The sequence below is a fragment of the Streptomyces sp. NBC_00289 genome, from assembly GCF_041435115.1.
In the GTDB taxonomy this organism is placed as follows: domain Bacteria; phylum Actinomycetota; class Actinomycetes; order Streptomycetales; family Streptomycetaceae; genus Streptomyces.
Genome location: NZ_CP108046.1, coordinates 2298437 through 3221182, shown reverse-complemented (window position 1 = coordinate 3221182; position 922746 = coordinate 2298437). Strand labels below are relative to the sequence as shown.

The following is a 922746-nucleotide window of genomic DNA, read 5'->3' as shown; positions in this document are numbered from 1 at the left end:
CGAGCTCGCCCTCGCCGAGCTGGCCCAGTCTGCTGCGGCCACTCCCAGCAAGCATGTGCCCGCTTCGGTCCGTCCGATGCTGGGTTCCGTATCGGTGGCCGGCGTGCCACCGGAACGGGTGACCATCAAGGCGCCCGCGGAAGCGGTCGACGTGGTCGCCGCGTGAAGTTCGCGCGGGTGTGAAGAAAGCCGACAGGGCGCTCTACGGCCCCTGAGCACGTGTGTGAGGCCCCGGCCGGGGCTTTTCCGGGGAGACCCGGAGGAGTGCGGTCGGGGTTTTCTGCTGCCCGGGCGCCGCTCCGGACCCCACGAGCGCTCCCTTGGCCCGTTTGCCGGCCGGGGATGCCGCGGTCATGGTGGAGGGGCGGGCGTCCGCGGCGGCCGAATCGGTCGGCGGTGCGGGCGTCCCTGACGGCCGGTGCGGATGGTGCGCCCGTGTGCCGTTGGTGCGCCCTCCCAGCGGATGAGCGTGGCGTTCTAGCGTCGGGCTGGAGGTGACGGCCATGTCGGTGCGGGTGGTGCGCTGGGCGGCCGCGCTGGGGCTCGGGGCGCTGTGGTGGTGGGCTGTGCTGCGGCTCGCGCTGGTGCCCGACGCGGGGGTGCTGGAAGGGGCCGTCGCGGCCGGGGGATGGGGGCTGAGCCTGCTGCCGGTGCACTGTGTGCCGAAGACGCGGGCCGCGGGAGCCGTCGACGCGCGGCGGTGGGGCGAGGCGTGGCGGGCGGCGGCCCGGCCTACCACGGCATGGCCACACCGCCGTTCGGACGCAGGATCTGGCCCGTCATGAAGGACGAGGCGTCGGAGGCCAGGTACAGCACGGTCTGCGCGACGTCCTCCGGTTCGCCGACCCGGCCCAGGGGAGACATCCGGGCCATGAGCGACTCGGTGCGCGCCTGGGCCTCGCCCTCGTGGCGGTCGGTCATGGGTGTGCGGATCCAGCCCGGCGCGACCGCGTTGACGCGAATGCCGTGCCGGCCGACCTCGGTCGCCAGCGTCCTCGTGAGCTGGACGACGGCTGCCTTGGCCACGCCGTAGCAGAGGAGGCCGGCGCCGCCGGTGTCGACCGCGCCCGAGGCCATGGTGACGATGCTGCCCCGGGTGTCGTGGGCGAGCATCAGCCGGGCGGCCTCCTGGCAGGCGTACAGAACACCCCTGAAGTTGACGCTCCAGACCCTTTCCAGGTCCTCGTCCCGGGTGTCCAGGACCGGGCTACTGTGCATGATCCCGGCGACCGCGGCCATGACATCCAGGCGGCCGCAGGATTCGACGGCCTGCTTGAGCCGTGTGCGGTCGGTGACGTCGAGGTGGTGGGTGTGGGCGGTGCCACCCTGCGCCTTGACCAGCGTGGCCGTCTCGTGCAGGCCCTGCGGGTCGCGGTCGGCGCAGTGCACGGTGGCACCGGCTTCGGCGAGCAGCACCGCCGAGGCGCGGCCGATGCCGCCTGCGGCGCCGGTGACGAATGCGGTGCGTCCGGTGAGGTCGTACGCGCTCACGGCCATGAGGGGACGGTACGAGGATTTCTGACGGCCCGTCAATTAGTTGTACGGCGGGGAGTTCTCCGGGATGCGGCGGGGCTGGGCGCCGGGCCCGCCTGACAGCCGGGGCACCAGTAGGTGGGGCGCTCGCGGGAGCCGTCGCCCTGATCGGCCAGGCGGACGGAGGTCTGGCAGCGCAGACAGGGGCGGGGCGCGCGGCCGTACACGAACAGGTCCTGGCCGCGGCGGCCGGTCGTGGTGCGGATCAGGCGGTCCCGGTTGGTCTCCAGCAGCTTCTTGGCGAGCGCGGGCAGCGCGGCGGCGCGGTCCGCGGGCAGGGCGCCGACGGGCAGCCACGGGGTGACGCCGAGCAGGAAGCAGAGCTCGCACTTGTACACGTTGCCGATACCGGCGAGGTTGCGCTGGTCGAGCAGGGCCTCGCCGAGGGGGCGGGCGGGGTCGGCGAGCAGGTTGGCCAGGGCCTGGTCCGGATTCCAGTCCGGGCCCAGGAGGTCGGGGCCGAGGTGTCCGACGGCGCGGATCTCTTCGGTGGTGCGCAGGAGTTCGAGTACCGGCAGGCGGTAGCCGACGGCCGTGCGGTCGGCGTTGCCCAGGATCGCGCGGATCTGGTGGGCCGGGCCGCCCACCCAGCGCTGGCCGTCTGCGAACACCTTCCAGGAGCCGTCCATCCGCAGATGCGAGTGGAGGGTCAGGCCCCCTTCGATACGGGTGAGGAGGTGTTTGCCGCGGGCGGTGACGTCCAGGACCGTACGGCCGGTGAGGTCGGCCGTGGCGAACTTCGGCACGCGGAGGTCGCTACGGGTCAGCACCTTGCCGGCGAGCGCTTCGTGCAGCCGCTTGGCCGCCTGCCAGACCGTGTCTCCTTCGGGCATGGGTCAAGGGTGGCACGGGGTGGGCGGGGAGTGCGGCGGCCGGCGGGGGCCGGAGCGCGTGGGCCGCCGGCTGTGGGTGAGGGCGCGTGACGAGTCGGTGCGGGGCGGGGTCATGCGGGGCGGGGTCATGCGCGTAGGCGCAGGCCGCGCGGGTTCGCGATGAAACCTGCTCCCTCCAGCAGGGTGCCGATGGGGGAGGTCAGGGCGGAGGCACCGTTGACGCGTTCCACCGTGACCGTGCCGAGGGAACCCGCGCGGGCGGCCGCGGCGAGTGCCTCCGCCGCGGCGCGCAGGCGGGGGTCGTCGGTGGGCGTGCCGTCCGGGTCGGAGGGCCAGGCCAGCAGTGTCTTGCCGCCGCGCTCCATGTAGAGCGCGAGCTCGCCCTCGACGAGGACCACCAGAGCACCCGCCTTCCGGCCGGCCTTGTGTCCCGCGCCGGTCGGCGGCTCCGGCCAGGGGAGGGCCGCGCCGTACGCGTTCGCGGGGTCGGCCGCGGCGAGGACCACGGCTTGAGCGGTGGCCGGAGCACGGGTGCGTCCGCCGAAGCCGTGGGCGAAGCCGGGACCACCTCGAGACCCGAAGCCGTCGATGACAGCCGGGCTGTCGCCGGGGCCCGGGGGCTCCACGGGGCCGAGTTCCGCGGTCCAGTCGACGTCCGATGAGAAGTCGAAGGGGTCGGCGGAGTCCGGGGTGCCGGTCGGGGTGCCCGCCCGGGTGGTGGCCGTGGCGGTGGGTGAACCGAAGCCGCCGGTGGCGCCGGTCCAGCCGCTGGAGGAGTCGCCGGGGCCGGGGAGAGGTTCGCTGCGATCGCGGGCGTTCGCCACAGCGCGGAGTCGGTCCACCGCCCCGTCCATCGCGAACTGTGCGGCACCGAGACCCTCGACCACATACCCACGTCGTGCCTGGCCGCTGTCCTCGAAGGCGGACAGGATGCGGTAGACCGCCGAGAAGCCGCCCTCGACACCTTCAGCGGCTACGGCTCCCCGGGTCACCACGCCGTGCCGGTCGAGCAGCGTACGGGCCAGCGCGTGGGCGCGCACGGTGGGATCGGCCTCGCGCTGGGGCAGCAGCGACCACCGGCCCGCGACGGTCGGCGGACCACCGCGGGAGGCGGGGCGTGCGGCGGCCGTAAGAGAGCCGTAGCGTCCGCGCGGGACCGCGCGCTTGGCGCGGTGGGCGGTGGAGCCCGCGGTACGGCCCGAGCCGAGCAGGGCCCGCATCGGGGTGAGCGTGTCGTTCGTGAGCCGCCCGGACCAGGCCAGATCCCAGACGGTGTCGGCCAGTTGGGGATCGGTGGCGTCGGGGTGGGTGGTGGCGCGGACCTGGTCGGCGATCTGACGGAAGAACAGGCCGTAACCGCCGGAGAGGGCATCGAGGACGGACTGGTGGAGCGCCGTCAGCTCCAGCGGGTGCGGTGGCGGCAGGAGCAGGGGCGCCGCGTCCGCCAGGTACAGGGAGATCCAGCCGTCCTTCCCGGGCAGCGCGCCCGCTCCGGCCCACAACACCTCACCGGCGGCGGTGAGTTCGTCGAGCATCGCGGGCGTGTACGGCGTCACGCGGGACGGCAGGACGAGCTTCTCCAGAGCGGACGCGGGCACGGACGCGCCCTGCAACTGCTCCACCGCGCGCACCAGGCCGTCCGTTCCCCGCAGTCCGTGGCCCTTGCCGAGGTGCTGCCACTGGGGGAGGAACTGGGCGAGCGCGGCCGGCGGCACCGGCTCCAGTTCGTGGCGCAGGGCGGCGAGGGAACGACGGCGCAGCCGGCGCAGGACCGTCGCGTCGCACCACTCCTGGCCGATCCCGGCCGGGTGGAACTCGCCCTGTACGACACGGCCGCCCGCGGCGAGGCGCTGCAGCGCGCCCTCGGTGACCGCCACGCCCAGGCCGAAGCGGGTCGCGGCGGAGGTCGACGTGAACGGGCCGTGGGTGCGGGCGTAGCGTGCGAGGAGGTCGCCCAGCGGGTCCTTGACGGGTTCCATGAAGGCTTCCGGGACACCGACCGGCAGTGCCGTCCCCAGGGCGTCGCGCAGGCGGCCGGCGTCCTCGATGGCCGCCCAGTGGTCCGCGCCGCCGATGCGGACCGGGATCGCGCGGCGGGCCGCGGCCAGCTCCCGCGCCCACTGCGGCTCGGCGCCCCGCTCGACCAGTTCGGCGTCGGTGAGGGGGCCGAGCAGCCTCAGCAGGTCGGCGACTCCTTCGGCGTCCTTGACGCGGCGGTCCTCGGTGAGCCACTGCAGCTCACGCTCCAGCTCGGTCAGCACCTCGGCGTCGAGCAGCTCGCGCAGCTCCGCCTGGCCGAGCAGCTCGGCCAGCAGCCGTGAGTCCAGCGAGAGGGCGGCGGCGCGGCGCTCGGCGAGCGGTGAGTCTCCCTCGTACAGGAACTGGGCGACGTAACCGAAGAGGAGGGAGCGGGCGAAGGGGGACGGCTCGGGAGTGGTGACCTCGACGAGACGCACCTTGCGGGACTCGAGATCCCCCATCAACTCGACGAGACCGGGCACGTCGAAGACGTCCTGGAGGCACTCGCGGACGGCCTCCAGGACAATCGGGAAGGAACCGAACTCGCTCGCCACCTGAAGGAGTTGGGACGCGCGCTGGCGCTGCTGCCACAGCGGGGTGCGCTTGCCGGGGCTGCGGCGCGGCAGCAGCAGCGCGCGGGCGGCGCACTCGCGGAAGCGGGAGGCGAAGAGCGCGGAACTGCCCACCTGGTCGGTGACGACCTGGTTGACCTCGCCCTTGTCGAAGACGACGTCGGCGGCGCCGACCGGTGCCTGATCGGCGTCGTACTCGGTGCCGGCCCTCATCGGCTCCTGGTCGAGGAGGTCGAGGCTCATCAGGTCCGCGTCGGGCAGACGCAGCACGATGCCGTCGTCGGCGTGCATGACCTGCGCGTCCATGCCGTACCGCTCGGAGAGCTTGGCGCCCAGGGCCAGTGCCCACGGGGCGTGCACCTGGGCGCCGAAGGGGGAGTGCACGACGACCCGCCAGTCACCGAGCTCGTCGCGGAAGCGCTCCACGACGATCGTGCGGTCGTCCGGGACGTGGCCGCAGGCCTCGCGCTGTTCGCGGAGGTAGGACAGGACATTGTCCGCGGCCCAGGCGTCCAGGCCCGCGGCGAGGAGACGGAGGCGGGCGTCCTCCTGGGACAGGGAACCGACCTCGCGCAGGAACGCCCCCACCGCGCGGCCCAGTTCGAGCGGGCGGCCCAGTTGGTCGCCCTTCCAGAACGGGAGCCTGCCCGGCACGCCCGGGGCGGGGGAGACGAGGACGCGGTCGCGGGTGATGTCCTCGATGCGCCACGAACTGGTGCCGAGGGTGAAGACGTCGCCCACGCGGGACTCGTAGACCATCTCCTCGTCCAGCTCGCCGACCCGGCCGCCGCCCTTCGTGGGGTCGGATCCGGCGAGGAACACCCCGAAGAGCCCCCGGTCGGGGATCGTGCCGCCGGAGGTGACGGCGAGGCGCTGGGCGCCGGGGCGGCCGGTGACCGTGCCGGTGACGCGGTCCCACACCACGCGCGGGCGCAGCTCCGCGAAGGCGTCCGACGGATAGCGGCCCGCGAGCATGTCGAGGACCGCCGTGAACGCCGATTCCGGCAGCGAGGCGAAGGGGGCGGCGCGGCGGACCACGGCCAGCAGGTCGTCGACCTGCCAGGAATCCAGGGCCGTCATCGCGACGATCTGCTGGGCCAGGACGTCCAGAGGGTTGGCGGGCACCTTCAGGGACTCGATGGAGCCGGTGCGCATCCGCTCGGTGACGACGGCGGCCTGGACGAGGTCACCGCGGTACTTCGGGAACACGACGCCGGTGGAGACGGCGCCGACCTGGTGGCCCGCGCGGCCGACGCGCTGCAGGCCGGAGGCGACCGACGGCGGGGACTCGACCTGGACGACGAGATCCACGGCACCCATGTCGATACCCAGCTCGAGGCTCGAGGTGGCGACCACGGCGGGCAGGCGGCCTGCCTTGAGGTCCTCCTCGACCAGGGCCCGCTGCTCCTTGGACACCGAGCCGTGGTGGGCCCGGGCGATGACCGGGGGCGCGCCCTGGGCGGCACCGGAGCCACCCATGAGCTCGGCGGGCGAGTGGTGTTCGTCCAGGGGCTCGCCGGTGGCCCGCTCGTAGGCGATCTCGTTGAGACGGTTGCACAGCCGCTCCGCGAGGCGGCGCGAGTTGGCGAACACGATCGTGGAGCGGTGAGCCTGGACGAGGTCCGCGATCCGCTCCTCGACATGCGGCCAGATCGAGGGCCGCTCCGCGCCCTCGGAGCCCTCGGCGACCGGGGAGCCGCCGAGTTCGCCCAGGTCCTCCACCGGGACGACGACCGACAGGTCGAACTCCTTGCCGGACTTCGGCTGGACGATCTCCACCTTGCGGTGGGGGGAGAGATAGCGGGCGACCTCGTCGACCGGGCGGACGGTCGCGGAGAGGCCGATGCGCCGGGCCGGCTTCGGCAGGAGCTCGTCGAGCCGCTCCAGGGAGAGCGCCAGGTGCGCGCCGCGCTTGGTGCCCGCCACCGCGTGCACCTCGTCGAGGATCACCGTGTCGATGCCCGTGAGCGCCTCGCGCGTGGCCGACGTCAGCATCAGGAACAGGGACTCCGGGGTGGTGATCAGGATGTCCGGAGGGCGGGTGGCGAGGGCGCGGCGCTCGGCCGGGGGAGTGTCGCCGGAGCGGATGCCGACCTTGACCTCGGGCTCGGGCAGGCCCAGGCGCATCGACTCCTGGCGGATGCCGGTCAGCGGACTGCGGAGGTTGCGCTCGACGTCCACGGCCAGGGCCTTGAGCGGCGAGACGTACAGCACGCGGCAGCGCTTCCTGGGATCGGCCGGCGGGGGTGTCGAGGCCAGCTGGTCGAGGGCGGCGAGGAAGGCGGCCAGCGTCTTGCCGGAACCGGTGGGGGCGACCACCAGCACGTCCGAGCCCTCACCGATGGCCTGCCACGCGCCCGCCTGGGCCGCGGTGGGCGCGGAGAAGGCCCCCGTGAACCAGCCGCGGGTCGCGGGGGAGAAGCCGTCGAGGGCTGGGTGTGTGGAGCTGGGCATGCGTCCATCCTGCACCCAGCCACTGACAATGGCTCTGAGCTGCGGTGATGAGTCGGCCTTCCGGACGCCGACGTCCCGTGCATGGTGCCCGGCAGGCGTGCCGGAGAGCGGGTGGCGGAGAATTGACGACATGACGGGGTTGGGCACGGAGCGGGCGCGGCACTGGCAGTACGCGGAGCTGCCCGGTGTCGATCTGCTGCGGGCCCGGTACGTCCGCAAGACGTTCGTGCGTCACACGCACGAGAACTTCGTGATCGCCGCCATCGCCGACGGTGTCGAGGTCTTCCACCACCGGGGCGCCGACCAGTACGCCGGGGCGGGAGCGCTCGCACTCGTCAACCCGGACACTCCGCACACGGGCCGGGCCGGTGTGCCCGAGGGCTGGCGGTACGGAGCCGTGTACCCCTCGCCGGAGGTGGTGGCCGAGATCGCGGCCGAGACCACCGCGATCCGGGGCACCCCGGGATTCGTCCGGCCGGTACTCGACGATCCGTACACGGTGCGTCTGGTGCACCAGGTGCTGCGGGCCGCCGACGAGGGCAACGCCCTGGCGGCCGACACGCTCCTGCGGATAGCCGTGACCAGGCTGCTCCGACTCAACGGCGGCCCTCTTCCCCGCCGGGACGTACGGACCTCCGGGGCCCGGACGGCGGCACGCGCGCGTGCCGTACTGGAGGAGCGGATGGCCGCGCCGCCTGCCCTGGAGACGCTCGCCGCCGATCTGGGGACAGGACCGTTCGCCCTGTTGCGGGCCTTCCGGGACGCGTACGGCATGCCACCACACGCCTGGCTGACGGATGCCCGGGTACGGCGGGCGAGGCGGCTGCTGGACGCGGGGACGACGCCGGCGGAGGCCGCCGTCACCGTGGGGTTCACCGACCAGCCGCACCTCAACCGCCACTTCTCCCGGATCGTCGGCGTGCCTCCGGGGTCCTATCAGCGCGAGCGCAAGAACGTACAAGACGCGCGCGGCCGACTCCTCCTACCGTCGGACGAGTGGCAGAACAGACAGCTCTCGCAGACGCACGCGCCGACGACGGAGGACGACCGGACGCGGCCGTCGTACGCGACGCCCTCGGAGTCGGAGTCGCCGTAGGGCTGTCCGGGTTCGCCTTCGGGGTGACCTCGGCGGGCAGCGGGCTCACGCTGCTGCAGACCTGCGCGCTCAGCCTCCTGGTGTTCACCGGCGCCTCCCAGTTCGCCCTGGTGGGAGCGCTCGCGGCCGGCGGCAGTCCGCTCACGGCGGCCGCGGGCGCCTTCTTCCTGGGCGTGCGCAACGCCTTCTACGGGCTGCGCCTGTCACAGTTGCTGGCCCTCCCGCGCGCGGTGCGCCCGTTCGCCGCCCAGTGGGTCATCGACGAGACGACGGCGGTCGCGCTGGCACAGCCCGACCGGCGTGGCACGCGGATCGGGTTCGCCGTGACGGGACTCAGCCTGTACGTGCTGTGGAACCTCACCACGCTGCTCGGTGCCCTGGGCGCCGAAGCCATCGGGGACACGGCCACATGGGGTCTGGACGCGGCCGGGCCCGCCGTCTTCCTGGCACTGCTCGCGCCGATGCTGAAAACCGTCACCGAGCGGGCTGTCGCCGGCCTCGCCGTTGTGCTGGGGCTCGGTCTGCTGCCCGTCCTGCCCGCAGGAGTGCCCGTCCTGGTGGCCGCTCTCGCGGCACCGGCCGTCCTGTGGGCCCAGGGTCGCCGGGCGAGCGGGACACGGACATCGTCCGGCGACGCCTCCGACGGAGGGCAGCGAGAACCACACCACGGGCAACCGGACGAACACCGGGAACAACAGCAGGACGTGCCGGAGGCGGAGCACGCGGAAGACGTGAAGGACGTGGACGAGATGGACGGCGTGGACGGCGCGGACCACAGGGATCACGTCGACCACGCGGACGACGCACAGGGGGAAGACCGTTGAACACCTGGATCGCCATCGGCGCGACCGCCCTCGGTTGCTACGCCGTCAAACTCGCCGGACTGCTCGTGCCCGCGGGTGCCCTCGAGCGGCCTCTCGTCAGACGGCTCGCCGCGCTGCTGCCCGTCGCCCTGCTCGCCGCACTCACGGCCCAGCAGACCTTCGCCGACGGCCGGACACTGGTGCTCGACGCACGGGCCGCGGGGCTCGCCGCGGCGGCCGTGGCGCTGCTGCTGCGTGCCCCCTTCCTGGTCGTCGTCGCGGCCGCGGTGGCGGTCACAGCCGGCCTGCGGGCCCTCACGGGCTGACTCGTCGGACCGAGCCGGCCCGCTCCGGCCGGTTCTCCACCCGGGCGGTCAGCCGAGGAAGCGGCCGTGCGCCCGCAGGGTGCGCAGGGCGTCGATCGTCACCATGGGGCGTGCTTCCAAGGAGGTGCCCGGCGCCCACTGGCGCCAGCGGACCGGCCAGCCGCCGTCCTCCTGCTGCTCGCTCGCGAGGTGGTCCAGCGAGCGCGCCATCTCCTCGTCCGTGAACCACGCGCGCGCGAGAGAGCCGGGCCGGCGCGCGTAGTCGTGCGGGAAGTGGTGCTCGCCGGGGGCGTAGCCCGGCGCGACCGGATACGCGTCGAGGCGGTCAGGTTCCAGGGCCGCGAGACGGTGCTCGCGCACCAGCCGGCCGAGACGGTCGGCGACCGCCTCCGCGCGCGGGCGGTCGGGAGCGGAGTCGAGGAAGGCCACGGCGGCCTCGACCTCGTACGGGTGGGACTCCTCCAGGCGCTCGATGGCCTGCCAGCAGAAGTCCGTGGCGCGGAAGAGCCAGGCGTGCCAGACCTCGTTGCGGTGCAGCAGGCCGACCACCGGCCCGGTGGCCAGAAGATCGCTCGGCGGGTCGTCCACGATCGGAAGGAAGGGCGCCATCGGATACCCGCGCTGGCTCGGATGGATGGCCGGCAACGCGCCGTCCGGCGTGGACACGGAGGTCAGATACCGGCACACACGGTCCACCCGCTGTCCGCCACAGCGCCCGACGGCGTCCAGGATCCGCAGGGCGTGCGCGGTGTGCAGCGGCTGGCTGACCGGGCCGCGCAGGTCCGGCTCCAGCGCGTGGCCGTACCCGCCGTCCTCGTTGCGGTAGGCGTCCAGCGCGGTCTCCACCGGATCGGCGCTCGCGTTCAGGAAGTGATACGCGAACAGCCGCTGCTCGAGCACGCGCGCGGTGAGCCAGACGAAGTGCTCGGCGTGGGAGAGCGGGGAGCGCGCCGGGGGCGTCTGGGGGAGTGGGGAAGCTCCAGTTTCGGCCATGCGTCAGACCGTAGGACGGAAAGCGGTCTCGGCAAGGGGTCCCGGGTCAGGCCCACTCTCAGGGGCGGGATACTGGACGCATGCGGTTGACGGTCTTCTGGCAGCGGATGGCGGAGCACTTCGGTCCGGGGTACGCCGACACCTTCGCGCGCGACCACGTGATGACGGATCTGGGCGGGCGCACGGTGCACGAGGCGTTGGACGCCGGCTGGGAGGCCAAGGACGTGTGGCGGGTGGTCTGCGCGGCCATGAACGTTCCGGGTGAAAAGCGCTGACCGGTAACGAAGATCGCAGGACGGGAACTGATTGTCGGTCGCGTGGGCGAGACTTGCACCGTGGCACCCACTGACGACGCCGGGCAGACAGCCCCACCCGCATCCCCGTTCGGTACGACGCCGCCCACCCGGCCCCCGGCCGACGGCGCCGCCGGGCCCAACGCCCGCATGCCGCGCTGGCTGCCGCGCGCCATGGTGCTCGCGCTCGCCCTCATCGCCGTCTTCCAGCTGGGCAGTTGGGCCTTCCACCAGCTCACCAGCCTGCTGATCAACATCCTCATCGCGTTCTTCCTGGCCCTCGCCATCGAGCCCGCGGTGAGCTGGATGGCCTCGCGCGGCATGCGCCGGGGACTCGCCACCGGCCTCGTCTTCCTTGCTGTGATGATCGCTGCCGCGGGCTTCGTCACCCTGCTCGGCTCCATGCTCGCCGGCCAGATCATCAAGATCGTCGAGGAGTTCCCGAACTATCTCGACTCCGTCATCAATTGGATCAACACGCACTTTCACACCGAGCTGAGACGGGTCGACATCCAGGAGGGGCTGCTCCGCTCCGACTGGCTGCGCAACTACGTGCGGAACAGCGCCACCGGCGTCCTGGACGTGTCCACCCAGGTTCTCGGGGGGCTCTTCCAACTGTTGACCATCACGCTGTTCTCGTTCTACTTCGCCGCGGACGGTCCGCGGTTGCGCCGGGCGGTCTGCTCCGTCCTGCCGCCCGCGAAGCAGGTCGAGGTACTGCGCGCGTGGGAGATCGCCGTCGACAAGACCGGCGGTTACCTGTACTCGCGCGGCCTGATGGCGCTCGTCTCCGGAGTGGCGCACTACATCCTGCTGCAGGCCCTGGGTGTGCCCTACGCGCCCGTGCTCGCCGTCTGGGTGGGTCTGGTCTCCCAGTTCATCCCGACCATCGGCACGTATCTCGCGGGCGCCCTGCCCATGCTGATCGCCTTCACCGTCGACCCCTGGTACGCGCTCTGGGTGCTGATCTTCGTCGTGATCTACCAGCAGTTCGAGAACTACGTGCTGCAGCCCAAGCTCACCTCGAAGACCGTCGACATCCACCCCGCGGTCGCCTTCGGCTCGGTCATCGCGGGCACCGCCCTCCTCGGCGCGGTGGGCGCGCTGGTCGCCATCCCGGCGGTCGCCACGCTGCAGGCGTTCCTCGGGGCTTACGTGAAGCGGTACGAGGTCACCGACGATCCCCGCGTCCACGGACACCGCAGACGCGCGTCAGGTCCCGGCCCGCTCGCCCGCGCGCGACGGCTGTGGGAACGCAGAGCGGGGGCGCAGGACGCCGAAGCGGGCTCCCGGCCCGGGCCGGAGGACCCGGAGGCGGGCTCCCGGCGCGGGACCGAGGACCCCGAGGACGACTGACTTCTGACTAGGGGCGGGGCGACGGGGGATGCGCGGATCGCGACCTGTTCACGGATGGTCGGTGCGCAACCGGTCCTTGTGAAGGCGGCCTTTCCCCATGCGGCCTTTCCCCCTGCAGTCTTTCCGGATGCGGTCCTCGTGGATGCAGCCCCTGCGTGAGTCGGGCACGCGCTGGTGGACACGTGCGGGTGGTGAGCATGCGCGGGTGGTGGGCACGCGGCGGGTGGCGGGCACGCGCGGGTGGTGGGCGATGCGCGAGTGAGTGGTGCGCCTGTGGTCAGTACGTGAGCACGGCCCAGACTCCGGCTCCGACGACGGCGGCCACGTAACACCCGACCGCGGCTGCCACGATCCGCCGTCGGACCGTCTCGGTCCAGGACGTGCGGGACAGCAGCCAGGCCAGCACGGGCAGGACCAGCACGGCGTGCAGGCTGACCCCGTGCAGCGGCTTGAGCGCGGCGGTCGAACGGTACGCCGCCTCCTGGTGGCCGGTGCGGGTGAGCACGACACCGCGCGCGATCATCGCGGCGCCCGAGGCCAGCGCGACGAGCAGGATCGCGAACCCGGACCGCACCGCGAGCGCCATCCCCTCGGGTCCCGTCGGACGGTTCCGGAACGACGCGACGGCGAGCAGGGTGAGCAGTGCCACGAGGACGCCGCCGCCCACCGCGAGCGTCATGGACACCACCGTGTCGAAGGGTGTCTCCATGTCGAGGTGCGAGGGCACCCCGCGCCAGGCCTGCAGGGTGATGCCGCCGACCTCCACGACACAGTCGGCGGCGAACACGGTGAGCAGCAGGGCACGGAGCCTCGGCTCGATCCGCAGAGAGGACGTGACCCAGGTGACGGCGATCAGTGTCACCCCGAAGGAGAGCCCGAACGTCACCGGTTTGCGCCAGGAGACGGGCCCGTCCCAGGGACCACCGTCGACCGCGAACACCAGAAGATGCGCGAGGCCGGAGAGGATCAGGACCAGGCCGGTCGCGTGGCAGAGCCGCGACACGGCCGGCCGGCGCGGTGTGGTCGGTTCCGTGGGGCGGTCTGTCGCGGCAGGGGTGTGTGTGGTTCGCCCGGTCGTCGCGGTCCTCTCGTTCTCCATGGTCAGAGCGTCGCCGAAACGCCTGGTGCCGTCGTCGTCCGGTCGGAGTCACCCGCTGTACGCCGCGGGGAGTAGCGGGGCGACAGCCGGTGGGGCGTGGGGAATCCGGCTCGTTGTCGGATGGCGGACGTAGTCTCGGAGGTGCCGCGTGGTGCGCTTGACACGAAAATCGAACATCCATTCTTATGGAGGCTCCGGCAAGGCTCCCGGTGGGCGTTTCGCCACGGTTTCGCCGGAGCTGCGCCCGAGTTATCCACAGGCCGGACGGGCGTCGGGGCCCATTGTCAGTGGCAGGCGTTAGCGTCTTTGACGTGAAGCGATCGACTCAAGCAAATCGGGTGGAACCCATGGCAGGAACCGACCGCGAGAAGGCCCTGGACGCCGCGCTCGCACAAATTGAACGGCAGTTCGGCAAGGGCGCCGTGATGCGTCTCGGTGAGCGGCCGAACGAGCCCATCGAGGTCATCCCCACCGGGTCGACCGCACTCGACGTCGCCCTCGGTGTCGGCGGCCTGCCGCGCGGCCGTGTGGTGGAGGTGTACGGCCCGGAGTCCTCCGGTAAGACGACACTGACGCTGCACGCGGTGGCGAACGCCCAGAAGGCCGGCGGCCAGGTGGCCTTCATCGACGCGGAGCACGCCCTCGACCCCGAGTACGCGAAGAAGCTCGGCGTCGACATCGACAACCTGATCCTGTCCCAGCCGGACAACGGCGAACAGGCCCTGGAGATCGTGGACATGCTGGTCCGCTCCGGTGCCCTGGACCTCATCGTCATCGACTCCGTCGCCGCGCTCGTCCCGCGGGCGGAGATCGAGGGCGAGATGGGCGACAGCCACGTCGGTCTGCAGGCCCGTCTGATGAGCCAGGCGCTGCGGAAGATCACCAGTGCGCTCAACCAGTCCAAGACCACGGCGATCTTCATCAACCAGCTCCGCGAGAAGATCGGCGTGATGTTCGGCTCCCCGGAGACCACCACCGGTGGCCGGGCGCTGAAGTTCTACGCCTCGGTCCGACTCGACATCCGCCGCATCGAGACGCTGAAGGACGGCACGGACGCGGTCGGCAACCGCACCCGCGTCAAGGTCGTCAAGAACAAGGTCGCCCCGCCCTTCAAGCAGGCCGAGTTCGACATCCTCTACGGGCAGGGCATCAGCCGCGAGGGCGGCCTGATCGACATGGGCGTGGAGAACGGCTTCGTCCGCAAGGCGGGCGCCTGGTACACGTACGAGGGCGACCAGCTCGGCCAGGGCAAGGAGAACGCGCGCAACTTCCTGAAGGACAACCCCGACCTGGCCAACGAGATCGAGAAGAAGATCAAGGAGAAGCTGGGCGTCGGCGTACGGCCCCAGGATCCGGCCGCGGAGCCGGGCACCGACGCCGCGGTCTCCACCCCCGCGGACGACGCCGTGAAGACGGTGCCGGCCCCGGCGGCGGCCAAGACGGCCAAGACCAAGGCCGCGGCGGCCAAGAGCTGATCCGTGACACGGCGAACCGACTGGGCCGAGTACACCGCCTACCCGGGTGCCCCGCAGGAGCGGGGGAGCGAAGAGCGCGGGGGCTTCGCCCGGGACGGCGGCGGTGGGCCCGACGGCGGCTCGAGCCGCGGTGAAGCGGCGGACCGCCGCCCGGAGGAAGACGCCGGACGGCACCACGGTGACGAAGCCTCCGGCCTGTACCCCGAGGAGGGGGCGGGCAGTGGCGATCGGCTCCGTGGGGACCGTAGGTCACGCGGCGAGGGCGGCCCACGTGGTGGGCGGGGGCGTCGGCGACGTGACTTCGGGGAACCGTCCGGTGAGGACGGAGGCCCCTCCTCCTCGTCGAGGGCCGAGAAGGGGGAGCCCCCAGGGGACCCGGTCGAGCGGGCACGGGCGATCTGCCTGCGCCTGCTCACCGGGACCCCGCGCACGCGGAAGCAACTCGCGGACGCGCTGCGCAAGCGGGAGATTCCGGAGGACGCGGCCGAAGAAGTGCTGTCGCGGTTCGAGGAGGTCGGCCTGATCAACGACGGGGCCTTCGCGGAAGCCTGGGTGGAGTCCCGGCACCACGGCCGGGGACTGGCCAGGCGCGCGCTGGCACAGGAACTGCGGACCAAAGGTGTCGACTCCACGCTGATCGACGTGGCCGTCTCGCAGCTCGACTCCGAACAGGAGGAGGCGACGGCGCGAGAGCTCGTCGCCCGCAAGCTGCGCTCCACCCGGGGCCTCGACCGTGACAAGAGGCTGCGCCGCCTCGCCGGCATGCTCGCCCGCAAGGGCTACTCCGAGGGCTTGGCCCTGCGCGTGGTCCGGCAGGCACTGGAGCAGGAGGGCGAGGACACGGAGCACCTCGGGGACGGCGGGTTCTGACTCGGCTACGACGCCACCGGCAGCCCCGCCGCCTTCCACGCCTGGAAGCCGCCGACCAGGTCGGTGGCCCGATGCAGCCCCAACTGGTGCAGGGACGCGGCGGCGAGGCTGGAGGCGTATCCCTCGTTGCAGATCACGACGACGCGCAGGTCGTGGCTCGTCGCCTCGGGAGCGCGGTGGCTGCCCCGCGGGTCGAGGCGCCATTCCAGCTCGTTGCGCTCGACGACGAGGGCGCCGGGAACGAGGCCGTCGCGCTCACGCAGGGCCGCGTAGCGGATGTCGACGAGGAGCGCCTCACCGCGCTGAGCGGCCGCGTACGCCTCCCCCGGCTCGATCCGCTCGTAGCCCGCGCGCACCCGGTCCAGCAAGTCGTCGATCCCCGACGGCGGTTCGCCCACGCCGCTCGCCGCCACCGGAGGTTCACCTCCACCGCCGACCGCCGCCGCCGGGCCGCCGGTGGCGCCCGCCGTCTCTGCGTCAGTCGCCGCCACCGGGCGTCCGTTCCTCTGGCTCACTACCGTCACCTGGTCGTCGCGGCCGCTTGCCGGCACGCGCTGCTCGCCCGGTCCGCTCGCTGTTGTCGCCGGTCGTCGGCTCGCGCCGCTCACTGCCAGTCCTCCGGGCGTTCGACCTGCTCCAGGCGCAGGATCGGGCCGCTGCGGCTGTAGCGGCGGATCTGCGGCAGGGGTGGGTAGTAGGCGTGGACGGAGACGGCGTGGCGGTCGGGGGACTCGTTGAGCACCTCGTGCACGTGGTGCCGGCCGAAGGCGCGCCCCTTGCCGGGCGGCAGTCGGCGTTCGCGGTCCACGCCGTCGCTGAGCTCCAGGGTCTTCCAGCCGTCGGCGGGCAGCCGGGCGGCGAGCGAGTTCTCCTTGAGCTCACCCGTCGCGGTGATGAAGGCGCCGACCGACTCGGCGTGGTCGTGCCAGCCGGTGCCCGTGCCGGGGGGCCAGCCGATCAGCCAGGCCTCGCTGCCGCCGGGCCCCTCCAGCCGTACCCAGGTGCGGCCCTCGGGGTCGAGCGGGAGTGAGGAGACGAGTTCGGTGTCGGCGGCCGTACGCCGTACGAAGTCGAGGAGGTCGGCCTGGGTCGGCGCGGAAACCGCGACGGACACAGCGGGGGATGAAGACACGGGCACCGTCCTGAGGAGCGTTCGCGAGCACGCGCGGCAGCAGGAAAGCGGCGCGCGGGCCAAGAAAAGGAGAGGGATGCGAATTCAGCAGGACGGGCGACACACGCAGCCCGCATAGCGGACGAGGTCCATATGGACCCTCCGCCACAGGCGCACACAGGTGTCGGTCACGATCCGGAGTACACCATGGTGGCGGAAACCGGTCAACTCACCGTCACTATGTGGACAGTCCGGTGACGGTGAGTAGGGCGGTTCAGTGGGAACCGGCGGTAGCCTCCGCCCCGGTCATGGCCGGTCCGCCGAGGGTGGCCTCCGCCGCCGCGTACAGATCGGCCGGGCGTACGCCGGTGAGCGCCGTGACGAGGTGACCGTCGGGCCGGACGAGCAGGACGGTGTGCGGGGCGGCTCCGGGGTAGGTCTCGGCGACCAGCAGTTCGGCGGGGTGCGGCAGGGCTGTGACGGCTGCCGCGAGCCGGGGCATGATGCCGGCGGTCACCCAGTGCTTGCGCTCCCACACGCCGGTGCCCGGCGCGATCAGCACCACGAGCAGCGCGCCGCGGCCGAGCCGGTCCCGCAGCGGTACGAAGGAGCCGTCCTCCGCCGTGACCCGCACGTCCGTGACCGGGGCGCCGGGCAGGGTGTCCACGGGGGTCTCACCCTCGAGGTCTTGGGGTGCGAGCGGCGAGTCGGCGTACGCCCCCGGCGTGCCCAGGACGCCGCGCCCCAGGTGACCGTCCGCGAACAGCGCGTCGTTGCCCTTGGCGGAGCCGCGGACGTACGACAGGGGGCCTCCACTGCCCCGCAGCACGGGCAGCGCCTGGTCGGCGGCGCGCAGCCGCCCGGCGACGATCGCGCGGCGCTCCGCCTGGTAACTGTCGAGGAGTGCCTCGTGCGGCCCGTGGTGCCAGGTCAGGGCCAGTTTCCAGGCGAGGTTGTCGGCGTCCCGCAGCCCTTCGTCGAGCCCCTGGGTGCCGAGCGCACCGAGCAGATGGGCCGCGTCCCCGGCCAGAAAGACCCGGCCCACGCGCCAGCGCCGGGCCAGCCGGTGGTGCACGGTGTGCACGCCGGTGTCGAGGAGTTCGTACGGCGGTGTGGTCCCCCCGCTCCAGCCCGCCAGCGTCTCCCGGATGCGGGACACCAGCAGCTCGGGCGTGACCAGGTCCTTGCCCGGCGGCAGCAGCCAGTCCAGGCGCCACACGCCGTCGGGCAGCGGGCGCCCGGTGACCTCCCCGGCCGACGGGCCTGCTGTCCGCCACGGCGGCATCCGGTGGAGCAAGGCCTCGCCGGGCCAGGGGAGCTCCGTGCGCAGGGCGGCGACGGCGTGGCGCTCCACCGCCGTACGGCCCGGGAAGCGGATGTCCTGGAGCTTGCGCACGGTCGAGCGCGGGCCGTCGCAGCCGACCAGATAACTACCGCGCCACCAGGTGCCGTTGGGGCCGCGGGTGTGGGCGGTGACGCCCGAGGGCTCCTGCTCGACCGCGTCGAGCCGGCTGTTCACGGCGACCTTGACGAGCCGCTCGGCGGCCAGCGCCCCGCGCAGGATCCCGGTCAGCACGTGCTGGGCGATGTGCAGGGGCGCGGGGTCGGTGTGCGGGGAGGTGACGGGGTCGGTGTGCGGTGCGCCCGGGTCCGTGACGTCGAACGTGATCTCGCGCATCACCTGTTTGCGGCGCATCGACCGCCATCCGGCCCAGCGGGAGCCGGCCTCCGCGAGTGACACGCCCGTCAGCCGCTCGACGAGGGCGGCGGTGTCCTCGCGCAGGACGACGGTTCGGGCCGGGCGGGGTTCGTCCTTGCCCGGGCCCTCGTCGAGGACGACGCACGGCACCTCCTGGCGTGCCAGCGCGAGGGCGAGCGTGAGCCCGACGGGCCCCGCCCCGACGACGATCACCGGGTCCACGGCGCGGCGCCCCCTGCCCGCGGTGACGTCCGGTGGGACGTGGGTGAACAGGAAGTTGGAGCAGGGTGCACGATCACAGAACGTATGCAACCCATTGCCGCTGCTTGCGTCAAGCGACGGAGGCAGTGGCGATCATGCCACTGCCTCCGTGTCTCATGTCACTTGACTGATCATCAGATCCCGCCGCCGGCACCGGACCCGAAGCCGCCGCGCACCGCCGCGGGGTTGACTTCCACCGTGTCCTCGCTGAGGACCGCGCCCGTGCTCTTCTTGCTGCGCCGCAGCCGCGCCTCGAGCCAGCTGGCGAAGCTGGTGAGGATGAAGTTCAGGATGATGAAGATGATCCCCACCACGATGAAGCTGGGGACGACGTTGGCGTAGTTGGCCGCCAGCGTGCTGCGCTCGTTGAGCAACTCGGGATAGGCGAGCATCACGCCGCCCAGCGCGGTGTCCTTCACGATGACGACGAGCTGGCTCACGATGGCCGGCAGCATGGCCGTGACGGCCTGCGGCAGCAGGATGCTGCTCATCGTCTGGCCCTTGCGCAGCCCGACCGCCATCGCGGCCTCCGACTGTCCCTTGGGCAGGGAGAGGATGCCGGCGCGGACGATCTCGGCCAGGACCGAGGCGTTGTAGAGGACCAGGCCGGTGACGACCGCGTAGAGCGGCCGGTCCTCGCTGCTGACGTCCGTGGAGCGGACGTAGAGCTCGTTGGCGAAGAGCATCAGCAGCAGCACCGGGATCGAGCGGAAGAACTCGACGATTGTGCCCGCCGTGCCCCTCACCCAGCGGTGGTCGGAGAGGCGCGCGATGCCGAAGACCGCGCCCAGCGGCAGGGCGATCACCATGGAGATCGCCGCGGCCTTCAGCGTGTTGACGAGGCCCGGCAGCAGATAGGTCGTCCAGGCCTGCGAGGTGGTGAAGGGCTCCCACAGGGCCCACTTCAGCTGGCCCTTGTCGTCCATGGTCTGCCAGATCCACCACAGGAACAGGGCGAACAGGACGGCGAAGCCCAGCGAGAAGAGCACATAGCGCCGCTTGGCGCGGGGGCCGGGAGTGTCGTAGAGAACGGAGCTCATCGCTTCACCGCCAGTCGCTTGCTCAGCCAGCCGAGGAGCAGCCCGGTCGGCAGAGTCAGTACCACGAACCCGAAGGCGAAGACCGCGCCGATGGCGAGCGTCTGGGCCTCGTTCTCGATCATCTTCTTCATCAGGGTGGCTGCCTCGGCGACACCGATCGCGGCCGCCACGGTGGTGTTCTTGGTCAGCGCGATCAGGACGTTGGCCAGCGGGCCGATGACCGCGCGGAAGGCCTGCGGCAGGATGATCAGCCGCAGCACCTGGCTGAAGCTCAGCCCGATGGCGCGTGCCGCCTCGGCCTGCCCGACGGGCACGGTGTTGATGCCGGAGCGGACCGCCTCGCACACGAAGGCGGAGGTGTAGCCGACGAGGCCGAGCACCGCCAGGCGGAAGCCCTGCACCTTGAAGTCGTCGGCCGCGCCCATCGTGACGCCGAAGATGTCGGCCAGACCGAGCGAGGAGAAGACGATGATGACGGTCAGGGGGATGTTCCGGACGATGTTCACATAGGCGGTGCCGAACCCGCGCAGGAGCGGGACCGGGCTGACCCGCATCGCGGCCAGCAGGGTGCCCCAGACCAGGGAGCCGAGGGCGGAGAGGGCGGTGAGTTTCACCGTCATCCAGAACGCCCCGAGGACGTCGTAACCATCAAGAAAGTCGAACACGATCTCCCGCGCTTCCGGGTGTGTGGCGTACGTGGAGGGCATGGGGCGCCGCCGCCCCGATCGCGACGGGCGGCAGCGCCCCATGGAATCCTGCGCTTGCTTGGCCGGAGCCCCGCGCTACGGGACGATGTTGCCGATCTTCGGCGCGGGCTCGCTCTTGTAGTTCGCCGGGCCGAAGTTCGTGTCGACCGCCTTCTGCCACGCGCCGTCGCTGACCATCTTCTCGAGGGCGGCGTTGATCTTGTTCACGGTCGCGGTGTCGCCCTTCTTGACGCCGACGCCGTAGTTCTCGTTGCTCAGCTTGAGACCGGCGAGCTTGAACTGACCCTTGTACTTGTCCTGCGCGGCGAAGCCCGCGAGGATCGAGTCGTCCGTGGTCACCGCGTCGACGGCGCCGCTCTGCAGGGCGGCGATGCACTCCGAGTAGCCGCTGTACTCCTTCAGCTGGGCCTTCGGGGCGATCTTGTCGTGGATGTTCTGCGCCGAGGTGGAACCGGTCACGGAACACAGCTTCTTGCCGTTGAGGTCCGTGGCCTTGGTGATGTCCGAGTCTTTCTTGACCAGCAGGTCCTGGTGGGCCAGCAGGTAGGGGCCGGCGAAGTCGACCTTCTGCTTGCGCTCGTCGTTGATCGAGTAGGTGGCCGCGATGAACTTCACGTCGCCGCGGGCGAGCGCGTTCTCACGGTCGGCGCTCTTGGTCTCGACGAACTCGATCTGGTCGGGCTTGTAGCCGAGCTGCTTGGCCACGTAGGTCGCCACGTCCACGTCGAAGCCGGCGAAGGACCCGTCCGGCTGCTTCAGGCCGAGGCCCGGCTGGTCGAACTTGATGCCGACCTTGATCTTGCCGCCACCGCTGGAGCCCGAGTCGGAGTCCTTGCTGTCGTCGCCACCGCACGCGGTCGCGGACAGGGCGAGGGCGAACACGGCGGCGGAGACGGCGGTGACCTTGCGGAGCTTCATGTTGAACATCCTTTGGGTGATGAAGGGATGCGGGCCGTCGGAGACGGAAGGGGCGGACGGTCAGTGGTGAAGGATCTTCGAGAGGAAGTCCTTCGCACGGTCGCTGCGCGGATTGCTGAAGAACTGGTCCGGCACAGCCTCTTCGACGATGCGACCGTCAGCCATGAACACCACTCGGTTCGCAGCCGATCGGGCGAAACCCATCTCATGGGTGACGACGATCATGGTCATGCCGTCACGGGCGAGCTGCTGCATGACCTCCAGCACCTCGTTGATCATCTCCGGGTCGAGCGCCGAGGTCGGCTCGTCGAAGAGCATGACCTTGGGATCCATGGCGAGCGCCCGCGCGATGGCGACGCGCTGCTGCTGGCCGCCGGAGAGCTGTGCCGGGTACTTGTCGGCCTGCGTGCCCACGCCGACCCGGTCGAGCAGGGCGCGGGCCTTCTCCTCGGCTTTGCTCTTGTCGGTCCTGCGGACCTTGATCTGGCCCAGCATCACGTTCTCCAGCACGGTCTTGTGCGCGAAGAGGTTGAAGGACTGGAAGACCATTCCGACGTCGGCGCGCAGCCTGGCCAGCGCCTTGCCCTCCTGGGGCAGCGGCTTGCCGTCGATCGTGATCGTGCCCGAGTCGGTCGTCTCGAGACGGTTGATGGTGCGGCACAGGGTGGACTTCCCGGACCCGGAGGGCCCGATGACCACGACGACCTCGCCGCGGGAGATCGTCAGATCGATGTCCTGGAGTACGTGCAACGCGCCGAAGTGCTTGTTGACGCTCTTCAGGACGACCAGTTCGCCGGTCGCGGCCATGTCTTCCTTGGCCACCGATACTTCGGTCATCGCTCTAGGGCTCCGTCCTCCTCGGTTGCGGAGGACACTAGTGATCCCGTCGGACCAGCGTCATTACATCTGAGGGGAATCTGAGCATCACGATCCGATAGCAATCGGACACGTGTTGTAGCACTTGTTGCCGGGCCGCGTATCGGCCGGGTAACGGAAGTCCGGCGCGACCGGAACCCACTTGACTCGTCGGCGTCCATCAGCGTGACTGCCTTGGTGCACGCGCGCGTGCTCGCGAGGTATACCCATGACCAGGGTACGACCGATGAACCGAAGGGGGCCGGGATGAGACTCCTCCTCGTTGAGGACGACAACCACGTCGCCGCCGCTCTGTCCGCGGTCCTGGCGCGGCACGGGTTCGAGGTCACGCACGCCCGCAGCGGCGAGGAGGCGCTTCAGGCGCTGGTACCGGAGGGCGCCGGCTTCGGTGTCGTCCTCCTCGACCTGGGCCTGCCCGACCAGGACGGCTACGAGGTCTGCGGCAAGATCCGCAAGCGCACCAGCATCCCGGTGATCATGGTCACGGCGCGCTCCGACGTCCGCTCCCGCATCCACGGCCTCAACCTCGGCGCCGACGACTACGTCGTGAAGCCGTACGACACGGGAGAACTGCTCGCCCGCATCCACGCCGTCAGCCGGCGCACCGTCCACGAGGACGCCGGAGCGGGCGGGGACACGGCGCTGCGCCTCGGTCCCGTCACGATCGAGCTGCCCACCCGCCAGGTCAGCGTGGACGGTGCGGTGGTCCAGCTGACCCGCAAGGAGTTCGACCTGCTGGCCCTGCTCGCCCAGCGACCCGGCGTGGTCTTCCGCCGGGAACAGATCATCAGTGAGGTGTGGCGGACCAGCTGGGAGGGGACCGGGCGCACCCTGGAGGTGCACGTCGCGTCCCTGCGCGCCAAGCTGCGCATGCCGGCCCTGATCGAGACCGTGCGCGGCGTCGGCTACCGGCTCGTCGCCCCGGCGGCGTAGCGGGTACGGGTGCGCACACGTCTTCTCCCGCTGCTCATAGTCCTGATGGCGGCCATGCTGCTCGCCCTCGGCGTCCCGCTCGCGGTCAGCGTGGCCGCCGCCCAGCAGCAGAAGGTGGTCGTCGACCGGATCGACGACACGGCGTTCTTCGCGGCCCTCGCCCAGTTCGTCGACGACACGCAGAGCGGCACCGAACGCCTGAAGACCCTCAGCAACGAACTCTCCAGCTACTACGAGGTCTACGGCATTCGCGTCGGTGTCTTCTACACCGGCGACACCCCCATGGCCAACGCGCCGGCCACCTGGTTCCTCCCCAGAACGGGCGAGGTGCGCGACGCCTTCAAGGAGGCGCTGCTCAGCCGCCGCAGCCAGGACCCGAAGCAGGTGTGGCCCTGGCAGCGCAACCGTCTCGTCGTCGCCTCGCCGGTCATCAGGGACGGCGACGTCATCGCGGTCGTCGTGACCGACTCGCCCACCGGGCCGATGCGTTCACGTACCCTGCGCGGCTGGCTGGTCGTCGGCGCCGGCGAGATCGCCGCGATGCTGCTGGCCGTCGGGGCAGCCCTGCGGCTGACCGGCTGGGTGCTCAGGCCCGTGCGCGTCCTCGACGCCACCACCCACGACATCGCCACCGGACGGCTCAAGTCCCGGGTCGCCGCCGCCGGCGGACCGCCGGAACTCCGGCGCCTGGCCCGGTCGTTCAACGAGATGGCGGACAACGTCGAGGACGTGCTGGAGCAGCAGCGCGCCTTCGTCGCCGACGCCTCCCACCAGCTGCGCAACCCGCTCTCGGCGCTGCTGCTGCGCATCGAACTGCTCGCCCTCGAACTGCCTGAGGATAATGAGGAGATCGCCTCGGTCCGCACCGAGGGCAAGCGACTGGCGGAGGTTCTGGACGACCTGCTCGATCTGGCGCTGGCCGAGCACACCGAGGCGAACCTCAGGGTCACCGACATCGGCGCGCTGACCGCCGAGCGCGTCGCCGCCTGGTCGCCGACCGCCGCGGCCAAGGGGGTCCGGTTGGTGGGCACCTGCCCGCCGACCACAGCCTGGGCCGACCCGGTCACCCTGTCCAGCGCCCTGGACGCGGTGATCGACAACGCGGTGAAGTTCACGCCGGAGGACGAGAAGGTCGAGGTCGTGGTCGCCTCGCAGGGCGGCACCTCGACCGTGGTGGTCACCGACAACGGCCCGGGTCTGACCGACGACGAGCTCGCCCGGGTCGGCGACCGCTTCTGGCGCAGCGGCCGCCACCAGAACATCAAGGGCTCCGGCCTGGGCCTGGCCATCTCCCGGTCTCTGCTGGCGGCGGGCGGCGGCTCGATCTCCTACGACCACCACGAGCCGCGGGGGCTGCGGGTGACGGTGGCGGTGCCCAGGTCGAGGCCGTGACGCCGCCCGGCGGGCACGGGCCGCGGCCGGGGCGCCGTCGCTACGGCTTGACCGACCGGTAGTAGCGCCGGGCGCCCTCGTGCAGCGAGAGCGGGGCGGTGTAGATCGCCGTGCGCAGGTCCACCAGCTGTGCCGAGTGGACGTGGGCGCCGATGCCGTCGCGGCTCTTGATCACCGTCCGGGTGATCCACTCGGTGAGCCGGGGATCCATGTCCTTGCGGGTCATCAGCAGGTTGGACACGGCCATCGTCGGCACCGTCTCGCCGTTCTGGACGGTGGGGTACGCCGACTCCGGCATGTTGGTGGCGCGGTAGTAGTGGGTGGCGGCGCCCTCGGTGTGCACCTTCGCGACGAGGTCGGCGTCGATCGGCACGAACCGGAAGGCGGTGGTCTCGGCGAGGGTCCTCAGGCCCTCCGTCGGCAGCCCACCCGACCAGAAGAACGCGTCGATCCCGTGCCCCACCAGCTTGGGACCGGTGTCGATGCCCTGCGACGAGGGCGTGATGTCCTTCTCCGGGTCGATGCCCGCCGCGCGCAGCACCCGCTCGGCGATCAGCCGTACGCCCGAGTCCCGCAGCCCTATGGACACCCGCTTGCCCCGCAGATCGGAGACGGAGTGGATGTCCGAGCCCGGCGGGATGACGAGCTGCACGTAGTCGTCGTACAGGCGGGCCACACCGCGCAGCCGGTCGGCGGCCGCCGGGTGACTCAGCTCGTACGTCTCCACCGCGTCGGCCGCGGCGATCGTGAAGTCGGCCTCGCCGTTCGCCACGCGCTTGACGTTCGCCTGTGACCCCTCGCTCGGCACCAGCTTCAGTTTCAGGTCCGGCATGTCCTTGGCGAGCTCCGTCTTCAGCCGCTCGCCGTACTCCTGGTAGACCCCGGCTTCCGATCCCGTGCTGAACTTGATCGTCCCGCTCGGCGGATCCTCGCCGAGCGGCAGCAGCCACCACAGCAGCAGGCCGAGCACGACGACGCCGGCGGCCGCGCCCTGCAGGGCCCGGCGCCTGCCGATACGGGGGAACACCTTGGACATGCGCGCGATCCTGCCAGCCCGCGGGCGGTGCTGGCCAGGCCGGGCTCGCAGGGGGCGCTGTCAGTGGTGATCGCTAGAGTCGCGGCATGAGTTCATCGCCCGCCGACCTGGTCCGTGAATTCCACCTCGCCACCGGGCTCGACGCCCGGAGCACGCCGACGGAGGTCTCCCCGGGACTCGCCGCCCACCGGGGCGAACTGCTCGCCGAGGAGGCCGCGGAGGTCGCCGAGGTGGCGGTCACCGGCCCGCTCGACCGACTCGCGCACGAACTGGCCGACGTCGTCTACGTCGCCTACGGCACGGCTCTGGTGCACGGCATCGACCTCGACGCGGTACTCGCCGAGATCCACCGCTCCAACATGACCAAGCTCGGGCCCGACGGCCGCGTGGCCCGGCGGACGGACGGCAAGATCCTCAAGGGCGAGCACTACCGGGCGCCGGACGTGTCCGCGGTGCTGCGCCGCCAGGGGTGGGCCCCTGACGGCGCCTGACGTGCGGGACGTGACGGCGTCCGCTGTGGCTGTGGCGTCCGCTGCCTGGGACTTGCGGCCGCGTTCGCCTGCGGCCTCACGCCTGTGGTGTGCCGCCGCTCGCGAGCTTCCACTCCCGGTTCAGCGCACCCAGCGGGATGCTCCGCTGGAACACCGGCGTGCCGAAGACGGACAGCTGGAGACGCAGGGTTCCACTCAGGTCCACGCCCCCGTACACGGCCCAGGCGGCGTCGGCGGAGTCTGTCGTCACCCTGCCCGAGGCATCGGCACGGACGTACGGTGCCAGGTCGGCGGTGACGCCCACGGCGCCGTACAGACCGACGGAGGCCTCCGCGCCGAGTGCCGCCTTCACCTTTCCGGCGGCGGTCACGGAGGTCCGCACCGGCGTGCTTGTCATGTCCGCGCTGCTGACCGGGGTCCAGCCCCGATCGGGGCCGAAGGTCCCGCCCGCGGCGAAGTCGCCCTTGAGGTCCTGCTCGACGTCGACGGTGACGGTGCCGTCGGCGCTGACCTGGAAGTAGCAGGTCAGGTCGAGGTTCACGACGACGGGGAGCGGGCCGACCTGGAGTACCGGGTCGGCGTGCAACTTGGCGAACGGGATCCGCAGCGGGGTTGTGGTCGAGGCGGCCGCGCGTCCCTTCAGGGCCCAGCCGGAGGTCCAGTCGCCGGACACGCCCAGGTAGGCCGAGTCGGGTGCGGCGCCGGTGCCCTGGCCGCCGTACCGGAAGTCGACCTGCGGGGCGACCTGGACGTAGCCGGACACGGACGCGTCGGCCGACGCGGGGGCGCCCGGGGCGGTGGCGACGTCGGCCCGTACGTCGAGCCGCAGGCTGCCCAGCGGCACCTCGGCTCCCTCGGGTCCGACGTGGACGTCACCCGCCTTCGTCCAGGAGACGTCGACGTCGGGCAGCAGTGTGTCGACGTCGAAGGCGGCGGGATCGACCGGCACCGTTCCGCGCGCGGTGTCGTCGCCGAGCAGGGCGTCCAGGGTGGCGGGCGCGGTCTGCACCTCCGTGCCGGCGTCGGTCTCGCCGACCACCTTGGTCACCTTGGCGAGCAGTCCGCGCGGGGCACCGGGTGCGGGGGTGCTGGCGATGACGTCGCCGACGGCCGCTGGACGCGGGGTCCGGGTGGCGCCGGGGGTCGGCGACGAACTCGCCCCGGATTCCGGCGAGATGACCGCACGCCGGGTCTTGCTGTCGTACGAGCTGACGGAAAGCGTCGTCGGACGGGCTCGGCCGCCGGAGCCGCCGGGGCTCGCGGTGGCGGTCGCGGTGCCGGCGGAGGCAGCCGCGACGGTGAGCGGGCGGTCAGTGGCCTCGGGTGCCTGACTGGTACGGGTCCGGCTGGGCTCCGAGGCGGGGCGGTGGGCCTGCGCCGCGGGCGAGGAACAGCCCGCCGCGAGGAGGAGGGCGGTCACGGACAGGGCGGGCAGCAGGGCACGCGTGTGCCCCTTGCGTCTGCGCAAGGTCGGTCCTGAGGGTGGGGGGTGACAGGGAGATACCCGCGAGTAGTACCGGCGAGTAACTGCGCATGAGCATGCCAGTAGTCGCGCAGCGGGGTTTCACGTTCCGGTCACATCCCGATGTGACGTGGAGCACGGTCGCACCCGCTTGGCCGCCGCACCCCCGGAGGGCGCCGGCCGAGCCGAGCCGCCCGGCCGACGTGTCGGCCCGCCCTCGCGCCGCTGCCGGACTGTCCTCGTGCCGCTGCCGTCCCGCCCTCGCTGCCGCACCGTCCTCGCGCCGCCCGCTGACGCCCTGGGTTTCGCGCCGAGGCCTCGGCCCGGTACCGGAACCCCTCAGTCCCGCACCGACGCTCCCTCCGTTGCCCCTTCCGATGCTCCCTCCGACGCCCCCTCCGGCGTTTCCCGCCGCACCTTCGACTGCGGCCGTTCGCGGGCGGCGCGGCCCGTCCACCAGGTCGCGACGGGTTCCGTGTAGCGCGCGGTCAGCGGGCCCACGACGACCAGGATCAGGACGTACGCGGTGGCCAGCGGTCCCAGCGACGGCTCGATGCCCGCGCTCACCGCCAGGCCGGCGATGACGATCGAGAACTCGCCGCGCGCCACCAGGGCGCCACCCGTGCGCCAGCGGCCCTTGGCGGAGATGCCGGCGCGGCGGGCCGCCCAGTAGCCGGTGGCGATCTTCGTCGCGGCGGTGACGACGGCCAGCGCCAGGGCGGGCAGCAGCACGGGAGGGATGCTCGCCGGGTCGGTGTGCAGCCCGAAGAAGACGAAGAAGACGGCGGCGAACAGGTCGCGCAACGGGCTGAGCAGGGTGTGCGCCCCCTCCGCGACCTCCCCGGACAGGGCGATGCCCACCAGGAAGGCGCCCACCGCGGCGGACACCTGCAACTGCTGCGCCACGCCCGCCACCAGGATCGTCAGACCCAGCACCACGAGCAGCAGCTTCTCGGGGTCGTCGCTGGAGACGAACCGGGAGATCACCCGTCCGTAGCGCACGGCCACGAACAGGACCAGCCCGGCCGCGCCCAGCGCGATCGCCAGCGTCACGCTGCCGGCGAGCAGCCCGGCCCCCGCCACCAGCGCCGTCACGATCGGCAGGTACACCGCCATCGCCAGGTCCTCCAGCACGAGGACGCTGAGGATCACCGGGGTCTCCCGGTTGCCGACCCGGCCCAGGTCGCCGAGGACCTTGGCGATGACGCCCGACGACGAGATCCAGGTGACGCCGGCGAGGACGACGGCGGCCACCGGACCCCAGCCGAGCAGCAGCGCCGCCGCCGCGCCCGGCAGGGCGTTGAGCGCGCCGTCGACCAGGCCCGCCGGATAGTGCGACTTGAGGTTGGTGACCAGGTCGCCGGCCGAGTACTCGAGGCCGAGCATCAGCAGCAGCAGGATGACGCCGATCTCGGCGCCGGTCGCGACGAACTCCTCGCTCGCGCCGAGCGGCAGCAGGCCGCCCTCGCCGAAGGCGAGCCCGGCCAGCAGGTACAGCGGGATGGGCGACAGCCGGAAGCGGCCGGCGAACCGCCCCAGCAGGCCGAGGCCGAGGATGATGGAACCGAACTCGATCAACAGGACCGCGGAGTGCACCCGTTCACTCCCGCCCGAGTATCGACGCGGCCGCGTCGACGCCCTCGCGGGTGCCGATGACGATGAGCGTGTCACCGCCCGCGAGCCGGAAGTCCGGCGTCGGAGACGGGATCGCCTCGGCCCGCCGCAGCACCGCCACGACGGACGCGCCGGTCTCGGTGCGCAGCCGGGTGTCGCCCAGGACCCGTCCGTTCCAGCGCGAGGAGGCGGCGACCTCGATCCGTTCCGCGACCAGTCCCAGGTCCGAGGTGTAGAGCAGGCTCGCGCTGTGGTGCGACGGCTTCAGCGCGTCGATCAGCGTGCCCGCCTCGGCGCCGGTCAGCCGCAGTGACTGGGCGCAGGAGTCGGGGTCGTCGGCCCGGTACACGCTCACCGTGCGAGCGCCGTCGCGGTGGGCCACCACGGACAGATGGCGGTCCTCCCTGGTCACGAGGTCGTACTGGACCCCGATGCCCGGCAGCGGCGTCGCCCTCAGGCGTGGAACGGACACGTTTCTTCTCCTGTTCGTCGGCGTGCTCGGTGATCCAGTGCCGCAACAGGCAACGTTCGCCCCGTCGCGCAAACGTTGCCTGCCGCGGCACTAGGTGCCAACCTCGAATGCTGTCATCCGCCCGTACGGTGGCGACATGGGTGTTGTGACGGATATACGCGGCCGGCGGCGGACCACGAGGCTGGCTCCGGCGGTGTCGTCGCGCGGTGAGGCAGGGAGGAACGTGTCGCTGTTCTGGCGGATCTTCTCGCTCAACGCCGCCGGCCTGGTGCTCGCCGCCGCGCTGCTCCTGGGACCGGTCACCGTGTCGACGCCTGTCCTGCCGGCCGAGGCACTGGTCGTGGTCGTCGGCCTCGCGGTCCTGCTGGCCGGGAACGCGCTCGTCCTGCGGATCGGACTCGCATCCTTGCGGCGGCTGGGCGGGGCCATGGCCGCCGCGGACCTACTGCGCCCCGGACCCCGCGCGGTGGTCGCCGGGCCGGCGGAGGCCGCCGAACTGATCATGACGTTCAACACGATGCTCGACCGCCTGGAGGCGGAGCGCGCCACCGGAGCGGCCCGCGCGCTGTCCGCCCAGGAGCGCGAACGCCACCGCATCGCACGCGAGCTCCACGACGAGGTCGGCCAGACCCTGACCGCCGTCCTCCTCCAGCTCAGGAGGGTCGCCGACCGGGCGCCCGACGGACTGCGCGCCGAGGTCGGCCAGGCGCAGGAGGCCACCCGCGCGGGCCTCGACGAGATCCGCCGCATCGCCCGCCGACTGCGGCCCGGCGTCCTGGACGAACTGGGTCTGGCCAGCGCCCTGCGCTCCCTCGCGACCGAGTTCACCGCGCATGGTCTGACGGTGCGCCACCACATCGTCGGCGGCCTGCCACCCCTCACCGAGGAGACGGAACTCGTGGTCTACCGGGTGGCCCAGGAGGGCCTCACCAACACGGCACGGCACGCCGCGGCCGACCGCGCCGAAGTCCGGCTGCGGCCGGTCGCCGACGGCGTCGAACTCCTCGTACGCGACAACGGAAAAGGCATCGACGCGATGCCGGTAGGCGCCGGAATCAGCGGCATGCGCGAGCGTGCCCTGCTGATAGGAGCCGTGCTCGCCGTGGAATCCCGCCCCGGCCGGGGCACCGACATACGCCTGCGCATACCGGCCACCGTCCCGGGGGACCGCTGATGCCGACCGTGTCCGGCGGTGCGCCCGGGCCGGCTCCCGCGCCGGTCCGTGTCCTGCTCGCCGACGACCACACCCTCGTACGCCGGGGAGTACGCCTCATCCTGGAGAGCGAGCCCGACCTCACCGTGGTCGCCGAGGCCGGCGACGGGGCGGAGGCGGTCGAGCGGGCCCGCGCGGGAGACGTCGACCTGGCCGTCCTGGACATCGCCATGCCCCGTACCACCGGTCTCCAGGCGGCCCGCGAACTCTCCCGCCGCCTGCCCGGCCTGCGCATCCTGATCCTGACGATGTACGACAACGAGCAGTACTTCTTCGAGGCCCTCAAGGCCGGCGCGAGCGGCTACGTCCTGAAGTCGGTCGCCGACCGCGACCTGGTCGAGGCGTGCCGGGCCGCCGTACGCGACGAGCCGTTCGTCTACCCGGGTGCCGAACGGGCCCTCGTCCGTTCCTACCTGGACCGCCTGCACCGGGGCGACGGCCTCCCGGAGCGGGCCGTCACCGAGCGCGAGGAGGAGATCCTCAAACTCGTCGCCGAGGGCCACACCACGAAGGAGATCGGGGAGCTCCTCTTCATCAGCGCCAAGACGGTCGAACGCCACCGCGCCAACCTGCTGCACAAGCTGGGCATGCGCGACCGCCTGGAACTGACTCGCTACGCGATCCGCGCCGGCCTGATCGATCCCTGAGGCCGGGGGGTCGGCGGCCGGCGGTTGGCGGCCTGCGGGGACGGGAGTCCTGTCGGTCCCCCCCGGCGTGCCTGCCGGGCGTCCTCCGGAGGAATTGTGGTGACGGGGCGCACACCGTCAAGTCGGGTGACCCGGCGCACGCCCACGAGTTCAAGAGCGGCCGGCGGCGAGCACCTGCCGGGCTGCCCGGTCCTCGCGGTGCCGCAGAGCCGTCCATTCACTGCGCGGCTTTTCGTTTGCCGCCAGCCAGTGCTGCTGTGCGGCGGCGAGCCGGGCGTAGGCCCGCTCCAGATAGCCGGTGCGCTCCTTGCACTCCACGTCGGCGCGGACCGAGGGATGCGTGGTGACATCCGTGCCGGGAGGCAGGCTGCCGGCGAGCTTCCCGGGGGTCTCGGCGGTGATTCCGGCGCGTGCCATGCAGGCTCGCCAGCGTGTGTTGACGGCGCGGAAGGCTGGATCCTTGTCCAGTTCCCGCAGCGAGTCCCGCTCTCCCTGGTCGAGCTGCACGCGGAGGGCAAGGTTCCGGATCCGGCCGCCGTCACCCAGCAACCGGGTCTGCGCCTCGGCGAGACAGCCCGTCGCGGGCCGGGACACCCGAAGCACCTTGTTGTGCGCGGATATCTTCCGGTCGGGATCGCCGTAGAGCGCGCGGTCGAAGCCCTTGCCCTGGGGCCGCTCCGAGGGCTGCGGCTCACGCGCGCCGGCCTCGTCCGGCCGGTCGAGGGTCTCGATGCCGAACAGGGCGGGGCCCGTACCGGAGTCGTCCTCAGGAGCCGCGGGGGCGGGCGTGTAGCGGAAGCCGCGGTCTGCCATGCAGGACGCCACCAGCTGCCCTTCCGCCTTGTGGACGCGCCGGGAGGCGTCGCTCGGGGTGTGGAGCAGACCGTTGAGCGGGAGCCGGGCCCGCAGCGCGGCGAGCGCCGGCTCGGGCCGGGCGGATGCCTTCGGGGAGGACGGGGTGCGGTCGCTCATCGTCCAGGCGGCCGTCGCGATGAGTGCGAGCGGTATGAGGACCAGCAGAGCGATGCCCGCGTTCCGGCGCGGTCCGATCGGTGGCATGGGCGTCCTTTCCTTCCGTGGTCCCTGGTCCGTGGTCCTGACCGTGACCGAGGTGAGCCGGAAAGCCGGAAGCGGAGCGGCACCAACGCTCCCGGCTTGCGGCCCGCGTGGTCGCTCAGTAGCAGTCGATGCTGGTGGTGCCGCGCAGTCGCAGCGAGCTGGCCCGGTTCTGCAGGCTGCTCGGGAGGTAGTCGACCTGGGAGCCGGGGTTGACGCAGAAGATGAAGCCCTCCCAGTCGCTGCCGACCCCGGTGTAGTAGTGGCTCTCGTATCCGCCGGTGCTGGAGTTGCTGGCGGAGTCCACGTTGTTGTGCACGGTCTGCCCGCCGCCGTTGCGGCCGGTGAGCTGGTTGAAGGTGTCGTTGCGGAAGTCGGTGTCGGTGTCGAAGTAGGAGTGGCGAGCCGAGTCGTTGATGCCCAGGTAGAAGACGCAGTGGTTGCCCGAGCCGCAGTTGTCGCCGGCGGAGGCCGGGGCCGCTCCCAGCAGCAGTCCTGCCGTGGCGGCCGTCGCGGCCAGACCGCTCACCAACGCGAGTCTTGTGCGTGTGCGCATGATTCCTCCGTTGTTCGTGGAGGGCTGTGGTAGCCCCGTGTGGGTCTGCGAAGACGGCCCTGAGTGCCTCGTGGCGACGGCGGGCCGGCGCCGCGTTTCCCGAACGGATCTTTGCCGAGCGCCGCCGGTGCGTGGATAGCACCGCGTGCCAGGTGCTTAGCGGAGGGTGCCAGGTTGTCCGTGCAGGAACTCCCGGCGGTATTCGGTGGGGGTGGTCCCGTACGCGGTGCGGAACGCCCGGGTGAAGTCGGCGGGCCGGGGGAAGCCCCAGCAGGCGGCTATCGCGTGCACGGGCCGCGTGGCCAGGTGCGGGTCGGCGAGGTCGCGCCGCGCGCGGCTGAGGCGCTGACGGCGGATGTAGGCGGTGACCGTGGCGCCGTGCGCGTGCATGTGGAAGAGGCGGTGCAGTGTCCGCAGCGAAATGTGGTGAGCGGCCGCCACGGTGGCGGGCGACAGTTCGGCGTCGCCCAGCTTCCGGCGCATGAAGTCCTGGATCTCCAGGAACTGCGTGTGCTGGCCGGCCACGGCAGGCACCTGACCCGCCGCATCGATGTGGTGCGCCAGCCATGCGGTGACCAGGTCGGCGAGGACGCCGCCCAGCCTGTGGCCGTCGGCGGGCCGACAGGGACTGGTGTCGCTGGTCAGATGGGTGAGGAAGCCGGCGAGCAGACCTCCGAGGCCTTCTCGTCCCGACATCGGGGCGGCCAGTAACCGTTCCACCCGGTTCGACGGCAGCGGCACCATGGCTCGGGGGATCCGTGCCATCACGGAGGCCGCCGTGCCCGGCTGGACCTCCATCACGACCTGGTAGGGACGGCAGGTGGAATACACGACCAGATCGCCCGCTCCGAGCGCTGATCCGCCCCGCTCCTGGAAGGTGACCCGCTGTCCGCGCAGGATGTGCCCGACCGCGTACATCTCGGGGTCGGACTGCCGGATCTCCTGTGGTGTCCCTTGTGACCTCATGGACGTGCAGGTCAGGGCGGTCACCTGCACCCCGCCCAGGTCCGCGGCCTGCAGCGAGGCCCGGAACTCGGTCGGGTGGTCGATGCCGAACTCATTGGGTATCAGCGCGCTCGCCGTGATCTCACGCCAGGCCGCCACCCGCTTCGACACCGGCAGGTCCTGGCTGTCGAACACCTTCTCCAACATCGAGCCCATCCCCCTGTCGGTGTCCGGTGTGGAACTTTCACGGCGGTCAGCTTCGACGGGACGTCGGCCAGTGGCCATGAGCCGACGGCAAGTGAGCTGTTCCTGGGACGAACAGGCACCTGACCTGCGAAGACAGGGTCGTCGATGACGCGACACCGGGACGGGGGAGACGGCTGCCGACTCGCTTGTGACCGAAGGTGCGATCACGTCGGCCGACCCCGAAGCACGGACACCGGTCGGCGATCGGGCCGACGCGGCCCGAGCAGTGAGTGCCCGCGTCACCGGTGCGGGTGGGGCCGAGGTGACGGGCGGCGTCGGGACCGAGGACATCTGAGTGCTTCGGGAACCGCCTACGCTTGTCCTATGACCAGCAGCAGCGGCCGGAGCCTCGCAGTGGACGTTCAAGCATCCAAAACCTATGAAGTTCGTACCTACGGGTGCCAGATGAACGTCCACGACTCCGAGCGATTGTCCGGTCTGCTCGAAGACGCCGGTTATGTCCGTGCACCCGAGGGCGCCGACGGCGACGCCGACGTGGTCGTCTTCAACACCTGCGCCGTACGGGAGAACGCCGACAACCGGCTCTACGGCAACCTCGGCCGCCTCGCGCCGATGAAGACGAAGCGCCCCGGGATGCAGATCGCGGTCGGTGGCTGTCTCGCGCAGAAGGACCGCGACACCATCGTGAAGCGTGCGCCCTGGGTGGACGTCGTCTTCGGCACGCACAACATCGGCAAGCTGCCGGTCCTCCTGGAGCGCGCCCGCGTCCAGGAAGAGGCGCAGGTCGAGATCGCCGAGTCGCTGGAGGCCTTCCCGTCCACCCTGCCGACGCGGCGCGAGAGCGCGTACGCGGCCTGGGTCTCCATCTCCGTCGGCTGCAACAACACCTGCACCTTCTGCATCGTCCCGGCGCTGCGCGGCAAGGAGAAGGACCGCCGTACCGGCGACATCCTCGCCGAGATCGAGGCGCTGGTCGGAGAGGGCGTCTCGGAGATCACGCTGCTCGGCCAGAACGTCAACGCGTACGGCTCCGACATCGGCGACCGCGAGGCCTTCAGCAAGCTGCTCCGCGCCTGCGGCACCATCGACGGCCTGGAGCGTGTCCGCTTCACCTCCCCGCACCCGCGCGACTTCACGGACGACGTGATCGCGGCCATGGCGGAGACCCCGAACGTGATGCCGCAACTGCACATGCCCCTGCAGTCCGGCTCGGACCCGGTCCTGAAGGCGATGCGCCGTTCGTACCGCCAGGACCGCTACCTCGGGATCATCGAGAAGGTGCGCGCCGCCATCCCGCACGCGGCGATCACCACCGACATCATCGTGGGCTTCCCCGGTGAGACGGAGGAGGACTTCGAGCAGACGCTGCACGTCGTCCGCGAGGCCCGGTTCGCGCAGGCCTTCACGTTCCAGTACTCCAAGCGCCCCGGCACCCCGGCCGCCACCATGGACGACCAGATCCCCAAGGAGGTCGTGCAGGCGCGCTACGAGCGTCTTGTCGCCGTCCAGGAGGAGATCTCCTGGGACGAGAACAAGAAGCAGGTCGGCCGCACGCTCGAGCTCATGGTCGCCGAGGGCGAGGGCCGCAAGGACGGCGCCACCCACCGCCTCTCCGGTCGCGCCCCCGACAACCGCCTCGTCCACTTCACCAAGCCGGACGAGCAGGTCCGCCCCGGCGACGTGGTCACGGTCGAGATCACGTACGCCGCCCCGCACCACCTCCTCGCCGAGGGCCGGACGCTGGGCGTCCGCCGCACGCGCGCGGGAGACGCCTGGGAGAAGCGGAACGCGGCCGAGGCCGCGAAGCCGGTGGGCGTGATGCTCGGCCTGCCGAAGATCGGAGCGCCGGCTCCGCTGCCGGTGGCGACGGGAAGCGGCTGCGGCTGCGACTGACCGCCTGACCGTTCACCGACGGTCGTAGGGGGTACGGCGTCGTCCGCCGGCGAGCGAACGCGGGGCGCAGGTGGGGCGAGGGTGTGTGGAACACGGGACGTGTGACGTGGTGATCGCGCCCCCGTGCCCCGCGTGCCCCGTGCCACCGGTGGCCGAGTGGGCCGTACGGAGCCAGCCGGCACTGCCTTAGTCGCGCGCGCCCTCCCGCGTCGGCCGCGCGTGCCCCGTGCTGCCCGTGGCGGGCCCCGCGGGGGTTACCCTGCCGATCATGCTTGTCGCCGCCGCAGTCTGCCCTTGTCCGCCGCTTCTCGTGCCCGCGGTCGCCGCGGGAGCCGCGTCCGAGCTGGACGCGGCGCGTGCCGCCTGCTCGGACGCGCTGGGGGTGCTCGCCGCCGCCCGGCCCGACCGCCTCGTGGTCGTCGGACCCGCCGAGCAGAGCGGGCGCGGGGCGCACCCGGCGGGAACGCGGGGCTCGTTCCGCGGCTTCGGCGTGGCGCTGGACGTACGGCTGGGCGCGGACGAGGTCCCTGACCGGCTGGACGACGTGCGGCCGGGTGCCGGCGGCGACGACCCGAAGCCCGCGCGCGTGCTTCCGCCCTCACTCGCCGTCGCCGCCTGGCTGCTTCAGCAGGTCGGGTGGGCCGACGCGCCGATCGAGGGGCTCGGTGTGGGGGAACCTCTCGCCGCCGATCGGTGTATTCAAGTCGGAAGGGAGATCGCCGGGCGGGCCGATCGCCTGGCGCTGCTCGTGATGGGCGACGCCAGTGCGTGCCGGACACTCAAGGCGCCGGGGTATCTCGACGAGCGGGCGGCACCCTTCGACGCGGAGGTCGCGCGTGCGCTGGGGTCGGCGGACGTGGCTGCCCTCCGGGCGCTGGACGCCGAGCTGGCGTACGAGCTGAAGGCGTCGGGCCGGGCGCCGTGGCAGGTGCTGGCGGGTGCGGCCGAGGGCGCGGACCTCGGCGGGGCCCTCTTGTACGAGGACGCGCCGTACGGCGTGGGATACGTGGTCGCGACCTGGTCGTAAAGACGTCCTGCCCGGCACTGGACCTGCGGTCACAACCGACACGCGTGACGCGGCGGGCGCTGCCCGGCCTCGGAGCTGCGGCCTGTCCGGCGCCGGAGCTGAGGTCAGAACCGCCACGCGCGGCGCGGCGGGCGCTGCCCGGCCTCGGAGCTGCGGCCTGTCCGGCGCCGGAGCTGAGGTCAGAACCGCCGCGCGGCGCGGCGGGCGCCGTCCGTGACACGCGCAACGCCGGTGAAACGGCGGACGGCCGGGAACCGTCAGGCTCCGCGGCCGTCCGCCGATGGTGCACCGTGCCGATCAGGAAGCCGGCGGTGCGGTCGGCGGCGTGGTGCCGCTGCCCGGCCCTCCGGTGCCGTCCTTGCGCGCGAGTCGGTCCATGGCGCCCTTGGCCTTGCCCGTGCCCGTCTCGATCTTGCCGCTGTACTTGCCCTTGGTCTTCTCGTCGACGACCTTCGCGGCCTTGTCGAGACCATGCGTGATCTTGTGCCCATGCTGCTGGGCGAGGCCGGAGACCTTGCCCTTGGCCGGGGCGAGCCTGGCCTTGAAACTGTCCATGAGACCCATCGTTCACCTTTCCACGCGGGGAGTTACTTGGTGCGAGCGCTCTCACCGGCCTCGCTGTCGGCCACTTCCTCGGCGGACTGCTGCTTGGGAATGTCGACGCCGTCGCCGCCGGCCTCGTCGGTCTCCGACACGGCCGACTGCTCCGCGGTCCCGGTCTCGGACGGCTTCTGCTCCTCGGCCGTGCCCTCCTCGGCCGCCGGTGCGGACTCGGCCCGAGCCTCCGCTCCCTGCGTCTCCTCCGTAGCCTTCGACCTCCGGAGAAGTCGTGCGAAAACGCCCATTATCCACTCCATACGTTACTTGTGCGGGCGAAATCCCGCGTCGTCCGGTGCGTCCGTTTGCGCCGCCGGGTCGCCGCCCCTGTGAATCGGCAGCGAGAACCTCGGAACTGGGAACGACCTCGGGGGCGAGTCGTCACGTAACCCGTTCGAGACCACGGGGTGAGGTTTGCGAGACTGGGGCCGTGAGCAGCGCACCCCCCGCCCCCCGCGTCATCGCCGTCGTCGGACCGACCGCAGCCGGAAAGTCCGATCTGGGCGTTTTTCTGGCTCAGCGGCTCGGCGGCGAGGTCGTCAACGCCGACTCCATGCAGCTCTACCGAGGGATGGACATCGGCACCGCCAAGCTGACGCCCGAGGAGCGCGGCGGCATCCCGCACCACCTCCTGGACATCTGGGACGTGTCCGTCACGGCGTCCGTCGCCGAGTACCAGCGGCTCGCCCGGGAGCGGATCGACGCACTGCTCGCCGAGGGGCGCTGGCCGATTCTCGTCGGCGGCTCCGGCCTCTACGTCCGCGGTGCCGTCGACAACCTGGAGTTCCCCGGCACCGACCCCGAGATCAGGGGCCGGCTCGAGGAGGAACTCACGCTGCGTGGCTCCGGAGCACTGCACGCGCGTCTGGCCGCCGCCGATCCCGAGGCCGCGCGGGCCATCCTGCCCAGCAACGGCCGCCGTATCGTCCGGGCCCTCGAGGTGATCGAGATCACCGGCAAGCCCTTCACCGCCAACCTCCCCGGTCACGACTCCGTCTACGACACCCTCCAGATCGGTGTCGACGTGACCCGGCCCGAACTCGACGAGCGCATCGCGCGCCGGGTCGACCGGATGTGGGACGCCGGACTCGTGGACGAGGTCAGCGCGCTCGCGGCGCAGGGGTTGCGCGAGGGGCGTACCGCCTCGCGCGCGCTCGGCTACCAGCAGGTGCTCGCGGCGCTCGCGGGGGAGTGCACCCTCGAGGACGCGCGGGTCGAAACCGTACGGGCCACCAAACGCTTCGCGCGCCGTCAGGATTCGTGGTTCAGGCGCGATCCGCGGGTGCACTGGTTGAGTGGGGCTGCGGCGGATCTCACAGAACTTCCTCAGCTCGCACTGACGTTGGTCGAACGACCGGTCACAGCCTGATCACGTCATGGCATCGGGACGCTCAGGCCGTCATCCGGCCCTCCGGTGCCGTGCCATCATCGAGCTTCGATCGACCAGGTGGAGTCCAAGTTGGGAGGGCGCGTGGCGATGGAGGCCGGCCCTCGCGACACCGCACAAGGCACCGGGCATCTCACCACCGGCAGTGGTGAAGCGGAGCAGGGCGACGACCGTCTGAGCCCCGACGGGCCCGACGACACGCAGGTCGGTGTGACCGCCGACGGTCCCGAGCCCGAGGAGATGTTCGCGGGCGGCCCCGAGGTCGAGGTCGAACTGCGTCCGCAGCGCCGTCTGCGCATCTGGCAGCTCGCGCCCATCGTGGCCCTGGCCGCGGTCGGCTCCCTGATGTTCGCCTTCCCGCTGGCCTTCGACTTCGGTGACAGCGGGGCCGTGATCGCCATGCTGGGTCTGCTGATCTGCTCGTGCGCCGCCGGCTGGGGCATGACGGCCGCCCGCCGGGTGGGCCACACCTGGCCCGGTCTCCCGCAGCGCGGTTCCGGTCGGCGCGCGGACTGGCGCATCGTCGGCGCGTACGCCGTGATGGTCGCCGCGGTGGTCGTGCTCGCCGTCTGGCGAGTGGCCCGCCTGCGCTGAGGCGCTCGCCGCCCGCCCTGTCGTACCCACGTCGTACGATCGAGGAATGAGCACGCGGATCGCCTTCCTCAAGGGTCACGGCACGGAGAACGACTTCGTGATCGTGCCGGACCCGGACAACGTCATCGAGCTCCCGCCGTCCGCCGTGGCCGCCCTGTGCGACCGCCGCGCGGGCATCGGCGGTGACGGCCTGCTGCACGTGGTGAGGTCCGCGGCACACCCCGAGGCCGCACACCTGGCGGCCGAGGCGGAGTGGTTCATGGACTACCGCAACGGTGACGGTTCGATCGCGGAGATGTGCGGCAACGGCGTGCGGGTGTTCGCGCGCTATCTCCAGCGCGCCGGTCACGCCGGTGAAGGAGACCTCGCGGTGGCCACGCGCGGGGGCGTGAAGACCGTGCACATCGCGAAGCCCGCACCCGGCGGCGGCTCCGCCGACGGCGACATCACCGTCGGCATGGGCAGGGCGCTGCTCCCCGAAGGGGACGTCACGGTGAGTGTCGGCGAGCGCAGCTGGCCCGCGCGGAACGTGAACATGGGCAACCCCCACGCGGTCGCCTTCGTCTCCGACCTCGGACACGCGGGCGACCTGTACTCCCCGCCGCCCGTCGGCCCCGCCTCCGCCTACCCGGACGGGGTGAACGTCGAGTTCGTGGTCGACCGCGGCCCTCGGCACGTCGCCCTGCGTGTGCACGAGCGCGGCTCGGGCGAGACCCGCTCGTGCGGCACGGGCGCGTGTGCCGTGGCCGTGGCCGCGGCCCGCAGGGACGGCGCCGACCCGGCCGTCACCGGCGCACCGGCGACGTACACCGTCGATGTGCTCGGCGGCACACTGGTGATCACCGAACGGCCGGACGGGGAGATCGAGATGACCGGTCCCGCGGTGATCGTCGCCGAGGGTGAGATCGACGCGGCGTGGCTGGACCGCGCCGCACGCTGAGGTGATCACTTGTCACACACCGTGAAACCGTAAACCTGGAAACGGTCGCTCGAATGGGTGATCCGTTTCACGCTCGGCGAGAGGCGGTCAGCCGCACGTGGTGGGCTCGGTAGCATCAAGCACCGGCCCGGACGGGGGACCGATGCCAGCCCTGGAGCCATGTCCGCCCTGGGGCACCCCGTTCGCCGGTCGACGCAGCCGGAGGTGCCCATGAGTGCGGAGGCCACAAATCCCGCGAGCCCAGGCCCTGTCGCCCCGACAGTGCCCCGCAGGAAGGCCCGCCCCCGGATCGACCTGCGCCGCCTGGGCCGGGCCGCACTGCTCGGCCCGGCCGCCCGCGACCGGCTGCCCGACGCCATCGGCCACGTCGCCGAGGCCCACCGCGCCCACTACCCCGAAGCGGACCTGGAAGCCCTGCGCCGGGCCTACCTGCTGGCCGAGTCCTCCCACCGGGGGCAGATGCGCAAGAGCGGTGAGCCGTACATCACCCACCCGCTCGCCGTGACCCTCATCCTCGCCGAACTCGGCGCGGAGACAACGACGCTGACGGCCTCTCTGCTCCACGACACCGTCGAGGACACCGACGTGACGCTGGATCAGGTCGGCGAGGAGTTCGGCGCCGAGGTCCGCTACATCGTCGACGGCGTCACCAAGCTGGAGAAGGTCGACTACGGTGCCGCCGCCGAGCCCGAGACCTTCCGCAAGATGCTCGTCGCCACCGGCAACGACGTCCGCGTGATGTCGATCAAACTCGCCGACCGGCTGCACAACATGCGCACCCTCGGGGTGATGCGCCCCGAGAAACAGGCCCGGATCGCGAAGGTGACCCGCGACGTCCTCATCCCGCTCGCCGAACGGCTCGGCGTACAGGCGCTCAAGACCGAGCTGGAAGACCTGGTCTTCGCGATCCTGCTCCCTGAGGAGTACAAGCACACGCGGGAGTTGATCGTCGACAACTCGGCCCGCGCGGACGACCCGCTCGCCGAGGTCGCCGACGAGGTGCGGGGCGTCCTGCGCGACGCCGACATCCAGGCCGAAGTCCTCATCCGCCCCCGCCACTTCGTCTCCGTGCACCGGGTGGCCCGTAAGCGCGGCCGGCTGCGCGGCTCCGACTTCGGACGACTGCTGGTGCTGGTGAACGAGGACGCGGACTGTTACGGCGTACTCGGTGAACTGCACACCTGTCTGAAGCCCGTCGTCTCGGAGTTCAAGGACTTCATCGCCGTCCCCAAGTACAACCTGTACCAGTCGCTGCACACCGCCGTGGCCCGTGCGGACGGCCAGGTCGTCGAAGTCCTCATCCGCACCCACCAGATGCACAAGGTCGCCGAGGCCGGCGTCATCGCGCTCGGCAATCCCTACGCGCCTTCCGCGGAGGACCAGGCCGCGACCGACGACGAGCGTGTCGACCCCACCCGCCCCGGCTGGCTCTCCCGCCTCCTCGACTGGCAGGAGGCCGCGCCCGACCCGGACACCTTCTGGTCCACCCTGCGCGAGGACCTCGCCCAGGACCGGGAGATCACCGTCTACCGGCCCGACGGCGGCAGGCTGGGCCTGCCGGCGGGTGCGACGTGCGTGGACGCCGCGTACGCGCAGTACGGCGAGGACGCCCACGCGTGCATCGGCGCCCGCGTCAACGGGCGCCTGGCGACCCTCAGCACCGTCCTGAAGGACGGCGACACCGTCCAGCTCCTCATGGGGCAGGACCCGGCCTCCGAGCCCTCCAGGGAGTGGCTGGAGCACGCGCACACACCGGCCGCCCGGATCGCCATCCAGCGATGGCTCTCGACGCACCCGGCGCCCGTCGCGGCCCAGAACGCGCCGGCCCCCGCGCCGCAGACGGAGGCACCGCCCAGGCCCGTCGGTGACGGCTCCCTCGGGCCCTCCGGAGCCGCGAACGCCGTCGTCGACCAGCCAGGCGCGACCGTGCGACTGGCCGGTTGTTGCACGCCCGTCCCGCCCGACGAGATCACCGGGTTCTCCGTGCGCGGGGGAGTGGTGACCGTCCACCGCCTCGAGTGCCCCGGAGTGGAGAGCATGAAGAGCGCGGGGCGTGCGGAGGTCGGCGTGCGCTGGGGCGACACCACGGCGTGCCGGGTGACTCTGTTCGCTGAATCGTTCGGCCGCCCCCATCTGCTCGCGGATCTCACCGAGGCGATGGCCCACGAGGGGGCCGAGATCATCTCGGCGACCGTGGAGCCCCCCAGCCGACAACGCGTACGGCACACGTACACCGTGCAGATCCCGGACGCGGCCGCGCTCCCCGCCCTCATGCGGGCGATGCGTGACGTGCCGGGCGTGTACGACGTGAGCCGGGCACAGCCCCAGCTGCAGCCGCCGGTCGACTGACGGACGCGCGGGGCTGCTCGGCGTCCGTACCGCCTCCGTACTGACGCCCCCTGTCGGGTCGGTGCGCGACTGCGCGGCCCGCGCGCGGTCGTTCGGTCCCGGGCTCGCACGCCCTGTCGGGTTCGCACGGCAGGTGACCGACCCGCCCGCCGCCGGACCCACCCGTTCGGGTGGGCTGGGCGCGCGTCGTCGCCGTACCGCATGCGCGCGCTGGTAGCGGTGGTCCATGCTGCTCACCCCCCGCACCCGGGCCCGCCGCCCCCGACGGCCGAAGGCGGCCGCGCTGCTCGCCTCGGCCGTCTCCGTATGCCTCCTCGCCGCGAGCGCCCCCGCCGCTCCGCTCGGCGTCGGTGACCGTCTCTTCCCGCAGTTGGGCAACCCCGGCTACGACGTGGCTTCGTACGACCTCGACTTCACCTATCCCGGTACCAATGACAAGCCCCTCCGGGCCGTCACCACGATCGACGCCTGGACGACCACCTCGCTGGACCGCGTCAACCTCGACTTCGCGCACGGAGACGTCGAGTCGGTCGAGGTCGACGGTGAAGCCGCCGCGTTCGCCAGTGCCGGGGAGGACCTCGTCGTCACCCCCGAGAAGCCGCTGCCCAGGGGCACCTGGATGCGGATCACGGTCCGGCACACCAGCGACCCCGTGTCCGCCGAGGGCCGCGACGGCGGCTGGGTGCGGACCGCGGACGGCCTCGCCATGGCCAACCAGGCGGACGTCGCCCACCTGGTGTTCCCGTGCAACGACCACCCCTCCGACAAGGCGATGTTCACCATCCGGGTCACCGTGCCCGACGGCTACACCGCGGTCGCCAACGGCCTGCCGACCGGCGTCGACCGCGCCGGCCGGGCGACCACGTGGACGTACCGCACCCAGCACCCCATGGCCACCGAACTCGCCCAGGTGTCCATCGGCCGCTCCGCCGTGGTGCACCGCACCGGCCCGCACAACCTGCCTGTACGGGACGTCGTGCCGGCCGAGGACCGCACCGCGCTCGAACCCTGGCTGCGGAAGACGCCCGACCAGATCGCCTGGATGGAGAGCAAGGTCGGGCCCTATCCCTTCGAGACGTACGGCGTGCTCATGGCCGAGGCGTCCACCGGCTTCGAGCTGGAGACACAGACCCTCTCCCTCTTCGAGAAGGGGATGTTCACCGAGCCCGCCTACCCCAAGTGGTACGTCGAGTCGATCATGGTGCACGAGCTGTCCCACCAGTGGTTCGGCGACAGCGTCAGCCCGCGCACCTGGTCGGACCTGTGGCTCAACGAAGGGCACGCCACCTGGTACGAGGCCCTGTACGCGGAGGAGAAGGCGAACAAGCCGATGGAGGCGCGGATGAAGGCGGCGTACAGCGCCTCCGACAGCTGGCGCGCGGCCGGCGGACCGCCGGCGGCACCCAAGGCCCCCAAGCCCGGCCAGAAGATCGGCATCTTCCGTGCGAACGTCTACGACGGCGCCGCCCTGGCCCTGTACGCCCTGCGCCAGGAGATCGGCCGCCCGGCCTTCGAGCACCTGGAACAGGCGTGGGTGAGCGGTCACCGCGACGGTGTCGCCAGCACCGCGGACTTCGTGCGGCTCGCCTCCCGGGTCTCCGGACGCGAGCTCGGAGACTTCTTCGAGGCCTGGCTGTACGGCAAGAAGACCCCGCCGATGCCCGGTCACCCGGACTGGAAGCCGGGCGCACCCGTGAAGGCCGCGGCCAAGCCGGCACCGCGGTCCGCGGCGAACTCGGCGGGGAAGCCGGCGGCGAAATAAGGCGGTGACGAGACGGGCCGTCCCGTGCGACCATCGTCAGGTCGGCGCGGCAGGACACCGCACGGGACAAGGGAATCTCCCGGGGCACTCGTGCGTTGAGAACAGAGACGGACCAGGTCAGAAGCTCGGCTTCCGCCCCGCGGCCGCCGCCGTACACGCCATCCCCAACGACGTAAGGACCCAATGACCTCCTCTTCATCCCCTTCCCAGGACAGTCAGCGCCTCGCGCACGCCTACCCCGACGGTCTTCGGGCCGATGCCCTGATGGAAGAGGACGTCGCCTGGAGCCACGAGATCGACGGAGAGCGGGACGGCGACCAGTTCGACCGCTCCGAGCGCGCGGCCCTGCGCCGCGTGGCAGGCCTCTCCACCGAACTCGAGGACGTCACCGAGGTCGAGTACCGTCAGCTCCGCCTGGAGCGGGTCGTGCTCGTCGGCGTCTGGACCTCGGGAACCGTGCAGGACGCGGACAACTCCCTCGCGGAGCTCGCCGCCCTCGCGGAGACAGCGGGCGCGGTCGTGCTCGACGGCGTGACCCAGCGCCGCGACAAGCCCGACGCCGCCACCTACATCGGTTCCGGCAAGGCCAACGAACTGCGGGACATCGTCATCGAATCGGGCGCGGACACCGTCATCTGCGACGGTGAGCTCAGTCCGGGCCAGCTCATCCACCTCGAAGACGTCGTCAAGGTCAAGGTCATCGACCGTACGGCCCTGATCCTGGACATCTTCGCCCAGCACGCCAAGTCCCGGGAGGGCAAGGCGCAGGTCGCGCTCGCGCAGATGCAGTACATGCTGCCGAGGCTGCGCGGCTGGGGTCAGTCGCTGTCCCGACAGATGGGCGGCGGCAAGGGCGGCGGCCTCGCCACCCGTGGTCCCGGTGAGACCAAGATCGAGACGGACCGGCGTCGGATCCGCGAGAAGATGGCGAAGATGCGCCGGGAGATCGCGGACATGAAGACCGGCCGCGAGATCAAGCGCCAGGAACGTCGGCGCCACAAGGTGCCGTCCGTCGCCATCGCGGGCTACACCAACGCCGGTAAGTCCTCCCTGCTCAACCGCCTCACGGGCGCGGGCGTCCTGGTCGAGAACGCCCTGTTCGCCACTCTCGACCCGACCGTGCGCCGGGCCGAGACCCCCAGCGGACGGCTGTACACGCTGACCGACACGGTCGGCTTCGTGCGGCACCTTCCGCACCACCTGGTCGAGGCGTTCCGCTCCACCATGGAGGAGGTCGGCGACGCCGACCTGATCCTGCACGTGGTGGACGGCTCGCACCCCGTGCCGGAGGAGCAGCTGGCCGCCGTGCGCGAGGTGATCAGGGACGTCGGCGCCACCGGCGTACCCGAGATCGTCGTGATCAACAAGGCGGACGCGGCCGACCCGCTGACACTCCAGCGGCTGATGCGGAACGAGAAGCGGTCGATCGCGGTCTCGGCCCGCACCGGACTCGGCATCACCGAGCTGCTCGCGCTGATCGACAACGAGCTGCCCAGGCCCTCGGTCGAGATCGAGGCACTTGTGCCGTACACCCACGGCAAGCTCGTCGCCCGTGCCCACACCGAGGGTGAGGTGATCTCCGAGGAGCACACGCCGGAGGGAACCCTGCTCAAGGCGCGGGTGCACGAGGAGCTGGCGGCGGATCTCGCGCCGTACGTTCCCGCGCCGCTCGGCTGAGTCGCGCCAGGACGAGCCCGCCCGGCGTTCCGCAACACGCCCGAAGGCCCGCCCCCTGCCTGAAGCAGGAGGCGGGCCTTCGGCGTGCGTCCGCGGCCACCGGCCGCCGTACGTCTCACTCGCTCATGACGTCGTCCACGACATGGACGGTCACTGGCCGGCGAACTTCTCGCTCACGGAGTCGTACACGCCCTCGGCCACGTCACCCAGCCGCGGTCCGGCCAGCCAGCCCGAAGTCACCGGGCCTATCGAGGTGTTGGAGACGAGCGCCGGCTTGCCGTTCGAGCCCGTCGCGACCCAGCCGCCGCCGGACGCACCGCCGGTCATGCTGCACCCGATGCGGTACATCGTCGGGGCCGACGCGGTGATCGACAGCCGGCCCGGCCGGTCCGTGCACTGGTACAGCTTCTGCCCGTCGTAGGGCGCCGCGGCCGGATACCCGGTGGCCGTGATGCTTGGCACCTTCGGAACGGCCGGGGCCTTGAAGTCGACCGGTAGCGCCGACCCGACCGTCTCCTCCAGCGACTTGCCGCCGCTGCCCTCCTCGGGCGTCACATGGATGACCGCGAAGTCGTACGGGGCGCCGTCGCCGCCCGTCGCACCGCCCTGCTCGATCCACTGCTGCGAGGTCTGCGCCCAGTCGCCCCACCAGACGCCGTACGGAGCGACCTCCTCCTTGGGGACGTTCTGCAACTGCTCGGCCGTTTCACCCTTGTCGTTGTACGAGGGCACGAACGCGATGTTGCGATACCAGCCGCCCTTCTTTCCGGCGTGGACGCAGTGGCCCGCCGTCCAGACCAGGTTGGACTTGCCGGGATGGGCCGGGTCCTGGACGACCGTCGCCGAGCACACCATCGTGCCTTCGGGGGAGTCGAAGAACACCTTGCCCGCCTCGGCTGCGTTGGCGTGGTACGCGGGCGGCACGGACTTCGCGTCGACCGACGCGGGCGTCGGGTCGGTCACGCCCTGGTCATCGGCGAGGTCGCCGGGGTCGACCACCTTGTCCGGGTCGTCGGCGCCACGCATCCGATCCGGGTCCCACAGGCCCTCGATGATCGGATTGACGTAGTCCTGGGCCTCACGCAGCCAGTCGTCCCTGTCCCAGTTCTTCCAGGCGCCGTCCTTCCACTTGTCGACGTCGATCCCGTGCTCTTTGAGCTTTTCCTTGATGTTGTCCGGGATTTTGATCTTGCCGTCGCCGTTCGACGAGGCGGAGGCGGAGGTCTGTCCGTCGGCCTGCGAGTCGCCCGAATCGCAGGCGGTGGCCGTGAGCGCGAGGGCCGAAGCGAGCGCGACAGTGGCCAGCACGGGGGAAGTCCTGCGGCGCGCCCCCTCCCGGCGACTCTCCCCCCGAGCGGTGAACGACGGCCGTATGGATCCCATGGTCTGACTCCCCCTGAGGTGCCTTGAAGTGCTGTGATCTGCTGTGACGTACGTTGACGGGCCGGGGCGTGCTCAACGCGAGTTCCGCTGTCTGAACTCGGTTCCGAGCCGGTGATGTTGCCTGCTCGGGCGGCCCCGCGCGATCAGCGCGGGTACCCGAACGGCATCACACACTATGCGCTCCCTGTGGGGGACTTCGGACAGGGCGGCAACGGTTCGGCTACAGGCTGTCCGACCTGGCCGTGTGGGTCCCGGCCCCCCGCCGTACCAGCGGTCTCGCCGGCACCGGTGATTGCCCTCCGGCTCGCCGGGAACCCGGTCGAACTATGCACGAGCAACCGCTGGGAGCGATCCCGGAGACCCGCGAGCCCCACCGGAGACTGCTGCTGACCGGGTGGTTCAGCTTCCCGCGCGGAGAGGCGACCGCCGGGGACGTGCTGGCCCTGGAACGGGTCCGGGACGTGCTCGGGCATGCGGGCATCGCCCACGACGTCGCCTGGAGCCCCGGGTTCCGCCCCGAGGCCCTGCACCTGGAGGACGTGCGGCCCGGGGACTACTCCCACCTCGTGTTCGTGTGCGGTCCGGTGCACGGCGAGCAGATCGAGGAACTGCACCGAAGGTTCGCGCACTGCGTACGGATCGCGGTCGGGACGTCCGTCATCGCGCCGGGCAGCCCCGCCGTGACCGGGTTCCACCGCGTCCTGGCGCGGGACGCCTCGGACACCGAGCCCGGCCGGGACCTGGCGGCCCGCGCGCCCGCACCGCCCCAGCGGCCAGTCGTCGGCGTCGTGCTCACGCACGGTCAGCACGAGCACGGCCCGCAGCGCCGACACGTTCGGGTCGCCGAGGAGGTCACCTCGTGGCTGGCCGGGAAGGATTGCGCCTGCCTGCAGCTCGACACGCGGCTCGACACCCGCGACTGGCGCCTGTGCGCGACGCCGGCCCAGCTCGAGTCCGTGCTCACCCGGCTGGACCTCGTCGTCACGGACGGGCTGGACGGGCTGGTCCTGGCGCTGCGCGCGGGCGTTCCGGCGCTGGCCGTCGACCCGGTGGCGGGCGGGGCGAACGTGACCGCGCAGGCGCGCGCCTGCGACTGGCCCGCGCTCGTGCCCGCCGAGCAACTGGATGGGCGCCTGCTGGAACGCTGGTGGCACTGGTGCCTGACCACCGGCTCCGTCACCGCGCGCCAGATCGCCGCCGAGTTCCGCGAGGGCGTCGTCCGGGACGGCGCCGACCGCCTCGTCGAGGCCCTGCAGACGCGGGTCGTGGACCGGGCCGGCTGACCCGGGGTTACGGGTTACGGGGTGCGGGGTCACGGGTGCGGGGCGCCGGGCACCGGGCGCGGGGTTCGGGCGGCGAGCAGGTTCTTCTCGCCGGCCGGTCGCAGCCGTGGGTGGACGCGACTTACGAACCGGAGGGCCTGGGTACGGCGGTGGTGCGGTCGTCGGTCATGCCGGACCTCGGTCGGTCTCCCCCAGCAGGCGGGCTGCCCGCTCCACATGCGGGGGCAGCGGGCGGCGGGCGCGCGACGCGGCGGGCAGGCGGACGAGCGCTTCGCGGAGGGCGCGGCGGGCGGCGTGGTCGCGGCGGGCGTCGGCGGCCAGGGCGCGGGTGCGGGCGAGCGCGTGCGGCACGGGGCGGCGCAGCCATGAGGTGAGCAGTTCGTTGCGGCGTACGACGGCCGGGCGGTCGGAGCGCGGGCTGGGCGCCGGGTGATGGTGGGCGACCACCTCGGGGGAGTGGGCGACGCCCCAGCCGCGCGCGGCCAGGTCGTAGGCGAGCAGGGTCTCCTCGGCGCCGAAGAACAGCAGCGGGTGGAAGCCGCCCGCGTCGAGGTAGGCGGTACGTCGCGTCATCGCGGCGCAGGCCAGGAAGCCCAGGACCTGGACGCCGGGCAGGTCGTCGGCGGGGCCGAGGGGCGAGGCGGCGAGGACGTCGTTGAGGGGGTCGGCTGTCTCCTCCGGTCCGACGAGGGTGCGGGCGGCGAGCAGGCCGAGCCGCGGATGGCTGTCGAGGAGCCCGGCGGCGGTGGCCAGGGCCCCGGGCGCCCACCAGGAGTCGTCGTCGCTGAAGGCGACGTACGGCGTGTCGAGGGCACGGAGGCCGTGGGTGCGGGCGAGCGCGCCGCGGTTGGAGGGCAGCGCCAGCACGCGCACCCGGGGGAAGTCCCGGACGAGCATGGCGCGGGTGTCGTCGGTGGAGGCGTTGTCGGCCACGACGATCTGCGGCCGCTCCGGAAGGTCCAGCAGATGACGGAGGGTCACGGCCAGACGGGCGGAGCGGTTACGGGTCGCGATGACAACACCTATGGCTGAGCGTTCTGTTGAAGCGTCCACGGGCGGCCCCGGGGAAGGGGCGGTGTGAGGGAAGGGGCGGGGGTGGAACGGGGTGCGGAGGGGGGAGTGGGAGGGATCAGGGGGAGTGGGTGGGGGTGGAGTGGGCGTGGAGGTGGATGCTGGGCGGCTCTGGGCAACGGGTGTCTGCCTGCCCGGGCTGCTGTGTCGGCCGGCAGGTGTGGGGCCGCCGTCGTCGGTCACCGTGCACCGGCCGGGCAGGCGTCAGGCATCGGCAGTGAGCGCACCGCCGCCAGCACGTCGCGCGGAGTGATCCGGAGCAGGCCCGGGTCCGGTCGCGATCCGTGGGGGTCGCCTTCGCCGTCCGGGCCCGGGTGCCACAGGGCGCGGTGGCGGGGGCACTCCGGCGGACCCCAACGGCTCGGCGGTACCGGGCCGAAGAGGGTGACCGAAGGGGTGGCGTAGGCGACGGCAAGGTGTGCCACACCGGTGTCGCCGCTGATCACCGCCCGCGCCTCGGCGACGAGCGCGGACAACCCCGCGAAGGGCAGGCCGCCGACGAGAAGGTCACTCTTCGGCAGCCCCGCCCGTTCCGCGAGCGAGGCCACCAGTTCGTCCTCTCCCGCTCCTCCGGTGACGACCACCCGGTGGCCCCGTTCGCGCAGGGCCGTCGCGACATCCCCGAAGCGGTCGGCCGGCCAGCGGCGCGAGGGGGCCGCGGCTCCCGGGTGCAGTACGACGGCACCGGGAGCCGGGGACGCCTCGGACGGACCGGGCAGCAGCAGGTCGGCAGGGTCGGCGGGGATGCCGTAGGAGGCCAGCAGCCGGCACCAGCGGTCCCGCTCGTGTTCCTCGGCACGCCACTGCGGGCCCTCGATCTCCGGTGTCTCCGGGTGGCCGAAGGCGAGCAGTCGCTTCGGACGCAGGTCACTCAACAGCCGGTGGCTTGACGGGCCGTTGCCGTGCAGGTCCACGGCGACGTCCGGCGGCGGGCCGTCCCAGTCCAGGGTGCGCGGTACGGCGCGGCCCGGGGCGGAGGCGGGCAGCAACCTGTCCACGGCGCCCGTCGCCGCGGCCACCGGGGCCAGTTCCGCGGGCGCGGCCAGCACCAGCTCGTGCCCCGGGAACGCCCGGCGCAGCGCGCGCAGCGCGGGTACACCGGCCAGCATGTCCCCGAGGCCCAGCGCCCGCAGCACCAGGATGCGCAGTGGCGCGGCGGACCCGCTCATGCCGCGTCCTCCGCGTCTGCCGCAGCCCGTGCCATCAGTGCCGTGGACGACCGTCCGTCGAGGTACGGCAGGAGCACGGCCTGCCCGCCCCACTCCTCGAGCAGCACCGCCTCGGGCAGTTCCGCGCCGGTGCAGTCGCCGCCCTTGCCCCACATGTCGGGGCGCAGGTCGGCGATGAGGCGTTCCGGCGTGTCCTCGTCGAACACGGCCACGGCGTCGACGCAGTCCGGGGCGCGCAGCACGCGGCCCCGGTCGGCCGACGGACCGACCGGCCGGCCCGCACCCTTGCGGCGCTGTACCGGCGCGTCCGAGTCGACGCAGACGACCAGGCAGTCACCGATCCCGCGGGCGGCCTGGAGCAGCCCGACGCGCCCGGCGTCCAGCAGAAGGGGTGCTTTGCCGGCCATGTGACCGTCACCTCCCGTTCCCGTTCCCGTTCCCGTTCCCGTTTCCGTTCTCGCGGCCGGTCTCGGCCCTGTCCGCGTTCTCGTTTCCGTTCACCCGTTGCCTGCCTTGCTGCAGGCCGGCTGCTGTGCGCCACTCCCTCGGCCCGCTCGGCCCGCTCGGCCCGCTCGGCTGCTGGTGGCCGACCGTGAGCCGCTCTCCCTGCTCACCCGGCAGCTCAGGCCTTGCCATCGGCCACTCGCGGGGTTCGGCAGGCTGCTCATCGCCGGCGCTCCGCCGCGGGTCGGGCCGGCCGTAGCCCGGGTCGGTGTGGCGGTCATCGCGTCGTGCGTCGAGGTGCCGGTCGTAGCTCTGGTCGAGGTGCCGGTCGTAGGCCTCATCGACCTCTCGGCCGTAGCCCGCATCGAGCCGCCCGCCGTAGTCGGCATCGACCTGCTCGCCGTAGCCCGCGTTTCCCCGCTCGTCGTAGCCCGGGTCGATGAAGCGGCGATTCGGGCCGTCGGCCGGCGGCGTGACGTCGTCTCCCCGCCTCTCCAGCACAGCGCGCACCGCGCTGAGCAGGTCGGGGGCGACATGATCCGCGGCGGCCGTCTCTTCCGGTCGGGTGGCGGCGTTTGGTACGAGGATGCCGTGGGCGCCGGCCCGGCGGGCGGCCTCGACGTCGGCGCCGATGTCGCCGATGACGACCAGGTCGGCCGGGTCCACACACAGCCGCCCGGCCGCCCACAGCACGAGACCGGGTGCGGGCTTGCGGCAGTGGCAGCCGTCGCCGGGCCCGTGGGGGCAGACGGCCCACACGTCGAAGGGGCCCAGAGTCTCGTCGACGCGCGCGTTGACGCGGCGCACGTCCGCCGCGCTGATCAGGCCGCGAGCCACGCCGGACTGGTTGCTGACGACGCCGGTGCGGATGCCGCGGGCACGCAGCAGGCCGAGTGCCTCCCGGGCTCCTTCGACCGGGCGGACCCGCTCGGGGTCGCCGTTGTAGGGAACGTCGTGCACGAGGGTGCCGTCGCGGTCGAACAGCACGGCTCCGACCCGGTTCACCGCGCCGCCTCCGCCCATGGCCGAGCGCCCCGGTGCCGCAACCGGCCGTTCAGCCGGTGCCAGACGGCGGCGGGCGGGATGAGCGCGCTGGTGACGACCATCGTGGCGACCTCGTGGCGGGTGCGCGGTCCGGGCGCGATGCGGGTCCACGCGAACTCGCCGGTTCCCGCGAGCCAGCCGAGCGCGGCGGCCGCGGCGGCCCGACGGTGTCGTACGGCGGCGAGGGCGCAGGCCGCCGCTCCCGTGGCTGTCAGCGCGACGTGCGCACGGAAGCGACCGCGTGGCGCCACCGCCTTCTCCCACCAGTCGGCTCCGTGGAGTTGCCGCATCAGCGCGTCGTCGGCGTTGCCGCGCTGGGCGCGCAGGGACACCCAGCGGTCGGCGGGCCGCACGGGGTGGCGGGTGGTACGGCGGCCCTGGCGGATGCGCCAGTCGGCGTTCAGCACACGCAGCGCGATGTCGGCGTCCTCGCGGAAGGCTCGCCGGAAACGTTCGTCGAAGCCGCCGACCTGCTTGAGGGCGTCGGTGCGGTACGCCATGTCGGCGGTGATCCACCGCGCCCGGGCGAGGCCGGCGGTACCGCGCTCCCAGTCGGTGGCGCGCCGCTCACCGGGCAACGGTACGGCGATCACGCCCTGCACGGCGCCGGTGTCGGGGGTGGCCTCGGTCAGGTCCCGCGCGAGCTGGTCGCACCAGTGCGGCCCGACCTGGACGTCGTCGTCGAGAAAGACGACCCAGGGTGAGGTCACCGCACGCCAACCGGTGTTGCGGGCGGCAGCCGGCCCGCGTCCCGCGCTGGTCAGCACGGTGGTGCTGCCCCGCAGATCGCCGAGAACGGCGAGTCCGTGCTCCAACGCGCCGAGTTCGGGCTCGGGCCGGTCGTCGACAAGGACGATCTCGCGCGGCCGCGGGCCCGTGGCCGCGGCGAGGGCGGCGAGACAGTCGGCGAGCGTGTCGCGGGCCAGGGTGGGAATCACGACGGCGTAGTCGGTCATGCGTGTTCCCTCCCGCCGCCGAACGCCGTCCCCCTGCGCACCGCGTACGTCCCGAATGCCAGAAGGCTGAGGGGCGCGGAGCCGAGATACTCCAGCGCGTCGCGCGGATCGTCGACCATCGGTCGCCCGGCGGAGTCGAGGCTGGTGTTCACTGTGAGCCCTTCGTAGGCCAGGCCGGGGGAGTGGAGCAGCGCCCGCGTCGCGAGTGTGTCGAGTCGGCCCTCATGGGAGCGGCCCGTGAGATGCGAGAGGTCCTCGCCGCGGCCGTCGAGGACGGCGTGTCTGGGTGCGGGGAGGCAGGCCCGGCCGAGCAGGCCTGCGCCGCGCCCACATGGTGGGGAGGGAAGACGACCTTGGCCGGGTCGACTCCGGGCAGGGCCGCCTCGGCCAGTAACTCGTGGGAACTGCGCGCGTACTCCTGCGGCAGCGCGGCCCCAGGATCGGACAGAGCCGTCTCCGCCGCGGGCCGGGCCGGCGCCGGCTCGAACGCGTATGCGACGGCGTCCAGCTCCCCGGCCGCACTTCGGCGCACCAATGGGCGGAGCGTTCCGGCAGCTCCCACGCGGGGAACGGAACCGGGCACTTGTCGTGCTTACGCCGGCTGAAACCCTCCTCCGCAGCGGCGACGGTCCTGCCGTCTTCGATCGGTGCGGCGGCCAGTTCGTGGAACGCGGCGTTGGTTCGGAGGAAGGGCATGGGGCCGCTCCAGGCTGTCCGGTGGGTGGGCTCCGGTCCCCTGGGTGCCGCACCACAGTCGTCTCAAACATGTGAAAGGAGCTCAATAAAGACATGTGCGATTCCATCACCGTTCGTAGTTGTTCGGGTGGTCGCCGGCCCACATCTGAGCGAGCCAGCCGACCGTGTCCGTCAGGCCCTCGGTCCAGTTCACTCGCGGCGCCACTGCCGGCCGAGCCGCTGTCGCGCCGGCCCGGCAGCGGGGCGCCGTAGGCCAGGGGCGCCGACCGGACCATCGACGAATCCGATGCGCGAGCCCATCCCGGCAGGCGCTGTTTCGGCCACGGCAATGATCTTGCGGTAGCCCGTAACTCGTTGAGCGGTCCGGGGTTGGTAGCCGTGGGGGCTGAAGGTGTCCGGTCCCTTGTGCTCAGATCCCCTCGGGGCGTCGAGGCTGCTCATGGGATGTCGTGTTCGAACTGGGCGAGGCGCGAGAAACCCCTCGTTCGTGGACAGCGGGAGGACGGGGAACCGTGGCCGTGACCGACTCTTCGTCCGAAGGAGCCCCTGAGGCCGGGACCTCGTCCAAGGGAACCCCTGAGACCGGGACCTCCGAGGCCGTGGCCCCCAAGGGCGTCGGAGTGTCCGAGGTCGCACGGACGCGTGAAGGCACGCTGATGTCCGTGGCCGTACAGGAGCCCGACGCGGTGCCGGCACCCGCCGTAGAAGTGTCGGTAATGCGCGGTGCCGTGGCGGCACGCTCCCCACGGCAGCAAATCCCACGGCAGGGAATGCCACGGCCGGGAATGCCGGGGCGGCAACCGGCCCGCGAGCCGGCGGCGCGCACCTACGCACGCGCCCTGCCGATCGTGCCCGTACGCGCACGCGGGCTGACCATCGAGGGCGCGGACGGCCGTCGTTACCTGGACTGTCTCTCCGGTGCGGGCACCTTGGCACTCGGCCACAACCATCCCGTGGTCCTGGAAGCGATCCGCAGGGTCCTCGATTCGGGAGCACCTCTGCACGTACCCGACCTGGCAACACCTGTCCAGGACGCCTTCACCGCCGAGCTGTTTCACACCCTGCCGCCAGGCCTCGCCGACCATGCACGCGTGCAGTTCTGCGGTCCGGCCGGAAGCGACGCGATGAGGGCCGCGTTCAAGCTCGTACGGGCCGCGACCGGACGCACCGGCATCCTCACCTACACGGACGCCCACCACGAGATGACGGTCGGAGCGCTCCGCTCCTCCCGGCCCGACGCCGAGCCCCACCTCGCGCGTCTGCTCTCTCCGTACGACCACCGCTGCCCCTTCGGTGTCGCCGGCGTTCATGACGCCGAACGTGCGGCCCACTGGACCGAGGCCCTCCTCAACGACCCCGAACCGCACCCGCCACTTCCTGCCGGATGGGTCGTCGACCCCGTCCGCAGCGAGGACGGTGTGTTTCCCGCGCCCGACGAGTGGATGCGGCTCATGCGTCGCATCACGGCTGCCCGATCCATCCCGCTGATCGCCGACGAGGTTGAGACGGGGGTCGGGCGCACGGGCGCCTTCTGGGCGGTGGACCACAGCGACGTCACGCCCGACGTGATGGTCCTGTCCAAGGCCATCGGCGGCAGCCTCCCCCTCTCCGTAGTGGTCTACCGCGACGAGTTGGACGTACAGCAGCCCGATGCCCAAGCAGACACCTTCCGCGGCAACCAACTCGCCATGGCCGCCGGCACCGCCACCCTGGCCTACGTCCGCGAAAACCACCTTGCCGAAAGAGCGGCGACTCTGGGCTTCCGTATGCTCGCCCGACTGCGCGACCTGGCAACGGAGTTCCCGCACATCGGGGCCGTGCGGGGACGCGGACTGATGATCGGGGTCGAGCTGGTAGATCCCGAAGGGGATCGCAAGCCTGGCGCACCGAGGGGCGTCGACGTTCCTGGAACCCTGGTCGGCCCAGCCCCAGTCCCGGGGCCGGCCCACGTCCGTAACGGAACACCGGAACCGGCTCCGATGCCGGACCTCCCGCACTCCTCCCGGCCGACCGCTCCCGAACTGGCGGCCGCGGTCCAGCGGGAGTGCCTGCGCCGCGGCCTGATCGTCGAAGTCGGCGGCCCTCGCGCGAACGTCGTACGGCTGCTCCCACCGCTGACCATCAGTGACGAGCAGGCGACCGCAGTGCTCGACCGTCTGTCCGACGCGGTGGCCGCGGTGGCCCGCAGCCGTACCCGTGAGGGCCGAACGCATCACCCGCAGCGACGGCCCAGATCGCACAACGACGCAGCCGAACGCGCGGGCTAGCCCCACGACCAGCCACGCGATTGCCCGCCCACAAGCCCACGGCGGCCGCGCCTCCCAAAGCCCGTACCCCGTAGGCGGCTTCGCCCCTCTCCAGGTTGTCCGTCGCAGGCCCCCCTCGCGTTCCGGCGACCACCACCGCACACGCAGGCCACCGACACACCATCCGGCACCCCCACTCGACACCACCCGTGCCCCCGTTCAGAGCCACTCCGGAACCACCCGAAACCTCACTCGGACCCATCCCTCGAACCACCCCCAGAAGTTCTCGAAACCGGAAACCCCTACTCGAACCCCTCCCTCCCATCACCGCAGAACCACCCCGGAACCACCCCCGAGGACCTCAGCCTTGAACGCCATCCCCACATCCGCCGGCCCCTCGCCCACACCGGCTCCACGCCACTCCCACGCGGCGGAGCCCCGACGGCGACAGGCCATCGACGCCGCACAGTCCCGGCAGCGACCGGCCATCCTGGAAGAGACCGCCTCGGACTCACCAAGCGGAGCGGCCCCCACCCACGGAGAATCGCCTGACGTCGGACGGTTTCCCGGCCTCACGCCGGACTTCCTGGAGCACCCGGACGTACACACCGCAGCCGAGGCCGCCGCCGTGGAGAACCTGCTGCGCTGCTGGGTACGCGAAGCCGGCCTCCCCTCCCCCGACAACGGGCCCCTTCGCATCCCGCTCCCTGCCAGCGGCACCTCCTTGCTTGTCCCCGTCCACTACTGGTCCCAGACCGGATGGCACCGCTTCGGCCTCCCGAGCCTGGCCGATGCCCCTGCACAGTCCCCGCCCGCCGATGCCGTCACGATCGCGGCACTCCTTGCGAGGGAGGCGCGCGGAAGGCCGAACCCGGTGGACGCGCCCGCAGTGCCCGACAGCGCTGACCTCGTGGCACGTGTGGCCGACTCCGTCCGTCGAACCGCCACGTTCATCTGCGCATACCGGAAGCGCCCCGCCGAACAGCCCGATCTCTTCCTCTCCGCCGAACAGGCACTCGTACTCGGACATCCGCTGCACCCGACCCCGAAGAGCCGAGAGGGTCTCACCGAGTCCGAAGCACGTCGGTACTCACCCGAGTTGGGCGGCTCGTTCGTTCTGCACTGGTTGGCGGTCGCCCCTGCTGTTCTCGCCACCGACTCGGCCTGGACCGAACGCGGGCGTCCGGTCGCCGCTCCCCAGCTCACGGCAGGCCTGGCGAAGTCCCCACTGCCGTTGCCCGACGGCTACACCGCCTTGCCGGTCCACCCCTGGCAGATGGCCGAGGTCCGGCACCGCCCCGAGATCGCGACTCTGCTCGACGCCGGACTTCTCCGCGATCTCGGTGTCCAGGGCTCTGCCTGGCACCCCACCTCCTCCGTACGTACTGTTCACAGGTCCGGCGCTCCCGCCATGCTCAAGCTGTCCCTGGGGCTGCGCATCACCAACTCCCGTCGTGAGAACCTCCGCAAGGAACTCCACCGTGGCGTCGAGGTGCACCGACTCCTGCGCGGCGGTCTCTCCCAGCAGTGGCAGGCCGCGCACCCCGGGTTCGACATCGTGCGCGACCCGGCCTGGCTCGCCGTCGACGGACCGGACGGCGACCCCGTGCCTGGCCTCGACGTGGTGATCCGCCACAACCCGTTCAGCCCTTCCACCGACGTCTCGTGCATCGCAGGACTCGTCTCCCCTCGACCGCATGACCGGCCGAGCGCCGTAGGGCGCCCATCGGTGGCGGACCAGCAGGCTCCACGCACCCGTCTTGCCGAGGTCGTCACCAACCTCGCCGACCGGACCGGCCGCCCACTTGCGGCCGTCGCCGCCGAGTGGTTCCTGCGTTACCTGGAACGGGTCGTTCGCCCGGTGCTGTGGCTGGACGCGGAGGCAGGCATCGCCCTGGAGGCCCACCAGCAGAACACCCTGGTGCTGCTGGACGCCGCCGGCTGGCCCACAGGTGGCCGCTACCGTGACAACCAGGGTTACTACTTCCGCGAGTCCCGGCGTGCGGAACTGGACGCCCGACTGCCCGGCATCGGCCAGCACAGCGACACCTTCGTCTCCGACGAGGTGACGGACGAGCGTTTCGCGTACTACCTCGCCATCAACAACGTCTTCGGACTCATCGGAGCGTTCGGCTCGCAGCGTCTGGCCGACGAACAACTGCTGCTGGCCGCCTTCCGGCGCTTCCTCGACGACGTCGCCTCCGGCCCCGCCCGGCTGCGCACCTCACTGCCCGCCCAGCTGCTCGACTCACCCGTCCTGCGCAGTAAGGCGAACCTGCTGACCCGCCTGCACGGCCTCGACGAACTCGTCGGCCCGGTCGACAGCCAGTCCGTCTACGTCACCATCGCCAACCCCATCCACTCCTGACGGCCTCCGGAACCACCACCTCTTTCCCGCCACCACCGACGGGTTCGCCTGACCACCACCCACCTACCTCCTTCCACCTCTGACCTGTTCCTTGACCATCCCCGCGTCCTTCGCCCTGGGGACCATGACCACCTCACCTTCTGAAAGGAGCGTCGCCGTGCCTCCCAACGACGCGAGCAACGGCGCCGGGACCGCCCCGATCACCCACAGCACAGCCACCGCCACCGCCACTGGCGAGAGTCTCGCCGGATCGGTCCTCGACGCGGGCTCCGACAGCGAGGACACCCTCGAGCTGCGCCTGCCGGACGAGCTCATCGCGCTCCTGGAAGAGGAGCGAGCCGAGCTCGACAGGACCCAGGGCCGCCTCAAGAGCACGGCATCGCCGGCCGTCGGTCCCTCTGCCGGTGACGACCTTCTCGACGGCGTGGCCGGCTGGGGACCGACCGACACCCCTGCCGGTGTGTTCCAACTCGTCCCTGTGCGTGTCGAACGGGATCTCGCTCTCGTCAGCCGGTGGATGAACGACCCCGCCGTCGCGGCGTTCTGGGACCTGGCGGGCGCTCAGTCCGTGGCGGAGCACCACATGCAGAACCAGATCGACGGAGACGGACGCAGCGTCCCGTGCATCGGAATGCTGGCGGGCAACCCCATGAGCTACTGGGAGATCTATCGGGCTGACCTGGACCCACTGGCCCGCCACTATCCCGCCCGACCTCACGACACGGGTATCCACCTCCTCCTCGGTGGTGTCGCAGACCGCGGCCGAGGGCTCGGCAGCACACTCCTGAGAGCCGTGGCCGATCTCGTCCTGGACAAACGGCCCGCCTGCGCCCGCGTCGTCGCGGAGCCCGACCTTCGCAACATGCCCTCCATCGCCTCCTTCCTCGCTGCCGGCTTCCGCTTCTCCGCCGAGATCGACCTGCCCGCCAAGCAGGCCGCCCTCGTGGTCCGCGACCGGTCCCTCCGTCATCTGCTGTAGCGCCATGTCATCGCGTCATCACTTTTGGTACACCGCTCGAGCCGATCCGGTTCCCATGCGCGCCGAGCCGTTTTCGCACCGACCCCGGCCCCGTGCAACCGACCGTGAACCTGCCCCGATCCGACCCCCGACGAATCGACTCTCCCCACGGACGCCCCGAACAAGCGCAGACGCGAAGGCAGCCCCCGAAACCCCGCCAGATTGATCCCGACCCGAACCTGACCCACCACGAACCCGACCGGGGCCCACCACAAACCCGACCGGGGGCCCAGCACGATCCCAACCGGACCCGCCCCGATCCCAAGCAATCCCATTCCACTCCCAAGCGAAGCCGTCCCGATCCCAAGCGAGCCGATGCGAGCCCCGACCGAAGGACGCGCGTCTTGATCCGTCCCCTGCCCCTCGCCTTGATCACCCGTTTGTCAGTGCCGGGCCGTAGGGTGGTCGGGCTATGACGAAGTCCTCACTCCCTGAACTCCTGCACGCTGCCGTCACTGCCGTCGGCGGTACGGAGCGCCCCGGCCAGGTGACCATGGCCGAAGCCGTCGCCGAGGCGATCGACGACGGTGCCCATCTGCTCGTGCAGGCCGGCACCGGCACCGGAAAGTCACTGGGCTATCTGGTGCCCGCACTCGCGCACGGGGAGCGCGTCGTCATCGCGACCGCAACCCTGGCGCTGCAGCGCCAGCTCGTGGAGCGGGACCTTCCGCGCACGGTCGACGCACTGCATCCGCTGCTGCGCCGGCGCCCGGAGTTCGCCATGCTCAAGGGCAGGTCGAACTACCTGTGTCTGCACCGTCTGCATGAGGGCGTTCCGCAGGACGAGGAGGAGGGGCTCTTCGACCAGTTCGAGGCGGCCGCTCCGACCAGCAAACTGGGCCAGGACCTGCTCCGGCTGCGCGACTGGTCGGACGAGACGGAGAACGGCGACCGGGACGACCTCACGCCGGGTGTCTCGGACCGAGCCTGGGCTCAGGTGTCGGTCTCCTCACGAGAATGTCTGGGCGCCACCAAGTGCGCGTACGGCGCGGAGTGCTTCGCGGAGATGGCCCGTGAGCGGGCCAAGCTCGCCGAGGTCGTCGTCACCAACCACGCGCTCCTCGCGATCGACGCCATCGAGGGTGCGCCGGTCCTTCCGCAGCACGAGGTGCTGATCGTCGACGAGGCCCACGAGCTGGTCTCGCGGGTCACCGGAGTCGCCACCGGCGAGCTCACCCCCGGGCAGGTCAACCGCGCGGTGCGCCGCGCCGCCAAACTCGCCAACGAGAAGGCGGCGGACCAGCTCCAGACCGCCGCCGAGGGCTTCGAGCGGCTGATGGAACTGGCCCTGCCGGGTCGGCTGGAAGAGATCCCCGAAGACCTGGGCTACGCCCTCATGGCGCTGCGCGACGCGGCGCGCACGGTCATCTCAGCGATCGGCGCGACCCGTGACAAGTCCGTGCAGGACGAGGACGCGGTCCGCAAGCAGGCACTTGCCTCCGTGGAGAGCGTGCACGACGTGGCGGAGCGGATCACGAACGGCTCCGAGTGGGACGTCGTCTGGTACGAGCGTCACGACCGCTTCGGTGCCTCCCTGCGCGTGGCCCCCATGTCCGTGTCGGGCCTGCTGAGAGAGAAGCTGTTCGCGGACCGCTCCGTCGTCCTGACCTCGGCGACCCTCAAGCTGGGCGGTGACTTCAACGGCGTGGGCGCCTCCCTGGGGCTCGCTCCGGAGGGCACTGAGGGGGAAGACCTTCCGCAGTGGAAGGGCGTCGACGTGGGCTCGCCCTTCGACTACCCCAAGCAGGGCATCCTGTACGTCGCCAAGCACCTTGCGCGACCCGCACGGGACGGCGACCGCGGGGACATGCTCGACGAGCTCACGGAGTTGATCCAGGCGGCCGGCGGCCGCACCCTGGGGCTCTTCTCCTCGATGCGGGCAGCTCAGCTCGCCGCGGAGGAACTGCGCTCCCGCATTCCCGAGTTCCCGATCCTCCTCCAGGGCGAGGAGACCCTCGGCGAGCTGATCAAGAACTTCGCGGCCGACCCGAAGACCTGCCTTTTCGGCACGCTGTCGCTCTGGCAGGGCGTCGACGTGCCGGGTTCCAGCTGTCAGCTGGTGGTCATGGACAAGATCCCGTTCCCGCGCCCGGACGACCCTTTGATGAGTGCGCGCCAGAAAGCGGTGGAGGACGCCGGGGGTAACGGCTTCATGGCGGTCGCCGCGACCCACGCCGCACTGCTCATGGCCCAGGGAGCCGGCCGCCTGGTCCGCGCGACGGGGGACCGGGGTGTGGTCGCCGTACTGGACCAGCGACTGGCCACGGCCCGATACGGGAGCTATCTGAAGGCGTCACTGCCCGGCTTTTGGTACACCACCGACCGTAACCAGGTCCGTAAGTCGCTGGCCGCGATCGACGCCGTAGCGAAGGTGGCGGAAGAGGCCGACGCGGAGTGATCGCAAGGAGAGGATGATCGGGTTTTCCCTGTCCCATGCACGGCGACAGGGAAACCGCGATGCGATGTGCCCAGGACGGAAAGGCCCCGGCCGAAGGTATCGGTGCGCCAACCACAGCTGCCCATGTACCAGCGGCGGCCACCTGCGCACGGCTCCGTGGACCCCCGAGAGGCTGCCCCGCACAGCACAGGGCCCCGGAACCGGCGCAGGGGTCCCGGGGCCCGGTCAGAGGGCGGGGGGCCGGTTCGGCCCGCCCGCCATAGCCGTCACACGCGCCGCAGTACTGCCACCACCTTGCCGAGAATGGTCGCGTCGTCGCCCTGGATCGGCTCGTAGGCGGAGTTGTGCGGGAGGAGCCATACGTGGCCGTCCTCCCGCTTGAAGCGCTTGACGGTGGCCTCGCCGTCGAGCATCGCGGCGACGATGTCGCCGTTCTCGGCGACTGGCTGACGGCGAACCGTGACCCAGTCTCCGTCGCAGATCGCGGCCTCGATCATCGAGTCACCGACGACCTTCAGGACGAACAGCTCCCCGTCGCCGACCAGCTGTCGGGGCAGGGGGAAGACGTCCTCGACCGATTCCTCGGCCAGGATCGGTCCACCGGCGGCGATGCGGCCGACCAGGGGAACGTAGGACGCGGCCGGCTTGCCCGCGGTGTCGGTGGGCTGCACCGAGGCGCCCTGGTCAGAGCCTCGCACCTCGTAGGCGCGCGGCCGGTGCGGGTCACGGCGCAGGAAGCCCTTGCGCTCCAGTGCCATCAGCTGGTGTGCGACCGACGATGTACTGGACAGGCCGACCGCCTGACCGATCTCGCGCATCGACGGCGGGTAGCCGCGCCGCTGCACTGAGTCCCTGATGACCTCGATCACCCGGCGCTGTCGGTCGGTCAGTCCGGAGCTGTCCGCCCGGATGCCTGGAGGTCGTCCAGGCAGGGAGCGCTTTTGCCCCTCGGGATTCGCGGCTTCGTTCATCGCATGCACCGGCTCGAGTCGGCCCTGGGAGCGGTCCTGGGCAGTGATGGTGGCACTGTCTGCGGTGGTGGTCACGTCGGCCCCTCTCGATGGTCTCCCTGCTGGACAACGGTAGTTGCTTTCGAAAGGTTGCGCCAAACACACGTTCGAGTGAAAAACCGTGAAGTGTCTGACTTGATCACGTGTCTGGGTGTATGGCTAACGCGGTGCCTGGCGGACGAAGAGATCCATCGTTGTACTCTTCACCGCCGGGGCGACGATCTCGTGGGCTGCTGCCTCAGTCTGCCATCCGGCATCCCGTCAACCGGGAACCGACCCCCGTTTGTGCGGGAGTCCCACGTCACCTCCCTGCGGCGCCCACGGTATCTCCGCATGCGCCGCAGCGGTACGGCTGCGGCGCATCCGTGTCCGGCGTGGCGGTGCGTTCGCGGGGCACATGCCAGTACATGCGCGACACGCGCTGACGGCCTGGATGTATAAGCCAATCCCCACATCTAGTGGTTGGATTGCGGCAGCGGCCCAGAAGTTGTGGTCCCCAGGGTCTTCCAGCCCTCGGCGATCGCCTATGCTTGGGGCTGCTTCGAGGGGCCCGAGGGGCCTCCTGAGGCTATTGAGTCTGCTGTGAGGAGGGTTGGAAGCTGATGCACTGCCCCTTCTGCAGGCACCCCGACAGCCGTGTCGTCGACAGTCGTACGACCGACGACGGCACGTCGATCCGCAGGCGCCGCCAGTGCCCTGACTGCTCCCGTCGTTTCACGACCGTGGAGACGTGCTCGCTCATGGTGGTGAAGCGGTCCGGAGTCACCGAGCCCTTCAGTCGCACCAAGGTCATCAACGGCGTGCGCAAGGCATGTCAGGGACGACCTGTCACGGAGGACGCGCTCGCCCAGCTCGGCCAGCGGGTCGAGGAGGCGGTGCGGGCCACCGGAAGCGCCGAGCTGACCACCCACGACGTGGGGCTGGCCATACTCGGCCCGTTGCAGGAACTCGACCTCGTCGCCTATCTGCGATTCGCGTCCGTCTACCGGGCGTTCGACTCGTTGGAGGACTTCGAGGCCGCGATCGTGGAACTCAGGGAACAGACGGGACTCCCCGCCGCGGACGACGAGGACCGCGCGGACACTACCGACGGCAAGGGCGCTGTCGCGGGGAGCCAGGAAGACGACCGCGGGTGCGGAGGGACTGCTCAGGTCCCCGTGCCCGCCCACGCCGCCGACTGACCGGCGGGCAGGGACCGGACGGCGACTCCGGATCCGGCCGGACGGTGGCGACCAAAGACCTGTTGCGGGCGGTAGCGAGTGGGTGCCCGCAACACCAGACAGAACATCGTGCCACGGGAACATCAGGGCACTTCAGGGCGTTTTAGCCCGTACAGGGAGGCGGCATGACAGAGACGGCGAGTGGTCCGGCACGGAGTTCCCGCGCCAAGGGCACCAAGGCGAGCAAGGGACTGCGTGTCGAGCGCATCCACACCACTCCCGGCGTGCACCCGTACGACGAGGTTGCGTGGGAGCGCCGTGACGTCGTCATGACCAACTGGCGCGACGGCTCGGTCAACTTCGAGCAGCGCGGCGTCGAGTTCCCCGACTTCTGGTCGGTGAACGCGGTCAACATCGTCACCAGCAAGTACTTCCGGGGCGCCGTGGGCACCCCGCAGCGCGAGGTGAGCCTCAGGCAGCTCATCGACCGCATCGTGAAGACGTACCGGAAGGCGGGCGAGGACTACAAGTACTTCGCCTCGCCCGCCGATGCCGAGATCTTCGAGCACGAGCTGGCGTACGCCCTCCTGCACCAGATCTTCAGCTTCAACAGCCCCGTGTGGTTCAACGTCGGCACCCCGCAGCCCCAGCAGGTCTCCGCCTGCTTCATCCTGTCCGTCGACGACTCCATGGAGTCGATCCTCGACTGGTACAAGGAAGAGGGCATGATCTTCAAGGGCGGCTCCGGCGCCGGCCTGAACCTCTCCCGCATCCGCTCCTCCAAGGAGCTGCTGTCCTCCGGCGGCAACGCCTCGGGCCCCGTGTCCTTCATGCGTGGCGCCGACGCCTCCGCGGGCACCATCAAGTCGGGTGGCGCCACGCGCCGCGCCGCCAAGATGGTCATCCTCGACGTCGACCACCCCGACATCGAGGGCTTCATCGAGACCAAGGTGAAGGAAGAGGAGAAGATCCGCGCCCTGCGTGACGCGGGCTTCGACATGGACCTGGGCGGCGACGACATCACGTCCGTCCAGTACCAGAACGCCAACAACTCGGTCCGCGTGAACGACACGTTCATGAAGGCCGTCGAGCAGGGTGGCAAGTTCGGCCTGACGTCGCGCATGACGGGTGAGGTCATCGAGGAGGTCGACGCCAAGTCGCTCTTCCGCAAGATGGCCGAGGCCGCCTGGGCCTGCGCCGACCCCGGTATCCAGTACGACGACACCATCAACCACTGGCACACGTGCCCGGAGTCCGGCCGTATCAACGGCTCGAACCCGTGCAGCGAGTACATGCACCTGGACAACACGTCCTGCAACCTCGCCTCGCTGAACCTGATGAAGTTCCTCAAGGACGACGGCAAGGGCCACCAGTCCTTCGAGGTCGAGCGCTTCGCCAAGGTCGTCGAGCTCGTCATCACGGCGATGGACATCTCCATCTGCTTCGCGGACTTCCCGACCCAGAAGATCGGCGAGAACACGCGCGCGTTCCGTCAGCTCGGCATCGGCTACGCGAACCTCGGCGCCCTGCTGATGGCGACCGGCCACGCGTACGACTCCGACGGCGGCCGTGCCCTCGCCGGGTCCATCACCTCCCTGATGACCGGCACGTCGTACCGCCGCTCCGCCGAACTCGCCGCGGTCGTGGGGGCGTATGACGGGTATGCTCGCAACGCGCAGCCGCACCTGCGTGTCATGAAGCAGCACGCCGACGAGAACACCAAGGCCGTCCGCATGGACGACCTGGACACGCCGATCTGGGCCGCCGCCACGGAGGCCTGGCAGGACGTTCTCCACCTCGGCGAGAAGAACGGTTTCCGCAACGCGCAGGCGTCGGTCATCGCCCCGACCGGCACCATCGGTCTCGCGATGTCCTGCGACACCACCGGCCTCGAGCCCGACCTCGCCCTGGTCAAGTTCAAGAAGCTGGTCGGCGGCGGCTCGATGCAGATCGTCAACGGCACCGTCCCGCAGGCCCTGCGCCGCCTGGGTTACCAGGAGGAGCAGATCGAGGCGGTCGTCGCGCACATCGCCGAGAACGGCAACGTCGTGGACGCCCCGGGTCTCAAGCCGGAGCACTACGAGGTCTTCGACTGCGCCATGGGCGAGCGTTCCATCTCCGCGATGGGCCACGTCCGCATGATGGCCGCGATCCAGCCGTGGATCTCCGGTGCCCTCTCCAAGACGGTCAACATGCCGGAGTCGGCGACCGTCGAAGAGGTCGAGGAGATCTACTTCGAGGCCTGGAAGATGGGCGTCAAGGCGCTCGCGATCTACCGCGACAACTGCAAGGTCGGCCAGCCCCTCTCCGCCAAGACCAAGGACAAGGGCACGGCGGAGAAGGACGCGGTCACGGCGAAGGCCGAGGCGACCATCCGCGAGACGGTCGAGAAGGTCGTCGAGTACCGCCCGGTCCGCAAGCGCCTCCCCAAGGGCCGGCCCGGCATCACGACCTCGTTCACGGTCGGCGGCGCCGAGGGCTACATGACGGCCAACTCCTACCCGGACGACGGTCTCGGCGAGGTCTTCCTGAAGATGTCCAAGCAGGGCTCGACTCTCGCGGGCATGATGGACGCCTTCTCGATCGCCGTCTCGGTGGGTCTGCAGTACGGCGTGCCGCTGGAGACGTACGTCTCGAAGTTCACGAACATGCGCTTCGAGCCGGCCGGCATGACGGACGACCCGGACGTGCGGATGGCCCAGTCGATCGTCGACTACATCTTCCGCCGCCTGGCGCTCGACTTCCTGCCCTTCGAGACGCGCTCCGCGCTCGGTATCCACTCCGCCGAGGAGCGCCAGCGTCACCTGGAGACCGGCTCGTACGAGCAGTCCCTCGACGACGAGGTCGACGTGGAGGGCCTTGCCCAGTCGGCGCCGCGAGCCCAGGAGCTGAAGGCCGTCTCCACCCCGAAGGCGGAGATCGAGGCGGTCAAGCCCGTCCCGCAGCAGGCCCACACCAGCGCTGAGCTGGTGGAGATGCAGCTGGGCATCCAGGCCGACGCCCCGCTGTGCTTCTCCTGCGGTACGAAGATGCAGCGAGCCGGCTCCTGCTACATCTGCGAGGGCTGCGGCTCGACCAGCGGCTGCAGCTGATTTCGGGCAGGGACACGTCCCTGCCGACACGTAGGCCCTGAGAGGAGGGGCGCCGGCTGTCCGCCGGCGCCCCTCCTCGCCGTAACCGGTGGGGGGCCTTCGCCGCCTGTCCGGCGGAGACGGACCTGCGCGGACACAGTCCCGCCCTCACGGCGTCAGGTCAGGGCTGCGGCGCCTGACCCATGGTCCGCGTGAAGGTCGCGGGGTCGTCGTCGAAGCCGTGGATACCGGGGTGGAAATCCCAGGTGCCGGCACCCTCGCGCACGAACTCGCCGATCGTCGTCGCCGTGGACCCGAGGACGCTGCCGAAATCGTCCTCGGCGAGCACGGTGTAGCCCTCACGGATCCGCAGGCCGGGATTGATCACGCCGACGAACGTCCGGTGCGCGGAGCGCTGCTGGATGACCACGCCGACCACCACGCGCGCGTACCGGGCGTCGAGCCGGTCCAGCTCCAGCGTCATGACCTCGTCCCAGCCGAAGCCCTTGCCGTCCTTGCTGTCGCGGTTGAGATAGATGGTGCCGTCGGGGGAGCGGCTGTCGAAGTGCACCACATAGGCGGGATCGCCGTACGGGGCGCTCGCCAGGTAGGTCGCGGCGACGATGTCCAGATCAGTGGGCGGCTGCCCCGCCGGACTCGGATCCCACTTGACCGAGACCTCGACCTTACGAATCCCCTTGTTGATGCCGTGCACCATACGATTCCCTTCCCCGTCTCCCCAGGTGCCCCCTCGACCTGAACTGCCGGTTGGGCAAGGCCGGTTGCCCATCCTGCCACGCGCGCTGGGGGGCGTGCGGAAGAGCTCTCCCCCGGAGAGTGACCGGCGCCACGCTCCGTGGCCTTACCATGGCGCGGTGCTGGTCAAGTGGATTCGCTGCACCGTGGTGGACCGCCGCGGCTTCGAGCGGGGGCAGCGAAAGTGGGCGGGGCTTCTGGGAGAGCCGGGGTTCAGGGGACAGGGCGGAGGCTGGAGCCGGGGGCGGCCGGGAGTGGCGCACGTCTTCGCGTTCTGGGAGAGCCGTGCCTTCTACGACTCCTTCATGGCCCGCTCCCATGACCGGCTGGCGACGGCCCAGTCGGGCACTTTCAGGAACGCCCAGGTCAAGCTCTTCGACTACCGCTTCGACGTGAAGACCGGCTTCGAGCCGCGCTTCACCGACGCCGACCTGGTACGGGTCGCCCACTGCCGCGTGCACGAGGAACGTGCGGAGCACTTCACGCTGATGCAGGAAAAGGTGTGGAACCCCGCGATGGCCGGCTCGCCGGGCATGATCCGCGGGCTGTTCGGCGAGGCTCCCGGAAGCGAGTTCATGGTGCTGTCGATGTGGAGATCCGCGGCCGAGCACGGCAAGTACCGCGCCGAGCGCGTGGAGCGGCTGGCTCTGCGGGCCCAGATAGAGGCGGACGTCGCAGCCCTCACAGGCGACATCGTGGAGCTGGAACCGAGCTGGACGGTGTGATGTCGGGACTGGTCATCACGGTTTCTGATGTGACCCAGGGTGCAGATGGTGTGTGACCTACGCCGTATGGAGCCCGTACAGGTGCTCGGCAGGCCGTCGGCCGATCTAGGGTTTGGGCATGGCACGACCACGGCGCATCGTCCTTGTCCGGCACGGGGAGTCAACGGGCAATGTTGATGACACCGTCTACGAACGCGAGCCCGACCACGCGCTGGCCCTGACCGACCGGGGCTGGCAGCAGGCCGAGGAGACGGGCAAACGCCTGCGTGAGGTGCTCGGCCGCGAACGCGTCAGCGTGTACGTGTCCCCGTACCGCCGCACGCACGAGACCTTGCGCGCCTTCCACCTGGACCCCGAGCTCATACGGGTGCGCGAGGAGCCGCGGCTGCGCGAGCAGGACTGGGGAAACTGGCAGGACCGCGACGACGTCCGGCTCCAGAAGGCGTACCGCGACGCCTACGGACACTTCTTCTACCGCTTCGCCCAGGGCGAGTCCGGAGCCGACGTGTACGACCGGGTCGGCGGTTTCCTGGAGAGCCTCTACCGAAGCTTCGAGGCACCCGACCACCCGCCGAACGTTCTGCTGGTCACCCATGGTCTGGCCATGAGGCTGTTCTGCATGCGCTGGTTCCACTGGACGGTGGCGGAGTTCGAGTCGCTGTCCAACCCGGGGAACGCGGAGATGCGGATGCTCGTTCTCGGGGACGACGGCAAATACGTGATTGACCCCCCTTTCGAACGCTGGCGAGATCCGGAACCGTACGGGATCACCGGATAGAGTGGCAGGGCGATGACAGCCGACTCCTCACCCGACGGGCGCCTGGACCGCGCCCTGGCCAGCCTCTGCGGACTGACCGTGGGGGACGCGCTGGGCTCGCAGTTCTTCGTCCCGGCCCACTACCCGATGCTCAAGCAGCGCGAGCTGCCGCCAGGCCCCTGGCAGTGGACGGACGACACGGAGATGGCCTGCTCCGTGGTTGCCGTACTGGCCGCTCACCACCGGATCGACCAGGATGCGCTGGCCCGCTCCTTCGCCGAGCACCACGACTTCGACCGCGGCTACGGTCCCGCGGTCAACCGTCTGCTGCGTCTGGTCCGGGAGGGCGGCGACTGGCGCGAACTCGCCGCCGAGCTCTTCAACGGACAAGGGTCCTGGGGCAACGGCGCGGCGATGCGTATCGCTCCGCTGGGCGCCTGGTACGCGGACGATCCGGAGCAGGCGACGCACCAGGCGGAGATCTCGGCGTACCCCACCCACCAGCATCGTGAGGCCGTGGTCGGCGCCATGGCCGTTGCGGCGGCCGCCGCACTGGCTGCCGCCCCCGGCGGCCCGCCCACCCCTGAGGCGTTTCTCGACGGGGTCGTCGCACTCGTCCCCAAGAGTGCCGTCGGGGCCGGTCTGCGACGGGCCCGCGACATGCTCGACTACGGCGACGCCGGCACGGTCGCGGCCGTACTGGGCTGCGGACGGCGTACGAGTGCCCATGACACCGTGCCCTTCGCGCTCTGGTCGGCCGCGCGGGCCCTGCGGGATTACGAGCAGGCCTTCTGGACCACCGCTCAGGTCGGCGGCGACGTGGACACGACCTGCGCGATCGTGGGCGGCGTCCTCGCCGGAGGGAAGGCGGGAACTCCACCGGCCGCGTGGGTGCGGCGGACGGAAGCGCTCCCGGACTGGGTGCCCGCAAGCGGCTGACCGGGCGCTGGGTTCTGGAGATGCAGTGCGCGGTGATCGGGGCTGTGCACTGGTGGGCTTTGTTTGCCGGCGCCTGGCGCTCCGTCCGAGGTTGTCCTGGCCGGCGCCTGCGTCGTGTCAGTGTGCCGCGGGGTCCGGTGTGCGCTTCACGGGAACTCTCTGTGCATGATGGGAACTCTGCGTGACGGCGCGGCCGTTGTCATGACATCCGCTGTGTGAGGCGTGGACGTGTGCGGACTCGTACGGCAGCGGACATGCGAGGGCGAGGGCTGAGGCAACGGCGGTGGAGGTGGTCATGGTGGTTGTGCTGTTTCTGGTGTTGGCGTCGGCCGTTGCGGCTGCTCTGGTCGTACGGCCTGTTCCGCTCCCACCGGTCGGGGCCTGGTATGCGCCCCGACCGGCGTTGTTCACGATGGAGCGAGTGCCGACGAGCCTCCGAAGCAGGGCGGGTCGCCTTCCACGCGGCCATGGGGCCGGCTCAGCCGAGGCCGGCCCCCGGTGTCCCGGCGAGGGACTCCAGGTCGCTCTTGCGGACACGGATCACCAACCAGGCCGTGGCCAGGGCGAGTACGGCCATTGCGGCGGCCGCGACGAAGCCCGTCGAGATGCCTTGGGCGAGCACCTCGTGTCCCCACGAGCCGGGCAGTTGATGGGTCTTGGCGAACTCCGCCTTCTGTTCCGGCGACCCGTCGGCGAGGAAGTTCGGCAGTTGCTTCTCCGCCTCGTTCTTGCTGGCCGAGCCGAACACCGTCGTGAGGATGGACAGACCGAGCGAGCCGCCCACCTGTTGCATGGCGTTGAGCAGCCCGGACGCAGCGCCCGCCTCGTGCGGGGCGACACCGGAAACCGCGGTGAGAGTGAGCGTGACGAAGTTCAGGCCCATGCCGAAGCCGAACACCAGCATCGGGCCGAGCACTCCGCCGACGTACGAGCTGTCGGAGCTGATGAGGGCCTGCCAGCCCAGCCCGATCGTCGCGAGTGCCGAACCCACGAGCATGAAGGGCTTGGGCCCCAGTACCGGGAGGAACCGCTGGGACAGGCCGGCACCCAGCGCGATGACGACGGTCACCGGCAGGAAGGCGAGACCGGCCTTGATCGGGCTGTATCCCAACACGTTCTGCACGAAGAGCACGATGTAGAAGAACATCCCGAACATCGCGGCGGCGAGACTCAGCATGATCACGTACGTGCCGGAGCGATTGCGGTCGGTGAACATCCGCAGCGGGGTGATCGGCTCCTTGGCGCGCGACTCGACGAAAACGAAGGCCAGCAGCAGAACCACGGCGGCGGCGAAGGAGCCGATCGTCAGCGTGTCCCGCCATCCCTCGTCCGCCGCGCGGATGAAACCGTAGACCAGGGAGGCCATGCCCGCTGTCGAGGTCAGTGCACCCGCGATGTCGAAGCGTCCGGAGTGACGTTCGGACTCGTTGATGTACAGCGGCGCGAGCAGGGCGATCGCCACGCCGATCGGCACGTTGACGAAGAGCACCCATCGCCAGTCGAGCCACTCCGTGAGCATGCCGCCCGCGAGCAGGCCGATGGCGCCGCCACCGGCGGAGACCGCGGCGAAGACACCGAAGGCCCGGTTCCGTTCCGGGCCCTCGGGAAACGTGGTGGTGATCAGTGCCAGGGAGGTGGGCGACGCGATCGCGCCACCCACGCCCTGGAGTACGCGCGCGGCCAGCAACTGCCAGGGCTCCTGTGCGAGTCCGCCGAGCAGCGACGCGAAGGTGAAGAGGAGGATGCCGGTCATGAAGACCCGGCGGCGGCCGAGGATGTCTCCGGCCCGGCCGCCCAGGAGCAGCAGGCCGCCGAAGGTGAGCGTGTAGGCGCTGACGACCCACGTGAGGTCGGTGGTGCTGAACTTGAGAGCGTCTTGAATGTGCGGAAGGGCGATGTTCACAATCGTCGCGTCGAGTACCACCATGAGTTGGCAGGCCGCGATGACGGTGAGCGCGATGCCGGGGCGTCCCTCCCGGCGTGCCGCACCCGGTTTCTGGTCCTTCGTCAACTGAGAGGTCGTCACTTTGGGTCCCCCACAAGTGCTTTAGTGAACGATCACGTTCACTGTTGCGTCAACCGTAGTGAGTCCCCAGTAGTGAACGCAAGCGTTCACTTGCCTTCCCGTCGCGTGGCATGTCCCCCGTTGCTGTCGCGCGACGCCCCCTCGTCCATCGAAATCCCCGCTCCCCTGCCCGCTGGAGACAGTCAGATGGTTACCTCGCGCTGGACGGCCGCCCCCGTCCGGACGGCCTCCCTTCGTCGGCGTGGCGCCGTGCTCGAACAGGCCATCCTCGATGCCGCGTTGGAGCAACTCAGTACGGTCGGCTGGAACGGCCTCACCATGGAAGGTGTCGCGGCCGGCGCGCAGACGGGCAAGGCCGCGGTCTACCGTCGTTGGCCTTCGAAGGAGGATCTGGTCGCCGACGCCCTCCAGGCCGGGCTCCCGAGCTTCGAGGAGGCGCCCGACCTTGGTGGCGTGCGCGAGGATCTGTTTGCGCTTTGCCGCCAGGCACGTGACGCGATGTTCTCGCGCCCCGGTTCAGCATTGCGCGCAGTGATTCACGAATGCGATCACAGGCAGGCGGAGCGCTTTCATGGCGTGATCTTCGAAGGGGTCGTGGAGCCGACCATCAGGCTGCTCCGTGAGGTAATCACCCGGGGAATAGTGCGGGGAGAGGTCCGCCCGGATGCGGCGAACGCATACGTCTTCGATGCGATCCCGGCCATGATGATGTACCGCTCCAAGATGTGCGCGAGCGAATGGAACGACAAGGATCTTGAAGAGATGCTCGACCAACTGATGCTTCCGCTGCTGCGGCCGAGCGCTGGGTGATCGTCGGCGGTCTCGGTCCTGACGGTGCTCGGGGAAACCGGGTGTCGCAGGGTGATCCGGGCGGCGTAGGCTGAGCACGCCATGCCGTACGAACCACCTACTCACACCGTCGAGCGCTCCCTGCGCGCCACGACCGGGGCCAAGGTCATCGCAGGTGTCGACGAGGTGGGGCGCGGCGCGTGGGCCGGCCCCGTCACCGTCTGCGCGGCGATCACCGGGCTGCGTCGTCCCCCCGAAGGCCTGACCGACTCCAAACTGCTCACCGTGAAGCGGCGCACCGAACTCGCTCCGATCCTGCGGAAGTGGGTCACGTCGTACGCCCTGGGACACGCTTCCCCGGAGGAGATCGACAACCTCGGAATGACAGCCGCGCTGCGGCTCGCCGCGGTGCGCGCCCTGGAGGACCTGCCGGTCCGCCCCGACGCGGTCATCCTTGACGGGAAGCACAACTACCTCGGAGTGCCGTGGCAGGTCCGTACGGTCATCAAGGGTGACCAGTCCTGCGTGGCCGTGGCGGCGGCTTCGGTGATCGCGAAGGTTCAGCGCGACAAAATGATGGCCGAACTGGGTGTCGACCATGCAGACTTCGATTTTGCAGCCAACGCCGGGTATCCGTCGCCCGTGCACAAGGCAGCACTGGAGGTACGGGGCCCCACTCCGTTCCACCGGTTGTCGTGGGCGTATCTTGATGCGCTGCCTCAGTGGCGGCACCTGAAGAAGGCCCGCAGCTGGGCGGACGGAAGCGTTCCGGAGATCGAGGGGCAGCTCGGCTTCGATTTCTGACGATTCCGCTCGCACTCATGTGCCACCCGCTGACGCGAGCCGCACCGACGTTTGATAAACATCAGCTCATGCCTCTCATTCCCGAGGAGCCTCAGATTCACGAGAGTGCCCAGGGTCCCCGCGCCACTTCGGCCAGCAGCCGTACCGCGCCGACCCCCCGCCCCGTACCCGGCCCCCGACCCGCGGCTCCGCCGCGCCCCGGTCGTCCGGGCCCCGTGCGGCCAGCGCCGCCGGTGCAACGTGCGCCGCGCGACATGGCCGCGACGACGCCCGGACCGGCTGGTCCGGGCGCCCCCTCCGCCTCCGCTCAGGTGCCGGCGACGCCGCAGCTCCAGTTGATCCCGGCCTCGGTCGAGGGCGCTCTGGACGCTGCCGAGGAAGCCGTCGACCTGCTGCTGGAGTCCGGCCGCGCCCCCGGAGAGGTGCTGGTGATCACCACCGGCGAACCTCATCCGTGGGCCACCCACGAACTGTCCTTCGGTGAAGCCTCCTACTGGGCTCAGCACGACGCGGGCGACGACGTGTTCTACGCGGAGGCCACCAAGGCGTCCCGTGCCGCGTCCCGCCCCGTGGTCGTGGTCGCGGTCAACAGTGGTGACCGTGCCGCCACCGCCACCGCTCTGCCGCTGGCTCACACCAGGGCTGGTGCCCTGCTGATCGTCTGCGGCGACCCGCAGCAGATCAACGCGGTGCTCGGTGCGAGCGTCTGAGTCTGGTTCCAGGGCCTACGAGCGACTTCGGTAGGCGCTGAAAGGTGCCGCCTGCGGCGGTGCCCGGGTAGGCAGTTGGGGTTCCGCCGTGCGAGTAGTCGCACGGCGGCCTTTGCTGCCTGCGGGCGCGACCCGGAGACCGGCGTGAGCAGGCCGGTGGTCTGCCTCGGCCGTCCCCACCCCCCCTCGAAGTCAGGGTGACGACGCTCTGCGCATGCGCTGCCCAGGGGTAGTACGGCGGACGCTTCGTCGTGCGACCGGGTGGTGTCCGTAGAAGCCCGTTCAGCGCTGAAGGGGGTGGCCGATGGCCGTATGCGGACCGTGAAGCGTCGTAATGGACCGGGCGGGCCCGGCCTTGGTGCGAGCCTTCTGCGAATCACACGGCCTTGCACGGAACGCCGCCCGTGAGCGGCGCTCCGTCGGCTTCAGCGGGCGGCCGCCCGGCGTAGAACCTCCGAGGCGGCGCCGCCGGTGCGCGGCAGCGGAGGCGGCGCCTCGGACAGGGCGAAGGGCTCCGGCTTCGAGTCCGAGTTCGGCCGGCGCCCGCCGCGTCCCTCGCCCAGGACCTGCCAGCCGTCCCGGGTCAGCGTGATGTATGCGCCGCAGCGCAGCCCGTGGAGGGTGCAGGCATCACGCAGCCCCCACATCCACGCGCCGTCCTCCTCGGTCCAACGTGCGTCGCCGTCGCGGCAGTAGAGCAGCACGGCGGTGCGCACCGGAGTGCGGCGCCGCAGGTCGTGCGGGATCACTCGGCGTAGTTGGTCGAGCAGCACGTTGCGGAACATCCAGCCGTCGGCCGGGGCCGAACGACGGGTGAACGAGGCGCTCGCGCACAGCCGCTCGTCCGGATCGAGCACCGCCACGATCGCCGTAGCCGGTTTGGGTCGGTGCCGTGAGTGCAGTCCGCTGACGACCTCACGAGGATTGCGCAGCAGAGGGATTCCGGCGGCGGCCCACTCGGCGGGTTCGAGCATGCGGGACAGGGGGTTGGCGGATGCGGTGGACAGAACGGCAGACGACGAGGTCGATGCCGCGGAGGACGGAGCGAATCCGAAGGTCACGGTCCTCCCTTCGGCTACGCGCCCACACTGCGGGCGAGGTCGGAATCGGGGGAACGCACGCCGCAGCAGAGCCCTACCGGACCACGGACGAGCCGTGCGGGGAGCGGAGTTCAATTCTTCCTGTCGAACTGGGTTGCGGCAACGAGCAATTGGGCCCACCGACCCCTATGCGGTCGTTCGAGGCTTATATCCCTACCCAGTGTGTCGGCGGACGACGCATGGGACCCGGGCACCGCACCCTTCCACGCCGCCAAGGAGCCTGCGACGTGTCGAACAAGCTCAGCTCCTCACAGCCAGGACCAGCGGCAACACCCCCTGTGCACCGGACTGCAGGAGAAGGCGGCCGGCTACCGCGAGGGTCCATCCGGTCTCGGTCAGGTCGTCGACGAGCAGGACGGGGCCGTCGGCCGCGTGGAGGGCTTCCTGCAGCGACGGGGGGACGACGAGCGCCCCGCTCAGAGCTCGGAGGCGCTGGGCACTGTTGGAGCGGGGCACGGACAGGGCGTCCGCCTGATCCGTGTAGGCGAGTGAGCCGAACAGCGGGATGCGGCCGACCGAGGAGATCCTGTTCCCGAGCGACTCGATCAACTCTGGCCTGGTCCGTGAGGGCATGGTGACCACTCCGGCGGGGCGGGCCAGTGCGTCCGGCGTGCGCGATGCCCAACCGCCGGGCGCCGTGGCCCAGTCCGACAGCACGGTCACGACGGCGCTCGCCACATCGTCGGGCACGGGCGCATCAGGGGTCTGGGGCGAGAGCAGGGGGCGCAGCCGGTTGCCCCAGCCGATGTCCGAAAGCCGGCCGAGCGCCCGGCCCGGGGTGGCCTGCTCGCCGGGCGGGATGCGGCCTTTGAGGCTGACGCCGACGGCCGGAAGCCCGGTCGGCCACATTTTGCGGGGCTCCACCACCACTCCCGCGCGGGCGAGCGAACCACCGGCGGTGTCCAGGGCGCGAGGGGAGACCTCGGCTGTGAAACGCGCCCCCGCGCAGTTGTCGCAACGGCCACAGGGAGCAGCCTGCTCGTCGTCCAGTTGCCGCCGCAGGAACTCCATGCGGCAGCCGGTGGTGGTGGCGTAGTCGCGCATGGCCTGCTGCTCCGACGCCCGCTGTTTGGCGACCCACGCGTACCGCTCCGCGTCGTACGACCACGGGACACCGGTCGAGATCCAGCCGCCCTTGACCCGGTGGACGGCACCATCCACGTCGAGAACCTTGAGCATGGTCTCCAAACGGGTGCGGTTGAGCTCTACGAGCGGCTCCAGCGCCTGTAGTGACAGGGGCCGGTCAGCTCGCGCGAGGACGTCGAGGGTGCGGCGGACGGCGTCTTCGGGCGGAAACGCCACGGAGGCGAAGTAGGCCCAGATCGCTTCGTCCTCGCGCCCAGGCAAAAGCAGTACCTCGGCGTGTTCCACCCCGCGTCCGGCACGACCGACCTGCTGGTAGTAGGCGATGGGGGAGGAGGGCGAGCCGAGATGGACCACGAATCCCAGGTCGGGCTTGTCGAACCCCATCCCGAGCGCCGAGGTGGCCACCAGCGCTTTCACCCGGTTCGCGAGCAGGGCCTCTTCGGCCTGCTGTCGTTCGGCGTTCTCCGTCTTGCCCGTGTACGAGGTGACGATGTGCCCGCACTGCCGCAGAAAGGCGGTCACTTCCTCGGCGGCTGCGACGGTGAGGGTGTAGATGATTCCGGAACCAGGCAGGTCGGCCAGGTGATCGGCGAGCCACGCCAGCCGGTGGGCCGCGTCGGGCAACGGCAGGACGCTCAGGCTGAGGCTTTCGCGGTCCAGCGGGCCCCGCAGCACCAACGCGTCCGAACCGGTTCCCGTACCCAGCTGCTCGGCCACGTCCGCGGTGACCCGCGCGTTGGCCGTGGCGGTCGTGGCCAGCACCGGGACACCCGCCGGCAGCTCCGCGAGCATGGTGCGCAGCCGCCGGTAGTCGGGGCGGAAGTCATGACCCCAGTCGGAGATGCAATGGGCCTCGTCGACGACGAGAAGTCCGGTGGCGCCGGCCAGTTCGGGCAGCACGTTGTCACGGAAGTCCGGGTTGTTGAGCCGCTCGGGGCTCACGAGCAGGACATCGACCGTGCCCGCGGTCACCTCGGCCTGGATGGTCTGCCATTCCTCCGGGTTGGACGAGTTGATGGTGCGGGCGTGGATTCCGGCGCGGGCGGCCGCCTCGACCTGGTTGCGCATGAGCGCGAGCAGCGGGGAGACGATGACGGTCGGTCCGGCGCCGTGCTCCCGCAGCAGGGCGGTCGCCACGAAGTACACCGCGGACTTGCCCCAGCCCGTGCGCTGCACCACGAGCGCCCGGCGCTTGTCGGCGACCAGCGCCTCGATGGCCCGCCACTGGTCCTCGCGCAGTCGCGCCGACCCGGTGGCGTCCCCGACGAGTCGGGCCAGTACCGCGTCTGCCGTCGTGCGCAGTTCCGCCTTGTTGCTGTCCGTCATGCCTCCATACAACAGGACGCCACTGACAGGCGGAGAGCCGTCGGGCGACGACTTCCCGTTCTCGATGACCTGGTGACGTGTTCCTGATCGAAGTTATCCACAGGGTGAAACGAGAATTCGTGATTCGCGAGATCGTCAGTGCATGACGAATCACAGCGAAACGACTGGATCCCCTGAATCCTCCGAATCTCCGGAATCCTTCGACATCTCCGGCAGCGCTTTCGAACTGTCCGACAGCGATGCGGTCGGTGACATCGGCAACATCAGCGAGATCGAAACGCGGTGCCACGAAAGTGCGGGGGAGCGAGATCGAGGCGCACGAGGGGCCCCCGACCACACCGGCGCGGTCGACAGGCGCGCCGATGGCGACGAGCACGTCGAGTGCCTGACATACGACGCCCACGGAGGCGAGCACCAGATCACGCTACGGACTCCGGCAGAACTGGCCGACGCCCTGCCGTATCTGCTCGGATACCGGCCCGAGGACAGCATCGTTCTGGTCGCCCTGCACGACCGGAGCGGACGTGGCCGGTTCGGCGGCCGGGCCCAGACCTCCGGTAGTGACCTGTGGATAACCTCGCTGACCTGCGTGCTTTCTGCGGTGCTGATTGTGTGAAAGTTGTTGAGATGGCTGGCGAATGGATAGGGTCTCCTGGTGACCGAGACCATCGTGCTGGAGCTTCCGGGGATGCCGGAACCCTCTGTGCTGCGCCGGGTTGAGGTCGATGGGAAGTGCCTGGTCAGCCGCGGTGTGTCGGTGTTGTTCGTGTATGACGCGGCGGATCGCGGGATGCGTAATCTCGCGGTGGTGGCCGTCACTGATGCGGGCGTCGCGGTTCAGGAAGCGGCCACCGCCTTCGGGTTGACCCCGCAGTACGTGTCGATGCTTCGCGGGCGGGCCCGCCGGGATGGCTCGGCCGGCCTGGTCAAGCCGATGGGGCGGCGCCCGAAGCTGTCTCCGCGTCAAGTGGAGCAGGCCCGGCGGTGGGCCGGTCAGGGATGGTCTCAGGAACAGATCGCGGCGCGGTTGGGCATCCACCGCTCCCAGATCAGCCTGCTGCTCGCCAGGCATGGCGCGATAGCGCCACAACCTGAACTCCAGCTGCCTGCCGAGGGAGCGGAGCAGCCCGGGCCGGCCGGGGACGCTGCTCCAGAGCTGGAGGGTGTGCGGGCTGGGCAGGTCCGCTCGCGGTATGCAGGGGCGATGCTGGGGCATGCGTTCCTGGCCCGCTCCGGAGTGCCGGATACCTTCGCCTCGTTGCGGACGACCTCGTCGCGCGAGGCTGATGACGCCGCGTTGTTGTGCGCGGTGACGTTGGCGTTCGGGCTGGGGATCTCCTCGCTCGAAGGGGCGAAACTGCTGGACCGGCGGGAGGCCGGCGCGCTGGCGGGCCTGGCCCGCCTCCCGGAGTTGCGCACGCTGCGCCCGCAGCTGGCGGCGATCGCCGATGCGTGCGATCCCCTGGCGGTGCAGCGGCAGCTGGCCGCGGCGATGCTGGCCGTGGACGCGCCCGCGCTGGGCGTGTACTACGTGGACGATCACTTCGTGCCCTATGCCGGGGCCCGCCCGGTGGGCCGGGGCTGGAACAACAAACGCAAGCAGGCCCAGAAGGGCCACGGTGACACGCTCGTCACCGACTACCGGGGCCGCGCGGTGGCGTTCCTCACCGGCGAGCCCTCGGGGCTGACCCGGACCCTGCCCGAGGCACTGGAACAACTGCGGGCCATCACCGGCCCCGCGGCGAAACTGATGCTCGGCTTCGACCGCGGCGGCGCCTACGCGAGCGTGTTCAACGTCTGCCGGTCCTTCGAGACCGACTGGATCACCTACCGGCGCGGCAAACTGAAGATCTCCCTCATCAAGCCCACCGCCCACCCCTACCCTTCCCCCGGAGCCGGAGCCGGAGCCGGAGCCGGAGCCGGAGCCGGAGCCGGAGCCGGAGCCGGAGCCGGAGCCGGAGCCGGAGCCGGAGCCGGAGCCGGAGCCGAAGCCGAAGCCGAAGCCGGATCGGGCGAGGTGGTGTATCTGGCGGATGAGCTGGTGGAGTTCGACGGCTACGGAGTGTGCCGGCAGCTTTCCCTGTTCGAGGACGGGGTGCTGCGACTGCAGGTGCTGACCAGTGACATGACCGCGGGCGCCGCGTCGCTGCTTGCCTGGCTGCGCTCGCGCTGGCGGATCGAGAACGCCATCAAGGACCTGGCCCGCCTGCACGGCATCGACTGGCTGTGCGACTACCGCATGACCGAAACCGATGACACCACACCGGTCGACAACCCCGCCCGCGCCGCCGCCCTGCAGACCGTCCGCGACCGGGAAAAGGACCTCGCCGCCGCCGAACGCCGCCTGGCCCGCCTCATCGAGTCCCCGCTCCGCCCCGTCGCGAAGATCAACCAGCAGATCCCCGCCGCCCGCACCGACGTGGACGAGGCCAAAAAGGCCCTGACCACCGCCAAGACCGAGCTGAAGCAGATCTCGGTCAAGATCCCCGCCAACCAGCTCCACCCCGGCCGGCAGCGTGCCCTGCCCGCGACCGGGCGGCGCACCCTCCAGATGGTGCTGCGGATGCTGGCCTACAACACCGAACTCTGGCTCGCCGACCGCCTCAACAACTACCTGCGCGACAACAACGAGTACCGGACCCTGACCCGCAGCCTCTTCCACCTCCACGGCACCCTCGACTACCAGCCGAAGAAGATCACCGTCACCCTCGACCCACCCGGCAGCCCCCGCCTGACCCACGCCCTGACCCTGCTGATCGACGAAATCAACCAGACCCCACCCCACCTCCCCGGCGACCCCCGCCCGATCACCTACCACCTCACCCCGACTCAACAGTGATCAAGAACCCGATTCCGGAGGTCTGGGGCCCGGCTCGGCATTCCGTCGAACGAGGACGACTGGGCTTCGGTAGCCCGCCAGCTTGCCCACGGGTTGATCACGGGCAGTGAGCGGCGGGGCGCCAAGCCCGAGCAGATGGTCGCCTACCTCTGCCAGGAGCCGGGGAAAGGTGAGTCCGGCCGAGAGGTCATGACCCGGCTCGCCTCTCTCGCCGGCATGCTGCGCACGGAGTGCGGCCGCCTCGACGTGCCCGTCATCGAGGCGTTGTGCATCTCCGACGGCCGCTTCTGGTCGTACTGCTGCCCGAGCGAGGGATGCTGTCCGCCCGAGGGGCTGCCGATGGGCCTGCCCGGGACCTCCGTGCTGGCCGCGGCGGCGACCTACGCGGGAATTCAGGTCCGGGGCACTCTCCGCGAGCTTCGGGCCAGGCTGCAGCCCTGGGAAACCGCCGCGGCGCTGGAGCAGGAGGCTGTCCTGGACACCATCAGCAGGCGCATGGTCCCCCGGATGCTGGACGAGAAGAACCGGGCGCAGGTGGCCGAGGAGACCGTACGGCTCGCCCAACGGGTCATGACGCGTTTCGCCGAAGCGCCACCCGCATCGGGCGCTCTTCAGGGGGACTTCCGTGACGACCAACTGCTCGGACATGGCGAAGCCGCCACCCTGATCCTCGGCCTGCAGGACCGCACGACTCGAGATCGCGCCGCCGAGTGGATGGAAGCCGACGAAGCCGGCCCGGCTCTGCGACTCTGGCGAGCCCTGGCCCGCCGCTGCGTCGGCCCGTACGGGGAACACGCCGCGGCGCCCCTCACACTGGCCGGCTGGGTGGCCTGGTCGAGCGCCGACGGCATCGAGGCCCGGGAGGCCTTGGCCATGGCCCTGGGCGCGGACTCCGGCTATCTCTTCGCCCGACTCCTGCACCAGGCATGCAATGAGGGCCTCGATCCGGAGTCGATCCGTCGATGCCTGCGCGCCGAACGGCAACGGCGTGCCAAGGCGGAACGCGAAGCGGCGGGCGGCGAGCAACAGGCCATGATCCTCCCCGTCCAGGTGCAGCACGACACGACGCCAGCGGACATGACGGAACAGGACGAGCTGCAACGGACGGACGAAGCGAAGCCGTCCCCAGCACCGGCCAAGGCGCCCCGCCGTCGACGGCGGACACGCCCCGCCACTCGCTCGGTCAGCGGCCGCGGCACTGCGGACGTCGGGGTGACGCGGCCGGGCGAGCGACAGCGCGCAACGAACGGATCGCGGCCTCGCATCCCGGCAGCGCGTGGTTCCCGACCCGGATCGCGAGGTGCGGCGGGCGCGACTCCGTGCCGGCCGGGGAAGGACGCCCCGGAGGGGCGAGGCACCCACGCCGGCAACGTGAGTCCCGGGGGCGACGCCGATGAGGAGAGGCCGTGATCGACGGCGTGACCCGGCCGGCCGTCTCTCGGCGGGCGGCCGCTGGTCGGGGGGAGGCAAGTGAGCCATCGCCTGGCCTACGAGGAGCCATCCCCTGGATGCGCCATGGCCGGGCATGCGGGAAGCCATCGCGCGGCTTGGGGTGAGGGCCGCCGGCGTCGCGGGGCCGGCATCGGTGGCGTCTTCCCTGCTCATCGCCGCCGTTCGGTCGGCTTTCCCGGCCGCGGGCGTGACCCACGAGACGTCCGCCCCGTTCACCTGAGTGGCGGAACGCCTGAACGGACCACGCCGCCGACCGCCCTTGTCCCTCAGGAGCTACGTACCCGGCGTCAATGCCGCACGAAGTGATCAGAGAGCAGAGGAAGCCGCCCCTTGCACCAGCCGACTCCGCCCTCAGCCAGCGACGACGACGGTTCTGCCGCCGACGCAGTCGCACCACCCGGGAGCGGCCCGACCAGCGCTCCGCCCCAGCCGTCCCGCTCGGACCTGTACGGCCAGAGCCGCCCACTCCCACCGGCGGCTGACGGCCGCCCGGCAGCGCCGGTGGGACCTCACCCTCCTTCGCCCACGAACGCAGCGAGTCCACTCCGATCCGCCTCCTCGCTCATGCCTGAGCCGGGAAGCCGCGAGCGCTCCTCCTCGCCCACCGATCAGCGCCGAACCCTTGCCCTGCCGTCCTCGGAGGCGTGGCCACCACCTCTGCCTGTGAGCCGTCCGTACGGGTCTTCCTCGCCGACCGTGGAAGGCCGCCCCGCATCGGCTGGCCCGCTGATTCCTCACCGTTCGACCGACCTGCCCCCCACCCACACGGCCATCGTCTGCGTCGGGCTCCCGGGCCTCGCCATCTCGACGGAGCAGGGGCAACTGACCGGCCAGGGACTGGAGGGGTTCTACCGCGCCGGGCGACGCCTCCTGTCCCGCTGCCAGGTCCGCGTCGCCGGGCACGAACCGCTCGCGGTCCAGGCCCGTTCGACCGCGGCCGACCGCGCGCGCTTCGTGGGCACCCTGCGCGTCTCTCCCGGCGCCGGCCCGGACCCGGACGTCGTGGTCGAGCGAACACGTCACGCGGACGGCATCGAACGCATTAGGTTGCAGAGCACGGCTCACCGCTCACTCCGCCTGCCGGTCGAAGTGTCGCTGGGCACGGACCTGGCCGACCTGAGTGAGATCGCGTCCGGCCGCGCGGGAGCAGAACTGCCCGCCATGGTCCGTGGCTCCGGGCTGTGCTGGACCTCCTCCAGAGGAAGCGCCTCCGTCACGGCCGACCCGCCGCCGGCCGACGCGCTGGCCTCCGCAGGACTTCTGCGATGGGAGTTCGAGCTGCCTCCTGGCGGCTCGGTGAGCGTCGAGCTTCGGGTGCGTCCGGACGGTGCGGGGCCGGCCCGGGCCGCGGGGAAAGCGGCGACGAGTCCCCTCGCTGCGGCTGAGGCGACGGGCGATCAGCCGGCAGTCCAGGCGCTGCTGCGCACGAGCATCAAGGATCTCCAGGCGCTGCTCCTGCGCGACCCGGCACATCCTGCTGACATGTATCTCGCGGCAGGAGTGCCTTGGCGCTGCGGCTTGGCCCCGGCCGAGGCGCTGGCCGCAGCCCGCATGACGCTGCCACTGGGTACCCGGCTGGCTGTGGGCACGTTGCGTACCCTCGCGCGGACGCAATACCCCGATGACGCACCGCGGTCCGGAATGATTCCTGGGCCGCGACGGGACGCGGGCGTGCATCTGCCGGCCAGCTGTACGGGCACTGAGGCCACCCTGCTCTTTCCCGTGCTGCTGGCGGAGGCCCGCCGGTGGGGGCTCCCCGAGCAGGACATGGAGGAGTTGCTGCCGGCGGCCGAGCGTTGCCTGGCCTGGCTGCGGACGACGCTGGGGGAGGGGACATACCTGGGTGACCCGCAACCCGGAGGCCTCGCCCGCTGCGAATTCCAGGCCCAGGCGTACCGGGCGGCGCTCCTCGGAGCAGACCTGCTCGACGCGTGCGGCAGGCCCGGCGGCACCGGACTGAGGCAGTGGGCCGACACACTGCGGACGGCGTTCCGGAACGAGTTCTGGATCGACGACCGTGGCGGCGGCCGACCCGCTGCCGCCCGCGCTCCGGACGGACGTCTCGTGCCGCAGCTCGGTGCCGCCGCCGTCCACCTGCTCGACACCGGCCTGATGGGCGGAGGCAGGCAGGCGCCCGGCCTGCTCGACAAGGTGCAGACCGAACAGCTTGCGCGGCTGCTCGGGAGCCCGGCCATGGACTCCGGCTGGGGCCTGCGCGGACTAGGGGCCAAGGAGGCCGGGTACAACCCGTTCGGCCATCGCAGCGGCGCCGTGCGGGTGCACGAGACGGCGATCGGCGTGACAGGACTGGCCGCCGCCGGCTACGAGAAGGAAGCCGGAGCACTGCTGCGGGGCCTGCTGGCGGCGGCCGAGGCTTTCGGCCACCGACTTCCCGAGATGTACGCGGGAGAGCAGCGCTCCGACGGAAGCGCCCCCGTGCCACACCCCGCGGCATGCCGCCCTTCGGCCACGGCCGCGGCCGCGGGTGTCCTGCTCCTGACCACCCTCGCCGGCATTCGCCCCGACGCACCCGCCGGGACGGTCACACTGCGGCCGGTGAGCAGCGCGCCCGTGGGGGAGATCGGGCTGACCGGGCTGCGCGTGGCGGGCGCCCCCTTCTCCGTACGGGTCAGTCGGCTCGGTCTCTCTCTCGTTGAGGAGGCTGCCGAGGGGCTGCAACTGGGGGCGTGACCTCGTAGAACGTGGTAGGGGACGACGGGCCGGGGGCAAGCGCGCGGCTGCCGTCGGACCGAGCGACCCAGGGGCCGATGCGGTCGGCGAAGGGAGTGTTTATCGTCAGGCAGACGACTATGATCGCGACATGCCCTACGACCCGTCAGCCTTCCCGCCCTTCGCCGTCACCGTGGACCTGGTCGTGCTGACCGTGCGCCGCCATGCCCTGTGCGCGTTGGCGGTGCGCAGGGGTGAGCCGCCGTTCCAGGGGCGCTGGGCGCTTCCCGGCGGCTTCGTGCGGGAAGACGAGGATCTGGCGCAGGCCGCGGCGCGCGAGCTGGCCGAGGAGACCGGGCTGCGGGCTCACGACCCGTCCGTCCCCGCCCAGGACAACGGCGCTCACCTGGAACAGCTCGCCACCTACGGCGACCCGAAGCGTGATCCCCGGATGCGTGTGGTCAGCGTCGCCCACCTCGCACTCGCCCCCGATCTGCCCGCGCCGCGGGCGGGCGGCGACGCGAGCAACGCACGCTGGGCGCCCGTTGAGGAGTTGCTGCAGCAGGGCGGTTACGGTCGCGACGGCGAACCGGTCGCGCCGCTGGCCTTCGATCACCACCAGATCCTGGCGGACGGCGTGGAGCGTGCTCGGTCCAAGATCGAGTACTCGTCTCTGGCCACCGCGTTCTGCCCACCCGAGTTCACCGTCGGCGAGCTGCGTCGCGTCTACGAGGCGGTGTGGGGCGTGGCGCTCGACCCGCGCAACTTCCACCGCAAGGTCACGGGCACACCCGGCTTCCTCGTCCCTACCGGCGGGACGACCACGCGCCAGGGCGGACGCCCGGCCCAGCTCTTCCGGGCCGGCGGCGCCACGCTGCTCAACCCCCCGATGCTTCGCCCCGAAGTGTGACACCTCGGCGAATGGAGCGGGGCGGCCGGCGGACCGGGGACCCAGGACTCGGATGCGGTACCCGGCGCCTTCTCGTGAGCATCGGAGAAGGGGGCCGGTCGGGGTAATCTCCGGTTGCGCAGCTGGCCATGCTATGCCCATGAAACGGGACATAGGGCGCTATCTTGCTCTAGATGATCCAGGCCTTCGGACTGACCAGCAACCCCCGCAAGGACCTCCCGCCCGCTGTCGACGACGTCTCCTTCGAAGCGCGCGCAGGCCGTGTCACCGCGCTGCTCGGAGCGTCCGGTGCCGGCAAGTCGACAGTGCTCAGACTCATGCTCGAGCTGCAACAGGGTCGTGGCATCACCTACTTCCGAGGCCGCCCGCTGCGCCGCATCGCACACCCGTCGCGAGAGGTCGGCGTGTTGCTGGGGGACGTGCCGGGTCACCCCGCGCGCACGGTCCGCGGTCACCTGCGCATGCTGTGCGCCGCGGCAGGCGTCCCCGTCCGGCGTGCCGACGAGGTCCTCGAGGTGGTCGACCTCGCCGGTCTGGCCGACGAACCGCTGGGCACACTGGCGCGCGGCATGGACCGCCGCCTCGGCCTGGCCTGTGCGCTGCTGCCAGACCCTCACACCCTCGTCCTCGACAACCCCACCGACGGACTCTCCGTAAGTGAAAGCCGTCGGCTGCACAGCATGCTGAGCGCGCACGCGGCCCGCGGCGGCACAGCGCTGTTCACCACAGCCGATCCGAAGGAGGCGGCGCGCACCGCCGATCGTGTGGTCACTCTCGAGCGGGGACGGCTCGTCGCCGACCAGGAGGTCGCGCACTTCGCCCGCACCCGGCTGCGCCCCCGCGTCGCCGTCCGCAGCCCGCACGCCGCCCGCCTCGCGGCCCACCTCACCAAGGAGGCCCGTACCGCCCGGCGCTCAATCGAGGTCGTGCGCGAGGAGGGCAACCGTCTGAGTGTGTACGGCAGTACCTGTGCCGAGGTCGGGGAGACCGCCTTCCGGCACGACATCCTCGTCCACCAACTCGCCGACGAGACCGGCGACATGGGGCCGAGCGCGAATGAGCTCCCCGTGGCCCCTTCAGGTGTTCTCGAGAAGACCCGGTCGGACAGCACGGCCCGGGAATCCGCTGGGATCCTCGCGACCGGCGAAGCCGGACCGCCCGCCGAAACGGATGAGAGGCCGACCTGCCCGCCCGGCGCCGCCCGCCCGACCGCAGCCCTCCCGACCCTTACAGCGACCGAGGTCGCGTCCCCCCTCCCGCCGCCCATTTCCGTCCGCGCCGCTCCCAGCCCGCTGCGCCCGCTGCGCTACGAACTGCGCCGCGCCACCGGCATCGGCACCGGGTTCCTCACCGGCGCGGCCGTCCTCGTCACCTCCGTCCTCACCGCCGTACTCCTGGCCCGTACCGGTCACACGCCGCAGCCGCGCCTGCTGACCGCGTGGCCGAGGGAACTCCCTCTGCCGCCCGCGGCCCTCGGTGCTGGGCTGCTCGGGGCGCTCGCCTTCGGTGATGAGTTCCGCCATCCAGCGCTGGCGGCGGACCGCGGCACTGTGCCCCGCCGACTGGGGCTGCTCTCCGCGAAACTCGTCGTCACCGCCGCCACCGCGCTGCTGCTGGCGTTTCTCACGGTGGGCTGCGACGCCGAAATGCTCTATCTCGTCTACGGACGGGAGCTCACGGAAGTTCCGGCTGACTGGTTGGCACTGAGCGCGAGTTGGATCGGGCTCGTGGTCGGCTGCGCCTGGGCCGGTGTACTGGCCGCGGGTATCTTCCGGTCCACCACGGCAGGGCTCGCCGCGGTGGTCGCCGTACCGGTCGTCGTCGTACCCGTCGTACAAAAGGTCTTGGAGGGGCCGTCCGTGCGGACGGCGGCCGGATTTCCCGTGCGGCTGCGCGAGGTGTTGCTGTTGCAGTGGCCTTTCGGTGGAGAGCGCTATGTCGCTGCCGCCGCTCGCGTGCTCGTTCAACCTGTGGGCGGTGCGCTGACGTTGTCGGTGACGGCGCTGCTCTGCGCATATCTGCTCGCGACCCTGCGCGGCAGGGCCCGATGACGACAGTCCGCACTGTTCCGATCCGGGCCTGCGCACAACTCCCCGGGGAAAGCCCATTTCTTTCCGATAAGGCGTCAATTGCGACGGGGTGAGCGATCACCCTTTCGTGTGCTTTTCACCAAAGACCTCAAGGGAGTTGGAACCGACGCCGACAAATGATCCGTGAGTACCCTTGCGCACACCATGATGACCGCCGCCCGCTCCGCAGACTCCGGTCTCGCCGGCCCGGGCGAACTCGACCGTTACCCCTATGCCGAGGCGCCCTCTGCCGCCCGCGTCGGGGCCTCCGTCTGGGACGGCGCGGACCAGGAGCTCGGCCGTGTCGGCCGGCGGGCCGCCGGCAGCCGCGGACGGGGGCTGCACGGCCAACTCGTCCAGCAGTTGGGGCAGATGATCGTCGCCGGCGATCTGGGCGCCGACCGCCCGCTGGTGCCGGAGGAGATCGGCCAGCGTTTCGAGGTCTCCCGCACCGTCGTCCGCGAGTCTCTGCGGGTCCTGGAGGCCAAGGGCCTGGTCAGTGCCCGCCCCAATGTCGGCACGCGCGTACGGCCCGTCAGCGACTGGAACCTCCTCGACCCGGACATCATCGAATGGCGGGCCTTCGGACCACAGCGCGACAACCAGCGCCGCGAGCTGAGTGAGCTGCGCTGGACGATCGAGCCGCTTGCCGCGCGCCTGGCCGCCGGCCATGGACGTGCGGACGTCCAGCAGCGGCTCGTCGACATGGTGGAGATCATGGGGCACGCGATGGGGCAGGGCGACTCGCTCACCTTTTCCCGCGCCGACGCCGAGTTCCACTCCCTGCTCATCCAGGTCGCGGGCAACCGGATGCTGGAGCACCTGTCGGGGATCGTCTCGGCGGCCCTTCAGGTCTCGGGCGGTCCGGTCGCCGGCTGTGACCGACCGACCGAGGCGTCGCTGACGCACCACGGCAGAATCGTCGACGCCCTCGGTGCCGGTGACGGCACAGCGGCCGAGTCGGCCATGCGGCAACTGCTCACCGTCCATCCCGAGGTGGAGCGTGTTGTGCCCGCGCCGCGCGAGCACTGACCGCGCATCGTCGGCGACGCGGCCGGGAGTGTCTCCTCCTCCCGTGGCACCGCTCGGTCGGCGTAACCTCTCCCGTCGGACCCCGCAGGATCCCCAGGGATCCTGCGGGGTCCGACGGTGCGACGAGGCGCTCTGCCTGTCGCAGCGCCCCCACTCGGGGCCGCGAGTGACCCCTTGTGTCCACGTCTGACCACTTTTGATCGTTTGTGGGGTGTGACTCGGGCCACGCAGATTGGGCGTAACGCTCTTGGGAACAGTGCGATGACCTAAGAGGTGACAGCCGCGGAGGGAATACGGACGCCGTTCAAGGCGCTGTGCATCTTCCCGGCCCTGCCCGCACCGTCGGCCCATCCCAAGCCGGTGGTCGGCTCCTGTCCGCGATGGACGGGGCCGGAAGCCGTTTTCCAACGTTCCGAGAGGTTGTTCGTGTCGGCCAGCACATCCCGTACGCTCCCGCCGGAGATCGCCGAGTCCGTCTCTGTCATGGCGCTCATTGAGCGGGGAAAGGCTGAGGGGCAGATCGCCGGCGATGACGTGCGTCGGGCCTTCGAAGCTGACCAGATTCCGGCCACTCAGTGGAAGAACGTACTGCGCAGCCTCAACCAGATCCTCGAGGAAGAGGGTGTGACGCTGATGGTCAGTGCCGCGGAGCCCAAGCGCACCCGAAAGAGCGTCGCAGCGAAGAGTCCGGCCAAGCGCACCGCCACCAAGACGGTCGCGGCGAAGACGGTGACCACCAAGAAGGCCACCGCCACCGCCACGCCCGCGGCGCCCGCTGACGAGACCTCCGTTGAGGACGAGGCGCCTGCTCAGAAGGCCGCCGCCAAGAAGACGACGACCGCCAAGAAGGCGGTCGCGAAGAAGACCGTCGCCAAGAAGACGGCGGCCAAGAAGACGACCGGCAAGAAGGATGACGCCGAGGCTGGCGACGACGAGGCGGTCGAGGAGACCGCCGGTGCCGCCAAGCCCGGTGAAGAGGAGGAGGAGAGCGGCGAGAACAAGGGCTTCGTCCTCTCCGACGACGACGAGGACGACGCGCCCGCTCAGCAGGTCGCCGTCGCCGGCGCCACCGCCGACCCGGTCAAGGACTACCTCAAGCAGATCGGCAAGGTCCCCCTGCTCAACGCCGAGCAGGAGGTCGAACTCGCCAAGCGCATCGAGGCGGGCCTGTTCGCCGAGGACAAGCTGGCCAACGCCGACAAGCTGGCGCCGAAGCTCAAGCGCGAGCTGGAGATCATCGCCGAGGACGGGCGCCGCGCCAAGAACCACCTCCTGGAGGCCAACCTCCGTCTGGTGGTCTCCCTGGCCAAGCGTTACACCGGCCGCGGCATGCTCTTCCTGGACCTCATCCAGGAGGGCAACCTCGGTCTGATCCGCGCGGTCGAGAAGTTCGACTACACCAAGGGCTACAAGTTCTCCACGTACGCCACCTGGTGGATCCGTCAGGCGATCACACGCGCCATGGCCGACCAGGCCCGCACCATCCGTATCCCGGTGCACATGGTCGAGGTCATCAACAAGCTCGCGCGCGTGCAGCGCCAGATGCTCCAGGACCTAGGTCGCGAGCCCACCCCGGAGGAACTGGCCAAGGAACTCGACATGACCCCGGAAAAGGTCATCGAGGTCCAGAAGTACGGCCGTGAGCCCATTTCGCTGCACACCCCGCTCGGCGAGGACGGCGACAGCGAGTTCGGTGACCTCATCGAGGACTCCGAGGCGGTCGTGCCGGCCGACGCGGTCAGCTTCACGCTCCTTCAGGAGCAGCTGCACTCGGTCCTCGACACGCTGTCCGAGCGCGAGGCCGGTGTCGTCTCCATGCGTTTCGGTCTCACCGACGGTCAGCCGAAGACCCTCGACGAGATCGGCAAGGTGTACGGCGTCACGCGTGAGCGCATCCGCCAGATCGAGTCCAAGACCATGTCGAAGCTGCGTCACCCCTCGCGTTCGCAGGTGCTGCGCGACTACCTCGACTAGGTCGCGGTCGTACGACCCGGAAGGCCCGGTTCCCGACAGGGAGCCGGGCCTTCGTGCTGCGGGTCACGGTGCTCTGCATGACTCTGGGTTTCCAACTGTCACCCCGGAGTGAGGAGCATGTATGCGTCGCCGTATTTCCCGGGCGTTGTCCCGGCCGCTGATTCTGGCGGCCGCGGCAGCCGCGATACCGCTGGTGTCCACCGTCCCGGCCGCAGCTGACAACGTGGTCGTCGGTGGTTTTCCCGTCGACGTGTCCGAGAGTCCATGGACGGTGGCGCTGTCCAGCCGTGACCGGTTCGGAGGTACCAGGGCGGGGCAGTTCTGCGGCGGTGTGGCCGTCGGCACCACCACCGTGCTGACCGCGGCTCACTGTCTGGCCGAGGACGTCCTTGGGGCGTCCCCGGACAGGGTGCGCGATTTCAAGATCATCGCGGGTCGGACCGACCTGCAGTCGGATCAGGGGCAGGAGATCGCCGTACGCGAGACCTGGGTGAATCCCGACTACGACGGTGCCAGCAACGCCGGCGACTTCGCCGTGCTCACCCTGGCGGCGCCCCTTCCGCGGAGTTCGGTCATCGCCATGGCGGGCGCCGGTGACCCCGCCTACAAGCCGGGTACCGATGCCACCGTCTATGGCTGGGGTGACATCACAGGTGTCGGCGACTATGCGCACAGTCTGCGAGGAGCCCGGGTGCATGTGCTGTCCGACGCGCTCTGCGAAGAGGCGTATCCCGGCCGCAGCGACGGCACGTATCTCGCTGGCGCCATGGTGTGCGCGGGGGAGGCCGAGGGTGGCAGGGACGCATGCCAGGGGGACAGCGGAGGTCCGCTTGTCGCCCGCGGAAAGTTGATCGGTCTCGTGTCCTGGGGGAGCGGCTGCGGGCGAGCGGGTAGCCCAGGCGTCTACACGCGCGTCTCGGACGCCGTGAGCAAGCTGGGCTGGGGTGACGCGGCAAGGGGCGCCGCGAGGGCGCCTGAGCCCCACTGAGGCACGTTCAGCGGGTATGAGTACGGGCAGCTGCCCCTGGGGTCAGGGGCAGCCGCCCGTTCACCGGCCTGTGCCGGGGCTGGCTCGTCGTAAGTGCGAAGTGTCAGCGCTCTTCTTCTGTTGTGGCTGATGCGGGAACGGACGTGAGCCGCTCCGTCTCGTCCTGTATCTCGGAGGCGATCTTCTTGAGTTCCGGCTCGAACTTGCGGCCGTGGTGGGCGCAAAAGAGCAGCTCTCCGCCGCTGAGCAGGACGACGCGCAGGTATGCCTGGGCGCCGCAGCGGTCGCAGCGATCGGCGGCCGTCAACGGGCTCGCGGGGGTCAGAACAGTAGTCACGTCGCCTCTTCTCTAGCTCGACGAGCTGTCGTACCAGGGTCAACATCCAACCAGCCCCAAAACGTTCCCGCTCGTGGCTTCTCCTCGAAAAAAATCTGCGAGGCGGCTGTCTGCTGCCGGTTGGCGGCGAATGTGCCGTATTACATGTCTGTGTGTCTTACGGGTTCGCGCTGTCTGGCAGGGTCGGGGTCCTCCCGGCTGGCTTGCCGGTTGTTGATGAGGACGTGCCCGGAGCCTAAATGGTTCATGCCCCGAAGGGAACGTGATATGTACTTCACTCCATCGAGGGATCGAACGCGTATACGACTCTGGACTAGTGTGAGTGCAGACGAGGGTGGCGTTACAACGGCTCTACCAGGCCTCTGTACCCTCTGAGCCGTAACCCAAGCCGCGCCCTTACCCAGAAGGGCCCCACCTGAAATTCAGCGAGGAGCGAACCGCGTGACCGCCGAGACGTCAGTGCCGTCCACAGCTCTGCTGGCAGGAGCAGACCGGGACGGTTCCAACTACACCGCGCGGCACCTGCTCGTCCTCGAGGGGCTCGAGGCCGTACGCAAGCGCCCGGGCATGTACATCGGGTCGACCGACAGCCGTGGCCTGATGCACTGCCTGTGGGAGATCATCGACAACTCCGTGGACGAGGCCCTCGGGGGCCACGGCGACCACATCGAGGTGATCCTCCACGACGACGCCTCGGTGGAGGTGCGGGACAACGGCCGGGGCATCCCGGTCGACGTCGAGCCCAAGACCGGTCTGTCCGGCGTCGAGGTCGTCATGACCAAGCTGCACGCCGGCGGCAAGTTCGGCGGCGGCTCGTACGCGGCCTCCGGTGGCCTGCACGGCGTCGGCGCATCTGTGGTGAACGCCCTTTCCGCCCGGCTGGACGTCGAGGTGGACCGTAGCGGCCACACCCACGCCATCAGCTTCCGGCGGGGCGTTCCCGGTGCCTTCGCCGGTGCCGGTCCGGACGCCGGGTTCGAGGCGAAGAGCGGCCTGCGCAAGACCAAGAAGATCGCCAGGACCCGTACCGGCACGCGTGTGCGCTACTGGGCCGACCGCCAGATCTTCCTCAAGGACGCCAAGCTCGCGCTGGAGACGCTGCACCAGCGCGCCCGGCAGACGGCGTTCCTGGTGCCCGGCCTGACCATCGTCGTCCGCGACGAGTACGGTCTCGGCGAAGGGGGAAGCAAGGGCGAGGAGTCCTTCCGCTTCGACGGCGGCATCAGCGAGTTCTGCGAGTACCTCGCGAGTGACAAGGCCGTCTGTGACGTCCTCCGCTTCTCCGGGCAGGGCTCCTTCAAGGAGACGGTGCCGGTCCTGGACGACCACGGCCAGATGACGCCCACCGAGGTCACACGCGAACTTGCAGTCGACGTTGCCCTGCGCTGGGGCACTGGTTACGACACCGTGCTCAAGTCGTTCGTCAACATCATCGCCACGCCCAAGGGCGGTACCCACGTCGCCGGGTACGAGCAGGCCATCGTCAAGACGATGAACGAGGTGCTGCGGGCCAAGAAGCTGCTGCGCGTGGCCGAGGACGACATCGTCAAGGACGACGCTCTCGAGGGCCTCACCGCAGTCGTCACCGTGCGCCTCGCCGAGCCGCAGTTCGAGGGCCAGACCAAGGAGGTCCTCGGTACCTCGGCGGCGCGGCGGATCGTCTTCAACGTGGTCTCCAAGGAGCTCAAGGCCTTCCTGACCTCGACGAAGCGGGACACGGCGGCTCAGGCCCGGGTCGTCATGGAGAAGGCCGTCGCCGCGGCCCGCACGCGCATCGCCGCCCGCCAGCACAAGGACGCCCAGCGCCGGAAGACGGCCCTGGAGTCCTCGTCGCTGCCCGCCAAGCTCGCCGACTGCCGCAGTGACGACGTCGACCGCAGCGAGCTGTTCATCGTCGAGGGAGACTCCGCGCTCGGCACGGCGAAGCTCGCCCGGAACTCCGAGTTCCAGGCACTGCTGCCGATCCGGGGCAAGATCCTCAACGTCCAGAAGTCGTCCGTGACGGACATGCTCAAGAACGCCGAATGCGGCGCGATCATCCAGGTCATAGGGGCCGGATCCGGCCGGACGTTCGATATCGACGCGGCCCGCTACGGCAAGATCATCATGATGACCGACGCCGATGTGGACGGCTCCCACATTCGGACCCTCCTTCTGACGCTGTTCCACCGCTACATGCGACCCATGGTCGAGGCGGGCCGGGTCTTCGCCGCGGTCCCCCCGCTGCACCGCATCGAGCTCGTCCAGCCGAAGAAGGGCCAGGACAAGTACGTCTACACGTACTCCGACCGTGAGCTGCGGGACAGACTTCTGGAGTTCCAGAGCAAGGGTGTGCGGTACAAGGACTCCATCCAGCGTTACAAGGGCCTCGGTGAGATGGACGCCGACCAGCTGGCCGAGACGACCATGGACCCGCGTCACCGCACCCTCCGCCGGATCAACCTCTCCGACCTGGACTCGGCCGAGCAGGTCTTCGATCTACTGATGGGCAACGACGTGGCGCCTCGCAAGGAGTTCATCTCCAGCTCGGCGGCGACGCTGGATCGGTCGCGTATCGACGCGTAGCGGTACTGCCCGCGGTCGAGCGGCCGTGCCTGGCCGGGGGTCGGAAGGGCGGGGAGGCTGGGCCCGGCCGGCCCGGCATCTGTCCAGCTTTGAATGTTCCCCAGGCCGGGCTGGATCTCGGCCGGGATCGGTCCAGCAGCCTGCGGCAGGGACGTTTGCGGCTCGAGTGTGCGGCTCGACCTGCCCGGCCAGGAAGGTGTCTCCACCCGCGGGTGGAGACACCACCTGCTGGGAGTTCCACCCACGATCCACCCCGGCTCCGATCTCCTGGCCTGCGTATTTCCGTAGCTTCGAAGGCGTCGGCAGCACTCGCTGTCGGCACTCACCTTCTTCGCTCACGGAGGCTTCGATGTCCGGGCTCGTCAACGCGTTGGTCATCGTGGCCGTTGTCGCCCTGGTGATCGTGCGGCAATTTCGCACCAGCCGGCTCGACAGCGGCAGGCCCTGGTGGCTCGTTCCCGCGATCCTGGCAGTCGCGGCGCTGCGTGAGCCGGGCCTGCTCGACGCACACCATCGCACCGGCTCCGCGCTTCTGCTCGGCGCCGAGCTGCTCATCGGCCTGGCCACCGGCGTCGGCTGGGCCTGGACCACTCGCATATGGGTGGAGGCGGACAGCGGTGTGTGGAGCAGGAGCACCAAGACCAGCGTCGCCGTGTGGGTCGTCGGTATCGGTCTCCGTGTCGGCCTTTTCGCGCTCGGCGCCATGCTCGGAATTCGTCAGGACAGCTCGGCCCTCCTGCTCGCTCTTGCGGGGACGCTGTTCGTCCGCTCCGGGATCATGGTCTGGCGGGCCCAGTCGCTGGAGCGGCCTGCGGTACCGGGCGCGGCGTACCGTGACGGCACGGCGCGGCCCGCGTGGAAGGAGCGTGTGTGACGGACAACGCCTGGACACGCTGGCCCTCACCGGAAGCGCTGAGGCGCACCGGCATCTCCCGGGCCCGGCTCATACTCGGCCGGGTGGCGCGGTTGCTGGCCGTCGGCATCCTCCTGTGGGGCGTCTTCAACAGCGATGAAGGCCGTGGCTGGGGCGCGGTAGGAGCAGCAGCCGGCGTCCTCCTCTCCGCCTTCGCCGGTTGGGCCTTCTTCCGGGCCACGCTGGCCCACCGGCTCTGGCCGTCCTTGGCGCTCCTCGCCCTGTTGCTGGGCATCGCGGTCGCTGCCCAGGCCACCGGCTTCAGGGTTCCCGCCCTCGTCATCTGGTGCGCCTGCGCCATAGCCTCTTTGGAGCGACTGCCCATGGCAGCCGCTGTGCCCGTGACCTCCGTCGCCCTCGCCGCCTACGCAGCGGTCAATGACGATGTCTGGCTGACCACCACGGCGACGACGGCGGGACTGGCCCTGGCCGGATATGTCCTACGGCTGGACGCCGAAGCCCGCGGTAACGCTCAGCGACTGCTCGCCCAGGAGCGGGCCGCGCGCGCGGCCGAGACGGAGTCGGCGGCCCTCGCCGAGCGGGCCCGTATAGCGCGGGAGATTCACGACGTACTGGCGCACAGCCTGTCTGCGCAGCTTGTGCACCTGGAGGCGGCCCGCCTGCTGATCGAGCGGGGAGCCGGCCGGGAGCAGATCCTGGAACGGGTCGTGGCAGCAAGGGGCATGGCACGCGACGGCCTGTCCGAGACCCGGCAGGCGCTGTCGGCGCTGCGCGGGGAGCTGACACCGCTGGAGGATTTCCTCACCCAGCTCGTCAGCGCGGCCGAAGACGCCGAGGTCACCATTGCGGGTGAGCGCAGACCGCTGTCGGCCGAGGCGTCGCAGGCTGTGCGCAGAGTCGCTCAGGAGGCTCTGACGAACGCCCGCAAACACGCTCCCGGCGCCAAGGTGCGGCTACGGCTTGTCTATGGCGAGGGCCAAGTCGCCCTTGTCGTGCGGGACACGGGTGGTTTGCCCGGCGAGCTCACAGGCACGGGCGCCGGGTACGGTCTGCTGGGCATGCGGGAGCGCGCCGAACTGCTGGGCGGCTCGTTGGTCGCAGGGCCGGAGGAGGAGGGGTTCGTGGTGAGGTTGCAGGTGCCCGTATGACGCAGGAGCCGGCCAGGAAGCCCGCGCGGGTCGTGGTCGCGGACGATCAGACCGTCGTCCGTGAGGGCATCGTGATGTTGCTGGGTCTGTTGCCCGGAATCGAGGTCGTCGGCGCCGCCGGGGACGGGAACGAAGCGGTGGAGCTGGTCGCCGAACTTGCCCCCGACGTCGTGCTGATGGACCTGCGGATGCCCCGGTGCGACGGAGTGGAGGCGACCCGGCGGATCAGGACCGGGCATCCTGCCACGCAGGTCGTGGTGCTCACGACGTTCGCCGACGACGAGTCGCTGTTCCCCGCGTTGAAGGCGGGGGCGCGCGGCTATCTCACCAAGGACGCCGGGGGTGACGAGATCGTACGGGCCGTGGAGAGCGTGCTGTCCGGGGACGCGGGGCTGTCGCCCAGCATCCAACGGCGGCTGCTGGAGCGGCTGTCCGAGCCGGAGCCTCCGTCGACGGTGCCCGCCGCGGCTCCGGACGGACTCACCACGCGGGAGACCGAGGTGCTGGTACTGATCGCCGAAGGCCTGAGCAATCAGGAGATCGCCCGTCGGCTGCACGTCTCCACGGCGACCGTGAAGACCCACATCAACAACCTGTTCGCGAAGACGGGCCTCAAGGACCGTGCTCAGGCGGTCCGTTATGCGTATGCGAAGGGTCTTGTGCGGCTCTCGACGGATTGAGTCACCTGATGGGGTGAAGAGCGGGGGGAAGAAGTGTCGGGGATCTTCCCGTTCTGTCCATCCTTGGGCATGCAGTCAAGTAACGGCTTTCCCCGCGGAGACGCGGGTGGTGCCGAGAGTTCGGCCGAGACCCACACAGGTCATGACCAGGCCCCCGCCGAGGCGTCCGGCAGCGTGCGGTACGACGACCCGTGGTACGACGCACTCGCCTCCGGGTGGGGTGAGTCGGACGCGGCGGCGGGCGCGTCCGCCGCCGTCCCGGCGAGTCGGGCGGGTGGGGCACGGGAGGCTGCCGCGGCCGACGTGTACCTCGAAGTGCAGCGCAGCGTCGCTTTCCAGGAGGTGCGCAGCCGCTACCGCAGGTTCGTGGTCCCGGCCGTGGCCGGGTTCCTCGTCTGGTACCTGGCCTACGTGGTGACCGCCACGACCGCGCCGGGGTTGATGGCGCGGCCGGTGGCCGGCGCGGTGAACGTGGCGATGCTCGCGGGGCTCGGGCAGTTCCTCTCCACGTTCCTGCTGACCTGGGCGTACGCCAGGCACGCGAGGTTGCGCAGGGACCGAGCCGCGCTCGAAGTGCGCTGGGAAACGCAGGAACTGACGCGTGGTGTGCGGGGCGGTGCGCTGTGAGGGGCGACCATCAGACGCTGGCATTGCTGCTGTTCAGCGCTTTCGTCGCGGTCACCCTGGCCATCACGACGTGGGTGAGCCGCCACCGGCACGGTTCGGCGGAGGAGTTCTACGCGGGCGGCCGTCTCTTCTCGCCGGTGGAGAACGGTTTTGCCATCGCGGGTGACTACATGTCGGCCGCCTCCTTCCTGGGGATCTCCGGCCTCATCGCTCTCTTCGGCTACGACGGGCTGCTGTACTCGGTGGGCTTTCTGGTGGCGTGGCTGGTGGTGCTCTTCCTCGTCGCCGAACTGGTGCGCAACTGCGGGCGGTTCACGCTGGCCGACGTGGTCGCGGCGCGAATGAGCGAACGGCCCGTACGAATCGCGGCGGGAACTTCCTCGGTCACCGTGTCCGTTCTGTATCTGGTGGCGCAGATGGTGGGCGCGGGCAGTCTGGTCGCGCTGCTGCTCGGCGGCACCGGTGAGGCGGCGCAGACCTGGACCGTCATCGGCGTCGGCGCGCTCATGGTGATCTATGTGTCGTTGGGTGGGATGCGGGCCACCACCTGGATCCAGATCGTCAAGGCGGTCCTGCTGCTCGGCGGCACCGTCGCGCTGACCGTGCTGGTCCTGGTGCGTTTCCACGGCGACTTCGACCAGTTGCTGCTCACGGCGGCGGAGCGCAGTGGCCACGGCGACGCGTTCCTGGCACCCGGACTGAAGTACGGCGGGGACTGGACGGCCCGCTTCGACTTCATCAGCCTGGGTCTCGCGCTGGTGCTGGGCACGGCTGGACTGCCGCACATCCTGTCCCGCTTCTACACCGTGCCCACTGCGCGCGCCGCGCGCAGTTCGGTCGTCTGGTCGATCGGCCTGATCGGCGGGTTCTACCTGATGACGATCGTCCTCGGCTTCGGAGCCGCGGCGATCGTGGGCCCGGAGGCCGTACGAGGCTCGAACGCGGCCGGCAACACGGCCGTCCCGCTGCTGGCCCTCAACCTGGGAGGCGGTGCCGAGTCCACGGGAGGAACGGTTCTCTTCGCGATCGTCGCCGCCATCGCGTTCGCAACGATCCTCGCAGTGGTCGCCGGGATCACGCTCGCATCGTCGGCGTCCGTCGCCCACGATCTCTACGCGTCTTTGCGACGTAGGCATGCCGAACCGCGCAGCGAGGTCGCTGTGGCACGCGCTGCCGCGGTCGGTATCGGCGTGGTCGCGATCGCCCTCGGCCTGCTGGCGCGCGATCTCAACGTCGCGTTCCTGGTGGGCCTCGCGTTCGCAGTCGCCGCGTCCGCCAATCTGCCGGTCCTGCTCTACTCACTGTTCTGGCGCGGCTTCACCACCCGAGGCGCCGTGTGGGCCGTCTACGGCGGTCTGATCCCGGCGCTGGTACTCGTGCTGCTGTCTCCCGTGGTGTCGGGGAGCCCGGAGTCGCTGTTCCCCGCCGTCGACTTCCAGTACTTCCCGCTGCAGAACCCCGGACTCGTCTCGATCCCGCTGGGCTTCCTGGCGGGCTGGCTCGGCACCGTCACCTCTGCGGAGCTGCCCGACGAGGCCAAGCACGCGGAGACCGAGGTGCGCTCGCTGACGGGGGCGGGGGCTGTCTAGAGGCGGCGCCCTGACGGTCGTACGGCCAAGGCTGCCGTAGTCCCGCCAGGCGGTGCGGCTACGGCGTCACCCAGGCGTAACGGTGTTCGGGGCGGCCGGTGTCGCCGTACTTGAGGGTGAGGCGGAGGCGGCCGGCCTGTTCCAGGTGGCGGAGGTAGCGCTGGGCCGTGGAGCGACTCAGGCCCGTCTCGGCGGCGACCTCGTGTGCGGAGAGCGGATGGGCCGCGCCGTGCAGAACGCGGCAGATCAAGTCCGTGGTCGGCTCCGAGTGGCCGCTCGGCAGCCCCGGTGAGGGAGGCGCCGGTGTGGTGCGCAGGGCGCTGAAGATCCGGTCCACCTGCTCCTGGCCGGCGATGCCGCGGCCGCCGCCGACCCGGTCGACGGTGCGGCGCAGGGCGGCGTACGAGTCGAGGCGAGTGCGCAGCGCCGCGAAGGTGAACGGCTTGACGAGGTAGTGCAGGGCGCCGAGACGCATGGCGGTCTGCACGGTCGTCACGTCGCCCGCCGCCGTGATCATGATGACGTCGGTGCCGTGGCCCTGTTCCCGCATGCGGTGGACGAGTTCGAGGCCCGTCCCGTCGGGCAGGTAGTGGTCGAGCAGTACCAGGTCGATGGTTCCGCGCTGCACCGCGGCCAGCGCCTGGGCAGCACTGTGCGCACGGGCGGCAACCCGGAAGCCGGGAACCTTCCCCACGTACTTGGCGTTGATCTCGGCGACACGGAAGTCGTCGTCCACGACCAGGACGTCAATCATCGGGCCTCTTTCCGTCAAGGCCTGACAGGCGTTAAGCCCGTGTTTCGGCTTCGCTGTTGTAGCGCGAGCAAAAGGAGCACAACAGGCCGTTGCAAGCAAAAGAACGGCATGTGCTCAGAAGACTGCTGCTGTGGCACACGCCACTTCTACCGTCCGGCCATGAGCGCAGACATCAGCCCCGCCATCGAGTTGCGAGGCGCCAGCAAGACGTTCCGGACCCCGTCAGGGGGTTTGCACACGGCTGTCAGAGGACTGGATCTCAGCGTCGGACGTGGCGAGTTCGTGGCGGTCGTCGGCCCTACGGGCTGTGGCAAGTCCACTACGTTGACCCTGGTCAGCGGGCTTGAAGAGCCCACCGAAGGTGAGGTGCTGGTCGCCGGGGAAGCGGTCCGCGGCGTTGGCGACAAGGTCGGCTTCGTCTTCCAGCAGGACGCCACGTTTCCCTGGCGCACGGTCCTGTCCAACGTCATGGCGGGCCCGCGCTTCCGCGGCGTGCCCAAGGCGGAGGCGAAGCGCAAGGCGCGCGACTGGCTGGCCCGGGTGGGCCTGACCGACTTCGAGGATCGTTACCCGCACCAGCTCTCCGGCGGCCAGCGCAAGCGCGTCGCACTCGCCGCGACCTTCGTCAACGACCCCGAGATCCTGTTGATGGACGAGCCCTTCTCCGCACTCGACGTGCAGACCCGCGCCCTGATGTCGGACGAACTGCTCGAACTGTGGGAGGGCACGCGCGCCTCCGTCGTCTTCGTCACCCATGACCTGGAGGAGTCCATCGCGCTGGCCGACAAGGTCGTCGTGATGACCGCCGGGCCGGCCACCGTGAAGCAGGTCTTCGACATCGACCTGCCGCGGCCGCGGAAGGTGGAAGCCGTCCGCCTGGAGTCGCGGTTCATCGAGATCTACCGTGAGATCTGGGAGTCCCTCGGTGAAGAGGTCCGCATCACGCGGGAGCGGGGTGCGGCCAATGTCGCCTGACCTCCTGCCCGAGGCCGCGGTCACACTGCCCCTCACCGAGCACGGCCACAAGACGGACCGCGCCCATTCACGCGCGCGTGCCGCACGCAGACGCAAGATCGTCGTCGCTGCCGCCCGCGTGATCCTTCTGGTCGGCGTTCTCGGCCTGTGGGAGGTGTGCGCCCGGACGAAGGTCATCGACCCCTTCAACTTCTCGATGCCCTCGAAGATCTGGGACCAGATCTACACCTGGGTGACGCACGGCACCGCGCTCGGCTCCCTGGGCGAACAGGTCTGGTACACGCTGTACGAGGCGCTGCTGGGCTGGGTCTTCGGGGTGGTCGCCGGCGTGGTCTTCGGTATTGCGCTGGGGCGGATCACCTTGCTCGCCGACGTCCTTGGTCCATACATCAAGGTGCTCAACTCCATACCCAGGATCGTCCTCGCTCCGATCTTCGTGATCTGGTTCGGGCTCGGACCGGCCTCCAAGGTGGCCTCAGCCGTCGTCCTGGTGTTCTTCCCGGTGTTCTTCAACGCCTTCCAGGGGGCCCGCGAAGTCGACCGCAACCTCGTCGCGAACGCCCGGATCCTGGGTGCGAGTGACCGCAGGGTGACCCTTCAGGTCGTCATCCCGTCTGCCACCTCGTGGATCTTCACCAGCCTCCACGTCAGCTTCGGCTTCGCCCTCATCGGAGCCATCGTCGGCGAGTACATCGGCGCGACCAAGGGCATCGGCCTGCTCGTCGCACAGTCGCAGGGCACCTTCAACGCGGCCGGTGTGTACGCCGCGATGGTCATCCTCGCCGTCGTCGCGCTCCTCGCCGAAGGACTGCTGACCTTCGGCGAGCGCCGCATCTTCCGCTGGAAGCCGTCGGACTCCGACAGCTGAACCGGCCCCCTCGTCTCGCCTCTCCACCTCCCAGCACCGCACACTCACAAGGACGTGAACCGCATGCGCAAGACCGCCAGATACGCCGCGCTGGCCGCCGCCGGGCTGCTCGCCCTCTCCTCGCTCACCGCCTGCGCCAACGACGCGGCGAGTACCGCCTCCTCCGGCTCCGGCGGCAAGGGCGACGGCAAGGGCGAGAAGGTCAAGATCATGGTCGGCGGCCTGGACAAGGTCATCTACCTGCCGGCGATGCTCACGCAGCGGCTCGGATACTTCGACGCCGAGGGTCTCGAGGTGGAGCTGCTGAGCGAGCCCGCGGGGGTCCAGGCCGAGACGGCACTCGTCTCCGGGCAGGTGCAGGGCGCCGTCGGCTTCTACGACCACACGCTCGACCTGCAGGTCAAGGGCAAGGCCGTGGAATCCGTCGTGCAGTTCTCGCGCGCGCCCGGCGAGGTGGAGATCGTCTCCACCAAGGCGGCGGACGACATCACGTCACCCAAGGACTTCAAGGGCAAGAAGCTCGGCGTCACCGGCCTCGGTTCCTCGACGGACTTCCTCACCAAGTACCTCGCCGTGAAGAACGGCGTCAAGGTCAGCGAGTTCACGCCGGTCGCCGTCGGCGCGGGACCGACCTTCATCTCGGCACTCCAGCAGGGCGCGATCGCCGGAGGCATGACCACCGATCCGACCGTCGCCACGATCCTGGACAAGAAGGCGGGCAAGGTCCTCCTCGACATGCGCACCCCGCAGGGCTCGGAGGAGGCGCTCGGTGGGCCGTACCCCTCATCGAGCCTGTACATGCAGACGAGCTGGGTCAACAGTCACAAGGACACGGTCCAGAAGTTGGCCAATGCATTCGTCAAGACGCTCAAGTGGATGTCCACACACAGCGCGAGCGAGATCGCCGACACGATGCCGGCCGACTACTCGCAGGGCAACAAGATGCTGTACGCGGTGGCCATCAAGAGCACGCTCCCGATGTTCACCCGGGACGGCGTCATGCCCGCGGACGGACCCGAGACCGTCGAGAAGGTGCTCAAGGCGTTCAACCCCAACATCCAGAACGCGACGGTGGACCTGAGCAAGACGTACACGACCGAGTTCGTGAAGAAGGCCGCAGGCTGACATCTCCGCCCCCATCGTCCGTATGTGAGGAGGGCACGGCCGCCTTCCCTCGCCCCCACGGGCTGTGCCTCAGGCGCGGGTCGCCCACACGTAACGGTGTTCCGGGCGGCCCGCGTCGCCGTACCTGAGCGTGAGCCGGGCTCGGCCCGTGCGCTCCAGGAGCTTCAGATAGCGCTGCGCGGTCTGGCGGCTCACGCCCGTCCGCTCGGCGATCTCCTGGGCGGACAGGGGACCTGCCGCGTTCATCAGTGACTGCCGGACGAGCTCCGCCGTGGTGGGGGAGTGCCCTTTGGGCAGCTGGGGTTCGGACGGTGCGGACAGGGCGCCGAAGATCCGGTCCACCTCGGCCTGTTCGGCCTCACCGCCGCCGTCGAGGGTCCGCCGCAGTTTCGCGTACGCCTCCAGCCTGGCGCGCAGCCCCGCGAAGGCGAACGGCTTGACCAGGTACTGCAGGGCGCCCTGCCGCATCGCCGCCTGCACGGTCGTCACGTCCCGGGCCGCCGTCACCATGATCACGTCCGTCTGGTGCCCGCGCCGGCGCATCTCCTGGACGACCGCCAGCCCCGTCTCGTCCGGCAGGTAGTGGTCCATGAGGACCAGGTCCAGCCGCGGGAGCGTCTCCAGTTGACGCAGCGCCTCCGCCGCGCTGTGCGCCTCACCGGCCACATGGAAGCCCGGCACCTTCTCGACGTAGGCGGCGTTGACCCGCGCGACCCTGGTGTCGTCGTCCACGACGAGGACCTCGATCATCACGACTCCTCCTGGGGCACGCGCGGGGCGGACGGTGCGGTGAGGACCGGTTCCAGGTCGGATCCGGCCAGCGCCTCGGGCAGTACGACGGTGAACTCCGCGCCACCGCCCGCCGCCTCGCCGACGGACGCGCTGCCGCCCTGCCGTTCGGCGAACCTGCGCACCAGGGACAGCCCGATACCGCGCTCACGGTGTGCGGGCGGCTTCTTCGTGGACCAGCCCTCGGTGAAAATCAACTCGTGGTGCTCCACCGGGATGCCCGGTCCCGTGTCCCGCACCCGCAGGACAGCGGTACGACCCTCCGTGCGCAGCTCGACCTCCACGCGCGCGTGCGCGGTGCCCGCGACCGCGTCCAGAGCGTTGTCCACCAGGTTGCCGACGACCGTGACGAGGCCTCGGGGGTCGACCAGGCGGTCCGGGAGCCGGGTCCGGTCGGAGACCCACAGCGCGACTCCGCGCTCGGCGGCCACGGTCGCCTTGCCGACGAGCAGGGCGGCGAGCAGCGGGTCCTGGATCTTCTCGGTGACCTGTTCCGCGGTCGCGCGGTGGTCACCGACCACTTCTCCGACGAACTCCACGGCGTCGTCGAACATCTCCAGCTCCAGCAGCCCGAGAAGCGTGTGCATGCGGTTGGCGTGTTCGTGGTCCTGGGCGCGCAGGGCGTCGATCAGGCCCCGCGTGGAGTCGAGTTCCCGGCCGAGCTGTTCCAGTTCGGTGCGGTCGCGCAGGGTGGCCACGGCGCCGCCGTCGTCGGTGGGCATGCGGTTGGCGACCAGGACGCGCTGGCCGCGGACGGTGAGCAGGTCGGTGCCCGTCACCCGGCCGGCCAGGACATCGGCCGTACGTCCCGCACCGAGCGCGTCGTCGGGGGACCGGCCCACGACCTCGTTCCCGATGCCGAGCAAGCGCTGCGCCTCGTCGTTGAGGAGGCGGATCCGGCCGGTGCGGTCCAGGGCGACGACGCCCTCCCGTATGCCGTGCAGCATGGCCTCGCGCTCCGCGAGCAGCCCCGAGATGTCCGAGAAGGCCAGGTCGCGGGTCTGCCGCTGGACTCGTCGGGAGATGAGCCAGGCGGCGAGTGCGCCGACGGCCAGGGCGCCACCGGCGTAGGCGAACAGCCCCGGGATCGCGTGGATCAGCCGGGCCCGCACGCTGTCGTACGCGATGCCCACGGAGACCGCGCCGACGATGTCGCCCTCGCTGTCGCGCAGGGGCACCTTGCCACGCGCGGAACGGCCCAGGGTGCCGCTGTCGATCTCCATGACCTCGTGGCCGGCGATGGCCTGGCGCGGGTCGGTCGACACCTTCCTGCCGATCTCCCTGGGCTCGGTGTGCGACCAGCGGATGCCCCGCAGGTCCATCACCACGATGTACTCGGCGTCGGTGGCGAGGCGGATCCGTTCCGCCTCCTTCTGGACGGGTCCCGCGGCCGTCGGGGGTGTGTCCTGGACCTCTTCCGCGATCTGCGGCTGGGCGGCGGTCGTCTGCGCGATGGAGAGCGCGCGGCGCATCGCCTGGTCGTCCAGTTGCTGACTGAGCGGCGCGAGGAACAAACCGGTCGCGAGCACCGCGACTCCCGCGGCGATCGCCAGCTGCATTAGGAGCACCTGCGAGAACACCCGCCGGGGCAGACCGAGGCGCAGGCGGCGTGCGGGGGGAGTGGGGCTCATACCCATGACGGTACGTGGATGAGCGGAAAATGCCGTAGAGAGGTCTGCTCTGGATGTCTTGATCAAGAGTGTGAGGCCCTGATCAATTGATCAATGTCAGGGCAGGGCGCCACGCGCGTGCCGCCGGACGACGGGCTCGTGTGCCTCACCCAGCCCTTGCACGGCCCCGCTCAGCCCGCGAGCGCCGTCGTCAGCTCGCGCACCTCCACCACGTCCATGCGCGCGGGCGAGCCGAGAGCCGAGGTCCCGCAGCTCTCCGGGCGGGGCGGCACGGAGGCGCCCTGGGCCACGACGACGCGCCAGTGGCGTCCGTCGGTGTGAGCGACGGTCACCTCCCAGTGCGGAGCCGTGCCATCGATCCGGGCAACGGTGAGGGCGCCCGCCGCGTACTCGCCCACCGAGGTACGCACCGCCAGCTCGGCCGCCTGGCCGGGCCGTTCCCAGGAGGAGTTGCCGCGGCATCCCTCCACGACGACCCGCCCCTCCTGGACGCCGTGCAGGATCTCCTGGACGTCAGGGGCACCGACCCGACCGTAGGCGTAGCCGTGCGGCAGGACGAGCAGCGTCGGTGAGAAGCGATGACCACCCAGATGGGTGACCTCCCAGGTGCCGTCGGCCCCGGAGGCGGCCAGCTCGGCCGCGAGGGGCCGGCCGAGGAGTGCGCAGCAGCGGTCGCGCTTGCCGTTGGTGCACACGAGCGCGAGAGGACTGCCCGCATGGGGCCGGCCCTGGAGAACCGCGTCGAAGCCGCGATGGTCTCCCGCGCCGAGTGCGGCGAAGTCGAGGTCCAGCAGCCGCCGGGGGTCGCGGGTGGTGGCTCCGTGCAGCCAGGAGTTTCCCGGCCGGGTGTGAGCCGCGTACACCTGACGCGAGGTGACCCTGCCGCTGTCGGCGTGCCGCCCGGGCCGGCGGATGAGCGCGACGCGTACGCCCGTACCCTCGGCGGCCGCTTCCAGGGCGCGGCCCACCAACGGGTCCAAGTGGCTCGAAGTGAGCGCCCTGGCGCCCCACGGACCGGGCTGCTCCAGGAGCAGCCAGGCCCTCGCGGTGGGCGCGGTTCCCGAAAGGGGCTCGTCGAGGCCCTGGGAGACGGTTGAGCACGTACTCACAGAGGTGAGCCTAACCTGACTTGGGTCACGGTGGCTTCCGGCCGTGGGGATTCCTACCCCGGCAGTGGCTGCGGCGGCCGTGGACCCACATAGTGACCGCTCGGGCGCATGCGCAGCGGGCGTTCTCCGTACTCCTCCAGGGCGTGGGCGATCCAGCCTGCCGTCCGGGCCACCGTGAAGATCGTTTCGCCGGCCGTGGAGGCCATGCCGGAGGACGCCGTGAACACGGCGAGGGCCAGGTCGACGTTGGCGTGCAACGGAGTGTGCCGGGCGGTGGTGGCCACGATGTCTCGGGCCGCGGCGAGGGCGGGCGCCGCTTGGGGGATCTCCTCCAGGAGTCCGAACAGGGCACGCGCGCGCGGGTCCTCGCCGGGATACAGCCGGTGGCCCAGTCCGGGAATGCGGCGTCCCGCGCGCAGTTCGTCCGCGATGACGGGCGCGGCGCTGCCCTGGTCGAGCACGTCCAGCAGCAGCCGGTGGGCGAGCCCGCTGGCCGCGCCGTGCAGGGGGCCCTCGATCACACCGAGCCCGGCGGAGACGGCCGCGTAGGCGTGCGCCCGGGCCGACGCGGCGACGCGCACGGCCAGGGTCGAGGCGGCGAGGTCGTGGTCGACGAGGAGGGCCAGCGCCGTGTCCAGGACACGCAGCGAGGCCTCGTTGGCGGGCGTCCCGCTGAGCCGGGTCCACAGCCGGTGGGCCATGGGGCCGGCGTCGCGGTGGCCGCGACCGACCGGTGGCAGCGCGGCGACGAGCGTGGGGATGAGCGTGCGCGCGGTGCCGAGCACGGCCTCCTCGGACAGGTCGAAACGCAGCGGGTCCGCGGCCGACGCGGCGATCGCCGCGACCCGCAACCGGTCGGTCGGGGTGGTGTGTTCGGGGAGTGCCTCCACGGCGCGCCGGGCGGCCGTGACCGAGGCGCGGGGGGCGGTGAAGGCCAGTCCGGGGCGCAACCGTCCTGTCCACAGCCACTCGGCGACCTCTTCGTAGGAGTACCGGGCAGCCAGTTCGGCCGCGTCGACGCCCCGGAAGTAGTACCGGTCCGTGTCGATGAGAGTGAGGCGGGTGCGTACGGACAGCTCACCGCCGGTGCTCGAACTCCCGCCGCTCTCCCGCTTGTTGCGCCGGGCGAGCACCTCGACCTCTCCGGCGTCGAAGGTGCTGCCCCGGCCGCCGGGAACGCGCCGGCTGCTCAGTTGGCCGCGGCTCACGTACGCGTACACCGTCTCGGGTTTCACGCCGAGGAGTTCCGCGGCCTCCTTGGTGCTCAGTCGCCGCTCTGTGTTGCCGGGGACCGGCTCTTGATCGCGCATGGTGGTCACCGTATCCACATCCTGACGCATTGATCCAATCAATATTGACAGACAACCAGTCAAGCATGGACAGTCAAATCAAGTTCAAGGAGGAAGTCATGTCCGTCAACAGATCCGCAGCCACAGTCGTCGAGGTGCCGCGGGGGCTCGCGGGTGTCGTGGTCGCCGACACGGAGATCGGCGACGTCCGGGGGTTCGAGGGCTTCTACCACTACCGCCAGTACTCGGCCGTCGAACTGGCGCGAACCCGCGCGTTCGAGGACGTGTGGCACCTCCTGGTCCACGGGGACCTGCCGGACCCCCGACGCTCCGCCGCCTTTGCCGCGGAAACCGCCGCGCTGCGTCGGGTGCCCGACGAGGTGTGGGGGGCTCTGCCGGCCATAGCGGCGGCCAGTGCGCCCTCCGGCCCGCTGGCCGGTATGCGTACGGCGCTGTCGCTGCTCGGCGCGGCGAAGGGCTTCCGCCCGGTCTACGACATCGACGCGGACGAGCGGCGACAGGACACCCTCGCGGCGGCCGCCGCCGTGCCGACCCTGCTCACGGCACTCCACCGGCTGGGCCGCGGTCTCGACCCGGTGGAGCCGCGTGACGATCTGCCCTACGCGGCGAACTACCTGTACATGCTCACGGGTGCGGAGCCTGAGGCGCGGCGGGCCCGGGCGGTCGAGCAGTACCTGATCACCACCATTGATCACGGATTCAACGCATCAACGTTCACCGGGCGCGTCATCGCTTCGACGGGGGCGGACGTGGCGGCCTGTCTCGTGGGGGCGGTGGGCGCGCTTTCGGGGCCGCTGCACGGCGGTGCGCCGAGCCGGGCACTGGACACCCTGGACGCGATCGGCACTCCCGACCGCATCGACCCCTGGATCCGCGAGCGTGTCCTGGCCGGCGACCGGGTGATGGGCTTCGGCCATGCGATCTACCGCACGGAGGACCCTCGATCCCGGATGCTGCGTGAGGTCGCCCAGAGCTTCGGCGGTCCGCGCGTCGAGTTCGCCGTCGAGGTGGAGCGTCACGTCGAGGCGATACTCGCGGAACTCAAACCGGGCCGGGAGTTGCACACGAACGTCGAGTACTACGCGGGCGTGGTCATGGAACTGTGCGGTCTGCCGCGCGCCATGTTCACTCCCACGTTCGCGGCGGCGCGGGTGGTGGGCTGGAGCGCGAACATTCTGGAACAGGCGGCGGACCCGAAGATCATCCGGCCGGTGGCGCGGTATGTGGGGCCGCGGGCGCCGGTGGCGGTGCCGGCGGCGTGACAAAGGCCGGCCCGGACGCACCGAGCCGGCCCCTGGGGCGTGCGGTCAGGCGTCGGGGATGTCGGCCTTGGCCCTGACCAGGGTCTCGCGGGTGATCACGACGATCCGCTCGTAGTCGCCCCGTGAGGCGTCCTGGGGAAGCTCCGCGTCCAGTGAGTCCGTGACATCCGTCCCGATGACGGCGAACCTTCCGTCGGACAACTCGAAGATGTCCGGGCAATTGGCTCCGCCTGCGCTGCCCCGGTCGCGTGGAGATGCACCAAGGCGACGGATGATCTGACTCACTGTTGTTTTTCCTTTGATCTCACGGTCCAAAGGCAAGACGCGCTGCAGTCGCGCCCGCCCGATACACCCTCGAGGCTGCTCCGACCAGTGAAGCGGGGTGATTGGTGCCCAGTGGTCAACCTGGCGCGGGTGTCGCAGCAGTTAAGCCTGTGAGATCAGGGAAAACAGCAGGTTTGCCACTTCGTTATCACTCGATTGGCTTCGCCCGTGTGAGGGTTGGTGAAACAAGGGCAAAGTTGACGCATCGGCATACTCGACGCCATTGGTGTCCGGGCTACTCGGCAGGCGGTTCCCCCACCACCCACCACTCGTCTATTTCGGCCTCCTCCAGTTGGCGCAGGAGGTCGTCGACCAGGTGTCCGAGCCGGGCCTCGTCCGAGTCGTCGGCGATGGTCGCCCGCTGGTGCTGACCTGCGTACCAGTACTCCCTGACGACGGGGTTCTGCAGCAGTCCCCGTACGAATCCGAAGAACTCCTCCCGGCTGATGTTGCCGACCCGGTAAGCGAAGACCTGGTTCGTGTACAAGGCATTGGCGAAGAGGAACTGGCGTCGCCTTTCGGGTGACACCGGCCCCTCGAACACGTCGAGCACCTCTGCGAGTTCGGGATTGTCGATCGCCTTGCTCAGCAGTTCCCAGTGGAGGCGCTGCTGGGTGGCGAGATTGGCGTGGTGGCGGGTTTGCGTGACCTGCTCGAGGTGGTCGAGTCGGATGCGCAGCGAATCGAATGTGCGGCGCTGTACGGCCAGGCTGACGAGAGCTCCCGCCAGCAGGCCGAGACCTGCGGCCGTGGCGGTACCGAGCCCTCGTATCACGGACTTTTGTGTGGCCATGTCAACCCCCGAATCAGGCGGCCGTCCGCCGGTCGTCGGGTGCGGGTCGACTGATGGGGACCGGCGAGCGGTGGGCGGCGCTTGCCGTCTCCCATGGTGCCGAGCGGCTCTGATCGGCAGGGAGGCGGAGAGGAGGCGCACGGAGGGAAGCGAGGGTCGCACACTCCGGCGCCTGCACAACGTCTGCCCCGCAAAGGCTGCTAACAATCGTTCACTTCGCGGAGATTCTTCCGGCTCGTATCCTGTGTCGGCATTCAATCTTCGTACGTGTGCCGGACCGCGAGCCGGTGCACGCGTGGGCGTGAGAGGTCGCACGTTGAGTCAGTCGAGTCCGCATTCGAGCGCCAGCCCTGTCTTCAGGCCGTCTCAGCGGCAGATTCCGGTCGTCGTCCTCGCCGGATTTCTCGGTTCCGGCAAGACCACGCTCCTCAACCACCTCCTCCACCGCAGCGGTGGCAGCCGTATCGGTGCCGTCGTCAACGACTTCGGTGCCATCGAGATCGATGCGATGGCCGTGGCAGGCGCGCTCGGCGACTCCACGGTCTCCCTCGGCAACGGGTGCCTGTGCTGTGCCGTCGACGCCAGTGAGCTCGACGTCTACCTCGAGCGGCTCGCCCGGCCCGCCGCCGGTGTCGACGTGATCGTCATCGAGGCCAGCGGTCTCGCGGAGCCCCAGGAACTCGTGCGCATGGTGCTCGCCAGCGAGCATCCGGGCATCGTGTACGGCGGTCTCGTCGAGGTCGTCGACGCGGCCGAGTTCGACGACACCCGGGCCCGGCATCCCGAGGTCGACCGGCACCTCGCCCTGGCCGACCTCGTCGTCGTCAACAAGCTCGACCGGGCGCCGGAGGCCGACCGGGTCCTCGGGCTCGTGCGGTCCCTCACCGACCGCGCCGCCGTCGTCCCCGCCACCTACGGTCGTATCGACCCCGAGTTCCTCTTCGACTGCAGGCCGAGCGAGGAGCGCGTCGGGCAGCTGTCCTTCGACGATCTGCACCAGCACACCGAGCACACGGGCCATACCGGTCACCTGCACACCGCCTACGACAGCCTGTCCTTCACTTCCGAGGTTCCGCTCGACCCGCGCCGGCTGATGCGGTTCCTCGACAGCAGGCCCGAAGGGCTGTACCGGATCAAGGGGCACGTCGACTTCGGCCCCCACGACCCGGGCAACCGGTACGACGTGCACGCCGTCGGCCGGTTCCTGCGCTTCTACCCGCAGCCCTGGACGCCCGGCGGGGAACGCCTCACGCAGCTCGTGCTCATCGGCTCCGCCCTCGACGTGCCCGCACTCGGCAAGGAGCTCGAGGCCTGCAAACTCGAGGCCCGCGAAGACGACGCCCCGCACGCCGACGAGCACGGCATGTGGGGCGTCCTGCGCTACGTACAAGATCCCGAGGACGACAATCCCGAACCCCTGGATTCCGAAGCCCCGGATCCAGATGAGGACGGGCCCGTCTAGAGCGGCCCCGCCACCACCGACACCGTCTTCGCCAGGGACACGCCCGAGCCGTCGCGGCGCGGGTCGATCTCCGGCAGTTCGGCCGGGGTGCCGTTCTTCTGGGCGGCGCGCGCCGGAACGGGGCCCGCCCAGGCCAGGGACAGGCAGTCCTCGCCCTTCAGGAACCGCTGGCAGCGGACCCCGCCGGTGGCGCGTCCCTTGCGCGGGTACTGGTCGAACGGGGTCAGCTTCGCCGTCGTCTGGACGGAGTCGTCCAGGGTGCCGCGCGAACCGGCGACGGTGAACACCACCGCGTCCGCGGCCGGGTCGATCGCGGTGAACGAGATGACCTTGGCGCCCTCGGTGAGCTTCACGCCCGCCATACCGCCCGCCGCACGGCCCTGCGGCCGTACCTGCGCGGCCTGGAACCGCAGGAGTTGCGCGTCGTCCGTGATGAAGACCAGGTCCTCCTCGCCGGTGCGGAGCTCGGTCGCGCCGACGATGCGGTCGCCCTCCTTGAGGGTGATGACCTCCAGCTCGTCCTTGTTGGACGGGTAGTCGGGGACCACGCGCTTGACGACGCCCTGTGCCGTGCCGAGCGCCAGCCCCTGGGACGACTCGTCGAGCGTGGTCAGGCAGACCACCGTCTCGTTGCCCTCCAGGGACACGAACTCGGCAAGCGGCGCGCCGCCCGCGAGGTTCGGTGCCGCCGCGGTGTCCGGGAGCTGCGGCAGGTCCACGACGTTCAGGCGCAGCAGGCGACCGCCCGAGGTCACCACGCCGACCTCGCCGCGTGCCGTCGCGGACACCGCCGAGACGATCACGTCGTGCTTGGTGCGCTTGCCGTCGGCGTCCTCGGGGAAGGGCTCGCCGTTCGCCGTACGGGCCAGCAGTCCCGTCGAGGACAGGAGCACCCGGCACGGGTCGTCGGCCACCTGGAGGGGGACGGCCGACACGGTGGTGCCCGCCGACTCGAGCAAGATCGTGCGCCGGTCGGTGCCGAACTTCTTGGCCACGACGGCCAGTTCGGCGGAGACCAGCTTGCGCAGCTCGCTGTCCGAGTCGAGGATCCGGGTCAGCTCCGCGATCTCCGCGTTCAGCCGCTCCTTCTCCGACTCCAGCTCGATCCGGTCGAACCTGGTGAGCCGGCGCAGCGGCGTGTCCAGGATGTACTGCGTCTGGATCTCCGACAGGGAGAAGCGCTCGATCAGGCGTTCCTTCGCCTGTGCGGAGTTGTCGCTGGAGCGGATGAGGCGGATCACCTCGTCGATGTCCAGCAGTGCGGTGAGCAGACCCTCGACCAGGTGCAGACGGTCGCGCTTCTTGCCGCGGCGGAACTCGGAGCGGCGGCGCACGACGTTGAAGCGGTGGTCGAGATAGACCTCCAGAAGCTCCTTGAGGCCCAGCGTGAGGGGCTGGCCGTCGACCAGCGCCACGTTGTTCACGCCGAACGACTCCTCCATCGGCGTGAGCTTGTAGAGCTGCTCCAGGACCGCCTCCGGCACGAAGCCGTTCTTGATCTCGATGACCAGGCGCAGGCCGTGCGCGCGGTCGGTGAGGTCCTTGACGTCGGCGATGCCCTGGATCTTCTTCGCGCCGACCAGGTCCTTGATCTTGGCGATGACCTTCTCCGGGCCGACCGTGAAGGGCAGCTCGGTGACGACGAGACCCTTGCGGCGGGCCGTCACCGTCTCCACCGACACGGTCGCGCGGATCTTGAAGGTGCCACGGCCGGTCTCGTAGGCGTCACGGATGCCGGAGAGGCCGACGATCCGGCCGCCGGTGGGCAGGTCGGGGCCCGGGACGAGCCTCATCAGGGCGTCGAGATCGGCGTTCGGGTAGCGGATCAGGTGGCGGGCGGCCGCGATGACCTCGGCGAGGTTGTGCGGCGGCATGTTGGTGGCCATGCCGACCGCGATGCCCGACGCGCCGTTCACCAGGAGGTTCGGGAAGGCGGCCGGCAGGGCCAACGGCTCCCGTTCCTGGCCGTCGTAGTTGGGCGCGAAGTCGACCGTGTCCTCGTCGATGGACTCCGTCATCAGGCTCGCGGGCTCGGCGGCCCGGCACTCGGTGTACCGCATGGCGGCCGGCGGGTCGTCGTTGCCCAGGGAGCCGAAGTTGCCGTGGCCGTCGACCAGGGGGACGCGCATCGAGAAGGGCTGGGCCATGCGCACCAGGGCGTCGTAGATCGACGCGTCGCCGTGCGGGTGCAGCTTGCCCATGACCTCGCCGACGACACGTGCGCACTTCACGTATCCGCGGTCGGGGCGCAGCCCCATCTCGTTCATCTGGTAGACGATGCGGCGGTGCACCGGCTTGAGGCCGTCGCGGGCGTCAGGCAGGGCGCGGGAGTAGATGACCGAGTACGCGTACTCGAGGAAGGAGCCCTGCATCTCGTCGACGACGTCGATGTCGAGGATCTTCTCCTCGTACGAGTCGTCGGGCGGCGGGGTCTTCGTGCTGCGGCGGGCCATCGCTGCCGGCTCCTTGCTCAAGCGTGAACGGGATCTGACGCGGACCATTGTGGACCGCGGCACTGACAACGCGGACCAGGACCCGACGTCGGCCCCTCGGCCCGGCGTTCACAGGTGCCGCTCTCTTCGGAACAGGTGCCGCGTGCGGCACGACTGCCCGCAGGCTACGCGATCCGCTGTCGGCGTACGTCGCCCGGGAACTTCGCCGACCCTCCCCACGCTTGCATACAGTGGCAGGACAGCAGGAAAAACGCGGTATTCGACGACCGCGTCCGCGATCGAAGGGACGACATGCCCATGGGTCACACGGCCACAGCGCAGGCAGGCTCCGGCGGCCTGACAGCGACAGAGCACCGCCTGGCCAACGGCCTGCGCGTGGTGCTCTCCGAGGACCACCTGACCCCGGTCGCGGCGGTGTGCCTCTGGTACGACGTCGGCTCGCGCCACGAGGTCAAGAGCCGTACCGGTCTGGCTCACCTTTTCGAGCACTTGATGTTCCAGGGCTCCGGCCAGGTGAAGGGCAACGGCCACTTCGAGCTCGTCCAGGGCGCGGGCGGCTCGCTCAACGGCACCACCAGCTTCGAGCGCACCAACTACTTCGAGACCATGCCCACCCACCAGCTGGAGCTCGCCCTCTGGCTGGAGGCCGACCGTATGGGCTCCCTGCTGGCGGCCCTGGACGACGAGTCCATGGAGAACCAGCGGGACGTCGTGAAGAACGAGCGCCGCCAGCGCTACGACAACGTCCCCTACGGAACGGCGTTCGAGAAGCTCACCGCTCTCGCCTACCCGGAGGGCCACCCCTACCACCACACGCCGATCGGCTCCATGGCCGACCTGGACGCGGCCACCCTGGAGGACGCCCGCGCGTTCTTCCGTACCTACTACGCACCGAACAACGCCGTTCTGTCGGTGGTCGGCGACATCGACCCGGAGCAGACGCTCGCCTGGATCGAGAAGTACTTCGGTTCCATCGACGCCCACGACGGAAAGCCCGCCCCGCGCGACGGCACGCTGCCCGAGATCATCGGCGAGCAGCTGCGCGAGGTCGTCGAGGAGGAGGTCCCGGCGCGCGCGCTGATGGCCGCCTACCGGCTGCCGAACGACGGCACGCGCGCGTGCGACGCGGCCGACCTGGCGCTGACCGTCCTCGGCGGCGGCGAGTCCTCCCGCCTCTACAACCGGCTCGTACGACGCGACCGTACGGCCGTGGCGGCCGGCTTCGGCCTGCTGCGGCTGGCGGGTGCGCCCTCCCTGGGCTGGCTGGACGTGAAGACCTCCGGTGACGTCGAGGTGCCGGTCATCGAGACCGCCATCGACGAGGAGCTCGCCCGGTTCGCCGAGGAGGGCCCCACAGCCGAGGAAATGGAGCGCGCCCAGGCCCAGTTGGAGCGCGAGTGGCTGGACCGGCTCGGTACGGTCGCGGGCCGCGCCGACGAACTGTGCCGCTACGCCGTCCTGTTCGGTGACCCGCAGCTCGCCCTCACCGCCGTCCAGCGCGTGCTGGACGTGACGGCCGAGGAGGTCCAGGAGGTCGCCAAGGCCCGGCTGCGCCCCGACAACCGGGCCGTGCTGGTCTACGAGCCCACCGAGGGCACCGAGAACCCCGCCGACGAGGACGAGAACGAGGAGGCGGCCAAGTGACCGAGCTCGCCACGATGGACTTCCACCCCCAGCCGCAGGCCGGCGAGGCGCGGCCGTGGGCGTTCCCGGCTCCCGAGCGCGGGACGCTCGACAACGGCCTGACCGTCCTGCGCTGCCACCGCCCCGGCCAGCAGGTCGTCGCCGTCGAGGTGCTCCTGGACGCGCCCCTGGAGGCCGAGCCGGCCGGGCTCGACGGTGTGGCCACGATCATGGCCCGGGCCTTCTCGGAAGGCACCGACAAGCTCTCCGCCGAGGAGTTCGCCGCCGAGCTGGAGCGCAGCGGCGCCACCCTCGACGCGCACGCCGACCACCCCGGCGTCCGCCTGAGCCTCGAAGTACCGGTCTCCCGTCTGCCCAAGGCGCTGGACCTGCTCGCCGACGCCCTCAGGGCACCCGCGTTCGCGGACAGCGAGGTCGAACGCCTCGTCCGCAACCGGCTCGACGAGATCCCGCACGAGCTGGCCAACCCGTCCCGCCGCGCCGCCAAGGAGCTCTCCAAGGAGCTGTTCCCGGCGACCTTGCGCATGTCGCGCCCGCGCCAGGGCTCCGAGGAGACGGTCACCGCGATCGACTCCGCGGCCGTACGCGCCTTCTACGAGAAGCACGTCCGGCCGGCCACCGCGACCGCCGTGGTCGTCGGTGACCTCACCGGCGTCGACCTCGACGCACTGCTCGGCGAGACCCTCGGCGTCTGGACCGGCTCCACGGCCGAGCCGCGGCCCGTGCCGCCCGTGACCGCCGACGACACCGGCCGGGTCGTCATCGTGGACCGCCCCGGTGCCGTCCAGACGCAGCTGCTCATCGGCCGCGTCGGCCCCGACCGGCACGACCGCGTGTGGCCCGCGCGGGTGCTCGGCACGTACTGCCTCGGTGGCACCCTCACCTCCCGCCTGGACCGCGTCCTGCGCGAGGAGAAGGGCTACACCTACGGCGTGCGGGCGTTCGGGCAGGTCCTGCGGTCCACGCCGGACGGCACGGGCGCCGCGATGCTCGCCATCAGCGGCTCCGTGGACACCCCGAACACGGGTCCCGCCCTGGCGGACCTGTGGGCGGTGCTCCGTACCCTGGCCGAGGGCGGGCTCACGGACGCGGAGCGCGATGTCGCCGTGCAGAACCTGGTCGGTGTGGCGCCGCTGAAGTACGAGACCGCGGCGGCCGTGGCGGGCACGCTGGCCGACCAGGTCGAGCAGCACCTGCCCGACGACTACCAGGCGACGCTGTATCAGCAGCTCGCCGCGACCGGCACCGTGGAGGCCACCGCGGCGGTCGTGAGCGCCTTCCCGGTGGACCGTCTGGTCATCGTCCTCGTCGGTGACGCGGCTCAGATCAAGGAGCCCGTGGAAGCCCTCGGCATCGGCGAAGTCACCGTGGTCTCCGCCGAGTAGGGCACCGGGCGGCCGGACGCGCCTGTGAGGCCCTGGTGACTGAGGAGTCATCAGGGCCTCCGTATGTCCGAATTGAGGGAGAGGTTGCCTGTCTGCCCTGTGGCGTGCGCTACAAAAAGCCTGATCCGTTTGAGGATTGAAAGCGGCCCCGTTTAGCGTCATGCCGGCTGTCCGTCAGGCACCGCGCCGCATCCGCGGCACCGGGCAGTCATCGCCGAGTCCCCGTACGGCGCGAGCCAGGGGAGCCGGGGACCCACATCGAGAGTCCCTGGGGTGAATCGGACGCCCGCGCGCCAGCGAGGGGGTCCGTAGGAGACCTTCCTGCTCCGAACCCGTCAGCTAACCCGGTAGGCGAGAAGGAAGGAAAGGAACAGCCACCACATGGCGTTCACCCGCGCCACCGGGAAGCACCGCCGTCCCAGCCGAGTGCACCGCACCACCGTCCGCGCGGCGGGCGTCGCCGCGCTCGCCACCACCGGTGTCGTCGGCACCCTCGCCGCTCCGGCGCTCGCCGCGGAGCCCTCCGTCGAGCAGACCGGCCTCACCCCGGTCATCACCATCGGCGACACGCTCGCCGCCAAGATCGACGCTCAGGCAGTGGCCCAGGAGCAGGCCGCCGAGGACACCGCGCGCAGGGAGGCCGCCGAGGCGGCCGCGCGCAGGGAGGCCGCCGCCGCGGCGGAGAAGGCCCGCGAGGCCAAGGCGCGTGCCGCTCGCGAAGCCGAGCGCAAGCGTCTCAACACCTTCGTGCTCCCCGTCACCGGCTCCTACGTCTCCACCGGCTACCAGGCCAGCAGCGGACTGTGGTCCTCCGGCAGCCACACCGGCATCGACTTCCACGCCGCGAGCGGCACGTCCGTGCACGCGGTCGGTTCCGGCACGGTCGTCGAGGCCGGCTGGGGCGGCTCCTACGGCAACAACATCGTGATCAAGATGCACGACGGGACGTACACCCAGTACGGCCACCTGTCGTCCATCGGCGTCTCGGTGGGCCAGACGGTCACTCCCGGCCAGCAGATCGGCCTCTCCGGCTCGACCGGCAACGTCACCGGCCCGCACCTGCACTTCGAGGCCCGTACGACCGCCGAGTACGGCTCGGACATCGATCCGCTCGCCTACCTGCGCTCGCACGGCGTGAGCGTCTGACACGCGCCGCCGCGCAGGTCGGACCGCCGTCCGCCGAGCATTCCGGCCCCGCCCGCCGTGAAGGTCTGACGGCAGGCCGCACTTCCCGAAGCCCCGGCTCTCCAGCCGGGGTTTTCGGCGTTTCAGACCCCCCACTGTCCAAAAAATATCCATGGATTCCGGTCCGCCGTCGGAAATTCCCGCTCATTGCAATAGAGTCACTGAACACACGTCAATCGTCGACGTTTCACGGGGATTAAGGCGGAGGTCGGTCATGCGTATTCCGGCGCACTCGGTGTGCACGGCGATCCGGGACGACATCGTCGCGGGTGTCTACGAGCGCGGCAGCCGCCTCACCGAGGAACTGCTCGCCCGTCGCTACGGCGTCTCCCGCGTCCCCGTCCGCGAAGCCCTGCGCACGCTGGAGGCCGAGGGCTTCGTGGTGACCCGGCGGCACGCGGGCGCGTGCGTCGCGGAGCCCACCGAGCAGGAGGGCGCCGACCTCCTCGAGATGCGCATGCTCCTGGAGCCGCTCGGCGCCTCACGCGCCGCCCAGCGGCGTACCGAGGCCCACCTCAAGGTGCTGCGCGGCCTGGTGCGGCTGGGCCAGGAGCGGGCCAGGCGGGGCAACAGCGAGGACCTGCGCTCCCTGGGCGGCTGGTTCCACGAGACGCTCGCCCAGGCCTCCGGCAGCCCGGCGATGACTTCGATGCTGACCCAGTTGCGCCACAAGATCGCCTGGATGTTCCTGGTGGACGCGCCCGCCGACCCGGTGGACTCCTGGGCGGAGCACGGCGCGATCGTGGACGCCGTGGCGCGCGGTGACAGTGAGCGCGCGCGGGCGGTCACGGCGCTGCACACGGAGCGGGCGACGGCCGCGCACCGGTTGCGTTTCGGAGGGGGCGCTGACCGCCCGGACCGTGTGAGGAACTCGCAACCTCCCGTAAACATGTCGGGCCTGCGGCATTAACACAGGCGCCGTATACAAAGAGGTGCTATTCGGCGGTCGATATTTCCGCTGCCCGTTTTCTCGCGTGCCGGTGAATTCCGCGCTCGCGCCATTCGCATGTCCGCGGTGGCGATTTCGCCTATGCCCGCGGTAAATACATCCGGCGGCCCGTAAAAACAGCGCGGCCGCGTCGACCGGAAAGGCCGACGCGGCTGCGCGGTGTGGTGCGGAGGCGCTCAGACGGTCTCGGGGAGCTCCTCGAGACCCTCGGCCACCAGCTTCGCGAGGCGGTCGAGCGCGGCGTCCGCGCCCTCGGCGTCGGAGGCGAGGACGATCTCCTCGCCGCCCTGGGCGCCCAGGCCCAGGACAGCCAGCATGGAGGCCGCGTTGACGGGGTTGCCGTCGGCCTTGGCGATCGTCACGGGGATACCTGCGGCCGTGGTGGCCCGGACGAAGATGGAGGCGGGGCGGGCGTGGAGGCCCTCCGCCCAGCCGACGTTGACGCGGCGCTCAGCCATGTGATGCTGCCCTTCAGTACTCAGGGTTGTCTAGACCAGTTTCCCATATCGTGAAGCATGCCCGGAGCGGGCGTTGTCCCGCTCCTCGGCGACGTCGGACCGCGGCCTCGGTCCGACGTACGTCCTCCACAGACTGCCTCGCGCCGTTGTCGTACGCGAGCCGTACTCTGGGGCCCATGCAGACCTCGCCGGACCGGCACGAGTATCCCGCTCACTGGGAAGCCGACGTGGTGCTGCGCGACGGCGGTACCGCGCGCATCCGGCCCATCACCGTTGATGACGCCGATCGCCTGGTCAGCTTCTACGAGCAGGTCTCGGACGAGTCGAAGTACTACCGCTTCTTCGCGCCCTACCCTCGCCTGTCCGCCAAGGACGTCCACCGCTTCACGCACCACGACTTCGTGGACCGGGTGGGACTCGCGGCCACCATCGGCGGCGAGTTCATCGCCACCGTACGCTACGACCGCATCGGGGCCGATGGCATGGCCGCCTCGGCTCCCGCCGACGAGGCCGAGGTCGCCTTCCTGGTGCAGGACGCCCACCAGGGTCGCGGCGTCGCCTCCACCCTCCTCGAGCATGTCGCGGCCGTGGCGCGCGAACGCGGCATCCGCCGCTTCACCGCCGAAGTGCTGCCCGCCAACACCAAGATGATCAAGGTCTTCACGGACGCCGGGTACACCCAGAAGCGCAGCTTCGAGGACGGTGTCGTCCACCTGGAGTTCGACCTCGAACCCACCGACCGCTCGCTCGCCGTGCAACGCGCGCGGGAGCAGCGCGCCGAGGCACGGTCGGTCCGCCGGCTGCTGGCGCCCGGCTCCGTCGCCGTCGTCGGGACCGGTCGCGCCCCCGGTGGAGTGGGCCGGAGCGTTCTCGACAACATCAGGGACGCCGGGTTCACCGGCAGCCTGTACGCCGTGAACAAGGCCTTCCCCGAGGAGCAGAAGGAGATCGACGGGGTCCCCGCGTACCGCTCGGTGGGCGACATCGACGGACCTGTCGACGTCGTGGTCCTCGCGGTGCCGGCCGAGCACGTGCCCGAGGCCGTCGCCGAATGCGGCGCGCACGGGGTGCAGGGACTCGTCGTGCTCTCCGCCGGATACGCCGAGAGCGGCCCCGAGGGGCGTGAGCGCCAGCGCGAACTCGTCCGGCACGCACGCGCGTACGGCATGCGGATCATCGGGCCGAACGCCTTCGGGATCATCAACACGTCCCCGGAGACACGGCTGAACGCGTCCCTGGCTCCCGAGATGCCGCGGCCTGGGCGGATCGGACTGTTCGCGCAGTCCGGGGCCATCGGTATCGCGTTGCTGTCCCGGCTGCACCGGCGCGGGGGCGGTGTCACCGGGAACACCGGCGTGTCCACCTTCGTGTCCTCCGGCAACCGGGCCGACGTCTCCGGCAACGACGTACTCCAGTACTGGTACGACGACCCGGACACCGATGTCGCCCTCATGTACCTGGAGTCCATCGGCAATCCCCGCAAGTTCACGCGCCTCGCACGGCGGACGGCGGCGGCGAAACCGCTGGTCGTGGTGCAGGGAGCCGGATCCGCCCCGCAGGGGCACGCCGTCCGCGCGACGCGGCTGCCGCACACGACGGTCTCCGCGCTGCTCCGGCAGGCCGGGGTGATCCGTGTGGAGACGATCACGGAACTGGTGGACACGGGACTGCTGCTGGCACGGCAGCCGCTGCCCAAGGGGCCGAGGGTGGCGATCCTCGGGAACTCCGAGTCGCTGGGGCTGCTGACGTACGACGCGTGTCTCTCCGAGGGTCTGCGGCCGTTGACCCCGCTGGACCTGACGACGGGCGCGTCCCCGGGCGACTTCCGGTCGGCGTTGTCGCGCGCGCTGGCCGACGACGCGTGCGACGCGGTGGCCGTGACGGCGATTCCGGCGGTCGGGGAGGGGTCCGCAGGGGACGCCGCCCTGGCCGAGGCCCTGCGGGCGGCCGCCGACGAGGTGCCCGGGAAGCCGGTGCTGGTGGTCCATGTCGAACTCGGCGGCCTCGCCGAGGCGCTGTCGGCCGCGGCGAGCACCGCACCGCAGGCGGGTACGGCGGCCCCCGGCGCGCCGGGCGGTACCCCTGCTCCGCGTCCACCCTCGGCCCCCGCCGAGCAGCAGGCCATCCGCCGTCCCACGGAACCACCGCCCGCCGGGGGAACGACACCCGCGGGAGCCGCGCGGCCCCCCGCCGTGGGAACGACACCCGCGCGAGCCGCGCGGCCCCCCGCCGGGGGAACGGCACCCGTGCAAGCTCCGAAGGCACCCGTGCAAGCCGCGACATCACCCGTGCAAGCCGCGACGGCACCCGTGCAAGCCGCGACGGCAACCGTACAAGAGGACGCCTCCCGATCCTGCTCCCGCCTCATCCCGGCCTACCCCGCCGCCGAACGCGCGGTCAGGGCACTCGCCGAAGCCGTGCGGTACGCGCAGTGGCGGCGGGAGGCCGCCGAGCCCGGCCGGGTGCCGGAGTACGAGGACATCGACGAGAAGGGCGCCGCCGAGCTGATCGGCGGGCTGCTCGCGCGCGGGCAGGGGCTCACCCTCGGCCCCGAGGAGACCTGCGACCTGCTCGGCACCTACGGCGTCCAGGTGCACCGCGCCCTGCCCGCGCCGACCCCCGAGGGCGCCGCCGAAGCCGCCCGCGCCCTCGGCTATCCGGTGGCCCTCAAGGCCACCGCCCCGCATCTGCGCCACCGCGCCGACCTGGGCGGCGTACGCCTCGACCTCGCGGACGAGGAGCAACTGCGCCGCGCCTACGCCGAGTTGACCGAGTTGTTCGGGACACCGGAGGAGCTGCGTCCGGTCGTCCAGGGGATGGCCCCGCGCGGGGTGGACACGGTGGTACGGGCCGTCATCGACCCGGCGGCCGGAGCGGTGCTGTCGTTCGGGCTCGCCGGCGCCGCCTCCCAGCTGCTCGGGGACATGGCGCACCGGCTGGTTCCGGTCACCGACCGGGAGGCCACCTCGCTGGTGCGGTCGATCCGGACGGCCCCGCTCCTGTTCGGCTGGCGCGGCTCGACGCCGGTCGACACCCCCGCGCTGGAGGAGCTGCTGCTGCGGGTGTCGCGGCTGGTCGACGACCACCCGGAGGTCGTCGCGGTCACCCTGGAGCCGGTCGTCGTCGCCCCACGCGGCCTGAGCGTGCTCGGCGCCTCCGTGCGCCTGGCGCCGCCGCCCGCCCGCGACGACCTGGGCCCACGCACACTTCCGGTCTACTGATCGAACCGCCGCAAGACCGCTGACCGATCCGCCGAGCGCCCGCCGAGTGACCGTCCACACGATCCACCGAGCGACGTTTCCTGTGTACGGAGCGGTGCCTCGCAGTCAGTGCGCCACCGTAGGATGGACGTCATGGCCAAGACCAGTACGACGACCCAGGGGCTGCGTGCGGCGATCGAGCGCAGCGGCTACTACCCGGCCCTCGTGGCCGAGGCGGTGGAGGCCGCCGTGGGCGGCGAGCCCGTCCGGTCGTACCTGGTCCACCAGGAGACGACGTTCGACCAGAACGAGGTGCGCCGGCACGTGACCGTGCTCGTCCTCACCGGCAACCGCTTCATCGTCAGCCACACCGACGAGCAGGCCGCGGACAGCACCTCCCCGACGCCGTATGCCACCACGTCCACGGAGTCGGTGAAGATCGGCCGGATTTCGTCGGTCGTGGTCAGCCGCGTGGTCGCCAACCCGGAGTCCTACGCGCCGGGCACGCTGCCCCGCGAGATCGTGCTGACCATCGGCTGGGGCGCCGTCTCCCGCATCGACCTCGAGCCGGCCGCCTGCGGTGACCCCAACTGCGAGGCCGATCACGGCTACACGGGCAGCTCGACGGCCGACGACCTCAGCCTGCGGGTCAGCGAGGCAGGGGACGGCCCGGAGACGGTGCGCCAGGCGCTCACCTTCGCCCAGGCCATCTCCGAAGCGACCGCGGACGTCACCCGCTGATGGCGCAGCCCACCGCCTGGGGCCCGCTCCCGGAACCCCTCGCCGTCGACTCCGCGCCCGTCCCGGAGTACGGCTCCGGTTCGCTCGCGGACCTGCTGCCCACGCTGGCCGCGGGCATGGCCGTACCGGGGATGACCGCCTCGATCACCGAGCTGACCCCCACCGACCGGAACTGCGTCTTCCTGATCGACGGCCTCGGCTGGGAGCAGCTGCGGGCCCATCCGGACGAGGCCCCCTTCATGACCTCGCTCCTCGGCAGCTCGCGCGGAAACACCGGGCGCCCCCTGACCACCGGCTACCCGGCGACCACCGCGACCTCCCTCGCCTCCGTCGGCACCGGCCTGCCCCCCGGCGCCCACGGTCTGCCCGGGTACACCGTGCGCAACCCGGAGACCGGCGCGCTGATGAACCAGCTGCGCTGGCAGCCGTGGACGTCACCCGGCGCCTGGCAGCCGTACCCCACCGTCTTCCAGCTGGCCGACGCGGCCGGTGTGCACGCCGCCCAGGTGTCCTCGCCCACCTTCCAGAACACCCCGCTGACCAAGGTCGCGCTCAGTGGCGGAACGTTTCACGGGCGGCTGACCGGCGAGGAGCGCATGGACCTCGCGGCCGAACAACTGGCCGTCGGCGACCGCTCCCTGGTCTACACGTACTACGCCGAACTCGACGGGGCCGGCCACCGCTTCGGCGTCGACTCGGACTCCTGGCGCGGCCAGCTCATGTGTGTCGACCGCCTCGTCCAGCGGCTGGCCGAGCAGCTGCCGCCGCGCACCGCGCTCTACGTCACCGCCGACCACGGCATGATCGACGTCCCCTTCGACGAGCAGCACCGCATCGACTTCGACGAGGACTGGGAACTGCGCGCCGGAGTCGCCCTGCTGGGCGGCGAGGGCCGCGCCCGCCACGTCTACGCGGTCCCGGGCGCCGAGAACGACGTCCTGACCTGCTGGCGCGAGGTCCTCGGCGAGCAGTTCTGGGTGGCCTCGCGGGACGAGGCGATCGCGGCCGGCTGGTTCGGGCAGCCCGATCGCTTCGACGCGCGGGTGTACGACCGTATCGGCGACGTGGTGGCCGCCGCGCGGGACGACGTCCTGATCATCGCCTCCGAGCGGGAGCCCAAGGAGTCGGCGATGGTCGGCAACCACGGCTCGATGACCCCTGCCGAGCAGTTGGTCCCGCTGCTCGAAGTACGCTCCTGACGTTCCACCCCGTTCCAGCCACCGCCCTCCCATGCCGAAAGGTGCTCAACCTCCCATGCCCGAGCTGGTGTTCTTCTCCGGAACCATGGACTGCGGGAAGTCCACCCTGGCTCTGCAGATCGAGCACAACCGCTCGGCACGCGGCCTCGTGGGCATGATCTTCACCCGCGACGACCGCGCCGGCGAGGGGAAGCTGTCCTCACGCCTCGGCCTGGTGACGGACGCGGTCGAGGTCGAGGACGGACAGGACCTGTACGGCTACCTCGTCGACCACCTGTCGCAGGGCGGGCGCGCCGACTACGTGATCGCGGACGAGGCGCAGTTCCTCGCGCCGGAGCAGATCGACCAGCTCGCGCGCCTGGTCGACGACCTGGGCCTGGAGGTCTACGCCTTCGGCATCACGACCGACTTCCGCTCCAAGCTGTTCCCCGGCTCGCAGCGGCTCGTGGAACTGGCCGACCGTGTCGAGGTCCTCCAGGTCGAGGCCCTGTGCTGGTGCGGCGCCCGCGCCACGCACAACGCCCGCACGACCGGCGGCGAGATGGTGGTCGAGGGTGAGCAGGTGGTCGTCGGCGACGTCGACCAGGCGGATGCCGTCGGCTACGAGGTGCTGTGCCGACGGCATCACCGCCGCCGTATGACGGCCGCGACGGCACGGGCGGCGGCGCTGTCGCCGGATGTGCTGCCGGTGCCGTCGGTCTGAGCTCGCGTGCCCGGGCGGGCCGGTCCTGGCCCGCGCGGACGGCGGCCAGAGGTCAGCGCGGGTTCTGCAGCAGCGAGAACCTGGCTCCTTCGGGATCGGCCACCTCGGCCACGCGCCCGTGTGCGCTGTCCCGGGGCGGCTTGAGGACATGCCCGCCCAGGTCCACCAGCCGTCCGGCCGCCTCGTCGACGTCGGCCACTTCGAAGTACGTCATCCAGTGCGGACCCCGGTCGCGGGGCAGGGCGTCGCCCACGCCGTGGAGTCCGGCGACCGGGCGGCCCCCGATGCGCAGGGTCACGTAGTCCACGTCGGCGGAGGCCACCGCTTCCTCCGAGTAACCGAACACCGCCTCGTAGAACTTGGCGACGCCCGCCGTCTCGAAGGTCACCAGTTCGTTCCAGGCGGGAGCGCCGGGGACGCCCGTGATGGTCATGCCCAGCCGGGCGAGCGGCTGCCAGACGCCGAAGACGGCGCCGGACGGGTCGGAGCAGATGGCCAGGCGCCCGTCCTCGGCGGCGTCCAGCGGGCCCACGCCGAGCGTGCCGCCGCACAGCCGGACCGTTTCAGCGGTCAGGTCCACGTCGTCCGAGGCGAGGTACGGGGTCCAGGCGATGGGCAGATGCCGGTCGGGCGGCAGCTGGCCGATGCCCGCCACCTCGTGGCCGTCCAGCAGCGCCCGCACGTAGGGACCCAGCTGCTGGGGGCCGGGCTGGAACTCCCAGCCGAACAGCGCGCCGTAGAAGTCCTGGGTCGCTGCCAGCCCGTGCACCATCAGACTCACCCAGCAGGGTGTGCCGGGCGCGTACCGAGCGTGCGTGTCGCCGTTCCGGCCGGCCGACCCACGTGCTTCGGTCATCGCCACTCTCTCTCTTCTCGGCCCCTCGCGGTGGCCGCGTTGCGTCCGTTGTGCGGACCCTGTGCCGATGCTCGCACCGCGCGTGGTGCGAGGCGCTCCGGGCGCGCCGCACGGGTGCGGGGCCCGATACCGGAGGATGCCCGGTGTGCGGCTTCTCGTCCGTTTCGGTGCGGTTGCCGACGGATGTCGATCGGCTGTACAGCATGTGCCCGATCCCGTACGCCTCGTGATCGGAGCTGTCCGGCCGAGCAGAGTAGCCGGACCTGGACGATGCGGCCACCCCGTGCGCAAGGATGGTGACCATGAACGCCATCATCTCCGCATCGCAACTCGAGAGCGACCTGGCGGGTGAGAACCCGCCGGTCCTGCTCGACGTCCGCTGGCAGCTCAGCGTCGCCAAGGCGGCCGGTGAACCGCCCTTCGACGGCCGGGCCGCCTACGAGGCCGGGCACCTTCCCGGCGCGGTCTTCGTCGACCTGGACAGGGAACTCGCGGCCGCTCCCGGCGCCGGCGGTCGCCATCCGCTGCCCGACGTCGCGGAGTTCGGCGCCGCCATGCGCGGGGCGGGTGTCTCCTCCGGGAGGCCGGTGATCGTGTACGACGGCGGACAGGGTTGGGCGGCTGCCCGCGCGTGGTGGCTGCTGCGCTGGACGGGTCACCCGGACGTGCGGGTGCTCGACGGCGGCTTGACGTCCTGGAAGGGGGCGCTGGAGACGGCGACGCCGAAGCCTTCGGCGGAGGGTGACTTCGAACCCGCGCCCGGAGCCGTGCGGTTGCTCGACGCGGACGGGGCCGCGGCGCTGGCGCGGTCCGGCGTGTTGTTCGACGCGCGAGCGGGGGAGCGGTACCGGGGTGAGGTGGAGCCGATCGACCGGGTCGGCGGCCACATTCCGGGCGCCGTGTCCGCGCCCACGACACAGAACGTGGGAACGGACGGGCGTTTCCTGCCCGCGGAGGACCTGGCCGCACGCTTCAGGGAACTCGGAGCCTCCGACGGGACGGATGTCGGCGTGTACTGCGGTTCCGGGGTCTCCGGTGCCCACGAGGTGCTGGCGCTCGCGGTGGCGGGCATCCCGGCCGCGCTGTACGTGGGTTCGTGGTCCCAGTGGTCGTCGGACCCCGAGCGGCCGGTGGCCGTGGGCGCCGATCCGCAGTAGGAGCGGGGCGACCAGCTGACGCACGGGTGAGGGCCCACTGCCGACCGGCAGTGGGCCCTCACCCGTCGAAGCGACTACTCCTGCTTCTTGCGCCGGGTCCCGAACACGATCTCGTCCCAGCTCGGGACCGCCGCGCGGCGGCCCGGCCGGACGCCGTCCGCCTCGGCCTGGCGGTCCGTCGCGCCGACGAGGCGGTCGCGATGGCTGCCGACGGAACGGGGCATGAGGACGTCCGCGTAGGCGGAACCGGCACCGGCCGAGGCCGCGGGAGCCGGGGGTTCCTCCGCCTCCGGCTCGGGATCGGGCTCCTCCTCCACGGGAGGCTCCACCGGCCGCTCGGGCACCACCAGGTCGCCCCGGAAGCTGGGCACCGCCTCCAGCAGGCTGGTCAGCGAGTCCCGTTCGCTCGCGCTTTCCTCGACGGGCTCCGGCGACGGCAGGACGGGACGGTCCAGTGCCCGGTCGAGGGCGCGGTCCAGCGGACGGTCACGCGGCAGTCGGGCGATGCGCGGTACGAACGGAAAGCTGGGCTCGGGCGCGGCGAGGTCCTCGGACTCGCCGATGAGCGAGCGCGCCTCCTCGTCGACGGCCTGGACGAGCCGCCGGGGCGGGTCGTACGTCCAGCTCGCCGAGTGCGGTTCGCCGGCCACCAGGTAGACGAGCAGGACCTCCCAGGTGCCGTCGTCGCGGCGCCACGAGTCCCACTGGACGGTGTCCTTCTCGGCACCGCGCAGCAGCAGACGCTCCTGGACGGCCTCGCCGAGCTGGGGTCCGGCGTTCTCGCCGGGCCGGCGGACGGGGGTCTTGCGGGCTCGTTCGGCCATGAAGGCACGCTCGGCCAGCACGGGGCCCTCGAAGCGCCGTACGCGATCGACGGGGATACCGGCGAGTTGGGCGACCTCTTCCGCGGTCGCACCCGCACGTATCCGCGCCTGGATGTCTCGGGGGCGGAGATGGCTCTCCACCTCGATCTCGATCTGGCCGAGGCGGGGACGGTCGCCGCGTACGGCGGCGCGCAGACGCTCGTCAATCGGAAGCGTGTACTCCGTGCTGTCCGCAGCCTTCAGCACCAGCCGTGTGCCGTCATTCGAGACGGCCACGACACGCAGTTCGGGCATGGGGACCTCCCGGGTGGTGCCTGCCGACGTCACGTGCGTCGCTGCTTCCGCTAGTCGAGTGTGGCCTGCCCGGGTGCAGCCTGCCACAACCTTGCCGAGTTGCCCGGCGTGTCGGGCACGGGCCCAGGCACGCCGTTATGGCACGGTTACCTATTCGCAACGCTAAGTGACCAACTCCGTCACCCTGTGCAACTGGCCCCCTCCTGGCGGTCCTTGGTGGCCACGGACGCCCTGGCGGGAGACCTGACCCAGGGCTCGCAACAGTACTCCATTCGGACCACCTGCGTGGATTGGCACGCCGCCGAACTTCTTGCAAGGGACGGGACTTGGCCGTCCCTCCGGCGGATTCCGAGATCTTGAAAGTGGCGTACCTCACGGAATCGCCGGAAACGGAACCAATCGTTTCGTCCGTCCCTCCCCGAAGGCCGGTCCCGCCTTCTCAGGCGTCACAACGGCTCCTTCCGCTACGGCCCCAGCACCCTGCGCAGGTAGTCGTTCTGGAAACGCCGGTCCGGGTCGAGTCGGTCCCGCAGCGCGGTGAACTCGCCGAAACGGGGGTAGACCCCGGCGAAGTACTCGGCGTCACGCGTGTGCACCTTGCCCCAGTGCGGCCGACCCTCGTGCGCGGTGAAGACGCGCTCGGCGGCGGTGAAGTACGCCTGATAGGGGGTGCCCTTGAACATGTGGACGGCGATGTAGGCACTGTCCCGGCCCGAGGCGGTGGACAGCGTGATGTCGTCGGCCGGAGCGGTGCGCACCTCGACCGGGAAGCTGACCCGGAGCCCGGAGCGGTCGACCATGGTCCTCAACTCGCGCAGCGCCCCGGTTACGGCCTTGCGCGGGAGGGCGTACTCCATCTCCACGAAGCGCACCCGGCGCGGTGAGGTGAACACCTTGTAGGGGATGTCCGTGTACGTCCGCGCGGACAGGGCCTTGCTGGAGACCCGGGCGATCGTCGGAACGGTGGCCGGCGCCGCGCGGCCGACCAACTGGGCGACCTGGAAGACGCCGTTGGAGAGGAGCTCGTCCTCGATCCAGCCCGCGACCGGGCTGACCGGCTTCTCCGGACCGGCGCTGCGGTTGTTGCGCTTGGTGTTGGTGCTGCCGGTGTGCGGGAACCAGTAGAACTCGAAGTGCTCGTTCTCGGCCCACAGTTCGTCGAAGTCCGCCAGGACCCGGTCGAAGGGCATCGGCTCCTCGCGGGCCGTGAGCAGGAAGACCGGCTCCACGGCGAACGTGATGGCGGTGATGATGCCGAGCGCCCCGAGGCCGATCCGGGCGGCCGCGAAGACCTCCGGGTTCTCCTTCTCGGAGCAGTTGAGCACCGATCCGTCGGCGGTGACCAGTTCGAGCGCCCTGATCTGGGCGGCGATCGACGCCGAATCGCGGCCGGTCCCGTGGGTGCCGGTGCTGGTGGCCCCCGAGACCGTCTGTTCCATGATGTCGCCCATGTTGGTGAGCGACAGGCCCTCGCGCGCGAGAGCCATGTTGAGCCTCTTGAGCGGGGTTCCGGCCTCGACCGTGACGGTCCCGGCTTCCCGGTCAATGTTGCGTATCCCGGTCAACAGTTGAGGCCGGATCAACACACCGTCGGTGGCGGCGATGGACGTGAAGGAATGCCCGGTACCGACGGCCTTCACCGTCAGACCGTCCTCGGCGGCTTTGCGTACGGCCGCGGAGAGCTCCTCGACCGAGGCGGGCGTGACCTCCCGCGCGGGGCGGGCGGCGACATTGCCTCCCCAGTTACGCCACGTGCCGTTCTTCCCGCTCGCTGTGCTGCTCAACGGTGCCTCCCCGACGCGGAGCCGGCCTGTTGAGCCGGCGGTACCCGAGGAAACCGACCGCGACCGCGACGGCACCGGACACCGCCGGAACCCCGTACCCGGCACGCGCGCCGGCCGCGTCGATGACCCAGCCGGCCACGGAGGAGCCGAGCGCGACCCCGACCGCGAGCCCCGTGCTCACCCAGGTCATGCCCTCGGTCAGTTGCGCGCGTGGTACGTGCTTTTCGATGAGAGACATCGTCGTGATCATCGTGGGAGCGATGGACAGACCCGCAACGAACAGCGCCACGGCCAGGAACGGCAAGTTTCCGACCAGTAGGAGGGGGATCATACTCACGGCCATCGCGCATATGCCCAGCAGCCAGCGAGGTTCCGGCGCCCCCTTGAAGTGCAGCAGCCCGAACACGATTCCCGCCGAGCAGGAGCCAGCCGCGTACAGGGCGAGCACGATGCTCGCGGCGCCCTTGTGCCCCTGCTCGTCGGCGAAGGCGACGGTGACCACGTCGACCGCTCCGAAGATCGCGCCGGTCGCCACGAAGGTGGCCACCAGGACCTGCAGACCGGCGGCGCGCAGCGCGGAGCCGCCGTCGCGGTGGTCACGCGGATGCGGGGCGGGTTCGGTGGCGCGCTGCGCGGTCAGCCAGAAGACACCGACGGCCAGGAAACAGGCCGCGAGCAGGGGGCCGGCCTCGGGGAACCAGGCCGTCGACAGCCCGATGGAGATGATCGGCCCGAAGATGAAGCAGACCTCGTCCACCACGGACTCCAGGGAGTACGCGGTGTGCAGCTGCGGGGTCCCCCGGTACACCGCCGCCCAGCGGGCACGGACCATCGCCCCGAGGCTGGGTACGGAGCCGATGCCGGCGGCGCAGACGAACAGCACCCAGTCCGGCCACTCGTAGTGCGCGGCGAGCAGCAGCCCGGCCGACGACAGGAGGGCGACGAGCGTCGCCGGGCGCAGGACGCGCCGCTGCCCGTGCAGATCCACCAGCCGGGAGATCTGCGGGCCGACCGCCGCCGCCGCGAGCGCGATGGTGGCGGACAGGGCGCCCGCCAGTCCGTACCGTCCGGTCAGCTGGGACACCATCGTGACCACGCCGATGCCCATCATCGACAGCGGCATCCGGCCGACGAGGCCCGCGGCGGAGAAGGCCGTGGAGCCTGGGGCGGCGAACAGGGCGCGGTACGGGCTGGGCACGGGGGGTCTCCGGTCGGGCGGGGGGGGGAAGGCTCGCTGGTGTGGCGTGAACGCGCCGGTAAGGCGTGAAGGTGGCCGATACAGCTTACGAATAAGGTGACCCTAACGCACCCCCGCGGACAGCCCGGGTTCGCTGTCCGCCCCCCTCCCCGCAGGTCCGGTCGCCACCCCGGCCGACCCACCGTTTCCCGGCTGTCGGTGCCGGGTGGCAGGATCGACTCATGCGAGACGCGCTCGATGCCACCCCCTACGACGCCCTGCTCCTGCTCTCGTTCGGCGGCCCGGAGGGGCCGGACGACGTGGTCCCGTTCCTGGAGAACGTGACGCGCGGGCGCGGCATCCCCAAGGAACGCCTCAAGGAAGTCGGACAGCACTACTTCCTCTTCGGCGGGGTCAGCCCGATCAACGACCAGAACCGCGCCCTGCTGGACGGCCTGCGCAAGGACTTCGCGGACCACGGACTGGACCTGCCGGTCTACTGGGGCAACCGCAACTGGGCCCCCTACCTGACGGACACCCTGCGCGAGATGGTCGCCGACGGCCGCCGCCGCATCCTGGTCCTCGCCACCAGCGCCTACGCCTCCTACTCCGGCTGCCGCCAGTACCGCGAGAACCTCGCGGACTCGCTCGCCGCGCTGGAGGCGGAGGGCCTGGAACTGCCGAAGGTCGACAAGCTGCGGCACTACTTCAACCACGAGGGCTTCCTGGAGCCCATGATCGAGGGTGTGCTGCGCTCCCTGGCGGACCTCCCCGAGGACGTCCGGGACGGCGCCCACATCGCCTTCTCGACCCACTCGATCCCGCTCGCCTCCGCGGACACCTCCGGCCCGGTCGAGGGGCACGGTGACGGCGGCGCCTACGTGAAGCAGCACCTCGACGTCGCGCGGCTGATCGCCGACGCCGTGCGCGAGCGCACCGGCGTCGACCACCCGTGGCAGCTCGTCTACCAGTCGCGCTCCGGAGCCCCGCACATCCCGTGGCTCGAGCCCGACATCTGCGACCACCTCGGGGAGCGGCACGCCGCCGGGGCGCCGGCCGTCGTCATGGCCCCCATCGGCTTCGTCTCCGACCACATGGAGGTCCTCTACGACCTCGACACGGAGGCCGCCGCCAAGGCGGAGGAGCTGGGACTGCCGGTGCGTCGCTCGGCCACCGTCGGCGCGGACCCGCGGTTCGCCGCCGCGATCCGCGACCTCGTCCTGGAACGCGCCGCCGTCGAGCGCGGACAGGCGGTCACCCCCTGCGCCCTGGGCGCGCTCGGCGCGAGCCACACCCTCTGCCCCGTGGGCTGCTGTCCGGCCCGCGCCCCCCGGCCCGCCGCCGCGGGCGCCGACAGCCCCTACGCGTGAGGAACCCCGTGAGCGACCCCCTGCACCCGGAACTGCTGAAGCTCGCCCAGGAGGCCGCGCGCCGCGCCGGCGAGCTGCTGCGGGACGGCCGCCCGGCCGACCTCGCGGTCGCCGCCACCAAGTCCAGCCCGATCGACGTGGTCACCGAGATGGACATCGCGGCGGAGAAGCTGATCACGGACCTGATCTCCGAGCACCGCCCGGACGACGGCTTCCTCGGCGAGGAGGGCGCCTCCAGCGCGGGCACGAGCGGTGTCCGCTGGGTGATCGACCCGCTCGACGGCACGGTCAACTACCTGTACGACCTGCCCACTTGGGCCGTCTCCATCGCCGCCGAGCAGGACGGCGAGACCGTCGTCGGGGTCGTCGCGGCCCCGATGCGCGGCGAGACGTACCACGCCGTCCGAGGCGGCGGGGCCTGGGCCACCGGGGCCTGGGAGGGCGAACGCGAGCTCGCCTGCCGTCCCGCGCCGCCCCTGGACCAGGCGCTGGTCTCGACCGGCTTCAACTACGTCCTGGAGGTCCGCGCCCACCAGGCCGAGGTGGCCCGGAAGCTGATCCCGCTCCTGCGTGACATCCGGCGCAGCGGCTCGGCCGCGGTCGACCTCTGCGACGTCGCCGCGGGCCGCCTCGACGGCTACTACGAGCGCGGCCTCAACGCCTGGGACCTCGCGGCGGGGGACCTGATCGCCCGGGAGGCCGGCGCGCTGACCGGTGGACGCCCCGGAGAGCGCCCCGCACGGGACCTCGCGGTCGCGGCCACCCCAGGAGTCTTCGAGCCCCTCCAGCGCCTCCTGGAGGACTTCGGCGCCTGGCACGACTGACCGTCGGCTCGTTCACCCACGCCGGAGGCGCGGAACGGATGAAAACGGCAGAACCCCGGCGCTGGATTCGCCGGGGTCCTGCCGTCCTGCCCTAAGAGCTGAACAGACGCTAGAACGACGCGCCGACCTCCACACCGTGCTCGGCGGCGAGGCGGCGCAGGTCGTCGAGCTCGCCCTGTTCCACCTCGACGAGGAAGTCGTCGCCCTCGTCACGAGCCCGCGTCAGGTCGAACTCGGTCGCCCTTATGCGCTGCCGAAGTCCTGCGGTGAATGCGTCCATGCTGCGCCCCCTCGTCCTGGGTCGTGGGTCGATGGCACGGGGGTGTGCCGTTCGGAAGGGGCGATCACGTCTCCACAGGGTGCCCAGCACACTGCCCGTCGTGCTGGGCGGCGACGGTGCCGGCCACCCACGCCCACTCTGCGGAAAGCGGATCGCCGCGTACCGCACGGTGGTGCGGTACATGCAGAGCGTGATCGCGGGGTGTAAAGCCGTCCTCCCCCCGCTCCCCTCCACGGAAACCTCAACCCTGCGAGAAAATCTGGCATTCCCGGGCCTCACACCCGTCCTTCATGGACCGCTCACCGCCTTACAGCCGACTTATGGCCGAAAAGGGCAGGATGGACGCCAACACACTCACCGAAACCCCTGCCCGCGCATGCCCCAGAGGCGCTACGCGGGTGGACACAGGAAGGAAGCGACGTGCGCGTACTCGTCGTCGAGGACGAGCAGCTGCTCGCCGATGCGGTGGCCACCGGACTGCGCCGGGAGGCCATGGCCGTCGACGTCGTGTACGACGGCGCGGCCGCCCTGGAGCGCATCGGCGTCAACGACTACGACGTGGTCGTCCTCGACCGTGACCTCCCGCTCGTGCACGGCGACGACGTCTGCCGCAAGATCGTCGAACTCGGCATGCCCACACGCGTGTTGATGCTCACGGCGTCCGGTGACGTCAGCGACCGGGTCGAGGGACTGGAGATCGGTGCCGACGACTATCTGCCCAAGCCGTTCGCGTTCAGCGAGCTGACGGCACGCGTGCGTGCCCTGGGCCGGCGCACCAGCGTGCCGCTGCCGCCGGTCCTGGAGCGCGCCGGCATCAAGCTCGACCCCAACCGCCGCGAGGTCTTCCGCGACGGCAAGGAGGTCCAGCTCGCGCCGAAGGAGTTCGCCGTCCTGGAGGTGCTGATGCGCAGCGAGGGCGCGGTCGTCTCGGCGGAGCAGCTGCTGGAGAAGGCGTGGGACGAGAACACCGACCCGTTCACGAACGTCGTGCGGGTGACCGTCATGACGCTGCGCCGCAAGCTGGGCGAGCCCGCGGTGATCGTCACGGTGCCCGGCTCCGGCTACCGGATCTGAGCCCGATGGCTGCCACCCCCGCGCCCCCGCAGGCGCCGCCGAAACCCACCTGGGACCCCCGCAGGCCGATGGCCCAGCCGCTGCCGTGGCTGCGCCCGACGATCCGCATAAGGCTCACGCTGCTGTACGGCGGCATGTTCCTGATCGCCGGCATCCTGCTGCTGTCGATCATCTATCTGCTGGCCGCGCAGGCGCTGAACGTGGGCAGCGACCTGCCCTTCAAGGTCACCGAGGGAAGCGTCACCAGCAAGATCTGCGACCTGCCCACCAAGGCCCAGCCCGACGTGTTCAACAGTGCGATGAGCGACTGCGTCAACGAGCAGCGTCAGCACGCCCTGGACAACCTGCTCAGCCGCTCCCTGCTGGCCCTGCTGGGCCTCGCGATCATCGCGTTCGCCTTCGGTTACGCGATGGCCGGCCGGGTCCTGTCGCCGCTCGGCCGGATCACCCGCACCGCGCGTGCGGTGGCCGGCTCGGACCTGTCCCGCCGTATCGAGCTGGACGGCCCGGACGACGAGCTGAAGGAACTGGCCGACACCTTCGACGACATGCTGGAGCGACTGCAGCGCGCCTTCACCGCTCAGCAGCGCTTCGTCGGCAACGCCTCGCACGAGCTCAGAACCCCACTGGCGATCAACCGCACACTGCTCGAGGTGCACCTGTCCGACCCGGGCGCGCCGATGGAGCTCCAGCAGCTCGGCAAGACGCTGCTGGCCACCAACGAGCGCAGCGAGCAGCTCGTCGAGGGACTGCTGCTGCTGGCCCGCAGCGACAACCAGATCGTCGAGCGCAAGCCGGTGGACCTCGCCGAGGTCGCCGAGCAGGCCGTCGACCAGGTGCACGCCGAGGCCGTGGCCAAGGGCGTGGAGATCCGCGGAGAACAGAAGTCCGCGGTGGTGCAGGGCAACGGCGTGCTGCTGGAACGCATCGCGCTGAACCTCGTTCAGAACGCGGTGCGCTACAACGTGCCCGACAATGGCTGGGTCGAGGTGCACACGGAGATCCAGCACGGCCAGGCGGTCCTGCTGGTGTCCAACACAGGGCCGGTCGTGCCGGCGTACGAGATCGACAACCTCTTCGAGCCGTTCAGGCGGCTGCGTACGGAGCGCACCGGCAGCGACAAGGGTGTGGGCCTCGGACTGTCCATCGTCCGGTCAGTGGCCCGGGCGCACGGCGGGCACATCTCGGCGCAGCCGCGCGAGGGAGGTGGGCTGGTGATGCGAGTCACCCTGCCTGTCTGAGAGCATGTCCCGACACACAGGGATGTTCGCTTTGCGCGGAATTTTCTGGGCGCCGAAGTGGCTCTCCTGTGTGTCATCGATCACAAGGGCGAATTTCCGGCCATCTACTCTCGGTGATCATGCAACCTGCCGGAAAGCCGGGATAATCCGGGTTTTCGGGGGTCCTGATCACGGGAAGTACACGGTGAGACGCCTTTGTAGAGCGGCATGGGGACCGTGTACGGTCCCGTTCGCCATCCAAGCCGATCACTCTTGAGGGGTCCGGTTGGGTGTCGATTGAGTAACAGACCTTGATGTGAGGCAAAATCTCCGCCTCGGGTCGGGCACAAGTCCGGCCTCTCACGCGTTACGTGCGCTGGAGACACTGCAGACACCCAGAGGGGGAGAGCGACATGGCAACGGATTACGACACCCCACGCAAGACCGACGACGACGTCGATTCTGACAGCCTTGAAGAACTGAAGGCCAGGCGGAACGACAAGTCGACATCCGCCGTGGACGTCGACGAGTTCGAGGCCGCGGAAGGCCTCGAACTGCCCGGCGCGGACCTCTCGAACGAAGAGCTGGCCGTCCGGGTATTGCCCAAGCAGCAGGACGAGTTCACTTGCATGAGCTGCTTCCTGGTGCACCACCGCAGCCAGCTGGCCCGGGAGAAGAACGGTCAGCCGATCTGCCGCGACTGCGACTGAGGACGGGTCGGCCGTGACTGGCTCGACCCCACCTCGGAAGCGCCGCTTTCCTCTCCGGAAGGCGGACCCAGGGCCGTACGGCGGTCCTCACGGCGCGCGTGACGACGAGCGGGGCTCATCCGATTCCGGATCGGCCTCGCTCGAACCGACGGTTGCCCGGGGTGACCTCCCGGCGCCGGCGGAGGTTCCCGTGCCCGTCGCCCGGCGACGGGCGGCGGGGATCGGGAACAAGGCCAGGGAAGGCGTCCGCAAGGGCGGCAGCCGCGCCAGGGCGGGACTGGCGTACCTTGCCGACCGGATCATCGAGATCGCCCCGCGGGTCCCCGTACGGGACCTCGAGACGCTCCGCGGACAGTTCCCGGGTCTCGGAGCCGAGCAGCTCGCCGACAAGCTCGTGGCGGGCGCGGCGAACGCCACCTCCACGGTCGGAGCCGGGATCGGTGCGGCGGCGATGCTGCCCGTGCCTCCGGCGATGCCCACGGAGCTGGCCGCCGAGATCACCGGTGTGGCCGCGATCGAGCTCAAGCTGATCGCCGAGCTCCACGAGGTCTACGGCGTACGGCCGCCGGGAAACCTGAAGCAGCGCAGCACCGCCTATCTGACCTCGTGGTCGGGCGAGCGCGGTATCGACGTGGTCAGACCGTCGACCGTGAGCACGGCGCTGAACGGCCACATGAAGCGCGAGCTGCGACAGCAGATCATGAAGCGGACGGTGCGGAACCTGCCGAACCTGATGCCCTTCATGATCGGCGCCGCCGTCGGGGCGGTCATGAACCGCCGGGACACCCGGAAACTCGCCGCGCGAATCCGCGAGGACCTACGGAAGTTCCAGGTGCCGTGGGACGCGCTGCCCGCGTTGCCGCCCCTCGAGGAGCCCGCGGACCCGCTGACGATGGGCGAGATCACCAAGGAACTCGGGCGTGGCCACACGGACCTCGGGCGCGATCACAAGGAACCCGGGCGCTGAAACGGCCGACCCCGCCACCCGCGGAAACGGCCGCTGAAAGCCGTATGAAAGCCGACACCGAAAGCTGGGGCCGAGGCCTGAAGCCGCTCGTCCGGAAGCCGTGCTCTCACCCGCGGGGCGACGCCCCGCGCGAATGTTCTAGGCCGCCGTCCGGGCCTGCTCCAGCGCCTCCGCCAGCCGTTCCGGCTCCCGCGTCGACAGATACAGGTACGGCGTCGGATCGTCCGGGTCGGTGACCTGCACGCGCAGGGCGCGGGGAATGTAGGCGCGCAGCAGCAGGAAGGCCCGGGTGTCGGCCTTGTAGGTGCGCCAGGCGCGGGCCTCCTCCTGGTCCAGGACCTCGGCCTCGCCCAGGGCCGTCACCGGGATCTTCGCCTCGCCCGCGATCAGCAGCCCGCCCACGACCCGGATGCGCAGCGAGCCGTACGCGCTGGCGACGACCGCCGCGGCCGCGGTGCCGCCGACCAGGCCGCCGAGCATCGGCAGGGTGCCGAAGGGCAGCAGGATCAGCGCCATCGAAACCCCGACCAGGAAGGAGATCAGCCACCAGGAGCGGGGGGCGGTGAGGCGTTCTTCGTACGGGGCGGCGGAGGGCTGCATGCGGCCAAGCTTGGCACGGTGTCCGGTTGGTGCCGACGCGCGGGTAAGGTCTGCGGCTGTGAGTGGTACTTCCGCAGCTCTTCAGCCTCCCGCCGACGCCGTGAAGCCGGTGCGGCACCCCGACGCTCCCGCGCCCGGTGAACTTCTCGGTGCGCACTACAGCCGGTGTTTCGGCTGCGGGGGCGAGCAGCCCCACGGGCTGCACCTGGAGGCGCGGGCCGGCGAGGGTGTGTCCCTCACCGCCGAGTTCACCGTGCGGCCCGCCCACCAGGGCGCTCCCGGTCTGGCGCACGGAGGTGTGCTCGCCAGCGCCCTCGACGAGACCCTCGGCTCACTGAACTGGCTGCTGCGGACGATCGCCGTGACCGGGCGGCTGGAGACCGACTTCGTACGGCCCGTGCCCGTCGGCACCGTGCTGTACCTGGAGGCCGAGGTCACCGCGGTGGCCAGGCGGAAGATCTACTCGTCCGCCACCGGACGCATCGGAGGCCCCGACGGGCCCGTCGCCGTCCGGGCCGACGCCCTCTTCGTCGAGGTGAAGGTCGACCACTTCACCGAGAACGGCCGTCAGGAAGAGATCCAGGCCGCCCTGAGCGACCCCGACCAGGTGCGGCGTGCCCGGGCCTTCGAGGTGAACCCGTGAGCCGTGACCCGGTGCAGGTCCTGATCCGGCGCGTCGATCCCGACGTACCGCTTCCGACGTACGCGCATCCCGGCGACGCGGGAGCCGATCTGCGCACCACCGAGAGCCGTGAACTGAAGCCGGGCGAGCGGGCCGTGCTGCCCACGGGGGTGTCTGTCGCGCTCCCGGAGGGGTACGCGGCCTTCGTGCACCCTCGATCCGGCCTCGCCGCCCGCTGCGGTGTCGCCCTCGTGAATGCCCCGGGGACGGTTGATGCCGGGTACCGTGGGGAGATCAAGGTGATCGTGGTGAATCTCGACCCGCGCGAGTCGGTGCGGTTCGAGCGCTTCGACCGGATTGCCCAACTGGTCGTCCAGCAGGTCGAGAGGGTCCGCTTCCAGGAGGTCGCGGAACTTCCCGATTCGGCACGGGCCGAGGGGGGCTTCGGGTCCACCGGAGGTCATGCCGCGGTGGGCGGCGCAAGCGGCACAAGTGGCCCTGCCGCCGTGGGCGGTGGGGCGGGTGGGAATCGATACGCTTCGGTCGTATCCGACCGGGAAGGACAGTGACGTGTTCGGACGTCGCAAGAAGAAGGGTGCCGCCGAGGACGCGGCCGGCGAGGCCGAGCAGGTCGTCGACAGCGTCGGCGCTGAGGCGGACGAAGAGGGCGAGCGCGAGCGCGTGCGGCTCGAGCCGGAGCCGCGGCCCGACGGGCCATGGGACGGCACCGAGGTCCGCGACCCGGCCGAGGGCCGGGTGGACCTGGGCGGCATGTTCGTACCGGGCGTCGACGGCATGGAGCTGCGGGTCGAGGTCGCGGGCGACGCGATCGTCGCGGCCACCGTCGTGCTGCGCGACAGCGCCATCCAGCTGCAGGCCTTCGCCGCTCCCAAGCGCGAGGGCATCTGGGGCGAGGTGCGCGAGGAGATCGGCTCCGGCATCACCCAGCAGGGCGGCATCGTCGACGAGGTCGAGGGTCCGCTGGGCTGGGAGCTCAGGGCTCAGGTGCCGGTGCAGTTGCCGGACGGCACGGGCGGCTTCCAGGTCGTGCGGTTCGTCGGCGTGGACGGTCCCCGCTGGTTCCTGCGCGGTGTGATCTCCGGTCAGGGCGCGGTGCAGCCGCAGGCCGCCGGGCTGCTCGAGCAGATCTTCCGGGACACGGTCGTGGTTCGCGGCGAGGGCCCGATGGCGCCTCGCGACCCGATCGTCCTGAAGCTGCCGAACGACGCGCAGATGGTGCCGGAGGGCGTCCAGCAGGACGACGGCACCTCCCGCTTCTCCGGCGGCATGGGCCAGCTGCAGCGTGGACCGGAGATCACCGAGGTCCGCTAGACAGTCGCGAAGAGGGCCGCACCCCACCGGGGTGCGGCCCTCTTCTGTGCCGTACGACAAGGCCCCATCACGGGACCGACGCGAACCGAACCGTTGAACAGCCGGGCGCCGGACGGTGATACTGGCGCCCCGCCGACGGGGGAGTGCGTATGAGCCAGGTGGTCACCGAGACCATGGTGCGGGTCGAGAACGTCCACAAGGCGTACGGCCACGGAGCCGCCGCCGTGCACGCCCTGCGCGGAGTCTCCTTCGAGGTCGCGCCCGGCGAACTCGTCGCTCTCAAGGGGCGGTCGGGGTCCGGGAAGACCACGCTTCTCAACATCGTCGGCGGACTCGACGCTCCCGACGAGGGGCGCGTCGCCGTCGACGGGCTCGACCTCGCCGCACTGGGCGAGAACGGGCTGCTGGAGCTGCGCCGGGACCGTATCGGCTTCGTCTTCCAGTCGTTCGGGCTCATCCCGATCCTCACGGCCGCCGAGAACGTCGGTGTCCCGCTGCGGCTGCGCCGGGCCGACCCGCGCGAGCGGGAGCAACGCGTCGAACTGCTGCTGGCCCTGGTCGGACTCGCCGACCACGCCGGACAACGGCCCGGCGAGCTGTCCGGCGGCCAGCAGCAGCGCGTCGCCATCGCCCGCGCCCTCGCCAACGACCCCGCCCTGCTCATCGCCGACGAGCCGACCGGCCAGCTCGACGCGGAGACCGGGCACGCCGTGATGGAACTCCTGCGCGCGGTCGTCAGCAGCGCGCCCTCCGCCACTCCCGGCCTCGCCGCCCCGGGCGGGCCCCCGGCCGTGCTGGTGGCCACGCACGACGCGACCCTGCTCGACCTCGCCGACCGGGTGCTGGAGCTGGGCGACGGGAAGATCGTCCAGCACTGACCGCCCCGGCGTCAGGGTTGCGTCAAAGGCGGGCCCGAAGCCGCCTTCCGGCCCGATCGCGGCGATCGTCCGCCGTAAGGTCGACGCTGCGCGGGCAGCGGAGACCGGAAGACAATGAGGCCATGGGACGCGGCAAGCTTCGGATCTACGTCGGTGCGGCACCCGGCGTCGGCAAGACGTACGCGATGCTGTCCGAGGCGCACCGGCGGGTCGAGCGGGGCACCGACTGCGTCGTCGCCGTCGTGGAGCACCACGGGCGGCCACGCACCGAGGTGATGCTGCACGGTCTGGAACAGATCCCCCGCCAGGAGGTGGACTACCGCGACACCGTCTTCACCGAGATGGACGTGCGCGCCGTCCTCGCCCGGCGGCCCGAGGTCGCTCTCGTGGACGAACTCGCCCACACCAACATCCCCGGCTCGGGCAACGCCAAGCGCTGGCAGGACGTGGAGGAGCTGCTGGCCGCCGGCGTCGACGTGGTGTCGACGGTGAACATCCAGCACCTGGAGTCGCTCGGCGACATCGTCGAGTCCATCACGGGCGTACGCCAGCAGGAGACCCTGCCCGACGAGGTGGTCCGGCGGGCCGACCAGATCGAACTGGTCGACATGTCGCCACAGGCACTGCGCCGCCGCATGGCCCACGGCAACGTCTACAGGGCGGACAAGGTCGACGCGGCCCTCTCCAACTACTTCCGGCCGGGGAACCTCACCGCCCTGCGCGAACTGGCGCTGCTGTGGGTGGCCGACCGGGTCGACGAGTACCTGAAGCAGTACCGCAGCGAGCACCGGGTGTCGAAGATCTGGGGCTCGCGCGAGCGGATCGTCGTCGGGCTGACCGGCGGCCCGGAGGGCCGGACACTGATCCGCCGGGCCGCACGGCTGGCCGAGAAGGGCGCGGGCGGGGAGGTGCTGGCCGTCTACATAGCTCGCAGCGACGGGCTGACCTCGGCCTCGCCCAAGGAGCTGGCCCTGCAGCGCACCCTGGTCGAGGACCTGGGCGGCACCTTCCACCACGTGGTCGGCGACGACATACCGGCCGCGCTGCTGGACTTCGCGCGCGGGGTCAACGCCACCCAGATCATCCTCGGCTCCTCGCGCCGCAAGACCTGGCAGTACGTCTTCGGGCCCGGCGTCGGCGCCACGGTCGCCCGGGAGTCGGGCCCCGACCTCGACGTGCACATCGTCACCCACGACGAGGTCGCCAAGGGACGCGGACTGCCCGTCGCCCGGGGCGCCCGGCTCGGGCGGTCCCGGGTCGTCTGGGGCTGGCTGGTCGGAGTCGTCGGGCCGGTGATTCTCGCCGTACTGCTGAGCACCGTCCACCTCGGCCTCGCCAACGACATGCTGCTCTTCCTGACGCTGACGGTCGCGGCGGCCCTGCTCGGCGGGCTCTTCCCCGCACTGGCCTCGGCGGCCGTCGGCTCGCTGCTGCTGAACTACTTCTACACACCGCCCCTGCACCACTGGACCATCGCCGACCCCAAGAACATCGTCGGCATCGCGATCTTCGTCGCCGTCGGGGTGTCGGTCGCCTCCGTCGTCGACCTCGCGGCCCGCCGCACCCACCAGGCGGCCCGGCTGCGCGCCGAGTCGGAGATCCTCTCCTTCCTCGCCGGCAACGTGCTGCGCGGCGAGACCGGCCTCGAGGAACTGCTGGAACGCGTCCGCGAGACCTTCGGCATGGAGTCGGCGGCTCTGCTGGAGCGGGAGAGCGACGTCGCCCCGTGGACCTGCGCGGGCCGGGCGGGCCTGGGGCGGCCGGTGGACCGGCCGGAGGACGCGGACGTCGACATGCCGGTCGGGGACCACATGGCCCTCGCGCTGACCGGCCGGGTGCTGCCCGCGGAGGACCGCCGGGTGCTGGCCGCCTTCGCCGCCCAGTCCGCCGTCGTGCTGGACCGCAGACGGCTCCAGGAGGAGGCGGACCGGGCCGGCACGCTGGCCGAGGGCAACCGCATCCGTACGGCCCTGCTGGCCGCCGTGAGCCATGACCTGCGCACACCGCTGGCCGGCATCAAGGCGGCCGTCTCCAGCCTGCGCTCCGACGACGTCGCGTGGTCCGAGGAGGACCGGGCGGAGCTGCTGGAGGGCATCGAGCACGGCGCCGACCGCCTCGACCACCTGGTGGGCAACCTGCTCGACATGTCCCGGCTGCAGACCGGCACGGTCACCCCGCTGATCCGCGAGATCGACCTCGACGAGGTGGTGCCGATGGCGCTCGGCGGGGTGCCCGAGGACAGCGTCGAGCTCGACGTTCCGGAGGCCCTGCCCATGGTCGCCGTGGACGCCGGACTGCTGGAGCGGGCGGCGGCCAACCTGGTGGAGAACGCCGTGAAGTACAGCCCGCCCGGCGACACCGTCCTGGTGTCCGCCAGCGCCATCGCCGACCGGGTCGAGGTGCGGGTGGTCGACCGTGGGCCGGGCGTCCCCGACGAGGCCAAGGAACGCATCTTCGAGCCCTTCCAGCGCTACGGCGACGCCCCGCGCGGAGCGGGTGTGGGCCTCGGCCTCGCGGTCGCACGCGGTTTCACCGAGGCGATGGGCGGCACCCTCACCGCCGAGGACACACCCGGCGGCGGCCTCACCATGGTGCTCACGCTCCGCGCGGCGGGATCGCGCCCGGAGCTCCAGCACGCCGTGACACCGGAAAGGCGGACCACATGACGCGGGTGCTCGTGATCGACGACGAGCCGCAGATCGTGCGTGCCCTCGTGATCAACCTCAAGGCCCGCAGGTACGAGGTCGACGCGGCCCACGACGGTGCCACCGCCCTCCGGCTCGCCGCCGCCCGCCACCCCGACGTGGTCGTCCTCGACCTCGGACTGCCCGACATGGACGGCGTGGAGGTGATCAGGGGCCTGCGCGGCTGGACCCGGGTGCCGATTCTGGTGCTGTCCGCCCGGCACACCTCCGACGAGAAGGTCGAGGCGCTGGACGCCGGCGCAGACGACTACGTGACCAAGCCCTTCGGCATGGACGAACTGCTGGCCCGGCTGCGGGCCGCCGTCCGTCGGGCCGAACCCACCGGGGGTGGCGAGGAGGACGTGCTGGTGGAAACGGAGGGCTTCACCGTCGACCTGGCCGCGAAGAAGGTCAACCGGGACGGGAGGGACGTCCGGCTGACCCCGACCGAGTGGCACCTGCTGGAGGTGCTGGTGCGCAACGCCGGCCGCCTGGTCGGCCAGAAGCAGCTGTTGCAGGAGGTGTGGGGTCCGTCGTACGGGACGGAGACGAACTACCTGCGCGTCTACATGGCCCAGCTGCGGCGCAAGCTCGAGGCGGACCCCTCGCATCCGAAGCACTTCATCACGGAGCCGGGCATGGGGTACCGGTTCGAGAAGTGAGCCACCGCGCGGGCGAGGACCGGTTCGGGCGTCGGTACGGCGGGTACGAAGCTGTCGGCGTGTCCCGGTACGCTTCAGATATGAGTGCTGTTCCGCGTTCCGAGAAGCCGGTGGGCCGGTTCCGGCGCATGCTCGACCGGCTCTCCTCGTCGCAGGAGGACCTGGAGTCCGAAGAGCTGCGCGAGGACGCCGAGACCGCGGGCTGCACACGCATCGGCGACTGTCATGACCGCCAGGTCGTGACGGTTACTGGTACCTTGCGCACGGTCACCCTGCGGCCGCGTGCCGGAGTCCCGGCCCTGGAGGCCGAGCTGTTCGACGGCTCCGCCGCCCTGGACGTGGTGTGGCTCGGCAGACGCTCCATCGTGGGCATAGAGCCCGGGCGCAAGCTGATCGCATCGGGCCGGATCTCGATGAGCCGCGGCCGCCGTGTGCTGTTCAACCCGAAATACGAACTGAGACCCCTCGGACGGGAGTAGCCGGTGACGTCGCTCGACAAGCCGACCGAAGACACCGAAGACGCCCGGCAGCGAGACGCCCGGGCGGTCACCGAGGCCGCGCTGTTCGAGGCGTTCGGCGGCGTGCGGGGCATGGTCGAGACGGTCCTGCCGGGGCTGCTCTTCGTCACCATCTTCACGATCAACAAGGACCTGCACTGGTCGGCCATCGCCGCGCTGGCCGTGTCGCTCGCCCTGGTCGTGGTCCGGCTGGTCAAGAAGGACACCGTCAAGCACGCCTTCAGCGGTGTCTTCGGTGTCGCCTTCGGTGTCGTCTTCGCGATGATGACCGGCAACGCCAAGGACTTCTACCTGCCCGGCATGCTCTACACGCTGGGCCTGGCGCTGGCGTACATCGTCACGACCCTGTGCGGGGTCCCGCTGATCGGAGTGATCCTCGGCCCCGTCTTCAAGGAGAACCTCTCCTGGCGCAAGCGGAACCCGGGTCGCAAGAAGGCGTACGCGAAGGCCAGTTGGGCGTGGGGTCTGATCCTGCTCGCCAAGTGCGCGATCCTCTTCCCGCTGTACTGGTGGGCGAACACCGCTCAGCTGGGCTGGGTCCTGATCGCCCTGAAGATCCCGCCCTTCCTGCTCGCGGTCTGGCTCACCTGGGTGTTCCTGGCGAAGGCGCCCGCTCCCATCGACGTCTTCGCCGAGATGGAGGCGAAGGAGAAGGCCGAGCGGGAGCGGAAGATCGCCGGCGAGGAGCCCGAGACGGCGGGCGGGCGGCACCGGCGGGACGGGTAGCGCGGCGGAGCCCGTGGGGCTGGTCCGGTCCGTGTGCTGGTGCAGTCGGTGTGGCTGGTGACGGCGGAGGGCGCCCCGACTTCTCGGGGCGCCCTCCGCCGTCGTCACATCAGGTGGCTCGACGCTGTCGCGGCCGTCCCGGGCTGTCAGCCCGCCGTGTCCTGCCGGCGTACCGACAGCAGGTCCTCCAGTTGCTCCTCGCGGGCCTGCGCGGCCACGAACAGCAGCTCGTCCCCGGCCTCCAGGGAGTCCTCCCGGGACGGGGTGAGCACGCGGGTGCCGCGGATGATGGTGACCAGCGAGGTGTCCTCCGGCCACTCGACGTCGCCGACCTGGGTGCCGGCCAGGGCCGACTCCTCGGGCAGGGTCAGCTCGACCAGGTTGGCGTCACCGTGGCTGAAGCGCAGCAGGCGGACCAGGTCGCCGACGCTGACCGCCTCCTCGACCAGGGCCGACATCAGACGCGGGGTGGAGACGGCGACGTCCACGCCCCAGGCCTCGTTGAACAGCCACTCGTTCTTCGGGTTGTTGACGCGGGCGACGACGCGCGGGACGCCGTACTCCGTCTTCGCCAGCAGGGAGACGACCAGGTTGACCTTGTCGTCGCCGGTCGCGGCGATCACGACGTTGCAGCGCTGGAGCGCGGCCTCGTCGAGGGAGGTGATCTCGCAGGCGTCGGCGAGCAGCCACTCGGCCTGCGGGACGCGTTCGACCGAGATGGCGGTCGGCGCCTTGTCGATGAGAAGGACCTCGTGGCCGTTCTCCAGCAGTTCGCCCGCGATCGAGCGGCCGACCGCACCGGCACCGGCAATGGCGACCCTCATCAGTGACCGCTCTCCTCTTCGGGACCCTGGGCGAACGCCGCCTCGACCTTGTCGACCTCGTCGGTGCGCATCATCACGTGCACCAGGTCACCCTCCTGCAGCACGGTCTGCGAGCTGGGCAGGATGGCCTCGCCGAGCCGGGTCAGGAACGCCACCCGGACGCCCGTCTCCTCCTGCAGCCTGCTGATCCTGTGCCCGACCCAGGCCGCGGAGGTGTGCACCTCGGCGAGCTGCACACCGCCGGTGGGATCGCGCCACTCCGGCTCGGCACCCGAGGGCAGCAGCCGGCGGAGCATCTGGTCGGCCGTCCAGCGGACGGTGGCCACGGTGGGGATGCCCAGGCGCTGGTAGACCTCGGCCCGCCGGGGGTCGTAGATCCGGGCCGCGACGTTCTCGATGCCGAACATCTCGCGGGCCACGCGCGCGGCGATGATGTTCGAGTTGTCACCGCTGGACACGGCGGCGAAGGCGCCGGCCTCCTCGATGCCCGCTTCGCGCAGGGTGTCCTGGTCGAAGCCGACGCCGGTGACGCGGCGGCCCCCGAACCCGGAGCCGAGTCGTCGGAAGGCGGTGGGGTCGTGGTCGACCACGGCGACCGTGTGCCCCTGTTGCTCCAGGGTCTGGGCTAGAGCGGAACCCACTCTTCCGCAGCCCATGATGACGATGTGCACGACCGTCCTTCCGGTGTGAATAGGTACTGCTCAGCCACATCAGGGTCTCAGACCGACGCCCAAGCTACACACGCGCGTAGGACGACGGCACCCCCGTGCACGGTTGCCCCCGGGACGCGTGCGGTCAGCGGCGACTGATGCTGCGGACGCTGACAAGAGTCAGGATTCCGAGGCCGACGAGGGCGGCTGCGGCGCCGATGAGTTCTGCGGTCGTGTGCATGGAACCTCCGAAGGCGGCAACGGCCGGGAATACGGGCGGGTTTAGTCATATAGGCATGGGTATCGAGCGCCCTGCGGAATCCGCAGCCGGGCCACCCCCGATTTCACTCGGAGGGCAGATGTGGGGTGGCGGGTGGGCGACCGCCCGTTCGAACGCATACGATCCTCTGTTGTGTCCAAACTGACCGACGTGCCCAAACGGATTCTGATCGGGCGCGCACTGCGCAGTGATCGGCTCGGGGAAACGCTCCTGCCGAAGCGCATCGCACTCCCCGTCTTCGCCTCCGACCCGCTGTCCTCCGTGGCGTACGCGCCCGGCGAGGTGCTGCTGGTCCTGTCCATCGCGGGTGTGTCGGCCTACCACTTCAGCCCGTGGATCGCCCTCGCGGTCGTCGTGCTGATGTTCACGGTGGTCGCCTCGTACCGCCAGAACGTCCACGCCTACCCGAGCGGTGGCGGCGACTACGAGGTGGCGACGACCAACCTCGGCCCCCGGGCGGGCCTCACGGTCGCCAGCGCCCTGCTCGTCGACTACGTCCTCACCGTCGCCGTCTCCATCGCCTCCGGCATCGAGAACCTCGGCTCCGCGATCCCCTTCGTGGTCGAGCACAAGGTGCCGTGCGCTATCGCGGTGATCGTGCTGCTCACGCTGATGAACCTGCGCGGGGTCAAGGAGTCGGGCTCACTGTTCGCGATTCCGACGTACGTCTTCGTCGCCGGCGTCTTCATCATGATCGCGTGGGGCGCGTTCCGCGGGCTCGTCCTCGGCGACACCATGCATGCGCCGACCGCGTCGTACGAGATCAAGGCCGAACACGAGGGCCTCGCCGGTTTCGCCCTGGTCTTCCTGATGCTGCGTGCCTTCTCCTCCGGCTGTGCCGCGCTCACCGGGGTCGAGGCGATCTCCAACGGCGTCCCGGCCTTCCGCAAGCCCAAGTCGAAGAACGCGGCGACCACGCTCGCGGCGATGGGCCTGCTCGCCGTCACCATGTTCTGCGGCATCATCGCGCTGGCCATGACGACCAAGGTCCGGATGGCCGAGAACCCCGCCGCCGACCTGCTGCACAACGGCGTCGCGGTCGGCTCCGGCTACGTCCAGAACCCGGTGATCTCCCAGGTCGCGGAAGCCGTCTTCGGCAAGGACAGCTTCCTGTTCATCGTCCTCGCCGCGGCCACGGCGCTGGTGCTGTTCCTGGCCGCCAACACCGCGTACAACGGCTTCCCGCTGCTCGGCTCGATCCTCGCCCAGGACCGCTACCTCCCGCGCCAGCTGCACACCCGCGGCGACCGTCTCGCCTTCTCCAACGGCATCGTGCTGCTCGCCGGCGCGGCCGGACTCCTGGTGTGGATCTACGGCGCCGACTCGACCCGGCTGATCCAGCTCTACATCGTCGGCGTGTTCGTGTCCTTCACGCTCAGCCAGACCGGCATGGTCCGCCACTGGAACCGCCACCTGGCGGCCGAGAAGGACCAGGCCAAGCGCCGCCACATGATCCGCTCCCGCGCGATCAACACCTTCGGCGCCTTCTTCACCGGCCTGGTGCTGGTCGTCGTCCTGCTCACCAAGTTCACCCATGGCGCCTGGGTGGCGCTGCTTGGCATGTGCATCTTCTACGCGACGATGACGGCGATCCGTAAGCACTACGACCGGGTGGCCGAGGAACTCGTCGCTCCGGAGGGCCCGAGCGACGACACCCTCCGGCCGTCCCGCGTCCACTCGGTCGTCCTGATCTCCAAGATCCACCGCCCGGCGCTGCGCGCCCTCGCCTACGCCAAGCTGATGCGCTCCGACTCGCTGGAAGCGCTCAGCGTCAACGTCGACCCGGCGGAGACCAAGGCACTGCGCGCGGAGTGGGAGCGGCGGGGAATCACCGTGCCGCTGAAGGTCCTCGACTCGCCGTACCGCGAGATCACGCGGCCGATCATCGAGTACGTCAAGGGGCTGCGCAAGGAGTCGCCGCGTGACGTGGTGTCCGTGATCATCCCCGAGTACGTGGTCGGCCACTGGTACGAGCATCTGCTGCACAACCAGAGCGCGTTGCGGCTCAAGGGACGGCTGCTGTTCACGCCGGGGGTCATGGTGACCTCGGTGCCCTACCAGCTGCAGTCCTCCGAGGTGGCCCGGAAGCGCGCCCGCAAGCGGCAGGAGTGGAACGCGCCGGGCGCGGTGCGGCGCGGACCCGCCCAGGAGCGGCCGAAGGAGTCCTCGCCCAGCTCGAAGAGCTGAGCGCGGTGGCCGGCGCGTAGACTGGTGGGCTGTTGTCCGCCCGTTCCCCTTTCGATGTTGTGGAGTCACCCCGCCATGCAGGCAGAACCGAAGAACTCGCTGGTGGGACCGACGGAGGGACGGGCGGAGACTCCACCGGTGGAATCACCGGCGACATCGCTGGTGGGGGAGGAGTACGAGGTCGAGATCGGCCCGGTCGCCCACGGCGGACACTGCATCGCCCGTACGTCCGAGGGGCAGGTCCTCTTCGTCCGGCACGCGCTGCCCGGTGAGCGGGTCGTCGCCCGTGTCACCGAGGGTGAGGAGGGGGCGCGGTTCCTGCGGGCGGACGCCGTCGAGATCCTGGACGCCTCGAAGGACCGCATCCCCGCTCCCTGTCCGTACGCCGGCCCCGGCCGCTGCGGAGGCTGCGACTGGCAGCACGCCAAGCCGGGCGCCCAGCGCCGGCTCAAGGGCGAGGTCGTCGCCGAGCAGCTTCGGCGGCTCGCGGGCCTCACCCCCGAGGAGGCCGGCTGGGACGGCACGGTGCTCCCGGCCGAGGGCGACAAACTGCCGGCCGGCCAGGTGCCCCAGTGGCGGACCCGCGTGCAGTACGCGGTGGACGCGGACGGCAACGCCGGACTGCGCCGCCACCGCTCGCACGAGGTCGAGCCGATCGAGCACTGCATGATCGCGGCGCCCGGCGTCAGCGAGCTGGGCATCGAGGACCGCGACTGGTCCGGGATGGAGTCCGTCGACGCGATCGCCGCGACCGGCTCCCAGGACCGCATGGTGATCCTGGAGCCCCGCCCCGGCGCCCGCCTGCCCCTGGTGGAGCTCGACAGGCCCGTCTCCGTCATGCGTGTCGAGGAGCACGACGGCGGCATCCACCGCGTCCACGGCCGTGCGTTCGTCCGCGAGCGCGCCGACGGCCGCACCCACCGCGTCGGCAGCGGCGGCTTCTGGCAGGTCCACCCGCAGGCGGCCGACACCCTCGTCAAGGCCGTCATGCAGGGCCTGCTGCCGCGCAAGGGCGACATGGCACTCGACCTGTACTGCGGCGTCGGCCTCTTCGCCGGCGCCCTCGCCGACCGCCTCGGCGACAAGGGCGCGGTCCTCGGCATCGAGTCCGGCAAGCGCGCGGTGGAGGACGCCCGGCACAACCTCGCCGCCTTCGACCGGGTACGGATCGAGCAGGGCAAGGTCGAGGCCGTACTCCCGCGCACCGGGATCACCGAGGTCGACCTGATCGTCCTCGACCCGCCCCGGTCGGGCGCGGGCAAGAAGACGGTCGAGCACCTGTCGTCGCTGGGCGCCCGGAAGATCGCGTACGTCGCGTGCGATCCGGCCGCGCTGGCGCGGGACCTGGGGTACTTCCGGGACGGGGGGTACCGGGTGCGGACGTTGCGGGCGTTCGATCTGTTTCCGATGACGCATCATGTCGAGTGCGTGGCGGTGCTGGAGCCGGTCGCAAAGGGTGCCTGACCTGCGGATTGCGCTTTGGATGGTTCGCTCGACCTGTTTTGCCGCCCGGACCGGACGCCATCTTTTCGATGACGTACGGACCGCGCCGTAGGCGTACGTGGACGACCGTGGCAGCCCGGGGTGTGAAACACCCCGGGCTGCTCCGTGCTGTCGCCCTCCGGCCGGTCAGTCGGTCAGGCGGTGGGTGCCGAGGCGGCTGACCATCTCGGGGTCGCGGTGGTCGAAGAAGAGGGACGTGCCGGTGTCCAGGGTGGCGATGGACGCCATCTGTTCGTCGGTCAGCTCGAAGTCGAAGACGTCGATGTTCTCCGCCATGCGCTCGGCGCGGACCGACTTCGGGATCGTGACGACGTCGCGCTGGACGAGCCAGCGCAGGACGACCTGTGCCACGGACTTGCCGTGCCGCTCACCGATCTCGCTCAGGAGCGGGTGGGTGAACAGGTTGTTCCTGCCTTCGGCGAACCCGCCCCAGGACTGGATCTGCACCCCGTGCTTACGCATCAGTTCCTGGTCGGCGGTGCGCTGGAAGAACGGGTGGGTCTCGATCTGGTTGACTGCGGGCGTGATCTCGTTGTTGGCGAGGAGGTCGACGAGCCGGTCGGGGTGGAAGTTGGCGACGCCGATCGCCTTGACGCGGCCCTCGCGGTGAAGGGCTTCCATGGCACGCCACTGCCCGTAGACGTCGCCGAAGGGCTGGTGCATCAGGTACAGGTCGAGGTGGTCCAGGCCGAGTTTGCGCAGCGAGGTGTCGAACGCCCGCTTGGTGTTCTCCTCGGCGGGCGCGTCCTGGACCCACAGCTTGGTGGTGACGAACAGCTCCTCGCGCGGGATGCCGCTGCTCCTGATGGCGCGGCCGACGGCCTCCTCGTTGCCGTAGGCGGCGGCGGTGTCGAGCAGCCGGTAGCCGGCGGCGAGGGCGTCGACGACGGCCTGCTCGGTCTGCTCCGGCGGGATCTGGTAGACGCCGAAGCCGAGGACGGGCATCTCGACGCCGTTGTTGAGGGTGACGGTCTGCATAGGGACTGGTCCTTGTCGTGCTCGTGGGAGGTCAGAAGGTGACGAGGGCCTTCAGTACGCGGCGGTCGGCCATGGCCCGGTAGGCGTCCGGGATCTCGTCGGGGGAGAAGGCCCGGTCGAAGACGCGGCCCGGTTCGATGGTGCCGCCCAGGACGTCCGGCATCAGCTCCTCGATGTAGGCACGGGCCGGACTGGCGCCGCCGGTGAGCGTGATGTTCCGCATGATCATGGACGGGCCGACGGGGCCCTCCTCGTACTGCGGGACGCCCAGCCGGCTGACGACACCGCCGTCGACGACCGCTGCCAGGGCGGTCACCAGCGTCTGGCGGGTGCCGACGGCCTCGATCACCTTGTCGACGCCGTCGCCTCGGGTCAGCTCGCGCACGCGGGCGACGCCTTCCTCACCGCGCTCGGCGACCACGTCGGTGGCGCCGAAGTCGCGGCCGAGGTCGGTACGCGCGGTGTGCCGGCCCATCAGGACGATCCGTTCCGCACCCAGTCGCCTGGCTGCGATCACCGCGCACAGGCCGACCGCGCCGTCCCCGATCACCAGCACCGAGTCACCGCGGCCGACACCGGCGGTGACGGCGCCGTGGTGGCCCGTGCCCATCACGTCCGACAGGGTCAGCAGCGAGGGCAGCAGCGGCGAGTCCGCGCCGACCGGCAGCTTCACCAGGGTGCCGTCGGCCTGGGGGACGCGCACCGCCTCGCCCTGGCCGCCGTCCACGCCGTCGAAGCCGTACCGGCCACCGTGCCGGCACGAGATGTGCAGGCCCCTGGCGCAGTAGTCGCAGGTGTTGTCGCAGTACGTGAACGGGGCGACGACCAGGTCCCCGGTCCTGACGCCGCTGACGCCGGAACCGGTCTCCTCGACCACGCCGAGGAACTCGTGTCCCATCGGCCGGCCGGTGTCGACGGCGGGCATGGACCCGTACGGCCACAGGTCGCTGCCGCACACGCACGACAGCACGGTGCGGACGACGGCGTCGGTGGGCTGCTGGATCTTCGGGTCGGGCCGGTTCTCCATCCGGACGTCGCCGGCGCCGTACATCACTGCTGCGCGCATGGAAGGTGCTCCTGTACTGAAGCGGTCCGCCCGCCGGGCCTGGCGGAGGGAGTGGTTCTGGTGAAGGGGACTCGGCCGGCTCAGCGTTCGAGCATCTCGCGTTGGGCTTCGGTGTGGGTATCCCCCGCGGCGGGAGGCAGGCCGCTGAGTTCGCCGATCTGTTCGGCGGTCAGCCGGATGCCGTCGGCGGCGGTGTTCTCCTCGACCCGGTGCACGCGCTTGGTGCCGGGAATCGGCGCGATGTCGTCGCCCTGGGCGAGCAGCCAGGCCAGCGCGACCTGGGCGGGTGTGGCGCCGGCCGCGGCCGCGATGGCCTTGACCTCGTCGGCCAGTCGCAGGTTGTGCTCGAAGTTCTCGCCGGTGAAGCGCGGGTTGTCGCGGCGGAAGTCGGATTCGTCGAACTGGTCGGCGGAGCGGATCGTGCCGGTGAGGAACCCGCGGCCGAGCGGCGAGAAGGGCACCAGGCCGATGTTGAGTTCCCGCAGCACCGGAAGCACCCGCTCCTCCACACCCCGGGTCCACAGCGAGTACTCCGACTGCACGGCCGTGACCGGGTGCACGGCGTGGGCGCGGCGGATGGTGTCCGGGCCGGCCTCGGACAGACCGAACGCGCGAACCTTCCCCTCGGCGACCAGCTCGCCGACAGCGCCGGCCGTCTCCTCGATCGGCGTGTTCGGGTCGACGCGGTGCTGGTAGTAGAGGTCGATGTGGTCGGTACCCAGTCGCCGCAGCGAGCCTTCGACGGCCGTGCGGATGTTGGCCGGGCTGCTGTCGAGGTTCCACGGCCCCTCGCCCGCGTGCGAGACCAGACCGAACTTCGTCGCCAGCACCACCTGGTCACGTCGGTCCTTCAGGGCGCGGCCGAGCAGTTCCTCGTTGGTGTAGTGGCCGTAGATCTCGGCGGTGTCGATCAGGGTGACGCCCAGCTCCAGCGCCCGGTGCAGGGTGCGAACGGATTCCGCGTCGTCGGTCCCGGAGCCGGTGTAGCCATGGGACATTCCCATCACGCCGAGGCCGATCCGGGAGACGTCCAGATCGCGCAACTTGATGTACTCCACTGTCCGTTCCTTCCGTCTTTGGGTATGTGCCCAGTCGGTCCGTGCTGTCGCCAGTTCCGTGCGGGTACCGCACCCGTTCGGGCGTCGCCTGTCGTCCGTACCTGTCAATGAAGAAGTGGTGACGTCGTCCACCGTGCCGTCCCGCGCGCCCCACAGGCAGGCCGGGCTCTTCCCGGGGTGTTCAGCGGGGGGTATGACAGGGCCCCCCTCGCGGATACCGCCCTGGTGGCAGCGTTGCGACACTGGTCCCATGGCACCGGAGCAGCACATCAGCGGCGACGAACTGGCGCGCTTCCTGCGCGCCCGCCGCACCCAGACCAGCCCGGAGAGCGCCGGCCTCACCCCCGGACCAGGCATACGCCGCACTCCCGGCCTGCGCCGTGAGGAGCTCGCCACGCTCGCCGGGTCAGCATCGACTACTACACCCGGCTCGAACGCGGCAAGGAGACCCGGCCCAGCCCCGGCGTCATCGACGCCCTCGCCCGTGCCCTGCGCCTCGACGACGACGAACACCGTCACCTGCGCGAGCTGGCCGTCCGGGCCGCCCACTACGCCCCCGAACCGCCTCCCCCGCCCAGCCGTACGGTCCGCCCGCACCTGAAGCTGCTGCTGGAGACGATGCGGCCGAACCCCGCCTACGTCGTCAGCCGCAGCATGGACCTGCTCGCCTGGAACCCCGCAGGCCTCGCCCTGTACGCCGGCATCGCCGACTGGCCCGCCAGGCAGCGCAACATCGCCCGCTACCTCTTCCTCCACCCCACCGCCCGCGAGCTGTTCCCCGACTGGGACACCCAGGTCCGCGGTTGCGTCGCGCGCCTGCGTGCCGAAGCCGGCAACAACCCGGACGCCCCCGATCTCACCAGCCTTGTGGGTGAACTCCTGCTCAAGAGCCCCGACTTCGCCAAACTCTGGGACCGCTACGAGGTCATCGGACGCAAGAAGGTCCAGAAGACCTTCCATCACCCGCAGGTCGGCGTCCTCACCCTGAGCGGCCAGAGCATGCAGCTGGAGGGCACCCCGGGCCAACGCCTCGGCGCGTACACCGCCGAGCCCGGCACCCCGGACCACGACGCCATGCTGCTGCTCGACATGACCGCACCCGAACCCGGCACGCGGCAGGACGCGCGGGACGAGAGTGAGGCACAGGGCGGGCGGGACGCGCAGGAGGCGCGGGACGTGCAGTGAGCGCAGGACGAGCGGCAGCGACCCACGGCGTCCTGACCGGACCCGTGCGGGGCCGGGCCGACCCGGCCCCGCCTCGGCCGTTGTCGCTCAGCGGCTCCGCGCCGCGCCGTGTTCAGCCGTTCGGCCTGGGGACCGGTACGCCGGCCATGGATGCGATGGTCCCGGTGGATTCGGTTCGGGGACCGAGCCATTCGCACAGCAGGATGGTGGCGTCGTCCTGCAGTCGCTCGTGGTGGTGGCGCAGGTGGGCGCGGGTGAGGCGGCGCAGGGTCTCGGGGACGGAGAGGCCGTCGGAGTGGTGGCGGACGAGGAAGTCGGTGAAGCGGGCGAGGCCGAACTCCTCACCGCGGGGGGTGCGGGCTTCGGTGATGCCGTCGGTGTAAAGCACGATGCGGTCACCGGGCTGGAGCTGCTCGCGGCACATGGTGGTGGGCAGGCCGAGGTCGGTGCCCATGGGATGCGCGGGCGGGCAGTGCAGGAGGGTGGTCCAGCGGCCGTCGCGAATCACGATGGGTGGATGGTGGCCGCGGTTGACCCAGGTCAGCAGGCCGGTGGAGGTGTCGAGGTCGGCGAGGATGCCGGTGACGTAACGTGACCGGCCGAACTGTTCGAGCAGGACCCGCTCGATGGCGTCGCCGAGATCGTCCAGTGCCGTTCCCTGCCGGCGGTGGTTGCGGCAGGCGCCGACGGCGAGGTTGGCGGTGAGGCCCGCCGAGGTGTCGTGTCCCATGGCGTCGAAGATCGACAGGTGGACGACGTTCGCGGCGGTGGCGTAGTCGTAGGCGTCGCCGCTGACCTCGTACGCCGGTTCCATCACAGCGCCGATGATCACCCTGCCGTCGGCGTAGGAGCGGGGCGGCATGAGCGTCCACTGCATCTCCGCGGCGACGTTCATCGGCTGCTTGCGGGTGAGGCGGGCGTGGGAGTCGCTGGTGTCCCGGCTGCCGACGACCAGGATCGCGACCAGGGAGGCCAGGGTCAGCATGTCCGGCATGACGTCCTCGCCCTCTTCGGCGGACGTCATGTACAGCACACCGAGGCGTTCGGTGCCGTCCAGGAGCGGTATCCACCACGCGTGGGTGCCGTCGCCGGCGTCGGCGCCAGCCACGACCTGCCCGTACTGGTAGGCGCGGCCGGCGACGGTGCCCTCCACGGAGATCTCCGCCCTGCCCTCGGGCGCCTCCTCAGCGGCGTCGAGCCCCTTGCCGGTGAGCAGCCGCAGCACGTCCCGCTGCAGGTCGCCCAGGTAGATGAGGACATCACCGAAGCCCGCCACCGCCGCGTGCTCCGCCACCCGCGACGGCAAGCTCTCGAACGACATGGTGTGGCTCTCGTTGAGCAGCCGCGTCAGCATGTGCCGCATCACGCAGTCCCGCTGGGTCACGGGCGACCTCCGTACGGCTCGCGCGTCCCGAACTCGTTGCCTTCACTCCGTCTACCCCAGCCGTCCCCGACGACTCGGCCGGTTCGGCGGTCCGTGGCCTTCTCGTCGTCGCGATGGTTCGCCGGTGGTTCGCGAGGGTCGCGCCGGGGTTACTCCGGGCCTTCGGCGCTCTGGCGCCGCTGACGTTTGCGGCGCGGTCGGCGCGGTTACCCGGGCGATTCCGTCAGCGCAGACGCCACCAGCAGAAACGGAATGGCCATGGCCAGCATGAAGGTGTCCGACCACATCCTCCAACGGCTGCGCGAATGGGAGGTGGAGCACGTTTTCGCCTACGCCGGTGACGGCATCAACGGCCTGCTGGCGGCGTGGGGGCGTGCCGACAACCACCCGAAGTTCGTGCAGGCGCGGCACGAGGAGATGGCGGCCTTCCAGGCCGTGGGGTACGCCAAGTTCTCGGGCAAGGTGGGCGTCTGCGCGGCCACGTCGGGGCCGGGCGCGATCCATCTGCTCAACGGGCTCTACGACGCGAAACTCGACCACGTTCCCGTCGTCGCCCTGGTCGGGCAGACCAACCGCAGTGCGATGGGCGGCTCGTATCAGCAGGAGGTCGACCTGCAGAGCCTCTACAAGGACGTCGCCTCGGAGTTCTGCGAGACGGCGACGGTGCCCGAGCAGCTGCCCAACCTCATCGACCGGGCGATGCGTACCGCGTACGCCAAGCGGACCGTCACCGCGATCATCCTGCCCGCGGACGTGCAGGAACTCGACTACAGCCCGCCGAAGCACGCGTTCAAGATGGTGCCCTCCAGCCTGGGCCTGAGCCAGTACGCGCCGGTGCCCGCCGAGGAGGACATCGAGCGCGCGGCCGAGGTGCTCAACGCGGGCGAGAAGGTCGCCGTGCTCATCGGGCAGGGCGCCCGGAGCGCTCGCGCCGAGGTGGAGCAGGTGGCCGACGTCCTCGGAGCCGGTGTCGCCAAGGCGCTGCTCGGCAAGGACGTACTGCCCGACGACCTGCCCTATGTCACCGGCTCCATCGGGCTGCTCGGCACGCGTCCCTCCTACGAGCTGATGCAGGGCTGCGACACCCTGCTGATGATCGGCTCCAGTTTCCCGTACACGCAGTTCATGCCCGAACTCGACCAGGCCCGCGCGGTGCAGATCGACATCGACCCGCACATGATCGGCCTGCGCTACCCCTTCGAGGTCAACCTCGTCGGCGACGCCCGCGCGACGTTGCAGCGGCTGCTGCCGCTTCTGCACCGCCAGAAGAAGCGCGCCTGGCGGGAGAAGATCGAAAAGGACGTCGGCCGCTGGTGGGAGGTCATGCAGCGGCGCGCCGCCGTGGACGCGGACCCGATCAACCCGGAGTACGTGGTGCACGCCCTGGACGGCCGGCTTCCCGACGACGCCATTCTCAGCGCCGACTCCGGTTCCGCCGCGAACTGGTACGCCCGCCATCTGCGGCTGCGCGGCCGGATGCGCGGGTCGCTGTCCGGCACGCTGGCGACGATGGGGCCGGGCGTGCCGTACGCCATCGGCGCGAAGTTCGCCCATCCCGACCGTCCGGCCATCGCCCTCGTCGGTGACGGGGCGATGCAGATGAACGGCATGATGGAGATGGTCACGGCCGCCAAGTACTGGCGGGAGTGGTCCGATCCCCGGCTGGTGGTGGCCGTGCTGAACAACTGCGACCTCAACCAGGTCACCTGGGAGATGCGGGCCATGTCGGGCGCCCCGCAGTTCGAGGAGTCGCAGCACATCCCGGACCTGCCGTACGCGGAGATCGCCCAGCGCATGGGCCTGGACGGCGTACGGGTGGAGAAACCCGAACAGGTCGAGGCGGCCTGGGACCGGGCGCTCGCGGCCGACCGGCCCTTCGTCATCGACTTCCGCACCGACCCGGCCGTGCCGCCGATCCCGCCGCACGCCGACCTGGACCAGATCGAGGCGGCCGCGTCCTCGATCCTGCACGGCGACAGCGACCGGGGTTCCATGGTCAAGCAGGGCTTCAAGGCCAAGGTGCAGGAGATGCTGCCCGGCAGCCGGCATCGCCGCGACCGGCCCGGTGCGGGAGCGGGGGACAGCGCCGACGGGAACCAGTGAGCGGCGCGGCCCCCGCAGTGCTCCGCGACGGTCCGGCCGTGGAGCACGTGGTGTGGCCGCCTACCGCGTGCCCACCGACCTGCCGGGTGGTGACGCCACCCTGACCTGGGACGCCACCACCCTCGTCCTGGTCGAGGTCACCGCGGGCGGCCGGACGGGCCTCGGCTGGACCTACGGCTCGCCCGCCACCACCCCCGTCGTCGCGGGCGAACTCGCTTCGGTGGTCGAGGGACGCGACGCCTTCGACGTGCCCGCCGCCAACGACGCCATGAGCCGCGCGGGGTCAGTGCTTGCCGCGTCCCGTCGGGGTGAGCCGCCGCAGCACCGTGTAGCCGGCTGCCGCGACGCCGGTGGCCGCGGCGGCCCGGCCCAGCCGGTGTCGGGTCGCCCACCACTCGGGGCTGGAACCGTGGGCCCGGTCGTCGAAGACGCCGTGCGCGCCGTAGTCCTTCGTCTCGTCCGCCGGCTCGAAGAGGTTGCCGTGGCCCCCGGGCGGCGGGAGGGCGTCCGTCTGCTGTGAGCCGAAGCCGGTACGGGCCAGATAGTGGTCGAGCAGCCCGGGTACGACGGCGTTCGCCATCACCGTCAGCGCGGTGGAGGCGCCGACCCGGTACTCGCGCCGCCGCGGATGGTCGGCCGCGTACAGCACCGCGCGAGCGGCGACCTCCGGCTGGTAGATCGGCGGTACCGGCTGTGCGTGCCTGGGCAGATACGTCCGCAGCCAGCTGAACTGCGGTGTGTTGACCGCCGGCATCTGGACCATCGTGACCCGCACACCGGGCCTGTCGTGCAGCAGCTCGCAGCGCAGCGACTCGGTGAAGCCCCGGATCGCGTGCTTGGCGCCGCAGTACGCGCTCTGCAGCGGGATGCCCCGGTAGGCGAGGGCGGAGCCGACCTGCACGATGGTGCCGCGGTCACGTGGCCCCATACGGGTCAGGGCGGCCCGGGTACCGTGCACGTATCCCAGGTACGTCGACCTGGTGGTCTGCAGGAACTCCTCGGGCGAGACGTCGGTGAACCTGCCGAAGGCGGACGTGAAGGCGTTGTTCACCCACACGTCGATCGGCCCCAGTTCCTCCTCGGCGCGGCGGGCGGCCTCCTCCACCTGCTCCGGCTCCGCCATGTCGGTGACGACGGGCAGGGCTTGCCCGCCCGCCGCGCGTACCTCCGCCGCTGCCGCCTCCAGCCCCGCGCCGCCGCGGGCCAGCAGAGCGACCCGCGCGCCGCGCGCGGCGAACATCGCGGCCGTGGCCCGGCCGATCCCGGCACTGGCCCCGGTCACCACGACCGTCTGCTGCTTCCTCGTCACGGGCTTCATGAGCTTCATGGGGTTCACGGGCTTCATGGGCTTCATGGGCGCCTCTCGTCGTTCGTGCCGGTGTCAGGTACCTCGCTCGCGGTGGGAGAAAACAAGGCCCGCACGGGTTGGTCGGACCTCAGGCGTGGTGCGACGGGATTTCCCGCCGCCGAGCCGTTCTGTGCTGTGCCGTCGGGCCGGAAGGTCACCGACTCGCCGGAGAAGTGGGCGTCGATTCCGGTCGCCGTGGTGGTGACGGAGCGCGGGCGCGGGCCCTCGGGGATGTTCCGCAGAACTCACATGGGCTCAAAGGGGCTGGGGCGTACGACTGTTGCCGTGCAGGCGGGTGACGGTCGCGGCGGCGGACTCGCTGTCGACTCCCGCGGCGATCAGGGCCGCGGTGGCGGCGCGCGTGCCGTCGTCGGTCCACATCCCGGAGTTGACGCAATCCAGAAGTGCCCGCAGGTGCGCTTCGAGGGTTCTGCTCAGAGATCCGGGCGGGACGGTGCTGTGGAAGACGCCCTCCTGACGGCCGGCGGCGAGAATCCCGGCGACCGTGTCGCGGGCCGGGGCGAGCAGTTCGCTCACCCGGTCGTCGCCGAGGCCCCGGCGGGCGAGGCCGATCAGCGTGCGGTAGCGGTCGCCGACCGGCCACAGGGTGAGGACGAAGCGTGCCAGGGCACTCGCGGAGTCGGGGGCCGGTGTGCCGGTGTCGGCGATCGCCAGTCGTACGGCTTCCGCAGCGTCCGCGGTGAGTCCCTCGACGAGCGCGGCCCGGTCGGCGAAATGGACGTAGACGGTACGACGTGCCACCCCGGCGGCCTCGGCGATGCCGGCGAGGCTGCGGTCGGGGTCGCGGCCCAGTTCCCGCCGGGCCGCTTCCAGGATGCGGGCGCGGGTGACGCGGGCGCCGTGGCGGTGGGGCGGGGCCTTGGCCGGTCGGCCGGTCATATCGGTGGTTCCTCCCTGCTGCAGGGACTCCGGACATCTCACCGGCGATATTTGCACAGTGACGGGCAATAAACTAGGCTGCACATCAATGGGCAATTAACTCGTCCCGCTAGGAGCCCGCAATGCCCTTCCTCGCCACCACACCCGTCGACAAGATGACCGGGCCGTACGCACGCCGCTGGTGGGCCCTGCTCGTCCTGTGCCTGAGTCTGCTGATCGTGGTCATGGCGAACACCTCGCTGATCGTGGCCGCCCCCGACATGACGAAGGACCTGGGCCTCGGCAGCAGTGACCTGCAGTGGGTCATCGACGGCTACACCGTCCCGTACGCCGCGCTGATGCTTGTGCTGGGTTCGATCGGTGACAAGTACAGCCGCCGTGGCGCCCTCGTCACCGGTCTGGTGATCTTCGCGGGCGGCTCGGTGATGGGCAGCCTGGTCGACCAGACGTCCCTGGTCATAGCGGCTCGCGCGATCATGGGTGTCGGCGCCGCCGTCGTGATGCCGGCCACGCTGTCCCTGCTCGTCGCGATCTTCCCCAGGCGTGAGCGGGCCCGCGCCATCACCGCCTGGACGGCCACCTCCGGTCTCGCCATCGCCGTCGGCCCACTGGTGGCCGGCTGGCTGCTGAAGGACCACGCCTGGGGCTCGACCTTCCTGATCAACGTCCCCATCGCCCTGGTCGCCGTCATCGGCGCGCTGGCCCTGATCCCGCCGTCCAAGGCGCAGGGCATGGGCCGTATCGACGTCGTCGGCGGACTCCTGTCGATCGTCTCCGTCGGCTCCCTGGTCTACGCGACCATCGAGGGTCCCCACTTCGGCTGGGGCGTCGGCCCGGTCACCGCGGCGATCGTCGCGGGCGTGGGTCTGACCGCCTTCGTGGCCTGGGAGTTGCGCCACCCGCACCCCATGCTCGACGTGCGCAAGTTCGCGCTGCGCCCCTTCAGCGGCTCGATGCTCGCGGTGCTGTTCTTCTTCTTCGGCACCTTCGGCGCGATCTACTACGCAACCCAGTTCCTCCAGTTCGTCCTGAGCTACGACGCGCTGGAGACGGGCGTACGACTGCTGCCGCTGGCCGGAGCCGTGTTCGTGGGCGCCGCCGTCACGGGGCGGCTGACCCCGAAGCTGGGCATGAAGGCGATGGTCGCGGGCGGCATGGTGATCGGCACGGTGGGAGTCCTGCTGCTCGTCCCCGTCGACCAGGGCTCGACGTACACCGACTTCCTGCCGACGCTGCTGCTGCTGGGCTTCGCGATCGGCCTGAGCGTGTCCCCGGCCACCGACACCATCATGGGGTCCTTCCCGGAGAACGAACTGGGCGTCGGCGGCGGCGCCAACGACACCTCGCTGGAGCTCGGCGGCTCCCTCGGCATCGCGATCCTCGGCTCACTCCTCGGCACCGCCTACCGCGACAAGCTGACGGACCTGGTCGGCGGTCATCTCCCGGCCGCCGCGCTGGACACCGCCAAGGACTCGGTGGGCGGCGGCCTGGCGGTCGCCGAGCAGATCGCGAAGACCCCCTCGGCCGGCCCTCGGCAGGCACAGGTCCTCGTCGACGCCGTGCACGAGTCCTTCGCCCACGCCGTCGCCCAGACCAGCCTCGTCGGCGGCATCATCATGGCCGCCGGAACCATGATCGTCATCGCGGTCCTGCCCGGCTGGCGGGTCGGCCGCAAGGGTCGGCCGGAGGAGCCGGCGGCCTCGGAGGGCCGGGACGAGGAGTACGCCGACTCGACGCGGTGATCCCGGACCGGCCTGAGCGGCCCTCGCCGGTCGAACTGGCCAGGGCCGACTGGCTCGGGCCGACTGGCTCGGGCCGACTGGCTCGGGCCGACTGGCTCGGGCCGACTGGCTCGGGCAGGCCGGGACGGCCCGGGGCGTTCGGCGGGTGTCGGGCCACCTCCCGGGCGCGTCGTCCGGCGGGACGGCCCGCATCCGCGTCGACGCCAGGCCGATGCCGGCCGGCGACGGGCCGTGGGCGGTCGGGGACACCGCCGGCCGGGGCGCTGAACGTGACCGTGCGCGCGGAGGCGCCCGTCGAACGCCTCCAGCACATGCCGGGCCGCGACGCCTCGTCGGTGGCGGCGGGCGCGGCGGTCACCGTCCCGGCCGCGTCCGGGCACCGCCCCACGCATGACACAGGCCGCGCGGACGAACGCCCTGTCGGGAGTCCGTCCGCGCGGCCTGTCCGTGCCGGTCTTTGGCTATTGGGTGGGCGGCCGGCCGCCGGCTGCCAGTCGTGAGGCTGTCTGCGGCTTACGGCTTACGGCTTGCCGTCTGCGGCTTACGGCTTACGGCTTACCGTCTGCGGTCTGCGGTCTGCGGTCTGCGGTCTGCGGTCTGCGGTCTGCCGTCCGTCGGCGTGCTGCTTCTGGTCGTACGGCCGCTGCACGCCTCGCCGTCAGCTTGTTGCGCGTACCGCCTCGCGGATGAGGTCGGCGACCCGCTGGGGCTGGGACACCGCCACCGCGTGCGAGGCTCCCTCGAGTTCGACGATCGTGGCGCCCGCGCGCTTGGCGCCGAAGCGCTCGACCTCGGGGTTGATCGCCTGGTCGGCGCCGGCCACCAGTGCCCAGGACGGCTTCGTCTGCCACGCGGCCGCCGAGGCCGTCTCCGCGAACGCGGCGGCGGCCAGCGGACGCTGCGCCGCCGCCAGGACCTTGGTGACGGAGGCCGGCACGTCCGCGGCGAAGATCTCCGGATACGCCTCGGCCTTGATGGTGACCTCCACCGCGGGCTCCGTGCCCTCGCTGGGGTAGGTCCACTCCTTGAGGTTGCTGACGAGCTGCGACAGGGGGAAGCGCCCCTGCAGCTCGCCGAGGCTTTCGCCCTCCTCGAGGACATAGGCGGCGATGTAGACGAGCCCCACGACGTTCTGCGTGGTGCCGGCCACCGTGATCAGCGCACCGCCGTAGGAGTGGCCGACCAGCACGACCGGACCGTCGATCTGGGAGGCGACGGAGGCGATGTACGCGGCGTCCGACACCAGGCCCCGCAGCGGGTTGGGCGGTGCGAGCACGGGGATGCCGTGGTTCTGCAGCTCGGCGATGACTCCGGACCAGCTGCCGGCGTCGGCGAAGGCGCCGTGCACGAGAAGGACGGTGGGGGTGGTGGGCATGTCGGGTCTTCTCCCTGTGGGTGAGGCCGTGAAGGGCGGGGCGGGATGGGTCAGTTGCCGTGGAGCGCCGTGCGCAGGGTGCTGACGGCCAGCGTGATCGCGGCTTCGGCGGCGTGCGTCTCGCGCAGGGCGTTGAGCATCACGAAGTCGTGGATGATGCCCTGGAAGCGGACGGCGGTGACGGGGACGCCGGCCGTGCGCAGCTTGTTGGCGTACGCCTCGCCCTCGTCGCGCAGCACGTCGGCCTCGCCCGTGATGACCAGCGCCGGGGGCAGGCCGGTGAGCTGTTCGGTGGTGGCGCGCAGCGGGGACGCGGTGATCTGCGCCCGCTCGGCCTCGTCGGTCGTGTACTGGTCCCAGAACCACTGCATGCCGTCGCGGCGCAGGAAGTAGCCCTCCGCGAACTGGTGGTAGGAGCCGGTGTCGAAGTTCGCGTCCGTGACCGGGTAGAACAGCACCTGCTGGACCAGCGGGACGTCGCCGCGCTCCTTGGCCATCAGCGTCAGCGCGGCGGCCATGTTGCCGCCGACGGAGTCGCCGGCCACCGCCAGCCGCGAGCTGTCCAGGTTCTTGCCGGCGCCCTGCTCGACGACCCACCGCGCGACCGCGTAGTTCTGCTCGATGGCGACCGGGTAACGGACCTCCGGCGAGAGGTCGTACTCCGGGAAGACCACGGCGGCGCCCGCGCCGACCGCGAGTTCGCGCACCAGGCGGTCGTGCGTGTGCGCGTTGCCGAACACCCAGCCCGCACCGTGGATGTAGAAGATCACCGGCAGGCTGCCCTCGGCACCGGCGGGACGTACGATGCGGGCCCGGACGCTGCCCGTCGGACCGCCCTCGACCGTGATCCATTCCTCGTCGATCCGCGGCTTCTCGATGTCGCCGGACTGCACCTCGTCGACCGCCTTGCGGCCCTCCGCGGGCGCCAGGTCGAAGAGGTAGGGCGGGTTGGCGGTCGCCTCGGCGAAGGCGGCTGCCGCCGGCTCCAGGACGGGCTTGACCGGCTCGACGGTGTCGGACATCTGATGCTCCTGAGTTTCGTTGCTGCGCCGTGGCTTGATGTGACGTCGCTTGACGCGCTGTTGCTTCTCGCGCCGTGTGGCATGGCTGACGCGCCTGGGGCGAGGGATGAATGTGCCGCGGCGCTTCGTGCGACACGCTAAAGCGGTACGGCGGAAGGGAGTTGCCCACGAGTGCACGGGCGTCGACCTCACAGCGCACGAAGGGCGCCACAGTGCGCTTGCGCTGTCGTGCGGGTGCGGGTGCGGGTGCGTAGGTGCGTAGGTGCGTAGGTGCGTGGTGCGTAGGGTGCGCGACTCCGGCCGGGTCACCCGGCGCGGCGCGGCCGTGCTCCCCGGCCGGCCGTGTCCCGCCACTCGCTGGGGGACATGCCGTACGCGGCCCGGAACACCCGGCTGAAGTGCGTGGCGCTCAGGAAGCCCCAGCGGCCGGCGACCGCCGCGATCGTCTGCCGGTCCCGGACCCGGTACAGCAGGTCGCGCCGGCACTCCTCCAGGCGGCGACGCTGGATCCACCGGCCGACCGTGGTGCCCTCGTCCTGGAACAGCCGGTGCAGGTAGCGCACCGAGATGTGCTGGGCCGCCGCGATCGCCTCGGGGGACAGGTCCGGGTCGGCCAGATGCAGGTCGATGTACCGCTGGATGCGCGACACCAGCGGTGAGTGGACGCGGGGGGTGCCTGTCGCGTCCTTGCCCAGGTGGCCGGTGGCCAGGGTGGCCAGGAGGTTCACGGCGTTCCAGGCGAGCAGCTCGGCGACCGGCGGCCGGGACGAGGAGACGGTGTCGGCGAGTTCGGACAGGAACGGCGACAGCAGTGTGCCCAGCCGGGAGGACCGGCCGACCGGGGCCGCCATGACCCGCCGCAGGTCGCGTTCCTCGAGCCCCAGCGCCTCGCGCGGGACCAGGAAGACCTTCAGACGGACGTGCTCGGGGGCGTCGAGCGCCGGCGGCCGGTCCGCGTCGTAGAAGCAGATGTCCCCGGGGCCGACGGTGACCTCCCGGAGCCGCCGCACGTCGGTCGCAGGAGTGGCGGGGGCGGGGGTGGTGCTGCCCCGGACGCCGACGAAGAGGTACTCGCCCGGGCCGGGTACGACGAACCGGTGGGCCGCCGGCTCGGGCTGCCCGGCTCCGCCGGCAGGGGCGGGCAGCCGCGTCGGTGCCCGGTCGGTGACGACGATGTCGAGGCCCATGGGCATCCGGCACACCTGTTCCTGCCACACCATCTGTCCTCGCTTCCAGGCCGGCTGAAGAAACCGTCCTTCACTTCGGGTGGAGCCTAAGAAGGAGGAAGTGCAAAAGAAGTGACGGGCGAGTGACAGTCCAGACCGAGACGGGCGGTCAGGTGTGCTTCGTGCGGGTGTCGTCGTGGTCGGAGAGGTGTTGCCACGCGGCATGCCGTTCGGCCGGGGAGTCGTGTGCCGCGCCGAGTTCGGCGGCGAACACGCGCAGCAGGTCGTGCGTGGCGTAGTGGCCCGGCGTGTGTTCGGTGACGAGGTGGGCGTCGGCGAGTTCCTCGAGGACCAGCCGTGCCGTGCGGGCCGGGACGGCGGCGAGGGCCGCCGCCGCGGCCGCGGTGAGGTCGGGGCCCGGGTGCGGTGACAGCAACCGGAACAGCCGGGCGCTCTCGGGCCGCAGACGCCGGTAGGAGCAGGTGAAGGCGGTGCGTACGTCGGCCGCCCCGTCCGGGTCCGCGAACGCGTCGAGGCTGTTTCGCCCGGCACGCAGCGCGGTGGCGATGGCCGCGAGCGGAAAGTCCGGCCGGGTGACGGCGCGGGCGGCCACTCCGGCCAGGGCCAGCGGCAGCCGGCCGCAACGCGCGACGATCTCGTCCACCGCCTCCGGTTCGGCGGCCAGGCGCCGGTGGCCCACGCGCACGGCCAGCAGGGCCCGCGCGTCCTCCGCCGACGGCAGGTCCAGGCGCAGCGGGAGGGCACCGGAGGCGACCAGACCGGACAGGCCGTTGCGGCTGGTGACCAGTGTCAGGCAGCCGGGCGACGCGGGCAGCAGTGGCCTGACCTGCTCGGTGTCGAGGGCGTCGTCCAGCAGGAGGAGCAGCCGTCGGCCCGGCAGCAGGCTGCGGTACAGGCCGGCGAGGGCACCGCGGTCCGCCGGTATCCGCCGTGGCGCCACGCCGAGCGCGGCGAGCATCGCGCGCAGGGCGTCCTCCGGCCGCAGCGGCGCCCGGGACGGCGCGGACCCCCGCAGGTCGACGTAGAGCTGACCGTCCGGAAAGCGGTCGGCGACCTCGTGCGCCCAGCGGACCGCGAGCGCGGACTTCCCGATCCCCGGCATCCCGCTGATCAGGACCGTCGCGGGTGCCCCGGTGCGGTGCGGCGTCGTCGTTCCGGTGTGGTCCGGTCTGGTCCCGGTGCCGTCCGTCGTCGTTCCGGTGTCGTCCGGTCGGGTCTCGCTGCGGCCCGGCGTCGTTCCCGTGCCGTGCCGTCTGGTCTCGGTACCGTCGTCCGTCCTTGCCCCGGTACCGTCTCTCCTTGCCCCGGTGTCGTCCGACGTGCCTCCGGAGCCGTACGACCTGCCTCCGGAGCCGTACGCCCCGGCCCCTGTGCCGTCCGACGTCGCCCCGGTGACGATGTTCCGCAGGGTGTCGAGCTCCGTCCGCCTGCCGGTGAAGACCTTCAGGCCGGGCGGCAACTGGGCGGCTCGGACCAGTGGTTGCGGCACCACGAGCTCGGTCGCGTGCCGCGCCCGGTCGACGCCGGTGCCGCCCGGCCGCAACTCCTGGCGGAGCACCCGGGTGTGCGCCGCGGACAGCTCGGCACCCGGCCCCACCCCCAACTCCCGTGTCAGCAGCCGCCGTACGCTCTCGTACGCGTCCAGGGCCTGGGCCTGGAGGCCGGCGGTGGCGAGGGCCATGACGAGTCGGGCGTGCAACGACTCGTTCAACGGGTCGAGTTGGAGGGCCTGACGCAGCCGTGGCAGGACGTCCTGCGTCCTGCCGCACAGCAGCGCCGCGTCGGCCGCCATCGTCGTCGTGTGCACCAGTTCGCGCTCGACCTCGGCGAACACGGCGTGCTCGCGCACCGAAGCGGGGATCCCCATGGCGACGGGTCCCCGCCATGCGCTCAGTGCCTCGACGAAGTGCCGCAGCGCCACCTCGGGCCGACCGGTGGCCGCGGCCCGCTTGCCGCGCTTGGTGAGGCCGCGGAACCGCAGCAGGTCGACCTCGTCGTCGGCGGCCTCCAGCAGGTAGCCGCCGGGCCGGCGCGGCAGGCGCTTTCCGGGCGCCCTGGGCGGCAGACCGGGTTCCAGCAGCCGCCGCAGCGCACCGACGTAACGGCGTACGACGTTGACCGCGCTGGCCGGCGGCCGCCCGGGCCAGAGCACGTCGACGATCCCGCCCGCCGTCACGGGCTGACCGGCCTGCACCACGAGCAGGCCCAGCAGGGCGCGTTGCTGCGGGAACCCGAGATCGAGTTCCCTCTCCCCCTCGCGCACCCGAAGAGGACCCAGTACCTCGAACCGCATCAACTGTCGGAACTCCGTCTTGCTGCAGGGACAGGCGGGAGGGCGACGGAACCCCCTCGTGCCGGCCGCTCCCCGCTCGCAGCGTAGAGCCGCCGACCCGGCGAACGCCCGCGCGTACTGCGCTATGAGACGGGAAGCGGTGTGTTCCCGGCCGGAGGCGTGAGCGGTGGCGACGCCGCCCGGGCCTGCCATGCACTGGGCGACATGCCGTAGGCATCCCGGAAGGCCCGGCTGAAGTGCGACGGACTGGTGAATCCCCAGCGGTGCGCCACGGCGGCCACGGTGAGCCTGCGCTGCGGTGGCCGGTCCAGGTCGCGTCGGCAGGCGTCGAGCCTGCGCTGCCGTACCCATTGACCGACCGTCGTGCCCTCGCTCCGGAAGAGCTTGTGCAGATAGCGGACGGAGATGTGGTGGGCGAGCGCGATCGACTCCGGAGACAGGTCCGGGTCCGTCAGGTGCAGTTCGACGAAGTCGCGGATGCGGGACAGCGTCCGGGCGCCGACGTCCGTCGGGCCGGCCGTCCGTGTGCCGAGGAGTTCCGTGACGAGTACGGCGAGGAGGTCCACCGCGTTGCGGGCGAGCCGGTCACCGACGCGCGTGCGGCGCAGGGCCGCCTCGGAGGCGAGAAGGGTCAGGAAGTTCGACACCAGCGCCGACACGCCGTCCGCGCAGCTCAGGGGCGTTCCGGTGATGCGGCGCAGCTCGGATTCGGTGATCCCCAGGCAGCTACGCGGTATGCGGAAGACCGCCATCCGGACGTCGTAGCCGAAGCGTGGGAGGCCGGCCGGGCCCGGGGCGCAGAAGACGATGTCGCCGGGTGCGAGCGACACCTCGGCACCGTCGTGCGGGACCGTGACCGCACCCCGGGCGTGCACGGCGGCGTACAGGGCGTCGTCGACCGTCGTGTCCGCGTCCGCCGACCAGGGCAGGGCGAGTTCGCCCGAGCCGTCGGACCGGAGCACGGAGACGCTCAGCTCGCCGAGACCGTCACCGACCGGCACCGGCCACCTCCTCGACCGGGAACTTCTCCACGCCGCCCTGTAACAGGGTGTGGAAGACGTGGGGGCGGCGGAACCGTCCGGTCATGAGTGCGGTCATGAAGTGTCCTCTCTCGGTGCCCACTTTTGAGAAGTTCTACAGAGCGAGGATCAGGGCGGACAATTTCCAGAACCACGAGTGCACTGTTCTTTCCCCGTGGCGCACAGTTGGCGGGTCCGGTGACGGTCCGGGGACACCGACCAGGTCCGCCGACCGGCCCCGGGAGCCCGGCGGGGCGTGGCAGTATCAGGCGCCATGAGGGCGTCCCCTGCGGTACGTGGCCTGCGCGCGGCGGTGTTCGCGGCGCTGTGCGTGCTGCTCGCCACCGGGGGACACGTACTGGCGACCGGGATGGTGCCGCCGGTGTGGGCCCAGGCCGTCGCGTTCCTGCCGCTCTGTGCCGCCGGTTACCTGCTCGGCGGCCGGGAGCGGTCCCTCGCCGCCATCGGCGCCGCGACGCTGACGGCACAGGGTGGTCTCCACCTCGCCTTCGACGCGGTCCGGCCGCATACCGCGACGGCCATGCGGGGCATGCAGGGGATGGGTAGCGGCCGTGCCTCGCATGTCGCGCACATGATGCACGGCGTGCGCATGGTGCAGCCGCACATGGTGAACGCGCACGCGCTGACGCCACACGCCACCGCCGCCCATGTCTCGGCCGCCGTCGTGCTGACCTGGTGGCTGCGGCGCGGAGAGGCGGCCCTGTGGTCGCTGCTGCGCCGGGCCCTCGCGTTCGTCCCGGGGCTCGCCGCCTGGTGGCAGGTGAACAGCGGGGTGCGGGGCGTACCGGCCGGGCTTGGTCCCGTACGCCCGGCGGTCGACGACCCACCGTCACCTCGGCGGGTCCTGCTGCGGCACGCGGTGCGGCGGCGCGGCCCGCCGACGGAGATTTCGTTCGCGATCTGACGAAATGTCCCCCGCACACCTCATGAGTACGGAGATCCACTCACCCATGTCCCGAACCCGCTCCACCCTCCGTCGCGCCGGAATCGTGACCGCGCTCGCCGCCGGCTCGGTCCTGACCGCCGCGGGCATCGCCTCCGCGCATGTCACCGTCCACCCGGAGAGTTACGCCAAGGGCGCCACGGACGGTGTCCTCACCTTCCGTGTCCCCAACGAGGAGGACACCGCCGCCACCACGAAGGTGCAGGTCTTCCTGCCCACCGACCACCCGGTCCTGGGCGTTCTCGTCTCCCCGCACGACGGCTGGACCGCCAAGGTGACGACCACGAAGCTCACGACCCCGGTCAAGACGGACGACGGCACCATCACCGACGCGGCGTCGGAGGTCACCTGGACCGGCGGCACAATCCGACCGGGCCAGTACGAGGACTTCGACATCGCCTTCGGTCAACTCCCCGACACCGCCGGCCGGCTCACCTTCAAGACCTTGCAGACGTACTCCGACAACAAGGTCGTCCGCTGGATCGACGAGGCCGGTCAGGACGGGCAGGAACCGGAGAACCCGGCGCCGGTCGTGCGGTTGACCGCGGCCGGTGGCTCGCCGACCGGCTCCGCGAGCGGCGCGGGCGTTGCGAGCGCCAAGACCGCCCAGTCGGCGGCCTCGGCGAGCGACTCGACCGCGCGCGGCCTCGGCATCGCCGGCCTGGTGGTCGGCGTACTGGGCCTGGCTGCCGGGGCGTTTGCCGTCGTGCGCGGCCGCACGCGCACCGGCGGCTGAGCAGGGCGCCGGGGATTTCCGTACCCAAGCACGACGGCCGACCCCCGGATGCGAGGATGAGGCGCCATGACCGCAGGGTGGGGATCACGCACGGTACGGGCCGCGGTGTTCGCGGCCGTCTGTGTGCTGCTCGCCGCCCTCGGCCATGTCCTCATGTCAGGCCGACACGTGCCCGCCTGGGCCGTGGCCGTGGGTCTGGCCGCCACCGCGGGCACGGGCTGGTGTCTCGCCGGCCGTGAGCGCGGCCTGCCGGTCGTCGTGGCGGTCGTGGTCGCCGCCCAGACGGCCCTCCACTCGGCGTTCTCCCTCGCACAACCGACCGGGCGCGCCACCGGGTTGGCCGGCTGGGGCTTCCCCGACATGAGTGCCGCGGACATGTGGTCGCCACACATGGGGGATGGGGGTCAGAGGACCGCGAACATGGGTCCTGCGGATATGGGCGGCGCGGACATGGGGTCAATGCCCATGAACCCGGGCCCCCTTGCCCCCATGGAAGTGATGCCCATGAACCCGATGAACCACATGGGCATGGGGCACATGGGCACGGACCACATGGCTATGGACCACATGGGCATGGACCACGTGAACCAGCTGGGGCACTCGACGGGTGGCGGTACGTCGTCCCTCGGCATGCTCGCCGCGCACCTGCTGGCCGCGCTGCTGTGCGGCCTGTGGCTCGCCCACGGGGAACGGGCGGCCTTCCGCGTCCTGCGGGCGGTCGCCGCCCGGCTGGCGGCCCCGCTGCGGTTGCTGCTCGCGCTGCCCACACCGCCGCACCGCCCGCGCCCCCACGCCCGCCGCCGTCACGCGGGGAGGGCGCCCCGCCTGCTCCTCCTCGTCCACGCGATCACCTCTCGGGGCCCACCGCCGGGGACGGCTGTCGTCTGAGGACAGCCCGCGACCCGGGATCGCCCCAGTGCGCCCCGGGCTTCGGCCGTACGCCCGCGCAAGCGCCGTAGGGCCGTCTCCCCTGCGCCGGACACCGGACCCACGCGTGCGTACGCGACCAACCGCGTATGCGCGCGCCGTCCGGACTCCGGATGACCTGAGAAGGACACCAGGTGATCACTCCTGTGCTGACCGCCCCGCGCGGAAAAGGCGACGAAAGCGGCAAGGAACCCGAGTGCATACCCGGGTCGTCCGACGAGTCGATCACCGCCTGGGCGCTCGCCGCCCGAGGTGGTGACGCGGACGCCGTCGAGCACTTCGTCCGCGCCCTGCACCGCGACGTCCTGCGCTACGTCGCCCATCTGTGCGCCGATCCCCAGGCGGTGGACGACCTTGCGCAGGACACGTTCCTGCGGGCGCTCGGCAGCCTGCACCTGTTCGAGGGCCGCTCCTCGGCCCGCGCCTGGCTGCTGTCCATCGCCCGCCGCGCGGTGATCGACGGCTACCGCCGCACCGCCGCCCGGCCGCGCCTGTGCGACGCGCCTGACTGGCAGCTGGCCGTCGAGCACGCCCAGCCGCGCGGCCTGCCCGGCTTCGACGACGGAGTGGTGCTGCTCGACCTGCTGGCGAGGTTGCCCGAGGAGCGGCGGGAGGCGTTCGTCCTCACCCAGTTGCTCGGCCTGCCCTACGCGGAAGCGGCCTTGGTGAGCGGCTGCCCCGTCGGCACCCTGCGCTCACGCGTGGCCCGGGCCCGCGCGACGCTCGTCCACTTGCTGGCCGACCCGAGCGAGTCCGTCGGCCCGTCGGCCGACACCGACCGGACGGCGGCAAGCCGGGCAACAAGCCCGGCAACATGGGCAGCGGCAAGGCAGGCGGTCCGACCGCCCGCCGTGCCGATCGCCTGATCCGACGCCCATCCCCGGGGCCGCCGCCCTGGCCCTCGCCGTCGCAGGCGCGCACCGAACGTGTGCACCGCTGCGTGCACCGGACGTGTGCACCGACTGCGACGGCGACGGCCGGTTCCTACTCCGCGTTCATCTCCACCGCGTTCGTCCCCTCCGCGTTCATCTCCTCCACGTTCATCCCCTCCGCGCCCATTGCCTCCGCGTTCATCTCCCCGGCCAGGCCCGGCAGCAGTCCGCACACCGCCTCCCGCTGGGCCGGACCGACGAACTGGGCCAGGGCCCGGGTGACGGTCTCGGCGAGGGCCCCGGAGGTCTCCGTGAGCAGCTCTCTCGCCTTGTCGGTGAGGGCCACCTCCACGCCTCGCTTGTCGCCGCACACCGACTTGCGGGTGACGAGTCCCGCGTGCTGGAGGCAGGCGATCTGGTAGGTGAGCCGGGTCTTGGGGCGGCCCAGGAGTTCGGCGACCCGGGTCATGCGCAGGCCCGCTCCGGGCTGTTCGGCCAGCAGGCAGAGGATGAGGAACTCGTCGTGCGACACGTCGAGGCGTTTCTTGACCACGGAACGCAGCTGCTGTTCCACCGCCCCCGTCGCCCCCACCAGCAGCATCCACGCGCGCAGCTCGGCCGGCAGGAGTCCGCCGCCGCCCTGCGCGGCGGGACATTCGGGCAGGTCGGTGGCGTGCTCGTCGGGGTCGGCCATGTGTCGAGTGTACCTGTTGTTCATTTTTGGATGAGGGGCTTGTTCAGATTTGGATTACAGACTAGCGTGAGGTCATCCAAATTTGTACGAAGAACGAGAGCGGGAGAAAGATCATGACCGTCGCTGTGGAAACCGGCCTGTGGCAGCTCGACCCGACCGCGTCCACGGTCGCCCTGCGCCACCGGACGATGTGGGGGCTCGTCACGGTGAAGGGCGCCTTCGCCGCGATCGCCGGCCAGGGCGAGGTCCGCCCCGACGGGTCGGCCGTGGGCACCGTGACCCTGGACGTCGCCTCCCTGGACACCGGGAACGCCAAGCGGGACACGCACCTGCGCTCCGCCGACTTCTTCGATGCCGACAACCACCCCGAGATCACCTTCGCCGCCCGCAGCGCCGAACTCCGCGAGGGCGACACCGTGCACGTCATCGGTCAGCTGACCGTGCGCGGCGTCAGCAGGCCGCTCTCCTTCACCGGCAGCCTCGGGGCAGCCGACGCGGCCGGGTTCACGCTGAACGCCGAAGTCACGGTGGACCGGGCTCAGTTCGGCATGACCTGGAACCAGCTGGGCATGATCCGCGGCCTGACCACGATCGCCACCACGCTCCGCTTCACCAGGACAGCCGCCTGATCCGACCCGAGGCGCGACGCTCACCCGACGGAAGTGCGCCATCCGAGCGCGAGCCACCGAGTGTGAACCGCCCCACGGCGAACCGCCCGACGGCGAACCGCCCGAGCCGTCCGAGAGTCAGCCCCTCAAGCGTGAGCCCCCCCCGAGCCGAACCGCACATAGGCGCTCGACAGCGTCTGCGGCGAGGGAGTGAAGGCGCGCAGCCGGATCCGGGCATCGGGTCGGACGAGGTGGTACCGCCCGCCGGGGGGCCGGAGTTCGTACAGCGCCGTGGTGTGGGCGGGCAGAGTGGCAGGGCCCCGGAGGACCGACCAGTACGGGTCCATGCCCTGCCCCGCGGTGAGCGTGAAGTGGGGCGTCAGGGCGCTGCCGTCCGTGTTGGTGACCCGGACGGTCAGCCGGGAGACGGCACTCGCCGAGGCCCGCCGCACCGCGACCACCCGCATACGCAACGGCGGTGTCCCCGTGGCCGCCAGCGCCGCGCTCCCCAGGGCGGGGGACAGCAGGAGAAGTATGGTGGCGACCCGCGCCGGGCGGCGGGGCGGGCCGGACAGTCCACGAGGCCGTGGCTGCCACGCGGCGGCGAACTCCGGCAGGGGCGCGGTGACCGCGGCCGCCAGCCACAGCGGCGTCATCATCAGGTAGTACCCGTCCTGGGAACGGGTCGCCAGATAGAAGGCACACCAGGGCAGTACGGTCGCCGCCGGGCCCAGCCGGCGCACGAACAGCACGAAGAGCGCCAGCAGCGCGGCGGCCAGCAGCAGGCTCGCGTGCCCGTACCAGTCGAGCCGGTCGCTGCCGTTCGTGTAGTACAGCGAGATGCCGATCAGGCCCTGCCCGTGCAGTGTCGCGCCCTGCGTGAGCGGCAGCGCGATGCCGTCGAGCCAGGTGCCGGGCTCGCTGACGGCGAAGTACGTGTTGACCAGCAGCCATACGACGCCGGCGATGCCGACGAGTCGCCCCAGTGTCCGCGCCGCCGCCCGCCCGCCCAGTTCCCCGCGGCGCACGGCGTAGATCCCGGCCAGCAGGAACGGCGCCAGGAACCACGGCAGTTGCTGCGCCGCGCAGGCGGCCCCGAGGCAGGCCGCCTGCGCCACACCCGCCGGGCCGAGCCGTCCGCCCCGCCCGATCCGCGGCCAGCGCACCACCACCGGCACCAGCAGGGCCATCGCGAGGATCGCCGGGTAGCCGAGCCGGCCGTACGTGGGCAGCATCGCGAAGCCCAGGCACACCATGGTCGCCGCCGACCGCCACGGCACGGGCAGCAGCCGCCACAGCACGACCGTGCCGACGAGGAGGGCGCCCGTGCTCACCGCCGTGGCCGGGGTGCCGCCGTGCCCGAGCCACAGCAGGGGCGCGGTCAGCAGCGGCGCGAGGGGTGGATAGCCGTACGTGTAGTCGTAGCCGCCGGTGACCGTGGGAGTGACGGCGACTCCGTGGCCGAAGAGCCAGGGCCACGGCTGCCCGTAGACGGCGTGTCCTGCGGCCAGCTCCCGGGCGGCCTGGGTGGTGAGGAGCGCCTCGTCCGAGCCCTTGTGGTAGAGGATCCACGCGCAGAGCGTGAGCGTGAGGGCGGTGACCAGGACGCACAGGTCCAGTCGCGCCAGCGATCGGGTCCGGCGCACCACCAGGGTGAGCACCCCGCAGACCAGGATCGAGGCGTAGCACGCCGAGATGACCGCGGCCACGGCGAGCCGGTGGCCGGCCGCCTGGGTCCACACCGACCGGGTCCCGATGAAGAGACTGACGTCGGCGAGCAGGGTCAGGACGCGATGCCACTGGGCGGGGGGTTCCGGGGCGGCGGACACCGCCGGCCGGTCGCGCCGGCCGGGTGTCACCCGCTGTGTCTCTGCCGTGTGCACGACTCGGGACCGTAGTCGCGTGGGGTGAGCGGGCTGTCGCCGGAGGCGAAGAGTCCGGTGTGAGAGGGGTGAGAAGGGGCTTTACCGGCCTGAAACGGGCATGAGTATCCGGTCGTTGTGACGGTCGCCCATCGTGTCGTTGTTGGGCTGAACGGGTGACGTGGCGTAAGAATTGACCGGTGCAGGAAACGAGTGCGAGTCAGGTCGGGGGAAACCGGTGAACAGCTACGACGTCACCGATGAACAGTGGGAAGGACTCGCTCAGGTCGTTCCGTTGCGAGGCCGGGACGCCTGGCCGTCCGCGGTGGGCCATCGCGCGCTCCCGGACGCGGAGACCGAGACCCGCCGCCGTTTCGTCGTGCTCAGGATCAACGTGTTCGCGGACGCCCGCGAGGTCGCCGAGACGCTGATGGCGGGCATCCCCGTGCTGCTCGACCTGACCAGCGCGGAGACCGAGGTCGCCAAGCGGGTCCTGGACTTCAGTACGGGCGTCGTCTTCGGCCTGGCGAGCGGGATGCACCGCGTCGACCGGAACGTGTTCCTGCTGACGCCGTCCGGAACCGAGGTGACGGGGCTGATGGAGGGCGCGGGAGTGCCCGGCGCGTGAGGCCGGTCCCCCGATCGTAGGAAGGTCTCCGTAGAGGAACGGTTCGCCCGACGGCGGAGTCCTACCGTCCGGATATGACCGTGCCCTCCGCCTCCGCCTTCTCCTCTCCCTCCTCCTCGCCCCCTTCCTCGGGTTCTCCCTCTCCGGCCGGGTCTCCTTTCCCCTTCGGCTCCGGTGTCCCGGCACTCACGGAGTCCTCGCGGCGTGCGTCGCGGCCGGCGCTGCCGCGGCTCACCGAGCTGCGGCTGTCCGCCTTCGCCGCGCATCGGGGCGCCGCCTTCCCACTGGGACCGCTCACCCTGCTCGCCGGGCCCAGCGGCCGCGGCAAGACGAGCGCGCTGCGGGCGTACGAGGCACTCGCCCGGCTCGGTGGCGGAGCGGCCCTCGGTGAGGTGTTCCCCGACCCGGTCGCCTGTGTGCCCGAGCGCGCCCGGCCCGACGCCCAGCGCCGCCGTGGGTTCCGCATCGGCTGCACGGCCGACGGTCCCGAGGGCTCGGTCCGGCTCGACGTCGCCGTCCAGGCCGAGCCCGAACTGCGCATCGTGGGGGAGCGGTTGACGGCCGGCGGCCTGGTGCTCCTGGAGACCGCCCTGCGCGATCCGGGGCGCCGTACCGTCCAGGCCGCCTGGCACACCGCCGGGGCGTCGCCGGTCACCCGCGCCCCGCTGCCGGACGACCGGCTCGGCACCCCGCTGCTCCCGCTGCGCGTGGCCGGCAAGACGGAGGGCCAGCGTCGGGTGCTCGCCGCCGCGGAGCAGATGGTGGTGGCCCTGCGGTCCGTCTTCGCCTGCGACCCGCGGCCGGCACGGATGCGTGCCGCCGTGCCCACCGGCTCCGGTCGGCTGCTCGGCGGCTGCGACAACCTCGCCGACGTGCTGTGGCGCACCCGTGCGGAGTGCGGCCGCCGGCATGCGCAACTCGTCGCCGCGGTGCGCGCCGGCTGTGCGGGACCCGTCGCCGACCTGTGCGCCGAACCGCTCGGCGACGGCACGGTACGGGCGGTGCTCGACCGTGGCGACGGCGTCCGGACGCCGCTCGGGCGGCTGGGCGAGGGCGAGTTGAGGTACCTGGCCCTGTCGCTGGTCCTGCTCACCGGGCCGGGGGTGCTGGATCTCGACGCGGCCGGCGAGGTGCCGGCCGCCATGCAGACGCTCACCGTGCTCGCCGACGGGCTCGACCGGGGGCTGGATCCGGGCCAGCGGGGCGAACTGCTGCGGCTCGCGGCCCGTATGTGCGAGCGCGGACACATCCGGCTCGTCGGCACGGTGAGCGACGCGTCGTGGACCTCCGTGGCGGACGGAATCTCGGTGGTACACCTGGACGCGTGACAGAACCTCTCGATGTGGCGAAGCTGCAGCGCAGGCTGGTGGAGTTCGCGGCCGCGCGGAACTGGCAGCCGTACCACACGCCCAAGAACCTGGCCACCGCGCTCAGCGTGGAGGCATCCGAACTCGTCGAGATCTTTCAGTGGTTGACGCCCGAGGAGTCGTCCCGGGTGATGGACGACCCGGACACCGCGCACCGCGTCTCGGACGAGATCGCCGACGTGCTCGCGTATCTGCTGCAACTGTGTGAGGTGCTCGGGATCGATCCGCTGGCGGCGCTGGACGCGAAGATCGACCGGAACGAGGGGCGATTTCCGGCGCCGTAAGGAGCTGTTGGTTCCACTTTCACTCTCCGGAGTCAAAATCCCGCCCGAAACCGAATCGTTGTCCGTTAATTTCCGTCTTCCTCTGGCTTTTCGACTTGTTCGAGCTCACTCTGGGTAGTGAACACTCGGTAGTGCACACGGGAGTTCGGGCGGACGCGCCCTGGGCGCGTCGCGACAGACGGGGGCAGCGCATGGATGCGGTGCGGCTCATCGTGACGAGCAGGCGCGCGCTGGCGGGAACCAGCGACGCGCCGGAGGTCATGACCCAGGTGTGGCAGGCGCAGGCCCTCGCCCAGGCGATAGGCAGCCGCCTGGCGGTCTTCGGTCCGCCCGAACTCCGCGGCGAGGCACTGGGGTTGACGGAACTGGCGGGCAGAGGCTGCGGCGTGCTGAACACGCCGGAGCTGGACCTCAAGGACCTGCTGGCGGCCCAGCTCACCGACCTGGGCGACGCCCGCCAGGCCCTCATGTACCTCGGCGGCCTGCTGGGCGAAGTGGGCATCGCCCTCGTCGGCCTGGCCTGCGCAGTGGACGACGAAAGCACGTACTGGCAGTGCATGGAGGCCATCGACGCGGCGGACGAGTCGAGGGACCGGGTCCGCGAGATGCTCCGCAAACTGGCGGACGCACAGCCCGTGTTACCGGAGCGGGAGGCGGGCTAGAGCGGACCCGGCAACCTGCGCGGATCCCGCAGCGTGCGCCGGCCCGGGCAGGTGAGCCGGCCCGTCCTCGTGCGCCGGCCCGGCAGGCTGCGGCGGGGGAAGTTCGAACAAGGCGGCCTCCTCGGCCCCGGCCTCCGGCGAAGGCCGACGCGGATGCGCCCCCGGCGGTGATCAGGGCCGGGTGCGGCCGGAGGGTCCGGTGAGGTTGACGGCGGCCCCGGCGTGCAGGATGGAGGCATGGATTTTCGAATCTTCACCGAGCCCCAGCAAGGGGCCACCTACGACACCCTGCTCGCGGTGGCGAAGGCCACCGAGGACCTCGGATTCGACGCCTTCTTCCGCTCCGACCACTACCTCGCGATGGGCTCGGGTGACGGCCTTCCCGGCCCCACCGACGCCTGGATCACCCTCGCCGGCCTCGCCCGCGAGACCCGGCGCATCCGCCTCGGCACGCTGATGACCGCCGGCACCTTCCGGCTGCCCGGCGTGCTCGCGATCCAGGTCGCGCAGGTCGACCAGATGTCGGGCGGCCGGGTCGAGTTCGGCCTCGGCGCCGGCTGGTTCGAGGACGAGCACAAGGCGTACGGCATCCCGTTCCCGAAGGAGAAGTTCGCCCGCCTCGAGGAGCAGCTGGCGATCGTGACGGGCCTGTGGGAGACGAAGCCCGGCGAGACCTTCGACTTCCACGGCACGCACTACGACCTCACCGCTTCGCCCGCGCTGCCCAAGCCCGCGCAGGCGAGGATCCCGGTGCTGGTCGGCGGTCACGGCGCGACCCGTACCCCGCGGCTGGCCGCCCGGTACGCCGACGAGTTCAACATGCCGTTCGCCTCGGTCGAGGACAGTGAGCGCCAGTTCGGCCGGGTCCGCGCGGCGGTCGAGCAGGCCGGCCGCGGAGCCGACGCGCTGACGTACTCCAACGCCCTCGTCGTCTGCGTCGGCAAGGACGACCAGGAGGTCGCCCGCCGTGCCGCCGCGATCGGCCGCGAGGTCGACGAGCTCAAGGCCAACGGCCTGGCCGGCACGCCGTCCGAGGTCGTCGACAGGATCGGCCGGTACGCGGAGATCGGCGCCCAGCGGTTCTACCTCCAGATCCTCGACCTCCACGACCTGGACCACCTGGACCTGATCTCCTCCCGGGTCCAGTCGCAGCTGTCGTAGGACACACCGGCCGGGCGGTGGGCGGAGGTCTGGCTCCGGACACGGGGCGGGCGGTGGCGGACGTATGCCTCCGGACACCGGGCGGGCGGTGGCGGACGTATGGCTCCCGCTGCCGTCCATCCGGGAAAACCACTGGTCACACGCCACTTCGGCCGGGAGACTCAGGGGCATGTTCCTGACGATCTCGACCACCGGCACCCCGGAGAGTCCCGCGACCGACCTGGGGTTTCTCCTGCACAAGCATCCCGACAAGGCGCAGGCGTTCTCGACGTCCTACGGCACGGCGCACGTCCTCTACCCCGAGGCCGACGTCGAGCGCTGCACCGCCGGGCTGCTGCTGGAGGTCGATCCGGTGGCGCTGGTCCGGCGGGGCAAGGGCAAGGGGCGTGGCGGCGCGCCCGACGCGGCGCTCGCGCAGTACGTCAACGACCGCCCCTACGCCGCCTCCTCGCTGCTGGCCGTGGCGCTGAGCAGCGTCTTCTCCAGCGCGATGCGCGGCGTGTGCGCCTCCCGGCCCGAGCGCGCCGCGCAGCCGCTGCCGCTGCGCGTCGAGGTGCCCGTGCTGCCCGCCCGCGGCGGCCCGGCGCTCGTACGGCGCCTCTTCGAACCGCTCGGCTGGACGGTGAGCGCCGAACCCGTCGCGCTGGACACCGCGTTCCCGGAGTGGGGCGACTCGCGGTACGTGTCCCTCGTACTGGAGTCCGCGACGCTGACCCTGGCCGAGGCCCTGCGTCACCTGTACGTCCTGCTGCCCGTCCTCGACGACGCGAAGCACTACTGGGTCGCCTCCGACGAGGTCGACAAGCTGCTGCGGGCCGGCCAGGGCTGGCTGCCCGGGCACCCGGAACAGAAGCTGATCACCAGCCGCTTCCTGTCGCGCCGCTGGGCGCTGACCCGGCAGGCCATGGAACGTCTGGAACTGGTCCGGCTGGCCGAGGCCGACGACAGCGCGGTCGAGGAGATCGACAACGCGGTGGCGGCGGAGACCGAGGCCGAGGAGAAGCCGACGCCGCTCGCCGTGCTGCGCCGGGACGCGATCGTCGCCGCGCTCGACGCCTCCGGCGCGACCCGTGTCCTCGATCTCGGGTGCGGGCAGGGCCAGTTGGTGCAGGCGCTGCTCAAGGAGCCCCGGTTCACCGAGATCGTGGGCCTCGACGTGTCGATGCGCGCGCTCACCATCGCCTCCCGGCGGCTGAAGCTGGACCGCATGGGGGAGCGGCAGGCCTCGCGCGTCAGGCTCCTCCAGGGTTCGCTGGCGTACACCGACAAACGGCTCAAGGGCTACGACGCCGCCGTACTGAGCGAGGTGATCGAGCACCTCGACCTGCCGCGGCTGCCCGCCCTGGAGTACGCGGTGTTCGGCGCGGCCCGCCCCCGGACCGTGCTGGTGACCACACCGAACGTCGAGTACAACGTCCGCTGGGAGAGCCTGCCGGCCGGGCACGTCCGGCACGGCGACCACCGCTTCGAGTGGACCCGCGAGGAGTTCGGCGGATGGGCCCGGGCGGTGGCCGAACGGCACGGGTACGACGTGGAGTTCGTCCCCGTCGGCCCGGACGACCCGGAGGTGGGACCGCCCACCCAGATGGCCGTCTTCTCCCTGCGCCCGACCGGTACCAGGACGACGGACACCACCACCGAGAAGGAGGCGAAGGCGGCATGACCGAGACGCGTAACGGACGGGTCCTCCCCGTCACCGACCTCTCCCTCGTGGTGCTCGTCGGTGCCTCCGGGTCCGGCAAGTCCACCTTCGCCCACCGGCACTTCAAGCCCACCGAGATCATCTCCTCGGACTTCTGCCGGGGCCTGGTCTCCGACGACGAGAACGACCAGAGCGCGACGAAGGACGCCTTCGACGTCCTGCACTACATCGCCGGCAAGCGCCTGGCCGCCGGCCGCCGCACCGTCGTCGACGCGACCAGCGTGCAGCAGGACTCCCGTCGGCAGCTGATCGACCTGGCCAGGGAGCACGACGTGCTGCCCATAGCCATCGTGCTCGACGTGCCGGAGGACGTGTGCGCCGAGCGCAACGCGGCACGCGCCGACCGGGCCGGCATGCCGCGCCGCGTCATCCAGCGCCACACCCGCGAACTCCGTCGCTCGATCCGCCACCTGGAACGCGAGGGCTTCCGTAAGGTCCACGTCCTGCGCGGGGTGGAGGACGTGGAGAACGCCACCGTCGTCACCGAGAAGCGCTTCAACGACCTGACCCACCTCACCGGCCCCTTCGACATCATCGGTGACATCCACGGCTGCTCCGCCGAACTGGAGACGCTGCTGGGCGAGTTGGGCTACGTCGACGGCAGCCACCCGGCCGGCCGCACCGCCGTGTTCGTCGGCGACCTCGTCGACCGCGGACCGGACAGCCCGGGTGTGCTGCGCCGCGTGATGGCGATGGTCGGGTCGGGCGACGCGCTGTGCGTGCCCGGCAACCACGAGAACAAGTACGGCCGTCACCTGCGCGGCCGCAAGGTCCAGCACACGCACGGCCTCGCCGAGACCATCGAACAGATGGAGGGTGAGAGCGAGGAGTTCACCAAGCGGGTACGGGAGTTCATCGACGGTCTCGTCAGCCACTACGTCCTCGACGGCGGCCGCCTGGTCGTCTGCCACGCCGGCCTGCCGGAGAAGTACCACGGCCGCACCTCGGGCCGGGTCCGCTCACACGCGCTGTACGGCGAGACGACCGGCGAGACCGACGAGTTCGGCCTGCCGGTGCGCTACCCGTGGGCGGAGGACTACCGCGGCCGGGCGGCCGTGGTCTACGGCCACACCCCCGTCCCGGAGGCCACCTGGCTCAACAACACCATCTGCCTCGACACCGGTGCCGTCTTCGGCGGCAAGCTCACCGCGCTGCGCTGGCCGGAGCGGGAGCTGGTCGACGTACCGGCCGAGCGGGTCTGGTACGAGCCGGCGAGGCCGCTGCGGTCCGAGGCGCCCGGCGGGCACGACGGACGTCCGCTGGACCTCGCCGACGTGCACGGCCGCAGGGTCGTGGAGACCCGGCACGCGGGCCGGGTCTCCGTCCGGGAGGAGAACGCGGCGGCGGCCCTGGAGGTCATGAGCCGCTTCGCGGTGGACCCGCGGCTGCTGCCGTACCTCCCGCCCACCATGGCGCCGACCGCCACCTCGCGTGTCGAGGGCTACCTGGAGCACCCCGCCGAGGCCTTCGCGCAGTACCAGGAGGACGGCGTGCCACGGGTCGTGTGCGAGGAGAAGCACATGGGGTCGCGGGCGGTGGCCCTGGTGTGCCGGGACGCGGAAACCGCCGGCAAGCGGTTCGGGGTCGGGGAAGGTGTCACCGGGTCGCTGTACACCCGCACCGGCAGGCCGTTCTTCGACGACCGGTCCGTGACGGAGGACATCCTCGGCCGGGTGCGCGCGGCGATCGGCGAGGCCGGTCTGTGGGAGGAACTCGACACCGACTGGCTGCTGCTCGACGCCGAGCTGATGCCGTGGTCGCTGAAGGCGGCCGGGCTGCTGCGCAGTCAGTACGCGGCGGTCGGCGCCGCCTCCGGGGCGGTGTTCCCGGCCGCGCTGGCCGCGCTGGAGGGTGCGGCCGCGCGCGGCGTGGAGGTGTCGGACCTGCTGGCTCGGCAGCGTGAACGGGCCGGGGCCGCGGCCGCCTTCACCGACGCGTACCGCCGGTACTGCTGGCCTACGGACGGCCTGGACGGCGTCCGCCTGGCACCGTTCCAGATCCTGGCGGTCCAGGGCCGCAGCCTCGCCGCCCTGGCCCACGACGAACAGCTCGCCCTGCTCGACCGGCTCGTCGAGCACGACGCCACCGGCCTGCTGCAGACCACCCGGCGCCTGTACGTCGACACCGCCGACCCGGAGTCGGTGCGGGCGGGTGTCGACTGGTGGCTGGAGATGACCGGCCGCGGCGGCGAGGGCATGGTCGTCAAGCCGCTCGGCGCGGTGGTGCGCGGCGGGCAGGGCCGCCTCGTGCAGCCCGGCATCAAGTGCCGGGGCCGCGAGTACCTGCGGATCATCTACGGTCCCGAGTACACGCGCCCCGACAACCTGGCCCGGCTGCGCCAGCGGTTCCTCAACCACAAGCGGTCGCTGGCGATCCGTGAGTACGCGCTCGGCCTGGAGGCACTGGACCGCCTGGCCGAGGGTGAGCCGCTGTGGCGGGTGCACGAGGCGGTGTTCGGGGTGCTCGCCCTGGAATCCGAACCGGTGGACCCCAGGCTGTGACGGGTGGTCTCCGCGGGTGCCTTCGTCTGTGACGGGGTTCCCGCGGGCTCGCGTCGGTGGGCTTCCGTCTGTGACGGGGACCCGCGGGCTCGCGTCTGTGGTGGGGCGCCCGCTGGCTCGCGTCTGTGCCGGGGCGTCCGCGGGTTCGTGTCTGTGCCGGGGCGCCCGCAGGCTTCCGTCTGTGACGGGGGTACCCGCGGACTCGTGTCTGTGACGGGGTACCCGCGGGCTTCCGTCTGTGGCGGGGCGCCCGCGGGATACGCGGGCCTCACCCCACCAGCCGCAACCGCTGCTCGCACACCCCCACCCGGATCGTCTGCCCCCACGTCAGCTCCAGGGCGTCCCGCTCCATGCCGTCGCCGAAGGCGATGAGCCGTTCGGACTCGACGGTGAGGCGGAGGCAGGCCGGAGCCGGAAGGTCGCCCGCGACCAGCGAGGTGCCGGTGGCGGGGGACGGCCAGGCCTCGCGGACGAACCAGAGGAGGCGGGCCTCGGCGGGACGGGGCAGGGGCAGCGCGCTGGCCCGTTCCTGCCACACGGACCTGATCCAGCCCGTCGCCCCGGTCCCCGTCCCCACCAGCACCCCCGACGATGCCTGGGCCTCGACGACACCCCTGTCGTCCTCGAGGCCCAGGCGGTATCTGGCGGTCTGGTGTCCGACGGCGCCGAGGTAGATCTCGTTCAGCGCGACCAGCCGCTGTGTGTCGTCGGCGACGGCCTCCACCATGGTCAGTTCGTCGACCGGCGTGCCGGTCGCGTGCGCCGCCGGGAGCAGGCGCGCCGCGTCCGCGGGCCGGTGCCGCACCAGCACGCCCGGATTGCGCCCGGGCTCCGTGTCGATGCCCACCACCGGCTGCCCCGCGAGGTACTTGGCGGCGTTCGCCACCAGGCCGTCCTGGCCCACCACGACCACCACGTCCTCGGGCGCGAACAGGAACCGGTCCAGGTCGGACCGCTCCACCCGGGCCTGACGCCAGGTCAGCGGCACCGCCGAAGCCACCTCGGCCAGAGCCCGCCGGGCCCGCCGGTGCCGTTCGGCGATCTCCTCGATGTCCCGGCCGCGTGAGGACAGGAAGAAGGCGGCCTGCCCGTGGGTGCCGTGCCGGGCCACCAACTCCTCGTACTCCGTGGTGCGGTGGACCAGCACGACCCGCGGGGCGAGACTCACGTCCGCTCCGGTGAGCCCAGCCGCGCGAGCAGTCCGGTCAGCACGTCCGGGGAGATGGTGACGCTGTCGATGTTCGGCAGGTTCTCCGCGAGGCGCGTCCCGGTGAGGGCGTGCAGGGTGGCGAGGCCGTCCACGCCCGCGTCCGCGTGCACCCGCAGCCAGGCCGCCTGTGCCTGCGCCCGCGCTTCGCCGAGCTCGCGTGCCCCCTCGGCCTCCGCGCGGGCGAGCCGTACCGAACGGGCCGCCTCCGCCTCCGCCAGCCGTACCGTGCGTGCCGCCTCCGCCCCGGCCCGGACCCCGTCCGCCGCCGCGTGCTCCTCCGCCTCCCGGCGGGCGTTGGTGCCCCGCTGGTCGACCAACTGCTCCTCTCGACGGGCGAGTTCGATCTGGCTGGCCAGTTCGTTCTCGGCGATCGTCCGCTCCCGCTCGACCGCCACGGCCCGCCGCTCGTACGTCGCCCGGTCGGCCTCCTGCTGGATCTGTTCGCGCGCCGGAGTGCGCAGTGCCCGCTCCACCTCCGGCTCGGGCCGCAGCGCGACCACCCGTACGGCCACCACCTCGATGCCGGTGGCCGGCAGTCGGGGCTCCGCGTCCAGGCCAGCTGCGACGCGTTCGCGGACCGCCACCACACCGTCGACCAGGGCGGCCGACAGCGGTGTCCGGGCCAGGACGTCGAGCGCGTGCTGCTGCGCCGTTTCCGTGAGCAGCGTGCCCAGTTGCTCCAGCGGCGCGCCCCGCCACACCCCGGTGTCCGGGTCGATGGAGAAGTCCAGCCGGGCGGCGGCGAGCGCCGGGTCCCCGATCCGGTAGGTGACCGTCGCCTGTACCGCCACGTCCTGGAAGTCGGAGGTGCGGGCATGGAAGGTCATCGCCAGCTCGCGGTCGTCGACCGGCACCTCGGACAGCGCCGCGGTCAGCGCCCGGAACCAGAAGCTGAGTCCCGGGCCGTCGTGCGCCAGTCTGCCCGAGCGGTAATGCCGGATGTGTGCCGTGGGGGCGCCACGAAGGTGGCGCCGGCCCAGGCGCCGGGTGATGTCGGCCATGGGTCCCCTCCTTTTTCGTCATCGAGACGATAACGGGTGGGGTCGCTTCTCGTCAAGGGGACGAGAAGCGGGGGAGGTGAAAAGAGAAGGAAGGGAAACGCCAGAGCAGGGGGTGAATCCGGGCATCGATGGTCAGGATGGAGACATGGGATTCCACGTCGACTCCGAGACCGGGCGGCTGCGCCGCGTCATCCTGCACCGGCCGGACCTCGAGCTCAAAAGGCTCACCCCCAGCAACAAGGACGCCCTGCTCTTCGACGACGTGCTGTGGGTGCGCCGGGCGCGCGCCGAGCACGACGGGTTCGCCGACGTGCTGCGCGACCGCGGGGTCGCCGTCCATCTCTTCGGCGACCTGCTCGCCGAGGCCATGGAGGTGCCGGCGGCCCGTTCGCTCGTCCTGGACCACGTCTTCGACGAGAAGGAGTACGGCCCCCTCGCCACCGACCACCTCAGGGCCGCGTTCGAGACCCTGCCCGCGGCGGAACTGGCCGAGGCCCTGATCGGCGGGATGACCAAGCGCGAGTTCCTGGGCGCGCACGCCGAGCCCACCTCCGTGCGCTTCCACGTCATGGACCTCGACGACTTCCTGCTCGACCCGCTCCCCAACCACCTCTTCACCCGCGACACCTCCGCCTGGATATACGACGGCGTCTCGATCAACGCGATGCGCTGGCCGGCCCGCCAGCGCGAGACCGTGCACTTCGAGGCGATCTACCGCCACCACCCGCTCTTCCGCGACCAGTCCTTCAACGTCTGGTCGGAGGGGCAGGCCGTCTACCCGTCGACCATCGAGGGCGGGGACGTGCTGGTCATCGGCAGCGGCGCGGTCCTCATCGGCATGAGCGAGCGCACGACCCCCCAGGCCGTCGAGATGCTCGCGCACAAGCTGTTCGCCGCGGGCTCCGCGCGGACGATCGTGGCCCTGGACATGCCCAAGCGGCGCGCCTTCATGCACCTCGACACCGTCATGACCATGGTCGACGGCGACACCTTCACCCAGTACGCGGGGCTCGGCATGCTGCGGTCGTACACCATCGAACCGGGCGTCGGCGACAAGGAACTGAAGGTCACCGACCACCCGCCGGAGCACATGCACCGCGCGATCGCCGCCGCGCTGGGACTGAACGAGATCCGCGTGCTGACCGCGACCCAGGACGTGCACGCGGCCGAGCGCGAGCAGTGGGACGACGGCTGCAACGTGCTGGCCGTGGAACCGGGTGTCGTGGTCGCCTACGAACGCAACGCCACCACCAACACCCACCTGCGCAAGCAGGGCATCGAGGTGATCGAGATCCCGGGCAGCGAGCTGGGGCGGGGCCGGGGTGGACCGCGCTGTATGAGCTGCCCGGTCGAACGGGACGCCGTATAGCCGCGCACGGCCGCGGCACGGCTGTGGGGCCGTGGAAAGGCGTCCCCGGTCGGGGTGTATAGAAATTCAGCTGGTCGTATAGACTTCCAGACGTCCTCGTCCCTGTACCTCTGGAGCGCCCCCATGGCGACTGTCCCGACCGCCCTCGCCGGCCGCCACTTCCTCAAGGAGCTGGACTTCACCGCGGAGGAGTTCCGCGGTCTGCTCGAGCTGGCCGCCGAGCTGAAGGCCGCCAAGAAGGCCGGGACCGAGACGCAGTACCTGCGGGGCAGGAACATCGCGCTGATCTTCGAGAAGACCTCCACCCGCACGCGCTGCGCGTTCGAGGTCGCCGCCGCCGACCAGGGTGCCTCGACGACCTACCTCGACCCCTCCGGCTCGCAGATAGGGCACAAGGAGTCCGTACGGGACACCGCACGGGTCCTCGGCCGCATGTTCGACGCGATCGAGTACCGCGGGGACAGTCAGGCCGCCGTCGAGGAGCTCGCGGCATACGCAGGTGTGCCCGTCTACAACGGTCTCACCGACGACTGGCACCCCACCCAGATGCTCGCCGACGTGCTCACCATGACCGAGCACGTCGACAAGGACATCGACACCGACGGTGTCGTCTTCGCGTACCTCGGCGACGCCCGCTTCAACATGGGCAACTCGTACCTGATCACCGGCGCGCTGCTGGGCATGGACGTGCGCATCGTGGCCCCCGAGGCCTACTGGCCGGCCGACGAGGTCGTCGCGAGGGCGCGCAAGCTGGCCGAGGACAGCGGGGCCGTCGTCACGCTCACCGAGTCGGTGGCGGAAGGTGTGCGCGACGCCGACTTCGTCGCCACCGACGTCTGGGTCTCCATGGGCGAGCCCAAGGCCGTCTGGGACGAGCGGATCAAGGCCCTCGGCCCGTACGCCGTGACGATGGACGTCCTGCGCGCCACCGGCAACCCGGACGTCAAGTTCCTGCACTGCCTGCCGGCCTTCCACGACCTCGGCACCAAGGTCGGCCGCGAGATCCACGAGAGCCACGGCCTCGACTCCCTGGAGGTGACCGACGAGGTCTTCGAGTCGGCCCACTCGGTCGTCTTCGACGAGGCGGAGAACCGGCTGCACACCATCAAGGCGATCCTGGTGGCGACCCTCGCCCGGTAGCGGCGCGGCTCACGCCGGACGTCGCTGCGGCGGGACCACCGGGAGGCGGAACCACACCGCCTTGCCGGAGTCGGTGGGGCGGTGCCCGCAGGACGAGCTGAGGGCGCGGATCAGCAGCAGGCCGCGACCGTGCTCCTGCCAGGGGTCGGGCTCCCCGCCCGCCGGGCGGGTGAGGTTCCCGGGCGGTGCCGGGTCCGTGTCGTGCACCTCCACCTGGCAGCCGGACGGCAGCAGCTCCACCACGAGCTCTATCGGCGCGTCACCGTGGGTGTGCTCGACGGCGTTGGCGACCAGTTCCGCCGTCAGAAGCTCCGCGGTGTCGCAGTCCGACCCGTGGTCCAGCTCGGCCAGCGCCGTCCGCACCAGGGCGCGCGCCACCGGCACGGCCGCGGCGGTGTGCGGCAGCGCGATGCGCCAGGAGGCGGAGGCGGAGGGGCGTTCGTGCAAGGCGGTTCCGTTCATGAGCAGGCTGTCCTGCTTTCAACCGTATGAATGGTACGGCGCCGTCCGACGGAGGCGCCGTGGGGGCCTTCGGCCCCGTTGCAGGCGGCATACCCGGATGAACGGCCCACCTCCCACGGATGCTCCCGGTGTTACCGGTCTATCGACGAGCCGTGACGGATGTGACGGGCCGCGATCACATCGGGACACCCTGCGGTCCCGTCCGCGCCCCGGTTCGCCCCCCGATGGTCTATCGCGTGGTCGTGACGACAGTCACGGACGAGTGATAACTTCGAAGGGTGGAGGCCGGTGAGCCCTCCGTGAGGCCGAGGGAACAAGGCAGCTCACCACCGCTCACCGAGGCAGTGCCCGCCACTCGCACGAGGAGGCCGCACGTCATGAGTCCCTTCGCCGGTTCCGCCGCCCGCACCCCACGCTGGCGACACCTGCGCCTCGACCTCGCCGACGGCGTCGCCACGGTCACCCTCGCCCGCCCCGACAAGCTCAACGCCCTCACCTTCGGCGCCTACGCCGACCTGCGCGACCTGCTCGCCGAGCTGTCACGCGAGAGGTCCGTCCGGGCCCTGGTGCTGGCCGGCGAGGGACGCGGCTTCTGCTCCGGCGGCGACGTGGACGAGATCATCGGCGCCACCCTCTCCATGGACACCGCTCAGCTCCTCGACTTCAACCGGATGACCGGGCAGGTGGTGCGGGCCGTACGGGAGTGCCCGTTCCCGGTGATCGCGGCTGTGCACGGGGTGGCGGCCGGCGCGGGCGCGGTCCTCGCCCTGGCCGCGGACTTCCGGGTCGCCGACCCCAGTGCCCGTTTCGCCTTCCTGTTCACCCGGGTCGGCCTGTCCGGCGGCGACATGGGCGCCGCCTACCTGCTGCCCCGGGTCGTCGGACTCGGCCACGCCACCCGGCTCCTGATGCTGGGCGAGCCGGTTCGCGCGCCCGAGGCCGAGCGGATCGGCCTGATCAGCGAACTGACGGACGAGGGCCGCGCCGACGAGCGCTCCCAGGAACTGGCCCGCCGCCTGGCCGAGGGGCCGGCCCTCGCCCACGCCCAGACCAAGGCCCTGCTCACCGCCGAACTGGACATGCCGCTCGCGGCCGCGGTCGAACTGGACGCCGCGACCCAGGCGCTGCTGATGAACGGCGAGGACTACGCCGAGTTCCACGCCGCCTTCACGGCGAAGCGACCGCCGAAATGGCGGGGGAGGTAGCCATGCGGGGCACCGCCGAGGGTGAGGGTGAGGGCCAGGCCGGGCGGCCCCCGTGCGTGAAAACCGGTGGCCGGAGCGGGCGGCCCCTGCGCGTGGCGGTCGTCGGCGGCGGCCCCGGTGGTCTGTACGCCGCCGCCCTCCTCAAACGCCTCGACCCCGCCCGCGAGATCACCGTCTGGGAGCGCAACGCGTCCGACGACACCTTCGGATTCGGCGTCGTGCTGTCCGACGAGACCCTCGGCGGCATCGAGCACGCCGACCCGGTGGTGTACGAGGCACTGCGGGCCGAGTTCGTGCGCTGGGACGACATCGACGTGGTGCACCGGGGTGTGCGCCACACCTCCGGCGGCCACGGCTTCGCCGCCCTCGGCCGACGGCGGCTCCTGGAGATCCTGCACGAGCGCTGCCGATCCCTGGGCGTCGAGCTGCGCTTCCGCTCCGAGGCGCCAGACCCGGCCCGGCTCGCGGAGTCCTACGACCTCGTCATCGCCGCCGACGGTGTGCACAGCGCCACCCGTGAGGCCTACGCCCATGTGTTCCGGCCCCATGTGGTCAGCCACCGCTGCCGCTACATCTGGCTGGCCGCGGACTTCGCCTTCGACGCCTTCCGCTTCGAGATCGCCGAGACCGAGTACGGCGTGATGCAGCTGCACGGCTATCCGTACGCCCGCCCGTCGCCCGAACACCACCCCGTGACGAGCCCCTCCGGGCCGCCGGGTCGCTCCGGCGCCTCGACCGTGATCATCGAGATGCGGGAGGAGGTGTGGCGCGCGGCCGGTTTCGGAGAACCGGAGGACGGGGCCCCGGGCGCGGGGGCTTCCGGCAGTACGCAGGACTCGGTCGAGCGCTGCGCCAAGATCTTCGCGGACGCGCTCGGCGGCCGGCCCCTGCGGGCCCACCGGTCGGCCTGGACCACCTTCCGCACGGTGGTCAACGAGCGCTGGTCGCACGGCAACGTCGTCCTGCTCGGCGACGCCGCCCACACCGCCCACTTCTCCATCGGCTCCGGCACCAAGCTCGCCGTCGAGGACGCCCTCGCCCTGGCCGCCTGCCTGGAGGAACAGCCCTCCCTGGAGGCCGCGGCGGCCGCCTACGAGGCCGAGCGGCGCCCGGTCGTCGCCTCCACCCAGCGGGCCGCCCGTGCCAGCCTGGAGTGGTTCGAGGACCTGGACCGGTACCTCGGCCGGCCGCCCCGCCAGTTCGCCTTCGACCTGCTCACCCGCAGCCGCCGTGTCACCCATGACAACCTGCGTCTGCGCGACCCGCACTTCACCGAGGCCGTGGAGCGGGAGTTCGGCTGCCCGCCCGGCACACCCCCGATGTTCACGCCGTTCCGGCTGCGCGACCTGACCCTGCGCAACCGGGTCGTGGTCTCCCCGATGGACATGTACTCGGCCGAGGACGGCCTCCCCGGCGACTTCCACCTCGTCCACCTCGGCGCACGGGCCCTCGGCGGCGCCGGACTCGTGATGACCGAGATGGTGTGCGTGAGCGCGGAGGGCCGGATCACCCCCGGCTGCACCGGCCTCTACACCGGCGGGCAGGCCCGTGCCTGGAAACGGATCACCGACTTCGTGCACACCCGGGCGCCGGGCACCGCGATCGGCGTGCAGCTCGGCCACAGCGGACGCAAGGGCTCGACCAAGCTGATGTGGGAGGGCATGGACGAGCCCCTCACGGAGGGTGCCTGGCCGCTCGTGGCCGCCTCCCCGATCCCGTACAGACCGGGCAGCCAGACCCCACGCGAGCTCTCCCGCGCCCAACTCACCGATCTGCGCGAACAGTTCACGGCGGCCGCCCGGCGGGCGGCGCTGGCCGGCTTCGACCTCCTCGAACTGCACTGCGCGCACGGCTACCTGCTCTCCGGCTTCCTCTCCCCGCTGACCAACCGGCGTACCGACGCCTACGGCGGCCCGCTCGCGCACCGCCTCCGCTTCCCCCTGGAGGTCTTCGACGCCGTGCGGGGCGTGTGGCCGCAGGAGAAACCCATGACGGTCCGCGTCTCCGCCACCGACTGGGCCGACGGCGGGACCACCGCCGAGGACGCCGTCGAGATCGCCCGGGCCTTCGCCGCGCACGGCGCCGACGCGATCGACGTGTCCACCGGGCAGGTCGTGGCCGAGGAACGCCCGGAGTTCGGGCGGTCGTACCAGGCGCCCTTCGCGGACCGTATCCGCCGGGCGACCGGCACACCGGTGATCACGGTCGGCGCGATCTCCTCCTGGGACGACGTCAACTCGCTGATCCTGGCCGGACGCGCGGACCTGTGCGCGCTCGGCCGCCCGCACCTCTACGACCCCCAGTGGACGCTGCACGCGGCGGCCGAACAAGGCTACGAGGGGCCGGGCGTCGTCTGGCCGATGCCGTACCGGGCGGGCAGCCGCCGGCCCCGGACAGGACGCACGGACGCCCCCAAACCCCGCCTGAAGCTGGGTACTTGAGGACATCGGGCAGGTGACGGTCAGGACCCCACGAAGGCCGCCCCCGCGTCCCGCAGCCGTTCGTGCAGCCCCCGGAACACGGCGGCCGAGCGGGCTCCCGGCCAGTCCTCGGGCAGCAGGTGGGCGGGCAGCCCGGGGTCGGTGTAGGGGAGGTGACGCCAGGAGTCCAGGGCGAGGAGGTAGTCGCGGTAGGCGTCCTCGGGCGGGGTGTCCGACCGCTGCTCCCAGTCGCGCAGCACGCGCGCGTGGCGGTCGAGGAACGCCTCGTGCTCCTTGGCGATCGCGGCCAGGTCCCACCAGCGGGCGACCGCCTCCCCGGTCGCCGCGAAGCCGAGGTGCTCGCCGCGGAAGAAGTCGACGTACGGGTCGAGCCGCAGCCGCTGGAGGGTGTGCCGGGTCTCCTCGTGCAGCCGGGCCGGGGCGATCCACACCCCGGGCGCCGCCGTGCCGAAGCCGAGCCCCGCGAGGCGCGAACGCAGCACGTGCCGCTTCTGGCGCTCGGACTCGGGCACGGAGAACACCGCGAGCACCCAGCCCTCGTCCTCGGGTGACGCCGTGGCGTAGACGCGCCGGTCGCCGTCCTCGAGCAACTGGCGGGCGTCCGGCGACAGTTCGTAGCCGGCCGCACCCTGCGCCGTACGAGCGGGCGCGAGCAGCCCGCGCCGCTTCAGCCGGGAGACCGACGAGCGGACGGAGGGCGCGTCCACACCGACCGCGGCCAGCAGTCGGATCAGCTCGGCGACGGGCACCGGGCCGGGCACGAAGCGGCCGTACGCGCCGTAGAGCGTGACGATGAGAGACCGTGGTGCATGCTGGTCGGACACGTTGATCATCTTAGGTCGTCGGCATCACTGCTGGTCACCATCGGTCCGCAACCTGAACCGCTGCAACTTGCCGGTCGCCGTGCGCGGCAGCGCGTCAAGGAACACGATCTCGCGGGGACACTTGTAGGGCGCCAGCTCCGCCTTCACGAAGGCGCGCAACGCCTCGGTGTCCCGCCGCGCGCCCTCCCGCAGCACCGCGAAGGCCACGACCACCTGCCCGCGCGCCTCGTCGGGCCGCCCCACCACCGCCGCCTCGACCACGTCCGGGTGGCGCAGCAGCGCCTCCTCGACCTCGGGCCCCGCGATGTTGTACCCGGCCGAGATGATCATGTCGTCGGCGCGGGCGACGTAGCGGAAGTAGCCGTCGCTCTCCCGGACATAGGTGTCTCCGGTGATGTTCCAGCCGTCTCGGACGTACCCGCGCTGCCGGGGATCGGCGAGGTACCGGCAGCCGACCGGACCGCGGACGGCGAGCAGCCCGGGCTCGCCGTCCGGTGCCGGTTCGCCGTTCCGGTCCTGCACGCGCGCGTCCCACCCGGGCACGGGAACCCCCGTCGTCCCGGGCCGGATGCGCTCGTCCGCCGCGGAGATGAAGATGTGCAGCAGTTCGGTGGCGCCGATGCCGTTGATGATGCGCAGTCCGGTCCGCTCGTGCCAGGCACGCCAGGTGGCGGCGGGCAGGTTCTCGCCGGCGGACACGCAGCGGCGCAGCGAGGAGGTGTCGTGGGCGTCCAGCTCGTCGAGCATCGCGCGGTAGGCCGTCGGCGCGGTGAACAGCACGGAGACCCGGTGCTCGGCGATCGCCGGCAACAACTGGCCGGGGCCGGCCTGTTCGAGGAGCAGGGCGCTGGCGCCGGCCCGCAGCGGGAAGATCACGAGCCCGCCGAGGCCGAAGGTGAAACCGAGCGGGGGGCTGCCGGCGAAGACGTCGTCCACATGGGGCGCGAGCACGTGTGCCGAGAAGGTGTCGGCGGTCGCCAGCACATCCCGGTGGAAGTGCATACAGCCCTTCGGGCGGCCGGTCGTGCCGGAGGTGAAGGCGATCAATGCCACGTCGTCGGCCGCGGTGGCCACGGCGGGGTACGGCGTGCCGGGCGCGGGGCGGCGGAGCAGGTCGTCGGGGGCGTCACCGCCGTACGTCGCGATCCGCAGCCCCGGTATCTCGGCCTTGGCGAGGTCGTCGACGGCCCGGACGTCGCACAGCGCGTGCCGTACCCGGGCGATCTCGCACATCGTGCTCAGTTCGTGCGGGCGCTGCTGGGCCAGCACGGTGACGGCGACCGCGCCCACCTTGAGCACCGCCAGCCAGCACGCCGCCAGCCACGGGGTCGTGGGGCCGCGCAGCAGCACCCGGTTGCCGGGTACGACGCCGAGGTCAACGGCGAGCAGGTGCGCGAGGCGGTCGACCCGGGCGCGGAGTGTGCCGTACGTCCATGTGGGGCCGGACGGGGTGTGGAACACCGGGCGGTCGTCGGGCGGGCCGTGGAGCAGTTCGGCGGCACAGTTCAGCCGGTCGGGGTAGCGCAGCTCCGGCAGGTCGAAGCGGAGCTCGGGCCACTGGTCCGGTGGCGGGAGGTGGTCGCGCGCGAAGGTGTCGACGTGGGCCGAGACGTTCATGGCGGTTCGCCCCCTTGCCTGGTGGGCGTCATGGTGGGCTCGCGCAAGCAGCGTATCGCGTTGGTGACGGACGTCAACGGTACGCGATATCGTCGGGGGAGTGGCCGTACCGCCACGGGGAGAGAGGACCGGCGATGCCCGCATTCTCGCTCGAACCGGAACAGATCGCCCGGCGTGCCCGGCTGCGCGCCCTGGCCGCGGACCGGCTGCGCCCCCTCGCGGAGAAAGGCGAACCGGGTCACGTCAACCGCCCACTGGTCGCCGAACTCGGCCGACTGGGCCTGCTGGCCCGCCTGTTCACCTCCGGCGCGGTCGACCTCTGTCTGCTGCGGGAGTCCCTCGCCCACACCTGCACCGAGGCCGAGACCGCCCTCGCCCTCCAGGGCCTGGGCGCCCATCCGGTGCACGCCCACGGCACCCCGGCCCAACGCGCCCGCTGGCTGCCCCGCGTGACGGACGGCACCGCGGTGGCGGCGTTCGCGCTGAGCGAGCCGGGAGCCGGATCGGACGCGGCGGCACTCGCGCTACGGGCGGAGGCGGAGAACACCAGGGGCGCAGGCGGCCCAGGCGCGGATGCCCCGCCCCCGGACGTCCTGTCGGACACCCCGCCGGATTCCCCATCCGATCGCTCATCGGGTGCCGTGGAGGACCCTCCCCGGGCAGCTGCTCCAGGGGCGGCTGCTCCCGGCACCGCTGCCCCGGCCGCCGAGCCCGACGGCCCGGCCCGCTGGCGGCTGACCGGCGAAAAGTGCTGGATCTCCAACGCCCCCGAGGCCGACTTCTACACCGTCTTCGCCCGTACGACCCAGGGTGCCGGCGCCCGAGGTGTGACCGCCTTCCTCCTGCCCGCCGACCGGCCGGGCCTGAGCGGCAGGGCGCTGGACATGCTCTCCCCGCACCCCATCGGCGCCCTCCACCTGGACGCCGTACCGGTGACGGCCGACGACGTCCTCGGAGAGGTCGACCGCGGCTTCCGGGTCGCGATGGGCACCCTCAACCTCTTCCGGCCCAGCGTCGGCGCCTTCGCGGTCGGCATGGCGCAGGCGGCGCTGGACGCGACCCTCGCGCACACCGCCGGGCGGGACGCGTTCGGGGGCAAGCTCAAGGACCAGCAGACCGTCGCGCACAAGGTCGCCGAGATGGCGCTGCGCACAGAGGCGGCCCGCCTCATGGTGTACGCGGCGGCGACGGCGTACGACGAGGGAGCCCCCGACGTCCCGAAGCGCGCCGCGATGGCGAAACTGCTGGCGACCGAGACCGCGCAGTACGTCGTCGACGCGGCCGTCCAACTGCACGGCGCCCGCGCCCTGCGCCGCGGCCACCTCCTCGAACACCTCTACCGCGAGGTACGCGCCCCACGCATCTACGAGGGAGCCAGCGAGGTCCAACGAGGCATCATCGCACGGGAGTTGTACGCGGAGCAGGAGGCACAGAAGTGACCGCCGAGCGGCTGAACCCACCCGAACTCGCGCCGCCCGCCGGCTTCTCCCACGCGGTCGTCGCCACCGGATCCCGCGTCGTGTTCCTGGCCGGCCAGACCGCCCTCGACGCCGCCGGCGAGGTGGTCGGCGAGACGCTGCCCCTGCAGTTCGAGCGGGCCCTCGTCAATCTCCTCACGGCCCTGCGAGCGGCCGACGGCACCCCCGCCGACCTCGCCCGGGTCACCGTCTACGCCACGGACGTCGCCGCCTACCGCCATCACGCTCCCGAACTCGGCCGTATCTGGCGCCGCTTGGCGGGACGGGACTATCCGGCCATGGCGGTCGTCGAGGTCGTACGCCTCTGGGACGAGCGGGCGATGATCGAACTCGACGGCTTCGCGGTGCTGCCGTAGCCCGCTCGCCGCAGCCGGGCTGGATCAGGCGGCGATCGTCAGTCGTTCGGCGGGCACCCGGTGCGGCGCGACGATCCGGCCGTCGGGCAGCAGCTCGCCGGTGTCGTCGAAGACGATCGCGCCGTTGCAGAGCAGGTTCCAGCCCTGCTCGGGGTGGGCGGCGACGACGTGCGGAGCGCTCGCGTCGGCTGCGGGGCACAAAGGCTGGTGGGCACACATGGCGCACCTCCACGTCGGTGGGAAAACCCGTACGGGTCTCCATGAAGAGACCATGCCCCCCGCACGAACTCACCGGAACCGTCTGCGGCCAAGCGTGACAACACGCGGACATGACGGGGACGGTTCCACGACGGCCGATGCGGACTCGCCACCGAAGGAGTGACGGTCACGGCCGCGGACCCATGGGCCAGGTACGAGTGGAAGCCCCATTTCCGTCCGACCGGGAGATCCCCCCATGACCCTGTCCATGGCCCTGCGCCCCGCCCTCAGTACCGCCACCGCCGTTGCCGCGCTGCTCCTGCTCGCCGCCGTGCCTTCGACCCCGGCGGCCTCGGCCCCGCTCGAGACGCTGACGGTCGCCAAGACCGGCACCATCGCTCCGGACGGCACCGTCACCCTCTCCGGCACCTACCGCTGCACCGACGCCACAGGCCCGGTGTTCGTGAGCACCGCCGTCGACCAGAGTTCCCCGACGGTCCGGCACGGCATCGGCGGCACCCGCGCGGTGTGCGACGGAGCCGAGCACAAGTGGGAGAACACGGGAATGTCCTCGCCGGACGCGCTCAAGCCGGGCGCGGCCCACGTCGAGGCCACCCTGATGGAACTGCGTCCCGAGGGCGGCCTGCCGCTCCCGTTCTTCCACGCGACCCAGCAGCAGGCGATCACGCTGACCAAGCCCTGACCCGCCGCGGCCGGGGCGCCGGAGGACCGGGACAGGCCTCCCGCCGGCGCCCCGGCCGGTCGCTTCGGACGCGGCTGGGCGGGACGTCGTACGAGAACGACCGTCCGCGAGCCGTCGCCCGGACTCCGTCGCCCGAGCCGGGGCCCGTCCTCAGATGTCCCGGAACTCCTCTTACTTCTCCATGTGCTCGCGCAAGGGGATGGCCACGTCGTCGGTCAGTTCGACCCACCGGTCCTTCGGGTCCTCGTCGTTCCCGCCCTTGGGGAGGCCGTATGCCAGGAGCGAGCCGTCGTGGACTACTTGCCGTTGTACGTGCACCATCGGACCGTCCGGGTGTGCCCGGTCGATTGTGCCGGGAGGGCGACAGTACCCGGCGTGCAGCCCGACTGTCTGCCGCCACCTGCGGCTTTGCCTCGGAAAGGGCCTCTGACCTGCGTCGGAGGCCCCTTCCGTTACGCGGTCTCGGCGCCGGGGATCGTGTCGGTCCGCGCGGCCCATTCGGCGCGGGCGGCGGCGAGCCGGGGGTGCATTGTGCGAAGTGCTTCCAGCTGCCCGGCCACCGTCTCGATGAACCCCGTCAGTTGGTCCAGATTTACGTCGAGGTGCGCGCAAATAAGCGGCCGCGTTCACCGTCCCGCCTCTCATCGAGCGGTACGTCGAGTACGCCGATGCCCCCGCCTACGCCGACCAGGCAGGGCAGGCGGTGCCCGCGATCGGGGCGCTCGCCGGAGTGGCTCACCCTCGCCGAACAGGCCCGTGCAGTGCACGCCATCTGCACCGCCTCTGGTCACGCGAAACGTCCGCACAGCTCAGAGGCCGCATCCACGAATCGCGCAGCCGTCCCCGGCATGCGACCCGCCTGGTCCGCCCTTTAGCCCCCGGAAGAAGCAGACGTCAGAGCGCGTCGACCCCGCTCACCCTCCAGCCGTCGGACGTAAGGGCCACCGTCATCCGCACCCGGTTCAGGTCCACGCGGGAGCCCGAGACCTGGGTGCTCGTGGTCACCTGGTTGACGAAGAGGAGGACCACGGCCCGGTCGGCCGAGGCCGAGATCACGGAGGCCGCCGGGGAGCCGCCGGTGGGCTGCGCCACCGTGGCCTTCACCACCCCGTGGTACTTCCTGGCCGTCGGCCCGACCACCGTCGTGGTGGTCTTCCGGTACTCGTCGCGGAAGTGCCCGGTGAGCCGGGCGCGGGCCGCGGCGAAGTCGCGGTCCAGGTGCCTGTAGTCGTACGACAGCACGACTGGCGCCGCCTTGCCTGCGGCCGCGAGTGCCTGACCGCGTGCCTGTTCGGCCCGCAGGCCCTCCCGGTAGCGCCACCCGAGAACGGTGGCCGCGACCAGGCCCGCCAGGAGCAGGACACACAGGGCGGCGGCGAGCAGCCGCCGCCGACCGTGCCGCGTAGCCGTACCGGGGCCGGGCTCGTCTTCCTCTTGCGGTGGGTCCTCCTCGAAGCACTCCGGCGAGGGCTCGGGCGGATCGTCCCAGCCGTCCTCCGCCGGGGCCTCGATGAGCACGGTGCGGCCGGCGGTCGGTGCCTCGGGTCGCTCCGGGGCGTCCTCGTCGGCGGCCACCGGGTCCGGTTCGTGGTGGCCGCGCTCCGCGCGCTTGGCCGCCGCGCGGGCGGCCGCGGTGATGGTGCGCCGGGTGCCGGATCCGGAACCGGAGCCGCGGCTTCGGGTGGTCGTCTTCGTCACGGTCTTGCTCCTCAAGTCCTCATGGGCGTACGGCGGTCAGGGCGCGGTCAGCCGACGAACTCGACGTCCGAGGTCAGCCAGCGGCCGTCCCGGTGCACCAGGTCGAGCTGCAGCCGGTAGGTGCGCGCCTCGCCCTTGGGCGCGGCGGTGTTGGTGACCTTGCTGTCGGCGACCACCAGAACGCGGGCCGAGTGCTCGTCGGAGCGGACGATGCCCGCGTCGAGGACCTGGCCCTCGGACACGGACTCGTTCGCGGCGACGAGCTTGGTCAACTGCTCGGTCTGCGCGGCGAACTGCTTCTTGAAGTCGCCGGTGGCGCCCTCGAGGACGTTCGCGCTGTCCCGGTCGTAGTGCCGGTAGTCGAGCGAGGTGAAGTTAAGCGCCGACTGGCGGGCCGCGGACAGGATGTCCTGGCGCCGCTGCTCGGCCTCGCGCTGGTCGTAGACCCGGAGGCTCAGCCAGATCGTCAGCGCGGTGGTGAGGACGGTCGCCACCACCAGTCCCACCGACCACGCCCTGCGCGACAGGGCCCTGCCCGCCGAGGCCCTTCCCGACAGGGCCCCGCTCACGGTCCTGCTCATGGCCCCGCTCATGCCATCGGTCCGACTAGCAGCCATTGCCACGACTCCTTTCCGAACACCGTCTGTTGGCCGCCCGTCGAGCCGATCTCGACGGGCCTTCCGTCCGGGCCGGTCGCGGTGCCGGTCTCCGGGTCGTAAGGCGTGATGTACGGCGTGCCGTACGCCGTCTGGTTCGCGCCGCCGGAAGCGGTCGACGCGCCGGGGGCGTTCTGCGCGCCCCGCACCGACGTCTTGCTTCCGCGCGGGGCCGTGCAGCGCGCGTCGGTGTTCGCCTCGCGCGTGCTGGTGTTCGAGGGGTCGCGCCGCGTCGTCCCGTACCCCTGGGTGCACGCCGGCGGGTCGTCGGCATTCACCACCAGGCCGAAGTGGGTGGTGCCGTCGCCCGGGACGACCGTGTAGCTGCCCGCGACCAGCGCCGGCAAGGTGACAAGGGACTGCTCCACGCCGGGCAGGCGGGCCACCGTGACCTGGCCGCCGCTGATCAGATTGGCCAGCAGGACCGACAGCTGTGGCCCGGTGGACTTCAGCAGAGAGTTCACCTGCTGCGCGGCCGGCGTCGCGTTGCCGATCAGCTTGCGCAGGTCCCCGTCGCTCGACTTCAACTGCGCGCTGAGGGCCGCCAGATCGTGCGCGAACGACTTGATGGACGAGCCCTGGTCGGCCTGCGTCTTGAGGACCTTTCGCGAGTCCTCGATCAGCGAGATGGTCTGGGGGAGTGACTCGGAGGCCGACTCGACGAGCGCGTTGCCCGAGTCCACCAGCCGGCTCAGGTTCGGGCCGGTGCCCGAGAAGGCCTTGCCCAACTCGTCGACGGTGACCCGCAGATCGTCCTTGCCGACCGAGTTCACCAGCCGGTCCAGGCTGAGGACCAGGTCCGTCGTGGGCAGCGGCACGCGGGTGCTGCCGCGCGGGATGGCGCTGCCGTCGAGGAGATAGGGGCCATGCGAACTACGCGGCTGTAGATCTACGTACTGCTCGCCCACCGCCGAACGGTTCGCCACCACGGCGAGCGTGTCCGCCGGGATGCGCGGAGCGCCGTCCTTGATGTCGAGGGAGACCGAGACGCCGTCGGAGCCGGTCAGCCCCAGCGTGCCGACGCGGCCCACCGGCACCCCGCGGTAGGTGACCTCGGCGCCGGGGAAGATGCCCCCGGAGTCGGCGAAGTCCGCCCGCACGGTGTAGCCGCGGCCCAGGACGTCGTCCACCAGGCCGGTGTACTCGGCGCCGACGTACGACACCCCGACGGCGGTGACGGTGGCGAAGGCCAGGAGTTGGGCCTTGACCGTACGGGTGATCACGGCTGAACCCCCTTCAGCATCAGCTCCGCGAGCGCGAGGTTGATCCCCTCGGGCAGCCCGCCTTGGGTGGTGTAGCTGCTGGTGCACACCGGCGGGCACAGCGGACCGCCGCCGCCCGACGAGGCCGACGGGGCCGACGGGGCCGACGGCACCGAGGGGGACGACGGCAGGCTCGGTGTGCTCGGCAGCGCTGTGGGTGTCGGCACGCTCGGGAGATCGGGGAGATCGGGGAGATCCGGTACGTCGGGTGTGTCAGGCTTCTGGGAATCGCCCTTGCCCCGGCGGGAGTTGCCGTCCGTCACGTTCCCGTAGATGCCGGCCAGGTCCAGATCCGCGGTGATGTCGAGGTTGACGTAGTCCCCCTTGATGGCGCCCGTGACGTTGCGCGGGAACGGGTAAGTGGTCAGCAGCTCAAGGGAGTTGGGAAGATCGGCGCCCGCCTTGTTCAGCTGCTGAAGGATCGGCCGCAGTTGTTTGAGGTTCGCGACCGTGTCGTCGTGCGAGGCGTTGACCACCTTGGTGCCCGTCTTGCCGAGCTTCGACAGGGCGGTGAGCATCCTCGTCAGATCGCGCCGTTGGTCGGCGAGGACTTTCAGGGCGGGTGGCATCGTGTCGACGGCCTGGGCGATCGTCTTCTTCTCCTTGCCGAGCCGCCCCGCGAGCCGGTCGACGGCCTCGAGGGCGTGGACGATGTCCTTCCGCTGGTCGTCCAGACCGCCGATGAACGTGTTCAGCTCCTTGAGCAGCGATCTGACCCGGTTCTCCCGGCCGTCCAGGGCCTTGTTCAGCTCCACGGTGATCGTCTTGAGCTGGGCCACTCCGCCGCCGTTGAGCAGCGCGGACAGCGCGGACAGCACCTCCTCGATCTCCGGGTTGCGGCCGCTGCGGGACAGCGGGATGCGGTCGCCGTCGCCGAGCCGGCCCACCGGGGCCGTTCCGGACGGGGCGGAGAGCGCGACGTACTTCTCGCCGAGCATGCTGGTCTGCCGCAGCTCTGCGACCGCGTTGGCCGGCAGCTTCACCGAGTCGGCGACCCGCAGCTGTACGCGCGCGTGCCAGCCGTCGAGTTCCACCTTCTCGACCGCGCCCACCGTGACGTTGTTGACCTTCACCGCCGACTGCGGCACCAGGTCGAGGACGTCGCGGAACTCGACGGTGACGTGGTACGCGTGGCCGTCGGCGGCGGCTCCGCCGGGCAGCTGGACGTCGTACCAGCCGTTGAACTCGCAGCCGGACAGCAGCAGCGAGCCGACCGCGGCCCACGCGAGCGCGCCGACCTTGCGCAGTGCGCTCATGCGCTCGCCCCCAGAATTCCGCCGAGCGTCCGGTCGACGGTTCCCGTCACCGCGGAGCCCTGAGGCACCTTGGGCAGGGAGTCGAAGAGGTCCTTCAGCTCCTTGCAGTCGGGGTTCTTGCCGCCTTCGTCGCCGGTCGTCCTCAGTACGGAGCACAGCAGCGAGGCCGGATCCTGTGCCTGCTGGGCGTTGTTGCGGGTGTCGAGGGTGCCCGAGGACGGGTTGTAGGCGTTGTTCAGGTTCGACAGACCCGTGGGAGCGACCTCCAACAGCTCGGCCAGCGCGGCCCGTTGGGTGACGAGCACCTTGGTCACCTTGCTGAGGCCCTTCACGTTCGAGGTCAGCGACTTCTTGTTGTTCTTCACGAAGGCGGACACGTCGCCGAGCGCCGTCCCCAGGTTCTTGAGCGCGTCCGCGAGGTCCTTGCGCTCGCCCGCGAGCTGTCCGACGACCTCGGCGAGGCTGGTGTTGAACGACCGCACGCTCTTGTCGTCCGCGGCCAGCGCCGCCGTGAACACCTGCAGGTTCCGTACCGTGCCGAAGAGGTCCGAGCGGCCGTCCGACAGCGTGGTGACGGCCTGCGAGAGGTCCTCGACCGTCTGGTTGAGGTTCTCGCCCTGGCCGTCGAGGTTGTCCGCGCTCACCCCGAGCAGCCGCGACAGCGAGCCGTCCTTGTTGGCGCCCTTGGGGCCGAGCGCGTCGGCCGTCGTGTGCAGACTGTCGAAGATGCGGTCCAGCTCGACCGGCACGGCCGTCCGCGTCTCGGGGATGACGTCACCGTCCCGTAGCACCGGGCCCTTGCGGTACACCGGCAGCAGCTGCACGTAACGGTCGCTGACCACCGAGGAGTTGATGATCGCGGCCTTGGCGTCCGCCGGGACCTTGCGGCCTTCGTCGTACGTCAGCTCCACCCGCACCCGGTCGCCCTCCGGCGTGATCTTCTCGACCTCGCCGATCCGGACGCCGAGGACGCGGACGTCCGAGCCGGGGTAGATGCCGACGGTGCGCGGGAAGTACGCGGTGACGTGCACGGGCTCGGAGCGCGGCCACAGCACGTAGGTGAGCGCGGCGACGAGGGCTAGTGCGGTGACCACGGCCACGCGCCTCTTCAGGGTCTTCACGGCCACGCGCCTCTTCAGTTTCTTCACTGCGTGCCTCCCGTGCGCGGCACCACCGGAGCGGCGACCAGGTTCTGGACGTAGCTGTCGAACCAGCGGCCGTTGCCGAGGGTGTTGCTGAAGACCCGGACGTACGGGGCGAGCAGCTTGACGCTCCGGTCGAGGCTCGACTGATTCCGTTCGAGCATCTGCACCACACGGTTGAGGCCCTTGAGAGCGGGCCCGATCTCCTTGTCGTTGTCCTCGACCAGGCCGGAGAGCTCGATGCCGAGGGCGGCGGAGCTCTTCAGCAGCTCGTGGATCGCCTTGCGCCGCTTGCTGATCTCCTTGAACAGCTTGTCGCCGTCCTTGACCAGCCCGGAGAAGTCCTCGGAGTGGTCGGCCAGCACGCCCGTGACACCGTTCGCGTGGTCGAGGAGCTCGCCCAGCGCCTTGTCGCGCGAGGCGACCGTCCGGGAGATCTTCGACAGGCCCTTGATGGACGCCCGTACCTCGGCGGGCGAGTCCTGGAAGGTGGTGGAGATGGTGTCCAGGGCCTTCGCCAACTGGTCGGTGTCGACCTTCTCCGTCGTGGTGGTGAGATCGCTGAACGCCTGCACGACGTCGTACGCCGGAACCGTCCTCTTCAGCGGTATCTCGCTGCCCGGCTTCAGCTGCCCCGGTCCCTTGGGGTGCAGCGCGAGGTACTTCGCGCCGAGGATCGTCTTGACCCGGATTGAGGCGCCGGTCTCGGTGCCGAACGCCGGGTCGCCCTTGATCTTGAAGGTGACCTTGACGTGGTCACCGTCCAGATCGACGTCCTCGACCTTGCCGACCTTGACGCCGGCGATCCGCTCCTCGTCGCCGGGCTTGAGGCCGCCCGCCTCCGAGAAGGCCGCGCTGTACGTGTCGCCGCCGCCGATCAGCGGCAGGCTGTCGGCGTTGAACGCGGCCACGGTCAGCAGCCCCAGGATGGTGAGGCCGACAACTCCGATCACCACGGGGTTGCGCTCGCGGAACGGGGTGAGGCGTGGAGGGCGGATCCGTGGAAGCCTTATCCGAGGCGGGTCGATGCGGACCTTCATCAGCGGTTCCGGGCGGCGAGGACGGGGCGTCCGGCGCGGGAGCAGCCGTATTTTCGGGAGCTTGGGCGGGTCTATGCGGACTTTCACCAGGGGTTCCGGGCGGCGAGGACGGGGCGCCCGGCGCGGGAGCAGCCGTATTTTCGGGAGCTTGGGCGGGTCGATGCGGACCTTGACCAGCGGCTCCGGGCGGCGCGTACGGGTCCTGCGGGGAAGGAAGTGCTTCGTCATGCGCCGCACCTCGCCCTCGCCACATGCAGCTCGGGGGTGAGCACCTGCTTCGTCTTCGGTAGCACGATCCGGCCGTCGAAGTCGCAGAGGTAGAAGTTGAACCACGAGCCGTAGGACGCCGTCCCCGTCAGTGCGTTGAGCTTGTTCGGCAGCCGCTTCAGGACGCCCTCCACGGTGTTCTCGTTCTTGTTCAGCGTTCCGGTGAGATCGGTCAGCTCGGCGATGTCGTCCTTCAGGGGCGGACGCGCGTCCTTGAGCAGCCCCGAGGTGGCGTCCGTCAGGTCGCCGATGCCCACCAGCGACTGCCCGATCGGCTTGCGGTCGGCGGACAGCCCCGAAATCACTCGCCGCAGCTGCTTGAGGAGCCCCGAGAAGCGGGCGCCGCGCTTGTCCAGCGTCTCCAGCACGGTGTTGAGGTTGTCGATCACCGAACCGATCAGTTTGTCGCGGCCGGCCAGCGTCGTCGTGAGCGAAGCCGTGTGCGCGAGCAGGCCGTTGACGGTGCCGCCCTCGCCCTGGAGTGTCCGGATGACCTCGGTCGCGAGCTGGTTGACGTCCTGCGGGCTGAGCGCTGCGAACAGTGGCTTGAAGCCGTTCAGCAGCGCGTTGAGGTCCAGCGCGGGCTGGGTGCGCGACAGCGGGATGGTGGCGCCGGGCTTCAGCCGGGTGCCGTCTCCCGCGCCCTCGGTCAGGGCGACGTATCGCTGTCCGACGAGGTTCCGGTAGCGGATGACCGCGCCGGTGCTGTTCAGCAGCGGCCGGTCCGCGCTGACGCTGAAGTTGACCTCCGCCAGCGTCCGGTCCTTGATCCGGATGCCCTCGACCTCGCCGACCCGTACCCCGGCCACCCGGATGTCGTCGCCCTTCTCCAGGCCCGTCACGTCGCTGAACACCGCGCGATACGTGTGCTCGGGGGTGAGGGAGATGTTCACGATGGTGGCGGCGAGCAGCGCCGTCGCCAGGATCGTCACCAGGGCGAAGAGGCTGAACTTGATCAGCGGGGCAGCGGCCTGCCGGGCTCCTGAAGCCCTCGTAATCCTCGTGGTCCTCGTGGTCCTCATGCGACGCTCACCGCCGTCCCGCGCGCCATCGGTCCGAACAGCAGGGTCGCGACCGGCGACACCTCGTCGGCTGGCACACCCATGACGGGCGCGACGAGCGAGCCGACGGCGCGCTGCTCGGTCCTGGTGGAGGAAACGCCGACCGGACCGGACGAACTGCCCTTCGCCGAACCGTCGTTGAGGTGGACCCCGGGCGCGGGCACCTGCGGATGGGGCAGGTCGCGGCAGTTGGGCCCCGACCGATCGCCGTAGCGGGCGTACTCACCCGGTTCGTACGGGCCCTGCTGGCGCACGACCTCGAGCGTGATGTGCATCTTGCCGCCCTGGAAGGCCTGCTCGGATGCCTGCTCCTCGCGCACCAGGCCGGCGAGGAGGCAGGGGTACTCGGGCGAGTAGCGGGCGAAGAGGTCGAGCGTGGGGCGGGAGACCCGGCCCAGGGTGATCAGGCGATCGCCGTTCGCGTCGAGGAAGTCGTCCGCGGTGCCCGCGGCGGTTGCCGTCGTGGTGAGCGCGGACGCGAGCCGGTCCCGCTGCTCGACCAGGGTGCGGCTGGTGGTGACGGTGTTGCGCAGGATCGCCATCAGGTCGGGCGCCGCGTCGCCGTACACCTCGGCGACGTCGGCCAGCCGTGCGAAGTCCTCGGTGAGGGACGGCAGGTGAGGATTGAGGCGGTGCAGATAGTCCTCCACGCGCGTGAGGTTGTCGCCGATCCGGTCGCCGCGCCCTTCGAGGGCGGTGGCGAACGCGGAGAGCGTGGCGTTGAGCTTGCCGGGCTGCACGGTCCGCAGCAGCGGCAGCAGATCGTTCATCAGCTGCTGGAGCTCGATGCCGACCCGGGTGCGGTCCTGGGTGATGACATCCCCGGCGCGGATCGGCCGGGCCGAGGAGCGCGCGGGCGCGACCAGGTCGACGTACTTCTCGCCGAACAGCGTCTTGGGCAGCAGGCGCGCGTGCACGTCGGAGGGGATGTCCGCGACGTACTCCGGCTTCAGCGCGATGTCGAGCGTCGCCTTCGTCCCGTCGGCGTGCACCGCGCGCACCTCGCCCACGAGCAGCCCGCGCAGCTTGACGTCGGCGCGCGGATCGAGCTGGTTGCCCAGGCTGTCGGCCTCCAGTTCGATCCGTACGGCCGAGGTGAACACCTGCCGGTACACGGCGACGGACAGGGACAGCAGCAGTGCGAGTACGGCGAGGAACACGACGCCGTACAACCGCAGTCTCAGCACTCTCATACGGCTCACCCCGCAATCCGTACGGTCGTGTTGGCGCCCCAGATCGCGAGCGACAGGAAGAAGTCCAGAACGTTGATCGCGACGATCGAGGTGCGCACGGCGCGGCCCACGGCGACGCCGACGCCCGCCGGGCCGCCGCTCGCGTAGTAGCCGTAGAAGCAGTGCACGAGGATGATCAGGACGGCGAAGACGAGCACTTTCCCGAAGGACCACAGCACGTCGACCGGCGGCAGGTACTGCTGGAAGTAGTGGTCGTAGGTGCCCGCCGACTGCCCGTAGTAGCCGGTGGTGATGGTGCGGGCGGCGAAGTACGACGACAGCAGCCCGACCACGTACAGCGGGATCACCGCGACGAAACCGGCGATCATCCGGGTGGTCACCAGGAACGGCAGCGAGGGGACGCCCATGACTTCGAGGGCGTCCGTCTCCTCGCTGATCCGCATCGCGCCGAGCTGGGCGGTGAACCCCGCGCCGACCGTTGCGGACAGCGCGAGACCTGCCACCAGGGGAGCGATCTCACGGGTGTTGAAGTACGCCGAGAGGAACGCCACGAAGTTGGAGGTGCCGAGCTGGTTGAGCGCGGCGTACCCCTGCAGGCCCACCTCCGTGCCGGTGAAGAACGACAGGAAGGCGATGACACCGACCGTGCCGCCCACGACGGCGAGGGCGCCGCGCCCGAAGCTCACCTCGGCGAGCAGCCGGAGGATCTCCTTCTTGTAGCGGCGTACGGTGCGGCCCGTCCACGCCAACGAGCGGCCGTAGAAGGACAGTTGGCTGCCCAGTTCCTCCAGGCGATTCAGCGGCGCCATGACTCAGCCCCTCTGCGGAACGACTTGGAAGTACACGGCGGTCATCACGAAGTTCGTCACGAACAGCAACATGAAGGTGATCACCACCGACTGGTTCACCGCGTCGCCCACACCCTTCGGGCCGCCCTTCGCGGTGAGTCCCTTGTACGAGGCGACGATCGCGGCGATCGCGCCGAACACCAGCGCCTTGATCTCCGCCGCCCACAGGTCGGAGAGCTGCGCGAGCGTGGTGAAGGAGGCGAGATAGGCGCCCGGTGTGCCGTTCTGCAGGACGACGTTGAAGAAGTAGCCGCCCGCGACGCCGACGACCGACACCAGGCCGTTGAGCAGTACCGCGACCACCATCGACGCCAGGACTCGCGGGACGACCAGCCGGTGGATGGGGTCGATGCCCAGCACCTGCATCGCGTCGATCTCCTCGCGGATCTTCCGCGCCCCGAGGTCCGCGCAGATCGCCGTGCCGCCGGCGCCCGCGATCAGCAGCGCGGTGACGATCGGCGAGGCCTCCCGCAGCACCGCGAGGACCGAGGCGGCCCCGGAGAAGGACTGGGCGCCGAGCTGCCGGGTCAGGCTGCCGATCTGCAGCGCGATGACCGCGCCGAAGGGGATGGACACCAGGGCCGTCGGCAGGATGGTGACGCTCGCGATGAACCAGGCCTGCTGGATGAACTCCCGTGCCTGGAAGGGCCGTCGGGGTATGGTCCGGATGACGTCCAGCGCCATCGCGAAGAGGTTCCCCGAGTGCCTGAGCGCTCCGGTCGGCGACAGGCTCATGCGTCCGCCACCTCCTTGCGGTGCAGCTCCGCCTCGCGTCTCGCGATCGCCTCCCAGCGGGGCGGCCGGGTGATGCCGGGGCCCGGCAGCAGGCGCGGCGTCATGTCATTGCCGACGTGGCGGGCTTTCCGGTCCGCTTCGCCGAGCCGCGCCAGCTCCTGCTCGACCTGCGCGGCGTCCTTCTCCTCCGCCATGCCGATCGGGCCCTGCATCCGGCCGTTCAGGAACTGCCGTACGACCGGCTCGTCACTGGTCAGCAGCTCCTCGCGCGGCCCGAACATGACCAGCTCGCGCCGGAACAACAGGCCGATGTTGTCCGGCACTTGGCGGGCCGAGGCGATGTCATGGGTGACGATCAGAAAGGTCGCGTTGATCTGTGCGTTGAGGTCGACGATGAGCTGGTTGAGGTACGCGACGCGTACGGGGTCGAGGCCCGAGTCCGGCTCGTCGAAGAGGATGATCTCCGGATCGAGCACCAGCGCCCGCGCCAGTCCGGCCCGTTTGCGCATCCCGCCGGAGATCTCGCCGGGCAGCTTTCCCTCGGAACCGATCAGCCCGACCATGTCCATCTTCTCCAGCACGATGCGCCGGATCTGGCTCTCGGACTTGCGGGTGTGCTCACGCAGCGGGAACGCGATGTTGTCGTACAGGTTCATCGAGCCGAACAGCGCGCCGTCCTGGAACAGCACGCCGAAGAGCTTCCGTACCTCGTAGAGCTCGTGCTCGCGCAGCTTGGTGATGTCCCGGCCCGCGATCTTCACGCAGCCCCGGTCCGGCTTCAGCAGTCCGACGAGCGTCTTGAGGAACACCGACTTGCCCGTGCCCGAGGGGCCGAGCATGACAGATACCTCCCCGGCGGGCAGCGTCAGCGAGACGTCCTGCCAGATGACCTGGTGACCGAAGGACTTGGTCAGCCCTTCCACACAGATCTCGACACCCATCCGGTCCACCCTTCGGCCGTGCAGCAGCTCCGACATCTGCTCTACGGGGAGGGGCGGGGCGTCCGTCGCGACGGAGGTGGATTTTTTTCGAGGGCTCTACGGCAGTTTCGAGGGCTCTACCGCAGCGCAGGGTTCTACGGCAGTGCAGGCGGGGTCGGTATCTCGACGGGGGCCTCCGGTGCGGCCGGAAGCGTCGTCGGGACCACGGACGCGGCTGGCAGATCAGGGAGAGCGGGCACGCTCGGCAGCTCGGACACCCCCGGGACCTCGGGGACGGCCGGCACCGGTGACAGCGAGGCCTCCGGCAGGGGCGGCACCGACAGCGGCAGCAGCGACCGGTCGTGGCCGCCGGTCGACGGCGTCGCGCCGGGAGCCGTCGAGGCGACCGACAGCTCACGGGCGTTCGGGGTGGCTGCCCGGCCGGCGCCGTCGGGCCGTACGGTCTCCGTGGTCTTCTGGGCCATACGGGACACGGACGGACCCGGAGTCGTGGCCTGCCCGTCCCCGTCGTGGACGTACGGCAGCACGAACCCCGCCACCACCAGGGTCGCGGCCGTCGAGGTCACCGCCACGGCCTGCGCGTGTCCGCTCGCGCGCAGCTTGCCGCGCCCCCACAGGAACAGGGCGAGGCCCAGCGTTCCGGCCAGCGAATTGCGCAGCGTGCGCCGGGCCCGGGCGAGCAGCGACTCGACGGTCCGGTAGCTCAGCCCCATGCGCACGGCGACCTGGCCGACGTCGAGGTCCTCGGACTTCAGCCGGAGCGCCTCGGCCTGGCGCGCGGGCAGCTCCCCGCTGCGCACGGCCAGCCACTTCGCCTCGGCCCGGTCGCACACCGCCTCCTCGACGGGCACCGGGCCCGGTGCGGTGAGTGTGGGGCTGCGATGTACCTCGGCCTCACGGTTGACCTGGCGGTACCGATCGACGCACAGCCGCATGGTCACGGTCGTCAGCCAGGCGCCGAGGCGCTCGTCGTCCAGGTCGGGGCGTTCCGCGGCGCGCAGCATCGCCTCGTGCACCGCGTCCTCGGCGTCCTCCGGGCTCATCGACCTGCGCCGGGCCACCTTGAGCAGTTGCTCGCGGTGGTTCCACATGCGCTGCCAACGGTCGTCGGCCGCTTGCATCTCCGCAGGCATGTCCGTCGCCATGAGGGCCCCTTCGCGCTCACCCGCCGGTCTCGTCCCGTCCGGCGGGTGGCGACATTACCGCCCAGTATCCGCGGTTGTGGAGGGGGTGGAGGCCATCGAGTCCACACCGTTGCTGGTCAGCGGACCGTCGCTGGGCAGCAGGTCGGCGCCGGGCAGTTCGATGTCCGGTCCGGGCGTGGGGAGTTGGGGCTCCTCCGTCTCCTTGGGCCCGCCCGCCGGACGGGACGTGCCGGGGGTCGGCGAGGCAGGTGCGGACGGTGCCGGGGAGGGGGCGGCGCTCGGACGGGTGGACGGCGTCGGCGAGGGCTTCGGCGTGGACGACGGGCGCGACGGCTCCGGGCGCGCCGAGGACTTCGCGGGGTTGTCCGGCACCACCCGGTGCCCTTCCAGGTAGTACGCGTACCAGGCCCGCATGGTGCGCAGATACGCCTCGGAGTGGTTGTAGCCGAGGACCGCCCGGTCCAGCTCGGCCGGGTCGGAGAGGTCCCGCCCGCCCGCGCACAGGTAGCGCCCGGCGGCGAGCGCCGCGTCGAAGACGTTGTCCGGGTCGGCCCGCCCGTCGCCGTTGCCGTCCGTGCCCCAGCGGGCCCAGGTCGACGGGATGAACTGCATCGGTCCGACCGCCCGGTCGTAGGCGGCGTCCCCGTCGTAGGCGCCGCCGTCGGTGTCCCGCACGACGGCGAAGGCGCCGCCGTCCAGCCGCGGCCCGAGGATCGGCGCCACGGTCGTACCGTCCGCCGTCACCCGACCGCCCCGCGCCTGCCCGGACTCCACCTGACCGATCGCGGCCAGCAGCTGCCACCGCAGCCGGCAGCCGGGCGCGGTGCGCGCGAGCTCCGCCTCGGCGTGCCGGTAGGCGGCGAACACGCTCGCCGGCAGGGCGGCGCCCGCCTCCGATGCCCCGCGCTCGCGTGCCCGGGTGCGCAGCGGCGGGAGGTCGGTGCGGTACGGGGTGTCGCCCGACACGCTCGGCCCGTGCTCGGCGGGCACCTCCCGCTGGGGGGCGGAGGTCCCTGCCGGGACCGCCCCCGGCGCCTGTGACGCGGTCAGCGCGGCCATCGCCGCCGCCGCGATCGCCGCACCCCTGACGCCCCTGACCCTGCTCCCTGCCACGTTGCGCTCCCCTCCCTGTGGACTGATGTCGTCTGCTCTACGGGGCAGGGCGGCGGGTCCGTCGCACGTCCTCTCAAACATCTCTGACGTATCGTCAACCATTCAAGATCATCTTGTACGTGTGTTGTACAAGGTGCTGAAAAACAACAGTGATCAGTGGAGGGTCGTGAAGGTGAGTATCCGCAGGTCAGATGGCATGTTGAGGTGTCGTGCCCCTTGCCTCAGAGGGGCACGACACCGCGCCGTTCAGATGTCCCGGAAGATCTCGATCTGCGCGCCGATCGAGTTCAGGCGTTCGGCCAGGTCCTCGTAGCCGCGGTTGATGACGTACACGTTCCGCAGGACCGACGTGCCCTCGGCCGCCATCATCGCCAGCAGGACGACCACCGCGGGGCGCAGTGCCGGCGGGCACATCATCTCGGCGGCGCGCCAGCGGGTCGGGCCCTCGACCAGGACCCGGTGCGGGTCGAGGAGCTGGAGGCGGCCGCCGAGGCGATTGAGGTCCGTCAGGTAGATCGCGCGGTTGTCGTAGACCCAGTCGTGGATGAGGGTCTTGCCCTGCGCGGCCGCCGCGATGGCGGCGAAGAACGGGACGTTGTCGATGTTCAGGCCGGGGAAGGGCATCGGGTGGATCTTGTCGATCGGCGCCTCCAGTTTGGAGGGCCGGACGGTGAGGTCCACCAGGCGCGTACGGCCGTTGTCGGCCCAGTACTCGGGCGTACGGTCGTGGTCGAGTCCCATTTCCTCCAGCACCGCGAGCTCGATCTCGAGGAACTCGATCGGCACCCGGCGTACCGTCAGTTCCGACTCGGTGACGACGGCGGCGGCCAGCAGGCTCATCGCCTCGACCGGGTCCTCGGAGGGGCAGTAGTCCACGTCGACGTCGATGGTCGGCACGCCGTGCACGGTGAGGGTGGTGGTGCCGATGCCCTCGACCTTGACGCCGAGCGCCTCCAGGAAGAAGCACAGGTCCTGGACCATGTAGTTGGAGGACGCGTTGCGGATGACCGTGACGCCGTCGTGCCGGGCGGCCGCGAGCAGCGCGTTCTCGGTGACCGTGTCCCCGCGCTCGGTCAGCACGATGGGGCGGTCCGGGGCGACGGACCGGTCCACCCGGGCGTGGTACAGCCCCTCGGTCGCGGCGATGTCGAGCCCGAACCGGCGCAGCGCGATCATGTGCGGCTCGATGGTCCGGGTACCGAGGTCGCAGCCGCCCGCGTACGGGAGCGTGAAGTGGTCCAGGCGGTGCAGCAGCGGGCCGAGGAACATGATGATCGAGCGCGTACGGCGGGCCGCGTCGGCGTCGATCGACGTCAGCTCCAGCTCGGCAGGCGGCACGATCTCCAGGTCCACCCCGTCGTTGATCCACCGGGTGCGTACGCCGATGGAGCCCAGTACCTCCAGAAGGCGGTACACCTCCTCGATGCGGGCGACCCGGCGCAGCACTGTGCGCCCCCTGTTGAGCAGGGAGGCGCACAGCAGTGCCACACACGCGTTCTTGCTGGTCTTCACGTCGATGGCGCCCGACAGCCGGCGGCCACCGACCACCCGCAGATGCATCGGGCCCGCGTAGCCCAGGGAGACGATCTCGCTGTCCAGCGCTTCACCGATTCGAGCGATCATCTCAAGGCTGATGTTTTGGTTGCCGCGCTCGATGCGGTTCACGGCGCTCTGACTGGTGCCGAGCGCCTCGGCGAGCTGTGACTGTGTCCAGCCGCGATGCTGCCTGGCGTCCCGGATGAGCTTGCCGATGCGCACGAGGTAGTCGTCTGCCATGAGGTCGAGGTTATCTCAGATATGAGATGTCGCCTCCTGGGGCACCCATGCGGGCGACGAGGTGGCCGCGACCGGCTGGCGAAGCGTCAGTGGCGCTTGGCGGTACGGGTGCGACGCCATCCGAAGGGTCCGGGCAGATCCATCGACGTCGTACGTCGTCCCGTGCTGCTGTGCGTGTGCCGCGGGCCACCGCTGCCGCCGGTGGTGATGGACCAGGAGTGCTTGTTGATGTTCAGGCGCACGCCGGGAAAGATGCGGAAACTCTTACGGAAGGTGAGGGGCATTCGCGTCGCCTTTCGGGAAGTCCAGTACGGGCTCTCCGCTGTCGTCTACCCCGACTTGGCGAACCGATGGCTGAACCCCGCGTACGCGTACGGCAGTTCCCTGGTGGTCGGTGACCCGGGCGCGCGGCCGCCTGTCGAGCCCGGGTCCGGGTCGCGCCACCCGCCGCGGCCGACAGGTGTCACCCGGCGGCGCGCGGAGTCGGCACCCGGCCGTGCGCCGCGTCACCCCGTGGTCACGCGTGGCGGCCGTCGGGTGGGGCGGTCGGCGGGGTCCGGGCATGACCAGCCCGCCCCCATGTACTAGAGTTATCTCGACATCGAGATATCTGCCGAGGTGCACCGCAGCCGCCACCCCGGTAAGGCATGCCTAACTTAGCCTGACCTCACCGGATCGGCCAAGTAGCCGTGGCGGCAGGATCGTGGTGGTACGCGCACATCAATGAAGGAGACTGTCGTGTCGGCGAACAGCTTCGACGCCCGCAGCACGCTGCAGGTGGGCGACGAGTCGTACGAGATCTTCCGCCTGGACAAGGTGAAGGGCTCGGCCCGGCTCCCCTACAGCCTTAAGGTCCTGCTGGAGAACCTGCTCCGCACCGAGGACGGCGCGAACATCACCGCCGACCACATCAGTTCCCTCGGCGACTGGGACTCGCAGGCCCAGCCCTCGCAGGAGATCCAGTTCACGCCGGCCCGTGTGATCATGCAGGACTTCACCGGCGTGCCCTGTGTCGTCGACCTCGCCACCATGCGTGAGGCCGTCAAGGAGCTCGGCGGCGACCCGGCGAAGGTCAACCCGCTCTCCCCGGCCGAGCTGGTCATCGACCACTCCGTCATCGCCGACAAGTTCGGCACCAACGACGCCTTCGCCCAGAACGTCGAGCTGGAGTACGGCCGCAACAAGGAGCGCTACCAGTTCCTGCGCTGGGGTCAGACCGCGTTCGACGACTTCAAGGTCGTCCCGCCGGGCACCGGCATCGTCCACCAGGTGAACATCGAGCACCTGGCCCGGACCGTCATGGTCCGAGGCGGCCAGGCGTACCCCGACACCCTGGTCGGCACCGACTCGCACACCACCATGGTCAACGGCCTCGGCGTCCTCGGCTGGGGCGTCGGCGGCATCGAGGCCGAGGCCGCGATGCTGGGCCAGCCGGTCTCGATGCTCATCCCGCGCGTCGTCGGCTTCAAGCTCACCGGCGAGCTGCCCACCGGCACCACCGCCACGGACCTCGTGCTGACGATCACCGAGATGCTCCGCAAGCACGGCGTGGTCGGCAAGTTCGTCGAGTTCTACGGCGAGGGTGTGGCGGCGACGAGCCTCGCCAACCGCGCCACCATCGGCAACATGTCGCCGGAGTTCGGCTCCACCGCCGCGATCTTCCCGATCGACGACGAGACGCTGAAGTACCTGCGCCTGACCGGCCGCGACGAGCAGCAGGTAGCACTCGTCGAGGCGTACGCCAAGGAGCAGGGCCTCTGGCTCGACCCGGCCGCCGAGCCCGACTTCTCCGAGAAGCTCGAGCTGGACCTCTCCACCGTCGTCCCGTCGATCGCCGGCCCGAAGCGCCCGCAGGACCGCATCGTCCTCGCGAATGCCGCCGAGCAGTTCAAGACGGACGTGCGCAACTACGTCGACGAGGTGGACGAGGCGGGCAAGGAGTCCTTCCCGGCCTCCGACGCCCCTGCCATCCACCCCAACGGCGCCCCGTCCAACCCGGTCACCGTGACCGCCCCCGACGGCTCGACGTACGAGATCGACCACGGCGCGGTGACGGTCGCGGCCATCACCTCCTGCACCAACACCTCGAACCCGTACGTCATGGTCGCCGCCGCGCTCGTCGCGAAGAAGGCCGTGGAGAAGGGCCTGACCCGCAAGCCGTGGGTCAAGACCACCCTCGCCCCGGGCTCCAAGGTCGTCACCGACTACTTCGACAAGGCGGGGCTCACCCCCTACCTCGACAAGGTCGGCTTCAACCTCGTCGGCTACGGCTGCACCACCTGCATCGGCAACTCCGGCCCGCTGCCGGACGAGGTCTCCCAGGCCGTCAACGACCACGACCTCGCGGTCACCTCGGTCCTCTCCGGCAACCGGAACTTCGAGGGCCGTATCAACCCCGACGTCAAGATGAACTACCTGGCGTCCCCGCCGCTGGTCGTCGCGTACGCCCTCGCCGGCTCCATGAAGGTGGACGTCACCAAGGACGCCCTGGGCATCGACCAGGACGGCAACCCGGTCTTCCTCAAGGACATCTGGCCGTCCGAGGCCGAGGTCAACGACGTCGTGGCCAACGCCATCGGCGAGGACATGTTCAACAAGTCCTACCAGGACGTCTTCGCGGGCGACGCCCAGTGGCAGGCGCTGCCGATCCCGACCGGCAACACCTTCGAGTGGGACCCGCAGTCCACCTACGTCCGCAAGCCCCCGTACTTCGAGGGCATGACGATGGAGACCACCCCGGTCTCCGACATCACGGGCGCGCGCGTCCTGGCCAAGCTGGGCGACTCGGTCACCACCGACCACATCTCCCCGGCCGGCGCCATCAAGGCCGACACGCCGGCCGGCAAGTACCTCACCGAGCACGGTGTGGAGCGTCGCGACTTCAACAGCTACGGCTCCCGCCGCGGCAACCACGAGGTCATGATCCGCGGCACGTTCGCCAACATCCGCCTGCGCAACCAGATCGCGCCGGGGACGGAAGGCGGTTACACCCGCGACTTCACCCAGCCGGACGCGCCCGTGTCGTTCATCTACGACGCCTCGCGCAACTACATCGAGCAGGGCACCCCGCTGGCCATCCTGGCCGGCAAGGAGTACGGCTCCGGCTCGTCCCGCGACTGGGCCGCCAAGGGCACCGCGCTGCTCGGCGTCAAGGCCGTCATCGCCGAGTCGTACGAGCGCATCCACCGCTCCAACCTCATCGGCATGGGCGTGCTCCCGCTCCAGTACCCGGAGGGCGCGGACGCCGCGTCTCTCGGCCTGACCGGTGAGGAGACCTTCTCCTTCACGGGCGTCGAGGAACTGAACAACGGCACCACCCCGCGCACGGTCAAGGTCAGCACCGACACCGGCGTCGAGTTCGACGCGGTCGTCCGCATCGACACCCCCGGCGAGGCGGACTACTACCGCAACGGCGGCATCATGCAGTACGTGCTGCGGAACCTGATCCGCAACTAGTGCCCCAACAGGCAACGTTCGCCCCGTCGCGACGCCCAGCACGCACTCTCGCCGCACCGGCCGAAAGCCCCAGTACATCCAGTACGAGGACTTCCGGCCGGCACACCGAGAGCACGCACCGGACGCCGCTCCTTGACGGGCAAACGCTGCCTGCCGCGGCACTAGGCGGTACCGCACGGCAGTCGAGGGCCGCATCCCCGGTGACGGGGGTGCGGCCCTTCGCGATCAGAGCCAGCCGCGCTGCGCCGCCCGCACGCCCAGCTGGAAGCGGCTCGCCGCGCCCAGCCGCTCCTGCAGCTCACTCACCCGGCGCCGCAGGGTCCTGAGGCTCACGCCCAGATGGCGGGCCACCGCCTCGTCCTTCATCCCGGCCGCCAGCAGCCTGATCAGCGTCCGCTCCCCCTCGGGGAGTTCACCGTCGCCGAGCGGCCGGCCGAGCGGTGTCGCCTGCTGCCAGGCCATCTCGAACAGCTTCTGCAGGGCTTCGGTCACCGCCGAGTGCCACACCACGACGGCGCAGTAGCCGCCCGCGGCCGATGAGGTCAGCGGCAGCATCGCCCGACACCCGTCGACCACCAGCAGCTTGACCGGCACGGACGGCAACACCCTGGCCTGTTCACCGAGTTCGACCATTCTCCAGGTGCGGGAGAGGACGTGCGGATCTTCCAGGGCGGTCGCCGCGTAGATCCCGCGGGAGACGATCCCGCGGCTGAGCAGATCGGCCTGGAGATCCACCTGCGCCGCGGGCGGGGCGAGATAGGGAGGCGTGTCGAAGAGGCACACCTCGTGCTCGGCGCGCGCGTACATCTCCTCCAGACGGGCGGCGATGGCACCCTCGCCGGAAGCCACCTCGATCAGCCGGGACGGCTCCTCACGCAGCAGCCCGGCCTCGTACGCGGTAGCCATCTCCTCGGCGGTGGAGGCGAGCATCTCGGACACCGTCTCGCGCCGTCTGATCAGCCCGCGGACCGCCACTCTGGGGTCGATCGCGCGTAATCCCCCCATCGAGTCCGGCGGCTGGAGCAACCCGATCCCGAGCAGACGGTCGCAGGACTCGCGCACCCGGGCCGGGGAGGCACCGGTCAGGAGTGCCCAGCCGGCCGTGCCGGCGTCGGGCTGGTGCAGGATCGCCTGGTGGACCAACTCGTCGAAGGCGGAGACCCCCACCGCGGCCCAGGGGCTCGCGGCGGGGGTCTGGTCTGCCGTGTCGTATGCCGTGTTCGCCATGGCCGGGCACGGTAGGCGATCTTTGTTAAGGCTGTTTGTACCGGCCGGGACGTCGTTCACTTCCGGCCGCCCACGGCAGGTCGTTCACCTCGGGCCGTCTACCTCAGGCCGAACGCCCGCAGCACGGTCTGGTCGACCGCGTTGCCGTTCCGGTCGGCGGCCCGCACGCGCAGCGACACGAACGTGGCGCCCTTCGGGTGCCTGAGTTCCGCCTCACCGCGCTTCACCTTCACCTCCTTCCAGGACGTGCCGTCGTCGTAGGAGACCCAGGCCCTCAGGTCACCGGCCGTGACGCTGCCCGACTGATGGCGTACGGAGAGTCCGAGCTCCGACCTGTGCGTGCGCTCGACACGGTTGAGGAGGTCGAGCCCGTCCACGTCATAGTCGACCGACAGCAGCGGCAGCGCCGTCCGCCGGTCCGTGTGCGCCGAGGCGAAGGACCATTCGGTGTGGGTGCCGGTGGAGTACGCGGCCCAGTCGGCCGTGCGCCGGGCGTCGAGCACGAGGCGGTACGAGGCCTTCGCCGCCGGGACGTCGAAGGTGCCGAGTCCGCCCAGCGCGGTGTCGCCGACCGGTTGTCCGTCCGCGTACAGGGTGCCCTTCGCGGTGTCCTGGACGTTGTCCACCGACCCGTAGTGACCCGGCGTGGCATCGCTCAACTCCGGGACGGCGAAGGTGAGTTTGTCGCCGGTGCGCTGGGAGAGGCCGTACTGCTCACTGCTCGCCGGGCGGACGACCGGGCGCAGCCAGTCCTCGCTGGGCACCCTGCCCGCCTTGTCGAAGGTCCGCAGGGAGTTCCACTGAGGCTTGTTCGCCTTCGAGTCGGGATGGACGGCGTGCCAGATCCGGTTGTCGGAGACGTTGTAGTACTCGGTGCGCACCGTGCCGAGTTGCACGTTGTTGGTGGTCGCGATGTCGGTGGACTGCCAGGGACGGAACCTGTACACGGCGTCCTTGCCGACCTGGCCGGCCCGGCCCGCGTGGTAGCGAACGGTCTGCTTCACCGTGTTGGAGCTGTTCAGGTCGTACGTCTGGTCGGCCGAGACGGCGCCCGTCTGCGGGAACATGACGCTGTACACGTACGGACTGGCCGCGGTGCCGTGCAGCTTCAGCGTGACCTTCTTCCCGCGCTTGAGCAGGGCCCCGAGCTTCGCGCCGTCCTCGCCGGTGGCGGTCATCAGCGGGATGGTCGCGCTCTTCACCCACGAGATCCAGTACCCGGGCGTCTCGTGGTAGGCGAGGACGTAACCGGCCCCGGCCGCGGTCGCGTTGGCGAGTGCCTCGTCCGCCGTCGCACCGGCGCCCACCCGGACGACCGCCACCTTGCCCTTGACGTCGAGCCCGTCGAATTCGGCCGCGGTGCCGCTGCCCGCGTCCACCGCCCGGACCGTGCGGTCACCGCTGATCCTCACCGGGAAGCCGAGGGACGTCTGCGCGTAGTCGAGGGGCAGCGCGTACTTCTCGGGGCCGGCGACGCTCGCCGTCAGCTCCTTGGCGTACAGACGGAACTTCGAGGAGAACTCGAACATGCCCTCGGTGACCTTCTCGGTGGGCGCCACGTAGACGTGGTCGGTCCACCAGCCCTGGCTGTAGGTCAGGCCCCAGGCGCTGCCGGGGCCCTCCCGGTGCCAGTTGGTGCTGAAGCCCTGGAACTCGGAGTCCTGCTTGGTCTTCGGCTTGATCTCGACCGCCTTGCGGGCGTCGAGGACGACCTCGGTGTTCTTGTCGACCCTGATCTCCGGATCGCCGACGACCGAGGTGTCGACCTCCAGTCCGGCCGCGTCCCGCGTCGAGATCCAGGACGCCGTGCTGTACGTACCGGCCGGCACCTTGAAGGTGGAGCCGCTGCCGAGATACCCGTACGTGTCCGCGTACGCGCCGTTGAGTTCCTGCAGCATGAAGATGGACGCCGAGGTGGACGGCTTGCCGTCCCGGCCCACCAGCGACACCTTCAGGTCGTAGGTCTTCGCCAGCTTCTCGAAGCCGATGGCGGTGGTGACCCGGACGCCGTCGGCACTCGCGGTGATGTGGCCCGTGTACCGGCCCGTCGCCTCCTCGGCCGGGTCGACCGTGACCCCCACGGTGGCGGTGCCCTTCGCCGGGACGGTCACGGTGTCCGCGTTCAGGGCGGCGTCGGGGAGGGACGAGGAGATCTTCAACTCCACCGCTTCGTCCGTGGTGTTGGTGTACGTGACGTCCTTGCTGTCCGCCTCGGTGTCGCTCTCCTCGTACGTGCCGAAGCTCAGGGTCGGTGTCGCGAAGACGCCCTGGTTGACGGCCCGTACCGCGTCGACCCGGCCGTCGCCCTGCTCGAACACGGAGTTGACGGTGTTCGTCTTCGCGGTGGTCGCCAGCGCCTGCTTGATCTGCTGTCCCGTCCAGTCCGGATGGGCCTGCGCGACCAGCGCCGCGGCGCCCGTGACATGCGGGGTCGCCATCGACGTACCGCTCGACGTCGTGTAGTGGTCGTCGACCGGTATGCCCATGGTGGTGCCGGCGGCGCGGGCCGCCGTGATGTTCACGCCCGGCCCGGTGATCTCCGGCTTGACCGCGTGGTCGCCGAGGCGCGGCCCCCGGCTCGAGAACGAGGCCAGCCTGTCGGACTTGTCCACGGCGCCCACCGTCAGCGCCGAATCGGCGATGCCCGGGGTGCCGACGGTCTGCTCGGACGGGCCGGAGTTGCCCGCCGCGATCACGAAGAGGGTGCCGGTGGACGCGGACAGTTCGTCGACCGTCTCGCTCAGCACGTCCGAGGGACCCGTGGCGTCACCGCCCAGCGACATCGACACGATCTTCGCCCCGGAGTGGGCCGCCCACTCCATGCCCGCGATGATCCAGGAGTCCTGGCCGTGGCCGGTGTTGTCCAGCACCTTGCCGACCCGCAGCTCCGCGCCCGGCGCCACGCCCTTGCGCCTGCCGTCCGAGGCAGCGCCCGAGCCGACGATCGTGGACGCCACATGAGTGCCGTGACCGTGGCCGTCCCGCACCGTCTCGCCCGGTACGAAACTCCGCGTCTCCCCGAGCCTCCCCGCCAGATCCGGGTGCCCGGTGTCCACGCCGGTGTCCAGGACCGCGACCTCGACCCCCTTGCCGTCGTAGCCCGACTTCCACACCTCGGGTGCGCCGATCTGCGGCACGCTGACGTCCAGGGACGCCTCGACCTTGCCGTCGAGCCAGATCTTGTCGATGCCCTCGCCGAGCTGCCGCGCGGCCTTCGTCGTGGGTCGGGTGGCGAGCGCGGGGGCGACGTCCGCCCAGAAGGCGGTCGACTTCTTCGCGCTGAGCGCGGCGCCGTCGATCGTGGGCAGGGTGAGCGTCCGGCGGGCGCCGTCGGGGGTCGCGCTGCCCCTCGTGTAGGTCGCGATCACCGGGGTGACGCCGGTCTTCGAGTCCGTGTAGCCCTGCTTCACCAGCCGGGTGACGTTGAACAGGGCCGGGTCGAGGCGGCCCGCGTTCACCAGCGGGATCGCGTCCGCCGGCAGGACACTGACCTCGCCGTCCTTCTCGCTCGACACGAAGGTGGCGGCCTCACGGCCCTTGCCGCGCTGGACGTCGACGGCGTACTTGTCGTCCGGGCCGACACTGAGCGACACGGTGTCGCCCGTGATGAGGGTGATGGTCTGTGTAGTGGTGGCGCCGGTCGTGGCGCCGCTCCGCACGGGCGTGGCGTCCGGCGCGGTGACCGGTGCTCCGGTACCGGCCGCCGCGGGCGTGATCGTGCCCGTGAGCAGTCCTGCCGCTCCTGCCACGGCCAAGAAGGCGTGGAGTCTTCGCATGGGTGGCGTCCTCCCCTGAACGCTGACGACGCTTCCGGCCTGGTGAGCGGAAGCCAGTGATCAGAGTGAGCGCTGCGAGGAAAGCGGCTCAAGGGAATCCGGTGGCCGGGGAGTGCCAATGCCCCCTTCGGCCAAGGGGATTGGCGGTTTCGGTAGGCCTTGGGGGTCACACGGCCGTCGGATGCCCGTCGTGCGCCCGGAGTGCGGGCCGCGCGCCCGCGCGGTCGGTCGCACGGCTGCGGCTCAGTCGGAACACAGGGTTCCCCCAGCCGGCGGGGACAGGATCGAGACATGTCTGGCACCCTCCTGACCCGACACGGCCACGTCCGTGTGATGACGGCCGACAACGAGCCGGAACCCGACGAACCGCCTGCCGTCGGCCCCGCGGTGCGCGGCGCGGGGCACGCCGTCAAGCCGCCGGAGAACGGGAGATGAGCATGCGCCCGCGCGGGCGGTCGCTGCGCACCCGGCTCCTCGTGGTCGTCGGTGGCGTGCTCGTCGGTGTCTGCCTGGCCATGGCGCTCACCACCGTCCTGACCCAGCGCGCCTACCTCCTCGACCGGCTCGACCAGCGGGTCGCCAACGCTGCGGAGCGTGCTCAGGTCGCTGTCCGGACCGGGGCGGGCAGCGACACGGACCTCGGGTTCCCCACCGGACAGGGCCGGACCGTCGGCACGCTCACGGCCCGCCTCGACGACGACGGAGACGTCATGGCCGCCGAGGTCGTGACCCGGGACGGCGGGTCGCGGGCGCTCACCGCCCGCCAGCGCGTCCCGCTGGCAGGCATCAAGGCCGACGGCTCCCCGCACAGCCGTACGGTTCCGGGCCTGGGCGCCTACCGGGTGTCCGCCCTCGACGCCGACGGGAACCTCGTCCTCACCGGCCTTCCGCTGGCCGAAGTAGAGGGCATGCTGCGCAACCTGATCGCGGTCGAGGCCGGGGTGGCCGGCGCCGGACTCGTCGTCGCGGTCGGTGTCTGCGCCGTCGTCGTCCGGCGCCAGCTGCGCCCTCTCGGCCGGGTCGCCGCCACCGCCGCCGTGGTCTCCAGCGCCCCGCTGGAGACCACTGCCCTCGCCCGGGTGCCCGAGTGGGACACCGACCCCGGCAGCGAGGCGGGCCAGGTCGGTGCCGCGCTCAACCGGATGATCGACCACGTCGAGTCCGCGCTCGCCGAACGCCGGCGCAGCGAGGAGCGGGTACGGCACAGCGAGGAACGCATGCGCCGGTTCCTCGCCGACGCCGGCCACGAACTCCGTACGCCGCTCGCCTCGATCGCCGGATACGCGGAGCTGATGAACCGCGGCGCCGACCGGGTCGAGCCGGTGCTGGCCTGGCGCCGCGTCTCGGCCGAGTCGGCCCGGATGACCGGTCTGGTCGAGGACCTGCTCCTGCTGGCCCGGCTCGACGACGGCCGTCCGTTGCAGTCGGCCGAGGTGGATCTCGCGGCCATGGTCGCCGAGGCGGTGTGGCAGGCGCGGGCGGCGGACGGCGGCCACGACTGGCAGCTGGAACTGCGCCTCGACGCCCCGGCCCTGGTCTACGGCGACGAGGCGCGGCTGCGTCAGGTGGTGACCAACCTGCTGGCCAACGCGCGGGCGCACACGCCTGCCGGTACACGAGTGGTCGCCTCGCTGGAGACCGGGCCGGTGTTCTGCGTCATCCGCGTACGGGACGACGGTCCCGGCATCCCCCCCGGCCCTTCTCCCCACGGTCTTCGAACGCTTCACGCGGGCGGACGCGTCCAGGGCCAGGGCCCACGGCAGCCCGGGGGGCTCCGGGCTGGGCCTGGCCGTCATGGCGGCGATCACGGGGGCGCACGGCGGCCGGGCCGACGTCAGCAGTGTGCCGGGCCGCACGGAGGTCAGCGTGGAACTGCCGGCTGCCGGGCCGCTGCCCACGCCGTCGGAGCCGCGGCCGCCGGCGCCGTCACGGGACAGGTCCGCGGCCGTGTGACGCCCCAGGCGTTTACAAGTCGGCCGGTCGGCGCTACCGTCCGCGACAGGTGGGATGGGAGCGCTCCCACACGGACAGACCGGAACCTGCCCCGTGAGGCGCCCCCATCCCGCCGTCCGCGAGCGGCCGATCACCCCTCGCGCGCGGTCACCCGCACGCCGGCGGTCACCCGCCCGCACACCCGCACCCACCCATCCGCACGGCCGTACACCGAAGGGATGGATCGACCTGTCATGATCACGACAACACGCACGCCGAACCTCCTGCGCCGATCAACCCTCCCCACCCGCGCCCGAGCCCTCTTCCTCGTCCTGGTCTCCCTGCTGGCCACGATCCCGGCGGTCGGCCTGGTCATGACGGCCGGCGGCAGGGCCGAGGCCCATGGCACCCCCATGAAGCCCGCCAGTCGCACCTTCCTGTGCTGGCAGGACGCGCTGACCGACACCGGTGAGATCAAGCCGGTCAACCCCGCCTGCAAGAACGCGCAGCAGGTCAGCGGTACGACGCCGTTCTACAACTGGTTCTCGGTGCTCCGCTCGGACGGCGCCGGCCGCACCCGCGGCTTCGTGCCCGACGGTCAGCTGTGCAGCGGCGGCAACACCAACTTCACGGGCTTCAACGCGGCCCGCGGTGACTGGCCGCTCACCCACCTCACCTCGGGCGCCACCGTCGACTTCTCGTACAACGCCTGGGCCGCGCACCCGGGTTGGTTCTACGTCTACGTCACCAAGGACGGCTTCGACCCGACCAAGACGCTCACCTGGGACGACATGGAGGCCCAGCCGTTCCTGAGCGTCGACCACCCGCCGCTCAACGGCTCCCCGGGCACGGTCGAGGCCAACTACGCCTGGTCCGGCAAGCTCCCGGCGAACAAGTCGGGGCGCCACATCATCTACATGGTCTGGCAGCGCTCGGACAGTGCCGAGACCTTCTACTCCTGCTCCGACGTCGCCTTCGACGGCGGCAACGGCGAGGTGACCGGCGTTCACGACCCGGGCAACCCGACCGACCCGGTGCCGGGCACCTGCTCCGCCACCCGTCGTACGACCAACAGCTGGTCGGGCGGCTACCAGTCCGAGGTGACCGTGACGAACTCCGGCGACGTCCCGATGCTCGGCTGGATGGTCGACTGGACGCTGCCGGGCGGCCAGAAGGTCGAGAGCCTCTGGAGCGGCAACGCGACCTACAGCGGCCAGGACGTGATGGTGCACAACGCCGACTGGAACGGCTCGCTGAGTCCGGGGCAGAGCGCGACGTTCGGTTACGTCGTCTCCGGCTCCGGCGGCGACACGGCGACGACCCTGCCCTGCCGGGTCGGCTGAACCATCGCTCGGGGCGGACCCGGTGGGAGGTGAGCCACCGGGTCCGCGAGCCGGGTCGGCGAGGGGGAGAGCCGGCCCGAGTGGTACATGGCTTGTGGCGATCAGCGGTGCGACAACGTTGTCTAATGGTCTGTACATGACTCTACCGTGTCAACAGACAACGATGTCAAGTGAGTTGGACTACGGCTGGAAACCGCGGCGAACAGTGGGAAACCGCCGTGGGCCGTCGGTGGAACCGCGGAAAGCCAGGAAGGCTCCCGCATCCGGGTGGTGCCACGCGCGCCCCCCGGCCCGCAGGCGCCCTTCCGTGGTACCGCTGACGCACGCTACTGTCCCTGCGGCTTGTGCGACCCGTGGTGCGCGACCCGTCCGAAGGAGGAGGGGCCGCGTCATGCGTTTCCGTCCTGTGTTCCTGCTGCTGGCGGCCGTTCTGACCGCCACCGGCGCCACCCCCGCCCTGGCGGCGGCACCCGCCGCCCCGCCCGGCCTCGTCGACGACCCCGTCGCGTACGTCGATCCGCTCATCGGCACCAGCAACGGCGGCAACGTCTTCCCGGGCGCCGTCGTCCCGTCCGGCATGCTCTCCTGGAGCCCCGAGAACACCCGCGGCGACGCCACCCGTACCGCCGCACCCGGCGGCTACCACTACGACGTCACCCGCGTCCGCGGCTTCAGCCTGACCCACATGTCGGGTACGGGCTGCGCGGGCGGCAGCGGTGACATCCCGTTCTTCCCGTACGCGGGCACGGTCGACACCTCCCCGGCGAGCGACACCAAGGACGCCGTGTACGCGTCCGGTTTCGGCCACGCCGACGAGACCGCCGAGCCCGGCCACTACAAGGTGGGACTCGCCTCCGGAGTGACCGCCGACCTCACCGCGACCGCCCGGACGGGCTCGGCCCGCTTCACCTTCCCCGCCGACAAGCCCGCCTCGCTGCTGATCCGCACCGCCAACTCCGAGGTCGGATCCACCGGCTCGTCGGTCGAGATCGACCCCGCCACCCGCACGGTCTCCGGCTCCGTCACCTCCGGCAACTTCTGCGGATACCTCGACCCCGAAGGCCGGCGCGCCTACTACACCCTTCACTTCACCGCCCGCTTCGACCGCCCCTTCAAGGCGAACGGCACCTGGCGGGACGACCGGCTCGACCCTGGTTCCACCACCGCCACCGGCGGCACGGGCGGGTTCGCCGAGGGCGGCCGGCCCGTCGCGGGCAAGGGCGCGGGCGGGTACGTCGAGTTCGAGCCGGGCTCCGGCCCGGTGAACGTCAAGGTCGGCATCTCCTACGTCAGCCGGGCGGGTGCCGAGGCGAACCTCGCGGCGGAGAACCCGTCGTACCGCTCCTTCGACGTGGTCCGGAAGGCTGCCGCGCGCGCCTGGCGGGACCGCCTGGACGCGATCCGGGTCGGCGGCGGTACCGAGGAGGAGCGCACCACCTTCTACACCGCGCTCTACCACGCCCTCCTGCACCCGAACGTCATCAGCGACGCCGACCGCAGATACCGGGGCAGCGACGGCGAGGTCCACTCCGTCTCCCGCGGCCACCAGGCCCAGTACGGCACCTTCTCCGGCTGGGACCAGTACCGCGACCAGGTCCAGCTGCTGACTCTCCTCAACCCCCGCACCGGCTCCGACATCGCCCAGTCGCTGTACGAACTGGCCCGCCAGAACGGCGGGATCTGGGACCGCTGGCTGCACGGTGCGAGCGGCACCCACGTCATGAACGGCGACCCCTCGCCCACCGCCCTGGCCGGGATCCACGCCTTCGGCGGCACCGACTTCGACCTGCGCGGTGCGCTGCGCTCGCTGGTACGGGCTGCGACGGTCCCCACGGAGCAGGACCTGTCGTCAGCCGGGAAGCCGGTGCTGTCCGTCGGTCAGCGTCCATCGCTCGACAGGTACCTGAAGCTGCACTACATGCCCTCCGTCTCCAACGCGTGGGGCGGTGCGGCCGAGACCCTGGAGATGTCCGGCGCCGACTTCGCGCTGTCCCAGCTGGCCCGGGCGGCGGGCGAGCGGAAGACGGCCGACACCTTCGCCGGGCGCTCCCAGTGGTGGCAGAACGCCTTCGACATCGCGGCCGACCCCTCGGGCGGATACATCGCCAACCGCAAGGCCGACGGCAGTTGGGTCACCGGCTTCACGCCGGGCACCGGCAACGGCTTCGTCGAGGGCACAGCGGCCCAGTACACGTGGATGGTGCAGCACAATCCGGCCGGCCTGTTCGCCGCGATGGGCGGCACGGACAAGGCGGTCGCCCGCCTCGACACCTTCTTCCACGACGCCGACGGCGGCTGGGCCTTCACCGGCAGTGGCGGCGAGAAGTCCGAGCTGGACAACGAACCGTCGCTCAACGTCCCCTACCTGTACGACTACGCGGGCGCGCCCTACAAGACGCAGGAGACCGTCCGCGCCGCTATGCGGCAGCTGTGGTCGACGCGGCCGGGCGGCATCCCGGGCAACGACGACCTCGGCGCCATGTCGTCCTGGTACGTCTTCTCCGCGCTCGGCATGTACCCCCAGGTGCCCTCGCGCGCGGAACTCACCCTCGCCTCACCGCTGTTCCCGCGGATCGAGATCGACCGCCCGTACGGCAACGACATCTCCGTCCGCGCGGAGGGCGCCGGCGCCGACGCGCCGTACGTCCGCTCGCTCAGGGTCGACGGCCGCGGCAGTGAGCGGCCCTGGCTGCCGGCCTCGTTCGTGCGGGACGGCGGCAGGCTCGACTACTCGCTGTCGGCCACGCCCGACAAGGACTGGGGGAGTGCCGCGTCCGACGCCCCGCCCTCCTTCCGCGCGGGCGAACAGCCGTACCAGATCGGGGTCGGTCCGACCGCGGCGACGATCGCGCCGGGTGGCAGCGCGAAGGCCGGCATCCGCACCCTGGCGCTGAGCGGCGGCACCGGACCCGAGGTGCGTTTCCGGGTCGAGGCGCCGCCCGGCATCACCGCCACTCCCGCCGAGGGGACGGTCACCGACGGCTCCCAGGAGATCGTGCTGGCGGCCGCCGGGGACATCGCGCAGGGCTTCTACGACGTCAGGGTCACGGTCACCTCGGACGGCACCTCGTACGAACAGCCCGTCTCCCTCACCGTCGCCGCCCCCGGCACCCTCCTGGCCGCCTACGACGGCACCGGCATCTCCGACGACGAGGGCGACCACGACGAGGCCGACTACGACGGCGGCGGCTGGAGCTACTCCCGCCAGGCGCTCGCCGCGGCGGGGCTGACCCCGGGCGGGCAGGGCACGGTGGACGGCCTGACCTTCACCTGGCCCGACTCGCCGAACGGGCGCCCCGACAACGCCTCCGCCAACGGCCAGACCATCGAACTCGCCACTCCCGCCCACCGGTTGTCCTTCATCGGCAGCGCGGTCAACGGCAACCGGCAGGACACGGCCACCGTCACGTACACCGACGGCGGCACCGGCACGGTCGACCTCTCCTTCACCGACTGGACCGTCGGCGGGGGCGGAGGCACCGTTCAGTACGGCAACGAGATCGTCGCCAGGACCGCCTACCGGAACGTGGCGGGCGCGGACCGGGACCCGGTCGCCACCTACGTCTTCGCGACCAAGCCCTTCGAGGCGCCGGAGGGCAGGTCCGTCGCGAGCGTGCGACTGCCGGACGACGCGGACCTGCACGTGTTCGCGCCGGCGGTGGGCTGACCGCGGGACCGTCCGGAAACCGACGTACGGGACACCGGAGCCACCGGTGTCCCGTACGACGTGGTTCGCGAGCCGTCCCACCCGGCCGCCCCGAGCCGCCCGCAGGTGGCGTGGGACGGCCGATCCGGTTGCTCAGGCCAGGAGTTCGACCTCCGACACGGTCGCCTCGCCGGTGAGGACCAGGCGGTACTTCTGGTACGTGCCCGGTGACCTCACCGAGAACGCGCGGGTCTGCCGGTCCCACGCGAACGCCTGTCCGGAGCGCTCGTCCAGGGTCCGCCACTTCGTTCCGTCCGCGGACCCCTGGAGCGTCCAGCCGGTCGGTGCCTTCGTACGGTCCGCCGACGAGGTCAGCGTGTACTGGACCGCCTTCGCGGGTCCGGACACCGGCAGGTCCACGGCCGAGGTGACCGTCGCGTCCGTCGCCGAGGTGTTGTCGAACAGGGCCCCGTCACCGTCGAGCACGTCCTCGCGGGGAGTCGGCACCTCGTCGTCCCGGGTGATCGACGGGGGCGCCGCGTTCCTGCCGGTGCCCCACTTGGACGGTCGCGGGCCCATGTCGAACTCCAGCACCCCGCCCTTGGCGAGCAGCGAGTGGGGGAGTGAGGTCGAGGTCCAGCCCCGGCCGTTGACCCGCAGCCCCTGCACGTACACGTTCCGGGTGCTGTTCTTCGGCGCCTTGACGACCAGGTCCCGGCCGTTCTCCAGGTGGACCGTCGCCTGGGTGAACAACGGGGAGCCCACGGCGTACTCGCCGCTGCCCAGCACCAGCGGGTAGAAGCCCAGCGCGGAGAACAGGTACCAGGCCGACTGCTCGCCGTTGTCCTCGTCGCCGTGGTACCCCTGCCCGATGTCACTGCCGGAGTACAGCCGCGACAGCACCTCGCGGACGTTGCGCTGCGTCTTCCACGGCTGCCCCGCCGCGTCGTACATGTAGTTCACGTGGTGGGCGACCTGGTTGGAGTGTCCGTACATGCCCATCCGTACGTCCCGGGCCTCCGTCATCTCGTGGATGACCCCGCCGTAGGACCCGACGAAGTCCGGGGAGGCCGTCTCCGGGGTGGCGAAGTAGCTGTCGAGCTTGTCCGCGAGCCCGCCGCGGCCGCCGTACAGGTTGGCCAGGCCGCGACTGTCCTGCGGGGCGGTGAAGGCGTAGCCCCAGCCGTTGGTCTCGGTGTAGTCGTAGCCCCACACGCGGGGGTCGTACTTCGCCGAGTCGACGCGCCAGTCGCCCTTCGCGTCGCGGCCCTGGAAGAAGCCCGCCTTCGGGTCGAAGAGGTTGACGTAGTCCTGGGCGCGGTCGAGGAAGTACTCCGACTCCTCCTTGTAGCGCTTCTCGCCGGTCCTGTCGTAGAGGGCCTTGCCCATCCGGGCGATGCCGTAGTCGTTGAGGTAGCCCTCCAGCGCCCAGGACAGGCCCTCGTGGGTGTCGGTGCTGGTGTAGCCGAGGAAGGGGGAGGTCGCCATGCCCTTGCGGCCGACGCCCGAGGTGGGCGGCACGACGGTCGCGTTCTTCAGGGCGGCCTCGTACGCCGACTTCGCGTCGAAGCCGACGCCCTTGACGTACGCGTCCGCGAAGGCGACGTCCGAGGAGGTGCCCGTCATGAGGTCCGCGTAGCCGGGGGAGGACCAGCGGGAGGTCCAGCCGCCGTCCTTGTACTGCTGCACGAACCCGTCGACCATCGTGCCCGCCTGGGACGGGGTCAGCAGCGAGTAGGCGGGCCAGGTGGTCCGGTAGGTGTCCCAGAAGCCGTTGTTGACGTACACCTTGCCGTCCACGATCTTCGCGCCGGTGTGCGTCGGGGTGTCGGGGCCCGGCATCGGCGAGAACGGGGACGCGTACTGGTACTTCGAACCCACCTTCTCGAAACCGGAGTTGGGGTAGAGGTACAGCCGGTACAGGCTGGAGTACAGCGTGGTCAGCTGGTCCGGGGTGGCGCCCTTCACCTCGACCTTGCCGAGGATCCGGTCCCAGGACCGCTGTGCCTGCGAGCGCACCGTCTCGAAGGAGGTGCCGTCCGGGATCTCCTGGCGCAGGTTGTCCTTCGCCTGGTCGAGGCTGATGAGGGAGGTCGCCAGCCGGAGGGTGACCGTGCGGTCCTGGCCCGCGGCGAACCGCAGGTAGCCCTTGACCCCGCTCGAGTCGCCCTCGGTCACCGGCTTGTCGAAGACCCCGTACACGAAGAGCCGGGTGGCTCCGGTCGACAGCCCCGACTTCACGTCCGAGTAGCCGGTGAGCACGCCGGCGGACTTGTCGAGGGTCAGACCCGCCTGGTCCGTCACGTTGTCGAAGAGCACGCTCGCGTCGTCACCGGGGTAGGTGAAGCGCAGGGCGGCCGCGTGGTCGGTCGGCGTCATCTCCGCCTTGAGCCCGTTCTCGAACCGGACCCCGTAGTAGTACGGCCGCGCGGTCTCGTTCTCGTGCCGGAACGCGAGTTCCCGTGCTTCCCGGCCGGTCTGCGGGGTGCCGGCCGCGACGGACGGCATGACCTGGAAGGTCTGCCGGTCACCCATCCAGGGGCTCGGCTCGTGGCTGGCGCTGAAGGCCTGGATCGTCGGCAGGTTGTCCGCGTTGTTCCCGCGTGCGTAGTCGTACAGCCAGCTCAGCGAGGAGGCGTTGGTCACCGGCGTCCAGAAGTTGAAGCCGTGCGGTACGGCGGTCGCCGGGAAGTTGTTGCCGCGCGAGAAGCTGCCGCTGGAGTTGGTGCCGCGGGTGGTGAGCGCGTAGTCCGACAGGTGGGCCTTCGGCTTCTGGGGCGCCGCCGCCTTCAGCGTCACGTCGTCCAGCCAGCCGCGGAACTTCGCCGGCCCGCCGGGGGAGTCGTAGGCGACGAGGATCCGGTCGACCGTCCGGCCCGCCGCGACCGACCCGATGCCCGCGACCACGCTGTTCCACTGGTTGACGTACAGGACCTTGGAGGCGCCCTGTCCCTGCGGAGTCAGCGCGAACCCGTGCTGGTCGGTCGCCTTGAGGTCGCTCAGCCGGCTGCCGTCGGTGAAGACGAGGTCCACCGACACGTTCGTGGCGTCGTAGTCCCGGTCGCCGTCGGCCATCGACGGGAAGATCCGGTACGACAGCTCGGTGTCCCGGCCCACCGCCACGTTCACGTCGAAGATCTTGTTGTACGAGTACGCCCGTCCGTCCGCGGTGTGCCGGCCGGCGTAGCGCAGCGCCCGCTTCCCGGTGAAGCCGGCGCCCGACTTCGCGGTGGGGGAGCCGCTCGGGCCCCGGTCGACCAGGGAGAGCATGTCCTGCGGTACCGGACCGTTGCCGCCGCCCGTGGAGAACTGGATGTCCGCGAGCTGGAGGATGTCCCCGCCGTTGTTCTTCGTGATGTCGAGCCGGAAGTGCTGGAACTCGGCCGGTTCGGCGAGGTCGTACGACTTTGTCTGGAACCGTTCGGTGAAGGCCTCCCCGGAGCGTGTGTCCAGGGTTTTCCAGTCCTTGCCGTCCGACCCCTGGAGCGTCCAGTCCACGGGGTCGCGCTCGTCGTGGTCGTTGGCCGAAGTGAGTGCGTATGTAGCTAGTTTGACCGGTTTGTCCAGGTCGAACTCGGCCCAGCCCGTGGCGGCGAAGGTCAGCCACTTCGTACCCGGTTCGCTGTCGACGAGGTTCTCCTTCACCTCGCCGCCGCCCGTGTTCTCGCCGTCGGCCCTGACGTCGGTGACATGGTCGGTCACGTTGCCCGGGATGCCGCTGCTGTAGCCGCCGTCGACGCCGGAGGCGGCCTTGCCGCCGTCCGGCGCGGTGTCGACGGTGCTGAGCCAGTCGGGCGCGGGATCGCCCGCCTCGAAGGAGGAGGCGAACCCCGGGTCCGCGGTCGCCCCGGCCGCCGGCAGCGCGACCGCCGCCCCGGCCGAGCCCATCGTCAAAGCGAATGCGGCCGCCAACACGACCACCGATCTGTGCCGAGCTCCGTGCTGCATCTGCGAGCACCCTCCCTGCGCGGGACAACGTTGTCAGCTTCGTGGCGCAAGGATCAGTTGTGGCCCAAGTACTCAGTTGTGTCAAGGGCGTTGGGTGTGGCATTCGGGGTCTATGTCATGGATTTTTCCGGCAGGACGCCCACAGTCGGCTCATATTTCCGTGAGGTCTCACTTCGGATAAGACAAATGGCCAACCTCGCATTCGATCTTGCTCTGCTGGCGGGAAGTGGACTATACCTGTCGGCAATTCACCCGATTCGCATTTCCTGCACGACCCAGCTCGACCCGTTCGCGGTGCCCGGAGATCCGGTTCACCGCCTGAGTCCTGGAGAAGGCGAGGACTTGAGCATGGGATCCACCTCCGAGAACAACGGCTCCGAGAACCACAGCTCTCAGAACCACAGCTCCGAGAACAACAGCTCCGTGAGCAACGGCTCCGCAGGTGTCGGACGCCGTGACCTGATCAGACGGTCGGCCGCCCTCGGCCTGATCGCCGTACCGACGATGAGCTTCCTGTCCGCGTGTGCCAGCGGCGGGGGAGACGACGACTCCGGCGACAACACCTCCAAGGGCAAGACGACCAAGGAGAACCCCTTCGGCGTGGAGAAGGGCGGCAAGCTCGACGTCGTCATCTTCAAGGGCGGTTACGGCGACGCGTACGCCAAGGCGTGGGAGGCCGACTTCCAGAAGAAGCTCGGCGTCACCTCCACCCACACCGGCACCCAGGAGATCACCGGCAAGCTCCAGCCGCGCTTCAACGCCGGCAACCCGCCGGACATCGTCGACGACTCCGGCGCCCAGCAGATCAAGGTCGACGTCCTCTACCGGAACGGCCAACTGCTCGACCTCGCCGGGGTCCTGGACTCGCCCTCGGTCGACGACCCCTCCAAGAAGGTCCGCGACACCCTGATCCCCGGCACCCTCGACCCGGGCCTGCAGGAGGGCAAGGTCGTCGCGCTCAACTACATCTACACGGTGTGGGGCCTGTGGTACTCCGGCAAGCTCTTCAAGGAGAAGGGCTGGGAGGAGCCCAAGACCTGGGCCGACTTCCTCGCCATCTGCAAGGACGCCAAGTCCCAGAACATCGGCGGCCTCGCCCACCAGGGCAAATACCCGTACTACATCAACGTCGCCATCATGGACCTGATCGCCAAGAAGGGCGGTCTGGACGCCATGAAGGCGATCGACAACCTCGACCCGAAGGCGTTCGTCGGCTCCGACGCCGCGCAGGCGGGCATCGAGGCGATCTACGAGGTCGTCGAGAAGGGCTATCTGATGCCCGGAACGAACGGCCTGACCCACACCGAGTCCCAGACCCGCTGGAACCAGTACAAGGCCGCGTTCATCACCTGTGGTTCCTGGCTGGAGAACGAACAGCTCAAGCAGACCCCGGACGACTTCGACATGAAGTTCATGCCGATGCCGCTGCTGCCGGACAGCGCGATGCCGTTCGAGGCGATCCGGGCCGGCTCCGGTGAGCCGTTCATCATCCCGAAGAAGGCCAAGAACCTTCCCGCCGCCCAGGAGTTCGCGCGGCGGATGCTGTCCAAGGAGTGGTCGACGCTGTTCGCCAAGGAGGCGAACTCGCTGACCATCCTCAAGGACGGCGTCGACGCGGGCGTCCAGCTGCGCCCGGGCACCCAGTCCACGGTCGAGGCGTCCAAGGCGGCCGGCGACAACACCTTCCGCTTCCTGTACACGGAGTGGTACAGCGAGATGGGCGCCTCCATCGAGGCCGCGTCCAACGAGCTCATGGCCAAGCGCATCCAGCCCAAGGAGTGGCTGAAGCGGGCCCAGGCCGCGGTGGACAAGGCGGCCAAGGACCCGGCGTCCAAGAAGAACCACCGCGACTGATCACGCGACCAGCCGTACGGACTCCGGGCCGGACCCCTCCGGCCCGGAGTCAGGACACCAGGGGCAGGAACGCCATGCGCAAAGGGCAGTACAGGTTCGTCGCGGGATTTCTCCTCGTTCCCGTGGCGCTTTACCTGGTCTTCGTCATCTGGCCGTACATCCAGACGATCGGCTATTCGCTGACCGACTGGAAGGGGCAGTCGCAGACCTTCAAGTTCGTCGGACTGGACAACTACCGGGCCCTGTTCCAGGACGACGTCTTCCAGAAGGCCATCTGGCACAACATCCAGTTCCTGGTGTTCATCCCGGTGATCACCATCCTGTTCGCGCTCTTCTTCGCCTTCATGGTGAACGCGGGTGGCCGCAGCCGCGCCGGCGGGGTCAGCGGGGTCGCCGGATCCTCCTTCTACAAGATCGTCTACTTCTTCCCGCAGGTGCTGTCGCTGGCGATTCTCGCGGTGCTCTTCAACGCCGTGTACCGCAGCGACGGCGGCGGCATGCTCAACGGCCTGCTCATCAAACTCGGGCTGGTCGACGCCAACAGCCCGGTCGAATGGCTCAACGAGCCCGGGATCGTCCGCTGGGCCCTCATCCTGGTCGTCGTCTGGCACGGCGTCGGCTTCTACCTGGTGCTGTTCTCGGCGGCCCTGCAATCGATCCCCAGGGACATCTACGAGGCCGCCCTGATCGACGGCGCGGGCCGCGCCCAGTCCTTCTTCCGCATCACCCTGCCGCTGCTGTGGGACACCGTGCAGACCGCCTGGGTGTACCTGGGCATCGTGGCGATGGACATGTTCGTGCTGGTCTCCTCCATGACCGCGAGCATGGGCGCGTACGGCGGCGGTCCCGATCACGACAGCGACGTCATGTCGACCGTGATGATGCGCAACTTCCTCTACTTCGGGAAGAGCGGTTACGCCTGTGCCATGGGCGTGGTCATGCTGCTGCTCACCCTTGTTCTGTCCGTGGTCACGCTGCGCGCCACCCGCCGTGAGCGCATCGAGTTCTGAGCGGGAGAGACGACGACGATGAGTGCACCCATCAAGGAGCCCACCGAGCTCCCCGTCCGGCGGACCGCCGGCGGGGCCCCGGCCCGGCCCGGCGCCCCCCGCCGTGAGGGCGTCGTGCTGAACGCCTTCTCGCACGGCTTCCTGGCCCTGTGGGCCCTGCTGATCGTGCTGCCGCTGCTGTGGCTCGTGTACAGCTCCTTCAAGACCGACGCGCAGATCGGCGGCTCGGCCTTCGGCTGGCCGCAGCACTGGTCGCTGGACGTGTTCTCGCGAGCCTGGGACAAGGGCATCGGCGACTACTTCCTGAACACCCTCATCGTGCTGGTGTTCTCGGTACCGCTGACGATGCTGTTCGGCTCGATGGCCGCCTACGTGATCGCCCGCTACAGCTTCCCGGGCAACCGGTTCCTGTACTACTTCTTCGTCGCGGGCGCGATGTTCCCCGTCTTCCTGGCCCTGGTCCCGCTGTTCTTCATGGTCAAGCGCCTGGACATGCTGAACACCTACCAGGGCCTGATCCTCGTGTACGTCGCCTACTCGATGCCGTTCACGGTGTTCTTCATGCACGCGTTCTTCCGGACCCTGCCCACGGCCGTCTTCGAGGCGGCGGTGCTCGACGGCGCCTCGCACACCCGGACCTTCTTCCAGGTGATGCTGCCGATGGCGAAACCGGGACTGATCAGCGTCGGGATCTTCAACCTGCTGGGCCAGTGGAACCAGTTCATCCTGCCGACGGTCCTGATGCAGCCGCAGAGTGGCGACGATCCCGAGCGCTACGTCCTGACCCAGGGCCTCATCCAGCTCCAGCAGCAGATGGGTTACGCCTCCGACCTGCCCGTTCTGTTCGCCGGCGTGACCATCGCGATGATCCCGATGCTCGTGGTGTACCTGTCCTTCCAGCGTCAGGTGCAGGCGGGCCTGACCTCGGCCACCCTCAAGTAGACAGCGCTGAGCGACCCCGCGTGTGCACGCTGTTCCGGGCCTCCGGGACGGCGTGCGCAGACGTGTGCGAGGTCTCCGATTGGGTTCAACCTCTTGACGGGAGGCAACCCGAACGGCTCAGCTTAGAGTTCACTTGTTGGACATAGACGGGGCCTCATCGAAGCGGTCCCGCGCGCGGGAGGTCGTCGTGGAGACTCCAGGGTCGCAGTCGTCGCTGCACCGAGCCAACCTGGAGCGGGTCGTACGAGCCGTGCGGCTGGCCGGGTCCCTCACGCAGGCGGAGATCGCGCGGACGACGGGCCTGTCCGCAGCGACCGTCTCCAACATCGTGCGCGAACTCAAGGACGGTGGAACCGTCGAGGTCACGCCCACTTCGGCGGGCGGCCGGCGGGCGCGGAGCGTCTCCCTGAGCGGGGACGCCGGCATCGTCATAGGAGTCGACTTCGGGCACACGCATTTGCGCGTCGCGGTCGGGAACCTCGCCCACCAGGTGCTGGCCGAGGAGTCCGAGCCGCTGGACGTGGACGCCTCCTCGACCCAGGGCTTCGACCGGGCCGAAGAGCTGGTCAGTCGCCTGATTGCAGCAACGGGGGTCGACCGGTCCAAGATCGCCGGTATCGGCCTGGGCGTACCCGGCCCGATCGACGTCGAGTCCGGCTCCCTCGGCTCCTCCGCGATCCTGCCGGGCTGGATCGGCACCAAACCCGCCGAGGAGCTGGGGGGACGGCTCGGCGTGCCCGTGCACGTGGACAACGACGCCAATCTCGGCGCCCTGGGGGAGCTGGTCTGGGGCAGTGGCCGGGGGGTTCGCGACCTGGCCTACATCAAGGTCGCGAGCGGTGTCGGCGCCGGTCTGGTGATCAACGGGACGATCTATCGCGGGCCTGGTGGTACTGCGGGAGAAATCGGACATATTACACTTGACGAATCCGGTCCCGTCTGCCGGTGCGGTAACCGGGGCTGCCTGGAAACCTTTGCGGCCGCACGCTATGTGCTGCCACTTCTCCAGTCCAGTCACGGCACCGACCTGACGATGGAAGGCGTCGTGCGGCTGGCGCGGGACGGAGATCCGGGCTGCCGTCGCGTGATCGCCGACGTCGGCCGACACATCGGTAGTGGAGTCGCCAATCTCTGCAATCTGCTGAACCCGAGCCGAGTGGTCCTGGGCGGTGATCTCGCCGAGGCCGGAGAGCTGGTGCTCGGGCCGATCAGGGAGTCTGTCGGTCGCTATGCGATCCCTAGTGCGGCACGTCAACTGTCCGTTCTCCCCGGGGCACTTGGGGGCCGTGCGGAGGTGCTCGGAGCCCTCGCTCTCGCGCTCAGCGAGATGGGGGATTCGACCCTTTTGGACGGCACGCTGTCTACGGCAACCCCTGCCTTCACTTAGAGAACGCACGACGCCGTTGCCATCTCGTTAAGTATTTACTTCTTGACGTCGCACTCGTGCCCGAGAAGACTTCCAGCCACCTCGGCCGCAACGACGCGGCCTCGTCAGGGAGGTTTCTGAAGTGAACACGCATATGCGTCGTGCAGCCGTTGCCGTCATCGCCTCCGCGATGGCCGTCTCGATCGCCGCCTGTGGCAAGGCCGGCGACAAGGACTCCGACAGCGGCAGCAGCAGCGGCTCGGACAACAAGTCGATCGGCCTGCTCCTGCCCGACAGTGTCACGGCGCGGTACGAGAAGTTCGACAAGCCGTACTTCGTGGACAAGGTCAAGGCGCTCTGCTCGGACTGCACCGTGCAGTACGCCAACGCCAACGCCGACTCGGCCAAGCAGGCCCAGCAGGTCAGCAGCATGATCACCAAGGGCGTCAAGGTCATCGTGATCAGCGCCCAGGACTCCGCGGCCATCAAGTCCTCCATCAAGACCGCGGTCGACAAGGGCATCAAGGTCATCGCGTACGACCGCCTCGCCCAGGGCCCGGTCTCCGCGTACGTCTCCTTCGACAACGTCGAGGTCGGCAAGCTCCAGGGCCAGGCGCTGGTCGACGCGCTGGGCTCGAAGGCCACGCCGAAGGCCAAGGTCGTCATGATCAACGGTGACGACGCCGACCCGAACGCCGCGCAGTTCAAGAAGGGCGCCCACGAGGCCCTCGACGGCAAGGTCAACATCGCGTACGAGCAGTCGGGTCTGTGGAAGGACACCGTCGCCGCCCAGAAGATGTCCGCGGCCATCACGCAGCTCGGTGCCAAGAACATCGCGGGCGTCTACGCGGCCAACGACGGCATGGCCGGTGGTATCGCCACCACGCTCAAGGGCGCCAAGATCTCCGGCATCCCGCTGACCGGTCAGGACGCGGAGCTCGCCGGTATCCAGCGCATCGTCGCTGGTACCCAGTCCAGCACCGTCTACAAGGCCTTCAAGCCGGAGGCCGAGGCGGCCGCCACGCTCGCGGTCAACCTGCTCCAGGGCAAGAGCATCTCCGACCTGGCCACCGAGACGCTGACCAGCGGCTCCGGCGACAAGGTGCCCTCGCAGCTGCTGACCCCGGTCTCGGTCACGAAGGACAACATCAAGGACACCGTCGTCAAGGACGGTCTCTACACCGTCCAGGACATCTGCACCTCGGCGTACGCCGCGGCCTGCAAGTCGGCGGGCCTCGAGTAGACAGTCGCGCGGGGCGGGTCCGAGAACCCGCCCCGACGGCGCACAGAGCCTGTCCGGCGCCCGCCCCACCTTCAACCCCGCTGCGGGGCGGGCGCCGGACGGAAACATGACCGGCGCCGCGCGGCCCGGAAAACCGCTCTGCCGTTGCCAAAAGGCACCGGTCGAGCGCATGTTCATCTTGTAAATCGGTGCCTTCGGGCACAACTTTCCGCGTCTTTCGAACAAGCGCGGCATCCCCGCCGGTCAGGCGGCGAAGGAGATGGTTCACGTGTCCGCTACGCCCGTGCTGGCGTTGCGCGGAGTCTCCAAGCGATTCGGTGCGGTACAGGCACTCACCGATGTCGAACTGGAGGTTCACGCCGGAGAAGTAGTCGCGCTGGTCGGCGACAACGGCGCCGGAAAGTCCACTCTGGTCAAGACGATCGCCGGTGTGCACCCCATCGACGAAGGCGTCATCGAGTGGGACGGCAAGCCCGTCAGTATCAACAGGCCGCACGACGCCCAGGGACTCGGCGTCGCGACCGTCTATCAGGACCTCGCCCTGTGCGACAACCTCGACGTCGTCGGAAACCTCTACCTCGGTCGTGAGCTGCTGCACCGCGGCACCATCGACGAGGTCACCATGGAGAAGAACGCCCGGGAACTGCTGAGCACCCTCTCCATCCGCATCCCCAGCGTCCGCATCCCGATCGCCAGCCTCTCCGGAGGCCAGCGTCAGGTGGTCGCCATCGCCCGCGCGCTGATCGGCGACCCCAAGATCGTCATCCTCGACGAGCCCACCGCCGCCCTCGGCGTCGAGCAGACCGCGCAGGTCCTCGACCTCGTCGAGCGGCTGCGCGAGCGCAACCTCGGCGTCATCCTCATCAGCCACAACATGGCCGACGTCAAGGCGGTCGCCGACACCGTCGCGGTCCTGCGCCTGGGCAAGAACAACGGTTCCTTCCCGGTGAAGGACACCACCCACGAAGAGATCATCGCCGCGATCACCGGTGCCACGGAAAACGCCGTGACCCGCCGTGCGGGGCGTCGCACCACGGAGGCGGCAAAGTGAGCGACACGTCCAAGACCGTGAAGAAGGATCCGGAGTCGGTCCAGGAGACCGTGGCTCCCTCCGACGACCCGACGGCCGCGCCCGTCACCGTCGTCGACCCCCGTCTGCTGATCCGCGAAGAGGGCCTCAAGGGCTACTGGACGGAGTTCAAGCGCAAGGTGAAGGGCGGCGAGCTCGGCTCGCTGCCGGTGGTCATCGGACTGATCGTCATCTGGACGATCTTCCAGCTCCAGAACGACCGCTTCCTCAGCGCCGACAACCTCTCCAACATCAGCTACTACCTCTCGGCCACCGGCATGCTCGCCATCGGCCTGGTGTTCGTGCTGCTGCTCGGTGAGATCGACCTGTCCGTCGGCTCCGTCAGCGGCCTGGCGTCCACGCTGTTCGCCGTCTACGTGGTCGACCACGGGGTGAACGCATGGCTCGCCCTGGTGCTGGCCGTCGTCACGGGCATCCTGATCGGCGCCCTGCAGGGCTGGTTCTTCGCCCGGATCGGCGTCCCGGCCTTCGTGGTCACCCTGGCCGGCTTCCTCGGCTGGAACGGTCTGATGCTGTGGCTGCTCGGCGCGAGCGGCACCATCAACATCCCGGACACGGGTCCGGTGCACCTGCTCAGCCAGAGCTCGTTCTTCATGGACCAGGCCGTCATCGGCGCCTACCTGCTGGCCGGGCTCGGGGTCGCCTCCATGCTGGTCGGCTCGATCATCGACCAGCGCCGCCGCAAGGCCGCCGGGGTGCCGTTCCGCCCCACCAGTGAGATCGCGCTGCGGGTCGGCGCCCTCGCGGTGGCCGCGTTCGTCTCCGCGTACGTCCTGAACCAGGCCGCCGGCGTGTCCAACGCGCTGGTGATCTTCCTGGCGTCGCTGGTGATCGTGGACTTCGTGCTGCGCCGCACCACGTACGGCCGCAAGGTCTTCGCGGTCGGTGGCGGCATCGAGGCCGCGCGCCGTGCCGGTATCAACGTGTCCATGATCCGCATCACCGTCTTCGCCATCTCCGGTGGCTTCGCGGCGGTCGGCGGTATGTTCTTCGCCGGCCAGACGCAGAGCGCCACGCTGAACGCCGGTGGCGGCAACACGCTGATGCTGGCGATCGCCGCCGCGGTCATCGGCGGTACGAGCCTCTTCGGCGGTCGCGGTACTGTCTGGTCCGCCCTGCTGGGCATGCTGGTCATCCAGTCCATCCAGACCGGACTCGACCTGCTCAACATGAACACCTCGATCCAGTACATGATCACCGGTGCGGTGCTGCTGGGTGCGGTCGTCATCGACTCGGTGTCGCGTCGCAGCCAGAAGGCCTCCGGCCGCGCGTAAGCGCCCGGTCCGTGTCGCCGCGGTGAGCCGTGACCTGCCGGTCCGTCAGGGCCGGTAGCGCGCTTCCCCGCCCCCCTGAGGATCGATGTTGCCCGGTGCCCGAGAGGGTGCCGGGCAACAGTCATGTCGTAGGCAAGGCGCATAGTGGGTACAGCCGATCGCGTGACGTATGACGCACCGCCCGGGCGCCGGGCACAAAGGCGGAACATTAGACTCGACAAGCCCGGCAACAGCTCTACTGCAAGGAGGCACGGGTGCCGCTGCTGACCCGCATCAGGGGACCGCGTGATCTGGACCGGCTCAGCCTGGAGCAGCTGGACCAGCTGGCGGAGGAGATCCGGACCTTCCTCGTCGACGCCGTCTCCAAGACCGGCGGCCACCTCGGCCCGAACCTCGGCGTGGTCGAGCTCACCATCGCCCTGCACCGCGTCTTCGAGTCGCCCAGGGACAGGGTGCTCTGGGACACCGGTCACCAGTCCTACGTCCACAAACTGCTCACCGGCCGCCAGGACTTCTCCCGGCTGAAGATGAAGGGCGGCCTGTCCGGCTACCCCTCGCAGGCCGAGTCCGAGCACGACGTCATCGAGAACTCGCACGCCTCCACGGTCCTCGGCTGGGCCGACGGCCTGGCGAAGGCCAACCAGGTGCTGAAACGCGACGACCACGTCGTCGCCGTGATCGGTGACGGCGCCCTCACCGGCGGCATGGCCTGGGAGGCGCTGAACAACATCGCCGACGCCCGGGACCGCCCGCTGGTCATCGTCGTCAACGACAACGAGCGCTCGTACGCGCCCACCATCGGCGGCCTCGCCAACCACCTGGCGACCCTGCGCACCACCGACGGCTACGAGCGCTTCCTGGCCAAGGGCAAGGACCTCCTGGAGCGCACCCCGGTCGTCGGCAGGCCCCTCTACGAGACCCTGCACGGCGCCAAGAAGGGCCTGAAGGACTTCATCGCCCCGCAGGGCATGTTCGAGGACCTCGGTCTGAAGTACGTCGGCCCGATCGACGGCCACGACATCGAGGCACTGGAGTCCGCGCTGGCCCGCGCCAAGCGGTTCGGCGGGCCGGTCATCGTGCACTGCCTCACCGAGAAGGGCCGCGGCTACCAGCCGGCCCTCCAGGACGAGGCGGACCGCTTCCACGCCGTCGGCAAGATCCACCCCGACACCGGCCTGCCGATCGCCACCTCCGGCGCCGACTGGACCAGCGTCTTCGGCGAGGAGATGGTCAAGCTCGGCAAGGAGCGCGAGGACATCGTCGCCATCACGGCCGCCATGCTGCAGCCGGTCGGCCTCGACAGGTTCGCCAAGGCGTTCCCGGAGCGGGTGTACGACGTCGGCATCGCGGAGCAGCACGCCGCCGTCTCCGCGGCGGGACTGGCGACCGGCGGGCTGCACCCCGTCTTCGCGGTGTACGCCACCTTCCTCAACCGTGCCTTCGACCAGGTGCTGATGGACGTCGCGCTGCACAAGTGCGGGGTGACGTTCGTCCTGGACCGGGCAGGCGTCACCGGCACCGACGGCGCCTCCCACAACGGCATGTGGGACATGTCGATCCTCCAGGTCGTCCCGGGTCTCCGACTGGCCGCTCCGCGCGACGCCGACCAGGTGCGCGCCCAGCTGCGCGAGGCCGTCGAGGTCACCGACGCGCCGACCGTGGTCCGCTTCTCCAAGGGCGCCGTGGGACCCGCGGTGCCCGCCGTGGGCCGCGTGGGCGGTATGGACGTGCTGCGCGAGCCGGGCACCGACACCCCGGACGTGCTGCTGGTCTCCGTGGGCGCCCTCGCGCCGATGTGCCTGGAGATCGCCGGCCTGCTCGACCGGCAGGGCATCACCACCACCGTGGTCGACCCGCGCTGGGTCAAGCCCGTCGACGAGGCCATGGCCCCGCTCGCCGAGCGGCACCGGGTGGTCGTCACCGTCGAGGACAACTCCCGCGTCGGCGGCGTCGGCTCGGCGGTCGCCCAGGCTCTGCGTGACGCGGGCGTCGACGTCCCGCTGCGCGACTTCGGCATCCCGCCGCGCTTCCTCGACCACGCCTCCCGCGCCGAGGTCATGGCCGAGATCGGGCTCACGGCCCCCGACATCGCCCGCCAGGTCACCGGCCTCGTCTCCCGGCTGGACGGTCGGTACGGCAGCACGGCGGCCGAGGTCGACTCCGTGGAGTCCGCGCGCGACTGACCGGGGCGACACGTCCGGATGGGCCGCTTCCGCCACCGTGAAGGGTGGTGGAAGCGGCCCGTTTGCGTGAACCCGGCCGCGCCGGGGCATACGGTCTACGCCCCCTCTCGATCATGTCGAGGACGACACAGCGTGGGAGGTACCCGTGAGCAGCACCCTCTTCCGGACGAAGAAGGTCGAGCAGTCCATCCTCGATACCGAGGAGCCAGAGCACGCGCTCAAGAAATCGTTGTCCGCGCTGGACCTGACCGTCTTCGGCGTCGGTGTCATCATCGGCACCGGCATCTTCGTACTGACCGGCACGGTGGCCAAGAACAACGCAGGCCCCGCGGTCGCCCTGGCCTTCGTCGCGGCCGGGGTCGTCTGCGCGCTCGCCGCGCTCTGCTACGCCGAGTTCGCCTCCACCGTCCCGGTGGCCGGCTCCGCGTACACCTTCTCGTACGCCTCCCTCGGTGAACTCCCCGCCTGGATCATCGGCTGGGACCTGGTCCTGGAGTTCGCCCTCGGCACCGCGGTGGTCGCGGTCGGCTGGTCCGGCTACATCGCCTCGCTCCTGGACAACGCGGGCTGGCACCTGCCGGCGGCGCTCACCGGACGCGAGGGAGCCGACGGCTTCGGCTTCGACATCCTCGCGGCCGCCCTCGTCCTGGTCCTCACCGCCATCCTCGTCGTCGGCACGAAGCTCTCCGCGCGCGTCACCGCCGTCGTGGTCGCCATCAAGGTGACCGTCGTCATGGTCGTGATCATCGCGGGTGCCTTCTTCATCAACGGCGACAACTACGACCCGTTCATCCCCAAGGCGAAGACCGTGGACGCGGGCAGCGGCCTCGACTCGCCGCTCATCCAGCTGATGTTCGGCTGGGCGCCGTCCAACTTCGGCGTGATGGGCATCTTCACCGCCGCCTCCGTCGTGTTCTTCGCCTTCATCGGCTTCGACGTGGTGGCCACGGCCGCCGAGGAGACCAACAACCCGCAGCGCGACATGCCCCGCGGCATCCTCGGCTCGCTCCTGATCTGCACCACCCTCTACGTCGCCGTGTCGATCGTCGTGACCGGCATGCAGCACTACACCAAGCTGTCCGTGGACGCGCCGCTCGCCGACGCGTTCAAGGCCACCGGGCATCCCTGGTTCGCGGGCTTCATCAGCTTCGGCGCCGCCGTCGGCCTGACGACGGTCTGCATGATCCTGCTGCTCGGCCAGACCCGGGTCTTCTTCGCGATGAGCCGTGACGGGCTGCTGCCCCGCTTCTTCTCGCGCGTCCACCCGCGGTTCAAGACCCCGCACCGGCCGACCATCCTGCTCGGCGTGATCATCGCGATCCTCGCCGGCTTCACCAGCCTGAGCGAGCTGGCCGAACTGGTGAACATCGGGACGCTGTTCGCGTTCATCGTGGTCGCCATCGGCGTGATCATCCTCCGCAGGACCCGCCCCGACCTGCCCCGCTCCTTCCGCACCCCGCTGGTGCCCGTCCTGCCGATCGTGTCGGTGCTCGCCTCGCTGTGGCTGATGCTCAACCTGCCGGCCGAGACCTGGCTGCGCTTCGGCATCTGGATGGTCATCGGCTTCGCCGTGTACTTCCTCTACGGCCGCTCCCACAGCCGTCTGGCACGGCGGGAGCAGGCCCCGGCCGGCACGAGCACGGAGTAGCCGCGCCGCTCGACACCCGGCCCCGCGGGCGCCACCACGGCGGCGCCCGCGGGGCCGGTTCCTTTCCCGCGGCCGGGCGCTCCAGGGGGCTCGGGTGACCGGCGCCTTTCCTACGGCCGGGCGGTCCACGGGGCCCGGGTGACGGGTGTTCTTCTACGGCCGTACGGTCCACCGGGCTCGCGTGACCGGTTCCTTTCCTACGGCCGGGCGGTCCACGGGACCCGGGTGCCGGGTGTTTTCCACGGCCGTACGGTCCACCGGGCTCGCGTGACCGGTGCCCTTCCTACGGCCGGACCGTCCGCGGTCCCGTCACCTGCGCCCCCAACTCGCCGACCCGCCGCCGCAGTTCCCGGTCGGCGGTGACCACGAGGACGGGGCGCGCGCCCGCCCCCGCGACCAGCGCGACGATGTGGTCGTCGCCGCTGCCGGGCGCCGACTCGACCCGTACGCCGGGCACCGACTCCACCCCGCGGGCCCCGCCCTCGACCACGAGGACGATCTCCACCGGGCCCTCGTGCCCCGGCACGCCGTCCGCCGCCAGCCGGTCCCGCAGCCGTTCCGCGGCCCCGCGCCGGTCCCGCCACCAGCCGTCCGGTACCGATCCGACGACGTTCGCGGCGTCGACGATCACGAGAGGCGCGGGATTCCCGGCCGTGGGCTCGTCCATAAGACAAGGGTCGCACGAGGGTGCCCCCGCTCGAAGGGGACGGCCAGGCCGCGACATACAGTGATCCGGTGAACGGCGACTGGCTCACGCGCGGCCGAGACGGCCGCCTCAGTGTCTATCTCCCCTCGGGCGACGCCGTCCTGTGCCGGGCGGAGCGCGGCCCCGGCGGCCCCTGGGCCCCGCCCCGCCGGGTGGGCGGTGAGCAGCGGCTGTACGCCGGGCTCGCCCTCGGGCAGGGCAGCGACGGTTACGTCCATCTGATCGCCTGGCGGCCCACCGTGTCCGGCGAGTCGGGCCTCGTCCACTCCACCCACTTCCGGCCCCGGCTGGCCGCGCTGGACTGGAGCCCGGTCGGCCATCCCGACAAGAAGGGCGAGCGCACCGGCACGCCCGCCGTCGCCGTGGACGACCAGGGCCGCGCGCACGTTTTCGTCCGCAACCTCGGCGGCGGGGTGAGCATGATCGCCCAGAAGGAGAAGGGCGGCTGGGACCCGTGGCGCGACCTCAAGGGGCGGGAGGTCCAGGAGGGGCTCGCGGCGGTCACGGGGGAGTCCGGACGCGTCGAGCTGTACGCCGCCGTTCCCGGCGCGATCCTGCACTGGCGGCAGGAGGAGCCGGGCGCCCAGCCGGTCCTGGAGGAGGCGATGGAGGCGGCGGTCCGCCCGGGCACGCTCCGCGCGCTGGCCACCTCCCCGCAGAGCACCACCCTCTTCTTCACCGACGACTCCGGCGACCTGTGCGCCTGGCGTCCGGGCGGCACCCCCGTCCCGGTGCTGACCGCCGCCGGTCCCGGCCCGGTCTCCGCCGTCCGCTGCGAACTGGACGGCCACGACTGCACGTTGCTCGCCCAACGCTCGGCCGGCGGCCGGGTCGCCTTCGCCGCCTACCCCACGGAACAGGAGTCGGCGGGCGCCTGGTGGGCCGAGTCCGGTCCCGAACTCCCCGTGGACGCCGAGGTGTCGACGACGCTGGACGAGGACGGCCGGGTGGTGGCGGCGACCCGGTCCCCCTCATCGGGCCACCTGCTCCTGACCCGCCGCAAGGAGGAGGCGGGGCTGGCGCTGGAGGCTTGGCGGGAGATCTGAACCGGCCGCGCGCTTCCCTGTTCTTCCTGGGGAGTCTTGGTGTCCCACCGCCGGCCGGGCTCGGTCGCTGCGGTGTGTCCACAGCCTGGTCGCGTCCGCAGACCGGGTCGGCCGCGGGACACCGTCCGAGCCGTCCGGCCTGCGGTCTCTCTCGCGGCTGCCGTCAGGAAGTTCCGCCGGTGGCGGGGGACTTCTTCGCAGAGGCCGGAATCTCCGAGTCGTTGCGGATCGCCTTCCACAGGGTCGACGCCTGCGGTTCGGCGGCCACCACCCGGTTCGGGTCGACCTTGTCGTACGACACCGGAAGCATGATCGTCTCCATGCTGGACGGGTCGACACCGTTCAGGCTGCGGCCGAATTTCGAGAGCTTGGTGAGCGAGGCGAGGTCGGAGTCGGTGGTGAGCGCCGCGGTGAGCTTGTCGGCGATCTTGTAGGTCTTGGTGGGGCTCCCGAGCAGGTCCTGCTTCTTGATCTCACCCAGCAGGGCGATCATGAACTGCTGCTGCAGTCCGATGCGCCCGAGGTCGCTGCCGTCGCCGATGCCGTGCCGGGTGCGCACGAACTGCAGGGACTGGGTGCCGTTCAGCCGGTGGGTACCCGCAGTGAGATTGAGGCCGCTGGAGGTGTCGTGGATGTCCTGGTCGACGGTGACGGTCACGCCGCCTATCGCGTCCACGAGTCCCTTGAAGCCGGCGAAGTCGATCTCGACGTAGTGGTCCATGCGGACCCCGGAGATCTTCTCCACCGTCTTGACCACACAGGCCGGACCGACCTGCGAGTAGATGGAGTTGAACATCACGCGCTTGGCGGGCGCCACCGTGGAGCCGTCCGACTTGGTGCACTCGGGCCGGGTGACGAGGGTGTCGCGCGGAATGCTGACGGCAACGGCCCTCGTACGACCCTCGGGTATGTGCATCACCATCGCGGTGTCGGAGCGCGCCCCGGAGACATTGCCCGTGTTCAGTTTCGCGTTCGCACCGGCGCGCGAGTCGGAGCCCAGGATCAGGATGTTCTGTCCGGAGGTGGGCAGCTTCTCGGGCCTGTCGTCACCGATGGCTTTGTCGATGTCGACGCCCTTGATGTTGCCGTCGAGGTCCCTGTAGAGCCAGTAGCCGGTGCCGCCGGCGGCCACGAGGACCACGACCAGGCCGAGCAGGATCCATCTCCAGATCCGACGTCTGCCCGTCCGCTCGCGCTTGCGTCCGCGCCCTCCGGTGCGCCTGGACGGCTCGTCACTGTCGGTGCGCTGGGGCGTCGAGACATGGCTCATCCTGGTCCGAGTCCTCGCTGTTTCGTGCCCGGAAGGGCGGTGCTTGCGGTGTGAGTGTGAGGACTCGGGTGGGGGAGGCCGGTCCGTACTGCTCGATCGACCCAGAACTATAAACAGATCTCAGGTCAATCATGTTCGGATCGTGATCAAATCGTGAACAGAAGCCGAACAAGCCGCATCCGTTCACAACATGGCCGATCGCGGACGAGTCGGGGTTCATGCTCGTGCCCAGCAGAGTCGCCTCCTGGGGTGGAGCAGGGGAACTGGTGACCGAGCGGCATATGATGGCGCGGAATTTCAGAGTTCCGTGGCCGTGACGCGGCGGGCTTCAGGAAGGGTGCACCAGGCCATGCGGAAAAGGTCGGCAGGCTCTGCGGGTGCCGCCCGCCCGGTCGCTCCCGCCGCGCAGGGACAGGGACGCGTGGCGTCCGGAGCCGCGCACGGCAACTGGCTCACCCTCGGCAAGGACGGCCGGCTCAGTCTGTACGCCCCCACCGACGGCGGCCTGCTGCGCTGGACGGAGACCACCCGCGGCGGCCCCGGTTGGAGCGGACCGCACTTCGTGGCCGCCGCCGGGCTGACCCACCTGACGGTGGTGCAGGGCGCCGACACCTACGTGCACTTGCTCGGCCGCAGGGAGCGCGCCGGTGCCGGCGGCTCCCGGAGCGTGGACATCGTGCACGCCGTCCAGTACCAGTCCGGGCTCGCCGTCTCCGACTGGCGCTCGCTCGGCAACCCGCATCAGGCGCGGGAGCAGGGCGGCGAACCGGGGCCGCCGACCGGGGCGATCGCGCCGGACGGCACGGTGCACGTCTTCGTACGCGGCGCGCACCAAGGCCTGATGCTGCGTCGCGAGGCCCCGAACGGCAAGTGGCGCGCCTGGGAGGACCTGCGCGGTGGTGGCATCGACGCGCTGCCCACACCGGTCGCCCTCGCCGGGGGACGTGTCGAGGTCTGCGTCGCCGCCGAGACCGGCGTACTCGTGTGGCGTCAGCTGGAGCCGGGCGGAGACTTCGTGGGGCCACGCGGATTCGCGCTGCGCCCCTCGCCGGGCACGGTCGCTGTCCTGGAGACCGGGCCGGACCGCGCCACGTTCTTCTGGACGGATGCCGAGAGCGGTGGTGCCGCCGCGTGGCGGGCGGGCGGTTGGCCCGCCGCCCTGGGTTTCTCCCCGGACCGGGTGCCGTACGGGGTGTTGCGGGCGTCGGTGGACGGCTACGACTGTGTCATCCTCGCCTGCCGGGACCACGACGGCACGGCGGTGCTCGGCGTGGGTGGAACCGAGAGCGAGACCGACGGCTTCTGGTGGTACGCGCTTGCCGAATCCTGCCAGGGCGCGCCGACGCTCGCCCTGGACGGCAGGGGCCGGGTGGTCATGGCGCTCATCGGCCCCGACGGTGCGCCGAAGGTGGCCCGGCAGGAGGAAGTCTCCGGGCTCACGTTGACCCACTGGGACAGGCTCTGACCTTCGGGGCGCCGGATGCTCGCGTCGTATGACGCGGATCTCACGCGCGGCCATCTCCCTTGCCAGCGCGATGCCTTAGCACGTCTAAGCGGTGAACTAGGCATTAATGGGCCTTGACCATTCGTTAGGGCGACATAAGATGTGGCAATCCTGTGACCGCTGGTGGAGGGGGCTCGACCGCGGTCCCGGAGGCGTGTGATGCCAAGGCGGCAAGGGGGCTGGCCGGGTAACGCCGATCAGGGGGGACCCAGCTGAGGTCGGCCGGTGTCCCGGGGGCGCTTTGTCTGGGTAGGAGTATGTGTTGGCGGAACATCCGCGTCTGAGTGTTGTTGTGCCCTTTCAGGATGTTGAGGTCTACCTCGCCGAATGTCTGGAATCGATCGCGCGCCAGTCGTTCCGTGACTTCGAGGTGCTTCTTGTCGACGACGGCTCCACCGACGGCTCCGTCCGGATCGCGGCGGATTTCTGTGCGGCGGACAAGCGCTTTCGGCTGATCCGGCAGCACTCACACGGTCCGGGCCACGCCCGCAACACGGGTCTGCGCTCCATGCACCCCAGGGGTGAGTTCCTCGCTTTCGTCGACGGCGACGACGTCATCCCCGAGTACGCCTACGAGCTGCTGGTCCGCACCCTGGAGGAGTCCGGCTCGGACTTCGTCTCGGGCAACGTGCAGATGATGAACTCCACGAAGAAGTGGCAGTCCCCGCTGCACAAAGGCCCGATGCAGAAGAACCGGCGCGGCACCCACATCACCAAGTTCGACGCGCTGATCTACGACCGCACGGTGTGGAACAAGCTGTTCCGGCGGACCTTCTGGGACTACCACTACATAGAGTTCCCCGAGGGCGTCCTGTACGAGGACTCCTGGGTCAACATGTACGCGCACTTCCGCGCCGCCAAGGTCGACGTCATCACGGACATCGTCTACTTCTGGCGCCGGCGCGAGGGTGGGGCCGCCCCCTCGATCACCCAGCGCCACACCGAGCTGTCGAACCTGAAGGACCGCGTCGCGGCGGTGCAGTCGGTGAGCCGGTTCCTCGCCGAGCGGCGTTCCAAGCAGTACGAGGGCAGCAAACGGAAGTACGACCTGGCCTGTCTGAAGTCCGACCTCATGCTGCACCTGAAGGTGTTGCCGGACGCCGACGAGGAGTACCAGCAGGCCTTCATGGAGTGGGCCAACGAGTTCCTCGACGAGGCCGACCTCACCATCATCGACGAGCTGCCCGCCGACGCCCGGGTCAAGTGGCTCCTGGTGCGCGACCGGCGGCTGGCCGAGCTCCTGGAGGTCATCCACTTCGAGCGCAAGGGCGGGCCGATGCCCGTCCACCGGCGTTTCCGCCGCTATCTGAACTACCCGTTCCTCGGTGACCGCAAGGTCGGCCTCGACAAGAAGGCCTACCGTCTGGACAAGGAGTTCTCGCTGCACGGGACGCTGAACGGCGCCCGCTGGAGTACGACCGGTCACCTGCTGACCCTCACGGGTGCCGCCTACGTCCGCTTCATCAACGTCCACAAGAAGCACATGTCGGTCAAGGCGATCGCTCTGCGGAACAAGAAGCAGGGGCGGATGGTCGTCACCACGGCCAAGACCACCTACGCGCCGCAGGCCACCGAACACTCCAACCAGAATCGTTACTGCTACGACTGGGCGGGCTTCGAGGCGCGCATCGACACCACCCGGCTCAAGCGCAAGGGCCAGTGGGTCGAGGGCACCTGGGACGTCGCGGCCGGAGTCCTCAGCCGCGGCCTGTTCCGCTACCGCGGAATCGACCGCGGCGGCGCGGGAGCGGCCGCCAATCCGCCGTACCGCTATGTCGACAAGAACACCCGCGTTCTTCCGGTGTTTCTGCAGGGCAAGCTCAAGCTACGCGTGGAGATCGTGCGCTGCCGGATCACCGGCCATCGCGTCACCGGCGACCAGCTGGAGCTGCGTGGCGTCTACCTCGGCCCCAAGGTGCCGGAGTGGGGCAAACTCAGGGTCGTCAGCATGAGCGGGGCCGGGAAGCACGACGCCCGCGTGCACTTCACCCCCGGCGGCGACGGCTGGTGCTCCTTCACCGCCCGCATCCCACTGCGCCTCCTGGTGCCGGGATTCAGAGCCGACGCCCAGGCCGGGTCGGAGATCCCGAAGTCCTGGAGCATGGGCAGCAACGGCTGGAAGACCACGTTCCACGTCGAGGGCCGCAAGATGACCATGTATCCGGTCATGGCCCAGGAGACGCCCGACGGGCACTACCGCATGCCCGCGTCGCTGCAGACCCGCGAGGGCGACCGGGAGGTCGTCGTCCACCGCAACGGCTCCGGCTACCTCGTGCTCTTCGAACGCGCGACCCTGCCCACGGCGACGGACGTCACCTGGCTCGATGACGGTTCGCTGCAGATCGGAGGCCGCTACCTGGCCGCCGACCGGCTCACCGCGCGGGAGTACCGCGACGCCCACCTGGTGGTGCGCTCGCGCGCCCACGGGGCGGAACGCACCGTCCCCCTCGTGTGGGACGGGAACACCTTCCGCAGCGTGGTGACCCCCGCCGCCATGCGAACGCTCGCCGGTGGTATCCCCCTCGCGGCCGGCCGCTGGGACTTCTTCCTGCGCCGCCAGGACCTCTCGGCGGTCGCCCGCGACGACCGGCTCGAAGACCTGATGGTGAAGATCGAGCAGGACCTCGTCGACTCCTTCCCGCAGGACTACGAGGAGAACGAACGCGGATACGAGCTCCAGGCCGAGGCCTACGACCGGCTCTCCCTCCTCGTCCAGTCGGCCATGCCCGACCATGCCCGAGGCCCCTACCGGCAGAAGCTGCTGCGCACGAAGACCTACCCGGCTGCCCGCCGCATCAAGGTGCGCCCGGCGATCCTCTTCGACGCCTTCAAGGGCACCCAGTACTCGGACAGCCCCCGCGCCCTCCACGAGGAGCTGGTGCGGCGGGGCGTCGACCTCGAGCACCTCTTCGTCGTCCGCGACGACCAGGTCGAGGTGCCGCCCACGGCGAAGGCCGTGAGGATGTGGTCGCCCCAGTGGTACGAGGCGCTGGCCACCAGCCGGTACGTCGTCGCCAACAACCACCTGCCCGACTGGTTCCAGAAGCGGGAGGGCCAGATCGTCGTGCAGACCTGGCACGGCACTCCTCTGAAGAAGATCGGCCACGACATCGAGGCCATCCACTTCGCCGACCAGCGCTACCTGGAGCGGGTGGAGAAGGAGGTGCAGAACTGGGACATGCTGGTTTCGCCCAACAGCTTCTCCACCCCGATCCTCAAGCGGGCCTTCGGCTTTCCCGGCGAGATGGTCGAGAGCGGCTACCCGCGCAACGACATCCTGCGTCTGCCCGGCATGGAGCGGCGCGAGCAGGAGATCCGCCGGCGCATCGGTCTGCCGGAGGGCAAGCGCGTCGTGATGTACGCACCGACCTGGCGCGACGACCAGTTCTACGCCCCCGGCAAGTACAAGCTCGACTTCCGCATCGACCTGGCGGACGCCCGTGCCCGACTGGGTGCCGACCACGTACTGCTGGTCCGCCGTCATCCCAACGTGGTCGATCCGGTACCGGGAGCGGGTGACGGCTTCGTCTTCGACGTCTCCGACTATCCGGACATGGCCGACCTGTCCCTGATCACCGACGTGATGATCACGGACTACTCGTCCCTGATGTTCGACTACGTGAACACCGGACGCCCGATCCTCTTCTTCACGTACGACCTGGACCACTACCGCGACACCCTGCGCGGCTTCTACTTCGACTTCCAGCAGAGCGCCCCCGGGCCCCTGCTGTACACCTCGGAGGACCTGGTGACCGCGGTTCGGGAGATCGACCGGATCCAGGACACCTACGCCGAGCGCTACCGGTGGTTCCAGAGCGAGTTCTGCGACCTCGACGACGGCTACGCCTCCGCGCGGCTTGCCGACCGGATGCTCGTCGCGGGCGGCGACCTCGCACCCGAGGAGGCCCGGGCACCCGCGGTCGGCACGGTGGAACACCGCCACTCGGGACGGCCGCTCACGCCGATCCGGTGGCAGGCTCAGCACTGGTTCGCACCGCAACGGCGCCCGGCGCCCGCCGGGGTCGGCGCCGACGGCCGGACGGGTGCGATCCCCACTCAGCCCGCGCGTGCCGACCAAGCGGCGGCGCGAGGAGCCACGAGCGGGACACAGCCGTTCGTGCCGACCGGCCCGCAGGCGGTGGCACGACCGCGGCAGGTCCCCGAGGGCCAGGCCCCCGGGCACGGCCCGGAGCACTACGATCGTCTGCCGCCTTCGACGGCGGTGCGGTTCCAGCAGCCGCTCGGCCAGGCTCCGAGAGCGCAGGCAGCAGAAGGTCGGGCCGTCGAGGGCGTGATCGTATGAGACAGACGCGCGCAGGCCTGCGGTGTCCTGACGAGCCGAACGGCTGCGGCGCTCCATGAGTGCGCCCCACCCCGGCACACCGCAAGCGCTCCCCGTCGCCCGCTCCCGGCGGCCGCGAACGGGGCGCGCCTTCGGTGTGTCCTCAGTTGGTCCGAACCCGGACGAGCAGCGCGAAGTGATCGGAGGCGCCGGTGTCGCGCACCGTGCACCGGAGCCTGGCAAGTCCGGTGAACAGGTAGTCCAGTTTGTGCCCGGAGACGTGGGTCGCCCGACCCGAGCGGGAGGTCGCAGAGCCCTGGTCGCACTCCCGGTGGACGGCGTAGGGCGCGGAAGGCCACACCCAGGAGGCGGAGTTGCCGTCGCCCGGCGGATTCACGTTCAAGTCACCGCCGTACACCGTGCGTCTCGGGGGTACGGCGGCCACCAGCGCCTTGAGCTGGTCGTCGCGGAACTCCCAGTCGGGGTGCGCCTGGTCGCTGCCCGCCGGACTCAGATGGGCGATGCACAGACGGACGTCGTGCGCCGCGACCGTGGCGCACAGAATGCCGCGCCGCAGGCCCACGGAGGGCTGTTGCGAGGGCACCGCGGTGACGGAGGTCAGGGTGTACGCCGCGAGGATGGCGTACCCTGCGGCGCCCTGCCCGGAGCCGGCGCACCGAACGGTGGCGCCGTGGCCCGCGCGGTCACGCGTGGTGTAGGCCCGGAACGCGCTGTGCCAGGAGCGGCCGAGCGACGTGCGCACCGCCGCGACGTCACCGGCGCACGCCTCCTGGAGGAAGACGGCCCCGGCCCCGGCCCGGGTGGCGAGGCGCCTGACCTCCCGCTGCTTCACGGCACGGCTCCCGGTGCCGGCGCAGTTCCACTGCCGGACACCACACATGTTCCAGGTCGCCACGGTCAGTGTCCGGGCCGAGGCGAAGGACCGGTCCGAACTCGAGGTCTGCGCGACCGTCACCGCCGCCGCGAGTCCCAGCAGGGCCGCCGCCACGGCCACGACCCGTCGTGGGCGACGAGGCCGTGGTCCGGGAGCGGGCCGAGAGGGCGTCGGGAGCATCCCGACATCATGGCCGACTCGTGCATCGGACGCCATAGTTCCGGCGTTTCGCCCGATCTCGGGCATTCGTTGCGCCGGGGGCGCCAAGACCGTTCGATTCCGAAGGACCTGACGAGAGTGGAAGCGCACCATGTCTAACGTACCCGCCAAGGGCCGGCAGGTGATCCAGGGGATCGACGCGTCAGGTGGCCGTCCCGTCGAGTACCGGTTCTCCCACGCCAAGAGCGGTAACCGGCATCTGACGGTGGTCTTCGCCAACCTCTTCGCGCCGGACGACTACGGTTGGGCCACGGGCGTCCTGGACAACCTCCGGTCCAACATCCTCTGGATCCGTGACCGGTTCGACGGCCGGAACACCTACTACCTGTGCAACGGCATGGACTTCGCCGTCGAGAGGTCCGTCATCGGGCTCATCTCGAAGGTGGTGCGGTCCCTCGGGCTGACCCCCGGCGATGTCACCCTGTGGGGCAGCTCGAAGGGCGGCAGCGCGGCGCTGTACTTCGGACTGCGGTACGGCTTCGGAAACATCGTCGCCAGCGTGCCGCAGATCGCGATCGGTACCTTCGTCCGCGACGTGTATCCCGACACCGGCCGGCACATGCTGGGCGAGGCGATGGCGGAGGACGACGTCCGCACCCTGGACGCCATCCTGCCCGACCTGCTGGCGTCGGGAGCGAACCCGAACGCGAACATCTACCTGGTCTCCTCGCCTCAGGACGAGCAGTACCGCGGCCAGGTGGAGCCTTATCTGGGGCTGTTGCAGCGCTACCAGAACTTCAACTTCATCTTCAGTGAGTCCCCGTTCATCACGGACCACGGGAAGGTGACACAGCGCAATACACCCCCGCTGCTGGGGATCGCCTATCTGCTCGTCGAGGGCATCGCTCCGCGGCTGGGCATCACCCAGCACAGCTACGAGGAGCCCGAAGCCGACCGGTCGGGCATCGACTCCTTCCTCAAGTCCACGTCAGTGGTGCAGGGTTCGCTCGCCACTCCGGTCGTGATCGCGCCCGGGCCGCACGACCTCCTGCCCGTCGCGGGCGTCCGTTTCACCGGCCATGCGCCGGGAGCGGTCCGGGTGAGCATCTGGGAGCACGGCACGTACCTGTCCTCGGCCCCCGTAGGCGAGGACGGCGGCTGGACATGGGCCAAGGACACCCTGTGGAGCCCGGGCGAGCACCTGGTGAGACTCTTCGCCGTCGACCCGAACGGATACCAGTCCGAGCGCACGGATGCCCGGTTCACGGTCTCGGAGCACGTCGCGGCGCAGCCGCCAGGCCCGGGCAGCGGACATGCGGCGGGAACGGTCGCCGGCCAGCTACCGGTGCCACTGGTGCAGCGGCCGGAGGCCTACCGCCAACTCGCCGAAGCTCAGGTCGCCTTCGCAGGCGTCGCCGCCGGTGCCGTCCAGGTGGGTTTCAGGGAGGACGGCGTCTTCCTCGGGTCGTGTGCGGTCGCTCCCGACGGCCGCTGGTCCTGGGAGCCGGGCTGGACCTGGGCCGGGGGCATGCACACCGTCGAGGTCTTCGCGGCGGACGCCGCGGGGGGCGAGTCCCCGGCGGCCGCGGTGCCCTTCGCCGTCCCGAACATCCCGACAGGCGCGGCAGCCGCCGGGTACTGAGACCGTCCGAATTCGCAGAATCAGAGAGTGGACCGCGTACATGTCCCAAGCACCCTCGAACGGGCGGCAGTTGCTCGTCGGCATTGAAGCCTCCGGAACGTTCCCGGTCGAGTACCGGTTCACCCATGCCCAGAAGGGCAACCGGCATCTGGTGGTCGTCTTCGCCAACTTCGCGGCTCCCAACGACTACGGCTGGTCCAACGGTGTGTTCGACAAGCTGCGGGCCAACGTCCTCTGGATCCGGGACAAGTTCGACGACAATCGCAGCTACTACCTGTGCAGGGAGATGGACTTCTCGCTGGAGCAGTCCGTCGTCACGCTCATCTCGAACGTGATGCGCGCCCTCGACCTCACCCCCGACTCCGTGACCCTGTGGGGCGGTTCCAAGGGCGGCAGCGCGGCGCTCTACTTCGGCCTGAAGTACGGCTTCCGGAACATCGTCGCCATCGCGCCGCAGTTCTCGATCGGCACGTACGTCAAGAACGTGCACCCCGGTACCGCGCGCTACATGCTCGGTGAAGGCGTGCCCGAGGAGAACGTGCGGGCGGTGGACTCGCTCCTTCCCGACCTGGTGCGCTCGGGCGCGAACCGCACGGCGAACATCTATCTGGTCTCGGCCGCCCAGGACGACCAGTTCCCGGTCCAGGTGGAACCCTTCCTCGGCCTCTTCCAGCACCACGAGAACTTCAACCTCGTCTTCAGCGACTCCCCGCACATCGTCGATCACACGCAGGTGGCGGGGCGCAACGTCCCTCTTCTCATGGGCCTCGTCAACTTCCTGATCGACGGTATCGCCCCGCGTCTGGGCTTCGTACGCAACGGCTACGAGGAGCCCGACCGCGACCGCTCGGCCATCACCTCCTACCTCTCCGCCACCTCGGTGGTGCGGGGAGCGGAGTTCCCGCCGCCCGTGGTGACGGCGCCGACGCCCCAGGAGGAGGTGCGCCGGGACGCCGTACGGCTGGTGGGTCACGCCCGAGGCGCCGTCCGTGTGATCGTCTGGGAGCACGGCAAGTACCTGGGACAGGCCGATGTCGCCGACGACGGGAGCTGGTCCTGGGAGCTGGGAAGGGCCTGGAGCAAGGGCAGGCACCCGGTGAAGATCTACGCGGTGGACGCTTCGGGATACCAGTCCGAGCGGATCGAGGTGCCCTTCGCAGCCGTCGACGGTCCGGCCGGGGGCGCGCCCAGGGGCCCCAAGGCGCTGGTCGTGGACCACGGGCCCCTGCTGTCGACGGTCGGGCCGAGCTCGTCCGCGCCGATGGTGCTGGAGCCCGTGGCCCACGAACAGGTGCTGGACTCCCGGGTGGTCTTCGCCGGCGCGGCCGCAGGTGCCGCACAGATCGGTTTCCGGGAGAACGGCGTGCTGCTCGGCGGGGCCGCGGTCGCCGCGAACGGCAGCTGGTCATGGGATTCCGGCTGGGCCTGGAGCGAGGGCATGCACGTCGTCGACGTCTTCGGTGTGGACGCGTCCGGGGCCGAGTCCCCGGTGACTCAGGTTCCTTTCACCGTGATGAACGCCTCGGCCGGTTCGGCGGTGGGCTCGTACTACGGCGGGAACTACTGAGCACGAGTCCAAAGGCGAAGAGGGCCTCCGCCGACCGGCGGAGGCCCTCGTCACGTACGTGGCGGTGCGGCGGCTACGCCGGAACGCTCGCCACCCCGGGTGCCAGGAACTTCTTGCCGGTCACGCGCTCCGACACGCCCTCGCGGTCCAGGTACGGCGTGATGCCGCCCAGGTGGAAGGGCCAGCCGGCGCCCGTGATCAGGCACAGGTCGATGTCCTGGGCCTCGGCGACGACGCCCTCGTCGAGCATGAGCCCGATCTCCTGCGCCACCGCGTCCAGCACCCGGTCCCGCACCTGCTCCTCGGACAGGACGGAGTCGCCCTGCTTCAGCAGCGCGGCGACCTCCGGGTCCAGCTCGGGCTTCCCGCTGTCGTAGACGTAGAAGCCGCGCTTGCCCGCCTTGACGACGGCCGCGAGGTTCGGGGAGACCGTGAAGCGGTCCGGGAAGGCCCGGTTGAGGGTCTCCGAGACGTGCAGGCCGATCGCCGGGCCGACCAGCTCCAGCAGGACGAGGGGAGACATCGGCAGACCCAGGGGCTCCACCGCCTTCTCGGCGACCTCGACCGGGGTGCCCTCGTCGATGACGTTCTGGATCTCGCCCATGAAGCGGGTGAGGATGCGGTTCACGACGAACGCCGGGGCGTCCTTCACCAGAACCGCCGTCTTCTTCAGCTTCTTGGCCACGGAGAACGCGGTGGCCAGGGAGGCGTCGTCGGTCTGCTCGCCGCGCACGATCTCGAGCAGCGGGAGGATCGCGACCGGGTTGAAGAAGTGGAAGCCCACGACCCGCTCGGGGTTCTTGAGCTTCGACGCCATCTCCGTCACCGACAGGGAGGAGGTGTTGGTGGCGAAGATCGCGTGCGCCGGGGCGACCGCCTCGACCTCCGCGAACACCTGCTGCTTGACGCCGATCTCCTCGAACACGGCCTCGATGACGAAGTCCGCGTCCGCGAAGCCCTCGGCCTTGTCCAGCACACCGGTGACCAGGGCCTTGAGGCGGTTGGCCTTGTCCTGGTTGACACGGCCCTTGCCGAGCAGCTTGTCGATCTCGGCGTGGACGTAGCCCACACCCTTGTCGACGCGCTCCTGGTCGATGTCGGTCAGCACGACCGGCACCTCGAGGCGGCGCAGGAACAGCAGGGCGAGCTGCGAGGCCATGAGGCCCGCGCCCACGACGCCGACCTTGGTCACCGGACGCGCGAGCGACTTGTCGGGCGCGCCGGCCGGGCGCTTGCCGCGCTTCTGCACCAGGTTGAACGCGTAGATACCGGCGCGCAGTTCGCCACCCATGATCAGGTCGGCGAGGGCCTTGTCCTCGGCGTCGTAACCCTGCTGGAGGTCGCCGTTCTTGGCGGCGGCGATGATGTCGAGGGCGCGGTAGGCGGCCGGGGCCGCGCCGTGCACCTTGCTGTCCGCGACGAAGCGGCCCTTGGCGACGGCCTGGTCCCAGGCCTCGCCGCGGTCGATCACCGGACGGTCGACGACGATCTCGCCCTTGAGGACGGACGCCGTCCAGATCAGCGACTGCTCCAGGAAGTCCGCGCCCTCGAACAGGGCGTCGGCGATGCCCAGTTCGTAGACCTGTACACCCTTGAGCTGCTTGTTCTGGTTGAGCGAGTTCTCGATGATCACCGAGACGGCCTTGTCCGCGCCGATCAGGTTCGGCAGCAGGGTGCAGCCGCCCCAGCCGGGGACCAGACCGAGGAAGACCTCGGGGAGCGAGAAGGCCGGGAGGGCCGCGGACACCGTGCGGTAGGTGCAGTGCAGGCCGACCTCGACGCCGCCGCCCATGGCCGCGCCGTTGTAGTACGCGAAGGTCGGTACCGCCAGAGCGGCGAGGCGCTTGAAGACCTCGTGGCCGCCCTTGCCGATGGCCAGCGCGTCCTTGTGCTCCTTCAGGAGCTCTACGCCCTTGAGGTCGGCGCCGACCGCGAAGATGAACGGCTTGCCGGTGATGCCGACGCCGATGATCTCGCCGGCCGCGGCCTCCTTCTCGACCTGGTCGATCGCGGTGTTGAGGTTCGCGAGCGAGGCCGGACCGAAGGTCGTCGGCTTGGTGTGGTCGAAGCCGTTGTCCAGGGTGATGAGCGCGAAGCGGCCCGCACCGAACGGCAGGTCGAGGTGGCGGACGTGCGCCGACGTCACGACCTCGTCGGGGAACAGCTCGGCCGCTCCCTTGAGGAGTTCAACGGTGCTCACTTGTCGCCTCCGGCGTCCTTGTGGTGCGGGTTCTCCCAGATCACCGTGGCGCCCATGCCGAAGCCGACGCACATGGTGGTGAGGCCGTAACGGACCTCCGGCTGCTCCTCGAACTGACGGGCCAGCTGAGTCATCAGCCGGACACCGGAGGAGGCCAGCGGGTGACCGTAGGCGATGGCGCCGCCGTACTGGTTGACGCGCGCGTCGTCGTCCGCGATGCCGTAGTGCTCCAGGAAGGCGAGCACCTGGACCGCGAAGGCCTCGTTGATCTCGAAGAGGTTGATGTCCTCGATCGACAGGCCCGCCTTGGCGAGGGCCTTCTCGGTCGCGGGGATCGGGCCGTAGCCCATGACCTCCGGCTCGACGCCCGCGAAGGCGTACGAGACCAGGCGCATCTTGACCGGCAGGTTGTTCTCGCGGGCGAAGTCCTCGCTCGCGATGATCGAGGCGGTGGCGCCGTCGTTCAGACCGGCCGCGTTGCCGGCGGTGACCCGGCCGTGCACACGGAACGGGGTCTTGAGGCCGGAGAGGTTCTCCAGCGTGGTGCCCGGGCGCATCGGCTCGTCGGCGGTGACCAGGCCCCAGCCCGTCTCACCGGCCTCCGGGTTGGTGCGGCGCACCGAGACCGGGACCAGGTCGGCCTGGATCTTGCCGTTGGCGTACGCCTTCGCGGCCTTCTCCTGCGAGCGCACCGCGTACTCGTCGGCGCGCCGCTTGGTGATGGTCGGGTAGCGGTCGTGCAGGTTCTCGGCGGTCATGCCCATGAACAGGGCGGACTCGTCGACCAGCTTCTCGCTGACGAACCGCGGGTTCGGGTCCACGCCCTCGCCCATGGGGTGGCGGCCCATGTGCTCCACGCCGCCGGCGATGACGGCGTCGTAGGCACCGAAGGCCACGGAGCCGGCCGCGGTCGTCACCGCGGTCAGGGCGCCCGCGCACATGCGGTCGATCGAGTAGCCGGGGACCGACTGCGGCAGCCCGGCCAGGATGCCGGCCGTACGGCCCAGCGTCAGGCCCTGGTCGCCGATCTGCGTGGTCGCGGCGATGGCGACCTCGTCGATCTTCTTCGGGTCGAGACCGGGGTTGCGGCGCAGCAGCTCCCGGATCGCCTTCACGACGAGGTCGTCGGCCCGGGTCTCGTGGTAGATGCCCTTCGGGCCCGCCTTGCCGAACGGGGTGCGGACGCCGTCGACGAAGACGACATCCTTGACGGTACGAGGCACGATGGCTCTCCTCCAGGGTGCGGGATCTGCACTGCTGCGGCACGCATGCGCTGAGCGCGCGCTCACCGCCATGCTACTTGTGGGTAACCAGACTGCCCAGTCCCCCTCGCCGGAGCGGCGAACGTCACACCGCCGGGCCCCCTGGAACGGTCCCGTCGACCGTCCCTAGCGCCCACCTCGCAGCCGTGTCACCCAGCCGTACTACCCCCGAGGCGGTGCCGTCGAGCCTCTCGGGGTCAGGACCGGGGTCGGCACCGGATGCGACCCCGGACCTTCACCGGTGATGACCCCGAACAACGTCCGGGCCGCCTCCGCGCCGAAGCCGTGGACGTCGTGGCTCATCGCGGACAGGGTCGGGTGGGTCAGCCGGCACAGCTGGGAGTCGTCCCAGGCCAGCAGGGACACGTCGGCCGGGACCGCCAGCCCCATCTCCGCGGCCACCGAGAGACCCGCCACCGCCATGATGTCGTTGTCGTACACGATGGCCGTCGGCCGGTCCGGCGGGGCGGCCGTCAGCAGTGACCGGGTGGCCCGGGCGCCCGCCTCCCCGGAGTAGTCCGTGGCGACCTGCCAGGCCCCGGCCAGCCCGAGGGCGCGGGCCGCCTCGTCGAACGCGGCGGTCCGCATGACGGTGTGCCCGAGGGCCGCCGCGCCGCCGACCCGGGCGATCCGCCGGTGCCCGAGCGCGGCGAGATAGCGCACGGCTTCGGTGACGGCGGTGGCGTCGTCGGTCCACACCGAGGTCAGGCCGCCGGTCAGCGAGGGGTGCCCCACGGCCACCACCGGCATCCCGAGCCGCTCGGCCGCCGCCACCCGGGGGTCGTCGGCCCGGAAGTCCACCAGGATCGATCCGCCGACCTGCCGTCCCCGCCACCAGGACTGCTGGAGTACGGCCTCCTCCTCCACGTCCTTCACCAGCCGCAGCAGCAGTGAGCAGGAGTGCTCGGTGAGCACGCCCTCCACGCCCGAGACGAACTCCATGTAGAAGGGTTCGAGGCCCAGCATCCGCGCCGGACGGCAGATGGCGAGACCGACCACGTCCACCCGTGAACTCGACAGCGACCGGGCGGTGAGGTTCGGCGCCCAGCCCAGCTCCCGGGCCGCCTCGAAGATCCGGTCCCGGGTCGCCTCCGCGAGCCCCGGCTTGTGGTTGAAGGCGAGGGACACCGCACCCTTGGACACGCCGGCGCGCGCGGCGACGTCCTTGATGGTGACGCGGGGGATCGTCATCGGCCGGGCTCCACGCAGTACAGGGCCGACCGGGCGGCGGCCGCGTCCCGCTCGCCCCGGGCCTCCCAGCCGCGCACGCCGATGGTGACCGTCTCGCCCGGCAGCAGCGTGACCAGACCCCGGTCGGCGCGCGCCCGGGGGTCCAGCCGGTCGGCCTGGAGCAGCAGATCCCGTACGAGGGTGTGGGCCGTCACCGTGATCCCGCCCGGCACGAGCGCCACCTCGAACTCCGGCCGCGGGTAGGGGATCTCGCGATCCGCGGCCGGGAAGTGCAGAGCGCGCAGCCCGTCCACGTCCGCGACCAGGTACTCCTTGGGGCCGACGGGCTCCAGCTCACCCGGGACAGGCAGGAGGGCGACGGACCGCCTCCCGGCCGACACGTCCAGGCCGGCCCTCGCGAGCACCGCGCCCTCGACGGACATCCGGCGCAGGACCACCGTGCCGCTCCACTCGTCCGCCGACTGGTTGACCGCGGCCAGCACCAGCCCGTCGTCCCGCGCCCGCAGGGTCAGCAGCCGGTCCGCGTACAGCCGCCGCAGCTCGTGGTACAGCGGTTTCTCCCGCCCGTCCCCGTCGATCGCCGCCCAGGAAGTCACCGGCCAGCAGTCGTTGAGCTGCCAGACCACCGTGCCCGCGCAGACCGGCCAGCTGGACCGCCAGTGCTCGATCCCGGCCGCGACCGCGCGCGCCTGGTTGACCTGCGTGAGGTAGTGCCAGCGGTCGAAGTCCCCCTCGGGCAGGGCGAAATGACGGACGAGCCCGCGCTCCAGCTTGCCGTTGCCGTCCTCCGCCTTCTGGTGGTGCAGCATGCCGGGGGAGCCGGGCGCGAGCTCCTCACCGGCCAGCGCCCGCCGCAGCGTGGCGTACGCGGGCGGTGCCTGCCAGCCGAACTCGGCGACGAACCGCGGCACATGGAGCCGGTAGTCCGCGTAGTCCACCTGGTTCCAGACCTCCCACGAGTGGTGGGTGCCGTGCGCCGGGTCGTTCGGGTGCCGGTCCCAGGAACCGGACCACGGGCTGCCCGCCGTGTAGGGCCGGGTCGGGTCCGACTCGGCCACCACGCGCGGCAGCAGGCCCAGGTAGTACCCCTCGCCCCAGGACTCCCCGGCCAGCCGCCGTTCCCAGTCCCAGTCGCGGAAGCCCCACAGGTTCTCGTTGTTGCCGTTCCACAGCACGAGCGAGGGGTGCGGCATCAGCCGTACGACGTTCTCGCGGGCCTCCGCCTCCACCTCGCCGCGCAGCGGCTGCTCCTCCGGGTAGGCGGCGCAGGCGAACGGGAAGTCCTGCCAGACCAGCAGCCCGAGTTCGTCGCAGGCGTCGTAGAAGTCCTCGCTCTCGTAGATCCCGCCGCCCCAGACGCGTACGAGGTCCACGCCCGCGTCGGCCGCCTGCCGCAGCCGCTCGCGGTAGCGGACGCGGCTGACGCGCGAGGGGAACACGTCGTCGGGGATCCAGTTGACGCCCCGGGCGAAGAGCCGCTCACCGTTGACGACGAAGGTGAATCCGGTGCCGTGCGCGTCGGGCCGACGGTCCAGCTCGACGGTCCGGAAGCCGATCCGCCGGCGCCACGCGTCCAGCGCGCCCGCTTCGCCGCGCCCCGGCGCCGACGCGCTCGCCTCGCCGTGCAGAAGCGTCAACTCGACGTCGTACAGCGGCTGTTCGCCGTACCCGCGCGGCCACCACAGATCCACGTCCGGCACGTCGAGACGTACGGTCGCGCGCGTCCCGTCGACCCGGGCGCGTGCCCGCACCCCGCCGACCGTCGCCTCGAGAGTCAGCGGCGCCTCGACCCTGGACCGCTCGACCTCCACGGCCAGCTCGACCCGGCCCATGCCCTCTTCGACGGTCACCAGCGGGCGCACCCGGGCGATCCGGGCCGTCGACCAGTGCTCCAGGCGTGCCGGGCGCCAGATGCCGGCCGTCACCAGGGTCGGCCCCCAGTCCCAGCCGAAGGAGCAGGCCATCTTCCGTACGTACGCGTAGGGCTCGGGGTAGGCCGACGGCCGCTCGCCCAGCCGCCCGCGGACCGCCTCGGCCTCGGCGTGGGCGGAGCCGAAGCGCACCGAGAGCCGTCCGGTCATACCGGTCACGTCGAAGCGGTACGAGCGGTGCATGTTCCTGGTCCGGCCGACGGGCCGGCCGTCGAGCAGGATCTCGGCGACGGTGTCCAGCCCCTCGAAGACGAGGTCGGTCTGCTCGTGCCGCTCGGCCGCGGACACGGCCGGCAGGTCCGTCTCGTACGTCCACTCGCGCCGCCCGACCCAGGCCACGCCGGTCTCGTTGCGTCCCAGGAAGGGGTCCTCGATCACCCCCGCCGCCAGCAGATCGGTGTGCACACAGCCCGGCACCCGGGCCGGCAGCGCAATTCCCTCGTGCCGCAGGATCCATCCCTCGGTGAGCGGCGAGGCCTCCAGCATGCGGACTCCCTAAACCGTTCCAGTGGAGCACACGGACAACACCGGGCCATGATTGCGCAGCCTTGGCGGAATAGGGACTTTACCGGTTAAGAAAGCGCTGTCAGAGTGCCGAATCAGCCATACCGCACGTGCTCGTCCGTCCCGTGAACGGAGTTGATGCACATGTACCGCCCCCACCTCCTCGCCCTGGCCGCCGGAGCCCTGCTGCTGTCGGCCTGCACCGGTACCGGAGGCGCCTCCAAGGGCGCCGACGCCAAGGCACCCGACGACCCGTCGAAGGTCAGCGGCACCATCAAGGTGCTCACCCAGCGCACCGATCTCGTGCAGGACGGCACGATGAAGAAGTACGCCGCCGAGTTCCGCAGGACGTATCCGAAGGTCAAGGTCGAGTTCGAGGCCCTCACGAACTACGAGACCGAAGTCAAGATCCGGATGAACACGGAGAACTACGGCGACGTCCTGCTGATCCCCGGCGTCATCAAGAAGAGCGACTACCCGAAGTTCTTCGCCTCGCTGGGAACGCGGGACGAGCGCGCCACGAAGTACCGCTTCACCGACTTCACCACGGTCGACGGCAAGGTCTACGGTCAGAGCCCGATCGGCGTCACTCCCGGCTTCGTCTACAACAAGAGGGTCTGGCAGGAGGCCGGGGTCACCGAATGGCCCACCACACCGGCCGAGTTCGTCGCCGACCTGAAGGCGATCAAGTCGAAGACGGACGCGGTCCCGTACTACACGAACTTCGCCGCCCAGTGGCCGCTGACCTCATGGACGTTCGTCAACGGGTCGGTCCACTGCGACACGCGGGCGACCACGAAACTGGCCCAGGGCGACCCGTGGGCGGAGGGGGCCGACCTGCGCGTCGGCGACACCCTGCTCTACGACGTCGTACGGCAGAAACTGGTCGAGAAGGACCCGACGACCTCCAACTGGGAGCAGTCCAAGCCCCGTCTGGCCAAGGGCGAGATCACCACGCAGTGGCTCGGCACCTGGGCGGTCATCCAGTTCCAGGACGCCGCCAGGAAGGCCGGCACCGACCCCGACGACATCGGGTTCATGCCCTTCCCGGCCCAGGTGGACGGGAAGTTCTGCGCGGTCGCCGGCCCCGACTACAACCAGGCCGTCAACGTCCACTCCGAGAACAAGGCGGCGGCCCGCGCCTGGATCGACTGGTTCACCGACAAGTCCGGCTACGACAGGGACAACCTCGCCATCTCGCCGCTCAAGGACGCCCCGCTGCCCGAGGTGCTCCGGCCCTACGAGGACGCGGGCGTGAAGCTCATCGAGCTCGACGACACCGAGGGCGCCCGGGTCAAGCTGATCGACACCGAGTCGGAGGTCGGCATCAACGCCCCCGAATACCGGCAGAAGCTCGTCGACCTCGCCCGCGGAGCGCGGCGGGGCACCCTGGACGACTTCTTCGCCGACCTCGGCAAGCGCTGGACCGAGACCCGGAAGAACCTGGGGTCCTGATGACGGACACCACCGAGAAGGCGGCGTCCGGCGCCGGGGTGGGAGCGGCGCCCGCCGTCCCCGCCCCGGCGCCCGCGCCCCGCCCCGCACGCCTGTGGCGGGGCGTCACCCCCTGGCTCTTCCTGATCGCCCCGCTCGCCCTGCTCGTCACGTTCACCTACGCGCCGATCGTCAACATGGTCGCGTACAGCTTCACGGACTGGGACGGGGTGAGCCCCGAACTGCACTACACGGGCGTCGAGAACTACACGGAGCTCTTCACCCGGGACGACCTCTTCCGGGTGTTCTTCGTGAGCGGCTACTACCTCGCCGCGTCCGTCGTCCAGATCGTCGCCGCGCTCTACTTCGCGACGATCCTGAGTTTCCAGGTCCGCTTCCGCAACTTCTTCAAGGGCGTGCTCTTCTTCCCGTACCTGATCAACGGGGTCGCGATCGGTTTCGTCTTCCTCTACTTCTTCCAGGACGGCGGCACGCTCGACTCCGTGCTGAGCCTTTTCGGACACCACTCCGACCACGCGTGGCTCGGCACACCGGTCTCCGCGAACGTCTCGCTGGCCGGCGTCTCGGTCTGGCGCTACATGGGCCTGAACTTCGTCCTGTTCCTCGGCGCGATCCAGTCCATCCCGGGGGAGCTGTACGAGGCGGCCGAACTGGACGGCGCGAACCGCTGGCGCCAGTTCCGTCACATCATCGCGCCCGGCATCAAACCCGTACTGACGCTGACGGTGATCCTGTCCGTCTCCGGCTCGCTGTCGGCCTTCGAGATCCCGTACATCATGACCGGCGGCGCGACCGGCACCGAGACCTTCGTGATCCAGACGCTGAACCTGGCCTTCCGGTTCAACAAGACGGGACTCGCCTCGGCGGCCGCGATCGTGCTGCTGCTGATCATCCTGCTGGTGACCTGGCTGCAGCGGCGCCTGGTCCCCGACGACAAGGTGGACCTCGTATGACGCGCCGTGCCGTGGCCCGCACCCTCGTGTACCTGTCGCTCGTCCTCGCGGCGGCGGTCGTCCTGCTGCCGCTCGGCGTCGTCCTGCTGACCTCCCTCAAGTCCGAGGGGGAGATGGCGGACGGCAGTGGCGCGCTGACCCTCCCCGGCGACCTGTTCAACCTCCACAACTACGTGACGGCGTTCCAGGACGGCGGAATGCTCGCGGCGTTCGGCCACACCGCCTTCATCCTGGTGTTCGCCATCGGCGGCACGGTCCTCATCGGCTCGATGACCGCCTACGCCATCGACCGGTTCACCTTCCGCCTCAAGCGGCTGGTGGTCGCCCTGTTCCTGATCGCCGCGCTGGTCCCCGGCGTGACCACCCAGGTGGCGACCTTCCAGATCGTCAACAGCTTCGGGATGTTCGACTCGCTGTGGGCGCCGATCGTGCTCTACATGGGCACGGACATCGTGTCGATCTACATCTTCCTGCAGTTCGTACGGTCCATCCCGGTCTCCCTCGACGAGTCGGCCCGCCTGGACGGCGCCAACGCCTTCACGATCTACCGGAAGATCATTTTCCCGCTGCTCAGGCCGGCGATCGCGACCGTCGTGATCGTGAAGGGGATCACCGTCTACAACGACTTCTACATCCCCTTCCTCTACATGCCCTCCGAGGATCTTGGCGTGATCTCGACGTCCCTGTTCCGCTTCCGCGGGCCCTACGGGGCGCACTGGGAGACCATCTCGGCCGGAGCGATCCTGGTCATCCTGCCGACGCTGGTCGTGTTCCTGAGCCTGCAGAGGTTCATCTACAACGGCTTCACCCGAGGCGCGACCAGGTGAGGGACCTGCCGGTGCGGCGGGGAGGGGGACATGCCGTACGGCGGTCCGGGGCGCCCCGGACCGCCGTACGGCATGCCCCTTCGACGGCGGTGGCCGACCCGCGGCTCGGCCACCGAAGGGTTCGCCCTCCTCCGCCTGCTACGCCTCCTGCGGGGGTGCCGACAACGCGGCCACCAGCACGGGCGTGACCTGCTCGACCTGCCACGGCCGTGCCCCGTACCCGGCCAGCGCGGCGCCCACCGACTCGGCGTCCACCACCTGCGGCGGCTCCCAGCAGACCCGCCGTACGGTGTCCGGCGTCATGAGGTTCTCCTGCGGCATGCCGAGCTGCTCGGCCAGCGCCGAGACCGCCGCCCGGGCCGCCGAGAGGCGAGCCGCCGCGACGGGGTCCTTGTCGGCCCAGGCGCGGGGCGGCGGCGGCCCGGCCACCGGCTGGCCCGGCTGCGGCAGCGCGGCGTCCGTCAGGGCCCGCGCCCGGTCCACCGCGGCCTGCCACTGGTCCAGCTGACGGCGTCCCACGCGGTGCCCGAAACCGTTCAGCGCGGCCAGGGCCTGCACCGTGGTCGGCACGGCGAGCGCCGCCTCCACGATGGCCGCGTCACTGAGCACCTTGCCCGGTGACACGTCCCGTCGCTGCGCGATCCGGTCCCGGGTCTCCCACAGTTCGCGCACCACGGCCAGCTGCCGCCGCCGGCGCACCTTGTGCATGCCGGAGGTGCGGCGCCACGGGTCCTTGCGCGGTTCCGCCGGCGGGGCCGCGGCGATGGCGTCGAACTCCTGCCGGGCCCACTCCAGCTTGCCCTGCCGGTCCAGCTCCTTCTCCAGCGCGTCCCGCAGGTCGACGAGGAGTTCCACGTCCAGGGCCGCGTAGCGCAGCCAGGGCTCGGGCAGCGGCCGGGTCGACCAGTCGACGGCCGAGTGGCCCTTCTCCAGAACGAAGCCGAGCACGCCCTCGACCATCGCGCCGAGGCCGACCCGCGGGAACCCGGCCAGCCGACCGGCCAGCTCGGTGTCGAAGAGGCTCGTGGGCACCATGCCTATTTCGCGCAGACACGGCAGGTCCTGAGTGGCCGCGTGCAGGACCCACTCCACGCCGGAGAGCGCCTCTCCCAGGCCGGAGAGGTCGGGGCAGGCCACGGGATCGATCAGCGCCGTCCCGGCGCCCTCGCGGCGCAGCTGCACCAGATAGGCGCGCTGCCCGTACCGGTAGCCGGACGCGCGTTCGGCGTCGACGGCGACCGGGCCGGAGCCCGCGGCGAACGCGGCGATCACCTCGGCGAGGGCGTCGTCCTCGGTGATCACGGGCGGAATGCCCTCACGGGGTTCCAGCAAGGGGATCGGCGCCTCCGTAGCAGATCCGCCGTCGTCCGGAGGGGCGCCTCCGGTGGTGCGCAGTGTGCTGTCTGCTGCGGTGTCTTGGGCGTCGGTCACATGTCAAGGGTATCTGTGTATGGACAGCGCCCGCCGACGGAACGTTCCGTCGGCGGGCGCCTGGGGGTCGTAAACCAGTCAGGTCGGTGAAACATCCGGTTCACGACGGGTGGGGTACGCGGACGGGAACCGGCGGCCGATCCTGTTCACGTCCGTGAATGGTGGAGGCGGGGTGTCGGGGAAGGCGGGGAAGTCGGGCCGATCGGGGGATCAAAGGATCGGGGGATCGGCGGGGGACGAAGGAATCGGGGTCAGTGGATGATGCCGGTCCGCAGGGCCACGGCGACCATGCCGGCCCGGTCACCGGTGCCGAGCTTGCGGGCGATACGAGCGAGGTGGCTCTTGACGGTCAGCGCGGACAGGCCCATCGAGACGCCGATCGCCTTGTTCGACTGGCCCTCCGCGACCAGTCTCAGCACCTCGACCTCGCGGCCGGAGAGCTCGCGGTAGCCGCCCGGGTGGCTCGGGGCACCCGGGGGGCGGCGGTGCATACGGGCGGCGGCCGAACCGATGGGGGCGACACCCGGTCGGGTGGGGAGCCCGACGTTGGTGCGGGTGCCGGTGACGACGTATCCCTTGACGCCGCCGGCCAGGGCGTTGCGTACGGCGCCGATGTCGTCGGCGGCGGACAGGGCCAGGCCGTTGGGCCAGCCCGCGGCACGGGTCTCGGACAGCAGGGTGAGCCCGGAGCCGTCGGGCAGGTGGACGTCGGCGACGCAGATGTCTCGGGGGTTGCCGATGCGGGGACGAGCCTCCGCGACGGACGAGGCCTCGATGACGTCGCGCACACCGAGCGCCCACAGGTGGCGGGTGACGGTGGAGCGGACGCGCGGGTCGGCCACGACCACCATGGCGGTCGGCTTGTTCGGGCGGTAGGCGACCAGGCTTGCGGGCTGCTCGAGGAGAACGGACACCAGGCCTCCTGGGTGGGGGACGGGGCCGGCTTGTGGGGATGAAGCCGGGAGGAACCGTGCTTTCAAGGTCACAGTCGTCTTCGGCATCAAACCCGTGGGCCTTTAGAGAATGATCACGATCTGGTGAGTAACAATCCGTGCAATTCGGACGCGCGAGCGATCATTCGAAGACCGAACGGTTTCGGTCCGCGTCGATACGCGGCCGAAAGTGGCCGTATCGACAAAGAGATGCCCAACGGCCGGTGTGGGTGACGGGCTCGGGCGAGGGATTGTGCCGACGGGACGGACGGGGGCGGCGACGGACGCTGCGAGGGCCCCGGTGCGGCCGTACCGAGGGGTCGCGCTGAGGGACGGGTCGCGCCGAGTGACGCCTGCGAAGGGTGGCCGAGCGGGGCGGGCCGCCTGTCGTGCCTGCGGGGTGTGGTGACCACGCGCCGGTGGGGCGGCCGGTAGCGGTCTCGGCTGTCCGACGGGCGACGGTGGCCGGACGCTGCCAGGGGTGCGCCGACGGCGACGGTCGTGTCCTCTGGAGGTGGTCCCACGCGACGGTGCCCGGTCGGCCATGGGGATGCACCTGTACGGGATCCGGACGGCCACTGCGAAGGGGTGTGCGAGGGGTGATCAGATCCGGCCGTCCAGACAGGGTGCAGTGGCCCGCGACGGCGACCGGTAGCGCCCAGAAGCGCCCGGACAGGCGGCACCGATCGGGCGTGCCGCCGGGCCGGGGTGAAAGCCGAGACGCGTGGCGGGCCGACCGCGTCGACCGGTCACGGAAGCGGGGCGCGGCGGCGGGCGTGTCGGCCGGTCATGGGGCGGGCCGGAGCGGCGAGGCGCGCCGATCGGTCAAGGTCAGCGGGACTGTGGGCCCCGTCGCTGGGGCAGTGTCACCACCGACGCGTCGCCCGGGCCGGCCGGCGGCAGGCCCGCGATCTGGGCCAGCAGGTCGCACCAGGCGGCCAGGTGGGCCGCCGTGTCCGGGACGTCGCCGAGGCCCTCGCGGGGGGTCCAGGAGGCCCGGATCTCGATCTGTGAGGCGGCCGGTCGCTCCGCCAGGCCGCCGAAGTAGTGCGAGCTCGCGCGCGTGACGGTGCCGCTCGGTTCGCCGTACGACAGACCGCGCGCCTGGAGCGCGCCGGTCAGCCAGGACCAGCACACCTCGGGCAGCAGCGGGTCGGCCGCCATCTCCGGCTCCAGCTCCGCGCGCACCAGCGTCACCAGACGGAAGGTGCCCTGCCAGGCGTCGTGTCCGGCCGGGTCGTGCAGCAGGACGAGCCGGCCGTCGGCCAGGTCCTGGTCGCCGTCGACGACCGCGGCCTCCAGCGCGTACGCGTGCGGGGCGAGCCGCTGCGGTGCGCGGGTCGGCTCGATCTCGATCTGCGGCCGCAGCCGCGCGGACCTCAGCGCGTCGACGGCCGCCCGGAAGGGCGGCGGAGCCGCACCGCTCCCATCCCGGTCCCCCTCCTTGGTGTCGTCCATTCCGTCAGCGCCGTCCGACAGTCGTCCCTGAGCCGCAGCCATGCGGGGAAGGTTAAGGGGAACGGGGCCTCCGTGCGGGGAGGGACACCCGTGCGAGGGCCGCCTGTCCGGAACGCGCCGTTGCGAACGGGCCGGGGCGGCGCGCCCCGCGGTCCGGCGGTGTCGGTGCGGCGTGCGAGACTTTTCGTCGTGAGCGCCAACCAGAGCCCCGCGGGCAAGCAGCCGACAGCGACTTACGAGTCAGCCTTCCTGAAGGCGTGCAGGCGCGAGCCCGTGCCGCACACGCCCGTGTGGTTCATGCGGCAGGCCGGGCGTTCCCTGCCGGAGTACCGCAAGGTGCGCCAGGGCATCCCGATGCTCGAGTCCTGCATGCTGCCCGAGCTGGTCACCGAGATCACGCTTCAGCCGGTGCGCCGGCACAACGTGGACGCGGCGATCTACTTCAGCGACATCGTCGTCCCGCTCAAGGCCATCGGTGTCGACCTCGACATCAAGCCCGGCGTCGGCCCGGTCGTCGAGAAGCCGATCCGCACCCGTGCCGACCTCGCCCAGCTGCGCGACCTCACCCCGGAGGACGTCGGCTACGTCACCGAGGCGATCGGCCTGCTGACCCGTGAGCTCGGCGCCACCCCGCTGATCGGCTTCGCGGGCGCGCCGTTCACCCTCGCGAGCTACCTCGTGGAGGGTGGCCCTTCCCGCACGTACGAGAACGCCAAGGCGATCATGTACGGCGACCCGCAGCTGTGGGCCGACCTGCTGGACCGCCTCGCCGACATCACGGCCGCGTTCCTGAAGGTCCAGATCGAGGCGGGTGCCTCCGCCGTCCAGCTTTTCGACTCCTGGGCCGGCGCGCTCGCCCCCGCCGACTACCGGCGCTCGGTGATGCCCGCCTCGGCGAAGGTCTTCCGGGCGGTCGCGGAGTACGGCGTGCCGCGCATCCACTTCGGCGTCGGCACCGGCGAACTGCTCGGCCTGATGGGCGAGGCCGGCGCGGACGTCATGGGCGTCGACTGGCGCGTCCCGCTGGACGAGGCGGCCCGCCGTGTCGGCCCCGGCAAGGCGCTGCAGGGCAACCTCGACCCGACCGTGCTCTTCTCCACCACCGAGGCGGTCGAGGCCCACACGCGCGAGGTCCTTGACGCGGCGGAGGGTCTGGAGGGTCACATCTTCAACCTGGGCCACGGCGTCATGCCGGCCACGGACCCGGACGCGCTGACCCGGCTCGTGGAGTACGTCCACACCCACACCGCGCGCTGAACCGGGCGGGCACACTCACCACGTGTGCCGGGGCCGTGCCTTCCTGCCGAACAGCAGGCCGCGCGGTTCCGGCGGTGGCGGAGTGCCGGGCCGCAGCGGCCAGGCGATCAGCATCCCGGCGAGGAAGCCGACCACATGCGCCGCGTACGCCACGGTGCCGACCTCGGAGACGCCCTCCCCGGACGAGTACACCGCCTGGAGCACGAACCAGAAGCCCAGCACCATCCAGGCCGGCAGTCTGAGCGGCAGGAACACCAGGAACGGGACGAGCACCCAGACCCTGGCCTTCGGGTACAGCACCAGATAGGCGCCCAGCACCCCGGCGATGGCTCCCGACGCGCCGATCAGCGGGTCGCCCGAGTCGTCGTTGAGCAGCGCGAAGCCGTACGAGGCCGCGTAGCCGCAGGCGACGTAGAAGAGCGCGAAGCGCACATGTCCCATGCGGTCCTCGACGTTGTTGCCGAAGATCAGCAGGAAGAGCATGTTGCCCAGCAGGTGCAGCCAGCCGCCGTGCAGGAACATCGCCGTGAAGACGCTGAGGGGTGGGGACTTGTCGTAGTCCGGCGGGCCCACCACGCAGCCGGGCGTCCCCTGCAGGCTCGTCCCGACCTCGCCGGTGGGGACGGAGCGCGGCAGCTGGTGGTGGATCAACTCCTGTGGCACCGCGGCGTAGTGGTCCAGGAACGCCTGGAGGTGACACAGCTGGGACAGGTCGCTGTCGCCCGTCACGGAACCGGCGAGGCCGGGAGTGAACAGGAAGACGAGAACATTCGCAGCGATCAGCGCATACGTCACATAGGGCGTGCGGCGCACCGGATTCACGTCATGAACGGGGATGACCACAAGGAAGTACTGCCCTCGTTGCGCCCGCCGAATCGGTGAACGGCGGCGTCCGCCCGTGCGTATGTCCTCTCAACCGCCCGCGGCGCGGGAAAGGCGGGTCGCGGGGACGACGTGAGGAACAGGCGATGAACGACCGAGTTACTCCCCCGATGCAGGCGCTGCCCGACGGTGAGGCGGAGATCTCCCTTGTGGTCCGCCTGCCGTGGGAGGACGTGGCCAGGCTCGGCCAGGAGGCCGGCAGGCTGGCCACGCAGATGCAGCGTCCGGTGACCCTCGACGAGGCGGTGAGCCACCGGCTGCGCTCCGCCCGCTCCGCGGCGCACGCGAAACCGGCGGGCGAGCAGCCGGCGCCGATGACCACCAGTGCCATGACCGCCAGTGCCTCCGTCTCCGCGCTGCCGCCCCGGCAGCAGCCGGCCGACCAGGCCCGTCAGGCCATCGAACGGATCAACGGCACGACGGCCTAGGCCGTTTCGGCCCGGTCCGCGGAGGCCCGCACCCTGGCCACCGCCTTGCGGGCCGCCACCAGTACCGGGTCCCAGACGGGTGAGAACGGCGGCGCGTAGCCGAGGTCCAGGCTGGTCATCTGTTCCACCGTCATGCCCGCCGTGAGGGCAACGGCGGCGATGTCGACCCGCTTGCCCGCGCCCTCCGTGCCCACGATCTGTACGCCGAGCAGCCGCCCCGTGCGGCGCTCGGCGAGCATCTTCACCGTCATGGGCGAGGCGCCGGGGTAGTAGCCGGCTCGGCTCGTCGACTCGATGGTGACCGTCTCGAACCGCAGGCCGGCCCGGCGGGCGTCCTTCTCGCGCAGCCCCGTGCGCGCGATCTCCAGTGCGCAGACCTTGCTCACGGCGGTGCCGACGACGCCCGGGAACGTGGCGTAACCGCCGCCCACGTTGGTGCCGATGACCTGCCCGTGCTTGTTGGCGTGGGTGCCCAGGGCGATGTGCCGTTCCTGCCCGGAGACCAAATCGAGCACCTCGACGCAGTCCCCGCCGGCCCAGATGTTCTCGTGCCCGCGCACCCGCATCGCCAGGTCGGTCAACAGTCCGCCGTGGGAGCCCAGCGGGAGCCCCGCCGCCCGCGCGAGCGTCGTTTCGGGACGTACGCCGATGCCGAGCACCACGACGTCCGCCGGATACTCGGCGTCCTCGGTGACCACCGCCCGCACCCGGCCGTCCTCACCTGTGAGGACCTCGGTGACCTCGGCGTCGTCGACCATGGTGATGCCCAGGCCCTCCATGGCCGTGTGCACGAGCCGCCCCATGTCGGGATCGAGCGTCGACATGGGTTCCTTGCCCCGGTTGACGACCGTGACCTCATAGTCCCGGTTGATGAGCGCCTCGGCCATCTCCACCCCGATGTAACCGGCGCCGACGACCACCGCCCGCCGGCCACTCGTGCGGGCCAGGGTGTCGATGAGCGCCTGGCCGTCGTCGAGCGTCTGCACGCCGTGCACCCCGCGCGCGTCGACGCCCGGCATGGCGGGGCGGATCGGCCGGGCTCCGGTCGCGATCACGAGTTTGTCGTACGACGTCCAGGACTCGGCGCCGGAGTCGACGTCACGCGCGCGTACCCGCTGCCCGGCGACGTCGATCTCCGTGACCTCGGTGCGCAGGCGCAGGTCGATGCCGCGCGCCCGGTGCTCCTCGGGCGTACGGGCGATCAGCTGGTCCCGCTCGGGCACGTCCCCGCCCACCCAGTAGGGGATGCCGCAGGCCGAGTAGGACGTGAAGTGGCCCCGCTCGAAGGCCACGATCTCCAGCTCCCCGGGGCCCTTCAGACGGCGTGCCTGCGACGCCGCGGACATGCCCGCGGCGTCGCCGCCGATCACCACCAGTCGCTCTGTCCCACGGTTCGTCGCGCTCATGCTCATGCGAACACGCTACGGCGACAGGGCATTTCGCCCCCTGCCAGGCCCGCTCAGTCGGTGTCGTCGCCCTCCCTCGGGCGCTCGGACCGCGGGGTCGGCGGGGTGGCCGGCAGCGGCTCCGGCGCGGTCGCGGCACGTGCGGTCGGCACGGGCCCGGTCCCCGCGTGCCCGGTACGCCGCCCGCGCGCCAGCCGGGGCCGTACCAGCCACAGCCACACCAGCACGAGCAGCGCCGCTCCCGCGACGAACGGCAGGACGGCCGCCAGGGCCACCACGATCCAGCGCAGCATCGTCACGAACGCGCCCCAGCCGCCCGCCAGCGCGTCGACGACCCCCGGGTCGTCGTCCTCGGCGGCCTTGTGCACCGGCTTCTGGGACAGGGACAGGGTGATCGTGGCCAGGCTCGTGCGGTCCTTCAGGGACGCCTGCTGGGCGAGCAGCGACTCGAGGTTCGCCTCGCGGGTGCTCAGCTCGCCCTCCAGGGTCACGACGTCGCTGAGCTTGGTGGCCCGGTCCATGAGTTCGCGGACCCGGGCGACGCTGGCGCGCTGTGACGCGATCCGGCTGTCCACGTCGACGACCTGGTCGGTCACGTCGCGGGCCTTCACGTCGCGTTCGAGGAGTTTGCCCGCGCCCTCCAGGTCGGCGAGGACCTCGTCGTACCGGTCGACGGGCACGCGCAGCACCACGCGCGTGTACTCGTTGCCCGCCTCGTCCCGGGACGTCGACTCCTTGCCGACGTAGCCACCCGCGGTCTCGGTGGTGCTGCGGGCCTCGTCCAGGGCCTTCGGCACGTCCTTGACCTGAACGGTCAGGGAGGCGGTGCGGATGATGTGGCTCGTGGGCAGTTTCGTCGGCGCGGTGGCCGTCCGGCCCTCGGCGCCGCCGACGCTGTCGGCGGCGGACCCCTGGCCGGCCGCCTTCCCGTCGCTCTTGGACAGGGCGGCGGAGTCGCCGCCGGAGTCGGAGCTGTCCGCGCCGCCGCAACCGGCCAGCGCGAGAGCGGAGGCCAGCAGAAGCCCGGCCAGGGCGTGAACGGGTCGTAGCTGAGTTCGTGCGCGCATGTGGGCGTACCCCCCGGGTTGTGACGACTGACGCTTCTTCGACGCCCGAGCACGGCGGGACGTTGGCCCGCGCCGGTCCCGATGAGGTCACGGTCAGGACTCGCGCCGGACACCGCGGCCGGGATCCGGGGCGCGGACGGACTGTCAGCGGGGTCTGAGAGGCTGGGGGCATGCGCGAAGTGGAGACTCGTACGGGCCCGGAGCGGGTCGTGGTCGTCGGAGCGGGCATCGCCGGGCTGGCCGCCGCCCACCGGCTGTTGCAGCGCGGGGCGCGGGTGACCGTCCTGGAGGCCTCGGACCGCGTCGGCGGCAAGCTGCTGCCCGGCGAGGTCGCGGGCGCACGCGTGGACCTCGGCGCCGAGTCGATGCTGGCCCGCCGACCCGAAGCGGTGGCCCTGGCCCGGGAGGTGGGCCTTGCCGACCGGCTCCGGCCACCGGCCACCGCCACCGCCTCCCTCTGGACCCGCGGCGTGCTGCGCCCCATGCCCAAGGGCCACGTCATGGGCGTGCCCGGCACCGCCTCCGCCCTCTCCGGGGTCCTGTCCGACGAGGGGCTGCGCCGCGTCGAGCGGGACGCCGACCTGCCGGTCACGGAGGTCGGCGAGGACGTCGCCGTCGGCGAGTACGTGGCGGCGCGGGTCGGCCGCGAGGTCGTCGACCGGCTGGTCGAGCCGCTGCTCGGCGGTGTGTACGCGGGCGACGCGTACCGCATCTCGATGCGCTCGGCCGTCCCCCAGCTCTTCCAGGCCGCACAGACCCACCACTCCCTCACCGAGGCGGTCCGCGAGATCCAGGCGAAGGCGGCCGCGGCCCAGCAGAGCGGGCCGGTGTTCATGGGCATCGAGGGGGGTGTGGGCGGCCTCCCGCTCGCGGTGGCGGAGTCGGTGCGCGCGCGGGGCGGCGAGATCGTCACCCGCGCGCCGGTGACGGAGCTGCGGCGCGAGGCGTCCGGCGGATGGCGGGTCGTCGCCGGCGACCGGGTGCTGCACGCCGACGCGGTGGTGGTGTCCGTGCCCGCCCCGGCCGCCGCCCGCCTGCTGCGCGCCGAGGCCCCCGCGGCCGCCGCCGAACTCGACGCCGTCGCCTACGCCTCCATGGCGCTGGTCACCCTCGCCTACCGCCGGGGCGACACCGCGCTCCCCGAGGGCAGCGGCTTCCTCGTGCCCCCCGTCGACGGGCGGACCATCAAGGCGTCCACCTTCGCCTCCCAGAAATGGGGCTGGATCGCCGACGCCAACCCGGACCTGGTGGTCCTGCGCACCTCCGTCGGGCGGCACGGCGAGGCCGAGATCCTCCAGCGCGAGGACGCCGAGCTGGTGGACGTCTCGCGGCACGACCTCCAGCAGGCGACCGGCCTCGCCGCCACGCCCGTCGACACCCGCGTCACCCGCTGGGACGACGGCCTGCCCCAGTACCCCGTCGGCCACCACGCGCGCGTGGCCCGCGTCCGCGAGCACCTCGGCAAGCTCCCGGGCCTCGCGGTCTGCGGCGCGGTGTACGACGGTGTCGGCATCCCGGCCTGCATCGCGAGCGCGTACGCCGCCGTGGAGCAGCTCTCCGCGGACCCGGTGCGGAGCCGGACCGCGGGCGCGGGAGAATGAGGACCATGAGTGACGACGCCCCCACCACCGAGCCCGGCAGGATCCCGAACAAGGGCAAGCTGGCCAAGGACCTCAACGAGGTCATGCGCTACACGCTCTGGTCCGTCTTCCGGCTGAAGGACGTGCTGCCCGAGGACCGCGCGGGCTACGCCGACGAGGTCCAGGAGCTGTTCGACCAGCTCGCCGCGAAGGACGTGACGGTCCGCGGCACCTACGACGTGTCCGGCCTGCGCGCCGACGCCGACCTCATGATCTGGTGGCACGCCGAGACCGCCGACCAGCTCCAGGAGGCGTACAACCTCTTCCGCCGGACGAAGCTGGGGCGTGCGCTCGAGCCGGTCTGGTCGAACATGGCGCTGCACCGCCCCGCCGAGTTCAACCGCTCGCACATCCCGGCGTTCCTCGCCGACGAGACGCCCCGCGACTACGTGAGCGTCTACCCCTTCGTGCGCTCCTACGACTGGTACCTGCTGCCCGACGAGGACCGCCGCCGCATGCTCGCCGACCACGGCAAGATGGCCCGCGGCTACCCGGACGTGCGGGCCAACACGGTCGCCTCGTTCTCCCTCGGCGACTACGAGTGGATGCTGGCCTTCGAGGCCGACGAGCTGTACCGCATCGTCGACCTCATGCGCCACCTGCGCGCCTCCGAGGCCCGCATGCACGTCCGCGAGGAGGTGCCCTTCTACACGGGGCGCCGCAAGTCCGTGGCCGAGCTGGTGGCCGGGCTGGCCTGATCAGGGCGCGGGTGGGGCCCGCTGCCCTCGGTCAGCGGGCCGGATGTGCGGCCGGGGCCCCGCGGGAGCGGTCGGGCTGCTTCGGCTCGGGTTCCGGGTGCGCTGCGCAGGCCGCGTGCCGCACCGGGAGCCGGCCGTCCAGCAGGTACGCGTCCAGGTAGCCGTTGACGCAGGCGTTCGGGCCGCCCGCGATGCCGTGCGTGCCGGAGTCCCGCTCGGTCACCAGGACCGAACCGGACAGCCGCCGGTGCAGCTCCAGGGCGCCGTCGTACGGCGTCGCCGCGTCCCGCTCGGCGGCCAGGATCAGGGTCGCCGGGAGCTCGCCCGGCCCTGTCCGCACGTCGAGAGGCTCCTGACGCGGGGCCGGCCAGTAGGCGCACGGCAGGTTCGTCCACACGTTGTCCCAGGTCTCGAAGGGCGCCACCCGCGCGAGCCGGGTGTTGTCGCGGTCCCAGACCTTCCAGTCCGTCGGCCAGGCGGCATCGTTGCACTCCACCGCCGTGTAGACCGCGTTGCTGTTCTCCGCCTCCTTCGCCGCCTCCGGATGCGGACCGGCCTGCTCGATCAGCGGCTTCGGGTCGCCCTTCAGATACGCCGACAGCGCCTGCGCACGGTGCGGCCAGTAGTCGTCGTAGTACCCGGCCGTCAGGAACGCGCCCTGCAACTGGCCGGGTCCCACCGTGCCGCCCGCGGGCTTCGCGGCCAGCTCCGCCCGCACCTTCTCGTAGCTGCGCAGCACCTGCTCCGCCGTGCTGCCGAGCCCGTACACGTCGTCGTGCCGCGCGACCCACTCCCGGAAGTCGGCCCAGCGGCCCTCGAACGCGGCCGACTGGTCGAGGTTGTTGCGGTACCAGACCTGCTCGGGGTCGGGGTTCACGGCCGAGTCGAACACCATCCGCCGTACGTGCGAGGGGAACAGCGTCGCGTACAGGGCGCCGAGGTAGGTGCCGTAGGACGCGCCCATGAACGTCAGTCTCGGCTCGCCGAGTGCGGCCCGCAGGACGTCCAGATCACGGGCGTTGTTGAGGGAGGTGTAGTGCCGCAGCGCGCTGCCCGCCCGCGCGGCGCAGCCGCGCGCGTACGCCCTGGCCTGGGCGACGCGTTCCTTCTTGTACGACTCCGAGGGATACGTCGGTGCCTGCGAGGGCGCCTTGAAGAAGTGCTTGGGGTCCTTGCAGGACAGGGGAGCTGAGCGGTCGACTCCGCGCGGGGCGTAGCCGATGAGGTCGTAGGCCGCGGCGACGCGCTTCCACTCGGGCATCATGCCGACCAGCGGGAAGTACATGCCGGAGCCGCCGGGACCGCCCGGGTTGTAGACCAGGGCGCCCTGCCGCGGTACCCGGTGCTTGCTGTTGTGCGGGTCCTTGTGTGTGGCCGGCGCCCGGCTGACGGTCAGTTTGATCAGCTTGCCGTCGGGGTGCGCGTAGTCGAGCGGGACGGACACCGTGCCGCAGCGCATGCTGTCCGGCAGATCGTCCGCGTCGGGGCAGGCGCCGAAGGTGATCCCGGCGACCCGGGCCCGCGCGGCGGCGACGGCGGTACCGCGCGTCTCCGGCGCGGCGCGCGAGGACTTCGCCGCGCCGGGTGTGCCCGGAGTGCTGCCGGCCGGGGCGGCGGCGAGGGCGGTCAGGAGCAAGGACCCTGCGGCCGTGTAGAGGGCGGGAGCTCTCATCGGGTGTCCCTTCGGTGCGCGGCGGCGACACAAGGGATGGTTCGTTCGCGTATGGAGGAAGGCAAGCACCGTCGGCCGGTGTCGCCGTCAATGCCCCCTGTGCGCCCCCGGCGTGTCAGTCGCGCCCGGACGGCTCCCGGTGTGCGAAGGCCGCGCGCAGGTCCGGCTCACCGACCGCGCGGATGCCGCGTACGGCGACGGAGGTGAGGTACGTCCGGTCGTCGCCCCCACCGGTGTGCCGGGTCAGCGCGCCGAGCAGGCGCTGCCCGGCCGGCGACGCCCAGCGCGAGTAGGGATGGACCTCGACCCGCGCGATGGCCAGACAGCTGAGGGTGAGTGCGAGCGGCAGCGCGAACCACAGGGCGACCAGGGTGGACGGCATGTCCGACCGGGCGGGCACCAGCAGCGCGATCGCGCCCAGCCCGACGACGGCCAGCGCGGCGAAGCGCACCTGACGCATTCCGGCCGCGACGCTCGTCCGGGCGCCGTCGGGTACGGCGAGCCCGGCGCTGACCAAGCGGTCGCCTATGCCCCGCACCGGGTCGCCGGCGGCCGCGGCGGCGCGTACCGGGGCGATGCGGGACTGCCCCTCCGGCCCGATGGCCCCTATCACCGAGCGCTCCAGGTCGTCCCGCCCGCGCGGATCGACGACGGTCGCCCAGCCGGTGTGGGCGAGCAGCAGTCGCCGCTGCCGGGCCATGGAGACGAGCGTCAGGTCGGCGACCCGTCGGGGGCCGCCGGAGAGGAACGCCGCCTCGTAGAGCGTCAGATCGTGCCGTCGGACGCCCGCCGCGTCGTCTGCCTCGTCGTCACCGGCCGCCGTGCGTACGGCGGCCAGGCACAGCCGGGTACAGGCCGTGCCGGCGGCGGCCCAGGCGAGCAGGAGGAGAAGAACCCAGAGCATGTGGTTTTTCTATGCGAACGGGTCCGGGTAAAGCCATGCCCTGTTCACAATCCGGACCGAGCGTTGTCGGTACGTGACGTTCCACTTGCCGCCGGGGTCACGGATTGCGGGACTGCGACGGGAGCGGGGTGGAGGCGGCCGGCGGCAGTGTGTAGCTCGGGACCGGATCCGGGGCCACGGGAAGGGCCGGAGCCGGATCGACGGCGGGGCCGGGCGGAACGGGGGAGCCGGTGGTCGGGACCGTGCTGCCGGCGGCCAGGTCCCGGGCCAGGGCGTCGAAGTCGACGTACCCGGTGGCCTCCAGGATCTTGATGTGGTCCAGCACGGTGGTGTTCGCGTCGTCGGCGAGGGTGCGCACGAGCACGTTGCGGGTGCCGGCCCGCACCTGGGCGACGACGGAGAACACCCTGCCGTGCGCGAGCCGCAGGATGTTGGCGAACTGCCGGTCGTAGTCCACGCCCTGGGCCGCGTTCAGGGTGGCGAGCCACTGCTTCTGCTGGTCGTTCGGCTCGTTCGGCAGGGCGAGCGAGAGCTTCTGGGCGACATCGCGCACCCGCTCGTCCAGGAAGGTGTGGCCCTCGACCAGGTGCCGGCCCGCCGTGCGGACGGCCTGGGTGGTGCCCTTCTCCTCCGCCTGCCGGCCGGCGGGCAGCTCCCACAGGCCCGCCAGCCGGACCTTCGTGATGAACTCCCGGTCGAGCGCGGACAGCGGCCCGTACTGCGTCGACACGGTCTGGGCACTCAGGACGTCCACGTCTGTGCCCGACCTGTCGCTGTACGACCAGATCGGGAAGATCAGCGCGGCCAGGGTCGCCGTCAGGCCCATGACGATGAGTCCGGTACCGCTGAGAATGCCTCTGCCGTTGATGGGCGGTCGCGGTCGCAAGGTGCCTCCTTTCGCGGCACCGCACGCCATGCGCTTCGGGTGCGGGGTTGGCATATTACTGCGGAGTCGCTGCCAACTGCCGTACAGGGGCGAAAGGTTGTCAGGCGGACATAAGGGGCGAATGGAGGGGGTGGAGTAGGGGGCGTACGGGGGCAAAGGTGAAGGAAGCGTGCGCGGACGATGGCGCGGGTGTCAGGTGTTAAACCCGGCACACTCGGACACGGGGCGGGCGAGCGTGCGGCGTCGCGCTGGTCAGCGGCGCCGCGGGAACGTCGGGTTCCGGTCAGCCGGACGCGGTCATCGGCGCAGCAGAACCCGTCGGGTCGCGCGAGCCAGCCGGAGCGCGGGCCGGTGCGAGAGCGGTGCCGGGCCCGACCTCTCCAGCCACCACGCGCGCAACTCCCGGCGGACCCGGGGATCGTCGGGTCGCCCGGCGAGCAGCAGCTGCCCCACGAAGTCCAGCGCATCGCGACGGTAGCCGCCGGTCATCGGGCAGCCGTGGGCGTAGGCGAGGAAGGCGGGCCGGTAGGTGTCTCCCAGGATCTCCGGCAGTTCGGGCGCGACCTTGGCGACGACATCCGCCCGCTTCGCGGCCAGCGCCCGCGCCTGGATGCCCAGCCGCACCCGGTCGAAGCCCTCGGGCACGGGCGTCCCGGCGACCAGCGCGGACAGCAGCGCGGCCTGTGCGAGGGCGAGGCGCTGACGCGCGGGGTCGGTGACGGCCGACGCGGGGACGCGGGCATGGGAGTGCGGGGAGGCGGCGAGGTCGGGGGATGCGGACCCGGGGAAGGCGGACCGCGTGCCGACGGCTTCGGTACGGCCGGCGTCCGGCTGGTCTGCCTCCGCGAGACCCGCTGCCTCCCGGCCCGCCCCCGCGACCTCCGCTGCCTCCCGGCCAGCCACCAGTGCGGCCCCTATCGCCGCCAACTCCCGCTCCAACTCGGCCGGTTCGGGGAAGTTCTCGTCTCTCTCCAGCAGCACCCCGGGCGGGGTGACGCGGGAGGCGAGGTCGGTCAGGATGTCGAGGACCGGCCGCGGCACCGGGTGGGCGTGGCTGTCGTGCCAGACGCCGTCGCGGGTGAAGCCGCCCGCGACGTGGACGTAGGCGATGGCTTCGAGGGGGAGCTCGGCGAGTGCCTTGGCCGGGTCCTCGCCGCGGTTGACGTGGTTGGTGTGCAGGTTGGCCACGTCGATGAGGAGCCGTACCCCGGTGCGGTCGGCCAGCTCGTACAGGAACTGCCCCTCGGTCATCTCCTCGCCCGGCCAGGCGAGGAGCGCCGCGATGTTCTCCACCGCGAGCGGCACCGGCAGGGCGTCCTGCGCGATGCGGACGTTCTCGCACAGGACGTCGAGGGCGTCCCGGGTGCGCGGCACGGGCAGCAGGTGGCCCGCCTCCAGCAGCGGGGAGGCGGTCAGGGCCCCGCCTGCCCGGACGTACGCGATGTGCTCGGTGACCAGCGGCGCGCCCAGTGCCTCGGCGCGCTCGGCGAGGGCCGTCAGCCGGGCCGCGTCGGGCCGGTCGGCGCCGCCGAGGCCGAGGGAGACGCCGTGGGGCACCACGGTGACCCCGCGCTCGCGCAGCCGCACCAGTGACGCGGGGAGGTGTCCGGGGCAGGTGTTCTCGGCCACGACCTCCACCCAGTCGATGCCGGGCATGCGCTCCACGGCGTCCGCGATCTCCGGCCGCCATCCGATGCCCGTCCCCAGTCGCTCCATGCTCGTCCCCCTCCTCGGTGTCTTCCGTGCCGGCCGCGCCGTCCGCTCCGGTGTGACGGGGGTATGGCCCCGGCGGCCGGGCCCGAACCCCTCGGGCGGAACGTTCAGAGCAACATTTGAGGTTCGGGAAGGCGCGCCCACGGTGGTGGCCGGGGCCGCGATGGCGAGGGACGGGCCGGTGCCAGGAGGTACGAACGGGGCGTCCGCGATGTTCAAGCGACGGGAAGAACCGAACGGCGAGCGAAGTCCCGGGCTCTCGTCGAGCTGGGGGCACGGCCCCCTGGACCCGCCTAACGCAGGGCCGGGTGGTCCGCGACCACCGTGCAGGAGCCGGGGGCGATCTCCGTGAAGCCGGCGTCGCGCACCAACGGCAGTCCGCTCGTGGTGAGTTCGGGCCAGCGGGCCGGGTCGGCGGTACGGACGGCGAGCGGGAAACCGGCGTCCCGCCAGGCGGTCCGCTCCTCGTCCGACAGCTCCCACCAGGCCAGCTGGGCGCCGTGACCGGCCTGCGCCATCGCCTTGCCCGCGGACATGTCGAGCTCCGGGTTCATCCACAGCACGGGCGAGGTCTCGTCCGCGTCGACCGGCGGCTCCGGGTCGTCGAGATCGGTTCCGGAGACCTGGAGCCGGGCCAGGTCCTTCGGCCAGCCGTCCAGCGGGACGGGAGGGAAGACCCGTACCTCCGCGGCCTTGCCCGTCACCGTGATCCCGGGCAGCGCCCCGGCCCGCCGCCACTCGGCGCCCCGGGCCCGCCGCACCACCTTGCGGATCCGCGCGTCCTGCCAGTCCCGCATCACCTGCGCCCACTCGCCGTCGCCGGCCGACCGCTCGTCGCTCAGCACGGTCAGTACGGCGCGGGCGGCGGTCTCCATGGCGTCGGTGCGGCCGGGCGGTGCGTCGCGCTCGATCCGCACGACCAGCGGCAGGACGAACTGCGGCGCCTGATCGCGGGCGCCGGTCTCTGACCGGAAGGGACTGTCACTCACAGACGCAGGCTACTTGACCGCTCAGGGGCACCCGCACCCGCGTGACCGGCCCCGACGAGGACCGCGGGTCACCCCGAGCAGGCCGTGCGCTGGGCCTCCTGCCACTCGCAGACCGGGCACAGGGTGATCCCTTTGTAGGACTCGGGGTACTCCGTCGGCTTCCGGCACTGCACGCACTCCGCGTACGGCGGCCCGTCCGCCAGCGGCGGCCTGGTCGCGCCGACCAGGCAGTAGTCGTTCTCGCCGTTCTCGCTCATGTCTCCAGGGTAGGCCGGTCAGCGCCGTCGGCCCGCGGCCCCGATCAGCTCGGACACCTTGACGAAGCGGAAGCCCCGCGCGCGGAGTTCGGGCACGATCGTCCGTACGGCACGCTCGGTCGCCGGGGCGGCGCTGCGGGTGCAGTGCATGACGACCACGGAACCCGGCCGTACGCCCTCCAGCACCTGCCGGGCCACGGCGTCCGGGTCCGTCGCGAACGCGTCGCCGCTCACCACGTCCCACTGCACCGCGGTGACACCGGTCGGGGTCAGCGCCTTCAGGGCCCGCCGGTCGTAGCACCCGCCGGGGAAGCGGAAGTAGGGCATCGCGTCCGGCACCCCGGCCTTGCGGAAGGCGGTGTACGCGCGCTCGACGTCGAGGCGCATCCGGTCCCCGGGCACGGTCGGCAGCCCGTAGCAGTCGTCGGTGAAGGCGTGGTGACTGTAGGAGTGGTTGGCGACCTCGAAGAGCGGGTCCCGGCCGATGGACCGCGCCTGGATCGGGTACTGCTCGGCCCAGCGCCCCGTCATGAACACCGTGGCCGGCACCTCCAGCGCCCGCAGGGCCGCGACGAGCGGCGGATTGTCGAAGCGCTCGCCCGCCGCCGCCCGGGGGCCCTGGTCGGCGGTCATGTCGGCGTCGAAGGTGAGGGCGACCGTCTTGTCCGGCGTCCGCGGGCCGTTCCTGAAGACGGGCGTGAGCCCTGCCGGGCCGGGGGCCAGCGTCGGGGGACGGGAGGCGGCGGCGGGTGGGGAGGGGGCCGGGCGGGCCGCTTGCGGGACACGGGCCGTGCCGCAGGCGGCGAGGGCGGCGCTCAGGGCGCAGACGGCGGTGACGCGTCGTACGAGAGGGATCACCGGATGAACGTATGGTGATTTGTCCTATATGAAGGTGAACGCGGCTGGCGTCGGCCCCGGTGTCACCCGCTCAGATGTCCCGCTGCTCCAGCGGCCGTGTGGCCGGGCCCTGGACGACCTTGCCGTCCGTGTCGAAGCGGGAGCCGTGACAGGGGCACTCCCACGCCCGTTCGGCCGCGTTGAAGGCCACCAGGCAGCCGAGGTGGGTGCAGCGCGCGGACAGGGCGTGCAGGGCGCCGTCGTCGTCCCGGTGCACCGCGAGCCGGTCGCCGCCGACCCGCACGACGGCGCCGCCGCCCGGCTCGATCGCCTCCACCGGTTCCGCGGACCGCAGCCGGTCGCCGACGAAGTGGCGGGCCACCTTCGCCTGGGTCTTGAGGAACGAGGGCGCCTCACGCACGGCCGACCGCAGCCGGCGCGGGTCGTACAGCTCGCTCCACGCGCACCGCGTGCCCGTGATCAGAGCGGTGAGGAGCCGGCCCGCCATGATGCCGCCGCTCATGCCCCAGCCGCCGAAGCCGGTGGCGACGTAGGCGTGGTGGGCGCCCGGATGCAGCGGGCCGACCAGCGGCACGGTGTCGGTGGGGTCGTTGTCCTGGGTGGCCCAGGCGTACGTCAGGTCGACGCCCGGGAAGTGCTCGGTTGCCCAGGCGCCGAGGCGCTCGAAACGGGCCGGGGTGTCGCCCGTGCCGGGCGTGAAGTGTTCCCCGGTGACGACGAGGAGTCGCTGCCCGTCGGTGCCGTACGGCGCCGTACGCACCGAGCGGGTGTCCTCCTCCGGCGTGATGTACATGCCGTCCGGGTCCCGGTCGGCGGCGACGGTCCCGGCGACGACCAGCTCGCGGCGCGGGGAGAGGCGGGTGAACAGCAGGGCGCGGTCGAAGACGGGGTAGTGCGTGGCGACCACCACGTCCCGGGCGGTCACCGTCGCGCCCGTCGCGGTGGACAGCCGGCACGGCTCGCCCTCCTCCAGGCCCAGCACGGTGGTGTCCTCGTACACGCGCCCGCCGTGCGCGAGAAGGTCGCCGACGAGGGCCAGCAGGTACTTGCGCGGATGGAACTGGGCCTGCCCGGTGACCCTGACCGCACCCGCCACGGGGAACGGCAGCCCGGTGTCCGTCGTGAACGCGGCCGGCAGTCCCGCGGCGGCGGCGGCCTTGGCCTCGGCCCGGATCTCGTCCACCCGGTCCGCGTCGCGGACGAACGTGTACGCGTCCCTTTTCTCCCACTCGCAGTCGATGCCCAGCTCCTGCACCAGCGAGGCCGCGTGCTCGACGGCCTCGCTCTGCGAGCGGGCGTACAGCCGCGCGCCCTCGGGGCCGCGGGTGTGGCGCAGCTTGTCGTAGATCATGGTGTGCAGCGCGGTGAGTTTGGCGGTGGTGTGTCCGGTGACGCCGGCCGCGACGCGTCCGGCCTCCAGCACCGCCACGGTCCTTCCGGCCCGCGCCAGCTCCCACGCCGTGCTCAGTCCGGCGACGCCGGCACCGATCACGGCCACGTCGACGGTGAGGTCCTCGTCCAGTGCGGGGTGAGGCTCGCCGGGTGCGGTCTCCAGCCAGTACGAGCCGTTGACGTGCGCGTTCTCGGTCATGGAGGCCGGGTACCCCGCCGCGGCGGGTTCAGTGGTCCGGGCTCCCCGGAGGGTCGGGAACCAGTGCCGCGGCAGGCAACGCTTGCCCGACGGGGCGAACGATGCCCTACCGGGGCCCTAGTCCGCGAGCAGCCGCCGGCGATACTCCGCCACGTCGTAGTCGGGCTTCGGGTACTGCGGGTCGAGCTCCGTCAGGTGGTCGAGGAGGAGCTTGCCGACCGCCCAGTTGCGGTACCACTTGCGGTCGGCCGGGATCAGGTACCAGGGGGCGGGCGGCGTCGAGCAGAACTCCAGGGCCAGTGCGTAGGCCTCCTGGTAGTCGGGCCACAGCTTGCGGTCCTCGAGGTCGCCCGGGGTGAACTTCCACTGCTTGCGCGGGTTGTCGAGGCGCTTGAGCAGGCGGCGCCGCTGCTCCTCGTAGGAGATGTGCAGGAAGCACTTGATCACGGTGACGCCGTCGTCGGCGAGGGACTCCTCGAACTCGTTGATCTCGTCGTAGCGGCAGTTGATCTCGTGTCTCGGGGCGAGTCCGCGGACCCGGGCGACCAGGACGTCCTCGTAGTGCGAGCGGTCGAAGATGCCGATCTCGCCGGGCTGCGGCAGCGCCTTCCGCACACGCCACAGGAAGTGGTGTTTCCGCTCCTCGGGCGTGGGGGCCTTGAACGCCCGGACGCGGCAGCCGGACGGGTTGAGCGAGCCGATGACGTGCTTGATCGTGCCGCCCTTGCCGCTGGTGTCCATGCCCTGGAGGATCAGCAGGACCCGCCGCCGGTCACCCGCGGAGCTCGCCGCGACCAGCCGCTCCTGCAGCTCGGCCAGCGCTTCCCGCGCCCGGGCGGTGTCCGCGAGGCCGGCGGCCTTGTCGCCGGGACCACCCGGAGTGGCCGCCGGGTCGTGAGCGCCGAGGTCGGGGCGCTCGCCGCCGGGCACCCGCAGCAGCTCTCGCAGACCGTCGCCCCGCCCGGCCCTGTGTTTCGCGTTCTTCCCGGCCACGCGGCACTCCTTCCGGTGCTCTCCCTAGATGGTCCGCCAGATGCGCGGGGTTCGCCTGCCGCACGGCCGCCCCGCCCGCGCACCGGGCGGGGCGGCCGTCCTCGACGGCTACCCGTGCCAGGGCCCCGTCACCGCGAAGGTCGTGCCCGGTGTGTAGCAGTTGACGTACATCGTCCGGCCGTCCGGTGAGAAGGTGACGCCGGCGAACTCGCCCCACTCCGGGGCCTCGGGCGTGCCGATGTTCTGACGGCCGCGTGCCATCGCGTACACCTCGCCGTGCCGGGTGACGCCGAAGACGTGCTGCGCGCCGTTGCCGTCCTCGCACACCATGAGGCCGCCGCTGGGGGCGAGGCAGATGTTGTCCGGCGACTCGCCGGGGAGCTGTACGTCGGTCTCCGGGCCGAAGACGACCACCAGGGTCAGCCGGCGAGCCGACGGGTCGTACCGCCAGATCTGGCCGTAGTGGTCGGCCGCCGAACCCTCCGCGCTGTGCGCGAACGACGAGACGAAGTACACGCACCGCCCGCCCCAGTAACAGCCCTCCAGCTTCTGGGCGTGGGTGATGCCCTTCGCGCCGAAGTCCTGGAGGCGGACCGGGGTCGTGGTCGCCAGCGGGTCCGGTACGTCCACCCATTCGACGCGGTCGAAGGAGGCCCCCGTCTCCTGGATCGAGGAGAGGTCGGGCACCCCGGGCACCCGCATCGCCTGGAGCCGGCCGCCGGCACGCAGCGAACCGGTGCCGCCCAGCGGCCTCTCGGGCAGGAAGCGGTAGAAGAGGCCGAAGGGCTTGAGGAACGCGTCCTCCGTCTCGTAGACGATTCCCCGCTTCGGGTCGACGGCGATCGCCTCGTGCTGGAAGCGGCCCATCGCGGTCAGCGGTACGGCGCCGGTGCGGTGCGGGTCGGCCGGGTCCACCTCGAAGATGAAGCCGTGGTCCTTGGTGTACCCGTTGGTGCCCGCCTTGTCCTCGGTCTCCTCGCAGGTCAGCCAGGTGCCCCAGGGGGTGGGTCCGCCCGCGCAGTTGACGGCCGTACCGGCGATGGCGACCCGCTCCGACAGGACGTGACCCCGGGCGTCCAGCGTCAGGGCCGTGCACCCGCCCTTGCCCGCCGGGTCGTAGGTGAGGCCCTCGACCGTCGGGACGGAGATCTTCGCCGTGGGGCGGTTCTCGTGGTTGCGGACCAGGTGGACGCGGCCGTGACCACCGTCGAAGGCGGACATGCCGTCGTGGTTGGAGGGGACCTGGCCCTCGCCGGAGCGGAGCCGGTCGCCCTCGCGGGAGAGGACCCGGTAGCGGAAACCTTTCGGCAGGTCGAGCAGTCCGTCCGGGTCGGGGACGAGCGGGCCGTAGCCGTGGCGGCCCAGGGTCTGCGTCTGCGCGGCGGCGGTACCCGCGAAGAGTTCGGTGAGGTTTCCGGCGAAGGCGATCGAGACGCCGAGGGCGCCCGTGCGAGCGAGGAGCCGGCGTCGGGTCGTACGGCCGTTCTCGGGCATGACGGACATGGGGACGCAACCTTCCTGCTGGCGGACAGGAACTGTGATCCCGCTGTGTCTATCACCCGGCGCGCGGCTCGTGAACCACGCGCGTAGCACGTGTCACCGCTCGCTGGGGCGCTCCTGCGCGCGCTCGAGGAAGCGCAGCAGCTCCACCGGGAAGGGCAGCACCAGCGTCGAGTTCTTCTCGGCGGCCACCGCCACCACCGTCTGGAGCAGTCGCAGCTGGAGCGCGGCGGGTTGCTCGGACATCACCTCGGCGGCCTCGGCGAGCTTCTTCGAGGCCTGGAGTTCGGCGTCCGCGTTGATGATCCGGGCCCGCCGCTCACGGTCGGCCTCGGCCTGCCGGGCCATGGACCGCTTCATCGACTCCGGCAGGGACACGTCCTTGATCTCCACCCGGTCGATCTGCACACCCCAGCCGATCGCCGGGCTGTCGATCATCAGCTCCAGGCCCTGGTTGAGCTTCTCGCGGTTGGACAGCAGGTCGTCCAGGTCGCTCTTGCCGATGATCGAGCGCAGGGACGTCTGTGCCATCTGCGAGACCGCGAAGCGGTAGTCCTCGACCTGGACGATCGCGTTCGTCGCGTCGACGACCTTGAAGTAGACGACCGCGTCCACGCGCACGGTGACGTTGTCGCGGGTGATGCCCTCCTGCGCGGGGATGGGCAGCGTGACGATCTGCATGTTGACCTTGCGCAGCCGGTCCACGAACGGGACCACCGTGGTGAAGCCCGGCGCCCGCACCTCGCCGGCGACCCGCCCCAGCCGGAACACCACGCCGCGCTCGTACTGCTTGACGACCCGGGCCGCCGCCGCGACGTACACCGCGCTCGCGGAACCCACCGCCACGGCTGCCACCACCAGCTCCTGGAGCATGTCGCCCCCTCTGTGAGAGGCCGGTTATGTCTGCTCCTGTAACGATATGCCCGGTGGCCGGTCCCGGGCCACGATCGGCCCGGGACCGGCCACCCGCGCGGTGTGGCGCCCTATGCCGCCGTGACACGCACCGGTTCGGTCCCGGCCGCGCTGTGCCGCTCGGCCCAGTTCTCCAGTGCCGTACGGCAGGCGTGGTCCAGGTGGTGCAGACCGGACAGGTCGAGCTCGACGGGCCGGTCCTGGGGGAGCGCCTCCAGGCTGTCGAGGATCTTCGGCAGCCGCAGGAAGGTCGCGTTGCCCCACAGGTACGCCTGGACCGGTCCGGCACCCTTGTCCACGACCTCCAGCCTGATGTGCGAGGCCTCCCAGGCGGTCTTGGCGACCGCCAGCGCGAGACCGATGAGCACGCCCTCGAACATGCTGACCGCGACGATCGACACGGCCGTGACGACCAGGATCAGTGCCTCACCACGGTGCTCGCGCCACAGCGACACGATCTCCCGTGCAGGGATGAGCTTGGCGCCGGAGTACACCAGGATGCCCGCCAGGGCCGGGATCGGTATGTACCCCAGCACGTCCGGCAGCAGCGCCGCGAACAGCAGCAGCCAGACGCCGTGCAGGACGCGGGACGCCTTCGTCCGTGCGCCCGCCTGGACGTTCGCCGCGCTGCGCACGATCACCGCGGTCATCGGTAGCGCGCCGAGCACACCGCAGATCGCGTTGCCCGTGCCCTGCGCCATCAGTTCCTTGTCGTACTGCGTGCGCGCGCCGTCGTGCAGCCGGTCCACCGCGGCCGCGCTGAACAGCGACTCGGCGGACGCGATCAGGGTGAAGGCGACGATCGTGCCGAGCAGGCCGATGTTCGCCAGCTCGCCGAACGCGGTCAGGGACGGCGGCTGGACGGAGTCCAGCAGCCCCCGCACCTCCACGGTGGCCACCGGCAGGGAGAACGCCAGGGCCACGAGCGTGGCGAGACCGACCGCGGCGAGCGGCCCGGGGAGGGTGCGCAGCCGCTTCGGCGCGCGCTTCCACAGCACGAGGACGGCGATGGTGCCCGCGCCGAGCCCGACCGAGGCGAGGGCGCCGGGGTCCGCGGCGGCCTCGGCGAGCGCCGCGGGCAGCCCGGCTATCTTCGCCAGGCCGGAGGCGGGCGCCTTGGCGTCCGCCATCGAGTAGAGCTGCCCGGCGATGAGCACGAGCCCGATGCCGGCCAGCATGCCCTCGACGACGGAGACCGAGATGGCCCGGAACCACCGCCCGAGCTTCAGGGCGCCCATGAGGATCTGGAGCGCGCCCGTCGCGAGCACGATCACCCCGAGCGCGGGCAGCCCGTACTCCCGTACGGCCTCGAAGACCAGCACGGTGAGCCCGGCCGCCGGTCCGGACACCTGGAGGCTGCTGCCCCGCATGAGCCCGGTGACGATGCCGCCCACGATGCCGGTGACCAGGCCGAGTTCGGCCGGCACCCCGGAGGCCACGGCCACGCCGACGCACAGCGGCAGCGCGACCAGGAAGACGACGAGGGAGGCGGCGAAGTCCTGCCGCAGATGAGGGAAGCGGGTGCTGTCGTCCATGGCGGCCCTCACAGTGCGCGGAAGGCGTCGGAGGACACGTCGTGGGTCAGCACGGACCCCGTGTGCACCTCGTAGTACCAGGCGTGCAGGGTCAGTTGACCGTCCGTCACCTTCTTGTCGACGAACGGGTAGGAACGCAGCCGCAGCAGTTGGGTCAGGACGTGGCTCTGCACGCCTTCGGCCACGGCCGGGTCCTCGGCCGTCCCCGCCGGACGCGGGGCGGCATGGGTGAGCCAGTCCCGCACGGCGGGAACGGCGGTCAGGTCGTCGCCGCGGACCAGGGCGCCCACGGCACCGCAGTGCGAGTGCCCGCAGACGACGATGTCGCGGACGCCCAGCACCTCCACGGCGTACTCGATGGTGGCCGCCTCGCCGGTGGGGTGCGAGGAGGCGTACGGCGGGACGATGTTGCCCGCGGTGCGCAGCTCGAAGAGCTCGCCGGGGCGGGCGCCCGTGATCAGGGCCGGTACGACCCGGGAATCGGAACAGGTGATGAACAGGACCTGCGGGGACTGGCCTTCGGCCAGCTTGGCGAACTCCTCAGGGCGCTGTCCGAATGTGCGGGCGTTGTCGATGAGGGGCTGCATGGGGGACTCCTCCTGGCGCGCCGCACGGCGCGTCGGGCTTGCACGACAGAGTGGGGGGACTGCTGGACTTGCGGCAGTGCTCCGCTGTCAGCAGCGGAAGACCTGAAGTGCGGCCGGAGTGCGGTCCGTCGCGGGTCTCGCCGTGCGGTGCGCGGCGGACACGAGCGGTTCGCGGGCGGCCGCCGGGTCCTGTGCGAGGAAGGGGCGCTCGGGCACCTCGGGCGCGAGGTCGGCGGCGCGGTGCCGGTCGCGGGTGCGCAGGGGGCCGGTCGGGCCTCCGGAGTGGTCGCAGTGGCGGTGCGTGACCGTATCGGTGCGCGGCGCCTTGCCGGAGAGCTTGGTTCCGGGCTGGGCTTTGGCCTGGGCCTGACTTGTCGTGTACGCGGGTGCGAAGGGTGTCGTGGAAGTGAAGAACGGGAGTGCGAGCAGGACGGCGGAGAGGACCGCGATCACGGTACGGGCCGTCGTACCTCGAAACATGCGCCCCCTTCCCGGCCGTTCGTGCCTCTTGTACAGACCAACGCTTGGTCAATGACTGGTCAAGAAACACCGTAACCCTACGAAGCTGTTTGCAGGGTTAACTCAACGTTACCGATGAAAGAGGGACCGAAACCGCGTGCAGGGTGGCGGAAACCGGATCTTGACCTGCGGGCGTCGGTCACGTAGAGGCACTCAGTGGGGCTCGACGAGTCCCTTGGCGTCGCGGGCCAGCGCGGTGAGCCGGGAGATCGCCCGGAAGTACTTCTTGCGGTAGCCGCCGTTCAGCATCTCCTCGCTGAACAGCTGGTCGAACGGCCGCCCCGAGGTCAGGACGGGCACCTCGCGGTCGTAGAGCCGGTCCGCGAGGACGACGAGCCTGAGGGCCGTCGACTGGTCCGGCACCGGCTGGACGTCGGTGAGGCAGACGGCCGCCAGCCCGTCGGTCAGGGCGCCGTAGCGGCTGGGGTGGACCTTGGCCAGGTGCTCCAGCAGGTGCGGGAAGTCGTCGAGCGAGGCGCCCGCGGTGGCGTACGCCGCCTTCGTCACCTGGGCCTCGGAGTACGGCGCCGGCGCCTCGGGCAGGCCGCGGTGACGGTAGTCCTCGCCGTCGATGCGCAGCGAGCGGAAGTGCGCGGACAGGCCCTGGATCTCACGCAGGAAGTCGGCGGACGCGAACCGTCCCTCACCGAGCTTGCCCGGCAGCGTGTTGGAGGTGGCGGCGAGCGCCACGCCCGCGTCGACGAGCCTGCCGAGCAGCGTCGACACCAGGACGGTGTCGCCCGGGTCGTCGAGCTCGAACTCGTCGATGCACAACAGGCGGTGGCCGGACAGGGTCTGGACCGTCTGCTGGAAGCCGAGGGCGCCGACGAGGTTGGTGAGCTCGACGAAGGTGCCGAACGCCTTGAGCGCGGGCTCGGCCGGAGTGGCGTGCCACAGGGAGGCCAACAGGTGGGTCTTGCCGACGCCGTAGCCGCCGTCGAGGTAGACGCCGCGAGGGCCGGCGGGAGCCTTGGGGGCCTTGCCCCTGCCGAACCCGAAAAACCCGCGCCGTACGGAACCGGCGCCGCTGGCGTGCGCCCCGCCGAGCCCGGCGGCGAAACCCTCGAGGACGCGGACGGCCTCCGTCTGGCTCGGCTGGTTCGGGTCCGGGAGGTAGGTGCCGAAGCGCACCGAGTCGAACCGGGGCGGCGGCACCATCTCGGCGACCAGCCGGTCCGCGGGGACGTGCGGCGCGCGGGCGCACAGGGACAGCGGGACCGCGTCAGCTATTGGGCTGATCCCGGAGGCGGCGGAGGACGACGATGACGACACGGTTCCCCATGCTAAGGGTCGTGCCAGACTGCACGACATGCGACGCCTGTTCCCTGTGACGGATGAAACAGCAGCCCAGGCCTCCGACGCGGGCCCCGGCGAGGCTCCCGGAGGCCGTGGGGAGGGCGAGGTCCGGGAGGCGGGACACGAGTGGAGCCTCGCCGAACTCGCCGCCGCCTACGCCTATCCCGAGCCCCTCCCGGTCGGGCGGGGGACCTGGCTGCGGGCCAACATGGTGGCCACGCTCGACGGTGCCGCCCAGCACGACGGCCGTTCCCAGCCGATCTCCACCGCCACCGACATGCGGATCTTCGGCACCCTGCGGGCGCTCGCGGACGTCGTGGTCGTCGGCGCGGAAACGGTACGTCAGGAGGGGTACCGCCCGGCGCGCGCGCGAGCCGAGTTCGCGGCGCTGCGGGAGGCGGCCGGGCAGGGGCCGGCCCCGGCGATCGCGGTGGTCAGCGCGAGCCTGGAACTGGACTTCTCGCTTCCGCTGTTCACCTCGCCGCTCGTGCCCACGCTGGTCCTCACCGGCGCCGCCGCGGCCCCCGACCGGATCGCCGCCGCCGAGAAGGCCGGTGCCGAGGTGGTGATCGCCGGTGACGGCGTCGGAGTGGACCCGGCCCGTGCGGTACAGGCCCTCGCCGGACTCGGGCACACCCGGCTGCTGACCGAGGGCGGGCCGCGGCTGCTCGGCCAGTGGGTGGCCGCCGAGGTGCTCGACGAACTCTGTCTGACCCTCGCCCCGATGCTCACCGCGGGCGACGCGCAGCGGATCGCGGGCGGGCCCTCGGTCGCGGTGCCGCGGCGATTCGTACTGGCGTCCCTGCTGGAGGAGGACGGTTTCCTGTTCAGCAGGTACCGGCGACCGTGATGCCGGAAATCGGTTCGAGGATGCCAATAGTCCTGGAATCGGTGGAATATGCCGGTCCTCATAATCATCGTTGGGCACACTGATTCACGCAGACCTCGTGGGATCACGGGGAAGGATGGTTTCCGCAGGGCCTGACGCGGTACGGCCCACGCAGGACAGAGGGCCACGGCCCTAGAAGAAGAAGGGGCGCTGGTGTTCACAAGTGTTTTGATGATCGAGAAGGCCCTGACGTCCGCCGACGTGGAGTTCGTCACCACCTTGCACGGCGACGAGCCGGTCGCCTTCCAGGTGCTGCTCCAACCGCGCGGCGACCAGGCCGACCGCCTGCTGCGCGCCATCGACGACGTCGCGCTGGGCGAGATCGACGAGGCCGCCCGGGAGAACGAGACGCCGGAGGGAGCTGCCGCGAAGGAGCCCGCGCAGCAGGCCCTCGACGTGTCCCTGATGGCCCTGCACGCCTCCGGCAGCGCGGCCGAGGGCCGGCTGATCGAGGATCACCCGCTCGACGCGCTGAAGTCCCTCGTGGAGGAGGCGGGGGCGGACGAGGTGATCGTCCTGACGGACCCGCACTACGTGGAGGAGTTCTTCCACCGCGACTGGGCTTCGCGGGCCCGGCACAAGGTGGGGGTGCCGGTGCTGAAGTTGTTCTCGCACAGCAAGGATTAGGGGCGGCGGGGGGTTCGCGACTTCGCGCCGCGGGTGGGGCGGTGGACGGGTGCGTCCGGGGGGCTCGGGTGTGCTGCCCGGTGCGGGCTGTGGGTGGCTGGTCGCGCAGTTCCCCGCGCCCCTGGGGGGTTGGTGGTGGCGTCGGGTGGTGTGGTGCGGGTGGGTGCGTCTCCGGGGCTCGGGTGTGCTGCCCGGTGCGGGCTGTGGGTGGCTGGTCGCGCAGTTCCCCGCGCCCCTGGGGGGTTGGTGGTGGCGTCGGGTGGTGTGGTGCGGGTGGGTGCGTCTCCGGGGCTCGGGTGTGCTGCCGGGTGCGGGTGGTGGGTGGCTGGTCGCGCAGTTCCCCGCGCCCCTGGGGGGTTGGTGGTGGCGTCGGGTGGTGTGGTGCGGGTGGGTGCGTCTCCGGGGCTCGGGTGTGCTGCCCGGTGCGGGTGGTGGGTGGCTGGTCGCGCGGTTCCCCGCGCTCCTGGGGGGTGGGGGCGGTTTGCCGTGCTCCTGAAGGTGTCGTCCTTGGGTCGGTGCCCGTAGGGGGTGCGGGCGGGGCTTCCGGGCAGGCAATAGGCTGGGGGCGCGTTCTGACGCCAGGGCGCCGCTCGTCGTCGTATCGGATCTTGGGGAGACAACGCATGGCACCCGGCCTTCCTGCCGCCATGGACCGACCGCACTTCATCGGCATCGGTGGGGCCGGGATGTCGGGCATCGCGAAGATCCTCGCGCAGCGCGGGGCCGTGGTCGCGGGCAGTGACGCGAAGGAGTCCGAGACCGCCGGGGCCCTGCGCGCGCTGGGCGCCACGGTGCACATCGGGCACGCCGCGGAGCACCTCGCCGACGACGCCAGCTGTGTGGTCGTGTCGTCGGCGATCCGCAAGGACAACCCGGAGCTGGCCCGGGCCGCCCGACTGGGCATCCCGGTGGTCCACCGCTCCGACGCGCTCGCCGCCCTGATGGACGGCCTGCGCCCGATCGCGGTCGCCGGCACCCACGGCAAGACCACGACCACGTCCATGCTGGCCGTGTCGCTGAGCGCGCTGGGCCTGAAGCCGTCGTACGCGATCGGCGGCGACCTCGACGCGCCCGGCTCCAACGCCCTGCACGGCGAGGGTGAGATCTTCGTGGCCGAGGCGGACGAGTCGGACCGCAGCTTCCACAAGTACGCGCCCGAGGTCGCGATCGTCCTCAACGTCGAGCTCGACCACCACGCCAACTACGCGTCGATGGACGAGATCTACGAGTCCTTCGAGACCTTCGTGGACCGCGTCACCGAGGGCGGCACCCTGGTGATCGCCGCCGACCAGAAGGGCGCGCGCGAGCTGACGCGCCGCGTCTCGGCGCGCGACGTGCGCGTGGTGACGTACGGCGAGTCCGAGGACGCCGACGTACGCATCCTGTCGGTGGTGCCCCAGGGGCTGAAGAGCCAGGTCACCGTGGTGCTCGACGGCACGGAGCTCACCTTCGGGGTCTCGGTCCCCGGCCGCCACTACGCGCACAACGCGGTGGCCGCGCTGGCGGCCGGCGTGGCGCTGGGCGTCCCGGCCGCGGAACTGGCCCCCGCGCTCGCCGCGTACACCGGTGTGAAGCGCCGCCTCCAGCTCAAGGGCGAGGTGGCCGGCGTCCAGGTGATCGACTCCTACGCCCACCACCCCACGGAGATGACGGCGGACCTGGAGGCGATGCGCGCGGCGGCGGGCGAGGCCCGCATCCTGGTCGTCTTCCAGCCGCACCTGTTCTCCCGGACGCAGGAGCTCGGCAAGGAGATGGGCCAGGCCCTGTCGCTCGCCGACGCCTCGGTGGTCCTCGACATCTACCCGGCCCGCGAGGACCCGGTCCCCGGCGTCACCAGCGCCCTGATCATCGAGGCGGCGCGGGCCGCGGGCGCGGACGTGACACCGGTCCACGACAAGGCGGAGGTGCCGGCGGTCGTCGCGGGAATGGCGAAGGCCGGTGATCTCGTTCTCACCATGGGAGCGGGCGACGTCACCGACCTCGGCCCGCGGATCCTGGACCAGCTGTCTGAATGAGGGGCTGAAACTCATGTCGTACGACGTCGAAAAGCCGGACGAGCAGTGGCGCGCGGAGCTGACGCCGGCGGAGTACGCCGTCCTGCGGCAGGCCGGGACGGAGCCCGCCTTCACCGGTGAGTACACCAACGCCAAGACGACCGGCGTCTACTCCTGCCGCGCCTGCTCCGCCGAACTCTTCACCTCCACCACGAAGTTCGAGTCCCACTGCGGCTGGCCCTCCTTCTACGACCCGAAGGACACCGACGCCGTGGAGCTCATCCAGGACCGGTCCCACGGAATGGTCCGGACCGAGGTGCGGTGCGCGCGGTGCGGATCACACCTCGGACACGTGTTCGAGGGTGAGGGGTATGCGACGCCGACGGACCAGCGGTACTGCATCAACTCCATCTCGCTGCGGCTGACGCCCGACGAGAGCTGACCGGGACGGTCACCCGCCCGGACGCGCGCAGATGTCCTCGGGTGGCCGGAACGTGCGGTCGTCGGCCCAGTCGGCCTCCGCCCGTACCCGTACGGCGTCCAACTGCCGTAGCAGGGAAGCCAGTCGCCGCTGGGTGCGGTCCCGGAAGAACTCCAGCACCGCGCGGTGGAAGGCGTCCCGCAGCTCCGGCGGCATCACGTCCGAGGCGTCGAAGCAGAGCGTGCGGGCGCGTGAGTGGAGCAGGGAGTCGATCTCCCGCTCGGCCGGGTTCGCGGGCGTGACCGGCGCGAGGCCGGCCGTGCCGGGGAACAGGGGCCGGACCGCCGGGCCGGCCGCCGCCCGCCAGCGCTCCCGCCCGGCCGGACTCGACAGCCGCTCCACCAGCTCCTGGGCCGCCGGGTCGGCACTGAACACGGCCGCCATGTCACCCGCGACCTCGTAGGTGTCGCGGTACTCGGCGTTCCCGTCGAGGAACCGGGCCGACGGTTCCACCCGGATGTCGTCGCCGGCGTACACGTACCGGATGAAGGCGCTCTGGTGCTCGTGCGTGCAGTCGAAGCCGGGGGAGTCGAGCAGGCCGCGCGGCCGGGCGCCGGACGCGGCCGTGCCCTCGAACGACGTGGTGAGGGAACGCTCGACGGAGTCCGCCGAGCGGGTGCCGAGCAGCCGCGCCCAGGTCGTCCAGGCCCGCTGGACGGCCGGAGTACGCCAGCTGAGCCGGCCCGTGGCCCACTCCGCGTAAGGGGTCGGTCCGGCCTGGTGGAGCAGGATGTCCTCGATCCAGTCGGTGCCGGGCCAGCCCGACGTGGCCTGCGAGGCGAGCCCCACGCACCACTCCGGGTCGACGTCCGGGCCGTCCGGGGTGGCCTTCTTGCTCCACACCAGGCTCTTCAGGTCGACCTTCAGCGGAACCCAGTACGTGCGCTGCCCCCCGTCGACCAGCAGCGTCGGCGCCCACGGCGCGTACGCGCGCTCGGCCGCCTCCCCGGTGAGGGGCATCAGCTGGTCGCGGCGGGCGTACTCGGTGAGTTCGCCGATGCTGTTGAGGATCGCCACGTCGGGCGGATCGTCGGCCTCCAGCTGCGAGACGAGGGTCTCGCGCAGCGAGCGGGTGCCCTGGTAGCTGTACGTTCGGCCGGTCCCGTCGTCGAGCCGTTCGAGGGCGGCTTCGAAGGCCTCGCCCTCCGGGCCGGTCCACGGGCCCAGCACGACCAGGGGCGCCGGGGCGTCCGAGGCGCAGCCGGGGACGAGGGCGAGCAGACAGGCCGCGAGCAGGGTGCGCAGGGCGCGGCTCGGGGCACGGCGGGCGGAAGTCCTCATGAGACGGCTCCCGGGCGGGCCACCACGAGGTATTCGCGGCGGTACGTGTGCAGGGCGCCGGCGATCAGGGCGGCGCCGGCGACGCCCGCCGGGAACACGAGGGGGTGGACTCCGTCGAGGAACGCGAGCCGCCCGTCGGCGAGCGTGTCGTCGAGCCGGCGGCCCAGGACCCCGACGGCCCACGGGTCGGGGCCGTCGAAGGGGCGCTCCTCGGCGGCCGTCTCCGTCTCGGGCGAGGTCCGCAGGGCCAGCGCGTCCGCCAACGGACCGGCCGACGTCTGCGCGTGCTGCGCGAGCAGGGCGTCGGCCGTCAGGACGGGCACGGCGAGCAGGGGCAGGGCGGCCGCCGCGAGCGGGATGCTGAGCCGGATGCGGAAGCGGCGGCGCAGGAAGGACAGGGTGCGCCAGAGACCGGCGGCGAGCAGCACGAGGGCGAGCCCGGAGACAACGGCCGCGGCGACCACGCCCCCGCCCCAGGCGGCCCGGTCCGCGAGCCGTTCGCGCAGCCGCCGCTCCAGGCCGGACACGCGGTCCACGATCGAGGTCGCGTCCCCCGTGCCGGAGTCGGCCGCGGGCGGGCAGGCCGGGTAGCGGTCGCGGCGGTGCGCGGCGGGGACCGCGGTCGAACAGAGCATGCTGCGCGCGTACGTGAGCTCGGCGTCCCGCAGGACCGGGTCGTCCGCGTGCCCCTGGGCCCGGCCGATCCACCCGGTGTAGTCCACGACCAGCGCGGACACCACGCGCAGCTCCTGCTCCTCGGCCACCGTCAGCGCCCCGCCGCGGGTGACCTGGTTCAGGCTCTGCGTGGCCCGCGCCACCCGGGTCCGGTACCGCTCGCCGAGCCCGCCGAGTTCGGCCGAACCCCCGTCCCCGAGCCGCTCCTCGGCCTCGCCCTGCGCGATGAACAGCGAGGCCCTGGCATTGGCCAGGTCGACCAGGGCCGGCGCCAGCCGGTCCCGGACGTACACCGAGTCGCCCCGCACGTCCGCACAGGCCCAGCCGAACGCCCCGAAGCCCACCACGGCGAGCAGCGGCAGCGCGACCAGCCGGTCCCGCAGATACCCGCGATTGCGCCGCCCCGACACCGACGGCCACGCGTAGCGCCTCACCCGGCGGGCGATCTCGACGACGACGGCCAGGGCGCCGCGCAGCAGGCGCACCTGCGGCCCACCACCGGCACCCGCGCCGGGACCGGCCCGCCCCGCCCTGCTCACCACCGGTCCGCCAGGTCGTTTCGGCCGGCGACGGCGGCGAGGCGGGGTTCGTGCCCGGCGGCGGCACGGACGGCCCGGGTGCCGCCTGGCAGGCGTGCCTGTGGTGTGGCGGTGGGTTCGGTGTCGGGTGCATGGTGCCCCGGTTGGGTGGGCCGGTTCGTTCGCGGGTCGTCCGGGCGGCCTTTCCCGGGAACGGTTTGGACCGCCCGGGTGCCGCTGTCGGCGACGGCGCCGCCTGGTGGGCGTGCCTGTGGTGTGGCGGTGGTGTTCGTGTCGGGAGCAGGCGGCCCCTGTCTCGTGGCGGGGGTCATTCGTCGGCCGTTCGGGTGGTTCGCCCCGGTGTCGGGGCGGAGTCGAGGGTGCGAAGTCGGGTGGTGAGTCTGCTGCCAAGCCATGGGCCGTTTCTTCGGTGGCGGAAGGTGAGGGGGCGGACCTCGTAGGCGTGGTCCAGGAGCGTTTCCGCGACGGGTGCGTCCTCGGGCGCGGCGGAACGGGCGGCCTGGTGGGCGAGGGCGACGTACAGGCGCGAGAGGTCCTCGCGCAGGCTCCGTTCGTCGGCGGGCAGACCCAGCCGTACGTCGGCGGCGGCGGCCAGCGCGGTCAGGCCGGGCGCGTCGAGGGCACCGCGCGCGAGTGCGTCCCGCACGGCCTCCCACACCTCCGCCGTCATCCTGACCCTGGCCTGTTCGTCCGTCAGCCCGTGCGCGTGGAAGAGCCGGGCCAGCCGCCCCAGCACCTCGCGCAGCCGCACGGTCACCTCGGCGGCGGGCCCGGCGGTCCGCAGCTGCTCGACTCCGATGCGCACCGCGGCCGTTCGTGCGGCCGTCCGGTGCCGGGAGTGCTGCGGCACCGCGTCCAGGGCCCGTACGGCCTCGTCCCACGCCCCCTCGCCGCCGAGGGCGAGGCGCGCCCGTACCGCGCCGAACGCCGCGCTGCCCAGCGACGGGTTGCGCAGCCGCACCGCCTCGTGGAACGTCAGCGCCTCGTGCCACCGGCCCAGACGCTCGGCGCAGTGGCCGAGGGCGAGCTTCGGCGCGTACTCGCCCGGGATGGCCGCGAACACCCGGTCGAAGTGGAGCCGTGCCGCCTCCACCTGGTCCCGGGCGAGCGCGAGCAGCCCCTGGTGCCAGGCGAGCCGCCAGTCGTACGGTGCACGCTCCGGTCCGATCAGCGCCTCGGCGGACCGCAGTTCCCGTTCGGCCGTCCCGGTCCCGCCGCCGGGAACCCGTAACCGCACGCGGCAGCGCAGCAGATGGACCTCCGGCGAGTCCTGCCAGTCCGCGGTGTGCTGCAACAGCGCCTCCGGGGCGGCGTCGGCCAGCCGGCTCAGCTCCAGGTGATGGGCGTCGTACGGATCGGGTCGCGGGACCGGCAGCCGCCGCGCGACCTCGACGGGCGACGGCGGCGCGTGCGCGGCGGGGGCGTTCGGCGCGGCCCACCGGGCGAGGGGCGGCGCCGAGCCGAGGGTGCCGTCGAGGGCGTACGGCGACTGGAGGAAGAGGGGGGACGGTTCGAAGGTCTCCGCCCCGGTCCGCAGGGACCGTAACTCCCGGAATACTCCGCGCAGTTGTTCCTCCATCTCACCTGCGGTGGCGAACCGCTCGGCGACTTCGGTCCGGGTCGCGCGGTGCAGCACGCGGGCGAGGGACAGGAGGCCGAGTCCCGGCGGCGGGGGTGCCGTCATCCGCCCGGCCTGCGCGCTCGCCGGGGCGCCCGGTGTGTCCGGCCGGGTGAGCCTGTCCAGGGAGCCCAGTTCGGCCAGGTCGGCGGGCGAGCTGCCGAGACCGCTCAGTCGCCGCAGTGTCTCGCCCAGGCTGAACAGGTCGTCCTGGCCGGTGGATTCGCCGTTCGGGCCGACCGTCGGGGCGCGGTATCCGTCCGTCGTGTGACCGGGAACGCCGGCCGGGCGGACGCTGCCCACGTCGATGATCTTCGTGGTGGTGCCGTCGTGCATGACGTTGTCCGGCTTCAGGTCGCCGTACACCTTGCCGGGCCGGTCCGCGTGCAGGTGTCCGAGCGCGGCCAGGAGGCGCACGCCGTAGGCGAGCACGAACTCGTGGAAGCGGCCGCCGCCGAACTCGTCCGGGTTCACCCGGGCCCGGGCCCGCACCTCCTCCAGGGTGAGCCCGTCGACGTACTGGAGGACCAGGAAGTCCCCGACCTCGGGATGGTGGCCGTAGTTGTAGACCCGGATGATGTCGTCGTGGCTGAGGTCGACCAGGGCCCGCCGTTCCCGGGCCAGGGCGCCCGCCCCGGCCGCGGCCTGCCCGGGATACAGGAACTTGATGGCCACCTCGCGGTGGTCGACCTTGGTGTCGAGGGCGAGGTGGACCTCGCCCATTCCGCCGTAGCCGAGCGGCCGGATCAGCCGGTACTGCCCGGCGAGGAGCTCCTCCTGGGGCAGCGGCAGGCCGCCCGGTTCGGAGCCGCGGGACGCCGCGCGCTCCAGCAGGGTGATGGTGGGCAACAGGACCGGGTCGGGGCTCTCCGCGGGGAGCTCCACGTGCGCGGCCCGCAGGATCGGTGGCTGCGCCGCCACGACGAGCGGCCCGAACGACCCGTCGGAGTCCGGGCGTTCACCGGACGCGCCTCTGTCCGCAGCAGCCCCTTCCATGGCATCTCAGGGTAGACGCGCGAGCCGTGATTGACCCCGGTCACGCAGCGGGAGGTGCGCTCCTCCCGTCGTCCACGGGAGGCGGCCGGCCATGTTCCGTCCAGGAGGGTGTGACCCGGATCACGGGAGCCGAGTGCATCGTGGCGGCGGGCTCAGCGTCTTTTTCCAGGTGTAGGGGGATGCCGAAGCGGGGGCGGTGCGGATGGAGCAGGGGCGAGCCGACGGGTTCGACGCGTTTGTGGCGGCCCGCTGGTCGGCGTTGTTCCACCTCGCGCGGCTGCTCGTGGGCGGCGACCGGCATCGGGCCGAGGACCTGCTCCAGGAGGCCCTGGTCAAGCTCTGGTTCGTCTGGCCCAAAATCGCGGAGGAGGCTCCGGAGGCGTACGTCCGCAAGATCCTGGTGCGCGCGGCGGCCCGTTCGGCACGGCGGCGCTGGTGGGGTGAGCGCCCGGTCGAGCAGCTGCCCGACCTCCCCGAGGCGGGTGACGTGTCCGCCGCGGTCGCGGAGCGCTCCCGGCTGGAGGCGGCCCTGGCCCGGTTGCCGCCCAGGCAGCGGGCCGCGGTGGTGCTGCGCTACTACCAGGACCTGCCCGAGAAACAGGTCGCGGAGATGCTGGGGTGCCCGGTGGGCACCGCTCGGTCCCACGCGTCCCGTGGTGTGGCGCGGCTGCGTCTGATCCTGGCCGATGTCATCGAGCCGGTGGGGTGAAGGGGAGTCCATGGACCACTTCGAGAGCGAGTTGGCGCGCATGATGCGCGACTCCCGGGAACACACCTCCTTCGAGCCGAGGCACCAGCTACGGCTGCGGGCGGACGTGCGGGCCCGCCGCCGTGCCCGCACGGCACAGAAGGCCGTCGGCTCCGTCCTCGCCGTCGCGGGACTCTGCGTCGGCTTCTTCCTGCTGCCGCACGACCGGGTCGAGAACAGGCCGCAGGCGCCCCTGCCGCGGCCCGCGACGAGCCCGACGCTTCCCCGTGCGACGACGCTGCCGACCTCGGACGCGTCATCGAGCGCGACCGTCGGCGCGACCCCGTCCGGGACCGCAGAGGGGGATTCCGCACCGTCCACGGCGCCCGCCACGACCGGGAGTTCGGGCACGGTGTCCGCCGACGCGACCGAGACCCCTACCTCGCCGCCCTCCGACACGAAGGCGCCGAGCGTACCGCCGACGCCGACGCCGACACCCTCGGAGCCGGATTCGACGTCGTCGGTGTCGTCGTCGGCGCTGTCGTCCGCGACGGCCGACGCGGCGGATTCCGGTTAGCGGGAGGCGTCCTCTTCCTCGACCGCCCATCCGTCACCTCTGGTCGCGGCACTGCCTTCAGCGGCTTCGGGGACACCCCGCGACCGAACACGAACATGGATGAAACGTGACAAAGACAGGCTTGCCCGCCGCTGTGCCGGCTCCCTCCTCCCCGACGGACGACCTGATGGACCGACTGCCGCTCCGCACACCCGTGCCGGCCCACCACCGAGAACCCGTCCTGGACGTGGTCGTCCCGGTGTTCAACGAGGAGGCCGACCTGGAACCGAGCGTACGGCGGCTCCACGCGCACCTGCGGGAGACCTTCCCGTACCCGTTCCGGATCACCGTCGCGGACAACGCCAGCACCGACGCGACCCCGCGCATAGCCGCCCGGCTGGCCGCCGAGCTGCCCGAGGCGCAGTGGCTGCGGCTGGCCGAGAAGGGGCGGGGCAGGGCGCTGCACGCCGCGTGGTCGGGCTCCTCGGCGCCGGTGCTCGCCTATGTGGACGTGGACCTGTCGACCGACCTGAAGGCGCTTCTGCCGCTGGTCGCCCCGCTGATCTCCGGGCACTCCGACATCGCCATCGGCACCCGGCTCGCCCGCGGCTCCCGGGTGGTGCGCGGCCCCAAGCGTGAGGTCATCTCGCGCTGTTACAACGTCCTGCTGCGCTCCACGCTCGCCGTGGGCTTCTCCGACGCGCAGTGCGGCTTCAAGGCGGTACGGCGCGATGTCGCCGAGCGGCTGCTGCCCCTGGTGAAGGACTCGGAGTGGTTCTTCGACACCGAGCTGCTGGTGATCGCCGAGCGGGCCGGGCTGCGCATACACGAGGTGCCGGTCGACTGGATCGACGACCCCGACAGCCGGGTCGACATCCTGTCCACGGCGCTGGCCGACCTGCGCGGCATCGCCAGGATCGGCCGGGCACTGTCCCGCGGCACGCTTCCGATGTCCGGACTGAGCCGCGGCGCCGACGGCCCGTCCCCGTCGGGCCTGGCCGGACAGCTGCTGCGCTTCGGGGCCGTCGGAGCCGTGAGCACCGTCGGATACGTGCTGCTGTACGCGGCGTTGCGCCCGGTGGCGGGAGCGCAGGCGGCCAACGCGCTGGCACTGCTCGCCTGCGCCATCGCCAACACCGCCGCGAACCGGCGGCTCACCTTCGGGCTGCGGGGCGGCGGCGCGCTGCGCCACCAGGCCAAGGGCCTGCTGGTCTTCCTGGTCGGCCTGGCCCTCACCAGCGGATCGCTCGCCGCGCTGCACCGCGTGGCGCCCGAGGTCGGGCGCCCCACGGAGGTCGGCGTGCTGGTGGCCGCCAACCTGGCGGCCACCCTCCTGCGCTTCCTGCTCTTCCGCGCCTGGGTGTTCCCCGCCCGCCGCCGCGGGACGGGATCGACGGCCGCATGAACCACGTCATGACCCCGGCCACCCACCCCGGCGCCGACTCCGTCGAAGCCACCGCCGGCATCCCCGCCGCCGAGCGAAGCCTCGGCCCGCTCCTGCGCCGTACGGCCCGGGAGCACCTCCCCGTGCTCGCGCTGTACGGCGTGCTCAAGCTCATCGGCTTCGGCGTCTTCATGTACCTGCTGGACTCCGCCGGCGACTTCCGGAAGAAGAACCCGCGCTTCGGCGGCGGCGCCCACGCCTGGGACGTGCTGGCCAGCTGGGACGGCTGGTGGTACCAGCAGATCGCCGAACACGGCTACAACCCCGCGCTGGTCCCGGTCCCCGGAGCCACCGGCCTGATCACCCTCGAAGGCAACTCGGCGGCCTTCTTCCCGCTCTACCCGGCGACGATGCGGCTGGTCTCCGCGTGCACCGGTCTCGGCGTGTACGGCGCCGGGATGCTGGTCTCGGTCCTCGCCTCGTTCGTCGCCGCCCTCGGCATCTACGCCGTCACCGCGCACTTCGGCGGCCGGCGGGCCGGACTGGCCGCGGCCGGACTGTGGGCCGTCTGGCCCGGCTCCGGCGCGGAGTGGTCGGGCTACTCGGAGTCCCTCTACGTCGCCCTGGCCGTCTGGGCCTGCCACGCCGTCATGAACCACCGCTGGCTCACCGCCGGCGTCCTCACCTTCGCGGCCGGACTCAACCGGCCCACCGCCGGCGCGCTCATCGCCGGCCTCACGGTGGCCGCCTTGCTCGCCCTCCACCGGCGACAGGACGGCGTCGCCCGCCCGCTCACCGCGATCCTGATCGCCCCGCTCGGCCTGTTCGGCTACCTGCTCTGGGTCGGCAACCGGATGGGCGACCTCGGCGGCTACTTCGCCCTCCAGGAGGGAGCCTGGGCCCACAAGTTCGACTACGGCGCCCAGACCCTCGACGTGTTCACCTCCATCGCGGTGGGCCGCTTCGACTACCTCTTCGCGTTCCCCTTCCTGGACACCATCGGCGTGGGTGTCGTCCTGCTGGCCGCGCTCCTCGTCCCCCTGCTCCTGCGCCTGCGTCCCCCGGCCGTCCTGACCGTCTACACGCTCCTCACCCTGGCCCTGGTCCTGGGCAGCCAGCAGATCTTCGGCAACGTCTCCCGCTATCTGCTCCCCGCCTTCCCCCTGTTCATCCCGCTCGCCCTCCAACTGCGCCGCCTGCGCCTGCCGATGCTGTGCACCCTGCTCGGCATCGCGGCGGTCGCCTCCGGGTCGTACGCCGGGTACGCCCTCTTCGAACTGGGCGTCCCGTAGAGGCACCCGGGCACCCCCGGCGGTGTCCGGGAGGCGCAGGCGCGCGGGCGGGCGGCGATGCGGTGGCCCCGGGGCGGCCCCGTCCTCAGTCCCGGCGCGCCACCAGCCGGTAGGCGTTCGACAGACCAAGGCGGTGCGACAGCGGCCGGACGGCGAAGCGGTCCAGCAGGGTGCCGAGCAGCAGGGCCGGGATGCCGGCGATCAGCGTGGCGGCGCGCAGCGTACGGCGGATTGCGTCCGGCCGCGCGGGCAGCCAGGGCAGGTCGTCGCGGGGAGCGGCCGCGTCGAGGGCGAGCCAGACGGCGGCCAGCAGGTCCACGGGGTCGTGCGGCTCGGCGTGCTGTTCCGCCAGGACCGTGAACCCGAGCTCGGTCAGTCGGCGGCGCAGGTTGCCGACCGGAACGAAGTGCAGGTGCTGCGGCTGGAGCCACGGCAGCCACCAGCGGCCGAGCAGCCGGGCGTACCGGCTGTCGGGATCGGGGACCTCGATCAGCAGGTGGCCGCCGGGACGGATCACCCGGTGGGCCGCCTCCAGTTCGCGCGGCGGCTCCGTGCTGTGCTCCAGGTAGTGGAACATGCTGACGACGTCGTAGGAGCCGGCGAGTTCCCCGGCCAGTTCGGGGAAGCTGCCGCGGTAGCCGCGCTCCACCCGGCCGGCGCGCTCGGCGAGTTCGGCGCCGTCGGTGAAGTCGAGGCCGTCGAAGACCGTGCCGGGATGGACGGTGGCGGCCGACTCGCAGAAGTGCCCGTGGCCGGTGCCGACGTCCAGCCAGTTCTTCGGGGACGAGACGAAGGGCAGGAGCGCGGCGGCACGCTGCTGGTACATCCGGCCACGGCTCGCGAAGGTGTTGCCGAGCTGCTTCTCGCCCAGGCCGTCGTAGAAGTCGCGGTAGTAGAACTCCAGCCCCGCCGCGCTCAGCCGGGGGTTCTGGAAGGTGTGCCGGCAGTCCCCGCACCGGTCCAGGACGAACCGGCCCGGCTTGTGCTGGAGCAGATCCGTCGTCCGCAGGCGCGTCGTCAGCCCGGCCGAGCCGCACCACGGGCACGTGGTGCGCCGCGGCTCGAAGAAGCGGTCGGGGCCGTCCGCCAGGTCGGCCCGGTAGCCGGGACGCAGCGCGGCCACCCGGTCGGTACGGCCGGGGGACTCGGGCTCGTGGTCGCTGTTCACGGGGCCTCCTTCGAGGGTGCGCGGCCGGCCAGGAGTTCCAGCCGGGTGGCCGCCGCCCGGGCGCCGCCCGCCGCGCGGAACGCCGTACGGACACGTCCGGCCGCCGCGCGGTGGCCCGGCTCGTGGAGTACGGCGTCGATCGCCGAGCCGAGACCGGCGGCGGTGACCCGGCCGAAGCGGACCCGGATGCCCGCCCCGGCGCCGGTCACCTGCCCGGCCACGACCGGCTGGTCGTCGCGGATGGGGGCCACGACAAGGGGCACGCCGTGCCAGAGGGCCTCGCAGACGGTGTTGTGCCCCGCGTGGCACACCACCGCGTCGACCCTTTCGAGAAGCGGGAGTTGGGGGACGGACGGAAGGACCAGGACGTCCTTGTCATGCCCGTCGGCGGTGAGGACGCCGCCCGGGTCCGCGATCACCGCCTGCACGCGGTCCGCGCGGGCACGCAGCGCCGTCAGGCACTCGGTGAGGAAACGGGCGCCCACGTCGGTGTTGGCGGTGCCGAGGGTGACCAGGACCGACAACCGGGCGGGGTCGAACCATTCCCAGGGGAAGCCGGGCGCTGCCGGGCGCGGGGCGATCGACGGGCCGACCCAGTGGATCCGCCCGCCCGTCACGGCGTCGGCGCCGGCCAGCTCCGGGGTGCTGAACGCCAGCACCAGGTGCGGGGAGAAGCGGGGGTCGGCGGTGCCCGCCGGGTCGCCGACGCGCGTCCGGAGCGTGCGCAGCAGCCCCGCCAGCCAGTCCGCGACCTTCGGCATGCCCGCCAGTACGTCGGTGAACTCGGCCGAGGTGCTGGCCGAGGTGGCCCACGGCACGCCCAGCAGCTCGGCCACCAGCCCACCGGCCAGGGCCTGTTGGTCGGCGACGACCGCGTGGGGACGGAACGCGTCGATGGCCGTGCGGACACCCGGGGCCATGTCCTCGGCGAGCGGGACCAGGAACCGTTCCCAGAGGAACTTCAGCGCCTCCGGGCCACGAAGGTCCGGCGGGCGCAGGCCCTCGCCCTCGCCGGGCACGGGCCCGGCACACGGGAACACCACCGCACCGGCTCCGGCCAGCCGCCGGACCAGCCCGGGATCGGCGCAGGCCCACGCCGACTCGTGGCCCCGCGCCGCCAGTTCGGCCGCCACACCGGCCGCCGGGTTGATGTGGCCCACCAGGGGCGGCACGACGAACAGGAACCTGCTCACCGGGCCACCGCCGCCCCGGCTCCCGCGTGTCCGGGGGCGCTGGGGTCCTGGGCGGGGGTGCTTGCCTCCGGGACGGGGGCGCTCGCCTCCTGGGATCCGGCACTCGCGCGCCGGATCAGGGACAGCACCTGCTCGCCGACCACTCCCGCCGCCTCCACCAGTACGGAGTGCTCGTGGCCCGGCACCACGACCGTCCGGCAGTCCGGCAGCAGCGACCCGAGCCACGGTGCCAGCAGGGCGAGGTCCGAGTCACCGCCGTAGACACCCAGCACGGGGCAGCGCACGGCCCGGATCCTGTCCTCCGTCAGAACGCGGCTGGCCGGGATGTCCCGGGCGAGGGTGGTCTCCCGGGCGAGACGTGCCGCGCCCTTCGCCAGCCGGGCGGTGTTGTGGCCGCGGTGGGCGGTGATCCAGGCGAGCGCGTCGGCCTCGTTGTGCGCCAGTTCGCGCGTCACCCGGTCCAGGATGCCGCCCAGTTTCGCCGCCCAGGAAGCGGTCGCCGGCTCCGACTCGATCAGGCAGACGCTCGCCGCCCGCTCCGGGTGACGGGCCGCGTAGCCGAAGGCGACCGTGCCGCCGTAGGAGTTGCCCACCAGATGGAGGGGGCCACGCACCTCCAGGGCGTCGAGCAGGGCCTCCAGGTCGTCGATGCCGTCGTCGAGGGTGTAGCCGCTCGCCGGGCGCCCGCTGCGGCCGTGGCCCCGCAGGTCGTACATGACCACGTCCAGCCCGGCGGCCGCGAACGGCGGGGCCACGGTGAAGTAGTAGCTGGCCAGGCTGTCGGTGAGCAGCCCGTGCACGAGCACCACGGTGGCGGTGGCCGGACGGTCGTCGCCGGGGCCCAGCCGCTGTACGTGCATCCGGAGTCCACCGGTGTCGACCATCGCCATGGCTCAGCCCGCCTCGGCTGCCTTGAGGCTCTGGACGACGTACTCGACGAGCCGGCCGACGGTCAGCTCGATGATCTCGTCGAACTCCATGCCGGCCAGGAACTCGGCGAAGTTCACCCGCGTGCCGTACCGCTCCTGCAGCAGGCCCGCCAGGGTCACCAGGTCGATGCTCTCCAGTTCCAGGTCGCGGTTGAAGGTGGTCGCCATGTCGATCTCGTCGAGGTCGAGGCCGTACTCGTCCTCGAGGAGCGTCGCGAGCATGCCCGCGATGTCGGCGAGGACCGTTTCCTCGGTCGTGAGGTCCGTGTGGGGGGCAGGGTTCATCGGTCGTACGTCTCCTTGTCGAGGTCGGTGAGGCCGGTCGGGCAAGTGATGCCGGCGAGGTCAGGCCCACGCGTCGGGGCCGCCGAGGACGTCATGCGCCGGGCCCGTCGTCCAGGCCACGACGTAGGTGCGTTCCGGCAGCCCCGGCGGGTTGACGGTCCGTTCGTAGTGCACGGTGTACGCGCGTTCCAGCCGCCCGGCGACCAACAGCCGTCCGTCTTGGCCGACTTCGAGCACCGCGAAGTCACGCGGACGTCCGCCGAACCCACTTCCCTCCGCCTTGGCGACGGCCTCCTTCGCGGCCCAGAACCGGGTGAACCACAGCGCCTCCGGCTCCCCGGTCGCCGCGCACAGGTCCCGCAGGAGCCGCAGTTCGTCCGGCGCGAGCGCGGTGGTGAGGGTTTCCGCGGGGCGTTCGACGACCTCCTCGATGTCGATGCCCGGGCCGGGACCCGGCGTGTGCGGTCGTGCGATCGCCACCCCGGTCTCCGCGCGGTGGGCCAGCGAGACGTCCAGCGGGGGCAGGTCCCGGCCGTGCAGTCCGGTGACGTAGGGGCGTCCCGACGCGTCGTTGCGCACCAGGATCTCGGCCGGGAAGACCGGCCCCTCGCCGTCGTCCCAGAGCCGGCGGCGTACGGCGTCCTTGACCGCGATCCGGCCGAGCAGCCACTGCCTGCGCCCCCGCGGAGCGTGCTCGGCGTAGGCCGAACGCTCCACGCCGCTCAGTGAGTTGCGCATGATCAGGTCGCGCGAGGCGAGGTCGGGCCATCGCTCGTGCAGCAGCGACCAGCCGCCCGGCCGGGCCTCGGAGAGCGTGTTGCGGTCGGGGAACCGCTCGACCGGCCTGGTCTGCGGGTCGTTGTCGAAGCGGCGGTCCTGCCAGCCGGTGAGCTCCGCCCACACCACGCCCCCGACGGCCAGCTGGACGTCCGCCTCCAGCACGGTGTCGGTGAGGGAGGTGATCCGCACCAGGCACTCCACCGCGGTACCGGGTCCCGGATGCGGGCCGTGGAACCGCAGGTGACGCATCTGGACCGGGAAGACCACGGTCCGCTCGGTGCGGGTCGCCATGATCCAGTAGCCCAGGATCTGGCCCACGTTGTCGAGCAGCGCGCCGGGCGCGGGAGGTGTGGTGATCACGCCGCGCACGTGGTGCTCGCCGATCGCCGTGAGCTCCGTGACGCCTCGGAAGGCCGGGCCGTGGAACATCCACCGCTCGGCGTAGAGCTGGGCGGCGGTGTGGTCGGGGGTGCGCTCGCCCGCGGGGTTCGTGGTCCATCGGGCGGGGGGCGGCGCGGTGTGCCGGGCGGCGAGTTCGACCACGGCCCGGGCGCGCGGGCCGAAGGAGACCGCGAACCGGCCGGGGCCGTCGGCGGTCACCATGACCGGCACGTCGACGGGCGGTGTCGCCGTAAGCCACTGGTCGAACCGGGCCCCGTGCACCGCGACCGCCCGCAGACCCGGGGCCGCCTGCCGGGCCGCCTCGATCATGTGGTGGACGATCGTCGTCGCCGGTACGACCGGCCAGCGGTCGGCGACGTCGGGCCAGCCCGGGCGTTGCGGGAAGAAGCAGTGGTCCAGGAGATACGGCATGGCGTCGGGCGAGACGTGGACCGTGGTGCGCCACGTCGGGCGGGGGGCTGGGGCCCGGGCGGGGGTGGGAGCGGGGACGGGGGTGGCCGGTGAGGACGAGGGTGAGGGCGGGAGCGGGGGCCGGGGCGGCGCGGCGGACATGTGGGCGCCGGCCGGCGCGGGCGTCGGGGGAGAGGCCGGCCCGGGCGCGCGCCCGGGCCCGGGCGCCGTGCTCGGACGGCTGCCGGCCGCGGCGATCAGCGCGGCGGCGGTGTCGGCCGTGTCGCGCAGCAGGGCGGACAGTTCGGCGGCGGCCGGGGAACGGCCGGCGAGCGCGTCGAGCGACGAGGGCACGAACACACCTGTCTGTACCGCGGGACGTGGCGCCCCCAGGGCCGGCGAACCCCCCGCCCGCGACGCTCCTGGGCGCAGCTCGGCGCGCAGTGCCGCCAGTGCGGGGCCGCCGAGTGAGACGAGCGCCCCGCCCAGATCGAGCCGCACCGCCGGCCGCCGGTCCCGCCGCTCGCCACCGGCGGCGCGCGGAACTGCGGGGGAGACGGCGGCACCCGTCGTGCGCGGGAGCGCGGGCGCTACGGCGGCGCCGGTGGTCCACAGGGCCGCCGCCACCCGCCGGAGCTGCGCGAGGCCGTCGCGGTGCGGGGAGTTGGCGGCGACCACCAGGTGGTCCCTGCCGTGCAGGGTGTCGCCGACGAGGGAGCCGAGCTGTCCGGTCCCGACCTGGACGAACACCCGGTGACCGGCCGTGTACATGGCCTCGACGAGCTGCCGGAAACGGACCGGTTCCAGCAGGTGCCGGACGAACAACTCGCGTACGGTGTCTTCCCGTTCGGGGTACGGCGAGGCGGTCGTCCCCGACCACAGCGGCACGGTCGGAGGGTGCAGCCGGAAGCGGTTCGCGGCCGCCTCGATGGGCGCGAGGTAGGGCTTCAGCATCGGGGTGTGGAACCCGGACCGGAACGGCAGCACCTGGCTGAGCACGCCCTCGGCACGGAAGGACCGTACGACCTCCCGTACGGCGTCGTCGGGGCCGCACACCATCGACTGGCTGGGCGCGTTGTCGTGGGAGAGCACGACTCCGGCCCGGGCCCCGCCGTTCTCCTCCAGGGCGGCGAGCACCCGCTCGGCGGACGCGCCGACGGCTGCGAAGGCCAGGCCGGGGACGGTCACCGTGTCGGGGTCGAACGACTCCATGAAGCCGCTCACCTCGTCCGCGGAGTACATCCCGGCCGCCGCCATCGCCGTCCACTCGCCCACGCTGTGCCCGGCGACCGCGTCCGGGACCAGGCCCATGCGGCGCAGCGCGCCGTCCAGGAGCCGGCCGACACCGACGACCCCGAAGCCGTGCCGGCCCACGTCTCCGACGCGCGCCGCGGTGCCGGACGCCGCCGGGGGCAGGCCGAAGTGGGCGGCGACGTCGTCGACCCGGGGCGCGAAGTCGCCTTCGAGGCCGGGGAAGACGAAGGCCAGCTTCCCCGGCCCGTCGCCGCGGACCTCACCACCGGACAGCAGCGGGGCCGGGGTGAACCAGACGTCGCCGCGGCCGGGCCAGGCCCGCCCCTTGGCGATCGCCCGGCGGGCCAGCGCGAGCCGCTTGGCGGTGGGGTCGACGACGGCGAGCCGGGACGGGCCGACGGCGGGATGCGTTCCCGCGGGGTCGAGACCGGCGGCCAGGACGGCGGAGTCGTCCGCGTCCAGCAGTCCGGCGAGGCGCTCGGGACTGTCGGCGGCGAGCATCAGCACGCGCTCGGGCTCGGTGATCGTGACGGCGGCGGAGGTGGGAGTGGGAGTGGAGATGGAGATGGAGGTGGAGGTGGAGACGGCCTGGGCCGCGCTTGTGGCAGGGCCGCCGGTACCGGCGGCAGAGTCGGCGGTACCGGCGACCGGCGCCGCCGCACCCGCCCGGCGCGGTGCCCGTGTGCCGGGTGCCTGCTCCAGGACGACGTGCGCGTTGATCCCGCCGAAGCCGAACGCGTTGACCGCCGCTCGGCGCACCGGCTGACCCGGAGCCGCCTCCCAGGGCGTCGCCCGCTCCAGCGGGCGGAAGCGGGTGGCCGCGAGGGCGGGATGCGGGTCCTCGCAGTGCAGGGTGGGCAGGAGCACGCCGTGGTGGACGGCGAGAGCGGCCTTGACCAGACCCGCCACTCCGGCGGCGGGCATCGTGTGCCCGATCATCGACTTCACGGACCCGATCACCGCGCGGTCGCCGCCCGTCACGGCCCCCGGCCCGAACACCGCCGCCAGCGTGGCCAGTTCGGCAGCGTCACCGGCCGGGGTCGCCGTGCCGTGCGCCTCCAGGAGACCGATCGAGCCGACCGCGGCCGGGTCGAGGCCGGCCGCCCGCCAGGCCTGTCGCACGGCGTGCGTCTGACCGGCGGAGTCGGGGTTGACGAGCGAGGAGGTGCGGCCGTCGCTGGCCACGCCGGTGCCCCGGACGACGGCGTAGATCCGGTCGCCGTCGCGTTCCGCGTCGGCGAGCCGCTTGAGGACGACCACGCCGGTGCCCTCGCCGATCAGGATGCCGTCGGCGCCGCGGTGGAAGGGGCGGATCCGCTGGCTCGGGGAGAGCGCGCGCAGCTGGGAGAAGACACTCCACAGGGTGATGTCGTGGCAGTGGTGCACGCCCCCGGCGAGCATCAGGTCGCAGCGTCCGGTGGCGAGTTCGGCCACCGCCTGGTCGACCGCGACCAGTGACGAGGCGCAGGCGGCGTCCACGGTGTAGGCGGGGCCGCGCAGATCGAGCCGGTTGGCGACCCGGGACGCCGCGAGGTTGGGGACCAGCCCGATCGCCGACTCGGGGCTTTCCGGACCCAGCCGCTCGGTGAACGCCTCCCGGACCCGGCCGAGCTGGGCGGACGTCAGGTCGGGCAGCAACTCGCCGAGCGTGCGGACGAGTTGTCCCGCCGTACGGACCCGCTGGTCGAGCCGTACCAGGCCGGGGGTGAGGTAGCCGCCCCTGCCGAGGACGATCCCGACGCGGTGCCGGTCCGGCAGGCGGTCGGTGCCGCCCGCGTCGGCGAGAGCGGCGGCGGCCACGTTCAGGGCGATGAGCTGGTCGGGCTCGGTGCCGGCCACCGAGTTCGGCATGATCCCGAACCTGGTGACCTCCACCTCGGCCAGCCCGTCGACGAACCCGCCGCGCCGGCAGTACACGCGGTCGGCGGCGGCCGGGCCGGCCGCGGACCCCGGGCGGTAGTAGTCGCCGTCCCAGCGTCCCTCCGGTACGTCGGTGATGGCGTCCGTGCCGTCGAGCAGGTTGTGCCAGTACGCGTCCAGGTCGGCGGCGCCCGGCAGCAGGACCGCCATGCCCACGATCGCGACCGGGTTCTGACGGGCCGTCACCAGCCCGAGGCGGTGTAGACGACGGCGGTGACCGACTCCTCGCCCCAGGCGAGCTCGCGCAGCAGCGCCGCGGTGCCCTCCTCCGGGTCGATCAGCCTGATCCCGCGCCGCGCGTACTCCCGTCCGAGTTCGGGGCTCACCATGCCGGTGTGCGCGCCGGTGGGCGCCCACGGCCCCCAGTGCACGGTCAGCGCGCGGCGGCCGGTACGGGCCCGCCAGGCGGAACCGAGGCTCTGCAGGGCGTCGTTCGCGGCGGCGTAGTCCGCCTGGCCGCGGTTGCCGAGGACCGCGGAGACGCTGCCGAACAGCACGGTGAAAGCGGGCCCGTTCGGCAGGTCCTCCAGGGCCGTCAGCAGGGCCTCGGCGCCGTTCGTCTTCGTGCCGTAGACCCGTTGGAAGGAGTCGGTGCTCTTCTCGGCGATCAGCCGGTCCTCGATGACCCCGGCCGCGTGGACGACACCGTCGAGGCGGCCGTGCTCGGCGTGGATCTCCTTCACCGCCTGTAGTACGGCGTCGCTCTCGCGGACGTCGACACGGTGGTAGCGGGCGGGGCTGCCGAGGGCCGCGAGTTCGTCGAGGGTGGCGGTGATCTCCCGTTGCGCCAGCAGGAGTTCGGCGGCGCGGTTGAGCTCGGCGGGGGTGCGTCCGTCGGCGCGTGCGGCGAGTACGGCGCGCAGTTCTGCCGGGGTGCGCGCGGCGGCGGTCGCCGGGTCCTCGGGGCCGGCCGGTGCGGGTGTCCTGCCGAGCAGTTCGAGACGGCACCGGGAGGCCGCGGCGAGAGCGAGGGCGACCTGCGCGGTGATCCCCCGGGCGCCTCCGGCCAGGAGCACCACGGAGTCCCGGTCGAGGCCGATCGCGGCGGCCTCGGCGGCTCCGGCGCTGGCCGGTCCCGCGCCGCTCGTGGCGAGGGCGCCGAGCGGCGTCTCGACCAGCTCCAGCCGGTGGCGGCCCGCGGCGGTGCGCACCACGACCGGTACGGGTTCGGCCGCCTCGGGTGCGAGCAGTTCGGCGAGCAGCGCGTCGGCCACGGCGGCGGGCGTGGTGTCCGCCAGGTCGACGCTCCGCGCGACGGTCTCGGGATACTCACGGGCGACGGTGCGGAACAGGCCGTGCAGACCCGCCGGGTTCGCGTCCGCCCGCTGTACGGCGAACAGGTGGCGCGGACCGCGTCGCAGCGCGGCCTGGAACACGGGGAACGCGTCGGGCAGCACCGGCGGCCGGGCGGCCGTGAGGGAGTCGAGGTACAGCACCCCGTCCACCGGGCCGTCCGCCTCGGTGAGCAGGTGGCCGGCGGGCAGCAGCAGCGCCTCGGCGCCGTACGGGGCGAGCCGGGCGGCGATCACCTCCGCGTACTCACCGCCGCCGAGAAGGACGAGCCGCCCGACCGCCGGCACCGAGGACGGGTCGGCCGGGCCGTCGCCGTCCTGGTACTGAAGGAGCACCGGCCGCAGCTGAAGCCGTTTCGGCGCGTCACCGGTCGCGGCGGGCTGCTCCGGCCCCGACTGCTCCGGCTGCCGCTCGTGCACGGGCGGGGCGGAAGACGCGGATGGCCCGGGTAGTGCCGGTGGTGCGGGTTGTTCGTCCGGCGGGCCGAGTCGCGCCGCGAGCCAGTCGGTCACCGAGGCCGCCGTACGCGCCTTCGCCAGCTCCTCCAGCTCGGCGTCGCCGAGCGCGGCGGCGTCCACGCCTCCTCCGGCGCCCAGCCGCCTGGCCAGTTCGCCGGCGATCTCGGCCCGCTTGATGGAGTCGATGCTGAGGTCGGCCTCCAGGTCGAGATCCGGTTCGATCATGTCGACGGGATAGCCGGTGCGCTCGCTGATGATCTCCAGCACCACCCGGAGCACGTCCGTCCCCGTGACCGTCTCGGGCGCGGACGGCAACTCCGCTCGCGTCACCGGCTGTTGGACCAACGGCGGCTCGACGGCCGCCACCGCCTGCGGCGCCGGGGCGAGGGCGCCGGTCGCGGCGGGGGCCGGTATCCATGCCTGCGGTGCCGAGCCGAAGTACGTCAGCAGCACGTCCCGCTGGGCGGCCACCATCTCCCGGCTGGTCCGCAGGAACTCGACGATCAGCGCGTCCTTGTCGGCCGGGACGCCGTCGGGGTGGTTCGTCGGCACAGTCGTCTCCACAACGCGTCGGGCCGGTGCGAGGGCACCGGGAAGGAGTGCGCCGGCGGCGGTACGGACCAGTTGCCCGTCGACCGTCCAGCCGGGCCGCACGGGCGCGGCCGTCCGGGCCGTGTCGACGGCGTCGCGACCCCGGAACAGCCGTCCCGTGCGCACCGGGATTCCGGCGACGGCCAGTTGGGCGAGGGCGTCGAGCCAGCCGCGCAGACCGCTGTCGGGACGGGGCTCGCACGCGACCGCGCGATGCGGACGGTCGCCGAGGATCTGCCCGACCAGCCGGCTGAGCACGGAGCCCGGACCGGCCTCCACGAAGATCCTCGCCCCGGCCTCGTACATGGCCTCGATCTGCGCGACGAAGCGGACCGGTGCGCCGATCTGGGCGGCGAGTTCCGCCCGGACCGCGTCGGCGTCGTCGCCGTACGGGGTGGCGGTGCGGTTGGACCACACCGGGAACTCGGGAGCGCGCACGGGACGGCGCGCGAGGGCCCCGGCGAAGCGTTCCGCGCCGCCGGCCACCAGCGGGCTGTGGAAGGCGCAGGCCACGGGGATGCGTCGGGCGCCGACACCGGCTTCGCGCAGCAGTCGTACGGCGGTGTCGACGTCCTCGGTGGGGCCGGAGACGACCGTCTGGCGGGGCGAGTTGAGGTTGGCGACGACGACGGACTCGGGGGCGTCCGCCTCGCGCAGGACCCGCACGAGGTCCTCGGCGCCGGCCGCGACCGCCGCCATGGTGCCCGGGTCGTCCGCGCCGGTGGCCGCGAGGATCGCCGCGGCCCGCTCGGCGCTCAGTTCGAGCAGGGTGTCCGGCGCGAGGGCGCCGGCCGCGCACAGGGCGACCAGCTCGCCGTAGCTGTGCCCGGCCGCCATGTCCGGCCGGACGCCCATCTCGGTGAGCAGCGCGTGAGCGGCGAGCCCGGCGATGCCCAGGGCCGGCTGGGCGACCCTGGTGTCGGTGAGTTCGGCCAGCTGACGGTCCCGCCCGGCCTCGTCGAAGGCGGCCGGCGGATACAGCACGTCGGCGTACGCGCGCCCGAGGAGCAGGTAGTGCTGCAACTCGGGAAACGCGACGAACACCTCCGCCAGCATCCCGGGCCGCTGACTGCCCTGTCCGGGAAAGAGGAACGCGACCTGGCCGGGGCTGTCGGCACCGACCCCGGCGTCCGCCAGGCAGATGCCCGCCGCCGGGTCGTGTTCGCCTGCCAGGGCTCGGCGGAGTCCGGTGGTCAGTTCCGCCACGTCTGTGGCGACGATCGCGATCCGGACCGGCTCGTGCCGGGTGTCCGACCGGTGGGAGGCGGTGAGCGCGAGGTCGCGCAGGCGCCAGGGGAGGCTGCCCGCCTCGACGGCCTCGGCGATGCGCAGTACCTCCTCGGCGGCCCGCCCGGCCGCCGCCCGGTCCGCGCCCCGGAAGGTGAACAGTTCGGCGGGCCACGCGTCCAGGCCGTGGGCCGGTGGTACGGCGTCCGCGTGGGCGCCCACCACGAGGTGGAAGTTGGTGCCGCCGAAGCCGAACGCGCTGACCCCCGCGATCCGTTCGTCCGCCGGGGCCGCCCAGGGCCGCGCCCGCGTGTGGAAGACGAACGGGCTGCTCCCCTCCTCCCAGGCGGCGTTGGGTCGCCGCACGTGCAGGGTGGGCGGCTTGACGCCGGTGTACAGGGACAGCACGGTCTTGATCAGGCCGGCCAGACCCGCGGCGCATTTGGTGTGTCCGATCTGCGACTTCACCGAACCCAGCGCACACCCACCCGCCGTGGCCCCGGCCTCCGTGAACACCTCGCCGAGGACGGTGAGTTCGGTGCGGTCGCCGACCACCGTGCCGGTGCCGTGCGCCTCGACCAGGCCGACCTCGGCGGGCGAGACGCCCGCGTTGCGGTACGCCCGGCGCAGCGCGGTCCGCTGTCCCTCGGGGCGGGGCGCGGTCAGGCCCAGCGAGCGGCCGTCGCTGGAACTGCCGACGCCTCTGATCACGCCGTAGATCCGGTCGCCGTCGCGTTCGGCGTCCGCGAGCCGTTTGAGGACGACGCAGGCGACCCCCTCGCCCAGGGCGATGCCGTCGGCCGAGCTGTCGAAGGCCCGGGAGCGGCCGGTGGGGGAGAGGGCGTGAACGGACGAGAAGAGGACGTAGTCGTTGATGCCGTTGTGCAGGTCGGCACCGCCGCACAGGACGACGTCGCTGGTGCCGCCGACGAGTTCCTTGCAGGCCACGTCGACGGCGGCGAGCGAGGACGCGCAGGCCGCGTCGACCGTGTAGTTGGCGCCGCCGAGGTCGAGGCGGTTGGCGATCCGGCCCGAGATGACGTTGGCCAGCATGCCGGGAAAGGAGTCCTCGGTCAGCCGTGGGAGCTGCGCGGCGACGCCGTCCGGGATCTTCCCGTAGTACGAGGGCAGTACGGCCCGCAGGGTGGTCGCGTTGGACAGGTCGCTGCCCGCCTCCGCGCCGAACACCACGGAGGTGCGCGCCCGGTCGAACTCCCGGCCCCGCTCGCCGTATCCGGCGTCGTCGAGCGCCCGCCGGGCGGCTTCGAGAGCCAGCAGCTGGACGGGCTCGATGCTGCCGAGGGAGGCCGGTGGGATGCCGTAGCGCAGCGGGTCGAAGGGGATGCGGGGCAGGAAGCCGCCCCACTTGGACGGGGTGGCGCCGGTGTCGTCCGCGGACGGCGGCGCGTAGTGCACGGCGGGGTCCCAGCGGTCCGGCGGGACCTCGCCGACGGCGTCGTGCCCGCCGAGGACGTTCGCCCAGAACGCGGCGAGGTCGGGTGCCCCGGGGAACATGCAGGCCATGCCGACCACCGCGACGTCGAGCGGCGCGGGAGCCTCGGGGGCCGGGGTCTCGCCGGTGCCCAGGCGGCGCCGTGTCACCGCGGCGCGTTCGGTGAGGAAGCCGGCGGCCGCCTCCGTCACCGACCGGTGCAGGGCGTCGATCGTGGTGGTCGCCGAACGCAGCACGGCCACCTCCCCGGCCATGAACATGCCCTCGGCGAGCCGGCGTTCCCCGACGACCGGGGCCAGCGCTCCGGTGGCGTCGCGCTCGACTCCCTTGCTGGCGATCCGCAGCCGGCCGACGTTGAGCCGCTCCAGCTGCTCCCAGATCCGCCGGTCGGGGACGCCCCGTTCCCGCAGTTCGGCCTCGAACGCCCGGTAGCCGTCGCTGAAGGGGCTCGGCACGCAGCGGGTGGCGTGGCCGGGGGCCGTCTCCAGCAGGGTGGTCCGGGTCGCCCGGACCACCTGTTCCTGGAACAGGGGCTGAATGGCCCCTCCCGCGACCGCTTCCTCGGTGAACAGGTAGGCGGTGCCCATGAGGACACCGACGGCGGCCCCGCGCGCGGTGAGCGGCGCGGCGAGCGCGGCGACCATCGCGGCCGAGCGTTCGTCGTGCACACCCCCCGCGAAGAACACCTCGACACGCCCCGCGGTGTCCGGGTCCACGCCATCCAAGTAGTCGTCCAGTACGCCGAGTTGGGCCTCCCACAGCGGGAAGCTGCCGCGCGGTCCGACATGTCCGCCGCACTCGGAGCCCTCGAAGACGAACCGGCGTGCGCCCGCCTGGAGGAACTGCCGCAGCAGTCCCGGCGAGGGCACGTGCAGGAAGGTGCTGATCCCGGCCCGCTCCAGTGCCTCGGCCTGCGAGGGCCGCCCGCCCGCGATGATCGCGTGGCTGGGCCGCAGCTCCCGTACGGCTTCGAGCTGGGCGTTTCTGGTCTCCTCGGGCGCGAAGCCGAGCACCCCGACGCCCCAGGGGCGGCCCGCCAGCGCGGCACGGGTCTCCGCCAGCACCGCGCGAGACTGCGCGCCGCCGGCGAGGGCCAGCGCGACGAAGGGCAGTCCGCCGCCCCCGGCGACGGCGGCGGCGAATCGCGCCTGGTCGCTGACCCGGGTCATCGGCCCCTGCGCGACGGGCAGTTCGGTGCCGAGCGCCCGGCTCATGGGAGAGCCGGAGCGCAGCGCCCCGGCCGGCCCTTCGTCGCGTACCGCGTCCCGTACGGCGGCGGTCAGGGCGCGGACCACTCCGGCGGCGTCCTCCCAGCGCTCGGCGAAGCGGGCGGCGAGGAAACCGTCCTCACCCACCGGGAGCAGCTGGGTGCGCGGGTCCCGCGCGCCGAGCAGCCGCGCCACCTCGGCCGGGTCGTCGGCGGTGATCCGCGGCGTGTCCGGGCCGCGGCGGCGCAGGACGCGGTGGCCGGCCACGACCGTGGTCTCGGAGCCGTCCATCGACCGCAGCGCGGCGGCCGCCGCCTCCGCGAGCCCCGACTCGGCGAGCAGCGCCAGCTGGCTGTCCACCGCGACCCCGGCCGCGCCGCCGGCCACGGCGGCCGCCGCCGTCCGTGGACCGATGCCGCCGCAGGCCCAGACCGGGAGTCCGAGCCCCGGTGCGGCGAGGAGCTGCTGCAGCAGGACGAAGGTGCTCAGTTCGCCGACCCGGCCGCCGCTCTCCCGGCCCCGGGCGATCAGACCGTGGGCCCCGGCTCCGACCGCCGCCAGGGCCTGTTCCAGATCGGTGACCTCCACCAACACGCGGTATTCACCGGCGACTTGGTCGATCTGCCAGGGCGAGTCCGGGCCGAGGACCACGGTGTGCGGGCCGCCACCGTCCCGTGTCCCCGGTGCGAGGTCCGCGGTGTCGACGAGGTCCGTGGGGGTCAGTCGGCAGTCCCCGCCGACCCGCACCCCGAACGGCCCGGGCTTCCAGCGCCGGATCCGTGCCAGCGCCTCTCTGGATCTTCGGTCGCCGGGTCCGAGGTCGAGCACCCCGAGTCCGCCGGCCCGGCTGACGGCGGCGGCGAGCCTGGCGTCCGGTTCACGAAAGGGAGTGATTCCAATGATCAGGTCTTCGGCGCGCACAGCAGACGTCATGATTCTCCGCATAAACGGTGAGACTGCATGGTGGGGGGTTACGGCCTGCAGAAGACGAATTGGCTCGCAAAGCGCGTCTTTTCCGTGCCGCGCCACGAGAAACTCGCGTAGAAAGGTGAGGGAAAGCTAGCCCCGTGGTTACCCGCGGGTCAACGGTGCCTTCGTCGTGCTCTGTGTCACCGAACCGATTCAGCCAGTGTGGACCGCCTGCCTCAAACAGCCGAAAATCCGGCCAATCTCCTTCAGAGGGCCGTCACGCGGACCACAGCGGCGCAAGTCCCCCAAACTCACCGGCGGATTCACCCGTGCCTCACACTCCGGAAACGTGAACGACGGCGTGGCCGGGCCTCGTGACTTCCCCTGTCTCCCGGGTGAACGACGAATCCGATTCCGGGTAATTCGACCTGCCGTACCAATGCGGCCTGATCGCGGAGCGAATTCGGACTTCCGCCGGTCCCGCCGCCGTCACCATCCGGTCCGCAGCAGGTGGTTGACGAGCAGGGCGAGGACGGCCTGCGCGGTGAGCCAGGCGCGCGGCCGGGTCAGGAACGCGCAGGCCGGCAGCAGCCACACCGCGAACGGCAGCCAGATGCGTTCCGTCTCCGCCTTGCTCATGCCGGACAGGTCGGCGGCGAGCAGCGCGAGGAGGGCCGCGCACACCAGCAGGGCGAGCCGGAAGGCGGGGCGCGTACGCCGTTCGCCGGCGAGCGTGACACCGGTCCGTCGCAGCCCCGCCACCGTCGCCGGTCCCGTCATCACCACGGTGCACGCCAGGTTCGCCCACACCCAGTAGGCGTACGGCCGGACGCCGCCCGCCCCCTCGTGGTAGCGCCGGACCAGCAGACGGTACGCCTCCCACCAGTCGAAGCCCGCGACCGTGAACGCCACGGGTACGACGGCGAAGCCCGCCGCCAGGAAGAGCACCGGCCGAAGGCGGCGGGAGCCGAGGAGCAGGACGGCGGCGACGATCAGGGCGAGGAGGGTGAGGCCGTAGGAGAGGTACACGGTCAGACCGAGCAGGAGACCGGAGGCGGCGCCGGTCCACGCCGGGCGGTGTCCCGTCACCGCGAGCGCGAGCAGGGCGACCGCCCAGGCGGCGACGGCCGCGAAGTAGCCGTCGGCGGAGGTGCCGACCCACACCGCGGCCGGTGCCAGGACCAGGAACGGTGCGGCGCGGCGGGCGAGCGGCTCGCCCGCGAGGGCGCGTACGGCGACGAGGACCGCGACCGCCGCGGTCGTGCCGACCGTGACGCACCAGGTTCCCGCCCAGCCCCCGCCGCCCAGTCCGATCCGGTCGAGGAGGACGAAGGTGAGGGTCGCACCCGGGGGATGCCCGGCCACGTGCGCGGGCCAGTTGTCCGGGGAGTCGATCAGGATGTGCCCGGTGAAGTCCCGCAGCGCGGCGGGGATGTCCTGGAAGCGGTCGACGACCGGGAGGTACTCGTTCCGGGTCGTCAGCTGCTCGGCGACGCCCCGGTACCAGCCGTCGACCAGGGCGAGGGACCACGTCCAGGCCGCGCCGGCCGCCCAGACGGCGAGCAGCAGGCGGCGCCAGGACAGCCGGGCGGCCAGTGCCGGGCCGTACGCCACGACCAGGGCGGCGACGACGAGCGCGGCCGGGGTGCCGGGCCCGACGTGCGGGTCCCAGTCCGCCAGGAGCGGCGGCCAGTTGACCCGGAGGGTGCCGTCCCGGTGCTCGACGGCCGCGCCGACGACCACGGCCGCCACGACGAGCAGGGCGGCGGCCGCCGCCGCGTACAGGTCACGCAGGAGATCGCGGTTCACGCGCAAACGCTAGGTCGCGGCGGCTCCTCCGGACGGCTGACAGGCGCGGACGTCAGAGTTTCGTCATGGTTCGCGGCCCCTTTCACGAGGGGGTGCGGGCCTACCGTCGGGGCATGCGACGCTCTCCCTTCTCGCCCGCGTTCTGGCGCAGCCCCCTGCGCGGCCCCTGGTTCACCTCGGTGCTCGGGGTGGTGCTGCTCGGCGGGATCACGGTGCTGTTCGTGACGGGGCTGCTGTCGTACGCCGCCTACAACCCGGGCCTGTCACCGGTGAACGACAAGACCCCCGACAAGGGGATCCTCGGCTTCTACCTCTTCGCGTGGCCGACCGACCCGTCGTGGCTGTACCGGCTCACCCAGGGGGTGCACGTCACCCTGGGACTCACCCTGATCCCCGTCCTGCTGGCCAAGCTGTGGTCGGTGGTGCCGCGGCTGTTCGCGCTGCCCCCGGCCCGTTCCCTCGCGCACGCCCTGGAGCGGATCTCGCTGCTCCTGCTGGTCGGGGGCGGCCTGTTCGAGTTCGTCACCGGCGTGCTCAACGTCCAGCTCGACTACGTCTTCCCCGGCTCCTTCTACCCCCTGCACTTCTACGGCGCCTGGGTGTTCTTCGCCGCCTTCCTCGCGCACGCCGTGCTGAAGCTGCCCATGGCCCTGCGCAACCTCCGCGGACTGCGCCAGGAGCACAGCGACCTGGTGTCGCCCGAGCCGGCCGAGCCGACCGTGTCGCGGCGCGGTGCGCTGTGGCTGGTCGGAGGTGGCTCGCTGCTGCTGTTCGCCACGTCGGCCGGCCGCAGCTTCGACGGACCGCTGCGGCAGACCGCCGTCCTCACCCCGCACGGCGGTCCCGAGCCCGGCACCGGGCCGAACGGCTTCCAGATCAACAAGACGGCCGCCTACGCCGGCATCCGGACGGTGGAGACGAGCGAGGACGCCTGGCGGCTGGTGCTGACCGGCCGCACCGGCACGGTTCGGCTGAGCCGGGCCGATCTGCTCCAACTGCCCCTGCACAGCTCGGCGTTGCCCATCGCCTGTGTCGAGGGCTGGTCGACCTCCGACCAGTGGTGGCGCGGCGTACGGCTGAGGGACCTCGCGGGCCTCGTCGGGTACGACGATCCGCCGGACGTCCTCGTGGAGTCCCTGCAACGGCACGGCGCGTTCCGCCGGGCCGCCCTGCGCGCCAACCAGACCGGCGACCCGCGCTCCCTGCTCGCCCTGTCCGTCAACGGCGAGGACCTGACCCCCGACCACGGCCACCCGGCGCGGATCATCGTGCCCGCCGCACCCGGTGTGCTCAACACCAAGTGGGTGGCCCGGATGACCTTCGGAGACCTGTGATGCGCAAGCCGCCGCCCGTCGGCAGTCCGTTCCAACTGCTCCTGTTGGCCTGCTCGTTCGCCCTCGCCGGCTATGCGGGCGTACGGCTGCTCGCGGGAGACTGGTTCGGGGTCGCGCTGTGGTTCGTCGGGGCGGCCCTGCTCCACGACCTGGTGCTGCTGCCGCTGTACGCCACCGCCGACCGCGCACTCGTGCGGGCGGCGGGCCGGCGCCAGGACCTCGTCCTGTACGTCCGGGTGCCCGCCGCCCTGTCCGGGCTGCTCCTGCTGGTGTGGTTCCCGCTGATCAGCGGGCGGGTGACGAAGCGCTACGCCGGGGCCACCGGACTGTCCGCGGCCGACTTCACGGCCCGTTGGCTGCTGTTGACGGCCGCGTTGTTCGGCGGCTCGGCGCTGCTGTTCCTGTTCCGGTCCCGGCCGCGGTGGCGCAGGGCGGCGAAGCAGCGACCGCCGGCCGTCCACTGATCTACGGCACGCCAGCCCGCGCGGTCCGCGTGCCGCAGCAGGGCCGGCGTGCCGAGCCGGGCCCACGGGAAGGGGTTGCCCGCGGTTCCCCGGGCGTCGGTGACATGGACCACGACCCGTTCGTCGAGGTCCGGCACCGGTACCGTCTCGACGATCAACAGGCCGTTGGAGTCGAGGAGTTGGGCCATCCGCGCGAGCAGGGCCCGCGGGTCGCCGCCGATGCCGACATTGCCGTCGACCAGGAGCGCGGTGCCCCAGCGGCCCTCGCCCGGGAGTGGCTCGAAGACCGAGCGGCGCAGCGCCTGCCCGCCCGAACGGACCGTGCGCGCGACGGCCGCCTCACTGACGTCGATGCCCAGCGCCCGCCGCCCCCGGGTGCCGAGGGCCGCGACCAGGCGGCCGGGCCCGCAGCCCACGTCGAGCACGGCGCCCTCGCAGCGGCGCAGCACCTCCAGGTCCGCCGCGTCGGCGTCCGCGCACCAGCGCTCCACCTCGAGGGGCAGCAGCCAGCCGTCGGCGCGGCTCAGGAAGAGCGGGCCCCGACCGGCCCGCAGGGCGTCGGAGTAGGGATCGGCCGACCACGAGCGCTCCTCGGCGCGTCCCGACTGCCGCACGATGTGCGCCGGACCCGTGGCGAGGCCGGCCGTGGTGTTCGTCGCGGCCGTCGCCGTTGTCGGGGCCGCCGACTCGTCGGTCCGGGTCGCCGGCGCGGTCTGCGCCGCGCGCGCCGTCCGGGTCGCCCGCGCCGTGCTCACCGGCCACCCGCTCCGCCGAGCCGGGACAGCTCCGCGGCGAACCGTCCGGCCGGTGCCTCCTTGGCGACCAGGTCGGCGTCGTAGGCCGTGTCCACGTCCCGCAGGCACGGCAGGTCCCGCACCCGGAGGCCCGCGAGCCGGGCCCGCTGTGCGGCACCCGTGAGGGCTGTCGACATCGGGACCCCGCGCAGCAGCCCGGGGTCCGGTTCCGCCAGGCCGAGCGCCCAGAAGCCGCCGTCCACGGCAGGTCCGAAGTACGCGTCGCAGTCGGCGAAGTCGACGGTCAGCAGCTCGGGAGTCACCTGCGGGGTGTCCATCCCGATGAGCAGGGCCGGCCCGGTACAGCCCGCGAAGGCCGCGGCCAGCCGCTCGTCGAGGCCGCCCGCGCACTGCCGTACGACCTCGAACCCGGCCGGCAGCCAGGGGCCCGGCGCGCCGTCCAGGACCAGGACCCGGCGCCGGGCGGGCGTCCGCGCCACGGCGTCCAGGGTGTCCGCGAGAGCGGCCTCGGCGAGCCCGGCCGCCTCCCGCGGGCTGAACGGCGGCGTCAGCCGGGTCTTCACCCGCCCGGGCAGCGGCTCCTTGGCGATGACGAGAAGTGTGGTCAACGACGGGTTCCTTCCCGGACGGGCGAATCGGAGGGAGCGGCCGGGCCGAGCGAACCGCCGGAGGTGGCGGGGTCCTCGGTCAGTACGTGGCTCATGTCCCGTACCGCCTGCCAGGTTCCGCGCCAGGTGCCCGTCACCTTGGACGTGCCCGTGCGCGGGCGGTACGGGACGTCGTACTCGGCGATCCGCCAGCCCGCGTCCGCGGCGCGCACCACCATCTGGAGCGGATAGCCGCTGCGCCGGTCGGTCAGACCGAGGGAGAGCAGCGGCTCGCGGCGGGCGGCGCGCAGCGGGCCGAGGTCGCGCAGGCGCAACCCGGTGCGACGGCGCAGGAGACGGGAGAGCGCCAGGTTGCCGGCCCGGGCGTGGGCGGGCCAGGCGCCGGCCCCCTGCGGACGGCGCCGGCCGAGCACCAGGTCCGCCTCACCGGCCCTGATCCGGCGCACGAACGGCACCAGGTCGGCCGGATCGAGGGAGGCGTCGCAGTCGCAGAAGCAGACGATGTCGGCCGTGGCGGCGGTCAGACCGGCGTGGCAGGCGGCGCCGAAGCCGCGCCGCTCCTCCCGTACGACCGTCGCGCCGAGCTCCTGGGCGATGCGGGCCGAGCCGTCCGTGGAGCCGTTGTCCACGACGAGCGCACGCCAGCCGGGCGGGATGCGCTCCAGCACCCGGGGCAGGGCCTCCGCCTCGTCGAGACAGGGCAGGACGACGTCGACGGACGCCGCCTTGGAAGCCGTAGGGGAATCCGTGGGGATAGAGGTCGTCACGGCTCTCACCCTACGAGCGGGAAACGGGCATACCGGGCACTGGCTCCTTACGAAACAAGGACGTCGGCTGCCGTGGACGGCACCGGCGGGCGCGTGGTGCGAGGCTGGCGGCATGGAGCAGCAGCCGTACGCACCCGGCGGGGCCCGGGTCCTCGTCGTCGACGACGACCCGACCGTGTCCGAGGTGGTCTCCGGGTACCTCGACCGGGCCGGATACGTGGTGGACCGGGCCGGTGACGGCCCCGACGCGCTCGCCCGGGCGGCCGCGCACTGGCCCGACCTGGTCGTGCTGGACCTCATGCTGCCGGGCATGGACGGCCTTGAGGTGTGCCGGCGCATGCGCGGGCAGGGGCCCGTGCCGGTCATCATGCTCACCGCGCGCGGCGACGAGGACGACCGCATCCTCGGCCTGGAGGTGGGCGCCGACGACTACGTCACCAAGCCCTTCAGCCCCCGTGAACTCGTCCTGCGCGTCGAGTCGGTGCTGCGCCGCAGCCGCCCGGCCCAGTCGTCGGCGAACCGCCCCGACCAGCCGCCGGCGACCCTTCGTGCCGGCGGACTGGCGCTCGACCCCGCGGCCCGGCGTGCCGTCAAGGGCGCGACCGAACTGGCCCTCACCATCCGTGAGTTCGACCTCCTCGCCTTCTTCATGCGGCACTCCGGGCGCGTGTTCAGCCGGGAGGACCTGATGCGGGAGGTGTGGGGCTGGGACTTCGGTGACCTGTCGACCGTCACCGTCCACGTCCGCCGACTGCGCGGCAAGGTCGAGGACGATCCGGCGCGCCCGCGGCTGGTCCAGACGGTCTGGGGCGTCGGGTACCGCTTCGACGCGGGCAGCGAAGGGGAGGTGTGATCGATGGGCGACACCCTCCTCATCGCCGTCTACGCCTTCCTCGGCGCCGCCGCGGCCGGCCTGCTCGGGGCGTGCGTGCTGCTGCTGATCCGGCGGCGCTCCCTGGTCGCGCACCTCACCGTGGTCGTCGCCGTCGCCGTCACCGCGATGCTCGCCGGCACGCTCGCGGTCGCGGACGCCATGTTCCTGTCCGCACACGACCTGAAGGTCGTCACCACGGTCGTCGCGATGGCCGCCGTCGTCTCCCTGGCCGGCGCGCTGCTGCTCGGCCGCTGGGTCGTCGCCCGCAGCCGCGCCCTCGCGCTCGCCGCCCGCTCCTTCGGCGACGGCGGCGACTTCACCTCGCCCGTCGGCCCCGCGACCGCCGAACTCGAAGCACTGAGCCGCGAGTTGGAGGCGACCAGCGCCAAGCTCGCGGCCTCCCGGGAACGCGAACGCGCCCTGGAGTCCTCCCGGCGCGAGCTCGTCGCCTGGATCTCGCACGACCTGCGGACCCCGCTGGCCGGTCTGCGCGCGATGTCCGAGGCGCTGGAGGACGGCGTCGCCGCCGACCCGAAACGCTACCTACGGCAGATCCGTACCGAGGTGGAGCGCCTCAACGGCATGGTGGGCGACCTCTTCGAGCTCTCCCGCATCCACGCGGGCAGCCTCACCCTCACGCTCTCCCGTATGTCGCTGTACGACCTGGTCGGCGACGCCCTCTCGGGAGCGGACGCGCTCGCCCGCCAGAACGGGGTACGGCTGGTCGGCGCCCGCGTCGAACAGGTGCCGGTCGAGGTCGACGGCCGGGAGATGAGCCGCGTCCTCGGCAACCTCCTCGTCAACGCCATCCGCCGGACCCCGGCCGACGGCACGGTCGCCGTCGCCGCCGAGCGCTCGCCCGACGGCGTCGTCCTGTCCGTCACGGACGGCTGCGGCGGCATCCCCGAGGAGGACCTGCCCCGCGTCTTCGACACCGGCTGGCGCGGCACCCACGCCCGGACCCCACCGGCCGGCGCGGGACTCGGCCTCGCCATCGTCCGCGGCATCGTCGAGGCCCACCAGGGACGCGCCACCGTACGCAACGTCGCCGGCGGCTGCCGCTTCGAGGTGACACTCCCGACGGCCGGGGGGTCGTTCGCGGGCCCATGAGACACGGGTGAGCGGCGGCCCCCCAGCGCACGCACCTTGCCCATGGCCGGCGGGCGCCGACCGACGAGACGCAGGTCGGCGCCCGCCGGGCAGAGCGCGTACGCGCCTTCGGGCTCGTGGCGGTGGCGTTGTGGGGTGGTGGTGTCCGGTGCCGGGGTGGCGGCCGGGTGGCGAGACGCAGGTCGGTGCCCGCTAGGCAGAGCGCGTACGCGCCTTCGGGCTCGTGGCGGTGCCGTTGTGGGGTGATGGTGGCCGGTGCCGGGGTGGTGGGCGGCCTGTGAGACGCAGGTCGGTGCCTGCCGGGTGCAGCGCGCAGGTGCGGTGGCGTTGGTGGAGCTGCCCGGCGGCCCGGCGCCGCCCCCCCCGCGTCAGCCGGTGCCCAGGGGGGCGTGGGCGAACTCCCGCATTCCCTCCTCGAACGCGGTCTCCGCCTTCCAGCCCAGTTCGGCCCGCAGCCGGGCCGAGTCCGCCGTGATGTGCCGGACGTCTCCGAGGCGGTACTCGCCGGTGACGGCGGGCTCGGGGCCGCCGTACGCGGCGGCCAGGGCGCGGGCCATCTCGCCGACCGTGTGCGGCTCGCCGCTCCCGGTGTTGTACGCCGTGAGCGCGCCCTCGGGTGAACCGGCCTCCAGCGCCGCCACGTTGGCCGCGGCCACGTCCCGCACGTGGACGAAGTCCCGCCGCTGACCGCCGTCCTCGAAGACCCGCGGTGCCTCGCCGCGGGCGAGCGCCGAGCGGAAGAAGGAGGCGACGCCCGCGTACGGGGTGTCGCGCGGCATACCGGGCCCGTACACGTTGTGGTAGCGCAGCGACACCGCCGAGCCGCCCGTGGCCCGGGCCCACGCGGCCGCCAGGTGTTCCTGGGCGAGCTTGGTGGTGGCGTACACGTTCCGCGGGTCGGCCGGGGCGTCCTCGGCGACGAGCCCGGGGGAGAGGTCGGCGCCGCACCTCGGGCAGGTCGGCTCGAAGCGTCCGGCGTCCAGGTCGTCGACGGCCCGTGGCCCCGGCCGCACCACCCCGTGCCGCTCGCACGTGTACCGCCCCTCGCCGTACACCACCATGGACCCGGCCAGCACCAGCCGCCGTACGCCCGACTCCGCCATGGCGGTGAGCAGGACGGCGGTGCCGAGGTCGTTGCGGGACACGTACTCCGCCGCGTCGGCGAAGCCCGCGCCCAGGCCGACCATCGCCGCCTGATGGCAGACGGCGTCCACGCCGGCCACGGCGCGGCCGACCGCGCCGGGGTCCCGCACGTCGGACCCCGGGTGGGCCCGGACGTCGTACACGACGGGCTCGTGCCCGTTCGCCTCCAGTGCCCTGACGATCTGACACCCGATGAACCCGGCACCGCCGGTGACCAGTACACGCATGACCCCACGCTAGGGCCGGCCGAGGCCGAACCCCCCGGACCGCGCCCAGCACGTCACCGGTCCGTAAGACCTGGCCCGCCGGGCCGCCGGAGCCCGCTCAGCGGCCCAGGGGGAGTGTCACCGTGAACACCGTGCTTCCCGGGGCGTCGGACAGGTCGATCGTGCCGCCGTGTGCGCGGACCAGGGCGGTCGCGACCGCGAGGCCCAGGCCGCTGCCGCCGCGGTCGCGGCTGCGGGCCTTGTCGACGCGGTAGAAGCGGTCGAAGACCCGCTCCCGGTCGGCGGGCGGGATACCGGGGCCGACGTCGGTGACCCGGACCAGGGCCGCGCCGGGCTCGGTCGAGACGGTCACGGACACCGCCGTGCCGGGCGGGGTGTGCACGGCGGCGTTCGTCAGCAGGTTGTCCAGGACCTGCCGGATGCGCTGCGGATCGAGGCGCAGCTCCAGCGCCCCGGCGTCGTGCGCCACCGTCAGCGGGTGGTCCGGGTGGCTCGCCCGGAACGCGTCGGCCGCCTGCTCGACGAGCTCCGTCAGATCCGCCTGCTCCGGCCGCAGCGGCGTCTCCACCTCGGCTGCGTCCAGGCGGGCGAGCAGCAGCAGGTCGTCCAGCAGGACGCCCATCCGCGCGGCCTCGGCCCGCAGCCGGGCCAGGTGCCGGTCCCGTTCCTCGGGGGCGTTGGCGGCCGCGTACTGGAAGAGGTCGGCGTACCCGCGTACGGACATCAACGGCGTCCGCAGCTCGTGCGAGGCGTCCGCGACGAAGCGGCGCAGCCGCTGTTCGGCCGCCGCGCGGACCGCGAGGGAGTCGTCGATGTGCTCCAGCATGGTGTTGAAGGCGGTGCGCAGCTCCTCCACCTCGGGACCGCCGCCCGGACTGTCGGCGCGCAGCGGGAGCCGGGCCGCCGACTCGGACAGGTTGTGGGAGGCGATGCCGTGGGCGGTGTGCGCCATGTCGCTGAGCGGCTTCAGACCGCGCCGCAGCATCCGCCGGCCGAACACCACGAGTGCCAGCAGCGCGAGACCGAACGCGACGACCTGCACGGTGATCAGCTGCCGCATCGTGGCGTCGATGTTCGCGGTGGGCGCGGCGCTGACCAGCACCACGCCCGGTTCGACCTCGCAGGCCCGCAGTTGGTAGGCGCCCTTCCCGTCGATCGTCGCCACGCGGGTGAGCTCGGTGTCCGAGCGTGCCATCGTCTCGGCGAGGGCCGTGAACGCCACGGTGTCGGCGGGCACGTCGGCGGGCGTGCGCAGGGCCGCCGAGTTCCCCGACACGTCGTACACGGCCGTGTACCAGCCGTAGTACGGCTGTCGTCTGACCGTGCCGTGCGCCTCGGCGTCCTTGGACTGCACGACCTGCACGAGCTTCAGCTGCTGGCCCAACTGATGGTCCAGGTAGTCACGCATGTACATGGTCAGCGCGGTGCCGACCACGGCGAACACCGCGAGCGACAGCACCCCGAGGCCGAGGGCCAGCCGGGTGCCCAGCCGGAGCCTGCGGTACGTCCGCCACAGCCGGGTCGCCCGCCCGGTCACTCGGCCGCCTGCCGGACCACGTACCCGAAGCCCCGGACCGTGTGGATGAGCGGCGTCCTGTCCTCGGCGGGCTCGTCGAGCTTGCGGCGGAGCCGGCTGACGACCAGCTCGACGACGTTGGAGCGGCCCCCGAAGCCGTACTCCCACACATGGTCGAGGATCTGCGCCTTGGTCAGCACGGTGGGGGACTTGCGCATCAGGTAGCGCAGCACCTCGTACTCGGTCGGGGTGAGGGTGAGCAGCCGGTCGCCGCGCCGCACCTGGCGGGTGTCCTCGTCCATCGTCAGGTCCGCGACCCGCAGCACGGAACGCTGGAAACCGGGGCCGGCGCTGCGCCGCAGCACGGTCCGCAGCCGGGCCATGAGCTCCTCCACCGCGAATGGCTTGACCAGGTAGTCGTCACCGCCGCGGGTCAGCCCCGCGACCCGGTCGGCGACGGTGTCGCGGGCCGTGAGGAACACCACGGGCACCATCGTGCCCACGGCGCGCAGCCGGTCGAGGACGCCGAAACCGTCCACGTCCGGCAGCATCAGGTCCAGCACCACGATGTCCGGGTGGAACTCGGCGGCCAGCCGCAGCGCCTCCTCGCCGGAGTTCGCGGTGGCCGCCTCCCAGCCCTCGTAGCGGGCGACCGTGGCGACGAGGTCGGCGATCGGCGGGTCGTCGTCCACGACGAGGAGGCGTACTTTGTCCACCCGCTCATAGTGCTTCACACGCCTCCCGGCACCAGGCCCGGTGACCGGGCGCGGACCACATCGATAACCTCTTGAAAGATAAACGACAGCGGAACGACAGCTTCGGCGCGCCAAGCTCGTACCCCGGACCCGATCAAGGAGCTGCCGTCCCGTGACGACCGTCCAATCGCCCTCCGCGCCCCCCACGGCGATACGGCCCAGGGTGGTGGCCCGCACGGGCCTGTACGCCGTACTGGCCGTCAACGCGGCCGTGGTGACCTTCTTCTTCACCCAGGCCGGCTTCGCGTCGAACACCCTCATCGTGCTGGGCCGGCTGGCCGGCCTGTACGGCGCGCTCCTGATGGCCTTCCAGTTGCTGCTGGTGGCCCGGCTGCCCTGGCTCGACCGCCGCATCGGCATGGACCGGCTGACCTCCTGGCACCGCTGGACCGGCTTCGGCATCCTCTGGACGCTCCTCGCGCACGCCGTGTTCATCACCTTCGGCTACGCCGAGTCGTCCTCCCTGGACCCGGTGAACCAGCTGGTCGACCTCGCCGAGACCGTCGAAGGCGTGCTCCGCGCCGTCGTCGCGCTGTCGGTCATCCTCGTCGTGGGCGCCGTCTCCGGCCGCTACGCCCGGCGCCGGCTCGCGTACGAGACCTGGCACTTCATCCACCTGTACACGTACGCCGCGGTGGTCCTGGCCTTCACGCACCAGGTCGCGGTCGGTACGACGTTCACCTCCTCGTCCGCGGCCACCACCTACTGGTACGCCGTGTGGGGCGTCGCCCTCGGTTCGGTGGTCGTGGGCCGGCTGGTGCTGCCGCTGTGGCGGAACTGGCGTCACCAGCTGCGCGTCACAGCCGTCGTCCCCGAGTCCGACAACGTGGTCTCGATCCACATGACCGGCCGCGACCTCGACCGGCTGCCCGCCCGGGCCGGCCAGTTCTTCCTGTGGCGCTTCATGACCCGGGACCGCTGGTGGCAGGCCAACCCGTTCTCGCTGTCGGCCGCCCCCGACGGCCGCACGCTCCGGCTCACCGCCAAGGCGGCCGGCGAGGGCACCGCGGCCCTGCGGCACGTGAAGGTCGGCACGCGGGTCTTCGCCGAGGGCCCCTACGGCGCCTTCACCGCCCTGCACCGCACCCGGCCGGAGGCCGTGCTCATCGCCGGCGGCGTGGGCGTCACCCCCATCCGCGCGCTGCTGGAGGAACTGGAGGGCCACGCGGTGGTCCTCTACCGGGTCGCCACCGACCGGGACGCCGTCCTCTACGACGAGCTGCGGGAACTCGCCCACGCCAAGGGCGCCGCACTGCACCTGGTGACCGGGCCGGTCAGCCCCGACAAGCTGGCGCCCGCCGAACTCGCGCGGCTGGTGCCGGACATCGCCGACCGGGACGTCTTCCTGTGCGGGCCGCCGCCGATGATGAACGCGGTGCTGGGCAGCCTGCGCGAGCTGGGTGTGCCCAAGCCGCAGATCCACTTCGAACGCTTCAGCCTGGCCGGCTGAGAAGGACGGGGAGAACACCGTGAAACGAGCACTGCCCGTCCTTGTCCTGAGCATCGCCGGCCTGGTCCCGCTGTGGCGCTACGAGCCGTCGACGCAGACCTCCACCACCCAGGTCGCCGCCCCGGCCCCGTCGGCGTCCTCCTCCGCGACCGCATCCGACTCTGCCTCCCCGTCGTCGTCCTCCCCGGGGTCCTCCGGCGCGTCCAAGCAGGTGGTCGCGGGGACGACGGTCACCACCGAGAAGGGGCCCGTACAGGTCGAGGTGACCTTCGACGGCGACGAGATCACCGCCGTACGGACGCTCCAGCAGCCCGACCACCCGCAGACGACGGCCGCCGTGCCCCAGCTGATCGCGGAGACGCTCGAGGCGCAGAGCGCGGACATCGACACGGTGTCCGGCGCGACGATCACGAGCGACGGATACCGGGAGTCCCTGCAGGCCGCCCTCGACGCCAAGAGCGGCTGACGTGCGGCGCGTCGAGCAGGTGATGGGCTTCCCGGTCTCGCTGCGGATCGACGGCGAGGGCGAGTTCGGCGCGGCGGCCGACGCGGTCTTCGCGTGGCTGCGGGAGACCGACGCCCGGTTCAGCCCCTTCAAGGCCGACAGCGAGGTGTCCCGGCTGGACCGGGGCGAGCTGCCGGCCGACGCCGTGAGCGCGGACCTCGCCGAGATCCTCGACCTGTGCGAGCACTACCGGGCCGTGACCGGCGGGGCCTTCGACGTACGGCTGCCCGGCCGTGGTCTCGACCCCTGCGCGGTGGTCAAGGGCTGGTCGGTGCAGCGGGCGGCCGAGCTGCTCACGGCGGCCGGGGCGAGCAGGTTCTGCCTCAACGCCGGCGGTGACGTCGTCGCGTCCGGCGGCCCCTGGCGCGTGGGCGTACGGCATCCCGAGCACGCCGACCGACTGTGCACGGTCCTGGAGCTCACCGACGGGGCGGTCGCGACCTCCGCGCGCTACGAGCGCGGCGACCACATCATCGACGGGCGCAGCGGGCGTCCGGCGACCGGACTGCTCAGCCTGACCGTCGTGGCCCCGACGCTGACCGAGGCGGACTCGGTCGCGACGGCGGCCTTCGCGATGGGCGCCGAGGGTGTCGAGTGGGCCGCCGGTCTCGACGGCTGCGAGGTGTTCGCGGTGGACGCCGACCGGCGTGTGCTGCGCACCCCCGGCCTTCCCGTCGCCGAGAAGCGCCCGGCGGCAGCCTGAGACGTGACGTGACCGGCGGTGTCCGGCACGAGGCGACCGACAGCGGCGGGCCGCCGGAGAGGTGTCTCCGGCGGCCCGCCGCTGTCGGACGGATCGCTCAGCCGACGTCGGAGGCGTCCAGGCGGTACAGGCCGCTGCCGCTCGACGAGGAGCTCGAGGTCGAGGAACCCGACGCGTACGCCGAGGACTTGACGGCCGTGCCGTTCTTCTTCACCCAGGTGGAGATCGCGGAGTCCGTGCCCTGCCCGCTGTCGCTGACGATGATGTAGTGCAGCGTGCCGGACTTCACCAGGCTCTTGAGCTTGGCGAGGGTCATGGCGTTGTCGGAGCCCGACCAGCCGCCCATCGAGATGACCGGCTCACCGGACTCCAGGATGACCGAGGACGCGGTCTGGTCGGTGGCGACCGCCAGCAGCCAGGTGGCCCCGTCCTGGTGCTTCTCCAGATACGTGATCATCGCGGACGAGACCTGGGTGTCACCGCCCATGCCACCACCGCCCGTTCGGGCGCCGCCGCCGCCGTCGGAGGAGGAGGAGTTGCCGGACGGGGGCGTGCCCATCTCCTGCCCGGCACCGGAACCGGACGGGGCCTCGCCACTCGTACCGGCACTCGCGCTGCCGGAGCTGCCGGAGCTGCCGGAGGTTCCCGGTCCGCCGGCCGTCCCGCTCGGCCGCTGACCGCCTCCCATCCCGCCTCCCATCCCGCCGCCGGTGCTCGGACCGGCCGTCGGGTTGGTGCCGTTGGTGCTCGACGTGGCCGCCGACACCGAGTACGCGGCGGGCCCGGCCAGCAGGGCGACGACCGCCGCCAGCGCCGCGAGGCCCATCAGCCGCCGCCGCTTCGTGAACCGCCCGGCCACCAGCCCGAGCACGGCGACCGTACCCGCTGCCCCGACCACGATCTCGGCGGCCGTGTACAGGGTCCCGGAACCGGACACCCGCTGGAGCAGGACGACCGCCCACAGCGCGCTCGCCGCGACCGCGGTCGGCAACACCCAAGCCCACTTGAGCGCGGCGCCCTCCTGGAAGGCCCGGTACAGCATCACCCCGCCGGCACCTGCCAGGGCCGCGATGCCGGGCGCCATGGCGGTGACGTAGTACGGGTGGAAGGTGCCCTCGGCCAGGGCGAAGGTCAGGTAGTGCAGGACGAACCAGCCGCCCCACAGCAGCAGCGCCGCCCGCTTGGCGTCGGTGCGGGGTGCCCGGCCGCGCAGCACCAGGCCCGCGACCAGGGCGATCACCGCGAAGGGGATCAGCCAGGAGATCTGGCCGCCCATGATCTCGTTGAACATCCGGTACAGGCCCGACGAGCCGCCGAAGCTCGCCCCGTTGCCCTGCGAGCCCACCGACGAACTCGCGCCGAAGATACGGCCGAAGCCGTTGTAGCCGATGACCAGGTCCCAGACCGTGTTGTCGGTCGAGCCGCCGATGTAGGGGCGGGAGGAGGCGGGGATGAGGTCGACGACCACCATCCACCAGGCGCTGGAGACGACCAGCGCGACCGTGCCGACGGCGAGGTTGCGCAGGCGCCTGCCGAGGCCGCCCCGGGCGGCCCACAGGTAGACCAGGAAGAACGCGGGCAGCACGACGTACGCCTGCATCATCTTCGTGTTGAAGGCGAAGCCGATCGCGACCCCCGACCACACCAGCGGCATCGGCCGGCCGGTACGCACGGCCTTCAGCAGCGCGGCCGCGCCCAGCAGCATCAGGAAGACGAGGACCGGGTCCGGGTTGGTGTCCCGGTTGATGGCGACCGTGATCGGGGTGAGCGTGAGCGCGAGGGCGGCGACCGTGCCCGCGACGGCCCCGAAGTCCCGCTTGACCATGCGGTACAGCAGGGCCACCGAGCCGGTGCCCAGCGCGACCATCGGCAGCGTCAACTGCCAGGTGCCGTAGCCGAGGAGGCGTGCCGACAGGCCCATCACCCACAGCGCGAACGGTGGTTTGTCGACCGTGATGAAGCTGCCGGAGTCCAGCGCGCCGAAGAAGAACGCCTTCCAGCTCTTGGTGCCGCTGTAGACGGCCGCGTCGTAGAAGGTGTTGCCGGTGATGGAGGTCAGGTTCCAGGCGTACAGCGCGGTCGCCAGGACCAGGACCGCCCACAGGGCGGGGCGGGCCCAGCGCGGGTCCTCGGGGGCGCCGGTGAACAGGCGCCGGGAGCGGGCGGCGAGGCCGCCGCCCGCGGCGGGCGCGGCGTGGTGCCGGGAGCCGTCCCGGGCGGGCGCGGGCGGCGGGGCGAGGGTCGTCATGACGCGTACTCCAGGTGCTCCGGACGGGAGGAGGTGTCTGCCCGGGCGGGCAGGACGTCGGGGGTCTTGCGCGCGGCCGGCACCTGCGGGGTGCGCGTCCGGCGGGGCAGGGCGGCGACACGGGCCCGGCCGGTCACGGTGCGCCCGAGCATCCGGCCGACGCCTCTGAGGTCGTCGACGGCCGTACGGACGATGTCGACGCGGCTGTCGGGGTCGTCGGTCCAGTCGACCGGGACCTCGTGGACGCGCAGCCGGTTGCGCTGTGCCAAAACGAGCAGTTCGGTGTCGAAGAACCAGGCGTTGTCCTCGACGTGCGGGACGAGCGCGCGGAAGACGTCGGTGCGCACCGCCTTGAACCCGCACTGGGCGTCGGAGAAGCGGGCCGCGAGGGCGCATCTCAGCAGCAGGTTGTAGGAACGGGAGACGAACTCGCGCTGCGCGCCGCGCCGCACCGCCGCCTGCCGGTGCAGCCTGCTGCCGATCGCGAGGTCGCTGTGGCCGGACAGCAGGGGCGCGACCAGCGGCAGGAAGGCCTCGAGTCCGGTGGACAGGTCGACGTCCATGTAGGCGACGGCATCGGCCGTGGACCGGCTCCACACGTGCTTCAGCGCGCGGCCCCGGCCCTTGGCGTCCAGATGGACGGCGTGGACGTGCGGGAGGCGGTGGGTCAGGTCCACCGCCGCCTGCCAGGTGCCGTCCGTGCTCGCGTTGTCCGCGACGGTGATCCGGAACGGGAACGGGAAGGATGCCTCGAGGTGTGCGTGGAGACGGCTGACACTGTCGGCGAGTACGTGCGCCTCGTTGTACACCGGCACCACGACCTCGACCGACCGCTGCCGGACGCCTCCCGCGTTCGTTTCGTTCATGTCGGTGACGATGGGGGCCGCGTCTGGGGGGTCCCTGAGCCTTCACTGAGGGCCTGATGAGAATCAGCGAACTCACAGCCTGCGCACAGCCCGGCCCGCCGTGGACCCCCGGCGACCGCCCGCCGGGTTCCCACGACAAACCCCCGCAACACAAGCGGTCTAGACTCTCCCGGCAACGGCATGGCCGTGGCCAAGAGCGGGCAGCTTCTGCCAGACCCGAAGGGTATTCGGCGTTTTGATACGGATAGATTCAGTCACCAAGCGGTACCCGGACGGCACGGTGGCGGTCGACCGGCTCTCCCTGGAGATACCGGACCGTTCGATCACCGTCCTCGTGGGGCCCTCGGGCTGTGGGAAGACGACGACCCTGCGGATGATCAACCGGATGGTCGAACCGAGCGAGGGCACGATCCTCCTCGACGGCAAGGACATCATGCGCCAGCCGGTGAACACGCTGCGCAGGTCCATGGGATACGTCATCCAGAACGCCGGTCTCTTCCAGCACCGCACGATCGTCGACAACATCGCGACCGTGCCCCGCATGCTCGGCTGGGGCAAGGAGAAGGCCCGCTCGCGGGCCGCGGAACTGATGGAGCGGGTCGGCCTCGACGCCTCTCTCGCCAAGCGGTACCCCTACCAACTGTCCGGCGGACAGCAGCAGCGCGTCGGGGTGGCCCGGGCGCTCGCGGCGGACCCGCCGGTCCTGCTCATGGACGAGCCGTTCTCCGCCGTCGACCCCATCGTCCGCAAGGGACTTCAGGACGAACTCCTGCGGATCCAGGAGGAGTTGGGCAAGACCATCGTCTTCGTCACCCATGACATCGACGAGGCCGTCAAGATCGGCACGATGGTCGCCGTGATGCGCACCGGCGGCAAACTCGCCCAGTTCGCACCGCCCGCCGAGCTGCTGTCCCACCCCGCGGACGCCTTCGTCGAGGACTTCCTCGGCGCGGACCGCGGCATCCGGCGGTTGTCGTTCTTCCCCTCCGCCGGCCTGCCGCTGCTGACCTCCCCGGTCGTCGCGATCGACTCCACCGCCGAGCGGATCGCCGAGCGGGCCAAGGACGACGCCCCCTACCTGCTCGTCACCGGCCTCGACGGCAAGCCGCTCGGCTGGAGCGAGCCGGGCGACCTGAGGGCCGGGCAGATCACGACGGAGCAACTGCTGCCGTACGGGCGGCCGTTCGTGGCCGGCACGGACTCCCTGCGGGCCGCGCTCGACTGCGCGGTGCTCTCGCCCACCGGCTGGGCCGTCGCCGTGGACGCCGAGGGCCGGGTCGCCGGAGTCGTCTCGCAGCAGACCATCGCCGAGGCGATCCGCGGCGCCCACGCCGAGGGCCGTACCGAAGCCAAGGTCCTTCGATGAACCGCTTCTTCGACATCCCCAGCGACCTCCAGCACAGCTGGTTCGGCCTGATCGGCCTGCATCTGCGGGAGGCCCTGCTGCCGGTCCTGGCGGGGCTGGTGTTCGCGCTCCCGCTCGCCCAGCTGTGCGTGCGGTTCCGCTGGCTGTACCCGCCCGTGCTGTGGGTGACGACCGTGCTGTACGCGATCCCCTCGCTCGCCTTCTTCGTGGTCCTCATCGACTACACCGGCCAGACCGAGCTCACCGTGATGATTCCGCTGGGCGTGTACAGCCTGGTGGTGCTCGTCCCGGCGATCGTCGACGGCGTCCGCTCGGTGCCGCAGGAGACGCTGGCCGCGGCCACCGCGATGGGCTTCGGTCCCGTACGCCGGTACGTGCAGGTGCAGTTGCCGATCGCCGTGCCCGCGATCATCGCCGGGCTGCGGGTGGCGACCGTGTCCAGCATCAGCCTCGTCAGCGTCGGCATGCTGATCGGCAACCAGGGCGCGCTCGGCAACCTGCTCAACGACGCGCAGATCTACCACCGGCCCGAACTCGCCTGGAACTCCGTCCTCACCACGGCGGCCCTGGCGATCCTCGCGGACGCCGTGCTGGTCCTCGCCCGCCTCCTGCTCACCCCCTGGATGCCGAGCGGCACGCGCCGCACGAAGACCAAGGACGCCCAGGCCCGGCCCGAACCGGCCGTGCCCGCCCTGGAGGACGCCGCCCGGTGAACGTACTCAACTTCGTCAACGCCTTCTTCAGCGACAGCGCCCACTGGCACGGCTACGACGGCATCCCCACGCGCCTGGGGGAGCACGTCCAGTACACGCTGGAGGCCCTGGCGATCGCCGCCGCGATCGGACTGCCGATCGGCCTGGTCACCGGCCACTACGGGCGCGGTGGCAACACCCTCGCGATGATCTCCACCGCCGGGCGGGCGCTGCCCAGCTTCGGCCTGCTGGTCCTGATGTTCATCTGGCTCGGGTTCGGCATGACGCCCGTGATGATCCCGCTGGTCGTGCTCGCCGTCCCGCCGATCCTGGTGACCACCTACGAGGCGATGCGCTCCGTCGACCCGTCCCCGGTGGACGCCGCCCGCGGCATGGGCATGCACGAGGCGAAGGTCCTGTTCCAGGTCGAACTGCCGGTCGCGCTGCCGCTGATCCTGAGCGGGCTGCGCTCGGCGGCCATCCAGATCGTCTCGACGGCCACCATCGCCGCGTACGTCAGTCTCGGCGGCCTCGGCCGCTACATCGTGGACGGCCTCTACCAGCACAACTACGAGAAGGTCGTGGGCGGCGCCACCCTGGTCGCCCTCATGGCGCTGGCCACACTCGGCCTGTTCTGGGCCGTGGCACGGGTCGCGGTCTCCGCCGGGGTGCGCAGAAGCCACTAGGAGCCGAGCCGTCCGCCGGACCTGCCGTCGGTCGTCCGCGGCACCGTGGTGGCCGGTCGCGCGGTTCCCCGCGCCTCTTCAGGCGCTGTCCGTTCAGCCCCACGACTACGGGCCCGGGGAGATCACTTCCGCCCCGGGCCCGTCGTCGTACCGCCGTGTCATCCCCCGGTGCGGGCCAGGGCCTGTTCGAGTACGACGAGCAGGGCGTCCCGGACCGAGCCGCGCTCCCGGGCGTCGAAGACGACGAGCGGGACGCGCTCGGCGACGTCGAGCGCCCAGCGGACCTCGTCCAGGTCGTGTTCGACGTGGCCGTCGAAGGCGTTGACGGCCACGGCGAACGGGATCTGCTTGTGCTCGAAGTAGTCGACGGCCGCGTAGCAGTCGTCGAGGCGCCGCGTGTCGACGATGACCAGCCCGCCCACCGCGCCCTCGACGATGTCGTCCCACATGAACCCGAACCGCTCCTGGCCGGGCGTGCCGAACAGGTACAGCTTCAGCGTCGGGTCGATGGTGATGCAGCCGAAGTCCATCGCGACCGTCGTGGTGGTCTTGGTCGGGGTGTGGCTGAGGTCGTCCACGCCCGCCGCCACCTCGGTGATGGCCGCCTCGGTGGTCAGCGGCTCGATCTCGGAGATCGAGCCGACGGCGGTGGTCTTGCCCACGCCGAAGCCGCCCGCGATCACCATCTTGACCGGAAGCGGCGGTGGCACGGCGGACGTGGGGAAGGCCGTGGCGCGGATCGCCGGTTCAGTCGCTGTCACGGAGTACCCCCCGGGAGTCTGGGATGGCGCGGAGGCCATCGATGACCCTGCGCAGAACGGATGCGTCATGGGTGACGCCGGAGTCGGGCACGTGCACCGTCAGCTGTCCCGCCGCGCGCAGGTCCTCGGCGAGGACCCGGACGACGTTCAGGTGCAGCCGCAGCCGGGCCGCGAGCTCCGCGATGGACTGCGGCTGCCGGCAGGCGGCCACGATGTCGTGCTGTTCGAAGGAGAGCCGGTCGAGCACGACGAGCCCCTCGGCGGTGGCCACCACCTGGGTCTCCACGGGCACCGGCCGGCCGGCCGCGCTGGGCGCCACCCGGCCGGCGGTGACCAGGAACGGCCGTACGGCGGAAGCGGGACCTACCGGGTCGGAACCCGGGGGTGGGGAGCCGTCCGCCATGAGTTGTCTTCCTCCTCGACCCTGCCGCGCGCGGTCAGCGCGCCGACGTCGCGCCGACGCTGTTCTTCAGCTGAAGCACGAGCTGAGGGTTGAGCGCGCTGCCGGCCCGGTTGGCGAACAGCGTCATCTCGTAGGCGATGTTGCCCAGCTTGGCCTCCTTGTCGGTGACCACGCCGAGCACGGCGCCGCTGCCGATCGCGGAGACCAGCACATGACCGCCCTCCAGGTCGATGATGACCTTGTTGAGGCCGCCCAGGCCGTAGTTGCCGGAGGCTCCGGCGGCCAGGCTGGTGATGCCGGAGACGATCGCCGCCAGGCGTTCGGAATCGGCGTGCTCGCGCAGCTCCGAGACGGCGATGAGCAGTCCGTCGGAGGACACCGCGATGGCGTCCACGACGCCCGCGGTCTCGGTGGCGAAACGATTCAACAGCCACGTGAAGTCGGCTGCCGCGGCCTGGAGTTCGGCCGGCGTGGTGCCTCCCGTCGGAGTGTCACCTGTCGACGTACTCACTGCTCCGCTCCTTCCGGGAGGTGGTTCTGGTCGTGCGGTTCGGGGTCGGTGCCAGGGGCGGATCCGGCGGTGCCGGTGCCGAGCGGCGGGAGGGGGGTGCTGCCGGTGTCGCGGTGCGCGCGCTCCACGGCCGCCTCGAACTCGTCGAGCGAGGCGCGGACGGCGTCCGCGTCGGCGGGTCGCGCGGCCTGGCGCGCCTGCTGGGCGGGTGCGTCGGCGGCCGTACGGAGGGTCGCTCCGCGGACGCGCCGGCGCAGCGGACGGGACGAGCCGACGGGCTCACCGCTCTCACCGGGTGTCTCCCCGACGGCCTCGCCGTGGGCCCGGTCGGGCGCCGGGAGGACGGCGGCGGCCGAGGGGTGCTCGCCGGTGCGTGCCTGCGGGATGAACGGGGCCTCCTCGCGGCGCGGGACCCTGCGCGGGAGGGGCCCTGGGACCTCGTCGCCGTCAACGGTGGCCGTGCTCGCCGGCAGGGCGGGCGCGGGGCCCGTCCCGGTACGGACAGCGGGTACCGGGTCGTCCGGGGCCGGTGTCGCCCAGGACGGGGTGCGCCCGTTGACGGCGGCCGGCGCGGGCGCGGCGATCTCGGCCGGGGCCGGCGTCGCGTCCTTGCGGCTGTCGGGTGCGGCGGACACGCCCACCGGGCTCATCGTCAGCAGCAGGGAGGACGGGATGATCACCTCGGCCGTCACACCGCCGCCCGGGGTGCGGGAGAGGACGACCTCGACCTCCCAGCGGCGCGCCAGGGTGCCCACCACGAAGAGGCCGAGCACCTTCGTCGGTACCAGGTCCAGTCGCTCGCGGCGGACCAGCCGGGCGTTCTCCTCGGTGAGCCGGTCGGCGCTCATGCCCAGGCCGTGGTCGCTGACCAGGATCAGCGCACCCTCGGCACTGTCCTTGACGGTCACCTCGACGGGGCTGCCGGCCGGGGAGAACGACACGGCGTTCTCCAGGAGTTCGGCCACCATCAGGGTCAGGTCGCCGATGATGTCGGGCTCCACCATGACCTCGGTGGCGGCGTGCAGCCGCACCCGCTGGAAGGCCTCGATCTGGCCGAGCGCGGCCCGTACGACGTTGGTGAGTTCGGTCGGACCGGAGTCGAGGACGGTCTCGTGGATGCCGGCCAGCAGCATCAGGCTGTCCGCGTTGCGACGCAGGCGGACGGCGATGTGGTCGATGGAGTAGAGGCGTTCGAGCAGCGCCGGGTCGGTCTCGCCGCGCTCGACCGCGTCGATCAGCGCCAGCTGACGGGTGGTCAGGTTGCTGACCCGGCGGCCGACGTTGCCGAACATCTCGGCCACGTTGCGGCGGCTGAGCACCTGCCGCTCCAGCAGGGCGGCCGCGGTGGTCTGCACGTGGTTGAAGGCCGTGGCCAGGTCGCCGATCTCGTCCTGGGCGGTGACCGGCACCTCGCGCAGCCTGGGCGGTCCGTCGTCCTCGCCGTCCCCCTCGGCCACCCGGGCCAGTTCACGCCCGGCGACCTCGGCGACCTGCCGGGCGGCGCCGGTGAGTGCCTGCACGGGGCGGACCACCGAGCGGCGCACCAGCACCGAGAAGGCGATCCAGACGGCGAAGCCGAACAGCGAGATCGCCAGCAGCAGCCCGGCTCGCCAGGAGGCGTCCGAGGAGGCGGCGTCGGCCCGGTCGGCGATCTGGCCGATGAGGGACGTGGTGATCCTCAGCCGGGTGTCGGACTGCTTCTGGTAGTCGGGGTAGGAGTCGAGGGCCTCGGTGAACGCCCGCTGGATCTGGGTGGGCGAGGTGGCCTGGAGTCCGCTGGGGTCGAGCTGGAGCTCGGCGAAGTGCTGGGCGATCGCCGCCTGGGCGAGGTTGTGCTCGACGCCGCCAAGCCGGTCCGCCTGGGCCTCGGTGGCGAACCGGGCGAAGCGGGTGGCCTGGTGGGTGTACAGCTCGTACGACGCGACCGCGTTGTTGTATTCGATCAGGGCGTTGGTGTCGCCGGTGCGCGCCGAGAAGACACTGGTCTCGAAGGCGCTGTGGGCGGCGTCGGCGCGCAGCAGGGAGTCCAGCAGGTTACCGGTGAAGGTGGCCGCGAGAGACGAGTTGCGGTCCAGGCCCAGACCGTCGATCAGGCCCTCGGAGGCGTTGGTGTAGGCCGGGTCGATGTTGTCGGCGGGCAGGTAGCCCTGCTCGATGGTGTCGCGCAGGCTGTCCAGGCCGCTGACTTCCTTCAGGGCCTGCGCCTCGGTGGCCGGCAGCCGGTCGGCGAAGGTCTCGCGCACCCTGACGACCTGGGCGTCCGTGGACAACTGCGCGGCGCGGTAGGCGGCCTGCGAGGGGCTGCCGTCGTCGTGGGTGGCCTCGTGCCGCACGGACAGCAGGATGGCCTGCTGGTGCTCGGCCTCCACCCGGTCGACCAGCTCCGCGACCTGGGCGCTGTCCCGGACCAGCCGGGCCGCGTCGTCCGCGGTGCCCGACTGCCCTATCTGGTCCGCGATGAGGTAGGCGAGCAGGGCGGCGACCACGGCCAGCGGTACACCGACCAGAAGGTTGAGCTTGCGGCGGAAGGGCCATCGGTCGGCGAAGCCGCGCAGACCGCCCCGGTGTGGTGCGGGGGCCGACTGGGCGGACGCGTCCACTCCGTTCGTGGACACCGGGCCTCCTTCATGAGGTGCCGCACGGTGCGCGAACGGCCACCGTGACTGCTTCTGATCGACGTGCGCGCCGGGTCGGAAATGGTGCGCAACAACACCGCAGCGGGCCCCGTACACCGCTGTGACCGACGTCAACTGCGGTGAGACTACCGCTTCTTCCGACGATCAAGCGCGTCGCCCTACGTCAAGAATCCGTTACAAGGCGCTTGCGTCGTCGTGTCGACCTGTCCGCAGTTCCTTCACATGTGATCACGGATTGAAGCCAATTGGTGACCAGGCTGCTCTTGACTGTCCGGGAACAGGCTGGATTGGATCAGTACAAGAGCTTGCCCTCATCCATCGAGCCCGGAACGGGAATCGTGACTTCCAACAGTCCTCGCAGCAGGTCCATGAGACATCCCGGCGCGGCCGCCCTCGCGCTCGCCGCCACGGCGGCCCTGCTGGCGGGATGTTCCTCCTCCGACGACAACTCCGACGACCCCCTCGCGAACGACAAGGCGAGCGGTGACACCGTCGTCGTCGGCTCGAACAACTTCGCCGAGAGCATCCTGATCGCCGACATCTACGGCGAGGCCCTGAAGGCCAAGGGCGTGAAGGTCACCTACAAGCCGAACATCGGCAGCCGCGAGACGACCTACGGTCTGCTCAAGAACGGTTCCATCACCGTGCTGCCCGAGTACAACGGCGCGCTGCTGGCCTACCTCGACGCCAAGGCCACCCCGAAGACGGTCGCCGCCACGACGGCCGCCATCGAGGCCAAGCTCGACTCCAAGCTCGCGCTGCTCGAGCCGGCGTCCGCGCAGGACAAGGACTCCGTGACCGTCAACGCGGCCACGGCGAAGAAGTACAACCTGACGTCCGAGTCCAGCATCGCGGACCTCAAGAGCATCGCGAAGGACCTCTCCATCGGCGCCTCGCCGGAGTTCCAGACCCGGCAGCAGGGTCTGGTGGGTCTCAAGGACGTCTACGGCCTGGAGTTCAAGTCCTTCAAGGCGCTGGACGCGGGCGGCCCGCTGACCCAGGCGGCGCTGAAGAAGAACACCGTGCAGGCCGCGGACCTCTTCACCACCGACGCGACCATTGTCAAGGAGAAGCACGTCGTCCTCCAGGACCCGGAGAACCTCTTCGGGTTCGAGAACGTGCAGCCGCTGGTCTACAAGAGCGGTCTCTCCCAGGAGGGCGTCACCGCGCTCAACGCGGTCTCGGCCAAGCTGGACACGAAGGCCCTGCTGGACCTGGACTCCCAGGTGCAGATCGACAACAAGGACCCGCTCGACGTCGCCAAGGCCTGGCTGAAGTCGGTCGGCCTCTCCTGACGTCCACGGACGTCCTCGGGAGAAGACGCTGAAGGACGACGCGGGTGCCCCCTCACAGCGGGGGCACCCGCGTCGTCCGTTTGGTGCCGCCGGCCTCAGTAGCCGACGTGGAAGGTCGCGTCCTGCTGCTCGGAGGCGGTGGAGACGGGATCGATGCGCAGGGCGTAGTTCACGTGCCTGACGTAGCGGGTCGGGAAGTTGTGCGAGCGGAACGACGACCAGGACGCGTCGGCCAGCCCGGCGGTCCTGTGGAACGTGGCGTCCCCGGCGAACGCGGACGTGCCGTCGTTGTCGTCCAGCCGCAGGTTGTAGCTGTAGTGCCGCAGGTAGCGGGTCGGGTAGTTGACCGACTGGAAGGAGACGCCGGCGGAGTCCGCGAGGCCCGGCACGAGCTTCCACTGCGAGTCGGTGTAGGGGTCGAAGGGATACTCGTCGATGCGGCCGGCGAACGCCGAGTGGCGGACGTAACGGGACGGGTGGTTGTAGGACTTCAGCCGGTTCCAGGCCGGGGCGCCCCACTTCGCGACCAGGTTGGAGTACTCGGTCGTGGTGATCGGCTGGATGGTGCAGTGCTTGGAGTTCAGCGGCTGGGTGTAGAGACGCTGGTCGAGCGCGCTCCAGGTGCCGGACGCGAGGTCGCCGCTCTGCCAGGCGTAGAAGACGCCGTTGGGCGTGTAGGTGTCCCCCCACAGGTACCAGGTGCCCGACGTGACCGACCTGACCAGCGTCGGGGCCTCGGTGCCGCCGTGCGCGGCGGGTGTGCCGAAGACCGTGAAGCTGCCCGGGTCCAGTGAGCTGGACCTGGCGCCCACCAGGGTCTGGTCCTTCTTGAAGTAGAGGTAGTTGACGCCGTTCACGCCGACGGCCAGGTCGCCGTCGATGACGTCGTAGCCCGGGTCGAAGAAGACCTGTGGGTCGGCCGTCGTACGGAAGTCGGTGGTGTAGCTGACCATGATCACGTTGTGGCCGCTGCTGTTCACCGACGAGTAGAGGATGCCGTACCGGCCGCGCGAGGCGTCCCAGAAGGCCTCCGGGGCCCAGCTGTGGGTGCCGGTCATGTCGTGCAGCTTCAGCAGGCGGTAGCCGGTGAAGGTGCGTAGGTCGGCCGAGTCCCACACGTGGACGTACACGCTGTCGTACGTCCAGTCGGTGCCGTTGAGGTCCGTCGCCAGCACCACGAACGTGCCGTCCTGTTTGCGCAGGACGAAGGGGTCCCGCAGACCCTTGGCGCCCAGGGTCGGGGTCACCACCGGGTTGTTCTGGTTCAGCGGCATCCACCGCAGACCGTCGGTGCTGACGGCCAGGTGCAGTCCGTAGTCGGCGCCGAGCCCGTTCGGGGACTCGGTGAAGTACCCCATCACATAGGCGGAGTCGGCCGCGTGGGCGGTCGTGGCGCCGAGGCCCAGCGCGCCCGTCAGCGCCAGCGGCACGGTCGCGGTCATGCCGAGGAACAGGCGGCGCGAGGGCTGCGGGCCGGGGTGCGGGCCGGGCTGCGGTGTTGCGCTCATGTGCTCTCCAACGGGTGCGGGTGACGCGCCGCTCGGGGGAGTGCGGCGCGTGAGGGTGGGGGTAGGCGCGGGGAATGGGTGGCCGATATGTCGAACGGAGTTCGAGAAGTCGGTCAGAAGGTAGGGAGGAGTCGCGTGGGGGTCAATCGCCCGGTCGGGCTTGGCCGGTTCTCGCCGTTCACCCAGGCGCCTACCGTGCGCCGCCTGTGTGGATCTCCGCCTCGCCGCGCTGCCGCCCCGCCGCCTGCCGCCCGCCGCCTCGCCGCCCGGCCGCCTGTGTGGATCTCCGCCTCGCCGCCCGGCCGCCCGCCGCCTCGCCGTCCGGCCGGCGGCAGTCCGCTCAGTCCGGCCGGCGCGTGTGGCCGCCGCCGGAGCCCGCCGTGCCAGCGGCCACGATCAACTGGTCGACCAGCGCGATCAGTACGTCACGGCAGGACCCGCGCTCCCGCGCGTCGCACAGCAGCACCTGCACGTGCTCCGGCAGCGCCAGGGCGTCGCGGATCTCCTCGGGAGTGTAGGGATGGCGTCCGAAGAAGCCGTTCACGGCGACCACGAACGGGATGCCCCGGCGCTCGAAGAAGTCGACCGCGGCGAAGCTGGTCTCCGGCCGCCGTACGTCGATGAGGACCACGGCCCCCAGGGCTCCGATCGCCAGGTCGTTCCACATGAACCAGAACCGCTGCTGCCCCGGCGTGCCGAAGACGTACAGCACGAGGTCCTGACCGATGGTGATCCGGCCGAAGTCCAGGGCCACCGTGGTGGCCCGCTTCCCCTCGATGCCGTCGAGGTCGTCGACGCCCATGCCCGCCACGGTCAGCGATTCCTCGGTCCGCAGCGGGGCGATCTCGCTGACCGACCCGACCATGGTGGTCTTGCCGACACCGAATCCCCCGGCGATCAGGATCTTGACCGTGGCGGGTGCCGCGACCGCCTCGGCGGTCAGGTCAGAGCCGGTCAAGGCCGTCCCTCACTTTCTGCAGCAGGTTCAGGTCCAGTTCGGGGTCGCGGTGCACGGGATGCGGCGGGTTCACGGTGATCCGGCCCGCCTCCAGCAGGTCGCACAGCAGGATGACGATCACGCTGACCGGCAGGTCGAGATGGGCGGCGAGCTCCGCGACGGCCACAGGCCGCGCGCACCACCGAAGGATCCGCGCGTGCTCGGGCTGCGGCCGGACCGCCCACTCCGGAGGCGGATCCACCGCGGTCACCGTCGCGATGAGAGTGAAGTCGGCGCGGCTGGGCCGGGTCCGGCCACCGGTCAGGGTGAACGGTCGTACCAGTCGGCCCGAAGTGTCGCCTTCGCTCACCTCACGCGCCGGAACCCGCCGCGGGGCCGATGCCCGCCCGCGGCGCCGCGGCGAGATGCTCGCCGATCTTCTTCACCAGCATGTTCATCTGGTACGCCACCACACCGACGTCCGCGCCCGGCCCGGTCAGCACCACGAGATGGGAGCCGGCCCCGGCGGAGGTGAGGATCAGGTAGCTGTTCGCCATCTCGATGAGCGCCTGCCGCACCGGGCCGCCCCGGAAGTCCATGCTGACGCCCTTGCTGAGGCTCATCAGGCCGGACGCCGTCGCCGCCAGCCGCTCGGCGTCGTCGCGCAGGAACCCCGTGGACTTGCTGACGACCAACCCGTCCTCGGAGAGCACGACGGCCTGGTTCACGTCGGCGACCCGGTCGACGAGTCCGGTGAGCAACTGGTCGAGCTGGGAGTGCGTGGCGGGAGCGGGAGGTGTCATGGCGGTGTCCTTCACGAGCGGTCGGCGGGCGGATTCGAGGGGACGGCGGTGGCTGCGGTGTCGGCGGGGACCGGTGCGCCGCGGCCCTCCGGGGCGGTGGCTTCCTCAAGGTCGTACCGCTCCAGCGCGTCGTCGTCACGCGCCCGCAGCGTGCCGCGCTGGAACCCGGCGAGCGAGGAGGCGGCGCGCTCCGCGGTGAAGTCCTCCAGTGTGCCGTCCTCTTCGGGCGGCGCGGCCTCCTCACGCAGCTCGGCGGCCAGGCTGGTCTGCGGCACCCGGCGGGGGAGCGGCGCGGGTCCGCCGTCCGCGACGGCGAGTGCGGGCGCCGCGGTGTCGGAGGTACGCGCGGGCACGACCGGCCGGGCCTCACGCGGAGGCTCGGCGGGCGCCGCCTCGGGGACGGGCACCTCGGGCAGCTCGCGCACCACGATGTCCTGCGGAAGCAGCACGATCGCGGTGGTTCCGCCGTACGGCGAGGGGCGCAGGGTGACGTCGATGCCGTGCCGGGTCGCGAGCCGGGCGATCACGAACATGCCGAGCCGGAGGTCGTCGGCGAGCGCCACCACGTCGAACTGCGGCGGCTGGGCCAGCTGGGCGTTGAGCGAGGCGTAGTCCTCCGGGGACATCCCCAGACCCCGGTCCTCGACCTCGACGGCCAGGCCCTTGGCGACCATCGCGGCCCGCACCCCGACGGGGCTGGGCGCCGGGGAGTACACGGTGGCGTTGTCGATGAGTTCGGCCAGCAGATGGATCACGTCGGCCACCGCCGGCGGAGCGAGATACAGCTCCTCGCCGGTGTGCACCTCCACCCGCCGGTACTCGGCGACCTCCCCCACGGCACTGCGCAGGATGTCGATCAGCGCGACCGGATCGGTCCAGCTGCGGCGGGGCTGCTCGCCGCTGATGATGACCAGGTTCTCCTCGTAGCGGCGCAACTGGCTGGCCGTCGAGTCCAGTTCGTACAGACCCTTGAGGACGTCGGGGTCCTGGTGCTCGCGTTCCAGCGCGTCGAGCTTGGTGAGCTGGAGATTGACCAGGTTCTGGCTCTGCCGGGCGATGCCGAGGATCACCTTCTGGAAACCGCGCCGGGTGTCGGCGAGTTCGACCGCCGTGTGCACGGCCGTACGCTGCGCCGTGTTGAACGCCTGGGCCACCTGGCCGAGTTCGTCGCGGCCGTAGTCCAGCGGTGGGGCGGCCAGGTCGACGTCGACCTTCTCGCCCCGGTCCAGCCGGGCCACCACGTCGGGCAGCCGCTCCTCGGCGAGGCTGAGGGTCGCCATCCGCAGTCCGTGCAGCCGCCGGGACAGGGAGCGGGTGATCCGCCAGGACATGCCCACGCACAGCAGTAGGGCGGCCAGCCCGCCGGCACTCAGGGAGCCGGACGTCACGAGCAGGTTGTGGGCCTTGTCGGCACTGTCCGTCAGCAGTCCCGAGGTCTGGGCCTGGATCAGGTCCGTGTACTGCGCGGAGACCTTCGCCAGCGCGGCGTTCCACCGCTGCCCCAGGTCCGGCAGGACGACCGCCTTCGTGTCACCGGCCGCCCGGGCCGCCAGCACCTGGTCCTCGATGTCCTGGATCGTCCGCCACTGCGGGCTCTGCAGGATGCTCTCGGTCTGCGCCTTCGCGTCGCCGCGCAACTGCGGGAGGATCTGGTCCTGCACGAGCCAGCGCCGGGTGTTGACCAGCTGAGTGAACCGCGCCCAGGTCTTCTCGTCGAGGCGGCCGGACGGCCAGGCCAGGGTGAGCCGCGCGTCCTCCTCGGAGACCAGCTCCGCCGCGTGCTCCAGGGCGACCAGCGGACCGGCCTGCGAGGTGAGGTCGCCGTCGTCGACCTGGGACAGCCCCTGGAAGGCGTGGATCTGGTCGTCGATGATCGACGTGTACTGGTCCAGTGCCTGTTCCGCGGTGATGTCGGTGGGGTCGTCGACCTGGCCCCGGTAGTACTCCAGGCTGCCCACCGAGCCGAGGACCGAGTACAGCCGGTCGGCGACCCGGTCGGGCGCCCGCTGGATCGCGTCGGAGCGGCTGACCAGCTTGGCGACCGCGGTGTCCGTCCTCCCGCGCTGGGCATCCAGCGCGGCCCGGGAGCCATGGGGCGAGGCGGCCAGCCACGCGGCCGACAGGCTGCGTTCGCGCTGCAACGCCAGCGTCGCGTCGGTGCCCATGGCGCCGGTCGCCCGGCTCAGCTCCGTCTGCTGGCGCAGCCGCAGTCCCTCCGAGAACATCTGCGTCGTCGTCACACCCCACATGGCGGCGAGGGTCACGCTGGGGACCAGGGCCAGCATGATCAGGGAGAGACGTATGGAGCCGATACGGCGGCGGGCGCCTGTCCGTGGAGACATCGTCGTCCTAGCGCGGGGAGCGGCGGGCGGGGGAGGGCCGGCGAGGAGCGGGGTGTGGCGGGCGGGTGGTGGTCGACCGTCTGTCGGGTACGGCACAAGGGGTGCGCAGGATGTTATCCGTACAAGTGGCCGTACGTACCACAGGTGACCGAATCATTGACGACGCCGGTGCGTGCGGCATGCGGCGTCAGCGCGTTCCGGCGGCCGCGAGCTTCGCGACCGTGGCGACGTTGGTCCTGGTCACGAACGCGGGGCCGGTGAGGACGGGCGCCACACCGCCGCCGCTGATGTTGCCGTTGGTCCGGTACAGCCAGAGCGCGTCGACGGCCAGGTAGCCCTGCAGATACGGCTGCTGGTCCACCGCGAACTGCACGGTGCCGTCCCGCACCGCCTTCACCAGGTCCTTGTTGAGGTCGAAGGTGGCGACGTGCGCCTTGCTGCCCGCCTCCTTCACCGAGGCGACGGCGGTGAGCGCGAACTGCGCGCCCAACGTGACGACTTCGTCGATGCTCGTGTCCTGCCGCAACTTCGCCGTGAGGGCGGTGTTCACCGCGTCGGTGTCGGTGCCCTCCACGTAGAGCATCTCCGTCTGACCGCTGAACGTCTTCTTCACACCGGCGCAGCGCGCTTCCAGGGCCACGTTGCCCCGCTCGTGGATGACACACAGGGCGTGCCCGACCTTGAGATCGTCCAGCTTGTCGCCGACGGCGCGGCCGGCGACGCTCTCGTCCTGGCCGAAGTACTCCAGGAGTCCCGCGGCCTGCCAGGCGTCGATACCGGAGTTGATGCCGACCACGGGGATGCCCGCGGTCCTGGCCCCGGAGACCGCGGCCCTCATCGCCTCCGGCTTGGCCAGGGTCACCGCGATGCCGTCGACCTTGTCGCGGACCGCGTCCCGCACCAGTTCGGCCTGGCCCGCCGGGTCGGAGTCGTTGGCGTAGGTCAGATCGACCCCGTCCTTGGCGGCGGCCGCCTCGGCGCCCCTCCTCACCAGGTCCCAGAACGCGTCACCGCGTCCCCCGTGGGTGACCAGAGCGACCTTCATCCGGCTGGTGTCCGCCTTGCCCGCCGCGTCGGCGTCGGAGCCGGACGAGCCGACGGAGAGGGAGCAGCCCGTCATCAGCAGGCAGGCGGCGGCCGCGAGGGCGACGAGGCGCGCGAAGCCGGGGGAGGCGTGAGGTGGGGGAGGAGTGTTCATGAGGGTGCGGCACCTCGCTGTGCGGCCGAGCCGGAGGAACGGGGAGGGGCAACGGCCGGACCGCACGAGCTTGTGCGCCGACCGGGTGACTCTCGATGGCTGGGAGCCAATCGTGTGTGACCGCTGGTAGTCAAGTGAGCGGCCACCTGGAGTGAGACGTCGCTGCCGCATTGTGATGATCTCCGGCACGACGGAAGCCGCCGGTGGGGGGCCGGTGCGCGCGCGGACGGGATCCCGGGGGCGGGGCGGTGGAGTTGACGGTGCGGTGCGCTACGGGGGTGCGGGGCGGTGCGCTCGCCGGTACCCGGAGGCGGCAGGTTGCCGGTGTGCGGGGGGCGGCGCGCCCGCAGTACCCGGGGTGGTGGGCATCCGGCACCCGGGCCGATGGACTGCCGGTGTGTGGAGCGGTGGCTGCCGGCAGCGGGAGTGGCGCGTCGCAGGCACCCGGGGCGGTGGATTCCGGCCGGGACGGCGCTGTCGGTGGGCCTCCGGCACCTGAGGCGGTCGGTGGGCTTCCGGCACCCGGGGCGGCACCTGGGGCGGTCGGTGGGCTTCCGGCACCCGAGGGGCACCCGAGGCGGTGCGCTGTCGGTGCGCCGGCGCTGGGCGCTGGACTGGCGCGACGGCCGACGGGCCCGGCTAGCGCCCCCGTTCCGTCCGCCGCGATGCCCGCGTCGCGGGTCTCGCGGGTCTCGCGGGTCTCGCGGGTCCCCCGGCCCACGGGCGTGGCCGGCCGTCGGGTGCCGGACCCCGTCGGTCCGGCAACCGCACCACGGCCGGTCTCAGAGGTCGAACTCGTGCGGCGGCAGGTCGAGGGTGAAGCAGGCCTCGCGGACCACGGCCTGCTCGGTCTTGTCGAAGTCGCCGTCGGCGCCGCCGATGACGATGCCGATCTGGATGACGGCACGCGCCTCGGCGGGCTTCTTCTTCGCCTTGGCGACCTCCTGCAGCACGCTCACCTTGCCGAAGGCGAAGTCGGCGGTCAGCTTGTCGAGGTTCGCGTCGAAGCGGCGCTGGAGGTCGGTGGCGTCGAAGTTCTGCAGCACCTCGTTGGTGGCGATGAGCTGGGCGACCCGCTGTCGCTCGGCGGGGTCGATGGTGCCGTCCGCCGCCGCGACCAGCGCGCACATCGCCATACTCGCGTCGCGGAAGGCGCCGCTCTTCAGGTCGTTCTTCTTCGCCATGAGCTGGGTCTGCATCGTCGACGCGGACTCCTTGACGCGGTCCCACAGGGCCATGTGTGCTCCAGGTGTGCGTAGTCGTGCATAAGTCGTCCTGTATCTGTCATCGACAGCACCGTAGAAACTCGTCCGGTGGCCGATGAGTTCCCGTGGCCGACGAGTTCCCGTAATGACCTGGTGTTTTTTCGACAAAGGGCTGTGGACCTGGGCAGAGTTCCGGCTCGGGCCGGTTCACGGGGGCCCCGGCACTAGGATCATGCGCATGACCGCCGCGGAACCCACCATCGTCGCCACCTCCGGAGGGCACCGCACCGGAGGACGCACCATGGTGTCGTTCCACGCCCTGGTGCGCCACGCGGTCGACCTCTCGGGCGTCCACGGCCGCCGGCCGCGCGTCATGTACGTGGGAACGGCCATCGGCGACGCCGAACACTTCGCGGCCCGCATGGCCGAGGCCGCGCGCGTGGCCGGGTTCGACCTGACGCCGCTCAATCTCTTCCCCATGCCGAACTTCGACGACGTCGAGGGCGCGGTCCTCGAACAGGACGTCGTCTGGGTGATGGGCGGCTCGGTGGCGAACCTGCTGGCCGTCTGGCGGGTGCACGGACTGGACCGCGTCATGCGCAGGGCCTGGGAGTCCGGCGTCGTGCTCAGCGGTGTCAGCGCGGGTTCCCTGTGCTGGTTCCGGGGCGGCACCACCGACTCCTTCGGGCCGCGGCTGCGCCCGCTCACCGACGCGCTCGGCTTCCTGCCGTACGGCAACGGCGTGCACTACGACAGCGACGCGGGCCGCCGTCCACTGGTCCACCGGCTCGTCGCGGACGGGACCCTCCCGGTCACGTACTGCACCGATGACGGGGTCGGTCTGGTCTACCGCGGCACCGAACTGGTCGAGGCGGTCACCGAGGTCCCGGGGAAGGGCGCCTACGTCGTCACCCGCGAAGGTGACAGGGCGGTGGAGGAACGCGTCGAGCCCCGCAGGCTGCCCGGCGTGTGAGGGTCCGCCGGGCGGCCGTGGGCTCGCGGGGGAGTGAGCCGGAGGCCGCTGGGTAGTGCCGGGTGCCGCTGTGAACGGCCGGCACCACTAGGAACGTGCCTCGGCGACCTCCGCGTCCTTCGTGAGGTCGACTGCCGTGGCCTCGGAACCCTTCGCGGCCGCCGCTCTCGCGGCCCGGGCCGCCCGCTTGCGCTGCCGACGGTCGCGGCGCGGCTCCTGGTCCGGCAGCCACCCGAAGGCCAGGCAGCTGCCGACGGCTCCCAGGATGATCCCGACGAAGAAGCCGCCGAGGTTGGAGGTGAGCCAGGTGCCCAGGGAGAGCAGGATCGCGGTGATCGAGTAGAAGAGGCGCTGGGTGGGGTTGAACAGGATGAGCAGTCCCAGCAGCACCATCAGCGTCGGCAGGAGATAGCCGGACAGGGTCCGCGCGCTGCTGTGCAGGATGACGTCGAGCGACGCCTTCTCGGTGAGCAGGATCTCCGCTCCGCCCAGGGTGAGCAGCAGCCCGCCCCAGAACGGGCGGCCGGCCCGCCAGCGCCGGAAGGCGGGCCGTACCCCCTGCCCTGGCAGGTCCGCCATCAGCAGGCCTCGTCGCTGAAGCCGAGCTTCAGGCCGGGCAGCTTGAAGATCCCCGCGGTGGTGGCGTAGTTGGTCTGCCGGAGATCGTCGATGTGCACGGTCTTGGCCTGCTGGCTGAAGACGCCAGGATTGCCCTTGGCGTTGGCCCTGTCCAGGGTGCTGGCGTCGTTGCCGATCTCGATCTCGGTGAACTCCGCGTTGCCCGACAGCTGGGTCGAGTCGGTGGTCAGGTCGCTCGCGACGACCGGGTGGCCCTTGGCGGCGCCCGCGCGGATGACCAGGTTGATCCCGCCCAGGTCGACGCTCTGGCACAGCTTGACGAGCGTCGCGTCCTTGATCGCGGAGGTCACCACCAGCACCTGGCCGCCGGTGTCGCCCTGGTTCGGGCTGTCCTCGATCATGCTGTCGAGGTTGCCGAACTGTTCGAAGCCGGTGCCGTCCAGCGAGGTCGCGGTGACCGTGAAGGGCATTCCGGAGATCGCGAACTGCACACCGAGCGCTCCTTCGGCGGTGAAGATCGCGAGCGCGGCGGCGATCGCGGCGGCCGGCACGGCCATCACCGCGGCGCGCCGCAGTCTGACCTGCCCGCGTCTCCCGGTCTTCTCGGAGGTTTCGGGGGTGGAACCGCTTTCCGGGTTCTCGGGGGTGTGGGCGGTGGACGAGGTGTCCGAGGACGAGGCCATGTGCTGCTCCCATGGGCATAGTTCAGTGCGATTGGGCTTCAGTGGCACGTTGTCCTGGCGCGGACAGCGACGTCGGAGTACGTCTCCTCGCAACTCCCGGCGGGTGCAAGGGCTTTCACGTACTCCGCAGTAGCCGACCTGGAAGTTACCGGGGGTTACACCGGGGGGTCAAGGGAGTTGTGGAAAAAACGTGTCGGTTGTGCTTCGCCTTTGTGTCGGGGGTGAGTCGGAGGCGCGCCGGCGTATCAACTCCCTCCCGACGTATTGACGCTGACTGACCCTCAGGTCTACAACTTGCCCTGGCCTTCACCGGATCCGTGGCGCCGGATCCGTCGCCGCGCGGCACTGTCCGCGCGTTTCCCGGACTTTCACGTCCAGTACGGGCACCTCTTCGCCCGAGCCGCACCGGTACGGGCACCTCTTCGCCCGAGCCGAACCCTCCACGGACCCGCACGGCCGCTTCCCCCCTGGGCCGTGCCGGGCCGTCCCGCCCCGCCCGGCCCGGCCGAGCTCCCGCCCCCACGGGTCCTCGGCCGGTCACCGGCCGGCTGTCGTTGCCGGTCCGTCGCGTACGGAGAAGGCGCCACGGGCCGGCAACGGCGGACACCCCGGGTGTCCGCCACTTCTCGCAGCACCCCCACCCCCAGGAAAGAGGCACCCCCATGCGTACGCGAACCCTCCTCGCCCTCACCGGCGCTGTCGCGGCACTCACCCTCCCCGCCATCGCCCCCGCCTCGGCGGACGATGTCGCGGTCCTCACCACCGGCGGCCTCGGCGGTACGGCCGTCGCGGTCGGCGACGTCCTCACCGCGCCGCTCGCGACCGGCACCGCGGCCACGCTCTACTCCAGCGCGACCGGGACCAGCGGCCTCTCGTGCACGTCCTCGCAGTTCACCGCCACCGCCACCGACAACCCCGCCGCGCCCGGCACGGCCACCGAGTCGCTCAGCGCGCACACCTTCGCCAGCGGCAGCTGCACCAGCAACGTCATCGGCGTACTCGGCGTCACCAGCATCACGGTCAACAACGTGCCGTACACGACCTCGGTGGCCTCCGACGGCACCGTCACCGTGACCCCGGCGAGCGGCTCCACCATCCAGACCACGGCCGTGCTGCGCACCCTGCTGGGCAGCATCACCTGCGTCTACCAGGCTCCCAGCCTCACCGGCACGGCGAGCAACACCGACAACAGCATCAACTTCACCAGCCAGCACTTCACCAAGACGTCCGGCTCGTCGCTCTGCTTCGCCAACGGCTACTTCACCGCGAAGTACGCCCCGGTGACCGACAACGGCGAGCTGGTCTACGTCAACTGACCCCGTAGCAGGGGCGGTTACCGTCGTCGCAGACGCAGGGCCAGGGCGGCGCCACCGGTGAGCACCAGCACCGCGGTGGCGCCGCCCGCCAGCAGCGGGGCCGAGGGGCCGTCCGAGGCCGGGTCGGCGTCGGCGGCGACCGGCGTGCTTCCGGGTGCGGTGGCGTCCTCGGTCGGCGGGGTCGCCGCGGCACCTGCCGTCCGCTCGGTCCTCGTCGGAGTCGTCCGGTTCTTGGCCGTCGGCGAAGGGCTGTCGCTCGTACGGTCCTTGCCGCCCGCCCGGGAGGCGGACGCGGCCGGTGTGGGGGAGCTCGCGCCGCCCGCGCCGGAGGCCGCCGGGAACACCACGTCGGAGCACGAGTAGTAGGTGTCCGGCGTGCTGCTGTTCTGCCAGATCGTGTACAGCACATGGTGGCCGGTCCGGTCGGCCGGCAGCTTCGCCCGGATGCGGTAGGCGCCGTCGGTCAGCGCCGGGTCCGTCACCTGCGCGAACGGCTGCTGAGGCAGGTCGGACCAGGTCAGTGGCTTCGTCGGGTCGTAGCCCGGCTTGGTGAGGTAGAGGCGGAACGTGCCGGTGTGCGCGATCGTCGAGACGTACTTCATGTTCAGAGTCCCGCCCGGCGTCAGACGCGTCGTCGGCCAGTCGGAGCGGGCGAGGTCGAGCCCCTTGTAGGCGGGCAGCCCACCACTGCACAGCTTTCCGTCGGGAATTGTCTGCCGGTCCCGGCCGTTCACGTTCGCGACCCGCAGGTTGTCCCAGGCCGTGAAGGGCGCCCCGTTCGCGGCGACGGCCGCCCGGCACGATACCGAACGGGACGGGGCGCCGCCGTCGGGGGAGCAGGCGAAGACCCGGCTGGCCGGGTCCGTCGGCGCGCCGTGGGCCTGGGCCGGGCCCGCCGCCCACAGCAGGAGCGGGGCGAGGGCGGTGGCCACCAGGGCGGTGCGGTGTGCGGTCATCCGGGACATCCGGAACGTCTCCTCGGCCGGGCGCGGAACGGGCTGCTCCCCTGCAGTACGGGAAACCCGCCCGGCGCGTTCAGCGCGGACGGCGGACGCCGACGCCGGACGCCGTGAACGTCCCCCCGCGTCCCTCAGCCCCGGAACTCCGGCAGATGGTCGCGCGCCCACTCCCGGTAGCCGCCCGCCGGCCGGCCCAGCAGTTCCGCCGTCGTGGGATCCACCCGGGCCTTCGCCCCCGCCCGCGCGCGTCCGGCGCTCTCGACGAGCGCGTCGGCCACCGGGCCGGGAAGCCGGGTGAGCAGACGGCGGCGGGCCTCGTCCTCGGTGAGTTCGACGAACCGCAGCGGCCGGTGCAGGACCTCACCGAGGATCTCCGTCTGCCGCACCGCGCTCATGGCCTCGGGCCCGGTGAGCGCGTGTGCCCGTCCCGCGTGGGCGTCCGTGTCCAGCAGCGCCCGCACCGCCACCTCGGCGATGTCCCGCGGGTCGACGGTCGCGTTGGCCGCGGTGCCGTTCTGGGCCCGCACCACGCCTTCCTCCCGCACCGAAGGGGCCCAGCCGAGGGTGTTGGTCATGAAGGCGCGCGGGCGCAGCAGCGTCCACAACAGGCCCGAGCCGCGCAGGAGTTGCTCGTTGTGCCGCTGCCAGGTGGTGATCAGGTCGTTCGCCCCGGGATCGGTGACCGCGAGGGCCGACAGCTTCACCACATGCCGTACGCCCGCCGCGCGGGCGGCCGCCACGAAGCGCTCGTCGTGGGCGGGCGCCAGCGGGTTCGCGGTGACCAGCAGGGCCGACCGTACGCCGGTCAGCGCCCGGTCCAGGCTCGGCCGGTCGTCGAAGTCCCCGCCGCTCACCTCGTCCTGGGGGCCGGCCAGGGCGGCGGCGCGTTTCGGGTCCCGGGTCAGCAGCCGCAGCGGTACCAGGCCCGACAGACGCCGGGTCACCAGGCGTCCGACGGTACCGGTCGCTCCGGTCAGCAGGATCACGGCTCAGTACCCGGACAGTTCGACGGCGGCCAGGACCCGCGACCCCCGGTCGGGTTTGCTGTCCAGGCCGAGCAGCAGGCCCGGCACCGCGATACTCGGCAGGACGTGGGACCACAGGACCGAGATGCGGTGCCCCAGGTCGTCCCGGCCGGTCAGCGCCCGTGACATCTGCTGAATGCCGGCGAACGCGCCCACCAGTAGTTCCACCGTGTCCCTGGGCTCCACCGTGGGCAGCAACTCACCCTGCTCTCGCGCCTGTTCCATCATCTCCACCAGAAGGTCGGCCCACTGCCGGTAGGGGCCCGTGTGGTCGACGCCGGGCGGCGCGCACTGGTCCACCGTCAGCCGCACGCTGCCCTGGAGCAGCGAGTTGTCCAGCAGCCGCCGCCCGAACACGAACGTGATGTCGATGATCTCCTGCAGCCTGCACGGGTGCGGCGGCACGGCCCCGAAGGGCAACTGCTCGTCAAGTACCGCCTGGGCGAGGGATTCCTTGGACGGGAAGTGGAAGTACAGGGCACCTTTGGTGACCTCGGCCCGCTCAAGCACCATCGCGATGGTGGTCGAGGCGTAGCCGTGTTCGTCGAAAACCGCGCCCGCGGCCTCCAGGATCGCCTTGCGCGTCCGGATGGCACGCTCTTGTCTCACCATAAGAGCCCTTCCCATGTGCCGAATCGGCCATCACGGGTCTCATTGAAAACAAACCGTCCGCCTCGTACTCTAGCGCTCACCGGTGCGGCCACGTCGCCGTCCGTCATCGCTTTCGGGGGGTTCCGAGGGAGGAACATGCCTCACGTTCGGCAGCTTGCCGAGACCCCGAAGCCGACCGGTGCCCAGCAGGCGCCGCCGCCACCGGACATGACCACGACTCCTCCGTCCACCACGTCCCCGGCGGCCGTTCCCACCGGCTCGCCCGAGACCCTGACGGCCACCGTGCCCCGGCAGTTCGTGCATCGCGCGGCGGTCGCGGAGACCCTCCTCACCGGCTGGACCACCACCGGAGCGGACCGGTTCACCGTATCCGCCCAGTGGCCGCGGGCGCACCAGTTGCACGTGTCCGCCGACCGGACGTCGTACGACCCGCTGTTGGTCGCGGAGACCGTCCGTCAGTGCGGCGCGCTCCTCGCGCACACCGAGTACGGCGTCCCCCTCGACCACCGGTTCGTGCTGCACGAACTGCGCGTCGGTACGCGCCCCGAGCGGCTGGCCGTCGGTCCGCTGCCCGCCGAGCCCGTGGTCGGCATCACCGTCACGGAGGTCCGGCGGCGCGGCGGCCGCCCGGCCGCGATGCGCTACGACGCCGACGTCCGGCTGGGCGGCGAAACCGTCGCGACCGGGCACATCGACGTCTCCTGGACCGGCGAGAACGTCTACCGGCGGCTGCGCGGCGGCCGTACCCCGGACTCCGTCGTCGCGCTGGCCGTCCCGCCCGGACTGCCGGCCGCCACCGTGGACCGGGCCGTGCCGGCGGACGTCGTCCTGGCCCCGACCCGCCGCCGCGACCGCTGGCAGCTGCGCGTCGATACCACCCATCCCGTTTTCTTCGACCACCCCCTCGACCACGTGCCCGGCATGCTCTTCCTGGAGGCGGCCCGCCAGGCGGCACGGGTGCGCGGCCTCGCCTCCCGTCCGCCGGTGGCGCTGCGCACCGTCTTCCGTCAGTACGCCGAACTCGACCGCCCCACCTGGATCCAGGCGACGGAGGAGGGCACCGAGTACATACAAGTGGTCGGAATACAGGGCGAGTCGACCGTCTTCGAATGCCGGGTCAGTACCGGCGCACCGTGAGCTATCATGCACAGGGAGTAAGAAACAAACGGCATGACCCGTTCTTTTCACCGCCAGGAGTGTCCCGTTCCGTCCCAGGAGTGTTCAGCCGATGGCGAGGCAGTTACGCGCCGAGCAGACCCGCGCGACGATCATCACGGCCGCCGCGGACCTGTTCGACCGGCACGGCTACGAGTCGACCAGTCTCAGTGACATCGTCGATCACGCCCAAGTCACCAAGGGCGCCCTGTACTTCCACTTCGCGGCCAAGGAGGACCTGGCCCACGCCATCATGGAACTCCAGGCCAAAACCTCGCGCCGGCTGGCCACCGAGATGGACGCCAGGGGCTGTTCCTCGCTGGAAGCCCTCATGCGCATCACCTTCGGCATAGCGCGACTGTCCGTCGAGGGCCCCATCCCACGGGCCGGTCTCCGGCTTGCCACCGGCGGAGTCGAGGTACGTCCGCCGCTGCGGCACCCCTTCACCGAGTGGCTCGACATCGCCTCCCGCCGGCTCATCGGCGCGGTCAAGGAGTCCGACCTCCACCCGGACACCGATGTCGAGGCCGTCGCTCACTCCCTGATCTGCTTCTTCGTCGGCACCCGGGTGGTGAGTCGGTCCGTCGAACCCGTGCGGCGACAGCCGCGCCGACTGGCCGAGATGTGGCAGATCCTGATCCGGGGCCTGGTCCCGGTGCACCGGCGCGCCCGCTATCTGACACTCGCCACCCAGCTCGAGGGAGAGATCAGAACGGCGTGAGCGGCGCGATACGGTGACGCACATGGCCGACACCCCGCCCGCCCCCGTGATCCTCGGCGACGAACCCGGCTCGTTCCCGCACGGTGTCCTCGCCGAGCGGCACCCCGCGATCATCCGGCAGGTCCGCGAGGCCTTCCCGTACGGTCCCGAGCAGCACCGCGCCCTCGACGCGCTGCTCGACAGCTGTACCAAGGGCGTGATCGAACCCCTTCCCGCCGACGCGCACGACGGCGCCCACTGGACGCGGTGGGGACTGCCCGAGTACACCGGCCGGTCCTGGTTCGACATCCCCTGGCTCTGGTCCGAGAGCTACTTCTACCGCCGCCTCCTCGACGCGGTGGGCTACTTCGGCCCCGGCCCCTGGCAGGGCATCGACCCCTTCCACCCCTTCAAGCAGGCCGAGCTCGACGCCCCGGAGACGGACGAGGAACTCGCCGCCCTGGACGGCCTCGCCGACCTGCCCGCCGACGAACAGTTGCAGGCCCTGCTGCTCGGCTCGCTGTGGGGCAACCGCGCCGACCTCGGTTTCCGTCTCTCCGCGCGGCAGGAGGCCTCGGCCGCGCGGGGACTGGTGGCCGACGACAGCGAGGCGCTGTGGGCGCGTCTCACCAACTCCGGCACCCTCTGTGTGATCGCCGACAACGCCGGCCGCGAGCTCGTCCCCGACCTCCTCCTCGTCGCCCGTCTCCTCGAACTGGGCCGTGTCGAGCGGGCCGTCCTGCACGTCAAGCCGTATCCGTACTACGTCTCCGACGCCACCACCGCCGACGTCGTCGACGCGCTGCGCCGGCTGACCGGAGCGGGCGGGAGGGCCGCCGCGTACGGGCGGACGCTCTGGTCCGCGATGGCCGACGGCCGGCTCACCGTACGTGCCCACCCCTTCGCCGCCGCGCCGCTGCCGTTCGCCGAGCTGCCCGCCGACCTGCGCGAGGAGTTCGCGGCGGCCGCGCTGACGATCGTCAAGGGCGACCTCAACTACCGCCGTCTGGTGGGCGACCGGCTGTGGCCCCCGACCACACCGTTCGCCGACGTCACCGCCTCCTTCCCCGGGCCGGTCGCCGCCCTGCGCACCCTGAAGTCCGACGTGATCACCGGCCTCGACGCGGGCACGGAGGCCGCGCTGGTCGCCGCCGAGGGACAGCGTTGGCGGACCGGCGGGACGCACGCGCTGATCCAGGTCCGGGGATGACCGGCTGCTGAGCGCGCCCGCGCACGCGACCACTGCCGTTTCACCGCCGATTCACGCGATGGTGTGATCATGTCCGGGCCCGCGGATGTCCCCGGAGGGCCGTGGGTAGGGCCCGGCCATGACGCAGCAGCCCTTCGAACTCCCGCACTTCTACATGCCGTACGTGGCGCGACTGAACCCGCATGTCGACGAAGCCCGTGCCCACTCCACCGAGTGGGCGCGCGGGATGGGCATGCTGGAAGGCTCCGGGGTCTGGGAGCAGGCCGACCTCGACGCGCACGACTACGGCCTGCTCTGCGCCTACACCCACCCCGACTGCGACGGCCCCGCCCTCTCGCTGATCACCGACTGGTACGTGTGGGTCTTCTTCTTCGACGACCACTTCCTGGAGATCTTCAAACGCACCCAGGACCGTGCCGGCGGCAAGGCCTACCTCGACCGGCTGCCGCTGTTCATGCCGCTGGACCTCTCGACTCCCGTGCCCGAACCGCAGAACCCGGTCGAGGCCGGTCTCGCCGACCTGTGGGCGCGTACGGTGCCGTCGATGTCCGCCGACTGGCGCCGGCGTTTCGCCGTGGCCACCGAACACCTGCTCAACGAGTCCCTGTGGGAGCTGTCCAACATCAACGAGGGGCGGATCGCCAACCCCGTCGAGTACATCGAGATGCGCCGCAAGGTCGGCGGAGCCCCCTGGTCGGCGGGGCTCGTGGAATACGCGACCGCCGAGGTGCCCGTGTCCGTCGCCGGGTCACGGCCGCTGCGGGTGCTGATGGAGACCTTCTCCGACGGCGTGCACCTGCGCAACGACCTGTTCTCCTACCAGCGGGAGGTCGAGGAGGAGGGCGAGCTCAGCAACGGCGTGCTGGTCCTGGAGACCTTCTTCGGCTGCACCACCCAGGAGGCCGCCGAGACCGTCAACGACGTCCTCACCTCCCGCCTGCACCAGTTCGAGCACACCGCACTCACCGAAGTCCCCGCACTGGCCCTGGAGAAGGGCCTGAACCCGGCGGAGGTGGCCGCCGTCGCCTCGTACGCGCAGGGGCTTCAGGACTGGCAGTCCGGCGGTCACGAATGGCACATGCGCTCCAGCCGCTACATGAACGCCCGCGCGCGGTCCACCACCCCGTGGCAGGGCCTGACGGGCCCCGGCACCTCCGCCGCCGACGTCGGAGCGCTGCTCGCCTCGGCCGGCGCCGAGCGGCTGCGCGCCTACACGCACGTGCCGTACCAGAAGGTCGGTCCGTCCCTGCTGCCCGACTTCCACATGCCGTTCCAGGTCGAGCTCAGCCCGCACCTGGACGGCGCCCGCCACCGCCTCACCGGCTGGACGCACGGCGTGGGCATGCTCCAGGAGGGCGTCTGGGACGAGGACAAACTGGCCTCCTGCGACCTCCCGCTGTGCGCGGCGGGCCTCGACCCCGACGCGACGGCCGAGGAGCTCGACTTGAGCTCGCAGTGGCTCGCCTGGGGGACGTACGGCGACGACTACTACCCGCTCGTCTACGGCAACCGACGCGACCTGGCCGCCGCCCGGCTCACCACGGAACGCCTGTCGGCCTGCATGCCCGTCGACGGCGAGGGGATCCTCGTCCCCCTCAACGCCATGGAGCGCGGACTCATCGACCTGTGGGCGCGCACGACGGCCGCGATGACCTCCGACCAGCGCCGGACCCTCAAGGACGCGGTGAACGTCATGACCGAGAGCTGGGTGTGGGAGCTGTCCAACCAGCTCCAGAACCGCATCCCCGACCCGGTCGACTACCTGGAGATGCGCCGCGCCACCTTCGGCTCCGACCTCACCATGGGCCTGTGCCGGATGGGCCACGGCCCCGCCGTCCCGCCGGAGGTGTACCGCAGCGGACCCGTCCGCTCGTTGGAGAACGCCGCCGTCGACTACGCGTGCCTGCTCAACGACGTCTTCTCCTACCAGAAGGAGATCGAGTACGAGGGCGAGATCCACAACGCGATCCTCGTCGTACAGAACTTCTTCGGCATCGACTACCCGAGCGCCCTCGGCGTCGTCCAGGACCTGATGACCCAGCGCATGCAGCAGTTCCAGCACGTCGCCACACACGAACTGCCCGTCGTCTACGAGGACTTCGGCCTGTCCGAGGAGGCCCGCGAGATCATGCGGGGCTATGTGTCCGACCTTCAGAACTGGATGGCCGGCATCCTGAACTGGCACCGCGCGGTCGACCGCTACAAACCCGAGTTCCTGGCCCGACGCTCCCACGGGTTCCTGCCGGACCGGGCGCCCGCGATGCCCGTGGGCTGACCTCGCCGCGAGCGGTCCGCCAGGCACCCGGCCCGCCTCCGCCACCCGTCGCGCCGTCTCCTCGGCGAGCCCTCCCGACGTTCCCCCACCCCGGTGGCGCGCGCGGAGGGCTCGTCGAGAGTCGTGCGGGCGGGTGAGAGGTGTGCGTGGGCGTCGGACCGGAGGAGTGCGTGGGCGCCCGCCCGGGAGGAGTGCGCGGGGCGTCCGTCGCACGGCGGCCGACGGCAACCCTCGGCTCCCGCCGCCCGCGCGGCAGCCGCCGCCCCCGACGCCCAAGGCTTCCCGTTCCTGACCCCACGTCAGTCTCACTCGTTCGTGGTTCGTCGCGCGCCGGTCCGCCGGGTAGAGCTTCTGGCGGAGGCGATCGATGGAACAGACTGCGTTGCGTCCCAAGCCGATGCCCGGTCAGGAGCCGGGCGGGGACACCCGGCCCGGCCCCGCCCGGCGCCCGCACGCCGCACGCCGGCGCGGCCGTCGGCTCACCACCCTGCTCTTCGGCTTCTTCGTGGCGGCCGTGCTCGTGCTGTCCGGCGTCGGGCTCGGAACGGTGGGTGCCACGGTGATCGGCATGAGCAGGCTCGCGGAGCTGCAGCGGCAGGCCGCCGGGCACGCGGCGGTACGCCCGTCGCCCCCGGGCCGTACCGGCCCGTCCGCCCCGGCTCCGACTCCGACTCCCTCCGCGGCCCCCGCGCGGGTGACCCTCGGTGTGGAGGCGGTGGACGCCGGAAAGCCGGGGGCCATGGTGGTCGGCGTGCATGTGCCGGGCCCGGGCTTCACGGCCGGCCTGGTCCGCGGGGACGTACTCCTGACCTTCGGCGGGACCCGTGTCGACTCCGCCGACGACCTGGCCCGGGCGGTGGCCGGGGCGCGTCCCGGGACCGCGGTCACGCTCACGGTCCGTCGGCGGAGCGGCGGCTACCAGCAGCTGACCGCCACCCCCGGCGTCGTCACGTGACCACCCGGAAGTGGCTGGTGAGCCGCCCCGCGTCGTCGAGCACGTGGAAGGCCAGTCCGACCGGGGCGTCCCGGTCGGCGGCCTGCTCGCCCTCCCAGGGCAGCCGCAGCGTCCACGTCACAGCCGGGCCGACGACCAGCGGCCGGCCCGCGAACACCGTGGCGGCGGCGGTGTGCGCGTGACCGGTGACGAGCCCGGCGATCCGGGGCCGGCTCTCCAGCAGCGCGGCCAGCCGGTCGGGCCTCCGCAACGGGTAGGCGTCGGGGAGGGGGTGGTGCAGGGCGGCCGGTGGGTGGTGGAAGGCGAGCAGCGCCGAAACGTCCTCGTCCAGGCCGTCGAGCGTCGCCTCGATCCAGTCGTACGTCTCGTCGTCCAGGGCGCCCTCGTCGCTGCCGGGGATGCTGGAGTCGCACATCAGCACCGCGCCGCCGTCCAGGACCCGCACGCTGTTGACCGGCCCTTCGGCGGCGGGCCGGCCCAGCAGGGCCTTGCGGTAAGGCGCCCGGCTGTCGTGGTTGCCGGGGCAGGTCAGCACGGGGAAGGGGGGCGCGTCACCGCCCCGCAGGCCCAGGATGCGGGCGGCCTCGTCGTACTCCGCCTCCGCGCCGTGGTCCGCGATGTCCCCGGTGACCAGCAGGGCGTCCACCTGTCCCGGCAACCGCCACAGCCGGTCGCGCACGCGTTCCGCGCGCTCCGTGGCCCGCGTGCTTCCGTCCAGATGCAGATCGCTGATGTGCGCGAGTACGAGCATGGTCGTACGCCTCCCCTTGACGTGCCCATTTAATGGATATGTTCGATCTAAGCATTAGCAATAATGGTTGGGCAATCCTGTCCCGTTAGAGGTTGCGGGGCGAACCGGCTCGCGCCGCCCCTTCCCTACGGGCAGGATGCTGCCCGTAGCCCTTCACCCGCTCTGGGAGGCCCGGATGACCGTCAGCACGCCCGTGCCCTTCACCGCCGACGACTACCGGGCCCGTATGGAGCGCGCCGCGCGGACCGCCGCCGAGGCCGGGCTGGCCGGGCTCCTGGTGGCACCCGGGCCGGACCTGGTGTGGCTCACCGGCTACGCCCCCACCGCGACCACCGAACGGCTCACCCTGCTGGTCTTGGTACCCGGGCGGGACCCCGTCCTCGTCGTCCCCGCCCTGGAGGCCCCGGACGCCGCGAAGGCCACCGGCGCCCCCGCCCTGACCCTCCGCGACTGGACCGACGGCAAGGACCCCTACGCGGCCACCGCCGACCTCCTGCGCGGTCCCGCGGGCGGGCGAGAGGCATCCTTCGGCATCAGCGACAACGCCTGGGCCATGCACCTGCTGGCACTGCAGAAGGCCCTGCCCACCACCTCCTACGCCTCCCTCACCGAGGCGCTGCCGATGCTGCGCGCCGTCAAGAACCCGGCCGAACTGGACCTGCTGGCCGCCGCGGGCGCGGCCGCGGACGCGACGTTCGAGGAGATCCGCGGCGTCGCCTTCGGGGGGCGCCGGGAGTCCGACGTCGCCGCCGACCTCGCCGGTCTGCTGCGCCGGTTCGGACACTCCCAGGTCGACTTCACCATCGTCGCCTCCGGCCCGAACGGCGCCAACCCGCACCACGAGGTGGGCGACCGCCGCATCGAACGCGGCGACATGGTCGTCCTCGACTTCGGCGGCCTCAAGGACGGCTACGGCTCCGACACCTCCCGCACGGTCCACGTCGGCGAACCCACCGACGAGGAGCGCCGGGTGCACAACCTGGTGCGCGAGGCGCAGGAAGCGGGCTTCGCGGCCGTACGGCCGGGCGTCGCCTGCCAGGAGGTCGACCGGGCCGCCCGCGCGGTCATCGCCGACGCCGGGTACGGCGAGTACTTCATCCACCGCACCGGCCACGGCATCGGTGTCACCACGCACGAGCCGCCGTACATGATCGAGGGCGAGGAGCAGCCCCTCGTTCCCGGGATGTGCTTCTCCGTGGAGCCCGGCGTCTACCTGCCCGGCCGCTTCGGGGTACGCATCGAGGACATCGTCACCGTCACCGCAACCGGTGGCCGACGCCTCAACGACACCACGCGCGAGATGGTCATAGTGGACTGACCGCGTTCCAGGAGCCCCTCCACCCCTCCCGACGGCGATGGCGCGACCATGACCCAGGCATCGACACCCACCGCGGACACCGTCCGCCGACTGGTCCGCTCCCTGATCGAGGACGGCGGGAACGGCCCGGTCGCCGGGAACGGCGCGGACACCGCCGGACCCCCGGTCCGGCCGGTCAACGAGGGCGGCGGGCACCGCGCCTGGTGGGTCGGCGACCGCCACGTCCTGCGGCTCGCCCCCGACCGCGAGGCCGCCGTCCGCCAGCGACGCGAACTGCGCCTGCGCGACCTCGTCCGCCCGTACCTGCCGGTCGTGGTGCCGACGAGCGTGGCCCACGGCGAGTGGGCGCCCGGCCTCACCTACACCCTGGACACCAGGCTTCCCGGCGGCACCGGCGAGAACCACGACGTGTCCGCCCTCGGGGAGGCCGATCTGGGGGGGCTGCTCACGGGACTGCGCGAGGTGCCCGCGCGCCAGGCGGAGACACTGGGTCTGCCGCACGTGGCCCCGCGCTCCCTGGAAGCCCTGCGCCGCGCCGCCGAGCGCGCCGCCGTACGCCTCGCCCGTGCCGACGAGTTCGACCCCGCCCGCCTCCACCAGCTCACGTCCGCGGCCGCGGTCCAGCTCGCCGCCCAGCCGGGCAGCGCGGTCCTCGTCCACCACGGCCTCACCGGCGAACACCTCGTGGTCAGCGCCGACGGCCGGGTGCGCGGCGTCCTCGACTGGACCGGCGCGGCGGTCGGCGATCCCGCCGAGGACATCGCCGGGCTCGCGATCGCCGTCGGATCCCCCGCCGCCGTCCGCGCCGCCACCCTCGCCGGCTACGGCGCCCGCCCCTGCCTGCGCGGCCTCTGGCTCGCCCGCTGCGACACCGTCATCCGCCTCGCCGAACACGTCGACGCCCGCGGCACCGTGGCGCCGCCACTCCTGCACACCCGACTGCGGCGCGCCTGGGAGGCCATCCTCCTGGAGCGGGTGACGGAACTGCGGGACGACGACGCGGACGACACCCGCTAGCGGGTGGACCACCCACGGCCGCCCCGGCGCCGACACCTGCGGAAGCCCGACGTCCGGTGCGCCAGCCGGCGGACGCGCGACCTTCGGTGCGCACGCCTGCGGAAGTCCGACGTCTGGTGCGCACGCCTGCGGAAGTCCGACGTCCGGTGCGCCCGCCCGCAGGAGCAGGAGTGTCGGTCGCTGTCCCTGCCGGAGCACGACCGTCGGTCGCTGCCCCTGCGGACGCCCGGCGGCCGGCGCCACCTCTGCCGGAGTGCGGCCGTCGGTGCTACCGCTGCAGCAGCACTACGGCCGACTCCCCGGGCACGTGCAGTACGCCGTCCGCGCCCGGTGCCCGTACGGGCTCCCAGGCGGCCAGCACCTCCGCCCGGCGTGGGCCCAGCGGGATCGCCGCCGGCTTCTCGGCGAGGTTCACGGCCACGCGTACGTCCCCGCGCCGGAAGGCGAGCCAGCGTTCGTCCTCGTCGTAGGCCACCTTGATGTCGGCGAGGTCGGGGTCGGTGAGGTCCGCCTGCTCGCGGCGCAGTGCGGCGAGTCGGCGGTACCAGGCCAGCACGCGCGCGTGGGGTTCGCGCTCCGGCTCGGACCAGTCGAGACAGGAGCGGTCCCGGGTGGCCGGGTCCTGCGGATCGGGTACGTCCTCCTCGGCCCAGCCGTGCGCGGTGAACTCACGCCGCCTGCCCTGCCGTACGGCCTCGGCGAGCTCGGGATCGGTGTGGTCGGTGAAGAACTGCCAGGGCGTGCCCGCCGCCCACTCCTCGCCCATGAACAGCATCGGGGTGAAGGGGGAGGTCAGCGTCAGCGTCGCCGCGCAGGCCAGCAGCCCGGGGGACAGCGAGGCCGCGAGACGGTCGCCCTGGGCGCGGTTGCCGATCTGGTCGTGGGTCTGGCTGTAGCCGACGATCCGGTGCGCGGCCACCCGCGCGCGGTCGAGGGGACGTCCGTGGCGCCGGCCCCGGAAGCTCGAGTACGTGCCGTCGTGGAAGTAGCCGCCGCCGAGTGTCTTGGCGACGGCCGCGAGGGGAGCGCGCGCGAAGTCGGCGTAGTAGCCCTGGGACTCACCGGTCAGCGCGGTGTGCAGGGCGTGATGGAAGTCGTCGTTCCACTGCGCGTGCAGACCGAGACCGCCCTCCTGACGGGACGTGATGAGCCGGGGGTCGTTCAGGTCCGACTCGGCGATCAGGAAGCGCGGCCGCCCCTCCTCGGCGGCGAGCGCGTCCACGGCCGTCGACAGCTCCTCGAGGAAGTGGCACGCGCGCGTGTCCGCCAGCGCGTGCACCGCGTCCAGGCGCAGCCCGTCGATCCGGTAGTCGCGCAGCCATGCCAGCGTGCTGCCCAGCAGGTACGCGCGCACCTCGTCCGAACCCGGCGCGTCCAGGTTGACGGCGGATCCCCAGGGGGTGTGGTGCGTGTCGGTGAAGTAGGGGCCGAACGCGGGCAGGTAGTTGCCCGACGGGCCCAGGTGGTTGTGCACCACGTCCAGGACCACGCCCAGGCCGAGTTCGTGGGCCCGGTCCACGAAACGCTTCAGCGCCTCGGGCCCGCCGTACGGCTCGTGCACGGCCCACAGCGAGACCCCCTCGTACCCCCAGCCGTGCCGCCCCGGGAACGGGCACAACGGCATCAACTCGACGTGGGTGACGCCCAGTTCGACGAGGTGTCCGAGCCGCTCGGCGGCCGCGTCCAGGGTGCCCTCGCGGGTGTACGTGCCCACGTGCAGCTCGTAGAGGACGGCGCCCGGCAACGGTCGTCCGGGCCACTCGGCACGCCACGCGTACCGCCCGTGGTCGACGACCGCGCTCAGCCCGTCCGGACCGTCCGGCTGCCGGCGCGAACGGGGGTCGGGCAGCACGGGACCGTCGTCCAGCGCGAAGCCGTACCGCGTGCCGTCCCGCGCCTCCGCGTCCCCCCTCCACCATCCGGCCCTCTCGGGATCGCGTTCCAACGCGCGCGTGGCACTCTCGCAATGGAGCGTCACACGGCCGGCCTGCGGTGCCCACACCTCGAACTGCACGGACGGTTCCCCTTCGTCTGCTCACCGTGGAGTAGCACGTCCATGGTGCGTCAAACGAGGTCAATGTGCTTTTGAATCACCCCTTTTACGGCGGGTGTCGTCAGGTACGCGTGCGGGGCGGCCGTTCTCGCGTTTTCTGGACACGCGCGGCCCGCTGCCCGACAATCGCGAACGTGACGTCGTCTTTCGAGTTCAACACGTACCCCGCGCGGCTGTCCGACGCGGAGCGCGACAGGGCGCTTCAGGTGTTGCGTGACGGCGTCGCCATGGGTCGTCTGTCGCACGACACCTTCGTCCGCCGGATGGAGCTGGCGCTGATCGCCCGCCGGTCGGACGAGCTCGCGGTGCTCACCGCCGACCTGCCCACCGAGAGCCGGGTCTCCCGCCTGGTGTTCGGCACCGTCGAGGCGGTCTCCGGCTTCACCGTACGGCTGCGCAGGGCCTGGCAGGCCGAGCGGCTCCCCAAGCTGCTGCTGCCGCACCCCGGCGACGGCCATCCGCTGCGCATCGGCCGCGACCCGGCCAGCGGGCTGCGGCTGACCCACGACACGGTCTCCCGCGTGCACGCCGAACTCCGCCGTCAGGGCGGCATGTGGGTGCTGCGGGACCTCGGCTCCACCAACGGCACGACGGTGAACGGCCGGCGGGTTATCGGCGCCGCCGTGGTCCGCGAGGGCGACCAGGTGGGCTTCGGACGGATGTCGTTCCGGCTCGCGGTCAACTGAGCCGAACCTCACCTCTGGCCTGGGCTTTACCGGGCGTCTCCTCGCGGGTGGCGGGCCAAAACCCGTTCCGTTCGACGGTGTTGACGTACTCGTCAAGGCGTGACTGACTGTGCCTACACCATGCACACCAGGTGAATCGACGGCACCGCATTGTGGAGGTGTGCCCTGCCGCCCCTCCTCCGCTACCCGACCGTCGACGAACTCGGTGCCCGGGCGGCCGCACTCGTGGCCCGCCATCCCCGGGAGGCCCGGCTGCGCCGCATCGGCACGTCCCGCGCGGGCTCGCCCCTGTGGCTGCTGTCCGTCGGCCACGGCGGCAGACAGGCCCTCGTGGTCGCCGGACCGCACGCCAACGAACCCGTGGGCGGCGCCACCGTCCTGCGCCTGGCCGAGCGGGCCCTCGCCGACCCCCGCCTCACCGAGGACGCCGACGCCACCTGGAACCTGCTCCTGTGCCTCGACCCGGACGGGCTGCGCCGCAACGAGAACTGGCTGCACGGCCCGTACACCCTGGGCAACTACTTCCGGAACTTCTTCCGCCCCGGCTTCCTGGAGCAGCCCGAATGGCTGCCCGAGGGCGCCGACCGTGCCGGACTGCCGGAGACGCGGGCCCTGCTCGACCTCCAGGACGAACTGCGGCCCTTCTTCCAGTGCTCGCTGCACGGCGTCGACGTCGGCGGCGGCTTCGTCGAGCTCACCCGCGACCTGCCCGGCCTCGCGCAGCGCGTGGCGCACTGCGCGGCCCGCCTCGGCATACCGCGCGAACTCGGCCCGTACGACACCCTGTACTGGCCCAGCCTCGGACCCGCGGTCTACCGGATACCGCCCCCGCGCGTGAGCGACCTGGCCGCGGCCATCACCGAGGCCGCCGTCGAGAGCACCTGGTTCCATCCCCACCGGCACGGCACGGTGACCGCGATCGTCGAGGCGCCCATGTGGGGCGTGGCCGGCGTGGAGGACGCCTCCCCGCCCCCCGACCGGGTCGCGGTGCTGCGTACCGTCAGCCACACGCTGCGCCACGACGCGGCCCGGCTGGAACGGCTCCTCGCGCGGATCAGGCCCCACCTCCTGGCCGCCCCGGACGCGGCCCGGCTGCTCGCACCGGTCGACGACTATTTACTGGTCTGCCCCGGACTGGCCGACACCTGGGACCCCGACGTCGCCGACGGCGCGCGCCCGCTGCCGCCGCTCAGCACCGGCCACCTGGCCGCCCTGCGGATCGCCGGACGGCGGCTGGCCCTGCGGACGGCGGGACTGCTGCACCAGCTCGTCGTCCGCGCCGGCACCGACCCCACGGGCGCGCTGCCCGAACTGGACCGGCTCGTCGACGACTGGTGCGCCGACTACCGCGACGGGTGCGGGGCGCGCTGGATTCCGGTCGCCCGCCAGGTGGAGTACCAGTCGCGGGTGGTGCTCGCCGCGTTCGAGCTCGCCGGACGGTACGCGCCCGCGGGCTTCCGTTCGGGTGAGCCGGGCTGGGGTTCCGGGGCCGCCGTGCCGATGCATCGGGAATGACGGCAACTGCAACCACGCACACCCTTCCGGCGAAAGCGGTACGCGGAGCTCTGCTGGCCGCGGCCGCCCTCCTCCTCACCGCCTGGGCCCCGGCTCGGGCGACGGCTCAGGAGGCCCTCCCCGGCAACTGGCTCTACCTCACGGTCACCAAGGGCGACCCACGCTCCAGCGACACCCGCGGCACCCTGCTGATGTGCGCGCCGCCCCAGGGCCACTCCCGCGCGGCCGAGGCCTGCGCGCAGCTGGCGGCGGCCGACGGCGACCTCAGCGCCCTGCCGGTACAGGAGACCTACTGCCCGATGGTCTACGCGCCGGTGACCACCCACGCGCGTGGGCAGTGGAACGGCCGGCCGGTCGAGTACACGGAGACGTTCTCGAACGGCTGCCTGCTGGGAGCGCGGACGGGCGCGGTGTTCGCCCTGGACGGCTGACGGCCGGGCGATCAACTGCTGACAGGTGCGGGGACCCGCCGGCGGGCGGGCTCGGGATCTGGGTGGACTCGGGATCTGGGTGGACTCGGGTGGGCCGGTCAGACCGGTCAGACCGGTCAGACCGGGTGGACCGGGTGGACCGGGTGGGCCGGGCGGGACGGGTGGACCGGTCGGGACCCGGGGGTCGGGTGGACCGGGAACAGGTCTCAGGCCGCCCGGTCGCGCGCGTGCAGGGCCGCCGCGACGACCGTACGGGACTGGTGCTCGACCTGGTGCTCCATGGGCACCCAGCGGGCCCGGAAGCGCTCCGCGAAGGCGTCGCTCCAGGTCGCCACCAGCCGTTCCAGACGCGGCGCCGCACGGTCGTCGGTCTCCCGCAGGACCCGCAGCAGCATGGCCGCCGCCCGCAACGGCAGCCGTCGGGCGAACGCGTCCACGCTGCCGACGTACGCCCTCGTGTGGTCGGCGGGCGGCATGCGGACCCAGTCCGAGGCCAGCCCCGGCACCAGTTCCAGGCCCCACCGCGCGGCCCGCAACAGAGGGCCGTCGACACCCTCCAGCCGGGGGAGCACCTCCGTGAGCACCTGCTCCACCTGCACCGTGTCCCGCAGCAGCCGGCCCGCCAGCCACCGCATCGCCGCGGCCGGGGCGGGGTGCGGCGCCGGGTCGTCCACCAGGTCGCTCGCCCACATCGGCACCTCGACGACCGCGGTCAGCCCGCCGTACCGGTGGACGTGGTGCCAGGTGCTGTGCCGTGCGTCGTCCGGCATGCTCGGGTACGCCGCCTCCGCGCCGGGGGCCGGCATCACGTGCACCCCGGGTCCGGAGGCCGGCCAGCCCGCGGCGTCCGAGGCGCCCGTCTCCACCGGGATGTGCAGCTCCGCCGCGGACTTGGCGAACGGTTCGGCGAGGCCGGGGACGTCCTTCGTCAACTGCACCCAGCTGCCGCCCAGGTCGGTCCCGTGCAGGGTGACCTGGAGGTAGGGCCGGAGCTCGTCGATGACACCGGTCAGGGTCCGGGTCTCGGGCGGCAGCCGGTCGGGCGGCAGCACCGACGGCGACCACTCCGGCTGCTCGGGCCCCGCCGGCCGGAAGAAGCCGAGGTGGTAGTCGAACAGGCTGCGGGGTGCCGGGGTGACATGCAGGCTCGCGCCGTCGGGGTCCGCGCACAGCAGGAAGTGCCAGGACCGATCGGCCCTCAACTCCCGCTGGCGCAGCACCCGTTCGGCGACCGCGAGAAGGGTGGAACCACCGGCCGGCTCGTTGGCGTGGGCACCCGCGACCACCAGGACGGCACGCCGGGCGTGGCCCAGGGACAGCAGATGCAGGGGCCTGCCGGCGCGGGAGGTGCCCACCTGCCTCAGGGTGCACACGCCCGGCCGGTGAGCGGTCAACGCCCGCGCGGACGAGACCATTTCGGTCACAGTGGGGTAGCGCAGCTCCGGCAGGAGACTCACCCCCGTCACGTCCGCCCGGCCTCGCAATCCGCAGTACCCCACGGTCTCGGTGGCGTGTCAAGGACACCTCGGGGGAGGCTCCAGGGGGCGCCCGGAGGCACGACCGCCGACAGGTCGGCCCCCTCGGCGTCACCCGCGAGCACGGCAACCCGCCCGCCGGGGCGCGACCCCCGGCGCTCACGACGGCCACACCCCACGCCCCGCCGCGGCCGACGGGCCGCACCGCGGGCCCGGACGACGCCCCGCCACCGCCGGAGCGCTGAGCCCTCGGCGCCGCCGGCCTCTGAGCCCCGCCGCCGTCAGGACGGCGCGCGTTCCGCCGCTAGGACGCCGTGCCTGTCGCGGTGCGTACGCCGTGCCTGTCGCGGTGCGGACGACGCGCGTGCCCAGGCCCGGACGTCGTGCCTGCCGGCGACGGGCGACACGTGCGCCGGCCCGGCCCGGTCGGCGCCCCGCCACCGTCGGAACCCCGAGCCCTCGGCGCCGCCGGAACCCTGAGCCCCCGCCGCCGTCAGGACGGCGCGCGTTCCGCCGCCAGGACGCCGTGCCTGTCGCGGTGCGTACGCCGTGCCTGTCGCGGTGCGTACGCCGTGCCTGCCCCGCCCCGGACGCCGTGCCTGCCCCGCCCCCGGACGCCCCGCCCGCCCCGGACGCCGCGCCCGTCGCGTCGGAACACCGCGCGTGTCGGCCCGCACCCCACCCGGCTCCTCAGGCGGTCCTCTCCGCTGTCTGTGGAGCCGTCGTGTCGACGCGTTCCAGCAATGTCACCGGGAGTCGGCCGAGAAGGTCCTCCACGCGTGCGTGGCCGGTGAACTCGCGGTTCGTGTCCGGGGCCAGTGCATCGGCCCACCGTCCTGGCGGCAGGGCCAGTGTCGTGTCGCGCCAGCCCCCCGTCTCCGCCAGCCGCAGGGACAGCCGGGTCACCGCGGTGATCACCTCGCCCGAGCGCGCGAACGCCACACAGTGGGCCGCCGCGGGGCCCTCGGCGGTCAGCGGTGTGTACGTCGCCGCGTCGCCGAAGGCGTCGGGCCGCCGCGCCCGCAGCCGCAGCGCGGCCCGTGTCACCGCGCCCTTGTCGCCCGGATCGTCCGGCGGGGGGAATCCGACGGGCCGCCGGTTGTCCGGGTCCACCAGCGCCCGGTATTCGCCCTCGGTGCCCTGGTAGAGGTCCGGCACGCCCGGCATCGTCAGGTGGACCAGAGCAGTCCCGAGCACGTTCGCCCGGATGCCGGGCTCCAGCGCCCTTCTCAGTGCGGCCACGTGCTCACCCGGCGCCCCGCACGGCCCCGCCGAGACGAAGGCCGCCACCGCCTCCTCGTACGCCGGCTCCTGCTCGGTCCAGCTCGTGTACAGCCCGGCCTCGCGCACATGCTTCAGCAGGGCCTCCCGCACCCGGTCCGGGTCCGCCGGGCCCAGCCCGAACACCGTCTGCCAGGCCGCCCACGCCAGCTGCGCGTCCGGTACGCCCTCGCCGGTGTGCGTCACCTCGGTCAGGACGTCCGCCCAGCGCCGCGGGCACTCGGTGAGCACGGCCAGGGCCGCCCGTACGTCGGCGCTGCGCTTGGTGTCGTGTGTCGACACGGCGGTGCCGGTGGCCGGCCAGTCACGCTGTACGCGCGCGCAGTAGGCGTGGAAGTCCTCGGGAGACACGCCGGGGCTGCCGGGATTCCCGCCCACCTCCGTCGTCGCCAGGAGCGGCACGTAGCGGTAGAACGCCGTGTCCTCCACGGACTTCGCTCGCAGCGCCGACGAGGTCTGGGCGAACCGCGTCCGGAACTCGACGTGCTCGGGTCCGTCGCCGGCCCGCCCGAGCACCAGATCCCGCACCACGTCGACGGCCCCTGCCTCCTCGGGCACCAGGAAGGCGAGCCGGGCCTCGGCCGCCGCCTCCTCGGTGACGACGGCGGCCGCGTCACCGGAGTCGTAGGGCCGGTAGACCTCCATCCGGACGAGGAGTTCCTGGAGTGCGGTGCGCAGCGCCCACGGCGCCCGGTCGCGCAGCGCGGGATCCGGCGACGTGGCGCACAGCCGGCTCGTCAGCCGGGTCAGCCGGTCCATCTCGGCGGCCAGCTCGTGCGTGAGCACCTTGTACGCCGCCCGCCGCACCGTCGCCGCCCAGTCCCCGCCCCGGTCGGTCTGCGGGGCCGCGAAACGCCGGTACTGGCCCAGGAGTTCCCCGGCTCCGGCCGGGTCCGTGAAGAGCCCGTCGACGTACCGCAGGGCGTCGTAGCCGGTGGTGCCCGCGACGGGCCAGGAGGCGGGCAGCCGTTCTCCGTCGGCGAGGATCTTCTCCACGACCGTCCAGCGGCCCCCGGTCGCCTCGTGCAGCCGTCGCAGATACGTGTCGGGGTCGGCGAGGCCGTCGGGGTGGTCGATCCGCAGCCCGTCGACGACACCCTCGTGGAGCAGCGAGAGGATCTTGGCGTGCGTGGCCTCGAACACCTCGGGGTCCTCGACCCGCACCCCGATCAGCTCGGAGATGCTGAAGAAACGCCGGTAGTTCAGCTCGGTCCGGGCCAGCCGCCACCACACGGGGCGGTACCACTGGGCGTCCAGGAGCTGCGGCAGCGGCAGCTCCTCGGTGCCCTCGCGCAACGGGAACGTGTGGTCGTAGTAGCGCAGGACGTCGCCGTCGACCCGCAGGGCGCCGATCTCCTCGCCCAGCGGGCGGCCGAGTACCGGCAGCAGCACCTGGCCGCCCTGCGCTTCCCAGTCGATGTCGAACCATCGCGCGTACGGCGACTTGGGGCCCTCCCGCAGCAGTCCCCACAGGGCGCGGTTGTGGCGCGGGGACATCGCCATGTGGTTCGGCACGATGTCCACCACCAGACCGAGCCCGTGCTCCCGCGCGGTGCGGGCCAGCGCCCGCAGGCCCTCCTCGCCACCGAGCTCGTCCCGCACGCGCGCGTGGTCCACGACGTCGTAGCCGTGCGCCGAGCCCGGGACCGCCTCGAGGACGGGGGACAGGTGCAGGTGCGAGACGCCGAGCGAGGCCAGGTACGGCACGGCCGCCGCCGCCGCGGCGAACGGGAACTCGGGCTGGAGCTGCAGCCGGTAGGTGGCCGTGGGCACGCCGCCGCCCGCGCCCACCGGGTCAGGTCGCTCAGATGTCATGCCAACCTACGTACCCGCCCCGCCGCCTTTCGTGTCATCGCTCCCGCATGTGTCCCGTGAATGCCCCGCCCGCACACGGCGGGCGCGCCCGGTCCGGACGCGCCCGCACGGGCCACCGCGACCGCGCTACACGGGCCGCTGCAACACCGCCATGCTCCGGTCCACCAGCGTCAGCCGGTCCCCGGCCTGCACCTTCCGGCCCGCGTCGGCGGGCACCCCGTCCGTGGCGGCGGTGTCGACCACCACCTGCCACTGCCGGCCGTGGTTGACCGGCACCACGAACTCCAGCGGCTCGGGCGAGGCGTTGAACATCAGCAGGAACGAGTCGTCGGTGATGCGCTCGCCGCGCGCCCCGGGCTCCGAGATCGCGTTCCCGTTGAGGAACACCGACAGCGCCGAGGCCTGCGCCGAGTCCCAGTCACGCTGGGCCATCTCCTTGCCCTCCGGGGTGAACCAGGCGATGTCCGACAGCTCGTCGTGGGTGCCCTCCACGGGCCGCCCGTGGAAGAAGCGGCGGCGGCGGAAGACCGGGTGGTCCCGGCGCAGCCGCACGATCGCGCGCGTGAAGGCGAGCAGCTCGCCGCCCTGGTCCTCGCCGTCGGGCCACTGCACCCAGGCCAGCTCGCTGTCCTGGCAGTACGCGTTGTTGTTGCCGTGCTGCGTGCGCGCGACCTCGTCGCCGTGGCTGATCATCGGCACGCCCTGGGACAGCATCAGCGTGGCCATGAAGTTGCGCATCTGCCGCGCCCGCAGCTCCAGCACGGCGGGATCGTCGGTGTCGCCCTCCACCCCGCAGTTCCAGGACCGGTTGTGGCTCTCGCCGTCCCGGTTGTCCTCGCCGTTGGCGTCGTTGTGCTTGTCGTTGTAGGCGACGAGGTCGTGCAGGGTGAAGCCGTCGTGGCAGGTCACGAAGTTGATGGAGGCGAGGGGGCGGCGGCCGTCGTCCTGGTAGAGGTCGGAGGAGCCGGTCAGCCGGGAGGCGAACTCGGCGAGCGCGCGCGGTTCGCCGCGCCACAGGTCCCGTACGGTGTCGCGGTACTTGCCGTTCCACTCGGTCCACAGCGGTGGGAAGTTGCCCACCTGGTAGCCGCCCTCGCCCACGTCCCACGGCTCGGCGATCAGCTTCACCTGGGAGACGATCGGGTCCTGCTGCACCAGGTCGAAGAACGAGGACAGCCGGTCCACCTCGTGGAACTGGCGGGCCAGCGTCGCCGCGAGGTCGAAGCGGAAGCCGTCGACGTGCATCTCGGTCACCCAGTACCGCAGCGAGTCCATGATCAGCTGCAGCACGTGCGGGGACCGCATGAGCAGGGAGTTCCCGGTCCCCGTGGTGTCCATGTAGTACCGCGGGTCGTCCGTGAGCCGGTAGTACTGCGGGTTGTCGATGCCCCGGAAGGACAGCGTCGGACCCAGGTGGTTCCCCTCGGCGGTGTGGTTGTAGACCACGTCCAGGATCACCTCGATCCCGGCCTCGTGCAGCGCCCGGACCGCCGACTTGAACTCCAGGACCTGCTGGCCGCGGTCGCCCCAGGAGGCGTACGCGTTGTGCGGGGCGAAGAAACCGATGGTGTTGTAGCCCCAGTAGTTGTTGAGGCCCATGTCCACCAGACGGTGGTCGTTCACGAACTGGTGTACGGGCATCAGCTCGAGCGCCGTGACGCCGAGCTCGGTCAGGTGTTCGATAATGGCCGGGTGGGCGAGTGCCGCGTAGGTGCCGCGCAGCTCCTCCGGCAGCCCCGGGTGGGTCATGGTGAGGCCCTTCACGTGGGCCTCGTAGATCACCGTGTGGTGGTACTCGGTGCGCGGCCGCCGGTCGTCGCCCCAGTCGAAGTAGGGGTTGACCACGACCGAGGTCATCGTGTGCGGCGCCGAGTCCAGGTCGTTGCGCTTGTCGGGCGCGCCGAAGTGGTAGCCGTAGACCTCCTCGCCCCAGTGGACCGACCCGCTGATGGCCCGCGCGTACGGGTCGAGCAGCAGTTTCGCCGAGTTGCAGCGCAGGCCGCGCTCGGGGGCGAAGGGGCCGTGCACGCGGAATCCGTACCGCTGTCCCGGCATGATGCCGGGCACGTAGGCGTGCCGGACGAACGCGTCGCTCTCGCGCAGCTCCACCGCCGTCTCCGAGCCGTCGTCGTGCAACAGACACAGCTCTACTCGGTCCGCGGCCTCGGTGAAGACCGCGAAATTGGTGCCGGCGCCGTCGTACGTGGCACCGAGTGGATATGCCTCTCCAGGCCAGACCTGCATGTATAGGACTCTTTCAGCTGTAGCGCGCTGCCGGGGTGCCTTGCTTCCGAGTCTCCCCGAAAGTGATGGAACCACCTATGACTTACGTCCCTCTTACCGAACGACCAGCGCAGACGGCGTTCCCTGTGGACGCGGTATGCCGAAAAAGTGGGGCAAAACGTACTCCCGGGGATTTTGGGGGAGTAGGGGGAAGATGTGCGCAAGATAGTGCACCGCCATCTGGGCAAGGTGGTGGCCGGTGCGGCCATCGCGGTGGCCGGGACCGCCGTGATGGTCGGAATCACCCTGCCGGGCACGGCGGGGGCCGACGAGACGGGGGGCACCGGCTCGGGCAGCCGGTCCGCGTCCCAGCAGGCAGGCCAGGAGCAGGCCGCCGTTCAGCCCGGAGTGGTCGAGCAGGCACCGGCCGAGGGTGAGAAGGGCAAGGGCCGCGATCCGCTGACCGACGACGAGATCGAGCGCGTCGAGAAGATCGCCGTGAACCGGCAGCTGTTCAACTCCAGCGAGGACGTCGAGGGCGACCGCGGCCCGCAGCGGCTCGGCGTCGACCTCGCCGAGCCGCAGGACGACGAGGTGGACGACCCGAACGCGCCGCGGCGCGCCGAGGTGTCGTTCTACGACTACCGGGACGACACCCTGGTCACCAAGACGATCGACCTCGACACCGGGAAGATCGTGGAGACCGGCACCCAGCACGGCGTCCAGCCGCCGCTGAGCCGTGCCGAGAACGCCGAGGCGGCCGCCCTCCTGATCGCCGACCCGCTGGGCGCGGGCCTGCGGGCGGACTACAAGGACGCCGTCGGCAAGGAGCTCACCTCCCCGGACCAGCTGCTGCTCAACGGCGCGGTGTACCGGGCGGTGCCGGGCGCCCAGCCCGCCGTACTCGACAAGTGCGGCGAGCACCGGTGCGTACGGCTGTTCCCGAAGGCCAAGAACGGGCCGTGGATCGACGCCAGGTCCCTGGTGATCGACCTCAGCGCCCGCAAGGTCGCCCAGCTCGACCGCGGCTGAGCCGCCCTCCTTCCACTGTCCGACCTGCTTCTCCTGTAAGGGAGTCATCTCTTCATGCGCGTCAACAGAATCGGTCGTGTCCGCAAAGGGGCGGCCGTGGGCTTCTCGCTGGCGGCCCTGGCTGCCGGTGCCACGACGGGTGCGGGACCGGCCGCCGCCCAGCCGAAGGCCGCTCCCGCGGCCGCCGCCGAGTGCAGTGCCGCCTACCGGATCGAGCAGACGCTCTCCAGCGGCACGACCTGGCGGATGTGCTGGCACTACAACACCAAGGCCGGGCTGGTCCTGGAGGACATCTCCTACCAGCCCAAGGGCGAGACCAAGCCGATCAAGGTCCTCAACAGCGCCAGGCTCGGCCAGATCGACGTCCCGTACGACGACGGAAGCGTCGAGTACGACGACCTCACGGGCTTCGGCTTCGCGCAGGGCCTGATGAACCTGGCGTCGGGCGAGTGCCCCGGCGGCACCATCAAGACCGTCAAGGTCCCCGACGCCTGGGACCCGCAGCACCCGGACGTCAAGGGTCTGTGCACCACGACCCGCTCCCGCGGCCACGCCTACCGCATGCAGGGTGACTCCGCGAACAAGGTCTTCCAGGCCCAGGGCAAGGACCTGCTCGTCTACACGGTCAACCAGGTCGGCTGGTACGAGTACATGACCGAGTGGCGTTTCCAGGACGACGGCACGATCAACATGAACGTCGGCGCGACCGGCAGCCTCAGCTACGAGGACTACGACGCCGGTGACGGCCGCGGCTGGCCCATCGGCAAGGGCGCCAAGGCCTACGCCACCAGCCACAGCCACAACGTCTTCTGGCGCCTGGACTTCGGCCTCGACGGCTCCTCCAAGAACAAGGTCGAGCAGTACGACTCGAAGGTCACGGCGCCCGCCAGCGGCCAGGAGGCCCCGACCAACAAGACCACCCGGACCAAGGTCACCAAGGAACTCGCGGGCGACACGAAGCCCTACCGCTGGTGGCGCGTGGTCAGCGCGACCGGCAAGAACAAGGACGGACACGCGCGGTCGTACGAGATAGTCCAGGGGCCGACGACCCGGTACCCGGGACGCAGCTTCACCAAGCACGACGTGTTCGTCACCCAGTACAACAAGTGCGAGCAGTACGCCAGCAACAACCCGGGCAACTGTGCCGCCGGGGCGGGCAAGTCCGTCGACAAGTGGGTCAACGGGCAGACCCTCACCCACCCCGTGGTCTGGATGAACGTGGGCTTCCACCACATCGCCCGGGACGAGGACCAGCAGCCCATGCCGATCCACTGGCAGGGGTTCTCCATCGCCCCCCGTGACGTCACCGCCATGAATCCGCTCACTCCCGCCGAGCTGGCGTCGCAGAACGGACACTGGCAGCCCGGCAGTTGAGAAACGACCTGTCCATCCGGCTGCACCGCCGACCGCTCCCGGAGTACCCTTCCTTGATCGTTGGGACGGGTGAAGCTCGGGGGAGCGGAAGGCGGTGCGCGGGTGGGCTCGGGAGGGCTGGAGTTGCCCCCTGGTGACGAGGGTCACGAGGGGAACTCCGCAGACGTCCCGCCCGGCACGGTGTCCCTGGCCCGGCCGATGGACGCGGGTGCCATCGGGCCGGAGCTGGACTGGGACGCCGACGCCTGGCGCGAGGTGCGTACGCGCGCCCAGCGAGCCGGACGCGCGTACATCTGGCTGAATCTCGTCGAACAGCGGCTGCGGGCTGTCGTGGCCGCCGTTCTGCGCCCCATCTACGAACCCGTCCACGGCGACGAGTGGGTGGTCGCCGCGGCCGGCCCCGCGGGCCAGGAGTGGGTGCAGCGCGCCGTCGCCGTACGCGAAGTGAGCCGGCGCAAGGGCTACTTGCTCGACCCCGCCGACGACAACGTCCTCAGTTTCCTCACCCTGCCGCAGCTGCGCGAGCTGATGGTGCAGCACTGGCCGTGCTTCGAGCCCTACTTCGACGAGCGCCGGGACGTGGAACTCGCCCTCGACGAGCTCGAGGTGACCCGCAACGTCGTCTCGCGCAACCGGGCGCTCTCGGAGGCCGTCCTGGGCCAGGCCGAGCGTGCCTCGGCCAAGCTGCTGGACATACTCGGCACGGGCAGCGACGTGCCGTCCGCGCGAAGGCTGCCGGTCGACGCGGTCGAGAACCTCGTCGGCGACCGGTACGCGGACGTGGTCGCCGTGCACTCCGACCGGGTCCGGCTCATGCGCCAGTTCCCGGCCGAGGACATCTTCGGCAGTGCCCGCCGGCTCGACGCGATCGGCATCGGCCTCAACCTGCTCGTGCAGAACTTCTCCGGCCGGCGGCTGGTGCGGCTGGCCGAGTCCGGCTGCCGGGTACGGTTGCTGTTCCTGAACCCGGCCTCCAGCGCGGTCAAGCGGCGCGAGCGGGAACTCGGCATGAAGCGCGGTGAGTTGAGCCGCGCCGTCGAGATGAACATCCTGCACATGCGCCGGGTCCGCTCCAGGTTGCGCGACCCCGGCGCCTTCGAGATCCAGGTCTACGACGAAACCCCCCGTTTCACCGCGTACCTCGTCGACGGCGACGGCTCGGACGGCGTCGCCGTCGTGCAGTCCTATCTGCGGCGGGCGCGGGGCATGGAGGCGCCGGTGCTGGTGCTGCGCGGCGGCAGCCGCGTGGTCAAGCCGGGCGACATCGACGACAGCGGTCTTTTCCCGACATATCGCGAGGAGTTCGAGGTGGCCTGGGCGGATTCGCGCCCTGTGTCCTGACCGGCTCATGTCCCCGCTCGAGCCGGGCGGACGACAGGCGGTCGGTTGATTGTCAGTGGCACATGGGAGGGTGGAGGCCACTGGGGGAAAGCACCACCAAGAAGGGGGGCCGCCGATGGCCTGGCACCAGGAGCTGCTGGTCGGCTTCGACCTGGAGACGACCGGGACCGATCCGCTCGTCGCACGGATCGTCACGGGAGCCGTGATCGAGGTCAGGGGCGGACAGCCCATGGGACACCGGGAATGGCTGGCGGACCCGGGCGTGGAGATCCCGGCGGACGCGGTGGCCGTCCACGGGATCAGCAACGAGCGCGCCGCCGGCGAGGGCCGGCCGGCCGACCAGGTCGCCGACGCCATCGCCGATGTCCTCGTCACCTACTGGAAGACGGGCGTCCCGGTGGTCGCCTACAACGCGGCCTTCGACCTGAGCCTGCTCGCCGCCGAACTCCGGCGCCACGGACTGCCGTCCCTGCGCGACCGACTGGGCGGCGGCCTGGACCCCGCGCCGGTCATCGACCCGTACACCATCGACCGCTGGGTCGACCGCTACCGCCGCGGAAAGCGCAACCTCGAGGCAGTCTGCACGGAGTACGGAGTCGCGCTCGACTCCGCCCACGACGCCTCGGCCGACGCCCTCGCCGCGGCCCGGCTGGCCGGCGCGATAGCCGACCGCCACCCGAAGATCGCGGCCCTCGGCCCGGCGGAGCTGCACCGCCGCCAGATCGAGTGGTACGCCGAATGGGCGGCGGACTTCCAGGACTTCCTGCGCCGCAAGGGAAACCCGGCGGCCGTGGTCGACGCGGTGTGGCCGTTGCGGGAATTGGCGGACGAGCCGGCCTGAACCGCCTTCCACCCGGCGGCGCCACGGGTGGCACGGAGCGACTCCTCGCACCTGCCCCTCAGAACGGATACCAGCGCACCGTCTCGTCCCCGTCCCGCAGGGACGCCACCCGCCGCTCGAACTCGGCCCGCGCCCGGGGATTGCTCGGCGCGTGCTGGGCCACCCAGGCGCAACTGGCCGTCTCGCGGGCACCCCGCAGCACCCGGCAGCCCTCCCACTCGCGCACGTCCCACCCGTACGTCTCGGTGAAGGAGTCGTAGGCCTCGGCCGGCAGGCCGTAGCGGTCCCGGGAGAGGGCCATGACCACCAGGTCGTGCTCGCGCAGGTCGGAGGAGAAGGTCTCCAGGTCCACCAGGACCGGGCCGTCCGGGCCGACGTGCACATTGCGCGGCAGCGCGTCCCCGTGGATCGGGCCGGGCGACAACCGCGGAGTGAGCGCGGCCGAGGCCGCCGCGAAGCCGTCGCGGCGCTCGCGTAGATACGCCGCGTCCGCCGGGTCCACGGCATCACCGGCGAGCCGCAGCCAGCGCTCCACCCCGCCCAGCAGCTCGCGGGGCGGCAGCGCGAGGACGTCGGGGGAGGGGGTGGGCAACGCGTGGACCAACCGCAGCAGTTCGGCCAGATCCCGTGGTTCGGCGGGCCGTACCGCGTCGGACAGCCGGTGCCACACGGTCACCGGGTGTCCCTCGACCAGCCGTGCCCCGGGGTCCGCCGCCCGTACCGCGGGCACGCCCGCCTCGGCGAGCCACACCGCGATGGCCAGCTCGTTGCGCGCCCGGTCCAGGAGTTCGGCGTCGCGGCCCACCTTGACGACCAGGTCACCGGCGGCGAAGACCGCGTTCTCGCCCAGGGCGAGCAGCCGCGCGTCCTCCGCCGGGCCGGCCGGCACGCCCGCCGCCGCCAGTACGTCCCGCGCCCGCGCCTCGTCCATCGTCCGCCTCCCGGTCCAGGTTCGATCCGTCCCGATCCATGCGGTCCGTCCGATCGATCCGTTCGTTCCGACTGCCCGACAGATCCGGCTTGTCCCGGACCTGGGGTGACGGGTTCCCGCCATCCCTCGGCCAGTCTGGCATTCACACAGGTCGGAGCGCGTGCGCAGTGCCTTGACGAGGCACCAGGCCTTCACGACCATGACGGAGGCCCCGCCGGGCCCGGATCGTCACGAACCGCGCGAAGGAGCACACCACGTGACACTGGTGACCGCGACGAAGCGGTCGGCGCCGGACGCGCCACGCGCCGACGGGGACCGGCGGTCTCCCGGCCACGGGGCCTGGTTCCTGGTGCTGCCCGCGCTGATCCCGATTCTCCTGCTGAGCGTCGGGCCCCTGCTCTACGGGATCCTGCTGGCGTTCACCGACGCCCAGTCCGGCCGCACCGCGCCCACGCGGTGGATCGGCGCCCTCAACTTCCGGGACCTGCTGCACGACACGCTGTTCTGGGAGTCCTTCCGGATCGGGCTGGTCTGGGCCGTCGGCGTCACCGTGCCGCAGTTCCTGCTGGCTCTCGGCCTCGCCCTGCTGCTCAACGAGGACCTGCGGCTGAGATGGCTGGCCCGCGCTCTCGCGATCATTCCGTGGGCCATGCCCGAGGTGGTCGTCGGCATCATGTGGCGGCTGGTCTACAACCCCGACGCCGGCGTCCTCAACGAGACCCTCCGCGGCCTCGGCCTCGGCGACGGCCGGGACTGGCTCAGCGGTCTGGCGACCGCGCTGCCCGCGGTGATCGTGGTCGGGGTGTGGGCGGGCATGCCCCAGACGACGGTCGCGCTGCTCGCCGGACTGCAGGGCACACCGCGCGAGCTCCACGAGGCGGCCGCGATGGACGGCGCGGGTGCCTGGCGCCGCTTCCGCACGGTCACCTGGCCCGCCCTCAGACCGGTCGCCCTGTCGATCACCGCGCTCAACTTCATCTGGAACGTCAACTCGTTCGCCCTGGTCTACGTCCTGACCAGTGGCGGGCCCGGCGGCCGCACCCGGCTGCCCATGCTCTTCGCCTACGAGGAGGCCTTCCGCTACGGCCAGTTCGGGTACGCGGCGGCGATGGGATGCGTCATGGTCGCGGTGATCTCGGTACTGCTCGCCCTGTTCCTGGTGGGCCGGCTCAGGGGAGATGACGACACATGAGGACCAGCAGGCAGGCCCGTGCCGGCCAGTATCTGGCGCTGCTCGCGTATCTCGTCTTCCTCGCCTTCCCGTTCCTGTGGCTGGTCTCCACCGCGTTCAAGTCGCCGCGCGAACTGGGCAGTCTGCACCCCACCTGGATTCCGCGGCACCCCACGCTCGACAACTTCCGGCAGGCCTTCGACGAACAGCCACTGCTGCACGCCGCCCTCAACTCCCTGCTCGCGGCCCTCGCGGCGGCCCTGATCGCCGTACTCGTGGCGACTCCGCTGGCGTACGTCATGGCCCGCCACCGCACCGGGCTCGCCCGGGTGGCGACGGGCTGGGTGGTGGTCAGCCAGGCGTTCCCGCTGGTCCTGGTGATCATCCCGTTGTTCCTGGTGCTGAAGAACCTGCGGCTGATCAACTCCCTGCCGGGGCTGGTGATGGTGTACGTCGTGTGGGCGCTGCCCTTCGCCCTGTGGATGCTCGTGGGGTACGTGCGGGCGGTGCCGGCCGAGTTGGAGGAGGCCGCGGCGGTCGACGGGGCCGGGCGGGTGCGGACGCTGGTCTCGGTGACCGCGCCGCTGCTCGCGCCGGGACTGGTGGCGACGGGGCTGTTCGCGTTCATCACCGCGTGGAACGAGTTCTTCTTCGCGCTGGTGCTGCTCAAGACGCCGGAGAAGCAGACCCTGCCGGTCGTGCTCACGCACTTCATCGGTGCGGAGGGCGTGGCGGACCTCGGTCCCCTGGCCGCGGCGGCGTTCCTCGCGACGCTGCCCTCACTGGTCGTCTTCGCGGTCATCCAGAAGCGCATCACGGGCGGCATGCTCACCGGGGCGGTGAAGGCATGACGCGCACCAGAACCGGATACCTCCTGGCGCTTGTGCTGGCGCTGCTGTCGGCGGGCTGCACGGGCGCCGGCGATGACGCGGCCGGCGGCCGGATCACCCTCCGTTTCCAGTCCCTGGCCTGGCAGGAGGAGTCCGTCCGGGCCAACAAGGAGCTGGTGGGGGAGTGGAACGCCACCCATCCGGGCGTGAAGGTCGAGTACGTACAGGGGAGTTGGGACAGTGTCCACGACCAGCTTCTGACGTCCTTCGAGGGCGGTGAGGCGCCCGACATCATCCACGACGCCTCGGACGACCTCGCCGACTTCGCGTACGGCGGCTATCTCGCGGATCTGCGCGAGCTGCTGCCCGAGCGGCTCAAGGCGGACATCCCGCAGCGCAGTTGGCGGGCAGCCACCTTCGGGGACGGGATCTACGGGGTGCCGTTCCTCCAGGAGCCGCGCGTGCTGATCGCCAACGCGACCTGGCTGAGGAAGTCGGGCGTGCGGATCCCGACTCCCGAAAAGCCGTGGAGCTGGGCGGAGTTCCGGCGGATCACCAAGGAGCTGAGCGGCCCGGGCAGGTACGGGGTGGCCTGGCCGCTCAAGGAGCCGGTCTCCGCCACGCTCAACCTGTCGCTGTCGGCCGGTGGGCAGTTGTTCCACCGGGGCCCGGACGGCAGGGTGACCGTTCGCTTCGAGGCGGCCGACGAGGTGGTGCCGCGCACCGTGCACGACCAGGTCGGCACCGACCACAGCGCACCGGGCTCGACGCTGGGCAGCGGCGGGTCGGACACCCTGCCCGGCTTCTTCGGCGGCAGGTACGCGATGGTCCCGCTCGGGTTCTCCTACCGCCAGCAGATCGTCCAGCAGGCGCCGGAGGGGTTCGACTGGCAGGTGCTGCCCGCTCCGGCCGGCGCCGACGGTCTCACCCAGGGCGTCAGTCCGCAGACCCTGTCCGTCGCCGAGGACAGCCCGCACAAGAAGGCGGCCGCCGAGTTCGTCGACTTCCTGCTGCGGCCCAGGAACATGGTCCGGCTGGCCCTCGGCGACTGGATGCTGCCCACCGGCACCCGGGCGCTCCGGGACCCGGCCCTGCACACCACGAAGGACGGCTGGGCCACCGGCACCGCACTCGCCGCCCGGCTGCGGCCGGCGCCCGCGCAGTCCGTCCGCGGCTACCCGGAGTGGAAGGACAAGGTCGCCACGCCCGCGTTCCAGGAGTACTACAGCGGGGCGATCGGGCTCGACACCCTGCGCGAACGCCTGGAGAAGGACGGGAACCTGGTGCTGGCGCGGTATCAGCGGTGAGGGCGGGCTCAGGACACGGCGGGACCGGTCAGGAGCCGCCCCCTGTCGTCGTAGGGCCAGACGTTGGGCGCACAGCCGTGCATGCCCTTGATCTGCTGCATCATCGCCGGGGCCGGTTTCCCGGGGCCGGGGCAGTCGACGTGGCCGTGGCCGAGGAAGTGACCGACCTCGTGGTTGATGATCAGCGCCCGGTAGGCCCTGACGTCCTTGGCGTAGACGGGCGTCGCCAGTTCCCAGCGCTTGAGGTTGACCATGACGTTCTGCTCGACGCTGCAGTTGACCTCGCCGCCGGTGTTCAGCCCGTACCGCCCGCAGATCTTGTCCACGGTCGCGGGTGTCGCGACCCGGACGGCGAAGTCGGTGGCGCCCTTGGAGACCCGCCGGAACGCCGAGTGGCCGTCCGCCGTCCAGCCGCGTGAGTCACCCAGGACGATCTCCACCTGCCGGGCCACGTCCGCGGAGGACAGGTCGATGCCGTCCTCGACGTCCACCCGGTAGCGCAGGACCCGGCCCTTGCCCACCTTGGCGCTGGAGCCGGACGCGGTGGTGAAGGTGCCGGGTCCCGAGGTCGGGATGTCCTTCTCCGAGGGGCGGGAGGGGTCGCCGGACGTGCTGGGTGGGGCGGAGGGGCTGTGCGTCGGCCGGCCGGGGGACGGACCGGCCGACGCGGATCCGGTGGGCGTGGGGCGCCCGGTGGAGTGGGCCCCTGGCCCGGCCCCGCCCGCCGCGGTGCCGTCGGAGGCGGCCGCTCCGGCCGCGGCCTTGCCCGCACCGCCCCCGGACGTCCACCCCACGGCCGCGAAACCGACGGCGCTCAGGACGGTCAGCGCGGCCAGCCCTCCCCACAGCGGCCCTCTCCGGCCGCGCGCGGGACCGTGGACGGGGCCCCTCCGACGGCGGCGGGCCGGGGAGGACTTTGATCGATGTGCGGTCATGGTTGATCAGAATGTGAGCGTGATGTGATCGCACTTGGCTCAAGCGGTCACGAATCGGTAACGGCTCCTGGGCCAGGGTGCGTGCCGCCCCGGCGTGCCGCGGCCATATGATCATCCGGTAACAGTGCCCCGGGCGGCGTGAGGCGTACGGATACTGAGCGCATGCCACGTGTTCTGCTGATCGAAGACGACCGTGCCGTGCGGGACGGTGTGACGCTCGCGCTGCGCCGTCAGGGCCATGAGGTCGCCGCCGCCGAAACCGGCGAGGACGGGATGAACCGGCTGCGCTCCTTCCGGCCGGACGTCGTGGTGCTGGACCTGATGCTGCCCGGCATGACCGGCCTCGACGTGTGCCGCGGGATGCGCGCGCTGGACCAGACGCTGCCGATCATCATGGCGACCGCGCGCGGCGACGACGAGGACATCGTTGTCGGCCTGGAGGCGGGAGCCGACGACTACGTGGTCAAGCCGGTGCGGGCGCGAGTGCTGGAGGCCCGTATCCGCGCCGTCCTGCGCCGGGCGGCCGGAGTACCCGCCGACGCCGGCATACCGAAGATCGACACGCACGGCGACCTGGCCATCGACCGGGCCGGCCTCGCGGTCGCCTGGCAGGGGGCCCCGGTCCCCCTCGCCCCGTCCGAACTACGGCTGCTGCTGACCCTGTCCGCCTCACCCGGCCAGGTGTTCAGCCGGCAACAACTCCTCGAAGCGGTCTGGGAGCACAGCTTCCACGGCGACGCCCGCCTGGTGGACGCCTGCGTCAAACGGCTGCGCGGCAAGCTGGGCGAGCCCCCGCGGGAGCCCCGCTACATCCAGACCGTGCGCGGCTTCGGCTACCGGTTCACGTCCCGGTGAAGGGCCTGAGACCCCGGGTCAGGGTCCCGCAACTACGCGGCCTGCGCATGCGGTTGGTGGTGGCGTTCGCGCTCGTCGCCGCGCTGACCGCCACCACCACCGGTGCGCTGACCTTCCGGGAGGCGCGCACCGGGGTGCTCCAGCAGAGCCAGGACGCCGTGATCAAGCTGCTGCGCACCCAGGTGTCACGGCTCGCCTCCGGCCTCGCGTTCCCGCCGGGCCGGGCGGAGCTGCGCCGCTTCGCGGCCGACGTGGCCAAAGGGGAGCCGTCGGGCACCTGGCGCGTGCTGGCCGCGTACCGTGAACTGAGCGCCACGTCCGTCCCGGACGACCCGTTCGAGGAGCTGACGCCCGCCCTGCGGGAGGCCGTGGGCTCCAGTCCGGCGACCGTCTTCCAGCGGGTGACCAGCGCGGACCACACCTCACTCGTCGTCGGGATGTCGGTCATCTACATCGCTCCCGCGGAGGCGGGCCGGCCCGTCTCCGGGGTCCGGGTGTTCCTGACCGTGCCGCAGACCACCGAACTGGCCTACGTCGACGCCCTGGTGGAGGCGGTGTGGCGGGCCGCCGTGCCCGCCCTGCTCCTCGCCGTGCTGCTCGCGCTGCTCGCCGCTCGGGGCGTGCTGCGGCCGGTGCGCGCGTTGCGGTCCGCGACCCGCAACATCGCCGAGGGCCGGCTGGACACCCGGCTCGCCGTCAACGGCTCCGACGAACTGGCCGAGTTGTCGCACACGTTCAACGAGACGGCCGCCGCCCTGGAGGAGTCGGTGGCCGAACTGCGCGGCATGGAGGTCAGGGCCCGCCGTTTCGCCGCGGACGTCTCGCACGAGCTGCGCACCCCGCTGGCCGCCATGGCGGCGGTCACCGACGTCCTGGACGAGGAGGCCGCCCGTCTCGACCCCGACACCGCGACGGCGGTCCGGCTGATCAGCGAGGAGACCGTGAAGCTGGCCCGTCTGGTGGACGACCTGATGGAGATCTCCCGCTTCGACGCGGGCGCCGCGGTGCTGCACCTCGACGAGATCGACCTCGCCGAGTCCCTCCGCCGTACGCTCGCCTCCCGCGCCTGGACGGACACGGTCGAGGCCCGGCTGCCGGAGCCCGACGCGCTGCGCGGCCGCGTCGACCCGCGCCGCCTCGACGTCGCCGTGGCGAACCTGGTCGGCAACGCCCTGCGGCACGGCGCCCAGCCGGTGCTGGTGCGCCTGTACGAGGACGAGGGGCCCGGCGCCGGCCGGCGGGCGGTCATCGAGGTGCTGGACAGCGGACCCGGCATCCCGGCCGGCGTACTGCCCCATGTCTTCGAGCGCTTCTACAAGTCGGACACCGCCCGGACCCGGACCGAGGGAAGCGGACTGGGGCTGGCGATCGCCGAGGAGAACATCCGTATCCACGGCGGCACGGTCCGGGCCGCGAACCGGCCGGAGGGCGGCGCCGTGTTCACCGTGGAACTCCCGCTGCGGCGGGACGAGCCGCAGCGGGAGGGCCGGTCGTGAGGACCCCGCGCCGAGGGGCGCTGCTGTGCGCCGTGGCGCTGTGCGGGCTGGTCTCCTGTGGCATTCCCGCGACCGGGGTGGTGGAGGCGGGGGGACCGGCCGAGGGGATCGTGCCGACGGTACGGGTCTACTTCGTCAGGGACGGTTCCCTGGTCGCCGTCGCCCGCAGGATCGACGCGCCCGTCGAGGTCCGGGCCGCCGTGGAGCAGCTGCTGCTGGGCCCGACGCGCGCGGAAAGCACGAAACGCCTGGTCACGCTGCTACCACCACCCATCTCCGCCGCGACGACCGCCCCGAGTCCCGCGCCCGGCACGACCTCTCCCGCCGAATCCGCCACGGCCGATCCCGACGAGGGGCGGGATTCGGCCGCCGTGAAGGTGACCACGAAGGGCGACGCGGTGTCGGTCGAACTCCCCGCGGTCGTGAAGGAGTTGAACCGTCTGGCGGTGGCGCAGCTGGTCTGTACGGCCGTCGAGGCGCAACGCACCGCCGAGGCGGCGACCGGGCCGGCGACCGCGGCGGCGACCGTGACCGTCACGGTGACGAACGCCCTCGGCCGGAGCGTCGAGGGTTCCGGCGAGGACTGTCCGGACTCCTGATCGCACCTATTCGGTTGCACGAGACGTATCGTCTTGCCTAGCGTCGGTGTCATGACCAGTCGCCCCGCCCACATCGCCATGTTCTCCATCGCCGCCCACGGCCATGTGAACCCGAGCCTCGAAGTGATCCGCGAACTGGTGGCGCGCGGCCACCGGGTGACGTACGCGATCCCGCCGGTGTTCGCGGCCGAGGTCGCCCGGACCGGAGCCGAGGTGAAGACCTGGCACTCCACGCTGCCCGGGCCCGACGACGACCCGGAGGCCTGGGGCAGCACGCTGCTGGACAACGTGGAGCCGTTCCTGGCCGACGCGATCCAGGCGCTGCCACAGCTCGTCACGGCGTACGAGGGGGACGAACCGGACCTCGTGCTGCACGACATCGCCTCCTACCCGGCCCGCGTGCTGGCGCACCGCTGGGGCGTGCCCGCGGTCTCCCTGTCGCCGAACCTCGTCGCCTGGGAGGGCTACGAGGAGGAGGTCGCCGAGCCGATGTGGGCGGAGCCCCGGAAGACCGAGCGCGGCCGCGCCTACTACGCCCGCTTCCACGCCTGGCTGGAGGAGAACGGGATCACCCGGCACCCGGACGAGTTCGCCGGCCGCCCCGACCGCTCGATCGTGCTGATCCCCGGAGCGCTCCAGCCGCACGCCGACCGGGTCGACGAGAGCGTCCACCGTTTCGTCGGCGCCTGTCAGGGGGACCGTGCGTCCCAGGGGGAGTGGAAGCGCCCCGCCACCGCCGCGAAGGTGGTCCTCGTGTCGCTCGGGTCGGCCTTCACCAGGCAGCCGGGTTTCTACCGCGCGTGCGTCGAGGCGTTCGCCGGCCTGCCGGGCTGGCACCTGGTGCTGCAGATCGGCAAGCACGTTCACCCCGCCGAGCTGGGTGACGTACCGGCGAACGTCGAAGTCCACTCCTGGGTCCCGCAGTTGGCGGTCCTCCGGCAGGCCGACCTCTTCGTCACCCACGCCGGCGCCGGCGGCAGTCAGGAGGGCCTGGCCACCGCCACCCCCATGGTCGCCGTACCACAGGCCGTCGACCAGTTCGGCAACGCGGACATGCTCCAGGGCCTCGGAGTGGCCCGGCACCTGCCCACGGCGGAGGCGACCGCCGAGACGCTGCGCGCGGCCGCCCTCGCCCTCGTCGACGACCCGGAGGTGGCCCGGCGGCTCAGGGACGTCCAGGCGGCGATGGCCCGCGAGGGCGGTACCGCGCGGGCGGCCGACCTCATCGAGGCCGAACTGCCCGATCGGCGGCCGGAGCGGGCATGAGAGAGGGCCCGTTGGCTCCCCCGGAGACCAACGGGCCCTCAGTTCAGGGGAGGGACGCGGACGCGTCCCTCCGGCCCGCGGGCGGGATCAGACCTTCAGCGGCTCACCCTCGTCGTTCCGTACCGTGGGCGCGATGGCCTCCGGCGCCTCGTCGTGCGTCAGGTCCGGCAGCCGGTGCAGCCACTTCGGCAGGTACCAGTTGCGCTCGCCGAGCAGCGCCATCACCGCCGGGAGCAGCACGCCCCGGATGATCGTCGCGTCGATGAGCACCGCGGCCGCGAGGCCGACACCCATCTGCTTCATGGACTGCATGGACAGCGTCCCGAAGATCGCGAACACGGCGACCATGATGACCGCGGCGCTGGTGACCACACCTGCCGTGGTGACCACCCCGTGCTGGATCGCGTCGTTCGTCGTACGGCCCCGCAGGCGCGCCTCACGGATCCGCGAGACCACGAACACGTGGTAGTCCATCGACAGGCCGAACAGGATCACGAAGAGGAACAGCGGCAGCCAGGTGATGATGGCGCCGACGCCCTCCGCGCCCACCAGGGACGCGCCCCAGCCGTGCTGGAAGACGGCGACGAGGATGCCGTACGCCGCGCCCACCGACAGCAGGTTGAGCACGATCGAGGTGATCGCGATCGTCAGCGAGCGGAACGAGAGCAGCATCAACAGGAAGGCGAAGACCACGACGAACGCGAACACCGGGACGACGGCTCCGGCCAGCTGGTCGTTGAAGTCCTGCGAACCGGCCACCTGTCCGGTGATCGGGGCCTCGACGCCGTCGACCGTGCCGAGGGTGGCCGGCCGTACCTCGTCGCGCAGTTTCTCCAGGCTCGCGCCCGCCTTGTCCAGGTCGGAGCCGCCGACCAGCGGGACGTACACGAAGGCGATGTTCTGCGCGTCGTGCAGCTTGATCTCGACCGGTCCGCGCGAGGCGCCCGAACTGATCGCCCGGTCACGGAAGTCGGCGAGCGCGGACTTCACCTCGGGTGCGTTGATGTCCTTCGCGCTGACGACCACCTCGGCCGGCTCGGAGCCGCCCGGGAAGGCGTCGTTGACACGGTTGTAGGTGCCCACGATGGGCAGCGAGTTGCCGAACTCCTGGTCCAGCGTGAGGTTCTGGGTCTTCATACCGACCGCGGGAGCGGCGATCGCCAGCAGCGCGCCGGCCGCCACCAGGACGGAGACCAGGGGCTTGGCGAGGACGCCCTTGAGGACGGCCGTCCAGAACCTGCTCTCCGTGGTGGCCTTCCGGCGCCGCTTGAGGAACGGCAGGCGACCCCGCTCGACCCGCTCGCCCAGCAGCGAGAGCAGCGCCGGCAGCACGGTCACCGATCCGACCATGGCGACCGCCACGACCATCAGCGAGGCCAGGCCCATCGCCTCGAACTCGGCGAGCCCGGTGAACAGCATGCCGGCCATCGCCACGCACACCGTGACACCGGAGACGACGATCGCACGGCCACTGGTCGCGGCGGCGATCCGCAGCGCCGTCTGCGGGTCCCGGCCCGCCTCGCGCTCCTCACGCTCGCGGCGCAGGTAGAACAGGCAGTAGTCGACACCGACGGCCAGACCGACCAGGAGCATCACGGAGTTCGCGGTGTCACTCATCGGCATCACATGGCTGACGACGCCCATCAGGCCCATCGTCGCCATGATCGCGGTGACCGCCAGGGCCACCGGCAGCAGTGCCGCCACGAGCGCGCCGAACGCGATGAGCAGAATGCCCAGGGCCACCGGTACGGCGGACAGCTCGGCCTTCTGGAAGTCGTCCCCGAACGCGTCGTCGAACGTCTTCATCATGCTGGCGCCGCCGATCTCCTCGATCCGCAGCGACCCGTGCGCCTTCTGCACCCCCTCGACGGCCTTCAGCACCGGCTCGACCCGCTCGCCCGCGGTGTCCGCCTCGCCGCGCATGTCGAACTGCACCAGCGCGCTGCGGCCGTCCTTCGAGATCGTCTTCGTGTCGTAGGGCGAGGTGACGTCCGTGACCTTGCCGGTCTTCTCGACCGCCCGCACGACCGCGGTGACGGCGGACCTGAACTCGGCGTCGGAGGAGGTGACGCCCGCGCCCTTCGCCTGGACCAGCACCGTCTCACTGGCCGGCTCGTCGATCCCGGCATCCTCGATGATCTTTGCCGCGGTGTGCGTCTCGCCCTTCAGCTGGTCGCTGTCCTTGACGTCGACCCGGCCCGCCGCCGAACCGAGTCCCATCGCCAGGACGACGAACAGCACCCAGATGCCGACCGCCGCCCAGCGGTGCCGAGCGCTCCAGCCGCCGGCTCGGGCAGCTATGCCCCGTACCCGCGTATTGCCGTTCCCCATGACGGGCCTGCCCCCTTGTGTGCCGTGACAGCCCCCTGCCGCCACTTCCACTTCGAAGGTATGGGTCTGATAAAGCCATCTCCTCGTGCTGTCCGACGAACTGCCCGGGCCGCGGCTCATCCCCTCGGACCCCGCCCTCTCACCACTGGGGAGGACGCTGACCCCTTACATCTATCCGGCCGCCTCGGGGACGCTGATCAGGGTGCCCGGTCCGCCGGCGCGGGCCCCGGCCGCTCTATGGTGAGTGGATGACGACGACGTACGCGGCGCTGTTGCGCGGGATCAACGTGGGTGGCAACAAGAAGGTCCCCATGGCCGAACTGCGCGCGGTCATGCAGACCCTGGAATACGACGACGTACGCACCTACCTGCAGAGCGGCCAGGCCGTCTTCGCGAGCGCCCACGGCGACGAGGAGTCCCTGGCCGGCGAGCTCCGGCAGGCGATCGAGAAGCGCTTCGGTTTCACCGTCGACGTCATCGTGCGCGACCACGTCTACCTGAAGGCGATAGCCGAGGAGTGTCCCTTCCCGGCCGCCGACCTGGAGCCCAGACAGCTCCACGTCACGTACTACTCCGAGCCCGTCGACGCCGAGCGGTTCGCGGGCATCGACCGGGCCGCCCACCTTCCGGAGGACTTCAGGCTCGGCGACCGCGCGCTCTACCTGTACGCGCCCGACGGCCTGGGCCGCTCCAAACTCGCCGAACAGCTCTCCAAGCCCCGGATCACCAAGGGCCTGATCGCCACCAGCCGCAACTGGAACACCGTCCTGAAGCTCGTGGAGATGACCCGGCCCGTTTGATGGCGCGTACACACGCCTGTGGGAGGCTCCTCCCATGCGCTACATCATCATCGGAGCAGGGGCGGTCGGCGGCACCATCGGCGGACGGCTCGCGGGCTCGGGCCACGAGGTCGTCCTGGTCGCGCGCGGCGCCCAGTACGCGGCGCTGCGGGACGGCGGACTGCGGCTGACCGTGCCCGACGGGGAGTTCACCCACCGACTGCCGACGGTCGACGGACCGGGCGCGCTCGGGACGTTGCGGAGCGACGACGTCCTCGTCCTCGCCGTCAAGACGCAGGACAGCGAGGCCGCCCTCCAGGCGTGGGGGCCGGCGCCGGTCGAGGGCGGGGGCATCGCCGCCGAGCGGCTGCCGCTGCTGTGCGCGCAGAACGGCGTGGAGAGCGCACGTCTGGCCCTGCGCCGCTTCCGGCGGGTGTACGGCGTCTGCGTCTGGCTGCCCGCGACCTACCTCGAACCGGGCGCCGTCAGTGCCACGGGCACCCCGCTCACCGGCATCCTCCACCTCGGCCGTACCCCCGGCGGCACGGACGAGACCGCCCGGCTGATCGCCGCCGACCTGGAGAAGTCGAGGTTCGAGGCGCCGGTCGTGCCGGACGTGCAGCGCTGGCAGTACGCCAAGCTGCTGTCCAACCTGGGCAACGCCGTCGAGGCCGTGACCGGGCCGGTCGACGGCGAGGAGGCGGCGGCGCTGAACGCGCGGGTGCGGGCGGAGGGCGAGGCCGTGCTCGCCGCTGCCGGGATCGCGTACGCGAGCGCCGAGGAGCAGCGGGCGGCGCGCGGGGACAAGGTCACGCTGGTCCCGCCGGACGGCCCGGCACGCGGCGGGGGCTCCTCCTGGCAGTCCCTGGTCCGCGGCACCGGCACGATCGAGGCCGACCACCTCAACGGCGAGATCGTCCTCCTCGGTCGCCTGCACGGCGTACCGACCCCGCTGAACGAGCTGTTGCAGCACCTCGCGAACACCTTCGCGCGGGAGCGGCGGCCGGCCGGCTCGATGCCGGTGGACGAACTGCTGCGGCTGGCCGACGAGGCTGTCGCGTTTCTTCAAGAGTCCTGAGCGGCGGCCTCCCTAGCGTGAGGGCATGAACAAGGACGACCTGTACCCGTATCTGACCGAATGCGCCGCCGAGGCGGCGCGCGTCGCCCGCGGTGTCACGGCGGCACAGCTCGGCGACCCGACCCACTGCCCCGACTGGGACGTCCGCGCCCTCGTCAACCACTGGGTCCTGTACACCTCGCACGGCCTGGAACACCGGGCCCTGCGCAGGCAGCTGTCCGAGGAACTCACGGCCCGGGACTTCACCGCCGACCCGGACTGGGCCGAGGCCTACGCGGCCCAGCTGGACCGCGCGGTCGCGGCCTGGGCGGACCCCGGGGCGTGGGAGGGCGAGGTGGACCTGGGCATGGCGTCGATGCCCGCCGCCGAACTCCTCTCGATGATCATCAAGGAACTCGCGGTGCACGGCTGGGACGTCGCCACGTCCACCGGCCAGGAGTTCCACGTGTCGGAAGGCGCGGCCCGCCTCGTCCTCGACGTGGTCGAGACACACGGCGACCTCTACCGCCAGTACGACGGTTTCGCCGCCCCGGTACCCGTGCCGGCCGACGCCCCCACGTTCGAGCGCGCCCTCGCGGCCAGTGGACGGGACCCGCGCCCGGCCGGGGCAACCCTCGGCCCGTAGTCGCCCCCGACCCGAAGAGCCGAAGGACGGCTTCGACACACCCGTCGCTGGACCCCCCGATCGTCGGGGACGCGCGGACGTGGGCCCGCTGACGGGCCGTACCGTCAGGCGCCGACCGCCGCGAGCACCGGCGCCCGCGCCGCGTCGTAGCGCCGGAGCAGTACCCGCGCCACCTCCGGCGCCGCACCGAGTACGTCGGCGACCACGTCCGCGTCGGCCGCGCCCCGGGCGATGCGGTCCGGGAGGAAGCCCGGGGCCAGGACGTAGGGCGCGACGGCGACACGGGAGCAGCCGAGCGCCCGCAGTTCGCGGACCGCGTCCTCTGTGCGGGGGAGGGCGGCGGAGGCGAACGCGGGCCGCACGGCGCGCCAGCCGGTGCGCCGCCACTCCCGCGCGAGGCCGTCGATCACGGCGATCGCCTCCGGGTCGGTGGAGCCCGCCGAGGCCAGCACCACACCGGTCGACGGCTTGTCGGCCGGCGTCAACCCCGCCTCGTACAGCCGGCGTTCGAGCGTCGACAGCAGCAGCGGCGACGGGCCGAGCACCTCCGCCTGCCGGATGCGCAGCCGCGGCGGCGCGTCCCGCAGTACGGCGGGGATGTCCGCCTTGGCGTGGAACGCGCGGGTCAGCAGCAGCGGAAGGGCCACCACGTCACGTACGCCTTCCGCCGCGAGGGACTCCAACACCCCCTGCACGGAGGGAACGTTGAAGTCCAGGAAGCCGGTCTCCACACGCAGCCCGGGCCGCAGCGACCGTACCCGCCGCACCAGGGCGTGCACGGTCGCCGCGTGCCGCGGGTCGCGGCTGCCGTGGGCTATCACCACGAGGACGGGACGAACCGGCTTGTTGTTCATGGGACTTCAGCTCTTCACCAGCAGACCGCGGCCGCGCAGCACCCGCCGCTCCAGCGGACTGAAGATCAGCAGGTCGATGGCGATACCGACGAACAGGATCAGGAAGATGGCCTCGAACACCATGGGCATCGAGCTGGCGTTGCGGCCGTTCTCCAGCAGTGCGCCCAGGCCGATGCCCAGGTCCGGCGAGGAGGCGATGATCTCCGCCGCCATCAGCGAGCGCCAGGAGAACGCCCAGCCCTGCTTCAGACCCGCGAGATAGCCCGGCAGCGCGGCCGGCATGACGATGTGCCAGGCGCCCTTCAGCCCCGTCGCACCCATCGTGCGGCCCGCCCGCAGATACAGCGGCGGCACCTGGTCGATGCCGGAGACGAGACCGTTGGCGATGGACGGGACCGCGCCTAGCAGGATCACCGCGTACATCATCGAGTTGTTCAGACCGAGCCAGATCACGGCCGGCGGCACCCACGCCACCGACGGCAGCGACTGCAGACCCGACAGCACCGGACCGATGGCCGCGCGCACGAACTTCACCCGGGCCACCAGCAGGCCGAGCGGAGTGCCGATGGCCAGCGCGAACAGGAAGCCGAGCAGACCGCGCGAGACGCTGGTCCAGATGTAGCCGAGGAGCTTGCCCTCCAGCCAGGCGTCCTTGAACTCGCCGCCCACGTCCGCCGGGGAGGGCAGCTTGGTGGGATCGTCGACGATCTTGAAGGAGATCAGCGCCTGCCAGACGACCAGCACGACGACGACCGCGACGATCGGCGGAAAGATCTTCTCGCGGAAGGTCTGCCGGAAGGGCGTCCGAGCCCCGGCCGAGCTCTCCAGCGCGTCGAGGCCCGCCTCCAGGCCGCCGAGGCCGGAGCCGTCCTTGACGGGAGCGTCCGCCGGCGTGTCGGTGGTCTCAGTGCTGGCCATGACGGCGGATCTCCCCACGCAGTTCTTCGGTGATCTCGAGTGACAGCTCGGCCACGGGGGCGTCCTCGATGCGACGCGGCTGCGGAATGTCCACGGTCCACTCGCGCGCCACCCGGCCCGGCCGGGAGGACAGCAGCACCACACGCTGCGCGAGGCGGACCGCCTCCCGCACGTTGTGCGTGACGAACAGGACCGACACACCGGTCTCCGTCCAGATCCGGGTCAGCTCGTCGTGCAGCACGTCCCGGGTGATGGCGTCCAGCGCCGCGAACGGTTCGTCCATCAGCAGCAGCCGGCTGTCCTGCGCGAGCGCCCGCGCCAGTGCCACGCGCTGGCGCATGCCGCCGGACAGCTCGTGCACCCGCTTGCCGTACGAGCCCTTCAGCCGGACGAGTTCGAGCAGCTCCTCGGCCCGGCCGCGCCGCTCGTTCTTCGCCACCCCGCCCAGCCGCAGGGCGAGTTCGATGTTCCTGCCCGCGGTCAGCCACGGGAAGAGGGCGTGCTCCTGGAACATCAGGGCCGGGCGCCCCTGGGTCGTGATGCTGCCCGAGGACGGGTCGTCCAGACCCGCCACCAGGTTGAGCAGCGTCGACTTGCCGCACCCCGAGGCCCCCAGGAGGGTGACGAACTCACCCGGCGCCACATCCAGCGTGATGTCGTCGAGGACGAGCTGCTGTCCGGCCGGCCCGCCGAAGGACTTCGAGACGTGCTCGATGCGGGCGGCATGCTCCACCGACGTGATGTCGTCGGCCTTGGCAAAGGTTGTCGCCATGGTCGTCACCTCCTGGGAACTCATCGGTGTCCGGGCTTACTTGACGCCGAGACCGGCGTCGTCGACCTTGCTCTCGCCCGCGGCCGCGAGGACCTTGTTCAGGAGCGTGAGGTCATAGATGCCGTCCAGCTTCGGGTTTTCCAGCAGACCGGCCTTGACCGCGTGCTCCGCCTCGGTGTTGAGGGTGGAGGCCAGCGGGTCGTTGGTGATCTGGATGGACTTCCACGCCGGGTCCAGGACCTCCGCCGGCAGCGCCTTGCCGGAGTCCGTCTCCAGCTGCTTGTTCGCCGCGGCCTTCGCCTCGTCCGGGTTGGCGTTGATCCACTTGTTGGTGTCGACCGAGGCCTTCAGCACCGCCTCGACGGCCTTCGGGTGCTCCTTGAGGAACTTCTGCGACACGATGATGTTCGTGATCACGAACTTCTTGTCCGGCCACAGGTCCGCCTCGTCGAGCAGCACCTTCGCACCCTCGGCGACCAGCTTGGACGCGGTCGGCTCCGGCACCCAGGCGCCGTCGATGGAACCGGCCTTGTAGGCGTCCGGGGTCACCTTGTTGTCGGTGCGGACGACCGAGACGTCACCCTTGCCGCTCTCCGCGTCGACCTTCCAGCCCTGGTCCGCGATCCAGTTGAGGAACGCCACGTCCTGCGTGTTGCCGAGCTGCGGGGTGGCGATCTTCTTGCCCTTGACGTCCTTCAGGGACTTGATCTTCTTCGGGTTGACCACGAGCTTCACGCCGCCGGAGGCCGAGCCGCCGATGATGCGGAGGTTCTTGCCGTCCGACTTGGTGTAGCCGTTGATCGACGGGGAGGGGCCGATCCAGCCGATGTCGATGGCACCGGAGTTCAGCGCCTCGATCTCGGAGGGGCCGGCGTTGAAGATCTGGTACTTCGCGGCGGTGGCGCCGAGCTCCTTCTGGAAGAAGCCCTTCTGGTTGCCGACCAGCGCGGTGGCGTGGGTCAGGTTGCCGAAGTAGCCGATCTTCACGGAGTCGAGTCCGTCGATCTTCTTCGACCCGGCGGCGACCTTCGCGTTCGAGTCGGTGTCCTTCGAGTCCGACCCGTAACCGCAGGCGGCGAGCGTCAGAAGGGGGAGTGCGGCGACCACGGCGATGCCACGGCGAAGGAGAGTGGAGCGGTTGACAGGCACGGGAGGTGTTCCTCTCGTTGGCCCGGCGGTCACGGTGTTTCAGGTCGTGGCCGGGAGGTCGGCAGGTCTTCGTCGCAACCGGGACGTCGGGTGGGGGGACAGGGCGCGCAAGCGGTGCGCGTACGTCATCGCGCACATCGCGCGACTCCGCCCTGCCCGCTGCCGAGGGCGCCGCTGCCGACGCGGCCGCCCTCCTTCGCGAACGTGGAGTAGAAGTCGACGGAGTTCATGTCAGAAGTCCCACCCGTCGTCCTCGGCCGCGTCCTTGACGGGCTCGGGGGACGCGAACGACTCGCCGACCATGCCGGCGGTCAGCGTGGTGCCGTCGCTCGGGTCGATCAGGATGAACGAGCCGGTGCGGCGCGAGTCGGCGTAGGAGTCGACCGGCAGCGGCTCGGCGGTGCGGATCTTCACCCGGCCGATGTCGTTGGCGACGAGCTGTCCCGGGTGCGGGTGCAGGGACAGGTCGTCGAGCGTGAGACGGGACGGGATGTCCTTGACGATCGCCTTGACCGTGCGGGTGCCGTGCTTGAGGAGCACACGGTGGCCGACGGTGAGCGGCGCGTCGGCGACGTGGCAGACGGTCGCCTCGACGTCCTGGGTGGTCGGCGGGGCGTCCTTGCTGGGCACGATCAGGTCGCCGCGCGAGATGTCGATGTCGCTCTCCAGCAGCACGGTCACCGACTGCGTGGTCCAGGCGATGTCGACCGGCTCGCCCAGCAGGTCGATCGCGGCGATCCTGGAGGCGCGGCCCGAGGGCAGGACGGTGACCTCCTCGCCGACGCGGAAGGAACCGGCCGCGATCTGGCCCGCGTAGCCCCGGTAGTCGGGGTGTTCGGCGGTCTGCGGCCGGATCACGTACTGCACGGGCAGCCGCGCGTGGCAGTGCGACAGGTCGTGGGTGACCGGGACGGACTCCAGGTGCTCCAGGAAGGTCGGCCCGCCGTACCAGTCCATGTTCGCGGACGGCTCCACCACGTTGTCGCCGGCCAGCGCCGAGATCGGGATCGCGGTGACCTCCGGGACACCGAGTTCGGTCGCGTACGCCGTGAACTCCTCGGCGATCGCGGCGAACACGGACTCCCGGTACTCGACGAGGTCCATCTTGTTGACGGCGAGGACCACGTGCGGGACGCGCAGCAGGGCGGCGATCGCGGCGTGCCGGCGGGTCTGCTCCACGACGCCGTTGCGGGCGTCGACCAGGACCACCGTCAGCTCGGCCGTGGAGGCACCCGTCACCATGTTGCGGGTGTACTGCACGTGGCCGGGTGTGTCGGCGAGGATGAACCGGCGTCGCGGGGTCGCGAAGTAGCGGTAGGCGACGTCGATCGTGATGCCCTGCTCACGCTCGGCCCGCAGGCCGTCGGTGAGCAGCGCGAGGTCGGGACCCTCCTGGCCACGGCTGGCGGACACGCGCTGCACGGCCTCCAGCTGGTCGGTGAGGACCGACTTGGAGTCGTGCAGCAGGCGGCCCACGAGGGTGGACTTGCCGTCGTCGACGGACCCGGCGGTGGCGAACCGCAGCAGGGTGGTCTCCGTCAGCTGCTCGAGCGGCAGCGGCTCGGTGGTGCTGGTCATGGTTAGAAGTACCCCTCGCGCTTGCGGTCTTCCATCGCGGCCTCGGACATCTTGTCGTCGGCCCGCGTGGCACCGCGCTCGGTCAGCCGGGAGGCCGCGATCTCGGCGATGACGGCGTCCAGCGTCGTGGCGTCGGAGTCGACGGCGCCGGTGCACGACATGTCACCCACCGTGCGGTAGCGGACGAGCCGCTTCTGGACCGTCTCGTCCTTCTTGGGGCCGCCCCACTCGCCGGCGGTCAGCCACATCCCGGCCCGCTGGAACACCTCGCGCTCGTGCGCGAAGTAGATCTCCGGCAGCTCGATCTTCTCCCGGGCGATGTACTGCCAGACGTCGAGCTCGGTCCAGTTGGACAGGGGGAAGACGCGGACGTGTTCGCCGGGCGCGTGGCGTCCGTTGTAGAGGTTCCACAGCTCGGGCCGCTGCCGGCGCGGGTCCCACTGGGAGAACTCGTCGCGCAGGGAGAAGACGCGTTCCTTGGCGCGGGCCTTCTCCTCGTCGCGGCGACCGCCGCCGAAGACGGCGTCGAACCGCTCGCTCTGGATCTTCTCGGTGAGCGGCAGCGTCTGCAGCGGATTGCGCGTCCCGTCCGGACGCTCGCGCAGCACACCGCGGTCGATGTAGTCCTGCACCGAGGCCACGTGCAGGCGCAGCCCGTGTGCGGCGACGGCACGGTCGCGGTAGTCGAGGACCTCGGGGAAGTTGTGCCCGGTGTCCACGTGCAGCAGGGAGAAGGGCACCGTGGCCGGCGCGAACGCCTTCAGCGCGAGGTGCAGCATGACGATGGAGTCCTTGCCGCCGGAGAAGAGGATCACCGGCCGCTCGAACTCACCCGCCACCTCACGGAAGATGTGCACCGCCTCCGACTCCAGCGCGTCCAGGTGGGACAGGGCGTACGGCCCGGCCGTACCCTCCTCGCCCTTGACCTCGGCGGCGGTCGTCATGCCAGTCCCCTCTCGGTGAGCAACGCGTGCAGCGCGGCCGCGGACTCCCGCACGGTCTGGTGCTGCGACTCGATCCGCAGGTCGGGCGAGTCGGGCTCCTCGTAGGGGTCGTCGACCCCCGTGAGACCGGTCAGTTCGCCCGCCGCCTGCTTGGCGTAGAGCCCCTTCACATCGCGTACGGAGCACACGTCGACCGGGGTCGCCACATGCACCTCGAGGTACGCGGCCCCGCTCTCCTGGTGGCGCTTGCGGACGGCCTCGCGGCTGTCGGAGTAGGGGGCGATGACCGGGACGAGCGTCTTGACGCCGTTGCGGGCGAGCAGTTCGGCGAGGAAGCCGATGCGCTGCACGTTGGTGTGCCGGTCCTCGCGGCTGAAGCCGAGGCCCGCGGAGATGAACTCGCGGATCTCGTCGCCGTCGAGCACCTCGACGAGGTGGCCCTCCTCGCGCAGCCGGCCGGCCAGCTCGTACGCGATGGTGGTCTTGCCGGCACTCGGCAGACCCGTGAGCCAGACGGTGGCTCCGGTCGTCACGTGTTTCTCCTGGGTGGTGTCGATGGTGGTCGTCATCCGTGCAGCCCGCACTCGGTCTTGCCGCTCCCGGCCCAGCGGCCGGCGCGCGCGTCCTCGCCCGCGAGGACGCGGCGGGTGCAGGGGGCGCAGCCGACGGAGGCGTACCCGTCCATCAGCAGCGGGTTGGTGAGGACGCCGTGTTCGGCCACGTAGGCGTCCACGTCGTCCTGGGTCCAGCGGGCGATGGGGGAGATCTTGACCTTCTGGCGCTTGTCGTCCCAGCCGACGACCGGGGTGCCGGCCCGGGTCGGGGACTCGTCGCGGCGCAGCCCGGTCGCCCAGGCCGCGTACCCCTTGAGTCCCTCTTCCAGCGGCTGGACCTTGCGCATCTTGCAGCACAGGTCGGGGTCGCGGTCGTGCAGCCGGGGGCCGAACTCCGCGTCTTGCTCGGCCACCGTCTGGCGCGGGGTGAGCGTGATGACGTTGACGTCCATCACGGCCTCGACCGCGTCCCGGGTGCCGATGGTCTCGGGGAAGTGGTAGCCGGTGTCGAGGAACACCACGTCCACGCCCTTCTGGACGCGGGCCGCCAGGTGCGCGACCACCGCGTCCTCCATCGAGGAGGTGACGCAGAAGCGCCTGCCGAAGGTGTCGACCGCCCACTGGAGGATCTCCAGCGCGGAGGCGTCCTCCAGATCGCGGCCCGCCTGCTCGGCGAGCTGCTTCAACTCCTCGGTCGTACGCTGTTCCTGAGCCGTCGTCATATCTTTTCCCCTCCGCTGTCGGCCTGCTGAAGACCCCGGGAAAGCAGCCCGAGGAACTTCAGCTGGAATGCGCGATTGCATGCCGCGCATTCCCAGGAGCCGTGGCCCTGCTCGCTCGGACGCAGGTCCTCGTCGCCGCAGTAGGGGCAGTAGAAGGGGGCGGCCCGCTCGCTCATGAGAGGGCCTCCTCGGAGGCGCGCGTCGCCCAGGTGGCGAAGCGCTCGCCGTCCTCGCGCTCCTCCTGGAAACGCTTGAGGACCCGCTCGACGTAGTCCGGCAGTTCCTCCGAGGTCACCTTCAGACCGCGGACCTTGCGGCCGAAGCCGGCCTCCAGGCCGAGCGCGCCGCCCAGGTGCACCTGGAAGCCCTCGACCTGCTCGCCGTTCGCGTCCAGCACCAGCTGACCCTTGAGACCGATGTCCGCCACCTGGATACGGGCGCAGGCGTTCGGGCAGCCGTTGACGTTGATGGTGATCGGCTCGTCGAAGTCCGGGATCCGGCGCTCCAGTTCGTCGATCAGCGCGGCGCCGCGCGCCTTGGTCTCGACGATGGCCAGCTTGCAGTACTCGATGCCGGTGCAGGCCATGGTGCCGCGCCGGAACGCGGAGGGCCTGGCGGTCAGGTCGAGCGACTCCAGGGCGGCGACCAGCGAGTCGACCTGCGCCTGCTCGACGTCGAGCACGATCATCTTCTGCTCGACGGTGGTCCGGATCCGGCCCGAGCCGTGCGCCTCGGCGAGCTCCGCGATCTTCGTCAGGGTCGCGCCGTCCACGCGGCCGACGCGCGGGGCGAAACCGACGTAGTAGCGGCCGTCCTGCTGGCGGTGCACGCCGACGTGGTCGCGCCAGCGCTCGACGGGGGCGGCGGGCGCCGGGCCGTCGACGAGGGTGCGCTTGAGGTACTCGTCCTGAAGGACCTGGCGGAACTTCTCCGGGCCCCAGTCGGCGACCAGGAACTTCAGGCGGGCCCGCGTGCGCAGGCGCCGGTAGCCGTAGTCGCGGAAGATGCCGATCACGCCCGCCCAGACGTCCGGGACCTCGTCCAGCGGGACCCAGGCGCCGAGCCGGACGCCGATCTTCGGGTTGGTGGACAGCCCGCCACCGACCCACAGGTCGAAGCCGGGGCCGTGCTCGGGGTGCTCGACGCCGACGAACGCGACGTCGTTGATCTCGTGGGCGACGTCCAGGAGCGGGGAGCCGGAGATCGCCGTCTTGAACTTGCGCGGCAGGTTGGAGAATTCCTTGGTGCCGATGAACCGGCTGTGGATCTCGTCGACCGCCGGGGTGCCGTCGATGATCTCGTCCTCGGCGATGCCGGCGACCGGTGAGCCGAGGATGACGCGCGGGGTGTCGCCGCAGGCCTCGGTGGTCGACAGGCCGACGTCCTCGAGGCGTCGCCAGATCTCCGGGACGTCCTCGATGCGGATCCAGTGCAGCTGGATGTTCTGCCGGTCGGTGATGTCCGCGCTGCCGCGGCCGAACTCCTCGGAGATCTCGCCGATCACGCGCAGCTGGTGGGTCGTCAGCCGGCCGCCGTCGATCCGGACGCGCAGCATGAAGTACTTGTCGTCCAGCTCCTCCGGCTCCAGGATCGCGGTCTTGCCGCCGTCGATCCCGGGCTTGCGCTGGGTGTAGAGGCCCCACCAGCGCATCCGGCCGCGCAGGTCGTTGGGGTCGATCGAGTCGAAGCCCCGCTTGGAGTAGATCGTCTCAATGCGTGTCCGCACATTGAGACCGTCGTCGTCCTTCTTGAACTGCTCGTTGCCGTTGAGGGGGGTGAAGTGCCCCGCGGCCCACTGACCCTCACCGCGGTGACGGCTCACCTTGCGGCGGGGAGTCGCGGCAGCGGGGTTCTGCGGGGTGGCGGCCATGGTTCTACGTCCTTCGGGACAGGCGGAAAGCGGCTCTTACCTGCGGGTACGGGCGCATGCGTGTACGTGCGCGTCATTGCGCGGGAAAGGAGACGAAAGCAGAAGGTGTCGGGCGGCGCTGCGGCTCAGCTCGCCGGACAGATGGCGCTGGACATGCGGCAGAGATCGACGTGCCGTCGACTCACCAAGGCGATTCCAGTTCCAGACATGACGGAAGCGTGTCACGGCGATCTGGACACAGTCCAGCTTCGTTCGACATGTGGACACCCTGGTCCCGAATGGTGAGATCGGGGTGGTGTCGGTCACAGCGCCCGGGGCGGCTCGTTTCCGCCCAGGTCAGGAGGGGTAGGCGCCTGGCCAGGGACCGGGTGCCGGCACCTCGGCCACCTTCTCCACCTTGGTGTCGAAGAGTGCGAAGCCGCGCCGCAGGTAGTTGTCCATGGCGTGCTCGCCGTCCAGGCTGCAGGTGTGCAGCCAGACCCGCTTGGTGGGCGCCAGCCCAGGCCAGCGGTCCGCGAGGTCCCAGGCGCGGGCGGCACCGTACGACAGCAGATGCCCGCCGATCCGCCGCCCGCGGAAAGCGGGGACCAGGCCGAAGTAGACGATCTCCACCGCCCCGTCGTCCTGCGGCTCCAGCTCCACGTACCCGGCCGGCGTGCCACGGTCGTGGGCGACCCACGTCTCCACGCCGGGCCGGGCCAGGTGCTCCCGCCACCGCGCGTACGTCCAGCCGAGCCGGTCGATCCAGCGGATGTCCCCGCCGACGGAGGCGTACAGGAAGCGGCTGAACTCCGGGGAGGGCACCTCGGCGCGCACGATCCGCACCTCCCCGTCGGGCGCTGCGGCCGGCCGGAGGTCGGTGGGTGCGGTCTGTTCCAGGGACCAGGTGGTCACGGGGATGTCGGTCATGCCGGTCAGGGAATCATCTGTCCCAGAGATCTGTCGACCGAGGCCAGGGGCATCGCGAACAGCACGCGCCCCGACTGCGCCCACAGGTCACCGGTCTCCTCCCAGTAGGAGAGGGACTCCGTGCGCGGGCTCCAGCAGCGCCGGTGCGTCTCGTCCGTCCCGCACCGCGCGGCCTTCGAGCCGCTCGTGTTCTGCTGCCACAGGGTGCCGTGGGCGCCCGGTGCGTCGGTGGCGCCGCCCACGTACCAGTCGGAGCGGTACGACAGCACGCCACCGATCTCGGCCGCCTTCGTCGCGTACGCCTCGCTCGCGCGGACGACTCCCGCGCCGTCCGCGGCGAGCAGTCCGGAGGTCTTCTCGTCCTTGCTGAAGGGGTAGCGCCACAGTCGGGCCTGCCGGTCGCCGCCCGACGGCACCCACTGGTTCGCGGCCAGACTGTCCGGCACCGTGCTGCGGTCGAGCGAGATGCCGTCGAGACGGGGGGCGGTCGCGTTGCCGGTCAGCCGGTACGACCCGACGGCGGGCAGCACGTATCGGTAGCCGTGTGCCGACCAGCCGTCGCGCACCCGGCCCACGGCCTCGGCGTCGACGGTGGTGCGCTGGATGCGGTTCATGTCGTACACGTACAGGGCCTCCCGGCCCCGGCTGGTGGTGGTGACCAGCAGTTTGTCCTCGTACCAGACCATGCCCGACAGACGTGAGGCGAGGGCGCGGTAGTCGCGTCCGCCGTCGACCGGGACGGCGAGCAGCGCCCAGGTGTAGGTGGGGTGGTCCAGATCGTTCGCGTCGACGAAGGCGACCCTGGCCAGGTCCTGCCCCGCCGCGGTGCCGTCCTGGCGGCTCCAGCCGGAGAGGATCACCCGGTTCTGTCCCCAGAGACCGTCGTCGTCGGCGTCCCCGGAGGTGGTCACCGCGCCCGGCTGCCAGCTCCGAGTGTCGGCGGCGTCCCAGCAGTAGGCGCGGGTGGCGGCCGGCTCGACGGGCAGCGACTTCCGCTCCCCTGCCGAGCAGTCGATCGCCTCGCGCAGGCTGTGGTCGGCGTCCGCGAGTACCGCGCCCACGCCGACCGGGCGTCCCATCGCCGAGGAGAGCCGGTTCAGCGTGGCCGGCGAGACCGAGTGCTCGCGCAGCCGCAGTTGGCCGGTGTCGGCGGCGCTGAGTGCCTTCAGGGCTCCCGGGTTGTCACCGACCGTGGCCTGCGAGGCGCTGATCATGGTGGCGGCGGCGGTCAGGGCGAGCGCGGTTCCGGCCAGGAAGCCGCGCAGTGCTCTGCCCCGCCTGCGCCTGCGGTGTCGGCCACGTTGCGTCATACGTCCTCCCGAGGCGGGCCAACTGCGCCTGTTGATCCGTACGTTGATCGAGGAGCAGGTGGGGTGGCCCGTACCGGGATGCTACGGCAGTCAGGGGCCGCAGCGGACGAAGACCCTGCAAATATGCGGAAGATGCCCCGAGAGGGTGCTCAGGGTGCGAACGTACTCACGGTGTGTCGTCAAAAGCCCGTTCCCCCGCCACCGTCGGCGCGGTCGAGTGGGGCAACAGGTCCCGGGGGTCCTCCGGGAGGAGCACCTCGATCTCCGCGTCCTCGCGGAATCGGTACGGCCGGTGCTCCAGGAAGCCCCCGAGGTACCGCCGTACCCGGGACATCTCGGCTCGCACGGTCACCGTGCGTCCCGGGTCGCCGAACAGCTCCCCGGCCAGCGCCGCGGCGCTGCGACCGCCGCGTTCGACCGCCAGCAGGTACAGCAACTCCGCGTGCCGGGGGCTCAGTTCGTGCGTCCAGGAGCCCGCACCGCCGGACACCGTCACCGACCTGCGGTGCGGATGCGCCAGATCCAGCACGATACGGGCGCCGCCGCCGGGCTCCGGCCCCTCGGCGACCCGGACCAGCCAGCCGTCCGCCAGCGGCTCCACCGTGCACTGCCCGAACGGCGGCAGCCGCCGGGGGCCCGCCGTCAGCGACTTGGGCAGCGCGATCCGGTTCGTGTACGGCATCATCCCGCTCACCGCGGCCGTCCAGCCGTCCCGGTCCACCACCGCGGCCCGGCCGGTCAGCCGCGCCAGCACCGGCGCGGCCACCGCGCGCAGCCGCTCCAGCGAGGTCAGATGGAGCTCCCGCAGCCGCGCCTCGGCGAGCTTGGCCACCGAGTCGACCCAGGCGAGCGTGGCCGGATGCATCGTCTCCAGCGGCCCGCTGACGTCCACCACGCCGATCAGCCGGCCGTCCCGCGGGTCCGTGATGGGGGCGCCGGCACAGGTCCAGGTGGTGTGCGTGCGCACGAAGTGCTCGGCGGCGAAGACCTGCACGGGCCGGCGTACGACCGCCGGAGTGCCCACCCCGTTCGTGCCGACGACGTCCTCCCGCCAGTCGGCGCCCGGTTCGAAGCCGATGCCGTCGGCCTTGCGCAGCACGGGTCGGTCGCCCTCGCGCCACAGCACCCGGGCGTCCTCGTCGGCCACCACCATGATGTGGTGGGCGACGTCCGCGACCGACAGCAGTCCCTCCCGCAGCACCGGCAGGACGTGCCGCAGGGCGGTGGCCTCCCGGCGTCGCTGCACCTCCTCGCGGGACAGCAGCCCGGCCCTGAAGTCGTGGTCGGGGTCGACGCCGCTGCGCAGCATCCGGCCCCACGACTGCTCGATCACCGGGCGCGGGGCCAGCGGCGCCGGCCGCCCGGACAGCCGGGCGGAGCGGACCTCGCTGAGGACCCGCGCCGCGCCCGCCGCGTCCACGGCGGCGAGCTGCGTCACATCGGCCGGCGAGAGCGGCACGGGTCCTCCCGGGGTAGAGCTCGGCACAACCGGTTCCGGCAGCGGCCGCCGCTGTCCGGAAGTTCATCCTGAACGCTCGTCTCATAGTGCCGCGAGACCCTGCCGGAAGGACACGCTCCGCACACTCGGGCCAACAAGTTGCAACCCCCTGCAACCCTGGTGGTCGGCTCTCCCGTGCTTGAAACTTGAGCGACGCCGTCCCGAGCGGCGTTCGAGGCCTCGATCAGGCCTGGGTGCGGGGGTGGTGCCGTGTCGGCGCAGCACCACCCCCGCTCCGCGTCCACGCAGGTCAGGACACCGGCCGGGCCCGTTCGACCACGGCGGCCAGCGGCAGCGTCGACGGCAGCGTCCCGAAGGCCGAACCCGCGTCGCCGCCCAGCCGTGAGGCGCAGAACGCGTCGGCGACCTCCGGCGGAGCGAACCGTACGAGCAACGCCCCCTGGAGGACCAGGGCGAGTCTTTCGGCCAGCCTCCGGGCCCGGCCCTCGATGCCGTCCAGGTCGGCGAGTTCGGTCAGCAGGCCCTTGATCGCCCCGTCCAGCCGGTGATCGGCGCCGCGCGCCGCGCCGACCTCCTGGAGGTAGGCGTTGAGTGCCCCCGGTTCCCGGCGCAGCGCCCGCAGCACGTCCAGCGCCTGGACGTTGCCGGCGCCCTCCCAGATCGAGTTGAGCGGCGACTCGCGCACCAGCCGGGGCAGCCCGGACTCCTCCACGTACCCGTTGCCGCCCAGGCACTCCGCGGCCTCGACCGCCACCGGCGGACACCGCTTGGTCACCCAGTACTTGGCGGCCGGCACGGCGATCCGCAGCAGCGCCCGCTCCTGTTCACCGCCGTCGTCGTGGGCCGCCGCGAGCCGCAGCGCGAGCGTGGTCGCCGCTTCCGACTCCAGCGCGAGATCGGCCAGCACGTTGCGCATCAGCGGCTGGTCGGCCAGCTTCGCGCCGAACGTCTCGCGGTACGAGCAGTGATGCACCGCCTGCGCCACGGCCTGCCGCATCAGACCCGCCGAGCCCAGCACGCAGTCGAGCCGGGTCGCGGCCACCATGTCGATGATGGTGCGCACCCCGCGCCCCTCCTCACCGACCCGGCGCGCCCAGGTCCTGTCGAACTCGACCTCGCCCGACGCGTTCGACCGGTTGCCCAGCTTGTCCTTGAGCCGCTGGAGGAGGAACACGTTGCGGGTGCCGTCCGCCAGCACCCGCGGCACCAGGAAGCAGGTGAGCCCCTCCGGGGCCTGCGCCAGCACCAGGAACCCGTCGGACATCGGCGCCGAGCAGAACCACTTGTGCCCGGTCAGCTCGTACGTCCCCGCCTCGGCCAGCGGCCGTGCCGACGTGGTGTTCGCGCGGACGTCGCTGCCGCCCTGCTTCTCCGTCATGCCCATCCCGAACAGGGCGCCGGCCTTCCGGTCGGCGGGCCGCAGACCCTGGTCGTAGACCATCGACGTCAGCCGGGGTTCCCACTCGGCGGCGAGCGCGGGGTCGGTGCGCAGGGCGGGCACCGCCGCGTGGGTCATGGACAGCGGACAGCAGTTGCCGGCGTCGACCTGGGTCCACAGCAGGAAGGCGGCCGCGCGCCGCACGTGTCCGCCCGGCCGGGTCCAGGCCGCGGTCAGGCCGGCCGAGACGCCCTTGCCGAGCAGCCGGTGCCAGGCCGGATGGAACGCGACCTCGTCGACGCGGTGACCGTAGCGGTCGTGCGTGCGCAGTTCGGGCGGATGCTCGTTGGCCTCTGCCCCCCATTCCTGCACCTGGGCCGATCCGCAGGCCCGGCCGAGGGCCGCCAGCTCGTCCCGCACCTCGTCGAGCAGGCCGGGGGCGGTGTGCCGCTCCACGGCCCCCGTCAGGACGCGGTCGGCGGTGAAGACGTCGTATCCGACCAGTGGCGGAGGCTGGTTGGTCACGGTGTGGGTGCTGCCTGCCATGACGTCGAACCTACCCCGCACAGCCGATGTCACCACGCCGACGCGGCACCGGGCGCCGGGCGCCGGGCCCCGGGCGCCCGGGCTCGGAGCGGGCGGGCGGACCGGGCGGGAGCCGTGTGGGCCGGCGGGCCGGGGCGGCCGGAACCGGGTGCCGCGTACCGGAGTGCGGTACGCGCGGTCCATGGCCTCCCGCGCGGCCCGCGCGGTCCGCGGCCTCCCGCGCGGCCCGCGCGGCGGAATGCGCAGGACGTGCGGCGTTTTCCGCTGCCCGTGCGACCGGAGGGAGCCCCGCGACGGGTCGGCGCCACCGTGGATGAGTGGAGCCCCTCGCGGCGGATACCTTTAGGTCGTGCAGCCAGCAAGTGAATCCTCCGAGCAGCCCTCCGGACGTCTCCACCGGGCGCGTGCCCTCTACCGGAACGTCTCGAAGCGCAGGACTGCCTGGCTGCTGCTCAAGGACACCGTCAACTCCTGCATGGAGTACCGCATCCTGGGCCTCGCGGCCGAAGCGGCGTTCTTCACCCTGCTGTCCGTGCCGCCGCTGCTGCTCAGCATGATCGGCCTGCTCGGCTACGTCGACGACTGGACCGGCGCCGACTCCATCGCGAGCCTGGAGTCCAACCTCCTGGAGGCCTCGCGCACGGTGCTGTCCGACAAGGGCGTCGCCGAGATCGCGCAGCCGATCCTGCACGACGTGATGAAGGGCGGCCGGCCCGACGTCATCTCCATCGGCTTCCTGTTCGCCCTGTGGTCGGGCTCCCGCGCGGTGAACGTCTTCATCGACACCATCACGGTGATGTACGGCCTCGACGGCGTCCGGGGGATCGTCAAGACGCGGCTGATGGCCTTCCTGCTGTTCATCGTGGCCCTGCTGATCGGCTCGGTCGCGCTGCCGCTGATGGTGGCGGGGCCGGACGCGGTGGTGAACGTGGTGCCGTGGTCGACGACCGTCGTGCAGGTGCTGTACTGGCCCGTCGTCATCGTGCTGTCCATCGCCTTCCTGACGACGCTCTACCACGTGTCCGTGCCGGTGCGCTCCCCGTGGATCGAGGACGTGCCCGGCGCCCTCGTCGCACTCGCCATGTGGGTGCTGGGCAGCTTCCTGCTTCGCATCTACCTGACCAGCACCGTCGAGGGCCCCACCATCTACGGTTCGCTGGCCGCGCCCGTGGCCGTACTGCTGTGGATCGGCGTGTCCGCGTTCGCCGTCCTCGTCGGGGCGGCGGTCAACGCCGCCATCGACCGGGTGTGGCCGGCCGCCGCCACCGCCGCGGCCCGCGCCGCGAACGAGCGGGTGCGGGAGGCGCAGGTTGCCGAGTACGTGGCGCGGGCTGCCGCGCACCGCGAGTCCGACCCCGACTCGGACGACCCGGACGACCCGGACATGCCGTCCGAGTTCCCGGAGCGCTGGTCGCGGTTCCTGCCCCCCGAGGACGTCACCTCACGGCTGCGGACCCATGTGAAGAGCACCCACCCGCCGCACAAGCCGGACGGTTCCTAGGCCCTGTCGGTGGCGCGGTCACAGCTTCCAGGTTCCGGCCCCCGCCGCCTCCCGGGCGAAGTCCGCGAAGTCACGCGGCGGACGGCCCAGCACCTGCCGTACCTCGTCGGAGGACAGATAGGAGTTCCGGCCGTCGAGCAGTGATGCGAACAGCTCGACCAGGAGCTCGACCTCCTCGGCCGGCACGCCGAACCCGGCCAGGTCGTCGCCGTACCGGCGGGCCGACACGCCACGGTAGGCCAGCTCGCGTCCGGACGCCGCGGCGATCTCCGCGACCGCCTCCCCGAAGGTCAGCAGCCGCGGCCCCGAGATCGCCATGGCCTGCCCCACGTACCGGTCGCCCGCCGTCAGCGCGGCCACCACCACGTCGGCGACGTCCCGCACGTCGATGAACGGCTCGCCCACCGCGCCGCCCGGAAACACCAGCTCCCCGCTCTGTCGCAGCCCTTCCACCAGCGGCCCCTCACTGAAGTTCTGCGCGAACCACGCGGCCCGTACGACCGTCCAGTCCGCCCCCGACTCGCGCAGCGCCTCCTCGGTGGGCCGCGCCCGCACCTCACCCCGCGACGACAGCAGCACCAGCCGCCGTACCCCCAGCCCGACCGCCTCGTGCGCGAGCAGACCGACCTCCCGGGCGGAGCCCGGTGCGCCGACGTCCGAGGGACAGACCAGGTAGGCCGCGTCCGCGCCCCGCAGCGTCCCGGCCCACGTCGAGGGCTCCCGCCAGTCGAAGCCCTGGGCCCGCGAGGCCGCTCGCACGGTCAGTCCCGCCGCCCGCGCGGACTCCGCCACCCGGCGCCCGGTACGGCCCGAGGCCCCTGTCACCACAACCGTCATGTTCCGCGTGTGTGTCATGCGATCCAGTCAAGTGCCGGTAGCCGCGGGCGGCCATCGCTGAACGGCTCATTCCCATGCGCGCGCGTCTACCCTGACCCCATGGACGCTCCGCCACGCTCGAACATGCTCACGCGGGGGGACCCCCTCGCAGGTCTGCTGGAGGGGCCGCGCGCCCGGGGCGCGTTCATGATCCGGGCGTGCTTCGACCCGCCGTGGGCCGTCCGGGTCGAGGACCGCGCACCGCTGACGGTGATGCTGGTGGTCCGCGGCGACGCCTGGGTCACACCGGACAGGGGAGAGCCGCTGCGGCTGCGGGCAGGCGACCTCGCCATCGCCCGCGGCCCCGACCCGTACACCTGCGCCGACGACCCCGCGACCGCCCCGCAGGCGCTGATCCTGCCCGGCGCCGAGTGCGCCTACCCCGACGGCCGCCCCCTCAACGGCTCCATGGACCTGGGCGTACGCACCTGGGGCGACCGGCCCGACGGCTCCACCGTGGTGCTCATCGGGACCTACCTCATGCAGGGCGAGATCAGCGGCCGGCTGCTCGACGCGCTCCCGCCGCTGCTCGCCCTCACCTCCGACGTGTGGGAGTGCCCGCTGACCTCCCTCGTCATGGCGGAGATCGGGCGCGACGAACCCGGCCAGGAGGTCGTCCTGGACCGCCTCCTGGACCTGCTGGTCATCGCCGCGCTCAGGGCCTGGTTCTCCCGCCCGGAGGCCGCGGCACCGGCCTGGTACCTGGCCATGGCGGACCCGGTGGTGGGCCGCGTCCTGCGCCTGCTGCAGGACGACCCCGCCCACCCCTGGACGGTCGCCACGCTCGCCGCCAAGGCCGGTGTCTCCCGGGCCGCCCTCGCCCGCCGATTCACGGAGCTCGTCGGCGAACCCCCGATGTCCTACCTCACCGCCTGGCGCCTCGCGCTCGCCGCCGACCGGCTGCGCGACACCGACGACACCCTCGACGCCCTCGCCCGCCAGGTCGGCTACGGCAGCGCGTTCGCGCTGTCCAGCGCCTTCAAACGGGTGTACGGGGTGAGCCCGCAGGAACACCGGACCCGGGCGGCGCGGCCGGTCTCGGTGGGACTCGGCCCCCAGGCGTAGCCTTTTCCCTGTGTACGCGCAGCGGGCGTCGCGGCTGACCGGTGCGGTCGTCTGGCGCAACACCCTCGACGACGACCCCGCCGTCCGGCCCGTCCTGCCGGACGGCTGCATGGACCTGCTGTGGAACGGCGGCCGACTGCTGGTCGCCGGCCCGGACACGCACGCCCACGTCCCCGGGGGCGGCCCCGCGCACTGGGCGGGCGTCCGCTTCCCGCCCGGCGTCGGACCCGCGGTCCTCGGCGTACCGGCGTACGAACTGCGCGACCGGCGGGTGGAGTTGACCGACCTGTGGCCCGCCGCGGACGTACGGCGCCTCGGCGGACGGATCGCCGCGGCCGGGGACCCGCTGCCCGCCCTCGAAGAGGTCGCGCTGACCTGCGCGGCGGACGCGGATCCGCCGGACCCCCTGCTGGGACGGCTCGTCGCCGCGCTCGACGCGGGGCGGCCGGTCGCCGTGGCCGCCGACGAACTCGGCATCGGGGCGCGCCAGTTGCACCGCCGCTCACTGGCCGCCTTCGGCTACGGCCCCAAGACGCTGGCCCGCGTCCTGAGGCTCCAGCGGGCCCTCGCCCTGGCCCGCGGGGGAGTGCCGCTCGCGGCGACGGCGGCCCGGTGCGGTTTCGCCGACCAGGCCCACCTCACGCGGGACGTGAAGGAGCTGACGGGCCTGCCACCCGGCGAGCTACTCGGCCGCCGGCAGTGAGGCGAACAGGTCCACGCCGTTGCCGTCCGGGTCGTGCACCACGGCATACCGCTGCCCCCAGAAGGCGTCCCACGGTTTGAGCTCCCCGTGGTACCCGGCGCCCACCAACTCCTCGTACACGGAGTCGACTTCGGCCGGGTCGGCGCACACCAGGGCCAGCGCGGACCGGCTTCCCCCGGACGGCGGCCGCCACCCGGCGTGGAAGGAGCGGACCGTGTCCTCGGTGTCGAGCAACAGCCGCAGCCCGCCCGGCAGTCCGGCCTCGGCGTGCGGCTGCTCCTCGGCGCCGTCGGGAAAAGCGAACCCGAGGCGGCGGTAGAAGGAGACGGAGGCGGCCATGTCGGAGACGACCAGGCCGATGGCATCGAATCGCGGAGTCATGCCGCCACGGTAGGCGGCGGCGGGGCGGACGGTCTTGAAGGAATCGGACACCCCCGCCGGGACACCCGGACCCGGCCCTAGGCTCCTCCCCATGGCCCCGCGACTGCTCCTCTACACCCGCACCACCGCCTACCGGCACGACTCCATCCCGGCCGCCGTCGCCGCCGTACGCACGCTCGGGGACTTCGAGGCCGACGCCACCGAGGACCCCGCAGCCCTCGAAGGCCCCCTCGACCGGTACGCCGCCGTCGTCTTCCTCTCCACCAGCGGCGAGGTGCTTACCCCAGCCGGGCGCGAGCGGCTGGCCGCGTACGTGGAGGCGGGCGGCGGTTTCGCCGGCGTACACGCGGCGGCCTGCACCGAGTACGAGTGGCCGTACTACGGCGAACTCCTCGGCGCCCGCTTCGCCCGGCACCCCGAGTTCCAGCCGGGCCGGGCCGTCGTGGAGGACCGCGAGCATCCGGCGACCCGGCACCTGCCCGCCGTCTGGGACTTCACCGACGAGTGGTACGACTTCCACGCCAACCCCCGTGGAACGGTGCGGGTGTTGCTCCGCGCCGACGAGTCGTCGTACGAGGGAGGCGGCATGGGTGACGACCACCCGCTGGCCTGGTGCCACGAGCGGGGCGGCGGCCGGAGCTTCTACACGGCACTCGGTCACGCCGCCGAGGCGTACGAGGACCCGGACTTCCGCGCCCACCTGCGGGGCGGCATCAACTGGGCGGCGGGGCTCGGCGAGAGCGGGCGGTAGACCGGTCGGGCCGAGCCAGGGACGGGCGGTCGTGGGCCGAGGGGTTGTCGCGTCCCGCCCCGTCCCACCTCGTCCCGCGCCGTCCCCGGGCGGACCGCGCTCGGCCGGGACACCGCCGGGCTCGGCGTGGACCGTCCCCCACCGGTCCACGTACACCGTCAGGCCTCGCCGTGCCCGCCGCCCTGCCGTGATTCTTCACCTGCCACACCAATCGAGCCGCCCCAGGAGACAACGACGGGGGCCGGCGGTTCGGAAAGGAAGTTTTCATGAGCATGCGCAATCGGACCATTGCGATGATCACGGCCGCGTTGCTGGGGGCGGGGGCCACCGGGATCGCCCTGGCGCCGGCCGCGAACGCGGCCGCCCCGTACCACGGCGTCGACGGCAGCGGCGGCGTCTACGACGACTGGCAGGACGAGGAGAACCTCGGCGTCGACGACTACGCGGAGAGCAACGCCACCGCCCTCTGGGAGACCGTCCTGTACGCGGACGGCGCCCAGTGGCAGGACGACGACGGCGACTGGCATGCCTTCAAGAAGAACCAGGTCGACGGTTCGTTCGGCCCGGAGACCGAATCGGCCACCCAGTGGTGGCAGGAGCGGTACGGACTCCCGGACGCCGACGGCGTCGTCACCGACGACAGCTGGGAGTCCGCTCAGCGCCGGCTGCACGGCCCGTACACGGGCAGCGTCGTCCAGTACGCGGGCCACGCGCGGACCGTCAACTTCAAGCGGGTCGGCGGCAAGTACCGGGTGAAGCTCAGGCTCACCGGCTCCTGGAAGAACGCCTACTACGACACGCTCGGCTGAGCGAGCCGTGCAGGCGAGGAGCGGGTGGCCACCGGGTCACCCGCTCCTCAGCGGCAGCACCCACAGCAGCCACACCGCCAGCAGCACGATGACGGCGAACGAGACCAGCGCCGCCGCCCGCCAGCGGCGGTGGTCCACCCCGCTCGGCACCGGCACGGGCAACGGGACCGGCACGGTGTCCGGCGGCCCGGGAGGCCCCGCCTCGCCGTGCGGCCAGGTCTGGTCGGCCAGCTCCCACAGCGCCAGCAGCCGCCCCTGCTCCACCTCGGCCACCCGGCACAACGCCTGCACGGCACCCCTCGGCGGCTGTTTCGCCCCGCTCAGATACCGCTGCCACGACGACTTGCTGTACGCGGTCCGCCGGGCCAGTTCGGCAAGGCTCAGACCCGTCCGGTCCTTCAGCCCGCGCAGCCGGCCGACGAGGTGCTGCGCCTCCCTCGGCAGCGCGTCGGGCAGCGGCCTCCAGCGTGTCATCGTCGTCCCCCAAGTGCTCACCGCCGGCCCTCCCCAGGGCAACGGCCCCTCCCCGCCGCATCGTTCGACGCCCGGTCGAGCCGGCCAGTTCCCGGCCTCGCCGGATGAACAAATGTGAGCGAATACGACGGTCAGTGCCACACGCCGACATCCGGAACGCTCACGCAGGTGAACGCTGTGGACATCCCGGCGCGTGCGGGCCCTCACTCCCCGGCGTGCGGGCGCTCCCGTGCTGCGGGCGGCCCGCGCCACCCGTTCGCCGACCTACCCGTCGCCGTGCTGCCGGGTCCCCGCGTCCGGGGCTCCGCGCTGCCGGGGTCTGGTCTGTGGGCCGGGGCAGTCCTCCTATGCCGGAGTCTCCGTCGAGGACGGGAGCAGGCGCGGGGCGGCCGTGCTCGCCCGCTCGACCAGTCGCGTCGACAGTTCGGTGCGGGTGCTCTCGGGGCGGGCGCCGTCCATCATGCGGACCAGGAGGTGCAGGGCCGTCGCCGCCATCTCCGACAGCGGCTGGCGGACCGTGGTCAGGGCGGGGGCGGCCCAGCGGGCCTCGGGCAGGTCGTCGAAGCCGACCACGCTGACGTCGTCCGGCACCCTCAACCCCCGTTCGGCCAGCGCCTCGTACACCCCGAGGGCCATCCGGTCCGAGCAGACGAAGACCGCGGTGGGCGGTTCGGGCAGGCCGAGGAGGTGCAACGTGGCGTTGCGGGCGAGCGTCTCGTCGAAGCCCGCGTGACAGACGTACTCGGGGCGATGGCGTACTCCGGCGGCCGCCAGCGCCGAGCGGTAGCCGGCCACGCGCGCACCGCTGCCCATCGTGCGCTGGTGACCGGCGACGACGGCGATGCGTTCGTGGCCGAGCCGCAGCAGGTGCTCGGTCGCCGTGACACCGCCGTGCCAGTTCGCCGCACCCACCGACACCACTCCGGGTGGCGGTTCGACGACCGGATCGATCAGCACGTACGGAATGCGGTGCTGGTCGAGCCAGGTGTACTGGGTCGGCGCCGGCTCGGCCAGGTTGAACAGCACTCCGGACGAGCCGCGCGTGGTGAGCCTGTCCAGCCAGCCCCTCTCCGGCCGGTCGCCACGGGTCCTGGTCAGGCCGGCCGAGACGACCACCTCCAGACCGAGCTCGTGGGCCGCCGCCTCCACCCCGTGCAGCACGGCCCCCGACCCGGAGCTCTCCAGGGAGTGCACCACCAGGTCGACCAGGCCGGACGACTTCAGGGTGTCGAACCGGGGTCTGCGGACGTAGCCGAGCCGGTCCAGCGCCTCCGTGACACGGCGGCGGGTCTCGGGGGCGACGTCCTCCCGGCCGTTGACCACCTTGGACGCGGTGGGCACGGAGACCCCCGCCTCCCGGGCCACGACCGCAAGGGTCGGCCCGGCCGCCACGCTCGCGCTCCCCGTACGGACCATCGGGAACCACCTCTCCGGCCCGCCCGAGGGCCATCGGAAGTCTCGTCCAGTGCTGCCTGGGCGGCCGAGCGACCGACCGGACAGTAAGCGCTTCCTACCCTAGGTTCGCCGCATGACCTCGGGAAGAGGCCGGAGTTCGCAGGTCTTGGCAGGGGCCGGGCATGCGAAACCCCGAACAGTTCGGCCGGAAGCGAGGTCGGGCGGGTGGTGGGAGAACGCGGTTTCGGCACCTCGTGTCGCCCGAACAGTCGCCAAGCCCGCTCGAGCGGCGGAATACCGGCTCATGATGTGGTGCTCTGATGTTCACGGTGATCGTCGACCGGTGAATGTCGATCGTCGGCCGGTGATCGTCGACGGGCGACTGTCGATCGTCGACCGGCGACTGTCGACCGCTGATCGTCGACCGGTGACTGATCGCCGGTTGTGCAGGGTGCGCGGTTTCACGCGGTGCACGAGTGCGGCGAGGAGGCTGGTGTTGTATGACGGCAGTCCAGGCGGGCCCCGTGGTGAGCACGCCGTTCGGGGCGGTACGCGGCCGGTACGAGGACGGCGTCGCGGTGTTCCGGGGGATCCCCTACGCGGCGCCTCCGTTCGGCCCCCGCCGGTTCCGGCCACCCGTGCCTCCGACGCCCTGGGGCGGCGTGCGCGACGCGGGAGCCTTCGGACCGACGCCGCCGAAACCGCCGTATTCCGAAGCCTTCGCCCGGCTGCTGTCCGACCCGGTGGTGCCCGGCGACGACTGCCTCAACCTCAACGTGTGGACACCGGAGCCGGGCCCGGGGGCCCGTCTCCCGGTCGTGGTGTGGCTGCACGGCGGCGCCCTGACCCGGGGCTCCTCGGCCGTGCCCGTGTACGACGGGCTGGCCTTCGCCCGTGACGGCGTCGTCTTCGTCTCGGTGAACTACCGGCTCGGTGTGGAGGGCTACGGACTGTTCCCGGACGCTCCCGCCAATCCCGGGCTGCGCGACCAACTGGCCGCGCTGGCCTGGGTGCACGAGTCGATCGGGGCGTTCGGCGGCGACCCCTCCCGGGTGACCCTCGGTGGTCAGTCCGCCGGGGCGATCAGTGTCGGCGCCGTGCTGGCCGCTCCGCAGGCCCAAGGGCTCGTGCGGCGCGCGGTCCTGCAGAGCGGGCCGCCCGAGGCCGCCGACCGGGACAAGGTCCGGCGGATGGTGCGCCGGATGGCGACCCGACTGAAGATCCCCGCCACCGCCGCGGCCTTCGCCGACGTCGACCGGGACCTGCTGCTGCGCACCCAGGCCGACGTGGGCCGGCTCAGCAGTCCGGTGCTCGGCGGTCCCGCCTTCGGGATCGTCGTCGACGGCGACATCGTCCCGCGCGATCCCCTGGAGGCCCTCGTCCAGGGTGACGCGGCGGCCGGCGTCGACCTGCTCATGGGCTGGACCCGCGACGAGTACCGGCTGTGGCTGGTGCCCGGTGGGCTCGTGGAGCGCATCGACCGGCTCGGCGCCGTAGCCCTGGCCGGCGCGATGGCCCGCTGCCGCTGCGGCCACGAGGTGCCCCGCGGCTACCGAGCCCTCCATCCGGAGGCGACCCCCGCCGAGATCGTCGGCCAGATGGTCACCGACCACCTCCTGCGCATCCCGCTGCACCGGCTCGCCGACGCCCGCCCGCACTCCTCGTACGTCTACGAGTTCGCCTGGCCCTCCGGTCTCCCCGGGCTGGGCGCCTGCCACGCCCTGGAACTCGGCTTCGTCTTCGACACGGGCGACGTCCCCGAGTCGGCCAGACTCGCGGGGGAGGGGGCGCCGCGGGAGCTGGCCGACGCGATGCACGGGGCGTGGGTGCGGTTCGCGGTCGACGGCGACCCGGGCTGGCAGCGTTGGGACGCCTCGCACCCGGTGCGGATCTTCGGCGACAGTGAGCCGCATACTGCATACGGTCCGCGAGATCCCGAGCTTGCGGTCTGGGCGGCGGACGCGGCCGCCCACGAGGCCGGAGCCATACCGGAGTCCCTCGACGGCGACCCGCCCACGAAAAACACGGAACTCCGCTCGGTGGTACGCCGACTGCGACGCCCCGGCGCGATCCGACGCGACTGACCCGGCGGGGCTCACGGGGCCGAGGGGTGCTGGGCGGGGCCGACGTTGGGCGGGAGCGGTGGTGGGCGTCGGGGCTACGTCGGTGTCGGCGAGGTCAGTGTGTCCGCGATCGACGTGAGCGCCGCCATTTCTGCCCGGCGGCGCCCGCCTTTGAGCCGAGCCCGAGCCCGCGGGGCCGACGTTGGGCGGGCGGGGTGGTGGGTGTCGGGGTGGTCGGCGTCGGGGTTACGCCGGTGTCGGCGAGGTCAGTGTGTCCGCGATCGACGTGATCGCCCCCGGGCCCACCCTGCAGCACCCGCCGATCAACCGGGCCCCCGAGGTCCGCCAGCCCAGTACCTGTGCCGGGGCGAACGTGGAGCGGCCGGTCCAGGCGCGGGCCTCGGCGTTCCAGGCCTCGCCGCTGTTGGGGTAGACGACGACCGGCTTTCCGGTGACACGGGCCGCGATCTCGACGGCGGCATCCACGTCCTGCGGGGCGCAGCAGTTCGCACCCACCGCGATCACCTCGTCCGCGTCGGCGGCCAGGGCGAAGGCCTCCTCCAGGGGCTGCCCGGCGCGGGTGCGGTTGCCGGCGACCGTGTACGACAGCCAGGCCGGCACGCCGAGCCCGCGCACCGCCCGCAGCAGCGCCTGCGCCTCGTCGGCGTCGGGGACCGTCTCCAGCGCGAGCACGTCGGGCCCGGCCGCCGCCAGCACCTCGACGCGCGGCCGGTGGAAGGCCTCGAGTTCCGCCACGGTCAGGCCGTAGCGGCCCCGGTACTCGGAGCCGTCCGCCAGCATCGCCCCGTACGGGCCGACCGAGGCCGCCGTGTACAGGGGCCGTCGGATGCCCTTCGTCTCCGCCTGTCGGGCCGCCTCGCGGGCCAACTCCACGCTCAGGCCGATGAGTTCGGCCGCCCGCTCCGGCCCGACCCCGCGCTTCGCGAAGCCCTCGAACGTCGCCTGGTAGCTGGACGTGATCGCCACGTCCGCGCCCGCCTCGAAGTAGGCGAGGTGCGCCGCGATGATCGCCTCGGGGCGTTCGGCGAGCAGTCGCGCCGACCACAGCTCGTCGCTCAGGTCGTGCCCGGCGGCCTCCAGCTGGTTCGACATGCCGCCGTCGAGGACGACCGTGCCGGCGGCGAGGGCCTGGGCGAGGCCCTCGCCGCCGGTCGCGGCGCGTTCGTGAGACCGGTCCTGGGCGGAGGGGTGAGGGGTTTCCGGGAGGTCGCTGGTCATGTCACGACGCTAGTCGAAGGGGCGGGCGGCAGTCGTACGCGTCCAGCGCGTGAACAGCTCGGTGTTCACCGTTGCCCCGTACGGCACGGTCAGGTCGGAGAGGGCTCTCGCCTCTCGCTCCGCTGGAGGTCCGGCACGTCGGGGGTTCGGTCCCTCGGGGTCCGGTACGCCGGGTGCGGGTGCGGGTGCGGGTGCGTCGTGGCTGGTCGCGCAGTTCCCCGCGCCCCTTTGGGGCACGTCACCGCTCGGCGTGTCGGACATGCGCATCGGCGCTGCCGGTGGCCGCCCGCACCCCTGTGGTGGGCGGCCACCGGCCCGGTCACCGGCCCCGGTCACCGGCCGTCGGCCACCCGGTCACCGGCCCCGGCCACTGGTCCCGGCCACCGGCCGGCCACCGGCCCAAGGCCCACCGGCCACTCGGCCACCGGCCCAAGGCCCACCGGCCACTCGGCCACCGGCCCAAGGCCCACCGGCCACTCGGCCACCGGCCCACAGGCCCACCAGACCGGCCACGGGTCCCGGCCACCCGGCCACCCGGCCACCCGGACACCGGCCACTGGCCCCGGCCACCCGGCCCCCGGCCGCCCCCCGTCACAGCCCCGGCCGTTCGCCGGCCGGCGCCGACCCGACCTCGGTCCAGGGGCGGGCGACACCGACCGGCGCTGTCTCCCGCCGCTATCCCCGCCCTGCGTGTCGGCCGCCGCGGTGGTTGCGGCGGCTGCGGTGGTGGCGGGTTGCCGGGAGTAGGAGGGTGCCCAGGAGGCCCAGTGCCAGCGCGTACGGCCACCAGCCGAACCGTTGGTCGTCCGCGGCGGCGGCGCTTCGGGTGGACACCGGGGTGGTGGCCGACGCGGTGGGTGCCGTCGACGGGGCCGACGTGGCCGTGAGGGCGTTCAGCACGACGTCGTTGCCGTCACCGCCCCGGTAGCTGATGCGGAAGGTGGTGTCGGCGAGCTTCAGCTTCGCCCCTTCCTTCAGGCCCGAGAAGGCGCCCGTCGTTTTCGACCGGCCCGTGTGGTCGAGCACGGTGACGCGGCGGGCGGGCTTCGTGCCCATGGCCGACAGGTCGAGGCCTCCGGCCAGCCGTACGGCTCCGGACACTTTCAACGGCGCCTTGTGCAGCACCAGTTCGCCCAACGCGTGCTGCGAGTAGTCGCCCAGGATCGTGAGGCCGCCCGTGACCACGCCCTCGTTGCGCACCGCTCCCCGCACGGTCCCGCTGCCGGTCAGCGTGCTCGCCACCCGCAGTCCCGCCGGCCCCGCGTCGAGCCGTGCGGCACCGGACGTGAGCCGGATCGCCCTGCTGTTCGCGAGCGTCGCCCCGGAGCGCAGCGCCAGGGTGCCCGTCCGTACCGTGGTCGTCCCGGTGTAGGTCACCGCGCCGCCCGTCAGCGTGGTCGTGGCGGTGCCGGACTGGACGAGTGAACCGGAGCCGCCGATCCGGGACAGGGACACCGGAGTCGACGCGTTGTGCACGACCAGCGTGCCGTCGTCCACCACCCTGCGCCGGGGCGTGCCCGTCAGCAGGGAGCCGTCCCCGCGACCCGATCCGAGTCGTAGCACCGCCCCTTTCTCGATGGTCGTCGACCCGTCGTAGTACTGCTCGGCCGCGAACGTCACGTCGTTGCCGCGGGTGCCCGCGACGACGACGTCCCCGGCGCCGGGCGCGGCCAGCGTGTCGTGGTAGCGGCCGCCGCCGATCGGGGCGCCCAGCGTCACCGGCCCGTCGTAGTCGAAGGTGAGCCGGGACCGCCGGCCGCTCGCCTCGTGCAGGTTGACGTACACCGTGTCCGCGGTGCCCGGCATGAAGATCCGGTGTGTGGTGCCGTCGCCCCACCGGACGTCCGCACCCTCGATGTTGGTGCCGCGCTTGTTCAACTGGTGGGCGATGGCACGCCAGTTGAGCTCGGGATCGCTCAGCGAGGGGTTGGTGTCGCCGCCCTGGTCGCTGTAGCTGTACTGGCCGGTGAGCACGACCTTGCTGCCGGGCCGGGTGTGCACGTTGACGTCGCTGCCGTACTCGCGCTGGTAGAAGTTCTGGCGGAGGGTGATCGTCTGGGAGAGCGGTGTGTCGATGATCCAGGAACCCTGGTTGAGCACGGCGCGGGCGTCGGGCAGTGCCACCGGGTACTCGGGGCGGCCGACCGCCATGCCGGTGCCGTTGTCGATGACGCCGGAGAAGGGGTGGGTGCCGGCCAGGTCGAGGGTGCCCCACATGTTCCGGGGCTGGGTGACCAGGCCCGAGCCGCTGATGGTGCCGATGTTGAAGGTGCGGGTCAGGGAGAGGCGGAGCGTGCCGTCGACCCGGACGTTGAGCTGGTTCAACCGGTACCCGGGGGTGTTGTACGGGAAGTGCCCGATGAGGCCGGTGCCGCCACCCGTGCCGTACTGGAGGGTGGTCCCGCGCCCCACGGTGATCGCGGGCGGGTCCGGGTCGGCCACCGTGGTGTAGGGGTGGTTGCCGCCCTGTGTGGTCACCTTCTGCCGCTGCCGTGCCTCGGGCAGCGTGAAGTCGCTGTCCCTGGTGAGGATCAGGGTCCCGCCGCCGCGCACGGTGAGCGTGCCCTCGCCGCGGAACACCCCGTCGTACGTCGTCGTGCCGGCGGGCACGGTGACCAGGGTGTCCCCGGCGAGTGTCACGTCCCGGCCGGCGAGGACGTCGGCGGTCACGTCCCGGGGGCCGGCGGCCGACGCGGCGGGAGCGGTGGCGAGGAGGGCGACGGCCGCGAGGGCTCCGGCGATCGCCGCTGACTTGGGGGTTCGGCTGCGCACGTGAGGGAGACGGGCGGCGGGGCTCGCCGATAACAGAAATGTGCGGCCAACTTCGTCCCGTCCGACCCGTTGACCTCCTCGTAACACACCCGTACGTTTTCGGCGTTCGAACATGACAGATGTTGTTCGGTATTGCGAACTTCTGGGCTTTCCGAGCATCGAACACCGCGTATCCCCCCGCGAGAGGCAGTCCGCATGAGCCGCGATGACGACCTGCCCGAACACCCCGGCCGCCGCCTGATGCTGAAGGGGGCCCTGGCCGCGGGCGCCCTGGCGATGGCCCCCTCGATCGCCCAGGCGGCCCCGGGCCGGAACGCAGCAGCCCCCTACGTGAACCCGCTCGTCCGCAACCGCGCCGATCCCCACATCCACCGCCACGCGGACGGCCACTACTACTTCACCGCCACCGTCCCCGAGTACGACCGCATCATCCTGCGCCGCTCCCGCACCCTGGCCGGTCTGAGCACCGCGGCCGAGTCGGTCATCTGGACCCGGCACGTGACCGGCCCCATGGGCGCGCACATCTGGGCGCCGGAGATCCACCGCATCGGCGGCAAGTGGTACGTCTACTTCGCCTCGGCGCCGGCGGAGAGCGTCTGGGACATCCGCATCTGGGTGCTGGAGAACGCCGACCCCGATCCCTTCCGGGGCAGTTGGACCGAGCGGGGTCAGATCAGGACGGCCTGGGAGACGTTCTCCCTCGACGCCACGACCTTCACGCACCGCGGCGCCCGCTATCTGGCCTGGGCCCAGCACGAGCCCGGCCTGGACGACAACACGGGGATCTTCCTGTCGCGGATGGCGAACCCGTGGACGCTGACCGGGCCCCAGGTCCGTCTCTCGACACCCGAGTTGGACTGGGAGTGCGTCGGCTACAAGGTCAACGAGGGTCCGTCGGTCATCGCGCGCAACGGCCGTGTGTTCATGTCCTACTCGGCCAGCGCCACCGACCGGCACTACTGCCTGGGCCTGCTCACCGCGGACGCCGGCAGCGACCTCATGAACCCCGCGAGCTGGTCCAAGTCACCCACACCGGTCTTCACCAGCAACGACACCACCAGGCAGTACGGCCCCGGCCACAACTGCTTCACGGTCGCCGAGGACGGCCGCAGCGACGTCCTCGTCTACCACGCCCGGCAGTACAAGGAGATCACCGGCGACCCGCTGAACGACCCCAACCGCCACACCCGCGTCCAGAAGCTGCGCTGGAACCCGGACGGCACCCCCGACTTCGGCATCCCGGTGGCGGACACGGCCACGGACACAGCCGAGGACACAGCCCTGGCCCCGGCCCCGGCCGCAGCCGCAGACACCGCCACGGACCGGGCCGCGACCGCGACCGCGTCCGCCCTGATCGACACCGTCAAGGAGAGTGCGTGACATGAGACGTGCGTACGCGACCCTGCTCGCCCTCTGCCTGGCCCTGCTCGGCGCCCTCGCCACCGCCGGACCGGCCCAGGCGGCACCCCAGACCGTCACTAACGGCACCCAGTTCACGGACACCTCGGGTGCCGCCGTGCACGCGCACGGCGGCGGGGTCATCAAGGTCGGCGGCTACTACTACTGGTTCGGCGAGCACCGCGACGCCGGCAACACCTTCCAGTACGTCGACGCCTACCGTTCCACCGACCTCAAGAACTGGGAGTTCCGCAACCACGTGCTGACCCGGTCCAGCGCGACCGAGCTGGCGAGCGCCAACATCGAGCGGCCCAAGGTCATGTACAACGCGTCCACCGGCAAGTTCGTGATGTGGATGCACAAGGAGAACGGCACCGACTACAGCGAGGCGCGGGCCGCCGTCGCCGTCTCCGACACGGTCGACGGCGACTACACCTACCAGGGCAGCTTCCGTCCCCTCGGCCAGCACATGTCCCGTGACATCACGGTCTTCGTCGACAGCGACGGCACCGGGTACATGGCCTCGGCCGCGAACGAGAACTACGACTTGCACATCTACCGGCTCACCGCCGACTACACCGGTATCGCGAGCCTGACCGCCAACCCCTGGCCGGGCGGCCACCGCGAGGCTCCGGCGCTGTTCAAGCGGGGCGGCGTCTACTTCATGCTGACCTCGGGCGCCACCGGTTGGAACCCCAACCAGCAGCAGTACGCCACCGCGACCAGCCTCGCCGGCCCCTGGAGCGCGATGACCAACGTCGGCGACTCCACGGCGTACGGCTCGCAGACCGCCTACGTCCTGCCCGTACAGGGGACTTCGGGCACCTCGTACCTGTACCTGGGCGACCGCTGGGGCAACTCCTTCGGCGGGACGGTCAACGACTCGCGGTACGTGTGGCTGCCGCTAACCTTCCCGAGCTCCACCTCGATGTCCATGTCCTGGTACCCGGAGATCACCGTCGACACGGCCGCCGGAACGGTCGGCGGCACGAGCGCCACGTACAACACGCTCGTCGCCCGCCACTCGGCCAAGTGCGCCGACGTGACCAGCCAGTCGCTGTGGCCCGGTGCCGTGATCAAGCAGTACGACTGCAACGGCGGCGCCAACCAGAAGTACTGGTTCAGGTCCGTCGGCAGCGGCTACTACCAGCTGGTGGTCAGGAACAGCTCCCTGTGCGTGCAGGAGAACGCGAACACCGTCACCCAGGAGAACTGCGGCGCGACGGCCACCACCCAGCAGTGGTCGCTGACCACCACGGGAAGCTACGTGAACGTCAAGTCCCGGGCGAGCGGAGAGTGCCTCGACGTGAACGGCGCGTCGACCGCCAACGGCGCCGCGGTCATCACCTACACCTGCACCGGAGGCACCAACCAGCAGTGGACGCGCGGCACCTGACGAGGCATCGGCCGCTCAGGCCAGCAGGTCGATCGCGTCGACCGACGTGCCCGCGCTGAGATAGGAGGTCGTCCCCGAACCGCTCACCACGTTGATCTTCAGCACGTTGTACTGGCCGGTGTCCGTGAGCCAGGCACTGGCCGGCACGCTGTAGGTGAACGTGTGGTTGTTGCCCCGGTAGGAGCCCACGGTCAGAGACCGGGTGCTCGGCTGGGTGGGTGGCGAGGGGATGGCCGAGGTCCAGGTGTCGTTGACGACGACCTGCGGCCGGCCATTGGCGTAGGCCGTCGTCACCCCGATCCTGAGTGTGTGCGCGGCGGCGGCCTGCGCCGCGGTCAGTTTGAAGTACACCAGCAGACCGCTGTTGACGTCCTTCCAGATGTACGCCGGGAAGGCCGAGGTCTCGTTTCCGCCGCCGATCACGACGTTGCCGGTCCAGGGGGCGGCCCTGCTGTCCGAGGGATGCGCGTACGTCATCAGCGCCGCGTTCTTGAAGCCGCTCGGCGTGCCGTTCCAGTCGCCGATCCGCCAGATCGCGCTCGCGTTGGCCGGGTCGTTCGAGGACGGGACGGCGAGGGTGTTGAGAGTGGTCGTCGCGCCCGCGGAGACGGTCACCGACGTACTGTATACAGCCAACTCTCCCTTGTGGACCGTCAGCGTGTATACACCCGGCAGCACACCTCCGATCGAGAACCAGCCGTCCGAGGACCGCGCGGAACCCCAGTACTGGGCCGCCGCGTTGGCGAGCCCGACGGTGTACGGGTACGCGGTGTCGCGCCCGGTGATGCCGACGCCGGCCACCTTGCCCCGGCCGCTCGCGCCGACGTAACCGGAGATGCCGAGCGAGTCCGCCCACGGGGTGGTCAGGGTGCCGGGGAACAGCGCGGAGGAGGGCGCGCCGCCGTCCGTGAAGGCGATGACGTACGGGCCCTGGAGGCCGAAGCGCTGGGCCTCGGTCTGGTTCTCGCCGTAGTAGAGGATCTCGTACAGCCCGCCGCCGTCCGCGCTCTGGTGGCGCAGCAGCGAGCGGTAGAAAGGACCGCCGGAGGCCTTCTCGTGGTTGCTGCGCACGATCCACAGACCGACGCCGCCGGCGCTCCAGCCGAGGTGGTCGTAGTCGATGACGCGGAGTTTGGAGTAGTGCTTCGAGCGGGTCTGGCCGTCGGACTTCAGGAACACGTCCGAGGCTTCGAGGGTGGTGGGCGCGTACGTGTAGGAGTCGGGTTCGTCGTTGAGGAACGCTCCCGCCTTGACCCGCACGATGTAGCGGGTCGCGCTGACCGAGGTGTCGGCCTTGTTGGTCCACAGGTACACGTTGTTCTCGCCGCTGCGGGCCGCGTAGTAGTGCTTGAGCGTGCCGTACGTGACGGAGATCAGGATCGTGGACCCGGACTGCGCGAGGGTCACCGTGGAGCTGCCGAGGCCCGACTCGACGTGCGAGTTCTTGCCGCCGTAGCCCTGGTACTCGGTGCCCCGGTAGACCAGGGAGGTCAGGTCGCCGTTGCTCTTGGCGACCTTGAAGACGAGGTTGGCGCCGGTGTCGACGACGTAGTGCGAGCCGTCGTCCGACCAGCCGAACCCCGCGGCCGAGGCGGTGGGGGCGAGCGGGCCGGCGAGCGCCGCCGAACCGGCGGCGGCGGAGCCGAGGACGAAGGTACGGCGTCGGACCGGTCGGTTCACGGATCCGGACATGGGGGTGCCTCCTTCGGGAGGTGGGGGTGCGGGTGATTCGCCAGGGTGACAGTTGAATCGATTTCGCGAAAGGGCTTTCGCACCCCGGGAGTTGGCGATCGGGTGAATTGACTCCCGGACACTAGAAAGCGCTTGCCGGGAGCGGTACGGTCCACCCGCCAGGCCCCGCAGACCCGTCGGAGGACTCTCCATGAGACGTTTCAACCTCGCCGTGCTCGCGGCGCTGACCCTGAGTACCGGCCTGACCGCCGGACCGGCCCAGGCCGACGGCGGGCAGCGCCCCCTCGGCCTCGACAACTGCACCGCCACCGCCTGTCACTTCGACGTGCCGCCCGGCACGTACGACGTGACGGTCCGGCTCGGCGGTGCGACCGGGTCGAGCACGAGCATCACCGGCGAGACCCGGCGCTCCCTGCTCCCCGAGACGGCCGCCCCGGCCGGCGAACGCGTGACCCGAAGCTTCACCGTGAACGTCCGCACCCCCGAGGGCGAACCGACCGGCCCGGAGGGAACTCCCGGCCTGGACCTCACGATCGGCGGCACGGCGCCCGCCCTGGCCGGCATCCGCGTCACCCCGGCCGCCTCCCGCGCCGGAGCCCACCCGCCCGGGAAGACCCCCGTCGCCCGACAGATCCTCCTCGTCGGCGACTCCACGGTCTGCGACCAGCCCGGCGACCCGTACTCCGGCTGGGGCCAGCAACTGCCGCAGTACCTGCGCCGGGGCATCACCGTCGCCAACTACGCGGACTCCGGCGAGAGCACGGTCAGTTACCTCCAGGACCCGCGGCTGTGGGCCACCGTCCAGCCCCTGATCCGGCCCGGCGACCTGGTCCTCGTGCAACTGGCGCACAACGACAAGACCACCGACGAGGCGACCTACCGGGCCAATCTCGAGACCCTGGTCGCCGGTGTCCGGGAGCGGGGCGGCCGTCCGGTCCTCGTGACACCGATCGTGCGGCGCTGGTTCAACACCGACGGCACCCTGAACAACGGCACCGCGCTTCTGGTCAACGGCCTCGGAGTGAACCATCCTGAGGTGATCCGCTCGGTCGCGGCCGCCCAGGACGTGCCGCTGATCGACCTGACGGCGAAAACGAAGGCACTGGTGGAATCCCTGGGCGTCGAAGGCTCCAAGGCCCTGTACCTCTACAACGAGAAGCGCGACAACACGCACACCTCCGCACACGGTGCCACGGTCTACGCCGGCCTGGTCCGCGACGAACTCGTCGCCCGGCACCTGGTGCCGGAGGGCAAGGTGCGGGTGGGCTGAGTCCCCCATGATCCCTGGGGCGTCCCGACCGGAACCGGGGCGTCCCAGGCCCCACCGCCGACGCACGCCGCCGACGCCCCACCGCCGACGAGGAAGAGAGCCGATGCGCCTGCCCCCCGACGACCACACCCTCAGCCCCCGCACCGGCTGCACCCGCGCCCACTGGGAGGCGGCCGCCGACGGTCTGCTCGCCGCGGTCGAGCCGTACGGCGCCGAGGGCGGCGCCCTCTACCACCTCCCCGGCGACCGGGTGAGCTGGTCGGGCCGGCTCTCGGACGGCCTGGAGGGGTACGCCCGTACGCTGCTGCTCGCCGCCTTCCGCCAGGACGAGAATGCCCTGGAGCGGTACGCCGACGGACTCGCGGCCGGCGTCTCGGGCGTGTGGCCGCGCATCGAGGACCGCGGCCAGCCGCTGGTGGAGGCGGCGTCGATCGCGTTCGCGCTCCGCATCACCCGCAAGCAGCTGTGGGACCGCCTCGACGACACCGTGCGCCGGCGCGCCGCGGCCTGGCTCGGCGACGCCCTCACCGCCGAACCCTGGCCGTGCAACTGGGAGTTGTTCCCGGTGACGGTCGGCGGCTTCCTCCAGGAGATCGGATACGAGCCCGACGCGTCCCGCAAGGCGATCGACCGGGGCCTGGAGCGCATCGAGGAGTGGTACGCCGGCGACGGCTGGTACTCCGACGGCCCCGGCCGCGCCTTCGACTACTACAACGGCTGGGCCATGCACCTCTATCCGGTGCTGCACGCCTGGCTCGCCGACGACACCCGCCTGCTGGACCTGTACGGGGGCAGGCTGTCGCGGCATCTCGAGGACTACGCCCGCCTGTTCGGCGCCGACGGCGCCCCGATGCGTCAGGGCCGCAGCCTCACCTACCGGTTCGCGACCACGGCCGCGCTGTGGCTCGGCGCGCTGACCGGCCGTACCCCGCTGTCGCCGGGCGAGACCCGCCGGCTGGCCTCCGGCGCCCTGCGGTACTTCCTCGACCGCGGCGCGGTGGACTCCCGTGGCCTGCTGACCCTCGGCTGGCACGGCCCCGACGAGACCGTCCTGCAGGGCTACTCGGGCCCGGCCTCGCCGTACTGGGCGAGCAAGGGCTTCCTCGGCCTGCTCCTGCCGGCCGACCACCCCGTGTGGACCGCCACCGAGGAGCCGGGCCCGGCCGAGCGGACGGACGCTCTCACACCGGTCGCCGCCCCCAACTGGCTGCTGCAGTCGACGCGTTCGGACGGCCTGGTCCGCCTGCACAACCACGGCAGCGAGGACGTCCGCTACGACCCGCACTACACGCGCCTCGCCTACTCGACGGTGACGGCGCCCTCGGCGTCGTACGACAACAGTGTGATCGTCGGCGGCGATCCGAGCCGTACCGGCATCGAGCCGCTGGGCGTGGGCGACGGCTGGGCGGCGTCGCGCCACCTCGCGGGCGGCGGCGCGCGGGTCACCAGCGTCGTGCTCGCGCACGGGGCGGCGGAGGTGCGGGCCCATCGGGTGGTGGGGACGGACCCCGGCACAGCGGTGCGCGTGACCGGCTGGACGGCCCCCGACGGCGTACGCGCGGACATCCTGCCGGCCGTCGGCCTCACCGGCGACCTCACCGGAGTCACCGGCCACGCCGCCGGAGGTGGCACCCTCTTCGTCGCCCTGGTCCGGCTGACCGCCGAGCCGGACCCCGCTCCGCTGGAGGAGTCGGTGGACGTGCGGATCAACGAGGCCGGGGATCTGGAGGTCTGCTGGCGCGGGGGTCCCGAGCTGCGGGTCCGGTTCCACGACGGCGGGGCGGACGTCACCGCGAGCGGCTGAGCGGGCGGGGATCCGGGCGGTGCGCGGCGGTCCGCGGAGCGGATGGGGTGGGACGGTGCGGAGCGGTGTTTTCGGGCCCGCTATCTTCGATCCGGACATCCGACGTGTGGAGCTGGTGTGCGGACGACAGTTGAACGGGTTGAGGCGCCGCCGGTCGCCGCCGAGCCCCCGGCGGATGACCAGTTCGCCGGCCGCGACTGGCCACGGTTCTGGCCGCTCCTGCTGCTGGGCGCGGCCGCCGTTCCCGGGACGGCGCTGTTCGCCTTCGGCCGGTGGGGGGACGAACCGGCCGTGCACGCCTGGCGGACCGTCTGCCTCGCCGTCACCCTCCAGGCACTGCCCTTCCTGCTGCTCGGCACGGCCCTGTCCGGCGCGATCAGCGCGTTCGTGCCGGCGCGCGTGTTCAGCCGGGTGCTGCCCCGGCGGCCCGCGCTCGCCGTCCCGGTCGCCACGGCCGCGGGCGTCATCCTGCCCGGCTGTGAGTGCGCGTCGGTACCGGTCGCGAACAGTCTGATCGGCCGGGGCGTCACCCCGGCCGCCGCGTTCGCCTTCCTGCTGTCGGCGCCCGCCGTCAACCCGGTCGTGCTGACCGCCACCGCCATCGCCTTCCCCGCCAGTCCGGTCATGGTGCTGGCCCGACTGCTCGCCTCCTCCGCCACCGCCGTCGTGATGGGGTGGCTGTGGCTCTGGCTGGGGCGCGAACAGTGGCTCCGGCCGGCCGTACGGCACACCGGACACCAGCCCGGCCACAACCGCTGGACGGAGTTCCGGCGCGGCTTCCAGCACGACTTCCTGCACGCGGGCGGTTTCCTGGTCGTCGGCGCCATGGCGGCGGCCACCTTCAACGTGGCCGTGCCGCGGTCGGTGCTCGACACCTTCTCCGGCTCGCCCTGGCTGTCGGTGCTGTTCCTCGCCGCGCTCGCCATCCTGCTCGCGGTGTGCTCCGAGGCCGACGCGTTCGTCGCCGCCTCCCTCACCGGCTTCTCGCCGCTGGCCCGGCTGACGTTCATGGTCGTCGGGCCGATGGTCGACCTGAAACTGATCGCCCTCCAGACGGGCACCTTCGGCCGGGCCTTCGCGGTCCGCTTCTCCGCCGCCACGACGGTCGTCGCGATCGTGTGCAGCGTGCTGATCGGAGGAGCGCTGCTGTGAAACGCAACCTCCAGGTCCTCCTGCTCGTCCTCAGCGGCCTCGGCGTACTGCGCGCGTCCCTCTTCACCGACCTGTACCTGAGATACGTCAAGGAGGGCATGCGCCCGTTGCTGATCGCCTCCGGCGTCCTGCTGATCCTTCTGGGCGTGGCGGAGGCGTGGTCGCGGCAGAGAGCGTTGGGCGGGACGGGCGACGGGGGTGCAGGAGGGGCCGGAACCGGAACGGAAGCCGGAACCGGAACCGACGAGCACGCCCATGGAGACCAGGGCGTCGATGGCGACGAGCACGCCCATGCTGGTGAGACCCACGGGGCGCATGACCACTCCGGGATGCCCCGGGTGGCCTGGCTGCTGTTCCTGCCCGCGCTGAGCCTGCTCTTCTACGCCCCGCCCGCCCTCGGCGCGTACACGGCGTCCCGGGAACCTCCCAAGGCCGTCACCCCACAGGACGACTTCGACCCACTGCCCGCGATCTCACCGCTGCCGATCACCCTCAGGGACTTCACCAGCCGCGTCCAGCAGGACCGCGGGCAGGCCATCAAGGGACGCACCGTCCTGATGACCGGCTTCGTCACGCCCGGCAAGGGCGGCGGCTGGTACCTGACCCGGATCATGCTCTCCTGCTGCGCGGCGGACGCCCAGTCCGTGAAGGTGCTGGTCGACGACGTCCCGGCGCCGCCCGCCGACACCTGGGTGACCCTCACGGGAACCTGGCACGCGGGCGGCACCCTGGGCACGAGCTCCGCGCCGGTCGCCCTGGACGCCCGGACCGTCAGGAAGGTCGCCCGGCCGACGAACGGCTACACCGACGCCCTGCCGCTCGGCCCCTCCTGACGGCCGGCAGGCGGACGGAGGTGCCGGTGACGGTGAGGCCGCCGGAGGCGCTCGGTGCCGCGTCGGCCGTCGCGTACCACGCCCCGGTCAGGGCGGCGATCGCGGCGAGGCCCGCGATCACGGGCTTGCGGGCGCCCCGGATACGGCGGTGACGCGTGGTGGGTCCAGCTGAGGTCATGCCCCCAAGTGGCCGCCCGCGGGCGAAAGGTTGCCCTGCGCGCCGAGGTTCAGCCGTCGGTCGAGGGGTTCGTGTCCGCCTCCTCGGGCCAGCGCTCGAGCAGGACGTGCAGCGCGTCGATCGCCCGCTCCCAGGACTTCTGTACGTCCCTGGGAGCGCCGAAGCCGCCGCCGGCCTCCAGGGCGCAGTAGCCGTGGAAGGTGCTGCGCAACAGGCGTACGGCGTCGGTGAGGTCGGGCTCGGCGAGGCCGTAGGCGCGGAGCATGCCGTAGGTGATCTCGGCGGTGCGGCGCATGGCGGGGGAGTCGGCGACGAGGGACTGGTCGATCCGGATCTGGGTGGCCGCGTACCGGCCAGGGTGCTGAAGGGCGTACGTCCGGTAGGTGTCGGCGAACGCGGCCAACGCGTCCTTGCCCGCCCGGCCCGCGACCGCCGCGGCGATCCGGTCGATCATCTCGCCACCGGCCAGGAGCGCGACCCGAACCCGCAGATCCCCGAGATTCCGCACATGAGAGTACAGGCTCGCGTCCTTCACCCCGAAGCGTCGTGCCAGCGCGATCAACGTGACGTTCTCGAACCCGACCTCGTCGGCGAGTTCGGCGGCCGCCGCGACCACGAGGTCGGGAGTGAGTCCTGCGCGAGCCACGGGCGACCTCCGCGAACGATGCGACAACCTAGGTGGGTTAGGGAAAACTCTAGTGCGCCCAGCTTTCGGAGCTTCGGGCCCCCTCACCGTCCTGCCTACAGGTCACGCACCGCCGACCGGGCTGTGGAGACGAAGACCAGGAGGCGGTGCCGAAAGGGGTGGGCCGACCGCCGTGCTTCGCCGACCCGAACCGCGCGTTGGGTCTTGACGGCCGCATGGGCCTGAATCTGTGCCGTGCGGGCGGTGCCCCGGCTGGTGACCCAGCCGGCGAGCACGGCCGTGCCGGCGGTCACCGAGAAGATCCACAGGGTGGAGTCGGACATGCGGGAGATGTTTCCCCGGTACGGAGGCGCCGCATGCTCGCTTCTCGGCCGATCATCGCCTCGTCAGCCGTTCACCCCCGCGTAGTGGCGCAGACCGCGGCGCCACAGGAGGCGGGCCGCCAGGTAGGCCACTACGCCCAGGAGGGGGGAGAGGGCCGCCGGCCAGTACGGGACGCCGGTGTCGTGGCCGTGGCCGGTGAGGACCGCGGCCGGGAAGTACGCGACGAACGCGAGCGGCAGGCCGTACGTCAGCAGGCCTCCGACCGCCCTCGGCAGCACGTTGAGCGGGTAGCTGCCAAAGGTGCCGAGGAGTTCCTCCAGCCAGCGGCCCCAGTAGTCGGCGGCCGGGAAGCGCAGGGAGGCGCAGGCCACCGCCGTGAACAGGGCGGCCTCCAGGAGCATGCCGCCGAGCACCGCGGCGATCAGATACGCGACGCGGCCCGCCGTCCAGTCCAGATGGCTGCGGCTGACCGCGCCGGCCATCAGGCCGGCCGCCACGGTCAGGTCGCCGATCGCGTTGGTGGGGAAGTACGCGAGCTGGAGCTGGCGGTGGACGGGCATCGGGCGGACCAGGCAGGTGTCGATGATGCCTTCCTGGATGTGCCGGCCCAGGCCGTGCACCCGGCCGAGCACCAGGACGAACAGGCCGTGGGCGAGCATCCGGGTCGCCGGGATGAGCAGGACGTCGGAGCTGTCCCAGCCGCCCATGCCGGCGAACCGGGACAGCAGAACCGTCGCGAACACGATCACCGACACCTGCCAGACCGCGCCGATCGCGATCATCATCAGGAACTCGGTGCGGTACTCCAGCTGGGCACGGAAGTTGAGACGCGTGACGCGCCACATGATCCGGACGGCGTTCACGGACATCAGCCTCCCTGGGAGATGACACGCAGGGCGGCCCGCCGCCACAGGAACCGGGTGAACAGGGCGAGCGCCAGGACCCAGGCGGCCTGGAGGGCCAGCGCTCCGGCCGCGTCCGACAGCGGGATGCGGCCGATGTACAGCGACAGCGGCACGCTCAGGGTCGCCTGGAAGGGCAGGAAGGCGCTCAGCGTCACGAACCAGTCGGGGAAGAACCACAGCGGCGCGTACACCCCGGACAACAGGTTCTGCGCGAAGATCAGGATCATCATCGCGGCGTTATTGCGCAGGGTCCAGAAGCACAGCTGGTCCAGCACCAGCATGACGTAGTACAGCACCCACTGCCCGAGCAGCAGGCTCAGCGCGAACACGCCCGCCACGGCCGCCGACCCGGGCGGCCGCACCACCCCGGCCGCGAGACAGGCCGCGTAGCCGACGAGCGCCCAGGCGAGGCCGTAGAGCTGCTCGCCGAGGGCGCGCAGGGCGTAGTAGCGCCCGGGGGACAGCGGGCGCAGGTACCAGTACACGATGGTGCCGAAGTGCATGTGCTGGATCACCGTGTCCCGGCCGGTGAACTGGTCCAGCTCCCGCAGCCGGGAAGCCAGTACGGCCAGCACCGCGTACGTCACCGCCTGGTCGCGGCCGAGTCCGGCGGTGCTGCCGGTGTGGGCGTACAGGCCGCGCCACAGGGACGCCACCAGCACCACCTGCACGGTTAGTCGGAGCAGCGCGGCGGTGATCCGGGGCGGGGTGTGCAGTTCGCCGAGCGGGGTGACCCGGGCGGCGCGCCAGGCGTGCAGGACGGCCATCACGCGTCTCCCGCCTGGGCGTACGCGGCCCGCATCACGTCCTCGAGGTCCGCCTCGTCGAGCGCGATGTCGCTCACCTCGTACCGCTCGATGACCGCCTTCAGCGCCTGGTGGACGGTCGGGGCACCGGGGCCGTCGGCCGCTTCGGGCCCGAAGACGACCCGGGGGCCGTCCTGTCGCAGCAGGGCGATGCCCGGCAGCGGCGCCACCTCGGTGTGCGGATCGGCGAGTGTGGCCCGCACCTGCCAGGTCGAGCCGAACTTGCGGCGGATCTCGTCGAGGCCGCCGTCCAGCACGAGCCGGCCGTGGTTGATCAGGACGACCCGTTCGGCGAGCCGTTCCACCTCGGTCATGTCGTGCGTGGTCAGCAGGACCGTACGGCCGCGTTCCTCGACCTGGTGGCGCAGGAACTCCCGCACCTGCTCCTTGACCACCACGTCCATGCCGATGGTGGGCTCGTCGAGGAAGACGACCGGCGGGTCGTGCAGCAGGGCGGCGGCGAGGTCGCAGCGGACGCGCTGGCCGAGGGAGAGGTGGCGGACCCGGGTGTCCCAGAAGGAGGACAGGGCCAGGATGTCGTCGAACTCGGCCAGCCGGGCCGCGTGTTCGGCCTTCGGCACCTCGTAGATGTCCCGCAGGATCGCGAACGACTCGCGCACCGGGAGGTCCCACCACAGCTGGGTGCGCTGCCCGAACACCGCCCCGATGTTACGGGCGTTGCGCTCGCGTTCCTCGTACGGCCGCACGCCCGCCACCCGGGCCTCACCGGAGGTGGGCGTGAGGATGCCGGTCAGCATCTTGATGGTGGTGGACTTGCCGGCGCCGTTCGGGCCGAGCAGCGCCAGGAGTTCGCCGGGGGCCACGTCGAAGGTGATGTCGCGGACGGCGTGCTTGGCGACCCGCTCGGGGTCGACCAGGGAGCGCAGGGCGCCGGCGAGACCGGGGCGTCGCACGGTGGTGTGGAAGGTGCGGGAGAGGCCGCGTACCTCGATGCCGGCTGTCACTCGGTCGACCTCCACAGGGAAAGGCGGCCGGCCGGCTGAGGAGCCGGCCGGCCGCGAAGAACCCCACGACCTTGGCAAGATGTCGATCAATCGGTCAATCGGTTATCTCACCGGTCGAGAACACCGGTCGAGAACACCGGTCGAGAACACCGGTCGAGAACACCGGTCGGGAACACCGCCCGTCTCACCGGTCGAGAACGGAGAACACGAAGGAGAACTCGGTCGGTTCGGCCCGCAGGAAGTACTGCGGCAGCGGGCCCGGGCCGCAGGACTGCGAGCCGATGCCGTGCTGGGCGTGGTCGAGGTTGACCCACACCTCGTTCCCGGGCGTGAGGTCGGTGAGGTGGGCGGCCGCGTCCAGCCGCTCGTTCGTCCAGCGGCGCGCGCTGAAGGAGAACCGCGGGTCGCCCTCGATGCGCAGGCCCCCGATCTCCGCCCAGCGGACGTCGGCGCGGGCACCGTTCTCCTGCGGGCGCACGTACGGCGTCTGCAGTTCGTCGACCGTGGACGCCCAGCGGTTGACCACCGAAGCGGTCCCGGTGTCCGGGTACGCCTCGCCGGGGCCGCCGCCGAACCAGCGCACCCGGTCCGCGGTGCCGGGCAGTCCGAGGCGGACGCCGAGCCGGGGCAGCGGGAGCGTCCACTCGCCTTCGGGCTTCACGGACACCGTCAGCCGCAGCCGGTCGCCGTCCGAGGTCCAGCGGTACACCGTGGCGAGGCCCACCTCCCGGGCGGCCGGCGCCACCCGGGTCCGTACCGTCAGCGCGTCCTCCGCCAACTCCACCGCGTCCAGCCGGTGTTGCATGCGGTGCAGGCCGAGCGTGCGCCACAGGACCGCGTAGCGCGTGTCCGACTGCCATTCGGCGCCCTCGTCGTTGTCGGTGGTGGCGCGCCACACGTCCAGGCGGGGCCCGCTCACCTCGATCCCGCCGACCGAGTGGAGCACACCGGTACGGGCGTCGAAGCGGGCCGGGCCCAGGGTGATCCGCCGTTTGCCGCGCAGCGGCCGGGCGGTGGTGGCGAGGGACGGCAGCGCCCGCGGGGCGACGGGGAACTGGCCCCACGCCACCCGGTGCCCCTTCGGCGCCCATGCGGTGTCGGCCGCCAGCAGCGCGCTCACCGTCCACTGCGTCTCGGCGCCGCGCGCGTCCCCGGGCGGTTCGGGCAGCTTCACGTCGGCCGCCTCGCCCGGCGCGAGCGACGGCACGGACAGCGTGCCGGCCTCGACGGTCTCGCCGTCTACCTGGTACGACCACTCGAAGGCGAGCCCCGACAGGTCGGCGAAGTCGTACCTGTTGGTGACGCGGACGGTGCCGTCCGAGCCGTCGCCGTCGATGCGGACCGGCTCGATGACCTTCTGGTACTCCACGAGACCGGGGGAGGGCCGCCGGTCGGGGAACACGAGTCCGTCGCAGACGAAGTTGCCGTCGTGCAGCTCCTCGCCGAAGTCGCCGCCGTAGGCGTAGCCCAGCTCCGGGTGCCTGATGCCGTGGTCGATCCACTCCCAGACGAAGCCGCCCTGGAGTCGCTCGTACTTCTCGAACAGCCGCTGGTAGTCGGCGAGTCCGCCGGGGCCGTTGCCCATGGCGTGTGCGTACTCGCACTGGATGAAGGGCAGTTCGCGCCGCTTCCCGGTCCCGCCGTCGAGGTTCTGGCCGATCGTCTCGACCTCGGCGTGGAAGGCGTACATGCGCGAGTACATGTCCGTGTCGCGGCAGTCCCAGTCGCCCTCGTAGTGCACGAGCCGTGAGGAGTCCCGGCCGTGGATCCACTCGGCCATGGCGGTCAGGCCGCGGCCGGTGCCGGCCTCGTTGCCGAGGGACCAGATGACGACGGACGGGTGGTTCTTGTCCCGCTCGACCATGCGGGCCGCGCGGTCCAGGAGCGCCGGGGTCCAGCGGTCGTCGTCCACCGGGTTGTCGCGCCAGCCCTGTTCGGTGAAACCGTGGGTCTCCAGGTCGCACTCGTCGATGACCCACAGGCCGTACTCGTCGCACAGGTCCAGGAAGGCCGGGTGCGGCGGGTAGTGCGAGGTCCGGACGGCGTTGATGTTGTGCCGCTTCATCAGCAGCACGTCCTCGCGCATCGTCTCCAGGTCGAGGGCGCGGCCCCGCTCCGGGTGCCACTCGTGCCGGTTGACCCCCTTGAAGAGGATCGCACTGCCGTTGACCTTGATCAGGCCGTCGGCGAGCTCGACGGTCCGGAAGCCGACGCGCAACGGCACCCGCTCGCCCTGCGTCACCAGCTCGCCGTCGTACAGCCGGGGCGTCTCCGCCGTCCACGGCAGGACCGGGACCGTCACCGCGTCGCCGGTCGCGACATCGATGTCCAGGGCGGGCACGGTCACCCGCCCGTCGACGTCGGAGTCGACGCGCAGGGTGCCCTCGCCCGAGCGGTGGTCGTAGGAGGCGTGCACGAAGAAGTCGAGCGCGCTGCCCGCCGGACGGTGCAGGAGGGTGACGTCACGGAAGATGCCCGGCAGCCACCACTGGTCCTGGTCCTCGAGGTACGAGCCCGCGGACCACTGGTGGACCCGGACCGCGAGCACGTTGCCCTCGGCCTTCAGCAGATGGCCGACCGCGAACTCGTGGGCCAGCCGGGAGCCCTTGAACTCGCCGATGTCCGTGCCGTTGAGCCAGACGCGGGCGCAGGACTCGACCCCGTCGAAGCGCAGCACGGCGCCGCCCGCGTCAGGTCCGGCGGGCCAGTCGTCCGGCAGGTCGAAGACCCGCAGGTGGTCGCCGGTCGGATTGTCGGTCGGCACGTGCGGCGGGTCGACCGGGAACGGGTAGAGGTGGTTGGTGTAGATCGGGGACCCGAAGGCCCCGTCGCCCTGGAGAACCCAGTGTCCGGGGACCACGACCTCCGCCCAGTCCCCGGCGTCGTACCCCTCCTCGGCGAACGAGTCGTCCTCGGCGTCGGCCGTCGCCGACAGCCGTAGACGCCAGCTGCCGTTCAGCGACAGGGACTTCGCGTCCGAGGACGCGTACCAGGCGCGGGGCGGCAGGGCACCGCTGCCCGGTGAGACGTCCTCGACATAGTCGGCCGTGGTGGTGCGGAAAGACATCGGTCTCCAGGTTTCGGGAAGAAGGCGTCAGCCCTTGATGCCGGTCTGCGCGATCCCCTGCACCAGCCAGCGCTGGAGGAAGAGGAACACGAACAGCAGGGGCAGGATGGAAATGGCGGTGGCCATGAAGATCAGGTGGTAGTTGACCGTCTGGTTCGTCATGTACGAGGACAGGGCGACCTGGACGGTCCACGCGCTCGGATCCTGGCCGATGACCAGCGGCCACAGGAAGGAGTTCCACCCGTTGATGAAGGTGATGGTCGCGATCGCCGCGAAGAAGTTCAGCGAGTTGGGCACCACGACGCGCCAGTACGCGCCCCAGTAGCCGAGCCCGTCCACCCGCGCCGCCTCCTCCAGCTCCTTGGGGAACCCCAGGAAGTACTGCCGGAAGAGGAAGCAGGTGAAACCACTGAACAGGCCCGGGATGATGAGCCCCCGGTAACTGTCGACCCAGCCGAGGGACGAGACCAGCACGAAGCTCGGCACGAAGGTGACCGCGGCCGGCACCATCAGGGTGAACAGGACGGCGTAGAAGATCTTGTTGGCGTGCCGGTAGGGGATGCGGGCCAGGCCGTAGCCGGCCAGCGAGCACACCAGCAGCGTGCCGATGGTGTGCAGGACGCCCACGATCAGCGAGTTGACCATCGACTGGCCGAAGTCGACCGTGGTGTCGCGGAACGGCTCGGTGATGTTGTCCCACTGGATGTCGGTGGGGAAGAACTTCCAGTTCTCGCCGGTGATGTCGGGGTCGGTCGACAGGGAGTTGCGGACCAGCAGATAGAACGGGATCAGGAACAGGAAGGCGGCGACGCCGGTGGCGATGTAGAGGCCGGTGGACCCCATGACCGCGCCGCGCCGCCTGCGCGCCGGCTCTCCGGCCGACGGCGGGGTCTTCCTCACCTCGGGTGCGGTGGTGGTCACTTGGACTCGTCACCCCTTCCGAATCCCATGAGCTTGCCCTGGAACAGGGTCACGATGACGATCAGCAGGGTCAGCATCACCGCGCCGGCGCTGCCCGCGCCGTAGTCCTGGTTCTGGCCCAGGGCGGTGTAGTACAGCTCGACCAGCGGTGGCCGGCCCCAGGTGGTCTTCGACAGGAGGTTGAAGAACTCGTCGAAGGCCTGGTACGCGGCCACCAGGAGCAGCAGGACCACCGCCGTCGAGGTCGCCCGCAGCTGGGGCAGCGTGATGTACCAGAAGGTCTGCCAGCCGGGCTTGGCGCCGTCGATCGCGGCGGCCTCGTACAGCTCGGACGGGATGTTCTGCAACGCCGCCAGGAACAGGATCATGAAGAAGCCGGACTGCAGCCAGAGCCGGGCGGTGAGGATGACCAGCCAGTACCAGGGCGGGTCGGGGTTGGCGAGCCAGGCGATGTTGTCGACGCCGAACCAGCCGATGACGGTGTTCGCGAGGCCGAAGCGGACGCCGTTGAAGATGGACATCTTCCAGATCAGCGAGGCGGCGACATAGCTGCACGCGGTCGGCAGGAAGAAGACCGAGCGGAAGAACGCCCGCATGAAGCGCAGCCGGTTCACCAGCAGGGCCAGGCCCAGCGAGAGCGCCCAGGTGGTCGGCACGATGAACGCGGCGAACACCGTGAAGGTGCCGAGGGAGCCGACGAAGTCGTTGTCGTCGAGCATGAACCGGTAGTTCTCGAAGCCGACGAACTTGTCCGGTGTGACGGTGAAGCGTGCCTCGAAGAAGCTGAGCCAGATGCTCCAGCCGATGGGAACGTAGACGAAGATCACGAGCCCGACGAGGAACGGGCCGGTGAAGAGCCAGAAGTTGAAGGTGCTGCTGCCCCGCAGCCCCCGCCGCGGCTTGGCCTTGGAGGCCTTCGCCGGGGCGGGGCGCGCGAGGTCGCGCGTGGTGGTCGTCGACATGTCGCAGTCCGTCCGCCGGTCTATCCGAAGAGCTTCTTGAGCTCGCGGTTGACCGTCTTGTCGGCCTTGTCGAGCGAGGCCTCCGGGTCGCCGCCCTTGCGGACGGAGTTGGCGAACACGTCCTCCAGTGCGGTGATCATGGCCTGGGTCCAGCCGATGTTGTCGAAGTGGCCGTAGTCCGTGAAGAGCTTGACGCCCTCGGCCGGCAGACCCGACTTGAGCTTCGTGGCGGACGCGGCGATCGAGGTGCGCGGCGGGATGTGGAAGCCGTACGAGGTCGCCCAGTCCTCCTGGTACGTCTTCTGGTCGAGCCACAGCCACTTGACGTACGCCTTGGCCGCCTCGACGTTCTCGCCCTTGGCGTTGACGAACATCGACCAGCCGCCGTTGTACACCGAGGGCTTGCCGCTGTCGGTGACCTTCGGGAAGGGGAAGACGCCGATGTCGTCGCCGAGCGTCTGCTGGAACTGCGGCATCGCCCACATGCCGCAGAACTGCATGGCGCACAGACCCTGGTTGAGCGCGGAGGCGTCCCAGTAGTCGGCCGGGGCGTCGAGCAGCAGGTCACCGCTGGTGAACAGCGTGCGCATCTTCTTGATGCCCTCGATGACGCCGTCCGTGTGGTAGGCGATCTGGTTCTTGTCGTCGAGGGTGTCGGCGCCGGCGGACCATATCATCGGGTTGATGACCGCGTGCAGGTCGTTGCCGAGGAAGAGGCCCTTGACCTTGCTCGTGGTGAGCTTGGCGGCCGCCTCGATCAGCTCGTCGAGGGTGGTGGGCACCTTGACGCCGGCCTTCTCCAGCAGCGAGGGCCGGTAGAAGAAGAACTGCGGGTCGTCGATCATGCGGACGCCGTATATCTTGCCGTCCACCGTGTGCGACGTGATGTCGGCCGGGTTGAAGTCGTCCTTGACCGGATCGATGATGTCGGTCAGATCGGCCACCTGACCGCTCTTCACGAGCTGGATCTGCGGGTGGAACTCGAAGAGGTCCGGCGCGTTCTTCGTGAGCAGGGTCGCGAAGAGCTTGCTCTCGAAGTCGGAACCGGTGATCCACTGCGTGTTCACCTTGGCCTTGTCGTACGCGGCCGCGTACTTCTTGATGGCCTGCTCGGTCCCCGCCTCGCCGTACGCGTGGAAGAACTGGGTGAGGTTCGTGCCCGAACCCCCGCTGTCACTGCGGCCGTTGTTGCTGCCGCACGCGGCCAGCGTGCCGGCGGCGGCCAGGCCCGCGGCGGCCTTGAAGAGTGATCGGCGGTCCCAGTTGCTGCTCATTGCCGACATGGTGACGTCCTTGTCTGAAGTACGGCGGTGGCTCCACGGCTCTGCGGCCAGGTGGCTCGAATGGGCTTGCGGTGCGGGACGTTAACCTTCGGCTAAGGCTTCGGCAAGGGGTTGGACGAAGTCTGCGCGAAGCGTTGCGCAGCGTTCGGAATACCGGACGTGACGGAGGTGCGGGCCGCCGAATCCGCCGGCCCGCACCTCTTTCTCCAGCTGACGGTCAGACCTCCGGAGGGCCTTCGCCCGGCCTCCGGTGGCACGGGGTCGTGTGCGTCCCCCGGTCGTCACGAAGGCGGTGCGACACGTCTCCTCGTGGGGGTGGTGCGTGCCGCGTTCCGCTGCCCCACGGACTGGAGCGCGCCCTCCAGGGCGAAGGTCGCGGCGCCCAGGCACACCGGGTCGGTGGGGATGGGGGAGAGGACGATCTCGGTGGCGGCCAGGGGCCGTTTCAGCGCGTGCCGGGCGACGGCCTCGCGCACCTCGGCCACCAGTGGCGCGCCGAGGGCCGCGGCGACCCAGCTGCTCAGCACGACCACCTCGGGATTGAACAGGTTCACCAGGTCGGAGATGCCGGCGCCCAGGTAGCGGGCGGTGTCGCGGACCACCTTGAGCGCCACCGGATCGTGCTCCGCGACCCCGCGGGCCAGCGCGTCGATGGTCGCCGTTTGGTCCTCCGGATGCAGCAGCGAGCTGCCGGGGCTGAGCTCGCGCAGGTTCAGCATGATGCCCGGCGCGCCGACGTACGTCTCCACGCACCCGTGGTTCCCGCAGTGGCACAGCCGCCCGTCCAGCACGAGCGTGGTGTGCCCCCACTCGCCGGCGCTGTTGCTCACTCCCCGGTGCAGCCCGCCGCCCAGCACGAGGCCGGCGCCCACGCCGGTCCCGAGGTTGACCACCACGGCGTCCCCGCGACCGCGCGCGGCACCGAACCACAGCTCGGCCACAGCGCAGGCGCGCAGCGGATTGTCCAGGTAGAGGGGGTAGGCGATGTGGTCGGAGAGCAGGTCGAGGAGAGGCACCTCGTGCCAGTCCCAGTTGGGCGCGTACTCCGAGATGCCGGTGTCGCGGTCCACCTGGCCCGGCACGCTGACCCCGACCCCCAGCACCCGCGCGCCCTCGATCCCGGCCTGCGCGACCACCGAGCCGACGGCCGCGGCGACATGGCCGACCACCTGCTCGGGGCGGCTCTCGCCGGGACGCATGTCCTCGTCGGCGCGGGCCAGCACGTTCAGCGCGAGGTCGAAGAGCTCGACATGGACGTACGTCTCGGCGATGTCGACGCCGATCAACGCGCCCCCCGACGCGTTGACGGCCACGAGACCCCGGGGGCGGCCCCCCGCCGAGTCCTCGAACCCGACCTCCGTGATCATGCGCAGGTCGAGCAGCTCGCCGACCAGCGTGGCGACCGTCGCCAGACTCAGTCCGGTGGCCGCCGCCAGCTGCTGGCGGGAGGTGGGTGAGGCGGCGATGAGCTGGCGCAACACCTCGTAGCGGTTCGCGGTGCGGATGTCACGAGAGGTGCGCTTCATGGGGCCGGCCCCCGTCCCTTCGACTCAGGCAGACCGGGGCATGTCGGCACCGGCGGCGCAAGGCTATGGGGAGTCGGGGACTTTCTACAAGGGGTTAGGAAAGGGGCTTTATAAAGTCAGTCGTCCAGTACGTCCCGGAGGAACGCGTTGGCGAATTTACCCTCCGCGTCCAGCTCCCGGGCCAGCGTGCGGAAGTCGTCCAGGCGCGGGTACCGGCCGCGCACCACCGCTGCCGGCATGGTGAACACCTTCCCCCAGTGCGGCCGCGCGTCGAAGGCCTCCAGCGCCTCCTCCAGTCGCCGTACCACCGGCAGTACCGCCGCCGTGTCCTCGATCCAGGTGAAGTGCGCCGCGACGGTGTCCCGCCCGTGGGAGGGGCTCAGCCACTGCGCGTCGGCGGCGATGGTCCGCACCTCGCACGTCTGCAGTACGGGGGCGACCGTCTCCCGGATTCCGTCGATTGCATACAGCATATCGGCGGCGAACCGGCGCGGCATCAGGTACTCCGACTGCAGCTCCGTGCCGCTGCTCGGGGTGAACTCGGCCCGGAAGTGCGGCAGTCGTTCGTGCCAGGGCCCCGGCACACCGAACTGCTCGGTGCAGTTGACCGCCGGCATGCCCGGCACCGGATGCAGCGCCTCGGTGGCCGGCGCCGCCCACGGGAAGGCGGCGAGGGGCTGGTCGGTGCGCCGCTTGAGCCACACCTGCCGGAAGCCCGGCTCCCGCCAGTCGGTGAACAGGCTGACGCTGTACGCCGTGGCCGCCACCGTCTCGAAGTCCAGTCCCGACAACGGGAGTTCGGTGAAGAGGTGCTGCTCGACCTCGAAGCCCGGCTCCAGGTCGAGAGTGAGGGCGGTGACGACGCCCAGGGCGCCGAGGGACGTGACGGCGCCGTCGAAACGCGGGTCCTCCCGTGCGACGACGACCGTCGAGCCGTCCGCCGTGACGATCTCCACCTCGCGCACGGCCGACGCCAGCGACCCGTTGGCGACGCCCGAGCCGTGCGTACCGGTGGCGACCGAACCGGCCACCGAGATGTGCGGCAGGGACGCCATGTTGGCCAGCGCCAGCCCGTGCCCGTGCACCCGGCGGGCCAGCTCCGCGTACCGGACGCCGCCGCCGACCCGCACCGTACGGGCCGTCGTGTCGACCTCCACCTCGGCCGGGAGGGCGTCCAGGGTGAGCAGAACGCCCTCGGGTCCGGGCTCCGCGATCTCGTTGAAGGAGTGTCCGCTGCCCAGCACCCGCACCTTCGCACCGCCGGCCACGAGAGCCCGGAGCGCGTCGAGCGAACGCGGGCGGTGCAGCTCCCTGGCGGCGAAGGTGATGTTGCCCGCCCAGTTGGTGACCGGCTCCGTCATGCTTGTCGTCCTCCCGAAAAGTGCGTAGGAGCAGACCCTCTCATCCGGCGCCACCGGCCAGGGCGCCGGTCGTCGTCCGTTTCGGCAGACCTCGCGCGCCGGAAGGGGACCCGGCACGGCCGGCGCGCAGGCGGGGGCATACCGTGAGGAGTCGTACGTCTGAGCCGGGAGGAGATTACGGATGGGCAGCCGTACCGCGCTGGTCGAGGATCTGATGGAGCGCTTCCCGCACGTACCGCGGGAAGCAGTCTTCAAGGAGGACCTGCTCCGTGGCGGGGTGGCCTTCGACCCGTCCGCCCTGAGCGACAACGAGAAGGGCGAGGTCAAGCCGAAGTCGTACTTCATCTTCAGCTTCGACCACGGCACCCTGCCCGAGCTGGGCGAGGCCGCGCTGCGGCGCCCGCCGGAGGAGATCATCCTCACCGGCGGCCCCTACGACCTGCGCCGGACCGTCGTCTCCGTGCGGGTCAACCCGTCCTCGCCGTACCGTGTGGCCGCGGACGAGGAGGGCGTGCTCGGGCTCTACCTCGACGGGAAGCGGATCTCCGACGTCGGTGTGCCGCCCATGCCCGAGTACTACCGGCACACCCTCGCGAGCGGGAAGTCGGTCATGGAGGTCGCCCCCACCATCCAGTGGGGCTATCTGATCTACCTCACCGTCTTCCGGGTCTGCCAGTACTTCGGCGCCAAGGAGGAGTGCCAGTACTGCGACATCAACCACAACTGGCGCCAGCACAAGGCGGCCGGGCGGCCCTACACCGGTGTGAAGGACGTCGAGGAGGTCCTCGAGGCACTGGAGATCATCGACCGGTACGACACCGCGAAGACCTCCACCGCCTACACGCTGACCGGCGGCGCGATCACCAAGACGGTCGCCGGACGCGACGAGGCCGACTTCTACGGCCACTACGCCAAGGCCATCGAGGAGCGCTTCCCCGGCCGGTGGATCGGCAAGGTCGTCGCCCAGGCCCTGCCGCGCGACGACGTGCAGCGCTTCAAGGACTACGGCGTGCAGATCTACCACCCCAACTACGAGGTGTGGGACCGCCGGCTGTTCGAGCTGTACTGCCCCGGCAAGGAGCGATACGTCGGCCGCGACGAGTGGCACAAGCGCATCCTCGACTCGGCGGAGATCTTCGGCGCGCGCAATGTGATCCCCAACTTCGTCGCGGGCGTGGAGATGGCCGAGCCGTTCGGCTTCACCACCGTCGACGAGGCGATCGCCTCCACCACCGAGGGCCTGCGCTTCTTCATGTCGCACGGCATCACGCCCCGCTTCACCACCTGGTGCCCCGAGCCGACCACCCCGCTCGGCAAGGCCAACCCGCAGGGTGCGCCGCTGGAGTACCACATCCGGCTGCTCGAGGCCTACCGGGCCACCATGGACGACTTCGGCCTCTCCTCGCCCCCCGGCTACGGGCCGCCCGGCCCCGGCCGCGCCGTCTTCTCCGTCAGCTCCTTCATGGACAGCCTCCCCGCCCGCGAGCCGACCGAGGGACAGGACGAGGTGCGCGCCTAGAAGGCTCATGAAGATCTTGGGTTCTGGCCCTGCCGCGTCAGCGGCAGGGCCAGACTCGCCATGTGGCGATGGGTGAGTGGGTCGGCGAGATGGTCGGGCCGGACGTGTGGGAGACCTGCCGGGAGTTGATCCCGGCAGGGAGTGTGTTCGCGTTCCTGGCCGAGCACCGCGGCGAGCTGTTCCCGGCTGAGATGTTCGTGGACATGTACCCGTCGGCGAACGGACGGCCGAGCATGCCGCCGCAGATTCTGGCCGCCGCGATCACCTTGCAGGCCCTTAACGGGCTGTCGGACTTCGAGACGGTCCAGGAGCTGCGGTGCGACCTGCGGTGGAAGGCCGCCTGCGGGCTGGGCCTGCACGACATGGCCTTCGACCCGTCGCTGCTGGCCTACTTCCGCCGCCGGCTGGCCCGTTCCGCCCGCCCCAACCGCATCTTCGAGGCCGTGCGCGAGGTCGTGAAGGCCACCGGAGTCCTCAAGGGCAAGCACCGCCGGGCGCTGGACTCCACCGTGCTGGACGACGCGGTCGCCACCCAGGACACCGTCACCCAGCTCATCGCCGCCGTCCGCGCGGTGATCCGCGAGGTCCCCGGCGCCGACGCGGTCGTCGCTGCGCAGTGCACCGCCCACGACTACACCGACCCGGGCAAGCCCCGCATCGCCTGGAACGACGAGCAGGCCCGCGCCGAGCTGGTCGACGCGCTGGTCACCGATGCCCTGCGACTGCTGGGCCACCTGCCAGACCAGCAACTCGGCGACAAAGCCGCGAACGTGGTGGGCATCCTGGCCCTGGTCGCCGGCCAGGACGTCGAGCCCGCCGAGGACTCCGACGGCCGCGACGGACGCTGGCGCATCACCCAAGGCACCGCTCCCAGCCGGATGCTCTCCACCGTCGATCCCGAAGCCCGGCACATCCACAAGACCCGCAGCCACCAGCAGGACGGCTTCAAGGCCCACCTGGCCATCGAGCCCGAGACCGGCTTATACACCGCCGTCGCCCTGCGGCCCGGCGCCGGAGCCGAACACCACGAGGCCGCCGTCGGCCTGGACCTGCTCGCCGACGAGGACGACCCGCTGGACGTCTTCGGCGACACCGCCTACTCCGCCGCCGACGCCCGCCAGACCCTCCACGAGGCCGGCCACCGGCTGTTCCTCAAACCCGCCCCACTGCGACCCGCCATCCCCGGCGGTTTCATCCTCGACGACTTCGCCATCGACACCACAGCCGCCATCGTGACCTGCCCGGCCGGACACGCCGTGGCCCTGTCCGACCCCGGCGGGCAGCACCACCAACGCAAAGCCTCTTTCGGGGACTTATGCACCGCATGCCACCTGCGCGAGCGGTGCACCAAAGCCAAGGCCGGACGCATCCTGACCATCCGACCGCACCACGACCTCCAGACAGCCGCCCGCCACCAGGCCGCCACCGACCCTGGCTGGCAGGCCGACTACCGCCGCTGGAGACCACCGGTCGAACGCGCCGTCGCCTGGCTCGTCCACCACGGCAACCGGCGCCTGCGCTACCGCGGCACCATCAAGAACAACACCTGGCTCCACACCCGGGCCGCCGCCCTCAACCTCCGCCGACTGATCAACCTCGGACTCACCCACACCAGTGGCACCTGGCACCTCGCACCAGCCACTACATGACCGGAGGGGCTGTCCGGCCTGACGGCCGGACAGCCCCTCACCAAGATCTTCATCAGCCTTCTAGGGCCTGTCGTCTGGGTGGGGCCCAGGGGGCGGGATGAGGCGCGCCTCCGTGGGTGAGGGCGAGCCTCGGAGTGGGGCGAGAGGGACGGAAAAGGATTCAAGTCGACCACCGTCGATACTTTTCGGCGTTCCTTCCGTATAACTCCCGTAGCGACGAGAAAACGGGTCGGGGAACAAGCGGACGAAGGCGGCCGGGCGGGGAAGCCCGGCCGCGAATCGGCGGACGGCATAATTGAATACGGAGCTTGTCAGTTGTGCGGAAAACGTGAAAAGCTCGTTCCCTGCCCCGAGGTTCCCCCCAACTCCGTTGCCAATATGGTGAGTTGACCTCGCTTGTGGATGCAGGAGACCCATGCCCGACCTGCCGACCCCCCAGGACGCCGCTGAGGCCGCACTGCTGTCCGAGTGCTGGGATGCCGTGCTCTCCTATGCCGATCTGTGCACGGCCGGCTCCACCGCGGCCACACAGCTCGCCACCGAGGCGTTCTCCCTCGGAATGCGTGAAGCCCGCTTCGCCGAGGCCGGCCCGGCCCGCGGCGCCGGCCGCCGCTCCGCCCACCTGCCCATGATCCCCCTGCTGCTGACCGCGGTCCGCTCCACCGCGGCGGTCTGGGAGGAACAGGGGGAGGGACACCGGCTCGACCCCGAGTTGCGGCTGTGGCTCCACTCGGACAACGCGGCCCGCTACACCGGACCGCCGCTGCAGCGGCCGCTCGCCCTGCGTGGCCTGCGCGACCTCCAGGAAGCCGACGCGGCGCTGCTGTGGCTGGCCGAGGTCGAGGCGTTGCCGCTGCCCGTGGTGGCCCGCCGGCTCGGCCACGACCCGGCCGCCGTCGCGGACGAACTCGCGCAAGTGCGCGTCCTGTTCAGGGACCGCTGTCACCGCAACCATCTCGACACGCCGATGACCGGGCAGTGCCGCAGCTACGCCCGGCTGCTCGACGCGGTCACCCGCTCGCCCGCCGCCGACACCCCGGCCGACCTCTCCCGGCACATGGCCCGCTGCGTGGAGTGCGCCGAGGCCGCCGCGTGTCTGCGGCTGCACGGAGGCGGACTGCCGGGGGCGCTCGTCGGCGGAGTCATCGGCTGGGGCGGCCTCGCCTACCTGGAGCGCCGCCGCCGGGCCGCCGAGGTGCGCCTGGGAGCCGGGCGCCCGGACCCGGTGGACGGGCAGGGCGGGGAGCCGAACTCCGTGGCGCACAAGGCGCGCGTCGTGCGCAACGGTCTTCTCGTCGCGGCCGTCCTCGTCTCCCTGCTGGCGCTCGCCGTCTCGATGATGCCCATGGGAGGCAGCGATGACGGCGCCGCGGCCTCCGGCGACTCCGGCAACCGCCAGCCGGTGGCCGACCCCGGCGCCTCCGTGCCCTCCGTCGGCCCACTGCCGTCCGGCTCGAAGTCGTCCGGCGGAGGCAAGCCCAGCGCTTCCGCGGCGTCCAAGGGGAGCGCTGGGAGCAAGGGGAGCAAGTCCGAGCCGGAACCCCAGGGCACCTCCTCCTCGACCGCCCGCGGCCGTGAACAGGGCGCCGGTGACGGTGAGTCGGCCACCTGCGAGTTCCAGTACGAACTCGTCAACCAGTGGCCCGACGGCTTCCAGGCCACCGTCACGGTCACCTCCGCCGAGGCCCTCGCGAACTGGCGCGTCTCCTGGTCCTTCCGGGACGGCCAGAAGGTCACCCAGATGTGGGACGCCAGCTTCGCCCAGAACGGCTCCCGCACCACCGCCGCGGCCGCCGACTACAACAAGTCCGTCCCCGCGGACGGCACTCTGACCTTCGGCTTCCTCGCGACCTGGCAGGGCAAGAACTCCCCGGCGTACGACATCGAGCTGAACGGCGAGAGCTGCACGAAGGCCTGACGCCGACAAGGCGTCGAGAGTCGGTGAAGGACCTGTCCGGAGTGACCGCACAGCAGGCCGAACGGAACGGCGTGCGTGGGCGTGGCCGGGTGAGCAGCGACCCAGGCCCGCTGTCGCTCCCTACGGCCGGGACGAGGCGTGGGCGGACGGGTTCGGCCCGCACGAGGCCGAGGGTCTGCTGGGTGCCCGGATGACCGGCCCCGCCTGATCGTCCACGTGGGCACCCCTGAGGCCGGCCTCGCCGATGCCGAGACCACCCCCGCCCGGCACACCGCTTGGGAGACCGCCGGCCTCGGGCCGGACCAGGAACTCGTGGACGCCGCCCGGCCGACCGACTCCGCGTGGTTCGACGAACCCGTCCACGCATGCCTGGCGGCCACCACCCTCGCCCGGACGGACGGTGCTGACCGGGCATGGGTGGACATAATGGATCAAAATGGTCGTAACATACGCCAAGACTGCGGAGGCGTGGCGATGCGCGGCAACGCCGAGAACGACGAGGGCTCCGTCGAGGAGTTCGACGACGAGAACGGTGACGAACTCGACGCCGAGGACAGTGACGAGTACGCCGCTCCCGAGGCCTACGACGAGGAGTCGGGATCATACGAAGACGAGCCGGTGTCCTACGACGAGGAGGACGCAGCCGGGGCGAGCCCTGACGTCTTCCTCGACGTTCCGCTCCTGAAGGTCGACGAGATCGACCTGGACGTCGAGGACCTGCGGGCGCATGTCTCGCTGCAGGCCGAGGTGCTGGATCTGCTCAAACTGAATGTGGGCGCCGACGTCACGCTCGGCAGGGTGCACCTGGGCATCTCGGGCGTCGAGGCACAGGCCCAGCTCAAGGTGCGTCTCCACCACGTCGCACAGATCATCGACCGCGTGCTCACCACGCTCGACCGCAACCCGGAGATCCTGCACGAGCTGGCGCGTGGAGTCGGGTCCGCCGTGCGGGATGTCGGCGGCGGAGCCCGTCAGGCCGTAGGGGAGCTGGGTACGGGTGCCGGAAGGGCCGTCCAGGAGGTCGGCCAGGGTGCGGGGACCGCCGTCCGGGACGTGGGGCAGGGTGCTGGGGCTGCCGTACAGGATGTGGGCCGGGGTGCGGGGGCTGCCGTACAGGATGTGGGCCAGGGTGTCGGCTCCGTGGCGCAGGATGTCGGTCAGGGAGCCGGGAGGGCAGTTCAGGACGTGGGCGGTGGTGCCGGGCGTGCGGTGGAGGGCGTCGGCGGTGGTGCCGGGCGTGCGGTGGAGGGCGTCGGCGGTGGTGCCGGGCGTGCGGTGGAGGACGTCGGCCACGAGACGAGCAGGACCGTCGGAAGCGTCGGCGAGACGGTGGGCGGCACTGCGGGGAGCGTGGGCGGCCAGGTTGCCGGTGCGACGGAAGGTGTGACGGAAGCGGCAGGTGACACGGTACGAGACGGCGGCCACGCCGTTGCGGACGCTGCGGAGTCGGCGAACGCCACCGCGGAACGGACCGAGCCGCGTGCGGTGCGCAAGGGCGCCGAGGGACAGCGGGGCCGAGCCGCCCGGAGCCAAGGCGGCACCCGCACCCGCCGGGTGCGCGGAGAGGACGGGAAGCTGCCGCCGAGGTCCAGTCGCCCTCGTGCCGCCAAGGAGCCGGAGGAGCCGCCCTGAACGCGAGGCGCGGGAGCGACGAGCCCGGCGGGGGACATCCTGTTCCGGTCGACGGTCCACGCCGCACGGCTCCGCTTCACCCGGGGACCCCAGACTGCTGTCCGCTTCCCCGGCACCGGGAAGCGGGAGTCCACGAGCCACAGCCACCGCACCCACCTGCCGGACACGGTCCGCCCCGGTCAGGAATACCAGGACGTCACCGTCACCTACCACCTGGCGACCCGGCTCATCAGGGAGCCCGAGACCGGGCGGAGCGGTGACGACAGCGCGGACTTGTGACCCTCCGGCTGCACTTCCCGCCCCCGCTCCGTGCCTGAGCGGGTCCGGAAGAAAAACCGGTGGCACGTGCGGGTGCGCGCCTCTATGGTGAGGGCTGCTTCACACGGTGGTCTGCCGGTCCCGTCCGGCGGCCGAGTGAGTAACGGGAGGTGTGACCGATGGCTGTCCATGTGGTGGGCGCTGCCCGCATCCGGAAGTTCGTCAAGTCCACCTCCGTGGCCTCCGGCTGACCTCTCTCCTCCCGCGCCAGTGAGCGCGGTGCCGGGGCCACCCTGTGAAGGGTCACCCCTTGTCTTTGTCTTTCTCTTCTCTCCCAGGTTCGTCCTCGTCCTCCTCGCATCCGCTCGTGCCGTACGGCTGGGATGCGGGCTGGGAGGCCGAGTTCGCCCCGTATGCCGGGCAGGGTCTGCTGCCCGGTCGTGTCGTGCGGGTCGATCGCGGTCAGTGCGACGTCGTCACCCCGGTCGGTCCCGTCCGTGCCGACACCGAGTTCGTCGTTCCCCGTGACCCGATGAAGGTCGTGTGCACGGGGGACTGGGCCGCCGTCGACCCCGAAGGCAGCGATCCGCTGTACGTGCGGACACTGCTGCCGCGCCGTACCGCCTTCGTGCGTTCCACCTCCTCCAAGCGGTCCGAGGGGCAGATCCTCGCCGCCAACGTCGACCACGCGGTCGTCGCCGTGTCGCTGGCCGGCGAACTCGACCTCGGCCGCATCGAACGCTTCCTGGCCCTGGCCTGGGAGTCCGGGGCACAGCCCGTGGTCGCCCTCACCAAGGCCGACCTCGTGCCCGACGCGGCGACCCTCGCGCATCTCGTCCAGGACGTCGAGACGACCGCGCCCGGTGTGCCGGTGGTGCCGGTCAGCGCCCGGGACGGGGACGGGCTCGACGTGCTCGCCGCCGTCGTCGCCGGGGGCACGTCCGTGCTGCTCGGACAGTCCGGCGCGGGCAAGTCGACGCTCGCCAACGCGCTGCTCGGCGCGGACGTGATGGAGGTCCAGGCCATCCGCGACGTGGACGGCAAGGGCCGCCACACGACCACCACGCGCAACCTCCTCGCCCTGCCGGGCGGGGGCGTGCTGATCGACACCCCGGGACTGCGGGGCGTCGGCCTGTGGGACGCCGAGGCCGGGGTCGGGCAGGTCTTCTCCGAGATCGAGGAGCTGGCCCGGCAGTGCCGTTTCCACGACTGCGCCCACGGGTCCGAGCCGGGGTGCGCGGTGCTGGCCGCGCTCGAATCCGGCGAGCTGCCCGAGCGGCGGCTGGACAGCTACCGCAAGCTCCTGCGGGAGAACCAGCGGATCGTCGCCAAGACCGACGCTCGGGTGCGGGCCGAGATCCGGCGTGACTGGAAGCGGAAGGGGGCGGAGGGACGGGCGGCGATGGAGGCGAAGCGGGGGAACCGGCACGTGTAGACCCGCGCCCGCGTCGCACGTTCCGGGGCGCACCGCCGCGTCCGATTTCCGCCAGCGCCGTCCTCGGCCGTCGCCCACACTGGATGGCGTGATGGACGAGGACAGCAGGTACGAGGCGGTGCGCAGCCGGGACGCCCGGTTCGACGGCGAGTTCTTCTTCGCCGTCGAGACGACCGGGATCTACTGCCGGCCCAGCTGCCCGGCGGTGACCCCGAAACGGCGCAACGTGCGGTTCTACGCGACGGCCGCCGCCGCGCAGGGCTCGGGCTTCCGGGCCTGCCGGCGGTGCCGGCCGGACGCCGTGCCGGGCTCCGCCGACTGGAACGTACGCGCCGACGTGGTGGGGCGGGCCATGCGCCTGATCGGCGACGGTGTCGTCGACCGGGAGGGCGTGGCCGGCCTCGCCACGCGGCTGGGATACAGCGCGCGCCAGGTGCAGCGGCAGCTCACCACCGAGCTGGGCGCCGGACCGGTCGCACTGGCCCGCGCCCAGCGGGCGCACACCGCGCGCGTCCTGCTGCAGACCACCGAGCTGGCGATCACCGAGATCGCCTTCGCGTCCGGGTTCGCGAGCGTGCGGCAGTTCAACGACACCGTCCGGGCCGTGTACGCCGCGACACCGAGCACACTGCGCGCCGCCGCGCCGCACGGCGGGCGGGCGCCCCGGCGGGCGGCCACCCCGACCGCGGGCATCCCGCTGCGGTTGGCCCACCGAGGCCCCTACCAGGCCGGCGCCGTCTTCGACCTGCTCGACGGTGAGGCCGTGCCCGGCCTGGAGGAGGTGAGCGGACCGCGGGGCGGCCGCATCTACCGGCGCACCCTCCGCCTGCCCCACGGCACCGGCATCGTCGCCGTGGACGAACGGCCCGGCGCCCCGGGGCCGCCGCGCGGCGCCGCCCATCCCGGCGGCTGGCTGGACGCCCGCCTCCACCTCACCGACCCCCGTGACCTGACCACCGCCGTCGGGCGGCTGCGGCGCCTGTTCGACCTCGACTCCGATCCGTACGCCGTCGACGAACGGCTCGGCGCCGACGTACGGCTCGCCCCCCTGGTCGCGGCCCGGCCCGGGCTGCGCTCGCCGGGCGCCGCCGACCCCGAGGAACTGGCGGTACGGGCGCTGGCCGGCCGGGCCGAGTCCGAACGGCTGGTACGGCGGTACGGCAAGGCCCTGGACGCCCCCTGCGGCAGCCTCACCCACCTCTTCCCCGAACCCGCCGTCCTCGCCGAGGCCGAGCCGGACGGCCCTCTGGGCGCGCTCACCACGGCCCTCGCGGACGGCGTCGTACGGCTCGACCCGGGCGCCGACCGGGACGACGCGCAGCGTGCGCTGCTCGCCCTGCCCGGCCTGGACGCCCGTACCGTCGCCGCCGTCCGCACCCGCGCCCTCGGCGATCCCGACGTCGCCCCACCCGGCCTCGACATTCCCGACAGCTGGCGCCCCTGGCGCTCCTATGCCGTGCAACACCTGCGTACAGCAGGGGAGTTGGAGTTCCTGTGAGTACCACGACCTACTGGACCGCCGTCGACAGCCCCGTCGGCGCGCTGCTGCTGACCGCCGGCCCGACCGGCGCCCTGGCCTCGCTCTCCGTGCCCGGCCAGAAGGGCGGCCGCACCGTCCAGGACGACTGGCGGCACGACCCCGGCCCGTTCCGGGCGGCCGAGGAGCAGCTCGCCGCCTACTTCGCCGGTGAACTCAAGGAGTTCCGGCTGGAGTTGCTGGCGGTCGGCACCGAGTTCCGGGAACGGGTGTGGGCCGCCCTCGACGCCGTGCCCTACGGAGGCACCGTGACCTACGGTGAGATCGCCGCCCGGATCGGTGCCCCCAGGGCCGCCGTACGGGCCGTGGGCGGCGCGATCGGCGCCAACCCGCTGCTGATCGTCCGGCCGTGCCACCGGGTGATCGGCGCCGACGGTTCGCTGACCGGGTACGCGGGCGGCCTGGACCGCAAGACGCGGCTGCTCACCCTGGAAGGCTTCCTCCGGCAGCCGAGCCGCTGAGCTCGGGGCTGTCCTCCTCCAGCCCCCAGCTGTGGATGCGCCGCGGCAGGATGCGGATCACCTCCTCGCTGAAGTGCGGGCCCAGCTCGTGCGGGCCGGTGAGGAGTTCCGCCTCGCCGCGGATGTCGATGCCCCGCACCTTCCACGGCCGCAGGCTGACGATGTCGTCGACGACCAGGGCGACCTTCGGGTTCTGCCGCAGGTTGCGCCACTTCTTGGTACGGCCCATCGCCAGGCCGCCGATCAGGATCGTGCCGTCGTCCTGCGGGAAGAAGCCGACCGGGTTGGCCTGCGGCTGTCCGTGGGCGTCGACGGTGGCGAGCCGTCCCAGCCGCTGCGACCTGAGGTACGCGCGCTCGGCCTCACTGAATGCGGTCATGCAGGCCAGCCAAACACGCCCGGCGGGCCCGGCGCATCGTCTTCTCGACCTAGGTCCGGGGGGCCTGGGCCGGGGGCGCGGCATCCGACGGCCGGAGTCCGGTGCCGTACCGTCCCGGGGGCCTTGAGTCGTGCCGGATCGTCCGGGAGCGGGAGGCGGCGCTGCGGCTTTCGGGGCCTGGGCCGGGGGCGCGGCGTCGGACGGCCGTAGGCGGTGCGGCAGTCGTCCGAGGGGCCGAAGTCGGTGACGCGTCACCGCGGGTCCCGGGCCGGCGGCGCAGCATCTGACAGCCGTAGGCAGTGCGGCGTCGTCGGAGGGGCCGAAGTCGGTGACGCGTCGCCCCATGTCCCGGGCCGGGGGCGCGACGGCCGTAGGCGGTGCCGTGTCGCTCGGGCCCCGAGTGGGCCGCGCAGTACCCGACGGCCGGAGTCGGCGGCGCTTCGTCCGAGGCTGCTCAGCCCCAGAACACCGCCCCCAGCCACGCCCCCATGATCAGCAGGCAGGTGAACAGTTCGGCGAGCACACTGGAGCCGCCCGAGCGCATCGCCGTCCGCAGGGCCGCCATCGCCTCACCGTGACGGCCGAGCCGACGGCGTTCGCAGAGGTAGATGCCGCCCACGAAGCCGGGGATCGCGCCGAGCACGGGCACCAGGAAGAAGCCGGCGAGCGCGCCCAGCCCGGCGTACACCGCCATCCGAGGAGTGGCGCCGCTCTCCCGCAGCCGTCTGGGCGGCAGCGCCCAGCGCACCACCTGGGAGGTGAACAGCGCGACGGTGGCGCCCACCAGGAGCCACCAGGAGACCGGCTGCGGATCCTTCAGCGCCCACCACGAGACCGCGGCCCACACGAGCCACGACCCCGGTACCCCGGGCACCAGTACTCCGCACAAGCCGAGCAGGAGGACCGCACCGACCAGCAGGAGGTCCCACACTCCCATCTGACCAGACTGCCGGAGAGTAGGAGAAGCCGCAGGTCAGCCCTGCTCGCAAAGCCGTGCCGGTGCGCGGCGATCCTTAGCATCGGTGTTCGACCTGTCACCCGACGCGCCGGGAGCCGCCCAGGAGATGGGCCGGATTTTCCGGATGCCCCGTTTTCATCCCGGCCGTGCGGTGGACAATTGAGGGCATGAGTCAGCAGGGGGGACCGCCCGCCGGTCACGAGGACGACTGGTGGAGGCAGCTGTACGAGGACTCCACCGGGGACACCGGACCCACGGCGGCGCCCGATTCACTCGACGACCGGTTCGCGTCGGCGGCGGGAGCGGTGGACGCCGGGCAGCGGACGCCGGACACGCCGCCCCGCCCGGAGTTCGCTCCGCAACGCGCTCCCTGGGAGCCGCCCCCCGACGCACCCCCGGCCCCGGCGACCTTCCCGCGTGGACCGATGCCGCCGGGATTCGTCGAGCGCGCGCCCCAGGTGCGCACCCCGTCCGCGGCCGGTGGCCGCCCGTCGACGGAGACACCGGCCACCACCGTCCCCGCCTCCCGAATGCCCCCCGACGCGCCGCCGCCCCCGCCCTCCGGCCGGGACACCCGCGAGGACACCGGCCGGGACTTCGGTGAGGACACCGGCCGGGACTTCGGTGAGGACACCGCGAACGTCCCGGACCGTGCGCCCGGCACCGGCCCGGTACGGGAGCCCGGTCCGGGACGTGATGTGGGCGCCGACGCCGACCGGGACGCCATCGCCGCCGCCGCGGAAGCCGCTGAGGCCGTGCAGGCCGGACCCGTACCGAGGGAGCGTCCGCCGGGCCCCTTCGCCGGCCGCACCCCACCCGACTCCGGCGCCGGACCCGGACTCGGCGGAGACCCCGGCGACGGCAGCGCGCCCGCACCCCTCACCGCCGGCGAGGCGAACCGCACCGCCACCCGCGTGGACCTCCCGTCCCTCCCCCCGGTGGCCGTCGACTACGTCGGCTCCGGCCCGCCCACCTACGACGCCGAACCCACCGCCCTGCCGCCCGCCGACCCCGACGACCTGGACGACCTGGTGGCGGACACCGTCCTCGACGGGGCCCGGTACGGGGCCTGCACCCTGCGGGCCGTCTCCGGGCGCGGAGACTCCGCACGGTTCCGCGGCGAGCCGCGCCGGGACTCCCTGCTCACCGCCCGTTTCGGGACCGGTGACCAGACGCTGGTGCTGGTCGCGATGGCGACCGGGGCGCGCGCCACACCGGGCGCGCACCGGGCGGCCGCCGAGGCCTGCCGGTGGATCGGCCGGGCCGTGGGCCGCAGCCACGCCCGGCTCGCCGAGGACATAAGGGCAGGCCGCCGCGGCGACCTGAAGTCCGGCCTGCACCGCCTCACCGACCGCAGCCTGGGCAGGCTCCGTGCCAGCGCCGCCGAACAGGGCATCGACCCGGACGAGTACGCCGCCAGCCTGCGCTGCCTGCTGCTGCCGGCCGACCCGGACTGCCGTACCCGCGTGTTCTTCGGCGTCGGCACCGGCGGACTGTTCCGGCTGCGGGACGGGGAGTGGCAGGACATCGAGCCGAGGGTCGCCGACATCACCGGCGAACCGGTGGTCGGCTTCGGCTCGCTGCCGGCCGAGACCCCCGAGGGCGACCGGCTCACCATGGATCTCGGCATCCCGACACCGCCGAGCCCGTACGAGCCCGCACCCGAGCCGCCCCGTGAGCCGTTCCGCTTCCGCGCCTCCGTCGGCCGCCCGGGTGACACGCTCGTGATGTGCACCGACGGGCTCGCCGAACCGCTGCGCGGCGAGCCCGAACTGTGCGGATACCTGACCGGCCGGTGGGCCGGGCAGGCTCCGCCCGGTCTTGCCGCGTTCCTCGCCGACGTGCAGGTCCGGGTCAAGGGATACGCGGACGACCGTACGGCCGCAGCCGTCTGGGAGGCATGACAGCGCTTGTTGTGAATTCATGGACCCTGCGGGGATCTCCGGACACCGAAAGGGCATGAGAGCACCATGGCCAAGCAGAACGTTGCCGAGCAGTTCGTCGACATCCTCGTCCGTGCCGGAGTCAAACGCCTGTACGGCGTCGTCGGCGACAGCCTCAACCCGGTCGTGGACGCGGTCCGCCGCAACGCCGCCCTCGACTGGGTGCACGTCCGGCACGAGGAGACCGCCGCCTTCGCCGCCGGCGCGGAAGCCCAGATCACCGGCAAGCTCACGGCCTGCGCGGGCTCCAGCGGACCGGGCAACCTGCATCTCATCAACGGCCTCTACGACGCCCACCGCTCCATGGCGCCCGTCATCGCCCTCGCCTCGCACATCCCCTCCAGCGAGATCGGCCTCGGCTACTTCCAGGAGACGCACCCCGACCAGCTGTTCCGCGAGTGCAGCCACTACAGCGAGCTGATCTCCAGCCCGAAGCAGATGCCGAGGCTGCTCCAGACGGCGATCCAGCACGCGGTCGGGCAGTCCGGCGTCAGCGTCGTCGCCCTCCCCGGTGACATCGCCGCCGAGCCCGCGCCCGAGAAGGCCGCCGAGACCGCCCTCGTCACCTCCCGGCCCAGCGTCCGCCCCGGCGACGCCGAACTCGACAAGCTCGTCGACATGATCGACCGGGCCGAGAAGGTCACCCTGTTCTGCGGCAGCGGCACGGCGGGCGCGCACGCCGAGGTCATGGAGTTCGCCGGAAAGATCAAGTCCCCGGTCGGGCACGCGCTGCGCGGCAAGGAATGGATCCAGTACGACAACCCGTACGACGTCGGCATGAGCGGCCTGCTCGGCTACGGGGCCGCCTACGAGGCCACCCACGAGTGTGACCTGCTGATCCTGCTCGGCACCGACTTCCCGTACAACGCCTTCCTGCCCGACGACGTGAAGATCGTCCAGGTCGACGTCCGGCCCGAACACCTGGGCCGCCGCTCCAAGCTGGACCTCGCCGTGTGGGGCGATGTGCGGGAGACCCTGCGCTGTCTGACCCCGCGCGTGCGGACCAAGGACAACCGGCGCTTCCTCGACAGGATGCTCAAGAAGCACGCGGACGCGCTCGAGGGGGTCGTCAAGGCGTACACCCGCAAGGTCGACAAGCACGTGCCCATCCACCCCGAGTACGTGGCCTCCGTGCTCGACGAACTCGCCGACGACGACGCGGTGTTCACCGTCGACACCGGCATGTGCAACGTCTGGGCCGCCCGCTACATCTCACCCAACGGCCGCCGCCGCGTGATCGGTTCCTTCTCCCACGGCTCGATGGCGAACGCGCTGCCCATGGCGATCGGGGCGCAGTTCACCGACCGGAGCCGCCAGGTCGTCTCCATGTCCGGCGACGGCGGGTTCTCCATGCTCATGGGCGACTTCCTCACCCTCGTGCAGTACGACCTGCCGGTGAAGGTCGTCCTCTTCAACAACTCCTCGCTGGGCATGGTCGAGCTGGAGATGCTGGTCGCCGGGCTGCCGTCGTACGGCACCACGAACAGGAACCCCGACTTCGCCGCCGTCGCCCGTGCCTGCGGTGCCCACGGGGTGCGTGTCGAGAAGCCCAAGGACCTCGCGGGCGCCCTCAAGGACGCGTTCCGGCACAAGGGGCCGGCCCTCGTCGACATCGTCACCGACCCCAACGCCCTCTCCATTCCGCCGAAGATCAGCGCCGAGATGGTGACCGGGTTCGCGCTGTCCGCCTCGAAGATCGTGCTGGACGGCGGGGTCGGCCGGATGCTTCAGATGGCCCGCTCCAACCTCCGCAACGTGCCGCGGCCGTAGGCCGTGTCCGCGGCACCGAGTCAGTCGGTGGGGACCCACTGGCGCGCAGAACCGTTCGACCCGTACCAGTAGCGGGACAGGCCCTTGATGCCGCTCGTGCGGAACGGGCGGCCGTGGTCGTCGACGCGGATCGTGCCGGTGCGGCCCTGGGAGGACCAGTCCAGTTCGAGGTACCAGTCGCAGTCGCAGGCCTCGGTCCGCGCGGTGACCAGCAGGGCCTCCGGGTCCTCGGCGGACACCCGGTAGGGCATGCTGACCGCGGGGATCGTGTGCTCGCTGTCGGCTCCCGCGACTGAGCGGGCGATGGGCCGGTTCTGGTCCAGATCGACGGCGAAGTAGCGGGGGGTCATATCCCCGCCGCAGCCCTGCTCCATGGCGTAGACGTTGCCCTGGGCGGGCGCCGCGCGTCCGACGACACGGACCCGCAGCGCCTCCAGGACGACGGCCGTCGAGGACCGTCCCTGGACCGAGATCCGCACGTTGGTCTCCCGTCCGTGCACCGCGCCCTGCGTCGCCGCCCACGTCCCCGCGTCCTGAGCGGCCGGGGGCGGCGGGACCTGCCGGGGCGGCTTGGCGATGACGTAGTCGTGGCTGCAGCCGAGCGCCCACACCTGGGAGTCGGCGGTCCAGGCGAGGGGGACGGCGGTGGAGTCCGGCTTGCCGGGCCCGCGGCTGCCGGCGGTCCCCGAGCCGGTGCCGGTCGCGGAACCTGAGCGGGACGCGGAGGGCTTGGCGTGCGCCGAGGGCGACCGCGTCGTGGAGGCGCCGGGGGAGGGGCTTTCGGAGGTGGCCGACGGATGGTGGAGTGCGCCGGACGCCGTGGCGCGGGCCGAGGGCGGGGCGGGCTGTGCGGAGTCGCCCGTCGAGGGGCGGTCCGCCGACAGGGCTGAGAGGCTGCCCAGGGTGACGAGCAGCACGGTGGCCACGGCCGCCGTGACGGCGGTCCGACGACGCCGGTACCAGGGGCGGCGCAGCGGTCGGGTCGCGGTTGGTTCCCCGGCCCTGACGGGCGAGGGACCGGCGGACTCGAAGACTGAGGCAGGAGCAGGAGCAGGAGCAGAGGCTGGGTTCGGGTTCGGGTTCGGGTTCGGTGCCGGTGTGTCGGACGGGCCCGATGCGTCCGGAGCGGCCGACGTCTCCGGTCCGGTCGACGTCTCCGGTCCGGCCGGCGTCTGCAGGGTGCCGGTGGTGCGGGGGCGTTGCCGGGCCGCCACCGCGAGGAGCCACGAGCGATGCAGTTCCAGGCGCTCGTCCGCCGAAGCCCCGCACAGCACGGCGAAGCGTTCCACGGGCGCGTAGTCGAGGGGAACCGCCTCACCGGCGCAGTAGCGGTGCAGCGTGGAGGTGTTCATGTTCAGGCGGCGGGCCAGCGAACCGTAACTGCGGTCCGTGCGCTGCTTCAGCCGCCGCAGCAGGGCCGCGAACTCCTCGACGTCGTCGTGTGCGGGCACCGTACCCCCGTCTCCGGGCCCGGGACGGCATCCCAGGCACTCCATATACCTGCACGTCAGATGGCCTGGGATGGTTCCACCGTGGCGGATCGCGGCTCGGTGGTTGCGCCCGCCCACCCGGTCCGCCGATGCTTCTGGTGTCGCACCGACCGTCGCCGGACGGACCATCCGGCCGCGCCGCGACTTCCGACACCCAGGTACTTCATCACGGGGGACACCCATGCCCAAGCGCATTCGAGCAGGAGCGCTCACCGCACTCGCCGTGGCGGGACTCGCCGCCGGCACCACGCTCGCCGGACCGGCGGACGCGGCCACGAGGGCGCCCGGCTTCCTCTCGGCGGCGGACCTGCCGCCGCACCCCTCCTCGCCGTGGACGGCCGGCAAGGTCACCGCCGGCGTACCGGAGGAGGTGGAGACGGACCGGTGTCTGAGCATGGCGCTGGGCGGCGGCTCGGACTCCTGGTACCGCGACTTCCGTACCGACCTCGACACGAGCGCCCGCCAGGTCTCCGTCGAACTGCCGAGTGTCAGCGCGGCGAAGGGCCGCTTCACACGGGTCAACAAGGACATCAAGTCCTGCCCGGTCCGGATCGAGCGGGCCGAACCGGAGGTCGAGGCCACCCTGAAGGACTACGGCTCGCTGGCCGTCGAGGAGGGCGCCCACGTCTACGGGCTGCACACCGAGACCTCCTGGGGCGCGACCGACATCCGCCTCCTCTCGGTCGGCCGGGACGGCCGCACGGTGACGGTCGTGGACTGGGGGCAGCTGGGCGACTTCGGTGACGCGCCGGTGAAGGCCTTCAAGAAGACGACCAGGACCGCCGTCAAGAAGCTCCACTGACCGACCCGCACCACCGCGCGGACGTGTCGTCCACGACCAGGGCCGCCCTCTCGCCACGGGGGTCGGGAGGGCGGCCCACGACGACCCGACCGCGGCACGACCGAACAACTCCACTGACCGCACGACCGAACAACCTCACTCAACGCACGACCGAACAACTCGACCGCACACGACCGGCGTCACGAACGACCATCGTGACCGAACACGGGGAACACACATGACCAGCAGGACCACCGTCCGCCGTCCCGTCCGCCGCACCGCCCTGACGGCGAGTCTGCTCGCCGTCGCCCTGGGCCTCGGCGCGACGGCGCAGGCGTCCGCCGGCGCACCGCGTTCCGTGAGCGGCAAGCCGTCCGACTCCGTCACCCGTATCGCCGACTTCTACGGCGCCTACATCGACGCCCAGAGCGACCCGGACCACGGCGGCAGGCTCGCGCAGGAGCTCAGGAAGTACTACCTCAGCGCCTCCTTCCTGAAGGAGCTCAAGACCTGGGAGGCGGAGAACCACGCCGACGGCGTCCTGCGCGCCCAGAACGTCCCCCTCAAGTGGAAGGTCACCGACAACGGCACCGCCGACCACACCGAGGCGGGCATCACCCTGACCTGGGGCGGCGGCGCGACCACCAAGCTGGTCGTCGACATGACCCGCGGCCACAAGATCTTCCACATCGGCACCAAGGGCGTGGAGAGCGAGTAGCCGTCGGGGGCGGGCTGTCGTCGAGGGCGGCCCGCCCCGGAAGGACCGGCTGATTCCGGCCAGTTTCGCGAGCCGGGGGCCTCACTCGGTACGCAGGTGTCTGGCGCGTGTCCCACTGGGCATGGATCCCGTGAACGTGTTCGAGCAGGGGGGAACCGACATCGACACGCGGGCGGGGGTCATGGAGAGGCAGGCACGAGGAGGCGGTCCCACGGCAGTAGGGGCCTTCTCGGCGAAGACGGTGGAGGACGAGGCCGGGAGCGCCACGGAACAGGCGCCGGCACCGCAGCTCAGGCGCAGACTCGGCCGGGCGGACCTGCGGGCGGTGCCCGAGGCACGCCGGGCACTGCGAGAGCTGTTACGGACCTGGGGGAGGCCCGGACGATCGGAGATAGCCGAACTGCTGACCAGTGAACTCGTCACCAACGCGGTGGTCCACACCGACCACGACGCCCTGCTCACGGCCACCGTGGGACCCCGTGGACTCAGGGTGGAGGTACGGGACTTCGTGGGCCGCAGACCCCGGCTGCGCGTACCGAACGCCGACGACGGTACGAACGGCCGGGGTCTGTTCCTGGTGCAGTCCCTCGCGGACGCGTGGGGCGTGCGGGTGCACGGGGTGGGCAAGGCGGTGTGGTTCGAGCTCGACGCCGGAGTGGCGTGAACGGGGGAGGGGGCGTGACCGCGTGGGTCACGCCCCCTCCCCATGCCGGCTGTCTCAGCCGAACTGCTGCTCGAGGTCCTTGAGCTTGCGCTCAAGGGAGTCGAGGCGAGGGAGGGCCATTGTGTCGTCCTCCGCGGTGAGATCGACGCTGTGGGACTCGGATCCGCTGCGCACGGGCTGCAGCGAGTGCCGGACGCGGGACGGCAGTTCGGGGGATATGGCGGGCTCCGCGGACACCTGGGCGGGGGCCCGCTCCAGCGTGGCCTGTGCCTCCAGCTGCCGGCCGCGGCCGACGATGCCGCGGTGGCCCCGGCTGATGGCCTTGAGCTGGGCGCGCTCCACCCGCTGCTGGTCGCGACGGCGCAGGCGGGCGGACTCCTTCTCGCGCTTGTCCTCGCGAACCTCGTCGACCGCCTCGTCCAGGCTGCGCACGTTCTCCAGAAGCATCAGCGACCAGGCCCTGTACGTCTCGCGGGGGGCCCGCAGCCAGCGCACGATACGGATCTGCGGCAGCGGACGCGGCACCAGGCCCTGCTCGCGCAGCGCGGCCCGGCGGGTCTGCTTCAGCGCGCGGTCGAAGAGCACGGCCGCCGAGAGGGACATGCCGGAGAAGAACTGCGGCGCGCCGTCGTGGCCGAGACCCCTGGGCGCGTGCACCCAGTTGAACCAGGCCGCGGCACCCGCGAACGTCCACACGAGTATCCGGGAGCCGAGAGCCGCGTCGCCGTGGCTGGCCTCGCGCACCGCGAGCACCGAGCAGAACATGGCCGCGCCGTCCAGGCCGAACGGCACCAGGTATTCCCAGCCGTTGGTGAGGCCGAGGTTCTGCTGGCCGAAGCCGACCAGACCGTGGAAGGAGAGCGCGGCGGCGACGGCCGCGCAGCAGAACAGAAGAACATAGGAGGCCGTGCCGTAGACGGCCTCCTTGCGCCTGCGGCGCTCCTCGGTGCGCTCCCACGAGTCTTCCGTGCCCGCGTTCTCCCCCGAGGAGCGCTTGCCGCGCGCGAGTACCGCCACCGCCGCCAGCATGCCCAGGAGCAGTACGGCGCCCGGAAGCAGCCAGTTCAGCGATATGTCGGTCAGTCTCATCTGGGGTCCCTTGCATTGGGATAGGGCGTAACGCCCGCCATAGTGGCCCAATTCCACCGGTCCTCAGGGGGTTTCGGGGCAAGAGGCCGCCAAGGAAGTGCAAGGGGATGCCCAGGGCGGCGTTCTGCTCGAACTGCCGCTTGAGGGGCGGGAGTTGAGTTCGAATAAGACTACCCGTCCGGGTGGTTCCACGGAAAGTTCCTGCGCCAGGTGAGGAAATTGTGAATCGCCTGTAACAGGAGCGGGGGTCCGGTGCGTGGCTGATACTAGAGGACGCCCGGTGGGCGTCCCGCCTGAGGGTGCCTCAACTGGCGGCGGCCATCGTGAGCTTGGCGATGCGGTCCGCGTCGCAGGTGCGCGGGCAGGTGGCGCAGGTGTCCTCGGGGCGCACCGTGTAGAACATGCAGCAGCTCGCCCGGTCGCGGGTGGGCAGCGGCTCGCCCGTCGGACCGCTCAGTTCACGGAAGGCGGCCGAGCCGACGTACGGCCGGGTCGCGCCCGGCAGCAGCAGCTCGAGTTCGCGCACCGCGCGCTCCTGCTCGCCGAGCAGCTGGGCGACGTACCAGAGCCCCTCCACGACCTCGTCGGTCACCATGCCCCACAGCGCGCGGCCGCGCCGCCGCGTGCGCGGTCCGAATGCGGCGAGCACGGGCTCCAGGTGCTCGGCGACCGCCGCCCGCACCTCGGCCCGCAGGGCCTCCTCGCCGGCGACCACCCGGGCGCCGGGCAGCACCGCCGCGGGATCGCCGGGCAGACAGGCGAAGCCGGCCGACCGTACGGCCAGGTGGCCGAGGTCGAAACCGGTGGCGGTGCGGTCGTAGGAGACGTGGGTCACGGGCAGGCGCGGCACCCGGCGGTGCAGGAACCACGGCACGGTGATCAGGAGGCAGGCGGGCCAGGCGTACCGGTGCAGTCCGAAGCTCGCGACGACGTCCGGACGAGCCCGTCGGCCGTAGTCCCGCAGCACCTGGGCGTCGTCCTGGGCGAGGAACGCGTCGAGGGCGGCGCCGCCCTCCGCGAGTGAGGCGGCGGAGATCCAGCCGCCGCCCCGGGGGAGCTCGGCACCGGCGGCCGGCTCCGTGACGGCCAGTCCCGAAAGGACCTCGGTGAGTCGCGCGTAGGCGCCCGCGAGGGCCGAAAGGGGCACAGGCATGCCGGGACCACCGTTCCGCGATCGTCGAGAGGACGGGTCAAGTGAGCGAGGTAAGCCTAACCTTATCCGAAATCGTCGGTGTTTGAACTGGCGGCTTCTGCGCCTATGGTGCTTGACGGACGAGTAACAACCCGCCGTAATGGCCCCAAGTACCGACACGTCCGGAGGAGGACCCGTGAAGCAGGGCGCGCAGGGCTCCGCCGGGACCGGCGTCCCCGACCTGCCCGCGGTGGCGCCACGGGTGCCGTCGCAGCCGCGGGCCGAGGACGTGGAGCGGGAGAGGTGCGCCGCGCCCGGAGCCGCCCGGGGTGAGCACACCCACAGCGAGCAGCCTCTTCCCCGCCCCCGCCACGTCGTCCAGCGGTCCTCCGTGCGCGGGCAGATCCTCGACGCCCTGCGCACCGCGCTGGTCACCGGCGAGCTGCGACCGGGCGAGGTCTACTCGGCGCCCGCGCTCGGCGACCGCTTCGGCGTCTCCGCGACACCGGTCCGCGAGGCCATGCAGCAGCTGGCGCTCGAGGGCGCGGTCGAGGTGGTTCCCAACCGCGGGTTCCGGGTGGTCGAACGCGGCGCGCGGGAGCTGGCCGAACTGGCGGAGGTCCGGGCCCTGATCGAGGTGCCGGTGATGCTGCGGCTCGCCCGCACGGTCCCCGCCGACCGCTGGACCGCGCTGCGGCCCGCCGCCGAGGCGACGGTCCGCGCGGCGTCCTCCGGCTGCCCCGCCACGTACGCCGAGTCGGACCGGGCCTTCCACCGGGCGATGCTCTCCCTCTCCGGGAACGAACAGCTGGTCCAGGTCGCCGACGACCTGCACCGCCGCGCCCAGTGGCCCCTGGTCGGCGGCCCCGCCTCCCGGCGCCGCGCCGAGCTGCTGGCCGACGCGGCGGAACACGCCGCCCTGCTGGACGCGTTGGTCGCACGAGACCTGGACGTGGTCGGAGCCCTGGTCGGAGAACACTTCACCGGCGCGGCGTGAGCCGACCGGCCGCCGCCGGTTCGGCCGCCGCGGTCGGTCGGCTCACGCCGCGCAGCAGGCCCAGCGCCACAGCCGGACCGGACAACCGCTGTCCCGTCCGGCTGCCCACCGGGCCCGCGTACTACGCCGTCGCCGCGGGCGGCGCCAACTGCCGTGCCAGCCACGTCGGTACGCCTCCGAGCAGGCGGAACAGGCGTCCGGCCTCCTCGCGCAGGCGTGACGCCTCCGGTTCCACCTCCGCGTCGGCCAGTGAGGCAAGGGCCGGTGCCGTGCCCACCAGGTAGCCCAACTCCTCGCGGATGCGCAGGGATTCGGCGAAGCCGTGCCGTGCCTCCGCCAACTCGCCCTCCCGCAGGGCGAGTCCGGCGAGATGCCGCCAGGTGAAGGACAGCAGCAGGGGATCGGCGTGCGCCGCGGCGCCGGCGTGCGCGCGCCGGTACGCCGCCCGCGCGGCCTGCGGTGAGCCGGAGAGGTTCTCCGCGAGCAGCCCGCGCCGGAAGTCCAGCAGGGCCCGCGCGGCCGCCCCCGGGGGGATCAGCGCCGCCGCCCGCCCGAGCGCGGCCCGCGCCTCGTCGGCGCGGTCCCGTACGCCGTGCAGCGTGGCCGCGTACGCCAGTTGCCCCCGTTCGCAGGCGGCGGCCCCGCGCTCGTCGTCGCCGTGGGCCAGCGCCTCGGCCGTACGCAGCGCGTCCTCGGCCTCCTCCCAGCCCTGTTCGGTGTACAGGCACCGCTCCACGAGCAGACCGGCCCGTTGCAGCGCGGCCGCCGCGGTGTCCGGCCGGAGCAGAGCGGCCGCGTCGGTCCAGCAGGCGCGCGAGCGCAGCCGCCATACCGCGGTCTGGAGTGGATCGTCGCCAGCGGTCGTTCCGTAACCAGACATGGCGGTAGACGCCACATTGTCCTCCCCAAGATCCCAGCACGCCGTCGAGCTGTGAGCGGTTGCGGCATCTCAGCACGAATTCCGTGGCCCGGCCAAGAGGGTGGGTGAAAGAATTCACAAAGTCGTGGGAACGGCGGGACCGTTCCGCACCCGCCGGCCCAGCCCCCGACGACTCAGCTCATCCGCAACGCCAGGAAGAAATCGAGCTTGTCCTCCAGCCGGGACAGGTCACGGCTCGTCAACTGCTCGATCCGCCCGACCCGGTAGCGCAGCGTGTTGACATGCAGGTGCAGCCGGCTCGCGCAGCGCGTCCAGGAGCCGTCGCAGTCGAGGAAGGCCTCCAGGGTCGGGATCAGCTCGGCGCGGTGCCGGCGGTCGTAGTCCCGCAACGGGTCGAGCAGTCGCGCCGTGAAGGCGCGGCGGACGTCGTCGGGGACGAACGGCAGCAGCAGGACGTGCGAGGCCAGCTCCTGGTGCCCGGCCGCGCACACCCGGCCGGGTCGCGCCGCCGCCACCCGCCGCGCGTGCCGGGCCTCCTCCAGCGCCCCGTGCAGCCCCTCAGCCGAGTGCACGGACGCGCTCACGCCGAGCGTGACCCGCCCGTCGCCGTCCAGACCGGCCGACAGCGGCATCCGTACGGACTCCAGGAGGGCGTCGGCGACCACCCCGCCCTCGGAGCCGTCGTGCTCGCTCGACACCGCGGGCAGCGGCACGAGCGCCACGGCCTCGTCGCCGGTGTGGGCCACGGCGATCCGGTCGGAGGGCTCGGGCCCGGTGGCGAGCGGGTCGACCAGGATCTCCTCCAGGAGCGACTGCGCCACCGGGCCGCCCTCGAACTCGGCGCCCTCCCACTCGACCCGGGCCACGACCACCTGCCAGTGCGGGGCCGCCCCGAGCCCGGGCAGCAGCACCGGGGCCGCGACCCGCAGGCGCGCGGCGATCTCGGCGGGCGCCGCGCCCGCCTGCACCAGTTCGAGGACCTCCTGCGCCAGCCGCCGCCGCACCGTGCGCCCCGCGTCCCGCCGGTCCCGCTCGACCGCGATCAGCTGCGCCACTCCCTGCAGCAGGTCCAGCCGCTCCTCGGGCCAGTCCCCGGCGTCCGCCTCGACGACCAGCAGCCAGTCCGACAGCACCGTCTCGCGCACGTCGCGGGAGCCCAGCGGGGAGCGGCCGCCGCCGCGCACCGGGAAGACGGAGTACGTGGTGGGTCCCAGGGTCAGCCGGTGCGGACCGCGGCGGCCCGTGCGGGCCGCCGTCAGGTGCTCGGCCGCGAGCCGCGCGCACACCTCGGCGGGCAGGGCGGGCCCGGCGGCCTTCGAGCCGGCGATCAGCCGCCCGGCGGGCGACAGCACCCAGGCCCGCAGGTCCAGGTCCGAGCCGAGCAGATCGAGGACCACGTCCGGGCCGCCGCCCGCCGGACCGGAGGTCATCATCCGGCGGTGCCGGTCCACGACGGCCGCGAGGTCGCCGGCCCGCTCCCCGGAGACCTGCCGTACGACGTGCTCGGTGATGGTCGCGAAGGCCACCGACTCGTGCACGGCGAACAGCGGCAGCCGGTGCCGCGCACAGGCGAGGACCAGGTCCTCGGGGACGTCACCGAGTTCGGCCTCACCGGCCGCGAGGGCGGCCACCCCGGCCGCCACCAGGATCCGTACGAACGGCTCGGAGTCCGCGGCGTCCCGGCGCCAGGCCAGCCCGGTGAGCACCAGTTCCCCGCCCGAGAGATAGCGGCTGGGGTCCCGGAGGTCGGTGGTCATCACCCCGCGCACGGTGCGGTCCAGCTCGTCCCCGCCGCCGAGCAGCCGCAGGCCCAGCGCGTCGGTGTCCAGCAGTGCGCGCAGCCGCATTCTCGTCGCCGCCGTTCCTTGTCTCGAAATCTACGATGGATCCTGAGGGACTCATGGTGACGGGCCCGTCGGCGGGCCGGCGAAGCGGTGACCGCCGTCTCCCGAGCTGTGTTCCGGCTGTGTCCCTGGTCACGCGGGCCGTGTCTCGCGTTTCCACAGGAGAACGAGGAGGTTACTGATGTCCTCCGTTCATACGAATCTACAAGATGCCCGCCCTGGCCAGCCAACTCCTTCATGGTTTCCGTGACTGACCCCGCCGGAGTACCGCGCTGTGTACTGACCTCGATCCGCGTGAACAGCACATGAACGAGCCGGGCCCGCCGCACACGATCTGGCTTGATCCGTACGACCCACGAGACGAAGAAGAGAGCCGGTCATGGACTTCCTTCGCCCCGCCAGCTGGGAGGAGGCGCTCGCCGCGAAGGCAGCGCATCCCGCCGCTGTGCCGATTGCCGGTGGCACCGACGTGATGGTCGAGATCAACTTCGACCACCGTCGGCCCGGGCACCTGCTCGACCTGAACCGCGTCGGCGACCTCTACGAGTGGGAGGTCGGCGAGGAGAGTGTGCGGCTCGGCGCCTCCGTCCCGTACTCGACGATCATGGAGCACCTGCGCGCCGAGCTGCCGGGCCTGGCCCTCGCCTCGCACACGGTCGCCTCCCCGCAGATCCGCAACCGCGGCGGCGTCGGCGGCAACCTCGGCACCGCCTCCCCGGCCGGTGACGCCCACCCCGCCCTGCTGGCGGCGGGCGCCGAGGTCGAGGTCGAGTCGGTCCGCGGCAGCCGCCTGATCCCGATCGACGCCTTCTACACGGGCGTGAAGCGCAACGCGCTCGCCCCGGACGAGCTCATCCGGGCCGTGCACGTCAAGAAGGCCGACGGGCCGCAGCAGTACTCCAAGGTCGGCACCCGCAACGCGATGGTGATCGCGGTGTGCGCCTTCGGACTGGCCCTGCACCCGGCCACCCGAACGGTCCGCACCGGCATCGGTTCGGCCGCGCCGACCCCCGTACGGGCGAAGGCCGCGGAGGAATTCCTGAACGCGGCGCTCCAGGACGGCGGCTTCTGGGACAACGGGAAGATCATCACTCCGTCGGTCGCCAAGCAGTTCGCCGAGCTGTGCTCGGCCGCCTGCAACCCGATCGACGACGTCCGGGGCACGGCGAGCTACCGCCGCCACGCGGTCGGCATCATGGCCCGCCGCACGTTGACCTGGACCTGGGAGTCCTACCGCGGCACCGCCGCCGGCACGGAGGGAGTCGCGTAATGCGCGTCAGTTTCACGGTCAACGGCCGCCGGCAGGAAGCCGACGACGTGTGGGAGGGCGAGTCCCTGCTGTACGTGCTGCGCGAGCGGCTCGGTCTGCCCGGTTCGAAGAACGCCTGCGAGCAGGGCGAGTGCGGCTCCTGCACGGTCCGCCTGGACGGCCTGCCGGTCTGTTCGTGTCTGGTCGCGGCCGGTCAGGTCGAGGGCCGCGAGGTCGTCACCGTCGAGGGACTCGCCGACTTCGCCGCGCAGCGCGCGGAGCACGGCGGTTGCGCCACCAACACCTGCGGCACGTCCCTGCAGGACGCCCAGCGGTGGGCGGCGAAGGGGCAGGACTCCCACACCGGCGAGGGCACCGAACTCTCCCCCGTCCAGCAGGCGTTCATCGACGCCGGCGCCGTGCAGTGCGGCTTCTGCACGCCGGGTCTGCTGGTCGCCGCCGACGAGATGCTGGAGCGCAACCCCAACCCGAGCGACGCGGACATCCGCGAGGCGCTCTCGGGCAACCTGTGCCGCTGCACCGGCTACGAGAAGATCATGGACGCGGTCCGCCTGGCGGCCGCCCGGCAGGGAGAGGCGGTCTGACATGCCTACCGACCGCGCCCCCCTCGGCACTCCCACCAAGGTCACCCAGGGTTCGCAGACCAGAGGCGGCATCGGCGAGTCCACGCTCCGCCCCGACGGCACCCTCAAGGTCACCGGCGAGTTCGCGTACTCGTCCGACATGTGGCACGAGGACATGCTCTGGGGGCAGATCCTGCGCTCCACCGTCGCGCACGCCGAGATCCTCTCGATCGACACGAGCGAGGCCCTCGCCACGCCCGGCGTCCACGCCGTCATGACCTACGACGACCTGCCCACCGACGTGCGCACCTACGGCCTGGAGATCCAGGACACCCCCGTCCTCGCGCACGGCAAGGTCCGCCACCACGGCGAGCCGGTCGCCATCGTCGCCGCCGACCACCCGGAGACCGCCCGACGCGCGGCCGCCAAGATCAGGGTCGAGTACCGCGAACTGCCCGTCATCACCGACGAGGCCTCCGCCACCGCACCCGACGCGATCCTCGTCCACGAGCACCGCGACGACCACCACGTCGGGCACGTCCCGCACCCCAACATCGTCCACCGCCAGCCGATCGTCCGCGGCGACGTCGCGGCCGCCCGTCGGCGCGCCGACTTCGTCGTCGAGGGCGAGTACACCTTCGGCATGCAGGACCAGGCCTTCCTCGGCCCCGAGTCCGGTCTCGCCGTACCCGCCGAGGACGGCGGCGTCGACCTCTACATCGCCACCCAGTGGCTGCACTCCGACCTGCGCCAGATCGCGCCCGTCCTCGGCCTGCCCGAGGACAAGGTCCGGATGACGCTCTCCGGCGTCGGCGGCGCGTTCGGCGGCCGCGAGGACCTGTCGATGCAGATCCACGCCTGTCTGCTGGCACTGCGCACGGGCAGGCCGGTGAAGATCGTCTACAACCGCTTCGAGTCCTTCTTCGGACACGTCCACCGCCACCCGGCCAAGCTGTACTACGAGCACGGGGCCACCCGCGACGGCAGGCTGACGCACGTCAAGTGCCGCATCGTCCTCGACGGCGGCGCCTACGCCTCCGCGTCCCCCGCGGTCGTCGGCAACGCCTCCTCGCTCGGCGTCGGCCCCTACGTCGTCGACGACGTCGAGGTCGAGGCGATCGCCCTCTACACCAACAACCCGCCCTGCGGCGCCATGCGCGGCTTCGGCGCCGTCCAGGCCTGCTTCGCCTACGAAGCCCAGATGGACCGGCTCGCCGACGAGGTCGGCCTGGACCGGGTCGAGTTCCGGCAGCTCAACGCGATGACGCAGGGCAGCCTCCTGCCGACCGGACAGCCGGTCGACTCGCCGGCCCCGGTCGCCGAACTCCTGCGCCGCGTCAAGGCGATGCCCCTGCCGCCCGAGCGCCAGTGGGAGAGCAGCGAGGGCGCGGACGTACGGCAGCTGCCCGGCGGCCTGTCCAACACCACCCACGGTGAAGGCGTCGTGCGCGGGGTCGGCTACGCGGTCGGCATCAAGAACGTCGGCTTCTCCGAGGGCTTCGACGACTACTCGACGGCCAAGGTCCGCATGGAGGTCGTCGGCGGCGAGGCGGTGGCCACCGTGCACACCGCGATGGCGGAGGTCGGCCAGGGCGGTGTCACCGTCCACGCGCAGATCGCCCGCACCGAGCTGGGCGTCGCGCAGGTGACGATCCGTCCGGCCGACACCCGGGTGGGTAGCGCCGGTTCGACGTCCGCCTCGCGTCAGACGTACGTCACCGGCGGCGCCGTCAAGAACTCCTGCGAACTGGTCCGGGAGAAGGTCCTGGAGATCGGCCGCCGCAGGTTCGGCACGTACCATCCCGCCTGGGCCACCGCCGAACTGCTGCTGGAGGGCGGCAAGGTCGTCACCGACGGCGGCGAGGTCCTCGCCGACCTGGCGGACGTCCTCGAAGGCGAGGCCGTCGAGGTCGAGGCGGAGTGGCGGCACCGGCCGACCGAGCCCTTCGACCTGCGCACCGGACAGGGCAACGGCCACGTCCAGTACTCCTTCGCCGCGCACCGTGCCGTCGTCGAGGTGGACACCGAACTCGGCCTGGTCAAGGTCATCGAACTGGCCTGCGCCCAGGACGTCGGCAAGGCGCTCAACCCGCTGTCGGTCATCGGCCAGATCCAGGGCGGAACGACCCAGGGCCTCGGTGTCGCGGTCATGGAGGAGATCATCGTCGACCCGAAGACGGCGAAGGTGAAGAACCCCTCCTTCACGGACTACCTGATCCCCACCATCCTCGACACGCCGACCATCCCGGTCGACGTGCTCGAACTCGCCGACGAGCACGCCCCGTACGGGCTGCGCGGTGTCGGCGAGGCACCCACCCTGTCGTCGACTCCGGCCGTGCTCGCGGCGATCCGCGACGCGACGGGCCTGGAGTTGAACAGAACGCCGGTACGACCCGAACACCTCACGGGCACGGCGTAACGACCGCCGGCCGCCGCGAACAGCCGTACCCCCAACGGCCCGGGCGACCCCCGGGGCGGCACGGCCGGCGCGGCGGCACCCCGGCACCGGACAACCGCTCCACCACGTCCACTCCGGTGCCGGTCGGCGCAGTACCAGCAACCACGTTCGTCTCGGGCCGTCCCCCGGGCCGTCCATTCCCAAATCCCGCAACCGCCGCAGGCGACCGCGGGTGTCCCTGTGAACCTTGGGAGTAGGCCCACATGACCCAGCAGTCACTGGAGCCGAAGACCGTCGCCGACGACGCGGGTGAAGGAACCCGCGTCCCGGCCGGACGGTCCTGGCTCGACCGGTACTTCCACATATCCCGGCGGGGATCGTCGGTCGCGCGGGAGGTGCGCGGCGGCGTCACCACCTTCATGGCGATGGCGTACATCCTCCTCCTCAACCCCCTGATCCTGTCCGGCAAGGACGTGGCGGGGCACACGCTCGGCCAGAACGCCCTGATCACCGCGACCGCGTTCGCGGCGGCCTGCACCACGCTGCTGATGGGCTTCTTCGGCAAGGTGCCCCTGGCGCTCGCCGCCGGGCTCTCCGTCTCCGGCGTCCTCTCCTCGCAGGTGGCGCCGCAGATGACCTGGCCGCAGGCCATGGGGATGTGCGTGCTGTACGGCGTGGTCATCATGCTGCTCGTCGTCACCGGCCTGCGCGAGATGATCATGAACGCGATACCGCTCGCGCTCAAGCACGCGATCACCATGGGCATCGGCCTGTTCATCGCCCTGATCGGCCTGGTGAAGGCCGGCTTCGTGCACCAGGGCAAGGCGACCCCGGTCACCCTCGGCCCGGCCGGTGAACTGGCCGGCTGGCCCGTCCTGTTGTTCGCCGCCACCCTGCTGGCGATCTTCATGCTCCAGGCGCGGGGTGTCCCCGGCGCCATCCTGCTGGGCATCGTCGGCGGCACCGCGGTGGCCGTGCTGCTCAACGCGCTCGACGTCATCGACCCGGAGCAGTGGGCGAGCGGAGCCCCCGAACTGCACGGCAGCGCGGTCTCCATGCCCGACTTCTCGATCTTCGGGAACGTCGAGTTCGGCGGCTGGGGGCAGGTCGGCGCGATGACGGTCGGCATGATCGTGTTCACGCTCGTGCTGGCCGGCTTCTTCGACGCGATGGCGACCGTCATCGGCGTCGGCACGGAAGCCGGACTGGCCGACGAACAGGGCCGGATGCCGGGCCTGTCCAGGGCGCTGTTCATCGACGGCGCGGGCGGTGCGATCGGCGGCGTCGCGGGCGCGTCGGGACAGACGGTGTTCGTCGAGTCCGCGACCGGCGTCGGCGAAGGCGCCCGCACGGGCCTGTCCTCCGTCGTCACCGGCCTGTTCTTCGCGGCCTGTCTGTTCTTCACCCCGCTGACGGCGATCGTGCCCGGCGAGGTGGCCGCCGCGGCCCTGGTGGTCATCGGCGCGATGATGATGTCGAACGCGCGGCACGTGGACTGGGCCGACCGGGGCACCGCGATCCCGGTCTTCCTGACCGTCGTGATCATGCCGTTCACGTACTCCATCACGGCGGGCGTCGCGGCCGGCGTCATCGCGTACGTCGCCATCCGGATCGCCCAGGGCAAGGCGCGGGAGATCGGTGCCCTCATGTGGGGCCTGGCAGGGATCTTCCTGGTCTATTTCGCCCTCTACCCGATTGAGAGCTGGCTGGGCGTGCACTAGGACCCTCCAGCCGGCGCACCGCCCCGTCACACCGTCACTGTCAAGGAGACCCAGGATGCTGGACATCGCCGAGGAGCTCGACCGGTGGGTCGGGCAGGGACGCGACTTCGCCGTCGCCACGGTGGTGGCCGTCGGGGGCAGCGCGCCCCGGCTGCCCGGCGCCGCCCTCGCGGTGGACGCCGACGGCACGGCGATCGGCTCGGTCTCCGGCGGCTGTGTGGAGGGCGCCGTCTACGAGCTGTGCCAACAGGCGCTGAAGGACGGGGAGTCGGTCCTGGAGCGCTTCGGCTACAGCGATGAGGACGCGTTCGCCGTCGGCCTGACCTGCGGCGGGGTCATCGACATCCTCGTCACCCCGGTACGGGCCGCGGACGCGGTCCGTCCGGTGCTCGCTTCCGCGCTGTCCGCCGCCGCCCGCGGGGAGGCGGCGGCGGTGGCGCGGATCGTGACCGGCCCGGCCGAACTGGCCGGCCGGGCCCTGCTGGTGCGGCCCGACGGCTCCTACGAGGGCGGCTTCGGCGCCCACCCCGAACTGGACCGCACGATCGCCGCCGAGGCCGGCGCGTTCCTGGACGCCGGCCGCACCGGCACCCTGGAGATCGGCGAACAGGGCTCGCGGTGCGGGGCGCCGCTGACGGTGCTGGTCGAGTCGTCCGTCCCACCGCCCCGGATGATCGTTTTCGGTGCGATCGACTTCGCGTCCGCCCTGGTCCGGGTCGGCAGGTTCCTCGGCTACCGCGTGACCGTGTGCGACGCCCGCCCGGTGTTCGCCACCCGGGCCCGCTTCCCGGAAGCCGACGAGATCGTCGTCGAGTGGCCCCACACCTACCTGGAACGCACGGCCGTGGACTCCCGCACCGTCCTGTGCGTTCTGACCCACGACGCCAAGTTCGACGTACCGCTCCTGCGGCTCGCGCTGCGGCTGCCGGTGGCGTACGTCGGTGCGATGGGCTCCCGCCGCACCCACCTGGACCGTAACGCGCGGCTGCGGGCGACCGGCGTGAGCGAACTGGAGCTGGCGCGCCTGAGGTCCCCGATCGGGCTCGACCTCGGGGCCCGCACGCCGGAGGAGACGGCCCTGTCGATCGCGGCGGAGATCGTCGCGGCCCGTCGTGGCGGCAGCGGAGTCCCTCTGACCGGCGCCCACACCCCGATCCACCACGACCCGGCGAACGCGACGCACCCGCCGACGGGACGGATCGGGTCGGTGGCCTGAGGGACACCGGGTCAGGAGCCGGAGTCGCGCAGCTTCGTCAGCGCCTGGCGGATGGAAGCGAGCAGTGCGTCCATGGCGCTCACCAGCGCGTTGTGCATCCCCTGTGTGGAGGTGATCGACGCCTGCCGGCGCACGGTACGGACGACCAGCGCCTCTTCGAACCTGGTGGCCAGGGAGGTCACTTCGGACAGCCCGTTCAAAACGCTCAGCAAACACATTCTCGCCGGTTCGGCGAGACCGGCGAAGTCGCGCTCCAGTAACTCCTCGACCTGCTGCCTGGCGTGCTGCGCCCGGTTCACGACGGCTCTCAACTCATGCGATGTCACGTTCGTCGCACTCTGGGACCCGAGCCGGTGCGTCGGGAAGGTGAGAGCCTCGCGGGCCGCCAGGAGGGACGCCACGAGGCCCTGCTCGGCAGGCGCCGTCGCGTCCGTGGTCGTCGCAGTCGCGACGGCATCCGCCACCGCCACCGGCACCCGGGTCACGGCCACAGACGCTCGGGCGGCTTGTGCCACCACCTCCGACGGCGCCCGCACCACCACCGCCTCCTCGGGGGCGTACGCTTCGAAACGTCGCAACGACACGGCCGCGGCCTCCGCTGCGAGCAGGAAGAACCAGCGTCGGATCCGGCTGTCGTACTTCTTCCGCCGCCCGGCGAACATCAGCGCGCACGCCTGGATCGCCAGCATCCACTGAACTTCCCACCCCGGCCCGATGTCCCGCTCGTCGAGCCACGGCCCGGGAGCTTCCCGCAGGCCGTCCACGATCCGCCGCAGCCCCTGTGGGACCAGCAGACCGGTCGCCTTCCGGCCGATGAGCAGGACGAGGACCTCGGCACGGGCCTCGTCCGACAGGTGCGGCAGGAACTCGGCGACCAGGTACAGCATGAGGTGGACCGGATCGCGGGCGAGGAGCGCGTCCGCGCTGAACCGCGTCAGGTCGATGAGCCGGTACGAGCCGACACCCACGTCCTGCCGTTCCGGAACCATGATGTTGCCGGGGTGGAGATCGCCGTGGGCGCGCCCACGGACCGGGTCGTCCACGACGCCCCTGGAAAGCGGGCCACCCTCCGCCAGGTGAAGCGGGTTGGGCAGTTCTCCCGGCTTCTCAGGCAGCAGGATCCATGGGTCGGAGAGGGAGATGCCGAGTTCGTCCCGGGCCCACCGGGCGAGCGGGGCCTTCGGACCGAGGCGCCGGTCGAGGACAGTCGCGACGAACTCCGCCGCGCTCATGGACTTGCCGCCCTGCTCGTCCGGATTCCAGTCGGCCAGCAGGGACCGCCCGACCGCCGCGGCGATGTCGGGCAGCCGAGACTGTCGCTTCCGGACGACGGTGCCCAGCGTGACCATGTCCTGGCCGTCGCCGGCGATTCGCTGGAACATCATCCAGGCGTCGTCCACCGGCATGGGGTCGTAGAGCTGCTCGACGAGGTGGGCCTCGGGGAACGACTGGTTGCCGACGGGCCGGGACAACCAGGCGGCCTTCAGCCCGCCCGGCTCCACCGAGGCCTCTTCGTCAGCCGCGCAGAGCTTGATGATCATCCTGCGCCGGGGGTGGCGGGGATCCCTGTCCCGCACGACCACGGAGGCCAGCAGGGCACCGCTGCCCCCGGTCTCCAGAAACGTGGGAGTGCCCAGCGTCCGGTGATTCTGCCGCTGCCACTGGTCCAGCAACTCCGCGGCGCGGTCGCCGAAGGGGGTGAAGGGGGATGGATCCATCGACTCAGTATCCATGCGGCGGGGGTTGGAGAAGTCTCGTACGTGATATGCGTCCTGGGGAGAAGGGGAGGTCACCATGGCGCGAAACAGGGGGAGTCGGCGTCCGGACTGGCCGCCGGGCCGGGGTGCCACGGTGGACGCGGCCCGGCTGCGGGAGGCGATCACCGGACGGGAGCCGGGGCGCGAGGATTCCCTCCGCTTCGAGGGCTTGCGGGTGCAGGGCCCCCTCGATCTGAGCCGGTGGCGTCTGGACAGCGGATTGGCCTTGGTCGAGTGCGAGTTCGACACGCCTCTGCGGCTGACCGAGCTGACCGTCCGCGGTCTCGACCTCTCCCGGTCGCGGATGCCCGCCGTGTCCGCCGACCGGATCACCGTCGAGGGCGAACTGCTGCTACGCGGCGCCCGGCTCGGGGGAGGCGGCGCGGAGTCCGTGCCCCTGCGGGACCCGTCCGCGACGGAGACGGTCCGTGCGCCCCGCCGGGTGCGGGAGGGAAGCACGGGAGGCGTCCTCCGGCTCGCCGATGCGCGCATATCGGGCAACCTCGTCCTCGATGACCTGGACGTGGCCGATCCCGGCCAATGGTCGGTGCTCGCACCCCGCCTCAACATCGGAGGCACGCTGCACGCCCGGGGCCTGCAGACCTCTGGCGCCCTGTATCTCCGCGACGCGCGCGTCTCCTACGCTGCCAACCTCGACGGAGCACAGGTCGGCGGACTCGACGCGACCGGTCTCGTGTGCGCCGGGGGCCTGTATGCCGACTGGGGATTCCGCAGCACGGGCCAAGTCCTGCTCCGCGGCGCCGATGTGGGCGGCGTGGTCACCTTTCACGACAGCGTCCTCACGGCGCCCGCGGGCTCCCTGTTGCTGAGCCGGCTGCGGGTGCCCCGGCTCAGACTCGACCTGCGTGAGCCGCCCGCCGGGCCGGTGGTGCTGCAGGACGCGACGGTCGATGTCCTCGTGGACTCCGAGGCGACGTGGCCGCCCCCGGGCGCTCTCTCCCTCGAAGGTTTCACCTACAAGCGGCTCGAATCGATCCGGCCCGTGGACGTGCGCTCGCGCACCGGCTGGCTGACCCGTGACCCGCGGGTGGGTGCCGGCTCCTTCGAGCAACTGGCCGCGTCGTACCAGGCTGCGGGCGACGAACGCGCGGCGCGCGTCGTACGGCACGCCCGCGAGCGCCATCTGCGCCGCCACGACCGGCTGACAGGCCGTGTGTGGGGCTTGTTGCAGGACGTCCTCTTCGGCTACGGATACGCACCCCGCCGCGCTTTGATGTGGCTGCTGTCCCTCGCCGCCGCCGGGTCCCTGTGGTTTGCCCACCACCCGCCCCGCCCGGTGGGGGGAAACGCTTCACGCGCCTGGGACCCGGTGCTGTACAGCCTGGACCTTCTCATCCCCGTCGCGAGCCTCGGATACCGCGGGAGTTGGGACCCCGTCGGGGTTGACAAGGCGGTGGCGATCGTGCTCGTGGTGTCCGGGTGGGTGCTGGCCACCGCGGTGGTCGCGGGGGCCCGGCGGGTCCTGGGACGAGGGTGAGCGGATGCCGGTGGCGGTACGCTGCCTCAAGACCGCCGGGGCGCAGCCACGGCGTTGAGGAGCGACCTAGCAGAGGGACTGGATGGGGCGCGAGGAATACTGGGTTGCCATCTCCCAGGACGGTGTCCTGTACGGCGCCGGCTTCTTCGTGACGCGGCATTTCGTGGTGACCTCGGCCGGCTGCCTGCCGGTCGCGGGTCTGGGCAGCGAAGTGGAGCTGCGGACTGCGGAAGGACGTGGGCTGCGCGGTGTCGTGGACGAGATCGCCGAGGACGTCGGGCTCGCACTGGTCCACGTGGTGGTACCCGCGCGCGTCGACTACCCGACGCCGAGGGCCGACCGCGCCGTCAAGGGCGACTCCTGGCGGGCCCCCTACCGGCCGGGCCCCGCACACCCGCCGCTGTGTGGCACGGTGGAGGACGTTCTGTCCCCCTGCCGTCGCACCGACGCCGACCGTGCCCTGTCCATCCTCGAACTCACCGTGGGCGAGCAACTGGGCCTGGTCGGTGCCAACGGTTATGCGGGCGGCCCTGTCGAGCGGCACGAAACCGGCCGGCAGGAGACCGTTCTGGGTGTGCTCCTGGAGGCCGAGTACGCGCGGGGGATCCGGGGCGATCAGGGAAGCCCGCTCGTGGCGGGGGACATCGGTGGTGTCATCGATGCCTTCGACGGGCTCAACCCGCACCGCATGCTGGGACTGCTCACAGAGCGGGATCCAGCCGCCATGGCCGTGGAGACGCCCGACCCACCCGAGACGCCGGACGGATCCCGGCGGGACGAGGTGGCGGCGGTGATGGACGCGGTGGAGTTCGGGCTGCGCAAGTTCCGCGACTGGGCGGCGGAGGGCATCGTCGACGAGCGGGATCTGCCGCCCTATCAGATCGCGATGCTGGACGTGGTGGTACAGGCCGCCAAGGGAGCGGAGGCGCATGATTGACTCCCTCGCCGAGGCCGTCGACTGCGCCGAGGCGGCCCTGAGCCGTACAGATGAGACGCGGTTCGCACTCCTGGCGAGCCTGATGCGGTTCCTCGACGTGCGCGCCGAGAGCTGCCTCGTCAACGAGGCCTGGGGCCCGGAGACGGGTGCTGCGGGACTGCGCCTCGGTCGGCACCTCCTCGAACTGGGCCTGCGCCAGGAGGCGGAGCGCATGTTCCGGCTCCTGGCCGAGCGGCTCGACCGATACGGCGTACCCGAGTCCGAGTGGGGCGAGCAGGGCGAGCCGTTCGTCAACTGCCTCGGTGTGCTGGGCATCTCCCTGGGACAGCAGACGGCGGCGCGAGCGGTGCTCCGGTGCGCGCGGCTGGACGGCGAGCCCCGTCTTTCGCCGGCCGCGGTGGCCACCCGCGTGAATCTCGCCGCGGCCGAAGCGGGGCTCGGCAACGTCGACCCGGCGGTCGACCACGCGCTCGCCGCACGCGCGATGCTCGAACGGCTCCCTGAGTCCGACGCCCCGGCGGTACGGGAACTGAGTACCGTCCTGGATGCCGTGGAGCACCAACTCCTCGGCTTCGCCCCGCGGTACGGCGACCACTGCACCCGCGCCCTGTACACCCTCGCGCAGCACACCGGCCGGAAGCTCGACGGTCTCGACCGATCCGACCCGCGCGCCTTCCTCGCCGTTGCGAACTTCGCTCTGGCGCGCGCTGGGGCAGCAGTGGAGGCTGGTGACACAGACGACCTGGAGACCGTGGTCAAGGTCCTCGAGGTGGCCGCCCAGCGGCTCGCGACCCTGCTCGGCGCGGACCACCCCAAAGCCCTCGGGGTCCAGGCGGACCTGGCCGCCGTCCAGATCGAGGCGGCGCGCGCGGTGCGGTCGCCCGACCGCCTGGATCGGGCCGTACGGCTGCTTGGCGCGACCGCGCAGCGCCTGGAGATCCGGCTCGGTCCCGCCCACCCGCGCACTGTGGCAGCCCTGACCAATCTGGTCGCGGCTCAGGTGGAGATGGTGCGAGCGCTCCCGGCCCCAGGAAAGGCGCAGCGCACGGCGGACGCCCTCGCCGAACGAGCCCTGCAGTTCGGCGAGTTGTTGGGAAAACGGCATCCCGTGACCCGGCTGGTGAGCGCCTCGGCGGCCACCTGCCGCCGGATGGCCGCAGGCGACGAGGACGGGCGCGACATCGGTGGTACGACGCTGGTGCGGACCCTGGTGGACTGGCAGGAGGACGGGGAGGTCTACCGGTCGTTCCGGGAGGCGGTGGGCGCGCTGGGCCGGCCGCCGACGCCCGGGGACGGCACGGTGGCGAGCAACGTTCGCATCGTCCCCTTCCACGGCCCGAGGTCCGCTTCGGGCGGCGTGGGTTACCCCCTCGGCGCCTTGGTGAGAGGCGTCGTGTCGGAGATCGACCAGCACGAGGTGGAGGTCGAGGTCGGCGACATCGACCGGGGCGTCGTCCTCCGCCACTCCCTGCCGGACCCCGACATCGGACATCCCAGCGAGCTCGTGGCCTACGGGGACGAGCTGGAGGCCGTGGTCATCGGGTGCGAGCAGGGCTACGAGGGCCGGCTGCTGCTCTCGATGCGGGAGCCGCTGTGGGAAGAGGCCCGCAGGCGCCGTACCCTGGCCGCGTCCGTCGGCCTGGCGTCGGACGGTGTGACGGTCTCGGGCCGGGTCCTCGAGGTGGTCGCGGAGGGTCTCGCGGTGGAGGTCGGGAGCGGTACCGCGTTGCTGCCCACGGCGGACATCGAGGAGGGGCCGGTACGCGACCCGCAGCGCTACGTGGGGCAGATCCTTGACGCCAAGGCATGGGTGCACCGCTCTGGTTCGGTGCTCCTCTCCCGACGGGCCTGGCTTGAAGAGGCGGAGAAGCTGCGGCCGCAGGAGTGGCTGGCCCATGTGCAAGTCGGGCACGTGCGCACCGGCAGAGTCACCGGAGTTCAGTCGCAGGATGTCGTCGTGAACCTCGGGAGCTTTCGGGGCCTGCTCGACCTGGCCGACCTGGAGACGGGCCGAGTCGCGGTTGGCGACCTGGTCACGGCCCGGATCTCCGCGGTCGACCGGTCGGGCGGGCAGGTCTACCTGGAACTCATCGAGGGTGAGAAGACCTCCTGGCAGCGCTTCACGGAAACCCATCGTGCGGGCCGGATCGTCCGGGGGACCGTGGTCGAGACCGCCTCGAACGGTCTCTTCCTCAGAGTGGCGGACGGTGTCAGAGGGTGGGTCGATTTCGACGAACTGGCCGACGACCAGATCGCGTCGAACATGCTCGCCGTCGGGAGCGGGGAGGACATCTTCGTGAGGATCGTATCGGTCGACCCGGAACGGTGCTGGGTCGTGCTGTCGGCCCGAGAGGCCGACGCGGCCCTGGGCGCTGACCCCGCTTCCGCCGAGTTCGCACCGGAGCTGTATGCCGACGCACCGGACTTCGACGACGCCACGGCGCGCAACATTTTCGAACGTCACCGGCAGAACCTCATGGAGAGGCGCACCACCGACTGACTCCGGCGGAAAGCCAAGCCCCCGCCGGAGCGACGTCTTTCATGTTTCGAGGAGCCGGTCTGCCGCCCGGCCGCCGGGCAGGGCGCTGTGACTGACATCGGCGAGTGCGGCCGCACGGGCGCCGGTCGACAGTCAGTGCCCAGCGTGGCGGACGGCCTCGCACGGCAGCAGTGACTCGCGGCGAGCCCCGAGCCGTCGGGTGCAGCCAAGTGGTCCTCCCGACAGGACCGTCCCAAATCGATCTATGGGCGCCGGAGCAGGCGGTTCGCCGCGCGTCCGAACACGTACCGGGCGGTGGCGCCGAGCAGGGGGTCGGCGAGGGCGGGCAGCGGGCGGACCCGCAGTTCCTCGCGCCACAGCACCCGCGTGCGGCCGCCCGGTCCCGGACGTACCTCGATCTCGGCCCACCCCCTGACCACCCGGCCGCGCTTCTCGAGCCGGCACAGGCCGGGTTCGCCGTCCGACGGCGGGTGCCAGACGGTCACCTCCATCGGATCGTCGACGGAGAGGAAGCCGAGTCCCGAACGGGCGACGAAGCGCGTCCCCTCGTGCGTCGGCGGGGGCGTGAGCACGCGTACGCGCGTCAGCGGGACCACCTCACCGTGGCGTTGCCACTCCGTGAGCCGGCGCCACGCCTCGTCGAGGGAGAGCGGGGCCGTACGTTCGATGAGGATGTTGACCACGGAAGGATCTTAGGCAGCCCAACCTGTGCGTCCACGCGTTCGGGGTCGGCTCACCCGCATGGTCCAGCAGCCTGTGGGCGGGGTGGCGTACGCGGGAGGGCGGGTACGCGCACCTGCCGTGCGTGCGGACGGGCGCGGAAGCGACAGCCGCTACGGCAGGGCGACCCGGGCGGTGAGACGCCTCACGGCCGGTACACCCTGCCCGGTTCGGCCGTCCCCGGCGCCAGCAGCTGCGGCACGGTCACGAACACGTACCCCCGCTCCTTGAGCGCGTCGATGATGCCGGGCACGGCGGGAACCGTGCCCTGGTAGATGTCGTGCAGCAGGATGATCCCGTCCCGGGAGGACTGCGCGAGGACGCGCCGGGTGATCAGATCCGAGTCGGTCGTCGTGTAGTCCTTCGCGGTCACGCTCCACAGCACCTCCGAGAGGCCCAGTTCACGGCAGATGTCGTGCACGGTGTCGTCCGTACGGCCCTGGGGCGGGCGCATGAGCGTGGGGCGTTGTCCGGTGAGGCGCTCTATCTCCTCGTTGGGGCGCTCCAGTTCCGCGCGTATCTCGTCCGGTTCGATGCGGGTGAGGATCTTGTGGTCCCAGGTGTGGCTGGCCACCTCGTGGCCCTCGGCCGCCATCCGCCGCACGAGTTGCGGGTACTTCTCGATGTGCCGCTTGCCCAGCAGGAAGAAGGTCGCCGGGACGTGCTTCTCCTTGAGGATGTCCAGGAGGCGGGCGGAGTTCTCGCTGGGCCCGGCGTCGAAGGTCAGGGCGATGCACTTGGCCTCACGGCAGTCCACGCTGCCGAATCGGGCCTGGACACCGCCGGCCGACTGGGTCCGGGCGGCGCTCGGCGCGGTGGCGTCGACGTTCGCGCACCCGGTGAGGGACAGCGCCAGGGCGGTGGCCGCGGCGAACATCGTGGCGGCGCGGAACCCGGCGCCTGTTCTTTCCATCTTCTTGCTCGGAGAAGGCATGCCGGGACTATACACAGCGAGTATATACGGTGTGCATAGTTGGGCGGGCTGGGCTCAACACCGCGCTTCAGTAAGGAAGTTGACTCAAAAAACGGCCGGATCCGGTCCGGCCGTGCTCACTTCCTGCGGCGCTCCGCCCGTCCGCGCAGCAGCCGGGACACCGCGAAGAGTGCCAGCGGCCACACGGCGGCGAAGGCCCAGATCACCCCCGGCTCCGAGGTGTCTATCCCGGTCACCAGCAGCCCGATCGACACGGCGAGCAGCAGCCCCACCGTCGTCGGCCGGGGCCGGTACGCGGCCGTCCTCGTCAGGTCCAGGCCCCGGCGCAGCCGCAGCGTGCGCAGCTGCCGGTCGAGCCGGCGGTCACGACGCAACGCCCGCTCCATCTGGTCGAGGATGTGCTGCTCGTTGTGGGGAAGCCGGCCGGTCGTCACAGTTCTCTTCCTCGTCTCTCCGCCCGAGGCCGCGGCGGACGCGTCCCGAGTGCCCGGACACCTCCCGTACTAACGGGCGGGCCGGGCACCGGTCGTCTCGATCAGCCCGGCGTCACTGGGCGTAGAACGTGGCGTCCCCCTTGTCGGTCGCCGTGCTCGGAGTCTGTACGTACAGCAGGTAGTTGTAGTGGCGGACGTAGCGGCCGGCGTAGTTGTACGACTCGTAGGAGACGCCCGCCGAGTCGGAGAGACCGGCCCGCCGGTAGAACGTCGCGTCCGACGCGAACGCGGCCGTACCGTCGGACTTCTCCAGCCACACCTCGAAGTTCCTGTGCCGCAGGTAGTAGCCGGGGAGGTTCGCCGACTCCAGCGAGACGGTGCCGCTGCCGGCCAGCCCCGCGACCACGCGGAACTGCGAGTCCGCGAGGGGGGAGACGCCCGCGTCGATCCGGGCGCGGTAGTCGTAGTGGCGGACGAACCGGTCCGGGAAGTTGTACGAGGACAGGCGCTGCGGGGTGAGCCCGTCGGCCACCGGCACACCGAAGTCGGGGGTGCCGTCGGCGTTCCAGTAGAGCTTCTGGACACGGGTGCGGCGGTTGGGGTCGTTGAGCGGATCGCCGCTGATGTCCTTGTAGTTGCGATCGTGGTAGACGAGGACGTCACTTCTGCCGTCCTCGGAGACGGTGAAGGAGTTGTGGCCCGGGCCGTACTGGCCGGTGTTCGCGTTGCTGGTGAAGACCGGCGTGGAACTCTTGGTCCACGACGCCGCGTTGAGCAGGTCGGAGCTCGCGGGGGCGCTGAGCAGTCCCAGGCAGTAGTTGCTGTCGGTGGCGCTCGCGGAGTACGACATGAACACCTTGCCGCCGTGCTGGATCACCGCCGGGCCCTCGTTGACCTTGTATCCGGTCGTCTCCCAGGAGTACGTGGGCCGCGACAGCCGTACCGGAGTGCCGCTGATGGTCCAGGGGTTGGCCAGTCGGGCGAGGTAGAGGTCGGTGTTGTTGTCGACCGACGGGTCGTGCTGCGCCCAGGCCAGATAGCGGACTCCGTTCACGACGAAGGTCGTGGCGTCCAGGGAGAAGCTCTCCCACTGGGTCGTGATCTGTCCCTTCTCCGTCCAGGCGGCGGTGAGCGGATTGGCGCCGGTGCCCTCCAGGACGTACATCCGGATGGCCCACACGTCGCTCGTGGACCCGGCGGCGAAGTACACGTACCACTTGCCGTCGATGTAGTGGATCTCCGGCGCCCAGATGTGGGCGCCCATCACGCCGCTTGCGTGCTTGGTCCAGATCGTCGTCTCGGGAGCGGTCGACAGACCCTGGATGGTGGTCGCCCGGCGCAGCACGATGCGGTCGTACTCGGGCACGGTCGCGGTGAAGTAGTAGTAGCCGTCGGTGTGTTTGTAGATGTGCGGGTCGGCGCGCTTCTCGGCGATGGGGTTGGTGTACGTCACGGCGGGGGAGTCGGGCGCGGCGGCGCGGGCAGTGCCGACAGGCCCGGCGAGGCAGCCCGCCAGGGCCACGAGGACGGCCAGAAGCAGCCGAACGGCGTTGCGTCTCAAGGGAGTTCTCCAGGTGGGGGGGCGATCAGGTCGTGGGGACGAGGCGCCACTGCTGGCAGGTGTTGCTCAGCCAGGACCACTGCCGTACGTCGGTGCCGTCGGCGGTGCCGCAGTCGGCCACGTCGGCGACCTTGCCGCTGTTCTCGTTGACGATCCGCACGTAGTCGCCCGTGGCGGTGAAGACCAGCCGGTAGCGCTGGCACTTGTTGTTCAGCCAGGACCACTGCCGCAGATCGGCGCCGTCGGCGGTGGAGCAGTCGGCCGCGTCGAGTACGCCGCCGGTGGCGACGTTGACCAGCCGGCTGGTGTCGTCGCCCTGGTCCTCGATCCGCCACTTCTGGTTGGTGCCGCCGGTGCAGGTCCACTGGAAGACGTTGGTGCCGTCGGCGCTGCTGCCGCCCGCCAGGTCCAGACACTTGCCGCTGTTGCGGTTGACGAGGGTGTACGAGGTCGGGGTGGCCGCCGTCTCGCCGGACGGGCCGGGCAGCGAGGCGCCGAGCGCGACGGGCGTGCCGAAGTTCGGCGTGCCGTCCGTGTTCCAGGTGAACTTCTGGGCGCGGGTGGTCCGTCCGTTGCCGCAGCCGCCGCCGGAGGAGGAGTTGGCGTGGTAGACGATCCAGTTCTCGGTGCCGTCGGGCGAGGTGAAGAAGCCGTTGTGCCCGGGCCCGTAGACGCCGTTGGTGTCACTGCGCTGGAAGACGGGCGTCTGCTTCTTGGTCCAGGACGCCCGGCTCAGCGGATCGGAGCCGGTCAGCTCCAGTTGGCCGAGCTTGTAGTCGGGGGTCTGACAGTAGCTCGCGGAGTACGTGAGGAAGGTGCGCCCGTCGTGGTGGAGCGGCTCGGGTCCCTCGTTCACCGGCGCGCCCGAGGTCTCCCAGCTCAGCGTGGGGCTGGAGATGACCGTGAAGGAACTGCTCGCCAGGGTGTACGGGTTGCTCATCGGCGCGATGACCAGGCTCTGCGCGCTGCCGTTCACGGAACCGCTGCCGACGAGGTAGAGACCGCCCTTGGCCTCGAGCACGGTCGCGTCGATGAGCCAGCCGCCCGGCGAGAGATTCGAGCCGGTCAGCGAGCCTTTGTACGTGTAGGGGCCGAGCGGGTCGGTGCCGGCGCTCTCCAGGACATGGGTGCGCTGCGAGTCGCAGCAGGCCACGCCGCTCTGGCCGGCGGAGTAGTACAGGTACCAGTGGCCGTTGAACAGGTGGAGCTCCGGTGCCCAGATGTTGGTGTTGCGCGTCGACGTGGTGTCCGACCACACCTGGACGTTGGGCGCCCCGGCGAGGCCCGCGAGCGTCGGCGACTTGCGTATGCCGAGGATGCCGGTGAACGTCGTGGTGATCAGGTAGTAGTTGCCGTCGTGGTACTGGAGCCAGGGGTCGGCGCCCTTGGCCGACTTGAGCGGGTTGGTGTACGGCCGGCCGGCCGCGGCGGAGGCCGGCTGGGTCGTCGCCACCAGGGCGACGAGCGCGGTGAGGACGCACAGCAGCACCGATCCGAGGCGTGGGGTGCGCGCCGTCCGGGCCAGGTGTGCGGTGCGAGGTCTGCCGATGGTGCGAACCAGGGCATGCGGATGGGGCATTCGAGGCATACGAGACCGTCCCTGTCCGTAATTTCGAACGTAGTTCGTAAATTCGATCAGAAGATAGGGGCGGGGCATGTTCAGGTCAACGGTTTGGGCGTGACCGCCGGCCGTGGACCGAGCGAACGAAGGGGCCGGGTGGGCCGGGTGAGGTCACCGCGGCCGTACCAGCCCCGACTCATAGGCGAAGACGACCGCCTGGACGCGGGCCCGGGCGCCGATCTTGGTGAAGATGCTGCTGACATGGGACTTGACGGTCGTCGGGGCGATGGACAGGCGCTGGGCGATCTCGACGTTGGACCAGCCGGAGGCGACGGCGGTCAGGACGTCGCGTTCGCGCTCGGTCAACGCCCCGAGCCGGTGTTCCCGCCCGGAGGGGCGGACGGGTCCCCGGTTGCGGACGGCGTCGATGAGTTCGCGGGTCAGGCCGGGTGGGATGACGGCGTTTCCGGCGGCGACCGCGCGGACCGCGGCGGTCAGCTCGCCGGGCAGCGCGTTCTCGGGCAGGAATCCGCCGGCGCCGGCGCGCAGGGCGGCGTGGGTGTACGCGTCGAGTCCGCCGGCGCCCAGGATCAGCAGCCGGGGTGGATGTCCGCCCGCCTCGACGGCGCCGGGAAGGGAGTGGGGGCGGGTGAGCCGGCGGATGGTGTCGACGCCATCCGCGCCGTCGGGCGTGCGGCTGTCCAACAGGACGATGTCGGGGCGGAGTTCGTCGCTCGCGCGGACCGCATCGGTCCCGTTGGCGGCCTCGCCGACGACGGTCAGGCCGGCCTCTGCGGTGAGCAGCATGCGCAGGCCGAGGCGTTGCAGGGCTTGTTCGCTGACGATGAGTACGGTGGTCATGCTGGTCGTTCCCGTGGGGGAGGGCCGGCTCGATGCGGACGGGCCGACGGTCGTCGTGGTCGTCGGAAAACGGGGGGTGAGGGCGTGCCGGAGCGCGAGGGCGCGGGCGGCCGGCTCTCCGGGTCGCGGCTTGTCGAGCCGTGTCCCGGGCGCGAGGAGGCGGAGGTGCCCTGCCACCGCGACGGCGGGAAGCGTCACGGCGGGCAGGGTGAGGGTGAGGGTGCGGGTGGGAGGTGAGGTCAGTTGCCGGCGGCGGGGAAGATCGACACTTCCATGGGCCGCTTGAGTACGGCCCGAGTCATCGGCTCGGCCATGAGCATCCCTCCTCCGAACGAAACTGTTTCGTTCATTTCGGGTGACTTCACACTAACCCCGCCACTATCGAAACGGCACCGTTTCTCATGTGGTCTGGGTCACACTTGCCGGCTCAGAGCCAGTCGCGCCGCTTGAAGATCAGGTACAGGCTGACGCAGACCACGCCCATCAGGCCGATCGCGAACGGGTACCCGAAGCGCCAGCTCAGCTCGGGCATGTGGTCGAAGTTCATCCCGTAGATCGTCCCGACCAGCGTCGGAGCGAACAGGATCGCGGCCCAGGAGGAGATCTTCTTGATCTCCTCGTTCTGTTCGAACCCCGCCTCCGCCAACGCCCGCATCTCCGCGTTCTGTTGCTGGGTCACCAGGGTCGCGTTCACCGTGAGGATGTCCTGGAGGGCCTGGCGGAAGCCGTCGACGCGTTCGCTGGTGTGGGTCACGTGGTCGGCGACGTCGCGGAGGTAACGCTGGAGCTCCTCGTCCGTGCGGTACTTCGCGAAGCCGGCCATGAGGCCGTGCAGCATGCCGACGAGGGGGCGGGTGGCTCGCTGGAACTCGACCATCTCGCGGGACAGTTCGTAGATGCGGCGGGAGACCTCGGGGTCGCCGCGGAAGACCTCGGTCTCGATCTCGTCGATGTCGTTCTGGACGCCGGACACGACCGGCGCGTAGCCGTCGACCACCGCGTCCAGGATCGCGTACAGCACTGCCTCCGGGCCCAGGTCCAGCAGCTCCGGCGTCTCCTCCATGCGGCGGCGGACCGCCGAGAGGTCGGGGGCCGCGCCGTGCCGGACCGTGATGACGAAGTCGGGGCCCACGAACACGTGCAGTTCGCCGAAGTCGACCTCCTCCGGGGCGTCCAGGTAGCGGGCGGCGCGCAGGACGACGAAGAGGGTGTCGCCGTAGCGCTCCAGCTTGGGACGCTGGTGCGCCTCCATCGCGTCCTCGACCGCGAGTGGATGCAGGTCGAACTCCGCCGCCAGGGTGAGGAGTTCACTCTCCGTGGGCCGGGCCAGGCCGATCCAGGCCATGCCGGACGGCTGCTCGCGCAGCTCGCGGAAGGTGTCGGCGAGGGTGGCGGGGGAGGAGACGCGCACGCCGTCCCGGTACAGGGCCGCCTGCACGATGCTGGGCGGCTCCGGCTCCGGGGCGGGCGTCCGGACGCCGGGCTCCGGCCGTTCGTGCGACGGCGGGGGCGGCGGGGCCATGGCCCGGCGCCAGGCGGACTTCACGGGGTTCTTCGAGGTCGGTCGGGCGCGTCGCTCGGGCATCGCGGCTGCCTCTCACTGGCGTGATCACCGGCAGGATATACGGGATAAACGGGATCGGAGTGCCCGGTCGGACCCGCATTTCACGAGAGTTGCGGACAGGGTGTGTCCGCAAGCGGCACTAGCGTGCACAGCATGACGAAGACGACCGCGACGGCTCCCCTGCTCGACGCCCGCGCCCTGAACCGCGCGACCCTCGACCGCCAGCTGCTGCTGCGCCGCTCGCCGCTGTCCGCCCGGGAGGCTGTGGAGCACCTTCTCGGCCTCCAGGCGCAGAACGTCAAACCGCCGTACTACGCGCTCGCCGCCCGGCTGGAGGGCTTCGCTCCCGGGGAGTTGTCGGGACTGATGGACCGGCGGGACGTCGTGCGGATCGTCACCATGCGCTCGACCATCCACACCCACACCGCCGACGACTGCCTCACCCTGCGCCCGCTCGTGCAGGCCGCGCGGGACCGCGAGCTCGGCGCCTTCCGCAAGGGACTCGTGGGCGTCGACCTGGACCGGCTCGCCGTACTCGCCCGGGACCTCGTCGAAACCGAGCCGCGCACCATGAAACAGCTGCGTGAGGCACTGCTCACCGAGTGGCCGGACGCCGACCCGCAGGCCCTGGCGATCGCCGCCCGTTGCCGGCTTCCCCTGGTGCAGGTCACCCCGCGCGGACTGTGGGGCCGAAGCGGCCAGGTCGCCCTCACCACCGCCGAACACTGGCTGGGCCGTCCCGCGCGTCCCGCCCCGGCACCCGACGCCACCGTGCTGCGCTACCTCGCCGCGTTCGGTCCGGCGTCGGTCAAGGACATGCAGACCTGGGCCGGTCTGACCCGATTGCGGGACGCGTTCGAACGCCTCCGTCCCCGGCTGCTCACCTTCCGCGACGAGAACGGCGTGGAGCTCTTCGACCTCCCGGACGCGCCCCGCCCCGACCCCGGCACCCCGGCCCCGCCCCGCTTCCTGCCCGAGTTCGACAACCTCCTGCTCTCCCACGCCGACCGCACCCGCGTCGTACCGCCCGCGTACTGGGGCCGGACCTGGCAGGGCAACCAGGCCCACAGCACGCTCCTGGTCGACGGCTTCCTCGCCGGCGTGTGGCGGCTGGAGGAGACCGCCCTCGTCGTCGAGCCGTTCGGCAGGCTCAGCCGGCCGCAGCGGGACGAGGTCACGGCCGAGGGAGAACGGATGCTGCGGGTGATGCACCCGGACACGTCGTACGACATCCGGTTCGGTGCCGTCGTACGACGCTGACGGCGCCCGGCACGGCGAACGGTGCCCGGGCATGGACAGGGGGCGTTGCGGGCCGCTCGTGGTGGCTCGCAACGCCCCCTGGTTTCATACCTGAGGGATCCTCAGGAAACCTTCTGGGACTATGAGTTGACCTGGGTGGTCACCAGGCTCGAGAAGGTGGTCAGCCGGGTGTAGACACCCGGGTAACCGGCCTCCGCGCAGCCCTCGCCCCAAGAAGTGATCCCTGCCAGGACGCCCCCGATGAGCAGGGGACCGCCGCTGTCGCCCTGGCAGGTGTCTACGCCGCCGGAGGTGTATCCGGCGCACACCATGTCGCTCGCGACGAAGTCGGAGCCGTAGGAAGTGCTGCAGCTGGAGTTGGACACGATCGGCACGGTCGCGGTCCGCAGCTGGTTGGAGGAGCTGCCGTTCTCCGAGGTGGTGCCCCAGCCGACGATGCGTGCGGTGGTGCCGGCCGCGTACACGCTGGTCTGGGAGGACGAGACGTACGACGCCTTGGTGTACGGCATCGACGTCGACAGCGTCAGCACGGCCACGTCGTCGCCGTTGGTGGCGTCCGTGTAGTCGGGGTTGATCCAGATCTTGCTGACTCTGGAGACGGTGCCGTTGGTGCCGTTCAGGTAGGTGCGGCCGCCCACGACGCGGACGCTGCTGGTGGTCTCGCCGACCATGCAGTGCGCGGCCGTGACCACCTTGGTGGCCGACACCAGGGTGCCGCCGCAGAACTGGTTCTGCGAGGCGTCCGTGATCTGCATCATGAACGGGTACGTCGTCGTGGTGGTCGTCGAACCGCCCACGATGGGCTGGGGGGCGGCTACAGCGGTGGGGGCGCTGAGCAGTGCGGTCGCTGCGGCGGCGGCGGTCGCCGCGACGACGGCGGCGGTCTTCTGTGCGCGGTGGAGCCCGAACATGAGTCTCCTCAGTGGGGGTTGCCGGTGGGGGACGCGCGGGTGGGGGTGCGGCCGGGAGTCGCGGGAACGACCCCCGTATGCCCGGGCGAGCGGCATGCCCTTACGCTAGGACTGGCCCCACCCTCGCCCCAATGAGGGAACCCCCTAAGGGAGTTGGGCAGGGTTAACCCTCGATCGCGCTCAGTGAAACCGGCCCGGCGTCACTTGGGGTGGCGCCCCGCCGTCAGCCGGACGATGTCCACCCGGGAGCGGATCCCGAGCTTGCGGTAGACCCGGGTGAGGGTCGCCTCGACCGTCTTGACACTGATGAACAGCCGTCCGGCGATCTCCCTGTTGGTGGCGCCCTCCATGACGAGCGCCGCGACCTGACGCTCCATCGCGGCAAGGCCGTCCAGCGCGTCGAGCGCGGGGTCCGGCGCCGGCACGGCCTTCGCGGGGGCCGCCGCCGCGGCAGCCTCCACCTGGCGCAGCCAGGGCAGCGCCCGGCAGCGCCGGAACAGGCGGGCCGCCTCGTCGTACGAGGTCGGCCCCGGCCTGCTCGCGGTGCGCAGCGAGGCCAGCGCGAACGCGGCCCGCGCCTCCTCGAGGCCGTATCCCAGCTTGGCCAGCCGGTCCTGAACGGACGTCAGCTGGGCGATCGCGGCGTCGTGTTCGCCGCGCGCGGCCCGCACCAGGGCCTCCGCCCGGTCCAGCACGGCCAGCACGCTCTCGCGCTCCAGCCGCAGCGCGTGTTCCCGCGTCACGTTGATGACGTCCTGCGCCTCGCCGATCTCGCCGATGCGCACCAGGGCCTCGGCGAGGTCACCGTGCCAGCGGCCGCGGGCCGGGTCGGTGATGCCGAGCGCGTGCTCCAACTCCCGCACCCGGCGCAGCGACCGCACCGTCCCCTCGGGGTCCCCGGCGACCAGCTGCGCGTGCCCGAGGGCGGCGAGGGTGCGGGAGATGTACATCTGGTCGCCGTCCTCCTCGGCGTGCTCCACCGCTTCCCGGGCCAGCGCGAGGGCCCGGTCCACATCTCCGCCGGAGGCCTCCGCGAGCGAGGTGAGCAGGGCGGAGGCCACCCGGCCGATGCCGGAGTCCCGGGCCAGCCGCAGGCTCTCGCGGGCCAGGTCGAGGGCCCGGCCGCAGTGTCCCGAGCGCAGTTCGGTCTCGGCGAGCAGACGCAGGAAGTGCACCTCGCTCTCGACCATGCCGCGCCGGCGCACCTCGCGCAGCAGCGCGGTGACGGTGTTGCGGGCCTCGGCCAGCTGGTCGCTCATGATCAGCCAGCGGAAGCGGGTCGAGCCGGCCCCGTTGTGGTGGCACGCCACCTGCGGGTCCTGGGGTTCCTTCAGCGCCCGTTTGATGGTGGCGGGCGCGTCCGGGTGGCCCATCAGGGTCTCGGTCTGCGCCTGGAAGGCGAGCGCCAGCAGTTCGGTGCGCCGGTCGCCGGCCCGGGCGGCCAGTTCCGCCGCGTGCGCGGCCTGCTCCCGGCCCTCCGCGAAGTCGCCCTCCACCACGAGTCCCCGCCAGGCGAGCTGGTAGTGGACCAGGGCGAGCAGCCGCGGATCGTCGCCCGCGTCGGCCAGCGCCTGCGGGAAGACGGCGTCCACGTCGCCGAGGGCCTGTCCGGCCGCCTCGATCACCACCATCCAGGCCCGCACCCGGTCGGCGGGGACGGTGGCGCGGCCCAGCACGTCGTGTGCGATGTCCCGGGCCAGGTCGACCTCTCCGGAGGTGATCGCGTCCTCGGCGGCCTGCAACCGCCGCTCGTCGGGGCCCGGTGTGCTGTCCGCGGGGGTGTGCCGGGCGGCGAGCAGCCCCATCGACGCGGCCACCGACGGTGCTCCGCGGTCCCGGGCCAGGGTGGCGGCCTCGGCGAGCCGGGCGGCCACGTCGGGGTCGGTGCCGGTGGTCGCCAGGGCCAGGTGCCGGGCCCGTTCGATGGGGTCGGAGGCGGCGGTGGACAGCGCGGCGTGCGCGGCCCGCCGGTCCTGGGCGGGAGCCTCCGCGTACAGCGCCGCCGAGATCAGGGGGTGCGCGAACCGTACGGCGGGACCCTCGGGCTCCGTCGCGAGCAGCCCCAGCTCGGCCGCCTGTGCCGTCTCGGCCTCGGCGTTCTCCCGGCCGGCCGCGTGCAGCAGGGCGACGGTGGGGCGGGCGCCCGCGCTGGCCACGAGCAGGGTGCGGCGGGCCTCGTAGGAGAGCATCTCCAGCCGGTTCAGCACCAGGGCCCGCAGCGAGGTGGGCACCGGCAGCGGCTCGCCCGGCCGGGGCGGGGTCGGGTTCTCGGCCAGGGCGCGACCGAGTTCGAGCGCGAACAGCGGGTTGCCGCCGCTGGTGCGGTGGATGTCGCGGACGGTGGAGCGGGGCAGGCCGGTGTAGCCGCGGTGGTCGAGCAGCGCCGACACCTGCGCGCGGGTGAGCGGGCCGAGCCGGACGGCGACGGTGTCCGGCGGGGACGCGCGTAGATGGCGGTCGTACTCCTGTCCCTCGGTCCGCACCGCGAACAGCATCTGCACGGGGGTGTCGCCCAGGCGGCGGGCGGCGAAGCCGAGCAGTTCCGCGCTGGCCGGATCCAGCCACTGGAGGTCGTCGGCGACGACCAGGACGGGGCCCTTGGCGGCGAGCGCGCGCAGCGCGGACAGCACGGCCAGGCGCAGCGCCAGTCCGTCGCGTTGCAGGGTGGACTCGCCGCGCCCGGTGAGCGCCGACTCCAGGGCCGTGCGCTGGGCCGCGGGAAGCTGGTCGGAGACCTCGCCGAGGGCCAGGCCGAGGAGGTCGGCCAGGGCCAGGAAGGGGAGGTGGGATTCGGACTCGGTCGCCGAGCAGCGCAGCACGGTCCGCGCCGACTCGCCGTATTCCGCGGCCAATGACCGCAGCACGGTCGACTTTCCTATTCCGGCCGGGCCGTGGAGCAGCACGCTGCCACCCCGCCTGAGCTGGTCACGAGCGGCGGTGGACAGTTCCTCCCTGCCGATGACCAGGTCGGGGCGGCATCTGGCAGGCTCCTGGAAGTCCCGTCGCACGGTCACCGCTCCCCTCCTGTGTCGTGTTACGGCCAAATTCTAGGCAACAACTCTTTGAAATTCGGACGGATGGAGTGGTGAGGGATATAACAAGCAGGTGAGGCATGGATAAATTCAATGTACGCCTGGGTGAATATCACGCAACTGGCGTGTGCATGCCAAATGCCTGAGGCGGCCGGAAAATCCCGGTGGACTACGGCAACACCCCCGCCCGGCGTGCGGCGACGACGGCCTCTCCGCGGGTGCGGGCCCCGAGTTTCCGCATCGCCGACCTCAGATATCCCTTCACCGTCTCGGCCCGCAGGCCCAGCCGGTCCGCCGCCGCCGCGTTGGTCGCCCCCGCGGCCACGCACGCCAGCACGTCCAGCTCCCGGGGAGCAAGACACGCCCCCGGCGCCCCCGGCACCCCGCCGGCCAGCAGGTCACAGGCGTCCAGCAACTCCGCCCGCAGCGCGGGATCGGTCAGCCGGGGCGCCAGCGCCCGCAACGCCGCATGCGCCTCCCGCACCCGCTCCAGCGCCGCTCCGGACCCGGGCCCACGGGCCGGCTCGGCCCGCGCGGCGACCAGCACCGCCCGCGCCTCCTCACGCACGGCCCGCGTCTCGTCGCTCAGGACCAGCGCCTGCTCCACGTCCCGCGCCGCCTGCATCGCCGCGCTCAGCGTGCGGTCGCCCAGTGGCTGGGCCGTGCGCAGGGCGCCGTACAGCACACCGCGCACCCGGCGCCGTACGACCACCGGTACCGCGAGCACCGACCGCAGCCCCTCGGTGGCGACGGCGGTGTCGTACTCGTGGCTGATCTGCCGAGAGGAGGAGTAGTCCGTCACGGCGCAGGGACGGGCCAGGGCCACCGCCTTGCCGCCGAGGCCGTTGCCCGAGGTCACCGCCAGCGCGCTCAGGGCGGGTGTGGCGGTGCCGCACAGTTCGCTGATGCGCATCTGCGGACGCCCGCCGTCCACCAGGCCGCCGAAGGCGACCGGGAGCCCCGTCGTGCGCCGCAGCCGGAGCAGCGCACCGCGTATCTCCACGGCTCCGGTTGCCCCGATCGGGTCTACTGCCACGTCCTCGTCCCTTCTGTGCGGCGCACACCCCCGTACGGGGGTAGTGAGACCTGCATCACGGATTACACGATGGCAGACAGCCGCCCGGCAATGGTCCGGCACCGAGCGGGAGCGAGGCCGGCCCCTGAGGTGGACGACCGAAGAGGAGTATTGATGACCACGGAGCTCTTCCGCAGCGCGCGGGACTTCCTGCTGGCACACCGCGAGGACTACGCCACCGCCTACGACGGCTTCTCCTGGCCCAGGCCGCGGCACTTCAACTGGGCGCTCGACTGGTTCGACGTCATCGCGGAGGGCAACGAGCGGACCGCGCTGCACATCGTCGAGGAGGACGGCACCGAGACCGTGCGGTCCTTCGCCGAGATGTCCGAGCGCTCCGACCGGGTCGCGAACCGGCTGCGCGAGTGGGGGGTCCGCGCCGAGGACCGCATCCTCGTCATGCTCGGCAACCAGGCCGAACTGTGGGAGACGGCCCTGGCCGCGATGAAGCTGCGCGCCGTCGTCATCCCGGCCACCCCGCTGCTCGGGCCCGCCGACCTGCGCGACCGGGTCGAGCGCGGCCAGGTCCGGCACGTCCTGGTGCGCGCGGAGGACACCGGCAAGTTCGACGAGGTGCCCGGCCGCTACACCCGTATCGCGGTCGGCGGGGCGCCGGCGGGCTGGCAGCCGTACGAGGACGCGTACGCGGCTCCCGCCGGCTTCACGCCCGACGGGCCCACCCTCGCCGACGACCCGCTGATGCTCTACTTCACCTCGGGCACCACCGCCCGCCCCAAGCTCGTCGAGCACACCCACGTGTCCTACCCGGTCGGACACCTGGCGACCATGTACTGGATCGGCCTCAAGCCCGGTGACGTGCACCTGAACATCTCCTCGCCGGGGTGGGCCAAGCACGCCTGGTCCAACCTGTTCGCGCCGTGGAACGCGGAGGCGACGGTCTTCCTGCACAACTACACGCGCTTCGACGCACCCCGCCTGCTGGCGGAGATGGACCGCGCCGGCGTGACCACCTTCTGCGCCCCGCCGACCGTGTGGCGCATGCTCATCCAGGCCGACCTGACCCAGCTGCGCACCCCGCCCCGCGAGGCCGTGGCCGCCGGCGAGCCGCTCAATCCCGAGGTCATCGAGCAGGTGCGGCGGGCCTGGGGGGTGACCATCCGGGACGGCTTCGGCCAGACCGAGACCGCGGTCCAGGTCTCCAACAGCCCCGGCCAGCCCCTGAAGACGGGCTCCATGGGACGGCCCAGTCCCGGATACCGCGTCGAACTCCTCGATCCGGTCTCGGGTGCCCCCGGCGCAGCCGAGGGCGAGATCGCCCTCGACCTGTCGGCGAAGCCGGTCGGCCTGATGACCGGGTACCACGGCGACGCCGACCGTACGGCGGAGGCGATGGCCGGGGGCTACTACCGGACCGGCGACATCGGCTCACGGGACGCCGACGGCTACATCACCTACGTCGGCCGCGCCGACGACGTCTTCAAGGCCTCCGACTACAAGATCTCCCCCTTCGAGCTGGAGAGCGCGCTGCTCGAACACGAGGCGGTGGCCGAGGCGGCCGTCGTACCCGCCCCCGACGAACTGCGCCTGGCCGTACCCAAGGCGTACGTCGTCCTCGCGGAGGGCTGGGAGCCGGGCCCCGACACGGCGAAGGTGCTGTTCGAGCATTCCCGGCAGGTCCTGGCCCCCTACAAGCGCCTGCGCCGCCTGGAGTTCGCCCCCCTGCCCAAGACCGTGTCCGGCAAGATCCGCCGGATCGAGCTGCGCGAGGCCACGGCCGCCGGCTCGGCCGACGAGTACCGCGAGGAGGACTTCCGGTGACCGAACCGCGCCACGCCCAGCACTCCCGCACCCAGCCGTCGTACGCGCACGGCACGAGCGGCACGGTACTGCTCGGCGACACGATCGGGGCCAACCTGGCCCGGACGGTCGCGGCCTGGCCCGACCGCGAGGCCCTCGTCGACCTCCCGTCCGGACGGCGCTGGACGTACGCGGGGTTCGCCTCGGACGTCGACCGGCTGGCCCGCGCCCTGCTGGCAAGCGGGGTCGAGGCGGGCGACCGGGTGGGCATCTGGGCGGTCAACTGCCCCGAGTGGGTGCTCGTCCAGTACGCCACCGCCCGCATCGGCGCGATCATGGTGAACATCAACCCGGCGTACCGCACCCACGAGGTCGAGTACGTCCTCCGGCAGGCCGGGATCTCCCTCCTCTTCGCCTCCCTCCGGCACAAGACCAGCGACTACCGGGCGATGGTCGAGGAAGTACGCGGGAAGTGCCCGCGGTTGCGGGAGACGGTCTACATCGGAGACCGGGGTTGGGAGGCGTTCACCGGGCGCGGGACACCCGATCTGGCGGAGCGGCTGCGGATCCGCGCGAGCGAACTGTCCTGCGACGACCCGATCAACATCCAGTACACCTCGGGTACGACGGGCTTCCCCAAGGGGGCCACCCTCTCCCACCACAACATCCTCAACAACGGTTACTTCGTAGGGGAGTTGATCGCCTACAGCGAGCAGGACCGGGTCTGTGTGCCGGTGCCCTTCTACCACTGCTTCGGCATGGTGATGGGCAACCTCGCCGCGACCTCGCACGGCGCCTGCCTGGTCATTCCGGCGCCGTCCTTCGACCCGGCGGCGACACTGCGCGCGGTCCAGGATGAGCGCTGCACCTCCCTGTACGGCGTCCCCACCATGTTCATCGCGGAGTTGAACCTGCCGGACTTCGCCGGCTACGACCTGACCTCCCTGCGTACCGGCATCATGGCCGGCTCGCCCTGCCCGGTGGAGGTGATGAAGCGGGTGGTCGCCGAGATGCACATGGAGGAGGTGTCCATCTGCTACGGCATGACCGAGACGTCCCCGGTGTCCCTCCAGACGCGACGTGACGACGACCTCGAGCACCGCACCACGACCGTCGGACGCGTCCTGCCGCACATCGAGGCGAAGGTGGTGGACCCGGCGACCGGGGTGACCCAACCCCGGGGTGAGGCGGGTGAGTTGTGCACCCGCGGCTACAGCGTCATGCTCGGCTACTGGAACGAGCCGGAGAAGACCGCCGAGGCCGTCGACGCGGGCCGCTGGATGCACACCGGCGACCTGGCGGTGATGCGCGAGGACGGCTACGTCGAGATCGTCGGCCGTATCAAGGACATGATCATCCGGGGCGGGGAGAACATCTACCCCCGCGAGATCGAGGAGTTCCTCTACGGCCACCCCAAGATCGCGGACGTACAGGTGGTCGGCGTGCCGCACGAGCGCTACGGCGAGGAGGTCCTCGCCTGCGTCATCCCGCGCGATCCGGCCGACCCGCCGACGCTGGAGGAACTGCGCGCGTTCTGCGCGGGCCGGTTGGCCCACTACAAGATCCCGTCCGGACTGCGGGTCCTCGACTCCTTCCCCATGACGGTCTCCGGGAAGGTGCGCAAGGTCGAACTGCGCGAGGGATACGGCCTGTAGGCCCCGGGAGGCCGCCGACGCCGTCCCTCACCCGGGCCGCCCTATGACCCCTGGGCGCCTCCGGGCTCGCGTGGGGCCGTGGCGTCGAGTTCGGCGGCGGGGGCGTTGACGGGCCGGGGTGCGCCCGTGAGGTCGAGCACGAAGAGGGGGACGCCGAGGCCGTCGGCGCGGGCCCGGGCGTCGGTGGTGTATCCGGCGAGGGAGAAGTAGACGCAGTCCGCGGACTCCGTCATGGCGGTCAGCCACAGGCACTCCACGTCCCTGAGCGAGGCCGGACGCACCGTCGGCTCCACCCGGGCCAGCAGGTCATCGGCGGCGAGCCCGACACCTGACGGGGGGCGCCGGCCGGCGGGGCGGACGTCCCGGTGGCCGAGCCACCGCAGATACAGGGCCGCGGCCGTGACCGCGTCGCGTGCGGTGCGGATCGTGACGGGCTGGAAGGCCGGGCGTGAGCGCGGGGGCGGTGGCGGGCGGACGGACGAGGGCGGGGGCGAGGACGGGGGCGGAAGCGGTGACGGTGGCGTCGGCGCGCCGGGCCTCGGCGGGTCGCCGTCCGAGCCGGTGTCCGGGCCGCCGCCCGATCCGGTGGTGCCGCCGTCCGAGCCGGTGTTGGGGTCGCCGTCCGAGCGTGAGCCGGTGTCCGGGCCGCCGCCCGATCCGGTGTTCGGGCCGCCGCCCGAGCCTGAGCCGGTGTCCGGGCCGCCGCCCAGGCCTGAGCCGGTTCTCGGGCCGTCTCCCGAGTCGGAGCTGGTGTCCGGGCCGCCGCCGTAGGCCGAGTCCGGGCCGCCGCCGTACCCGGTGTCCGGGTGGGCCCGTGCCACCGGGATGAGCAGGACCGTCCCGCACGAGCAGCCCAGTTCCGGCCGGGGCCATTGGTCGCGGCGGCCGCAGGCCTCGCAGCGCACGGAGACCCACTCCTCGTCCCAGGCCCGGTGGGTGACGGCGGTCGGCACGGCACGCCGGTCCAGCGGCGGGGCGACGGGGGAGCCGCACACGCAGGGATACGACGGTGGCGCGTAGACCTGCTCGCGCCGGCAGGCCGGGCAGCGCACCGGCACGCTCTCGGGCATGCCCCCATCGTCCTCCACCCGGCCCCCGCCTGTCCGTCCTTCGGCCTCCTTGGGCGTCCTTCGCTCCCCTTGACGCCCTGCGCCCGCCCACCTACATTGCTTCCAGATAGTAGAAAGTAACTTCCGTAATGTGGAAACAATGCGGAAGCGGGAACCGGAAGAGCTCACCGCGGGGCGCGACGGGAGTGCGAATCCGACAGCCGAGGCAGGAGTACTCGATGGCTCGTATGACCGCTGCCCGCGCGGCAGTTGAGATCCTCAAGCGCGAGGGCGTCACCGGTGCGTTCGGTGTCCCCGGCGCGGCGATCAACCCCTTCTACGCCGCGCTGAGGGACTCCGGCGGCATCCACCACACCCTCGCCCGTCATGTGGAGGGCGCCTCGCACATGGCCGAGGGCTACACCCGCACCCGCGCCGGCAACATCGGCGTCTGCGTCGGCACCTCGGGACCCGCCGGCACGGACATGATCACGGGGCTCTACTCGGCGATCGGCGACTCCGTGCCGATCCTGTGCATCACGGGCCAGGCGCCGACCGCGGTGATCCACAAGGAGGACTTCCAGGCCGTCGACATCGCCTCGATCGCGGGGCCGGTGACCAAGTGGTCTGTCACGGTGCTGGAGGCCGCCCAGGTTCCCGGCGTCTTCCAGAAGGCCTTCCACCTGATGCGCTCCGGCCGGCCCGGCCCGGTCCTCGTCGACCTGCCCATCGACGTCCAGCTGACCGAGATCGAGTTCGACCCGGAGACCTACGAGCCGCTCCCGGTCTTCAAGCCGGCCGCGACCCGTGCCCAGATCGAGAAGGCGCTCGGGCTGCTGAACGCCTCCCAGCGCCCGCTGATCGTGGCAGGCGGCGGGGTCATCGGCGCCGATGCCTGCGAACTGCTCGTCGAGTTCGCCGAGTTGACCGGCACGCCGGTCGTTCCGACCCTGATGGGCTGGGGCGTCCTGCCCGACGACCACGAGCTCAACGCCGGCATGGTCGGCCTGCAGACCTCGCACCGCTACGGCAACGCGACCTTCCTGGAGTCCGACTTCGTCCTCGGCATCGGCAACCGCTGGGCCAACCGTCACACCGGCAGGCTGGACGTCTACACGGCCGGTCGCACCTTCGTGCACGTCGACATCGAGCCGACCCAGATCGGCAGGATCTTCGCCCCGGACTACGGCATCGCCTCCGACGCCAAGGCCGCGCTGGAGCTCTTCGTCGAGGTGGCACGGGAGGCGAAGGCGGCCGGCCGGCTGCCCGACCGCTCCGCCTGGGCGGCCGCCGCGCAGGACAGGAAGGCCACACTCCAGCGCCGTACGCACTTCGACGACATCCCGATCAAGCCGCAGCGCGTGTACGAGGAGATGAACAAGGCGTTCGGTCCGGACACCCGGTACGTGTCCACCATCGGCCTCTCGCAGATCGCCGGCGCCCAGATGCTGCACGTCTTCCGGCCGCGGCACTGGATCAACTGCGGCCAGGCGGGCCCGCTCGGCTGGACGATCCCGGCCGCGCTGGGCGTGGCGAAGGCCGACCCGGAGGCGACCGTGGTGGCGCTCTCCGGCGACTACGACTTCCAGTTCATGATCGAGGAGTTGGCGGTCGGGGCGCAGCACAAGATCCCGTACGTCCACGTCCTCGTCAACAACGCCTATCTGGGCCTGATCCGCCAGGCGCAGCGGGCGTTCGACATCGACTTCCAGGTCAAGCTGGAGTTCGAGAACATCAACTCGCCCGAACTGGGCGTCTACGGCGTCGACCACGTCAAGGTCGCCGAGGGCCTCGGCTGCAAGGCGATCCGGGTGACCGACCCGAACGAACTCGGCGCCGCCCTCGAACAGGCCAAGAAGCTCGCCGCCGAGCACCAGGTGCCGGTCGTCGTCGAGGCGATCCTGGAGCGCGTCACCAACATCTCCATGTCGACCACCAACGACATCGGCAACGTCGTCGAGTTCGAGGAGATCGCGACCGAGCCCGGCCATGCGCCGACCTCGATCAGGACCCTGAAGGTCTGACACCGGAGGCCCATCGGCGGGTCTGACGCCAGCGGTGCCGCGAGGCGGCCCGTCCTGCCGGGACGGGCCGCCCTTCCGCCGTCGCCCGGTCAGTCCGAGCCGCCACCGCCGCCGCCACCACCGCAGCCGTAGCCACCGCCCCCGTGGTCATGGCCGTACCCATGCGCATGCCCATGGTCCGACCCGGACCCGTGACCGTGCTCGTCCCGGCCGGTCGTGCCCTCGTCGCCGATGAGGCCGCGGAGGCCGCTGCCCAGGCCGTGCGGGAAAAGACCCTCGTCCGCCAGTGCGCCCCGGCCGAGCAGCCCGGAGTCCCGGGCGAAGACCGGGACGAGGGCCGTCAGGGCCCGGCCGCCGTACAGAGCGACGGCGAACAGGGCGTCCTCGTCCGGCAGTACGTCGCCGTCGGCCGGCAGCGGACGGCGTTCGCGGAGCTCCGCGAGACGGCGGCGGGCGGCGCGGGTCCTGCCGGGCGGGACGGAACGCAGCAGCCCGGCCGCCGTCGCCTCGCGCCGCATTCGCGCCAACGCCTGACGTACGACCGAGCGGCTGAGCAACTCCCGTGGTCCGGCGGGCCGGTAGAGCCCGACGCGCACCGCCTTCTCCAACGGGTGCCGGTAGTCGGGCGGTCCGCCGTCCGGGCGATTGGCCTTGCGCAGCGTGCCCGGACGGCCGGTTTCGACCGCGCCCCGCAGATGCAGCGCCAGCACGGCGACGGTGACGGCGGCCCGTGGGCCGCCGCGCAGCAGAGCGACGTCCTGCGGGCTCGGCCGGAAATCCGTGTCCTCGTTCATTGCACCCCCGTGCGAACGTCCCCCGGCGGGCGGCCCGCCGCCCCCGTGCCGGCGGGCCGCCCCGTGCACCAGGATGTGCCCGCGGTGAGGCCCCGGCGAAGCCTTTTGAACGAAGTTCAGAGGTTGTTCTGAGGGTTCCGTAGCGGTCCTACGCCGTCCGTCGTACGCGTCCGCCACCGCCGACGAGTCGGCGCCGTGGACCGGACCGCACCGGCGCCGTGGACGGGACCGCATCGCGCGGGGTTCAGTCCTCCTCGCGCTCGGACAGTCCCGGCCAGTCCTCGGGGCCGCCGCCCTGCCACTCGATGAAGTCGCTCTCCTCCACCTCGATGCGGTCGAGGTCGGCCAGCCGGAGGATCTCGACCACGTCGTCCAGATGGGAGGCGATACCGAGGACCGTGTCCCCGGCCGTCACCCGCCGGGAGCCGTCGAGGGCCGGTGCGTGCACCACGATGTGCGGATGCGGCGTGGGAGGTGCCATGTGTTCAGACTCCTGCGGACCCGGCAGATCCGCATCCCGGTTCCCCCGCCCCCGACTCCTCCGGCGCCCCGGGACGGCGACGAGCGCCGGACACGGGACCGTCCGTGTCCGGCGCTCGTCGCCGTGCGAGAGTGCCGTTCTGGGCTGGGACCGCGGCGGCCGCGACGAACCGGGGCCTCCTTCCCTCAGGTCGAAGAAGGAGGCTCCGGAACCTTCGCCACCGCACTGGCTCACGCGCCGCCGCGGTCCCATCCCGCCCACGCCCCACCGGCGAGCACCCCTCATCCGGGTCGCACAGTGGTGTCGCGGGCTGTGCGTACGGCGTCGGGACCCGTGGTCGGACGCCGCACGCGGGCCGGGTCCTTCCCGGTCACGTCGCCGCCGGACCCGGGACGGGCCGCCGGTGGACGTGATCGGGCGGGACTCTTCGGTGTGGCTGGTTCCGGGCGGCGCCGTCGCCTGGGCGCGACAGGACAGATGTCAGCGGCGACGCCGCCCGGGGTCTGGGGGAGGTCAGAGCCGGGCGCCGGACAGGCGCTCCACGCCCCGCAGCAGGGCCGAGTGGTCGAGGCCACCGTCGCCCTGGGCGCGCAGGCCGGCCACCAGCTGGGCGACCACGGCGCCGACGGGCAGGGCCGCGCCGACGGCGCGGGCCGCGTCGGTGACGATGCCCATGTCCTTGTGGTGCAGGTCGACACGGAAGCCCGGCCTGAAGTCGCGGGCCAGGAAGTTGTCCTTCTTGCGCGTCAGGACGGTGGAGCCCGCGAGCCCGCCGCCGAGCACGTCCAGGGCCGCCTTCAGGTCCACGCCCGACTTCTCCAGGAAGACCACGGCCTCGGCGCACGCCTGGATGTTCACGGCCACGATCAGCTGGTTGGCGGCCTTCACGGTCTGACCCGCGCCGTGCGGACCGCACAGCACGATGGTCCTGCCGAGTGCCTCGAAGAGCGGCCGCGCCTCGTCGAAGTCGGCCTGTTCGCCGCCGACCATGATGGAAAGGACCGCCTCGACGGCACCGGCCTCGCCGCCGGACACCGGTGCGTCCAGGACGCGGATGCCCCGGTCCGCGGCGGCCTTCGCGAGGTCGACGGACGTCTGCGGGGTGATCGACGACATGTCGACGAGCAGGGCGCCGGGCCTCGCGTGGGCCAGGATGCCGTCCGGGCCGTAGGCGATGGCCTCCACCTGCGGGGACGCGGGCACCATCGTGATGACGACGTCGGCGTCCCGCACGGCCTCGGCGATCGAGCCGGCCGCGGTGCCGCCTGCGGCGGTCAGCCGGTCGAGCTTGTCCTGTTCCAGGGTGTGGCCGGTGACGCCGTACCCCGCCTTGATCAGGTTCTCCGACATGGGCGAGCCCATGATGCCGAGGCCGATCCAGGCCACCTTGGGGAGGTTGTTGCTCATGAGGGTGCCTCTCTGACTTCTGTGCTGCGTCTGATGGGGTGCCGCTCAGCGGGCGGCTCGGGCCTCGGCGGGCAGCCAGTCGAAGGCCTCCGCGCTCGGGCGGTCGCCCGGCTTGTACTCCAGGCCGACCCAGCCCTCGTAGCCGGCCTTCCGCAGCCGGCCGAGCAGGTCCTCCAGCGGCAGCGTGCCGGTGCCCGGAGCGCCTCGGCCGGGGTTGTCGGCGATCTGGACGTGGCCGGTGCGGGGCGCGTACCGCTCGATCACCGACGGCAGGTCCTCGCCGTTCATCGACAGGTGGTAGAGGTCCATCAGGAACCGCGCGTTGCCGAGCCCGGTGGCCGCGTCGACCTTGTCGACGATGCCGACGGCGGCCGGGGCGCTGACCAGCGGGTACCGCGGGGACTCCGGCCGGTTGAGCGCCTCGACCAGCAGGATCGCGCCGATCCGGTCGGCCGCCCGGGCCGCGAGGACCAGGTTCTCCAGCGCCAGCGCGTCCTGTTCGGCCGGGTCCACGCCCTCGACGCGGTTGCCGTACAGGGCGTTCAGCGCCGTGCAGCCGAGGGAGCGGGCGAAGTCGGCGGTCACGTCGATGTTGGCGCGGAACCGCTCGGACTCCTCGCCGGGAACCGACAGGGCGCCGCGGTCGGGGCCGGGGAGCTGTCCGGCGTAGAAGTTCAGGCCCGTGAGCCGGACTCCCGCGTCCTCGATCGCCCTCCTGAGGGCGTCGAGTTCCGAGCGCGCGGGTGTGGGGGAGTCGATCCAGGGCCACCACAGTTCGACCGCGGTGAAGCCGGCCGCGGCGGCGGCCGCGGGGCGCTCCAGGAGCGGGAGTTCCGTGAAGAGGATCGACAGGTTGACGCTGAAGCGCTGATCTGCGGCTGTGCTCGATTCGGGACCTGGCATCGGGGCCGCGCTCCTTCCGTGTCGAGGCGAGGACGATTTCCGTATTGCGGAAGTTGGTTTCTGCTTATTGGAAGATTGCCGCCGGGCGTCGGAGCTTGTCAAGAGGGGTCGGCGGAAAACGGCGCCGCGCGTTAGGTTGTGCGCGTGCGATTGAGAGTGGAGTTCACGACCGAGCCCTTCGACCTCGACGAGCCACCCGCGCATGCGGTGGTGGCCCGTCAGGTCGTCGAGGCGGCCGAGCTGGACGCGGTGGACGTCGGCCCGTTCGGCAACACGGCCGAGGGTGGTGCCGACGCCGTGCTCTCCGCCGTGGACGCGCTGCTGCGCAGGACCCTGGAGGCGGGCGCCACCCGGATCTCGCTCCAGGTCAACGTGGTCGGGGAGGGCCCGGAATGACCGGCGCCGGGGACGAGCCCTTCATCGCGGCCGTGAAGCCGCTGGTCGACGCCATGGGCGGGGAGATGCTCCCGCCCGACGAGGCCGGCCCCGAGGATGTCGTGCTCGCCTGGCAGGGGGCCGACGTCGTCGCCGTACGTCTGCCCCAGCTCGCCGACTCGCTCGACCACATCCTGGCCGCCATGGAGCGCAGGCAGGGCAAGCCCCTCGCCGATCTGGACCGCAAGGCCAAGCAGGAGGTCGTGCGGATACTCGAGGCGCGTGGCGCCTTCTCCGTGCGGCACGGCGTGGAGACCGTGGCGAGCGCGCTCGGGGTGAGCCGCTTCACGGTCTACAACTACCTGAACCGCGAGAAGCAGGGCTGAGCGCGGCGGGCCGGGTTCGTTACCCGGAATTTTCAACAAAGTGTTGACGTGGTGTCGCGGAGGGGCGTTAGCTGTCCGCAGCCCGTTCAGCACGAAGGCCGTTCGCGGCCACGGAGGCTTCCGTGACGTCGACTTCCACGCCCCCGGGCCTGGCCCGGTTCAATGATCTCGAGGAGTCCGCGGCCCTCGCCGCGCTCCATGAGGCGTGCGCCTCCACCACCTGGGCGAGGCGACTGCTCGCCGCCCGCCCCTGCGCCACCACCGACGAACTCCTCACCGCCAGTGACGCCGCCATGTCCGGGCTGAGTGCCGAGGACCTCGCGGAGGCCATGGCCGGGCACCCGCCGATCGGCCGGCCCGAGCCGGGCGACCCGACCTCGGCCCGCGAACAGCGCGGCATGGCCGGCGCCTCCGCGGAGCTCAAGGCGGAGATGCTCGAACTGAACCTGGCCTACCAGGAGAAGTTCGGCCATGTCTTCCTCATCTGCGCCACCGGCCGGACCGGCGAGCAGATGCGCGACGCGGCCAGGGAGCGGCTCGGCAACACGCCGGAGCAGGAGTGGGAGACCGTCCGCACCGAGCTGGGCATGATCAACCGTCTCCGCCTGGCCCTACTCGTCGAAGAGGACGCCCGACCATGAGCACCAGCACCACCGCCTCCGTGTCCACGCACATCCTGGACACCAGCGTCGGCCGACCCGCCGGGGGCGTCGCCGTCCGGCTCGCGTGCCGCGCCGGCCGCGGCGCGCGGTGGCGGGAGCTCGGCGGCTCGGCGACCGATGTGGACGGGCGGTGCAAGGACCTGCCGGCCCTGCCGGAGGAAACCACCCACGTGCGGCTCGACTTCGCCGTGGAGCCGTATTTCGAGAAGAAGCAAGCCGATGCGCAGCAGGACGCCCCCGCGAACCGGGACAGCGGTGCCGGGGCGGTGTTCTTCCCGGAGGTGGCGATCACGTTCGCCGTCGTGCCGGGCGAGCACTACCACGTACCGCTGCTGCTCAACCCGTTCGGCTACTCCGTATACCGAGGGAGCTAGCAGACACATGGCAGACAATCCCCGAACCGGCCGCCCCGTGATGCTGGGACAGAACCAGTACGGCAAGGCGGAGAACCGGGTCGTGAAGATCACCCGGGACGGCGCGACCCACCACATCAAGGACCTGAACGTCTCCGTGGCGCTCAGCGGCGACATGGAGGAGGTGCACTACTCCGGCTCGAACGCCAACGTCCTGCCGACCGACACCACCAAGAACACGGTGTACGCGTTCGCCAAGGAGCACGGCATCGAGTCGGCCGAGCAGTTCGGCATCCATCTCGCCCGGCACTTCGTGACCTCGCAGGAGCCGATCAGACGGGCCCGCATCCGCGTCGAGGAGTACGCCTGGGAGCGGATCGCGACCTCCGACGCCGAGACCGGCCCGGGCGGCGCCGGCCGGGGCGAGCACTCCTTCGTCCGCCAGGGCCGGGAGACCCGGGTCGCGCAGATCACCTACGACGGCTCGTCCTGGGAGGTCGTCTCCGGCCTGAAGGACCTGGTCGTGATGAACTCGACCGACTCCGAGTTCTGGGGCTACGTCAAGGACAAGTACACGACGCTCCCCGAGGCGTACGACCGCATCCTGGCGACCGAGGTCTCCGCGCGCTGGCGCTTCAACTGGTCCGGCGACGAGCGGGAGACGCCGGACTGGGAGGAGTCGTACGAGCAGACGCGCGGGCACCTGCTCCAGGCCTTCGCCGAGACGTACTCGCTGTCGCTCCAGCAGACGCTCTACCAGATGGGGTCGCGGATCATCGACCGGCGCGGCGAGATCGACGAGGTCCGCTTCTCGCTCCCGAACAAGCACCACTTCCTCGTGGACCTCGAGCCCTTCGGCCTGAAGAACGACAACGAGGTGTACTTCGCCGCCGACCGGCCCTACGGCCTGATCGAGGCCACCGTCCTGCGGGACGGCTGCGAGGCGCGGATCCCGGTGGACCTCACCACCCTCTGACGCCCCACTTTCGGCACCCGTGGCCGGGGAACGGTCTCCCGGCCACGGCACTCAAACCTCTCAGGGTCCTGCCGTGCCCTCTCCCCGGAGACCACCGAGTGCAAAGGACGCATCATGGCAGCAGCCCAGCGGATCGTGTTCGAGAACTGTGCGATCGCGACCGTCGACGCGCACGACACCGAGTACGCCTCCGGGCATGTCGTCGTCGCCGGCAACCGCATCGAGTCGCTCGGCGCGGGAAGGGCCCCCGAGGACCTGGCGAACGTCGAACGCCGTATCGACGCCTCGGGCCACCTCGTCACCCCCGGACTGGTCAACACCCACCACCACTACTACCAGTGGATCACCCGGGGCCTGGCCACCGACCACAACCTCTTCGACTGGCTCGTCGCGCTGTACCCGACCTGGGCGCGCATCGACGAGGAAATGGTGTACTCGGCCGCCCAGGGCTCCCTGGCGATGATGGCCCGCGGTGGCGTCACCACCGCCATGGACCACCACTACGTCTTCCCGAAGGGCTCCGGCGACCTGTCCGGCGCCGTCATCCGCGCCGCCCGCGAGATGGGCGTCCGCTTCACCCTCGCCCGCGGCTCCATGGACCGCAGCGAGAAGGACGGCGGCCTGCCGCCGGACTTCGCCGTCGAGACCCTCGAAGACGCCCTGGCCGCCACCGAGGCGACCATCGACGAGCACCACGACGCCTCCTTCGACGCCATGACCCAGGTGGCCGTAGCGCCCTGTTCGCCCTTCTCCGTCTCCACCGAACTGATGCGGCAGGGCGCCGAACTGGCCCGCCGCAAGGGCGTACGGCTGCACACCCACGGCTCGGAGACCGTGGAGGAGGAGAAGTTCTGCCACGAGCTGTTCGGCATGGGCCCCACCGACTACTTCGAGTCCACCGGCTGGCTCGGCGAGGACGTGTGGATGGCGCACTGCGTCCACATGAACGACTCCGACATCGCCGCCTTCGCCCGGACGAAGACCGGTGTCGCGCACTGCCCGTCGTCCAACGCCCGGCTCGCGGCCGGTATCGCCCGGGTCCCGGACCTGCTCGCCGCCGGCGTCCCGGTCGGCCTCGGCGTCGACGGCACGGCCTCCAACGAGTCCGGCGAACTCCACACCGAACTGCGCAACGCACTGCTCATCAACCGCCTCGGCGCCCACCGCGAGGCCGCCCTCAACGCCCGTCAGGCACTGCGCCTGGGCACCTACGGCGGCGCCCAGGTCCTGGGCCGCGCACCGGAGACCGGTTCCCTGGAGCCGGGCAAGCTCGCCGACCTGGTGCTGTGGAAGCTCGACACGCTGGCCCACGCCTCCATCGCCGACCCGGTGACCGCGCTGGTCTTCGGCGCCGCGGCCCCGGTCACGGCCTCCTTCGTGGGCGGCCGCCAGATCGTCGAGAACAACCGTCTGCTGCACGCCGACGAGGACGCGATCGCCCGCTCCACGCGGGCACAGGCGCAGCGGCTGGCGAAGATCGCCGCCCGGGCCTGATCTCCCGGTCCCCGTACGGCACTTGATCTCCGGTCGGGAGGGACGGCTCCCGGCCGGCGGCCGTGGACCCGCACAGGGTGCACGGCGGCCGTCCCCGGGGCGCGTGTGGACGCACGCGCCCCGGCACGGTCCCGTCCCGGTCCCTCCCCCTCTCCGCCCCATGCCCCGCCCGGGTGGAGGTACCCCCTGCCCACCCGCACCACCTCCTTGACACCCACGTCGGAGCCGACGTGCAACCGACCGGAGGAGCCGCCGTGACCACCCACCCCGTTGACGAGAAACTCCCTGTCCTCAAGCTGGCGACCAGCGGTCTGCAGCACGTGGCCGCCATGTACGCGGGAGTCGTCGCCCCGCCCCTGATCGTCGGCGCGGCCATCGGCCTGACCGGCACCGAACTCACCTTCCTCACCGGCGCCTGCCTGTTCACCGCCGGCCTCGCCACCTTCCTGCAGACCCTCGGGATCTGGAAGATCGGCGCCCGGCTCCCCTTCGTCAACGGCGTCACCTTCGCCGGTGTCGCCCCCATGACCGCGATCGTCGCCGCCACGGACGACCCGTCCGACGCCCTGCCGGTCATCTTCGGCGCGGTGATCGTCGCCGGACTCCTCGGCTTCCTCGCGGCTCCCGTCTTCTGCAAGGCGGTCCGCTTCTTCCCGCCGGTCGTCACCGGCACGGTGATCACGCTCATCGGCGTGTCGCTGCTGCCCGTGGCCTTCGGCTGGGCGCAGGGCCCCGACCCCGCCGCACACGACTACGGCTCGGCCACGAACCTGGGCCTGGCGGGCGCCACCCTGCTGATCGTGCTCCTGCTGCGCCGCTTCACCCGCGGCTTCGTCAAGCAGATCGCCGTGCTGCTCGGCCTGGTCGCCGGCACCGTGCTCGCGATCCCCTTCGGCGGAGTCGACTTCGGCCCCGTCGCCGCCGCGGACGTGGTCGGCTTCCCGGCACCGTTCCACTTCGGCGCCCCGCGGTTCCAGCTCGCCGCGATCCTGTCGATGTGCGTGGTGATGGTGGTCTCGATGACCGAGTCGACCGCGGACATGCTCGCGCTGGGCGAGATAGTCGAACGCCCCGCGGACGAGCGGACCATCGCGGCCGGGCTGCGGGCCGACACCCTCGGCTCGGCCCTCAGCCCCCTCTTCAACGGCTTCATGTGCAGCGCCTTCGCGCAGAACATCGGGCTGGTCGCCATGACCCGCATCCGCAGCCGGTACGTGGTCGCGGCCGGCGGCGGATTCCTCGTGCTGATGGGCCTGTGCCCGGTGGCGGCCTCACTGATCGCCGTCGTACCGCGTCCGGTGCTCGGCGGGGCGGGCGTCGTGCTGTTCGGGTCGGTCGCGGCCAGCGGCATCCAGACCCTCGTCGGGGCGGCCCTGGAGAAGGGCGACAACGTCCTGATCGTGGCCGTCTCGCTGGCCGTCGGCATCGTCCCGATCACCGCGCCGGAGTTCTACCACGCCTTCCCGGAGACCGCGCGGATCGTGCTGGACTCCGGCATCTCCACAGGGTGCCTCGCGGCGGTCCTGCTGAACCTCGTGTTCAACCACCCCGGCAAGGAACCGGCCCGGCTGCCGGGCCCGGCCGACGCCGTCCCCCTCGCTCCTCAGTCGATCGTGTAGTCGTCCCCGTACACCCGCCACGTGAGCGGCGGGGTCAGGGCGAGGTTGCCCGCGGCGAGGAACACCCGTTGGGCCGTCTCGACCCGGGTCACGTCGCGGTGGGCCGCCTCCTGCTCCATCGCCCACACCCGGGCGTCGAGGAAGGCATTCAGGTACGCCGTCTCGTCACCGCCGTCGGCCGGGGTGTCCGCGAGGCCCCGGGCACGCCGGCGGATGCCGCCGAAGCTGACGGCGTCCGAGCCGGGGCCGTGCATCACCATGGCGTCGAAGTAGGCGAACTGGCCGAGCGTGCCGACGCCGTCCCGCTTGGCGCGGGCGACCGCCGGGTCGAAGTAGACCCGGTCCCGTTCGTCGCGCTGCGCCCTGCGGAAGGCGGACGTGCCGGCGGCCTCGCGCCACGCGGCGGCGAAGCCCGGGTCGAGGCCCTCGTGGGAGGCCGTCCCGTCCACCGCCCGCAGCGCGGGCAGGTAGCCGGCCAGGGCGTTGCCCGGTTCCCGCTCGGTGTACAGCTCGACGAGGGCGAGCATGTCGCTCGTACCGGAGCAGAAGCCGATGATGCCGCCGGTGTAGCCGCGGCCGTCGCCGATGTCCTCGATATAGCGGTACTGCGCCTTCCAGTCCAGCGAGGAGTTCTCCGCGCTGGACACCAGCCGCATCGCGATGTCCTTCTTCTCCGGGGCGTCGAGCCCGGTCGCCGGGGCCGCCCCGCCCGACGCCCACCGGCCGGCGAACACCGCGGTGCCGAGGGCGGCGAGCAGGGTGCGACGGGCGGCTCTCGCGTACGGGATCGGCACGTGATCTCCAGGGTGTGCTCGCGGTGCGGGGGAGTCGAGGTCCGCGCGTCAGGTGGGGAACGCCGTGGGGAGGGCCGAGGAGGTCACGGTGGATGGGCGGGGGATGCCGCCCGTGTCCGACGGGGCGTGCGGCGTCCGGCGGTCGCGGTCACAGGCCGAACAGGCTCGCGTCCGTGGCGAGTTCCTTGAAGCGGCCCTGCGGATCCGCCAGCAGTCTGCGTTCCCCGAGGTCGAGCAGGCCGCCCACCGAGGTGAGTTCGGCGGCCACCGTGCCGTCCGTCCTGCGGATGGTCTGCTCGATCCGGAACGTCTTGCCCCCACCCCAGACGAAGACGCAGTTCACGTCCACCTCGTCACCCGCGAGCAGCTCCCGCCGGTAGCGGATGGTCGTCTCCAGGGCGACCGGGCCCACGCCCCTGCCCGCGAGCGCGGCCTGGCTGATGCCCGCCGCCTGCAACAAGGACCAGCGGGCGTGTTCGGCGTAGTTGATGTACACGCTCTGGTTGAGGTGTCCCTGTACGTCGGTCTCGTATCCGCGGACGGTGATCCGGACGGAGAACGGCTCGCTCACGGTGTCCCCTTCTCGACGTGGATGCCCTGCTCACCGATCTTGGCACGCCCGTCATGCCCGGCGCGGGGAAGCGAGCAGATATCGAGCGCGCGTACGAGGATCGGTGTGTTCGCCCGCCTGCCAGCCCGCCCGCTCCAGCGTGGCCGCGCAGGCCCGGAGCGTCTCGCCGTCCGGCCCGCGCACGGCGACGGCCTCCGGCTGCGGGGTCGCCCGCACCCGGTAGCCCTCGGTGTCCTGACCCGCGGGGTGGTGTCCGGCCGCCTCCAGGGCGAGCGCGGCCGCCTGCACCAGATGGGTCCGCTCCCAGCCGCACGGCCGGTCCGTGGCACCGTCGGGGTTGGTCATCCTGCGCAGCTCGAGCAGCCCCTGCCAGGCGCTGTGCACCTCGCGGACACGGGAGGGACCCGCGTCGGGGATCTCCTCCTCACCGCCGACGCGTGCGGTGAACACCCCGGTGGCGGTGGGTGTGTCCCCGACGGGCTCGGGGGTGACCGTCGTCTGCTCGCGTATCCGGTGTCCGGCCGGCGTCAGGAAGTGGTCGTGCGGCGGCCGCGGGTGCCGGAAGGCGAGCCCGCGCCCGACCAGCGCGGCGAGCTGCGTCTCGGTGCCCTTCAGCCGCCCGGTGACGGGATCGGCGGTGTCGATGACACGCCGCTGCGCGGCGGTCGGCGGTCGTGTCACGGCGTGCTCCTCCCCGGCTGACGGTTTCTTCGCAGGGTCGGCCGGAAGGCGACGGCCGACCCGCTCGAAGACTACGACGGCGGTCTGACACCGCCCGTCCGGGAGAGCGTCCGGGGCCTCGGACGCCCGTCCGGGAGAGCGTCCGAGGCCCCCTTGCTACGGTCCCGGCCGGAGGTTCCAGCCCGCGATCACCGGGCGCTCGTGTTCCGTGCTCAGCCGGCACACGGTGCCCGTCGCCAGCTGGAACAGTGCCCCCGCCGAGGCGGGCAGTCCGAGCCGCCGGGCGGTGAGGACCCGCAGGAAGTGGCCGTGCGCGACCAGCACGACGGCGCCCTCGGTGCTGCCGAGCGCGGCGTCCGCCCGGGCCAGCATCCGGTCGGCGCGCTCCCCGACCTGCTCCGGTGTCTCCCCCGGATGCTCGGGCGGGCCGGGCGTGACCCCGTCCGTGAACAGGAACCACCCCGGCCGGCCGCGCTGGATCTCGACGGTCGTTATGCCCTCGTACCCGCCGTAGTCCCATTCGCGTAGGTCCGGGTCCACGCGTGCCTCGTGCAGTCCGATGAGCTCCGCGGTCTCGCGCGCCCGTTGCAGCGGGCTGACGAACGCGGCGCCGATCCGGTGCGAGCGGATCAGCGGCACCAGCCGGCGCGCCTCCTCGCGGCCGTGCTCGGTCAGCGGTACGTCCGTGGAGCCGGTGTGCCGCCCGGACCGCGACCACTCGGTCTCGCCGTGCCGGACCAGGAAGAGATCACCCATGTCTCACAGGCTACGAGGCCGTTCCTGCCGGTACCCGCCGAGGAACCGCCCGATCCGTCCGATCGCCGCCTCCAGGTCGTCCGCGTGGGGGAGGGTGAGGATGCGGAAGTGGTCGGGGCTCGGCCAGTTGAAGCCGGTGCCCTGGACCACCTGGATCTTCTCCCGCAGCAGCAGGTCCAGGACGAACTTCTCGTCGTCGTGGATCCGGTGCACCTTCGGGTCCAGACGGGGGAACGCGTACAGGGCGCCCCTGGGCTTCACGCAGGACACTCCGGGGATCTCGTTGAGCTTCTCCCACACCACGTTGCGCTGTTCGTGCAGTCTGCCGCCCGGGGCGGTGAGGTCGGTGATGGACTGGCGGCCGCCGAGGGCGGCCTGGATGGCGTACTGGGCGGGCGCGTTCGGGCACAGTCGCATGGAGGCCAGCATGGTCAGGCCCTCCAGGTAGTCGCGCGCGTGCTGCTTCGGGCCGGTGACCACCAGCCAGCCCGAGCGGAATCCGGCGACCCGGTAGGTCTTCGAGAGGCCGCAGAAGGTCAGGACCACCAGGTCGGGGGCGAGCGCGGCGGCCGAGTGGTGCACGGCGCCGTCGTACAGGATCTGGTCGTAGATCTCGTCGGCGAAGACCATCAGGCCGTGTCGGCGGGCGAGGTCGAGGATGCCCTCGACGATCTCCTTCGGGTAGACGGCTCCGGTGGGGTTGTTGGGGTTGATGATCACGACGGCTCGCGTGCGGTCCGTGATCTTCGCCGCCATGTCGTCCAGGTCCGGGTACCAGTCGGCCTGTTCGTCGCAGAGGTAGTGCACGGCCTTGCCGCCGGCCAGGGTGGTGACCGCCGTCCAGAGGGGGAAGTCCGGTGCGGGGATGAGGATTTCGTCGCCGTCCTCGATCAGCGCCTGTACGGCCATCGAGACCAACTCGGAGACGCCGTTGCCGAGGAAGACGTCGTCGACGTCGACCTCCAGGCCCCGTTCCTGGTAGCGCTGGGCGACCGCCCGGCGGGCGGAGAGGATGCCGCGCGAGTCCGTGTAGCCGTGCGCCTGCGGGAGCATGCGGATCATGTCCTGGATGATCTCCTCCGGCGCCTCGAAGCCGAAGAGCGCGGGATTGCCGGTGTTCAGGCGGAGCACGCTGTGGCCCGCCTCCTCCAGCGCGTTCGCCTGCTCGATCACCGGGCCGCGGATCTCGTAACAGACCTCGCTGAGCTTGCTCGACTGCCGGAACTCCATGCGCTGCGCCCCTCCGGAAATGGTGTTGCTTGGTTTTACCAAGTTCGAGCTTGGAAAGTCCAACAAGTTGTCTAGACTGCGTCACATGTCACCTCGCCGAAGCTACGACCAGTACTGTTCCGCCGCCCGTGCGCTCGACGTCGTCGGTGACCGCTGGACCCTGCTGATCGTCCGCGAACTCCTGGCCGGCCCGCGCCGTTACACGGACCTGCACGCCGACCTGCCGGGCGTGAGCACGGACGTACTCGCCTCCCGGCTGAAGGACATGGAACGCGACGGACTGGCCACCCGGCGTCGGCTGCCCCCGCCCGGGGCGGCCTCCGTCTACGAACTCACCCCACGCGGGCGGGAGTTGCTGGCGGTGCTCCAGGCGCTGGGGAAGTGGGGTCAGTCCGAACTCGGTGGGCGGCGGCCCACGGACGCGGTGCGCGCGCACTGGTTCGCGCTGCCCCTGCTGCGGGCCCTCGAGGGCGAGGGACTCGTCGAAGTCCGCCTGGAGGAGGGCGAGTTCCATCTCCGGATCGGCGTCGCCGAGGCATCCGTGTACGGCGACGGGCCCGCGCCGGAGGAGCCCGACGCGCGCCTCGTGCTGGACGTCGACACCTGTACGGCCATCGCCCGCGGCGAGCTGAGCGTGCGCGACGCGGTGCGCGCCGGCCGGATCGAGGTGACCGGTGACGGTCCACCGGCCAAGGCACTGCGAGAGACGTGACGGACGCAGAAGGCCCGCCGGAGGCGGGCCTTCTGGTGACACGTCAGGAACGGGAGCCCGAGGGGGGTCGTGAACTGCCGGCGCCCGGGGAACCCGGAGCGCCGTCAGGCGCGCTCACGCGCCCGGTGGCACCCCGCGCGGCCGTCCCGAGCCGCGGGTCAGCGCGTATCCGCCGATCCCGGCGAGCGCGGCCAGCACGCCGCCCACCCCGGTCCACACCCAGCGGTCGGACCACCAGCCGGAGGACCAGCCGTCGTCCGGCTCGATGCTCGACAGCACGGCGGAGGACGAGTCCTCCTCCTCCGCCTCGGACCTGACCGCGACACCCGGAACCAGCGGCTCGGCCAGCGAACCGTCCACGGCAGCGGACCCGCCGATGTCCTTGGAGTCGACCCGCACCTCGGTGTCGACCGTCAGACCGAGATCGGACGTCGGCACGTTCACGACCGTGAGGCGGACGTAGTACGTCCCCGGCAGCGGATCGTTGGCCCATGTCTCGGACCAGGCGCGGACCGTGCGCAGGGTGCAGGCCAGCTCCACGGAGGCCGTGCCCTGGGCGGCGGTGCGTGTGTTCGCCCCGTACTGGCAGGCCTGACGGCGGCGCAGGCCGTCGTAGACGTCGAGCTGCCAGGTCTGGGCGGCGTGCGTGTCGGGCAGCTTCACCGTCGCCTTCACCGTGGGCCGCTGTCCGGCGTCCGCCGGGAACGACCAGTACAGGTAGTCGCCCGCGGAACCGTTCGCCGTCGCCTGCTGCCCCTGCTCGATCTCGGCCGCCGTACGGAAGGACGTACCCGCCGCGGTCGGCGCCCCGCCGTCCGCCGAGGCGCTCGGCGACGGAGAGGAGTCGGCCGCCGCGGGTGCCGCGGCCAGGCCGAGTGTCAGCAGCGCCGCGCTCACCACATGTGTCACACGCATCAGTTGGTCCTCCAGACCGCGAACCGCCAGCGCGAGAGCCAGCCCCACAGGACACCGGCGAGGAAGCCGGCGAGGATCAGAGCGCCGAGCAGCCACCAGCCGCGGCCGAGGCCGAAGGAGGCCACGTCGCTCGCCTGGGACGGGCCGTCCACGACGTCCACGGTCAGCTCCAGCGGCAGACCCGGCGTGCTCTTCACGCCGGAGGCCGCCGAGAAGGAGTTGGTGACCTGGAGGCACACGGTCTCCGCCGCGGCGTCCTCGTCGTCGCTCTCCGCCTTCGGATAGCGCAGGCCCGTCGAGACCACGTCCGTGCGGCCGGTTCCGGCCGCCTCGCCGCGCACGATCTCCCGGCCGTGCACCGTGACCGCCCGCAGCAGCACCCCGTGGTCGGGGTTCACGGCCCGGTCGGCGCCGACGCTCACCGAGGCCCGCACCTCCTGGCCCGGCTCGACGTCCACGCGGTACCAGCGCTGCTGTCCGAACTCCTCGCGGTCCGTGTACAGCCCCGACTTCAGCGTCGGCGCCTGCGCACAGGCCGTGGCGCCCTCGGTGGCCACCGGCGTCACCACGGGGTCGGCCGCCCGGTCCACCAACTGGTTGACGCGGTCGGTCAGTTCGTCGGTGTGCTCGACCGAGGTGTAGGTGCCGCCGGTCGCCTCCGCGATGCAGCTGAGCTGCTTGCGCATCTTGGCGTTCGGCACCAGGCCGAGGGTGTCGATGGTGAGGCCGATGCCCTTGGCCGCGATCTCGCGGGCCACCTCGCACGGGTCGAGCGGGGCGCAGGTGTCCTCGCCGTCGCTGATCAGCACGATGCGCTTGGAGCCGTCGCCGCCGTCGAGGTCGTCGGCCGCCTTCAGCAGCGAGGGGCCGATCGGTGTCCAGCCGGTGGGGGAGAGGGTGGCCACCGCCGTCTTCGCCTCGGTGCGGTCCAGCGGTCCGACCGGGTAGAGCTGCGCGGTGTCCTTGCAGCCGGTCTTCTGGTCGTCGCCGGGGTAGTTGGCGCCGAGGGTCCGGATGCCGAGTTCGACCTCCTCGGGCGTCGCGTCGAGCACCTCGTTGAACGCCTGTTTCGCCGCGGCCATCCGCGTCCCGCCGTCGATGTCCCGGGTCCGCATGGACCCGCTCACGTCGAGCAGGAGGTTGACCTTGGGCGCGGTCTCGCCGGTGGGTTCACCGGCGACCGCCGCGGCGGGGAAGGCGATCCCGGCCGTCAGGGCGGCGAGCAGGGCGCACACTCCCGCCGCCAGCCGTTGTGTTCTGATCATCGGCGGATCCTATTGATCAGAGGTGTCGGGCTCCAAAACGGGTCGTCACAGCAGGGGGTTGGGCAGCTCGGCCCACTGGTCCCCCGGAGTCCCCGGCGACAGCCGCATCAACGTCAACGCCTTGGCGGGCAACGGCTCTTCGAGCAGCGCGACGAGATCGGGGGTGCGCGGCAGATCCCGTACGGCCGTCTCCAGCGCGGCCCGCAGGGCCGTCGCCGACCCCGCCGTGGCCGCCAGCGCCCCCGCCACCAGCGACCCGAACAGCTTGCGCCGCAAGGCCGTTTCGTCGTCCGTGACCAGGCGTCCGGTCAGCTCGGGCACCGGCACGCCGTGCCGGGCCAGCCGGAGCGGGCTGACGCGGATGTCGGCCAGGTCGCGGTAGACCAGGCGCAGCGGCTCGCCCCCCGGGGACAGCACGACGAGGAGGTTCTGGCCGTGCGCCTCCAGAGCCACGCCCAGCTCCAGCAGACGCAGCCCCACGGTGAGGGCGAGCCTGGCGAAACGAGCGAGCCAGGCGGGGGAGTCGGGCAGCCCGGTACCGGCGAGCGCGGCCACCGGCACCACCCGCTCGCCCGTCTCCGCCGCCGCGTACGCGCCGGGCGACTCGCGCCACACCGCGGCCAGGTCGGGGGAGCCGGCCGTGGCCGCGCCCAGCGTGCGGGTGACGTGCAGCAGGCCGTCGGCGCGGGTCGCGAGGGCCTCCGCGAAGTCCGACAAGGTGGCGGACAGGGTGATCGAGTAGACGGAGATGTCGCGGACGGAGGACGTCAGCCGGGCGCTCAGCGCGGTCTTGACGTGCGGTCCGCCGGGCAGGGCGAGGGTGCGCAGGGACATCAGGGGATGAGCGGACGGCCCCCGCTCGCAGGGCAGTTTGAGCACGTGCTCGGCCTGCCACGGATGCACCGGAAGCAACAGCCTTCCGCCGTCGCGCAGTTCCTCCGGCCACACACCGGTCACCACACACCGCCCGGCCGGGACCGGCACCAGACCGAGCCGGACGACCGGCCCGTGCTCGGGTCCGTAGGCGAGCTGCTCGGCGACCGAGAAGCCCGGCCGGGACCGGCAGCCGGGGTGGTACGGATGTCCGTCGACCACCCGCTGCTCCCAGCCCCAGTCGGTCACCGGCCAGTCCCCCGCCCGACCGGTCCGCCCGGCCCGTGACAGTGCCAACGAAGCGACGCTGTGGTCCAGTTCGGCGGCGAAGCCCGTGCCGTGCGGTACGGCCAGGTCTGCCGTCAGCCGCCCCGGATCGTCGTACGCCACGTCGTCCAGCCGCACGGTGGTGACGTACGCGGCGGTGGCGTAGGGGTCGGGGTGCGGGCCGTGCAGACGGCGGCCGTCCGTGAGGCGCAGGACGAGCCCGTCCCGGACCGGCTCACGGCCCGCGATCCACGGCAGTGGTTCATGGGCGAGCGCCCGCCACAGTCGGGTCAGCACGGCCGCTCGGGAGCCGGCCAGCTCGGCCGCGTACCGTGACACGAGGGCGGGGCGCACGGCGGCCAGTTCCTCGGCGACCTCGGCCTCGGCGGTGGGGGGACGATGCACGGTCGGGCTCCTCGCGTACGGCTTCGATGCCATGTCAGGGGGTGGCGGCAGACATACTGATCATCTCCGCCCGAACGGACCGTGGAAAACGAGTGAAGCGCGTGGATCTCATCCCCCCGCCCGCAGGCGACGACGCCCCGCCGGGCGCGGACGTCGCCGAGCGCGCCGACGCCTACGCGGCAGCGCCGCTGCTCAACTGTCTGCTGCGCGAGGTGGCCGACCCGCTCCCGCGAGCCGGTGAGCCGCGCGGGTACCGACTGCCGAGCGGCCGGCTGCTCAGGGTGCGCGGTGACCGGCGGCCCGCCGAGCCGCAGGTGCACACCGCTGGCGGCTGGCGGCGTGTCGGGCACCAGGAGCTGGTGGAGCTCGTCGCCGCGGAACTGCGCCTGCACACCGGCCTGGCCAACCACGAACTGCCCGCCGAGATGGCCGACAGCCGCGACGTGGTGGCCGCGCTGCTCGCCGTCCGCGCCCGCACGACGGCACCGGACGACCCGTATCTGCGGTCCGAGCAGTCCCTCATCACCGGCCACCCCCGTCACCCGGCCCCCAAGGCGCGCGGCGGCGGACCCGTCACCGGCTGGCTGCCGTACGCCCCCGAGGCGCGCGCCCGCTTCCCGCTGGTGCTGCTCGCGCTGCGCGAGGACACGGTCGTCGAGGAGGGCGACACCTCGGCCCTGGACGCGCTCGGCGAGGCACCGCCCGGCTACCGGCTGCTGCCCGCCCACCCCTGGCAGCTGGAACTGGCGGGCTCCGAGCTCGCCCCGGCCTTCGCGGACGGACGGCTGCTGACGCTCGGCACCACCGCGTTCCCCGCCTGGCCGACCGCGGCGATCCGGACGCTCTGGGTCCCGGAGCGCGACCTCTTCCTGAAGTTCAGCCTCGACGTGCGCATCACCAACGACATCCGCCGCCTGTGGCGCCACGACCTGCGGAAACTCCGTCGGACCGACGCGGCGGCGACTCGGGCCCTCGCGGCGGCCGACGGCCCGGCGGCCTGGCTGAGCGACCGCGGCTACCGCACCGCGGACTTCGCCTTCGAGGCACTGGCCGTCCTGGTCCGCGACGGATTCAGCGGGCACCTGGTGCCTGGCGCGACACCGCTGCTCGCGGCGGGACTGGTGGAGGGCTACCCGGGCAGCCCGCCGGACGGCGGGCGCGATCCGGCGGCCTGGTGGGAGGCCTATCTGGCCCAGGTCGTGCCGCCCGCGCTCACGGCCTTCGCCGACCACGGCGTCGTACTCGAGGCGCATGTGCAGAACACGCTGGTCGCCGTGGACGCCGACGGGATGCCGGTGCAGGCGCTGTTCCGGGACGCCGAGGGCGTCAAGCTGCTGCCGGACGTCTCGCGGGCGGCCGGCTGGGAGCGGCTGGTGTACTGCCTGGTCGTCAACCACCTCGCCGAATTCGCCGCGGCCCTCGCCGAACGCCACCCCGGGCTGGACCCCTGGCCCGCCGTCCGCCGTGCGCTGGCCCGCCACGACCTGCCCGAGACCGACGCCCTGCTCACCTCGCCCACCCTGCCCGGCAAGACCAACCTTTTGCTGCGCTGGACGGGCGCGGACGGCGCGGACGCCCGCTACCTGCCGCTGCCCAACCCGCTGGCCGGATGAGCGGCTGCCTTACGCTGGCCGGTGTGCTGCGCGATGTGACTGCTGTTCGATACGTGACCCCGCTGAGGTCCGGTGGCTCCGTGCCCGGAATCGTCGAGGCGGACGACCTGGGCACGTACGTCGTGAAGTTCACCGGCTCCGCGCAGGGCCGCAAGGCGCTGGTCGCCGAGGTGATCGTGGGCGAGCTGGCCCGCGCCCTCGGGCTGCGGTTCCCGGAACTGGTCCTCGCGCACTTCGACCCGGCACTCGCCGCGCACGAACCCCACCAGGAGGTACGCGACCTCCTGGACGCCAGTCACGGCGTCAACCTCGGGATGGACTATCTGCCGGGCGCCCAGGACTTCACGCCACAGGTCGCGGAGACCTTCCGCGTCGACCCCCTGGAAGCGGGCCGGATCGTCTGGCTCGACGCCCTGACGGTGAACGTCGACCGCACGGTGCACAGCTCGAACCTGATGATCTGGCCCACCTTCGGGACCGTGCCGCCGCGTCTGTGGCTGATCGACCACGGCGCCGCCCTCGTCTTCCACCACCGCTGGGACGCCTCGGATCCCGAGAAGGCCTACGACTTCCGCCACCACGCCCTCGGCCACTACGGCCCCGACACCCGCGCGGCCGACGCCGAGCTGGCCCCCCGGGTGACCGAGCGGCTGCTGCGGGACATCGTGGCCGAGGTGCCGGAGGCCTGGCTGAGCGACGAACCGGGCTTCGCCACGCCCGACGAGGTCCGGGCCGCGTACGTCCGCTACCTCCACGCGCGCGTGCGGTCCTCCGCGGCCTGGCTCCCCACCGACTTCCCCACCGGGGAGGAACGCGCCGCCGAGGAGGCCCGGCGCGCGGCGAAGACACGGCAAGGCCGTCCGGACTGGCTCAAGCGGGTCCCCGACCTGCACGGCGAACCGGCGGCGGAACAGGATTGGTCGGTGCACCTGGGATGACGGAGCGGACCGCGGACGCCTGGCGCGTCCAGATCGAGTACTGCACCCAGTGCCGCTGGCTGCCGCGCGCCGCGTGGCTGGCGCAGGAGCTGCTGACGACGTTCGAGTCCGAGCTGGCGGAGCTGTCCCTGAAGCCCGGCACCGGGGGCGTCTTCGTCGTCCGGGTGAACGACGAGGTGGTCTTCGACCGCCGTGAGCAGGGCTTCCCGGAACCCACGGCGGTGAAGAAGCTCGTCCGCGACCGAGTGGCCCCGGGGAGATCCCTGGGCCACTCGGAGCGCACGGCGGCGGACTGACTCAGCCGGTCAGCCGCTCGTACGCGGGCAGCGTGAGGAAGTCCGCGTAGTTCTCGTCGAGCGCGACCTCCAGCAGCAGGTCGTGGGCCTGCTGCCAGTGACCGGCGGCGAAGGCCTCCGCCCCGACTTCGGCCCGGATGTTCCGCAGCTCCTCGGCGGCGACCTCGCGGGCCAGTTCCTGGGTGACCCGCACGGTCTGCCCGTCGTGCTCGAACTCGACGCCCGCGTTGATCCACTGCCAGATCTGCGAGCGGGAGATCTCGGCGGTCGCCGCGTCCTCCATCAGGTTGAAGATGGCGACCGCGCCGAGGCCGCGCAGCCAGGCCTCGATGTAACGGATGCCCACCTGCACGGCGTTGACGAGACCGTCGTACGTCGGCCTGGCCGCCAGGGAGTCGACGGCGATCAGGTCGGCCGCCTTGACGTCGACGTCCTCGCGCAGCCGCTCCTTCTGGTTCGGCCTGTCGCCGAGGACCTTGTCGAAGCACTCCATGGCGATCGGGACCAGGTCGGGATGGGCGACCCAGGAGCCGTCGAAGCCGTCGCCCGCCTCGCGGTCCTTGTCGGCCCGGACCTTCTCGAAGGCCACCTTGTTGACCTCCGCGTCCCGGCGGGAGGGGATGAACGCCGCCATGCCGCCGATCGCGTGCGCGCCCCGCTTGTGGCAGGTGCGGACGAGGAGTTCGGTGTACGCGCGCATGAACGGGGCGGTCATCGTGACCGCGTTGCGGTCCGGCAGGACGAACCTGGCCCCGCCGTCACGGAAGTTCTTGACGATGGAGAACAGGTAGTCCCAGCGGCCCGCGTTCAACCCGGAGGCGTGGTCGCGGAGTTCGTAGAGGATCTCCTCCATCTCGTACGCGGCGGTGATCGTCTCGATCAGCACGGTGGCGCGTACGGTGCCCTGCGGGATGCCGACGTGGTTCTGCGCGAAGACGAAGACGTCGTTCCAGAGCCGGGCCTCCAGATGCGACTCCGTCTTGGGGAGGTAGAAGTACGGTCCCTTGCCGAGGTCGAGCAGCCGCTGGGCGTTGTGGAAGAAGTACAGCCCGAAGTCGACGAGGGCGCCCGGCACCTGGCGGCCGTCGGCGTCCACGAGGTGCCGCTCGTTCAGGTGCCAGCCGCGCGGACGCATGACGACGGTGGCGAGTTCCTGGTCGGCCTTCAGGGCGTACGACTTGCCGGACCCCGGGTCCGTGAAGTCGATGGTGCGGGTGTACGCGCCGATCAGGTTGAGCTGACCGAGGACCACGTTCTCCCAGGTCGGCGCGGAGGCGTCCTCGAAGTCCGCGAGCCACACCCGGGCGCCCGAGTTGAGGGCGTTGATCGTCATCTTGCGGTCGGTGGGCCCGGTGATCTCCACCCGCCGGTCGTCGAGGGCCGCGGGCGCCGGGGCCACCTTCCAGGAGTCGTCCGCGCGGATGCCGGCGGTCTCGGGGAGGAAGTCGAGCGTGGAGGTGCGGGCGATCTCGGCGCGGCGCTCCGCACGGCGGGCGAGGAGCTCGTCACGCCGGGGTGTGAACCGGCGGTGCAGTTCGGCCACGAAGGCGAGGGCCGCCTCGGTGAGGACCTCCTCCTGCCGGGGCAGGGGCTCGGCGTCGACGATGGCCAGCGGGGACGGCGCTGGTGCGGACATGAGCTGTCACTTCCTTCAGCGGGCGTGGCACCGGGTGCCAGTCGGCCTGGGTACGGCGGTGGGCGTCCGCGGAGCGGCCGGACGCTTCTGAACAGTGGATAGTAGTTTCCTCATGGTGGAAGTTCAATGGTTTGTTGATGTCGAGATTCTCCGGGTCGAGGCACAGTGGCTCTCAGTGCCACCCCGTTCACTCAAGGTGGACCAGGTCGGCCTCGGTGTCGATGTCGTACGGCCGCGCCACGTCCGCGCACTCGACGAGCCTGACCGCCCGCTCGTGCTCCTTCAGATACGCGCGTGCCCCCCGGTCCCCGGTCGCGGACTCCACGATGCCCGCCCAGTGGGCGGCCCCGAACAGGACGGGATGGCCGCGCACCCCCTCGTAGGCGGCCGACACCAGCGAGGCCTCGTCCTCGTACGCCGCCAGCACCCGGCCCACCGCCTCCGGGCCGATGCCGGGCTGGTCGACCAGCGAGACCAGCGCCGCGCGTACGCCCGTTCCGGTGAGCGAGCGCAGCCCGGCCCGCAGCGAGGTGCCCATGCCCTGCTCCCACTCCGGGTTGTCCACAAGCACGCAGGCACCGAGGTCCGCCCGCTCCCGTACCGTGTCCGCCCGCGCGCCCAGGACCACGTGCACCCGCGTGCAGCCGGCCGCGCGCAGGACGGCGGCCGCGTGTTCCACCAGCGGCCGCCCCCGGTGTTCGAGCAGCGCCTTGGGCCGTCCGCCCAGCCGCCGGCCGCCGCCCGCCGCGAGCAGGAGTCCGGCGACCTGGGGTTCGTCGTGAGTCATGCGTCCTGCATACCCGACAGGCCGGACAGTGCGGGGTTCCGGCGGGCCCGATTTCGGTCCGGGCAGTGGCGCGGCGCCACCGGGTGGCGTTTACTGGCCCGCGTCCCCGGGCGCCCTACCGGTTCTGCGAGGGCCGTCGGCGGGATCACCGCGTAGGACCCGGCAGTGCCGGGCGGTACGTGCACACCGGGGTGTGAGGGGGCGGCTGTGTTGCGGAGCTTGGGACAGAGGCCAGTGACCGGCAGGAACGACGATCCGAGGGTGGCGGAACTGAGGGCCGCGGTGTCCCGGTTACGCCGTCAACTCGCCGCGCATCCTGCCGAGTTCCCCGACCGTGGCATCGCCGAGGACGAACTCGCCGCGCTGGCCGCGATGGCGGCGCACGGCACCCCCGAAATCCCGCGGCTGCGCCGCTCCCTGCTCCTGATCGCGGGCGCGATCGGTTCCGTCAGCGCCCTGGGCAGGGGCCTCACGCAGGTCCGCGAGGCGGTGGAACGGTTCGTCGAACCCCCGGGTCGCTGAGGCGGGCAGGGCCTTCGGCCCGACGCGTGGTCCGCCTGCCGGTGACTCCGCGCGCGCCGGGCGCGTGGGTGTGCTCAGGTGGCCGGGGTGCCGGAGCTCGCCAGTGCGTGCGAGAGTTCGACGGCCACCTGCTGGAGCACCGGCACGATCCGCTCCGTGGCCGCCTCCGTGACGCGCCCCGCCGGACCGGAGATGGAAATGGCCGCGGCGGTGGGGGAGTCGGGGACCGAGACGGCCAGGCAGCGGACGCCGAGCTCCTGCTCGTTGTCGTCGACGGCGTAGCCCGCGCGCCGCACGTCCTCCAGCGCCGCGAGGAAGCCCTCGGGCGTGACGATCGTCTTCTCCGTCGCGGCGGGCATTCCGGTCCGGGCGAGCAGGGCCCGCACCTCGTGGTCCGGGGTGTTCGCCAGCAGGGCCTTGCCGACGCCCGTGGAGTGCGGCAGCACCCGCCGGCCGACCTCGGTGAACATGCGCATCGAGTGCTTGGACGGCACCTGTGCCACGTAGACGATCTCGTCGCCGTCCAGCAGCGCCATGTTCGCCGTCTCGCCGGTCTCCTCGACGAGGCGGGCGAGATAGGGGCGGGCCCAGGTGCCGAGCAGCCGTGCCGAGGACTCGCCGAGCCGGATCAGACGCGGGCCGAGCGCGTACCTGCGGTTCGTCTGCTGGCGGACGTATCCGCAGACCACGAGCGTCCGCATGAGGCGGTGGATGGTGGGCAGCGGCAGTCCGCTGCTCGCGGAGAGCTCGCTCAGTCCGACCTCGCCGCCCGCGTCCGCCATCCGTTCGAGCAGGTCGAAGGCGCGCTCGAGGGACTGGACGCCACCACTGGCGGAGGACTTGGCGGAGTCGGTGGTGCTGGCGCTGGACGTCGGCACGGCGCGTTCCTTTCGCGACTGGCGGGAAGGGCAGAAGCCTACCCGTCGGCCGGTTGACTCCCGGCGTGGACGTAACTACGTTCTGCTTTCTGGAACTCTAATTCCGCTTTGCGGAAACGTCCAGAGTGGGCGTCGCGGGCGCACAGTGGAGAAGTGTGCCTCTTGACTGCGGGCGGGCGGGAGTGAAGACTTCTTCAACAGAAAGTTGAATTCCGTTTCGTGGAAGTTACTTCCGTTTCCCGGAAGTAACGGAAGCGCGGCGGGCGGCAGAGAGGGGTCCCGGTGCCCGACGTGGAAGACGGAGAACTGGTGCTGCGCTCCACACGCGTCATCACCCCGGAGGGGACGCGGGCCGCCGCGGTCGCCGTCGCCGGCGGCAGGATCACGGCCGTCCTGCCGTACGACACGAAGGTGCCGCCCGGCGCACGCCTGGAGGACTTCGGCGACGACGTCCTGCTGCCCGGCCTCGTGGACACCCACGTGCACGTCAACGACCCCGGCCGGACGGAGTGGGAGGGCTTCTGGACCGCCACCCGCGCGGCGGCCGCCGGTGGCGTCACCACGCTCGTCGACATGCCGCTCAACTCCCTCCCGCCGACCACCACGGTCGCAGGCCTCCGTGCGAAGCAGGCCGTCGCCGAGGAGAAGGCGCACATCGACGTCGGCTTCTGGGGCGGCGCGCTGCCCGACAACGTCAAGGACCTCCGCCCACTGCACGAGGCCGGCGTGTTCGGCTTCAAGGCATTCCTGTCGCCGTCCGGCGTGGACGAGTTCCCGCACCTCGACCAGGACGGACTCGCCCGCTCGCTGGCCGAGATCGCCTCCTTCGACGGGCTGCTGATCGTGCACGCCGAGGACCCGCACCACCTGGACGCGGCCCCGCAGCACGGCGGCCCCAGGTACGCCGACTTCCTCGCCAGCCGCCCGCGCGGCGCCGAGGACACCGCGATCGCGCACCTCCTCGCCCAGGCGAAGCGGCTGGGCGCGCGGGTGCACGTCCTGCACCTGTCGTCGAGCGACGCGTTGCCGTCGATCGCCGCCGCCCGGGCGGAGGGCGTCCGCGTCACCGTCGAGACCTGCCCGCACTACCTCACCCTCACCGCCGAGGAAGTCCCCGACGGGGCCAGCGAGTTCAAGTGCTGTCCGCCCATCCGTGAAGCCGCCAACCAGGACCTGCTGTGGCAGGCCCTGGCGGACGGCACCATCGACTGTGTGGTCACCGACCACTCGCCGTCCACGGCGGACCTCAAGACGGACGACTTCGCGACGGCCTGGGGCGGCATCTCCGGGCTCCAGCTCAGCCTGGCCGCCGTATGGACGGAGGCCCGCAGGCGGGGCCACGACCTGGAGGACGTGACCCGCTGGATGTCGTCCCGCACGGCCGACCTGGTCGGACTGGCCAGGAAGGGCGCCATCGAGGCGGGCCGTGACGCCGACTTCGCGGTCCTCGCTCCCGACGAGACCTTCACCGTGGACCCGGCGGCCCTCCAGCACCGCAACCGCGTCACGGCGTACGCGGGCAAGACCCTGTACGGCGTCGTGAAGTCCACCTGGCTGCGCGGCGAACGCATCGTGGCCGACGGCGAGTTCACCGACCCGAAGGGCCGACTGCTCACCCGTCCCCTCTGATCCACGCCCGCATCCTCAGCGGCCGACTCCCGAAAGGCAGACCTGATCACCGTGACGGCGACCGAGAGTTTCACCGGCGACGCGAACCCCTACGGAGGCGGTGACCCGTACGCCGACTACCGCACGACGGAGTTCCCCTTCACCCCGTACGCCAACCTCGCCGACCGGCGACTGGGCGCCGGTGTCATCGCCGCCAACGACGAGTTCTTCGCCCAGCGCGAGAACCTCCTCGTGCCCGAGCCGGCCGCCTTCGACCCCGAACGCTTCGGGCACAAGGGCAAGATCATGGACGGCTGGGAGACCCGACGCCGCCGGGGTGCCTCCGCCGAACACCCCTGGCCCACGGCCGAGGACCACGACTGGGCCCTGGTACGCCTCGGCGCGCCCGGGGTGATCCGCGGGATCGTCGTCGACACGGCCCACTTCCGCGGCAACTACCCGCAGGCCGTGTCGGTCGAGGGCACCTCGGTGCCGGGTTCCCCCTCGCCGCAGGACCTGCTCGGTGACGAGGTGAAGTGGACGACACTGGTGCCGCGCACACCCGTGGGCGGCCACGCGGCGAACGGGTTCGCCGTGTCGCTCGAACAGCGCTTCACCCACCTGCGCGTCAACCAGCATCCCGACGGCGGCATCGCCCGCCTGCGGGTGTACGGCGAGGTCCTCCCGGACCCGCGCTGGCTGGAGGCGCTCGGCACCTTCGACGTGGTCGCCCTGGAGAACGGCGGCCGGGCCGAGGACGCGTCGAACCTCTTCTACTCCCCGGCGTCGAACACCATCCAGCCGGGCCGTTCCCGCAAGATGGACGACGGCTGGGAGACCCGCCGCCGGCGCGACCCGGGCAACGACTGGATCAGCTACCGCCTGGTCGCCCAGTCCCGCATCCGCGCGCTCGAGATCGACACGGCGTACCTGAAGGGCAACAGCGCCGGCTGGGCCTCGGTCTCGGTCAGGGACGGCGAGGACGCCGACTGGCACGAGATCCTGCCGCGCACCCGCCTCCAGCCCGACACCAACCACCGCTTCGTCCTCCCGGCCCCCGCCGTCGGCACGCACGCGCGCGTGGACATCTACCCCGACGGAGGCATCTCCCGCCTCCGCCTCTTCGGCTCCCTCACGGACCAGGGCACGACCGATCTGACGACCCGCCACCGGGAACTGGGCGGGTGAGCGCGCCTGCGTCCCGTCCACCTCTCGAACGCCGGTAGGGCATCTTCAGCCCGTCCGGCGGGTGAGGACGAGGCCGTTCAGGCCGTCGGGGGCCCGGGGGCAGCGCCCCCAGGGGCGCCCGCCACGACGCACCGGCACGTACCCGCCCGACCGCCGGACGGCACCCGGCGTCATGCCGCATGCCCGCCGTCCACCGCGAACTCCGCTCCCGTGACGTAGGCGGCGGCAGCGACATGCGCGACCGTCGCCGCCACCTCGTCCACCGCCCCGAACCGCCCCAGCGCGGTCATCGCCGCCTGCCCGGCCGCGTACGGCCCGTCCGCCGGGTTCATGTCCGTGTCGATCGGTCCGGGATGCACGATGTTCGCGGTGATCCCGCGCCCGCCCAGCTCCCTGGCCAGTGCCTTCGTCAGGCCGACGAGGGCCGACTTGCTCATGGCGTAGAGCGTCCCGCCGGGCCCCGGCACCCGCTGTGTCATGCAGGTGCCGATGGTGACGATCCGGCCACCGGGCCCCATGCGGGACGCGGCCGCCTGCGAGGCCAGGAAGACACCGCGCACGTTCACGGCGAGGACCCGGTCGACGTCGGCGAGCGAGAGGCTCTCCAGCGGGCCGAGGACGCCCACGCCCACGTTGTTCACCAGCACGTCGAGGCGGCCCCCGAGCGCCTCCGTCGTACGCCGCACCGCCCCCGTCGCCTCCTCGGCGTCGGCCGAGTCGGCGCGCAGGGCCACGCCCCGGCGCCCCAGCGCCTCGACGGCCCGTACGACGTCCTCGGCCGCCTCCTTGCCGTTCACGTACGTCACGGCCACGTCCGCGCCCTCGCGGGCCAGCCGGACCGCCGTCGCCGCGCCGATACCGCGGCTGCCGCCGGTCACCAGGGCCACCTTGCCGTGCAGGGTCTCCCGGGGCGTCATGATCTCCTGCGGGGTCATGGTCTTCTGAGAGGTCATGGTCTTCTGAGAGGTCATGGACCCCATCCCAGCGCCGGCGGCGCCGAGCCGCTGGCGGGCCGCGGACATCGAGATCGCGTGGCTGGAACTCTTCCCTCCGTTTCGCTCGTTCTCCTCTCGTGACACTTCGGCAAGAGATCGTCGGCAACGCCATGCAGATGGCGATCGTCAACCTGCGGCCCGGCCAGACCGTCTACTGCGAGGCGGGCAAGTTCCTGTTCAAGACGACGAACGTGACCATGGAGACCCGCCTGGGGGGTCCGTCGAACGCGGGCGGTCAGCCGTCCCAGGGCGGCGGCTCCGGAGGCATGGGAGGCATGCTCCGCCAGGCCATGGGCACGGCCATGCAGGCCGGCCAGCGCGCCCTCGCGGGCGAGTCGCTGGCCTTCCAGTACTTCAGCGCGCAGGGCGGCGAGGGCACCGTCGCCTTCGCGGGCGTGCTCCCCGGCGAGATGCGGGCCCTGGAGCTGGACGGCACGCGCGCGTGGTTCGCGGAGAAGGACGCCTTCGTGGCGGCCGAGTCCACCGTCGACTTCGGCATCGCCTTCCAGGGCGGCCGCACCGGCATGAAGGGCGGCGAGGGCTTCGTCCTGGAGAAGTTCACCGGACGCGGCACAGTGATCATCGCCGGTGCCGGAAACTTCATCGACCTCGACCCGGCCGACTTCGGCGGCCGCGTCGAGGTCGACACCGGCTGCGTCGTCGCCTTCGAGGAGGGCATCCGCTACGGCGTCCAGCGCGTCGGCGGCCTCAACCGCCAGGGCGTCATGAACGCCGTCTTCGGCGGCGAGGGCCTCTCCCTGGCGACCCTGGAGGGCAGCGGACGCGTGATCCTGCAGTCCCTCACCATCGAGGGTCTCGCCAACGCGCTGAGGAAGGCGCAGGGCGGCGACAAGCAGGGACCTACGGGCGGCCTGTTCTCGACGTCCTCCGGGTGAGGCGCGGCGCCGCCGACCGGGTCAGTCGTACGACCGTGCCGGACGCCCCGAGTACGGCCCCGGACGCGCTCCCCGACGAGGGCCGGGGCGGGCGGTAATCGTCCTGGCCTGAAATCACCCGTGCCGGTACGGTGATCGTTCCGCGTGCGAGCCGTCGTCGTCTCCACCTGTCTGATCGTGCTGGAGACCGGGAGAGCCGCCCGTATGTCCTCGATCGCCGTACCGGCCCTCGTCGCGCCCCGCCGCGCCTGGCTGACCGACCTGCCCCTCCTGCTCGTGGCGGTGGTGTGGGGCGCGAGCTATCTCGCCGCCAAGGACATCACCACCGCGCGGACGGTGATCGCGGTGCTCGTCCTGCGGTTCGCCGTCGTCCTGCCGGTTCTGGCGGTCGTCGGGTGTCGCTCGCTGCGCGCGCTGAGCGCCGCCCAGTGGCGTGGTGCCGGGCTGCTCGGGCTGATCCTCGCCGGGATCTTCCTCCTGGAGACGTACGGGGTCGTGCACACCTCGGCGACCAACGCCGGCCTCGTCATCAGCCTCACCATGATCTTCACGCCGCTCGCCGAGTCCGCCGTGACCCGCGTCCGGCCCACCCGTGGGTTCCTCGCGGCGGCGGGGGTCTCGGTGCTCGGCGTCGTGCTGCTCACCCAGGGCGCCGGCCTCACCCGGCCCTCCGCCGGCGACCTGCTGATGCTGCTCGCGGCCGTCGCCCGCACCGCGCACGTCCTGGCGATGTCCCGGGTCAGGTCCGTCCAGGGCGCCGCCGCGCTGCCCCTGACGACCGTCCAACTGGGCGCGGCTGTCGCGGTGTTCGCGCTGCTGTCGGCCGGCACCGGGACGCCGGTGTGGGACACGGCCGCGGGTTTCGGGCCCGGGGAGTGGGCCGGGCTGGTGTTCCTGTCGGTGTTCTGCACCCTCTTCGCCTTCTTCGTGCAGATGTGGGCCGTACGCCGGACCTCGCCCTCCCGGGTCAGCCTCCTGCTGGGCACGGAGCCCCTGTGGGCCGCCGCGGCCGGGATCGCGCTCGGCGGGGAGCGGCTCGGGGCGCTTGGGCTGGTGGGGGGCGTCCTGGTGCTCGCGGGGACGGCGTGGGGGCGCCGCGCGGCAGGTTAACTTCGCGAAAACTCAACGGACGTGACGGGAAAAATCTCCAAAGTTGTCATTGACATGCCATCGTCTACGCGCGTCATCATGGGGCATGAGATTCCCCCCACGCGCCACCAGGATCGGCACCACCGCCGCACTCCTGTCCGCCCTCCTCGTGGGCGGCACCGTCTCCGCCACCACGGCGGACGCCGCGGCCACGGCAGTCGGCAGCGTCTGTCACAGCAGGCTCCCCGCCCAGGCGTACGACACACTCGACCTGATCGAGCAGGGCGGCCCGTACCCGTACTCGCAGGACGGAGCCGTCTTCCAGAACCGCGAGGCGGTGCTGCCCGCGCAGTCGACCGGCTACTACCACGAGTACACGGTCAAGACCCCCGGGTCGTCCACGCGCGGCGCACGCCGCATCGTGACCGGGAAGAAGACCCAGGAGGACTACTACACCGGTGACCACTACGTCACCTTCAACCTGATCAACTACGGCTGCTGAGCCGCCGACCGATCAGGACCGACCGTCGAGGAACGGTGCGACCGGCCGCACACGCGTCGCGGTCAGCCGGTCCGGTGGCTCTCGGCGACGGCGAACAGCGCGAACGCCAGCACGACGAGGACGACGCAGGCGTAGACCTCGTGACCGTCGAGGAAACCGAGGCGCTGCACGAGCCCCACGTGCCAGTGGGTGAACTCGTGCAACAGACCGAGCACGCCCTGCACCAGGGCGATGAAACCGAGTAGCTCCAGCAGCTGCTTCATGCAAAAGACCCTCGCCCCGCGGGCCCCCCACACGCATCACTCCGCGGGGCGAGGCACGTTCGACGGAAGTACCCCGAATCCGGCGCGCTCGCGCCGAAAGTCGACGGCTGCGCGACTTCGGTCGCGGATCCCGCTCGCGGGGAGGTGGTACGGGCCGCGCCTGCGTAGATTTGTCGACCGTGAGTGGTGACGAGACGACGCGGCTGCTGCCGTTACCGGCGGGTGATCCGGCGCCCCGCCCGCGCACCGAGCCGGAACTGCGCAAGTGGCTGTTGCCCTCCGCCGTGGTGCACGCACTCGACCCCGACGCCGCGCGGAACGGGCGGCCCCGGCGCACCGCCCGGGACTGGATCGTCGACTTCTCCTGCTTCCTCCTGGCCGTCGCCATCGGCCTGGCCGCCGCCGACTCCCTGCCCGACGAGCACGGGCTCTCGCCGGCCCTCGCCGTCGTCGACCAGCTCGTCGGCGCCGTGGCCTGCGGCGCGGTCTGGCTGCGCCGCCGGTGGCCGGTCGGCCTCGCCGTCGCGATGGTCCCGGTCGGTTTCGTCTCCAACACCGCGGGCGGCGCCGTCATGGTCGCCCTGTTCACGCTCGCCGTGCACCGGCCCTTCCGGTACGTGGCCTGGATCGGCGGTGTCTCCCTCGCCCTGGTCCCGCTCTTCTACGTGCTGCGCCCCGAACCCGACCTGCCGTACGCGGCGGCCGTCGCGCTCATCGCGCTGCTCACCCTGACGATCATCGGCTGGGGCATGCTGGCCCGCGCCAAACGGCAGCTCATGCTGAGTCTGCGGGACCGGGCCCGGCGCGCGGAGACGGAGGCGCGGCTGCGGGCCGAGCAGGCGCAGCGGCTCGCCCGCGAGGCCATCGCGCGGGAGATGCACGACGTGCTCGCCCACCGGCTGACGTTGCTGAGCGTGCACGCCGGCGCCCTGGAGTTCCGGCCGGACGCGCCCCGCGCGGAAGTGGCACGGGCGGCCGGCGTCATCCGGGAGAGCGCGCACGAGGCGCTACAGGACCTGCGGGAGATCATCGGCGTCCTGCGGGCCGCCGAGGCCGACGACACGGGCCGCCCCCAGCCGACGCTCGCCGCCCTGGACGCGCTCGCCGCCGAGTCCCGCGAGGCCGGCACGAAGGTCAGTCTCGACAACCGTGTCACCGACCCCGCCGGCGTCCCGGCCTCCGTCGGCCGCACCGCCTACCGCATCGCCCAGGAAGGTCTCACCAACGCCCGCAAGCACGCCCCGGGCACGGAGGTCACCGTCCGAGTCACCGGCGCCCCGGGCGACGGGCTCGTCATGACCGTGAGCAACCCCGCGCCCGACGGCCCGGTACCGGCCGTTCCCGGCTCCGGCCAGGGCCTGATCGGCCTGACCGAACGGGCCACACTGGCCGGGGGCCGGCTGGAGCACGGGCCGGACGTGGACGGGGGGTTCCGGGTGTCGGCCTGGCTGCCGTGGGGGTGAGCGGGCCGCGAGGCCGCGGCCACGGACGACCGCCGTACTCGCCGGGCGCCCAACTCGCGTGCCCCGAGCGTGATTACGTAGCCCCATGACTGCGATCAGACTGCTCCTCGTCGACGACGACCCGCTGGTGAGGGCCGGACTCTCCCTGATGCTGGGCGGCGCCGAGGACATCGAGATCGTCGGCGAGGCGGCCGACGGCGCCGAGGTCGAGGCACTGGTCGACCGCACCCGCCCCGACGTCGTCCTCATGGACATCCGGATGCCGTCGGTGGACGGCCTCACCGCCACCGAGCGGCTGCGACGCCGGCCGGACGCCCCGCAGGTCGTGGTCCTCACCACCTTCCACGCGGACGAGCAGGTGCTGCGGGCGCTGCGCGCGGGCGCCGCCGGGTTCGTCCTCAAGGACACCCGGCCCGCCGAGATCCTCGCCGCGGTGCGCAGGGTCGCGGCGGGCGAGCCCGTCCTGTCGCCGACCGTCACCCGCCGCCTGATGGACCACGCGGCCGGTACCACCGCCGACACCCGCCGCGCGCGTGCGCGGGACCGCATCGCCCTTCTGAACGACCGCGAGACCGAGGTCGCCGTCGCGGTCGGCCGGGGCCTCGCCAACGCGGAGATCGCCGGCGCGCTCTTCATGAGCGTCGCCACCGTCAAGACCCACGTCTCGCGCGTCCTGGCCAAGCTCGACCTCAACAACCGCGTGCAGATCGCCCTGTTGACGTACGACGCGGGACTGCTGGAGGAAGCCGAAGGAGACACGGCGTAGGCCGGTCCGCCCGGTCCGCCCGGTCCCGAGGGAGGGAGGCGTGCGTGGCGGGTACGACCTGAGCGGGTCCGGCCGCCGGTTCAGCGGGCCGCCGTACGCCTGAAGGCCGGGAGTTACGTCATCCATTACGGGCCCGTGGAGTTCCGCTGGTCGCCGTGGAGCTTCAGTTTGGGAGTTCCGCCGGTCGCCGTGGGCCTTCAGCCCGGGAGTTCCGCCGGTCGCCGTCGGCCCTCAGGCCGGGAGTTCCGCCGGCCGCCGTGGGCCTTCAGCCCGGGAGCTCCGCCGGTCGTACCGGTCGGCGCTCGCGTCTGGAGACTTCGCAGGCCTCGGCGATCCGCAGCGCCTGGAGGGCTTCGCGGCCGTCGCAGGGATTGGCCCGCTCGCCCCGCACCACCTCGACGAACGCGGACAGTTCGGCGTCGTAGGCGGGTCCGAACCGCTCCAGGAACCCGGTCCACGGCTTGTCGGCGGCGGGCGGACCGGTCGGCTCGGTGGACGCGATCGGCGTGCGGTCGTCCAGACCGACCACGATCTGGTCGAGCTCCCCGGCCAGTTCCATGCGTACGTCGTAGCCGGCGCCGTTCAGCCGGGTCGCCGTCGCGGTGGCGAGCGTGCCGTCGTCCAGGGTGAGGACGACCGCGGCCGTGTCGACGTCCCCCAGTTCGCGGAACATCGCGGGTCCGGCGTCGGACCCGGCCGCGAACACGTCGACGACCTCGCGTCCGGTCACCCAGCGCACCACGTCGAAGTCGTGGATCAGGGTGTCCCGGTACAGCCCGCCGGACTGCGTCAGATAGGCGGCGGGCGGCGGCGCCTGGTCCGAGGTCATCGCCCTGACGGTGTGCAGTCGCCCGAGCCGCCCCGAGCCGACCGCTTCCCGCGCGCCCGTGTAACCGGCGTCGAAGCGGCGCTGGAACCCCATCTGGAGAACCGTCCCGGCCGTCTCGACCTCGGTGATCGCCTGCAGGGTGCCGGGCAGATCGAGCGCGATCGGCTTCTCGCAGAACACCGGCAGCCCCGAGCGTGCTGCCCGACCGATCAGTTCGGCGTGCGCCGACGTCGCCGTCGTGATGACCACCGCGTCGACCCCCCACCGGAAGATCTCGTCGATTCCCGGCGCCGCCGTCTCGCCGAGGCGGTGGGCCAGATCCTGCGCCCGCGAGGGGTCCGCGTCGGTGAGGATCAGGGAGCCGACCTCCCGGTTCCGGCTGAGGGTGTTCGCATGGATGGTGCCGATCCGGCCAGTTCCGATGACTCCGATGCGCATGTGACCAAAGTGCGGGCCCACCCGGCACGCTGTCAATGCGTATGTCCGGACAATCGGACTACATAGCTTCCCGTCAACCATGCACGCGGCTACGCTCGGCCCGTGCCCAAACCTGGAGTGGACCCGACCGTGACGCTCGAACTCAGTGTGGACCGGAGCAGTCCGGTGCCGTTGTACTTCCAGCTGTCCCAGCAGCTCGAGGCCGCGATCGAGCACGGAAAGCTGACCCCCGGCAGCCTCCTGGGCAACGAGATCGAACTCGCCGGCCGGCTCGGTCTGTCCCGGCCCACCGTCCGCCAGGCCATCCAGTCGCTCGTCGACAAGGGCCTGCTGGTGCGCCGCCGCGGGGTCGGCACGCAGGTCGTGCACAGCCAGGTCAAGCGTCCGCTGGAACTCAGCAGCCTTTTCGACGACCTGGAGGCGGCCGGCCAGCGCCCCGCGACGAAGGTCCTGGTCAATACGGTCGTCCCGGCGACCGCGGAGATCGCCGCGGCGCTCGGCGTGGCCGAGGACAGCGACGTGCACCGGGTGGAACGGCTGCGGCTCTCGCACGGTGAGCCGATGGCGTACCTGTGCAACCACCTCCCGCCCGGACTGCTCGACCTGGACACCGCACAACTCGAGGCGACCGGTCTGTACCGGCTGATGCGCGGCGCGGGGATCACGCTGCACAGCGCCCGCCAGTCCATCGGCGCCCGCGGGGCCACCGCGGCCGAGGCCGAGCGGCTCGCCGAGCAGGAGGGTGCGCCGCTGCTCACCATGCAGCGCACGACCTTCGACGACACCGGCCGAGCGGTCGAGTTCGGCTCCCACACCTACCGGCCGTCGCGCTACTCCTTCGAGTTCCAGCTGCTCGTACGGCCATGAGCGCCGGGACTTCACGCTGCTGGGGACCGCTCGGTGCCGGACGGGTTCGTCGCAATGTCAGGACAAAGCCACCGGCGCCCACCATGAGGTGAGCAACCCTTTCGTCCGGCCCGGCGAGGGGGGCGACGGCAGGCGGTCGCACGCCCGGCCACGATCACGCCGGAGGAGCCGACGCAGGCCGAGGGGCCGAACCGAGCCCGACGCGGCGGGCGGCGGGCCGAAAGGAGCCCGGCTCGCAGACCGAAGGTCGGAGACGACGCCGGCCCGCAGACCGATGGCCCGAAACGAGTCCGGCAAGCCAGCCGGCGGGCCGAGGCGAGCCCGGCGACCTCTGTCACACGTGGGAAGACGCAGGCAGGAGCGTGTGCGGCCGCGCCACCAGCCACAACGTGCCCACACCCGGCGGACGTCACAGGCCCGCCGCCGCTCCCCGGCACGGCACCCCCCTCGCGCGTGAGGCAGAATCGGGCCTGATGAGCACCTACGGCAACTTCAGCGCCCCCATCGGCTCCCGCCGCGCGACAGCGCTCCGCACGGTCGGCACCCGGGAACGCCGCTCGCACCTGACCGCACCCCGGGTGCCCACGGTCGGCATCGACATCGGCGGTACGAAGGTGATGGCGGGCGTCGTCGACGCCGACGGCAACATCCTGGAGAAGCTCCGCGCGGAGACCCCGGACAAGTCGAAGAGCCCCAAGGTCGTCGAGGACACCATCGTCGAACTGGTCCTGGACCTGTCCGACCGGCACGACGTGCACGCGGTCGGCATCGGCGCGGCCGGCTGGGTCGACGCCGACCGCAACCGGGTCCTGTTCGCGCCCCACCTGTCGTGGCGCAACGAGCCCCTGAGGGACCGTATCTCCAGCCGTCTCGCCGTCCCCGTGCTGGTCGACAACGACGCCAACACCGCCGCCTGGGCCGAGTGGCGCTTCGGAGCGGGCCGCGGCGAGGACCACCTCGTCATGATCACGCTGGGTACCGGTATCGGCGGCGCCATCCTGGAGGACGGCCAGGTCAAGCGCGGCAAGTTCGGTGTGGCCGGCGAGTTCGGCCATATGCAGGTCGTGCCCGGCGGCCACCGCTGCCCCTGCGGCAACCGCGGCTGCTGGGAGCAGTACAGCTCCGGCAACGCGCTGGTCAGGGAGGCGCGCGAACTGGCCGCGGCCGACTCCCCGGTCGCCTACGGGATCATCGAGCACGTCAAGGGCAACATCGCCGACATCACCGGCCCGATGATCACCGAGCTGGCCCGCGAGGGCGACGCCATGTGCATCGAACTGCTCCAGGACATCGGCCAGTGGCTCGGCGTCGGCATCGCCAACCTGGCCGCCGCCCTCGACCCGTCCTGCTTCGTGATCGGCGGCGGCGTCAGCGCGGCCGACGACCTGCTCATCGGTCCCGCACGAGACGCCTTCAAGCGCCAGCTCACCGGCCGCGGCTACCGGCCCGAGGCCCGCATCGCCCGCGCCCAGCTCGGCCCCGAGGCCGGCATGGTCGGCGCCGCGGACCTGGCCCGGCTGGTCGCCCGCCGCTTCCGGCGCGCCAAGCGGCGCCGGGTGGAGCGCTACGAGCGCTACGAGCGGTACACGGAGGCCCGCCGCACCACCCAGGAGACGCTGTGACGGCCGCACTGCCCCACCAGGCCGCCGCCCCCGGCGAGCCGCCCCACCCGGCCGAGGACCACCGGCACATGATCCGGCGCCGGGCGATCACCCTGCTCATCATCGTGCTGCTCATCGGCGTGCCGGCCGGCTATCTGCTGATCTCCGCCGAACAGAGCCGCGACAGCGGCAAGGCCAAGCAGGACAAGTACTCGGCGACCGGCCTCACCCCGGCCTGGCCCTCCAAGGTGCAGCGCCGCGTCTACCAGGTCCCGATTCCGCACCCGGCGGACATGGTCGCCTACTACGAGACCAACAACTGGAAGACCAGCCGTCTCTACGTCCAGTTCCGGACCACCAACGCGGGCCTGGACGCCTTCCTGACCGGCATGGGCGCCCGCCGGGCGGACCTGCGGCGGGACCACATCAGCATCAACGCCCGCGACCGGGCCATCAGCGGCTGGTCGTTCACCGGCCCCGGCCAGTGGTGGGGCCTGGTCCACGCCCAGAAGAACCCGGCGCCCACCCAGGACGTCATCCTGAACCTGGCCAACCCCACCTACCCGATGGTGTACGTCGTCTCGCGCACGGTTCCCTGACCGGGCGGCCCAGGCTCGTCGCCGGAGCCGATTGTCAGACCCCGCCCGTAGAGTCGAAGACGTCTGACGCGATCGGCGGGCGGGAGGTGACAGGGCGTATGAGCGAGGTGTCGGTGGAGGACGTAACGTCCGTTTCCATGCGGCTCGCGGCTGTCTTCCTGCCCGCGCCCCTGCCGCGCGAGGGACGCGTGGCGTTCTGGGACCCCGAGGGCGGGCCGCTGCCCGGCGAGGGCGCCGGACACACCGAGCTCACCGTCGTCCGCCGGCACGGCACAGCGGTCCGGCGCGGGCCCGCTCCCGCCCTGTCGCTGCGGATCGAGGAGGCGCTGCCCCTGCTCGTGCGCGCCCGCCGCGACCGGACCGCCCACCCCGCCACCGCCTGCTGGGGCGCGGCCGCCCTGCACGCGCTGCGGCTCGCCTCGCGCGGCCGGCTGCTGCCCGGACTGACGGCCACCGGTCACGACGCCTGGCGGGCCGGCCCCCTGGACCCCGACGACATCGCGCACCTGCGGGCGGTCGCCGCCGCGCTGCCCCACGAGGGCCACGCCGTCCCGCTGCCCGGCCCGGGCCCGCTCCGGCTGCCCGAACCGGCGGCGCTGATGCGCGCCTTCCTGGACGCCGTCGCGGACACCCTGCCGCGCACCCCCGCCGCGCCGCACGCCTCCGGCAGGCCCTTCGCGGACCGCCGGCCGCAGCGCCTGCCCGACGCCCAGGACTGGGCCGCGGAGGTCGCCGCCGGCATGGACGCGGGCGTGCGGATCTCGCTCCGCCTGGACCTGGCGGCGCACGAACTGTTCGACGGCGGCGACCGCGGCGACGGCGGGGGCGAGGGCGTCCGCAGCGCGGGCGCCGCCATCGTCCAGGTGCACAGCCTCGCCGACCCCACCCTCGTGGCCGACGCGGCCGCCCTGTGGAGCGGCTCGGCCGACGCGGCGTTCGGCCCGCGCGCACGCGTGGACGCGGCCCTCGCCGTGCGGCGCGCGGCCCGCGTGTGGCCCCCGCTCGACCGGCTCGCCGAGCAGGACGTACCCGACGTCCTGGCGCTGTCCGACGAGGAGCTGGGCGACCTCCTCGGCGTCGCGGCCACCCGGCTCGCCGCAGCCGGGGTCGCCGTGCACTGGCCCCGGGACCTCGCGCAGGACCTGACCGCGGCCGCGGTGGTGCGATCCGCGCCGGGCTCCGCGACCGACGGCACGGGCTTCTTCGAGAGCGAGGAACTCCTCCAGTTCCGCTGGCAGCTCGCCCTCGGCGGCGACCCGCTCACCGAGGGCGAGATGGACCGACTCGCCGAGGCCCACCGCCCGGTCGTCCGCCTGCGGGACCAGTGGGTGCTCGTCGACCCGGCGCTCGTCCGCAAGGCACGCAAGCGCGAACTCGGCCTGCTCGACCCCGTCGACGCGCTGTCCGTCGCCCTCACCGGCAGCGCGGAGGTCGACGGCGAGACGGTGGAGGCGGTACCGGTCGGCGCGCTCGCCGTCCTGCGCGACCGGCTCACGGCCGGGGTGCGGCCCGCCAGCCCGCCGCCGGGCCTCGACGCCACCCTCCGCGACTACCAGCTCCGCGGTCTGGCCTGGCTGGACCTCATGACCTCCCTTGGCCTCGGCGGCTGCCTCGCCGACGACATGGGGCTCGGCAAGACGATCACCCTCATCGCGCTCCACCTGCGCCGGGCCCGCCGGGAACCCACCCTGGTGGTCTGCCCCGCCTCGCTGCTCGGCAACTGGCAGCGGGAGATCACCCGGTTCGCGCCCGGCGTGCCGGTCCGCCGCTACCACGGCCCGGAGCGCACCCTGGACGACCTCGCCGGCGGCTTCGTCCTCACGACGTACGGCACCATGCGGTCGGCGGCGGCCACGCTGGCCCAGTACGGCTGGGGCATGGTCGTCGCCGACGAGGCGCAGCACGTCAAGAACCCCTACTCGGCGACGGCGAAGGCGTTGCGCACGATCCCGTCGCCCGCGCGCGTGGCCCTCACCGGCACGCCCGTCGAGAACAACCTCTCGGAACTCTGGGCGTTGCTGGACTGGACGACCCCGGGACTGCTCGGACCCCTGAAGTCGTTCCGCGCCCGGCACGCGCGCGCGGTGGAGAACGGCGAGGACGAGGAGGCGGTCCACCGGCTGGCCCGCCTCGTCCGCCCCTTCCTGCTGCGCCGCAAGAAGTCCGACCCCGGCATCGTCCCCGAGCTGCCGCCGAAGACGGAGACCGACCACCCCGTCCCGCTCACCCGCGAACAGGCCGCGCTGTACGAGGCGGTGGTGCGCGAGTCACTGCTGGCCATCGAGACGGCGGAGGGCATCGGCCGCCGGGGCCTGGTGCTGAAGCTCCTCACCTCCCTCAAGCAGATCTGCGACCACCCCGCGCTGTACCTGAAGGAGGAGGACGGTCCGGCCCGGAGCGACAGCCCCGCCGCCCGCTCCGGCAAACTCGCCCTGCTCGACGAGCTGTTGGACACCGTGCTGGCGGAGGACGGCTCGGCGATCGTCTTCACCCAGTACGTCGGCATGGCCCGCCTGATCACCTCCCACCTCGCCACCCGGGCCGTCCCGGTCGACCTCCTGCACGGCGGGACCCCGGTACCGGAACGGGAGCGCATGGTGGACCGCTTCCAGAGCGGCGCGACGCCGGTGCTCGTGCTGTCCCTCAAGGCGGCCGGCACCGGCCTGAACCTGACCCGCGCGGGGCACGTCGTCCACTTCGACCGCTGGTGGAACCCGGCCGTCGAGGAACAGGCCACCGACCGCGCCTACCGCATCGGCCAGACCCAGCCCGTGCAGGTCCACCGCCTCATCACGGAGGGCACCGTCGAGGACCGCATCGCCGAGATGCTGGAGGCCAAGAGGGCCCTGGCCGACGCGATCCTCGGCTCCGGCGAGTCCGCCCTCACCGAACTGACGGACCGCGAGCTGACCGACCTGGTCTCGCTGCGGAGTGACGCCTGATGTCCGGGCCGGCCGACGAGGCCCGCCGGGCGCTGCACGCCGCGCGCGAGCGCGGGAACCGGGAGGCGGACGGTGACACCGTCGACGCCGCTCCCGACCCCGGCGCGGTCGCCCGGTCGCGACCCGCGGCACCCGCCGAGCCCGAGACCAACCGCCCCGGCGACGCGGCCCGCGCCGCGCTGCGGCGGGCCGTCACCGCCAGACGAGTGGCGGCGGCGACCGACGACATGGCGGAGGACTCGCCGACCGACACCCCTGGCGGCGAGCAGGACCGGCCCGGCGAGGAGGCGGCGCCCGCCTCTCGGCCGGAGGCAGCCCCTCCGGCCGTGGCGCGGGAGGCTACGGGGGAGGGCCCCGCGGGTGTGGCTCCGGAGGCCACCGGGGAGGCCCTTGCCGGTGTGGCTGGGGAGGCTACGGGGGAGGGCCCTGCGAGTGCGGCTCGGGAGGCTACGGGTGACGGCCCCGCGGGTGTGGCTCCGGAGGCCACCGGGGAGGCCCTTGCCGGTGTGGCTGGGGAGGCTACGGGGGACCGTCCTGTCGGTGTGGCCGGTGTGGCCGGTGTGGCCGGTGTGGCCGGTGTGGCCGGTGTGGCCGGTGTGGCCGGTGTGGCCGGTGTGGCCGGTGTGGCCGGTGTGGCTACGGGGGTTGGCCCTGCGCAAGTTGCCCGCCGCGCCGCGGGTGAGCGGCCTGCGGACGTGGCCCGCGAGGCCCTCCGCGCTGCTCGTGGCGAGGGGCGGAGGGCATGGGCGGACAGGGACGGCCGCGAAGGTGCCGGAGCGACGGGCGGGGAGGGTGCGCGCGGGGCGATGGGCTCCGGGGCGGGCGGCGAGCCCGTGACGTCTACGACGCGCGCGGGCGTCGAGGGCGTGGTTGGGCGGAGGGGCTCCGAGGCGGGTCGCGATGCTGCGGCGTCTACGACGCGCGCGGGCGTCGAGGGTGTGGACGGGCGGAGGGGCTCCGAGGCGGGTCGCGATGGCGCGACGTACGCCGGGCGCGCGGGCGCCGAGGGCGTGGACGGGCGGAGGGGCTCCGAGGCGGGTGGCGATGCTGCGGCGTCTACGACGCGCGCGGGCGCGGACGGGGCGGCGCGTCGCCCGACCGGGCCTGCCACCCGCGTGCGGCGAGGCGCGCGGGGTGCGCTGGGAGGCGCGGCCGAGGTCCGGGGCCGCGCCGTGCGGGAACTGCTCGGGGACGCCTTCCGGATGCCCGGCGCGGAGGACCCGGTGGCGGAGGAGTTGGCGGAGCCGGATGCCGGTAGGTCTGCCGGCGGCCCGGTTCGGGAAGGCGGGGACGCGCCCGGGACGCCGGGAGCGGAGGACCGGGTGGGGGAGGAGTCTGCGGAAACGGATGGCGGCATCCCACGGTCCGTGGCCGCCCCCGGCCGGTCCATGGCCGCCCCCGGCCGGTCCATGGCCGCGCCCGGCCGTGACGGTGAGCTGCGGCGTACCTTCGACGCGTTTCCGGGCAGGCCGTCCGGTGGTGACCGCTTCGCGGAGACGTGGTGGGGGAACGCCTGGGTGACGGCGTTGGAGGAGGGGGCGCTGGACGCGAAGCGACTGATGCGTGGCCGGGCCTACGCGGAGCAGGGGCACGTGGACGCCATCACGGTGACACCGGGGCTCGTGCTCGCCTATGTGCGGGGCAGCCGTCCCCGGCCGTACCGCGTGCAGGTGCGGCTGCGCACGCTCGGCGACGTCGGCTGGGAGCGGTTCCTGGAGGCCGCCGCCGAGCGGCCCGGGCACATCGCCGCGCTCCTCGACAAGGAGCTGCCGCAGACCCTCGCCGACTGCGGAGTGCCGCTGCTTCCCGGCCCGGGCGACCTCGAACCCCGGTGCAGCTGCCCCGACTCCGGTCACCCCTGCAAGCATGCGGCGGCCCTGTGCTACCAGACCGCGCGCCTGCTGGACGCAGACCCCTTCGTGCTGCTCCTGCTGCGCGGGCGAGGCGAACGCGACCTGCTCGACGCCCTGTCCCGGCGCAGCGCCACCCGCGCGGCCCGCGCCGCCCAGGAGCAGAAACCCGCCCCGCTCCCCGGCGTGCGGGCCACCGACGCCGTCGCACCACGCCGGCTCCCGCCCCTTCCCGCCCCCCTGTCGGTGCCCCCGCACCCCGGGCAGCCCCCGGTGTACCCCGCGGCCCCGGGCGGCCCCGACCCCTTCGCGCTGGACCAGTTGGCGACCGATGCGGCCGCCCGCGCCCACGCCCTGCTCGCCACCGGCCGCGACCCGGTCGGTGAACTGACGCTGTGGCAGGATGCCGTACGGCTCGCCGCGGCCCGCCCCGGTTCGGGTCTCACCGCAGGCTCTCGCGCCCTCTACTCCTCGCTCGCCTCCGCCGCCGGCCGGACCCCTGCCGAGCTGGCGCGGGCGGTCGCCGCCTGGCGCCAGGGCGGCCTGGAGGGCCTCAGCGTCCTCGACGAGCCCTGGGACCCGCCCGCCGGGCGCTTCGACCGGGCCCGCCCGCTGCTCCTCGCCGCCGACCTCCCCGCCTTCCGGCCCTGGCGCAACCACCTGACCCACCCGCGCGGTCACGTCCAACTCCGCCTGGGCCGCGACGGCTTGTGGTACGCCTACGAGTCCGAGCCGGGCCGGGACGACTGGTGGCCCCGCGGCACACCCGACCTGGACCCGGTCGGCGCGCTGACGGGCCTGGGCGCGGCGAGCGACCTCTGAGCAAGGAACCCCCCGCGGCGAGCGGCCTCTGAGCGAGGAACCCCCGCCCGGGGAACCCGGGGAACCCGGGGAACCGCCGGAGCGGATCCGCGGGTTCGACAGGCCGATGGCCGTACAGCTGCGGGCAGCAGCGGGTCGCCGACCTTCGTACGCGGCCCGGTGCCCGGGCGAGGAGTTCGCGGCAGCCCCTACGGAGCGCACCAGGTACGTCAGTGATACGCGTGGACCACGGCGTGACCCCTGCCGCGGCCGATCATCCACTTGTTCACGGGCGTGGTGATCAGGAAGGCGATGGCGAAGCCGCCCAGCAGGGCCGACCAGAAGAGTCCGTCGGACAGCTGGGCCTCCATCGCGCCCGGGGTGAGGGCGATGATGGTGTTGTCGACCAGTTCCATGACGGCGATCGACACGGTGTCGGCGGCCAGCGCCACCTTGACGGCGGCCCTCAGGTCCAGTCCGGCCCGGCGTACCGCGAACAGTGTGAAGGAGTAGCCGAACAGGAACGCGAGGACGATCGCGACGACCATGGTCGGTACGTTGCCCCAGCCGAGGGCGGTGCCGACGATCATGCCGAGGATCTCGCCGATGGCGCACCCGGTCAGGCAGTGCAGCGTCGCCCTCACCGCCGTCGGCCAGGAGGCGCCCCCGTGCTCCGCGTGGGAGGTGCGACCGTGGAGGTGGCCTTCGTGATCGTCCGGGTCCTGCGGGGCACCCGCTCGGTGACCGCCGTGCTGATCGCCGTGCTGACCGCCGTGCTGACCGCCGTGGTGACCACTGTGCTGATCGCTGTGGTTCATGACCGCATCTCCGTTGTCCGATCGTGTGGGTGACTCAGCGGGTGGCCTGGAAGGAGCGCAGGCGCAGGGAGTTGCCGACGACGAAGACCGAGGAGAAGGCCATGGCCGCCCCGGCGATCATCGGGTTGAGCAGGCCGGCCGCGGCGAGCGGCAGCGCGGCCACGTTGTAGGCGAAGGCCCAGAAGAGGTTGGAGCGGATGGTGTTGAGGGTGCGGCGGGCGAGGCGGATGGCGTCCGCCGCGGCGCGCAGGTCGCCCCGCACCAGGGTCAGGTCGCCGGCCTCGATCGCGGCGTCCGTGCCCGTGCCCATGGCGAGGCCCAGGTCGGCCTGGGCGAGGGCGGCCGCGTCGTTGACGCCGTCGCCGACCATCGCGACCGAACAGCCCTCGTCCTGGAGGCGTTTGACCACGTCCACCTTGTCCTGCGGCAGCACCTCGGCGATGACGTCCTCGGGCGCGATGCCGACCTCGCGGGCGACGGACTCGGCCACGGCCCGGTTGTCGCCGGTCAGCAGGATCGGCCTGAGGCCGAGGGCGCGCAACCGGGCGATGGCCTCGGGGCTGGTCTGCTTCACGGCGTCGGCGATCTCCAGGACCGCCCGTGCCTCGCCGTCCCACGCGACGGCGATCGCGGTGCGCCCGGCTGCCTCGGCCTCGGCCTTGGCCCGCGCCAACTCCGCCGGCAACTCCATGGCCCACTCCTCGAGCAGTCGCTCCCGGCCGACGAGGACCGCGTGGCCGTCGACGATGCCCTGCACACCGAGGCCGGGGACGTTCGCGAAGTCCTCGGGCGTGGGCAGCGAACCCAGCTTCCGCAGGGCCCCGTCGGCGACGGCACGGGCGACGGGATGTTCGGAGGAGTGCTCCAACGCACCGGCCAGCCGCAGGACTTCGGCTTCGTCGCGGTTGTCCGCGGGGTGTACGGCCAGCAGGGTCATGCGACCGGTGGTGACGGTGCCGGTCTTGTCGAGGACGACGGTGTCGAGCTTGCGGGTGGACTCCAGGACCTCCGGGCCCTTGATGAGGATGCCGAGCTGGGCGCCGCGTCCGGTGCCGACCAGCAGCGCGGTCGGGGTGGCCAGTCCGAGGGCGCACGGGCAGGCGATGATCAGTACGGCGACGGCGGCGGTGAAGGCCGCGGTCAGTCCGGCGCCGTTGCCGAGCCAGAAGCCGAGGGTGCCCAGGGCGAGGGCGATCACGATCGGCACGAAGACGGCGGAGATCCGGTCCGCGAGCCGCTGTGCGGCGGCCTTCCCGTTCTGGGCGTCCTCGACCAGCCTCGCCATCCGGGCCAGTTGGGTGTCGGCGCCGACCCGGGTGGCCTCGACGACGAGACGACCGCCGGCGTTGAGGGTCGCGCCGGTGACGGAGTCGCCCGGGCAGACCTCCACGGGTACGGACTCACCGGTGAGCATCGAGGCGTCGACCGCCGACGAGCCCTCGACGACCACCCCGTCGGTGGCGATCTTCTCGCCGGGGCGTACGAGGAAGCGGTCACCGACCTGCAACTCGGCCGTGGGTACGGTCCGTTCGCTGCCGTCGGGGCGCAGCAGGGTGACGTCCTTCGCGCCCAGCTCCAGCAGCGCCTTCAGGGCCGCGCCCGCCTTCCGCTTGGAACGGGCCTCGAAGTACCGCCCGGCCAGGATGAAGGCGGTGACGCCGGCGGCGGCCTCCAGGTAGATGTTGCCGGCGCCGTCGCCGCGGGCGATGGTCAGCTCGAAGGGGTGGGTCATGCCGGGCATGCCCGCGGTCCCGAAGAACAGCGCCCACAACGACCACAGGAACGCGGCCGACGTACCGACGGAGATCAGGGTGTCCATGGTGGCCGCGCCGTGCCGTGCGTTGGTGAACGCCGCCTTGTGGAAGGGCCATCCCGCGTAGGTCACGACGGGTGCCGCAAGCGTCAGCGACAGCCACTGCCAGTACTCGAACTGCAGCGCCGGGACCATCGCCATCGCGACGACCGGGATCGCCAGCACCACGGCGGTGACCAACCGCTCCCGCAGCGGACGCAGTTCGTCGTCCGGGGCCGCCGTCTCGTCCTCGTTCCGGGGCCGGACGCGCACGGGGTCGGGCTCCCGCGCGGTGTATCCGGTCGCCTCGACGGTGGCTATCAGGTCGTGAACGGACACCTCGCCGCCGTAGCCGATTTTCGCCTTCTCGGTGGCGTAGTTGACGGTCGCGGTGACCCCGTCCATGCGGTTGAGCTTCTTCTCGATCCGGGCCGCGCACGAGGCGCAGGTCATGCCGCCGATGGCGAGCTCGACCTCGGCCCCGGCGCTGTTCGTGGTGGTGGACATGGCTGCTCCTCGTACGGAGGGGGCGACCGGGACCGGGCCCCGGTCGTGCGGAGTACGGATCAGGCCCGGCCGGTCAGCTCGTAGCCGGCTTCGTCGACGACCTCGCTGACCGCCGCGTCGTCCGGCTCGGTGGCGCCGGTGACGGTGACCCGGCCGGTGTGGAGGTCGACGTCGACGGCGGTCACCCCCTCCAGCTCGCCGAGGACCTTGGTGAGTGTGGCCTCGCAGTGGCCGCAGGTCATGCCGGAGACGGCGTACGTCGTGGTGACGCCTTCAGTGACCTCAGCCCGGCCGGTGGTGCCGGTCGAGCAGGTGCCGTCGGTGGAGCAGCAGGACGAAGACATCGGGTTCCTCCTGGCGGGTCGGATCGAGGACGGGCTCACATACAGGGCGGGGGTATCCGCCCCGACGTGTTCCTGTATACCCCCCTGGGGTACTCAAGGCAAGCTCCGAACGCACTTGACTTCATACCCCCTGGGGGTACCTTGAACTGCATAGAGGCCTCACGTCCGAGTCCGAGGGGCCGCGCTCTCCGGGAGGCCACCATGCACACTGGACTGAGGATCACCGCGTTCGCCGCCGCGCTCGCCGCGACGTTCGGCACCGCTTACGGCGTGGGCCGGGGCATCGACCCCGTCGTCGCCAACGAGGCCCCGGCGCCCGTTCACGAAGACCACGGAGAGCAATCGCCGACACCGGAAGGCGGCGACGGTCACGCGGGGCACGCGTCGGCCCCGGCGGTCGGCGGGCTGCGGGCCTCCGAGGGCGGCTACACCCTCGACCTCGAGACCACGCGCGTCGCGGCAGGCCGGCGGACCGATCTGCGCTTCACCGTCCGGGACGGGGACGGCCGCGCCCTCACCGCCTACCAGCGCGAGCACGACAAGGAACTCCACCTCGTTCTGGCCTCACGCGACCTGACCACCTATCGCCACCTGCATCCCGCCCGCGCCGCCGACGGCACCTGGAGCACCCCCGTCGACCTGCCCCGGGCGGGCGGCTACCGGGTCTTCGCCGACTTCACCCCGGCGCGGAAGGGAGCCGAGAACCTCACCCTCGGCACGGACCTGGCGGTCTCGGGCCCCTACGCGCCGAAGGGCCTTCCGACGTCCGGTGTCACCGCCGAGGTCGACGGGTACCAGGTCGAGCTCGCCGGGGAGCTGCGTCCGGGCGCGGCCGGCGAACTGAAGCTGACGGTGTCCCGCGACGGCGAGCCGGTCACCGATCTCCAGCCCTACCTCGGCGCGTACGGCCACCTCGTCGCCCTGCGTGCCGGAGACCTCGCCTACCTCCACGTCCATCCCCACGGCGAACCCGGTGACGGAGCGACCGAGCCCGGCCCGGACATCTCCTTCACGGCCACGGCGCCCAGCAGCGGCACCTATCGCCTGTTCCTCGACTTCAGGCACGAGGGAAGGGTCCACACGGCGGCCTTCACCGTCGGGTCCGGCGGACCGACGGCCACGCGAGAGCCCGTCGACGGGCACCGGCACTGAAGCGGTGCCGGGAGGAGCGGAGGGGGCCGGTACGGAAACCGGCCCCCTCCACCGTGTCAGCCCTTGCCGAGGAGCTTGTTCATCTCGGCGATCTCGGCGGTCTGTGCGGTGACGATGTCGTCGGCCATGGACGTGGCGGGCCGGTACTCGCCCTTGCTCTTCTCTGTGGTGGCCATGTCCACGGCGCCCTTGTGGTGGTCGATCATCATGGTGAGGAACATGGTGTCGAAGTCCGTGCCGGACGCCTTCTCCAGCTCGTCCATGTCCGAACCGTCCATCATGCCGGGCATGCCGGAGCCCGAGTGGTCCATGCCGGGCATGGACTCCGCCGTGCTGTCGGAGGACGTCGGGACGTCCTCGCCCCAGGACGTCAGCCAGCCGCTCATGGTCTTGATCTCCGGGTCCTGCGCCTTCTCGATGCGTGAGGCGAGATCCTTGACCTGGGCGGAGGAGGCCCGGTCGGCGGCGAGCTTCGCCATCTCCAGGGCCTGCTGGTGGTGCGGGATCATGCCCTGCGCGAAGGAGGTGTCCTGCGCGTTGTGCGCGCCGGCGGTGGCGTCGGCGCCCGCGCTCGCGGACGACGACGCGGAGCTGTCGCTGCCCGCCGCACCGCTGCTGTCGCTGTCGTTGCCGCAGGCGGCGAGAGCGAATACGGCGGTGACGGAGACGGCCGCGAGGACGGCGCGTCGGGTCAGGGTACGGGTGTTGCGCATGCTGGAACTCCTGCTGTGCTGTGTTCTGCGAAGTGGATCCGGACGTGCCGAGCCGCACCGCGCCGCCGTGGCGTGGACGTGGTGCGGTGGGGTGTCTAGATCCGCAGGAGTTGGAGTTCCGCCAGCGATGGTGGCGCGCGTGCGCCGTCCGGGGCCTCGACCGCGTACGAGCGGACCGTGTCCGCGTGAGCGGGGACCGGCACCGGATCGGGGGCCAGGGCGGGCAGGGCCGGTGCGCCGCCCACCGCGGCGGCCACGCAGGTCGGGTCGGCGTGGTGAAGGTGCCCTCCACCGCAGTCCCCACCGTCTCCGGCGCAGCCGTCATGAGCGCTGACCACGATGGTCGTCAGGTGCGGCGGCCCGGCGTGTTCGTGAGCCGCGCCGCCGGGAGCCAGGGCGTGCATCGCCAGCACTCCCGCCAGCACCCCGAGAACGAGCAGTGCCTTGCGCCACCGCGACATGGGCGGTGGCGCAAGGCGCTGTTCGTGGCTCTTCATCGGGATCATCCTAGGCGGAGTCTGTGGCGCGGGTTCAATTCCGGTGTCCATCGGGGGGACCGGCGTGCTCGTGCTCACCGTGGCCGGGCTGATCGGGCGAGCCGCCCATCATGCGCATCATCGCCGGGCCGCCGCTGCGCAGGAACCGCACGACCAGGGACGCGGCCAGCAGCAGGAAGACGATGTTCAGCCAGGTCGTGTAGTTCCAGGTGATCCCCTCCTCGGGGATGTGGGCGTCGGCCTGGTCCGGGATCAGCCCCAGACCGCCGAAGGCGAACTCGACGACGTACCCGGCGACGGCCATCGCGGCGAAGAAGGTGACCAGCAGGAAGGCGGCCATCCGGATGCCGTAGTACTTCCGGTAGATGTTCAGGATCGGGAGGATCAGCAGGTCGGCGTAGATGAAGGCGATCACTCCGCCGAAGCTGATGCCGCCCTTCCACAGCACGACCGCCAGCGGCACGTTGCCGATGGAGCACACGAACGTCGCGATCGCCACCAGCGGCCCGACGAGCGGCCCGATCAGCTTGGCGGCGAGCGGGTGGTCGGCGAGGAAGAACGTGCGCCAGAACTCGTCCGGCACCCACGCGGCGATCGCACCGGCGATCAGCAGCCCGGCCACCAGGTCCCGCAGGATCGCCGCCCACTCCATGACGAAGATGTGCGACACGGACGTGAAACCGTCCCGCGAGAACAGTCGACGCGCGAAGCCGCCCCCGCCCCGCACGGACATGTCCATCGCCGCGTGACCTTCCATGGACCCGGCCACCCCGCGCTCGGCCTGCTCACGCGCCTGCCGCAGCAGCCGCTCCCGCAGGAAGACCCGGAACAGCACCGCGAGCACGACGATCATGATCGGGCCGCCGACGAACTCGGCGGCCGTGAACTGCCAGCCCATCAACAGGGCCAGGATCACGCCGAGTTCGGTCACCATGTTGGTGGAGGCGATCTCGAAGGCCATCGCCGCGGTGAAGGCCGCGCCCTTGCGGAAGAGGGAGCGGGCGAGGGCCACGGCGGCGTACGAGCACGAGGACGAGGCGGCGCCGAGCCCGGCCGACACGGTGAGGGTGCGCGGACGGTCGTCGCCGAGCAGCCTCACGACCGTCGACCGGCGCACCACCGCCTGCACGACGGCGGACAACGTGAAGCCGAGGATCAGCGCCCAGGTCACCTCCCAGGTCATCGACCCGGCGATGGACAGAGCGTGGCCGATCGCATCCACGATCCCGCACCTTTCCCGAAGCGGTTGTGTCGACGTGAGTATCCCCCCAGGGGGTATGTCACACGTCCTGCTCACCGTGAATCGTGAAGCATGGAGCACGGCCAGGGCGATCGCGTCGGCGGGAGCCGTCCGCCCCCACAACGGACGGCGCGTTAGGCTGTTTTCCGACAGTCGTCCGTGACGACTGCGCGGCGGTGGGGCTCGCCGTACCCGAACCGTGGCACCGGTGCCGCCGACAGTCCCTACTTGCGATGGTGTGGGCCCGCGTGCGCGTGGGTCCCGGCGAGTAGGAGACGGACGTTCATGACAGCCCCCAGATCCCAGGCGGTGGACGAGCCCATCGATCCCGACGTCGATCCACGTACCCGGCGGCGGTCCTGGCGGCCACAGGGGCCGATCGTGGCGGTGGTGGCACTCGGCGGAGCCATCGGGGCCTCCGCCCGGTACGGTGCCCTGCTTCTCTGGCCGGCCCCGGCCGGAACGTTCCCCTGGACCACCCTGTGGGTGAACGCGGCCGGCTGTGCGGTGATCGGCGTCTTCATGGTGGTGATCACGGACGTGTGGGTGGCCCACCGGCTGGTGCGGCCGTTCTTCGGCACCGGTGTCCTGGGCGGCTTCACGACCTTCTCGACGTACGCCGTCGACATCCAGAAGCTCGTGGACGCGGGCCACGCCCGCACCGGCCTGACCTATCTCGCGGCGACACCGTTGGCGGCGCTCGCCGCCGTATGGCTCGCGGTGGCGACGACGCGCCGCGTTCTGGCATGGAGGCAGCGATGACGAGGCTGACGGGCACCGCCCTGCGGGTGACGGTCTTCATCGGGGAGAACGACACCTGGCACCACAAGCCGCTCTACAGCGAGATCGTGCGCCGCGCCCACCGGGCCGGGCTGGCGGGAGCGTCGGTCTTCCGGGGCGTCGAGGGCTTCGGCGCGTCCTCGCTCATCCACACCTCCCGGCTGCTGTCGCTGAGCGAGGACCTGCCGGTCGCGATCGTCATCGTGGACACGGAGGAACGGGTGCGGGCCTTCCTGCCACAGCTCGACGAACTCGTCGGCGAGGGACTGGTGGTCCTCGACGACTGTGAGGTGATCACGTACGTGGGCACGGGGACGGACGCGTGAACTGGCTGCTCGTGGTCGTCGGCGGGGCGATGGGGGCGCCCTTGCGCTATCTGACGGACCGGGCCGTGCAGAAGAGGCACGACACCGTCTTCCCGTGGGGCACCTTCACCGTGAACGTCGTGGGCAGCTTCGTGCTCGGCCTGCTGAGCGGGGCCGTGGTGGCCGGGGCCGCCTCCTCGCAGGTGCAGCTGCTGCTGGGCACCGGCCTGTGCGGGGCGCTGACGACGTACTCGACGTTCTCCTACGAGACCCTGCGGCTGGCCGAGGACGGGGCGCGGTTCTTCGCCGCGGCCAACGTGATCGCGAGTGTGGTGGCGGGGCTGGGCGCGGTGTTCGCGGGGGTCGCCTTCGCCGAGGCGCTGTGGGCCTGACGGCGCGAACGCCCGGCTGCCGACAGGGCTGCGGCCCTGGCTGTTCGGCCCGGTGGACGAGCCGGGGAGCCTCGCGAAGCCGACAACCCGCCGCCGGACCCACCGGTTCACGGTGCTCGGGATCCTTCGCAGGATGCGTCTGTACGATGCACGCGCATCGCGTCCCACGTGCCCGGCGGACAACCGGGTGCCGGACCGCAGGGTGCGATGTGAAGCCCGATGCGGAGGATCTTCGCGAGACAACCACAACGGGGGACGGCTTGCACGGGGTTCCGACCCAAGTACGTGAGAAATCGTGAGATGTGGGAGCGTGAGCCGGGTGAGTGAGAGTACGTCCAGCACCCTGCAATACCGCTTCGACGGGCCCGAAGAGGCGCCTGTCCTGATCCTGGGTCCCTCCCTGGGCACCACCTGGCACATGTGGGACCGACAGGTTCCTGAGCTGGCCAGGCAGTGGCGGGTGTTCCGGTTCGACCTGCCCGGACACGGCGGCGCGCCCGCGTACCCTGCGGCTTCCGTCGGCGACCTCGCCGCACGGCTGCTGGCCACGCTGGACGCGCTCGGTGTGCAGCGCTTCGGCTACGCGGGCTGCGCCCTCGGCGGCGCGGTCGGCGTCGAGCTGGCGCTGCGCCACCCCGAGCGGCTGGCCTCGCTCGCGCTGATCGCCGCCTCGCCCCGCTTCGGCACGGCCGACGAGTTCCGGCAGAGGGGGGTCATCGTGCGGACGAACGGCCTCGATCCCATCGCCCGGACCTCCCCCGACCGCTGGTTCACCGGCGGATTCGCCGCCGCCCAGCCCGCGATCACCGAGTGGGCCGTGCAGATGGTGCGCACCACCGACCCCGGCTGCTACATCGCCGCCTGCGAGGCGCTCGCCTCGTTCGACGTACGGCCCGAACTCGCGCGCGTGGGTGTGCCGACCCTGGTCCTCGTCGGCTCGGACGACCAGGTCACCGGCCCGGCGGAGGCCCGCACCCTGGTCGCCGGCATCCCGGACGCCCGCCTCGCCGTCGTCCCCGGCGCCTCCCACCTGGTGCCGGTCGAGCAGCCGGCCGCCGTCAGTGACCTGCTGGTCCGGCACTTCTCCACCGCCTGGCAGCCCGCCTTCGACCACGGCACCGGGCAGACCGCGATCCCGGCCGCGCAGGTCACGCCGGTCCTCGCCGCCGCCCCGCCGCAGCCCGCGCCCATCGCCGAGATCGCCCCGGCCATGGTGGCGGAGCCGCAGGTCATGGGGCGGCCCGACCCGTACGACGCCGGGATCAAGGTGCGCCGCGAGGTGCTCGGCGACGCGCACGTGGACCGGGCGCTGTCCCAGGCCGACGACTTCTCCGGGGACTTCCAGGAGTTCATCACGCGGTACGCGTGGGGCGAGATCTGGGACCGGCCCGGCCTCGACCGCCGCACCCGCAGCTGTGTCACGCTCACCGCCCTCGTCGCGGGCGGACACCTGGACGAACTCGCCTTCCACACACGGGCCGCCCTGCGCAACGGCCTGACCCCGGGGGAGATCAAGGAAGTGCTGATGCAGGCGGCCGTCTACTGCGGTGTACCGGCGGCGAACAGCGCGTTCAGGGTGGCGCAGCGGGTCATCCGCGAGGAGACGACGCCGGCGGAGTGAGGCCCGGGCGTGGGCCGGGGGCGGCGCGGCCCCGGGCGGGGGAGAGGGGCAGGATGGGTTCATGAAGCTCACGAAGAAGTCGCATGCCTGTGTCCGCCTCGAGAAGGACGGCCGAACCCTCGTCCTGGACCCCGGCGGGTTCAGCGAGGCGGACGCCGCGCTCGGCGCGGACGCCATCCTCGTCACCCACGAGCACCCCGACCACTTCGACGAGGAGCGGCTGCGGGCCGCCCTGGAGGCCAACGCGGCGGCCGAGATCTGGACGCTGAAGTCGGTCGCCGAGAAGCTCTCGGCGGCCTTCCCGGGCCGCGTGCACACCGTCGGTCACGGCGACACGTTCACCGCCGCCGGCTTCGACGTCCAGGTCCACGGCGAACTGCACGCCGTGATCCACCCGGACCTCCCGCGCGTCACCAACGTCGGCTATCTCCTCGACGGCGGCCGGGTCTTCCACCCGGGCGACGCCCTCACCGTCCCCGACCAGGCGGTGGAGACGCTGATGCTCCCGGTGATGGCTCCCTGGAGCAAGATCTCCGAGGTCATCGACTACGTGCGCGAGGTCCGGCCGCAACGCGCGTACGACATCCACGACGCCCTGCTCACCGACCTCGCCCGCCCGATCTACGACAACCAGATCGGCGCGCTGGGCGGCGCCCAGCACGTGCGGCTGGCGCCCGGAGGCTCGGCCGAGGTCTGAGGCGGCGTTGTCGGACCCGCCGGGTAGGTTGTCAGGCATGCGTATCGCCACCTGGAACGTGAACTCGATCACCGCCCGGCTCCCGCGGCTGCTGGCCTGGCTGGAGAGCAGCGGCACGGACGTGCTGTGCATCCAGGAGGCCAAGGTCTCCGAGGAGCAGTTCCCGTCCGACCAGCTGCGCGAGCTGGGGTACGAGGCCGCGGTCCACGCGACCGGCCGGTGGAACGGCGTGGCGGTGCTCTCCCGCGTCGGCCTGGAGGACGTGGTCAAGGGCCTGCCCGGCGACCCCGGTTACGACGGCGTCCAGGAGCCCCGGGCCGTCGCCGCGACCTGCGGCCCGGTCCGTGTCTGGTCGGTCTACGTGCCCAACGGCCGCGAGGTGGACCATCCGCACTACGCCTACAAGCTGCAGTGGTTCGAGGCCCTGAAGGCCGCCGTCGCCGGTGACGCCGCGGGCAGCCGCCCGTTCGCCGTGCTGGGCGACTACAACGTGGCCCCGACGGACGACGACGTGTACGACCGGGCCGCCTTCGAGGGCGCCACGCACGTCACCCCCGCCGAGCGCGCCGCCCTGGCCGCCCTGCGCGAGGCCGGCCTGTCCGACGTGGTTCCGCGCCCCCTCAAGTACGAGCACCCGTTCACGTACTGGGACTACCGCCAGCTCTGCTTCCCCAAGAACCGCGGGATGCGGATCGACCTGGTCTACGGCAACGAACCGTTCGCCAAGGCCGTCGGTGACGCGTTCGTCGACCGGGAGGAACGCAAGGGCAAGGGCGCCTCGGACCACGCGCCGGTCGTGGTGGACCTGGACGTCTAGAGGCTCCCCGCCTCGGTGACTCAAGATCGCGCGGGATGTGACAAAAGGCGTATGGAGAGGCCAAAGAGGCGCAAGTGGTGTGTCAACGGGCCATGCGCGCAGGCGGCTTGAAGGGGCCCGGGATCGAGGGTCCGCGCGCCTGTGGTGCGCACGGCGGTGCGAATGACACGCTGGAGGTATGAAGATCCCTTTTCTGGGCCACCGGCGCGAGAATCCCCCGGCCCGCGATCCCGAGGGCATCGCCGAACTCCTCGCCGAGTGTGAGCTGCTACGGTCGCAGGCCTTCCGGGAGGGAGTCCAACTCGACGACTCCGTGGCCTCGTTGGAGGCACTCGATCAGCTGGTGCCGCGCTGGCGGGACGACGAGGAGGTGCTTCCCTGGCTCGGCAACGACGCGGGCCTCTACCTCGGTACGGTCATCGTGCGCACCGTGCAGGGTGCCGCCTGGGGGCTGCGGTCCGACGGCCAGCCGGTGATCCTGCTCGCCTCCGGCCGCGAGTTCGACGTCGTCGCCTCCGGTCACGAGTGGGCCGCCAGTGGCGTCCCCGAGCTCTCGCAGGAGTACGCCGAGGTCGCCGAGGAGTGACACCGGGCGCCCCGGAGGTGAACCCATGGCCCCAGTTCGACGTAAATACGGCTAATGCCCGAAAAGTGCGTGTCGTCCTGTCGCCCCGATCCCGCGCGGATAGGTTGCGGCATCCACGACACAGCTGAAAGTGGGTAGGGCTGGGCATGGTCGTCGATCCGTTGATCGAGCTGGTGGACGTCAACAAGTACTACGGGGAGCTGCATGTCCTGCAGGACGTCAACCTCACCGTCGGCAAGGGGGAGGTGGTCGTCGTCATCGGCCCGTCGGGGTCGGGGAAGTCGACCCTGTGCAGAGCGATCAACCGCCTGGAGCCCATCGGGTCCGGCACCATCACGCTCGACGGACGACCGCTGCCGAGCGAGGGCAGGGCCCTCGCGGCGCTGCGCGCCGAGGTCTGCACGGTCTTCCAGTCGTTCAACCTCTGGCCACAAGACGGTCCTGCAGAACGTGTCGCCGGCCCAGGTCAGGGTCCGCGGACGCGAGAAGGATCAGGCCGGCCGGCGGTCGCTCGAACCGCTGGACCGTGTGGGCCTCGCCTCCCGGGCGCCCACGTACCCGGCGCAGCTCTCCGGTGGCCGACAGCTGGGGGCACCTCCCAGGCCGTTCAGGCACTGGGGGAGCGTGGCCGTCGCCCGCGCCCTCGCCATGGAGCCCAGGGCGCTCCTGTTCGACGGGCAGACCTCCGCGCTCGACCCGGAGACGATCAACGAGGTTCTGGAAGTCATGCAGCAACCGGCCCGCGAGGGCATGACCATGGTCGTCGTCACCCACGAGACGGGATTCGCCCGGTCGGCCGCCAACCGCGTGGTGTTCATGGCCGACGGCCGCGTCGTCGAGGACCGCACCCCCGAGGAGTTCTTCACCGCCCCGAGCAGTGACCGCGCCAAGGACTTCCTCTCCAAGATCCTCGAGCACTGAGCGGGGGAGTGCGACCGATGTTCCCTCTCGACTACGATGTGCCGTTCGTTCCCGTGACACGGGACACCGACGCCGTGGCCGAGGCACCGGCCGGACCAGGAACGCTGCTGCCGGGCGGGCAGTAGCAGGAGGGCACTCGCTCGCCCGGCGGCAGCCGGAGATCACTGCTCGCGCAGCGGGACCGACACGTACGACGGGTCGGTCTCCGGTGAGGAGAAGGTCAGCTGCGCGCCGGACGGGTTGTGCTCGAGGTAGAGCGGGTCGACCGTGTCGACGACCAGGGCCAGCCGGTGTCCTGCCGGGACGTCGTAGGCCGTGGAGAACAGCTCCAGGTCAACGCCGAACGGCCGGCCGGGGGTCCGGCCGTGGAAGGTGAACGGCGCGTTGCTGACCAGCTTGCCGAGGCCGAGCGGCCCCACGTCGTAGAGGTACGCGACGAGGGTGCCGCTCTCCGCGGTCGGGGTGAGGGTGGTGTGCAACTTCACGGCGCCGCGCACCTGTTGGGCGGTCCGGTACTTCTCCGACTGCCACACGGCGGCCCAGCGGCGGGGGAGCAGGGGGATGGAGGCGACCGGGGGGAGCTTGGCCACCTGGTCCAGGATGCTGGACAGGAAGACGATCCCGCCGTCCGCCCCCGAGTCGACGTTGGTGTGGATGGTGGTCGTGCCGGCGAGGGCGATCTTCTTCCGGGTCGCGCCGACGGACTTCCAGTCCGGATAGCCCTCGTAGCCGTCCGTGGAGCGGGACTTGAGCCGCACCGGCAGCTCGCGGTCGATGCCGTTGTCCTCGCCCCTGAGGTAGTGGTCCAGCCAGCGCCCGGCGTCGGTCCACACGTCGTTGGGCAGCCCGAAGAGGCCGGTGATCTCGGCGGTGGCATGGTCCCCGGGACGCAGTTCCAGCCGCTTGGGGCCGGTCAGCTTCTCGTAGAAGTCCGTGTACTGGTTGGGCGAGAAGACGGTGTCGCCCCAGGCGTTGGCGAGCATGACGGCGGTGCCGTTCTCGTTGAGCTGGTCGACGTAGCTCACGGCGGAACGTTTCTTCCCCCAGGCGATGAGGTCCGGCTCCTTCGCCAGGTTGGAGGCGTAGAAGTCGTCGAAGACCTGGCGGGTCTCCGTGCTCTGGTGGCCGGTGACCAGGCTCGCACCGTCCAGGAGGGCGGCGGCCTGGGTGTGCTGGGTGCGGCCCGAGTAGATCGAGCCGACCAGGTCGGCCCAGCCGCTGAGGGAGGCGACCGCCTTGATCCGCTTGTCGTGCGCGGCGGCGAGCAGGCTGATGCCGGCGCCGTAGGAGACGCCCGCCATGCCGATGTGCCGGGCGTCCGCAGGCGTGTTGGCGAGCGCCCAGTCGATGACCTTCGACGCGTCGGCCGTGTCGGGCGGCCCCGCGACTTCTATCTCGCCGCCCGACTGCCAGAAGCCCCGTACGTTGTACGTGACCACGACGTAGCCGGAGTCGGCGAGCTTCTGGGCCTGGGCGAGATACTCGATCTGGGGCAGCCCCCAGCTCGTGGGCATGACGAGCAGCGGGTAGCGGCGGGTGGCGTCGGCGCCCGCGGGGGTGACGACGTTCGCCTTGAGGACCGTGCCGCCGTAGCCGCTGATGTCGACGAACCGGACGCTGTTCACGGCCGCCTGGGCCGTGGGGGCGAGTCCGAGGGCGCTCCCGGCGATCAGGGTCGCGGATACCGCGCCCACGGCGGTCGTGCGCAGAGCCTTGCGATGGTGTCCCACAGGTCGCTCCTCACTCGTGTAAGTGCAAAGTGACCCGACGGTAACCTCACCCCTTTACTGCAAGTAACCCGTCGGTAAGTTACGTGCCGGTAAAGGTTGTTGGCCTGTGGATGAACTCAGGAGGCGCGGTGGGAATTGCGTGCAACCGTCGCCGCCGGCAGCGGGGTCTGTGCTGTCCGGGTCACGTCCGCCACCAACTCGACCACGTCCGGGCCGTAGGCCTGGGAGTTGACGACCTTCAGCAGCAGGACGAAGGAGGTGGTGCCGTGCTTGCGGGTCAACCGCTCGTGGTTGCGGGCGAGATAGCGGGTGGTCGCCTGGTTGGTGATCGCGGTCTGGCCGCAGAAGAGGAAGACCGGGCGGGTGCCGTGGCTCTGCTCGACGGTGAGCCGGGCGAGGAGCGCGTACTCGGTCCTGCCGACCTCCACCCGGTAGCGCTCGGAGCCGATCTGGATGGCGCCGCGGTCAGGACTCGGCTCGGCGTCCACGTTCACCCGTATCCCGGGCAGCAGGGAGGACAGATGCGCCGCCATACGGCGGTTGGACGCCGGGCCGCCCACGCAGAACTCGGTGCGCTCGCCGAAGCCCTGGCGCGCCGCGTCGTGCGGGACGACCTGGGCGTTGGCCTTGCAGTCCTTGATCAGCGCGGCGAGTTCGAGGAGTGCGAACACGTCGTAGCGCATCACCGCGAGGTCGGGTCCGCTCGCACCGCGGTTGACCACCAGCAGCGACTCGGAGTTGTCCGGCAGTCCGAAGAAGGCCTGCTTGCGGCGGAGTTTCCGCCTCCACAGATAGGTCCGGGCGAGCCAGCCGAGCGCGGCACTGATGCCGGCCGCCACCACGCCCAGGACGATGTTGCGCACGTCGTCGGTCATGGGCGCGCATGGTAGCGGGCGAACACAAACCCGTGTTCGAGGGGCCGCTGGGCGTGGTGCTCCTGACGAGGCCATGGCAATGGATTAGGCTGCGCTGACGGCCTTTCACTGGAGGTTACGGATGCGTCGCCCTGTGGCACGGAACCTGGCGGTCCTGGCGGTCTCGGCCGCGGTGGTCTCGGTGGGGGCGGCCGCGCCGCCGACCACGGACGGGACCCGAGCGGCTGCGAAGGTCCCCGTGGCCGTCGGCTACGGCGGGGCGGTCGCCAGCGTCGACGCCGACGCCTCGGCCGCCGGCATCGAGGTGCTGCGCAAGGGCGGCAACGCCGTCGACGCCGCCGTCGCCACGGCCGCCGCGCTCGGCGTCACCGAGCCCTACTCCTCCGGCATCGGCGGCGGCGGATACTTCGTGTACTACGACGCCAAGTCCCGCACGGTGCGCACGATCGACGGCCGGGAGACCGCGCCCCTGAGTGCCGACTCCGGCCTCTTCGTGGAGAACGGCAAGGCGCTCCCCTTCGCCGACGCCGTCAGCAGCGGCCTGAGCGTCGGCACCCCGGGCACGCCCGCCACCTGGGCGACGGCCCTGGACAAGTGGGGCAGCAGGAAACTCGGCACCGTCCTCGGACCCGCCGAGCGGATCGCGCGCGACGGCTTCACCGTCGACGACACCTTCCGCACCCAGACCGCAGCCAACGAGACCCGCTTCCGCTACTTCCCGGACACGGCCGAGCTGTTCCTGCCCGGCGGGCAGCTTCCCGTCGTCGGCTCCACCTTCAAGAACCCCGACCTCGCCCGCACCTACCGGGAGTTGGGCAGGAAGGGCGTCGGCGCCGTCTACCGCGGCGACCTCGGCGAGGACATCACCGACACGGTGAACGACCCGCCGGTGGACCCGGCGTCGGGCTGGAACGCGCGCCCCGGCAGGCTGTCCGCCAAGGACCTGGCCGCCTACCGCGCCAAGCTCCAGGCGCCCACCAGGACCTCGTACCGCGGCCTCGGTGTCTACTCCATCGCGCCCTCCTCCTCCGGCGGCACAACGGTCGGTGAGGCCCTCAACATGCTGGAGAGGACGGACCTCTCGAAGGCGAGCGAGGTCCAGTACCTGCACCACTACATCGAGGCGAGCCGGATCGCCTTCGCGGACCGCGGGCGCTGGGTCGGCGACCCCGCCTTCGAGGACGTACCGACGAAGGAACTCCTGTCCCAGAAGTACGCCGACTCGCGGGCCTGCCTGATCAAGGACGACGCGGTGCTCACCAGCCCCGTCGCGCCCGGCGACCCGCGCCGGCCGGCGGCCTGCGGCGCCGGAGGCACGGCGGCCGCGACGACGTACGAGGGCGAGAACACCACCCATCTGACGGTGGCCGACAAGTGGGGGAACGTCGTCTCCTACACGCTCACCATCGAGCAGACCGGTGGCAGCGCCATCACCGTGCCCGGCCGCGGGTTCCTCCTCAACAACGAGCTGACGGACTTCTCCTTCACCCCGGCGAACCCCGCCGTCCACGACCCGAACCTGCCGGGTCCGGGCAAGCGGCCCCGCTCGTCGATCTCGCCGACGATCGTGCTGGACCGGCACGACAGGCCGGTGGTCGCGCTGGGTTCGCCCGGTGGCGCGACCATCATCACCACCGTGCTCCAGACGCTGACCGGCTTCCTCGACCGCGGGCTGCCGCTCGTCGACGCGATCGCCGCGCCCCGCGCCAGCCAGCGCAACGCGGCCCAGACCGAGCTCGAACCCGGGCTCTACGACAGCGAGTTGCGGAAGCAGCTGGAAGCCATCGGGCACTCCTTCAAGCTGAACCCGGAGATCGGCGCGGCGACCGGTGTGCAGCGGCTGCCGGACGGCAGGTGGCTGGCCGCCGCCGAGAAGGTACGGCGCGGCGGCGGCTCGGCGATGGTGGTGCGCCCGGCGCCCTGATCACTCGGGGGCGGGCATCGCGCCCTCCGGGCCCTCCGGGGCTTGCGGACGCTGAGCGGCGGGTGTGCCCGCCGTACCGGCCGTACCGGCCGTGCCGTCGGTGCCGGCAGTGCCTGTCGTGCCGACGGTGCCCTTCGTGCCATCCGTGCCCTTCGTGCCATCCGTGCCTGCCGTGCCGTCCGTGCCTTCCGTGCGGAAGGTGAGGCGCCCGTTCGCGGCGTCCACCGTCACCCGGCCGCCCTCCCCGACGCGGCCCTCCAGGAGCAGCCGGGAGAGCTGGTTCTCGACCTCGCGCTGGATGGTGCGGCGCAGCGGGCGCGCGCCGTACTCGGGCTGGTAGCCGCGTTCGGCGAGCCAGTCGACGGCCGCGTCGGTGAACTCGACCGTGACGCCCTGCGCGTGCAGCCTGCGCCGGGTCCGCTCCAGCAGCAGGTCGGTGATCTGCCGCAACTGGTCACCGGTGAGCCGGCGGAAGACGACGATCTCGTCGATGCGGTTGAGGAACTCGGGCCGGAAGTGTTCGCGCAGCGGCCGCAGGATCTGCTCGCGCCGCGCCTCCTCGTCGGCCTCCGCACCGCCCGCCCCGAAGCCGATGCCGGCACCGCGTCCGGTGATGACCTCGGAGCCCAGGTTGCTGGTCATGACGATGACCGTGTTGGTGAAGTCGACCGTGCGGCCCTGGGCGTCGGTCAGCCGTCCGTCGTCGAGGACCTGGAGCAGGATGTTGAAGACGTCCGGGTGCGCCTTCTCCACCTCGTCGAGCAGGAGCAGCGAGTAGGGGTGCCGGCGGACGACCTCGGTGAGCTGCCCGGCCTCCTCGTGGCCGACGTACCCGGGTGGGGCGCCGACCAGGCGGCTGACGGTGTGCCGCTCCTGGTACTCGCTCATGTCCACGCGGACCATGCGTTCCTCGCTGCCGAACAGGGCGTCGGCCAGCGCGCGGGCCAGTTCGGTCTTGCCGACACCGGTGGGGCCCAGGAAGAGGAAGCTGCCGATCGGCCGGTCGGGGCTGGCGAGCCCGGCCCGTGAACGCAGGACCGCGTCGGCGACCACACGGACGGCCTCGTCCTGGCCGACCACCCGCTGGTGCAGGTGCTGCTCCAGGCCGAGCAGGCGGTCCTTCTCCTCCTCGGTCAGAGCGCTGACCGGAATGCCGGTCTGCCGGGACACCACCTCGGCGATCGCCTCCGCGGTCACCTCCAGGTGCTGACCCTCGTCGGCCTCGTCGTCCCCCGACGCCTCCGTCATCCGCGTCTTCAACTCGGTCAGCCGGTCCCGCAGCTGGGTGGCCTGCTCGTACTGTTCGTCCGCGACGGCCTGGTCCTTGTCCCGGACCAGCTGCTCGACCTCGCGCTCCAGCGCCCGTACGTCCGTGCCCTTGGTGCGGGCGCGCAACCGCACCCGGGCGCCGGCCTGGTCGATCAGGTCGATCGCCTTGTCGGGCAGGCGGCGGTCGGTGAGATAGCGGTCGGACAGCTCGACGGCGGCCACCAGGGCCTCGTCGGTGTAGCGGACCTGGTGGTGTGCCTCGTACCGGTCGCGCAGCCCGCGCAGGATCTCGATCGCGTCCGCGACGGTGGGCTCCGGCACCAGGATCGGCTGGAAGCGGCGGGCCAGCGCCGCGTCCTTCTCGATCCTGCGGTACTCCTCCAGCGTGGTGGCGCCCACGATGTGCAGCTCGCCGCGGGCCAGGGCCGGCTTGAGGATGTTGCCGGCGTCCATGGACCCGCCCTCGCCGCCACCGCCCGCCCCGACGACGGTGTGCAGCTCGTCGATGAAGACGATCAGCTGGTCGGAGTTGGCGCCGATCTCACCGACGATGTTGGTCAGCCGCTCCTCGAAGTCACCCCGATAGCGGGTGCCGGCGACCACTCCGGGGAGGTCCAGGGCGACGACCCGCCGCCCGATGAGCACATCGGGCACATCGCCGTCGACGATCCGCTGGGCGAGGCCCTCGACGATCGCGGTCTTGCCGACGCCCGCGTCACCGATCAGCACCGGATTGTTCTTGCCGCGACGGGAGAGCACCTCGATGGTCTGTTCGATCTCCTCGTCCCGCCCGATCACCGGGTCGATGCGGCCCTGCCCGGCCAGATCGGTGAGATCGCGGCCGTACTTGTCCAGGGTGGGCGTGGTCGTCGCCGCGGTACGGGGCCGCTCCGCGCGGGGCTGCGCGGCGTCCGGGGCCGACTCGGGCGGCAGGCCGGAGGGAGCGAACCGGGCCGCGTTCAGGATGTGCCCGGCCGCCGAGTCGGGGTTGGCCGCGAGGGCGCCGAGCACGTGCTCCGGGCCGATGTAGCCCGCGCCGCCGGCCCGCGCCAGCTCGTGCGCGTCCAGCAGGGCGCGCTTGACGGCCGGGGTCACGGAGAGCGCGGTGGGCGGCGGCGCCTGCTCGGGGGCGTGCTGGACCGGGCCGGAGCGTTTGTCGATCTCCGAGGCGAGCAGGTCCGGGTCGGCTCCGGCCCGGCTGAGCAGGCCGCGGGTCGGCTCGGTGGCCAGCGCGGCCCGCAGCAGGTGCTGGGTGTCGAGATCGCGGCTGCCGTGTTCGGCGGCGTACTGGGCGGCGCCGCGCACCAGCTCCCGGGCGGGCTGACTCAGCAACCGCCCGATGTCGATCTGCCGGGGGCCTGGACGAGGTCCGCCGAAGAAGCGTGCGAGGAATTCTCCGATGGGGTCCGGGCCGTAGCCCTCGGGACCCGTGTAGCCGCTGGTCATGGCGTTATCAGTCCGTTCCGGCGCCCCCGGCGCGGTCCGGGACGCGCTTGCTGATCGACGTGCCGGGTGCGGCGCGAGTGCCCGGAAGTCTCCCGGTTACACCTGCGGTCGGCCAGGGTCTGCCGTGGCCCGCTCCCGGCCTGCCGGCCTCGGCCGGGCGGCCGACTCCCGCGCCGGGGCAGGCGTGTTCGGCCTCGTCCGGGACGAGGCGACGGCCGGCCTTCGCGGTGCTCCCCCGGGTGCTCCGCAGGGCGCGGGCCACCGTGGCGCCCGTAGAACACGATCGCACGATCGCTGCCGCGCAGCACCTCCGGGACGACGTCCCGGCATCGGCTGCCCGGCGGCCGCCGGGCACCCCGGCGGACCGGCCGCGCCGGTGCCGTGGTGCCCGAAGAGCGGGCGGTGATCAGCCGGTACGAGCCTCCTGGCGCGCCGTGAGGACGCGTGGCCCCGCGTCGGTGATCGCCACGGTGTGCTCGGCGTGCGCTGCACGCGACCCGTCGTTCGTCCGCAGGGTCCAGCCGTCGGGTGCCTCGTGGTATCCGTCCGCGCCGCTTCCGATCAGCATGGGTTCGATCGCCAGCACCATGCCGCGCCGCAGCCGCAGTCCGCGCCCGGGGCGGCCCTCGTTGGGCACGGGCGGGTCCTCGTGCATGCGGCGGCCCACGCCGTGGCCGCCGAAGCCGTCCGGGATGCCGTAGCCGGCCGCGCGGCACACCGAGCCGACGGCGTGCGCGATGTCGCCGACGCGGTTGCCCACGACGGCCGCCTCGATGCCCGCGGCGAGCGCCCGCTCGGCGGTCTCGACGAGCCGTACGTCGGCGGGACGCGGCTCGCCGACCACGAAGCTGATCGCCGAGTCGCCCGCCCAGCCGTCCAGTTGGGCGCCGAAGTCGACGGAAAGGAGGTCACCGTCGCGCAGTCGGTAGCCGTCCGGGATGCCGTGCACGATCGCGTCGTTCACGGAGGCGCAGATGACGGCGGGGAAGGGGGTCGGCGCGAAGGAGGGCCGGTAGCCGAGGAAAGGCGAGGTCGCGCCCGCCTCGCGCAGCACGCCGTGCGCCAGTTCGTCGAGTTCCAGCAGCGAGACGCCGACGTCCGCGGCCTGCCGTACGGCCGTCAGGGCGCGGCCGACGACCCGGCCGGTCGCGTACATGGCGTCAATGTCCGTATCCGTCTTCAGCTCCACCATGCCAATTACTATACCGGTATTAGAATGGTGGCATGGTGCGCACCCCACTGACCCCTGAAGAACGCCGACGCGGCGAGCGGCTCGGCCGGCTGCTCCGCGAGGCGCGCGGCGGTCGCAGCATGACGCAGATCGCGGCGAGCGCGGGCATCTCCGCCGAGACCCTCCGGAAGATCGAGACCGGCCGGGCGCCGACCCCGGCGTTCTTCACCGTCTCGGCGCTCGCGCGGGCGCTCGGGCTGTCGATGGACGCGCTGGCGGGACGGTGCGAGCCCGCCGAGGTCTGACCTTCGGCCGCCCGCTGGACCGCGATTCCACCCTCCGGCGACCGTGGTGCGGCAAGGTCAAATTCACGGCAAGCCGCCCCTCGACGCGAGGCGGTGCCGGGTACCGGTAAAGAGCACGGCAAGTCGCCTGGTGGGGCGGGGTGCCCGGCGGACGGGGCGGGCGAGTCTCACGTCCCGGCGCCGGCATGCGGGAGGACCCCCGCGTTCCCGCGGAAAACTGCCCGTAGCGGGCCTGTAACACGACTGGTGTTCTCTACGGACCGGAGTGTTCCGGTCTGGCGGGAGTTGAGCGATGACTGTGGATCAACTCCCGGTGCAGGTGCGGGAGTTCGCGAACTACCTGAACGGCCTGCTGACGCGCCTGGATCAGCGGGGCGGTTGGTGTGCCGTCTTCTGGCAGCGCGATCCGGATGGCATGCAGGCCTGCCTCGACGGGCGTGAAATGCCGCCCTGGGACGCGGTCGAGGCACTCCTTCAGGACCTGGCGGCCGGGTACGGCCCCACCGTCGCCACCGCGGAGGCAGGGCGCGCCGGGGCCCTGCACTCCGCCGCGGTCGCCGCCCACGACGACCGGCCCGGTGGACGGGACGCCCTCGGGGACCGGTTCGACGTGATGCTCCGCGAACAGCGGTACGCCGCCGAACGGCAGACGGAACTGACCCACTTGCTCACCTCGGCCACCTCCCAGGAGGAGGCCGACGCCGTCCGCCTCGACCTCGCCTGGGCCCGCGACGACCACGAACGGGCGACCCGACGTTGCGCCGAACTCCGGTCCAGGGCAGCGGAGTTGGACAGACGTGCGGCCCAGGGGCAGGCGCGGCGGAAGGCGCGCGGACCGGACGGCGGCGCGGTGCGGCGACAGGACGCCGGGCCGGGGACCGGCAGCGCGCGCTCGGCCGTCCGTGGCCGTGACCCCTACGACGCCGGGACCCCCACCCTGCCCCAGCAGCGCGACGCACCCGCCGCGGCCTGGACGACGGACCGGCACGACCACCCGGACCGAACCGACCATCTGCCCGCCACGGCCCTTCACGCGACCGACGGGTACGCCGCCGACGGGTATGCCACCTCGCGCGCGACCGACGAGTACGCCACCGACGAGTACGCCACCGACGCGTACGCCGCCCCTCACGCCGCCGACGGTTACGCCGCCGCCCCTCACGCCGCCGACCGTTACGCCCCCGCCGCGCAGGCCGCCGACACCGACCCTCCCTCCCCCGGCGCCGACTCCTCCGCAGCGCCTCAGCACGCCCCTGCCCCAGCCCCCGCCCCTGATTCCGCCCCGGTCACCGTCCCGAAGCAGCGCAAGCGGCGGCGGGGCAGTGCCCGGTTCGCCGGGATGGCGGAGGCGGAGGCCGCCCCCGCCGTCGTACCGCCCGAGGCCGTGCCCCTGCCCGCCCCGCGGGCCGCCACCGGTCGCGGACCGCGCGGGGCGCGCTTCGCCGGGGTGCCGGAGGCCACCGAGCTGCCGCCGCAGCGGTCCGAGCCGCTGGACACGGAGGCGCGGCGGGAGACCGCCGAGACGGTCGCGACCCTCGTTCGGCTGCGTCGGCAGGGGCGCAGCGGTGAGGCGCACGCCCTCCTGGTCGAGATCGCGTACTGGCCCGCCGCCCGCTTCCCGCAGCTCGCCGCGGAGATGCAGCGGGCCGGACTCGGCGCCGACTGGGCGACCCTGCTGTGGGAGGCCGCCTCCCTGCCCGCCGACCGGCTGGTCGCCGCGGCCGACGCCCTGGTCGCGGCCGGGCGCGGCACGGACGGCGAGCAGATCCTGCGGCAGGGCGTGGCCCGCCCGGCCGCCGAGATCGGGCGGGCCGTCCTGACCCTGGCCGCCGAGGACCGCCACCGCGAGGTCGGCGCGCTGCTCGACGCCTACGTCCGCGTCCGCACGCCGGAGGAGGCGGCCCGCAGCGCCGAGCCCGGCCCGCAGACGCTCGTACCATTGCTGCTGGAGGCTGCCCGGGGCATCTCGGACGAGCGTCACTGGGACCTCGTCCACGCGCTGCGGGTGGCGGGCTTCACCGCCTGATCGGCCCTGCGGCTCGCCCACCGGAGTGTGAAACGTGATCGACTCCGCGGGTTAACGACGATGGTCTTGGCAAGCCTCTCCCGGAGGCTTACGTTCGACCCTCTACGGCTTTCGTCTACGGGCGTAGAGGCTCTGGCGTCCCGTCGAAGGAGCAGCTCATGGCCAACGTCGTACGCGCCGCTCTGGTCCAGGCCACCTGGACCGGCGACACCGAGTCCATGGTGGCGAAACACGAGGAGCACGCCCGTGAGGCGGCCCGGCAGGGCGCCAAGGTCATCGGGTTCCAGGAAGTGTTCAACGCCCCCTACTTCTGTCAGGTCCAGGAGCCCGAGCACTACCGCTGGGCCGAACCGGTGCCCGACGGGCCGACCACCCGTCGTATGCAGGAACTCGCACGCGAGACCGGCATGGTGATCGTCGTCCCCGTCTTCGAGGTCGAGCAGTCCGGCTTCTACTACAACACCGCGGCCGTCATCGACGCCGACGGCACCTTCCTCGGCAAGTACCGCAAGCACCACATCCCGCAGGTCAAGGGCTTCTGGGAGAAGTACTACTTCAAGCCGGGCAACATCGGCTGGCCCGTCTTCGACACCGCGGTCGGCAAGGTCGGCGTGTACATCTGCTACGACCGCCACTTCCCGGAGGGCTGGCGGCAGCTCGGGCTCAACGGCGCCCAGCTCGTCTACAACCCCTCCGCCACCCACCGCGGCCTGTCCTCCCACCTGTGGCGGCTGGAGCAGCCCGCCGCCGCCGTCGCCAACGAGTACTTCGTCGCCGCGATCAACCGGGTCGGCCAGGAGGAGTACGGCGACAACGACTTCTACGGGACGAGCTACTTCGTGGACCCACGCGGCCAGTTCGTGGGAGAGGTCGCCAGCGACAGCAAGGAGGAACTCCTCGTCCGCGACCTCGACTTCGACCTCGTCGAGCAGGTGCGGCAGCAGTGGGCCTTCTACCGCGACCGCCGCCCCGACGCGTACGACGGGCTGGTGCGGCCATGAGCGACCTGTACGCACGCCACCGGGGCGTGCTGCCCGACTGGCTGGCGCTGTACTACGACGAGCCGCTGGAGATCACGCACGGCGAGGGCCGCCACGTCTGGGACGCCGAGGGCAACAAGTACCTCGACTTCTTCGGCGGCATCCTCACCACGATGACCGCGCACGCACTGCCGGAGGTCACCAAGGCGGTGAGCGAGCAGGCCGGGCGGATCGTCCACTCGTCCACCCTGTACCTCAACCGGCCCATGGTCGAGATGGCCGAGCGCGTCGCGCAGCTGTCCGGCATCCCGGACGCCCGCGTGTTCTTCACGACCTCCGGCACGGAGGCCAACGACACCGCCCTGATGCTGGCGACGACGTTCCGCCGCAGCAACACCGTCCTGGCGATGCGCAACAGCTACCACGGCCGCTCCTTCAGCGCGGTCGGCATCACCGGCAACCGCGGCTGGTCACCGACCTCGCTGTCCCCGCTGCAGACGCTGTACGTGCACGGCGGCGTGCGCACCCGCGGGCCCTACGCCTCGCTCGGCGACGACGACTTCATCGCCGCCTGCGTCGACGACCTCAAGGACCTCCTTGGCCACACCCGCCCGCCCGCGGCCCTGATCGCCGAACCCGTCCAGGGCGTCGGCGGCTTCACCTCACCGCCGGACGGCCTGTACGCGGCCTTCCGCGAGGTGCTCCAGGAGCGCGGCATCCTGTGGATCGCCGACGAGGTGCAGACCGGCTGGGGCCGCACCGGCGACCACTTCTGGGGCTGGCAGGCACACGCCCGCAACGGTCCGCCGGACCTCCTCACCTTCGCCAAGGGCATCGGCAACGGCATGTCCATCGGCGGCGTCGTGGCCCGCGCCGAGATCATGAACTGCCTGGACTCCAACAGCATCTCCACGTTCGGCGGCACCCAGATCACCATGGCGGCGGGCCTCGCCAACCTCACCTACCTGCTGGAACACGACCTCCAGGGCAACGCCCGGCGCGTCGGCGGACTGCTCATCGAGCGGCTGCGGGGCGTCGCGGCCCAGACCGCGGGCGTCCGGGAGGTGCGCGGCCGGGGCCTGATGATCGGCATCGAGCTGGTCAAACCCGGCACCGACCAGGCAGACCCCGAGGCCGCGTCCGCCGTCCTCGAGGCCGCCCGCGCGGACGGGCTGCTCATCGGCAAGGGCGGCGGCCACGACACCAGCGCCCTGCGCGTGGCCCCGCCGCTGTCCCTCACCGTCGCGGAGGCCGAGGAGGGCGCCGCGATCCTCGAACGCGCTCTGCGGAGCGTTCGGTAGCAGGCCGGTGAGCCGGAGAGGCGGGCCCGTGTCCGGAGGCCGAGCGCGGCGACCCGAAGGGGTCGGGCACGGTCGGGCTCCCGACACGGGCCCGGACGCCCCGGAGGCGAACCGGGCCCGAACGAAGGAGAGGCCGCGATGACCACCCCGGAGCACCTGGAGCCGACCCTGTCGGTCCGCCAGGTCCTCACGCTGGAACGCGTGCTCGCCGGAGAGCCCGAGGTGGTGGCCGGCGCGGGGCAGCTCGACCGGCCGGTGCGCTGGGTGCACGTGGCCGAGGCCCCCGACGTGGGCGTGATGCTCACCGGTGGCGAGATGGTCCTCACCACCGGGGTGCTGCTCGCCGGCGACGAGTCCGCGCAGGCCGAGTACATCCAGTCGCTGCACCGCGCGGAGGCCGCGGCCGTCGTCCTCGGGCTCGGCCGGGCCTTCCCGGCGCCGCCGGACGTGATGCGCCGGGCCGCCGAGCGCTGCGGACTGCCCATGATCGTCCTGCACCGGCCCTTCCCCTTCGCCGCGCTGACGGAGGAGGTGCAGTCCCGGCTGGTGCGGCGGAAGTTCGCCGCCGTCAGCCTCTCCGAGGCGGTTCGGACCGCGCTCACCGGACTCATCACCGCGGGCGCGCCCCTGCAACGCCTGCTCGACGAGATCGCCCAGCACAGCGCCTGCCCCGTCGTCGTCACCAACCTCGCCCACCGCGTCCTGGCCACGGCGGGGGAGCGGCCGGCCGTCGACGACGTGCTGCGCGACTGGGAACGGATCTCCCGGCAGGCCGGCGGCAGCGAGGTCGACGGCTGGATCCGCGCCGAACTGGCCGGGCGCGGAGAGCGCTGGGGCCAGATCATGCTGTGCGGCCACCGCGGTGACACCGCCACCGGGCAGCTGCTCGCCGACCGCGCGGCGGAGGCCCTCGTCCTGCACCGCATGCTCGGCGGCACCTCGGCGCACACCTGGGAGGAGCAGTCCGCGCAGAGCCTGCTGACCGACCTGGTCTCCGGGGTCGTACCGGCGCGGCAGCTGCTGTCGCGGGCCCGCGCGGCCGGACTGCCCGTCAACCGGCGCACCTTCGTCCCGCTGGTCGTCCAGCACGGTGAACCGGCCCAACTCGACCGTGTGCTGCGCATGCTGGGCCTGGCCGGACTCGTCGCCGAGCTGGCCGACCGGGCCACCGCCGTGCTGCTCAGCCTCGCCCGCGACCAGGACGACCTGGCCCTCACCGCGCACTTCGCGGCCCGGCTGCGCTCGGAGTCGGGATCCACCAAGGCCGTGGTGGCCGCCGCCGACGCCCGCACCGCCTGGGACGACGTACCGGCCGGCCTGCGCGAGGCACAGCACGTCGCCGACGCCGTGGCCGACTCCTCGGCCGCCCTGGACCTCCCGGCCGTCGTACGCCTCAAGGACGTGCATCTGCGCGGCCTGATCAGACTGCTGCGCGACGACCCGCACGTGCAGTCCTTCGCGGAGCGGGAGCTGGACGGGCTGCTGTGCGAGTCCGGCGAGGACCTGCTCGCCGTCCTGCGGACCTATCTCGCCAGCGGCCGCAACAAGTCCCGTACCGCCCAGCTGCACCACGTCTCGCGGCCCGCGCTCTACCGTCGCCTGGAGGCGATACAGACGCGACTCGGCGTGGACCTGGACGACTTCGAGCAGGCCGCCTCGGTGCACATCGCGCTCCTCGCGCACGACGCGCAACAGGCGTGAGATCGCACCGGGAAACAGTGCGGAAACGTATAACCACCTGGGAAAACGGCGGTGAAACATGGGCCCACGACAGGGTGACACCGTGGCACGCCCCGTGCCCGCAGACGTGACACCGTGCAACTCAAAGCCTGATTTCGGACTTCCTAGTCTTCTCGCACACCGAGTGACCGGAGGTCCCGATGAGCACAGTGATCCGTGCCGCCCTCTTCCAGACCGCCTGGACGGGCGACAAGGAGTCCATGATCCGGGTGCACGAACAGGCGGCCCGCGACGCGGCCGCGCAGGGTGCTCAAGTCCTGTGCTTCCAGGAGCTGTTCTACGGGCCGTACTTCTGCCAGGTCCAGGACAAGGCGTTCTACGAGTACGCCGAGCAGATCCCCGACGGCCCGATCGTCAAGCGCTTCCAGGCACTCGCCAGGGAACTGGGCATCGTCCTCGTCCTGCCGATGTACGAGGAGGAGCAGCCAGGCGTCCTGTACAACACGGCCGCCGTGATCGACGCGGACGGCTCGTATCTCGGCAAGTACCGCAAGCACCACATCCCGCAGGTCCCCGGCTTCTGGGAGAAGTTCTACTTCCGCCCGGGGAACAGCGGCTGGCCGGTCTTCGAGACCGCCGTCGGCAAGATCGGCGTCTACATCTGCTACGACCGGCACTTCCCCGAGGGCTGGCGCGCCCTGGGTCTGGAGGGCGCCGAGATCGTCTTCAACCCCTCGGCCACCTCACGCGGGCTGTCCGCCTACCTGTGGCAGCTGGAGCAGCCGGCCGCGGCCGCCGCCAACGAGTACTTCGTCGGCGCCATCAACCGGGTCGGTGTCGAGGAACTCGGCGACAACGACTTCTACGGGACGTCGTACTTCGTCGACCCGGAGGCCCAGTTCGTCGGCGAGGTGGCCGGCGACAAGGAGACCGAACTGGTCGTCCGCGACCTGGACCTCGCCAAACTGCGCGAGGTGCGCGACCGCTGGCAGTTCTACCGCGACCGCCGACCCGACGCGTACGCCCCGCTCACCGCTCCCTGACCGGCAGCGCACCCAGCACCCGCGGGCCCGGCGACGGGGGTCGGGCCCGCGGGGCACCCCATCGGCTTCCCTGTGAGGAAACAGCGTTGACCCCAGCCCCCGACAGCAGCGGGATTCCCTCAGTGCACGCACGACCGGAAGGAGAGCGGGCATGAGCCGTACCGTCATCCGTGGTGGCCTCGTCATCACCGCGTCCGACGAGATCCACGCCGACGTCCTGATCGAGGACGGCCGGATCGCCGCCCTCGCCGCCTCCGGCACCCGGGCCGCCGAGGCGTGGACCGCCGACCGCACCATCGACGCCACCGGCAAGTACGTCATCCCGGGCGGAGTCGACGCCCACACCCACATGGAGCTGCCGTTCGGCGGCACCTTCGCCTCCGACACCTTCGAGACCGGCACCCGGGCGGCCGCCTGGGGCGGTACGACCACGATCGTCGACTTCGCGGTGCAGAGCGTCGGGCACTCCCTGCGCGAGGGCCTCGACGCCTGGCACGCCAAGGCCGAGGGCAACTGCGCGATCGACTACGGCTTCCACATGATCGTTTCCGACGTGAACCAGGGGACGCTCAAGGAGATGGACCACCTCGTCGAGGAAGGTGTCACCTCCTTCAAGCAGTTCATGGCCTACCCGGGCGTCTTCTACAGCGACGACGGCCAGATCCTGCGCGCCATGCAGCGCTCCGCCGAGAACGGCGGCCTGATCATGATGCACGCCGAGAACGGCATCGCCATCGACGTCCTGGTGGAACAGGCCCTCGCCCGCGGCGAGACCGACCCCCGCTACCACGGCGAGGTCCGCAAGGCACTCCTGGAGGCCGAGGCCACCCACCGGGCCATCAAGCTCGCCCAGGTCGCGGGCGCGCCCCTGTACGTCGTGCACGTCTCCGCGCAGGAGGCGGTCGCCGAGCTGGCCAGGGCGCGCGACGAGGGCCTGAACGTGTTCGGCGAGACCTGCCCGCAGTACCTGTTCCTGTCCACGGACAACCTCGCGGAGCCGGACTTCGAGGGCGCGAAGTACGTGTGCAGCACTCCGCTCCGGCCGCGCGAACACCAGGCGGCACTGTGGCGGGGCCTGCGCACCAACGACCTCCAGGTGGTCTCCACGGACCACTGCCCCTTCTGCTTCGTGGGCCAGAAGGAGCTCGGCCGGGGCGACTTCTCCAAGATCCCCAACGGCCTGCCGGGCGTCGAGAACCGTATGGACCTGCTCCACCAGGCCGTCGTCGACGGGCACATCACCCGTCGCCGCTGGATCGAGATCGCCTGCGCCACCCCGGCCCGCATGTTCGGCATGTACCCGAAGAAGGGCACCATCGCCCCGGGCGCCGACGCCGACGTGGTCATCTACGACCCGCACGCCGAGCAGGTCATCTCCGCCGAGACGCACCACATGAACGTCGACTACTCGGCGTACGAGGGCAAGCGCCTCACCGGCCGCGTGGAGACGGTCCTCTCGCGCGGCGAACCCGTCATCACCGAGCGGGAGTACACCGGACGCGCGGGTCACGGCGTCTACACCCCGCGCTCCACCTGTCAGTACCTCAACTAGGAGAGGCGCACATGGACTTCGGACTCGTCCTGCAGACCGACCCGCCGGCCTCCAAGGTCATCAGCCTGATGAAGCGGGCCGAGCGCAACGGCTTCACCTACGGCTGGACCTTCGACTCCGCCGTGCTGTGGCAGGAGCCCTTCGTGATCTACAGCCAGATCCTGGCCAACACCACGAAGCTGACGGTCGGCCCGATGGTGACCAATCCGGGCACCCGCACCTGGGAGGTCACCGCCTCCACCTTCGCCACCCTCAACGACATGTTCGGCAACCGCACCGTGTGCGGCATCGGCCGGGGCGACTCCGCGATGCGGGTCGCGGGCCGCAAGCCCAACACACTGGCCCGCATCAGCGAGGCGATGAAGGTCATCCGGGCCCTCGGCCGCGGCGACGAGGCCGACCTCGGCGGTACGGTGATCAGGTTCCCGTGGATCAAGCCGGACGCCGAACTCCCCGTCTGGATGGCCGCGTACGGGCCCAAGGCCCTGAAGATGACCGGTGAGGAGGCCGACGGGTTCATCCTCCAGCTCGCCGACCTCTATCTCACGGAGTACATGGTCAAGGCGGTGAAGGACGCGGCCGTCGCCGCCGGGCGCGACCCGTCCGAGGTGAAGATCTGCGTCGCCGCCCCCGCCTACGTCACCGCGGACGACTCGCCCGAGGCCCTCGCCCACGCGCGCGACCAGTGCCGCTGGTTCGGCGGGATGGTCGGCAACCACGTGGCCGACCTGGTCTCGAAGTACGGCGAGCACTCCGGCGCCGTCCCCGACGAACTGACCGACTACATCAAGGCCCGCGAGGGCTACGACTACTCGCACCACGGGCGCAGCGACAACCCCGACACCCAGTTCGTGCCCGACGAGATCGTCGACCGGTTCTGCCTCATCGGCCCGCCCGAGGCACACGTCGAGAAGCTCAACGCACTGCGTGAGCTGGGCGTCGACCAGTTCGCCGTCTACGACATGCACGACGCCCAGGAAGCCACCATCGACGCCTACGGCGCGACGGTGATCCCGGCCGTCAACGGCTGACCCGCCGGCCCCCGGCCCGGCTCTCCTCCCTCTGATCTCCCCCCTTCCCGCCGTTCCGGGGAGGGGGGCGCCACCCCCCACCGGCACCGCCCGCACGGCCTTTCCCGTCCCACCTGATCGATTGGCCTGCCCATGACCGACACCGCTCCCACGGCCATACCGCCGTCCGCCCAAGTCACCCTCGCCGACGGCCGGGTGGAGCTCGCCCCGGGCGCCACCGCCCCGAGCGGCCCCTACGCCAACGAGGACCTGCTGCCGGTTCCGGTGGAAAAGCGCACCTGGACCACGTACAACTTCTCCGCACTGTGGGTCGGCATGGCCCACAACACCGCCTCCTGGACCCTGGCCTCCGGTCTGATCGCCGTCGGCATGGACTGGAAGCAGGCGGTGTTCACCATCGCCCTGGCCAACCTGATCGTGCTGGTCCCGATGCTGCTCACCGGGCACGCGGGACCCAAGTACGGCATCCCCTTCCCGGTCTTCGCCCGCGCCTCCTTCGGGATCCGCGGCGCCAACCTCCCCGCCGTCGTACGGGCGTTGGTGGCCTGCGGCTGGTTCGGCATCCAGACCTGGATCGGCGGCGAGGCGATCTACTTCCTGGCCGGCAAACTGATCGGCGACAGCTGGGCGAACGCCTCGCACATCGGGGGCTACGCCTGGACCATGTGGCTGTCCTTCGCGCTGTTCTGGGTGCTCCAGATCGCGATCATCTACCGGGGCATGGAGACGATCCGCCGCTTCGAGAACTGGGCGGCGCCCTTCGTGCTCGTCGGCGCGGTCGTGATGCTGATCTGGATGAGCAACAAGGCGGGCGGCTTCGGCCCGCTGCTCGACCAGCCCTCCAAGCTCGGCTGGGGCGCGGACTTCTGGAAGCTGTTCTGGCCCTCCCTGATGGGCATGATCGGCTTCTGGTCGACGCTGTCCCTGAACATCCCGGACTTCACCCGGTACGGCAGGAGCCAGAAGGCGCAGACGTGGGGACAGGCGCTCGGCCTGCCGACCACCATGACACTGTTCGCGTTCCTGTCGGTGCTGGTCACCTCCGGCTCGCAGGCGGTCTACGGCGAGACCATCTGGGACCCGGTACAGCTGGCCGCGAAGACGGACAACGTCGTGGGCCTGCTGTTCGCGCTGGTCACCGTGCTGGTGGCGACCCTGTCCGTGAACATCGCGGCCAACCTGGTCTCGCCGGCCTTCGACTTCTCCAACGTCGCGCCCCGCAAGATCAGTTTCCGGGCCGGAGCGCTCACCACCTGCGTGCTCGGCGTGCTGATCTTCCCGTGGAAGCTGTACTCGGACCCGCAGGGCTACATCTTCACCTGGCTCGGCCTGGTCGGCGGTCTGCTCGGCACGGTCGCCGGCATCCTCATCGCCGACTACTGGATCCTGCGCCGCGGCAAGCTCGACCTCACCGACCTGTACCGCAAGGGCGGACGCTACTGGTACGACGGAGGCTGGAACTGGCGGGCCGTCGCCGCCTTCGTGGTCGGCGGGGTCCTGGCCGTCGGCGGCGCCGACTTCCATCCGCTGATCGACGGCCGGCCCGTGCCCGCGCTGGAGTCGCTCGCCGACTACGGCTGGGCGGTGGGCCTGGGCACCTCGATGGTGCTCTACGTGGTGCTGATGCTGGCGCGGGGCAGGGAGCGCCTGGAGGCGTAGACCCGTTCGCCGCCGGAGGGCGGTCAGGCCTTCTGACCGCCCTTCAGCGCCGTCACCGCTTCCTTGGCGGCCTTGATGGCGCCCTTGTTGATCACATCCGTGCTCGGCGCCTTCTTCGACTCGAAGTCACTGCCGTTGTACGTGACGACCACCAGCGCGTTGGACACCTGGGCGATCACCACGCCCTCGCGCGTCTGCTGCTTGTCCTCGGTGGTCAGGTTGACGACGGAGTACCCCGCGTCGCCGAGCCCCGGGACGGCCCCGCCGCCGCTCTTGTCCGCGAGACGCTCCTTGTACGACTTCTGCGCCGCCTCGTCGGAGTCCGTGAGCTCGAAGGACACGTCGAGCCAGCGGTAGTCGAAGCCCTTGAGGGCGTTCCAGGAGCAGGTGCGGCGCACCTTCGTGTCCGTGGAGGGGATTTCCTTGCCGGCCGTCTTCGCGCCCGGCACGAGCGACGTGATCGTCTTGGTGGCCACGCTGCCGCAGGGCGCGGGCGCGGCGGAGTACGTCTTCGAGGCGGCCGACGTCGACGGGGCGGTGGGCGACTGGGTGGCCGTCTTCTCGTTCCCCTTGTGCTCGGCGGTCGGTGTCGCGGCCAGCGGTCCGGACGACAGCGCCCAGCCGGCCGCGGCGAGCACGACGACCGGTGACAGGCGCGCGGTGAGGGTGAGCGGCAGAGGCAGGGATTGCACGACGCACTTCTCGTGGGGGGAGGGTGCGGAGGTCCGCACGGCGGGCGGGGTACGCCAGTGTCACATGAGTCCCTGTGCGACGAAAGGCCGAACTCGCTCCGTGCATGTGCGGTGACTGCGGCTCGCTGTCGATGCGTTGTGTGTCCCGTTATGTCACGGCCGGTCGCCTGTGCGAGGGCCCGTTCCGGTGTCCGTGGTCGCGGCGACGAGGCTCGGCGTCGCCGGGACCGGGGTGCGTACGATCGCCGGAGTGCCGCCGCGCCGTGAGGAGTCCGCTCGTGTTCACCACCCGACCCACCCTCCAGGGCACCTTCGGGATGGTGTCCTCCACCCACTGGCTGGCCTCGCAGTCGGCGATGGCGGTACTGGAGGGCGGCGGCAACGCCTACGACGCGGCGGTGGCGGGCGCGTTCGTGCTGCACGTCGTCGAGCCGCATCTCAACGGGCCCGCTGGCGAGGTGCCGATCCTGCTCGCCCCGGCGGGCGGCGAGGTGCGGGTCCTGTGCGGACAGGGCGTCGCGCCGGCCGGAGCGACGGTCGCCCACTACCGGAGCCTCGGCCTCGACCTCGTACCCGGGACCGGTCCGCTCGCGGCCGCCGTCCCCGGCGCCTTCGACGCCTGGATGATGCTGCTGCGCGACCACGGCACGAAACCGCTCGCCGACGTCCTCTCCTACGCCATCGGCTACGCCGAGCACGGGCACGCGCCCGTGGAGAACGTCGGCGCGACCGTCGAGACGGTACGTGAGCTGTTCGAGCGGGAGTGGACCTCGTCGGCGGACGTGTACCTGCCCGGCGGGAAGGCGCCCAGGCCGGGGGAGCTCTTCCGCAACCCCGCCCTCGCCGCCACCTGGAGGCGGCTGCTCGCCGAGGTCGCCGGGGCGGGGGACCGGGTGGCCCAGATCGAGGCGGCACGGGAGGTGTGGCGCACCGGCTTCATCGCCGAGGCGCTGGTACGGCAGGCGGGGCGGCCCACCCTGGACACCAGCGGCGAACGCCACACCGGCACGCTGACGGCCGCCGACCTCGCCGCGTGGTCCGCGGCCTACGAGGCGCCGGCGACGTACGACTGGAACGGCTGGACCCTGTGCAAGGCCGGCCCCTGGAGCCAGGGCCCGGTCATGCTCCAGCAACTCGCCCTGCTCCCACCGGAGTTGCCCCGGTACGGCTCCGCCGACTACGTCCATCTGCTGATCGAGGGCTGCAAGCTGGCCATGGCCGACCGGGAGGCCTGGTACGGGGACGCGGCCCAAGTGCCCTTGGGTGAGCTGCTCTCGGCCGAGTACAACGCGGCCCGGCGCCGACTCGTCGGCGACGGCGCCTCCTACGAGCTGCGCCCCGGAGCCCCGGCCGGGCGCGCGCCGCGACTGTGCGCGTACGCGCGCGGGGCGACCGCCTACGCCCCCGGCCCGTACGCGCCGGGGGCCGGCGAGCCGACGATGGCGGTCCTCGGCCGGTCGACGGTCGCGGGGGCCGTCGAACCGACCGTCGCCAAGCGTCCGACGTCGCCGGTGCCCGGTGAGCCGGACGTCGCCGCCGACGGGGGGACCCGTGGCGACACCTGTCACCTCGACGTCGTCGACCGCTGGGGGAACATGGTCGCGGCCACGCCCAGCGGAGGCTGGCTGCAGTCCAACCCCGTCGTGCCCGAACTGGGCTTCCCGCTGGGCACCCGGCTCCAGATGACCTGGCTGGAGGAGGGCCTGCCGAACTCCCTCACCCCGGGCCGGCGGCCGCGCACCACCCTCACGCCCTCGATCGCCCTGCGGAACGGGGTGCCCGTGCTCGCCTTCGGCACGCCGGGCGGGGACCAGCAGGACCAGTGGCAGCTGCATTTCTTCCTGGCGGTCGCGCTGCGCGGGCAGGTGCGCGGGGGTCTGGACCTGCAGGGCGCGATCGACGCCCCGAACTGGCACAACGACAGCTTCCCCGGCTCCTTCCACCCGCGCGGCACGCGCCCGGGAAGCGTCACGGTCGAGTCCCGTACGGACCCGGCAGTCGTCGCGGAACTGCGCCGCCGCGGCCACGACGTGACCGTGGGCGAGGCATGGTCGGAGGGCCGCCTGTGCGTGGTCGCGCGGGACCCCGGGACCGGGATCCTGTCGGCGGCCGCGAACCCGCGCGGCATGCAGGGATACGCGGTCGGCCGGTGAGGCCGGACTCCGCGGGCCCGGCCCCTGGCCCCCGGTCGTCGCGTGGCGTACCGGGTCGGTGACGGCTGGTCGCGGGCGGCGGTGTCCGGGTCCGGGTGTTCATACCGATTCCACCCACGGTGCACGGGGTGGGTCGGGATTGTCAGTGGCGCGTGCTCTCATGGAGGCATGATCCAGAACACGGAAACCATCGACGAGTTTCTCGCCCGCCACTCCTCCGACGTGGAAGAGGCGGTCCGCAAGGCGGCGGCAGCCGAGATCCTCCCCCGCTTCCGCCGGCTCGCCGCACACGAGGTCGACCAGAAGACCGGCCCGCACGACCTGGTGACGGACGCCGACCGCAAGGCCGAGCAGCACCTCACCGAGGCGCTCGGCGCCCTGCTGCCGGGCTCCGTCGTGGTCGGTGAGGAGGCGGTGCACGCCAACCCCGCGGTGTACGAGGCGATCCAGGGCGAGGCGCCGGTGTGGATCGTCGACCCGGTCGACGGGACCCGGCAGTTCGTGCACGGCGACCCCGGCTTCTGCACCCTGGTCGCGCTCGCGCAGCACGGCGTGGTGCGCGCCTCGTGGACGTACGTGCCCGCGCGCGACCGACTGGCCACGGCGATACGCGGCCGGGGCGCGTTCCTCGACGGCGAGCGGCTGTACGCCGGTCCGCCCGAGCCCGGCCGGGACCTGCGGGTGGCCACCTCCCACCCGGACTACACGACCGAGGAACAGAAGCGTGCCCTGCTCGGCCTGTGGTCGGACGGCGTGGCACCGCGCGCGTGCGGCTCGGCGGGCCTGGAGTACCTCGCCGTCGCCCGGGGCGAGTTGGACGCCACGGCCTTCTCCTGGGAGGCCGCCTGGGACCACGCGGCGGGCCTCCTGCTGGTCGAGGAGGCGGGTGGCGTCCACCTGACCCGTACGGGCGAGCCGTTCCGCGTCAGGGGCGGCAACGACCTTCCGTTCACGGCGGCACGCGACGCGGCCACCGCGCGCCGGGTGCGGGAGCTGCTCGGCGCGTCCTAGCCGGCGGATGCCGCCCTGGGGCCGGGTGCCTCCGGTCACCCGGCATATCCTGATCCTCTGGCCACCGGCTGACGAAGGGGTCCGAAGGTGCCGTCGATGCTCGATGCGGTCGTGGTGGGTGCGGGGCCCAACGGGCTGACCGCCGCCGTGGAACTGGCCCGCCGCGGTTTTTCCGTGGCCGTCTTCGAGGCCCGTGACACCGTGGGCGGGGGCGCGCGCACCGAGGAGCTCACCCTCCCCGGCTTCCGCCACGACCCGTGCTCCGCGGCGCACCCCCTCGCCATCAACTCACCCGCCTTCCGGGCCCTGCCCCTGGAGCGCTACGGCCTCCAGTGGCTGCACGCGGACCTGCCCATGGCACACCCCTTCGCCGACGGCACCGCGGCCGTGCTGTCCCGCTCGGTCGCGGAGACGGCCGCCTCGTTCGGGCCGCGTGACGCGGGGGCGTACCGCAGGCTGGTCGAGCCCTTCCTGCCCCGGTGGGACACCCTGGTCCGCGACTTCATGTCCCTGCCGCTCACCGCGCTGCCCCGCGACCCGGTGACCCTGGCCCGCTTCGGACTCGTGGGGCTGCCGCCCTCGACCTGGCTGACCCGCCGTTTCCACGACGAGCGGGCCAAGACCCTGTTCGCCGGCCTGGTGGCGCACGTGATGGCCCCGCTCTCCGGGTTCGCCACCGGTGCCGTCGGCCTGGTCTTCGCCCTCGCGGCGCACGCCCGCGGCTGGCCCGTGGCGCGGGGCGGATCCCAGTCCCTCTCCGACGCCCTCGCCGCCTACCTGAAGGACCTCGGCGGCACGATCCACACCGACTACGAGGTCAAGCGCCTCGACGACCTGCCGCCCGCCCGGGCCTACGTCTTCGACACCTCGCCCACCGCCCTGGCGAGCATCGCGGGCTTCGGCAACCACTACGAGGGCTACCGGTACGGCCCCGGCGTGTTCAAGGTCGACTACGCCCTGGACGGGCCGGTGCCGTGGACGGCGAAGGAGGCCCGCGCCGCCGGCACCGTGCAGATCGGCGCGGACAGCGGGGAGATCGGCGCGGCCCTGCGCGCCGCGGCCCGCGAGGGCCGCGCGCCGGAGCGGCCGTTCCTCATCACCGTGCAGCCCGGCGTCGCCGACCCCACCCGGGCCCCGGCCGGCAAGCAGGTCTTCTGGGTGTACGGCCATGTGCCCAGCGGCTGGACCGGCGACCTCACCGACGCGATCGAACGCCAACTGGAGCGCTACGCACCCGGTTTCCGCGACCGCGTCCTCGCCCGCGCGACCGCGGGGCCGCCCGAACTCGCCGCCCGCAACGCCAACTACGTCGGCGGTGACATCGCCTCCGGCGCGGTCTCCGGGCTACAGCTCCTGCTGCGCCCCAAGCTGTCCCTGTTCCCCTACGGCACCCCCCACCCAGCCGTCTTCATCTGCTCCTCGGCCACCCCGCCGGGACCGGGCGTGCACGGCATGTCGGGGCACAACGCGGCCAAGGCGGTGTGGAAGCGGCTCCGCCAGACCTGACCGCGCCGGCGGAGCCGGTCCCGAGCGCGGCGCACCCGGCGCTCGCGCGTCCGGCGTCGCACTCCTGGTAGGAAGACGGGCATGACCACCATCACGCTCGTCCGGGGCGACATCACGCGCGAGAGCGTCGACGCGATCGTCAACGCGGCGAACTCCTCCCTCCTCGGTGGCGGAGGCGTCGACGGTGCGATCCACCGCCGAGGCGGTCCCGCGATCCTCGCCGACTGCCGCAAGCTCCGCGCCTCCCACTACGGCAAGGGGCTGGCCACCGGCCGGGCGGTCGCCACCACCGCGGGTGACCTGGACGCGCGCTGGGTGATCCACACGGTGGGCCCGCGCTTCAGCCGCGAGGAGGACAGGTCCGCGCTGCTCGCCTCGTGCTACCGGGAGTCGCTCAGGGTCGCCGACGAACCGGGCGCCCGTACGGTCGCGTTTCCGGCCGTCTCCGCGGGCATCTACGGCTGGCCGGTGGAGGACGCCGCCCGGATCGCGGTGGAAACCGTGCGGGCGACCGCCACCTCGGTCGAGGAGGTCAGGTTCGTCCTCTTCGACGAGCAGGCGTACGAGGCCTTCGCCGCGCGAGCCCACTGACTGCGGTGGCGTCGCATCGGCTCACCACCCCGGTGGCCGTACGGGACCACCGACGCGGTGGCGGCTCGCGCCGGCCCCAGGAACCACCAAAGACCGACAGGATCATTGCTTCGATTGTGTGCGGGTTCTAGGGTTCCCCTGGCTCAACTGTTCGCTTTGTCACCAGCGGTCTGTTTCCGGCCCGACATCACCTGCCGTATGTCAACAGCACCTCACACAACTTGACGCTCCCTCAGTTCGCGCACCCCACTGTCGTACAGAGGAAGGCCACGGTCATGCCGTACCCGCACGAGACCTTCGCCGTCAGCCGCCGCCGTCTCCTCGAGGGAGGGGCCGCCGCACTCGGGGCGCTCGCCCTGTCCGCCGCACCCGCCGCCGTCGCGCGGGCGGGCGGTCTCCGCGAGGCGGCGGACGGTTCGCCGGAGTGGAACGGCAACATGGCCCTGTTCCAGGTGGGCACCGAGCGACCGCACACCACGCTGATGCCCTACGCGGACATCGGGCAGGCACTGGCGGGCGACCGCACCCGCTCCCCGTACCGGCTGAGCCTGGACGGGACGTGGCGGTTCGCCCACGCCGACCGTCCCGACGACCGCGACCCCGACTTCCACCGGACCGACGTCGACGACAGCGGCTGGGACACCATCCCCGTGCCCTCCGCCTGGCAGTTGCACGGTTACGACCGCCCGATCTACATCAACATCACCTACCCGTGGTGGGGTCCCAACGGCCTGGGGGAGGAGGCGCAGCCGCCGGCCGCCCCCACCCGCTACAACCCCGTCGGCCAGTACCGGCGTACCTTCACGGTCCCGCGCGGCTGGGCGGGACGGCGGACGTTCCTGCACTTCGAGGGGGTCAAGTCCGCCCACTACGTGTGGATCAACGGCGAGTTGGTCGGATACCACGAGGACTCCTACGACCCCGCCGAGTACGACATCACCCCGCACCTCAGGGCGGGCACCAACCAGATCGCGGTGGAGGTCTACCGCTACTCCGACGGCGACTGGCTGGAGGACCAGGACATGATCCGGCTGAGCGGCATCTTCCGCTCGGTCTACCTGTACTCCACACCGGCCGTGCACCTGCGCGACTTCAGGTTCGACACCCCGCTGAGCGACGACTGCACGGCGGCCGAGCTGTCGGTCACCGCGAGCGTGCGCGACTACGACGGACAGGGCGCCGGCCGCTACTCCGTCGAGACCCAGCTCTACGACGCGAAGGGCCACCCGGTGTGGCCCCGGCCGCTGCAACAGGCCGTCACGCTCGACTCCGGGCAGGAGACGACCCTACAGGCATCGAAGTCGGTTCCCGCGCCGCGCCTGTGGTCGGCGGAACAGCCGAACCTCTACACCGCCGTGCTCCGCCTGCGCGACCCGGCGGGAAAGGTGATCGAAACCCTTTCCCACCGCGTGGGCCTGCGCGAGTTCGCGCTCAAGGACGGGCTGATGCGCATCAACGGCAAGCCGGTCTCCTTCCGGGGCACCAACCGGCACGAGATGCACCCGACCCGCGGCTCGGCCCTCAGCCGCGCCGACCTGGTCGAGGACATCAGGCTCATCAAGCGGCTGAACATCAACTCCGTCCGCACCTCGCACTACCCCAACAACCCGCTGTGGCTCGAACTCGCCGACGAGTACGGCCTGTACCTCGTGGGCGAGACCAACCTCGAGACCCACGGCATCCGCGGCGAGTACCCGGGCGACCACGCCGAGTGGACGACGGCCTGCGTGGCCCGCGCCCAGAACATGGTCCACCGGGACAAGAACCACGCCTCGGTCGTCATCTGGTCCCTCGGCAACGAGGCAGGCGGCGGCAGCACGTTCACCGCCATGCACGACTGGATCCGCTCCTACGACACCACCCGCGTCATCCAGTACGAGGGCGACGACCGGCCGGGGATCAGCGACATCCGCTCCGAGATGTACGACAGTCCCGCCCGCGTCGAGCAACGGGCGAAGGACACCACCGACACCCGGCCGTACGTGATGATCGAGTACTCCCACGCGATGGGGAACTCCAGCGGGAACTTCAAGAAGTACTGGGACCTGATCCGCCGTCACGAGGTGCTCCAGGGCGGCTGGATCTGGGACTTCGTCGACCAGGCCCTCGACTGGCCCACGCCCGCCCGCAAGCTGTTCACCGAGACCGGCCCCGCCGCGCTGAGCGGCGAACTCGTCGCCCCCGGCGGCAGCTTCACCCGCGACAAGGGCGTCTCCGGCGGCACCGTCTTCGCCCGCGACACGACCCTCGACCTCACCGGCTCCCTCACGCTGGAAGCCTGGATCACCCCGCACGTGACCGGTTACCACCAGCCCCTGGTGGCCAAGGGCGACACCCAGTACGCGCTGAAGCAGACGAACCGCACCCTGGAGTTCTTCATCTACGGCAGCGGCCAGTGGGTGACCACCAGTTGGGCGCTGCCGGACGACTGGGCCGGCACCGAGCACCACGTCGCGGGCGTCTTCGACGCGGCGACCGGCACGCTCACCCTCCATGCCGACGGCGCGGTCCGGGCCACCCGCACCACCACGGTGCGGCCCGCGAACAACACCGCGCCGCTGTCCCTGGCCACCGACGTCGACAACCCGACCCGGGAGTTCAGCGGCACGATCCGGCGGGCGCGCGTGTACGCCCGGGCGCTCGACGCCACCGAACTGGCCTCCGACAGCCGCGGCCCCGGCGACGACGGCGTACGGTTCTGGTTCGACGCCGCCACCGTCGGCCTGACCGAGAAGCGGCCCCGCGAGAAGTCGTTCCGCGCCTACGGCGGCGACTGGGGCGACAACCCCAACGACGGGGCGTTCTCCGGCGACGGCATCGTCACCGCCGACCGCGGGCTCACCGGAAAGTCCGCCGAGGTCAAGCGGATCTACCAGGCCGTCAACGCCGCGCCGGCCTCCGGTGACACGCTCGCCCCGGGAGCGCCGGTCACCCTCACCAACGAGTACCTCTTCACCAACCTCCGTGATTTCGACGGACATTGGGAGCTCGTCCGGGACGGGGAGGTGGTGCGACGCGGCAGGCTCAGCCGTACCCAGCTGGACGTGGCCGCCCTGTCGAGCAAGGACATCACCGTGCCCTTCGAGCTGCCCGGCCGTCCGGTGCCGGGCGCCGAGTACTTCCTCCACCTGTCGTTCACCACCCGGGAGACGACGAAGTGGGCGAAGTCCGGTTTCGAGGTGGCGAGGCAGCAACTCGCGGTCGATGCCGGGAGCCCCGCCGTCACCCCCGTGCCGCTGGACGGTGTCCCGGCGCTCAGCCACGAGGACGGCGACGGGTCGGTCACCGTCACGGGCCGGGACTTCTCGGTCACCGTCGACAAGAAGACCGGCGTCCTCACCTCCTACGAGGCCGACGGCGCCCCCCTCATCTCCTCCGGACCGGCGCCGAACTTCTGGCGTGCGCCCATCGACAACGACCGGGGCAACGGCCAGCACACCCGCAACCAGACCTGGCGCGACGCCGGCGCCCGCCGCGAGGTGACCGACGTGCGGGTGCGGGCGCTGCGCGACCGGGCCGTCGAGATCAAGGTCACCGGCACGCTGCCCACCACGACGGAATCGACGTACACCACCACCTACACCGTCTTCGGGAACGGTGAGGTCAAGGTCGACAACACGCTGCACCCGGGCGCCGCCTCGCTGCCGTACATCCCCGAGGTCGGCACGCTGCTGTTCCTGCCCGCCCGCCTGGAACGACTGCACTACTACGGCCGCGGCCCGGAGGAGAACCACTGGGACCGCAACGACGCCACCGACGTGGGCCGCTACTCCGGCACCGTCACCGGGCAGTGGACCTCCTACCTGCGTCCGCAGGAGAACGGCAACAAGACCGACGTCCGCTGGGCCGCGCTCACCGGCGGCGACGGCACCGGCCTGCTGGTCTGCGGTGAACCGCTCCTGGAGATCAACGCCTCGCACTTCACCCCCGAGGACCTGTCCGTCGGAGCCCGCCACGACTACCAGCTCACGCCCCGCGAGGAGGTCGTACTCCGCCTGAACCACCGGCAGATGGGCGTCGGCGGCGACAACAGCTGGGGCGCGCACACGCACGACGAGTACAAGCTGTTCGCCGACCGCGACTACTCCTACACCTACCGGCTGCGCCCGCTGACCCGGGTGGAGCGGGCGCCGGCCCTGTGGCGGCGGCCGACGGCGGCGGACTTCACCGGGTAGCCTCCGCCGCTCCAGGGGTTCCGCTCACGGCCGGCCGGGCGGGGAGGCTGATGTCGGATTCCCGCCAGCTCCGGCCCGCCGGGTGGCCGATGCTGGAACCATGCAGAACGGGATGTACACCGACAGAGAGCGCTGCGTCCGCGCCGTCCAGTCCAAGGACGCGCGCTTCGACGGCTGGTTCTTCACGGCCGTCCTGACCACCCGGATCTACTGCCGGCCCAGCTGCCCGGTCGTGCCGCCCAAGCCCGCGAACATGACCTTCCACCCGAGCGCGGCGGCCTGCCAGCAGGCCGGCTTCCGCGCCTGCAAACGCTGCCGTCCCGACACCAGCCCGGGCTCCCCCGAATGGAACCGGCGCGCGGACCTCGTGGCCCGCGCCATGCGGCTGATCGCCGACGGCCTGGTCGACCGCGAGGGCGTGCCCGGCCTCGCGGCCCGCCTCGGCTACAGCACCCGGCAGATCGAACGCCAGCTGCTGGCCGAACTGGGAGCCGGCCCGCTCGCCCTGGCCCGCGCCCAGCGCGCCCAGACAGCCAGGATCCTCATCGAGACGACCCCGCTCGCGATGGCGGACATCGCCTTCGCCGCCGGGTTCTCCGCCATCCGCACCTTCAACGACACGGTGCGGGAGGTCTTCGCCCTGTCGCCGAGCGACCTGCGCTCCCGGGCGCCGAGGAGGACCACGGGACACACGCCCGGCGTCCTGTCCCTGCGCCTCCCCTTCCGCCTCCCCCTCAACCCCGACAACCTCTTCGGCCACCTCGCCGCGACCGCCGTCCCCGGAGTGGAGGAGTGGCGCGACGGCTCCTACCGGCGCACGCTCCGACTGCCCTACGGCCACGGAATCGTGGCGCTCACCCCGCGGCCCGACCACATCGCCTGCCGCCTCACCCTCAGCGACCTGCGCGATCTGACCGTAGCCATCAGCCGCTGCCGCCGCATGCTCGACCTGGACGCCGACCCGGTCGCCGTCGACGACCAGCTGCGCGCGGATCCGGTCCTGGCGCCGCTGGTCGACAAGGCGCCCGGCCGTCGGGTGCCGCGCACCGTCGACGAGGCGGAGTTCGCCGTACGGGCGGTCCTGGGCCAGCAGGTCTCCACGGCCGCCGCCCGCACCCACGCGGCCCGGCTGGTCACCGCGCACGGCGAGACGGTGGAGGACCCCGAGGGCGGCCTCACCCACCTCTTCCCGTCGCCCGAGGCACTCGCCGCGGTGGACCCCGCCACGCTGGCGATGCCCGCCACCCGCCGCACCACCCTCACCACGCTGATCGGCCGACTCGCCGACGGAACGATCCACCTGGGGCTCGAGGGCGACTGGGCGCAGACCCGTGGCCAACTGCTGGCGCTGCCCGGCTTCGGCCCCTGGACGGCCGACGTCATCGCGATGCGCGCCCTCGGCGACCCCGACGCCTTCCTCCCCACCGACCTCGGAATCCGCCGCGCGGCCCGGGAACTGGGCCTGCCGTCGACCCCGGCGGCGCTCACGGCCCGCGCGGCTGCCTGGCGGCCCTGGCGGGCGTACGCGGTCCAGTACCTCTGGGCGACCGACAGCCACCCGATCAACTTCCTCCCCGTGTAAGGACGTCCAGTGAAGCAGCACGCCGTGATCGACAGCCCGTACGGCCCGTTGACGCTCGTCGCCGACGAGGGCGCCCTGTGCGGCCTCTACATGACCGACCAGCGCCACCGCCCACCGGAGGAAACCTTCGGCGACCGCGACGACACGCCCTTCGGCGAGGCCACCGACCAGCTGAAGGCCTACTTCGCGGGCGAGTTGAAGGAGTTCACCCTCGAACTGAGCCTGTCCGGAACGCCGTTCCAGCGCAGCGTCTGGCAACAACTGCTGCGCATCCCGTACGGCGAGACCCGCTCCTACGGCCAACTGGCCGACGCCCTCGGCAACCCCGCCGCCTCCCGCGCCGTCGGCCTCGCCAACGGCAGGAACCCGGTCGGCATCATCGTCCCCTGCCACCGCGTCGTCGGCGCCGGCGGCAGCCTCACCGGCTACGGCGGCGGCCTGGAGCGCAAACAACGCCTGCTGGACCTGGAGCGGGGCACGGCCCTCTTCTAGACCGTGAGCCCACTCAACAGCTCGGGCAGCGCCGTCCCGATCGGCTCCCGTACGACCTCGTCCGCCCGGTCGTCGTACGGGGTCGGCTCGGCGTTGACGATGATCAGCCGTGCTCCGTGATCGCCGGCCACGCCGGCCAGCCCGGCGGCGGGCTGCACCTGAAGGCTGCTGCCGACCGCGACGAACACCTGGCACGCCTTGCTGATGGCGACCGCCTCGCCGAGGACGACCGGATCGAGCCGCTCGCCGAAGAAGACCGTCGCCGACTTCAGGACGCCACCGCACCTCAGGCACGCCGGATCGTCCTCACCTGCCTCGACGCGAGCGATCGCGTCCTCCATCGGCCCCCGCGCATGGCACTCGGTGCACACGAAACTCCGCGCGGTCCCGTGCAGTTCGAGCACCTTGCGGGCAGGCATCCCGGCGAGCTGGTGCAGCCCGTCCACATTCTGCGTGAGCACCCTGACGGGCACCCCGGCCCGCTCCAGGGCGGCCACCGCCCGGTGCGCGGCGTTGGGCTCGGCCCGAAGCGCCCCGTTCTTCCGCCGCATCTGCCACGACCGGCGCCGGATCTCCGGATCGCCCATGTAGTACGCGTACGTCACGAGCTTCTCGGCCTCCGGATCCCGCCGCCACAGTCCGTTCGGACCGCGGTAGTCCGGGATGCCGGAGTCGGTCGAGATACCGGCGCCGCTCAGGATGGCGACGAGGGGCCTGTTCATGGGCCGAGAGTAGGACGGTCACCTGCCCGGGGCCAGCGGATAAGTGGCGCCCCCGTCACACCTTGTCGATCCGCCAGGCGACCATCCCCGTGGCCCCCGCTCGCGCCCGGACGTCAGGCGACCCGGTGGCCGTTCTCCAGTTCCGCCGTGCCCCTGCCCTCGGCCAGGACGTCGAGTGCGGCCAGCACACGATGGCCCAGGGCACCGGGGAGGTACTCGCCGATCTCCTCGCGCGGCACGAGCCGCCAGGACAGCAGCTCCTCCTCCTGCAACCGGATCGCCTGGAAGTCGGCGTCGCCGAGCAGGCCGCCGTCGTACAGGTAGGCCACCAGCGGGGGCCGGGCCGCCCCGTGCACCCAGTCCACCGCGAGCAGCCGGCCGAGTTCGCGGTCCAGCCCGATCTCCTCGACGGTCTCGCGGCGCGCCCCCTGCCGCGGTGTCTCACCGTCGTCGGACTCGATCGTGCCGCCCGGCAACGCCCACCCGTCACGGTAGTTGGGCTCGACGAGCAGCACCCGGCCGCCGGCGTCTCGGAAGAGCACGGCTGCCCCGGCCAGGACGCGGGGGAGACCCGCGATGTACGTGGCGAAGTCTTCGGTGGTGGTCATCCAGGAAGGGTAACCAGCTTCCGCGGCCCTGCCACGGCCACGCGGCACGGCTCGGAAAGCCGGGAACCCGCCTGGTCGGCCGTATGCGGAGGTCCGGCCCGCGGCCCGCCCCGGGCGGTTCCCCGGCTCCGCGGCCGGGCCCGCTCATCTCCACGGCACCCTCATCGGATCTCTCCGCCGCGGTCACTCCGCCGGTGCGCGCCGTCACCCGGGCCGGTCCGGGGAGCCGGTCCCCTCCGTTCTCGTCTCCGCCAAACGCAGGGTTCGCTCGGCCAGGTCGCTGATGCGGGCGCCGTCGAAGCCGAAGACCGCGCTGCGCACCGTGTCCTCCAGCGGGTCCTTCCACTGGTCGGGGACGGCCTGCGCACCGTTGAGCACGCCGGCCACGGAACCCGCGGTCGCGCCGTTGGAGTCGGTGTCCAGGCCGCCGCGCACGGTGAGGGTGATGGTGCGGGTGAAGTCGCCGTCGCCGTACAGCAGCCCGGCGGTGAGCACCGCGGCGTTCGGGACGGTGTGGATCCAGCCGAGGCCCACCGTCTCCTCGGTGACCGTGGCGAGCGTGTCCTCCCAGGTCATCCGCGTCGCGTGGAGCGAGGCGACCCGGCGCACGATGCGGGCGAGGCGACAGCTCGCCGGGACGACGGCCAGTGCCCTGTCCACCGCCTGCCGCACGGTGGGGGCGGTGAACGCCGCCGAGATCAGCGCCGCCGCCCACATGGCGCCGTACACACCGTTGCCGGTGTGGGACAGGACCGCGTCGCGCCGCGCCAGGGACGCGGCACGGCTCGGTGCGCCGGGACAGGTCCAGCCGTAGATGTCGGCGCGGATCAGGGCGCCGATCCACTCCTGGTACGGGTTGTCGTAGGTGGCCGTCAGCGGCGGCTTCAGACCGTTCGCGAGGTTGCGGTACGCCGCCCGTTCCGCCGTGAACGTCTGGAGGTAGGGCAACCGCAGCAGCCACAGGTCGCCCACCTGCTCCGTGCTGAAGGCGAAGCCGTGGGTCTCCAGGAGGTCCAGGCCGAGGATGGCGTAGTCGACGTCGTCGTCGCGGCAGCTGCTGTGGATGCGGCCGCGGACGCACTGGCGCCACTCGGGACGCAGCTCGAAGCCGTCGCCCCGGCCGACCGGCTCGGGCAGGTAGTCGGTGAGGGGCAGGGCGGCGGCCTGCCGCAGATAGCGGTCGATACGGTCCCGCGTCCACAGGTCGCCCTGCTCGACCGGCTTGCCGAGCATGTTGCCCGCGATCCGGCCCAGCCAGCCGCCGTGGACGCGGTCGGCGAGGTCTGGCTCGGTGCCCACAGGGGTCATGACTGCGGTCTACCCGGTTCCGGGACGGCTCAGCCGGGAATCGGCAAGAGGCGCACAGGTGGCTCCCAGGGTCCTTCCAGGGTGCGGTCGGCGCATGACGGCGAGGGCGTCGGCCGGTTAAGGTCACAGCGGCGCGACTGGCCCTGACGTGCGTGAGGGCCCGGAGAGCAAGGGGATGCAAGGTGGCGGACGCTGCAGTGAACGACACCCACAGGGTGCTCATCGCCGCGGACAAGTTCAAGGGCTCACTGACGGCCGTGCAGGTCGCCGAGCGGGTGACGGCCGGGCTCCGCCGGGTCGTCCCCGACCTGGCGGTCGAGTCGCTGCCCGTGGCCGACGGCGGCGACGGGACGGTGGACGCGGCGGTCGCGGCCGGCTTCGAGCGGCGGGAGGTACGGGTCGCGGGCCCCCTCGGTCACGAGGTGACGGCCGCGTTCGCGCTGCGCGACGGCACGGCGGTCGTGGAGATGGCGGAGGCCAGCGGACTGCAGCGGCTGCCCGCGGGCGTCTTCGCCCCGCTCACGGCGTCCACGTACGGTTCCGGGGAATTGCTGCGGGCCGCGCTGGACGCGGGCGCGCGGACGATCGTGTTCGGCGTGGGCGGAAGCGCGACCACGGACGGCGGCGCAGGCATGCTGTCCGCGCTCGGGGCACGCTTCCGGGACGCGGACGGAGAACCGGTGACGCCGGGCGGCGAGGGCCTGGCCGCTCTGGCCTCGGCCGACCTGTCCGACCTGGACCCACGGCTCGCGTCCGTCGAGTTGGTGCTCGCGAGCGACGTCGACAACCCGCTGACCGGGCCGAAGGGCGCGCCGACGGTGTACGGCCCGCAGAAGGGCGCCTCGCCGGACGACGTGACGGCGCTGGACGCGGCGCTCGCGCACTACGCGACGGTGCTGGAGAAGACGGTCGGGCCGGCGGCGGCCGAGCACGCCGCGTCACCCGGCGCGGGCGCGGCGGGCGGCATCGGATACGGAGCCCTGCTGCTCGGTGCCCGTTTCCGCCCCGGCATCGAGGTGATGCTCGACGTCCTGGGCTTCGCGACCGCCCTGGAACGGGCGACGCTGGTGATCACCGGTGAGGGCTCCCTGGACGAGCAGACGCTGCACGGGAAGGCCCCGGCGGGCGTCGCGGCCGCGGCCCGTGCGGCCGGCAAGGAGGTCGTCGCGGTGTGCGGCCGTCTGGCCCTGCCGCCGGTGGAGCTGGGCTGGGCCGGCATCCGGCGGGCGTACCCGCTGACGGACGTCGAACCGGACCTCGGGAAGTGCATCGCGGATGCCGGGCCGATCCTGGAGCGGGTGGCCGAGGGCATCGCGCGGGACTTCCTGAACTGAGGCGTGGTGCCGCCGTCGGGAGGACGGCCGAAGGGCCCCGAGCGGGAAGCTCGGGGCCCTTCGGCGTTCACTGCTGTCGCCGCGACCGGACCTACGGCAGTTGCGCCGTCCGCGCCTCGCGGCGGTTGTCGCGGAAGTTGTTCACCCGGCGGGCCGTGGCGAACAGCGGGATGACCGCTCCCATGACCAGCTGCAGGGCGCAGCCCGTCTGGAGGAGCAGCTGGCCGCTGGGGGCGTCGAAGGCCCAGCCGGCCAGAAGGCCCATCGAGAGCACGATCCATGCCAGCATCGCCACCGCGAGCCGGCCGCGCGGCTTCGGGTACTCGACCCGGCTCACCATCAGCCAGGCCGTGCCCAGGATCGCCAGGAGCGTCGCCACGAAGGGCAGCTCCAGGAGCACGATCGAGACCACCGTCAGCGCGCCGAACGGTGACGGCATGCCCTGGAAGGTGCCGTCCTTCACGGTGACGCACGAGAAGCGCGCCAGGCGCAGCACCACGGCGAGGAGCACCACGATTGCCCCCACCGCCGCCACTCGCTGATGCGCGTCGTCGGCGACCATGCCGTAGACGAGGACGAAGTACGCCGGGGCCAGACCGAAGCTGATCAGGTCGGAGAGGTTGTCCAGCTCCGCGCCCATCGGGGACGACCGCAGCTTGCGTGCCACGAGCCCGTCGAACAGGTCGAAGACGGCCGCGCACAGCATCAGGATCACGGCGGTCGCCGCGCTGTGGCGGGCCATGCCGGACTCCTGGCTGCCCGTGAGGTGCGGGATCAGAATGCCGGTGGTGGTGAAGTACACCGCCATGAAGCCGCAGGTGGCGTTGCCGAGGGTGAGAGTGTCCGCTATTGAGAGGCGGAGCGAGAGGGGCATCTCCTCCTCGTCGTCCACCTCGTCTGCCTCTGGCACCCAGCCCGCCTGGGTCTCCGGATCAATCACGGTCAATGCGAGTCACCCCAGCCACGGTCTTCTGACCGACCTCCACCGCGACCTCCACGCCCTCGGGCAGGTACACGTCGACGCGCGAGCCGAAGCGGATCAGGCCGATGCGGTCACCCTGCTCGACCTTCGTGCCCTGCGGGATGTAGGGGACGATACGGCGAGCGACCGCGCCGGCGATCTGGATCATCTCGATGTCACCGAGTTCGGTGTCGAAATGCCAGACTACGCGCTCGTTGTTCTCGCTCTCCTTGTTGAACGCCGGGACGAAACCGCCCGGGATGTGCTCGACCGACGTCACCGTGCCGGACAGCGGCGCCCGGTTGACGTGGACGTTGAGCGGGCTCATGAAGATCGCGACGCGGGTGCGACCGTCCTTCCACGGCATGATGCTCTGCACCACACCGTCGGCGGGCGAGATGACCCGGCCCTGGGCGATCTCGCGCTCGGGGTCGCGGAAGAACCACAGCATGCCCGCCGCGAGCGCGGTGGCGGGCACGGCGACGGCCTTGGCGGCGCCGGAGCGGCGCGCCCGGACCAGGCTGAGGGCTGCGGTGGCGACGGTCGGGAGAAGCCACGGCGATGCTCCGCGCGCCAGGCGTACGCCTGCCAGGCTGTCGCGAGGTGCAGAGGTTTGGCTGTGGGGCATGGATGACCTTCGTAGCGGATGATGCCGCGCTGCAGGAGGGGGACGGCGGCTTTCCCGGGATCGTACCGGTCGCGGGCCGCAACTGGGCAAGCCAGGAAGCCGAGTCGGCGGCGGAACAGTGTTGACGGGGTGTGATCTTCTTCTCCAAGAAAACACCCCGTACCGGGATGTTCAGCCCTGGAGTCGATACTCTTCGAGCAGCCTGCGACCGATGATCATTTTCTGGATCTCGGCGGTACCTTCACCGATCAGCAGCATCGGAGCCTCACGGTAGAGGCGCTCGATCTCGTACTCCTTGGAGAAGCCGTAGCCGCCGTGGATCCGGAACGAGTCCTCCACGACCTCCTTGCAGTACTCGGAGGCGAGATACTTCGCCATCCCAGCCTCGAGGTCGTTTCGTTCGCCGGAGTCCTTTTTGCGTGCCGCGTTCACCATCATGGCATGGGCGGCCTCGACCTTGGTAGCCATCTCGGCCAGCTTGAACTGGATGGCCTGGTGCTGGGCGATCGGCTTGCCGAAGGTGTGACGCTGCTGGGCGTACTGCACGCCGAGTTCGAAGGCACGTTGCGCGACGCCACAGCCACGGGCCGCCACGTTGACCCGGCCGACCTCGACGCCGTCCATCATTTGGTAAAAACCTCGGCCGGTGGTGCCGCCGAGCACGCGATTGGCCGGAATCCGCAGGCCATCCATGATCAGCTCGGTGGTGTCGACACCCTTGTAGCCCATCTTGTCGATCTTCCCGGGGATGGTGAGGCCGGGGCGGACCTCTCCGAAGCCGGGCTCCTTCTCGACGAGGAAGGTCGTCATCGACTTGTGGGGCGCGCTGCCCTCGGGGTGTCCTTCATCACTTCGGACGAGAACGGCGACCAGACTTGACGTTCCGCCGTTCGTCAGCCACATCTTCTGCCCGTTCAGGACGTACTCGTCGCCGTCCTTGACCGCCTTGGACGTGATCGCCGACACATCCGAACCGAGGGCCGGCTCCGACATCGAGAAGGCGCCGCGGATGTCGCCCGCCGCCATCCTCGGCAGGAAGTGGTCCTTCTGCTCCTGCGTGCCGTGCTGCTTGAGCATGTACGCCACGATGAAGTGGGTGTTGATGATGCCGGACACCGACATCCAGCCGCGGGCGATCTCCTCGACGCACAGCGCGTACGTGAGGAGCGACTCACCCAGGCCCCCGTACTCCTCGGGGATCATCAGACCGAACAGGCCCAGTTCCTTGAGGCCGTCGACGATCGCTTGCGGGTACTCGTCGCGGTGTTCCAGCTCGGTCGCGACCGGGATGATCTCCTTGTCCACGAAGTCGCGGACGGTGGACAGGATCTCCTGCTGGACGTCGGTCAGACCGGCGGTCTGGGCGAGTCGCGCCATGGCTACTTCTCCGTGTTCTTTTCCGCGGGGGCGGACAGCTCCGGGCGGCCGGGCTGCTCGCCGCCGCGCTCCTTGATGTACGTCTCGGTCGGCACCATCACCTTGCGGCGGAACACGCAGACCAGCGTGCCGTCCTGCTTGTAGCCCTTGGTCTCGACGTAGACGATGCCGCGGTCGTTCTTCGACTTCGACGGCCACTTGTCGAGCACGGTCGTCTGGCCGTAGATCGTGTCGCCGTGGAAGGTCGGCGCCACGTGCTTGAGCGACTCGATCTCCAGGTTGGCGATCGCCTTGCCGGAGACGTCCGGCACGGACATGCCGAGCAGCAGGGAGTAGATGTAGTTGCCCACGACCACGTTCTTGCCGAAGTCCGTCGTCTTCTCGGCGTAGTTGGTGTCCATGTGGAGCGGGTGGTGGTTCATGGTGAGGAGGCAGAACAGGTGGTCGTCGTACTCCGTGACCGTCTTGCCGGGCCAGTGCTTGTACGTCGCCCCGACCTCGAACTCCTCGTAGGTGCGCCCGAACTGCATGCTCACGCCTCCGGAATCTCGAACGTGCCGGTGCGCTGCATGCCGGCGGCGCGTCCCTTGCCCGAGATGACCAGGGCCATCTTGCGGCTGGCCTCGTCGATCATCTCGTCGCCGAGCATCGCCGAGCCCTTCTTGCCGCCCGCCTCGGACGTGTAGTAGTCGTACGCGTCCAGGATCAGCTCGGCGTGGTCGTAGTCCTCCTGCGACGGCGAGAAGATCTCGTTGGAGGCCTCGACCTGGCCCGGGTGCAGCACCCACTTGCCGTCGAAGCCGAGGGCGGCGGCGCGGCCGGCGACCTCGCGGTACCCCTCGACGTTGCGGATCTGGAGGTAGGGGCCGTCGATCGCCTGGAGGTTGTTGGCGCGCGCGGCCATCAGGATCTTCATCAGGATGTAGTGGTAGGCGTCCGCCGGGTAGCCGGGCGGCTGCTCGCCCACGACCAGCGACTTCATGTTGATCGACGCCATGAAGTCGGCCGGGCCGAAGATGATCGTCTCGACGCGCGGGGACGCCTGCGCGATCTCGTTGACGTTGTTGAGGCCCTGCGCGTTCTCGATCTGCGCCTCGATGCCGATCTTGCCGACCTCGAAGCCCATGGTCTTCTCGATCTGCGTCAGCAGCAGGTCGAGCGCCACGATCTGCTGGGCGTCCTGCACCTTCGGCAGCATGATGCAGTCGAGGTTCGGGCCCGCGCCCTCGACGACCGTGACGACGTCGCGGTACGTCCACTCGGTCGTCCAGTCGTTGACGCGCACGACCCGCGTCTTGCCCGTCCAGTCGCCCTCGTTGAGGAACTTGACGATGGTGTGCCGCGCGTCGGGCTTGGCGAGCGGCGCGCACGCGTCCTCCAGGTCGAGGAAGACCTGGTCGGCCGGGAGGCCCTGCGCCTTCTCCAGGAAGCGGGGGTTGCTCCCGGGGACCGCGAGACAGGAGCGTCGCGGACGCAGACGGTTGACGGGCGTGGTCATGCGGGGACCTCCAGGGGGTCGAGCTTGTTCGCTTTCCGGATCTCGTCGACGATGCGGCCGATGATTCCGGTGATGTCGAAGTCCTTCGGGGTGAAGACCGCGGCCACTCCGGCAGCTCGCAGCTGTTCGGCGTCACCATTCGGGATAATGCCACCAGCGATCACCGGAATGTCTGTGGCACCGGCCACACGGAGCCGCTCCAGCACGTCCGGCACCAGTTGGGCGTGCGATCCGGAGAGGATGGAGAGACCGACCGCGTGCACGTCCTCGGCGAGGGCCGCGTCCACGATCTGTTCCGGTGTCAGCCGGATCCCCTGGTAGACCACCTCGAACCCGGCGTCGCGGGCGCGCACGGCGATCTGCTCGGCACCGTTGGAGTGCCCGTCCAGGCCCGGCTTGCCGACCAGGAAGCGGAGCTTGCCGACACCGAGGTCGGCGGCCGTCAGGTCCACCTTGCGGCGCACCTCGGCCAGCGCCGAGCCCGCCTCGGCGGGAATGGCCACCGGAGCGGAGGAGACACCGGTGGGCGCGCGGAACTCGCCGAACACCTCACGCAGCGCCCCGGCCCACTCGCCGGTCGTGACGCCGGCGCGGGCGCACTCCAGGGTGGCCTCCATGAGGTTGGCGGTGCCCTTGGCGGCCTCCTTCAGCTTCTCCAGCGCCTTGCACGGGCGCGGGTGGTTGAAGGGCGGCTGGTAGCGGGTGTCGCGCCAGTTCTGGAGCGAGGCGACGACCCGGGCCTCCACGGCCGGGTCGACCGTCTGGATCGCCGTGTCCAGGTCGGCGGTCAGCGGGTTCGGCTCGGTCGTCTCGAAGATGTTGACGCCGATGATCTTCTCCACGCCGGACTCGATACGAGCCCGGCGCTCCGCGTGCGAGGAGACGAGCTGCGACTTGAGGTAGCCGGACTCGACGGCGGCCATCGCGCCGCCCATCTCCTCGATCCGCGCCATCTCCGCGAGGGACTCCTCGATCAGCGCCTCGACCTTGCTCTCGATCACCTTCGAACCCTCGAAGATGTCCCCGTACTCCAGCAGGTCGCTCTCGTACGCGAGGACCTGCTGCATCCGCAGCGACCACTGCTGGTCCCAGGGGCGGGGCAGGCCGAGGGCCTCGTTCCAGGCGGGCAGCTGGACGGCACGCGCGCGGGCGTCCTTGGAGAGGGTCACGGCCAGCATCTCGAGCACGATCCGCTGGACGTTGTTCTCCGGCTGCGCCTCGGTCAGGCCGAGGGAGTTGACCTGGACGCCGTAGCGGAACCGGCGCTGTTTGGAGTCCTCGATGCCGTAGCGCTCGCGGGTGACCTTGTCCCAGATGCGGCCGAACGCCCGCATCTTGCACATCTCCTCGATGAAGCGGACTCCCGCGTTCACGAAGAAGGAGATACGGGCGACGACGTCACCCATGCGCTCCTGCGGCACCTGGCCGCTGTCGCGCACCGCGTCCAGCACGGCGATCGCCGTCGACATCGCGTACGCGATCTCCTGGACCGGCGTGGCGCCCGCCTCCTGCAGGTGGTAGCTGCAGATGTTGATCGGGTTCCACTTCGGCATGTGGGAGACCGTGTACGCGATCATGTCGGTGGTCAGCCGGAGCGAGGGCACCGGCGGGAACACGTGCGTGCCCCGCGACAGGTACTCCTTGACGATGTCGTTCTGGGTCGTGCCCTGGAGCCGGGTGATGTCCGCACCCTGCTCCTCGGCGACGACCTGGTAGAGCGCCAGCAGCCACATGGCCGTGGCGTTGATCGTCATCGAGGTGTTCATCTGTTCCAGGGGGATGTCCTGGAACAGCCGGCGCATGTCACCGAGGTGCGCGATCGGCACGCCGACCCGGCCGACCTCGCCGCGGGCGAGGATGTGGTCGGAGTCGTAGCCGGTCTGTGTCGGCAGGTCGAACGCGACCGACAGTCCGGTCTGGCCCTTGGCGAGGTTGCGCCGGTACAGCTCGTTGGACGCTTCGGCCGTGGAGTGACCGGCGTAGGTCCGCATCAACCACGGCCGGTCCTTCTGACGCTCAGTCATCTGTGACCTCAGATGTTCCGGAAGCGGTTGATGGCGTCGACGTGCAAGGAGCGCTTCTCCTCGTCACGCACGCCCAGGCCCTCCTCGGGGGCCAGGCACAGCACGCCCACCTTGCCCTGGTGGAGGTTGCGGTGCACGTCGTAGGCGGCCTGGCCGGTGTCCTCCAGGGAGTACACCTTGGACAGCGTCGGGTGGATCTTGCCCTTCGCGACCAGCCGGTTGGCCTCCCAGGCCTCGCGGTAGTTGGCGAAGTGCGAGCCGATGATCCGCTTCAGCGACATCCACAGGTAGCGGTTGTCGTACTCGTGCATGTAGCCCGAGGTCGAGGCGCAGGTCGTGATGGTGCCGCCCTTGCGGGTGACGTAGACGCTCGCACCGAAGGTCTCCCGGCCGGGGTGCTCGAAGACGATGTCGATGTCCTCGCCGCCGGTGAATTCGCGGATGCGCTTGCCGAAGCGCTTCCACTCCTTCGGGTCCTGGGTGTGCTCGTCCTTCCAGAACTTGTAGCCCTCGGCGTTGCGGTCGATGATCGCCTCGGCGCCCATCGCGCGGCAGATGTCCGCCTTCTGCGCGCTGGAGACGACGCAGATGGGGTTGGCGCCGCCGGCCAGCGCGAACTGCGTGGCGTAGGAGCCGAGTCCGCCGCTGGCGCCCCAGATGAGGACGTTGTCGCCCTGCTTCATGCCGGCGCCGTTGCGGGAGACCAGCTGCCGGTACGCGGTGGAGTTGACCAGGCCCGGGGCGGCGGCCTCCTCCCAGCTGAGGTGGTCCGGCTTGGGCATCAGCTGGTTGGACTTGACGAGCGCGATCTCCGCGAGCCCGCCGAAGTTGGTCTCGAAGCCCCAGATGCGCTGCTCGGGGTCGAGCATGGTGTCGTTGTGGCCGTCCGAGGACTCCAGCTCGACGGACAGGCAGTGGGCGACGACCTCGTCCCCGGGCCTCCAGGCGTTCACGCCCGGCCCGGTGCGCAGGACCACGCCCGCGAGGTCGGAACCGATGATGTGGTACGGCAGGTCGTGCCGCTTGCTGAGCTCGCTGAGCCGGCCGTAGCGCTCCAGGAAGGAGAACGTCGACACCGGCTCGAAGATCGAGGTCCACACCGAGTTGTAGTTGACCGAGGAGGCCATCACGGCCACCAGGGCCTCGCCCGGACCCAGTTCGGGCAGGGCCACCTCGTCGAGGTGCAGCGACTTGCGCGGGTCCTTGTCGCGGGTCTCGAGCCCGGCGAACAGCTCCGTCTCGTCCTTGTGCACGGTGATCGCACGGTACGACTCGGGGAGCGGCAGTGCGGCGAAGTCGTCCGGAGTCGAGTCCGGCGACTGGATCGCGTCCAGGATGTCCTTCACGGTCACGGTATTGCCTCCGGCGGTGAGCGCCCTGAGGGCGGGGCGCTGAGGGTTACGTCGGTGCTGTGCTGCTGAGGGTGGGGTGGAAAGGTGCCGTCGGTTCGGCGGATGGTGTTTCGGCAGCGCTTGGTGGCGCGGGAGGTTGCCTGTGACGCAGGCGTCCGGGCGCGCAGACCGATGGTTTGCGGGGACAGCCGACGTACGAATGGTCTCTGCACGCCGGCCGCCCGGACTCCTTCAACGTATGACACTGCGTGTCACCTCGCAAGGCACTGGGTGCCAGAACTTGCTCTCAGGTGAAATCTTTACGTAACAAATGAGCGATGATCGATCGAACGGGGGGTGAAAGGTGACTGAAAAGGCCCCCTGACATGCCAAAACGGCCACCCCGTGGGGTGGCCGTCATCACAGTCGCTCAGGGGGTCAGCGGTCCCTGAGCGCCTCCTCGATGGTCCGCATGACCTGCTCCAGCGGGGCGTCGGTGCGGGCCACCGTCACCAGCACCTCGCCGTGGGTGGAGACCGTCGCGGCGGCCGGCTGCGCGCTCGTGCCGCGCCCGGCCCCGATGCCCGTGCCGAACGTCTTGCGGACGATCCCGAAGGCGTGGTCCAGCTGCGCCTCCACGTCCCCCTGGCCGCCCGCCCGCAGCCACCGCCGCAGCACGTGGTTGTGGGCGGTGACCACGGCGGACGCGGCGACCTCGGCGAGCAGCGGGTCGTCGTTGGCGTCGTCGTCGTGGGCGTGCTCGTCGAAGTGCCCGAGGAGGTAGCGGGTGAAGAGGCGCTCGTAGCGGGCGACCGACGCGATCTCCGCCTCGCGCAGAGTGGGTACCTCCCGCGTGAGCGTGTAGCGGGCGACCGAGATCTCCGGCCGGGCCGCGTACATGCGCATGACCTCCTTGATGCCACGGCACACCGTGTCGAGCGGGTGCTCGTGCGCCGGAGCCGCGTTGAGCACGGCCTCCGCCCGGATCAGGGTGTCGTCGTGGTCGGGGAAGATCGCCTCTTCCTTGGACCGGAAGTGACGGAAGAACGTACGCCGGGCCACCCCGGCCGCGGCCGCGATCTCGTCGACGGTGGTCGCCTCGTACCCCTTGGTCGCGAACAGCTCCATCGCGGCCGCCGCCAGCTCGCGGCGCATCTTCAGCCGCTGGGCGGCGGCGCGACTGCCCGCGGCGGTTTCCGGTGCGTCGGGCGTGGCGGGCGTACGTGAGGACTTGGCGGGCTGGGGCATGATCTGAACGTACTGCATGGGCGCGGGCTGACGCGCACGTCCAGGAGTTCCCCCGCCCCGGGCGGGCGGGGGAGTGCCGGGAGCCGGGAACGGGGCGGGCCTGCCCGGGTCGAGCAGCCCGCCCCAGTCCTCGTTCGCGGTGAACCGGTCGCCAGGACGCTCAGCGGCGGGCATATTCGCGGAAGCCGCGGCCCGTCTTGCGGCCGAGGCAGCCGGCGGCCACCAGGTGCTCCAGCAGCGGGGCCGGGGCCAGGCCCGGGTCGCGGAACTCGCGGTGCAGCACCTTCTCGATGGCCAGCGAGACATCGAGGCCGACGACGTCCAGCAGCTCGAAGGGGCCCATCGGGTAGCCGCCGCCCAGCTTCATCGCCGCGTCGATGTCGTCCAGGGACGCGTAGTGCTCCTGGACCATCTTGATCGCGTTGTTGAGGTACGGGAAGAGCAGGGCGTTCACGATGAAGCCGGCCCGGTCACCGCAGTCCACGGCGTGCTTCCTGATCCTGACGCAGACCTCGCGGACCGTCGCGTGCACGTCGTCGGCCGTCAGCACGGTCCGGACGACCTCGACCAGCTTCATCGCCGGTGCCGGGTTGAAGAAGTGCATGCCGATCACGTCCTGCGGACGCGAGGTGGCCCGGGCGCACGCGACGACCGGCAGCGACGAGGTCGTGGTGGCCAGCACCGCGCCCGGCTTGCAGACCTTGTCCAGCGTCGCGAACAGCTGCTGCTTGACCTCCAGGTCCTCGGCGACCGCCTCCACGGCCAGGTCGACGTCGGCGAAGGCGTCGTAGGAGCCCGCCGGAGTGATCCGCTCCAGCGTCTGGGCGGCGGCCTCGGCGGTCAGCCGGCCCTTGTCGACGGAACGCGCGAGCGACTTGCCGATCCGGGCCTTGGCGGCCTGCGCCTTCTCCTCGCTGCGGGCGGCCAGGACGACCTGGTAGCCGGCCTTCGCGAAGACCTCGGCGATACCGGACGCCATGGTGCCCGAGCCCGCGACACCGACGGCGTGGACCGGACGGCCGGCGGCCTCGGAGCCCGCGGAGACCGGTGTCAGGCCGTCCGGGACGACGGTCGCGCCGCCGGGGGTCTCGTAGGTGTAGAACCCGCGCCCCGACTTGCGGCCGGTGAGCCCGGCCTCGCTGAGCTGCTTGAGGATCGGGGCGGGGGCGTGCAGCCGGTCGTGGGACTCGGCGTACATGGCCTCCAGGACCGTGCGGGCGGTGTCCACGCCGATCAGGTCGAGCAACGCCAGCGGACCCATGGGCAGGCCGCAGCCGAGCCGCATCGCGGCGTCGATGTCCTCCCGGGAGGCGTACTTCGCCTCGTACATCGCGGCGGCCTGGTTGAGGTAGCCGAAGAGCAGGCCGTCCGCGACGAAGCCGGGACGGTCGCCGACCGCGACCGGCTCCTTGCCGAGTTCCAGAGCCAGGTCCGTGACCGCGGCGACGGCCGCGGGCGCGGTCAGCACCGACGAGACCACCTCGACCAGCTTCATCGCCGGCGCCGGATTGAAGAAGTGCAGGCCGAGAACGCGCTCCGGACGGGCCGAGTCGGCCGCCAGACGCGTGACGGACAGGGCGTTGGTGCCGGTCGCCAGGATCGTCTCGGGCCGCACGATGCCGTCGAGTTCACGGAAGATCTGGTGCTTGATCTCGTACGACTCCGGGACCACCTCGATGACCAGGTCGGCGTCGGCGGCGGCGCGCAGGTCGGTGGAGGTGGTGACCCGGGCGAGGGCGTCGGTGCGTTCCCGCTCGGTCAGCCGGCCGCGCTCCACGGCGCGGGCGGTCGCGGACTCCAGGGTGGCGAGGGCCTTCGCGGTCGCGGCCTCGCTGAGGTCGATGCCGACGACCGTGCGGCCGGCCTTCGCCAGGACCTCGGCGATGCCTGTGCCCATGGTGCCGAGGCCGACGACGGCGACGGTCGTGAGCGGGGACAGGGGGGTGTCGGACAGGGGAGTGGCCATCGCGGACTCCAGAAATGAGGGTGACGACTGGGAGCGCGCCCGGGTACGCCGTCAGGCGCACGGGTGCGAGAGGAGTGCGGGTGTTTCCGGGCTGCAGGCGCACACGCCCGGTGCCGTGGTCCTGGGCGTGCACACGCCCGGAGAACGGAGGATGCCGACCGGCCCTGTCCCGGAGCCGGGTCGTACAGCGGTACACGAGGTACCGAACCGACCAGCACTCGCAGCGGCTGCGTCACCAGGCCACTGCAAGCAGATGCGAGTGGGTAACTCGCTCGTCTGAGCTTAACTCGCCGGTAACGAGCGCGCCAGCCCCCGAGTTTGTGATGTAGCTCCCGGCCGTCGGACGGCACCCCTAATCTCGGCTTCATGGACGAAGAGTTGCGATCGCTCACGGAGCGCTTACGGCAGGAGTCGGGCGGCGGGGCCGGCTATCACCGTCTCGTGGCGACCGAGGACCCCGACGAACTCGCCGGAGTGCTCACCGAACCCGCACAGCCGCTGTGGGCCCGGGAGCTGGCCGCGTTCCGGCTCGGCCTCGCCGGTGACCGGCGCGCCTTCGAAGCCCTCGTCCTGCTTCTCAACCACCGCGACCCGCAGCGCTGCGCCTCCGCCGCGTACGCCCTGGCCCGGCTCGCGGACCCGCGCACCGCCCGCGCGGCGGCCACCCTCGCCACCAACGAACTGCGCGTCGCCTACGCCCTGCACCCGGTCCGGCTGCTGGTCCGGCTGCGCGCCCCCGAGTCCGTGCCGGCCCTGATCACCACACTCGAACGGCGCCTGCGCCCCCACGACCCCTACCGGCGCGTGGCGCTCGCCTGCGTGGAGGGCCTCGGGACGCTGGGCGACGCGCGGGCCGAACCCGTCCTCGACAAGGCGCTCGCCCACCCCGCGCTCGCGGAGGCGGCGGTCCGGGCCCTGGCCCGCATCCCCCGCCGGCGCTGAGCCGGGACCTCCCGTAGGGGCCATGCCGGGTTCAGGGGGTCCGGCACCGACATCCAGCTTCTAGTGGGAGGACGGCGTCAGCGTGCGGACGTACCGCACCTCGGGCACCGGGACGCCGTCCACCTCGTACGGCTCCTCGGCGCCGTCGGCCCGGAAGCCGGCCCGTTCGTAGAAGCGCCGGGCGCGGGTGTTGCCCTCCAGGACCCAGAGGAACATGCGGTCGTGCCCGGCGGCGGTGCGCTGCCGCACGGACTCCTGGAGCAGGGCGTGTCCGACACCGGCGCCGTAGTGGCCGGGGTCGACGTAGATCGCGTACAACTCGGCGTCGTCGGTGCGCAGTTCCTCGTCCCGGTACGGCCCGTGGCAGGCCCAGCCGACGAGTTCGCCGCCCCGCTCGGCGACGATGTTCAGCACGCTGCCGTCGCCGCGCGTGAACCGGGCGCGATGCCGCTCGGCGTCCGCCGTCACGCTGAGCGCGTCGAGGTGGGGCTGCGGCATCAGCCCCCGGTACGCGCTCTGCCAGCCGCGGACGCGGATCTCCGCCACGCGGTCGCAGTCGGGCAGGGTCATCGCGCGGATGTGGAGAGGCTCGTCGTCCATGGCGGCACCCTAGAACCCGCCGGGGTCGGCGGGCCTCCGGTTTACGGCTGGTGCGGTCGGTGCGGTCGGTGCGGTCGGTGCGGGACTGTCAGGGCCCGCACGGCCACAGGGGCCGCCCTGAACCGTCAGGGCCCGCACGGCCACGGGGGCCGCCCCGAACAGTCCGGGCCCGCACGGCCACGAGGGTCGTGCGGGCCCTGACTGTTCAGCCGCGGAAGCCTGACGGTTCAGCCGCGGAAGCCGAGCAGTCCGTGCAGCGTCGAGCCGCGCGCCGAGGTGGGCGCGGCTTTCGTGCTCAGCGGCTTGGGGTCGGCCAGTTTCCGGCACACCGCGTCAGCCTCGCCGTGACCGCGCGGCACCGTGCCGTCGGTCAGGTACGCGGTCAGGTACGTGTCCAGGCAGGCGTTCCCGCTCAGTGTGATGCCGTGGTTCCCGCCGCCCTGCTCGACCACCAGGCTGGAACGGGCGAGCATCCGGTGGACCGTCGCGCCGCCCTCGTACGGGGTCGCCGCGTCGTTCGTCGCCTGGAAGAGCAGCGTCGGCGGCAGCTTGCCGTTGGCGATGTTCACCGGCTTCTTGGACTCTGTCGGCCAGAACGCGCACGGCGCGTTGTACCAGGCGTTGTTCCAGGCCATGAACGGCGCCTTCTCGTACACCGCCCAGTTGTCCTTGCGCCACTGGTCCCAGTCGCGCGGCCAGGAGGCGTCACGGCACTGCACCGAGGTGTAGACGCTGTAGCCGTTGTCCCCGGAGGCGTCGACGGCGGCGAAGTTCTCGTACGCCTCGACCAACGGGTCATCGTTCTTGTCGTTCACGTAGGCCGCGAACGCCTCGGCGAGGTAGGGCCAGTAGCCGTTGTAGTAGCCGCCCGGGATGAAGGTGTCCTCCAGTTCGGAGGCGCCGACCTTGCCGTCCGCGGGCTTCTTGGCGAGCGCGGCCCGCATGGCGTACCACTTGGCCTCGATCTTCTCCGGATCGGTGCCGAGCTTGTACGTCGTGTGGTACTTCGCGATCCACGCCATGAGCGCACGGTGGCGGTCGTTGAAGGCGTAGTCCTGGGAGATGTTGTCGTCGTACCACACGCCCGTGGGGTCGACGATCGAGTCCAGCACCAGGCGGCGCACCCGCTCGGGGTAGAGCTTGGCGTAGACGGCTCCGAGATACGTGCCGTACGAGTAACCGAAGTAGTTGATCTTCTTCGCGCCCAGGGCGCCGCGGATCGAGTCCATGTCCCGCACGGCGGCGACCGTGTTGATGTACGGCAGCACGCTCGCGTACTTCCTGCCGCAGGCGCCGGCGAAGGACTTGGCGCGCTTGAGGTTGGCCTTCTCGATCGCGTGTGTACCGGGGACGGAGTCGGGGCGGACCGGGTTGAAGTAGCCCGGCTCGCAGTTCAGGGCGGGCTTGCTCGCGCCCACCCCGCGCGGGTCGAAGCCGATGACGTCGTACTGGGCCGCGACGGCCTTGGGCAGGGCGGAGGCGACGAATCCGGCGAGTGTCAGACCGCTGCCACCGGGGCCGCCGGGGTTGACCAGCAGCGGGCCCTGGTACTTCTTCGCGGTGTGCGGAACACGGGACAGCGCCAGGGTGATCTGCCGCCCGTGCGGGTTCGCGTGGTCGAGCGGCACCTTGAGGGACGCGCACTGGAGCGTCGGGTAGTCGGTGGTGCCGCATTTCTTCCAGGTGAGCTTCGCGGCCCGAGCGAGGTCCGCGGGCGGTGAGGCGCTCGCGTCGGCGGGGACGGCCGTGATGGTTCCGGCCACGACGACTGCGGCACCGCACAGCACGGCTGCGCGTTTTCTCATGAGGTCCTCCCAGGACGGAGGTGTTCGGACCGCACGTGCCGCGGTCCCCGCCGCATAGTCCCGGAAAGCACACCCGGAGGAACGCGTTCCGCCGATTCTTGACCCAATTGGGCCGTGGGATGCGCTCGGATGCTCCGAGATCCCGGTGTGGGATCGACTCAGATCAGCGTGAGTTGGGTGGGCCCGGACACCGGCTGCCCGGCGGGCTCGGGCTCCCTGATCCGACGCGGCATCCCCGCGCGCGCGGGACCGATGCCGTACTCCTGTGCCAGGTCGTGGACCTGACGGGTGATCCGACGCTGGTACCACTTCGGGGCGTAGGAGCCGCCGGCGTACAGCCGCTCGTAGCGGCGTACCAGGTGCGGGTGGTGGTGGGTCAGCCAGGCCATGAACCACTCGCGGGCGCCCGGGCGCAGATGCAGCACCAGCGGGGTGACGGAGCCGGCTCCGGACGCCGCGATCGCCCGCACGGTGGCGCGCAGTTGGGCCGGCTGGTCGCTCAGGAACGGGATCACCGGTGCCATCAGGACGCCGCAGTCGATGCCGTGCTCGCCCAGGGTCCGCACCACGTCGAGGCGGCGTTCGGGCGAGGGCGTGCCCGGCTCGACCGTGCGCCACAGCTCGGGGTCGGTGAAGCCGACCGAGACGGAGATGCCGATGTCCGTCACCTCGGCCGCCCGGGTGAGCAGGTCGAGGTCGCGCAGGATCAGCGTGCCCTTGGTCAGGATGGAGAAGGGGTTGGCGCGGTCGCGCAGGGCGCCCAGGATGCCCGGCATCAGCCGGTACCGGCCCTCCGCCCGCTGGTAGCAGTCGACGTTGGTGCCCATCGCGATGTGCTCGCCCTGCCAGCGGGGTGAGGCGAGCTGGCGGCGCAGCAGCTCCGGCGCGTTCACCTTGACGACGATCTGGGAGTCGAAGCCGAGACCCGTGTCGAGGTCCAGGTAGCTGTGCGTCTTGCGGGCGAAGCAGTAGACGCACGCGTGTGAACAACCGCGGTAGGGGTTGACCGTCCACTCGAAGGGCATTCGCGAGGCCCCCGGCACCCGGTTGAGGATCGAGCGGGCCCGGATCTCGTGGAACGTGATCCCGCGGAACTCGGGCGTGTCGAAGGTACGGGTGGTCACCGCGTCCGCGCCGAACAGCGCGGTGTCGGCCGGACTGCCGGCGGACTCCACTGTGAGGTTCTCCCAGCGCATGAGGCCTCCTCGGGTAGCACTGGCCACAGAATAGAACACATGTTCCCTTGATCGTGCGACCGCGTATTCCGATCGCCTCGCGACCGCTTACGTCACCCCGATTTGGGCGGCCGGGGACCGGGGTGGTTGGCTTGCCCCCGCCCCCGAGAATTCAGGTCCTGGAGGAAGTCAATGGCGCAGGTCGAGGCCGGTACGGAGCGGGTCGTCGCGGCGGACGCGGAGAAGGTGTTCGACGCCCTCGCCGACTACAGCGGGACGCGCGCGAAGCTGCTGCCCGAGCACTTCAGCGAGTACGAGGTGCGCGAGGGCGGCGACGGCGAGGGCACCCTCGTCCACTGGAAGCTCCAGGCCACCAGCAAGCGCGTGCGGGACTGCCTCCTGGAGGTGAGCGAACCCACCGACGGCGAACTCGTCGAGACGGACCGCAACTCCTCGATGGTCACCACCTGGCGCGTCACCCCGGCCGGTGAGGGCGCGTCCCGTGTCGTCGTGACCAGCGTGTGGAACGGCGCCGGCGGCATCGGCGGCTTCTTCGAGCGGACCTTCGCGCCCAAGGGCCTCGGCCGGATCTACGACGAGGTGCTCGGCAAGCTCGCCGCCGAGGTCGAGAAGTAGCGGCAACGGGCGATCCCTCGCCGGGCGTTGGCCACCTCGCCGCTCGCCTCACCGTTTCGAGTGCATCTCCCCGCTGTCCGGCAGGACGCCGTAACTCGTCGCGCTTGTTCGTAGTTGTCGCTCAATGCGGGAATTGTCTGACAGGTGCGACGAGGGGAGCAGTACGTGCGCGGGACGACTCTGGTGCAGGACGAACCGGTAGCGGCGCCTCCCGATCCCGCCCCGGCATCCGCCCCGGCCGTCGTCCTCGGGCCCCGCCGGGTGAAACTGGTCTTCCTCGCGCTGGTGCTGGCGCTGCTGCTCGCCGCCCTGGAGCAGATGATCGTCGCCACCGCGCTCCCGAAGATCGTCGGTGAGCTGCACGGCCTGGACCGGATGTCCTGGGCGATCACCGCCTACCTCCTCACCGCCACCGTCGGACTGCCCGTCTACGGCAAGCTCGGGGACCTCCTCGGCCGCAAGGGCGTCTTCCAGTTCGCGATCGTCGTCTTCGTCGTCGGCTCCGCGCTCGCCGGGCGTGCGCGCACCATGGACCAGCTGATCGCCTTCCGCGCGGTCCAGGGCGTCGGCGCGGGCGGCCTGATGATCGGCGTGCAGGCGATCCTGGCGGACATCGTGCCGCCCCGGCAGCGCGGCCGCTACATGGGCCTGATCGGCGCCGCCTTCGGGCTCGCCTCCGTCGCGGGCCCCCTGCTCGGCGGCTACTTCACCGACCACCTCAGCTGGAGGTGGTGCTTCTACGTCAACGTGCCCTTCGGCCTCCTCACCCTGGCCCTCGTCACCGTCGTACTGAAACTGCCGAAACCCGCCGTCAGGGCGCGGCTCGACCTCCTCGGCGTCCTGCTGCTCACCGCGGCCTCCACCTGCCTGGTCCTGCTGACCAGTTGGGGCGGCAGCGAGTACGCCTGGAACTCGCACGTCGTCCTCGGCCTCGGTGCGGGCGCCGCGGCCGCCACCGTCCTCTTCCTCCTCGCCGAGCGCTTCGCCGCCGAACCCCTCATCCCGCTCCGGCTGTTCCGGGACTCCGTCTTCAACGTCACCGGTCTGGTGGGCCTGGTGATCGGCGTCGCCCTGTTCGGCGCCGCCAGCTACCTGCCGACCTTCCTGCAGATGGTCGACGGAGCCACGGCCACCGAGTCGGGCCTGCTCATGCTGCCGATGATGGGTGGCATCGTCGGCGCCTCGATCATCGCCGGACAGCTCATCAGCCACACCGGCCGCTACAAGATCTACCCCGTCCTCGGCAGCGCCCTCGCCGCCGTCGGCATGTGGCTGCTGTCCCGGCTCGATGTCGACACGCCCCGGCTGCAGTACAGCGTCTGGATGGCCGTCCTCGGCGCCGGCATCGGCATGGTGATGCCGGTCCTCGTCCTCGCCGTGCAGAACTCCGTGCGCCCCGCCGACCTCGGCACCGCCACCAGCGCCAACAACTACTTCCGGCAGATCGGCGGCAGCGTCGGCGCCGCGGTCTTCGGCACGCTCTTCGCCGACCGGCTCGCCGACGCCCTGGCCCAGCGTGTCCCCGCGGGTGCCGGGCTGCCCGCCCCCGAGTCCATCACCCCGCAGCTGGTCCACACGCTGCCCCCGGCGCTGCGCGACGGCTACATCCGCGCCTACGCCGACGCGATGCCCCGGATCTTCCTCTACCTCGTACCGGTGCTCGTCCTCGGCCTGCTGATCGCCTTCTTCCTCAAGGAGAAACCCCTGGTGTCCCACGCCCCGGCCGAGACGACACTCGCCGCGGCCCCGAACGCCCCGGTGCCGCAGGCCCGTTCGCCGCACGCCACCGGAACCGCGGTCCGCGGAACGGTGCGGCACCCCGACGGGACCGTCGTGCCGCGTGCCGCACTCACGCTGATCGACAACGCCGGACACCAGATCGGGCGGGGCGCGAGCGGCGAGGACGGACGGTACGCGCTGTCCACGCCCGGGTCGGGGTCGTACGTGCTGATCGCCGCGGCGGGCGGCCACCAGCCGCAGGCGGTCTCCGTGACGGTCGGCGAGCGGCCCGTGGAGCTTGACGTCGTGCTCGGCGGCGCCGGGCGCCTCGCCGGGAGCGTGCTGACCGCCGACGGCACGCCGGTGCGGGACGCCGTGGTCACCCTCACCGACGTGCACGGCGAGGTCGTGGCCGGCGCGCGCAGCGGGCGCGAGGGCGGCTACGTCCTCACGGAGCTGGTGGCCGGCGAGTACACCCTCGCCGCGGGCGCGCCCGCGTTCCGCCCGGCCGCCCTGCCCGTCACCGTCCAGGCCGCCCGGGAGACCCGCCAGGACATCGAACTCGCCGGCGGAGCGGTGCTGCGCGGCACCGTTCGGGCCGGTGGCGGACGGCCCGCCGAGGATGCGCGCGTGACCCTGCTGGACGCGGCGGGCAACGTCGTCGACACGCTCACCACCGGGGCGGACGGCCTGTTCCGGTTCGTCGACCTGGCCTCCGGTGAGTACACCGTCATCACCTCGGGTTACCCGCCGGTCGCCACCGTGCTCCAGGTGGCCGGAGGCGGACGGACGGAACGCGACCTGCAGCTCGGGCACGAGGACTGAGCGGCGGCCGATGCGCGGGCCCGTGCGCCGGTGCACGCCCGTGCGGGCAATTCCAGTATTGCCGCACATCCCTTCCGACGGGGGCCGTACGGTGGTGACGGCGGCACAGATCTTGCCGAGCCGTGGGGAGAGAGAGCCTTGGCCATGGAACGTGGCACCGAAAGGGACGCGCCTCCCCGCCCCGGAGCGGAAACCGGTGAGACGGCGGAAGCCACCGCGGCCGGCCGCATCCCGCTCGCCGTGGTCGTGGTGGACCGTGACGGCCTCGTCTCCCACTGGAGCAGCGGCGCGCGCCGCCTGTTCGGCGCCGGCAAGGACGAGGCGATCGGCCGGTCGGCCGTCGACCTCCTGCCGGTCTCCGGTGTGCTCCCCGACCCGGACGGCATCGGTCCCTACGGCGCCTACGCGGCCTACGACAACCTCGGGCCCGATCTCGAGTCGTCCCTCGACGGCAGGCTGGCCTACCCGGCCGCCGGTCGCGCCCGCCTCGGTGGGCCCGAGCGCGGGCGGCACGAGGAGGTCCCCGCGCCCGGCGGGGCGGCCAGGGTCGACGTGCTGTGGTGGGCGTACCCGCTGGTGGGACCGGGGCGGGAGCGGCTGCTGGTGCTGGCCGCCGACGCGGACGGACTGCACCCCGCGGACCCCGACGAGGACGCCCAGGACCTCGCCTTCGAGCGGATCGCGCCCGGCTTCGCCCTGCACACCGACTTCCCCGGCGCCGACGACCTGGCCCGGCGGCTTCCCGAGATCCTGCCCAGCATGAGCGTCGACGAGAGCGCCCGTATCGTCGGACAGGTCCTCGAACTGGGCTACCCGGTACTGGAGTTCAGCCAGAACGACCGGGTGCCCGTCACGCCCGACTGGGGCGTGCCCCGGCGCGCGGAACGCCGGGCTCGCCGGGAGCGTGCCGCCCGCGCCCTCGCCCAGGGGCTGCCCCTGCCGCAGGACCTCCGTGACGAGGGCGAGGACCTCGAATACGCCGCCGTGCGCGAGCGTCTGGAGTTCCTGACCGAGGTCAGCGGCCGCATCGGCACCTCGCTCGACCTGGCCACGACCATCGTCGAGGTCAGCAAGGCGGTCGTGCCGCGCTTCACCGACGTCGCGGGCACCTATCTGCGCGAGCAGGTCGTCGCGGGCGAGGGATTCCCCGAGGGAGTGCCCGACACGACCACCATGTGGCACCGGGTGGCCCTCGAGCACACCGACGAACCCGGCCGCTGGGACGACGTCGTGCCGGTCGGCGAGGCCATGCCGTTCCCGGCGCACACACCGTTCTTCCAGTGCATGACCACCGGTGAACCCGTCCTCGTGCCGCGCATCAGCGAGCAGATGGGGCACGCCATCGCCTCGCAGTTCGAGAAGCGGGACATCCGGCCCCTCATCACCGGCCGCTCGATGCTGGTCGTTCCGCTCAAGGCACGCAACGTCGTCCTCGGGTTCATGATCCTGCTGCGGCACCCCGAGCGCGTCGAGTTCAACGACATGGACCGGGTCACCGGTGGCGAACTCGCCGCCCGCGCGGGCCTCGTGCTCGACAACGCGCGCATGTACACCTACCAGGAGAGCGTCGCCGAGACCCTCCAGGACAGCATGCTGCCGCACATCCCGCCGCGCATGGCGGGCTGCGACATCGCCACCCGCTATCTGCCCGGCACCCTCCTCGGCCGGGTCGGCGGCGACTGGTTCGACTCCGTCAAGCTGCCCGGCGCCCGCACCGCGCTGGTCGTCGGCGACGTGATGGGTCACGGCCTCAACTCGGCCGCCATGATGGGCCAGTTGCGTACGGCCGTCCAGACCATGGCCGCTCTCGACCTCCCGCCCGCCCAGTTGCTGCGCAACCTCGACGACCTCGCCCAGCGACTCGGCGACACCTACCTCGCCACCTGCCTGTACGTGGTCTACGACCCGATCGCGAGCGAGTTGGAGATCGCCAACGCCGGCCACATCCCGCCGGTCCTGGTCCGCGCCGGCGACGGCCGCAGCGAACTGCTCGAACTGCCCACGGGCGCGCCCATCGGCGTCGGCGGGGTGCCCTTCGAGTCGCTGCGCGTGCGGGTGGCGCCCGGCGACCGGCTGGTGATGTGCACCGACGGCCTGGTGGAGGTGCGCGGCGAGGACATCGGCGTGGGCCTGGCGACGCTCTGCGAGTCCGCGGCTCATCCCGCCGCGTCCATGGACGACGCCTGCGACACCATCATCCGGGCCCTGAACACCCGCGGCGGCCGCAAGGACGACGTGGCCCTGCTGATGACCCGCCTCACCGGCATCGAACCCGACGACGTGGCCGAGTGGCGGCTGACCCTCGACCCGGCCGAGGCCTGCCGGGCCCGCGCGGTGGTGCGCGAACAGCTCCACGCGTGGGGACTGGCCGGGCTGGCCGACAACGCCGAGCTGATGGTCGGCGAGCTCGTCGCCAACGCCGTACGGCACTCCCACAGCAGCCCCCTCGATCTGCGCCTGGTGCGTGGGGACACGCTGCTGTGCGAGGTGGACGACGACGACCACGACCTGCCGACCCTGCTGAGCGCCGGCCCCGACGACGAGTCCGGGCGCGGTCTGCGGGTGGTCAGCACGCTGTCCCGGGAATGGGGGGCCAGCCGTACGAAGGCCGGCAAGACCGTCTGGTTCGAACTGACCCTGCCGCGGCGCTGACGGACGCGAGGGGCGCGAGGGGCGTACGACCGCGTGTCCGGGGTCGAACGAGGGGTGAAGGTGTGCGCCGCGCGCTTGTAGGCGGTCGCCGGGCGCGATAGACCGTACTGGCCCGTCACACGCGGCGGGCGGCGGTCGCGACCTGGGGAGTGCGCATGAGCGTGACGAGTCGGTACCGGGATGCCTGGGAGGGCTTCTGGCGCGAGGCTCCCGACGGGCAGGGCGCCGTGTTCTGGGACGCGGAGCCGGCCCTGACCGCGGGCATCCACCTCGCCCTCTTCGAACCGCACCTGACGGATCCGGGCCTGCCGCTGGTGGACGTCGGCTGCGGCAACGGCACTCAGACGCGCTTCCTCGCGGACCGCTTCCCGCGCGTCATCGGCGCCGACCTGTCCGCCGCCGCCCTCGACCACGCCCGGCAGGCCGACCGGGCGGGGCAGGCCGGCTACCGGCTGCTGGACGCGGCCGAGAAGGGGGAGGCGCACACGCTGCACGCCGAGCTCGGCGACGCCAACGTCTATGTGCGGGGCGTGCTGCACCAGGCCGACCCCGAGGACCGGCAGCCGCTGGTGGACGGCCTGGCCGCGCTGGCCGGTGACCGCGGCCGCGTCTTCCTCGTCGAGCTGTCCGAGGCCGCGAAGCCCGTCCTGATGGGCCTGGCGCAAGGTCCCGCCGGCCCGCCGCCCAAACTCGCGCCCGTCTTCCGGCACGGCATAGCCCCCGGCGAGGTGGCCGACGAGGCCGTCCCCGGCTATCTGCGCGCGGCCGGACTCACCGTCCTGGCGAGCGGCGAACTGCCCCTGACCACCACGGAGTACGGGCCCGACGGCACCCGCGTCGAACTGCCCTCGAAGTGGCTGGTGGCGGGGCGCACGGAGTGACGGTCCCGGCCCGGTGAAGGTGAGGGAGGGAGCCGTCCCGCCCGGGCCCGTACACCGGGGCCCGCGGCGCCGGCCGGCCCCCGGCCGGGTGCGCGGGCCGACCGGAACCGGCCGCTCGGGAATTCTTGGCCGGGTCCCGCCGCGACGCGTAACGTGACGCACCATGAAGATCCTCATCAGCGCCGACATGGAGGGCGCCACGGGCGTGACCTGGCCGGCCGACGTGCTGCCGGGCACGCCGCAGTGGGAGCGGTGCCGGTCGATGTTCACCTCCGACGTCAACGCCGCCGTGCTCGGATTCTTCGACGGCGGCGCCGACGAGGTGCTCGTCAACGAGGCGCACTGGAGCATGCGCAACCTGCTCCTGGAGCGGCTCGACGACCGGACCGAGATGCTCACCGGCCGGCACAAGTCCCTCTCCATGGTGGAGGGCGTGCAGCACGGCGACGTCGACGGCATCGCGTTCGTCGGCTACCACGCGGGCGCCGGCATGGAGGGCGTCCTCGCCCACACCTACCTCGCCAACTCGATCACCGGGGTGTGGCTGAACGACGTACGGGCCAGCGAGGGTCTGCTCAACGCGCACGTGGTCGCGGAGTACGGCGTGCCCGTCGTCCTCGTCACCGGCGACGACGTGGCCTGCGAGGACGCCCTCGGCTACGCGCCCGAGGCGCTGAAGGTCGCCGTCAAGGACCATGTGTCGCGGTACGCGGCCGTGTGCCGTACGCCGGCCAGGACCGCCGCCGACATCCGGGCCGCGGCCGAGCGGGCGGCCGAGCTGGCGGTCCGCCGCGAGCCGGTGGCCGGCGGCCCGTACACCGTGGCGCTGGAGTTCGACGCCGAGCACCTCGCGATGGCCGCCACGGTCGTACCGGGCGTCGGCCGCGTGGGCGAGCGCAGGGTGGCGTACACCAGCGACACCATGTACGAGGGGATCCGTACCTTCAAGGCGGTCACCACGATCGTCTCGGCCGCAGTGGAGGAGCAGTATGGCTGACCGGCAGGCCCTGGACGAGGTCGTGAACTTCACCTCCGACCTCATCCGCATCGACACGACGAACCGGGGCGGCGGCGACTGCCAGGAACGTCCGGCCGCCGAGTACGCCGCCGCGCTGCTGGCCGAGACCGGTCTGGAGCCCACGCTCCTGGAGCGGACCAGGGGCCGGACGAACGTCGTCGCCCGCATCGAGGGCACCGACCCGTCGGCGGACGCGCTGCTCGTCCACGGTCACCTGGACGTGGTGCCCGCCGAGGCCGCGGACTGGAGCGTGCACCCCTTCTCGGGGGAGATCCGGGACGGGGTCGTCTGGGGCCGGGGCGCGGTCGACATGAAGAACATGGACGCGATGATCCTCGCGGTCGTGCGGGCCTGGGCGCGGGAGGGTGTACGGCCCCGCCGGGACCTGGTGATCGCCTTCACGGCCGACGAGGAGGCCAGCGCCGAGGACGGCTCCGGGTTCCTCGCCGACCGGCACCCCGGGCTCTTCGAGGGGTGCACCGAGGGCGTCAGCGAGTCCGGGGCGTTCACCTTCCACGACGGCGGCGGCCGGCAGCTCTACCCCATCGCGGCGGGCGAGCGCGGCACCGGCTGGCTGAAGCTGACCGCCCGCGGGCGGGCCGGGCACGGCTCCAAGGTGAACCGCGAGAACGCGGTGACCCGCCTCGCCGCCGCGATCACCCGGATCGGCGAGCACGAGTGGCCGCTGCGGCTGACCCCGACCGTGCGCGCCGCCCTCACCGAACTCGCCGCGCTGTACGGCATCGAGCCCGACCTGGGTGACGTGGACGCGCTCCTGGAGAAGCTCGGCCCGGCGGCCAAGCTCGTCGAGGCCACCGTCCGCAACAGCGCCAACCCGACCATGCTGGACGCCGGTTACAAGATCAACGTGATTCCGGGGGAGGCCGTCGCCCACGTCGACGGGCGCTACCTCGCCGGCGGCGAGGACGAGTTCCGCGCGACCCTGGACCGGCTCACCGGACCGGACGTGAGCTGGGAGTTCGAGCACCGCGAGGTGGCCCTCCAGGCCCCGGTGGACTCGACGACGTACGCTCGGATGCGGGCCGCCGTCGAGGAGTTCGCCCCCGAGGGACATGTGGTGCCGTACTGCATGTCCGGCGGCACGGACGCCAAGCAGTTCTCGCGCCTCGGCATCACGGGCTACGGCTTCGCACCGCTGAAGCTTCCGGAGGGCCTCGACTACCAGGCCCTCTTCCACGGCGTCGACGAGCGCGTCCCGGTCGAGGCGCTCCACTTCGGCGTCCGCGTACTCGACCGCTTCCTGCGGACGGCCTAGGCGAATGGGGGACGACATGCGGACGCTGGCCTACGGCTCCTGGCCCTCACCCGTGGACGCGGCGCTCGCCGCCGCGCACGACGGGCACCCCGAGTACGTGGGGATCGTCGGCGACGAGACCTGGTGGACCGAGCCGCGCCCCACCGAGGGCGGCCGGCGCACCCTCGTCCGCCGGCACGCCGACGGCACCGAGGAGTCGGTGCTGCCGGCCCCGTGGAACGTGCGCAGCCGCGTCATCGAGTACGGCGGACAGCCCTGGGCGGGGGTGACGCACGAGGGTGAACCGCTCGTGGTGTTCGTGCACTTCGCCGATCAGCGGCTGTACCGGTACCGGCCGGGCGGCGACCCGCTTCCGCTCACCCCGCTGTCCCCGGTGGGCGGCGGACTGCGCTGGGCGCAGCCGCAGCTGCGTCTCACCGACGGCGAGGTGTGGTGCGTCCTCGAGGAGTTCACCGGCGACGGGCCCTCCGACGTGCGCCGCGTCCTGGCCGCGGTGCCGCTGGACGGCGCGGCGGCCCGGGACCGCGGCGCGGTGCGTGAACTCACCGCTGCCCGGCACCGCTTCGTCACCGGCCCGCGGCTGTCGCCCGACGGGCGGCGCGCGGCCTGGCTCGGCTGGGACCACCCGCGGATGCCGTGGGACGGCACGGAACTCCTCGTCGCCGATGTCACCGGCGACGGCACCCTGAGCGAGCCCCGGACGGTGGCCGGCGGCCCCGACGAGTCGATCGCCCAGGCCGACTGGGCGTCCGACGGCTCCCTCCTGTACGCGAGCGACCGCACCGGCTGGTGGAACCTCTACCGCGACGGCGAGCCGCTGTGCCCGCGCGAGGAGGAGTTCGGCGGTCCCCTCTGGAAGCTCGGCCACCGCTGGTTCGCCCCGCTGGACAACGGGCTCGTCGCCGTCGTGCACGGCCGGGGCGCCACCACCCTCGGGGTGCTCGACCCGGAGACCGGCGAGCTCGTCGACGTGGCCGGGCCCTGGACCGAGTTCGCGCCCACGCTCGCGGCGCACGGCGGGAGGGTCGTCGCCGTCGGGGCGAGTCCGCGCAGCGCGTACGAGGTGGTCGAACTGGACACCAGGACCGGCCGGGCCCGGGTGATCGGCGCCGCGCACGACGACGCCGTGGACCCCGCCCACTACCCCGAGCCGCTGATCCGCACCTTCACCGGACCCGACGGACGCGAGGTGCACGCGCACGTCTACCCGCCGCACCACCCCGGCTGCACGGCGCCCGGCGGCGAACTGCCGCCGTACGTGGTGTGGGCGCACGGCGGCCCCACCGGGCGCTCACCGCTCGTCCTCGACCTGGAGATCGCCTACTTCACCTCGCGTGGCATCGGCGTCGCCGAGGTCAACTACGGAGGCTCCACGGGATACGGCCGGGAGTACCGCAACCGGCTGCGCGAACAGTGGGGTGTCGTCGACGTCGAGGACTGCGCGGCCGTCGCGCTGGCCCTCGCCGACGAGGGCACCGCGGACCGCGACCGGCTCGCGGTGCGCGGCGGCAGCGCGGGCGGCTGGACCGCGGCCGCGTCGCTCGTCACGACCGACGTCTACGCCTGCGGCACGATCAGCTACCCGATCCTCGACCTGGCCGGCTGGGCCACCGGGGAGACCCACGACTTCGAGTCGCGGTACCTGGAGACCCTGGTCGGACCGTACGCCGAGGTGCCCGGCCGGTACGCGGAGCGCTCGCCGACCGAACACGCCGACCGCGTCACCGCCCCCTTCCTGCTGCTGCAGGGCCTCGACGACGTGATCTGCCCGCCCGCGCAGAGCGAACGCTTCCTGGCCCGGATGGCGGCCAGAGGGGTGCCGCACACCTACCTCGCCTTCGAGGGCGAGGGTCACGGTTTCCGGCGGGCGGACACGATGATCCGCGCCCTGGAGGCCGAACTCGCCCTGTACGCACACGTCTTCGGGCTGCACCCGCACGGTGTCCCGGCATGGGAGCCCTCCGCATGAGGCAACTGCTGCGGCCGCCCCGGCTCGCCCCCGGCGCCCGCGTGGCCGTCGTCGCGACCAGCGGGCCCGTGCCCGAGGAACGGCTCCAGGCCGGACTCGACGTACTGCGGGGCTGGGACCTCGACCCGGTCGTGGGCTCCCATGTGCTCGACCGGCACGGCGCGTTGGGCTACCTGGCGGGCTCGGACGCCGACCGGGCCGCGGACCTGCAGCGTGCGTGGTGCGACCCGTCCGTGGACGCCGTGCTGTGCGCGCGCGGCGGCTACGGGATCCAGCGGATGGTGGACCTGCTCGACTGGGAGGCGATGCGGGCGGCCGGGCCGAAGGTGCTGGCCGGCTTCAGCGACATCACGGTGCTCCAGCAGGCGTTCGCCACCCGGCTGGGGCTGGTCACGCTGTACGGCCCCGCGGCGGCGGGCGCGGACTTCATCAAGAGCGCACGGGCCCAGGACCAGCTGCGGGCCACGCTCTTCGCGCCGGAGTCGGTGCGCACCCTCACCGCCTCGGGCGGCGGAGCCCTGGTGCCCGGCCGGGCCCGCGGGGTCACGCTCGGCGGCTGCCTCAGCCTGCTCGCCTCCGACCTCGGCACGCCGCACGCCCTGCCCGGCGCCCGGGGCGGGCTGCTCCTGCTCGAGGACATCGGCGAACCGGCGTACCGCGTCGACCGCATGCTGACCCAGCTCCTGCGCGCCGGCTGGCTGGACGGCGTCGCGGGCGTCGCACTGGGGTCGTGGGCCGGGTGCGGTCCGTACGAAGGGGTGCGCGCGGTCCTCGCCGACCGGCTCGGCGGCCTGGGCGTACCCGTGGTCGAGGAGTTCGGATTCGGGCACTGCGACGACGCGTCGACGATCCCGCTCGGCATGACCGCGGAACTCGACGCGGACGCGGGCACGTTGACGTTCGACGAACCGGCACTTCGCTGAGCGGCGAGCACCGTACGGACACGGCCGCCGGGCGGTGTGCCGCCCCTCGGGTCCCCGTCAGGAGACCTGCCGTGCGTCCCGCGGCGCGGCCACCCGGCAGGCGGAGCCGGTGGGCGGAGCGCGGCCGGGTCACTCGTACGGCTCATGCCCCGCTCCACGAGCCGGTGCTCACCGCGCGGGACGGGCCAGGGCGGACCATGCTGGATGTATGAGCCCGAAGACCTCCGAAAGCAGGAGCCGGACCGGTGACAAACGGCGGAGGATGACGCCCGCCAGGATCGCCGTGCTGCTGCTCGGCGTCCTCGCCCTGATCTTCATCTTCGAGAACACCCGCGACACCAGGATCAGGCTGCTGGTTCCCGAGGTGACGATGCCGTTGTGGACGGCCCTACTCGCCACCGGCCTCATCGGAGCGCTGTGCGGGGCGTACTTCATGGGACGGCGCAGGTGAACGCTCCGCCGCGCCCCTCCGCAGGTGACCGCCGTAGGGTGACCGGGTGCCTCATCACACTTCCCGCTATCTCGCCGAGGGCCCCCGGGTGGGGATACGCCACTTCACCTACGAGGACGGCGCCGAGTTCACCGCCCGGGCCCGGGAGAGCAAGGACCTGCACCATCCCTGGCTCTTCCCGCCGGACCGGGTCGCCGCCTACACCGCGTACGCGGGGCGGCTGATCGAGGATCCGGCCCGGGCCGGGTTCCTGGTGTGCGAGAAGGACGGCGGCGGCATCGCCGGGTTCATCAACATCAACAACATCGTCGAGGGCGGCTTCCAGTGCGGGGCCCTCGGCTACGGGGCCTTCGCGCACGCCGCCGGGCGCGGGCTGATGCGCGAGGGGCTGGGCCTCGTGGTCCGCCACGCGTTCGGGCCCATGCGCCTGCACCGGCTGGAGATCAACGTGCAGCCCGGCAACGCCGCCTCGATCGCGCTCGCCCGCGGCTGCGGCTTCCGCCTGGAAGGCTTCTCGCCCGGCATGATCTTCCTCGACGGTGCCTGGCGCGATCACCAGCGCTGGGCGATCACCGCCGAGATGACCGGGCCGCGGACTTCCGGTTGACCTTCATCGTGTCCAGGTCCGTGACCGTCGACCTCAGCTCGCCGAAGCCGTGACCGAGCCCGCGCAGCGCGGTTTCGGCCCGGTCCTCCGCGATCGCCCCGGCCATCTCCTCGCCGTCCGCCGCGTCCGACACGACGACGTACCGCATCGAGAAGTGCTTGAGCGGCGACGGCTCGTACGACAGCGTGCCGTCCTCGGTGAACCGCATGCTCGTCAGGCCGTGGTCGGCGGCCTCGGCGAGCAGCCGGGCGCGGGCCTCGTCGGTGAGTCCGTCCCACGTGCCCCGGACGATCACCCGGTAGGTGTGCTGCTCGCTCATCCGCTGTTCCCGATCCCTCACGCCGTCGTAGCCCCCCGACCGGGCCCGACTGTACGGCGGCGGGGCAGGGCCGCGCGCGGAATATCGGCGCCGGGGAGCCGAGCCGGCCCGCCGGGTCGCGAAGGGGCTACGGTCCGCGGTCCACGTACTCGTACACCGCCCCGTCCGGGTGCATCGCGATCAGGTTGCGGCCCGCCGGTGTCGCGACCGGGCCCGCGATGATGCGGGCGCCCAGCTCGCTGAGCACCTCGTGGGCCTCTTCGACGTCCTTGACGGCGATCGTCGCGGCGACCTTGCGCAGCAGCTCCAGCTCGGCCGCCGGGCCGCTCATCAACAGGAAGCAGCCGACCGCGGCCACCTCGACGCCGCCGCGCTCGAAGCGCAGGGCCGTGCCGCCCGCCAGCCGTTCGTAGAAGGGGACCGCGGTCTCCAGGTCGTCGACGCAGACGCGCAGCGTGGCTCCCAGAATGTCCATGAGGACAAGCCTAGTGCCGGGCAGGCAACGTTTGCCGGGCGTCGCGACGGGGCGAACGTTGCCTGTTGCGGCACTAGTTGGGGGACACGGGAGTGGGGAGGGGTGGGCGAGGCCGTGCGGGGGGCGGAAAGAGGGGGCCTCACGCGCCGATTGGCGGGTATCCGAGAGGCATGGACCGCTTGGAACATCTGGAGCATCTGGACCGTCAACTCGTCGACGAACTGGCGCAGGTGGCGCGCGAGACCGTGCGCGACGAACTGCGCGAGCAGACCCGCAAGCAACGCCGTACGGCAGGGCTGTACGCCGCGTCCGGCGCCGCAGCCCTGTACGCGGGCGCGGCCGTCGCGCTCGCCGTGGGCCTGGCCCTCGCCCTCGGTCTGCCCGACTGGGCGGCCGCGCTGATCACCGCCGTGATCCTGGGCGCCGTCGCCTACGCGCTGCGCGAGGCGGCCCGGCCGGGCGGAGCACACGCGGGACGGTTCGGCGCGGGCCGCGAGGCCGTCGCCGGTGACGACCGTGTCGCGGGTGAGCGGCAGGTTCCGGACCCCGCGGTGCCCGCCGCGCCGACCGGCACGCCCGTTCCGCCCATGCCCGCCGCCCCGCCCGCCCGTCCCGGCACGAGCCCGGCCGAGGCCGGCGCCGACCCCGAACCGCCGCACCGGCCGGCGTGACGCCGTACGGGCAGTACGGGGAAATCACGGCGCGACGGGAGGGCGAAGAGCTCCCGTCGCGCCGTTCGTTCGTGTCCGTGTCGTTCGTGTCGTCGGTGTCGTCCGCGTCGTCCGCGTCGTTCCCGGCTTGGGCCCGGGAGGCTCAGCCCTGGAGCTGCGGCAGCACCTTCGTGCGGTAGAAGTCGAAGAAGCCTCGCTGGTCGGCGCCGATCTGGTTGACGTAGACGCGGTCGAAGCCCGCGTCGGCGAAGGCGGACAGCGCGGCGACATGCTCGTCGACGTCGTCCCCGCACACCGACTTCTCCCTCACCATCTCCTCGGTGACCAGTGGCTGGAGCTGCTCGAAGTGCCGCGGCGAGGGCAGGATCTGACCCATCTCGCCCGGCAGCAGCTCGTTGTACCAGAGCTTGCGGACGGTCCGTACGGCCTCGTCGCGGTCGGTGCCGTAGCAGACCTTGGTGCCGCCGCTCACCGGCTTGGCGCCCCCGCCGCCCTTGCGGAACTGCTCGACCATCGACTCGTCCGGCATCATCGTGACGTAGCCGTCGCCCACCCGCGCCGCGAGCTTCGTCGCCGCGGGGCCGAAGCCCGAGACGTCGATCGGGACGGGCTCGTCGGGGACCGTGTACAGGCGGGCGTTCTCCACCTTGTAGTGGGTGCCGTAGTGGCTGACCTCCTCGCCGGTGAACAGCCGGCGCATCACCTGGATCGCCTCCTCCAGCATCTCCAGGCGTACGTTCGCGGGCGGCCAGACATGGCCGAGGATGTGCTCGTTGAGGGCCTCGCCGCTGCCGACGCCCAGCCGGAAGCGGCCGTTCGTCATCACGGCGGCGGTCGCCGCCGCCTGGGCCACCACCGCGGGATGCATCCGCACGGTCGGGCAGGTCACCGCCGTCCCTATCGGCAACGACACCGCCTCCGAGATCGCACCGATCACCGACCAGACGAAGGGGCTCTGCCCCTGTGCGTCGTTCCACGGGTGGTAGTGGTCCGAGATCCACAGCGACTGGAAGCCGGCCTGCTCGGCCATCCTCGCCTGCTCGACCAGATCGGCGGGGCCGAACTCCTCGCACGACAGGAAGTAGCCGTATTCGGGCATGGGGGTACCTCCGGTGACTCCGCTGCGGAGGCGGGTCGGGAACTCCGCGACGGGGGGACGGATGGGTCGCCGCCCGGGTACCCGGCGTCCCCCGCGGAAACCGGCCGACGTTTGGGTGCCCCGCCCAGGGGGACGCGGAAGGCTTGCCGGCCCCGAAGCGCCAGGAGCCGGCCAGTCAGAGCCCGCCAGGACACGACCCCGCCCCGAGCCCGCCGAGCACCGACCGGGCTCCGGGCCCAAGCCCCCCGTTCCCGGCCCGGCGGTCAGCCCGCCGGGACTCCGGGACCCGTCAAGCGGTCCGGCGGTTCGTCGGACGCGCTCGTGGAAGGAGATTCATGAACACCGCTGAACTCGTCGAACTGGGCCAGCAGTTGCGCGTGGACAGTGTGCGTGCCGCAGCCGCGGCGGGCTCAGGGCACCCGACCTCGTCGATGTCGGCCGCCGACCTGATGGCCGTACTCCTCGCCAACCACTTCCGCTCCGACTTCGAGCGCCCCGAACACCCCGGAAACGACCGGTTCATCCTCTCCAAGGGGCACGCCTCGCCCCTGCTGTACGCCGCCTACAAGGCGGTCGGTGCCATCGACGACGCCGAACTGCTCACCTTCCGCAAGCTGGGCAGCCGTCTCGAAGGGCACCCGACGCCCCGGCGGCTGCCGTGGGTTGAGACGGCCACCGGCTCGCTCGGGCAGGGGCTGCCCGTGGGGGTCGGCATCGCATTGTCCGGCAAGCGGCTGGACCATACGGGCTACCGCGTGTGGGTGCTGTGCGGGGACAGCGAGATGGCCGAGGGCTCGGTCTGGGAGGCCGCCGAGCACGCCGGCCACGAGCACCTCGACAACCTCACCGCGATCGTCGACGTCAACCGGCTCGGCCAGCGCGGCCCCACCCGGCACGGCCACGACCTCGACGCCTACGCGCGCCGCTTCCAGGCCTTCGGCTGGCACACCGTCGAGATCGACGGGCACGACGTCGACGCGATCGACCGCGCGTACGGCGAGGCGAGGTCGACGACCGGCCAGCCGACCGCGATCATCGCCCGCACGCTGAAGGGCAAGGGCGTCGCCGCGGTCGAGGACCGCGAGGGCCAGCACGGCAAGCCGCTGCCGGAGGCCGAGGAGGCGATCGCCGAACTCGGCGGCCCGCGCGACCTCCGCGTCCGGGTGCACGAACCGCCGACCGCCCGCATGCTGCACGCCGTGCACGGCGACGGGCGGATCGAGCTGCCCCGCTTCGACAAGGCGGAGCACGAGAAGGGCGTCGCCACCCGGGACGCGTACGGGCAGGCGCTCACCGCGCTCGGCAGCGCGCGCGGCGACGTGGTCGCCCTGGACGGCGAGGTCGGCGACTCCACGCGTGCAGAGCTCTTCGCCAAGGAACACCCGGACCGCTACTTCGAGTGCTACATCGCCGAGCAGCAGATGGTCGGCGCGGCGGTGGGCCTCGCGTCCCGCGGCTGGGTGCCGTACGCCGCCACGTTCGCGTCCTTCCTGACCCGTGCCCACGACTTCATCCGGATGGCCGCGGTCAGCGGCTCCGGCATCAACCTCGTCGGGTCGCACGCGGGCGTCGCCATCGGGGAGGACGGGCCGAGCCAGATGGGCCTGGAGGACCTGGCGATGATGCGGTCGGTGTACGGCTCGACCGTGCTGTACCCGTGCGACGCCAACCAGACCGCCCGGCTGGTGGCCGAGATGGCCGGCCTGGAGGGCATCCGCTACCTGCGCACCTCGCGCGGCGCCGGGCCGGTGATCTACGGACCCGACGAGGAGTTCCCGGTCGGCGGCAGCAAGGTGCTGCGCTCCTCGGAGCGGGACCGGCTGACGATCGTCGCCGCGGGCGTCACCGTCCACGAGGCGCTGAAGGCCGCCGACGCCCTCCGGGACGAGGGCGTCCAGGTCCGGGTGATCGACCTGTACTCGGTCAAGCCCGTCGACCGGCCCACCCTGCGGCAGGCCGCCGAGGAGACCGGCTGCCTGCTGACCGTGGAGGACCACCACGAGGAGGGCGGAATCGGGGACGCCGTCCTCGACGCCTTCACAGACGGGCGTCCCGTACCCCGGCTGGTGCGTCTCGCCGTACGGACGATGCCGGGCTCGGCCTCCCCGGACGAGTCGCTGCACGCCGCGGGCATCGACGCCGAGTCCATCGCGGCGGCGGGGCGGCTGCTGGTGGAGGAGGCGGTCGTGCGGTGAGCGGCGACGACGTCCGCACGGTGCGGGCCGGGCGGCGGACGGTGCGCGTGCACCGGCCCGGCAAGGTGCTCTTTCCCGGCGGCCGGGACACGAGGGAGTACACCAAGGGCGACCTCGTCGACTACTACCGGGCCGTCGCCCCGTTCATGGTGCCGCACCTGCGTGGCCGTCCGCTGATGCTGGAACGGCATCCCGACGGTGTGGACGGCCCCCGCTTCATGCAGAAGAACACCCCGGAGAGCTACCCGGACTGGATCACCCGCGTCGAGGTCCCCAAGGAGGGCGGCACCGTCTGCCACCCCGTGTGCGACGACACCCGCCACCCTGGTGCACCTCGCCGACCAGGCCGCGCTGACCCTGCACCGCTGGCTGTCCCGGGTCGGACACCTGGACCGGCCCGACCGGATGGTCTTCGACCTCGACCCGGCCGGGGACGACTTCTCGGCGGTGCGCTCGGCGGCCCGGCTGACGGGGGAGCTGCTCGACGAGCTCGGTCTGCCCTCGGCGCTGATGACCACCGGTTCGCGCGGCCTGCACGTGGTCGTGCCGGTCACCGGTGGTGACGACTTCGACGCGGTGCGCGAGTTCAGCCGGGCGGTGGCCGACACCCTCGCCGCCGCGCACCCGGACGAGCTGACCACCGCCGCCCGCAAGAAGGACCGTGGCGACCGGCTCTATCTCGACGTGGGGCGCAACGCCTACGCGCAGACCGCGGTCGCGCCGTACAGCGTCCGCGCCCTGCCCGGCGCGCCCGTGGCCACCCCGATCACCTGGTCACAGCTGGACGATCCGGCCGTCCACGCCCGCCGCTGGACCGTCGCCGACGCCGTCGAACAGGCCCGGACCAACCCCTGGGCCGAGGTGATGCGCGGCGGCCGCGCCCTGGGTCCGGCCCGGCGCAGGCTCGACAAGCTGCGCGGCTGACGCACCCACCGCAGAAGGTTTGGCCATCCGCATCGCGGCCACACGGAGTGAGAGGTGGCCATGTCGAACACAAAGAGCACACCAAACTCTCACGATTCAGAGAATCAATCCAAAAAGGACGAAGAAGGTACGGAAAGCACTGTGACGGATGACCGGCCCAAGCCCATCGAGGTGCTGCGCAGCGCGCGCTCGCAGCTCGCCGAACTGACGGGCATGGAAGCCGAGACCGTGTCGTCCTTCGAGCAGACGCCGGACGGCTGGTCGCTCGAGGTGGAGGTACTGGAGCTCGCCCGTGTGCCCGACACGATGAGCCTGATGGCGACCTACCAGGTGGACCTCGACCGGGACGGCGCCCTCACCGGCTACCGCCGTGTCCGTCGCTACGAACGCGGGCGGTCCGACACACGAAGGCCCGGCGGCCGCTAGGCCGCCGACCCCCCGCGCGCACACCCACACCCGAAACCACGGAGAAGGAGGCTCGGTCGGCATGACCGTAGTTCCGGCACAGCAGGGCGGCGGCGGAGGCGGCAGCAGCGGCCTCTACGACGTTCTGGAGCTCATTCTCGACAGGGGGCTCGTCATCGACGCATTCGTACGCGTGTCCCTCGTCGGTATCGAGATCCTGAAGATCGACGTACGTGTCGTCGTGGCCAGCGTCGACACCTACCTGCGCTTCGCCGAGGCGTGCAACCGACTCGACCTGGAGTCCGGTCCGCACAAGAACCCCGGTCTCCCCGACCTGGTCGGCGAGATGACCGAATCCGGCGCGCGCGGCAAGTCCAAGGGGGCGCTCTCCGGCGCCGCCGAGACGATATCCGGCGCCTTCAAGGAAGCACGTGAGGAGCGGCCGGAGCCCAGGCCACGGGCCCGCAAGTCCACGGCCGCACGCAGGAAGGAGGAGGGGGAGTGAGTACGTACGTCTACGCCATCACCGCCGCCTCCCATCCCTCGCTGCCCGACGGGATGGACGGCGTCGGCACTCCGCCGTGCCCCGTGCGCATCCTCAAGGAGGGCGAGCTGGCGGCCGTCGTCAGCGACGCGCCGGAGGGACTGCGCCCCAAGCGCAAGGACCTGCTCGCGCACCAGAACGTGCTGAGCGAGGCGGGTGCCGACGGCTGTGTGCTGCCCATGCGGTTCGGCAGCGTGGCCCCGGACGACGCCTCGGTCACCGGGGTGCTCGCCGAGCGGGCCGAGCACTACAAGGAGCGCCTGGCGACGCTGGACGGCAAGGTCGAGTACAACATCAAGGCCGTGCACGACGAAGAGGCCGTCCTGCACCGTGTGATGTCCGAGAACCCGGAGATCCGCGCCCTGACGGAGGCCAACCGGCAGACCGGCGGCGGCTCCTACGAGCAGAAGCTGCAGCTCGGCGAAATGGTCGTCGCGGCGGTCCAGGCCCGGGAGGCCGAGGACGCGGCCGAGGTGCGCAGCGCCCTCGAGACGCTGGCCGACGCCGTGAGCGTGGGCCCCGAGTCCTCCGGCTGGCTGGCCAACCTCTCGTTCCTGGTGGACCGCGGTGCGGCGGAGGACTTCCTCGCCGCCGCGGAACAGGTCCGCGCCGCCCACCCCCACGTCGACCTGCGGGTCAACGGTCCGCTGCCGCCCTACAGCTTCGTCGAGCCCGGCCCCGCCGAGCCCGCGGGCACCACGATCGGGGCCGACACCAGTCAGGAGTGATCCCGTGGGACTGATCGGAGAGGTCCTGCTGCTGCCGTTCGCCCCGGTGCGAGGCAGTGGATGGGTGATCAAGCAGGTACTGAACGAGGCGGAGCGCCTCTACTACGACCCGGCCACGGTCCGGGCCGAACTCGGCCGGCTGGAAGAACGGCTGGAGGCCGGCGAGATCGACGAGGAGACGTTCGACCGACAGGAGGACGAGCTCCTGGACCGGTTGGAGATCGGACTGCGCGGTGGCGCGGGGACAGGTGACGGGACAACACGATGAACCGAGTGGGAATGGGCCTCGCCATAGGGGCCGGATATCTTCTGGGACGCACGAAGAAGCTCAAATTCGCCTTCGCCGTGGGCTCGCTCGTGGCCGGCAAGCGCATGCACCTCAGCCCACGGGCCATCGCGGACCTGGCCTCCGAACAGCTGCTGAAGAACCCGCAGTTCAAGGAGATCGGAGACCAGCTGCGCCAGGATCTGCGCGGGGTCGGCAAGGCCGCCTCCGGCGCGATGGTCGAGCGGCAGGTCGAAGCGCTCGCCGACCGCCTGCACGGCCGTACCGCCGAGGTCCGCGACCAGCTCGCGGGCGTGGTGCCGGACACCGGCCTCGACCCCCGTGACGAGGATCAGGACGACGACCGGGACGACGACCGGGACGAGGACGCCGCCGAGGACTCCGCGGACGACCAGGAGCCGCAGGAGGAGTACGACGAGGACGAGGACTCCGAGGGCGAGGACTCCGAGGGCGAGGAGCCCGACGAGGAGTCCGAGCCGCGCCGCAGGCCGGCCGCGAAGAAGGCCCCGGCGAAGAAGGCCCCGGCGAAGCAGTCCCAGGCACGGAAGGCGCCCGCGAAGAAGACGGCGTCGAAGCAGGCCCCCGCCAAGAAGACGGCCGCGAAGAAGACCGCGGCGAAGAAGACGGCCGGCAAGAAGACCGCGGCGGCGGGCGGCGGCGCCCGTAACGCGAGCCGGCGGCTGCCGAAGGGAGGCGGTGAACGATGAGCGACACCCTCGGATCGGCGCGTGACGCCACCGACAAGGCCAAGAACAACCCGCTCACCGACGTCGCCAGGAGCGAGGCGGTGGACCGGCTGAAGGCCGAGGCGCAGGAATATCTCGCCGCCCAGGCTGAACGCCTGCTGGTCGGGGTGGGACACAAACTCGGTGAGACCACAGGCAAGCTCAACGACATAGCCGAGGGCAACAGCCCCGGCTTCGCGAAACTCGCGCTCGACGGCGGACGCAAGCTCGCCGAGGGCAAGGGGCCGCTGCGCAGCGCCCTGGAGTTGGGGGCCACACGGGCAAAGGACAACGTGATGGGCGCTCTCAAGAACCTCGGCGGCGGCAAGGGCAAGAACAAGGGCCGCTCGGGCAACAAGCCGACCGTCATCCTCGAGTACGTCGACGTGGGCGTGCCGCTGCGCACGGCCTACGACCAGTGGACCCAGTACCAGGACTTCAGCACCTTCGCGAAGGGCGTCAAGAGCGCGAACCGCGCCGACGACGTGACCTCCGACTGGCAGATGAAGATCTTCTGGTCCACCCGCAGCTGGAAGGCGCACACCACCGAGCAGGTACCCGACCAGCGGATCTCCTGGACCTCGGAGGGCGCCAAGGGCACCACGAAGGGTGTCGTCACCTTCCACCGGCTCGACGACAGTCTCACCCGCGTGCTGCTGGTGATCGAGTACTACCCCAAGGGCCTGTTCGAGAAGACCGGCAACATCTGGCGCGCCCAGGGCCGCCGGGCCCGGCTCGACCTCAAGAACTACGTCCGCTTCATCATGTTCAAGAACGAGGCGGAGGACGGCTGGCGCGGCGAGATCCAGGACGGCGAGGTCGTCGTCAGCCACGAGGACGCGATCGCTGAGGAAGAGGAACGCCAGCAGGAGGAGGGGCAGGACCAGGAGGACGCCGCGGCGGAGGACACCGACGAGGAGCCCACCGACGAGGAGCCCTACGACGAGGACGAGGAGGAGTACGAGGGCGAGGAGGAAGAGGAGGCCCCGGCTGCCGAGGACGAGACCGGCGAGGAGACCGGTGAGTACGAGGAGGAGGAAGAGCCGGAGGCGGAAGAGGAGCAGGAGGGCGAGTACGAGTACGCCGACGGCGGTAGCCGGCGATGAGCATGGCAGGGCGCATGCCCGAGCCCTATGGGCAGGGCGGCGGCGCCAACCTCGCCGACATCCTGGAAAGGGTGCTCGACAAGGGGATCGTCATTGCGGGCGACATCCGCATCAACCTGCTCGACATCGAACTCCTCACGATCAAGCTGCGGCTCATCGTCGCCTCCGTCGACAAGGCGAAGGAGATGGGCATCGACTGGTGGGAGGACGACCCGGCGTTGTCCACCCGCGCCCGCCGCGACGAACTCACCCGTGAGAACGCCGAGTTGCGCGAGCGGCTGGCCCAGCTGACCCGGCTGGAGCCCGGCCGCACCCAGGAGCACAAGGAGCCCGGATGACCGGTCTGCGGTACGTCTACGCCGTCTGCCACCCCCTCGGCGCGCCTCTGCAGGCGCAGTTGACGGGGGTGGCGGGCGACCCGCCCAGGATGCTGACCCACCACGGCCTGGTCGCCGTCGTCAGCCATGTGCCGGAGCGGGACTTCGCCGAGGAACCGCTGCGCGCCCATCTGGAGGACCTTGACTGGCTGACCGGGACGGCCAGGGCACACCAGGGCGTGATCGACGCGCTCACCGTCGTCACCACCCCGCTGCCGCTGCGGCTCGGCACCGTCTTCCGGGACGACAGCGGCGTACGCGTGATGATGGAGGAGCGGGAGGCCGACTTCCGGGACACCCTCGACCGCCTTGCCGGGCGGGTGGAATGGGGCGTCAAGGTGTACGCGGAGGCGGAGCCGGAGAAGACCGGCCCGACGGCGGACAGGCCGGCGTCCGGCCGGGACTACCTGCGGCAGCGGCGTCAGCACACCCGGGCGAGCGAGAGCAGGTGGCAGAAGGCCGAGGAGTTCGCGGGCCGGCTGCACACCACGCTCTCCTCGTTCGCCGAGGCCGCCCGGCTGCACGCGCCGCAGAATCCCGCACTGTCCAAGGCGTCGGGGCGCAACGTGCTCAACGCCGCCTATCTCGTGCCGCGCGAGGCCTCCGAGGAGTTCGTGGAACTCGTCGACCGGACCAAGGACGACGACCCGGGACTGCGGGTCGAACTCACCGGCCCCTGGGCGGCCTACTCCTTCGCGGGGGACACGGGGGACACGCGGGATGTGGGGGAGGGGACATGACCGTCGTGGAACGCCGGGAGATCGCCCTCGTCGACCTGCTCGACCGGCTCCTCGCCGGCGGCGTCGTCATCAAGGGGGACATCACCCTGCGCATCGCGGACGTCGACCTGGTCCGTATCGACCTGAACGCGCTGATCAGCTCGGTGAACGAGCAGGTGCCGTCGCCTTGGGGGAACTGACGTGACAGACCGCCGCAACCGGCTGGACCTCGAACCGGACACCGTCGAGCGCGACCTCGTCAAACTCGTCCTGACCGTGGTGGAACTGCTGCGTCAGCTCATGGAACGCCAGGCGGTGCGCCGGTTCGACACGGGCGACCTGAGCGAGGAGCAGGAGGAGCGCATCGGGCTCACCCTCATGCTGCTCGACGACCGCATGACCGAGCTGCGCGACCGCTACGGACTGCGGCCCGAGGACCTGAATCTGGACCTCGGGCCGCTGGGACCTCTGCTTCCCCGGGAGTAGGACTTCCGGGAGTCTGCCTGCGGGGGTGAGACCTGCGCTCACCCACTGCGAACCGCTTGCTTCACCACCTGTACCAGCGGCCCCTGCTTCCGGACTCGCTCGTGCCGCGAACCAGGAATCCGACCACCCACAGGACGAGGACCGCCAGCGCGATCCACCAGAGCACCTTCAACGCGAAACCGGCACCGAAGAGAACCAGCACCAGCAGCAGTACGAGCAGGATGGGAACCATGATCTGAACCTCCTGCTCACCGGGTTTCCCGAAAACAGGCGTTCAGGCGCCCTTGCGGCAGAGAATCTCGCCGTGGAGCACGCTGAACCAGCCGTCCTCCCGCGTCCCCCACTCCCGCCAGGCCGCCGACACCGCCCGCAGTTCCTCCGCCGTCGCGTGGCCGCCCGCGGTGACTCGCTCCGCGTACGCCGAGGCCACGGTGCGCTCGGCCCACAGGTCGCTCCACCAGGCACGCTCCTCGGCGGTGGCGAAGGTCCAGGTGCCGGAGGTGGCCGTGACATCCGTGAACCCCGCCCGCAGGGCCCAGGACTTCAGCCGGCGTCCGGCGTCCGGCTCCCCGCCGTTGGCGTGGGCGACCCGGTGGTACAGGTCCAGCCAGTCGTCCATCCCCGGTGACCCGGGATACCAGGTCATCGCCGCGTAGTCCGAGTCGCGCACCGCGACGAACCCGCCCGGCCTGGTGACCCGCCGCATCTCGCGCAGCGCCTGCACCGGGTCGCCGACGTGCTGGAGCACCTGGTGGGCGTGCACCACGCAGAAGGTGTCGTCCGGGTGGTCCAGCGCGTGCACGTCGGCTACCGCGAAGTCGGTGTTCGTCAGCCCGCGGCCGGCGGCCTCGGCCCGGGCCCGGTCCAGGATGCCGGGGGCGTGGTCGACGCCGGTGACGTGCCCGTCGGGGACCAGTTCCGCCAGGTCGGCGGTGATCGTCCCCGGACCGCAGCCGATGTCGAGGATCCGCATGTGCGGCTTCAGCGAGCCGAGCAGGTAGGCCGCGGAGTTGGCGGCGGTGCGCCAGGTGTGGGAGCGCAGCACGGACTCGTGGTGCCCGTGCGTGTAGACGGCGGTCTCCCGCGGTTTCTGTGGCGTCTCCTGCGACTTCGGCATGACCCGATCCCCTCTCGACGTACCGGCTCGCGGGACCCCGCGGCCCCTCCGGCGGTACGCGTCACCGTACGCCCGCATGTCGCATGATGAGATACGCGTATCGAATACTGGACCGACGGTGCATCGGGTCGAAACGCGCTTGTCCGGCGGCCCCCGCCGACCGCAGACTGACTCCTTATGGGACATCTGGAAGCCGCGCACCTCGAGTACCACCTCCCCGACGGGAGGACCCTGCTCGGCGATGTGTCGTTCCGGGTGGGCGAAGGGGCCGTCGTGGCCCTCGTCGGACCCAACGGGGCCGGCAAGACGACCCTCCTCCGGCTGATCTCCGGCGAGCTGAAACCGCACGGCGGGACCGTCACCGTCAGTGGCGGCCTCGGCGTGATGCGCCAGTTCGTGGGGTCCGTACGGGACGAGACGACCGTGCGCGACCTGCTGGTGTCGGTCGCGCCGCCCCGGATCCGCGAGGCCGCGCGGGCCGTCGACAAGGCCGAGCACGCCATGATGACCGACGAGGACGAGGCAGCCCAGCTGACCTACGCGCAGGCCCTCTCCGACTGGGCCGAGGCGCGCGGGTACGAGGCCGAGACGCTGTGGGACATGTGCACCACGGCCGCGCTGGGCGTGCCCTACGACAAGGCGCAGTGGCGGCAGGTGCGCACCCTGTCCGGGGGCGAGCAGAAGCGGCTGGTCCTGGAGGCGCTGCTGCGCGGCACCGACGAGGTGCTGCTGCTCGACGAGCCCGACAACTACCTCGACGTACCCGGCAAGCGCTGGCTCGAGGAACGCCTGAAGGAGACCCGCAAGACGGTCCTGTTCGTCTCCCACGACCGCGAGCTCCTCGCCCGGGCCGCCGAGAAGATCGTCTCCGTGGAGCCCTCGCCCGCGGGCGCCGACGCCTGGGTGCACGGCGGCGGCTTCGACACCTACCACGAGGCGCGGCGCGAACGGTTCGCCCGCTTCGAGGAGCTGCGCAGGCGCTGGGACGAGAAGCACGCGCAGCTGAAGAAGCTGGTGCTGAACCTTCGGCAGGCCGCCTCCATCAGCCATGAGCTGGCCTCCCGCTACCAGGCCGCCCAGACCCGCCTGCGCAAGTTCGAGGAGGCCGGGCCGCCGCCGGAGCCGCCGCGCGAGCAGGACATCAGGATGCGCCTGAAGGGCGGCCGTACCGGAGTAAGGGCGGTCACCTGCAAGGGACTTGAACTCACCGGCCTGATGAAACCCTTCGACCTGGAGGTCTTCTACGGCGAGCGGGTCGCCGTCCTCGGCTCCAACGGTTCCGGCAAGTCGCACTTCCTGCGCCTGCTCGCCGGCGACGAGGTCACGCACACCGGCGAGTGGAAGCTGGGGGCGCGCGTCGTGCCCGGGCACTTCGCCCAGACGCACGCCCACCCCGAGCTGGCCGGCCGCGCCCTCCTCGACATCCTGTGGCAGGAGCACTCCCAGGACCGCGGTGCCGCCATGTCCCGGCTGCGCCGCTACGAGCTGACCCAGCAGGCCGAGCAGAGCTTCGAGCGGCTCTCCGGCGGCCAGCAGGCCCGCTTCCAGATCCTGCTGCTGGAGCTGGAGGGCGTCACAGCCCTGCTGCTCGACGAGCCGACCGACAACCTCGACCTGGAGTCCGCCGAAGCCCTCCAGGAGGGCCTGGAGGTGTTCGACGGCACGGTCCTCGCGGTCACCCACGACCGCTGGTTCGCCCGCTCCTTCGACCGCTACCTGGTCTTCGGCAGCGACGGCCGGGTCCGTGAGACGCCGGAGCCGGTCTGGGACGAGCGGCGGGTCGAGCGCGCCCGCTGACCGATGCCGGCCGACCGCCCGCGCCCGCCCGGCGCGGCGACTGGTCCCCCGCGGGCGGAGGCCGGGGAGCGGGGATGTTCGTACAGTGGAGGCGGAAGGCGAGATCCGCGGGGCCTGCCCGGACGCCGTGCGAGACAGTGCCGATGGCTGGGTACCCGGACCGCATGAACGCACACGACGAGCGGGACACCACCATGACCGGAGTCGACACCAGCCGGCTGGACGACCAGCAGCTCATGAAGGAACTGGAGAACATCCACCGGACCCGCCACGACACCCTGCTGTACGGCTCCAGCGGCGCGCTGCGCGCCCACAACGACCGTATGGCGCAGCTCGAGGGCGAGTACCTGCGTCGCAACCCGGACCGTCCGGTCGCCGCGGGCCGTACCCGCGAAGGGGCCCGGGAACGCGGCTGCGGGGAGTCGGCGACTCCCCGCACCTGAACGGCACCGGACAGGCGCGACGCCTGCCGGCGGTCAGCGGCCGGCGCCGGCCTCCTGGGCGAACACGTCGAGGAACGCCTCGCCGAACGCCTTCAGGTCGTCCGGCTTACGACTGGTGACCAGCTTGTTCGGGCCGTGGTCGCAGATCTTGACCTGCTCGTCGACCCAGGTGCCGCCGGCGTTGCGGATGTCCGTCCGCAGGCTGGGCCAGGAGGTCAGCACCCGGCCGCGTACGACGTCCGCCTCGACCAGTGTCCACGGGGCGTGGCAGATCGCGGCGACCGGACGGCCCCGGGTGAAGAAGTCCGCCACGAACGCCACGGCCTTCTCGTCCGTCCGCAGGAAGTCCGGATTGGCGACGCCGCCCGGCAGGACCAGCCCGTCGAAGGAGTCGGCGGAGGTCTCGCCCACCACCTCGTCCACGGGGAACGTGTCCGCCTTGTCGAGGTGGTTGAACGCCTGGATCTCGCCGGGCTCCGTCGACACCAGCACCGGCTCGTGGCCGGCGTCCTTCGCCGCCTGCCACGGCTCGGTGAGCTCGACCTGCTCGACCCCTTCGGGGGCGGTCAGAAACGCGATGCGCATGGTCAACGTCCTTTCTGCGATTGCGGGTTCACGTCTTCACGTCTTCACGCGTTCACGTCTTCACGCGTTCACGTCTTCGTGGCGTCGGGAACGCACGGTCCGCGCGCCGTCGCGGCCGGCGCGCTTCCTCCTCGCCCTGGCCGCGCGCCGGCAGCGCAGCAGTTCCTCGCCGTACGGCAACAGCACACAGGCTCCGATCCCGGCCGCGATTCCCGCGAGATAGCCCGGCGACAGCTGCCTGCGACGCGGCACCAGACGCCAGGCGTCCGGATCGTCGCGGCCGCCGCGCAGCAGCGATTTCACCTGGTCCGAGTGCAGGCACATCAGTGCCGCGAGCGCGCCGAACGGCAGCGACTCCAGGAAGCTGTGGATGTGCTGCTCGACGGGCTTGACCTCGCGTTCGCTGCGCACGGCCGTACGCACGTCCCACAGCGCGGTGGCCTCGTGCACGGCCGCCCCGCCCAACTGCACCGACAGCAGCAGGGGGTTGACCTCGTAGCGCAGGGTCAGTGCGATCGGGAGGCCGACCTCGGCCATCATCAGGGAGTGCAGCAGGGACTCCTTCGTCCCCGCGGTGTCCTCGATCCGGGTACGCCGGTGCATGACCCAGTCGGCGAGGCCCGGGACGAACCAGCCCGGCAGCAGTCCGTACAGCAGGTAACGCGTCGTCGCGTCACCGACGTCGACCGTGTTGCCGGTGGCGGCGATCTCGGTGGCCTGGCCCCGGCTCACGCGCCGCTCCGCGGGTCCGGCTCGGGCAGGCCGTCCGCTCCGCCGCCGTTGTCGGGTGCGGCACGGCTGATCTCCGCGAGGACCGAACCGGGATCGTCGGCCTCGGCCAGATCGCCGAGGCTCACCATCCCCACCGGCAGCCCGTCCTCGACGACCGGCAGCCTGCGCACCGCGTGCGCCCGCATCAGCGCCACCGCGGCCGACACGGGGTCGTCGGGGGCCACGACCACGGGATCGGGCGTGCACACCGACCGGACACTCACCGTCTGCGGATCGATGCCCTCGGCGACCGCCCGCACCGTGATGTCCCGGTCGGTGAGCACACCCACGACACGCTGCCCGTCGGCCACCACCACGTCGCCGATGTCCTGCGTGCGCATCAGCTGCGCAGCCTCGACGAGGGAGGCGTCCGGGCGGACCGCGGCCACGCCCGGTGTCATGACCTCCTTCACGAACTCAGCCGTCACCGCCGGACCTCCCTTCCGTCAGCGCCTCGGCCAGCTGCTGGACGTTGGCGAAGCGCTGCTCGCGCGGCAGCGCCTCCACGGCCTGGACGAAGGTGTCGGGCGCGTGCCCGTCGCGCAGGACGCCCGCCAGCTCTCCGGCGGTGGCGGGGAACGGGCCGCGACCCAGGACGCGGGCCAGCTCCAGCCGTACCGCCTCCAGTGAGACCCCGGAACGGCCCGGTGTCACCGGCCCGCCCGCGACCTCCGGGTCGTCGTCCGCGACGGGTTCGGGGTCGTGCCACTCCTCGACCCGCGTGGGGTGCCCGGACCTGAGCAGACCCTGCAATTCGTGCTTCATCTCGTCGTCGCGATGGACGCTCAACCGGTCACTGCCTCGCTGCATGAGAACCCTCCAGATCTTCGGGTGGCCACCGCGTACCCGAGGACGGGACGCCGACACGGGCGGTTTGTCCGGCGACGGGGAGGACCGGCCACGACCGGCCACCGACTTCCCGGGTCTGTTTGTCCCGGAAGGCCGGGGGCAGGCGCACTTCCAGTGCTTCGGACCGGAGGCACGCCCGCAGGAGCGACACGCCCGCCCGCACGGCCGGGACTCTCCGGCACGGCGCAGGCGCACGGCGCGCTCCACGGGAACTGTCCGACACAGAGCACTCTCCTAGGGAGCTGCGACGCACCATGCCGACCCGAGTCAGCGCGAAGCACCACCCGCACGACGACGCCCCCGACACCGCGGAGGCCTTCCGCCAGCTGGCCTCGCTCCCCGCGGGGCCGCGGCGCGACACACTCCGCGAGCAGATCGTCGAGGCCTGGCTGCCCATGGCCGGCCGGCTCGCGGGACGGTTCCGCAACCGCGGCGAGAGCAACGACGACCTGCGCCAGGTCGCGGCCCTCGGGCTGCTGAAGGCCGTCGACCGGTACGACCCCGAGCGCGGCAACGCCTTCGAGAGCTACGCCGTGCCCACCATCACCGGTGAGATCAAGCGCCACTTCCGTGACCACATGTGGACCCTGCACGTGCCGCGCCGGGTGCAGGACCTGCGCAACCGCGTACGGCGCGCGGGCCAGGAGCTCTCCCAGACCGTCTCGGGGCGCGAGCCGACCGTCGCCGAGATAGCCGAGCAGGCTCAGTTGAGCGAGGAGGACGCCCGCGCCGGACTGGAGGCGCTGGACAGCTTCAGCGCCCTCTCGCTGGACGCGGAACTGCCCGGCAGCGGGGACGGCTACTCCCTGGGCGACGCGCTCGGAACGACCGATCCCGCGCTGGACACGGTGGTGGACCGTGCGGCGGTCGCGCCCCGTCTGGCGGCGTTGCCCGAGCGGGAGCGGGCCATCCTCTACATGCGGTTCTTCGCGGACATGACGCAGAGCCGGATCGCCGAGGAGCTCGGGATCTCGCAGATGCACGTGTCCCGGCTGATCAGCCGGTGCTGCGGTCGGGTGCGCGACCAGGTGATGCGGGACGCCGCCGCTCGGCCGTGAGCGGGCCGGGCCGTGGATCTCAGCGGTCGACGCGGCCGTAGCGGCCGTAGCGGCGGTGAAGGCCCTGGCGGGGGTGGAGGCGACAGCGGGGTGCGGGCGTCGCGCGGTGGAGGCCGTAGGGGTGATGCAGGCCGTCTCAGCGGTGTAGCCGTCGCCGCGGTGGAGGCTGTAGGGACGGTGCAGGCCGTCTCGGGGGGTCGTAGGTGGTGTGGGCTGTCGCGGCGGTGAGGTCGTGGGGTGGTGCGGGCTGTCGCGGCGGTGGAGCCCGTAGGGGCGGTGCAGGACGTCTCGGCGGTGTAGGCCGTAGGGGTGCGGGTTGTTTGCGGGGGTGCGGGCCGTGGCGGCCGGGCGCGTGGGTTCCCGCGCTTGCCGGAAGTCCGTCGGGTCACCCACTCGGCCGCCGCCGTCCCGCTAATGGGGTCCGGCCGCGCGCGACCCGGCGCCGGGCGGGCTGTGATGGCTGCGGGGGCACGAACGCCGTGTCCCGCAGCCGTCGGCCGAAGGAGCCCACCCCATGCGCCGCACCGTCCGTGCCCTGTCCGTCGCAGCCCTGGCCAGTGTCGTCCTGGGCTTCGCCGCCTCGGCCGCCTTCGCGGACCCGGCCGCGGAGGTCGGGCCGAGCAGCGTCTCACCGGGCGGCAGCGTCACCGTCTCGGTGTCCTGCGACACCATGGGCGTGTCCGCGCCCGCCGCCATCGACGCCACCTCGCAGGCCTTCGAGCAGGGCACCGTCAAACTCCAGCAAGTCCCCGGCGGCGACAGCCAAGTCCCCGGCGCCGACAGCGAGGTGGCCGCGCTCGCCTACCGCGGCACCGCGCGGATCTCGCCCGCCACCGGCCCCGACGGCGACCCGAACGCGGTCGGCCGGGACTCGGCGTGGACCGTCGACGGCAGTTGCCCCGCCGCATCCGGTGGGCAGGGCAAACAGTGGAGCGCCACGTTCGACGTGCCCAAAGAGGGCGGCAAGCAGTGCGCCGAGGCGGCCCCAGGCCCCTGCGATCCCGGCAAGCAGTGCGCCGAGACGGCCACCCACCCCTGCGAGACCGGCGAGCCGTGCCCGGAACCGTCCGGCGAGTCCTGCGACGCCACGGTGATCCAGCGTGGGGTGCGCGCGGGCGAGGGCGGCTCCCTCACCGGCTCCGTTCCCGCCCTCGTCGCCGGCGGGCTGCTGATCACGGGCGGACTCGGCGCCGCCGCCCACCGCATCCGCCACCGGAACTCCGACCCGACCGGCTGACCCCACCCTCGCCCACGGCACCCATGTGACGGGCACAACCCCGGCCGACACCCATGGGCTCCCGTCTCCCTGGGTACTCAGAGCCCGAGGGCGCGCCTCCTCCCGTACGACCCACGCCCGACGGCCGCCACCTGGCGGACGCCCTCGCCCGAAGGACGGACAGCAGCACAGCCCGCACCGGTCTCATCCCCGAAGCCGCACCGGAGGTACGGATGCCGCGGAGCGCCCCGCAGGGACACGGCCCCGTGCGCTACGGCCCGCCGATCCCCGAGGACGGGCTGCCCGTGCTTCCCGAACTGGCCGCCGTGCTCGCCCGGTCCGCGTCCCGGCCCCAGAGCGAACCCGTCGGCGGGGGACCCGCCCTGCTGGCCGCCGCGTGCGGCTACTGGGACCGGCGCGGTCTGCCCGCCGAGCCCGACCGCGTGGTGGCCGCCCCGGGCGCGCCCTCCCTGCTGCTCGCGCTGACCGCGGCGCTCGGCGGCGACGTGCTGGTGCCCCGGCCCTGCGCGGCCTGGTGGGCGCCGTACGCCCGCCTGCTGGGCCGGCCCGTCTTCCATGTGGCGACACCGGCCGAGTCCGGTGGGGTACCGGATCCGTACGCCCTCCTCGAGACCGTCCGCCGTATCCGGACCGAGGGCGGTGACCCGCGCCTGCTCGTGCTGTCCCTCGCCGACGACCCCACGGCCACCGTGGCGCCGCCCGAGGCGCTGCACGCCGCCGCCGAGGCCGCGGCGGCCGAGGGGTTGTACCTGGTCAGCGACGAGACCTGGCGCGACACCCTGCACGCCCCGCACGACACCGTCCTGCTCAGCCCCGCCGAGATGCTCCCGGGCCGCGTCACCGTCGTCACCGACCTGGCCGGCGCGCTGCTGCCGCCCGGCTGGCCGGCCGCGGCGGCCCGCTTCCCGGCGGACGAGGAGGGGGCCGCCCTGCGCGAGCGGGTGCTCGACGTACTCACCGCGCTCGGCGCCCGCGTCGCCGGACCGGTCGCCGCGGCGGCCGCGCACGCCCTGACGGAGCCCGAACCGGTCACCGCGCGCGTGGCCGCCGCGGTCCGCCTGCACGCGCCCGTGGCGGCCGCCGTGCACCGCGCGCTCGTCGCGGCGGGCGCCGTGTCCCGGCCGCCTCAGGCGGGCCGCCACCTGTACGCCGACCTCGGCCCCCTGCGGGGCGCGCTCGCCGCACACGGCGTCGGCGACGCCCAGGAACTGGAGGACTTCCTCGCCGACCGGCTCGGCATGCCCGCGCCCGGCGGCCACCGCTTCGGCGACGACCTCGGCGCCCTCCGCGTCCGCCTGTCCACGGGCCCGCTGCTCGGCGACACGGACGAGGAACGCGCGGAATGTCTCAGGTCCCCCTCACCGTTGGAACTGCCACACGTGCAACGCGCGTTGGTCCAGCTGGAATCGGTCTTCGACGATCTCCGCGACGACGCTCAGCGATGGGAGCCTCCTCGATGACGCAGCAGTCCGAGTCGACCACCACGAGTACCGCCACGAGTACGGCCACGAACAACACCCCGACGACCGCCGCGGACACGACCAGCGCGAGCAACACCGCCGCCTCCAGTACGTCCACCGCCAGTGCGTCCCCCTCCGGTGCGGCGGCCACGCCGCCCGTCGCGCTTCCGCCTCCGTATCCGTCCCCGCCCTCGGTCCCGCCGCTCGCCGAACCCCGGCCGTTGGGCGAGCGGCGGGTGTGGCCGCGGACCTTCCACGACCGCCTCACCGCACCGCTGCCCGGCCTCAGGTCCATGGCCCGCTTCGCCCGCGAGGGCGCCGTACGCCCGGGACGCGAAGGCCTCGCCGACATCCCCCGACTGCCCTTCGCGCCGGGTCCGCTGCCCCGGGTCGAGGCCGACACCGTCGCCGTCTCCTGGGCGGGGCACGCCAGTTGGGTCGTACAGATCGGGGGGCTGACCGTCCTGACCGATCCCGTCTGGTCCCGCCGGATCCTCGGCACCCCGGCGCGCATCACCCCCGTCGGAATCGCCTGGAGCGCCCTGCCGCGCGTCGACGCGGTCGTCATCAGCCACAACCACTACGACCACCTGGACGCCCCCACCCTGCGCCGACTCCCGCGGGACACACCGGTGTTCGTGCCGGCCGGGCTCGCCGGCTGGTTCCGCCGCCGCCGGTTCACCGCCGTCACCGAGCTGGACTGGTGGGAGGGTGCCGAACTCGGCGGTGTCCGCTTCGACTTCGTCCCCGCCCACCACTGGTCCAAGCGGACCCTCACCGACACCTGCCGCAGCCTGTGGGGCGGCTGGGTCCTCACCGCCCCCGACGGGCAGCGCGTCCACTTCGCCGGCGACACCGGATACGGCCACTGGTTCGCCCGCATCGGACAGCGCTACCCGGGCATCGACCTCGCGCTGCTGCCCATCGGCGCCTACGACCCCCGGTGGTGGCTCAGTGACGTCCACTGCAACCCGGAGGAGGCGGTGCGGGCCGCCCAGGACCTCGGCGCCCGCCGTATGGCTCCCATGCACTGGGCCACGTTCGTCCTGTCCGCCGAACCCGTCCTCGAACCCCTCACCCGGGTACGGGCCGCCTGGGCGAAGGCGGGCCTGGCCCCCGACGACCTGTGGGACCTGCCGGTCGGGGGCTCACGCGTCCTGCCCCGGGACGTTCTCCAGCCCCGCGTCGGGCGCCGGTAACCGCCCTGCCGTCGACCGAGCCCGACCGCCCGGCCCGGCAGCGGGCGGTCGTCCGCCGGACGCTCCGACCCGGCGGGCGCTCCCACTCGACCGGCGTTCCCGTTGGGTAAGGGACTTCCCGCCTCCACGTACGACCGGGCAAGGCAGAAGGGGGACGGGCACGGTCGCGCGCGGCCTCTGCCCGGGCTAGGCCTTCCCCCACGTCCTGGCGTTCCTGCGGAGCCGCCGCCACAGGCTCGGTGCCGTGCTGACCGCCACGGTCAGTGCGACCGCCGCGACCACGCCCTCCCACGGTTCCTCGAACAGGGAGCCGCCCAGTATCCCGATCAGCTGGTACGTCACGGCCCAGGCCAGGCAGGCCGGCAGGTTGCCGCGGGCGAAGCGGCGCAGCGGCCACTTCGCCATCAGGCAGGCCAGCATCACCGGGATGCGGCCCGCCGGCACCAGCCGCGACAGCACCAGGACCGCCACGCCGTGATCGGCGAGCTTCTCCTGCGCCTGGGCCAGCCGGTCCTCCGGGGCGCGTGAGCGTATCGCCTCCAGCCAGCGCGACCCGTTCTTCGACCGCATCCCGCGCCGCCCCAGCCAGTAGAGCGCCCCGTCGCCGAGGAACGCGGCCAGCGAGGCCGTCACGAACACCAGCGCCAACGCGAGCGGTGAGGACTGGTGGACGGCCACCACGGCCGCCGTGCTCACCAGCGCGCCCGTCGGCACCACCGGCACCAGGGCCCCGATCAGCACCAGCAGGAACAACGAGGGATAACCGAGCGCCTGCTGGGTGTACTCGGGAGCGACCGACGCCGGGGCGGTGGCGAGCCAGCTCACCGCGCGACCTCCAGGCGCACACTCTCTCCGTGCCCGAGCCGGTGCACCGCCACGCCGGGCGCGTGCTCCGCCGCGAGCCGTACGAACTCCTCGCCCGGCGCGTGGAACTCGTGGGGGCGCACGGCGTCCATCCCGATCGGCCAGTACGTGCCGTAGTGCACCGGCACCGCACTGCGCGGCGCCAACCGGGCCAGCGCCTGGGCCGCCCGCCCCGCGTCGAGATGTCCCTCGCCGAGATGCGGCCCCCAGCCGCCGACGGGCAGCAGCGCCACGTCGACCGGCCCGACCTCCGCCGCCATCGAGTCGAACAGGCCGGTGTCCCCGGCGAAGTAGGTGCGGGCCTCGCCCTCCACGACGTAGCCGAGCGCGGGGGCGCGGTGCGGACCCAGCGGCAGTCGCCGCCCGTCGTGCCGGGCGGACACCGCCCGGACGGTCAGCGGGCCGACCGTGGTCTCCTCGCCGGGCGCCATCTCGCCGACCTCGAGGTGCGGGAGCCGGCGCAGCCCCGGTATCGCCCGGGGTGCGCCCCGGGGCACGAGCAGGCGCGTGCCCGGTGCCAGCCCGGCGAGCGAGGGAACGTGCAGGTGATCGGCGTGCAGATGGGAGACCAGCACCACGTCGGCGCGGCGGGCGGCGGGCGGCGGCAGCGCGCCGCGACGACGGCGCAGGTGGGCGAGGCGGCGGGCGAACAGAGGATCGGTGAGCACACGGACGTCCGAGTCCTCGACCGTGCAGGTGGCGTGCCCCCACCAGGTGATCTCCACCGGCACCTCTTTGCCTCCTTCGCGCGACTCCCCGAAGCCTACGGGCAGGAGTAGGGTCGGCGGCGAAACGCGGAGGTGAGGGGGACGCCATGGGACCGGTTCGTGTCACGGCGATCGCGAGTCTGACGCCGCTCGAGGAACTGGACGCCGATCCCTTCCTGGTGGACTCCCGCAGCCAGCACGCGATGTGCGCCCGCTGGGCGGCCGAGCGCGGCTACGTCGTCGGCCGGGAGCTGCTGGTGCGGGGGCTGCGCCCCGACCACTGCATGCTGTGGGACGGCGTCCGGCCCGGCCTCGATCTCTTCGTGGCGCCCAGCCGTCGGGTGCTGGAGAGCGCGCTGTCCTCCGTCGAGGAGTTCACCGCGGAGTGCGCCCGCCGGGGAGTGGGCGTCGAGACGGTGGGTCACGCCGAGCCGTCGTACGACGCCCAGATGAAGGCCCGGGTGCACCGCAGACTGTCGATGCCGACGGCGGGGTACGACGGCCGTTAGGCCTGGCCCGGGCGGTGGCCCGGGCCCGCTCCGCAGCGGTTCCGCCCCCTCGGGCCCCAGGGGGTCCCGCCGCGCGTTGTGACAGGGTGAGTGCAGGCGCCCGCACCGACGACGGGCGGGGAGAGGTGGGCTGGGCGTGCGGGGCGTGCGTTGGCGGCGGGTCGTCAGTCAGATCGGGCGGAGCGTCACGGTGTGGGCCGTGTCCACGGTCGCCATGCTCGTGCTCGCCGGCCTGCTGCCGGACTTCCAGATCCAGTCGCCCGACGGCGACAGCGCCACCCGGATCGCCGTCACCGCCGCGTTCGGCGCCGGCGCCTTCGGCCTCCTGTCGGCCCTCGTCTGGCCTGTGCTCGTACGGCTCCTGCTGCTGGTGCCCGCGCTCGTGCTCGGGCTCCTCGTCTTCGTGCTCAACGGGTCGCTGCTGCTGATCGCGCTGCGCATCAACCCCTCCGGACGCGGCGAGGTGGCCCCGGAGACCGCCGTCGTCGTGGCGGCCGTGATGTCCGCCCTCGCCTCCGCCACGGGCGCCGCCCTGGCCGTACGGGACGACGACGCGTACCGCCGCAGGCTCTACCGCCTCGCCGACCGCCGCCGCGGTGCCGGGCCGGCCTGCCCCACCACCCACGGCACGGTCTTCCTCCAGCTCGACGGCGTCGGCCACGACATCCTCCTGGCGGCGGCCGCCAAGGGAGTCATGCCGACCGTGGCCGGATGGCTCGGCGACCGGCCGACCCACCGGCTCACCCCCTGGCGCACCGACTGGTCCAGCCAGACCGGCGCCAGCCAGCTCGGCATCCTGCACGGCAGCAATCACGACGTCCCCGCCTTCCGCTGGTACGAGAAGGACAGCCGCGAGGTGATGGTCTGCAACCGTCCGAGCAGCGCCGCCGAACTCCAGCGTCGCGCCGTGACACGGGCGGGCCACGGGGGACTGCTCTCCGTCGACGGCGCCAGCCGCGGCAACCTGTTCAGCGGCGGCGCCGAGGAGCAGGCCCTGGTGCTGTCCATCGCCATCGTGCGGCGCAGCCGCGAGAACCGCTCGCGGGCCGGCTACTTCGCCTACTTCTCCGACCCGGCCAACGCCGTGCGCACCGTCATGTCCTTCGTCGCCGAGGTGGGCCGCGAGATAGCCCAGTCCACCCGGAGCCGTATCGACAAGGCCCGCCCGCGGGTGGCCCGCGGCGGCCTCTACCCCTTCGTCCGCGCCTTCGCGACGGTCGTCGAACGGGACGTCGTGGTCGCCGCCGTCATGGGGGACATGCTCGCCGGACGCACCGCCGTCTACGCCGACCTGGTGGCGTACGACGAGGTCGCGCACCACTCCGGACCGCACAGCCGCGACGCCGAGAAGGTCCTCGAACGCCTCGACCGGTCGCTGGCGCTGATAGCGAACGTCGCCGAGCACGCCCCCCGGCCGTACCGGATCGTGGTGCTGTCCGACCACGGGCAGAGCCCCGGCGAGACCTTCCGCACCCGCTACGGGCTCGGCCTCGGCGAGCTGGTCCGGGCCGGCTGCGGTCTGCCCGTGCCGCGCAAGGCGCAACGCACGCACAGCGGGGCCGAGGCCCGCGCGGCCGTGCGCGCCGCGCTGCGCCGGCCCGTGGAGGAGGACAGGGAGCAGTACCGTCCCTCGCGCCACTCCGAGCCCCTCGTGCTCGCGTCCGGCAACCTCGGCCTGGTCTCCTTCCCGGACGTGCCGCACCGCATGACCAAGGAGGAGATCGACGCCCGCCACCCGGCGCTGCTGACGACCCTCGCCAACCATCCCGGCATCGGCTTCCTGCTCGTCCGCAGCGAGGAGCACGGCGGGCTGGTGCTCGGCGCGCACGGCGCCGCGGTCCCGGTCGACGAACTCGACGACGACCACCCCGGGCCGCTGGCCGACTTCGGGCCGGGGGCCGCCGACGCCGTCCGCCGCACCCACTCCTTCCCGCACACCGCGGACATCATGGTCAACTCCTGGTACGACCCGTACGACGGCGAAGTCCTCGCCTTCGAGGAGCAGATCGGCTCGCACGGCGGGCTCGGCGGCGCGCAGGCCAAGCCGTTCCTGCTGTCGCCGCTGGCCTGCTCGGCCCCCGTCGGGCACGGCGAGGACATCGTCGGCGCCGAGCACGTCCACCGCGTCCTGCGCCGCTGGCTCGGCGAGGCGAACGGCCCGCAGGTGCCGCTGCCCGCCGAAGAGGAACGCGCGGCCTGAGCGCGGCCGCGACGGCGGTCGCGACGGCGGTCGGCGGGAAAACCGGGTGACGGCCGCGCCCGTCGGTTGAGAACCTCGACGGTGAGCAACCGGGCCCGCGTCAGCGGCGCCGGTTTCCGGCGCACAGAAGAAGGGCGCACGCCTTGCAGGCTGCCGTCACCGTCACTCCCGCCCGCATACCCGAACTGCTGCTCGGCCTCGCGACCGTACGGCCGGTCTTCCTCTGGGGTGCCCCCGGCATCGGAAAGTCCTCCCTGGTCAGGGAGTTCGCGCAGTCGCTGGGGCTGGAGTGCGTGAGCCTGCTGGGCACCCAGCTCGCGCCGGAGGACCTCATCGGGGTGCCGCAGATCCGTGACGGACGGTCGGTGTTCTGCCCGCCCGAGGCGATCGCCCGCGACGAGCCGTACTGCCTGTTCCTCGACGAACTCAACGCGGCCACCCCGGACGTGCAGAAGGCGTTCTACTCCCTGATCCTGGACCGCCGTATCGGCACCTACGAGCTCCCGAAGGGCTCCATCGTCATCGGCGCCGGCAACCGGGCCACCGACAACGCCCTCGCCCGGCCGATCGCCTCCGCCCTCGTCAACCGGCTCACCCACGTCCACCTGGAGGCCTCCGCCACGGACTGGCTCGTGTGGGCGGCGGGCAACGGCATCCACCCGTGGGTCCTGGACCACGTCACCGACCGGCCCGACCATCTGTGGTCCAAGCCGCCGAAGACCGAGGAGCCCTTCTCCACGCCCCGCTCCTGGCACATGCTCTCCGACGCGCTGCACTCCTTCGGCCAGGGCCTCGACGAGGCCACCCTCAAGGTGATCGCGCACGGCACGCTGACCCCGGCGCACGCGGTCGCCTTCTGCGGCTACGTCAAGATCGTGCGCAGCCGGTTCGGCATCGAGGCGATCATCAAGGGCGAGGCGAGCTGGCCGCACCGCACCCAGGACCGCGACCTGCTCTACTACCTGGCCGAATCCTTCCGCGGACGCCTCGTCAAGGAACTCCCGGCCAGCAAGACCCACATGTCGGAGAGCGGCCGCCAGACCGTGTACCGCGCCAAGTCGCTGCTCGTGCAGCTCGCCGAGATCTCGGTCGAGGTGGCGCAGAGCGTCATCGCCTCCGACGCCGACGGCAATCCCGTACTGCCCGCCTGGTTCCTGGTGGAGGCGGCGCGGGACATGCCCCGGCTCGTGGAGGCGCGGCGATGAGCCCGGCCCGCGACCGGGGCCGGCAGGGCAGGGGCCGTAAGAAACGGGACCTGGCGGGCGAGGCGTTCGCCGAAGGGATGCGGTTGGTCAAGGCCAACCCGGCGCTGGGCGCGTTCGCCTTCGACACCTGCCGCCAGGAGGAATGCGCCCTCGCGCCGCGGGACGGGCTCGTCCGCGTCGACTCCGACGGCACCCTGCACGCCCACCCGGCCCGCCTCGCCGACCCGGCCGACTGGGCCTGGGCCCTCGCCCACGCCCTGCTCCACCTCGGCTTCGGACACGTCCCGGCCGCTAAGGGCCGGCGCGAGCAGCCCGACCGCCACGACCTCGCCGCCCGCTGCGCCGTCGTCAACCGTTTCCTGCTCACCTTCACCGTCGGCCGCACCCCCGAACACCTGCCCGCCGCCTACCCCGACGGCGACGAGGAGCAACTGGCCGACCGCTGGCGCAAGAGCGGACTGCCCGCCGCCTACGAGCACTGCGGCACGGCCGGCCACGAGCCCGACCAGCTGCTGCTGACCTGGGAAGGCTGGTCCGGGGCGCTGCCGGACTGGCAGCTCGCCTTCGCGCACGCGCTGGCCCGCACGATGTCCACCGCGCTCGACATGGCGGGCGGCCGACGCGACTCCATGGAGGGCGAACCGACCCGTCTGCGGCCCTGGGAGAAGGCCCTGAGCTGGTTCGTCTCCTCGTATCCGCTGCTCGGCGGCATCGCGGCCGGCATCACCCTCGTCGCCGACGCCGAACTCGCCCGCGCGCACGACATCTCCGTCGCCGCCGTCGACGCCGGGGCGGGCGAGATCTACGTCAACCCGCTGCGTCAACTCTACGACGAGGAGTGGAGGTTCGTCCTCGCCCACGAGATGCTGCACGCCGCCCTGCGGCACGGCGACCGGTGCGGCACCCGCGACCCGTACCTGTTCAACATCGCCTGCGACTACGTCATCAACGGCTGGCTCGGCGAGATGCAGGTCGGCACCATGCCCGACGGCCTGCTGCACGACCCGGCCCTGACCGGCCTCTCCGCGGAGGAGGTCTACGACCGGATCGCCGGCGACCTGCGACGGATGCGGCGCCTGGCCACCCTGCGCGGCAAGGGCCTCGGCGACGTACTCGGCGGCCCGCTCGGCGCCCCCGGACCCTACGTCGACCTCGACGAGTTCTACCGCCGGGGCCTGGCCCGCGGCCTGGACCTGCACGAGCACCAGGAACGCGGCTTCCTGCCCGGCGGCCTCGTCGAGGAGATCCGCGCGCTCAGCCATCCACCGCTGCCCTGGGACGCAGGACTGGCCCGCTGGTTCGACGAGTTCGTGCCCAGCCCCGTGGCCGTACGGTCGTACGCGCGTCCCTCGCGCCGGCAGGCCGCGACCCCCGACATCCCGCGCGCGGGCCGCTCCTTCCCGCCCGAGGAGATCGCCCGCTGCACCTTCGGCGTGGTCCTCGACACCTCCGGTTCCATGGAACGGGTGCTGCTGGGCAAGGCGTTGGGCGCCATCGCCTCCTACGCCGATGCCCGGGACGTGCCGGCCGCCCGGGTCGTGTTCTGCGACGCGGCCCCCCACGACGCGGGCTATCTGCCGGTCGCGGACATCGCCGGCCGGGTGCGGGTGCACGGCCGCGGCGGCACGGTCCTGCAGCCCGGCGTCGACCTGCTGCACCGCGCGGACGACTTCCCGCCCGCCGCGCCGATCCTGGTGATCACGGACGGCTGGTGCGACGTCCTGCGGGTACGGCGCGAGCACGCGTACCTGATTCCGCAGGGGGCGCGACTGCCGTTCACCGCACGGGGACCGGTCTTCCGGGTGAGTTGAGCCGGAGTGTGATCGGATGGGGTGGGCAACCCGTCACCGGGACCACTCGTGAAAGGAATGACCGTGGCTACCACGCGTACCGCACACACCGTCTGGGAAGGCAACCTGCTCGAGGGCAACGGTGTCGTCACCTTCGACTCCTCCGGCATCGGGGCGCAGCCGGTGTCGTGGCCGTCGCGCGCCGAGCAGGCCAACGGCAAGACCAGCCCCGAGGAGCTGATCGCCGCCGCCCACTCCAGCTGCTTCTCCATGGCGCTGTCGCACGGCCTGGCCGGTGCGGGCACTCCGCCCACCCGGCTGGAGACGAAGGCCGACGTCACCTTCCAGCCCGGCGAGGGCATCACCGGCATCCACCTCACCGTGCGCGGCGAGGTGCCCGGCCTGGACGCCGCCGGCTTCGCCTCGGCCGCCGAGGACGCCAAGAAGAACTGCCCGGTCAGCCAGGCCCTCACCGGCACGACGATCACGCTGACCGCAGAGCTCGCCTGATCCCGGTCCTCGCGCGGCCGCCGGTCCGGGGCGGCCGCGCGCGGGCAGGACCCGTACCGTCGCCGAGGCCGGGCTGTCGGTCGGCGACTCCCGGACAGGGCACGGCAGTACGGGCGGTGTCGTCTCCTCGGGCTGCGGGACACCGGGCGGATGGTGCCGTGCGTGCGCGGGGGAGGTGCGGGTTCGTGGATCGTGCCGATGCGTGGGTCGGGCCGGTTCAGAAAGCCTCGCGTCGCTCACGGAGGAGCGTCTTGGTGCGTTCGGCCGACGCGGCCTGCGCCGACATGTGGTCGAGGACCTCCAGGTGCGTGGCGACCTCCCTGCGGGAGTCCAGGTAGAGGGCCCCGGTCAGGTACTCGGTGAAGACCATGTCGGGCAGTTCCGGCTCGCCGAACCGGAAGAGGGAGAACGGCGCGTACGTCCCCGGGTGCGGCCCGTCCGCGAACTCGGCGACCTGGAGCGTGACGCGGTCGCGGTCGGCGAACTCCAGCAGCTTGTCCAGCTGATCGCGCATCACCTCGCCGCGCATGCTCACCGGGCGCAGCAGCACCGTCTCGTCCATGATCACCCACAGGTGGGGCGGGTTGCCGCCCTCCAGCAGCCGCTGCCGGGCCAGTCGCAGCGACACGTGCCGCTCGATCGCCTCCGGCCCCGTCTGCCCGATGGTCCCGGCCTCCATCACGGCACGCGCGTACCCCTCGGTCTGCAGCAGCCCGGGCACGAAGTGCGGCTCGTAGGACCGGATGATCCGGGCGGCCCCCTCGAGACTCACGTACATGCTGAACCACTCCGGCAGCACGTCGTGGAACCGCTGCCACCAGCCCGGCTCGTTCGCCTCCTCGGCCAGCGCGACGAAGGCCGTCGTCTCCTCGTCGGCCACGCCGTACGTCTCCAGGAGCACCTGCACATACGGGATCTTCAGCGCGACCTCGGCCATTTCCATCCGCCGTACGGTCGTCGGGGCCACCCGCAGTACGCGCGCGGCCTCCTCGCGCTTGAGGCCGGCCGCCTCCCGCAATTCCTGCAGGCGCCTGCCGAGCACCACCTGTCCGACGGTGGGCGCGGGCCGCCGCTCACTCACGCCACGCCTCCCCATACGCGCCGAAGTACGCGAGCAGTGTGACATGCCGTGCCGCCGGTCTCACAGGGGCGGAGGTGAGGAAAGCGCCGGACGGGCCGGGCCGGGTCAGCGCAGCGCTGAGCGAAGGTACTCGGCGGTGGCCGGGTCGGCCGGGAGGAACGTCTCGATGGCAAGCTCGGCGACGGTCACGTCCATGGGGGTGTTGAAGGTGGAGATGGAGGAGACGAAGGACAGCGTCCGCCCCTTGTGCTCGACCCGCATCGGCAGCGCGAAGTACGCGACGGACTCGGCCGGCCGCTCCTCGTCCCGCGTCCTCGGCACCGGATAGGCCGCGACCTCCTCGTACAACTCCCGCAACGGCCGCGAGCGGTGCAGGGCGATCTGCCGTTCCATCTGGGCGAGCAGATGGCCGCGCCACTCACGGAGGTTGCGGATGCGCGGCGCCAGCCCCTCGGGGTGGAGGGTGAGCCGCATCGCGTTGAGCGGAGGGGCGAGCAGCGACTCCGGTACGCCGTCGAGCAGCAGCATGACGCCACGGTTCGCGGCCACCACCCGGTAGGTGGCGTCGACGACCAGCGCCGGGTAGGGCTCGTAGCCCCGGATCAGCCGCTCCATGCCCTCGCGCAGGGCGTCGAGCGCGGGGTCCTCCCACGGGGTCTGCGGGTAGTGCGGTGCGTAACCGGCCGCCAGCAGCAGCGCGTTGCGCTCGCGCACCGGGACGTCGAGGTGTTCGGCCAGCCGCAGCACCATCTCCTCGCTGGGCCGGGAGCGGCCGGTCTCGACGAAACTGATGTGCCGGGCCGAGGAGTCGGCACGCAGTGCCAGCTCCAGCTGGCTGACCCGCCGTCGTTCCCGCCAGGCCCGCAGCAGCGGGCCGACCCCCTGGTCCGCGGACGTGGTGACGGGTGCGGCGGCGGTACCGGACGAGACCGTGGGCATACGCACGACCGTAGTCGAAAAGGCCCCGCGCCAACGAGCCGGGGAAGCCGTTGCGGGAAGCCCGCGGCGGTGCACCGGGCAGGGGCCGCACCCGCCTGTCGGCCGCCCCTGCGACCAGGGCCGCGACGGCACACATGTGGCAGGCTGAAAGGGCACCCGGCACCCTGGAAGGAGCGCGGCCATGTCCGTCGAACCGCTGTCGCAGAAGGAGATCGAGGACCGGCTCGCGGAGCTGCCGGGCTGGTCGCTCGACGGCGACCGCCTCACCCGTTCCTACCGGCTCGGCTCGCACTTCGCGGCCACGGCGATGGTGATCCACATCGCCCAGGTGCAGGAGGAGCTCAACCACCACTCCGACCTCACCCTCGGCTACGACACCGTGTCCCTGGCCGTGAACACCCACAGCGCGGGCGGCGCCGTGACGGAGCTGGACTTCGAGCTCGCCCGCAAGGTGGCGGCGCTCGCCCCCGGACACGGGGCGGCCTGAGCGGCGAGGCCGGGGGGCCGGGCGCTGCGCCCTGTGTCCTGTAGCCGGACGGGCCGGGAGGGGCCGGGAGGGGCCGGAGGCTCAATGATCGAGGGCGTGCGGTGATCCGCCGTGTTCAGGAACCCGTCCGCCGCGTGAAGTCCATGCTCCAGTTCGGCAGCCAACCGTCGCCGCCGTCGAGCGAGAACGCCTGCTCCCAGCGGGCGGTGGTGTCCGAGATCCCCGACCACACGAACCGCACCCGCACGTCCTTCCCGTCGTGGGTGTCGTCGCCGTGGAACACACCGCGGACGTCGCCGGATGCGTGCTGGAAACGGCCGGACACCGGCGGGAACAGCCTTCCGCTGCGGCTGGAGGACCAGTTCAGCGCCCACGTGTGCCTCTCGCGGTCGAACAACCGCAGCGTCAGACCCTTCCAGCCCTGGTCCGGCACGTCCAGCTCGTCGATGTTCGCGGCCCCGTCGAACAGGCTCCAGCAGCGGCTCGTGGCGACGAACTCCTCCCAGTCGGCGCCGGGGTCGAGGAAGTCGGTGCGGCGACGGTGGTGGACGTCCCAGTCGCCGTGCAGGAAGTCGAAGTCGTGCGGGCTGCTCATGAGCGGTCTCCGGTGGTTCCGGCGGGCAGACAGTCGGCCAAGTAGGCGTCCAGATCGGGTACTTCGGGGGCCAGCAGATGCCGTACCCAGGCGTCCCGTTCGTGCAGGATCGGCGGCAGTTCCCAGACGCAGCCGATCCACGGCAGGTCCGGGGTGACGAAGTGGGTGGGGTCGCGGTCCGGGCAGCCCAGCACCGGCTGCCCCGCCGACGCGCCCCGGAAGTGCAGGACGTTGTCCCACACCCAGCTGTACGCGTTCAGATAGGCGCCGTCGTCACCGCCCCGGTGCAGCACCACGAACGTGGCCGGCGGCGTGCCGTCCGGTTCCGGCAGCAGTTTCGGCAGGATCGCGTACGCCGCCCGCTCCACCTCCGGCGCGATGCCCGCCGGGTCCGCGGTGACGTGGTAGCGCTTGATCCGCCGGCCCGCCATCTCGATCGGCGGTGGCACGGTCAGCAGTTTCTCCGTGAAGGCCATGGCAGGACGCTAGGCCCCCTTCACTGACATCTTCTGTCAGTGAAGTCTGGGATCCTGCCGGGGTGAAATCCGCCCGGCTCGTTTCGATCCTGCTGCTGCTCCAGACCCGCGGCCGGATGACCGCCGCCCAGCTCGCCGAAGAGCTCGAGGTCTCGGTCCGTACGGTCTACCGGGACGTCGAGGCGCTCGGCGCGGCCGGCGTCCCGTTGTACGGCGACGCGGGCCACGCCGGGGGTTACCGCCTCCTCGACGGCTACCGCACCCGCCTGACCGGCCTCACGGCCGGCGAGGCCGAGGCCCTGTTCCTGGCGGGCGCCCCCGGTCCCGCCGCCGAACTCGGTCTCGGGCCGGTTCTCGCGGCCGCCCAGCTCAAGGTGCGCGCCGCCCTGCCCCCGGAACTGCGCGGGCACGCCGACCGTGTCAGTGGCCGCTTCCACCTCGACGCTCCCGGCTGGTACGCGGACGCCGAGCAGACGCCCTACCTGTCGGCGGTCGCCGGAGCGGTGTGGGACAGCCGTATCCTGCATACCGTATACCGTCGATGGCGTGAGCCCACCGATGTGGAGCGCCGTATGGAGCCCTACGGCCTGGTCCTCAAGGCGGGCCGCTGGTACGTCGTCGCCGGACCGGGGCCGCGCACCTTCCGCGTCGACCAGATCCTCCGGCTCACCGTGTCCGACGAGGAGTTCACCCGGCCCGACGACTTCGATCTGGCCGCGTACTGGACGGCGTACCAGCGCGACTTCCACGACCGGCTGTACCGCGGCGAGGCCGTGGTCCGGCTGGCACCGGGAGTGCGCCTCACCGGACCGGCCGGTGCCGCCGTACAGGCCAACGGACGTGCGGAGCCCGACGGTTGGACGCGGGCGACGGTCCCCGTCGAGTCCCTCGACCACGCCCATGACACGTTTCTGCGCCTGGGCACCGGCATCGAGGTCCTGGAGCCGCCCGAACTGCGTGAGCGGATCGCCCGGACGGTCACCGAACTGGCCGCCCGATACGGCAACTCCACCGCCACCGGCGGCAACTGACAGGACGGAACCCGCCCCGTCCTCCCAGGAGGTACGTCTCGTGCAGCACCCGCACCCGCATCCGCACCCCCGTCCCCATCCACGTCCGCGCAGGCGGCGCGGGCGAACGGCCGCCCTCTCCGCGCTGACCGCCGCCGCGGCCCTGATCGGCGCCGGACTGACCACGCTCACCCCCGGCACGGCCGAGGCCGCCACCGCCCGCCAGGTCGAGAGGCTGGACCGGGGCGTCGTCAGCGTCCACACCGACAGCGGCAACCTGATCAGCTGGCGCTGGCTCGGCACCGACCCGGGCGACGTCTCCTTCAACGTCTACCGGGCCGGCACCAAGGTCAACTCGACCCCCCTCACCGGCGCCACGAACTACTTCCACTCCGGTGCGCCCAACTCGGCCGACTACACGGTCCGCGCGATCGTGAACGGCGTGGAGCAGGGCGACTCCGTCCACGCGATCCAGTTCCGCACCGGCTACAAGGACGTGCCGATCAGCCCGCCCGCCGGCGGCACCACCCCGGACGGCGTCGCGTACACCTACGAGGCGAACGACGCGTCCGTCGGCGACCTCGACGGCGACGGCCAGGTGGACTTCGTCCTGAAGTGGCAGCCCACCAACGCCAAGGACAACTCCCAGTCCGGCTACACCGGCAACACGATCGTCGACGGCGTCAGACTCGACGGCACCCGGCTGTGGCGCGTCGACCTGGGCCGCAACATCCGCTCGGGCGCGCACTACACGCAGTTCCAGGTGTACGACTACGACGGCGACGGCAAGGCCGAGGTCGCCATGAAGACGGCCGACGGCACGGTCGACGGGGCGGGCACCGTCATCGGCAGCTCCTCCGCCGACCACCGCAACTCCAGCGGATACGTCCTGTCCGGCCCCGAGTACCTGACCATGTTCAACGGCCAGACCGGACGGGCGATGGGGACGGTGGACTACGTCCCGGCCCGCGGCACGGTCTCCTCGTGGGGCGACTCCTACGGCAACCGTGTCGACCGCTTCCTCGCCGGAACCGCCTACCTGGACGGCTCCCGCCCCTCACTGGTCATGGCGCGCGGCTACTACACCCGGACCGTGATCGCCGCCTGGGACTGGCGCGGCGGCGCGTTCACCCGCCGCTGGACCTTCGACACCAGTTCCTCCACCAACAGCGGCAAGGGATACGACGGCCAGGGCAACCACCAGCTGTCGGTCGCGGACGTGGACGGCGACGGCAGGGACGAGATCGTGTACGGCTCGATGACCGTGGACGACAACGGCTCCGGCCTGTGGACGACGAAGAACGGCCACGGGGACGCGATGCACGTGGGCGACCTGGACCCGTCCCGCGCCGGCCTGGAGGAGTTCAAGGTCGACGAGGACGGCTCGAAGCCCTCCTCCTGGATGGCCGACGCGAGGACCGGCCAGGTCATCTGGTCCACCCCCGCCAACGGCGACAACGGGCGCGGCGTGGCCGGGGACATCTGGGCCGGCAGCGCGGGCGCCGAGTCGTGGTCGTCCTCGGAGAGCGGCGTCCGCGGCCCCAAGGGCACGGTGGTGTCCACCCGCAAGCCGTCCAGCACCAACTTCCTGTGCTGGTGGGACGGCGACCCGGTCCGCGAACTCCTCGACGGCACCCACATCGACAAGTACGGCGCCTCGTCCGACACCCGCCTGCTGACCGGCGCCTCGGTCCACTCCGGCAACGGCACCAAGGCGACCCCGTCGCTGTCCGGCGACATCCTCGGCGACTGGCGCGAGGAGGTCGTCTGGCCGACCAGCGCCAACACGGCTCTGCGGATCTACTCCACCCCGGTGGAGACGACCACGAGGATCACGACCCTCCTCCACGACACCCAATACCGCACCGCACTGGCCTGGCAGAACACCGCCTACAACCAGCCCCCGCACCCGAGCTTCTTCATCGGCGACGGAATGCCGACGGCACCGCGCCCGACGGTCTACACCCCGTGAACGACGGTGGGTGCGCGCCCTCCCGGGCCCGCACCCACCGATTCGGCTGACCCGGTTCAGAGGGTCTATCAGGATTCAGGTGTGGTTCGTCTGTTTGGCCTACAGGTTTTTCGGTGGGCTGGTCGGCCTACACTCGTCCGGCGGTAAGGCGGCCGTCGAAGAGAACGTCGAACTCGTTCAAAGCGCTTTTCCAGCGGTTGTTCCAGCGCTGGCGGCCGCGGCCGGTGGGGTCGAGTGCGAGGGTGGCGAGGTAGAGGCGTTTCAAGGCGGCGGTCTCGTTGGGGAAGTGTCCGCAGGCCTGGGCCGCGCGCCGGTAGCGGGCGTTGAGGGACTCGATCGCGTTCGTGGTGTAGACGACCTGCCGGATCGCGTCGGGCAGACCGAGGAAGGGCACGAATTCGCTCCAGGCCCGCTCCCAGGTCCCGGCGATCGACGGATAGCGCTTGCCCCACTTGTCGTCGAAGTCGGTCAGCCGTGCCCGGGCCTCGTCCTCGTTGACAGCGGTGTAGACGGGCTTGAGGTCGCGTGCGACGTCGGCCCAGTCGCGGCGTGAGGCATACCGCAGACTCGCGCGCAGGAGATGAACCACGCAAGTCTGCACCACAGTCCGGGGCCAGACGGCGTTCACCGCGTCGGGCAGGGCGCTGAGCCCGTCGCAGACCAGCATCAGCACATCACGGACGCCTCTGTTCTTGATCTCGGTGAGCACCGTCTGCCAGTACTTGGCGCCCTCGCCGCCGTCGCCGGCCCACAGGCCGAGGATCTCGCGGTAGCCGTCGGCGGTGACCGCGATGGCCACGTAGATGGGCCGGTTGGCGACATGACCGTCTCGGATCTTGACGTGCACGGCATCGATGAAGACGACCGGGTAGACCGCGTCGAGCGGGCGGGTGCGCCATTCCGCCATCGATTCCAGGGCCTTGTCGGTGATCGTGGAGATGGTCTCCTTCGTTGTCGTCATCCCGTACGTCTGGGCGAGATGGGAGACGATCTCGCCGGAGGTCAGGCCCTTTGCGGTCAGCGAGATCACCAGGTCGTCCAACGCACCAGTGCGGCGGGCGTACTTGGGCAGCAGCCGGGGCTGGAAGGTGCCCAGACGGTCTCGCGGGATCTGCACCGTGACGGCGCCGACCTCCGTCATCACCTTCTTGCTCCGGTAGCCGTTGCGGGTGTTGCCGCCCGAGCGCGACCCGCGCCCGCCGACGCGGCCGACCCCGTCGGCCAGGTGCTGGTCCATCTCTGCTTCCAGCGCGGACTGCATCAGGTGCTGAGCGAGCTCGGGCAGCAGGCCGCCCTCGCCCATCAGCCGCAGTCCCTCTCCGCGGACCTTCTCGGCCGCGAGCGCGGCCAGCTCCTCCAGCAGCTCACTGGACAGACCATTCTGCGACACCGGCATCGACTTCACGTCGGCACCCTCGACGCCACCGCCGACCTCGGCAAGCGACACGCCCTCCACGGTCTCGATCAGGTGACCAGTCGTCGTACTCATCAGGCTCACTCCTTCGGGGAGATCCACACCTGATTCATGACACTCCCGGTTCAGACACCCCATGTCGTTTGACGTCAAGGGGCGTGTGTCTGGGCGTGGTGTGACCAGGCGGTTGCTTCGCTGTAGGTGGTGCGGGTTTTGAGGCAGCCGTGGAGGATGCCGACGAGGCGGTTGCCTACCTGGCGTAGGGCGGGGTTGTAGCCCGCTTCGCGGGCGCGTTGTTTGTCGTAGTAGCGGCGGGCGCCGGGTGAGACGCGCAGGGCGGCGAATGCCTGGTGCTGGAGGGCGTCGGCGAGACGGTTGTTGCGGACGTAGCGGGACTGGACGGTGTGGCTCTTACCGGAGGCCCGGGTGATGGGGCTGGTGCCGGCGTAGTTCTTTCTGGCCTTCGCGCTGGCGTATCGGGCGGGGTCGTCCCCGAACTCGGCGAGCACCCGGGCGCCGGTGATCTCCGCAATGCCGGGCATCGAGAGGTAGATCTCAGCGTCCGGGTGCGCGAGAAAATGTGCCTTCACCTGCTCTTCCATCGCGGCTATCTGTTCGTTCAGCGCGATGATCAGCCGTGCGTGTGCGGTGGTGGTGGCCGCGTAGGCGGCGGTGACCGGCTCGGGCAGGCCGAGCTGCTGTTCGCGTAAGGCGGTCTGGATGGTGACCGCTTTCGCGTCCCGGTTGCGGCGGCGGGCGCGGGCCAGGACCGCAATGATCTGGGTGCGGGTCAGCTTCGCCGCTGCCGTCGGGGTAGGGGCCTTGATCAGCAGTTCCATCGCGTCCGTGCTGTTCAGCGTCAGGTCGGCGTAGGCGTTCAGGGCGGCAGGGAAGTACTCGCGCAGCGTGGTGCGCAACCGCTGGAAGGTGCGGGTGCGTTCCCAGATCAGGGTCTGATGGGCGCGGGCGACGACCTTGACGGCCTGGGCCTGTTCGCTGTCGCCGGCCACCGGCCGCAGCTGGTCCCGGTCGATGCGGACCATGTCAGCCAACGCGTGCGCGTCGCCCTTGTCGCTCTTGGCCCCGGAAGTGCCGTAGCGCTCCTTGAAACGGGCCACCTGCCGCGGGTTGATCGCATAGACCTGGTAACCCGAGGCGGCCAGGGCCTGCACCCACGAACCGCGGTCGGTCTCGATCCCCACCACCACCCCGGCCGGGTCCAGGCCCTCACCACCGTGTCGGCCCACGAGTTCGTGCAGCCTGGCGATGCCCTCCACGCCTTCGGGTAGTTTCGCCGCGGCGAGCTTGCGGCCCGTCTCGTCCTGGAGCTCGACATCGTGGTGGTCCTCGGCCCAGTCATCACCGATCAGCAGCAACAGACTCTCCCCAATCACGTACGGCACAGGGCGGTGCAGCCTGCGGAAGGCACGGCGCGCGGCCTAATGGATTCAGTGCTCACGCCCCGCGGGGCAGGCACGCCACCCCATCAGCGGTCTGGCCTCCCGGCCGACCAGCAGGGGCACGGTCTGAACCCAGAACTCGAACGGTTCCGGCGTCGGTAGTGCTCACCTGCTGGCGGCTACGGCACCGAGTCTCTCCGACCCGGCAGCTCCCATTAGGCGACGGTGCAGCTCTGGTCGCCCAGCCGGAACGCGGCCGGTCTCGCGTTCGACCCCGACCAGCTCCCCGTGAACCCGAAGCTCACCGACGAGCCCGCCGCCACCGTGCCGTTCCAGCCGACGTTCTTCGCGGAGACCGCCGTACCGGACTGCGTGTACTCGGCGTTCCACACCTGCGTGATCTTCTGCCCGTCCGCGAACGACCAGCCGAGGGACCAGCCGCTCCAGGCGCTCGATCCCGTGTTGGCGAGCCGTACGTCCGCCTGGAAGCCGCCCGACCACTGGTTGGTGACCCGGTAGGTCACCGTGCAGGCGCCCGTCGGTGTGGGGGTGGGGTCGGTGCCGCCACCGCCGCCTCCGGTGTCGGAGGTGTCGCCGTAGACGACGCCCCGGCCGTTGGTCGACACGTACACCCGGCCGTAGACGCGCGGGTCACCGGTGATCGCCGCGCCCGTCCAGCCGTACTGGTGGGCGGAGTCGTTGACACGGGTCCAGGTGGCGCCCTTGTCCGTCGAGCGGAAGATGCCGCGCACCCCGCCGATCTTCGCGCTGGTGAACAGCGTCTGGTACGCGGCGCCGGTCGCCGCCTTGCCGAACCCGATCGTGTCGGCCTGCTCGACGTTGGAGAGCCGGGTGAAGCTCGCCCCGCCGTCCGTCGAGTGCCACAGGCCGTAGGCGCCGTCGCTCGCGCCGCCCGCCAGCCACACGTCACCCTTCGTGCCGGGCAGCGCCTTGAAGCGGACGCTGTCTCCGCCCGGCAGCCCGGTGGCCGAGGAGGCGGTGAAGGTCGCGCCGCCGTCCGTACTGACGTAGAACTTCCCGGACGCGAAGCCGTAGAACGTCCTGGAATCCACCCGGTCCGATTCCACGACCGCGCCCGCCGGGATGCCGCTCGACGCCGACCAGGAGGTGCCGAAGCCGGTCGCGTACTGCACGCCGGCGCCCTCGGGGCTCCACACGAACCGGCTTCCGTCGGCCGCCGCCGCGACCGTGCCGCCGCCGCTGACGCCCGAGGGATCCGTCCCCGCGAACCAGTTGGCGCCGTTGTCCGTCGAGAACGCGATGTGGGGGCCGGAGTCGAGGTTGCCGGTCCGTACGACCGTGTTCGGGTTGGTCTCGGCGAAGTCCAGACTGGTGGTCGTGGTGAAGTTCGGCGAGGTGTACATCATCGACGGCACCTTGGTGAGGTCCGTGTGGCGGAAGCCGCCGATGTCACCCAGGGCGCTCAGCAAGGGTGCTCCGGACGGGGGAGAGGCGAGGTCGTTGACCGCGGTCTCCTCCAGGCCCCGCACCATCGGCCTGATGGTGAACTGGCCGCCGCTGTCCCAGTCGGTGAGGTTCTCCGTGCCGTACAGCGTGGCTCCCGTCCCGTACATCATCCGGGCCGAGTCGAACGGGTCGATCTCCATCGACTCCGTCATCCACCCGAGTTTCGGCGTCTGTTCGGGCGGCGAGGGATTCGCGCCCCAGGTCAGCCAGGGCGACGACGAGACGTCCATCGTGTAGCGGTTCGAGCGGTTGGGGTACGACGTGTAGTCCCACGCCTTCGTCCAGGTGCCGCCGCTGTCCGTGGAGCGGAAGATCTGGGTGTCCGGCCACCAGGAGCTGTACGCCGTCGCCATCACCGTGCCGGGATGCTGCCGGTCCACGGTCAGGCCGCTGAAGCCGTAGTAGGTGTCGGCCTCCGCGACCGGGCTGATGTCCGTCCAGGTGCCGGTCGCGGTCGCGTACCGCCACAGCCGGCCCTTGCCCCCGTCGTAGGGGCCGCCCTTGTCGCTGTATGCGATGTACAGGTAGCCGTTCTTCGTATCCAGTACACCCTTGTGCGCGAGATAGCCGGTCGGCTGTCCGGCCAGCCGGCTCCAGGTCGCGCCCGCGTCGGTGGACCGGTACACCGCGTTGTCCTTGTCGGCGACCCCGACGTAGACCGTCTTCGTCGCGCTGCCCGACGTGCCCGTGGACTCGTCGAAGGTGACCCAGGCGATGCCCTGGTTGTCGGACGCGTACCCGCTCGTGTCGCTCGGGTCCTGTACGTAGTTGCCGACGTTGGGGAAGTTGCCCACCTGCGACCAGGTGACGCCGGAGTCCGTCGAGCGCCACAGGCCCTTGCCGCTGGGCGCGCCCAGATACAGCACGCTGTTCCGGTTCGGGTCGACCGCGAGCCGCTCGCCCATGCCCCGGCCGGGCATGTTGCCGCCGAGCTTGAACGGCAGATCGGTCCTCTGCCAGCTCGCGCCCCGGTCGGCGGACCGCAGCACGGCCCCGTTGCCGGGGTCCCAGCCGTTGGTGTACGTGCCCACGGCCGCGTACACCCTGTTCGGGTCGGCCGAGTCGGACGCGAGACTCACCACACCGGTGTGCCCCCAGTCGTCCCAGCCGACCGCGTCCAGCAGGGGCGTCCAGGTCTTCGTCGACTCCTGCCAGCGGTAGGCGCCGCCGATGTCGGTGCGGGCGTAGGCGAGGTTCTTCTCGGTGCGGTTGAAGACGATGCCGGGGACGAAGCCGCCGCCGTCGATCCGGGCGTTCTGCCAGGTGTACGTGTCGGCCGCGAGCGTCACCTTGGGGGTGCTCGCCGCCAGCGCGGGCGGGGAGCCCGCGAGCAGACCGGCCGCCAGCGCCAGCACGGCGGTGAGGATTCGGGTTCTTCGCACAGGTCGTCCTTTCCGGGCGGGTGGGGGTGGAAAGGCGCGATGGCCGGGCGGCCCCCCGTGCGGGTGGGGGCCGCCCGGCCGGTGCCGCGGCAGGCAACGTTCGCGACGGGGCCGACGTTGCCTGTTGCGGTACCGGGCCCCGTCGTCAGGTGACGGGGCCACGCACGCGAAGCTCCGGGCGTCCCGGAGGGGCGCGGTGCTGCCCCCGCGCCCCAGGGGGCGCGGGGAACCGCGGGATCAGCCACACACCGCCCGCGGTCTTCGTACCGCCCGCCCCGTGGGGCGCCCGGCGGGGGCTATTCGAGGAGCTCCGCGTACGAGCCCATGGCCAGGGCGATGTCCGCCTGGGCCCAGAACCGGTGGTACGTGAACACGGGCGCGGCACCGCCCGCGAGGTAGCCCTCGATCTTCGACCAGGCCGGGTCGTTCTTGTAGAAGGACCGCATCGAGGCGAACGTCGAGGAGCTGTTGATCGTGTCGCCGTTCGGCATCCTGCCGCTCCAGCCGCTGGGGACGTACACGCCGTCGTCGAAGCGGTTGTAGTCGGCGCGGGTCTCCGGGACGGCGACTCCGAGGGCGTCCTGGTTGTTCGCCCACATGCCGTCCAGCAGCGCCTTCGCCGTCGCCTTCGCCTCCGTGTCACCGGACTTGGCGGCGTAGTACGTCAGGGTCTTGGCGTACGCGGCCGCCACGCCCACGTCGTCGGTGTAGTCGGCGACGGTGACGTGAAGTCCGCTGTTGGCTCCGGGACTTGACGCGTTCCAGGTGTCGGGCTGCCCCGACCACTGGAGCGTGGAGGGGATCCGGAAGCTGCCGTCGGGGTTGATCGTGGTCTTGGACAGCGCCCAGTCGACCCACTTGTCGAGGACCGCCTTGGCGTTCGCGCTGCCCGTCTGCTGGTAGTACTCGGCGACCCGCTCCATGGACCACGCCTGGAAGCCGAACCACTGGTTGGACGGCGGGTCGTGGTAGACCGGCTGCTGGTCGTAGTACATGCCGTAGAAGGTCGACGTGCCGGCCGGCGGGGTCGCGTAGCGGCCGGCCCAGCTGTTGGTCGCACCGCCCGCGATACCGCCCTCGTTCGACTGCAGCCAGCGGTAGAACTCCAGCTGCCGGTCGAGGGACTTGGCCCAGTCCGCCTGGCCCGTCGCCGACTTCGGCTTCAGGTCGGCGTAGCTGCTCAGGGCGTACGCCGCGAGCGGGTTCTGGTAGCCGCCGTGGACATGGCTGGAGCCGATGCGCCAGGCCCAGCCCGCGCTGGTGTCCGTGGCGCCGCCCCAGGCGTAGTACCAGGACAGCAGGTACGACGAGGCGTCCTTGCCGGTGCCGGCCGCACAGGTGGACGGACCGACACAGTTGCCGATCTTCTTGAAGTACTTGTCGTACATGGCGTAGCGCAGGTAGTCGCCCATCTTCGCGGCCTTGCCGACGGTCGCGGAGACGTCACCGCCCTTGCCCTGCTGCTTGGCCCAGACGTCGGCCCAGTAGGCGGCCTGCACCGCCCGCGCGTCGGCGTCCGGTGCGTTGGTGTACTTCCACTGCTTGGCGTACGAGGCGTCACCGGTGAACAGGTCCAGGTACCCGTTCGTGCCGCCGTACTTGAAGGCGTCGCAGGTCGGCTGCGGCACCGTCTCCCACACCGACTCCTGCGCGCCGCGCTGGAAGGTGTTGATGTACGACGGTCCGGTCGCGGTGGGGCCGGCCTCGCACTTGCCGGGCTCGTTGCCGAAGCCGTAGACGTTGTCGACGTCCTGGAGCCAGTGCATACCGTAGACGTCGTCCGTGCCGTATGCGGTCTTCAGTTCACCGGCGATGGGATCCGATCCGACCGAGACCCCGCCGTCCAGCTTGGCCGGGTACTCGTTCGGCGTGTCCAGTTCCGGCGCGTAGGTCGCCGGCTTGGAGGCGTTGTAGAAGGAGTTGGTCGGCTGGTCGGCGTGGGTCGGGATCATGTACTTCTCCATGATCTCCCAGGCGCCGTTGAACTTCGTCCAGTCGCCGGTCACCTTGCCGTACATGGCCTGCAGCCACAGGAGGTAGCTGTACGCCTCCGACGTGGTCTCGTGGCCCTGGTCCGGCGCCTCGACGATCAGTGTCTCGACCGAGTGGTAGGGGATGCCCTCCGGTGAGAAGTAGCCGTTCGCGGGGTTGGTGATCTTGCCGTAGAGGTCCAGGAAGCGGGCGTCGTACGCCTTGGTGGCCGCCAGCTCCGTCACGGTGACCGTCGCCTTGGTGTGGCCCGCGGCCGACGACTCGAAGGCCGCCGAACCGGTGCCGGAGGCGTCGGCGGTGATGGTCACCTTCTGCGCGGTGCTCCAGTTCGACGGGGTGAAGGTGAGGGAGGCGCCGCCGGTCACCGACAGCCCCGAGTTGCCGCTCGCGCGGGTCGTCGCCACGGTCACGTTCGCCGAGGGCTGGGTCGACAGCTTCACCTCGTACGTCCCCGTCTTGCCCCGCTGGACGCCCAGTTGGGCCGGCGAGGCGACCACGACGGGGCCCGAGGCGACGGTGATGCCGACCGGGGTGGACTCCGCGGACGCGCCCAGGCTGTCGTACGCCTTCGCCACCAGGGAGTGACTGCCCACGGTCAAGCCAGAGGCCGAGAGCGAGTACGGCGAGCTGGTGTCGGTGCCCAGCAGGGTGGTGTCGTCGTAGAACTCCACCTTGCTGACCGTGGCGCTGTCCGCGGCCGCGGCCGTGGCCGCGAGCGGAACCGCCTGACCCTGGGTGTAGACCGCGCCCGCGGTGGGGCTGGTCAGCACGGTGACCGGCGGCTGGTGGGCGCCGGCGCAGGTGGTGCCGTTGACCGCGAAGGACGTGGGCGCGGTGTTGGTGCCGCTGTAGGTGAACTGGCCACCGGTGGACACGGCGGCCCCGGCGGCGATCCTCGCGTTGTACGAGGCGTTCTTCACCGTGACCGCCTGGCCGGACTGGGTCCAGGTGCCGTTCCAGCCGTTCGACAGTTTCTGGTTGCCCGCGTAGGAGTACGTCAGCGTCCAGCCGTCGATGACGTCCGTGCCGCGGTTGGTGAGGGTCAGGTCCGCGGTGAAGCCGGAACCCCAGTCGTTCGTCCTGTAGTCGACGCTGCACTGAAGTGCCGCCGCCTGTGCGGGAGTTGAAGTAGTGCTCAACAGGGTGAACGGAAGCGCCAGGGCGGCCACGACGGCGGTCCACAACCGTCGAACGGCTCTGCCTCTCCTTCTTGGGTGCATGCGCTGGTTCCTCCTTGCGGCTCGGAGAAGTGGGGGGCGGAGCAGCAGCAACAAGCCTTGAACCAGTGGGAGCGCTCCCATAGTGAGGACGAGGGTGGGGGCGGTCAAGGTGCTCGAAGAGTCGAAAAGATTCGACGGCGTGTGTTGAGGGAAAGTCAGCAACTCCTCTGTCCTTTGCTGACACTTGGCGCTACCTTCACTCGCACCAGTGGGAGCGATTCCATCAGTCGACGCGTCCGTCACGACGCGCCCGAGCTGTGAGGACTCGCTCATGCGACACCCCCCGCGTTCAGTACTTTTAGCCGTCGCCGGCTCGGTCGCCCTTCTCGGGTCCGTGCTGGTGCCGGTGGTCACGGCGTCGGGAGCCACGCCCGCCTGCACGGTGGAGTACACCGTCACCAGCCAGTGGGACACCGGCTTCCAGGGCGCCGTGAAGATCACCAACAACGCCGCGGCGGTGAGCGGTTGGAAGCTCACCTTCACCTACGCGGGCAGCCAGAAGGTCAGTCAGGGCTGGAACGCCAAGTGGTCCCAGTCCGGTGCCACCGTGACCGCGGCCAACGAGAGCTGGAACGGCTCGCTGGGCACCGGCGCGAGCGTCAGCGCCGGGTTCATCGCCTCCTGGTCGGCGAGCAACGCCGTCCCCACGTCGTTCGAACTGAACGGCACCCCCTGCAACACCGACACCGACCCCACGCCGACGCCCACCCCGACCGACCCGCCGGATCCGGGCGACGGCACGGCGCCCGCGCTGCACGTCTCGGGCAACAAACTCGTGGACGCCGGCGGCAAGACCCGCCGACTGCTCGGCGTCAACCGCTCCGGCGGCGAGTTCATGTGCGTGCAGGGCTACGGCATCTGGGACGGCCCGGTCGACGACGCCGCCGTGCAGGCGATCGCCGACTGGCACGCCAACACCGTGCGCATCCCGCTGAACGAGGAGTGCTGGCTGGGCCTGTCCAACATCAAACCCGAGTACGCGGGCGCCAACTACGTCAACGCCGTCAAGGACCTCGTCGCCAGGATCGAGGCCCACGGCATGACCCCGATCGTCGAACTGCACTGGTCCTACGGGCAGTACACCGGTAACTCGGCCGGCTGCTCCGACGTGCACGCCACCTGCCAGAAGCCGATGCCCGACATGCGGTACTCACCCTCCTTCTGGTCGTCGGCGGCGAACACCTTCAAGAACGACCCGGCCGTGGTGTTCGACCTGTTCAACGAGCCCTACCCGGACCGCGCCACCTCCACGGCCGCACAGGCCTGGCAGTGCTGGCGGGACGGCGGCACCTGCCCCGGCATCGGGTACGAGGTCGCCGGTATGCAGGATCTCGTCGACGCGGTGCGCGCCACCGGCGCCAAGAACCCCGTCCTGGCCGGCGGACTCGCCTACTCCAACGACCTCAGCCAGTGGCTGACGTACCGGCCCACCGACCCGGCGGGCAATCTCGCCGCCGCCTACCACGTCTACAACTTCAACACCTGCGCCAACGAGAGCTGCTGGAACTCCACGCTCGCCCCCGTCGCCGCCCAGGTACCGCTGGTGGCGGGTGAGATCGGCGAGAACACCTGCTCGCACGGATTCGTCGACCAGGTCATGAAGTGGTTCGACGACCGGGCCCTGTCGTATCTCGGCTGGACCTGGAACACCTGGGACTGCTCCTCCGGCCCGTCCCTGATCTCCGACTACGACGGCACGCCCACGTCGTACGGCATCGGGCTGCGCGACCACCTGCGCGCCCTCAACCCCTGACCACCGCAACGGAGCCCGCACCAACCGCAACGGAGCCGCACCAACCGCAACGGAGCCATCGACACCCGCTACGGAGAAGGAACCCGCACTCATGAGTCGTACCAGAACAGCGATACTCGCCGCCCTGGCGCTGGTCGCCGGGGCCTCCGGGACGGCGCTCGCCGTCGCGCCCGGGGACACCGGGCTCGCCGCCGTCCCCTGCACCGTGGACTACAAGGTGCAGAACCAGTGGGACACCGGTTTCACCGCCGCCGTGACCGTCACCAACAACGGTACCGCCAAGAGCAGTTGGGCGGTGAAGTGGTCGTACGCCGGAAACCAGAAGGTCACCAGCGGCTGGAACGCGAAGATCAGCCAGAGCGGTACGGCCGTCACCGCCGCCAACGAGAGCTACAACGGCACGCTGGCGACCGGCGGTTCGGCCAGCTTCGGCTTCCAGGGCACCTACAGCGGGACCAACGCCCTGCCCACCACGTTCACCCTCGACGGCGTGACCTGCAACGTCGACGGCGGCGGCCCCACCGATCCGGGCCCGACCGACCCCGGCACCCCGTCCACCAAGGTCGACAACCCGTACAGCGGTGCCAAGGTGTACGTGAACCCGGAGTGGTCCTCGAAGGCCGCCGCCGAGCCGGGCGGCAGCCGCATCTCCAGCCAGCCGACCGGTGTGTGGCTGGACCGCATCGCCGCCATCAACGGCGCGAACGGCGGCATGGGGCTGCGCGCCCACCTCGACGCGGCCCTGGCGCAGAAGGGCAGCGGCGAAGAGGTCGTCCAGCTGGTCGTCTACGACCTGCCGGGACGTGACTGCTCGGCCCTCGCCTCCAACGGTGAGCTCGGTCCGACGGAGATCGACAAGTACAAGGCGCAGTTCATCGACCCGATCGCGGCGATCCTGGCCGACAGCAAGTACAGCTCGCTGCGGATCGTCACCACCATCGAGATCGACTCGCTGCCCAACCTGGTCACCAACACCGGCAGCAGGGCCACCGCCACGCCGGCCTGCGACACGATGCTCGCCAACGGCAACTACGTGAAGGGTGTCGGATACGCGCTGCACAAGCTCGGCGCGATCCCCAACGTCTACAACTACATCGACGCCGGTCACCACGGCTGGCTCGGCTGGGACGACAACTTCGCCCCGTCGGCGACCCTGTTCAAGCAGGCCGCCACGGCCGAGGGCGCCACGGTCAACGACGTGCACGGCTTCATCACCAACACCGCCAACTACAGCGCCCTGAAGGAGAACAACTTCACCATCAACGACTCAGTGGCCGGCAAGTCGGTCCGCGAGTCGAAGTGGGTCGACTGGAACCGCTACGTCGACGAGCTGTCCTACGCCCAGGCGTTCCGCACCCAGCTCGTCTCGGTCGGCTTCAACTCCGGCATCGGCATGCTGATCGACACCTCCCGCAACGGCTGGGGCGGCACCGCCCGGCCCACCGGCCCGGGAGCGACCACCAGCGTGGACACCTACGTCGACGGCGGCCGCTACGACCGCCGCATCCACATGGGCAACTGGTGCAACCAGTCCGGTGCCGGCCTCGGCGAGCGCCCGAAGGCCGCCCCGGCGACCGGGATCGACGCCTACGTGTGGATGAAGCCGCCGGGGGAGTCCGACGGCTCGAGCTCCGCCATCTCGAACGACGAGGGCAAGGGCTTCGACCGCATGTGCGACCCGACGTACACGGGCAACCCGCGCAACGGCAACAGCATGTCGGGCGCCCTGGCCAACGCGCCGCTGTCCGGCCACTGGTTCTCGGCGCAGTTCCAGGAGCTCATGAAGAACGCGTACCCGGCGCTGTGAGGCCGTGTGACGCGACGAGGTGCGACGCACACGATCCCGCGGGTGACGCGCGGGTGACCTAAGGGTGATCCGCCGGGACCGGCCCCACCGGGCCGCCCCGGCGGATCTCCGCCTGCATCGCCGGCCGGCGGCGGCCCCCGGCGAGCGGGCGGCGCGCGGTGGTGGCGCTGTCGTACCTCGCGGACGCGGGAGGCGACAGCTCGCCCCAGCGCCCGCGGCGCGGGGTGCTCCGTTTTGCCGTCGCGGCAACAGGAGTGGCCCGCGCCCGGTGCGTCGGCGCACGCTGGCGGCATCCCGGACGAGAGGCTGACCACCATGGCGCACGACCAGCACGACCACCACGGCCGTCACCCCCACGACCATCGGCACACGGACATCGACTGGGCCGAGATGGCCCCGCATCTCGAGGCGCAGGCCGAGTTGTTCGCGCCGCTGTACGAGCGGGCCCTGGCCTGGCTGGGCAGGGAGGTGACCGAGCCGGGACTGATCGTCGACGCGGGCAGCGGCCCAGGAGTCGTCTCCTGCCTGTTCGCCGAGACGTTCCCCGGCGCCCGGGTCATGGCGGTCGACGGTTCCCAGCCGCTCCTCGACCGGGCCCGGGAGCGGGCGGGCCGGCTCGGCCACGGCGACCGTTTCGGCACCCTGGCCGGTGAACTGCCCGACATCCTCGAGGAACTGGACTATCCGGCCGACCTGCTGTGGGCCGGCCGCAGCCTGCACCATCTCGGTGACCAGCGCGCCGCCCTCACCGCCTTCGCCGCCCGGCTGGCACCCGGTGGGACGGTGGCGCTGATGGAGGGCGGCCTGCCCGCGCGGTACCTGCCCCGGGACCTCGGGATCGGACGCCCCGGACTGCAGGCGCGGCTGGACGCGCTGGAGGCGGAGTGGTTCGCCCGGATGCGGGCCGACCTGCCGGGCTCCGTCACCGTGACCGAGGACTGGCCGGCGCTGCTGACCGCCGCGGGCCTGACGCACCACCGGACCCGCAGCTTCCTGCTGGACCTGCCCGCACCGGCGTCCGACCGGGCGCGCGCCCACGTCGCCGCGTCCCTGGACCGGCTGCGTGAGACCTTCGCCGACGCCCTCGACGCCGACGACCGCGCCACCCTCGACCGGCTCCTCGACCCGGACGACAAGGCGAGCGTGCACCACCGCCCCGACCTCTTCGTGCTCGCCGCCCACACGGTGCACACCGCCGTACGGACGAGCTGAGGCTCAGCACGATCCCGGCCGGGCGTACAGCGTGATCCGCGCCCCCTGGACGTGCCGTGTCCCGCACTCCACGAAGTACGCGGCGAGCACCCGCCGCTTCACGTCCTCCTGAGCGGTCCGGTCCAGGGGCTGCCCGGCGGGGTCGCCCACCGCCAGGATGCGGGCCGTCGCCACCATGCGGGCGCGGATGACCCGCGCGGGAACCTCCGTGCCGTACAGCGTGCGGGAGCCGGCCGGGCCCCGTTCGAGGGCGAGGTCGCGCAGCCCGCGCACGGCTGCCGGATCGGGCAGCGACCACACACGGCGTCGCGACGGGAGGTAGAGGATCCCGTCGGCGTCCCGGCCCGCCGCGGCGACGGCCCGGGCGACGGCCGCGACGTCGTCGGTACGGCTCTGCGGGGTGCGCAGCTGCACGGTGAGCGGCACCAGCGCGAGCAGGGCCGCCCCTGCCGCGGCCAGGGCGACGGCCCGTACCCGTCCGGCCGCGCGGACCAGCCGCTCCAGGGCGGCGCCGACCAGCAGGGCCGTCCCGGCGTGGCCGTACAGGACGTACCGGTCCACGTACAGCGGCTTGACCAGGGAGAGCAGGACGAGGAGGAGGCCGGGCAGCACGAGGAGGGGAAGGGCGAGCGCGGGCAGGGTTACGCGGCCTTCGCTCCGGCCGCCCCGCAGCAGCGCCGCGCACGCCACCCCGAGCGCCGTCACCCCGGCGAACGCGGCGAGCGCGCCGCCCCCGATCCCGCCGATCCACGACACCTGCTCCGACTGGCGGGCACTCAACAGGGCGAGCGGGGCCAGACAGACCAGGACGACGAGGGCCACTCGTGTCCCGGCCCGGCGGGCGGACCGGGGCAGCGCCACGAGGTGTGCCGCCAGGGCCAGGACCGCGAACTCGTGCAGCAGACAGGCGGTCAGCACAACTGTGCCGTATCCGGCCCAGGCCCGTTCGGTGCGGGTCTCCACCGCGCGGACCAGCAGATACGACGCCCAGACGACCAGGGCGCACACGAGCGCGTACGACCGCCCCTCCTGCGCGTAGCGCTGGACCGGCGGCAGCAGCGCGAAGACGACCCCCGACAGCAGCCCGACGCGCGGCCCCGCCAGGCGGCGCCCCAGCAGTGCCAGCGTGCCGCTCGCCGCGGTGATCGCCAGCACCGACGGCAGGCGCAGGACGAGCAGCGGGTCCGCGCCCGGCAGCAGCTCGAACAGGCCGTGCAGCAGCAGGTAGTACAGCCCGTGCACGGCGTCCACCCGCTCCAGCGTCGGCCACAGGTCGGGCAGCGCGCGCCGGGCCATGTCGTACGTGACCGCCTCGTCGCGCCACAGCGTGCCCTCGCGCCGGACGCCCCACAGGCCGAGGAGGAGCGAGAGGACGACGGGCAGGGCCACGTCCACGGGAGCGCGCCATCGGTGTCGGGCCGGCCGGCGCGGCAACCGTACGGGGCGGAGAACGGGTCCTGGAGAGTGTGGGGTGGCGATGGCGGACTCCGGTGCGGGGTGGGACTCGGACGCGGCACGCCGGTCACCAGGCCGCGCGAGCGGCCGGCGGGAAGGCGTGCACCGACGAGTCCAGGCGCCGGCGGATTGATGGGCAGCCCCGAACCGGCGTGCCAATCAATCCGCGCGGAACGGCTGTTGACGTGCGGGCCTGCAGTGACCGAGGGGGAGACACGGATGGGGCGCCGGGAGAAACCGCTGGATCCGGGGGCCGGGGCGGTGCAGCGCTTCGCCTACGAGCTGCGCAAACTGCGCGACGAGGCGGGCACCCCGACCTACCGCGCGATGGCGGCGCGCGCCGGCTACTCCGCGCCCACCCTCTCCGCGGCGGCGGCCGGTGAGCGGCTGCCCTCCCTGCCGGTACTGCTGGCCTTCGTCACCGCCTGCGGGGGCGACCCCGGGGAATGGCGGCGACGCAGGCGGGAGGCGGTCGCCGAGTCGGGCGAGGCACGGGCGGCCGAGGACACCGACGACCGGGACAGCCCCTACCCGGGCCTCGCCCGCTTCGAGACCGGCGACGGCGAACACTTCCACGGCCGGGCGGAGTTGGTGGCGGAGCTGCGGCGGCTCACCGCCCGCACGAGGGTCGCGGCGGTGGTCGGCGCCTCGGGCAGCGGCAAGTCGTCGTTGCTGCGGGCGGGGCTGATCCCCGCCCTGCGGGAGACCACCGAGCCACCCGAACGCCCCGCCGCCATCCGCCTGTTCACCCCCGGCCCCCACCCGGCCCGCACCCACGCCGCCCTCTTCACGCCCCACGACGCGCACGGCGACACACTGCTCGTCGTCGACCAGTTCGAGGAGGTCTTCACCCTCTGCGCCGACCCCGCCGAACGCGAGGACTTCCTACGGCGGTTGCTCGCGGCGGCCGAGCCGGCGGCGAGGCTGCGGGTGGTGCTCGCCGTACGGGCCGACTTCTACGGCCGCTGCGCCGACCACGGGCCGCTCGCCGAGGCGCTGCGGGACTCCACGCTGCTGGTCGGACCGATGCCGGCGGCGGCGCTGCGGGAGGCCGTGCTACGGCCGGCAGCGGCGCGGCGACACGTGGTGGAACGCGCCCTGACCGCTCGCGTCGTCGCGGACGTGGCCGACCAGCCCGGCGGCCTGCCGCTGATGGCCCACGCGCTGCGCGAGGTCTGGCGGCGGCGCACCGGCAAGACCCTCACCCTCGCCGCCTACGAGGCGGTCGGCGGCGTCCGGGGCGCCGTCGCGCACACCGCGGAGGCCGCCCACGCCCGCTGCACACCCGTCGAGGCCGCCGCGCTGCGGGCACTGCTGCTGCGCCTGGTGAACCCGGGCGAGGGTACCGAGGACACCCGGCGCCCTGTCGAGCGCACGGAACTCGACGCCGACGAGACGACCTCCCGGGTCCTCGAACGCCTGGTCGCCGCCCGCCTTCTGACCGTCGACGGCGACACCGTCGACCTCGCCCACGAGGCGTTGATCGGTGCCTGGCCACGGCTGCGCGCCTGGGTGGACGAGGACCGCGAGCGGCTGCGCCTGCACCGCCGCCTCACCGAAGCGGCCCTCGCCTGGGCCGAGTTGGACCGTGACGCGGGCGCGCTGTACCGGGGGACCCGGCTCACGGAGGCACGGGAGGTCTTCGGCGACGAAGGCGGCGCGGGCGAGGGCGAGTTGAACCGGCTCGAGCGCGAGTTCCTGGCCGCGAGCGTCTCGGCGTACGAGCTCGGCCGCCGTGCCGCGGTCGGGGCCGCGCGCCGGCTGCGGACGCTGACCGGTGCGCTGGCCGTGCTGCTGTGTCTCGCCGTGCTCGGGGGCGTGGCCGCCTGGCGGCAGAGCGGCGTCAGCGAGCGCCGGCGCGACGAGGCGGAGGCCCGCAGGGCGGCCGCCCTGTCGGACACTCTCCGCCCCACCGAGCCGCGCACCGCGATGCGCCTGGCCCTCGCCGCCTGGCGGACCGCCGACCTGCCCGAGACCCGCGAGGCGCTGCGGACGGCCGCGGCGCAGAGCGAACAGGACGTGTTCACCCAGCCCGAGGAGGGCGGACGCGCGCTCAACACGCCCTCGTGGCTCAGCACGGACGGCCGGACACTCACGACGGTGGCGCACGACAGGGCCGTGCAGTGGGACGTGCCGGCGCACCGCCGCATTCGCTCGGTGCGGTGGCGCGGCCTGTCGGCGGGCGTGGTCGACGTCAGCCCGGACGGCCGGTTCGTCGCGTACCGGGCTCCGGGCGACGGGGCGATGGTGATCGCCGGACCGGGGGACGGCAGCACCCGACGGCTGCGGATCGGCGCGCGGACCGACACCGAGGGCGCCTTCGGGGCCGGCGGTCGCATGTTCCTCGTACGGCGTCTCGTGCACGGCCCGGACCGCGGTGTCCGCGCGGTGCTCGAGGTGTGGGACATCCACCGGCAGCGGATGGTCTTCCGCTACGACCGCGGCGACGACGACGGCGCGATGCCGGTCCTGAGCCAGGACGACCGGCACATCGCCTGGTGCGCGCACGACGGCGGTCTGCTGCGGATCCTCGACACCGCGGACGGGCGCCTGGTCTCGGACTCCGTCCCGCGGGCCACCGGTCGGGCGCTGTGCGAGGGCGATCTCACCTTCACCCCCGACCGGCGGGCCCTGGCCTCAGCCACCGCCGACGGGATCGTGACCTGGGACTTCCGGTCCGGCCGGGAGCGGCCCGAGCTGCCGATCCCGGGAGGCGCGCACGCGGTCGAGTTCTCCGGCGCCTACGCCCTGGCCTGGGGCGACGGCTTCCTCACGCTGTGGCGCACGGACCTGCCGGCACCGGCGGACGACAGCGTGCGCGCCCCGCTGCTCACCCTGCCCGTGGCCGGCCGGTCGATCGGCGACCTCCGCCTCGATCCCGGCGCCGGCGTACTGCGCTACCGCGAGGGCGGACGGACCAGCGTCGTGCGCACGCTCTCACTGCACGGGCTGACGGACGGGGCGTGGCGGGGCCGGGCGGCAGCCGAGCCGGCCCGGCGCGTCACCGGCCACGGCACCGAGGTCGTGGCCGTCGACCCGACCGGGCGTACCGCGGTGACCGCGGAGGGTGAGCTCCTCGACATGGCGACGGACCGGCGGATCAAGGGCGTCGCGGGCGTGACCGGCGAGGACCTCCTGACCGCCGGTGCCTTCGCCGCGGACGGCGACCGCCTGGCCGTCGCCGACCACCTGGGCCGCCTCACGCTGTGGAACGCGCGCACCTGGCGCCGGATCGCCGTGCTGCGGGCCACCGGATCCACGCTGCACACGGTCGCTCTGGCGTTCTCCGCCGACGGCTCACTGCTCGCCGCCGGCCCGGCCGACGGGGCCGTACAGGTGTGGGAGACGGACTCGCCCACCCTGGCGCCGGCGACGCTGCCCGCCGGGGACGACCCGGTCCTCGCCCTCGGCTTCTCCGCGCGCCACGGCGCCCTGCACATCACGACCCCGCATCTCGCCGACCGCACGGTGGCGTCGGCGCCGGTGCGGGCCGCCGCCGAGGTGTGCGCACGGGCCGAGGGCGGACTGACCGAGGCCGAGTGGCGCTTCCACTTCCCCTCGGCCGCCTACCGCCGGACCTGTGGCCCTTGACATCGAGAGCGCTCCAAGTGATGGACTGCCCGCCGTTGTTCCGACCGAGCACAGGGGGAAACCATGACCGACTCTCCGGTCGCACTCATCACCGGTGGTGGCAGCGGCATCGGTGCCGCCGTCGCGCGGCACCTGCTCGACGCCGGACAGCGGGTGGCCGTCACCGGCCGCGGCGAGGCGCGGCTGCGCGCCTTCGCCGAGGAACTCGGCAACCCCGAGGGCCTGTTGACGCTCGTCGGGAACGCGGCCGAGTACGCCGACATACAGTCGGCGGTCGACCGTACACTCAAGGACTTCGGTCGACTGGACACCGTCGTCGCCAACGCCGGGTTCGCCACCCACGACTCGGTCGCCGACGGTGACCCCGCCGGGTGGACCGAGATGGTGCTGACGAACGTGCTCGGTCCGGCGCTGCTGATCCGCGCCTCCGTGGACGCGCTCAGCGAGAGCCGCGGACGGATCGTCCTCATCGGCAGTGTCGCCGGTTTCGTGCCCACGCCCGGCAACCTCTACGGGGCGACGAAGTGGGCGGTGACCGGTCTCGCCGAGAACACCCGGCGTCAGGTCACGGAGTTCGGCATCGGGGTGACCCTGGTCGCGCCGGGCCGGGTGGAGACGCCGTTCTGGGACAGCACCGGCAGCCTGCCCCCGGGCCGTCTCCTGACCGCCGACCAGATCGCCGACTCGGTCGTGTGGGCCATCCGGCAGCCCGACGGCGTCGACGTCAACACCGTCGTCGTACGGCCGCTCGGACAGCCCAACTGACCTGCCTGTTACCTCAGTTGTTCTGCAGGAACTGCTTCGCCAGCCGGTCGCCGAGGGTGACCGCCGCGCTGTGGCTCTCGATGGGGGAGACCTGGGAGTTCTTGAACAGGATGTAGGTCACGCCCGAGTCGGTGCCGCCGGTCTCCGGGTTGCTGTCGATGCCGAGGGCCTGGGCGGTGGCGTACGAGGCCTCGCCGATGATCTTCGTGGGGCCGGTGTCGCCGACGACGGCGTACTCGACCTTGCCGTTGTAGATCACGGCGACCACGCCGCCGCCCTTGATGCCCGCGCCGGAGTAGTTCCAGGTGCTGCTGGAGCTGGGCACGACGACGTACGGCAGTGAGTCGGCCTTGAGGGGCTTGCCGTTGGACTGGTGGAACGCCGTGTCGTCCTGGTACCAGGGGTCGGTGTCCTCGTTGCACTTCGAGGTGCGCTGTCCGTCGCAGTCGATGTCCATGTCGGCCTTCCAGAACACCGCGCCGTTCTTGCCGCACACGGGGACGGTGGCCGACGTCTCCTCGTCGGTGCGGTACTTGCCGTTCGAGATCTGCTGACAGGACGTCACCTTGGCGAGCAGGTCGGCCGCGCTGACCGAGCCCTCCTGGGTGGACGCCGGTCCCGCGGTGCCGGACGCCTGTGCGGGCAGCACGCCGGCGGCGAGGAGTACGGCCCCGGAGGCCGCGGCGAGGGTCAGTGTTCGTATGCGCACGGTGGGGGAACCCTTCTGTTAGGAAAGTTTCCTTACTGGGTTGCCGTACAAGGTGGCCCCGTCCGCATGTCCGCGTCAAGCCCTCGACGCGTGTCGCACGGAAACTCGGCCGACCGTCGCGGGGCCGTCTCCGCGTCCGGTGGGGAGCACGGCCGAGGCCGCCCGCCCCGGAGGGTGAGCGGCCTCGATCGGTGCTGCTGTCAGCCCGCGTTGAACGTCGACGGGTCGGGGCCCAGCCGACGGTCCTCGTTCAGCGCGCTGATCGCCGCGAGGTCCTCGTCGTCCAGGCTGAAGTCGAAGACCTCGATGTTCTCCTTGATCCGGGACGGCGTCACGGACTTCGGGATCACGACGTTGCCGAGCTGGAGGTGCCAGCGCAGCACCACCTGGGCCGGGGTGCGGCCGTGCTTCTGGGCGATGGCGACGATCGCCGGGACCTCCAGGAGGCCCTTGCCGGAGCCGAGCGGCGACCAGGCCTCGGTCGCGATGCCCTGCTCCGCGTGGTACTCACGGGCCGCACGCTGCTGGAGGTGCGGGTGCAGCTCGATCTGGTCGACCGCCGGGACGATCGACGTCTCGGCGATGAGCCGCTTCAGGTGCTCCGGCTCGAAGTTGGAGACACCGATCGCGCGGACACGCCCGTCGGCGTGGAGCTTCTCGAACGCCCTGTAGGTGTCGACGTACTTGTCGCGCTCCGGCGCCGGCCAGTGGATCAGGTACAGGTCGACGTAGTCCAGGCCGAGCTTCTCCAGCGAGGTGTCGAACGCCCGCAGGGTGCTGTCGTAGCCCTGGTCGGTGTTCCAGAGCTTGGTGGTGACGAACACGTCCTCGCGGGGCACGCCGGAGGCGGCGATGGCCTTGCCGGTGCCCTCTTCGTTGCCGTAGATCGCCGCTGTGTCGATGCTGCGGTACCCGGTCTCCAACGCGGTGGCGACCGCCTGCTCCGCCTCGTCGTCCGGCACCTGCCAGACGCCGAAGCCCAGCTGGGGCATCTCGATGCCGTTGTTGAGGGTGATCGGGGGGACCTTGCTACTCACGAGCTCTTGATCCTTACGGTTGTCGTCGGGTGTACGCCCCATAGTCAACGATCACAGGCCGTGATGCATTCCTGACCGCGGATTCCGTCGGGACTGACCGGCCGGTCAGTGCCGGGGACGCGAGATTGGCCGGAAATGCATCCGACGTCATCGGTCCGGACCATTGACCCCGACGCATCATGACGCAACTCTGTATGGCGCTGTCGAACGAGTGACTGAACTCGGTGCATCCATGTGAACACATGACGAGTACCGAGCTGGCCTGGTCTTTCCGTACCCACCCCGCTCCGGAAAGCAGGTCCGCGCTTCTGAACAAGACCATGACCCCGACCCCGTAGGCGGAAGATCTCGTTCACCAGACATCCGATGAAAAGGTCCGGCAAGGTCCCCGCCCCCTGTCGAGAGGGAGGAGCATGAGACGCCGACGCCTGTCCCCGGCGCTGACGGCCGCCGCCCTGGCCGCCGTCACCCTGTCCGCTCTGCCGGCGGCCGTCCCACCCCCGGCCGCCGCAGCGAGCGCGCTGCCCGCGAGCCGCCCGGCCGCCGCCCCCGACCGGTCCGTCGCCGTCGTCGACTCGACCACGGCCCGCTACACCCCGAGCACCATCGGCGGCTGGTCGTACCCGGTCGGCCTCTACCTCTACGGCCAGTACCTCACCTACCGGCGCACCCACGAAGCCCGCTACCTCGCCTACATCAAGGACTACGTCGACCGCTTCGTGAAGAGCGACGGCACGATCGAGCAGTCCTTCAACAGCCTGGACAGCATGCAGGCCGGCCGGCTGCTGGTGATCCTGCACCACGAGACGGGCCAGGACCGCTACCGCAGGGCGGCGAAGAAGATCCGCGACCGTCTGAACACCTATCCCCGCACGGCCGACGGCGGCTTCTGGCACGCCGACACCGCCAGTCGCGCCCACCAACTCTGGGCCGACGGCGTCTACATGGTGAACCCGTTCCTGGTCGAGTACGGCAGGGAGTTCGGCGACAGCGCCTACGCGAACGACGAGGCCGCGCAGCAGCTTCTCGTCTACGGCAGTCATCTGCAGGTCGCGAACGGACTGCTCCGGCACGCCTACGACGAGTCGAAGAGCGTGGGCTGGGCCGATCCGCAGACCGGGCTCGCCCCCGAGCACTGGTGCCGTGCGGTCGGCTGGTACTCCATGGCGATCGTCAACGTCCTGGACGCGATCCCCGCGAGCCATCCGCGCCGGGCGCAACTCCTCGGAATTCTGAGGAAGTTGGCCACCGGTCTGGAGAGATACCAGGACCCGGCGACCGGACGCTGGTTCCAGGTGATCGACAAGGGCGGGCGCGAGGACAACTGGACCGAGACGTCCTGCTCCAGCATGTTCACCTACGCCCTCTCGCGTGGCGCCCAGCGCGGTTACCTCGACCCGCACTACGCGGCCGTCGCCCGGCGGGGTTACCAGGGCGTCCTGGCCAAACTCTCGACCGGCGCGGACGGCCGGACCGAGCTCGCCGACATCTCCGTCGGCACGAACGTCGGCGACTACGCCTACTACGCCGCCCGCGGCCGGGCCACGAACGACTTCCACGGCCTGGGTGCCTTCCTGATCATGAACGAACAACTGCGAGGTGATTAGTGTCATGAGCACATCCAGAAGGGCGCTGTTCGGCGCCGCACTCGGCGGCGCGGCGGCAGCCGCGGTCGGCCTGCCGGCCGCGACCACGGCCCAGGCCGCCTCCTGGCAGCAGAAGTGGGCCCCGTCCGCGAGCGGAGACGGCCTCGGCGCCTTCGAGACGATCGAGGACGACCGCGCGGACTCGCACCCCGCCGGGCACCCGCACATCTACGCCACCGGCAACAACTGGCGCTTCACCATGCACACCGTCGACCGCGACACGTCCACCGACCGCCAGCGCCAGGAGGTCACCGGACTGCGCAACGGCAGCGGCAGCAACTACCTCAAGTGGACCTCGGGCCAGACCTGGCGCGTCACGTACTCGATGTACATCCCGAGCTCCCTGAAGGCGACCACCACCTTCACGCACATCATGCAGATGAAGCAGCCCGGGAGCGGCACCTCCCCGATCGTCGTGCAGTCGCTGCGCCGGGTGAACGGCAAACAGACCATCGAGCTGAAGCTCGCCATCGACGACATCCTCGTCGGCCGCACCGACCTCGACCCCCTGCACGACAAGTGGACCGACGTCGACTTCCAGATCAAGGTCGGCAACGGCTCGGCGGGCTCGGTCCGCTGGATCCTCAAGAGCGGCGGTTCGACCGTCATCGACGCGTCGAAGACCGGTGTCGACACCTTCCTGGCCGACCGGGTGCGCCCGAAGTGGGGCATCTACCGCTCCCTCGGCGACACCTCCGGCTCTCTGCAGGACACCTACCTCCTGCTCACCAACCTTCGCGGCTACCAGCTCGGTTGAGGAGCCGTCACCGTGAAACCCCCCACCGTTTCCGGGCGCAGGGCAGGGGCGATCGTCCTGTTCGTCCTCGCCGTCGTCCTCGGACTCACCCAGCCCGTGGCCCTCGCGGCCCCGCCCTCCGTCCCGTCTCCCGCCCCGCGCGCGGCCGCCGTCTTCGACGTGCGTGACTACGGCGCCAAGGGCGACGGCTCCACCAACGACACCCCCGCCGTCAACAAGGCGATCGACGCCGCGAGTTCGGCCGGCGCCGGCACGGTCCGCTTCCGGTCCGGCACCTACAAGTCCAAGAACACCATCCACATGAAGAGCCATGTGACGCTCCAGGTCGACAAGGGCGCCACGATCCAGGGCTCCAGCGCGGACACCTACGACAAGGCCGAGTCCAACCCGTACGACGCCTACCAGGACTACGGACACAGCCACTTCCGCGACGCGATGATCCACGGCGACCGGCTGACCGACATCGGGTTCGTCGGCGAGGGCGTCATCGACGGCATGGGCAACCTGATCACCGGGAACCCGAAGTCCGGCGAGGCCGACAAGATCATCTCGCTGACCCGGTGCGACGGACTCCGGATCGGTGACGGCCTCACGCTCCGCCGTGGCGGTCACTTCGCCGCCCTGATCAACGGCTGCCGGAACGTCACCTCCGACCGCCTGACCATCGACACCGCGAGCGACCGCGACGGCTGGAACATCATCTCCACGACCGGCGTCACGATCACCGACGCCTCCATCAAGGCCAACGACGACGCCCTGGTCTTCAAGAGCGACTACGCCCTCGGCGCCAAGCTGGCCAACGGCCAGGTCCGCGTCAACGACAGCTATCTGTCGGCCCGTTGCTGCAACGCGCTGATGTTCGGCTCCGAGACCTGCGGCGACTTCTCCGACTACCGGTTCGAGAACATCCGCATCGAGGGCGCCGACAAGTCGGGCCTCGGCATGGTGTCGATGGACGGCGCGAACATCTCGGACGTCCACTACCGCGACATCACGATGACGAACGTCCACTCACCGATCATGCAGAAGATCGGTACCCGCAAACGCTGCGGCAACAGCCCCGGTGTCGGATCGATCAGCGACATCACCTACGACAACATCACCGCCACCGGCAGCAGCCCCTCCTTCAGCCCGACCCTGTGGGGCGAGACCGGCCACCGCATCGACGGCGTCACCTTCACGAACGTCGACATCACGGTCCCGGGCGGCAACGGCACCATGTCCACCGCGGTCCCCGGCAACGACCCGAACGACTACAACCCCAAGACCATCGGCACCCGCCCGGCCTACGGCTGGTACCTCCACAACGCGGACCACGTGCGGTTCACCGACAGCTCGGTGAAGTTCGCCGCGAACGACGGCCGGCCGGCCGTCATCGCCAACGCGGCCGACGGCATCCGCTTCACCCGGTTCACCGCCGGTCGCGGCACCGACGCGCCGTTCGACGCGGGCTTCCAGAACGTCACCGGGTACTGCCTGACGGACAGTCACACCACCTCCGGCGGCGCACCGCGGGTGTCGGCCGTCGGGTCGAGCGAGGACTGCGGCACCGCGGCGGCCGGGCCACTCGACCTGGACAATCCCCGCCAGGACTTCCTGCGCGCCTCCGTCGGCGGCCTCTTCCTGCACTGGGGCCTGCGCACCGCGCCCGCCCACACCAGCTGCACCGCCTGGGAGAACGACGTCACCGGCGGCGGCTGGACGCCCGACTACTGGGTGAAGGAGGCGCAGAAACTGCACACGCAGTACCTCGTCCTCGCCACCTTCCACAGCCGCCTGGGCTACGCCCGCCCCTGGCCGTCCAGGATCCCGGGCTCCTGCTCCACCAAGCGGGACTTCGTCGGCGAGCTGATCACCGCCGCGAAGGCCAAGGGGCTGAAGGTCATCCTGTACATGACCGACGATCCCCAGTGGCACGACGAGGGCGGCCACGAGTGGCTCGACTCGTCCGCGTACTCGGCCTACAAGGGCACGAACGTCGACCTGACCACCCGAGAGGGCTTCGGGCGGTTCGGCTACGACAACTTCTTCGAGGTCATGGACCGCTATCCGGACCTCGGCGGCTTCTGGATCGACAACGACAACGCGTACTGGGAGAGCCACGACCTCTACGCGCAGATCCAGCAGAAGCGGCCGGGCTACACCCTCAGCAACAACAACGAGGACACGCCGATCATGGACATGATCAGCAACGAGCAGAAGACGGGAATGTCGCCCGCATACGATTACCCGCAGGCTGTATACACCGCACAGCCCCGGCTGACCGAAGCCGACTTCAAGCTCCCCTCGTCCGGCGCCTGGTGGTACGACGGCTCGGACCCCTCCGTCGACCGTATGCTCACCCTCGGCCGGCTCGTCACCAACGCCGGCTCCTCCGTGAAGGCACTGATGGCCGAGACCGCCCAGGTCAACGGCAGATTCCCGGCCAACCAGGCCTCCTTCAACACCTTCGCCGACTCCTACCTCGACCCCATCTGGGAGTCCCTGCACGGCACCGAGGGCGGCGGCTACCTGTACGGCGGTCTGAAACCCGGCTTCTGGAACGACGGAGCCCACGGCGTCACCACCGTCGCCAAGACCGACCCCAACCGCCAGTACGTGCACGTCCTGACCCCGCCCAGCACGGACGTGCTGCGCATCCGGGACAACGGCTACCGCATCTCCGCCGTCACCGACCTCCGTACCGGAGCGGCGGTCTCCTGGTCGCAGTCGGGCGGCGTACTGACCCTGAGCGGCCTCGGCGGCTGGGACCCGTACGACACCGTCTTCAAGGTCACCACGGCCGGCCGGCAGGGCGTCCTCGCCGGCGTCACGGTGAGCGCGAGCGCGTCGGCGAGCGGCCACGGCGGTCCGGCGGCGGGTGACGGCGCCTACGGAACCTACTGGGACAACGGCAAGACCCTGCCGGTCAGCCTCACCTTCGACCTCGGCTCGGCCAAGAAGGCCCAGTACATCGGGCTCAACCAGCGCGAGGACTCCGTCGCGTACGCCCGCTCGGACACCGAGCAGTCGGCGCGGATCAAGGACTACAAGGTGTTCGTCAGCAACGACGGCTCGACCTGGGGCGGCGCCGTGAAGACAGGCCGGCTGGCAAGCCGGCGTGGAATACAGGGAATCGACCTCACGGCCGTCGACGCCCGCTACGTCCGCCTCGAGGTCGACTCCACCTGGGCCGCCTCCACCGACACGACCCGCTACAAGCGGCTGCGGATCGACGAGGCGTGGATCGGCACCTCCTACCCGACTCCACTGAACGGGGGACAGTCATGACGGGTATCACCCGCGTCAGATCACTGGTCGTGGCCGTGATCGGACTGCTGATCGCCTCGGCGATCCCACTCCTTGCCGGCGCCCGCCCGGCGGCCGCCTCCGACAACGGCCAGTCGCTGCGCCCCGCCATGGGCTGGAGCAGCTGGAGCTTCGTACGCCGCACCCCCACCGAGGCGAAGCTGAAGGCGCAGGCCGACGCCCTGGTGTCGACCGGCCTCAAGGACCACGGCTTCGTGTACGTCAACCTCGACGACTTCTGGCAGAAGTGCGACGACAACGGCTTCGTCGTCGACTCCTACGGCCGCTGGACCGTGGACGCGGCCAAGTTCCCTGGCGGCATCAGGGCCTTGGCCGATTACGTCCACTCCAAGGGCCTGAAGTTCGGCTTCTACGTCACGCCCGGCATCGCCAGGAACGCCGTCATCAAGAACACCCCGATCGAGGGGACCTCGTACCACGCCAAGGACATCGCGGACACCTCGAAGACCGAGAAGAACTACAACTGCAAGAACATGTACTACATCGACTACGGGAAGCCCGGCGCGCAGGAGTTCGTGAACTCGTGGGCCCGGCAGTTCGCCTCCTGGGGGGTCGACTACCTGAAGATCGACGGGGTGGGCAGCCAGGACATCCCCGACGTACAGGCCTGGGACAAGGCCCTGCGCGCCACCGGACGGCCCGTCAACTACGCGCTGTCCAACAACCTTCCGATCGCGGACGCCGCCACCTGGCGTCAGCTCGCCAACAGCTGGCGCACCCAGGGCGACGTCGAGTGCTACTGCGGACCGGGCGCCAACGGCAGCGGCTATCCGCTGACCGACTGGTCCCACGTCTCCGCCCGCTTCGGCACCGCCGCGTCCTGGCAGCCGCACGCCGGTCCCGGTGGCTGGAACGACCTGGACTCGCTGGAGCTCGGCAACGGCGACCAGGTGGGCCTCACCGCCGACCAGCGCCGGTCCCACTTCACCCTCTGGGCGATGGCCGCCTCGCCGCTGCTGCTCGGCACCGACCTCACCCACCTCGACTCCGTCGACAGGGCGATGCTGACCAACGACCGGCTGATCGGCGTCGACCAGGACGGGGTGGCCGCCAGACGCGTCGTCAACAGCGGTGTGCAGCAGGTCTTCAGCAAGAAGGAGAGCGACGGGCAGTACGTCGTGGCCCTGTTCAACACCGGCACGTCCGGCAGCGCGACGGTGCGGGTGACCTGGCCGCAGGTCGGCTTCACCGGGTCCGGTGACGTCACGGACCTGTGGTCGGGCTCCCACAAAGGCGTGATCGCGGACTCCTACAGCGCGACACTGCGGCCGGGCGAGACCCGCCTGATCCGGGTGAAGCCCGTCAACTCCGCGAGCCGCCTCACCCACCGGTCCGCCGGCCGGCAGCCGTACGGCCACCTCGACATCGTCACCCGGCACACGGGCTGAGGGGAACAGCCATGCATCTCGGAAGAGTTCTGCCGTACGGCCTCGCCGTGGCCCTCGCCCTGCCGCTCGTGGGGCTGAGCCGGGGCAGCGCCCACGCCGCCACCGACTACCAGGCCGAGGACGCCCGGATCTCCCAGGGCACCGTGGCCACCAACCACACCGGCTACACCGGCACGGGGTTCGTCGACTACACCAACGTCAAAGGCTCCTACGTCGAGTTCACGGTGAGCGCGGCCTCCGCGGGCACCTCCGCGATCACCTTCAGGTACGCCAACGGCACCTCCGCCGACCGGCCCATGGACATCTCCGTGGGCGGCACGGTCGTCGCCTCCGGCGTCTCCTTCCCGGCCACCGCCGACTGGAACACCTGGGCCACCAGGACGGTGAACGTCCCGCTGGGCGCGGGCTTGGGCACGATCCGCGCGACCGCCGCCACCGCCGAGGGTGGCCCCAACCTCGACCGCGTCGGTGTCGGCGCGGCCACCGACACCCAGGCCCCGACCAGCCCCGGCCGGCCCACCTGCCCGGACCTCGGCGAGGACGGGCTCACGCTGGCCTGGGGCGCCTCGACGGACAACGTGGGCGTCACGGCGTACGACCTCTACGAACACGGCAACAAGATCGGTGAGGCGCCCGGGAGTTCGACCTCGAAGGCGCTGACTGGTCTGACCCCCGCCACCACCTACAACCTGACCGTCATCGCCCGCGACGCGGCCGGCAACACGTCCGCCGCCAGCCCCGTCGTCGACTGCACCACCAAGCCCAGCTCCGACACCAGCCCGCCGACGAAGCCGGGAACGCTGTCCGTCGCCGGCATCACGGCGAACAGCGCCGGTCTGAGCTGGGGCGCCTCGACGGACGACCGGGCGGTCGCCGCCTACGACGTGCGCAGCGACAGCACGGTCTACACCTCCGTCACGAGCGGTACGTCGGCCACGCTCACCGGGCTCGCCTGCGACAGCCCGTACACGCTGAACGTCGTCGCCCGCGACGCGGCCGGCAACCTCTCCCAGCCCAGCAACACCGTCACCTTCACCACCAAGGCGTGTGCGACCGACGGCGGGGTACCGTCCTCGGTCTCGACGCTCTCCACCGGCTGGACCATCCCGTGGGGCATCAACTGGCTGCCCGACGGCAAGACCGCAGTGGTCACCGAGCGGGACGACTTCCGGGTCTGGAAGCTCGCCAAGGACGGGACCCGCACCCAGGTCGGCACCGTCCCGAACACCGTCACCACCAACGGCGAGGGCGGGCTCCTCGGCGTCGCCGTCGGCCCCGGGTGGGCGACCGACCACCACGTCTACTTCATGCACACCGCGTCCGAGGGCAACCGTGTGGTCCGCATGACGTACGACGGGACCCGGCTCGGCGACTACACGATCCTGCTCCAGGGCATCAAGAAGAACCGCTACCACAACGGCGGCCGCCTCGCCTTCGGCCCCGACGGCTATCTCTACGCCGCCACCGGCGAGGCCCAGACGCCCGACCTGGCACAGGACAAGAGCTCCCTCAACGGCAAGATCCTGCGCATGACGACGGACGGGAAGCCCGCCCCGGGCAACCCGTTCGGCAGCTACGTCTACTCCTACGGGCACCGCAATCCACAGGGACTCGCCTTCGACCGCAACGGCCGTCTGTGGGAAGCGGAGTTCGGCAACAGCGCCAAGGACGAACTGAACCTGATCAAGCCGGGCGCCAACTACGGCTGGCCGACCTGCGAGGGCTCCTGCACCGTCGCCGGGATGACCAACCCGAAAGCCACCTGGAACGTCTCGGAGGCCTCGCCCAGCGGCATCGCCATCGTCCGCAACGTCGTCTACATGGCGTCCCTGCGCGGCGAACGCCTGTGGCGGATCCCGATCAACGGGGACGCCGAGAGTGTCGGCACCCCGACGGCGTACTACGTCGGCACCTACGGCCGCCTGCGCACGGTCACCAAGGTGCCGGGCGCCGACCAGCTGTGGCTGTCGACGACCAACTGCGACAACAACGGAGGTGCCGCGGACGGCGCGGACAAGATCCTGCGCGTGAACATCGGCTAGCACCGGCGCTGTACCGCCCCGGGTGAACCCTAGGCGTGGTACAGCGCCTCGACCTCGTCGGCGTACGCGTTCTCGATCGCCTTGCGCTTCAGCTTCAGCGAGGGCGTCAGCAGACCGTGCTCCTCGGTGAACGGCTGGGCGAGGATGCGGAACGTGCGGATCGACTCGGCCTGGGAGACGAGGGTGTTGGCGGCGACCACCGAACGCCTCACCTCCGTCTCCAGGTCGGCGTCGCGCACCAGTTCCGACGGGGTCAACTGTGGTTTGCCGCGCATCGCCAGCCAGTGCTCGACGGCCTCCTGGTCGAGGGTGACCAGGGCCGCGATGTACGGCCGGTCGTTGCCGACGACGATGCACTGGGCGACCAGGGGGTGATCGCGCACCCGCTCCTCCAGCACGCCCGGCGACACGCTCTTGCCGCCCGAGGTGACGAGGATCTCCTTCTTGCGGCCGGTGATGGTCAGGAAGCCGTCCTCGTCCAGCGCGCCGATGTCACCGGTGGCCAGCCAGCCGTCGTGCAGGGTCGCGTCGGTGGCCTTCTGGTTGTTGAGGTAGCCCTGGAAGATGTTGTCGCCGCGCAGCCAGATCTCGCCGTCGTCCGCGATGTGCACGGTCATGCCCGGGATCGGCCGGCCGACCGTGCCGTAGCGGGTGCGCTCGGGCGGGTTGGCGGTGGCGGCCGCGGTCGACTCGGTGAGGCCGTACCCCTCGTAGATGTGCACGCCCGCACCGGCGAAGAACAGACCCAGGCGGCGGTCCATCGCGGAGCCGCCCGACATCGCGTGCCGCACCCGGCCGCCCATCGCGGCCCGCACCTTGGCGTAGACGAGCTTGTCGAAGACCTGGTGCTGCATGCGCAGGGCGGCCGAGGGGCCGGGCCCGGTGCCCCAGGCCTTCGCCTCCATCGCGTCCGCGTACTTCACCGCGACCTCGACGGCCTTCTCGAACGGCCCCGCCTTGCCCTCCTTCTCGGCCTTGCGGCGGGCCGCGTTGAACACCTTCTCGAAGATGTACGGCACCGCGAGGAAGAACGTCGGCCGGAAGGCGGCCAGGTCGGGCAGCAGGGCGGCGGCGTTCAGCTGCGGCTGGTGGCCGAAACGGACTCGGCCCCGGATCGCGGCGACCTGCACCATCCGCCCGAAGACATGCGCGAGCGGCAGGAACAGCAGCGTCGCCGCCTCGTCGCCCCGCTTGGAGTGGAACACCGGCTCCCAGCGCTCGATGACGGTGTCCGCCTCGTACATGAAGTTGCCGTGCGTGATGACACAGCCCTTGGGGCGGCCCGTGGTGCCGGAGGTGTAGATGATCGTCGCGGTCGAGTCGGGGGTGACGGCCTGCCGGTGGCGGTGCACCACCTCGTCCTCGAGGTGGGCTCCGGCGTCGTACAGCTCCTGCAGGGCGCCCGAGTCCAGCTGCCACAGCTGCCCCAGCCGCGGCAGCCGGTCGATGACGGTGGCGATCGTCATGGCGTGGTCCTCGTGCTCCACCACGGCGGCCGTGCACTCGGAGTCGTACAGCATCCAGAAGCACTGCTCGGCCGAGGAGGTGGGGTAGACCGGCACCACCTGGGCGCCGATCGTCCACAGCGCGAAGTCGAAGAGCGTCCACTCGTAGCGGGTACGGGACACGATCGCGACCCGGTCGCCGAAGCGGATGCCGCGCGCGAGCAGGCCCTTGGCGAGGGCGAGGACCTCGTCGCGGAACTCCGCCGCACTCACGTCCCGCCACTGCCCGGCCTCGTCCTTGCGGCCGAGCGCGATGTGCAGCGGGTCCTCCTGGGCATGGTGGAAGACGACGTCGGCCAGTCCGCCCACCGGCGGTGCCAACGCCAACGGAGGGTTGGTGAACTCGCGCAAACCCCGCTCCCCGCTCCTCAGCGCCCGATGGGTGACAATCCGCTCAGCGCCGTGAAAGCTACCCCACCCGGGGACGGGGCGGGAGGGGGGCCGAAACCGAGCAGTGCTCAGGTATGCGCTGGTCACGGGTGCACAATGCGCTCACATGGGGAAGGGTCGGACACAAACCTGACGGTTGAGTAAGTTTCGGGACCGTAATCTCCACCGAATCTGTACGACCCGGTGACAGCGCCCCGGCCCTGGTCACGATCCCGTCCCGACCACCGTCCCGGCCCTCTTCCGACCCCGCTCGCGCCGGTCAGCCGCGCGGCGCGGCCCTCTCCTCCTTCAGCGTCCGCGGACCGGCCGGCGTCACACCGTCCTTCGCCGCCGGAGGAGCCTTGACCAGGACCAGCACCAGCGCGCCGGCGACCGTCGCGACCACACCCGCGGCCACCGCCGCCGTGTTGAGCCCGGAGGCGAACGCGGCGCGCAGCGCGTGCTCGGAGAACGCGCCGCGCAGCGCCCCGGCGCCACCGCCCGCCAGGGTGTGGGCCGCGTCGTGCGACAGGCTGTCCTGCATGCGCGAGGTCAGGACGGTGCCGAAGACCGCGATGCCGAGCGCGTAGCCGAGCTGCCGGAAGGTGTTCACCGCGCCGCCCGCCATACCCGCCCGCTCCGGCGGTACGGCGGCCAGCGCGGCCCCCGCGATGCCGGGCGACACCAGACCCGTACCGACCCCCACCAGCACCAGCCCGGGAACCAGCGTGCTCGCGCCCGAGCCCGCGTCCAGGACTGTCATGCAGAACTGGCCCGAGCCGATCAGCAGCAGACCACCCCCGATGGTGATCCGTGCCGGCACCCCGTGCAGCAGCCGCCCGCCGGCCGCCGCCACCACGAACGAGGCGACCGACAGCCACAGGAACACCACCCCGCCGCGCACCGGACTCATCCCCAGCAGGGTCTGCAGCCACAGCGAGGTGTAGGGCAGGACGCCGAACGCCGCCGCGCTGAAGGCGAGCGCCCCCGCCATCACCGCGACGAATCCGGGCTTCAGGAACAGCCGCGGATCGATCAGCGGATCGGCGCTGCGCCGCTCCACCACGACGAAGCCGGCCAGCGCCACCACCGCCACCGCGAACGAGCCGAGCGTGCCGGTCTCGCCCCAGCCGTGCGACCCGGCCCGCACCGCCCCGTACGTCACCGCGCCGGCCAGCGTCGCGAACGTGGCCGTCCCCGACCAGTCGATCCGGCGCCCGCCGGGACCCCGGGACTCCGGCACCGCCCGCAGCGTCAGCCAGACCGCGGCCACACTCACCGGCAGGTTCACGTAGAAGATCCAGCGCCAGCCGGGCCCGTCGGTCAGCAGCCCGCCGAGCACCGGCCCGACCGCGGCGGCCGCGCCGCTGACCGCGCCCCACACCCCGAGCGCCACCGACCGCTGCCTGCCCTGGTAGACCGAGCCCAGCAGGGGCAGCGTCGTGGCGAACATCGCCGCCGCGCCCACACCCTGCACCGCCCGCGCGGCGACCAGCATCGCCGGCCCCGTCGCGACACCGCACCACAGCGACGCCGCCGCGAACAGCACGACGCCCACCACATGCACCCGCCGCCGCCCCAGCACGTCCGCCGCTGCGCCCGCCCCGAGCAGCAGCGCGGCCAACGCCAGCGCGTACCCGTCCATCACCCACTGCAGATCACTCAGCGACGCGTGCAGCCCCGCCGCCATGTCCGGCAGCGCCACGACGACGATCGTCACGTCCAGCAGCAACATGAACGTGCCCAGGCACACCGCCGTCAACGGCCCCCATGTACGCATGTCCTCAAACCCCCTCGTACGATCCGTGCGCCGAATGCGCATGCCTCCGTACGATGGACGCCGACCGGGCGATCGAAGCGGTATCACGCCACCGGGCGACGGAATCCGACAGAGACGGGCGGCATGGAGCGGGAATCCTCCACCTTCGACCAACTGGACCTGCGGCTCCTCAACGCGCTGGAGGTCGACGGCCGGGCCTCCTTCAGCCGTCTCGGCGCGGTGCTCGGCGTCTCCGACCAGACCGTCGCCCGCCGCTACCGCAGGCTGTGCGCCGAGGGCGGACTGCGGGTCGTCGCCGTCCGGGACGCCGAACGCCTCGGCCACGACCAGTGGACCCTGCGCCTGCGCTGCGTTCCGGACAGCGCCCCGGCCATCGCGGAGGCGCTCGCCAAACGGCCCGACACGAGCTGGATCGGCATCGCCTCCGGCGGCACCGAGATCATCTTCGGCACCCGACCGCGCAGCGCCGGTGACCGTGACGACCTGCTCCTCGGCAAACTCCCGCGCACCCCGCGCGTGATGGAGATCCGCGCCCACCAGAGCCTGCACCGCTTCTACGGCGGGCCCGACGGCTGGCTGGGCAAACTCGGGGCGCTCACCGCCGACGAGACCGCCGCCCTGCGGCCCGGTCCCGGGTCCCACCACGGGCCGGTCCGTATCGACCCGGAGGACGAGCCGCTGCTCGCCGTCCTGGAACGCGACGGCCGCGCCACCTGTCCGGAACTCCAGCGCGCCACCGGCCGCTCCGAGTCCGCGGTCAAGCGCCGCCTCGCCGCGCTGCTGGGCTCGGGCGCCGTCCACATCGACGCGGAGTACCACACCGAGACGATCGGCTACCCGATCCTCGCCGCCCTGTGGATCACCACCACGCCCGCCGCCCTCCACTCCGTCGGCGAGGCGCTCGCGACCCACGGCGAGATCGCCCACGCCGCGGCGACGGCCGGCCCGTGCAGCATCATCGCCACCGCGGTCACCCGAAGCACGGCGGACCTGTACGCCTACCTGAGCGGGCCCCTCGGCCGGCTGGAGGGCGTGCAGCACGTGGAGACCTCACTGTTTTTGCGGCGGGTCAAGCAGCTGACGTATCAGCCGCCGCTGCGCTGACGCCGCTGGAGCCGGTCCCCGCCGGCCAGGATCGCCGCCGCCAGGGCGTCCGCCGCGCTCTGGGCCGAGGTGCGGCGGGGACCGTGGACGAGCACGAAGTCGACCCGGCCGAGCTCCGGCAGCCCGGACCGGTCCGGCACCCGCACCAGGCCCGGCGGGATCAGGCCCCGCGAGTGGGCCATCACACCCAGGCCCGCGCGGGCCGCCGCGATCAGACCGTTGAGGCTGCCGCTGGTGCACACGACGCGCCACTCCCGGCCCTGCCGCTCCAGCGCCTCCAGGGCGAGCGCCCGCGTGATGCCCGGCGGCGGATAGACGATCAGCGGAACCGGCCGGTCCGGGTCCAGGCGCAGCCGCTCCGCGCCGATCCACACCAGTCCGTCGTGCCACACCAGCTCCCCGCGCGGATCCCCGGGGCGCCGCTTGGCCAGCACCAGGTCCAGCTTCCCGGCGGCCAGCCGCTCGTACAGGGTGCCCGAGAGTTCCACCGTCAGCTCCAGGTCGACCTCGGGATGGTCGTAACGGAACCCCTCCAGGATCTCCGGCAGCCGGGTCAGCACGAAGTCCTCCGACGCCCCGAACCGCAACCGCCCGCGCACCCGCGCCCCGGTGAAGAACACCGACGCCTGCTCGTGCACCTCCAGGATCCGGCGCGCGAAGCCGAGCATCGCCTCCCCGTCCTCCGTCAGCTCCACGGAGTGCGTGTCCCGCGTGAACAACTGCCGCCCGGTGGCGTCCTCCAGGCGCCGCACATGCTGACTGACGGTCGACTGGCGCAGCCCGAGCCGCCGGGCGGCCTGCGTGAAGCTCAGCGTCTGGGCCACCGCCAGGAACGTACGCAACTGGGACGGGTCGTACACTCCGCCAGGCTATCGCAGAACGTGATGACAGTCAGAGTGGTATGCCGGATTCCCGATCGCGGACGGGAGGAGCACGATGGAGAGGGGCCGTCCGGCCCCGCCCCGACCGACGAACCGCCGCCGGCCGGCCGGGCGACAGCCGCCCGCCGCACCGCCGGAGCACAAGCAAGTGGAGCACCGTGAAACGCCTGCGACGGCCGAGCCGGCTGCCGATCGACCCCTACATCCTGCTGCTGCTCGGGACGGTGGGCCTCGCGGCCCTGCTGCCCGCGCGCGGGACCGGCGCCGACGTGGCCTCCGGCGCCTCCACCGCCGCCATCGCCTTCCTCTTCTTCCTCTACGGCGCCCGCCTCTCCACCCGTGAGGCGCTCGACGGACTCAGGCACTGGCGGCTCCACACCACCGTCCTCGCCTGTACCTTCGTCGTCTTCCCGCTGCTCGGCCTGGCCGCCCGCGGACTCGTCCCGGTGCTCCTCACCCAGCCGCTCTACCAGGGGCTGCTGTTCCTCACCCTGGTCCCCTCCACCATCCAGTCCTCCATCGCCTTCACCTCCATCGCCCGCGGCAACGTGCCCGCCGCGATCTGCGCGGGCTCCTTCTCCTCGCTGGTCGGCATCGTCCTCACCCCGCTCCTCGCGGCCGTCCTCCTCGGCAACAGCGGCGGCGGGTTCTCCGCCGACTCACTCGTCAAGATCGTGCTGCAACTGCTCGTGCCCTTCCTCGCCGGGCAGGTGCTGCGCCGCTGGATCGGAGACTTCGTCACCCGCCACAAGAAGGTCCTCGGCCTGGTCGACCGCGGCTCGATCCTCCTCGTCGTCTACACCGCCTTCAGCGAGGGCATGGTGCAGGGCGTCTGGGACCAGGTCAGCCCGTCCCGCCTGGCCGGCCTGCTGGTCGTCGAGGCCGTGCTGCTCGCCGTGATGCTCGCCCTGACCTGGTACGGCGCCAGGGCACTGCGCTTCGGCCGGGAGGACCGGATCGCCATCCAGTTCGCCGGCTCGAAGAAGTCCCTCGCCGCCGGACTGCCCATGGCGAGCGTCCTGTTCGGAGCGCACGCCTCGCTGGCGGTGCTGCCGCTGATGCTCTTCCACCAGATGCAGCTCATGGTGTGCGCGGTGATCGCCAAACGCCGGGCCCGCGACCCGCGTGATCCGCGCGCGGGGATCAGCGGGCCGTCGTCAGCCGCAGCGTCACGAACCGCGGTCGGTACAGGGACACGTTCCGGCTGAGCTGCGCCGCGGCACCGCCCGTCGGGCCCGTCTCCAGCCAGTTGACGTCGTAGCTCAGCACCAGCCGTCCGCCGCCGCCCAGTTCGGGATGCACCTGCGGGTTGTACGCGGCGACCTGCCCCGGCGGCAGCGACGCGCCGAAGTTCCCGCTCGGCCCGTGCCACGGCCCGGTCGGGGAGCAGGCCCAGTACGAGGTCACGGTCGTCAGCCCCGCGGTCCCCGCCGCCATGGTGAACAGGACGTACGTCCCCGCCGACCGCACCACCGAGAACGCGCTCCCCACACCCGTGCGCAGCCCGTCCCCGAGCACCGCGCGCGGACGCGCACCGGCCGCCCATCCCGAACCGTTCCAGTACTGCCAGCGGGACGGCTCCCCGAGCCTGCCCTCCGGCACCCGCGCCACGTATGCCGACGAGGCCGGCCGGGACGCCGCCTGGGCGTCGTCGCCGCCGAAGACGTACGTCCAGCCCCCCTCCTCGACCAGCGTCGTGCCGAACAGGACGCGCCGGGAGGGATCCGGCACCGACTGCTCGTCGCGCACCGTCACGACCGACTCGACCCGCAGGTCGGGCAGCGAGAGCGTGGCCACCTCGGTGGCGGTCGGCACGCCGTACACCCACGGCGCCGGACCGGCCGTCCGCACCCACAGCAGCACCCGTACGACCCGCTCGGCCGAGCCGGGGGAGCGGGGCTCGACCCGGGCCGCGACCGGCCAGCGCCACTGACCGGGAGCCGGATCGGGGAAGAGGGGGGCGGGCAGCGTGGACCGCAGGCTCCGTCCCGTCATCACGACGGCCGAGTTGCGCACCAGCGGCGCGGCCGCGTCCCGCCAGGTGAAGGACTCGCCGACCGGGTTGGGCGGGCCGTGCACCTGGCCGAGGTAGGTGTCCGAGAAGAGCCACAGGACCCGGCCGTCCGGCAGCCGCACCGAGTGGGTGCCGTCGCCGCCGGTCCAGTCGTCGCCGCGGGTCGCGTCGTCGCCGTAGCGGGCGAACTCGGCGGTGAGACGGTCGTCGGCCGACCACGAGGCGACGGTATGCGGTAGACAGTCGGCGCCATTTTGTCGATCGTCACGGTCGCCGGCGTCCGGGAGCGCGGTGAGCAGCACGGCCGCGAGAACCAGGGTCAGCAACAGACCGACCCGGGCTCCCGTCCGCTCTCGTGCTCGTCCGTCCTCGGGCACGGTCCCGGACGTTAGCGGCTGCCGTGCGTCCGGTCCATGGGCCGTCCCCCCCGCCCTCCGGCGCCCGCACGGCGAACCGGCGCGCCACGCGGGCCCGTTGACGGTATATCCGGCACCGACGGCGCACGGCGGATAACGTTCCGTCATGACCGCAACAGGCAGCCCCGAGCCCCGACTCGCCCTCGATCCCGCGCGCAGCGCCCTCGTGCTCGTCGATCTGATGGACCGCATCGTCGCCCTGCCACTGGAGCCCCACAAGGGAGCCGAGGTCCTCGCCACCGCCGGCGAACTGGCGGCGGCCTTCCGCTCGGCCGGCGCGCTCGTCGTGCTGGTCCGCGTCGAACGCCCCGGGGTCGCCGAACAGCCGTCCGGCAGCGGTCTCGTGGCCGGCCTGTCGAAGGACGGCGACCTGGAGATCGTGAAGCGGACGATCGGCGCCTTCCAGGGCACCGGCCTGGACGACCGGCTGCGCGCGCACGGCGTCACCACCCTCGTGTTCGGCGGCATCGCCACCAACCTCGGCGTGGAGTCCACCGCCCGCGCGGCCGGCGACCTCGGCTACGACCTCGTCTTCGTCGAGGACGCCATGACCGCGCTGACCGCACCCGAGCACGAGGCGTCGGTGCGGCTGGACTTCCCGCGGCTCGGCTCGGTGGTCCGGGCCGCGGAGGTGCGCTTCACGCCGGGAGACTGAGGCGGGGCCCCGCGGCGCAGGGGGCGCTCCCCGCCGGCCGGGGCCCCGCCGCCGTGCCGCGGGGAACCGTTCAGCCCTGGGCGGCCGCGGCCCGCAGGGCGATGCGGTCCTCGCCCGCGTACACGTTCATGGAACTGCCGCGCAGGAACCCCACCAGCGTCAGCCCCGTCTCCGCGGCCAGGTCCACGGCGAGCGACGAGGGCGCCGAGACGGCCGCCAGCACCGGAATGCCCGCCATCACGGCCTTCTGCGCCAGCTCGAACGACGCCCGCCCCGACACCAGCAGGATCACCCGCGACAGCGGCAGATCCCCGTTCTGCAGGGCGCGGCCGACCAGCTTGTCGACCGCGTTGTGCCGGCCCACGTCCTCCCGGACGTCGAGCAGCTCACCGTCCTCGGCGAACAGGGCGGCCGCGTGCAGCCCCCCGGTCCGGTCGAAGACCCGCTGGGCCGCGCGCAGCCGGTCGGGGAGACCCGCGAGCAGCTCCGGGTCCACCCGGACCGGGGGAGTGTCGGCGATCGGCCAGCGGGCCGTCGTACGGACCGCGTCGAGGCTCGCCTTGCCGCACAGGCCGCAGGACGAGGTCGTGTAGACGTTGCGCTCCAGCGTGATGTCCGGCATCGGCACGTCGGGGGCGGTCCGCACGTCGACCACGTTGTAGGAGTTCGAACCGTCCACGGTCGCCCCCGCGCAGTACACGATGTTCTGCAGGTCGGAGGCCGCGCCCAGGACACCCTCGCTGACCAGGAACCCGGCGGCCAGCGCGAAGTCGTCGCCGGGCGTGCGCATCGTGATCGCCAGCGGCTTGCCGTTCAGCCGGATCTCCAGCGGCTCCTCGGCGACGAGCGTGTCCGGGCGGCTGGAGACCACCCCGTCCCGGATCCGGATCACCTTGCGTCGTTCCGTGACTCGTCCCATGTCCTGATCAGCCCCGGTTCTGTACGTGCTGGTAGCCGAAACGGCCCTTGATACAGAGATTGCCGTGGGTCACCGGGTTGTCGTGCGGCGAGGTGACCTTGACGATCTCATTGTCCTGCACGTGCAGAGTGAGGTTGCAGCCCACTCCGCAGTACGCGCACACCGTGGTCGTCTCGGTCTGCGCCGACTCGTCCCAGGTACCCGCCGCGCGCATGTCGAACTCCGACTTGAAGGACAGGGCTCCGGTCGGGCACACCTCGACACAGTTGCCGCAGTACACACAGGCCGAGTCCGTGAGCGGGGCGTCCCGCTCGACCGCGATCCGGGCGTCGAAGCCGCGCCCGACGACCGAGATGGCGAAGCTGTTCTGCCACTGCTCGCCGCACGCGTCCACGCACTTGTAGCAGAGGATGCACTTGTCGTAGTCGCGCACGTACAGGTCGTTGTCGACGCGGGGCACCTCGTCCAGGCGGGCCGCACCCGGGCCGAAGCGGTCCGGCTCCGCCCCGTAGTCCCTGATCCATTCGGCGGCCCCCGGGGTCGTCGACAGGTCGACCGAGGAGGCGAGCAGTTCGAGGACCACCTTGCGGCTGTGGCGGGCGCGTTCGGTGTCGGTACGGACCTCCATGCCCGGCTCGGCCCTGCGCGAGCACGCCGGAACGAGGGTGCGCGACCCCTCGACCTCCACCACGCAGACCCGGCAGGCGTTCTTCGGCGTGAGGGTGTCGCCCTGGCAGAGCGTCGGCACGTCCTTCCCGGCGGCCCGGCAGGCGTCGAGGACGGTCGAGCCCTCGGGCACCCTGGCCTCCTGCCCGTCGAGGGTGAACTCGACCAGCCGACGCGGCACTCCCAGCGGTATCGCGGTCATTCGTAGGCCCCCAGACGGTCGACGGCGGATTCCACGGCGTTCCACGCGGTCTGCCCCAGACCGCAGATCGAGGCGTCCCGCATCGCGCGGCCGACCTCCCTGAGCAGGGCGATGTCGTCCGCGGCGGCCGCACCCGTGCGCTCCGCGATCCGGCGCAGCGCCTCCTCCTGCCGCACCGTGCCCACCCGGCAGGGCACGCACTGCCCGCACGACTCGTCGCGGAAGAACTCCGCGATCCGCAGCAGCAGACGGGGCAGGGGCACCGTGTCGTCGAAGGCCATGACCACGCCCGACCCGAGCGTGGTGCCCGCCTCCCGCGTGCCCTCGAACGTGAGGGGGATGTCCAGTTCGTCCGGTCGTACGAAGCCACCCGCCGCGCCGCCGAGCAGGACCGCCCGCAGTCCCCGGCGTACGCCCGCGAGCGTGAGCAGCTCGCCGAGCGTCGCCCCGAACGGCAGCTCGTAGACGCCCGGCCGCTCCACACTCCCCGAGACGCAGAACAGCTTGGGTCCGGTGGACCGGGCCGTGCCGACCGCGGCGTAGGCCGGTGCGCCCGCCGTGAGAATCGGCAGGACGTTGACCAGCGTCTCCACGTTGTTCTCGGCCGTGGGCTTGCCGAACAGGCCCTTCTCCACCGGGAAGGGCGGCTTCGACCGCGGTTCGCCCCGGTACCCCTCGATGGAGTTGAACAGGGCGGTCTCCTCGCCGCAGATGTAGGCGCCCGCGCCCCGGCGGATCTCGATGTCGAAGGCGTAGCCCTGGCCGAGGACGTCGTCGCCGAGCAGACCGCGGGTCCGCGCCCGGTCGACGGCACATTGCATACGGTGTACCGCTCGCGGATATTCGCCGCGCAGATACAGATAGCCCCGATGCGCACCGGTCGCGTACCCGGCGATCGTCATCGCCTCCACGAGCGCGTACGGGTCGCCCTCCATGATCACGCGGTCCTTGAAGGTGCCTGGCTCCGACTCGTCCGCGTTGCACACCAGGAAGTGCGGACGGTCCGGCTGCGACGCCGTGGCCTGCCACTTGCGGCCGGTGGGGAAGGCGGCGCCGCCCCGCCCCAGCAGACCGGAGTCGGTGACCTCCCGGATCACTCCGGCGGGCCCGAGTTCGAAGGCCCGGCGCAGCGCCGCGTACCCGCCGTGGGCCCGGTAGTCGTCCAGGCTCGCCGGGTCCACCACGCCGACCCGGCGCAGCAGGGACAGCGACGGGTCTCCCGCCTGCGGCACCGCCAGCACGGCCGGTGGCTCCTCCGGGGCCGAGTCGGGGGCGCTCGCGGCGAGGACGGCGGCCTCGACCGTGGCCGGCGCCGACACCGCCGTACGCACCGGATCCCCGGCTCTTACCGCGAGTGCGGCCGGGGCGCGTTCGCACAGGCCGAGGCAGGGAGCGCGCTCGACCGACACACCGCTGCCGGGGCCGAGCCGCGCCTCGACGCCCTCGCACAGCCGCTGCGCCCCGGCGGCCGTGCACGCCAGGTCCGTGCACACATGCAGGACCGTCGCCGGCCGCGGCCGGACCGAGAACATCGCGTAGAAGGTGGCGACCCCGTAGGCCTCCGCCGGCGGCACGGTCAGCCGCCGGCACAGGTGGTCGAGGGCGCCCTCGCTGATCCAGCCGATCCGGTCGTTGATCGCGTGCAGCCCCGGCAGCAGCAGGTCGCGGCGGTCCCGGGCGGCGCGCCCGCCGCGCGCCCACCTCAGGTCGGCGTCGGAGCGGTCAGCGCCCTCCCACGACGACTCCGGGGGGCCGAGCAGCGCGTCGACGGCCGCCCGTTCCTCGTCCGTCGGCTTGCTGTCACCGAAGCGCAGGTCCACTTGTCGTCACCTCACGTAGGTCACTGCGGGAAGCTTCTCGATCCGGATCGCCGACGCCTTGAACTCCGCCGTCCCCGCGATCGGGCAGTTCGCCTCGATCGTCAGCTGGTTGGTGTCCACCTCGTCCGGAAAGTGCATGGTCATGAAGGCGAGCCCGGGCCGCAGCGCGAGGTCGATCCACACGGGCGCGACGACCGACCCGCGCCGGGACGCCACCCGCACCTCCTCGCCGACCACGACCCCGTGGCGTTCGGCGTCCTCCGGGCACAGCTCGATGTACTCCCCGCGCCGCAGCGGAGAGGCGAAACTCCCGCTCTGCACACCGGTGTTGTACGAGTCGAGCCGCCGCCCGGTGGTCAGCCTGATCGGGTACCGCTCGTCCGTGAGATCCACCGGCGGATCGTGCCGGACCAGTCCGAACGGCGCGCGCACCCCGCGCCTGGCCGGGTCCGGCTCCCACAACCGGCCGTGCAGATAGCTCGGTTCGAGCGCGTCGGCGCTCGGACACGGCCACTGGATGCCCTGAAGCCGCTCCAGCCGGTCGTACGTCATCCCGTGGTGGTCAGGCGACAGCGATCTGAGCTCGTTCCAGACGGCCTCGGAGTCCGCGTACGTCCAGTCGTGGCCGAGCCGCGTGGCCAGGTCGCAGAGGATGTCGATGTCCTCGCGCGCCTCCCCGGGCGGGGTCACGGCCCGGCGTACCCGCTGAACCCGCCGCTCGCTGTTGGTCGTCGTGCCCTCGGTCTCCGCCCAGCCGGCGGTCGCGGGCAGCACGACGTCCGCCAGCTCGGCGGTCTTCGTCAGGAAGATGTCCTGCACGACGAGGAAGTCGAGCGCCCGCATCCGCCGCACGGCCTGCTCGCTGTCCGCCTCCGACTGCGCCGGATTCTCGCCGATGCAGTACACGGCCCGGAGCGAGCCCTCCTCCATCGCCTCGAACATCTCCGTCAGGGTCAGTCCGTAGTGCGGCTGGATCACGGTGTCCCAAGCCGACTCGAACTTCAGCCGCGACCCGGCATCGAGGATGTCCTGGAAGCCGGGCAACCGGTTGGGGATGGCGCCCATGTCGCCGCCGCCCTGCACGTTGTTCTGGCCGCGCAGCGGTTGCAGGCCCGAGCCGTAGCGGCCCACGTGGCCGGTCAGCAGCGAGAGGTTGATCAGCGCGCGCACGTTGTCCGTGCCGTTGTGGTGTTCGGTGATGCCGAGGGTCCAGCACAGCTGGGCGCGCTCGGCGCGAGCGTAGGCGTGCGCCAACTCCCTGATGGCGGCGGCCGGTACACCCGTCACCTTCTGCGCGAGGGACAGCGTCCACGGCTCGACGAGCTGCCGGTACTCCTCGAAGCCGGAGGTCGCCCGCTCGATGAACGCCTCGTTGGCCAGGCCCGCGTGGATGATCTCGCGGCCGACCGCGTGCGCCATCGGGATGTCGGTGCCGACGTTCAGGCCGAGCCAGCTCTCCGCCCACTCCGCGGTCGAGGTGCGCCGCGGGTCCACCGCGTACATCCGGGCACCGTTGCGCACCCCCCGCAGCGCGTGCTGGAAGAAGATCGGGTGCGCGAAGCGGGCGTTGGAGCCCCACATCACGATGACGTCGGTGTGCTCGATCTCCTCGTACGACGACGTCCCGCCGCCCGAGCCGAAGGCGGCCGACAGGCCGGCCACGCTCGGGGCGTGGCAGGTGCGGTTGCAGGAGTCGACGTTGTTGGTGCCCATGACGACCCGGGCGAACTTCTGCGCCACGTAGTTCATCTCGTTGGTGGCCCGCGCGCAGGAGAACATGCCGAACGAGCCGCGCGCCGCCGCCAGGCCCCGGGCCGTGCGGTCCAGCGCCTCGTCCCAGCTCGCCCGCCGGAACGGCTCGTCGCGCGAGTCCCGGACGAGCGGATGGGTCAGCCGGGTGTAGGTCTTCGGGATCCGGTCGCGTTCTCTCATGCGGCGCTCCTCGACGCGAGCAGGTCGGAGATGGCGTGCACGGTGCGCAGGGTGGGCACGTCGACGCCGGTGATGTCCGCCAACTCGACGACGGCGGCGAGCAGTACGTCGAGTTCCAGCGGCTTGCCGCGCTCCAGGTCCTGGAGCGTGGAGGTGCGGTGGTCGCCGACGCGTTCGGCGCCCGCGAGCCGGCGTTCGATGGAGATCCCGACCTCGCAGCCGAGGGCCGCGGCGACCGAGAGCGTCTCGCTCATCATGATCTCGATGACCCGCCGGGTGCCGCCGTGCAGGCACATCTGCCGCATGGTCGCGCGGGCCAGCGCGCTGATCGGGTTGAAGGAGATGTTGCCGAGCAGCTTGAGCCAGATGTCGTTGCGCAGATCCGGCTCGACCGGGCACTTCAGGCCGCCGGCCCGCATGGCCTCGCTGAAGGCCAGACAACGCGACGAGACTCCGCGGTCGGGCTCTCCGACCGAGAACCGGGTGCCTTCGAGGTGGCGTACGACCCCGGGGCCCGCCAGCTCGGTCGCCGCGTAGACGACACAGCCGACGGCCCGTTCGGGCGCGAGCACCGCGCTGACCGCGCCGTCCGGGTCCACGCTCTCGACGCGGTGGCCGTCGTGGGGGCCGCCGTGCCGGTGGAAGTACCACCAGGGGATGCCGTTCTGGGCGGCCACGACCGCCGTGGTGTCGTGCAGCAGGGGCTCGATCAGCGGCCCGCACGCCGCGTACGAGTTGGCTTTCAGGCCGAGGAAGACGTAGTCGACCGGGCCGATCTCGGCCGGGTCGTCGGTGGCGTGGGCGCGGGCGGTGAAGTCGCCGCGCGGGCTGAGCACGCGCACCCCGTGCCGCCTCATGGCCGCCAGATGCGGTCCACGGGCGACGAGGTGCACGTCGGCGCCCGCACGGTGGAGCGCGGCGCCGACATAGGCGCCGATCGCACCGGCGCCGAGAACTGCGACTTTCATGGCGAGGGAGCTCCGTTCGGTCGAGGGTACCGAGGAACTGTCGAACTCTGGTCGAATCGTGTCGACGAAATATTGTCTACAGTATGGAACTTGGGGCAGCAAGGGTTCGCGCAGGATCGGTCGGCCGGGGAAACCGGTCGGTAGGACCGTTCGTCGCCTCCTGGATACCGTTCATCGCATACCGTCGACGCGCCGCTTCTCAACCTCCGCCCTCCTGCCTACCGTTCGGGATCATGAGTCCCCCACTCGCGCCCCCGGGGTGGAGCCGCTGGCTGGTTCCGCCCGCCGCCCTGTCGGTCCATCTCTCCATCGGGCAGGCCTACGCCTGGTCCGTGTTCAAGCCGCCACTGGAATCCGCGCTCGGCCTCAGCGGCACCCAGAGCGCGCTGCCCTTCCAGCTCGGCATCGTCATGCTCGGGCTGTCGGCCGCGTTCGGCGGCACGCTCGTCGAACGCAACGGCCCACGCTGGGCGATGACCGTCGCCCTGGTCTGCTTCTCGTCCGGGTTCCTGCTCTCCGCGCTCGGCGCGGCGACCGAGCAGTACTGGCTGATCGTCTTCGGCTACGGCTTCGTCGGCGGGATCGGCCTGGGCATCGGTTACATCTCGCCCGTGTCGACGCTGATCAAGTGGTTCCCGGACCGGCCCGGCATGGCCACCGGCATCGCCATCATGGGCTTCGGCGGCGGCGCGCTGATCGCCTCCCCGTGGTCGGCGCAGATGCTGGACTCGTTCGGCGCCGACAGTTCCGGGATCGCGCTGGCGTTCCTGGTCCACGGTCTTTCGTACGCGGTGTTCATGCTGCTCGGCGTGCTGCTGGTGCGCGTGCCGCGCGGCGAGAAGCCGGCCGCCGACCAGCCCGCCGCCGACAAGCCGAGCGTCGCGGCAGGCCCGCAGGTCTCGGCCCGGGACGCCGTCCGCACCCCGCAGTTCTGGTGCCTGTGGGTCGTGCTCTGCATGAACGTCACCGCCGGGATCGGCATCCTGGAGAAGGCCGCTCCGATGATCACGGACTTCTTCGCGGACACCTCCACCCCCGTGTCGGCCTCGGCGGCCGCCGGCTTCGTCGCCCTGCTGTCCGCCGCCAACATGGCGGGACGCATCGGCTGGTCCTCGACCTCCGACCTGATCGGACGCAAGAACATCTACCGCGTGTACCTCGGGGTGGGCGCGCTGACGTACGCGCTCATCGCGTTGTTCGGCGACTCGTCCAAGCCGCTGTTCGTCCTGTGCGCGCTGGTGATCCTGTCGTTCTACGGCGGCGGCTTCGCGACGATCCCCGCCTATCTGAAGGACCTCTTCGGCACCTACCAGGTCGGCGCCATCCACGGCCGGCTGCTCACCGCCTGGTCCACCGCCGGCGTCCTCGGTCCGCTGATCGTCAACTGGATCGCCGACCGGCAGGAGGAGGCCGGAAAAGACGGCTCGTCCCTGTACGGTCTGTCCTTCGTGATCATGATCGGTCTGCTGGTCGTCGGCTTCGTCGCCAACGAGCTCGTCCGTCCCGTCCACGCCCGCCACCACATCCCCGCCCAGAGGGAGGCCGCCGATGTCGAACGACAGCAGTCAGAGTCCGCCTGACCGGCGCGGTCTGATCACCCTCGCCTGGCTGTGGGTGGGAGCGCCGCTCGCCTACGGGGTCTACGAACTCGTACAGAAGGCGACGCAGCTGTTCACCGGGTGATCTTCGGGAACCGTCCGGGCGTCCGAGGGGGTGACGGAAGCCGACAACCTCGGCGCCCGTTTCCTGTGGCTTCACCTGCCGTCGTACCCGCGAGTCACTGATCAGACTGGTGGATCCCGCTACCCAAGGCAACGAGGGGGACCACCAATGAACGGCTCGCGCATCGCCGCCGTCGGCCATTACCAGCCCGCGAAGGTACTCACCAACGAGGATCTGGCGCGTCTGGTCGACACCAGCGACGAGTGGATCAGGAGCCGGGTGGGCATCCGGACGCGCCACATCGCCGGACCCGACGAGCCGGTCGACGAGCTGGCCGGCCATGCCGCCGCCAAGGCGCTCGCGGCGGCCGGCCTCACGCCCGCCGACATCGACCTCGTCCTGGTCGCCACCTCCACGGCCGTGGACCGGTCGCCGAACATGGCCGCCCGGGTCGCGGCCCGGCTCGGCATCCCCTCGCCGGCCGCGATGGACGTCAACGTCGTGTGCGCCGGTTTCACCCACGCGCTCGCCACCGCGGACCACACCGTGCGGGCGGGCGCCGCGACCCGCGCCCTCGTCATCGGTGCCGACAAGATGTCCGAGGTGGCGGACTGGACCGACCGCACGACCTGCGTGCTCGTCGGCGACGGCGCGGGGGCCGCCGTGGTGGAGGCCTGCGCGGACGGTGAGGAGCCCGGCATCGGGCCCGTGCTGTGGGGGTCGGTGCCCGAGATGGGCAACGCGGTGCGCATCGAGGGACAGCCGGCGCGGTTCGCGCAGGAGGGGCAGAGCGTCTACCGCTGGGCCACCACCCAGCTGCCGCCCCTCGCGCGCCGGGCCTGCGAACGGGCCGGGCTCGCCCCGGAGGACCTCGCCGCGGTCGTGCTGCACCAGGCGAACCTGCGCATCATCGAGCCGCTCGCCCAGAAGATCGGCGCGGTCAACGCCGTCGTCGCGCGCGATGTCATCCGATCGGGCAACACGTCGGCCGCCAGCATTCCGCTCGCCTTCTCCAAGCTGGTGGAGCAGGGCGAGATCTCCACCGGGGACCCGGTCCTGCTGTTCGGCTTCGGCGGCAACCTGTCGTACGCCGGGCAGGTCGTCCGCTGCCCCTAGTCGTGGGTGGCGATGGCGCGCCGCTGTCCGCGGGCGGGTGGTGTGATGGGCTCCCGGGCGGTGGTGTGACGAGGCCCTCGCCGCAGCTGCCTGGCCATTGTGCGCCGTAGACTGTAGACGAAAGACAATCGATACTGGTTGTCCAGTGACCGTGACGCCGCGGACACGTGCTCTTCAGCCGCGGCACCCGGCGTCGCCCAGGAGGGGGACCGTGATGTTGTCGCCAGGACTGCCGCAGGGAGCGGTGCCCAAGCTCGAACGGCCCGGTCCGCTGCGCGACCGCGTCTACGAGGCGCTGCTCGAACTCATCACCACCCGAGCCCTGCAGCCCGGCCAGCATCTCGTCGAGAGCGAACTCGCCGGCCATCTCGGTGTCTCCCGCCAGCCGGTGCGGGAGGCGCTCCAGCGGCTGAACACCGAGGGCTGGGTCGATCTGCGGCCCGCCCAGGGCGCGTTCGTGCACGAGCCGACCGAGGAGGAGGCCGACCAGCTCCTCACCGTCCGTACGCTGCTCGAGGCCGAGGCGGCCCGGCTCGCCGCGGCGAACGCGAACAGCGCCGGCATCGACGCCCTGGACGACCTGCTCGCCCAAGGACTCAAGGCCGTCGCCTCCGACGACGTGGACACCGCCGTCACCCTCAACGCCCGCTTCCACGCGAAGGTCATGGAGCTCGCCGGCAACGCGGTGCTCGCCGAACTCGCCGCGCAGGTCGACCGCCGGGTCCGCTGGTACTACACGCCGGTCGCGCGGCAGCGCGGACACGAGTCCTGGATCGAACACCGCGAGCTGATCGGCGCGATCGCGCAGCGGGACGAGCAGCGCGCCACCCAGCTGATGCGCGAGCACACCGAGCACACCCGGCGCTCGTACCACGCCCGCGCGAAATCCTGACGGCGCGCCGGGCAGAAGAGTACGAACGCGCACGAACGGGGCGCGGTGCGGACACCGCACCGCGCCCCGTCCCGTCTGCCCTGGTGGAGCACGGCGGATTTCTTTGTCCTGAGAGTGGAGAAAGTTCGCAGCAATCCGTGCACAGCTTCTTCCCAGGTTCGGCAGCCGCTGCTACGTTCCCCTCGAAAGCCCGGCACCACATGGCTGATTGAGGCGGGAGGGGATCGTGAGGCGCATGACGGCGCGACCCGCGAACGCACATCAGGCCCGGCTGCTCAAGCTGTTGCGCGACGGAGGCCCCAACTCCCGTGCGCAACTGGGTGACCAGGTGGACCTGTCCCGGTCGAAACTGGCCGTGGAGGTGGACCGGCTCCTGGAGACCGGCCTGGTCGTGGCCGACGGCCTGGCCGCCTCCCGCGGCGGACGCCGTTCCCACAACATCCGGCTCGCGCCGGCCCTGCGCCTCCTCGGCGTGGACATCGGCGCGACCTCGGTCGACGTGGCGGTCACCAACGCCGAACTTGAGGTGCTGGGGCACCTCAACCAGCCCATGGACGTGCGCGAGGGCCCGGTCGCGGTGTTCGAGCAAGTCCTTTCCATGGCAGCGAAGTTGAGAGCGTCCGGCCTCGCGGAGGGCTTCGACGGCGCCGGCATCGGCGTGCCGGGGCCGGTCCGCTTCCCCGAGGGCGTCCCGGTGGCTCCGCCGATCATGCCGGGCTGGGACGGCTTCCCTGTACGGGAGGCGCTCAGCCAGGACCTCGGCTGCCCGGTCATGGTCGACAACGACGTGAACCTGATGGCGCTGGGGGAGCAGCACGCGGGCGTCGCCCGTTCCGTGGGCGACTTCCTCTGCGTCAAGATCGGCACCGGTATCGGCTGCGGCATCGTCGTCGGCGGCGAGGTCCACCGCGGTGCGACCGGCAGCGCGGGGGACATCGGGCACATCCAGGCGGTGCCCGACGGCCGTCCGTGCGCCTGCGGAAACCGGGGATGCCTGGAGGCCCACTTCAGCGGGGCCGCTCTGGCCCGGGACGCCATGGAGGCGGTCCGGCAGGGGCTCTCCGACGAACTCGCCGCCCGGCTGGAGGCGAACGGCACCCTCAGCGCGATCGATGTCGCCGCCGCGGCCGCCGCGGGCGACGCCACCGCGCTCGACCTGATCCGCGAGGGCGGCGACCGCGTCGGGCAGGTCATCGCCGGCCTGGTCAGCTTCTTCAACCCGGGCCTGGTGGTGATCGGCGGCGGGGTGACCGGTCTCGGCCACACCCTGCTGGCCGCCATCCGCACCCAGGTCTACCGCCAGTCACTCCCGCTCGCGACCGGCAACCTGCCCATCGTCCTCGGGGAGTTGGGGCCCACCGCCGGAGTCATCGGCGCGGCCCGGCTCATCAGCGACCACCTCTTCTCACCCGCCTGACCGACCCGACCCGACTCGCCCCGGCCTGCCCCGCCCCGCCACAAGCTCACCAGCACAGCGCCCTGCTCCGCCCTGCCCGAAAACACCCGCCGGGCACGCACACCCTTAAACCGGCCCGCACGCCCGCCAAGGGGACACCGCATGGCTCCACAACCACCGCTGCTCAGCATGTCCGGCATCACCAAGTCCTTTCCCGGAGTCCGAGCCCTCGACGGCGTCGACCTCGACGTCCAGGCCGGCGAAGTGCACTGCCTGCTCGGCCAGAACGGCGCCGGCAAGTCCACCCTCATCAAGGTCCTGGCCGGCGCCCACCAGCCCGACACCGGCACCATCCACTGGCGCGGCGAACCGGTCACGCTCCGCTCACCGATCGCCGCCATGCGCCTCGGCATCGCCACCATCTACCAGGAACTCGACCTGGTGGAGCACCTGTCGGTGGCCGAGAACGTCCACCTCGGCCACGAACCCACGACCGCCGGATTCGTCGTACGGGGGAAGGCGGCACGCGCCTCGACCACCGCGCTGCTGCACCGGCTGGGGCACCCGGAGATCGACCCGGCCCGTCTCGTCGGGGAACTGCCGGCGGCCCAGCAGCAGATCGTGTCCATGGCCCGGGCGCTCTCCCACGACGTACGGCTCATCGTGATGGACGAGCCGTCCGCCGCCCTCGACCCGGACGAGGTCGACAACCTCTTCCGGATCGTCGGCGACCTCACCGCGGACGGTGTCGCCGTCGTCTACATCTCGCACCGGCTGGAGGAGATCCGCCGCATCGGCGACCGGGTGACCGTGCTCAAGGACGGACGGGCGGTGGCCGGCGGACTGCCCGCGAAGGCGACCCCGACGCGCGAGGTCGTCGCCCTGATGACCGGACGCAACGTCGAGTACGCCTTCCCCGAGCGGCCCGCCTCCCCGGCGGCCGGCACCGCGGTCCTGGAGGTCCAAGGGCTCGCCCGGCAGGGGGAGTTCGAGCCGATCGACCTCACCCTGCGCCCCGGCGAGATCGTCGGACTCGCCGGACTGGTCGGCTCCGGACGCTCCGAGATCCTGGAGACGATCTACGGCGCCCGCAAGCCCACCGCCGGTCACGTGCGGGTCGACGGGCGCCCGCTTCGGCCCGGCAGCGTACGGGCCGCCGTACGGGCAGGGCTCGGTCTCGCTCCCGAGGAGCGCAAGGCTCAGGCGCTGCTGATGCTGGAGTCCGTCACCCGCAACGTCTCGGTGTCCTCCATGTCCCGCTTCTCGCGCGGGGGCTGGATCGACCGCCGGGCCGAACTGGGCGCGGCGCGGGCGGCGACGCGTGAGCTGTCGCTGCGGCCCGACAACCCCTCCGTACCGGTCCGCACCCTGTCCGGAGGCAACCAGCAGAAGGCCGTCCTGGCCCGCTGGCTGCTGCGCGGCTGCCGGGTTCTGCTGCTCGACGAGCCCACGCGCGGTGTCGACGTCGGAGCCCGCGCCGAACTGTATGCAGTCGTCCGTCGACTGGCGAACGAAGGCCTCGCCGTGCTCCTGGTCTCCAGCGAGGTGCCCGAGGTGCTCGGCCTCGCCGACCGCGTCCTGGTCCTGCGGGAAGGCCGGGTCGTCCACACGGCTCCCGCCCGCGAACTCGACGAACACCGTGTCCTCGACCTGGTGATGGAAGGAAGCCCGGCATCATGACGCAGCCCGTCTCCCCGCCCAGGGACAGCGCCGGCAAACTGCCGGCGACGAGTGAGGCGCCCGCCTGGCGCGGCCTCGTCGCCCGCGCCGACCTGCGCACCCTCTCCCTCCTCGGCGTGCTCGCCGCCCTGATCCTCATCGGCGGCATCACCAAACCCGACGAGTTCCTCGACACCCGCAACCTCCAACTCGTCCTCACCCAGGGCTCCGTGATCGGCGTCGTCACCGTCGGCATGACCTTCGTCATCACCTCCGGCGGCATCGACCTGTCCGTCGGCGCGATCGTCGCCCTCGCCTCGGTGTGGGCGACCACCCTCGCCACACAGGACTACGGCTTCGGCGGCATCCTCCTCACCGCGGTGCTCGTCGGCCTCGGCTGCGGCCTGGTCAACGGACTGCTCATCGCGTACGGCGGGGTGGTCCCGTTCATCGCCACGCTCGCCATGCTGGCCTCCGCGCGCGGCCTCGCCCTCCAGATCACCGACGGCCGCACCCAGATCGTCACGGTGGACAACATCCTGAAACTGGGCGAGCGCGACTCCTACGTCCTCGGCATCCCGCCCCTGGTGCTGGTCTTCGCCCTCGTCACGGTCATCGGCTGGCTGGTGCTCAACCGCACCACCTTCGGGCGTCGCACGGTCGCCGTCGGCGGCAACGCGGAGGCGGCCCGGCTGGCCGGCATCGACGTACGCCGCCAGCGCCTCTACCTCTACCTGCTGTCCGGACTGTGCTGCGGCATCGCCGCCTTCCTGCTGATCATCCTGTCCGGCTCCGGCCAGAACACCAACGGCAACCTGTACGAACTCGACGCCATCGCGGCCGCGATCATCGGCGGCACGCTGCTCAGCGGGGGCCGCGGCACCATCACCGGCTCCGTGATCGGCGTCCTGATCTTCACCACGATCACCAACCTCTTCGCCCTGAACAACCTGCAGAGCGACGTCCAGCAGATCGCCAAGGGCGCGATCATCGTCGCCGCCGTGCTGGTCCAGCGCCGTACCGCGAGCACGACCTGAGGAAAGGGTTCACCGCCATGCCAGAACTCACGAGCCGCACGAGCCGTCTCACCAGTCGCAGAGGAATGCTCTTCGGGACCGCGGCCGCCTCGGCCGGTGTCCTCCTCGCCGGTTGCACGAGTAACGAGGCCAAGGACGAGCCGGCCGCCGACGACCAGCCGGCCGCCACCGACGACAAGCCCGGCAAGCACGTCACCATCGGCTTCGCCGGCCCGCAGGCCGACCACGGCTGGCTCAACGCCATCAACGACAACGCCGAGAACCGCGCCAAGAAGTACTCGGACGTCACCCTGGAGATCACCGAGGGCTCCAACGACACCGCCGCGCAGATCGGCCAGATCGAGACCCTGATCAACAAGAAGGTCGACGTCCTGGTGGTGCTGCCCGCCGACGGCAAGGCGCTCACCCAGGTCGGCCTCAAGGCGATGCGCGCGGGCATCCCGGTCGTCAACCTCGACCGGATCTTCAACACCCCGCAGGCCTACCGCTGCTGGATCGGCGGCGACAACTACGGCATGGGCCTGAACGCCGGCAACTACATCGGCGAGAAACTCAAGGGCAAGTCCGGCGCCCGCGTCATCGAGCTGGCCGGCCTGGACAACCTGGAGCTGACCAAGCAGCGCACCCAGGGCTTCGACGACGCGCTGAAGAACTACCCCAACATCAAGAAGGTCGCCCGCCAGGCCGCCGACTTCACCGTCGAGTCGGGCCAGGCCAAGATGGCCCAACTCCTCCAGGCGCAGCCGAAGTTCGACGCGGTGTGGAACCACGACGACGACCAGGGCGTGGGCGCCCTGCGCGCCGTCGAGCAGGCCGGGCGCGACGGCTTCCTGATGGTCGGCGGAGCGGGCGCGCTCTCCGCCTTCCAGGCCATCAAGCAGGACAACGGCGTCCTGAAGGCGACCGTGCTCTACCCGCCGACCATGGCCGCCTCGGCGATCGACCTCGCCCGGGCCCTCGGCCAGGGCAAGGGCGTCGGCGGCCTCGCCGAGTTCGAGATCCCGGCCTCGCTGACGCTCTACTCGGCCGTCGTCGACAAGGACAACGTCGACCAGTACATGTCCACCGGCTTCAAGTGACCCGTTCCCCCCGCACCCCCCACGGCGCCACCCCGACGAGGACGAGGAGGACCTTCCGCATGGGACAGCCGCAGCAGCCGCAGGAAGCAGACAGCGAGAAGCCGCCGCTCGGCGTCGGCATGGTCGGCTACGCCTTCATGGGTGCCGCCCACTCCCAGGGCTGGCGCACCGCGGGCCGCGTCTTCGACCTGCCCCGGCGCCCGGTACTGGCCGCGATCTGCGGACGGGACGCGACCGCCGTGCGCGCGGCGGCCGACCGGCACGGCTGGGCGGCGGCCGAGACCGACTGGCGCGCCCTGATCGAGCGCGACGACGTCGATCTCGTCGACATCTGCACCCCCGGCGACAGCCACGCCGAGATCGCCGTCGCCGCGCTCGCCGCCGGCAAGCACGTGCTGTGCGAGAAACCCCTCGCGAACACCGTCGCGGAGGCCGAGGTGATGACCGCGGCGGCCGAAGCGGCGTACGCACGCGGTCAGTTGGCGATGGTGGGATTCAACTACCGGCGGGTGCCGGCCACCACGCTGGCCCGTTCGATGGTCGCCGAGGGCCGGCTCGGCACCCTGCGGCACGTGCGGGTCTCCTACCTCCAGGACTGGCTGGTGGACCCGCAGTTCCCGCTGACCTGGCGGCTGCGCAAGGAGCAGGCCGGGTCGGGAGCGCTCGGTGACCTCGGGGCCCACGTCGTCGACCTCGCGCAGTACCTGGCGGGGGAACAGCTGGCCGGCGTCTCGGCGCTCACCCAGACCTTCGTGCGGGAACGGCCGCTGCCCGTCGGCGCGACCAGCGGACTGTCCGCCGGCTCGGCCGCCGGCACCGGACAGGTCACCGTGGACGACGCCGCGGTCTTCACCGGCCGCTTCACCTCCGGCGCCCTGGCCTCCTTCGAGGCCACCCGGTACGCCACCGGCCGCAAGAACGCGCTGCGCATCGAACTCAACGGTGACCGAGGCTCGCTGGCCTTCGACCTCGAACGCCTCAACGAGCTGTCGTACCACGACGGCAGGGAACCCGGGACGCACGCCGGCTTCCGCCGCATCCTCGTCACCGAACCCGACCACCCCTACCTGAGCGCCTGGTGGCCGCCGGGCCACGGCCTGGGCTACGAGCACACCTTCGTCCACCAGGCCCGTGACATGGTCCTCGCCGTCGCCGAGGGCCGCCGGCCCGAACCCTCCTTCGCCGACGGACTCCAGGTTCAGCGCGTGCTGGCGGCCGTCGAGGAGAGCGCCGAGAAGAACTCCGTCTACACACCCCTAGCGGTCTGAGGAGGACTCGCGAATGCCGCGCACCTTCACCCTCTTCACCGGCCAGTGGGCCGACCTCCCCCTCGAGGAGGTCTGCCGCCTGGCCCGCGACTTCGGCTACGACGGCCTCGAACTCGCCTGCTGGGGCGACCACTTCGAAGTCGACAAGGCACTCGCCGATCCGTCGTACGTCGACTCGCGCCGCGAGCTTCTCGACAAGTACGGCCTGAAGTGCTGGGCCATCTCCAACCACCTGGTGGGCCAGGCCGTCTGCGACGCCATCATCGACGAACGCCACCGGGCCATCCTGCCCGCCCGCATCTGGGGCGACGGCGAGGCGGAGGGCGTACGGCGACGGGCCGCCGCCGAGATAGCCGACACCGCGCGGGCCGCGGCCGCCTTCGGCGTCGACACGGTCATCGGCTTCACCGGCTCCGCCATCTGGCACCTGGTCGCCATGTTTCCGCCCGCGCCGCCGTCGATGATCGAGCGCGGGTACACGGACTTCGCCGAGCGCTGGAACCCGATCCTCGACGTCTTCGACGCGGAGGGCGTGCGGTTCGCGCACGAGGTCCACCCCAGCGAGATCGCCTACGACTACTGGACGACCGTCCGCACACTCGACGCGGTCGACCACCGACCGGCCTTCGGCCTGAACTTCGACCCCTCCCACTTCGTGTGGCAGGACCTCGACCCGGTCGGCTTCCTGTGGGACTTCCGCGACCGCATCTACCACGTCGACTGCAAAGAGGCCCGCAAGCGGCTCGACGGCCGCAACGGCCGCCTCGGCTCCCACCTGCCCTGGGGTGACCCCCGTCGCGGCTGGGACTTCGTGTCGGCCGGCCACGGCGACGTCCCCTGGGAGGACGTCTTCCGCATGCTGCGCTCCATCGACTACCGGGGGCCGATCTCGGTCGAGTGGGAGGACGCCGGCATGGACCGGCTCCAGGGCGCTCCCGAAGCCCTGACGCGCCTGCGCGCCCACGACTTCGAGCCCCCTTCGGCCTCCTTCGACGCCGCGTTCGGCGGCAACGACCGATAACTCGCCAACCCCGCGTTGGCGTACGTCAGTTCCGGGATGACGGCGCATCCCGGCGGACCGCACCCGCCCGTACAACCAGCCCCTTTCCGGAGGCACCCGTGCACGGGAACGACACCATCACCCGCACCGACAGATACGAGACCCGCAGCCGACGCCGCACCTTCCGCAAAGCGGTCGCCCTGCTCAGCGGCGCCCTGCTCGCGGGCGCGTCCCTGACCTTCGCCGCCCCCCAGGCCGGCGCGGCGGTCAGCGACGCGGGCACGCCGGCGGCCGGCACCGCGGCCGCCGAGGACTTCCAGCAGGTCACCCTCGCCAAGGGCGAGACGGAGGTCGGCGAGCCCATGTCGCTCGCCGTCCTCCCCGACCGCTCGGTCCTGCACACCTCGCGCGACGGCGAACTCCGCATCACCGACGCCGCCGGCAACACCCGCCTGGCCGGCAGACTCGACGTCTACACCCACGACGAGGAAGGCCTCCAGGGCGTCGGCGTCGACCCCGGATTCACCGACAACCGCTTCATCTACCTCTACTACGCACCCCCGTTGGACACCCCGGTGGGCGACGCACCCGAGACCGGCACCGCGGCCGACTTCGCGCCCTTCGACGGCGTCAACCGCCTGTCCCGCTTCTTCCTGAAGACCGACGGCACCCTCGACACCGCCAGCGAGAAGAAGATCCTCGACGTGCGGGCCTCCCGCGGCCTGTGCTGCCACGTGGGCGGCGACATCGACTTCGACGCGGCCGGCAACCTGTACCTGTCGACCGGCGACGACACCAACCCCTTCCAGTCGGACGGCTTCAGCCCCCTCGACGAACGCGACGGCCGCAACCCCGCCTTCGACGCCCAGCGTTCGGCCGGCAACACCAACGACCTGCGCGGCAAGATCCTGCGCATCAAGGTCGCCGCCGACGGGTCGTACACGATCCCCGACGGCAACCTCTTCGCGCCGGGCACGGACAGGACACGGCCCGAGATCTACGCGATGGGCTTCCGCAACCCGTTCCGGTTCAGCGTCGACAAGCAGACCGGCATCCTCTACGTCGGTGACTACGGCCCCGACGCGGGCGCCGCCGACCCGGCACGCGGCCCGGCCGGCCAGGTCGAGTTCGCCCGGGTCACCGGCCCCGGCAACTTCGGCTGGCCCTACTGCACCGGCGACAACGACCCCTACGTCGACTACGACTTCGCGACGCGGACCTCCGGAGCGGCCTTCGACTGCGCCGCCCCGAAGAACACCTCACCGCACAACACCGGCCTGACCGACCTGCCCCCGGCCCAGTCCGCCTGGATCCCCTACGACGGCGCCTCCGTGCCCGAGTTCGGCGACGGCTCCGAGTCCCCGATGGGCGGCCCGGTCTACCACTACGACGCAGCGCTCGACTCACCGGTCAAGTTCCCCGAGGCCTACGACGGCGACTTCTTCGCCGGGGAGTTCGGCCGCCGCTGGATCAAGCGGATCAGCAGCGACGACAGCGGCACCGTCCAGTCGATCGACGACGTCCCGTGGACCGGCACCCAGATCATGGACATGGCCTTCGGCCCGGACGGTGCGCTGTACGTCCTGGACTACGGCCTCTCCTGGTTCGGCGGCGACGAGAACTCCGCCCTGTACCGCATCGAGAACGCCACCGACGGCCACTCCCCGGTCGCGCAGGCGGCGGCGAACCGCACCTCGGGCCAGGCACCGATGAAGGTGAGCTTCTCCTCCGCGGGCACGACCGACAAGGACGGCGACGCCCTCACCTACAGCTGGGACTTCGGTGACGGGGGTACGTCGACGGCGGCGAACCCGACGCACAGGTACAAGAAGAACGGCACCTACACGGCGACCCTGACCGCCAAGGACCCGTCCGGCCGCACCGGTGGCGCGAGCGTGCAGATCGTGGTGGGCAACAACGCGCCCAAGGTCACTCTCGAACTCCCCGAGGACGGCGCGCTGTTCAGCTTCGGTGACGCCATCCCGTTCAAGGTGAGGGTCACCGACCCGGAGGACGGCACCATCGACTGCTCCAAGGTCGAGGTCACCTTCGTCCTCGGCCACGACAGTCACGGCCACCCGATCACCTCGGCCGAGGGCTGCACCGGCACCCTCCAGACCAGCGCCGACGGCGGTCACGACGACGACGCCAACATCTTCGGTGTCGTCGACGCCGAGTACACCGACGGCGGGGGCGGCGGCCAGGCCTCGCTCACCACGCACGACCAGAGCGTGGTCCAGCCCCGGCACCGCCAGGCAGAGCACTTCGGCGACTCCTCCGGCGTCTCGGTCATCGCCAAGGACACCGCGCACGGCGGCAACACGGTGGGCGACATCGACAACGGCGACTGGATCTCCTTCACGCCGTACGTGCTGAGCAACGCCAAGAAGATCACCGCACGCGTCTCCTCGGGCGGCGCGGGCGGCACGCTGGAGATCCGCGCCGGTTCCGTGCGCGGCACCCTGCTCGGCAGGGCGACCGTCCCGGTGACCGGCGGCTGGGAGACCTTCCAGGACGTCACCGCCGGCCTGTCCCGCGCGCCACGCGGCACGACCACGCTCTACCTGGTCTTCAAGGGGAGCGGCACCGGCGCCCTGTACGACGTGGACGACTTCACCTTCACGACCGGCTGAGAGGAGGCAGGACATGCGCTCGATGAGCCGCTGGACCACCGCAGTCGCGGGAGCCGCCCTGCTCCTGGGCTGTGTATCCGAGCCGGCCGCGTCGCACAGCGCGGACGCCAAGCGGGTCCTCGTCTTCTCCAAGACGGCCGGCTTCCGGCACGACTCCATCGCCGAGGGCGTCGCCGCGGTGAGACAGCTCGGTGAGACGAGCGGCTTCACGGTCGACGCCACCGAGGACGCCGGCGCCTTCACCGCCCGCAACCTGCGGCGGTACGACGCGGTCGTCTTCCTGTCCACGACCGGGGACGTCCTCGACCCCGCCCAGCAGACCGCCTTCGAGGGCTACATCCGGCACGGCGGCGGCTACGCCGGCATCCACGCGGCCGCCGACACCGAGTACGACTGGGAGTTCTACGGTGGTCTCGTCGGCGCCTACTTCCAGTCGCACCCGGCGATCCAGCCGGCGACGGTGGCCGTCGACGACCGCGCGCATCCGGCGACCTCGGCGCTCACCGACCGCTGGGAGCGCACCGACGAGTGGTACAACTACCGCTCGAATCCCAGGGATCGGGTGCACGTCCTCGCCTCGCTCGACGAGGCCTCGTACACCGGCGGCACGATGAACGGCGATCACCCGATCGCCTGGTGCCAGACCTACCGAGGCGGCCGCGCCTTCTACACGGGCGGCGGCCACACCAAGGAGTCGTTCGCGGACCCGGCATTCCGTCGACACCTGACGGGCGGAATCCTGTATGCGATCGGCGATGTGCAGGCGGACTGCCGACCGGAGAACGGATACCGTCCCCTCTTCGACGGCTCGTCACTGGAGGGCTGGCAACAGGCGGGCCCGGGCTCCTTCACCCTGGACGACGGCACCCTGACGTCCACGGGCGGCATGGGAATGCTGTGGTACGCCGGCGAGAGCTTCGGTTCGTACTCGCTGAAGCTCGACTGGAAGACGGCCGGCGACGACAACTCCGGTGTCTTCGTGGGCTTCCCACCCTCGGACGATCCGTGGTCGGCCGTGAACAACGGCTACGAGATACAGATCGACGCCACGGACACACCCGAGCGGACGACCGGGTCCGTCTACGGCTTCCACTCCGCCGACCTGGGGAAGCGCGACCGTGCGCTGAATCCGCCGGGGGAGTGGAACACGTACGAGATCCGCGTGGAGGGCGAACGCCTCCGCGTCCGGCTCAACGGCGTGCAGATCAACGATTTCACGAACACCGACCCCGCCCGGAGTCTGCGCGAGGGACACATCGGCATCCAGAACCACGGAGCCGACGACCAGGTCTCCTTCCGTGACGTCCGGATCAGGGAACTGCCCGCCGAGGGCGACTGAGCGACGGCGGGCGGAGGACGCCGGACCTCCGCCCGCCGTCTCCCCTGTCGCTTCCGGCCACTTCGACGCACCTACCCCGCCACTTGTGGCACGTTCCCCGTCGCGCCGCCTGCCGCCGGGCTCGTGCCTGACGCGTTCGACAAGGAGGCTGCCCATGTCCGCGTCCGTTTCCCCGCCGCCCGTCGGCGTCTGGCTGATCGGGGCCCGCGGTTCCGTCGCCACCACCGCCGTGGCGGGCTGCGCCGCCATGACCGCCGGTCTGCACCCGCCGGTCGGCCTGGTCACCGAGACACCCCTGTTCGCCGGCTCCGGTCTGCCGCCCCTGTCGTCCCTCGTCTTCGGCGGCCACGACACGGTCGACTGCCCCCTGCCGAAACGTGCGGAGGCGCTGGCCGCCGAGGGCGTCCTGCCGTACGGCCTGCCGACCGCCGTCGAGGCCGAACTGGCCGCCGCCGACCGGGAGATCCGGCCGGGCGGCCCCGCACCGGGGGACACCCGGGACGAAGAGGAACTGATCGCCGCCTTCGCCGCGGACATCACGGACTTCGTACGACGCCGGGGGCTCGCGCGGGCGGTGGTGGTGAACGTGGCATCCACCGAGCCCGCGGCAGCGGGGCGCGTGCTTCCGCCGAGCTCGCTGTACGCGGCGGCGGCCCTGCGCGCCGGCTGCCCGTACGTGAACTTCACCCCGTCCACGGGACTGCACCACCCGGCGCTGGCGGACCCGGCGGCGACGAGCGGCCTGCCGTACGCGGGCCGTGACGGCAAGACCGGCCAGACACTGCTGCGCTCGGTGCTCGGCCCGATGTTCGCGCAGCGGGCCCTCGGGGTCCGGGCCTGGTCCGGCACGAACCTGCTGGGCGGCGGCGACGGCGCGGCCCTGGCCGACCCGGCCGCGGCGGCGGCGAAGAACGCGGGCAAGGAACGGGTGCTGGCGGACACCCTGGGCACGCCGCCCGAGGGCGAGGTGCACATCGACGACGTTCCCGCGCTCGGTGACTGGAAGACCGCCTGGGACCACATCGCCTTCGACGGCTTCCTCGGCACCCGCATGGTCCTCCAGACGATCTGGCAGGGCTGCGACTCGGCCCTCGCGGCCCCCCTCGTCCTCGACCTGGCGCGCCTGACGGCCCGCGCCCACGAGACGGGCCGCTCCGGCCCGCTGACCGAGCTGGGTTTCTACTTCAAGGACCCGGTGGGAGACGGGCCGTCGGCACTGGCCGAGCAGTACGACGCGCTGTCGGGGTTCGCGCGACGACTGCGGCGGACGTCGCCGGAGCCGGAGCCACGGCCGGTCCGTCCGAGTCCGGCGGGGGAGCGGCCCTCGGGGCCCCGGTCGGTGGGCGGGCGGTCGGTGGGCGGGCCACCGAGGGACGGGCGACCGGTGGGCGAGTCGGGGGCACGAGGATGAGGCTGAGGCTGAGGACCAGGTCGAGCGGCCGGCGACGGTCTACGGGGAAGGCCGGCGGATTCCGGCGGGGTGAGGGGGCGGACCCGAACGAGGGGGCGGCGGAACGCCGTACGGACATGAGCGTCAAGGCAGGCGGAGTGGCGGAGAGGGACGCCGGGGAGGGTGCCCTCGCCGGGTCCGGAGTTGGCGGGTCCAATGCCGCCGCGTCCGGAGTTGGCGGGTCCAATGCCGCCGGGTCCGAAGTCGGCGGATCCGCACCCACAGGCCCCGCGCCCGCAGGTTCCGTACCCGCTGGCTCCGTACCCGCAGGATCCGTACCCGCAGGATCCGCACCCGCAGGATCCGCGCCCGCAGGCCCCGCGCCCGCAGGCCCCGCGCCCGCAGGCCCCGCGCCCGCAGGCCCCGCGACCCGGGCTGGAGACGGCGCGGGCCGTCGGAGTCGCGGGCGGGCGTGGGCCGAACTGCTGCGGGTGTCCGCCCTGTTCACGGTCCCCGGCGACGCCCTGGCCGGCGCCGCCGCGTCCGGCGCCCGTCCCACCGCCCGCACCCTGCTCGCCATCGGTTCCTCGCTCTGCCTCTACGCCGCCGGCATGGCTCTCAACGACTGGGCGGACCGGCACGAGGACGCGGCGGAGCGCCCGCACCGCCCGCTGCCCTCCGGCCGGGTCCGGCCCGCCGCGGCCCTCACGGCGGCCTGCGCCCTGACCGGTGGCGGGCTGGGTCTCGCGGCCGTCGCCGGCCGCCCGGCACTGGCCGTCGCCGCCCCGCTCGCCGCGACCGTCTGGGCGTACGACCTCGCCCTCAAGCGCACACCCGCCGGGCCGGCGGCCATGGCCGCCGCACGCGGGCTTGACCTGCTGCTGGGCGCCGCGGCCACCACCGGCCGCACCCGCGAGGCACTGCCGTCCGCCGGCCTCCTCGGCGCCCACACCCTCGCGGTGACGGCCGTGTCCCGGCAGGAGACCCGGGGCGGCACCTCCCTGGCACCCCTGGCCGCCCTCACGGTCACCGGACTGCTGACCCGCCTGGTGACCCACCACCCCGCACGCTCCCCGGCAGACCGCCGGGAAGCAGCCGCCCCCGACCTGCCGGGCCCGCGGGGCCTGAGGCGGGACGCCCCGCACCCCGCGATCTCCCGCGAGCTGCCGGGCCGGCTACGAGGAGCCCCGCGCCCCGCGATCCGGCACCGTCGCCCACCGGCGCACCCCACCGCACGCCCCGCCTCCGACGCCCTGCGCATCCTGCTCGGCGCCGCCTACGCCGGGGCCGCCGCCCGCCCGTACGCGCACGCCGTCCTCAACCCGTCCCCTCCGCTCACCCAACGAGCCGTGGCCGGCGGCATCCGCGCCACGATCCCCCTCCAGGCAGCGCTCGCCGCCCGCTCCGGCGCACCGGTCACCGCGCTTCTCGTCGCCGTCCTCGCCCCGCTCGGCAGAAGCTCCGCGAGGAGGGTGAGCGTCACATGAGCACCCCGAACCCGCGCACCCCGCGGACCCGTCCCACCGGGACCGGCCGGCCGTATGCCCCGCAGCCGCCCGCCACCCCCGCACAGGGCACGAGCACCACCGACCGGCCCGACGGCCCGAACCCGCTCCGCTTCGGCTACGGCACCAACGGTCTCGCCGACCTCCGGCTCGACGACGCCCTCGCGCTGCTCGCCGACCTCGGATACGACGGCGTCGGTCTGACCCTCGACCACATGCACCTCGACCCGCTCGCCCCCGACCTCACCGCCCGCACCCGCCGTCTCGCCCGGCGGCTGGACGCCCTGGGCCTGGGCGTGACCGTGGAGACGGGCGCCCGCTATGTGCTCGACCCGCGCCGCAAGCACGGCCCCTCCCTGCTGGAGCCCGAGCCGGCGGACCGGGACCGTCGCGTCGACCTGCTGGTCCGCGCCGTCCGCATCGCCGCCGACCTCGGCGCCCACGCCGTCCACTGCTTCAGCGGAGTCCTCCCGCCGGGAACGGACCCGGACACGGCGTGGCAGCGTCTGGCGGACGCACTGGCTCCGGTCCTCGACGCGGCGGCCACCGCGGGCGTCCCGCTCGCCATCGAGCCGGAGCCGGGCCATCTCCTCGCCACCCTCGCCGACTTCCACCGGCTGCGCCGGACCCTCGGCGACCCCGGGCAGCTCGGTCTGACCCTCGACATCGGCCACTGCCAGTGCCTGGAACCCCTCGCCCCCGCCGACTGCGTCCGTGCCGCCGCCCCCTGGCTGCGGCACGTCCAGATCGAGGACATGCGGCGCGGCGTCCACGAGCACCTTCCGTTCGGCGACGGGGACATCGACTTCCCGCCCGTACTCGCCGCCCTGGCCGCCACCGGCTACCAGGGGCTGACCGTCGTCGAACTGCCCCGCCACTCCCACGCCGGCCCCCACCACGCCGCACGGTCCCTCCCGTTCCTGCGCCGGGCCGCGACCGCCGACACGCCATGACCACCCCGCCCCTGGCACCCCCGGGCGCGCCCCACGCACACACTGAAGGGAGCACACCATGACCCGCCAGCCTGCCGAACCGGCGACCCCGGCAACCCCGGCAGCGATCGGCAAGGGCACCACCCTCGCCCTCACCCCCCTGGCCGAGCTGCGTCACCACCTCGACGCCCACCTCGCGGAAGACGCCCGCGACTGGCTCGACCAGGCCCTCCTCGAAGCCGTCGCCCACCCCGGCATCCACGGTCCGATCTCGGTGTGGGAACTGCGCCTGGCGGAGGCCGGACGACGCTGCGGCCCCGAGTACGCCGACGCCGCCCGCATCCTCATCCTCGACGCGGCCCGCGCCGGCACGGACGCCGTGACCCGCGTCTACTTCCAGGGCACCGCCGCCGAACGCCGCGCCGTCCTGCACGCCCTGCCCCGTCTCGTCCCCGGCCCGGACGCCCTCCCGCTCGTCGAGGACGCCCTGCGCAGCAACGACACCCGGCTCCTCGCCGCCGCCGTCGGCCCGTACGCGGCCCGGCACCTCGCCCCCCACGACTGGCGCCACGCCGTCCTGAAGTGCCTGTTCACCGGTGTGCCCGTGGACGAGGTGGCCGACCTGCGGGGCCGCGCCCACGCCGACACCGAACTCGCCCGCATGCTCGCCGACTACGCCGCCGAACGCACCGCCGCGGGCCGCCCCGTGCCCCAGGACCTGCACCACGTCCTGGCCCTGACCGACCCCACGGCCGCCCCGTCCGCCCGGCACACCACGCGGGACGGCGACGCAAAGGAGTCCTGATGCGCCTCTTCGACCCCCACATCCACATGACGTCACGGACCACCGACGACTACGAGGCCATGTACACCGCGGGTGTCCGCGCCGTGGTCGAACCCTCCTTCTGGCTCGGCCAGCCCCGCACCTCACCCGCCTCCTTCCTCGACTACTTCGACTCCCTCATCGGCTGGGAACCCTTCCGCGCCGCCCAGTACGGCATCGCCCACCACTGCACCCTCGCTCTCAACCCCAAGGAGGCGAACGACCCGCGCTGCCTGCCCGTCCTCGGGGAACTGCCCCGCTATCTGGTGAAGGACCAGGTCGTGGCCGTGGGTGAGATCGGCTACGACGGGATGACCCCCGCCGAGGACACCGTGCTCGCCGCCCAGCTCCAGCTCGCCGCCGACCACGCGCTGCCGGCCCTCGTCCACACTCCGCACCGCGACAAGCTCGCCGGTCTGCGCCGCACCCTCGACGTGGTCCGTGAGTCGGCGCTGCCCGTCGAGCACGTCCTGGTCGACCACCTCAACGAGACCACCGTCAAGGAGGCCAAGGACAGCGGCTGCTGGCTGGGCTTCTCCGTCTATCCCGACACCAAGATGGACGAGCGGCGGATGGTCGCGATCCTCCGCGCGTACGGACCCGAGCGGGTCCTGGTGAACTCCGCCGCCGACTGGGGCCGCAGCGACCCCCTCAAGACCCGCAAGGTCGGCGACCTGATGCTGGCCGAAGGGTTCACACCGGACGAGGTCGAACGGGTGCTGTGGCACAACCCCGTCGCCTTCTACGGCCTGAGCGGCCGCCTGCGTCTGGACGTCGCCGCCACGGAGGCCACCCACGAGGGCAACTCCGTCCTGCGCGGCGCTCCCTCGGACGCGGCCGAGCCGACCGGCGCCGTCGCCGCGGAGGCGTGAGCGATGCGCTTCCGCCACCCCGACGGCTCCACCGTCCACCTCGCCTACTGCACCAACGTCCACCCCGCCGAAACCCTCGACGGCGTCCTCGCCCAGCTCCGCGACCACTGCGAGCCAGTCCGCCGCCGCCTGGGCCGCGACCGCCTCGGCATCGGCCTGTGGCTCGCCAGGGACGCCGCGCACGCCCTCGTCACCGACCCGTCCGCCCTGCGCGGCCTGCGCACCGGACTCGACCGGCGCGGCCTCGAAGTCGTCACCCTCAACGGCTTCCCCTACGAGGGCTTCGGCGCCGACGAGGTCAAGTACCGCGTGTACAGGCCCGACTGGGCCGACCCCGAACGCCTCACCCACACCACCGCCCTGGCCCGCGTCCTCGCCGGGCTGCTCCCCGACGACGTCACCGAGGGCAGCGTCTCCACCCTGCCGATCGCCTGGCGCACCGCCCACGACACCCGACGTGCCGAGACGGCCCACACCGCTCTGCGCACCCTCGCCGACCGCCTCGACGCCCTCGAGGAGCTGACCGGCCGCTCCATCCGGGTCGGCCTGGAGCCGGAACCCGGCTGCGTCGTCGAGACCACCGCCGACGCGCTCGCCCCGCTCACCGCGCTCGCCCACGACCGCATCGGCATCTGCGTCGACACCTGCCACCTCGCCACCTCCTTCGAAGACCCGCACACCGCCCTCGACGCGCTCGCCCGCGCCGGCGTCCCCGTCGTCAAGTCCCAGCTCTCGGCCGCCCTGCACGCCGAACACCCCCACCTTCCCGAGGTCATCGAGGCACTCGCCGCCTTCGACGAACCCCGCTTCCTGCACCAGACCCGCACCCGCACCCCGGCCGGCCTCCACGGCACCGACGACCTGGAAGAGGCACTCGCCGGCGACACGCTGCCCGACGCGGCACCCTGGCGCGCCCACTTCCACGTCCCGCTGCACGCGGCCCCCGCCCCGCCCCTCACCTCCACGCTCCCCGTCCTGAAGGCCGCGCTGACCCGCCTCGTCGGCGGCCCGCACCCGCTCACCCGCCACCTCGAGGTGGAGACCTACACCTGGCAGGCACTCCCGCCCGAGCTGCGGCCCCGCGGCCGGACTCAGCTCGCCGACGGCATCGCCGCCGAACTCGCCCTCGCCCGCGACCTGTTGACGGACCTCGGCCTCAAGGAGCTGCCGTGACCCACTCACCCGACGGACAGGCCGGGCCCACCCCTCTCCTCGTCCTGGACGTCGTCGGCCTCACCCCCTCCCTCCTCGACCACATGCCCCACCTCAAGGCGCTCGGCCGAGCCGGATCCCAAGCGGCACTCGGCACCGTCCTGCCCGCCGTCACCTGCGCCGCCCAGTCCACCTTCCTGACCGGCACCCACCCCTCGCAGCACGGCATCGTCGGCAACGGCTGGTACTTCCGCGAACTCGGTGACGTCCTCCTGTGGCGCCAGCACAACGGACTCGTCGCCGGGGACAAGCTCTGGGACGCCGCCCGCCGGGCGCACCCCGGCTACACCGTCGCCAACATCTGCTGGTGGTACGCCATGGGCGCCGACACCGACATCACCGTCACCCCCCGTCCCGTCTACTACGCCGACGGCCGCAAGGAACCCGACTGCTACACCCGGCCCCCCGCCCTGCACGACGAACTCACAGAGAAACTCGGCACGTTCCCGCTGTTCCACTTCTGGGGACCCGGCGCGGACCTGGTCTCCAGCCGCTGGATCATCGACGCCACCCGCCACATCATGCGCACCCGCCGACCCGACCTGACCCTCTGCTACCTCCCTCATCTCGACTACGACCTCCAGCGCTTCGGCCCCGACGACCCACGCTCCCTGAAGGCGGCCACCGACCTGGACACCGCCATGGCCCCGCTGCTGGACGAGGCCCGCGCCCAGGGCCGTACCGTCGTCGCGCTGTCCGAATACGGCATCACCCGCGCGGACCGCCCCGTCGACATCAACCGGGCCCTGCGCCGTGCCGGACTCCTCGACGTGCACACCCAGGACGGCATGGAGTACCTCGACCCGACGGCCTCGCGCGCCTTCGCCGTCGCCGACCACCAGATCGCCCACGTCTACGTTCGCCGGCCCGAAGACCTCGACGCGACCCGCGCCGCCCTGGACGGCCTGCCCGGCATCGAGCAACTCCTCGACGACGAGGGCAAGAAGGCCCACCACCTCGACCACCCGCGCTCCGGCGAACTCGTCGCCGTCGCGGAGCCGGACGCCTGGTTCACGTACTACTACTGGGTCGACGACGCCCACGCGCCCGACTTCGCGCAGCTCGTCGAGATCCACCGCAAACCCGGCTACGACCCGGTCGAACTCTTCATGGACCCGCTCGACCCCTACGTCAGGGTCAAAGCCGCGACGGCACTGGCCCGCAAGAAACTCGGCATGCGCTACCGCATGGCGGTGGTGCCGCTGGACCCCTCACCTATTCGCGGCAGCCACGGCCGCCTCCCCCTGAGCGACGACGAAGGTCCGCTCATCATCTGCTCCACCCCCCACACCGTCACCGGCCGCGTCGCGGCCACCGAAGTGAAATCGCTGCTGCTCGACCTCGCCGGCCTCACCTGACGAAGCGTGACAAGACGCGCCGGGACGAGACGAGCGACTACGGAAAGTGAAGCACGCGCCACTGACAACGCGACCGGAGATCGGCCGGCGCACACCTCCGACCCGACCCCGAGCAGCAGCCGGACCGCACCCGCCCCAGCTGGACACCGACCCGAAAGAGAGAAACCGTGACCGCGTTCAACGACGAATCCGGAACCGGCGACGCCCTGCGCCGCACGCTCGGCGTCAACCGCCGCCGCTTCCTCAGCACCTGCACCGCGGCCGCCGCCACGGCGATCGCCGCACCCGTCCTCGGCGCCTCGCCCGCCCTCGCACAGGACCGCGGAAGAGACCACGACCACGGGCACCACCACGGCCACGGCGGCGACGTCCTCGTCCCCGCGAACCGGCGGGGCATCATCCTCTACACCGTCCGGGACGCGACCGGCCGCGACCCGCTCACCACCGAGCTGCCCTCCGGCTTCCGCGAGGTCTTCAAGCAGCTCTCCCGGTTCGGCTACCGCCAGGTGGAGTTCGCCGGATACGGCCAGCACGCCAACGCCCCCGGCGGCGCCACCCTGGAATCCGTGGCGGGCGCCAGGCTGCTGCGGTCCTGGCTCGACGCGTACGGGCTGCGCGCGCAGGGCAACCACGGCTTCATACCGCCGTCCTGGCCGCTGACCACACCCGACCTGGACACCTTCAAGAAGCACCTCGAGATCGCCAACATCCTCGGCATGGCGCACATGGGCACCGGCGGCGACCCCACCGGCAGCGACTACCGGGCCGACTGGGACGTGGCGGCCGACAAGTGGAACGCGCTCGGTGAGATCGCCCGCCGCGAGGGCATCAAGCTGTACACCCACAACCACGACGCGGCCTACGGCTTCCTGCTCGACGGGGGCCCCTCGGACGCCCAGGGCCGCCCGACCCGCAGCTCCGGCATACGCAAGCTGGAGTACTTCCTGAAGGTCACCGACCCCGGAACGGTCTGGCTGGAGATGGACATCTTCTGGGCGCACGTGGCCCGCTACAAGTTCCACACGTACACCGCCCACGACGGCTCCATCCGGGAGAAGGTCTTCGACCCGGCGGGGCTCGTCGTCCGCAACAACAAGCGCTACCCGCTGTTCCACGCCAAGGACGGCATCGTGAACGCGACCAACGGCATGGGCTACGACATGGTGCCCTTCGGTACCGGTGTCATCGACTACACCACGTTCTTCTCGCGCGTCGGCGACCGGAACTACCACAACCCGATGGTCGAGCAGGACAACGCGCCGAGCTCCACGGACCTCGCCCAGTCCCTGGCCTTCGCCAAGACGGGTTACGACAACCTCGCGGCCCTCCGAAGGAAGCGTCACTAGTCCGGTACGACACCGGCAGGCGGCCCTCCCCGCGTGGTGCGGAGAGGGCCGCCTGCCGGTGCGTGTGCGGAAGAACGCCGTCGTGTCAGGCCATCTCCTCACCGAGCGGCTGCGGGTTGGGGACGACGTTGCGGGCCTTCGGTGTGCCCGGTGAGGTGAGGAAGACCGCCAGCACCGCGGAGGCCAGCCCGATGGAACCCGCCAGGACGAAAGCGCCCTCGTAGTCCCAGGCCCCGACCACGACGGAGCCGACCCCCGACCCCACGAGACCGGAGATGAGCTTCGAGCTGTAGACCATCCCGTAGTTGCTGGCGTTGTTGTTCTCGCCGAAGTAGTCCGCCGTCATGGCCGCGAACAGCGGGAAGATCGCCCCGCCGCCGAAACCGGAGACCATGGAGCAGAACAGGAAGAACGGCATGCTGCCCATCTGGCCGGAGACCAGCACGCCGAACTGCGCGGTGCCGAGCACGAGGCAGACGATGATCAGGGTGTTGCGGCGGCCGTAGCGGTCGGAGATCCAGCCGATCACGCCCCGTCCGGTGCCGTTGACGATCGCCTTCAGCGACATCGCCGTGGCGACGATCCCGCCCGCGAAGCCCATGTCCTTGCCGAAGGGCACCTGGAAGGCGATGCCGAAGATGTTGATGCCGGCCGTGCACAGCAGACAGAACCACATCATCCACAGGACAGGGGTGCGGGCCGCCTCCTTGGGGGTGTACTGCTTCGCCGCCGGCGGGTTCTTCTCCAGCGCCCGCCGGATCTTCGGGTCGTCGGTCAGCCTGAGCGGGTCGACGTGCGGCGGCCACCAGTTCTTCGGCGGATCCCTGAAGAACCAGCCCGCGAACGCCACGACGGTGCAGCAGACGAGGCCCACCGTCACCAGGACGCCCTTGTAGTTGCCGAGGTCCATGTACGAGGTGAAGAGGAAGACGAAGGGCACCGAGCCGTAGGCGAAACCGCCGTTGACCAGGCCGGTCTTGCCGCCCTTGCGCTCCGGATACCACTTGCCGACCATGTTCACACAGGTCGCGTAGACCAGACCGGCGCCGATGCCGCTGCACATGCCGAAGCCGAGGTAGGCGACGATCACGTTCGGCGCGAAGGCCAGTGAGACGTAGCCGAGGACCGTGCCCAGCGCGCCGATCACCATCGCGTACCGTGCGGGCAGCCTTCCGCTCTCGCGCAGTTGGCCGGTCGGGAAGGCCACGGCCGCCTGGAAGAACACCCAGACGCCCATCAACCAGAAGATGTGCCCACTGCTCCACAGATGGGCCTCGTGCAACGTGTCCTCGGCCGAAGTGAACGCGTACTCCGAGGAACTGATGCCCAGCATGCCCATCCACGGAAAGAGCACCATGGTCCATCGTGGCCGCCCCATGATGTCCCGGTCGGTCTCGCCGATCCGGTACACGCGGCCGTTGCGGTCCGTCACCTCCCTGCGGGAGACGGACGCCGAGTAGTCGGTGGTTGTCATGTCGCGTAGCACCCCTTGCGTCGAAAGATCTGGCCAGCGCCCCCTGTCCAATGCCTTTCGTGCGCGCACGGGACCCGGGGCCGGCCGACGCGCACCGTCGGCCGGCCCCACAGCCGCTCAGCTCATGAACCACCGCCCAGCAGCCCCGCCGCCCGTGCCCAGCGGTACTTCGCGCCGAGCACGGCCACCGGCTTCTCCGTCGTGTACGGGTACGCCACGACCCCCCGCTCGTACAGGTACTGGCAGGCCTCCTCGACCTCGACGTCACCCGCGAGGGACGCCACCACCGGCTTCTCGATCCCGCGCTCCCGGAACTCCGCCACCACGCGCGCGGTGACCTCCGCGAAGACCATCGGGGGAGTGACGATGGTGTGCCAGTAACCGAGGACGAGCGCGTGGATGCGCGGGTCCTCCAGACCCAGCCGGATCGTCGCCTCGTACGTCGACGGCGGCTCGCCCCCGGTGATGTCCACCGGGTTGCCCGCGGCCCCGAAGGGCGGGATGAACTCCCGGAAGGCCGCGTCCAGGTCCGGCGGGATCTCCATCAGGGACAGCCCGTTGTCGGTGACCGCGTCGGAGAGCAGCACGCCACTGCCGCCCGCCCCCGTGATGATCACGATGTTGTCGCCCCGGGGAGTGGGGAGCACCGGCAGCCCGCGCGCGTACTCCAGCATGTCGTTCAGACCGGGAGCCCGGATGACACCGGCCTGCCGGAGGATGTCGTCGTACACCGCGTCGTCGCCCGCCAGCGCCCCGGTGTGCGAGCCGGCGGCCTTCGCACCGGCCGCCGTACGGCCGGCCTTGAGCACCACGACCGGCTTCTTCGGTACGGTCGCCCGCGCCGCCTCGACGAAGGCCCGCCCGTCCTTGAGGTCCTCCAGGTGCATGGCGATGCACCGGGTGTGCGGGTCCTCGCCGAACCAGGTCAGTAGGTCGTCCTCGTCCAGGTCGGACTTGTTGCCGAGGCCGACGATCGCCGACACGCCCGTCTTCGTGGTGCGGGCGAAGCCCAGGATGGCCATCCCGATGCCACCGGACTGCGAGGTCAGCGCGACCCCGCCCTTGACGTCGTACGGTGTGCAGAACGTGGCGCACAGGTCGTGCCAGGTCGAGTAGTAGCCGTAGATGTTCGGTCCGAGCAGCCGGATGCCGTGCCGCTCCGCGATCTCCACGATCTCGGCCTGGAGTTCGTGTTCGCCGGTCTCCGCGAACCCGGAGGGGATCAGTACGGCGTTCGGGATCTTCTTGCGTCCCACCTCCTCCAGCGCCGAGGCCACGAACTTGGCGGGGATCGCGAAGACCGCCACATCCACCTCACCGGGAACGTCGGTGACACTCTTGTACGCCTTGCGGCCCAGAATGTCATCGGCCCGGGGGTTCACCGGATGGATCTCCCCGGCGAAACCGCCGTCGACGAGGTTGCGCATCAACGAGTTGCCGATCTTGCCCTGCTCGTTGGACGCGCCGATCACGGCGACGGAGTTCGGCTGCATGAGACGGCGCATGGTCGTCAGGATCTCGTCGCGTGTATACCGTCGACGGGATGGTGGCTGCGACTCCGCGAGGATCACCCGGATGTCGGCGGCGACCGCCCCCTCCGGTGTGGCGATCACCGGATTGAGATCCACCTCGGCGATCTCCGGGAAGTCCGCGACGAGTTGGGACACCCGGCGGATCTGCTCGGCGACCGCCCACCGGTCCACGGCCGGCGCGCCGCGCACCCCGCGCAGGATCTCCGCCGCCCGGATCGAGTCCAGCATGGACAGCGCCTCGTCCGCGTCCACGGGCGCGAGCCGGAAGGTCACGTCCTTCAGCACCTCGACGAGCACTCCGCCGAGTCCGAAGGCCACGACCTTTCCGAACGTCGGGTCGGTGACCGCCCCGACGATGACCTCCTGCCCCTGCGGCAGCAACTCCTGGACCTGCACGCCCGCGATGCGCGCCTTCGGGTCGTAGGCGCGCGCGTTGTCGACGACGGTGTGGAACGCGGCCCGTACCTCCGCCGCCCCCTCGACCCCGACGATCACTCCGCCGGCGTCGGTCTTGTGCAGGATGTCCGGCGAGACGATCTTCATCACGACGGGCCCGCCGAAGCGCGCCGCGTACGCCACCGCCTCGTCGACGTCGGTCGCCAGCTCCTCACCGGGTACGGCGATCCCGTACGCGTCGGCGATCACCTTGCCCTCGGGTGCGGTCAGCGCCGTACGTCCCTCGGCCCGCACGGAGTCGAGGAGCGCACGCACCCTCAGGACCCGGTCCTCGGCCATCACGTCAGATCACTCCGTTCGACTTGAGCAGGCGCAGCTCCTCGTCGCCGAGACCGAGCTCGCCGACGTAGACCTCTTCGTTGTGCTCGCCGAGCAGCGGTGAACTGCTCACGTCCACAGGGGAGTCGGAGAGCTTCAGCGGGCTGCCGACGGTGACGAACTCGCCCCGCTCGGGGTGCGGCACCGTCACGACCATCTCGTTGGCGACCAGCGACCGGTCCTCGATGATCTCCCTGGTGGACAGGATCGGACCGCACGGGATGTTGTGGGCGTTGAGCCGCTCCAGCACCTCCCACTTGGGCAGCGTGGCGGACCACTCCTCGATCAGCTGGAACATCTTGCCCAGCTTGGGCAGGCGGGCCTCCGGGGTCGCCCACTCGGGGTCGTCGGCGAGTTCGGGCCGGCCGACGAGCTCGCTGAGCGGCCGCCAGCCGACGGGCTGCACGATGACGTACACGTAGTCGTTGGGGCCACCGGGCGCGCACCTCACCGCCCAGCCGGGCTGTCCGCCGCCCGAGGCGTTGCCGGACCGGGGGACCTCGTCGCCGAAGTCCTCGTTGGGGTACTCGGCGAGCGGGCCGTGCGCCAGACGCTGCTGGTCGCGCAGTTTCACCCGGCAGAGGTTGAGCACGGCGTGCTGCATGGCCACGTTGACCCGCTGCCCGCGTCCGGTGTGCTCCCGCTGGAAGAGCGCCGCCAGGATGCCGGCCACCGCGTGCACGCCGGTGCCCGAGTCCCCGATCTGGGCGCCGGTCGCCAGCGGCGGGCCGTCCTCGAACCCGGTGGTGGACATCGACCCGCCCATGGCCTGGGCGACGACCTCGTACGCCTTGAAGCCGGTGTACGGGCCCTCGCCGAACCCCTTGATCGAGGCATACACGATCCGCGGATTGATCTCCTGTATGCGATCCCAGGTGAATCCCATACGGTCGACCGCACCCGGGCCGAAGTTCTCGACCATCACGTCGGATCGCCGGATCAGCTCGGTGAGGATCTCCCTGCCACGCTCGGTCTTGGTGTTGAGGGTGATGCTCCGCTTGTTGCAGTTGAGCATCGTGAAATAGAGGGAGTCGACGTCGGGGAGGTCGCGCAGCTGCTTCCGGGTGATGTCACCGGTCGGCGCCTCCAGCTTGACGACGTCCGCGCCGAGCCAGGCGAGCAGCTGGGTCGCCGAGGGTCCGGACTGGACGTGCGTCATGTCGAGGACGCGGACGCCGTCAAGTGCCTTGGCGGTCATGGGCGTTCACCTCACTTGTACATCGTCTGGTTCATGGTTCCGGGGGCGTACGCGTCCGGGTCGACCCAGACGTTGATCAGCGACGGCTTGCCCGACTCGCGGGCGCGCCTGAGGGCCGGTGCGATGTCGGCGGGGTCGCGGACCTCCTCGCCGTGACCGCCCAGCATCTGGGCGAACTTGTCGTAGTGGACGTCGCCGAGGGTGTTGCCGACCCGCTCGCGCTCCGGGCCGTACTTCTGGGCCTGGCCGTAACGGATCTGGTTCATCGAGGAGTTGTTGCCGACGATGCCGACGAACGGCAGGTCGTAGCGGACCAGCGTCTCGAAGTCCCAGCCGGTCAGGGAGAACGCGCCGTCGCCGAACAGGGCGACGACCTCCTTGTCGGGGCGGGCCTGCTTGGCCGCGAGCACGAAGGGGACGCCCACGCCGAGGGTGCCGAGGGGGCCCGGGTCCATCCAGTGGCCGGGCGACCTGGGCTGCACGACCTGCCCGGAGAAGGTGACGATGTCGCCGCCGTCGCCGATGTAGATCGAGTCCTCGGTCAGGAAGTCGTTGATCTCGCTGACCAGCCGGTACGGGTGGATCGGGGAGGCGTCCGACCTGAGGCTCGGCAGCCGCTTCTCCAGAGCCGTCTGCTCGGCGGCGCGCAGTTCGTCCAGCCACTCCTTGCGCCGGGAGGCGCCCCCGTTGACCCGCCCGGAGGCCGCCTCGGCCACCGACTTCAGGACCAGTCCCGCGTCGCCGACGATCCCGAGGTCGATGTCCCGGTTCTTGCCCACGGTCCGGTAGTCGAGGTCGATCTGCACGACGGTCGCGTCCGGCGAGAGCCGCTTGCCGTAGCCCATCCGGAAGTCGAAGGGCGTGCCGACGATGACGATGACATCGGCGTGGGAGAAGGCGTAGCGGCGCGACAGCTGGAAGTGGTGCGGGTCGCCCGGCGGCAGGGTGCCGCGGCCGGCCCCGTTCATGTACGCCGGGATGTTCAGCGTCCGTACGAGGTCGACGGCCGCCTCGGTGCCGCGGGTCGTCCACACCTGGCTGCCCAGCAGGACGGCCGGCTTCTCGGCGTGCACGAGCAGGTCGGCGAGCTTCTCGACGGCTTCGGGGTCACCGGCCGAGCGGGTCGAGGCGCGGTAGGCGCCGGGCTTCGGGACGCGGGCCCCGGCCACCGGCACCCTGGCGTCGAGGACGTCGCGCGGGATCTCCAGGAAGGAGGGTCCGGGAGCGCCGTGGTAGCACTCGCGGAACGCCATGGACACCATGTCCGCCGCGCGCGCCGTGTCGGGCACGGCCGCCGCGAACTTCGTGATCGGCGTCATCATGTCGACGTGCGGCAGGTCCTGGAGGGACCCCATCTTGTGCTGGGTGAGTGCCCCCTGGCCGCCGATCAGCAGCATCGGGGACTCGGCGCGGAAGGCGTTGGCGACACCGGTGACGGCGTCGGTCGTGCCGGGTCCCGCGGTGACGACCGCGCAGCCCGGTTTGCCGGTGATGCGGGCGTAGCCGTCGGCGGCGTGGGCGGCGACCTGTTCGTGGCGGACGTCGACGACTTCTATGCCCTCGTCGACGCAGCCGTCGTAGATGTCGATGATGTGGCCGCCGCACAGGGTGTAGATGCGGTCGACCCCCTCGGCCTTCAGGGCCTTGGCAACGAGATGACCGCCGGAAATCACGTCCTGGCCGTCCTGGGTGTCGTCGGGCATGGCGAAGTCCTGTCCCTTCCTCGGGGATTGGAACGCTCTCGCGGTACATTGCATACAGTCGACGAATACTGTATGAAGCTTGTTATCCCGCATCCGGTGGGTGGTGTCCAGGGGGCGTGCGGCACTTTTCAGGGTCCGGGGATCGCTCTCCGGACGACGCGTCAGACGGGAGCCGAAGTGGATCTCTACGAACACCAGGCAAGGCAACTCTTCGAGGAACACGGCATCGTGGTGCCGAGGGCGGAGGTCACCGACTCACCCGCCCGGGCACGCCGGATCGCCCGCGCGCTCGGGGGACGGGTCGTGGTCAAGGCCCAGGTGAAGACGGGCGGGCGGGGCAAGGCGGGCGGAGTGAAGATGGCCGCCGACCCCGCCGCCGCCGAACTCACGGCCCGTCAGATCCTCGGCATGGACATCAAGGGCCACCCGGTCGGCACGGTCATGCTGGCCCAACCCGTCGACATCGAGAGCGAGTTCTACGTCTCCTACGTCCTGGACCGGGCGGCCGGCCGCTTCCTCGCCATCGCCTCCGCGGAGGGTGGCATGGAGATCGAGGAGGTGGCGGCGACCAGGCCCGAGGCCGTGGCGCGGGTCCATATAGACCCGGTCGAGGGTGTCACCTCGGCGAAGGCGTCCGAGATCGCCGAGGCGGCCGGGCTGCCACCGCGGACGGTCGACGTCCTGGTACGCCTGTGGCAGGTGCTCGTCCGCGAGGACGCCCTCCTGGTCGAGGTCAACCCGCTCGTCCGCACCGCGCAGGGACAGATCCTGGCCCTCGACGGCAAGGTCACCCTCGACGACAACGCCCGCTTCCGCCAGGCCCGTTGGGGCACACAGAACACGACCCACGACGACCCGCTCGAGGCGGCCGCCGCCGCGAAGGGCCTCAACTACGTCAAGCTGGACGGAGAGGTGGGCGTCATCGGCAACGGCGCCGGCCTCGTCATGTCCACCCTCGACGTGGTCGCGGGCTGCGGTGCCCGCCCCGCCAACTTCCTCGACATCGGCGGCGGGGCCTCCGCCCAGATCATGGCCGACGGTCTGTCCGTCGTCCTCTCCGACCCGGCCGTGAAGTCCGTCCTCGTCAACGTCTTCGGCGGGATCACCGCCTGCGACGCGGTCGCGGACGGCATCGTCCGGGCCCTGGAGACCGTGCGGCCGACCAAGCCGCTCGTCGTGCGCCTCGACGGCAACAACGCGGCCCGCGGCCGAGCCGTCCTCGACGGCCACGCGCACCCGCTGGTCCACCAGGCCACCACCATGGACGGCGCCGCGCGCGAAGCCGCCCGACTCGCCCACGCTGCCTGAGGAGACGACGCATGGCCATCTACCTCACCAAGTGGAGCAAGGTCCTCGTCCAGGGCATGACCGGCGGTGAGGGCATGAAACACACCCGGTTGATGCTCGCGGCCGGCACGGACGTCGTCGGCGGTGTCAACCCGCGCAAGGCGGGCCGGAGTGTCGACTTCGACGACCGTGCGGTCCCCGTCTTCGGGTCGGTGGACGACGGTATGCGGTCGACCGGAGCCGATGTGTCCGTCGTGTTCGTCCCGCCCGCCTTCGTCAAGGCCGCCGTCGTGGAGGCCGTCGACGCGGGCATCGGCCTCGTGGTCGTCATCACGGAGGGCGTCCCGGTCCACGACTCCGTCGCCTTCACCGCGTACGCACGCTCCCGGGGCACCCGGATCGTCGGCCCCAACTGCCCGGGGCTGATCACCCCCGGGCAGTCCAACGCGGGCATCATTCCGGCCGACATCGCCAAGCCGGGCCGCGTCGGCCTGGTGTCGAAGTCCGGGACGCTCACCTACCAGCTCATGTACGAGCTGCGGGACACCGGCTTCTCGACCTGCGTCGGCATCGGCGGCGACCCGGTGGTGGGGACGACCCACATCGACTGCCTGGCCGCCTTCCAGGACGACCCCGACACCGAGCTGATCGTGCTCATCGGGGAGATCGGCGGTGACGCGGAGGAGCGCGCCGCCGCGTACATCCGCGAGCACGTCACCAAGCCCGTCGTCGGCTACATCGCCGGTTTCACGGCGCCGGAGGGCAGGACGATGGGTCACGCGGGCGCGATCGTCTCCGGCTCGTCCGGCACGGCACGGGCGAAGCGGGAGGCGCTGGAGGCGGCCGGCGTCGGGGTGGGCGGCACCCCCACGGAGACGGCCCGGCTGGTACTGGCCCGGCTGGAGACGGAGCGTGACGTCACTCATAGTTGACACCCGGTCACTTTCAGGAGTTCGTGCGGCTCGCTAGCGTCCTCCACAGCCATGCACCACCGCCCCCGACTGTGCACCGAGAGCGGAGCAACCGAATGGCAACCACCCTCACCCCCAAGGCGGGCACGTCCTGGACCGACGCCTGGCGACGCTGTCTGGCCGTCGCTCCCGAGGCGTTCCGCGACGACCGCGTCCTGAACCTCTGGAACGCGGCCTGGCAGGCGGACGGCCGGGCCCTGCCCGCCACCAGTCCCGTCGACGGCAGCCCCGTCGCGGGCCCGCCGCGGCTGGACCGGGTCGCCGCCCACCAGGCCGTGCGCGCCTCCCTCGACCAGCACCGCGCCTGGCGGCACGTGGCCCTCGACGAACGCCGGGCCCGCGTCGCCGCCACCCTCGACGCGCTCACCGAACACCGTGACCTCCTCGCGCTCCTGCTCGTCTGGGAGATCGGCAAGCCCTGGCGGCTCGCGCAGGCCGACGTCGACCGGGCCATCGACGGAGTGCGGTGGTACGTCGACGGCATCGAGCCGATGCTCGCCGGTCGGGCCCCGCTGGACGGCCCGGTGTCCAACATCGCGAGCTGGAACTACCCGATGAGCGTGCTCGTGCACGCACTGCTGGTCCAGGCGCTGGCGGGCAACGCGGTCATCGCCAAGACCCCGACCGACGGCGGTGTCGCCTGCCTGACCCTGGCCTGCGCGCTCGCAGCCCGGGAGGGGATACCCGTCACTCTCGTCAGCGGCAGCGGAGGCGAGCTCTCGGAGGCGCTGGTGCGGGCGCCCGAGATCGGCTGCGTCTCCTTCGTCGGCGGCCGCGACACCGGCGCCGCGGTGGCCACGGCCGTCGCCGACCTCGGCAAACGGCACGTCCTGGAACAGGAGGGGCTCAACACCTGGGGCATCTGGAACCACACCGACTGGGACGCGCTGACGGCGCTCGTCCCCAAGCTCTTCGACTACGGCAAGCAGCGCTGCACGGCGTACCCGCGATTCGTCGTCCAGCGTGAGCTCTTCGACGAGTTCCTGGCGGCCTACCTCCCGGCGGTCCGCACGCTCCGGGTCGGCCACCCCCTCGCCGTCGAGCAGCGCGACGACCCCTACCCGCAGGTGGACTTCGGCCCGGTGATCAACGCGGCCAAGGCCAAGGAACTGCACGACCAGGTCGCCGAGGCGATCGACCGCGGCGCCGTACCGCTGCACCGCGGCAAGCTGTCCGACGCCCGTTTCCTGCCCGGTCAGGACACCTCGGCGTACGTGCAGCCGGTCACGCTCCTCAATCCGCCACCGTCCTCTCCGCTGCACCACGCGGAGCCGTTCGGCCCGGTCGACACCATCGTCCTGGTCGACACGGAGGCGGAGCTGCTGGCCGCGATGAACGCCTCCAACGGAGCCCTGGTGGCCACCCTGTCCACGGACGACCGGGCGACGTTCGAGCGGCTGGCCCCGCAGATCCGCGCGTTCAAGGTCGGGCACGGCACACCGCGTTCCCGGGGCGACCGCGACGAGTTGTTCGGCGGGTTCGGCGCGTCCTGGCGGGGCGCGTTCGTCGGCGGGGAACTCCTCGTGCGGGCCGTGACACGAGGCCCGGCGGGGGAGCGGCTGCCCGGGAACTTCCCGGACCACCACCTGATGCCGTGACGGGCGGTGGGCGGCGTCGCATGGACGCCGCCCACCGCGGCGGTGGTGACCTGCTGCCGTCGATCGGCCGGACCGACAGGCGGCGGGGCCGCGCCTACCCGATGCCCTGCCGGTCCGGGTGCAGTGCGAACGCGCGGTCCGCGGCCTCCGGCACGGCCCGCTCCACCGCCTGGACCAGCAGCGAGCGATGCCGGACCAGCGGCTCCCGGCGGTCCGCCGGAACGACCCGGAGGAGATCGTCGATCCCGGCCAGCAGCCGGCGGGTGACCTGCGGACTGTGCACCGCGGCCCACCGGATCTCGGTCAGGGCGAGGTCGACGAGTTCGGGCCAGCCCGGCACGGGCCGCACCAGCCGTACGGCGCCCTTCCGGTCCCGGTGCAGCGCGGCACCGAGCGGACGCCGCGCCACCACGGCCAGGAACCGCAGGATGCGGTCCACGGCCTGCACCGCTGTCGTCGGGTCGTTCACGGAGGACGACAGGGCGCGCAGCGCGATGTCCGACAACTGGCGCAGCCCGAACCCGAGGTCCTGGTAGAAGGTGCGCTCGGCGCTCACCGACACATGGGAGTGCAGCGCCGCCACTCCCTTCGTCAGCGGCCCCCCGTGCACGGCGAACACCGGAGTGCCCGGCACGACGAAGTCCCCGACCCCGGGAATGAGCCGCAGCACGACGCCGTGCCGCCGCGCCGTACGGACGAGCCGTGCGATGTTGACGTCCCGCAGCACCCCCGCGCTGCCGTGATGGGCGAGACGGGCGGTCTCGGGCCCGAGTCCGTCCGCCTCGTCGGCGGACCCGTCCGGCGGCAGCTCCGCGACGACCCGCAACGACTCCGCGGTGATCAGATCCACGACGTGCCCCACCCGCATCAGCCGCAGCATCGAGTTCACGTACATCACGAAGAGGACCACACTCAGCCCCACCATCAACGACGTGAGGACGGACTGGATGAGCGGGGTGGAGGACACCAGGGTGGGGTCGGGCTCGCTGTCGTAGGAGGCGAGGACGAGCAGCGACAGGACGAACGTGGCCAGGAACACCGCGAAGGTGGCCTTGGTGATCCGGCTCCGCACGAAGATCGGCACGACGCGGGGGCTGAGCTGCCCGGCGGCCATCTGCACGGCGACCAGCGAGATGCTGAAGACCACACCGATGAAGGTCATCATCGCCGCGCTGACCGTGGTGACGACGGTCCTCGCGTCGTCGGCGATCCCGTGCAGAGCCCGTACGGCGTCCTTGTCACCCGAGTCACGCAGCGCGGTGAGGATCGCCTCGTCCGCCGCCGACGCCCCTGCCCAGACCACGAACACCAGCACCAGGGCGGCGGTGGGAGCGAACCAGAACGTGTCCCGCAGATGCTCCCGCAGCGGTGACAACGCCCGGGGCCGCCGCCCCGGCGACGAGCCGGCCGTAGTCTTCCAGTCACCCATGGTGAGACTGTAGATGCACCTTCCGCCCACCCCCGGGACCCCCGCCGGGGCGTGGATATGCAGGTGAAAGCCACTCCGAAAGCTTGGTATTGTTGTCCACGTCGCCGCGGGGAACACCCCCGTCCGGGCGGCAGACACCTGGTCCGGGTGGCGGAATGGCAGACGCGCTAGCTTGAGGTGCTAGTGCCCTTTAACGGGCGTGGGGGTTCAAGTCCCCCCTCGGACACCAGCACTTTTCACCGTGGCAACGCGATGCGGGTCGGGAACATCCCGATCCGCATTTTTCGCGTTCCACGTCATGCGGACGTCGCCCCCACCGCTCGCCCGTCCCCGCCCTCGCCCCGCCCCGCCCCGCCGACAGATTCCGGCCTGGACCTGAGCCGGTTCCAGCGGTTCCCGGCCATCCCTGTCACTCGCCGCGTGCGGTGTCCGGGCCCGGCCGTGCCCTCGCCGGTCGAACTGTAGGGTGAAAAGCGGGAGTACAGACCATGGGGGAAGGATGGGCCATGCCCGTCGGCCGTAACGCCACGCTGTCCCGCACCGATCGGCCGCTCCGGCCGCCGGCCGTCGCCGGACCGTGGTGGCGGGTGCGGGGCGAAGGGTGGCTCGCGGTCCTGGCCGGCGTCTTCGTCCTGGCCCAACTCGCCCTCGTACCACCGGCGATGGGCCTCGGCTGGGACGAGGCGGTGTACGTCAGTCAGGTCAGCCCGCACGCGCCGGCCGCGTTCTTCAGCGCGCCGCGCGCCCGCGGCGTCCCGCTGCTGGTCGCACCGATCGCGTCGTGGTCCTCGTCCGTCGTGCTGCTGCGGGTCTATCTGGCGGTGCTGGCCGGCCTCGGCCTCTTCCTGGCGCTGCGCGCCTGGCGGGGCATCTTCCCGGTGCGGGTGCGCGCGATCGGGGGCGCCCTGTTCGTCTCCCTCTGGGTGACGATGTTCTACGGGCCGCAGGCCATGCCGAACTACTGGGTCGCCGTCGGCGCCCTGGCCGGCACCGGCTGTTTCCTGCACGCGCAGGCCAACAGCCGTGACCACCGGGCCCTTTGGGGCGTCGGTCTGAGTGCCGCCCTGATGGGCTGGATGCGTCCCACGGACGCCGTCTGGGCGGTCGTGCCGCTGCTCGTCCTGCTGGTGGGGGTACGACGGTGGCGGCGCCCCGCGCTGCTGGCCGCTCTGCTCGTGGGCCTGGCCGCGGGCGCGGCCGAGTGGGTCATCGAGGCGTACGTCTCCTACGGCGGCCTCGGCCGGCGGCTGTCCGACGCCTCCCTGATCCAGGGCGGTCTCGGCTGGCACGTGGCCGTCGCCGACCAACTGCGCAGTATGGGCGGGCGGGCGCTGTGCCGCCCGTGCGGCGGCGCCATGCCCCATCCGGCCGTGACGCTGTGGTGGTACGCGCTTCCCCTGTTCGCCGTCCTCGGGCTCGTGATCGCCGTCCGGGCCCGCCGCACCGCGGCGACGCTGGTGCCACTGGCCTGCGCCACGACGGTTGCCGTCCCCTACCTCTTCATGATCGGATACGCCGCCCCGCGCTTCCTGCTGCCCGCCTACGCGCTGCTCGCCCTCCCGGTCGCCGACGCGCTCGTGCACCTGGTCGGCGCGACGAGCCGGTCCCGGCGACCGTTCGCCGTACTGCTGGTGGCGCTCGGGCTGGCCGGACACCTGGCCGTGCAGTACGTCGTGCTGGACCGCACCGTCCAGCGCACCGACGCCGCCCACCAGGACTGGGCGCGCACCGCCGCCGAACTGAACCGGCTGGGCGTCAGCGCGCCCTGCCTGGTCACCGGATTCGAGAACATCCCCATCGGGTTCTACGCCGGCTGCTCGTCGGCGTCGACCGGCGGACACAACGCCAACACCACGGTGAAGGGCATCCGGCGGACCGCCGGACAGATTCCCGTCGCCGTCCTGGTGCCGCCCGGCGGCCACCCGCCCCGTTACGCCCGCTCCTGGACCCACGACCGGGTGGGCGGCCTGCGCGTGTACCTCGGACCGGACGTGGCACGGGAACCACGACCGTGAGCGTCACCGGCACCGGTGACGCGGCGGCGGTCGTCGCCGAGCCTCCGCCTCCCCGGTAGGGACGCCTGCCCCGGCAGACCGGACTCGCGCCCGGAGAAAACCCGGTGCCCCGCCCGCCCCCGCTTCCCTACACTCACGAGGCGACCTGCGCGCGCCCCGTCACGGTGGTCCGCGCACGTCATGACCAGCCCGACCAGTGAGGGGAGCCCGGCCGTGCGTGACCACACCGCCGTCGTCGTTCCCCGATCCCGGTACGAGGTGATCCTGGTGTCCTCGTCCGCCTGGTGCCCGCTGCGCGGCCGGCACCGGAAGCCGTGACGAAGGTCTGACGCCAGCCTGCCGCCACCGGTGTTCTTACAGCCCGTAAGCGTCGTACGTCCCGTACGCCGCAGCTCGAACACCGTTGCCGCGCAACCCTGTTGAGGGGCCGTCAGAGTCCGGCGATCGCGCTGCCCCTTTCCTGATCGACCGAAAGGCCATGGGCCGTGCGCACCCACACCGACCCGCTCACCTCCGTCCGCAACCTGGGCATCCTCGCCCACGTCGACGCCGGCAAGACCACCGTCACCGAGCGGATCCTCTACACCACCGGAGCCACGCACCGGCGCGGTGAGGTCCATGACGGCACCACCGTCACCGACTTCGACCCGCAGGAGCGCGACCGGGGGATCACCATCTTCGCCGCGGCGGTCAGCTGCGCCTGGAACGGCCACCGGATCAACCTGATCGACACGCCGGGCCATGTCGACTTCGCCGACGAGGTGGAGCGTTCGCTGCGTGTCCTCGACGGCGCGGTCGCGGTCTTCGACGCCGTCGCCGGGGTCGAGCCGCAGAGCGAGTCCGTGTGGCGGCAGGCCGACCGGCACGGCGTGCCGAGGATCGCGTTCGTCAACAAACTCGACCGCGCGGGCGCCGACCTCGACACGGCCGTCGCCTCGATCCGGGAGCGGCTGCACCCGGCCCCGCTGGTGGTGCAGTTGCCCATCGGGACGGAGCACGGTTTCTCCGGCGTCGTCGATCTGCTCCGGCTGCGTGCGCTGACCTGGGCCGAGGCGACGGAAGCGGCCGAGGAGGGGCCCGTACCGGAGGAGTTGCGTGAGGAGGCGCGGCGGCGGCGCCGGCTGTTGGAGGAGGCGGTGGCGGAACTCCACCCGGGAGCACTGGAGGAGTTCTGTGAGCGCTCCGCCCTCGCACCGGAGACCCTCGCCGCCGCGCTGCGGGAGCTCACCCGCAGCGGCGACGGTCTGGTCGTGCTGTGCGGCTCCGCCTACCGCAACCGCGGGATCGAGCCGTTGCTCGACGCCGTGGTGGCGTACCTGCCGTCCCCGCTCGACGTACCCGCCGTACGCGGCACGCACGACGGGGCGGAGCAGGAGCGGGCCGCCGACCCGGCGGGCCCGCTGGCGGCGCTCGCGTTCAAGGTGAACGCGACGACGACGGGACGACTGACGTACCTGCGGATCTATTCGGGAACGCTGGAGAGGGGGGACACGGTGTGGGACGCGGGAGCGGGGCGCACCGAGCGCGTCGGTCGGATCCTGCGGGTGCAGGCGGACCGGCACGAACGGCTGGACCGGGCGGTGGCGGGTGACATCGTGGCCGTCGCAGGGCTGAAGTCCGCCCGCGTCGGCGCCACGCTGTGCGCCCCCGGGGCTCCGCTCGTCCTCGAACCGCCGGGTGTCGCCGAGCCGGTCGTGTCCGTGGCCGTCGAGGCGCGCGGCGCCACCGACGGCGACCGGCTCGCCACGGCGCTGGCACGGCTCGCCGAGGAGGATCCGTCACTGGTGGTCCGGACCGACCCCGAGACCGGTCAGACCGTGCTGTCGGGCATGGGTGAACTGCACCTGGAGGTCGCGGTGGAGAAGCTCCGGCGCGCCCACGGGCTGGCGGTGACCGTCGGCCGGCCCCGGGTGTCCTACCGCGAGACGGTCGCCCGCGGGGTGTCCGGTCTGGTCTTCCGGCACGTCAAACAAGACGGTGGGGCGGGCCAGTTCGCCCATGTCGTCCTCGACGTGGAGCCGCTGGACCAGGCGGCCGGGTTCGAGTTCCGGTCCGCCGTGGTGGGCGGGCGGGTGCCGCAGGAGTACGTCCGCGCGGTCGAGGCCGGCTGCCGTGACGCCCTCGGCGACGGGCCGCTGGGCGGCCATCCGGTGACCGGGCTGCGCGTCACCCTGACCGACGGGGCGACCCATGTGAAGGACTCCTCGGAGACCGCCTTCCGCACGGCGGGCCGTCTGGGTCTGCGGGAAGCCCTGCGGGCCTGCGTGTCGGTGCTGCTCGAACCGGTTGTCGAGGTCACGGTCACCGTGCCCGACGACGCGGTCGGCGGTGTCCTCGGCGACCTGGCGGCCCGGCGCGGCCGGGTCTCCGGTTCGGTCGCGCGCGCCGGTACGGCGGCGGTCACCGCCACCGTGCCGCTGGCCGAACTCTTCGGCTACGCGACCCGGTTGCGCAGCCGCACCCAGGGCCGCGGCACCTTCACGGCCCGGCCCGCCGGTTACGCGCCGGCGCCGGCCGTGACGCCGGCGCGGTAGGCGCGAGGCGGCTCCCGTCCGTGTCATCCCGTCCGTGTCCGACACGGGGACACGGACGGGAGCCGCTGCGGCAGGTCGGGTCAGGGGTACGACACCACCGTCGACGGCACGGTGGAGGTACCCGAGGTGGGCGCCCCCGTCTCGTTGATGACGCGCTCGTACTGGCCCTGGCCGCCGAGGGAGACGACGAGCAGGTTGTGGAACCTCACGCCCGGCCGGTTCGGGGCCGCGAAGCCGTTGTGCTGCACGATCGTCGGGTCCACGTTGTAGTAGCAGTAACTGCCCAGGCCCCAGCCCTCGTGCGCGGTCACGTTGTCGCCGACCTTGTACGCCGCGTACCCCTTGACCGAGCCGTTCTGGATCGCGGCCTGGTTGGGGGCGTCGTACGCCTTCTCGTTCTGGAAGAAGATCGTGCGGCCGCGCTGCCCCGACCACTGCACGTCGTACTTGTTGAAGTGCTCCACGAACAGGCCGGTGGCGAGTACGTCGTCGCCGTTGACGACGACGCCGTAGTCGGCCCGGTTGGTCTCCCAGCCGACGCCGGTGCCGTGGTCGGCGCGCCAGACCCAGGTGTGGTCGACGATGGTGTGGCGGCTGTTGATCACCATGCTGGTGGTGGCCTTGCCGGCGCCCGCCCCGCCGATCCGGATGAACACGTCCTGCACGGTGGTCGGGTTGGCGGAGTGGTCCCGCGACGCGCCGGGCGGCCCGACCTCCAGCAGGGTGGCGGAGTTGACCGGTCCGGCGTCGACGAGGAAGCCGGCCAGCCGGACGCCGTCGACGTCCGCGACCTTCAGCGCCGTGACGCCGTTGTCGGGGATCAGCGTGGCGTACCCGAGGCCCAGGACGACGGTGCCCGCGCGGTTCACCTGGACCGGCTGGTCCAGGTGGTAGATCCCCGGGGTCAGCAGCAGATGGAGCCCCTGCGCGAGGGCCTGGTTGAGGGTGGCCGCGGAGACGCCGGGCCTGGCGACATAGAACTGCGACAGCGGCAGCGAGGTGCCCCGCGGTGTGCCGTTGCCCCAGGTCACACCGCGGGCGTTCGTCCGCTTCTCCGGCAGGAAGACCCGGTACTCACTGCCGTTCAGGTACAGGAACGGCTTCTCCCGGGAGACGGGAGTGGTGTCGAGCGTGGTGTACGGCGGGTTCGGGAAGCTCTGCGCCGGCGCGCCCTGGACGCCCGAGAACACCATGTTCCAGACCCCGTTGAGCCAGCTGCCGATCGCGCTGTCCCGGGTGTACCACTGCTGCTGCGAGTACGGTCCCACCTGGCCGTCGATGCGGCTGTCGGCGATGTAGCCGCCGCTCGCCCAACCGTAGCCGGTGGGGGAGAGGTTGAGGCCGCCGCGGACATGCATCCGGCGGAAGGGGGCCGCCTGGGCGACCGCCCAGCGGTTGGTGCCGTTGACGGGGACGAGCGCGAGGTTCTCCGCCGAACGCCAGAAGTTCTGCGTCGCGTTGCCGTTGAACCAGCCGGCGTCGACCGTCACGTCCCCGTTGATGGTCGTGTCGTCGGGGGACAGGCCGAGGCCGGCGATCGAGGTGTAGAAGCCGAGCTGGGCGTTGAGCCCGTGGTAGGTACCGGGCTTGAAGAGCAGCGCGTAGCGGCCGGTGCCGAACTGGGCCGACTCCTGCCGGGCGAACACCTCGTCCAACCTGGCTTGTATACCTGGTGTGTTGGGGTCGAAGACGATGACGTTCGGACCGAGGTCGCCGCCGCCGGGCAGGGCGCGCGGGCTCTTGGCCGACGAGGCCGCCGCCGCGGGCACGGCGGCGATTTGCGGCCAGGGCGGGGGCGGTCGCCGCGGCGGCGAGCACGGTTCTGCGGCGCAGGGAGGGTGAATCGGGGGTGTGGGGCATGGGGCGGCTCTCCTGTTCGGGAAGTGAACGGGGGACGTTCTGGGAGCGCTCTCTCGCCGGGGAATGCTTCAACTAACCGAACGGGCGCGTCAAGAGGTGCGACCGGAGTCGTGCAAGCTGTGCCGCACCCCTTGACGCGACTGTCTTCCGAGGTTTAACTCACGTCCTAAATTAAGCCATGAAGAACTCCGGAAGGGACACCCGGGAGCCATGCGCAGCATCCGAGCCGCGGCCGTAGGCGCCGTCACCCTCTCTCTCGCGCTCGCCGCCTCGGCCTGCGGCGGCGGTTCGTCGACGGGCGGGTCCGACGACTCGCCCAAGACGCTCACCTACTGGGCCTCCAACCAGGGCGCCAGCATCGAGATCGACAAGAAGGTCCTCCAGCCCGAACTCGACAAGTTCGAGAAGCAGACGGGCGTCAAGGTGAAACTGGAGGTCGTCCCCTGGTCGGACCTGCTGAACCGGATCCTCACCGCGACCACCTCCGGCCAGGGCCCCGACGTCCTCAACATCGGCAACACCTGGAGCGCCTCACTGCAGGCCACGGGGGGACTGCTGCCGTGGGACGCGAAGAACTTCGCCGCGATCGGCGGCCGGGACCGCTTCGTCGACTCGGCGCTCGGCTCCACCGGAGCGCAGGGCAAGGACCCGGCCGCCGTACCGCTGTACTCGATGGCGTACGCGCTCTACTACAACAAGAAGGCGTTCGCCGACGCCGGCATCGCCGGTCCGCCGGCCACCTGGGACGAGCTGATCGCCGACGGCAAGAAACTCTCCAAGGACGGCAAGTGGGGCCTGGGCGCGGAGGGTTCCAACCCGTCGGAGAACATCCACCACGCCTTCGTGTTCGCCAAGCAGCACGGCGCCGACTTCTTCACCGCCGACGGCAAGGCCGACTTCACCAACAGCGGGGTCGTCAGCGCCGTCAAGCAGTACGTCGACCTGATGGCCAAGGACAAGATCATCGCGCCGGGCAACGCGGAGTACGCCCAGAACCAGTCCGTGAGCGACTTCGCCAAGGGCAAGAACGCGATGCTGCTGTGGCAGTCCGCGTCCGCCAACCTCACGTCCCAGGGCATGAACGAGGCCGACTACGGCATCGCCCCCGTTCCCGTGCAGTCCGGCACCCCCGGTACCGGCGCCAACGTCAACTCCATGGTCGCCGGCATCAACCTGGCCGTCTTCAAGAACACCGACAACCTCAGTGGCGCGCGGAAGTTCGTGAAGTTCATGACCGGCGACGCGGAACAGAAGATCCTCAACACCGCGTACAGCTCCATCCCGCCGGTGAAGACCGCCCAGTCGGACCCCGCCTTCAACAGCCCGGCGAACTCCGTCCTCAAGGACACCCTCGCCGGCAGCGCCGCCGCCCTGCCCCAGGTCGCCGACGAGTCGCAGTTCGAGACGGCCGTAGGTACCGCGATCAAGAGTTTGTTCGCCGACGCGGCCGCCGGACGGGCGGTCACCGACGAGTCGGTGAAGGCGAAGCTCGAGAAGGCCCAGCAGCAGATGCCGACGAAGTGAGCGATGCCGTGACGACCACTGCCACCGCAGAGGCCGCCGTGCGCAAGAACCCCTCCGGTCCCGGTACGGCGGCGGCGCGCGGACCGCGCCGCCGCCGTACCGACCGGATCCGCCGCATCGGACTGCCCTACCTGCTGCTCCTGCCCGCCCTGGTCCTCGAACTCCTCGTCCACCTCGTGCCGATGGTGATCGGCATCGTGATGAGCTTCAGGGAACTCACCCAGTTCTACATCCGCGACTGGGGCACCGCGCCCTGGTCCGGCCTCGACAACTACTCCGTGTCGGTGGACTTCGACGCCCCCGTCGGCGAGGCGCTGCTGCACTCGTTCCTGGTCACCGTCGCCTTCACCCTGCTCTCCGTCGCCCTGTGCTGGCTGATCGGCACCGCGGCCGCGATCTACATGCAGGACACCTTCCGCGGCCGTGGCCTGCTGCGCGCCCTGTTCCTCGTCCCGTACGCCCTGCCGGTGTACACGGCCGTCATCACCTGGGTCTTCATGTTCCAGCACGACAACGGCCTGGTGAACCACGTCCTGCACGACCAGCTGCACCTCACCGACAAGCCCTCCTTCTGGCTCATCGGCGACAACGCCTTCTACGCCCTGCTCACCGTGTCGGTGTGGAAGGGCTGGCCGTTCGCCTTCCTCATCGTCATGGCCGGTCTGCAGAACATCCCCCGCGAGCTGTACGAGGCGGCCGCCCTGGACGGCGCTGGGATGTGGCAGCAGATCCGCCGCATCACCCTGCCGTCCCTGCGCCCGGTCAACCAGGTGCTGGTCCTCGTCCTGTTCCTGTGGACCTTCAACGACTTCAACACACCGTTCGTCCTGTTCGGCCGGACGGCGCCGGAGGCGGCGGACCTCATCTCGGTGCACATCTACCAGGCGTCCTTCGTCACCTGGAACTTCGGCACCGGCTCCGCCATGTCCGTCCTGCTCCTGCTGTTCCTGCTCGTCGTGACGGGCGGCTACCTCGTGCTCACCTCGCGCGGACGGAGGGCCACCACCGATGCCTAGCTCCCCGGCCTCCCCGATGGCCCCGCCGCGGTCCTTCCACTGGTCCCGGCGGATCTTCCTCACCCTGCTCACCGGCTTCGTCCTGCTGCCCGTGTACGTCATGGTCTCCAGTTCCCTGAAGCCCCTCGCCGACGTCACGGGCGAGTTCCGCTGGCTGCCGAGCGGCCTCACCGTCCGCCCGTACATCGACATCTGGTCGACGGTCCCGCTCGCGCGTTACTTCGTGAACTCGCTGATCGTGGCGGGCGCGGCGACGGTCTGCTCGGTGGTCATCGCGGTCTTCTCCGCGTACGCCGTCAGCCGCTACGACTTCCGCGGCAAGCGCGTCTTCACGGTCACCGTCCTGTCGACGCAGATGTTCCCCGGCATCCTCTTCCTGCTCCCGCTCTTCCTCCTCTACGTCAACATCGGCAACGCCACCGGCATCGCCCTGTTCGGCTCCCGCGGCGGCCTGATCCTGACGTACCTCACCTTCTCCCTGCCGTTCTCGATCTGGATGCTGATCGGGTACTTCGACTCGGTGCCGCGCGACCTGGACGAGGCGGCGCTGGTGGACGGCTGCGGCCCGCTCGGCGCGCTGTTCCGCGTGGTCGTGCCGGCCGCGATCCCCGGCATCGTCGCGGTCGCCGTCTACGCGTTCATGACCGCCTGGGGCGAGGTCCTCTTCGCCTCCGTCATGACCAACGACACCACCCGCACCCTCGCCGTCGGCCTCCAGGGCTACTCCACGCTCAACGACGTGTACTGGAACCAGATCATGGCCGCCTCGCTGGTCGTCAGCCTCCCCGTGGTCGCCGGCTTCCTGCTGCTCCAGCGCTATCTCGTCGCCGGGCTGACGGCGGGCGCCGTCAAGTGACCGACTCCGCCGCACACAAAGGGACTTCTGTGACCATCGACCTCGCCGCACTCCCGCACGACTTCCTCTGGGGCACGGCCACCTCGGCGTACCAGATCGAGGGAGCCGTGGCGGAGGACGGCCGCTCGCCGTCGATCTGGGACACCTTCTCGCACACCCCCGGGAAGATCGCGGGCGACGACCACGGCGACGTCGCCTGCGACCACTACCACCGCTGGCGCGAGGACATCGCCCTGATGCGCCGGCTCGGCACCAACGCCTACCGGTTGTCGGTCTCCTGGCCGCGCGTCGTGCCCGGCGGCGACGGACCCGTCAACCCCAAGGGCCTCGCCTTCTACGACGAGTTGGTCGACGGCCTGCTGGAAGCGGGCATCACGCCGTCCGTCACCCTCTACCACTGGGACCTGCCGCAGGTCCTCCAGGACCGCGGCGGCTGGCCGGAGCGGGCGACGGCCGAGCACTTCGCCGCGTACGCCTCGGTCGTGGCGGAACGCCTCGGCGACCGTGTCACCCACTGGGCCACCCTCAACGAACCCTTGTGCTCCGCCTGGATCGGCCACCTGGAAGGCACGATGGCCCCGGGCCTGACCGACCTGACGGCCGCCGTCCGCGCCTCCTACCACCTCCTCCTCGGCCACGGCCTCGCCGTCCAGGCGATCCGCGCGGCGGTCCCCGCCGCCGAGGTCGGCATCGTCAACAACCTGTCCACCGTGCACCCGGCCACCGACCGGCCGGAGGACCTGGCGGCCGCCCGCCGCATGGACGGCCACACCAACCGCTGGTGGCTCGACCCGGTCCACGGCCGCGGCTTCCCGGCCGACATGCGCGAGCTCTACGGCGTCGAACTCCCGGAACGCGAAGGGGACGTGAAGACGATCGCCGCTCCCCTGGACTGGCTGGGCCTGAACTACTACTTCCCGGCGACGGTCGCCGACGACCCCACCGGCCCGGCACCGCACGTCCGCTCCGTGCGACGCCCCGGCGTCCCGCGCACCGGCATGGACTGGGAGATCGACGCGAGCGGCATCGAAGCCCTCCTGCTCCGCCTCACCGACGACTACGGCGCCCGCAAGCTGTACGTCACCGAGAACGGCTCCGCCTTCCCCGACGTCGTACGCCCCGACGGCACGGTCGAGGACCCCGAGCGCCAGGACTACCTGGCGGGCCACCTCGCGGCGTGCGCCGCCGCCGCCCGCAAGGGGGCCCCGCTGGCCGGTTACTTCGCCTGGTCCCTGCTGGACAACTTCGAGTGGGCGTACGGCTATGACAAGCGCTTCGGCCTCGTCCACGTGGACTACCGGACCCAGGCCCGCACCATCAAGGGGACCGGGCACCGGTACGGGGAGATCATCCGCAGCCACCGTGAGGGGGTGCCGAAGGCAGCCTGAAGCCACCCTCTCCGGGTGACGAAGGCCGCCTGAAGGCGGGGGCGTGGCGGACGCGGGTGCGGGAGCCCGCGTCCACCGCGCCCCGCCTCGGAGTGCCGTTCCGGCACGCCGGTCGCAATGTCATGAGCACGACAGGAAGTGTCACTGTCTCGCACCGAGGAGAGCCGCATGTCGCCACGCACCGCTCGCACTCCCCGCCCCCTTCTGACCGCCGTCGCAGCCCTGGCCCTGCTGAGCGCCGGTCCGGCCCTCGTGGCGCCGGCCGCGGCCGCGGCGCCCGCGGCGGCCGCCGCCTGGGACGCCGACCGCGCGGCCACCGCGTACGCCGCCGACCCGGCCGCCGTCACCGCCTCCGGCAGCGAGAACGGCGGTACCGCCCCCGGCCTCGCGTTCGACGGCAACGGCGCCACCCGCTGGTCCAGCGACTTCGCCGACGACGCCTGGATCCGCCTCGACCTGGGCGCGACCATCCGCGTCGACCGCGTCGTCCTGGACTGGGAGGCCGCCTACGGCAAGCGGTACGTCCTGGAGGCGTCGAAGAACGGCACCGACTGGACGCCGTTCTACACGGAGACCGCCGGCACCGGAGGCTCGGTCACCGCGCACACGTACCCCCAGGAGGTGACAGGCCGCTACCTCCGGCTGCGCGGCCTGGAGCGCGCCACGCCGTACGGCTACTCGCTCTACTCCTTCAAGGTCTACGGCGGCGAGCCCGCCCCCGCCTCCACCACCCGCGCCAACCTGGCCCTGAACCACCCGGCCTACTCGAACCTCTACCAACACGCGGGCAACTCACCGGCGTTCGTGACCGACGGGGGGTACCCCGCCAATCTCAAGGACGACGCGACGCGCTGGTCCAGCGACTGGAACGCGGACCGCTGGGTCACGGTCGACCTCGGCGCGGCCTCGACGATCGACACGGTCGACCTGTACTGGGAGGCCGCCTACGCGGTCGACTACCAGCTCCAGGTCTCCGACGACAACCGCACCTGGCGCACGGTCCACCAGCCCTCCGCCACCGAGATCGCCGCCCGCCGCGGGAACGTCAAGTCGCCCGGCGACGCGGTGGGCCTGCACGACAGCGTGAAGCTGCCGCAGCCGGTCACCGGCCGCTACGTCCGCATGCTCGGCAAGGAGCGCCGCTCCTTCTACAACCCGGCCCCCTCCACGGCCCAGTTCGGCTACTCGCTCTACGAGTTCCAGGTCTGGGGCACCGGCGGCAGTGCCTCGGCCGCCTACCCCGCGCTGCCCGGCGAGCAGCCGGGCACGTACCGGACCACGTTCTTCGACGACTTCACCTCCGCCGCCCTCGACCGCACCAAGTGGCGTGTGGTCAGGACCGGCTCGGAGATGGGTCCGGTCAACGGCGAGTCGCAGGCGTACGTCGACTCGACGGACAACGTCCGTACGGAGAACGGGAGTCTGGTCCTGGGCGCCAAGTACTGCAAGGGCTGCACCTCGGCGGGCGGCGGCACCTACGACTTCACGTCCGGCCGTATCGACACCAACACCAGGTTCGACTTCACCTACGGCCGGGTCAGCGCCCGCATGAAGCTGCCCGTCGGTGACGGATTCTGGCCCGCCTTCTGGCTGCTGGGCAGCAACGTCGACGACCCGTCCGTGTCCTGGCCCGCCTCCGGCGAGACCGACATCATGGAGAACATCGGCTACGCCGACTGGACCAGCTCCGCCCTGCACGGCCCCGGCTACTCCGCGGACGGCAACATCGGCGCCCGCCAGACCTACCCGAACGGCGGCCGGGCCGACGACTGGCACACGTACGCCGTGGAGTGGACGCCGACCGGCATGCGCTTCTTCGTGGACGACCGCCTCGTCCAGGAGACGACCCGCAACAAGCTCGAGTCCACCCGGGGCCAGTGGGTCTTCGGCCACAACCAGTACGTGATCCTCAACCTCGCCCTCGGCGGCGCGTACCCGGCCGGCTGGAACCAGGTCACGACCCCCTACTGGGGCCTGCCCCAGTCGAGCGTGGACCGGATCGCGGGCGGTGGAGTGCGGGCGGAGGTGGACTGGGTGCGGGTGGAGCAGAAGGGGTAGTCGCGGGCGATCACGAACGCGGCCTCGGGACGCCGCTGCTTGATACCGCTCGGGCCGTCGGACACCCCATGGGGAATGCGGCGGCCCGTTCTCACGGCGCGTTCGCGGTGACCGCGGCCGGGGGAGTGCGGTGGCCGCGCCGGCGGTCCCGGCGTCGTACACCCGCGCCCGCGGCCGAACGCCTCGCCCCGGCAGGAGAACTCGTGGCGGCCGGATGACCTCCCCGTCGGTCGGGCGGCGCGCGGCGGCCGCCGTCGGCCGCCGTCGGCCGCCGTCGGCCGCCCGGATCGCCTCGCGGTCTCTCGGCGCAGATCACCTCGCGGTCTCTCGGCGCAGATCACCTCGCGGTCTCTCGGCGCAGTTCGCCCCGCGGCCTCTCGGCGCAGACCGCCCCGCGACTGTTCAGGAAGCGATCCGTTCCCGCTCTGGCATCAGCTCCAGCACCTCCGCCAGGTGCTCCGTCGCCAGGCACTCCTCCGTCAGGCACTCCTCCTCCATCCGGGACGTGCGCCACAGCCACACGATGTCCCGGCCGAACGACCAGACCAGCAGCGCCAGCGCCACCGCGACGACCGCGAAGGTGCCCGTGTACGGCAGCAGCGCCGAGGCGCCCAGCAGCAGGAGGACGCCCTGGAGCGCGGCGACCGTCTTGCGGGCGGTGCTCGGGGGGAGGGGGGCGTTCAGCCAGGGAAGGGCGCGGGCCGCGGCGACGAAGGCGTACCGCATGCCGCCGATCAGCAGGACCCACGGGCCCAGGGACATCGAGACGTACACACTGAGGACCAGGATGAGGAACGCGTCGACCTCCATGTCGAACCGCGCGCCCAGCGGGGTCGAGGTGCCGGTGGCGCGGGCCACCTTGCCGTCCACGCCGTCGAGGATCAGCGCCACCGCGGTCAGGCCCACGAACAGCGTCACGGGCGGCGAGCTCTCGAAGGAGTCCGCGACCAGCGCCGTCACACCGCCCACCAGGGTCGCCCGGCCCAGGGTCACCCGGTTGGCCGGGCCGAAGGACCGCGGCCGGGAACGGTGCAGCGCCCGGGAGAGGACCGCCCAGGTGGCGATGGCGAAGGCGAGGCCGGTGAGCCAGCCCGCCGGCCCCATGCCTATCGCCGTGCCGAGCAGAGCCAGCAACAGGACCTGCACGCCCGCCCCCACAGCGGTCTCCTGCTGGACCAGCCTTGCTTCGTACGTGTTGTTCAGGGCCACCGCACATCCTCCGGCCAGGTGACAGATTTGATCAAGGCCGCGTACTGTGCGCGACCTGTGCACTCCTCGGTACGTGCACCGGTTGCCGATCGTTCAGGAGGATGCCGATGAAGCGCTCCGCACGCGCCTTTTGGCTCAGCTCTCCCGGTCAGGGCGAGATCCGTGAGGTCGCCCTGCCGGACCCCGGCGAGGACGAGGTTCTCGTGCGGGCGCTCTGGTCCGGGGTCAGCCGCGGCACGGAGACCCTCGTCTTCCGGGGCGGGGTGCCCGAGAGCCAGCACGCGGCCATGCGGGCGCCGTTCCAGGAGGGGGACTTCCCCGCCCCGGTGAAGTACGGCTACCTCAGCGTGGGAGTGGTGGAGGAGGGGCCGCGGGACCTGGTCGGACGGACCGTGTTCTGCCTCTATCCGCACCAGACCCGGTACGTCGTTCCGGTGAGCGCCGTGACGCCGCTGCCCGAGAGCCTGCCCGCGGAACGCGCGGTACTCGCCGGCACCGTCGAGACCGCGGTGAACGCGCTGTGGGACGCGGCGCCGCTGGTCGGCGACCGGATCGCCGTGGTCGGCGGCGGCATGGTGGGCTGCTCGGTGGCCGCCCTGCTGGGCCGTTTCCCGGGTGTCCGGGTCCAGCTGGTCGACGCCGATCCCGCCCGGGCGAAGATCGCCGAGGCCCTCGGTGTGGGTTTCGCCCTGCCGGCCGACGCGCTCGGCGAGTGCGACCTCGTCGTCCACGCCAGCGCCACCGAGCAGGGTCTCGCCCGCGCTCTGGAACTGCTCACCGCCGAAGGCACCGTCCTCGAACTGAGCTGGTACGGCGACCGGCATGTCAGCCTCCCGCTGGGCGAGGCCTTCCACTCCCGCCGGCTCGTCATCCGCAGCAGCCAGGTCGGCACGGTGTCCCCGGCCCGCCGCTCCAGCCGTACGTACGCCGACCGGCTCGCGCTCGCGCTCGACCTGCTCGCCGACCCGGCTCTCGACGCCCTCGTCACCGGGGAGTGCGCCTTCGAGGAACTGCCCGACGTGCTGCCGCGCCTGGCCTCCGGCGAGATCCCCGCGCTGTGCCACCGGGTCCGGTACGACGCCATCGGCTGACGGACCCGTTCAATCCGGTACGACCGCACCGGCCCCGCGGCGCCTGACCTGAGAAAAGAGTGAGAGACGGCTGAACACGGGGAAGCGAAGAGCCGTACTACACGGCATCCCCGGCAGCGATCAGCGGGGGATTAGACGCGCCGCACCTGGAGGGTCGTCCGTTGTTCAGCATCACCGTCCGCGATCACATCATGATCGCCCACAGCTTCCGCGGCGAGGTCTTCGGTCCCGCGCAGCGTCTGCACGGAGCGACGTTCCTGGTGGACGCCACCTTCCGGCGCGAGCAGCTGGACGACGACAACATCGTCGTCGACATCGGACTGGCCACCCAGGAACTCGGGGCCGTCGTCAGCGAGCTGAACTACAGAAATCTCGACAACGAGCCCGACTTCGCCCACATCAACACCTCCACCGAGTTCCTGGCCAAGGTCATCGCCGACCGGCTCGCCGAACGCGTCCACAAGGGTGCGCTGGGCGAGGGCGCCAAGGGCCTGGCCGGTCTCACCGTCACGCTGCACGAGTCGCACGTCGCCTGGGCGAGTTACGAGCGTGCGCTGTGACCGACACGACCCTGGAGAAGGCGACGCTCGGCTACCTGCCCGTGCAGCAGCCCGTCCTCAAGAACGCCGAGATCATCCCCATGTCTTTGCGCTCCGTGCACTTCGTCATGCCGGGCGGCGTCAACGACCCGGCCGCGCCGAGCGGCGGCAACGCCTACGACCGGCGGGTGTGCCTGGACCTGCCGGGCTTCGGCTGGCAGGTCCACCGGCACCTGGTGGAGGGCGACTGGCCCCGGCCCGCGGAGGCCGCCCGCGCCCAGCTCGCGCGCACCCTGCGGGAGCTGCCGGACGGCACGGTCGTCCTGCTCGACGGGATCGTCGCCTGCGCGGTGCCCGAGATCGTCGTCCCCGAGGCGCAGCGGCTGCGGCTGGCGGTCCTCGTCCATCTGCCGCTCGGTGACGAGACGGGACTCGAGCCCGCCGTGGCCGCGGAACTGGACGCGCTGGAACGCGCGGTGCTGCGGGCCGTGCCCGCCGTGATCGCCACCAGCGACTGGGCGGTCCGCCGCCTCGTCTCCCACCACGGGCTCGCCCCCGAGCGGGTCCATGTCGCCACCCCCGGCGCCGACATCGCGCCCCTCGCCTCGGGCACCGACGGTGTCTCCCGGCTGCTGTGCGTGGCCGCGGTGACCCCGCGCAAGGGGCAGCACCGGCTGGTGGAGGCGCTGGCCACGGTGACCGACCTGCCCTGGAGCTGCGTGTGTGTCGGCGGCCTCGGCCACGACCCCGAGTACGTCGCCGGGCTGCGGGACCTGATCAGCGAGTACGGCCTTCAGGACCGCCTGCACCTCGCGGGCCCGCAGGCCGGCGCGGAACTCGACGCCAGCTACGCCGCCGCCGACCTGATGGTCCTCGCCTCCTACGCCGAGACGTACGGCATGGCGGTCACCGAGGCCCTCGCCCGCGGCATCCCGGTGCTCGCCAACGACGTCGGCGGTGTCCCGGAAGCGGTCGGACGCGCCCCCGACGGCGGCGTGCCCGGCATCCTCGTCCCGCCGGAGGACCCGGCCGCCCTGGCCGCGGAACTGCGCGGCTGGTTCGGCGAGGCGGACGTACGGCGTCGGCTGAAGGCGGCGGCCAGGGGGCGGCGGGCCGCCCTGGACGGCTGGGCGACGACGGCCCGCAGCCTGGCCGGCGTCCTGGGCCGACTGCCGAGCGAACCCAGGAGGGTGGCATGAGGGAGACGACGATGACCCAGCACGGCGGAAAGATCGCGGCCCAGCCCGGCCCCAGGGATGCCGCCGGGCCGGCGGACTCCGTCATCGCCGGCGCGGGCCCCACCGCCCGCCCCGGCGAGCGGGCGACAGTACGGCTGCGCGAGGCCGGCCCCGACGAACAGGCCCGCTACGCGCCCGAGTGGCTGGAGCTGCGCGAGGGCGCCGACGCCGGCGCGCGCTCCAACGACCTCCTCGATCCACTGCGCATCCGGCTCGCCAACCTCCCCGGCAGGACGGACGGCCTGGTCGTGCACGACCTGGGCTGCGGCACCGGTTCGATGGGCCGCTGGCTCGCCCCGCGACTCGACGGAGCCCAGCACTGGATCCTGCACGACCGCGATCCCTACCTCCTGCACTTCGCCGCCGTCGCCTCGCCGCGCTCCGCCGCCGACGGCAGCCGGGTCACCGTCGAGACCCGGCGCGGCGACGTCGCCCGGCTGACCCCGGACGCCCTCGCCGGCGCGCAGCTGGTGACGGCCTCCGCGCTCCTGGACGTCCTCACCCGTGAGGAGATCGGCACCCTGGCCGCCGCGGCCACGGGGGCGGGCTGCTCGGCCCTGCTGACGCTCTCCGTGGCCGGGCGGGTCGAGTTCGCCGCCTCCGACCCGATGGACGAGGAGATCACCGAGGCGTTCAACGCCCACCAGCGGCGGGGCGACCTGCTCGGCCCCGACGCGGTCACCGTGGCGTGCGAGGCCTTCTCCGACCGCGGCGCTACGGTACGGCTCAACCCGAGCCCCTGGCGGCTCGGCCCGGCCGAGTCGGCGCTGACCGCCCAGTGGCTGCGGGGCTGGGTCGGCGCGGCTGTCGAAGAGCGCCCGGAGCTCGAAGCACGCGCCGACCGCTACCTGCGCGAGCGCCTCGCCGCCTGCGCGGCCGGGGAGTTGCGGGTCACGGTCCACCACAGCGACCTGCTCGCGCTGGCCCGGCCGACGGGCGGGGCCTCATGAGCGTGGAGACGGTGAAGACGTGGGTCGTGGCCCCGCCCGGCGCGATGCCGCGCGCGCGGCGGACGGAGCCGGTCGTGACGGTCGTACCCGCCGGTCCGCGCAGGCCGGCGGGCCGAGCCCCCGCGCGTGACGCGGAGACGGCTGTCCGTGCGGGGACGGCTGTCCGTGCGGACACGGCTGTTCGTGCGGACACGGCTGTCCGTGCCGACGCGGCGATCCGTACGGAGACGGCTACGGACACGGCTGTCCGTGCCGACGCGGCGATCCGTACGGAGACGGCTACGGACACGGCTGTTCGTGCCGATACGGCCACCCGTGCGAAGACGGCTACGGACACGGCTGTCCGTGCGGACGCGGCGGTCTCCGCGGCGCGGATCGGCGTGATCGTCTCCGCGCCCCGGGCCGAGGCGCCCCGGGCCGAGGCGCCCACGGGCGCCACGGGGAGGGCACGCGCCACCCTGCGTGCCGTGCTGGCCCGCCTCAACTCCCGCGCCGTACGCACCCACTTCGGCACCGTCGCCGGCGTCACGATCCTCGCCGTACTGCTGTGGCGGCTGGGGACCGGCGTGTTCCTGGACGGGCTGCGCCGGATCGACGGCGTGAGCCTGCTGGCGGCGCTGGCGATCGGCCTGGTCACCACCGTGTTCAGCGCCTGGCGCTGGCAGCTGGTGGCCCGCGGGCTGCGCATCCGGCTGCCCTTCGGACCGGCCCTCGCCGACTACTACCGCGCCCTGTTCCTGAACGCGGCCCTGCCCGGCGGCGTCCTCGGCGACGTGCACCGGGCGGTACGCCACGGGCAGAGCGCCGGTGACCTCGGCCGTGGGGTCCGCACGGTCGTCCTCGAACGGGCCGCGGGCCAGGCCGTGCTGGCCGTGGTCGGCGCGGCGGTGCTGCTGACGATGCCGTCCCCGGTCCTCGCCGACGCCCGACAGCTCGCCCCGCTGATCGGCCTCGCCGCGCTGGGCGCGCTCGCGGTCGTCGTCGCCCTGCGGATGAACCGGGCACCCTCCCGGCGGGGGCGGGCCCTGCGCGCGACCCTGGCCGAGGCCCGCGAGGCCCTGCTGTCCCGCCGCAACGGGCCGGGCGTCGCCCTGTCGTCGGCCGTCGTCCTGGCAGGTCACCTCGGGATGTTCGTGCTCGCCGCCCGGGTCGCCGGATCGGCCGCCTCGGTCGCCGTCCTGCTGCCGCTGGCCGTCCTCGCCCTGCTCGCCATGGGCCTGCCGCTCAACATCGGCGGCTTCGGGCCCCGCGAGGGCGTCACCGCGTGGGCGTTCGGCGCCGTGGGCCTCGGCGCGAGCAGCGGACTGGCCGTCGCCGTGGTGTACGGCGTGCTCAGCTTCGCGGCGAGCCTGCCCGGCGCCCTCGTCCTGGTCGCCCGCTGGTCCGCCGGACTGCGCGCGGGTTCCGGGGCGGACGCGCCGGCCCCGGAATCCCGCCCCGCGTCCGACGGGGACTACTCCCGACCGGAACCGTCCTGCGAGGTGAGCAGTGCCAGGTACGCGCCGAAGGAATCCGTCAGGCTCGCCAGCAATTCCCGCCCCTTTTCCGCCGAACCCAGCGAGGGCCGGCCTATGACACCCGAATCGGTGTAGCCGGACATACCGAGGGAGAGCAGATGGCGCCGGTCGTCCGCGACGAAATCGGAAGTCTCATAGCCGGGTCGGAGCAATTCGGGATGAGCGTGCAGAAGGATGGAGGTCTCGATTTCCCCCGCGTGCATGTCGGTGAGCAGCGAGGTCGTCACCCCCGCCCGCTCGCGCGCCGTTTCCCAGTCCTCCGCGGCCGGGAAGAGCGCCATGCGCTCGCCGCGGGCGGAGGATTCCTGAACGACGTTGCCCAGTACGTAGTTTCCGCCGTGTCCGTTGACCACCACCAGGCAGTCGACGCCGGACCGGCGGAGCGAGGCGGCAATGTCCCCCACCACCGCGTGAAGGGTCACTGAGGAGATGCTGACGGTCCCCGGCCAGGCCGCGTGCTCGTGCGAGCAGGAGATCGTCACAGGCGGGAGGAGGTGCACCGGGTACCGCGCGGCGATCTCCCCGGCGACGGCACAGGCGACGAGCGTGTCGGTCGCCAGCGGGAGGTACGCGCCGTGCTGCTCGAAGCTGCCCACCGGAAGGACGGCCACCTGTCGCGGTACACCCGCCCCGCGCGCCCGTACGTCTTCCGTGGTGTCCGTCGGCAACATACCGTGTACCGCCGACCGCACTGGTGAACCACTCATTTCTTCACGGCCTTTCGTCTCTGCTTAGGAACCAGATCATGACAGATAACATTGGCGTACTCGGCAAGAAGTCACCGCAGCGGACGGGCGTCGAACGCGTCGTGAATGCCCCGCTGCCCACCGTGTACGGGAAATTTGAGGCGGTCGGCTATCTGGACCACGACCGTGGCGACGAACAAGTGGCCCTGGTCTACGGTGACATCGGCGCGGACGACGTCCTCACCCGACTGCATTCCGAGTGCCTGACCGGTGACGCGTTCGGCTCGCAGCACTGCGAGTGCGGCGACCAGCTGGCCTCCGCGCTGCGCGCGGTCGTCGCCGAAGGCCGCGGCATAGTCGTCTACTTGAGAGGGCACGAGGGCCGGGGCATCGGCCTGCTCGGCAAGCTGCGCGCGATGGCCCTGCAGGCCGAGGGCCTGGACACGGTCGAGGCGAACCTCGCGCTCGGCCTGCCGGTGGACGCCCGTGACTACGGCGTCGCCGCCGAGATGCTGCACGACCTCGGCGTGCGCTCGGTACGCCTGATGTCGAACAACCCCCGCAAGCGCGAGGCGTTGGCCGAACACGGCATCGAGGTCACCGAGACGGTGCCGCTGCTGATCCCGCCGTGCGAGAACAACATCACCTACCTGCGCACCAAGCGGGAGCGGCTCGACCACGTGCTGCCCCATCTGGACGCCGTGGCCCACTGGTCCTGATCGCCCGCCCGCCGGTCCGGACAGGAAGAGGGAGTGACCCATGACCTCCTCTTCCTCTCCGGAGCCCCCACAACAGGGTCGGTCCCGACGCCGGGGCGCGGCAGCCGCCCGGGCCGTGGCCGACCAGGCCAGGGAGAGCCACCCGTGAACACACAGGCCGCGGTCGTCGTCGTCGGCGGCGGGGTGATGGGTACGAGCATCGCCTACCACCTGGCCCGCGCCGGAGTGCGTGACGTCGTCCTGGTCGAACGGGACGAACTCGCCGCCGGCTCCACCTCCCGGGCCGCGGGCGGGGTCCGCGCCCAGTTCTCCGACGAGCTCAACATCCAGCTGGGCGCACGCAGCCTGGAGGCGTTCGGCCGGTTCGAGGAGGAGACCGGTCACGACATCGGCCTGCACCGGGTCGGCTACCTGTTCCTGCTGTCGACACCCGAGGAGGCCGCCTCCTTCGAGGCGGGCGTGCGGCTGCAGAACTCCCTGGGAGTGCCGAGCCGCATGATCGACCCGGCCGAGGCCCGGCGGCTCTCCCCGCTGATCACCACCGACGGCCTGGTGGCGGCCGCCCACTCGCCCGACGACGGTCACTGCACCCCCGAAGCCGTCGTCCACGGCTACGCGGCCGCCGCCCGCGCCCACGGCGCCCGGATTCTGCGGCACACCGAGGTCACCGGCGTCGAACTGCGCGGCGACCACATCACGGCCGTCATGACGACCCTGGGCCGCATCGCCACCGACACCGTCGTCTGCGCGGCCGGCGCCTGGTCCCGGGCCGTCGGCGCGATGGTCGGGGTGGACCTGCCCGTGCAGCCGCTGCGCCGCCAGATCGCCGTCACCGAACCGTTCGCCGCACTGCCGCCCGCCCTGCCCATGACCATCGACTTCAGCACCAGCCTCTACTTCCACGCCGAAGGTCCCGGTCTCCTCGTCGGCATGTCCGACCCCGACGAACGTCCCGGCTTCGCCACCGACACCCACGACCGCTGGATCCCCCGCCTCTGCGCGGCCATGGAGCGGCGCGCTCCCGCCCTGCTGGACCTGCGCCGCACCGGCGGCTGGGTGGGCCTGTACGAGGTCACCCCGGATCACAACGCCCTGATCGGTGAAGCGTCCTCGGTCTCCCGTTTTCTGTATGCGACCGGCTTCTCGGGTCACGGCTTCCTCCAGGGGCCGGCCGTCGGAGAGGTCGTCCGCGACCTCTACCTGGGCCGCGTACCCTTCGTGGACGTCAGCCCGTTGAGTGCCGGCCGGTTCGCGGCCGACGCCCCGCGACCGGAGGTCAACCGCGTATGACCGAGCTCCACCTGTGGCTGCGCCACGAGGACCGCGCCACCGAGCGGCGCACCTCGATCGTGCCGTCCGACGCCCGACGGCTGGTGGCCGACGGCGTGCGACTCACCGTCGAGGAGTCACCGCAGCGGATCTTCCCCGTCGAGGAGTACGAGGCGGTGGGCTGCCGGACCGCGCCCGCGGCCTCGTGGGTGTCGGCGCCCGAGGACGCCGTCGTCCTCGGCCTCAAGGAACTCCCCGCCCGGCCGGACGGACTGGCGCACCGGCACATCTTCTTCGGACACGCCTACAAGCGGCAGCCGGGCGCCGCGGACCTGCTCGGCCGGTTCGCCGCCGGCGGCGGTGCCCTGTTCGACCTCGAGTACCTGGTGGACGACAAGGGCCGCCGGCTCGCCGCCTTCGGCTTCTGGGCCGGCTACCTCGGCGCCGCCCTGGCCGTCCTCCGGCATCGCGGCCGGCTGCCCGTGCCGCTGACGCCCACGGGCAGGCAGGAGCTGGACGAGACGCTGCGGAGCGCCGCCGGGGACGAGGAGTTCACCGCGCTGGTGGTCGGCGCGCTGGGCCGCAGCGGCCGGGGCGCCCGCGCCGGGTTCGCCGCCGCCGGCGTCGACCCCACCTGCTGGGACATCGACGAGACACGGGACCTGGACCGCCGGGCCCTGCTGGACCACGACGTGATGGTGAACGCGGTCCTCGCCACCAGCCCCGTCCCGCCCTTCCTCCGGGAGACGGATCTCGACGACCCGGCCCGCCGGCTGCGCACGCTCTGCGACGTCACCTGCGACGTCGGCTCGCCCCTCAACGTGCTGCCGGTCTACGACCGCACCACCGAGTGGGCGGAGCCCGTACGGCGGCTGCGCGAGGATCCACCGCTCGACCTGATCGCCATCGACAACCTGCCGTCCCTGTTGCCGAAGGAGTCCAGCACCGACTTCTCCGCCGCGCTGCTGCCCCAGCTGCTCGACTTCCCGGCCGGCGGCCCGTGGGCGCGCTGCCTGGACCGGTTCCACCAGGCCTCCGAGGAGTTCCGTCGTGTCTGACCGTGTTGCCGCCGGCGCCACCGTCCACTGGATCGGCGCGGGCCTGTCCACCGGCAGCGGTCTGGCGACGCTGTGCGACACGGCCGGACGGGTACGGCTGTGGCACCGCACCGAGGAGCGCGCCGCACGGGCCCTGGAGGCGCTCGGCCTTGCGGGACGCGCCGAGCCGCGCGCGTACACGCCGACCGCGCTCGCCGGCGAACTGGCACCCGGCGATGTCGTCGTGTCGATGCTTCCGGCGCCCGAGCACGCCGCCCTGCTGGCTGTCTGCGTGCGCGAGCGGGCGCACTTCGCCTGCTCGAGCTATGTGTCGGACGCGGTGCTCGAGCAGGTGCCCGAGGCCGCGCGGGCGGGGCTCGTGGTCCTGACCGAGGCAGGGCTCGACCCGGGGATCGACCACCTCTTCGCGCACAGCCTGGCCGGCCGGGCCCGGAGCGCGATCGGCGACGACACGGCCGGCGTGTCCTACTCGCTCACCTCCTACTGCGGTGGCGTCCCCGCGGTCCCCAACGACTTCCGGTACCGCTTCAGCTGGGCGCCCGCGGGAGTCCTCAACGCCCTGCGCTCCCCGGCCCGTTACATCGAGGACGGCGCCGAGACCACCGCCGGACGGCCGTGGGAGGCGACCCGGCGGCTGATCGTCGAGGGCGAGACCTTCGAGGCGTACCCGAACCGCGACAGCGTGCCCTTCGTCGAGCAGTACGGTCTGCCGCCCGCCTGGCGGCCGCGCACCTTCGTCCGCGGCACCCTGCGTCTGGACGGCTGGCTGCGGGCCTGGGACGACGTCTTCGAGGAGCTCAGGGGCGGCGACGACGCCCGCATCACCGCGCTGGCGGGAGAGTTGGCCGCCGCCCACCCCACCACGGAGGCCGACCGTGACCGGGTCGTGCTCGCCGTGTCGCTGGACGTGCGCGCACCGCGGGGGCGGACCTGGTCGGGCCGCTACCTCCTCGACCTGGTGGGGGACGCCGGGGAGAGCGCGATGGCGCGTTGCGTCTCCCGTCCGCTGGCCCTCGGCGTCCGCCACATCCTGGGTGGCTCCCTCCCGCCGGGCCTGAACCGGGCCGCGGAGACGGCGGCACGGTCCGGACAGTGGCTGGATGAACTGGCCCGGGAGGGAATCGACTTCACCCTGCGCGTCGATCAGTAGCCGATCGGCGGCAGTGGCCGATCAGCGGTCGATCAGCCTTCGACCGCCGGAGGAACCGGCACCGGCTCAGTCCGTGACCGCCTCGTGGACCAGTCGCTTGAGCTCCGGGTAGATGCTGTGCGAGCCCTTCGGCCGTACCTGCGTCATGAACTGCACGGTGAGGTCACGGCCGGGGTCCACCCAGAACGTCGTCGTCGCCACCCCGCTCCAGCCGTAGGTGCCGAGGCCGGAGGGGGCCTTCGTGCGCTCCGGGTCGATCACCACAGAGACACCGAGGCCGAAGCCGACCCCGTCGTTGCCGGGCTCGTCGTGGGCCGGACGGCTGCCGAAGGAGCGCAGGTCGGCGCCGCCGGGCAGCTGGTTGGAGGTCATCAGGTCCACTGTTCGCGGGGCGAGCAGACGGGTGCCGTCGAGCTCGCCGCGGCGGCGCAGCAGCTCCGCGAAGCGGTGGACGTCGTGCGCGGAGGCCACCATGCCGCCGCTGCCGGACAGGAAGCGGGGGCGGCCGTGGAGGGGCAGACCGGGGATCGGCTCGATGCCGCCGCCGTCGGTGTCGCCGTACAACTCCGCAAGCCTGTCCCGCTGTTCGGGCGGCACGTGGAACCCGGCGTCGGTCATGCCGAGGGGGCCGAAGATCCGCTCGGCGAGGAACGTGTCGAGCGGCTGCCCGGACACCACCTCCACGATCCGGCCGAGGACGTTGGTGGCGACGGAGTAGTTCCACTCGGTGCCCGGCTCGAACTGGAGCGGCAGGCCGGCGTACACGTCGACCGTCTCGGCGAGGTTCGAGCCCGGTAGCACGGCCGACTCCAGACCGGCCTCGCGGTAGAGCGCGTCGACGGGGTGGTTGTGGTAAAAAGCGAAGGTCAGGCCCGCTGTGTGGGTCATCAGGTGCCGGACGAGTATCGGCCCGTCGGCCGGGCGGGTCCGGAGACCGGCGCCGGAGCCGCCGACGTACACCTGCGGGTCGGCGAAGGCCGGGAGGTGGCGGGCGACCGGGTCGTCGAGCGACAGCCGGCCCTCCTCGACCAGCAGCAGCGCGGCGACGGAGGTGACCGGCTTGGTCATGGAGTAGATCCGCCACAGGGTGTCGGCCTCGACCGGCAGTCCGGCGGCGAGGTCACGGTGGCCGTGTGCGGTGAGGTGGGCGACACGTCCGCCGCGGGAGACGGCCACCAGGAAGCCGGGCAGGCGTCCCTCGTCGACGTAGTGGGCGAAGTGCTGGTCGAGGCGGTCCAGCGCCTTCGCGTCCAGGCCGGCCTCGCCCGGATCGACCTCTTGTCGCAGCTGTGCCATCGTTCTCCTCCGAGGTGCGTTCGTCGAGGTGCCGTCCGACCTACCCCGCCGGATTGCCCTCAGACCTCATCGTGGCGCAGGAACAGGTGAACGGTCACTCGGATCGCGTTGATCGTCAGTGGTCGTGGCGAAACGTCCCGGCAGGGCCAGGCCCGCCGCCGCGCCGGCCGCCGCCACGGCCGACAGGACCGCGAGCGGCAGATGCGGACCGGCCCGCAGCCCCATCAACGTGGCCGCGCCGGCCACGCCGAGCACCGGCCCGACGTTCATCGCGGTCTGCTGCAGCCCGCCCGCCACCCCGGCCGCCCCGACGGGCGCCTGCCGTACGACGACGTGGGTCGCCGCCACCATCACGGTGCCGAACCCGGCGCCCAGCAGCGCGAAGCCGGTGCAGAGCGCCGGCGTCCCGGTGGCCCGCGACAGCACCAGGACGCCGAGGGTGAGCACGGCCATCGCGGCCGTCGTCGTACGGCGGGCTCCGGCCCGGCGCAGCAGCACCGCGCTCGCGGGGGCGGCCGCCACCATCAGCACCGCGAGCGGCAGGCTGCGCAGGGCGCCGGCGAGGGGATCGAGGCCGAGGGTGTCCTGCAGGACGTAGGTGCAGACGAACAGCGTGCCTGACAGGGACGCCGAGGCGGCCACCAGGATGCCGAGCGCGGACCCCACCGCCGCCGAGCCGACGAGGCCCGGCGGCACCAGCGGGCTCGACGTACGGCGCTCGTGCCGGACGAAGACCGCGCCGGTCACCGCGACCGCCGCCAGACCGAGCCCGCTCCCGGTCGTCCAGCCGGACTCCGGCAGCACGACGAGGGTGTGCACCAGACAGGCCAGACCCGCCGCGAGCAGCAGCGCGCCCGGCACGTCCAGCCGGGCGGGGGAGACCTGCCGTGGGTCGGCCGTGGCGAGGGCGAGCAGGCCGAACAGCAGGGCGGGCACGATGTTCAGGAAGAACACCGCCCGCCAGCCCACTTCGGTGACCAGCGCCCCGCCGAGGACGGGCCCGGCGGCGACCGCGATGCCGATCGCCGCCGTGCGCAGGGCGATCGGACCGCGCAGCCGGTTCGGCGGGAACGCGGCCCGCAGCATCCCGAGCGTGGCGGGCTGGAGCAGCGCGCCGAACACGCCCTGGACGACCCGCAGGGCGATCACCCAGCCGACGCCGGGCGCCAGACCGATCCCGGCGGAGGTGACACCGAAGCCCACCATCCCGGCCGCGAACAGCCGCCGGTGCCCGTGCCGGTCGCCCAGCCGTCCCGCGAACACCAGGAGGGCGGCCACCGCGACGAGATACCCGGTACTGGCCCACTGCACCGCGGCGAACGACGCGCTCAGGTCCCGTCGCAGCGTGGGCTGCGCGACGGTGAGGACGGTGCCGTCCAGCGCCACGAGCGCCGCTCCCGTCACACTGCTCACCAGGGTGAGCCGCTGGTGCCGGGTCATGATGGCCTTCGGTGCCTTCGGTGCCTTCGGTGCCTTCGGTGCCTTCGGTGCCTTCGGTGCTCCGGGGCTTTCAGGGGCCGTGCCGGTCATTCGGCGGCCTCCGGGCCCAGGTGCGCGTCCAGGGCCGCCCGCAGAAGGCGTGTGAACTCGGCTTCCCCCGAAGCGAGTTGGAGGCTCTCCCAGCTCCACAGCTGGACGAGACCGTGCAGGTTCGCCCACAGCGCGCCCGCGACGAGCCGGGAGTCCACGTCGGGGCGGGCCCGGCCCACCAGGTCCACCAGCCGTCCGAACAGCGGCAGGCTGGTGTCGCGTAGACCCAAATGCCCGCTGGCCAGCACATCGTGACGGAACATCAACTCGTACATGCCGCGGTTGCCCAGCCCGAACTCCACGTAGCAGCGGCTCAGTTCCGCCAGTTGGGTGCGCGCGGACGCCGTCCCGTCGCCGGTGGCGGCTGTGGCGCGCTCGGCCAGTTCGGCGAAGCCGCGGCGTGCGATGGCCGACAGCAGCTCCAGATGGGTGGGGAAGTAGCGGCGCGGCGCCCCGTGCGAGACACCGGCCCGGCGGGCGATCTCCCGGAGGGTGAGCGCCTGCGCGCCCTCCCGGGCGACCAGGTCCACGCCGACCTCGACCAGCCGGGCCCGCAGGCCCGTCTCGGATTCACCCATAGACACTGTCTACCAGGGAGGGGTAGACAGTGTCTACCCGTGTTCGGGCGGTGGCGGTCCGGGAATGCCCGGCCAGGCCGGTCGGGTTGACGGGGTATGACTCAGGACGCGACGCAGGACGCACTGCTCGAGCTGCTCTCCGACACCGGCGGCGGGGTGCTGGTCATCCTCAAGCGCGACGGCCGGCCCCAGTTGTCGAACGTCAGTCACCACTACTACCCGGACGAACGGATCGTCCGGGTCTCGATCACGGACGACCGCGCCAAGACCCGCAACCTGCGCCGGGACCCCCGCGCGTCGTACCACGTGACCAGCTCCGACCGGTGGGCCTGGACGGTCGCGGAGGGCACGGCCGACCTCTCGCCCGTCGCGGAGGACCCGCACGACGAGACGGTCGGGGAGCTCGTCCGTCTCTACCGCGACGCCGTGGGTGACCACCCCGACTGGGACGACTTCCGCGCCGCGATGGTCCGCGACCGCCGCCTGGTGCTGCGGCTGCGGGTGGAGCGGGCGTACGGCATTCCCCGGGCCGCCGACCGAGGCTGAGGCGGGATGCGCGGAGGGGCGGACGGCGCACCGGCGGGCGCACGCGGAAAACGGTCCGCGCGCTCCGGCCGCCCCTGAAACCGGCCGGAGCGCGCGGAGATCGGCAGGCGCGGCCGTCCGCAGGGTTGTGCTTTTCCGCTTGTTTCGGCCGATGTTCTTGCGTGGCCCGTCATCTGTCAACGGTGCCTCACGCCGGGCAGGCCACGTGGGTGCGCGGACGTCCTAGGCCATGGGGCGCAGGCCCGACGACCGATGGCCGCCGCACCACCGGATACCTAGGCTTCCCGGCAGGTCGACCGCACCGCACCGCGCACGCCACGAGGAGAGGTCTCCATGCCCGTCAACGGCCGTTGTCACATCCGTGTCGCCCGTCCGTCCCGGGACCTGGCGGCCGCCGAGCGGTTCTGGGCCGGGGGTCTGGGGCTCGGCGTGCTGTGGCGGGCCGAGGGTGGTGCCGGGCACGGGGAACACGACCTGCTGATGCTGGGATGGCCGGACGCCGACTGGCACCTGGAACTCGTCCGGGCACCCGCGCACCCCGTCGAACCCCGGCCCACCGACGAGGACCTCCTGGTGGTCTACGTCGACGGCCCGGTGCCGGAAGACCTGCTCGCCCGCCTCGAGGAGCACGGCGGAAAGCGGGTGCCGTCGCCCAACCCGTACTGGAACGAGTGGGGCGTCACCGTCGAGGACCCGGACGGCTACCGGCTGGTGCTGTGCGAGCGGGGCTGGTCCAACGCCTGAGCGGTGCCCGGCCCCGGCCCACCGCGGACATGACGACGGCGCCCCGGTCCCCGGAGCCGTCACGGCGTCCGGAAACCGGGGACGGGGCGTGCGGGGACGTTCAGGCCGTCACGGTCTCGGGCTGGGACGCCTCCGGGCGGGAGGGTTCGCCGAGTCGCTCGGTCGGGACGCCGTGGGTCTCGCGGGCTGACAGGACGGCGATGACCGGCGGGACGCACAGGGCCGCGGTGAACAGGGCGACCGAGGACCAGTCGTCACCGTCGGGGCCGGCGATCTGCGCGGCGAAGGTGACCGCGAAACCGGCCACGGCGAAGCCGATCTGGGTGCCGATCGCCATACCGGACAGCCGGACACGGGTGGAGAACATCTCGCCGTAGAAGGAGGGCCAGACGCCGTTCGCCGCGCTGTAGACCACGCCGAAGGTGACGATGCCCAGCACCATGATGAGCGGGTAGGAGCCCGTGGAGATCGCCCACAGGTAGAGGAACATGGTCACCGCGCTGCCGGCGGCGCCGGCCAGGTACACCGGACGCCGGCCGATGCGGTCCGACAGGGTGGCCCACAGGGGGATGGCGGCCAGCGCGACCAGGTTGGCGAGCGCGCTCACCCACAACATGGAGGAGCGGCTCATCCCGACGGAGTCGCTCGTCGCGTACGCCAGTGCCCACACCGTGAAGATGGTGCTCACCGAGGCGATCAGCGCGCCCGCGACCACCCGCAGCACGTCCGCCCAGTGCTCCCGCATCAGCACCACCAGCGGCAGTTTCACCACCCCTTCCGAGGCCGCCTGCCGGGCAAAGGCCGGCGTCTCCTCCAGCTTGCGGCGGATGACGTAGCCGACCACGGCGACCGCGACGCTCAGCCAGAACGGCAGCCGCCAGCCCCAGGACAGCAACTGGTCCTCGGGGAGCGCGGCGACGGGGATGAACACCAGGGTGGCGAGGAGCTGGCCGCCCTGGGTGCCGCTCAACGTGAAGCTGGTGAAGAAGCCGCGCCGGTGCGGCGGGGCGTGTTCCAGCGTCATGGAGTTGGCGCTGGCCTGCTCACCCGCCGCCGAGATGCCCTGGAGGACCCGGCACAGGACGAGCAGGACGGGGGCGAGGCCGCCGACCTGGGCGCGGGTGGGCAGGCAGCCGATCAGGAACGTCGACACACCCATCAGGATCAGCGTGAAGACCATGACGTTCTTGCGGCCGGCCCGGTCGCCGAAGTGGCCGAGGAAGAGCGCGCCGACCGGCCGGGCGGCGTAGGCGACACCGAACGTGGCCAGCGACAGCAGGGTCGCGGTGGCCGGGTCGGACTCGTCGAAGAAGACCTTCGGGAAGATCAGCGCGGCCGCGCTGCCGTAGATGAAGAAGTCGTAGTACTCCAGCGCGCTGCCGATCCAGGCGGCCGTGGCCGCTTTGGCCGGCTGGCCGGGAGGTGCGTCGGGGACGGACACGGCGTGCTCCTTCGGGGGGACTCCAGCGGAGGGAGTGAGCGGCGGGGGAGTGGTGCCGGGGCCCTGGGGTGACGGGCCGGCCCTGCCGGGTGCGCGGCCCTTGTCGGTCCGTCCGCGCCCTTCGGCTAATTAACCCACTGGGTAGTTAGTAGCGGTTGGCTACGGATGTTGCGCTCAGGTTTCCCGGGTGTCAAGGGGTCACGCCGAAGGATCTCCCGGCGCCGGTGTACGCCCTCAGTCCGCCGAACGGTCCGCCGTCAGATAGGCGATGACCATGTCGCCGAGCATCGTGCGGTAGTGCTCCCGCTGGGCCGGGGCGACCAGGTCGCGGCCGAACAGGGCGCCGAAGGTGTGCCGGTTGGCGACCCGGAAGAAGCAGAAGGAGCTGATCATCGCGTGCAGGTCCACGGCGTCCACGTCGGCCGTGAACAGGCCCGACGCCCGTCCCGAGTCCAGGATGCGGCCGATCACGTCGAGGGCCGGCGAGCCGATCCTGCCGAGCTTCTCGGAGGCCGCGATGTGCTCGGCCCCGTGGATGTTCTCGATGCTCACCAGGCGGATGAAGTCCGGGTGCCGCTCGTGGTGGTCGAAGGTCAGCTCCGCCAGTCGCCGGATCGCCGCGACCGGATCCAGGTGCTCGACGTCCAGTCCCTGTTCGGCCTCCCGGATGACGCCGTACGCCCGTTCCAGGACGGCCGTGAACAGCTGCTCCTTGCCGCCGAAGTAGTAGTAGATCATCCGCTTCGTGGTGCGGGTGCGGGCGGCGATCTCGTCGACCCGGGCGCCGTCGTAGCCGGCCCGCGCGAACTCCTGCGTCGCCACGTCGAGGATCTCGGCCTGGGTGCGGGCGGCGTCACGGATGCGCCCGTTCGGTCGTGCCGGCTCTTCGACGCTGGTCATCGGGTTCCTTCGGGCGAGGGGCGGCGGAACGGGTGGTTCGTTCGCGTGCCGGTGATTCTAGAAGGCTCCCCGCGTCCCGTACCGGGCGAGGGCTTCCCAAGCGCACGATCCGGCTGCTATGACTAACTCACCAGTTCGTACATTAGCCACCGCTCAGGAGGTCCGCCGTGGCCAAGGACTCGTATCTCGTCGGACTGATCGGTTCCGGCATCGGTCCCTCGCTCAGCCCGGCGCTGCACGAGCGGGAGGCCGACCGGCAGGGCCTGCGCTATCTGTACCGGCTCATCGACATCGACGCCCTCGGTGTCCCGCCCGAGGCGGTGGGCGACCTCGTGCGCGCCGCCCGTGACCTCGGCTTCGACGGGCTCAACATCACCCACCCCTGCAAGCAGCACGTCCTCGGGCACCTGGACGCGCTCGCCCCGCAGGCCGAGGCCCTGGGCGCGGTCAACACCGTCGTCTTCGAGGGCGGCCGCGCCGTCGGCCACAACACCGACGTCACCGGATTCGCCGCCTCTTTCGCGCGCGGGCTGCCCGACGTACCGCTGGAGCGGGTCGTGCAGCTCGGCGCGGGCGGTGCGGGAGCCGCCGTCGCGCACGCCACGCTCACCCTCGGCGCCGAGCGCGTCACCGTCGTCGACGCGCTGCCCGAGCGGGCCGCGGACCTCGCCGCCTCGCTGAACCGGCACTTCGGTCCGGGCCGGGCGGCCGCCGCCGGCCCGGCCAGCCTGGCGGACCTGCTCGCGCGGGCCGACGGGATCGGCGGCCTCGTCCACGCGACCCCCACCGGCATGGCCGCCCACCCCGGCCTGCCCCTGTCCCCCGGACTGCTGCACCCCGGGCTGTGGGTCGCCGAGGTGGTCTACCGCCCGCTGGAGACCGAACTGTTGCGCACCGCCCGCGCCCTCGGCTGCGCCACGCTCGACGGCGCCGGCATGGCCGTCTTCCAGGCCGTCGACGCGTTCCGCCTGTTCACCGGCCGGGAACCCGACAGCGCCCGCATGCTCACGGACATCGCGGAACTCGCGGGCGCCGTGGGGGCACCGAAGTAGGCGACGCGGTACAGACCCGCGGCGGACCGAAACGAACCCCCAGCAGACCCGCAGCAAATCGAAACAGACCGCAGCAGACCCGAGGCAGGAAGGCACCGCCGTGCGTACGTCCATCGCCACCGTCTCCCTCAGCGGATCCCTCACCGAGAAGCTCACGGCCGCCTCCCGGGCCGGCTTCGACGGTGTCGAGATCTTCGAGAACGACCTGCTCGCCAGCCCCCTGGGCCCCGAGGAGATCCGTGCCCGCTGCGCCGACCTCGGCCTGCGCGTCGACCTCTACCAGCCGATGCGCGACATCGAGGCCGTGCCCGCGCCCGAGTTCGCCCGCAACCTGCGCCGGGCCCGCCACAAGTTCGAGCTGATGCGCAGGCTCGGCGCCGACACCGTGCTCGTCTGCTCCAGCGTCTCCCCGCTCGCCGAGGACGACGACGCCCTCGCGGCCGAGCAGTTGAGCCGGCTGGCCGACCTGGCCCAGGACCACGGCATCCGTGTCGCCTACGAGGCGCTCGCCTGGGGCAGGCACGTCAGCACGTACGAGCACGCCTGGCACATCGTCGAGACGGCGGACCACCCGGCGCTCGGCACCTGCCTGGACAGCTTCCACATCCTCTCCCGCGGCGGTGACCCCAAGGGCATCGAGGACATCCCGGGCGAGAAGATCTTCTTCCTCCAGCTCGCCGACGCCCCGCTGCTCGCGATGGACGTCCTGCAGTGGAGCCGCCACTACCGCTGCTTCCCCGGCCAGGGCGGATTCGACGTCGCCGGGCTCGTCCGGCACGTGTTGCGCACCGGATACGACGGCCCGCTCTCCCTGGAGGTCTTCAACGACGTCTTCCGCCAGGCCGAGGCCGGGCCGACGGCCGTGGACGCCCGCCGCTCCCTCCTGCTCCTCCAGGAGACGGTGGGCCTGGCCGCGCTGCCCGCCCCCGTCGTCCCCACCGGCGTCGCCTTCGCCGAACTGGTCACCCCCGACGCCGAACCGGTCACGGCCGTCCTGGGCGCGCTCGGCTTCGCCCGCACCGCACGCCACCGCGGCAAACCGGTGGACCTGTGGCAGCGGGGCGAGGCCCGTGTCCTGGTCAACACCGCGGGGGCGGCACGCAAGGACGGCACCCGACTCGCCGCCATCGGCCTGGAGTCACCGGACCCGGCCGCCGCCGCCCGCCGCGCCGAGGCCCTGCTCGCGCCCGTCCTGCCCCGCCGGCGCGCCCCCGGGGACACCCCGCTGGACGCCGTGGCGGCGCCCGACGGCACGGAACTGTTCCTCTGCGCCACGGACCGTCCCGGACTCCCCAGCTGGCGGGCGGACTTCGAGACCGTGGAGTCCGCGCAGGACACCGCCGACGGTTTCCGCGTCGACCACCTCGCCCTCACCCAGCCCTGGCACCACTTCGACGAGGCGACCCTCTTCCACCGCAGCGTGCTCGGCCTGCGTCCGCAGCAGAGCGTGGACGTCGCCGACCCCTACGGCCTGCTGCGCAGCCGCGCCGTCACCAACGCCGACGGCAGCGTCCGCATCGCGCTCACCGTCGGCGCGGCACCCACCGACGACCGCGTCCACGCCCAGCACCTCGCGCTGGCCACCGACGACGTGGTCACCGCGGCCCGCCGCTTCCGCGAGGCCGGCGGCAGCCTGCTGCCCATCCCCGCGAACTACTACGACGACCTGGCCGCCCGACATGACCTGACCGACGCCGAGCTGGAGACGTACCGCGACCTCGGCATCCTCTACGACCAGGACGCGCACGGCGCCTTCCGGCACTGCTACACCCGCACCGTCGGCCGGGTCTTCTTCGAACTCCTCCAGCGCGACGGCGGCTACCGCGGCTACGGCGCCCCGAACGCGCCGGTGCGACTGGCGGCCCAGCACACCGGGCGGGGACTCACTGGCGGCTGACCGTCCGGGTCACACCGGTGAAGACGGTCGTGGCCAGGATCCAGCCGGCGACGACCAGGGCGTAGGACAGCGTCTGGTACCAGCCGTCCGGGGCGTAGGCGCCCTCCTGGCCGAAGGAGATCACCGGCAGCAGCAGGTCGAGCGTGTAGAACACCGGGTCGAAGTGCGGGGCCTCGGACGCCTTGAGCGGCCGGGGGTGGTGCAGGGAGTAGGCGACCGAGCCGATCGCGAGCAGCGACAGCAGCCAGCCACCGGCCCGCAGCGGGCGGAAGCCGTAGCCGACGGTGGCGTCCTGGAGGTGACCCCACGCGCGGCCGTACCAGGGGAGCGTGGTGCGCTGGCGGCGCTGCTTGGCGAGCTGCACGAGCCGGGCGGCACGGTCGTCGCCGATACGGCGGTAGGCGGCGGTCAGCTGTTCGTAGGCCTGCGGAACATAGCCGTCGCTGTCGCGTTCCAGCATCGGCAGGCGGCGGTCGGCGGGTTCGTGCAGGGCCAGGGAGGTGTAGGTGAGGCCGCCCAGCTGCACCTGGTCCGGCAGTGTCTCCGGCTCCAGGAACAGGACGTCCAGCTGCGCGCGGCGCAGATTCAGGCCGCCCTCCACGGGGCCGCCGCGGCGCAGCCACAGCTCCCCGATCGTGGCGCTGCTCGCCCGTAGCGCCGAGCTGCCGGGGTGGGACAGCCGGGAGTACGACAGGTCGAGGCGGCCGGCGACCCGGGCGCCCCGCAGACCGATCCAGCCGCGCACCTCCGCGTGCCGGATCAGGAGGTCGCCTTCCACACCGAGCGTCTCCGCGTCGAGGGCGGCGCCTCCGGGATTGCCGAGCCGCGCGTCGTTCAGGTTCACCGATCCGGTGACGGTGGCGCCGTTGAGCCGGATCTGCCCCCGGGTCCGCAGCCCGGGTGCCCACAGGTCGGCGCCGACCGACACCTGGTTGAGCTGGAGGACCGGCTCCGTGGCGTCCTCGGGCGCGTCGACGTGGGCGCTCTCCATGTACAGGCTGCCGGTGATCTGGGTGCCGCCGAGCCGCACGGGCCCCCGGAACCGGGAGCGCGTCATGCGCAGGACGCCGTCCACCCGCATGGCCTGCGCGGTCAGTCCGGGCAGGGCGGACTCGCTCAGATTGAGTTCGCGCAGCCGGCCCGCGTGGAACCGGGGGATCTCGTCGAAGTAGCTGTGCCTCAGCCGGACGGGGTGGTCGATCGTCGCGTACTGCAGGTCGAGCATGCCGGTGATACGGGCGCCCGCCACGCGCAGCGAGGCTATCTCGCCGTCCTGCTGCGGGCCGTTGAGGAGCAGACTTCGCAACACGGCTGCCCGGACCGTCCGTTCGGGCCCCCATCCGCCGCCGTTCGCCGCGTCCTCGTCGGTGCCCTCGCGGAAGTCGACGTCGGCGCCGGTGGTGAACGCCCGCCACACCCGCTCCTCCGCCGGCGTCAGGTCATTGATCTCCATCAGCCGGGACTCTGTCCCGCCCGACCGTCGGCTGTCAACCGGTGGGGAAACGGCCCGGGTTGACGTGAGCAGCGCGCCCATGCCTGCCTCGCGCCGATCCCCGCCGGCAGTCGACCGGCAGCGAAACGGCCCGGGCGCCGACAGTGCCCGGGCCGTTTCGCCCGCCGGTCTACGGCCTGGTGTTCCACTCCGCGATCACCGGGCGGTCGTGCTCGGTCGACAGTCGTCCGACCGTGCCGGTCGCGAGCTGGAACAGGCGCCCGTCGGCGGGTGCGAGGCCCAGGCGTCGCGCCGTCAGGACGCGCAGGAAGTGGCCGTGGGCCACGAGGATCACGTCGCCGTCGGGCAGCGCCGCGTCCACTCGGGCGAGCACCCGGTCGGCGCGCAGCCCCACCTGCTCGGGCGACTCGCCGGGGTGCCCGTCCCGGCCGGGCGGCACCCCGTCGGTCCACAGGTACCAGTCGGGGCGGGTGCGGTGTATGTCGACGGTGGTGACGCCCTCGTAGCCGCCGTAGTCCCATTCGTGCAGGTCGGGGTCGGGTACGGCCCCGGTCAGGCCCGCCAGTTCGGCGGTGCGGATCGCGCGGTCCAGCGGGCTGGTCAGCGCGAGGGCGTAGGTCCGCGGCGAGAGGAGCGGAGCGAGGGACTTGGCCTGTTCCTCGCCGTGCTGGGTGAGGGGCAGGTCGGTCCGGCTGGTGTGCCGGCCCGACACGCTCCACTCCGTCTCACCGTGGCGGACCAGGAGAAGGTCCCCCACGGCGTGCTACTCCTTCACGGACTCGACGGCGTGGCCGCCGAACTGGTTGCGCAGCGCCGCGACCATCTTCATCTGCGGCGAGTCCTCCTGGCGGGACGCGAACCGGGCGAAGAGGGAGGCCGTGATCGCCGGGAGCGGCACGGAGTTGTCGATGGCCGCCTCCACGGTCCAGCGGCCCTCGCCGGAGTCCTCGGCGAAGCCGCGCAGCTTCGTCAGGTGCTCGTCCTGGTCGAGGGCGTTGACGGCCAGGTCGAGCAGCCAGGAGCGGATGACCGTGCCGTCCTGCCAGGAGCGGAAGACCTCACGTACGTCGGTCACGGAGTCCACGGACTCCAGCAGCTCCCAGCCCTCCGCGTAGGCCTGCATCATGGCGTACTCGATGCCGTTGTGGACCATCTTGGAGAAGTGCCCGGCGCCGACCTTGCCCGCGTGGACGTAGCCGTAGGGCCCTTCCGGCTTGAGCGCCTCGAAGATCGGCTGGAGCCGGTCCACGTGCTTCTTGTCGCCGCCGACCATCAGCGCGTAGCCGTTCTGCAGGCCCCACACGCCGCCGGAGACGCCCGCGTCGACGAAGCCGATGCCCTTGGCGCCCAGCTCCTCGGCGTGCTTCTCGTCGTCGCTCCAGCGGGAGTTGCCGCCGTCGACGACGGTGTCGCCGGCCTCCAGCAGACCGCCGAGCTCGTCGACGACCGACTGGGTGGCGGCGCCGGCCGGCACCATCACCCACACCGTGCGCGGGGCCTGGAGCTTCTCGACCAGTTCGGGCAGACCGCTCACGTCGGAGAGCTCGGGGTTGCGGTCGTAGCCGATGACGGTGTGGCCGGCGTGGCGGAGGCGCTCGCGCATGTTGCCGCCCATCTTGCCGAGGCCGATGAGACCAAGCTGCATCGTTGTCATGTCAGTTCACTTCCCGAGTGTTGCGGAGAGTCCGGTAGGCGGCCACGAGGGCGGTGGTGGAGGGGTCGAGACCGGGGACGTCGGCGCCCTCGGTCAGGGCGGGTTCCACGCGCCTGGCGAGGACCTTGCCGAGCTCGACACCCCACTGGTCGAAGGAGTCGATGTTCCAGACCGCGCCCTGGACGAACACCTTGTGCTCGTACAGGGCGACCAGCTGGCCGAGGACCGACGGGGTCAGCTCCGCGGCCAGGATCGTGGTGGAGGGCTTGTTGCCCTTGAAGGTGCGGTGCGGCACCTGCTCCTCGGCCACGCCCTCCGCCCGCACCTCGTCGGCGGTCTTGCCGAAGGCCAGCGCCTGTCCCTGGGCGAACAGGTTGGCCATCAACAGGTCGTGCTGTGCCTTGAGTTCGTCGCTCAGCTCGGCGACCGGCCGCGCGAAGCCGATGAAGTCCGCCGGGATCAGCTTCGTGCCCTGGTGCAGGAGCTGGTAGTAGGCGTGCTGCCCGTTGGTGCCGGGCGTGCCCCACACCACCGGGCCGGTCTGCCACTCCACCGGGTCCCCGTCACGGTCGACGGACTTGCCGTTGGACTCCATGTCCAGCTGCTGGAGGTAGGCGGTGAACCTGGACAGGTAGTGGCTGTAGGGGAGCACGGCGTGCGACTGGGCGTCGAAGAAGTTGCCGTACCAGATGCCCAACAGGCCGAGGATCACCGGGGCGTTGGCCTCGGCGGGTGCCGTCCGGAAGTGCTCGTCGACGATGCGGAACCCGTCGAGCATCTCCCGGAACCGGTCCGGGCCGATCGCGATCATCAGTGACAGGCCGATGGCCGAGTCGAAGGAGTAGCGGCCGCCGACCCAGTCCCAGAACTCGAACATGTTGTCCGGGTCGATGCCGAAACCGGTGACCTTCTCCTCGTTCGTCGACAGGGCGACGAAGTGCCGGGCGACCGCCTTCTCGTCGCCGAGGGCGTCGAGCAGCCAGGAGCGGGCGGAGGTCGCGTTGGTGATCGTCTCGATGGTGGTGAAGGTCTTGGACGCGACGATGAACAGGGTCTCCGCCGGGTCGAGGTCACGGACGGCCTCGTGCAGGTCGGCGCCGTCCACGTTCGAGACGAACCGGAACGTCAGCTCCCGTGCCGTGAAGGCGCGGAGCGCCTCGTACGCCATCGCCGGGCCCAGGTCGGAGCCGCCGATGCCGATGTTCACGACGTTCTTGATGCGCTTGCCGGTGTGGCCCGTCCACTCGCCCGAGCGGACCCGGGAGGAGAAGTCGCTCATCTTGTCCAGCACGGCGTGGACCCGGGGCACGACGTTCTCGCCGTCCACCTCGATCACGGCGTCGGCGGGGGCCCGCAGCGCGGTGTGCAGCACGGCCCGCCGCTCGGTGACGTTGATCCGCTCGCCGCGGAACATGGCGTCCCGCAGCCCGAACACGTCGGTGGCGGCGGCCAGTTCCTGGAGCAGCGCGAGGGTCTCGTCGGTGATCAGGTGCTTGGAGTAGTCGAGGCGCAGGTCACCGACGCGCACCACATACCGCTCGGCGCGCCCGGGATCGGCCGCGAACAGCTCCCGCAGATGCGTCTGCCACTGGGCGCGGTGGTCCTCCAGTGCGGCCCACTCCGGCCGTCGGGTCAGCTTGGGGGAGTCAGACATGAGCAGGTGTCTCCTTGGTTCCCTCACCGCGCAGGGCGATGGCGTACATCTCGTCCGCGTCGAGGCGCCTGAGCTCCTCGGCGATGAGTTCGGAGGTGGTGCGGACCTTCAGCGCGAGGGTGCGCGAGGGCTGGCCCGGCAGGGACAGCGTGGCCAGCGGGCCCTCGGGGCGGTCGATGACGACGTCGCCGCCCGCCGTGCCCAGCCGTACGGCCGTGACGACGGGCCCCGCGGTGACGACCCGGTCGACCGTGACCCCGAGGCGGGCCTCCAGCCAGCGGGCGAGCAGCTCGGCGCTCGGGTTGTCGGCCTCGCTCTCCACGGCCGCCGAGGTGATCTTCGCGCGGGCCTGGTCCAGGGCGGCGGCCAGCATCGAGCGCCAGGGGGTGAGCCGGGTCCAGGCCAGGTCGGTGTCGCCGGGCGCGTAGGAGGCGACCCGGGCGTCGAGTGCCGTGAGCGGGCGCTCGACGGCGTACATGTCGGTGATCCTGCGCTGCGCGAGGGCGCCGAGCGGGTCCTTGGCGGGCACCTTGGGCGCGTCCACCGGCCACCACACGACGACCGGCGCGTCCGGCAGCAGCAGCGGCAGGACGACGGAGTCGGCGTGCTCGGACACCTCGCCGTAGGTCCGCAGCACCACCGTCTCGCCGGTGCCGGCGTCGGCGCCCACCCTGACCTCGGCGTCCAGCCGGGAGGCGGTGCGGTCACGCGGGGTGCGGGCGTGCCGCTTGATGACGACCAGGGTGCGCGAGGGGTGCTCGTGCGAGGCCTCCTCGGCGGCCCGGATCGAGTCGTAGGCGTTCTCCTCGTCCGTGACGATGACCATCGTCAGGACCATGCCCACAGCGGGTGTCCCGATGGCGCGGCGTCCCTGCACCAACGCCTTGTTGATCTTGCTTGCCGTGGTGTCGGTCAGGTCGATCTTCATGGCCTGCGCCAGCTCCGTCCGTCTCGTGCGAGCATCTCGTCGGCTTCCTCGGGTCCCCAGGTGCCCGAGGGGTACTGCGCGGGCCTGCCGTGCCGCGCCCAGTACTCCTCGATCGGGTCGAGAATCTTCCAGGACTCTTCCACTTCCTGGTGGCGGGGGAACAGGTTGGCGTCGCCGAGCAGCACGTCCAGGATGAGGCGTTCGTACGCCTCCGGGCTGGACTCCGTGAAGGACTCGCCGTAGGCGAAGTCCATGGACACGTCCCGGATCTCCATCGAGGTGCCCGGCACCTTCGAGCCGAACCGGACCGTCATGCCCTCGTCGGGCTGGACGCGGATGACGATCGCGTTCTGGCCGAGCTCCTCCGTGGCGGTGGAGTCGAAGGGGGAGTGGGGGGCCCGCTTGAAGACGACCGCGATCTCGGTGACCCGGCGGCCCAGGCGCTTGCCGGTACGGAGGTAGAAGGGGATGCCCGCCCAGCGGCGGTTGTCCACCTCCAGCTTGATCGCCGCGTACGTGTCGGTCTTCGAGCCGGGGTTGATGCCCTCCTCCTGGAGGTACCCGACCACCTTCTCGCCGCCCTGCCAGCCCTCCGCGTACTGGCCGAGCACGGTGTGCTCACCCAGCTTCTCCGGCAGCCGCACGGACTTGAGGACCTTGAGCTTCTCGGTGAGCAGCGAGTCGGCGTCGAAGGCGATGGGCTCCTCCATCGCGGTGAGCGCCATCAGCTGCAGCAGGTGGTTCTGGATCACGTCACGGGCGGCGCCGATGCCGTCGTAGTACCCGGCCCGGCCGCCGATGCCGATGTCCTCGGCCATCGTGATCTGGATGTGGTCGACGTACGACCGGTTCCACACCGGCTCGTACATCTGGTTCGCGAAGCGCAGCGCCAGCAGGTTCTGGACGGTCTCCTTGCCGAGGTAGTGGTCGATGCGGAAGACCTGGTCCGGCTCGAACACGCCGTGCACCAGCGCGTTGAGTTCGCGGGCGCTGCGCAGGTCGTGCCCGAAGGGCTTCTCGATCACCGCGCGGCGCCAGGAGCCCTCCGGCGCGTCCGCCAGACCGTGCTTCTTGAGCTGACGCACGACCTTGGGGAAGAACTTCGGCGGTACGGAGAGGTAGAAGGCGTAGTTGCCGGCGGTGCCGCGGGAGCTGTCGAGCTCGTCCACGGCCGCGCGCAGCTGCTTGAACGCCGTGTCGTCGTCGAAGTCGCCCGGGATGAACCGCATGCCCTCGGCGAGCTGCTGCCACACCTCCTCGCGGAACTCGGTGCGGGCGTGCTCGCGCACCGCTTCGTGCACCACCTCGGCGAAGTCCTGGTCCTCCCAGTCCCGGCGGGCGAAGCCGACCAGGGAGAAGCCCGGCGGCAGCAGCCCGCGGTTGGCCAGGTCGTACACGGCCGGCATGAGCTTCTTGCGGGACAGGTCGCCGGTGACGCCGAAGATGACCAGGCCGGAGGGGCCGGCGATCTTGGGCAGGCGGCGGTCCCGCGGATCGCGCAGTGGGTTGGCCCATTCGGCGGGCTCGGTGGCGGGCAGAGCCGTCACGGCCTCCATCGCCTCCTCGGCAGCCGTCGTTGCGGGCAGTTCCTCGCTCATTCCCCGTCGACCTCCTTGCTGTTCAGCGACTTGGTGACGGCGTCCAGCAGGTCCTGCCAGGCCGTCTCGAACTTGGCGACACCCTCGTCCTCGAGCTGCCGCACGACCTCGTCGTAGGAGATGCCGAGGCGCTCGATGGCCGCGAGGTCGGCGCGGGCCCCGGCGTACCGGCCGGTGACGGTGTCCCCGGTGATCCGGCCGTGGCCGGCGGTGGCGTTCAGGGTGGCCTCCGGCATGGTGTTGACCGTGCCGGGCGCGACCAGTTCGTCGACGTACATCGTGTCCCTGTACGCCGGGTCCTTCACGCCGGTCGACGCCCACAGCGGACGCTGCTTGTTGGCCCCGGCCGCGGCGAGAGCCGCCCAGCGTTCCCGGCCGAAGACGTCCTCGTACGCCTCGTAGGCGAGCCGCGCGTTCGCCAGGGCCGCCCGCCCCTTGAGGGCCAGGGCCTCGTCGGTGCCGAGGACCGTCAGACGCTTGTCGATCTCGCTGTCGACGCGGGAGACGAAGAAGGAGGCGACGGAGTGGACGGCGGACAGGTCCAGCCCGGCCGCCCGCGCCTTCTCCAGGCCGGCGAGGTAGGCGTCCATGACCTCGCGGTAGCGGTCCAGGGAGAAGATCAGCGTCACGTTGACGCTGATGCCCAGGCCGACGACCTCGGTGATCGCCGGGAGGCCGGCCTTCGTCGCCGGGATCTTGATCATGACGTTGGGGCGGTCGACCAGCCAGCCGAGCTGCTTGGCCTCGGCGATCGTCGCCCGCGTGTCGTGGGCGAGACGCGGGTCGACCTCGATGGACACCCGGCCGTCCCGGCCGCCGGTCGCCTCGTACACCGGCCGCAGGACGTCGGCGGCGGCGCGGACGTCGGCGGTGGTCATCATCCGTACGGCCTCGTCGACCGTCACACCGCGCACGGCGAGGTCGGCCAGCTGCTCCCGGTAGCCCTCCCCGGAGCCGATCGCGGCCTGGAAGATGGACGGGTTGGTGGTCACGCCCACCACGTTGCGGCGCGCGACGAGTCCGGCCAGGTCGCCGGATGTGATCCGCTTGCGTGACAGGTCGTCCAGCCAGACGGAGACGCCCTCGTCGGACAGGCGCTTGAGCGCACCCGCGGTCGCGGTTGCTTCGGACACGGTGATCATCCTCTTTCTGGCGATCGGATCAGCCACGCGCGGCGGCCAGCGACTGCCTGGCCGCCTCGGCGACGTTCTCGGCGGTGAAGCCGAACTCGGTGAACAGGGTCTTCGCGTCGGCGGAGGCGCCGAAGTGTTCGAGGGAGACGATGCGTCCTGCGTCACCTGTGAACCGGTACCACGTCAGCCCGATCCCCGCCTCGACCGCAACGCGGGCCCGCACGGACGGCGGCAGGACGCGGTCGCGGTACTCGCGCGGCTGCTCCTCGAACCACTCCACGGACGGCATCGACACCACCCGCGTCCCGACGCCCTCGGCCTCCAGCCGTTCCCGCGCGGCGACGGCGAGTTGGACCTCGGAGCCGGTGGCGATCAGGACGACCTCGGGCACCTCGGTGGAGGACTCCCGCAGCACGTACCCGCCGCGCGCCGCGTCCGGATCGGGCGCGTACGTCGGTACGCCCTGACGGGTGAGCGCGAGGCCGTGCGGAGCCGGGTCGGTGGCGTGCCGCCGCAGGATCTCCGCCCACGCCACCACGGTCTCGTTGGCGTCCGCCGGGCGGACGATGTTGAGGCCCGGGATGGCGCGCAGCGAGGCGAGGTGTTCGACCGGCTGGTGGGTCGGGCCGTCCTCGCCGAGGCCGATGGAGTCGTGCGTCCACACGTACGTCACCGGCAGCTGCATCAGCGCCGACAGGCGCACCGCGTTGCGCATGTAGTCGGAGAACACCAGGAACGTACCGCCGTAGACGCGCGTGTTGCCGTGCAGCGCGATGCCGTTCATCTCCGCGGCCATCGAGTGCTCGCGGATACCGAAGTGGATGGTGCGGCCGTACGGGTCGGCCTCCGGCAGCGGGTTGTCCGCCGGGAGGAAGGAGCTGGTCTTGTCGATCGTGGTGTTGTTCGAGCCGGCCAGGTCGGCCGAGCCGCCCCACAGCTCGGGAAGCACCTCGCCGAGGGACTGGAGCACCTTGCCGGAGGCGGCCCGGGTGGCGACGGACCTGCCCTCCTCGAACACCGGCAGGGAGTCCTCCCAGCCCTCGGGGAGCTGACCCGCGACGACCCGGTCGAACAGCTTCGCGCGCTCCGGACGGGCGCCGCGCCACTTGTCGGTCCGCTTGTCCCAGGCGGCGTGCGCCTCGGCACCCCGGTCGAGTGCCCGGTGGGTGTGCGCGAGGACCTCGTCGGAGACCTCGAAGCTCTTGTCCGGGTCGAAGCCGAGGGCACGCTTGGTGGCGGCGATCTCGTCCTCGCCCAGAGCCGAGCCGTGGGCGGCCTCGGTGTTCCGGGCGTTCGGGGCGGGCCAGGCGATGATCGTGCGCATCGCGATGATCGAGGGACGGCCCGTTTCCGCCTGCGCGGCCCGCAGTGCCCCGTGCAGTGCGTGGACGTCGATGTCGCCGTCGGCGGCGGGCTCGATCCGCCGCACGTGCCAGCCGTAGGCCTCGTACCGCTTCAGCACGTCCTCGGAGAACGCGGTCGCCGTGTCGCCCTCGATGGAGATGTGGTTGTCGTCGTAGAGGAAGACCAGGTTGCCGAGCTTCTGGTGGCCGGCGAGGGAGGACGCCTCGGCGGAGATGCCCTCCTCCAGGTCGCCGTCGGAGACGATCGCCCAGACGGTGTGGTCGAAGGGGGACTCGCCCTCGGCGGCGTCCGGGTCGAACAGGCCGCGCTCGTAGCGGGCGGCCATCGCCATGCCCACCGCGTTGGCCACACCCTGCCCGAGCGGACCGGTGGTCGTCTCCACACCGGCGGTGTGCCCGTACTCCGGATGACCGGGCGTCTTCGAACCGTGGGTCCGGAACGCCTTCAGGTCGTCGAGTTCCAGCTCGTACCCGGCGAGGAAGAGCTGCGTGTAGAGGGTCAGCGAGGTGTGACCCGGGGACAGGACGAAGCGGTCACGGCCGGTCCACTCGGGATCGGCGGGGTCGTGTCGCATCACCTTCTGAAAGAGCGTGTAGGCGGCCGGAGCCAGACTCATCGCGGTGCCGGGGTGCCCGTTCCCGACCCGCTGCACGGCATCCGCCGCCAGCAGACGGGCGGTGTCGAGGGCACGCCGGTCGAGTTCGGTCCATTCGAAGGTGTCCGGTGTCTGCGTGCTCATCTTCAAGAAGTCCTCGATGGGAGCGGGATATCTGGTCACATCTGTTCTGACGCGTTCAAACTTAAAAGTCTGACTTTTATGGTGGAAGGTCGCCGTGTGCCAGCCTGTGGTGAAAGTGGGACACCGACGGCGTGACCGAGGCGGCGCGAGAAGGACATGGCGGACCAAACCATCCAAGGCGGAGACGGTGACGGCGGCGTTGACGCGATCAGAACGTTCCCCTTCCCGGTCGAGCTGAGCGTGGGCGGTGTCGGCATGCAGGTCGGCCCCATGGGCACCGGCCGCACCTGGCACGCCGACGCGCCGCTGCACCGTGTCCACCGCATCGACTTCCACGTCGTGATGCTGTTCGACGCCGGCCCGGTCCACCACATGATCGACTTCGCCGAGTACGAGGCGACGGCCGGCGACCTGCTGTGGATCCGCCCCGGGCAGGTCCACCGCTTCTCGCGCAGCAGCGGGTACCGCGGAACCGTCCTGACCATGCAACCCGGCTTTCTGCCCCGCCACACGGTCGAGGCCACCGGCCTGTACCGCTACGACCTGCCACCCCTGCTGCGCCCCGACGAGCCGCGACTCGCCGGACTGCGCTCGGCCCTCGCCCAGCTCCGGCGCGAGTACGAGGACACGACGACACTGCCCCTGAGCCTGCACACCGCGGTGCTGCGCCACTCCCTGACGGCGTTCCTGTTGCGCCTGGCCCATCTCGCGGCCAGCTCCGCGGAGGAGGCCCGGCGGCAGGCCGACACCACCTTCACCCTCTTCCGCGACGCCGTGGAGCGGGGCTTCGCCACCAACCACAGCGTCAGCGCCTACGCGGACGACCTCGGTTACTCCCGCCGTACCCTCGTCCGCGCGGTGCGCGCCGCCACCGGCCAGACCCCCAAGGGCTTCATCGACCACCGCGTGATCCTGGAGGCCAAACGCCTCCTCGCCCACACCGACCTGCCGATAGGCCGCGTCGGCGCGGCGGTCGGCTTTCCCGACGCGGCGAACTTCTCCAAGTTCTTCCACCTGCACACGGACATGGCGCCGGCGGCGTTCCGGGCGGAACTCGGCTGAAACGACTCCTCGGGCCGGACGGGGCCGGCCACCGACGCGCCGATGCCCCGCGAGGACTTGGCCTCGCGGGGCATCGGTTCGACGGCGCGCTCGGTGACCGAGGCGCGTGACCCCGGCCGCCCGCGTCCCGTCAGTGGCCGAAGTCGAACCAGTTCACGTTCACGAAGTCCGACGGCTGACCGCTGGTGAAGGTGAGATACACGTCGTGCGTGCCCGTCACCGAGGTGATGTTCGCCGGAACCGTCCTCCACGACTGCCAGCCACCGGTGTTGGCCACCGAGAAACTGCCGAGCGGAGTGCCGGTACGGCTGTCCAGACGGACCTCGACCAGGCCGCTGACGCCGCCCGCCGCGCCGCTCGCCACCCGGGCGACGAACTGCTTCGCCGCCGTGGAGCCGAAGTTGACGCCCTTGTAGAGGGCCCAGTCGCCGTTCGCGAGGGCACCGATGTTCTGGCCTGCCCCGGTGTCCGAGGTGGTCTCGGTGATCGTGCCGGACTGACCGTCGTACGACTCCGCCTGGATGGCGCTGTAGGCGTCACGGTTGCCGGTGGGCGGGGGAGTGGTGCCGCCTCCGCTGCCGGACTGGAGCACCTGGACGTAGTCGACGACCATCGGGTGACCCGGAACCGTGTCGTTGTCCAGGCCGCCGCCGAGCGCGTCCGGGAACGCGCCGCCCATCGCCACGTTCAGGATGACGAAGTACCCGTGGTTGGTGGCGTTGGCCCAGGTCGTCGCGTCGACCTGACCGGCCGTCACGGTGTGGTAGTTGACGCCGTCGACGTAGAAGCGGATCGCCTCCGGGCTCACCGAGCGGTCCCACTCCATGCTGTAGGTGTGGAAGCCGGACTGGCAGGTCGTGCCCGGACAGGCGACGGAGTTGCCGATGCCGGTGGTCTCGTTGCACGGGCCGCCCGGGTTGCTGCCGCAGTGCATCGTGGCCCAGACCTTGTTCTGGCCCTGGACGTTCTCCATGATGTCCAGCTCGCCGACGCCCGGCCAGTTCTGGTAGTTGCCGCGGTAGGGCGCGCCCAGCGTCCAGAACGCCGGCCAGTAGCCCTCGGCGGCGGTGCCGGTGACGTTCGGCATCTGGATGCGGGCCTCGACGCGCAGCTTGCCGCCCGACGGGGGCTGGAAGTCGGTGCGGTTGGTCTCGATGCGTCCGGAGGTCCAGCGGCCGGCCGAGTCGCGCAGCGGGGTGATGCGCAGGTTGCCGTTGCCGTCCAGCGAGACGTTGTTGGTGCTGGAGGTCATCGTCTCGACCTCGCCCGTGCCCCAGTTGGCGGGGCCGCCCGGGTACGAGATGCCGGTGTCGTACTGCCAGTTGGCGGTGTTCACGCCGGAGCCGGCGGCGCCCTCGAAGTCGTCGAGGAAGACCTGGGACCAGCCCGTCGGGGGAGTGGGCGCGGAGGCGTTCGCGGCCGGTGAGGTGACCGTGGCGGCCGCCGCCGCCAGACCGAGCGTGCCGAGGACGGCGACGAGCGCGCGCCGCAGACGGGGTCTGCGGAGCGCGCGGGGGAGGGGTGTGCCGGAGGAGTCGCTCATGGGGGCCTCTCGGGTACGGAGTGGGTGCGCGGGTGCCTTCGGGAGCGAGTGAGGCGTGAGAGCGCTCTCAAAGTGCGCCCAATGTGCTCCCGGCCACTCCGGCCGTCAAGAGGTGTAACCCGGAATTTCCTTTCGGCGCAGGTGAGTTCACCCGATGAAGACAGGATTGTGCTGGTGCCTGTCGCGGCGCCGGGGCCCGGCTCCCGGTGTCAGAGCGCGCTGCCCGCCTTCCACCGTGCCCAGGAGAGGTTCCAGCCGTTGAGGCCGTTGGCCGGGTCGACGGTCCGCTCGCCCGAGTTCTTCACGATCACCACGTCACCCAGCAGGGAACTCTCGTAGAACGTGTAGCCCGCCACGGAGCTGTCGTCCGCCCCCTTGGCGTCGTGCAGGCCGACGCAGCCGTGGCTGGTGTTCTGGCCGCCGAACACCGCGGTCGACGCCCAGTAGTTGCCGTGAATGAAGGTGCCGGAGGTGGTCAGGCGCTGGGCGTGCGGGACGTCCGCGATGTCGTACTCGTCGCCGAGGCCGACCGTGGAGGACTCCATGCGGGTCTGCTTGAACCGCTCACTGATCACCATGATCCCGGACCAGGTGGTGTGGTCGGCGTCGCCGCCGCTGACCGGGTAGGTCGCGAGGGTCGCTCCGTCCCGCCGTACCGTCATCCGCTTGGCGGACAGGTCGACCGTGCTGATCTGCTCGCGGCCGATGTGGAAGGTGACGTCCTTGTGCTGGACGCCGTAGACACCGTCCGCGCCCTCGACGTCCTTCAGACGCAGACTCAGCGTGACCGTCGTGCCGGCCGCCCAGTACGTCTCGGGCCGGAAGTCGAGCCGCGTGTCGCTGAACCAGTGGCCGACCACCTCGACGGCGGGCTCCGCGGTCACCGTGATCGCCTTCTCGACGGCCGCCCGGTCCGCGACGGCGTGCGTGAAGTTCAGGGACACCGGCATGCCGACCCCCGACGTCGAGTTCGCCTCGGGGGTGAAGTAACCGACGAACGTCTCACCGGGCGACTTCGTGGTGAAGGTCGTACGCTCCGCCGCGGCCCCCTCCGCCGTGGCGGTCACCGTGTACTTCGTGCCCGAGTACGGGTTGCCCGTCGACGTCCACGTCGTCCTGGTCTCGTCGAAGGACCCCGCCAGCGTCGAACCGTCGTTTCCCGCGACCGTCACCGAGGCCAGCGTGCCGTCGGTGACGGTGACCTTCACGGGACTGGCGAAGCCCGCCTTCCTCGTGCCGTCGGCGGGGGTGACCGAGATCGCCGGCTTCTTAGCGGCGGCCTTCACGGAGGCGGGCGCCGTCGCGCTCGCGGTACCCGCCGGGCCGGTTGCCTCCGAGGCGTCCGCCGAACCGCCGCAGCCCGTGACCACGGCGGCCGGCACCACACCGAGCACGGCGAGGACTCCCCGTCGGGACCACCGCTGCGACCGCTGCCCGGACCGGTTCGATATGTGCGAGACGCCCACGCCATGCCTTCCTGAGATATCCACCTTTGCGGGTGCATCGTGCATCTCCCACCTGGGTTGATCCTTTGAATCCACGGACCGCCGGCTGAGATTTCGGTGAGGAGAAGCCGAGAAGGAGTGAGGGGACCGTGAGAGCACGCCGGCGACGCCTCGCCGGCATCCGGCGCCGACCTTCGGGGAGAGGGGTGCGGTTTCCCGGGCTAGGCGCCTACGACGCTCCGTCCCCCGCCCCCGCCCCCGCTTCCGCCCCGACTCCCGCGTCCCGCTCGGGCCGCCATCCCAGTGCCCGGGAGATCCCGCGTGCCGCGAGTCGTACCGCGGGGATCAGTACCGGTACCTGGGCGTCGGCCTGTGGCACCACGACCGACACGGCGGCGACCAGCGATCCCCCCGGCCCGCGCACCGGGGCGGCGACGGACAGCGCGTCCTCCGTGACCTGACGGCTGCTCACCGCGACGCCGGCGCGCCTCACTTCGGCCAGTTCGCGGCGCAGCCGCGGGCCGTCGGTGATCGTGTGCGGGGTGAAGGAGGCGAGTGGCCCCGCGCAGTAGGCGTCCTGGAACGCCGGTTCTCCGTGGGCCAGCAGGACGAGCCCGACGCCGGTGGCGTGCAGGGGCCAGCGCGCGCCGACACGGATGTGCACGCCGACCGACGAACGCCCCGAGATCCACTCGATGTACACGACCTCCGCGCCGTCGCGCACCGCCAGCTGCACGTTCTCGTGGGTCGCTTCGTACAGGTCCTCCAGGTGCGGCAGGGCGACCTGCCGCAGCGCGAGGCCGCGCGGAGCGAGTGCCGCGACCTCCCACAGCCGTAGTCCTACGTGGTAGACGCCGGAAGGGTCCCGTTCCAGGGCGCCCCACTCGGTGAGGGCGGCGACGAGCCGGTGCGCGGTGGTCAGGGTGAGCCCGGCCCGGCGGCTGATGTCGGTGAGGGACAGCGCCGGGTGCTCGTGGTCGAACGCGGCGAGCACGGACAGCAGCCGGTCGGGCGCTGAGCGAGTGGGCATGGCGGTCATGGCCGGGCGTCTCCCGGGTGTGCGAGGTCCTGCGGGCGGGGGGTGTTCGGCTGGTGGGTCATGTCGTGATGCGTTCGCCCGGTCCGCCTGCGCGGGACGGTGGTCCGGTGTGTCCATCAGTCGGCTTGCGCGGGACGGGAGCCGGGTGTGCCGGATCAGGCGGGTTCGTCTTCCGCGATCCGCTTCGGGACGGGAGCCGGGTGTGCCGGATCAGGCGAGTCCGTCCCCCGCGATCCGTCGCAGCAGTGAGTGCAGCGTGTCCCGCTCGGCCGGGTCCAGCGGGTCCAGGAGCTCGTTCGTCACCCGCAGGCCTGCCTCGTCGGTCCCGCGCAGGAAGTCGCGGCCGTCCTCGGTCAGTACGACGATCCTGCTGCGGCGGTCGTCGGGGGAGGGCCGGCGCTCGGCGAAGCCCTGCTTCTCCAGGTCGTCGACCAGACCGACGATCGCGCTCGGGTCGTAGCCGAGGCGGACGCTCAGCTCGCGCTGCAGGGCGCCCTCCGAGGTGGCGAGCAGGCGCAGTACCGCGTAGTGGCGCAGGCGCAGCCCCGACTCCTGGAGGCAGGCGTTGAACAACTGCCCGGAGCGCAGGCCCAGCCGGTACAGCAGGTAGCCCGTGTCCGCGTGCAGCTCGCGCATCCACGGCTCGTTCGCGTCGATCGGGGCGGGGTTCGTGGCGGACTGGCGGGTGATGGCGGGCTCCCTGGTCTCGGTGCGGGCGGGTGCGGTCCTCGTGTGATTTCAGCATGGCGCACCCGTAGGTCATCAACAACTATTGACGTCAACAATTATTGCTCTTAGCTTCGATCTCGTAGCCGCACCGATGCGCCGCCACGGCGCATCCCACGTGAAGGGACTCGCCCGTGCCCAGCATCGATCTCACCGGGAAGGCCGCCGTCGTCACCGGCAGCGGCCGGGGACTCGGCCTCGCCTACGCCCACGCCCTGGCCGCCCACGGCGCGTCCGTGGTCGTCAACGACGTCGACGAGACCGTCGCCGAGCAGGCCGTGAAGTCCATCACCGAGGCGGGCGGCACCGCTGTCGCCGAGGTCGTCGCCGTCGGCACCACCGAGGCCGCCGACCGGCTCGTCGCCCGCGCGGTCGAGGAGTTCGGCCGGCTCGACGTCCTGGTCACCAACGCGGGCATCCTGCGCGACAGGGTGCTGTGGAAGATGACCGACGAGGACTTCGACGCGGTGCTCACCACCCATCTCAAGGGCACCTTCACCTGCGCCCGCGCCGCCGCCGTGCGGATGCGCGAACAGGGCGAGGGCGGCAGCCTGATCCTGGTCGGCTCCCCGGCCGGGCAGCGCGGCAACTTCGGGCAGACGAACTACGCCGCCGCCAAGGCCGGCATCGCCGCCATGGCTCGCACCTGGTCCATGGAACTGGGCCGGGCGGGCATCACCGTCAACGCGATCGTGCCGGTGGCCGCCACCGCGATGACCGAGACCATTCCCGCCTTCGCCCCCTACGTCGAGGCGATGAAGAACGGCGAGCCGCTGCCCGCGTTCCTGCGCAAGGGGGAAGGCTTCGGCACCCCTGAGGACTGCGCGGGCCTCGTCCCCTTCCTCGCCTCCGAGGCCGCCCGGTCCGTCACCGGCCAGGCCATCGGCATCGGCGGCGACAAGGTGGCACTCTGGTCCCATCCGCAGGAGATCAGGGCGGCGTACGCCGACGGCGGCTGGACCCCCGACGCCCTGGCCGACGCCTGGTCCACCTCGGTCGGCGCCGAACTCCAGACGGTGGGCATTCCGGCCCCCAAGTTCCCGGAGGCGTGATGGACCCCGCCGCGAGCCCTGCCCCGACCACTCCCGCCGACCGCTCGGCCAACCCTTCCGTGACCCGCTCCATGAACGTCGACGACCTCGTGGCGATCGACGTCCACACGCACGCGGAGGTGTCCTCCAAGGGCCACTCCTCCCTGGCCGACGACCTGCACGACGCCTCCTCGGCCTACTTCAAGGTCGAGGGCAAGCGGAAGCCGACCCTGGAGGAGACGGCCGCGTACTACCGCGAGCGCGGGATGGCCGCCGTGATCTTCACGGTGGACGCCGAGTCCGCCACCGGCACGGCTCCCGTGCCCAACGAGGAGGTCGCCGAGGCGGCCGCCGCCAACGCGGACGTCCTCATCCCCTTCGCCTCCATCGACCCCTTCCGGGGAAAGGCGGGGGTGAAACAGGCCCGCCGCCTGGTCGAGGAGTACGGGGTGAAGGGCTTCAAGTTCCACCCCAGCATCCAGGGCTTCTTCCCCGACGACCGCTCGGTGGCGTACGACCTGTACGAGGTGATCGAGGAGACGGGGACCATCGCCCTGTTCCACACCGGCCAGACCGGCATCGGCGCCGGAGTGCCCGGCGGTGGCGGGATCAGGCTCAAGTACTCCAACCCGCTGCACGTGGACGACGTGGCGGCCGACTTCCCGCACCTGAAGATCATCCTGGCGCACCCGTCCTTCCCCTGGCAGGACGAGGCCCTCGCCGTCGCCACCCACAAGCCGGGCGTGCACATCGACCTGTCCGGCTGGTCGCCGAAGTACTTCCCGCCGCAGCTCGTGCAGTACGCCAACACCCTGCTCAAGGACAAGGTCCTGTTCGGCTCGGACTTCCCCGTGCTCACCCCCGACCGCTGGCTCGCCGACTTCGCGAAGCTGCCGATCAAGGACGAGGTACGGCCGAAGATCCTCAAGGAGAACGCCGCCCGCCTGCTCGGGCTGACGAAACCGTAAGGGGCGCCAGATGCGCAACGAGGGACTCGGGTCCTGGCCCGCACGCCGGGCCCGCAAGACCCCGCACCGCACCGCCCTGATCCACGGCGGGCAGTCGACCGACTACCGCACACTGTATGCACGCACCAACCGCCTCGCCCACGCCCTGCGCCTGCGGGGCCTGCGCCGCGGCGACCGGATCGCCTACCTCGGCCCCAACCACCCCTCCTACCTGGAGACCCTCTTCGCCGCCGGCACGCTCGGCGCGGTCTTCGTCCCGCTCAACACCCGCCTGGCCGGCCCGGAGATCGCCTACCAGCTGGCCGATTCCGGCGCCAAGGCCCTCGTCTACGGCCCCGGACACGCGGGCCTGGTCGCCGGCCTGCCCGGCCACACCGACGTGCGGACGTACGTCGAGGTCGGCGCCGAGTACGAGGAGGCCCTGGCATCGGCGCCGGCCGAGCCGATCGACGAGCCGGTCGCCCCCGACGACACCTGCATCATCATGTACACCTCGGGCACGACCGGCCGTCCCAAGGGCGCCATGCTCACCCACGGCAACCTGACCTGGAACGCGGTCAACGTCCTGGTCGACACCGACCTGATCGCCGACGAACGCGCCCTGGTCTCCGCCCCGTTGTTCCACACGGCGGGCCTGAACATGCTCACCCTGCCGGTGCTGCTCAAGGGCGGCGCCTGCGTCCTGGTCGACGCCTTCGACCCGCGGGGGACCCTCGAACTGATCGAAGAGCACCGGATCACCTTCATGTTCGGCGTACCGGCGATGTTCGACCAGGTGGCCCGGCATCCGCGCTGGAAGGACGCCGACCTGTCCTCGCTGCGCATCCTGACCTGCGGCGGCTCCCCGGTACCGACACCGCTGATCGCCGCCTACCAGGAACGCGGACTCACCTTCCTCCAGGGTTACGGCATGACGGAGGCGTCCCCCGGCACGCTGTTCCTGGACGCCGAACACGCGGTCACCAAGGCGGGCTCGGCCGGAGTGCCCCACTTCTTCAGCGACGTACGGGTGGTACGGCCCGACCTGAGCCCGGTGGACGTCGACGAGACGGGCGAGGTCGTGGTCCGCGGACCGCACGTCATGCCCGGCTACTGGGGGCTGCCCGAGGAGACGGCCGCCTCCTTCGCGGACGGCTGGTTCCGCAGCGGCGACGCGGCCCGGATCGACGAGGACGGATACGTGCACATCGTCGACCGCATCAAGGACATGATCATCTCGGGTGGCGAGAACATCTACCCCGCCGAGATCGAGGATCTCCTCCTGGCCCATCCGGACGTCGTCGAGTGCGCGGTGATCGGCGTGCCGGACGACAAGTGGGGCGAGGTGCCGTGGGCGGTGGTGGTGCCCCGTGAGGGCGCCCGGCTCGACGCGGACGAGGTGCTCGCCTCCCTGGCCGGCCGGCTCGCCAAGTACAAGATCCCCAAGTCGGTGGTGCTGGCGGAGGAGCTTCCCCGCACCGCCTCCGGAAAGCTCCTCAAGTCCCGGGTGCGCAAGCGCTACGGCACCAACTCATAGCTAAGGAAAGCCACATGGGCATCACCGTCAACGGCCTGGACGAACTCAAGAAGCTCGCCGGCAGCGACCTCGGCACCAGCGGGTGGATCGAGGTGACGCAGGAGCGCGTCAACACCTTCGCCGACGCCACGGGCGACCACCAGTGGATCCACGTGGACCCGGAGAAGGCCGCCGCGGGACCCTTCGGTGCCCCGATCGCCCACGGCTACCTCACCCTCTCCCTCTTCATCCCGCTGTTCACCGAGCTGCTGGACGTCCAGGGCGTCACGACGAAGGTCAACTACGGGCTGAACAAGGTGCGTTTTCCCGCGCCGCTGAAAGTCGGTTCGCGTATCCGTCTGGTCGCCAAGCTGACCGAGGTCGAGGAGGTGTCGGGCGGTGTGCAGATCACCGTCGACGGCGCGATCGAGATCGAGGGGGGCGCGAAGCCGGCGGCTGTGCTGCAGAGCCTGTCGCGGTTCTACGCCTGAGGTGACGACCGTGGCGCCGTAACGGCGGACGGGTGGGGAACCGCGGACCGGCCGTGGCCGGTCCGCGGTTCCCCGCGCCCCTTCGAGGCGTTCCTCAGCCGACGACGTCCACGAAGACCGGGTTGGAGTAGAACCAGGTGTCGGCCCACGGGTCGCCGTCGCCGGGCTCGTGCGGGATCGGGCCGTGGGGGTCCACGGAGGCGCCCAGGTAACCGGTTCCGTTCCGGTTGCCGTCGCTGCCGCGCAGCCGGACGTAGAACGACTCGTCGCCCGCGGTCAGCGGGACACGCAGGGTGTACGTCCCCGTGCGGCCCCGGACGTCCTTCGTGTGGACGACCCTGGTGTCCGGTGCCCGCCAGGTGTCACGGTCGGCCACGGCGCCGCGCACCGCACCGCGGATCACGTCCACGTGCGCCAACTCCGGCAGCACGCCCTGGGAGTTGGGACGGGAGGCGGTGGTCACGGTCACGTTCAGGGTGAGCTTCTCGCCCTTGCGCACCCGCAGCCGGCCGCCGAGGGTGACGCCCCGGCCGTGGTCGCAGTCGCGCTGCAGCCGGACGTCGAGCCCGTCGAGCAGGTGCCCGTGGTCGAGCCACACGCGGCCCGCGCGCAGGCCGGCCATGACCGCCCGGTAGCCGTAGCGGGCGACGCCCACGTGCGTACGGCTGAACTGGCCGGGCCAGAAGTCACTGCCCGGCTGCGGGGTGTCGGTGTTCACCGGGTCGGGCAGCCTGCCGGTGGTGTCGAAGTTCTGTCCGGCCGGCCAGTCGCCGTTCTTCCAGGTGTCGAACACCACCCGGTGGGCGTCGGAGTTGGTGGTGACCGAGAACAGCCTGCCCTCGGCGAGCATCGAGTCCCACAGCCCGCCGACGGTCGCGGTCGCCCAGTCGAAGCCGCCGTAGGTGACGTAGGCGTCGGCCGGGTATCCCGCCCAGGACTGCGCGGACGGCTTGTTCTCGTACTCGCCGCGGATCGACGTCGAGCCGCGCCAGCCGGGCAGGGCCGCGCCCTGGGCGCCCGGCGCGCCCTCCATGCCGATCATGATCTCGGGTGCCGCGTCCCGCCAGCCGCGTATCTCGCGCGGGGAGTCGATTCCCAGGCGCAGCGGGTGGTTGGCGAGGACGAGGACGTCGTCGACGTAGCCGGTCCGGCGCTGCTCCGCCAGCCACTGGACGGCCTTGACGGCGTGGGCCTCGTTGCGGGCGGTGTCGGCGGCGCCGGCCGAGCCCTCGGTGTAGCCGAGCAGCTTGCCGTCGTAGGCGAGCTCGAACCGGGTGAGCAGGTCGACCTCGTGCGGGCCGGGGGCGGCGAAGACCGTGCAGTGCTCGGCGGCCGGGATGTACCACTCCAGGCCCTGGAAGATCAGCTGGCGCGGGTTCTCGGCGCGGGCCGCGAGGATCTCCTTGTGCTCCAGCGCGGCACCGTAGGAGGCGTGCCCGAAGTTGGAGTGCTCGTTGAACACCATCCAGTCGAGGCCATAGCGGGCGCCCGCGCCGGCCAGTTGGGAGAACGTGTACTTGGCGTCGTGGCTGTAGACGGAGTGGATGTGGTGGTCGCCGACGAGGTAGGCGAGGTGCGGGTCCTCGCCGCCGAGGCCACGGCCGGCGGCGGCCGCGGGCGCGGCCGTCGAGCCGAGGGCGAAGGCGGCCCCGAACAGGCCCGCGCCGCGCAGGAGTCCGCGGCGGGAGACGCCCTGCGCGTCGAGGGCGGCGGGGGAGACGGACGGATCGGCCCAGGCGGGCAGCTGCTGCTCGGTCATCGTGGTCCTTGGCGGGTCAGTGGTTCATGAAGGAGGTGACGGGCAGCGCCCGTTCGGCGATGCGGACGTCACCGAGCCGTCCGTGCAGGATCTGGTCGATCTGTCCGGCGTACTCGTAGCCGCCGAGCAGCCAGGGCAGTCCGAGCGAGGTGAGGCCGACCGCGGGCGCGTGCGGGTTGCGGGCGACCGGGCAGCCCTGGACGTACAGGGTGGTGTGCGCCCCGTCGTTGACGACCGCGACGTGCCACCACTGTTCCCGGGCCGTCTCGTCACCCCAGTTGGTGGCGATTCCCTGCTGGTTGAGCGGCCGTACCGCCCACTGCGGTCCGGGGCCGTCGGAGAGGGACAGCGTGGCGAGCGGTTCGTCCGGGTCGTCCGCGGTCTTGCCGGCGGCTCCTCCCGTACCGGTGCGGCTGACCAGACCCGACCAGGCGTTGTGCGAGGCGTCCCAGTCGGCGGGCAGCCGGTAGAACGCCTCGATGGTGTAACCGGCCTCGAACGTGGCGGAGTTGAGGGGCGCGCCGTCGACCGTACGCAGCCAGGCGCCCTTGAGCGGCGACTTGAAGCCCTGGAACTCCAGGCTGCCGTGGCCCGGCTGGTCGGGGTGGTGGTCCGAGGACCAGGTCAGCGCGCCGCCGCCCACCGTGACCACGCGGAGGTCGTTGCCCCGCCCCGAAAGGTCGCGGATCGTGCCGGACACGGCCGAACCGTCCGCGTGGCCGTCGAAGCGCCAGTACGCGACGGTGCCGCGGACCAGCGTCGTCGACACGGGCCGGGCCGCTCGCGCGGGCACCGGGTCGAAGCCGGCGAAGCGGGCCGCGAAGTCGATGTCGACGGAGAACCGGTCGGCGTCACCGCTGAGTTCGATCTCCTGCCGCTCCAGCTCGTTGAGCCCCCGCGCGGCGCGCCCCAGGATCCACGGGGAGACCGTCTCCACGTCGATGGTGTCGCGGTCCAGGTCGAAGCGGTAGAGGCGGATCATCGCCGCGCCGCCGAAGTACCGGTTCTGATAGTTCGTCAGGTGGAGGTGTACGTCATGCCCCGCCGCGTTCTCGCGGGTCGCGCGGCCGGCGGGCCAGTAGTGCCCGTTGAGGGTGAGGAAGATCTGGTCGTGGCCGGCGACGAGCCCGTCCCACAGCTGCTGCCCGTACGGCGACAGCGTGTCGTCCTCGACGACCAGCTCGTGCGTGGTGAGGATGACGGGCGTGCGCGGGTGCGCGGCCAGCACACCCTTCGCCCACGCGTACCCCGCGGCCGACAGCCGCCAGTCCAGCGCGAGGACCATCCACTGCCGTCCGGCGGCGCGGAAGAGGTGGAAGGTGTTGTAGCCGTCGGGCGAGGCCCCGCCGAACGTCGGACGGTCCTCGAACCGGGCCGGTCCGAAGGTGTCCAGGTACGGCGTCGAGCCGCGCTGGTCGTCGGTCGAGGACCGCACGTCGTGGTTGCCGGCCAGCACGCTGTAGCCGACACCCCGCCGGTCCAGCAGCCCGAACGCCTCGCCGATCGCGGCGCATTCGGCCGGCGCACCGTTCTCCGTGAGGTCGCCGAGGTGGGACAGGAAGACGATGTTGTCGTCCCTGCCGTGCTCCAGGAGGTAGCGCAGGGACGCCTCGAAGGGCGCCTTGTCGATGCTCGGCCCGTCGAAGAGGTACTGCGTGTCGGGCATGACGGCGAGCGTGAAGCGGCGACTGTCCGGGTCGGGCCGCCACCGGGCCGCCGCCTCCGGTGCCGCCTCGGCGGCGTCCGGCAGCGCGACCCCGGCCGCGGCGGCCGCGCCGAGCAGCGCGGTGGCCCGCAGGAAACCGCGTCTTCCGGCGCCGGCCTGAGCGGCCTCGCCCTGATCGTGCTCATGCGAAGTACACACGTGTGCTCCGTGAAGGTGAAAGCAGCAGTGGAAAGGAAGGGAGGCCCGCGAGCCGCACAGGCGCGGCGGCGGGAGGCCGGAAGCGGAAGGAAGGAGGGGAGGGAGGCTGCCGGATCAGCCGGGGAACCGGTCAGAGGACGCGCAGGGTCCAGCTCCAGCGGTGGACGCCCGGTGCGACGAGGTGGGAGGGGGACGTGTCGGGGCCGCAGGAGGCCGTGCCGAGGCCCCGGTGCGCCGCGTCGATGTGCACCACGCAGCCGGCCCGCCGGACCAGTTCGTCGTGGTGCCCCACGGCGGTGAGGTCCTCGGCGCGGTGGCGGGTCACGGAGACCTGACGGGGCTCGTCGAGCGTGACCGTGAGCCCGGTCGCGTCCGGCGCCGACAGCGTGAAGTGCCGTACGCCGTGCCGTCCGCCGCTCTCCTGCGGACGCAGATAGGGGGTGAACAGCGTGTCCACGGGCACGCGGTGGTGGCCGACGGGAGCCCCGAAGGCGCGGTCCGGATACGACTCCCAGGGGCCTTGCCCGTACCACTCCATCAGGTCGAGGCCCGCCACCGTCTCGAACACGGAGCCGACCCGCGCCACGTCGTCGAGGCCGTCCGGCAGCTCGGCGGACTCCTCGACCCGCAGCCCGCCCTCGACCGGCGTGAGGACCTGCACATGGCGGACGACGCCCACCTCGGCGGCGTACTCGGCGAGCACGGTGACCCGGCCGTGGGCGCGGCGTACGTCGACGACCTTGCGGACCAGCCGGTCGAGTCCCCAGGAACGCCAGCGCAGCGCCATGTGCCCGAGTTCGTCGTTGTCGGTGGGCGCCCGCCACAGCGACAGCGTGGGGGCGGCGGTGAGCAGGGGATGGACCAGCAGACCGTCCCCGTCGACCTCGACCCCGCGGTCCGGGGCGACGGTGGAGCTCGCCGGCGCGGGCGCCCGAAGGCGCACCTGGGGCAGACAGACCACTGTGCCGCGCGGCGCCCAGGGCTCGTCCCGCGCGGTCGTGACCCGCAGGGTCAGCCAGGCCTCGCCCCCGTCCGGCGGCAGCGTGAACGGCACCGGTACCGCCGCCGTCTCGCCGGGGCGCAGGTCGGGCAGTTCGGCCGGCGCGGTCAGCGTGCCGCCGTCCGCCAGGGCCAGTTCCCAGTCGGCCGACAGCCAGTCCAGGCCGCGGAAGTGCTGGTGGTTGCCGATGACGACACCCTCGTGCCGGAAGCACTCCAGCCGTACCGGCGCCGCGATCTCCCGGTGCTCGTACAGCGCGGGCTTGGGCGTGCGGTCGGGGAAGACCACGCCGTCCGCGATGAACGCGCCGTCGTGGATCGTCTCCCCGAAGTCGCCGCCGTACGCCCAGCGGTGGCCGGGCGCGGCGACGCCGCCCTCGTACAGCCCGGCGCCCGCGCGCCCGGCCGGTCTTCCGTCACTCACACGCTGCAGGATCCCGTGGTCCCAGAACTCCCAGATGAAGCCGCCCTGAAGACCCGGGGTGGACTCGATGGCGGCCCAGTGCTCGGCCAGCGTGCCGTTGCTGTTGCCCATGGCGTGCGAGTACTCGCACTGGATGAGGGGCCGTGTCTGCCGGCCCGACAGGGCGTGGGCGACGCAGTCCTCGATCGGCGCGTACATGGGGCAGGCGATGTCGGAGGCGTCGTCGGTGGCCGCCCAGTCGAGCTTGGCGGCCCCTTCGTACTGGATCGGCCGCGTCCGGTCGTGCCGGCGCGTCCAGCCCGCGGCCGCGTCGTGGTTCGCGCCGTAGTCGGACTCGTTGCCCAGCGACCAGATGATCACCGACGGGTGGTTCTTGTCCCGCAGGACCATCCGTGACACCCGGTCCACGAACGCGTTCAGGTAGCGCGGGTCGTCGGCGATCTCGTGGGCGTGGTCGTGCGACTCGATGTCCGCCTCGTCGACGACGTAGAAGCCGAGCTCGTCCGCCAGGTCGTACAGGGCGGGGTAGTTCGGGTAGTGCGCGGTGCGGATCGCGTTGAAGCCGAAGCGCTTGAGCAGGACGAGGTCGGCGCGCAGGTCGTCGTGGGAGACCGTGCGGCCGGTCAGCGGATGGAAGTCGTGCCGGTTGACGCCCCGGATGTAGACCCGCTCGCCGTTCACCAGCAGGTCCCGGCCGCTGACCTCGACGTCGCGGAAACCGATGCGGTGGTACGAGGTGTCGGCGACCGTGCCGTCAGGGCGGTGCAGCCGGACGGTCAGGCCGTACAGCTCCGGTGTCTCGGCGTTCCAGGTGCGCACCTCGGGGATGGTGGCGCGCAGCCGTGCCTCACCCAGGAAGGCGGAGACGCGCTCGTCCTCGGCGTTGGCCCGGTCGAACTCCCCGTCCTGGGTGAGGAGATGGCCGTCGAGCTCGCCGCTGACGTACCAGCCGGCCGGCAGCGCGCCGCCCGCGTCCCGCACTCGGCAGTCCACGCGCAGCTCACCGTCCCGGCTCGCCCGGACGGTCACGTCCGCCAGGTGCAGCGGGTCCGTCGCGTACAGCAGGACCGAGCGGGAGATGCCGCCGTGCCACCACTGGTCCTGGTCCTCGATGTGCGAGGCGTCCGACCACTTCACGACGGTCAGCCGTACGGTGGCCCGCGCGCCGGGACGGACGACCTCCGACAGGTCGAACTCGGCGGCCAGGTGCGAGTCCTTGGAGACACCGACCGGCCGTCCGTCCACGTGCACGAGCAGCACGCTCTCGGCGGCCCCGACCTGGAGCACGATCCGCCGTCCCGCCCACTCGGCCGGCACGTCCACCGTCCGCTCGTACACCCCCGTCGGATTGGCGGCGGGAGACCGCGGAGGGAATTCCGCGAACGGCATACGGACGTTGGTGTACTGCGGAAGGTCGTCGGTCCCCGGAATGCTCTGCATGGTCCACACACCGGGGACGTACGACGACGACCACGCACCGCCGACCGGCGCGTCCGGAGCGGGCAGCAGCTGGAAGCGCCAGTCGCCGTCCAGGGAGTGAGCTCCGGAACGCCGGTCGACGGCGTTCATGGGCAGCCGTCCCCAGGAGGTCACCTCAGGCGTCTCCCAGGGGCGCAGGGCGAGCAGCGGATCGCTCGTCATCCTCGGACAGCTCCCTTCGCGAGGTCGCCGATGATCTGCTTGGCGCCGACCGCGAACACGATCAGCAGCGGGACCAGGGCGAGCAGCGCGCCGGTCATCACGATGCCGTAGTCGGTGGTGCCGTGAGTGCCGTTGAGCTGGGACAGCGCGACCTGGAGCGTCACGTTGTCCGGGTTGGTGAGGGCGATCAGGGGCCAGGCGAAGTCGTTCCACTGGCCCATGAAGGTGAAGATGCCGAGGAAGGCGAGGCCGGGGCGGACCACCGGGAGCGCCACATGCCAGTACTGGCGCAGGAAGTTCGCCCCGTCCAGCCGGGAGGCGTCGAGCAGTTCGTCGGGGATGGCGCTCTTCATGTACTGGCGCATCCAGAAGATGCCGAACGCGTTGGCCGCGGCCGGCACGATGAGCGCGGTCATCGAGCCGATCCAGCCGATCTTCGCCATGAGGACGAACTGCGGGATGACCGACAGCTGCGCCGGCACCATGAAGATCACCATGAGCAGTCCGAACAGGGGCCGCTGACCGGGGAAGGTGAACTTCGCGAAGACGAAGGCCGCCAGCGAGTCGAAGAACAGGACCAGGACGGTCACCGACACCGCGACCAGCAGCGAGTTCCACATCGACCCGAAGAAGTCGACGGCGTCGAAGAGGTTGCGGACGTTCTCCAGGAAGTGCGTGCCCGGCAGCAGCTTCGGCGGGTACGAGAAGATCTCCGACGAGGTGTGCGTCGACATGATCACGGCCCAGTAGAACGGGAAGGCCGAGAGCAGCGTGCCGGCGATCAGCGGGACGTGCAGCGCGAGCCCCCTGCGGCGGGAACCCTTGACGGATGCCATGATGCGCCCTTCCTAGTCTTCGCCCCGGCGCTGCACGAGGCGCCAGTTGACGATCGAGAAGAGGACGACGACGAGGAAGATGCCCCACGCCACCGCGGCGCCGTACCCGAAGTCGTTGTTGTCGAAGGTCTGCTGGAAGAAGTAGAGGACCATCGTCTGGCCCGAGTGACCCGGACCGCCCGCGAACGTGGAGTCGTTGGACGAGGTCTGCAGCAGAACCTGTGGCTCGGAGAAGCTCTGCAGACCCGTGACCGTCGAGACGACGAGCACGAACAGCAGGGTGGGCCGCAGCAGCGGCAGCGTGATCCGGAAGAACGTCTGGACGGGGTTGGCGCCGTCCACGCGCGCGGCCTCGTAGAGGTCGCTCGGGATCGTCTGCAGCCCGGCCAGGAAGATGATGGCGTTGTAGCCGGTCCACTGCCAGGTCATCAGTGTCGCGATGGTGACCTTGATGCCCCAGGGCGTGTTCAGCCACGCGACCTGGTCGAGGCCCACCGCCTGCAGCACGGAGTTCACCAGGCCGAAGTTGGTGGAGAAGATCGAGCCGAAGACGATGGCGATCGCGACGACCGAGGTGACGTTCGGCAGGAAGTACGCGACGCGGTAGACGCTCTTGAGGCGGACCGCCGAGTTGAGCATCACCGCCGTGACCATCGCCAGGAAGATCATGGGGAAGGTGGCCAGCGCCCAGATGACGACCGTGTTCCCGATCGAGTTCCAGAAGTCGCCGTCGCTCAGCAGGTACTGGTACTGGGAGAGTCCGGCCCACTCCATCGGGCCGAGGCCGTCCCAGCGGTGGAAGGACAGGTAGAGCGAGAAGCCGACCGGGAACAGCCCGAAGCCGAGGAAGATCAGGTAGAAGGGCGAGATCGCGGCGTAGAGATGCCAGTAGTCGCGCCACCCCTTCTTCCGGCCCGGGGCGGGCGGGGCCGCGCGGACGACGGGTGGCTTCTCCAGCGCGGGAACGGTGGCCATCAGTAGCTCACCCCCAGGTGCTTCGCGATCCGCCGGCACTTGCTCATGGCGTCACTCCAGGCCTTCTCGGGGTCCTTGCCGAGGACGCCGACGTTCTTGATCTCGTCCTTGATCGGCTGTCCGAGCGCGATGTCGAACGGGCTGTTGTAGGCGACCACGATCTTCTGCGCGGCGGGTCCGAAGATGTCGGTCGTGACCTGGCCGCCGAAGAAGGGGTCGGGCTCCTGCATCTGCTTCAGTCCGTACGAGGCCGGCGTGGAGGGGAAGAGGCCCGCGTCGGCGTACCCCTGCGCCTGGTTGGCCGCGTCGAGCATCCAGGCGATGATCGCGAACGCCCGCTCGGGCTCGCGGCACGCCTTGGTGATCGACAGGAACGAGCCGCCGTTGTTGGCGGGCCGCACCGGCATGTCGGCGACCCGATACCTGCCCTTGGCCTTCGGTACGCCGTTCTTGATGTCGAAGGCCGCCCAGGACGCGCCCAGTTCGCTGGGCAGCTTGCCGTCCTGTTTGGCGGACAGCTGGTCCGGGGTGCCGTTCACGAGGTCGGAGACGATCCCGCGGCGCTTGGCCTCGACGGCGAGCGCCCAGGCGTCGCGTACGTGCTCCTGGTCGCCGATGAAGTGGCGGGCCCTGTCGACGTACCGCTGGGAGCCCTGCTGTACGGCGTTCTCGAAGATGGAGTTGACGTCGGTGAGGAGCATGGTGCCCGGGATCCGCTTCCGGAGCTGCTCACCCGCCGCGAAGTAGCTCTCCCAGGTGTTCAACTCCTTTGACACGTCGGCCGGTTCGTACGGCAGCCCCGCCTTCCGGAACACCTCGTACTGGTAGAAGTGCGCGACCGGCCCGCAGTCGATCGGGAAGCCGATCATCGTGCCGTCGTCCGCGATGCCCTGGTCCCACTTCCAGGACAGGTAGCGGCTCTTGTACTTCTCCGCGCCCAGGGTCCGCAGATCGACGAACTGGTCCGCGTTCGGCAGGTAGGACGCCATGTCCTCGCCCTTGAGCCCCGCGATGTCGGGTATGTGGGCCCGGCCGGTGATGGTGGTGATGAGCTTGGACCGGTACTGGCCGCCGATCTGGATGGCCCGGAGGTCCACGGAGCTGTCGTAACGCGCCCTGGCGTTCTTGACGACCTTGTCGCTCAGGCCGCCGCTCCAGTACCACAGGACCATGTCGCGGCCGGTCGAGCCGGTCGGAACGGCGCAGCCGGACGCCAGGCCGCCGAGCGCCGTGGCGGCCGAACCGGCCAGTCCGGCGCGCAGCAGACCTCTTCGTGAGAGCCGCACAGCTCCCACCGCCTTTCGGATCTGTTCGGGTCGTGCATCAGGGGATGAAGAAGAAGGGGCTAGTGCTGTGGTGCGGGCGGGGTCACGGGGGCGTACCGCACCGGCGGGCCGACGTCCGGCGGGATGCGGTCGGCCAGGAATCCGTACGCGCGCCTGAGCTCGGGGTCGGTCAGCGACCGCCACCAGCGGTCCACGCCGTACCAGCCGGGGGCCGCCAGGGCCCCGCCGTGGTGCCGGACGGACAGCCCGGCCGCCAGTACGGCGAACCGCAGCCGCTCGGCCAGCGGCCAGCCGCCGAGCGAGGCGGCGACGAAGCTCGCGCCGAAGACGTCGCCGGCGCCCGTCGCGTCGAGGACATCGATGTCGAGGGCGGGTACGTCGGCGTACTCGCCCGTGGTCTGGTCGACGGCGACCGCGCCGTCGCCGCCCCGGGTCACCACGGCCACCGGCACCAGCTCGGAGAGCGTGCCGAGCGCGGCGACCGCGCTGTCGGTGCGGGTGTAGGCCATCGCCTCGGCCTCGTTGGGGAGGAAGGCGTGGCACAGGGAGAGCTGGTCGAGGAGGTCGGCGGACCACTGCTGGGTGGGGTCCCAGCCGACGTCGGCGTAGATCTGCGTGCCGTTCGCGGCCGCCTTGGCCAGCCAGGCGCGCGGTTCCGCCTCGATGTGCACCAGCGCCGTGCGCGCCTCGGGCGGGTCGCCCATCAGCACGTCCTGCGAGTACGGCGGCTCCTGGCCGTGGGTGACCAGAGCCCGGTCGTGGCCGTAGGCGAGGGAGACGGTGACGGGGGTGTGCCAGCCGTCCGCGACGCGGGAGAGCGTGAGGTCGACGCCCTCCTGGCCGGCCAGCACCTCCTGGCAGTGGGCGCCGTAGAAGTCGTCGCCGAAGACCGTGGCCAGGGAGGTGTCGAGGCCGAAGCGGGCGGCGGCCACCGCAAGGTTGGCGATGCCGCCCGGGCCGCAGCCCATGCCCGCCGTCCACAGCTCCTCGCCCGGTGTCGGGGGCCTTCCGAGCCCCGTGAGGACGAGGTCGTAGAAGAGCAGGCCGGTCAGCAGCACCTCGGGCCGGTCGTCGACCACGCGCACATCCTCTCGCCGGGAGAGCTCGTCAAAACTCTTCATTTCGGTGACCGGAATCGTGCGCCGCTCCGCGTGATTGGTCAATACCCGAGCAGATCTGAGCATAGAAATGATTGAAGATGACGAGTAGTGTTCACGTCGTGCTGGCAGAACGACGACACCAACTCATCCTGCGGGCCCTGCGCTCGGGCGGCCCCGCGGCTGTGACCGACCTCTCCGAGCAGCTCGGTGTGAGCCCCGCCACCATCAGGCGTGACCTGCTCAGACTCGAGGAGGACGGTCTGCTCACCCGGGTGCACGGCGGGGCCGTCGCCGACGAGGGCGACCAGCCCTTCGCCGAGGTCGCCGAGGTGCGCGTGGCGGAGAAGGACGCCATAGCCGCGCACGCCGCCCGGATGGTCGCGGACGGCCAGTCGGTACTGCTCGACATCGGCACCACCGCCTACCGCCTGGCCCGGCAGCTGCACGGCCGCCGGCTCACCGTGATCACCAGCAACCTGGTCGTCTACGAGGAACTCGCCGACGACGAGGGCATCGAGCTGGTGCTGCTCGGCGGTGTGGTCCGCCGCGACTACCGCTCCCTGGTCGGCTTCCTCACCGAGGACAACCTGCGCCAGCTGCACGCCGACTGGCTCTTCCTCGGCACCAGCGGTGTGCGCCCCGGCGGGCAGGTGATGGACACGACGGTGGTCGAGGTTCCGGTCAAACGGGCCATGATCAAAAGCAGTGACAGGACCGTCCTGCTCGCCGACTCGGCGAAGTTCCCGGGTACGGGCATGGCGAAGGTCTGCGGTCCCGAGGACCTGGACGTGGTGGTGACGAACGGGCCGGTGAACCCGGCGACGCGGTCCTCCCTGGAGGAGGCGGGCGTCGACGTGGTCCTGGCCGGAGAACCAGGAAAGGCGGGTGCGGCGTGAAGCTGACGATTCTGGGCGGCGGCGGATTCCGGGTGCCGCTCGTGTACGGCGCGCTGCTGACGGACCGCGGCGAGGGCCGGGTCACGGAAGTCGTTCTGCACGATCTGGACGACAGCCGACTGTATGCAGTCGCCCGTGTATTGGCTGAACAGGCGTCGACCGTGCCCGACGCCCCCCGCGTCACCGCCACCACCGACCTGGACGAGGCGCTGCGCGGCGCCGACTTCGTGTTCTCCGCGATCCGCGTCGGCGGCCTGGAGGGCCGCGCGAACGACGAGCGGGTGGCGCTCGCGGAAGGCGTCCTGGGCCAGGAGACGGTCGGCGCCGGCGGCATCGCCTACGGACTGCGGACCGTGCCGGTCGCGGTCGACATCGCCCGCCGGGTGGCCCGCCTGGCCCCCGACGCCTGGGTCATCAACTTCACCAACCCGGCCGGACTCGTCACCGAGGCCATGTCCCGCCACCTCGGCGACCGCGTCATCGGCATCTGTGACTCGCCGGTCGGCCTCGGCCGCCGTATCGCCCGCATGCTCGGCGCGAACCCGCAGGAGGCGTGGATCGACTACGTCGGTCTCAACCACCTCGGCTGGGTCCGCGGTCTGCGCGTGGCGGGCCGCGACGAGCTGCCGCGGCTGCTCGCCGACCCCGACCTGCTCGGCTCCTTCGAGGAGGGCAAGCTGTTCGGCGTCGACTGGCTGCAGTCGCTCGGCGCGATCCCCAACGAGTACCTGCACTACTACTACTTCAACCGGGAAGCCGTACGCGCCTACCAGCAGGCCGACAAGACCCGCGGCGCCTTCCTGCGCGACCAGCAGGCACGCTTCTACGACGAGATGCGCCGCCCGGACGCGGCCGCCCTGACCACCTGGGACCGCACCCGCGCCGAGCGCGAGGCGACCTACATGGCCGAGAACCGGGAGACCGCGGGCGCCGGTGAACGCGACGCCGACGACCTCTCCGGCGGCTACGAGAAGGTGGCCCTCGCCCTGATGCGGGCCATCGCCCGCGACGAACGCACCACGCTGATCCTCAACGTGCGCAACCAGGGCACCCTCTCGGTCCTCGACACGGACGCCGTCATCGAGGTGCCGTGTCACGTCGACGCCAACGGCGCGCATCCGGTCGCGGTCGACCCGCTGCCCGACCACGCCACCGGCCTCGTCTGCTCGGTCAAGGCGGTCGAGCGGGAGGTGCTGGCCGCGGCCGAGTCCGGATCCCGTACGACGGCGGTGAAGGCGTTCGCGCTGCACCCGCTCGTCGACTCGGTGAACGTGGCCCGCAGGCTGGTCGAGGGCTACACCGACGTCCATCCCGGCCTGGCGTACCTTGAGTAGGCGCGGTTAGTAAGCGCTTTCCGGCCTGCTGGCGCTTTCCGGCCTTCCGGCTCCCCCTCTGGCTCCCTGCCTTCCTGGAGACTCCCATGCACGACGAACGCCGACGGATCGAGGAGCGCGTCGAGCGCGTCCACACCCAGCGCGTCAAGCCCGCGATCTACGCGGCCAGCGTTCCCTTCGAGGTCGAGGCCTGGCAGGCGCCGGGAGAGCCGGTCCCCTTCGAGGAGGCCGCGGCCGCCCCGTACGAGCCCTTCGCGATGGACACCCCGTGGGGGCCGCCCTGGGGCACGACCTGGTTCCGCATGCGCGGCCGGGTGCCCGCCGAGTGGGCGGGCCGGCGCGTCGAGGCGGTCATCGACCTCGGCTTCGTCGGCGACTGGCCCGGCAACCAGGCCGAGGCCCTGGTCCACCGCACCGACGGAACGCCCCTCAAGGCGGTCAACCCGCTCAACCAGTACGTGCCGATCGCCAACCCGGCCGTCGGCGGGGAGAGCGTCGACTACCTGGTCGAGGCGGCCTCCAACCCCGACATCCTCGCGAACGGATTCGCGCAGCCGACCCCGCTCGGCGACGTCCTGACGGCGGGCGACAAACCGCTGTACACCTTCGGGCGGGCCGACATCGCCGTCCTCGACGAGCAGGTCTGGCACCTCGACCTGGACCTCCAGGTACTGCGCGAACTGATGGTCCACCTCGGTGAGCACGAACCGCGCCGGCACGAGATCATGCACGCCCTGGACCGGGCCATGGACACCCTGGACCTGGACGACGTCTCCGGCAGCGCGGCGGCCGTCCGCGAGGTGCTCGCGCCCGTCCTCGCCAGGCCCGCGCACGCCAGCGCGCACACCGTCTCCGGCGTCGGGCACGCGCACATCGACTCCGCCTGGCTGTGGCCCATCCGCGAGACCAAGCGCAAGACGTCCCGCACCTTCTCCAACGTCACCTCGCTCGCCGACGAGTACGACGACTTCATCTTCGCCTGCTCCCAGGCCCAGCAGTACGAATGGGTCCGCGACAACTACCCCCAGGTCTGGGCGCGCATCCAGGAGTCGGTGAAGAAGGGCCAGTGGGCGCCCGTCGGCGGCATGTGGGTCGAGGCCGACGGCAACCTGCCCGGCGGCGAGGCGGTAGCCCGGCAGTTCGTCCACGGCAAGCGGTTCTTCATCGAGCACTTCGGTGTGGAGACCAAAGGCGTCTGGCTGCCGGACTCCTTCGGCTACAACGCCGCCTACCCGCAGCTCGCCAAGCTCGCCGGAAACGACTGGTTCCTGACCCAGAAGATCTCCTGGAACCAGACGAACAAGTTCCCCCACCACACCTTCTGGTGGGAGGGCATCGACGGCACCCGCATCTTCACCCACTTCCCGCCGGTCGACACCTACAACGCCCGGTTCAGCGGCGAGGAGATGGACCGCGCGGTGCGCAACTACTCGGAGAAGGGCGGCGGTACCCGCTCCCTCGCGCCCTTCGGCTGGGGCGACGGCGGCGGCGGCCCCACCCGCGAGATCATGGAACGCGCGCGCCGGCTCGCCGACCTGGAAGGCTCGCCGAAGGTCGTCGTCGAACACCCCGACGCGTTCTTCCAGGCCGCCCGGGACGAGTACCCGGACGCCCCGGTCTGGGTCGGCGAGCTCTACCTGGAACTGCACCGCGCCACCTACACCTCCCAGGCCCGCACCAAGCAGGGCAACCGGCGCAGTGAACACAAGCTGCGCGAGGCCGAGTTGTGGGCGACGACGGCCGCGCTGCACGCCCCGGGCTACGCCTATCCGTACGAGAAGCTGGACCGGCTGTGGAAGACGGTGCTGCTGCACCAGTTCCACGACATCCTGCCGGGCTCCTCGATCGCCTGGGTGCACCGGGAGGCGGAGGCCGAGTACGCGCGGGTGGCCCAGGAGCTGGAAGCGCTGACCGGCGAGGCGATCGCGGCTCTGGGCGACGGCGGCAGCCGGGTGTTCAACACCAGCCCGTACGACCGTGCCGAGGTGGTCCGCACCTCCGCGGGCGCACCCGCCTACGTGGAGGTGCCCGCGAGCGGCAGCGCGCCCCTGGCCGCGGCCGAACCGCCGCAGCCGGTGACGGTCTCCGGCCGGGTCCTCGACAACGGCCTGGTCCGGGTGGAGGTGGCGGAGGACGGCACACTGTCGTCCGCATACGATCTACGGGCCGACCGCGAAGTCCTCGCCGCCCCGGGCAACCTACTGCGCCTCCACACGGACCTGCCCAACTACTGGGACGCCTGGGACATCGACAAGCACTACCGCAACCGCTACACCGACCTCCTGGAAGCGGACTCGGTGGCCGTGGTCGAGGAGGATCCGCTGCTCGGCGCGATCCGCGTCACGCGCTCGTTCGGCAAGGGATCACGGATCACCCAGACGATCACCCTCCGGGCCGGCAGCCCCCGCATCGACATCGAGACCGACATCGACTGGCACGAGGCCGAGAAGATCCTCAAGGCGGCCTTCCCGGTGGACATCCGCGCCCCGCACTCCTCGGCCGAGATCCAGTTCGGCCACGTCCAGCGCCCCACCCACACCAACACCACCTGGGAGGCGGCCCGCTTCGAGGTCTCCGGGCACCGCTGGGTACACCTCGGCGAACCCGGGTACGGCGTCGCGGTCATCAACGACTCGACGTACGGCCACGACGTCACCCGCACCGTCCGCGAGGACGGCGGTACGACGACCACGGTCGCCCTGAGCCTGGTCCGCGCCCCGCGTGTGCCGGACCCGGAGGCCGACCAGGGCCGGCACCGGTTCACCTACTCCCTGCTCCCGGGCGCCACCGTCGGCGACGCGGTCGCGGCCGGCTACGCCCTCAACCTCCCGCTGCGGGTGGCGGATTCGGCGGGCACACCGGAGCCGGTCGTATCGGTGGACGGCGAGGGCCTGACCGTCGAGGCGGTGAAGCTCGCCGACGACGCGTCCGGTGACGTCGTCGTCCGTCTCTACGAGTCGCGCGGCGGCCGCGCGACGGGAGTGCTGCGGACCGGCTTCCCGCTGGCCGGCGCCCAGGTCACCGACCTGCTGGAGCGGCCGCTGGAGGAGGCTCGGGCCGACGGCGACACCGTCGCCCTCTCGCTGCGCCCCTTCCAGATCCTGACGCTCCGTCTGCGGCGCGGCGCCGGCGTCCGGTAGCGGCCCGGTCGGCCGCCCGCCGGCCTCCCGGGGCGGGCGCGGTACGCCGCGCCCGCCCCCCGAGCAGTGAACCGACCTGTCCTGTCGAGGAGTTCAGCCATGCCCATGCAGCCGTGGTTCACCGACGCCAAGTTGGGGATCTTCGTTCACTGGGGGATCTACGCCGTCGACGGCGTCCAGGAGTCCTGGTCGTTCTACGACGACATCGTGCCGCACGACCGCTACATGTCCCAGCTCGACCGCTTCACGGGCGCCCGCTACGACCCGCGCGCCTGGGCCGACCTCTTCGCCCGCGCGGGCGCCCGGTATGCCGTCCTCACCAGCCGCCACCACGACGGCGTCGCGCTGTGGGACACCGAGTACGGCGACCTCAACCTGGGCCGCGACTACCTCACCGGCTACGCCGAGGCCCTGCGCGAGAAGAACCTCAAGGTCGGCCTCTACTACTCGCACTCCGACTGGAACCACCCCGACTACGCCTCCACCCGCAAGCCGGGCCGTCCGCCGGAGCAGGAGGACAACCGCTACTCCGAGGTCGCGGCCGAGGACGAGGACCTCGACGCCTGGGAGCGGTTCATCGCCTACCGTGACGGCCAGATCCGCGAACTCGCCTCCCGTTACCGGCCCGACCTGATGTGGTTCGACGGCGAGTGGGACCGCAGCGAGGAGCAGTGGCGCATTCCCGAACTGGCCGCTCTCGTCCGCTCGTACTCGCCCGACGTCGTCTTCAACGCACGCATGCTCAGCGAGGGCGACTACGCCACCCCCGAACAAGGTGCCCCCATCGAACCCCCGGCGGGTCCCTGGGAGTTGTGCCTGACCATCAACGACTCGTGGGGCTACCAGCACCACGACCACAACCACAAGTCGCTCGCCCAGCTGATCCGCTACTTCAGCGAGACCATCGGCGGGGGCGGCAACCTGCTCCTGGACGTCGGCCCGATGGAGGACGGCACCATCCCGCAGCCGCAGGTCGAGCGTCTCGAAGGCCTGGGGGAGTGGATCCGCAAGCACGCGGAGGCCGTGTACGGGACGGTGCGAGGGCTCCCGGCCGGGCACCACTACGGCCCCAGCACCCTGTCCGCCGACGGCCGCACCCTCTACCTCACCCTGTTCGACATCCCGCGCTCGGAGATCGGCGTACGCGGTCTCGTGACGCCGGTCGGCCGGGTCACGGTGCTCGGCACGGGTACCCGCCTCGACCACCGGGTCGTCGGCGGGCTGCACGAGGCCGTCGGGGTGCTGTTCATCGACCCGCCCGCCGGGTCCGACCTCGACCCGCACGCCACGGTCCTCAAGGTCGAGCTGGACGGGGAGCTGGAGCTGTACCGCGGCTCGGGCCGGTTCTGACCCGAGGGCGCACGGCAGGCGTGGGGGCCCGGTCCGGGAACCCCCACGCCTGCCCTGCCGCCGGTCAGCCGGTGAAGCCGGCCGTGATCGAGGTGAACTGCCAGTTGCTCTGGTTGATGCCGGAGCAGTTGCTCACCACACCGCCGCCCGCGCACGGGCGGTCACGGTTGACCGACCAGAAGGCGAGGCGCGCGATGTGGTGGCTGTTGGACCAGTCGCGGATCTGGGTCCAGATCGCCGGCGTGGTGTTCTCCTGCTGGTCGGACAGGCCGTTCATGCCGGAGATGCCGATGTGCGCGTAGGCGGTCGCGTCGTCCCAGCCGAAGGTCGACTTCAGCTTGGTCTTGAGGCCCTCCGCCGCGTTCACGGTGTTGCCGTACATGTCGGAGCCGCCGCCGAAGTCGAACGGCATGATCGTGAAGACGTCGATGCCGGCGTCGAGCGCCCTGGCCTGCTCGATGAGCCGGTTGCCCCAGTACGTGGGGCCGGTCGTCGTGGTGCCGAAGGTGACGATCGTCCTCAGGCCGGGGTTGTTGGCCTTGACCGTCTTCAGGGCGGTCAGGATGCGGTCCTGGACGGTGGCGTTCTCGAACTCGTCGGTGTTCTCGATGTCCATGTCGATCGCCTTGAGGCCGTAGGCGTCGATGACCTTCTGCAGGGCGCCGGCGAGCGCGCCCGCCGAGGAGCAGTTGGCGCCGAGCTTGCTGCCCTGCCAGCCGCCGAACGAGGGCACGATGTCGCCGCCCGCGGAGCGGATCTGGTTGATCACGCTCTGGTCGGTGCCGCCGGTGAGGGGACGGGTGCTGTCCCAGGCCGGGTTGCAGCCGCCCTGGTCCAGCATGAACGCCATCGTGTACCACTTGATGCCGGTCGAGCTCATCACCGAGCTCGCGCTCGGCGGATCGCCCCAGCCGAGGTACAGGTAGGGCGCGGCCTGCTTGAAGCCGGTGCCGCCGCCCGTGCCCGCGTCCGTCGTGACGGCCACGGAGTTGGAGGCCGGCGAGGTGTTCCCGGCGGCGTCCCGGGCCTTGACCGTGAAGGTGTAGGCGGTGCTGGACGACAGACCGCCGACCGTGGCGGTCGTCCCGGAGACGCTCAGCACCTGGTTCGAGCCGCTGTAGATGTCGTAGGCGGTGACTCCGACGTTGTCGGTGGCGGCGTTCCACGCGAGTGACACGCTGGAGGAGGTCTTGGCGGTGGACCGGAGGCTCGCGGGGGCCGTCGGCGCCTGGCTGTCCGAGCCGCCCCCGCCGGGTCCGTCGAGGCTGATGTCGTCGGCGTGGTAGGTGCCCTGCGCGTACCAGCCGTGGACGTAGACCGTGGCGCTGGTCTGCGAGGCGCCGGTCGTGAAGGACACGCTCAACTGGCTGTACGCGGTGGGGGAGGACGTCCACGTCGAGGCGCCGCCGTCGACGCCGAGGTAGACGTAACTGCCGCGCACCCAGCCCTTGAGCGTGTACGCCGTGTTCGGCTGGACGGAGACGGTCTGGGCGCACTTGGCGTTGTCGCTCGAACTCACCGCTCCCGCAAGGGCTTTGGAGCCGCCGTGCACGGGAGAGGAGACGATCGAGCCGAGGTTGCCGGTGCAGGACCAGGGGGAGAGGCTCCCCGACTCGAAACCGGGGTTGGGCAGGACGTTGGCCGCCTGGGCGGTGCCGGGCAGGGCGATGGCTCCGGCCAGTGCGAGGGCGGTGGAGCCGAGGAGGGCCAGGAGTCGACGTCCGGGACGTCTGAGTGGGTTGCGCACGCGGTCTCCCTGAAGAATGGGGGTGTTCGGGAGTGCAGAGAAGTGCAGAACGGTGCGCAACCAAGTTGGTATGGACCAATCCGGCTGTCAAGGGCTGACGTCGAATTGGTCCATACCGGTGAGCGGAGGCGCCCCCGAAGGGGCGCGGGGAACGGCGCGGGCCACCACACGCGACCCGAGTCCGGGGGACGGCTTAGAAGGGCAGAGCCTCCGCGGCCTTGGCGACGGAGTCGACCGGAGCCGGTTCGGCCGCCGCGGGCGAGGGCGCCGGCGCGGCCGGCAGGCGCGACTCCGCCTCCTCGATCCGCTGCTGCGGAAGGGACACGGGCCGCAGCGGGCGCAGCCCGGACACCACCGTGTAGTCCTGGCCGAGGAACGGCGGAACCATCTCGCCCGGATCGTCACCGAGCGCCAACTGCACAGCGGCCCAGGGGGCGTTGACCCCGCACAGGGACAGCTGGTGCAGGCCGCCGGCCGGGCGGGTGTTGACGTCCATCAGGACGGGCGTCTCGCCGAACATCCGGAACTGGATGTTGGACAGGTAGTGCAGCCCGAAGCCCTCCGCGATCCGGCGGGCCGGCTCCAGCCACTGCTCGTGCAGGGTGAACCCACGGCGCCGACCGTTCTTGGTGCGGCCCACGGCCAGGCGGACACGGTTGTCGGGGCCGGTGAGGCAGTCCACCGACACCTCCGGCTGCTCCAGCCGCGGCATCACCAGCCAGTTCACCGGCTCCTCGGCCTGCCGCAGCGTCTCCACGACCACGTCCAGGGGCACGTAGGGGCTCGGGAAGCCGTTGAGGTGCGCGAGCGAGAACGGCGCGCGCGTGACGACGCGGAAGCCGACCCCGCCCGCACCGGACGCCGGCTTGAAGCACGCCTTGTGGCCGCCCGCCTCCAACTCCTCCACGGCCGCGACGAGTTCGTCCGCGGTGCGCACCCGCCACCAGGGCGGCACGGGCCCGCCGATCGCCTGGACGGCCTCGTACGCGATCACCTTGTCGTCGAAGACGGCCACGGCCTCCGGCGGCGGCGCGAGCAGCGCGGTTCCGGCCGCCTCGAAGTCGGCGCGGTGCGCCACGATCGCCGTCTGGTGCAGCCGGGGCACGAACACGTCGATGCCGCGCCGGGTGCACTGGTCCAGCGCGTACTCCACGTACGCGGCCGGGGACAGACCGTCCGGCTCCAGGTCCGCGGTGTCCGCGGCGGCCAGGACGGGGGAGTCGGCGTCACCGTGCGTGGCGTGGATCTCGACGGCCCGGTCGCTGGGATTTCGCCGCAGCTGATCCATGAAGAACACATTCTCCGCGTACGTGCGGTTGAGCCAGACGCGTACGCGAGAGACCATGCAGGCCGTCCTTTCACGGTTCGCGGGCAGGGCGAAGCAGGCCGTGCCCGGCCAGGGAGTATGGAGGGACACCGAACCGCCCCGTGCGAGGGACATGCGTGGCGGTGGTGTTGGGGCGATCATACGGCTTCCCGGGGGCCCGCCGTGCAACGTGCGTGTTACGGATTTCACGATCATGTCCAGCCCCCGCCGCGGCCGGTTCCCGGCCCTGCTCCGGGTGGCGTGGCGCTGCCTTGTACAAGCACCGCGAATATGTTGTCGTGGTCCCATTCGTGCGCGCGGAGGGGGCGAGGGTGACGTCGACGGCCGGCGGTACCGGACAACTGCTGGCCATCAGCGACCTGCACATCGGGTACGAGGAGAACCGGGCCCTGGTGGAGAAGATGCGCCCGGACTCGGACGAGGACTGGCTCCTGGTGGCCGGCGACGTCGCGGAGACCGTGGCGGACATCCGCTGGGCCCTGGAAACCCTCGCGGGCCGCTTCCGCAGGGTCGTCTGGGTTCCCGGCAACCACGAGCTGTGGACCCACCCGAAGGATCCCGTCACCCTGCGTGGCCTGGCCCGCTACGAGCACCTCGTCGCCCTGTGCCGGGAGCTCGGTGTGACGACGCCCGAGGACCCGTACCCGGTCTGGGACGGCCCCGGCGGCCCGGTGGCCGTCGCCCCGCTGTTCCTGCTGTACGACTACTCCTTCCTGCCGGCCGGCTGCGAGACCAAGGAGCAGGGACTGGAGTACGCGCACAAGACCGGCGTCGTCTGCAACGACGAGTACCTGCTGCACCCCGACCCCTACCCGACCAGGGAGGCGTGGTGCCGGGCCCGGGTCGAGGCGACCGCCGACCGGCTCGCCGAACTGCCCGACGACCTGCCCACGGTCCTCGTCAACCACTACCCGCTGGACCGGCATCCCACGGACGTCCTGTGGTACCCCGAGTTCGCCATGTGGTGCGGCACCCGCCAGACCGCCGACTGGCACCGCCGCTTCCGCGTCGAGACCATGGTCTACGGCCACCTCCACATCCCGCGCACCACCTGGCACGAGGGCGTCCGCTTCGAGGAGGTGTCGGTGGGATACCCCCGGGAGTGGCGCAAGCGCCCGCAGCCGCCGGGACGGCTGCGCCGCATCCTGCCGAGGGAGGACGGGGACGCGTGATCGAGGAACTCCTGCCGGGCTCGGTGGTCACCGTCGAGGCCCACGGCGACGAAGGGCCCCAGGACGATTTCCTGTACCCGCAGGAGGCGGCCGTCGTCGCCCAGGCGGTGCCCAAGCGGCGGCGCGAGTTCGCCGCCGTACGTTCCTGTGCCCGCCGGGCCATGGACAAGCTCGGCGTGCCGCCACAGCCCGTCCTGCCCGGCGAACGCGGCGCCCCGCGCTGGCCGGCCGGACTGGCCGGCAGCATGACCCACTGCGACGGCTACCGCGCCGCCGCCCTGGTCCGCGCAACCGACCTGGCGAGTCTCGGCATCGACGCAGAACCCCATCTGCCGCTGCCGGACGGCGTGCTGCCCACGGTGTCCCTGCCCGAGGAGGAGGACCGGCTGGGCCGGCTCGCCCGCCAGCATCCCCATGTCCACTGGGACCGGCTCCTGTTCAGCGCCAAGGAGTCCGTCTACAAGGCGTGGTTCCCCCTCACCGGGCTGTGGCTGGAGTTCACGGAGGCCGACATCGAGGTCTTCGTGGCACCCGGCGAACGGCCGGGCGGCGGCTTCCGCGCCGAACTCCTGGTACCCGGACCGCTGGTGGGCGGCCGGCGGCTCGGGTTCTTCGAGGGACGGTGGACCGTACGGCACGGGCTGGTGGCCACCGCCGTCACCGTGCCGCACGCCTGAACGTGCCGCACGCCTGGACGTGCCGCACGCCTGAACCGCGCGGGCGGCCGAGTCCCAGCCGTCGAGGTGCTACCGGCCGGACGGCCGCCGTGCGAGCGGCCGTTCAGTGTTCCGGACACCAGGTCTGCAACAGCCGGAAGAACTCCTCCTCGTTGCCGGTCAGTCCGGCCTCCGCCAGGGCTCGTTCCGCCTCGGCGAGGACGGTCGGGGGGACGACGGGTGGTCGGCGGCCGTCCGGCGGTCCGTCCACCACGTCGAAGGCGGCGCGCACCGTGTGCAGCAGCCGCAGATACGCCTGGACGGCGGTGCGCTCACGGTCGGTCAGTACGGTCGTCTGCATCGGTCGGCTCTCCCCGCGTCGGCGTCATCGGTCACGCGCCCGGCGGCGCGCACGCCGCCGCACAGCGGTGGCGCACCTCCAGCTTGCCGCCCGCCACTGACAATCCGGCCCGACGTCCCCCGGGCCGGGGACCCGTCGTGTCGGTTCCGGCCGGTTAGCGGAGGTGAAACCTCACCGAAATCCGCCGTCCGACAGGGGCCCTACGCTGGAGTCAAGGGCTTTCGGCCGCTCCCCGCGGCCGCGGAACGGGAGGCGAAGCACGTGGTCGACGCCCCACGCCGGCAACCGGCGCACACCGTACGGCTGCGCCCGGTGGGCGAGAGAGAACTCGAGCTGCAGTACCGCGTGGTGCACGGCTACCGGCGTGCGTTCCGCATGGCCGGCGAGGGCCCCGTGCTGGTGCTGATCCACGGCATCGGCGACTCCTCGGCGACCTGGGCGGAGTTGATCCCCGACCTCGCCCGTACCCACACCGTGATCGCCCCCGACCTGCTCGGGCACGGCGCCTCCGGCAAGCCGAGGGCCGACTACTCCGTGGCCGCGTACGCGAACGGGGTCCGCGACCTGCTCACCACCCTCGGCATCGAGTCGGCGACCCTCGTCGGACACTCGCTGGGCGGGGGCGTGGCCATGCAGTTCGCCTACCAGTTCCCCGAGCGCACCGAGCGGCTCATCCTGGTCAGCGCGGGCGGGGTGGGCCGGGAGGTCAACCCCGTCCTGCGGCTGGTGTCCCTGCCCGGCGCCCATCTGATGCTGTCGGCCCTGCGGCTGCCGGGCATGCGGCTCCAGGTGGGGCTCGCGGTACGCCTGTTGAAGTTCCTGGACACCGACCTCGGCCAGGACGCCCCGGAGCTGCTCACCCTCGTGGACGCGCTGCCCGACGAGACCTCGCGCAACGCCTTCATCCGTACCCTGCGCGCGGTCGTCGACTGGCGCGGCCAGGTGGTGACGATGCTGGACCGCTGTTACCTCACCGAGGGCATGCCGACCATGCTGCTGTGGGGCGACCGGGACTCCGTGGTGCCGGTGCGGCACGCGTACGGCGCGAGCGAGGCGATGCCGGGCAGCCGTCTGGAGATCTTCGAGGGCGCGGGTCACTTCCCGTTCCACAGCGATCCCGGCCGGTTCGTCTCCCTGGTCGAGGAGTTCACCGGCAGCACGGCTCCGGCCGACTGGAGCCGCGAGCACTGGCGGGACCTCCTGCGCGAGGGCTGTCCCGGCGATCCGGCGGGCCGGCCCGGCTCCGGGCTCAGACGGCCGACGGAGCGTGATCTGAGGCAGGCGAGCGAACGCAGTGCGACGTGAGGTGACGTGGCGTGACGTGCGGGGGCGAACCGACGCGCCCTGCTCGGCCCGCGCCGCCGGCTCTTCTCAGCCTTTCGGGCCCAGGTAGCCCAGCGACGCCTCGATCCGTCCCGCCAGGTGGTCACGCTGCACCGGGCCCCGCTGGGCGGAACCGGCCAGCCAGGTGCGGCACTTGCTGGCGAGCAGCAGACCGAAGCTCTCGGCCTCCCGCTCGTCGGCGAGGTCGAAGCGGCTGCGTGCGGCGACCTTCAGCACGGTCGCCTGGAGATCCGCCTCGTCGTCCAATAAGCGGGCCGCGACGGCGGCCCCCGCGACGTGGTGGCCGCAGTGCCCGGCCTTCATGTGCCACAGCTCGTGGCCGAGGATCACCAACTGGTGGTCGGGTGCGGTGCGTTCCTCGATCACCACGAGGTCCTGGTCGGCCATGTCGAGCCACAGTCCGCTCGCGGTGCCGGCCGGGAAGGCGGCCGTACGGAAGCGGACCGGGCGGCCGCGGCGTCTGCTCATGGCGGCGCACAGGGCGCCGTACAGGTCCGCGGGCGGGGCAGGCGCGGGCAGGGTCAGCTCCGCGACCAGCTCGCCGCACAGGCGACGCATTTCCTTGGCAATGCCCACAGTTCTCTCCCGGATCACGACTCGGGCCGCTTGACGCTCTCCAAGAGCATGTCCAGCCACTCCGCCACCTTGTCGCGGTGCTGGTCGGTGGGCAACTGTGCGGCCCGCCAGGCGATCCCGCGGACGCCGTGGTCCTGCAGCAGCCGCTCCAGCGGGTCCTCGGCGGCCTGGGCCGCCTCGCGCTCGGCGAGCTTCTGGAGGAGCTCCTGCTCGGTGCGCTGGAGGGCGCCGGCGAGCGCCTCGGGGTCCTCGGCCGTCAGGAAGCCGGCGTGCACGCGGAAGAAGCGCTGGATGGCGTCGCAGTGCTCCATGGTGGGGCGCCGGTCGCCGTTGATGAGGGCGCCGGCCTGCTGCCGGGACATGCCCGCGCCGTCGGCGATCTCCTGCTGCGTGTACTTGCGCCGATTGGGCTTCAGCCGGGTGCGGCGCAGCAGGTCGAGGCGCTGCAGGAACCGGGCCTGCACATCGGGTTCGCCGGCGGGGCGGCCGCTCAGCAGGGCCTTGACCACGGGGTCCGGGACGCCGGAGGCGACGGACAGGCGGCCGATGTCGAAGACCTCCGCCTGCGGTACTCCGAGCCGGTCGGCGAGTGCGGTGACGCGGGCGACGACGCCCGGCAGCACAGCCGACGCCGCGTTGCCCGGACCCTCGAAGCCATCCGACACCGACAGATCTCCTACGTCTCTCACAGGCTTCTCACAACACACGCACTTGCCGTGAACTTCCCGGAGAGTAGCGGGTCGTTCGAACTCACATCCAGGTCTCGCCACAACTGTGGCCAATTTCAGCCGTCAACAGGCATGAAATGCCACGATAGTTGACACCGATCGCGTCGGGGCAGCAGGATCAGGGCGCCGCGAGAAGGCCGCATAGGCAAGAGGGGTGACCTCCCGATGGCACATCAGGCAGGAGGGCAGCGGTCCGCACCGCGGCCCGTCCCCGACACTCCCGAGGCCCAGGCCTATCTGCAGGACTACACCGCCCTCCTGGCGGCGGTCCCCTTTCCGTCCGTCGTGCTCGACCACCGCTGGGACGTGGTGGCGACCAACACCGCTTTCGCGTCACTTTTCGGGGGCGTGGGCCCGCATCCGACGGCCATGCCCGGTGACAACTTCCTCAGGTTCGTCCTCTTCCACCCCGATGCGAGTTCCGTCCTCGGCGAGCACGAGTCGCGCTGGTGTCTGCCGATGCTGGCCCACTTCGCGGCCGCCGTGGAGCGCAACGGCCACGACCACGGGCTCCAGGCGATCCGCCGGGACATCGCCCAGGATCCGATCATGGAGGCCGCCTACCGGCAGGGCCTGCCGCACTGGATCCGCGCGGTCGGTGAGCGGGCCGTCGAACAGGACGGCGCCGTCCGTCCGGTGCTGCACCCCGACCCCCGCTGGGGCGCCACGGACTGCCGGGTCGTCGACGAGACTCCCCGGACCCTGAGCGAGATGGGCTACACCAGGCTGACGCTGATCCTTCGTTCGGCCCGCCGCCCCTCGCCCACCCCGCGCAGGCCCGGCCGCGCCCGACGCGCCACGGGCCATCTGAGCGTCGTGCCGTCGCCGGAGGCGTAACGGCCCCGGTGCTCCGGCACCGTCGGCGTTCAGGTCGCCGACGGCGCCGGAGCCGTCCCAACCCCACCCGCCCGGTACGTCCACGCGCGGCCCCGACCCCCGGTCAGGGCCGCCCGCGCACCATGTTCAGCAGCAGAGCCATGTGACATAGTACTGGCGTGAGTCAGCGACTGACCTGCGATGTCGTGGTCGTCGGGGCCGGCATGGTCGGCGCCGCGTGCGCCTTCTACGCGGCCCGTGCGGGCCTGGACGTCGTCGTGGTGGACCGCGGTCCGGTGGCCGGCGGCACGACCGGCGCGGGGGAGGGCAACCTCCTCGTCTCGGACAAGGAACCCGGCCCGGAACTGGACCTCGCGCTGCTCTCGGCCCGCCTGTGGGGCGAACTCGCACGGGAGTTGGGGCCCGCCGTCGAGTACGAGCCCAAGGGTGGCCTGGTGGTGGCCACCTCACCCGGCTCCCTCACCGCCCTGGAGCGCTTCGCCGCCGGCCAGCGCGCCGGCGGAGTGGTCGCCGAACAGGTCGACGGCCAGGCCCTGTACACCCTCGAACCCCGGCTCGCCCCCGGCCTGCCCGGCGCCGTGCGCTATCCGCAGGACGGGCAGGTCATGCCCGCGCTCGCCGCCGCCCACCTGCTCCGGGCCTCAAGCGCCCGCCTGTTCACCGGCCGGACCGTCACGGACGTCCTGCGGGCACCCGACGGGACGGTGCGCGCCGTCCGCACCGACCAGGGCGACATCCACGCCCCGGCCGTCGTCAACGCGGCCGGAACCTGGGGCGCGGACCTCGCGGCGCTCGCGGGCACCACCCTGCCCGTCCGGCCGCGACGCGGGTTCGTCCTGGTCACCGAACCGCTCCCGCGCCTGATCCACCACAAGGTGTACGCCGCCGAGTACGTGGCCGACGTGGCCAGCGACTCGGCCGCCCTCCAGACCTCACCGGTCGTCGAGGGCACGGCCGCCGGACCGGTCCTGATCGGCGCGAGCCGCGAACGGGTCGGCTTCGACCGGTCGTTCTCGCTGCCCGCCGTGCGGGCCCTGGCGGCCGGCGCCACCCGCCTGTTCCCCTTCCTGTCGGAGGTCCGCGCCATCCGCGCCTACCTCGGCTTCCGCCCCTACCTGCCCGACCACCTGCCCGCCGTCGGAGCCGACCCGCGGGTGCCCGGACTGCTGCACGCCTGCGGGCACGAGGGCGCAGGCATCGGACTCGCCACCGGCACCGGACACCTGATCGCGCAGGTACTGACCGGGACGACACCCGACCTGGACATCGCGCCGCTGCGGCCCGACCGGTTCACCGAGGAGGCGGCATGACAGACCCCTTCGACCTCGCCCGGGCCCGGCCCGAGCCGGCTTTCACCGTCACCCTCGACGGCCGGGACATCGAGGCGCTGCCCGGCCAGACAGTTGCCGCCGCACTCTGGACGGCGGGCGTCACCTCCTGGCGGACCACCCGCGGCGAGGGCCGTCCGCGCGGGGTCTTCTGCGGCATCGGCGTCTGCTTCGACTGCCTGCTGACCGTCAACGGCCGCCCGAACCAACGCGCCTGTCTGGTGCCACTGCGCCCGGGTGACGCGATCCGCACCCAGGAGGGGACGGGCCACGGTGACTGAGCGACCGCACCTCGCGGTGATCGGCGCGGGCCCGGCGGGCCTCGCCGCGACCGTCGCCGCCGCCGCGCACGGAGCCCGCGTCACGCTGATCGACTCGGCCACGGAGGCGGGCGGACAGTTCTACCGGCAGCCCGCCGCCGCACTGCGCGCGCGCCGACCGCAGGCCCTGCACCACGACTGGCGCACCTGGGAACGGCTGCGGGACGCCCTCGGATCCCACGTGCGGGCAGGCACCGTACGGCAGTTGACGGACCATCATGTCTGGTGCGTCGAGCGGCGCGCCGACGGCTTCACCGTGCACGCCCTGCTCGGCCGGAATCAGGAGGAACCCGCCGGCGAGCGGGCCGACGCCGTCCTGCTCGCCACCGGCGGATACGAGAGGGTGCTCCCCTTCCCCGGCTGGACCCTCCCCGGTGTCGTCACCGCGGGCGGCGCCCAGGCCATGCTCAAAGGCACCCTGGCGGTCTCCGGACGCACCGCCGTGGTCGCCGGGACCGGACCACTGCTGCTGCCCGTGGCGACCGGCCTCGCCGCCGCAGGGGTCGAGGTGGCCGCGCTCGTCGAGTCCGCCGCGCCCCGGGCGTTCCTGCGCCGGGCCGCCGCGCTGTCGGCGCGGCCGGGCAAGACCGCCGAGGGCGCCGGATACGCCGTACGACTGGCCCGGCACAGCGTCCGCACCCTCCTCGGCCACACCGTGGTCGAGGCGCACGGCACCGAGCGGCTGGAGGCGGTCACGGTCGCCGCGCTCGACCGTGACGGGCGGGCCGGGCCCGGCCCGCGGCGCCGTATCCCATGCGACACGCTCGCCGTCGGCCACGGCATGCTCCCGCACACCGACCTCGCCGAGAGCCTCGGCTGCCGGCTGGACGGGCCGCGCGTCCAGGTCGACGACGAGCAGCGCACCGACGTGGTCGGCGTGTGGGCCGCCGGCGAGAACACCGGAATCGGCGGCGCGGCCCTCGCGGTCGCGGAGGGCCACATCGCCGGGCGCTCCGCCGCTGCCCGGCTGCGCGGTGCCGTCCCGGACCCGCGCGGGTGGGCCGCCGCGGCGAAGGCCCGTACCCGGCTGCGGGCCTTCGCCGCCGCGCTCGACACCGTGTACGCGCCGCCCGCGCACTGGACCGAGCAGATCACCGACGACACCGTCGTGTGCCGCTGCGAGGAGGTCACCGGAGGGGCCGTGCGCGAGGCCGTGGGGAACCTTGGAGCCGGCGACGTACGCACCGTGAAACTGCTGACCCGGGCCGGCATGGGCTGGTGCCAGGGCCGGATGTGCGCACCGGCGGTCGCCGGCCTCGTCGGCTGCGCGTTCGACCCCGGCAGACGGCCGTTCGCCCGGCCCGTACCGCTCGGCGTCCTCGCGCAGGAGCCCGCCCACCCCACCGAGGAAGGACCCTCATGACCGACCACCGCCCCTGGCGCGGCGTCCTCGTCGCCACCGCCCTGCCCCTGAACGACGACCTCTCCGTCGACTACGACCGGTACGCCGAGCACTGCGCCTGGCTGGTCGACAACGGGTGCGACGGCGTCGTCCCCAACGGCTCGCTCGGCGAGTACCAGGTGCTCACCGCCGAGGAACGCGCCAAGGTCGTCGAGACGGCCGTCTCCGCCGTCGGCGGGCAGCGGGTCCTGCCCGGTGTCGCCGCCTACGGCTCCGCCGAGAGCCGCGGCTGGGCCGAGCAGGCCCGCGAGGCCGGCTGCCGCGCGGTGATGCTGCTGCCGCCCAACGCCTATCGCGCGGACGAGCGCTCGGTGCTCGCCCACTACGCGGAGGTCGCGCGGGCGGGCCTGCCGATCGTGGCGTACAACAACCCGATCGACACCAAGGTCGACCTGGTGCCGGAACTTCTCGCCCGACTCCACCGCGAGGGACACATCCACGCCGTGAAGGAGTTCTCCGGGGACGTCCGCCGCGCCTACCGGATCGCCGAACTCGCCCCGGAACTCGATCTGTTGATCGGCGCCGACGACGTCCTGCTCGAACTCGCGATCGCGGGCGCCAAGGGCTGGGTGGCGGGTTACCCCAACGCCCTGCCCGCCGCGAGCGTCGAGCTGTACCGCGCGGCCGTCGACGGTGACCTGGCCACGGCCGGGAGGCTGTACCGGCAGCTGCACCCGCTGCTGCGCTGGGACTCACAGGTCGAGTTCGTGCAGGCGATCAAGCTGTCCATGGACGTCGTCGGACGGCACGGCGGACCCGTTCGGCCGCCCCGCATGCCGCTGCTGCCCGAGCAGGAGGCCGCGATCCGGGCCGCCACCGAGAAGGCCGTCGCCGCGGTGCTCGCGTAGCCCGCGCCCTCCACCGCGTAGGCCGAAACAGGTCACGGAAAGGCCGGTTCATGCGCAGCAAACTCGTCCTGCACGCCGTCGACTCGCACACCGAGGGCATGCCCACCCGCGTGATCACCGGTGGGATCGGCACCATCCCCGGCGCGACGATGAACGAACGGCGGCTGTACTTCCGCGAACACCGCGACGACGTCAAGCAGTTGCTGATGAACGAGCCGCGCGGACACTCCGCGATGAGCGGCGCCGTCCTGCAGCCGCCGACCCGGCCCGACTGCGACTGGGGGGTCGTCTACATCGAGGTGTCCGGCTATCTGCCCATGTGCGGGCACGGCACCATCGGCGTCGCGACCGTCCTGGTGGAGACCGGCATGGTCGAGGTCGTCGAACCCGTCACCACCATCCGCCTCGACACCCCGGCGGGCGTCGTGGTCGCCGAGGTCGAGGTCCGGGACGGCGCGGCGAAGGCCGTCACCCTGCGGAACGTGCCGTCCTTCTCGGTGGGCCTCGACCGCAGGGTCACGCTGCCCGACGGGCGGACGGTGACCTACGACCTCGCGTACGGCGGCAACTTCTACGCCATCCTGCCGCTGGAGCAGTTCGGCCTGCCCTTCGACCGCTCCCGCAAGGACGACATCCTGAGAGCGGGGCTCGCGCTGATGGACGCCGTCAACGCCGAGGAGGAACCCGTCCATCCGCAGGACCCGTCCATCCGCGGCTGCCACCACGTCCACCTCTACGCGCCCGGAGCGAACGCCCGGCACTCCCGGCACGCGATGGCGATCCACCCCGGCTGGTTCGACCGCTCACCCTGCGGCACCGGGACGAGTGCGCGCATGGCGCAACTGCATGCGCGGGGCGAACTCCCCCTGCACACCGAGTTCGTCAACGAGTCCTTCATCGGCACCCGTTTCACCGGACGTCTGCTCGGCACCACCGAGGTCGCCGGCCGCCCCGCGGTCCTGCCCAGCTTCACCGGCCGCGCCTGGATCACCGGCACCGCCCAGTACCTGCTGGACCCGGACGACCCCTTCCCGGCGGGGTTCGTCCTGTAGGGCGCGTCGACAATGGCCGGTGACCTCCAGAGAAGGATGAACACGATGGCTTCGCAGCACAGCCCCGCCCTGCCCGCACTGGGCGGCAGGGCACCCAGCTACCGGGAGCGGGTCGCGGACGCGCTGCGGGCCGCGCTGATCGCCGGTGAACTGCGGCCGGGCGAGGTGTACTCGGCGCCCGGTCTGGCCACCCGCTTCGGCGTCTCCGCGACACCGGTGCGCGAGGCGATGCTCGATCTCGCGAAGGAGGGGCTGGTCGACACCGTCCCCAACAAGGGATTCCGGGTCACCGCCGTCTCGGAGCAGCAGCTCGACGAGTACACCCACGTCCGCTCACTGATCGAGATCCCGACGACGGCCGGACTCGCGACCACCGCGGACCCGGCCGCGCTCGAGGCGCTGCGCCCCCTGGCGCGGGAGATCGTCACCTCGGCGGCGGACGGCGACCTCATCGCCTACGTCGAGGCCGACCTGCGTTTCCATCTCGGACTGCTGGCCCTCGCCGGCAACGGACACCTCGTCGAGGTGGTCCGGGACCTGAGGCGCCGCTCACGCCTGTACGGGCTGACCGCGCTGGTCGAGGCGGGCCGGCTGGAGGCCTCCGCCGAGGAGCACCTGGAACTCCTCGACGCGCTGCTGGCGCGCGACACCGACGCGGTGCGCGCGGTCATGGTCCGGCATCTGGGCCACGTCCGGGGACTGTGGGCCGCACCCTGATCCAGGGCGCCGACCGTGGGCCCCGGCCCTGATTGTGAGCTGTACGGTGCCGGCCGTGGCGGGCCCGGCCCCGGACCGTGACCCGCTCGGCGCCGGCCGTGACCCGCACGGCGCCGGCCGTGACCCGCTCGGCCCCGGCTGTCCGCACCGCTGGGATCGCTTACGTCCTGGCGCAAGCCATTTGCATTTCTTGCGCTATTCTTGCGTACATGACGCGACGACTTGCTGAAGTGGCGCAGAAGGTCGGGGTCAGCGAGGCCACGGTCAGCCGGGTGCTCAACGGCAAGCCCGGGGTCTCGGCGACCACCCGGCAGGCGGTGCTGTCCGCCCTCGACGTCCTCGGCTACGAGCGGCCCACCCAGCTGCGCGGCGAACGCGCCCGGCTCGTCGGCCTCGTCCTGCCCGAGCTGCAGAACCCCATCTTCCCGGCGTTCGCCGAGGTGATCGGCGGCGCGCTCGCCCAGCTCGGCCTGACCCCGGTGCTGTGCACGCAGACCAAGGGCGGCGTCTCCGAGGCGGACTACGTGACGCTGCTGCTCCAGCAGCAGGTCTCCGGCGTCGTCTTCGCCGGCGGTCTCTACGCCCAGGCCGACGCGCCGCACGACCACTACCGGCTGCTCGCCGACCGCCACATCCCGGTCGTCCTCGTCAACGCCTCCATAGAGCACCTCGGCTTCCCCGGGGTGTCCTGCGACGACGCCGTCGCCGTGGAGCAGGCCTGGCGGCACCTCGCCTCACTGGGACACGAGCGGATCGGGCTGGTGCTCGGACCCGGCGACCACGTGCCGTCGGCGCGGAAACTGGCCGCGGCCAGGGAGTACGGCGATCTGCCGGACGAGCGGGTGGCACGGGCCATGTTCTCCATCGAGGGTGGTCACGCGGCCGCCGCCCGGCTCATCGACCGGGGGGTCACCGGCTTCATCTGCGCCAGCGACCCGCTGGCCCTCGGGGTGATCAGGGCCGCCCGCCGCAAGGGACTCGACGTGCCGGGGCAGGTGTCGGTGGTCGGCTACGACGACTCCGCGCTGATGAACTGCACCGAGCCCCCGCTCACCACCGTGCGGCAGCCCATCGAGGCCATGGGAAGGGCGGCGGTCGAGCTGCTGAACGCGCAGGTCGGTGGCGGTTCCGTACCCGCCGAGGAGCTCCTGTTCGAGCCGGAGCTGGTGGTGCGGGGGTCGACGGCGCAAGCCCCCCGGCCCTGAGCCCGGAACATTCCAGCGCACTGTTCGATAATTTCAAATTCTGCGCGACATCTTGCGGACGGATGTCGCCGGTGCTTGAGTGTGCGGCGCCCACCGCTCCTGCCCAGAGGGGTCCACCGATGAGAAGCACCGGGTTCCGCCGCACCCTCGCCGCGATCGGCGTCTCCTGTCTCGCCCTCACCGCCTGCGGGTCGAACGACGACTCGGCGAGCGGCAAGACCCGCATCACGGTCAACTGCATGCCGCCCAAGAGCGCCAAGGTCGACCGCCGGTTCTTCGAGCAGGACATCGCGTCCTTCGAGCGACAGAACCCGGACGTCGACGTGGTCGCGCACGACGCGTTCCCCTGCCAGGACCCGAAGACCTTCGACGCCAAGCTCGCCGGCGGGCAGATGGAGGACGTCTTCTACACGTACTTCACCGACGCCCGCCACGTCGTCGACATCCACCAGGCCGCCGACCTCACGCCCTACGTCAAGGACCTGAAGAGCTACGGCACCGTCCAGCGGCAGCTGCGCGACATCTACACCGTCGACGGGAAGGTGTACGGCATACCGCGTACCGGATACTCCATGGGCCTGATCTACAACCGCGCCCTCTTCGAGAAGGCCGGCCTCGATCCCGACCGGCCCCCGGCGACCTGGCCCGAACTCCGGGCGGCGGCCGAGAAGATCGCCGCACTCGGCAACGGCACCGTCGGCTACGCCGACTACAGCGCCCAGAACCAGGGAGGCTGGCACTTCACCGCCGAGCTGTACTCCCAGGGCGGCGACGTGGTGAGCGCCGACGGCAAGAAGGCCACCGTCGACACCCCCGAGGGTCACGCCGTCCTGCAGAACCTGCACGACATGCGCTGGAGCGACGACTCCATGGGCAGCAAGCAGCTCCTCGTCATCAACGACGTCCAGCAGTTGATGGGTTCGGGCAAGCTCGGCATGTACCTCTCCGCCCCCGACAACATCCCGATCCTGGTCAAGGAGAAGGGCGGCAACTACAAGGACCTCGCCCTCGCCCCCATGCCCGGCGGACAGGGCACGCTCATCGGCGGCGACGGCTACATGATCAACAAGAAGGCGAGCCCCGAGCAGATCAGGGCCGCGCTGAAGTGGCTCGACCACATGTTCCTCAGGCCGGGCAAGGGCTTCCTCGGCGACTACGCCCGCGCCAAGAAGACCGACGCCCCGGTCGGCCTGCCCGAACCCCGTCTGTTCACCGGCGCCGCCGACGCCGAGGACCAGCGGGTCAAGAAGGCCAACTCGAACGTTCCCGTGCAGAACTACCAGGCCTTCCTCGACGGCAACCAGAGCCTGAGGATGAAGATCGAGCCGCCGAACGCCCAGCAGATCTACTCCGTCCTCGACGGCGCCGTCTCCGCGGTCCTCACCAAGAAGGACGCCGACATCGACCGGCTCCTCGAGGACGCCTCCGGGAAGATCGACAGCATCCTGGCCCGGAGCTGAGTGACCATGACCCGGACCACCGAGGCGCGGCGGCCCGTCGAGTCCCTCACCGTCCACCCCGTACAGGCGCCGCCCCCGGCAGGGGACCGGAGGCGGCGCCGCCTCGCCGACCAGGCCCGTGCCTACGCGTTCCTCCTCGGCGGCCTCGTCTGCTTCGCCCTGTTCTCCTGGTATCCGGCGATCCGCGCCGTCGTGATCGCCTTCCAGAAGTACACCCCGGGCTCATCGCCCGAGTGGGTCGGCACCGCCAACTTCACCCGCGTCCTGCACGACCCGGAGTTCACCGCCGCCTGGCGCAACACGCTCACCTTCACCCTGCTCGCGCTGCTGATCGGCTTCGCGGTCCCGTTCGTGATGGCCCTCGTCCTCAACGAACTCCGGCACGCCAGAGCCTTCTTCCGGGTCGTCGTCTACCTCCCGGTGATGATCCCGCCGGTGGTCAGCGCCCTGCTGTGGAAGTGGTTCTACGACCCCGGTGCCGGGCTCGCCAACGAGGCGCTGCGCTTCCTGCACCTGCCCACCTCGAACTGGTCCAACGGCGCCGACACCGCCCTCGTCTCCCTCGTGATCGTCGCCACCTGGGCCAACATGGGCGGCACCGTCCTCATCTACCTGGCCGCGCTCCAGTCCATCCCCGGCGAGCTGTACGAGGCGGCGGAACTCGACGGCGCGAACATCCGCCAGCGCGTCCGGCACGTGACGATCCCCCAGACCCGCTTCGTCATCCTGATGCTGATGCTCCTGCAGATCATCGCGACCATGCAGGTCTTCACCGAGCCGTTCGTGATCACGGGCGGCGGCCCGGAGAACGCCACGGTCACCGTGCTCTACCTGATCTACAAGTACGCCTTCCTCTACAACGACTTCGGCGGCGCCTGCGCCCTCAGCGTCATGCTCCTGGTGCTGCTCGGCGTCTTCTCCGCCGCCTACCTGCGGCTCACCCGCTCCGGGGAGGACACGTGAGCGACACCAGAACCCTGCTCTCGCCTGCCGCGCTGGCCCGCCCGCGCGGAAGGGCCGCGTACTGGAGCGTCTTCACCGGCGTCGTCCTGCTGTTCACGCTCGCGTTCCTGTTCCCCGTCTACTGGATGGTGACCGGTGCCGCGAAGTCACCGGACGAGATCGCGCGGACCCCGCCGACCCTCGTCCCCGAGCAGTGGCACCTCAGCGGCTACACCGACGCCTGGGACCTCATGCAGCTCCCCGCCCACCTGTGGAACACGGTCGTCCAGGCCGCCGGCGCCTGGCTGTTCCAGCTGGTCCTGTGCACGGCCGCCGCCTACGCGCTGTCCCAGTTGCGGCCCGCCTTCGGCAAGGTCGTCCTCGGTGGCATCCTCGCCACCCTGATGGTTCCTGCCCAGGCCCTGGTCGTACCGAAGTACCTGACCGTCGCCGACCTTCCGCTGATCCATGTGAGCCTGCTCAACGATCCCCTCGCCATCTGGCTCCCGGCCGTCGCCAACGCCTTCAACCTGTACCTGCTCAAGCGGTTCTTCGACCAACTCCCGCGGGACGTGCTGGAGGCCGCCGAGATCGACGGCGCCGGAAAGCTGCGCATCCTCCGCTCGATCGTGCTGCCGATGTCACGGCCGGTCCTCGGCGTCGTGTCGATCTTCGCCCTGGTCGCCGTGTGGCAGGACTTCCTGTGGCCGCTGATGGTCTTCTCCGACACCGGCAGGCAACCGATCAGCGTGGCACTCGTCCAGCTGTCCCAGAACATCCAGCTGACCGTGCTCATCGCCGCGATGGTGATCGCGAGCATCCCCATGGTCGCGATGTTCCTGCTCTTCCAGCGGCACATCATCGCCGGGATCAGCGCGGGCAGCACGAAGGGCTGACACAGCCCCCCGACAGAAAGGCAGGCCCCGTGGGACAGCCCAGTCATGCCCGGAAGGACCAGGACTGGTGGCGCTCCGCCGTCATCTACCAGGTGTACGTCCGCAGCTTCGCCGACGGCGACGGCGACGGCACCGGCGACCTGCCGGGGGTCCGCGCCCGGCTGCCCTACCTCGCCCGACTCGGCGTGGACGCCCTGTGGTTCAACCCCTGGTACCTGTCGCCGATGAGGGACGGCGGCTACGACGTCGCCGACTACCGTGCGATCGACCCCGCCTTCGGCACCCTAGCCGAGGCCGAGAAACTGATCGCCGAGGCGACCGGGCTCGGCATCCGCACGATCATCGACATCGTGCCCAACCATGTCTCCGACCAGCACCCCTGGTTCCGTGCCGCCCTCGCCGGCGGCCCCGAGCGGGCCCTGTTCCACTTTCGTCCGGGACGCGGCCGGCACGGCGAACTCCCGCCCAACGACTGGCAGTCCCAGTTCGGCGGCCCGGCCTGGACCCGGGTGGGCGACGGCGACTGGTACCTCCATCTCTTCGCCCCCGAACAGCCGGACCTGAACTGGGCCGAGCCGGCCGTCCGCCGGGAGCACGAGGACATCCTGCGCTTCTGGTTCGAGCGGGGCGTCGCCGGCGTCCGCATCGACTCGGCCGCCCTCCTGGCGAAGGACCCCCGCCTGCCGGACTTCGTCGAGGGCCGCGACCCGCACCCGTACGTCGACCGGGACGAACTCCACGCCGTCTACCGGGCCTGGCGGGCGATCGCCGACGAGTACGGCGCCGTCTTCGTCGGTGAGGTCTGGCTGCCCGACACCGAGCGCTTCGCCCGCTACCTGCGCCCCGACGAACTCCACACCGCCTTCAACTTCTCCTTCATGACCTGCCCCTGGGACGCGGCGAGCCTGCGCACGTCGATCGACGAGACACTCGCCGAACACGCTCCCGTCGGCGCCCCCGCCACCTGGGTGCTGTGCAACCACGACGTCACGCGCACGGTCACCCGCTACGGCCGCGCCGACACCGGCTTCGACTTCGCCACGAAGGCCTTCGGCACCCCGACCGACCTGGCCCTCGGCACCCGGCGCGCACGCGCGGCCGCCCTGCTGTCGCTGGCCCTGCCGGGCGCTGTCTACGTGTACCAGGGCGAGGAACTCGGCCTGCCCGAGGCCGACATCCCCGTCGACCGCATACAAGATCCGATGTACCTCCGGTCCGGCGGCACCGATCCCGGCCGCGACGGCTGCCGGGTGCCGTTGCCCTGGGCGGCGGAGGCGCCGTTCGCCGGCTTCGGTTCGCGGGAGGAGCCGTGGCTGCCGCAGCCGGTCGGCTGGACATCGTATGCAGTCGACCGGCAGCAGAACGCCCCCGACTCCATGCTCACCCTCTACCGCGAGGCGATCCGCCTCCGCCCGGCCTTCGGCAGCGCCCCCCTCACCTGGCTGCCCGCCCCGGACGGCGTCCTCGCCTTCGCCCGCGCGGAGGGCGTGACCTGTGTGGTGAACCTCGCCGACGCCCCCGTCGACCTGCCCGCCCACACCCGACTCCTCCTCGGCAGCGGTCCGCTGGACACCACCGGACGGCTGCCGAAGGACACGGCGGTCTGGCTGCTCGCCTGAGACCGCGCCCACGTTGTTCCCGCTGTCCCCCGCAACCCCCACCCCTGAAGGGATCAGCACATGCGCAGAACCAGGACCTCCCGAGGCGTGATCGATCCGACTGTCAGGAGCATGACAGCAACCGTAAGGTCGGTTGCCCTGCCCTCGGCCGTCGCGACCGCCCTCGCCGCCGGCCTCCTCACGGCCGCCACCGCCCCCGCCGCCCACGCGGCCGCGGGCGCCACCCTCCCCTTCACCTCGGTCGAAGCCGAGGCCGGCCCGACGGGCGGCACGAAGATCGGCCCGGATCACACCCAGGGCACCCTCGCCTCCGAGGCCTCCGGCCGGCAGGCGGTGCGTCTGGCGTCCGGGCAGCGCGTGGAGTTCACCGTGCCGCGCGCGGCCAACGCCGTGAACGTCGCCTACAGCGTCCCCGACGGCCAGTCGGGCGCACTGAACGTCTACGTCAACGGGCAGAAGCTCGCGAGAACGCTCGCCGTCACCTCGAAGTACTCCTACATCGACACCAGTTGGATCCCCGGAGCGAAGACCCACCACTTCTACGACAACACCAGGCTGTTGCTCGGGCAGAACGTCCAGCCGGGGGACAAGGTCGCCGTCGAGGCGGCGGGCGTCCAGGTCACCGTCGACGTGGCCGACTTCGAGCAGGTCGCCGCACCGGCCGCCAAGCCCGCCGGAGCGGTCTCCGTCACCGACAAGGGCGCCGACCCCAGCGGCGGGGGTGACTCCACGCAGGCCTTCCGGGACGCGATCTCCGCCGCGCGAGGGGGAGTGGTCTGGATCCCGCCGGGCGACTTCCGGCTGACGGCCTCGCTCGGCGGCGTGGAGAACGTGACCCTCCAGGGCGCGGGCAGCTGGTACTCGGTCGTGCGTGCCTCGCGCTTCATCGACCAGTCGAGCTCAGCCGGTTCGGTGCACATCAAGGACTTCGCGGTGATCGGCGAGGTGACCGAGCGGGTGGACTCCAGCCCCGACAACTTCGTCAACGGGTCGCTGGGCCCGAACTCCAGCGTCTCCGGCATGTGGCTCCAGCACCTCAAGGTCGGCCTGTGGCTGATGGGCAACAACGACAACCTGGTCGTCGAGAACAACCGCGTCCTGGACACCACCGCCGACGGCCTCAACCTCAACGGCAACGCGCGCGGGGTCCGCGTCCGGGGCAACTTCCTGCGCAACCAGGGAGACGACTCCCTCGCCATGTGGTCCCTCTACGCGCCGAACACCGACAGCAGCTTCGAGAACAACACCATCACGCAGCCCAACCTCGCCAACGGCATCGCGATCTACGGCGGCACCGACATCGCCGTCAGGAACAACCTGGTCGCCGACACCAACGCCCTCGGCAGCGGCATCGCGATCTCCAACCAGAAGTTCCTCGACCCCTTCTCCCCGCTGGCCGGCACGATCACGGTCGACGGCAACACCCTGGTGCGCACCGGCGCGCTCAACCCCAACTGGAACCACCCCATGGGCGCACTGCGCGTCGACTCCTACGACAGCGCCATCAACGCCACCGTCGACATCACCGGTACGACGATCACCGACAGCCCCTACAGCGCCTTCGAGTTCGTGTCGGGAGGCGGGCACGGTCACCCGACGGGCAACGTCACGGTGAGGGGAGCCACCGTGCGCAACACCGGGACGGTCGTCGTGCAGGCGGAGACCCAGGGCTCGGCCCGGTTCGCCGACGTCCGGGCCACGGGTGTCGGCGCGGCAGGCATCTACAACTGCCCCTACCCGTCCAACTCCGGCACCTTCACCCTCGCCGACGGCGGGGGCAACACCGGTTGGAACAGCACCTGGTCGGACTGCTCCACCTGGCCGCAGCCCGGCCAGGGCAACCCGGACCCCGATCCGGGCCGCAACCTCGCCAAGGGGCGTCCGGCCACGGCGACCGGTTCGCAGGACGTCTACACGCCCGGCAAGGCGGCCGACGGCGACGCGAACAGCTACTGGGAGTCGGCCAACAACGCCTTCCCGCAGTCCTGGACGGTCGACCTGGGTACGAGCGAGGCCGTGCGCCGGCTGGTGCTGAGGCTTCCGCCGTCGTCCGCCTGGCAGGCGCGCACCCAGACCCTGTCCGTGCAGGGCAGCACCGACGGCTCCGGCTACACGACGGTGGTCGCCTCGAAGGACTACCGCTTCGACCCGGCCACCGGCAACACGGTGACCGTGACCCTGCCCGGCGGCACCGGCCTGCGCCACCTCAGGCTCCAGGTGACCGCCAACACCGGCTGGCCCGCCGCCCAGTTCAGTGAGGTGGAGGCGTATCTGTCCTAGCCGCCGGGCCACGTCCCGCGCTTCGCCGCCTGGATCTGCTCGTAGACATGCGTGCGCAGTTCGGCGAAGCGCGGTGACACCCGGGTGTGCAACTGATCGCGCCGCAGGGGCAGATCGACCTTCAGCTGCTCCTGGACGACGGTGGGGGACGCGGACAGGACGACCACCCGCTCCCCGAGGTACACCGCCTCGTCGATGTCGTGGGTGACGAACAGGATGGTGATGCCGCGCTCCTGCCACAGGCCCCGGACGAGGTCCTCCAGGTCGGCACGCGTCTGCGCGTCCACCGCGGCGAACGGCTCGTCCATCAGCAGGACCCGCGGCTCGTACGCCAGTGCCCGGGCGATGGCGACCCGCTGCTGCATCCCGCCCGACAGCTGCCAGGGATACGCCCCGGCGGCGTCGGCGAGACCCACCGAGGCCAGGGCGTCGGCGACCAGCTCCCGGCGCCGCGCCTTTCCCAGCGCCTTCTGCCTCAGGGGGAGTTCGACGTTCTCGCCGACTCGCATCCAGGGGAAGAGACTGCGGCCGTACTCCTGGAAGACGAACGCCATCCCGGGTGGCGGCCCGGTCACCTTCCGCCCCTCCAGGAGCACTTCGCCGGACGTGGGGGTGAGGAGTCCGCCCATGCACTTCAGCAGGGTGGTCTTGCCGCAGCCCGACGGGCCGACGAGACAGACGAGTTCGCCCGCCTCCACGGTGAAGGTGAGGTCGCGCACCGCCTCCACCCGCCGCCCGGACCCCTCGTAGACCTTCTTCAGGCCGCGTACGTCGAGCATGGGCCGCCCTTTCGTGAGCTGCGCTCAGGACCGTCGGGTGGATGCGCGCAGGCCGTGGTACCAGCCGAGCACCCGTCGTTCGACCAGCTGGAAGACGACGGACAGGAGGAAGCCGAGCAGACCCAGGAGCAGGATGCCGGTCCACATGTCGGGGATGGCGAAGCCGCGCTGGAACTGCACGATGGTGAAGCCGAGTCCGTTGCTGGCGGCGAACATCTCGCTGATGACCATGAGGATGATGCCGATGGACAGTGCCTGGCGCAGGCCCGCGAAGATCTGCGGGCTCGCGGACGGCAGCACGACGTGCCGCAGCCGTGCGGCGCCCGTGATGCCGTAGGAGCGGGCCGTCTCGGTCATCACCGAGTCCACCGCCCGTACGCCCTCGACCGTGTTGAGCAGGACCGGCCACACGCAGCCGCTCGCGATCACCACGATCTTCATGGTGTCGCCGATGCCGGCGAACAGCATGATGACCGGGATCAGCACGGGCGGCGGCACCGCCCGCAGGAACTCCAGGACCGGCTCGCACACGGCCCGCACCCGCCGGTAGGACCCGATGACCGTGCCGAGCGCGACGCCCGTCACGGCGGCCAGCGCGTATCCGGCTCCGAGCCTCAGCACGCTGGGCAGCGCGTCCGCGCGAAGCCGCTCACCCGTCCAGACGTCCGGGAAGGTCCTGAGGATGGTCCTCAGCGGCGGCCAGTAGATGTCGGTGCTGCCGTCGGAGGCCAGCCACCACACCAGGACGAGCACCGCGGGCAGGGCGAGGACGTACACCGGCCGCAGCAGCAGGCGCCTCACACCGCCACCTCCCCGCGCACCGACTGGTGCCAGGCCAGCGCCCGCCGCTCCACCGACCGCGCTCCCACGTTGATCAGCAGGCCCAGCAGGCCGGTGACCACGATCAGCGCGTACATGTCCGGCACCGCCTGCGAGGTCTGGGCGACCGCGATGCGCGAGCCCAACCCCGGTGCGCCGATGACGAGTTCGGCGGTGATGGCGAGGATGAGGGCGACGGCCGCGGCCAGCCGGACGCCCGTCATGACGTACGGCAGCGCGGTGGGCCACAGCACGTGCCGGACCCGCGCCCAGGGGCCGAGGCCGTAGGACCGCGCCGTCTCCTCGGCGACCGGGTCGACGTCCCGCACGCCGTACAGGACCTGGATGAGTACCTGCCAGAAGGAGGCGTAGACGACCAGCAGGAGCACCGAGCGCAGTTCGGTGCCGTACAGCAGCACCGCCAGCGGGATCAGCGCGACCGACGGGATGGGGCGCAGGAACTCAATCGTGGACGCGGTGGCCTCGCGGAGATGGGGGACGACCGCGAGGAGGACGCCCACGACGACTCCCGCGCAGGCCGCGATCGTCAGCCCGAGCGCCCAGCCGGTGAGCGTGTCGCCGAGCGCCGTCCAGAAGGCCTCGTCGGCGAGTTCGTCGCCGAGCGCGCCGGCGATCCGGCTGGTGGGCGGGAAGTAGGCCTCCTTGACCAGGCCGAGCCGCGGCACCGCCTCGCCCAGGGCGAGGAAGGCCGCGAGTCCGGCCGCACCGAGTGCGGTGTTCAGGCCCTTCACGGCAGCAGCTGGTCCAGGTCCGGGGTCTGCTTGAACAGACCGTCCTGCTCGCCCAGCTTCTCCAGCGCCTCGATGGACGCGCGGTCGGCGTCGGCCGGCCACTTCGGCAGGGTCACCTTCGCCAGCACCGCCGCCGGGATCTTCGTGTACGTCGTGACGACCTGCCGGACCTCGTCGGGGTGGGCGTCCGCGTAGGCGAGGGACTCCGCGGTGGCCTCCTGGAACTTCTTCACCACGTCCGGGTGCTGCTGCTGGTACCGCGTCGAGGTGAAGTACATGGCCACGGTGAGATGCGGCGCGACATCGACCAGGGGTGAGGCGATCTCGACGCCGCCCTGGCTCTTGACGGTGGCGAGGGCGGGCTCGACCACCATGGCGGCGTCGATCTGGCCGCCGTCGAGCGCGGCCGGCATCTGGTCGAAGGCGAGTTCCACGAACGTCACCTTGTCCGGGTCGCCGCCGGCCTTGCGCACCGACTCGCGCACCGCGCTCTCGTTGATGTTCTTCAGGGTGTTGATGGCGACCTTCTTGCCCTCGAGTTCCCTCGCCGACTTGATCGGGCTGTCCTTCTTGACGGTGATCGCGCCGAAGTCCTTGCCCTGTAAGCCGGTCGAGGCGATGCCGTTGGCGATGGCCCGCACGGGCACGCCGTTGGACTGCGCGACCATCAGCGAGGTCATGTTGGAGAACCCGAACTGGAACTGGCCGCTGGTGACACCGGGCACGATCGCCGCGCCGCCCTGAGCCGTCGTGATGGTGAGCTCGAGGCCGCGCTCGGCGTAGAAGCCCTGTTTCACGCCGAGATAGACCGGTGCCACGTCGACGATGGGGATGAGTCCCAGCTTGACCGTGGTGGTGCCGCCGGACGACGCGTCCTTGTCCGACGAACCGGAGTCGCCGGACGAGCCGCAGGCCGCCGTGGTGAGCAGGAAGGATCCGGCCGCGAGACCGGCGAGCAGACGACGCATGGGCTCCTCCTGTGCAGACATCGGTGTTCCGACAGGCTGTGCGCACACCGCACAGTAGTGCTCAATTGGTGTGCGGGGAACGTAGAACCGGCCGTCCGGCCGGGTCAATGGGTTTGGCTGACGAAATTGTTGACAGTCTGGAGGCGTCGCCGATGTCCACCGCGGCCCGCGCACCGTATTTCGTCCGGTCCTTCGAGCGTGGCCTCGCGGTCATCCGCTCCTTCGACGCCGAGCACCCCGCGCGCACGCTCAGTGAGGTGGCCCGTGCGTGCGACCTGACCCGGGCGGCCGCCCGGCGCCTGCTGCTGACCCTCGCCGACCTCGGATACGTGCACAGCGACGGCCGCCTCTTCCGGCTCACCCCGCGCGTGCTGGAACTCGGCTACGCCTACCTCGTCGGCCTGACGCTGCCTCAGCTGGCCCAGCCGCACCTGGAGCAACTCGTCGCGGAGGTACGGGAGTCGTCGTCGCTGTGCGTCCTGGACGGCGACGACATCGTGTACGTCGCCCGGGTGCCCACCCGGCGCATCATGTCCGCGACGATCACGGTCGGCACCCGGTTCCCGGGGCACGTCACCTCCGTCGGCCGGGTGATGCTCGCCGACCTGCCGGAGGAGGAACTCGAAGTCCGGCTCGCCCGGGCCGAGTTGCGCCCGCTGACCGCGCGCACACTCGTCACGGCGGAGGCGCTGCGCGCGGAACTCGGCCGCGTACGACGACAGGGGTACGCCCTCGTCGACCAGGAACTCGAGGAGGGGCTGCGGTCGGTGGCCGCCCCGGTCCGGGGGCCGGGCGGCGAGGTGGTGGCCGGAGTGAACATCGCCGTGCACGCCGGCCGCACCTCGGTGGAGTCCGTACACCGTGACCTGCTGCCGCCCCTGCTGGCCGCGGTGGCCCGGATCGAGGCCGACCTCCGGGTCACAGGTCCAGCACGAGCCGCTTCCCCCGGCACCGGGACACGCAGATGAGCATGGTCTCGCCGGCCTCCCGCTCCTCGTCCGAGAGCACCGAGTCCCGGTGGTCCGGGGCGCCTTCGAGGACGTCGGTCTCACAGGTGCCGCAGGTCCCCTCGGTGCACGAGAACAGCACCTCCACGCCGGCGGCGCGCACGGTGTCGAGCACGGAGACGTCCGGGGCGACGGTGAGTGTGCGACGGCTGCGCTCCAGGACGACCTCGAACTCGGTGTCGGCGCCCGCCTCCCGCTCCTTCGGCTGGAACCGCTCCACACGCAGCACCCCGGACGGGCACCCCCGCTCCACCGCGTCCAGCAGCGGTCCGGGCCCGCAGGAGTAGACGAGAGTGCCGGCCGGCAGCCCGTCCAGCACCGACGCCAGGTCCAGCAGTCCCGTCTCGTCCTGCGGAGCGATCGTCACGCGGTCCCCGTACCGCTCCAGCTCCGCTGTGAACGCCATGGACGCGCGGGTGCGGCCGCCGTACAGCAACGTCCACTCCGCGCCCGCCGCCTCGGCCGCGGCCAGCATCGGCAGGACCGGGGTGATGCCGATGCCGCCGACGACGAACCGGTAGCGCGGGGCGGGCTCCAGCCGGAAGTGGTTGCGCGGCCCGCGCACCCGGACCGTGTCGCCCGCCCCCAACCGCTCGTGCACATAGGCGGATCCACCGCGCCCGTCCGGCTCCCGCAGCACTCCGATCCGCCACCCGGACCGGTCGGCCGGGTCGCCGCACAGCGAGTACTGCCGCTCGAGTCCGGGACCGAGCACGACGTCGACGTGGGCGCCCGGCTCCCAGGCCGGCAGATCCACGCCGAGCGGGTGACGCAGGGTCAGGGCGAGGACGCCGTCGGCCGCCGACTCCCGCCGCTCCACGACGAGTTCGGCTTCGTACCCGGTCATGAACCGTCACCTCGCGACTCGGGCCCTGGCGGCCGGTGTCCTTCGGGATGGCCGAGCATCCACTCCCACATCTCGACCGGGTCCTGCGCGGTGTGCTCGGCGCCGCAGTGACAGGTGCCGTGCAGGACGTCGGTGCCCGGCAGCCAGTCGACGCGGTAGATCTCGCCGGTGGGACCGATGCTCACAGGACCTTCTCCACCGGCTTGTCGCCCTCCTCCACCAGCCGGGCGAGGATACGGCGGGCGGCCAGGCCGCCGGTGTCGATGTTGATGCTCAGCTCCTGGTAGCCGGAGCGCTCCGAACCCAGCGTGCGCTGGAGCAGGTTGAGCGCGTCGACGTCCTGCATGACGACGGTGTGGTTGTTGCCCCGCAGGAACTCGGTGACCTCCTCGTCGTCGGTCGCCCAGTCGCGCGAGACCATCCAGAAGTCGTACACGCTGCCGTCGCCGGACGGTGTGATCGCGTAGGTGATCTCGGTGTGGAAGCCGTTCGGGTCGCTGCCGTCCGCGTCGGGCAGCACGCCGACCGGCGCGATCCTGCTGTGCAGCAGATACAGGCAGGGCGCGTGGTACTCGATGTCCTGCCAGCGGGTGATGCGGCCCTGGATGCCGGTGGAACGGGCGTAGAACGGCGGGCACTCGGCGTCGTCCATGTGCCGGCTCACCCGGACGATCCCCGCGCCCTCGTCGACCTCGGTGGTGATCGGCGTCTCGGCGACCTCGGGGGTGCCGATGTAGCCGCCGTGCAGATACGTCTCGTGGGACAGGTCCAGGAGGTTGTCGACCAGCAGCCCGTAGTCGGCGTCGATCGGTTCCATGCCGCGGACCGTGGTCCAGCCGGGGGAGTCGAGGTGCCGGGCCCGCGGGATGCCCTGCGCGTCCGCGAGCCCCGGGTCGCCGATCCACACCCAGATCAGGGAGTCCTGCTCGACGACCGGGTAGGAGGCGACGCGCGCGGTGCGCGGCACGCGTTTCTGCCCCGGCACGTACACGCAGGTGCCGGTCGTGTCGTAGGTGAACCCGTGGTACCCGCAGACGATCCGGTCACCGTCGAGCCGGCTCTCCGACAGCGGGAAGCGGCGGTGCACACAGCGGTCGTGCAGCACGACGGGCGTCCCGTCCTCCTCGGTCCGGTAGAAGACGAGCGGCTCCCCGAGGATCGTCCGGCCGAGCAGTTCCTCGCGCCCGACCTCGTGACTGTAGGCGGCGACGTACCACTGGTTCCTGGCGAAGGCGGTGGTGTGAGGCATGGCGTTCCCGTCCCTGAGTGCGGGGCGCCGTCGCCCCGCGTGCCGTGGTCGCCTCAGGGTCCTGATGGCCGCGACCGCCGCGCAAGGCGGCTTCTGCCAGACGGAAGGACTTGCCGGACCCCGGGCTCGGCCGCCGCATGCGGCCCAGGCCACGGACGAGGGCGGAGGCGGTCTCCGCATGAGCACGGCCGCACCGGATCCGCTCGACCGCAGGGGGTTGCATCGCGTGCCGTACGGGCGTTTTCTGGACGTATCCAGCGGTGTAACCAGAACGCCAGCGGCTACGACGCGGGACGAGGGGCTCCACCTCGCGACCTGTTCTCCCGGCGAGGGCCCCGGCAGGGACGGTCCGTCGTCGGCACCCGGCGTTCGACGCGGAGGTGATCCAGGTGAAAGCCGTTGTCTATGAGAAGCCCTTCAGCGTCGCTGTGAGGGACGTCGACGATCCGCGGATCCAGCACCCGAACGACGTGCTGGTACGCGTCACATCAACCGCGATATGCGGATCCGACCTGCACATGTACGAGGGCCGCACGGCGGCCGAGTCGGGCATCGTCTTCGGACACGAGAACCTCGGCATCGTCGAGGAGGTCGGTACCGGTGTGGTCTCGCTGTCCAAGGGTGACCGTGTCGTCATGCCGTTCAATGTCGCCTGCGGGTTCTGCAAGAACTGCCTCGCCGGGAAGACCGGCTTCTGCCTGACGGTCAATCCGGGCTTCGCGGGCGGAGCGTACGGCTATGTCGCCATGGGTCCGTACACGGGCGGGCAGGCGGAGCTGCTACGGGTGCCCTTCGCCGATTTCAACTGCCTGAAGCTGCCGCCGGGCACCGAGTTCGAGACGGACTTCGTGCTGCTGGCCGACATCTTCCCGACCGGCTATCACGGCTGCGAGCTCGCTCAGGTGACCCCCGGAGAGAGCGTGGCCGTCTTCGGCGCCGGCCCGGTCGGGCTGATGGCCGCGTACTCCGCGATGCTGCGCGGTGCGTCGAAGGTGTTCTCCGTGGACCGGGTGCCCGAGCGGCTCGCCAAGGCCGAGGAGATCGGGGTCGTCCCGATCGACTTCACCCAGGGCGACCCGGCCGAACAGATCAAGGAACAGACCGGAGGTGAGGGAACCGACAAGGGTGTCGACGCCGTCGGCTACCAGGCCCAGGCGCACGACGCGAGCCATGAGGAACCCGCCGTCGTCCTCAACACACTCGTCGAGACGGTGCGGCCGACCGGCATGCTGGGCATACCGGGCCTGTACGTGCCCTCCGACCCGGGCGGACCCGACGAGCACGCCAAGCACGGCCAACTGTTGGTCTCCATCGGCCGGATGTTCGAGAAGGGCCAGCGGATGGGCACCGGGCAGTGCAACGTGAAGCAGTACAACCGTCAGCTGCGTGACCTGATCATCGCGGGGCGCGCCCGGCCCAGCTTCGTGGTCTCCCACGAACTGCCACTGGACCAGGCCCCGATCGCGTACGAGAAGTTCGACCAGCGGATCGAGGGCTACACCAAGGTCGTACTGCATCCCGCGCACGCGCTCGCCGCGTAGGAGCGGAAGAGGAAGGCTCGGTGCCCGGCCGCCGTCAGGCCGGGCGCCGAGCGTGAGGGCGTCTCGCGGTGGGTGCTCGGTCCAGGTTCACCGCGGTGATCGGAGCGGCGGTTCAGTCCGCGTCGGCGACGACGGAGCCGACGCGTTCGGCCAGGGTCGGGTCGCGGCGGACCAGAAGGGCCGCGTAGCCGACGGCGGCGAGCAGGGCGGCCAGCGCCGCGTAGGGAAACCAGTTGTACGGTGCGGGCTGGCCCGGCTTGGCGAGGTAGTACAGCGGAACCAGGATGGCCAGGGTGCCGAGCGCGGGCAGCACGAGGTGCCGGACCACCCGGAACTCCTGCGGCCGGTACCTGCGGTAGTACAGCGGCAGGGCGATGTTGGAGGCGAGGTAGACCAGCAGGATCAGGATGGTGCCGAGGGTCGAGGACTCGGTGAAGAAGACCACCGGGTTCATCGAGCCGCCGGCGGATCCCAGCAGGTGGCCCAGGCCCCAGCCGCCGATGATCAGCAGCGCGGTGGCGGCGAAGGCGATGATCGCGTTGTTCGGTGTGCGGCGGATGGGGTGTACGTAGCCGAAGAAGGAGGGGAGCAGTCCCTCTCGTCCGGCGTTGAACACCAGGCGGGCCTGGGAGTTGATGCCGGCGATCAGCACACCGAGCGTCGACGTCAGGCCACCCAGGTAGGTGAGGAACGCCAGCGCGCCGAGGGTGTGGTGGGCCACCTCGACGAAGGGGATGGGGGAGGCCCCGAGTCTGCTCACGTCGTAGTCGAAGCCGGTCGCCGTGGCGTAGGCGAAGACCACGTAGCTCACCGTCATGATCGCGATGGAGGAGAACACCGCGCGGCCGACGTTGCGCCGCGGGTTCTCCGTCTCCTCGGCGAGCGCGGCCGAGTTCTCCCAGCCGACGAACAGGTACACCGCCAGCGGAAAGCCCGCCGCCAGTCCCCTGAAGCCGTGGCTGAGGTGGCTGGGCAGGAACGGATCGAGGGAGAGGCCGCCGCGGTGTTCCACGAGCGCCGCGACCGAGACGACGGCCAGTACCAGCATCTCCACGCCGAAGAAGTAGCCGGCCCACTTGGTGGAGACCACCACCCCGCGCAGCATCAACCCCACGGCCAGCCCCGTCAGCAGCAGTGTCCAGATGATCCACGGCAGGTCCACACCGGTGTAGTGGTACAGGGTGATCTGCACGAACCCGCCGGAGATCGCGATGACGGAGGCCATCGCGATGATGTAGCCCAGCCCCGCCAGCAGTGCGGTGGTCACCGCGCTGACCGGTCCGAAGGTCTTGCCCACGAAGGTGGTGAAGCTGCCCGCCGACGGGTGCGCCCGGGAGAACTCCGCGAGCGTGTTGCCGAGCAGTGCGACCGCGATGCCCGCGGCGACGATGGTCAGGGGTGACGCCACGCCCGCGGTGGTGGACAGGAAGGCGAAACCGAAGAAGAAGCTCATGGCCGGGCCGACGTTGGCCATCGTGGCGGCGGCGATGTCCGCCATGCCGAGGACGCCGCCGCGCAGCCGCTGTGGCGCGCCGTCGGCGGGCCCCGGCGGGGACAGCGGGCCGGCTCCGGGGTCGGGCATGACGGCGACTCCTTGTGCGTGGGGCGTGGTGGGTGCGGATCCTCGACGGCCGGGCCGGGCGTCAGCGGTGCCGGAAACGCTGGTGTGCCTTCACCGCCTGCACCGCCGGATCGGTCGCGCCCCGCCCCAGTTCGGCGAGGAGTTCGGCATGGCAGTGGTTCTGTGCACGGACCACGTCGGGGTGCGGTGCGGGCAGCAGCAGGCACAGCCGGCCGAGCAGGTCGGCGGCGAACTCGCGCATTCCGGCACCGCCGAGCGTTTCCGCGAGGTCCAGGTGGAAGCGGGCCTCCAGCTCGGCCAGGTGGGCCGGGACGTCGGCCCGTTCCATCTCCTCGACCAGCGCCCGAAGCCCCTCCAGCCGCTCGGCCGGAACCTCTCCCGAACCGTGCGCCACGAGGCCGCATTCGAGCAGCAGATGGAAGGCGTCCAGTGCAGCCGCCTCCTCGGCGTCGTGCATCACGGCGACGACGGTGTCCCACTCCTGCGCGACGAAGGTTCCGCCCGCCCGTCCGCGCCGGCGGTCGAGCAGGCCGTCCTGGCACATACCCTCCAGGGCGCGTCGGACGGTGATCTCGCCGATCCCCAGTTCCTCGGCGAGGACCCCCGCGTCCGGGAGCCGGTCCCCCGGCCGCACGGAGCGCAGGCGTACCCGCAGGGCGATCCTCGACCGGACGAGGTCGGATCCGCTCTGGCCCCCGCCGGGCAGGGCGCGGGCATGTCCCACTCCGGTGACCGACGTCGTCCGGGCCGGGCCGGGCTGGTTGTACGGCCCGAACTTGCCCGCTGCATTCACCACGACGCCACCCTAACGGCCTGCTGACCGCGGTCGCGGTCCGCGACGGCCGGGGGCCGGCGCGCCCGCTCGGGGCCCCGCACCTGCCCCTGGCCGGCCGGACCCGAACCCGGGTCGCGGGGTCGGTCTCACGCCGGCCGGCGTCCCGCGTCGGCGTCCCGGCGTCCGACCCGGCAAGGGGGAGGGGCCGGCGGTGGTTCCCGCGACGACGCCACGGTGTGGTGCATGAGGGCTCCAAGGGTGTGGGGATCGTCGGAGGAGGTCGTCGGATCGGGCCTCGATCGCCGGGCCACGACCCGGCAAGGGTGTCGCCACGGGAGTGGCGGGCCGCGATGCAGGAAAAATTAGAGCAAGGTGAACAGTTAAACAAGACCCCGCTGCGACCGGTCCCGGAGCCGGCGCGGACGGTCGGGTCCGCGATCCGGCCGACACTGCCCTGACCTGCGGATTCGTACGACGCCGGACATCGCGCCGGGGTGTGTCGGCGGGGGGCGAGGGGGTGTCCGGGAGGTGCGGGGGCCCCGGGCCGACGGGGCGCGCAGGCCATGAGGGGGCGGCGGGACCCCTTGTTTTTTTCGATCGTCGTGAACTATTTTCCTGAGCGTCACCGGGGCGACCGACGCGGCAGACACCGGTCCCGGCGGCCGCGGTCCACCATGCCCTTCCCCCGACCGTGATCGCCACCTGCGACCTGCCACCCCGCACACCTCCCCACCGCCCCACCCCTGACCGGGCACCCCGCACGCCCTGCCCGGCGGAATCCAGGCGGCACCCCCGCCCGATCCCGCCGGAACCGTCCCTTGTCCCCGCCAGCTCCCTGGATGTCGCGATGACAACACGTCCCCCTCTTCCCGCCCCCGACACGGTGACCCCCACCGAAAGCGCCCCGGAAGGATCCGGCCTGCAGGCCGGGCTGAAGAACCGTCACCTGTCGATGATCGCGATCGGCGGTGTCATCGGCGCGGGCCTCTTCGTCGGCTCCGGCTCCGGCATCGCCGCCGCGGGGCCCGGCATCCTCGTGTCGTACGCCCTCGTGGGCGCCCTGGTCGTGCTCGTGATGCGGATGCTCGGCGAGATGGCCGCCGCGAACCCGACCTCCGGTTCCTTCTCCGCCTACGCCGACCGCGCGCTCGGCCGCTGGGCCGGCTTCTCCATCGGCTGGCTGTACTGGTTCTTCTGGGTCGTGGTGCTCGCCGTCGAGGCCACCGCCGGCGCGAAGATCCTGGAAGGCTGGATCCCGGCCGTGCCGCAGTGGGGCTGGGCCCTGATCGTGATGCTCGTGCTGACCGTCTCCAACCTCGCCTCGGTCGCCTCCTACGGCGAGTTCGAGTTCTGGTTCGCCGGGATCAAGGTCGTCGCGATCACCGCGTTCATCGCGGTCGGCCTCCTGGCGGTCTTCGGCATACTGCCGGGTGCCCACAGCGACACCGCCGGGCTGTCCAACCTCACCGCGCACGGCGGCTTCCTGCCCAACGGGCCCGGCAAGATCCTCACCGGCGTGCTGATGGTGGTCTTCTCCTTCATGGGCAGCGAGATCGTCACGCTGGCGGCCGGGGAGTCCGCGGACCCCCAGCGCGCCGTCGCCAAGGCCACCAACAGCGTCATCTGGCGGATCGGCGTGTTCTACCTCGGCTCGATCTTCGTCGTGCTGGCCCTGCTGCCCTGGAACTCCCCGGCCATCACCGAGGACGGCTCCTACGTCGCCGCCCTGAACTCCCTGGGCATCGCGCACGCCGGGGAGGTCATGAACTTCGTCGTCCTCACCTCGGTGCTGTCCTGCCTGAACTCCGGCCTCTACACCGCCTCCCGCATGGCCTTCTCCCTCGGCCGCCGCGGTGACGCCCCCGCCGCCTTCGGCCGCACCGAGCGCCGGGGCGTGCCGCAGACCGCGATCCTCGCCTCGGTCGTCTTCGGCTTCGTCGCGGTGTTCTTCAACTACGTCTGGCCCGACACCGTCTTCCTGTTCCTTCTCAACTCCTCCGGTGCCATCGCCCTGTTCGTCTGGCTGGTCATCTGCTTCTCGCAGCTGCGGATGCGCCGGATCATCCAGGCGGAGTCACCGGAGAAACTCGTCGTGCGCATGTGGCTCTTCCCGTACCTGACCTGGGCCACCATCGCCCTGATCGTGTTCGTGCTCGGCTACATGCTCACCGACACCGCCTCCGGCGGCGGCCGGGACCAGGTCGTCCTGTCCACCCTGGTGGCCGGGGGCGTGGTGGTCTTCGCGCTGGTCCGCGAGCGGCTGCCACGCAAGGCCCGGCAGAAGGCGACCATCTCCTCGTAGGCGCCGGGGCCGGACACGGCCGCTGCTGCCCGCCGGTGACGCGGCTTCCCCTCGCGTCACCGGCTTCGGCGCACCCGCCACGCGGGGCCGACAGGTCCCGCGAGGGTGGTCCGCCGCGGGACGTGAACCGAGCCGGCGCGATCGTCGCCCGCCTCGTGACGGCGGACCCGTTCGCGCACCGCCCACTCGGCCCGACGCCGCCCCGTCGAACGGGGACCCCGTTCCGGGTCTACAGGGGCGCCGGTGACGAAGCACTCGCGATCAGCAGGCGGGGGGTGCCCGTACCGTCCGCGGGCACGCTCCACAGGTCGCTGCTGCCGACCTTGCCCTCGGTGGGGAGGGCGTAGGCGACGGTGTCGTCGTCGAGCCAGGTGGCCTGGTCGTCGACGCTGTGGCGCTCGGCGAGCGCCGTCTCCTTGAGCGTGCTCAGGTCCAGGACGTACTCGTGCCAGAGGGAGGTGCGGGACAGGACCCGCTTCTTGAAGGCGACCCGGGTCCCGTCGGGGGAGAGGGAGGGGCACTCCACGTTCTCCACCAGCGTGGTGACCGTACGCCGGGCGAGGGAACCGCGGACCAGGTAGGTGCGGTTGGCGGTGTTGAGGGTGGCGTAGAAGGTGTCGTCGTCGGAGGCGAAGGTGACGCCCCAGAAGTTGATGTCCGAGGCGTGGTACGGCTTGCCGTCCAGGACGACGGAGAACGTCTCCAGGCTCGGCGTCAGCCGCATGGTGCGGGTGTCCAGGATCGAGGTCCGGGTGGAGAAGAACGCGGAGGAGTAGGACTCGCCGGAGACGAAGACGGTCCAGGCGGCGAAGCGGCCGCTGGGTGAGACCCGGGCCCGGCTGGGGGTGCCCGCGAGCGGGAAGGTCCGCTTGGTGCGGAGGCCGGCGTCCAGCAGCAGGGCACGGTTGCTCTGCTTGAGGACGCCGGGCACGGACTGCAGGCAGACGCCCGTGCCGGCCGCCGCGTAGAAGCGCGCGCACTTCAGGTCCGAGGCGGTCCGCCCGCCCCCGGGGTCGGTGGACGGGACCGACGCGACCGCGGTGCGGTGCGGGCCCGCGGCCGCGTTGACGAACGTCAGGCGGCCCTTGCGGTCGAGCGTCAACCTGCCCGTGTCGACTGCGGGGCCGCCGGCTTGAGGCCGGTTCGCCCGGTCGGCCCGGTTGGCGGCGTGCAGCACCACGGCGGTGCCCAGGCCCGCGAGGAGCAGGACCGCCGTGACGAGTATGAGCAGGCGGCGGCGCAGTGGTGGCATGTGGTTCCTCTGGGCTGTGGTGGTCATCGGGTTTCGCCGGCCGGCCGTAGCACCGTGCCCGCGACCATGGCGCAGCACAGCAGGCCGACCGCCGAGCCGGCCAGCGCCGGGCCGTCTCCCCACACGGTCCAGGCGGCGCCGAAGGCGAGCGAGCAGCAGAACCGGGCGAGCGCCTGGCTGGTGCCGACGATGGCCAGGCCGCTGGCGCGCAGCTGCGCGGGCACGATGTCGGCGAGGGCGGCCGGGAGTACGCCGTCGGTGGCCGCGTAGAACACGCCGTGCAGGGCGAGTACGACACAGGGCAGCACCGGCGTGGCCGGGGCCCACAGCAGGAGGGCGTAGCCGACGAGCAGGGCCACGTGCCCGGCGAGGAAGACGACGTGCCGTCCGACCCGGTCGGCCAGCGCGCCGACCGGCACGGCCAGCAGCAGGAACACCGCGGCGGTGCCCAGCGGCAGCAGCGGGAACCACTGCTCGCCGATGCCGGCGCGCCGTTGCAGCAGCAGGTAGACGAAGGCGTCGCTGACGGTGGTCAGGCCGAGCAGCGCGGCGCAGCCGGCGAGCGCCCGCAGCCGCGGCAGCCGCAGCAGGTCCAGTGCCTCGCGTACGCGGACCGGCGGTCTGGCGTCCGCCGCGCCCGCTTCGTCCTGCCGCGCGTCCTGCCGTCGGCCGGGTACGAACAGCACCAGCACGAGGACGCCGAGCGCGGCGACGCAGGCGCTCACGCCGAACACGGCGTCGTAGCCGTCGGTCGCCGCCCGCAGGATGAAGAAGGCCGCCAGCGGGCCGAGCATCGCGCCGGTGGTGTCCATCGCCCGGTGCACACCGAAGGCCCGGCCCTGCTTCTCGGACGGCGTGGACAGGGAGATCATCGCGTCCCGCGGGGCGGTGCGCAGGCCCTTGCCGGTCCGTTCCAGGGCGAGGACGGTGCCGAGCGTGCCGATGCTGCTCGCGAGCAGGAGCAGGGGCTTGCACAGCGCGGACAGGCCGTAGCCGAGTCCGGCCATCAACTTGTGGTTGCGCACCCGGTCGGCGAGGTGGCCGCCGGTGAGCTGGACCAGTGCGCTGACGCCGTTGTAGACGCCGTCGAGGGCGCCGAATCCCAGCGGGCTGAAGCCGAGTGTGGTGACGAAGTAGAGCGGCAGGACGGCGGTGACCATCTCCGAGGAGATGTCGGTGATCAGGCTGACCGTGCCCAGCACGTGGACGACCGGGGCGACCTTGGACCCCGGGCCGCGTCTTCGGCCCTGCTCGGTGTCCGCCGCCTGGGGCGTGGAGCGGTCGGTGAGGTACATGATCAAGTACTCCAGTGCGGTGCGATCAGTTCTGCCGACTGCTCTCGTCCCGTAGCCAGGTGCCGAAGTCCTGTGTCCGGACGGCCTTCCTGGCCTTTCGCCTGGCGACGACCGCCGCCGCGACGAAGACTACGACAGCCGTGAACAGCCTCGGCTCCCTGCGGAGCAGGGCGGTGAGATCCGCCTTGCTCGTGCGCGCCGAGGCGTCTTCCGGTCCCTGGTGCCGTTCGACCTGGGCGGTGGACACCGCGGCCCGGATCCGCCGTCTGATCAAGTCCGGCCAGGTGCGCGGCGGGTGGACCACGACCCGGGCCGCGCCGACCACGAGCCGCTCCCCGGGGGCGAACGCCAGGGAAGCCGCCAGATCGTCCGCCATCAGCGGCGGCAGCACGGCGATCCGGGCGTGCCCCGCCTCGGACACCGCGATGACCCCCCGGCCGAACAGCCCCTCCCGTACGGCGGGCAGGCGCTGCCACACCTGGTAGTAGGCGCGCACCCGCCATGCGCAGTCGGCCAGCGGGATCTGCCGTTCCGGGGCGGTGGCGAGAACGCCGGAGCCGTCGTCGTTCAGCGGCTCGGTCAACGCCCGTACGTCGGCGCCCGCGAGCACGACGTCGGCGTCCACGTAGAGGCGGGGGAAGCCGCGCGCGTGATCGTCACCCGCGCGCAGGGCGGCGTGTTTGGAGGGGACGGGGATCTCGACCACCCGGACGCGCGGGCCACGGGCGGCCGCGGTCCGGGCGGTGTCGTCCGTGCAGCCGTTGCATACGACCACGATGTCGGTGTCGTCCTCGGAGGAGCCCGCCAGTAGCGAATCGAGAAGCCGGCCGATGACTCGCGCCTCGTTGTGCGCCGGGATCACAATGCTCGTCACCTGGGCAGTATGCCGCCACTGTCACCCTTGCGAGGTGTGTTTCGTCCAAGTGTTCCCGTGACTGCGTTCAGTGGTCTAGATTGATGACCGCCAGACCCGGTTTGGGTGGGGAACGTGTCCTTGTCCGTACGCCAATTGACAGCGTGCGAAGGCGGATGCGGAACAGGCAGTAGCCAGCATGCGGAGAGCGTGCGGCGGTTGGGGAACCGCTGAAGCTCCGTCGTTCCAAGTGCCGCTGTGTGGAGGGCTCAACGGCACTGATGCAGCCTCCGGGTCACGGACTTTTCATGGCCGTTTGCCCGGTTTTGTTCTGTCAGGGGTAACCGCGCATGTGGTGGGGGGCGCATGACCATTGAGGTCACGCATGAGCTACTGGATGTGGAACGCAGAAGTCCAGAAGCTCGCCGAAGACGCTGGGAACAGAAGTACCGGATAGTCCTGTTGGTCGCCGACAGCCTCGCGGCTGTCGCCGCGGCCTTCGCGGTCCATGCGGCGTACGGCCGCTGGGCGGTGGCCCTGGTGCTGCCTCCGACGTGGATCGCGGTCATGCTCGCCCACCGCTCCTACGACCGCAGCGCCCTCGGCCTGGGTTCCGAGGAGTACCGGCGGGTGCTGCGCGGTGCCGTCGCGCTGCCGGCGCTGGCCGCGGGCGCGTACTGGTTCTTCACGCACGACCTGGGCCTCCTTCATGACATGACCATGGCCGCAGTGCCCGCGACCGCGATCGCCCTGCCGGTCCGGTACGCGCTCCGCCGCCGACTGCACCGACGATGGGCACGGGGCAGGGACCGGAGCGCGACCCTCCTGGTCGGACCGTCGCGCGGCGTCGTGGACCTGGTCGCCGTCCTGCGGCGCGGCGGCGGACACGAACTGCACGTCGCCGGCGTGTGCCTGAGCGATCCGGGAAACGCGGCGGAGATCCGCAAGCTGGGGCTGCCCGTCCTCGGTGGCGTCGACACCATGAACGACGTCGTCCGGGCCCTGGGCGTCAGCACCGTGGTGGCGCTGCCCGCGCCCGAGTTCGACGCCTCCGTCCTGCGCCGCATGTCCTGGACGGCGGCCGCGCAGGGCGTCGACTTTTTGTTCGCCCCCGTGCTGTCCGACGTGTCCGCCTCCCGCCTGACGGTACGGCCCGCCAACGGGGTGCCGCTGGTACGGATCGAGGCGCCGAACCTCTCCCGGATCTCCCGGCTGCCCAAGGAACTGCTGGACCGGTCGCTCGCGGCCGCGTTCCTGGTGCTCCTGGCGCTGCCCATGCTGCTGGTCGCCCTGGTCGTCCGGATGGACAGCTCCGGCCCGGCGCTGTTCCGGCAGCAGCGGGTGGGCCGTTACGGCGACCACTTCACCATGCTGAAGTTCCGCACCATGCGGCAGGACTCGGAGGTTCTCCGGGCGGAACTGGCACACCTCAACCAGAACAGCGACGGCCTGCTGTTCAAGGTGAAGCAGGACCCGCGGATCACCCGGGTCGGCTCGATGCTGCGCCGCTCCTCGCTCGACGAACTGCCGCAGCTGATCAACGTGATCAGCGGCCACATGTCGCTCGTCGGCCCCCGCCCCCCGCTGCCCGAGGAGGTGGAGGAGTACACGGCGGAGGTCAACCGCCGACTGCTGGTGAAGCCCGGACTGACCGGGCTGTGGCAGGTCAGCGGACGCTCCGACCTGCCCTGGGAAGAGGCGGTCAGGCTCGATCTCGGATACGTGGACAACTGGTCCACGAGCCTCGACGTGTCCATCCTGCTGCGCACCGCGTCGGCAGTGGTGCGCGGAACGGGGGCCTACTGATGGACCAAGGGGAGAGGAACACAGTGACGCAGACGGAGCCGTTGGGGGTCGCGGTCGTCGGGGCCGGCTACTGGGGCCCCAACCTCGTACGCAACTTCCAGGCCAGCCCGCAGTTCCGGCTGCGCTGGCTGTGCGACCTCGACGTGGACCGGGCCGAGCGGGTCCTCGGCGGCTACTCGACGGTCCAGGCCACCTCGGACTACGCGGCCGTCCTCGCCGACCCGTCGGTCGCCGCCGTCGCCGTCGCCACGCCCGCCGGAACCCACCTCGACATCGCCCTGGCCGCCCTGCGCGCCGGCAAGCACGTCCTCGTGGAGAAGCCGCTCGCGGCGACGTACGCAGACGGGATGCGCCTGGTGACCGAGGCGGAGGAGCGCGGGCTCACCCTGATGTGCGACCACACCTACTGCTACACACCCGCCGTGGGCCGCATCCGGGACCTGGTCCGCTCCGGCGAACTCGGCGAGATCCACTTCGTCGACTCGGTCCGGATCAATCTCGGGCTCGTCCAGAAGGACATCGACGTCATGTGGGACCTGGCCCCGCACGACCTGTCGATCCTGGACTTCATCCTCCCCGACAACGTCGAGCCGGTCGCCGTCGCCGCTCACGGGGCCGACCCGATCGGCGCGGGACAGGCCTGCGTCGCCTATCTGACGCTCCAGCTCAACACGGGGGCCATCGCCCACGTGCACGTCAACTGGCTGTCGCCGACCAAGGTGCGGACCACCATGGTGGGCGGCGCCAAACGCACCCTGGTGTGGGACGACCTCAACCCCGCCCAGCGCGTGGCGATCTTCGACCGGGGCGTGGACCTCGCGGCGCCGCAGGAGATCGGCGCGGACGAGCGCCGGGACATGCTCATCTCCTACCGCTCCGGAGACATGGTCGCGCCGGCCATCGGCGAGAAGGAAGCGCTGCGCAGCATGGTCGACGAGTTCGCCGACGCGGTCAACGAGCGCCGGGCGCCGCTGACCGACGGCCGGGCGGGCCTGCGGGTGCTGGACATTCTTGAGGCGGCGTCCCGGAGTCTGGAGTTCCGGGGCGCGGTCGTCGGCCTTCGTGCCGGGCGTTGACGGTTGATTTCACTGAGAGGGCAGCGCAGTTGAGCAGCGTACGAGGAAAGAAGATCCTGGTCACCGGGGGAGCGGGCACCATCGGCTCCAACCTCGTCGACCTCCTGGCCGAGGGCGGGGCACGCGAGATCGTGGTGCTCGACAACTTCGTGCGGGGGCGCAGGGCCAACCTCGCCAAGGCCCTGCCCAGCGGGGTCGTGGACGTCGTCGAGGGCGACATCCGGGACGCCGACACCGTACGGAAGGTCACCGAGGGCGCCGACCTGGTGTTCCACCTCGCCGCGATACGCATCACCCAGTGCGCGGAGGAGCCGCGGCTCGCCAACGAGGTCATGGTCGACGGCACCTTCAACGTCCTGGAGGCGGCGGTGGAGGCAGGGGTGGGCAAGGTGATCGCCTCCTCCTCGGCGTCCGTCTACGGCATGGCCGAGACCTTTCCGACGACCGAACGCCATCACGCGTACAACAACGACACGTTCTACGGCGCGGCGAAGGCCTTCAACGAGGGCATGCTGCGCAGCTTCCACGCCATGTACGGACTGGACTACGTGGCGCTGCGCTACTTCAACGTCTACGGCCCCCGGATGGACATCCACGGCCTCTACACCGAGGTGCTCATCCGCTGGATGGAGCGCATCGAGGCCGGCGAGCCGCCGCTGATCCTCGGCGACGGCACGCAGACCATGGACTTCGTCGACGTCCGGGACATCGCCAGGGCCAACCTGCTCGCCGCCGAGTCGGATCTGACCGACGAGGTGTTCAACGTCGCCAGCGGGACGGAGACGTCGCTGCGCGAACTCGCCGACGGCCTGCTGGAGGCGATGGACGCGTCGGGCCTGGAGCCGGAGCACGGGCCGGCCCGCGCGGTCAACGGCGTGAGCCGGCGGCTCGCGGACACCACGCGGGCCGCCGAGCGACTCGGCTTCGCCGCGCGGATCGACCTGCGTACGGGGCTGCGGGACCTGGTGGAGTGGTGGCGTGCCGAGCGTGCCGCGGCGGGGGAGGCGGCCAAGTGACCGCGGACCGCATCCCGGTGATGATCCCGTGGCTCGGCGAGGAGGAGGCCGCCGCCGCCTCCGACGCGGTGCTGTCCGGGTGGGTCGCCCAGGGACCCCGGGTCGCCGCCTTCGAGCGGGCCTTCGCGGAGCGGGTGGGCGCCGAGCACGGCATCGCGGTCAGCTCCTGCACCACCGCCCTGCACCTGGCGCTCGTCGCCCTCGGGCTGGGCCCGGGTGACGAGGTCGTGGTGCCCTCACTGTCGTTCATCGCCACCGCCAACGCCGTGCGCTACGTCGGGGCCGAGCCCGTGTTCGCCGACGTCGACCCCGGCACCGGCAACCTGACCACGGCCACCGTGGACGCCGTCCGGACGCCCCGGACCAAGGCTGTCCTCGTCGTCCACCAGGGCGGCGTGCCCGCCGACGTGCACACCCTGCGCGCCGCCTGCGCCGACCGGGACCTCCCCCTGGTCGAGGACGCGGCCTGCGCCATCGGCTCGACCGTCGGCGGCGAGCCCGTCGGGCGGGGCGCGCTGATCGCCGCCTGGTCCTTCCACCCCCGCAAGCTCGTCACCACCGGCGAGGGCGGCATGATCACCACCGACGACGCCGAGTGGGCGGCACGTCTGCGACGGCTGCGCGAGCATGGGATGAACGCGTCGGCGGCCCAGCGCCATGCGAGCAGCAAGCCGGTCCTGGAGAGCTACCTCGAGGTCGGCTACAACTACCGGATGACGGACGTCCAGGCCGCGATCGGCCTGGTCCAGCTCGGGAAACTCGACGCGATGATCGCCCGCCGCCGCGAGCTGGCGGCCCGTTACGAGACGCTGCTGAAGGACGTCCCCGGCCTCACCCCCGTACGCGACCCCGCGCACGGGCAGAGCAACTTCCAGTCCTACTGGGTGCTCCTGGACGAGGACTTCCCCGTCACCCGGGACGACCTGCTGGCCGCGCTCGCCGCGGCCGGCGTCTCCGCCCGGCGCGGGATCATGGCCTCGCACCTCGAACCCGCCTACGAGGGCCACCCCGGTGTACCGCTGCCGGTCACCGAGCGGATCACCCGCGACTCGCTGATCCTGCCGCTGTTCCACACGATGACCGAGGCCCAGCAGGACCGCGTCGTGGCGGCGCTGCGCGAACAGGCCGGACGATGAGCGCCCTCCTGATCGTCGGCGCCGGCGGCTTCGCGCGGGAGACCGCGCAGGCCGTGCACGACGCGGGCGACCTCAAGCTGCTCGGGCACCTCGACGACAACGCCGCCCTGCACGGCACCGAGGTGGACGGCGTGCCCGTGCTCGGCGGCTGCGACCTGGTCCACGACCGGCCCGAGGCCCGGGTGGTGATCTGTGTCGGCAACCCCGGGGACTACGCGGCCCGGGCCCGTCTGGTGCGCAGGCTCGGTCTGCCCGCCGAGCGTTACGCCACCGTGGTCCACCCGACGGCGGCGGTGTCGCGGACCTCGTCGGTCGGCCCCGGCTCGGTCCTGCTCGCGCACTGCGCGCTGACCGCCGCCGTCCGGGTGGGCGCGCACGTCGCGGTGATGCCCCACGTCGTCCTCACCCATGACGACGTGGTCGAGGACTGCGCCACGCTCGCCTCCGGCGCCCGCCTGGGTGGGGGAGCACGGCTGGAGCGGGGCGCCTATGTGGGCTCCGGGGCCCTGGTCAGGGAGGGCACGACGGTGGGGGCCTGGTCCCTGGTGGGGATGGGGAGCACGGTGCTCGGCGACGTGCCGCCGGGCGAGGTGTGGGCGGGCAGCCCGGCCCGGCGGCTGCGTGCGGCGGCCGCTCCGGCGCTCGACGAGCTGACAAGAACAACGGGGGGACCGGTCGCATGAACCAGATTCCGCTTGTGGACCTCAAGGCGGCCCATGAAGAGGTCGCCGACGACGTACGGGCCGGCTTCGAACGGGTCCTGGCCAACACCGCGTTCGTCGGCGGCGAGGAGGTCCGCGGGTTCGAGCGCGAGTACGCGGAGTTCGGCGGTGTCGCGCACTGCGTGGGCGTGGCCAACGGCACCGACGCCGTCGAACTCGCCCTGCGCGCCGTCGGGGTCGGGGCCGGCGACGAGGTCGTGGTGCCCGCCAACACCTTCATCGCCACCGCGGGCGCGGTGGCGAGGATCGGCGCGCGGCCGGTCCTGGCGGACTGCCTGCCCGGCAGTCACCTGCTCGACCCCCAGGGCGCCCTGGACGCGGTCGGCCCGGCCACGCGCGCGGTGGTGCCGGTGCACCTGTACGGGCAGTGCGCCGAGGTGACGGAGCTGGCCGCCGGGCTGCCCGAGCGTGTGCGGGTGGTCGAGGACGCCGCCCAGTGCCAGGGCGCGACCCGCGACGGCCGGTCGCCGGGCAGCGGACAGATCGCGGCCACCAGCTTCTACCCGGGCAAGAACCTGGGCGCCTACGGCGACGCGGGCGCGGTGCTGACCGACGACGAGGAACTGGCCGGCCTGGTGCGCGCGATCGCGAACCACGGCGGCGTGGCCAAGTACCGCCACGACGTGCCCGGGTTCAACAGCCGCCTGGACGGGCTGCAGGCCGTCGTCCTGCGGGCGAAGCTGGCCCGGCTGGCGGACGGCAACGCGGCCCGGCGGGCGGCCGCGGCCCGCTACGACGCCCTGCTCGGCGACCTGGCGGCCACCGGACGCGTGGTGCTCCCCACGACGGCGGACGGCAACGTGCACGTGTGGCACCTGTACGTCGTCCAGGTCGAAGGGGCGGACCGCGACGACGTCGTGGGCAAGCTCAACGCGGAGGGCATCGGCGCCGGGGTGCACTATCCCGCCCCGGTCCACCTCACGCCGGCGTACCGCCATCTCGGCCACGCCCGGGGCGACTTCCCGAACGCCGAGAAGGCGGCGGAGCGGATCCTGTCGCTCCCTCTCTACCCGCAGATCACCCCTGACCAGCAGCAGCGAGTCGTGGACGCGTTCGCCGACGCGCTTCGCGGCTGACCGGTCCCGGCTTCACGCACCACTCCGACTTCAGGTGTCGGTCCTGCACAGCACCGCTGAGAGGTACACATGAACAGATGGAGCAGACGGTTCCGGGGCGGCCGCCTCGCCGTGATAGCAGCGTTGGTATGGGCGGTCCTCCCAGGGGCGTCGCCCGCCCAGGCGGCATCCGACCCGTGCGGAACGGGCATGAACCCCATCGTCTGTGAGAACTCCAAGTCGGGCAGCCCCATGTCCGACTGGTACGCCCCCAACGCCTACGGTGACATCAAGGGCTTCTCCACCAAGGAGAGCGTCCAGGCCGGTGACACCGTCCAGTTCAAGATCCAGTCGAAGACCTCGTACCACGTCGAGATCTACCGCCTCGGCTGGTACGGCGGCGACGGCGCCCGCGAGATGTCGACCGCGGCCCAGGCGGCGGTGACCTACCCCGCCAACTACAACGCCAATCCCGCCAACTGCATCACCAGGACCACCGGCCTGGTCGACTGCGGCAACTGGCCCGTGACCGCGAGCTGGACGGTGCCCGCCGACGCCGTGTCCGGCCTGTACATCGCGAACCTGACCCAGACGGACGGCGACGGCCTGATGCCGTACCCGTTCGTCGTCCGCAAGGACTCCAGCACCTCCGACATCGTCGTGCAGACCAGCGACCAGACCTGGCAGGCCTACAACGACTACGGCGGCCAGGACTTCTACGGCGGCGCGGGACCCGCGCCGGACGGCCGCGCCTACGAGGTCAGCTACAACCGGCCGCTGGACATCGGCGGTGACAACGGCATCTACGGCTCCGAGTTCATGATGCTGTCCTGGCTGGAGCGCAACGGCTACGACGTGAGCTACCTATCGGGCGTGGACGTGTCGACCAACGGCGGCACCCTCCTGAAGAAGCACAAGGTGTATCTGTCCTCGGGCCACGACGAGTACTGGACGCAGAGCCAGTACTCCAACGTCCTGGCGGCCAGGAAGGCCGGCGTGCGGCAGGCCTTCTTCAGCGGCAACGAGGTCTTCTGGAAGACCCGGCTCGCCCCGAGCGTCGACGGCACGAGCACGGCGAACCGGACCCTGGTCTGCTACAAGATGACCAAGATGGCGCAGAACAACGGCATCGCCGACCCCAGCGGCACCTGGACCGGCACCTGGATGGACCCGACCAGCACCGACTACGGCCAGACCTACCAGCCGCCGAACGTCCTCACCGGCTCCATGTTCCAGGTGAACGGCTACCGCGAGGACGCGATCACGGTCCCCGGCTCGTACGGCAAGAACCGGCTGTGGCGCAACACCTCCATCGCGAACCTCAGCTCGAGCCAGACCGCCACCTTCCCGGCCGGCACCCTCGGCTACGAGTGGGACAGCGACCTCTCCAACAGCACCAGACCCGCCGGGGCGATCGACGTGTCGTCCACGACGGTGGACATCACCGACGGCAAGTACCGCCTCGACTGGGGCAACATGTACGGCAACGGCACGGCGACGCACAATCTCGTCGAGTTCCGTGACCAGGACTCCGGGGCCCTGGTCTTCGGGGCGGGGACCGTGCAGTGGTCGTGGGGCCTGAACAACCTGCCGACGTACGACCCCGACGACGTGGTGGTCACCGAGGACGCCCGCATGCAGCAGGCGACCGTGAACATCCTCGCCGACATGGGTGTGCAGCCGCAGTCCCGGCAGAGCAACCTCGTCAGCGCCACGGCCTCCACCGACACGACCGGCCCGGCCGTCACGGTGACGAGCCCGGCGTCCGGGGTCACCGTCCCGGCGCTCAAGCCGGTCAGCATCACCGGTACCGCCACCGACTCCGGCGGTGTGGTGGCCCGCGTGGAGGTGTCCACCGACGGCGGAACGACCTGGAACCCCACCAAGGGCCTCGCGTCCTGGAGCTACAGCTGGACGCCGACGACCCCGGGCCCGGCGTCGGTCAAGGTCCGCGCGGTGGACGACAGCGTCAACATCGGGGCCGTCACCACCATCCCGGTGACCGTCGGCCCGCAGGCCTGCCCGTGCACCATCTGGCCCGCCACCGCCGTGCCCGGCACGGTCAACGGCGGCGACGGCGGTTCGCTGGAGCTCGGCGTCAAGATCCGCACCACGGTGGCCGGATCGATCACCGGCGTCCGCTTCTACAAGTCCCCCGTCAACACCGGCACCCACACCGGCAGCCTGTGGAGCGCCTCCGGCACCCGCCTGGCCACCGGCACCTTCACCGGCGAGACGGCGTCCGGCTGGCAGCAGCTGAACTTCGCCACCCCGGTGACCGTCAAGGCCAACACCACCTACGTCGCCTCCTACTTCGCGCCGAACGGCGGATACTCCTACGACGGCGGCTACTTCTCCGACAACGCCGCCGGCCTGGCCCCGCTCACGGCACTCAAGTCGGGAACCGACGGCGGCAACGGCCTCTACCACTACGGCTCGACGAGCGCTTTCCCGTCCTCGGCGGCCCCGGGCGCCAACTACTGGGTCGACGTGGTGCTGGACACCTCGACGGCCAGTACGACCCCGCCCGCCGTCACCTCGACCTCACCGACCTCGGGGGCGACCGGCACGTCGATCACGGCACCGGTGTCGGCCGTCTTCGACCACGCCATCGACGCCGACAGCCTGACGTTCACCGTGAAGGACCCGGACGGCAACACCGTGCCGGGCACCAACACGCTCCCCGCGTCGAACAAGGCGACCTTCACACCGTCGACCGAGCTGGAACTGCACACCACGTACACCGCTTCCGTCCAGGCCTCCGACCTGTGGGGCAACGCGATGGGCGCCCCGGTCACCTGGAGCTTCACCACCAGCTCGAACCCGCCCGCGGTCACCTGCCCCTGCACGCTGTGGAACTCGAGCACCGTGCCGGCCAGAACCGACGTCACCGACGACCCCAACTCCCTGGAACTGGGCACCCGTTTCCAGTCCTCGGCGAGCGGATGGGTCACCGGCGTCACCTTCTACAAGGGCACCGGCAACACCGGCACCCACACCGGCAGCCTCTGGTCCGCCGACGGCACGCTCCTCGCCTCCGGCACCTTCACCAGCGAGTCGGCCACCGGCTGGCAGACGATGACCTTCGCCACCCCGGTCGCGATCAGCGCCGACACCGCGTACGTCGTCTCCTACCACGCGCCGAACGGCAACTACGCGGTGGACGGCGGGTACTTCGCGTCGGCCCACAAGTCCTATCCGCTGACCGCCACCGCCGACACCGTTTCGGCCCACAACGGGCTCTACCGGTACGGCAGTGACGTGGCCTTCCCCACCGGCTCCTACGGATCCGCGAACTACTGGGTGGGCCCGGTGTTCACCGCCGACAACCCGTCCGCGTCGCTTACCTCGGGCTCCGCCTCGGAGGTGACCACCTCCTCGCTGCAGCACACCGCCGACGCGACGAGCCCCCTCGCCACGTCGCTGCCCAGCACGACCAAGCTGTCGTCGGTGAAGGCGACGGTGACCGTCCTGCCGGGCGCGAAGGCAGCGGCGGCCAGGAAGCTCCACGTCAAGACCGTCCTCTCCTACGACCGGGCCACCCACAAGGTGTCCGTCCACCTGTCCGCCCCGCTGCCGGACGGCACGCGGTTCAAGATCACGGTCACGGCCCGGGACAAGCACCACCACACGGTGAAGTCCCGCAGCTGGGTCCTGAAGAGCAAGACCGTCCGCAAGAAGAACTAGTGCCCACCGGTGCCGGCCTCGCACGAGGCCGGCACCGGGGATTGGCTTCCTCACCGATGACCACCGTCAGTGTCGTGATCCCCTGCTACAAGTACGGCCATTTCCTCGCCGACTGCGTGAGCAGCGTCCTGGACGAGCAGGACGGCGTGGACGTCCGGGTCCTCATCATCGACGACGCCTCACCCGACGACTCGGCGGAGACCGCGCACAAGCTGGCGGCCGCCGACCCGCGCATCGAAGTCCACGTCCACCAGAGCAACAAGGGACACATCGCCACCTACAACGAGGGTCTCCTCGAGTGGGCCGACGGGGACTACGTAGCTCTCCTGTCCGCCGACGACCGGCTGGTCCCCGGCGCCCTGGTGCGCGCCGCCGCTCTGCTGGACGCCCACCCGGAGGCCGGGTTCGCCTACGGCCGCCCCCTGCGCTTCCAGCACGGCGGCCCGCTGCCCAAGGCCCGTACGCACAGCACCGGTTCGGCCGTCTACCCCGGGCACTGGTGGCTGGAGCGCCGGTTCCGTGAGGCCACCGGCTGCATCACCTCGCCCGAGGTCGTGGTCCGCACCAGCCTCCAGCGCGAGGTGGGCGGCTACGACCCCGCACTTCCCCACGCCGGCGACATCGAGATGTGGATGCGGCTCGCCGCCCGCGCCGACGTCGGCTACGTACGCGGGGCCGACCAGGCCTTCTACCGCGTCCACGGCAACAACATGTCCACCACCGACTTCGGCGGTCAGCTCGACGACCTCCGCCAGCGCCTCGTCGCCTACGACTCCGTACTCGGCAAATGTTCCGGCCTGCTGCCGCAGGCCGACCGACTGGCCGGCGCGGTGCACACCCGCCTCGCCCGCTTCGCGCTGCGCCGCGCCTATCGCGCCTACGACCGGGGGCGCACCGAGGTCGTCCCGGTCGACGAGCTCGTGGCCTTCGCCGAGGAGTGCCTGCCGGGCTTCGCGGCGCTGCCCGAGTACCGCGCGCTGCGGCTGCGGCAGCGCATCGGGGCGAAGACGATGCCGTATCTGCAACCGCTGGTGTGGTCGGCCGTGGCCGAACGCGGGCGGGAGTGGCTGTGGTGGGAGTCGTGGAAGCGCCGCGGCATCTGATGCCCACGCTCAACCAGAGGACCGCGGGAGGCCGGTGGCTTCCCCGGGGCGGAGCCGCCCATGTCGCGGCCTCGCGTCCCCGCCGGGGCTCAGCCCGCCACCGGAATCCCGCCGGTGTGGCGGCGCGGGTCCGGGGCGCTGTCCTTCCTGTTCCCGCGGCGCAGCGCGAACTGGTCGAACCACAGCGCGCCCAGGATCGCGGCGCTCACGCCCAGCAGAGCCGTGCCGGCCAGCGCGCGGCTCCTGGTGCCCTGCACCTGGGCCGCGCTCGGGGCGACCAGGACCGACGCGCTGATCCGCGAACCGGCCGAGATCCGCTGCGCGTCCTGCATGTCCGCCACGTGCCCGGAGTAGACCTCGATGATCCGGCGGACCGCCCGGTCGGCCTCGACGGGGTCGGCCCCTCGCGCCTGCACCTGCAGCGAGGGGATCAGATAGCGCGGCGTCGCGCTGGTGCCGCTGTTGCGCGGGATCAACTGGTACGTCCCGCGGACACCGGCGGAGTCGAGCTCCTTGCGCCCCGCGGGCGATTCGAGCTGCTGGATCACCCCGTACGAGAGGGCGGCGAGCGGCGGTTGGAGATTCGTCAGCTGGTTCGGCTGGTTCCCCGTCACCGGCGGTTTGAGGACGACCACCGCCGAACTCAGGTACTGCGGGGTGGGACGCATCACCGGGTAGGCCGCGGCGGCCGTCAGCAGGAGCGCGAACAGCAACACGTACCAGCGGCGGAGAAGCGCTTCGGCGACGTCGCGAGGCGACACAGGGATTCCTTCCGTCGGCACCGATCCTCGCAGGCGCCGGGGCGGGCCGCCACCGAATCACGAGGCCTATGCTGTGCCCGAGCCCGGACGACCGGTCCCGCAGCACCGGGCCGGGGGGAGTACTCATGAGCCTTGGCGACATCTGGGCGATCATGTGCAGGCGCTGGTACTTCATGGTGCCCCTCACCCTGCTCAGTCTCTTCGCGGGCGGGTACCTGTACCGGACCATCCCGGTGTCCTACCAGTCGCAGAGCTCCGTCACGCTGCTCGACTCCACGGCGGTCGCCGATCTGGCGCCGACCTTCGGCAACCCCATATCGAACGCGGGCGGTTCGCTGGTCGTCACGGCCGACGTGCTGATCAGGACGCTCCAGTCGAGCGACTCGGCCAAGGAACTGCACTCCCGAGGCGTCACGGACCGGTACACGGCCGGTTTCGCGCCGGAGGCCGACAGTCCGCTGCTCACCCTGAGCGTCACCGGGACCGACCGGGCGAAGGTGCTCCGGGAGACCACCACCCTCACCAAGTTCACCGGGGAGCAGCTGAAGGCCCTGCAGGCCGCGTCCAAGGTGCCCGCGGTGTACTTCGTGCAGGCCGCTCCGGTCGTGCTGCCGCAGACACCGGTCTCGCAGCCGAAGACCCGGTACCAGGACATCGCGGCGGTCGTCATCGTCGGGATCGTCAGCGCCTTCCTGCTGTCCATCCTGGCCGAAGGCGTCGCGGTGGTCCGCCGCCGCGGCCGCGCCCAGGCCGGATACGTCCCGCGGCGCCACCGCGCCCGGCCCCCCGAGCGGGCGCCCAGGGGGCTGCTGGTGCGCAGGCTGGACGCCACAACGATCCTCACCGGCTATCTGGCGCTGGCCTTCTTCGTCCCGTCGAACCTCACCCTGCCGGCGCTGGGCGGCGTCGGCACCCCGGCCAACGTCTTCGCCCTGCTGGGACTTCTCTGGTACCTCGCGACCTGGCTGGGCGGCCGCATCCGGCCCGCCGAGGGCACCAGACTGCCGCGCGTGGCGATGTGCCTGCTCGCCGTGGCGGTACTGCTGTCGTACCTCGCGGACGCGACCCGCGAAAGCTCGCACCAGGAGGTCCTCGGGGCCGACCGGGGACTGATCGGGCTCGGGGTGTGGGTGGCGCTGGTGGTGCTGGCGTCGGCCGGCATCCAGGAGCGCAGCCGGCTGGAGGTCCTGATGCGCCGGCTCGTCGTACTGGGCACGGTGGTCGCCCTGATCGGCTACTACGACTTCTTCGCCGCGACCAACATCGCCGACTCCATCCACATCCCCGGCCTGCAGTCGAGCACCGCCGGGATCAGCGCCATGGACCGCGGCTCGTTCACCCGGCCACGCTCCACGACGGCCCATCCGCTGGAGTTCGGGGGGATGCTGGCCATCCTGGTTCCCTTCGCCGTCCACCAGGCGTTCGATCCGGTACGGCGTCACGCCGGCGCGATGCGCCGCTGGGCCCCGGTGGCCGTGATGGCGGGGGCGCTTCCGCTGACGGTGTCCAGGACGTCCATCATCGGCGCCCTCATCGTGGCCCTGGTGATGGTGCCGCGCTGGAAGCCGCAGCGGCGCTGGGCCGCGATCGGGATCATCCTGGGCTCGGTGGCCGGCTTCAAGGTGATCATTCCCGGGCTGATCGGAACCATCACCAACCTGTTCGCCAGCTTCCTGTCCAACTCCGACAGCAGCACCCAGGCGCGCACCGTGAAGTACAGCGCGATCGTCCCCTACCTCGACGAACGCCCCTGGTTCGGACGCGGATTCGGGACCTTCACCCCCGACCTGTACTTCTTCACGGACAACCAGTACATGCTGACCCTGGCCGAGATGGGCTTCGTGGGGCTGGTCGCGCTGCTCGCCCTGTTCGTCACCGGGATCCACACCGGCGGCGCCATCCGCCGGCTGGCCCGCACCGATGCGGACCGCGAACTCGGGCAGGCGTTCCTCGCCTCCGCGCTGGTCGCCCTGGTCATCAGCGCCACCTTCGACGCGCTCAGTTTCCCCATGTACGCCGGGATGTTCTTCCTGACCCTGGGGGCCGGCGGCAGCTACCTCGGCTTCGTCCGCCGTGAGGCGGCCGCGGCCACGGCTGAGGCCGCGGCCGCCGCCGCGGTCCCCGGCCCCCGTACGGCATCCGAAGCCCCGGCCCCCCAACTCGCGGAGTCCCGATGAGTCCCGTCGCCGTCATCGTCGTCACCTGGAACAGTGCCTCGGTGCTGCCCGGGTTCCTCGCCGCGCTTCCCGACGGCATGGCCGGCCTCGACTGGCGGCTCGTCGTCGCCGACAACGACTCCGCCGACGACACCGTCGAGGTTCTCCGGACGCTGGCCCCCGACGCCACCGTCGTCCAGACGGGCCGCAACGCCGGGTACGCGGCCGGGGTCAACGCGGCGCTGCGTGCGGCCGGTGAACACGGGACCGCTCTCATCTGCAACCCCGACATCCGCATGCGGCAGGGCTGCGCCAAACGTCTCGTCGACGGACTCGGGGACGGAGTCGGGATCGCCGTACCCCTTCTGTACGAGGAAGGCAGGGACAGGCCCCACCACTCGCTGCGCCGCGAGTCGAGTGTGAGCCGGGCGCTCGGCGAGGCACTCATCGGAAACACCAGGGCCGGACGCTTCCCGCGCCTGAGCGAGCTCGTCACCGACCCGGCCGCCTACCAGCGGTCCACGCGCGCGGACTGGGCGACCGGCGCGCTCATGGCCGTCTCGGGGGAGTGCCTGGCCGCTTGCGGGCCGTGGGACGAGTCCTTCTTCCTCTACTCGGAGGAGACCGAGTACTGCCTGCGGGCGCGGGACCGGGGATACGCCACCCAGTTGGAGCCCACGGCCGAGGCCGTTCACCTGGGCGGCGACTCCCAGGTGTCGGCCCGGCTGTGGACCCTCCTCACCCTCAACCGTGTCCGTCTGTACCGGCGGCGGCACGGCGCCCTCGCCACGGCCGCCTTCCGCGCAGCGGTCCTGCTCCGGGAGACCTCACGCGCCGCGCTGGGCCGCCCGGCCAGCCGGGCGGCGGCGCTGGCCCTGATCCGACCGGGCGTTCTCCGCACGACGCCGGGCCCGTAATCGCCCGAGAGGGCACCTGCGCGACCGGCCACGACGGCCTACGACGCCGGGCCCGAAGGCGCCCCAAAGGGGCGCGAGGAACTGCGCGACCGGCCACGACGGCGCCCCGGTCGGCCGACGGCGCATCGCGGCACCCCCCTCAGCCCGCGGCACTCCGCGGCCGGCACACCATGGCGACGAAGTCGTGCCCCACGTCCGGGAGGACCGCGTCCTCCAGAGCGAAGCACCGTTCCAGCAACTCCAGTGTCCCGGGCTCCTGGTCGAGGAAGTTGTGCGCGATCCCGGAGAACGCGATGTGCAGCACCGTGCCTCCGTACGGCCGTTCCTCGACGACGTCGAAATGGCGCCGCAGGCCCGGCAGCAGCGCTGCCGCGTCGACCGCCTCCGAGGGGTCGTCCAGCACCATCGACAGCCTGCTGGGCCGTACGACACGGCGTTTGATCCGGCCGTCGGCCAGGCGCCGCCGCTCCTCGGGGAGCTGGTCGAGCAGCGCGTTCGCCGCCTCCAGCTGGCCGTCGGTCCACTGGAACCGGGTGGGGCCGACGAACTCGTCGACCACGAACATCCCGTCGGGCTCGATCAGTTGCGACAGTCGCGGCAGGGTCTCGCCCAGGTCGTCGAAGTGGTGGAGCGACTGCAGGCCCAGCAGCACGTCGAAGCGTTCCCCGTCGCTGGTCATCCGGTTGACGTCGGTGACCCGGAAGCGCAGGACGTCGGCGAGGCCCTGCTCGGCGGCTGCGCGGGTGGCGAAGTCGATCCGCTGCTGCGCCACGTCCACGCCCTCGAGGAGACCGAACGCGCCGGTCCTCGCCCAGAGCAGCTCGTTCCCGCCGGTGCCGCACCCCAGCGACAGGCCGCGCAGATCGGTGCGCGGCGCGAAGTGCTTGGCGGCCACGTACTGGGGAAAAGAGGTGTCCGGGTCGCCGGTCATCAGCAGGTTCCACCGCCTGACGACCGCGGGTATCGCCCACCACTCGGTCAGCGACGGGTCGACCTGGGACCAGTGCTGGACCACCCGCGCACCGCCGCGCACCCGCAGTTTGGCCAGCACCGGGTCGAGTTCCAGCCGCCGCACCTTGCGCAGCAGCCGGTCCGCGTCGTGTCTGTTGATCAGGTTGTTCAGCATGCGAGCTCCGTCCGTACGGCTGTCAGCGACTTCGTCGCACCGAGCACCCGCTCGCTGAGGAGCACCGAGCCGGGGAACAGGTAGCGCATCTCGGTGCGGGTCAGCAACTCGATGTTGATCACCGCGTCCATGGCCGACTCCGGGCTGTCGGGGCGGCTGTGGACCAGCGGCCAGCGCCGCACCAGACGGGCCCTGGCGGCCAGCGGCAGGAACTGGAAGCCGGGCGCCACGAAGTGCGGCTCGACCGGGAAGTACCGGTACGGCGTCTGGATCCAGTGCAGCGGGGCCAGCGACTCGACGGCGGCGACGAACTTCCGGCGCTGGCTGTGGCCGCCCACGTGCTCGATGGTCGAGTTGGAGAACACCAGGTCGTAGCCGCCGTGTCCGCTCAGTTCGGCGGCGACGGCCGGGTCGGTGACGTCGGCGACCTCCGCGGTGATCCAGTCGGGCAGTTCGGCGGGATGTTCCTCCAGGTTGATCAGGTGGACGTGCTTGGCGCGCAGCGGTGCGCGCAGCCACATGTCGGCCGTCCCGCCCAGGTCAACGACGCGCATGCCCTCGATGCCGGGGAAGCAGCGGTGAAACCGCTCCCAGCGGGCGACGCGCATGCGTTCGCCGAGCGAGCCCGGCGCGTCGACGAATCTGTTTCTGAGGGCGCGGGATCGGGTCACGGGATCAACCACCTGTGGTCGGAACGGAAGGGGAGCAGAGGGACGTGGAGCCGGGCCGCTTCATCCGGGCGGTCACCACCGGGTGTAGAAGCTGGCCGGGTTCACCAGGTAGCGGACGGTGGGGTGCGGCACGTGGAGCACCCGGTGGCCGCGGCCGTACCGGTGGATCAGCTCCCAGTCCTCACGGGGCAGCACCTCGGGGGTCCGGCGCAGTCGGCTGAAGTGCAGGGAGCGGGTGCGGCGGGCGACGAAGGCGTTCGTGTCCAGGAAGGACTCGCGGGCGGCCCTGCGCCGGTCGTAGGGCACCGAAAGGACGTCCTGCTCGCTTCCGTCGGGCAGGACGCGGCGCAGTGCCGTGTAGACGCCGTCGGGGCCGCCGGGGGACTCCAGCACCTCCAGCGCCCGGGCGAGATGGTCCGGTTCCCACAGGTTGTCGTCGTCCAGGAACGCCACATAGCGGGACCGGGTCAGCCGGAGGCCGACGTTGCGGACGACTCCGGCGGTGCCGGTGTTGCTCGCCAGTGACACCGCGAACAGCCGTGGATCGTCCGGCAGTTCGGGGAGCCCCGCGCCGTCGTCGACGACCATCACGACCTGGTCGCGCACGCTCTGCGCCAGCGCCGAGCGCACCGCAGCGCGCAGTGCCTCGGGGCGGCGGTGGGTGGCGATCACGGTGGCGACCAGCGCCGAGGGCGTGGCCGGGAGGCCGGCCGCGAGCCGTCGGACCTCGGCGTTCTCGACGCGGCGGAGCCGGATCGCGGAGGGGGCCAGCAGGATCTTGTTCCGGGTCTCGAAGAGCACCAGCCAGCCGAACACCGCCTTGAGCAGCGTCCAGGGCGCCCGGGCGACACGACGCGTCAGGGCGCTTCCTCTCCGTGCCGCCTTCCCGGCGGGTGCCCCGTTCACGCGGCCGGCTCGGGGTGGATCGGGCGGCCGTCGGACATCCGGTTGTTCCGCCACACGTTTCCGGCGCCCTCCGCGTTCCAGTGGGCGACCACGCCGTATCCGCCGGAGGCGGGGTGGTACTGCGTCGAGAAGACATTGTCGGTGACCCTGATCCCGGTGGCGCCCTTGTCGCCGCCGTACAGGGCGTACGCGCCGCCGGCCACCCAGTTGTGGTCCACGGTGACGTTGCGGACCACCCCGGTGTCGGCGAACAGGCCGATGCTCCCCGAGGCACCCTGCTTGAGGCTGGTCGGGTTGAGCAGGGTGTTGTGGCGGATGATCAGGTGGCCGGTGTTGCCGCCGCCGCTGATCACCGCGTTGGTGTGCTGCCACTCGCCGCCCAGGTTGACGAACGGAACGATGTCGTGCACGTAGTTGTCGTGCAGGTTTCCCTGTCCCATGGACAGGGCGTCGCCGAACACCGAGACGTCGCACCAGCCGACCTCGATGGAGCTGCCCCCCATGTTCGACACGGCGTAGTCCACGCCGCCGTTGTCCGGACCCTTGCCGGGGACGGCGGTGATGGTGGAGTGCAGGACCCGCAGACCGCTGAAGCCGGGGCGGAGGTTGATGCCCCACCAGCTGTCCGAGGTGATCCTGGTGTCGATGACGGTGACGTCGTTCGCGTAGATGTCGAGCGAGCCGGTGATGTCCCATCCCCGGATGACGAGCCCGTCGGTACGGATGGCCCTGTACCCGGTCTTGTGCGGGGTGAGGGGGACCCGCGGGCCGGTCGTGTCGGCGTCGGGGAAGCCGCAGGCGCCGGGAGAGGCGCAGGCGGCCTTCGCCGCGGGTGTGCCGGACGCGGTGCCGGCGGACGCGGTGCCGGTGGACGCGGTCGCGGTGGGCTTGCCCGTCGGGGACGGCGAGGCGGTGGGGCGGCCCGTCGCCCGGCCGTCCGTGGTCGACGGCCCGGCGCTCGGTGACGCCGAGGTCCCGCTCGTGGGACAGGTCAGCGCGTCGTCCGGGCAGTCCGGCAGCGCGGACTCCTCCGAACCCGAGCAGGCCACGCCCATGACCGCCAGCAGGACTGCGAGCAGCAGTCCCGAGAGCGTGTTCCGGCTGATGCGCCGTGACATCGGGCTCACCTCATGTCCTGTCGGGTAGGCCGAACCGGTGCGGACGCCCGGTGCCGGCCGCGGTGGGGCCGGTCGCCGCGGCCGACACCGCGCAGGAAGTCGCGGCTGGGCAGGACGCACACCGTGTAGGCGGCCAGGGCGATCGTGGCGATGGCGACGAGCGCGAGCCGGCCGTCGCCGAACGGGTGCTGCAGACCGAGGATGACCGCGGCCATCACGGCACCGCCGAGGAACGGCCACGCGCAGGCCCTGGCGATCCGGCCGACACCGATGCCGCCACGGCTGAGGGCGACCAGGAACACGGGCACCACCAGGCCGCCGGCGACCAGGACGTGGGCCTGGGAGACGCCGACGATGCCGTTCGTGCGGGCGGCGACCAGCAGCACCGGGATCAGGGCCGCCAGCCACAGGCCCTGCACCAGGAAGAGCGACCGGCGCTGTCCGACCGCGACCAGGCAGTCGTAGGCGAGTTCGCTGCCGATGCGGATCAGGCCGAGGGCCATCAGCCAGGGCAGTGCCGCGGCGGCGGGCGCCCAGTGGCTGCCGTAGATCAGCTGGACGGCCGGTCCCGCGAGGCCGGCCAGCAGGACGCACAGCGGGACGGTACCGGTGATCAGTACGCCCAGGGCGCGGCTGAAGCCCTGGGCGAGCGCCTGCGGTGAGTCGGCCAGGCGGGAGAAGCCGGCGAAGGAGACCCGGCGGGCGGCCTCGGAGATGATGCGCACGGGCCAGCCGGAGATGTTGAAGGCGAGCACGTAGAAGCCCAGGGACACGTTGCCCAGCGTCGCGCCCACCACCATGGTGTCGACGTTGACCACCGCGAGGGCCAGCATGCTCGCCCCCGCCAGCGGAAGTCCGAACCTCAGCAGCGCCCGGGCCTGCCCGGGGTCCCAGCCGAACTTCAGGGTGCCCGGAGCCGCCAGCCAACAGCCGAGGAGCGTCACGACGTTGCCCGCCACGGCCCCCCAGGCGAAGCTCATCGCGCCCCAGCCCTCGAAGGCCAGCACCAGTGTCACCGAGGTGCTGATCACGAAGTTGAGCCCGTCGATGATCATCCGCTTGCCCTGGGCGAACTCGCGCGTGAGGAAGCCGCCGGGCACCTGCGCCACGCCGTCGATCACCACACACAGGCACATCACCCGCAGGACGCCCGCGGCGTCCGGCGAGCCGAGCAGGCCGGCCACCGTCGGTGCCGCCGCGAACAGCGCGACGTACAGCAGGCCGCTGGAGAGGGTGCTGAGGGTCAGCACGGTCGGCGCGAACCGCCGCGCGTCGCCCTCCCAGCGCACGATGGCCAGGCCCACGCCCAGCTCGTTCGCGGACAGCAGGACCAGCAGCACGGTCTGGGCGACGCCGTACACGCCCCATTCCGCGGGGCCCAGGGCGAAGCGCGCCAGCACGATGCCGGTCGCGAAGTTGCCCAGGCGCATGACGACGGTGTTGATCAGGCTCCACCGGGCCGCCGAACGGACCTTGCCGCCGAACGAGGGTGAAGCGGGGAGTGCGGGAGCGGGAGGAGCGGGGGCGTCGCTCGACTCAGCGGTCTCGCTGCCCGGTGCGCGGGCGGTGTCCATGAGTCGACTCCTCGTCGAGCGGCTCGGAGGCGGACGCCACGGCCATGACGGGCTGTGGCGCCTTGGGCTCTGCGGCGGCCGGCCCGTCCCCGGCGGACCGCGACCAGCTGGGCGGCCGCCGCATGGCGAGCGTCTCCTCCACGACCGATTCACCGGTCGAGTGGCGGGGGGCGGGCGCCTCCTCCGGCTCGGCGTCCCGGGCCTCCGGCCCGGGCCTGTGCTCGGGATCCGGCCCGGGTTCGGGCCTGTGCTCGGAACCGGGCCCGGGCTCGGATCCGGGCCGCTGCCCGGGCCTGGGCGACCGCTTGCGTGCCTCCACGTAGAAGGCGGCGACCATGGTGAGGACGAAGCCCAGACCCCCAGCCATGATCATGTACTCGAGCCGGGTCTTGGTCTGCGCCACCGGGTTCTGCGGGGCCACGATGGTCGTCATCTGGATCATGGCCTTCGGGGCGACCGACTGCTGTTCCTGGAACTGCTTCAGCCGCTCCTTGGCGTACGCGGTCAGGATGCGGTCCGAGGCCAGGACGGAGGCCTTGTCGGTGCCGGTGACGGTGAGCCACATCAGTGGCCCCTGGGCGTTGTCGGCGAGCTTGGCCTCGAACGTGCCGGTGGCACCACGGGACTTGAGCTCACGGAGGGAGGCGTCGGAGTTGAGGTTGCGGGCCAGGCCGTCGGCCATGCCGGTGAGCGAGGTCTGTGTGCTCAGGAAGGGGTTGCCGTCGTAGGCGACGGTGGCCTTCTGCGAGTTCAGGAGGACCACGGTGCTCTGCGACTGGTAGGTGACGGGTACGACCGACGTCACCGCGAACGTGAGACCCGCGGCCAGCAGCAGTCCGGGCAGCAGGACGTACCAGCGCCTGCGCATGACCCGGAAGATCTCAGCGAGATCCATGGTGGTCCCCCCCTAGCGACCCGAAACACTCGACGAGCATATGTTGCAAGCGGATCATATGAGGAACGTTTGGTCAGTGGGTCTCGGTCGTGTGCTCGCACTGCCTCCCCCCAGCAGCACGTCGGCGATCCGGTCGCTCGCGCGGCCGTCCCACAGGGCCGGCCGACGCGGCTGTGGCGGGCTGTCCAGCACCCGGTTCACGGTGGCCGTGATCCGCTCCGGATCCCGGCCTGCCAGCACGTTGGTGCCCTGTTCCACGGTGATGGGCCGCTCCGTGTTGTCCCGCAGGGTCACACAGGGCACGCCCAGCGCGGTGGTCTCCTCCTGCACGCCGCCCGAGTCGGTCAGCACGAGGCGGGCGGAGTCCTGCAGGGCGATGAAGTCCAGGTATCCGGCGGGCGGCACGAGCCGGATGCCTCCGGGGACGCCGATGTCGGCCAGCCGCCCGGCGGCGCGCGGGTGCACGGGCAGCACGAGCGGGCAACGTCCGGCGATCTCGCCCAGGGCCTTCAGGAGCCCGGCGAGGACGCCGGGGTCGTCCACGTTGGCGGGGCGGTGCAGGGTCACCAGCCCGTACTCGCCCTTGACCAGCTCGTATCGGCCGAGGACGTCCGAGGCCCTGGCCCGCTCCAGGTTGGTCAGCAGGGTGTCGATCATGACGTTGCCGACCAGGTGGATCTGGTCCTCCCGGTACCCCTCCGCGCGCAGGTTCTCGACGGCGTCGGGCGAGGGGGCCAGCAGATAGTCGCTGACCCGGTCGGTGGCGACGCGGTTGACCTCCTCCGGCATGCTCCAGTCGCGGCTGCGCAGGCCGGCCTCGACGTGCGCGAGCAGCGGCCCGGCCTTGGCGGTCACCAGCGCGCAGGCCAGGGTGGAGTTGATGTCGCCGACCACGACGACGATGTCCGGGGACACCTCGCCGAGCAGCGGCTCGAACGCCGTCATCACCCGTCCGGTCTGCTCGGCGTGGGTGCCGGAGCCGACCCCGAGGAAACGGTCGGGCGGACGGATGCCGAGGTCGGCGAAGAACACGTCGTTCATGGCCGGGTCGTAGTGCTGACCGGTGTGGACGAGGAGCACCTCGGCGCCCCGGCGCTCCAGGGCGTCCATCACCGGCTTGATCTTCATGTAGTTGGGTCGCGCCCCGGCGACGCAGACGACTCGCGGCATTGCTCAGAGCACCTCGATCGTGGGTCCGGAAGTCAGCCGCCGGCGGCAGTCGAGCACGAAGGGCGCGTGTTCGGCGATGAGTTCGTAGTCGAAGCTGTCGTGGTCGGTGAGCAGGACCACCACGTCGGCGGCCGCCAGCTCCTCCGGCACCGGTTCGACCCGCACCAGTCGCGTGTCCACCGGCAGGCTCTCCACGACGTGCGGGTCCGCCGCCCTGACCTGTGCCCCCATGTCGAGCAGCAGTTGGGAGATGCGCAGCGCCGGCGACTCGCGGGCGTCGCCGGTGTTCTTCTTGTACGCCAGACCGAGCAGCAGGACGCGCGAGCCGTTCACGGATCTTCGTCTCGCGTTGAAGAGGTCGCTGATGCGGCGCGCCACGTACTCGGGCATGTGGCTGTTGATGTCGTTGGCCAGCTCCACGAAGCGGAAACTCTGGCCGAGTTCGCGCTGCACCCGCCAGGACAGGTACGAGGGGTCGATCGGCAGGCAGTGGCCACCGACGCCCGGTCCGGGGGTGAACTTCATGAAGCCGAAGGGTTTGGTGGAGGCGGCGTCGATGGCCTGCCAGACGTCGATGTCCAGGTGGTGGGCGAACATCGCGATCTCGTTGACCAGCGCGATGTTCACATGCCGGAAGGTGTTCTCGAGGAGCTTGGCGAGTTCGGCCTCCTTGGGCGACCGGACGGGCACGGTGGTGTCGACGAGCTGCGCGTAGAAGTCCTGAACGGCCGCGAGTGACGCCTCGTTGACGCCGGAGACGACTTTCGGGGTCTCCTGGAAGCCCCACACCGCGTTTCCGGGGTCGATCCGCTCGGGGCTGTAACCGAGGTGGAAGTCGGTGCCCGCGGTCAGGCCCGAGCCGTCCTCCAGGATCGGGGCGAACAGCTCCTGGGTGGTGCCGGGATAGGTGGTCGACTCCAGGACGACGGTGGCTCCGGGACGCAGGTACCGCGCCAGGGTGGCCGCCGACTCCCTGATGTACCGGAGATCGGGAGTGCCCTCGTGCAGCGGGGTCGGGACGGTCACGACGGCCACGTCGAAACCACCGCAGTCGCGGGCCGACTCGCTCGGACGGTAGGCGCCGCGGTCCAGTGCCGCGCGGATCCGCTCGGAGGAGACGTCCTCGACGAAGGACTCCCCGGCGGCCAGGCTCTTGACCCGCCGGGAGTCGACGTCGTAGCCGATCACCTCGTGTCCGACCTCGGCGGCGCGGATGGCCAGTGGCAGGCCGACGTATCCCTGTCCGACCACGACGACACGCATCAGTGACTCCTGTTCGCCGAAGCGGGTGACGGGGTGAGCCGGATGAGCTCGCGGGCCGTCATGAGGACGAAGGCAGCATTGGTGGTGAGGTAGCGCCGGCCCAGTCGGCGCGGCTCCTGCAGCGCGCGGTAGAGCCACTCGACTCCCCACCGCTGCCAGCGCTCGGGGGCCCGCCTGGTGACGCCGGCCAGGATGTCGAAGGAACCGCCGACGCCGTGCACGACGCGGGCGCCGGTGCTCTCGCCGTAGGCGGCGGTGAAGATCTCCTTCTTGGGCGAGGTCATGCCGAGGAACAGCATCTGGGCGCCGCTGTCGGCGATCGCGCCCGCTATGGCCTCCTGCTGCGCGTCGTCGAAGTAGCCGTTGCGGCTGCCGGCCACCTTCAGGCCGGGGAAGCGGTCGGCCACCTGCCGCAGCATCCGCTCCAGCACCTCCTCCTTCGCGCCGAGGAAGTACACGGACATGCCCGCCGACTCCGCCTCGGCCAGCAGCCGCAGGAACAGGTCGATCCCGGCCACGCGTTCCGGCAGCGGGGCACGCAGCACCCGGCCGGCCCACACGACGGCCTGTCCGTCGGCGAGGACCAGGTCACAGCCGGCCACGGCCTCGGCGAGCCGGGGGTCGCGCCGCATGTTCACCAGCTTCGCGGCGTTGACCACGCCGATCTCGAGCTGTCTGCCGTCCCGGACCGCTTCCAGGCAGCGTTGCACGGTCTGGTCCATGGTCAGCGGGTCCAGCTCGACCCCGAAAAGAGACTGACGCACCGTCATATTCGACCCCCCTGCCAGGCGTGGAGCATCCAGCCGAACTCGTACGGCCGGCATTCGCGGTCCACGGAGGCGGGGCGGTACACCCGGTCCAGGACCTTCAGCCGGAGCTTCGGGGCGACTCGGGTGCCGAGTCCCCGGGCGGCGCGTACGGCCTTCTTCGGGTCACCCCGGTAGACCTTGCGCCAGGTGGCGCCGAGGTCGTCGAGGATCAGCGGCTCCCGGTGCTCCGGGCGGTCGGCCAGTTCGGGCACGTCCGTCATCCAGCGCAGGCCCTTGCGGATCGACGCGCCGAAGTCGGTGCCGCCGGCGTCGGTCAGATCGAACAGGGCCGTCGGCGCCATCGCGTGCTGGTGGACGCTGTAGACCGGGTAGCCCTCCACGACGCCGCCGGTGCGCGCGTCGTAGTGCCACCACCACTGCCCGCCGTCGCCCTGCAGCTCACAGATGCGCGCCGCACACGCCTCGGCCGCGGCCAGCGCCTCCGGATCGCCACCCCCCTCGGCGGCGGCATGGGCGCGGGCCAGTGCCTGGAGCGGATACGTCTGGTCGGCGAAGCAGCTCACATGCGAGCGGTACCAGGGCACCAGGCCGGGCCCGGTGGCGTGCGGGAACAGTGGACCGTCCCCGATCCGGGCCCGCAGGAGACGGTCCCGGGCTGCGGAGAAACGTCTCTCCACATCCGCCGTGCTCCGGGCCGCCGCGAGGGCGGACAGCACCCACGCCGCCTCGACCGTGTACTGCGGCCGGCCCTCCTCGTCCAGGGCGTCGACCCGCGCGAGGGCGTCGGTCAGTTTGGGGTGTTCGGTGTCCGCGGCCGCCCAGGCGATGAGCGCCGCGTCACCGAGGTTGGTCACCGCCGGCAGCGACTCGACCAGCAGACCCGTGAACTCCTGGGCGGTACGCCCGCCGAGCACCGCGCGCTGGCGGTCCTCGGGGAGGAAGCGGGCCCCCAGCGCGGTGATGGCCGCGTACCGGGTGCTGATCCCGCGCCGCTCCAGGGCCCAGGAACCGTCGGGTGCCCGTCGCCCGGCCATGGTGAAGGCGAAGGCCTCACCGCCGGGAAGCAGCATCGGCGCGAGCCCCGACTCCGCCACCGCGAGAAGTCGTTGGGCGAGCGCGAGCAGCGGCGGCTCCTCACGACCGAGCGCCGCCAGACGTGTAGTGGTCATCGTTTGGGCACACCAACCCCCCTGTGGGTCCTGTTTTGAACAGACTTCTGATCGCCACGTGGCGGGTGGCCACGTGGCGGAAGACGGACGTCAGGTGCCGGAGCGGCCGGCATTCCTCGATTCGGGCACAGTCGTTCCCACCCGACCCCCCCTGGGCCCTCGTGGTTTGTGTGCTCACTGTGCACGGTCTGCACCGTTAGTGCACATGTTATGGCTGAAGATGTTCGAGGAATGGCGTTTTGGGGGTACGGGAGTCAGGTGCGTTCGACGAGTGCGTCGTCCTTCTCGTCGTACAGTTCGCCCGTCTCCGGGCACTCCCATCCGCCCGACCCGTCTTCCCGCGCGACCAGTCGCACGCCGGCCCTCCCGACCCAGCCGATCCGGCGCGCCGGAACTCCGGCCACGAGCGCGAAGTCCGGCACGTCCCGGGTCACCACGGCGCCCGCCGCGACCAGCGCCCACCGGCCGACGCGTACCGGCGCCACGCACACCGAACGGGCCCCCAGCGAGGCCCCCTCGGCCAGCACCACGGCCACGGCCTCCCAGTCGTCACCGCGCTTCAGCCGGCCCCCGGGATCCACCGAACGGGGAAAATGGTCGTTGGTGAGGACCGCCGCCGGGCCGACGAACACGCCGTCGCCGAGCACCGCGGGTTCGTAGACCAACGCGTAGTTCTGGAGCTTCACGTTGTCGCCGATCCGCACTCCGGGGCCGACATACGCGCCCCGGCCCACGATGCATCCGCTGCCCAGCCGGGCGTCCTCCCGGATCTGGGCCAGATCCCAGACCGTCGTCCCGTCACCGATCGTGGCCGTCTCGTCGACCTGGGCGGTCGGCTGGATCCTGAAGCTCACCGGGATGGACCTTCCTCTCGTGGGACAGAGCCGAAAACGCTGCCCTGAGCTCTACTTGGCGGACCCATGTTCGATCATCGTGTCGCAAAGATTCCCACCCTCCGCCCCGTAGAGCCAGACCCCGGGCACGACATACCCTGCGTCCGGGACCGCGTCGGCCGATCAGAGGGGGCAGCGGACGCGGTGCGGACATGACGATCCCGCCGACGGCCGGTGGGAGGCCGTCGGCGGGAGCCGGCCCTCGGGGGCCGGATGCGCCGTGGGTCAGTGGACGGGCCGGCTCTCCGGGTCGGGCACGGAGGCCGGAGCGGACCCCACGGCGGGCCGTCGGCTGAGGGCCTCGCCCTCCACGTCGATGTTCGGCAGCAGCCGGTCCAGCCAACGGGGCATCCACCAGGCCGCCTTGCCGAGCAGGGCGAGGACCGCGGGCACGAAGGCCATGCGGACGACGAACGCGTCGAACAGGACGGCGATGGCCAGGCCGAAGCCGATCATCTTGATCATGGATTCGCCGGCCCCGATGAAGCCGGAGAAGACGGCCATCATGATCAGTGCAGCGGCCACGACCACCCGGGCGCTGTAGCGGAACCCGGTGACGATCGCCTGGCCGGGCTGGTCCCCGTGGACGTACGCCTCCCGCATCCGGGAGACCAGGAACACCTCGTAGTCCATGGCCAGCCCGAAGACGATGCCCACCAGGAAGATCGGCATCAGACTCATGATCGGGCCGGTCGTCTCGACGCCGAGCAGAGCGGCGCCGTGGCCCTGCTGGAAGACCAGGACGACGGAGCCGAGGGCGGCGAGCACCGACAGCAGGAAGCCGACGGCCGCCTTGACGGGGACGAGAACGGAGCGGAAGACCAGCATCAGGAGCAAAATGGCCAGGCCCACCACCACGGCGAGGTAGGGGATCAGCGCGTCCTGCGTCTTCTGGGCCACGTCGATGTTCAGTGCGGTGGTCCCGGTGACCTCGAAGGTCGCGCCGTCGCCCGCGGACTCCGTGGCGGGACGCGCGTCGCGGATGGTGTGGACCAGGTCCTTGGTCCTCTCGCTGGTCGGCGCGTTCGCGGGGACGGCGGAGAACACCGCGGTGTCACCGGCCTCGTTGAACCGCGGCGCCGAGACGGAGACCACCCCGTCGGTGGCGCCGATCCTCTTCGCGATCACCTGGACCGCGGCCTTGGGATCGGCGGCCGCCCTGGCGTCGACGACGATGGAGAGCGGACCGTTGAAGCCGGGCCCGAAGCCCTCGGCGAGGTCGTCGTAGGCGCGGCGCTCGGTGGTGGAGGTGGACTTCGCCTCGTCGCCGGGCATCCCCAGCTGAAGGTCCGTCACCGGTAGGGCCAGCGCACCCAGACCGACGACGCCGAGCAGCAGCACCGGCAGCGGACGGCGCAGGACGAACCGGGCCCAGTGCGTGCCGCCGTTGGTCTCGCCGCCCTTCTCGATCCGGCCCTCGCGCCGGGCGGACCGCGACAGCACGGCGTTCGGCCAGAAACCGAGCAGGGCCGGGACCAGGGTCAGCGCGATGAGGACGCCGACGACGACCGCGCCCGCGGCGGCCAGGCCCATCGTGGTCAGCATCGGGATGCCCACCACCGAGAGGCCGGCCAGGGCGATGACCACGGTGAGTCCGGCGAAGACGACCGCGGACCCGGCCGTGCCGGTGGCCAGGGCCGCCGCCTCCTGCGGGGTACGGTCCCTGGCGCGTTCCTCGCGGTAGCGGGAGACGACGAACAGGGCGTAGTCGATACCGCAGGCGAGGCCCAGCATCGAGGCCAGCGTGCCGGTCGTCCCGGACAGGCCGAAGGCGCTCGCCAGGGCCATGATCGCGGCCATGCTGATGCCGACCCCGAGGACCGCCGTCAGCAGCGGCAGCCCGGCGGCGGCCAGTGAGCCGAACGTCATCAGCAGCACGAGCGCGGCGATGGCGATGCCGATGGCCTCGGCCGATCCGCCCGCCGAGGGCTGGGTGGCCAGCGCGGTGCCGCCGACCTCGACGGTCAGACCCGAGTCACGGGCCGCGTCGATGGCGTTCTCGAGGTGCTTCTTGCTCGCGTCGGTGAGGTCGTCCGCCTTCACCTTGAAGGTGACGGTCGCGTACGCCGTCGAGGCGTCCTCGCTCACCGCCTTCGCCCGGAAGGGGTCGACCGCGGCGGCGACCTGCGAACCGTCGGACGCCTGGTCGACCATCTTCTCGATGGCCGCCCTGTTGCCGGCGGCGGTGACCTTCTCGCCGTCCGGTGCGACGAAGACGACCCGGGCGTTCGCCCCGTCCGCCGTCGCGCCGGGGAAGCGCTGCTCCATCAGGTCGAAGGCCCGCTGGGACTCGATGCCCGGCATGGAGCTGCTGTCGTCGGGAGCGGCGGGTGCGTTGGCCGCACCGAAGCCCACGGCGGCGAGCAGCGCCACCCACAGCAGCGTGACGTGCCAGCGGCGCCGGAAGGCCAGCTGGCCCAGTCGGTGGAGAAGAGTAGCCATGGAAGGTGGGGTCTCCGCATCTGATGTCTCGGGTACCTGATCAGGCTCCCGGACGCGTCCCGTCCCGTCGTCGTCCGGCTGCCGACAGTCCTGGCTGCTGCGGACGCAGTACGTCGGCGGGCGCCGTAGTGCGGGCGCAGGCGTTTGCCGGAGGCGGATCCTCGCCTCGATCTTCCGGCCCCCCGGAGCATGAGGTCGTCAGCCGCTCTGGGCGCGGACCAGCCCCGTCTCGTAGGCCAGCACGACGAGTTGGGCGCGGTCGCGGGCGCCGAGTTTCGTCATGGCGCGGTTGGCGTGGGTCTTGACGGTGAGCGCGGTGATGAAGAGCCGTTCGGCGATCTCGTCGTTGGTCAGTCCCGTCGCCACGAGGGTCATGACCTCCCGCTCGCGTGGGGTGAGGGTGTTCAGACGGCCGGTCACCAGCCCCTTGTGCGGGACCGGCTGGGACAGGAAGCGGGCGATGAGTCTGCGGGTGGCGGTGGGTGACAGCAGGGCTTCGCCGCGGGCCACAAGACGGATCGCGTCGAGCAGGTCCGCCGGGTCGACGCCCTTGCCCAGAAAGCCGCTGGCGCCGGCGTGCAGCGCCTCGAAGATGTGCTCGTCCTCCTCGAACGTCGTCAGGACGAGGACCCTCACCCCTGCCAGATCCTCGTCCTCGCCGATGAGGCGGGTGGCGGCGAGGCCGTCGAGGTCGGGCATCCGGATGTCCATGAGGACCAGGTCCACGCGGTGGGTGCGGGCCAGTTCGACGGCCTCGCGGCCGGTGGAGGCCTCCGCGACGACCTCCATGTCGGGCTCGTTGTCGAGCAGGAGCCGGAAGGTGCCGCGCAGCAGTGCCTGGTCGTCGGCGAGCAGGATGCGGATGGTCATCGATTGCCTTTCGGGGCGGGCAGGGGGAGTTCGGCGTGGACGCGGAAGCCGCCCCGGGGGGAGGTGCCCGCGGTGAGGGTGCCGCCGAAGGCCGTGGCGCGTTCCCGCATGCCGATCAGCCCGTGGCCGGTGCCGGGACCGGGCCGCGCGGTGCCGTCCCCGTCGTCGGCGACCGTGAGGCGCAGGGTGTCCGGGCCGTAGACGAGCGTGATGTGAGCGGTGGCCGACCCCGCGTGCTTGTGGGTGTTGGTGAGGGCTTCCTGGACGATGCGGTAGGCGGCCAGGCCGGTGGCGGGCGTGAGAGGCCTGGCCGCTCCGGTGCGGGTCACGTCCACCGTCATCCCGGTACGGCGGAAGCCGTCGACCAGACCGTCCAGGTCCTCCAGGCCTGGCGCGGGCGCCAGGGACGGCGGTGAGTCGTCGGCCTGCCGCAGCAGTCCCACGGTGGCGCGGAGCTCCTCCAGCGCGGCGCGGCTGGTCTCCTTGATCGCGCCCAGCGCCCGGTACGCCTTCTCCGCGTCGGTGCGCACCAGGTGCTGGGCCACGCCGGCCTGGGCGTTGACGAGGGTGATGTGGTGGGCGACGACATCGTGCAGTTCGCGGGCGATGCGGACGCGTTCCTCGGTGACGCGGCGTCGGGCCTCCTCCTCGCGGGTCTGTTCGGCGAGCACCGCGCGCTGCTCCACCAGGGCCAGCTTGGCCCGGCGGCTGCGCACGGCGTCACCGAGGCCGGCGGCCAGCAGCACCAGGTCGATCCTGACCAGGACGCTGGTGGCCACCCCGCTCTGGTCACCGAGGCCGACGCCCACGGCGGTGGCCGCGACGGCCACGGCCACCGTCGCCGCGGTGATCCAGGCGGTGCGCCGCGGGCGCAGGGAGGCGACGGTGTAGACGGCGACCAGACTCGCTCCGGGCACCAGCGCCTGGGTTCCGGTCGCTGCCCGGGCGAGGACCTCCAGCACGGTGACGACGGCCGCCACCACGAGCGGCGCCCGGCTGCGGAACACCAGCGGGACGCAGGCCAGGGTGATCCAGCCGAGTTCCGCCGGCCGCGGCCACGTCCAGCCGTGGCCGTCGCTCGGGACGGCGGTCGCCCACAGCGCCACGAAGAGGACCACCGCCGCGGGAAGGGTGTCCCGGGCCCGGTCGTGAGCGGCGAGCCAGCGCCGCCAGTGGTTGAACATCGCCTGCATTCCCTCACCGTACGCAGCGCGGACCTGGCGGCGGTCCCACGGGCGGACCCGCACGCGCCGCGCCGCGGGGGCGCCGGGTGCGGCGCGTGCGGGTGCGTCCGTGGCGGGGCGAGCGTGAAGCGGTACGCGCTGCCCACCACCCCGCACGTACCGCTGACTTTCACACGGGCGCCATCGCGCCCTTCCCTGACGTTCGGTGCTCCTGGAACACTCCTTGCGCGCGCATCCCGTCATGATCCGGCGCTCGTGAGCCGATTCAGCACACCCCAAGGCGAGAGGTCCCTCACTCATGCCCGACGTCAACCGGCGCCGATTCCTCCAAGTCGCGGGCGCCACCACGGCGTTCACCGCGCTGTCCGCCAGCGTCCAGCGTGCCGCCGCACTGCCGGCCAACCACCGTTCGGGGACGATCGAGGACGTCGAGCACATCGTCGTCCTGATGCAGGAGAACCGTTCCTTCGACCACTACTTCGGCTCGCTGAGAGGCGTCCGCGGCTTCGGCGACCCGCGTCCGGTCACCCTGGCGAACGGCAAGTCGGTCTGGCACCAGTCCGACGGGACGAAGGACATCCTCCCCTTCCACCCCGACGCCGACGACCTGGGCCTCGCCTTCCTCCAGGACCTCCCGCACGGCTGGAACGACGGGCATGCCGCCTTCAACGCGGGCAAGTACGACAAGTGGGTGCCCTCGAAGGGCTCCACGACGATGGCGTATCTGACGCGCGAGGACATCCCGTTCCACTACGCGCTCGCCGACTCCTTCACCGTCTGCGACGCCTACCACTGCTCCTTCATCGGCTCCACCGACCCGAACCGCTACTACATGTGGACGGGTTACACCGGAAACGACGGCAAGGGCGGCGGCCCGGTCCTCGGCAACGACGAGGCCGGATACAGCTGGACGACGTACCCCGAGCGGCTGGAGCGGGCCGGGGTCTCCTGGAAGATCTACCAGGACGTCGGCGACGGCCTCGACGCGAACGGCTCCTGGGGCTGGATCCCGGACGCCTATCGCGGCAACTACGGCGACAACTCGCTGCTCTACTTCGACCAGTACCGCAACGCCAAGCCCGGCGACCCGCTCTACGACAAGGCCCGCACCGGTACCGACGCCCGCAAGGGTGAGGGCTTCTTCGACCGGCTGGAGGCCGACGTCAAGGGCGGCACGCTGCCGCAGGTCTCCTGGATCGTCGCCCCCGAGGCCTTCACCGAGCACCCCAACTGGCCCGCCAACTACGGTGCCTGGTACATCGCGCAGGTCCTCGACGCGCTCACCGCCGACCCAAAGGTGTGGGCGAAGACGGCCCTGTTCATCACCTACGACGAGAACGACGGCTTCTTCGACCACCTGGTCCCGCCGTTCCCACCGGCCTCCGCCGCGCAGGGCAGGTCGACGGTCGAGGTCGGCCCGGACCTGTTCAAGGGCGACGGCGGACACCCGGCCGGCCCGTACGGGCTCGGCCAGCGCGTGCCGATGCTCGTCGTCTCGCCCTGGAGCAAGGGCGGTTACGTCTGCTCCGAGACGCTCGACCACACCTCGATCATCCGGTTCGTGGAGCGCCGCTTCGGCGTGCGCGAGCCGAACATCTCGCCCTGGCGGCGCGCGGTCTGCGGCGACCTCACCGCCGCGTTCGACTTCACCCACCGGGACACCGGGCCGGTGGCCCTGCCCGACACCGACGGCTACCGGCCGCCGGACGGCGACCGTCACCCCGACTACGTCCCGACCCCTCCGGCCAACCCCGTGCTGCCCCGGCAGGAGCGCGGCCTGCGTCCGTCCCGCCCGCTCAGGTACACGCCGTACGTGGACGGTTCGGCGGACACGGCGGCCGGGAAGTTCACGCTCACCTTCGCGTCCGGCGCCAAGGCCGGCGCCGCGTTCCTGGTCACCTCCGGCAACCGCACCGACGGCCCCTGGAGTTACACCACCGGGGCCGGCGCGACCGTCTCCGACACCTGGAACTCGGCGTACTCCGGCGGCTCCTACGACCTGACGGTGAACGGCCCGAACGGCTTCCTGCGTGTCTTCAGGGGCCCGAACAGGACCGCCGGGCCCGAGGTGAGCGCACGGCACGCGGGCGACGACGTCGAGCTGACCTTCACCAACAAGGGGAAGAGCAGGACCCGTCTGCGGGTGGCCGACGGATACGGCGGCGCCGCCAGGGCCTTCACGGTGCGGGCCGGTGCCACCGTCCGGCACACCTTCGACCTGTCGGCCGGCCGGCGCTGGTACGACCTGACCGTCACCTCCGACGCCGACCCCGCGTTCCTGAGGCGATTCGCCGGACATGTCGAGAACGGCCGCGCGGGGGTGAGCGACCCGGCACTCGCCACCCGGTGAAAGGCGAGGTAAAAGCCTGATGAACGGGGTATCGCGGGGGCTGGTCAGGTACCGGTGGACTCGGGGTAGTGTGCCCCGGTGACCACGCAATCGAACACACCTGCAGGCTGGTACCCCGATCCGCACGGGGCGCCCCAGACGCTCCGTTACTGGGACGGCGTGCAGTGGACCGACAACACCAACCAGGCCCAGCAGGCCGCCGGGCAGGTGCCGCAGCAGCCGGCCGGCCCGGACGCGCGCGTGCAGCGTCAGGTGCAGCAGCAGGCCGGGGTCGCGGCGAGCGGCCCCGGCGGCGGCACCCTGTTCACCGAGCCGGTGCTGGTGGTGAACCAGAAGGCCAAGCTGATCGAGCTGACCAACGAGTACAAGGTCATGGATCAGGGCGGCAACCAGATCGGCTCGGTCGTACAGGTCGGGCAGAGCGCGCTGAAGAAGATCCTGCGCTTCATCGCCAGCATCGACCAGTTCATGACGCACAAGCTGGAGATCCGCGACGCCTACGGCCAGCCGCAGTTGCTGCTGACCCGGCCGCGGAAGTTCCTCAAGTCGCGGGTGCTCGTGGCGCGTCCGGACGGTTCACCGGTCGGTGAGATCGTCCAGCAGAACATGATCGGAAAGATCAACTTCGCGATCAGGGTCGACGGCCGGCAGGTCGGCGCGATCAAGGCGGAGAACTGGCGGGCGTGGAACTTCGCGATCGTCGACCACGCGGACAACGAGGTCGCCCGGATCACCAAGACCTGGGAAGGCCTCGCAAAGACGATGTTCACCACCGCGGACAACTATGTCCTGCAGATTCACTACCAGTTGCCCGAACCCCTGCTGAGCCTGGTCGTGGCGACGGCCCTGACCGTCGACACGGCCCTCAAGCAGGACTCGCGAGGGCTCGGCTGAGCAGGTTCACAGGGATGTGAGGTGTCCCGGCTCCGACTGCCGGGGCAGCAACGCCGGTTCGGCCGAGGCCGAGCCCGGCGCCAGTGCCAGTACCGCGGCCACGGGGTGTTCCTCGTGGCCGTCGGTGTGTCCGGCGTGCTCGAAGTCCCTGGCTCGCTCGACGTGCTCGACGCTCTCGCCGGGCGCGGTGCCCGCCGCGGGAGTCACCCGTGACAGCAGGACCACGCCCCACGACGCCAGTCCCGCTCCGGCCAGGGCCAGCAGCACGCCCGCCGCGCCGCCCTGGAGCCGTTCGCCCAGCAGCGAGAGCCCGATCACCGCGGCGGCCGTCGGGTTCGCCAGGGTCACCATCGCGAGCGGGGCACCGAGGCCGCCCCGGTACGCCGTCTGGGACAGCAGCAGTCCGCCCGCCGCGAAGGCCGCCACCAGCAGCGCCACACCGACCACCTGCACGCTGAGCAGCGGACCGGTCCGGTCCGTCGCGGCGACCGTCACGGTCTGGGTGAGCGCCGAGGCGACTCCGGAGGCGAAGCCGGACGCCGTCGCGTGCCGCAGACCCGGCCGCGTGCCCGGCCGCGCCAGCATGCCGATCAGCGCCGCCGTCGCTCCGGCGACCGCCAGCGCCTCGGGGGCGCTGAGCACGGTGTCGGGCGCGGACCCGGACGCCGTGACCAGGATCGCGGCCAGACCGGCGAGCGTGTAGGCGGTGCCCCGCCACTCGTTGGCGCTGACCCTGCGACCCGCGATCCGCGCTCCCAGCGGCACGGCCGCCACCAGGGTGAGCGCGCCGAGCGGCTGGACCACGGTGAGCGGCCCGTACCTCAGGGCCACGACGTGCAGCAGTGCGGCGGACGCGTTCAGCGCGACCGACCACCACCAGGCGCCGCTGCCCAGCAGTCGCAGTGTTCCCTCGCCGGAGGTGCGCGAGGCCAGTCGTTCCTGGGCGACGGCCGCGGCCGCGTAGGCGACGGCGGAGAAGAGGGACAGGACGACGGCGGTCAGGGTGGCGTTCATCGGGCCGCCCCCACCAGAACGGGCTCCTCGGCCGGTACGAGCTTCTCCTGGACGCGTCCGGCCGTCGTGACCGTCCGGTGCGGCGGGTGGATCACCGCGAGCGCGAGCCCGAGCAGGGCCGTCGCCGCGAGGGCGTCCAGCCAGTAGTGGTTGGCCGTACCGACGATCACCAGCAGCGTCAGCAGCGGATGCAGCAGCCACAGCGGGCGCCACCGCGACCGGGTCGCCACGATCAGGCCGATCGCCACCATCAGGGCCCAGCCGAAGTGCAGCGAGGGCATCGCGGCGAACTGGTTGGAGAGGTGGTCGGTGCGCGGCGGGCCGTACACCGAGGGGCCGTACATCCGCGCGGTGTCCACCAGGCCGGTCGCCGTGAGCATCCGCGGCGGGGCGAGCGGGAAGAGAAGGTGCGTCAGCAGCGCGGCGGAGGTGAGCGCCGCGAGGATCCGGCGGGCCCAGACGTAGTGCGCCGGGCGTCGCAGGTAGAGCCAGACCAGGAAGGCGACGGTGGCCGGGAAGTGGACGGTCGCGTAGTAGGTGTTCGCCAGGTGCGCGAGCGTGTCGCCGTGCAGCAGCAGGGACTGCGCCGAGCCCTCGCCGGGCAGGTGGACGGCACGTTCGAGGTCCCACACGCGGTGCGCGTTGTGGAACGCCTCCGTGGTGTGGCCCGCCGCCAGCTGCCGGCCGAACTTGTAGACGAGGAAGAGCCCTGCGACGAGCAGGAGCTCACGGACGAGCGGCGGTCGCGCTATCGCGCCCGGTTCCGCTTCTGCAGGCTCGGTGCGGGCATGCATCTCCCGACCCCTTCACTTTCACTGGCGATGGTGCGTGTAGTGGTGCTGGCCGTGCTGATGACTCGGCGTGCCCGCGAAACTCATCTCGACCCGTCTCGACTCATCTCGAGGACCGAGCTCGCGAACACGTGGAACTCATCGATACGTCAGCGTACCGATACGCCAGTGTACCGATACGATCGGGTACCGGTACACTGGCGTATCGATAGACGTACTTCACACCGAGGAAGTACGACACACTGGGAATAAGGCCGCCCAGGCGGTAAGAAACACGAGTGAGGAGCAGAGCCCATGACGTCGCAGGCCGCGGACGGACCGGACACGGTCGCCGCCTCGCGCCGCTCCAAGATCACGCCGGAGCGTGAACGGGAGTTCTTCGACGCCGTGCTGGAACAGATCCGTGAGTGCGGCTACGACTCCTTCACCATGGAGGCCATCGCAGCCAGCACCCGGTGCAGCAAGTCCACGCTCTACCGGCAGTGGAAGACCAAACCTCAGTTCGTCGCGGCGGCCCTGCGCGCCAGCCGCCGGGTGCCCCTCGCCGACATCGACTCCGGCTCCCTCGCCGAGGACCTGCGCCAGGCGGCGCGGGCCGCGGGGGAGTGGTCGGGCAAGGACAGCAAGCTGATCGAGGCGCTCGGGCACGCCGTCACCCAGGACCGGGAACTCGCGCTGGCGCTGCGCGAGGCGCTCGTCGAGCCGGAGATCGCCGCGCTCAAGGAGGTCCTGCGCCGAGGGGTCGAGCGGGGAGAGGTCGCCGCCGACAACCCGGCGCTGGAGTACATCCCGGCGCAGATGTTCGGCATCATGCGCGTGCGGCCCGTCCTGGAGGGCAAGTACGCCGACCCGGACTACGTGGTCCGGTTCGTCGAGGCCGCCGTACTTCCGGCCCTCGGCCTGTCCGGCGGAGCGGCCCCCGGCGCCACCTGATACCCAGGTCGCCGTCCACGGGATGACTGGACGGTGGCCTGCTCGCGCCGCACCGTGGGGACGGGGGCGGCGCGCACCCCCCGGCCGGGTGGGGTTCCTCTCGAGCGGAGAGGCGCCCCACCCGGCCGAACGGTGTGCGGGGGGCGGTCAGACCTTCTGGCCGGAGCCGCCGCCGGTCGACACCTTGATGCCCTTGGTGATGTCGTCGATCACCGACTGCTTCTCGCCGACGTCGACACCGAAGCGGACGACGACGATCTGCTGCGCGTTCGCCGGTGAGGGGAAGGCGAGCGACTGGACGTAGCCGTCCGAGCCCTTGCTCGTGACCGCCTTCCAGCGCACCAGGTAGCCCTTCTGCCCGGCCACCGTCACCGCCTTGGAGGCCAGCACGTCGTGCGAGGTGATCGAGCCGTAGGTGGTGCCGCCGTAGGACTCCTTCGCGTTGGCCGCGATGTCCGCCTTCGCGACCGCCTCGGCCGTGCTGCCGTTCGTGCCGAGCGCCACCGCGGGCGCCGAGTACGCACCGCCCTTCGTGCAGCTCTTGGAGGTCTCGCCGGGGCACTTGTAGGTGTCCTCGGACGTGATCTGCGCGCCCACGGACAGCTGCTGGCCGTACCAGCCGTCCGGGATCCGGATGCTGATCCCGTCGACCGAGTCGGTCACCGAACCGCTCTCGATCTTCGGCGCCTCGGACTGGTCGGGCGAGGGCGACGGAGACGCGCCGCCGGAGCCGCCGCCACCCGTGCCGCCCGAACCACCGAAGGGACCGCCCTGGCCGCCTTGTCCACCCTGGCCGCCCGGCCCCTGCGGTGCGGCGGTGCCGCTGCCCCCGCCGTCGTCCTTGGACAGCACGTACACGCCGACCCCGATGCTCGCGAGCACCGCCACCGCCACCGCGACGGCTATGCCGGTGCGCAGACCGCGCCGCGAGCCGCCGGCCGCCGACTGGGCGGGGTACGCCGGATACGCCGGATGCCCCCCGACGTCCGGTGGCAGCGTCGGGGGACCCCATACGGCCGCCGATCCCGTGGGCCGGGTCTGGTCCGACCATGCCTTGCCGTCCCACCAGCGCTCGGTGGCCGGACCGTCACTTGTCTGCCCGGGATCGGGGTACCACCCGGGGGGAGTCGCCTGCGTCATGCCCCCACCGTATGAGGCGAGGGTGAAAGAGGGATGAGAGGGTCCGCTCCGGATCCACCGAATCTCCGCCCGACGGCCACCCGGACCCGCGACGAGCCGCGTGAACCACCTGCGTGCGGAGGAGCGCAGCAGGCCGGTCCTGGCGGGGAGTGGGCGGCCGGGGACGGTTCTGCGCCATGGCCGGTCCTGGCGGGGAGTGGGCGGAGACGGTTCTCCGCCTGCCTGCCCGCAACCCGCAACCCGCGGTCTGTGGTCCGCAGTCCGAAGCCCGCAGCCGCAGTCCGAAGCCCGCAACCCGCAACCCGCGGTCTGCGGTCCGAAGCCCGAAGCCCGAAGCCCGAAGCCCGAAGCCCGAAGCCCGCAGCCCGCAGCCCGGAGCGGCAGCCCGCAGCCCGCAGCCCGCAGCCCGCAGTCCGAAGCCCGAAGCCCGGAGCCCGCAGCCCGGAGCGGCAGCCCGCGGCCCGACGGCGGCGCGGGCGCCGCGCGCCTGCCCCGCCGTCGGAGCTCCCGCGTGCCGACCCGCGTCGGTGGCGCCCCCTGCCCCGGGGCGGTGCCGGAGCGCCGCCGGCCCGGGCATGCGCGCTGATCTTCGTGCGTCGGGTGAGTCGCATGAGGCAGTCGCGCAGGCGCCGACCCCGTGCCACGCGTCCCACGCGTAAAACTCGGCCAAGTCGCCTGCGGCGCCCGTTTCCTGGAGGGCCGATGGTCCACCGCCAGGCGGTCGGCTCCGGAAGTCCGGTTCTGGCGACTCCTCTTGACTGACAGTCAGATCAGAGCGGGCCGGTCGCCCCGCCAGTGCGTCGTCCCGGCGTACCCCGAGTCACCCGTCACGGCAACAGGTGCCCGGACCGGCCTCCACTTCGGTGGTGGGGCGACTACGCTCGAGGTCTGTACGTCGTTCGGGCGACTTGGGGAGGTAGCGGGATGACGGAGGTACGGCCCATGACGGCCGCCTCGTTTTCCCTGTGGGAGCGTGACGAGGAAGTCGCCGCCGTGGAGCGCGCGGTCGACGTCCTGTGCGCGGACCGCTCCTCCACGGGCAGCCTGCTGGTGATCCGGGGCGAGGCGGGCTTCGGCAAGACCGCCCTGCTCGCCGAGACCCGTCGCATCGCCGAACGCCGTGGCTGCACGGTGTGGTCGGCCCGCGGCGGTGAGACGCTCAGGTCCGTTCCCTTCAACGTGGTAAGGCAGTTGTTGCAGCCGGCGCTCGTGTCGCTGCTGCCAGAGGAGGCCCGCGAGTACCTCGGGGACTGGTACGACATCGCCGGCCCCGCCCTCGGCATCACGGACCCCGGTGCGCGGCAGGCCGACCCGCAGGGCGTGTACGACGGCCTGGTCGCCGCGGTACGCCGGCTCGCCGAACGCGACTGGCCGCTCGTCCTGTTGATCGACGACGCCCACTGGGCCGACCAGGAGACCCTGCGCTGGCTGGCCGCGTTCGCCGAACGCCTCGACGACCTGTCCGTCCTGGTCGTGGTCGCCCGCCGCCCCGGTGAGGTGTCCGGCGAGAGCGCCCGGCTGCTCGAAGCGGTCGCCGGCACAGCGGGCCGTCCCGTCGCCAGCCTGAGCGCCCTCACGCCGGACGCGACGGCCGGGCTCACCCGCGCCACCCTGGGTGGACACGCCGACGCCCCGTTCTGCCGCGAGGTCTGGGCCGTCACCGGCGGCAACCCGTACGAGACGGTCGAACTCCTCGCCAAGGTGCGCGACAGCGAACTCGAGCCCGCCGAGTCGACGGCGGCCGAACTGCGCGAACTGAACCGCTCCGCCCGAGGCGGCGGCCTGGTCGCCCGCCTCGAGGAACTCGGCATCGACGCCACCCGGTTCGCCTGGGCGGCCGCGATCCTCGGCACCGGCATCTCCGTCAGCCTCGTGGCCCGCCTAGCCACCATGGGCCGCGACGAGGCGGTGCGCTGCGCCGACCTCCTGCGGACCGCCCGTATCCTCACCGCCCCCGACCCCGCGAACGGCCCCGCGGACAAGGGTGACCTGGAGTTCGTCCACCCGCTGATCGCCACCGCCGTCTACAACTCCATCCCCGACGCCCTGCGCACCGCCATGCACGGCATCGCCGCCCAGGTCGTCACCGACTCCGGGCTCGGGGCCGCGGCCGCCTCCCGCCACCTCCTCCAGGTCCACCCGGACGACGACGAGGAACTCGTCCAGCAACTGCGCGAGGCCGCCCGCGAACACCTCGCTGTCGGCGCCCCCGACGCCGCCCGCCGCTGCCTCGAACGCGCCCTGCTGGAACCGCCGCGGCCCGAGGTCCACGCCCGTGTGCTCTACGAACTGGGCTGCGCCACCCTGCTGACCGCGCCCGCCAGGACCATCGGTCATCTGCAGACCGCCCTCGCCATGCCGGGTCTCGACGGCCACGCGCGCGTGGACGCCGTGTTCCGCCTCTCCCAGGCACTGCTCCACAACGACCAGTTGGAGGAGGCCGTCCGCACCGTCGAGGCGGAGGCCACCCGGCACGAACCCGGGCCCGCCAAGCTGCGGCTGCAGGCAGTGCACTACATGTGGGAGGGCCTGCACGCCGGTGAGACCAGCTCACCCGGGCGCGCCGAGAGCCTCGCCGAACTCGTCCGTACCTGCACCGGCCGCGACAACTCCGAGCGCGCGCTGCTGATTCTGCGCGGTTTCGACGCCATGACCCGCGGTGAGAACGCCGAGGAGGTCGTCGAACTCTGCGACCGCGCCCTCGTCAACGGCCGCCTCGCTCCCGGTCTCGGCTGGACCGACACCGAGTGGGGCATCGAGCTGCTGCTGATGCTCGCCAACGCGTACGCCTACACCGACCGGCTCGACCGCGCCGAGGCCCTCTACACGGAGGGGCTGCGCGCCTACGAGACGGCCGGCTGGAGCGGCGGCCACCTCGCCCTCGCCCATGCCTACGTCGGCCTCGGCCACCGCAGGCGCGGCCGGCTGCGGGAGGCCGAGACGTCCCTGCGCGAGTCGCTGCGGCTGGCCGAGCGCGTCGGCCGCGGCCTGCCGCTGTACTGGTCGGCGACCTGCAACCTCGTCGACACGCTGCTCGCCCGCGGCCACGTCGAGGAGGCCTGGGCGATCGCCGAACAGTACGGCTTCGCGCCGCCGTACCCGTCCACCATCGTGCTGCCCGACCCGCGGTCCGTGCGCGGCCGGCTGCTGCTGGCCGTCGGCCGCACCAAGGACGGCGTCAACGAACTGGAGGCGGCCGAGAAGGCGGCGACCGCACGCGGCCACCACAACCCGGTCCTCGTTCCCTGGGCCGTCGACCTCGCTCGCGCCCTCGCCACGAAGGACCCCGTGCGGGCCGCCCGGCTCGCCACCGAGGTCCGCCGGCACGCCGAGCGCTTCGGCACCGACACCGCGATCGGCGAGGCACTGCGCTGTGCCGCGGCCCTGGAGACCGGCCAGCGCGCGGTCCGGCTGGCCGCCCAGGCCGTCGCCTACCTGGAGGCCTCGCCCTGCCAGTACGAACACGCGGCGGCCCGCGTCGAGTACGGCATCGCCGCCCGCTCCACGGCCGAGCTCAACCGCGGCCTGGCGCTGGCCCGTTCGTGCGGGGCGGACGGCCTGGTGGCCCAGGCCAGAAAGGTACTGGAGCAGGGCCGCGGTCTGCGGTGACCCGGGCCGGCCGTCGCCCCACGCGGCCTGTCCTGCGGGCAACTGCGCGCGACCGACGGCTCGCCCGGCGCCCAGGTGCGCAACCTGCGGACTCACGGAGCGGACAAGTGCGCGCACCCTGCGGACTCACGGAGCGGACAAGTGCGCGCACCCCGCGTACTCACGGAGCGGACAAGTGGGCGGGGCCCGCAGGCTCACTCCGCAGCGCCCTCCTCGTGCCCCTTCTCCTCCCGCTCCCCCCGCTCCCTCTCCTCCCGCTCCGTCTCCTCCTCGGCGAGCACTCGCTGTGCCGTGGCGAACGCCGAGTTCGCCGCCGGAACCCCGCAGTACACGGCCGTCTGGAGCAGCACGGCACCGATCTCGTCCTGCGTGAGCCCGTTGCGCCGCGCCGCTCGCACATGCATGGCCAGCTCGTCGTAGTGGCCGTGCGCGACCAGCGCGGTGAGGGTGATCATGCTGCGCTCGCGGCGGCTGAGCGTCTCGTCGGTCCAGATCTCGCCCCAGGCGTAGCGCGAGATGAAGTCCTGGAAGCGGGCGGTGAACGGGGTCTGCCGGGACTGCGCCCGGTCCACGTGGGTGTCGCCGAGCACGTCACGCCGTACCGCCATGCCCCGTCGGGCACCGGCGCCGAAGTGGGCGCGCAGCGCGGTGAGCACGGCCTCCGGGCATTGCGCGGGAGCCAGATGCGCGGCCCCCGGCAGCTCGACGAGCGTGGCGCCGGGCACCGCGTCCGCGATCTCCCGCAGATGCGCCGGCGGCGTCGCCCGGTCCTCGCGGCCGGCGATCAGCAGCGTGGGCACGGAGATCTCCGGGAGCCGGTCCCGCAGGTCGAAGGCGGCCAGCGCGTCGCAGCAGGCGGCGTACGCGTCCGGGTCGGCGTCCCGCTGGTCCCGCACCAGCCCCGGCACGGTGAACCCGGGTGTGAACCAGCGGGAGTCGGCGCTCTCGGCGAGCTGGGCGAGCCCCTCGCGCCGTACCAGCGCGGCCCGCTCCTGCCACGGCCCGGCGCCGTTGAAGTGGGCGGACGAGCAGATCACGGCCAGCGACGAGACCCGCTCCGGGTGGTGCGCGGCGAGATGCAGTCCGACCGCTCCGCCCAGCGACACCCCGGCGTACGCGAACCGTTCGACGCCCAGCGCGTCGGCGAGCGCGAGCACCAGTGCGGCCAGGTCGCCGACGGTGGCGCCGGGACCGATGGCACCGGCCGGGGAGCCGCCGTGCCCGGGCAAATCCCAGCGGACCACCCGGTGGGTGATGGACAGTTCCGGTGCCACCGCGTCCCACAGGGCGTACGACGTGCCCAGCGAGGGGCCGAGGAACAGCGGGGGAGCGGAAGTGGGGCCCTCCGCGCGGTGGTTGAGGAGGGTGTCGGTCAACGTCGCTCCAGGGCACGGTCGGTGAGGACTCCGGCGCAGCCGGTGTAGCGGGTGGGGTCGGTGAGTCCGGCGAGGTCGGCCTCCCGCAACTCGGGCACCTCCGACAGCAGTTCACCGAGGGTGCGGTTCTCGTTGTACGTGCGCTCGGCGAGGTCGGTGAGCAGGGACCTGGCGCGGGCGCGGCCGAGCAGTCCGGCCAGTTCCGCCGACAGCCGCTCGGAGACGATCAAGCCGTGGGTGAGTCCGAGGTGTTCCCGCATGGTGTCCGGACGGACCCGCAGTCCCTCGGCGAGTTCGGCGGCGTCCCGGGCCGCCCCGCCGGCCAGCCGGAGCAGGTCCCGCAGCGGTTCCCACTCGGCGTGCCAGGCCCCGGCCGGCCGCTCGTCCTCCGCGACCAGCGCCGCGTAGAGCGTGGCCGCGAGCTGCGGCGCGCGCCGGGCCGCGGCGGCGAGGAGCGTGGCCCGTACCGGGTTCGCCTTGTGCGGCATGGCCGACGACCCGCCGCCGCTGCCCTCCGCGACCTCCGCGATCTCGGTGCGGGAGAGGGTGAGCACGTCCGCCGCGATCTTGCCCAGCGCCCCGGCCGTGAACGCCAGGCACCCGGCGAGGTCGGCGATCGGGGTGCGCAGGGTGTGCCAGGGCAGGTCGGCCGCCCGCAGGCCGACCTCACGGGCATAGGCGGGCGGCAGCAGGGCCGGCTCGGGCGCTCCGTACGCCCCGAAGGCCGCCAGGGTCCCCGCCGCGCCGCCCAGTTGGGCGGGCAGCGAGTTGCGTACGGCGCTCACCCTGTCCCGCGCGTCCAGCACCAGCGACCGCCAGCCGGCCGCCTTGAGCCCGAACGTCGTGGGTACGGCGTGCTGGGTGAGCGTCCGTCCCGGCAGCGCGCTGTCCCGGTGTTCGGCGGCCAGTCGGGCGAGGGCCCGCTCGGTGCGGCCGAGGTCGGCGAGGACCGGGGCCAGCGCGCGCCGGGCGACCAGCATCGTCGCGGTGTCCATGATGTCCTGGCTGGTCGCGCCACGGTGCACGTACGGACCGTGCTCCTCGCCGACCGCCCTGGTCAGCTCGGCGACCAGTGGGATCACCGGGTTGCCGCCGGCCCGGGCCCGCTCGGCGAGCGAGCGTGCGTCGAAGCGGTCCGGGTCGGCGGCCTCGGTCACCGCCGTCGCCGCCTCGGCAGGTGCCAGGCCCAGCGAGGCCTGGGCCCGGGTCAGGGCGGTCTCCGCGTCGAGGAGGGCCCGCAGATAGGCGGTGTCACCGGTCGCGGCCGCCGCCGCGGAGCCCGCCCAGCCGGGGGCGAGCAGGCCGGTGTCGGGGTCGGCGGGGCCGGCCGGGTCGGCAGAGGGTGTCACTGGAACTCCAGGAAGACCGTTTCGCCTTCGCCCTGAAGGCGGATGTCGAAACGGTACGTGCCGAGGCCGCCGTCCGCCGCGATCAGCGTGCCGCGTCGTTCTTCCTCCACCCGGGACAGCAGCGGGTCCGCGGCCAGCGCCGCCTCGTCGCCCGGCAGGTAGATCCGGGTGAAGAGGTGCACGAGCAGGCCGCGCGCGAAGACGCACAGGCTGAGGTGGGGCGCGCTGCGTCCGCGCGCGCCGGGCCGCAGTGTACGGGCGTACCAGTGGCCGTTGGCGTCGGTCTGGACGCGACCCCAGCCGGTGAACTCCACGCCGTTGCGGCCCAGGTAGCCGCCGGTCGCCGGGTCGCGCCGGATCGAGCCGTCGGTGGTCGGCAGGTTGCCGTCCGGGTCCGGCCCCCACAGCTCCACGAAGGCGTCCGGCAGCGGCCGGCCCGCGCCGTCGTACACGTGTCCCTGCACGGTGATGGTGTCCGGGTGGCCGACGGGCGCGATGTCCCCGCCGCCGGGGAAGGGCAGCGCGTACCCGTAGAAGGGGCCGACCGTGTGCGACGGGGTGGGCGGCACGCTCTCCGGGCTGCTCGTGTCGATCTTCGTCATGGCAGGTCAGCGTCCTTCTTCGAGCCAGGTGGCGGAGGGGCCGTCGAGCACGATGTCCCAGTGGTAGCCGAGCGAGAACTCGGGCACGGACAGGCTGTGGTCGTAGGTGGCGACCAGGCGCTGGCGGGCCGCGTCGTCCGTCACGGACTGCAGGATCGGGTCGTAGGGGAAGAGCGGGTCGTTCGGGAAGTACATCTGGGTCACGAGCCGCTGGGTGAACGCCGCACCGAACAGGGAGAAGTGGATGTGCGCCGGCCGCCAGGCGTTGACGTGGTTGCGCCACGGGTAGGGGCCGGGCTGCACGGTGGTGAAGCGGTAGAAGCCGTCGTCGTCGGTGAGCGTGCGGCCGACGCCGGTGAAGTTGGGGTCCAGCGGCGCGTCGTGCTGTTCGCGCTGGTGGGCGTAGCGGCCGGCCGAGTTGGCCTGCCAGATCTCGACCAGCTGGCCGCGGACCGGGCGCCCGCCGCGGTTCAGGAGCCGGCCGGAGACGGTGATGCGTTCGCCGATCGGCTCGCCGGTGTGGTGCCGGGTCAGGTCGTTGTCGATCTCGGTGATGTCCCGCTCGCCGAAGGTGGGCGAGGACAGTTCCACCAGCTCCGGGTCCTGGCTCACGTCGATGGCGACCGGCGGCCGCCGGGGATGGCGCAGCAGTGAGGACCGGTAGGGCGCGTAGTCGCGGCGCGGGTGGTGCTCGACGGGCGCGCCGTCGGCGACCCGCTTCTCGTACGCGGCGTGTTCGGCCGCGATCTCCAGGTCGATGTCCTGCTGGGTGAGTTCCATGGGTGTTCCTACCGTTCGAGGACCAGGGCGGGCCCCTGGCCGACGCCGATGCAGAGCGCCCGGTCCAGAATTAATCAGGGCACTGAGTATTTCGGTGACGTTCCCTCACGCTGCCACCGGACCGTTTCAGCGTCAAGACCCTCGAATAACGCAAGGTAAACGACGCGTGGGAACCCCGAGACAGTCGCGCCATCGACGGGTATCCTTCAGTGCACCAACGAAAGTGCAGCAGCAAGACGCGGAGACGCGGACGACTTCGGGAGCGCTCATGGCCGCCGTGGACCTCAGCAGCCACCCCGGGCACCTGGCCCGGCGGCTGCAGCAGGCGCACTACCTGCTCTGGAACGCCATGGTCTCCGAGGAGATCACCTCGCCGCAGTTCGCGGTCCTCAACGCGCTCGTCGCGGAGCCGGGTCTCGACCAGCGCACGGTGGGGGAACGGGTGGGGCTCGACCGGTCCACCATCGCCGAGGTGATCAGCAGGCTCGGCCGGCGCGGCCTGCTCGACAAGGTCCGCGACCCGCAGGACGGCCGCCGCTTCCTGCTGCGCCTCACGGAGGAGGGGACGCGCACCCACCGCAAGCTGACCGTCCGCACGGCCCGGATGAACCAGGTCTTCCTGGCCCCCCTCTCCGGCGCCGAACAGGCTCAGTTCCTCGACCTCATCCAGCGCGTCTCGGACGCGGCCGAGGGACTCCGCAACCCGACGGAGCCCCTCGCCGCCACCGGACCCTGAGCACGCCCGCCGACCCGGCCTCACCGCGGCGCGTCCGCCGCCGGGCGGGGGTCAGGGCGCCTTCGCGAGCACCACCCACACCTGGCCGGGCGCGAAGTTCACCGGCGTGCCGTCCGGCGCGGTGAACTCCGTGCCGTCCACGGCCCGCCGCCGCGACCACTCGACGTCGTAGGCCCGTCCGTCGCGCAGCACCGTCGCCTTCCCGGTGCCCACCGTCTGCGTGTACGGCGTGTTGTTGCCGAGGAAGTCGTGGAAGGCGGACCGGCGCACCTTCACGTACTGCACGACGACCGTCGCGGGTGCCACCCGCTTCCCGCCCGGGCTCACGGCGGGGGTCCCGTCCATGGACACCGTCCAGCGCTCCCGGTCGCCGGACCAGGTGAAGGTGAAGCGGGCCGCCGGGTAGCGGACGGTGCGCGAGGTCTCCGGAGTGCCGCCCGCGGGCGCGGCCCCGTAGTGGAAGCCGGTCGTCAGCGCGTCGGAGCCCGGGGCCGAGGGGCCCAGCCGGGCGGGACGCAGGTAGAGGTTGTGCGGTGAGACTCTGCCGGAGCCGCGGTAGTAGGCGTCGGAGACCGTCTCGGGCCGCGCCGCCCGCAGGGACGCCTTGTCGATGAGCGGCAGCAGTTTGTGCTGTGCCCCGGAGAAGGCGAGCGTCGGCCTGTCGAACTGGCGCAGCAGCTCGAGATCGGACTCACGTGCGCTGCGCACCGGCCCGACGGCCTTGGGGAACCTGCTCGCGTAGACCGCCATGAGGCGGCTCAGACCGCCCTCGACCTGCTCGGCGTACACGACGTCCGCGGTGTCCAGACCGGTCTGCGGCCGGGCCGCGGGCACGTTGTCGATCTTCACGGCGAGTACGGAGCCGGTCCGGGCGGTGCCGGTGGGGCCGGGGCTTCGGCTGCTGTCGGTGGCGCGGCTCGGGACCGGGGTCCGCAGCTGCCCGCGTCCGTCGTCGGCCGGGCCGCCCTGCCCCGTGCACCCCACCGCCAGGGAGGCCGTCACCGTGGCGGCCAGCAGCGCCACCGTCGTTCTGGCGCGCGGTCTGCGCGCCGTGCGTCTCATGCCCACCGTGGCCACCACTTCTCGTGTCAGGGATGGTGCGCTTATACGTTCATCGGTGGCTATACCCGTTCGCTTCTGCTCGCGCCCGTCGAGTGAGCCGATCAGCCCACGGTCGCGGTTCGGGGCGCGGCCCCCGGGTACTCGGGCGCCACCCCAGAACCGGACAGCCGACTCGGCACAGGGAGTGCGCGCCATGAAGGCAGTGACCTGGCAGGGCAAGCGGGACGTGCGGGTGGACAACGTGCCCGACCCGAGGATCGAGAAGCCGACGGATGCCGTCATCCGCATCACCTCCAGCGGGCTGTGCGGCTCCGACCTGCACCTCTACGAGGTACTCACGCCCTTCATGACCCCTGGCGACATCCTCGGGCACGAGCCCATGGGCATCGTCGAGGAGGTCGGCGCCGGGGTGCCCGACCTGTCGGCCGGCGACCGGGTCGTGGTGCCGTTCCAGATCGCCTGCGGCGACTGCTGGATGTGCATCACCGGACTGCCCACCCAGTGCGAGACCACCCAGGTCAGCAGCGAGGGCATGGGCGCCGCCCTGTTCGGCTACACCCGTCTGTACGGCGCCGTACCGGGTGCCCAGGCCGAGTACCTGCGCGTCCCGCAGGCGCAGTTCGGCCCCATCAAGGTCCCCGAGGGCCCGCCCGACGACCGCTTCGTCTACCTCTCCGACGTCCTGCCCACCGCCTGGCAGGCGGTCTCCTACGCGGACATCCCCGAGGGCGGCAGCGTCGCGGTGCTCGGCCTCGGCCCGATCGGGGACATGGCCTGCCGGGTCGCCCAGGTGCGCGGCGCCGGCCGGGTGTTCGGCGTGGACCTGGTGAGCGACCGGATGCGCCGGGCCCGCGCCCGGGGCGTGGAGACGTTCGACCTCCGCAGCTTCGACACCGAGAAGGAACTCGTCCAGGCCATCCGCGACCAGACGGACGGCCGCGGCCCGGACGCCGTGATCGACGCGGTGGGCACCGAGGCACACGGCAGTGCGGCCGCCCGCATGATCCAGAACGCCTCCGCCCTGCTGCCCCGGAAGCTGAGCGGCCCGCTCTCGGAACGCTTCAGCGTCGACCGGCTCGCCGCCCTGCACACCGCCATCGAGCTGGTCCGGCGCGGCGGCACCATCTCGCTCTCCGGGGTGTACGGCGGCATGGCCGATCCGCTGCCGATGCTCACGATGTTCGACAAGCAGATCCAGATACGGATGGGCCAGGCCAACGTCCGCCGCTGGAGCGACGAGATCATCCCGTACCTCACCGACGAGGACCCGCTCGGTGTCGACGACTTCGCCACCCACCGCGTGCCGCTCACCGACGCCCCGCACGCGTACGAGATGTTCCAGCGCAAGCAGGACGGCGCGGTCAAGGTGCTGATGCAGCCCTGAGTCACGCCGGCGGGCCGAGGATCTCCGCCAGGTCATAGCTCACCGGTTCCTCCAGTTGCGCGTACGTGCAGCTCTCGGGCATACGGTCCGGCCGCCAGCGGCGGAACCGGGCCGTGTGCCGGAAGCGCGCCCCGTTCTCCATGTGGTCGTACGCCACCTCGGCCACCCGCTCCGGCCGCAGCGGTACCCAGGACAGGTCCTTCTTGCCGGACCAGCGGCTGGGCGCGCCCGGCAGCCGGGCCGACTCGTGCGCCGCCGCCTCGGACCAGGCCGCCCACGGGTGACCCGTGACGTCGGTCATGCGCAGCGGCTCCAGCTCCTCGACCAGTTCGGCGCGCCGAAGCATGGAGAAGGCCGCGGACACCCCCACGTGCTGGAGCCTGCCCTGCTCGTCGTGCAGGCCCAGCAGCAGCGAGCCCACGACGGGGCCGCTCTTGTGCAGGCGGTAGCCGGCGACGACGACATCCGCCGTACGCTCGTGCTTGATCTTGAACATGGCGCGTTCGTCCTGGCGGTACGGCAGGTCGAGCGGTTTGGCGACGACACCGTCCAGGCCCGCGCCCTCGAACTGCTCGAACCACTGCCGCGCCACCTCGGTGTCGGTCGTCGCAGGCGCCACGTGCACGGGAGCCGTCACCTCGGCCAGCGTCCCGGTCAACAGCGCCCTGCGGTCGCTCAGCGGGACGTCCAGCAGCGACTCGTCGGCGAGCGCCAGCAGGTCGAAGGCCACGAACGAGGATGGGGTCCGCTCGGCCAGCGTCCGCACCCGGGAGTCCGCCGGATGGATGCGCTCGGTGAGCGCGTCGAAGTCCAGCCGCCCCTCCCGTGCGATCACGATCTCCCCGTCCAGTACGCAGCGCTCGGGCAGCCGCTCCTTCAGTGCCGCGACCAGTTCGGGGAAATACCTGGTCAGCGGCTTGCCGGTGCGGCTGCCGAGTTCGACCTCGGCCCCGTCGCGGAACACGATCGCCCGGAAGCCGTCCCACTTCGCCTCGTAGTGCATACCGGGCGGGATCTTCGCCACCGACTTGGCGAGCATCGGCTTCACGGGCGGCATCACCGGCAGATCCATGCTCCGATTCTGCGCCCATCCGTCCGCTGTCGCCCGGTGTACGAGGGATGCGAGGGATGCGAGGTGCGCCTACCGTGGCTCGCATGGGCGAAGCGGTGGAACTGGAGGCGGGCGGCCGCAGCGTACGGCTGTCCAGCCCGGACAAGGTCTTCTTCCCGGAGCGGGGCTTCACCAAGCTGGACCTGGCCCGCTACTACCAGGCCGTCGCCCCCGGCATCCTGCGCGCCCTGCGCAACCGCCCCACCACCCTGGAGCGCTACCCGGACGGCGTCAGCGGCGAGTCCTTCTTCCAGAAGCGGGCGCCGAAGAACATGCCCGACTGGATCCCGACCGCCCACATCACCTTCCCCAGCGGCCGCAGCGCGGACGAGATGTGCCCCACCGAGGAGGCCGCCGTGCTGTGGGCCGCCCAGTACGGCACCCTCACCTTCCACCCGTGGCCGGTGCGCCGCGACGACGTCGACCGCCCGGACGAACTCCGCATCGACCTCGACCCGCAGCCCGGCACCGACTACGACGACGCGGCCCGCGCCGCCCACGAACTGCGCGCCGTCCTCGACGAGTTCGGCGGACTGCGCGGCTGGCCCAAGACCTCGGGCGGCCGCGGCCTGCACGTCTTCGTGCCCATCGAGCCGCGCTGGACCTTCACCCAGGTCCGGCGGGCGGCGATCGCGGTCGGCCGCGAGATGGAACGCCGGATGCCCGACCGGGTGACCATCAAGTGGTGGAAGGAGGAGCGGGGCGAGCGCATCTTCGTGGACTACAACCAGACCGCGCGCGACCGCACCATCGCCTCCGCCTACTCCGTACGTCCCCGTCCGCACGCCCCGGTCTCGGCACCGCTGCGCTGGGAGGAGGTCGGCGAGGCCCACCCGAGGGACTTCGACCTCGCCACCATGCCCCCGCGGTTCGCCGAACTCGGCGACGTGCACGCCGACATGGACGAGCACGCGTTCTCCCTCGAACCCCTGCTCGACCTCGCGCGCCGCGACGAGCACGACCACGGGCTCGGCGACCTGCCCTATCCGCCGGAGTACCCGAAGATGCCGGGGGAGCCGAGCAGGGTCCAGCCCAGCCGGGCGAAGAAGGCGCCGGGCCCGGTGGCGAAGAAGGAGCCGGGCCGGGCCGGGAAGGAGGCGCCCCCGCCGGAGGCACCTCCTTCGTCACCTACAACTCCTTGATCCGGATGTCACGGTACGAGACGACGTCCGTCGTGCTGTGCACCTGGAGTCCGAGGTAGCCCGAGGCGAACCGTCGCCCGTCCGTGCCCGGGTCGTCCGAGCGGGGCGGGGTGAAGTCCTGGCCGCCGGTGTTGTCGAACTCGTTGATCAGCAGGCCGTTGCGGTAGACCGAGTAGTGCTGGTCGACCACACGGATCTCGTAGTCGTTCCAGGTGCCCTTCTGGGTGACGCCGGCACCGGCGAGTCCCACCCGGTCGAAGCCGTAGACCGAACCCGTCTTGTACATGTCGCCGTCGGGGCGGTCGAGCACCTGCACCTCGTGCCCGTACTTGATGGCGGCCCACTCCGGCTGCGGTTCCTCGGGGTGGTCGTGGACCCAGGGGAACCGCACGAACACACCGGAGTTGGCGTTGCCGGTGCCCGGGGCGTCGTCGCGCCACTGCAGCCTGAGCGAGAAGTCGCCGTACTTGCGCTGCGGGAACCACAGCATGCCCAGGCCGTCCTTCGAGGTGCCGGAGGTGATCGACCCGTCGGGGTTCAGCCCGAACGAACCGCCGCCCACCTGCTCCCACCTGGCGAAGGAGTCCGCGCTGCCGTCGAGGATCGTGCGGTAGCCCTCCGTCTGGCCCGGTGTGCCGATGCCCGACCGGCGGGCGGCCTGCCGGATCGCGTCGTTCTCGCGCTGGTCGACGACTCCTTCCCTGAACAGCCCGTCCAGGACCGTCCGCACGTGCTTGAGGAACAGGGCCTGGGAGGTCCACTCCTTCTCGTCCTCGATCAGCTCGTTGATCCGGCACCGGTTGTCGGTCACCCGGTTGGGGACGCCCGAGTCGACCGTGCCGACGACGACGGTCCGCCGCTCGTCGTACTCCGGGCAGTTGGGGGCGGGGACCCCGCCGCCGGCCACCACCGTGAAGCTCACGGTGCGGGCCGCGGAGGTGTTGCCCGCCTTGTCGCTCGCCCGGTAGGCGACGGAGTGGGTGCCGGCGCGATCGACCACCACGGATGCGGTGTATGCGATATACGGTCCGCCGTCGAGTGAGTACTCGATCCGGTCGACACCCGAACCGCCCTCGTCCGTCGCACTCACGGTCACCCTGGCGTTGCCGACGTACGCACCGGCGGAGTTCCGCGTGCCGTCGACGCCCACACCGGTCACCGGCGCCGTCGTGTCCCGCGGGGGCGCGGCGGCCACCGTGAACTCCACGCGTTTGTCCGCGGACACGTTGCCCGCCCTGTCGGTGGCCCGGTAGCGCACGGCGTGCGTGCCCACCTGGTGCACCATCACGGGCGCGGTGTACGGCTGCCAGGCACCGGAGTCCACCGCGTACTCGATCGTGTTGACCCCGGAGCCGGTGTCCGAGGCCGAGACGGTCACCGTGGCCATGTCGATGTACGTGCCGTCGGCGTTCCGCTCCCCGCTCACCGTCGCCGAGGTCTCCGGCGGCGCGGTGTCGTCCGACGGCGGTGCGACGACCGTGAACGCGGCGCTCTTCTCGGCGGACACGTTTCCGGCCTTGTCGAGCGCGCGATAGCGGACCCGGTGGCTGCCGACCTGGTCCACGACGACCGGCGTGGTGTACGGCTGCCAGGCCCCCGCGTCGCCGAGCGCGTACTCGACGCGGTCGACGCCGGAGCCGCCGGTGTCGGTGGCGCTCACCGTCACCGTCGCCGAACCGACGTACTCGCCCTGCGCGTTGCGCGCACCGCTCACCTCGGCCGAGACCTCGGGCGCCGTGGTGTCCTCACCGCCGCCCTCGGTCACCACGAGGATGCCCTGCATCTGCCCGTGACCGGGGATCGTGCAGTGGTAGAAGTAGCGGCCCGGCGTGAGGGTGACCTCGGCGGTGTGGCGGCCGCCCTGGTCGTCGTTGGGGTTGGCGAGGATGTTGAGCTGGACGTCGTCGTTGTACTCCGGGTCCGAGGTGCCGAAGGTCAGCGTGTGCGGCATGCCGGTGGTGTTGCCGGTCGCCGCGCTGTTCTCGAAGACGATCGTCGTCGTGCCCGCCACCGCGGTCGTCGGCGCCGACCCGTACGCGGTGATGTCGTCGCCGGCGGTCCAGGTGAGCACCTGGGCGGCGGCGGCCGCCGACCGTTCGGGCTGCGCTCCGGCCGTCGACTGCAGCCCGAGCATCATCAGTACGGCGGCCAGCAGGGCCGTCAGGATTCTTCGCTGCCGTGTCACCGAGCTCCCCCCGCCAGCAGACCGGCGGCAGGAGTGGGCCCGCCGCCCGTGTAAGTGACCTTCCACAGAGCTGACTTGGAGTCCGAGGTGAAGAAGCCGCGGCCGTAGTCGAGGACGTACAGCGCACCGTCCGGACCGAACTTCCAGTCCATGAGGTTCTTGATGCCGTCGTTG

The 922746-nt window shown here is 71.7% G+C and carries 751 protein-coding genes, 1 tRNA gene, 11 pseudogenes and 1 riboswitch (2 of these 764 only partly in view); of the genes and pseudogenes, 400 read left to right on the top strand and 363 right to left on the bottom strand.

What is annotated here, in order from left to right:
* Together OG985_RS14735 and OG985_RS14730 are read left to right on the top strand one after the other, a co-directional pair.
* A protein-coding gene (locus tag OG985_RS14735) for a helix-turn-helix transcriptional regulator (RefSeq protein ID WP_356036341.1) crosses the window boundary here: on the top strand, window positions 1-166 show its 3' portion. The gene continues 215 nt to the left of window position 1, outside the view; only the last 166 of its 381 coding nucleotides appear in the window; its start codon lies beyond the left edge, outside the window; its stop codon occupies window positions 164-166.
* A 337-nt stretch (window positions 167-503) separates the two neighbouring features.
* On the top strand, window positions 504-785 hold the full coding sequence (locus OG985_RS14730; protein ID WP_371668783.1) for a hypothetical protein: 282 nt from the start codon (window positions 504-506) through the stop codon (window positions 783-785).
* Here the strand turns inward: OG985_RS14730 and OG985_RS14725 are convergent.
* The 3 genes from OG985_RS14725 to OG985_RS14715 form a co-directional block, all read right to left on the bottom strand.
* Window positions 733-1497 (bottom strand): SDR family NAD(P)-dependent oxidoreductase, encoded by a 765-nt coding sequence (locus OG985_RS14725; protein ID WP_371668782.1) that lies wholly within the window; start codon window positions 1495-1497, stop codon window positions 733-735. The genes OG985_RS14730 and OG985_RS14725 overlap by 53 nt on opposite strands.
* A 32-nt stretch (window positions 1498-1529) precedes the next feature.
* Entirely contained in the window at window positions 1530-2366 is an 837-nt protein-coding gene (locus OG985_RS14720; protein WP_371668781.1) for a DNA-formamidopyrimidine glycosylase family protein, read from the bottom strand.
* Between the two features lie 125 nt (window positions 2367-2491).
* The gene (locus tag OG985_RS14715; RefSeq protein ID WP_371668780.1) at window positions 2492-7411 is read right to left on the bottom strand and encodes an ATP-dependent helicase; all 4920 of its coding nucleotides are present in this window, start codon (window positions 7409-7411) and stop codon (window positions 2492-2494) included.
* Window positions 7412-7541: 130 nt separating this feature from the next.
* On the opposite strand from OG985_RS14715, the gene OG985_RS14710 reads away from it, so the two are divergent.
* The 3 genes from OG985_RS14710 to OG985_RS14700 are packed head-to-tail and all read left to right on the top strand — an operon-like array spanning window position 7542 to window position 9636.
* Window positions 7542-8507 carry an AraC family transcriptional regulator gene (locus tag OG985_RS14710; RefSeq protein ID WP_371668779.1) on the top strand — a complete coding sequence of 322 codons (966 nt, stop codon included), beginning with the start codon at window positions 7542-7544 and terminating at the stop codon, window positions 8505-8507.
* Window positions 8408-9331, top strand: coding sequence for an AzlC family ABC transporter permease (locus OG985_RS14705; protein WP_371668778.1), 924 nt, complete (start codon window positions 8408-8410; stop codon window positions 9329-9331). The genes OG985_RS14710 and OG985_RS14705 overlap by 100 nt, the downstream gene beginning before the upstream one ends.
* Window positions 9328-9636: an AzlD domain-containing protein gene (locus tag OG985_RS14700; RefSeq protein ID WP_371668777.1), complete on the top strand. Its 309-nt coding sequence runs from the start codon at window positions 9328-9330 to the stop codon at window positions 9634-9636. The genes OG985_RS14705 and OG985_RS14700 overlap by 4 nt, the downstream gene beginning before the upstream one ends.
* 48 nt (window positions 9637-9684) lie before the next feature.
* Here the strand turns inward: OG985_RS14700 and OG985_RS14695 are convergent, their stop codons facing one another.
* Complete coding sequence (locus tag OG985_RS14695) at window positions 9685-10629, bottom strand: hypothetical protein (protein WP_371668776.1); 945 nt, start codon at window positions 10627-10629, stop codon at window positions 9685-9687.
* An 80-nt stretch (window positions 10630-10709) separates the two neighbouring features.
* Here OG985_RS14695 and OG985_RS14690 point away from each other — a divergent pair, with 80 nt between their 5' ends.
* Window positions 10710-10904 carry a DUF3046 domain-containing protein gene (locus tag OG985_RS14690; protein WP_371668775.1) on the top strand — a complete coding sequence of 65 codons (195 nt, stop codon included), beginning with the start codon at window positions 10710-10712 and terminating at the stop codon, window positions 10902-10904.
* A 60-nt stretch (window positions 10905-10964) separates the two neighbouring features.
* Complete coding sequence (locus OG985_RS14685) at window positions 10965-12278, top strand: AI-2E family transporter (protein WP_371668774.1); 1314 nt, start codon at window positions 10965-10967, stop codon at window positions 12276-12278.
* Between the two features lie 277 nt (window positions 12279-12555).
* Here the strand turns inward: OG985_RS14685 and OG985_RS14680 are convergent, their stop codons facing one another.
* Window positions 12556-13377 (bottom strand): hypothetical protein, encoded by an 822-nt coding sequence (locus OG985_RS14680; protein WP_371668773.1) that lies wholly within the window; start codon window positions 13375-13377, stop codon window positions 12556-12558.
* 347 nt (window positions 13378-13724) lie between these two features.
* Here OG985_RS14680 and recA point away from each other — a divergent pair, with 347 nt between their 5' ends.
* Together recA and recX are read left to right on the top strand one after the other, a co-directional pair.
* On the top strand, window positions 13725-14852 hold the full coding sequence (recA, locus tag OG985_RS14675) for a recombinase RecA (RefSeq protein ID WP_371668772.1): 1128 nt from the start codon (window positions 13725-13727) through the stop codon (window positions 14850-14852).
* A gap of 3 nt (window positions 14853-14855) precedes the next feature.
* Window positions 14856-15722: a recombination regulator RecX gene (gene recX / locus OG985_RS14670; protein WP_371668771.1), complete on the top strand. Its 867-nt coding sequence runs from the start codon at window positions 14856-14858 to the stop codon at window positions 15720-15722.
* Window positions 15723-15727: 5 nt separating this feature from the next.
* Here the strand turns inward: recX and OG985_RS14665 are convergent, their stop codons facing one another.
* The 8 genes from OG985_RS14665 to OG985_RS14630 all read right to left on the bottom strand — a co-directional run bounded on the left by OG985_RS14665 (window position 15728) and on the right by OG985_RS14630 (window position 22295).
* On the bottom strand, window positions 15728-16135 hold the full coding sequence (locus tag OG985_RS14665) for a rhodanese-like domain-containing protein (protein ID WP_371674374.1): 408 nt from the start codon (window positions 16133-16135) through the stop codon (window positions 15728-15730).
* Window positions 16136-16326: 191 nt separating this feature from the next.
* Window positions 16327-16854 (bottom strand): cysteine dioxygenase, encoded by a 528-nt coding sequence (locus OG985_RS14660; protein ID WP_371668770.1) that lies wholly within the window; start codon window positions 16852-16854, stop codon window positions 16327-16329.
* An 84-nt stretch (window positions 16855-16938) separates the two neighbouring features.
* Window positions 16939-17010 (bottom strand): putative leader peptide, encoded by a 72-nt coding sequence (locus OG985_RS14655; RefSeq protein WP_309544753.1) that lies wholly within the window; start codon window positions 17008-17010, stop codon window positions 16939-16941.
* Between the two features lie 97 nt (window positions 17011-17107).
* Window positions 17108-18754 (bottom strand): FAD-dependent monooxygenase, encoded by a 1647-nt coding sequence (locus OG985_RS14650; RefSeq protein WP_371668769.1) that lies wholly within the window; start codon window positions 18752-18754, stop codon window positions 17108-17110.
* A 173-nt stretch (window positions 18755-18927) separates the two neighbouring features.
* Window positions 18928-19833, bottom strand: coding sequence for an amino acid ABC transporter permease (locus tag OG985_RS14645; protein ID WP_371668768.1), 906 nt, complete (start codon window positions 19831-19833; stop codon window positions 18928-18930).
* Window positions 19830-20498: an amino acid ABC transporter permease gene (locus tag OG985_RS14640; protein ID WP_371674373.1), complete on the bottom strand. Its 669-nt coding sequence runs from the start codon at window positions 20496-20498 to the stop codon at window positions 19830-19832. The genes OG985_RS14645 and OG985_RS14640 overlap by 4 nt, the downstream gene beginning before the upstream one ends.
* Window positions 20499-20615: 117 nt before the next feature.
* Window positions 20616-21458 carry a glutamate ABC transporter substrate-binding protein gene (locus OG985_RS14635; RefSeq protein WP_371668767.1) on the bottom strand — a complete coding sequence of 281 codons (843 nt, stop codon included), beginning with the start codon at window positions 21456-21458 and terminating at the stop codon, window positions 20616-20618.
* 60 nt (window positions 21459-21518) lie between these two features.
* Window positions 21519-22295 carry an amino acid ABC transporter ATP-binding protein gene (locus OG985_RS14630; RefSeq protein WP_371668766.1) on the bottom strand — a complete coding sequence of 259 codons (777 nt, stop codon included), beginning with the start codon at window positions 22293-22295 and terminating at the stop codon, window positions 21519-21521.
* A 285-nt stretch (window positions 22296-22580) separates the two neighbouring features.
* On the opposite strand from OG985_RS14630, the gene OG985_RS14625 reads away from it, so the two are divergent.
* Both OG985_RS14625 and OG985_RS14620 read left to right on the top strand, forming a co-directional pair.
* Complete coding sequence (locus tag OG985_RS14625; protein WP_371668765.1) at window positions 22581-23267, top strand: response regulator transcription factor; 687 nt, start codon at window positions 22581-22583, stop codon at window positions 23265-23267.
* Between the two features lie 9 nt (window positions 23268-23276).
* Window positions 23277-24659: an ATP-binding protein gene (locus OG985_RS14620; protein ID WP_371668764.1), complete on the top strand. Its 1383-nt coding sequence runs from the start codon at window positions 23277-23279 to the stop codon at window positions 24657-24659.
* Between the two features lie 40 nt (window positions 24660-24699).
* On the opposite strand, the gene OG985_RS14615 is transcribed toward OG985_RS14620, so the two are convergent.
* On the bottom strand, window positions 24700-25695 hold the full coding sequence (locus OG985_RS14615; RefSeq protein WP_371668763.1) for a TAXI family TRAP transporter solute-binding subunit: 996 nt from the start codon (window positions 25693-25695) through the stop codon (window positions 24700-24702).
* 86 nt (window positions 25696-25781) lie between these two features.
* Between OG985_RS14615 and OG985_RS14610 the strand changes: the two genes are divergently transcribed.
* Window positions 25782-26186, top strand: coding sequence for a MazG nucleotide pyrophosphohydrolase domain-containing protein (locus OG985_RS14610; RefSeq protein ID WP_371668762.1), 405 nt, complete (start codon window positions 25782-25784; stop codon window positions 26184-26186).
* A gap of 76 nt (window positions 26187-26262) precedes the next feature.
* On the opposite strand, the gene OG985_RS14605 is transcribed toward OG985_RS14610, so the two are convergent.
* The 3 genes from OG985_RS14605 to OG985_RS14595 all read right to left on the bottom strand — a co-directional run bounded on the left by OG985_RS14605 (window position 26263) and on the right by OG985_RS14595 (window position 29734).
* Window positions 26263-27654: a hypothetical protein gene (locus OG985_RS14605; RefSeq protein WP_371668761.1), complete on the bottom strand. Its 1392-nt coding sequence runs from the start codon at window positions 27652-27654 to the stop codon at window positions 26263-26265.
* Window positions 27655-27987: 333 nt separating this feature from the next.
* Window positions 27988-29244 (bottom strand): cation:proton antiporter, encoded by a 1257-nt coding sequence (locus OG985_RS14600; RefSeq protein ID WP_371668760.1) that lies wholly within the window; start codon window positions 29242-29244, stop codon window positions 27988-27990.
* Between the two features lie 4 nt (window positions 29245-29248).
* Window positions 29249-29734: a cation:proton antiporter regulatory subunit gene (locus OG985_RS14595; RefSeq protein ID WP_371668759.1), complete on the bottom strand. Its 486-nt coding sequence runs from the start codon at window positions 29732-29734 to the stop codon at window positions 29249-29251.
* A 223-nt stretch (window positions 29735-29957) separates the two neighbouring features.
* On the opposite strand from OG985_RS14595, the gene OG985_RS14590 reads away from it, so the two are divergent.
* Window positions 29958-30908, top strand: coding sequence for a sensor histidine kinase (locus OG985_RS14590; protein ID WP_371668758.1), 951 nt, complete (start codon window positions 29958-29960; stop codon window positions 30906-30908).
* Window positions 30908-31594 carry a response regulator gene (locus tag OG985_RS14585; protein ID WP_371668757.1) on the top strand — a complete coding sequence of 229 codons (687 nt, stop codon included), beginning with the start codon at window positions 30908-30910 and terminating at the stop codon, window positions 31592-31594. The genes OG985_RS14590 and OG985_RS14585 overlap by 1 nt, the downstream gene beginning before the upstream one ends.
* Before the next feature lie 150 nt (window positions 31595-31744).
* Here the strand turns inward: OG985_RS14585 and OG985_RS14580 are convergent, their stop codons facing one another.
* The 3 genes from OG985_RS14580 to OG985_RS14570 all read right to left on the bottom strand — a co-directional run bounded on the left by OG985_RS14580 (window position 31745) and on the right by OG985_RS14570 (window position 34358).
* Window positions 31745-32653: a hypothetical protein gene (locus OG985_RS14580; RefSeq protein ID WP_371668756.1), complete on the bottom strand. Its 909-nt coding sequence runs from the start codon at window positions 32651-32653 to the stop codon at window positions 31745-31747.
* Between the two features lie 115 nt (window positions 32654-32768).
* Window positions 32769-33206: a hypothetical protein gene (locus OG985_RS14575; RefSeq protein WP_371668755.1), complete on the bottom strand. Its 438-nt coding sequence runs from the start codon at window positions 33204-33206 to the stop codon at window positions 32769-32771.
* A gap of 156 nt (window positions 33207-33362) precedes the next feature.
* Window positions 33363-34358: a helix-turn-helix domain-containing protein gene (locus tag OG985_RS14570; protein ID WP_371668754.1), complete on the bottom strand. Its 996-nt coding sequence runs from the start codon at window positions 34356-34358 to the stop codon at window positions 33363-33365.
* Between the two features lie 363 nt (window positions 34359-34721).
* Between OG985_RS14570 and miaB the strand changes: the two genes are divergently transcribed.
* Both miaB and OG985_RS14560 read left to right on the top strand, forming a co-directional pair.
* Entirely contained in the window at window positions 34722-36251 is a 1530-nt protein-coding gene (miaB, locus tag OG985_RS14565; RefSeq protein ID WP_371668753.1) for a tRNA (N6-isopentenyl adenosine(37)-C2)-methylthiotransferase MiaB, read from the top strand.
* Window positions 36252-36519: 268 nt separating this feature from the next.
* A complete protein-coding gene (locus OG985_RS14560; RefSeq protein WP_371668752.1) occupies window positions 36520-37278 on the top strand; it encodes a class III extradiol dioxygenase subunit B-like domain-containing protein in 759 nt (252 codons plus the stop codon).
* A gap of 297 nt (window positions 37279-37575) precedes the next feature.
* Here the strand turns inward: OG985_RS14560 and OG985_RS14555 are convergent, their stop codons facing one another.
* Window positions 37576-37842 carry an antitoxin gene (locus OG985_RS14555; protein WP_371668751.1) on the bottom strand — a complete coding sequence of 89 codons (267 nt, stop codon included), beginning with the start codon at window positions 37840-37842 and terminating at the stop codon, window positions 37576-37578.
* A gap of 23 nt (window positions 37843-37865) precedes the next feature.
* Window positions 37866-38123: a hypothetical protein gene (locus tag OG985_RS14550; protein WP_371668750.1), complete on the bottom strand. Its 258-nt coding sequence runs from the start codon at window positions 38121-38123 to the stop codon at window positions 37866-37868.
* A gap of 182 nt (window positions 38124-38305) precedes the next feature.
* On the opposite strand from OG985_RS14550, the gene miaA reads away from it, so the two are divergent.
* From miaA to hflX, 6 genes are all read left to right on the top strand, one after another.
* Window positions 38306-39244 (top strand): tRNA (adenosine(37)-N6)-dimethylallyltransferase MiaA, encoded by a 939-nt coding sequence (gene miaA, locus OG985_RS14545; protein ID WP_371668749.1) that lies wholly within the window; start codon window positions 38306-38308, stop codon window positions 39242-39244.
* 108 nt (window positions 39245-39352) lie between these two features.
* Window positions 39353-39856 carry a hypothetical protein gene (locus tag OG985_RS14540; protein WP_371674372.1) on the top strand — a complete coding sequence of 168 codons (504 nt, stop codon included), beginning with the start codon at window positions 39353-39355 and terminating at the stop codon, window positions 39854-39856.
* 46 nt (window positions 39857-39902) lie between these two features.
* A complete protein-coding gene (gene dapF / locus OG985_RS14535) occupies window positions 39903-40796 on the top strand; it encodes a diaminopimelate epimerase (RefSeq protein ID WP_371668748.1) in 894 nt (297 codons plus the stop codon).
* A gap of 210 nt (window positions 40797-41006) precedes the next feature.
* Complete coding sequence (locus OG985_RS14530; protein ID WP_371668747.1) at window positions 41007-43145, top strand: bifunctional (p)ppGpp synthetase/guanosine-3',5'-bis(diphosphate) 3'-pyrophosphohydrolase; 2139 nt, start codon at window positions 41007-41009, stop codon at window positions 43143-43145.
* 226 nt (window positions 43146-43371) lie between these two features.
* Window positions 43372-44907 carry a M1 family metallopeptidase gene (locus tag OG985_RS14525; RefSeq protein ID WP_371668746.1) on the top strand — a complete coding sequence of 512 codons (1536 nt, stop codon included), beginning with the start codon at window positions 43372-43374 and terminating at the stop codon, window positions 44905-44907.
* A gap of 183 nt (window positions 44908-45090) precedes the next feature.
* Window positions 45091-46584 (top strand): GTPase HflX, encoded by a 1494-nt coding sequence (gene hflX, locus OG985_RS14520; RefSeq protein WP_371668745.1) that lies wholly within the window; start codon window positions 45091-45093, stop codon window positions 46582-46584.
* Window positions 46585-46734: 150 nt separating this feature from the next.
* On the opposite strand, the gene OG985_RS14515 is transcribed toward hflX, so the two are convergent.
* Entirely contained in the window at window positions 46735-47967 is a 1233-nt protein-coding gene (locus OG985_RS14515; protein WP_371668744.1) for a serine protease, read from the bottom strand.
* 326 nt (window positions 47968-48293) lie between these two features.
* On the opposite strand from OG985_RS14515, the gene OG985_RS14510 reads away from it, so the two are divergent.
* The gene (locus OG985_RS14510; RefSeq protein WP_371668743.1) at window positions 48294-49250 is read left to right on the top strand and encodes a polysaccharide pyruvyl transferase family protein; all 957 of its coding nucleotides are present in this window, start codon (window positions 48294-48296) and stop codon (window positions 49248-49250) included.
* Between the two features lie 165 nt (window positions 49251-49415).
* Here the strand turns inward: OG985_RS14510 and OG985_RS14505 are convergent, their stop codons facing one another.
* From OG985_RS14505 to OG985_RS14475, 7 genes and pseudogenes are all read right to left on the bottom strand, one after another.
* Window positions 49416-50303, bottom strand: a complete 888-nt coding sequence (locus OG985_RS14505) for a glycosyltransferase family 2 protein (protein WP_371668742.1) — start codon at window positions 50301-50303, stop codon at window positions 49416-49418.
* A gap of 197 nt (window positions 50304-50500) precedes the next feature.
* Window positions 50501-51490 (bottom strand): glycosyltransferase family 9 protein, encoded by a 990-nt coding sequence (locus tag OG985_RS14500; protein WP_371668741.1) that lies wholly within the window; start codon window positions 51488-51490, stop codon window positions 50501-50503.
* A pseudogene (locus OG985_RS14495) lies at window positions 51487-51954 on the bottom strand (D-beta-D-heptose 1-phosphate adenosyltransferase); the annotation flags it as partial. The pseudogene OG985_RS14495 and the gene OG985_RS14500, both read right to left, overlap by 4 nt.
* A gap of 472 nt (window positions 51955-52426) precedes the next feature.
* Window positions 52427-52939, bottom strand: a pseudogene (locus OG985_RS14490) (D-glycero-alpha-D-manno-heptose-1,7-bisphosphate 7-phosphatase); the annotation flags it as partial.
* Entirely contained in the window at window positions 52936-53934 is a 999-nt protein-coding gene (locus tag OG985_RS14485; RefSeq protein WP_371668740.1) for a glycosyltransferase, read from the bottom strand. The pseudogene OG985_RS14490 and the gene OG985_RS14485, both read right to left, overlap by 4 nt.
* The gene (locus OG985_RS14480; RefSeq protein ID WP_371668739.1) at window positions 53931-54086 is read right to left on the bottom strand and encodes a hypothetical protein; all 156 of its coding nucleotides are present in this window, start codon (window positions 54084-54086) and stop codon (window positions 53931-53933) included. Before OG985_RS14480 ends, OG985_RS14485 begins: the two co-directional genes overlap by 4 nt.
* Entirely contained in the window at window positions 54083-54469 is a 387-nt protein-coding gene (locus tag OG985_RS14475; RefSeq protein WP_371668738.1) for a hypothetical protein, read from the bottom strand. Before OG985_RS14475 ends, OG985_RS14480 begins: the two co-directional genes overlap by 4 nt.
* 877 nt (window positions 54470-55346) lie before the next feature.
* Between OG985_RS14475 and OG985_RS14470 the strand changes: the two genes are divergently transcribed.
* The 4 genes from OG985_RS14470 (at window position 55347) to OG985_RS14455 (ending at window position 62660) form a co-directional block, all read left to right on the top strand.
* Complete coding sequence (locus OG985_RS14470) at window positions 55347-56897, top strand: aminotransferase class III-fold pyridoxal phosphate-dependent enzyme (protein WP_371674371.1); 1551 nt, start codon at window positions 55347-55349, stop codon at window positions 56895-56897.
* Window positions 56898-57243: 346 nt separating this feature from the next.
* A complete protein-coding gene (locus tag OG985_RS14465; RefSeq protein ID WP_371668737.1) occupies window positions 57244-59244 on the top strand; it encodes an IucA/IucC family siderophore biosynthesis protein in 2001 nt (666 codons plus the stop codon).
* A gap of 157 nt (window positions 59245-59401) precedes the next feature.
* Window positions 59402-60223, top strand: a complete 822-nt coding sequence (locus OG985_RS14460) for a GNAT family N-acetyltransferase (protein ID WP_371668736.1) — start codon at window positions 59402-59404, stop codon at window positions 60221-60223.
* A 451-nt stretch (window positions 60224-60674) separates the two neighbouring features.
* The gene (locus tag OG985_RS14455) at window positions 60675-62660 is read left to right on the top strand and encodes an ATP-dependent DNA helicase (RefSeq protein WP_371668735.1); all 1986 of its coding nucleotides are present in this window, start codon (window positions 60675-60677) and stop codon (window positions 62658-62660) included.
* 266 nt (window positions 62661-62926) lie between these two features.
* On the opposite strand, the gene lexA is transcribed toward OG985_RS14455, so the two are convergent.
* On the bottom strand, window positions 62927-63706 hold the full coding sequence (gene lexA, locus OG985_RS14450) for a transcriptional repressor LexA (protein WP_371668734.1): 780 nt from the start codon (window positions 63704-63706) through the stop codon (window positions 62927-62929).
* Window positions 63707-64272: 566 nt separating this feature from the next.
* On the opposite strand from lexA, the gene nrdR reads away from it, so the two are divergent.
* Both nrdR and OG985_RS14440 read left to right on the top strand, forming a co-directional pair.
* Window positions 64273-64851: a transcriptional regulator NrdR gene (gene nrdR / locus OG985_RS14445; RefSeq protein WP_371668733.1), complete on the top strand. Its 579-nt coding sequence runs from the start codon at window positions 64273-64275 to the stop codon at window positions 64849-64851.
* 164 nt (window positions 64852-65015) lie between these two features.
* Window positions 65016-67922, top strand: a complete 2907-nt coding sequence (locus OG985_RS14440) for a vitamin B12-dependent ribonucleotide reductase (RefSeq protein ID WP_371668732.1) — start codon at window positions 65016-65018, stop codon at window positions 67920-67922.
* A gap of 160 nt (window positions 67923-68082) precedes the next feature.
* Here OG985_RS14440 and OG985_RS14435 read toward each other — a convergent pair whose 3' ends face one another.
* Window positions 68083-68616, bottom strand: coding sequence for a TerD family protein (locus tag OG985_RS14435; RefSeq protein WP_371674370.1), 534 nt, complete (start codon window positions 68614-68616; stop codon window positions 68083-68085).
* A gap of 160 nt (window positions 68617-68776) precedes the next feature.
* On the opposite strand from OG985_RS14435, the gene OG985_RS14430 reads away from it, so the two are divergent.
* The 3 genes from OG985_RS14430 (at window position 68777) to OG985_RS14420 (ending at window position 71078) form a co-directional block, all read left to right on the top strand.
* Window positions 68777-69382, top strand: a complete 606-nt coding sequence (locus OG985_RS14430; protein ID WP_371668731.1) for a YdbC family protein — start codon at window positions 68777-68779, stop codon at window positions 69380-69382.
* Window positions 69383-69500: 118 nt separating this feature from the next.
* Entirely contained in the window at window positions 69501-70160 is a 660-nt protein-coding gene (locus tag OG985_RS14425; RefSeq protein ID WP_371668730.1) for a histidine phosphatase family protein, read from the top strand.
* A gap of 12 nt (window positions 70161-70172) precedes the next feature.
* The gene (locus OG985_RS14420; protein ID WP_371668729.1) at window positions 70173-71078 is read left to right on the top strand and encodes an ADP-ribosylglycohydrolase family protein; all 906 of its coding nucleotides are present in this window, start codon (window positions 70173-70175) and stop codon (window positions 71076-71078) included.
* 478 nt (window positions 71079-71556) lie between these two features.
* On the opposite strand, the gene OG985_RS14415 is transcribed toward OG985_RS14420, so the two are convergent.
* A complete protein-coding gene (locus OG985_RS14415) occupies window positions 71557-73104 on the bottom strand; it encodes an MFS transporter (protein WP_371668728.1) in 1548 nt (515 codons plus the stop codon).
* 186 nt (window positions 73105-73290) lie between these two features.
* Here OG985_RS14415 and OG985_RS14410 point away from each other — a divergent pair, with 186 nt between their 5' ends.
* From OG985_RS14410 to OG985_RS14400, 3 genes are all read left to right on the top strand, one after another.
* A complete protein-coding gene (locus OG985_RS14410) occupies window positions 73291-73914 on the top strand; it encodes a TetR/AcrR family transcriptional regulator (RefSeq protein WP_371668727.1) in 624 nt (207 codons plus the stop codon).
* 81 nt (window positions 73915-73995) lie between these two features.
* Window positions 73996-74697, top strand: coding sequence for a ribonuclease HII (locus OG985_RS14405; RefSeq protein WP_371668726.1), 702 nt, complete (start codon window positions 73996-73998; stop codon window positions 74695-74697).
* Between the two features lie 68 nt (window positions 74698-74765).
* Window positions 74766-75407 (top strand): hypothetical protein, encoded by a 642-nt coding sequence (locus OG985_RS14400; protein WP_371668725.1) that lies wholly within the window; start codon window positions 74766-74768, stop codon window positions 75405-75407.
* 425 nt (window positions 75408-75832) lie between these two features.
* Here OG985_RS14400 and OG985_RS14395 read toward each other — a convergent pair whose 3' ends face one another.
* The gene (locus OG985_RS14395) at window positions 75833-76468 is read right to left on the bottom strand and encodes a hypothetical protein (RefSeq protein WP_371668724.1); all 636 of its coding nucleotides are present in this window, start codon (window positions 76466-76468) and stop codon (window positions 75833-75835) included.
* 279 nt (window positions 76469-76747) lie between these two features.
* Window positions 76748-78919 (bottom strand): RecQ family ATP-dependent DNA helicase, encoded by a 2172-nt coding sequence (locus OG985_RS14390; protein ID WP_371668723.1) that lies wholly within the window; start codon window positions 78917-78919, stop codon window positions 76748-76750.
* 142 nt (window positions 78920-79061) lie between these two features.
* On the opposite strand from OG985_RS14390, the pseudogene OG985_RS14385 reads away from it, so the two are divergent.
* The 9 genes and pseudogenes from OG985_RS14385 to OG985_RS14345 all read left to right on the top strand — a co-directional run.
* A pseudogene (locus OG985_RS14385) lies at window positions 79062-79469 on the top strand (DUF4192 family protein); the annotation flags it as partial.
* 105 nt (window positions 79470-79574) lie between these two features.
* On the top strand, window positions 79575-81758 hold the full coding sequence (locus tag OG985_RS14380) for a putative transposase (RefSeq protein ID WP_371668722.1): 2184 nt from the start codon (window positions 79575-79577) through the stop codon (window positions 81756-81758).
* 27 nt (window positions 81759-81785) lie between these two features.
* Window positions 81786-83168, top strand: a pseudogene (locus OG985_RS14375) (DUF4192 domain-containing protein); the annotation flags it as partial.
* A gap of 705 nt (window positions 83169-83873) precedes the next feature.
* Window positions 83874-85901: a glycogen debranching N-terminal domain-containing protein gene (locus tag OG985_RS14370; RefSeq protein ID WP_371668721.1), complete on the top strand. Its 2028-nt coding sequence runs from the start codon at window positions 83874-83876 to the stop codon at window positions 85899-85901.
* Window positions 85902-86031: 130 nt separating this feature from the next.
* Complete coding sequence (locus OG985_RS14365; RefSeq protein WP_371668720.1) at window positions 86032-86790, top strand: NUDIX domain-containing protein; 759 nt, start codon at window positions 86032-86034, stop codon at window positions 86788-86790.
* A gap of 173 nt (window positions 86791-86963) precedes the next feature.
* Window positions 86964-88841, top strand: a complete 1878-nt coding sequence (locus OG985_RS14360) for an ATP-binding cassette domain-containing protein (protein ID WP_371668719.1) — start codon at window positions 86964-86966, stop codon at window positions 88839-88841.
* A gap of 162 nt (window positions 88842-89003) precedes the next feature.
* Window positions 89004-89891, top strand: a complete 888-nt coding sequence (locus tag OG985_RS14355) for a FadR/GntR family transcriptional regulator (protein WP_371668718.1) — start codon at window positions 89004-89006, stop codon at window positions 89889-89891.
* 426 nt (window positions 89892-90317) lie between these two features.
* Window positions 90318-91865, top strand: a complete 1548-nt coding sequence (locus tag OG985_RS14350) for an RNA polymerase sigma factor (protein ID WP_371668717.1) — start codon at window positions 90318-90320, stop codon at window positions 91863-91865.
* A 121-nt stretch (window positions 91866-91986) separates the two neighbouring features.
* Entirely contained in the window at window positions 91987-92853 is an 867-nt protein-coding gene (locus OG985_RS14345; protein WP_371668716.1) for a serine protease, read from the top strand.
* 103 nt (window positions 92854-92956) lie between these two features.
* On the opposite strand, the gene OG985_RS14340 is transcribed toward OG985_RS14345, so the two are convergent.
* Window positions 92957-93190: a hypothetical protein gene (locus OG985_RS14340; protein ID WP_371668715.1), complete on the bottom strand. Its 234-nt coding sequence runs from the start codon at window positions 93188-93190 to the stop codon at window positions 92957-92959.
* A 441-nt stretch (window positions 93191-93631) separates the two neighbouring features.
* Between OG985_RS14340 and OG985_RS14335 the strand changes: the two genes are divergently transcribed.
* From OG985_RS14335 to OG985_RS14310, 6 genes are all read left to right on the top strand, one after another.
* On the top strand, window positions 93632-95755 hold the full coding sequence (locus tag OG985_RS14335) for a type IIA DNA topoisomerase subunit B (protein ID WP_371668714.1): 2124 nt from the start codon (window positions 93632-93634) through the stop codon (window positions 95753-95755).
* Between the two features lie 349 nt (window positions 95756-96104).
* Window positions 96105-96629, top strand: coding sequence for a DUF1453 domain-containing protein (locus tag OG985_RS14330; protein ID WP_371668713.1), 525 nt, complete (start codon window positions 96105-96107; stop codon window positions 96627-96629).
* Window positions 96626-97777 carry a sensor histidine kinase gene (locus OG985_RS14325; protein ID WP_371668712.1) on the top strand — a complete coding sequence of 384 codons (1152 nt, stop codon included), beginning with the start codon at window positions 96626-96628 and terminating at the stop codon, window positions 97775-97777. Before OG985_RS14330 ends, OG985_RS14325 begins: the two co-directional genes overlap by 4 nt.
* On the top strand, window positions 97774-98457 hold the full coding sequence (locus tag OG985_RS14320; protein WP_371668711.1) for a response regulator: 684 nt from the start codon (window positions 97774-97776) through the stop codon (window positions 98455-98457). The genes OG985_RS14325 and OG985_RS14320 overlap by 4 nt, the downstream gene beginning before the upstream one ends.
* Window positions 98458-98526: 69 nt before the next feature.
* Window positions 98527-99084 (top strand): DUF485 domain-containing protein, encoded by a 558-nt coding sequence (locus OG985_RS14315; RefSeq protein WP_371668710.1) that lies wholly within the window; start codon window positions 98527-98529, stop codon window positions 99082-99084.
* Window positions 99081-100673 carry a cation acetate symporter gene (locus OG985_RS14310; RefSeq protein ID WP_371668709.1) on the top strand — a complete coding sequence of 531 codons (1593 nt, stop codon included), beginning with the start codon at window positions 99081-99083 and terminating at the stop codon, window positions 100671-100673. The genes OG985_RS14315 and OG985_RS14310 overlap by 4 nt, the downstream gene beginning before the upstream one ends.
* Before the next feature lie 58 nt (window positions 100674-100731).
* Here the strand turns inward: OG985_RS14310 and OG985_RS14305 are convergent, their stop codons facing one another.
* A complete protein-coding gene (locus OG985_RS14305) occupies window positions 100732-101427 on the bottom strand; it encodes a response regulator (protein ID WP_371668708.1) in 696 nt (231 codons plus the stop codon).
* A gap of 159 nt (window positions 101428-101586) precedes the next feature.
* Between OG985_RS14305 and OG985_RS14300 the strand changes: the two genes are divergently transcribed.
* From OG985_RS14300 to OG985_RS14290, 3 genes are all read left to right on the top strand, one after another.
* Complete coding sequence (locus tag OG985_RS14300) at window positions 101587-102402, top strand: ABC transporter ATP-binding protein (protein ID WP_371668707.1); 816 nt, start codon at window positions 101587-101589, stop codon at window positions 102400-102402.
* A complete protein-coding gene (locus OG985_RS14295; protein ID WP_371668706.1) occupies window positions 102392-103270 on the top strand; it encodes an ABC transporter permease in 879 nt (292 codons plus the stop codon). The genes OG985_RS14300 and OG985_RS14295 overlap by 11 nt, the downstream gene beginning before the upstream one ends.
* 63 nt (window positions 103271-103333) lie before the next feature.
* Window positions 103334-104395, top strand: a complete 1062-nt coding sequence (locus tag OG985_RS14290; protein WP_371668705.1) for an ABC transporter substrate-binding protein — start codon at window positions 103334-103336, stop codon at window positions 104393-104395.
* Between the two features lie 69 nt (window positions 104396-104464).
* On the opposite strand, the gene OG985_RS14285 is transcribed toward OG985_RS14290, so the two are convergent.
* From OG985_RS14285 to OG985_RS14270, 4 genes are all read right to left on the bottom strand, one after another.
* Window positions 104465-105145 (bottom strand): response regulator, encoded by a 681-nt coding sequence (locus tag OG985_RS14285; RefSeq protein WP_371668704.1) that lies wholly within the window; start codon window positions 105143-105145, stop codon window positions 104465-104467.
* Window positions 105145-106815 carry an ATP-binding protein gene (locus OG985_RS14280; protein WP_371668703.1) on the bottom strand — a complete coding sequence of 557 codons (1671 nt, stop codon included), beginning with the start codon at window positions 106813-106815 and terminating at the stop codon, window positions 105145-105147. The genes OG985_RS14285 and OG985_RS14280 overlap by 1 nt, the downstream gene beginning before the upstream one ends.
* A gap of 170 nt (window positions 106816-106985) precedes the next feature.
* Window positions 106986-107924, bottom strand: a complete 939-nt coding sequence (locus OG985_RS14275; RefSeq protein ID WP_371668702.1) for a sucrase ferredoxin — start codon at window positions 107922-107924, stop codon at window positions 106986-106988.
* Window positions 107925-107977: 53 nt separating this feature from the next.
* On the bottom strand, window positions 107978-109234 hold the full coding sequence (locus OG985_RS14270; protein ID WP_371668701.1) for a citrate synthase: 1257 nt from the start codon (window positions 109232-109234) through the stop codon (window positions 107978-107980).
* A gap of 98 nt (window positions 109235-109332) precedes the next feature.
* Here OG985_RS14270 and OG985_RS14265 point away from each other — a divergent pair, with 98 nt between their 5' ends.
* Window positions 109333-110496: a citrate synthase/methylcitrate synthase gene (locus tag OG985_RS14265; RefSeq protein ID WP_371668700.1), complete on the top strand. Its 1164-nt coding sequence runs from the start codon at window positions 109333-109335 to the stop codon at window positions 110494-110496.
* A 45-nt stretch (window positions 110497-110541) separates the two neighbouring features.
* Here the strand turns inward: OG985_RS14265 and OG985_RS14260 are convergent, their stop codons facing one another.
* Together OG985_RS14260 and OG985_RS14255 are read right to left on the bottom strand one after the other, a co-directional pair.
* Window positions 110542-110781 (bottom strand): hypothetical protein, encoded by a 240-nt coding sequence (locus OG985_RS14260; RefSeq protein ID WP_371668699.1) that lies wholly within the window; start codon window positions 110779-110781, stop codon window positions 110542-110544.
* 274 nt (window positions 110782-111055) lie between these two features.
* The gene (locus OG985_RS14255; protein ID WP_371668698.1) at window positions 111056-111595 is read right to left on the bottom strand and encodes a DUF6082 family protein; all 540 of its coding nucleotides are present in this window, start codon (window positions 111593-111595) and stop codon (window positions 111056-111058) included.
* Between the two features lie 334 nt (window positions 111596-111929).
* Here OG985_RS14255 and OG985_RS14250 point away from each other — a divergent pair, with 334 nt between their 5' ends.
* Window positions 111930-113075 carry a GTP-binding protein gene (locus OG985_RS14250; RefSeq protein WP_371668697.1) on the top strand — a complete coding sequence of 382 codons (1146 nt, stop codon included), beginning with the start codon at window positions 111930-111932 and terminating at the stop codon, window positions 113073-113075.
* Here the strand turns inward: OG985_RS14250 and OG985_RS14245 are convergent.
* Entirely contained in the window at window positions 113072-115528 is a 2457-nt protein-coding gene (locus OG985_RS14245; RefSeq protein ID WP_371668696.1) for a DNA topoisomerase (ATP-hydrolyzing) subunit A, read from the bottom strand. The genes OG985_RS14250 and OG985_RS14245 overlap by 4 nt on opposite strands.
* 291 nt (window positions 115529-115819) lie before the next feature.
* On the opposite strand from OG985_RS14245, the gene OG985_RS14240 reads away from it, so the two are divergent.
* The 4 genes from OG985_RS14240 to OG985_RS14225 all read left to right on the top strand — a co-directional run bounded on the left by OG985_RS14240 (window position 115820) and on the right by OG985_RS14225 (window position 120652).
* A complete protein-coding gene (locus tag OG985_RS14240; protein ID WP_371668695.1) occupies window positions 115820-117172 on the top strand; it encodes a M16 family metallopeptidase in 1353 nt (450 codons plus the stop codon).
* A complete protein-coding gene (locus tag OG985_RS14235) occupies window positions 117169-118557 on the top strand; it encodes a M16 family metallopeptidase (protein WP_371668694.1) in 1389 nt (462 codons plus the stop codon). The genes OG985_RS14240 and OG985_RS14235 overlap by 4 nt, the downstream gene beginning before the upstream one ends.
* 202 nt (window positions 118558-118759) lie before the next feature.
* Window positions 118760-118925, top strand: a riboswitch (cyclic di-AMP (ydaO/yuaA leader).
* Window positions 118926-118938: 13 nt separating this feature from the next.
* Window positions 118939-119703 carry a M23 family metallopeptidase gene (locus OG985_RS14230; protein ID WP_371668693.1) on the top strand — a complete coding sequence of 255 codons (765 nt, stop codon included), beginning with the start codon at window positions 118939-118941 and terminating at the stop codon, window positions 119701-119703.
* 253 nt (window positions 119704-119956) lie between these two features.
* Window positions 119957-120652 carry a GntR family transcriptional regulator gene (locus OG985_RS14225; protein WP_371668692.1) on the top strand — a complete coding sequence of 232 codons (696 nt, stop codon included), beginning with the start codon at window positions 119957-119959 and terminating at the stop codon, window positions 120650-120652.
* Window positions 120653-120867: 215 nt separating this feature from the next.
* On the opposite strand, the gene OG985_RS14220 is transcribed toward OG985_RS14225, so the two are convergent.
* Window positions 120868-121149 (bottom strand): HPr family phosphocarrier protein, encoded by a 282-nt coding sequence (locus tag OG985_RS14220; protein WP_019072943.1) that lies wholly within the window; start codon window positions 121147-121149, stop codon window positions 120868-120870.
* Between the two features lie 176 nt (window positions 121150-121325).
* Here OG985_RS14220 and OG985_RS14215 point away from each other — a divergent pair, with 176 nt between their 5' ends.
* The 4 genes from OG985_RS14215 to OG985_RS14200 all read left to right on the top strand — a co-directional run bounded on the left by OG985_RS14215 (window position 121326) and on the right by OG985_RS14200 (window position 126992).
* Window positions 121326-124370: a GNAT family N-acetyltransferase gene (locus OG985_RS14215; protein WP_371668691.1), complete on the top strand. Its 3045-nt coding sequence runs from the start codon at window positions 121326-121328 to the stop codon at window positions 124368-124370.
* Window positions 124371-124493: 123 nt separating this feature from the next.
* The gene (locus OG985_RS14210) at window positions 124494-125090 is read left to right on the top strand and encodes a DUF5998 family protein (protein WP_371674369.1); all 597 of its coding nucleotides are present in this window, start codon (window positions 124494-124496) and stop codon (window positions 125088-125090) included.
* Window positions 125090-126289 (top strand): alkaline phosphatase family protein, encoded by a 1200-nt coding sequence (locus OG985_RS14205; RefSeq protein ID WP_371668690.1) that lies wholly within the window; start codon window positions 125090-125092, stop codon window positions 126287-126289. The genes OG985_RS14210 and OG985_RS14205 overlap by 1 nt, the downstream gene beginning before the upstream one ends.
* 55 nt (window positions 126290-126344) lie before the next feature.
* Window positions 126345-126992 carry a thymidine kinase gene (locus OG985_RS14200; RefSeq protein WP_371668689.1) on the top strand — a complete coding sequence of 216 codons (648 nt, stop codon included), beginning with the start codon at window positions 126345-126347 and terminating at the stop codon, window positions 126990-126992.
* A gap of 52 nt (window positions 126993-127044) precedes the next feature.
* On the opposite strand, the gene OG985_RS14195 is transcribed toward OG985_RS14200, so the two are convergent.
* Window positions 127045-127848: a VOC family protein gene (locus OG985_RS14195; RefSeq protein WP_371668688.1), complete on the bottom strand. Its 804-nt coding sequence runs from the start codon at window positions 127846-127848 to the stop codon at window positions 127045-127047.
* Between the two features lie 302 nt (window positions 127849-128150).
* Between OG985_RS14195 and OG985_RS14190 the strand changes: the two genes are divergently transcribed.
* Window positions 128151-129005 carry a sulfurtransferase gene (locus OG985_RS14190; RefSeq protein WP_371668687.1) on the top strand — a complete coding sequence of 285 codons (855 nt, stop codon included), beginning with the start codon at window positions 128151-128153 and terminating at the stop codon, window positions 129003-129005.
* A 74-nt stretch (window positions 129006-129079) separates the two neighbouring features.
* On the opposite strand, the gene sepH is transcribed toward OG985_RS14190, so the two are convergent.
* The 3 genes from sepH to OG985_RS14175 all read right to left on the bottom strand — a co-directional run bounded on the left by sepH (window position 129080) and on the right by OG985_RS14175 (window position 133105).
* Complete coding sequence (gene sepH / locus OG985_RS14185) at window positions 129080-130123, bottom strand: septation protein SepH (protein ID WP_371668686.1); 1044 nt, start codon at window positions 130121-130123, stop codon at window positions 129080-129082.
* Between the two features lie 464 nt (window positions 130124-130587).
* Complete coding sequence (locus OG985_RS14180; protein ID WP_371668685.1) at window positions 130588-131907, bottom strand: D-arabinono-1,4-lactone oxidase; 1320 nt, start codon at window positions 131905-131907, stop codon at window positions 130588-130590.
* Window positions 131867-133105, bottom strand: coding sequence for an MFS transporter (locus tag OG985_RS14175; RefSeq protein ID WP_371668684.1), 1239 nt, complete (start codon window positions 133103-133105; stop codon window positions 131867-131869). The genes OG985_RS14180 and OG985_RS14175 overlap by 41 nt, the downstream gene beginning before the upstream one ends.
* 221 nt (window positions 133106-133326) lie before the next feature.
* Between OG985_RS14175 and OG985_RS14170 the strand changes: the two genes are divergently transcribed.
* Both OG985_RS14170 and OG985_RS14165 read left to right on the top strand, forming a co-directional pair.
* A complete protein-coding gene (locus tag OG985_RS14170) occupies window positions 133327-134454 on the top strand; it encodes a ferrochelatase (RefSeq protein ID WP_371668683.1) in 1128 nt (375 codons plus the stop codon).
* 8 nt (window positions 134455-134462) lie between these two features.
* Window positions 134463-135278, top strand: coding sequence for an inositol monophosphatase family protein (locus OG985_RS14165; protein WP_371668682.1), 816 nt, complete (start codon window positions 134463-134465; stop codon window positions 135276-135278).
* 109 nt (window positions 135279-135387) lie between these two features.
* Here the strand turns inward: OG985_RS14165 and OG985_RS14160 are convergent, their stop codons facing one another.
* The gene (locus OG985_RS14160; protein ID WP_371668681.1) at window positions 135388-135558 is read right to left on the bottom strand and encodes a hypothetical protein; all 171 of its coding nucleotides are present in this window, start codon (window positions 135556-135558) and stop codon (window positions 135388-135390) included.
* Window positions 135559-135978: 420 nt separating this feature from the next.
* Between OG985_RS14160 and OG985_RS14155 the strand changes: the two genes are divergently transcribed.
* The 4 genes from OG985_RS14155 (at window position 135979) to OG985_RS14140 (ending at window position 139529) form a co-directional block, all read left to right on the top strand.
* Complete coding sequence (locus tag OG985_RS14155) at window positions 135979-136632, top strand: response regulator transcription factor (RefSeq protein ID WP_030605557.1); 654 nt, start codon at window positions 135979-135981, stop codon at window positions 136630-136632.
* 5 nt (window positions 136633-136637) lie between these two features.
* The gene (locus tag OG985_RS14150; RefSeq protein WP_371668680.1) at window positions 136638-137873 is read left to right on the top strand and encodes a sensor histidine kinase; all 1236 of its coding nucleotides are present in this window, start codon (window positions 136638-136640) and stop codon (window positions 137871-137873) included.
* Window positions 137874-138265: 392 nt separating this feature from the next.
* On the top strand, window positions 138266-138562 hold the full coding sequence (locus tag OG985_RS14145) for a DUF4193 domain-containing protein (protein WP_005481602.1): 297 nt from the start codon (window positions 138266-138268) through the stop codon (window positions 138560-138562).
* Window positions 138563-138575: 13 nt separating this feature from the next.
* Window positions 138576-139529: a hypothetical protein gene (locus tag OG985_RS14140; protein ID WP_371668679.1), complete on the top strand. Its 954-nt coding sequence runs from the start codon at window positions 138576-138578 to the stop codon at window positions 139527-139529.
* A 138-nt stretch (window positions 139530-139667) separates the two neighbouring features.
* On the opposite strand, the gene OG985_RS14135 is transcribed toward OG985_RS14140, so the two are convergent.
* The gene (locus tag OG985_RS14135; RefSeq protein WP_371668678.1) at window positions 139668-140129 is read right to left on the bottom strand and encodes a DUF3093 domain-containing protein; all 462 of its coding nucleotides are present in this window, start codon (window positions 140127-140129) and stop codon (window positions 139668-139670) included.
* 58 nt (window positions 140130-140187) lie between these two features.
* Between OG985_RS14135 and OG985_RS14130 the strand changes: the two genes are divergently transcribed.
* The 8 genes from OG985_RS14130 to OG985_RS14095 all read left to right on the top strand — a co-directional run bounded on the left by OG985_RS14130 (window position 140188) and on the right by OG985_RS14095 (window position 147551).
* The gene (locus tag OG985_RS14130; protein WP_371668677.1) at window positions 140188-140772 is read left to right on the top strand and encodes a PaaI family thioesterase; all 585 of its coding nucleotides are present in this window, start codon (window positions 140188-140190) and stop codon (window positions 140770-140772) included.
* Window positions 140769-141320 (top strand): dUTP diphosphatase, encoded by a 552-nt coding sequence (dut, locus tag OG985_RS14125; protein WP_371668676.1) that lies wholly within the window; start codon window positions 140769-140771, stop codon window positions 141318-141320. Before OG985_RS14130 ends, dut begins: the two co-directional genes overlap by 4 nt.
* Window position 141321: 1 nt before the next feature.
* Window positions 141322-142083: a DUF3710 domain-containing protein gene (locus OG985_RS14120; protein ID WP_371668675.1), complete on the top strand. Its 762-nt coding sequence runs from the start codon at window positions 141322-141324 to the stop codon at window positions 142081-142083.
* Between the two features lie 149 nt (window positions 142084-142232).
* Window positions 142233-142961 (top strand): ABC transporter ATP-binding protein, encoded by a 729-nt coding sequence (locus OG985_RS14115; RefSeq protein ID WP_371668674.1) that lies wholly within the window; start codon window positions 142233-142235, stop codon window positions 142959-142961.
* Between the two features lie 122 nt (window positions 142962-143083).
* The gene (locus tag OG985_RS14110; RefSeq protein ID WP_371668673.1) at window positions 143084-145627 is read left to right on the top strand and encodes an ATP-binding protein; all 2544 of its coding nucleotides are present in this window, start codon (window positions 143084-143086) and stop codon (window positions 145625-145627) included.
* Entirely contained in the window at window positions 145624-146307 is a 684-nt protein-coding gene (locus tag OG985_RS14105; protein WP_371668672.1) for a response regulator, read from the top strand. Before OG985_RS14110 ends, OG985_RS14105 begins: the two co-directional genes overlap by 4 nt.
* Window positions 146308-146387: 80 nt before the next feature.
* Complete coding sequence (locus tag OG985_RS14100; protein WP_371668671.1) at window positions 146388-146786, top strand: OB-fold nucleic acid binding domain-containing protein; 399 nt, start codon at window positions 146388-146390, stop codon at window positions 146784-146786.
* 3 nt (window positions 146787-146789) lie between these two features.
* Window positions 146790-147551 carry a DUF3159 domain-containing protein gene (locus OG985_RS14095; protein WP_371668670.1) on the top strand — a complete coding sequence of 254 codons (762 nt, stop codon included), beginning with the start codon at window positions 146790-146792 and terminating at the stop codon, window positions 147549-147551.
* 146 nt (window positions 147552-147697) lie between these two features.
* Here OG985_RS14095 and OG985_RS14090 read toward each other — a convergent pair whose 3' ends face one another.
* Window positions 147698-148375, bottom strand: coding sequence for a TrkA family potassium uptake protein (locus tag OG985_RS14090; RefSeq protein ID WP_371668669.1), 678 nt, complete (start codon window positions 148373-148375; stop codon window positions 147698-147700).
* Entirely contained in the window at window positions 148375-149046 is a 672-nt protein-coding gene (locus OG985_RS14085; RefSeq protein ID WP_371668668.1) for a TrkA family potassium uptake protein, read from the bottom strand. The genes OG985_RS14090 and OG985_RS14085 overlap by 1 nt, the downstream gene beginning before the upstream one ends.
* A 391-nt stretch (window positions 149047-149437) precedes the next feature.
* Here OG985_RS14085 and OG985_RS14080 point away from each other — a divergent pair, with 391 nt between their 5' ends.
* The gene (locus OG985_RS14080) at window positions 149438-151492 is read left to right on the top strand and encodes an APC family permease (protein ID WP_371668667.1); all 2055 of its coding nucleotides are present in this window, start codon (window positions 149438-149440) and stop codon (window positions 151490-151492) included.
* A 75-nt stretch (window positions 151493-151567) separates the two neighbouring features.
* Entirely contained in the window at window positions 151568-152956 is a 1389-nt protein-coding gene (locus OG985_RS14075) for a class I SAM-dependent RNA methyltransferase (RefSeq protein ID WP_371668666.1), read from the top strand.
* A gap of 165 nt (window positions 152957-153121) precedes the next feature.
* On the opposite strand, the gene OG985_RS14070 is transcribed toward OG985_RS14075, so the two are convergent.
* The 3 genes from OG985_RS14070 to OG985_RS14060 form a co-directional block, all read right to left on the bottom strand.
* Window positions 153122-153973, bottom strand: coding sequence for an aldo/keto reductase (locus OG985_RS14070; protein WP_371668665.1), 852 nt, complete (start codon window positions 153971-153973; stop codon window positions 153122-153124).
* Window positions 153974-154004: 31 nt separating this feature from the next.
* Complete coding sequence (locus OG985_RS14065) at window positions 154005-155039, bottom strand: zinc-binding dehydrogenase (protein ID WP_371668664.1); 1035 nt, start codon at window positions 155037-155039, stop codon at window positions 154005-154007.
* Window positions 155040-155119: 80 nt separating this feature from the next.
* Window positions 155120-156097, bottom strand: a complete 978-nt coding sequence (locus tag OG985_RS14060; RefSeq protein WP_371668663.1) for an aldo/keto reductase — start codon at window positions 156095-156097, stop codon at window positions 155120-155122.
* A 250-nt stretch (window positions 156098-156347) separates the two neighbouring features.
* Here OG985_RS14060 and OG985_RS14055 point away from each other — a divergent pair.
* Window positions 156348-157282, top strand: a pseudogene (locus OG985_RS14055) (helix-turn-helix transcriptional regulator).
* A 112-nt stretch (window positions 157283-157394) separates the two neighbouring features.
* Here the strand turns inward: OG985_RS14055 and OG985_RS14050 are convergent.
* Entirely contained in the window at window positions 157395-158636 is a 1242-nt protein-coding gene (locus OG985_RS14050) for a PP2C family protein-serine/threonine phosphatase (protein ID WP_371674368.1), read from the bottom strand.
* Between the two features lie 288 nt (window positions 158637-158924).
* On the opposite strand from OG985_RS14050, the gene OG985_RS14045 reads away from it, so the two are divergent.
* Window positions 158925-160769: a thiamine pyrophosphate-requiring protein gene (locus OG985_RS14045; RefSeq protein WP_371668662.1), complete on the top strand. Its 1845-nt coding sequence runs from the start codon at window positions 158925-158927 to the stop codon at window positions 160767-160769.
* A 283-nt stretch (window positions 160770-161052) separates the two neighbouring features.
* Here the strand turns inward: OG985_RS14045 and OG985_RS14040 are convergent, their stop codons facing one another.
* Both OG985_RS14040 and OG985_RS14035 read right to left on the bottom strand, forming a co-directional pair.
* Complete coding sequence (locus tag OG985_RS14040) at window positions 161053-162114, bottom strand: SDR family oxidoreductase (protein ID WP_371674367.1); 1062 nt, start codon at window positions 162112-162114, stop codon at window positions 161053-161055.
* Window positions 162115-162372: 258 nt separating this feature from the next.
* A complete protein-coding gene (locus OG985_RS14035) occupies window positions 162373-163017 on the bottom strand; it encodes a TetR/AcrR family transcriptional regulator (RefSeq protein ID WP_371668661.1) in 645 nt (214 codons plus the stop codon).
* 122 nt (window positions 163018-163139) lie between these two features.
* On the opposite strand from OG985_RS14035, the gene OG985_RS14030 reads away from it, so the two are divergent.
* Window positions 163140-164759 (top strand): MFS transporter, encoded by a 1620-nt coding sequence (locus tag OG985_RS14030; protein ID WP_371668660.1) that lies wholly within the window; start codon window positions 163140-163142, stop codon window positions 164757-164759.
* A gap of 658 nt (window positions 164760-165417) precedes the next feature.
* On the opposite strand, the gene OG985_RS14025 is transcribed toward OG985_RS14030, so the two are convergent.
* From OG985_RS14025 to OG985_RS14005, 5 genes are all read right to left on the bottom strand, one after another.
* On the bottom strand, window positions 165418-166134 hold the full coding sequence (locus OG985_RS14025) for an alpha/beta fold hydrolase (protein WP_371668659.1): 717 nt from the start codon (window positions 166132-166134) through the stop codon (window positions 165418-165420).
* Between the two features lie 50 nt (window positions 166135-166184).
* Complete coding sequence (locus OG985_RS14020) at window positions 166185-167156, bottom strand: alpha/beta hydrolase (RefSeq protein WP_371668658.1); 972 nt, start codon at window positions 167154-167156, stop codon at window positions 166185-166187.
* A 305-nt stretch (window positions 167157-167461) separates the two neighbouring features.
* Complete coding sequence (locus OG985_RS14015) at window positions 167462-168376, bottom strand: helix-turn-helix domain-containing protein (RefSeq protein ID WP_371668657.1); 915 nt, start codon at window positions 168374-168376, stop codon at window positions 167462-167464.
* 115 nt (window positions 168377-168491) lie between these two features.
* Window positions 168492-170636 carry a BTAD domain-containing putative transcriptional regulator gene (locus tag OG985_RS14010; RefSeq protein ID WP_371668656.1) on the bottom strand — a complete coding sequence of 715 codons (2145 nt, stop codon included), beginning with the start codon at window positions 170634-170636 and terminating at the stop codon, window positions 168492-168494.
* 122 nt (window positions 170637-170758) lie between these two features.
* A complete protein-coding gene (locus tag OG985_RS14005) occupies window positions 170759-171637 on the bottom strand; it encodes a helix-turn-helix domain-containing protein (RefSeq protein WP_371668655.1) in 879 nt (292 codons plus the stop codon).
* A 292-nt stretch (window positions 171638-171929) separates the two neighbouring features.
* Between OG985_RS14005 and OG985_RS14000 the strand changes: the two genes are divergently transcribed.
* The 4 genes from OG985_RS14000 (at window position 171930) to OG985_RS13985 (ending at window position 175148) form a co-directional block, all read left to right on the top strand.
* The gene (locus tag OG985_RS14000) at window positions 171930-172580 is read left to right on the top strand and encodes a hypothetical protein (RefSeq protein WP_371668654.1); all 651 of its coding nucleotides are present in this window, start codon (window positions 171930-171932) and stop codon (window positions 172578-172580) included.
* 46 nt (window positions 172581-172626) lie between these two features.
* Window positions 172627-173355: a YcnI family protein gene (locus tag OG985_RS13995; RefSeq protein ID WP_371668653.1), complete on the top strand. Its 729-nt coding sequence runs from the start codon at window positions 172627-172629 to the stop codon at window positions 173353-173355.
* A 66-nt stretch (window positions 173356-173421) separates the two neighbouring features.
* Window positions 173422-174243: a hypothetical protein gene (locus tag OG985_RS13990; protein ID WP_371668652.1), complete on the top strand. Its 822-nt coding sequence runs from the start codon at window positions 173422-173424 to the stop codon at window positions 174241-174243.
* A gap of 173 nt (window positions 174244-174416) precedes the next feature.
* Window positions 174417-175148, top strand: coding sequence for a sigma-70 family RNA polymerase sigma factor (locus tag OG985_RS13985; RefSeq protein WP_371668651.1), 732 nt, complete (start codon window positions 174417-174419; stop codon window positions 175146-175148).
* Window positions 175149-175266: 118 nt separating this feature from the next.
* Here OG985_RS13985 and OG985_RS13980 read toward each other — a convergent pair whose 3' ends face one another.
* Window positions 175267-175848 (bottom strand): MarR family winged helix-turn-helix transcriptional regulator, encoded by a 582-nt coding sequence (locus tag OG985_RS13980; RefSeq protein ID WP_371668650.1) that lies wholly within the window; start codon window positions 175846-175848, stop codon window positions 175267-175269.
* A 113-nt stretch (window positions 175849-175961) separates the two neighbouring features.
* On the opposite strand from OG985_RS13980, the gene OG985_RS13975 reads away from it, so the two are divergent.
* Entirely contained in the window at window positions 175962-176477 is a 516-nt protein-coding gene (locus OG985_RS13975; protein ID WP_371668649.1) for a YceI family protein, read from the top strand.
* 125 nt (window positions 176478-176602) lie between these two features.
* Here the strand turns inward: OG985_RS13975 and OG985_RS13970 are convergent, their stop codons facing one another.
* On the bottom strand, window positions 176603-178339 hold the full coding sequence (locus tag OG985_RS13970; protein WP_371668648.1) for a hypothetical protein: 1737 nt from the start codon (window positions 178337-178339) through the stop codon (window positions 176603-176605).
* A 217-nt stretch (window positions 178340-178556) separates the two neighbouring features.
* Here OG985_RS13970 and OG985_RS13965 point away from each other — a divergent pair, with 217 nt between their 5' ends.
* The 7 genes from OG985_RS13965 to OG985_RS13935 all read left to right on the top strand — a co-directional run bounded on the left by OG985_RS13965 (window position 178557) and on the right by OG985_RS13935 (window position 186623).
* Window positions 178557-178946 (top strand): cell division protein SepF, encoded by a 390-nt coding sequence (locus tag OG985_RS13965; RefSeq protein ID WP_371668647.1) that lies wholly within the window; start codon window positions 178557-178559, stop codon window positions 178944-178946.
* 74 nt (window positions 178947-179020) lie between these two features.
* Window positions 179021-180274 (top strand): AAA family ATPase, encoded by a 1254-nt coding sequence (locus tag OG985_RS13960; RefSeq protein WP_371668646.1) that lies wholly within the window; start codon window positions 179021-179023, stop codon window positions 180272-180274.
* A complete protein-coding gene (locus tag OG985_RS13955) occupies window positions 180271-180597 on the top strand; it encodes a nucleotide pyrophosphohydrolase (protein WP_371668645.1) in 327 nt (108 codons plus the stop codon). Before OG985_RS13960 ends, OG985_RS13955 begins: the two co-directional genes overlap by 4 nt.
* A 191-nt stretch (window positions 180598-180788) precedes the next feature.
* Complete coding sequence (locus OG985_RS13950; protein ID WP_371668644.1) at window positions 180789-181259, top strand: DUF6099 family protein; 471 nt, start codon at window positions 180789-180791, stop codon at window positions 181257-181259.
* A gap of 237 nt (window positions 181260-181496) precedes the next feature.
* A complete protein-coding gene (locus OG985_RS13945) occupies window positions 181497-182420 on the top strand; it encodes an LLM class F420-dependent oxidoreductase (RefSeq protein ID WP_371668643.1) in 924 nt (307 codons plus the stop codon).
* A gap of 169 nt (window positions 182421-182589) precedes the next feature.
* Window positions 182590-184083: a 3' terminal RNA ribose 2'-O-methyltransferase Hen1 gene (locus OG985_RS13940; protein ID WP_371668642.1), complete on the top strand. Its 1494-nt coding sequence runs from the start codon at window positions 182590-182592 to the stop codon at window positions 184081-184083.
* Entirely contained in the window at window positions 184080-186623 is a 2544-nt protein-coding gene (locus OG985_RS13935) for a polynucleotide kinase-phosphatase (protein ID WP_371668641.1), read from the top strand. The genes OG985_RS13940 and OG985_RS13935 overlap by 4 nt, the downstream gene beginning before the upstream one ends.
* 268 nt (window positions 186624-186891) lie before the next feature.
* On the opposite strand, the gene OG985_RS13930 is transcribed toward OG985_RS13935, so the two are convergent.
* The gene (locus OG985_RS13930; RefSeq protein ID WP_371668640.1) at window positions 186892-187791 is read right to left on the bottom strand and encodes a hypothetical protein; all 900 of its coding nucleotides are present in this window, start codon (window positions 187789-187791) and stop codon (window positions 186892-186894) included.
* Window positions 187788-188834, bottom strand: a complete 1047-nt coding sequence (locus tag OG985_RS13925) for an SPFH domain-containing protein (RefSeq protein WP_371668639.1) — start codon at window positions 188832-188834, stop codon at window positions 187788-187790. The genes OG985_RS13930 and OG985_RS13925 overlap by 4 nt, the downstream gene beginning before the upstream one ends.
* 145 nt (window positions 188835-188979) lie before the next feature.
* Between OG985_RS13925 and OG985_RS13920 the strand changes: the two genes are divergently transcribed.
* Both OG985_RS13920 and argF read left to right on the top strand, forming a co-directional pair.
* A complete protein-coding gene (locus OG985_RS13920; protein ID WP_371668638.1) occupies window positions 188980-190203 on the top strand; it encodes an arginine deiminase in 1224 nt (407 codons plus the stop codon).
* Between the two features lie 123 nt (window positions 190204-190326).
* Window positions 190327-191343 (top strand): ornithine carbamoyltransferase, encoded by a 1017-nt coding sequence (gene argF, locus OG985_RS13915; RefSeq protein WP_371668637.1) that lies wholly within the window; start codon window positions 190327-190329, stop codon window positions 191341-191343.
* A 9-nt stretch (window positions 191344-191352) separates the two neighbouring features.
* Here argF and OG985_RS13910 read toward each other — a convergent pair whose 3' ends face one another.
* On the bottom strand, window positions 191353-191805 hold the full coding sequence (locus OG985_RS13910; RefSeq protein WP_371668636.1) for an ATP-binding protein: 453 nt from the start codon (window positions 191803-191805) through the stop codon (window positions 191353-191355).
* 377 nt (window positions 191806-192182) lie between these two features.
* Here OG985_RS13910 and OG985_RS13905 point away from each other — a divergent pair, with 377 nt between their 5' ends.
* Together OG985_RS13905 and OG985_RS13900 are read left to right on the top strand one after the other, a co-directional pair.
* Entirely contained in the window at window positions 192183-193010 is an 828-nt protein-coding gene (locus OG985_RS13905; protein WP_371668635.1) for an enoyl-CoA hydratase family protein, read from the top strand.
* Window positions 192995-195451, top strand: coding sequence for a bifunctional salicylyl-CoA 5-hydroxylase/oxidoreductase (locus OG985_RS13900; protein WP_371668634.1), 2457 nt, complete (start codon window positions 192995-192997; stop codon window positions 195449-195451). The genes OG985_RS13905 and OG985_RS13900 overlap by 16 nt, the downstream gene beginning before the upstream one ends.
* A gap of 20 nt (window positions 195452-195471) precedes the next feature.
* Here the strand turns inward: OG985_RS13900 and OG985_RS13895 are convergent, their stop codons facing one another.
* The gene (locus OG985_RS13895) at window positions 195472-196284 is read right to left on the bottom strand and encodes a PaaX family transcriptional regulator C-terminal domain-containing protein (RefSeq protein ID WP_371668633.1); all 813 of its coding nucleotides are present in this window, start codon (window positions 196282-196284) and stop codon (window positions 195472-195474) included.
* Window positions 196285-196299: 15 nt separating this feature from the next.
* A complete protein-coding gene (locus OG985_RS13890) occupies window positions 196300-197892 on the bottom strand; it encodes an AMP-binding protein (protein WP_371668632.1) in 1593 nt (530 codons plus the stop codon).
* 134 nt (window positions 197893-198026) lie between these two features.
* On the opposite strand from OG985_RS13890, the gene OG985_RS13885 reads away from it, so the two are divergent.
* Together OG985_RS13885 and OG985_RS13880 are read left to right on the top strand one after the other, a co-directional pair.
* Entirely contained in the window at window positions 198027-199331 is a 1305-nt protein-coding gene (locus OG985_RS13885) for an acyl-CoA dehydrogenase family protein (RefSeq protein ID WP_371668631.1), read from the top strand.
* Window positions 199328-199726, top strand: coding sequence for a RidA family protein (locus OG985_RS13880; RefSeq protein WP_371668630.1), 399 nt, complete (start codon window positions 199328-199330; stop codon window positions 199724-199726). Before OG985_RS13885 ends, OG985_RS13880 begins: the two co-directional genes overlap by 4 nt.
* A 24-nt stretch (window positions 199727-199750) precedes the next feature.
* Here OG985_RS13880 and OG985_RS13875 read toward each other — a convergent pair whose 3' ends face one another.
* Window positions 199751-199945, bottom strand: coding sequence for a DUF5999 family protein (locus OG985_RS13875; RefSeq protein WP_371668629.1), 195 nt, complete (start codon window positions 199943-199945; stop codon window positions 199751-199753).
* A 247-nt stretch (window positions 199946-200192) separates the two neighbouring features.
* On the opposite strand from OG985_RS13875, the gene OG985_RS13870 reads away from it, so the two are divergent.
* Window positions 200193-200627: a DUF6299 family protein gene (locus OG985_RS13870; protein ID WP_371674366.1), complete on the top strand. Its 435-nt coding sequence runs from the start codon at window positions 200193-200195 to the stop codon at window positions 200625-200627.
* Window positions 200628-200798: 171 nt separating this feature from the next.
* Here OG985_RS13870 and OG985_RS13865 read toward each other — a convergent pair whose 3' ends face one another.
* The 16 genes from OG985_RS13865 to OG985_RS13790 all read right to left on the bottom strand — a co-directional run bounded on the left by OG985_RS13865 (window position 200799) and on the right by OG985_RS13790 (window position 217044).
* Window positions 200799-200948 carry a hypothetical protein gene (locus OG985_RS13865; protein ID WP_371668628.1) on the bottom strand — a complete coding sequence of 50 codons (150 nt, stop codon included), beginning with the start codon at window positions 200946-200948 and terminating at the stop codon, window positions 200799-200801.
* Between the two features lie 573 nt (window positions 200949-201521).
* A complete protein-coding gene (locus tag OG985_RS13860) occupies window positions 201522-202325 on the bottom strand; it encodes a hypothetical protein (RefSeq protein ID WP_371668627.1) in 804 nt (267 codons plus the stop codon).
* A 47-nt stretch (window positions 202326-202372) separates the two neighbouring features.
* A complete protein-coding gene (locus OG985_RS13855) occupies window positions 202373-202906 on the bottom strand; it encodes a hypothetical protein (protein WP_371668626.1) in 534 nt (177 codons plus the stop codon).
* An 8-nt stretch (window positions 202907-202914) separates the two neighbouring features.
* On the bottom strand, window positions 202915-204204 hold the full coding sequence (locus tag OG985_RS13850; protein ID WP_371668625.1) for an MCE family protein: 1290 nt from the start codon (window positions 204202-204204) through the stop codon (window positions 202915-202917).
* Window positions 204201-205499, bottom strand: a complete 1299-nt coding sequence (locus OG985_RS13845; RefSeq protein ID WP_371668624.1) for an MCE family protein — start codon at window positions 205497-205499, stop codon at window positions 204201-204203. Before OG985_RS13845 ends, OG985_RS13850 begins: the two co-directional genes overlap by 4 nt.
* Window positions 205496-206599: an MCE family protein gene (locus OG985_RS13840; RefSeq protein ID WP_371674365.1), complete on the bottom strand. Its 1104-nt coding sequence runs from the start codon at window positions 206597-206599 to the stop codon at window positions 205496-205498. Before OG985_RS13840 ends, OG985_RS13845 begins: the two co-directional genes overlap by 4 nt.
* A gap of 44 nt (window positions 206600-206643) precedes the next feature.
* Complete coding sequence (locus tag OG985_RS13835) at window positions 206644-207681, bottom strand: MCE family protein (RefSeq protein WP_371674363.1); 1038 nt, start codon at window positions 207679-207681, stop codon at window positions 206644-206646.
* 224 nt (window positions 207682-207905) lie between these two features.
* A complete protein-coding gene (locus OG985_RS13830) occupies window positions 207906-208970 on the bottom strand; it encodes an MCE family protein (RefSeq protein ID WP_371668623.1) in 1065 nt (354 codons plus the stop codon).
* Complete coding sequence (locus OG985_RS13825) at window positions 208967-210202, bottom strand: MCE family protein (RefSeq protein WP_371668622.1); 1236 nt, start codon at window positions 210200-210202, stop codon at window positions 208967-208969. The genes OG985_RS13830 and OG985_RS13825 overlap by 4 nt, the downstream gene beginning before the upstream one ends.
* 5 nt (window positions 210203-210207) lie before the next feature.
* A complete protein-coding gene (locus tag OG985_RS13820; protein WP_371668621.1) occupies window positions 210208-211011 on the bottom strand; it encodes an MlaE family ABC transporter permease in 804 nt (267 codons plus the stop codon).
* Between the two features lie 3 nt (window positions 211012-211014).
* Window positions 211015-211785 (bottom strand): MlaE family ABC transporter permease, encoded by a 771-nt coding sequence (locus tag OG985_RS13815; protein WP_371668620.1) that lies wholly within the window; start codon window positions 211783-211785, stop codon window positions 211015-211017.
* Window positions 211782-212726, bottom strand: a complete 945-nt coding sequence (locus tag OG985_RS13810; protein ID WP_371668619.1) for an ABC transporter ATP-binding protein — start codon at window positions 212724-212726, stop codon at window positions 211782-211784. The genes OG985_RS13815 and OG985_RS13810 overlap by 4 nt, the downstream gene beginning before the upstream one ends.
* A 134-nt stretch (window positions 212727-212860) precedes the next feature.
* The gene (locus OG985_RS13805; RefSeq protein WP_371668618.1) at window positions 212861-213871 is read right to left on the bottom strand and encodes a sigma-70 family RNA polymerase sigma factor; all 1011 of its coding nucleotides are present in this window, start codon (window positions 213869-213871) and stop codon (window positions 212861-212863) included.
* 54 nt (window positions 213872-213925) lie between these two features.
* The gene (locus OG985_RS13800) at window positions 213926-214984 is read right to left on the bottom strand and encodes a lytic transglycosylase domain-containing protein (protein ID WP_371668617.1); all 1059 of its coding nucleotides are present in this window, start codon (window positions 214982-214984) and stop codon (window positions 213926-213928) included.
* Window positions 214985-215230: 246 nt separating this feature from the next.
* On the bottom strand, window positions 215231-216760 hold the full coding sequence (locus OG985_RS13795) for a helix-turn-helix domain-containing protein (protein WP_371668616.1): 1530 nt from the start codon (window positions 216758-216760) through the stop codon (window positions 215231-215233).
* Between the two features lie 86 nt (window positions 216761-216846).
* Entirely contained in the window at window positions 216847-217044 is a 198-nt protein-coding gene (locus tag OG985_RS13790) for a DUF4236 domain-containing protein (protein WP_371668615.1), read from the bottom strand.
* A gap of 454 nt (window positions 217045-217498) precedes the next feature.
* Here OG985_RS13790 and acnA point away from each other — a divergent pair, with 454 nt between their 5' ends.
* The gene (acnA, locus tag OG985_RS13785; protein WP_371668614.1) at window positions 217499-220216 is read left to right on the top strand and encodes an aconitate hydratase AcnA; all 2718 of its coding nucleotides are present in this window, start codon (window positions 217499-217501) and stop codon (window positions 220214-220216) included.
* A 225-nt stretch (window positions 220217-220441) separates the two neighbouring features.
* On the opposite strand, the gene OG985_RS13780 is transcribed toward acnA, so the two are convergent.
* Window positions 220442-221443 (bottom strand): response regulator transcription factor, encoded by a 1002-nt coding sequence (locus OG985_RS13780; protein ID WP_371668613.1) that lies wholly within the window; start codon window positions 221441-221443, stop codon window positions 220442-220444.
* Window positions 221444-221541: 98 nt separating this feature from the next.
* On the bottom strand, window positions 221542-225219 hold the full coding sequence (locus tag OG985_RS13775; protein WP_371668612.1) for a S8 family serine peptidase: 3678 nt from the start codon (window positions 225217-225219) through the stop codon (window positions 221542-221544).
* A gap of 291 nt (window positions 225220-225510) precedes the next feature.
* Here OG985_RS13775 and OG985_RS13770 point away from each other — a divergent pair, with 291 nt between their 5' ends.
* The 4 genes and pseudogenes from OG985_RS13770 (at window position 225511) to OG985_RS13755 (ending at window position 232161) form a co-directional block, all read left to right on the top strand.
* A complete protein-coding gene (locus tag OG985_RS13770; RefSeq protein ID WP_371668611.1) occupies window positions 225511-225654 on the top strand; it encodes a hypothetical protein in 144 nt (47 codons plus the stop codon).
* A pseudogene (locus OG985_RS13765) lies at window positions 225651-227172 on the top strand (sensor histidine kinase). Before OG985_RS13770 ends, OG985_RS13765 begins: the two are co-directional and overlap by 4 nt.
* 233 nt (window positions 227173-227405) lie before the next feature.
* Complete coding sequence (locus tag OG985_RS13760; RefSeq protein ID WP_371668610.1) at window positions 227406-228494, top strand: lytic polysaccharide monooxygenase; 1089 nt, start codon at window positions 227406-227408, stop codon at window positions 228492-228494.
* A 391-nt stretch (window positions 228495-228885) separates the two neighbouring features.
* Entirely contained in the window at window positions 228886-232161 is a 3276-nt protein-coding gene (locus OG985_RS13755) for a GH92 family glycosyl hydrolase (protein ID WP_371668609.1), read from the top strand.
* A 132-nt stretch (window positions 232162-232293) separates the two neighbouring features.
* Here the strand turns inward: OG985_RS13755 and OG985_RS13750 are convergent, their stop codons facing one another.
* Window positions 232294-236028, bottom strand: coding sequence for a GH92 family glycosyl hydrolase (locus tag OG985_RS13750; protein WP_371668608.1), 3735 nt, complete (start codon window positions 236026-236028; stop codon window positions 232294-232296).
* 408 nt (window positions 236029-236436) lie between these two features.
* Between OG985_RS13750 and ngcE the strand changes: the two genes are divergently transcribed.
* The 9 genes from ngcE to OG985_RS13705 all read left to right on the top strand — a co-directional run bounded on the left by ngcE (window position 236437) and on the right by OG985_RS13705 (window position 248698).
* Complete coding sequence (gene ngcE, locus OG985_RS13745) at window positions 236437-237942, top strand: N-acetylglucosamine/diacetylchitobiose ABC transporter substrate-binding protein (RefSeq protein WP_371668607.1); 1506 nt, start codon at window positions 236437-236439, stop codon at window positions 237940-237942.
* A gap of 74 nt (window positions 237943-238016) precedes the next feature.
* A complete protein-coding gene (locus OG985_RS13740) occupies window positions 238017-238952 on the top strand; it encodes a carbohydrate ABC transporter permease (RefSeq protein WP_371668606.1) in 936 nt (311 codons plus the stop codon).
* Between the two features lie 18 nt (window positions 238953-238970).
* Window positions 238971-239894, top strand: coding sequence for a carbohydrate ABC transporter permease (locus tag OG985_RS13735; protein WP_371668605.1), 924 nt, complete (start codon window positions 238971-238973; stop codon window positions 239892-239894).
* A 187-nt stretch (window positions 239895-240081) separates the two neighbouring features.
* Complete coding sequence (locus OG985_RS13730; protein WP_371668604.1) at window positions 240082-241281, top strand: ROK family transcriptional regulator; 1200 nt, start codon at window positions 240082-240084, stop codon at window positions 241279-241281.
* A gap of 133 nt (window positions 241282-241414) precedes the next feature.
* Window positions 241415-242503 (top strand): sugar ABC transporter substrate-binding protein, encoded by a 1089-nt coding sequence (locus OG985_RS13725; RefSeq protein ID WP_371674362.1) that lies wholly within the window; start codon window positions 241415-241417, stop codon window positions 242501-242503.
* 259 nt (window positions 242504-242762) lie between these two features.
* Window positions 242763-243554: an ATP-binding cassette domain-containing protein gene (locus tag OG985_RS13720; protein WP_371668603.1), complete on the top strand. Its 792-nt coding sequence runs from the start codon at window positions 242763-242765 to the stop codon at window positions 243552-243554.
* A complete protein-coding gene (locus tag OG985_RS13715; RefSeq protein ID WP_371668602.1) occupies window positions 243551-244867 on the top strand; it encodes a sugar ABC transporter permease in 1317 nt (438 codons plus the stop codon). The genes OG985_RS13720 and OG985_RS13715 overlap by 4 nt, the downstream gene beginning before the upstream one ends.
* Before the next feature lie 254 nt (window positions 244868-245121).
* The gene (gene dxs, locus OG985_RS13710; RefSeq protein ID WP_371668601.1) at window positions 245122-247050 is read left to right on the top strand and encodes a 1-deoxy-D-xylulose-5-phosphate synthase; all 1929 of its coding nucleotides are present in this window, start codon (window positions 245122-245124) and stop codon (window positions 247048-247050) included.
* A 145-nt stretch (window positions 247051-247195) separates the two neighbouring features.
* Window positions 247196-248698, top strand: a complete 1503-nt coding sequence (locus OG985_RS13705) for an amino acid permease (RefSeq protein WP_371668600.1) — start codon at window positions 247196-247198, stop codon at window positions 248696-248698.
* 283 nt (window positions 248699-248981) lie between these two features.
* Here the strand turns inward: OG985_RS13705 and OG985_RS13700 are convergent, their stop codons facing one another.
* Window positions 248982-249365, bottom strand: coding sequence for an NTP pyrophosphohydrolase (locus OG985_RS13700; RefSeq protein WP_371668599.1), 384 nt, complete (start codon window positions 249363-249365; stop codon window positions 248982-248984).
* Between the two features lie 68 nt (window positions 249366-249433).
* Between OG985_RS13700 and OG985_RS13695 the strand changes: the two genes are divergently transcribed.
* A complete protein-coding gene (locus OG985_RS13695; protein ID WP_371668598.1) occupies window positions 249434-250450 on the top strand; it encodes a hypothetical protein in 1017 nt (338 codons plus the stop codon).
* 163 nt (window positions 250451-250613) lie between these two features.
* Here OG985_RS13695 and OG985_RS13690 read toward each other — a convergent pair whose 3' ends face one another.
* On the bottom strand, window positions 250614-251720 hold the full coding sequence (locus OG985_RS13690) for an LCP family protein (protein ID WP_371668597.1): 1107 nt from the start codon (window positions 251718-251720) through the stop codon (window positions 250614-250616).
* Window positions 251721-252141: 421 nt separating this feature from the next.
* On the opposite strand from OG985_RS13690, the gene OG985_RS13685 reads away from it, so the two are divergent.
* Window positions 252142-253185 carry a hypothetical protein gene (locus OG985_RS13685; protein WP_371668596.1) on the top strand — a complete coding sequence of 348 codons (1044 nt, stop codon included), beginning with the start codon at window positions 252142-252144 and terminating at the stop codon, window positions 253183-253185.
* A 331-nt stretch (window positions 253186-253516) separates the two neighbouring features.
* Window positions 253517-257527: a CDP-glycerol glycerophosphotransferase family protein gene (locus tag OG985_RS13680; RefSeq protein ID WP_371668595.1), complete on the top strand. Its 4011-nt coding sequence runs from the start codon at window positions 253517-253519 to the stop codon at window positions 257525-257527.
* Between the two features lie 142 nt (window positions 257528-257669).
* Here OG985_RS13680 and OG985_RS13675 read toward each other — a convergent pair whose 3' ends face one another.
* Entirely contained in the window at window positions 257670-258521 is an 852-nt protein-coding gene (locus OG985_RS13675) for an endonuclease/exonuclease/phosphatase family protein (protein WP_371668594.1), read from the bottom strand.
* A gap of 190 nt (window positions 258522-258711) precedes the next feature.
* Here OG985_RS13675 and OG985_RS13670 point away from each other — a divergent pair, with 190 nt between their 5' ends.
* Complete coding sequence (locus OG985_RS13670) at window positions 258712-260202, top strand: hypothetical protein (protein WP_371668593.1); 1491 nt, start codon at window positions 258712-258714, stop codon at window positions 260200-260202.
* Between the two features lie 40 nt (window positions 260203-260242).
* Window positions 260243-261769, top strand: a complete 1527-nt coding sequence (locus OG985_RS13665) for a hypothetical protein (protein ID WP_371668592.1) — start codon at window positions 260243-260245, stop codon at window positions 261767-261769.
* A 73-nt stretch (window positions 261770-261842) separates the two neighbouring features.
* On the opposite strand, the gene OG985_RS13660 is transcribed toward OG985_RS13665, so the two are convergent.
* From OG985_RS13660 to OG985_RS13645, 4 genes are all read right to left on the bottom strand, one after another.
* Entirely contained in the window at window positions 261843-263969 is a 2127-nt protein-coding gene (locus tag OG985_RS13660; RefSeq protein ID WP_371668591.1) for a 3-hydroxyacyl-CoA dehydrogenase NAD-binding domain-containing protein, read from the bottom strand.
* The gene (locus tag OG985_RS13655; protein ID WP_371668590.1) at window positions 263966-265192 is read right to left on the bottom strand and encodes an acetyl-CoA C-acyltransferase; all 1227 of its coding nucleotides are present in this window, start codon (window positions 265190-265192) and stop codon (window positions 263966-263968) included. The genes OG985_RS13660 and OG985_RS13655 overlap by 4 nt, the downstream gene beginning before the upstream one ends.
* A gap of 201 nt (window positions 265193-265393) precedes the next feature.
* A complete protein-coding gene (locus OG985_RS13650) occupies window positions 265394-266422 on the bottom strand; it encodes a LacI family DNA-binding transcriptional regulator (protein ID WP_371668589.1) in 1029 nt (342 codons plus the stop codon).
* Window positions 266419-268839, bottom strand: a complete 2421-nt coding sequence (locus tag OG985_RS13645) for a glycoside hydrolase family 2 protein (protein ID WP_371668588.1) — start codon at window positions 268837-268839, stop codon at window positions 266419-266421. Before OG985_RS13645 ends, OG985_RS13650 begins: the two co-directional genes overlap by 4 nt.
* 156 nt (window positions 268840-268995) lie before the next feature.
* Here OG985_RS13645 and OG985_RS13640 point away from each other — a divergent pair, with 156 nt between their 5' ends.
* From OG985_RS13640 to OG985_RS13630, 3 genes are read left to right on the top strand one after another with little or no spacing between them, the layout of a single operon-like run.
* The gene (locus tag OG985_RS13640; protein ID WP_371668587.1) at window positions 268996-270312 is read left to right on the top strand and encodes an ABC transporter substrate-binding protein; all 1317 of its coding nucleotides are present in this window, start codon (window positions 268996-268998) and stop codon (window positions 270310-270312) included.
* Window positions 270312-271265, top strand: a complete 954-nt coding sequence (locus OG985_RS13635; protein WP_371668586.1) for a carbohydrate ABC transporter permease — start codon at window positions 270312-270314, stop codon at window positions 271263-271265. The genes OG985_RS13640 and OG985_RS13635 overlap by 1 nt, the downstream gene beginning before the upstream one ends.
* Window positions 271262-272092: a carbohydrate ABC transporter permease gene (locus OG985_RS13630; protein ID WP_371668585.1), complete on the top strand. Its 831-nt coding sequence runs from the start codon at window positions 271262-271264 to the stop codon at window positions 272090-272092. Before OG985_RS13635 ends, OG985_RS13630 begins: the two co-directional genes overlap by 4 nt.
* Before the next feature lie 138 nt (window positions 272093-272230).
* On the opposite strand, the gene OG985_RS13625 is transcribed toward OG985_RS13630, so the two are convergent.
* From OG985_RS13625 to OG985_RS13615, 3 genes are all read right to left on the bottom strand, one after another.
* Window positions 272231-273523, bottom strand: a complete 1293-nt coding sequence (locus OG985_RS13625; protein WP_371668584.1) for a ribonuclease D — start codon at window positions 273521-273523, stop codon at window positions 272231-272233.
* Window positions 273524-273774: 251 nt separating this feature from the next.
* Window positions 273775-274437: a response regulator transcription factor gene (locus OG985_RS13620; protein ID WP_054234007.1), complete on the bottom strand. Its 663-nt coding sequence runs from the start codon at window positions 274435-274437 to the stop codon at window positions 273775-273777.
* An 849-nt stretch (window positions 274438-275286) separates the two neighbouring features.
* Window positions 275287-275955, bottom strand: a complete 669-nt coding sequence (locus OG985_RS13615; protein WP_371668583.1) for a DUF3000 domain-containing protein — start codon at window positions 275953-275955, stop codon at window positions 275287-275289.
* Window positions 275956-276102: 147 nt separating this feature from the next.
* Here OG985_RS13615 and hemE point away from each other — a divergent pair, with 147 nt between their 5' ends.
* Window positions 276103-277170, top strand: a complete 1068-nt coding sequence (gene hemE, locus OG985_RS13610; protein WP_371668582.1) for a uroporphyrinogen decarboxylase — start codon at window positions 276103-276105, stop codon at window positions 277168-277170.
* A 15-nt stretch (window positions 277171-277185) separates the two neighbouring features.
* Here hemE and OG985_RS13605 read toward each other — a convergent pair whose 3' ends face one another.
* On the bottom strand, window positions 277186-278013 hold the full coding sequence (locus OG985_RS13605) for a rhomboid family intramembrane serine protease (RefSeq protein WP_371668581.1): 828 nt from the start codon (window positions 278011-278013) through the stop codon (window positions 277186-277188).
* 125 nt (window positions 278014-278138) lie between these two features.
* Here OG985_RS13605 and OG985_RS13600 point away from each other — a divergent pair, with 125 nt between their 5' ends.
* A complete protein-coding gene (locus OG985_RS13600; RefSeq protein WP_371668580.1) occupies window positions 278139-278480 on the top strand; it encodes a hypothetical protein in 342 nt (113 codons plus the stop codon).
* Here OG985_RS13600 and OG985_RS13595 read toward each other — a convergent pair.
* On the bottom strand, window positions 278477-279892 hold the full coding sequence (locus OG985_RS13595; protein ID WP_371668579.1) for an FAD-dependent oxidoreductase: 1416 nt from the start codon (window positions 279890-279892) through the stop codon (window positions 278477-278479). The genes OG985_RS13600 and OG985_RS13595 overlap by 4 nt on opposite strands.
* A gap of 47 nt (window positions 279893-279939) precedes the next feature.
* The gene (locus tag OG985_RS13590) at window positions 279940-280953 is read right to left on the bottom strand and encodes a DUF4349 domain-containing protein (protein WP_371668578.1); all 1014 of its coding nucleotides are present in this window, start codon (window positions 280951-280953) and stop codon (window positions 279940-279942) included.
* Between the two features lie 170 nt (window positions 280954-281123).
* On the opposite strand from OG985_RS13590, the gene hemG reads away from it, so the two are divergent.
* On the top strand, window positions 281124-282554 hold the full coding sequence (hemG, locus tag OG985_RS13585) for a protoporphyrinogen oxidase (protein WP_371668577.1): 1431 nt from the start codon (window positions 281124-281126) through the stop codon (window positions 282552-282554).
* Window positions 282555-282559: 5 nt separating this feature from the next.
* Window positions 282560-283291: a hydrogen peroxide-dependent heme synthase gene (hemQ, locus tag OG985_RS13580; RefSeq protein ID WP_371668576.1), complete on the top strand. Its 732-nt coding sequence runs from the start codon at window positions 282560-282562 to the stop codon at window positions 283289-283291.
* A 31-nt stretch (window positions 283292-283322) separates the two neighbouring features.
* Here hemQ and OG985_RS13575 read toward each other — a convergent pair whose 3' ends face one another.
* The 15 genes from OG985_RS13575 to zapE form a co-directional block, all read right to left on the bottom strand.
* Window positions 283323-284963: an alpha/beta hydrolase gene (locus OG985_RS13575; RefSeq protein ID WP_371668575.1), complete on the bottom strand. Its 1641-nt coding sequence runs from the start codon at window positions 284961-284963 to the stop codon at window positions 283323-283325.
* 115 nt (window positions 284964-285078) lie between these two features.
* Entirely contained in the window at window positions 285079-285867 is a 789-nt protein-coding gene (locus OG985_RS13570; RefSeq protein ID WP_371668574.1) for a TIGR04222 domain-containing membrane protein, read from the bottom strand.
* A 97-nt stretch (window positions 285868-285964) separates the two neighbouring features.
* Window positions 285965-286753 carry a DUF4142 domain-containing protein gene (locus OG985_RS13565; RefSeq protein WP_371668573.1) on the bottom strand — a complete coding sequence of 263 codons (789 nt, stop codon included), beginning with the start codon at window positions 286751-286753 and terminating at the stop codon, window positions 285965-285967.
* 297 nt (window positions 286754-287050) lie between these two features.
* Window positions 287051-288469 (bottom strand): DUF692 family multinuclear iron-containing protein, encoded by a 1419-nt coding sequence (locus OG985_RS13560; protein ID WP_371668572.1) that lies wholly within the window; start codon window positions 288467-288469, stop codon window positions 287051-287053.
* Between the two features lie 290 nt (window positions 288470-288759).
* On the bottom strand, window positions 288760-289455 hold the full coding sequence (locus OG985_RS13555) for a peptidyl-tRNA hydrolase (RefSeq protein ID WP_371668571.1): 696 nt from the start codon (window positions 289453-289455) through the stop codon (window positions 288760-288762).
* Between the two features lie 68 nt (window positions 289456-289523).
* Window positions 289524-289712 (bottom strand): hypothetical protein, encoded by a 189-nt coding sequence (locus tag OG985_RS13550; RefSeq protein ID WP_371668570.1) that lies wholly within the window; start codon window positions 289710-289712, stop codon window positions 289524-289526.
* 18 nt (window positions 289713-289730) lie between these two features.
* Complete coding sequence (locus tag OG985_RS13545) at window positions 289731-290570, bottom strand: polysaccharide deacetylase family protein (protein ID WP_371668569.1); 840 nt, start codon at window positions 290568-290570, stop codon at window positions 289731-289733.
* 70 nt (window positions 290571-290640) lie between these two features.
* Entirely contained in the window at window positions 290641-292161 is a 1521-nt protein-coding gene (locus OG985_RS13540; protein ID WP_371668568.1) for an FAD-dependent oxidoreductase, read from the bottom strand.
* A gap of 117 nt (window positions 292162-292278) precedes the next feature.
* Window positions 292279-293154 carry a PPK2 family polyphosphate kinase gene (locus OG985_RS13535; protein ID WP_371668567.1) on the bottom strand — a complete coding sequence of 292 codons (876 nt, stop codon included), beginning with the start codon at window positions 293152-293154 and terminating at the stop codon, window positions 292279-292281.
* A 108-nt stretch (window positions 293155-293262) separates the two neighbouring features.
* Window positions 293263-294648, bottom strand: coding sequence for a PhoX family protein (locus OG985_RS13530; RefSeq protein ID WP_371674361.1), 1386 nt, complete (start codon window positions 294646-294648; stop codon window positions 293263-293265).
* 102 nt (window positions 294649-294750) lie between these two features.
* Entirely contained in the window at window positions 294751-295527 is a 777-nt protein-coding gene (locus OG985_RS13525; RefSeq protein ID WP_371668566.1) for a slipin family protein, read from the bottom strand.
* A 110-nt stretch (window positions 295528-295637) separates the two neighbouring features.
* Complete coding sequence (locus tag OG985_RS13520) at window positions 295638-297101, bottom strand: SulP family inorganic anion transporter (protein ID WP_371668565.1); 1464 nt, start codon at window positions 297099-297101, stop codon at window positions 295638-295640.
* Window positions 297102-297109: 8 nt separating this feature from the next.
* Window positions 297110-297688 carry a carbonic anhydrase gene (locus OG985_RS13515; protein ID WP_371668564.1) on the bottom strand — a complete coding sequence of 193 codons (579 nt, stop codon included), beginning with the start codon at window positions 297686-297688 and terminating at the stop codon, window positions 297110-297112.
* A gap of 87 nt (window positions 297689-297775) precedes the next feature.
* Complete coding sequence (locus tag OG985_RS13510) at window positions 297776-298168, bottom strand: hypothetical protein (protein ID WP_371668563.1); 393 nt, start codon at window positions 298166-298168, stop codon at window positions 297776-297778.
* A 192-nt stretch (window positions 298169-298360) separates the two neighbouring features.
* A complete protein-coding gene (gene zapE, locus OG985_RS13505; RefSeq protein WP_371668562.1) occupies window positions 298361-299518 on the bottom strand; it encodes a cell division protein ZapE in 1158 nt (385 codons plus the stop codon).
* Here zapE and OG985_RS13500 point away from each other — a divergent pair.
* The 4 genes from OG985_RS13500 (at window position 299517) to msrB (ending at window position 303455) form a co-directional block, all read left to right on the top strand.
* A complete protein-coding gene (locus OG985_RS13500) occupies window positions 299517-300353 on the top strand; it encodes a pyrimidine reductase family protein (protein ID WP_371668561.1) in 837 nt (278 codons plus the stop codon). The genes zapE and OG985_RS13500 overlap by 2 nt on opposite strands.
* A 192-nt stretch (window positions 300354-300545) precedes the next feature.
* A complete protein-coding gene (locus OG985_RS13495) occupies window positions 300546-301019 on the top strand; it encodes an indole-3-glycerol phosphate synthase (protein WP_371668560.1) in 474 nt (157 codons plus the stop codon).
* A gap of 623 nt (window positions 301020-301642) precedes the next feature.
* On the top strand, window positions 301643-303034 hold the full coding sequence (murC, locus tag OG985_RS13490; RefSeq protein ID WP_371668559.1) for a UDP-N-acetylmuramate--L-alanine ligase: 1392 nt from the start codon (window positions 301643-301645) through the stop codon (window positions 303032-303034).
* 13 nt (window positions 303035-303047) lie between these two features.
* On the top strand, window positions 303048-303455 hold the full coding sequence (msrB, locus tag OG985_RS13485) for a peptide-methionine (R)-S-oxide reductase MsrB (protein WP_371668558.1): 408 nt from the start codon (window positions 303048-303050) through the stop codon (window positions 303453-303455).
* Window positions 303456-303464: 9 nt separating this feature from the next.
* On the opposite strand, the gene OG985_RS13480 is transcribed toward msrB, so the two are convergent.
* The 3 genes from OG985_RS13480 to OG985_RS13470 all read right to left on the bottom strand — a co-directional run bounded on the left by OG985_RS13480 (window position 303465) and on the right by OG985_RS13470 (window position 308603).
* The gene (locus OG985_RS13480; RefSeq protein ID WP_371668557.1) at window positions 303465-304775 is read right to left on the bottom strand and encodes an extracellular solute-binding protein; all 1311 of its coding nucleotides are present in this window, start codon (window positions 304773-304775) and stop codon (window positions 303465-303467) included.
* Complete coding sequence (locus OG985_RS13475) at window positions 304772-305989, bottom strand: hypothetical protein (RefSeq protein ID WP_371668556.1); 1218 nt, start codon at window positions 305987-305989, stop codon at window positions 304772-304774. Before OG985_RS13475 ends, OG985_RS13480 begins: the two co-directional genes overlap by 4 nt.
* A 307-nt stretch (window positions 305990-306296) precedes the next feature.
* Window positions 306297-308603 (bottom strand): tetratricopeptide repeat protein, encoded by a 2307-nt coding sequence (locus OG985_RS13470; RefSeq protein WP_371668555.1) that lies wholly within the window; start codon window positions 308601-308603, stop codon window positions 306297-306299.
* A 202-nt stretch (window positions 308604-308805) separates the two neighbouring features.
* Here OG985_RS13470 and OG985_RS13465 point away from each other — a divergent pair, with 202 nt between their 5' ends.
* The 4 genes from OG985_RS13465 to OG985_RS13450 all read left to right on the top strand — a co-directional run bounded on the left by OG985_RS13465 (window position 308806) and on the right by OG985_RS13450 (window position 312523).
* Complete coding sequence (locus tag OG985_RS13465; RefSeq protein WP_371668554.1) at window positions 308806-309312, top strand: SigE family RNA polymerase sigma factor; 507 nt, start codon at window positions 308806-308808, stop codon at window positions 309310-309312.
* A gap of 10 nt (window positions 309313-309322) precedes the next feature.
* Window positions 309323-309868 carry a cellulase gene (locus tag OG985_RS13460; RefSeq protein WP_371668553.1) on the top strand — a complete coding sequence of 182 codons (546 nt, stop codon included), beginning with the start codon at window positions 309323-309325 and terminating at the stop codon, window positions 309866-309868.
* Between the two features lie 166 nt (window positions 309869-310034).
* A complete protein-coding gene (locus OG985_RS13455; RefSeq protein ID WP_371674360.1) occupies window positions 310035-311252 on the top strand; it encodes a glycosyltransferase in 1218 nt (405 codons plus the stop codon).
* Window positions 311249-312523, top strand: a complete 1275-nt coding sequence (locus OG985_RS13450; RefSeq protein WP_371668552.1) for a hypothetical protein — start codon at window positions 311249-311251, stop codon at window positions 312521-312523. The genes OG985_RS13455 and OG985_RS13450 overlap by 4 nt, the downstream gene beginning before the upstream one ends.
* A gap of 85 nt (window positions 312524-312608) precedes the next feature.
* On the opposite strand, the gene OG985_RS13445 is transcribed toward OG985_RS13450, so the two are convergent.
* The 7 genes from OG985_RS13445 to OG985_RS13415 form a co-directional block, all read right to left on the bottom strand.
* A complete protein-coding gene (locus OG985_RS13445) occupies window positions 312609-313691 on the bottom strand; it encodes a class I SAM-dependent methyltransferase (protein ID WP_371668551.1) in 1083 nt (360 codons plus the stop codon).
* Complete coding sequence (locus OG985_RS13440) at window positions 313688-314884, bottom strand: glycosyltransferase (protein WP_371668550.1); 1197 nt, start codon at window positions 314882-314884, stop codon at window positions 313688-313690. The genes OG985_RS13445 and OG985_RS13440 overlap by 4 nt, the downstream gene beginning before the upstream one ends.
* Window positions 314881-315774, bottom strand: coding sequence for an alpha/beta fold hydrolase (locus OG985_RS13435; protein ID WP_371668549.1), 894 nt, complete (start codon window positions 315772-315774; stop codon window positions 314881-314883). Before OG985_RS13435 ends, OG985_RS13440 begins: the two co-directional genes overlap by 4 nt.
* Window positions 315775-315777: 3 nt before the next feature.
* Window positions 315778-316098 (bottom strand): acyl carrier protein, encoded by a 321-nt coding sequence (locus OG985_RS13430; RefSeq protein WP_371668548.1) that lies wholly within the window; start codon window positions 316096-316098, stop codon window positions 315778-315780.
* 60 nt (window positions 316099-316158) lie between these two features.
* Window positions 316159-320994 carry a beta-ketoacyl synthase N-terminal-like domain-containing protein gene (locus tag OG985_RS13425; RefSeq protein ID WP_371674359.1) on the bottom strand — a complete coding sequence of 1612 codons (4836 nt, stop codon included), beginning with the start codon at window positions 320992-320994 and terminating at the stop codon, window positions 316159-316161.
* A 32-nt stretch (window positions 320995-321026) separates the two neighbouring features.
* The gene (locus OG985_RS13420) at window positions 321027-328007 is read right to left on the bottom strand and encodes an SDR family oxidoreductase (RefSeq protein WP_371668547.1); all 6981 of its coding nucleotides are present in this window, start codon (window positions 328005-328007) and stop codon (window positions 321027-321029) included.
* A 465-nt stretch (window positions 328008-328472) separates the two neighbouring features.
* Window positions 328473-329792 carry a hypothetical protein gene (locus OG985_RS13415; protein WP_371668546.1) on the bottom strand — a complete coding sequence of 440 codons (1320 nt, stop codon included), beginning with the start codon at window positions 329790-329792 and terminating at the stop codon, window positions 328473-328475.
* A 113-nt stretch (window positions 329793-329905) separates the two neighbouring features.
* On the opposite strand from OG985_RS13415, the gene OG985_RS13410 reads away from it, so the two are divergent.
* On the top strand, window positions 329906-331126 hold the full coding sequence (locus tag OG985_RS13410; protein ID WP_371668545.1) for a molybdopterin-dependent oxidoreductase: 1221 nt from the start codon (window positions 329906-329908) through the stop codon (window positions 331124-331126).
* Window positions 331127-331433: 307 nt separating this feature from the next.
* Here OG985_RS13410 and OG985_RS13405 read toward each other — a convergent pair whose 3' ends face one another.
* The 3 genes from OG985_RS13405 to OG985_RS13395 are packed head-to-tail and all read right to left on the bottom strand — an operon-like array spanning window position 331434 to window position 333729.
* On the bottom strand, window positions 331434-332345 hold the full coding sequence (locus tag OG985_RS13405; RefSeq protein WP_371668544.1) for a class I SAM-dependent methyltransferase: 912 nt from the start codon (window positions 332343-332345) through the stop codon (window positions 331434-331436).
* Complete coding sequence (locus tag OG985_RS13400; protein ID WP_371668543.1) at window positions 332342-332953, bottom strand: DUF2064 domain-containing protein; 612 nt, start codon at window positions 332951-332953, stop codon at window positions 332342-332344. The genes OG985_RS13405 and OG985_RS13400 overlap by 4 nt, the downstream gene beginning before the upstream one ends.
* Window positions 332950-333729, bottom strand: a complete 780-nt coding sequence (locus OG985_RS13395) for a glycosyltransferase family 2 protein (protein ID WP_371668542.1) — start codon at window positions 333727-333729, stop codon at window positions 332950-332952. Before OG985_RS13395 ends, OG985_RS13400 begins: the two co-directional genes overlap by 4 nt.
* 103 nt (window positions 333730-333832) lie before the next feature.
* On the opposite strand from OG985_RS13395, the gene OG985_RS13390 reads away from it, so the two are divergent.
* Both OG985_RS13390 and OG985_RS13385 read left to right on the top strand, forming a co-directional pair.
* A complete protein-coding gene (locus OG985_RS13390) occupies window positions 333833-334573 on the top strand; it encodes a response regulator transcription factor (protein ID WP_371668541.1) in 741 nt (246 codons plus the stop codon).
* A gap of 3 nt (window positions 334574-334576) precedes the next feature.
* Window positions 334577-335704: a sensor histidine kinase gene (locus tag OG985_RS13385; RefSeq protein ID WP_371668540.1), complete on the top strand. Its 1128-nt coding sequence runs from the start codon at window positions 334577-334579 to the stop codon at window positions 335702-335704.
* Between the two features lie 368 nt (window positions 335705-336072).
* Here OG985_RS13385 and OG985_RS13380 read toward each other — a convergent pair whose 3' ends face one another.
* The 3 genes from OG985_RS13380 to OG985_RS13370 form a co-directional block, all read right to left on the bottom strand.
* Window positions 336073-337074, bottom strand: a complete 1002-nt coding sequence (locus OG985_RS13380) for an NAD-dependent epimerase/dehydratase family protein (RefSeq protein WP_371668539.1) — start codon at window positions 337072-337074, stop codon at window positions 336073-336075.
* Window positions 337075-337171: 97 nt separating this feature from the next.
* Complete coding sequence (locus OG985_RS13375; RefSeq protein WP_371668538.1) at window positions 337172-338611, bottom strand: sensor histidine kinase; 1440 nt, start codon at window positions 338609-338611, stop codon at window positions 337172-337174.
* On the bottom strand, window positions 338608-339324 hold the full coding sequence (locus OG985_RS13370) for a response regulator transcription factor (RefSeq protein WP_371668537.1): 717 nt from the start codon (window positions 339322-339324) through the stop codon (window positions 338608-338610). The genes OG985_RS13375 and OG985_RS13370 overlap by 4 nt, the downstream gene beginning before the upstream one ends.
* 133 nt (window positions 339325-339457) lie before the next feature.
* Here OG985_RS13370 and OG985_RS13365 point away from each other — a divergent pair, with 133 nt between their 5' ends.
* Genes OG985_RS13365 through OG985_RS13355 form a run of 3 tightly spaced genes read left to right on the top strand, consistent with a single transcriptional unit; the run spans window position 339458 to window position 342003 of the window.
* On the top strand, window positions 339458-340795 hold the full coding sequence (locus OG985_RS13365) for a ferric reductase-like transmembrane domain-containing protein (RefSeq protein WP_371668536.1): 1338 nt from the start codon (window positions 339458-339460) through the stop codon (window positions 340793-340795).
* A gap of 19 nt (window positions 340796-340814) precedes the next feature.
* The gene (locus OG985_RS13360; RefSeq protein ID WP_371668535.1) at window positions 340815-341261 is read left to right on the top strand and encodes an FMN-binding protein; all 447 of its coding nucleotides are present in this window, start codon (window positions 340815-340817) and stop codon (window positions 341259-341261) included.
* 1 nt (window position 341262) lies between these two features.
* Window positions 341263-342003 (top strand): FAD:protein FMN transferase, encoded by a 741-nt coding sequence (locus tag OG985_RS13355; RefSeq protein WP_371668534.1) that lies wholly within the window; start codon window positions 341263-341265, stop codon window positions 342001-342003.
* 97 nt (window positions 342004-342100) lie between these two features.
* Here the strand turns inward: OG985_RS13355 and OG985_RS13350 are convergent, their stop codons facing one another.
* Window positions 342101-344251, bottom strand: a complete 2151-nt coding sequence (locus OG985_RS13350; protein WP_371668533.1) for an ArnT family glycosyltransferase — start codon at window positions 344249-344251, stop codon at window positions 342101-342103.
* Entirely contained in the window at window positions 344248-345117 is an 870-nt protein-coding gene (locus tag OG985_RS13345) for a dolichyl-phosphate beta-glucosyltransferase (protein WP_371668532.1), read from the bottom strand. The genes OG985_RS13350 and OG985_RS13345 overlap by 4 nt, the downstream gene beginning before the upstream one ends.
* A 235-nt stretch (window positions 345118-345352) precedes the next feature.
* On the opposite strand from OG985_RS13345, the gene OG985_RS13340 reads away from it, so the two are divergent.
* The 3 genes from OG985_RS13340 to OG985_RS13330 are packed head-to-tail and all read left to right on the top strand — an operon-like array spanning window position 345353 to window position 347861.
* Complete coding sequence (locus tag OG985_RS13340; protein WP_371668531.1) at window positions 345353-346483, top strand: ABC transporter ATP-binding protein; 1131 nt, start codon at window positions 345353-345355, stop codon at window positions 346481-346483.
* Complete coding sequence (locus OG985_RS13335) at window positions 346480-347196, top strand: ABC transporter permease (protein ID WP_371668530.1); 717 nt, start codon at window positions 346480-346482, stop codon at window positions 347194-347196. Before OG985_RS13340 ends, OG985_RS13335 begins: the two co-directional genes overlap by 4 nt.
* Complete coding sequence (locus OG985_RS13330; RefSeq protein ID WP_371668529.1) at window positions 347193-347861, top strand: ABC transporter permease; 669 nt, start codon at window positions 347193-347195, stop codon at window positions 347859-347861. The genes OG985_RS13335 and OG985_RS13330 overlap by 4 nt, the downstream gene beginning before the upstream one ends.
* A gap of 158 nt (window positions 347862-348019) precedes the next feature.
* Here the strand turns inward: OG985_RS13330 and OG985_RS13325 are convergent, their stop codons facing one another.
* From OG985_RS13325 to OG985_RS13310, 4 genes are read right to left on the bottom strand one after another with little or no spacing between them, the layout of a single operon-like run.
* Complete coding sequence (locus OG985_RS13325) at window positions 348020-348622, bottom strand: ATP/GTP-binding protein (RefSeq protein ID WP_371668528.1); 603 nt, start codon at window positions 348620-348622, stop codon at window positions 348020-348022.
* Complete coding sequence (locus OG985_RS13320) at window positions 348609-349025, bottom strand: DUF742 domain-containing protein (protein ID WP_371668527.1); 417 nt, start codon at window positions 349023-349025, stop codon at window positions 348609-348611. Before OG985_RS13320 ends, OG985_RS13325 begins: the two co-directional genes overlap by 14 nt.
* Window positions 349026-349059: 34 nt before the next feature.
* Window positions 349060-349536 carry a roadblock/LC7 domain-containing protein gene (locus OG985_RS13315; protein ID WP_371668526.1) on the bottom strand — a complete coding sequence of 159 codons (477 nt, stop codon included), beginning with the start codon at window positions 349534-349536 and terminating at the stop codon, window positions 349060-349062.
* A complete protein-coding gene (locus tag OG985_RS13310) occupies window positions 349533-352151 on the bottom strand; it encodes an ATP-binding protein (protein WP_371668525.1) in 2619 nt (872 codons plus the stop codon). Before OG985_RS13310 ends, OG985_RS13315 begins: the two co-directional genes overlap by 4 nt.
* Before the next feature lie 389 nt (window positions 352152-352540).
* Between OG985_RS13310 and OG985_RS13305 the strand changes: the two genes are divergently transcribed.
* On the top strand, window positions 352541-353467 hold the full coding sequence (locus OG985_RS13305) for an ABC transporter substrate-binding protein (RefSeq protein WP_371668524.1): 927 nt from the start codon (window positions 352541-352543) through the stop codon (window positions 353465-353467).
* 95 nt (window positions 353468-353562) lie between these two features.
* Here OG985_RS13305 and OG985_RS13300 read toward each other — a convergent pair whose 3' ends face one another.
* From OG985_RS13300 to OG985_RS13270, 7 genes are all read right to left on the bottom strand, one after another.
* Window positions 353563-354975, bottom strand: coding sequence for a glycoside hydrolase family 43 protein (locus OG985_RS13300; RefSeq protein ID WP_371668523.1), 1413 nt, complete (start codon window positions 354973-354975; stop codon window positions 353563-353565).
* 340 nt (window positions 354976-355315) lie between these two features.
* Entirely contained in the window at window positions 355316-355933 is a 618-nt protein-coding gene (locus OG985_RS13295) for an ATP/GTP-binding protein (protein ID WP_371668522.1), read from the bottom strand.
* The gene (locus OG985_RS13290) at window positions 355920-356282 is read right to left on the bottom strand and encodes a DUF742 domain-containing protein (protein ID WP_371668521.1); all 363 of its coding nucleotides are present in this window, start codon (window positions 356280-356282) and stop codon (window positions 355920-355922) included. Before OG985_RS13290 ends, OG985_RS13295 begins: the two co-directional genes overlap by 14 nt.
* A 1-nt stretch (window position 356283) precedes the next feature.
* Window positions 356284-356715 (bottom strand): roadblock/LC7 domain-containing protein, encoded by a 432-nt coding sequence (locus tag OG985_RS13285; protein WP_371668520.1) that lies wholly within the window; start codon window positions 356713-356715, stop codon window positions 356284-356286.
* A gap of 11 nt (window positions 356716-356726) precedes the next feature.
* Window positions 356727-359057 carry a nitrate- and nitrite sensing domain-containing protein gene (locus OG985_RS13280; RefSeq protein ID WP_371668519.1) on the bottom strand — a complete coding sequence of 777 codons (2331 nt, stop codon included), beginning with the start codon at window positions 359055-359057 and terminating at the stop codon, window positions 356727-356729.
* Window positions 359058-359244: 187 nt separating this feature from the next.
* A complete protein-coding gene (locus OG985_RS13275) occupies window positions 359245-360255 on the bottom strand; it encodes a substrate-binding domain-containing protein (RefSeq protein ID WP_371668518.1) in 1011 nt (336 codons plus the stop codon).
* A gap of 782 nt (window positions 360256-361037) precedes the next feature.
* Window positions 361038-361493 carry a tellurite resistance TerB family protein gene (locus OG985_RS13270; protein WP_371668517.1) on the bottom strand — a complete coding sequence of 152 codons (456 nt, stop codon included), beginning with the start codon at window positions 361491-361493 and terminating at the stop codon, window positions 361038-361040.
* Between the two features lie 205 nt (window positions 361494-361698).
* On the opposite strand from OG985_RS13270, the gene OG985_RS13265 reads away from it, so the two are divergent.
* Window positions 361699-362433, top strand: a complete 735-nt coding sequence (locus OG985_RS13265; RefSeq protein ID WP_371668516.1) for a Type 1 glutamine amidotransferase-like domain-containing protein — start codon at window positions 361699-361701, stop codon at window positions 362431-362433.
* Window positions 362434-362520: 87 nt separating this feature from the next.
* Here OG985_RS13265 and OG985_RS13260 read toward each other — a convergent pair whose 3' ends face one another.
* Complete coding sequence (locus OG985_RS13260) at window positions 362521-363012, bottom strand: DUF6114 domain-containing protein (RefSeq protein ID WP_371668515.1); 492 nt, start codon at window positions 363010-363012, stop codon at window positions 362521-362523.
* Entirely contained in the window at window positions 363012-363695 is a 684-nt protein-coding gene (locus OG985_RS13255) for a DUF6230 family protein (RefSeq protein ID WP_371668514.1), read from the bottom strand. Before OG985_RS13255 ends, OG985_RS13260 begins: the two co-directional genes overlap by 1 nt.
* 662 nt (window positions 363696-364357) lie before the next feature.
* Here OG985_RS13255 and OG985_RS13250 point away from each other — a divergent pair.
* Complete coding sequence (locus OG985_RS13250; RefSeq protein ID WP_371668513.1) at window positions 364358-365011, top strand: Tat pathway signal sequence domain protein; 654 nt, start codon at window positions 364358-364360, stop codon at window positions 365009-365011.
* Window positions 365012-365028: 17 nt separating this feature from the next.
* On the opposite strand, the gene OG985_RS13245 is transcribed toward OG985_RS13250, so the two are convergent.
* The 3 genes from OG985_RS13245 to OG985_RS13235 all read right to left on the bottom strand — a co-directional run bounded on the left by OG985_RS13245 (window position 365029) and on the right by OG985_RS13235 (window position 367607).
* Window positions 365029-365976 carry a lytic polysaccharide monooxygenase gene (locus tag OG985_RS13245; RefSeq protein WP_371668512.1) on the bottom strand — a complete coding sequence of 316 codons (948 nt, stop codon included), beginning with the start codon at window positions 365974-365976 and terminating at the stop codon, window positions 365029-365031.
* Between the two features lie 125 nt (window positions 365977-366101).
* A complete protein-coding gene (locus OG985_RS13240; protein WP_371668511.1) occupies window positions 366102-366956 on the bottom strand; it encodes an NAD(P)H-binding protein in 855 nt (284 codons plus the stop codon).
* A 3-nt stretch (window positions 366957-366959) separates the two neighbouring features.
* Window positions 366960-367607, bottom strand: a complete 648-nt coding sequence (locus tag OG985_RS13235) for a ScbR family autoregulator-binding transcription factor (RefSeq protein ID WP_371668510.1) — start codon at window positions 367605-367607, stop codon at window positions 366960-366962.
* A 135-nt stretch (window positions 367608-367742) separates the two neighbouring features.
* Between OG985_RS13235 and OG985_RS13230 the strand changes: the two genes are divergently transcribed.
* From OG985_RS13230 to OG985_RS13210, 5 genes are all read left to right on the top strand, one after another.
* On the top strand, window positions 367743-368744 hold the full coding sequence (locus tag OG985_RS13230) for a ScbA/BarX family gamma-butyrolactone biosynthesis protein (protein WP_371668509.1): 1002 nt from the start codon (window positions 367743-367745) through the stop codon (window positions 368742-368744).
* A 91-nt stretch (window positions 368745-368835) separates the two neighbouring features.
* Entirely contained in the window at window positions 368836-369483 is a 648-nt protein-coding gene (locus OG985_RS13225) for a ScbR family autoregulator-binding transcription factor (protein WP_371668508.1), read from the top strand.
* 22 nt (window positions 369484-369505) lie between these two features.
* Window positions 369506-370672, top strand: a complete 1167-nt coding sequence (locus tag OG985_RS13220; protein ID WP_371668507.1) for a damage-control phosphatase ARMT1 family protein — start codon at window positions 369506-369508, stop codon at window positions 370670-370672.
* 118 nt (window positions 370673-370790) lie between these two features.
* Window positions 370791-372947 carry a germacradienol/geosmin synthase Cyc2 gene (gene cyc2 / locus OG985_RS13215; protein WP_371668506.1) on the top strand — a complete coding sequence of 719 codons (2157 nt, stop codon included), beginning with the start codon at window positions 370791-370793 and terminating at the stop codon, window positions 372945-372947.
* Between the two features lie 367 nt (window positions 372948-373314).
* On the top strand, window positions 373315-373902 hold the full coding sequence (locus OG985_RS13210) for a PDZ domain-containing protein (RefSeq protein ID WP_371668505.1): 588 nt from the start codon (window positions 373315-373317) through the stop codon (window positions 373900-373902).
* Here the strand turns inward: OG985_RS13210 and OG985_RS13205 are convergent.
* Window positions 373895-374653, bottom strand: a complete 759-nt coding sequence (locus tag OG985_RS13205) for a metallophosphoesterase (protein ID WP_371668504.1) — start codon at window positions 374651-374653, stop codon at window positions 373895-373897. The genes OG985_RS13210 and OG985_RS13205 overlap by 8 nt on opposite strands.
* Window positions 374654-374828: 175 nt before the next feature.
* On the opposite strand from OG985_RS13205, the gene OG985_RS13200 reads away from it, so the two are divergent.
* Together OG985_RS13200 and OG985_RS13195 are read left to right on the top strand one after the other, a co-directional pair.
* Window positions 374829-375971, top strand: a complete 1143-nt coding sequence (locus OG985_RS13200) for an aminopeptidase P family protein (protein WP_371668503.1) — start codon at window positions 374829-374831, stop codon at window positions 375969-375971.
* A 48-nt stretch (window positions 375972-376019) separates the two neighbouring features.
* Window positions 376020-376988, top strand: coding sequence for an aminoglycoside phosphotransferase family protein (locus OG985_RS13195; RefSeq protein WP_371668502.1), 969 nt, complete (start codon window positions 376020-376022; stop codon window positions 376986-376988).
* A gap of 268 nt (window positions 376989-377256) precedes the next feature.
* Here OG985_RS13195 and treZ read toward each other — a convergent pair whose 3' ends face one another.
* The gene (gene treZ / locus OG985_RS13190) at window positions 377257-379002 is read right to left on the bottom strand and encodes a malto-oligosyltrehalose trehalohydrolase (RefSeq protein ID WP_371668501.1); all 1746 of its coding nucleotides are present in this window, start codon (window positions 379000-379002) and stop codon (window positions 377257-377259) included.
* A 173-nt stretch (window positions 379003-379175) separates the two neighbouring features.
* Here treZ and OG985_RS13185 point away from each other — a divergent pair, with 173 nt between their 5' ends.
* The 3 genes from OG985_RS13185 to OG985_RS13175 all read left to right on the top strand — a co-directional run bounded on the left by OG985_RS13185 (window position 379176) and on the right by OG985_RS13175 (window position 381673).
* Window positions 379176-379727, top strand: coding sequence for an FHA domain-containing protein (locus OG985_RS13185; protein ID WP_371668500.1), 552 nt, complete (start codon window positions 379176-379178; stop codon window positions 379725-379727).
* 150 nt (window positions 379728-379877) lie between these two features.
* Window positions 379878-381242, top strand: a complete 1365-nt coding sequence (locus OG985_RS13180) for a M14 family zinc carboxypeptidase (RefSeq protein ID WP_371668499.1) — start codon at window positions 379878-379880, stop codon at window positions 381240-381242.
* On the top strand, window positions 381239-381673 hold the full coding sequence (locus OG985_RS13175; RefSeq protein ID WP_371668498.1) for an SSI family serine proteinase inhibitor: 435 nt from the start codon (window positions 381239-381241) through the stop codon (window positions 381671-381673). Before OG985_RS13180 ends, OG985_RS13175 begins: the two co-directional genes overlap by 4 nt.
* Window positions 381674-381879: 206 nt before the next feature.
* On the opposite strand, the gene OG985_RS13170 is transcribed toward OG985_RS13175, so the two are convergent.
* From OG985_RS13170 to glgX, 3 genes are all read right to left on the bottom strand, one after another.
* Window positions 381880-383130 carry a M14 family zinc carboxypeptidase gene (locus tag OG985_RS13170; protein ID WP_371668497.1) on the bottom strand — a complete coding sequence of 417 codons (1251 nt, stop codon included), beginning with the start codon at window positions 383128-383130 and terminating at the stop codon, window positions 381880-381882.
* 708 nt (window positions 383131-383838) lie between these two features.
* A complete protein-coding gene (gene treY, locus OG985_RS13165; protein WP_371668496.1) occupies window positions 383839-386244 on the bottom strand; it encodes a malto-oligosyltrehalose synthase in 2406 nt (801 codons plus the stop codon).
* Window positions 386245-386370: 126 nt separating this feature from the next.
* On the bottom strand, window positions 386371-388488 hold the full coding sequence (gene glgX / locus OG985_RS13160; RefSeq protein ID WP_371668495.1) for a glycogen debranching protein GlgX: 2118 nt from the start codon (window positions 388486-388488) through the stop codon (window positions 386371-386373).
* A 195-nt stretch (window positions 388489-388683) separates the two neighbouring features.
* Between glgX and OG985_RS13155 the strand changes: the two genes are divergently transcribed.
* The 4 genes from OG985_RS13155 to OG985_RS13140 all read left to right on the top strand — a co-directional run bounded on the left by OG985_RS13155 (window position 388684) and on the right by OG985_RS13140 (window position 393055).
* Window positions 388684-389499 (top strand): Tat pathway signal sequence domain protein, encoded by an 816-nt coding sequence (locus tag OG985_RS13155; protein WP_371668494.1) that lies wholly within the window; start codon window positions 388684-388686, stop codon window positions 389497-389499.
* Window positions 389500-389553: 54 nt separating this feature from the next.
* Window positions 389554-390873, top strand: a complete 1320-nt coding sequence (locus OG985_RS13150; RefSeq protein WP_371668493.1) for a copper amine oxidase — start codon at window positions 389554-389556, stop codon at window positions 390871-390873.
* Window positions 390874-390975: 102 nt separating this feature from the next.
* The gene (locus OG985_RS13145; RefSeq protein ID WP_371674357.1) at window positions 390976-392214 is read left to right on the top strand and encodes an SAV2148 family HEPN domain-containing protein; all 1239 of its coding nucleotides are present in this window, start codon (window positions 390976-390978) and stop codon (window positions 392212-392214) included.
* A gap of 115 nt (window positions 392215-392329) precedes the next feature.
* Window positions 392330-393055, top strand: coding sequence for a 3'-5' exonuclease (locus OG985_RS13140; protein ID WP_371668492.1), 726 nt, complete (start codon window positions 392330-392332; stop codon window positions 393053-393055).
* Window positions 393056-393113: 58 nt separating this feature from the next.
* On the opposite strand, the gene OG985_RS13135 is transcribed toward OG985_RS13140, so the two are convergent.
* Window positions 393114-393986, bottom strand: a complete 873-nt coding sequence (locus tag OG985_RS13135) for a phosphotransferase enzyme family protein (protein ID WP_371668491.1) — start codon at window positions 393984-393986, stop codon at window positions 393114-393116.
* Window positions 393987-394242: 256 nt separating this feature from the next.
* Here OG985_RS13135 and OG985_RS13130 point away from each other — a divergent pair, with 256 nt between their 5' ends.
* Genes OG985_RS13130 through OG985_RS13120 form a run of 3 tightly spaced genes read left to right on the top strand, consistent with a single transcriptional unit; the run spans window position 394243 to window position 397294 of the window.
* Entirely contained in the window at window positions 394243-395178 is a 936-nt protein-coding gene (locus tag OG985_RS13130) for a carbohydrate ABC transporter permease (RefSeq protein ID WP_371668490.1), read from the top strand.
* Window positions 395175-396008: a carbohydrate ABC transporter permease gene (locus OG985_RS13125; protein WP_371668489.1), complete on the top strand. Its 834-nt coding sequence runs from the start codon at window positions 395175-395177 to the stop codon at window positions 396006-396008. Before OG985_RS13130 ends, OG985_RS13125 begins: the two co-directional genes overlap by 4 nt.
* The gene (locus tag OG985_RS13120) at window positions 396005-397294 is read left to right on the top strand and encodes an ABC transporter substrate-binding protein (RefSeq protein ID WP_371668488.1); all 1290 of its coding nucleotides are present in this window, start codon (window positions 396005-396007) and stop codon (window positions 397292-397294) included. The genes OG985_RS13125 and OG985_RS13120 overlap by 4 nt, the downstream gene beginning before the upstream one ends.
* 8 nt (window positions 397295-397302) lie before the next feature.
* Here OG985_RS13120 and OG985_RS13115 read toward each other — a convergent pair whose 3' ends face one another.
* Window positions 397303-398229: a DUF3152 domain-containing protein gene (locus OG985_RS13115; RefSeq protein WP_371668487.1), complete on the bottom strand. Its 927-nt coding sequence runs from the start codon at window positions 398227-398229 to the stop codon at window positions 397303-397305.
* Between the two features lie 162 nt (window positions 398230-398391).
* Between OG985_RS13115 and OG985_RS13110 the strand changes: the two genes are divergently transcribed.
* From OG985_RS13110 to mgt, 4 genes are read left to right on the top strand one after another with little or no spacing between them, the layout of a single operon-like run.
* On the top strand, window positions 398392-399084 hold the full coding sequence (locus OG985_RS13110) for a response regulator transcription factor (protein WP_371668486.1): 693 nt from the start codon (window positions 398392-398394) through the stop codon (window positions 399082-399084).
* Window positions 399085-399131: 47 nt separating this feature from the next.
* Complete coding sequence (locus OG985_RS13105; RefSeq protein WP_371668485.1) at window positions 399132-400580, top strand: sensor histidine kinase; 1449 nt, start codon at window positions 399132-399134, stop codon at window positions 400578-400580.
* Complete coding sequence (locus OG985_RS13100) at window positions 400577-401179, top strand: hypothetical protein (protein ID WP_371668484.1); 603 nt, start codon at window positions 400577-400579, stop codon at window positions 401177-401179. Before OG985_RS13105 ends, OG985_RS13100 begins: the two co-directional genes overlap by 4 nt.
* 51 nt (window positions 401180-401230) lie before the next feature.
* The gene (mgt, locus tag OG985_RS13095) at window positions 401231-402445 is read left to right on the top strand and encodes a macrolide-inactivating glycosyltransferase (protein WP_371668483.1); all 1215 of its coding nucleotides are present in this window, start codon (window positions 401231-401233) and stop codon (window positions 402443-402445) included.
* Window positions 402446-402532: 87 nt separating this feature from the next.
* Here mgt and OG985_RS13090 read toward each other — a convergent pair whose 3' ends face one another.
* The gene (locus OG985_RS13090; protein ID WP_371668482.1) at window positions 402533-404776 is read right to left on the bottom strand and encodes an MMPL family transporter; all 2244 of its coding nucleotides are present in this window, start codon (window positions 404774-404776) and stop codon (window positions 402533-402535) included.
* Between the two features lie 248 nt (window positions 404777-405024).
* On the opposite strand from OG985_RS13090, the gene OG985_RS13085 reads away from it, so the two are divergent.
* From OG985_RS13085 to OG985_RS13075, 3 genes are read left to right on the top strand one after another with little or no spacing between them, the layout of a single operon-like run.
* On the top strand, window positions 405025-405576 hold the full coding sequence (locus tag OG985_RS13085) for a DUF1697 domain-containing protein (RefSeq protein WP_371668481.1): 552 nt from the start codon (window positions 405025-405027) through the stop codon (window positions 405574-405576).
* A 34-nt stretch (window positions 405577-405610) separates the two neighbouring features.
* Window positions 405611-406633, top strand: a complete 1023-nt coding sequence (locus tag OG985_RS13080; RefSeq protein WP_371668480.1) for a ketopantoate reductase family protein — start codon at window positions 405611-405613, stop codon at window positions 406631-406633.
* Between the two features lie 25 nt (window positions 406634-406658).
* A complete protein-coding gene (locus tag OG985_RS13075; protein WP_371668479.1) occupies window positions 406659-407258 on the top strand; it encodes a TIGR03086 family metal-binding protein in 600 nt (199 codons plus the stop codon).
* Window positions 407259-407362: 104 nt separating this feature from the next.
* On the opposite strand, the gene OG985_RS13070 is transcribed toward OG985_RS13075, so the two are convergent.
* The 15 genes from OG985_RS13070 to OG985_RS13000 form a co-directional block, all read right to left on the bottom strand.
* Complete coding sequence (locus tag OG985_RS13070) at window positions 407363-408112, bottom strand: sirohydrochlorin chelatase (RefSeq protein WP_371668478.1); 750 nt, start codon at window positions 408110-408112, stop codon at window positions 407363-407365.
* A gap of 6 nt (window positions 408113-408118) precedes the next feature.
* On the bottom strand, window positions 408119-409030 hold the full coding sequence (locus tag OG985_RS13065; RefSeq protein WP_371668477.1) for an ABC transporter permease: 912 nt from the start codon (window positions 409028-409030) through the stop codon (window positions 408119-408121).
* A complete protein-coding gene (locus tag OG985_RS13060) occupies window positions 409017-409802 on the bottom strand; it encodes an ABC transporter ATP-binding protein (RefSeq protein WP_371668476.1) in 786 nt (261 codons plus the stop codon). Before OG985_RS13060 ends, OG985_RS13065 begins: the two co-directional genes overlap by 14 nt.
* Window positions 409803-409838: 36 nt before the next feature.
* Window positions 409839-410951 carry an aliphatic sulfonate ABC transporter substrate-binding protein gene (locus OG985_RS13055; protein ID WP_371668475.1) on the bottom strand — a complete coding sequence of 371 codons (1113 nt, stop codon included), beginning with the start codon at window positions 410949-410951 and terminating at the stop codon, window positions 409839-409841.
* A gap of 231 nt (window positions 410952-411182) precedes the next feature.
* Window positions 411183-412529: a sulfate adenylyltransferase subunit 1 gene (locus tag OG985_RS13050; protein ID WP_371668474.1), complete on the bottom strand. Its 1347-nt coding sequence runs from the start codon at window positions 412527-412529 to the stop codon at window positions 411183-411185.
* 2 nt (window positions 412530-412531) lie between these two features.
* Window positions 412532-413473 (bottom strand): sulfate adenylyltransferase subunit CysD, encoded by a 942-nt coding sequence (cysD, locus tag OG985_RS13045; protein ID WP_371668473.1) that lies wholly within the window; start codon window positions 413471-413473, stop codon window positions 412532-412534.
* Window positions 413470-414006 carry an adenylyl-sulfate kinase gene (cysC, locus tag OG985_RS13040; protein WP_371674356.1) on the bottom strand — a complete coding sequence of 179 codons (537 nt, stop codon included), beginning with the start codon at window positions 414004-414006 and terminating at the stop codon, window positions 413470-413472. Before cysC ends, cysD begins: the two co-directional genes overlap by 4 nt.
* A gap of 32 nt (window positions 414007-414038) precedes the next feature.
* Window positions 414039-414749: a phosphoadenylyl-sulfate reductase gene (locus OG985_RS13035; protein ID WP_371668472.1), complete on the bottom strand. Its 711-nt coding sequence runs from the start codon at window positions 414747-414749 to the stop codon at window positions 414039-414041.
* Window positions 414746-414925 carry a hypothetical protein gene (locus OG985_RS13030; protein ID WP_371668471.1) on the bottom strand — a complete coding sequence of 60 codons (180 nt, stop codon included), beginning with the start codon at window positions 414923-414925 and terminating at the stop codon, window positions 414746-414748. Before OG985_RS13030 ends, OG985_RS13035 begins: the two co-directional genes overlap by 4 nt.
* On the bottom strand, window positions 414922-416619 hold the full coding sequence (locus OG985_RS13025) for a nitrite/sulfite reductase (RefSeq protein WP_371668470.1): 1698 nt from the start codon (window positions 416617-416619) through the stop codon (window positions 414922-414924). Before OG985_RS13025 ends, OG985_RS13030 begins: the two co-directional genes overlap by 4 nt.
* Window positions 416620-416744: 125 nt before the next feature.
* Window positions 416745-416828, bottom strand: coding sequence for a putative leader peptide (locus OG985_RS13020; RefSeq protein WP_316944184.1), 84 nt, complete (start codon window positions 416826-416828; stop codon window positions 416745-416747).
* Between the two features lie 127 nt (window positions 416829-416955).
* Complete coding sequence (locus OG985_RS13015; RefSeq protein ID WP_371668469.1) at window positions 416956-417528, bottom strand: GNAT family N-acetyltransferase; 573 nt, start codon at window positions 417526-417528, stop codon at window positions 416956-416958.
* A 5-nt stretch (window positions 417529-417533) separates the two neighbouring features.
* Window positions 417534-418838, bottom strand: coding sequence for a hypothetical protein (locus tag OG985_RS13010; protein WP_371668468.1), 1305 nt, complete (start codon window positions 418836-418838; stop codon window positions 417534-417536).
* Window positions 418839-419004: 166 nt separating this feature from the next.
* Window positions 419005-420297, bottom strand: coding sequence for a GAF domain-containing protein (locus tag OG985_RS13005; RefSeq protein ID WP_371668467.1), 1293 nt, complete (start codon window positions 420295-420297; stop codon window positions 419005-419007).
* A 289-nt stretch (window positions 420298-420586) separates the two neighbouring features.
* Window positions 420587-422221, bottom strand: coding sequence for an acyl-CoA dehydrogenase family protein (locus OG985_RS13000; protein WP_371668466.1), 1635 nt, complete (start codon window positions 422219-422221; stop codon window positions 420587-420589).
* A 349-nt stretch (window positions 422222-422570) separates the two neighbouring features.
* On the opposite strand from OG985_RS13000, the gene OG985_RS12995 reads away from it, so the two are divergent.
* The gene (locus OG985_RS12995; RefSeq protein ID WP_371668465.1) at window positions 422571-423722 is read left to right on the top strand and encodes a YihY/virulence factor BrkB family protein; all 1152 of its coding nucleotides are present in this window, start codon (window positions 422571-422573) and stop codon (window positions 423720-423722) included.
* Between the two features lie 18 nt (window positions 423723-423740).
* On the opposite strand, the gene OG985_RS12990 is transcribed toward OG985_RS12995, so the two are convergent.
* Entirely contained in the window at window positions 423741-424577 is an 837-nt protein-coding gene (locus tag OG985_RS12990; protein ID WP_371668464.1) for an NAD(P)H-binding protein, read from the bottom strand.
* An 81-nt stretch (window positions 424578-424658) separates the two neighbouring features.
* Here OG985_RS12990 and OG985_RS12985 point away from each other — a divergent pair, with 81 nt between their 5' ends.
* Both OG985_RS12985 and OG985_RS12980 read left to right on the top strand, forming a co-directional pair.
* Window positions 424659-425663, top strand: a complete 1005-nt coding sequence (locus OG985_RS12985; protein ID WP_371668463.1) for a cupin domain-containing protein — start codon at window positions 424659-424661, stop codon at window positions 425661-425663.
* Window positions 425664-425673: 10 nt separating this feature from the next.
* Window positions 425674-426366 carry a helix-turn-helix domain-containing protein gene (locus tag OG985_RS12980; protein ID WP_371668462.1) on the top strand — a complete coding sequence of 231 codons (693 nt, stop codon included), beginning with the start codon at window positions 425674-425676 and terminating at the stop codon, window positions 426364-426366.
* Here the strand turns inward: OG985_RS12980 and OG985_RS12975 are convergent.
* Entirely contained in the window at window positions 426346-426747 is a 402-nt protein-coding gene (locus OG985_RS12975; protein ID WP_371668461.1) for a VOC family protein, read from the bottom strand. The genes OG985_RS12980 and OG985_RS12975 overlap by 21 nt on opposite strands.
* Before the next feature lie 91 nt (window positions 426748-426838).
* Between OG985_RS12975 and OG985_RS12970 the strand changes: the two genes are divergently transcribed.
* Together OG985_RS12970 and OG985_RS12965 are read left to right on the top strand one after the other, a co-directional pair.
* Window positions 426839-427498, top strand: a complete 660-nt coding sequence (locus tag OG985_RS12970) for a ThuA domain-containing protein (RefSeq protein ID WP_371668460.1) — start codon at window positions 426839-426841, stop codon at window positions 427496-427498.
* Window positions 427499-427764: 266 nt separating this feature from the next.
* Complete coding sequence (locus OG985_RS12965; protein ID WP_371668459.1) at window positions 427765-428307, top strand: peptidoglycan-binding protein; 543 nt, start codon at window positions 427765-427767, stop codon at window positions 428305-428307.
* 36 nt (window positions 428308-428343) lie between these two features.
* Here OG985_RS12965 and OG985_RS12960 read toward each other — a convergent pair whose 3' ends face one another.
* Complete coding sequence (locus tag OG985_RS12960) at window positions 428344-428781, bottom strand: helix-turn-helix domain-containing protein (RefSeq protein WP_371674355.1); 438 nt, start codon at window positions 428779-428781, stop codon at window positions 428344-428346.
* Between the two features lie 345 nt (window positions 428782-429126).
* Window positions 429127-430197, bottom strand: coding sequence for a LacI family DNA-binding transcriptional regulator (locus OG985_RS12955; protein WP_371668458.1), 1071 nt, complete (start codon window positions 430195-430197; stop codon window positions 429127-429129).
* A 479-nt stretch (window positions 430198-430676) separates the two neighbouring features.
* On the opposite strand from OG985_RS12955, the gene OG985_RS12950 reads away from it, so the two are divergent.
* Complete coding sequence (locus OG985_RS12950; RefSeq protein ID WP_371668457.1) at window positions 430677-432260, top strand: carboxylesterase/lipase family protein; 1584 nt, start codon at window positions 430677-430679, stop codon at window positions 432258-432260.
* A gap of 225 nt (window positions 432261-432485) precedes the next feature.
* Here the strand turns inward: OG985_RS12950 and mmuM are convergent, their stop codons facing one another.
* Window positions 432486-433478 carry a homocysteine S-methyltransferase gene (gene mmuM, locus OG985_RS12945; RefSeq protein ID WP_371668456.1) on the bottom strand — a complete coding sequence of 331 codons (993 nt, stop codon included), beginning with the start codon at window positions 433476-433478 and terminating at the stop codon, window positions 432486-432488.
* Window positions 433479-434153: 675 nt separating this feature from the next.
* On the bottom strand, window positions 434154-436250 hold the full coding sequence (locus OG985_RS12940) for an autotransporter (RefSeq protein ID WP_371668455.1): 2097 nt from the start codon (window positions 436248-436250) through the stop codon (window positions 434154-434156).
* 195 nt (window positions 436251-436445) lie between these two features.
* Here OG985_RS12940 and OG985_RS12935 point away from each other — a divergent pair, with 195 nt between their 5' ends.
* Window positions 436446-437630, top strand: coding sequence for a family 43 glycosylhydrolase (locus OG985_RS12935; RefSeq protein ID WP_371668454.1), 1185 nt, complete (start codon window positions 436446-436448; stop codon window positions 437628-437630).
* Between the two features lies 1 nt (window position 437631).
* Window positions 437632-439044, top strand: coding sequence for an RICIN domain-containing protein (locus OG985_RS12930; protein ID WP_371668453.1), 1413 nt, complete (start codon window positions 437632-437634; stop codon window positions 439042-439044).
* 15 nt (window positions 439045-439059) lie between these two features.
* Here OG985_RS12930 and OG985_RS12925 read toward each other — a convergent pair whose 3' ends face one another.
* Window positions 439060-440736, bottom strand: a complete 1677-nt coding sequence (locus OG985_RS12925) for a rhamnogalacturonan lyase B N-terminal domain-containing protein (protein WP_371668452.1) — start codon at window positions 440734-440736, stop codon at window positions 439060-439062.
* A 190-nt stretch (window positions 440737-440926) separates the two neighbouring features.
* Between OG985_RS12925 and OG985_RS12920 the strand changes: the two genes are divergently transcribed.
* The 4 genes from OG985_RS12920 to OG985_RS12905 all read left to right on the top strand — a co-directional run bounded on the left by OG985_RS12920 (window position 440927) and on the right by OG985_RS12905 (window position 445795).
* Entirely contained in the window at window positions 440927-442006 is a 1080-nt protein-coding gene (locus OG985_RS12920) for a rhamnogalacturonan acetylesterase (RefSeq protein WP_371668451.1), read from the top strand.
* Between the two features lie 103 nt (window positions 442007-442109).
* Window positions 442110-443810, top strand: a complete 1701-nt coding sequence (locus OG985_RS12915; protein ID WP_371668450.1) for a DUF2264 domain-containing protein — start codon at window positions 442110-442112, stop codon at window positions 443808-443810.
* Window positions 443811-443927: 117 nt separating this feature from the next.
* Window positions 443928-444962 (top strand): permease, encoded by a 1035-nt coding sequence (locus OG985_RS12910; RefSeq protein WP_371668449.1) that lies wholly within the window; start codon window positions 443928-443930, stop codon window positions 444960-444962.
* Window positions 444959-445795 (top strand): TIGR03943 family protein, encoded by an 837-nt coding sequence (locus OG985_RS12905; RefSeq protein ID WP_371668448.1) that lies wholly within the window; start codon window positions 444959-444961, stop codon window positions 445793-445795. Before OG985_RS12910 ends, OG985_RS12905 begins: the two co-directional genes overlap by 4 nt.
* A 227-nt stretch (window positions 445796-446022) precedes the next feature.
* On the opposite strand, the gene OG985_RS12900 is transcribed toward OG985_RS12905, so the two are convergent.
* The 11 genes from OG985_RS12900 to OG985_RS12850 form a co-directional block, all read right to left on the bottom strand.
* Window positions 446023-446619 (bottom strand): TetR-like C-terminal domain-containing protein, encoded by a 597-nt coding sequence (locus OG985_RS12900; protein ID WP_371668447.1) that lies wholly within the window; start codon window positions 446617-446619, stop codon window positions 446023-446025.
* Between the two features lie 95 nt (window positions 446620-446714).
* Window positions 446715-446942, bottom strand: a complete 228-nt coding sequence (locus OG985_RS12895; RefSeq protein ID WP_371668446.1) for a hypothetical protein — start codon at window positions 446940-446942, stop codon at window positions 446715-446717.
* 63 nt (window positions 446943-447005) lie between these two features.
* On the bottom strand, window positions 447006-447812 hold the full coding sequence (locus tag OG985_RS12890) for an ABC transporter permease (protein ID WP_371668445.1): 807 nt from the start codon (window positions 447810-447812) through the stop codon (window positions 447006-447008).
* Window positions 447812-448615, bottom strand: a complete 804-nt coding sequence (locus OG985_RS12885; protein ID WP_371668444.1) for an ABC transporter permease — start codon at window positions 448613-448615, stop codon at window positions 447812-447814. Before OG985_RS12885 ends, OG985_RS12890 begins: the two co-directional genes overlap by 1 nt.
* Window positions 448615-449619: an ATP-binding cassette domain-containing protein gene (locus OG985_RS12880; RefSeq protein WP_371668443.1), complete on the bottom strand. Its 1005-nt coding sequence runs from the start codon at window positions 449617-449619 to the stop codon at window positions 448615-448617. Before OG985_RS12880 ends, OG985_RS12885 begins: the two co-directional genes overlap by 1 nt.
* 184 nt (window positions 449620-449803) lie before the next feature.
* Window positions 449804-452686, bottom strand: a complete 2883-nt coding sequence (locus OG985_RS12875; RefSeq protein ID WP_371668442.1) for a glycoside hydrolase family 2 TIM barrel-domain containing protein — start codon at window positions 452684-452686, stop codon at window positions 449804-449806.
* Between the two features lie 27 nt (window positions 452687-452713).
* Window positions 452714-453607, bottom strand: a complete 894-nt coding sequence (locus OG985_RS12870; protein ID WP_371668441.1) for a carbohydrate ABC transporter permease — start codon at window positions 453605-453607, stop codon at window positions 452714-452716.
* The gene (locus OG985_RS12865; RefSeq protein ID WP_371668440.1) at window positions 453604-454569 is read right to left on the bottom strand and encodes a carbohydrate ABC transporter permease; all 966 of its coding nucleotides are present in this window, start codon (window positions 454567-454569) and stop codon (window positions 453604-453606) included. Before OG985_RS12865 ends, OG985_RS12870 begins: the two co-directional genes overlap by 4 nt.
* A 20-nt stretch (window positions 454570-454589) precedes the next feature.
* On the bottom strand, window positions 454590-455852 hold the full coding sequence (locus tag OG985_RS12860) for an ABC transporter substrate-binding protein (RefSeq protein WP_371668439.1): 1263 nt from the start codon (window positions 455850-455852) through the stop codon (window positions 454590-454592).
* A 281-nt stretch (window positions 455853-456133) separates the two neighbouring features.
* Entirely contained in the window at window positions 456134-457378 is a 1245-nt protein-coding gene (locus OG985_RS12855) for an ROK family protein (protein WP_371668438.1), read from the bottom strand.
* Between the two features lie 116 nt (window positions 457379-457494).
* Complete coding sequence (locus OG985_RS12850; RefSeq protein ID WP_371668437.1) at window positions 457495-458739, bottom strand: FAD-binding protein; 1245 nt, start codon at window positions 458737-458739, stop codon at window positions 457495-457497.
* A gap of 181 nt (window positions 458740-458920) precedes the next feature.
* Between OG985_RS12850 and OG985_RS12845 the strand changes: the two genes are divergently transcribed.
* From OG985_RS12845 to OG985_RS12815, 7 genes are all read left to right on the top strand, one after another.
* Window positions 458921-460258, top strand: a complete 1338-nt coding sequence (locus tag OG985_RS12845; RefSeq protein WP_371668436.1) for a radical SAM protein — start codon at window positions 458921-458923, stop codon at window positions 460256-460258.
* 68 nt (window positions 460259-460326) lie between these two features.
* The gene (locus OG985_RS12840) at window positions 460327-461907 is read left to right on the top strand and encodes an IS1182 family transposase (protein WP_371666829.1); all 1581 of its coding nucleotides are present in this window, start codon (window positions 460327-460329) and stop codon (window positions 461905-461907) included.
* A 415-nt stretch (window positions 461908-462322) separates the two neighbouring features.
* A complete protein-coding gene (locus tag OG985_RS12835; RefSeq protein ID WP_371668435.1) occupies window positions 462323-463825 on the top strand; it encodes a cellulose-binding domain-containing protein in 1503 nt (500 codons plus the stop codon).
* 216 nt (window positions 463826-464041) lie between these two features.
* Entirely contained in the window at window positions 464042-465457 is a 1416-nt protein-coding gene (locus tag OG985_RS12830) for a hypothetical protein (protein ID WP_371668434.1), read from the top strand.
* Window positions 465458-466031: 574 nt separating this feature from the next.
* Window positions 466032-467150 (top strand): ribosome small subunit-dependent GTPase A, encoded by a 1119-nt coding sequence (gene rsgA / locus OG985_RS12825; RefSeq protein WP_371668433.1) that lies wholly within the window; start codon window positions 466032-466034, stop codon window positions 467148-467150.
* A gap of 91 nt (window positions 467151-467241) precedes the next feature.
* Entirely contained in the window at window positions 467242-468648 is a 1407-nt protein-coding gene (locus tag OG985_RS12820; RefSeq protein WP_371674354.1) for a DNA-3-methyladenine glycosylase 2 family protein, read from the top strand.
* Window positions 468645-469148, top strand: coding sequence for a methylated-DNA--[protein]-cysteine S-methyltransferase (locus tag OG985_RS12815; RefSeq protein WP_371668432.1), 504 nt, complete (start codon window positions 468645-468647; stop codon window positions 469146-469148). The genes OG985_RS12820 and OG985_RS12815 overlap by 4 nt, the downstream gene beginning before the upstream one ends.
* Here OG985_RS12815 and OG985_RS12810 read toward each other — a convergent pair.
* Together OG985_RS12810 and OG985_RS12805 are read right to left on the bottom strand one after the other, a co-directional pair.
* Complete coding sequence (locus tag OG985_RS12810) at window positions 469111-469527, bottom strand: PPOX class F420-dependent oxidoreductase (RefSeq protein ID WP_371668431.1); 417 nt, start codon at window positions 469525-469527, stop codon at window positions 469111-469113. The genes OG985_RS12815 and OG985_RS12810 overlap by 38 nt on opposite strands.
* 454 nt (window positions 469528-469981) lie before the next feature.
* Complete coding sequence (locus tag OG985_RS12805; protein WP_371668430.1) at window positions 469982-470464, bottom strand: DUF456 domain-containing protein; 483 nt, start codon at window positions 470462-470464, stop codon at window positions 469982-469984.
* A 188-nt stretch (window positions 470465-470652) separates the two neighbouring features.
* On the opposite strand from OG985_RS12805, the gene OG985_RS12800 reads away from it, so the two are divergent.
* Entirely contained in the window at window positions 470653-472389 is a 1737-nt protein-coding gene (locus OG985_RS12800; protein ID WP_371668429.1) for a protein phosphatase 2C domain-containing protein, read from the top strand.
* Window positions 472390-472455: 66 nt separating this feature from the next.
* Complete coding sequence (locus tag OG985_RS12795) at window positions 472456-474198, top strand: pyruvate dehydrogenase (protein ID WP_371668428.1); 1743 nt, start codon at window positions 472456-472458, stop codon at window positions 474196-474198.
* Window positions 474199-474218: 20 nt separating this feature from the next.
* Here the strand turns inward: OG985_RS12795 and OG985_RS12790 are convergent, their stop codons facing one another.
* Window positions 474219-475694 carry a helix-turn-helix domain-containing protein gene (locus OG985_RS12790; protein WP_371668427.1) on the bottom strand — a complete coding sequence of 492 codons (1476 nt, stop codon included), beginning with the start codon at window positions 475692-475694 and terminating at the stop codon, window positions 474219-474221.
* 175 nt (window positions 475695-475869) lie between these two features.
* Here OG985_RS12790 and OG985_RS12785 point away from each other — a divergent pair, with 175 nt between their 5' ends.
* From OG985_RS12785 to OG985_RS12775, 3 genes are all read left to right on the top strand, one after another.
* A complete protein-coding gene (locus OG985_RS12785; RefSeq protein WP_371668426.1) occupies window positions 475870-476490 on the top strand; it encodes a hypothetical protein in 621 nt (206 codons plus the stop codon).
* Window positions 476491-476707: 217 nt separating this feature from the next.
* Window positions 476708-477187, top strand: a complete 480-nt coding sequence (locus OG985_RS12780; protein ID WP_371668425.1) for a hypothetical protein — start codon at window positions 476708-476710, stop codon at window positions 477185-477187.
* Between the two features lie 241 nt (window positions 477188-477428).
* The gene (locus OG985_RS12775; RefSeq protein ID WP_371674353.1) at window positions 477429-477851 is read left to right on the top strand and encodes an ATP-binding protein; all 423 of its coding nucleotides are present in this window, start codon (window positions 477429-477431) and stop codon (window positions 477849-477851) included.
* Window positions 477852-477905: 54 nt separating this feature from the next.
* Here OG985_RS12775 and OG985_RS12770 read toward each other — a convergent pair whose 3' ends face one another.
* Window positions 477906-478940, bottom strand: a complete 1035-nt coding sequence (locus OG985_RS12770) for a DUF2637 domain-containing protein (protein WP_371668424.1) — start codon at window positions 478938-478940, stop codon at window positions 477906-477908.
* Between the two features lie 304 nt (window positions 478941-479244).
* Window positions 479245-480093, bottom strand: a complete 849-nt coding sequence (locus tag OG985_RS12765) for a (2Fe-2S)-binding protein (protein WP_371668423.1) — start codon at window positions 480091-480093, stop codon at window positions 479245-479247.
* Window positions 480094-480268: 175 nt separating this feature from the next.
* Between OG985_RS12765 and OG985_RS12760 the strand changes: the two genes are divergently transcribed.
* Entirely contained in the window at window positions 480269-481069 is an 801-nt protein-coding gene (locus tag OG985_RS12760) for a GntR family transcriptional regulator (RefSeq protein ID WP_371668422.1), read from the top strand.
* A gap of 121 nt (window positions 481070-481190) precedes the next feature.
* Here the strand turns inward: OG985_RS12760 and OG985_RS12755 are convergent, their stop codons facing one another.
* Together OG985_RS12755 and OG985_RS12750 are read right to left on the bottom strand one after the other, a co-directional pair.
* Window positions 481191-481964 carry a hypothetical protein gene (locus OG985_RS12755; protein ID WP_371668421.1) on the bottom strand — a complete coding sequence of 258 codons (774 nt, stop codon included), beginning with the start codon at window positions 481962-481964 and terminating at the stop codon, window positions 481191-481193.
* 158 nt (window positions 481965-482122) lie between these two features.
* Window positions 482123-483796 carry a PucR family transcriptional regulator gene (locus tag OG985_RS12750; RefSeq protein ID WP_371668420.1) on the bottom strand — a complete coding sequence of 558 codons (1674 nt, stop codon included), beginning with the start codon at window positions 483794-483796 and terminating at the stop codon, window positions 482123-482125.
* 376 nt (window positions 483797-484172) lie between these two features.
* Here OG985_RS12750 and OG985_RS12745 point away from each other — a divergent pair, with 376 nt between their 5' ends.
* The 5 genes from OG985_RS12745 (at window position 484173) to OG985_RS12725 (ending at window position 490961) form a co-directional block, all read left to right on the top strand.
* The gene (locus OG985_RS12745) at window positions 484173-485063 is read left to right on the top strand and encodes a xanthine dehydrogenase family protein subunit M (protein WP_371668419.1); all 891 of its coding nucleotides are present in this window, start codon (window positions 484173-484175) and stop codon (window positions 485061-485063) included.
* On the top strand, window positions 485063-485647 hold the full coding sequence (locus OG985_RS12740) for a (2Fe-2S)-binding protein (protein WP_371668418.1): 585 nt from the start codon (window positions 485063-485065) through the stop codon (window positions 485645-485647). The genes OG985_RS12745 and OG985_RS12740 overlap by 1 nt, the downstream gene beginning before the upstream one ends.
* A gap of 1 nt (window position 485648) precedes the next feature.
* The gene (locus OG985_RS12735) at window positions 485649-488045 is read left to right on the top strand and encodes a xanthine dehydrogenase family protein molybdopterin-binding subunit (RefSeq protein ID WP_371668417.1); all 2397 of its coding nucleotides are present in this window, start codon (window positions 485649-485651) and stop codon (window positions 488043-488045) included.
* A 242-nt stretch (window positions 488046-488287) separates the two neighbouring features.
* On the top strand, window positions 488288-489745 hold the full coding sequence (locus OG985_RS12730) for an NCS2 family permease (protein ID WP_371668416.1): 1458 nt from the start codon (window positions 488288-488290) through the stop codon (window positions 489743-489745).
* Window positions 489746-489800: 55 nt separating this feature from the next.
* Window positions 489801-490961, top strand: a complete 1161-nt coding sequence (locus OG985_RS12725; protein WP_371668415.1) for an XdhC family protein — start codon at window positions 489801-489803, stop codon at window positions 490959-490961.
* An 11-nt stretch (window positions 490962-490972) separates the two neighbouring features.
* Here OG985_RS12725 and OG985_RS12720 read toward each other — a convergent pair whose 3' ends face one another.
* Window positions 490973-492679 carry a hypothetical protein gene (locus tag OG985_RS12720; protein WP_371668414.1) on the bottom strand — a complete coding sequence of 569 codons (1707 nt, stop codon included), beginning with the start codon at window positions 492677-492679 and terminating at the stop codon, window positions 490973-490975.
* Between the two features lie 76 nt (window positions 492680-492755).
* Here OG985_RS12720 and OG985_RS12715 point away from each other — a divergent pair, with 76 nt between their 5' ends.
* The 3 genes from OG985_RS12715 (at window position 492756) to OG985_RS12705 (ending at window position 497653) form a co-directional block, all read left to right on the top strand.
* Complete coding sequence (locus OG985_RS12715; RefSeq protein WP_371668413.1) at window positions 492756-494216, top strand: hypothetical protein; 1461 nt, start codon at window positions 492756-492758, stop codon at window positions 494214-494216.
* Window positions 494217-494298: 82 nt separating this feature from the next.
* Window positions 494299-495153 carry a hypothetical protein gene (locus OG985_RS12710; protein ID WP_371668412.1) on the top strand — a complete coding sequence of 285 codons (855 nt, stop codon included), beginning with the start codon at window positions 494299-494301 and terminating at the stop codon, window positions 495151-495153.
* Window positions 495146-497653 (top strand): S1 RNA-binding domain-containing protein, encoded by a 2508-nt coding sequence (locus tag OG985_RS12705; RefSeq protein ID WP_371668411.1) that lies wholly within the window; start codon window positions 495146-495148, stop codon window positions 497651-497653. The genes OG985_RS12710 and OG985_RS12705 overlap by 8 nt, the downstream gene beginning before the upstream one ends.
* 242 nt (window positions 497654-497895) lie before the next feature.
* Here OG985_RS12705 and OG985_RS12700 read toward each other — a convergent pair whose 3' ends face one another.
* The 7 genes from OG985_RS12700 to OG985_RS12670 all read right to left on the bottom strand — a co-directional run bounded on the left by OG985_RS12700 (window position 497896) and on the right by OG985_RS12670 (window position 505309).
* Window positions 497896-498336 carry an SRPBCC family protein gene (locus OG985_RS12700; protein WP_371668410.1) on the bottom strand — a complete coding sequence of 147 codons (441 nt, stop codon included), beginning with the start codon at window positions 498334-498336 and terminating at the stop codon, window positions 497896-497898.
* 182 nt (window positions 498337-498518) lie between these two features.
* Window positions 498519-499286, bottom strand: coding sequence for a polysaccharide deacetylase family protein (locus tag OG985_RS12695; protein ID WP_371668409.1), 768 nt, complete (start codon window positions 499284-499286; stop codon window positions 498519-498521).
* Between the two features lie 137 nt (window positions 499287-499423).
* Entirely contained in the window at window positions 499424-499741 is a 318-nt protein-coding gene (locus OG985_RS12690) for a DUF3040 domain-containing protein (protein WP_371668408.1), read from the bottom strand.
* 112 nt (window positions 499742-499853) lie between these two features.
* Window positions 499854-501302: a family 43 glycosylhydrolase gene (locus OG985_RS12685; protein ID WP_371668407.1), complete on the bottom strand. Its 1449-nt coding sequence runs from the start codon at window positions 501300-501302 to the stop codon at window positions 499854-499856.
* Between the two features lie 25 nt (window positions 501303-501327).
* Window positions 501328-502890, bottom strand: a complete 1563-nt coding sequence (locus tag OG985_RS12680; RefSeq protein WP_371668406.1) for a family 43 glycosylhydrolase — start codon at window positions 502888-502890, stop codon at window positions 501328-501330.
* Between the two features lie 144 nt (window positions 502891-503034).
* On the bottom strand, window positions 503035-503724 hold the full coding sequence (locus tag OG985_RS12675) for a LuxR C-terminal-related transcriptional regulator (RefSeq protein ID WP_371674352.1): 690 nt from the start codon (window positions 503722-503724) through the stop codon (window positions 503035-503037).
* A 427-nt stretch (window positions 503725-504151) separates the two neighbouring features.
* On the bottom strand, window positions 504152-505309 hold the full coding sequence (locus tag OG985_RS12670) for a magnesium and cobalt transport protein CorA (RefSeq protein ID WP_371668405.1): 1158 nt from the start codon (window positions 505307-505309) through the stop codon (window positions 504152-504154).
* Window positions 505310-505441: 132 nt separating this feature from the next.
* Between OG985_RS12670 and OG985_RS12665 the strand changes: the two genes are divergently transcribed.
* Entirely contained in the window at window positions 505442-506548 is a 1107-nt protein-coding gene (locus tag OG985_RS12665) for a winged helix DNA-binding domain-containing protein (RefSeq protein WP_371668404.1), read from the top strand.
* A 119-nt stretch (window positions 506549-506667) separates the two neighbouring features.
* Here OG985_RS12665 and OG985_RS12660 read toward each other — a convergent pair whose 3' ends face one another.
* From OG985_RS12660 to OG985_RS12650, 3 genes are all read right to left on the bottom strand, one after another.
* A complete protein-coding gene (locus OG985_RS12660; RefSeq protein WP_371668403.1) occupies window positions 506668-507459 on the bottom strand; it encodes a trypsin-like serine protease in 792 nt (263 codons plus the stop codon).
* Between the two features lie 200 nt (window positions 507460-507659).
* Window positions 507660-510473 (bottom strand): AAA family ATPase, encoded by a 2814-nt coding sequence (locus OG985_RS12655; RefSeq protein ID WP_371668402.1) that lies wholly within the window; start codon window positions 510471-510473, stop codon window positions 507660-507662.
* Between the two features lie 187 nt (window positions 510474-510660).
* Window positions 510661-511527 carry a response regulator transcription factor gene (locus OG985_RS12650; protein WP_371668401.1) on the bottom strand — a complete coding sequence of 289 codons (867 nt, stop codon included), beginning with the start codon at window positions 511525-511527 and terminating at the stop codon, window positions 510661-510663.
* Between the two features lie 153 nt (window positions 511528-511680).
* Here OG985_RS12650 and OG985_RS12645 point away from each other — a divergent pair, with 153 nt between their 5' ends.
* Window positions 511681-513345: an AMP-binding protein gene (locus OG985_RS12645; RefSeq protein WP_371668400.1), complete on the top strand. Its 1665-nt coding sequence runs from the start codon at window positions 511681-511683 to the stop codon at window positions 513343-513345.
* Entirely contained in the window at window positions 513342-514979 is a 1638-nt protein-coding gene (locus tag OG985_RS12640) for an AMP-binding protein (RefSeq protein ID WP_371668399.1), read from the top strand. Before OG985_RS12645 ends, OG985_RS12640 begins: the two co-directional genes overlap by 4 nt.
* A gap of 41 nt (window positions 514980-515020) precedes the next feature.
* Here OG985_RS12640 and OG985_RS12635 read toward each other — a convergent pair whose 3' ends face one another.
* Entirely contained in the window at window positions 515021-516049 is a 1029-nt protein-coding gene (locus tag OG985_RS12635; protein ID WP_371668398.1) for a hypothetical protein, read from the bottom strand.
* Window positions 516050-516267: 218 nt separating this feature from the next.
* Between OG985_RS12635 and gcl the strand changes: the two genes are divergently transcribed.
* A complete protein-coding gene (gene gcl, locus OG985_RS12630; protein WP_371668397.1) occupies window positions 516268-518052 on the top strand; it encodes a glyoxylate carboligase in 1785 nt (594 codons plus the stop codon).
* An 89-nt stretch (window positions 518053-518141) separates the two neighbouring features.
* Here gcl and OG985_RS12625 read toward each other — a convergent pair whose 3' ends face one another.
* From OG985_RS12625 to OG985_RS12610, 4 genes are all read right to left on the bottom strand, one after another.
* The gene (locus OG985_RS12625; protein WP_371668396.1) at window positions 518142-518846 is read right to left on the bottom strand and encodes a TIGR04222 domain-containing membrane protein; all 705 of its coding nucleotides are present in this window, start codon (window positions 518844-518846) and stop codon (window positions 518142-518144) included.
* A 244-nt stretch (window positions 518847-519090) separates the two neighbouring features.
* Window positions 519091-519327 carry a hypothetical protein gene (locus OG985_RS12620; RefSeq protein WP_371668395.1) on the bottom strand — a complete coding sequence of 79 codons (237 nt, stop codon included), beginning with the start codon at window positions 519325-519327 and terminating at the stop codon, window positions 519091-519093.
* Between the two features lie 513 nt (window positions 519328-519840).
* Window positions 519841-520734, bottom strand: a complete 894-nt coding sequence (locus OG985_RS12615; protein WP_371668394.1) for a 2-hydroxy-3-oxopropionate reductase — start codon at window positions 520732-520734, stop codon at window positions 519841-519843.
* Between the two features lie 45 nt (window positions 520735-520779).
* Window positions 520780-521637 (bottom strand): TIM barrel protein, encoded by an 858-nt coding sequence (locus tag OG985_RS12610; protein ID WP_371668393.1) that lies wholly within the window; start codon window positions 521635-521637, stop codon window positions 520780-520782.
* A gap of 144 nt (window positions 521638-521781) precedes the next feature.
* Between OG985_RS12610 and OG985_RS12605 the strand changes: the two genes are divergently transcribed.
* The 7 genes from OG985_RS12605 (at window position 521782) to OG985_RS12575 (ending at window position 527502) form a co-directional block, all read left to right on the top strand.
* Window positions 521782-522033 carry a hypothetical protein gene (locus OG985_RS12605; protein ID WP_371668392.1) on the top strand — a complete coding sequence of 84 codons (252 nt, stop codon included), beginning with the start codon at window positions 521782-521784 and terminating at the stop codon, window positions 522031-522033.
* Window positions 522030-522398 (top strand): helix-turn-helix domain-containing protein, encoded by a 369-nt coding sequence (locus OG985_RS12600; protein ID WP_371668391.1) that lies wholly within the window; start codon window positions 522030-522032, stop codon window positions 522396-522398. The genes OG985_RS12605 and OG985_RS12600 overlap by 4 nt, the downstream gene beginning before the upstream one ends.
* Window positions 522399-522520: 122 nt before the next feature.
* Entirely contained in the window at window positions 522521-523039 is a 519-nt protein-coding gene (gene uraD / locus OG985_RS12595; RefSeq protein ID WP_371668390.1) for a 2-oxo-4-hydroxy-4-carboxy-5-ureidoimidazoline decarboxylase, read from the top strand.
* On the top strand, window positions 523036-523434 hold the full coding sequence (gene uraH / locus OG985_RS12590; protein ID WP_371668389.1) for a hydroxyisourate hydrolase: 399 nt from the start codon (window positions 523036-523038) through the stop codon (window positions 523432-523434). Before uraD ends, uraH begins: the two co-directional genes overlap by 4 nt.
* 7 nt (window positions 523435-523441) lie before the next feature.
* Entirely contained in the window at window positions 523442-524389 is a 948-nt protein-coding gene (pucL, locus tag OG985_RS12585) for a factor-independent urate hydroxylase (RefSeq protein WP_371668388.1), read from the top strand.
* A 114-nt stretch (window positions 524390-524503) separates the two neighbouring features.
* A complete protein-coding gene (locus OG985_RS12580; protein WP_371668387.1) occupies window positions 524504-525883 on the top strand; it encodes an 8-oxoguanine deaminase in 1380 nt (459 codons plus the stop codon).
* A gap of 254 nt (window positions 525884-526137) precedes the next feature.
* The gene (locus tag OG985_RS12575) at window positions 526138-527502 is read left to right on the top strand and encodes a nucleobase:cation symporter-2 family protein (RefSeq protein ID WP_371668386.1); all 1365 of its coding nucleotides are present in this window, start codon (window positions 526138-526140) and stop codon (window positions 527500-527502) included.
* Here OG985_RS12575 and OG985_RS12570 read toward each other — a convergent pair.
* The 5 genes from OG985_RS12570 to OG985_RS12550 all read right to left on the bottom strand — a co-directional run bounded on the left by OG985_RS12570 (window position 527487) and on the right by OG985_RS12550 (window position 531534).
* Complete coding sequence (locus tag OG985_RS12570) at window positions 527487-528296, bottom strand: chitosanase (RefSeq protein WP_371668385.1); 810 nt, start codon at window positions 528294-528296, stop codon at window positions 527487-527489. The genes OG985_RS12575 and OG985_RS12570 overlap by 16 nt on opposite strands.
* A 148-nt stretch (window positions 528297-528444) precedes the next feature.
* The gene (locus OG985_RS12565; RefSeq protein ID WP_371668384.1) at window positions 528445-528867 is read right to left on the bottom strand and encodes an acyl-CoA thioesterase; all 423 of its coding nucleotides are present in this window, start codon (window positions 528865-528867) and stop codon (window positions 528445-528447) included.
* 51 nt (window positions 528868-528918) lie between these two features.
* Window positions 528919-529548 (bottom strand): hypothetical protein, encoded by a 630-nt coding sequence (locus OG985_RS12560; protein WP_371668383.1) that lies wholly within the window; start codon window positions 529546-529548, stop codon window positions 528919-528921.
* A 156-nt stretch (window positions 529549-529704) separates the two neighbouring features.
* A complete protein-coding gene (locus OG985_RS12555; RefSeq protein ID WP_371668382.1) occupies window positions 529705-530304 on the bottom strand; it encodes a histidine phosphatase family protein in 600 nt (199 codons plus the stop codon).
* A 3-nt stretch (window positions 530305-530307) separates the two neighbouring features.
* Complete coding sequence (locus tag OG985_RS12550; protein WP_371668381.1) at window positions 530308-531534, bottom strand: pyridoxal phosphate-dependent aminotransferase; 1227 nt, start codon at window positions 531532-531534, stop codon at window positions 530308-530310.
* A gap of 85 nt (window positions 531535-531619) precedes the next feature.
* Here OG985_RS12550 and OG985_RS12545 point away from each other — a divergent pair, with 85 nt between their 5' ends.
* Window positions 531620-532246 carry a winged helix-turn-helix transcriptional regulator gene (locus OG985_RS12545; protein ID WP_371668380.1) on the top strand — a complete coding sequence of 209 codons (627 nt, stop codon included), beginning with the start codon at window positions 531620-531622 and terminating at the stop codon, window positions 532244-532246.
* Between the two features lie 114 nt (window positions 532247-532360).
* Here OG985_RS12545 and OG985_RS12540 read toward each other — a convergent pair whose 3' ends face one another.
* From OG985_RS12540 to OG985_RS12530, 3 genes are read right to left on the bottom strand one after another with little or no spacing between them, the layout of a single operon-like run.
* A complete protein-coding gene (locus OG985_RS12540) occupies window positions 532361-533161 on the bottom strand; it encodes a hypothetical protein (protein WP_371668379.1) in 801 nt (266 codons plus the stop codon).
* Window positions 533161-534426 carry a VWA domain-containing protein gene (locus OG985_RS12535; protein ID WP_371668378.1) on the bottom strand — a complete coding sequence of 422 codons (1266 nt, stop codon included), beginning with the start codon at window positions 534424-534426 and terminating at the stop codon, window positions 533161-533163. Before OG985_RS12535 ends, OG985_RS12540 begins: the two co-directional genes overlap by 1 nt.
* A 45-nt stretch (window positions 534427-534471) precedes the next feature.
* A complete protein-coding gene (locus OG985_RS12530) occupies window positions 534472-535971 on the bottom strand; it encodes an IucA/IucC family protein (protein WP_371668377.1) in 1500 nt (499 codons plus the stop codon).
* Window positions 535972-536063: 92 nt separating this feature from the next.
* On the opposite strand from OG985_RS12530, the gene OG985_RS12525 reads away from it, so the two are divergent.
* The 3 genes from OG985_RS12525 to OG985_RS12515 are packed head-to-tail and all read left to right on the top strand — an operon-like array spanning window position 536064 to window position 538818.
* Window positions 536064-537584 carry an IucA/IucC family protein gene (locus OG985_RS12525; protein ID WP_371668376.1) on the top strand — a complete coding sequence of 507 codons (1521 nt, stop codon included), beginning with the start codon at window positions 536064-536066 and terminating at the stop codon, window positions 537582-537584.
* Between the two features lie 23 nt (window positions 537585-537607).
* Window positions 537608-538522 carry a HipA family kinase gene (locus OG985_RS12520; protein ID WP_371674351.1) on the top strand — a complete coding sequence of 305 codons (915 nt, stop codon included), beginning with the start codon at window positions 537608-537610 and terminating at the stop codon, window positions 538520-538522.
* The gene (locus OG985_RS12515; protein ID WP_371668375.1) at window positions 538519-538818 is read left to right on the top strand and encodes a SelT/SelW/SelH family protein; all 300 of its coding nucleotides are present in this window, start codon (window positions 538519-538521) and stop codon (window positions 538816-538818) included. The genes OG985_RS12520 and OG985_RS12515 overlap by 4 nt, the downstream gene beginning before the upstream one ends.
* Window position 538819: 1 nt before the next feature.
* On the opposite strand, the gene aceB is transcribed toward OG985_RS12515, so the two are convergent.
* A complete protein-coding gene (gene aceB, locus OG985_RS12510) occupies window positions 538820-540454 on the bottom strand; it encodes a malate synthase A (RefSeq protein ID WP_371668374.1) in 1635 nt (544 codons plus the stop codon).
* Window positions 540455-540641: 187 nt separating this feature from the next.
* Entirely contained in the window at window positions 540642-541241 is a 600-nt protein-coding gene (locus OG985_RS12505) for an NTP transferase domain-containing protein (protein WP_371668373.1), read from the bottom strand.
* Between the two features lie 207 nt (window positions 541242-541448).
* On the opposite strand from OG985_RS12505, the gene OG985_RS12500 reads away from it, so the two are divergent.
* The gene (locus OG985_RS12500; protein ID WP_371668372.1) at window positions 541449-541763 is read left to right on the top strand and encodes a DUF5955 family protein; all 315 of its coding nucleotides are present in this window, start codon (window positions 541449-541451) and stop codon (window positions 541761-541763) included.
* A gap of 74 nt (window positions 541764-541837) precedes the next feature.
* Here the strand turns inward: OG985_RS12500 and OG985_RS12495 are convergent, their stop codons facing one another.
* Window positions 541838-542641: an IclR family transcriptional regulator gene (locus tag OG985_RS12495; protein WP_371668371.1), complete on the bottom strand. Its 804-nt coding sequence runs from the start codon at window positions 542639-542641 to the stop codon at window positions 541838-541840.
* 291 nt (window positions 542642-542932) lie between these two features.
* On the opposite strand from OG985_RS12495, the gene allB reads away from it, so the two are divergent.
* Both allB and alc read left to right on the top strand, forming a co-directional pair.
* A complete protein-coding gene (gene allB / locus OG985_RS12490) occupies window positions 542933-544270 on the top strand; it encodes an allantoinase AllB (RefSeq protein WP_371674350.1) in 1338 nt (445 codons plus the stop codon).
* 51 nt (window positions 544271-544321) lie between these two features.
* The gene (gene alc, locus OG985_RS12485) at window positions 544322-545437 is read left to right on the top strand and encodes an allantoicase (protein WP_371668370.1); all 1116 of its coding nucleotides are present in this window, start codon (window positions 544322-544324) and stop codon (window positions 545435-545437) included.
* A gap of 170 nt (window positions 545438-545607) precedes the next feature.
* Here alc and OG985_RS12480 read toward each other — a convergent pair whose 3' ends face one another.
* On the bottom strand, window positions 545608-546354 hold the full coding sequence (locus OG985_RS12480) for an SDR family oxidoreductase (protein WP_371674349.1): 747 nt from the start codon (window positions 546352-546354) through the stop codon (window positions 545608-545610).
* Between the two features lie 155 nt (window positions 546355-546509).
* Between OG985_RS12480 and OG985_RS12475 the strand changes: the two genes are divergently transcribed.
* The 3 genes from OG985_RS12475 (at window position 546510) to OG985_RS12465 (ending at window position 548919) form a co-directional block, all read left to right on the top strand.
* Window positions 546510-547328 carry an AIM24 family protein gene (locus OG985_RS12475; RefSeq protein ID WP_371668369.1) on the top strand — a complete coding sequence of 273 codons (819 nt, stop codon included), beginning with the start codon at window positions 546510-546512 and terminating at the stop codon, window positions 547326-547328.
* A gap of 204 nt (window positions 547329-547532) precedes the next feature.
* Window positions 547533-548438 carry a DMT family transporter gene (locus OG985_RS12470; RefSeq protein ID WP_371674348.1) on the top strand — a complete coding sequence of 302 codons (906 nt, stop codon included), beginning with the start codon at window positions 547533-547535 and terminating at the stop codon, window positions 548436-548438.
* Window positions 548439-548523: 85 nt separating this feature from the next.
* The gene (locus OG985_RS12465; protein ID WP_371668368.1) at window positions 548524-548919 is read left to right on the top strand and encodes a ribonuclease domain-containing protein; all 396 of its coding nucleotides are present in this window, start codon (window positions 548524-548526) and stop codon (window positions 548917-548919) included.
* A gap of 62 nt (window positions 548920-548981) precedes the next feature.
* On the opposite strand, the gene OG985_RS12460 is transcribed toward OG985_RS12465, so the two are convergent.
* Window positions 548982-549182 (bottom strand): hypothetical protein, encoded by a 201-nt coding sequence (locus OG985_RS12460; protein ID WP_371668367.1) that lies wholly within the window; start codon window positions 549180-549182, stop codon window positions 548982-548984.
* A gap of 206 nt (window positions 549183-549388) precedes the next feature.
* Here OG985_RS12460 and OG985_RS12455 point away from each other — a divergent pair, with 206 nt between their 5' ends.
* Together OG985_RS12455 and OG985_RS12450 are read left to right on the top strand one after the other, a co-directional pair.
* A complete protein-coding gene (locus OG985_RS12455) occupies window positions 549389-550645 on the top strand; it encodes a sensor histidine kinase (RefSeq protein WP_371674347.1) in 1257 nt (418 codons plus the stop codon).
* Between the two features lie 85 nt (window positions 550646-550730).
* On the top strand, window positions 550731-551411 hold the full coding sequence (locus OG985_RS12450) for a response regulator (protein WP_371668366.1): 681 nt from the start codon (window positions 550731-550733) through the stop codon (window positions 551409-551411).
* A gap of 265 nt (window positions 551412-551676) precedes the next feature.
* Here the strand turns inward: OG985_RS12450 and OG985_RS12445 are convergent, their stop codons facing one another.
* Window positions 551677-552678: a Gfo/Idh/MocA family oxidoreductase gene (locus tag OG985_RS12445; RefSeq protein ID WP_371668365.1), complete on the bottom strand. Its 1002-nt coding sequence runs from the start codon at window positions 552676-552678 to the stop codon at window positions 551677-551679.
* 129 nt (window positions 552679-552807) lie between these two features.
* Here OG985_RS12445 and OG985_RS12440 point away from each other — a divergent pair, with 129 nt between their 5' ends.
* The 5 genes from OG985_RS12440 to OG985_RS12420 all read left to right on the top strand — a co-directional run bounded on the left by OG985_RS12440 (window position 552808) and on the right by OG985_RS12420 (window position 561359).
* Entirely contained in the window at window positions 552808-553545 is a 738-nt protein-coding gene (locus tag OG985_RS12440; protein WP_371674346.1) for a GntR family transcriptional regulator, read from the top strand.
* Window positions 553546-554018: 473 nt separating this feature from the next.
* Window positions 554019-555167 carry an ROK family glucokinase gene (locus OG985_RS12435; protein WP_371668364.1) on the top strand — a complete coding sequence of 383 codons (1149 nt, stop codon included), beginning with the start codon at window positions 554019-554021 and terminating at the stop codon, window positions 555165-555167.
* Entirely contained in the window at window positions 555164-555745 is a 582-nt protein-coding gene (locus OG985_RS12430) for a sugar kinase (RefSeq protein WP_371668363.1), read from the top strand. The genes OG985_RS12435 and OG985_RS12430 overlap by 4 nt, the downstream gene beginning before the upstream one ends.
* Before the next feature lie 98 nt (window positions 555746-555843).
* Complete coding sequence (locus OG985_RS12425) at window positions 555844-558687, top strand: DEAD/DEAH box helicase (RefSeq protein WP_371668362.1); 2844 nt, start codon at window positions 555844-555846, stop codon at window positions 558685-558687.
* A gap of 806 nt (window positions 558688-559493) precedes the next feature.
* Window positions 559494-561359, top strand: coding sequence for an SWIM zinc finger family protein (locus OG985_RS12420; protein WP_371674345.1), 1866 nt, complete (start codon window positions 559494-559496; stop codon window positions 561357-561359).
* A gap of 209 nt (window positions 561360-561568) precedes the next feature.
* Here the strand turns inward: OG985_RS12420 and OG985_RS12415 are convergent, their stop codons facing one another.
* Genes OG985_RS12415 through OG985_RS12405 form a run of 3 tightly spaced genes read right to left on the bottom strand, consistent with a single transcriptional unit; the run spans window position 561569 to window position 564799 of the window.
* Window positions 561569-562156, bottom strand: coding sequence for a DUF4396 domain-containing protein (locus OG985_RS12415; RefSeq protein ID WP_371668361.1), 588 nt, complete (start codon window positions 562154-562156; stop codon window positions 561569-561571).
* A gap of 34 nt (window positions 562157-562190) precedes the next feature.
* Window positions 562191-564455: a heavy metal translocating P-type ATPase gene (locus tag OG985_RS12410; protein ID WP_371668360.1), complete on the bottom strand. Its 2265-nt coding sequence runs from the start codon at window positions 564453-564455 to the stop codon at window positions 562191-562193.
* A 59-nt stretch (window positions 564456-564514) separates the two neighbouring features.
* The gene (locus OG985_RS12405; protein ID WP_371668359.1) at window positions 564515-564799 is read right to left on the bottom strand and encodes a heavy-metal-associated domain-containing protein; all 285 of its coding nucleotides are present in this window, start codon (window positions 564797-564799) and stop codon (window positions 564515-564517) included.
* Between the two features lie 201 nt (window positions 564800-565000).
* On the opposite strand from OG985_RS12405, the gene OG985_RS12400 reads away from it, so the two are divergent.
* Window positions 565001-565951 (top strand): hypothetical protein, encoded by a 951-nt coding sequence (locus tag OG985_RS12400; RefSeq protein WP_371668358.1) that lies wholly within the window; start codon window positions 565001-565003, stop codon window positions 565949-565951.
* Window positions 565952-566007: 56 nt separating this feature from the next.
* Here the strand turns inward: OG985_RS12400 and OG985_RS12395 are convergent, their stop codons facing one another.
* The 3 genes from OG985_RS12395 to OG985_RS12385 form a co-directional block, all read right to left on the bottom strand.
* Entirely contained in the window at window positions 566008-566664 is a 657-nt protein-coding gene (locus OG985_RS12395) for a DUF305 domain-containing protein (protein ID WP_371668357.1), read from the bottom strand.
* 95 nt (window positions 566665-566759) lie between these two features.
* Entirely contained in the window at window positions 566760-567161 is a 402-nt protein-coding gene (locus tag OG985_RS12390; protein WP_371668356.1) for a DUF6153 family protein, read from the bottom strand.
* A gap of 34 nt (window positions 567162-567195) precedes the next feature.
* A complete protein-coding gene (locus OG985_RS12385; protein WP_371668355.1) occupies window positions 567196-568383 on the bottom strand; it encodes a permease in 1188 nt (395 codons plus the stop codon).
* A 303-nt stretch (window positions 568384-568686) separates the two neighbouring features.
* Here OG985_RS12385 and OG985_RS12380 point away from each other — a divergent pair, with 303 nt between their 5' ends.
* The 8 genes and pseudogenes from OG985_RS12380 to OG985_RS12345 all read left to right on the top strand — a co-directional run bounded on the left by OG985_RS12380 (window position 568687) and on the right by OG985_RS12345 (window position 574520).
* On the top strand, window positions 568687-569163 hold the full coding sequence (locus OG985_RS12380; RefSeq protein ID WP_371668354.1) for a CrcB family protein: 477 nt from the start codon (window positions 568687-568689) through the stop codon (window positions 569161-569163).
* Complete coding sequence (locus OG985_RS12375) at window positions 569160-569507, top strand: DUF190 domain-containing protein (protein ID WP_371668353.1); 348 nt, start codon at window positions 569160-569162, stop codon at window positions 569505-569507. The genes OG985_RS12380 and OG985_RS12375 overlap by 4 nt, the downstream gene beginning before the upstream one ends.
* Window positions 569504-569878, top strand: coding sequence for a fluoride efflux transporter CrcB (gene crcB / locus OG985_RS12370; RefSeq protein WP_371668352.1), 375 nt, complete (start codon window positions 569504-569506; stop codon window positions 569876-569878). The genes OG985_RS12375 and crcB overlap by 4 nt, the downstream gene beginning before the upstream one ends.
* Before the next feature lie 319 nt (window positions 569879-570197).
* Window positions 570198-571499 (top strand): 4-carboxymuconolactone decarboxylase, encoded by a 1302-nt coding sequence (pcaC, locus tag OG985_RS12365; protein ID WP_371668351.1) that lies wholly within the window; start codon window positions 570198-570200, stop codon window positions 571497-571499.
* 61 nt (window positions 571500-571560) lie between these two features.
* Window positions 571561-572196 carry an MBL fold metallo-hydrolase gene (locus OG985_RS12360; protein ID WP_371668350.1) on the top strand — a complete coding sequence of 212 codons (636 nt, stop codon included), beginning with the start codon at window positions 571561-571563 and terminating at the stop codon, window positions 572194-572196.
* A gap of 37 nt (window positions 572197-572233) precedes the next feature.
* Window positions 572234-573013: an exodeoxyribonuclease III gene (locus OG985_RS12355; RefSeq protein ID WP_371668349.1), complete on the top strand. Its 780-nt coding sequence runs from the start codon at window positions 572234-572236 to the stop codon at window positions 573011-573013.
* 178 nt (window positions 573014-573191) lie between these two features.
* Window positions 573192-573599 (top strand): DUF6278 family protein, encoded by a 408-nt coding sequence (locus OG985_RS12350; protein ID WP_371668348.1) that lies wholly within the window; start codon window positions 573192-573194, stop codon window positions 573597-573599.
* A gap of 146 nt (window positions 573600-573745) precedes the next feature.
* Window positions 573746-574520, top strand: a pseudogene (locus OG985_RS12345) (amino acid ABC transporter ATP-binding protein).
* Between the two features lie 161 nt (window positions 574521-574681).
* Here OG985_RS12345 and OG985_RS12340 read toward each other — a convergent pair.
* Together OG985_RS12340 and OG985_RS12335 are read right to left on the bottom strand one after the other, a co-directional pair.
* Window positions 574682-576250 carry an alpha/beta fold hydrolase gene (locus OG985_RS12340; protein WP_371668347.1) on the bottom strand — a complete coding sequence of 523 codons (1569 nt, stop codon included), beginning with the start codon at window positions 576248-576250 and terminating at the stop codon, window positions 574682-574684.
* Between the two features lie 116 nt (window positions 576251-576366).
* Window positions 576367-577125: a hypothetical protein gene (locus OG985_RS12335; RefSeq protein WP_371668346.1), complete on the bottom strand. Its 759-nt coding sequence runs from the start codon at window positions 577123-577125 to the stop codon at window positions 576367-576369.
* 121 nt (window positions 577126-577246) lie between these two features.
* On the opposite strand from OG985_RS12335, the gene ggt reads away from it, so the two are divergent.
* A complete protein-coding gene (ggt, locus tag OG985_RS12330; RefSeq protein WP_371668345.1) occupies window positions 577247-579049 on the top strand; it encodes a gamma-glutamyltransferase in 1803 nt (600 codons plus the stop codon).
* Here the strand turns inward: ggt and OG985_RS12325 are convergent, their stop codons facing one another.
* Entirely contained in the window at window positions 579050-581764 is a 2715-nt protein-coding gene (locus tag OG985_RS12325) for an ATP-dependent Clp protease ATP-binding subunit (RefSeq protein WP_371668344.1), read from the bottom strand.
* 406 nt (window positions 581765-582170) lie between these two features.
* Window positions 582171-582956, bottom strand: coding sequence for a type I methionyl aminopeptidase (map, locus tag OG985_RS12320; protein ID WP_371668343.1), 786 nt, complete (start codon window positions 582954-582956; stop codon window positions 582171-582173).
* Window positions 582957-582988: 32 nt separating this feature from the next.
* On the opposite strand from map, the gene OG985_RS12315 reads away from it, so the two are divergent.
* The 9 genes from OG985_RS12315 (at window position 582989) to OG985_RS12275 (ending at window position 594512) form a co-directional block, all read left to right on the top strand.
* Window positions 582989-583240 (top strand): helix-turn-helix domain-containing protein, encoded by a 252-nt coding sequence (locus tag OG985_RS12315; protein WP_371668342.1) that lies wholly within the window; start codon window positions 582989-582991, stop codon window positions 583238-583240.
* Between the two features lie 292 nt (window positions 583241-583532).
* Window positions 583533-585266, top strand: coding sequence for a hypothetical protein (locus OG985_RS12310; protein WP_371668341.1), 1734 nt, complete (start codon window positions 583533-583535; stop codon window positions 585264-585266).
* A 158-nt stretch (window positions 585267-585424) separates the two neighbouring features.
* Complete coding sequence (locus OG985_RS12305) at window positions 585425-586267, top strand: nitrilase-related carbon-nitrogen hydrolase (protein ID WP_371668340.1); 843 nt, start codon at window positions 585425-585427, stop codon at window positions 586265-586267.
* Window positions 586264-587547 carry an aspartate aminotransferase family protein gene (locus OG985_RS12300; RefSeq protein ID WP_371668339.1) on the top strand — a complete coding sequence of 428 codons (1284 nt, stop codon included), beginning with the start codon at window positions 586264-586266 and terminating at the stop codon, window positions 587545-587547. Before OG985_RS12305 ends, OG985_RS12300 begins: the two co-directional genes overlap by 4 nt.
* A gap of 138 nt (window positions 587548-587685) precedes the next feature.
* On the top strand, window positions 587686-589248 hold the full coding sequence (locus OG985_RS12295) for a PucR family transcriptional regulator (protein ID WP_371668338.1): 1563 nt from the start codon (window positions 587686-587688) through the stop codon (window positions 589246-589248).
* 179 nt (window positions 589249-589427) lie between these two features.
* Window positions 589428-590270 carry a nitrilase-related carbon-nitrogen hydrolase gene (locus OG985_RS12290; protein WP_371668337.1) on the top strand — a complete coding sequence of 281 codons (843 nt, stop codon included), beginning with the start codon at window positions 589428-589430 and terminating at the stop codon, window positions 590268-590270.
* A 151-nt stretch (window positions 590271-590421) separates the two neighbouring features.
* The gene (gene hydA / locus OG985_RS12285) at window positions 590422-591822 is read left to right on the top strand and encodes a dihydropyrimidinase (protein ID WP_371668336.1); all 1401 of its coding nucleotides are present in this window, start codon (window positions 590422-590424) and stop codon (window positions 591820-591822) included.
* Window positions 591823-591833: 11 nt separating this feature from the next.
* A complete protein-coding gene (locus OG985_RS12280) occupies window positions 591834-592853 on the top strand; it encodes a TIGR03842 family LLM class F420-dependent oxidoreductase (protein WP_371668335.1) in 1020 nt (339 codons plus the stop codon).
* Between the two features lie 132 nt (window positions 592854-592985).
* The gene (locus tag OG985_RS12275; RefSeq protein WP_371668334.1) at window positions 592986-594512 is read left to right on the top strand and encodes an NCS1 family nucleobase:cation symporter-1; all 1527 of its coding nucleotides are present in this window, start codon (window positions 592986-592988) and stop codon (window positions 594510-594512) included.
* Window positions 594513-594535: 23 nt separating this feature from the next.
* Here the strand turns inward: OG985_RS12275 and OG985_RS12270 are convergent, their stop codons facing one another.
* A complete protein-coding gene (locus OG985_RS12270; RefSeq protein WP_371668333.1) occupies window positions 594536-595204 on the bottom strand; it encodes a hypothetical protein in 669 nt (222 codons plus the stop codon).
* Between the two features lie 278 nt (window positions 595205-595482).
* Here OG985_RS12270 and OG985_RS12265 point away from each other — a divergent pair, with 278 nt between their 5' ends.
* The 7 genes from OG985_RS12265 to OG985_RS12235 all read left to right on the top strand — a co-directional run bounded on the left by OG985_RS12265 (window position 595483) and on the right by OG985_RS12235 (window position 606714).
* Window positions 595483-597357 carry a gamma-glutamyltransferase family protein gene (locus OG985_RS12265; protein WP_371668332.1) on the top strand — a complete coding sequence of 625 codons (1875 nt, stop codon included), beginning with the start codon at window positions 595483-595485 and terminating at the stop codon, window positions 597355-597357.
* A 168-nt stretch (window positions 597358-597525) separates the two neighbouring features.
* Entirely contained in the window at window positions 597526-598368 is an 843-nt protein-coding gene (locus tag OG985_RS12260; protein ID WP_371668331.1) for an inositol monophosphatase, read from the top strand.
* Between the two features lie 96 nt (window positions 598369-598464).
* On the top strand, window positions 598465-599874 hold the full coding sequence (locus tag OG985_RS12255) for a phytoene desaturase family protein (RefSeq protein WP_371668330.1): 1410 nt from the start codon (window positions 598465-598467) through the stop codon (window positions 599872-599874).
* A gap of 81 nt (window positions 599875-599955) precedes the next feature.
* Window positions 599956-600465 (top strand): O-acetyl-ADP-ribose deacetylase, encoded by a 510-nt coding sequence (locus tag OG985_RS12250; protein ID WP_371668329.1) that lies wholly within the window; start codon window positions 599956-599958, stop codon window positions 600463-600465.
* Window positions 600466-600740: 275 nt separating this feature from the next.
* Window positions 600741-604640, top strand: a complete 3900-nt coding sequence (locus tag OG985_RS12245) for a glycoside hydrolase family 2 TIM barrel-domain containing protein (RefSeq protein WP_371668328.1) — start codon at window positions 600741-600743, stop codon at window positions 604638-604640.
* 100 nt (window positions 604641-604740) lie between these two features.
* Window positions 604741-606222: an AlkA N-terminal domain-containing protein gene (locus OG985_RS12240; protein WP_371668327.1), complete on the top strand. Its 1482-nt coding sequence runs from the start codon at window positions 604741-604743 to the stop codon at window positions 606220-606222.
* A gap of 9 nt (window positions 606223-606231) precedes the next feature.
* Window positions 606232-606714, top strand: a complete 483-nt coding sequence (locus OG985_RS12235) for a methylated-DNA--[protein]-cysteine S-methyltransferase (protein ID WP_371668326.1) — start codon at window positions 606232-606234, stop codon at window positions 606712-606714.
* Here OG985_RS12235 and OG985_RS12230 read toward each other — a convergent pair.
* The 3 genes from OG985_RS12230 to OG985_RS12220 all read right to left on the bottom strand — a co-directional run bounded on the left by OG985_RS12230 (window position 606711) and on the right by OG985_RS12220 (window position 609352).
* Entirely contained in the window at window positions 606711-607436 is a 726-nt protein-coding gene (locus OG985_RS12230; protein WP_371668325.1) for an NAD-dependent deacetylase, read from the bottom strand. The two genes, OG985_RS12235 and OG985_RS12230, sit on opposite strands and share 4 nt — an antisense overlap.
* 113 nt (window positions 607437-607549) lie before the next feature.
* Window positions 607550-608044, bottom strand: a complete 495-nt coding sequence (locus OG985_RS12225) for an NUDIX domain-containing protein (protein WP_371668324.1) — start codon at window positions 608042-608044, stop codon at window positions 607550-607552.
* Between the two features lie 204 nt (window positions 608045-608248).
* The gene (locus tag OG985_RS12220) at window positions 608249-609352 is read right to left on the bottom strand and encodes an ADP-ribosylglycohydrolase family protein (RefSeq protein ID WP_371668323.1); all 1104 of its coding nucleotides are present in this window, start codon (window positions 609350-609352) and stop codon (window positions 608249-608251) included.
* Between the two features lie 197 nt (window positions 609353-609549).
* On the opposite strand from OG985_RS12220, the gene OG985_RS12215 reads away from it, so the two are divergent.
* The gene (locus tag OG985_RS12215; RefSeq protein WP_371668322.1) at window positions 609550-610686 is read left to right on the top strand and encodes a glycerate kinase; all 1137 of its coding nucleotides are present in this window, start codon (window positions 609550-609552) and stop codon (window positions 610684-610686) included.
* 91 nt (window positions 610687-610777) lie between these two features.
* Here the strand turns inward: OG985_RS12215 and pssA are convergent, their stop codons facing one another.
* The 9 genes from pssA to OG985_RS12170 all read right to left on the bottom strand — a co-directional run bounded on the left by pssA (window position 610778) and on the right by OG985_RS12170 (window position 621719).
* Window positions 610778-611596, bottom strand: coding sequence for a CDP-diacylglycerol--serine O-phosphatidyltransferase (gene pssA, locus OG985_RS12210; protein WP_371668321.1), 819 nt, complete (start codon window positions 611594-611596; stop codon window positions 610778-610780).
* 22 nt (window positions 611597-611618) lie between these two features.
* Window positions 611619-612275 (bottom strand): phosphatidylserine decarboxylase, encoded by a 657-nt coding sequence (locus OG985_RS12205; RefSeq protein ID WP_371668320.1) that lies wholly within the window; start codon window positions 612273-612275, stop codon window positions 611619-611621.
* A 171-nt stretch (window positions 612276-612446) separates the two neighbouring features.
* Window positions 612447-613652, bottom strand: a complete 1206-nt coding sequence (locus OG985_RS12200; RefSeq protein WP_371668319.1) for an acyl-CoA dehydrogenase family protein — start codon at window positions 613650-613652, stop codon at window positions 612447-612449.
* Window positions 613653-613654: 2 nt separating this feature from the next.
* Entirely contained in the window at window positions 613655-614182 is a 528-nt protein-coding gene (locus OG985_RS12195; RefSeq protein ID WP_371674344.1) for a MaoC family dehydratase, read from the bottom strand.
* Between the two features lie 2 nt (window positions 614183-614184).
* A complete protein-coding gene (locus OG985_RS12190; RefSeq protein ID WP_371668318.1) occupies window positions 614185-615150 on the bottom strand; it encodes a CoA ester lyase in 966 nt (321 codons plus the stop codon).
* A complete protein-coding gene (locus tag OG985_RS12185; protein WP_371668317.1) occupies window positions 615147-617174 on the bottom strand; it encodes a protein meaA in 2028 nt (675 codons plus the stop codon). Before OG985_RS12185 ends, OG985_RS12190 begins: the two co-directional genes overlap by 4 nt.
* Window positions 617175-617182: 8 nt before the next feature.
* Window positions 617183-618520, bottom strand: coding sequence for a crotonyl-CoA carboxylase/reductase (ccrA, locus tag OG985_RS12180; RefSeq protein ID WP_371674343.1), 1338 nt, complete (start codon window positions 618518-618520; stop codon window positions 617183-617185).
* Between the two features lie 423 nt (window positions 618521-618943).
* Complete coding sequence (locus OG985_RS12175; protein WP_371668316.1) at window positions 618944-619753, bottom strand: TetR family transcriptional regulator; 810 nt, start codon at window positions 619751-619753, stop codon at window positions 618944-618946.
* Window positions 619754-619913: 160 nt separating this feature from the next.
* Window positions 619914-621719 (bottom strand): 3-hydroxyacyl-CoA dehydrogenase family protein, encoded by a 1806-nt coding sequence (locus tag OG985_RS12170; protein WP_371668315.1) that lies wholly within the window; start codon window positions 621717-621719, stop codon window positions 619914-619916.
* A gap of 366 nt (window positions 621720-622085) precedes the next feature.
* Here OG985_RS12170 and OG985_RS12165 point away from each other — a divergent pair, with 366 nt between their 5' ends.
* A complete protein-coding gene (locus tag OG985_RS12165) occupies window positions 622086-622661 on the top strand; it encodes an adenylosuccinate lyase (protein WP_371668314.1) in 576 nt (191 codons plus the stop codon).
* Between the two features lie 60 nt (window positions 622662-622721).
* Here OG985_RS12165 and OG985_RS12160 read toward each other — a convergent pair whose 3' ends face one another.
* From OG985_RS12160 to OG985_RS12150, 3 genes are all read right to left on the bottom strand, one after another.
* Window positions 622722-623261, bottom strand: coding sequence for an N-acetyltransferase family protein (locus OG985_RS12160; RefSeq protein WP_371668313.1), 540 nt, complete (start codon window positions 623259-623261; stop codon window positions 622722-622724).
* 227 nt (window positions 623262-623488) lie between these two features.
* Window positions 623489-625066, bottom strand: coding sequence for an alpha/beta hydrolase (locus OG985_RS12155; protein WP_371668312.1), 1578 nt, complete (start codon window positions 625064-625066; stop codon window positions 623489-623491).
* A 158-nt stretch (window positions 625067-625224) separates the two neighbouring features.
* Window positions 625225-626262 carry an Rv2578c family radical SAM protein gene (locus OG985_RS12150; RefSeq protein WP_371668311.1) on the bottom strand — a complete coding sequence of 346 codons (1038 nt, stop codon included), beginning with the start codon at window positions 626260-626262 and terminating at the stop codon, window positions 625225-625227.
* 171 nt (window positions 626263-626433) lie between these two features.
* Between OG985_RS12150 and OG985_RS12145 the strand changes: the two genes are divergently transcribed.
* From OG985_RS12145 to OG985_RS12100, 10 genes are all read left to right on the top strand, one after another.
* Window positions 626434-626877: an SRPBCC family protein gene (locus tag OG985_RS12145; RefSeq protein WP_371668310.1), complete on the top strand. Its 444-nt coding sequence runs from the start codon at window positions 626434-626436 to the stop codon at window positions 626875-626877.
* A gap of 165 nt (window positions 626878-627042) precedes the next feature.
* The gene (locus OG985_RS12140; protein WP_371668309.1) at window positions 627043-629421 is read left to right on the top strand and encodes an MFS transporter; all 2379 of its coding nucleotides are present in this window, start codon (window positions 627043-627045) and stop codon (window positions 629419-629421) included.
* A 144-nt stretch (window positions 629422-629565) separates the two neighbouring features.
* A complete protein-coding gene (locus OG985_RS12135) occupies window positions 629566-632073 on the top strand; it encodes a SpoIIE family protein phosphatase (protein ID WP_371668308.1) in 2508 nt (835 codons plus the stop codon).
* Between the two features lie 155 nt (window positions 632074-632228).
* Window positions 632229-632954 (top strand): class I SAM-dependent methyltransferase, encoded by a 726-nt coding sequence (locus tag OG985_RS12130; RefSeq protein ID WP_371668307.1) that lies wholly within the window; start codon window positions 632229-632231, stop codon window positions 632952-632954.
* 163 nt (window positions 632955-633117) lie between these two features.
* Entirely contained in the window at window positions 633118-633951 is an 834-nt protein-coding gene (locus tag OG985_RS12125; RefSeq protein WP_371668306.1) for a M55 family metallopeptidase, read from the top strand.
* Window positions 633944-635248 carry a M20/M25/M40 family metallo-hydrolase gene (locus tag OG985_RS12120; RefSeq protein ID WP_371668305.1) on the top strand — a complete coding sequence of 435 codons (1305 nt, stop codon included), beginning with the start codon at window positions 633944-633946 and terminating at the stop codon, window positions 635246-635248. Before OG985_RS12125 ends, OG985_RS12120 begins: the two co-directional genes overlap by 8 nt.
* A gap of 16 nt (window positions 635249-635264) precedes the next feature.
* Window positions 635265-637217, top strand: a complete 1953-nt coding sequence (locus OG985_RS12115) for an LpqB family beta-propeller domain-containing protein (protein WP_371668304.1) — start codon at window positions 635265-635267, stop codon at window positions 637215-637217.
* Window positions 637214-638140 carry an LD-carboxypeptidase gene (locus OG985_RS12110; protein WP_371668303.1) on the top strand — a complete coding sequence of 309 codons (927 nt, stop codon included), beginning with the start codon at window positions 637214-637216 and terminating at the stop codon, window positions 638138-638140. The genes OG985_RS12115 and OG985_RS12110 overlap by 4 nt, the downstream gene beginning before the upstream one ends.
* A gap of 208 nt (window positions 638141-638348) precedes the next feature.
* Window positions 638349-638591, top strand: coding sequence for a DUF1049 domain-containing protein (locus OG985_RS12105; RefSeq protein ID WP_371668302.1), 243 nt, complete (start codon window positions 638349-638351; stop codon window positions 638589-638591).
* A 46-nt stretch (window positions 638592-638637) separates the two neighbouring features.
* Entirely contained in the window at window positions 638638-639198 is a 561-nt protein-coding gene (locus OG985_RS12100) for a GNAT family N-acetyltransferase (protein ID WP_371668301.1), read from the top strand.
* On the opposite strand, the gene OG985_RS12095 is transcribed toward OG985_RS12100, so the two are convergent.
* Window positions 639161-639517, bottom strand: a complete 357-nt coding sequence (locus OG985_RS12095; protein ID WP_371668300.1) for a DUF6204 family protein — start codon at window positions 639515-639517, stop codon at window positions 639161-639163. The genes OG985_RS12100 and OG985_RS12095 overlap by 38 nt on opposite strands.
* A gap of 127 nt (window positions 639518-639644) precedes the next feature.
* Window positions 639645-639992, bottom strand: coding sequence for a VOC family protein (locus OG985_RS12090; protein WP_371668299.1), 348 nt, complete (start codon window positions 639990-639992; stop codon window positions 639645-639647).
* A gap of 170 nt (window positions 639993-640162) precedes the next feature.
* On the opposite strand from OG985_RS12090, the gene OG985_RS12085 reads away from it, so the two are divergent.
* Complete coding sequence (locus OG985_RS12085; RefSeq protein ID WP_371668298.1) at window positions 640163-640663, top strand: phage holin family protein; 501 nt, start codon at window positions 640163-640165, stop codon at window positions 640661-640663.
* A gap of 142 nt (window positions 640664-640805) precedes the next feature.
* Here OG985_RS12085 and OG985_RS12080 read toward each other — a convergent pair whose 3' ends face one another.
* On the bottom strand, window positions 640806-641762 hold the full coding sequence (locus tag OG985_RS12080; protein ID WP_371668297.1) for an LLM class F420-dependent oxidoreductase: 957 nt from the start codon (window positions 641760-641762) through the stop codon (window positions 640806-640808).
* Between the two features lie 335 nt (window positions 641763-642097).
* Between OG985_RS12080 and OG985_RS12075 the strand changes: the two genes are divergently transcribed.
* From OG985_RS12075 to OG985_RS12020, 12 genes and pseudogenes are all read left to right on the top strand, one after another.
* Complete coding sequence (locus OG985_RS12075; RefSeq protein WP_371668296.1) at window positions 642098-643957, top strand: transketolase; 1860 nt, start codon at window positions 642098-642100, stop codon at window positions 643955-643957.
* Window positions 643954-644881: pseudogene (ligD, locus tag OG985_RS12070) on the top strand (non-homologous end-joining DNA ligase). Before OG985_RS12075 ends, ligD (OG985_RS12070) begins: the two are co-directional and overlap by 4 nt.
* 60 nt (window positions 644882-644941) lie before the next feature.
* Entirely contained in the window at window positions 644942-645307 is a 366-nt protein-coding gene (locus OG985_RS12065; RefSeq protein WP_371674342.1) for a gas vesicle protein, read from the top strand.
* Window positions 645308-645368: 61 nt separating this feature from the next.
* On the top strand, window positions 645369-645791 hold the full coding sequence (locus tag OG985_RS12060) for a gas vesicle structural protein GvpA (RefSeq protein ID WP_371668295.1): 423 nt from the start codon (window positions 645369-645371) through the stop codon (window positions 645789-645791).
* Entirely contained in the window at window positions 645788-646558 is a 771-nt protein-coding gene (locus tag OG985_RS12055; protein WP_371668294.1) for a GvpL/GvpF family gas vesicle protein, read from the top strand. The genes OG985_RS12060 and OG985_RS12055 overlap by 4 nt, the downstream gene beginning before the upstream one ends.
* Window positions 646557-646826: pseudogene (locus tag OG985_RS12050) on the top strand (gas vesicle protein GvpG); the annotation flags it as partial. The gene OG985_RS12055 and the pseudogene OG985_RS12050, both read left to right, overlap by 2 nt.
* Window positions 646823-647551, top strand: a complete 729-nt coding sequence (locus tag OG985_RS12045) for a DNA primase (RefSeq protein WP_371668293.1) — start codon at window positions 646823-646825, stop codon at window positions 647549-647551. The pseudogene OG985_RS12050 and the gene OG985_RS12045, both read left to right, overlap by 4 nt.
* Complete coding sequence (locus tag OG985_RS12040; RefSeq protein ID WP_371668292.1) at window positions 647548-648675, top strand: SRPBCC family protein; 1128 nt, start codon at window positions 647548-647550, stop codon at window positions 648673-648675. Before OG985_RS12045 ends, OG985_RS12040 begins: the two co-directional genes overlap by 4 nt.
* Window positions 648672-649013: a gas vesicle protein gene (locus OG985_RS12035; RefSeq protein ID WP_371668291.1), complete on the top strand. Its 342-nt coding sequence runs from the start codon at window positions 648672-648674 to the stop codon at window positions 649011-649013. Before OG985_RS12040 ends, OG985_RS12035 begins: the two co-directional genes overlap by 4 nt.
* The gene (locus tag OG985_RS12030) at window positions 649010-649792 is read left to right on the top strand and encodes a GvpL/GvpF family gas vesicle protein (protein WP_371668290.1); all 783 of its coding nucleotides are present in this window, start codon (window positions 649010-649012) and stop codon (window positions 649790-649792) included. Before OG985_RS12035 ends, OG985_RS12030 begins: the two co-directional genes overlap by 4 nt.
* Window positions 649789-649971 carry a gas vesicle protein gene (locus tag OG985_RS12025; protein ID WP_356041409.1) on the top strand — a complete coding sequence of 61 codons (183 nt, stop codon included), beginning with the start codon at window positions 649789-649791 and terminating at the stop codon, window positions 649969-649971. Before OG985_RS12030 ends, OG985_RS12025 begins: the two co-directional genes overlap by 4 nt.
* A 1-nt stretch (window position 649972) precedes the next feature.
* On the top strand, window positions 649973-650257 hold the full coding sequence (locus OG985_RS12020) for a gas vesicle protein K (RefSeq protein ID WP_371668289.1): 285 nt from the start codon (window positions 649973-649975) through the stop codon (window positions 650255-650257).
* 61 nt (window positions 650258-650318) lie between these two features.
* Here OG985_RS12020 and OG985_RS12015 read toward each other — a convergent pair whose 3' ends face one another.
* Both OG985_RS12015 and OG985_RS12010 read right to left on the bottom strand, forming a co-directional pair.
* Entirely contained in the window at window positions 650319-650489 is a 171-nt protein-coding gene (locus OG985_RS12015; RefSeq protein WP_371668288.1) for a hydrophobic protein, read from the bottom strand.
* A gap of 42 nt (window positions 650490-650531) precedes the next feature.
* Entirely contained in the window at window positions 650532-651374 is an 843-nt protein-coding gene (locus OG985_RS12010) for a methyltransferase domain-containing protein (RefSeq protein WP_371668287.1), read from the bottom strand.
* A 177-nt stretch (window positions 651375-651551) separates the two neighbouring features.
* Between OG985_RS12010 and OG985_RS12005 the strand changes: the two genes are divergently transcribed.
* Window positions 651552-653171: an ABC-F family ATP-binding cassette domain-containing protein gene (locus OG985_RS12005; protein WP_371668286.1), complete on the top strand. Its 1620-nt coding sequence runs from the start codon at window positions 651552-651554 to the stop codon at window positions 653169-653171.
* 164 nt (window positions 653172-653335) lie between these two features.
* Window positions 653336-653614, top strand: coding sequence for a DUF6158 family protein (locus OG985_RS12000; protein ID WP_371668285.1), 279 nt, complete (start codon window positions 653336-653338; stop codon window positions 653612-653614).
* A gap of 33 nt (window positions 653615-653647) precedes the next feature.
* On the opposite strand, the gene OG985_RS11995 is transcribed toward OG985_RS12000, so the two are convergent.
* Genes OG985_RS11995 through OG985_RS11980 form a run of 4 tightly spaced genes read right to left on the bottom strand, consistent with a single transcriptional unit; the run spans window position 653648 to window position 655780 of the window.
* Window positions 653648-654199 carry a type 1 glutamine amidotransferase domain-containing protein gene (locus OG985_RS11995; RefSeq protein WP_371668284.1) on the bottom strand — a complete coding sequence of 184 codons (552 nt, stop codon included), beginning with the start codon at window positions 654197-654199 and terminating at the stop codon, window positions 653648-653650.
* A 60-nt stretch (window positions 654200-654259) separates the two neighbouring features.
* Window positions 654260-654931: a diguanylate cyclase gene (locus OG985_RS11990; protein WP_371668283.1), complete on the bottom strand. Its 672-nt coding sequence runs from the start codon at window positions 654929-654931 to the stop codon at window positions 654260-654262.
* A complete protein-coding gene (locus tag OG985_RS11985) occupies window positions 654928-655398 on the bottom strand; it encodes a CBS domain-containing protein (RefSeq protein WP_371668282.1) in 471 nt (156 codons plus the stop codon). The genes OG985_RS11990 and OG985_RS11985 overlap by 4 nt, the downstream gene beginning before the upstream one ends.
* The gene (locus OG985_RS11980; RefSeq protein WP_371668281.1) at window positions 655388-655780 is read right to left on the bottom strand and encodes a DUF2795 domain-containing protein; all 393 of its coding nucleotides are present in this window, start codon (window positions 655778-655780) and stop codon (window positions 655388-655390) included. The genes OG985_RS11985 and OG985_RS11980 overlap by 11 nt, the downstream gene beginning before the upstream one ends.
* A gap of 293 nt (window positions 655781-656073) precedes the next feature.
* On the opposite strand from OG985_RS11980, the gene OG985_RS11975 reads away from it, so the two are divergent.
* The 4 genes from OG985_RS11975 (at window position 656074) to OG985_RS11960 (ending at window position 660773) form a co-directional block, all read left to right on the top strand.
* A complete protein-coding gene (locus tag OG985_RS11975; protein ID WP_371668280.1) occupies window positions 656074-656877 on the top strand; it encodes an RNA polymerase sigma factor SigF in 804 nt (267 codons plus the stop codon).
* 514 nt (window positions 656878-657391) lie between these two features.
* A complete protein-coding gene (locus OG985_RS11970; protein WP_371668279.1) occupies window positions 657392-658114 on the top strand; it encodes a hypothetical protein in 723 nt (240 codons plus the stop codon).
* 212 nt (window positions 658115-658326) lie between these two features.
* Window positions 658327-659574 carry an aminotransferase class I/II-fold pyridoxal phosphate-dependent enzyme gene (locus OG985_RS11965; protein ID WP_371668278.1) on the top strand — a complete coding sequence of 416 codons (1248 nt, stop codon included), beginning with the start codon at window positions 658327-658329 and terminating at the stop codon, window positions 659572-659574.
* Entirely contained in the window at window positions 659571-660773 is a 1203-nt protein-coding gene (locus tag OG985_RS11960) for an MBL fold metallo-hydrolase (RefSeq protein ID WP_371668277.1), read from the top strand. The genes OG985_RS11965 and OG985_RS11960 overlap by 4 nt, the downstream gene beginning before the upstream one ends.
* A gap of 186 nt (window positions 660774-660959) precedes the next feature.
* Here OG985_RS11960 and OG985_RS11955 read toward each other — a convergent pair whose 3' ends face one another.
* Together OG985_RS11955 and OG985_RS11950 are read right to left on the bottom strand one after the other, a co-directional pair.
* The gene (locus OG985_RS11955) at window positions 660960-661598 is read right to left on the bottom strand and encodes a DedA family protein (protein WP_371668276.1); all 639 of its coding nucleotides are present in this window, start codon (window positions 661596-661598) and stop codon (window positions 660960-660962) included.
* On the bottom strand, window positions 661595-662368 hold the full coding sequence (locus tag OG985_RS11950) for an MBL fold metallo-hydrolase (RefSeq protein ID WP_371668275.1): 774 nt from the start codon (window positions 662366-662368) through the stop codon (window positions 661595-661597). Before OG985_RS11950 ends, OG985_RS11955 begins: the two co-directional genes overlap by 4 nt.
* Window positions 662369-662451: 83 nt before the next feature.
* On the opposite strand from OG985_RS11950, the gene OG985_RS11945 reads away from it, so the two are divergent.
* From OG985_RS11945 to OG985_RS11925, 5 genes are all read left to right on the top strand, one after another.
* Window positions 662452-662853 carry a hypothetical protein gene (locus tag OG985_RS11945; RefSeq protein ID WP_371668274.1) on the top strand — a complete coding sequence of 134 codons (402 nt, stop codon included), beginning with the start codon at window positions 662452-662454 and terminating at the stop codon, window positions 662851-662853.
* Window positions 662854-662989: 136 nt separating this feature from the next.
* Window positions 662990-665053, top strand: a complete 2064-nt coding sequence (locus tag OG985_RS11940) for a phage holin family protein (protein ID WP_371668273.1) — start codon at window positions 662990-662992, stop codon at window positions 665051-665053.
* A 143-nt stretch (window positions 665054-665196) separates the two neighbouring features.
* Window positions 665197-666258, top strand: coding sequence for an ATP-binding protein (locus tag OG985_RS11935; protein WP_371668272.1), 1062 nt, complete (start codon window positions 665197-665199; stop codon window positions 666256-666258).
* Entirely contained in the window at window positions 666255-668069 is a 1815-nt protein-coding gene (locus tag OG985_RS11930; protein WP_371668271.1) for a hypothetical protein, read from the top strand. The genes OG985_RS11935 and OG985_RS11930 overlap by 4 nt, the downstream gene beginning before the upstream one ends.
* A gap of 63 nt (window positions 668070-668132) precedes the next feature.
* Window positions 668133-668558: an OsmC family protein gene (locus OG985_RS11925; protein WP_371668270.1), complete on the top strand. Its 426-nt coding sequence runs from the start codon at window positions 668133-668135 to the stop codon at window positions 668556-668558.
* A 217-nt stretch (window positions 668559-668775) separates the two neighbouring features.
* Here OG985_RS11925 and OG985_RS11920 read toward each other — a convergent pair whose 3' ends face one another.
* Both OG985_RS11920 and OG985_RS11915 read right to left on the bottom strand, forming a co-directional pair.
* Window positions 668776-669639: a helix-turn-helix domain-containing protein gene (locus OG985_RS11920; protein ID WP_371668269.1), complete on the bottom strand. Its 864-nt coding sequence runs from the start codon at window positions 669637-669639 to the stop codon at window positions 668776-668778.
* Window positions 669640-669744: 105 nt separating this feature from the next.
* Complete coding sequence (locus tag OG985_RS11915; protein ID WP_371668268.1) at window positions 669745-670578, bottom strand: helix-turn-helix domain-containing protein; 834 nt, start codon at window positions 670576-670578, stop codon at window positions 669745-669747.
* 181 nt (window positions 670579-670759) lie between these two features.
* On the opposite strand from OG985_RS11915, the gene OG985_RS11910 reads away from it, so the two are divergent.
* Window positions 670760-671065, top strand: a complete 306-nt coding sequence (locus OG985_RS11910) for a 4a-hydroxytetrahydrobiopterin dehydratase (RefSeq protein WP_371668267.1) — start codon at window positions 670760-670762, stop codon at window positions 671063-671065.
* A 115-nt stretch (window positions 671066-671180) separates the two neighbouring features.
* On the opposite strand, the gene OG985_RS11905 is transcribed toward OG985_RS11910, so the two are convergent.
* A complete protein-coding gene (locus OG985_RS11905; RefSeq protein WP_371668266.1) occupies window positions 671181-671660 on the bottom strand; it encodes a hypothetical protein in 480 nt (159 codons plus the stop codon).
* A complete protein-coding gene (locus OG985_RS11900; protein ID WP_371668265.1) occupies window positions 671657-672136 on the bottom strand; it encodes a hypothetical protein in 480 nt (159 codons plus the stop codon). The genes OG985_RS11905 and OG985_RS11900 overlap by 4 nt, the downstream gene beginning before the upstream one ends.
* 62 nt (window positions 672137-672198) lie before the next feature.
* On the opposite strand from OG985_RS11900, the gene OG985_RS11895 reads away from it, so the two are divergent.
* Window positions 672199-673167, top strand: a complete 969-nt coding sequence (locus OG985_RS11895) for a helix-turn-helix transcriptional regulator (RefSeq protein WP_371668264.1) — start codon at window positions 672199-672201, stop codon at window positions 673165-673167.
* Between the two features lie 40 nt (window positions 673168-673207).
* Complete coding sequence (locus tag OG985_RS11890; protein ID WP_371668263.1) at window positions 673208-675118, top strand: rhamnogalacturonan lyase; 1911 nt, start codon at window positions 673208-673210, stop codon at window positions 675116-675118.
* Between the two features lie 127 nt (window positions 675119-675245).
* On the opposite strand, the gene OG985_RS11885 is transcribed toward OG985_RS11890, so the two are convergent.
* From OG985_RS11885 to OG985_RS11870, 4 genes are all read right to left on the bottom strand, one after another.
* Window positions 675246-676514 (bottom strand): IS256 family transposase, encoded by a 1269-nt coding sequence (locus OG985_RS11885; RefSeq protein ID WP_331718661.1) that lies wholly within the window; start codon window positions 676512-676514, stop codon window positions 675246-675248.
* Window positions 676515-676681: 167 nt separating this feature from the next.
* Window positions 676682-677908, bottom strand: a complete 1227-nt coding sequence (locus OG985_RS11880) for an IS110 family transposase (protein WP_371667353.1) — start codon at window positions 677906-677908, stop codon at window positions 676682-676684.
* Between the two features lie 239 nt (window positions 677909-678147).
* Window positions 678148-680802 carry a cellulose binding domain-containing protein gene (locus OG985_RS11875; RefSeq protein ID WP_371668262.1) on the bottom strand — a complete coding sequence of 885 codons (2655 nt, stop codon included), beginning with the start codon at window positions 680800-680802 and terminating at the stop codon, window positions 678148-678150.
* 296 nt (window positions 680803-681098) lie between these two features.
* Entirely contained in the window at window positions 681099-684014 is a 2916-nt protein-coding gene (locus tag OG985_RS11870; RefSeq protein ID WP_371668261.1) for a glycoside hydrolase family 48 protein, read from the bottom strand.
* Between the two features lie 271 nt (window positions 684015-684285).
* Here OG985_RS11870 and OG985_RS11865 point away from each other — a divergent pair, with 271 nt between their 5' ends.
* From OG985_RS11865 to OG985_RS11855, 3 genes are all read left to right on the top strand, one after another.
* Window positions 684286-685767 carry a cellulase family glycosylhydrolase gene (locus tag OG985_RS11865; RefSeq protein WP_371668260.1) on the top strand — a complete coding sequence of 494 codons (1482 nt, stop codon included), beginning with the start codon at window positions 684286-684288 and terminating at the stop codon, window positions 685765-685767.
* A gap of 91 nt (window positions 685768-685858) precedes the next feature.
* On the top strand, window positions 685859-687574 hold the full coding sequence (locus OG985_RS11860) for a glycoside hydrolase family 6 protein (protein WP_371668259.1): 1716 nt from the start codon (window positions 685859-685861) through the stop codon (window positions 687572-687574).
* Between the two features lie 315 nt (window positions 687575-687889).
* Window positions 687890-688786: a trans-aconitate 2-methyltransferase gene (locus tag OG985_RS11855; protein WP_371668258.1), complete on the top strand. Its 897-nt coding sequence runs from the start codon at window positions 687890-687892 to the stop codon at window positions 688784-688786.
* Between the two features lie 3 nt (window positions 688787-688789).
* Here OG985_RS11855 and OG985_RS11850 read toward each other — a convergent pair whose 3' ends face one another.
* Complete coding sequence (locus OG985_RS11850) at window positions 688790-690181, bottom strand: glycosyltransferase family 39 protein (protein WP_371668257.1); 1392 nt, start codon at window positions 690179-690181, stop codon at window positions 688790-688792.
* Window positions 690182-690460: 279 nt separating this feature from the next.
* On the opposite strand from OG985_RS11850, the gene OG985_RS11845 reads away from it, so the two are divergent.
* Complete coding sequence (locus tag OG985_RS11845; protein ID WP_371668256.1) at window positions 690461-693832, top strand: hypothetical protein; 3372 nt, start codon at window positions 690461-690463, stop codon at window positions 693830-693832.
* 63 nt (window positions 693833-693895) lie between these two features.
* Window positions 693896-694597, top strand: a complete 702-nt coding sequence (locus tag OG985_RS11840; RefSeq protein WP_371668255.1) for an SDR family oxidoreductase — start codon at window positions 693896-693898, stop codon at window positions 694595-694597.
* Between the two features lie 13 nt (window positions 694598-694610).
* Here the strand turns inward: OG985_RS11840 and OG985_RS11835 are convergent, their stop codons facing one another.
* Window positions 694611-695306: a glycoside hydrolase family 75 protein gene (locus tag OG985_RS11835; RefSeq protein WP_371668254.1), complete on the bottom strand. Its 696-nt coding sequence runs from the start codon at window positions 695304-695306 to the stop codon at window positions 694611-694613.
* A gap of 200 nt (window positions 695307-695506) precedes the next feature.
* Window positions 695507-696343 (bottom strand): aldo/keto reductase, encoded by an 837-nt coding sequence (locus OG985_RS11830; protein ID WP_371668253.1) that lies wholly within the window; start codon window positions 696341-696343, stop codon window positions 695507-695509.
* Window positions 696344-696756: 413 nt separating this feature from the next.
* Here OG985_RS11830 and OG985_RS11825 point away from each other — a divergent pair, with 413 nt between their 5' ends.
* From OG985_RS11825 to OG985_RS11805, 5 genes are read left to right on the top strand one after another with little or no spacing between them, the layout of a single operon-like run.
* Window positions 696757-697950, top strand: a complete 1194-nt coding sequence (locus OG985_RS11825) for a glycoside hydrolase family 105 protein (RefSeq protein WP_371668252.1) — start codon at window positions 696757-696759, stop codon at window positions 697948-697950.
* A 4-nt stretch (window positions 697951-697954) separates the two neighbouring features.
* Window positions 697955-698746, top strand: a complete 792-nt coding sequence (locus tag OG985_RS11820; protein WP_371668251.1) for a Tat pathway signal sequence domain protein — start codon at window positions 697955-697957, stop codon at window positions 698744-698746.
* 12 nt (window positions 698747-698758) lie between these two features.
* Entirely contained in the window at window positions 698759-702016 is a 3258-nt protein-coding gene (locus OG985_RS11815; RefSeq protein WP_371668250.1) for a glycosyl hydrolase family 28 protein, read from the top strand.
* Window positions 702013-703443 carry a glycoside hydrolase family 27 protein gene (locus OG985_RS11810; protein ID WP_371668249.1) on the top strand — a complete coding sequence of 477 codons (1431 nt, stop codon included), beginning with the start codon at window positions 702013-702015 and terminating at the stop codon, window positions 703441-703443. Before OG985_RS11815 ends, OG985_RS11810 begins: the two co-directional genes overlap by 4 nt.
* 11 nt (window positions 703444-703454) lie before the next feature.
* Window positions 703455-705485: a PQQ-dependent sugar dehydrogenase gene (locus OG985_RS11805; protein WP_371668248.1), complete on the top strand. Its 2031-nt coding sequence runs from the start codon at window positions 703455-703457 to the stop codon at window positions 705483-705485.
* A gap of 29 nt (window positions 705486-705514) precedes the next feature.
* Here the strand turns inward: OG985_RS11805 and OG985_RS11800 are convergent, their stop codons facing one another.
* Window positions 705515-707341 carry a long-chain fatty acid--CoA ligase gene (locus OG985_RS11800; RefSeq protein WP_371668247.1) on the bottom strand — a complete coding sequence of 609 codons (1827 nt, stop codon included), beginning with the start codon at window positions 707339-707341 and terminating at the stop codon, window positions 705515-705517.
* 298 nt (window positions 707342-707639) lie between these two features.
* Window positions 707640-709139 carry an MFS transporter gene (locus tag OG985_RS11795; protein ID WP_371668246.1) on the bottom strand — a complete coding sequence of 500 codons (1500 nt, stop codon included), beginning with the start codon at window positions 709137-709139 and terminating at the stop codon, window positions 707640-707642.
* Window positions 709140-709262: 123 nt separating this feature from the next.
* Between OG985_RS11795 and OG985_RS11790 the strand changes: the two genes are divergently transcribed.
* The gene (locus tag OG985_RS11790) at window positions 709263-710243 is read left to right on the top strand and encodes an Lrp/AsnC family transcriptional regulator (RefSeq protein WP_371668245.1); all 981 of its coding nucleotides are present in this window, start codon (window positions 709263-709265) and stop codon (window positions 710241-710243) included.
* Here OG985_RS11790 and OG985_RS11785 read toward each other — a convergent pair.
* Window positions 710225-711103 (bottom strand): LysR substrate-binding domain-containing protein, encoded by an 879-nt coding sequence (locus tag OG985_RS11785; RefSeq protein ID WP_371668244.1) that lies wholly within the window; start codon window positions 711101-711103, stop codon window positions 710225-710227. The genes OG985_RS11790 and OG985_RS11785 overlap by 19 nt on opposite strands.
* Window positions 711104-711309: 206 nt before the next feature.
* Between OG985_RS11785 and OG985_RS11780 the strand changes: the two genes are divergently transcribed.
* On the top strand, window positions 711310-712332 hold the full coding sequence (locus OG985_RS11780) for a bile acid:sodium symporter family protein (RefSeq protein WP_371674341.1): 1023 nt from the start codon (window positions 711310-711312) through the stop codon (window positions 712330-712332).
* Here OG985_RS11780 and OG985_RS11775 read toward each other — a convergent pair.
* Window positions 712268-713515 (bottom strand): DUF4185 domain-containing protein, encoded by a 1248-nt coding sequence (locus OG985_RS11775; RefSeq protein ID WP_371668243.1) that lies wholly within the window; start codon window positions 713513-713515, stop codon window positions 712268-712270. The genes OG985_RS11780 and OG985_RS11775 overlap by 65 nt on opposite strands.
* Window positions 713516-713660: 145 nt before the next feature.
* Between OG985_RS11775 and OG985_RS11770 the strand changes: the two genes are divergently transcribed.
* On the top strand, window positions 713661-714209 hold the full coding sequence (locus OG985_RS11770; RefSeq protein WP_371668242.1) for an isochorismatase family protein: 549 nt from the start codon (window positions 713661-713663) through the stop codon (window positions 714207-714209).
* A 70-nt stretch (window positions 714210-714279) separates the two neighbouring features.
* Here the strand turns inward: OG985_RS11770 and fdhD are convergent, their stop codons facing one another.
* Genes fdhD through OG985_RS11745 form a run of 5 tightly spaced genes read right to left on the bottom strand, consistent with a single transcriptional unit; the run spans window position 714280 to window position 720716 of the window.
* Window positions 714280-715128 carry a formate dehydrogenase accessory sulfurtransferase FdhD gene (fdhD, locus tag OG985_RS11765; RefSeq protein WP_371668241.1) on the bottom strand — a complete coding sequence of 283 codons (849 nt, stop codon included), beginning with the start codon at window positions 715126-715128 and terminating at the stop codon, window positions 714280-714282.
* Window positions 715129-715135: 7 nt separating this feature from the next.
* Window positions 715136-715996, bottom strand: coding sequence for a 2Fe-2S iron-sulfur cluster-binding protein (locus OG985_RS11760; RefSeq protein WP_371668240.1), 861 nt, complete (start codon window positions 715994-715996; stop codon window positions 715136-715138).
* Window positions 715993-717816 (bottom strand): NAD(P)H-dependent oxidoreductase subunit E, encoded by a 1824-nt coding sequence (locus OG985_RS11755; protein ID WP_371668239.1) that lies wholly within the window; start codon window positions 717814-717816, stop codon window positions 715993-715995. The genes OG985_RS11760 and OG985_RS11755 overlap by 4 nt, the downstream gene beginning before the upstream one ends.
* A gap of 6 nt (window positions 717817-717822) precedes the next feature.
* Entirely contained in the window at window positions 717823-719748 is a 1926-nt protein-coding gene (locus OG985_RS11750) for a molybdopterin oxidoreductase family protein (RefSeq protein ID WP_371668238.1), read from the bottom strand.
* Window positions 719745-720716, bottom strand: coding sequence for a 2-dehydropantoate 2-reductase (locus OG985_RS11745; RefSeq protein WP_371668237.1), 972 nt, complete (start codon window positions 720714-720716; stop codon window positions 719745-719747). Before OG985_RS11745 ends, OG985_RS11750 begins: the two co-directional genes overlap by 4 nt.
* A gap of 233 nt (window positions 720717-720949) precedes the next feature.
* Here OG985_RS11745 and OG985_RS11740 point away from each other — a divergent pair, with 233 nt between their 5' ends.
* From OG985_RS11740 to OG985_RS11645, 20 genes are all read left to right on the top strand, one after another.
* Window positions 720950-722296 (top strand): OFA family MFS transporter, encoded by a 1347-nt coding sequence (locus OG985_RS11740; RefSeq protein WP_371668236.1) that lies wholly within the window; start codon window positions 720950-720952, stop codon window positions 722294-722296.
* A complete protein-coding gene (locus tag OG985_RS11735) occupies window positions 722265-722399 on the top strand; it encodes a hypothetical protein (RefSeq protein ID WP_371668235.1) in 135 nt (44 codons plus the stop codon). The genes OG985_RS11740 and OG985_RS11735 overlap by 32 nt, the downstream gene beginning before the upstream one ends.
* A gap of 147 nt (window positions 722400-722546) precedes the next feature.
* Complete coding sequence (locus tag OG985_RS11730) at window positions 722547-723494, top strand: beta-ketoacyl-ACP synthase III (RefSeq protein WP_371668234.1); 948 nt, start codon at window positions 722547-722549, stop codon at window positions 723492-723494.
* Window positions 723495-723708: 214 nt separating this feature from the next.
* A complete protein-coding gene (locus OG985_RS11725; RefSeq protein ID WP_371674340.1) occupies window positions 723709-724386 on the top strand; it encodes a GntR family transcriptional regulator in 678 nt (225 codons plus the stop codon).
* 235 nt (window positions 724387-724621) lie between these two features.
* On the top strand, window positions 724622-725803 hold the full coding sequence (locus OG985_RS11720) for an ROK family protein (protein WP_371668233.1): 1182 nt from the start codon (window positions 724622-724624) through the stop codon (window positions 725801-725803).
* Window positions 725804-725944: 141 nt separating this feature from the next.
* Complete coding sequence (locus OG985_RS11715) at window positions 725945-727462, top strand: sugar ABC transporter ATP-binding protein (protein WP_371668232.1); 1518 nt, start codon at window positions 725945-725947, stop codon at window positions 727460-727462.
* Window positions 727459-728478 carry an ABC transporter permease gene (locus OG985_RS11710; protein WP_371668231.1) on the top strand — a complete coding sequence of 340 codons (1020 nt, stop codon included), beginning with the start codon at window positions 727459-727461 and terminating at the stop codon, window positions 728476-728478. The genes OG985_RS11715 and OG985_RS11710 overlap by 4 nt, the downstream gene beginning before the upstream one ends.
* A 17-nt stretch (window positions 728479-728495) precedes the next feature.
* Window positions 728496-729557 carry a substrate-binding domain-containing protein gene (locus OG985_RS11705; RefSeq protein ID WP_371668230.1) on the top strand — a complete coding sequence of 354 codons (1062 nt, stop codon included), beginning with the start codon at window positions 728496-728498 and terminating at the stop codon, window positions 729555-729557.
* Window positions 729558-729616: 59 nt separating this feature from the next.
* Entirely contained in the window at window positions 729617-730825 is a 1209-nt protein-coding gene (locus tag OG985_RS11700) for a Gfo/Idh/MocA family protein (protein WP_371668229.1), read from the top strand.
* Window positions 730826-730838: 13 nt separating this feature from the next.
* The gene (locus tag OG985_RS11695; RefSeq protein WP_371668228.1) at window positions 730839-731846 is read left to right on the top strand and encodes a sugar phosphate isomerase/epimerase family protein; all 1008 of its coding nucleotides are present in this window, start codon (window positions 730839-730841) and stop codon (window positions 731844-731846) included.
* A 98-nt stretch (window positions 731847-731944) separates the two neighbouring features.
* Window positions 731945-734458 (top strand): PQQ-dependent sugar dehydrogenase, encoded by a 2514-nt coding sequence (locus tag OG985_RS11690; RefSeq protein WP_371668227.1) that lies wholly within the window; start codon window positions 731945-731947, stop codon window positions 734456-734458.
* 13 nt (window positions 734459-734471) lie between these two features.
* Entirely contained in the window at window positions 734472-735797 is a 1326-nt protein-coding gene (locus tag OG985_RS11685; protein WP_371668226.1) for a ThuA domain-containing protein, read from the top strand.
* A 154-nt stretch (window positions 735798-735951) separates the two neighbouring features.
* A complete protein-coding gene (locus tag OG985_RS11680) occupies window positions 735952-737208 on the top strand; it encodes an inositol-3-phosphate synthase (RefSeq protein WP_371668225.1) in 1257 nt (418 codons plus the stop codon).
* Window positions 737209-737678: 470 nt separating this feature from the next.
* Window positions 737679-738674, top strand: a complete 996-nt coding sequence (locus tag OG985_RS11675) for an SCO3242 family prenyltransferase (RefSeq protein WP_371668224.1) — start codon at window positions 737679-737681, stop codon at window positions 738672-738674.
* On the top strand, window positions 738671-739645 hold the full coding sequence (locus OG985_RS11670) for a sugar phosphate isomerase/epimerase family protein (protein ID WP_371668223.1): 975 nt from the start codon (window positions 738671-738673) through the stop codon (window positions 739643-739645). Before OG985_RS11675 ends, OG985_RS11670 begins: the two co-directional genes overlap by 4 nt.
* Window positions 739646-739703: 58 nt before the next feature.
* The gene (locus tag OG985_RS11665; protein ID WP_371668222.1) at window positions 739704-740429 is read left to right on the top strand and encodes an EboA domain-containing protein; all 726 of its coding nucleotides are present in this window, start codon (window positions 739704-739706) and stop codon (window positions 740427-740429) included.
* Window positions 740429-741319, top strand: coding sequence for a TatD family hydrolase (locus OG985_RS11660; protein WP_371668221.1), 891 nt, complete (start codon window positions 740429-740431; stop codon window positions 741317-741319). Before OG985_RS11665 ends, OG985_RS11660 begins: the two co-directional genes overlap by 1 nt.
* Window positions 741320-741322: 3 nt before the next feature.
* Window positions 741323-742492, top strand: coding sequence for a metabolite traffic protein EboE (gene eboE / locus OG985_RS11655; protein WP_371668220.1), 1170 nt, complete (start codon window positions 741323-741325; stop codon window positions 742490-742492).
* The gene (locus OG985_RS11650; protein WP_371668219.1) at window positions 742489-743889 is read left to right on the top strand and encodes an alkaline phosphatase family protein; all 1401 of its coding nucleotides are present in this window, start codon (window positions 742489-742491) and stop codon (window positions 743887-743889) included. The genes eboE and OG985_RS11650 overlap by 4 nt, the downstream gene beginning before the upstream one ends.
* A gap of 167 nt (window positions 743890-744056) precedes the next feature.
* Window positions 744057-745235 carry a sugar phosphate isomerase/epimerase family protein gene (locus OG985_RS11645; protein ID WP_371668218.1) on the top strand — a complete coding sequence of 393 codons (1179 nt, stop codon included), beginning with the start codon at window positions 744057-744059 and terminating at the stop codon, window positions 745233-745235.
* 85 nt (window positions 745236-745320) lie between these two features.
* On the opposite strand, the gene OG985_RS11640 is transcribed toward OG985_RS11645, so the two are convergent.
* The 4 genes from OG985_RS11640 to OG985_RS11625 all read right to left on the bottom strand — a co-directional run bounded on the left by OG985_RS11640 (window position 745321) and on the right by OG985_RS11625 (window position 751916).
* A complete protein-coding gene (locus OG985_RS11640) occupies window positions 745321-746709 on the bottom strand; it encodes an OFA family MFS transporter (protein ID WP_371668217.1) in 1389 nt (462 codons plus the stop codon).
* Between the two features lie 122 nt (window positions 746710-746831).
* A complete protein-coding gene (locus OG985_RS11635) occupies window positions 746832-748976 on the bottom strand; it encodes an acetate--CoA ligase family protein (protein ID WP_371668216.1) in 2145 nt (714 codons plus the stop codon).
* Window positions 748977-748980: 4 nt separating this feature from the next.
* Window positions 748981-750213 (bottom strand): formyl-CoA transferase, encoded by a 1233-nt coding sequence (gene frc / locus OG985_RS11630; protein ID WP_371668215.1) that lies wholly within the window; start codon window positions 750211-750213, stop codon window positions 748981-748983.
* Window positions 750214-750224: 11 nt separating this feature from the next.
* Window positions 750225-751916, bottom strand: coding sequence for a thiamine pyrophosphate-binding protein (locus OG985_RS11625; protein ID WP_371668214.1), 1692 nt, complete (start codon window positions 751914-751916; stop codon window positions 750225-750227).
* Window positions 751917-752093: 177 nt separating this feature from the next.
* On the opposite strand from OG985_RS11625, the gene sucC reads away from it, so the two are divergent.
* The 3 genes from sucC to OG985_RS11610 all read left to right on the top strand — a co-directional run bounded on the left by sucC (window position 752094) and on the right by OG985_RS11610 (window position 755772).
* Window positions 752094-753224, top strand: a complete 1131-nt coding sequence (sucC, locus tag OG985_RS11620) for an ADP-forming succinate--CoA ligase subunit beta (protein WP_371668213.1) — start codon at window positions 752094-752096, stop codon at window positions 753222-753224.
* 11 nt (window positions 753225-753235) lie between these two features.
* A complete protein-coding gene (sucD, locus tag OG985_RS11615; protein WP_371668212.1) occupies window positions 753236-754135 on the top strand; it encodes a succinate--CoA ligase subunit alpha in 900 nt (299 codons plus the stop codon).
* 95 nt (window positions 754136-754230) lie between these two features.
* A complete protein-coding gene (locus OG985_RS11610; RefSeq protein WP_371668211.1) occupies window positions 754231-755772 on the top strand; it encodes an aldehyde dehydrogenase family protein in 1542 nt (513 codons plus the stop codon).
* Between the two features lie 94 nt (window positions 755773-755866).
* On the opposite strand, the gene OG985_RS11605 is transcribed toward OG985_RS11610, so the two are convergent.
* On the bottom strand, window positions 755867-757201 hold the full coding sequence (locus tag OG985_RS11605) for a DUF2254 domain-containing protein (RefSeq protein ID WP_371668210.1): 1335 nt from the start codon (window positions 757199-757201) through the stop codon (window positions 755867-755869).
* 141 nt (window positions 757202-757342) lie between these two features.
* Here OG985_RS11605 and OG985_RS11600 point away from each other — a divergent pair.
* The 3 genes from OG985_RS11600 (at window position 757343) to fusA (ending at window position 761750) form a co-directional block, all read left to right on the top strand.
* Window positions 757343-757430, top strand: a tRNA-Leu gene (locus tag OG985_RS11600).
* Window positions 757431-757707: 277 nt separating this feature from the next.
* The gene (locus tag OG985_RS11595; protein ID WP_371668209.1) at window positions 757708-759216 is read left to right on the top strand and encodes a hypothetical protein; all 1509 of its coding nucleotides are present in this window, start codon (window positions 757708-757710) and stop codon (window positions 759214-759216) included.
* 485 nt (window positions 759217-759701) lie between these two features.
* Entirely contained in the window at window positions 759702-761750 is a 2049-nt protein-coding gene (fusA, locus tag OG985_RS11590; protein ID WP_371668208.1) for an elongation factor G, read from the top strand.
* Window positions 761751-761830: 80 nt separating this feature from the next.
* Here the strand turns inward: fusA and OG985_RS11585 are convergent.
* Window positions 761831-763610: pseudogene (locus OG985_RS11585) on the bottom strand (coagulation factor 5/8 type domain-containing protein).
* A 210-nt stretch (window positions 763611-763820) separates the two neighbouring features.
* Here OG985_RS11585 and OG985_RS11580 point away from each other — a divergent pair.
* The 5 genes from OG985_RS11580 to OG985_RS11560 all read left to right on the top strand — a co-directional run bounded on the left by OG985_RS11580 (window position 763821) and on the right by OG985_RS11560 (window position 770452).
* Window positions 763821-765134, top strand: a complete 1314-nt coding sequence (locus OG985_RS11580) for an ABC transporter substrate-binding protein (protein WP_371668206.1) — start codon at window positions 763821-763823, stop codon at window positions 765132-765134.
* 8 nt (window positions 765135-765142) lie between these two features.
* Window positions 765143-766150 carry a carbohydrate ABC transporter permease gene (locus OG985_RS11575; RefSeq protein ID WP_371668205.1) on the top strand — a complete coding sequence of 336 codons (1008 nt, stop codon included), beginning with the start codon at window positions 765143-765145 and terminating at the stop codon, window positions 766148-766150.
* Window positions 766151-766166: 16 nt separating this feature from the next.
* The gene (locus OG985_RS11570; RefSeq protein WP_371674339.1) at window positions 766167-767006 is read left to right on the top strand and encodes a carbohydrate ABC transporter permease; all 840 of its coding nucleotides are present in this window, start codon (window positions 766167-766169) and stop codon (window positions 767004-767006) included.
* A 29-nt stretch (window positions 767007-767035) separates the two neighbouring features.
* A complete protein-coding gene (locus tag OG985_RS11565; protein WP_371668204.1) occupies window positions 767036-768394 on the top strand; it encodes a GH1 family beta-glucosidase in 1359 nt (452 codons plus the stop codon).
* Between the two features lie 168 nt (window positions 768395-768562).
* The gene (locus OG985_RS11560) at window positions 768563-770452 is read left to right on the top strand and encodes a discoidin domain-containing protein (protein ID WP_371668203.1); all 1890 of its coding nucleotides are present in this window, start codon (window positions 768563-768565) and stop codon (window positions 770450-770452) included.
* Between the two features lie 402 nt (window positions 770453-770854).
* On the opposite strand, the gene OG985_RS11555 is transcribed toward OG985_RS11560, so the two are convergent.
* Window positions 770855-771661, bottom strand: a complete 807-nt coding sequence (locus OG985_RS11555; protein WP_371668202.1) for a CDP-alcohol phosphatidyltransferase family protein — start codon at window positions 771659-771661, stop codon at window positions 770855-770857.
* A 107-nt stretch (window positions 771662-771768) separates the two neighbouring features.
* On the opposite strand from OG985_RS11555, the gene OG985_RS11550 reads away from it, so the two are divergent.
* The 5 genes and pseudogenes from OG985_RS11550 to OG985_RS11530 all read left to right on the top strand — a co-directional run.
* Window positions 771769-772752: a dehydrogenase gene (locus OG985_RS11550; protein ID WP_371668201.1), complete on the top strand. Its 984-nt coding sequence runs from the start codon at window positions 771769-771771 to the stop codon at window positions 772750-772752.
* Window positions 772753-772913: 161 nt separating this feature from the next.
* Window positions 772914-773312, top strand: coding sequence for a 6-pyruvoyl tetrahydropterin synthase family protein (locus OG985_RS11545; RefSeq protein ID WP_371668200.1), 399 nt, complete (start codon window positions 772914-772916; stop codon window positions 773310-773312).
* A complete protein-coding gene (locus OG985_RS11540; RefSeq protein WP_371668199.1) occupies window positions 773309-774490 on the top strand; it encodes a glycosyltransferase family 4 protein in 1182 nt (393 codons plus the stop codon). Before OG985_RS11545 ends, OG985_RS11540 begins: the two co-directional genes overlap by 4 nt.
* Window positions 774487-775479 (top strand): class I SAM-dependent methyltransferase, encoded by a 993-nt coding sequence (locus OG985_RS11535; RefSeq protein ID WP_371668198.1) that lies wholly within the window; start codon window positions 774487-774489, stop codon window positions 775477-775479. Before OG985_RS11540 ends, OG985_RS11535 begins: the two co-directional genes overlap by 4 nt.
* Window positions 775476-776771 (top strand): annotated as a pseudogene (locus OG985_RS11530) (lysylphosphatidylglycerol synthase domain-containing protein); the annotation flags it as partial. The gene OG985_RS11535 and the pseudogene OG985_RS11530, both read left to right, overlap by 4 nt.
* Window positions 776772-776932: 161 nt before the next feature.
* Here OG985_RS11530 and OG985_RS11525 read toward each other — a convergent pair.
* Complete coding sequence (locus tag OG985_RS11525; protein WP_371668197.1) at window positions 776933-777703, bottom strand: creatininase family protein; 771 nt, start codon at window positions 777701-777703, stop codon at window positions 776933-776935.
* Window positions 777704-777741: 38 nt separating this feature from the next.
* Here OG985_RS11525 and ribA point away from each other — a divergent pair, with 38 nt between their 5' ends.
* From ribA to OG985_RS11505, 4 genes are all read left to right on the top strand, one after another.
* The gene (ribA, locus tag OG985_RS11520) at window positions 777742-778401 is read left to right on the top strand and encodes a GTP cyclohydrolase II (protein WP_371668196.1); all 660 of its coding nucleotides are present in this window, start codon (window positions 777742-777744) and stop codon (window positions 778399-778401) included.
* 144 nt (window positions 778402-778545) lie between these two features.
* Complete coding sequence (locus OG985_RS11515; protein ID WP_371668195.1) at window positions 778546-779691, top strand: NAD(P)/FAD-dependent oxidoreductase; 1146 nt, start codon at window positions 778546-778548, stop codon at window positions 779689-779691.
* The gene (locus OG985_RS11510; RefSeq protein ID WP_371668194.1) at window positions 779688-780728 is read left to right on the top strand and encodes a saccharopine dehydrogenase; all 1041 of its coding nucleotides are present in this window, start codon (window positions 779688-779690) and stop codon (window positions 780726-780728) included. Before OG985_RS11515 ends, OG985_RS11510 begins: the two co-directional genes overlap by 4 nt.
* Window positions 780721-781878, top strand: coding sequence for a saccharopine dehydrogenase family protein (locus OG985_RS11505; RefSeq protein ID WP_371668193.1), 1158 nt, complete (start codon window positions 780721-780723; stop codon window positions 781876-781878). The genes OG985_RS11510 and OG985_RS11505 overlap by 8 nt, the downstream gene beginning before the upstream one ends.
* Before the next feature lie 66 nt (window positions 781879-781944).
* On the opposite strand, the gene OG985_RS11500 is transcribed toward OG985_RS11505, so the two are convergent.
* The 3 genes from OG985_RS11500 to OG985_RS11490 form a co-directional block, all read right to left on the bottom strand.
* On the bottom strand, window positions 781945-783174 hold the full coding sequence (locus OG985_RS11500; protein WP_371668192.1) for a serine hydrolase domain-containing protein: 1230 nt from the start codon (window positions 783172-783174) through the stop codon (window positions 781945-781947).
* A 66-nt stretch (window positions 783175-783240) separates the two neighbouring features.
* Complete coding sequence (locus tag OG985_RS11495; RefSeq protein WP_371668191.1) at window positions 783241-784614, bottom strand: MFS transporter; 1374 nt, start codon at window positions 784612-784614, stop codon at window positions 783241-783243.
* A gap of 86 nt (window positions 784615-784700) precedes the next feature.
* Entirely contained in the window at window positions 784701-785282 is a 582-nt protein-coding gene (locus OG985_RS11490) for a TetR/AcrR family transcriptional regulator (protein WP_371668190.1), read from the bottom strand.
* Between the two features lie 96 nt (window positions 785283-785378).
* Here OG985_RS11490 and OG985_RS11485 point away from each other — a divergent pair, with 96 nt between their 5' ends.
* Together OG985_RS11485 and OG985_RS11480 are read left to right on the top strand one after the other, a co-directional pair.
* Window positions 785379-785828, top strand: coding sequence for a TIGR03618 family F420-dependent PPOX class oxidoreductase (locus tag OG985_RS11485; RefSeq protein WP_371668189.1), 450 nt, complete (start codon window positions 785379-785381; stop codon window positions 785826-785828).
* A 333-nt stretch (window positions 785829-786161) separates the two neighbouring features.
* Complete coding sequence (locus tag OG985_RS11480) at window positions 786162-786572, top strand: VOC family protein (protein WP_371668188.1); 411 nt, start codon at window positions 786162-786164, stop codon at window positions 786570-786572.
* A gap of 100 nt (window positions 786573-786672) precedes the next feature.
* Here the strand turns inward: OG985_RS11480 and OG985_RS11475 are convergent, their stop codons facing one another.
* A complete protein-coding gene (locus OG985_RS11475; protein ID WP_371668187.1) occupies window positions 786673-788013 on the bottom strand; it encodes an MFS transporter in 1341 nt (446 codons plus the stop codon).
* Between the two features lie 234 nt (window positions 788014-788247).
* Window positions 788248-788913, bottom strand: coding sequence for a TetR/AcrR family transcriptional regulator (locus OG985_RS11470; protein WP_371668186.1), 666 nt, complete (start codon window positions 788911-788913; stop codon window positions 788248-788250).
* A 167-nt stretch (window positions 788914-789080) separates the two neighbouring features.
* On the opposite strand from OG985_RS11470, the gene OG985_RS11465 reads away from it, so the two are divergent.
* Complete coding sequence (locus OG985_RS11465; protein ID WP_371668185.1) at window positions 789081-789965, top strand: shikimate dehydrogenase; 885 nt, start codon at window positions 789081-789083, stop codon at window positions 789963-789965.
* A gap of 100 nt (window positions 789966-790065) precedes the next feature.
* Entirely contained in the window at window positions 790066-791862 is a 1797-nt protein-coding gene (locus OG985_RS11460; protein ID WP_371668184.1) for a bifunctional sugar phosphate isomerase/epimerase/4-hydroxyphenylpyruvate dioxygenase family protein, read from the top strand.
* Here OG985_RS11460 and OG985_RS11455 read toward each other — a convergent pair.
* The 8 genes from OG985_RS11455 to tkt form a co-directional block, all read right to left on the bottom strand.
* A complete protein-coding gene (locus OG985_RS11455) occupies window positions 791849-793315 on the bottom strand; it encodes a membrane-associated oxidoreductase (protein ID WP_371668183.1) in 1467 nt (488 codons plus the stop codon). The genes OG985_RS11460 and OG985_RS11455 overlap by 14 nt on opposite strands.
* 169 nt (window positions 793316-793484) lie before the next feature.
* Window positions 793485-794072 carry a histidine phosphatase family protein gene (locus OG985_RS11450; RefSeq protein ID WP_371668182.1) on the bottom strand — a complete coding sequence of 196 codons (588 nt, stop codon included), beginning with the start codon at window positions 794070-794072 and terminating at the stop codon, window positions 793485-793487.
* Between the two features lie 6 nt (window positions 794073-794078).
* Window positions 794079-794960 carry a phosphogluconate dehydrogenase (NAD(+)-dependent, decarboxylating) gene (gene gnd / locus OG985_RS11445; RefSeq protein ID WP_371674338.1) on the bottom strand — a complete coding sequence of 294 codons (882 nt, stop codon included), beginning with the start codon at window positions 794958-794960 and terminating at the stop codon, window positions 794079-794081.
* A gap of 10 nt (window positions 794961-794970) precedes the next feature.
* Window positions 794971-796623 carry a glucose-6-phosphate isomerase gene (pgi, locus tag OG985_RS11440; RefSeq protein ID WP_371668181.1) on the bottom strand — a complete coding sequence of 551 codons (1653 nt, stop codon included), beginning with the start codon at window positions 796621-796623 and terminating at the stop codon, window positions 794971-794973.
* Complete coding sequence (gene opcA / locus OG985_RS11435; protein WP_371668180.1) at window positions 796616-797551, bottom strand: glucose-6-phosphate dehydrogenase assembly protein OpcA; 936 nt, start codon at window positions 797549-797551, stop codon at window positions 796616-796618. The genes pgi and opcA overlap by 8 nt, the downstream gene beginning before the upstream one ends.
* Window positions 797548-799107, bottom strand: coding sequence for a glucose-6-phosphate dehydrogenase (gene zwf / locus OG985_RS11430; protein WP_371674337.1), 1560 nt, complete (start codon window positions 799105-799107; stop codon window positions 797548-797550). Before zwf ends, opcA begins: the two co-directional genes overlap by 4 nt.
* A gap of 38 nt (window positions 799108-799145) precedes the next feature.
* On the bottom strand, window positions 799146-800291 hold the full coding sequence (gene tal / locus OG985_RS11425; RefSeq protein ID WP_371668179.1) for a transaldolase: 1146 nt from the start codon (window positions 800289-800291) through the stop codon (window positions 799146-799148).
* A gap of 19 nt (window positions 800292-800310) precedes the next feature.
* Window positions 800311-802386, bottom strand: a complete 2076-nt coding sequence (tkt, locus tag OG985_RS11420) for a transketolase (protein ID WP_371668178.1) — start codon at window positions 802384-802386, stop codon at window positions 800311-800313.
* A 156-nt stretch (window positions 802387-802542) separates the two neighbouring features.
* On the opposite strand from tkt, the gene OG985_RS11415 reads away from it, so the two are divergent.
* Window positions 802543-803448, top strand: coding sequence for a helix-turn-helix domain-containing protein (locus OG985_RS11415; protein WP_371668177.1), 906 nt, complete (start codon window positions 802543-802545; stop codon window positions 803446-803448).
* Between the two features lie 130 nt (window positions 803449-803578).
* Here the strand turns inward: OG985_RS11415 and OG985_RS11410 are convergent, their stop codons facing one another.
* The 4 genes from OG985_RS11410 to OG985_RS11395 all read right to left on the bottom strand — a co-directional run bounded on the left by OG985_RS11410 (window position 803579) and on the right by OG985_RS11395 (window position 808111).
* Window positions 803579-804991, bottom strand: a complete 1413-nt coding sequence (locus OG985_RS11410) for a glycoside hydrolase family 16 protein (protein WP_371668176.1) — start codon at window positions 804989-804991, stop codon at window positions 803579-803581.
* Between the two features lie 209 nt (window positions 804992-805200).
* On the bottom strand, window positions 805201-806457 hold the full coding sequence (locus OG985_RS11405) for an Ig-like domain-containing protein (RefSeq protein WP_371668175.1): 1257 nt from the start codon (window positions 806455-806457) through the stop codon (window positions 805201-805203).
* A 208-nt stretch (window positions 806458-806665) separates the two neighbouring features.
* Window positions 806666-807466: an IclR family transcriptional regulator gene (locus OG985_RS11400; RefSeq protein ID WP_371674336.1), complete on the bottom strand. Its 801-nt coding sequence runs from the start codon at window positions 807464-807466 to the stop codon at window positions 806666-806668.
* Between the two features lie 219 nt (window positions 807467-807685).
* Complete coding sequence (locus tag OG985_RS11395; protein WP_371668174.1) at window positions 807686-808111, bottom strand: MarR family winged helix-turn-helix transcriptional regulator; 426 nt, start codon at window positions 808109-808111, stop codon at window positions 807686-807688.
* Window positions 808112-808335: 224 nt separating this feature from the next.
* Between OG985_RS11395 and OG985_RS11390 the strand changes: the two genes are divergently transcribed.
* The 4 genes from OG985_RS11390 to OG985_RS11375 all read left to right on the top strand — a co-directional run bounded on the left by OG985_RS11390 (window position 808336) and on the right by OG985_RS11375 (window position 812186).
* Window positions 808336-809253 (top strand): SDR family NAD(P)-dependent oxidoreductase, encoded by a 918-nt coding sequence (locus OG985_RS11390; protein ID WP_371668173.1) that lies wholly within the window; start codon window positions 808336-808338, stop codon window positions 809251-809253.
* A gap of 71 nt (window positions 809254-809324) precedes the next feature.
* Window positions 809325-810200 (top strand): amidohydrolase family protein, encoded by an 876-nt coding sequence (locus tag OG985_RS11385; protein WP_371674335.1) that lies wholly within the window; start codon window positions 809325-809327, stop codon window positions 810198-810200.
* Window positions 810201-810210: 10 nt separating this feature from the next.
* Window positions 810211-811716, top strand: coding sequence for a long-chain fatty acid--CoA ligase (locus OG985_RS11380; RefSeq protein ID WP_371668172.1), 1506 nt, complete (start codon window positions 810211-810213; stop codon window positions 811714-811716).
* Window positions 811717-811730: 14 nt separating this feature from the next.
* Entirely contained in the window at window positions 811731-812186 is a 456-nt protein-coding gene (locus OG985_RS11375; RefSeq protein WP_371668171.1) for a MaoC family dehydratase, read from the top strand.
* Between the two features lie 94 nt (window positions 812187-812280).
* On the opposite strand, the gene OG985_RS11370 is transcribed toward OG985_RS11375, so the two are convergent.
* The 7 genes from OG985_RS11370 to OG985_RS11340 all read right to left on the bottom strand — a co-directional run bounded on the left by OG985_RS11370 (window position 812281) and on the right by OG985_RS11340 (window position 823049).
* Window positions 812281-813945: a histidinol-phosphatase gene (locus OG985_RS11370; protein ID WP_371668170.1), complete on the bottom strand. Its 1665-nt coding sequence runs from the start codon at window positions 813943-813945 to the stop codon at window positions 812281-812283.
* Between the two features lie 16 nt (window positions 813946-813961).
* Complete coding sequence (locus OG985_RS11365; protein WP_371668169.1) at window positions 813962-815809, bottom strand: LamG-like jellyroll fold domain-containing protein; 1848 nt, start codon at window positions 815807-815809, stop codon at window positions 813962-813964.
* A 130-nt stretch (window positions 815810-815939) separates the two neighbouring features.
* Window positions 815940-818873 (bottom strand): glycoside hydrolase family 2 TIM barrel-domain containing protein, encoded by a 2934-nt coding sequence (locus tag OG985_RS11360; protein ID WP_371668168.1) that lies wholly within the window; start codon window positions 818871-818873, stop codon window positions 815940-815942.
* Window positions 818870-819709 carry a carbohydrate ABC transporter permease gene (locus OG985_RS11355; RefSeq protein WP_371668167.1) on the bottom strand — a complete coding sequence of 280 codons (840 nt, stop codon included), beginning with the start codon at window positions 819707-819709 and terminating at the stop codon, window positions 818870-818872. Before OG985_RS11355 ends, OG985_RS11360 begins: the two co-directional genes overlap by 4 nt.
* Window positions 819710-819721: 12 nt before the next feature.
* Window positions 819722-820684 (bottom strand): carbohydrate ABC transporter permease, encoded by a 963-nt coding sequence (locus tag OG985_RS11350; protein WP_371668165.1) that lies wholly within the window; start codon window positions 820682-820684, stop codon window positions 819722-819724.
* Window positions 820684-821970, bottom strand: coding sequence for an ABC transporter substrate-binding protein (locus tag OG985_RS11345; RefSeq protein WP_371668164.1), 1287 nt, complete (start codon window positions 821968-821970; stop codon window positions 820684-820686). The genes OG985_RS11350 and OG985_RS11345 overlap by 1 nt, the downstream gene beginning before the upstream one ends.
* Window positions 821971-822029: 59 nt before the next feature.
* The gene (locus OG985_RS11340) at window positions 822030-823049 is read right to left on the bottom strand and encodes a carbohydrate kinase family protein (RefSeq protein ID WP_371674334.1); all 1020 of its coding nucleotides are present in this window, start codon (window positions 823047-823049) and stop codon (window positions 822030-822032) included.
* Window positions 823050-823189: 140 nt separating this feature from the next.
* Here OG985_RS11340 and OG985_RS11335 point away from each other — a divergent pair, with 140 nt between their 5' ends.
* From OG985_RS11335 to OG985_RS11320, 4 genes are all read left to right on the top strand, one after another.
* Window positions 823190-823966 (top strand): DeoR/GlpR family DNA-binding transcription regulator, encoded by a 777-nt coding sequence (locus tag OG985_RS11335; RefSeq protein WP_371674333.1) that lies wholly within the window; start codon window positions 823190-823192, stop codon window positions 823964-823966.
* Window positions 823963-825300, top strand: a complete 1338-nt coding sequence (locus tag OG985_RS11330) for a 6-phospho-beta-glucosidase (RefSeq protein WP_371668163.1) — start codon at window positions 823963-823965, stop codon at window positions 825298-825300. Before OG985_RS11335 ends, OG985_RS11330 begins: the two co-directional genes overlap by 4 nt.
* 86 nt (window positions 825301-825386) lie before the next feature.
* Window positions 825387-828440: an alpha-mannosidase gene (locus OG985_RS11325; protein ID WP_371668162.1), complete on the top strand. Its 3054-nt coding sequence runs from the start codon at window positions 825387-825389 to the stop codon at window positions 828438-828440.
* Window positions 828441-828539: 99 nt separating this feature from the next.
* Window positions 828540-829790: an alpha-L-fucosidase gene (locus tag OG985_RS11320; protein ID WP_371668161.1), complete on the top strand. Its 1251-nt coding sequence runs from the start codon at window positions 828540-828542 to the stop codon at window positions 829788-829790.
* A gap of 64 nt (window positions 829791-829854) precedes the next feature.
* Here OG985_RS11320 and OG985_RS11315 read toward each other — a convergent pair whose 3' ends face one another.
* Window positions 829855-831537 (bottom strand): carbohydrate binding domain-containing protein, encoded by a 1683-nt coding sequence (locus OG985_RS11315; protein ID WP_371668160.1) that lies wholly within the window; start codon window positions 831535-831537, stop codon window positions 829855-829857.
* Between the two features lie 193 nt (window positions 831538-831730).
* On the bottom strand, window positions 831731-832882 hold the full coding sequence (locus OG985_RS11310; RefSeq protein WP_371668159.1) for an ATP-grasp domain-containing protein: 1152 nt from the start codon (window positions 832880-832882) through the stop codon (window positions 831731-831733).
* Between the two features lie 293 nt (window positions 832883-833175).
* Here OG985_RS11310 and OG985_RS11305 point away from each other — a divergent pair, with 293 nt between their 5' ends.
* Both OG985_RS11305 and OG985_RS11300 read left to right on the top strand, forming a co-directional pair.
* Complete coding sequence (locus tag OG985_RS11305) at window positions 833176-834036, top strand: metallophosphoesterase (RefSeq protein WP_371668158.1); 861 nt, start codon at window positions 833176-833178, stop codon at window positions 834034-834036.
* Entirely contained in the window at window positions 834033-834713 is a 681-nt protein-coding gene (locus OG985_RS11300; protein ID WP_371668157.1) for a 4'-phosphopantetheinyl transferase, read from the top strand. The genes OG985_RS11305 and OG985_RS11300 overlap by 4 nt, the downstream gene beginning before the upstream one ends.
* Before the next feature lie 103 nt (window positions 834714-834816).
* Here the strand turns inward: OG985_RS11300 and OG985_RS11295 are convergent, their stop codons facing one another.
* Window positions 834817-835053 (bottom strand): hypothetical protein, encoded by a 237-nt coding sequence (locus tag OG985_RS11295; RefSeq protein WP_371668156.1) that lies wholly within the window; start codon window positions 835051-835053, stop codon window positions 834817-834819.
* 261 nt (window positions 835054-835314) lie between these two features.
* Between OG985_RS11295 and OG985_RS11290 the strand changes: the two genes are divergently transcribed.
* Window positions 835315-836358: an alpha/beta fold hydrolase gene (locus OG985_RS11290; protein WP_371668155.1), complete on the top strand. Its 1044-nt coding sequence runs from the start codon at window positions 835315-835317 to the stop codon at window positions 836356-836358.
* Window positions 836359-836424: 66 nt separating this feature from the next.
* Here OG985_RS11290 and OG985_RS11285 read toward each other — a convergent pair whose 3' ends face one another.
* A complete protein-coding gene (locus tag OG985_RS11285; RefSeq protein WP_371674332.1) occupies window positions 836425-836955 on the bottom strand; it encodes a toxin-antitoxin system, toxin component in 531 nt (176 codons plus the stop codon).
* A 32-nt stretch (window positions 836956-836987) separates the two neighbouring features.
* The gene (locus OG985_RS11280; protein ID WP_371668154.1) at window positions 836988-837638 is read right to left on the bottom strand and encodes a helix-turn-helix domain-containing protein; all 651 of its coding nucleotides are present in this window, start codon (window positions 837636-837638) and stop codon (window positions 836988-836990) included.
* 228 nt (window positions 837639-837866) lie between these two features.
* Between OG985_RS11280 and OG985_RS11275 the strand changes: the two genes are divergently transcribed.
* From OG985_RS11275 to OG985_RS11215, 13 genes are all read left to right on the top strand, one after another.
* Window positions 837867-838538, top strand: coding sequence for a hypothetical protein (locus OG985_RS11275; RefSeq protein ID WP_371668153.1), 672 nt, complete (start codon window positions 837867-837869; stop codon window positions 838536-838538).
* A gap of 158 nt (window positions 838539-838696) precedes the next feature.
* Window positions 838697-839848 carry an NAD(P)/FAD-dependent oxidoreductase gene (locus tag OG985_RS11270; RefSeq protein WP_371668152.1) on the top strand — a complete coding sequence of 384 codons (1152 nt, stop codon included), beginning with the start codon at window positions 838697-838699 and terminating at the stop codon, window positions 839846-839848.
* Window positions 839845-840147 carry a (2Fe-2S)-binding protein gene (locus OG985_RS11265; RefSeq protein ID WP_371668151.1) on the top strand — a complete coding sequence of 101 codons (303 nt, stop codon included), beginning with the start codon at window positions 839845-839847 and terminating at the stop codon, window positions 840145-840147. Before OG985_RS11270 ends, OG985_RS11265 begins: the two co-directional genes overlap by 4 nt.
* Entirely contained in the window at window positions 840140-841549 is a 1410-nt protein-coding gene (locus OG985_RS11260; RefSeq protein WP_371668150.1) for an NAD(P)/FAD-dependent oxidoreductase, read from the top strand. Before OG985_RS11265 ends, OG985_RS11260 begins: the two co-directional genes overlap by 8 nt.
* Window positions 841546-842436: a dihydrodipicolinate synthase family protein gene (locus OG985_RS11255; protein ID WP_371668149.1), complete on the top strand. Its 891-nt coding sequence runs from the start codon at window positions 841546-841548 to the stop codon at window positions 842434-842436. Before OG985_RS11260 ends, OG985_RS11255 begins: the two co-directional genes overlap by 4 nt.
* Before the next feature lie 50 nt (window positions 842437-842486).
* Window positions 842487-843488 (top strand): proline racemase family protein, encoded by a 1002-nt coding sequence (locus tag OG985_RS11250; RefSeq protein ID WP_371668148.1) that lies wholly within the window; start codon window positions 842487-842489, stop codon window positions 843486-843488.
* A gap of 45 nt (window positions 843489-843533) precedes the next feature.
* Window positions 843534-844205, top strand: coding sequence for a GntR family transcriptional regulator (locus OG985_RS11245; protein ID WP_371668147.1), 672 nt, complete (start codon window positions 843534-843536; stop codon window positions 844203-844205).
* A 209-nt stretch (window positions 844206-844414) separates the two neighbouring features.
* The gene (locus OG985_RS11240; protein WP_371668146.1) at window positions 844415-845410 is read left to right on the top strand and encodes a LacI family DNA-binding transcriptional regulator; all 996 of its coding nucleotides are present in this window, start codon (window positions 844415-844417) and stop codon (window positions 845408-845410) included.
* Window positions 845411-845529: 119 nt separating this feature from the next.
* Window positions 845530-846870 (top strand): ABC transporter substrate-binding protein, encoded by a 1341-nt coding sequence (locus tag OG985_RS11235; RefSeq protein WP_371668145.1) that lies wholly within the window; start codon window positions 845530-845532, stop codon window positions 846868-846870.
* A 6-nt stretch (window positions 846871-846876) separates the two neighbouring features.
* Window positions 846877-847833: a carbohydrate ABC transporter permease gene (locus OG985_RS11230; protein ID WP_371668144.1), complete on the top strand. Its 957-nt coding sequence runs from the start codon at window positions 846877-846879 to the stop codon at window positions 847831-847833.
* A complete protein-coding gene (locus tag OG985_RS11225) occupies window positions 847830-848708 on the top strand; it encodes a carbohydrate ABC transporter permease (RefSeq protein ID WP_371668143.1) in 879 nt (292 codons plus the stop codon). The genes OG985_RS11230 and OG985_RS11225 overlap by 4 nt, the downstream gene beginning before the upstream one ends.
* A gap of 29 nt (window positions 848709-848737) precedes the next feature.
* Window positions 848738-850327: a glycoside hydrolase family 13 protein gene (locus OG985_RS11220; RefSeq protein WP_371668142.1), complete on the top strand. Its 1590-nt coding sequence runs from the start codon at window positions 848738-848740 to the stop codon at window positions 850325-850327.
* Between the two features lie 111 nt (window positions 850328-850438).
* On the top strand, window positions 850439-852607 hold the full coding sequence (locus tag OG985_RS11215) for a discoidin domain-containing protein (RefSeq protein ID WP_371668141.1): 2169 nt from the start codon (window positions 850439-850441) through the stop codon (window positions 852605-852607).
* On the opposite strand, the gene OG985_RS11210 is transcribed toward OG985_RS11215, so the two are convergent.
* The 4 genes from OG985_RS11210 to OG985_RS11195 are packed head-to-tail and all read right to left on the bottom strand — an operon-like array spanning window position 852604 to window position 855925.
* On the bottom strand, window positions 852604-853386 hold the full coding sequence (locus OG985_RS11210) for an ABC transporter ATP-binding protein (RefSeq protein ID WP_371668140.1): 783 nt from the start codon (window positions 853384-853386) through the stop codon (window positions 852604-852606). The two genes, OG985_RS11215 and OG985_RS11210, sit on opposite strands and share 4 nt — an antisense overlap.
* Before the next feature lie 24 nt (window positions 853387-853410).
* A complete protein-coding gene (locus tag OG985_RS11205; RefSeq protein WP_371668139.1) occupies window positions 853411-854187 on the bottom strand; it encodes an ABC transporter permease in 777 nt (258 codons plus the stop codon).
* The gene (locus OG985_RS11200) at window positions 854184-854957 is read right to left on the bottom strand and encodes an ABC transporter permease (protein WP_371668138.1); all 774 of its coding nucleotides are present in this window, start codon (window positions 854955-854957) and stop codon (window positions 854184-854186) included. The genes OG985_RS11205 and OG985_RS11200 overlap by 4 nt, the downstream gene beginning before the upstream one ends.
* A complete protein-coding gene (locus OG985_RS11195; RefSeq protein ID WP_371668137.1) occupies window positions 854954-855925 on the bottom strand; it encodes an ABC transporter substrate-binding protein in 972 nt (323 codons plus the stop codon). Before OG985_RS11195 ends, OG985_RS11200 begins: the two co-directional genes overlap by 4 nt.
* A 152-nt stretch (window positions 855926-856077) precedes the next feature.
* Between OG985_RS11195 and OG985_RS11190 the strand changes: the two genes are divergently transcribed.
* Window positions 856078-856893 (top strand): IclR family transcriptional regulator C-terminal domain-containing protein, encoded by an 816-nt coding sequence (locus OG985_RS11190; protein WP_371668136.1) that lies wholly within the window; start codon window positions 856078-856080, stop codon window positions 856891-856893.
* Here OG985_RS11190 and OG985_RS11185 read toward each other — a convergent pair.
* The 3 genes from OG985_RS11185 to OG985_RS11175 are packed head-to-tail and all read right to left on the bottom strand — an operon-like array spanning window position 856844 to window position 859028.
* Window positions 856844-857779, bottom strand: a complete 936-nt coding sequence (locus tag OG985_RS11185) for a 2Fe-2S iron-sulfur cluster-binding protein (protein WP_371668135.1) — start codon at window positions 857777-857779, stop codon at window positions 856844-856846. The two genes, OG985_RS11190 and OG985_RS11185, sit on opposite strands and share 50 nt — an antisense overlap.
* Window positions 857776-857964 carry a hypothetical protein gene (locus OG985_RS11180; RefSeq protein WP_371668134.1) on the bottom strand — a complete coding sequence of 63 codons (189 nt, stop codon included), beginning with the start codon at window positions 857962-857964 and terminating at the stop codon, window positions 857776-857778. Before OG985_RS11180 ends, OG985_RS11185 begins: the two co-directional genes overlap by 4 nt.
* A complete protein-coding gene (locus OG985_RS11175; protein ID WP_371668133.1) occupies window positions 857961-859028 on the bottom strand; it encodes a Rieske 2Fe-2S domain-containing protein in 1068 nt (355 codons plus the stop codon). Before OG985_RS11175 ends, OG985_RS11180 begins: the two co-directional genes overlap by 4 nt.
* A gap of 389 nt (window positions 859029-859417) precedes the next feature.
* Here OG985_RS11175 and OG985_RS11170 point away from each other — a divergent pair, with 389 nt between their 5' ends.
* Window positions 859418-860569 (top strand): glutathione-independent formaldehyde dehydrogenase, encoded by a 1152-nt coding sequence (locus OG985_RS11170; RefSeq protein ID WP_371668132.1) that lies wholly within the window; start codon window positions 859418-859420, stop codon window positions 860567-860569.
* 112 nt (window positions 860570-860681) lie between these two features.
* On the opposite strand, the gene OG985_RS11165 is transcribed toward OG985_RS11170, so the two are convergent.
* Both OG985_RS11165 and OG985_RS11160 read right to left on the bottom strand, forming a co-directional pair.
* Entirely contained in the window at window positions 860682-862151 is a 1470-nt protein-coding gene (locus OG985_RS11165) for an APC family permease (protein WP_371668131.1), read from the bottom strand.
* Between the two features lie 61 nt (window positions 862152-862212).
* Window positions 862213-862947, bottom strand: a complete 735-nt coding sequence (locus OG985_RS11160) for a FadR/GntR family transcriptional regulator (protein ID WP_371668130.1) — start codon at window positions 862945-862947, stop codon at window positions 862213-862215.
* A gap of 826 nt (window positions 862948-863773) precedes the next feature.
* On the opposite strand from OG985_RS11160, the gene OG985_RS11155 reads away from it, so the two are divergent.
* Window positions 863774-865228 (top strand): amino acid permease, encoded by a 1455-nt coding sequence (locus OG985_RS11155; RefSeq protein ID WP_371668129.1) that lies wholly within the window; start codon window positions 863774-863776, stop codon window positions 865226-865228.
* 229 nt (window positions 865229-865457) lie between these two features.
* On the opposite strand, the gene OG985_RS11150 is transcribed toward OG985_RS11155, so the two are convergent.
* From OG985_RS11150 to OG985_RS11140, 3 genes are read right to left on the bottom strand one after another with little or no spacing between them, the layout of a single operon-like run.
* Entirely contained in the window at window positions 865458-866480 is a 1023-nt protein-coding gene (locus OG985_RS11150; protein WP_371668128.1) for a TolB-like translocation protein, read from the bottom strand.
* A gap of 23 nt (window positions 866481-866503) precedes the next feature.
* Window positions 866504-867775 (bottom strand): MFS transporter, encoded by a 1272-nt coding sequence (locus tag OG985_RS11145; protein ID WP_371668127.1) that lies wholly within the window; start codon window positions 867773-867775, stop codon window positions 866504-866506.
* 25 nt (window positions 867776-867800) lie between these two features.
* Complete coding sequence (locus OG985_RS11140; protein ID WP_371668126.1) at window positions 867801-868649, bottom strand: glycosyltransferase family 2 protein; 849 nt, start codon at window positions 868647-868649, stop codon at window positions 867801-867803.
* A gap of 441 nt (window positions 868650-869090) precedes the next feature.
* Here OG985_RS11140 and OG985_RS11135 point away from each other — a divergent pair, with 441 nt between their 5' ends.
* The 8 genes from OG985_RS11135 (at window position 869091) to OG985_RS11100 (ending at window position 880229) form a co-directional block, all read left to right on the top strand.
* Entirely contained in the window at window positions 869091-870434 is a 1344-nt protein-coding gene (locus tag OG985_RS11135) for a sugar transferase (RefSeq protein WP_371668125.1), read from the top strand.
* A gap of 23 nt (window positions 870435-870457) precedes the next feature.
* The gene (locus tag OG985_RS11130) at window positions 870458-871510 is read left to right on the top strand and encodes a Gfo/Idh/MocA family protein (protein WP_371668124.1); all 1053 of its coding nucleotides are present in this window, start codon (window positions 870458-870460) and stop codon (window positions 871508-871510) included.
* A gap of 29 nt (window positions 871511-871539) precedes the next feature.
* Window positions 871540-872526, top strand: coding sequence for an NAD-dependent epimerase/dehydratase family protein (locus tag OG985_RS11125; protein WP_371668123.1), 987 nt, complete (start codon window positions 871540-871542; stop codon window positions 872524-872526).
* Window positions 872523-873662 (top strand): DegT/DnrJ/EryC1/StrS family aminotransferase, encoded by a 1140-nt coding sequence (locus OG985_RS11120; protein WP_371668122.1) that lies wholly within the window; start codon window positions 872523-872525, stop codon window positions 873660-873662. The genes OG985_RS11125 and OG985_RS11120 overlap by 4 nt, the downstream gene beginning before the upstream one ends.
* Window positions 873659-874345, top strand: a complete 687-nt coding sequence (locus OG985_RS11115) for an acetyltransferase (RefSeq protein ID WP_371668121.1) — start codon at window positions 873659-873661, stop codon at window positions 874343-874345. The genes OG985_RS11120 and OG985_RS11115 overlap by 4 nt, the downstream gene beginning before the upstream one ends.
* Entirely contained in the window at window positions 874342-875460 is a 1119-nt protein-coding gene (locus tag OG985_RS11110; RefSeq protein ID WP_371668120.1) for a DegT/DnrJ/EryC1/StrS family aminotransferase, read from the top strand. The genes OG985_RS11115 and OG985_RS11110 overlap by 4 nt, the downstream gene beginning before the upstream one ends.
* 189 nt (window positions 875461-875649) lie before the next feature.
* Entirely contained in the window at window positions 875650-879126 is a 3477-nt protein-coding gene (locus OG985_RS11105; RefSeq protein WP_371668119.1) for a DUF4082 domain-containing protein, read from the top strand.
* Window positions 879127-879182: 56 nt separating this feature from the next.
* Entirely contained in the window at window positions 879183-880229 is a 1047-nt protein-coding gene (locus OG985_RS11100) for a glycosyltransferase family 2 protein (RefSeq protein WP_371668118.1), read from the top strand.
* Window positions 880230-880318: 89 nt separating this feature from the next.
* On the opposite strand, the gene OG985_RS11095 is transcribed toward OG985_RS11100, so the two are convergent.
* The gene (locus OG985_RS11095) at window positions 880319-880990 is read right to left on the bottom strand and encodes a hypothetical protein (protein ID WP_371668117.1); all 672 of its coding nucleotides are present in this window, start codon (window positions 880988-880990) and stop codon (window positions 880319-880321) included.
* A gap of 125 nt (window positions 880991-881115) precedes the next feature.
* Here OG985_RS11095 and OG985_RS11090 point away from each other — a divergent pair, with 125 nt between their 5' ends.
* Window positions 881116-883167, top strand: coding sequence for an O-antigen ligase family protein (locus OG985_RS11090; RefSeq protein WP_371668116.1), 2052 nt, complete (start codon window positions 881116-881118; stop codon window positions 883165-883167).
* Complete coding sequence (locus OG985_RS11085) at window positions 883164-884063, top strand: glycosyltransferase (protein ID WP_371668115.1); 900 nt, start codon at window positions 883164-883166, stop codon at window positions 884061-884063. The genes OG985_RS11090 and OG985_RS11085 overlap by 4 nt, the downstream gene beginning before the upstream one ends.
* Before the next feature lie 139 nt (window positions 884064-884202).
* Here OG985_RS11085 and OG985_RS11080 read toward each other — a convergent pair whose 3' ends face one another.
* The 14 genes from OG985_RS11080 to OG985_RS11015 form a co-directional block, all read right to left on the bottom strand.
* Window positions 884203-885189, bottom strand: coding sequence for a class I SAM-dependent methyltransferase (locus OG985_RS11080; protein WP_371668114.1), 987 nt, complete (start codon window positions 885187-885189; stop codon window positions 884203-884205).
* Complete coding sequence (locus OG985_RS11075; RefSeq protein ID WP_371668113.1) at window positions 885183-885860, bottom strand: class I SAM-dependent methyltransferase; 678 nt, start codon at window positions 885858-885860, stop codon at window positions 885183-885185. The genes OG985_RS11080 and OG985_RS11075 overlap by 7 nt, the downstream gene beginning before the upstream one ends.
* A gap of 72 nt (window positions 885861-885932) precedes the next feature.
* Window positions 885933-886766, bottom strand: coding sequence for a glycosyltransferase family 2 protein (locus OG985_RS11070; RefSeq protein WP_371668112.1), 834 nt, complete (start codon window positions 886764-886766; stop codon window positions 885933-885935).
* Entirely contained in the window at window positions 886763-887884 is a 1122-nt protein-coding gene (locus OG985_RS11065; RefSeq protein WP_371668111.1) for a hypothetical protein, read from the bottom strand. The genes OG985_RS11070 and OG985_RS11065 overlap by 4 nt, the downstream gene beginning before the upstream one ends.
* Before the next feature lie 5 nt (window positions 887885-887889).
* A complete protein-coding gene (locus tag OG985_RS11060; protein WP_371668110.1) occupies window positions 887890-889458 on the bottom strand; it encodes an oligosaccharide flippase family protein in 1569 nt (522 codons plus the stop codon).
* Window positions 889421-890353: a chain length determinant protein gene (locus OG985_RS11055; protein ID WP_371668109.1), complete on the bottom strand. Its 933-nt coding sequence runs from the start codon at window positions 890351-890353 to the stop codon at window positions 889421-889423. Before OG985_RS11055 ends, OG985_RS11060 begins: the two co-directional genes overlap by 38 nt.
* A gap of 54 nt (window positions 890354-890407) precedes the next feature.
* Window positions 890408-891523 (bottom strand): non-hydrolyzing UDP-N-acetylglucosamine 2-epimerase, encoded by a 1116-nt coding sequence (wecB, locus tag OG985_RS11050; RefSeq protein ID WP_371668108.1) that lies wholly within the window; start codon window positions 891521-891523, stop codon window positions 890408-890410.
* A gap of 3 nt (window positions 891524-891526) precedes the next feature.
* Window positions 891527-892786 (bottom strand): nucleotide sugar dehydrogenase, encoded by a 1260-nt coding sequence (locus OG985_RS11045; protein ID WP_371668107.1) that lies wholly within the window; start codon window positions 892784-892786, stop codon window positions 891527-891529.
* Window positions 892786-893556, bottom strand: a complete 771-nt coding sequence (locus tag OG985_RS11040) for a WecB/TagA/CpsF family glycosyltransferase (RefSeq protein ID WP_371668106.1) — start codon at window positions 893554-893556, stop codon at window positions 892786-892788. The genes OG985_RS11045 and OG985_RS11040 overlap by 1 nt, the downstream gene beginning before the upstream one ends.
* Window positions 893553-894725, bottom strand: a complete 1173-nt coding sequence (locus OG985_RS11035; RefSeq protein WP_371668105.1) for a hypothetical protein — start codon at window positions 894723-894725, stop codon at window positions 893553-893555. Before OG985_RS11035 ends, OG985_RS11040 begins: the two co-directional genes overlap by 4 nt.
* 254 nt (window positions 894726-894979) lie before the next feature.
* The gene (locus tag OG985_RS11030; protein ID WP_371668104.1) at window positions 894980-895579 is read right to left on the bottom strand and encodes an acyltransferase; all 600 of its coding nucleotides are present in this window, start codon (window positions 895577-895579) and stop codon (window positions 894980-894982) included.
* A gap of 264 nt (window positions 895580-895843) precedes the next feature.
* Entirely contained in the window at window positions 895844-898060 is a 2217-nt protein-coding gene (locus OG985_RS11025) for an MMPL family transporter (protein ID WP_371668103.1), read from the bottom strand.
* A 198-nt stretch (window positions 898061-898258) separates the two neighbouring features.
* Window positions 898259-898930 carry a response regulator gene (locus tag OG985_RS11020; protein WP_371668102.1) on the bottom strand — a complete coding sequence of 224 codons (672 nt, stop codon included), beginning with the start codon at window positions 898928-898930 and terminating at the stop codon, window positions 898259-898261.
* On the bottom strand, window positions 898927-900123 hold the full coding sequence (locus OG985_RS11015) for a sensor histidine kinase (RefSeq protein WP_371668101.1): 1197 nt from the start codon (window positions 900121-900123) through the stop codon (window positions 898927-898929). Before OG985_RS11015 ends, OG985_RS11020 begins: the two co-directional genes overlap by 4 nt.
* A 289-nt stretch (window positions 900124-900412) precedes the next feature.
* Between OG985_RS11015 and OG985_RS11010 the strand changes: the two genes are divergently transcribed.
* Both OG985_RS11010 and OG985_RS11005 read left to right on the top strand, forming a co-directional pair.
* A complete protein-coding gene (locus tag OG985_RS11010) occupies window positions 900413-902464 on the top strand; it encodes a phosphocholine-specific phospholipase C (RefSeq protein ID WP_371668100.1) in 2052 nt (683 codons plus the stop codon).
* Window positions 902465-902542: 78 nt separating this feature from the next.
* Window positions 902543-903358, top strand: a complete 816-nt coding sequence (locus OG985_RS11005) for a phospholipid scramblase-related protein (protein ID WP_371668099.1) — start codon at window positions 902543-902545, stop codon at window positions 903356-903358.
* Window positions 903359-903364: 6 nt separating this feature from the next.
* On the opposite strand, the gene OG985_RS11000 is transcribed toward OG985_RS11005, so the two are convergent.
* Window positions 903365-904372: a hypothetical protein gene (locus tag OG985_RS11000; protein WP_371668098.1), complete on the bottom strand. Its 1008-nt coding sequence runs from the start codon at window positions 904370-904372 to the stop codon at window positions 903365-903367.
* Window positions 904369-905166 (bottom strand): phosphatase PAP2 family protein, encoded by a 798-nt coding sequence (locus OG985_RS10995; RefSeq protein ID WP_371668097.1) that lies wholly within the window; start codon window positions 905164-905166, stop codon window positions 904369-904371. The genes OG985_RS11000 and OG985_RS10995 overlap by 4 nt, the downstream gene beginning before the upstream one ends.
* Before the next feature lie 291 nt (window positions 905167-905457).
* Between OG985_RS10995 and OG985_RS10990 the strand changes: the two genes are divergently transcribed.
* Window positions 905458-906096 (top strand): TetR/AcrR family transcriptional regulator, encoded by a 639-nt coding sequence (locus OG985_RS10990; protein WP_371668096.1) that lies wholly within the window; start codon window positions 905458-905460, stop codon window positions 906094-906096.
* 147 nt (window positions 906097-906243) lie between these two features.
* Here OG985_RS10990 and OG985_RS10985 read toward each other — a convergent pair whose 3' ends face one another.
* Window positions 906244-907236, bottom strand: coding sequence for a DUF2510 domain-containing protein (locus OG985_RS10985; RefSeq protein ID WP_371668095.1), 993 nt, complete (start codon window positions 907234-907236; stop codon window positions 906244-906246).
* Between the two features lie 924 nt (window positions 907237-908160).
* On the opposite strand from OG985_RS10985, the gene OG985_RS10980 reads away from it, so the two are divergent.
* Entirely contained in the window at window positions 908161-910845 is a 2685-nt protein-coding gene (locus tag OG985_RS10980; protein WP_371668094.1) for an AAA family ATPase, read from the top strand.
* A 194-nt stretch (window positions 910846-911039) separates the two neighbouring features.
* Here the strand turns inward: OG985_RS10980 and pcaD are convergent, their stop codons facing one another.
* Genes pcaD through pcaH form a run of 4 tightly spaced genes read right to left on the bottom strand, consistent with a single transcriptional unit; the run spans window position 911040 to window position 914952 of the window.
* A complete protein-coding gene (gene pcaD / locus OG985_RS10975; protein WP_371668093.1) occupies window positions 911040-912221 on the bottom strand; it encodes a 3-oxoadipate enol-lactonase in 1182 nt (393 codons plus the stop codon).
* Entirely contained in the window at window positions 912218-913570 is a 1353-nt protein-coding gene (gene pcaB, locus OG985_RS10970) for a 3-carboxy-cis,cis-muconate cycloisomerase (RefSeq protein ID WP_371668092.1), read from the bottom strand. Before pcaB ends, pcaD begins: the two co-directional genes overlap by 4 nt.
* A complete protein-coding gene (gene pcaG, locus OG985_RS10965) occupies window positions 913567-914172 on the bottom strand; it encodes a protocatechuate 3,4-dioxygenase subunit alpha (protein ID WP_371668091.1) in 606 nt (201 codons plus the stop codon). The genes pcaB and pcaG overlap by 4 nt, the downstream gene beginning before the upstream one ends.
* A 6-nt stretch (window positions 914173-914178) precedes the next feature.
* Complete coding sequence (pcaH, locus tag OG985_RS10960; RefSeq protein WP_371668090.1) at window positions 914179-914952, bottom strand: protocatechuate 3,4-dioxygenase subunit beta; 774 nt, start codon at window positions 914950-914952, stop codon at window positions 914179-914181.
* A gap of 268 nt (window positions 914953-915220) precedes the next feature.
* On the opposite strand from pcaH, the gene OG985_RS10955 reads away from it, so the two are divergent.
* The gene (locus tag OG985_RS10955; RefSeq protein ID WP_371668089.1) at window positions 915221-915688 is read left to right on the top strand and encodes a MarR family winged helix-turn-helix transcriptional regulator; all 468 of its coding nucleotides are present in this window, start codon (window positions 915221-915223) and stop codon (window positions 915686-915688) included.
* 51 nt (window positions 915689-915739) lie between these two features.
* Here OG985_RS10955 and OG985_RS10950 read toward each other — a convergent pair whose 3' ends face one another.
* On the bottom strand, window positions 915740-916750 hold the full coding sequence (locus OG985_RS10950; RefSeq protein ID WP_371668088.1) for a DUF3048 domain-containing protein: 1011 nt from the start codon (window positions 916748-916750) through the stop codon (window positions 915740-915742).
* A 193-nt stretch (window positions 916751-916943) separates the two neighbouring features.
* On the opposite strand from OG985_RS10950, the gene OG985_RS10945 reads away from it, so the two are divergent.
* Window positions 916944-918134, top strand: coding sequence for a zinc-dependent alcohol dehydrogenase (locus OG985_RS10945; RefSeq protein ID WP_371668087.1), 1191 nt, complete (start codon window positions 916944-916946; stop codon window positions 918132-918134).
* Window position 918135: 1 nt separating this feature from the next.
* Here the strand turns inward: OG985_RS10945 and OG985_RS10940 are convergent, their stop codons facing one another.
* The gene (locus tag OG985_RS10940; RefSeq protein ID WP_371668086.1) at window positions 918136-919206 is read right to left on the bottom strand and encodes an ATP-dependent DNA ligase; all 1071 of its coding nucleotides are present in this window, start codon (window positions 919204-919206) and stop codon (window positions 918136-918138) included.
* Window positions 919207-919289: 83 nt separating this feature from the next.
* Here OG985_RS10940 and ligD (OG985_RS10935) point away from each other — a divergent pair, with 83 nt between their 5' ends.
* Complete coding sequence (gene ligD, locus OG985_RS10935; protein ID WP_371668085.1) at window positions 919290-920387, top strand: non-homologous end-joining DNA ligase; 1098 nt, start codon at window positions 919290-919292, stop codon at window positions 920385-920387.
* Here ligD (OG985_RS10935) and OG985_RS10930 read toward each other — a convergent pair.
* Together OG985_RS10930 and OG985_RS10925 are read right to left on the bottom strand one after the other, a co-directional pair.
* Entirely contained in the window at window positions 920374-922524 is a 2151-nt protein-coding gene (locus OG985_RS10930) for an OmpL47-type beta-barrel domain-containing protein (protein ID WP_371674331.1), read from the bottom strand. The genes ligD (OG985_RS10935) and OG985_RS10930 overlap by 14 nt on opposite strands.
* 44 nt (window positions 922525-922568) lie before the next feature.
* A protein-coding gene (locus OG985_RS10925) for a ThuA domain-containing protein (protein ID WP_371668084.1) crosses the window boundary here: on the bottom strand, window positions 922569-922746 show its end. The gene runs 2309 nt beyond the window's last position; 178 of the gene's 2487 nt are visible here — the last part of the coding sequence; its start codon lies beyond the right edge, outside the window — the gene reads right to left on this strand; the stop codon is at window positions 922569-922571.

Coding starts and splice junctions, on each gene's coding strand:
- OG985_RS14730 (WP_371668783.1), top strand. CDS start 504: ATGTCGGTGCGGGTGGTGCGCTGGGCGGCCGCGCTGGGGCTCGGGGCG.
- OG985_RS14725 (WP_371668782.1), bottom strand. CDS start 1,497: ATGGCCGTGAGCGCGTACGACCTCACCGGACGCACCGCATTCGTCACC.
- OG985_RS14720 (WP_371668781.1), bottom strand. CDS start 2,366: ATGCCCGAAGGAGACACGGTCTGGCAGGCGGCCAAGCGGCTGCACGAA.
- OG985_RS14715 (WP_371668780.1), bottom strand. CDS start 7,411: ATGCCCAGCTCCACACACCCAGCCCTCGACGGCTTCTCCCCCGCGACC.
- OG985_RS14710 (WP_371668779.1), top strand. CDS start 7,542: ATGACGGGGTTGGGCACGGAGCGGGCGCGGCACTGGCAGTACGCGGAG.
- OG985_RS14695 (WP_371668776.1), bottom strand. CDS start 10,629: ATGGCCGAAACTGGAGCTTCCCCACTCCCCCAGACGCCCCCGGCGCGC.
- OG985_RS14690 (WP_371668775.1), top strand. CDS start 10,710: ATGCGGTTGACGGTCTTCTGGCAGCGGATGGCGGAGCACTTCGGTCCG.
- OG985_RS14680 (WP_371668773.1), bottom strand. CDS start 13,377: ATGGAGAACGAGAGGACCGCGACGACCGGGCGAACCACACACACCCCT.
- recA (WP_371668772.1), top strand. CDS start 13,725: ATGGCAGGAACCGACCGCGAGAAGGCCCTGGACGCCGCGCTCGCACAA.
- OG985_RS14645 (WP_371668768.1), bottom strand. CDS start 19,833: ATGAGCTCCGTTCTCTACGACACTCCCGGCCCCCGCGCCAAGCGGCGC.
- OG985_RS14635 (WP_371668767.1), bottom strand. CDS start 21,458: ATGAAGCTCCGCAAGGTCACCGCCGTCTCCGCCGCCGTGTTCGCCCTC.
- OG985_RS14630 (WP_371668766.1), bottom strand. CDS start 22,295: ATGACCGAAGTATCGGTGGCCAAGGAAGACATGGCCGCGACCGGCGAA.
- OG985_RS14625 (WP_371668765.1), top strand. CDS start 22,581: ATGAGACTCCTCCTCGTTGAGGACGACAACCACGTCGCCGCCGCTCTG.
- OG985_RS14615 (WP_371668763.1), bottom strand. CDS start 25,695: ATGTCCAAGGTGTTCCCCCGTATCGGCAGGCGCCGGGCCCTGCAGGGC.
- OG985_RS14610 (WP_371668762.1), top strand. CDS start 25,782: ATGAGTTCATCGCCCGCCGACCTGGTCCGTGAATTCCACCTCGCCACC.
- OG985_RS14585 (WP_371668757.1), top strand. CDS start 30,908: ATGCCGACCGTGTCCGGCGGTGCGCCCGGGCCGGCTCCCGCGCCGGTC.
- OG985_RS14580 (WP_371668756.1), bottom strand. CDS start 32,653: ATGCCACCGATCGGACCGCGCCGGAACGCGGGCATCGCTCTGCTGGTC.
- OG985_RS14575 (WP_371668755.1), bottom strand. CDS start 33,206: ATGCGCACACGCACAAGACTCGCGTTGGTGAGCGGTCTGGCCGCGACG.
- OG985_RS14570 (WP_371668754.1), bottom strand. CDS start 34,358: ATGTTGGAGAAGGTGTTCGACAGCCAGGACCTGCCGGTGTCGAAGCGG.
- miaB (WP_371668753.1), top strand. CDS start 34,722: ATGACCAGCAGCAGCGGCCGGAGCCTCGCAGTGGACGTTCAAGCATCC.
- OG985_RS14560 (WP_371668752.1), top strand. CDS start 36,520: ATGCTTGTCGCCGCCGCAGTCTGCCCTTGTCCGCCGCTTCTCGTGCCC.
- OG985_RS14555 (WP_371668751.1), bottom strand. CDS start 37,842: ATGGGTCTCATGGACAGTTTCAAGGCCAGGCTCGCCCCGGCCAAGGGC.
- OG985_RS14550 (WP_371668750.1), bottom strand. CDS start 38,123: ATGGGCGTTTTCGCACGACTTCTCCGGAGGTCGAAGGCTACGGAGGAG.
- OG985_RS14540 (WP_371674372.1), top strand. CDS start 39,353: ATGGAGGCCGGCCCTCGCGACACCGCACAAGGCACCGGGCATCTCACC.
- dapF (WP_371668748.1), top strand. CDS start 39,903: ATGAGCACGCGGATCGCCTTCCTCAAGGGTCACGGCACGGAGAACGAC.
- OG985_RS14530 (WP_371668747.1), top strand. CDS start 41,007: ATGAGTGCGGAGGCCACAAATCCCGCGAGCCCAGGCCCTGTCGCCCCG.
- OG985_RS14525 (WP_371668746.1), top strand. CDS start 43,372: ATGCTGCTCACCCCCCGCACCCGGGCCCGCCGCCCCCGACGGCCGAAG.
- hflX (WP_371668745.1), top strand. CDS start 45,091: ATGACCTCCTCTTCATCCCCTTCCCAGGACAGTCAGCGCCTCGCGCAC.
- OG985_RS14515 (WP_371668744.1), bottom strand. CDS start 47,967: ATGGGATCCATACGGCCGTCGTTCACCGCTCGGGGGGAGAGTCGCCGG.
- OG985_RS14510 (WP_371668743.1), top strand. CDS start 48,294: ATGCACGAGCAACCGCTGGGAGCGATCCCGGAGACCCGCGAGCCCCAC.
- OG985_RS14500 (WP_371668741.1), bottom strand. CDS start 51,490: ATGAGCGGGTCCGCCGCGCCACTGCGCATCCTGGTGCTGCGGGCGCTG.
- OG985_RS14485 (WP_371668740.1), bottom strand. CDS start 53,934: ATGACCGACTACGCCGTCGTGATTCCCACCCTGGCCCGCGACACGCTC.
- OG985_RS14470 (WP_371674371.1), top strand. CDS start 55,347: ATGCGCGGTGCCGTGGCGGCACGCTCCCCACGGCAGCAAATCCCACGG.
- OG985_RS14455 (WP_371668735.1), top strand. CDS start 60,675: ATGACGAAGTCCTCACTCCCTGAACTCCTGCACGCTGCCGTCACTGCC.
- nrdR (WP_371668733.1), top strand. CDS start 64,273: ATGCACTGCCCCTTCTGCAGGCACCCCGACAGCCGTGTCGTCGACAGT.
- OG985_RS14440 (WP_371668732.1), top strand. CDS start 65,016: ATGACAGAGACGGCGAGTGGTCCGGCACGGAGTTCCCGCGCCAAGGGC.
- OG985_RS14425 (WP_371668730.1), top strand. CDS start 69,501: ATGGCACGACCACGGCGCATCGTCCTTGTCCGGCACGGGGAGTCAACG.
- OG985_RS14420 (WP_371668729.1), top strand. CDS start 70,173: ATGACAGCCGACTCCTCACCCGACGGGCGCCTGGACCGCGCCCTGGCC.
- OG985_RS14410 (WP_371668727.1), top strand. CDS start 73,291: ATGGTTACCTCGCGCTGGACGGCCGCCCCCGTCCGGACGGCCTCCCTT.
- OG985_RS14405 (WP_371668726.1), top strand. CDS start 73,996: ATGCCGTACGAACCACCTACTCACACCGTCGAGCGCTCCCTGCGCGCC.
- OG985_RS14400 (WP_371668725.1), top strand. CDS start 74,766: ATGCCTCTCATTCCCGAGGAGCCTCAGATTCACGAGAGTGCCCAGGGT.
- OG985_RS14390 (WP_371668723.1), bottom strand. CDS start 78,919: ATGACGGACAGCAACAAGGCGGAACTGCGCACGACGGCAGACGCGGTA.
- OG985_RS14365 (WP_371668720.1), top strand. CDS start 86,032: ATGCCCTACGACCCGTCAGCCTTCCCGCCCTTCGCCGTCACCGTGGAC.
- OG985_RS14360 (WP_371668719.1), top strand. CDS start 86,964: ATGATCCAGGCCTTCGGACTGACCAGCAACCCCCGCAAGGACCTCCCG.
- OG985_RS14345 (WP_371668716.1), top strand. CDS start 91,987: ATGCGTCGCCGTATTTCCCGGGCGTTGTCCCGGCCGCTGATTCTGGCG.
- OG985_RS14330 (WP_371668713.1), top strand. CDS start 96,105: ATGTCCGGGCTCGTCAACGCGTTGGTCATCGTGGCCGTTGTCGCCCTG.
- OG985_RS14320 (WP_371668711.1), top strand. CDS start 97,774: ATGACGCAGGAGCCGGCCAGGAAGCCCGCGCGGGTCGTGGTCGCGGAC.
- OG985_RS14315 (WP_371668710.1), top strand. CDS start 98,527: ATGCAGTCAAGTAACGGCTTTCCCCGCGGAGACGCGGGTGGTGCCGAG.
- OG985_RS14305 (WP_371668708.1), bottom strand. CDS start 101,427: ATGATTGACGTCCTGGTCGTGGACGACGACTTCCGTGTCGCCGAGATC.
- OG985_RS14300 (WP_371668707.1), top strand. CDS start 101,587: ATGAGCGCAGACATCAGCCCCGCCATCGAGTTGCGAGGCGCCAGCAAG.
- OG985_RS14295 (WP_371668706.1), top strand. CDS start 102,392: ATGTCGCCTGACCTCCTGCCCGAGGCCGCGGTCACACTGCCCCTCACC.
- OG985_RS14290 (WP_371668705.1), top strand. CDS start 103,334: ATGCGCAAGACCGCCAGATACGCCGCGCTGGCCGCCGCCGGGCTGCTC.
- OG985_RS14285 (WP_371668704.1), bottom strand. CDS start 105,145: ATGATCGAGGTCCTCGTCGTGGACGACGACACCAGGGTCGCGCGGGTC.
- OG985_RS14280 (WP_371668703.1), bottom strand. CDS start 106,815: ATGAGCCCCACTCCCCCCGCACGCCGCCTGCGCCTCGGTCTGCCCCGG.
- OG985_RS14270 (WP_371668701.1), bottom strand. CDS start 109,234: ATGCGCGATCAAGAGCCGGTCCCCGGCAACACAGAGCGGCGACTGAGC.
- OG985_RS14265 (WP_371668700.1), top strand. CDS start 109,333: ATGTCCGTCAACAGATCCGCAGCCACAGTCGTCGAGGTGCCGCGGGGG.
- OG985_RS14245 (WP_371668696.1), bottom strand. CDS start 115,528: ATGGCCCGCCGCAGCACGAAGACCCCGCCGCCCGACGACTCGTACGAG.
- OG985_RS14240 (WP_371668695.1), top strand. CDS start 115,820: ATGCCCATGGGTCACACGGCCACAGCGCAGGCAGGCTCCGGCGGCCTG.
- OG985_RS14230 (WP_371668693.1), top strand. CDS start 118,939: ATGGCGTTCACCCGCGCCACCGGGAAGCACCGCCGTCCCAGCCGAGTG.
- OG985_RS14225 (WP_371668692.1), top strand. CDS start 119,957: ATGCGTATTCCGGCGCACTCGGTGTGCACGGCGATCCGGGACGACATC.
- OG985_RS14220 (WP_019072943.1), bottom strand. CDS start 121,149: ATGGCTGAGCGCCGCGTCAACGTCGGCTGGGCGGAGGGCCTCCACGCC.
- OG985_RS14215 (WP_371668691.1), top strand. CDS start 121,326: ATGCAGACCTCGCCGGACCGGCACGAGTATCCCGCTCACTGGGAAGCC.
- OG985_RS14210 (WP_371674369.1), top strand. CDS start 124,494: ATGGACGTCATGGCCAAGACCAGTACGACGACCCAGGGGCTGCGTGCG.
- OG985_RS14205 (WP_371668690.1), top strand. CDS start 125,090: ATGGCGCAGCCCACCGCCTGGGGCCCGCTCCCGGAACCCCTCGCCGTC.
- OG985_RS14200 (WP_371668689.1), top strand. CDS start 126,345: ATGCCCGAGCTGGTGTTCTTCTCCGGAACCATGGACTGCGGGAAGTCC.
- OG985_RS14195 (WP_371668688.1), bottom strand. CDS start 127,848: ATGACCGAAGCACGTGGGTCGGCCGGCCGGAACGGCGACACGCACGCT.
- OG985_RS14190 (WP_371668687.1), top strand. CDS start 128,151: ATGAACGCCATCATCTCCGCATCGCAACTCGAGAGCGACCTGGCGGGT.
- sepH (WP_371668686.1), bottom strand. CDS start 130,123: ATGCCCGAACTGCGTGTCGTGGCCGTCTCGAATGACGGCACACGGCTG.
- OG985_RS14170 (WP_371668683.1), top strand. CDS start 133,327: ATGCGAGACGCGCTCGATGCCACCCCCTACGACGCCCTGCTCCTGCTC.
- OG985_RS14160 (WP_371668681.1), bottom strand. CDS start 135,558: ATGGACGCATTCACCGCAGGACTTCGGCAGCGCATAAGGGCGACCGAG.
- OG985_RS14150 (WP_371668680.1), top strand. CDS start 136,638: ATGGCTGCCACCCCCGCGCCCCCGCAGGCGCCGCCGAAACCCACCTGG.
- OG985_RS14145 (WP_005481602.1), top strand. CDS start 138,266: ATGGCAACGGATTACGACACCCCACGCAAGACCGACGACGACGTCGAT.
- OG985_RS14135 (WP_371668678.1), bottom strand. CDS start 140,129: ATGCAGCCCTCCGCCGCCCCGTACGAAGAACGCCTCACCGCCCCCCGC.
- OG985_RS14115 (WP_371668674.1), top strand. CDS start 142,233: ATGAGCCAGGTGGTCACCGAGACCATGGTGCGGGTCGAGAACGTCCAC.
- OG985_RS14110 (WP_371668673.1), top strand. CDS start 143,084: ATGGGACGCGGCAAGCTTCGGATCTACGTCGGTGCGGCACCCGGCGTC.
- OG985_RS14105 (WP_371668672.1), top strand. CDS start 145,624: ATGACGCGGGTGCTCGTGATCGACGACGAGCCGCAGATCGTGCGTGCC.
- OG985_RS14100 (WP_371668671.1), top strand. CDS start 146,388: ATGAGTGCTGTTCCGCGTTCCGAGAAGCCGGTGGGCCGGTTCCGGCGC.
- OG985_RS14090 (WP_371668669.1), bottom strand. CDS start 148,375: ATGAGGGTCGCCATTGCCGGTGCCGGTGCGGTCGGCCGCTCGATCGCG.
- OG985_RS14075 (WP_371668666.1), top strand. CDS start 151,568: ATGCAGGCAGAACCGAAGAACTCGCTGGTGGGACCGACGGAGGGACGG.
- OG985_RS14070 (WP_371668665.1), bottom strand. CDS start 153,973: ATGCAGACCGTCACCCTCAACAACGGCGTCGAGATGCCCGTCCTCGGC.
- OG985_RS14065 (WP_371668664.1), bottom strand. CDS start 155,039: ATGCGCGCAGCAGTGATGTACGGCGCCGGCGACGTCCGGATGGAGAAC.
- OG985_RS14050 (WP_371674368.1), bottom strand. CDS start 158,636: ATGCTGACGCGGCTGCTCAACGAGAGCCACACCATGTCGTTCGAGAGC.
- OG985_RS14045 (WP_371668662.1), top strand. CDS start 158,925: ATGGCCAGCATGAAGGTGTCCGACCACATCCTCCAACGGCTGCGCGAA.
- OG985_RS14040 (WP_371674367.1), bottom strand. CDS start 162,114: ATGAAGCCCGTGAACCCCATGAAGCTCATGAAGCCCGTGACGAGGAAG.
- OG985_RS14035 (WP_371668661.1), bottom strand. CDS start 163,017: ATGACCGGCCGACCGGCCAAGGCCCCGCCCCACCGCCACGGCGCCCGC.
- OG985_RS14030 (WP_371668660.1), top strand. CDS start 163,140: ATGCCCTTCCTCGCCACCACACCCGTCGACAAGATGACCGGGCCGTAC.
- OG985_RS14025 (WP_371668659.1), bottom strand. CDS start 166,134: ATGCCCACCACCCCCACCGTCCTTCTCGTGCACGGCGCCTTCGCCGAC.
- OG985_RS14020 (WP_371668658.1), bottom strand. CDS start 167,156: ATGTCCGACACCGTCGAGCCGGTCAAGCCCGTCCTGGAGCCGGCGGCA.
- OG985_RS14015 (WP_371668657.1), bottom strand. CDS start 168,376: ATGGTGTGGCAGGAACAGGTGTGCCGGATGCCCATGGGCCTCGACATC.
- OG985_RS14010 (WP_371668656.1), bottom strand. CDS start 170,636: ATGCGGTTCGAGGTACTGGGTCCTCTTCGGGTGCGCGAGGGGGAGAGG.
- OG985_RS14000 (WP_371668654.1), top strand. CDS start 171,930: ATGAGGGCGTCCCCTGCGGTACGTGGCCTGCGCGCGGCGGTGTTCGCG.
- OG985_RS13995 (WP_371668653.1), top strand. CDS start 172,627: ATGTCCCGAACCCGCTCCACCCTCCGTCGCGCCGGAATCGTGACCGCG.
- OG985_RS13990 (WP_371668652.1), top strand. CDS start 173,422: ATGACCGCAGGGTGGGGATCACGCACGGTACGGGCCGCGGTGTTCGCG.
- OG985_RS13980 (WP_371668650.1), bottom strand. CDS start 175,848: ATGGCCGACCCCGACGAGCACGCCACCGACCTGCCCGAATGTCCCGCC.
- OG985_RS13975 (WP_371668649.1), top strand. CDS start 175,962: ATGACCGTCGCTGTGGAAACCGGCCTGTGGCAGCTCGACCCGACCGCG.
- OG985_RS13960 (WP_371668646.1), top strand. CDS start 179,021: ATGACCGTGCCCTCCGCCTCCGCCTTCTCCTCTCCCTCCTCCTCGCCC.
- OG985_RS13950 (WP_371668644.1), top strand. CDS start 180,789: ATGGATGCGGTGCGGCTCATCGTGACGAGCAGGCGCGCGCTGGCGGGA.
- OG985_RS13945 (WP_371668643.1), top strand. CDS start 181,497: ATGGATTTTCGAATCTTCACCGAGCCCCAGCAAGGGGCCACCTACGAC.
- OG985_RS13940 (WP_371668642.1), top strand. CDS start 182,590: ATGTTCCTGACGATCTCGACCACCGGCACCCCGGAGAGTCCCGCGACC.
- OG985_RS13935 (WP_371668641.1), top strand. CDS start 184,080: ATGACCGAGACGCGTAACGGACGGGTCCTCCCCGTCACCGACCTCTCC.
- OG985_RS13925 (WP_371668639.1), bottom strand. CDS start 188,834: ATGGCCGACATCACCCGGCGCCTGGGCCGGCGCCACCTTCGTGGCGCC.
- OG985_RS13920 (WP_371668638.1), top strand. CDS start 188,980: ATGGGATTCCACGTCGACTCCGAGACCGGGCGGCTGCGCCGCGTCATC.
- argF (WP_371668637.1), top strand. CDS start 190,327: ATGGCGACTGTCCCGACCGCCCTCGCCGGCCGCCACTTCCTCAAGGAG.
- OG985_RS13910 (WP_371668636.1), bottom strand. CDS start 191,805: ATGAACGGAACCGCCTTGCACGAACGCCCCTCCGCCTCCGCCTCCTGG.
- OG985_RS13905 (WP_371668635.1), top strand. CDS start 192,183: ATGAGTCCCTTCGCCGGTTCCGCCGCCCGCACCCCACGCTGGCGACAC.
- OG985_RS13900 (WP_371668634.1), top strand. CDS start 192,995: ATGGCGGGGGAGGTAGCCATGCGGGGCACCGCCGAGGGTGAGGGTGAG.
- OG985_RS13895 (WP_371668633.1), bottom strand. CDS start 196,284: ATGATCAACGTGTCCGACCAGCATGCACCACGGTCTCTCATCGTCACG.
- OG985_RS13890 (WP_371668632.1), bottom strand. CDS start 197,892: ATGAACGTCTCGGCCCACGTCGACACCTTCGCGCGCGACCACCTCCCG.
- OG985_RS13885 (WP_371668631.1), top strand. CDS start 198,027: ATGCCCGCATTCTCGCTCGAACCGGAACAGATCGCCCGGCGTGCCCGG.
- OG985_RS13875 (WP_371668629.1), bottom strand. CDS start 199,945: ATGTGTGCCCACCAGCCTTTGTGCCCCGCAGCCGACGCGAGCGCTCCG.
- OG985_RS13870 (WP_371674366.1), top strand. CDS start 200,193: ATGGCCCTGCGCCCCGCCCTCAGTACCGCCACCGCCGTTGCCGCGCTG.
- OG985_RS13865 (WP_371668628.1), bottom strand. CDS start 200,948: ATGGTGCACGTACAACGGCAAGTAGTCCACGACGGCTCGCTCCTGGCA.
- OG985_RS13855 (WP_371668626.1), bottom strand. CDS start 202,906: ATGAGCAGGACCGTGAGCGGGGCCCTGTCGGGAAGGGCCTCGGCGGGC.
- OG985_RS13845 (WP_371668624.1), bottom strand. CDS start 205,499: ATGAGCGCACTGCGCAAGGTCGGCGCGCTCGCGTGGGCCGCGGTCGGC.
- OG985_RS13835 (WP_371674363.1), bottom strand. CDS start 207,681: ATGAAGGTCCGCATCGACCCGCCTCGGATAAGGCTTCCACGGATCCGC.
- OG985_RS13830 (WP_371668623.1), bottom strand. CDS start 208,970: ATGAGGACCACGAGGACCACGAGGATTACGAGGGCTTCAGGAGCCCGG.
- OG985_RS13825 (WP_371668622.1), bottom strand. CDS start 210,202: ATGAGAGTGCTGAGACTGCGGTTGTACGGCGTCGTGTTCCTCGCCGTA.
- OG985_RS13820 (WP_371668621.1), bottom strand. CDS start 211,011: ATGGCGCCGCTGAATCGCCTGGAGGAACTGGGCAGCCAACTGTCCTTC.
- OG985_RS13815 (WP_371668620.1), bottom strand. CDS start 211,785: ATGAGCCTGTCGCCGACCGGAGCGCTCAGGCACTCGGGGAACCTCTTC.
- OG985_RS13810 (WP_371668619.1), bottom strand. CDS start 212,726: ATGGGTGTCGAGATCTGTGTGGAAGGGCTGACCAAGTCCTTCGGTCAC.
- OG985_RS13805 (WP_371668618.1), bottom strand. CDS start 213,871: ATGGCGACGGACATGCCTGCGGAGATGCAAGCGGCCGACGACCGTTGG.
- OG985_RS13795 (WP_371668616.1), bottom strand. CDS start 216,760: ATGGCAGACGACTACCTCGTGCGCATCGGCAAGCTCATCCGGGACGCC.
- OG985_RS13790 (WP_371668615.1), bottom strand. CDS start 217,044: ATGCCCCTCACCTTCCGTAAGAGTTTCCGCATCTTTCCCGGCGTGCGC.
- OG985_RS13780 (WP_371668613.1), bottom strand. CDS start 221,443: ATGGCGAACACGGCATACGACACGGCAGACCAGACCCCCGCCGCGAGC.
- OG985_RS13775 (WP_371668612.1), bottom strand. CDS start 225,219: ATGCGAAGACTCCACGCCTTCTTGGCCGTGGCAGGAGCGGCAGGACTG.
- OG985_RS13770 (WP_371668611.1), top strand. CDS start 225,511: ATGTCTGGCACCCTCCTGACCCGACACGGCCACGTCCGTGTGATGACG.
- OG985_RS13760 (WP_371668610.1), top strand. CDS start 227,406: ATGATCACGACAACACGCACGCCGAACCTCCTGCGCCGATCAACCCTC.
- OG985_RS13755 (WP_371668609.1), top strand. CDS start 228,886: ATGCGTTTCCGTCCTGTGTTCCTGCTGCTGGCGGCCGTTCTGACCGCC.
- OG985_RS13750 (WP_371668608.1), bottom strand. CDS start 236,028: ATGGGCTCGGCCGGGGCGGCGGTCGCGCTGCCGGCGGCCGGGGCGACC.
- ngcE (WP_371668607.1), top strand. CDS start 236,437: ATGGGATCCACCTCCGAGAACAACGGCTCCGAGAACCACAGCTCTCAG.
- OG985_RS13740 (WP_371668606.1), top strand. CDS start 238,017: ATGCGCAAAGGGCAGTACAGGTTCGTCGCGGGATTTCTCCTCGTTCCC.
- OG985_RS13735 (WP_371668605.1), top strand. CDS start 238,971: ATGAGTGCACCCATCAAGGAGCCCACCGAGCTCCCCGTCCGGCGGACC.
- OG985_RS13725 (WP_371674362.1), top strand. CDS start 241,415: ATGCGTCGTGCAGCCGTTGCCGTCATCGCCTCCGCGATGGCCGTCTCG.
- OG985_RS13720 (WP_371668603.1), top strand. CDS start 242,763: ATGGTTCACGTGTCCGCTACGCCCGTGCTGGCGTTGCGCGGAGTCTCC.
- OG985_RS13700 (WP_371668599.1), bottom strand. CDS start 249,365: ATGGACGAGCCCACGGCCGGGAATCCCGCGCCTCTCGTGATCGTCGAC.
- OG985_RS13690 (WP_371668597.1), bottom strand. CDS start 251,720: ATGAGCCATGTCTCGACGCCCCAGCGCACCGACAGTGACGAGCCGTCC.
- OG985_RS13670 (WP_371668593.1), top strand. CDS start 258,712: ATGTCTAACGTACCCGCCAAGGGCCGGCAGGTGATCCAGGGGATCGAC.
- OG985_RS13665 (WP_371668592.1), top strand. CDS start 260,243: ATGTCCCAAGCACCCTCGAACGGGCGGCAGTTGCTCGTCGGCATTGAA.
- OG985_RS13650 (WP_371668589.1), bottom strand. CDS start 266,422: ATGACGATCCCCCGCGTCACCATCAAGGACGTCGCCGCGCGCGCCGGC.
- OG985_RS13645 (WP_371668588.1), bottom strand. CDS start 268,839: ATGCTGGAGGCCTCGCCGCTCACCGAGGGATGGATCCTGCGGCACGAG.
- OG985_RS13640 (WP_371668587.1), top strand. CDS start 268,996: ATGCACATGTACCGCCCCCACCTCCTCGCCCTGGCCGCCGGAGCCCTG.
- OG985_RS13635 (WP_371668586.1), top strand. CDS start 270,312: ATGACGGACACCACCGAGAAGGCGGCGTCCGGCGCCGGGGTGGGAGCG.
- OG985_RS13630 (WP_371668585.1), top strand. CDS start 271,262: ATGACGCGCCGTGCCGTGGCCCGCACCCTCGTGTACCTGTCGCTCGTC.
- OG985_RS13615 (WP_371668583.1), bottom strand. CDS start 275,955: ATGGCTGCGGCTCAGGGACGACTGTCGGACGGCGCTGACGGAATGGAC.
- OG985_RS13600 (WP_371668580.1), top strand. CDS start 278,139: ATGAACGACCGAGTTACTCCCCCGATGCAGGCGCTGCCCGACGGTGAG.
- OG985_RS13595 (WP_371668579.1), bottom strand. CDS start 279,892: ATGAGCATGAGCGCGACGAACCGTGGGACAGAGCGACTGGTGGTGATC.
- OG985_RS13590 (WP_371668578.1), bottom strand. CDS start 280,953: ATGCGCGCACGAACTCAGCTACGACCCGTTCACGCCCTGGCCGGGCTT.
- hemG (WP_371668577.1), top strand. CDS start 281,124: ATGCGCGAAGTGGAGACTCGTACGGGCCCGGAGCGGGTCGTGGTCGTC.
- hemQ (WP_371668576.1), top strand. CDS start 282,560: ATGAGTGACGACGCCCCCACCACCGAGCCCGGCAGGATCCCGAACAAG.
- OG985_RS13575 (WP_371668575.1), bottom strand. CDS start 284,963: ATGAGAGCTCCCGCCCTCTACACGGCCGCAGGGTCCTTGCTCCTGACC.
- OG985_RS13570 (WP_371668574.1), bottom strand. CDS start 285,867: ATGCTCTGGGTTCTTCTCCTCCTGCTCGCCTGGGCCGCCGCCGGCACG.
- OG985_RS13560 (WP_371668572.1), bottom strand. CDS start 288,469: ATGGAGCGACTGGGGACGGGCATCGGATGGCGGCCGGAGATCGCGGAC.
- OG985_RS13550 (WP_371668570.1), bottom strand. CDS start 289,712: ATGAGCGAGAACGGCGAGAACGACTACTGCCTGGTCGGCGCGACCAGG.
- OG985_RS13540 (WP_371668568.1), bottom strand. CDS start 292,161: ATGACCGAGAACGCGCACGTCAACGGCTCGTACTGGCTGGAGACCGCA.
- OG985_RS13530 (WP_371674361.1), bottom strand. CDS start 294,648: ATGCCCGAGAACGGCCGTACGACCCGACGCCGGCTCCTCGCTCGCACG.
- OG985_RS13525 (WP_371668566.1), bottom strand. CDS start 295,527: ATGCTCCAGGAGCTGGTGGTGGCAGCCGTGGCGGTGGGTTCCGCGAGC.
- OG985_RS13520 (WP_371668565.1), bottom strand. CDS start 297,101: ATGGACGACAGCACCCGCTTCCCTCATCTGCGGCAGGACTTCGCCGCC.
- OG985_RS13515 (WP_371668564.1), bottom strand. CDS start 297,688: ATGCAGCCCCTCATCGACAACGCCCGCACATTCGGACAGCGCCCTGAG.
- OG985_RS13510 (WP_371668563.1), bottom strand. CDS start 298,168: ATGTTTCGAGGTACGACGGCCCGTACCGTGATCGCGGTCCTCTCCGCC.
- OG985_RS13500 (WP_371668561.1), top strand. CDS start 299,517: ATGCGACGCCTGTTCCCTGTGACGGATGAAACAGCAGCCCAGGCCTCC.
- zapE (WP_371668562.1), bottom strand. CDS start 299,518: ATGTCGTGCAGTCTGGCACGACCCTTAGCATGGGGAACCGTGTCGTCA.
- murC (WP_371668559.1), top strand. CDS start 301,643: ATGGCACCCGGCCTTCCTGCCGCCATGGACCGACCGCACTTCATCGGC.
- msrB (WP_371668558.1), top strand. CDS start 303,048: ATGTCGTACGACGTCGAAAAGCCGGACGAGCAGTGGCGCGCGGAGCTG.
- OG985_RS13480 (WP_371668557.1), bottom strand. CDS start 304,775: ATGAGGACTTCCGCCCGCCGTGCCCCGAGCCGCGCCCTGCGCACCCTG.
- OG985_RS13470 (WP_371668555.1), bottom strand. CDS start 308,603: ATGGAAGGGGCTGCTGCGGACAGAGGCGCGTCCGGTGAACGCCCGGAC.
- OG985_RS13465 (WP_371668554.1), top strand. CDS start 308,806: ATGGAGCAGGGGCGAGCCGACGGGTTCGACGCGTTTGTGGCGGCCCGC.
- OG985_RS13460 (WP_371668553.1), top strand. CDS start 309,323: ATGGACCACTTCGAGAGCGAGTTGGCGCGCATGATGCGCGACTCCCGG.
- OG985_RS13455 (WP_371674360.1), top strand. CDS start 310,035: ATGGACCGACTGCCGCTCCGCACACCCGTGCCGGCCCACCACCGAGAA.
- OG985_RS13450 (WP_371668552.1), top strand. CDS start 311,249: ATGAACCACGTCATGACCCCGGCCACCCACCCCGGCGCCGACTCCGTC.
- OG985_RS13435 (WP_371668549.1), bottom strand. CDS start 315,774: ATGGCGATGGTCGACACCGGTGGACTCCGGATGCACGTACAGCGGCTG.
- OG985_RS13430 (WP_371668548.1), bottom strand. CDS start 316,098: ATGAACCCTGCCCCCCACACGGACCTCACGACCGAGGAAACGGTCCTC.
- OG985_RS13425 (WP_371674359.1), bottom strand. CDS start 320,994: ATGGCGGTCCTGCTGCCGGGCGCCGCCGACCTGGACGCGTACTGGCAC.
- OG985_RS13420 (WP_371668547.1), bottom strand. CDS start 328,007: ATGACGTCTGCTGTGCGCGCCGAAGACCTGATCATTGGAATCACTCCC.
- OG985_RS13410 (WP_371668545.1), top strand. CDS start 329,906: ATGCGACGCTCTCCCTTCTCGCCCGCGTTCTGGCGCAGCCCCCTGCGC.
- OG985_RS13390 (WP_371668541.1), top strand. CDS start 333,833: ATGGAGCAGCAGCCGTACGCACCCGGCGGGGCCCGGGTCCTCGTCGTC.
- OG985_RS13385 (WP_371668540.1), top strand. CDS start 334,577: ATGGGCGACACCCTCCTCATCGCCGTCTACGCCTTCCTCGGCGCCGCC.
- OG985_RS13380 (WP_371668539.1), bottom strand. CDS start 337,074: ATGCGTGTACTGGTCACCGGCGGTGCCGGGTTCATCGGGTGTCAGATC.
- OG985_RS13350 (WP_371668533.1), bottom strand. CDS start 344,251: ATGACGACCCTCGCCCCGCCGCCCGCGCCCGCCCGGGACGGCTCCCGG.
- OG985_RS13345 (WP_371668532.1), bottom strand. CDS start 345,117: ATGAACGAAACGAACGCGGGAGGCGTCCGGCAGCGGTCGGTCGAGGTC.
- OG985_RS13335 (WP_371668530.1), top strand. CDS start 346,480: ATGAACCGCTTCTTCGACATCCCCAGCGACCTCCAGCACAGCTGGTTC.
- OG985_RS13320 (WP_371668527.1), bottom strand. CDS start 349,025: ATGGCGGACGGCTCCCCACCCCCGGGTTCCGACCCGGTAGGTCCCGCT.
- OG985_RS13305 (WP_371668524.1), top strand. CDS start 352,541: ATGAGACATCCCGGCGCGGCCGCCCTCGCGCTCGCCGCCACGGCGGCC.
- OG985_RS13300 (WP_371668523.1), bottom strand. CDS start 354,975: ATGAGCGCAACACCGCAGCCCGGCCCGCACCCCGGCCCGCAGCCCTCG.
- OG985_RS13285 (WP_371668520.1), bottom strand. CDS start 356,715: ATGACACCTCCCGCTCCCGCCACGCACTCCCAGCTCGACCAGTTGCTC.
- OG985_RS13280 (WP_371668519.1), bottom strand. CDS start 359,057: ATGTCTCCACGGACAGGCGCCCGCCGCCGTATCGGCTCCATACGTCTC.
- OG985_RS13275 (WP_371668518.1), bottom strand. CDS start 360,255: ATGAACACTCCTCCCCCACCTCACGCCTCCCCCGGCTTCGCGCGCCTC.
- OG985_RS13270 (WP_371668517.1), bottom strand. CDS start 361,493: ATGGCCCTGTGGGACCGCGTCAAGGAGTCCGCGTCGACGATGCAGACC.
- OG985_RS13265 (WP_371668516.1), top strand. CDS start 361,699: ATGACCGCCGCGGAACCCACCATCGTCGCCACCTCCGGAGGGCACCGC.
- OG985_RS13260 (WP_371668515.1), bottom strand. CDS start 363,012: ATGGCGGACCTGCCAGGGCAGGGGGTACGGCCCGCCTTCCGGCGCTGG.
- OG985_RS13255 (WP_371668514.1), bottom strand. CDS start 363,695: ATGGCCTCGTCCTCGGACACCTCGTCCACCGCCCACACCCCCGAGAAC.
- OG985_RS13250 (WP_371668513.1), top strand. CDS start 364,358: ATGCGTACGCGAACCCTCCTCGCCCTCACCGGCGCTGTCGCGGCACTC.
- OG985_RS13245 (WP_371668512.1), bottom strand. CDS start 365,976: ATGTCCCGGATGACCGCACACCGCACCGCCCTGGTGGCCACCGCCCTC.
- OG985_RS13235 (WP_371668510.1), bottom strand. CDS start 367,607: ATGGTGAGACAAGAGCGTGCCATCCGGACGCGCAAGGCGATCCTGGAG.
- OG985_RS13230 (WP_371668509.1), top strand. CDS start 367,743: ATGCCTCACGTTCGGCAGCTTGCCGAGACCCCGAAGCCGACCGGTGCC.
- OG985_RS13225 (WP_371668508.1), top strand. CDS start 368,836: ATGGCGAGGCAGTTACGCGCCGAGCAGACCCGCGCGACGATCATCACG.
- OG985_RS13220 (WP_371668507.1), top strand. CDS start 369,506: ATGGCCGACACCCCGCCCGCCCCCGTGATCCTCGGCGACGAACCCGGC.
- cyc2 (WP_371668506.1), top strand. CDS start 370,791: ATGACGCAGCAGCCCTTCGAACTCCCGCACTTCTACATGCCGTACGTG.
- OG985_RS13210 (WP_371668505.1), top strand. CDS start 373,315: ATGGAACAGACTGCGTTGCGTCCCAAGCCGATGCCCGGTCAGGAGCCG.
- OG985_RS13205 (WP_371668504.1), bottom strand. CDS start 374,653: ATGCTCGTACTCGCGCACATCAGCGATCTGCATCTGGACGGAAGCACG.
- OG985_RS13200 (WP_371668503.1), top strand. CDS start 374,829: ATGACCGTCAGCACGCCCGTGCCCTTCACCGCCGACGACTACCGGGCC.
- OG985_RS13195 (WP_371668502.1), top strand. CDS start 376,020: ATGACCCAGGCATCGACACCCACCGCGGACACCGTCCGCCGACTGGTC.
- OG985_RS13175 (WP_371668498.1), top strand. CDS start 381,239: ATGACGGCAACTGCAACCACGCACACCCTTCCGGCGAAAGCGGTACGC.
- treY (WP_371668496.1), bottom strand. CDS start 386,244: ATGACATCTGAGCGACCTGACCCGGTGGGCGCGGGCGGCGGCGTGCCC.
- glgX (WP_371668495.1), bottom strand. CDS start 388,488: ATGCAGGTCTGGCCTGGAGAGGCATATCCACTCGGTGCCACGTACGAC.
- OG985_RS13150 (WP_371668493.1), top strand. CDS start 389,554: ATGCGCGTCAACAGAATCGGTCGTGTCCGCAAAGGGGCGGCCGTGGGC.
- OG985_RS13140 (WP_371668492.1), top strand. CDS start 392,330: ATGGCCTGGCACCAGGAGCTGCTGGTCGGCTTCGACCTGGAGACGACC.
- OG985_RS13135 (WP_371668491.1), bottom strand. CDS start 393,986: ATGGACGAGGCGCGGGCGCGGGACGTACTGGCGGCGGCGGGCGTGCCG.
- OG985_RS13125 (WP_371668489.1), top strand. CDS start 395,175: ATGAGGACCAGCAGGCAGGCCCGTGCCGGCCAGTATCTGGCGCTGCTC.
- OG985_RS13120 (WP_371668488.1), top strand. CDS start 396,005: ATGACGCGCACCAGAACCGGATACCTCCTGGCGCTTGTGCTGGCGCTG.
- OG985_RS13115 (WP_371668487.1), bottom strand. CDS start 398,229: ATGACCGCACATCGATCAAAGTCCTCCCCGGCCCGCCGCCGTCGGAGG.
- OG985_RS13110 (WP_371668486.1), top strand. CDS start 398,392: ATGCCACGTGTTCTGCTGATCGAAGACGACCGTGCCGTGCGGGACGGT.
- OG985_RS13105 (WP_371668485.1), top strand. CDS start 399,132: ATGCGGTTGGTGGTGGCGTTCGCGCTCGTCGCCGCGCTGACCGCCACC.
- mgt (WP_371668483.1), top strand. CDS start 401,231: ATGACCAGTCGCCCCGCCCACATCGCCATGTTCTCCATCGCCGCCCAC.
- OG985_RS13090 (WP_371668482.1), bottom strand. CDS start 404,776: ATGGGGAACGGCAATACGCGGGTACGGGGCATAGCTGCCCGAGCCGGC.
- OG985_RS13085 (WP_371668481.1), top strand. CDS start 405,025: ATGACGACGACGTACGCGGCGCTGTTGCGCGGGATCAACGTGGGTGGC.
- OG985_RS13080 (WP_371668480.1), top strand. CDS start 405,611: ATGCGCTACATCATCATCGGAGCAGGGGCGGTCGGCGGCACCATCGGC.
- OG985_RS13075 (WP_371668479.1), top strand. CDS start 406,659: ATGAACAAGGACGACCTGTACCCGTATCTGACCGAATGCGCCGCCGAG.
- OG985_RS13070 (WP_371668478.1), bottom strand. CDS start 408,112: ATGAACAACAAGCCGGTTCGTCCCGTCCTCGTGGTGATAGCCCACGGC.
- OG985_RS13065 (WP_371668477.1), bottom strand. CDS start 409,030: ATGGCCAGCACTGAGACCACCGACACGCCGGCGGACGCTCCCGTCAAG.
- OG985_RS13060 (WP_371668476.1), bottom strand. CDS start 409,802: ATGGCGACAACCTTTGCCAAGGCCGACGACATCACGTCGGTGGAGCAT.
- OG985_RS13050 (WP_371668474.1), bottom strand. CDS start 412,529: ATGACCAGCACCACCGAGCCGCTGCCGCTCGAGCAGCTGACGGAGACC.
- cysD (WP_371668473.1), bottom strand. CDS start 413,473: ATGACGACCGCCGCCGAGGTCAAGGGCGAGGAGGGTACGGCCGGGCCG.
- OG985_RS13035 (WP_371668472.1), bottom strand. CDS start 414,749: ATGACGACGGCTCAGGAACAGCGTACGACCGAGGAGTTGAAGCAGCTC.
- OG985_RS13030 (WP_371668471.1), bottom strand. CDS start 414,925: ATGAGCGAGCGGGCCGCCCCCTTCTACTGCCCCTACTGCGGCGACGAG.
- OG985_RS13025 (WP_371668470.1), bottom strand. CDS start 416,619: ATGGCCGCCACCCCGCAGAACCCCGCTGCCGCGACTCCCCGCCGCAAG.
- OG985_RS13020 (WP_316944184.1), bottom strand. CDS start 416,828: ATGTCTGGAACTGGAATCGCCTTGGTGAGTCGACGGCACGTCGATCTC.
- OG985_RS13015 (WP_371668469.1), bottom strand. CDS start 417,528: ATGACCGACATCCCCGTGACCACCTGGTCCCTGGAACAGACCGCACCC.
- OG985_RS13010 (WP_371668468.1), bottom strand. CDS start 418,838: ATGACGCAACGTGGCCGACACCGCAGGCGCAGGCGGGGCAGAGCACTG.
- OG985_RS13000 (WP_371668466.1), bottom strand. CDS start 422,221: ATGGCAGGCAGCACCCACACCGTGACCAACCAGCCTCCGCCACTGGTC.
- OG985_RS12990 (WP_371668464.1), bottom strand. CDS start 424,577: ATGACACACACGCGGAACATGACGGTTGTGGTGACAGGGGCCTCGGGC.
- OG985_RS12985 (WP_371668463.1), top strand. CDS start 424,659: ATGGACGCTCCGCCACGCTCGAACATGCTCACGCGGGGGGACCCCCTC.
- OG985_RS12975 (WP_371668461.1), bottom strand. CDS start 426,747: ATGACTCCGCGATTCGATGCCATCGGCCTGGTCGTCTCCGACATGGCC.
- OG985_RS12970 (WP_371668460.1), top strand. CDS start 426,839: ATGGCCCCGCGACTGCTCCTCTACACCCGCACCACCGCCTACCGGCAC.
- OG985_RS12965 (WP_371668459.1), top strand. CDS start 427,765: ATGAGCATGCGCAATCGGACCATTGCGATGATCACGGCCGCGTTGCTG.
- OG985_RS12960 (WP_371674355.1), bottom strand. CDS start 428,781: ATGACACGCTGGAGGCCGCTGCCCGACGCGCTGCCGAGGGAGGCGCAG.
- OG985_RS12955 (WP_371668458.1), bottom strand. CDS start 430,197: ATGGTCCGTACGGGGAGCGCGAGCGTGGCGGCCGGGCCGACCCTTGCG.
- OG985_RS12950 (WP_371668457.1), top strand. CDS start 430,677: ATGACGGCAGTCCAGGCGGGCCCCGTGGTGAGCACGCCGTTCGGGGCG.
- mmuM (WP_371668456.1), bottom strand. CDS start 433,478: ATGACCAGCGACCTCCCGGAAACCCCTCACCCCTCCGCCCAGGACCGG.
- OG985_RS12935 (WP_371668454.1), top strand. CDS start 436,446: ATGAGCCGCGATGACGACCTGCCCGAACACCCCGGCCGCCGCCTGATG.
- OG985_RS12930 (WP_371668453.1), top strand. CDS start 437,632: ATGAGACGTGCGTACGCGACCCTGCTCGCCCTCTGCCTGGCCCTGCTC.
- OG985_RS12925 (WP_371668452.1), bottom strand. CDS start 440,736: ATGTCCGGATCCGTGAACCGACCGGTCCGACGCCGTACCTTCGTCCTC.
- OG985_RS12920 (WP_371668451.1), top strand. CDS start 440,927: ATGAGACGTTTCAACCTCGCCGTGCTCGCGGCGCTGACCCTGAGTACC.
- OG985_RS12915 (WP_371668450.1), top strand. CDS start 442,110: ATGCGCCTGCCCCCCGACGACCACACCCTCAGCCCCCGCACCGGCTGC.
- OG985_RS12895 (WP_371668446.1), bottom strand. CDS start 446,942: ATGTCCGACTCCACCCTGTGGATCTTCTCGGTGACCGCCGGCACGGCC.
- OG985_RS12890 (WP_371668445.1), bottom strand. CDS start 447,812: ATGTCCGTGAACGCCGTCCGGATCATGTGGCGCGTCACGCGTCTCAAC.
- OG985_RS12885 (WP_371668444.1), bottom strand. CDS start 448,615: ATGGCCGTCCTGCACGCCTGGCGCGCCGCCCGGGTCACCCCGCTCGGC.
- OG985_RS12875 (WP_371668442.1), bottom strand. CDS start 452,686: ATGTCTTTCCGCACCACCACGGCCGACTATGTCGAGGACGTCTCACCG.
- OG985_RS12865 (WP_371668440.1), bottom strand. CDS start 454,569: ATGTCGACGACCACCACGCGCGACCTCGCGCGCCCCGCCCCGGCGAAG.
- OG985_RS12860 (WP_371668439.1), bottom strand. CDS start 455,852: ATGTCGGCAATGAGCAGCAACTGGGACCGCCGATCACTCTTCAAGGCC.
- OG985_RS12855 (WP_371668438.1), bottom strand. CDS start 457,378: ATGAAGCGCACCTCTCGTGACATCCGCACCGCGAACCGCTACGAGGTG.
- OG985_RS12850 (WP_371668437.1), bottom strand. CDS start 458,739: ATGACGGAGCCGGTCACCAACTGGGCGGGCAACATCACCTTCGCCGCC.
- OG985_RS12845 (WP_371668436.1), top strand. CDS start 458,921: ATGGGCAGCCGTACCGCGCTGGTCGAGGATCTGATGGAGCGCTTCCCG.
- OG985_RS12840 (WP_371666829.1), top strand. CDS start 460,327: ATGGGTGAGTGGGTCGGCGAGATGGTCGGGCCGGACGTGTGGGAGACC.
- OG985_RS12835 (WP_371668435.1), top strand. CDS start 462,323: ATGCCCGACCTGCCGACCCCCCAGGACGCCGCTGAGGCCGCACTGCTG.
- OG985_RS12820 (WP_371674354.1), top strand. CDS start 467,242: ATGGACGAGGACAGCAGGTACGAGGCGGTGCGCAGCCGGGACGCCCGG.
- OG985_RS12810 (WP_371668431.1), bottom strand. CDS start 469,527: ATGACCGCATTCAGTGAGGCCGAGCGCGCGTACCTCAGGTCGCAGCGG.
- OG985_RS12805 (WP_371668430.1), bottom strand. CDS start 470,464: ATGGGAGTGTGGGACCTCCTGCTGGTCGGTGCGGTCCTCCTGCTCGGC.
- OG985_RS12800 (WP_371668429.1), top strand. CDS start 470,653: ATGAGTCAGCAGGGGGGACCGCCCGCCGGTCACGAGGACGACTGGTGG.
- OG985_RS12795 (WP_371668428.1), top strand. CDS start 472,456: ATGGCCAAGCAGAACGTTGCCGAGCAGTTCGTCGACATCCTCGTCCGT.
- OG985_RS12790 (WP_371668427.1), bottom strand. CDS start 475,694: ATGGAGTGCCTGGGATGCCGTCCCGGGCCCGGAGACGGGGGTACGGTG.
- OG985_RS12785 (WP_371668426.1), top strand. CDS start 475,870: ATGCCCAAGCGCATTCGAGCAGGAGCGCTCACCGCACTCGCCGTGGCG.
- OG985_RS12780 (WP_371668425.1), top strand. CDS start 476,708: ATGACCAGCAGGACCACCGTCCGCCGTCCCGTCCGCCGCACCGCCCTG.
- OG985_RS12770 (WP_371668424.1), bottom strand. CDS start 478,940: ATGAGACTGACCGACATATCGCTGAACTGGCTGCTTCCGGGCGCCGTA.
- OG985_RS12765 (WP_371668423.1), bottom strand. CDS start 480,093: ATGCCTGTGCCCCTTTCGGCCCTCGCGGGCGCCTACGCGCGACTCACC.
- OG985_RS12750 (WP_371668420.1), bottom strand. CDS start 483,796: ATGCGGCTGCGCGCACTGCTGGACACCGACGCGCTGGGCCTGCGGCTG.
- OG985_RS12745 (WP_371668419.1), top strand. CDS start 484,173: ATGGACTTCCTTCGCCCCGCCAGCTGGGAGGAGGCGCTCGCCGCGAAG.
- OG985_RS12740 (WP_371668418.1), top strand. CDS start 485,063: ATGCGCGTCAGTTTCACGGTCAACGGCCGCCGGCAGGAAGCCGACGAC.
- OG985_RS12735 (WP_371668417.1), top strand. CDS start 485,649: ATGCCTACCGACCGCGCCCCCCTCGGCACTCCCACCAAGGTCACCCAG.
- OG985_RS12730 (WP_371668416.1), top strand. CDS start 488,288: ATGACCCAGCAGTCACTGGAGCCGAAGACCGTCGCCGACGACGCGGGT.
- OG985_RS12725 (WP_371668415.1), top strand. CDS start 489,801: ATGCTGGACATCGCCGAGGAGCTCGACCGGTGGGTCGGGCAGGGACGC.
- OG985_RS12720 (WP_371668414.1), bottom strand. CDS start 492,679: ATGGATCCATCCCCCTTCACCCCCTTCGGCGACCGCGCCGCGGAGTTG.
- OG985_RS12715 (WP_371668413.1), top strand. CDS start 492,756: ATGGCGCGAAACAGGGGGAGTCGGCGTCCGGACTGGCCGCCGGGCCGG.
- OG985_RS12710 (WP_371668412.1), top strand. CDS start 494,299: ATGGGGCGCGAGGAATACTGGGTTGCCATCTCCCAGGACGGTGTCCTG.
- OG985_RS12705 (WP_371668411.1), top strand. CDS start 495,146: ATGATTGACTCCCTCGCCGAGGCCGTCGACTGCGCCGAGGCGGCCCTG.
- OG985_RS12695 (WP_371668409.1), bottom strand. CDS start 499,286: ATGGAAAGAACAGGCGCCGGGTTCCGCGCCGCCACGATGTTCGCCGCG.
- OG985_RS12680 (WP_371668406.1), bottom strand. CDS start 502,890: ATGCCTCGAATGCCCCATCCGCATGCCCTGGTTCGCACCATCGGCAGA.
- OG985_RS12675 (WP_371674352.1), bottom strand. CDS start 503,724: ATGACCACCGTACTCATCGTCAGCGAACAAGCCCTGCAACGCCTCGGC.
- OG985_RS12670 (WP_371668405.1), bottom strand. CDS start 505,309: ATGCCCGAGCGACGCGCCCGACCGACCTCGAAGAACCCCGTGAAGTCC.
- OG985_RS12665 (WP_371668404.1), top strand. CDS start 505,442: ATGACGAAGACGACCGCGACGGCTCCCCTGCTCGACGCCCGCGCCCTG.
- OG985_RS12660 (WP_371668403.1), bottom strand. CDS start 507,459: ATGTTCGGGCTCCACCGCGCACAGAAGACCGCCGCCGTCGTCGCGGCG.
- OG985_RS12645 (WP_371668400.1), top strand. CDS start 511,681: ATGACCACGGAGCTCTTCCGCAGCGCGCGGGACTTCCTGCTGGCACAC.
- OG985_RS12635 (WP_371668398.1), bottom strand. CDS start 516,049: ATGCCCGAGAGCGTGCCGGTGCGCTGCCCGGCCTGCCGGCGCGAGCAG.
- gcl (WP_371668397.1), top strand. CDS start 516,268: ATGGCTCGTATGACCGCTGCCCGCGCGGCAGTTGAGATCCTCAAGCGC.
- OG985_RS12625 (WP_371668396.1), bottom strand. CDS start 518,846: ATGAACGAGGACACGGATTTCCGGCCGAGCCCGCAGGACGTCGCTCTG.
- OG985_RS12620 (WP_371668395.1), bottom strand. CDS start 519,327: ATGGCACCTCCCACGCCGCATCCGCACATCGTGGTGCACGCACCGGCC.
- OG985_RS12615 (WP_371668394.1), bottom strand. CDS start 520,734: ATGAGCAACAACCTCCCCAAGGTGGCCTGGATCGGCCTCGGCATCATG.
- OG985_RS12610 (WP_371668393.1), bottom strand. CDS start 521,637: ATGCCAGGTCCCGAATCGAGCACAGCCGCAGATCAGCGCTTCAGCGTC.
- OG985_RS12600 (WP_371668391.1), top strand. CDS start 522,030: ATGACCGGCGCCGGGGACGAGCCCTTCATCGCGGCCGTGAAGCCGCTG.
- uraH (WP_371668389.1), top strand. CDS start 523,036: ATGAGCACCAGCACCACCGCCTCCGTGTCCACGCACATCCTGGACACC.
- pucL (WP_371668388.1), top strand. CDS start 523,442: ATGGCAGACAATCCCCGAACCGGCCGCCCCGTGATGCTGGGACAGAAC.
- OG985_RS12580 (WP_371668387.1), top strand. CDS start 524,504: ATGGCAGCAGCCCAGCGGATCGTGTTCGAGAACTGTGCGATCGCGACC.
- OG985_RS12555 (WP_371668382.1), bottom strand. CDS start 530,304: ATGGGTGATCTCTTCCTGGTCCGGCACGGCGAGACCGAGTGGTCGCGG.
- OG985_RS12550 (WP_371668381.1), bottom strand. CDS start 531,534: ATGGAGTTCCGGCAGTCGAGCAAGCTCAGCGAGGTCTGTTACGAGATC.
- OG985_RS12545 (WP_371668380.1), top strand. CDS start 531,620: ATGTCACCTCGCCGAAGCTACGACCAGTACTGTTCCGCCGCCCGTGCG.
- OG985_RS12540 (WP_371668379.1), bottom strand. CDS start 533,161: ATGCGTGTGACACATGTGGTGAGCGCGGCGCTGCTGACACTCGGCCTG.
- OG985_RS12535 (WP_371668378.1), bottom strand. CDS start 534,426: ATGATCAGAACACAACGGCTGGCGGCGGGAGTGTGCGCCCTGCTCGCC.
- OG985_RS12515 (WP_371668375.1), top strand. CDS start 538,519: ATGACGGAGCGGACCGCGGACGCCTGGCGCGTCCAGATCGAGTACTGC.
- aceB (WP_371668374.1), bottom strand. CDS start 540,454: ATGTCCGCACCAGCGCCGTCCCCGCTGGCCATCGTCGACGCCGAGCCC.
- OG985_RS12505 (WP_371668373.1), bottom strand. CDS start 541,241: ATGACTCACGACGAACCCCAGGTCGCCGGACTCCTGCTCGCGGCGGGC.
- OG985_RS12480 (WP_371674349.1), bottom strand. CDS start 546,354: ATGACGCCCCGGGAGACCCTGCACGGCAAGGTGGCCCTGGTGACCGGC.
- OG985_RS12470 (WP_371674348.1), top strand. CDS start 547,533: ATGTCCTCGATCGCCGTACCGGCCCTCGTCGCGCCCCGCCGCGCCTGG.
- OG985_RS12465 (WP_371668368.1), top strand. CDS start 548,524: ATGAGATTCCCCCCACGCGCCACCAGGATCGGCACCACCGCCGCACTC.
- OG985_RS12460 (WP_371668367.1), bottom strand. CDS start 549,182: ATGAAGCAGCTGCTGGAGCTACTCGGTTTCATCGCCCTGGTGCAGGGC.
- OG985_RS12450 (WP_371668366.1), top strand. CDS start 550,731: ATGACTGCGATCAGACTGCTCCTCGTCGACGACGACCCGCTGGTGAGG.
- OG985_RS12445 (WP_371668365.1), bottom strand. CDS start 552,678: ATGCGCATCGGAGTCATCGGAACTGGCCGGATCGGCACCATCCATGCG.
- OG985_RS12435 (WP_371668364.1), top strand. CDS start 554,019: ATGAGCACCTACGGCAACTTCAGCGCCCCCATCGGCTCCCGCCGCGCG.
- OG985_RS12425 (WP_371668362.1), top strand. CDS start 555,844: ATGAGCGAGGTGTCGGTGGAGGACGTAACGTCCGTTTCCATGCGGCTC.
- OG985_RS12420 (WP_371674345.1), top strand. CDS start 559,494: ATGGGCTCCGGGGCGGGCGGCGAGCCCGTGACGTCTACGACGCGCGCG.
- OG985_RS12415 (WP_371668361.1), bottom strand. CDS start 562,156: ATGAACCACAGCGATCAGCACAGTGGTCACCACGGCGGTCAGCACGGC.
- OG985_RS12410 (WP_371668360.1), bottom strand. CDS start 564,455: ATGTCCACCACCACGAACAGCGCCGGGGCCGAGGTCGAGCTCGCCATC.
- OG985_RS12405 (WP_371668359.1), bottom strand. CDS start 564,799: ATGTCTTCGTCCTGCTGCTCCACCGACGGCACCTGCTCGACCGGCACC.
- OG985_RS12400 (WP_371668358.1), top strand. CDS start 565,001: ATGCACACTGGACTGAGGATCACCGCGTTCGCCGCCGCGCTCGCCGCG.
- OG985_RS12395 (WP_371668357.1), bottom strand. CDS start 566,664: ATGCGCAACACCCGTACCCTGACCCGACGCGCCGTCCTCGCGGCCGTC.
- OG985_RS12390 (WP_371668356.1), bottom strand. CDS start 567,161: ATGAAGAGCCACGAACAGCGCCTTGCGCCACCGCCCATGTCGCGGTGG.
- OG985_RS12380 (WP_371668354.1), top strand. CDS start 568,687: ATGACAGCCCCCAGATCCCAGGCGGTGGACGAGCCCATCGATCCCGAC.
- OG985_RS12375 (WP_371668353.1), top strand. CDS start 569,160: ATGACGAGGCTGACGGGCACCGCCCTGCGGGTGACGGTCTTCATCGGG.
- OG985_RS12360 (WP_371668350.1), top strand. CDS start 571,561: ATGAAGCTCACGAAGAAGTCGCATGCCTGTGTCCGCCTCGAGAAGGAC.
- OG985_RS12355 (WP_371668349.1), top strand. CDS start 572,234: ATGCGTATCGCCACCTGGAACGTGAACTCGATCACCGCCCGGCTCCCG.
- OG985_RS12350 (WP_371668348.1), top strand. CDS start 573,192: ATGAAGATCCCTTTTCTGGGCCACCGGCGCGAGAATCCCCCGGCCCGC.
- OG985_RS12335 (WP_371668346.1), bottom strand. CDS start 577,125: ATGACCGACGACGTGCGCAACATCGTCCTGGGCGTGGTGGCGGCCGGC.
- ggt (WP_371668345.1), top strand. CDS start 577,247: ATGCGTCGCCCTGTGGCACGGAACCTGGCGGTCCTGGCGGTCTCGGCC.
- OG985_RS12325 (WP_371668344.1), bottom strand. CDS start 581,764: ATGACCAGCGGCTACACGGGTCCCGAGGGCTACGGCCCGGACCCCATC.
- map (WP_371668343.1), bottom strand. CDS start 582,956: ATGGTGGAGCTGAAGACGGATACGGACATTGACGCCATGTACGCGACC.
- OG985_RS12315 (WP_371668342.1), top strand. CDS start 582,989: ATGGTGCGCACCCCACTGACCCCTGAAGAACGCCGACGCGGCGAGCGG.
- OG985_RS12310 (WP_371668341.1), top strand. CDS start 583,533: ATGACTGTGGATCAACTCCCGGTGCAGGTGCGGGAGTTCGCGAACTAC.
- OG985_RS12305 (WP_371668340.1), top strand. CDS start 585,425: ATGGCCAACGTCGTACGCGCCGCTCTGGTCCAGGCCACCTGGACCGGC.
- OG985_RS12300 (WP_371668339.1), top strand. CDS start 586,264: ATGAGCGACCTGTACGCACGCCACCGGGGCGTGCTGCCCGACTGGCTG.
- OG985_RS12295 (WP_371668338.1), top strand. CDS start 587,686: ATGACCACCCCGGAGCACCTGGAGCCGACCCTGTCGGTCCGCCAGGTC.
- OG985_RS12290 (WP_371668337.1), top strand. CDS start 589,428: ATGAGCACAGTGATCCGTGCCGCCCTCTTCCAGACCGCCTGGACGGGC.
- hydA (WP_371668336.1), top strand. CDS start 590,422: ATGAGCCGTACCGTCATCCGTGGTGGCCTCGTCATCACCGCGTCCGAC.
- OG985_RS12280 (WP_371668335.1), top strand. CDS start 591,834: ATGGACTTCGGACTCGTCCTGCAGACCGACCCGCCGGCCTCCAAGGTC.
- OG985_RS12275 (WP_371668334.1), top strand. CDS start 592,986: ATGACCGACACCGCTCCCACGGCCATACCGCCGTCCGCCCAAGTCACC.
- OG985_RS12260 (WP_371668331.1), top strand. CDS start 597,526: ATGATCCAGAACACGGAAACCATCGACGAGTTTCTCGCCCGCCACTCC.
- OG985_RS12255 (WP_371668330.1), top strand. CDS start 598,465: ATGCTCGATGCGGTCGTGGTGGGTGCGGGGCCCAACGGGCTGACCGCC.
- OG985_RS12250 (WP_371668329.1), top strand. CDS start 599,956: ATGACCACCATCACGCTCGTCCGGGGCGACATCACGCGCGAGAGCGTC.
- OG985_RS12245 (WP_371668328.1), top strand. CDS start 600,741: ATGCCGTACCCGCACGAGACCTTCGCCGTCAGCCGCCGCCGTCTCCTC.
- OG985_RS12240 (WP_371668327.1), top strand. CDS start 604,741: ATGCAGAACGGGATGTACACCGACAGAGAGCGCTGCGTCCGCGCCGTC.
- OG985_RS12230 (WP_371668325.1), bottom strand. CDS start 607,436: ATGAACAGGCCCCTCGTCGCCATCCTGAGCGGCGCCGGTATCTCGACC.
- OG985_RS12225 (WP_371668324.1), bottom strand. CDS start 608,044: ATGACCACCACCGAAGACTTCGCCACGTACATCGCGGGTCTCCCCCGC.
- OG985_RS12220 (WP_371668323.1), bottom strand. CDS start 609,352: ATGACCCCTGTGGGCACCGAGCCAGACCTCGCCGACCGCGTCCACGGC.
- OG985_RS12205 (WP_371668320.1), bottom strand. CDS start 612,275: ATGCCCCACAGCCAAACCTCTGCACCTCGCGACAGCCTGGCAGGCGTA.
- OG985_RS12200 (WP_371668319.1), bottom strand. CDS start 613,652: ATGGCGCGACTCGCCCAGACCGCCGGTCTGACCGACGTCCAGCAGGAG.
- OG985_RS12195 (WP_371674344.1), bottom strand. CDS start 614,182: ATGCAGTTCGGGCGCACCTACGAGGAGTTCGAGGTCGGGGCGACGTAC.
- OG985_RS12190 (WP_371668318.1), bottom strand. CDS start 615,150: ATGACCACGCCCGTCAACCGTCTGCGTCCGCGACGCTCCTGTCTCGCG.
- OG985_RS12185 (WP_371668317.1), bottom strand. CDS start 617,174: ATGACTGAGCGTCAGAAGGACCGGCCGTGGTTGATGCGGACCTACGCC.
- OG985_RS12175 (WP_371668316.1), bottom strand. CDS start 619,753: ATGCCCCAGCCCGCCAAGTCCTCACGTACGCCCGCCACGCCCGACGCA.
- OG985_RS12170 (WP_371668315.1), bottom strand. CDS start 621,719: ATGGCCACTCCCCTGTCCGACACCCCCCTGTCCCCGCTCACGACCGTC.
- OG985_RS12165 (WP_371668314.1), top strand. CDS start 622,086: ATGGACGAAGAGTTGCGATCGCTCACGGAGCGCTTACGGCAGGAGTCG.
- OG985_RS12160 (WP_371668313.1), bottom strand. CDS start 623,261: ATGGACGACGAGCCTCTCCACATCCGCGCGATGACCCTGCCCGACTGC.
- OG985_RS12155 (WP_371668312.1), bottom strand. CDS start 625,066: ATGAGAAAACGCGCAGCCGTGCTGTGCGGTGCCGCAGTCGTCGTGGCC.
- OG985_RS12150 (WP_371668311.1), bottom strand. CDS start 626,262: ATGCGCTGGGAGAACCTCACAGTGGAGTCCGCCGGCAGTCCGGCCGAC.
- OG985_RS12145 (WP_371668310.1), top strand. CDS start 626,434: ATGGCGCAGGTCGAGGCCGGTACGGAGCGGGTCGTCGCGGCGGACGCG.
- OG985_RS12135 (WP_371668308.1), top strand. CDS start 629,566: ATGGAACGTGGCACCGAAAGGGACGCGCCTCCCCGCCCCGGAGCGGAA.
- OG985_RS12130 (WP_371668307.1), top strand. CDS start 632,229: ATGAGCGTGACGAGTCGGTACCGGGATGCCTGGGAGGGCTTCTGGCGC.
- OG985_RS12125 (WP_371668306.1), top strand. CDS start 633,118: ATGAAGATCCTCATCAGCGCCGACATGGAGGGCGCCACGGGCGTGACC.
- OG985_RS12120 (WP_371668305.1), top strand. CDS start 633,944: ATGGCTGACCGGCAGGCCCTGGACGAGGTCGTGAACTTCACCTCCGAC.
- OG985_RS12115 (WP_371668304.1), top strand. CDS start 635,265: ATGCGGACGCTGGCCTACGGCTCCTGGCCCTCACCCGTGGACGCGGCG.
- OG985_RS12110 (WP_371668303.1), top strand. CDS start 637,214: ATGAGGCAACTGCTGCGGCCGCCCCGGCTCGCCCCCGGCGCCCGCGTG.
- OG985_RS12105 (WP_371668302.1), top strand. CDS start 638,349: ATGAGCCCGAAGACCTCCGAAAGCAGGAGCCGGACCGGTGACAAACGG.
- OG985_RS12095 (WP_371668300.1), bottom strand. CDS start 639,517: ATGAGCGAGCAGCACACCTACCGGGTGATCGTCCGGGGCACGTGGGAC.
- OG985_RS12090 (WP_371668299.1), bottom strand. CDS start 639,992: ATGGACATTCTGGGAGCCACGCTGCGCGTCTGCGTCGACGACCTGGAG.
- OG985_RS12085 (WP_371668298.1), top strand. CDS start 640,163: ATGGACCGCTTGGAACATCTGGAGCATCTGGACCGTCAACTCGTCGAC.
- OG985_RS12080 (WP_371668297.1), bottom strand. CDS start 641,762: ATGCCCGAATACGGCTACTTCCTGTCGTGCGAGGAGTTCGGCCCCGCC.
- OG985_RS12075 (WP_371668296.1), top strand. CDS start 642,098: ATGAACACCGCTGAACTCGTCGAACTGGGCCAGCAGTTGCGCGTGGAC.
- OG985_RS12065 (WP_371674342.1), top strand. CDS start 644,942: ATGTCGAACACAAAGAGCACACCAAACTCTCACGATTCAGAGAATCAA.
- OG985_RS12060 (WP_371668295.1), top strand. CDS start 645,369: ATGACCGTAGTTCCGGCACAGCAGGGCGGCGGCGGAGGCGGCAGCAGC.
- OG985_RS12045 (WP_371668293.1), top strand. CDS start 646,823: ATGAACCGAGTGGGAATGGGCCTCGCCATAGGGGCCGGATATCTTCTG.
- OG985_RS12040 (WP_371668292.1), top strand. CDS start 647,548: ATGAGCGACACCCTCGGATCGGCGCGTGACGCCACCGACAAGGCCAAG.
- OG985_RS12035 (WP_371668291.1), top strand. CDS start 648,672: ATGAGCATGGCAGGGCGCATGCCCGAGCCCTATGGGCAGGGCGGCGGC.
- OG985_RS12030 (WP_371668290.1), top strand. CDS start 649,010: ATGACCGGTCTGCGGTACGTCTACGCCGTCTGCCACCCCCTCGGCGCG.
- OG985_RS12025 (WP_356041409.1), top strand. CDS start 649,789: ATGACCGTCGTGGAACGCCGGGAGATCGCCCTCGTCGACCTGCTCGAC.
- OG985_RS12015 (WP_371668288.1), bottom strand. CDS start 650,489: ATGGTTCCCATCCTGCTCGTACTGCTGCTGGTGCTGGTTCTCTTCGGT.
- OG985_RS12010 (WP_371668287.1), bottom strand. CDS start 651,374: ATGCCGAAGTCGCAGGAGACGCCACAGAAACCGCGGGAGACCGCCGTC.
- OG985_RS12005 (WP_371668286.1), top strand. CDS start 651,552: ATGGGACATCTGGAAGCCGCGCACCTCGAGTACCACCTCCCCGACGGG.
- OG985_RS12000 (WP_371668285.1), top strand. CDS start 653,336: ATGAACGCACACGACGAGCGGGACACCACCATGACCGGAGTCGACACC.
- OG985_RS11995 (WP_371668284.1), bottom strand. CDS start 654,199: ATGCGCATCGCGTTTCTGACCGCCCCCGAAGGGGTCGAGCAGGTCGAG.
- OG985_RS11980 (WP_371668281.1), bottom strand. CDS start 655,780: ATGCAGCGAGGCAGTGACCGGTTGAGCGTCCATCGCGACGACGAGATG.
- OG985_RS11975 (WP_371668280.1), top strand. CDS start 656,074: ATGCCGACCCGAGTCAGCGCGAAGCACCACCCGCACGACGACGCCCCC.
- OG985_RS11970 (WP_371668279.1), top strand. CDS start 657,392: ATGCGCCGCACCGTCCGTGCCCTGTCCGTCGCAGCCCTGGCCAGTGTC.
- OG985_RS11965 (WP_371668278.1), top strand. CDS start 658,327: ATGCCGCGGAGCGCCCCGCAGGGACACGGCCCCGTGCGCTACGGCCCG.
- OG985_RS11960 (WP_371668277.1), top strand. CDS start 659,571: ATGACGCAGCAGTCCGAGTCGACCACCACGAGTACCGCCACGAGTACG.
- OG985_RS11945 (WP_371668274.1), top strand. CDS start 662,452: ATGGGACCGGTTCGTGTCACGGCGATCGCGAGTCTGACGCCGCTCGAG.
- OG985_RS11930 (WP_371668271.1), top strand. CDS start 666,255: ATGAGCCCGGCCCGCGACCGGGGCCGGCAGGGCAGGGGCCGTAAGAAA.
- OG985_RS11915 (WP_371668268.1), bottom strand. CDS start 670,578: ATGCCCACGGTCTCGTCCGGTACCGCCGCCGCACCCGTCACCACGTCC.
- OG985_RS11910 (WP_371668267.1), top strand. CDS start 670,760: ATGTCCGTCGAACCGCTGTCGCAGAAGGAGATCGAGGACCGGCTCGCG.
- OG985_RS11905 (WP_371668266.1), bottom strand. CDS start 671,660: ATGAGCAGCCCGCACGACTTCGACTTCCTGCACGGCGACTGGGACGTC.
- OG985_RS11900 (WP_371668265.1), bottom strand. CDS start 672,136: ATGGCCTTCACGGAGAAACTGCTGACCGTGCCACCGCCGATCGAGATG.
- OG985_RS11885 (WP_331718661.1), bottom strand. CDS start 676,514: ATGCCGGTGTCGCAGAATGGTCTGTCCAGTGAGCTGCTGGAGGAGCTG.
- OG985_RS11870 (WP_371668261.1), bottom strand. CDS start 684,014: ATGCACCCAAGAAGGAGAGGCAGAGCCGTTCGACGGTTGTGGACCGCC.
- OG985_RS11865 (WP_371668260.1), top strand. CDS start 684,286: ATGCGACACCCCCCGCGTTCAGTACTTTTAGCCGTCGCCGGCTCGGTC.
- OG985_RS11860 (WP_371668259.1), top strand. CDS start 685,859: ATGAGTCGTACCAGAACAGCGATACTCGCCGCCCTGGCGCTGGTCGCC.
- OG985_RS11855 (WP_371668258.1), top strand. CDS start 687,890: ATGGCGCACGACCAGCACGACCACCACGGCCGTCACCCCCACGACCAT.
- OG985_RS11845 (WP_371668256.1), top strand. CDS start 690,461: ATGGGGCGCCGGGAGAAACCGCTGGATCCGGGGGCCGGGGCGGTGCAG.
- OG985_RS11840 (WP_371668255.1), top strand. CDS start 693,896: ATGACCGACTCTCCGGTCGCACTCATCACCGGTGGTGGCAGCGGCATC.
- OG985_RS11825 (WP_371668252.1), top strand. CDS start 696,757: ATGAGACGCCGACGCCTGTCCCCGGCGCTGACGGCCGCCGCCCTGGCC.
- OG985_RS11820 (WP_371668251.1), top strand. CDS start 697,955: ATGAGCACATCCAGAAGGGCGCTGTTCGGCGCCGCACTCGGCGGCGCG.
- OG985_RS11810 (WP_371668249.1), top strand. CDS start 702,013: ATGACGGGTATCACCCGCGTCAGATCACTGGTCGTGGCCGTGATCGGA.
- OG985_RS11805 (WP_371668248.1), top strand. CDS start 703,455: ATGCATCTCGGAAGAGTTCTGCCGTACGGCCTCGCCGTGGCCCTCGCC.
- OG985_RS11795 (WP_371668246.1), bottom strand. CDS start 709,139: ATGCGTACATGGGGGCCGTTGACGGCGGTGTGCCTGGGCACGTTCATG.
- OG985_RS11790 (WP_371668245.1), top strand. CDS start 709,263: ATGGAGCGGGAATCCTCCACCTTCGACCAACTGGACCTGCGGCTCCTC.
- OG985_RS11770 (WP_371668242.1), top strand. CDS start 713,661: ATGACCGCAACAGGCAGCCCCGAGCCCCGACTCGCCCTCGATCCCGCG.
- fdhD (WP_371668241.1), bottom strand. CDS start 715,128: ATGGGACGAGTCACGGAACGACGCAAGGTGATCCGGATCCGGGACGGG.
- OG985_RS11760 (WP_371668240.1), bottom strand. CDS start 715,996: ATGACCGCGATACCGCTGGGAGTGCCGCGTCGGCTGGTCGAGTTCACC.
- OG985_RS11750 (WP_371668238.1), bottom strand. CDS start 719,748: ATGAGAGAACGCGACCGGATCCCGAAGACCTACACCCGGCTGACCCAT.
- OG985_RS11745 (WP_371668237.1), bottom strand. CDS start 720,716: ATGAAAGTCGCAGTTCTCGGCGCCGGTGCGATCGGCGCCTATGTCGGC.
- OG985_RS11740 (WP_371668236.1), top strand. CDS start 720,950: ATGAGTCCCCCACTCGCGCCCCCGGGGTGGAGCCGCTGGCTGGTTCCG.
- OG985_RS11735 (WP_371668235.1), top strand. CDS start 722,265: ATGTCGAACGACAGCAGTCAGAGTCCGCCTGACCGGCGCGGTCTGATC.
- OG985_RS11730 (WP_371668234.1), top strand. CDS start 722,547: ATGAACGGCTCGCGCATCGCCGCCGTCGGCCATTACCAGCCCGCGAAG.
- OG985_RS11725 (WP_371674340.1), top strand. CDS start 723,709: ATGTTGTCGCCAGGACTGCCGCAGGGAGCGGTGCCCAAGCTCGAACGG.
- OG985_RS11720 (WP_371668233.1), top strand. CDS start 724,622: ATGACGGCGCGACCCGCGAACGCACATCAGGCCCGGCTGCTCAAGCTG.
- OG985_RS11715 (WP_371668232.1), top strand. CDS start 725,945: ATGGCTCCACAACCACCGCTGCTCAGCATGTCCGGCATCACCAAGTCC.
- OG985_RS11710 (WP_371668231.1), top strand. CDS start 727,459: ATGACGCAGCCCGTCTCCCCGCCCAGGGACAGCGCCGGCAAACTGCCG.
- OG985_RS11705 (WP_371668230.1), top strand. CDS start 728,496: ATGCCAGAACTCACGAGCCGCACGAGCCGTCTCACCAGTCGCAGAGGA.
- OG985_RS11700 (WP_371668229.1), top strand. CDS start 729,617: ATGGGACAGCCGCAGCAGCCGCAGGAAGCAGACAGCGAGAAGCCGCCG.
- OG985_RS11695 (WP_371668228.1), top strand. CDS start 730,839: ATGCCGCGCACCTTCACCCTCTTCACCGGCCAGTGGGCCGACCTCCCC.
- OG985_RS11685 (WP_371668226.1), top strand. CDS start 734,472: ATGCGCTCGATGAGCCGCTGGACCACCGCAGTCGCGGGAGCCGCCCTG.
- OG985_RS11680 (WP_371668225.1), top strand. CDS start 735,952: ATGTCCGCGTCCGTTTCCCCGCCGCCCGTCGGCGTCTGGCTGATCGGG.
- OG985_RS11670 (WP_371668223.1), top strand. CDS start 738,671: ATGAGCACCCCGAACCCGCGCACCCCGCGGACCCGTCCCACCGGGACC.
- OG985_RS11665 (WP_371668222.1), top strand. CDS start 739,704: ATGACCCGCCAGCCTGCCGAACCGGCGACCCCGGCAACCCCGGCAGCG.
- OG985_RS11660 (WP_371668221.1), top strand. CDS start 740,429: ATGCGCCTCTTCGACCCCCACATCCACATGACGTCACGGACCACCGAC.
- eboE (WP_371668220.1), top strand. CDS start 741,323: ATGCGCTTCCGCCACCCCGACGGCTCCACCGTCCACCTCGCCTACTGC.
- OG985_RS11640 (WP_371668217.1), bottom strand. CDS start 746,709: ATGACAACCACCGACTACTCGGCGTCCGTCTCCCGCAGGGAGGTGACG.
- OG985_RS11635 (WP_371668216.1), bottom strand. CDS start 748,976: ATGGCCGAGGACCGGGTCCTGAGGGTGCGTGCGCTCCTCGACTCCGTG.
- frc (WP_371668215.1), bottom strand. CDS start 750,213: ATGACCGCCAAGGCACTTGACGGCGTCCGCGTCCTCGACATGACGCAC.
- OG985_RS11625 (WP_371668214.1), bottom strand. CDS start 751,916: ATGCCCGACGACACCCAGGACGGCCAGGACGTGATTTCCGGCGGTCAT.
- sucD (WP_371668212.1), top strand. CDS start 753,236: ATGGCCATCTACCTCACCAAGTGGAGCAAGGTCCTCGTCCAGGGCATG.
- OG985_RS11610 (WP_371668211.1), top strand. CDS start 754,231: ATGGCAACCACCCTCACCCCCAAGGCGGGCACGTCCTGGACCGACGCC.
- OG985_RS11605 (WP_371668210.1), bottom strand. CDS start 757,201: ATGGGTGACTGGAAGACTACGGCCGGCTCGTCGCCGGGGCGGCGGCCC.
- OG985_RS11595 (WP_371668209.1), top strand. CDS start 757,708: ATGCCCGTCGGCCGTAACGCCACGCTGTCCCGCACCGATCGGCCGCTC.
- OG985_RS11580 (WP_371668206.1), top strand. CDS start 763,821: ATGCGCAGCATCCGAGCCGCGGCCGTAGGCGCCGTCACCCTCTCTCTC.
- OG985_RS11570 (WP_371674339.1), top strand. CDS start 766,167: ATGGCCCCGCCGCGGTCCTTCCACTGGTCCCGGCGGATCTTCCTCACC.
- OG985_RS11560 (WP_371668203.1), top strand. CDS start 768,563: ATGTCGCCACGCACCGCTCGCACTCCCCGCCCCCTTCTGACCGCCGTC.
- OG985_RS11550 (WP_371668201.1), top strand. CDS start 771,769: ATGAAGCGCTCCGCACGCGCCTTTTGGCTCAGCTCTCCCGGTCAGGGC.
- OG985_RS11535 (WP_371668198.1), top strand. CDS start 774,487: ATGAGGGAGACGACGATGACCCAGCACGGCGGAAAGATCGCGGCCCAG.
- OG985_RS11525 (WP_371668197.1), bottom strand. CDS start 777,703: ATGAGTGGTTCACCAGTGCGGTCGGCGGTACACGGTATGTTGCCGACG.
- ribA (WP_371668196.1), top strand. CDS start 777,742: ATGACAGATAACATTGGCGTACTCGGCAAGAAGTCACCGCAGCGGACG.
- OG985_RS11510 (WP_371668194.1), top strand. CDS start 779,688: ATGACCGAGCTCCACCTGTGGCTGCGCCACGAGGACCGCGCCACCGAG.
- OG985_RS11500 (WP_371668192.1), bottom strand. CDS start 783,174: ATGGCACAGCTGCGACAAGAGGTCGATCCGGGCGAGGCCGGCCTGGAC.
- OG985_RS11495 (WP_371668191.1), bottom strand. CDS start 784,614: ATGACCCGGCACCAGCGGCTCACCCTGGTGAGCAGTGTGACGGGAGCG.
- OG985_RS11490 (WP_371668190.1), bottom strand. CDS start 785,282: ATGGGTGAATCCGAGACGGGCCTGCGGGCCCGGCTGGTCGAGGTCGGC.
- OG985_RS11485 (WP_371668189.1), top strand. CDS start 785,379: ATGACTCAGGACGCGACGCAGGACGCACTGCTCGAGCTGCTCTCCGAC.
- OG985_RS11480 (WP_371668188.1), top strand. CDS start 786,162: ATGCCCGTCAACGGCCGTTGTCACATCCGTGTCGCCCGTCCGTCCCGG.
- OG985_RS11470 (WP_371668186.1), bottom strand. CDS start 788,913: ATGACCAGCGTCGAAGAGCCGGCACGACCGAACGGGCGCATCCGTGAC.
- OG985_RS11455 (WP_371668183.1), bottom strand. CDS start 793,315: ATGGAGATCAATGACCTGACGCCGGCGGAGGAGCGGGTGTGGCGGGCG.
- gnd (WP_371674338.1), bottom strand. CDS start 794,960: ATGCAGCTTGGTCTCATCGGCCTCGGCAAGATGGGCGGCAACATGCGC.
- pgi (WP_371668181.1), bottom strand. CDS start 796,623: ATGTCTGACTCCCCCAAGCTGACCCGACGGCCGGAGTGGGCCGCACTG.
- opcA (WP_371668180.1), bottom strand. CDS start 797,551: ATGAAGATCGACCTGACCGACACCACGGCAAGCAAGATCAACAAGGCG.
- zwf (WP_371674337.1), bottom strand. CDS start 799,107: ATGGAGGCCGTGACGGCTCTGCCCGCCACCGAGCCCGCCGAATGGGCC.
- tal (WP_371668179.1), bottom strand. CDS start 800,291: ATGATCACCGTGTCCGAAGCAACCGCGACCGCGGGTGCGCTCAAGCGC.
- tkt (WP_371668178.1), bottom strand. CDS start 802,386: ATGAGCACGCAGACACCGGACACCTTCGAATGGACCGAACTCGACCGG.
- OG985_RS11415 (WP_371668177.1), top strand. CDS start 802,543: ATGGCGGACCAAACCATCCAAGGCGGAGACGGTGACGGCGGCGTTGAC.
- OG985_RS11410 (WP_371668176.1), bottom strand. CDS start 804,991: ATGAGCGACTCCTCCGGCACACCCCTCCCCCGCGCGCTCCGCAGACCC.
- OG985_RS11400 (WP_371674336.1), bottom strand. CDS start 807,466: ATGCCCACTCGCTCAGCGCCCGACCGGCTGCTGTCCGTGCTCGCCGCG.
- OG985_RS11395 (WP_371668174.1), bottom strand. CDS start 808,111: ATGCGCGAGCTGCACGCGGACACGGGCTACCTGCTGTACCGGCTGGGC.
- OG985_RS11385 (WP_371674335.1), top strand. CDS start 809,325: ATGAACGTCGACGACCTCGTGGCGATCGACGTCCACACGCACGCGGAG.
- OG985_RS11380 (WP_371668172.1), top strand. CDS start 810,211: ATGCGCAACGAGGGACTCGGGTCCTGGCCCGCACGCCGGGCCCGCAAG.
- OG985_RS11375 (WP_371668171.1), top strand. CDS start 811,731: ATGGGCATCACCGTCAACGGCCTGGACGAACTCAAGAAGCTCGCCGGC.
- OG985_RS11370 (WP_371668170.1), bottom strand. CDS start 813,945: ATGACCGAGCAGCAGCTGCCCGCCTGGGCCGATCCGTCCGTCTCCCCC.
- OG985_RS11360 (WP_371668168.1), bottom strand. CDS start 818,873: ATGACGAGCGATCCGCTGCTCGCCCTGCGCCCCTGGGAGACGCCTGAG.
- OG985_RS11355 (WP_371668167.1), bottom strand. CDS start 819,709: ATGGCATCCGTCAAGGGTTCCCGCCGCAGGGGGCTCGCGCTGCACGTC.
- OG985_RS11350 (WP_371668165.1), bottom strand. CDS start 820,684: ATGGCCACCGTTCCCGCGCTGGAGAAGCCACCCGTCGTCCGCGCGGCC.
- OG985_RS11325 (WP_371668162.1), top strand. CDS start 825,387: ATGCACGACGAACGCCGACGGATCGAGGAGCGCGTCGAGCGCGTCCAC.
- OG985_RS11320 (WP_371668161.1), top strand. CDS start 828,540: ATGCCCATGCAGCCGTGGTTCACCGACGCCAAGTTGGGGATCTTCGTT.
- OG985_RS11310 (WP_371668159.1), bottom strand. CDS start 832,882: ATGGTCTCTCGCGTACGCGTCTGGCTCAACCGCACGTACGCGGAGAAT.
- OG985_RS11295 (WP_371668156.1), bottom strand. CDS start 835,053: ATGCAGACGACCGTACTGACCGACCGTGAGCGCACCGCCGTCCAGGCG.
- OG985_RS11285 (WP_371674332.1), bottom strand. CDS start 836,955: ATGCGTCGCCTGTGCGGCGAGCTGGTCGCGGAGCTGACCCTGCCCGCG.
- OG985_RS11275 (WP_371668153.1), top strand. CDS start 837,867: ATGGCACATCAGGCAGGAGGGCAGCGGTCCGCACCGCGGCCCGTCCCC.
- OG985_RS11265 (WP_371668151.1), top strand. CDS start 839,845: ATGACAGACCCCTTCGACCTCGCCCGGGCCCGGCCCGAGCCGGCTTTC.
- OG985_RS11255 (WP_371668149.1), top strand. CDS start 841,546: ATGACCGACCACCGCCCCTGGCGCGGCGTCCTCGTCGCCACCGCCCTG.
- OG985_RS11250 (WP_371668148.1), top strand. CDS start 842,487: ATGCGCAGCAAACTCGTCCTGCACGCCGTCGACTCGCACACCGAGGGC.
- OG985_RS11245 (WP_371668147.1), top strand. CDS start 843,534: ATGGCTTCGCAGCACAGCCCCGCCCTGCCCGCACTGGGCGGCAGGGCA.
- OG985_RS11240 (WP_371668146.1), top strand. CDS start 844,415: ATGACGCGACGACTTGCTGAAGTGGCGCAGAAGGTCGGGGTCAGCGAG.
- OG985_RS11235 (WP_371668145.1), top strand. CDS start 845,530: ATGAGAAGCACCGGGTTCCGCCGCACCCTCGCCGCGATCGGCGTCTCC.
- OG985_RS11230 (WP_371668144.1), top strand. CDS start 846,877: ATGACCCGGACCACCGAGGCGCGGCGGCCCGTCGAGTCCCTCACCGTC.
- OG985_RS11215 (WP_371668141.1), top strand. CDS start 850,439: ATGACAGCAACCGTAAGGTCGGTTGCCCTGCCCTCGGCCGTCGCGACC.
- OG985_RS11210 (WP_371668140.1), bottom strand. CDS start 853,386: ATGCTCGACGTACGCGGCCTGAAGAAGGTCTACGAGGGGTCCGGGCGG.
- OG985_RS11195 (WP_371668137.1), bottom strand. CDS start 855,925: ATGCGTCGTCTGCTCGCCGGTCTCGCGGCCGGATCCTTCCTGCTCACC.
- OG985_RS11190 (WP_371668136.1), top strand. CDS start 856,078: ATGTCCACCGCGGCCCGCGCACCGTATTTCGTCCGGTCCTTCGAGCGT.
- OG985_RS11185 (WP_371668135.1), bottom strand. CDS start 857,779: ATGACCGGGTACGAAGCCGAACTCGTCGTGGAGCGGCGGGAGTCGGCG.
- OG985_RS11175 (WP_371668133.1), bottom strand. CDS start 859,028: ATGCCTCACACCACCGCCTTCGCCAGGAACCAGTGGTACGTCGCCGCC.
- OG985_RS11165 (WP_371668131.1), bottom strand. CDS start 862,151: ATGCCCGACCCCGGAGCCGGCCCGCTGTCCCCGCCGGGGCCCGCCGAC.
- OG985_RS11155 (WP_371668129.1), top strand. CDS start 863,774: ATGACAACACGTCCCCCTCTTCCCGCCCCCGACACGGTGACCCCCACC.
- OG985_RS11150 (WP_371668128.1), bottom strand. CDS start 866,480: ATGCCACCACTGCGCCGCCGCCTGCTCATACTCGTCACGGCGGTCCTG.
- OG985_RS11145 (WP_371668127.1), bottom strand. CDS start 867,775: ATGTACCTCACCGACCGCTCCACGCCCCAGGCGGCGGACACCGAGCAG.
- OG985_RS11115 (WP_371668121.1), top strand. CDS start 873,659: ATGAGCGCCCTCCTGATCGTCGGCGCCGGCGGCTTCGCGCGGGAGACC.
- OG985_RS11110 (WP_371668120.1), top strand. CDS start 874,342: ATGAACCAGATTCCGCTTGTGGACCTCAAGGCGGCCCATGAAGAGGTC.
- OG985_RS11105 (WP_371668119.1), top strand. CDS start 875,650: ATGAACCCCATCGTCTGTGAGAACTCCAAGTCGGGCAGCCCCATGTCC.
- OG985_RS11100 (WP_371668118.1), top strand. CDS start 879,183: ATGACCACCGTCAGTGTCGTGATCCCCTGCTACAAGTACGGCCATTTC.
- OG985_RS11090 (WP_371668116.1), top strand. CDS start 881,116: ATGAGCCTTGGCGACATCTGGGCGATCATGTGCAGGCGCTGGTACTTC.
- OG985_RS11085 (WP_371668115.1), top strand. CDS start 883,164: ATGAGTCCCGTCGCCGTCATCGTCGTCACCTGGAACAGTGCCTCGGTG.
- OG985_RS11080 (WP_371668114.1), bottom strand. CDS start 885,189: ATGCTGAACAACCTGATCAACAGACACGACGCGGACCGGCTGCTGCGC.
- OG985_RS11065 (WP_371668111.1), bottom strand. CDS start 887,884: ATGTCACGGCGCATCAGCCGGAACACGCTCTCGGGACTGCTGCTCGCA.
- OG985_RS11060 (WP_371668110.1), bottom strand. CDS start 889,458: ATGGACACCGCCCGCGCACCGGGCAGCGAGACCGCTGAGTCGAGCGAC.
- OG985_RS11055 (WP_371668109.1), bottom strand. CDS start 890,353: ATGGATCTCGCTGAGATCTTCCGGGTCATGCGCAGGCGCTGGTACGTC.
- wecB (WP_371668108.1), bottom strand. CDS start 891,523: ATGCCGCGAGTCGTCTGCGTCGCCGGGGCGCGACCCAACTACATGAAG.
- OG985_RS11045 (WP_371668107.1), bottom strand. CDS start 892,786: ATGCGTGTCGTCGTGGTCGGACAGGGATACGTCGGCCTGCCACTGGCC.
- OG985_RS11040 (WP_371668106.1), bottom strand. CDS start 893,556: ATGACGGTGCGTCAGTCTCTTTTCGGGGTCGAGCTGGACCCGCTGACC.
- OG985_RS11035 (WP_371668105.1), bottom strand. CDS start 894,725: ATGACCACTACACGTCTGGCGGCGCTCGGTCGTGAGGAGCCGCCGCTG.
- OG985_RS11025 (WP_371668103.1), bottom strand. CDS start 898,060: ATGGCTACTCTTCTCCACCGACTGGGCCAGCTGGCCTTCCGGCGCCGC.
- OG985_RS11020 (WP_371668102.1), bottom strand. CDS start 898,930: ATGACCATCCGCATCCTGCTCGCCGACGACCAGGCACTGCTGCGCGGC.
- OG985_RS11015 (WP_371668101.1), bottom strand. CDS start 900,123: ATGCAGGCGATGTTCAACCACTGGCGGCGCTGGCTCGCCGCTCACGAC.
- OG985_RS11010 (WP_371668100.1), top strand. CDS start 900,413: ATGCCCGACGTCAACCGGCGCCGATTCCTCCAAGTCGCGGGCGCCACC.
- OG985_RS11000 (WP_371668098.1), bottom strand. CDS start 904,372: ATGAACGCCACCCTGACCGCCGTCGTCCTGTCCCTCTTCTCCGCCGTC.
- OG985_RS10995 (WP_371668097.1), bottom strand. CDS start 905,166: ATGCATGCCCGCACCGAGCCTGCAGAAGCGGAACCGGGCGCGATAGCG.
- OG985_RS10990 (WP_371668096.1), top strand. CDS start 905,458: ATGACGTCGCAGGCCGCGGACGGACCGGACACGGTCGCCGCCTCGCGC.
- OG985_RS10985 (WP_371668095.1), bottom strand. CDS start 907,236: ATGACGCAGGCGACTCCCCCCGGGTGGTACCCCGATCCCGGGCAGACA.
- OG985_RS10980 (WP_371668094.1), top strand. CDS start 908,161: ATGACGGAGGTACGGCCCATGACGGCCGCCTCGTTTTCCCTGTGGGAG.
- pcaG (WP_371668091.1), bottom strand. CDS start 914,172: ATGACGAAGATCGACACGAGCAGCCCGGAGAGCGTGCCGCCCACCCCG.
- pcaH (WP_371668090.1), bottom strand. CDS start 914,952: ATGGAACTCACCCAGCAGGACATCGACCTGGAGATCGCGGCCGAACAC.
- OG985_RS10955 (WP_371668089.1), top strand. CDS start 915,221: ATGGCCGCCGTGGACCTCAGCAGCCACCCCGGGCACCTGGCCCGGCGG.
- OG985_RS10950 (WP_371668088.1), bottom strand. CDS start 916,750: ATGAGACGCACGGCGCGCAGACCGCGCGCCAGAACGACGGTGGCGCTG.
- OG985_RS10945 (WP_371668087.1), top strand. CDS start 916,944: ATGAAGGCAGTGACCTGGCAGGGCAAGCGGGACGTGCGGGTGGACAAC.
- OG985_RS10940 (WP_371668086.1), bottom strand. CDS start 919,206: ATGGATCTGCCGGTGATGCCGCCCGTGAAGCCGATGCTCGCCAAGTCG.
- ligD (WP_371668085.1), top strand. CDS start 919,290: ATGGGCGAAGCGGTGGAACTGGAGGCGGGCGGCCGCAGCGTACGGCTG.
- OG985_RS10930 (WP_371674331.1), bottom strand. CDS start 922,524: ATGATGCTCGGGCTGCAGTCGACGGCCGGAGCGCAGCCCGAACGGTCG.